Source organism: Gloeobacter kilaueensis JS1, from assembly GCF_000484535.1.
Lineage (GTDB): Bacteria > Cyanobacteriota > Cyanobacteriia > Gloeobacterales > Gloeobacteraceae > Gloeobacter > Gloeobacter kilaueensis.
The window spans coordinates 1,238,008-2,157,174 of the sequence record NC_022600.1; the positions used below are offsets into that span (position 1 = coordinate 1,238,008).

Consider the following 919,167-nt stretch of genomic DNA (forward strand, 5'->3'; position numbering starts at 1 on the left):
ATAGATCTGTACCACTTAATACCAGCCCAAGCAAAAGCTACTTGTGATGCGGCAGCAATGAATGCTCCATTTGCGACTGCCCATCCAATGAATTCAGGCTTAAGCAGGTTTGATGTCATGACTATTTCAGGGATTGAGGGTTTTCAGGTTTGGTCCAAGGCGCTTGAGTACCATTCTGGCGGCAGTAATCGTTTGCATCAATGATCCACCATTTATCTTGGCGGGCAGATTCTCCAGCAAGTGCTCCTGCCAGACCACCAATAGCTCCACCAGCCAGACCTCCGACTGTTCCCCCGAGCGGTCCCCCAGCTAAGGTTCCCCCAGCCGCTCCTGTACCCCCACCTGCAACACTTCCGAGTAAGCCGCCAGCCCCTGGCATCAATACTTGATCCCACTCTCTTTTCTCTTGTTCTCGACGTTTTTGCTGGGGCGATGGTGGATATTTTTTCTCAATTTCGTTCAGGGTCTTGCACGTCTGATCATCAGGGTAGCCATTTGGACCAACGGGCGGTCTTCCAGCGATTTGACCAGCAAAAGGAGTAGTGCTGCTTTGCTCAGTTGTTCCAGAAGCAGCTCCACCGATATAGCTCACGCTCGGGTCTCGGATATCTGGTGTTTCATCTAACGCTGGATTGGTACCAGTGGAATCGTCAGCTATCCCACCTTGCCCGTCTCGGAAGGCGTTCCACTCACCCCAACTACTGTTGGCCACGCTGTAATCGGCGCTGTTGTCACTCTGTCCATAGCCGGTTAGCTCCTGCGACCCCATCAAGTTGTAGGACGCTTCGCCATCCGGTGTGTAGGCGGTGCTGGCATAACCGTTGTTATCTTCCTGCTGGCCATAGCCATAATTGTCAACCCCACTCCCCGAATCCACGCTCTGCTGGCCATCGAAGAGAGCAGAATTGTCGTAGTTGTAGCTATAACCGTCAATGACACTCCCAAAGCTCGTGTTTTGTTGTTCACCGGACGAATCAATGCCATTATCATTGCCGTCCTGGCGACTATAGGTGTCCGAAAAATCCTCGAAGCCCGCACCTTGTCGTTCGCCGAACAGATCAGCGGTGTAGTAGCCTCCGTCCTTGATGTAGCCGTAGCTATCAGCACTAGCCTCGAAGTCTGTACCCGGCTGTCCCAAGAGCGCAGAGCTGTCGTTATCCCAGGCGTTGCCGTAAGAAAAATCGGATGCTCCGTCGTCCTGGGATGCTCCTAGATCTTGTCCGTACCCTGCATCTGTTACGAAGCCATAGTCAGACTGACCACCGTCGCCATCGAATTGCTCGCTCTGGTCATAGCCCTGCAGGTCCGCCTGCGCCTCACTATAGCCGTCGGCCACAGCATAGGGCTGCTCTTCTTCTTCGTTATCGGCAGGGTCTTCTTGCTCGTCGTCAAAATCGGCGGCGGCATACTGTTCTTCGTCTGCACCAGCAGCTGAATACTCTTGCTCGCCCTCGAAGAAATTTGCTTCGTTCATGACGCGCTTGCTGAAAGGGTTACTATCTGCGCAATTTAGAGTAGCAGATCAGAAATGTCAAGAACTATTCGGGGGAAATCTTTAACTACAGTAATAAGTGGAATCCCCTTCACTGGAGCAAGTACTGGTGGAAGCGATAGGAAACCAACTTATCCCTCGAGTGGGGGTTTGACAGCCGAGGGTATCCAGTCAAATGTCATACGGTTTAATCTCGCTCACCTACTTAGTAGCGAGGGCGGCGAGCAGGGCGCGCACCGCCCGGCCCCGATGGCTGTAGCGCTCCTTTTCAGCGATGTCGAGTTCGGCGAAGCTCTTGTTCGCCTCACTCACCCAGAAAACCGGGTCGTAGCCAAAGCCGCCGGTGCCACGGGGCGCTTCGAGAATCTGGCCCTCGCAGACCCCCTCGGCTTCGATAAGCGCCGCCCCCGGTCGGGCGAGGGCAATGGCGCAGACGAAGCGGGCGGCGCGGTCACTCTGCCCAGATAGGGCAGTGAGCAGGCGGGCGATGCGCTCGTCGTCGTCTTTGCCGTAGCGGGCCGAGTAGACTCCCGGTGCCCCCCCGAGCGCCTCCACCACAAGCCCCGAATCGTCCGCCACACTCCACTCGCCTGTAATCTGGGCGGCGGCCAGCGCCTTGAGGCGGGCATTTTCAGCGAACGTCGCTCCGGTCTCCTCGACGGCAAAGCCCGGCGGGGCCGCTTCAAGCTGCCAGCCACTCCCAGCGAACAGATGGCGCAATTCTTTTATTTTTCCTTGATTATTTGTTGCCAATATTAGCCGTTGCATTCTTATCTCAACACTTAAAAAGTGATCACTGTGCGGTCAATAATTTTGTGTTACCTCTTCTACTAAGAATGATATCGAACGATGAGTAATCAGCACATCAGGATTAACTTTGTTGAGGATCCGGGAATTTCGGCGAATTTGGCCTAACCTGAATTTATCTTCCCTTTATGCACAGATCAATAGCAGCGGGTGCGTCCCATGGCTAATTTCTATGACCTCAAACACTACATCGCCCACTACATCAACAAGGGCCGTTGCCTGGTGAGCGAAAAAGGAAAGATCATCACCTTCTCCGAGCGGGTGTACGATCGTCGCGGCAACTACTCCGAGCCATTCAATCACTTTATCGACCGACTTTTAGAGAGCGGCGAATTTTTTCATCTGTTCGTCGAGGGCGATCACTACGCATTTGCTGATTTGATCCACGCCGAGTACGACCTCGAGTACTGCGTGCAGTGCCGCGAACCCATCCCGGTCCCGGTGGCAGGTGCGCTCGGTCCACCCGCCTGCTACCTCTGTCCAGACATTGTGCCCGCCCAAAAAACCTCCTGAACAAAAAGCGGGTGTGACTGCACCCGCTTTTTTTAGGCTGAGGCAGAGCCGATCAAGCCGTCCACTTCTCGCCGACCAGTTCCGCCAGATCGACGACGCGCTGGGAGTAGCCCCACTCGTTGTCGTACCAGGCAATTACCTTGACGAGGTTGTCTTTGAGCACCATCGTCAGGGCCGCATCGACGATCGAGGAGACGTCCGTCGAGCGGTAGTCGATCGAGACGAGGGGAATTTCGCTGACGGCGAGTACGCCCTTCAGTTCGTTCTCCGCCGCTTCTTTGAGGACGTGGTTGACCTGTTCGACCAGGGTAGATTTTTCGACTTCGACCACCAGATCGACCACCGAGACGTTGGGGGTGGGTACCCGGAAGGCGAGGCCGTCGAGCTTGCCTTTGAGTTCAGGGAGCACCAGGCCGATCGCCTTGGCAGCTCCGGTGCTGGTGGGCACGATGCTGAGGGCAGCGGCACGGGCGCGGCGCAGGTCGCGGTGGCTCGCATCGAGCAGGCGCTGATCGCCGGTGTAGCTGTGGATGGTCGTCATCGTTCCCTTGACGATCCGGAACTGCTCGTGAAGAACTTTGGCCACCGGCGCAAGGCAGTTGGTCGTGCAGGAGGCGTTGCTGATGATCGTGTGCTTGTCGTGCTCGTAGAGGTGATGGTTGACGCCGTAGACGAAGGTACCGTCGTCGTTTTTGCCTGGAGCAGTAATCAACACCTTCTTGGCACCGGCGGCCAGATGCTTGGAGGCACCGTCGCGGCTGGTGAACACGCCCGTCGATTCGATCACCAGATCGATTCCCCAGTCCTTCCAGGGCAGGTTGAGGGGGTTGCGATCGGAATAACACTTGATCGTGTGGCCGTTGGTGATGAGCGAGTTCTCGTCGGAACTTACCTCACCGCCGAAGGTGCCCAGCATCGAATCGTACTTGAGCAGGTGGGCGTTGGTGTGTGGGTCGGAGGTGTCGTTGATGGCAACGACTTCGATATGCGACTCCTTGCGACCCAGCCAGCAGCGCAAAAAGTTGCGCCCGATCCGTCCGAAGCCGTTGATTGCTACTCTGATGGTCATTATTGCGTCCCTGCTAGATGAAAACCCGTGGTGGAGTGCATACCTCCAGCCATCTGAAGTTTACCCCGAAAATTCCAGCACAGCAGCTTGGGCATTAGGTAAAAATACTTGAGCAGTGGCGGGCCACTGCCGATCGCCTAGGCTGAAGGAAGAGTTTCTGTGATCGTCCTTGCCCGCCTCCACCAATCGCCCGATTGTCGTCGGTGTCGCCGGTGCCTCCGGCCTCATCTATGCCGTGCGCACCCTGGGTTTTTTGCTCGCTGCCGACTACGAGGTGGACCTGGTGGCTTCCCGCGCCAGTTTTATGGTCTGGCGCGAGGAGACGGGCCAGACGATGCCCGCTGAGGCCAGTGAGCAGGAGCGCTTCTGGCGCGAGCAGTGCGGCGCGCTCGCGGGCAAGTTGCGCTGTCACCCCTGGGCCGATGTCGGCGCTTCGATCGCGAGCGGTTCTTACCGCACACGCGGCATGATCGTCATCCCCTGCAGCATGGCCACCGTCGGCAAGCTGGCCGCCGGGCTCAGTTCGGACCTGCTGGAGCGGGCAGCGGACGTGCATCTAAAAGAAGGCCGTTCTCTGGTACTGGTGCCGCGCGAGACGCCTTTTAGCCTCATCCACCTGCGCAACCTCACTGCCCTTGCTGAGGCTGGAGCCCGGATCGTGCCTGCGATTCCCGCCTGGTATCACCGCCCCCAGAGCATCGAGGATCTGGTCGATTTTGTGGTTGGCCGCGCCCTCGATCAGCTCGATATCGATCACGATCTTTTTGAGCGCTGGCAACCGGATCGGTGAAATCTGCGGGCGAGTTGCAGTCAAACGCCGGGAGGCGTTTATAATTTTGGCGCAGGTCAAACGGCGGCGATGGTAGCAATCAGGGTCGGTCTATTGGGCTACGGCGGGCTTGGGCAGGCAGCGGGGCGGCTGCTCGCCCACAAGCGCGAGTTGCAACTGGTGGCAGTTGCTGATAGCAAAGGCTACGCCCACAGCGGCGACGGACTCGACGCGGTGGCGCTGGAACAGGCGATGCGCATCCACGGGTCGGTGGGCTATCTGGGGACAGCCGGTGTGCTCACCTCCGATCCCATCGAGGCGCTGCTCGCCCAGAATGTCGCCGTGGACGGTTACTTTCTCGCACTGCCCAACCTGCCCAACACCTTCATGGCCTCCGTCGCCCAAAGTTTTATCGCCAGCGGTTGGCGCGGCGTACTTGTCGATGCGATCAAGCGCACGAGCGCTGTTGAGCAACTGCTTAGCCTCGAAGATGCCTTCAAGCGCTCAGGCATCACCTACATTACTGGCTGCGGAGCGACGCCCGGCCTGCTGACGGCGGCGGCAGCCCTCGCCGCCCAGAGCTTTGTCGAAGTCCTGAGCGTGCGGATCACCTTCGGCGTCGGCATCGCCAACTGGGAAGCCTATCGCTCGACGGTGCGCGAGGACATTGCCCATCTAGAGGGCTATTCGACCGAGCAAGCCCGCTCGATGAGCGATGCGGAGGTGGCGGCACTGCTTGAGAGCACCGGCGGCCTGCTCAAGCTCGAAAATATGGAACACGCCGACGACATCCTGCTGGAGCGCGCCGGAATCTGTGCGCGGGAGCGGGTGCAGGTAGGCGGTGTCGTCGATACGCGCAATCCCCAAAAACCGCTCAGCACCAATGTCCAGCTCACCGGTCGCACCTTCGAGGGCAAAATCTCCACCCACAGTTTCGTCCTTGGCGACGAGACCTCGATGGCGGCCAACGTCTGCGGTCCCGCCTTCGGTTATCTCAAAACTGGGGTCGAGCTGCACAGACGCGGCCACTACGGAATCTGGAGTTCCGCCGATTTGATGCCCCGTTTCGCCCACTAGTCCCTATGACCCGTATCTCCCGAGAACAACTCAACCGGATCAGCGGCTTTACCAACAGCAGCCATCGGATGCGCGCCCGCGTCATCCTCAACCGCTTCTGGTGGGACAGCTTTGGCCGCACCTACCGCAACAGCGCCGACTTGCTGCTTCTGAACGGTCCGCAGGCAGAAGCGCTGCTGGAGAAGCTGACGCGGGAGTGGGAGGACGAATGGCCCGGCGCTTCGAGGAGTTGACACTCGCCGAGCCCTCTGGCCATAATGAAGTTCGCGCTCTGCGGGTGTAACTCAGTGGTAGAGTGCTTCCTTGCCAAGGAAGATGTCGAGAGTTCGAATCTCTTCACCCGCTTGCTCTTAAAATCTGATTGCAGGCTTTCAGAGAAAAACCAACCTTCAAGTTAACTCGAAGCGCTGGTGTAAAAGCGCAGGGCAAAGCGCCAGAAAAGAGCGGACGCCAGAAATAGAAAAGCAGCGAGGGCGGCGGCTCCGGCGAGCCAGACGATCTGCGTTCGGCCCAGCAGGGCTTCGGCGGGTACGGTGGTGAGAAAGGCGACCGGGATAACGAAGGTAAAGAAGAGGCGATAGGCGAACGGGTAGGCCACCATCGGGTAGCGGCCCGCTTCGAGTAAGCCGTTCAGCACTTCGGTGACGTTGTAGATCTTGACAAACCAGATGCTCGTCGCCCCGAGCATGAACCAGAGGCTGTAGAGGATGACCAGGCCAAAGGCGAGGGGAACAAGGGCGAGCAGGTAGTTGCCGGGGGCAATCCCAAGGCGGCCACCGGCATAAAAGATAAGAAACAGGCCAAAGCCCAGATCCGGCAGACCCCAGGGCGAGAGCGAGCGCGTCGAGAGCCAGAACTGGCTGCTGATGGGCTTGAGCAGCACGAAGTCGAGGGTGCCCTGCTGCACCTGCTGGACGATCCGGTTGAGATTGGGACTGAGGAAGGTGGTGCCGAAGCCCTGAAAGACGGTAAAAAGCCCGAGCACGACTACCGCCTCCTCCCAGCGCCAGCCCGCGAAGCGGTAGCCGTTGCCATAAAAAAGAAAAAGACCGAACAAACTGCCCGCGAGCTGGCCCAGGCTGTTGATCGCCGCCAGAACGAAGTTGGCGCGATATTCTGCCTCCGCCGCCAGAGCCGTCGTCCAGAACAGTTGCAGTACTCGCAAGTAGCGCATGGGAGCATTATCGCCCAGGCGGATTTATGCCCAGTACCTGGCGCGCTCGACGGCCCGCTGCCAGATGGCGAAGGTGGCCTGGGTAGCAAGCTGGTGCTCGCCCGGCACGAAGGTGCGGTCGATGGGCCGCTCGGCTACCAGCCGGTCGTAGTCCGGCCAGAAGCCCGTGCCCAGTCCGGCGGCAAAGGCCGCTCCCTGGGCGGTGGTGTCGATGAGGGCGGGCCGCTCGACCGGAATACCCAGCACGTCCGCCTGCAGTTGCATCAAAAAGTCGTTGCGCACCGCGCCGCCATCGACTTTGAGCCGCTGCGGAGGAGTACCGGTGTCGGCGGTAAGCGCGTCTGTCACCTCGCGCACCTGAAAGGCGATCGCCTCAAGCACGGCCCGGACGATCTGGGCCCGCCCGCTGCCACGGGTGAGACCAATGAGGAGCCCCCGCGCCTCCATATCCCAGTGGGGTGCCCCCAGACCACTGAGTGCTGGAACGAAGTAGACGCCGCCGTTATCCGGGATACTGCCGGCGAGGGCAGCCGTCTGGTCGGCGGTCTCGATGATCCCGAGGCTGTCGCGCAGCCACTGCACGCACGCACCGGAAGTAAAGATCGCTCCTTCTAGGGCGTAGCCGGTGGAGCGCGTATCGCTCCAGGCAACGGTACTCAGCAGGCGGTGGCGCGAGAGGATGGGCCGATCGCCCGTGTAGGCGACCAGAAACGAGCCTGTGCCGTAGGTACACTTCATCAGGCCAGGCCGGTTGCAGCCGTGGGCAAAGAGGGCCGCCTGCTGATCGCCCAGGATGCCCGCGATCGGGGCGCTGTAGCCCAGGATGGCGTGGTCGGTGTGGGCGAGCACACCTATCGATGGCTTGATTGTGGGCAAAATCTCGGCGGGAATATTGAGCAGCGCCAACAGCTCCGCGTCCCAATCTAGAGTCTGGAGGTTAAAGAGCATCGTGCGCGCGGCGTTGCTCGTGTCGGTGAGGTGCGCTTGCCCGCCAGTGAGTTTCCAGACGATCCAGCTGTCGATCGTCCCGGCTTTGAGAGTATTAATAGAAGGCCGGTGGTGCTCCAGCAGCCAGGCAAGTTTGGTGGCCGAAAAGTAAGCGTCGATTACCAGGCCCGTGCGCTGCTGGATCGGTCCCTGCCAGCCTGCGGCCACCAGCTTCTGACACAGAGGGGCGGTGCGCCGGTCCTGCCAGACGATGGCGTTGCCGATCGGTTCACCCGTGGGGCCATCCCAGAGCAGACAGGTCTCGCGCTGGTTGGTGAGGCCAATGGCGGCAATGTGAAACTGGCCCGGTGCGTGGACTTCGGCGATCACCTCGCAGGTGAGCTGCCAGATGACGAGCGGATCGTGCTCGACCCAGCCGGGCAGCGGATAGATCTGGGGCAATTCGCGGTAACTGCCGGCGACGAGTGCGCCAGAACGATCAAATAGCAGGGCACGGATGCCCGTGGTGCCCAGATCGAGGGCGAGTACGACCTCGCGGCTCACAGGAGCACTCGCGGCGGGATGAACCAGAGCAGGTTGCCTGTGAGGGCAGTCGGTTCGATAGCGATGCGCACCACCCCCGCTTTTTTGATGTCGAGGCCCCGCCGGGGACTGCCCCAGAGGAGCGCCTCCGCCCACAATCCCAGATCGGGCTGGTGGCCCACGATCGCTGCGCTCGTCACTGCCGGGTGGGCCACCAGCCACTGCCTGAAGTCAGCCAGAGCCCCGCCGGGAGAAAGGGGTGTAAAAAGTTCCAGCAAACTGGCCAGCCCCTCCTCGATCAAGATCTCAGCGGTCTGACGGGCGCGAATAAGCGGACTGGTCAGAACAATCTCCAGTTGCACATCCAGCTCGCGCAAGCGCTTTGCCACCCGGCGGGTTTTCTGACGGCCTTCTTCGGTCAGAACCCGCTCTGCATCGTTGGTACGGGTACCATGTTCCTCGGCGATGCCGTGGCGAACCAACAACAGATCCATGCCGCCTCTCTCCAACTGCCACTGCTGCGATGAGCTAATATAGCCCCGTGTTATTCCTGTAGGCTATGAAATTTCCTGGAGCATCGCCCGGTTGGCGTCAGGCTGTCTGGCTTGTTCTGTCGATTGCCCTCTTCACCTTCTCGGTTGCTGCCCTGCCCGTCCTCGCCCTGAGCGAAGATCAACTGGTTGCCAAACTCAACGCGGTCCCGGTCTTTACGATCATCGATGCCAAGGGTTCGCCCCTGCTGCTCATTCCCAAACAACAAAAAGACATCGGCATCTTAAATTTTTATCTCGACTCCACTCTGGCGCAGCAGGCGATAAAACTGGTCAAAGACCAGAACCCCGACAAGGGCAAGGTCTATCAGGTCGCCTCGACGGCCCTTGGGCGCGCCTACACGGCGATCAAACAGGAGCGCGAAAAAAAAGACAGCAAGGTGCGCTTTCAATTTTTGAGCAGTCCTGCCAGCATCCAGTACGCCTATCAGGTCGCCAAGAAAAAAGATCCCAACCTCAAAAATTTTCAGGGGGTACCGGTCTTTTTTCTCACCGGCGGTGATCGGCGCGGCATTCTCACCCTCAAGCGCAATGGCCAGGAGTTTCTGCCGATGTTCTTCTCAGAAGTTGACCTGCAGCGCAATCTGGCGGCGCTGCGCAAGGGCCGCTCCGACCTGCCCGGCAACCTGAGTGTCGAGGTGGCCACCCTCGATTCGGTAGTGGGCACGATGCTCAGCGGGCAGAGCGACAAGGATGCTGAGAAGATTACTTTTATTCCCTCTCGGGCTGCCCTCGAATACGCCAAAACCCTGCAGAAGCCTAAATAGAGGAACTCCTCGGCAACCTGGGCGGTCTTGCACTACGATGGCTAGGGCTACAGACCCACGCATTTAGACAACTGACCACCGTACCTTTTTGGAGTGACATGCAACGACTTTTTGTGCAGAGATTGGCGACATTGAGCCTCACCGGTCTGCTGAGCGCAATCGCAGTCTGTACCTCCGCTCAGGCCCTTCCCGAGGAAGATGTCATCAAAAAACTCGACAGCGTGCCGGTCTTCACGATCGTCGATCCGAAGGGCAATCCGCTGATCATCACTGTCAAGGATAAAGACAAGAAGGACACTTCCATCCTGCCACTGTTTCTCGATCAAAAGGCGGTGCAGGACGCCTACGGCAATTTCCAAAAAAATAACGCCCAGGCCGCCAAAAATTCACAGATCGGAGTCATCAGCCTTGGGCAGGCTTTCAAGGCCGTCCGCGACGAGCAAAAGAAAAAAGACAACAAAGTCGCGTTCCAGTTTTTGACGGACCCCAAGACCGTCGATTACGCCCTTGAGATCTCCAAAAAGTCAGATGCCAACATCAAGAGCTTTCCTGGCATCCCGGTCTTCTACGCGATGGGCAGCGACGACAAGACCAAGGCCAAGGGCTTCGTTACCTTTGAAAAGGATGGCAAGCAGTACGTGCCGCTGTTCTTCGATCAAAAAGATCTCGAGCGCAACGTCAACGAGATCAAGCGTTCCAAGCCCGAACTGGCCAAGCAGATGAATATCGAGGTGGCTTCCCTCGATTCGGTGGTCTCGACGATGCTCGAGGGCAAAAACGACGCCGAATTCACCAAGCTCACCTTTGTACCGTCGCTGCAGGCGGTCCAGTACGTCCAGACGCTCCAAAAAAATGCCAAGGCCCAGGCCGGTCCGGCTCCAGCTCCAGCGCCAGCCTCCGCTCCGGCCCCCTCGACTCCGCCCAAATAAGTTACCTGCCGGTGGCCGGTGAAGCTCGCAGCTGGTACGCCCAGGCGCTTACCCAGGCGCAGGAGCGAGGAATCGATCCGGCTGAAGTCGATTATCTGGTCGAAGCGGTAAGCGGCCTCGACCGCCTGCGCTTGCGGCTGTTGGGGCCGGAGGCGCTTGGGCCCTTTGAGGACAAACTGACGAAGCTGTGGCGGCGACGGCTCAGCGAGTGCGTTCCGGTCCAGTACCTGACGGGCCGGGCCTACTGGCGCGATCTGGAGCTGCAGGTCAATCCGGCTGTCCTTATTCCCCGCCCCGAGACCGAACTATTGGCCGATCTGGCCATTGCCTTTTGCCAATCGCTCGAACAACCCCTGCTGGCCGACCTGGGCACGGGCTCAGGGGCGATTGCCGTCGCCGTCGCCCGCGCTCTACCGACGGCGACACTCTGGGCCACCGATATCTCAAAGCAGGCGCTGGCTGTGGCCGATGCCAATATCCGCACCTACGGCCTGACAGAACGGATTCATCTGGTGGAGGGCGACTGGTTTAGCCCCCTGCCCCTGCTCGCCTTCGACTGCCTTATCAGCAATCCGCCCTACATCCCGAGCGCCGAGGTCGATCGGCTGATGCCCGAAGTGCGGCTGCACGAGCCACGGCTTGCCCTCGACGGCGGGGCGGACGGGCTGGAGACGATCCGGCTGCTGGTGGCGAAAGCAAGGCGTTACCTGCGGCCAGGGGGGCTTGTGGCCATCGAGCTGATGGCCGGACAGGCCGCAGCGGTCGTCGAGCTGATCGAAAAAGCAGGGCAGTACGACCAGATTCGCACGGTCTGCGACTGGTCGGGGATCGAGCGCTTTGTCTGCGCTAACGCTTGGCAGCCAGGATCATGATCATGTTGCGGCCCTCGACCGAGGGCTCCTGCTGCACTTCGCCTATTTCACTGACATCGCTCGCCAGCTGCATCAGCAGGTTTTTAGCCAGCTCGGCGTGCTGGATCTCGCGGCCACGAAACATGATCGTGCATTTGACCTTGTCGCCGTCTTTGAGAAATCGAATCGTGTCGCGCACGCGCACCTGATAATCGTGCTCGCCGATTGTATAGCGCATTTTGACTTCTTTGACATCGGCGGTGTGCTGCTTTTTGCGCGCTTCTTTTGCGCGTTTTTCTTGTTCAAACTTGTACTTGCCGTAATCCATGATCCGGCAGACGGGTGGCTGGGCATCTTCGCTGACGACGACCAGATCGAGGTTGCGCTCCTCGGCGATGCGCAGAGCGTCGCGCGGATGCATGATGCCAAGCTGGGTGCCATCGGCGTCGATGGCGCGAATCTTTGGAAAGCGGATTCGCTCGTTGATCATGGGCAGGTTCGCTTGTCCACGGTCAGAGCGCTTTTTGATGACCAATCTTCTAAGAGCCTCCAGTCGAGAAAAGCTTTCCCAAAAAACAAAGCAAGCCGGAGCGTCGGCCCTGGCTGCAGGTGGTTGGAAAAAGCGTGTTGATACTATTAGGATAGAAACTTCCGTTGCTCTCTGTCAAGTCACCGAAGTCTCACGGGTGTGCGCTTTGACGGCCTTTGACGCCTTTGAAGTCGAAGTCGAACTGGACGATGCGGTTGTGCGCGGCGAGTTGCTCGTGCCCGCTGCGCCGGTTGCCGCTGGGGTGTTGTTCGTACCGGCGGGCGGGCTGAGTGACCGCGACGGCAACGACACCGACGTCGGCTTTGCCCCCCTGCGCCAGCTGGCGGAGGGGCTGGCGGAGCGGGGGATTGCCTCCCTGCGCAGCGAGGGGCGCGGCGTCGGCAGAAGCAGCGGCGAACTGGCAAGTCCCCAGACCGCCCTCGAAGATTTTCTCGCCCTCATTGCCCGGTGTTCTCGCTATCCGGAACTGGGAACCCGCCCGGTGCTCCTCGCTCACGGTGCCGGTTGTACCCTGGCGCTCGTCGCTGCGACCCGGCTGGTGGACGATCCGCCGGCTGGCCTGGTGCTGATTGCGCCGCCGGTGAGCCCGGTGGGCGAATTGATGGGCTATCGGCAGGCAGCCGCCGCCCGGCTGGCGGATCTGCCTCCGGGCGAACGACTGGTGGCCCTCGCCCAGTTGCAGGCCGAGTACGGCGAGCGGCCCGCCCTGCTGCCGGTGAGCTTGAAGGCGATTAGCTGTCCAATTCTGGTCGTGCAGGGCACCGCCGATTGGATCTTTCCGCCGGGCGAATCGCTGCGGCTCGTAAGCAAGCTGCCCAACGCCGAGCGCCTGCTCTTAGACGGGCTCGATCACTGGCTGGTGCCCTTCGCGGGCTGGCGCTCGCCCGAGCAGAACCTGCGATCGGATCTGGCGGTGGCGGAGGAAGCGATCGAGCCCATCGCAGGCTGGATTGCTGCGCGTACTTAACAGTGGCCCGGTTCGCCCGCCCGGCTGGCTTAGAATGGGCGGGCCAACTTAGCCGAGGTTTTATGAGCACCGCACTGCGCTACTTGATGTGCGCCCCCTCCCACTACGAGGTGGACTACGTCATCAATCCCTGGATGGAAGGAAATGTCCATCGCTCCTCTCGCGAGCAGGCCGAGCGCCAGTGGCAGGGACTCTACCAGTTGCTCACCAGTCTGGCGCAAGTGCAACTGGTCGAACCGGCACCGGGCTGGCCCGACATGGTCTTTACGGCCAACGCCGGGCTGGTGCTCGACCGCAACGTGGTGCTCAGCCGCTTCTTTCACCCTGAGCGCCAGGGCGAGGAGCCGTACTTTCGCAGCTGGTTCGAGAAGCAGGGCTACGTCGTCTGCGAGCTACCCGAAAAGATCGCCTTTGAAGGGGCAGGAGATGCGCTTTTTGATCGCGAGGGGCGCTGGCTGTGGGCGGGCTACGGTTTTCGCTCCTCCCTCGAATCGCACCCGTACCTGGCCAAGTACCTCGACAGCGAAGTGCTCTCGCTGCGGCTGGTCGATGGCCGCTTCTATCACCTCGACACCTGCTTTTGCCCCCTCGCCGACGGCTACCTGCTCTACTACCCGCCCGCCTTCGACGAGATTTCTAACCGCCTCATCGAGTCGCGGGTCCACCCCGACAAGCGGATCGTCGTCGGTGAAGCCGATGCGGTCAACTTTGCCTGCAACGCCGTCAACGTAGGCCGGACGGTGATCGTCAACCAGGTGACGGCGGGCCTCGCTGCCCGGCTCGACAGCTGCGGCTTTGCCGTCCGCCAGACGCCCCTCACCGAATTTCTCAAAGCCGGTGGAGCGGCCAAGTGCCTGACGCTGCGCCTGACTGAGCCGCGCACCGTCGAGCTGCCCCAGGTGCAGACGACGGCGCGCACGGTCGAATTGAGGGGCCACCTCCTCGATTCGGCCCTGATGACCGAGGTGATCGACCTCATTCAAAAAGGCGGGGCGAGCTTCCAGATCGAAGATTTTAAGGTCGGTCTGCGCCGCCAGGACACTTCCTATACCCGGCTGCGAATCACCGCCCCCAGCACCGATACTTTAGAAAGCGTGCTCACCCAGCTCATCGACCGGGGCGCAGCGCTGCCGGAGCAGGCCGAAAGGGACGCGGAGCTGCAGCCGGTGAACCAGCAGGGCGTTGCCCCGCAGGATTTTTATGTCACCAACATCTACCCGACCGAGGTGCGCATCGCCGGCCAGTGGGTGCTCGCCGCCAACCAGCGCATGGACGGGGCGATCGTCGTCGATCCTGAGACTGCCAGTGCCCGCTGCGTCCTGTTGCGCGATGTCAGGGTGGGCGATCAGGTCGTCTGCGGCGTCGATGGCATCCGCACCCGCCATCAAAAAGCGCGGCCCGACCGTTCCGAGCGCGAAGAATTTGCGTTTATGGCGAGCGGCGTCTCCAGCGAAAGGCGGGTGGAACTGGTAGTCGAGCAGGTGGCCTGGCAGCTCAGGCGGTTGCGCCAGCAGGGCGGCAAGGCGGTGGTAGTGGCCGGTCCAGTCGTCATCCACACCGGCGGCGGCCTTCATCTCGCTACCCTGATTCGCGAAGGCTACGTCCAGGCGCTGTTGGGCGGCAACGCCATCGCCGTCCACGATATCGAACAGGCGTTCCACGGCACCTCCCTGGGCGTCGATCTCCAGCGCGGCGTCGTCATCCAGGGCGGCCACCGCCACCACCTCAAGACGATCAACCTGATTCGCGGCTGCGGCAGCATCCGCCAGGCCGTCGAGCAGGGCGTCCTCCGCTCGGGCATCTTCTACGAGTGCGTCAGAGCCGGTGTGCCCTTCTCCCTCGCCGGTTCGATCCGCGACGACGGACCCCTGCCCGACACCGAGATGGACCTCATCGAGGCCCAGGCCGACTACGCCCGCCTGCTCAAGGGAGCCGAGATGATCTTGATGCTCTCCTCGATGCTCCATTCGATCGGCGTCGGCAACATGACCCCCGCCGGTGTAAAGATGGTCTGCGTCGATATCAACCCGGCGGTGGTCACCAAGCTCGCCGATCGCGGCTCGGTCGAATCGACCGGCGTCGTCACCGATGTCGGTTTGTTTTTGAGCCTCCTGGTGCGCCAGCTGCACTACCTGGGCAACTGAGCAAGGGGCAGACGAACAGTAAAAGTCGCTCCCTGGCCTGCTCCGGCGCTCTCGGCTCGAATCTGGCCGCCGTGCAGGTGGATGATCTCGCGGGCGATGGCAAGCCCCAGCCCGAGGCCACTGCCGTTGTGGTGAATAGCCCTCTCGCTCTGGTGAAATAGCTCGAACAGGTGCGGCAGCGCCTCGGCGACGATACCGATGCCGCTGTCAGAGACGATAAGTTCGATCTCAGAGCCCTGGCTGCGCAGAGTGATCTCGATGCGTCCACCCTCGGGGGTGAACTTGATCGCGTTGGTGAGCAGGTTCCAGACCACCTGGCCCAGCCGCTCGCGATCGGCCAGCACCTGAACGCCCTCGTCCACAGCGATCTGTAAGACCAGTTCGATCCGCTTTTGTTGGGCAGCGAGCATCACCGTGTCGAGGGCGGAGCGGACAACTGCCTGGAGGGCAACCGGCTGCAGCTCAAGCCGCAGCTTGCCCTGGATGATCCGGGAAATATCTGACAGGTCGTTTACCAGCTTGCTCTGAGTAGCGGCGTTGCGCTCGATGATTTCGAGGGCGCGGGCGCTGGTCGATGGGTCGAGGCGCTCGGCGCGCAACAGCACAACCCAGCCCAGAATCGAATTGAGGGTCGTGCGCAACTCGTGGGAGAGAATCGATAGAAAACGATCTTTGGCGCTATTGGCTGCCTGCGTCCGACGCAGGGCCCGCTCCGCCTTTAACCGTCCGGCCCGCTCCTGGCGCAGAGTCTTCTCAAGAGCGGCGACGTAGGTGGCCTGGGCGGCAGAATCCTGGGCCGGCAAAGACGAGGTGGAGCGAGAAACGTCCATGACTTCTATCAGAACGCAACGATAGGACTGGACCCACTCCTCCATTTACAGCAAAGCGCATTTGTCTGACTACTGCTACACCTGAATGGGGGAAGCGCTAGAATTTTACTAAAAATGACATATTTCTTTATTGACTTGCATCAGGCTTTTTGTACTCGAAAGCCCGTATCTCAACACTTTTTGAGCGAGAACAGCGTCAGGAGCTGTATGAGAAATCTTCCTGATTGTACATGTCTGGCCGTCCAGGTGGAAGAACAGCCTTTCGTCAGTTATTCTGGGCGAGGGAAAATGCTTTGTCCAGTCAAAACCACCAGGGTCTCTCCAACTCCGCAATGGGTATCTCTAAAAACCGACAGCGAATCCGAAACGCGACGAGAGCAAAAAGCGTTGCCGCCTGCCTGGTTCTCACCGGCGGGCTACTGACGGCGGCTCCTGCCTGGTCGCACGACTACTGGCTCATGCCCGAGAAACTGACCGCTGTCCCCGGTGAGCCAATCAAGGTGCATCTTTACTACGGCGACGATTTTAAGATCGAGAACGAGCGGCCCTTTCAAAAAGACCGCACACCCCGTTTTCAGCTCAGCTCAGCCACCGGCGGGCGCGATCTTGGCGCTACTGCCAAAGACGGCCAGCTGCCCCTCGTCGATCTGAGGCTCGATACTCCCGGCACCTACCTCATCAGCCTCGACCGCAATGCCCAGAACATCGTGCTCCAGCCCAAAGAATTTGAGGCGTACCTGAGCGAGGAAGGATTAAACGACATCCTGGTACTGCGCCGCAAACTTGGCAAAGCCCAGAGCCCTGGCCGCGAGCGCTACGCCCGCAGCATCAAGTCGATTATCCAGCTGGGAACGGTCTTCAACGACGACGTTGCCGGGCGCACGCTGGGCCAGACGATCGAGATTGTCCCCGAGCAGAACCCGGCCCGGCTGCGGTCCGGTGAGAATCTGAGCGTTCGCATCCGCTTCGCGGGCCAGCCCCTCGTCGATCAGCAGATCAACGCCTTTGGCCCCAACCGTCGGCTGGCAGCGCGCACCGACAGGGCGGGGCGGGCTACTTTTCGTCTCGATGAACCCGGTGCCTGGATCGTGCGGCTGGTCCACATGCGCCCCTGTACAAGCGACTGCGGCGCGACCGACTGGGAGAGTTTCTGGAGTTCGATCACCTTTGCGATTGCCGGCAGTTAATTCCAGCAGGCGCGGCTGTAGCGCGAACCGGCCTTTTGGGCGAGCAGCCCCCGCAGTTCAAGGCCCAGAAGCAGACTGGCCAGCTCTCCTCCTGCAAGCCCGGTGCGCTCTGCCAGTTCGTCGAAGCTGAGGCTGGCAGTCTCCAGGCACTCCCAGATTCGCCGCTCCGCCTCGTCCAATAGCGGCGTCGCCGGGGCGGGCGGAGTCGTGCGGATGAGATGGCTGCCCAGATCGACCAGCAACTGCTCAAGGCTGCAGATCACCCGTGCTCCCTGGGCAATCAGCTTCAAAGCCCCCTGGGACTGCAGAGAATCGAGCGGCCCCGGCAACACGAATAGCTCGCGGTTGTAGTCGCAGGCCAGGTTGGCTGTGATGAGTGCCCCAGAGCGCTCCGGAGCTTCGATAACGATCGTAGCCAGGCTCAGACCGGCGATGATCCGGTTGCGGCGGGCAAAACAGCCGCTCGGGCACTCGGCGTCGGGGGGCTGCTCGCACAGCAACAGACCCCGCCGGGCGATCCGCTCCGCCAGCTCGGTGTGCTCGTAGGGATAGATGCGCTCTAAGCCCGTGCCCAGAACAGCCATCGTCTCGCCTCCGGCCAGAGCGGCGCGGTGGGCAGCCCCGTCGATGCCCATCGCCAGCCCCGAGACGACCAGAAAACCGGCGCGGGCAAGGGCACCGGCAATCGCCTCCGCCCAGTGCAGGCCGTAGGCGCTCGGTCGCCGGGTGCCGACGACGGCGACAGCAGGCGGCAGGGGAGCAGGGCGATGGCCCCGATAAAAAAGCACCGCAGGCGGGTCGGGAATCTCGCGCAGCAGAGGGGGATAGTCCGAATCCGCCGGTGTCCAGAAGGTGGGCCAGCGCTTTTCGAGTCTGGCAAGCAGCGCCGCAGGTTCGATGCGGCGGCGAAAGGCAACGATCGCCTCCAGTTTGCGCTCCTGACAGCCTGCCTCCACGAGCGCTCCTGCGTCCGCTTCCCAGGCCGCCTGCAGTGTGCCGCAGTGATCCAGTAGTCGTCGGATCGTTGCGTTTCCTACCCCCGGCATCTGCTGCCAGGCCACCCAGTACGCCCGCTCTGTGCCCAATCCTCTGCCTCCTTCGATCGCAATCACAATGGCAGAGGGCAGCCACTCCCCACGAGCGCCGGACCGCCGCCAGACAGCAATTGTGCATACCCGCCAGCTTTGCCGCTAGGCTGGTGGCATTCGATGCGGGGGCCGTTTTTCTTGCTTGCGATCGGTTACTGGGCGATTCTTGGAGCGGCGGCGGGCAGCTTTGCCAATGTGGTGGCCGACAGGCTCCCGGCGGGGAGGTCTCTTCTCTGGCCGCCCTCCCACTGCGCGCAGTGCGGCAGGGTGCTGCGGCCTCTTGAGAACGTACCGGTCCTGGGCTGGCTGTGGCTGCGGGGCCGTTGCCGCAGCTGTGGGGCAGCGATCCCGGTGCGCTATGCGATCGTTGAAGCGTTGGGGGCACTACTTTTTGGACTTTTAGCCTGGCATCTGGGGGCGCGCTTTACGCCTGTGAGCATGGTCCAGACCGCCTTTTGGGGCAGCTTTTTGACGCTGCTTCTGGCCTTGAGCCTGATCGACCTCGACCGGCTCGAACTGCCGGGGGAACTTACGAGTGCCGGTATCGTCCTGGGCCTCGGGTTTCGGACGTTCTTCCCGATCTGGGCCACCGGCAGCTGGCCTGCGGGGCCGCCCGGTCTGGTGGATGCGCTCTACGGACTCATCCTGGGCATTGGCCTGTTCGATATAGTGAGCTACCTCGGAGAAAAAATGCTCGGCAAGGAGGCGATGGGCGGCGGCGACGCGGTGCTCGCGGCGATGATCGGCGTCTGGCTGGGCTGGAAACTCCTGCTGGTAGCACTTTTTGTCGGGTTTTGCCTGGGGGCGGTGGGCGGTATTTTAGGACTGGCCACCGGACACCTCAAGCGCGACGAGCCGCTGCCTTTTGGTCCTTTTCTCGCCCTGGGCGGGGTGGGTGGGCTATTGTTTGGGCAAAGCTGGCTCACGGGCTACTTGAGTTTATTTTGACGACGAGCGCCTGGAAGAACTGTGACGAGCGTACTGGCATCATTGTTTGGCAATCGCGAGGGACTGGGGATCGAGGTGACCCCCGAGCAGACGACGATCGCTCAACTCGAAAACAGCGGTGGGCGGCTGCGCCTCAGGCATCTATTGTCGGCGGCAACTCCAGCCGGGGCGATCGTCGATGGCCGCGTCGAAGATCCGCGAGCCGTCGCCGCGACGATTCAAGATCTGATGGCTACTGCCAGGCTCAAAGCCCGCCCGGTCGCGACCGCCATTCCGGCCCGCGAGGCGGTGATTCGCCTCTTTAATCTGCCCGCTGACCTGCAGGGAGCCGAGTTGCGGGCGGTGGTGCTCAACCAGGAAGCGGAACTGTACCTGCCCTATCCCCGCGAGGAAGCCTACGTCGATTTTCAGCCGCTCGAAGCGTTCGTCGATCCTGGCGGTGTGCGCCGCCAGGAAATTCTCCTGGTGGCAGCCCAGTACAGCGTCGTCAACTCCTACACCGAGGCGATTCGCCGCGCCGGGCTTGAAGTGGCGGCGGTCGATATCGCGAGCTTTGCCCTCACCCGCGCCCTGCAGGGGGAGTTGCAGCGCTTCTCGCCGGAGGAGGCGGTGGCCCTGGTCGTGCTGCAGGCAGACAGCACCGAAATCAATATCCTGTTTCGCGGCATCTGTCAGTTCTCGCGCACGGTCAGCCTCGGCACCTGGGAGTTGCGGCAGTTGCTGGAGCGCTCGAAGCTGCTTAAACCCGCCGGGGCCGCTGAACGGCAGTACGCCCAGGAAGAGGCGCTGCGCCGGGTGCTGCTCGATCTGGCCGAGGAGATCCGCCGCTCGCTCGATTTTTACCAGGCCCAGGGCGAAGGGGTTCCCCGCGTCGCCCAGGTGCTTCTGGCCGGTAGTGGGGCCGATATTCCCCGGCTCGATCAGTTTCTCAGCCAGCGGCTATTGTTGCCCGTCAGCCGCGTCGATCCGCTCTCCGCCCTGGCGCTACCCGCCCAGAGCGTGGGTGAGCCGTACCGGGCGGGGGTCGGGGCGGCCCTCGGGCTCGGGGCACGGAGCCTCAAATTTCCAGAGAAGCAGCCCTCGGCGATCTTCGTGCCGGAGATCAACTTCTTAAAAGACACGGCTGTGGCCGCTGCCAGCAACGGCTATGTCCCTGCCCTCAACACAGCCACCGAAGGCATTGCCAGCATCGATCCGCTGCTTATCGCGGCGGCGGTGCCGCTGGTGTCGCTGGCGGTGGTGGCGGCCCTCAGTCTCATCATCAACGCCCAGGTCAGCTCTAAAGAAGCGACTCTGGCAGAACTGGACGGCAAGATCACCCTGCTGGACCGGCAACTGGCCGATGTCCGGCAGCTCAAGAGCGACATCGAGGCTGAGCGGCGGCGGGTCGAAGCGGTGGTCGATCTATTTGATCTTTCGCGTCCCTGGTCGGCGGTCCTCGAAGATCTGCGCCGCCGGGTGCCGAAGGGCCTGTGGATCGAGTCGCTCGAATCGAGCCACACCAAGACCGGCGACACGATCAATATTCAGGGCGAGGCGCTGCGCTTCGAGGAGGTGGCAGCCTTTCAGCTCACCCTCAAAGATTCTCCCTTTATCGCCGACGCCCAGCTGGAGGACGCCGACAAAAAAGATGCCAAAGACGCCCGGCCTGCCACCGTCGCCTACAAGATGCAGGTGCGGTTAAATGCGCGCAAACTGCGCGAACTGATGACAGCCCTCGAACAGACGGGCTCGGCGGGCCTGCTCGAAAAATTGCGCCGCGTGCAGCAGGAGAAACTGGTCCGATGAGCAGCACCACCCGCCTTTTTGGCATCGAACTGGATCGTCGGGGGATCTCACTGCTGGTGGGCCTCGGAGGAATGCTCGTCGTCGGGCTCATCGCTGCACAGATCACCATTCCCCAGTACAACCGGATCGCCGATCTCGACAGCCAGCTCTATCAAAAAAATCTCGAACAAAAAAGCAAACAAATCGAACTCGAACAGGCACCGAAGCTGACCGCCGAACGGGCCCGCTCCGCCCGACTGCTCGCCGCAGTCACCTCACTCATCCCGCCCGCCGACAAGTTGCCCTCGCTGCTGGTCGATACGACGCGCCTGGTGAGGGCGAACCGGGCCGAGCTGCGCCAGTTCACGCCCAACCCGACGCGGGCCATCCCCGAAGCCGCCGGTGCAGCCAATATCCAGGCCAACTCCGCCAGAATCCGCTTAAACGGCAGTTTCGCCGAAATTCTCGCTCTGATGCGCGACATCGAACGGCTCGAAGCCCTGGTGCGCATCGAAAACGTCACCATCAAGGCCGCCGAAGATAAAAGCGGCACCCCCGCCCAGGTGCAGGTGCCCCTTCCCGGTACCCCGCCTGTCCAGCCCCTCACAGCCGAATTTGATCTGACCGCCTACGTTCTGGGCAAAGGGGCGGCACCGCCGCCGCCCGCAAAATCTGACCGCTAAATTCCACCATCACAATCGCCATGCTGCCTACTCCCTTGATCAGCCGGGGGGAGCCTCTTCGTCCTGGCAACTATTCGCTCTGGATCGCCCTCTTCGCTGTACTCGCCGTCGCTGTTGCCGGATTCGTCTACTCCCTGCAGCCGTCGCCGGAGGAACCCGCCGCGCCTGGGGTGCAAGGGGAGCCGGAGCCACCGCCCGCCGAACATCCGGCCCACCGGCTCGTTCCTCATTCTCAAACCCGCTCCGGCCTGATTCCGCTTCTCCCCCTGCCCACCCGTCCGTTGCCGGGCGGAGTCACCGATCCGTTTCTATCGCCGACGCCGAAACCCCCGCAATTGTCCACTGCGCCACCCATCCCCATCTACCGGCCTGTGCCCCGTCCCGTCCGGCCCGGTGCTCCCCGAATTGTTGGAATCATCGGCGGCGGTGACCTGTGCGCCATCGTTCTCTGGGGCGAGCGCTTTTTGACCGTCCATCCCGGCGACCGCGTAGGCGATCTGCGGGTCCGCTCGATTTCGCCTGCGCGCTCGAGCGTCACCTTTGATCGAGGAGGCCGCCTGCTCATCGGTGTTCTGGAGACTCGCCCTTGAAAAAGTTGTTGTATCCGGCCAGCTTCGTCGCGGCCCTGCTGCTGAGTGCCCAGGCCAGGGGGGCTCCTCCCGAGCAGTTGCGCGTCCGCGCCGTCGCCCCTCCAGCGGGCGATCTGGCGATCGAGGAGATTCCGCCTGGCAGATTGCTCGAACTGGGTGCCGGTGAGCGGATCACCCTGCTGCTCAAAGACGCCCCGGTGCGGGAGGTGCTGCAGATTCTGGCCCGACGGGCGGGTTGCAACATCGTCTTTGGGAGTGCTGCCGGGGCTGAGCGCATCTCGATGGATGTTCAAAAAGAAAGCCTGGAGGACACCTTCAACTTTGCCCTGCGCCTCGGCCACCTCCAGGCCACGAGGGTCGGCAGGACGATTCTGGTCGATGCTCAGATTCCGGCGGATCTTTTGCACAACCAGATCCGGACCTTCCGGATCAACCAGGCGGACGCAGCCCAGGTAGCAGCGATGCTCGGAAGTCTGGGGGCACAGATCAACGGTTCTTCTTTCTCCGCTTCCGCCGAGCCTCCAACCAGCAATCCCCCCGCTTCCCCTGCCGGCACCCCTACCAGGCAGGGGCCGCTCACAGGCGAACTGGTCGTTGCCGTCGATGCGCGCACCAATTCCCTCACAGCCGTAGGGACACCCCGCGCCTTGCGCCTCGCCCAGGCCCAGATAACCCGGCTCGACGTGCGCCAGCGGCAGGTGATGATTGCCCTCAAGCTCGTCGATGTCAACCTCAACAACGTCAGCGACCTCGGCTTCCGCATCGGTGGCTCCGGGGGCAACTTTCAACTGGGGACCGTCGGCGGTACCGGCAACCTCGGCAACCCCTACCTCTCCGCCGGCGGCATCACCGGCACCGGCGGCGCGGGCAACACGTTTATCTTCAACACCCTGAGCGCCCTCGCCCAGGCGATGGCCCTGCGGCTCGACGCCGCCATTCAAGAAGGGTCCGCCCGCGTGCTCGCCTCGCCCCAGATCGTCGTGCAGGCGGGCGAGAGCTTCCGGCAACCGGCGGCGGCCAGAGTCGAAATCACAGACGACGTGGTGGTGGGGGCGACCACCTCCAGCGACCGCACCACCGGCCTCAGTAACACCACCGTCAAACTCGACAAGGTGGGGGTCATCCTCGATATTTCTGTCTTTCACATCGACGACAACGGCTACATCGATGTCGCCCTCAAACCCCAGGTCAGTTCCGTCATCGATGCCCAGCGCGACGCCGCCAACAACCTCGTCACCCTGCTCACCCGCCGCAACCTCGACATCCAGCGCGTCCGATTGCGCGACGGCGAAACCTTCGTCATCGGCGGCGTCCTCCGCGAGATCGACCGCCAGATCGTCCAGAAAGTACCGATCCTCGGCGATCTGCCCCTGCTCGGTCCCCTCTTTCGCTTTCAGAACACCCAGAACGAGCGGCGCGAGGTCGCCCTCACCGTCACGCCCCACATCCTGAACGAAGGGAGCGCCGATGTTCAGGAAAAACCCTGACCTGCACCACCGGCGCTGCTCCGGTATGATCCAGGCAGGGCGCGGGCGAAAGATGGAGCCTCGACTCGATGAAGACACCAGCATTCCTGGAGAGCACCTGGGTGCAGGCCGACTGGGACCGCTTTCTGGTTCTGGCAAACGATCCTGCTCTCCAGCAGGCAAAGTGCTATTACAACTGCGGCTGGATGCGATTTGAAATGTCGCCAGTGGGACCGGCTCACGCGGCAGCCAACAGTCTGATCGCTCAGATTATCAGCCTCTACGCCTATACCCACTCCATTGGACTTGTCAGTTACATCAACGTGAGCTTGCGCAGGCCCGGACTCCAGGAGGCTCAGCCGGATCTCGCGTACTATCTGAGCGAGCAGTCCCCGTTGCCGGATTGGAGCAACAGCCCGATCGATCTCCGGACCACAGCCGTTCCGGCTCTGGTAGTGGAAGTGTCCGCCACCACCCTGCAGGACGACCTCGCTGCCAAACGGCAGCTGTACGGGCGGCTGGGGGTGCGGGAGTACTGGGTGGTGGACACAGCTGGTAAACAAGTCCTGCTCTTTGCAGCAGTGGGCGATGGCGGGATCCTGCAAGCACAGGAGGAGTCAGCGGTGTTGCCGGGGTTGACGAGCGACCTGCTCGCCCAGGCTCTGCGCCTGGGGACAGATGAAGGAGACACTGCAGCGATCCGGTTTATTCTCGAAAGGGAGGGCTGAGCCATCGGGCGGCGCTGAAAGACTTGGGGCAGTTGCCTGGGCTCCAGCTGGTGTTTGCAGGAGCCGGACTCCCGGTCGCAAGATGTCAGCTTAGAGCAGCAGCTCAGCCGCCGCCACTACCTCCGCGAACTCGACCGCGAGGCTGGCAAGGGCCGTCTCGTGGATCAGTCCGGCTGGATAGTGTTTACCCCGAAACGAGCGCTCAAAGGTGGCCACTGCGTCCTCGACTACCGTTACAGCAAAGCCCAGGTTTGCCCCCATACGGGCGGTGGTAGAAACGCAGTGGTCGGTCGTCAGACCAACCAGGACGATCCCGGTGACGCGCTGCCGCTTGAGGTACCCCTGCAGATCTGTGCCGATAAAGGCGCTGTTGACTGACTTTTGAAACAGCGCTTCGTCCGGCAGAGGCAGAGCCTCCGGCTTGAAGGCATTGCCGGACCGATCCGGGCGCAGGGGTGAATCAGCCAGTGTGCTCAGGTGCTGCACGTGGATGACTGGCCGGCCAGCCCGCCGCCAGTGCGTCAGCAGCTCGCCGATGTGCTGCTCGGCATCCGGATTGTTGCGCTCTCCCCAGACCGGATCGTCGAAACCTACCTGGACATCGATGAGTACGAGAGCTGTGTTGATCTTGAGCATGGCGACAGCAACAACCGGGTACCTATCAGTGTTAGCCCGACCACGGCACCCACGGTCACAACCAGGGTGCTACTCCTGGGCTGTAACCGGCTGGGGCTTGAGGGTGCGCTCCAGTTCATCGAGCACCTCCGAGTCGATCTTGGTCTGCATCGGGCAGAACTTGGGTCCGCACATCGAGCAGAACTCGGCACTCTTGTAGATGTCGGCGGGCAGGGTCTCGTCGTGGTACTCGCGGGCGCGCTCCGGATCGAGGGCCAGCGCGAACTGGCGGTTCCAGTCGAAGTTGTAGCGGGCGCGGGACAGTTCGTCGTCGCGCTCGCGGGCACCGGGGCGGCCACGGGCGATGTCGGCGGCGTGGGCAGCGATCTTGTAGGCGATCAGCCCCGTGCGCACATCTTCTGGACCCGGCAGGCCCAGGTGTTCTTTGGGGGTGACATAGCAGAGCATGGCGGTGCCGTACCAGCCCGCCATCGCCGCACCGATGGCACTGGTGATGTGGTCGTAGCCGGGGGCGATGTCGGTGACGAGGGGACCCAGCACGTAGAAGGGCGCTTCGGAGCACTCCTGCATCTGCCTGCGCACGTTCATCTCGATCTGGTGCATCGGTACGTGGCCGGGGCCTTCGACCATCACCTGCACGTCGTGCTCCCAGGCGCGGCGGGTGAGTTCGCCCAAAGTCTTCAGTTCGGCGAACTGGGCGGCGTCGGAGGCGTCGTGCTGGCAGCCGGGCCTTAGCGAATCGCCGAGGCTAAAGGAGACATCGTATTTTTTGAAGATTTCGCAGATGTCGTCGAAGTGGGTGTAGAGCGGGTTTTGCTTGTGGTGGGCGAGCATCCAGCGCGCCAGGATGCCGCCGCCGCGCGAGACGATGCCTGTGATCCGGCCTTTGACCAGGGGCAGGTGCTCAATCAAGATACCGGCGTGGATGGTCATGTAATCGACGCCCTGCTGGGCGTGCTTTTCGATCACGGTGAGGATGTCCTCGGCGCTCAGTTTTTCGACGCTGCCGTGGACCGATTCGAGCGCCTGGTACATCGGCACGGTGCCGATCGGGACCGGCGATGCCTGGATAATGGCCGAGCGAATCGCATCGAGGTCGCCGCCGCCGGTAGAAAGATCCATGACCGTATCCGCGCCGTACTTGACCGCCAGATCGAGCTTGGCCACCTCCTCGTGCAGGCAGGAGGCGTTCGGTGAGGCACCGATGTTGGCGTTGACCTTGCAGCGGGCGGCGATGCCGATGCCCATCGGTTCAAGGTTGGGATGGTTGATGTTGGCCGGGATAATCAGTCGTCCCCGCGCCACCTCGGCGCGGACGAGTTCGGGATCGAGGTTTTCGCGGCGAGCGACGTAGACCATCTCCTCGGTGAGCACACCCCGGCGGGCAAAGTGCATCTGCGAGACGTTCTGTTGCCCGTGGCGACGGGCGATCCAATCGGTTCTGAGCATGTGTGACTCCTTGAGCTTCCCTCGCGCCGGTATGACCCGGTTCAGGTTCAAAGGGTGTGATCTCAGCGAAGCGATCGTGAGGATCGCCCGCACCCCTAGCCTGCTTCTGAGTATCCTATCCGCCCGGCCACTGTGATTGCAAAAACTAAACAAATCGTGAGAGCCCGGCGGACGGTCTGGATCTGCTGCCTAGACTGGAGGCGCAGAAATGGGAAATGATTTTTATGGAAACATCGCTACGGCCTTCCGGCACACAGGCGGCCCACGAGAAGCCGAGTATCGGGCTGGTGGGCCTGGCGGTGATGGGCGAGAACCTGGCGCTCAACATCGCCAACAAAGGCTTTGGGATCTCGGTCTACAACCGCACCGCCGCCAAGACAAAAGAACTGGCGGAGGGGCGCGCCCAGGGCAAAAGCCTCTATCCGACCTACACGATCGAAGAATTTGTCGCCTCGATGGCCCGGCCCCGCAAGATCATCATCCTGGTCAAAGCCGGTGCGCCCGTCGATGCGGTGATCGACCAGCTCAAGCCGTTGCTCGAAAAAGACGACGTGATCATCGACGGCGGCAACTCACTGTTTACTGACACCGAAAAGCGCTCCACCCAGATCGAAGCCCTCGGCCTGCGCTACGTCGGCATGGGTGTCTCAGGGGGCGAAGAAGGGGCGCTCAAAGGCCCGAGTCTGATGCCTGGCGGCCCGCGCACCGCCTACGACGACCTTGCGCCCATCTTGAGCCGGATCGCCGCCCAGGTAGACGACGGCCCCTGCGTCACCTACATCGGTCCGCGCGGAGCCGGTCACTACGTCAAGATGGTCCACAACGGCATCGAGTACGGCGACATGCAGCTCATCGCCGAAGCCTACGACCTTCTCAAGCAGACACTGCACCTCGAAGCGGCTGAATTGCACGACATCTTTTCCGAGTGGAACGAAGGCGAACTCAAATCTTTTCTGATCGAAATTACCGCCGACATCTTCACCAAGCTCGACCCCGAGACCGGCAAACCTCTGGTCGAACTGATCCTCGACAAGGCGGGCCAGAAGGGCACCGGCAAGTGGACCAGCCAGAACGCCTACGACCTCGGTGTGCCGATCCCGACGATCAACGCCGCCGTCGAATCGCGCATCCTCTCGGCCTATAAAACCGAGCGCGTCGCCGCTTCTAAGATTCTGAGCGGACCGGAGCGGCCTGCCTTTACGGGCGACAAAAAGCAGTTCATCAAAGCAGTAAGAGACGCGCTCTACAGCGCCAAGATCTGCTCCTACGCCCAGGGGATGGCCCTGCTGAAGGCGGCTTCCCAGGAATTCAAGTACGAACTCAACCTCTCCGAGTGCGCCCGGATCTGGAAGGGCGGCTGCATCATCCGCGCTGTCTTCCTCGACAAGATCAAAAACGCCTTTTTGCGCGATCCGGCCCTCACCAACCTGCTCATCGATCCTGACTTCAGTGGCGACATTCTAGATCGGCAGGCCAACTGGCGCTCCGTCGTTCAGACAGCGGCCCAACTGGGCATCCCCGCCTACGCCACCGCCGCTTCGCTCGCCTACTACGACGCCTACCGCTCCGCGCAACTGCCCCTCAATCTCACCCAGGCCCAGCGCGACTACTTCGGTGCCCACACCTACGAGCGCATCGACAAAGAAGGCGTCTTCCACACCGAGTGGCTGCAGTAACCGGACGGCCCCTTTTTCGTTAACTGGACACCCCGAGCACCGGGGTGTTTTTTTGGGTGCCGGCCTGCATTTCAACGCGCATTCCTGCTCGCTACTCCCCGCTCAGGGATAGAAGCTGTCTGATAACTGTGACAACTTTTGTTGATCGGGTGACAGAGCCTGTAGCACCCATCCTGCCTGGGTTTGCTGCCGCTACTTTGAGAAAGGGTTCAGCGAGTGGGTCCGGGGGCTAAGAGTCAAAAATCTCCAAAAAGGTGTACCCACCTGTCCCCCAAGCTTCCTACCTGAGACGGAAGTGCGGTGTGGGGGTGCTGGCGAGAATGAAAATGCACATTTGCTAGATGCAACCCCCATGGAAACAAGAAACCCTCAGACCCGTAACCGCACCGAGAGCACCAGCAGCAGCTTCTCCGGTGCCGCCATTGCCCTCGCCATCGTCGCTTTGCTCGCCGTTGGTCTTGTGGCAGTTTTTGTCTTTAACGGCCAATCGCGCTCCACGAGTACGAGCACGACGACGAGTATCACCACACCGGCTCCCGCACCGAGCGCCAATCCCCCCTCGGTCACGATCCAGACGCCCTCGGCACCTTCCCGTTCAGAGAGCAGCGAAGCACCTGCTTCCGACACCAGCAACTCCGGTGCGACCGACAGCGGCAACAGCCCGTCCGATCCGTCGGGTTCGGGTTCTGCGAATAGCTCGACCCAACCGCAGTAATACTTTTACCAAACCCCTCGAATACCGGAAAGCAGGCATTGCTTTCCGGTATTTCTTGTCAAAGTGGCCCTATGCTCATTGCCTGATAAGCGACCAGAAGCGCCAGGTGGCGAGCCCAAAAAAGAGCGCTCCAAAGCCCAGGAGCATTCCGACTTCGAGGAGCACCCCAGAGTGGCGCAGCAGCACGTTCTGGTAGCCTTCGAGCGCCCAGTACTGGGGTGTGAAGAGGGCCACTTTGCGCAGCCACTCGGGCATCACGAAGCCCGGCACGAGAATGCCGCCCAGAGCGGCGAGCACGACCACCAGGACGCTCGCGATGCTGCCCAGTTGCTCCGGCGTCTCAAACAGGGTAGCAATCAAAAGCCCGAGGCTGGTGGCGACGAAGGCGGCAGCGAGGGTGACGGCGACGAGGGCGATCCACTGCCCGCCTACCTGCAGGCCCAATCCCAGGATGCCCAGGGCAAACATCAAAGCGGCCTGGACGAGATTGAGCAGGTAGAAGGGGAGGAGTTTACCTGCCAACAGAACCACAGAGGACAGGGGGGCGGCGATGAGCCGGGTAAGGGTTCCCATCTCTCGCTCGCGGAGGATCGAGAGGGCGAGGGTGTTGACGATAAAAAACAGGCCAAAGATCGTCCAGGCCGGAACGTTCTGCTGGAGGCTATTGGGACGCTCAGCCTGGGGCGGGCTGCCCGCCGGTAGCTCCAGCTGGATCGGCACTTCTCCAACTTTGAGATCCTCGAAGGCGTCGGCGAGCGGCAGCAGCGAGAGTGGATCGCTGCTTTGGGCAGCGAAGCGTTTGAAGCGCTCGCGCAACTGGACCGGCAGGACCACCTCGGCGAGGGTGCGGGCCGCCGCGCCGCTTATCGCTCCCTGGACCGGCAGGACCACCTCGCGGGGAGCAGCCGGATCGACGAGAAGGACCAGCTGTGGGTCGGCAGAGCGCAGCGCCTGGGCGCTGAAGGCTGGGGCAAAGATCAAGGCTGCCACCGCTTCACGGTTGCGCAGTCGCTGCTCAGCCTGCTGCCGGTTGGCAATCGCCACCAGTTCCAGGGTGCCGGTGCGCTCGAGGCGAGCAAGAATTTTGCCCGCAACGATGCCTTGATCCTGGTTGATCGCAAGCACCCTGGGCCGCTGGTTGCGGTTGTAGAGGCCCGAGAGGGCCAGGCTCATTACCAGCAAAAACACGGTCGGTAGAACGAAGAGCGTAACAATTGCCGTGCGGTCGGTGGCCAGAATGCGCAGTTCCTTCCAGCTCAAGGCCCAGATCTGGCGAAGAGCGTTCATGGCTCGTCTCTAAGTGAGCGGCCCGTCAGCTGCAAAAAGACTGCCTCCAGGCTGGGTTCCACGAGTTGCACGCTCTGGACGGCCAGTCCCGCTTTATTCAAGACCTCGAGCACCGGCGCGAGCACCTGCTGGGGCCGGGCTGTGGCTATCGTCACTTGCCCCGGCGCTTGTTGAACGTTCAGCACATCGGGTAGGACAACCAGCCGCGCCAGTTGTTCCTCCAGGGGCGCGCTTACCCCGAGTACAACCAGACCCTGGCCAGAGCGGGCTACCAGTTCTGCGGGCGAACCCTGGGCAATAATCCGGCCTCGATCGAGGACGGCGACGCGGTGGCAGAGCTGTTCGACCTCCCCCAACTGGTGACTGGTGTAGAGAATGCTCAGCCCTTCGCGGTTGAGTTGCTCGATGCCCTCGAAGATCCGGTTGCGGCTCTGGGGATCGACCCCGACAGTTGGTTCATCGAGTAGCAGCAGTTGCGGCTGGTGAATCAGGCCAATCGCCAGGTTCAACCGGCGCTGCATTCCGCCTGAAAAGCGGGCGACCGGTTCCTGCGAGCGCTCAGAAAGGCCGACAAGATCGAGAACGGCGCGGATGCGCTCCTGCAGTTGGTGGCGCTTGAGACCGTAAATCTCTCCCCAGAAGGTGAGATTCTCGCAGGCTGTGAGAGCCGGATAGAGCGCCAGCGCCTGGGGCACGAAGCCTATCCGCTCACGGGCGCGCTCACCAGCAATTCCAGCAACGCGAATGGACCCAGCGTCGGGCCGAATCAAACCCGCGATCATCCCGAGGGTGCTCGACTTGCCCGCCCCGTTCGGCCCGAGCAGGCCAAAGATCTCGCCCGACTCTACACCAAACGACAGACCGGCCACCGCCTCCCGCTCGCCGTAGCGCCTGTAAAGATTGCACACCTCAAGCAGCATCCGACTATCTTACGGGGACCAGTCTCCCGCCGGACAGACACGTAAAAGACAATTTCTCCCACTTGCGGGAATAAATGAAACAAGAAATTTCAAAGTTGCTGTATGCTTGTTGCAACCGTGAGGAGTTGCGTGTCCTATGCTGCGCAGATGGCTGTTGTGCGCCGTCCTGGCAGCCAGCACCGCCGCCGGTGCCCTGGCTAGCGAAAATAGCGACAGAGCCCAGCTTGCTCTGTGGCGACAGGTTTCTTTTCCCCTCGACAACTTCACCCGCATCTCCTCGCACTTTGGCTGGCGCGGCTCGCCCACCGGCGGGCGGCGCGGCGAATTTCACAGCGGCCTCGACATGCCCGCGCCCACGGGCAGCTACATTCGCGCCTGGGCGGACGGCCAGGTAAGTGATCTCAGCTACGACAGCCGCTGCGGCTGGCACATCGTCGTCGTCTCCGGAGACTGGAAGAGCGTTTTTTGTCACCTGAGCGGCGTGGCCGTGCAGCAGGGCCAGAACGTGCAGGCCGGGCAGATCGTGGCAGCAGTGGGCAGCACGGGCCGCTCCACCGGCCCCCACCTGCACTGGACCTTGCGCTACCAGGGCAAGCTCGTCAACCCCGAACTGGTGATCCAGGCGATGGCTCTTGCCTGGCAGGGGGGAGCGGTGCCGACGGTAGCACCGGCTGCCGATGTCCCGGTTGAAGCTCAGCAAGACGCGGTGCCGGGCGAGCAGGAGCCCTGAGGATCGAATTTTGTATAGCCAGAGCGGGTTTTCTGCCAGGAGGGCTGGGCTATGATGCGGTAGAACTGCTCGGGGAAGGGACATCGTGTACTCGCAGCGCTCCGGCTCGATCCCCTTCTGCATCTTCTACCACCAGAAGACCAAGTATTCGCCCGAGGGCCTGGCCCGGCGCAACCACTCCATCGACTGGTCTCACCCGCCTGCGACCAGCAAGGGCTACCGATCAGGCACGGTCTACGACCTCAAGCCCTACCTTTCGGACACGGAGAAGGTGCAGAGCAATGGCCTGCTTGATCGGCTGTCGCGGCTGCTCTATCTCACCTACGGCGTCACAGCGGTCGTTCCCTACCCCGACGGGCCGTTTTATATGCGCGCTGCCCCTTCCGCCGGTGGCCTCTACCCGGCGGAGGTCTACTTGCTGAGCCGTGGTCTGCCGGAGCTGCCTGCTGGAGCCTACAACTATCTGGTGCCTGCCCACACCCTGGTGCATTTTTGGAGCGGTGAGGGCTGGCAGGGACTGTCCGACGCCTGCTTCGACCATCCCGCCTTAAAGCAGGCCCAGATCGCAATTGTCATCAGCGCTGTCTTTCAGCGCTCCGCCTGGCGCTACGAGGACCGCGCCTACAGGCGCATCTTTCTTGACAGTGGCCACCTGCTGGGCAATCTGGAACTGGCGGCGGCCCTGGAAGCCTACCGCGTCCGTCTCATCACGGGCTTTGCCGACGACGCGCTCAATGGCCTGTTGTTTCTGCCGCCCTCCGAAGAAGAAGCGCTGGCGGTGGCCGCCCTGGTGGAGGCGGACGCGCCGGATCACCCTCCGGGCCGGCAGGCGCTGCCCTCGCCCGTCCACGGCAATTATCCGCCGGTGCCGGAAGGCCAGCTTCTTGACTACCTGCACCGGGTCTCCAAGATCGATGCCAGACCGCCTACCAGTCCACCGGCAGTCGTCCAGGCCGACAAGTACAACTTTCCTTTTTGCCTGAAAGTATCCACCCAGAGCGGACCGCTCGACTGGGACGCAAAGCTGGAGGAGACGATCCTGCGGCGGCGATCGACCCGCCGCTATACCGGAGAAGATCTCAACTTTGCTGAGCTGGCCTGGCTGCTCGACTTTACCTACCAGCCCCAGCACTACGCCGCCCAGGGATTCGACCCCGCGCCAGAATTTGCCCATCTTGAATTGCTTTCTACCTTCGTGGCCGTCCTGGGGGTGCAGGGTCTGGAAGCGGGCTGTTACTACTACGCGCCCCAGGCCCAGGAACTGCGCCAGATCCGCTTCAAGAATTTCCGCCCCGAAATCCACCACCTCTGCCTGGGCCAGGATCTCGGGCGCGACAGCGCCGCCGTCGTCTTTCACACCGCCGATCTGGCTGCAGCCACAGCGCTTTATGGCGAGCGGGCCTACCGCACCCTCCACCTCGACAGCGGCCACCTCGGCCAGCGGCTGAACCTGGCTGCCATCCGCCTTGGGCTGGGGGTAAGCGGCATCGGCGGATTCTTCGACGATCAGGTGAACGAAGTGCTGGGCATTCCTGAGCAGGAGGCGGTGCTCTACATCACCACCCTTGGACGGCCCGCAAGGAGTGCCACCGCCGATGGGTGATCTTCGGCTAGCAGCGGTTTGTCTGGCCATGCTGCTCGGGGCGGCTGGGGCGGCCTGGGCGGATGAGACGGTCCAGCCGCCGGCAGCAAAACCGATGAGCCGCGAGGACCTCCAGCGCGGCAGCCCGACGTTGCGCCGCTGGATCTCAGACCCGCCGGATCTGCTCAACGACATCGAGAACGGCCAGGCATTCCCGACCCGGCTGGGCATCGGCCTCGTCTTCACCCCGAGCCGCAGCGGCGAGGCAGCTTACACCGTCTCGCTGCAGGACGTGGTCCTGGGCGGCACCCGCCTCAGCTTCAGCGGCGACTTTACCCGCAGCGGCACCAGCAACCAGGCGTGGGGGGCAGAGGCGCGCTACTACGTCGCCCCCCTGGGTTCTTACCTTAACGTCGCCCCCCAGGTGGGCTACCGCAACATCGTGATCGACGGCACGACCCGCAACGGCCTGGAGGCCGGTGCCAAGTTTCTGTTTGCCCTCGCCCCCCGCGCCGCCGACATTGCCGTGAGCCAGTCGTGGGTGCTGCCCGACCGGGGCGGCTCGATCGGCAGAACCGTGCTCGAAGTCGGCTACACCCTCAGCCCCGTCCTGCGCCTCACCGCCGTCGTCCAGTGGATCAACTCCAGCCTGCGCAGCGACACCAGCTTTGGCGTCAATTTTGAGCTGATTGGCTTTTAGTTGGGGGAGTGGACACCGGTGGCGCTAAAATTCACGTCCATGTCGTCGATGCCGAAGGACTGGCCTGTGGCATTGGCGTTGGCTGAGATAAATTGCTCGATCGAGCCGGTGAACGGCGTGGTCTGACCGTTGCCGCCGTAGGGATCGGTGTACCAGACGGTCGGTCCTGTGGGGTTGTTGACCTTGAGCTGGCCGAACTGGGCAACGACGCGGTGAGCGCCGTTGAAGGGCGAGGCCGGATTGTCGTAGGTGGTGCCGGGGGCAACCAGCGAGCAGGGCGTTGTGCCGTGGACGGCATCGCCGTTGCTTTCGACCATCGAGCAGATGTCGATCGAGCGGCCCAGGCCGTTCGTAAAAGAAGGGTTGTAGTAGCGGCTGGGGTTGATCACCGGGAAACTCGGCGTGAGAAAGACGAGGGCACTTTTTTGATTGAGCGCGGTGATCTTGATCGTGGCGGCCCAGGACTCGTAGAGCCCGCCGAAGGTGTGGTTGGCGTCGTTGGTGCTGAACTGGGAAGTCTGGCCATTCGGCACGAGAATAAATTTCTGGACGCAGGAGAGTTCGGGGATGTCGCGCTGGCTCTGGATCGGGCCACTGGGCGAATCCGCCGGTACCGGTGGAACAGTGGTCACCGGTGTGGCGTGATCGCAGCCTTTTAGAAACTGGCCACCGACACCGAAGGAGGCCAGCACATCGACCGCAAACTGGGTGCCGTCGCTGCAGCGGGCGTAGTAGCTGACCTCGTGCAGGTTGTTGCTGAAAGCGTCCGCCGAATGGGTGCCCTGGTGGACGTGGGTGAGGATACTGCAGGTGTTGCCCCGGACGGTGCTGGAGGCGACGTTCTCGACGTAGCTGATCTTGTGACCGACGTGGTCTTCGTGGCGCATATCCGTGGAGCCAGTCGTCGGTGCGTAGGCGTCGAGCGCCTCGTTCGCCAGCCCGAAGGGCACGCCGCCGGTAAGGTCGTAGGCGGAGAAACCGCTCGGGTCCATGCCGTGCTCGTGGCCAAAGGTGCAGCCGGTGGCCGGATCGACGGGCGGATGCCAGGTGGGATAGAGCTTGCCGTCTGGACCAACGACGGAGTAGCTGTTGTGGATATCCACCGAGCAGGTGTCCCACACGGTCGGCGTCCAGATGCCGTAGGCCGCACTCACCGGCACCGACTGGGTGATCAAAGTAGCACTTACCGGCTTGATCGCCCCGGCAGCGGTCGAGCCACCGATAATCAGCGTGCTCTGACCGCCGGGCGTCCAGGGCGTCGTCCAGACGTAGAGCGTCGCCTGGTTGGAGTTGATCACAAAGCGATAGCGGGCCTCCGCCGGCAGTCCGCGCACGCTCAATCGAGCGGAGCGATCGGCGTTGGTGAGCGCAAACTGAAAGCTCGTGCGCGAGCCGGAGGCGATCGTGCGCACCAGTTGGGGCGGTGGCGCACTCTGCTTGTCGGCGGCAGCCACCAGTTTTCCGATTTTCCCGACAGCGGCGTAGGCCGGTAGGGGTCGCCAGAAGACGCCCGAGCGGTTGGCCGTAACGGGCACCGCCGGATAGAGGTGTCCGTGGTGGAGAGTCGTGAACGGCTGGACGCTACTTGCTTGAAAGACGACGGCACTCAGGGTGCCGATGGCCACAGTGGCCACCGGCAGGTACGACTTGATGAGCATATCAACCCCAAAAACGAAGGTGCAACGAAAACCGGTGGCCAGTGACACTATCGCCGGAGCGCCCGCCCCATCGATACTGCCGGTCGGTTAGTTCGTCGAAGATTCCGGATAGCCGACAGGACAATTAACCGCGCAGGCCCACCGGCAGCGTGGGCAGATTGACGGCACAGACCGCCGGGCGGTAACCCAGCCAGGCACTGGCAGCGTGGGCGAACTGTTCCGGATCGCCCGAGACGCAGAAACGGTAGTGCGCCTGATCCGTACACTCCTGCGGCGGCTGGCCGGTCGCCTTGAGGCGCGCCACCGCCGCCACCGCCGGGTCGATGCGCTGGATCGAAGCGGGTATAAATTCCTCAAAAATTGGAGCCAGGTACGGATAGTGGGTGCAGCCGTAGATAAGCGCGTCGATGCGCTGCTTCAGCAGGGGCTCAAGGTACTGCCGGGCGACAATCCGCATCTGATCGCTCATCCACTGACCACCTTCGATGAGCGGCACAAAGGCTGGACAGGCCACCTCCCAGACCTGGGCACGGCGCGAGCGCTCCCGGATGGCCCGGCTGTAGGCGCGGCTGGCGACGGTGGCGGCGGTGGCGATCACCCCGATGCGCTCGCCACCGGCTGCAAGGGCCGCTTCGGCTCCGGCATCGATCAGTCCATCGATACTTATGTCAAATTCGTGGCGGACCACCGGCAAGGCAAGGGCAGAACTGGTATTGCAGGCCATCAGCACGCGATCGACGCCTTCGCTCTCAAACCAGTGCAAAATTTCGCGCACGTAGCGGCAGATCTCCCCGGTCGTTCGCCCGCCGTAGGGCAACCGGGCTGTATCGGCAAAGTAGAGAACGGCGGTCCCCGGCATCTGGCGGATAATTTGCTGCAGGACCGTCAGACCACCCACCCCGCTATCGAAGACACCCAGCACCATTTGACGCTCTTCTCCACACACCGAGTACTGAGTGTTGCACAAAGCGCGGGCGATTGGTGGTCAAAACTTCTTGCAAAGTTTTGTAAGACAGTTGTAGTCATCTTCTAAGGGGGTGCGGTACGGTAAGGCTGCATCCACCGTTCCCATTTCAGATCGTTCCCCTCTCCCATGCGCAACCTCCCACGGTCGTTTGTTCTGGCTTTGCTCAGTCTTTTTATGCTGGGCGCGGCGCTCTACTTGAGCCGCTTTACCCCACCGGCACCGGCTTCACCGGCAACGCCCCCGGCGGTTCTCCTGCCGCCCATTCCAGCGGTAGCGAGCCTACCGGAACCACCGCCTGCAGCTTCTGTAACCAATCCACCCGTTCCAGCATCCTTTCAAGGAAAAATTTTCAAGCAGGGCCACCTTAAAAGGGGCGAGAAGGTGGTGGCTCTGACCTTCGACGATGGTCCCTGGCCTGACAGCACCCGCCAGGTGCTGGCCATCCTGCGGCGCAACCAGATCACCGCTACGTTCTTTTGCATTGGCCGCCACATCCAGGAGCACCCGGAGCTTTTAAAAGAGGTCGCTGTCGCCGGTCAGGTGCTCGGCAACCATACCTGGAATCATCTTTACCGGCCCCTCTCCACTGCCCGCGCCGCCGGTGAGATTGACCGTACCGAGGCGCTCATCAAAAAGATTACCGGCGTCGAGACCCGCCTGTTTCGTCCGCCCGGCGGCGTGCTCGGCAACGGTCAGGTAGCCTACGCCCGCCGCCGCGATTACGCCGTAGTGCTCTGGTCGGTCGATTCGGGCGACTCCCATCGCCATCCGACCGCCGCCGGTATGATCCGGCGGGTACTGGCCGGTGTCCGACCGGGGGGGGTGGTTCTGTTGCACGACGGCGGTGGCCTGCATCCGACAGTCCACGCCCTGCCGCAGATCATTGCGGGCTTAAAGGCAAAGGGCTACCGCTTTGTCACCGTCCCCGAGCTGATGGCGATGCAGGTGCAACAGCAGGCTCCGCCCGCTATAAAAGTGCCCCTGCCAGCTACGAGCGCAGGTCAATAAGGGTGCTATTCGCCGCTTTGATCGATCTGTTCGTAGAGGGCATCGACGAGCTGCTCCTGGGCGGGCGGGGCAACCGAATCGAGCAAAAGCACCCAGTGGCGATCGATGCCCAGGGCCGAGCGCACCGCCCGGAAGTTCTGGGATTTGACCAGGCCCAGTTCGTTGAGGGCGTGGCGGTCGCGGGTGGTCACCAGCACCGCGACCCGGAAGGAGGAGCCGTCAATATTTTCAAGGCGCACCACCGCGTCGATCAACACCAGATCGAGCCAGGTGGCCGGGTCTTGCAGATCTTCTCCGCGCCTGGACGCCTCTTCGACCCGGTCGGAAAGGCGTGAACGGATAGCGGTACGGAGTGCCTCGACAGTCAGGCGGCGAAAGAACTCGCGATCGACGACCTTGAGTTCACGCGCCACGCGCTGAAACCACAGTTTGCTCTGGTACGACATGCACAAAAAATCCCAGAGCTGCCCCAGACCGGCGGGGGTGCCGGTGACGAGACGCTGGGCGTAAACGTCTCATCTATATTACCATCCCCGTCGTCCCCCTCCCAGAATTGGGATCAGCCGCGCAGCAACTGGCGAACGATCCAGCCACCGCTCAAAAACTGCAAAACGAGCAGGGCGATCACCGTACCATTGAGAATGGAGTGGATGAAGCGGGCCTGCCGCAGCCGCTTGAGGGGCTTGAGCGTCACCAGCGCTGTCGAGATGATCAGCAAAATCACCACGCTCAAAGCGCCGATACCGTGCCAGCTCGTATCGACCGGCTTGGCCAGATGCACCCCGACAAACCCGCCAATCGTCGCCACCACCGCCACCGCCACCAAAAAGACGACGCCGACGGCGATATGGCGCTCGCGGGCCTGTTTGGGCGAAACTTTGCGCCGCGCCCCCCGCTCGGTGCGCACCTGCTGCAATTGCAGGCCCAGGGCGGCAGCGGCAAAACCAGCCGGAAAGACGACGAGCAACATCAGCAGCGGGTGCAGCCAGGTGGTCCAGGGCACAGCAGCCCTCTTTATGAAGACGACCCCTTCAGGATAGGGCGAATCGCTCTATTGCTGAATCAGAATCAGTTTTTGCTGGCGGCTCTGGCCGTTTTTGTTGGCGGTGAGATTGATCTCGTAGCGGGTACCGGCGGCGGAGATGGGGGAGCGGAACTGGAAGGAGAAGTTGCCCTGGGCGTCGGCCTGGATCGTCTGGTCGAGCACCTGCTGGTTGACGCCAAACAGCCCCACCAGTGACGTGGTCGCCTGAACATTGACAGCGATCGTAGCGCCGGGAGAACTCTTACCGCGCACAGTCACCGCTCCAGCCGGTACCTGGCTGTTGTTGGCAGGGCTCGTCACCTGCAACAGGAGTTGCTGCGGCTGGGGAACGGCTGCCTGGCGGTTGATCTGAAACTGCCAGCTGCTGCCTCCGGGGTTGCCGGAGAGGTCCTTGAGATCGACTTCGACCCGGTAGGTGCCCTGGGCGAGATTGCGCGGCGGCTGGTAGTTAAAGAAGTTGGCGGTAATCGTCGCGTCGCTGGTCACATCCTGGCCGTCGAAGCGGATGCGCACAGATTTTGGATCGACCCCTGAACCCCGGCCATCGTCGAAGACGGCGGAGATGAGGGGCCGCAGGGAGGAGGCGACGCCGTTGTTGGCTGGTGAAGGGTTTTGAACCGTGGGAGGTTGATCGTCGTTGATCAGTCCCTGCTGGAGGCGGTAGCGGGCGGTCTGGCCCTGGCTTTCGAGGGTCGCCGTGATCGCGACGCCCGGCGGGAAGTTGTCGTTGCGCCGGATCGTGTAGCGCCCCTCGTAGGCACCGGGGCTCACCTCGCTCATCGCCTGGTTCGTCACCACCCCGGCAATCGTAAAGGAAGCTCTGGCTTGGGGAGTGCCATTTAACTTGAAGACCAGCTCCGTTCCCGGTTCGAGGCGATCGACCGGTGGATCGATGGCAAAGCGGTCGATGCTGACGGTCGTGTTGCCTCCGCCAGAACCAGAAGGGCTGCCGCTCTGGGCTGTGTCGAGCAGGGGCGCACTGAGGCGGGCTGTCGCCGTGCGCTTGCCCTTGCGCAGGGTGGCGCGGATTGCGGTGGTGCCGGTAATCTTGTCGCGGCGCTTGATCGTGTAGCGGGCTTCGTAGGTGCCCGATTCGATCTCGCGCATGGGCAGCTTGGTGGTCACCCCGGCAATCGAGATCGTCGCCTTGCTGCCGGGGCTGCCCTCGACAGTAAAGATGAGTTCTGTGCCGGGACTGAGATCGTTGACCGGTTCGGCGCTGAAGGTGTCTATCTGGGGCACCGCCTGGGCTACGAGCATCGGTACCAGCGGCTGGGCGCGCGCTTCTGGAGCTGTTAGCCCGATCAGGCCACCGGCCAGGATCGTCGCGCCCAGCGCCCGCTGCCATCGTCCGCGCATATTCCGCTCCTGAAGTCCAATTCACCCTCCAATCTGAAAGTATAATGGGCTACCGTGCATTCTGATCGCCCCGGCCAGTGCCTGCCATCGTGAAATCGCTCAAATTCTCGTTCAGTTTTGTGCTGCTCGCCGTCCTCTGCGGTGGTGGCACAGCCAGCAGGGTTGCTGCCAAACCCCCTGCTGAGCCGGTGCAGATTCCGGCGGCTTACGCCGGGTTGCCCCGGCTCACCGGCAAGGCGCTCGTCGAATTGCAGACGAGCAAGGGACCAATCGTGATCGCCGTCGATGGTGACCGCTCTCCGATTAACGCGGGCAACTTCGTCGATCTCGTTCAAAAAGGCGTCTACACCAATACACCCGTCAACCGCTCCGAAAAAGGCTATCTCATGCAGGTGAGCGACCCGCAGGGCGGCAACGACGGCGGCTACAAGGACCCGAGCACCGGCAAGATCCGGCGCATCCCGATCGAGATCATCCCCGAAGGCCAGGCCCAGCCGGTCTACGGCAAGACCCTCAAGGCCGCCGGCATTCCTGAGACCACCTTTCCGGTGATGCGCCACCTGCCGGGGGCGGTAGGATTGGCCCATACCGAAAAAGATCCCAACTCCGGCTCGACCCAGTTCTACATCACCTACGGCAACAACGAAATGGTCAACCCGCGCGGCAATTTTCTTGACGGGCGCTACAGCGTCTTTGGCTACGTCGTCGATGGCCTGACCAACGCCGAGAAACTGCGCGTCGGCGACAAGATTTTATCGGCAAAAGTGCTACTGGGTGGCGAGAAACTGCAACCGCCAGTCACCAAATAAACGCCGCTAAGGTGCTGCCGCCACTTCGGCAATTGCCCGCGCACCGCGCGGGGTGATGTTGCGCACGGCGATGCCATCGATGTAGCGTCCGCCGGTTTTGCTGTCGTAGCTCGGCGGGAACGCCAGTTCGATAAAACCCACGTCCGCCAGGAAAACCAACCGCTCCGCTTTGGCCTGGAAACCGGCGAGATCCCCTTTTTCGGGCGCGAACAGCGTCGGAATCCGCTGCTGCTGGATCTTTTTGAGCAGTTCAAGGGAAAGGTTATCAAGTGCGATCATCTGTACTTTTGACCCCATAGCAGGAACGAATCATTTCCAGGAGGAAACTTCTAGTAGTATAGGCGTTGTCGTCTCCCCCGAAAAGGTTAACTCTTCAATCTTAGGTGGGGATCTAGCTATCTATGCAGCGTCTGCTTTACTGGTTGTCGCAACGATCAAAAGCCGTGGGCTGCGATCGGTGAGGGGATTGGAGCGGTAGTCGCCGTAATATTCGAGGGCGAACAGTCCGGCCTCCTCCAATTCCGCTTCGATCTGCGCTCGGGTCAGCTTTTTGAGGTGCAGCGTCTGGGTGAGTGTCATCGCCTCGCTCTGCCAGCAGTAGCGAATAGTCACTATCTCTGGTTCGCGGGTGATCCGGGTCTTTTTAGCGAACAGAGCGCCGGTGACCGGATCGCGGATCGAGCCACCGGCAAGGGTACCGTCGGTACCACCGGCACCGGCAGGCAGCAGGTCGAGTATCAGCCGTCCGCCGGGTCGCAGGTGGCGGGAGCAACAGCGCAAGCAGGCCCGACGATCCGGGGCGTCCACGAGAAATCCCAGTCCAGAAAAGGCGATCGCGATATTGGCGAACAGCCTGCCCAGATCGAAGTGGCGCATATCCCCCAGCAGCCACTCGCAGCCAGGGAGAGGAAGATGGCGCTTTCGGGCGCGGCGGATCATCGCCGCTGAAAGATCCAGTCCGACCACCCGGCGACCGGCGACGGCGAGGCGCGCTCCCAGCCGTCCACTGCCGCAGGCCAGCTCCAGTACCTCCCCCGGCACCAGATGCTCCTGATAAAAGCTCAGATCCTCATCGAAGCTGTCGTATTCGCTGTCGTAGAGCCGGGCGAGCAGGTCGTCCTCGTAGTTCTCCAGCGCCAATGTGTGACTGGCCATAGGCGATAGCCAATTTGGTCGGGTAAGTTATCACCATAATCCAGTTCAGCGTTCGGCAGATGGGGACAAGACGTGCAACGACGATTGGGGCGGCCCTGCTGGTTTTGATCAGCAGTACCGCCGTGCGGGCAGCGGAGACGACGATTCCCCTGGGAGCCCGAGCCGACAAAATTGACGTCTACACAGCCAGACAGGGACCGGTCGCCCTGGTGGGCTTGCTCGACGAGCAGTCGCTTGCGATCGTCGATCTGACAAGCCGCAAGATCACAGGCCGGATCGAACTGGGAATCCGTCCGCTGGTGGTCAAGCGCATCGGTACGACCAATCTGGTCGCGATCGGGGGACCGGCAAGCGGCAATCTGGTCCTCGTCGATCTCGACAAGCAGGCAGTAGCCCGCCCGCCTATCGACCTCGAATCGGGCATCTTCGACATCGCCGCCGATGCGGCGCGCAACCGGATAGTCGTCACCCACCCTGCTGCTGAACGCATCTCAGTCATCAATCCCAAGACGGGCCAGGTGCGAATCTTTCCGATGCCCGCCGCTCCTCTGGCAGCGGCAATCGATCCGGCAAGCGGCAATCTGCTCGTCACCCTGGGCGGCAGCGAAGTGCTCGGTCTGGCGATCGTCAACCTCGACAACGGCGAACTCATTGCCCGGCTGCGCAGTGGCTCGACCCCCGAGGACATGGCCCTCGATCTGACCCACCAGCAGGCGGTCGTACTCAATTCCGGCAGCAACGATCTGACCCTGGTGCCTCTGGGCAACAGCACCCGAGGTTTTCGGACGATCGGTCTCGACTGGCGTCCGACCCGACTGGCGCTCTCAAAGGACAACCGCTACGCCTACATCACCAGCGGCGACAGTGACCGGCTGCAGATAGTCGATCTTGAGGCAGGCCGGATCGTCCAGACCCGGCCCCTGGGCCGCACGCCGACAGGCATCTCGCTATTGGAGGACGGCTCGCTCGTGGTGGCGGAGGCGGGCACCCAGGCGCTCCGGCGCATCACCCCGGAGTCTTTTGGTGCCACCGAGCTTGCACCCCTGCCGCCGGGTTCGGTCGCCGGAACAATCACCGACATCACCGGCAAACCAGTCACCAAAGGCATCTTAAAAGTCGAGGGGCGCAGCGTGCCGATCCTGCCGGACGGTTCGTTTTTGATCTCTAAGCTTCCGGCGGGCAAGCATCTGGTCGATGTGCAGGTGCCCGGCTATCCCCAATTCTCAGCCCGCGTCCAGGCGCAGGAAGGCTACGTCGTCACCGACGACATCCGCCTGCCGCCGCGCAACCAGGCCGAAAAAGTCAACGGCATCGGCTTTATCTCCGACGTGCCCCAGTACTCGGACCTGCTCGCCCGTAGCCTGGTTGAACGCCTCAGCAACGAGGACAAGTCCCGCCGGGTCTTGCTGCTCAACGGTCCACTCGGTCCCCATCCCGAGTTCACCCAGCTCGCGCCGCTGGTCAAAGATCTCAACCTGCTCAACCGCGACAACCGCTACACCGACGATCTCGAAAAGTTGCAGACGATTGGCCGCAGCATGGGCCTGCGCTACATCGTCGTCACCCAGGTGCAGTTCTCTCGCGGCTACAACACCAGCGGCGATCCGATCCTCAACACGCTGCTGCGCTTCTTCGTGCCGATCGCCATCCCGAGTTTTACGCCCAACCAGCTGCGTTCTCAGGCCGTGGCTGTCGTCGTGGACCTCCAGAAGGTACGATCGGGAGATAAAGCGACCCTGTTTAAGTCCGACGACCGCGACGACAAGGGCGGGGGAGCTTTGATGGAGGAGGAGGCCGACGGGCTTTTCCGCCAGGAGATCGTCCATATGGCCGAAAACATCGATAATCAGTGGAAACAGAAAAATCCGTTCGCCGGTTAGGAGACAGCGATGAGCGACAAGCCGTTTAGTATTGCCGAGTTTACTGCCCGCGTCGAGCAGGTGGCGAGGCGAGTGGACCCGGTGCTGCGCGTCTCTCAAGCAGGCGACACCGTCGTGCTGGTGAGCTATCCGGGGCTGGGCAGCCACGTCTGGGTGGCAGCCGCTGACGACGGAGAAAAATTTGCCGTGCTCAAAACCCGCAACGACGCTCCAAGGCCCGCCCACATGGGTTCGATTTCACCGGTGGGCGAGGGCTTTTTAGCCGAGATCCTGCGCAACTACGTGGCCGAAGTGGGCCACCCCAGAGTCTAGATGCCCGCGATCAACTACCTGCGCCTCTCTCTGGTCGATCGCTGCAACTTTCGCTGCAGCTACTGTATGCCGGGCGACGGCGAGATAGCTTACCTGCAGCGCTCCGAGATCTTGAGCTACGAAGAACTGCTTTTTTTGATCGAACAGGTATTTGTGCCCCTGGGGATCGATCGCTTCCGCCTCACCGGCGGTGAACCGCTCATCAGGCGGGGAGCGGTGGGCTTTGTGCGCGCGCTGTGTGCCCTGCCTGGTGTGGCGGACGTGTCGATGACCACCAACGGCTATCTGCTTGAGGAACTGGCGGCAGACCTGTACACAGCCGGGCTGCGGCGGATCAACATCTCCCTCGATTCGCTCGACCCTGAGATCTTTGGCCAGATCACTGGTCGAAGCCACTGGCACAAGGTCTGGAAAGGCATCCAGAGCGCCCATCAGGTGGGCTTCGACCCGCTCAAGCTCAACGTCGTCGTTCTGCCGGGGATCAACGAGTCCGAAGTACCGGATCTGGCCGCCCTCAGCGTCGAACGCAACTGGCATGTGCGCTTTATCGAGTTTATGCCCATCGGCAACACGGCCTACTTCGAGCAATCGGGCTGGGTCAACTCCGAAACCCTCAGAACCCGCATCCGCGAGCGCTTTGGTCTTGAAGCCGCCGCCTGTCCGGGCAATGGCCCCGCCGATATCTTCCGCATCCCTGGGGCGAAGGGCACCCTCGGCTTTATCTCTCAGATGTCGGAGTGCTTTTGCGATCGCTGCAACCGCCTGCGCCTCTCGGCGGACGGCTACCTGCGGCCCTGCCTGCTCAACGAGAGCGATCAGATCGATCTAAAGACAAGCTTACGGACGGGGACGAGCGCTGCTCAACTTCGCGATCAAGTCAAGTATGTACTAGATCGCAAACCCGAGATCAACTTCCGCGAACGGGATCGGGGCACGACGGGACGCTATGGCCGAACGATGTCCCAGATTGGTGGATAGGACAGCGATCGTCGGATTACACGTCCCTGGACAGGGGAGCAATCGTGTATGATTTGTTATACTCCATAACAATTCCTGGCGATTCAGGATACACGTTCCTGTCGTTAAGGTTCAGCAAGTCGATGACCAAGGGTTTTGCACTTACGACCCCGCTGTACTATGTCAACGCTCTACCCCACATCGGGAGTGCCTACCCGACAATGGCGGCGGACGCGGTGGCCCGCTACTATCGCCTGCGCGGCGTACCCGTCCGCTTTGTCACCGGCACCGACGAGCACGGCCTCAAGATCGAGCGCCGGGCACTTGAGCGGGGTCTGAGTCCCAAGGCCCACAGCGACGAGATTGCCAGTGGGTTCGAGCAGCTGTGGCAGTTGCTCTCGATTCATTACGATCGCTTTATCCGCACCACCGACCCGCGCCACAAGCCCATCGTGCGCGAATTTTTCGAGCGCTGCTGGCAGGCGGGTGATATCTACAAGGGGCGCTACTCGGGGCTTTATTGCGTCGATTGCGAAGAATTCAAGCGCCCGGACGATCTTTATACCGACGAAAAGACGGGCCAGAGTTTTTGCAAGATTCATAGCAAGCCGGTGCGCGAGCAGGACGAAGAAAACTATATCTTTGCCCTTTCGCGCTACCAGGAGCGGCTCGAGCGTTACTACGACGAGCATCCTTACTTCATCCAGCCCGATTTTCGTTCCCACGAGGTGCGCAACTTCGTCGCCCAGGGTCTCGAAGACTTCTCGATCTCGCGGGCCAACGTCGAATGGGGCCTGCCCCTACCGGTCGATCCCAGCCAGACGATCTACGTCTGGTTCGACGCGCTCATCGGCTACATCACAGCTCTGCTCGAACCGGACGACGAGCCGACCCTCGAAAACGCTCTGGCGCGCTGGTGGCCCATCGACCTGCATATCGTCGGCAAAGATATCCTGCGCTTTCATGCGATCTACTGGCCGGCGATGCTGATGTCAGCCGAATTGCCCTTACCCGGCTGCATCTTTGGCCACGGCTTTTTAACCCGCGATGGCAAAAAGATGGGCAAGGCGGCAGGTAACGTCATCGATCCCGATGCGCTCGCCCGCCAGTACGGCACCGACGCCGTGCGCTACTACTTCCTCAAAGAGATCGAATTTGGCCGCGACAACGACTTTAGCGAAGAGCGGTTCCGAGCGATTCTCAACGCTGATCTGGCCAACGACCTGGGAAACCTGCTCAATCGAACTGTTAACATGGTCGCCAGGTACTGCGGCGGTGTGGTCCCTTCCGTGGTGATCGAGCCGAGCGATCCGCTGCGCGAGCAGGCTGCGGGTTTGCCGGCCCTCTGTGCGGAGCACTGGGAGTCTCTGCGCTTCTCCGAAGCAGCGGCGGCAGTTTTGTATCTGGTTCGCTCCGGCAACAAGTACCTTGATACCCAGGCTCCCTGGGCGCTCTTCAAAAAAGGCGAACAGGCCCAAGTTGAACAGGTACTCTACGCTGTGCTTGAATCGGTGCGGATTGCAGCGGTGCTGCTTTCGCCCTTGATTCCCGCCCTTGCTGCCGAGATTTATCGACAGCTGGGTTTTGCTGACCGGGTGTGGGAGAACCTCACCTGGGAAGCTGCCCAGTGGGGAGGGTTGCCCCCAGACCAGCCGCTGCGCCCCGGTGCGCCGCTCTTTGCACGCCTCGATTAGGGTTCACTTATCTCGAAAGGGTGATTACTGTATGACTACTTCAGATGCCGAAGGACTTTTTTCCCGCGATCTCATCAGTAACCGGGGACGAGTCGCCATCTTTATTGACGGCTCCAACCTGTTTTATGCTGCACTACAGCTGGGCATCGAGATCGATTACACCAAGCTACTGAACCGACTCACCAACGGTTCGCGCCTGTTGCGCTCCTTTTTCTACACCGGCGTCGATCGCGCCAACGAAAAGCAGCAGGGCTTTTTGTTGTGGATGCGGCGCAACGGCTACCGCGTCATTACCAAAGACCTCGTGCAGTTGCCCGACGGCTCCAAAAAAGCCAACCTCGATGTCGAGATTGCCGTCGATATGCTCTCGCTGGCCGGCTCCTACGACACAGCTATTCTCGTCTCCGGCGACGGCGATCTGGCCTACGCGGTCAATGCCGCCTCCTACAAGGGCGTGCGCGTCGAGGTGGTCTCGCTGCGCTCGATGACCAGCGACTATCTCATCAACGTCGCCGACCGCTACATCGACCTCGATCAGATCAAAGAGGACATCCAGAAGGCTCCGCGCCAGAACGGCTACACCTACCGGCCCCTCTCCGCCAACCACAACAACGGCTTCAACGGCACTGGCAGCAACGGCTACCTCAACATTGCCGAGGAAGAAGTGCGCTAGGTGACAGGCATCCTCTATCTGGTTGCCACCCCGATTGGCAACCTTGAGGACATCACCCTGCGGGCAATCCGTGTCCTTCGAGAATGCGATCAGATCGCCTGCGAGGACACGCGCCACTCCCGCAAGCTTCTTTCGCACCTCGACATCCACAGGCCCCTGGTGAGCTTCCATGCCCACAGCAGCCAGGAACGCCTCCAGTCACTTCTAACCGCCTTAGAGGCAGGCCAGAACGTCGCTTTGATCACCGACGCCGGTACACCTGCTCTAAGCGATCCGGGAGCAGAACTGGTGGATGCCTGTGTCAGAGTCCAGGTACCGATCGTTGCCGTTCCCGGACCGAGTGCCCTCACCGCCGCATTGGCCCTCGCCGGTACAGGCACTGCGCGCTTTGTCTTCGAAGGATTTTTGCCCACTACTGGCCGCGAGCGGCGCGACCGCCTGCAAAAGCTTGCCCGCGAAGAGCGCGCCGTCGTCTTTTTCGAGGCACCGCACCGCCTGCTGCGCACCCTGGCGGACCTGGCCGAGCACTGCGGGTCCGATCGCCCACTTGTGCTCTGTCGGGAGCTGACCAAGATCCACGAGCAGGTCTGGCGCGGCACCCTTGAGCAGGCACGGCGCGCTTTCGAGGCCCAGCCGCCGCGCGGTGAATTCACCTTGATCCTCGCTGCCGCCCCTCACGAGGCTGCCGCTCTGCCCGGCGAGGATGAGTTGCGCGCCGCCTTAAGTAGCCTCATCGCCACCGGTCTCAGCCGCTCCGAAGCCAGCCGCCAGTTGGCCCAGAAGCTCGGTCTGCCGCGCAAGCAACTCTATGCCCTCTCTTTAGACCTCGACACGACGGCTGGCGGATCGGCACCGGGTTCTGCTAGCATGAACAAGTTCGACGCGGGGTAGAGCAGTCTGGTAGCTCGTCGGGCTCGAACAGCAGGTCCAGGGGGCAAAGCGCCACGCCAAGCGCCAGCCACACCAAACTCGGTTCCTGCAATGGGCTCCATAAGAAGAAACTCTTATGGGACCACCTGCCAAAGTCGGGGAAGCCTCAGGCGGGGTAATCCCGAGCCAAGCTCCAGAAATGGAGAAGGTGTAGAGACTGGATGGCAGGCACCCTAACGTACCCAGTCGAGGGTGAAGGGACAGTCCAGACCCCAAACTGCGCAAGCAGGCAGCGGAAGCTGTAGTGGTACGCATAACCCGAAGGTCACTGGTTCAAATCCAGTCCCCGCAACTTAAGAGGCAAATTGCCGAGGTCTTTTGACTTCGGCAATTTTTGTGTACACTCATGATTGTTTTTCAGAAAATTTATGCCCGCAGAGCAAGATCAAGAAATTAGTAAAATTCGAGAACAGCACGCTTCTGGAAAATGGCCCAAATTTCTAGAATCTGTGTCAATCTCTGGTCTTAGAGGTTGGTCAGGACAGACGGTGAAATTTAATTTTCCTGTTTGTGCAGTCGTTGGAGAAAACGGCACAGGAAAAAGTACTTTTCTTAAAGCAGCTGCCTGTGCATATGAAGTGGAGAGAGGCAAGCCACTCTTTCCATCGGATTTCTTTATTAACACGCATTGGGATAGGATATCCGGTGTCAGGTTAAGCTATTCAATTAGACAGGGAACCAGTACCAGTTTGTATGAAATTAGAAAACCCACAAAGAGATGGATTGTACCAAAGGAAAGAGCGAGGCGTAATATTTTATTTTATGACATTTCGCGGACTTTGCCGCTAGATGCCTCTGCAGGTTATGCGAAGATAGCGAGGTTAGCAGTAAATGAGATTTCGAGTAAAGTGTTAACTCAAGATGGTAAAGATCAACTTTCGTTTATCCTTGGACGAAATTATATACAGGCGCGCTTCGTCACCTCCGACGTAGATCACAGACGTGAAATAGGATTATTAGAAAGGGATTTTGGTGAAATCTCACAATTTCACCAGGGGGCCGGGGAAGACGCAACTTTGGATCTTATGAGTAGTTTACAAGCAATACCAGACACTTCACTTTTGCTAATTGATGAAGTAGAAGCGTCGTTGCATCCAAAGGCCCAACGTAGGTTGGTGCGTTTTCTATTGAAACTCAGTAGGCAGAAGCGTGTTCAGATAATTATGTCTACCCATAGCCCATATGTTTTACAAGAACTTCCAGTAGAAGCCAGAATATTGCTTTTACCAGGAAGAGAAAGTACAAATATTGTATATGGTGCTTCTGCAGAGTTTGCCCTCAGCCATCTTGATGAAAATGTACATCCAGAAATGCTTGTTTTTGTTGAAGATAGAGAGGCTCAAATTTTACTTCGAGAGATACTTGCAAGTGACCCTCAGGGTATCGAACTGCTTAACCGTTTGGCTTTTGTACCAGTTGGTCCGGCCAATGTTGTATCAATTATGGGTGATTTATCCGAGAGTAATCGCTTACCGTATAAGTCTGTAGCAGTTTTAGATGGAGATCAAACTAATCCAAACTGTATGTCTCTACCAGGTTCTGATTCACCTGAAAGAGTTGTTTTTAGCGATTTAAAGAGTAAAGGCTGGCCGTGTCTTCCATCTAGACTAGGAATTGGAGCTGGAACATTACTTACGCAAATTGAGGAGGTAATGCTAGAACCTCAGCCTCATAAATGGACAACAATGATAGGCGATAGGGTTCACAAGAGTTCTATTAGTGTCTGGGAAATTATGGCTAATCAATGGTGTCAGTCTTGCTTGAAAACCGAAGATAAGAATGTCCTCGTTCATGGCATTCAAGAATCTTTAGATAGTTGAAGCAGGAATCACTATGTTAGTATCATTGTGAAAGTGCAATATGGATACCAAACTAAGAGGGGATGTTGCTGAACAGGCCGCAATTCTTCAAGCTCTGAATCACGAACTTGGAGTCCTCAGACCAATTGGAGATAGATTGCCTTACGATCTAGTCTTCGATGTTTCAGGAACTTTGTTCAAAATTCAAGTCAAGTGTGCATGGCTAGATCTATCCTCCGGTAATTACGTTGTTGATAACCGTCGTACGAAGACAAACCGACGCGTAATGCTACGAGAAGCCTACCGAGTCTCAGATTTTGATTTTGCCCTTGCATATATACAACCAATTGATCTGTTCTACGTTTTCCCGGTGCATATCTTTATTGATTATGGAAGCGAAATTCATCTTGTAGAAGCTGACAAACGTCAGCGGAAGCCTCTCTCTGCTACGTACCGAGATGCCTGGCATCTGATTCTTCAGAAAGCTCAAACAGAGCCATGCAAAGATGCTGGTCTTTCTTAAAAATTCATGGATCGAAGGTCACTGGTTCAAATCCAGTCCCCGCGACCAGATAAGCAAGATGCCGGAGAGGTTTACTTTCCGGCATTTTTGTATGTGTATTACGAAAACTCCGGTTTTTATAGCGCTTTACCAGCTTTACCAGTGCCACTCTGCTATGTCCCATTCGGCGTTGGCTGCATCGGACAAATTTTCCTCCAAATCTGCTTTCAAATCTGGAGGTCAAAGACAATGTTGATGTCGAGCAGGTAGCGCATCAAAGCTCGACGGGTTCTGGATGTGGATCGAGGCTTGGCGGAAACTCTTCGTCGATCGGAGCCAGGGTTACCAGCAGGGCCAGCAATGATTTGGGTAACGTCGGTTCGATAATCAGCCGCTCGCCTTCCTTGCGCATGATTGCATCCTCGCCTGGAGGCTCGAATTCGGGGGGAATTCGCACGACCTGATTCCGTCCGTTCTTGAAAAGCTTGACGCGACGTTCAGGAAACACGGTAGTCTCGTTGCAGAATACGTCTTAACCTATATCAAATAGACTATTTCTGACCCTCAATACTCAAACATCTTCACCAACAAGTCGCAGATCTGTCGAGCTGTCTCCTCTTCAAGGGAGCCAAGGTGCTTGAGCAAGCGAGACTTATCGACTGCTCGAATTTGATCGAGGGCGATCTGCCCATCCTTCCCGTCAAAGGTGAGGTCAATTCGGGTCGGGTAGGAGCGCAAAGCTGTTGTCATCGGCGCGATGATTGCGGTGCGTAGATTCTGATGCAGTTCGTTGGGAGAAATGACGACGCAGGGGCGCGTTTTTTGCATCTCAGAACCTCGCGTTGGATCAAGGGCAACAAGGTAGATGTCAAAACGATTTACCACTGCCACTCTGCCGCATCCCACTCAGCACTGACTGCATCGGGCAGAATCTCGGCCAGGTCAGCTTCTAGTTCAGCACTACTAGCCTGGGCAAATTGCTCGTGCCAGCCTGCACGTGACCGAGCTACCGGCGACAATACAAGCCGTCCATTCTCGACTGACAACTCAGCAGCTTCCTTAAAGCCGTACTGCTCTAGAAGCACTTTGGGTAGACGAACACCTCGGGAATTGCCAATTCGTACAATCTCTACTCTCATCGCACTCCAAATTACTGTACCACTGTAACTACATTGTAATCACACTTGAGCATTGCTGGCGATTAAACAACCCCAGCTGAAACCTACGGGCGAGAAAAAGCACCGGGAAGCAAGTTGTCCCAGTGCTTTTTGCGTATTGCTGATTGCTCGGTTATTCGTCCGCTGAAACCCGTTCTTCGCCGGTCGGAGCCGGTTCTTCAGTAAATTGGCTCTCGCCCACGGAGCGGGCAGACTTGGTGATCTCTTCTTCGTCCTCGGCGAGGGCTTCGGTACCGGTTTCTTTGTCGAGCAGGCCAAAGCGCTCGGTGGGGGCCGGCAAGTCGTCGGGATCTTCTAGTTTCTCGATATTCGGATCGAGGTCGCTTGTCTGGCCCCTGCCTGTGTCTGCAGGCTGATCTTGCTGGTTGGCGACGACTTTTTCGACAAATTCACCCGCTTCGGTCAGACCGCCCTGGGTCTCGCCGGTCTGTGGCTGTTCTGCCGGTTGCTGGAGCTTCTGGGCTTCTTCGTAGGCTTGATCGACGAAATCGGAAGAAGCTGCACTGATGTTTGTATTTTCTGGTTCCATGACCTGCCTGCCTGCTTTCCATCTAGTAAAAAACTGACATATCTACCAGGAAGCATTCATCCTCCCTGGGAGAGACGGGCGCAGAGAATGAGAAAGCAGGGTGCGGTTTATTAACCTCGGATACTCACAGGCATGATCAGATACTGGTAATCGGCGTCTCCGACCGGTTTGAGCACCGCCGGGTCGCTGGGGCCATTCAGGCAAAAGGACACGTCCGTAGCGTCCATCGCCTTGAGACCTTCGAGCAGGTAGCGAACGTTGAAGGCCACCGAGAAGTCCTGACCGACGTACTGCACGGCGACATTCTCGCGGCCCCGGCCCACGTCGGGAGCTTCGACGGAGACGGTGAGAGAACCCTGTTGGGCACTGAAATCGAGCTTGACGATGTGGTTTTTTTGATCGGCCAGCACCGCGATGCGCTCAAGGCAACCAATCAGCCGCTTGCGCTCCATGTCGGCGGTGTATTTGAACTGTTTGGGCAACAGTTGCTGGTAGTCGGGGTAGCGGCCAGATAAGAGCCGGGTGGTGAGGGTCTGGTTGGGAAACTGGAAGATCATCTGCTTTTCGTCGAAGCGCACCTCCACCGCTTCGCTGGTCTGGTTTGCCAGCAGTTTTTCGAGTTCGCGCACGGAGCGCACCGGTAGAACAGCGGCAATCGCCTGCTTGCCCGTCGCATCGGTGCGGAAAAAAGACAGCCGGTGGGCGTCGGTGGCGACAAACTCCATGCCGTCCTGGACCGCTTTAATCGAGACGCCGTTGAGAATCTGCTTGGTCTCGTCGGTGGAGGCGGCAAACAGACTGCGCTGGATACCGGCTAAAAAGGCGCTCACCGGCAGCGTGTGGGCGCTGGTGGCCGCCAGCTGGGGCAATTTTGGAAATTCTTCGGCAGCCGCGCCCTGCACCTGGTACTGGCTGCTGCCGCACTCGAGGCTGATCGCGTTGTCGTCGCTTACGGCGATGGCCAGATCTTCGTTGGGAAGGCGCGAGACGATGTCGGTGAGCACCCGCGCCGGGAGGGTCGTCCGCCCGCTGCCCTCTACTGACGCCTCAAAGCGCGTCTCGATACCCAGGTCGAGGTCAAAACCAGTGAGGGTGACTGTCCCGGCCTCGCTGTCGGCTTCCAGCAGAATGTTCGCCAGAATTGGATGGGTTGGCCGCGACGGTACAGCCCGGCTCACCAGATTCAAATTCTGATTCAAGATCGGTTGTGGACAAAAGATCTGCATGGCGAGCCGCCTCAGCCGGTTTTCCGAGAGTATAGCATCGGCTGCCGGAAGATCTAGATCTAGCGTCGCTGGACCAAAATTTTTCTGTTTGAGTCCACCTGTAGCTGTGTTTTCCCCAGTTGCTCTATTACTCTTCTTTTTTAAAAATATAGATCTAGTAGTAGTAGGGGCTGGGGAAATGTGGAAAACCTCCTGAAAACGCGCCCCCAGTGAGCGATCCCCGCCTTAACCGCTTGTGGAATACCCTGTGGAAAAATCAAAAGCTTTCCACAGGGTATAAATACTTAGTGGATAACTTGACGGTTTTTCCACCGACTTTCCCCAGTTTTCCACAGACTGTTCCACAGGTCGGTCCGCTTCGAGAGGTGGTACGCTTGGGACTGCCTGGAACCGGGGAGCAGGGCAGTTCTGTCAAGAATGCGGACGCGATTGGAGCGGTGGGTGCGATCGACGAAGGTGGACTGGTGGTGGCTGGGTGGTTTAATCTGGCTTGTCGCGGCTGGACCCCTTTGGGCAGCACCGGGGATTATCTTTGCCCTGCAGGAGCGCTCTGCGGTCGATAGCAACGGCAACCTCGCCCCTTATCCGGCCATCGAGTTCGTCGCCCAGATCCGGGGCGAGCAGTTTCGCAACCCGGCGACCCCCTCCGAGACCGAGTACCAGTTTTTCAGCAAAAATTTTTTGAACGGCAAGCCGTACTTGCTCTGGCGCAAGGGGGAGCAGGTGGGCAGTGGGACGGCGGTAGCCCCTGACAAGCTGCCCTCGCTCTACGGCACGATCGAGGCTCCACTTAAAAGCGAGCAAAAATTGCTGCCGCTTTCGGATCTCGATCTGACGATTGCCACTGACCAGCCGCTCAAGCTCAAAGAACACAAGCCCGTCGCGGAGGAAGTGCTCGCGATCGTCGATGATCTGGCCCGCGCCGCGCTCGTCAAGCAGGGGATCGCCGAGGAGCAGACCAAAAAGGTGCCAAGAGTCTGGGTATCCTCGGCGATCGTGCCGGGCAAGCCGGATGCGGTGGTCGCCCTTTATCGCTACACCTCCACGCTCAAGCAGGGTGGAGCGACCTTCAAGCGGCTGACGAGCCTGCTTCTGGTGGCGGAGCAGGTAAACGAAAAAGGCCAGACCACCTGGCAGCCCCAGTTGACCCTGCTCGGCCTCGGCAATCCCGAGAACACGACCACCTATGGGCCGCTCATCGTCGCGGACCTCAACGGCGACGGCTACGACGATGTACTGGTGCGCGAGACGCGCTACGACCGCTGGAATTACGGCGTCTACAGCCGCTACGACGGTCGCTGGCAGTCGCGCTACACTGGCCGCGAAGGCAACTACAGCAACGATCTGCCGGCACCGGCAGAAGAAGAGCAGCCTTCTGCGTCGCCCTGAAGGAGGCTCTACCTGCCTTTTGTGCCTGGAAAGTGGTTGATGTTGGCCCGGCCCTCGAAGGTGAGCTGGCGGTTGCGGGTATAGAGCCGCTGGATGCGCAGCGTTGCGCCGTCGAGGTTGAACTTGTCGATGTCCATGAGCCGGTTGAAGTGGGCGACAAAAAGCGCTGCCCACTCCCGCGAGCGGGGATCGTCGTCCTCGAAGAGCACGTCGGCAAGGACGATGCGGCGCTGCTCCTCGACAGTGAGGCGGGCCTGCAGGCCGGTGTGCAGGCGTTCGCCCGACTGTTCCAGCAGAATATCGGTCTCGAAGTGAACGCGGTTGTCCTCGCCCAACTGGATGCGGGTTTTCTCGAAGGCGAGGGTCTGCCCGCCGCCCTCGACCGCGATGCCGCGCATCTTGGAGACGACCAGCGGTGCCTCGAAGGCGGCGTTGATGTCCTCCTCGCGGAGCACGACCGAGGTGACTGCCACCGTTGGCCTGAGCAGGCGCACCCTGCCCCCGAGGATGGCTCCGAGGTCGATGGCGATCGCATCGGTATCGACGCGCAAAATCTCGGCGCGGAAACTGTTTTTGATCACCAGTCCCCGTCCGCGCAGGCTGAAGCCGTCGAGCGCCCCCTGCAAGAGCTTGGAGACCGGCTGACAGTGAACCGAAACCTGTAAATCTTCCACCCGGCTCAACAGGGCGCGGATCGCCGTCGAGACTGCGGAGCTGACAAGCTGCTCACCCGCGTCGGCGCGACCACCAGCGACCGGAAATGGAAATGGGAGCATCATGGTTCTCAGCGCGATGGGGAGAAGAAAAATGATCCTCCCCATCCGCATCCTATTACAAAACATTACAAGTTCAAAACCGTCCCAGGCTGAACCGCACGGGTCTTCCCAAGAAACTTCAAGAAATTCTGCGTCAGGGGCCGGGGTTTGGTGTAGCATCATGTAAGGCTGGAAAGGTGTGTTCTAGCGTTCTAGCTTTGTGAGGAGTATGGAGATGCGAAAGCTGAAGATGCTTGCCGGGACTGTCGGCCTGTTGGCCCTACTGGGTCTGGTCAACCCGGCATTTGCCGAGCCTTCCGACACCCAACAGATAAATGACTACCTGCAGCAGGGGATGGGCGACTCTGTCTCCCAGGTCAACTCGGTCTCAGAGCTGACAGACGTTGACCCCAATTCCTGGGCGTTTCAGGCGCTCAAGTCTGTAGTCGAGCGCTACGGCTGCCTCGAAGGTTATCCCAACAAGACCTACCTCGGTAACCGGCCAACCTCGCGCTACGAGTTTGCCGCCGGTCTCAACGCCTGTCTTGAGAAGGTCAACGAACTGATCACCGCCGCCACTGCCGACAAGGCGACCAAAGAAGACCTCGCCACCCTGCAGCGGCTGCAAGAAGAATTCCGCAACGAACTGGCCGCCCTGCGCGGTCGGGTCGATGCCCTCGAAGCCAAGACCAAGGACATCGAGTCCAAGCTGTTCAACGTCAACTCCAAGTTGGACGCTTCGGTAGTCATGGGCGTCACCTTCGGTGGCGCAAGCGGCAACGACCGGGTCTTCCAGCTCGGTTCTGCCGGTTCTGCCTACGGTGACTCACAGGTTGGTCAGCTGGCAGGCGGTGTCGTCCGGGGTATTCCGGCATCGGGTTCCAACACGAGCTTTGTCGCCCGCACGAGCCTCAACATCCGCGCCACCTTCACCGGCTCCGATGAGTTGCTCATCCGCCTGCGGGGCGTCACCGGCCAGGCGATCGACGCTTACTTCCCTGGTATTGCAAGCGGCGTCGGCTCTCTGTTTTATGGCCTCGGTCCCGGCAACGTTGCCTTCGACGGCTCGACCCCGAATGGCCGTACGGACGGTTCGGCGGCGGTGAGCTTCGACAAGGTGCGCTACACCACGAGCTTCTTCAACAACTCGCTGCGCCTCTTCATCGGACCCCGCATCGACATCTTCGAGTACATCGACACCAACTCCTTCGCCAACAACGAAGAGGTCGATTTCTCGAGCGGCTTCATGATCAACAACCCGCTCATCACCTTTATCTTTGCCGGTCCTGGCGGCGGCTTCGACTGGCAGATCACCGACTGGATCGCCCTGCGCGGCATCTACATCGCCCCTAACGGTGGTTCAGCCGGTAGCCGCACTGCTTCGGCCTTCGCCCAACCGTTCGGTGCCTCGGGGCTGTTCGGTGGCTCCTACACCGCTGTCGGCGAAATCGAAATCAACCCTGGCAAGACCGCCTCGATCAAGCTGCAGTATGCCCACATCTTTGAGCAGGGTGCTGCCCTCGGCACACCGCTCAACACTTTCTACGGCCAGGGCTTTAACGCTGCTGTCGGTCCCAGTGGCAATCTCGTCAACGCCTCTGGCGTCACCGACGCTTACGGCGTCAACGCTGAGTGGGCGATCTTCCCGCAGTTTGCCATCTTCGGTCGCTTCGGCTACGGCAACACCCGCATCAACAACGTCGCCTCGAACACCTTTGTGCCGATCGAGACGACCACCTGGCAGGCCGGTTTCGCCCTGCCCGGCCTGTTTGGTCCGGGTAACACCTTTGCCGCTGCCTACGGCCAGCCGATCCGCGTCAACAACGGTCGGCTCGACAACAGCGGCCTGACGAGCTTCGTGCCCACCGGCACCGAAGGCGATGTCGAGGTGTTCTACCGCTTCCAGGTCACCGACCGCCTGAGCATCACCCCGGATGTGCAGTTCTACATCAACCCGGTGAACAGCAACAGCAGCAACGGCATCACCGTTGGTACCCTGCGCGCCACTTTCACCTTCTAGACAGCTTCCAGCATATATGGACCAGAAAGAACTTCAATGTTGGAGTTCTTTCTGGTTTTGGAGCACCAAGATAATGACAGCAGAAGCCTAAGTCCTTAAATTTAAGGATTTAGGCTTCTTTGCTTCTAACTTCTATCTGTTGCGTTTTTTGAGTTACGGTCCTGGTGGCGGACTTGCAACTTGGTAGTAGCCTTCACATTGAGCCGTTGCGTATCCTTGTCCGAATGGCTTATTGTTACTCAGGAAAATTCTGTAAGCTCCTCCGCTGAGTTGTGGCACAGTAATGATTAGCTTCGAGTCATTAACTATCTGAAAGGGAGCAAGACCGCCACCTACAGGAAAAGGAGCATTGAATACGACTTGTGCAGTCTGACTTAATCCTGAACCGGCAACTGTAATCGTAGCCCCAGGATTCAAAGGAATCTCAGGCGGGGGCGGTGTGCAGCTGGTTACAGAGTAGGCGAAGGCATTTCCTGAAGTAATAATGGCGGCCACACCAGTAACTGCCATTGTCAAAAGGATGTGACGTGCAAGGCTGGGGACATGGAAGAACTTCTCCATGTTATTACTCCTGTGGAAGAGAAAATAATTTACTCTTTAAGAGTAAATTACTCAGGCGGTAGGCGTGTGTTTCGTCTATGACTGTATCGTTGTATTTTTCGATACATTAATTTGTACTTAAGGGTAAATTAGCATTGGTTGAGGTACTGGTCGTTGATTTCCAGTAAAAAGACAAGCCTCTCAGTGGCAAGTGTGAGTAATATAAAGTATTATGACGAGTCCGACGCATCCGCCAGAATCGACCGATTTTCCTGCCGCTCGCCGCATCGCCGCTGGTGTGGGCTGGGGCATTCTCTGGGGGGGCGGGATCTCGGCTGTGATCTTTCCGCTAGTCGGGGCAAACCTGACCCTCGGCTTGATCCTCGCTACGATCATTGTGGTGAGCGTGGCGATGGGCATCTCGCTTTACTGGAATGCGGCCCGCGAGCCCTGTCCCAACTGCAGCACGGTCTTTACGGCCACCCCCAACGGCAGCCGCTGCCCCAACTGCGGCGAGCGGGTGCGGGCGGTCGAACGCCAGATGATTCGGCGCTAAGAGCGCTTTCAGGTGCCCGTCCGCGTTCGATAAAAGGCGTAGATGGCCGTGTAGGGAACAGCCTGGGCGCTTGTGAGGTGGGCAGCATCGCACCCTCGGGCATCCGCCACACCGCCTGTGGTCCGCAGGCGCTGCACGTAGCTTACGGCTGTGAGCCAGCCATTGCCGCTGCTTTTGATCACCTTCAAGAGTAGCCAGGCAATAGCGTCGGGTTGCTCGACTTTTGCCAGCGCCTTCGGATCGGCTCGAATCGCGCTGCCATCGTCCGCCTTCCACTCGGGGCCGACGCTGTGGGAGCCGATGGGTCTGCCCTGCTCGTCGAACAGTTCTGCCCTCGGACCGACGAGGGTCCAGGCAGGCGCACCGCCACTAATGGCCCGGCATTCGTAGAGCTGCTCGCCCCTGGCCGACACCTGGCGCACCAGCTCTGCCGGTGGCGGAGCCTGCAGTTCGGCTGGAATATCTGCAGGAGCGACAAGAGAGCCGACAACGACGATGGGACCGGCCAGTAGCAAGGACTGCAAGAATCCTGTGAGCATCACTTCACCTGGGAAAGGGTTGTTTTGGATGGGGGGAAGACGCGCAGAGATCTCTCACCCTGCAGGCACGTATCCCCAAAAGCTGATAGGTCAGGAGCGCAAGATTTATGAGCGCACTAGCGAATCGCCCGCCAGACAGCGATGAAGCTTCCCAGAACACCCAGGCTGACGCCAATGCCCAGCAGGATGAGCGGCAGGGTGGCGGGGCTGATCTGGCTTGTCTGCCACTGCAAAAAAGGCAAGAGTTCCAGCCGCTTTTGCTCGACGATCCGGCCAGTCGCCTGAATCAGCCCCCAGGCGAGCCCGGCACCGACGATGCCAAAAAGAAAGCCTTCGAGGATAAAAGGGGTCGCAATCCGCAGCGGGGTTGCCCCGACCAGTTGCATCACCTCGATCTCCTTGCGGCGCGAGAGGACGACCAGGCGAATCGTCGTCGTGATTACCGCCACCGTCGCCACGCTCAAGATGACCGTGAGTGCCAGTCCGACCCAGTGCATTGCCTCCTGGATCTGTCCCAGTCTCCGGGCAGCCTCCGAGCCGTAGCTCACCGTCTCGACCCCTTCGAGGTGCTTAATTTGCTGGGCAAGGGGGGCTACTGCCTCTGGCCTCGCGACCTGCACCCGCAAACTATCGACCAGCGGGTTGCCGCCCAGGCTGGCACTCGGGTCGCTCTCGACTCCCAGTTCTTTTTGCATCGCTGCCCAGGCTTGCTCGCGGGAGGTAGAAGCGATCTTTTCGATGCCCACGAAGGTCTTGAGTGTCGGCTCGACGCTGGCGGTGCGCACGCCGGGCTTGAGGTAGATCGAGATTTCAAGCTGACTTCCGAGAGCAGAAACAGCCTCCTGCAGTTGCCAGGAAAATTGCAGGCCGAGGCCCAACAAAAATAGCAGCACCGAGAGGGTGCTCACGGCGGCCCAGATCATCCAGATGTTGCGGCGCAGGCCGGTGAACGTTTCGCGCAGAAGATAGTCGATCTGGCTGGTAGCGCGCTGAATCATGGCGTTTTTTAACAGCAAGACTTTAAGTAGATAGCGGCAGTTCCCGCAGATTACCGGCTTCGAGGCGAATAATCCGCTGGGCAAAAGCCTGGACGAGCTGTTCGTTGTGGCAGGTGACGACGACGGTGACACCGATAGTGTGCAGGCGCTTGAGAATCTGCAGAACCGTCCAGGCATTGTGGGTGTCGAGGTTGCCCGTCGGTTCGTCCGCCAGCAATAGCGGCGGGGTATGGACGATGGCGCGGGCAATGCTCACGCGCTGCTGCTCGCCGCCGGAGAGCTGTTCAGGAAAACACTGGGCTTTGGCTGCCAGGCCAACCATGCGCAGGGCCGGGCCTACCCGGCGGCGGATCTCAGAGCGGGCGAAGCCCTGGGCGTGGAGGACGACGGCGACATTCTCTTCGACCGTCTTGCTTAAAATCAACTGGTAATCTTGAAAGACGACGCCGATGCGGCGGCGCAGGTGGGCGAGGGCGCGGCCCCGCAGGTTGCGCAGAAGGTTGCCCTCCATCTCGACTTGCCCCTCGCTCGGCTGCTCGGCTCCGTAGAGCAGTTTGAGCAGGGTGGATTTTCCGGCCCCCGAGTCGCCCGTAATGAACAAAAAATCGCCCGCGTGGATGCGCAGGTTGACCGATCGCAGGCTGCAGCAGCCGTTGGTATAGATCTTGGTGACGTTGTGCAGTTGCGCGATCGTCTTACTTGTAGAGACCACGGTAGCCGCGTCACTCTCAGGTGTCGTCGTCGGCCTGGTCCCGGTGAGCCAGGGGTTAGCGGAGAGTTTGAACATCAGTACCGCACTCCTCTTTTAAGAATGGCCAGGGCAAATTTGGGCAGAGCCAGCATCCGTCTGGCGCGCCAGGGCTCCCGGTAGAGGCGATAGAGCCACTCCAGGTAGTTTTCACGCAGCCAGCGCGGGGCGCGCTCCTTGGTGCCGGCCCAGATATCGAAGCTGCCACCGACACCGACGTAGACGATATCGGGCAATTTTTGCCGGGCCTGCTCGATCCAGTACTCCTGCTTGGGCACCCCCAGGCCGACCAGCACGACCTCGCTCTGACAGCGCCGCAGCTCATCTGTCAGTGCTTCTGTATCTTCGGGGCCAAAAAAACCGTCGCGCCAGCCGCAGAGCACCAGCCCGGCGTAGCGCTCGCGCCAGAGTGTGGCCACACTCTCGGCCACCCCAGGGGCTGCCCCAAGCAAGAAGACCCTTGTCCGCCGTCTGGCCAGTGGTCCCATCGCGGCCTCGACAAGATCGATGCCCGCACAGCGGCGGATCTTGCGACCCACCCGCTGCAGCGCCCAGACCACCCCGGCTCCGTCCGGCACAACCAGATCGGCGTTGCGAATGATCCGCGCCAGCCGCGCCTCGCGCTGGGCGAGCATCGCCATCTCGGCGTTGAGGGTCACGACATGACCACCCCTGCCCGCCTCCACCAGATGGACGAGCGAGGCGGTATAGTCGCCGGACAGGTGTACAGGCAGATCTAGAACGGGAGCAGTGGGCAGAACAGTCACCGATAGTTGAGATTGCCTGGGTCAGGACAATCTAACCACTCCAGAGACGCCCTTGGCAAGCCAATCAGCTGTTCCAGCGATCAAATATGCAGATCATTTTTTCGAGCAGACGGCCCAGGCGCTCAAGCCAGGGTGCATGTTCACTTTCTTGTTCTACGAGCAGTACGGCCTCGGTGGACCGCAGCCAGAGCACCGCACCGCTGCCGGGCGTCCAGGCAAGCCAGCGGTTGAGGCGGTTGAGGGAGCAGGGCAGATCGTGGAGGATCACCAGATCGAACTGGCCGCTCTGCTGAAGGGTGTCGAGAACTTGCAGCCCCTCGTCGATGCTCGCCACACCGATGCGGGCGTTGCGACCGGAGCGGTTGAGCAACCGCCACTGCAGGGTGAGCCGACCACCGTCGATCACCGCGCACCGCCAGCCGCGCCGGTTGAGTGAGCCAATCAACCGGTGCAGGTGCCGACCGGGCTGCCTCACTATGGGCCAGCTGCGCAAAAAAGTGTCAAGGAGCCACTCCGGCGGCCCCGTCTCAATCGAAATAACCGAGCGGGCAGCGGACAGCGGGCGCGGACGGAGAGCAACCATCTGGAACAGCCATGAACGACTGTCCATATCTTACCGGTATCCGGGACGTTTGTCCAGCTTCAGTGGTTTACCACTTGAGGAGGTTGAAATTTTCCATGTCGATCGTGTCGCGGTTGCGGTAGATGGCGAGCACGATCGCCAGACCAACCGCCGCTTCGGCGGCAGCCACCGTGATGACAAAGATCGCAAAGAGCTGGCCACGAATATTGTTGGGATCGACGAAGTTGGAGAAGGCGATCAAGTTGATGTTGACGGCGTTGAGCAACAGCTCGATCGACATCAGCACCCGCACGGCGTTGCGCGAGGTGACCAGGCCATAGAAGCCGATGCAGAAGAGGGCGGCACCGACCAGCAAAAAGGCGTTGAGGCTGAGCATGGGCAGTTCTCCTTCTTCTTAACGGCCAGCGGTGGCGGTGGTCGCTTCGTCTACGTCCTCGCGGGGCCGCTCCGGCAGGGCAAGGGGTTCCAGGCCGTCGGCGGTGCGATCCGGGATGAACTCGCGCTGGGCAAGGATGATCGCTCCGACCATCGCAAGCAGCAGCAGAACCGAGGCGACCTCGAAGGGCAGGAGAAATTCACTGAAGAAGCGCTTGCCAATCTCGATCACCGTATTCATCGCCACAGGGGTCTGCACCTGCCAGGGTACCTGGAAGATCGATGTGGCCAGCAGGGCAAATAATCCTGCGCAGACGAGGCCCGTGACGCTGCTGCGCGCCGAGAAGGCTCGCCTGCCTGGAGGGATGCGCTTGTTGACGAGCATGATCGCAAACAAGATGAGCACGTTGACCGCACCCACGTAGATGAGCACCTGGGCGGCAGCGACAAAATCGGCGTTCAGCAACACGTAGAGCCCGGAGACACCGATGAAGACCAGGCCCAGCAAAAAGGCAGAATGAACCATGCTGCGGAAGAGCACCACCCCCGCCGCGCCTCCTAAGACCATGGCGGTGAGGATGACGAAGCTGACCAGTTGAACGCCTTCGGAGAGTGCCACTAGCTGCCCTCCTGCCGGTCGGGGTTGCTCTCAGCCGGCTTGAGGCGCGGTACGATCTCGTCGGGAAGTTCGCCCGCCCGGCGCTCGCCCACATCGGAGAGGTGGCCATCCATCACGCCCTTGGGCAGATAAGCCAGTTCACGAATCGGGCGCACCATCGGATCGTCGATCGCCCGTACCGGCAGACGGCCCAGGGCAACATCGTCGAAGTTGAGTTCGTGGCGATCGTAGACCGAAAGTTCGTATTCTTCGGTCATCGACAGACAGGCGGTCGGGCAGTACTCGACGCAGTTGCCGCAGAAGATGCAAACTCCAAAGTCGATCGAGTAAGAATTGAGTTCTTTTTTCTTGGTCTCTTTGTTGAACTCGTAGTCTACCACCGGCAGGTTGATCGGGCAGACCCGCACGCAGACTTCGCAGGAGATGCACTTGGGCCGCTCGAAGTGAATCCGTCCGCGAAAGCGCTCCGAGGGAATCAGCTTTTCGTACGGGTACTGGACAGTCACCGGCTTGCGACGCATGTGATCGAAGACGACGCCCATGCCCTGACCGATGTATTTGGCCGATTCCAGCACTTCCCTGGCGTAGCCCCCAACCTTCTCCAGGAACTTTACCATTGCTAATATGCTCTTTCGATACTCAAGCTCATTTTAGGCGTAATTGCTTACAGAGGCTACCGGGCCGCCTACACCAGAGTGTAGCCCCCGCCTGGGGAGGTGCGAATAACATGAAGGCAGGGAGTACGTATAGATGAACTTTCCAGTACCCAACTTCTTGCTGATCGCAGCTGCCCTCGCTCCTGCTCTGTTTTTGCTGGCGCTGTTGACTTTTTTGCCGAAGAGTGCGACGCGCTGGAGCGCTCCGCGCCCGCTGCAGACGGTGGTTATCGCCACGCTCACCGGCATCGCCTCGGCGGAGATGGCCCTGGTCGTCGAGGGCTGGCTGACAAAAAATCCCTGGCAATTTAGTTCGCTGGGGGTGCTCGCCCTCTTTTCGCTGGTGGTAGCCGGTTGCGCGGAGGAAGGGGCCAAGTATCTGTGTGTACGGCTCTATAGCTGGCGGCTACCGGTCTTTCGCGAACCGTTCGACGGCCTGCTCTACTGCGGTGCGGTCGGCCTTGGGTTCGGGGCAATCGAGAATATTTCTTACGTGAGTCAGGGCGGCCTCGGGACGGCGCTGACCCGCGCCCTGACCGCTGTTCCCTTCCACGGAATGCTCGGTCTGGTACTGGGCTACTTTTTGGGCCAGGCGAAGGTGCGGCAGCTGGCCGGTGAGCGCTGGGGCGGCCTCCATGCCCAGGGGCTGATCTTCGCTATCCTCCTGCATGGTCTGTACGACCTGTTTGCTTTTCAGTCCAGCCTGCCTTCGGAGATTGCCCTCTACGCGCTCCTGCTCGGTATGGGCCTCTGGAGTGTACGGACGATTCGCTCGACGCGGGCGATCTCACCCAGTTGGGGAGGCAGCACACCGCCGCCGCCCCCCCCGTTCGTGCCGCCGCCCCTGGTGGAGCGCAACCCGGTCGTTGCCGCAGTGCTCGGGCTTTTTCCAGGTGTGGGCCAGTTCTATAACCGCGAATATCAAAAGGGCTTTTTTCTGCTGGCGGCAGGAGTGCTCAATCTGGTGCTGTTGGCGGTGGTATGGCTACTGCTGAACGTGCCGCAGCTGCTGGTCGTTCTGCTGGTGGTTGCGGGCCTCGATCTCAATATCCGGCCTCAAGATCTGGAGATGCTCTCCAACTCGCCGGTGCTCACAGTCCTGGCGGTCCTTAACGCCGCCCTGTGCCTGGTGAGCGCCTTCGACGCCTACCGCACCGCCCGCACCAACCGCTTCGACTACCTTGAGCCGCCCGAAAAGCGCGTGCGCACCGTCCAGTCCTTCAGCGCCTCCTACATGGGCCACCTGCTGGCGCTGTTTCTGGCGGTCCTGGTGCCGGTGATCGTCGGTGGCAAAGCGCGCTCCGAATCGAAGCAGTCCGGCCAGCCCGGTGCGATCGAATTCGACCTGGTGACTACCCCCAAGAAGCTCGACGGCTTCAGCGGCAAACCCGAGGGCACCGCCAAGGGCAAGGACAAGCGCAACGCCCCTAAGATCAGCGCCCAAAAAAGCCCGACCGTAAAAGCCCCCGGCCCCGCCCCCAAGCCCCAGGCAGCCCAGGAGGCCCAGGGATTGCCGCGCTCCTACAACGAGTATCTTTCCTGGAAAATCCGCCGCTACCACGATCTTTACTTCGATCAGGTTGGCCAGGGCCAGTACACCGTCGTCCAGTACGACATCGACGCCGTGGGCAACGTCAGCAACGTCCAGGTTCTCTACGACCACACCACCGCTCCCAGCGAAGTCGCTGAACTGGCGGCTGAGACCGTCCGCCGCCTCGACCCGGCTTTGCCCCTGCCGCCGGGCATTCAGATGGTAACGATCACCGAGCTATTTTGGGACGGCTCGCCCATCGGCTCGCCCGGCTCCCTCGAAGAGCACCTGAGCGAACTGCCGGACGGACGAGAAGTCGAACCCTACCCACCCCAACCGCGCTCCAACTCCTGATATCAAGCAATTCGCAGTCGGGGATACTTTGCACATATAGGTGGAAAGCCAGCCGCAATGCGATTATTGCTTTTTCGAGGAGACGACAGATGATCGACTTGCTCAGAGAGACGCCACTGGGACGAGAAGTGCTGCGCGAATGGAAGCAGGAGGCAGAGCAGTACGCAGAACAGCGCGCAGTTGAGCTTGCAGAACAGAAATTGGAACAAAGTCTGCAGCAAGGCGAAATTCAGGGCAAGCGCCGGACGCTCGTTCATCAGCTGACGCGCAAATTTGGTCCGCTGTCGGCAGATTTACTCGACTCTGTGCAAAATATCAGCGATCCTGACCGCCTGGAGCGCCTGATCGACGCCGCTGTCGATTCTGCCAGCCTGGATCGTTTCCGACAACAGCTCGGTTGAATGGGGAGCGTGGCTCTCAACTGGGCGGCGCAGCTTGAGCTGGTTCGATAAATAAGGGGCTGGTCCAGACCCGCGAACCGTCGATCTGCTGAGCGCTCAAGTAGACCGGATGGGCAGCGAGTGGGTCAGGGAGGGGTTCAAGGACGAAGCTGCCCCTGATCTCGCGTGGCATCGCTGCAGCACTGAGCCGCTCAGCGGCCAGAAAGAGTCCTTCTCCCCCTAACTCCTGTCGCAGCTGTCCCTGCTCGATAAGTTCGCTGCCGCTGAAGCGCCAGTGCGACTCGGGGCAGTGCCGGTGGGGATTGGGCCTGAGAGGACTGCCGAGCTTGTCGAAAGCACCGATCTGCACCTGCAGGTCGAACTGGGCAGTGGCCAGGTTGGACACCTCCAGTTCGATCGCATCGCTGTCGCCGTAGGTGTCCGAGCGAAAGGCCAGCTCCAGCGCTCCGGCCCGGCGAACGAATTGTTCCGGATGCTCGAAGCCCTGGGCGCGAAAGTTCTGGATCGAAGCGTGGGTGCATCGCAGCACACCGCGCCACTCCGCCCAGCGATAGCGGTCTTGAATACGCGCCCCACCCCAGCGGATGCGCAGGCGGTTGGTGCTGTAGCCCGCTTCCTGCTGGAGATTGCGGTTCCAGAGCCTGCCTCTATGATCCCAGGCGCTCAGGCTGTCCCAACCGGCATCGCCCAGCAGGTGGTAGTGCAGCGTCACCGGAGCGTCCGCGACAAAGTGATCCCCCTGGAGGTGCGGACCGGACCACAGCAGGGCAACGCTGCGCTCGCCGGTGGTCGCCCAGGTGTGTCGGGCGCGCAGGGCGCGGTTGATAGCGCTGCGCGTCAAAGACGGAGCAACAATCCCGGTCAGGCCGCCTTTGACGCCAAAGACGGCTGTACCCGGCACGCCGCCCCCACAGCGGCCCCGGTGCTCGTCGCCGTTGGCGGCGACTCCCAGCCTGTAGCCCCGGCGAATCGCCTCTCGATAGAACCAGTCGAACTGTCCCCAGGCGGAACCCACCTCCACCAGCCGCTCCAGTTGGGGCTGGTGCCAGTCGAGGATCGCCCGCCGCCCGCCGACGTGGGGCATCATCAGGTAGTTGCCGGGATTGGGCAGGTAGGCTTTCCAGAGCCGATCCACCGGCCAGGCTCCGGGGATGAGCGCATTGCCCTGCATCTGGTCGTTCCACTCGAAGGAGCGCAGCGATTGACCGTCGGGGCCGGTCGGAAAAAGAACGTCCTCGCCCAGAAAAATAACGTTGCGGTCGCCTCCGGCGGCGGAGTTGCCGCACCACTCCGTTCCCGGATAGCAGAGAAATTCTCCTTCCAAGCTCACCTGAGAGCAGAGCTTTACATCTTCTTGCCAATCACTTTCGCTGATATTGAAGTCGTTGGCGGTGTAGCCCAGCACGTCCAGCCCGGCCACATCCCGACCGTAGGCAAAGTTGTACTCGGTGGAGTTGGTGCCGACGGTGTGATTGGAGTGGACGTGCAGATCCGCCCAGAAGGCGCGGGGAAAGGGAAGGTCTTTTTGGGCGGCGAGGTAGATGGGTGCGCATTCTAAAGAAAAATCCGTAAGCTCTGCCCTGAGTACCGTCTCGCCGGATTGCTCCAGCACCAGATCGCTGCGGGCTACGGCCCAGCCTGTGTCTGGTAAAGGCAGTATCTGCTCGCCACTCGGGCCTTGCAGGCGGATAGCTCGGCCTGTAAGGTCGCGGCAGGTATTGCCCCAGCGGTCCTCGGCCCTGAGCCGCAGGGAAAACTTTTCGCCCACCCGCACCAGACGGGGAGTGATGGCCACCAGAGCCGCCGGAGGACCGGGCAGGATATCGATGACGACATCGCCGGGGATCGCTGCGAAGCGGGAGGTGCCCACCGGGTCGATGTAGGCGCGAAAGCGAAAACCCGCCTCGACAAAAGTCTGGATACGGGTGCCCGGCCCTCCGGCTCGCCTGTCCCCGAGGCGCACGAGGATGTGGTCCCCCGGCTTGAGGTAGCCGTCGATCACGTCGATAATCACCGCTTTTTGAAAGGGCCGTTCGTGGCCTTTTTGATCGAAGCGGACCTTGAGTTCTTGAACCGTGGCCGGGCTTTCTCCCTCCAGGCAGGGACGTGCCTGGTACTCGGCAGAGAGGTAGTTGGCCGCTGTCGGGTCTTCGCACTGAAACAGCGCCCAGTCGGAGTAGAACTTGAAGGTGATCTTGATCCAGGCTCCATCGGCCAGGCCCGCGCTGCCCACTTCGTAGTCCAGAAGAATCTCCTGCCAGCTACCGGCTTCAAGCTGACGGGCCAGACAGGTGAGGCGGCCCAAAAAAGGCAACTGCTCGACGTAGGCGTGATAACCCACCGGATAGAAGCTGCCGTCCGCTGCCGGTGTCGAAGACATTTTTATGTCTGCTCCCTGCTCTGGCGCAGCCATTCGCCGCCCACCAGGGTCAAAAGAGCGACCAGCGCCAGAAGCGAAGCGCAGGCGAAGGCGGCGGTGGTCTGGTACTCGGTGTAGACCTGCTCGATGTGCAGCGTCAGGGTCTGGGTTTCGTTGATCAGCTTGCCCGAGACGACCGAGACCGCGCCAAATTCGCCCAGGGCGCGGGCATTGGTGAGCACGACGCCGTAGAGCAAAGCCTGGCGAATCTCCGGCAGGGTAATCCGCCAGAAAATCTGAAACGGTGTGGCACCCAGGGTTTCGGCGGCCTGCTCCTGGTCTGTGCCGGTAGCGAGCAGCACCGGCAGCACCTCGCGGGCGACGAAGGGCAAAGTGACGAAGGTGGTCACCAGGATCATCGAGGGCAGGGCAAAGATGATCTTGAGGTCGTGCGCCGCCAGCCACGGCCCCAAAAAGCCGTTGGTATGGCTGAAGAGCACGATCGCCATCATCCCCACCACTACCGGCGAGATGGCGAAGGGCAGATCCAGTACACCCAGTAGCAGCGGCTTGAGGACGAATTGCTGGCGGGCCAGCACCCAGGCGATGACGAGGCCAAAAAAGGTGTTGACCGGCACGGCCACCAGGGCAATGAGCAGGGTCAGGCCGATGGCGTGCAGCGCCTCGCGGGTGCTCACCGCCTGCCAGTAGGAGCCCAGACCCTCGCCAAATGCCTGCAGGAAGATATTGCCCAGCGGCAAAGCGACCAATAGCACCAGATAGACGAGTCCAATCGCGATGAGGGCAAGCCGCCCCCAGCGCGGGACGAGCGACTTTCGAGAAGCTGGGGAGAAGTCAGCGGTTCGCATCGGCGCGGCGGCTCCAGCTTTCGAGTAGATTGATCCCCACCAGCACAGCGAGGGAGAAGACCAGCAGCACCAGCGAGACGGCGGTGGCACCGGTGTAATCGTACTCTTCTAAGCGCTGGTAGATGTAGACGGAGGTGATAAGCGACTCGTAAGGAATGTTGCCGGAGATGAGCACCGCCGCACCGTACTCGCCCACACCGCGTGCGAAACAGAGGGCAAAGCTGGTGAGGAGGGCCGGTAGAATTTCGGGCAGCAGCACCCGCCAGAAGGTTTGTAGAGGACTGGCTCCCAGCGACAGAGCCGCTTCCTCCGTTTCAGGTTCGATCTGGGCAATCACCGGCTGCAGGGTGCGCACGGCAAAAGGCAGGGTGACAAAGATCATCGCGAGCACCACACCGGCCTGGGAGTAGGCGAGGCGCACTTCTGAAAGGCCAAGAGCCTTCAAAAATCCTCCAAGCAGCGTGCCCGGAGCGAGAAATGGGCCCAGCGGTCCTTCCGGCCCATACAGGACGGCGAGGGTGATCCCGGCCACCGCCGCCGGCATCACGAAGGGCAGATCCACCAGGGCGTTGGCGAGCCTGCGGGCCGCAAAGGCGTAGCGCTCCAGGATCCAGGCAAGCACCAGACCAAATAGACAATTGATCCCGCTGGCGGCGATCGCGGCTACGAGGGTGAGTTGGTAAGTGGCGACGGCGACCGGATTGGTGATCGCAGCCCAGAGCAGAGCGGGCGGACGGTCCGCCACCTTCAAGAGCAGACCGCCCACCGGGATCAAGACGAGCAGCGCGATATAGAGCAGGGCCAGCCCACGGGTGAGGGCGCTACTCACGGCGTTCATCTTTGGGCGGCCTTTTGGGCCCGGTCAAAAAGGGCGTTGTCGGCAAAGAGCTCGCCATCGACTTTTTTCCAGCCGCCGAAGTCCGCCACCGTATAGAGGGGTTTGACAGGCCGGTACTGGCCGGCGTTTTTGGCGTAGACCTGTTTGTCGGAGGGCCGGTAGCCCAACTCGGCGTAGATGGCCTGGGCTCTGGCGCTAAAAAGAAACTGGGTAAACGCCTCGGCGGCGGCGCGGGTGCCTTTTTTGTCTACGATCCTGTCGATGATCGTCACCGGAAAATCCACCTCGATATTCGCTGCCGGTACCGTGTAGGGATAATCTTTGGGCAGCACGTCGTTGGTGTAGAGAATTTCGTTCTCGAAGGTGACCAGTGCGTCGCCGATCCGCTTTTTGACGAAGGCGTCGGTGGCCTGACGGCCACCGTTTTCGAGGCTTTTGATGTTTTTGACCAGCGAGAGGACGTACTGCTCGGCTTCTTTGCTGCCCTTGCTTTTAAGCAGTGCGCCGTAGCCGGCGAGGATGCCCCAGCGGGCATTGCCGCTGGTCTTGGGGTTGATCGCCACCACCTCGATGCCGGGCCGGGTCAGATCGCCCCAGTCGGCGATCTGTTTGGGGTTGCCAGGGCGGGTGACGATCGCCATCACTGTCGTCACCGGCACCGCGCCGTTGGGCAGGCGCTTGTTCCAGTTGGCGGCTACCAGTCCTTTTTCGACCAGTGGATCGATGTTGGTCTGAAGATTTTGGGCCAGCACGTCCGCTTCCAGGCCGTCGAGGATCGCCCGCGTCTGGGTACCGGAGGGGCCGTAGGATTCTTTGAAGGTGACCTCCTGTCCGGTCTTTGCTTTCCATTCTTTTTGAAATTCGGGGATGAGGCGGGCGTACACCGGTTTGGCAACGGCGTAGCTCACCAGCGTCAGCTCGACGGGTGGTTTTTGGGCGGCACCGGGCAGGGCTGCTGTCCACCACACCAGGAGCAGAAGACACACCCGGCGGCACATCGTAGAGGAGGGAATCTGCATGGGCACTATCTCAGGCGGATTTATGGGGAATGCTCTGCATCTACAATACGGCTTTTGCGAGCGCCCTCCCTGCCCCTTGTTTTTGAAAGCAAAAGCTTTTCGGTACTTTCTGCATCGCCACTTCGGCTCAAAAGGCGGAGATCGGCTCCTGGACCGGAAGTTTGCCTTTTTGAACGCGAAGATAAATTTGCGGCCAGCGGGGCAATAGCGGTGGTCAGTAAAGCCGATAGCGCATATAATCGCCCCAGCCGGAGGTATCGGACGCAGGCAAGCTGCGCCTTTGAGCAGTTTTAGCCGTCGTCAGTTGGAAGCATTTTTTATGTTATGAAGACCGCTGCGCGCCCCACAGGCAGGGCAGTATCGCCAAAAGCAGGAAAAAGCACTGGATTATGAACACCGAAGTGAGTGATAAAGTATTGCAGGTGCGCACACAGTTGCGCGAACTATTGAGCAACTACCTCTGGGTCTGGCAGGACAAACTGCAGCAGGTCTTTGAATCGCTCCCGACCTACAAGGGTCATCCCAACCGGGCAGTGGCCGAATTACATCAGGCTCAGCTCGCTGCATTGAGCGAGGACAGCCTCTTTACCGGACGGTTGGGGGAGGCGATCAATTTTCAGCGCCGCTACCTGGCGAGCGCCGGGGGCCGCGAGATCGCCTACTTCAGCGCTGAATTCGGCATTCACGAGACGCTGCCCATCTACTCCGGTGGCCTGGGGGTGCTGGCGGGCGATCACGTCAAATCGGCGAGTGACCTCAATGTGCCGCTGGTGGCGATTGGACTGATGTACCGCCAGGGCTATTTCAACCAGCAGCTCAACGAAGAAGGCTGGCAGGTGGAGCGCTACAACGATCTCAATATCGACCTTACCTGTCTGCGGCCAGTGCTCGGCAAGGATGGCCAGCCCCTGCTCATCACCATTCCGATCGAAGAGCGGCAGGTGTACGCCCGCGCCTGGCTGGCCCAGGTGGGCCGCACGCCGCTTTACCTGCTCGATACCAACGTCGAGCAAAACGACGAGATGGACCGCTGGATCACAGGCCACCTTTACGGCGGCGACCAGGACACCCGGATCAAGCAGGAGGTGCTCTTGGGCATCGGCGGGGTGCGCCTGCTCGACGCCCTGGGCTATCGGATCAGTATTTTTCACATGAACGAGGGCCACGCCGCCTTCTTGACCCTTGAGCTGATTCGCCAGCGGATGCAGGCGGGCAGCAACTACGTGCTCGCTCGCGGCGAGATCGCCCGCTGCTGCGTCTTTACTACCCACACGCCGGTCCCGGCGGGCCACGACGCCTTTGCCCACGAACTGTTGTCGCAGGTGCTCGAACCTTATCGCCGCGACGAGTTGCGCATCTCGCAGTTCGACTTGCTGGCGCTTGGAGGCCGGGGCCGCTTTTCGATGACCGAGCTGGCCCTCAACTTGAGCGGTTCGGCCAACGCCGTCGCCCTGCGCCACGAAGAAGTCTCGCAGCGGATGTTTCCTTACCGCCAGATCACCCATGTCACCAACGGCATTCACCACCTAAGTTGGGTGAGCCCAGACATTGCCCGCGTGCTCGACGGCTCGATTCCGGGCTGGCGCGAGCAGCCGACGCTGCTGGCCCAGGCCCACAGCCTCGACAGTGAAGCCCTCAGGGCTGCCCACGCCAGGGCCAAAAGCCGGCTCGTAGAATTTATCAACGGCCACGACCACGGCATCGACTTCCAAGAAAACCTGCTTACGATCGGTTTTGCCCGCCGCTTCGCCACTTACAAGCGCGGCGATCTGATCGTAAAGGCGATCGACAAGCTGCCGCCGGAGGTGGGCGATCGCATCCAGCTGGTCTTTGCCGGTAAGTCCCACCCCCGCGACAACGGCGGCAAAGAATATATTCAGAAGATTGTCGAGTTGATGAGCGAAAAGCGCATCCGGCTGGTGTTTCTCGAAAACTACGACATGTCGGTGGCGCGGATGCTGGTCAGCGGCGTCGATATCTGGATGAACACTCCCCGCCGTCCCCTTGAGGCGAGCGGCACCAGCGGCATGAAGGCCGCCCTCAACGGCGTCCCCAACCTTTCGGTCCTCGACGGCTGGTGGGTCGAAGGCTACAACCGCAAAAACGGCTGGGCCGTCGGCGAAGACTTTGTCGAGGGCAACCCCGACGAGGACGAATTTGACGCTGCCAGCATCGCCCAGTTGCTCTCCGAGCAGATTCTAGACGAATTTTACGGGCGGCCTGCGGAGTGGATCGAACGGATGAAGGCGTCGGTTGCCACCGCTTCCTTCTTCAACACCCACCGCATGGTCAGCCAGTACGTCGAGCAGATCTACAAGCTGCCATTCGTTGCTGCCTGATGAGGAGCACTCCGCTCGGACCTGGGTAGGGTGGATATGCCATAATCGTGCGCGGACCAGATAGGAAACTGCCCGTGCCCGATTCGTTGCTCCTCGATGCCGCTCGCGGCAAACCCGTGGCCCGTCCGCCCGTCTGGATGATGCGTCAGGCGGGGCGCTATATGGCAAACTATCGGGCTCTGCGGGAGCGCTACGGCTTTAAGGAGCGCTGCGAGAACCCGGATCTGGCGGTCGAAATCTCGCTGCAGCCGTTTCGGGCCTTCGCCCCGGACGGGGTCATCATGTTCTCGGATATCCTGACCCCCTTCGACGGCATGGGCATCCCCTTCGATCTCATCGAAAGCCGGGGACCCATCATCGACCCGCCCATCCGCAGTCGCGCTCAGATCGACGCGGTGCGGCTTTTAGAGCCAGAGGCAGCCCTGCCCTTCATCCGCACGATCCTGCAGACGCTCCGGCAGGAAGTCGCAGGCAAGGCGACGGTTCTGGGCTTTGTTGGCGCGCCCTGGACCCTTGCCGCCTATGCCGTGGAGGGCAAAAGCTCCAAAGATTATGCCCTCATCAAGCAGATGGCCTACAGCGAACCGGCCCTCCTGCACGCTTTGCTCAGCAAGTTTGCCGACTCGATCGCCCGCTACGTCATCTACCAGATCGAGTCCGGTGCCCAGGTGGTACAACTGTTCGATACCTGGGCAGGCCAACTCAGCCCCAGCGACTACCGCCGCTTTGCTCTACCTTATGAGCGTCAGATCGTCGATCAGGTGCGGCAGGTCCACCCCGAGACCCCGCTCATCCTCTACATCAACCATTCCGCCGGTCTGTTGCGCCACGTAGCCGAGAGCGGCGTCGATATTATCAGCCTCGACTGGACGGTGGACATGGCGGAGGCGCGCGCGACGTTGGGCAGTGCCCTCGCCGTTCAGGGCAACCTCGATCCGTGCGTCCTTCTGGGCGATCACGACCAGATTCGCGAGCGCACCCTCGAAGTGATCCGCAAGGCCGGCCCCACCGGCCACATCATGAATCTGGGCCACGGCATCCTTCAGCAGACGCCCGAATCCGCTGCCCAGTTTTTTATCGAGACCGTCAAGTCCTTTGCCTGGTAAATTGCGATGACCGCCGTCCTCACCGATACCCGTAGCCGCGTGCGCGCCTTTATGCTGGGGCTGCAGGAGAGCATTACCTCCCGCCTCGAAGCGCTCGATGGCGAGGCCCGCTTTGTCGAGGACCGCTGGGATCGCGAGGAAGGAGGCGGTGGTCGCTCCCGCGTGTTGAGCGAGGGGCGCTTATTCGAGCGGGCCGGGGTCAATTTCTCCGAAATTTTTGGCGAGGCACTGCCGCCCTCGATTTTGCAGCAGCGCCCCGAGGCGGCAGGCCACAGCTACTACGTCACCGGCACCTCGATGGTGCTTCACCCGCGCAATCCCTACATGCCGACCGTCCACCTCAACTACCGCTACTTCGAGGCGGGGCCGGTCTGGTGGTTTGGCGGTGGGGCGGACCTCACGCCCTACTACGGCTTTCGCGAGGACGCCCACCACTTCCACGCCACCCTCAAAGCCGCCTGCGACCAGCACGATCCAACTTACTACCCGCGCTTCAAAAAGTGGTGCGACGAGTACTTTTATCTCAAGCATCGCGGCGAACCGCGCGGCGTCGGGGGACTGTTCTTCGACTACCTCGAAGGCGACTGGGAAAAGCTCTTTGCCTTTGCCCAGTCCTGCGGCAACGCCTTTTTGCCCGCCTACGTGCCGATTGTCGAGCGGCGATCGGGACTAGCCTACGGCGAGCGCGAGCGGCAGTTTCAGCTTTATCGCCGGGGCCGCTACGTCGAATTCAACCTTGTCTGGGACCGGGGAACGATCTTTGGCCTGCAGACCGGCGGTCGCATCGAGTCGATCTTGATGTCGCTGCCGCCGCTGGTGCGCTGGGAATATAACTACCGCCCCGAGCCGGGCACACCGGAAGCCGAACTGTACGAGGTCTTTCTTGTGCCCCGCGATTGGGCCTCTGAGTCTTCCCTGGGCTAGGTTTCTGGGGCGGCTATAGAATCTGCCGCCGGTGTGCCGTTTGCTTCTGTGGGAGCCGCTGTGATGCTGCCGGTCAGAACGACGCACAGGGCAGCGAGTAAAAAACCAGCGCTGCCCAGGGCGAGGCCCGTTCCGATTCCGAGCGCCTGCAACTGGGTTGCGACGACCCCGGCAGCGGCCATCGCCAGACCGCCCCCGCCAAAATACAGCCCGATCCCGAGACCGGAGTGCTCCGGTGGCACGCTCCCCAGCGCAAAAGCGTACAGCCCGTTGATCACCAGGCTGTGGGCAGCTCCTAAGGCCAGGGCCAGAGCAAAGGCAAAGCCTGCATTCTTGCAGACGGGCACCAGACAGATAAGGAGGGACATCGCCACCAGACCTGTAGCCATCGTCCGGCCATTGCCCACCCGCACCGCGAGGAGGCCCGCCGGGATGGCGAGGGCAGCGAAGGTGAGAAAAAGGGTTCCCATCACCGGAGCCGGGACGATCTTGGCGGCGGCGAGTACCTTCGGAAAAATGTCGGTGAGCAGCCGAAACCCGAGGGAGGCTCCCGCTCCGGCACAAAAAATCAGCCCCAGCCGAGTCAGCAGCGCACCGCTTCCCCCGTTTGTCTTGGACCGCTCCCGCCCCAGGGCCGGGGGTACCAATCGGGTCGAAATATAAATCGAGCCGTAAGGCAGCGATAGATCGACGGTGCGATCGAGGCGGCGGAGCACCAGCACCGCCAAAAGCAGCACCCCTGAGGCGAGGCAAAAAAGCGCCGGAGCGCCCAATCCTAATAGCCACGGGCGTCCGAGCGGGCCGAAGGCGCTTGCGATCCCTGTCGCTATGCTCAAGACCGCCGCCGCCACCGGCATCGAGGACGGGGCAGCGTAGCGACTGAGCAGCGCCAGGGCCGGGCTGCGAAAAACAGCCATCGCAAAGGACCAGCCGATCAAAAGCAGCGGCAATATCCACCGGAGCAACCCCCCTGGATGGGCAACGACCACCAGCGGCAGGACGACAAAGAGCACGCAGGCTGCCACCGTCCCGGCGACGATGAGCGGATAGCGCGAGGCAAAGCGGCGCTGGCGCTCGTCCGACAGGCTGCCCATCCAGGGCTCGACCGCCGCTGTGAGCAAGCCTTCGATTACCAGCAGCACCGGCACCGCCACCGGCGGAAACCCCAGTTGCCCGAGCAGTTTCGGCAGATAGAGGATGTAGGCGAGCCAGGCAAAGGCAATTGCCGCACTGAGCATCGCCAGACCAAACACGCGCCGCCAGAGCACAGGCGGGTGCTTTTTGAGACTATTCATCGCACCGCAACAGGACCGCTTTCGTATTGTCTCTGTCGAAGCGGGGGTTTGAAAAGAGAAGTGCAGGCGTGTACGTTCGTGCCTCCCGGCGTACAATAAACTAAGTCTACTAAACTAAGTTTGTTGTGAAGATATTCAATATTCACGAGGCGAAGACGCATTTGTCTCGCCTGGTCGATCAAGCCGCTAGAGGCGAATCGTTTGTAATTGCCAAGGCAGGCAAGCCCCTGGTAAAGGTCGTGGCTTTGAATGCTCCAGAGCCGGCTCAGATGAAGCGACGGGGCTTTCTCGCAGGCCAGATCGTCGTCCCGGAGGACTTTGATCGCCTTGGCAGTGCTGAGATTGAGCAACTTTTTACCGGTGATGCGTGAAACTGCTGCTCGACATCCAGCTGCTTCTTTTTGCTGCAGAATCGAACGACACTTCGACTGGCAGGCTGTCGGTTGAGGCCGCTGCCCTTATCGATGATGTTTCTAACGAACTGTTGTTCAGTGCAGCGAGTATCTGGGAGGTGACGATAAAAAACGGCCTGGGACGCGAGGATTTCAAGGTAAATCCACGTCTGCTCTGGCGCGGGTTGCTAGACAACGGCTATGTAGAGCTGGCAATTAGAAGCGAGCACACCCTGGCTGTGGGCAGCTTGCCCAGCATCCACAAAGATCCGTTCGACCGCCTGCTCATTGCCCAGGCAACGGTTGAAGGGATTATCTTGCTGACGTGTGATCCGGTGGTGGCCAGCTATCCAGGCTCTATTCTCAAGGTGTGACTAAAAATTTTCAGGATCGACGCCCAACTCCCTCAACTTCGCTGCCATCTTTTCAGCTTTCTCAGCCCTTTCCTCCAGCGTTAGAAAGCGTTTTCCCGATGGGTCGCACCAGTAGAGCCATTCGCGCTGCCAGCCCATATGGGTACCCTGGCCTTTGCCCAGACCGAGACCGATTTCTGGCAGCCAGAAGTAATGTCTCTCCAGTCCACTGTCGGCGGGTGCAGGTGTACCGGCAAGCGATACATAGCTGTCCCCTTCCAGCCGATGCACTTCCAGCCGGGCTTTGCGCTTGCGTTTAGAGTTATAGATGACGTAGTAGCGAACGCGTGACATACTCCCAGCCCTAACCGCATAGCGGTATAGGGTGGGCTTCTCGCTTCACAGTCCAGCTAGTGCTTCGGACTCCGCGAGCTTTAAGAACGGGATGACCCTCCGCCCTTTTCCACATGTTCCGACCTGAGTTTTCATCTCTATCCAACTCCAAGCCACAGTGCGGGCAACAATGCCGTCTATCGCTTAGAGTTTTGGCAACATGAGCATCGCAATCGGAACACATTTGCGTTGTACCAGATGGATTCACTCCAATCGTTAAGCACCCAGCTTTTTCAGCTTTGTTTGCCAAGATTGTAATGAATGTTCCCCAACCAGCATCATGCACTGATTTGGCAAGATGAGTTCTTGCCAAACCTTTGATATTTAAGTTCTCATGAGCAATAACCTCGTATTTTCGCAATAGTAAAACTGCTGTCTTGTGATGGAAGTCTTTGCGTTGATTTGCGACTTTGGCATGAAGTTTTGCAACTTTGCAAACTCGCTTAGCCCTGCGCTTACTCGCCTTATTCTTTTTGCGAGCAAGCTTGCGTTCTTCCTTTGCCAAGCGCTTTTCGGCTTTCCTGTAGTACTGGGGAATGGGAACATGTAAGCCATCGCCGGTGACTAGAAAATCTTTTAAGCCAAGGTCAATACCTACACCTTTCTTTACATCAATATCAGGATTAATCGTTGGTACAGATTCATCAAGCAGACTGAAAGTAATGTACCAACCGTCTGCTTTCTTGCTGATACAAGCCGTCTTAACATCGAAACCTTCAGGCAAAGGACGATGTTGAATCAGTTTGATACTGCCAAGCTTGGGCAAGTTTACCAAATTTCCAACAATCCAATCATTATCAGCTTGTGTGTAAGTGAATGAATGGTAGCGACCTTTTCCTTTGAATCTCGGTTTACCACTACGCTTGCCTTTACTATCACCCTTCAAGTAACGGTCAAAAGCAAGTCCCACGCGTTTGACCATATCTTGAAGCACTTGGGAGTGAATCTCTTTGTACCCAGAACGTTCTTTTTTAAGCGTCACGAGAGAACGTTTCTGACTGTAGTAATCAGGCTGTTCTTTGGGTGGGGCGATGCTTGAAGTGAGAGGGCAGGCATTAACTGGGCAACGATTAAGTTCCCACCAATCAAAGCGTTCGGCAAGTAGCCAGTTGTACTGAGAGCGCAACATATCAAGCCAACGATTCAAGTCTTGAACCTGGCTAGCCCTGGGGCGCAATCGGTACTGGTAGGCTAATCTCATGTTACGATGATAATGTATAGCGCCGTAGGTGTCAAATGCCTTACGACTCCCACTCCAGAGCAGTTTCAGACCTCAACGCTCACATAGTGCTTACCACAAAATACCGTCGCAAGGTCGTCAGTCCTGAACTTTTGGCAAGGATGACCGAGATTATGGCATCGGTCTGTGAAAAGTGGGGAGTTGAAATACTTGAGTTTAATGGCGAGGCTGACCACGTTCATCTACTCATGCGTTATTACCCGCAATTGCAACTCAGTAAGTTTGTCAACAATGTGAAGACAGTGACAAGCCGGATGCTCAGGAAAGAGTTCATGCCCCATATCAAGAAGTTTTACTGGGGTACGGAGGCTTTCTGGAATAGCTCTTATTTCGTTGCTTCTTGCGGAGGTGTGACTGTGGAGACCCTGAGAAAGTACGTTGAGAGTCAATCTGAGATACCCAATGAAGGTGATTCATCCCAAAGCTGAGCTTGCGCTACAGCGTGGGGCTTCTCGCCAAAACCTGCTAACGCTGCATAATCGCGCTTTTTTTTGGAGTGCTCCCCGCCCCTGCTCTCTGAGACAACCTCCAGAAACAGCGCTGGAATCGCACCGTTCTCTTCCCAGAGGACGTAGCTCAGCCGCCCGTCTTCCAGTTCCGGTGGATTGCGCTCCATACCGAGGCTCAAAAAACCGTCCGGCACCATCGGCGGCTCGTCGGGATGGTAGTAGACGCCCATATCGACAGCAAAGAACCAGTCGCGGCGGTCTTTCCAGATCCAGCCCAACAAAGTGAGCAGCAGATTGGGCAGCAAATTCTGCAGTTCGTTGTCCACCGGGGCACCGTCCGAATCGGGCAGCTCCTCCGCTGCCGGCAGAAATCCCTTCGGATCGTACAGAGAAATCATCGCTTATCCTGCGCTCACCCCCCAGCTTAGCCAGAATTTCAGTCCGCTTCCCAATCTTCGAGTCTTAAATTGCTTACTCGATTAAATTCGCGGACATTATGTGTTATCAATGTCAAATTGTTTGCCAAAGCAATAGCTGCGATCTGCACATCGTAGGCTCCAATTGGAGTGCCCTTTGATTCCAGTTCTGCTCGGACTATACCAAAGGTAAAAGCTGCAAGATCGTCGAAGGGTAATGATATAAACTGCTCTAAGAATGCCTGTTGTAGCCTGAAGTTTCGTTCTGGATAGGTACTCTTCATAGCACCAAAGGATAGTTCTGCCTTGACTACCGAGCATACGGCCAGCTCTTCAGCAGGAGTCGCATTGAGTTTTAGCTGCAGGTTTGAGTTTTTACCCTTTAGGTAAATAATGCAAATATTCGTGTCAAGAAGATATTTCATTCCAAAGATTCACGCTCAGGTTGTGCATTTTGAGGTTGTCTCAGGAAAGTCTCATCCTGAATGCAACCATAAAACTGTGCAGGAGGTGCCTCTTCGACTTGTTCTATCGTACTAGTACGATAGACAATCACAACATCGACATCCATGTTTCGGGCCTCCGGCAGATGAACTTTTAGAAGACCGTCACTGCCAATATGAAGTTTTCTTTGAATACTGTGCATGTTTGCTCCTCGGGTCTGGAATATCTCATAATTTGCATCAGCGATAAACGAGAATGATCACGCCTCGACTTTCTCAATCTCCTTTCCCAACTCAATTGAAATTTCGTGCAGTTTTCCGATACGAGTTCCAGCTCATTCATCGCCTCATGCGCAATTATAGCTGGTTTAGCTAGTCCATTGGTGTTGCTGTTGCTCTTGCTTGGTCGAGGTCAACTTTGACCAAACCAACTGTAGTCTGGTCTGCAATCTTTTAAGAGTTTGGGTGAGTGCTCTGCTGCAGTCTGGCAGCCCGCTCTTCCCAGTCAGGCAGGTAGGCAAACATGAAACTCTTAAAGACCCTACCGTGATTTGGTACCAGCAGATGAACCAGCTCGTGAACGATCACGAACTCACCGAGTTCTCTCGGCAATGGCAGCAGTTCCGTATTGAGGGTCAGGCGTCCGGCTGTCGAGATGGAGGCCCACTTGTTCGACATCTGCCGCAGGTGGATCTGTTTTACTTTGACTCCGATACGCACTGCCCAATGTCTGGCGGCCCAGCGCAAATCTTCGTGGTCGTACCAGCGATCGGACCGTGAAACCGGAATTGCTGTAGTCGGGCTCATACGCGCTGCAGTTTGAGCAAAGTGTTGGCCAGGTGAATCATCTTTGAAGGACCGGCGAGCGTTCGCAGGTTCTTGTACAGTTCGGCGCGCAGCTTGGCCTTTTCTGATTCGTTCCACAGGTAGTCCGGGTACGCCTTGAATAGCTCATTAATGCGCTCTGCCTGGGCCACCGTCAAATCTGGTACCACCAAATTCAACGCGGTGTAGATAGCGTAGGTGTTTTCGTCCACCGCCAGACGCCGACGCTCGGCGTCCGCCTCGATATATTCGCGGGCCAGCCGCTCGAACTCTTCGAGAGCCTGCTGGGTGGTCAGTTGCCGGTCCTCAAACTTCAGGACGACTTCCTCCGCCCTTTCACCTATAGACAGCAAGAAGGGCTTGGCCTGGCTCTCCGCAGCCACCTTTGCCGCCAGCAGCTTGCGCAGGTTGAGCACCTTGGCGGTATCCGAGGCATTGCCATCCTTGATGGCCGCTAATTCCGCCGGTCCCAGTTCATAGATCGTAGCGGGAGTGGCGAGATTGGAGACGGCGGTTCCCTGCCGCAGCAGGTCCATCGTCTTGCGGGTGAGTTCTTTGTCGATGTACGGATCAGTTGAATAGGCGTTGCGAATCTCGGCGTACAGCTCTGCCAGAGCCTGGTAGTCGTCGATGAAGGGTCTGAGAAAGGCATCCGGGGAGAGAATGTCGTACAACGACTGGACCTGCTTGAAGAACTTGAAAAACTCCTCGCGGACGCGCACCTCCAGAAAGTGCTCGATGGCCCGCTCCCTGGCTTTATCGTTCCAGCCTCTGGTAAGTGACAGGTATTTTGGGGCCGCTTCGCTCATCAGGGTCGTGAACAGATGCTTGAGAACGTCGATATTTTGGATAGCTGTGGCTACGGTCTCGGGGTCGAAGGCCAGAGCCCTTTCTAACCGCTCGAAGATGCCCACAAAGTCGAGCACAAAGCCGTAAGATTTTGGCTGGTTGTTCTCGTCCTCGTAGGGCCGGTTGACGCGGGCGATGGTCTGCAGCAGGACGTGATCGCGCATGGGCTTGTCGAGGTACAGACAGTACAAGATAGGTGCGTCGTACCCGGTGAGCAGTTTTTCGGTGACGATCAAGATCTTCGGCAGGGAGTCCTTCTTGATGAAGTCCCGGCGGACCTGCTTCTCGGCTTCCGGGGAGAGGGCGTACTGCCTGAGTTTGGGCGGATCGTTGTGCAGGGAGGAATAGACGGCCACGGACCACTCGGGCGGCAGGTGCTTGTCGAGGGCTTCTTTATAGAGGACGCAGGCTTCGCGGTCCACCGCCACCAGGAACGCCTTGAAGCCCATCCGCTCGACGTTCTCCCGAAAATGTTGAGCGACGTGGGCGGCGATCTGTTCTATGCGGCTGGGTGCTTTCATCATCTCCTTGAGGACGACTGCTCGATCCAGCACAGCGTTGAGTTCTTCGATGTCGCTTACCCCCTCGGTGTCCGCCAGGTTCAAAAATTGCTGTTCGAGTGTCTCCCGCTCCACCCGCAACTCGGAGGGGGCGAGGGTGTAGTTGAGCTTCAGCGTCGTGCCATCCTCGATCGATTCGCGGATCGAATATTTGTCGAGATAGCCCTGTTCGTCGTCGCAGCCGAAGACCTTGAATGTCCCCTTGCCACTTGCCAGCCGGTCGATAGGCGTACCGGTAAAACCGATATAGGTGGCATTCGGTAGCGCTGCCATCAAATAGTTGCCAAGATCGCCCCCGGTCGTGCGGTGTGCCTCGTCCACCAGGACGACCACTCCTGTACGAGGATTGATTGCAGCCGGGATGTCGTCGAACTTGTGGATCATCGACACCACCAGCCCCCGGTGGTCGCTTGCAAGGATCTGCTTGAGGTCGTTCTTGTTCTGAGCAACCTTCACAGCACCGATGCCGTAGGCGGAGATGTTCTTGAACAGTTGGGTCTCCAGTTCGTTGCGGTCCACGAGCATCAGCACCGTCGCCTTCTCGGTGCCCGGCACATCGCGCAGCAACTGAGCGGCAATGGTGATCATCGTGAGGGTCTTGCCGCTGCCCTGGGTGTGCCAGATAAGCCCGCGCCGCTTTACCGGATCTTGTACTCGCTCGATCACCCTTTCGACGGCTTTAACCTGGTGCTGACGCAGAATGATCTTGAGCAGTTGGTCGTCGCTGGTCAGAAAAAGAATGTGGTCGTGCAACAGCTTCAAGAAGCGGCTCCGGCTGAAGAACGCTTTGACCTTGCGCTCATAATCGCCCTGGATCTCCTCCTTCCAGTTGAAGAGATTCTTGCGAACCGTATTCCAGGTAACGCCATAGTAGAAGTCCCACAGCTGCGTCACCTCGAACACCTGGGCCGCCGTGAACATCTCGGGCGTCTCATTGTGATAGCGACGAATCTGGTCTATCCCCTCGGCCACGGCGTTGGGCTTGCTGCTGGCCTTGGTCTCGGCCACAGCCACGGGGATGCCGTTGATGAGAAAGACGACATCGGCCCGGTTATTAAAAGCCACGCCCTGCTGCCGCCATTCCTCAGTGACCTGAAAGACGTTGTTCTCAAGCCCATCGAAGTCGATGAGCCTGACGTTGCGCTCCCGCCGCTCGCCGGGTACAAAGACCGACTGCTCGCCGCGCAGCCAGGTGAGCGCGTCGCGGTTGCCCTCGATGGTGGGCCTGAGCAGCGTCAACTGCCGCAGAATGTCCGCCGCCCTGGCAGCGTCAACCACATTGGGATTGAGGCGCAGCAGTTGTTCCTCCAGGATGTTGTTGAAGTAGAGCCCCGCACTCCCACCCCGCAGTGCCAGGGCACGCTCCGGAGCGACATACTCCCAACCGATCCCACTGGCGTACAGCAGCATCGGGTTCTGGACGGCAGAACGTTCTGACATGCTGGGCCTCCCCTACAGTAGAGGAATGTATTGTAACTGGCCGTTGAGTTCTCCCAAAACCCAACCTGCCCGGTGGCCCCTCGTTCGGTATCAAGGAACGGTGTTCGCTGGTCCTATGCGCTATAGCCGCTGAAGCAATTCGTCATATTCGGCGTGAGAGCCAATCCAGAACCAATAGATGTGATCCTCCTCCAGTAAACCGAGGGCACGGTAGTTCAGGCCGATGCGAGCCGATGTAGATAGGTTGACGCTAGCTGACGCACTTGAATTGGATGCTGTTGTGGTATGGATCCGATTGCCAGAGTGCATAAGCTCTGACCGCCTGTTCCCGAACCGATTCAGGTAACTCAGCAAGCCGTCTGCGAAATGCCCTCGTAGTGCTGGATTTCACGACCCAGGCGGGAAAAGGTCACTTAGAGGAGCAACATCGCCGTCTACAATTTCCTGGCGAACAAGCTCCGAGAGCCGGTCCCACTGGCTATCTGTCGTAGCTTTGAATTGCGCCTTCCAGTGTTGTTCATCTTCCAACTCGGCAAGGAGACGAGCAGCAATTGCATCCTGTTCGTCAGCGGGCAATGTCTTTAGTTGAGCGATCACTTGTTCGAGTAATTCAGTCATAGCAGCACACAATTTTTTATCCTGGGATGTTGTGAGCAAGAGCGTTTTCATCGATTAGAGGTAATGCGGAGAGCTGACCAGTCATCAGTTCTTCGAGCATCGCCTTAAAGAATTCTTGTAAAATAGCTATTTCCTTTTCGAGTGTAGTAGCTTTCATTTCTGCAGCAGTCAAGATCATTGAAATAGCATCTTGTTCCTTCAGATTTATAGGCATAGGGAGTACAAGCTCTTCAATTGCAGAAGTATCTAAGCGTTTGGTCCCATGCGCGGAAGTGCCAATAGCTCTAGAAAGACTAGACTTGCGCCACACGACCGCTCTATAAATGTACTCAGGATTATATCCAGGATTTACGCTCATACCTTTGAGATCTTGATTGAAGGCCATAGGAATTTCTGCAATCGCGAGTGGAATATCTTTGGCAAGCACCATGCCTCTAACAACTATAAAAATAGTCTTAGCAGGTGCTAAGCAAGAACCATTATTCAACGCCTCATGAGTAATATAGTCCTCAACATTATTCAGCCGAGGCTTTTTCAAATCTTTAGGACTGATCCAGGGAATATTACCCTTCCACCAATCAAGGCGCTCCTTAGAGGGTGTACCTCCACTAAGCAAACGTGCGATTGACTTGAGTGGAGCAAGCTGCCAACTCTCAGGAATCTCACCAACCTCCGTCTGCTTCGTAGGCTCGCTGCGAGTGCCGTAGGTGAATAGGTGTTGCATGAGAGCTGCCTTGCGCTCTTTTTCCAACGTTAATTCATGTTGACGAGCCTTGAGAGTTTTCTGAATTACCTGAAGCACAAAAGTAATTACGTTTTGTTCCTGATAAGAAGGAATAGTAACATTCAGAGCTTGTTTATAAAGTCGCTTCAGATTTTGGTGGGTGCAAGCGCTTGAGCATCAGTCGGATCATCGACACGTACACCATCGCTTCATGCGTCTCCGGCCATTGCTCATAATCTTTACTCAAACGACGACAGCGACCTAGCCAACCAAACGTCCGCTCCACCACCCATCGTTGGCGCTGCACCACAAAACCCTTGCCCTGCTTTTCAACGATTTGCAGCTTCCAGCCACAGACCCGCTCGATTGCCTCACCTAAAGGCCCCTGATAGCCTTGGTCGGCCATCACCGTCAAAAGGCGTGGTTGCTGGTCTTTCATGCCCATCAGCACCCCCACTGCTCCCTGGCTGTCATGGATGTTGGCCGCATGCACAAAGACAAACAGGAGCAAGCCAAGGCTGTCTACGGCGATATGGCGCTTGCGGCCCTTGAGCTTTTTGTTGCCGTCGTAGCCCGTCTCGAAGCCCCTTTTTCTGTGCTCTTGACTGACTGGCTGTCGAGTAAGGCCAAGCTGGGGTCCGCCTCCCGCCCGGCCTGCAGGCGCACCCGCTGCCTGAGAGTGCGGTTGATCGCCTCCCAGACGCCTTTATTTCTCCAGCGGGCAAAGTAAGCGTAGACCGTCTGCCAGGCCGGGAACTCACTGGGCAACATCCGCCATTGGCAACCGGTGCGGTTGAGGTAGAAGATGGCGTTGAGCACCTCGCGCAAGTCGGTCGTGCGCGGGTGGCCGCCAAACTTCGCGGCTGGCAACAGCGGAGCAATGCAGTTCCACTCTTGGTCAGTGAGATCGGTTGGATAGGGCTTGCGAGACATCGGCACAGGGTAATTATCTGCGTAGACTATAGCTCCTTCCTATCTTTATAAACAAGCTCTAAGGCTCAATAGCATTTTGTCGAGCTTCTACTAGATCAGTGATAGTGGTTGATATGAAAGTTCTTCCCCTTTCTAAAAACTCAAAACCCATTCCGTAATGTCGCCCGCAGTAAGTATTGCCAAAGCCATAGTAAGTATTGACGATCGTCTTATATCCATGCCGAACAGTTAGCTTCTTGTTCGATTCTGTGATGTCCTTCAGGATTCTATCAGCAGATAAGAGGAAAGCGTCGCTATCAATCAATTCCATGTCTTGTACGTCATTTTTATAAAGTCGAACCTCTCCTATTTCTCCGTTTTCTAGCAGTCTACGAAGCATTTGCAGGTACAACTGAACCGCATCCTCTGCTTGAGCACAAAATGCCAGAGTACTTATTTGAACCACGGCATCCTCTTTCTAATCAGAGTATACCCGTTAAATTTGAGATCCATGTTCTGCTGTCTTTGAGAAGCTAGTTTTGCTTTCCGTTATGGTCTGCAGAAACAATCAATGCTAATTTTTCATAAAACTGTGTAAGGTTGGCTGTCACAAACTTTTTATGATAGATAACCAAACCAGCTTCTGCTTCTACAAAGTCAATGTCCTCACTTTGCAAAACAGCATTCAACAAGTCATCTTCGGATATTGACTCGATGTCTGCTATCGGATAAAAAGACTTGATATCTTCTATATAGCTGTCAAGATGGCGATGGAAGCAAAGATAATTTCGTCTGGGATCGCCAGAGGACTCCATGTCTACGCACTTTATAGACAGTGCGCCTGCATCGGCGATTAATCGTATTTCTTTGAGCAGCTCTTCAAGATTTTTACTAGCGACTTCATCTCCGTAAATGTACCAAGTGTAGTCTTTTGCATCTCCCACTTCATAAACCAAATTAGCTTGATTATTATGAGCCGATGGAAAGTAAAAATCTTTTCCGACAATGTTAATAATAGCCCTATTAGGACTTTCTACAATACCACCAATTTTTGATTTTCCATAACGCTTAGCGGACCACCAAAGTACGATCATAATCTTCTCTTGATCGCACTGCTGGCAATAGTCGAGCATTATTTGCTCAGCTTGATCGATATTAACTATTTTCTCTAGCCTAAGGTCAGGCTTAAGATACGCGATATACTCATCTTTTCTAACCTCTATTCGTACTAGATAGTCGAAGAGCCTGCTATCTTTGAAAGTGTGAAGTAGAGTTTTCGACAACTCTAAAATATTAGAGTCGGTTGCAAATTTTACGGCGAATTCTACCTCTAGTCCCACTCGTTCCTCCTCTACTTATGGGGGTTCCAATGCACTTGCTCTTGAGGCACAAAATCTCTTTCTTTAACCCGAACAGGCACGCCATCAATAACTACTGGTTCCAGCTTTCCAGAAGCATTTGCTCGCATTAATTGACCATTCGCATCGACACTATAGCTTCTATCGCTGAATGATGAGTAGCCTTTGCGCACATAAATGTCGAATTCCCCTATTGCGTTTTTCTTTAATCCTTCACCATCTTTGATGCTCTGGGCTACTGCTTCAAATTTTTGAAGTATATGACCAATATCTGGAGTTTTTTGGTTTTTGACCTCTGCGGCTATGAACTTGCCATCATTTCTTTCGACCATAAACTCTGGTGCAGGCATTTCATTTCTCCTGCGACCAAATACTCTCGCTATTTCTGCCTCTCCAATATACTTCTTCCCATCGGGAGGCACAGACGGACTGTCAAGCGTCTCCTTGAGGACGCTTGCCTCATCAAATGGCATGTTGTTGTCTTTGGCGAGTTGTCTTGTTTGCGGATCGTAAACATCCTCGTTCTGGTACTTACCATCTGGCCCAGGTACCGCTCCTGGACGTACATAGCTTTCATTTCTAACTCGTGCTTCATAGACCTGAGGTTTTTGTAGATCTTCCTCAAGGTTTTGCTTTGCCTGATTGTAGATGTCCCAGCCGTTTTTGAAGATGCCTGCCCCCTCGGCTGCCAGGGCTGCTCCCGCAGGTATCGCCACTACAGTCTCTGAACCACCAAAAGCAATTGCTGCTCCCCCGCCTCCCAGTCCTCCGCCAAAGGCCATTTCTGAGATGCCCTGCACACTGGCAGCGATGTCACCTAATACTTCGCCAAACTGATACGCTCCTGTGCCTTGATCGTTGCGCGAAAGAATTTGAGACCAGTTGGGGTCAGCACTGGTGAGATAACCGTACAGTGCTCCCTGCTCGAACTGGTTGATCGTGCCAAACACGCTGCCCAGGGGATTTTGATTTTGCTCAGTTTCAGGTTTTGTCCAGTCCTGCGTTGCCTGGGTAGCAGCTTCGGTGTTGAAGGGGGTACTGGCGTTGAGCGGCAGGCTGGGGTCAGTGCTCAGAGTCGGCTGATTGGGGTCAGTGGGTTTGAGAATCTGGGTTTCTGAGACTTCGAGATTGAAGGGGGCCGCTCGATTAGTGCTATTGGCTGGGCCGATGGTGGCGGCAGCGGCTGGTAGTCCTGAAGGAGAAGCCCCAGTGCCGTCGCCTGTAGCGGGCGTGGCAGGCTCGCTGGTCTGCTCTGAGTTCTGGCTGTCCGGTGGATTGGATGGTTCCTCGCTTTGCTCTTGCTCAGCATCTGACGGAGGGAGCTGCTCATTGCTTTGTTGGGAGTCGGCATCTGAGGGATCGGTAGTATCTGCTTGCTCATCCGGGGAGGTGTCCGATTCCTGCTGATTGTCCTGATCGTTCTGGTCTTGTTTGTCTGACTGCTGGTCTTGATTGTCCTGACTTTGATCTTCCTGGTTCTGCTGCTCGTCTTGATCTTCCTGGTCTTCTGGCGCTTGTGCTTCTAGATCCTGCTCATCTTGCGGCTCCTGCTCTTCCTGGTCTTCTGGCTGTTGCTCTTCTGAGTCTTGCTCGTCTTGGCCCGCCTGCTCGTCTGGCTGTTGATTGTCTAGATCTTGCTCGTCCTGATCATCCTGTTCGTCCGCATCCGGCTCTTCTTGTTCGTCCTGGTCCTGCTCGTCCTGCTGGTTTGATTGTTCGTCGGCGTCTTCTTCTGGCGGGGTTTGTTGCTCAGAAGTGGCTTTCTGGGATTTGGCCTCTTCCTCGGCTGTGTCCTGCGGCTCGCTCCTTTCGCCAGCCGCCGGCTGTGATGGGTTTTCGGGAAGGGCGGCTTTTCCAGTCAGCGTTTCTCCTCCCAAAGCCAGAACCGGCAACTCGCCCAAGGCGGGCGGTGCGGACGGCCATGAGAAAGGCTCTGCCATTGGAGCGGCACCGGAGTCGGGCACAAAGCTGGAAGGAAAGCGGTTGGCAAAATCAGTAGGAAAATCAGCAGAAGCAGGCTGTTCGGAGGAAAGTGACTCTGGTTGTAGCAAGATCGGGTTACTGCCGTCCTCTTGCTGTGTCGAATCGGGAGTATTCTCAGCGGCTTCTATCTGGAACGGACTGTCGGGCACCTCTGGCTGCTGTTCTTCCTCCAGGCTCTCCTGTAACTCGGCCTCGGTCTCGGTCACGCTCTGCGCGTCGCTTTCAGCCTGTGCTACCGCCTCAAAGTCATAGTCTTCAGGCCAGGCCAGCAGCGGCACCTGATTGAACTGGTTGGGGTCCAGCTAGTTGGGATCGGTGCCTATCTCAGAGTTGTCGGTACAACCCCAGTTCGCAGCAAAGTCTGTCACTGAATAGCCGTTGTCCGCCGCTGCGACTTCAGAAGCGCCACCAAAGGTCTGCTGATCGAAGCCGGAGAGCCCATCTTGCACAAACGGGTCATCGAGATCTATTTGTTGCGACTCATCTTGCTCGTTGTCTTCCTGCCAGTCAGCAGGATCATCGAAAGCCTCAAAGTCGGTTTCTTCGTCGAAAGTTGTCCCAGGGCCATCGTCCTCCTCTTCGTCTTCGTCCTCGCTAGATTCCTCTGGCTGAAAATCTTGCTCTTCGGTGTCTTCGTTGCCTTCCGAAGGCGGCGGCTTGTTCTCGTCTGCTTCTGGCGGCTCTGAAGGGAAGATATCTTCGGGCATGAGAGTGTTGCGGGTGAAGGGGTTGCTGGACGGGTTGGAAGTGAACCACGGGATAGGCGCGGCACATCATGTGGGGCAAATGCGCAACAAGACAAAGAGAGAGTGCTGGACAGGAACTATGGCTGTTGCAAATTTATCAGAAAGAATGAAGTGTCACTCATCCCAGGATGAAAATCCTCCCAACGGATGAATTCCAATGATTGGACAAGTTGATACCTAAATCTAGTGCTTCAACACAAACATTCAGAGCATGTACAGGTTTTTGCGGAGTGTCATTTTGCCGATAGTGTATCTGCGCTACAGGCGGATAGTTTGACCGGAGGCCGCCGCTTCGTAGATAGCCTGCATAATGCGCACGTCGCGCAGTCCTTCTGCGCCGGGTGTGTGCGGTTCGCGCTCTTCGGCGATGCACTCGGAGAGGTGATCGATCTCAAGGGCAAACTGGTTCTGGTTCGGGATTTGCTTTTCTTGTTCGCCCTGTTTGTCGCCCACCACCAGCCGGTGCCGCTCGTAGTCGGTGGCCGGGTCGAGGTCTAAAAAGGCTTTATCGCCGAAGACCCGGTAGCGCTTCACCTCCGCACAGCCGTAGCTGGAGGTGCAAGTGGCCTGGGTTCCAGAAGGAAAGCGCAGCAGGAAACTCACTGTCTCCTCGACTTGCTGAAAGCGGGGATCGCCTACAGGACTGTAAACCATTGCACTCACCGCTACCGGCTCCTCGCCTGTGAGGTAGCGGGTGGCATTGAGGCTGTAGATGCCAATATCGACCAGTGAACCGCCCCCCGCCAGTTTCTTGTCCATCCGCCAGCGATCGGCGGGATCGGCAGGATCGAGGATGCGTCCGTGGTCGGCGACGATGAGCTTGAGCTTTCCCAGCTCACCCTTGCGGACCATCTCGATCGCAGTGCGGTTGAAAGGGTCGTACTGGGCGCGGTAGGCGATCATCAACTTGCGGTTTGCCCGGCGGCACTCGGCGATCATCCGTTCGCACTCGGCTGGGGTAGGGGCCATTGGCTTCTCGCACATCACATGCTTACCTGCCCGCGCCGCTCGCACCGTAAATTCTGGATGCAGGGCATTGGGGACGATTACATAGACGACATCGATCGCCGGATTGCTCTGGATCGCATCGAAATTTTGATAGTCGTAGATGTTGCCCGGCTCGACGCCGTACTGGCTTGCTACCTGGCGGGCCTTATCGGGCGTGCCGCTCACTAAGGCCACCAGTTTCGAGCGCTTGCATTCGGCGAACGACGGCAAAATCTGGTTGAGGGCAAATTTGCCCAATCCCACGACGGCCCAACCTAAGCGGCGCTCCGGCGGAAACGGTGCGTTCTCAGCTTTTTGCTTGGGGACCGGTTGCTGGGCCGCTGCCGCCTGAACCAGCTGCTGTCCGATCAAAAAACCGCCGCCCACGCCGTACAACAACCCGCGCCGCGTCCACTCTCTACTCTGTCTCTGCATCGCCCGCTCCCGGCTTTGGGTCCAGGCTAGAGGCCGGGTTGTGCCCTGCTCCTCCTGCCCAGGACGGATCTCACCCAAGGCCAGATCAGCACCTTCAACTGCTCATCTTGTCATCTTGAGCCAGCCAAAAACCTCATTGGCTGTCAGGGCAAGCTCAATTTCTGGCAAAACCGGCAACATTTCGTCTCCCCGTAGCAGCACAGGTTGTCGATCGCGTGCGAACGCCAGGATGCTCAGACCGTCCGGATCGACCAGCCAACCCAGACGAGCGTCGTAATTCAGGCAGTGGAGGATGTTGCCGATTACCTTGTTAACGTTCTGTTCTGGGGAGAGAATTTCAATTGTCCAATCCGGAGGCAGCTCGAAGTTATCGGGCACTTCGTCCACAACAATAAAAGGGATGTGCTGCCACAGAAATATCGCAACGTCGGGCACAATCGAGCGGTCGCCAAAGGTGCATCTCAACTCGGGAAAAGCAGAAGCAATCTGCTGTGCTTCTGCTACCCGGTTAATCGCTGCGCAGAGTTTGGCCTGCAGACGGCTGTGTCTTCCTTTGGGTATCGGTTTGTGGACGATCTCGCCGTCTATGTATTCGCTGGCAGGTTCTGTTTCTGGAAGCTTCAAAAATTCTTCCAGGGCGATAGGCGTAGTCGCTGGAACATTCATCCTGGCAAGAGTTGAAAGGAGATGCCGGTGGTCAGAGTCGAACTGACATGCCTTTCGGCGAACGATTTTGAGTCGTTTGCGTCTACCATTTCGCCACACCGGCAGGTGTGTCGCCTATTATAGGCTGCCGGTCGGACCCTCAGCCAACCTGGGCTGCCGGTTCTTTTTCAAGGGGCCGGTAGTGTTCGCCGTTTACGAGGCGGCGGTAGTTCTCAGAGCGCGTCCAGCGGTCGAGTTCTTTGGCGCGCAGCACCGGCACCGGATGGGACTTCTCGGCGGTGGCAGCGAGCTTGAGAGCCTGACTCAACTCGTCCTCGTCCGCCGCCTCGTAGGCGCGGGCCTGGTCTAAGAAAGCGACCGGATCGAGTTTGTGAACCAGGGAGGGCGAGCCGCCGCAGAGTTTCATCATCAACGAGACCAGCACATCCACGTCCTGGGTGACGAGCAGCGCGGCCCGGTCGCAGCTAAATTCGGCGGCCCGCAGCCATTCGAGCATCGCACTGCGCAAAGGAGCGGCAAGAAAGGGGCCGTAGCGCGGGATCTGACCGGCGGCGAGCACGAAGAGGTTGGCGAGGGTGAGGTAGACGCCGTGGTCGCACTTGAGGTGGCCGAGTTCGTGGGCAATCACCGCCTGCACCTCGGCGTCGGTCAATAATTCGAGCAACGAGGTGTGGACGACGACAAAGGCGCGCTCGTCGGGCACAGCGAAGGTGTAGGCGTTGGGGACCGGGTGCTGCTTGATATAAAGCTGCGGCTCGGCGATGTCGAGTACGGCGCAGGCTTCGACGAGCAGGGCGTGCAGGTGCGGCAGTTGCCGTTCGCTTACCCGGATGCTGGAGGAGATGTTCTCTAGATAAAAAAGTCGGCCCGCCGCCGGAGCGAGGCCATAGCGGATGAGCCAGTCGAGTCCCGGCAGGGCAGCGAGCGAACGGGTCGCCCGCGTGTCGAGGGGATGGCGAAAACTGTCGGGGTGCAGACCGCTGAAGTATTTTCTGGACATCGAACCGGCTCAAATGAACGTTCCTTCCAGGGTACCAACTGGCTTGCCCATTGCTCTGTCTGCCGCGAGGAAGAGGGGCAACACAACCGCATGGCCTAGACTGTGGTGGGCGCGCCAAAGGGTACAGGCGATGGCTACGGAAGCACTCAAGGGCTCTGAACTTATAGATTGTGCGAAGGCGAACGCGGATCTGGGGATGCAGGTTGCCTGCGAGCGCTGCGGCTATGGCCGCGATGAAGCGCTGTTTTTCTCAGAACTGAAGCGGGCTTGCGCCGCGATCGGCATCGAACTTGAAGATTTCGACGAGCTGGTTATCGATTCGCGCCGGGGCATAGTGGACGAAGGCGTCGAGATCGCCCCCGACTCGACTGCGCGGCTTTGAAGCGTTCCTGATTGGTAAAGCGACTATGACCGACACGACCATTACCAAGATCAGCTCCGGGTCATCTCCCCACGGCAAACTGGGCCAGAAGTACCTGGCTTCGGGGGTGCATGTGGCGATGCGCCTTTGGGAGGGGGAGCAGCCAGGTGAACCCAAGCCTTCCGCCAGTCGCGAGTACGAGACCGTCGGTTATGTGATCTCAGGCCGGGCAGAGCTGCACATCGAGGGCCAGATGGTGCTGTTGGAGCCGGGCGATTCCTGGACGGTGCCCAAAGGTTCCAGCCACACGTATAAAATTCTCGAACCCTTTACGGCAATCGAAGCGACCAGCCCGCCCGCCCAGGTCCATAGCCGCGACGAGTAGGGAGCGCTATTTTTTATCCGCGTGTCCTGCGCGACGGCTCGCTCGGGCCGTGCGCACCGGTTGTTGCCGCTAGACAGCCCCAGCCAGCACCTGCGCCATGGCCGTCGGTTTGTAGCCGAGCAGGGTGCCAAGCGTCGGATTCATAGCGGCGAACTCGCCCGCGCGGCCAGCACGATAGAAGCCGAGCAGGGCATTTACGGCGTATGGCAGTGCCCCTCGCGCCGTCATCGCCGACTGCAAATGGTCATCGGGTATGACCAGCCGCTCGACCGGGCGGCCCAGTATCTCAGAGGCGATCTGCGCGAGAGCCGCCAAATCGAGCGCCTCAGATCCTGTCAATGGTGGCGTCGGTCCATCGAAGCGGCCCGGTTCGCTCAGGACGACAGCCACAGCCCCGGCAAGGTCTGAATGGGTGGTCCAGCAGACCGGTCCGTCCTCGGGTGCGGCAATGACACCAGTGTTGCGCCAATCACCCATAAACTGGAGGGCGCTCTGGGCATAGAAGCCGTTACGCAGCGCTGTCCACGCCAGACCCGACTCTGCGAGCATCGCCTCGGTCGCGGCATGTTCCAGCATCGGCGGGAACGCCGAGCGGTCGCTCGCGGCCATGTGGCTTGTGTAGACGATCCGCTCCGCGCCCGCCGCTCGGGCCGCTTCGATCGCATTGCGGTGCTGGACAAGCGGATCGCCACCGTACACCCTCGCATTCGACGAGGTGATCAGGACCTGCGTCGCTCCTTCAAAGCTTGCCCGCAGGCTCTCAGGATCGGCAAAGTCTCCGGCGCGCACGCGCACCCCGCAGCCGGCAAGGTCTGCGGCCTTGGCCGGATCGCGCACGCTGACGCCAATCCGTTCAGGGGCGATCCGCTTGAGGAGCTGCTCGACAATACGGCGGCCCAGTTGGCCGCTTGCTCCTGTGACCACGATCATCGCTGCCTCCCTGTCCTCGCCGTCTGACGAGCGCTGTAACGCTGCTAACGCTAATACGTTATCATTGATTTTCCATTGGAAGCAAGAGGGAGCTATCGTCGATAACAAAATTGCATCCAGAGGCTGGAATGAACGAAACTGTCGTTATGCTCTCAGACGAGGCAGAAGGACCGGCTGCCACTCGGCGACGCATCATCGACGCCGCCACGTCGCTGCTCGAAGCGGGTGGCCGAGACGCGGTGACTACTCGCGCTGTTGCGGCGGCAGCCGGGATTCAGGCACCGACAATCTACCGTCTGTTCGGAGACAAGCGCGGCTTGCTCGACGCAGTTGCCGAGCAGGGGCTCGCTCAGTATATTGCCGAGAAGAAGGCGCACGCCCTCCGTCCTGACCCGATCGATGACTTGCGTTTCGGTTGGGATCTCAACGTCTCGTTCGGGCTCGCGCATCCAGGCATTTTCTCGATGATCAACGGTGAGCCTCGGCCAGCTTACCGCTTGCCCATCGTCGCCTCCGGGCTGGAGGTGCTTGAGCGCAAGATCACGAGGATCGCTGCCGCAGGGCTGCTGCGCGTCAGCGAGGAGCGCGCGCTCAATCTCGTGCGCGCGTCCTGCGTCGGTGCCGTGCTCGTGCTGCTGAGCCAGCCGGAGGACCGGCGCGACCCTCAGCTCTCCGCTGCAGCGCGCGAAAGCACCATCGCCGCAATCACGACATCTAGACCGGCCCTGAAAGACTCTGGAGCGGTGAGCGCGGCGGTCGCCCTGCAGGCTTCCCTTGGCAACACGCCCGCACTCAGTCCCGGAGAACGGCTCCTGCTGTCAGAGCTGCTGGCTAAGCTCGCCGCCAGTGCCTAGTTAAGAGCAGCCGGCTGCGACGAGTAGCGAGCGCCGTTTTTATCCAGTTGCCCCGAAACCTGATAGCCTTGTTGGCTGTACGGATGGGTGAGGGCGTTGGCTGAATACAAAATTGCGGTGCTGGCAGGCGACGGCATCGGTCCTGAGATTGTCGAAGTCGGTGTAGCTGTTCTGCAGGCGGCTGCCCGGCGCTTCGGCTTTGGGTTGCACTTTGAAGAGGCATTGGCGGGCGGGGCGGCGATCGACGCGACCGGTGAACCGCTGCCGGCTCCGACCCTCGAATTGTGCCAGGCGAGCGACGCGGTGTTTCTCGGAGCAGTGGGCGGGCCCAGATGGGACGAGCTGCCTGCGCACCAGCGGCCTGAAAAGGCGCTTTTGGGACTCAGGTCCGGCCTGGGACTTTTTGCCAACCTGCGCCCGGCCCGCATCCTGCCCCAGCTTGTGGACGCCTCGTCCCTCAAGCGGGAGGTGGTGGAAGGCGTCGATCTGCTCGTCGTGCGCGAACTGACCGGCGGCATCTACTTCGGTAATCCACGGGGCATCTTTCCTGAAAAAAAACAGGAGCGCCGGGGGGTGAACACGATGAGCTATAGCGAATCGGAGGTCGAGCGCATCGGTCGGGTCGCCTTCGAGGCCGCCCGCAAGCGCCGGGGCCAGCTCTGTTCGGTGGACAAGGCGAACGTGCTCGAAGTTTCGCAGCTCTGGCGGGAGGTGATGGGCAAACTCGCCCCCGAGTACCCGGATGTCGAGCTGACCCACATGTACGTCGATAACTGTGCGATGCAGCTTATCCGCTGGCCCCGGCAGTTCGACACGATCGTGACGGGCAACTTGTTTGGCGACATTCTCTCAGACGAGGCGGCGATGCTCACCGGCTCCATCGGCATGTTGCCCAGCGCCTCTTTAGGAAGCAGCGGGCCGGGGATGTACGAACCGGTCCACGGCTCGGCCCCCGACATTGCCGGGCAGGACAAAGCCAACCCGATCGCCCAGGTGCTCTCGGCTGCCATGCTTCTGCGCTTCAGCCTGGGAGAAGGGGCGGCGGCGGATAGGATCGAACAGGCGGTCCAGGACGTTCTCGATCAGGGCTACCGTACCGGCGATATCGCCACCGGCGGCCATCAGCCCATCGGCTGCCGGGCAATGGGCGAACAGCTGCTTGCCGCGCTGGAGAGGACGGACGGATCATGACGAACGTGATCAGGAACGATCTGGCTTTTTGAGGGACTGCTAAGATTTCAAGGCCATTTGGTCGTGTGGATGGGACAAGCCATGTTCACAAGACGCAGGCTGAGAACGGGCGGACAGCAGGGGAGCGGAGCGGACGCGGATGGGGAGCAAAAGCCGACGATGCTGAAAACGGTGCTGGTCGCTGTCGATAGTTCCGATTTTGCCTGGCGGGTGATCGAAGCGCTCCAGACTCTGCAACTCGCCCCCAACTGTCTGGTGGTGCTCACCCACATCGTGCCGCCGCCGGCGGGCGAGGATTTTGTCGAGGCGGACGTGCCGCAAGAACAGGAGGGCGTCCCCGAACCGATCGCCGCTGAAAACTGGCTGGAGGCGCTGAGCGCTCGGGTCGATTTTCCGATTGCCCGCGAAGTGGTCACAGGCGATGCGGCGGAGGAGATCGTTCGGCTTGCAGGCATTCACCGCTGCGAACTGATCGTGATCGGTTCGCGCGGCCTCAAGGGGCTCGATCGGGTGATCCGGGGCTCCGTCAGCTCCGAAGTCGTCGCCGACGCGCCCTGCTCGGTGCTCGTCGTGCGCGGCTAGCGGTTCTATTTTTCGTTTTGACTTTCGTAGTAACGGCAGCCCTGGCAGGGGCCGCTCGGGTTGGGCGCGCAGCGGATGAGCGGAGAGCGGGCGTTGAATATGCAGTCCGGCTCGCCGATCACCCACTGCCCCTCGAAGAACGTGCGCTCTTCTTCTATCCCTTCTGCCGGCTGGACATAGAGGGTGACGCCGTCGAGGCGGTAACGGCCCAGCCTCAAACTGTAGCGGTGCCGCCGTTCGAGCACGGCATAGAGCGCTCCTGAAACCTCTACAAAGCTTCCCGGCTGCTGGTTTGCGGCTGTGAGCACCTCGCCCACGCACTCGGCGGTGTCGGTCAGAAAAATTTGAGCAGGTACGAGATTCATATTCAGTTATGCTAGCCGATTGTTCACTCCGCTCGACGCGGACAGCGCTCCTCTGTCTGCTTACCTAAAGTAAACTGAAGGGCAGATGCAGCAGGGAGGTTTAAATTTCATGGCCAGCAGCAAGCCAGTTGTCGTCGCGCCGTCAATTCTTTCTGCCGACTTTGCCCGCCTGGGCGAAGAAGTCCGGGCAGTCGATGAAGCCGGGGCAGAGTGGATCCATGTCGATGTCATGGACGGGCGGTTCGTCCCCAATATTACGATTGGACCGCTGGTGGTCAAGGCGATCCGGCCCGTCACCAAAAAGGTGCTCGACGTACACCTGATGATCGTCGAGCCGGAGCGCTACGTGGCCGACTTTGCCAAGGCGGGAGCGGACATCATCACCGTCCACTGCGAGCACAACGCGACGGTCCACCTGCACCGCACGCTCTCACAGATCAAAGAACTGGGTGCCCAGGCGGGGGTCTCCCTCAATCCGTCCACGCCTTTAAGTCTTATCGAGTACGTCCTCGACCTGTGCGATCTGGTGCTGATTATGAGCGTCAACCCCGGCTTCGGCGGCCAGAGCTTTATTCCCCAGGTGCTGCCCAAGATTGCAAAGCTGCGCCAGATGTGCGACGAGCGCGGCCTCGACCCGTGGATCGAAGTCGATGGCGGCCTCAAGCCCGACAACACCTGGCGGGTGCTCGAAGTCGGAGCAAACGCGATCGTCTCCGGTTCAGGGGTGTTCGGTGTGGGCCCGGCCCGCTACGCCGAGGCAATTGCCGGTGTGCGGGGCAGCCGCCGCCCGGTGGCCGAAGTCGCCAGGGCATAAGCCCCCTCAACTGAGCTGGCTTCTGAAGCGGGCGGAACTTACTGCCATCAAGATCACAGCGATCGAGCCCAGAACGAGGACGTTCAACCAGAGTTCCTCGAAGCCGACTCCCTTGAGCAACATGCCGCGCACGATCGCGATGTAGTGCCTTAAAGGGTTCGCAAGCGAGATGTACTGAAACAGTCTGGGCATCGTCTCGACTGGGGCAATCGCTCCAGACAGCTGAATCAGGGGCAGGTTGATAAAGAACGAGGTGAGCACCACCTGGGTCTGGGAGCGGGTGAGGGTGGCGAGCATCAGGCCGATGCCCAGGCCGACGCAGATGTAGAGGCTCGTAAAGACCATAAACAGGGCAAAGTTGCCCAAAAAAGGCAGGCCAAAGACGAGGCGCGCCAGCCCGAGGGCGAGGAGCGCCTCGCCGATGAGCAGGACAAATAGTGGTGCAAGCTTGGCAAGCAAGATCTCCCACGCTTCGGCTGGCGTCATCAATAGCTGTTCGAGGGTGCCCACGTCCTTCTCGCGCACGAGGGTGGCCGAGGAGACGAGCACCGAGGTGAGCGTCAACGCCAGCCCCAGCACCCCCGGTACAAAGAACCAGCTACTTTTGAGGCCCGGATTGTAGAGGATCGTCACCTGCGCATCGACGGGGGAAGTCGCAGCGGAGACGAGTGTCTGGCCGTACTCGCGCACGATCTGATTGGCGTAGCCGAAGGCGATACCGGCGGTGTTGGCATCGGCGGCGTCGATGAACATCTGGATCTGGGCGCTCTTGCCCCGCTCCAGGTCGCGCCGAAATTCCGGCGGAATGATCAAGGCGGCGGTGACTTTGCCGACGCGCAGAGCATCGACAAGATCCCGGTTGCGGGCACTCACCGCCTCGACCTCGAAGATATTGTTGTTGGTGAAGGCGGCCACCAGCTCGCGGCTCTGCTCGGTGTTGGAATAGTCTGCGAGAGCTAGCTTCAGATGTTTGACATCGGGGCTGAGGGCAAAGCCAAAGACCAGCAACTGAATCGTGGGCGGAAACAGCAGCAGAAATAAGAGCTGCCGATTTTTGAGAATCTGGATGGTTTCCTTGCGAATCAGCGCCCAGAGGCGGCTGTCGAGCAAGTTTTCAAGAAATTTCACCATGATCGTCTACCCCGGCAGTTGCATACGTTTGATCGACCGGAAACTGACAGCAAAAAAGAAACATCCCAACAGCAACAGCGCCGGTGGCACAAACCAGACGCTCGCCCAGCCGGTGCCGCGCACGAAGGCGTCGCGGGTGATCTCGATGTAGTAGCGGGCCGGGACGATGTTGCAGATGAGCGAGAGCGGAAAGGGAATGTTGCTGAGGGGATAGATGAACCCCGACAGCAACAGCGAAGTGAGAAAGCCGCTGGTCGCCACCGCCTGCACCGCCGCGCTCTGGGTCGCGGTGCGCGTGCCGATGAGCAGGCCGTAGGCGACGCTGGTGATGATAAACAAGAGCGTTCCAATCAGCAGCGGCGTCGGATCGCCCGCCAGGCGCAGACCAAAGAGCAGCACCCCAATAATGCCGACGGCCAGGGCTTCCCCCAACCCCACCAGGCAGTAGGCGAGCCCCTTGCCCAGCAAAAATTCGACCGCGCTCAGGCTGGAGGCGTAGACCTGGACGATCGTGCCCTGTTCTTTTTCGCGCACCATAGCGATGGCGGTGAGCAGGGGCGGATAGATGGCGAGGATGACGGCGAAGACCCCCGGCACGACGTAGAGCGATTCTTTGCGCCCCGGATTGAACCAGAGGCGGGCGCTCAGGGCGATGGGCTGCGCCTGCTCACTGGCCAGGCCGGTGGTTCTGGTAAAAAAGTTGGTCACCTGGCGGATGCTGTTGCGGATGATCCGGGCATTGTTGGCGTCGGTGCCATCGACCAGAAGCTGCACGGTGGCTATTTTGCCGCTTTTGAGGCGGCGGCTGAAATCGGGGGGGATGAGCAGCACGGCCTTTGCCTTGCTGGCGTCGAGCACCGCCTCGGGGTTGCCCTCGCCGTTCCAGTTGACCGGCTGCAACTGGTTGGTGGCAAAGACCCGCTCGATGTAGGCGCGGCTGGTGGGTGTCTGGTCGAGGTCTTGAACGGCGACGCCGATGTCGGTCGCCTCCAGCCGGATCGCAAAACCAAAGATAATCAACGTCCCGAGCGGCAACAGCACCGCCAGGGCCACCGTCAACCGGTCGCGGCTGAACTGGCGCAATTCTTTGACGCACTGGGCGACGATACGTTCGATCATGGCGATCACCTGTTGCGCTGGACCATACCGATAAAGGCGTCTTCGAGGGAGTAGGGGATGGGCCGGGTCTGGCCCAGAGCCTGCAACTGGTCGAGGTGGCGCTCGCCGTCGTCGAGGACGACGTGCAGCCGGTCGCCGAACAGCGACACCCGCCAGCTCTGGTCTTTGAACAGCGAGCGCAGGCTGCGGGTGGCCTGCCTGAGGTCGCGGGGCACCACCTCGAACAACTGCCCCGGCTGCTGGGATTTGATCTCGCCGGGGGTGCCCTGGGCAATTAGCCCGCCTGCCACCATAAAGCCCAGCCGGTGGCAGTGCTCGGCCTCCTCCAGGTAGTGGGTCGTCACCAGCACGGCGGTACCGGTGCGGGCAAACATCTCGATGAGCCGCCAGAACTGGCGGCGGGCGAGCGGATCGACTCCCGAGGTGGGTTCGTCGAGAAAGAGCACCTCAGGCTGGTGCATCACCGAAGCGCCGAAGGCGACCCGCTGCTTCCAGCCCCCCGGCAGCGCGCCGGTGGTGAGATTTTCCTGGCCTTTTAGGCCACAGATCTCGATGACCCAGTCGATGCGCTCGCGCCTGAGCCGCCGGGGTACACCGTAGACGCCGCCGTAAAATTCGAGATTTTGCTCGATGCTCAGATCGTCGTAGAGGGTAAATTTCTGGCTCATATAACCCAGGCGGCTGCGCAGCGCACTGGAGCGCAACTGGCCCGATTCGCCCGCCAGGGTGACGCTGCCGGTGCTGGCGGGCAATAGGCCGCACAGCATCTTGATCGTCGTCGTCTTACCGGCACCGTTGGCTCCCAAAAGGCCATAAATCTGGCCGGGAGCGACTTCGAGGCTCACGTCGTGGACGGCACGAAAGTCGCCAAAGGTCTTGCCCAGGTCATAAGCGCCGATCGCCACCCCGGATTGTGCCCTTGCCCGCTGAGCGGGAGCGCTCGGAAAGGCGATAAAGGGCGGGTCAGAACCGGCGGCCCTGAGGCGGGTGACAAAGACATTTTCGAGGGTCGGCTCGGTGCGCTCGATCTGCGGCTCCTGGTCTTTGAGGGCGTCTTTGACCGCCTGCTCGCCCCGATCAGCGTCCGCTACCAGCACGTCGAGACGGTCGCCAAAAGTCTGGACATCTTTGATCTGAGCGAGTCGCTGCAACTTGTGCTCGGCCTCGTCGAGTGTGCCGCGCTTGGGCTGCACCTCCAGGCGCACCAGCCCCAGATCGGCCCGCAGGCGGGCGGGCGTATCGGTTTTTTGAAAGCGGCCCTCGTGCATCAGCGCCACCCGGTTGCAGCGCTCCGCCTCGTCGAGGTAGGGCGTCGCCACGATCACCGTCGTCTGCTCCTGTTCGGCCAGAGCGGCGAGCACATCCCAAAATTCGCGCCGCGATACCGGATCGACGCCGGTAGTGGGTTCATCGAGCAGCAAAATCTCCGGCTGGGTGACCAGGGCCGCGCACAGCGCCAGCTTCTGCTTCATCCCCCCAGAAAGCTGACCGGCAAGGCGAGCTGAGAAGCGTTCGAGGTCCATCAGCTTGAGATAGCGCGCCCGGCGCTCCTCGAACTGCTCCTTGGGCACCTGCCGCAGCCCGGCGCTGTAGCTGAGGTTTTCGTCGATGCTCAGATCGAGGTAGAGCGAGAAGGGCTGGGTGAGGTAACCGGTTTTGAGTCGCGCCTCGCGGGGCGGGCGGCCCAGAACCGTCACCTCCCCCGCCGTCGCCTCCATCACCCCGGCGAGAATCTGAAAGGTAGTCGTCTTGCCCGCTCCGTCCGGGCCAATCAGGCCAAAGACCTCGCCCCGCTCGACGCTGAAGTCGATGCCGTCCACTGCCGCCAGATCCTTGTAGCGCTTCACCAGCCCCCGCACGACGACCGCCGGTTCGGTGGCCGCCTGCTGGCGCGGCTTTTCGCTGGTCCGTATCAATGTCATTTTGACTCCTCCAGCAAAATCTCGCCGTCGGCGGGCATCCCCGGCTTGGCAAAGCCACCCGGCCTGTCGAGGAGAATCTTGACGCCAAAGACCTGGCGAACCCGCTCGTCTTTGAAGTAGATGTTCTCAGGCGTAAACGACGCCTGGGGATCGATGACGCCGACGTGGGCAGCGAGGGGCTGATCGGGAGCCGAATCGAGGAAAACCCGCGCCTTCTGGCCGACGCGCACTTTGCCTATCTGGCCTTCTGGAACGTAGCCGCGCAGATAAATCTGGCTCAGGTCAATCAGGGAGAGCACCGTCTTGCCGGTGGTCACCACCGCTCCCGGTTCGACGCTGCGGGCGGTCACCACGCCGTCGATGGGACTGGTGATGTTGAGGTAGCCAATCTGGGCGAGCAGTTGCTGGCGGGTCGCCTCGGCGTCTTTGACCGCCGCCTGGGAAGCCTTGAGCTGGGAGCGGGCCTGGGCCAGTTGCCGCTGGGTGACATCGAGCTGGGCGTTGCGCAGCTCCGGGTTGAGGGCGGTGGTGCGCGTCTGGGTGAGGGTGCCCGAGGCGGCGGCCACCTGCTTGCGCGCCGCTAGAACGGCGGCCTGCCGAGCGGCCAGGGTGGCCTTCGCTGCCTCGAAGTTGGTCTGCTGCTGGTCGAACTGCTGGGTGGCGACTACGCCCTCGCGCGCAAGTTGCTCGTAGCGGTTGCGGTCGGCCTGGGCAAGTTTTAAGTTGGCCCGCGCCTCGCCCACCTGGGCTTGCGCCTGAGCGAGTTGGGCCTGGGCTGTCGCCACCTGGGCCTCGGCCTGATCGATCCGGCCCTGGGCGTCGCCGCGCGACTGCTGGAGGTTGAGTTCAGCCTGGCGCACCTGGCCTTCGAGGACGCGGATCTGCAGGGCCGACTGCTGCTGCTGCTGGCGGGCAGAGGCGATCCGGGCGTTCGCTCCCCGCAGCTGGGCCTGGATCTCGTCGTCGTAGAGCTGGACGACGAGCTGGCCTCTGCGCACCGTGTCTCCCTCGCGCACGGTGATCCGGTCTACCCGGCCCGCCGTCTTGGCCCCGATATCGGTCTCATAGCCTTCCAGCCGGCCGCTCAGGCGCAGGCGGTCCGACGGCGGCTGACTGGCAGCGTACCACCAGATACTGGCCGCTCCCGCCGCCAGCACCAGCCCGGCACCGAGGGCGACGAGCAAACGGCGCTCCGGTTTCTTCTCGGCGGTCCGCTCCCCTTCCTGCCCGGTGCTCGGTCTGGACGAAGTCTGGGTCATGGTGGTGTTCTCCTGAAGCGATGGAGTGCTACACTGAAAGCAATTTAACTACACCGTTTAGTAAAGCATACGTCATGACTGCCGTCCTGGACACTCCCCCGTCAAATATTTTCTTAAAACCGTTTCTTCCGGCAGGTAGGATCGAACGAACCTCCCGTCTGGCTCCATGTCTACCGAAGTGACCCCATCAGCAGTGCAGTCGCCTTCCCCGGTGCGCGGCCCCGCCAAGCGCGAGCAGATTTTGCGCGGAGCGCTGGCGGTTTTTGCCGAGCACGGCTACGCGGGGACGAGCATGGACCGGGTGGCCTCCGGCGCGCGCGTCTCAAAGCCGACGCTTTACAGCCACTTTCAAAGCAAAGAAAAGCTTTTTTTGTCGGTGTGCGGGTGGGTGAACACTCAGCATCTGCGCTGGTCGCCCCCGCCGTCGCCCGTGTGCTCAGCCGATCTGTCCGGCTGGCTGAAGCGGCAGCTAAGCCAGTGGCTCGCCGCTGCCAGGCGACCAGAAAATGTCTTTGTCCTGCGTTCAGCTCTGAGCGAATCGCTGCGCTTTCCAGAATTGGGGGAGCTGTATACCAGAGCCGTCCTCGATCCGTTGTACGACTGGCTGCTGGAAACCTTCGACGCCCAGCCTTCCCTTGCCACCAGCGACAGGACGGCGCTGGCCGATTATCTGTGCGCTGGTCTTTTGACCCTTACGGTCTTTACCGAGATCATGCACGGTCTGGAGCGCCTGGCTATCCCCTGCGAGCAGTGGATAGCGAGCATGGTCGATCTGGTGCTGGGCCAACCGCAAACCGTGCCGTTGCTGCCGCCTGCCGAAAAACCAGCGGCCTTCGAGGTGCCGCCCCAGCCGGGACCGGAGGCGGCGGACCGGCGCGAACAGCTCCTGCAGGAGGCGATGGCTGTCTTTTTGGCCCACGGCTACGCCGGGACGAGCATGGACATGGTTGCCCAGGCCACCGGCGTCTCGAAGCCGACGCTCTACACTTACTTTCAAGACAAGGAGGGGCTTTTTAGCGAGCTGATCGCCAGGGTGACGATTCGCCGCTCGATTCTGCCCCTGCAGCCGATGCTAGCCACCCTGCCGCCGCCTGTGCTGCTCAAGCGGCAGGCGACGGCGATCCTCGCCAAGGCGGACGACCAGGAGTACGTGGCGCTGTTGCGGCTGGTCTTGAGCGAGTCGGTGCGCTTCCCCGAACTCATCCGGCTCTACGTGGGCACGGTGGCGGAGCCGGGCCATCGCTACTTGAGCCGTTATCTGATGGCCTGTCGGTGGCACCGTTTTCCGCCGGAGATGGGGGCGCTGCTGCTCATCGGTCCGATTATCGGCCTGGTCTTGCTCCAGTCGCTGTTGCACAGCAAAGTGCTGTCGTCTGTTGAGCGCGAGCGCTTCGTCGATTGCGTCGTCGGTCTGCTGGTGGGTTCTGCCGACCCATAAAAGCACCACTGCCACACCGCTTTCATAGAGCTGACAAACGGCGATGACACCATAAAAGACGTACACCGGTGGCAGGTCGGGGGAAGAGCCATTCCGGTGAGACAGCCTCTTCTACCCGTTTGGAGACGTTCGGTATGGTAGCCCTTACCGCCGTGGGATCGTGCGAGCCGTTGCCCGCACTGCTCAAAGAACACGGTCGCAATACGACCAGTTATCTGATGCTCGAACCGGACAAGCAAATTTTCTGGAGCGCTGCGGGCGATGCCGCTATCGCCTACCTGCGCGCCGGTTCGGTCGCCGTCGTGCAGGGGGAGCCGCTGTGCGCGGACGAGCAGTTGGAGTCAGTCATCGCTGAATTTGAGGCGTTCTGTCGGCGGACGCGCCTGCGGCCACTTTTTTTTGAGGTGTCGGAGTGGACGCTACCGGCCTTTGCAAGCCGGGGGTACCGGTTTTTGAAGACGGGCGAGGAGCCTTTTATCGAACTGGATACATTCACCCTGGCGGGCAACAGGATGGCCAACGTCCGCTCCTCCGCCAGCACCGCCCGCCGGCGGGGGGTGAGTGTGCGTCTGCACGACCCGCTCGCCCCTGGGAGTGCATGGACCAACGCCCGGCTGCAGGAAATTTCTGACGAGTGGCTGGCTGAGCGGGGCGCTCTGCGGGAGCTATCTTTTACCCTCGGCACCCTTTCGCTTGCCAATCCTGGCGAGCGGCGCTACTTCGTAGCCGAGCAGGAGGGCCGGGCGATCGCCTTTTTGACCTTTGCGCCGATTTACTCCCGCTCGGGGATGTACCTCGATCTGATGCGCCGCGCCGCCGACTGCCCACCCGGCACGATGGACCTGCTGTTGAGCGAAGCGTTCGTGCAACTGGCCGCCCTGGGCTACGAGCGCGCAACGATGGGCATGGCTCCCCTCGCCAATATCGAGCAGGCGGCCTGGGCTCAAGATGCCCGTCTGGTAAAGCTCTTGTGCTACGCCCGCGAGCACGGCGCTGCGCTCTACAACTTCGAGGCGCTGCGCCGCTTCAAGCAAAAATTCTGCCCCCAGCGCTGGGAGAGCAAGTACCTCGCCTATCGCCGCCTGGGCTGGGCCGAGCTAAACGCGCTGTGCTGGGCGCTGGAGGGCGCGGGGCTACCGGCGCTACTGCAGCAGGCGGCAGCTGGCCACGACTGGTGGCGGCGCGGCGGCCAATGGGCGGCGTCGATCGCTGCTGCGGCCCTCGGGCTTCTGGGCATCAGCGGTTAGGATAGCAGGCGATGAAAAAAGGGTTAGTAGCTCTGGCGGCCTGTCTGGCGCTGATTGTCGCGGCGGGGTGCTACTGGGTCTTTGCCCTGGGCGCTGTCCAGCCGGACGGCCCGGTGGCCGCTCCCGGCACCCGCCCCTTTGAACTGCTCACCTACCAGAGCCGCCTGCTCGGGATGCCGCGCCAGTACGCCCTGTTTTTGCCGCCCGGCTACACGAGCCATCCCGAGCGGCGCTACCCGACGATTTATCTATTGCACGGCGGCCACGGCCAGGCGAGCGACTGGTTTATCAAGGGGGACGCGGGCGGGGTGATCGACCGGCTCTACCGCAGTGGGGCGCTGCCCGAGTCGATCGTCGTCGCCCCCGACGGCAACGACCGGCGCGGCTCCAGCCCCTTCTTTGACCCGGACTACGTCGATGGCCCCAACGGCAGGGTTCTAAGTGCGATCGGCAGCGAACTGGTGCAACTTATCGATCAGCGCTACCGGACGATCCCCGATCCGCGCCTGCGGGCGATCGGGGGCCTCTCCTCCGGCGGCTGGGGCGCTTTTAATATCGGGCTGCATTACCCGACGACCTTCAGCGTCCTCTTCTCCCACAGCGGCTACTTTCACTACAGCGGCAGCGGGGATCGCTCGATCAACAGTCCCGCACTTTTTGTCGATCAACTGTCCCCGGCGAAACTCCTTCCCCTCGCCTTTTACCTCGATGCCGGGCGGCAGGACGGCGAATTTCTGAGCGAAACCAAGCAATTTGCCCGGCAGCTTGCCCGGATGCAGCTGAACGTCACCTTTCACGCCTACCCCGGCGGCCACGGCCTCGTTGGCCCCGACGCGGGCTGGAACTACTGGCACAAGCATCTGGCCGATTCTCTCACCCTGGTGGGCACCCGCTTCAAACAGGCCCTCGCCCAGGATGCCCGGCGGTGAAAAAGCCGGACTGCTTTGAGGTAGCGCCGGGCCGTCCCCTGGCTTACCACTACTGCTCCGGCTCAGCGCCGCTCGTCGTCCTCATCCACGGCGCGCTGAGCGATCGCCGCTACTGGCAGCCGCAGTGGCAGTTTCTCTGCGATCGCCGTCTGGCCGTCCTCGCCTGCGACCTGGCAGGTCATGGCCAGTCCGGCTGGGCGCGAGGCCACCTTCCTGCTCACCATGCCCAGGATCTGGCGGTCCTGCTTAAAAAACTCGCCCTCCGCAAGCCGCCCCTCCTGGTCGGCCATTCCTACGGCGTCACCGTCGCCGTCGAGTACGCCAGGCGCTACCCGGTGCATGGCCTTTTTGCCCTGGGCGGTGGCGTGACTGGTCTAACACCCTGGTGGGAAAAGCCTTTCGTCGCCCTGCTGGAGTCGGTGGGCCGCCACAGCTTTCGCCTGCCCCCTGTAGGCCGCGCCTACCAGAAACTCGGCCTCGTGGGCAGCAGCCCGGCAACCGAACCCTTTCTTCGCCAGTGCCTGCCTCCCAGCCACCGCACGCCCTACCGGGCGATGCGCGATTTTTGGGATTACGACGGCAGAGCCGGTCTGGAGCGCATCACAGCCCCGGTGCTGATCGCCGCCGGTGAAAAAGATCCTGTCTTCACCCCTGCGATGGCCCACACCCAGGCCGCACTCTTCCCGGCAGGCCGGGCTGCCGTCATCCCCAGTTGTGGCCACCTGCTGATGATCGAAGCGTCCGATTGGGTGAACGCGCAGATCGTCCAAATGCACGGGTAAAGCCGAGGGTCGTCAAACCTCGGATCGGCTTCACCCCTCACCCCCAGCCCCTCTCCCCTTGTGGCAGAGGAAGAGTAAGACAAATCTAAGGCCCACTTCACCTGGCCCCTTTGCAGCCCAGTTACAGTGAACCCCCCCTCTTCTCCTCTGCCCGGCGGGGCAGCCCCCCATTCGGGGGGCAGGAGGAGGAGAGCGGGGGGCAGGCCCCTTTTGGGGCCAGGTGGGGGTGTGGAGGGGTGGGGGACATTTCAAGGTTTGCTCTCTAAAAGCGCTCAACACCCCAAAGAATGGGACAAGTAGAATGCTGGAGCCAGAGAAACGGCCCACAGAGCCTTTCAACTTCTGCGGGCCGCTCTGAAACTGAGGCTACTTCAAGCAGCCTCGATCTTTACGGTTTGGGCTGGTTGAGGGCGTTCTCGGCATTGATGAAGCCGTAGCCGTCCAGACTCGTATAACCTGAACCGATGTTGTTGACAAAGGTACCCGTTCCCGTCTGACCGCTGCCGGTCGTCACCGTAAAGCTCACTCCTCCGGTGGCAATCGTCCCCTGGGGAATCAACACCCCCGAACCGAACAGGTCCGCCGAGTTGCCCCCGGCGGTCGAAGGCGGCACAAAGGCCGTCTGCTGCTCGTCGCGGTCGATACCAAAAGTAAAGAGCTTGCCCTTGGTAAAGACACCGGGAGTGATGCTCACCGTCAGCGTGTTGGACTGGCCGGCCACCGCCGGGGGCGGAGCCGTCGGACCCAGCACACCGGCGATGTCGGAAGCAGACAGACCCTGGGTGATGCCGACCGTGAATGGGAAACCGGGCGGGTTGGTGGCGCTGGTGCGCTGATCGAAGGCGATACCGGGCACAATCTCGGTCGGATTGCCGTTGGTACCGTCAAAGAGGATGGAACTCACGCTGCCCGTGCCCCCGACGGCGACGCGGAAGACGCGGGTATCGAACTGGGAAGTGGAATTGGCGTCGGCGGCGACGTTGATGAAGACGCGGGTGCCATCCACCGTCAACTTGCCGGAAGCGAAGTAGGGGTCCAGGTCGTGCAAGAAGGGGCTCTTCTGCAGAATCGTCCGTACCTGGGTAGGAGTGAGGGAGGTGGGACCACCATTCTTTTGCAACAACAGCGCAGCGATGGCAGTGGCGTGGGGCGCAGCGGCGCTCGTACCGCTGAAGTTGGGGAAGGTGTCCGGGTCGCGGGTGTCGTCGAAGCCGAAGAACGTCGTGTTCACGTTGTCCGCTGCGGCGATGTCGGGCTTCTGACGAATCTCCGGCCTGGGCAGGCGGTTACCGCTCGGGTCGAAGTAGATGATCGACGGTCCCGGCGAGGTAAAGCTCTCCGGGATATAGGGGGTGAACACTCCGTAGGCTGCCGTACCGTTGGCACCCTTGGCTGAATTGTGGCCGTAGGTGACCGGGTAGCGATAGGAGTAGTACTCCTGGGGCGCACCGGAAGTAAACCAGACGTAGCGCAACTTGCTCGCCGGGGTCGGCGTCGCTGCTGGCGTGTTCGCCCGCGCAATCACCAACTGCAGCGACGTCAGACCGCTGATACTCGCGATCTCGATGGGCCGCAGGTTGACGATGTTGTTGTCCGCCTGCGCTCCGACAAAGTTGCCCTGAGAATCGAAAAAGAGCAAGTTGAAGTCGGAGGTGACGGGCTTGAGACCAATCGCCTCGTTCGCCACCAGCGTGAAGGGACCTGTCGCACCCTGGAAGCCTGAGACCTGGATGGTGTAGGTGCCGCTGACGGGCAAGATGCCTGTGAACGTCTCGGGGCTGGTGCCGGTGTCGATGGAGGTAACCGTGTTGCCGCTCGGGTCGATGATCGTCAGCACCAGGTCCACACTGCCGGTGGGCACGCCGTCGGCGGTAATCGAGACGCCTTGCCCTGCCGTAGCAGTCAGGGGAAAACTGGCAACCGGCTGAGCGGTGGTGATGGTGCCGGAGGTATCAAGAAGGGTTGCGCCCAGTTGGGGAGGGACGGTGTCGTAGGGGTCGTCCCACTGGAAGACGAGGGTGCCGCCGCTGCTGCTAATCGAGATGGTCTGAGCGATGTCGGTGCCGCCGCTGGCCTTGAAGTTGTGGAAGCCGCCAGCGTAAAGGGCAGGATCGACGCCGGTGAGCTTAATGTTAGTGCCTGTCAGCGACGACGCATCGCCCGGTACCAGGCGCAGGTTCGAGAAGTATGCCTGGGTCGAAGGCCGGTTGCCCGCCGAGGAGAAATAAGGAATACCCTGGGCGGCCACTTCATCGACCGCCTGGGCAACGATGCCGTCGGCGAAGAAGGGTTCGTCCAGATAGATGATGTCATCGACGATCACGTTTGCCTTGCAGGGACCGTTCGGGTCTGCCAGTGCCCGGATGTTGTTGGCAAAGGTCGTCTGGCCGCCATTGGCAGTGGCAAAGCAGAGATTGGCCTTGGGAGCCAGATCGTGAATGATCTGCAGCATCCCCCGCCCTTCGTCGAAACCGGTGCCATCTTGAATCACTACCACCGGCTGGGTGTTGCCCAGGGGGTTGCCGGGACCGGGCAGGTCCCCCGAGGCGATGTCCTCGGCGGCATGAATTGTGAGCGGCTGGCCAGAGAGCGTCTGGGTGGCAGTGTCGTAGCTGTCGGAGAGGGCGGCGACGGTGATGCCGGTGCCGTCGCTGCCGGCGGGCAGTTGATCGACTCGGTGCTGCACCACGCCCTGGCTGGTGGTGAGGCCCACCTCAGCCACAGGCCGGGGGACGAGATGGACCGCTGCGACTTCCGGCAGCCGGGCCAGTTGCGCCACCTTCTCAAGGGGCACGTAAGCTTCGATCACGCCCTTGCGGTAGCGGTCGCTCACAGCGCCGATGCGCAGCGCTTGAAACTCCTTGCGCGTCTGGAGGGTGCGCTGAACGTCCTGGAGGGGCTTTCTGCCGCTCAGCAAGATCTGGACGAGCACACGGTTCTGACTGTCGAAGACGGCGATGCGGGAGTTGTCGATGCCGGGGCGCAGGGCGCTGCGGTTGAGCGTGCCGCCGTTGGTGTTCGCCTGACGCACCAGTGACGCCAGGCCGTTGCCGAGGTTGGCAGGCACATCGGGACGGGCCAGTGCCGGGGTAACAATTAACCCGAAGCCGAGGACGGTTGACAAGGTGACCGAACCAGCCAGCGAGGGAACGCAGAGCTGGATGAGTTGGCGTTTCATATATATAATTCCACGACCGATCTTAGGGCCGGTCGGATTATAGAGTTTCAGCAGATGAAACACAAGTTCCTGAACAACTATCTAAACCTTGGTCGGGAGCGCAGGCGACAAAGATGAGAGCGGTCTTAGATTGAGTACTTACAAAAATGTCTTCAGTTGACGACTTTCATCTCACCGATCTGCCAACCCGCCGGTGATTTGATCAGCGCGTAGCGCACGCGGTAAGGCCGATCGTAGGAGCGCGAGGACTGCAACTGGTTGTTGGTGTAGAAGTTGGCCACCTCGGACACTTCGGCGACGACTTCGACCCGGTCGGGGCGGGGGCTTTTCACTTCGTCGATCTTCAGTTGCTTGAGGCGGTACTTCCAGTGCTCGCCTGCCTGCCGGGTCTGCTCTGCCCGGTCGCGCCAGATCTGTTGGGTGTTGCCGGTGAGCAGTGCCTGCATTCGGGCTGTCTGGTGCTCGGGCCCGAGGGCTTGCTGCTTGGCCTGCTGCCAGTCCTGCAGAATCTGGGTGATCTGGGCGGTGGAGAGGGCGGTGCCGCCTGTAAGGGGAGCAACGGGGGCAACGGCAGCAGGGGGACGGCTGGGCGGCGCTGGAGTTGCAGCGACGAGCGGCGGTGCAGGGTTTGCCTCAGGCTTGGGCGGATTGCCTGGGGCCGAGCGCTGGGACAGTAGCCAGCCGCTGCCGAGCAGAAAGACAGCCACCAGAGCGGCAGCAGCCGGCAAGAAGGGCGGCGGCAGCAACGTGGGTCGGCGGCGGCCCATGAGCGGTTGTTCGTCTGTGGCAGGGGCGACGGCGCGGTCGAATACTGGCCGGTTTTCGCGGCGGTCGGGGCGCGAGCGGCGCTGATCGACGGCCCCGGCTCCCACGGGTTGCTGTTGCTCGAGGTAGCACTGCACGAGGGGACTGGCAAAGTAGGACTGCAGGCTGAAACTTTGAGAGCGCAGATCGCGGAAGAACGGCAACACTTCCTGGGCAAACCACTCGTCCGCATAGCGGCACAGCCCCGGCAGTTGGTCCGGTGCCCCCAGCGAGAGATTGGCGATGTACTCGGTGGCGGGCTGCTCGCCGGAGCGCTCGATATTCTTGAGCGCTTCTTCGGTCTGGCCCAACAACAGAGCACAGAGAGCCAGTTCGATATAGACGTCCTGGCGCTGGGCGAGCTTGATGAGGTGGCCACGGGCGCGCCGCACGCAGGGGGGATCGCAGGCGGTATAGCCCCGCGCCAGCAGTGCCTGCACCGCCAGATACTGCGCCGCCGGGGACGGACGGGCCGCCTCGCGCTCGAACAGTTCGAGTTGCTCAGCGACGGTCAGCCGCAGGCGCACGTACTGGACGAACTGGACGAACTCCTCGCGGCTGAGTCCGGATTGATCGTTGCCTGCCCCCTCAATGCCCTCGCGCTCGTCGAGGACTTCCGAAAGCAGAACAAAACCTGCCCGGCGCTGCAGTTGATTTTCCGGTTCCACCGGAGCAGCCAGTAGTTGCAGGATCCGTTCGGGCCGCCAGCGCTTGATGAGCGCCTGCAATTCCTGCTGCACACCGAGCAGGCTGCCGCCGCCACTCAAGATCGAGAGGGCCGCCTCGACTTCCTGGCAGGCGAGGGAGAGCGCTCCCTGGCGGTAAGCGTCGAGGGCGAGCATCCGGTGGGTGAGGGCGAGCACCAGCCGCACATCCTGGTTGTCCGCCTTGAGCGCCTCCGCTTCGCGCTCGAGGATGGGCTGGTACTTGCCCAGCTCGAATAAAAACAGCAGACCAACAGCCAGTTCCGAGGGTTCAAGTTTCAGGGTGCCGGCAGGCTGATCGCGGTGGTAGCGCTCGCGCAGCACCGGATCTTGCAGAACGGTGCTCGCGTCTTTGAGCAGGCGCTCGCGCGCTGCCAGAAGCGCCGCTGAAAATTCGCGCCGGGGTGCCTGGGCGACCCGATCCGTGTAGGCAGACTCGACAAGTCCAAAGGCGCACTGCGGTGGCAGCCCAAGGATCTGGTAGTAGTCAAGAGGGAAGGCAACGACTGGATCAGGACTCATAGCGGACGCGGTGGAGTCTTTGTTCAAAAGAATAACCCCTGCGCCTGCAAATGTGCGGAAGCAAACACTCAGTGTTCAGAAACCGTCATCTAATGACTGTCGGTGCGCATAAATGCTTAGCGGATATACTGTAGAGAGTTGTTGCGGGTTGCAAAGGCATGATCTACGTTACGGCCATCGCCGCCGTGGTCAGTCTGGCGATGGCCATCCAGGTGTTCATGACCGGCGTCGGCATCCTGCTGGTGCTCGAAGCGTACCTGCAATCGATCGACTCGCCCCTGTGGCTCGCCTTCAATCAGATCAATCCATTTTCTCAGTTGAGTCGTTCCTGGAAGATCCTGGGAGGCACCAGTTGTCTTCTGACCGGCGTGCTCGCCAACGTGCTGATGCGCTTTAGCTACGGCACCATCGTGCCGGGCGGATAGAGACCGGCGCTGAGGGGCCGGTTGACCAGCGAAGCGCTGCCGAGGATGGTACCGGCGGCGATCGTTGCCTGGGGGCCAAGGCGGCAGTACTCGCCGATGTAGCAGGGAGCCTCCAGCTGCGCCTGGGGATCGACCTCGGCGTTTGGGGCAATCCAGATGCCCGGCCTGTGCTCGCGGGCCGCGAGGCTGTAGGGCATGTGGCCTGTGAGAATATCGCTGTGGGCCTGCCAGTACTTGGCAGGATTGCCGATGTCGAGCCAGTAGGCGGACGAGACAAAGCCCAGCACCGGCTGAGCGGCGGCGAGCAGGCCCGGAAAGAGCTGGCGCTCGAAACTCCAGGGCGTGGCAGCAGGCACCGGGGCGAAGATGTGGGGCTCCAGCACGTAGGTACCGGCGTTCACCGTGTCGATCCCCAGCCGGGCGGCTTCCTCGGCGGTGGGTTTTTCGCGAAAGGCGAGCACCCGATCATCAGAATCCAGCTCGACCAGGCCAAAGGCAGTGGGATCTTCGACGCGGGTGAGGGCGATTGTGGCGACGGCACCGGCGCTCCGATGGGCGGCGATCAGTGCTTTTAGATCGAGGTCGGTGAGGATGTCGGCGTTGAAGACCACCAGCGGCGCACCGCTAAACAGTGGCTCCGCCAGTTTGACGGCTCCTGCCGTGTCGAGGGCGGATTCTTCGATGCTGTAGCGGATACGGACACCGAAGCGGCTGCCGTCGCCGAAGTACTGCTGAATCTGGTGCGCCTGGTAGTGGACGTTGATCACGATATCGGTGATGCCCGCCTCCCGGCAGCGCTCGACCAAAAAGACCAGAAAGGGCCGCTCAAACAGCGGCAGCATTGGCTTTGGCATCTGATAGGTTAGAGGCCGTAGGCGCGTTCCTTTTCCCCCTGCTACGATCACTGCCTGCATCGGACGGCCATCGCTCCTGCATGTATCTCGAAAAACACCTTGCGATATAATCTGCGGCAGTGTCAATCCCGCTATTTATCTCAGCGATGAGGTTTGAGTGAGCAAAACAACCCAGCCCCCTGCGGGCCGGTCTTCGTGGAATAGCTGGCTGCTTCTAATCGCTGTGGCGATCGTGACCTGTCTCGGGGTGGCCGGGGGAATGACACTCTGGTTCAGCAGGCCCTTCGAGAACAATCAGCACGACAAGACCAACGCCCTTTTTGAGGCGGCCCAGTTGGGCAACGACCTCAACATTCTGGTGCTGGGGACCGATGTCGTCGCCGACCGTCGGGCCACCGCCAGCGGCTTCAAGCCACCGACCAACTCCTTCGATGGCCGCAGCGACACGATCTTGCTGGCGCACTTCAACCCCGAACAAAAAAAAGTGAACGTGCTTTCGGTGCCCCGCGACACGCGCACCGAGATTCCTGGCCACGGCGAGCACAAGATCAACGTCGCCAACGTCTACGGCGGCCCGGCTCTGGCGGCGCGCACGGTTACCCGGCTCACCGGGGCAGAGATCAACCGCTACGTGCGCATCAACACCCTGGGGGTCATCCAGCTCATCGATGTCCTGGGCGGTGTGACCGTCTACATCCCCCGGCCCATGAAGTACAGCGACGACTCGCAGCACCTCTACATCAACCTGCCCCAGGGCTGGCACACGCTGAGCGGCCTGCAGGCCCAGCAGTACATGCGCTTTCGCGAAGATGGCCTGGGAGACATTGGCCGGGTCCAGCGCCAGCAGGGCGTGCTAAGGGCACTTGCCGAGCGGGCTGTCCGTCCCGAAAATTTGCTCAAGATTGGACCGATCCTCGATACGGTCAAAAACAACATCGACACCAACCTGACGGTCGATGACATCTTTGCCCTGGCCAAATTTGCGACCCAGATCGACCTCAAGCAGGATCTGCGCATGGTGATGCTGCCGGGCCGCTTCAGCCGTCCCGACGAATTCGAGGTCAGTTACTGGATTCCGGAGCGGCGCAAGGCGGCCCACTTAGGCGAGCAGTTCTTCAACGCACCGGCCACCGGCAGCGAGCCCACCGAAAAGACGCCGCTTTTGCCGGGGCAGATTCGCCTCACGATTCAAAATGCCACCGGCACGCCCGGCATGGCCCGCAAGCTCGGGCATCTATTGCAAAAGCAGGGCTTCCGCTCGATCGGCTACGCTGCCGACCGGCCCGATCCGATCTGGCGCAGCGAGATCATCGCCCAGGGGGGCAACCTCGAGGCGGCCCAACTGGTGAGCGACGCGCTGCAGGTGGGGGCGATCAGTGTCGAATCCACCGGTGCCCTCGATTCGGATGTCACCCTCAGGCTGGGCAAGGACTGGCTCAAGCGGCGCGCCGAGCAGCAGCAGAGTACACCGCAGTAGCGCTACGGTTCCGCCTGGAGCTGGGTGGGCATACAGACCCGGCGGCGGTTATCGACAAAGCAGTTGACCGCCTCAAAATTCCGCTGGCCCAGAGCGGTGCGCGGAATAAAAAAGTTGTCGGGAATGTAGCGGTAGGTCGGTTTGCCGCTCGTGGCGTCTCGCGGCTCTGAACCGGCGAGCAGAATCTTTTTGTTCCGGCAGGTGCGCAGCTGGATCTGCTGGGTGATCGTTATCTGTTCGCCGTCCGGCAGCGTGTAGCGCACCTGCGCCTCGCCAAATTCGCCGCGCATCGTGAGCCTCCCCTGGTGCTGGATCTCGCCGTAGAGAAACGCCAGCGCGAAGCGGCCATAGAGATAGTCGCTCTTTTGCGCGGTTGTGCATTCGATGCTCAAGGAGGCAGAAGCCCGCGCCACCGGGGGCAAGATCGCGAGCTGAAAACAAATAGCGACGGCCACCAGCTGTATTCGCACGTCGTCCTCTCCGTCCTGCCAGTCATTTTAGAAGCTTGCGCCCCTGAGCAGCGTGGCGACGCTCTCGATGTGGTGCGTCTGGGCAAACATGTCCACCGGCTGCACCCGCTGGAGCTGGTAGCCGCCCTGGACGAGGAGGCGCAGATCCCGCGCCAGGGTGGCCGGGTTGCAGCTCACGTAGACGACGCGCAGTGGGGCGAGGCGCAAGATCGTCTCGATCACCGCCGGGTCGCAGCCCTTGCGCGGGGGGTCAAGAACGAGAATATCCGCTGCCAGGCCCGGCAGGCACTGCTCGACCGCGCCTAACTGGAACTGGCAGTTGGTGACATTGTTGGCGCGGGCGTTGATCCGGGCCTGCTCCACCGAGCGCGGGTGGCTTTCGATACCGATCACCTGATGGGCGCTTCGCGCCAGGGGCAGGCTCAACGTGCCGATGCCGCAGTAGGCATCGATGACGCGCATCTGCGCTGTTGCTGCTGCGGCCTCGACCACCAGCCGGGCCAACCGCTCCGCCTGGCTGGTGCAGATCTGAAAAAAAGTCGTGCTTTCGATCCGGAAGCGAAAGCCCTCCAGTTCGTCCTCGATAAAACCCTGACCGGCGACGCAGCGCGTCTCGGGGCCAAAGATCGTGTTGCCGCGCCGGCGGTTGGTGTTGACGCAGACGCCCATCAGGGCCGGGAACGCTTCTTGTAAGTGGGCGGCGGCGGCCTCGATGCCCGGCAACTGCTCGCCGTTGATCACAAAAGTGAGCAGCATCTGGCCGGTGCGTTCGCCCACGCGCAGGCTCACGTGGCGGATAAGCCCCCGGTGCGGTTTTTCGGCGTAGATGCTCCAGCCGTAAGTCCGGATGCAATCGCCCACCGCAGCCAGTAGCGGATCGAGCCGCTCGTCTTGAACCGGACAGGCCGCAAGGGGCACGATCTGGTGGGAATCCTTGCGGTAGTAGCCGATCACCACCTCCCCCCGCCGGTTGCAGCCCACCGGAAAGGTCGATTTGTTGCGGTAGCCCAGAGGACGAACCTGGGCTATCACCGGTTCGACAGGCACATCTTCAAAGCCGCCCAGATGGACGAGGGCGTCCTGGACCTGGGAGCGCTTGGCTGTGAGTTGGGCCGGGTAAGCGACCGCCTGCCACTGGCAGCTGCCGCAGCGGTCCGCCACCGGACAGGCCGGTGTGACCCGTTCGGGTGAAGCTTCGAGTACCCGGCGCACCTGGCCAAAGGCGCAATCTTTTTTAAGGTGGACCAGCCGCACTTCGGCCCGGTCCCCCGGTACGGCGTCGCCCACAAAGAGCACCCGGCCATCGGGCAAGCGGGCAATCCCGTCGCCGCCAGCCGCCAGGGCTGTAATTTCGACCGTGACCAGTTCCCCTTGAAGTGCGGCAGCCGTCACCTAGGACGCGCCCCACCACTTCATCGCCAGGCCGAGGCGGACCACACCCCAGAGCACGGCGAGGGCACCGATGCAGATCCAGGTGCCCGTGATCATGAACTTGTAGATCGAGCGGCCCTGCTCTTTGGTGATCGGGACGCCTCGAAAGATGCTTTCTTTGTCGGGGTTGCCGTAGAGCGCGCCCATCTCGCTCTTGCGCCGCTTGCTCTCGCCCATCGCGCCTTCTCTCGCTGCTTTTTTTAAGTGTATCTTTGGCGCAAAGTGCGATCGTCCGGGCGCTAGGGCGATCGCACTGCCGCCGCAGATTCTGGCCGCTTGTGCTCCAGCGCTGCGTCGCGGCGGCCAGCCAGATTCTCCCTGCGGTCCGCCTCGACGGGGGAGAGTACACCGACGCGTTGATTGTGTACCGGGAGGTGGGAAGGGGAGCGGGGAGCTGAGCGCACCGCCGAACACGGCCCAAACCAGAGGGCGAACACGAAAACCGGCAAAACCAGCAGCAAGGCTCTGAGGCGAATGGCAAGCGAGCAAGGAAGGGCCGGAGCGATCATCTTTTTCATCGTGCGGATACCCTGAATCGACAATAAAAATTCAACCCGCCGGCAGCAGTAGCGGTGCCTCAGCGGTGGCGAGGCCATTGCTTTGGGGAGGCAGTGGGATCGAGAAGGCGGCCACCGTCACCGTCGAGACGACGATGGCGAGCAACACCAGATGCAACAGCACGTCGAACGGGGTATCTTTGATCATCTCGGCTACACCAATATCGACAGCTTCACTCTAAAAGTTCAGGGCTCCAGGTTCGCTCAAAGAATGTGGGCAGGCTGTGAAGTTGTGCGAGGAGACAATCGCAGAGCCTCACCGCCGCTCATAAAATCTCACAACTGGTGCCCGGCGGATCCGCTATCGTACTGCTGATAGGATCCACACCCATGAGCAGGTTCACTTCGACGATCGAAAAGCTTTTCTATACAGCTATCCAGTGGAGTTTGAAGCACCAGCTGCAGGCGATAGCGATCATCTTGCTGGGCGTGATTATTCCGATCGGTACGCTGGATATTTTGCAGTACCGGGCGATGGTCCAGTACGAGGAGCAGGGCACCGCCGCCTTAAAAGCCCAGATGCAGTATCTGATTGGCCGGACGATCGCCGGAGCCTACTTCAGCTATTACCAGTCGTACTCGCCCATCTTCCACGCCTACGACACGAGCAGACATTCGCTCTTGTTCAGCGGCAAGCCCGGCATCGCCCGCCAGATCATCGACATTCTCCAAAAGAAAAACAACGAGATGATCGTCCAGGACAAGGGCCGGCAACCCCACAAGGACGAACGGCTGGCCCTGTTCATGTTTGCCCGCGAGGCGGATAAAAACTGGCAGCTCTCCTTTGCCCGCGATTCTAATACCAGCCCCCTGCGGGAAGCGGCGGTCCGCCGGGCGGAAGCGCACTTTTTTACCCTCTCGCCCCGCCGGCAGGACACGGGCTTTCAGTTTTTTTACGACCAGCCCACCGGCCTGCTGATGCTGATGCACACGATGTCCCCGGTGCCGTTGCGCGGCGAGGATGTCGTCGCGCCTCCCCGGCCCATCCGGGCGGTGATGGGCGTCAGCCTCGACAAAAAGGAGGTGACCGAGTCGCTCAAGTACCTCCTCAACCGCTCGATGGACAAGCCCACCGCCTTCAACACGTCTCCCGTCGATGCCGCGCTCACCGGCCCTTCTTACTACTTTCAAATTAAAGACGAGCGGGGCAAGGTGCTCTACGAACACCCGCGCTGGCGTCAGAACGTGGATTGCGACGACTTTATCCGGGTCGATTTTGCGATCACCCCCGAGCAGCGCTTCTTGAGTGGCTGGCACGTCTCGGCGATTACCCAGAGCAACCTGCGCCAGGCGACGCGGCGCAGCCAGGCGCAAATTTTGATCGCCAACGGCGTCGTCGGTCTGCTCATCGGGGCGCTGCTGGTGGTGCTCTTCCGGGCCGGACTGGTGGCCGTCAAGGTCTCCGAGTTGCAGACCGACATCGTGGCGGGCGTCTCCCACGATCTCAAGACGCCCCTGGCGGGGATCATCGCCTCCGCTCAGTTGCTCAGTTCCGGTCGGGCCAGAGGCGAGCAGGAAACGCGAGAATTTTCGGGCTACATCCTCTCGGAGGCGCGGCGGCTGACCTCCGTCGTCGAGAAGGTGCTGACGATGGCCAAGCTCGAATCGCGCCAGCTACTGATGAAGCCGACGGCGATCAACGTCACCGAACTGGTCAACCATGGGATCAGCCTCGCCCAGACGGCGTTTCCCGAAGCGATCATCGCCAGAGGCGAGATGGCAAGTGGTGAAATCTACGGCGACTGCAACGCCCTCACGACGGTGCTGGTCAACTTGATCGACAACGCCGTGCGCTACTCGGGCGACCACCAGCCCTGGGTGCGGGTGCAGACCTACTGGAGCGGCTTTGGCGAAAAGCGGGTGCTGCAACTTTTGGTCGAGGACCGGGGGGTAGGAATCCCGGCGGAGGAGCAGCCGTTTATCTTTCAAAAATTCTACCGGGTGCGCAACGGCCTGGTCTGCGACACCGAAGGCACCGGTCTGGGGCTTGCCATCGCTTCGCAGATCGTCGGTGCCCACAAGGGACAGATCCTGGTCGAAAGCCGCGTCGGCATCGGCACTACATTCACCGTAAAGATCCCCTATGAGCAACCCCATTTTGGTCGTTGAGGACGATGAGACCCTGGCCCAGGTGCTGCGCAAGACCCTCGAATCGGAGGGCTACACCGTCCGGCTCGCCCGCGATGGCCGCGCTGCCCTCGAACTCGGCCACGAGCCGGGACTGCAGATGATCATCCTCGATCTGATGCTGCCGCGCATGAGCGGGCTGGAAGTCTGCCAGCGGCTGCGCCAGGACAACATCAGCACGCCGATCATCATGCTGACCGCCCGTGGCCTCGACACCGATAAGGTCTTTGGCCTCCGGCTCGGAGCGGACGATTACCTGAGTAAACCCTTCAACATCGACGAATTGCTCGCCCGCATCGAGGCCGTCCTGCGCCGCAGCACCCACAGCAAACCCTCCCAGCAGGTCAGCGTCGGCGACCTGCACATCGACTTTCAGCGCATGGGTGTCAGCAAAAACGGCACCAGGCTCGATCTGTCCTCGCGCGAATTTCAGGTGCTGGAGTGCCTGTTCCGCAGCGCCGGTCAGACGGTGGACCGTGAAAAGATCTATCAAGAAGTCTGGGGCTACGATACAGCCGTCACCAACCGGACCATCGACTTTCATATCGCCCGGCTGCGGGCCAAGATCGAGGACAACCCCAAAGAACCCCGCTATATCCTCACCGTCCACGGCTCCGGCTACCGCTTCGTCGTGCCCGAATCTTGAACCCTCCAGCCGCCTCGGATCGGCAATACTGAGACGTGTGCGCGGAGAGACGACGTGGAGAGACGACAAGCTGGCTTCAGTCTGGTTGCCCTTGGCCTGCTGCTGTTTCTGGGCGGCTGTGCCGGTGAGCGCAAATTACAGGTAGGCTTCGCCGGGCCGCTCTCTGGGCCCGTTTCACCGGTGGGCGAGGACGCCCTGGCAGCGGCCCGGCTGGCGGTGGACGAGGCCAACCGCCGGGGCGGCATCAAGGGGGCCACAGTCGAGCTAGTAGCAGTCGATGACGAGGCAAAACCGCAGACGGCGGTAGCCGTCGCCCAAAAACTCGTCGATACGCCGGAGGTGCTGGGGGTGATTGGCCACCTCAACTCGGGCTGTTCGCTCCCGGCCTCCGGGATCTACCACAAGGCAGAGCTGGCGATGATTTCTCCCGGCACGGTCAACTACCAGCTCACCGAGCAGGGCTTCGCCAACGTCTTTCGGGTGGTGGGGCGCGACGATGTGCAGGGGGCGCAGATCGCCCGCTTCATCGCCCGCGAACTGCGCGCCGACAACGTCGCCATCGTTCATGACAGGACGGCCTACGGCGAAGGGCTGGCCGAATTCGTCCGCCAGAACCTCGAGCGCCAGTTCGTCAAAGTTTCTGCCTTCGAGGGGATCAACGTCGGCGACAAAGATTTTCGGGCTCTGCTCACCCGGACGATCGCCCGCAAACCGGATGTGCTCTTCTTTGGCGGCCTCTTTACCGAGGCGGGGCTCATCGGTTCCCAGGCCCGCGCCCTGGGTTTTAAGGGTGATTTTGTCAGCGGTGCCGGAGCCAAAGAGCAGGGGCTCATCGACCTGTTGGGCAAAAGGAGCGAACGGACCTATCTGAGCGGTCTTGCGCTTGAGAACGGCAACAACTTCAGCGCCCGCTATCAAAAAACCTACGGCCATCCCGCCGGTCCCTTCGCCCCTTACACCTACGACGCCACCCGCGTTCTGCTTGCGGCAATTGCCGCGACACCGGGCAAAGAATTGCCGGACCGGCAGGCGGTGGTCGCCGCCGTCGCAAGGACCCACGACTTTGCCGGTCTCGGAGGGCCCATCAGCTTCGATCGCAAGGGCGATGTGCTCAGAGCACCCTTCGCCTTCTTTACGATCGAAGCCGGCCACTTCGTGCCCTACGGCGACAGCGCGCCCTAGAGCAAAACCAGCTCCCTTAAGCCACCGGTCGGGGCTTGCGCTGGTTTTTGAGCTGCTGGTACTGCTGCTGCTGTTCGGGGGTCAGGACCGCCAGGATCTTCTGCTCGGTCTGCTCGTGGGCCTGCTTGAGTTGCGGCTGCAGACCGACGATCTGCGCCTCGATCGCCTGGGACTTCGAGACATCGCCGGCCTCGCGGGCGGCGCGCTGCTGCTCCATCAGACTGCGCATCTGCTGCATCAGGGGCCGGTTCTGCTCGCGGCTGGCCGTCCAGATCTGCTCGATCTGCTGCTTTTGGGTGTCGGTGAGGTTGAGCTGGCTCAGCCAGCGGGGGCTGCCGTGCTTGGGGTGGTGCGCCTCGGTCGGAGCCGCCTCCGGTGTCTGAGCAAAGGCTGCAGGCCCACTGGCAAGGACTGCCAGAGCGGCAAGTAGGGCAATCGGTCGCTTCATGCCATCTTCTCCAAGGGGAATTACTGAACTACTGTTATTGACGAGCCGGGTGCCAGCAAGTTCAGGGGTGCTCACAGCCTACTTGAAGAGCTTCTAATCTGGCTCTCGAAGCTAAGATCTTTGCTGTATAAGCTTTACATCTGCTGCAGCCAATCGCATCGGTGCAAAGATCCCCGATTTTAGCCGTCAAACTCGACCAATGGCCAGGCAAAAACCCGTCAAAATTCCAGGTCGAGGCGTACAAAAAAAGCTCCGGGGGCCGGAGCTTTGGGTGAGTCGAGGCGGCGAAGATCGGCCCGCTAGACTCCGACGTTGGCCCCCTGGCTGCCGGTAAAAAGTTCGACCTTCAGAACTTTGCCCCCGGCTTTTTGAATGCGCTGCTGCTCACCGAACCAGTTCTCGTAGGGCACGAGCTTGGTAAAGAAGGTGTTCTGCAGTTCGCGGCCAGTGCGCACCCGCTTGAGGCTGGGGATGCAGGCGGTGACTTTGAAATAACGGCTCATGTGGTTCTCCCGTCAAAAGAGGGCGAGGGAGCGGCGTAGCCGCCCCCTGTAGTGTCGAAACTAGCTCAAGCCCGAGGCGAGATAGTCGAAGTAGACACCCGCTTCCTTGGCGGCGTCAGGGCCCACCAGGCCACCGACCACTTCCTTCATCGCCTGGATGCCGCCGACGGTCGCAGCGATCGGCACGCCCAGGGAGTTGTAGGTCTCCTTGAGGCCGTTGAGCACGCGCTCGTCGAGGATGGACGGATCGCCGGCAAGCATCGCGTAGGTGGCATAGCGCAGGAAGTAGTCCATGTCGCGGATGCAGGCGGCGTAGCGGCGGGTGGTGTACATGTTGCCGCCCGGACGGGTCAGATCGGAGTAGATGAGCGCCTTGGCAGCCGCTTCTTTGATGATCGTCGTCGCGTTGGAGGAGATGACCGCAGCGGCGCGCACGCGGGTCGCCCCGGTGGAGAAGTAAGCCTTGAGCTTGTCGAGGGCAGCGCCGTCGAGGTACTTGCCCTGGACGTCGTAGTTGTTGATGACAGCGGTAATTGCGTCTTGCATGATTGGTAAACTCCTGATGGTTCTCGCTTAAAGCTCGTTACTGCATCGCACCAACGAGGTAATCGAAGTAGAAACCGGCCTCGGCAGAGTCTTCGCCGGAGAGCAGGCTGGTGGCAACGCTCTTCATGGCGCGCACACCCTCGGCAACCGCCGGGATGGGAGTCTGCAGGGAGTTGTACATCTCCTTGACACCGATTACGCCGATTTCCTCGATCGGGGTGACATCGCCGGCGACGATGCCGTAGGTGATGAGCCGCAGGTAGTAATCGAGGTCGCGCAGGCAGAGGGCAGTCATCTTCTCGCCGTAGGCGTTGCCGCCGGGGCTGACGACATCGGGACGCTTCTGGAACAGCTGATCGCCTGCTTGCTTGACGATGCGCTCGCGAGCTTCGGTCAGGGTTTGGGCGATGCGCAGACGCCGTTCACCAGAAGCGACGAAGGACTTGATGCGATCGAGTTCGCCGGGGCTCAGATAGCGCGCCTCGGCATCAGCGCTGACAATCGCTTTGGTAAGAACGCTCATTAAGGTCTTCCTCCCTTAAGTGGTCAGTTGCGACTGGGTTCTCCTTGTTCCTCCACTCATCCCCAGCTGATGGGCAGATGGATGCTTCTCCGGGCACGGACCCGGAAAACTTGTCAATCCCCAGAATGCCACAGGTTGGTGCATTTGGGGGCACCGGGCAGTCGCGAGGTGCGAGTGCGGACGGAACGTCGAGGGTTTCGGTGAACAGATGGCTGCATGGTAAACACGACTTTCCTGGTAGAGCGTGCCTAGCGTCTGCTTGCGTACTGGTAACCGGTGTAGGTCGGCGAAAGGCTCGACCACGACTGGTTGATCTGCTCTTCGTCGTTGATTCGGATACTGGCGCGGTAGTTGCCGGCGGGCAACGTCGGGTAGCGCCGGTAGGGAACGATATCTTCGTTGAAGACAGATAAGTACTCCGGTGAATCGACGATCGCATCCACTGCCGCCCCAAGCCCCTTCGTCCCGAGAATCTGGACGTAGGTGCTGATCTCCTGCTGGGAGATCGGGGCACGACCCAAGAAGTGCTTGGTCAGCAGTTCGACGACCTTGGGACTGGGATAAGGCTCAAAGAAACGCTTGCGGTAGTTTTCTGAGCGGCCAAGCCGCCGAACGAACTCGCGCACCGAAATTTCGTTGTTTTTGAGCTTGGACTCCGCCTCGCTCAGGCGCAAAAAGCCCGGCGGAATACCGGCGAAGACGTCCATCACCTGGCGGTAGATGGCGTTGATCGCCAGATCTTTGTCGGTGCGCGTCGCCTGGGGGGTGACCCGGTAGACGCGCTCCAGCTGGCGGCGGAGGGTACCGACGCCTACCTCGACGGACTGCCCGCCGCTGCGGCTGGCCACACCCAGCTCAAGATACATCGGCTTGCTCATGTCGAGTTGCAGCTTGCTCGCCTCCAGCTTCTGCAAGCCCGCCTGCACCAGGGGCATTGCCGCGATGTCCATCTTGGATTTAATCGGCTTGAAGCTGGGCACCACCAGACTGTCGTCCTGGCGGGTGAAGCGGTTGTAAAGCTCGACGGAGTTGGGATAGTTGGCCGCCGGCAGGGTCGGGAACTGCCAGGAAGGCACCGTGTCTTCACCGAACAGCCGCCCGTACTCCTCGCTATCGACGAGGGCACCGACCAGCGCCTTGTAGCCCTGGCGGCCCAATAGCCCGTGGTACTTGATGAGTTCCGCCTGGGTTTTGACTGCCCGGCCCAAAAAGTGCTTGAAGGCAAATTCGACGACTTTCGTATTCGGATAGCGGTCGTGGAACTGCCTGCGATAAAGCTCCGATTGGCCCAGCTGGCGCACGAATTCTTTGATCGAGATTTCGCGGTTGCGCAGGCGGCTTTCGAGGTTGCTGAACTCCTTGCGGATGTAGCTTGCGATGTCCTTGTCAAAGACCTGGACGTAGGTAGCGGTGATCAGCGCGTCGGTGGAAGCCCGGTCCGTCGCCTCGGACTGCTTGAAGACCTTGCGCTGGCGCTTGAGAGCCGGTACCCCCTGATCGACGTACAGCTCCGGCAACGCTCGGGTGTTGATCGGTGTGCCGAGGGCCATGACGCTATCCATCAGGCGGCTGTTGTCCTCGCGGGGGCTGATGGCGGCGGGCGTCTTGAGCACTTCTGTCGAGCCGGAGCGGATCTTGCGCAGGTTGAGCCCCGCCGGGGTGAGGTAGCGCTCGTAAGGGAGCACGTCCTCGCCAAAGGTCTCCTGGTACTCAGCCGAATCGAGGATCGCGTCGATGACGCCGTAGAAGCCTTTTTTGGAGGCGATGTCGAAGTAGCGGTTGTTTTCGACCCGGTCGTAGGTGGGCCGGCCCAGCAGCCGCCGATGGATGTACTCGATCGACTTGCAGACGTAGAACTTCTCCCAGTAGAGCTTGCGGAAGATCTCGGACTTGGCGAGGGCGCGCACGAACTCCTTGACGTTGATCTCGCCGTTTTCGAGCTTGATCTCAGGTACACTCAGCCTCTGGCCGCTGTAGAGCTGGCGGCCAAAAATCTGCTGATAGGCGGCGGTGATCAATGCCTGGACGCTGCCCTCGTTGCCGACGACACCGGCATTTTGCACAAGACCCTTCGAGCGTCCCCGGTTGGCCTGGGTGAGCTTGAAGACCTTCGGTCCGAGGGTGGTGGCTGCCGCTTGTGCTCCGTCGGGGTTGCCCCGCTCGTTGGTGATCGGATTGCCGTTGCGGATCAAGATGCGCTTGACATCTTTACCAATCGGAGCCGGGCGCTCCTGGGGATTGATCGTCGAACTCTTGAAGATCGCTCCAAATTGAATTTCGAGCGGGTCGTTGCCGGAACCGTAGGGGTGCTGGTTTGGCAGGGGCTGGGTGTAGTCGGCAAATAAGGTGATGAACTGGGGCACCTTGCGGCGCGGTGCGGCGTAGTTGTAAAGATCGTAGGCCGCCCCCCAGTTCCACGACGGCTGCGCCTCGACCCCCAGCGACCGCTCGTAGGGCACCGTGTCCTCGCCAAAGATGCGCGTGTACTCTTCGGAGTTAATCAGCGCATCGACGAGGGCGTACAGGCCGCCGCTCGGAATCGACGACTGGCCGCGCACGTTCGGGCTTGAAATAATCGAAAAGTATTTTTGCACCTCGGCCCGCGACTCGGGAGCCCGGCCTAAAAAGTGCTTGAAGGCCAGCTCCAGCGCCCGCGAATTGATAAAGGGCGTGTAGAACTGCTGGCGGTACAGTTCGGACTTGCCCAGGCGGCGAATAAATTCGCGCACCGAAATTTCGCCGTTTTTGACCTTCGATTCGGCGTCAGAGAGCCCCTGGCCGTAGGGCTTGAGGTCGCGCTCAAAGACCTGGCGGTAGGCGGCGCGCACGACGCGCTCTTTGTCGTCGGCGGAGAGATTGACCTTGGGCCGCCCGTCCGCGCCGTAGATCACGGGCATCTTGAAAGTCGTCAGCGAATCGGCTGAGAGCTTGTAGATCGCGGGGAGCTTGAGGCCGGGCCGGTCCTCCGAGCTGGGCCGCACGATGTCCGGCGGCGCGTCGGAGCGGTCGTTGTCGAGGGCGCGGATGACGACGCTGAAGTAAGAAGACACCAGCTTTGCATCGTCGTCGTCTTTGAAGAGGCTGGAAGCTACCTTGCGCATCTCAAGCAGGGCGACGATCGTGGCGCTGATCGAGCAGGCTTTTTCGATGATCTCGCGCAGGCCGAGGGTGTTGGCCTCGAGAATATTCGGATCGCCCGCCAGAATCGCGTAGGTCAGATAGCGCAAGAACCAGTCCAGATCGCGGATTGATTTTTGCATCCGCTCCGGGCCGTAGCGGGCAATATTGATCGGCTCAAAGTCGGGCGGGACCGCAAAGTCACTCGCCGCCCGCACCGTGCCGCCGCTGCTGCGGGTCGAGAAGATGGATTTGAGGGCGTCTAAAAAGTTGCCCCGGTCCTCGACGATAGGCTCATTGCCAAATTCGTCGTTGCCGGGGGTGCGCCGGGCCTGGGCCTTGGCCTGCTGGCGCTCAGAGTAGGCCATCGGGCTGCCGCCGACAAAGATACGGTTGGCAGCGCGCGAGACGATCCGCTCGGCGTTTTCGGTCAGCGTCGCCACGATCGCGACCCGGCGCTGGCCGTCCGCGAAGAAGCGATCGAGCTGGGAGACTTCGCCGGAATTTGGATAACGGTCCTCGGCGTTGATCGTGCTGATCGTCTCGGTCAATACCGTCTTATACAGGCGCGGACGCGCTACTGTGCTGCCACTGGTTCCCCTGATACTCATGCAGACACTCCCGTAACATTTGACTCAAACCAGAGCAAGATTGCCCGGCGAGTCCAGAACATGTCACCAGGACACGGGAGTCCAGGAGCACAATCGTCATCGACAACAGACCCCAAGATCGCTCCGCACTGTCCCTGGCCAGAAAACACACCCCTCACCACCGGCAAAATCACCCATCAAGAAACGTTGTTAAAAAACATTGCATTTGATGAAGCGCGATTTTGCTCCTTGCAGCTTCGTTTACAAAGAAACCACATCGTCAGGTGGAGATCAACGGCAGCTAAAGATAAGTTTTGTTGCACCCAAAACGCTACGGTAGTAAGCCCAGAGCCGGTTTCAGGTTCTCAGGCGGCAGGGAGCCAGAAGGCGGCGAGGGTGCCTCCGATGCCAAAGCCGAGGGCAGCGATCATCAAGTTGGCGTGCCAGTCGATGAGCAGGTCGTCCCGCCACAAAAGCCAGAGGCCGACGAGCAGACTGGCGGCCAGGTGCAGGCTCACAGCCGCCAGAAAGCTGCCGCAAAAAAGCCAGTAGACGAGGGTTGCCATAGCCCAAAATTACCCTTTCGGCGGGTTTTTGCGGAGAGAAAGCTGTCTGGCGTGTAAAATTTCTTAGTAACAACCGCTAACCGCTCGTTGCAGTGAGATGGCTGTCCTGCCGCTCGTAATGCACTTGAATGTGCAGGCTGTAGTCCCCGACCCGCTCGGAGAAGCAGTCTGGCAGAGGTGGTTTACCGCCTGGTTGAGCGCCTTGCGTCCGGCGGAGCCGGTGGAGTTGACCTTGCGGTTGGTCGATGACGAGGAGATTCGGCAGCTCAACGCCTGCTTTCGCGAGCTAGACGCTGTGACCGATGTCCTCGCCTTCGAGGCCGGACCTGTACTGGAGCCGGCGGTGGAGGGGGAGCCTTTTTATCTTGGTGACATCGTCCTATCTGTGCCCAGGGCGACAGGACAGGCGAACCAGTTCGGTCATGCTATAGAAGCGGAACTGGGCTGGCTGGCTGTTCACGGTCTGCTGCACCTCCTCGGGTGGGACCACCCGGACGAGGCGGCCTGGCAGGCGATGGTGACCAAGCAGGCAGAGCTACTTAAAGGAGTGAACGTCGAGTATGACTGGCCGAGCGTCTACCCAATCGATCGATAAAGCGGCGTCAAGGCGCTCCTGGCGCATCGCTGAGACCCTTTCTAAGAGTTTCTCCTATGCCAGTGCCGGGGTGATCTATGCCACCGCCACCCAGCGCAACTTCCGCATTCACCTGGGCATGGGCACCCTCGCCTTTGTGCTCGGGGCGATGCTGCACGTCAGTTTGCTTGAGATGGCCGTGATTGGTCTCGCTGTCGCCCTCGTGCTCGCCTTTGAACTGATTAACACCGCTCTTGAGGCCACCGTCGATCTGATCGTGGGCGAACAGTACCATCGGCTGGCCGAAATTGCCAAAGATTGCGCCGCTGGGGCGGTGCTGGTGGTCTCCTTTGCCTCGCTGGTGGTCGCCACCTGCATTCTGCTGCCGCCGCTTTGGCATCTGCTCGCCGCCAAACTTCTGCTAGTTTGAAGATAAACGTAGGAGAGCAGGCTGTGGCCACCGATCTGCGTCCCGGAATGCCGGTCAAAGTTGTCAACTCCAAAGATCTGTACTACGGCTTTGAAGGCCAGGTCCAAAAGGTCGTCGATGGCTTCGTGGGGGTCATCTTTGCCGGTGGCAACTGGCTCAAGCACGTGCGCTTCCGGCCCTCCGATCTCGAAGTTGTCGAAGCGCGGGGCAAAAAGCGCGGCAAAAAGTAAGTTCAAAGAGCCGATCCGGGTACTTTACTTTCAAGCGCAACCATCGTACCCGTGGACATTCTCAAAACTTCGCCGGCGGACGAGCTGGCCATTTATCTGTCCTGCTATCCGCCGGCCCGTCGCCCCTACCTGCCGGCGGCCCTGCAACTGTATCGCAGCGGCAATCTTGCTGGAGAGCGGCCCATCGAGGGGGCAGAAGCGATCACTTTTGTGGCCCGCTGGCCCATCAGCGCCCATCCAACCGACCGCATCTGCTGCCAGATCGACTTTATGGACGGTAGCCGGAGGTGGCACTACGCACTGGAACTCACCAACTGCGAGTGGGTAGGCTACCTGATCGAACTTCTCGCTGCCCGCAGCGACGCGCCACCAGCCCTGCCGGGTGCGTTCTACCGCCGTCTTCTGCACAGGCAGTCCTAGACTTTCTCCGGCACGTTCTCGCCTAAAAGCCCGCTCGGACGCAAGAGCAGAACCCCCACCAGCACGATGAAGGCAAAGACATCCTTCCATTCGCTGGAGATATAGCCCGAACCCAGCGATTCGAGCAGCCCGAGCAACAGACCCCCCAGCATTGCGCCGGGAATGTTGCCGATGCCCCCCAGTACGGCGGCGGTAAACGCCTTGAGGCCCGCCTGAAAGCCGATAAAAAAGTTGATCGATTTAAAGAAGACCACAAACAGCACCCCGGCCACCGCCGCCAGCGACGAGCCAAGCACAAAGACGATCACGACGATCGCCCGCGTGTCGATGCCCATCAATTGAGCCGCTTCCATATCCTGGGCGGTGGCGCGCATCGCCTTGCCAAGCCGCGTCCTCTGCACCAGCCAGGTCAGAATCGCCATCGCCGTCACACTGACGCCCATCGTCAAAAGCTGGGGCAGGGTAAGCTGCACCCCGGCGAAGGCCACGCTCCAGGAAGGCAAAATTGTATCGGGCGGCACGCGGTCGCGGCTACCGACGATGAGCCGCATCGCGTTCTGCAGCAGGATCGATGCGCCCAGAGCCGTAATGAGAAGCGACAGGCGCGGTGTCTTGCGCGGCGGGCTGTTGCGGCTCAAGTAAGCGAATAGGCCCCAGCAGGCCGCCGCCGCCCCCGCCCCAACGAGCGGTCCCAGTGCCCAATCGAGCAGGCTCGCTCCGCCATGAATGAGGTGATACAGCCACCAGATGCCGCTGCCGACGGCGGCGATAATTGCCAGCTCCAGCTTCTGCAGCGGTTTTGCTTCGCTCAACAGGGGCCGGTAGGCGAGCCGCTCCAGGCCCATACCCAGCAAAGAACAGACCGCCATCGCCGCCACAAGGGCGATCACAAGCAGGAGCCACCAGGGCAAGCCGATACTGCCCAGCGTAAAGAACACCCCCAGCGCCACGAAGGCTCCGACCATGAACACCTCGCCGTGGGCGAAGTTGATCAGCTCCAGAATGCCGTAGACCATCGTGTAGCCCAGGGCAATCAGGGCGTAGACGCTGCCCAGGGTAATGCCGTTGACCAGTTGCTGAATCAGTTCCTGCAAGAGAATGCCTCACACTGGCGATATTTCAGACAAAGCGTAGCACCCTGTTTCCGGAACCGGGCGGCTCGAAATCGTTTATCATAGAGACTGCTTTGGCGGACGCGTAGCTCAGCTGGCTAGAGCGCCACGTTGACATCGTGGAGGTCGGGGGTTCGAGCCCCTCCGCGTCCATCGCCCCCAAGCCCGCTTCACAGGCGGGTTTTGCTGTTTGTGAGAATAGTAGCTCCGTGGCGCAACACAGAGCACCTGTCCTCAAATACGCACATATTGAGACGTATTTGAACGTATTCGCACGTATTTTGGGTACGATTTGGGTACGAAATCGACTCCCACGATGGGCAAATCCGGTAAAGGGACTGTGGTTATCGAAGTGGCAAACGGTCGCCTTAGACTGCGCTGGAGAGTGGCTGGCGAGCGCTACGCGACGGCTCTGGGACTTGCCGAAGGTGTGGTTAATCGCAAGGTGGCCCAGATGAAAGCAAAGCAGATAGAAGGCGATATCGCCACCTGGGAGTGGGGGATGCAACCGCACTGGCGCATTGTCGAACTCAATGTCTGGGCAGAGCTGCCGGGCTGGGTGAAGGTGCCTCCCAAGCAGTGCCCCCGTCCCTTTACTGAAGAAGAGATGGTCCTCATCCCGCAGGTAGCACTCTACTGCTGGCCGTTCTGCTCGCCTCGCTGCTGGAGGATGTCGAGTATCCGCCGGTTCTCTGTCTGCAATCCCCGGATGTAACCGGAGTTCTCATCGACTCGGGCGGCTACCACGTCGATGCGCCCGATGATGTCGTCGGCCACATCGACCAGATTGGTGATAGCGCTCACGGCCATATTGTTGGCCTCAGCTACTTGAACTGTTAGATCCGCGATGGCTAAGGCGTTGGCATCGGTGCGGGCTGCTAAAGCCTCGATGGCTCGACTGTTGGCCTCTGTCTGCTCAGTCAGTCGGTCAATGCGCCTGTCGGTCGCCGCCTGCTGCCGGATGAGCACTTCGAGGGCGGCCTCAATGCGATCGAGCCTGCTGCCCTCCCCAGAATCTCTCTGTTGGCCTGCCCCCTCAAGGGGGTTGCCGGTGGTCATCCCTGCTCCTCGTTTCCTGCGATTTCTAGTTGCTCGGTGCTCAGGCACTCGGAACGACACAGGCGCTCCAGCACTTCAGAGCGAGTAATGCCTAAAGCCTCTGCAACCGCGTCGATGCGCCGGGTGGCGGTGGGTGTCAACATCACGCGCTGCTTTGACTCGCCCCACTTCCCAGCAGGGGCAAGCCTGTCCCTGGGCATCGCTACGACCCTATGCGCATCTACACACTAACTCTACATGAACCATGGCATGTGGACATATGGCGACTTAATCGTATGCACACGTGCGCACTACTTTTAGAACGCCGCCTGCACCGTGTCGTGGACGTAGAGGACCGATAGCTGGCGAAAGCGGCGCTTGTACTCGCGAACCAGTTCACCGATCGCCAGTGCCGTTGTCGGAGTGGACGGGTAGAGCAAAACGATCACCCGCGATCTTTCGCGCACGAGGGAGCCGCCGGGCGGGCGGAACTGGCCGTTCGCCTCGATGACGGTGAGACCATCGGGAAAGCGGGGAGTGACCACCTCCGCCAGATAATCCTGCCATTCTTGATCGCTCACTGGGGTACCATCCGGCTTGCTGAGGCCAAAGTACAGTTCGTCGCGGGCGAAAGTGCGGAGAACGGGGGCTACCGGGGCAGCGGGGGGAGCCTGAGGGACAGCCTGGGCCAGCGCGGGCGGGGCTGACAGCAGGCGGGTAAGAGCAACAAGAAGAAGGGGACAAATTGAAAGATTCAACGCCATTCCAATCGGCCTCCGATGCGAAAGGTCATACCTGGGGCAGGATTACCGTCGAGGTACTCGTACTGGGTGTCGGTCAGGTTGAAGACGCTGCCGGTGAGCGTAAAAAAAGGTGTGAGGGGGATGGCAACGTTCAAATCAAGGTTGAGGAAAGGAGCGGTGGTCACATCCAGAGCTGCGGCAGTGCGCCGGGGGCAGATGCAGGATCTATCCTTGCGGCAGGGAGTGGTGGCCTGGGCGGCCCGTTAGACTGAGGGTACTGACACAACGGTTTTTATGAGTGGCCTCAGACCCTATCTGCCTTTGATCATCTTGGTGGGCATCCTGGTCGTCGTGCTCGGCACCGGCCTCTTTTTGATCACTGCCGGTAAGGGCATCGGCCAGTTCTTCTTTGGCCGGACCTACGCCGAGAGCGAACTGAAGGACTACGTGGCGACGGTGCTCAAAGAGAACCTGCGCGGTGCGAGCTGCCAACCTTTTGACACCGACGACAACGGCTACGTCTCCTGCGATTACACAGTATCTGCTCAGCCGGGCATCACCCGCTCGATCGAGTGCGCCGCCTTCGGTATCGGCGGCTTCATCAATCGCGGCTGCCGCACCCGCCTGCCCAACTTCCAGACCAATTAATAACGGGTATGGTGCTCTTGGCCGGGAGCTTATGCCCGATTTAAAATTGCTGCAGGGCAGGCTGCCTATCAACTCTCGGTCCGTCGCCAGGTTGTCGGTTTGTCCTTGTGATCGATAAGTATGATCCCTTGATCGAGTAGTTGCTGGCGCAGTCGGTCCGCTTCGCCCCAGTTGCGCTCTTGCCGGGCCTGTTCGCGCAGGCCAATGATGCGCTCGATCTCTTCGATCTCGACTGCCGGTACACCGGTGAGCGCCCCAGATTCGAGCAACGCGGCTGCTTCGGAGGTGATGCTCAGATCGCCCGCCGCGCCGGATCGAGCATTGACATTTGCAGATAGAGAGACCATCCGAGGTTCGAGGCCGAGTACGGCAGCCAGGCGCTTGAAGGTCCGCCACTGGCAGGCAAAGGCAGCGCTGTCGTCGAGATTGCCGCCGTGGACGACGATGTTGCGGCCTGTGATCAGTTTTTTAGAAAGATCGAAGAGGACGGCGAGCGCCTGGGGCGTATTAAAATCGTCGTCCATCGCCTTGACGAAGGTGGCGACGTGCTCCTCTGAGAGATCGCCCTCCGGCTCCTTGTCGAGCTGGTGGATCAGTTCGTTTAGCGAAAAGACCTTTGCCATCTCCTTCCAGGCGTTCTCGGCGGCGGCGATTGCCTCTGGTGAGAAAGCGATCGGATTGCGGTAGTGGGTCTGGAGGATAAATAGCCGCAGAGCGATCGGCGAATGGACTCTATAAAGATCGCGCAGGGTGCGGAAGTTGCCCAGGGACTTGGACATCTTCTCTTCTTCGCCGGAGGTGGAGTTGACGATATTCAAAAAAGCGTTGTGCAGCCAGTAGCGCGCCAGGGGCTTACCGGTTATCGCTTCAGATTGGGCAATTTCGTTTTCGTGATGGGGAAACTTGAGATCTTCGCCGCCCGCGTGGATGTCGATCGTTTCTCCAAGGGTGGCGCGCACCATTGCCGAGCACTCGATATGCCAGCCCGGCCTGCCCGGTCCCCAGGCCGAATCCCAGTGTGGCTCTCCCGGTTTGGCTCCTTTCCAGAGGGCAAAATCGAGGGGGTCTTCCTTGCGGGCCTGTTCAGCCTCGCTCACCCGCTCGCTCGCTCCAGCTTCGAGATCTTCGATCCGACGGCCTGAGAGTTTGCCGTAGTCTTTGAAGCGGCGCACCCGATAGTACACGTCGCCGTCCGATGGGTAGGCGAAGCCCTTGATTTCCAGTTCACCGATCAGCCGCTCGATGGCCGGGAGGCTCTGGGTCGCCCGTGGGTACTTGTCGGCGGGCAAGATGTTCAGCTGCTCCATATCTTCGAGATAGGCTTCGATGAACGTATTGGCGACTGCACCCATCGAGGAGCCTGTTTCCTCGGCCCGCTTCAAGATCTTGTCGTCGATGTCGGTGAAGTTCTGGACGTAGGTGACCTCGTAGCCCCGGTAGCGCAGGTAGCGCCGGATCGTGTCCCAGACGACATAGGTGCGGCCATGCCCCAGGTGGCTGTAGTCGTAGACGGTGACGCCGCAGACGTAAAAGCGGACCTTGCCGGGCTCGATCGGCACGAAGGGTTCTTTTTTGCGGGTGAGGGTGTTGAAAAGTTGCAGGGCCATCGGTCGCTCCAGGAGCGGTTCTTTTATCGTAGATGCTCAGGCGGGGGCGAGGGTGAACGTCTCGACAGACACACGAGCGCCACCGACCGCAGATTGCTCGCAGGCACTCGCCACCGCCAAAGCGTGCAGGCTGCGCTCGAGGGTGACATAAAGTTCGCCCCTGCCCTCCAGATAATCGAGCACGATCGCCGTGTCGCGGGCAAACAATCCTCGCCGCTCGCCCGGTTCAAGGCTGCGGGTGCGCTCGCCCTCAAAGACCAGGAGCTGCCGTCCGTCGTGCAACAGTCCCCCCTGGCTGCCGGTCAGTTCCAGCTGGGTCTCCGATCGCGCACAGGCACTGCCCTTGGCGTAGACGATCTGGCCTGTGGCCCCGCTTTCAAAGGCGAGCTGGGCCGCGCACAGGCAGCCACGATAATTGTCACCGCTCAAATCAAAGTAGCGGTTCTGGCAGAAGACCGAGCGAATCGGCCCCACCAGATCCACGAGCCGCCCGAGTCGGGAGACGGCTCCCACCAGCGGAAAGCCAAAAAGGGCCGTCGAGAAGGTCCAGCGCCCCGGCTCCGGCAGGCGGGCATTCAGGTTGCTGTAGCGCACGAGGTTGATCGGACCCACCCGCTCCAGCTGGGCTACCAGCGCCTGGTGGATGCCGCTAATCAGTTCGATGTGCTCGACGTGTAAAAGCCGGTGGTGCGCCCGCGCCAGGGCCGCTAAAGCGATCGCCTCGGTCAGATCCAGCGCCAGGGGATACTCGACGACGACGTGGGCCCCCCCCAGCAGTGCCCGGCGCACCCACAGGGCGTGATCGCGGTTGGCGGTCGCGACAAACACCAGATCGGCTCCCGCCAGCAATTCCTCGCCCCCCGAAACCAGGCCGAATTCTGCAGCGAAGCGGTGCGCCGACTCCGGCTGGTGGCCGATGCAACCTGTGATTTTGACGCGCGGATCGGCTGCCAGAGCCGTCGCTCGCTGCCGGGCCGCGTAGCCGGTACCGACCACGACGGTCCGAACAGGAGGGGTTAAGAAATGTAACATTTGAAGATCGGGCCGATACACTGGAGGAGATGGCCTTCTTCAGGATAGGGGTTTCTACCCAGGCATGACGCGCCGGATCTCCACCGCACCGATACCGCCTGAGCAGCGCCCGTTCAACGAGTACCAGCAGCTGCGCACGTCGTATTTTTTTCGCTGGGCGACCGTTGAGCCCCGCGCTTACCTGGGGACGATTCTGTGCGTCTGGGCGGGCTCCTGGGTGGTGAGCGGCCCGGTGGCTGCCTGGAGTTTCCCGCCGGTCCGGATGCCGGTACAGTTTTTCATCGGCGGTGCGGGTGGGGCAGCGATCTTGCTGGGGCTGGTGCTGTTGCGGCTCTACCTGGGCTGGTCGTACATCCACACCCGCTTACTCTCCGCGAGCGTTCACTACGAGGAGACCGGCTGGTACGACGGCAGCTTCTGGACCAAACCGCCGGAGGATCTGGCCAAGGACCGGCTGGTGGTCGAGTATCAGGTCGCTCCTGTGATGCGCCGCCTGCATCGCACGCTGGCGGCGCTCGGCCTGTTCTACGCCCTGGTGGCCCTGCTGTACTGGCTGCTTTAAGAGCCCCTACAGGCCAGGGTTGCAGTAGTAGACGCCCTGGACGACGTTGATGGCGGGCTTGGCAAAAAAGTAAAGGTAAGGCCCGTTGCTGGTAAAGAACACCTGCGGTCTGGCCCGATTTTTGGTCGTCCCGTCGCTGCACTGCCTGTAAAAAGGAGCGGTCGGGTCGATGCCGGCGATCCAGATGTCCGACGGTTTGCTGCTGCCGGGGGTCGGGTCGCCAATCGTCCCCATGTAGATATACGACTTGCCGTTGTAGGCAAATACCCCCGGCGAGAGCAGATACGGTCCCTTCGCAGGAGGCACAAGGGTAGTGAGCAGCGCCCAGGCGTTGTTGATATTCTGGTAGACGTTGATGCTCGTCTGGTTGCTCACCGCAAAGAGCAGGTAGTTGTCGCCGTACTCGGGAGCCTGCCAGAGCATCGGACTGCTCTTGGGCGGACTGTCGAAGGTGAGCTGCTGCTGGACTTTTGTATCGATGTTATAAGAAAAGACCTGGGGGACGTTGTTGGCCAGCGCCGTGTAGACGAGGGCGCGCTGACCAGCAATCCAGCTGATGTTCTGCACCAGGGTGCCGGGGATCGCGGTCTCGGTGCCTGCGTCGTTGAGGTTGCGCCATTTGCTCGTCGTCTGGCCGCTGCGGGTGGACTGCTGGTAGAAGATGCGCGGAAAGCCATCGAACTGATCGAGGCTGCCCACCGGAGCGGAGCGGTTGTTGCCGGAGGGCAGGGGATTGGTAAACCACTGGCCGTTGCTGTTGTAGGCAGAGCCGAGGGCGGCGGTGGCCCCACTGCTGGATGGCAGGGCCGTAAAGACGATCTGGGGGCCGAACTGAGCGGAGTAGACCCAGCGCGGGCCGATAGCTACCTGATCGGGAGCAAAGAGCGCGCCGGTCGTGACCAGGGTGCCCATACCGGTCGTCGGGTTAAAAGCACCGCTTGTCGGATCGACGAAGCCAATCCAGACGTTGGCATTTTGATCGGACCAGACAAAGCGCGAGTTGGGCTGGTCGAACTGCAGGTCGGTGATCTTGATGCCAGGAAGCGTGACGAGCACATCGCTGGTGCTCTGGGCCTGGGCGGGCAGAACCGTCAGTGCCGCACACAGGCACAGTGGCAGGGCGAGCTGCCAGTTTGGAAAATGCATAAAAGCTCCGTTAACGAGGGGCGGAAGAAGAGCGTGCTTGCGAGGGAGCCGTCTGGGGCGGGCCGAGGCCGGTGTCTGCCCGGTACATCTGATAGATCGGATTGGCTCCCTGGGTGACCACTTGAAAGTATAAGATCTCTGCCTGGCTGGTCGTGAACGCCTTTGGATTTTTGCGCACCTTGAGGGTCGGGTCGCTCACCCGACGATAAAACGGCTGGGCCGGATCGACCCCGGCAATCCAGACCTCTGTCGGCACGGTCAGACTTTTTTGATTCTTGCTGGGGGAGGCGACCATGTAGATGTAGGACTTGCCGTTGTAGACGAAGGGCTGGGGCGACCAGAGGTACTTGCTCGTCGTCGGTGGCGCGAGGGCGGTGACAAACTGCCAGCTACCGCTCTGGTTGTGGTAGATGCGAACGCTGAGCTTATCGCTGGTGAGGGTCATCAGGCAGTCGTCGCCTCCGTACTCCGGAGCCTGCCAGATAAAGGCAGAGAGCTTGCCGGGAGCGTCGAAGGTGATCTGGGTCAGAACGCTCGTATCGATGTTGTAGGTAAAGATCTGGTTGTTGCCGCCAGCGGGCTGGCGGAAGACGACGGCCCGCTCGTTCGGCACCCAGCGCACCCCCGGAAACTGGGCACCGGGGATGACAAATTGCGCTCCGGAGCTATCGAGGTTGCGCCAGAGCACTAGCTGATTCTCGGTCGTCAGATACGAGAGCGCTCCTTTGAGGGCCGGGCTGTCGCTGCCGGTGGGACCGTACTTGTTGGTGCTGTTGGGCAGGGTCTTTGTAACCCAACTTGTGCCGTCGAACTGGGCGCTGCCCAGGCTGAAGCGGTTCTGGCTGTCGTAGCGGGTGTAGAGAATAGCAGGGCCAGTGTCGCCGAAGCCGTAGACCGGCCCGTTGCCGAAGACGAACTCATTGGCAATATTTGTATCGACCAGCACGCCCTGGCCGGAGGGCGGATTGAAGTCGCCCGTGTCCGGATCGATCGTGCCGACCCAGAGCCTGCCGGACTCATCTCCCCAGGTGAGCTGGTAGTGGCCCTGATCGAAGTCCGGGTCGATCAGGCTCTGGTCCGGGTCGGAGACCAGAACCTCCTGGGCGGAAGCGGACGGGGTTGCGATCCCGGTCACGGCGGTGAGGAGCAGCGCAGCGACCCATTGCCGAAGCAGGTGCGGAGTTTGCATGGGGGAGCCTCAAGGGCCGGGTTCCAGGGCAACGGAAACAGCCTTCGCAAAAGCAAGACTTTTACCGTTCGCACTGGGCGTTATTCCCCGGCAAAACGCACCCAGACTACCACCACCGATCGTGCTATTTTGTGTAGCCGCGAGCAATTCTCGAAAATATGCGATCCTTCTCACAGGCGGGTGCTATTTGACCTGGAAGTAACTGCTACTTGTGGCCGTGCCGCCGGGGTTGGTGATCTTCAGCGGGCCGGTGGGAGTGTTCGCCGCGACCGTGGCGGTGATCTGGCTGTCGGATTTGACGGTGAACGAAGCCGCGCTCGTCCGGCCAACGCTGACGGCGGTGGTGCCGGTAAAGTGGCTGCCGTTGATGGTCACTGCTGTTCCAGCCGGACCGCTGGTAGGCGTGAAGCTGCTGATGGCCGGGGCGGCGTAGATCTGGAAACTGGAGGCGCTGGTGGTCGAACCGGCAGCGTTGACGACCGTAATCGGTCCACTTTTTGCTCCACTCGGGACGACGACTCGGACGCTGTTGTTGAACGCTGAGGCAGGCGCAGCAGCGACGCCATTAAAGAGGACGCTGCTTGTCGCTCCGAGGTTGCTGCCGTTGATGGTCACCGAGGTGCCCACGCCGCCGGAGGGGGGCGAGAAGCTGGTGATGGTGGGGCTATTGACGACGCTGAAGCGAGCGCTGCTGGTGACCGAGGCACCGCCCACCGTGACTTTGATGGTGCTGGTGCTCACCCCGGCGGGCACCGTCACTGCAATCTGGGTGTCGGAGAGGAAGTTGAAGGCGGCGTAGAGACTGCCGAACTGAACGGAGCTGACTCCGGTAAAACCGCTGCCTGTGAGGGTGACGGTCGATCCGACCGGCCCACTGGTGGGGCTGAAGCTGCTGAGGGTAGGAAGAACGGTAAAGCCCAGGGAACTGGTGATCGTGCCGGTGGGTACGGCGACGTTGACGGTGCCGGTGTTCGTTCCGGAACTGACGGTGGCGACGAGCTGGCTGTCGGAGACGACGTTGAAGGGCACCTTGACGCCGTTGAACTTGACTGCCGTCGCGCTGCTGAGGCCAAAGCCATTCAGGTTGACCGGCGTGCCGACTGCGCCGCTGGTGGGAGAGATGGCCGTGAGCCCGGCGGTGACGGTGAAATTTTTGGGAGCCGGAGCGTTGCCGCCGTTGGTGATGAGCAGAACCTGGCCGCTGTTGCCGGTGGCGTTGATCGTGGCTGTGACCTGGCTACTGGAGACCTGGCTGAAGGGCACGCTCAGGCCGCCTACAAGCACCGCCCGCGTCCCGCTCAGGTTCTGGCCGCTCAGGGTAATCGTCGTACCGACCGGGCCGGTGGTGGGAGCGATGGCTGTGATCTTTGGGGCGGGTGTCAGGGGCAGATCCGAAAGGCAGGCCCAGTTGCGGGCGTAGGCCAGGTTCGGATCTTGAGCGGGCGCGGAGTGGGGGTCCGCCTCCGGAACGGTGATGAGCAGCCAGTCGTTGTTGGGCGTCGTCTCGCTGGTGGACTGGACCATGCCGAGGGTCTTGTAGTTGGTCGTAATCTGGGTGATCGCGTCGTCGCCGATGTGGGACACCCCCTTGAGGCGAGTGGTGGGCGTCTGCCAGGGCAGCTTGCTGAGCCAGGCAGCGGAGACGGTCTGCGACACGCCCTGGTTGAAGAGCGAGACAGCATCGACCGGTGAAGAGAGAAAACAGACCCGCTCGGTGAGCTGATCCATCGCGATATAGCCGGCGTGGCCACCGCCCTGGCTGCCGCCCCCGATGCGCACGTGGGACCAATCGACCGTGTTGCCGGCGATTCCTGGCGGGAAGGGAAAGCCTGCGGGCAGATTCGTCTTCAAAAAGCTGATCAAAGCCGAGAGGCGGTGCATGACACTGTTGGCCTGATTGACGTTTACCAGGGGCGAGGTGTCGGTGCCGTAGATAATTTCCTGACGAACCTGGCTGTAACAGTTAGTGTCGTTGAGACAGAGCACACCCACTTCGACCGGGTTGGCGTAGGCAAGAGCGATCACCAGATAGTTTGCAGAGATGGCCTCCGAGAGGATCTGGCCCGTCGAGAAGCTGTTGCTTACAGGATCGTAGGGCGTGCCAGCTGTGCCCTGCAGGTACAGAAGCACCCCCTTGATCTGGCTCGGGTCGCTGGGGATGCCGACGACGTGGTAGCCGAAGCCCTGATCCTCCGGTCCGATATCCTGCATAGCCGGGTCCGTCTGGCTCGGAACAATAGCGCAGGCAACGCCGCCGGTGATGCTGCCCTGGTCGTAGCTATTGGTCGGACAGACGGCTGTCGAAGCGGCGAGGGCAGGGCGGGCGAGCACGCCCAAAAAAACACCAAAAAGACTTCCAAAGGCAAGGTGTGCAGCCTTCATACGATTGATTACCCCTACTTGGCTCTCGAGTTCAACGGTACGGTTGACGCGCGCAGCAGAACCACCACCGGGCGGACAGAGTGTGCCTGTCCGCCTGGCTAGCCGGGGGAATCAGCTGCAGAGTACCAGGATGGGTATCCGGTTGAATGCAGCGCAGATCACAAACTGAAGGAAGTCACAGGAAAGTCCTACGGACTGCCCAGGCCGGTGTCTGCCCGGAAGATCGCCTTTTGATAACCGACCGGTTCCAGAAAATAGATAAAAGGCCCGCTCGCGGCAATGAATACCTCCGGATCGCGGCGCACCTTTACTGTCTGGTCGCTCACCTGACGGTAGAAGGGCAGCTCCGGGTCGATCCCAGCAATCCAGACATCGGTGGGCGCGGTGGCATCCTGGGGGTTCGGCGAGTCGGAGGTGAGCATAAAGATATAGGATTTGCCGTTGTAGATAAAATTTTCGGCTGAAGAAAGATAATGGCGCGGCGAAGGCGGCTGGAGGGTGTTGATCCGCCGCCAGCTGCCCGCGACGTTGCGGTAGACGCCGATCGCCGTGCCATCGACGATCGCAAAGCAGACGTAGTCGTTGTCAAATTCTGGTGCCCGCCACATAAAGGGGGTGCTCTTGTTGCCATCGTCGCTGCTCACCTGGACCGTCGTGGCGGTGTCGATAAAAAATTCGTATATCTGCTGCGTACCTTTGCTCTTGCGCGGATAGACGACGGCGCGCTCCCCTGCGACCCAGCTGCCGCCGGGGGGCGAGAGGCCAGGAATCACCCGCTCCGTTGCCGGTCTTGCGATCTCCCGCCACATGGCAACCGGTTGGCCGTTGCGGTTGGTACCGGCGTAGAGAATGCGCGGGGCCGGGTCTGCCGGATCTTTGCTGCCGATGGGGCCGAGGCGATTGCTGCTATTGGCGAGCAGGGTGCTGCTCCAGTTGGTGCCATCGAAGCTCGCAACCGCGAGCGCCGTCTGGCCGGTTGAATTGTATTTTGTATAGGCGATCTGGGAGCTATTGCCCAGCGCCCACTCCGGCCCATTGCCCAGGTGATTCTGGCCAATCGGGACGACGCCGGTATCGAGGAGCAGGCTCTGGCCAGAATTGGGCAAAAAATCGCCCGTCTGCGGATCGACTCTGCCCAGCCAGAGGTTGCCCGCCTGGTCCTCCCAGCTGAACTGGGCGTTCTGCTGGTCAAATTCTTCGTCGTTGACCAGAAAGGCCGGGTCGGAGACCAGCACGTCTTGAGCGCTGTCGGCGATCGCTACGCTGGAGAGCACCAGTGTCAGCAGGGCAAGACAACCGGCTGCGATGCGATACAGGCGCGCATGGGGCATGGGGGGACTCCTGGGCGGATGCACCGGTTTTCAGCCCAGGATGCCCCTGTCTGGAGGGCACCCTGGGCGCAATAAAGGGGTCCTAAGAACCTGGAATGACGGGCGTCGCCTTCCAGACGGCGGGCAGTTGTCCGGAGACCGCCGGGGCATTGTAGTAGACTACCGGCCCCTGGGTAGTGATAAATACTTCCGGATCCTTGCGGACATTTGGGGTAGTGTCGCTCACCATCTGAAAAAACGGGGCCGCCGGATCGAGGGTGGCAATCCAGATTTCTGTCGGGTCGGTGCCGTTCAGGTTGTCCGGGTTCGGGGAGACTACCGCCGAAAAGTAAGACTTGTTTTTATAGAACCAGGGTTCCGGCGAAGCGATGTACTTGTTGGTGGAGGGGACCTGGATGTTGTTGACGAGCGTCCAGACGCCGTTCGTCTGCCGGTAGACCTCCATCGTGCTGTAGGTGGCGGTGGGGCCAGGCGGGTTGCCCTGGCAGGTGACCATCATCGTGTAGTCGTTGTTGAATTCTGGAGCCTGGAAGATCCAGGGGCTGTCCTTGTTGCAGGGGGTGTTGGTGAGGATTGTGAGTTGTTTGGTATCGACGTTGTAGGTCGCCACCTGCCGGAAGCCTGAGCGCACGTCGATCGTGGTAAAGACCATCGCCCGCTGGCCAGGAATCCAGCGGCCACCAGTGTTGAGCTGGCCTGGCACCTGCTCGTCGGTGGTGGCGTCGAGGTTGCGCCAGTAAAGGGCGGTGCCCCGTCCGCGCACCGCATCCGGCCCAAGATACAGGAGCCGGGGCGAGGCATCGTTGACGTCTTTGCTCGGAATCGGCAATTCTCTGCCGGCGGAGTTGGCGAGAAATCCGGAAACCCAGGTGCTGCCATTTTTGTAGGCGCGTCCGAGGACCTTTTTGCCGTTTTTGTTGACGGCGGTCCAGACCAGCTGGGGGCCGTAGCTGCCGCCGTAGAGCCACTCGGAGCCGTTGCCAATTGCCGGTACCGGCAGGGCGGTGCCAGTGCCGTCTACCAGCGTGACCTGACCGCTGGGTGGCACGAGATTGCCAGTATTGGGATCGACGCCGCCAATCCAGACGAAGCCCGACTGATCGATATAAGTCTGCCGGGCACCGAGCTGGTCGTACTCGTTGTCCTCGATCGGAATACTGGGGTTGCTGACGACGACGTTGGGAATACCAGTCTGGGCCCGACCGGGTGAACTCAGCACCAGGGCGGCGAGCAGCGCAAGGGGCAGTGAAAGAAATGTAGCAAGCCGGAAGGAACCGGTTTTAAGCGGCGGAACGAGGGACTTCCGCCAGGAAGTGGGTTGAGGTGTCATGGGGGATTTACCGGGGGTAGTGGAGGGCAGCAGGAGCACATACAGCTTTAGACTGCAGTGCGGTGACCGCAAACAAGTATAGCAGTCCTCCGGTAAGTATACTGTGCCTGGCTTCATTCGCAAAATCGTGGTCAAGGCTACAAAAAACTGGCAATCAGGCGGTACCATGTACATCAACGTTCTCTGCATCCAGGTTCTTCGACCTGGGATCGCAAGGAATGGTCATACGCTTCCTGCCATTGCCTATGTCCTTCCCCCGCTTCCGCTCGTTCGTCTGGCTTATGCTTCCTGCCCTGCTGGCCGCTGCTGCGCCCGCTGAAACGCTCCCGATTGCAAATCCTTACGCTCGCCTGCCCCTCAGCTTCGAACCCAATGTCGGTCAGAGCGACGCTTCTGTGCATTTTGTTGCGCATCAGGGCAACGGCAGCCTGCTGCTTACGCCCGCCGGAGCCTACGTGGCCTTGCATAAAAAATCTTCTAACCCGGCTGAGAGCAGCACGCGCTCCCTCGTGCGGCTGGCTTTTGTCGGGGCGGACCAGCGGGCTGTCCTGCGCGGTGTGGATCGTCTCCCTGGCCGGGTCAACTATCTGATGGGCAGCGATCCGCTGGGCTGGCGCACTGGCGTTCCGACCTACCGCCGCGTAGAGGCAAAGGATCTGTATCCGGGCATCGACGTGGCCTACTACGGCAGGGACCGCCAGTTTGAATACGACCTGCTGGTGGCGGCGGGGGCGGATCCGGCGGCGATCCGGCTGCAGGTCGATGGAGCACAAAGCCTGTCGATCGATCCTGGGGGCGGGCTTATCATCCGGACGGCGGCGGGCGCGTTGCGCCAGGCACCGCCTGTGGTCTATCAGCTCATCGATAGCAAACGCCGGTCGGTAGATGGCCGCTACGTCCTGCTCGATCGCCGGACGGTCGCTTTTGCGATCGGCGCTTACGATCGACGCCGGTCGCTAATCATCGATCCGACGCTGAGCTATGCCACGCTGCTGGGCGGCAGCGGCGGGGACTACGGCGCGGCGATCGCCGCCGACAGTACCGGCAACCTCTACGCGACGGGCTTTACCGACTCCGTCGATTTTCGGACGCTCAACCCGCTACAGGCAGGACTTGCGGGCAACAGCGATGTCTTCGTCACCAAGTTCAATACCAGCGGCAACGCGCTCGTCTACTCCACTTACCTGGGCGGCAGCAACAACGACTACCCCGCCGCGCTCCGCATCGATGGCAGCGGCAACGCCTACGTTGTGGGCTACACCAATTCGACCAACTTCCCGGTGGCGAACGCTCTTCGATCGACCCTCGCCGGCAACAACGACGCCTTTGTGAGCAAGCTGAACGCCAGCGGCAGCGCGCTTGTCTACTCGACCTACCTGGGTGGCAGCAGCAACGACATCGCCACCGGTCTGGCCGTTGCCAGTTCGGGCAACCTCTACGTCACCGGTTACACCCTCTCCAGCGATTTTCCGCTCCTCAAGCCCCTCCAGAGCGTCTACGGCGGTGGAGCCTACGACGCTTTTGTCACCAAGTTCAACGCTGCCGGTAATACCCTCGCCTACTCCACCTACCTGGGCGGCAGCGGCACCGACTTTGCCAGTGGGATCGCCGTCGATAGCAAGGGCAACGCCTACCTCACCGGCTACACCACCTCCAGCAATTTTCCGGTGGTGGGTGCCTTCCAGCCCAGCCTCAAGGGTGGCTTCGACGGGTTCGTGAGCAAATTGAACGCCGCCGGTTCAGCTCTGGCCTACTCGACCTACCTGGGCGGCAGCAAGGGCGATTTCAGCACCGCCATCGCCGTCGGCAGCTCCGGCGATATCTTCGTCACCGGCTACACCGCCTCCACCGATTTTCCAAGAGCCAATGCTTTTCAAAGCCTGCTCAAAGGCGACCAAAACGCTTTTTTGACCAAGCTCGATGCTGCCGGGACGAGCCTGTCCTACTCGACCTACCTGGGGGGCAGCCGCAGCGAATACAGCTACGCCCTGGCGGTCGATAGCAAAGGCAACGCCGTGGTGAGCGGGCTTACCACATCTACGGATTTCCCGACTCTGAGCGCCCTGCAGGCGGGCTACAGCGGTGGTCTAGCGGACGCTTTTGTCACCAAATTCAACGCCGTGGGCAGCGCTGTGCAGTACTCGACCTACCTGGGGGGCGGCAGCGAGGACTACAGCTACGGCCTTGCCATCGACGGTGCCGACAACACCTACGTCGCCGGTTTTACCTACTCCGCCAACTTCCCGACCACCGCCGGGGCCGTGCAGCAGACACCGGCTGGGGAGGCGGACGGGTTCTTTCTCAAGATCGGGCCGTGATGGAGGCGATTTTCACAGTGATGAATCTAAGACTTGCTCCTCCAGGTAGGCGCTGGGCGCTTCTTGCAGGTTCTGCCCTGGCGGTGCTCGGAGTGTTGCCCCAGACGGCGCTGGCCCAGAGCTGTTCGCCCTGGACAGCCCCTCCCAACGTCATCGTCTCCGACACGACCGTTCCCGTCTACGACGCCGAATTTGCCCAAAACGACAACCGCTTTGTTTGGGCAGACGCGGTGGGCACCGTCTGGATCGGCAGGGTCGATCCGGCCCTGGGAAGCTGGCTACCGGCGAGTGGGCAGTTCACGCAGGTGACAACCGGTGCGCTCTCGGTGCCCAATACCTCCGGCAACGGCCCCGATTGGGTCTACAGCCAGCCGTACGGCCACCAGCTTGCAATCACCACTCAAAATGGCAGCGCCGCCCGTGGGCTGGGCAAGGTCTACTTCGACGGCACCAGCTGGCAGAAGCTCCTCCTCACCAAGGGGCAATCCCGGCAGTTGCCCATCGGCAGCAAGGACGAAAACGATCCACTGCCGCGCATCCTCTACCTGGGACCGCTCAAAAATCCGCCCCCCGGCTCGACCGGCACCCAGACGCTCTACTGGCGCTACCTCGACGATTACACCTCCGAGCAGATCCTGCCGGGAGTGCTTACCGGTGCCGGGCGCTGGGTCAAAGGCCGGCGCTCGCTGGTCTATTCGGCCATCGATCTGACAAACAACCTGCGCCAGATCTTCGAGTACGACATCGACACCAGTACCGCCACCCGACTCACCTCCGATCCGGGCAACAAGGTCAACCCCTGGATGTTTCAGGCACCCGAATTTAACAACGAGTACGTCTTTTTTGAGATCAGCGACTACACGACGATCGGCGTCTACCGCAACATCGCCGGGCGCTGGACGCAGATCGCGACGGTCAAGCCGCCCTCGATCGGCACCTACATCGCCTCCGCCGATCCGTTCGTCTACGATGGCCGCTCCTACATCTCGATGGTCACCTCCACCAACTCCGACAACCAGAACAAGACCGCCCCGACGGACATCTGGATTGCGAGCATCGACGGCAGCTTCTACCGCCAGGTGAGCAATCCGACCACCGGCATCCGCAAGAACCCCCACGTCTACATCACGAGCCAGGGGCCGTTCGTCTACTTCAACGCCAAGGTCAACACCGGCGGAACGACCGCCTACTACCGCGCCGACTCCGGACTTTTAAGCTGTCCACCCCCTTGAAGCCTTCTTCCCTCGTTGAGGTCGTTGTTCGATGTCAATCCAGATCGATGTAAAAAGAGGCGTTGCCCGGCTGGGTCTGGCAGCCAGTGTGCTGCTGGCCAGCGGCGGCGGAGCAGGGGCTGCCACCCTCAGCACCCTTTATACCTTCAGCGGCACCACCCAGAGCAGCGTGGGCGGAGCCGTTCCCTACGGGACACCGGTGCAGGCGAGCAACGGCAACCTCTTTGGCACCACCTATATCGGCGGCAGTACGGCGAGCACTCTGCCGCTGTGCCCCGCCGGTTGCGGCACGGTCTTTGCGATCACCCCCGCCGGCAGCCTCACGATCGTGAAATTGTTTGGCGGCAGCGACGGCGCTTTTCCCTACACCGGTGTGGTGGGCAACAACGGTTCGCTCTATGGCACCACCAGCGGCGGCGGCACCTACCGCTACGGCACGGTCTACAGGATCTCCTCCACGGGCGTGTTCAGTTCGCTCTACTCATTTATGGGTGGCCCAGCGGGGGGCTACGGCGGCAGCGACGGTGCCTTCCCGAATGCTGCCCTGGTGCTCGCAGACGACGGCAACTTTTATGGCACGACCGCCGGCGGCGGGCTGGGCAACCTGGGCACCGTCTTTCAGATCACCCCTGCGGGTGTGCTCACGACCCTCTATTCCTTCAGCGGCCCCGACGGCACCAACCCGGTCGCCGGACTGACAGCAGGCAGCGATGGCCGCCTCTACGGCACGACCGCTGCCGGAGGAGCCTCCGGGCGCGGCACGGTCTTTGCGATCACGACGGGCGGCGCGCTGACGACCCTTTATTCTTTTGGCGGCGCGGACGGTGCCTATCCCAAGGGCGGACTGGCAGCAGGCAGCGACGGCAACTTTTACGGCACGACCGTAGGCGGCGGTGTCAACGCCCTGGGCACCGTCTACCGGATCAGCCCTGCCGGCAGCCTCACCAGCCTGTATTCGTTTGCCGGTCCCGACGGCATCGCTCCCCTCGCCGGTCTCGTAGCGGGCAGCGACGGCAGCTTCTACGGTGCGACCTACGCCGGCGGCACGGTCAACGCCAGCTGCACCAACGGCTGCGGCACTCTTTTTCGGATCACTCCCGCAGGCAGCCTGAGCACCCTCTACGCCTTCAGCGGCGGCAGCGATGGCCGCAATCCCGCCACCCGCCTGGTGCAGGGAGGCAACGGCAGCTTCTTTGGCACGACGCCCCTCGGTGGGGCGAACGGCGTCGGGACAATCTACAAGCTCCAGCCTTGAGAAGGAGGCAAAAAGCTTTGCTCGCCGCCGCCGACAGCCGGACCGGTCCACCGAGCAATCCATCGCTTATCAAGAACCGTGACAGAACAGTCTGCCTCGCTGCGGCTCGCCGATAATAATCTGCCAAAGTCATCTGAAAGTGTTGTGTGGGTGGCGAGTATGGCGATGCCGACGCTGGATCTTGAGAGTGCGGCCATCTGCGTGCAGGTGCTGGTCCTGGTGGGGATGGCCAGCGCCTGGAAGCCTGACCGCGAAAACCGCCCATCCGGCGGCGCACAGCAGCCCCAACCCACCTGCCACTACTACTGCGGCTCGCCCTACCTGCGCTGTGCCGTCCATCCCGAGCGGAAAAGTTGCCGGGATTGTCCTTCTTACCGCGCCAGCGCCCCAGAGCCTGCAGCCGACAAAATTTAGTGGGTATCTTGCAACCTAACCGAGCCCATAACTGAGCTGACGGGCCATCGGCATCATCAAGCCGGCGAGCGTCAACCAGCCAATCAGGCCAATCAAAAGCAACACACCCAGTTCCAACTGGCAACGCCGGCGCTCGGCAGCGGAAATTTGCTCTCTCAGGGGTTGCTCGTCAGCTGTATCGCCCGTGAGAGGACGCGTCAGATCCGGGGTCGGTGCAACTCGATCTAGAGATTCCATCGCCTGCTCCATCGATAAACGGGCCTGGGCCGAAACTGAAACCAGCTTCAGCGGGCAAAAGCGGATCGCGACAAAAAAGAAAGTCTACGCGAAGGCTGTCTTGGTCTATCTGAATCAATCAGGACCAGCGGAACCTCACACCCTTAGCAACAAATAAAACGCCCTGATGGCGGTAGCTGTCAAGGCCCAAAAGGGGGAGGTGCCAAAGAAAAACCCTTCTCGAGGGTTGCCGTTCGAGAAGGGTCGTGCGGATGCTACGCAGGGTGTTAGCGCTGTCAGGGGACTGCTCAGGCTCCGTAAGGACAGAACGAAGCGCAGTTCGTCTCGCGGCGGGGGTCAATCTTGCCACAGAGGCGGCAGATAGAGACGCCCTTTGCATCGACGGCCCGCAATATCTGGCTTTCGTGGCGCTTGAGGGCAAAGATCGTCTGCTCCGCCCACTGCTCAAGGGGCAGATTCTCAAGATCTTCTACCGTCAACTCGCGCCGGATCGTGGCGATATCTTCTCGAATCTGGGTCAGAGAATGGCCCGCACGGTAGGTCTGCTCGACCAGGGCGATAAAAAATGCTTTAAACTCCAGATCGATTTCGAGATTGCCTTCTGCGGTGCGCTTCAGTGCTGCAAACATTGCCGTTGCCTCTCGCTTGCCTCCACAACCCCATACTATGAAGCTTTATGGCTAGATGCAAATCAATGATTTTTATAAAAACGTTCGAGTATTATCTATTGATCTGAGTAAACAAAAGGCCACCACAGTCGGGTGGCCAGGGGAGGGCTGATCAACTCAGGGGGCGATGAGTCCCGGCAGGGTTCTGGTCTTTTCGATCTGTACCGCCTTCAGGGCGTTCGGGTCGAGGCCGAGGGCCCGGAGGATCGTCGGGGCGATCTGGGCGGTCTGCACAGGCGTCTTGATCGTGGCGGCGCTCAGGCGCGGGTTGGAGACGAGCAGGGCGACGCCAGTATCGTTGGCACCAAAACCGCCGTGCTCGGCAATTTTGCTGGTGCTGCCGGTGTAGATGACGCCGAGGGTGGGCTGCACAACAATGTCCGGGGTGCGGCTATCGGTCGTCGGATCGTTAAATTGCAGCTGGAGCAATTGCCCGGCGAGGATCTGCTCGATACCGGCCTGGGTCTGGTTGGCGCTGAGGGTGCTTACCGCCTGGGGGGTCTGGGAAGAACTGGTCAGCCACAACAGCGAGATGTCGTCCTCGGTTGCCTGGGCGACCGTGCTGCCCAAAAGCCCGGCTGGATCGGCGATGCCAGTGTTAAAAGTCTGCAGTTTTGTCGGGTCGATGGGCGTCTGGCCGTGCTTGGCGCTCACGATAATCAGCGTCGAGGCGAGCAGACCGCGCTTTTTGAGGGCGCTCACCATCTTGCCCACCGACTGGTCGGTGTGGGCGAGGGCGTCGGCGAGGGCCGGGCCGGGGGTGCCCTGGCCATCGAGGTAGCCCCCCTGTTCGGACTGGCCGCTCAGCGTCGGGGAGGTGGGCAGTTTCTGGCCGACGCTCACCGCCTGAAAGTTCATGCCAAACAGGGCCGGCACCGCCGCCCGCTGCGTGCCTGCCGCATTTTTGCCTGCGATCTGGTTGAGGAGGGCCTGGACTTTAAGATCGTCGTAAATCTCGGTGCAGGCGACGCTCTTGGTGATGCTCGCAGGCAGAGGCGGCGTGCAGATGGGCGTCACCCCATCGTCGAAGGTGGTGGCGGCGATCTCCGGGGTATAGAGGTCGTCTACGCCCTGGCCCGAAGGACCGTTGACAAGATCGTAGGCGAGGTGCTTGTCGGACCAGGCGGTGCGCAGACCGGCGGCTTTTATGACCTCGAAGACCGTGTTCACCCGCAGGTAGCTGTGGGGAAACACCGGCGAGCAGCCGTGGGCCGGGTCGCGGGGCAGAGCGGCGGTGTTGATGCCGCCGCCGCCGCCCAGGAGATTGGAATTGATGTCCACCGTCTCGTCGTAGAGGACTTCGGTGCCACTGGAGGCACAGGCGGTATCTGTGGGAGCGGAGAGCTTGCGGTCGTAGGAATCGTCGTAGAAGACGCCGGTCGAGACGGGCGAGCCGCCGGTGACCATCGCGAGCAGCCCCGGAAACGAATCGGACGGCCTGGAAGCAGAGGCGGCGCTGAAGGTCACACCGGCTGCGCTCAGACCCGCCAGGGCGGATTGGGGATTGTTCTGGACGTAGTTGGCTAAATCGATGGCGTGCAGGCCGTCGATGCTCAACAGCAACACTCTTTGAAAATGGCGACCGGCGGCATTTGTTGCCGCCTGAGCCGGGCTCGCGGCAAGCAGGGCAACCAGGCTAAAGGTACAGGCAAATTTTTGAACGTTCATCGCTTCGCGCATAACTGTGCGGCAGCACGATAAAGGTTCGGTGTGGCGCGAAGGCAACCCCGGCGTGACAGGACGTGTCGGGAAGGTTAATCGCAAGTTAAGAGTTGGCTACCCCAACAGCACGGTGGAACAGCAGAGCCTGGCCTTTTCGCCTTGATCTACACTGAAGCCATCGTCCTTTGCTGGTTCGCTTCGATGCTCACCCACCCCCGGCGCGACTGGCGTTCGATCGCCCGGAAGTTTGAAAGCCTGGTCGGCTCTGCCGGGGTCGTCTGGACACCGGAGGAGTTGCTTGTCTTCGAGTGCGACGGGCTCACCAGCTACAAGCAGCGCCCGGCGATCGTCGTGCTGCCGCGCACGAGCGAAGAAGTATCGGCTGTGCTCAGGTACTGCTACCAGCAGGAGTTGCCCGTCGTCGCACGCGGTTCGGGCACGGGACTTTCAGGCGGTGCCCTGCCCGTCGAAGGCTGCGTGCTGGTGGTCACCTCGCGGATGAACCGGATCGTGGCCATCGACTACGCCAACCGCCAGATCACCGTTCAGCCGGGGGTGATCAACAACTGGGTCACCCAGGCAGTCAGTGCTGCCGGATTCTACTACGCGCCGGATCCGTCGAGTCAGAGCATCTGCTCGATCGGGGGCAACGTCGCCGAAAATTCCGGGGGCGTTCACTGCCTCAAGTACGGCGTCACCACCAACCACGTCCTGGGCCTGAAGGTCGTTCTGCCGGACGGCGAAATCGTCGAGATGGGCGGGCCGGTGGCCGAGATGCCGGGCTACGACCTCTGCGGCCTGTTCGTAGGTTCTGAAGGCACCCTGGGCATCGCCACCGAGATCACCCTGCGGCTTCTTAAATCCGCCGAGGCGGTGCGGGTGCTGCTGGCAGATTTTGAGACGATCGAGCAGGCGGGGGCAGCGGTTTCGGCGATCATCGGTGCGGGCATCGTCCCCGGCGGCATGGAGATCATGGACAACCTGAGCATCAACGCCGTCGAGGACGTGGTGGCGACCAACTGCTATCCCCGCGACGCCGGGGCGATTTTGCTGGTCGAGGTGGACGGCCCGGTCATCGAAGTCGAGCAGATGGCCCAGGCGGTCGAAGCCCTCTGCCGCACGGCTGGGGCGCGTTCGCTGCGCTCTGCCACCGATGCTCACGAACGGCTATTGCTCTGGAAGGGGCGCAAGGCGGCCTTTGCGGCGATGGGCCAGCTCAGCCCCAACTATTACGTGCAGGATGGCGTTATCCCCCGCACCCAACTGCAGCGGGTGCTCGCCCGGATCGAGCAGTTAGGAGCCGAGCACGGCTACCGGGTGGCCAACGTCTTCCACGCCGGTGACGGGAACCTCCACCCGCTCATCCTCTACGACGGGCGGATCGCGGGCGAACTCGAAAAAGTCGAGCGCCTTGGCGGCGAAATCCTCAAGCTCTGCGTGCAGGTGGGAGGCAGCATCTCCGGCGAGCACGGCATCGGCGCTGAGAAGCGCTGCTACATGGGCGAGATGTTCACACCCGTCGATCTGGAGACGATGCAGCAGGTGCGCGCCGTCTTCGATCCAAAGAACCTGGCCAACCCGACAAAGATCTTCCCCACTCCCCGCACCTGCGGCGAGGCGGCCCGCGCCAAAGCGGCAGCCCACTTCCCACAGGCGGAGCGCTATTAGTGCCTCAGGCTTTGGGCATCAGATCTTTGTAGCGATAGCTGTAATAAAAGTAACGCGCCTCGTCAAAAGGCTGCAGTTGCCAGCCTTTTGCTTCGACCTTCGGATAGTAGGCGAGAAACTCGCTCAGTTCCTTGCGGATCGTGTCGTCGAGGTCTTTTTTTTCGCTCAGCAGTGCCTCGCGCTCCGCTTTTTTGGTCGGGCCCACCGCGAGCTTCATTTGCTGGTCGATCTTTTGGAGCTGCTCGACCGACTCGTCGATCTTGCGCAGCAGCGCCCGTGAAGCTTTCTGAGCGTCCCGTTCGGAGCTGACAGTGATCTGCCCCTGCAGCGGTGTGGTCACCTCCACTTCACCACCGGAAGAACCGCAACTGACCACCAGTGCCAGCAGCAGCGGCAACCCCAGATACCTCAAGCCCATAGGATCCTGTCCAACGACTCTCAGGATCCTACCAAAAACAGGTTCGCCGTCGCCCAAAAAAGCCCATCGACCAGCAGCGTGCTGAAGACCGCCCCAGCAAAGGCCCACCAGTGCAACTTTTCAGACTGCATTGCCCGCACAGTGATCGCAAGCAGCACCAGGCTCACTCCAGCAGCGAGGATCATTCCCGGCAGCGTGTGCATCTGTGCTAGAGCCGCAGGCAACACCTGGGCAAGCTGGATATTGCTGCCCTCGGCGTTCATCATCCGCTCCCACCAGGGCATCAATCCGGCGGCCATGCAGTAAAAGTCCGTGATGCAGGTGCCCAAAAACGAACCCAGAAAGAACAGGCTGCCGATGCGAAAGTGACCGAAGGCAAGGGCGAGCAGGGCGATCGGCACCGGCAGCGCCTCCACCGGCAGGTGCAGCAGCGGCTCGGTGCGCAGCCAGCCCCAGTAGAGACTGCCGGCCCACCAGCTCAGGGTAAAGCCAAAGAGCAGATCGCCCCACAGCTGCTGCCGGGGCCGATTCCACAGCCACAAGCTGAGCATCAGCCAGCCAAGGGTCGCAAGCAGGCTGATCGACGGAGCGTAGCGCACCAGCGGAGCCTGGAAGAAAACCGGCACCGAAACAAGAAAAACCGCTGCCCAGAACGTCCGCCAGCGGGCATTCTGGAAGATCGGGAGCGAAAGGCGCTGGCGTTCGTCGAGTAAGAGCACTGCTTTTAAAGTTAGGGTTGCATTCGTTACTAAGCTTAACATTGCTCTCACGTTTTGCAGCACGAAAATCTGCCGGGGCGGTGGCATCTGTCCGGCGGCGTCTGAAAGTAGCCCACCAGGCTGATTGCCGACGATACTGCGCGCCATCTCCTCCCAGGGCTTGCGTGGATAGGCGGCACCTTCTTGCGTTACAGGCAGAAACCCTCGTCGCGGGCTGGCTCGCCGCCTCCGGCGGGCTTATTCTGGCGCGGCGCTGGCGCTGCCGGGGGGGCGAGATCGATCTGGTCGCCCGTAGCGGCGCGCTGCTGTTGTTTGTCGAGGTCAAAGCCCGCAGCCAGGGGAGTTGGGACAGCGCCGGTCTGGAGGCGGTGGGGGCCACCAAGCGCCGCCGGATCAGCCGGGCTGCCGAGTTGTACCTGATTGCCCATCCAGATCAGGCCCGGCTGGCCTGCCGCTTCGATGTCGCGCTGGTGGCGATTGCCCCAGGCGGCCATCTGCAGATCACAAGCTACATCGAGGCGGCGTTCGAGTTGTGTTGAAGTCTGAGGGCGGCCACCCGCTCAGCGATCGCCTGGCCGATGGCGAGGGAGGCGGTGGCGGCGGGGGAGGGAGCGTTGCAGACGTGCAGCGCGCGCGGCCCTTCGACCAGCAAAAAATCATCGACCAGCCCGCCATCCGGTCGCAGCGCCTGGGCGCGCACCCCCGCCCCGGCGGGCAGCAGATCCGCTGACTGCACCTCTGGAACGAGCCGCTGGAGGCTTTTGACGAACGCCGCCTTGTTCCAGGAGCGCCACTGTTCAGCGAGCCCGGCGCGCCAGTGCCTTGCGGCCAGCTTCCAGAAGCCGCCGTAACCCAGCACTTCTTGAAGGTCTTTTCGATCGAAGTCGCCTTTTTGATAGCCCTCGCGCTTGAAGCTCAAGACAGCGTTCGGTCCGGCGTGGATGCTGCCGTCGATGAGGCGCGTAAAGTGAACGCCCAAAAACGGAAAAGCCGGGTCCGGTACCGGGTAGACGAGATTGTTGATCAAGTAGCGCTTCTCGCTCACCAGTTCGTAGTACTCGCCGCGAAAAGGAACGATCCGGGCGGGCGGTTCGCTCCTGGCCAGCCGGGCGAGCCTGTCGCTCCATAGCCCCGCGCAGTTGATGAGAAAGCGGGCCTCGAAGCTGCCGCTGGTCTTTGTCTCGATGGTCCAGCCCTTTGCCAGTACTTCCAGACGCTCGACCGGGCAGTTGAGCCTGAGCGTTCCGCCCCGCTCGCCTATCAGTTCGGCGTACCGGCGAGCCACCTCGCGGTAATCGACGATCCCCGCCGTGGGCACGAACAACCCTGCCAGAGCGCGCACGTGCGGCTCCATCCGCCGTACGCCTTCTGCGTCCAGCTTCTCGACGGCCAGACCATTTTCTTGCCCGCGCCGGTAGAGTTTTTCGAGATCCGCCAGCTCCCGCGCCTCCGTCGCTGCAATCACCTTGCCGCAGATATCGTGGGCGATGCCGTGCTCCCGGCAAAAAGCGACGAGGGCCGCGTTGCCCGCCTTGCAGAGCTGGGCCTTGAGACTGCCGGGCCGATAATAAAGCCCCGAATGGAGCACGCCGCTGTTGTGCCCGCTCTGGTGGGCGGCCCAGGTGGCTTCCTTCTCGAAGACAACAATCTCCGCCCCGACAAAGCGCTCAGCGAGGGCCAGCGCCGTTGCCAGACCGACGACCCCACCGCCAACAATTGCAAAGTCGTACATACCGAAAACCAGCCAACCAGTCTCCCGGTTGCATCCTAGCTGACCAAATTGGGAGGAGAGATAGCTCTACCGGTCCAGTGCTTTAGACTCATCGCCGTTGCTGCAGTTGCTCACTAAGTTTTTGATAAAACTCCACTTCAGAAACGCCTTGGGGCAAGCCTGAAACCTGTCCGTCACCCATCTCGATAATTACCCACTCACCTGAACGCTTTTGGGCAATGTCCAGCGTGAAGAAGCGGCTGGGAATAGCGCGGGCAAGCTCGATAAATGGTGCAAGGGCTGCCTGCTCTGGAACAGCGATACCAGTGTTCCAGTAGTCGGTCACCATGAGCGGGGCATTGTCCAGAAAGAATATGCGCCACTCCCAGGGGCGGGCCGGATCGGTGCCCGCCAGCTCGACGTACTCGCGAAAGACCAGACCAACGCTGAGATCCTTGCCCTGCAGCGCAAGAAATCGGCGCACAACCCGCTCGACAGCAGAGCGGTCGGAGGCCGCAGGAATGAAACAGGCTTCGTGCCAGGCATGTTTGGCAGACTTCACGTAGTCCTTGAGCACGAGCGGGCTATGCCCGAACTCGGCAAGTCGCGCCATCAACGCATCGACATCGAGTTCACCCGTCAGCGGAAGCCAGACGGTGCGGGGGGTATGGTTAGCCAGATACGGATATCCCTCCGGGAGATAGTGACAGAGCCTATAGGCAGAAGGCGTATTCACCAGCTGCAGGTTCCGCTCCAGCAGCGCGTTGTAGAGCGATTTGTACCCTTCGGGCCGCAGCATCCAGCCCCGAAAAAGCACTGTTTCCCCTGCCTCAGCAGCAGCGACAGCGACGCGCCGAATAGCTCGCGCCGGATTGCCTTCGAGCAGCGCTTCGAAGTTGAGCACCGACCAGGATAAACCCGCCTGTGATGCTGCCTGCACTTCATCCTCCCAGGCCGGATCGGGCCGGTTCGGGGTCAGAGGATCGCTGCAAAATAACAGGTGCATCGTCATCATTTCGCGGGGCTACGCAAAGAGCAACGAAACAATACAAGGATACAAGCTGCTCCAAGCAGGCAGTCTGTCATGACATGATTTAGTTAGAGACTAGTAACTAGCAAAGCTCAAGCATTCTCTTGGAAGGAGGTGTCCCATGCACTACAGTCCTACCTCACTTCAAATTTTAATTCGGAATGTCTATATCGAAATATTCTATACATAGCCGCAGCAGTGGCAGGAGGACTTCTTAGCTAGGTTGGAGCGGTGTTACTTGTACTTCTTTCGGGTGTTCCACTTTTACTATTAGCTCTTATGATTGTTGCTCTAATCTTCGGTATTGCCTGGGGTGGGCACATACCTCAGACAGTACGTCATCAAAAGGCGATCTCAAGCAAAACTTCCTGCAGGGACAATCCGAACGCTGGAGAGGTGATTCGACACCGCTAGGATCATCTGCAAGTCTTGAGGTGGGCGCGATGGCCAGAGTACTGGTACCGCTGGCGGAGGGCAGCCATCGGCTTTGCCAGAATGCTATTTTTATGGCGACTCCTCACACCCAACACCGTCTTAGAAAGGCTCAAAGGCTCTACAGATAAAGGAGGCAGTATGCGCAGGGCAATAACTGGCCTGGTTCTGTCGGTGGTATGCGCCCTGGTGCCGGCAGTGGCTACCCGTGCCCAGGAGCCGCGCTTCTTGCCCCAGGGAGCACAAGTCTACGACCGCAAGACGGGACTGACCTGGCAGCGCTGCACCCTCGGGCAACAATGGCGTGGGGAACGCTGCGACGGAACGGCGACACCTTACACCTGGGATGTCGCTCGTACCCTTTATCGAGACGGCTGGCGTCTGCCGACGATGGCCGAACTAGAAACGCTGATCGATCCAGAGCGCAAGGCGCGGCGTGTTCACCCCAACATCGATACCACCCTCTTTCCGTACCCAACTGTTGTTCCAACGCAGTCGCGTCCTTTGAGATTCCCCTTTTACTGGAGCAGCGTGCCGACCAGAGGTTGCATCAGCCAGAGCCGGCGCGGTTGTGCCTACGTCCTTGACCTGTATTCGATCAACAACACCGATGTCGATAATCTGCCACGCGAAGCGCTGGCGATCGTTCGCCTGGTGAAGGCGGCACCGGCGTCCTCGCCGGGAGTGGATTCAAATTCCTCCAGCAATTCGGTGGCGGTTTACGGCGACCGCTTCGAGGCAAGCGGCAACGAAGTTCTCGATCGCCGGACGGGTTTGCGCTGGCAGCGCTGCAATACCGGGCAGACCTGGCAGGCCGGATTGGGTTGTACTGGTGTGCCGCGATACTACACCTACGACGACGCGGCACGAGCAGCGGGCGGCGGTTGGCGTCTGCCCACGAAGGACGAACTGATGAGCCTGGTTGAAAAGGGGCGGCCACTGCACATTGACACCGATGCCTTTCTCGATGTCCACAAGGACAAAGCGACCTACTGGACGAGTACCCCCTACGTGGGCGGCGGTCGCCAGTACTTCTGCGTCAATTTCCCCTTCGGCGACTCGGACAACTGCGATGCGTCGGGCACCAGAGCTTTGCGGCTGGTGCGCGATCAACGCTGATCCCCCTTCGAGAGCCCGCTAGTAGCGGGTGCCCGTCGTCCGAAAGTGAACGGCGGTGCGGCCATTGGCGTCGAGAACATCGCCTCCCTCGGCGACGCAGTAGACCAGCCAGTGATCGCCGCACTCCATGCGCTCGGCCACCTGGCACTCGATGTAGGCCAGGGCGTCGGTGAGGATGGGTGAGCCGTTGGCTGCCACGCGGGTGGAGACGCCCACGAAGCGGTCTTCACCGGGGCCGAAGGGCTTGAGAAAGTGTTTCATCAGGCCCAGGTACCGCTCCTCCGCCAGGATATTGAGCACAAAGTTCTGGCCTGGATACATCAGCGATTCGATGGCGCGGTCCTTGGCGACGGCGACGGTGAGGCCGGGCGGGTTGAAGGTGGCCTGGGAGACCCAGGAGGCGAGCATGGCGCTGCTGGTGTCCTCCTCGCGGGCGGTGACGACGCAGAGCGAGCCGACGATCCGGCCCACCGCCTGCTCTACCGGGGTAGCGGCAGCCGGTACCCGTCCCTGGCGCGCCTTGCGGGTTTTTTTAAGGGCCTGGGCAAAATCGATTCCGGCTTCCTCGCACTCCTGGAGGGTGGCGGCGGTGGGCTTGAACTTGACGCGGATGGGCTCGAAGCCAAAGCTGTATCCGGCGTTGCGCAATTTGTTCTCCAGCAGGTCGATCGCTTCGCCGCTCCAGCCAAAGGAACCGAAGACACCCGCCAGTTGCGCTTTGGGAGCGGTGGCGAGCACGATGCCCAGGGCGGTCTGGATCGGGGTGGGAGCGTGGCCGCCCAGGGTGGGAGAGCCAATCAAAAAGCCGTCGGTGCGGCTCACCACCTCGCGGATCTCCTCCGGGGTGGCGTGCTCGCAGTTGATTGTCTCGACGGCCACTCCGGCTTTGGTGATGCCGTGGGCGAGCGCCTGGGCGAGGGTGGCCGTGCTGCCGTAGGCCGAGGCAAAGAGCAACGCCACGCTCAGCGTCTGCTCGATCTGCCCCCGGTTCCATTCGCGGTAGTAGGCAATCAGATCCAGGCCGCCGGAGCGCAGCAGCGGACCGTGGACCGGAGCGATCGCCCTGGCGGGCCACTCCGCCAGCCGATCGAGCACCGCCTCGACCTGGCGGACCTGATTGGCCATCAAGCAGTCGTAGTAGTAGCGGCTGTCTTCGCTGTAGCGGCTGCCGCTGTCGTCGAAGACCGGGGTATCGGCGACGTGGGCACCGAAGAACTTGTCGGTAAAAAGCATGGCTGTGCGCTCGTCGAACACGCACAGTCCTTCCGGCCAGCGCGGGGTCGGGGTGGGGATGAACTGCAGCAGGCGGCCTCCGCCCAGATCCAGCGCTTCCTGGCCGCGCACCACCTGGATCTGCACCGTGAGGCCGGGCGCTTCGCTCTCGATGAGCGAGCGCAGCGCAATCGCCCCCGGATTGGAGCAGACCACCGCCACGTTCGGAATGCGCTCGACAAGGGCGACCAGGGTCTTGAAGCGGTTCGGGTTGATGTGGCCGAGCACGATATAGTCGATGTCGCCCAGCGGGATCAACCGCTCCAGTTCGGCGAGAAACAGCGCCGTGAACGTCTCACCCGGCGGGGTGAGCAGGACCGTCTTCTCGCCGCGCAGCAAAAAGGCGTTGGAGGTAGTGCCGTGCTGACGGGCGTACTCGACCTCGAACTTGAGGCGCACAAAGCTGCGGGAGCGCAAAAACCAGGTCTCAGGGGCAATCGCGATCGTCTGGATGTCGCGCACGGGAGCGGCGGGCGTGGTCGTCATCGCTGGGCACTCCGTCTAGTAGTGGTTGCCGACTTTGCGGTGGTGGACGGCGGTCACACCCTCAAGGTTCGAGACGCGGCCATTTTCGACGACGCTGTAGACCAGCCAGTGATCGGCAGTTTCCATGCGGCTTGCCACCCGGCACTCGATGTAGGCCAGGGCGTCCGCCAGAATCGGCGAGCCGTTGGCCGCCACGAGGGTCTCGACGCCCACGAAGCGGTCCTCGCCGGGAGCAAAGCGCTTGAGAAAGTGACGGAACAGGGGCGCGTAGTGGCCTTCTTCGAGGACGTTGAGCACAAAAGTATCGCCCACCTGCATCAGCGCCTCGATAGCCCGGTCCTTGGCAACGGCGATCGTCACCCCAAGGGGGGCAAAGCTCGTCTGGGAAACCCAGGAGGCGAGCATCGCACTTTTAAGGTCGCCCTTGCGGGCGGTAATGACGTAGAGCCCGCCGGAAAGGCGGCCCATCGCCTTGTCGAGGTTGACGCTCACCGCCTTCATCTGCTGCACGGTCCGGTCGCGGGTGAGCCACTGGGCCATGTCGGTGCCGGATTCCTCGCAGAGCTTGTAGTGGGCGGGGGTGGGCAGGGTGGGCGCATCCTCCGCCTCGCGCACGCCTTCCCGTCCGGGCAGGCGGATGGGCGGAAAGGCTCTCACCAGGCCCAGGTCGCTGAAGCGGTTCGCCAGCGGAAAGACCGGCTCGTCCGAATCACCGCAGGCTTCGTAGACGCCGAAGGTCTGCTTTTCTTTGACGTTGGCCAGAATCACCCCCAGAGCGGCCTGACTCGCCTCAGCTGCCGGACCGGCGGTAGGGGGAGTGGCGATCACCACCCCAGCGCTCTGCTGGACGATCTCCTGCAGTTCGGCGAGCGGAGTGGCGCGCAGATCCACCAGTTCGGCGGCGACGTGGGACTTGGTGATCCCCTGGGCGATCGCCTGGGAGAGCCGATCGCTGTAGCCGTAATCCGAGACGTAGAAGACCGCGACGCTCGTTGTCGCCTCGCGCTGCTGCAGGCTCCAGCGCCGATAGCGCTCCACCAGTTCGTTCAGGTGAAACTTGAGAAGCGGGCCGTGGCCGTTGGCGACAATCTGAATGTCCCCCAGAGGCTCCATGCGCTTGAGCGCCCCCAGCACCGAACGGGCGTTCGGGGCCATCAGGCACTCGTAATAAAAGCGATAGTCCGCCTCGATGGCCGCAAGATCTTCGTCGAAGAGCGACTCGCCGCAGTAGTGCATCCCGAAGGCGTCGCAGGTGTAGAGCACGCCTGTGCCCCGGTCGAAGGTGAACATCGTATCGGGCCAGTGCAGGTTCGGTGCCGAGATAAATTCCAGTACGTGGCCACCGCCCAGATCGAGGGTGTCGCCGCTTTTGACTGCCCGCTGCGGGAAGCGGCGATGGACCATGCTGGAGAGAAACTGCAGCGCCATGCGCGAGGCGATTACTGTCGCCTGGGGAGCGAGGGCGAGCACATCGGCGACCAGGCCGCTGTGGTCCGGCTCGGTGTGGCTGATGACGAGGTAATCGATCGACTTTGGATCGACGCTGCCCTTGAGTAGATCCAGGTAAAGCTTGCGGAATTTTTCGTGGCTGGTGTCGATGAGCGCTGTCTTCTCGCCCTTGATCAAAAACGAGTTGTAGGTCGTGCCGTTCTGCAGCCCAAATTCGATGTCGAAGCGGTCGCGGTCCCAGTCGAGCGAGCGCAGCGCCACCGTGTCTTCCGCAATCGGCTGCGATTGCACCGTCAGCCGCTTTTGCTGCACCAGACTTTGCATAAGTTGCCTCCCAACCGTTCGTCCCAGTACTTACAGCCTAAGCCAGGTAAAAATACGCATTTATCGATTTTCGATCATCGCCCTTATCAATCTGCCTCTGCCTGGCCGGTCAGAGCGCGGGCGTGGTGGCGCAGGTGGCTCTCGATAAAGCTGGCAATAAAAAAGTAGCCGTGGTCGTAACCTTCCTGGCGGCGCAGGACGAGCGGCTGGCCACAGGCGGCACAGGCGTCCTCGAAAAGATCGACCTGCAACTGCTCTGCCAGGTACGGGTCGGCCAGCCCCTGATCGACCAGAATCGGCAGATCGATCGGGCCTTTGCTCACCAGTTCGGTGGCGTCGTACGCCTTCCAGTGCTCAGGGTCGTCTCCCAGGTAGCGCGCGAGCGCCTTCTGGCCCCAGGGCGTGCGCGAAGGAGCGCAGATCGGGGCAAAGACCGAGAGCGAGCGGTAGCGGCCCGGATTTTTAAGGGCGCAGACGAGCGCACCGTGGCCGCCCATCGAGTGGCCGCAGATCCCGGCTCTGGCGCTGTCGGCAGGAAAGTTCTGAGCGACGACCAGGGGCAGCTCGCCCACCACGTAGCTGTACATCCGGTAGTGGCGGCTCCAGGGCTCGGCGGTGGCATCGACATAAAAGCCGGCACCGCTGCCAAAGTCGTACTCGTCGTCCTCGCCGGGGATGCCTGTCTTTCGCGGGCTGGTGTCGGGGCTGACCAGCAGCAGGCCCAACTGGGCAGCGACGCGCTGTGCGCCGGATTTGACCATAAAGTTTTCTTCGGTGCAGGTGAGGCCCTGCAAAAAGTACAGGACCGGCAGCGGTCCCGCTTCTATCTGGGGCGGGCGGTAGACTGCAAAGCGCATCGGGGCGTTGCAGCTTTCAGAAAAATGCCGGTAAAAACCGACGGTTCCACCGAAGGAGCGGTGTTCGGAGAGAACTTCCAGCACGACAAAATCTCGGCACACCTAACACAATGAAAGCATGGTGTCCCGGTTCTGCCTTGGGGGAGCGATGGCGGAGCAACTGAAATTGATCGTCGATATGGTCAGCGTGCTCGGTGCAGCGGCGGCAGGTGGCTTTGTCACAAGCCGCCTCAGGCAGCCGGTTCTGCTCGGGTATCTGCTGGGCGGGGTGCTGGTCGGTCCTGCTGTTCTGGGCCTGGTCGGGGGCGGGAGTGAAATCAAAGTCCTCGCCGAGGTGGGTGTCGCCCTGCTCCTTTTTGCCCTCGGCGTCGAATTTTCGATCAAGGACCTGCTCAAGGTGCGGCAGATTGCCCTGGGGGGCGGCAGCCTGCAGATTGTGCTCACGATCGCCCTGGGGGGCGGCCTCGCCTATCTCACCGGCTGGGTCGATACGCTGCCTAAGGCAATCTTTTTAGGGGCGGTGCTGTCGCTCTCTTCCACCGCCGTCGTCCTCAAAAGTCTCATCGAGCGCAACGAGTTGCAGACCGCCCACGCCCAGGCGATGCTGGGGATCTTGATCGTTCAGGATCTGGGGCTGGGGCTGATGCTGGCGGTTCTACCGGCGCTCACCCAGCCGCCGGAGGCGATCGGCGGGGCGATCGGCCTGGCCCTTGTCAAAACAGCTCTGTTCGTCGCCGCTGCGATCGGGGCCGGTATCTGGCTCATCCCGCCCCTGATGCGCCAGGTGGCGCGCACGGGATCGCAGGAACTTTTTGTGCTCACCGTCTTTGCCCTCTGCCTCGGGGTAGCGCTTCTGACAGCGGCAATCGGCCTGGGTATCGAGATGGGCGCTTTTGTGGCGGGGCTCATGATCTCAGAAGTCGAGTACGCCGATCAGGCCCTCGACAAGGTGCTGCCGATGCGCGACATCTTTGCTACCCTCTTTTTTGCTTCGATCGGCACGCTCATCGACCCGGCTTTTTTGCTCGCGAACGCGCCGGTGCTGGTGGGCCTGGTGGCGGTGGCGATGGTGGGCAAAGCCTTGATCGTCACTCCGATTGCGGCGCTATTTGGGTATCCGTTCAAGACCGCCTTGATCGTGGGACTCGGGCTCAATCAGATCGGTGAATTTTCTTTTGTGCTCGCTGGAGTGGCCCAGGGGCTGGGGTTATTTTCGGAGCGGCTCTACGCCCTCACCGTCGGCACCGCCGCGATCACGCTGGTGCTCACGCCGTTCGTCCTCAAAGCCTCGCCGTCGCTGTTTCAACTATTAGAACGGTTGCCGGTCCTCGGCCCGCAGTTGGCGGCCAGCCAGGCACCGCGCGCGGTGAGCGTCGAAGAGGGCATCGAGGACCACATCGTCGTCGCCGGTTATGGCCGGGTGGGCCAGACCCTGGTGCGGCTGTTGCGCTCCCAGGGCTACAGGGTGCTCGTCATCGACAACGACGAAGGAGCCGTCCAGATCCTCCGCGATCAGTCTCTGCCCTACCTTTTTGGGGATTCGGCAAGCGAGCTGGTGCTCGAAAAAGCCCACCTGGAGCGGGCACGGGCTCTCGCCATCGCCCTGCCGGATCCGATCGCCACCCGCCTCACCCTCAAGCGCGCCCTCGGCTTCGCCCCCGATCTCGATATCACCGTGCGCGCCCACGCCAACGACGAGATCGACACGCTCTACCAACTGGGAGCCAAAGAAGTCGTCCAGCCCGAATTCGAGGCGTCCCTCGAGATGGGAGCCCACTTGCTCGCCGATCTGGGCTCCGGTCCACGGGCCGCCCGCGAGGCGATCGAGCAGTGCCGGATCGATCATTACCGGATGCTGTTGCCGGATCGACCAGACTACCTGCAGGCCAGCGATCTGCGGGCTGTCTCCGACGAGCTGGAAGGCGACTGGTTCACCCTCGAACCGACTTCGCCGCTGGTGGGCCTCTCGCTTGCCCAGGCGGATATTCGTCGCCTGACGGGCGTGTCGATCATGGCGATTCAGCGCGGCAGCCAGACCATCCGCTTTCCTGGCCCCCAGACCCTTCTCACTGCCGGGGACCGCCTGCTGGCGGTGGGCGACGAGGAGGAGGACGCTGCCTTCGAGCAGCTATTGACCGGCTCCGCGCCTGCCCTCTCCGGGGTGCCGGGGCGCTGGTTCACCGTGCCCCCCGGTTGCTGGCTGGGCGGCCAGACCCTCGCTGCCGCCGATCTGCGCCGCCGCCACAGTGTGCTCGTCCAGGCGGTCCAGCACGGCAGCCGCCTCATCCGCTTTCCCAACGGCGACACTCGTATCTATGCCGATGACCGCCTGCTGCTGTGCGGTTCCGATGCCGCCTTGATCCGGTTTGCCGATACCATTTGTAACAGCACTCAGCAGCCAGCCCTGGAGCCGCCCGACTGAGGACAGCTCCGGTGAGTGTGAAGTGTTACTCAGCGAGGAATGGACTGCCAACTGCCAGCTTTCTCGTGCCCATCTTGATATCTTTAGAAGAGAATTTCTAGGTTTGACCGACCCCTGAGCAGATTTTTTTACAAGCTGAACTGTAAATCAAGCTGTTGTTTAGTCCACTGCAAAAGCGTATTTATTTCATAGTGCCGATGTTTCAGAAATTGTTACCCGCCGGTCGCTTTCTCATCCTCATCGCCGTCGCCGGCACGATGGCTGCAACGATAGCCTTGCTTGTCTACGGCATTGTCCAGGCAGCCCAGTTGATCGTCGGCGCTTTCGGTGCCGGTATGGTCTCAGCCAAAGGTCTCAAGGGGCTGGCTCTCGGCTTTATCGAGGTCGTAGACCTCTTCTTGCTGGGCACCGTTTTTTATATCGTTGCCCTTGGTCTGTACGAATTATTTATCGGCGAAATCGCTGTACCCAGGTGGCTGGTAATCACCAGCCTGGACGATCTGAAAAGCAAGCTTGTGAGCGTCGTCATCGTTATCCTGGCCATTCTCTTTTTGGGCCAGGTGGTCAGTTGGGATGGTGAACGCAACTTACTGCCCTACGGAGGATCAATCGCCCTGGTTATCGCTGCGCTGACCTATTTTCTAAGCCAGAAAGCCAACAAGTCACCTTAGCACTTGCAGCCTCTGTTACAATAATAGAGATAAAATCGCTCGTCAAATACAGCTCGATTTCAAATGTTACTACTCTGGAACAATCGGTTGCTGTGGATCAGCCCCAAGACTAATATAATCTAATCGCCACGGCTTTATTAGCACGAATTGACGATAGGACAGTGCTTCCTCTGACACAACCTCAAGATAGCGAAGCTCAATATCTTTCCACTGACCTGACTTTGGATCGCGTAACTTTTCAAAAGCGCTCTGAATAGCTGCTCTAGCTGTACCTGCAGCCTTCTCAGATTCCTCAGAATCGGGCTCGATCGAGTACAGCAGGGTGATACCCAGTTCGTACACATCGTCTGGTTCCACTTTTACTTCTTCCCTGCCTTCATCCACATCAAACAAGACGGCAATGATTTTAGTACCGTGAGGTTTTACAGCTTTAGCGATGCGCTCGTCGAGTTTGGCTGCACGTAGACGCCGCTCGAACTCATCTGGAAACGCCGAACGGCGGTACCTGGCCGCAAGCCAGCGCTGAAAGACTGACCTGTTCGAGTCGGATAATTGATAGTTAGTTTCCGGCTGCAGATCAGCGAATCTGTTCTTTTCAAGGCTGTGTTTATCAAGAGACGAAAATTCAGCAAAAAGAGGCGGGTTGCCATCAAACTGAATATGTAGAGTACGAGCATTCTTTGCATAGGTGTAGTTCCCATCCAGCTTTGCAATGCGGCGGCCCATCACAACCTCAACGTATGGCTCAACGCTCGGATGTTGGGCGAGGTCGCAGTCGTGAGTTGCAACCACAACAACCATCTCTTCTGAGTCTTTTGAATGCGAGAGCCCCAGACTTTGCCAAGCCCCATCCGCCAATAGCTGCCCCTGACGCCATGGCGTTTCCCTGGTCCATTCGGCCATGGCGACAAGCTACTCGATATCGTTTTCAGCCGGGAAGTCAGCTTCAGGTGGAGGAGAGATAACCTTTCGGCCAGCGAAGCGTTCCGCCAGGCGTTGCCGCTGTTCAACTTCGCGACTGACGAGTTGAACAAGCCTTCTGGCAGCTTCCTGGGCGGAACCGCCAATCTGGGCGGTTTCAAGCAGGCTCTTGCCATTCAGCACCGGGCGTTTTAGAAGAGCGCCAGTGATTGGAATCCCAGCACGAGAAATTATATCCGTAGCCTGCACCAGATCCTCTAATTTTGAGATATGCTCGCGCCTGGGCTGCTCTCCATTGAGCCAGTTGTAAATAGTCTGACGAGAGACACCAAAGATAGCAGCAAGGTTAGACATCCCAGGAGAGAGCAGATCCCGAACCCGCCGTAATTTTTCGATAGGTGGGCTGCCCTCCGTGATAATACTCGTCATGAAATCCGCTATATCGGCACTACTGGCCCAGTGCTTCTGAACCCAACGGTAGCTTGCAGAGAGGGCTGCACCATGTGAATTGCCTGCAACTCTTGCTGTCACCAGGTCACTCAACAGAGAAGTACCCGTCGATGCTCGCCTTCTGCTAATCCAGTTCTCACGGCCACTTGGTATTGTCTGCATGTACCTACCTAGATTTTATCTATGCCCAGACCGAAAAAGCATGAGGGGTAACTGTCGCCTGAAATGACTTCAAGATTTCATCGTGAAGCGTATCTAGTCTTGAAGCCAGCGTGTCCAGGTTAAACTTCTCGCGGTTTTGATAGAACATGTCTGTGTCGATGATGGCATGACGACCGTTGAACCGTGTAAACTTTGGCTCTATTTTCGGTTCTACGGACATCAACTCAAGCGGCAAACCTATATTGCCATCTTGGACGATCACCCGAGACACCAATTGACCAGCCAAGGTCATCGCTACGCTTTCGCTAAATGAATACAGCATCTTGCCAGCCAGTTTTCCTGATAGACCGAGTACTTCCGTTACCAAATAATCAGCGACTGTCTCGTTGTCTCGCGGCAACACTGCATCCAGATAGCGTAATCCAGCTCGCTCAGTAAAGTCCAGTTTTAGCACTGAATGAATTGTGGCTAGACCTTCCAGTAATGTTCTGGAGAACACTTGAAAAGTGTCGTAAGCAGTTGTTTGAAATGATAGGGCATTACTCTCCAGAACAAATACGGATTTGCCTTCTATGTCACCAAACAGATAGCGCGACTGGGGTGGAAGATTCGGACTGGCTACCTGTTCACCACCCATGTTCAACTGCACGAGTGCCTGCTGGATTTGCCTTTTGAAGTCTGGAAAGTGCGCACGCCGCATCGTGTCCTGGATAAGAGGAATATAATTTTCAAGATTCAGAACTGCATTAAATTGAATCTGCGCCACGGTGAAGTAGACAGGCGCGTTACTCATCTTGCTGCCCATTGCAGAGACACCTGCAAAAGTTTACACCCAGGTTGACATCTTAGCTTTTTAGAATTCCCCTTTCAAGGGGAAGAGGCCGGAGCGTGCGTCGTCCATGAGGATTTTCCTACGTTGGTAAGGTTGAAGGATCTGCGGTGAAAGCCATTCGCATCCGCTCGATGTTGCGGGTTCTGGCTTCGGTGTGATCGACGATGGGTTCGGGGTAGTCGCGACCGACGATGCAACCGGCCTCGCGCTGGACAGATAGAGGCGCTTTCCAGGGTTCGTAGATAAAGGCGTCCGGATAGCGCTCAAGAGCGGGCAGATAGTGGCGGACGAAGCGGCCCGCAGGATCGTACTTTTTGGCGAAGCTGATGGGGCTATAGACGCGGTGGTAGGCGTGAAAAAAAGCGCTCGCCGACAGCCACATCCAGTTGCTCGCGTTGAGGCTCCAGTCTTGATCGACGAGCAACCGCTCGAAGACAGCCTGGCCCGCTTCCCAGCTTAGCCAGAGATCGCCACGGGTAAGAAAGCAGGCGACGGCGTGGCGGCTCAAATGGTGCAGCCAGCCCTCGCGCTCAAGTTGGTGCATGGCGGCGTCGATCCACGGATAGCCGGTGCGCCCCTCGCTCCAGGCGGCCAGATAGGCAGGGTTGTCATCCCAGGCAATCTGGCGGCAGATCGGGTTACCTGCCATCCGGTCGTAGTTGGGGGTGGCGTAGCCTAAGACATAAAAAAATTCCCGCCAGAGAATCTGGGCAAGCAGCGAGACCGGCGGCTCAGTGTGGGAGCGGGCCTGGCGATAGATGGCCTGGACTTCGTAGTAGAAGGTGCGGGCTGAGAGGCAACCGAACTTGAGATGGGCTCCTAGAACAGTCGTGGCGGGCGGATCGAAGGCAGTCGGGTCCGTATCGGGTTTGGCGAAGTGCGCTACCCGCGCCCGATCGGCCAGATAGTCGCCCAGACGCTCTAATCCTGCTGTTTCACCCCCCGGATAGCGATGGTTCACGGCCTCCAGGTCGGTATAGCCCAGTTCCGTGAGGGTCGGAATGGCGTAGTCCGGGCTTTCGCAGATTTCCGCGATCGGTGGGGGCAGGTGGGCCGGAGTCGGTTGGGGCTGGGCCGGTGTACCCAGGCGGCTGATGACGCGCAAGAAGGCGCTGTAGGTCAAAGGAGCCCGGCCCCCGCCGGCTTTGAGCACCGCGTCCGGATCGAAAAGGGTGTGTCCGGTGGGGCTCACCACCTCGATGCCGCACTTTTGGGCGAGGGAGCGCAGGCGCTCGTCCCGATTGCGGGCGTAGGGTTCGGTGTCGCGCTCGAAGCACAACCGGCCCACCTGCCAGGTGCTGAAGGCGTGGGCGAGGACTTCCTCGGGCTGGCCCCTGAGCACAAGGAGGCGCGATCCGAGGGTGCGCAACCGGCGATCGAGGTCTACGAGGCTTTCGAGCAAAAAGGCCATCCGGTTGATGCCGACTCGATCCGGATCGATGAAGTGCGGGTCGAGAACGAAGACGGGCATCAATCGCGTCGCTTTTTGAATCGCCATCTGCAGCGCCGGATTGTCGTGCAGGCGCAATCCCTTGCGAAACCAGAGGAGGGTGTGGGTCATCGCCCTATTTTCTCAGGCTGTCCGACAGATTAGATAGCGCTGTGAGGAAGAGTTTGGACGCTAAGCGCTCTGGGGGGCAAGCCAGAGGGCGAGGTTGCGCACGTAGGTGTGGGTGTCGGCCAGGGCGCGCGGTTCGCTCTGCATCGTAGTGCCCGGAGGCTCGTTGACAAAGCTCGGGCAACCGGAGCGGGTGTCCCAGTTGTAGTCGGCGAAGTGGTGAAAGGTCGATTCACAGACGGCCCGACCGGTGGCTTCGGTGCGCTCGAAGGCGATGGCCAGATTGAAGCAGCGGCCAGTCACCTGGCTGGTACCGCAGGCGATGGCCTGGGCATTGGCTGCCCCTGCCGGCACTTCGACCGCTCCCTCGTGGGGATGGGCCGGAAAGTATTCGATGTGGCCCGAGGGAGCCTCGGAGTTGGCCAGCAGCGGGTGCAGGGGTTGTTGAACCTTGATTTTTTGATAGTCGCCGTTGCGCCCGGAGTGGTAGTTGGGCCAGAGAATCGTGGTCGTATACGGATCGTCGATGCAGCGGCGTGCGGGATCGGACTCGGGGTTTTTGGTGTGGAAGTGATGGGCAGCGCCGACACTTCCCAGGTTGCACAGCGAACAGCCCAGGTCCATGTGGTCGCGGGCAAGGAGGAGCCCGCCACCTTCGGCATAGAAGGCGTTGATGCCCGCACAATCTGCGGCGCTCAGGCCATCGCCCACATCGACGGCAAAGAGCCACAATTCATCGAAGTGGGCGCGATCGAGGCTGCTCAGCACCGGGTCGCTGCCCTCTATGTCCGCCTCGCGGTTGCGGGCGGTGACCGCAAAAAGTGGCTCGCCCTCCTCACCTGGGATCGAAGCGAGATAATCGCTCAAAAGCTGAAAGCGACGAATGTCCCAATCGTCGTCGGTCTTAAAAATCGTTGTCTGCAGGAGGATCCGAATCGGTGCTTTCATTGTCAGGTTCCTCATCAGTAAGGCCAACGTATCACGCCCGCCGCTCCTTGCGAACCAGCCGTCTTTCCGGGTCGGAATACGGCTATCGCTACTGCACAAGTCGGCCTATAATGCGGCGAGAACTGACCCGAGAAGCGTGGGCAAGCAGATTTTTGTCATTCTGGGACTCGCTGCTCTGCTGGCGAAAGCAGCCTGTGCCCAGAGTGCCGGGGGCGATGTCAACGGCGATGGCCGGGTAGACAGTCAGGATGTGCAGCGCATCGAGCAGTACCTGCGCGGCGAGCTGGTGTTGCAGGACGACCAGATCAGAGCAGCGGACGCCGACGGCGATGGCCGGGTAACGGCAAAAGACCGCGATCTGCTGCAGCGGCGCATCGAGAAACTTACCGTCAAATCCAGAAATGGTGGGGCGAGCCTGCTGGAATTAAAGAGTGCCAACAGCGGCGTCGTCCTCGACAAGGCGACGGGCAAACCGCTTGCCAACGTCGAGGTGGCCCTACCCGACGAAGGGATCAGCGTGCGCACCGACAGCCAGGGCCGATTTCGGCTGACGCGGGCTCCAGCGGGCAAGATTCTCACCGCCCGCGCCACCAACTACGTCCCCAAGTCGGTGACCCTGGCCAGGAGCAGCAGCGGCCTGCAGGAAATTTTGCTCGAACAGCTCAGCCCACAACTGATGGTGGTCGATGACCAGCTCTATCACCTGGGCAACGACGACTTCGACCCGAATTCGGCGGGAGCCCTCGAATTTCACAAGCGCAGTATCGGTGGCCGCTTTGAGAAGACCTTTGAACTCAATTCCTTTCCGCACGAGGATCTGACCCTGCGCATCGGCTCGCTGATTGGCCTCGATACACCCGAATCGGTGGCAGCGGGCCAGTCGGGCCTCACCGACCGCGTTCTGCCCCAGGGCGGTCTGCGCGTCTTTCTCAACGGCTCCGCCGTCAGCCGCATCGTCCTCAACGGCGACAACCTCGAAGTCAGTCTGCCGCGCTGGCTGTTGCAGAAAGGAACGAATCGGCTGCTCTTGAGCGTCGATCCGATCGATCAAAACAGTATTTCGATCGTCAAGGTCGATCCTGGCCTCTACGGTGCCCCAGCCGCCGGTGCCTACGACCTGGATGATATAGAATTTGCTCATCTGGTGGTAGTCGATCCGACCGGCTCGCTGGTGGGTGGCAGACAACAGCGCGAGACTGGAATCGGAAAAAACTCGATATTTCCGGAGCCGCGCTAAAGGAGGCGTTCGGTGGGTCGCGTCGCCCTGGTGCTGTGTCTATTGCTGGGACTGGCGGTGCCTGTCCTGGCCCAGAGCGGCGATGTCAACGGCGATGGCCGCATTGACGAGCGGGATATCCAGCTCATCGACGCCTACTTGAACGGTACACAGCTATTGCAGGATGCCCAGATCGTTGCCGCCGACGCCGACCGCGACGGCAAAATTACGGCCACCGACCGCGATCTGCTGCAGCGGCGCATTTTGGGCCTCCAGGCTCGGTCCGGCCCCAAAAATAGCCAGGTGGATCTCACCAGCGCCGATGCGGGTGTCGTCGTCGATAAGGCGACGGGCGCGCCCCTGGCTGGGGTAGAAGTTGCTCTGCCGGACGAAGGGATCAGCGTGCGCACCGACAGCCAGGGCCGGTTCCGGCTGCCGGGTTCCACCAGCGGCAAGCAGATCCTGACGGCGAGAGCCACCAACTACGCCCCGTCTTCGGTGACAACCCAGAACCGGCGCGGCTTTCAGTTGGAACTGGAGCGGCTCAACCCCCGACTGGCCGTCCTCGACGACGACCTGCACCACCTGGGAGACGACAACTACGACCGGCGATCGAGCGGAGCGCGGGAATTTCGCCTGCCCGCCGAAGGCACCCGCTATGTCAAAAGCTTTGTCCTGGCCCGCCTGCCCCAGAGCGACCTGCAACTGCGCATCGGCTCGATCATTGGCATCGACACCGAGGATGCAATCGCCGCCGGTCAGTCCAACCTGCCTCCCAGCAGCCGTCGGCAGGCCGGTAGCGGCGGGGTGCGGGTGAGTCTCAACGGCCAGATGCTGCGCGAGCTGGTCCTCAACGGCGACAATCTCACGGTTACGCTGCCCCGTACCCTGCTGCGCCCTGGAACAAATCAGATCGCCCTGGAAGCGGCTCGCCTCGATCGGGGGGCGGTCGTCTTCAATCCCAGCCCCGATAGCCTCTTTGGCAAGCTGAGCAGCGCTGAACTGCAAGATCTGGGCCTGGGCAGCGGCGCATTGGACTACGATGACATCGAGTTCACCCATCTGGTGATCGTCGATCCGGCGGGAGGGGCGCTGCCGGAGTCGGAACCCCGCTGAGCGCTCCGAGCGTCTTTATTGGTAAGTAAACAAGGATGGATTCCCCCATGCTCCGCGTCGCCTCGCTGGTTGGTCTGACTGTTGTGGTAACGCTTGCCGTCCCCGCCTGGGCTGAAAGTGGAGATATCAACGGCGATGGCCGGGTGGATAAGCGAGACATCGAACTGATCGACGGTTATCTGAGCGGCACACAGCTATTGCAGGACGACCAGATCGCTGCTGCCGACGCCGATCGCGACGGCAAGATCACCCAGAACGACCGCGACCTGCTGCAGCGGCGCATCTCGGGCCTGGCCGTCCGTCCTGCCACAGCCGATCCCCCCCGAGGGCGATCGGCGGCGCGGACAAAAACCGCCGCTGTCCCTGGCCGGGCCGCCATCGACCTCACCAGCGCCGATACGGGTGTCGTCGTCGATAAGGCGACGGGCGAACCCCTGGCTGGGGTAGAAGTCGCTCTGCCGGACGAGGGAATCACCGTGCGCACCGACAGTCAGGGCCGATTTCAACTGCCCCGCTCCAGTGCCGGCAAGATCCTGACGGCGAGGGCCACCGACTACGCCCCGGCTGCCGTCGCCGGGGGCAGTTCAGGAGGCTACCAGTTGCAGCTTGAGCGCCTGTCGCCCCGGCTCACGGTGCTCGACGACAACCTGATCCACCTGGGAGACAACAGCTTCGGTCCCGGCTCGGCCAACTACGCCGAATTTCGCCTGCCCGCTCGGGGCCGCAGCTACGTGCGCACGTTCAACCTGGCGCGGGTGCCCCAGCGCGACATGATCCTGCGCATCGGCTCGGTGATTGGCCTCGATACGCCCGAATCGGTGGCCGCAGGCCAATCGCAGTTGCCCCTCTACGGCGCACCGAGCGAAGGGCTACGCATCTCCCTCAACGGTCAGACGATCAAGCAGGTGCTGCTCAACGGCGACAACATCGCCGTCCTCGTTCCCCGCTGGCTGTTACAGGCCGGAAGCAACGAGTTGCGCCTCGAAACCCACGCCATTGGCGGCAGCGGTTCGCGGACAATCATCAGCAGCCGCCGGGGAATCGGGCTGGGCGGCTTGCTGGGCGGTCTTTTTGGCCTGGGGGGCGACATGGGCTATCCGATGGACAACACCCCCGACTACGACGATCTCGAATTTGCTCACCTCGTGCTCGAAGACCCGAGCGGCGGCAACTGAAGCGTACCCTCGAAGACGGTGCGGGCCGGGCCGGTCATGAGCAGGTGATTGCTCTCGCTATCCCAGCGGATCTGCAGCGGGCCGCCGGGCAACTCGACCGTCGCCTCCTCCTGGGCCAGGTGGTTGAGCACTGCCGCCACCAGAACCGCACAGGCTCCGGTGCCGCAGGCGAGGGTTGCCCCCGCTCCGCGCTCCCAGACTTTGACCTGCAGGTGGGTGGGGCTGAGAACCCGGACGAAGTGGGTGTTGATTCGCTCCGGAAAGTGGCGCTCGTGCTCGAAGAGGGGCCCGATCCGCTCCAGGTCGATCGCCTCCAGATCCGGCACAAAGATAACGGCGTGGGGGTTGCCCATGCTGACGCAGGTAACGGACCAGTCGCTTCCGGCCACATTGAGCGGAGCCGCAATCACCTTTTGATCGGCGGGGGCGAGGGTGGTCGGGATTTCACCAGCGAGCAGGGCAGGAGCTCCCATGTCTACCCGCACCTGGCCATCCGGCAGCAGATCGATGTCGAGCACTCCGGCTCCGGTTTGCACCCGGTAGCGATCCGCCGTGGGCTCGATGCCCAGGGTGCGGGCGTAGTGGGCGAGGCAGCGGATGCCGTTGCCGCACATCTGGGCCTCGGAGCCATCGCTGTTGAAGATACGCATCTGAAAATCGGCGTCACGGGCCTCTAACAAGAAGATGACGCCGTCCGCCCCGACGCCTCTGTGGCGATCACAGACAGCCACCGCCTGAGCCGCTGAGAGCACTGGCTCGGGTGTGTGGCGATTGTCGATGAGCACGAAGTCGTTTCCGAGTCCCTCGTACTTGGCAAAGGCGAGTGTAGACATGGGTGCCCAGGTGATGACTGCACTCCTCATCATCGGCGATCCGCTGCACCGCCGCTACAGAGCCGGCCTTGCTCGAAGAAGCGGGGGTGCCAGTCCCTGAACTGTCAAACCGGCGTGAAAGGTTGATTTCTCGTGGCTTGAAACGTCTTTCCCTCGTTGAAACACCCGCTAGTGACAGATTAGGGTAGTGGTTCATTTGGGTGAAGGGCTGCCATTTTTCAGCCGCTGTGACTGCGATAATACTTCTATCCGTTCTGCAGGTAGTACTATGACCCGCCGCATCAAAGAGCCTTTGTGCCCTCTCACCGATGAGGAACAGGCTTACCTCGAAAAAATCGCTCGTCCCGTGACTTGACGCATAAATTCGCTGCTACTGAAAGCATAAATCCGCCGCGTCAAACTGGAAGCATAAAGCTGCCGAAACGGCAATTTTATGCCTCCAATCGTAAAAATGGTAGCCCTTCACCCAAATGAACCACTAGAAATCGTACTTGCTTATGAGCGAAAAACTGGATACTATAAAATTATAGAGTTGTATTAAAATAGTGTTTATACCTGACGCAGACAAGATATTCAAGTTTCCTTGGCTAATGAAATCATTAATTCTGTCTATCGAGCGTAGAAGTGAAGCAATAAATTGCGCTGAGGTCGATCCTGATTCTCTAATTGAAAAGATGCTTCTTAGAAAGCAGCCGCACAAGAGGAATCACAACAAGGTGGTTGAAGACTTTGCCTTAAAGTACGGATTGCTGGAGCACCAAGCTGAATCATTTTTGAATATTGATCAATGGAATCCTGCTCTTCGCCGTAGGTATCAAGGTGCGACAACGCTAAATGATAGAATAGTTGTTCTTAGAGAGCGATTAGTAGGTTTTTTACCGGAGTGTCAAGACGAATTAAATGAATGGAGATGAATTGCGGCGAAGGTGGTGTTTGATGAAGCGACCTGCGACTTGACCCATGACTTCGCCGCCACTGGAAGCATAAGCCCGTCGTGTCAAACTGGAAGCATAAAGCTGCCGAAACGGCAATTTTATGCTTCCAGTCGCAGTGCCTACTGTGAACCTGTTGCTTGCGTTCTGCGCGCCAAAGCTTTGCTGCTGGTGGGTGCTGCTTCTTCCTAACACCCGGACTGCCAGCGCTATCGGCCTGCGCTGTGAGGACACTATCAGTCACTGGGTCCAACGCTTTCACCAGCAGGGATCCGCCGCTCTCATGCCCCGACCCCGACCGGGACGGACGCCCATCTACTCCCCCAGCGATCGCCAGTGCATCCTCGATAGCTTTGCTCGTCCACCCCAGCGCGAAGGCGACAGTACTGCTACTTGGACGGTCAGTACCTTGCAACGCGCCCTGCGCCAAGCTCCTGATGGCTTGCCTGACGTCAGTGGTTACACCGTCTGGAAGGTCTTAGTCGAGGCGGGGTACCGCTGGCAACGCACCCGCTCCTAGTGTGCGACCGGGACGGCTAAGCGCCTGCGCAAGAACCTCCTCCACATCGTCCACGACCCGGACACCGAAGCGAAAAAAAGCTGATTGAGGATGCCTACACCCTCGGGGAGCAACTGGGTCTTGCAGTCTGGTGCCAGGATGAGGCCGGTCCGTTTGGCACCTATCCCTACCCCGGCAATAGCTGGCAACCGCAAGGATGCCCTCAAAAACAGAGTCACCAGTACCTTCGCAACGGTACCGTCAAGCTGCTCACCCTGCTGCATCCAGCGACAGGTACGCTGCGGGTCAAGGGGGTGCAAAGTTGACCCAACAGCGTCCTGCATGAGTGGTTGAAGGAGCAACTGACCGATATTCTCTCTACCCTGCCGCCTGCATCAGCCCCAGTAAGCGCTGAGGCGACTCGCAGCCAATGGCAAAGGTGGCAGGCTCAATTGCAGGTACGCATCACGTTGCCTGCAGTGTTGCCCCCTTTGCGGATGCTGCTGGTTTGGGACAACTTGGCGGGGCACAAGACACCGGAGATGGTGCTGTGGCTGTTCGCCCAGGGGGTGATGCCGCTGTACACGCCGCTATCGGGGAGTTGGCTCAATATGGCGGAGGCAGTCCAACGGATCCTCAAGCGTCGTGCCTTAGAAGGCCATCATCCTCAAAGCTGGATGGAGTTGATGGAGTGGTTGGAGGCGACAGCGCAAGGATGGAATCAGCAGCCGACACCGTTCATCTGGAATGGGAGGCGAGCCGAGCGGCGCAGGCGAGCGAAACTGCATCGTTGCAGTGGCTCAGCGGCAGGCACCTTTCGCAAGCTGCAACGATACCACAAGAATGGCAGCCCTTCACCCAAATGACCCACTAGTCAGACTAATAATTGACCGCTTCCGTACACTCAGTATCAAATATTTAAAAGCCGATTTACTTTCAATATACTATCCATCAATGATGTACGTAACTGTTGTGTTCTAGGTACATCCATCATTGTCCCTTTCAAGACCTTAATAGCGAGCCGAGCTTCTCGTTTAATTGACTCATCTTCAGCATTTGCTGAGAATTTAGTCAAAATTTTAATCTGCTCTAATATATCTATTTTATCTTGAACATCAAGATAATCGTCTTTTTCAACTACATCTCTCATTTGAGAGAACAGCCTAGCAATTTCTAAGCTAAAGCTACTATTTTGTGCGCTTTTAGCTCTATGATCTACTCGTTGGTCTATACCATTTTTTTCTAAAGCTTGATTAATATGCTCTGCCCATCTTCTACGCCAGGTTTTCAGAAGTTGAACCTTATCCCAAGCCGGATTTTTTTTGTGCGCGAAGGTGGCTGGTCCAATTGGTCTTGTTGTCAAAAGAATTTGTGCGAAAAAATTTCTCTTATCGCCCTCTGCCTTCGGTGCGTGGATGCTTATGTCAGCTATCATTCCACGACTCACAAATTGCTCACGTACAAACCCATTTACAAGCTCTACGTACTCTGATGCAGGAAGCTCCGCAGGTAGTGACAGAGTAACTTCACGAGCTAGTCTAGCATCACTGCGCCTTTCAAAGCTTTCAACCATATTCCACAGCTCCTCTCTATTCAGTGCCCAATTAGGAGCAATGTCAGGAGCAATAATTTCTCGATGTAACACTCCAACTCTCCTGCTATAGTCTGCAGCTATGCCAGTACTCATATCCATAAGCTTTTCTCCAGCACGATATGCCGCAGCACCTATTGCGGAAAGTTCTCCTGCTCCACGGCGGATAATTTTAACGGAAAAGCGGTAGATAGCCATATATGACCAAAATTCTCAAAAGTGGGAAACAGTCTACTTTTATCTTTTGACCTGTAACTGCACCTTAAAGTAACTGCATCCTAAACTAAGTGCACCCTAATTGGTAAGGGGCCATTTAAGCAAAAATTGAGAGACTCTAGCTACCGATCTTGGCTCTACCAGGTTAGGGTGGGGATACATTGCCCGGCTTAGGAAACAGCTCCTTAGTTAGCGATGCATCTGTAGCCTTCATGGGAGGGCCACTCCTGTGACTAAGACCTAAATACATTAAAGGGCAATTTTTGTTATGCTTCCGGTCTCTAAAGAACCAAGTTCTAGGAAAGCACACCGGGGACGCTTTCAGGCTCAAGGAGGGGGTGTAGAGGAGTCCGTTTCATGGTCGCAGGATTATCCTCCGAGCAAGGATGACTGTCTGAGGATGCTCGAAGAGCTTAAGCAGAAACTGAGTCGTAGCCAGCAGGAGAGAAGACAGCCGCATTTCGATCAAATAAAAGATTTTATTAGCTGTATTAAGGACTGTGAGTGTCAAGGCCCCTTTAAAAAGAGTTACCCTAAGCCCTCTGAAGGTGATATACGAATTGATATAGAAGTGCTGTGTGGTTCTATCCGACCCTGACGGGTACAGTCTTTCAAAGATCCCTAATCTGCGCTAATCTGGAGAAGGAAGTGGCGCGGATATTGATTTGTGAGCTACATTTCTTTCTTGAGAAAACCGGTCTTAAAATATCAGTTGTGGCTGAGTAAGGATGGCAGTTATACTCTGCTCCCTAAAGACAGTCCTAGTATGCATTGCCTGCTCGATCAGACTGATGAGCTTTTACAAGAGATTAGCGCTGTGAGCTGGGAAGAAGCCTGCAAGAAGCAGCATGAGCTTTTAGGGTGGGAGCCTTACCACAGCATGGAAAGCGATGCATGTGAGCAAATAGTTAACCCAAAGCAAATTATGAGAGCTAGGCGCGCTCATACATACTCTCAGGATCAAGCTTTTGCATAAGGCAAGTGCTGATTTAGAAGTACTTCCTAAAACTTTAATTTGAGGAAATAGGTTGAGAGTACAGGCACGCCCGCTGGTGCTTTCAGCCATAGCAGCACCTACCTTCGTCAGTATAGCCTGGGCAGTCTGAGCGCCTGTCCTTCCAGCTTTCTCTCAGCTACTTGTGTACCATGCTGCTGCGGAGCGACTGCTGGCGCTCATACTCTCCCCCCACCTGGCGGACCCAACTTCGGCGACGGAGTGGCTGCAACACTTTCCCGGCGTGATGGTCGTCGTCAAGCCAGGCGATAAGCAGATTGGCTGGACAGCGACCGACGATGCTGAGATGGTCCAGAACATGTTCGCGGCCTACAGCGCCCCAGCCTATGTAGCTGCCCGGCAGCAGTTAGGCATCACCCAGCTCTGGATCTGTCAGATTGATCTGCAGTATTTACCTTCTGCTGGTGAGATCCTCGAGGGCAGCCTGTAAGTCGAGCCGCACAAGCCGCCTCCAGATGCATTCGACGCGTTCAGGGCGTATTGTCTTGGGCTGCTCAGCCCGTTGTGCTCTCAGCCTCGCATGGAACTGGCCGATCGGGCTTTGCTGATAATCCCGCTCGAATCGCTCCTCTAGCTCCTGCAACTCTTGACTCCAGGCACGCATCTCGGCGGCGACTGCCTGCAGCTGCGCCGTCAATCGCCGATGGGTCGCTTCGTCCGGCATCTCAGGTAGGAGTGGTTTGTTCATCGCAATCTCCAGAACTGTTGCACTTCGCGAAGGTCTGGAACGAACACTTGGGACAAATTACAGCTCAGCGCTCACGCTGTCTCCGCTCGCTTCACTTGTGCTTCTTGCTGACGGCGAGCGTCGAAGCGGCCCACCAGGCTCTGCGCCTGGCGCTGCTCCAGTTCGTCTATCAGCTGCTGAATCGCTTCGCTATCCTGGCGCAGGTCCATTCTGGCCGCTCGAAGCTGCTCTGCTAGTTGCTGGCGGGTCGCCTCGTCCGGCATCCACGGCTGAGGATTGCTTGTCTGCTCACTCATGGCAGCCTCCAGGTGCGTTTGATTTGCTCGACTCTTAGCAATGCAGATTCGATAGGCTCAAGGCAGGCGCATCCGTTTCTCCTGGCAGTGAGGGCAAAGGCGATGCCAGGAGGACGGCTCCAGCAGTGACAACTGTTCTGCTTCAGCACCGCCAAGCGGCTGCAGCGTAGCCGCACTCCGACCGGGCAGCCTACTGGGGGGCAGCAGCGGGAGCAGGGGCGGGGGCGGAGTTGGCCGGGAGCTGGTTGGCCGGGAGCTGGTTCGGGTTGATCTGGCTGCGCGGCTTAATCAAGGCGGCCAGCGCCTCGTCCTGCAGCTTCATCAGTTCGGGAACGGTGACGAAGCCGTAGCCTTTTTGTTTGAGCCCGGCGATGATCTGCGGCAGAGCCGCGACGGTCGGATGGTGGCCGCCACCGTCGTGCATGATGATTACCGCCCCCGGCTTCACGTGATCGAGGACGTTTTTGATCTCTTTTTGGGGCGTCGTGCTGCGCACGTCGTCGCCTGAGACCACGTTCCAGAGAATGATGCCGTATTTTTTAGAGGCGGCGTAGGCGGCAGGGCCGGTGTAGAGCTTGCCCCCCGGTGGCCGGAACAATTCGGGCCGGATACCGGCGGTCTGCTCGATGAGCAAGGTGGTGTTTTCGATCTCCGCCTTTGCAGCGGCGGGGGAGAGCCGGTTGTAGGTGTGGCTCCAGGTGTGGTTGCCGATCACGTGGCCCTCGCCTGCCACCGCCTGCAACAGCTCCGGATTGTTCTGGATCGAGCGGCCCAGACAGAAGAAGGTCGCCTTGATCTGGTTTTGGCGGAGGATATCGAGGATCGCCTTCGTGCTCACCGGCCAGGGACCGTCGTCGAAGGTGAGGGCGACGACTTTTTGACTGAAGTCGGCGTTGCCGCCTTTGAAGGTCTTGCCCTGGTAGCGCAGGGGCAGTGTCGAAGCTGGGGCAGCCGGGGCAGAAGCGGTTTTTTGAGTTGGGGCGGCAACCGGTTTGGGTGTCGCCGCCGGTTTGGGCGGCACGACCGGTGGCGGTGGCAGCGTCGTCACCACCTGGGAGGGCGGCGCGGTCGTCGCCGGTCTGCTACCCGGCAGGACAGCTGTAAAGAGATACCAGAGGCCACCCGCCACGCCCAGAGCCGGAAGGCCGTAAAGGGACCAGGTTACCCACGGATTTCTGCGTTTTCTGGGTGGACTCGAAAACATATTTACCCTCAAGGCTTCAAATGACAGCTATCTTCGCTCATCCGCGAAATTTTGGACAGACTCTCGAACACAGATTTGGTGCCAATTTCGGGACGGCTACGGTGGCTTCCCCCACAGGGAGGATTGCGGTTGTCGGGCGATGCCAGAAAGCCCAGAATTTAACCGGACGAGCGGGGCAGTTGCCCTGCAATCCGGCGGCCCTCGTCGGTGTAGAGGCGCAGGTAGTTCCAGTAGTTCTCGTAGATGTTGACGACATAGAAGCGGGTCTCGCGAAAGGGGATCTGCTCGATGAAGTCCTCCGGGTTGGCCACCGGCGTGCGCTGCACCCAGCGGGAGACGTTGCCCGGCCCAGCGTTGTAGCTCGCCAGAGCAAGCAGGGTACTGCCGCCGAAGCGCTCGTGGGTATAGCGCAGGTACCACGTCCCCAGGCGCAGGTTGTCATCGACCTTATCTAAATCGAAGGCACCGGGTTCGCGCTGGGCAATCCAGCGGGCGGTAGAGGGCAACAGTTGCATCAGGCCCACCGCTCCGGAGCGCGAGCGGATTGCAGGCTCGAAGCGCGATTCCTGGCGGATGAGCGAGGCGACCAGGAGCGGATTGAGTTTGCGTTCTTCGGACCAGCGCTGCAGTTGCGGTCCAAAAAAAAGCGGATACGCCTGCTGCCAGCGGCGCGGATCGCCGGGGGGCGAGGCGAGAAGAGTGAGGGTGGACTGGTTGATCGACTGGCGGTACTGGCCGCTCTGGGCTGCCAGTTGGGCACCTGCCAGCCGCAGCGGGGGGGTGAGTCGCCGGTGGTAGCTTTCTGCCTGCCACTGCTTTTGTGCTCCGTCGAGGTCACCTATCGCCATCAGTTCGGCCAGGGCAAGGGAGACGCCGCTTACGGGCGGGAGGGGCTGATTCCAGCGCACCGCTCCAGCGAGCGCCTCGATGTTGTATTCGCCGCTTACCAAGCCCAATCGGGAGGCAGCCCGCCAGGCGTAGTAACTCTGGGGATACTGGCGGAGGACGCTTTGAAACTGGCGGCGGGCCTGGGCTGTCGCTCCGGAGCGCTCCGCCCACTTGCCCAGCCAGAAGGCGGCTTTTGGGGCGAATGGGTCGTCCGGGTGGTGGGCGATGAGCCAGCGGGCGCGGGATTGGGCTTCAGTCAGATCGCCTTTTTCGGCGGCGTCCGCCGCCAGTTCCCAGGCAGCGTTGGCCGCCTTGGCGCTCTGGGGGTACTGGGCAATCAAACGGCGATAGAGAGGCAGTGCCTCGTCGGGCGCTTTGAGGCGCTTGAGAACGGTCTGCACCTGCGCCCAGAGCAATTCATCTCCCCGCGCCGGATGGGCACTCTCGCTCTGGGTAAGGAGGGTGAGGGCGTCGCTCACCGGCAGGAGTGGGGCGCGCTCGAGGGCCGCATCGACGGTGAGCGGCGAAGTGGGATACAGCCGGGGAAGCTGCTCCAGCAGGGCGAGAGCTTCGGGTTTACGGCCCAGGCGCTTCAGCACTTGAGCACGGGCAAACAGGCTTTCGGCGCTCATCGGAGCGCGCCCGAGGGCTTGAAGAGCCCGCGTCGGATCGACCGGGCGGTAGACCTCCGCCACCGCCTGCCACTGGATCGGGCTCAAGCCGCCCAGTTTTTCCCAGCGGCGGGCCATGGCGTAGGCGAGGGTGCTCTCCGGAAAGTAGCGCACCAGATGGGCAATCAAGGTGCGATCGTCGGGTGTTGCGACGAGGGCCGCCTCGATCGCCTCACGGCTACGGGGATGGTCGGGGTAGCGCCGCAACAGTTCGCCCAGGGCGGCGCGCTCTCCCTGGCGGCTCAGATGGGCCAGCGCCTCGGGGATCAGGTTGCTCTTGGGATGCTCCGCTATCCACCGGCGGCCCTCCCCCCGGCTGAGGGCGACTAAAAGCGACAGACGTTCGGCCAGGGGCGGATAGACCAGCCCTTCGAGCTGCTTGCGGGCAGCGGCGTAATCGCCGCGCCCGAAGGCTGCACTACCCTCGCGGTAGCGCTGCAGGCGCACCGGGGCGGATTGGGCACCGGTCTGGGCCTGCAAAGCGCCAAAACCGAGCCAGCCTGCTCCCAACAAAGCCGCCAGCGCAGCGATGGCCAGCAACGAGCGAGGGGAGCGCAGGCGATCGAGCATTGCCCTCACCCCGCCGCGTGCAGCCACGATGTCAGGCCGCGCGTGAGCGAGCGGGCGATGCGCTCTTGAAACGCCGGGCTCAAGAGCCGGGCGTACTCGTCCGGATGGGTCATAAAACCAAATTCGAGCAACACAGCCGGGGCTTCCGTCGGGCGGATCACCGCCAGACTATCCCAGAAAAGACCGTAGTCGGGCTGGCCCAGATCGCCTATCAGTTGCCGGTGCAGGGCTTCGGCGAGGTTGCGGCTCTGCATCTGGTACCAGTAGACCGAGGTGCCGTGCTGCCGGAGCGGGTCGCCGGCATCGGGAAGGGCGTTGTTGTGCAGGCTCAAATACACCGTCGGCTGGGTAGCGCGCATCAGCTCGACGCGCCGGGCAAGGGAGACGGTCCGATCGCCCGTGCGGGTCATCAGCACCGTCGCTCCGGCCCGCTGCAACTGGTTGCGCAGCCGCAGGGCGATCTGGAGGTTGACGGTTTTTTCTTGCACCCCCGAGCAGCCGGTCGAGCCGGTGTCGTTGCCGCCGTGGCCCGGATCGAGCATCACCGTCAGGCCCGCCAGGGCGCGGGAGACCCTGGGGGGGCGGCGCAGGGCAATCACCAGCACGTTGCCCTCGTAGCGCAACTGGTAGCCCCACTGCCGCGAGGAGCGCAGGTCGATATAAAAGCGCATCCCCTGGGGGGTGATGGGCTCCCACTGCACCGAGCGGATGAGCGGGTCGGTGCTCTCAAAGCGGATAAGGTCGGTGGCCGCCACCGCTCCCCAGAGGCTCACCACCAGGCGGGTCTCCTCCTGGCGGACGCTGGTAGGCAATCGCGTCTCCAGGGGAATCAACAGTTCGCTGCCGGTGGCGCTCGTGCGGGTGCGCAGCGAACCGACCGCACTTTTGGGCAGCGGCGTACCGGCGGGCAAAATCCGCAGGTCGCTTTTTTGGATCCAGCCTTCGCCCTGCAGGCGGTACCAGTCGCCGCTCTGGGCTATCACCTGCGAGCGGACTCCCTGGGTTAGCGGTGCGAGGCGAGCGTAGCCGGCTCCCGGTCCGGCTCTGACGATCGCTTCGACGGGGACGACCTCGACGACGACGATCTGGCGCGGATCGAGGGTGGTGATCGCCGCCGGAGCCTGGGCACTCAGGTTCTGGCCCTGCCAGCGCAACTCGAAGCGCGGCACCTGCTCCCGCCAGGCCGGGTCCGCTGCCAGGCAGCCCCGATAGATGCCGCTAACCAGCTCCCCCCCAGCCGCGCCGCTCAAGATCGCTGCCGAATCTTCGACGGGCCGAAAAGGCGGCAATTCGCTCAGCATCAGGCTTTTGCCGGCAAGTTCTGCCAGGACGCGCCCGCCGGGGGTGGCCTGGGCCTCCAGACAGACCGGCGCAAGGGCGGGTACCTGCTGGTCCACCAGCGGCGATCGGACCGCAAGGACGGGCCGGTCGCGGGCAAGGGGCGGCTCGACCCGGCGCGTTACCTGCTGCTGCTGGCTCTGGAGCGTTCCTTTTTTGTCCCGGTAGACCCAATAAAAAGTGTTCACTCCCGGCTTGAGCGGCGCGCTGGCAGCAAAGTAGCCCTGGCGGTTGAGCGGCACGGCCCGGCCATCCAGGCGCAGATCGCCCGCCGGTGGAGCGGCACCGATAAAAAAGATGCTCGCGCTGTCGGTGCGATAGACCGCCGGTGGATAGATGATCCGCAGGGGAGCTGCCAGAGCCGGGGCACCACCGCCGACAATCGTCACAAAGCACGCGAATACCAGCGCCGCTATTCTCGTCATTTTTTAACAGAATATTGCGTTTGTTTACGTAAATTCAGGTAGTATGTAGTGAAGAGCAACGTGGAATCGTTCCACAGCGTTCCGGCCCATTGTTGGTCCGTGCCATGCTGACATACGCGCGCGTTTTGAGCCTTTCCGAGGGCGGTCACTTTACCCCCTTTGCCCACCTTAATCACCGGATCATTCGCTTCTTGTGCCACTCCCTCGAAGGTCCCGGTTTCCAGGAGGAGGTGCTGGCCGAGGCGATCGAGAATGCAAAGCTGCATTTTAGCCTGCGCAGTGCGGTGAGAGCCTACGAGGTCTTCGGGAGCAGCTACAGCCAGTTTATCGAGCAGGGCGTCTGCAACCCCCGCTACGACGAGCGCCTCGTCTGCGATCTTTACGCTGTTTACCGTCGCCGCCTCGAAAGCGACGTTGCCGATTTTTTGCGCTCGCAAATACTCTAAATCAGTCCGCCTTGACCCGTTCGATCCCATAGCTGCCGAGAATCTTCAGTTCTGCCACCAGTGTCTGCACCTCCTGGAGAGCGGCTGCGATCGTCTGAGAACGGCTGTCTCCTTCGAGGTCGGCAAAGAATAAATATTCGCCTATCACCTTCTTGGTCGGTCGCGATTCGATCTTGGCGAGGTTGATCTGGGCTCGGGCAAAGATAGCCAGGATTTCGTAGAGGATGCCGGGGCGATTGCGGCGCAGGCCAAAGGCGATCGAAGTGCATTGGGATGGCAGTCCGGCCCAGAAGGGCTGCTCGCTCACCAGCCAGAAGCGGGTGCAGTTGTCGGGATGGTCGTTGATCTGCCGCTGCAGGACCGGCAGATCGTGCAGCTGGGCAGCCCGCTCGGAGGCGATAGCCGCACTGCCGGGGCCGAGGTGGCGCAGGGCCTCGCTGGTGGAGGCGGTGGGGACGCGCTGGACCGCTCCAAGATGTTCTTCGAGCCAGCCCTGGCACTGGGCGAGCGCCTGGGGATGGGAGTAGACGGTCCGAATAGGGGCGGTGCCCTTCTGGTGACCAATCAGGCAGTGGCGCACCGGCAGTACGAGCGCCCGGCGCACCTGCAGGCTGCTGTAGAGCCAGAGGGTATCGAGGGTGGCGCTGACGGTGCCTTCGATCGCATTTTCGACCGGCACGACGGCACAGTCGGCCTCGCCGCTGGCGGCGGCGCGCAGGGTGCCCTGGATGCTCGGGTGGGGCAGCCGCTCGGCCTCCTCGCCCAGAAAGGCGAGGGCCGCCTCCTCGGTATAGGTGCCACCCGGTCCTAAAAAAGCAACGCGCACGACCATGAGGCCGATTTTACATCCGGCCCGGCAGCGCGTCAGCACTGAACAGCTCTGGAGCCATGCGCGCCAAAAGCGGATTTTGAACAGCGTTGAAGTAAAACAAATCCGCCGCCTGGGCAACGGTCCAACCGGCGGTACCGGTGAGCACCTGGCCATCGACGACCGCCAGCCCGTCGAAGGCACCGAGGGAGAGGGCGATGCGATCGATCCTGGGGACAAAGGGACTGAGAAGCCCGCCCCGCGCTTCGCTCGCGATGTTGGCCGCCACCAGTTCTCCGGCGCGCACGGCCAGTTGCCCGTTCGGGGCAAAGGTGCGCTCCAATCCGGCATTGAAGGGCCGGATGCTGTCGCCTACCGCGTAGACGTGCGGATAATCGACCAGGCGCAAAAAGGAATCGACCCGCAAAAACTGGTCGCGGCGCAACTCTGCCGGTTCTTCTTCGAGGCGCACCGGCTGGATGCCGCCGGTCCAGAACACCGTCTGGCTTGCCAGCTCCTCGGTGCCCGCGCTCGTTTCGAGCACCACCCCCTCGGCGCGGACGCGGCGCACCTGGCTTGCTGTCTGCACGATCACCCGATGGCGCTTCAGCCAGCGCAACGCCCACTCCCCGGCAGCTTCGGGCCAGTCGCTCAAAAGCCGCGCCTGCCGCTGGATGAGGTGAATTTGAATCGCCTCGGCCAGTCCGCCGTAGCGCTGCCGCCAGCGGCGCGCCAGGTGCGACAACTCCGCCGCCAGTTCGACCCCGACGATGCCGCCGCCCACGATCACCCAGCGCAACAGATTTAGATCGCAGCGGTCGCGCTTGAGGGCGTCCTCCAGGCGCGACCAGTGGGCGAGGATCCGCTCGAGATCTTCGAGGCTATAGAGCGGCAGCGTGTGGCGCGGTGCCCCCGAAGTGTTCAATTTTCCCTCCGAACCTACCGCAATCACCAGGCGATCGGCCCGCAGCGTCTCGTAGTCGGTCTCGACCGTCGCTGCCTCCGGATCGATCTGGAGGGCGGTTGCCTGCAGGTGCCGCACACCGGCAGGCAATAGCCGCTCGTACGGAAGACTCACCTCCCGCAAAGCCAGCCGTCCCGCCGCCGCCGCCACCAGGCGGGGTCTTAATACGTGCTCGCGGCGCGGCTCGACGAGCGTCACCGGCAGATTCATAGCCGCGAGTGTCTGGACCGTCCGCAGCCCCGCGTAACCGCCGCCAATCACCACTGTCTGCATCGCTACTCCTGAGCAGCCGCGCTTCTTTCTCCATCGATTCTAAGAGTTCAAGCGCTGACGAGCGGCCAAACTGGCAATTGCACAGCCTTTACTGAAATTTCAACGATGCAACTGCCGGACGCGGAGTATCATCGCGGGAGCATCTGTTCAACGATCCCTCTGCCATGCCGTCCTCCCTCATCTCCCCATCACTGCTGCGGCTCTGGCTGCCGGTGCTCTGTGCGGGCGTGCTGGGGGTGTATTCTTTGCCGGTGCTGGGGGAGTGGCTGGCAGCCTGGTTCAGCTACGGCACCTACAGCGCCCTGTTTACCTACGGAGCGGTCGGTATACCGGCCCTTGGTTATCTTGGCTGGAGCAAGGCGGCCCGGTTGGGCAATCTGACTGTGCCACCCGTGGACCGGTTGCTCGGCATCGGGTTTCTGCTGGGCAGTTGCACCCTGATTGGTTGGGCTGCCTCGAAGGATGTCCGCTTTGCCGGTGTCTTTCTGGGGGTGATTGCTCTTTGCACCCTGGTGTGGGGGTTGGGCTCGCTGCGGCTTTTGTGGCAGGAGCTGGGGCTGTTGCTGCTTGCGATTCCCTTCCCGATCGTCTTTGCCCTCACCCACAACCCGTTCTTTCAGCAGGTCACCGCCCAGGGAGCCGCCTTTATGCTCTGGTACACCGGCATCCCCGCCGTTGCCGCTCCCGCCCACGCTTCCCAGATCGGCGTCTACGTGCTGAAGTTGCTCGACGATGGCCACTGGCAAGCCTGGAGCGGCGTCGCCGTTGCCCAGGAATGTTCCGGCACGGCAATCGGCTTTACGTTCACCTACTTGAGCTTTTTGATCCCGGCTCTGCTGCCTGTCGCTTTATCCCGCAGGCTGCTGCTGGCAACCCTCGCCCCGGTCCTTGCCATCTTCTGCAACACCGCCAGGGTCGCCTTTCTGGTCTATCTCCAGGCGTACAGTGGCCGTGACGCCTTTTTGTTCTGGCACGCCGCCGACGGTCGGCTCATCTATTCTTTTGCGACCCTGCTATTGTTTGGCCTGCTGGCTCTGTGGATTGTCCGGCCCGCTTTTGAGCGTCCGCCTGCGGGCACCTCTGCTGCCCCACTGACCACCGCCTACCGCCCTCCGGCAGAAAAAGGCTGACTGCCCGCTGCCCCTAGGATTGCTGCGATGGAACCTGAATCGTTTTTGCCCCTCGAAGAACAGGCCCCTTCACCTGCCGCTGCTCCTTCGGCGGCCCAGATCATCCCGCGCCCACTGCCCACCGCCCTCGGGTTTGCGGGCGTCGGTCTGCTGCTCGCGTTTCTGGCCGACCTGCTGCCCTTTGTGCCGCCCCAGACCCATAACCTGCTGTGGCAGATTGCGTTTTTAGAACACGTCTTCAACACGGCGAGCGTCGCGATGCTCGGTATTTTGCTGCTGCTCGCCGGTATCTGGCTGGGCGATATATTAAACGACGAAAAGAGCCGTCTTAAAAGCAGCCTCAGCGGTAGTCTCGCGCTACTGGTCGGCCTGGCCCTGGTCTTCTCGGTGCCCCTCTACATTCAGAACGTCAACCGCCTCTACCAGATCAAAAAATCCGAGATCTTAAGCCAGCGCAAGAGCAACGCCCCGCTGGTGGGTGGCAGCCTGGCGGACCGGTTCGATACGGTTCTAGTAGAACTCGACAATTCGATCTTCAAAAATACCGCCCGCTACAGCGCCAACGCCCTTGCCATCGGCTTTGTGACCGCGAGCCTGGGCATCTTTGCCATCCGCTACACCCGCAACCGCCCCGAAGTCGGCTACACCTGCCCGGCCTGCGACAGCAGCGAGGTGCGCCGCTCCGGGCAACTGAGCCCCACCGAGCAGAGCCTGGCGCTGTTTACCCGCATCCACACCTTCCGCTGCAACGCCTGCGGCTGGCGCTTCCGGCGGTTTTCTCTCACCGGCAAACCCTTTCCCTTCTTCTTTTAGATGGCAGATGGCCGCTAAGCGCCGGGGTGGCGCGAGCGATAGTCGCAGCAGATATTGTGGACCAGATTCTGGCAGACGGAGGCGCTCATCGCACTCACCGCTGTCTGGGCGGCAGATTGGACCACCGGCTGGGGAAACATGCCCAGAAAGCCCGGCAGGGTCAATTGAATCGCAAAGCGCGCCTCCCAGAAGACATCGACCGCCGGGGGGCGGGGTGTGAGCTGAAAAAGACCGCTAAAGTCGGTCTGGTAATCTGACGCGGGCGAGGGGACCGAAAGCAGCCGGTAGCGGCACTCGTCGTCTTCGATGAGTTGGAGCACCATCCGGGGGGCGAGTTGAAAACCGAGAGCGCCGAATTCGGGAAGCTGCAGATCGAAGTGACCGGCCCCGGTGCGCTGCACTTTAAGAGGGCGAAAACCGACCGGTACCCAGTGATCAGGGCCGCGCAGGTAGGTGACTAGAGGGGGCAGCGGGGTCTGCAGACGAACGTCACCCTGGCGGGTGTCCTTGAGCGAGAGCGTCGATGGCATGGGCAGGTTGCACCGGTAGGGAGAGCACCGTGTCCGGCGGCGATTATTCGACCGTTCGGTGGTGAATGGTTGGTTGTGCGGGACAAGAAGCATATCATAAGCGGGCGGAAGCCCTGTGCGCAGCAGGCACCAGTCGGCTGCGCCACGATGATGTTCGAGGACAATGTTCGATTCGCTTTTTGGGCGCTCAAAACCTACCGGTCGGGCCGGTTCTTTTTTGGCGGGGGACCGTGCCTGGTTGGCGCTGTTGCTGCTCGCGTCGCTGCTGCTGTATCTGGTCAATCTCGGGGGGGTGCCCCTTCGCGATTGGGACGAGGGCATCTACGCCGATGTTTCCCGGACGATGCTCAAGGCACCGGCGGCAGCCCAGGCGTGGCTGTATCCGATGATTCGCGGTCAGCCTTTTACCGATAAGCCGCCGCTGCTCTACTGGCTGATGGCCTGTGCCTACGCGATCGGGGGCGTGAGCGAGTGGACGGCGCGGCTGCCGGGGGCGCTGCTGACGGCGCTGTCGGTCCCGCTGCTGTACGCGATTGGCCGGGAACTGTTTGCGACGCAGCGGGCGGCACTGTTTGGAGCCGGAGTGTATCTGGGGATGCTGCCGATGGTCCGCCATGGGCGGCTCGCGATGCTCGACGGAGCGGCGCTGTGTTTTTTTCTGCTCATGGTCTACTGTCTGTTGCGGGCGCGACGCACGCCGGTCTGGGGGCTGGGGCTGGGGCTGGCCTTTGCCCTGGTCTGTCTCACCAAGGGCATCCTCGGACTGTTGCTGCTGGGGGTTGTGCTGGTCTTTGTGGCCCTCGACTGCCCGCAGTTGCTGCGCTCGGTCTACCTGTGGGGTGGACTGGTGGCCGGTAGTCTGGCGGTGGGCTGGTGGTACGGCGCGCAGTGGCTGCACTACGGCCTGGAGTACATGGGCTACGTCGGCGGCGAGAAAAATTTTGCCCGCGTCTGGAAGAGCACCGATCAAAACCAGGGGCCGCCCTGGTATTACCTGCTGGAACTGTTGAAGTACACCTGGCCCTGGCTCATCTTCCTGCCCCAGGCGCTGGTGCTCGCCTGGAGGAGCCGCGCTGAGAGCTGGGCACGGCTGGTGTTGCTGTGGCTTGCCATCTTTCTGGTCGTGATTTCGGCGATGGCGACCAAGCTGCCCTGGTACGTCCTGCCGGTCTACCCGGCGATTGCTCTGGCGGTGGGCCATTACCTTTCTTTGATCTCGAAGGCGGCACCCCGTAGCTGGCTCGCTGGTCTGGTGCTGCTCGCCGTCGTCGGTTGGGGAGGCTGTCTTTATTTCGGTGCTTTCGCAGCGCCGGGCGATCGAGATCTGCTTGCAACCGTCCTGGTTCTGGCTTTGACGATGACCCTGGCGCTGGTGCTGGTGCGCCGCTCCGGTTCCCAGGCGGCGCTGGTGCTGCTCGGGGGGAGCTACTGCTGCTGTCTGTTGTTTTTGCTGAGCAGCCACTGGGTCTGGGAGCTGAACGAGGCGTACCCGGTACCGCCGGTGGCCCGGCTCATCCGCCGCTGGACGCCGCCGGATCGCAGCGTCTATACTTCCTTTGCCCTCGGTCGGCCATCGCTCGATTTTTACAGCGATCATCGGGTGATCCCGGCTTCGAGCAGTGAACTGGCGCAGCGCTGGCAGCAGGAAGCTCAGCCCTTTTTGCTCGTCGATGCGGCGATGCTCAAAAGCCTGCCTGCCGACGGGCGGCTGGTTCTGGGCAGTGCCCAGGGGCTGACACTGATCTCGAAGCTGCCCGAGGCAGGACTGGCTCCCCTTACCTCTGTAGCGCAGTAATGTCCTGGATTCGCTCGCTTATCGACAAATTTTTTGCACCGCTCTTTGAGAACGAGAATCGCTTTGCCCTCACGCTGACGGCGCTCTTTTTCGTCCTCGGTGCGGCGGGCCTGGTCAACCACGCGATGTGGCGCGATGAGATCAACGTCTGGCTCATCGTCCGGGACAGCCCCTCGTTGCCCGCCCTTTTGAGCAACATCAAGTACGAGGGCCACCCGGCGCTGTGGTACCTGTGCCTGTATCCCCTCAGCCGCCTCAGCCACAATCCGGCGCTGATGCAGGTTTTTCATCTGCTTCTGGCCACGCTCAGCGTTTATCTTTTTGTCCGCCATTCGCCCTTCACTCGCCCCCAGAAGCTCTTGTACCTGTTCGGCTACCTGCCCTTCTACGAGTACCTGCTCATCAGCCGCAACTACGCGTTCGGTATTTTGCTGGTTTTTGCTTTTTGCACCGTCCACCGGACCCAGCCCAGAAAGTACCTGATCCTCTCGCTGCTTCTGGCGCTGCTCGCCAATACCAACGCCTACGGGCTGCTCATCGCCGGTTGCCTGCAGGCGATGTTGCTGCTGGAGTGTGCGACCAAAGGGCGGCCCTGGGGGCAGGTGCTGGCCGGGTCGGGCGTCTTTGGGCTGGGGGCAGTAGCCGCCCTGGCCCTGATCATTCCCAATAAAGACAACACCCTGGCCGGGGGGGCGACCGGCTGGACGCTCTACTTTGACCTCAATCACTTTTTTACCGCCCTCACCCGCATCTGGAGCGGCTATATCGTCGTGCTCGTCCCGAACGATGCCCACGCCTGGGAGATGGTGCTCTTCTCGATTCCGGCCATCGGACTGCTGGCTTTTGGCGGTGCGCTACTCCTGCGCAAGCCCGTCGCCTGTTTTTTTTACCTGAGCGCCACGGCGAGCCTGTTCGTCCTCACCTACGTAAAGTTCATCGGTGCCCAGAGGCACTTCGGCCACTTTTTTATCGTTCTGCTCGCCGCCCTCTGGCTGGCGGAGCACTATGCCGAGTCGGACCGGCTCCCAGGCCGCCTGCAGCGGTGGGCCGATTTTGCTGAGCGCTACCGGGGCCGGTTTTTGACGACGATCCTCGTCTTTCAACTGGCCGGGGGGATCGTGGCTTACTGCCGCGACTGGCTGGTGCCCTACTCCGCGAGCCGGGAGGCGGCGGATTTTATCCACGGCCACGGGCTGGATCGCTTCTTTATCGTCGGCAGCCGGGACTACGCCATATCGCCCCTGTGCGGCTATCTGGATCGTCAGATCTACTATCCGGAAAACCGCCGCCTCAGCAGCTTCGTGCTCTTTAACGGAGCCAGAAAAGAAGTGGACGCAAAAGAAACGCTCGATCAGGTGTATCAGCTTCTTGAAAAGGGGACGCCCGAGCCGATCCTGCTCATCTTGAACCATCCTGTCGAACCGGCGGTCGCGGCGGGCCTGAACGTGCGGGTGATGGCCCAGTTTACCGACAGCTTTATTAGCGAAGAAGTCTACTATCTTTATCTCGTGACTGTCCGGCACTCGCGCTAACATGCGACAAAAAGGAGCAGGCGCGTTGCTATGCCGACGATTGTTCAACTCGATCAGCCCGCTATCGACCGGCTCGATCTGAGGGCAGCCGGAGTCCAGATCGAACGACTGGCCGCCGACCCCCTCGCCAATGCCCGCCAGCTCCGCTTTGAGATCGACTATCCGCGCGCAGCGGACGATCCGCGCGAACTGCCGGAGGTGCAGGAGATTCGGCTGTTTTTTATTCGCCTCGATGCGCGCTATCCCTGGCTGCCGTACCTGCTCGACTGGCGCAATGGCGAGTTGACCCGCTTTGCGGCGATGCTGGTCCCCCACCAGTTCAGCGCCAAGGACGGCATCACCTTTGCGCCGGAGGCGATGGAAATTTTTGTGATGCACAAGATCTTCGTCCTCGCCGACTGGCTTTTAGCCCAGGGCATCACCAACCGCTCCGAGCTGCGCTATCTGGCCCAGGCGCTGGGCTACGACATCGACGCAGAGTTTTTTGACCTGCTGAGCGCCTGAAGCGAGGGACGGCTAACGCCGTGCTACGATTTGCGCAAAACGGCCAATTGGGTGCTCAAGTGGTAGTTGCTTCCGAACCATTCAATCGCGTCACTGCCCGTCGCCAGGAGCGGGCGCGCTTTCGGCGCACCAAGATCGTCGCCACCATCGGCCCGGCGGTCGATGATCCGCGCACGCTCCGCGAACTCATCCAGGCGGGGGCAACGACGCTGCGGCTCAATTTTTCCCACGGCACCCACGAGGAGCATCGCCGCCGCATCGGCCTCATCCGCCAGATCTCCTTCGAACTTAACCAGCCGGTGGCGATCTTGCAGGATCTGCAGGGGCCAAAGATTCGCCTGGGCAAGTTCAAGGAGGGTCCGATTCGCCTTGAGCAGGGCGATCCGTTTATTCTCACCAGCCGCGACGTTCCGGCCAACCAGCAGATAAGCCCGATCACCTACGCCCGCCTTGCCCAGGAGGTGCCCGCCGGAGCGACGATCCTCCTCGACGATGGCCGGGTGGAACTGGTGGTCGAGCGGGTGGATCTAGCCGAGCAGAACCTCTACTGCCGCACGGTGGTGGCCGGTAAGCTCTCCGACAGCAAGGGCGTCAATTTTCCGGGGGTGACGCTCTCGGTGCCGGCGATGACCGCCAAGGACCGCGAGGATCTGCTCTTTGGCCTCAACCAGGGCGTCGATTGGGTGGCCTTGAGCTTTGTGCGCACCGCCAGTGACCTCTTAGAACTCAAGGAACTGATTGCCCAGTCGGGCAAGCGCGTGCCGGTGATCGCCAAGATCGAAAAATTTGAAGCCTTCGAGCAGCTCGAATCGATCGTGGCGGCGAGCGACGGGCTGATGGTGGCGCGGGGCGATCTGGGCGTCGAGATGCCCGCCGAAGAGGTACCGCTATTGCAAAAGCGGCTCATCCTCTCAGCCAACAAGGCGGGTAAGCCCGTGATCACCGCCACCCAGATGCTCGATTCGATGGTGAGCAACAGCCGCCCGACCCGCGCCGAGGTCTCGGATGTGGCCAACGCCATCCTCGATGGCACCGACGCGGTGATGCTCTCCAACGAGACCGCCGTCGGCCAGTTTCCGGTGCTCGCCGTCGAGACGATGGCCCGGATCGCAGACCGCATCGAGCAGTCGCTGCCGCAGCGCAGCTGGATAGACGCCGGTCGCTCGATCCCAAATGCGATCTCCCAGGCCGTGGGCAGCATCGCCCAGCAACTCGGAGCCCAGGCGATCATCACCCTCACCAAGTCCGGGGCCACCGCCCGCAACGTCAGCAAGTACCGCCCGCGCGTGCCGATTATCGCCATCACCCCGAGTGTGTCGGTGGCCCGCGAACTGCAGCTGGTCTGGGGGGTCTACCCGCTGATGGTCCTCGATCTGCCCTCCACCCATCAGACGTTTCAGGCGGCGATCAACGTCAGTCAGGAAAAAAATCTCGTCCTCGAAGGCGACCTGGTGATCATGACCGCCGGGACGATCCAGGGACTCTCAGGCTCGACGGACCTGATCAAAGTCGAGGTGGTCACCGCCATTTTGGGCGAAGGTCTGGGCCTGGGCCAGAACGCTGTGAGCGGGCGCGCCCGCGTCGTTCAAAGCGCCGACGATGCCGCCTCGCTCAATCCTGGCGATATCCTGGTTGCCCCCTGCACCAACGCCAGCTACATCGAGGCGATCAAGCTCGCCGGCGGCATCGTCACCGAAGAAGGCGGCCTCACCTCCCACGCCGCTGTGATTGGCCTCAGGCTCGGGCTGCCGGTGCTTCTGGGGGTAAAAGGCTGCACCAGCCGCATTCCGGACGGCATCGTGATCACCCTCGATCCGCAAAAGGGCGTCATCCACTCCGGGACTGCCACAGCCGTCTAAGATAGGCGGCATGGCAAAAACGGTCGTCTTTTACTCCAAACCTGGCTGTTGTCTATGCGACAGCCTCGAGCGCACCCTCCAGGCGAGCCAGGCGCACCTCGGCTTTGTGATCGACAAGCGCAATATTCTCGACGATCCGGAGTGGTTCACTGACTTTCAATACACGATTCCCGTGCTCGAAATCGACGGCCAGACCGTAGGCGGCATCTCCCACCGCAGCAGCATCGAGCAATTGACCACCGTTCTTACCCGGCTGCTGGTCTGAGACCGACTTGCATAGATCCAGCCGATGTGCAATCAATTGATGCCATCGGTGGGGCGGGCGGGATGAGAAAGTGGCTGCTAATCGTTTTGTTGCTGGCAATCGCCGGGCCGGCTGTGGCCGGTTTTCGCGAGGACCTGCGCCAGGCCCTCGAACAGACAAAACTGGTTTTGAACAATCGCCCCAGCTACGAGCAGTACCTGCAGAGCGCCGGTCAGGTCACCTCTGCCCTCGACGCTGTAATCTACAGTCGGACTGCCGTTCCAGCGAACGCCCTGGTGGCGGTCAAATTTGTCAACAAACAACTGCGCGCCTTCGAGGAAGCCTGGGCGCTGCGCTTTCGGATCGGCCTTAAAAACAGCGATTCGCCCGACAATGTGAGCTTTACGCGCGCGAGTCTATCTAGAGTGAGCAAAGCTTTTGCTGCCATCGATCCAAAGCTGCGGGTCGAAGAATACTTTATCGGCCAGGGCGAGATCGGCAAAGAAGAATACCGCACGATTGCCTATGCCCAGCTTCTCGGTGCGAGTGCGCGGATCATTATCAGAAACATCGATACAGCCGTAGCTCGCCTGCGCTGAGAATCGCTTCCGGCTGGGGGCGTGCCTCTGCTACGCTGACTTGCAGACGAGGAAGCCGCCCATGCGCCTGCACGAATTGCTCGCCCGGATCGCTCTTGATCCCCAAAATTATCCTGATATCGAAGTTGCTGGTCTGACCACCGATTCGCGTCAGGTCCAGCCGGGGGATCTATTTATTGGCCTGCCTGGAACGCGGGTAGACGGCAGCTACTTCTGGGCGCAGGCGGTGACCGCCGGTGCAGTCGGACTGGTGCTCTCCGAAAGTGCGCGCGGCGTCGATGAAGCGCTCGTGCCGGTGATCCGGGTGGCAGATGTGATCAAGACCTGCGCCCAACTGGCGGCGGCCTTTTACGATTTTCCGGCGAGCAAGCTCACCCTGGTGGGCGTCACCGGCACCAACGGCAAGACGACGACGACCCACCTCATCGAGCACCTGCTGAGCTGGCAGGCAAAGACGGGCCTGGTGGGCACCCTCTACGGTCGCTGGCCCGGCCAGAAAGTCGAAGCCCGCCATACTACCCCGTTTGCCCTCGAAATCCAGCACCTGCTTGCCCAGATGGTGGCGGCGGACTGCCGCTACGCGGTGATGGAGGTGAGTTCCCACGCCCTCGCTCAGCAGCGGGTGGCGGGCTGCAAGTTTGCAGCGGCAGTCTTTACCAATCTCACCCAGGATCACCTCGACTTTCACCCGGACATGGAAAGTTACTTCCAGGCGAAGGCGGCCCTGTTCAGCCGCGAGTACCGCACGGGCCGGGCGATCCTCAACATCGACGATCCCTGGGGGGCGCGCCTTGCTGCCCTCAATCAGAATGTCTGGACCTACAGCCTCAAGCCGGGCGCGGACCTCTACCCGCTCGATGTCGTCTTTACCCCGGAGGGGATTCGGGGCACGCTGGTCACACCGATTGGCCGCGCTCCCTTTGTCAGCCCGCTGGTGGGCCAGTTCAACCTGGCCAATCTGCTCGCCGCCGTCGGAGCGGTGCTCTCCCTCGGCCTCGATCTGGAGGCGGTCGCCGCCGATCTCGCCCACTTCGGCGGTGTGCCGGGCCGGATGGAGCGAGTGAGCGGCAGCGGCGACGAGATCACGGTGATCGTCGATTATGCCCACACCCCCGACGGCCTGCGCAAACTGCTCGAAGCGACCCGGCCCTTTGTGCGCGGACGGCTTATCTGCATCTTTGGCTGTGGCGGCGACCGCGACCGCACCAAGCGCCCCCAGATGGGCCGGATCGCCGCTGAACTTTCTGATTGGCCGGTGGTGACCAGCGACAATCCGCGCACCGAGAACCCCGAGGCGATCGTCCACGACATCCTGGCGGGCATTCCGGTGGGGGTGTCGCCGACGGTCGAAGTAGACCGCCGCCGGGCCATTCACCGCATTCTTCAACAAGCGCGCAGCGGCGACTGCGTGGTGATCGCAGGCAAGGGCCACGAGGATTATCAGATTCTTGGCACCACCAAGATCCACTTCGACGACCGCGAGGAGGCCCGCGCCGCCTTGGCGGAGCGGCACCAGCAATAAGTTTGCACAAAACCGTGCCCCGGATGCTGCGCCCAGCGCTCTGGCTCGTTGGGCGGTCCCTATAGCTGAGGCTTGTAGGCCGGATACTTTGCCAGCAAGGCAGCGAGCTTGCGCTTCGTGCTCTCCGGCACATCCGCCGGTTGGGTGAGCAGGGCGTACTTGAGGGCCGAGTGGCTGGTACAGCTCGGGGCGGCTTCGTGCAGCCTCTCGACGGCTGCCCGCACGATGCGCTGGGCGTTCTCGGCGTTCTTGTGCAGGTTGTCGAGGATCAGCTCGACGGTGACCGCGCCGTGGTCCGGGTGCCAGCAGTCGTAGTCGGTGACGAGGGCCATCGTCGTATAGCAGATCTCCGCCTCGCGGGCGAGCTTCGCTTCCTGCAGGTTTGTCATCCCGATGATGTCGAGTCCCCAGCTGCGGTACAGCCGCGATTCGGCCAGGGTCGAAAAGGCCGGTCCTTCCATGCAGACGTAGGTGCCGCCCGTGTGGATGCGGATGTCGCCCACAAGTTCCACCGAGCGGGCCGCTTCGGCAACGAGGTGGCTCAGTTCGGTGCAGATGGGCTGATCGAAACTGATGTGGGCGACCAGGCCCTCGCCAAAGAACGTCGAGGGCCGGTTCCTGGTGCGGTCAAAGAACTGGTCCGGAAAGACGATGTCGCGGGGCCGGTACTCCTCGCGCAGCGAACCGACCGCCGAGGCCGATAGGAGGTATTCCACCCCCAACAGCTTCATGGCGTAGATGTTGGCCTGAAAGGGCAGTTCTGTCGGCAGCAGGCGGTGCCCCCGCCCGTGGCGGGGCAAAAAGGCAACCCGCTCGCCTGCGAGGCTACCAATCACAAGGGCATCGGAGGGCGGGCCGAAGGGCGTGTCGAGGGTGACCTCGACTGTATCGCTCAGTTCAGCCATCTGGTAGAGGCCACTGCCGCCGATGACGCCGATGCGCGCCTGGGATTGACTCATGAGATATTGCCTTCGCAGGTGTCCGGTGCCAGTATCGCACCAACCATCGCCTCCGAGATGTCTTATCCGGTGTGGCCGACGCCCGAATCGGGTTCGCCCGAGCGCATGTGCATCCGCTCCAGGAGCCGAATGCCCTGCTCGCGGCGCACCCCTGGTACCAGCTCGATTGGTCCGCGCACCAGACCGTCGTTGATCGTGCGGGCAGTCTCCCCTTCTAAGAGCGCCTGCTCGATGTTCGCATCCTCGGAAAGAGCAGCGTAGACCACCCTCGGAATCCCGGCGTAGGACATCGCCGCCATGCACATCAAGCAGGGTTCGAGGGTGACGTACATGCACAGATCCTGCTTCTCCTCGACGCTCATCGCGTCGAGCTTTTCTGCCAGCTTGCGCAGGACCGTCATCTCGCCGTGGGCCGTGATGTCGTGGGTCTCAGCGTAGGTGTTGTGGCAGACGGCGAGCACATCGCCCCGCCAGGTCAGCATCGCTCCCACCCCCGCCTTGCCCGCGTCGATGGCCGCATTCGCCTCAGCAATCACGATGTCTATACATGCAAGGTCTTTTTCTGTCGCTTGTTGCCTGCTCATGATCGTCTTCAACGTTGATCTGTATTCAAACGTACCGTTTTGCCCAAAGCCGGGACATGTGCATTAAGAAGGAGGCTGTCCGGTTCTGATAATCTGAGCAAAAGCTTTGAAGGAGTCGCTGCGATCGGCGCGTTCACAAGACTGGTGTCACCGCTTCTGGCGCTGGCTATTCTTCCGGGTATAGCCCTGGCTGCGCCGCTATCCATCGCTCAGCAAACCGCCGAGGACTGGATTCGCCGGGGCGGCGAGCTTGCGGCCCAGGGTAAGCGCCAGGAAGCCCTCGAAAGCTACGCCCAGGCGCTCGCCCGCGATCCGCGATCCGCGCCCGCCTATCTCAATCGCGGCAACCTGCGGTTGCGGATGGGCGATACCAGAGGAGCGATCGACGACTACTCCCAACTGCTCAGGCTCGATCCTAAAAACGCCCTCGCCTACTTTGGCCGGGGCAACGCCCGTCAGCTGAGCGGCGACAAAAAAGCGGCCCTCGCCGACTACAACCAGGCCATCCGCTTCAACAAGCGCTACACTTCCGCCTACATCAACCGCGCCAACCTGCGCTACACCAGCGAGCCGCAGCTTGCAATCCTCGACTACGGCCAGGCGCTCAAGGTGAGCCCCCGCAACACCGACGCCTACCTCAACCGGGGCGTTGTCTACGCCAGGCTCGGCAACTACCCGGCGGCGATCCGCGACTATTCTCAGGCGATCGCGATCGACGAGAACTACGCTGCTGCCTACCTCAACCGGGGCAATGCGCGCTCGAAACTGGGAGATAAAGCCGGAGCGAACGACGACTGGCAAAAAGCGCTCAGGCTCTTTTCTGACCAGCACAACAGCCTTGGTGTCGAGAAAACCCAGCAGGCTCTCAGGGCAAATCCATAACATGATAACTTTGGATCTTCAAATCTATTTTTCGTTCTAAAGGAGAATTAGATTGCAACAAGTCTACTTACTTGCAAACCTGATTTTAGTGACGTCTAATGATTCTCAGTTTCTGTTCTAACGTCTCTTTGTTCATTCTTAGATATCAATTGAAGCTCAATCAGAGTATACTCTGTCTCCAAATCGCCAGAAGGCCCAACTAAAACTACTCGCCTAAAAGTTCCGCCATAAATATTTTTCAAAACTGCATTGTTCAGTATCGATGTGTTTTGAGCATACCCAGTGATTTTTCTTTCTTCTCCATCTTTGAATTGAAAGTGCCCGCTCTCAGCATTACCTTCTACCAAAGTTCCAATGATTTTAATAGTTTCTACTTCTCGTACATCTAACTTGCCAATTGCTGCTAATGCAAAACCAATTTCTTCATAAGTTAACTCAGCAGACCTGTCCAACTGTGGCTCCAATGAGTCCCACTCGACTAAGAGACCGGCATCCGTGTTAATAAGTGCCTTCAGTACTTTCTTATATGTAGAAACCGTTCTCGCGCCTAGTTTCGGAAGAAGCTCGAGAAGAGTGTTTTCAGTTTTAGTAGCTTCAAGTAAATCAAGTAATTTTGCTATTGCCTCTGGTGCCAATAAGCTGCCTAGGAATTCACCATCACGAGGACCGGGTGCAGCAAGACGGATTCCGAATGAGCCTGTGTAGGTCGCAACTACATTTAACTCAGTTTGGCTAGTTATTGCTTCTGGCACCTTTCCTACAGCCGTAGGAGAACCTGTAACTACTTGCCCTATTGAATCAATTAGACCTTGCAATTCGCTCAAGAAATAACCGAGTTTTCGAGCTGAAGCCTCGTATAAGTTTCTTTTTCTATACTTCAAACTGACATCGAGAATTTCTCTATTTGTCTTACGTGAGTCAGAAGCAGGGAAACCAACGGATTTTGGCCTGCCAAATAACTTTAGTTTAGCGTCTGGTAGTGGTAGAAGATCTTCACTAACTTCATTGATCCTGACTAGATCAAATCTGCTGACTATCTGTGAAGCAGTAACTTCTATATAATAAAGCTGTCTTGTTTCGCTCTCCTCAAAGGCCTGCCTTATGCTGATATTACCAGCTGTAACATGTGATAGCCTCTCATATGAAATTGGAACGAGAAGCCATATATCAACCTCATTCTCTTCATCAACCCATAATGCTAGATAAATTTGACGAGCACTGTTAAAACATGAAAATAAACGTGGGCCATTGTACTGAAGATACACCTCCAGTATTTCTAACTCACCTAATAATGTATCGTGAAGAAGCACATTCATAGCTCAATTGTTGACCAATCAACAGAAATGACTTGGAAGTGATTTTCGGGGTATGTGCCAGTTTTAAACCATAGCGTATGGTGAGAGTCGTTCGGCCTCCTTGTGTTGGCAGGCGTAGCCTTGATCACTCCTAGCGCATCTTCTAACTCTCCTCGTGCAGGCTCCATCTTTCTAAATTTCCGAATTGCAGATCTTAAAAGGTGTAAATCGTAAAGTTCGCTAAAGACGGAGAAGCCATGTGCTTTACATTCAACCTCGGGATCTTTATATGGTTCGCGCTCAGGGTTCAACTGTCTTTGTGACCTGAAGTCAGGCAGTGTCGGCGGGTTTTGCTCTACGAAGCAATAGACTACTCGTCCTTCTGGGCTCCCAGCGTCTTGAGGAGGGCACTGAGGTGGAAATGTCTGTGGCCAAGCCATGTACGTCACAATTAGTCCATGCTAACTGTAACCCTTTATCCGAGTTTTGGCAAAGTAGCTTGCAGGATGATCTGGCTTTTCTAAACCTCAGGACTTCGTTTAGAGAAAGCTTGGTACGGGCAGGATATTTTTGCCTTGGCTTGTGCTGTCCTCCTGACTATAGTAACTACCAGAACAAGCTAACGGGCGGTCGTCAAATCTCAAACCTCTTGCCGAAGAAGGCATTATGCAGTCTCTCAGGGCGGTTCCTTGAGGCTGTTCTCGGCTTTGCAGGCCCAACGCCATTCCAGGCCGCCGGGCAGTTCGTCTGCAGCAAATTCGATCTGAATCACCCGGCGATGGTGGGGAAGGTGAGCAGCAGAGGAGGCGTGCAACAGCAACGGCTGCATAAGCAGCGCACCGCCCCGTGGTACCAGGCAGGTAATCGCCGTTTCCGTCGCTTGCCAGTGCTGGACTGTCTGCCAATCAAGACAACCAGAGCGGTGCGAACCTGGTAAGACCCGAAGTGGTCCGTTAAGAGCTGTGCTGTCGTCGAGATGCAGCCGCAGGGTCAGCATCCGCTCCAGAATGGCTTTCGGAGCGTGGGCGTGAACAACTCCGGCCTTGCGGGACCAGGGACCAAAACCGGCAACGTCGATTCGTCTTTTAAGAGCGATTGTCCTATCCTGGTGCCAGCACACCTTCCAGTTGGCCCGGGGCGTCTTATCAAACAGCAGACTGCGGACGGCGAAGCATTCTGGACCAAGCACCGGCTCGACCAGAGCCCGAATCGCTGGGGAGCAAACCAGGGCCGCCAGAGAGGGCAGGACCGAAAACAGTTCCCGCACAGCGTAGACCTCGCCCTGCCTGCGCACCTGCTGACAGTCCGGCAGCTGCGACAATTCGTCCAGCAGGCCACCGACGACAACAGGTGTAAGTCCTTCCGGCACAACAGCAAAGCCGTCCACTGCGATGCGCCAGCCCAGATCTGGTCGCCCTTTTGCTGGTGCTGGTCTTTGAGGCTGCACTGTGAATTCCCACAACAGCGCTAACTATAGCCTGCATGAACAGGAGGGTAGCTTGAACTACCATAAAGTTTGCCTGCCTACGGAGACGCACTGTGGATGCACCGCTGAAGTCCTTGCTGGAAGAATGCGCCACTCTGGGTTTGTTGCGCTTTATCGTCACCAACGACACTGCCGTGCTCGAAGCGCGGGGCGAATTCAAGGGACTCTTCTTTGTGCCCCACCTGCCCCACTACGCCAATCTGCACAGCGAGCACTTCGAGTTTCATCTCAATATGGCCGACATTGCCCTGGTGCGCTTCGAGGAACTGCCGGCGAAGCGCGGCAACTTCACGACCTACGCCGTGCGCTTTCTTAAAGAAGAAGACAGCAAACCTGCCCTCAGCCTCTTTCTGCAGTGGGGACAGCCTGGCGAGTACGCCCCCGGCCAGCTCGAAGCGTTCCGGGCGTTGCGCGAGCGCTACGGTGACAGCTGGAGGCCGCAACCGACGCCCCGCCCGGAAGCGGCAACCCATTGAAGGCAGTCCAGAACTGCGCTTTGGCGGGTTGCTGGGCAGGTCCAACTCCCGCTGGGTTCAGAATATTGCGCACCTGGGCAGCGGATGGAGCATCCCCAAATCAGGACAGGCCGGACAGGTACATTGCTCTTGAAGCGCAAGGAGAATCGCGATGAAAGTCGGGTTTATCGGTCTGGGCAATATGGGGCTGGCGATGGCCACCAACCTTGTCAAAGCAGGGCAGCAACTGCAGGTCTTCAACCGCACCCGCAGCGCCGCCGCTGAACTGGAGCGCTCCGGTGTGCCGGTGGCGGCCAGTGCTGCTGCGCTTGCCGCCGACATAGAAGTGCTGATCACGATGCTCGCCAACGATCAGGCTGTCGAGGCAATTCTGTTCGGACAACCGGATGCACCAGGCGCGCTGGCTGCTCTCAAGCCCGGTACTATCCACATCTCGATGAGCACGATCAGCCCCGATCTTTCTGGGCGGCTGGCACAAGCCCACGCAGCGGGTGGGCAAGCCTATCTGGCGGCTCCGGTCTTTGGCCGCCCCGATGCTGCCGCCAAAGCCCAACTGCGAATCGTCGTCGCCGGAGCCGCCGCAGCGATCGAGCGCTGTCGAGTGCTCTTTGAAGCGATGGGCCAGCAAATCTTCGTCGTCGGCGAGGATCCGCCCCAGGCAAACATCGTCAAGATCGCGGGCAACTTTTTGATCGCCTCGGCCCTGGAGGCGATGGCCGAAGCGTTCACCCTCGCCCGCAAGCACGACATCTCCGCAGCGCAGCTGCTTGCGATTGTCAATGGCTCGCTTTTTCGCTCGCCGCTGTACGAAAACTACGGCGGGATCATTGCCGAGGAGCGCTTCGAGCCCGCCGGTTTTGCCCTGCGGCTGGGCCTCAAGGACGTGCGCCTGGTGCTCGATGCGGCTGAAGCCGCTACCAGTCCGATGCCTCTTGCAAGCTTACTCCGGGACCGCTTTCTCGCCGCCCTTGCCTCCGGCTACGGCGATCTCGATTGGTCCGCCCTCTCGCGGGTAAGCGCCGATCAAGCGGGACTACCCTCCGTAATCCCCCCTGCATCTTCCTGAAGAACCCTCCACCCTGCGTTGTACCGGCACGGATCGATGACCCAAAGCCCCCTGGCGGGTGGTTTTCTGGTGTGCCCCCAGCCAGCCCGGTCGAGCCGTTGGGAGCCGGGCAATGCCACAATGGCGGTTGCAGTTCTCGATCTTTGTCATGGCCGGTCTTCAAAGCGAACAGGACATCCTCCGTCAGAGCGACCCCGAGAAACTTCACCGCATCCGCCACAGCACCAGCCACCTTCTGGCGATGGCGGTGCAGAAGCTGTTTCCGGAGACGAAGGTGACAATTGGCCCCGCGATCGAAAACGGCTTTTACTACGACTTTGATCGCCCGACGCCCTTTACGCCCGACGATCTCAAAAAAATCGAAAAGGAGATGCGCCGCATCGTCCAGCAAAAATTGCCGATGGTACGCGAGGAGGTGCCCCGCGAGCAGATGCGCGAGCGGCTCGTGGCGCTGGGCGAACCTTACAAGCTTGAGATCTTCGAGGGCTTCGATCCGCAGGTGCCGGTGACGCTCTACCGCACCGGCGACTGGTGGGACCTGTGCGCCGGTCCCCACGTCGAATCGACCGCCGAAATTCATCCCAATGCCTTCAAGTTGCGCTCGGTCTCAGCGGCCTACTGGCGCGGCGACGAGACGCGGCCCCAGTTGCAGCGCATCTACGGCACCGCCTGGGAAACCCCCGAGCAGCTCGAAGAATTCTTGCGCCGCGAAGAAGAAGCGAAGCGGCGCGACCATCGCAAGCTGGGCCGCGAGTTGGGGCTTTTTACTTTCTCCGATCAAGTCGGGCCGGGGCTGCCGCTCTGGACCCCCAAAGGCACGCTGCTGCGCCAGACGCTGGAGGACTTCCTGCGCAAGGAGCAGGTCAAGCGCGGCTACCAGCAGGTGATTACGCCCCACATCGCCCGCGTCGATCTATTCAAGACGAGCGGCCACTGGTTCAAGTACAAGGACGACATGTTTCCGCTCATGGCCACCAGCGAGGAGGGCGATGAAGAAGGCTTTGTCATGAAGCCGATGAACTGCCCGATGCACATTCAGATTTATAAATCCGAACTGCACTCCTACCGCGATCTGCCGATCCGCTTAGCAGAATTTGGTACGGTCTACCGCTACGAGCAATCAGGCGAGCTAGGCGGCCTCACCCGCGTGCGCGGCTTTACGGTCGATGATTCGCACCTGTTTGTCACCCCCGAACAACTCGACGACGAATTCAAAAAAGTCGTCGATCTCATCCAGTTCGTCTTTCAATCGTTGCAGTTGGGCGACAGCTTCAGCGCCCGCCTGTCCTTTCGCGATCCGACTTCCGACAAGTACATCGGCTCCGATGAAGTCTGGGAGAAGGCCCAATCGGCGATCTTCAAGGCAGCAGAAGACCTCAAGCTCAACTATTTTGTGGCCGAGGGCGAGGCGGCTTTCTACGGTCCCAAGCTCGACTTTATCTTCCGGGATGTCCTCGGACGGGAGTGGCAGCTGGGCACCGTCCAGGTCGATTACAACCTGCCGGAGCGCTTCGATCTGGAGTATGTGGCCGAGGACGGCAGCCGGCGACGACCGGTGATGATCCACCGCGCTCCCTTCGGCTCGCTTGAGCGGCTGGTGGGCATACTCATCGAGCACTATGCGGGTGAATTTCCACTGTGGCTCTCGCCGGAGCAGGTGCGGGTGCTCCCTGTCACCGACGAGTTTGCCGGTTATGCCGAATCGGTCAAAGACCGGTTGCTCGCAGCAAACATCCGGGCTGCCGTCGATGGCACGAGCGAGCGGCTCAGCAAAAAGATCCGCAACGGCGAGGTGGCAAAGGTGCCGGTGCTGCTCGTGGTGGGCGAAAAAGAAGCCCAGACGGGCACTGTCGCCGTACGGGACCGATCCGACCGCCAGCAGAGCACGCAGAGCCTCGAAGATCTCGTCGCGACTTTGCAGGCGCGCATCACCCAGCGCACCTGAGGAGAATGAAGTTCAGGCAGAGGGCGATTCTACGGCACGAAGGACTCTACTCCTCTTCCCCATCCGTAACCGTTCAATGTCCCGGATGGGTGGCGCACCGAACATGCGGGCATACTCGCGGCTAAACTGCGACGGACTCTCATATCCCACTCGATAAGCTGCCTGGGTCGCATCCACATTCTCAAACAGCAGCATCTGCCGTGCGGTCAACAATCTCAATTGTTTTTGGTATTGCAGCGGACTCATCGAGGTCACTTCCTTAAAATGCTGGTGAAACGACGAAGGAGACATATTGACCTGGTTTGCTAAATCCTCGACCCGCATCGAGCGAGTAAACTCAGCCTTGATCAGTTGAATGGCTGACGCAATGCGCTGCATACTGCTGCCGGATGTCACAATCTGGCGTACGGCTTCACTTTGTTCACCGGACAGCAGACGGTAATAGACTTCACGTAGCAGCATCGGTGCTAGTATCGGCATGTCTTGTGGTGTCTCTAAAAGCTTAGCTAAGCGAAGGATAGACTCGATCAACATCGCATCAGCGTTGCTCACCCATAGACCCCTCATAGAGTTCTCTTGCTTGGCTGAATTGAAACCCATCTGAGCAACCAGATCACATAGTTGCACTAAGTCTAAGCTCAGCGTCAGCACCAAACACGGTTGGTCGGGCGTTGCCTCAACCACACAGCCACTGATCGGTAGCGTGACCGAGAGAACCTGATATTGCCCAGCCTGGTAGGGATAGGTTTCCTCACCCAGCATCAGTTCTTTCTTGCCTTGCACAACTAGGGAGAGGCGGGGTTCACCCATCCTGTAGGTTCCCGAAGACCTTGTATCAGAGCGCCCAAAGCCCAACTGATCAATCGCAGTTGGATGAAAACCATTCCCCACGGTGTGCCGCAGCACCAGGGTCGCAAGTTCTTGGCACTGATTTGCAATCACGTCAGAATGAGAGATTTCAATCATAGTCGAAACTCGATCGCTCAATACCTTACTCGACGATTATAGAACTGCTGAAAACGATCGTGCTTGGAGAATTAGGCAATTACCGGCGAGGTTTGTGTATTTCAAGCGAAGCTTTTCAAACGTATAGTGAACTTGTGACGATCAAAGATGCGTTTGATTTGGAGAACTGACTGATGCCAACCACTTCCTCATCCATGAAAGCAATGGCTGTTGGCAAGTTCGGCAATTCCGACAAACTGACGCTGCACAGCTTACCTGTCCCTATGGTAGACGCGGGCGAAGTTTTGATTCGTGTCGCGGTTGTCGGAATTGGGATCGTACCTCGTCGTCTCCAGTATTGCTCGACCGCTTAGTAAGCATCGACCAGTTTCAAGTTCACATCGCGCAAACGTTTCCGCTTGAGGCAGTGGCACAGCCCCAAGAAGCGATAAAGCAGCATTATCTTGACAAAATCGTGTTGCGTGTGAGCGGTGAACAAGTGTGTAAACAGGATTCACTAAAACGATTCGATACCTGAAGGACCTGAAGGAAGTAGGAACATGATTCAGCCGTTTCATCCCTATCTTGAGGATTTGGCTCCAGTTTGCTGTAACAAAATTTGCCTGAGAACATCATGCCAGGAATTGTAGGTAAAGTTGCCGCCATAACGGGCGCAAGCAGCGGAATTGGTGAGGCGACTGCCCTCTTGCTTGCTGAGCGTGGTGCGAAGGTCGTCCTGGGAGCGCGTCGATCAGATCGCCTTGAAGCTCTAGCGACTCGCATTCACACTGCAGGCGGTGAAGCTGCCTATGCCCGTACAGACGTGAGCCAGCGCGAAGACGTATCCAGACTCGTCAAATTGGCACATGAGCAGTGTGGCAAGCTTGACGTTCTCATCAACAACGCTGGCGTTTCTCCCATTTCTCCCCTCGACGAGTTGCGCGTTGAAGAATGGGAAAAGATGATCGATATCAACATTAAAGGCGTTCTGTACGGCATTGCCGCAGCGCTGCCTGTCTTTCGCAAGCAAGGATTTGGACATTTTGTTAACATCGCTTCTACGGCAGGATTGAAGACAGTCGCGAACCAATCGGTCTATTCTGCGACAAAGTTCGCTGTACGTGCTCTCTCTGAGGGTTTACGTCAGGAGGCTGGAGACAGGCTACGAGTGACAATCATTTCGCCAGGCTTTGTCCAAACGCACCTCGCAGACTCAATCACAAATCTGGAAGTAAAAACCAAGATTGCTGAGTCGATGGAGCAGTTCGCGATGCCGCCTACTGCGATCGCCCGTGCGATTGCGTTCGCGATTGAGCAGCCGGATGACGTCGATGTGAGCGAGATCATTGTCCGTCCGACTGCTCAAAATTAACTCCAGGGGTTCTGTTGCAAGTAATCTTAAATGACAAAATAAACCTTCTGGACTTCTGTACAAGAGGATTGGTTCATTTAATGAGATAACCACCTTGCCAACGAACCGCCGCAATGACATCGAGGTTAATTTTGTTGCCTCAAAAATTTCTATCCTGATCGATAGAGCAAGCGAGCGGAATATCCAACTCAACTGGTACAAGCCAAAAACATGGACATCAAACAAGAAGTCACCATGCAAAAACGCAAACTTGGAAAAAGCAACTTAGAAGTTTCAGCGATCGGGCTGGGCTGTATGGGCATGAGCTTTGCCTATGGTCCGCCCAAAGATAAACAGGAGATGATTTATCTAATCCGGGCGGCGGTCGATCGCGGCATCACCTTCTTTGACACCGCTGAACTTTACGGTCCATTCGCCAATGAAGAACTGGTGGGTGAAGCCCTTGCTCCCTTCCGCAACCAGGTCGTGATTGCCACCAAATTCGGGTTTGACCTCAGCCCTGATAAAGATCCTCGTGGAATGGTGGGCTCACCCGGACTCGACAGCCAACCGGAACACATCAAGGCAGCCGTGGAAGGTTCGCTCAAGCGGCTCAACGTGGAAGCGATCGACTTACTCTATCAGCACCGAGTTGATCCAGACGTGCCGATCGAAGACGTAGCAGGAGCCGTCAAGGATCTTATTCAGGCAGGAAAGGTCAAACACTTTGGACTCTCAGAAGCAGGCGTAAAAACCATCCGTCGCGCTCATGCCGTTCAGCCTGTCACTGCGCTGCAAAGCGAATACTCGCTGTGGTGGAGACAGCCTGAAGCAGAAGTGATCCCGACCCTTGAGGAACTGGGAATCGGTCTGGTCCCCTACAGTCCACTCGGCAAAGGCTTTCTCACAGGTGCGATCGACACCAATACAACCTTTGACGGTTCCGACGCCCGCAACACCTTACCGCGCTTCACAGCGGACGCGCTCAAAGCAAATCAGGGCCTGATCGATTTGCTCAACCGCATTGCTCACCAGAAGCAGGCGACACCTGCGCAAATCGCGCTAGCTTGGTTACTCGCTCAGAAGCCGTGGATTGTTCCGATTCCAGGCATAACGAAGCTGCATCGCTTAGATGAAAACATCGGGGCAATCTCTGTTGAACTTATGCCCGAGGATCTGCGTGAGATTGATACCGCCGCCGCTCAGATCACAGTGCAAGGGGCGAGATATCCCGAAAAGTTCGAGCAACTATCAGGGCGATGAGCGTCAATCGTGCGAGTTGAGGTGGGTCTAGCGCCTGCGTACAGTCATGAGAGTAAAGAGGATCGGATTGACGACTCAGTGCGTCATGCAGGAATGAGTTGACTTGGGCTTTCAGCCCACACAGGAACCTATGCACTTTTAGTGCTAGTGGTTTAGTCCAAATGCTGATTGCAAAACAATAAAAGGAGACTGATTATGAAGGTTGACTACTCCGCCGCACTAGCGGATCACAATGTGCGAAAGATTTATCGAGATGAGGGAGAGTTGATGGAAGTCCTTGGCCTACGGATGACGTGGAAGATCAAGGCTAAAGACACGGGCTACGCCTTCAGCGTTTACGAGGTGGAACTGGCTCCGGGAGAAGGCATTCCTCTGCACATTCACCCGTATGCGGAGTTCTTCTATGTACTCGACGGATCTCTGGATTTTGGACGGATTGGTAGCGATAGCCGGCAGGAGTGGCTAAGGTGTCATGAAGGTGAGAGCGTGCATGCGCCAATCAACGCACCGCACGGCTGGACCAATCATTCAGATCGACCGACAAGATTCCTTTCCACGTCAACCTACTACCATGAAGCCGTTTTCAATGAGATTGGAGTCTTAGTGAGACTTGAGGACGAGGTTCGCCCATTGACCCCCGAAGCGGTGCAACGCTTTGAAGCAGTGGCAGCCAAGCATCAAATATTTTTTGTTGAAGCGGTCGATAGCGGTCATCTGCTGGATGGCTAACGCAATCCATCATTGCTCCATAAAATCTAACGAATCATGGTTCTGTTGCAAATCCTTTTGAGCAATAAGCAACACGATTGACATCGATCGTGTTGCTTATCACTCACTCCAATTGAAAAGAGTGAATTGCTGGAAACTTATCAGATGATGAGGCTCAACATGGTAGCAATGATGGACTTGACCCATGCCTTTATTCCAGCAATGTTAGCCCGTGGAACCGGAGCGGTCTTGAATGTGGCATCACTAGGGGCATTTTTTGCCATGCCTTACCAGTCAGTTTATGCGGCAACGAAAGCCTTGTCGGTCGAGTATGGCGATCGAGGAGTCCGAGTCATGGCACTTTGTCTAGGTTCCACCCGAACCGCAATGTTGGCATCAGGCTCACTCATTCCCACAGAGCAGGCGGCTCCTCCAGAGCAGGTGGCTGTTGCTGGACTTCGCGCTCTAGAACAGGGACACAGTTCTTTTATCCCTGGCATCCGCAATAAGCTGAGTCCCCAGTCCCCATCTTCTGCTCAAAGTGCTGGGGCGTGCTGGAATGGCTCGCTTTGTTGGATGAAGTTCTTCGATCATGAATGAAGGCAACATCTTCCCTCTAAGTGAAAACAAATTGCTGCTCAGACTTCTCATCATCGTCACAACTTAGTATTTAGGGATCAATGAGATGGAAACAGTAGAAGTGACTCCCCAACAAACCGTGTTTGATCTAATTGGGGGCTTTTGGATCGCTCGCTCGATTTATCTGGCGGCTCAGATCGGGGTTGCCGATGTGTTTGACGATCAGCCAAAGACGATCGCTCAACTGGCAGAAGCAACCCATACGGAACCGCGATCGCTCTATCGGCTCCTGCGGGCTTTAGCCAGCGTGGGCATCTTTACCGAAGTCTCGGATCAGTGTTTTGCGCTGACTCCCTTAGCTGCAACGCTCAAAAGCGATAGTCCGGGTTCCATGCGGTATCTGGTGCTCGCACAGATGGGAGATGACCATTCTTTAGCATGGATCAACGGGTTACATAGCCTGAAAACAGGTGAGATCGCGTTCGATGCCGCAGCCGGAATGTCGGCCTGGGAGTACTATGCTCAACATCCTGAAGCGGGTCAGATCTTTTCTCAGGCAATGACCAATATAGGAACTCCGGTTGCACAAGCCGTCGCAGCGTCCTATGACTTCTCCCAATTCAATACCATCGTCGATGTTGGGGGATCGCAGGGCAGCTTGATTTCTGAAATTGTGCGATCGCATCCTCATCTCAAAGGCATTTTGTTCGATCTGCCTGAAGTCATTGAGACGGTCAATGTAGACGAAAAGATTCAACCCATTGCGGGCAACTTCTTTGAGTCTGTACCGACCGGAGGCGATGCTTACTTGATGCGTTGGATCATGCACGATTGGAATGATGAAAAGTCCTCGATTATTCTGAAAAACTGTCACCAAGCGATGCCAACTCACGGCAAGTTACTCCTGGTCGAAAGCATTATTCCACCGGGTAACGAACCTTCTCCAGCCAAGTTTCTTGACGTACTTATGATGACGGGGACGGGTGGACAGGAACGGACGGAGAAAGAATATCGATCGTTGTTGCGATCAAGTGGGTTTGAACTGAAGCAAGTGATTCCCACTGAGTCAATGTGCAGCATCGTTGAAGCCGTGAAACGCGCTTAACAACTGTTTTGGTATTGCTGCCCATCATCAGCAACAACGACGAATGTGGCTCAGTCGTTCAGTTCATCTCGCTTCGTTACTGCATATTTTTCATTAGTTTATGCTGATTATGCCAGCTAGTGAATCAATTGGATTGAATCTACGCTGGGGAATCGAAGGTAAAAAACAGCGAATACTGAGAAAACGCTCAAATAGGAGATTGAAATGAAACGTTGGATTTTGAAAGCTGGCTCGACGGATTTAGAGGGACTTGTGCTTGAGGATGTCCCGACACCAGAGCCTGGAGCCGGTGAAGTTCGTATTCGCATTCATGCGGTATCGCTCAACTATCGAGACCAAATTGTACTCAGCGGAGAGTGGGGATCTCGATCGAACCGAGATCTTGTGCCGATTTCAGATGGAGCGGGTGAGATCGACGCGATCGGAGCCGGAGTAACGACTTGGGCAGTGGGAGATCGCGTGACAGGATTATATTTTGCATGGTTGCGAGGAGCGCCTAGCAGCGAGTACAGCTTTGGGTTAGGCGCGATGAATGAAGATGGAATGCTGGCTGAATATGTTGTGCTACCTGTTGATCGCGTCGTGCGTATGCCCGCAAGCTTGGATTATGCTGAATCTGCAACCTTGCCTTGTGCGGCACTGACGGCATGGAACGCAATTAATGAGGATCATCCCGTTCAACCTGATCACAAGGTTTTAGTGTTAGGCAGTGGCGGTGTGTCTCTGTTTGCCATGCTGTTTGCACGAGCGATCGGGGCTGAGGTGATTGCGACATCGAGCCAGGATGCCAAACTAGATCGGTGGCGAGCACTCGGTGCGAGTGATGGAATCAACTATCGCAGCACTCCCGACTGGGGCAAAGCAGTGCTGGAGCGGACGGGTGGTGTGGACAAGGTAGTGGATGTGGTTGGGACAGGAACGCTTAACCAGTCGCTGACAGCACTCCGCTATCGGGGTGAAGTGGTTCTGATTGGGCTGTATCAGTTCGATCAGGGTCCGCTAGAATTTGCCACGCTGATGAGGAAAAATGCGACTGTTCGTGGTACATCCGTGGGTAGTGCAGAAATGTATGAAGCAATGGTGCAGGCGATCGACCAATACAAGATTCAACCGCCCATCGACCGACGATTCCGCTTTGAAGACGCTAAGCAGGCTTATCTGGCGCAGTCATCGCCAGACCTCTTCGGCAAAATCGTGATTGATGTCGCGTAAGTTTTGCAAACATTGAAACTCATCATACTTTCTCGACTATGATACATCTCACTCGCTATCAGTGGACGGTCTTATTTGCGGTTCTGTTGCAAAGATTTTAAGGTGACGAACGAATTGGTCTCGTCCGTACTGTTTTAAGCAATCACTCCGGAGAGTTCGAGGAGAATTGGCAGATGCGAGCAAAGATACGAGATACAGAGCTTTACTTTGACGTTGAAGGGGCAGGACTCGTCATCGACGGTTCGCGATTGCGATCGCAGCCAGCGACTTTTCTCGTGCATGGTGGACCAGGCGCTGACCATACTTCCTACAAACCCAGCTTCTCGCCGCTCAGCCGTAAACTGCAACTGATCTATTTCGACCATCGGGGTCAAGGACGATCGGCGCGAGGAGCCAAAGAAACTTACACGCTGGATAACAATGTTGAGGATATGGAGGCGCTACGCCAACATCTGGGTTTAGACAAAATCATCGTTGTTGGATCTTCTTATGGTGGTATGGTTGCTCTTTCCTATGCGATTCGCTATCCTCAGCAGGTCTCGCATCTGATTGTCATTTCCACGGTCGCGAGTTACCGTTTTAGAAAGCGAGCACAGGAGATTCTTGCAGAACGAGGAACTGAAGAACAAAAAGCGATCGCTCACCGACTCTGGGACGGCGCATTCGAGAATGAGGAACAACTGCGTGAGTTCTTCAAAGTGATGGCATCACTGTACTCTTTCACTTATGACCCCAACTCACCACCGAAATTATCGGATCAAGCGATTCTCTCTCCCGATGCAATTAACGTTGCCTTTGGTGGCTTTTTGCGCTCTTATGATGTGGTGAACCAGTTGCATAAAATTACGTCGCCCACCTTAGTCATTGGAGGACGGCATGACTGGATTTGCCCCCCAGAGTTCTCTGAAGAAATTGCCAGAGAAATTCCCAATGCTGATCTCAGAATCTTTGAAAATAGTGGTCATTTAATTCGGACTGATGAGCCGGAAGCACTTCGAGATGCGATCGCGGGTTTCTTGGTTTACAAGTCATAGCTTGTCCAAGTATCTTTTTATATTTGAATGATATATTTTCAATTCATAGAACTCAGGAACATCTAATGCAACTACCATTGATCAATCTTAAGAATGACGTGGAATTCAAGTTGTAAAGAAGCAATCAAGTTGAGGACTTCAGTACCGATTATGTTACATCTTAGTCGCTATCAGTGGACAGTCTTACTTGCTGCCTGGTTAGGGTGGGGCTTTGATGCCTTTGACGGGTTACTCTTTAACTTTGTGGCCCCGCATTGTGTTCCCACTTTGTTGGGGCTAACCATTGGTTCTCCTGAAGCCAGCGCACCCACGCTCTACTGGACAGGATTGTTAACATCAGTTCTCTTATTAGGATGGGCGGCGGGCGGCGTTTTGTTTGGAATGCTCGGAGATCGCATTGGACGTACTAAAACACTGTTGCTTACCATCTTGTTCTACTCTTTAGGAACTTTTGCTTCTGGGTTTGCTCCCAATATCTGGGTTTTTACGGGATGCCGCATCGTTACCAGTCTAGGCATTGGTGGAGAATGGGCAGCTGGAGCCGCGATGGTCGCAGAGGTCGTACCAGAACGACGGCGCATCGAAGCAGGAGCGTTGCTTTACACAGCAACGCCGATGGGACTGTTTCTGGCTGCTTTTGTGAGTGATCAATTTTCGCGAGTTATTTTACCGGGGAGTCCAGAGATTTCGTGGCGCTATGTGTTTTTTACAGGTTTGATTCCATCGGCTCTCGCGATCGCGATTCGATTTTTGATTAAAGAACCGGAGCGATGGCAACGCATAGAAAAAGAGAGCACTGCCCATATTCGTGAATTGTTTGCGCCCCACTATCGTCGGAGGACGTTGGGGGGACTTTCAATCGCAGTCGTTGCCTTGCTGACATGGTGGAATTGCAATGCCTTTATCCCTGTGATTGCTGCAGGACTGGCACAAACCGCTGCCAAAGCGCAAAACATCACAGATGGAAAACCCATACAACTGCTCGTCGAACAATGGAAAACGACGACATCTTATAGCTTTACGGCAGGTGGGCTGTTGGGAACGCTGTTGACCGTTCCAGTTGCCAAGTTCCTTGGGCGAAAGTGGATGTTCGTGATCTACTTTTTGCTGTCTGCGATCGCGATGCTATTTACCTTCGGAGCAAAAGTACCTGCTAATCTACAAGTGTGGTCGGGATTATATTTTGTCCTGGGTCTTGTCGTGTTTGGGGTGCTGAGTAGCTTTACTTACTATTTACCCGAACTATTTCCAACTCGGCTACGGGCAACCGGGGCAGGATTCTGCTACAATGTCGGACGGGTAATTACAGCAGCCGGACCTTTTCTAGTCGGGTACGCTGCTTCTCAAAGAGCGAACGCCCTACAAACTACGATCGAACTCTTGTTTCTAATTGGCTTTATCCCGCTAGTGGGTGTCATTATAAGTCTGGCTGGATGGGTTACAGAAACGAAAGAGCAAAGATTAGCAGATTAGTTCGCGCTCTCGTTAACCCAGCGCGGTCGTGCAGTGCATCGCGCAGCGTCACACGCGGTTCGATAGTTGAAACCCACATTTCGCAAGTATTCCAAATTTTCGTGAGAATTTCTGAAACACTTTCCATATAAAGATCTTGGGATTTCAATGAATTGAGGCTGCTGTCGTCGAAGGCACTCGGGTCTACTGCAGTGTCGTCAAAGAAGAGCGGGTCGGCTTCTGCTGTGTCGGCGGGGTCAAAATCCACATCGGCAGTCGCGTCGGCTGCAAAGTTGTACTCATCGTCTCCGGCTCTCCAGTCCGTGCTGTCATCTGCTGCCCAGGCCGTATCGTCGGTGTCAAAGTCAGCTTCGGCGACAGCGCTGGCAGTGTCATCAGCGGCTGGTGCATCGCTGGGGATGTCTGCTTCGAGTTCAGAAGCAGGGGATTGCTCCTCGGGGGAGGCGGCTTCGTCCTCTTCGGTATCCTCGCTCGGGGAGTAGTCTTCCTCGTCAGGCATAGCACCACACTGAAGGCAAACAAGAGGGAGCAAAAGCAGGCGGCAGACAGACGACCGATCGGGTGCGTCTTCTGGCTGCCGGCAGCCGTTACGGTTTAGGGAAAAACTTCAACTATCGAAAATTACTGTCTTGTCCAGATCCGACCGTAGTTACTCGGGATCGTGATGGCGCACGGGCTACCGGCTGCGACGCCGGTGAGATTGGCCTCGCCGTGCAACTCCTCCCGGTAGCTGCCGCTCTCGGTGAACCAGAAATCGACGCTCTGATCGCTGTCGCCGAAGTTGAGGGCGATCAGGCTGAAATGGCTATCGTCGCTGCGGGAGAAGAGCAACAGCCCTTTTGATTGATAGAGGCCAAAGTCGTTGTAGAAGTAGTAGCCGCCCGATCGCAGTTGGGGAAGGCTGCGCCGCAGGGTGAGGAGTTTGCGCACCAGGGCGATCGTTTTTTTGCCGATCGGATCGTAGAAGTAGTCCCAGCGCACGGGCCGCAGCAGGAGCACCCGGCCTAAGCCACTGTCTGGGACGTAATAGTTTTCGGCAAATTCCTGGCCCTGCCAGAGCAGAGGAATGCCTTTTGCAGCGAGTAGACCGATCAGGTAGGGCTGCACCTTGTACCAGAGGCCGCGATTGCCCTCTCTGAACTCGTCGCCTCCGTCGCGCCGGACGATGCCAAAGTTGCAGACAAAGCGCGAATGGTCGTGATTTTCGATGTACTGCAGGGCAGTTTTCTCGATCGTCTCGCCGTTGACACTCACCTGGGCGGGATAGCCAGAAAGTCCCAGTTGCATCCCAAGGTCGTACAACCGGCCTCGATCGCCGCCGGCCACCGCCTGGGCCGCTCCCAGGGTTTCGTTCTGCCAGGTGCAGTTGCTGTAGGTCTTGTAGAGAATATCGATCGGTCCTTCGAGCTGTTCGGCGCACTGGATACAGCGAATATCCGCCTGCGAATCGAAGAAGCGCTGCCACGCCGTTTGCTTGGCCTTAATAAGTTCGTAGGTGCTGTAGGTGAGATTGGCGTAGCCGCTGTCGGTGGCACCCTCGTAGTAGTTGGGCACGCAGTCGTAGCGAAAGCCATCGACGTGGTAGCAGTCGAGCCAGTGGTAGTTGACCGTGAAGAAAAAATCCTGGGTGAAGGTGCGGTTAAAATCGGTGCTCTGGCCGAAGTAGTCCTTCGCGTAGCTGCCCATAAACGGGTTTTGCTGATAGCCCAGCTGGTCGTAGACATAAAAGTAGGTAAAGCTCTCGCTGGTGTGGCCGTAGACCGAATCGAGGATCACGGCGATACCGCGCTGGTGCGCCTCGTCTACGAAGCGCTGGAAGTCCTTGCGCTTGCCGAAGCGGGCGTCTACGCCGAAGTAGCCGATGGGCAGGTACCCCCAATCCACGGTGTTGGAGACGTGATCCACCGGCATCACCTCGATGCAGTTGATCCCCAGATCCTTCAGGTAATCGAGGCGGGAGATGGCGCAATCGAGGTCGTCGGCAAATTCTTCGAGCATCAGCTCGTAGATGATCAAATCCGTCAGGGCGGGCGTTTTCCAGTTCGCCTCCTTCTCGCTCCAGTTGTAGGGCTGATAGCCCATCGTGAAGGCGGACAGGCGACCGACGCCAAACTCGCGCCCGAACGGATCGATGATGAAGTCGATGGGTTCGGAGCGATTCGGATTCTGCAGCAAGTAACGATAGATGTACTTGCCATCTTCGCCCCAGGGCGATTGGGGATTGGGCTTTGGCACCGCTTTGAGATTGACCTGTACCGACCAGTAGTCGCCGTACACCGGGTCGATCGAATGAGCCATCTCGAAGGCGAGCGGTTGAACCGACTGCAAGAACTGATCGTCCTCGTGAATAATTTTGACCCAGAGCCGGTTTCCATCGCTCTGAGAAACCCAGGGCAAAAGCAGGCCGAACTGGAACACGCCATCTGCTACCTCGCGGGCACCCAGGCGGTCAAGGGGGAGAATTTGCATCGCACGCTTCCCTGCAAAGTAGTGATTGCGTTCGAGAATCAAAAGACGAAGTACGGCTTTTAACTCCTCTAGAAGCAATAGCGCAAAATTATGCGTGGGCAGCTATTCGACGAACTGCTTGAAGAAGCTGTTGGCGCTCCACTGGGGCCGCTCGTCCTGGTTGGCGATGCGCAACAGCGCCTCCTCGATGATCCGGTTGAAGCGATCGGCAGCTTCGAGATCGACAAATTGGGCCGCATCGTCGGAGGGGGCATGGTAGCGGGTGCGCAGCCATTCTTTCTGCTGGCGCTCCTCGGGGGATCCGCTCTGGTAGCCGAACTTGAAGGCGAGGGCGGGCACGCCTGCGCGCACGAAACTGTACTGGTCGCTGCGAATAAAGCCGTTGCGGCTAGGTTCCGGGTCAGATTGGAGGGTGACGCCCTCCGCCTCGGCAGCCTGGCGCAGGGGTTCCTCAAGGTTGGATTCTTCCAGCCCCTGGACCGAGAGCCACCGGAGCGGGTAGAGGGGCAAGAACATGTCGAGGTTGAGATCGGCCACCAGTTGATTTGCGGGCACCGTTGGCCGCCGGGTGTAATATCTCGATCCGAGCAGGCCCTTTTCTTCGCCGCAGACAGCAAGAAAAAGCACCGAGCGCCTGGGGGGACGATTCTGCAGGCGGCGCGCCGCCTCGATCAAAGTAGCGACGCCCGCAGCGTTGTCCATCGCCCCGTTGTAGATCCGATCCCCAGCTACCGGCTCGCCGACCCCCAGGTGATCGAGGTGGGCAGAAAGGACGACGTACTCGTTTTTGAGCACCGGGTCGCGCCCAGGCAGAACGGCGACGACGTTGGCCGATTCGAGGGTGTCGGTTTTGAAGACGAGCCTGGCTTTGAGGGTGACGGGCAGAGTGAATTTTGGCAGTGGCCGCCCCAGATCCGCAAAAGCGAGAATTTCAGAGAAGGTATAGCCCGAGCCGGCGAGCAGCCGGTCCATGCTCGCCGGGTTGAGCGAGAGCAGCAGGGGCAGATCGGGCGCGTCCTGCAGCGCCGGATCGGCAAGTACCAGGGACGGGAGCACCCGCAACAGCTTCGTGCGCTCCCAGGGCGCTTCCATCGATCCCGGATTTTGGACGACGATGAGGCCCACTGCCCCGGCCCGCTTCAAAAATTTCCAGCGCTCGGCGGTCGCTCCGTAGTGCATCCGCAGGGCGCTGGCGATGCCGGGTGGGTTGCCCGCCAGGGCGACGACGATCTTGCCCCTGACATCGAGATCTTTAAAGTCGTCGTAATTTTCTTCGGGCACGGTGAGGCCATACCCGACAAAGACCAGCGGTGCGCTGATCTGGCCTGTCAGGCCGTAGCGCAGGCTCACCGTCGCCTCATCGCCGATCACAAGGGGCATTGCCAGGCCGTCGCGTACCAGGGTGAGGCTCGATTGAGATTCGACGAGCGTGCGCGACTGAAAGCGCACCCGCTGCAGGTAGCCCGCCGTTCCAGCGGGTTGGGCACCGGCGCGCCGCAGTTGCTCCTCGACGTAGCGGGCCGCCTCGCGGTAACCAGCGCTGCCGGTGGCCCGGCCTTCGAGGCGGTCGTCCGCCAGAAATCGGACGTGGGACCACCACGACTGACCGGCGGGAGGCAATTCGGCAGCAAAGGCACAGCCCAGTCCGGGCAGGACAGCCAGGCCCGCCCAGGCGGCAACCCATCCCCAATGGTGCGGCATAGAGCTTCTGTCTGAAGTTGGGATACAGTGTAGGGCTTCAGCCGCTCACCCGTCGCCCGTGTCACCGAGTGCGTCCATCCAGCACAGGCCACCGCCGTTCAGCGATAGATGACATGGTCCGAAAAGTGGCTATCTGAGCAAGTTTATCGGTGCTAATCTAATTTCATTGCATTTTGCCCCCGCTGCACAGTGCGAGAGTCTGACATGTCAGCTTCCGATCAACCTCCTGCCCTCACACCCGAGCAATCGGCGCGGCTGAAGCGGCGTCAGGCGCTCAAGGCATCGGTCCAGATGGGCCTGCTGCTGTACTGTGCGCCCAAGATCCTCCACTCCGAGGCGGTCTACGCCCAGGCCACCCCCTCACCCGGACCGCCTCCCACACCTCCGGCAAATACTGTCCCGGCGGGTGGTGGCGGCAACAGCTTTGTGCCGCTGGTACCGATTCTCGCTCTGCCGCTGTTGGGCGGCATCGGCTCCGGCACCGCCGCCGGCATCCCGCCGGCGGCGGTGCCGACGATCTTCGGTGTGCCGATCGCCGGTACCGGGACAGCGCCACTGCTGGGCCGGGCCGATACGCCGGTACCGACCCCACGGGGTGTCCTGGGTCCCCGGCCCCGCGCCGTCCTGGGTCCCACGCCGTTTGGACGGGGCCGCCGGGCGCGCGGTGGCCGCACGCGCCGGGCCATACGCGGCCTGGGCTAGAGGACGGCCATGCTCCAGCGCTTTCGCCTCCGCAAGCGAATCAAGTTTTTTAGCCGAGGCGATCTGTGGTTTCTGGGTTCACTCGTGCTTTTAGCCGTCCTCGGTATCAGCCCCTGGATCTGGATGCGGGTGCGGCCCGTGGCCGCCCAGGTGATCGCCGCCACCACTTCCCAGTTTTCGACCGGTGTTACCAACAACCAGTACAACGAACCGCCCTGGATCGAGATTTCGACCGACGAGCACCTGCTGCGGCTGCGCACCGGCATCAACCAGATTCTCTGGGAAGCGCCGGTGGCCGTCGGTAAATCGCGGACGCCGACACCAAAAGGCCAGTTCGAGGTGATCGAGATGGTCGAGCATCCCGTCTGGCAAGATCCGTTCAATCCCCGGATCATCTACGACGAGAAGAACCCGCGCAATCCCCTGGGCCTCCGGTGGATCGGCTTCAAGCAGGCGGGCCTCAACGACTACGGCCTGCACGGCACCACCAGCATCAGTTCGATCGGTCGCTCGGTGACCAACGGTTGCGTGCGGTTGCGCAACGAAGATATTGTTTTTCTCTACGATCAAGTCGAGGAAGGCACGCCCGTCGTCATCCACTGAACCCTCCCGTGAACCCAGCGCAGGCAAACAGCACCCACCCCCAGGCCCGCAGCGACGTGCTCGGCGAATTTCTCGCCGACGGCAGTGCGGTGCTCTTCGATCCGCTCACCAGTGTCGCCCACGAGTTGAATCCGACCGCTGCCCTCGTCTGGGACTGGTGCGACGGCGAGCACAGCGCCGATCAGATCGTCGCGGCGGTCGAAGAATGTTTCGGCACCGGTGGCCAGGACTGCCGGAGGGATGTCTACTACTTTCTGGCCTACCTCGAAGGGTTGGGACTTTTAGCCCGCGCCGGGGAGCAGCACCCTTGAGGCTCGCCCATCGTGCCCCATCGCACCTTGACCTGCTGGGCCAGCGGGTGAGCGTGAGTGGACCGGCGGCCTGCCGGATACCGCTGATGACGCTGCTGGCTCCCTTCGCCGCCCGTCCAGCGAGCGATAGCCTCATCGTCCGCTTCAGTGAGGGCAGCGGCGGCGGCTACAGGCTGGAACTGCCGAGCCTGTGCTGCTGGGGGAGTGCGGCGGAGCTGGTGCCTTTTTGTGAGTGGTGGCTGGTGAGCCGCTCCCTCGTCCTGCGGCCAGAACTGTGCCCGCTGCACGGGGCGGCGGTGGCGCGGGGCGAAGCGGCAATCTTGCTGCCGGGTGCCTCCGGCTCGGGCAAGACGACCCTGACGCTTGCCCTACTGGGGCGGGGCTTCGTGCCTTTCGCTGACGATCTGATCTTGCTCGACGAGCAGCTGGCGGTCCAGCCCTTCGAGCGCTGCTTTCACATCGACGAGCAGACCGAGCGGATTGTCGAGCGGCTGGCGGTAGCACCGCTGCTTGCCTTTGAGCACCTGCCGCCCGGCTACTGCCGCCCACGGCGCTGGGCGACACCCCGGCCCCCGCGCTGCATCGTCTGGCCCGAGTACCGGCCAGGACTGGCCGCACCCCAGCTTGTGGCGCTGCGCCCCGGCCACTGCTGGACGCTGCTTGTCAACCAGTTGATTGCCGGTAGCGCACAAGCCAATCGCCACTTTGCGCGCCTGCGCGCCCTGGTGGACAGTGCCCCGGCCTGGCAGCTCGCCTATTCGGAGCCGGAGCAGGCGACAGGCGCGATCGAGAAGTTGCTCGTCGCCGGACTGGGATGAATATCGCTGTCGCTCTGGCGCGCTATTTGAGCTGTCCGCCCGAGTTGCGCGAACCGCTCGGAGGCGAGTGGGATGGACTCGCCCCATCGACCTGGCAGGCGCTCATCAGCTACTTCGAGGCGCGGGAACTGGCGCTGGAAGCCTACCAGGCGTTCGTCGTCGAAAAGCGGCTGGAGCTGCCGGAGGCGGAGGCGCTCCGGCTGCGCCGCCACTACGTGCGCTCGGTGGCGAGCGTGCGCTGGCTTACCAGCGAACTGGGGCGCGTCAGCCGTGCCTTTGCGGCGGTCGGCATCGAGCCCGTACTGCTCAAAGGGGCGTACCTGGGCGCATTGCTCTGGCCCGATCCGGCCTTGCGCCCCTTCGCCGACCTCGATCTGTGGGTGCGGCCCCAGGAGGTGCAGGCCGCCGATGCTGCCCTACGAACCATAGGCTACGGCGGCGGCCCGGTCGATCCGAGCGTCGTCCTCGATCCGCTCTACCACGAACTGCCAGCCTATCAACTGGCAGGCAGCGGTCCCGGTATTCGCGCCAGCGTCGATCTGCACTATCACCTCGCCCCCGCCTACCTGCCGGTACCCGACGAGGAAGCGATGCGCCGCCGCTGCGTTCCGTGGCGCGATTGTTTGCAGGTGCTGGCAGCAGAAGATCTGCCCGTCTACCTGTGCGGCCACATTGCCCGGCACCTGTTCGTCGAGCACAGGCCGGAACTGTTGTTTCAGGCGGGCTACCGCTACCTGGGCGAGCTGGCTCGCCTGGTGGTCTATGGCCTGCGGCGCTGGCGCTGGGAGCGCGTCGCCGCCGGGCTGGCGCGCAATCGCCATCGCCGGGCGCTGCTGTTGCCGCTGCGCCTGGTCAACCGGCTCTGGAACGTCGTTCTGCCGGAGCCGATCGTGGATCTCTACCGCAAGGATCTGTTGGGTGAGGCGGTGCTGCGGGCGCTACTCGCCCGGATGGACCGTCCCTGGCAGGAGCTTGAGAGTCGGATGCTCACTTTCTGCAGCTACGCGCTGCCCGACTACCTCTCGCGGCGGCGCTGGCTGGTGCGCCTGCGAAAGCGGCCCGGTGCGCGCTAGGGGCAGGGGACTTGGAGCGATGAGCACCACAAAGTAGGTGCCGTAGGTGCTCCTCGCCCCACAGGCCATGCCGATGCCCACCTCCGTCGCCCGATGGTAGGCCGGGAGCTGGCTGAGCAGCTGCTGGCGATGGTAGGGCACGGGCAATCCTTCATCGCGCACCAGTTGGTCGATCGCTTCGCTGCCTGAACTGACACCGGAGCTGATCGACTCGACTTGGTTGGCCCCGGCGTCGAGCGGATAGGTCACCGGCAGCCTGTAACCGGCCCGCACCAGCCGCTGGTTCGGCCCCAGGCCGTCGAGGCTGCGGTGCGAGAAATAATCGTGACTGGCCATGTCCTCCGCCCGGCTCTGGGCAATCTGCGCAAGCTGGTCGTTCCAGTGCAGAGCAGCCACCGGCTGTCCGGCGTAGGCACCGGGATGGGCGCGCAGGTAGTTGAGGCGGGCGTAAGCGGCGCTCACCTCGCCCGCCCGGTCTGGGCAGATCGTCTCGGCCTGCAGCGGTCCCTGGCCGCTCCACAACAGCCCAGCCAGCACCAGGACAACAGACAACCAGCGACGGTCAACGCGCATACGAGTCATAGCGAGTCTACAGAAATATAGAGAGCAGTACAGGCTGCTCCTGGTTACATCGCCGGAGTTCGTCGCAGGGTGGTGACCGCTGGGGGCGTATTAAGAATCAGTGCCTACAGTGTGGAGCCTGGTCGAAGTTACAGATACGAGCTTGTGGCTAGTCAGTTGTGCAGAGTCTGATATCGACTGGATAGCCACTCGGATACGACCGAATGGCGGGAAGGAGCATTACCATCTCTTTAGCACGTTCGGGGCTATCCAGTTTAGTCAGGCTACACAAATCCTCTGCACAGGTGAGACGCTCTACAATCGAACCAACTTATCGCTGCAGAGGAGGTCTCATGGCCCAGCGTCCCATTATCCTTGGCATCGTCGGTGACAGCGCTGCGGGCAAGACGACCCTGACGCGCGGCATCGCTCAGATCCTTGGTCCTGAAGATGTCACGGTTATCTGCACCGACGATTATCACCGCTACGACCGCAAGCAGCGGGCCGAGCTGGGGATCACGGCCCTGCACCCTGACTGCAACCACCTAGACATCATCCAGCAGCACCTGGCGCTGTTGCGCACCGGTCAGCCGATCTTAAAGCCGATCTACAACCACAAGACCGGTACGTTCGATCCGCCGGAGTACATCAAGCCGCTCAAGTTCGTGGTCGTCGAGGGTCTACTGGGTTTTTCGACGCGGGGCATGCGCGACACTTTTGATATCAAAGTCTACCTGGCACCGCCCGAACCGTTGCGCACGCGCTGGAAGGTCAAGCGCGACACGAACAAGCGCGGCTATACCGAAGAGCAGGTGCTGCAGGAGATGGCCCGGCGCGAACCGGACTCCGAACAATTCATCCGGCCCCAGCGCGGCTGGGCGGATGTGGTCGTCAGTTTTTATCCCGGCAGCCAGGGGCCGGACACCCAGCTCAACGTGCGGCTGGTGCTCAGGCCCACCGTTCCCCACCCAGATTTTGTCAGCATCATCGAGCGCAGCGGCGCGCATACCCGCTCGGCGGTGCGCCTTGAACTCGACCGCGACATGGGCAAACCGGTCGATGTGCTCGAAGTCGATGGCCACGCCACCGACGAGCAGGTAAAAGAATTGCAGGAAGTCCTCTGCGAGGAGATGGCCAACGGCACCCACATCTGCAACATCCCCGGCGAGATCGGCAAAGTCACCGGCACCACCGGCGAATTGCTCCAGAGCCATCCCCTCGCCATCTCCCAACTGCTCATCACCTACCACATGCTCAAGGCATCCAGGGGCGCTCACGTCTAGACCCCTTCGAGGAGAAAACCGATGCAGGTAAAAGCAGCGGTGGCTTACCAGGCCGCCCAGCCCCTCACAATCGAAACGGTCGAACTAGCGGGGCCGCGCACCGGCGAGGTGCTGGTCGAGATCAAGGCAACCGGCGTCTGCCACACCGACGCCTACACCCTCTCAGGAGCGGACCCGGAGGGACTGTTTCCGGCAATTCTCGGCCACGAAGGAGCGGGAATCGTCGTCGAGGTCGGCCCCGGTGTCACCAGTGTCCGGCCCGGCGATCACGTTATTCCGCTTTACACGCCCGAGTGCCGCCAGTGCGAGTACTGCCTGAGCCGCAAGACCAACCTCTGCCAGGCGATTCGTACTACCCAGGGCCGGGGGGTGATGCCCGACGGCACCAGCCGCTTCTCGGTGGCTGGAGAGCCTGTATTTCACTACATGGGCACCTCGACTTTTGCGCACTACACGGTGCTGCCGGAGATCGCCGTCGCCAAAATTCGCGAGGACGCGCCGTTCGAGAAAGTCTGCTACATCGGCTGCGGCGTGACCACCGGTATCGGCGCGGTGATCAACACTGCCAGAGTCGAGCCCGGTGCGAACGTCGTCGTCTTTGGTCTGGGGGGCATCGGCCTCAACGTCGTCCAGGGGGCGCGCCTGGCCGGGGCGGACATAATCGTGGGCGTCGATATCAATCCGGCCCGGCGCGAATTGGCGGAGCGCTTCGGGATCACCCACTTTGTCAACCCCAAAGAAGTCGAGGGCGATCTGGTGCCCTACCTGGTCAACCTGACGAAGGGCGGGGCCGACTACAGCTTCGAGTGCATCGGCAACGTCGATGTGATGCGCCAGGCGCTCGAATGCTGTCACAAGGGCTGGGGGGTGAGCGTGATTATCGGCGTGGCAGGGGCCGGTCAGGAAATTCGCACCCGGCCCTTTCAGCTGGTGACGGGCCGCGTCTGGAAGGGTTCGGCCTTTGGCGGGGCCAGAGGCCGCACGGATGTGCCGAAGATCGTGGACTGGTACATGGAAGGCAAAATCAACATCGACGATCTGATTACCCACGTGCTGCCCCTGTCTGAGATCAACCGCGCCTTCGAGCTGATGCACGCAGGACAATCGATCCGGACGGTTATCACTTTTTAGCCGTGGTTATTCCGCCAGTACCGTCCGCCCCGGATCTCGAACCCGCCCTCTACCAGAGCGACGGGCCGGTGGTCTTCTTTCCGGTGCGCCACCACAGCCCCGCCGCCGCCCGCCTCCTCGCTGCCTTCATCCGCCGGATCCGGCCCGAAGCCGTGCTCGTCGAGGGACCGGCGGACTTTAACGACCGGATCGAGGAACTGTTTTTGCCCCACCAGTTGCCCGTGGCGATCTACAGCTACTTTCAAAAAGGCGAGCGGCGGCGAGGGGCGTTCTATCCGTTTTGTATCTACTCGCCGGAGTGGCAGGCGCTGGTGACCGGGCGGGAGGTGGGGGCTGTCGTCCGCTTTATCGACCTGCCCTGGGCCGACCTATCTGCTGCCGAGGAGGAAACACTTCCGGCCCACCGCTACGCCGATGGTCCCCTGCGCACGAGCGACTGCGTGGCTGTGCTCTGCGAGCGCTTCGCCGTCGGCGACTTCGATGAACTGTGGGATCTGCTCTTCGAGGTTGATCCCGACTTGAGTCTTGAGGACTACCTGCAGCGCTGCCACCGGCTGTGCTATCTGCTGCGCACCTCGGGCGGTGAGGTGTCTGCAGCAGATTTAAGGCGCGAGGCGTTCATGGCCGCTCAGATCCGCCAGATCGCCGCTGCCGCCTCCGGTCCCGTCCTGGTGGTGACGGGCGGGTTTCATAGCCACGCCCTTTTTAGCCACCTGCGCTCAGACAGTCCGCCCCCTGTGCCTTGCTGCCCAGCGGTGGACGAGCGGGGCATCGCCCTGACGCCTTATTCTTACGAGCGGCTCGATCGACTCACGGGTTACGAAGCGGGTATGCCGGGGCCGGGCTTTTATCAGCACGCCTGGGATCACGCGATGGTCGCCCGGCAGATCCTGGCGGCGGTGGCCCAGGATCTGCGCGAGCGCAAGCAGGTGGCAAGCAGCGCCGACCTCATCGCGGCCTGGACGATGGCGAGTGCCCTGGCCGATTTGCGCGGCCATCGCCGCGTCTGGCGGCGCGATTTGATCGATGGCGTTACCGCTGCCCTGGTCAAGGAGGAGCTGACGGCGGGCCTCGCCCATCCGTTTTTAGCCGCTGTCCACGCCGTCCTGCGCGGCAAACAGCGGGGCAGGCTCGCCCCTGGTACCCGGCTGCCGCCTCTAGTCGCCGATCTGCGCCGCCAGCTCGCCCACTTCAACCTCGAACCGCAGCAGCGGGAGCGCACGGTCGAACTCGACCTGCACGAACAGGCCAGCCGGGATCGCTCGCGGGTTCTCCACCAGTTGCACACCCTGGAAGTTGCGGGCTTTGGGCTGGTGGGAGGCAGCGATCTGCTCGGGCGCGACGAGCTGGAACGCATCTGGGAGCGCTGGCGACTGTTGTGGAGCCCGGAACTGGAGGCGAACGCGATCGAAGCGGCGGTCTATGGCCCGACCCTTGCCGAAGCGGCCCAAAGCCGGCTCATCGAGCAGGTAGAACAGCAGGAGCGCGACGCCAAAGCCGCTGCCCGTCTGGTACTCGCCGCCTGCCAGATGGGCTTTAGCGATCTCGGGGCAGAACTGCTCGCCCGACTGGAGAAGCTTCTTAGAGGCGACCACGATTTTTTTGCCCTCACCGCCGCCGCCGGCAGTCTGCTCTACCTCTACCGCTACGACGACGCCCTCGGTTCGGCGGGTGGAGAAGCGCTGGGCAGGTTGCTCGCCCAGGTATTCGATCGCAGCCTCGGGTCGATGGCAAAGTTGGGCCGGGTTCAGGGCCGGGACCGCGAACTCGTCCAGGCGGTGCGGACGCTCCTTGAAATCTGCGAGCGCTGCGGCGCGGCCCTGGGTCTCGATCGCGCCGCAGTCTGCGCCACTTTTGCTGAGGTTGCCGCCGATGCTACTGCGCTGCCGCTGTTGCGCGGGGCGACGAGCGGTGCCCTCTGGACGCTGGCAGCTCCTGGAGGTGCGGATCTGAGCGCCTTCAGCGCCGCCGGGGTGATCGGCGATTATCTGACCGGACTGTTTGCCCTGGGCCGCGAGGTCGTCCAGCGCCAGCCGGAACTTTTAAGCGAGATCGACGAGCTGGTGAGCGGCTTCGATGAGCAGACGTTTCTGGAGGCACTGCCGGCCCTGCGCCTCGCTTTTACCAGCTTTAGCCCCCGCGAGAAGCACACCCTGGCCCAGACACTCTTTCCAACTGCAGGAGACGGGCCGCCCCCGGTGCCGCTGGCCGTCGATGCCCAGACAGCAGCCCTCGCCCTCGCCTTCGAGGCGCAGGTATTGGCCCAGCTCGATCGCTATGGCCTGCGGGGCGGCAGTAAAGATGTCTGATCTTGAGCGGTTACGGCGGGCGCGCTGGCGGCTGATTTTAGGCAGTGGCAGCGAAGCGGTGCTGGGCGGGACCCTCGATGGCACCCTCCAGCAACGCGAGCAGGTGCTGGCCTTTTTGTACGACCGCGAGTACCAGCCCCAGCGCAATGTCCGCCAGGGCGATCTGGGCGAATCGCGCCTGAGCGTGCCCGAGTGGATCAACGCCGTTCACGAACTGTTTCCCAAAAAGACGATCGAGCGGCTGGAGCGCGACGCCCTCGATCGCTATCAGATCGAGCAGATGGTCACCAATCCGGAGTTACTCAGCCGCGCCCAGCCCTCCGAGGCGCTTCTTAAAGCCGTCCTGCGCACCAGGCATCTGATGAACCAGCAGGTGCTCGCCCTTGCCCGCCAGCTGGTGCAGCGGGTGATCGACCAGTTGCTCGAAAAATTTGCAAGGCCGGTGAATCAGCCCTTCCTCGGGGCGGTGGATCGCAGGCGGCGCTCGTATCTCAAGATTGCAGGCAACTTCGATGCGCGCACGACGATCCGCCGCAACCTGCGCACCTACGATCCGTCCAGCAGGCGGCTTTTTATCGAGACGCCCTACTTTTATTCGCGGGTGCGCCGCCAGGTGGACCGCTGGCAGTTGATTATTCTCGTAGACGAGTCCGGCAGCATGATCGACAGCGTCATCCACGCAGCGGTGACGGCGGCGATCTTCTTTGGCATCCGCAGCCTGCGCACCCACCTGTGCATCTTCGATACCGCCGTCGTCGATCTGAGCGACCAGTGCAGCGATCCGGTCGAGACCCTGATGAAAGTCCAGCTGGGAGGCGGCACCGACATCGGCCAGGCGCTCGCCTACGCCGCCTCGCTGGTCGAGTATCCGCGCCGGGCGATCGTCGTCTTGATCACCGACTTTTACGAAGGGGCACCGCTGCAGCGGCTCTTGAGCGAAGCTAAAAAGCTCGTCGAATCTGGCGTCACCCTGCTGGGCCTCGCTGCCCTCGACGCCGAGGCCAAGCCCACCTACGACCGCGACACCGCCCAAAAACTGGTCAATCTCGGCGCGCAGGTCGCGGCGATGACGCCGGGGGAACTGGCGGCCTGGGTGGCCGAGAAGGTGCGCTAGCGATGCTGCCGCGCACCGACTTGCTGGCGCTGAGCGTGGAGGATCTGGCCGCCCTGGCAAATCGCGGCCTGCTCAAGCGGGCCGAGCGCGAAGTCCAGTCCGATCCACCCCCCTACACCCTGCGTACCCAGAGCGACGGCACGATCGAGGTGGTCTGGACAGACGGAGCGATCTGCACCCTGCCCCCGGCGACTCCCCTCGACGAGCGGCTGTGCAGCTGTGCGGCGACGACGATCTGCCGCCATCTGGTGGGCGCTGTCCTCGCTTACCAGCGCCAGTCCGATCATCCAGAAGAACCTGCTGCCGCCTGGGATCCTGGCCAGATCGAGGACGCCCAGATCGAGCGCTACTTTCGCAAAACCGCCCTCGCCCAGGCCCGCCAGCAGTTTGCCGCCGGTCAGCTCATCGAACTGGTGCGCGGCAACAAGCCGATGGCCCGCTTTCACACCCTCGCCCACACCGTCCGTTACCCCGTGCCCGGCGATCTGGCCTACGCCCGCTGCGACTGCGCCGAGAGTCCGCCCTGCCGCCACGCCCTGCTGGGCGTCTGGGCTTTCCGGTGTCTGGCCGCCGACCAGACGGCAGGACTCGTCGAGACGGGCGAACCGCTGCCGGTGCCGGGGATGCTCCTGGATGAAATGGAAAAAGTGCTGGTCGAGCTGCTGGCGGTCGGGATCGCCGGTTGCTCCGCCGCCCTCGCTGCCCGCCTGCGGCGGCTGGCGGCAGCCTGTGAGCAGGCAGAGCTGGTCTGGCCCGCCGAGGTCGTCCTCGAATTGCTGCAGGAGCAGGAGCGCTACGCTGCCCACGACGCCCGCTTCTGCGCCACCCTGGCCCTCGATTGCCTCGCCGAACTTTGCATCCGCTCCGACGCCATCCGCTCCCATACCGGAGCTGTGCCCCAGCGCTTTGTGCGCGGTACGACAAGTGACCGGGTCAGCGACCGGGTCGGCGTGCGGCTGGTGGGCCTGGGTCTGGGTGTGATCTTGCGCCCCAAAAGCGTGCGCCTGGTGAGCTACCTGCAGGACGCCGACTCCGGCGAGGTCGTGGGTGTGCTGCGCGAGTTTGCCGATACGACCCGTCCATTTGCCGAACTGGCTCGCACCCCGGTAGTGAAGGATATTTCTCTAGCCGCCCTCGCCGCCGGCCAGCTCGTTACCCGAGGCGGCAAGTACACGCCCGAGCGGCAGTTTCTGCCTGGTCGCGCCCCGGCGGCGCTCAACCCCCAGTCCTACGAATGGGAAACCCTGGTGCGTCCTCCTGGGCGCGCCGATGACTTCGCTGAGTTGAGGGCGCACCTGGCGACACTCCCGCCCGCACCGCTGCGCTCGCGGCGGTTGGGGACCAGTTTTCACATCCTCGCCGTTGCCGGGATCGAAGACGTCCATTTCTCGACCGTCGATCAGGCTGTCCAGGCGGTGCTGCGGGACACTCAGGGCCAGAGCGCTCTACTGGTGCATCCATTTACCTCGCGCAACCGGGAGGGCACCGAAGCCCTGCTCGCTCGCCTCGCCCAGGGTCCGCCCCGTTTTGTAGCTGGGCCTGTCCGCGTCGCAGCGTCGCAGGTGGTGATCGAACCTGTCGCCCTGGTCTTTGAAAACGGTCGCCGCAGCCTGCTGCAGCCCTGGATCGACACGTCTACCGCAGACAGCCTGCCGGACGCATTGTCCGCAGCGCCTGCCGCCCCCCCAGCCGACCCACTGCGTAGCTTCCTCGATCAAGCCTGGGAGGCGCTGGCTGAACTGCTCGTGATCGGACTCGACCGCGCCGACGAATTGACGCTGCGCCGCTGGCGGGCGTTGGGCGAGTACGGCGCAGCCCTTGGCCTGGTGCGCGCTCTCAGTTGCCTGGAGCAATTTATCGCTGCCCTCGAAGCGCGACAACACCGGCTGGACTGGCAGGTGAAGCAGGCAATCGAACCGCTTCTGGCCTTCGCTGTCTTTATCTACATGGCCAGACAAACATTCTCATCCTCCGGCTGAGCAGGAAAAATTAACCTCAAGGCTCTGTGCCTACTTCGATGCAACCGCTGCCTGCAGGCGCGCTTCGGCCCGTGCGAGGGCGGCTCGCACCTGCTCGAAGCCGGTGCCGCCGTAGGAGTTGCGCGCTGCCACCACCGTTTCGGGGGCGATGGCCGCGTAGAGGTCCGCCTCGAAGGCCGGATGGAACCGCTGCCATTCGTCAATCGGCAGCTCGCGCAAGAGCAAGCCCGCGCCCAGGCAGTGCTTGACCACTGCGCCGATGATGCCGTAAGCCGAGCGAAAGGGAACGCCCCTGCGCACCAGATAGTCGGCGGCGTCGGTGGCGTTGGAAAAGTCCTCGCCCACGGCGGCAGAGAGGCGGTCGCTTTGAAAGTCGATGCCCTCGCGCATCAAAATCGTCATCGCTTCAACAGAAGCTTCGATCGTGCGCGCCGCATCGAAGAGCGCTTCTTTGTCTTCCTGGAGGTCTTTGTTGTAGGCGAGGGGCAAGCCCTTGAGAGTGGTGAGCATCGCCAGCAGATGACCAAAGACCCGGCCACTTTTGCCCCGCACCAGCTCCGGCACATCCGGATTTTTCTTTTGGGGCATCAGGCTCGAACCGGTGGCACAACGGTCGGTAAGAAGGACGAAGCGAAATTCCTGGCTCGCCCAGAGGACCATTTCTTCTGCCAGGCGACTCAGGTGAACAGCGATCAAACTCAACGCCGCGAGAAATTCGACGGCAAAATCGCGGTCGCTCACCGCGTCGAGAGAATTTTCGCTCACCCCGGCAAAACCGAGCAACCGGGCAGTGTAGTGGCGGTCGATAGGCAGTACTGTCCCTGCCAGCGCTCCGGAACCGAGCGGGCAGATGTTGGTGCGGGCGCGCACTTCCTCCAGGCGGCTGCGGTCGCGCTCGGCCATCTCGACGTAGGCGAGCAGGTGGTGGGCAAGACTCACCGGCTGGGCGCGCTGCAGGTGGGTGTAGCCGGGTATCAGCGTCTCGACGTGCGCTTTTGCCAGATCAAGAAGCACGCGCTCGAAGTCCAGCAACCGCTCGGCAATGGCATCGATGCGGGCGCGCTGCCAGAGTCTGAGGTCGGTGTTGACCTGATCGTTGCGCGAGCGGGCAGTGTGCAGTTTTTTTCCAACTTCGCCCACGATCGCCACCAACCGGCGCTCGACGGCAAAGTGAACGTCCTCCTGGTCGATCGCGGGCAAAAACTGGCCTGAGCGCCACTCCGATCGAATCTGCTCCAGGCCGGTCACGATCGCCTCGGCTTCTGCAGCACTCAAGATGCCTGTGTGGGCCAGCATCTGGGCGTGGGCCACAGAGCCTGTCAGGTCGTATTCGATAAGTTCGATGTCAAAGCCAATGCTCGCATTGAAGGCAGCGATGGCCGGGTGCAGCCCCTCTTCAAAGCGGCTGCTCCAGGGAGTAGTGGTCATGGCCGGGTGGAACGCTCACCTCAACAGCATAGCTGCCCCCAGAGCACTGAAACTTTGTATCCGGCACTACAAAATACTGCCAATCACCTCCTTAGGATAGTTTGGCCTTGCCCCGTCCGGCTTGGCCCCATCTCCAGACCCACCGTAGACCCATTAGCGCTCGAGGAAGACCCCGACATGGCGAAGACTCCCGACGATGTCCTCAAGCTCATCAAAGACGAGGACGTCAAGATCGTTGATTTGAAGTTTATTGATTTGCCCGGAATCTGGCAGCATTGCTCGTTTGCTCCCAGCCAGATCGATGCGGACGCGATTATCGACGGCATCCCCTTCGATGGTTCGAGCATTCGCGGCTGGAAGACGATCAACGAGTCGGACATGTTGATGGTGCCCGACCCGAGCACGGCGTTCATCGATCCGTTCTTCAAAGAAAAGACCCTCAGCCTCACCTGCTCGATCCGCGAACCGCGCACCGGTGAGCCCTACAGCCGCGATCCGCGCACGATTGCAAGCAAGGCGCTCGATTATCTTAAAAACACCGGCATCGCCGATACCGCCTACTTTGGGCCGGAGGCGGAATTTTTTATTCTCGACGACGCGCGCTTCGATCAGACCCAAAGTTCGGGCTACTACTACATCGATTCGGTCGAAGCGAACTGGAACACTGGCCGCGCCGAAGGGCCGAACCTCGCCTACAAGAACCGTCCCAAAGAAGGCTACTTCCCGGTCGCACCGAGCGATTCCCAGCAGGATCTGCGCACCGAGATGCTGCTGACGATGGGTGAACTGGGTATCCCGATCGAAAAGCACCACCACGAAGTCGCCGCCGGTGGCCAGGCAGAACTGGGCTTCCGCTTTTTGCCCCTGGTGGAGGCGGCGGACGCGCTTTTGATCTACAAGTACGTCATCAAGAACGTTGCCCGCAAGTACGGCAAGGTGGCGACCTTCATGCCCAAGCCCGTCTTCAACGACAACGGCACCGGTATGCATACCCACCAGTCGCTCTGGAAGGACGGCAAGCCGCTGTTCTTTGGCGACAAGTACGCCAACTTGAGCGAGACGGCTCTGCACTATATCGGCGGTCTGCTCAAGCACGCCCCGGCCATCCTCGCCTTCTCCAACCCGACCACCAACTCCTACAAGCGCCTGGTGCCCGGCTTCGAGGCTCCGGTCAACCTCGCCTACTCCCAGGGCAACCGCTCGGCCTCGATCCGCATTCCGATCAGCGGCTCCAACCCCAAGGCCAAGCGCCTCGAATTTCGCTGTCCGGACGCGAGCAGCAACCCTTACCTGGCTTTCTCGGCGATGCTTCTCGCCGGTCTCGACGGCATCAAAAACAAGATCGATCCGGGCGAGCCGCTCGACGTCGATATCTACGAATTGTCGCCGGAGGAACTGGCAAAGGTGCCTTCCACCCCCGGCTCACTCTCCGAAGCCCTCAAGGCGCTCGAAGAGGACCACGCCTTCCTCACCGAGGGCGGCGTCTTTACTGAGGAATTGATCAGCACCTGGATCGAGTACAAACTCGCCAAGGAAGTAATTCCACTGTCGCTCAGGCCCCATCCCTACGAGTTCGTCCTCTACTTCGACGTTTGATCGCTCAAGCAAATGCTTCAAGATCCCGGTAGCACTACCGGGATTTTTTTGGCCCAACTGGCGTCAGGAGATATTGTTGTTCTTTTTTGGTTCTTTAATAAAACTGTTCAGGCGCTCGTAGGCTTTTGAGAGCCTTTCGAGATCGGCGTCGTCCGCTTTTTCGATATCGATGAGTTCGTTGTGGGCCTTTTCGATCGAGCGGATGATCTCGTTGAGTTTGAGGTTGATCGCTCGGGTGTCACGGTTTTGGGTGTTCTGGATGATAAACACCATCAAGAAGGTGATCACCGTCGTGCTGGTATTGATGATGAGCTGCCAGGTATCGCTGAAGTGAAAGAACGGACCAGAAATCGCCCAGACGACGATGAGCAGGCAGGCGATCAAAAATGACCACGAAGTCCCCAAAATTTGGGAGGCGAAGGCAGAAAATTGTTGAAATTTAGCAGATAGGGAATGGGTAGTTCCTGTTTCATTCATCGTGCAACGGCTCCTGGTTTTGATCTATCTAAAGGCAGTGACTACCCCACTGAAAGAGCGCTGTTCCCCCGTCTACCCCTTCGATCATCGGATCTGGGGCAACTCCATCCCTCGTCCTGGAGACAGAAAGATGGGACATAATTGTTGCGGGTAGATATCGACCAGAATGGCCTTCCAGCCTTTCACTTCACCAGATGGAGCAAGTGGCGGTGCGTCAGCGGGCGCAGCTGAGCGGGCCCGGTACGTGGCGGCCAATCCGGCGACTGCAGCCTCGGTGCTGAGGGAGCTGGCCCGGCACCCGGATCGGGGGGTGCGGCGGATAGTAGCGGCCAATCCGAGCACACCGGAGGAACTGCTCTTCAAGCTCGCCATCGAGTTTCCCCGCTCTTTTTTGAACAATCCACTCCTCAGCCAGTCGCTGCGGGAGCGCCCCGGCCTGATCGATCGCCTGCCCGTGCGCACCCTCGTCAGTCTCCTCAAACAGCCGGGTATACCTGCCCAGCTCCTGGTGCAGGCGAGTGCGAGTCCGGACCCGCAGGTGCAACTGGCGGTGCTGTTGCACCCGGCCCTGCCCGCCTCGCTGCTGGCCCTGCTCGCCCGATGCCGCCATTCCCTCGTCGCCGGGTCGGCAAAGTTGCACGTCAATGCGCCGGGATCACTCGCCATAGCCGATGCCCGCTCCCTCATCCTGGCAAGCGGCCTTGTTCTGGCCAATCCCCGCAGGGCGGCAGCAGTGCTCGCCCTTGCCCCAGTGCCGGACTGGCTCATCGAGACGTTCCGCAACCAGTGGTCTGCCTCTGTGCCCATTTCGGCTGCGCTGGCTCCCCTGCTTGCCGGCAGCACAGTCGCCGCCGTGCGGCAGGCAGTGGCCGCCGCTGCCTCCACCGAGACAGCGCTCCTGGTGGAGCTGGCCCAGGATACGGATGCCCAGGTGCGGGCCGTCGTCGCTGCCCACAGGAGGACACCCGAGACGGTTCTGCAGCAACTGGCGGGCGATAGCGATCCTCTTGTCCGGCAAGCTGTCGCCGCCAATCCGGCAACCCCGGTTGTCTGGCTCGAACGGCTGGCAGCCGACGCGCTCAAAGCGGTGCGCCTGACAGCGATCCGCAGCGGTCGGCTGCCGTCTTCTAAGCTGGAACTTCTTGCTTGCGATGGGGACCCGGCAGTGATCAAAGCAGTGGTCCGCCGCCTCAGCGGTGCGACGCTCCTGCTCGATCGGCTGAGCACCCACCCCGAGGCGGGCGTGCGGGCAGTGGTCGCTGCTCATCCCGAGTTGAGCCTGTCGTTTGTGGAGCGCCTTGCCCGCGATCCGGAGGCGGCGGTGCGGGCGGCGGTGGCCCAAAATCCAAAGACCCCCCTCGGTTGTCTGGAGCAGTTGGGACGCGAGGGCGGTCAGGTCCGTCTGGGCATTGCCCGCAATCCGCGCACCGGCGAAGCGATGCTCGCCACCCTCGCCAGTGATAGCCGACCGGCGGTGCGTCTGGCCGTTGCTGCCCATCCTGCCACTTCACAGGCAATCTTGAGCCGGTTGGCCGCTGACGCCCAGGCAGCGGTGCGGCGGCAGGCAGCGACGAACCCCTACCTGCCTGCGGGGTTACTCGGGCAACTGGCCTCCGATCCCGAAGCCCAGGTTCGCCGCGCCGTCGCCAGCAATCTGCGCACCGACAGCCAGACATTGCAGCATCTGAGCTATGACGCTTCTTTTGGCGTGCGCTGCGCCGTCGCCCTCAACGCCGCCACGCCGGAGCCGGTGCTGGTCAGGCTCGCCAGTGGTGGGCATCGGCGGGTGCGCCGGGCGGTGACCCGCAACCCACGCCTGCTTGCCCTGGAGCAGGAAGCGGCAGCGAGCGATCTTGCCCTGGGACGGCTCGAAGCCCTGGCTCTCAGCCCCTGGCCCCAGGTGCGGCGCTCAGCGGCGACCAATCGCCGGCTCAGTACGCAGGCGCTGCTGCGGCTATTGCAAGATCCGGTGGGTTACGTGCGCACAGCAGCGGCGGCCAATCCGAATGCCCGGCAGTTTTATACTGGCGTGCTGCGGTCGATCGCGAGCATGGCGATCGAGCAACTGCAGGAACTTGCTCTCAGTCCCTGGCCCCAGGTGCGCTCCGCCATCGCGCTCCACCCGCGCCTGTCCGCCGATCTCCTCGCCCAGCTCAGCACAGATCCCGAACCGGCGGTGCGGGCCGCTGCCGCTGCCAATCCGGGTCTACCCACCCGGCTGCTCGAACAGCTGGCCGCTGACCGCTCCGCCCCCGTGCGGCTGAGCGCTGCCAACAACCCGTCCCTGCCCGAGCGGCTGCTGCGGCAATTGAGCAGCGACCGGCGGCTGCAGGCGGGGCTGGCAGCCAACCAACGTGCCCTGCCTTTTATCCTCGAAAGCGAGGTGCGCAACCGCAGCTACTGCTTCGAGCGGCTGATGCTCCTGCTCCACCCCAGGATGAGCGCCCAGGGTCTGGCGCTTGCCAGCCGCTCCCTCGCCTGGCCGGAGCGCTGGGCAGTGGCGAGCCATCGCCGCACACCCGAGGCGCTGTTGCAGCAACTCGTCGTCGATAGCAACCGCCTGGTGCGCGAGGCTGCCTGGGCCAACCTCACCGCCCGCAGCGCCGCCCGGTCCCATCTATAAAATTTTCTGCGCCATCTATCCGGCGCGCCGCAGCCCTGGACAGCACTTGTTGTCAATTTTTGGCAACTTGTGACAACGATGCTAGAGTGCAGGAACGAGCAGGAAGATGGTGGAAGTTCCCATGACAATGAATGTGAATCTGACCCCTCAGCTTGAAGAGATGATCCGCCAGAAAGTAGCTTCTGGTCTTTACACCTCGGCCAGCGAGGTCGTGCGCGAAGCCCTGCGGCTGATGGACGAACAGGATCGGATACGAGCGCTCAAGCTCGAGCGGCTGCGACAGGACATTCGAGAAGGGCTGGAAAGTGGCCCGGCAGAACCACTGGACCTTGAAGCCATCAAACAAGAAAGCCGCCGCCGTAGAGCAGCACGCCTTGAGGAGCAGCAGCGAACCTGATGCCCAACGTTGTTATCCAGCCCCGCGCCAGAGCTGATATTGCAGAGATATGGGAGTATATCGCGGAAGACAGCGAAGACCGAGCTGCAGCTTTATTGAGATGTTGGGTGAAAAATTTGAGACAATTGCTCGGCAATCCAATATCGGACGTAAGCGCAGCGAACTCGCCGCTGGATTGCGCAGCTTTCCGATAAACCGGTACGTCATTTTTTATCTGCCGATTTCCGGCGGGATTGAGGTGGTACGGATACTACACGGCGCACGCGATCTAGAGGCGATTTTTTTGGAGGAAAGCTAACTCCCGTGCATCCTCTCGAAGGCCACAACCTGAGCGGCGGCTACGGCCAGGCGATCGTAATTCGCGAACTGGATTTTGCGGTGGGCAGAGGCGAGTGGCTGAGCCTGGTCGGCCCGAACGGCTCTGGCAAATCCACTTTGCTGAAGTTGTTGAGCGCTGCGCTCCCAGCTGTCGGCGGGAATGTCCAGCTGGAGGGCAGCAATATCCAGACCCTGGCTGGTGAGGTGCTGGCGCGCAAGATCGCTTTTGTTCCCCAGCGGGCGGTTGTGCCTGTCGGTTTGAGCGTCTACGAACTGGTCAGCCTGGGCCGCAATCCGCACCAGCCCTGGTGGCAGTGGCGATCGACGAGCGACGATCGGCGGGCCGTCGAAGAAGCGCTTGAGCGCACGGGACTCACGGCGATGAGCGATCGGCCCGTCGAATCGCTCTCAGGAGGCGAGCAGCAGCGCGCCTTTGTCGCCCTCGCCCTCGCCCAGCGCACCGAGATCTTGCTTTTAGACGAGCCCACGACCCACCTGGATCTGCGCTACCAGCTGGAACTGTTGGAACTGCTCCAGGCGATTAACCGACAACAGCAGGTGACGATCGTCGCGGTTCTGCACGAGTTGAATCTGGCCGCCCGCTACAGCGATCGCCTGGCGCTGCTGCACCAGGGCCGCATCCGCGCCATTGGCAGCCCCGAGCAGGTACTCACCCCAGGGCTGGTGGCCGAAGTCTTCGGCATCGAAGTGAGCGTGATCCAGACGGCAGTGGGACCACAAATTTTGCCGCTGCAGCCCTGCCGCTAAAAAATGCGGTCGATCCCTCCGGCGCGTGTATGATGACTGCACAACCGAAAAGCTCTGGGAGTCCGGGGGATCAGCCCGGACAGAATGGGGAAAGCGCGGTGCGAATCCGCCGCTGTGCCGCAACTGTGATGGCTTGAAATACGGCCTCAGTCAGGAAGCCCACCCGTGAGTCGGTGATTCCACTCATCCTGCGTCGCACAGGAAAGGGGTTTTTTGATGGCCATCTACGGAGCGCCCGTTCCCTGGGCGCTGGTTGGTTTTTTGTCTGTTGTCGTCGCTTTGCCGGCTGTGGCAGAACCGGCAGCACTCCTGACAGGGGTGCCGCCGGTGAGCCAGCAGGCTCGCGATCTTTTTGCCCAGGCACCCGCGCCGCCGCTTCCCTCTACGCCCGAAGTCCGGCCTCTGGAGGGTTTTGCCGAATCCCGGCTCGATCAGCCGCTCTTTGCGCCCTTTCGCCGCGAGGGCACCGTGCGCGAGTCGAGCCGGGCAGCCTACGTCGTCACCCGCCGCCAGATCGAGGTGCAGGGAGCCCGCACCGTCCAGGAAGCGCTCAGGTACCTGCCGGGGGTGCTGAGCGACGGCACCGCCGGTACCCAGCTCGGGGCCAGCAGTTCCCAGTTCATCCGGGGCGGCGACAGCCCCCAGACTCTCGTCCTGCTCGATGGCCGCCCGATCAACGACCTCGGCTTCCAGGGCAGCTACGACCTGTCTGAAATTACCACCGACGCAATCGAGCGCATCGAGGTCGTGCCGGGGGGAGGTTCGACGCTGTACGGTGCAAACGCCGTAGGTGGGGTGATCAATATCGTCACCCGCGCCGTAAGCGAGCAACCGGCGACGACCAGTGTGCGGCTCACGGCGGGCAGCTTTGGCCTCAACGAGCAGAGCCTGCAGACCAGCGGCACCAGCGGACCGATTGGCTGGCGGGTGGGCTACGACCGCACCCAGGCGACCAACAACTTTCCGTTTACGATCGACTCGGTCGGTTTTTCAGGAATTCGCCAGAACGCCGATGTCGTCTACAACAACTTCAACGTCCGGCTGGAGGCGGCCCTCAGCCCCCGCACCGACCTGACGTTTAATCTCATTGCCAACAACAAGGACCTCGGAGCGCCGGGGGGCGTGCCTCTGCCCATTCCCGGCAGCGTCGGCCAGTTCAACAGCCTCAGCTCCGACGCCCGCCAGTTCACCAACAACTGGCTCACCGACCTGCTCTTAAAAGCCAAACTGGGCCAGGGCGAAGATTCGCGGCTCACCGCCCGCTTTTACGCCGACTTTTTGAACTACCGCTTCGACGCCCCGGTGAGTCTTGGCACCCGCGACGAGATTGCCCGCGAGGATTACGGCCTGCAGCTGCAGCACGACTGGCGAGTAAGCCCCGGCCAGAACCTGATTTACGGCTTTGACTTCCGCACGACCCACGCCCTCAACACCACCTTCAACTACCCTTCCACCACGACTGCCCTCAACTACGAGGGCGATGTGACTCAGGGAGCCTTCTTCGTGCGCGACGAAATTGCCATTCTGGACTCTCTGCGCTTGAATCTGGGCGTGCGCCAGGATCTAAGCAGCGTGGTCAATGGCTCCTTTACTTCGCCGAGCGCCGGGCTGCGCTGGGAGGTGGGCGAGGATACAGCGATACGAGCCAACTACGCCCGCAGCTTCCGCGCTCCCCTCATCTCAGACCTGTACTACCGCCTGCGCAGTCCCTTCTTTAATATCGACGGCAACCCGAACCTGAGGCCCGAGCAGGGCGACAGCTACGACATCGGCATCGACCAGAAAATCGGCGAAGCGGCTCTGCTTAGGCTCACCTACTTCAGCAACACCGTCTCCGACACGATCAGCTTCGTCTTCAGCGACCCGTTTTTTACCTCCGGCACCTACACCAACGTCGGTCTGGTGCGCACCACGGGCGTCGAGGCGACCGCCGACATCGAGATCGCTCCTTTCTGGTACTTTTCTGCCAACTACACCACAAGCGATCCGCGCATCCTGCAAGATAGCGATCCAACCGTGCTGGGCAAACAACTGAGCTTTCGCGGAGCGGACAGCTTTAATGCCAGCCTCGCCTACGAGTCTCCCGGCGGCTGGTACGCCGGTGTCTTCGTCCACAGCATCGGCAGCTTCTTTGTCAACAACGCCAACACCGAATCTCTGGGCGGCTACACCACCGCCGATCTCAAGCTGCGACTGCCCCTGAACAATGCCTTCGTCCTCAACGCCCAGCTCAACAACCTCTTCAACCAGCAGTACCAGGTCTATCCCGGCTATCCCGGCCTCGGCCTCAACTTTCGGCTGGGCCTCACCCTTACCCTCTAATTCCTGGAGCGCGCCATGCATTCGACTCACGAAAAAATCGTCCTTACAAGCCGCTGGTGGCCGGGCCTGCTCGTCTTCATCGGTGCTGCGAGCGGCCTCTGGGCCATCTGTGCTGTGCCGCTGGTGAGCTTTGCCGTCGTCTCGGGCCTCACCTTGAAACAACGTCAGGCCAGTCTGGCCCTGGGTACCGTCTGGCTTATCCACCAGATCATGGGTTTTACCCTGCACCACTACCCGCGCACCCCGGACGCCTTTGCCTGGGGCTTGATGCTGGGCCTGGCCTCCTGGGCCGCTCTGCTCGTCTGCCAGAAGATCGCAGGCTCCCTCCAGCCAGCCACCGCCGCCATCGGTTCCCTGCTCTCCGGCTTTGTCGTCTACGAGCTACTGCTCTGGTGTGCCAGCTTCGTCCTCGGGGGCGGTGAAACCTTCAGTAACTCGATCGTCGCAGCTCTGCTACTCGTCAACGCCGCCTGGACAGCGGGATTGATGGCTCTCCATCGCCTGGTGAAAGGCTGACCACTGTGGAACTGCTACCAGCGTTGCAACACTCGATCCCAACTGCAGAGAGTAGTTGGGATGGAGACGACAGCGGTGGTGATGGTGGAGAGTGGATGGTGAGAAATAAGCTATACTTTAGCGCCTGCGTCATCTTTTCCGGTTTTTATTTTGCAAACAGCCTGTGCCAGAGCTAACTATCGCTCAGATCTCCGATACCCATCTGCTGAGTAGCCCCCAGGAATACCTGCGGGGATACCCGGTTCACGCTTCCCTGCAGGCAGTCCTGGGACGCCTGGCAGAAGAAAAACCGGATCTGCTGCTGGTGACAGGCGATGTCGCCGAGGCTGGGGAGATGGCGGCTTATGGGCAACTGGCAGAATTGGTCGCACCCCTGGGCCTGCCTACCGCCTGGCTATCCGGTAATCACGACGATCCAGCCGCAATGCGGGCCGTACTGGATCGGCCACCCTTTATCGGCCTGCAGCAGATCGACTGCGATCCCTGGCGCATTCTGCTCATCGACTCGGTGCAGCCAGATTCTCGCTACGGCGAGGGATATCTCTCTTCGGCGAGCCTGGAGCAATTGGACGCAGCCCTGCACGCCTGCCGCGATCGTCACGTCCTGCTCGCCCTGCACCACCATCCCCTTCCGACCGGGGTGGACTGGCTCGATACGATTGGACTTACCAATGCGGCAGACCTCTTCTTTGTCCTTGATCGCCACCCTTGCCTGCGGCTGGTGCTCTACGGGCACGTTCACCTCGAACAGCACCATCGCCGCAACGGGGTGGACTACTACGCCTGTCCGTCCACCGCTCTGCAAGTAGTCCCGCCCGGTGCCCCCATAACAGCTTCCCAGCCGGGCTTTCGCTTACTTACACTTTTCGACGATGGGACGCACTGGACGCAGGTGCCGCGCCTGATTGGGTGAGGGGTTGAGCGAGACGAAAGCCTTGCACCCCCTGGAGCAGTTCTTGTAACCGCGCCTTGGGGCAGACCAGTGCGATGACATCAGCACCAGGAACTTCGGTAGCAGTGTCGCCGGAGCCCAAACAACTGCACCGGGACAGGTGATCGAATTTCGCTCGCCGCCCTATTCAAGCGCCGGACGCTGCATCAAGCCGGGCCGGGTCGCTTCGAGGCTGTTCTGGATGGCCCAGATCGCCGTCGGTCTCAGGTACATGCAGGCCCGGAAGGTGCGATCGGCGGTGATCGCCTCGGGGGTGCGAAACTGGAGGCCGCCCTCGTAGACGTTGCGCACCACCGCCTCAGCAATCTTGAAGCCTTCGTTTTTCATGTTGTTGCGGATCATAAAAGCGGCGAGTCCAAAGTTGATGCCCGTCCAGATTTCAGACGGGTGCTCGGTGTCGCCGATAAACGAGCCGTCGGCGTTGGTGCCGTTGGCGCAGCCAAATTTGCCGCCGTAGAACTTTTCAAAGCAGGTGCTGTAGATGACACCCAGAGCCGACTGGGCCTGGGCGGTCGGCACGATGTCCGTAAGACCGCAGACCTGGGCGTAATATTCGCCGCAGAGCTGATCGGACATGATCGCCTCGGCGTTGTTGCTCTGGCTGTCGATGCGGTAGTAGCGCCCGTTCCAGAGCTTCTTGTCATAGAGGGGCTGGGCCTGGGCGTACCAGCTTTGAAACTGACTGACTGACTGGGTGTCGCCCGCCAGTTTGCCCATCTCGATTGCCGCCAGCAGGGCCGACAGCCACAATCCGCCGCAGTAGGCGCTGATGCCCCGCAGGGGCCAGGCGTCGTAGGTCGAGTCGGGCGCGCCGGAATTTTCAGGAAAGCCGTCGCCGTCGAGATCGAAGGTCGTCTTCAGGCGCACGAGGGCGGCGCGGGCGGCGGGCCAGCAGTAGCGCACAAAGTCGAGGTCTTTTTTGCCGGTGTAGACGTAGTCGCGGTAGACGAGCAGAACGAAGTCGCAGGGCAGGTCCTTCCAGAGGTTGCAGTCCTGGTAGGTGGTGTAGTTGGTCTTGACCCAGGGATCTTCGTTGGGGGCTCCCAGATCGTGGGGCAGGGCGTCCTTGGCCTTGCGCCGGGCGGGCTTTTTGGTATAGCCGATAATGCGGGTCGAATCGTCTTCGACGGGTACAGCGTCGGCGTAGGCGCGCAACACGTTCTTCTCCAGTTCCGGCCAGTTCATGAGCAGGGCAAACGAGCCGTAGAGCCGGACGTCGAGCGAGTCGTACCAGCGGTAGTCGATCGATTCGAGAACGGTGTAGTAGCCCTTGCCGGGGGGCGCTTTTTTGATCTCTTCGATCGAAGTGATCCGGGCGGGTACAAAGCCGTTTTCCCAGAGCGCGCCGCCGCTGGTGAGGTAATACAGCTCGTTGAAGAGGGCCGACTTGTACCACTCGGGCAGCGTCGAATCGGTGAGCACCGGGGTCTGCCAGGCTTCGATCTGCTGCTCCCAGTCGGTGTAGCGCGTCAGGGCTTCGGTGGCGATCTTCCAGGCGTTGCGGCCCGTCTTGTCGAAGTACTTCGTGTAGTAGCGGTAGCGGCGCACGCCGGGGGCAAATTCCATAATCGGCAGATCCCAGGCGAGGGCCACAGGCACCAGCCGCCGCTCCCCCGGCTTGAGGGTAAAGCGCAGGGCCATCGCCGCTGCGATCCGCTCGCCCCTGGCGGCGGGCCGTACACTCACCAGATCCGGCAGGCGACCGGTTGTGGCAAAGGGCTGCCAGACTTCCAGGCCGCTGCCGGTCGGGTCAAAGCGGGTGTGGTAGCTCACCTCCACGCCGGGCTGGCGGGGGGTGGCGAGGGCGAACTGGCCGTCCGCCTCGCTGCGCACGAAGGGCGCTTCGCTCACCTTGCCCCCCGCAAAGCCCGCTGCCCGGCTCATCGTCAGCCCCAAAAAGGCATCTTCCTGGCGAGCGGCGTTGAAATTGCCGCCGCTCACGCCCCAGAGCGGTTCGTAGTCGTAGTAGGGCGTGTCGTCGTCGCGCACCTTGATTTCACGGGTCTTGAACTTGTTGGTGAACCAGCCCACCATGTTCTCCCAGCTCACCAGGATGCTCAGGGTAATGGGTTTGTCGCTCGGGTTGAACGCCTCCCACTCGAAGAGGGCGACCGGGTAGCTCGTCTCCTTGTAGTTGTGGGGAATGATGGGCGAGAACTGCTTGAGCCGCACGAAGCTCGTAAAAAATCCTTCGTAGGTGAACCAGGAGCGCGGATAGATAGCGGCGTAGGTGCCCGCCCCTTTTGGATAGCTCCAGTCCCAACCGGCGAGGCTGCCGTCCGCCGGTTTCTCGGTACAGAGCACCTTCGCGCGCGCTTTGGCCCCGGCTACCTGCTCGAAGAGGGCGAACTGGCAGGCTGGTTGGGAGCGAAAGTAATGGTCGCCGCTATCGAGGTGCCAGAGGGTAAAATCTCCCCGGTGCGACCGCCCGATGCAGCCCGCCCCAAAGCCGCCCAGGGGCATCCCGTGCCAGGGACCGTCGTCGATGTTGCTCGGGTAGCGGGCCTTGAACACGTTGGCGATGGGTTGGCCGATCGGGCGGGACCAGCAGGCGCGGGGCACCCCGGCGCGCAGGGCGGCCAGCGTCGAACTGACGCCCAGAGGTGCGCTCTGGGCCGATCGTGCGAGGGGAAAGGTGGCGGCAAGGAGCGTGCCCGCAAGAAAGCGGCGGCGAGAAAGTTCACCCATGATCTGCTGGAGAGCCCCAAAATTTGAACCTTATTAGTATGCCGCAGTCGCCGTTGCAGACAAGCGGCGCGGCCCGATTCTTAGAACCCTGATGCCGCAGGTTAAGTCGTAATTTCTGGAGTTGCCGTCCTGTCGATGACTTTTGTAAAATCTTTGAACCTCACGGGCAGCACACAATCGAAGACCCGCCCGGATTTGCAGGGGGCGAGACCAACCTCTATCGCTGCGCTGACGATGACCTGCACGGCGCTAGCGACCTCTCTGGACGCGATGGGGAAGCAGATGCTTTCAGACGGCACTGGCCTGAGTTGATTTGTGGCCCAGCGCTAGACTGGAGGCCAGTTCGGAGAGTTTTTATGGCGCTGACGATCCAGGATGTCGAGAAACTCCAGTTGCTCTATCCAGAGCACAAGATCGAGCTGCGCGGTGGAGAGATCACAATCGTGAGTCCTTCGGATATCACCTCCGGGCTGATTGCAGGCCGACTGCTCACCCGATTGAATCTCTGGATCGAACCGCGCAGGCTCGGTTTTGTCTTCGATTCCAGCTCAGGCTTTCGACCGGCAGAGGGCGAATTGACGGCTCCGGGTGTAGCTTACATCTCGCGCCGACGACTGCCCCGCGTGCCGCGCTCCTACGGGCAGATCGTGCCGGATCTGGTTGTCGAGGTCAAATCCAGCACCGACCGGGTAAAGCTGATCGAGGACAAGCTCGTGCATTATCTAGAAGTCGGGGCGCAAGTCGGAATTCTCGTCGATCCGGACGAGCAGACGGTGAGTATCTATCGGCCCAACCAGGCACCGGTGGTACTGGCAGGCGAAGCTATCCTGAGCTTGCCGGAATTGTTGCCGGGCTGGCAGTTGCCGATAGCCGAATTGTGGATAGTCGAATTCGGCGACGAGTAGACAGGCTCCAAGTAGCCGAAGGTAACCAGACGTCAGATCGAAGTAGCCAGGCGTCCCTTGAAGCAGAAGAAAAATAATACCAATGCATATTCAATACTTGCGCAGTTTTGAGTGCGAAGTTGATCTGTAAATAGTTGGGAGTTTAAGGGGACTTTTCCCCACCCCTCCACACCCCCCTGCCCGCCGGGCAGGGGGGGTGTGGAGGGGTGGGGACCGTTTTAGCTTTGTCTCCTTAGATGCGCACGACGATCACCGTGCAGTCGCTGTCGCGGGCGACGGTCTCGGGGATGTTGCCGCGCACGGCCTGTTGCAGCAGGCTCTCGCGGCTCGCTCCGATGATGATGCCGTCGAATTTGCCGTCGGAGGCGCAGCGGACCAGGGTTTGAGCGATTGCCTTTGAAAAAAGCGGCAGCGCTTCGACCGGGCGACCGATCGCCCGGCTGAGGCTGAGGCTATCGGCCTCAAGGGGGGCGGTGTCATGGGCGCTCTCAGGGGCAAAGACCTGGCAGACAGTCACCTCGCCTCTGCCGGGGATGCCGCGCAGCAGGGCCGGGAGAATTTTGAGTGCCTCCTTGGCGTTCGGGCCGCCGCCGATGGGCACCAGCCAGTGGCGGGGCAGGGCGTTGTCCTTGAGTTTGATGAGCAGCACCTCGCAGGGAGCCTGACGGATGATCGTATCGACGGCGCTGCCAAAGATCCGTCCCGGCGTGGCGGTGTTGCCCTTCCAGCCCAACAGGGCCAGGCTGATCCGCCGCTCCTTGATTGTCTCAAGCACGGCCTGGGAAACGTCGTGGGCGACGCGCACCTGGGTATGGACGGGCACGCCCACCGCCTGGGCGGCGCGCACGGCCTGGCGCAACAGGCGCACCGAAGGAGCGATTGCCACGGTGGTGTCGGAGGGGGCGCGGGTGCGGGGCACGACGATCACCTGCAGGCATTCCAGTTCGAGCTTGCGCTCGCGGGCGACGGCCAGGGCAAATTCGAGCAGGGCCGGGGCGGTCTCGGGATTGGCGAGGGGCAGGAGCAGGCGGCCCTGGCCGATAGCCGGTGAACGGGTCTGGTAGACGACGTAGGAGGGCGAAGGGCGCGGGCCGAGCGACTGGAGATTCTCGCCCCCCAAAAGGTCCGCCTCGGCCCGAATAATGTCGCTGCGGGTGATGATGCCGACGAGTTTGCTGCCCTCGGTGACGGGCAGGCGGCTCAGTTCGTAGCGGTTGAGCAGGTAGAGGACTTCGTTGAGCGTGTCACCGGCAGTGACCGTCACCGGCTGGGTGGTCATGATCTCGGTGAGCGGAGCGTCGGGGGGCAGTTGGCGGGCAGCAATTTTGAGCAGGTCGGTCTGGGTGACGATGCCCACCAGCCGCTCGCCCTCGACTACCGGAAAACCGCGATGGTGGGAGCGCGAAAATGCCTGGGACACTTCGCTCAAAGCCAGGCGGCTCTCCAGCGTCTCGATGCGGGTCTGCATCACGTCGCCCGCCGCCAGTTGGCCCAATAATTTTTCGTCCGAGACGATCTGCTCGGTGAGGCGAATGCCGCTGAAGGCGAGCAACTGGTCGTAGATCGAGCCTTCGTTCAGCCGTTCGGCGACGATAGCGGCGATCACGCAGACGACCATCAGCGGCAGCACCAGCGTAAAGTCGTTGGTGATCTCGAAGATGATCACAAACGAGGTGATCGGCACGCGGGTGACCGCACAGAAAAAGGCCCCCATCCCCGCCAGGGCGTAGGGTAGGGGCGGGTTGATGTGAAGCGTGCTGTAGGAAAGGGTGCCTACCAGCGCTCCTAGAGCAGATCCCAGCACCAGCGACGGAGCGAAGATGCCGCCGGGCGCGCCGGAACCGTAGGCGATTACCGTGAGGACGAACTGCGCGACGAAGGCGAGGGCGACAAATTGCCAGGGCGTTTGCACCGCGAGGATCATCTCGCGCAGTTGTTCGCCGTCGCGAAAGACGGCGGGCAAAAATACCAGCGCCAGCCCGATCCCAAGCCCGGCCAGCCCGACGCGCAGGCTGAGTTTGAGGCGCAGTACCTGACGATTGAAGCTGAGGCTCGCCAGAATCGCCCGGTTGAAGAGCGCTCCCAGTACCCCTGCCAGTACACCGAGCAACAGGTAATAGGGGATTTCCTGAACGGTGAAACCCGTATGGAACCCCGCCAGCGGCGCTTTGAGATCAAAGCTGAAGCCGCCCAGAACCCGCGAGATCACAGAGGCGATAAACGAAGCGAGAATCGCCGAGCCGAGGGTGAGTCCGGACACGTCCTGCAGCAGTTCCTCGACCACAAAGATCACCCCGGCGATCGGAGCATTGAAGGCGGCGGCCAGACCGGCCCCGGCCCCGGCGGCCACCAGCTGGCGGCGATAGGAGGGCGAAGTGGGCACCCAGCGGCTGAGCTGGTTGGCGAGGGCCGCCCCGAGCTGTACCGTCGGTCCCTCCCGGCCCAGGGGCAGGCCGGAGCCGATGGCGGCGATGCCACTTACGAGTTTGACTATGGCCACCCGCAGATCGAGGGCCATCGGCACCCGCGCCAGCACCGCCTTGACCTGGGGAATGCCGCTGCCAGCCGCCTCCGGGGCAAAGCGCTCCACCAACCAGCCGGCTATCAGACCACCGAGTAAGCTCAAAAGCGGCAGCGTCCACCACCCCCCGAGGCCAATCGCTGCGATCCGCCAGTGGGTGAGCAGGGCGGCTCCCTGCTTAAGAGCGACCGCCGCCAGACCGGCAATCAGACCGATCAAGCAGGCTTCCAGCGTCGCCAGGCGCTGGGGACGCAAAAGTTGTCGGAGGTTGCGCTGCCAGGGCCACATAAAAAAGTCAGGCAGACACTCTCTAGAGTAGACCGGAGCCGGGCAGAGCCGGTCTAGCTTAGATCAATCTTTTGAGCGCTGCGCTGGCGCAGCACCTCGTAGAGGACGATGCCGCCTGCCACTGAGGCGTTGAGGCTGGCGGTTTTGCCCACCAGCGGGATCGAGACGATCTGATCGCAGTGGCGCTGGGTGAGCAGCGAGATGCCCTTGCCCTCTGAGCCGACCACGATCACCAGCGCACCGCTCAAGGTCAGATCGAACACGGGCTGGCTCGCCTTTTGCTGGGTACCGACCACCTGAAAGCCCGCTTCTTTGAGCCGTTCGAGGGCCTGGTTGAGGTTGGTGACGCGGGCAATGGGCAGGTGCTCGACCGCTCCGGCTGCTACCTTGGCCACCGTCGTCGTCACGCCCACTGCCCGCCGCCGGGGCAGGATGACGCCTTGAAAACCGAACGCCTCGGCGGAGCGGATGAGCGCTCCGAGGTTGTGGGGATCTTCGATGCCGTCGGCGGCGAGCAGCACCGGCTGCGGGTGGTCGGCAGCAGCCGTGATCAGATCCTCGAATTCGACGTAGGGGTGGGCGGCGGTCTGGGCGGCGACGCCCTGGTGGTTGGCCCCGGCGGTAAGCTGGTCGAGCCGCCGGGGTTCGACGATGTCGATGACGGTGCCGCCCGCTTTGGCGGCATCGAGCAGCCGCAAGAAGCGCGGGTCGTAGCGCAGCCTTTCGATGAGCCAGACGCGGTTGAGGGGCCGCCTGGCCTGGAGAGCAGCGAGGACGGGCTGCTTGCCGTAGAGCAATTCCGCTTCGTCGCTCTCGCCCGTCTCACTCGCCTCCGCTGGGGCGGGTTTAGAAGGAGCGATCGTCTTTTTAGGCAGCCGCTCGGTGGCCGGGGGAGTGATGTCTTTGGCCGGACGCTTGGCCCGAGCCGCCGCATCGGCCTTGCGCACCGGTTTGGCCTGGGAGCTATCCTTGGCTACCCGGCGCTCCCCCCGCTCGCCTTCTTTGAGCTTGCGCACCCTGGCATCGGCGGAGGTTTTGCGGATCGGTTTGGCGGCGGCGGAGCGGGTGCCGCTGCGCTTAGGTTTCTGGGGGCGCGGGGTTGGGGCCATGGTGTTGCAGCTCATCGCAGAGGTGGAGGACGACGGCGAGGCGTTCGCGGTCGGCCAGAAACAGATATCCTAACAGGGTTTCAAAGGCGGTGGCCAGTCTATAGGTCGCCCCGTCGAGATGGCGGGGCACACCTGTGGCCGCGTTGCGCCCCCGGCGCACCCACTCGGCCTCCTCGGAAGTGAGCTGCGCTTCGAGCCTGCCCAACAAAGTTGCCTGGGCAGCGGCCCGCACCCGCTCGACGGTCCGCTCGTGCAACCGCCGCAGCCGCTGGGGCGGATAGATGAGCCCGGAGCGGACGTGCAACTCCCAGACGGCATCCCCCAGATACGCCAGAGCTTCGAGCGGCAGCGTGCGAATCTGGGAGCTGTCCAAGTTCTAGCTTCCAGGCACCTGCTCGACCGCTTCTTCGAGAGTATTGCGCAGCGTCAAAAATTGATCGAGGCGCACCAGTCTCAGGCTCTGGGTCACCCGCTGGTTGGTGACGATCTGAAAGGAACCAGAAAGCCCCTGCACTTTTTTAGCCAGCTGCACGAGCGCTCCCTGCCCGGAGCTGTCTAAAAAATCGATTTGCGAGAGATCCAGGATGATGTTGGCCGGACCGTCGTCGATGTGTTTGTTGAGGATCTTTTTGAAGACCGGTTCAGAGAAGGCATCGAGCTGACCGATCAGGCGAAAGACCTGATAGTTGTCGCCTTCATCGCGGGTGCCCCTCAGGCTGACCGTCAAATTCAGTGGCTCAGGAATAGCCGTCCCTCCGACCGCGCGCTATCAGGCTAACAATATAGGACGAGTCTCCTGCCACTGTCTACAGCCGTTCAGCGCACTGAAACTCAGTTGATGTCGGCGTCCACGCGCTGCAACCTGAGCAGCACCCGGCCCAGGGCAAAGGAGAGCAACCCGCAGAGGCCAAAGGCGGCGATCGCCTCCAGGATATGTTCGCTCGTATAGAGGATCACCGAGCAGATGAGCATTGCTCCCAGAAGCACGCTGTAGATGCCGCCGATGGCAGCGGCGTTGAGGCGGCGCAACAGCCGCTCCGATTCGATCGACTTGACCCGCACCCGCAACTCGCCGCGATCGGCGCGCTCGAGGGTCTGCTCGATGCGGCGGGGCAGGTTGACCGTCATCGCACCGACCTGGCCGACCTGCTGTCCGAGTTGGTTCAACAGTTCGCGCATACCGAACTCTCCGTTGGTGGTCATGAGCTGATCGGCGAAGGGCTGGGCGACATCCATAAAATTGAAGTTGGGATCGAGCCCTTTGCCCAGACCTTCCAGGGTCGATACCGCCCGCAGCACAAAGGTAAAGGTGGCCGGAAAGCGAAAGGGCTGTTCGTAGGCCATCTCGTAGATATCTTCGGAGAGGCTGCCAAAGTCGAAGGACTGATCGCCGTAGGGCTTGTTAAAAAAATTCTCGATGAGAAACGCGATCGAGCGGCGGATCGGAACGCGGTCGGCGTTCTTTTTAATTGCCCCCAGTTCGATGAGCGAGTCGATCACCTTGTCGGCGTCGGATTGGGCGACGCCCAAAAACGTGTCCATCAGCCGTTCCTTGGTGCCCGGCTGAATGCGGCCCATCATGCCAAAGTCATAAAAAATCAGCGCCCCGTCGTGGCGCACGGCGATGTTGCCCGGATGGGGATCGGCGTGAAAGAAGCCGTCGTTGAGAAGCTGCTGCAGGTAGGAGCGCGCTCCGATGCGCGCCAGAAGCTTGCGGTCCAGACCCGCCGCCTCCAGCGCCTCGTAGTTGCTGATCTTGATGCCGGGCAGATATTCGAGGGTGAGGACTTTTGGGGAGGCGTAGCGCCAGTAGACCCTGGGCACGCAGATCTCAGGGTCGCCCTGGAAGTTGCGCCGGAAGGTATCGGCGTTGCGCCCCTCGTTGAGGTAGTCAATTTCTTGCATGAGGATGCGGGCGCACTCGTCGTAGATAGGCACCCACTCGCGCCCGCCGCGCCCGTAGCGCGGATGGTTCTGCAGGTACTGGGCGATGCCCCGCAAGATGCCCAGATCGACGTTAAATAGCTGTTCGAGGCCAGGACGCTGGACTTTGACGACGACTTCTTCGCCAGTGTGCAGCTGGGCGCGATGCACCTGCCCGAGGGAAGCTGCCGCCATCGGCGTCGGATCGAAGAACTGAAAAATTTCCGGCAGCCGCCTGCCGAATTCGCTCTCGATGGTCTGCACGACCTGCTCGTAGGCGAAGGCCGGTACTTCGTCCTGTAGCCTCGAAAGTTCTTCGATATATTCTTTTGGAAACAAGTCGGCGCGGGTCGAAAACAGTTGTCCGACCTTGATAAAGGTGGGACCGAGTTCGAGCATCGTCTCCCGCGTCCAGATCGCCCGCTTGCGCTGGCGGCGCGAGCGGTGCTCCTCGCTGTCGTCGCCCCTGTAGGTCCACTTTTTGCTGTCCCACCAGCGGTAGAACAAAATCAGCAGAAAAAAGCCCCAAATATCGATGACCCGCCGGGTACGGGAGTAGTTGGCCCGGTTCCAGCGATAGGCTCTGGCAGGAACAGCAGGTGGGGCGGACACGATCACGAATGGTAGGAGGAGGGAAGCAGAGCGGTCATGGCGCTTCCTGGTTGCGGAAGCGCTGCAGTTCGGAGCGCAGGCGGGCGACCTCGGCCCGCAGTTCATCGACGTTGCGCTCGACTTGCTTGCTGCTCGCCGTGCCCCGGCTGGTGTAGCCCTCGGCGCTCAGATCGATGAGGGTCTCAGCCTGCTCGGCTTCGGCGCGGGTGAGCACCTCCTCGGTAAACTCGCGCAACCCGTCTCGCCAGTCCGCCTCCGCCTTGCCCACCTCACTCAACAGATCGGTGACGGCATCTTCGAGCTTTTCAAGCAAAATCTCTGCGGTTGCTCGACCGATAAAAAAAGTGCGAATCCAGGGATTGCTCACCTCGGCAGTCCTCGATGCGCCGGGTCCGCCGCCCGCAACAGCTCCTATCAGGCCGAAGGCACGGTAACCGGATTTACCTCTTGATTTTAACCCAGAAGCTTCAAGCCGGACCTGTAGACACCGAACGATTCGAGCAGGTGAAAAACCGATTAAAAGCTGACCGCCAGCGACTCAAGCCCCCGAAGGACCAGGCCGCGCCGCCAGCGCAGGGAATTTGTAGCTTGAGTGAGGCGCAGATTCGGTAGACGCCTGAGCAGCGTCTCAAGGGCGATCTTGCCTTCCAGGCGGGCCAGAGCAGCGCCCAGGCAGTAGTGTCCGCCCTGCCCAAAGGCGAGGTGCAAGTTGGGACGGCGCGCAATATCGAGGGTGTGCGCATCTGGAAACTGGCTTTCGTCGCGGTTCGCCGAGGCGATGACGCCGAGGACAAGCTCCCCACGCGCGATCGGTGTACCGGCAATTTCGAGATCCTCGCGGGCATAGCGGTTGGTTGACATCTCGACGGGACTTTCGAAGCGCAGCAACTCCTCGATCGCCGTCTCGATCAACTCCGGTTGGGCGCGCAGGCGCTCGAACTGATCGAGGTGGCGAAGCAGCGCCAGCATTCCGTTGCCGATGAGGTTCGTCGTCGTCTCGTGTCCAGCCGTCAGCAAAAGGGCAACCATCGCGAGCAGTTCGTCTTCATCGAGCTGTCCCGTTGCCTGCACCTGCACCAGGGCGCTCACCAGATCGTCTTGTGGTTGTTTTTGCTTTTGCGCGATGAGCCGGCGCAGGTATCTGACAAAACAAACGAGGTGGGGAAAAGAAAGCAGCATACGCATCGGCGTCATCGTATTTTGGCTGAGGGTCTTTGACCAGCGCCCAAATTTTTCGCGATCCGCCTGGGGAACGCCCAACAGCTCCGAGATGACCATCACCGGCACCGGCAGGGCAAATTCACCCATCAGATCGAAACGGCGGCCTTTCAACCGGTCAAGGCGCTCGTCGCAGGCCGCCTGGGTGCGATCTACGATCACCTCGATGCGCTTTGCTGTAAAGGCTGTTTGAGCCAGCCTGCGCAAGCGGGCGTGATCCGGATCGTCGCTGTCGAGCAGATTGCGCGTCAGCGGAGCAAATAGCGCCGGTACCTGCGGCTGACTTGCCATCTGCTTCTTCGTCAGGGCGTTCTGCCGGTCCTTGGCAAAGCGCGGATCTTTGAGCAGCGCCGCCACGTCGTCGTAGCGGGTGACAAGCCAGGCCGGCTGTTTGTTCGGAAGAGCAACCCGATAGACAGGCGTCTCGGCGCGCAGGCGTGCATAAAACGGGTAAGGGTCCGCCTTGAAGGCCGGGCTGGCAATCTGGACGCTCTCAAGCCGACTCATGGCCGCCTCTTTCAGTCTTTTGTGGCAGTATTCCAGCAAGAAAGAGGGCAGCAAGCTCGTCAGGAACCGCATCCCAGTGCGCTGTCACGTACTCGTCGCCCAACAACCGCAGGGTCACAAGACCAAGAAAGGTGGCGGTAATCGTGCGCAGGGTCAGCGAAACATCGATGGGCCTCAGTTTCCCGGCTGCCACCAGATTCTTAAATAGCGGCTCCGGCAGGGTAAGAGCCGGTGCAAGCACGCGATCGACGTAGAGCGCCCGCAATTCTTCGTTGATCAACACTTCCGAGAAGACCGCCCGCAACACGTTCAAGATCTCGGGGGTAAAAGTCTCCCAGCGCCGCCTGAAAAGCTGCCGGACCAGTTGCTCGACATCGTCGCTGACTGCCGTCAGGGGAGCTTCTACGGCGCGACCCACCTCGTCGAGCGGATCGAGGACGGCAAGCAGCAGATCGGCCTTGTTCTTGAACGAGTTGTAGATCGTTCCGTCCGACACCCCCGCCTCGTTTGCGATCTCCCGGATCGTGGCGCGCTGAAAGCCACGATCCGCAAAAACTCTGATCGCCGCTTCGAGAATGTGCTGCCGCCGCAGGAGCGCGGTCTTTTCGCGGATGCTTGCTTTCATAAAAAAGCTGAAGCAATATTCAAAAATCTGAATGCTTACTCAATTTAAATGATTTCAGCTCCAGCGTCAATAAAGAACAGACGGAGCCAGCCTCAGTCGAAGTGATTTTCTTGCGAAATAGCAAATGAAATATTTCATCCAAAACCTGGGTTCTAACTTCAGCTATACGTTTTTGAATCTGCTAGGAGTTCCTGGATTTTTGAAATTGTTCAGGAGGAGTCTCTCCATAAAAGTAGGCTCAAATATTAGTGTATAGAAGAAGACCCTCAAACTTGTAGTCTGGTGGTAGTTCAAAAGCGTGTTTTGCTGCTGCATCTAAAAATCGCTGTCTTCTAACTTGGGAAGACAGTTCTCCGTTTGGTTCATCGGCTTCAAAGATCATTACTCTCAGCTTCTTTTCCTCCAGGCCAGGATGAAGCGCCTCACCGAGGATGAGCTTACCGTTGCTGTAAGTAGCTTCTAGAATTCTGGTCATGGCTAACCCTTCTCTATGAGAGTGATTCTAGTATAGGTCGCGCCAGCTTAAGCAGGATGAGTAAGTCCTGGCATTTGCTAGAGAGTACTTCTCCATCTCTTTAGGGCCATTCTCGTAATCTATGCTCAACCCTCTAATACCTTTTCGTTTTTGTTTTGAGCGTATGCAAGTGCAAAAACAGCCCCTGAGGCGCTCTGAGCGTACTGAATTCGCTCATTCACATAACGAAACGGTATAAAAGGCGTCTTGGGCTACCGTTCATGCAGTAGCTAACCAACCAGTAGAGGACTCACGTTCTTGATTCAACTCTCAATTACGTGCATTGCTTGTGCAAACTTCTCAATGGCGAGAGGTGACCTCCGGGAGCACATTTATTAATTCCTTAGTTCAAACTTCTGCGCTATACCTATGGTGTACGAACGGATTCCTGATAATGATTGGTGCAAAGAGCGTTGTCGCCGTCAATTTAGAGGAGGCACCTCGCGCGACTGACTACTCGCTTAAACCTTAATCTCAAGTGCTGCAACTTCCGCAGTGACTACGCGAAGTTGGTTCCAGCCTCACGATGGATCACCTGCTGACGGGCTTGGCAAGAACAGCCCCTCGATTAATTGAAGATCGATGACGACCTTTTCACATACATGTTTGAAGTGATTCGCGAACGTCTCATGCTCCATCAGAGCTTCTTGTGCCAATTCCTGTGCCTCGTTCCCACTAGCATGACCCTTGGCCTTTGAACGCAGATTTTGCACAGTTCGCAGTCCAACTAATTTCTTCACATCACCGGACGTATTGTTTTCATTCAGCAATTTTTCGAGCAAGACTATAGTCCGATCTCTCTCCCTATCGTATGGAATCTTGGCCATGTCCAGCTTCTGCCGGATCGGTGGTGTCTCGAAGCCTTCGATAACGAGCTTTGCCAGGTCCATAAAGGCTTCTGCCCATTCGTCACGGCTGGCAGTCAAAGGGGTATTTACGCGATCAGGCAGTTTTTCATCGCGAAGCTTCCACCACGCTACTTTCTCGTGATTCCAGCGCCTCGCGATCGAGAGAACTTCCCCAAGTGGAGTATGAAAATTCGTGAACTTGCCCTCAAAATCTGTAGTGATCGCACGTACTGAAATACCCGTCTTCGGGTCTTCGTTGTGGGCTTGCCAATGCAGCTGCTCGGAATATGGCAGGTGACGAAGATAGACGATATATGCATGAACCTGTCCGGCTTCATTTACATCGATACCCTTTAGGTGCCAAGCGGCCCGACAGGAGACCTCACGCTCGCTCACTGTGTACTTATCACGATCCGTTTTGTACTTTGACAGAACCTCGGGTCTGAAGAATGCTGGTGATAACTCATAGGGCAGTGAGTTGTCCTTCGCGACGAAGTAGTTAGTTGTCGCACTAGGGTCCGTGGAAATCTTCGTGACGCACTTGTTCCGCCAGTCGTAGGCGATGAATTCTACGTACTGTTTGTTTTTCTGGCTCATCCAGCCGTTCATGATGTCGGATTGAACTGCCTGCGTCGGGCGGCGCGGCCCGATAATCTGCACACCGCGCGTATAAGCTCCAGTGCCACTGTTAATCTTCCTGCGGTAAAAGAAATCTTCCGCTTCTGGAAAGTCTTGTGCAGGTTCACTCGACCAATCAGCAAATCCCGACCCCTTGTAAAGCGTGAAATCGAACATCCGGACTAACGAAGAATTGGAAGCTACTAGATATTCCTCCAATGGTTCCCATTTGAATGTGACAAGGGCCGCGCTGCTTCCTCTGTCACCCCGATTCGTGACGGATACAACGGGTTCGATATCGCCATTTCCATTGAACCGGCAGAATGCCCGTTTCTCAGGACGCCAGTGGATCTCGGCGAGATGGGCATACTCTTGATTTAGCTCTAGATAGTCCCTGCCCGGCTCACTCCAGCCTTCAAACGTTCGCGCAAACACTAATTGAACGGCCCCTTCGAGCGTATTCGTTCCAGTACCCGTTAGGCCACGCTCTAGCCACACGCCTTTGCGTTCACCACCTGAGACATAGCTGGCAATCGAGCTGTAGGCGTTGAAACTCCAGCCCATTAAGTCTTCACGGTTAATAGGGAACAGGCGTTCATTTGAGACCACCGCAGAATGAATAAGGCTGTATTTGCCCAATGCATAAATCACGACCTCGTCATCGACCGCATTCTCACGCAGAAAGGTGAGATGTGCGTCTGCCTTAATCCACTCCGCAAATCTCCCGGAGTCTGATGGAGCCTCGTCAAGGTTAGTGATCTTCTCGATAATCTTTTTGTGTGTATAGTTGTTCAACTACTCTCCCTCACATAAGCTGGCTAACCCTATCAGTCTAGTCGCTACTGACTGAGTAACAAGCTACACACGCGTAAGCACAGGCTGTTAGCTACGATAACAAAATCCACCAGCTCGAAGAGGAGAAGATCGCGAAGCATGAGCAGTTAAAGTATTGCTGACGGCCTATGCAAGTTCTCACTCTTCACTTGGAAAAGCCCTGAGCGTGCCCGCAAGCTCTTGTAAAATTTGGGAAGGAAGCATCCAGAATGTTGCCGTGTGGTCCTCCGCCTTATCTTTACGGGCAGGTTGTACTACCCCCGGTCTGGCTCCCTTTTGAACTTTATGATCGAGCGTCTGAGCAGAGTAACGCTGTGGCGGAGAGAGAGGGATTCGAACCCTCGATAGAGTTGCCCCTATACAGCATTTCCAGTGCTGCGCCTTCGACCACTCGGCCATCTCTCCTTAAGCCGAAGGCCATTATAGGCTTTCTAGCGAAGCGTCACCACGATCGAACGCTGCAGCGCGCTGCTAGTTTGTTGCAGCCAGCTTTGCTGGGCACCGCGCAGTTGCCTGCCATAAAAATACGGACGGCTGGGGCCGGCAGCAAGGCCCACCAGCGCGTTCGTCGTCGTGCCTGTCACTTCGATGCGGTTGGTGCCGGGCCGCAACTGGCTATCGAGGGGCAGAATCAACCGGGACGTGCTCAAATTTGCAAGCAACCGGCCATTGAGAAAGATCTGGCCCCGCAACGAGCGCCCGGACGGTGCCTGAAGAACCAGGTAATAGTTGGAGGCGGACAGATCGCCTCGATCGATGTCGATTGTGCTCAGATCGGTGCCGCTGTTGTCCTGATACTGGTAGCTGCGCTGGGTCGCGGTGCTCGTAGAACGCGAGTCGCCACCCACAGTGACGCTGCTGGTATTCGTCTGCACCTGCACATCCCCGTCTGGACTCACCTGGACTGCCACCTGGGCACCGGCCACGGAGGCGCTCACCAGCCAGCTGGTGGTGAGCGCAGTGCCTATCCATCGGTTGAAGCGCATAACTTCACCTCAAAAAAACTACCACCGTCCCTGGGGCCAGCCACGGTTGTCGCGGCGGTCCTCGCGCCGGTCCTGACGCACATCGCGCCGATCTTGACGCGCATCGCGCCAGTCTTGAATCCGGTCGCGCCGCTCACCGGGGTTGAAGTTCGGATTGTTGCCAATCGGACGATTGACGTAGGTGGTGCGCACCGAACCATGAAAGTCGTCCGGCACGTAGACATTCACCGCCTGGGACTGCTGGTTGGACTGGTTGAGGACGCCGGTCTGGCTGGTATTGCCGTAGCCGCCGCCGGCGTACTGGCCCTGGGAACCGTTGTTGATCGCGGTCTGATTTTGAAAGACCGGAATGACGATCCGATCGGCGTAGGCGGCTGGGGCCAGACTGAGTGCGCCGCCGGTGAGAATGGCTGCAAAGAGGGCTCTGGACATGGCTGAACTCCTGAAAGTGGAGCGGGTGCCGGGCTGCCGGGTCTGGCAGCCCGGCACCCACTTTAGAGGGAAAACAGGACAGAACTCAGGTGACTAATAGCGGGGGCGTCCAATGTCCGGCAGGCCAAGCTGGATCTGCTGGGCGTTCTGGACGCCGATGCCGGTCTGCACCGCCGGGCTAACCCGGATGTCGTCCCGGCCAGGGTAGCTGTAGCTGCGCTCAGGGCGGCTGGGCCGACCGATGTACTGAAATTGCGGCTGCTGCTGGACGATCGTGCCGGCCTGGTTGCGCACGCCGAAGCCCAACTGGATCTGCTGGGCGTTCTGGACGCCGATGCCGGTCTGCACCGCCGGGCTGACATCGATCGTGCCGGCCTGAGCGACAGATGCCAGCAGGCCCACCAGGGCCATTGCGCTAAATACGGGCAGCGTTTTCATGGCAGTGTGCTCCGCAATTAGTAACGGAAGCCGCCGCTGAACTGGCGCTGGCGCAGGTTGCGCAGATCGACCAGGCTCTGGTTGACCCGGCCATAGCCTTCCTGGGCCTGCTGGACCGACTGCACACCGGCAGCCGTCTGCTGGATGTTCTCACCGTAGAAGCTGGGGCGGGCGCGCTGGAACTGGCCCATGTTCTGGACACTGATGCCGCTCTGGTAGCCACGGCCCTGCAGGTACTGCGACTGCGCACCTTCCTGGATACCGACGGCGGTTTGGGTGACATCGGCCATCGCCGCAGCGGCGGTAAGCGTGCTCAAAGCGAGGGCCAGACCAAAAGCGCGATAAACTTTCGTACTCATCTGCCTATCTCCTGCGAGAGGGAAACTTGACACTTTCTACTTTGCGGATTGGCGCGCCTTTGCTGAACGGGTGCAGCCGTAACCCTGAGCGCGATCGGCGGTAACAAAGATTGCGCTTTGCCGTAGCCGGTTTTGCCCGCAACAGCGAAGCGGTTTATTTTCGGACAGGTAGGCTATTTTCTATAAGAAAACCGGCGAGGGAAGCCCCCGCCGGCTGTGTCACCGCTTGTGGGTCTCGAATTTGAGACCGATTGCAAAACTCCTATTTCAAAATTCCTTGAAGGGCCCGGCCATCGACGGTGGCCGCCGGAGCAACCCCCAATAGCTTCAAGATCGTGGGTGCCACATCGATGTTGCGCGTCAGCGGCAGCTGGGCCTTGCGGATATTTGGGCCGGCGGCAAAGAAGATGGCGCTCATCTCCGGCAGCTTGGAGTCGTAGCCGTGGGCACCGTAGAAGTTGGGCTGGGAGAGGACCGGCGTGGTGGAGGCCACATCTCCCTTGCGCTGGACGACCGGCGACTGGGTGCCGTCGAAGTTGTAGCCCAGGTTGAGGATGGCAAAGACATCGCCTGTGTCCTGGCCGATGATTTGATTGGTGGCAAAACCAACTGGAACGTTCGCAGGGGTGGGCCGGGGGATGACGGTGCGGAAGAGTTTGCCGTTCGGCAGTGAATAGTTAAAAGTCGGGTTCGGATCGCCTGCTGCGGAGAGCGCCTGGAAAATTTGTTTCTGCAGCGCCGGGTAGTCGCTCGGGCTCACCGTGCCGTCCGCCTCCCTGCCCTGCAATTTGATGTAGACGTTGACGTCGGGGCCGGTGGTCACCGCCCGCACCTTGGTCGTGTCGATGCCGACGGAAGTGAGCAGGTTGTTGATGTTCACCGCCGTATGAAAGGGGGCCATGCCGTGGTCGGAGACGACGAAAACGTTGCTCCTGGGAGTACCGTCGCTGTTCTGGCCGACCGCAGCGATGATCTGCTGAACGGCGCTGTTGGCGGCTGTATACGAATTCTGGCGGTAGGTAGCGTAGCGCGACACCTTGGCTGGATCCTGGCCGGTGCCGATCGTGTTGGGGTCTTTGAAGTTGGTCGCCTGGCGCGGGTCGGTGAGGGTGAACTGGTGGCCGGAGCCGTCCGGCTGCTCGATGTAGACCATCACCAGGTCGGCGTCCGGGTTCTGGGAGATGGCGCGCAGGGCGATATTGGTCTGGTACTGCACGAAGCTGCTCACCTGATCTTCGTACATGCCCTCCAGTTCGGTGTCCGGAAAGCTATCGAAGCCGGAGCTGATGCGCTCGGGAATGCGAAAGTCCGGCTGGTTGCCCCAGAAGCCGACGTTGTTGTTGATGTCATCGACGCTGGCAAGGACCGGCGTGTTACGGGGAATGTAGTTGACCGAGTAGCGCGCTATGCGCACCGTCGAGAGATCCGGAGCAAGAAAGCTTGCGTAGTAGGCAGATCCAGCTTTGTTGCTGTTGCCCTCGAAGTAAAAGCGCCGGGAGTGGCCGTCGGCGCGCACGTAGGCGGGGCCGGTGGAAGGCAGGGTGAAAGGCCCCGGCTGCACGCCCAGGTTCGCGTCGTAGAACACCAGCGTGTCGTAGTTGGTCACTCCGTCGTTGGTACTGTCGATCGCTGCCAGGTTGATCGTGTAGTTGGTGCCGCTGACATTAATCGTCTCAAGGGCCGTCGCCTTGGCCTTGACGGGGCTGTAGGAGGGATAACCGGCGGCCACCAGCTGGCTTGTGAGGGTGTCGCCGGCATTGGTGAAATCGACGGCCCCCAGAGCAAAGCCCTGGGCACCGACGCCGCCGAAGGTGCCGAAGGGCACCGTGTAATCGACCGTCCGCAGCGAACTGGGCTGCAGGAGGTTGCCGCTGGTCGGATCTTTGACATCGACGCCGTCGCCCCCCGGCCAGGTGGCGGTCACGACTTTTTTACCGGCGGCGCGCAGCGTCACCCAGATCGGGGTGGCAGTGGGTTCGGGACTCACCGCCGGACCAGAAATCGCGTAGCCGCCGATCGGCGCGCCGAAGCCGCTGATGTTGGCGCTGAAGTTGCTTGCCACCAGATGAAAGGTGTTGGCGTTGATGTCGTTGTGGGCCGCCCGCGAGCCGGTGGCAATCGCGATGTGTCCGGGAGCGGTGATCGACGGGGTGATCGTCAGATTCTGGATGGAACTGGTCCCCAACCGCTGCAAAAGCCCCAGACCGCTGCTGGTGTCAAAGACACCGGATTGGATGTAGCCGGCAAAAGTAGTCGGATTGGCGCTATCAAGCGAGATAAGTACAACTTTGGGCTGGGCCCAAACAGAAGGGATGGCTACCAGCGACGCAAGGGCCGCAACGGCCACAGACGGCAGATGTTTCATCGGTACACTCCGAGACAGGCTGACCGGGAGTTATTGTTGCAGCCGAGCTTTAAGAGAAGGTAATCCCCGATCAATTTGTTGGTCGGCTGGTCGAGACGAGGCCCTGCTCAATGGCGTAGCGCACCAGCTCGGTGCGGCTGCTGGTGCCGGTTTTAACGAGCAGGCGGCTTACGTACTTCTCGACGTTGCGGGTGCTGCGCTCCAGGCGGGCGGCAATCTCTTTGTTCATCAGACCCTCGCAAACCAGTTGCAGAATCTGCTGCTCGCGGGGCGTCAAGTCCAGTTCGACGCTGCTCTGGCGGGGAAGCGGGGCGGGCCGCTGCTGCAGTTCGGCCAACAGCCCGACGATCTCAGACTGTATCTGGCGCGAGCGCTCCAGCAGATTGTGGATGATCGCCACCAGCTCCTCGGGATCGCCCGGTTTGGCCATGTAGGCGTCGCAGCCGTGGCGGTAGCCCTGGATCCGGTCAGCAGTCTGGCCTTTGGCCGTTAAAAAGATCACCGGTGTCTGGCGAAAGCGGGGCAGGGCGCGCAATTTTTGCAAGAAGCGGTAGCCATCGACCTGGGGCATCATGATGTCGGTGATCACCAGATCCGGCTGGTGCTTTTTGAGCAATTCCTCCCCTTCGATCGCGTTGCGGGCGACAGTGACGCTAAAGCCGGCGTCTTCGAGGTACGCCTGGAGGGCAAGGCGGATGCCCGGATCGTCATCGACCAGCAGCAGATGGGCAGACATAGGTCAAGATTCCTCGGCGGCGGGTAGGGTGACACGAAAATAACTGCCGCGACCGGCAGCCGGGTAGACGTTGATCGCACCGTTCATCCGGCTTACGAGATCGCGGGCGACAGCCAGCCCCAGCCCCTGGCCATTGAGCACACCCGTTCTGGTACCCCGGTAATACGGCTCAAAGATGTGCTCAACTTCGCCGGGGGCGATGCCCTCACCGGTGTCGGCCACCTCGATTGTCCAGCGCTCCGCCTCGGGGCGGACCCGAATTGTCACTGTGCCGCCGGTGGGCGTGTACTTGAAGGCGTTGTCGAGCAGGTTCATCAGCACCTCCCGCAGGGCGCTCGGGCTGGCAAGCACGGTGGCTTCGATTTGCCCGTGCACCTCAAAGGCAATCTGGCGCTCCTGGGCGATGGGCTGGGTCGTCCGGGCAATTTCTTGCAACAGCGGCGCGAGGGGCACCGGCTCGATCGTCAGGACACTGAGGGGATCGTCGAGCAAACTGTCCAGGCGGCGGCATTCTGCCACGATCGCATCGAGCAGCGCCCGGTTGGGATCGTCCGCCGCCAGGCGCTTTTTGACGAGGCTCGCCAGGGTGCGGATCGCCATCACCGGATTGCGCAACTGGTGGGCAAGCTGATCAAAATCCACGGCTCAGCTTTGAATCGGAAGATACAGTGTCAGCGTACTGCTTTCGCCGTCCGGGTGCAGGCGCAGCGTGAGCTTGCCGCCCATCGCCGCCACGAGCCCCTGGGCCGCAGGGAGCTTGAGGGTGACCGCCCCGGCCTGGGAATCGACCCGATAGGGCGCACCGCTGGCCGGTTCCTCGACGCTGCCGCCGGTGATGCCGATGCGCAGCCGCAGCCACAGACCCGCCCGCTCGGCCTTGAGCTGGATGTGGCTGCCAAAAGGCAGGCTGCGCACCAGCCGGTCTACCAGTCCGCCCAATACCCGCTCCAAAAGCACCTGGTCGGCCTGAACTTTGGGCAATTCGGTGGGCGGATTATCGACTTCGAGGGCCAGACCGCGCGAGTCGGCCTCCTCGCGCCAGCGCTCCAGATAACTCAATAGCAGCTGGTCCATCGCGACGGCCTGGGGTCTGAGGGACAGCTCGCCCTGCTCGTGGTCCATCGCCAGCGCCAACAGCTCGAAGCGCTCGATCTGCAGGGCGCACTCGCGGTCGATCGTCTCCAGGTACTGCCGGGTCTGGCCAGAAAGCTCGTTGCGCCGCAAGATCAGCCGCGTCAGCGTCCGGATCGTCGTCAGCGGCGTGCGCACCTCGTGGGAGAGCAACTCCAGAAAATCAAGCTCAGTGCCGTCGATCGATTCTTGAGCGCGCGCCCCTTCGATGAGCAGGCGGCGGCTGAAGCGCGCGAGGAGCCTGGCACTGGCGGCAGGCAGCTTCTCCAGTAGCCCGTCAAAATCACCCAGCAAATCGGGCCGGGTGATCACCAGGCGCTGGCGCAGCACGGCACTGGCCCGCAGAACCACCAGCGGCTCAAAAGAAAATTGCAGCGACGGGCTGCGGTGGCAGAGCACCAGGCAAAAGTCGGAGGCCAGGGCGATGACAAAATTTTCTTCGACCAGCGGATCGCCCGCGCCCAGGGCAATGGCCACCGCCCCGGCAAGCTTCGCTTCGGCGCTTTGAAACTGCCAGAGGCGCGGCGCGAGCGGACAGGCCGCAACCAGCTCCTGCAGCGCCAGTTTGCCCCCGACAAAAAGGGTTGCCCGGCCAGGATACTCACCTAAAAAACCAGCGAGCGCCGCCAGCGCCATCGTCCAGGTGCGGCGGCCAGCTGCCCCCAGTTGCTCGGCGAAGGGCGGCCCCGCCGCCAGCGCCTGGCTGAGCGAGCGCAATCTCGGAGCAAGTCCAAGGGTTTCCATCGCCAAAATGCACCGTCGGCAATCAACGCTACTGTAGCGCCGGATGATCGGGTCGAGCGAACGGTTTTCCGCCCTTTGGCAGTGAGGATCTCCTCACCGAAATAGGGCTATGTTACAAATAGAAATGACTTTTCACCCAGCCTGAAACGTCCAATGAAAACTGCACTGCCTGTTCTTACTCTTGGTCTCTTTCTAAGCGTCCTGGGTGGTTTCTCCGTCTCCGCCCAGTCAGCCACTCCGCCCGCCGCGTCCACCACCGCCGGCGGCAGCGACGCCATCGCCGCCAACATCCGGGCCAAAGCCCCCTTCGTTGCAAGTGGTCCCGTCTACAACGGCATTCCGATGGAGTACCGTCTGGCAGCGATCCGGGGACCAAAGGCCGCAAAGATTCTCGACGATTTTATTGCCTACGGCTTTAGCGATTACGGCTCGCTGATTCTGACCAAAAAAGAACAGCTACCGGCCAAATTGCGCGAGCCCGGAGCAAGCTGCAGCACCTGCAACGTCGAGAACACCTCCGGCAGGCGCAACCTCGAATATTATGTTGCCTGGATCCGCAACCTCAGCGACAGGCAGCGCCAGCAACTCGTCGCCGTTCTTAAGTAGCAACAGTAGGCACATTTCATGGAAACAATCGACCTGGGCAGAGCATTCGCCCAGAGCTTGAGTGGACTGGGAGTTCCGGCAGAGCTTGCTCGCGCCCTCTGGCTGCCCCTGCCGATGCTGGTCATCCTGGCGACGGTCGCCGTCGGTGTCATCCTCGTCGTCTGGGGCGAGCGCAAGTGGGCCGGTTACATGCAGCAGCGCTTTGGCCCTACTATCGTCGGCCTCGGCGGTTCGATTCAGGGGGCGGCGGACGGCCTGAAGCTGCTCATCAAAGAAGACATCATTCCCAACAAGGCGGACCCGTGGCTGTTTACGGTGGGCCCGGCGATCGTGATCATCCCGGTCTTCTTCTCGTATCTGGTCATCCCCTTCGGTCAGGGACTGGTGCTCTCGGACATCGCGATCGGCATCTTCTTTATCATCGCCGTCTCGAGCATCTCGCCCATCGGTGCGCTGATGGCGGGCTACGCCTCCAACAACAAGTACGCCCTGTTAGGCGGCCTGCGGGCTGCTGCCCAGTCGCTCTCCTATGAGATTCCGCTGGCGCTCTCGGTGCTGGCGCTGGTGATGATGTCCAACTCCCTTTCGACCGTAGACATCGTCAAGCAGCAGGAGACGCTGGGGCTGTTTTCGTTTTTTTCGTGGAACGTCTGGCGGCAGCCCCTGGGCTTTGTGATCTTTTTGATTTCGGCTCTGGCGGAGACCGAGCGCGCCCCGTTCGATCTGCCGGAGGCGGAGTCGGAGCTGGTGGCTGGTCACCATACCGAGTACAGCGGCATGAAGTTTGCCCTTTTTTATCTTTCTGAGTACGCCAACTTGATCCTCGCCTCGCTGATGGCCTCGGTGCTGTTTTTAGGGGGCTGGAGCTTTATCGTGCCCCTCGAACCGCTGGCAGGACTTTTTGGCATCCAGACTGCCAGTCCCGTCTTTCAGGTGGTGGCGGCCCTGGTGGGCATCAGCGTCACGATCTTGAAGGCGACATTCTTTATCTTTCTGGCGGTGCTGGCGCGCTGGACGCTGCCCCGCGTGCGCATCGACCAGCTTCTGGATCTGGGCTGGAAGTTCTTGCTGCCGGTGTCGCTTTTTAATTTGCTCTTGACAGCGGCGCTGATGCTGCTCTCCAACACGATCAAGACCACCCTGCCCTTGTACGTGCCGCTTCTTATCATGGCGGGTCTGGTCTTTGTCGCCCTCACCCTCCAGAAAAAGCCGGTGGCCAAGCCAAAGACGGCTGGGGCATGATGGGCAAATTCGCCGGTCGCTGTGGGCTGATTTTGGCCGTAGCCCTGCTCTTGGCAAGTTGTCAGGGCCGCCCCAGTTCAAAGACTGCTGCCGAAGCGGCTGCCCCCGGCAGCTTAAATGGTGACCGGCCCGGCTCCGCATTTCTGGCCGCTTCCGTCGGCGACCAGCTCACCTACTGCACCCGTTCGGTCAAAGCCTACAAGACCTCGGCGGTCCAGAGTTTTGCTGTCAGCCCGAGTATCGGCAACATCACGCCCCAGAGCTTCTGCGACCAGCTCAAAGCCTACTTCAACGAGGAACCGGCCCACCGCGAGGAGCGGCTTTCCCAGGCTTCGGCCACGACGATCCTGCTCTACGCCAAACCCAAGACCCGGAGCAAGGACGCCGAGCTTGAACGGATGGAGCGCCGCGACAGCAAGTAGTATCGTACAAGGTGCGCCCGTCACAAGAGGTGAGGCCATGCTGCGAGCCCAGCAATATCTATTCGATCTCGGTCCTGGCTCCTTTCTCTCGGTGAGCCTGGCCGGGGAGCAGACGATCGTCTCTGCGCACAGCGACGCCACAGGACAGCAACAGAGCCAGCAATCGAGTTTTCCGACCGGCAGCTGGCTGAGTGAACCCCAGGGCTGGGAGGCGCACGGCGTCGTCTACCTGCGCATCCAGGCCCAGCAGGGCACGATCTGGCTGAGAGCAGGCCACGGGCAGATCGGTTCCGGTTCCCCGCCGCCCCAGGACGCGATGCCCATGCCCAGCCGGGCGATGACTGGCCCCCCGCGCAGCAAATCGGCAACGACGATGCCTCCCATGCAACCGCTGCAGCCGCTGCAACCGATGGAGATGCGCATGGGCAACATGGCGATGCGCATGGGAGACGAGCCTGCGGTGGACCTGCAGGCTGAAAATCTCAAGCTGCGCGAAGAAAACCTCAAGCTGCGCGAGGAGGTGCTTGCCCTGCGCGAACAGCTCTGGAGCCAGCGGCGCGGCGGATCGGCCTCCTCGTAGCAATGTAACAATGCGTTCTATAATGAGAAACGGTGTAGCAAACACTACGCTTCTCTCTGCACGGGAGCCGTCTTGCAATTAGATTCCGATAGCAACAGGCTGCCAGTTGCTCTGGTGAGCGGTGCCAGTAGCGGCATCGGCCAGGCAACGGCGAGACGACTGGCCCAGGCGGGCTTTGCCGTCGCCCTGGTCGCCCGCAACCGCGAGCGCCTTGCCGGGCTGCAGGCCGAGTTGCCGACAGCGACAAGCCTCACCATCGCCCAGGATCTCACCGATTTTGCCGCCCTGGGTGCCCTGGTGGAGGCGGTCGAGGCCAAACTCGGTCCGATTGCCGTGCTGGTCAACAACGCCGGGATGGCCTACACCGGTCCACTGGAGACCATGCCGGTTGCCGACTGGGAACAGGTACTGAAGCTGAATCTCACCGCTCCTTTTGCCCTCACCCGCGCCGTCCTCCCGACGATGCGCCAGCGGCGAACCGGCACGATCATCAACATGGTCTCGATCGCCGGTAAGCAGACTTTTGCTGACTGGGGGGCTTACTGTGCAAGCAAGTTCGGGCTACTGGCCTTCTCGCGGACCCTCGCCCAGGAAGTCCGGCAAGATGGCATCCGGGTAACGGCGCTCTGTCCGGGGGCGGTCGATACGGCGCTGTGGGACAGCGAAGCGGTCACCGCAGATTTTGACCGCCAGGCGATGCTCGCCGCCGAAACCGTCGCGGATCTGGTGCTGTATGCCGCCAGCCTGCCCGAGCGCGCCGTGCTCGAAGAAGTGGTCCTGATGCCCTCCGGGGGCGTCCTCTGATTTTTATACAAGGAACCTCAATCATGACGATTGCTCACAAGGATCTTCTGCCTTCCGACTGGCACGGGAGTGATCTAGAAAGTCAGAACGGCCAGGATCCGATGCGCGAGGCGGTGCGCACCTTGCTTGTCGGGGTGGGCGAGGATCCGGAGCGCGACGGTCTGGAGCGCACGCCGAAGCGGGTGGCCGAGGCGCTCAAGTTTTTGACCCAGGGCTACAGCCAGTCGCTCGAAGAACTGCTCAACGGGGCGATCTTCGATGTTGGGCACGACGAGCTGGTTCTGGTGCGCGACATCGACCTGTTCAGCATGTGCGAGCACCACATGCTGCCCTTTATCGGGCGCGCCCACGTCGGCTATATCCCCAATCAGAAGGTCGTCGGCCTCTCCAAGATTGCCCGGATCGTCGAGATGTACGCCCGGCGGCTGCAGGTGCAGGAGCGGCTCACCCGCCAGGTGGCCGAGGCGATTCAAGCGGTGCTCCAGCCGCGCGGCGTGGCGGTGGTGATCGAGGCGTCGCACATGTGCATGGTGATGCGCGGCGTCCAAAAGCCCAATTCCTGGACGGTGACCAGTTCGATGGTCGGTGTCTTCAAGGAGAGCCAATCGACCCGCCAGGAATTTCTGGATCTGATTCATCACAAGGCGAGCTTTTAGCGGCAGCTTTTAGGCGATACTGGCGGACGAAAACCCGGACAATCGCCCCTGTGAAACCCGCCTCCCTCGCCAGCCTGCTTGCGGAGCTGACGCGCAGTCCCCAGATGGCGCGCAACGCCCGGCTGGTGCAGCTTCAAAAGCAGTGGCCCGACATTGCCGGTGCGGCAGTTTCAGCCCACAGCCGGCCCCTGAGGCTGCAGGAAGGGACGCTCACCGTCGCCGTCTCCAGTGCGGTCTGGGCCCAGAATCTGGGCTACCAGCGCCGGTTGCTGATAAATCGCATCGCGGCGGTCTGGGGCAGCGCTGAGGCGATCCACGACATCCGCTTCGAGACGACCGGCTGGTATGCCCGGACCCGATCGACCGCCCTCCCGCTCCTGCCGGAGCATCCGCTCATCGTTCCTCTGGCGGGCCAGCCCCCTGTTCTCCGTGACCCCAGCACGACCCTGTCTGAGCGGCTGGAACGCTTGCAGCAACTGGCCCAGTGGCGGATCGGGCAACTACCTGCCTGCCCGCGCTGCCGGCTGGGAGCGCCGCCCAGGGAACTGGAGCGCTGGGGAATGTGCGGTAGCTGTATCGTGCGCTCCTGAAGTTACGAGCGCCGCGTGGGAGCAACCAGTACGCGGTTGCGGCCCCCGCGTTTGGCGGCATAGAGCGCTTCGTCGGCGGCCTGGATGATCGTCTGGGAGGTGGGACCGTGCTCGTCGAGGCTCGCTGCTCCGATCGAGATCGTCACTGGTCCCAGCGGCTCGCCCCGATAGAGCAGGTGCAACTGCTCGACTTGCAGGCGCAGCAATTCGGCGCGCTCGACGGTTGTCTGCAAGGTAGCGTCGGGCAGCACGATAAGAAATTCTTCGCCGCCGAAGCGGCAGGCAATATCGGAGTTGCGCACCTGTTTGAGCAGCAGGTTGCCGATCGCCTGCAGGACCACGTCGCCCGCGTCGTGGCCGAAGCGGTCGTTGAACGATTTGAAGTGATCGACATCGAGCATCAGGACGCTGAGGACCGAGCCCGAGCGCTGCACCCGGTACAACTCGCGCTCGATCGTCTCTTCGAGGTAGCGCCGGTTGAATAGACCCGTGAGCGGATCGCGCAGGCTCTGGTCGCGCAGCTTTTCGCGCAGTTTCAAGTTGGCGACGGCCAGGGCAATCTGCTCGGCGACAACGAGTGCCAGTTTTTGCTCGTCCTCCTCCAGAGAGCCCGGCTGCAGTTCTCGCAAAGTAAGCACCCCGAGCGTCTCGCCCTGGGCAGTTAGCGGAACGCACAGGGCAGCGGCTGGCAGGCAGTTCTGCAGGTGCTGACAGCGTAGGGGACTGTTGCCCTCTTCGACAAAGTGCATCTGACCCCGGCGCAAGGCCCAACAGGTGCGTGGCTCGAAGGCAATGACAGATTCTGCTGGTTCTCCCCAGTGAACCACAGGTTCGACCAGGTTGCCCGATTCGCGCACCAGCGCCACTTCGCCGGCCAGACCGGTAAATAGCGCCGCCAGCGAATGGCCCATCACCCCGGTCGCTTCATCGAGTTTCAGACATGCCTGCAAAAGCTGGCTCATCTGCCCGGTCAGGGCCATTTCCTTTGTGCGCCGCTCCAGTTTTTTTACTGTGACGCTCATACGGTCATTGGTTTGCTGCAGTTGCGCTTCGGCCTGTTTGCGGTCACTGACGTCGCGCACGAGAGCCAGGATGAACGCTTCCTCTGCAAGCTCCAGCAGGCTGATACGGTTCTCGACCGGAAAAGTCGAACCGTCCTTGCGCCGATGGACGCTCTCGACCGTGAGCGGTAGCTGGTCGATCTGGCTGCTCCAGGGCTGCTCATCTGCCGTCTTCTGCACGATCGAGTCGATATCGGCCACTCTCAGGGCCAGCAGCTCCTCGCGGCTGTAGCCCAGGCTGCGGCAGGCGTGTTGATTGACATCGATGAGCCGACCTTCGAGGTCGTAGACCAGAATCGTGTCCGTCGCCTGCTCCACCAGGGTCCGAAAGCGCTGCTCACTCGCCTGCAGAGCCTGCTGGACGCGCTGGCGCTCGACAAACTGCCCGAGCTGGTTGCCGACGGAGCTGGCCGTCGCCATCATCTCCTCATCCGGGGTCTGGATCTGGCGGCTGAAGAGCGTCATCACTCCCCAGACTGTGCCGCCCTCGGTAATCGGAAAACCGAACGCGCCGTGCAGACCGTCGAATCTGGCACTGATTGCGCGCACAAAGCTTTTGTCTTCGGTGACATCGCTCATCCAGACCGGTCGCCCAGCAGCCCAGACCTGTCCGGGCAGCCCCTGTCCCCACTCAAAGGTGAGACCGTCGGTGACAGAATCGAAGTGGGCGAGCGGCACGTTAAACTTGTGCCAGCTGTCGAGCAGGTACAGAGCTTCTGCCTGGCCGTTTACCAGCCACAGCTCGGCTAGATCCCACTCCAGCCCTTCGACTAAAAAGCGCAGCAGTGCCGGGGCAACCGTTTCCAGCGAAGTCGCCCCCACGAGGATCTCGCTCAGTTGGTGCTGGACCGCCAGTCGCCTCTCGGTGCGCCGCTGCTCGGTCACATCGATGGCGATGCCGCCCAGCAATTGCTGCCCGCCGCTGGTCTTGAACGGAAATTTGAAGACCAGCCACTCGTGATTCTTGCTGCCGGCTGGAACCATCTCAAGCAGTTCCCGCGAATTGCCACTGGCAATGATCGCTTCATCGTTGGTGCGTACCTGGCGGGCCACCTCCTCCGGCAGCCACTCAAAGTCTGTCCGGCCCAGCAGTTCAGCCTGGGTCGTGTTGAAGGTGCGCTCCAGCGTCCGGTTGATGTAGATGTAGCGGCCCTGCTCGTCTTTGATGAACGCCTGGGCCGGACCGTTGTTCATGAACGACTCGAACTGCAACTGGCTGTCGCGCAGGGCCGTCTCCACCTGCGAACGCTGTTTGATGTCCCAGCGCACGAAGGCATAGATCAGGCCAAACAACAGCAAAGTAAGGACGCCGCCTGTGGCCCACAGGATGCTCGTGAGCCGTCCCTCCGCAGCGAGAGCCTCCGAGCGCTCGGTCAGTAGAGTCTCCTCCGTCTCCACCATTTGAGCGACGATGCGGCTCATCTCGTCGGTCATCCGCTTGCCGACGCCAGTCTTGGTGATCGCGGCGGCAGCAGCAAACCCCTCACGATCGAACGTCCGTACAAAACCGTCGAGCCGCCTGCTTTTGGCTGTAACCAGTTCCTGCAGCCGCCGGACCCGATCTTGCTGGATCGGGTTGTCCTCGGTGAGAACGGCAACTTGATTGGCGGAGTTACGGGCGAGCAATTTGCCCGCTTCAAAACCGTCGAGAAAGCGTCTTTGTCCGCCGGTCAGCGCGTAACCACGGGCACCGGATTCTGTCTGAAAGACGCCTACCAGCGTGTTTTCGAGGGCACGCAGCACCTGATAAGTGTGGGCGACGCGCTCGCTACTACGCAGCGACAGCTGATTGGTGCGGTAAGAAAAAGCGGCGACGACGGCACCGATCACCAGGGCACAGGCGAAGCCGACAGCTACCTTGTTCTCGATCGACCACTTCATCGAACGATCTCGCCCGTTGCCTTAACCAACACCCTGGCGCTGGGGGTACTCACTCGGACGCCCCAATAAATAGCCCTGACCGTACTCAATGCCGAGGTTGCGGCAGCAGGCCGCCTCCTCCTCGCGCTCGATCCCCTCGGCGATCACAGCGATTGCGCGACTGTGAGCCTGTTCTGTCCACTGCCGGGCCTGCTGCTGTTGGACAGGTTGCCTGTCTATCTGATCGATGAGTGAGCGGTCGAGCTTGATGTAGGCGGGTTCGAGATTTTCAAGCAGCGAAGCAGGCATCGCCCAGGTGCCCAGATCGTCGAGGGCAAAGCAAAATCCGGCCCGCCCATACGCATCCAGTACCGCCTGTAATTGCTCAAAGGCCAGATGCTGGCTGCAGGTAACCTCCAGCACGACCCGATCGGCGCGGTAGCCGAGCCGATCAATTGCCCGTAGCAACTGCTCGATATCTTGCTCGGTTTTTGGAAACAGCCCCGGAATCAAGTTCAAAAAAAGTGTGCCGGGCAGCGCCTGACGCACGGCATTCTCAAGGTGAACGATGCGGGCTTTTTGATCGAACTCATAAGGGCCGTCGCCGGCACTCTCCGCCGCCTCCAGTACGGCGGGTGCGCCCAACACAGAACCGTTCGCATCGCGGCCCCGGATCAGCGCTTCGTGGCCCAGAAGACTGCTGTCTACCAGCGAGACAATCGGCTGAAAAACCGAAAAAAGACTCAGGTGTTGCATAGGCATTTTAATCCCCCTTCCCAGGATAGCTCCAGTATCTAGAGGCTACAAAACCTGCATAGTGGAGCTATCGTCGCTCACAGAAAATCCTGCTGGCACAGATATGTCTATCTCGATAGCGAAAAAAGACAAAAGAACCTAACAAGATGCTGTCAATATATCAAAGCACAGGAACGGGCGCGATCAAGCGCTTTATTTGGTGACGCCCGTGGCGCGGGCAGCCTGCTGGACAGCGGCGGAGACTGCTTCGACCACGCGCCGGTCGAAGACACTCGGGATCACCGATTCGGCAGTCAGATCAGCAGCGCTCGTCAGCCCGGCGATGGCGCGGGCGGCGGCCATCTTCATCTCGAGGTTGACAACGCGGGCGCGGCAGTCGAGGGCACCCCTGAAGATGCCCGGAAAGGCGAGGACGTTGTTGATCTGGTTGGGATAGTCGCTGCGACCGGTGGCCATCACCGCCACCAGACCCGCCGCCTCCTCGGGCAGAATCTCGGGGATCGGATTGGCCATCGCAAAGACAATCGGATCTCTGGCCATGCCGCTGAGCATCTGGCGGCTGACGACGTTGCCCCTGCTCACCCCCAAAAACACATCCGCCCTGTCCATCGCCGCCGTCAGATCGCCCGCCTCGGCGACGGCGACGGAGCGCTTTTCGTCGCTCAGATCGCTGCGGCCAGCACTCACGATGCCGTGGGTATCGCAGACGACGATCGAGCGGGCTCCGGCGGCGGTGAGCAACTGGTGGATGGCGATCCCCGCTGCCCCGGCTCCGTTGATGACGATCCGAACAGTGTCCAGGGACTTATGCACAAGTTTGAGGGCGTTTTCGAGGGCGGCGAGCACGACGATCGCCGTGCCGTGCTGGTCGTCGTGAAAAACCGGAATATCGAGGCGCTCCTGGAGCTTGCGCTCGACCTCAAAACAGCGCGGCGCACTGATATCTTCGAGGTTGATGCCGCCAAAGACGGTGGCGATCCGCTCGACCGTCTCGACGATCGCATCGACATCTTGAGTACCCAGGCAGACCGGAAAGGCGTCGAGGTTCGCAAATTCTTTGAATAAAAGCGCCTTGCCCTCCATTACCGGCAGGGCACCGGCAGGCCCGATGTTGCCCAAGCCCAAGACGGCGGAGCCGTCGGTGACGACCGCTACGGTGTTGCGCTTGATGGTGAGTTCGTATACCCGCTCAGGCTCGTCGGCAATCGCCAGGCAGATCCGGCCCACCCCCGGCGTATAAGCCATCGCCAGGTCCGACTTGCTCTTGAGGGGCGTCTTGCCCACGATCGCAATCTTGCCGCCCTGGTGCAGGTGAAAGGTGCGGTCCTCCGCCAGCAACAGCTTGAGTTCCGGAACGGCGCGCACCTGCTCGACGATTGCGTGGGCGTGCTCTTCACTCGCCGCATCGACGACGATATCGCGCACCAGAAAAGCCCGCTCCTGAGCCACCATCTCGATCGCACCGATATTGCCACCGGCCAGGGCAATCGCATCGATCGCCCTGGCGAGCATCCCTGGCTCGTTGGGCAAATGGATGCGCAGAATCAGACTGTAGCTCGAATTGGGCGTAAGACGAGTCATAGGCTGTCGGATCGAACCGTCCAAGTATAGCTTTCGGAGGTTTTAACAGCGGCCCTCAGACGCGCTGGGCAGATGCAAAACTTTCATAAATGGATCGCCAGTGCTTTTTCTGCTACATAATTATTTACGTAGAGTGACGCACAAGGTATTAGATGCTTCGCAAATCTCTGCTCAGCGCCGGCCTCAGTCTGGCTGTTCTGTTCGGTGCCATTGCTCCTGCCGTGCAGGCTGCCGACATCGTGGACACGGCGGTCAAGGCCGGTGATTTCAAGACGCTCGCCAAGGCTCTCAAGGAGACTGGCCTCGACAAGACCCTCAAGGGCAAAGGCCCTTTCACAGTCTTTGCTCCGACCGACGAGGCTTTTAGCAAGTTGCCGCCGGGCACCCTCGAAGCCCTGCTCAAGGACAAGGCCAAGCTGTCCAAAATTCTCACCTACCACGTCGTCGCCGGCAAAGTGCTCTCCACCGATCTCAAGTCGGGCGAGGTAAAGACCGTCGAGGGCTCGCCCGTCGAAGTCAAGCTCGAAGGTAGCAAGGTCGAAGTCAACGAATCCTACGTGACCAAGGCCGATATCGTTGCCGACAACGGTGTTATCCACGTCATCGACAAGGTGCTGCTGCCGCCGACGGGCAGTGCCATGAAAGGCGAGATGAAGGGCGAAAAGGGCGAGATGAAGAAGTAGTCTTCTTTCGCTCTGTCAGGATCTGGAGGCGCGGGTTACCCGCGCCTTTTTGGTGTCAACCGGTCTTTTCGCGGTGGACGAGGATCGCCCGCGCCTGGGCGAGGGGCTTGATCACCAGCTGATCGATATTGACGTGGGGAGGGAGGGTGACCACCCAGCGGACCGCCTCGGCAATATCTGCAGCTGTGAGCGGTTGCAGACCGGCGTAGACGGCCCTGGCGCGCTCGGCATCGCCCGCAAAGCGCACCAGGCTAAACTCGGTCTCCACCAGGCCCGGATCGATTTCACTCACCCGGATGGGCTTTCCCAGCCATTCGAGGCGCATCGTCTCGCTCACCGCCCGCACCCCATGTTTGACCGCCGTGTACCCGGCTCCCCCTGGGTAGGCTTCGAGCCCGGCGATGCTGCCCAGGTTGACGACGTGCCCCGCCCCGGAAGCTTCCAGGCGGCCAAACAACGCCCGGCTCACCCGCACCAGGCCGAGGACGTTGGTCTGGTACATGTCAAGCCAGTGCTTTTCGTCGAATTCGACGATGGGCTCCAGGCCAAGCGCTCCCCCGGCGTTGTTGACCAGCACCTGCACCTGCTCGGGCAAAGCGGCGGCAAATGCCTCGACGCTGGCCGTATCGGTGACATCGAGGGGCAGGGCAGTGCCGCCAATTTCGGCGGCCAGTGCCTCCAGCCGCGAGAGGCGGCGGGCACCGACGAACACCGTAAAACCCGCCTTTGCCAGAACCCTCGCCGTCGCCTCGCCGATGCCCGCCGAGGCACCGGTCACAACCGCTACTTTGAGACTATCCATGCTTTCTCTCCCCCATTCGTCCCGAAAACGATGGCCTGTAACCCGCCTGACATATCGGTGATTTATGCTACAGTGTAGGCCGTTTATCGAACAGAGGAACCGTAGACATGGCCCTCCGACTAGGTGATACCGTACCGGACTTTACCCAGGAGTCCACAGAAGGCCCAATCCGCTTTTACGATTGGGCGGGGGACAGCTGGGTGGTTCTTTTCTCGCACCCCAAAGATTTTACGCCGGTTTGCACGACCGAACTGGGCGAGGTAGCGCGCCTCAAGCCCGAGTTCGCAAAGCGCAACGTCAAGGTGATTGCCCTGAGCGTCGATGATGCCACCTCCCACGCGGGCTGGTCAAAGGACATCGAGGAGACACAGGGGCTGGCTCCCAACTATCCGATCCTCGCCGACGCCGATCGCAAGGTGAGCGATCTCTACGACATGATCCATCCCAACGCCAACGACACCCTCACCGTGCGTTCGGTGTTCATCATCGACGGCAAAAAGAAACTCAGGCTCACCCTCACCTACCCGGCGAGCACGGGCCGCAACTTCGACGAATTGCTCAGGGTGATCGATTCGCTGCAGCTCACCGACAATTACTCCGTCGCCACCCCGGCCAACTGGAAGGACGGCGACGACGTGGTGATCGTCCCGTCCCTCAAGGACGAAGCGGTGCTCAAAGAAAAGTTCCCCAAAGGCTATACCGCCGTCAAGCCCTACCTGCGCCTGACGCCCCAGCCCAACAAATAAAAAGCGCGGGGGCGGTCGGGTTGCCTCCGGCCCCCCCTTACCCGCAGCGGATCGCCGCGCGGCCAGACACCTATGAGTGCCCCATCCGTGCGCTGGCTACCTGTATTTGGCCTTGGCATCCTGCACAGTGCCATCACCCTCTGCTGGGTCTTCTACAACCTCTACCTGCCGCAGTTGCTGGGCGCATTTGGCTTTGCCGCCAGTGCGGTGGCGATGTTGCTGGTGGTCGAAGGGTTGCTGGGTGCCGTGCTCGAACCGGTGATGGGAGCGCTTTCTGACCGCACCCGACGCAACATCCTCACGCGCTTTTCGCTCATTGCCGCCGGAGTAATCGGGGCGAGCCTGCTTTTTGTCGGCATTCCGCTTTTCAGTTTGTCCGGCAGTACCGCCCTGCGATGGGTGCTGCCGGTGCTCCTGGTGGCTTGGGCACTGGCGATGACCGTTTTTCGCAGCCCCGCCCTCGCCCTTCTGGGCCAGTACGCGGCTCCCGCCTCCCTGCCCCTGGCCGCCGGAGTGCTTGGCACCCTGGGTAGCCTCGCCGCCGCCTCAGGACCGGCAACGCGCGCCTACTGGCTCAGCCTTGGTCCCCTTGCCACTTTCACTGTCGGCTCGCTTGCCCTTCTGGCCGGACTTTTGGTGCTGCGCTGGCTCGATAATCGCCTGCCCCTTGAGATGTTGCCCACGACTGGTCCTTCCCAATCTTCGATGCCGCTCTGGCTGCTTTTTGTCACCGGCCTGGGCGTCACCTTCGGCTTTCGCCTGCTGCTGGACGGCCTGTCAAGGCACCTGACGCTCACAGGAGCCGAACCGCCCGGCGGCCTGATTCCCGTTCTCTTCGCAGCGACCGCCCTTGCCAGCCTGCCCTGCGGTGCCCTGGCGATGCGCCTGAGCGGCAACTGGCTGATGATCCTGGGCCTGTTGGCGATGGCCACCTTTTCCGGGCTCTCAGCCTCGATCACCAGCCCCACCGCCAGCCTGGGCGTCGCCCTCGCCCTTGGCCTCGCCTTCAGCTTTGTCAACAACGGCCTTTTTCCTTTTGCCCTCGACCATGTAGCACCGGAGCGGGCCGGGTTGGCCCTCGGGCTCTACTTCGGTGGCACTGCTCTCGCTATCTGCCTGTTCAACGCTGCCGGACCTTTCTGGAAAACCGTCGCCCCTGCCAGTTGCCTGCTATTTGCCCTGCTGAGCTTTCTTTTTGCCGCCGCCTGCGTCGCCGCCGCCAGCCTTTTGTCATTTCTTACCGAGCGCTCCTTTGCTTCCCAGCGCACCTGAACTCTGTATTTCGGCCTGAAGGGCATCGGGTACATAAATGCTTCTCTGGCTTATCTGCGTCATTAACTATCGCCTTCCTCTTTCGCCCCGTTGGCCTTCTTTTTTAGGCATAGTGGCGTTGGGAGACATGTGCAGCCCAAATCGTCGTCTGGTCTGTTACCCTTGAGCTATTATCGAGAGTCATTCACCCGTCTTGATGGGGAAACCGAAAGTTTAAGAGTCTCTTCATGTCTGAGCCGCGAACGTTATCTCTGATTGATGATCTACGACGCAAACCTACTGAAGTTTCTTGGTTGGAATTCAAGGAAAACCTTTCAGACCCAGAGAGAATTGGTAAACTAATTTCTGCTCTGTCTAATGTTGCACGATTAGATGACCAACAGTTTGCTTATGTAGTCTGGGGGGTGAAGGATGACGACCACACCGTCGTTGGAACTGATTTTGATTCTAACTCTTGTATACAGCAACAGCCTTTAGAATTTTGGTTGGCCAATCGACTACGCCCCAGTATTAATTTTTCTTTTCGAGAGGTTGTGCATCCGCAGGGTCGCTTAGTTTTGCTAGAGATTCCCGCTGCAACCTCAGCTCCTGTCGAGTTTTCTCGGACAGCTTACATACGGATTGGTAGCGCTACTCCTTGTTTATCTGACTATCCAGGAAGGCTTCAAGCTTTGTGGACTAAGATTCGACCCTACGTCTGGGAATCAGGTATTGCTACCCAGTTCATTACTTCAGACGAAGTGCTGGAGCGCCTGGACTATGTTAGCTATTTTGATTTGATCGGACAACCTCTACCAGACAATCGAGCTAGTATTTTTGAGCGCATGAGAGCCGAGCAACTAATCCAAGTTGATGTAGGTGGGCAATGGAGTATCACTAACTTAGGTGCAATTCTTTTTGCTAAAAATTTGGAAGCATTCAACTCACAAATAGCCCGCAAAGCAATTCGTTTCGTATCCTATGACGGAACGAGTAGAGCCGACACAGTTATCAGGCGACAAGATTTTCTTCAAGGCTATGCCTGTGGTTTTGAGAGATTAGTAACTTTTATCAAAGCTACTTTGCCCAGCAACGAGCATGTAGGCTTAGCATTTCGCGAAGAGCAACCTTTATTTCCAGATATCGCTTTGCGCGAGTTGATAGCCAATGCCTTGATTCATCAGGACATGACCATTACTGGCTCAGGACCACAGATTGAGTTATTCAAGGATCGTATAGAAATTACTAATCCCGGAATACCCTTGGTCACTCCTGAGCGATTCATTGATTCACCCCCCCGCTCGCGCAATGAAGCTTTGGCTGCGCTAATGCGTCGTATGCGACTATGTGAGGAGCAGGGAACAGGCATCGATAAGGTTATTACTGCTGTTGAACTATATCAGTTGCCACCACCCGCTTTTCTTGTGGAAGATCAGGTGCAAGATGGTGCATTTAGAGCAATACTTTACGCGCCTCGGAAATTTGGGCAAATGACGCGCGATGAACGCATTCGTGCCTGCTACCAGCACGCTGTACTCAAGTATATCAGCAACGATAAAATGCAAAACAACTCTCTTAGAAAGCGTTTTGGTATTGAGGAGGGTAACGCCTCTCAAGTTTCACAGGTTATTACTCAAGCGTTGGCTCAAGGGTTAATTCGCCCAGCTGACCCAAGTAGGCCCAGAGCTGCATACATACCTTACTGGGCTTAATAAGGCACCACTGTCTACAGCAAGGTTTTGATCAGGTTTTGATTAAGTACGCTTATTTCAAGCCCTAAGGGATTGAAACGTAGTCGTGTCAAGGATCCAACTTTTGATCAGGTTTTGATTGGATGGCAATCGGCGTTCTAGGTCGAGTGGGTTCTCTTTTCTGAAACGAGCAACATCCTGCAAGCCTCGGGCGATCTAGAGTGATGGGTATGCATGGGCAGAGACCATGACAAGACGACAGAATTTTTTGCTTTACGGCGCGGCAACCTGATTGCCCGGACAGCACACGAGCGCGGGTTGAGGCCCATTCTGGCGGGCTGCTCCCAGGCGGTGGCGAGGCTTGGGGCGGAACTGGGGCTGGAGTACCGGATTTTTAATCTCGAGGACCGCGCTGCCCTCGATCGGGCTCTAGAAGAAGTGGTCGCTGTGCTGCACTGCGCCGGTCCTTTTGTGCGCACCAGTGGGCTGATGGTGGCGGCCTGCCTGCGCACCGGCACCCACTACCTCGACATCACGGGTGAGGTGGCGGTCTTCGAGGCGGCGATGGCCCGCACGAGCAGGCGCAGCGGGCGGAGTCATGCTCATGCCGGGGGTGGCTGCGACGTGGTGCCCACCGACTGTCTGGCGGCTTATCTGGCAGCGCAACTGCCGAGGCGGATAGCCTCGTTCTGGCGCTGCAGATTTTGAATGTTGTCTCGCGGGGAACGGCGCTCACCATCGTCGAGGGCCCCTACGAGGGCGGGCTGGTGCGCCGCGACGGCATCCTCACCCCAGTTCCTGCCAGCTATAAGACATGGACGTTCGACTTCGGGGCCGGCTCTCCGCATCGCAGCAGGCTACTTCCACAGCCATTCGAGGCTGAGGGTGAATCCCGGTAACGTTGACTCGCCTGACAGCGCAGCCGGCGATTGTAAAATTTCAACCGGCTGCCCCGACCGATAAATTTCGACTTGCTGGTTCTGCGGATTGATCAGCCAGCCGAGGCAAATACCACAGCTCAAGTACTCCTGCATCTTCAATCGCGTTGTGTGTAGATTATCGGAGGGCGACAACAGCTCCAGGACAAAATCCGGACACAGGGGCAGAAATTTCTGCTGCTGTTCGCGGCTTAGAGCCTCCCAGCGAGATTTCTCGACCCAGGCAATATCAGGCGAGCGATCTCCGCCACCGGGAAGCCTGAAACAAGTCGAGGAGTCGAAGACTACTCCAAGTAAGACCTTGCGGTTCCAAACGACAAAATCAGCAGCAAGTTCGACATTTTCTCTGCCGGTCTCCCCGCCCGCCGGTGCCATAACTACCAGTTCTCCGGCTCGGGTGCGCTCAAATTTAATATCTGGATTAGCCGCGCAGAGGCGATCAAACTGCTCAGCTGTGAGGGTAACGATAGGGCTGAGGTCGATGGTAAAAGCTGTCATCGCTGCAGACCGTCTTTGAACTTCGATTGCCAGATTTGCAAATCGCCGTTTAAATCTAACCTGTCGGAAGTGGTTGGCGCTGAATCTTGCTTCTCAAAACAAAGAGCCGGTAGTTACAGGACTGGCATTCAGTACGCTGTAATTTTCAAGATCCGGAGCCAGTCCAAACTTGTACAGAAAACCGGGTCAGGACTACCTCGCAGTTACACGGGTATACTCACTCCTGCTGGGTGGGGGCAGAGACGGCTGGCCGGGTTGGTTGCAGGCGGGCGAACAGGCGAGCCAGAACCAATTGCAAATCGTCTACCAGGGTAAAGACCACCGGCACGACGATCAAGGTGAGCAGGGTCGAGGTCATCAGGCCGCCGATCACGGCCACAGCCATCGGAGAACGCACCTCGGCTCCGGCTCCCCAGCCCAGGGCAATCGGCAGCATCCCGGCAATCATAGCGACGGTGGTCATCAAGATCGGTCGCAACCGGGAGCGACCGGCGTTCGTGAGGGCATCGCGGCGGGACATACCCTCCCGGCGGGCGAGCAGGGCGTACTCGACGAGCAAGATCGCGTTTTTGGTGACGAGGCCCATGAGCATGAGGATGCCAATCAGGGCGTAGAGGCCCAGAGCTTTGCCGAAGGCGAGCAATCCGAGCACGACGCCCCCCAGCGACAGGGGCAGCGACATCATGATCGTGAGCGGCTGCAAAAAGCCGCCAAAAAGCAGCACCAGCACCGCGTAGATGAGTAGCACCGCCGCCGCCATCGCTCCGCCGAAGTTCTCGAAGACATCCTTCTGGTTTTCGGCGTCGCCTTTGAGCTGGGCGCGCACCCCCGGAGGCAGGTTGCGCAGTGCCGGCAAGGCCAGTACCCGCGCCACCGCCGGTCCCAGTTCTGTTCCAGGCAAAAGATTCGCACCGACCGTCACCTGCCGGGAGCGGTCGTAGCGGTCGATCTGGGCGGTGCCACTGGTCATCTCGATGTCGGCGACGGCCTTGAGCGGAATCAGACTGCCGCTGGCTGTCGCCACCTGCAGGTTGCGGATCGTCTCAAGGTTGGAGCGGAAGGCCGGGTCGAGCTGGACGCGGATGTAGATCTGGCGGCCTGGCAGATTGAAGCGGGCCAGGTTGGCGTCGCTGTCGCCCAGGGTGGCGACCAGGGCGGTGCGGGCGATCGACTGCACCGAGACGCCCAGTTCGGCGGCCCGGTCAAAGCGCGGGCGCACCTGGATCTCGGGGCGGCGGATGGCGGCGCTGGAGCTGATGTCGGTGAGGCCAGAAAGCGAGCGCATCTGGTCTGTGAGCAGGGCCGCTTCGCGCTCGAGGGCAGCGGAATCGTCGCCTTTTAGCACAACCTGCAATGCCTTGCTGGTGTCCCAGCCGGTTCCGGCGAAGGCAAACCGGATGCCGGGAATCTCGATGAGCGCCTTTCTGATGTCGGCCTCGAACTGCTGCTTGGATTTGCGCTCACTGCGCGGTTTGAAGGTGACATAAAAATTGGCCTGGTTCACCCGGTTGTCGTTCTCCCAACTGCCCATATCCGATTCGAGCTTTTCTACTTCCGGCTGGGCCAGCAGAATGTGGTTGACCGCTTCGACGGCCCGGCGGGTGCTCTTGAAGGTCGTACCGGGGGGCAGTTCGATGTTGAGGGTGCTCTGGCCATCGTCGAACGACCCGATCAAGGCGGTCGGAATCGCCTGAAACAGCACCAGGCTCCCGGCAAAAAAAATCGCCGCGAGCAAGACGGCAACCAGCCGCCGATCGAGGGCCCAGCCCAGACAGCGCTCGTAGAAGCGCATGAGCCACGAGCGCTCTGTCCTGTCCGGCAGTGGCACCAGCAGATAGGCGGCCATCAGGGGCGTCGCCATGCGCGCCACCAGGAGCGAGAAGAGCACCGCCGCTGCGACGGTGATCCCGAACTGGCGGTAGAACTGGCCCTGGATGCCGCCCATAAACGCCACCGGCACAAAGACGGCCACGATCGTCATCGTGGTTGCCACGACTGCGAGGCCAATCTCATCGGCAGCGTCGAGGGCGGCCTGGAAAGGCGGCTTGCCCATGCCGATGTGGCGGACGATATTTTCGATCTCGACGATCGCATCGTCTACGAGAATCCCCACCACCAGCGCCAGCGCCAGCAGCGTCATGCTGTTGAGCGTAAAGTTGAGGCTCCTCATCACCGCAAAGGCAGGAATCGCCGATAGCGGCATCGCTAGAGCAGCGATAAAAGTCGATCGCCAGTCGCGCAGGAATACCCAGATCACCACCACCGCCAGCGCCGCCCCGAGGAGCAGTGCCTCGATCGACGCGCTGTAGGATTCGCGCACGTAGTCTCCGAGCGTCCAGGTCAGGTCGATGTGAATGTCGGAGGGCAGCGTGCGGCGCAACTGCTCGACTTTTTTGGCGATTGCTGTCTCAACACCTACCAGGTTGCTTCCCACCGAGCGGGCGACCTCGAAGGCGACGCCCGGTTTGCCGTCGAGGTAGGCGAGCTGGCGCTGTTCACCGGTGCCATCGATCACCCGGCCCAGGGTATCGAGCCGGGCGTAGCGCCTGTCCGGCAAGGCGATCATCGCACTGGCCAATTTTTCGACCGTGGGAGCGCTGCCCAGGGTGCGGATCACCTGCTCGCTTGTGCCCAGTTCCCCCCGGCCCCCCGGCAGATCGATATTGAGCGCACGGATCTGAGCATGGACCTGATCTGCGCCGATCCCAAGCGCCTGGAGTCTCTGGGGATCGAGCAGAACCCGCACCTCGCGGCTCACCCCACCAAAGCGCGACACCCGCGAGACGCCGGGAATCGAGAGCACGGCGCGGGAGATCTGGTTATCGACCAGCCAGCTCAATTGAGCAGCGGTGCGCTGCTTCGAGGAAACCGTGTAACCGAGAATCGGTCCGCCCACTTCGTCGATGCGCCGCACCACCGGCTGGTCGATCGCCTGGGGCAGCGAGGCGCGGATCTTGGTCACCGCATCGCGCACGTCGTTTACGGCCCGGTCGGTGCTGGTGCCCAGGATAAATTCGATGCGCGTCGTCGAAGAGCCATCGACCACCGTCGAGCTGATGTGCTTGATGTTGCCCAGGCTTGCCACCGCATCTTCTACCTTGCGCGTCACCTGGGTCTCCAGTTCTTTGGGAGCGGCCCCAAGCTGGGTAACCGTCACCGAGACGGCGGGTACATCGATGTCCGGATCCGCCGCGATGCCAAGGGTCAAAAAGGCTGCGACACCGCTCACGGTGAGCAGCAAAAACAGCACAAACGTCGGTACCGGGTTGCGAATCGACCAGGCGGAAATATTCCAGCGCATGGCAAAGAGCGAACGTTCGTAAGACAACCGTAGCTGTCAGGTTCTCTATCCTACCTGGAAAACTGCAATGCCGGGCTGCAAGCGCCCACCTTCAGTTCTTCAATCCGGTCGTCGCGATGCCGCGCACCAGTTGGCGCTGGCCCAATAAAAACAGGGCAACGACAGGCAGGGAGCTGATCACTGTCGCCGCCATCAGTACCGAAAAATCGGTGGCAAAGCGCTCTTGAAAGCGGCTGAGGGCCAGTTGCACGGTGAGCAGATTGCCCGCCGGGGCAAAGACCAGCGGCTTGAATAGATCGTTCCACTCGGCGATAAACGTAAAGAGCCCGAGGGTGACGAGGGCCGGGCGAGAAAGGGGCAACAGCACCTCCCAGAGCACCTGCAAGCGATTCGCCCCATCGATGAAGGCCGCTTCTTCGAGGGCGCGGGGCACACCCAAAAAAAACTGGCGCAACAGATAAATGCCGTAGCCGTTGGCCGCCGTCGGCAACACCAGCGCCCAGAAACTGTTGACCAGCCCGCCGGTTCTCAGCACCAGAAAGATCGGCACCACCAGCACCTGATAGGGAATGACGATCGTGGCGAGCACCAACAGCAGCACCCCCTGCCGCCCGCGAAAGTCGAGGCGGGCGAGGGCGTAACCGGCCAGGGCAGAGGTGACGATCTGCAGGGCCGTCACCGCAAGCGCTACCAGTGTCGTGAGGGCAAAGGCGAGGGGAAAATTTGCCCCGGCCCAGGCGGCCCGGTAGTTGGCCAGATTCCAGCGGCCCGGCGCAAGCCCGGTCACCAGTCCCCCCGGCTGCAGCGAGCCCACGACCACCAGCCCCAGGGGCAAAACGATCGTGACGGCTCCCAGAAGGACCACCAGCCAGCTCAGCGTCCGCCAGTTCAACCGGATTTTCCTCAAGACAAACAGGATTCTGACAGTCTGACGGCCAGAATGCAACCGGCTGCTGTGCGACAGCTACACTGTGGGGGCGCGTGCAGGATTGTGATGTCTGTCTCCCTGATTCCGCTTTATTGTCTGGCGGCAGCCGCTGCCCTCATCTATCTGCCGTTTGTGGTCGTCGCTTTTGCCCGCCTGCAGATTGGCCTCGACTACAGCGCTCCGCGTGCGATGTTCGACAAGTTGCCCCCCTACGCCCAGCGCGCCACTTGGGCGCACCAGAACGCCTTTGAATCGTTCCCGCTTTTTGCCGCTGCCGTGCTCATGGTCTACCTCACCCACCGCGAGGGTACTCTGGTCAATACCCTGGCTATCGCCTACCTGCCGGTGCGCCTTGCCTACAGCTTCTTTTACATCGCCGATATCCCGCCGCTGCGCTCTGCGATGTGGGCTCTCGGCATGGTCTGTATCGGTGGGCTGATGGCGATTGCGCTGCGGCTGGTGGGCTGAGCACAATAGGGCTTATTCACACTTGCGAGGACGGGTATGAAAGTGATCTTCCGCTTGGCTGTGCTTGTCAGTCTGGGGCTGGCTGCCCAACCCGCTTTCTGTCATGTCGCTCCCGCGCCCTCTAGGGGGACCGGCACGGTGGGGCGAGAAAACCGGGTGCTCATCGCCCAGTACCGCGACATCGTGGATACAGCCGCCGCGAACGGTTCCTTCAAGACCCTCGTCCAACTGCTGAAGCAGGCTGGGATCACCGAAGATCTCAAGGGCTTTGGCCGCTTCACCGTCTTTGCTCCCGACGACACCGCCTTCGCCGCCGTCCCTCCCGACATCTTGAAAATTCTCTCCGCCAACAGCGATCTGTTGGCCAAAGTGCTCACCTACCACGTCGTCGCCAACACCGAGCCTTACCTGGCCACCGACCTCAAGGGATCGCTGCGCACCCTCGAACGCAGCAAGGTGACGATCTCCTCGCGCAACGGCAGCCTCTACGTCAACGACGCCCGGATTACAAAGGCGGACGTGCCCGCCTCCAACGGCGTCATCCACGTCATCGACAAGGTGCTCATCCCCGACGATGTGCTGGTCGAAATCCGCAAGCTCCAGTCTGCCAGCACACCCTGAAACGTTCTCAATCTGACCACGGGGCGGAGCTGTACTCCGCAGAAAAGGGAAACCGTAAAAGAAATCAACCGCTCACCCCGGTTTGACAGTTCAAGGATATACCCGCGCTCAAACCGCCCGCGTCGCAAGACGAGTAAGCACGTCGTTGGAGCGCTGGATGAACTGGCCCATCGCCGCCGCGTCGAAGCTCTTTTGCGAGAGCAGGGCCAGATCGTAGACGTGCTGACAGATGAGCGATACGAGCTTTTCGTCGCCGCCGGTATCTTCCAGTCGCTGCAGATTCTGAATGAGCGGGTTGCTGGTGTTGACGACCAGAGTGTGGTCGTCTAAAAACTCCATCGGTTTTTGGTTGACCAGGGCGCTCATCTCCTTGATGCGCCGCAGCGACTCGGGCAACAGCAGCACCGCCGGGGTCGCCTCGGACTTGAGCGCTTCGGCGCGCACCTTCAGCCGGGCCTGGCCGAGTTTTTGCTGGAACAGCTCGATGAGTTGCTCGCTGCGGGTCTTGTTGGTATGGGGATCGACGATCTCGGCGGCCTTGTCCTTGTGGAGCACGCTCTCATCGAGGTCCGAATCGACGCGGGCAAAGCGCACGTCGCTATTTTGCCGCTCCAGAAACGAGACGAAGTGGCTGTCGATGTAGGCGTCGAGGACGAGCACCTCGATGTCTTGGGATTTCAACAGATCGATGTAGGGTGCCTGGGCACCGGTGTCGCTCGTGTAGTAGAGCTTACCGGCGGTGCGCTCCTTGTTGCGCTCGATGTAGTCGGAGAGCGTTGTGAAGCGGTCCTCGCCTGCGATCTCAAAGATCAAGATGTCCTTGACCTGTTCGTAGAACTTGTCGGAGTTCATCACGCCGTACTTGATGAACATGTTGATGTCCTTCCAGCACTGGACGTAGCGCTCGTAGTCCTCCTTGTAGAGTTCTTTGAGGCGGTCGCCGACTTTGCGGGTGATGTAATCGGCGATCCGCCGCACGGTGCGGTCGTTTTGCAAGAACGAGCGCGAGACGTTGAGGGGAATGTCGGGGCTATCGACCGCCCCCTGCAGGGGAGCAAGAAACTGGGGGATGATTTCTTCGACGTTGTTGCTCACGAAGACCTGATTGCAGAACAGGCGGGTCTGCCCCTTCGTCCAGTCGAGGTCCGCCCTGAGCCTGGGAAAGTAGAGAATACCCTGGAGGTTGAACGGGTAGTCGGTGTTGAGGTGAATCCAGAACAGGGGCTCCTCGCCCAGCGGGTAGAGGTAGTTGTAGAACTCCTTGTAGTCCTCGTCTTTGAGGCTACCTGGAGACTGGGTCCAGAGCGGTTTCTGGCGGTTGGCCCCCTCGCCGTTGAATAAAATCGGCACCGGCAGAAAGTCGCAGTAGTTGCGGATCAGGTCGCGGATTTTTGCCTCGTCGAGAAATTCGGCGCTCTCGTCGTCGATAAACAGTTTGACCGACGTGCCGCGCTCGGCGCGATTGGAGGAGGTGAGCTCAAAGGCGGTCGTGCCGTCACAGCTCCAGAGCACCGCCTCCGAACCGCTCTTGTAAGAAAGCGTGTCCAGCTCGACGCGGCGCGCCACCATAAAAGCCGAGTAAAAGCCCAGGCCAAAGTGGCCGATGATCTGCTGCTTGACATCGCCGCCCTGGTACTTTTGCAAAAACTCTTCGGCGCTGGAGAAAGCCACCTGATTGATGTACTTTTTGACTTCCTCGGCGGTCATGCCGATGCCGTTGTCGCTCACCGTCAGGGTTCTGGCGTCCTTGTCGAGATCGACGCGAATCTCGTACTCCTCGCCGCTCGTCTGAAATTCGCCCGAGTAGCCGATCAGGCGCAGTTTGCTGATCGCATCGGCGGCGTTTGAAATCAATTCGCGCAGGAAGATGTCCTTGTCGGAGTACAGCCAGCGCTTGATAATCGGAAAGATATTCTCGGTATGGACAGAGATACTGCCGGTTTCCTTCATCGGGCCCGCTTAGAACGCTCAGATCTCAAGATAGCAAGCGGACAGCCGCCTTTTTTTATCCGTCCCAGGGCAGTTGCTAGGATAAGCGGTAAATAGAAGCGCTGCGTCGTCTTTCTGGCGATTATCTCGATGGCCGATCTCGATACAGAAGCCTCCCAGGATTCTCCCCCCTTAACCCGCGCTGAGCAAAAAGCGAAGTTGCGCCCAGGCCGGCGCTCGCCCATCTGCCTCAACTGTGGCGAGCTGACGCCGAGCAATTTCTGTGCAGGCTGCGGCCAGGCCAACAGCACCTACCGCGTCTCGACCCGCCAGATCGTGGGCGACTTTATCAACGACTACTTCACCGTCGATCTGAAGTTTCCTAAAAGCGTCCTGCCGCTGCTTTTTAAGCCTGGATTTTTAACCAGCGAGTACATCGCCGGACGGCGGGCCCGCTATATTGCTCCGCTGCGCATGTACCTGTTTGTGAGCGTCGCCTACTTTTTTATCCTGAGCCTCGACGCCAACAACCTTAAATTCAGCGACCAGCCCCCCAAGCCACCCGTAGCGGCAAAGGCCGCCAAAGCGGGCGCTCCCCCAGCAAAAGGGCCGCCCGACAAAGGGGTTCTGGTCTTTCCCCAAAGCAAAGAACAGCAGCGAAGCGCAAAAGCGGAAGTCGATACTCTGGACTTTGAGAGCGGCAACCCTACCTTCGACGCTTTTATGAAAAATCGGGTGCGCGACAAGGTCTCCAGCTATACGGTGCCCAACGGCGGACAGCGGCTGGTTCAGGACGCCCTCGACAACGTTCCGATCGCGATGTTCGTGCTGTTGCCTGTATTCGCGCTGTTGCTCAAGTTACTTTACTGGCGCGGCCATCACTTCTACGCCGAGCACCTGATCTTTTCTTTGCATTACCACTCTTTTGTCTTTACGCTTTTGCTGCTCGTCGCTTTTGTTCACAATAGCCTCGTCTCCCTGCTCAACGAGGCGGTGCTCTGGTCGGTGGTGCCGCTGGCAATCCTGGTATATCTGGTCTGGGCGATGAAGACGGTCTACCGGCAGGGTCTGGGCAAGACCCTGGTCAAATTTGTCCTGTTGCTGTCCGGCTACAGCACCGCCATCGTTTTTTCGATCGTCCTGGTGGCGCTGCTGCTGTTCCTGCGCTGATCTTTCATCGCTTCTTCATAATGTCGTATTTGCTTGGGGCGATGATGAATGAAGAGACCCACCTGCCAGATCAAACCCCCGAGCGAACGCGCCCCTCCTATGCCCCGTTCCCACTGAGTCAGTCTTCTCTTTGCGCTTCGGACCCATCGGTTTCCAAGCACAGGGGGCCTTGCCCCCAGAGGCGCAAAGCGTGAACGTCGCCATTCGTCCCGCGTTGTCAATCGATAGCTGTAACTTCGCCGGTTTAGCCGGCGATTTTTTTATGGCCCGAAGCGGTAGCCCTGGCCATAGACGGTGTGGATCAAGGCCGTGGCGCTTTGTTTGTCGATCTTGCGGCGCAGAAGTTTGATCTGGGCGGCGACGACATTGCTGTTGGGTTCTGCACTCGCCTCCCAGACGTGTTCGAGGATCTGGTCGTGGGTGAGCAGCTGGCCTGGGTGGCGCATGAAGTACTCCAGAAGCTGGTACTCTTTGGCAGAAAGATCGATAGGCCGCTCGCCCCGGTGGGCGAGCTTGTTGCGCAGATCGAGCACCAGATCGCCCACGCGCAACTCCTCGCGCTGCAGTTGCGGTGGTCGGCGCAACAGCGCCCGCACCCGCGCCAGCAGTTCGCGCAGCTCGAAGGGTTTGACCAGATAATCGTCCGCCCCGGCGTCGAAGCCCTCGATCTTGTTGTCGATCGTGTCGCGGGCGGTGAGCATCAAAACTGGCGTCGAGCGGTCTGCGGCGCGCAGGCGGCGGCACAGTTCGAGGCCAGAAAGGCCCGGCAGCATCCAATCGAGGATAAGCAGGTCGTAGTTTTGAGTGGAGAGCAGCTCCCAGGCTCCTTCGCCGTCGTAGCTGAGATCGACGATATGGCCCTCGCGGCCCAGTAGAGCGCCGAGCGGATTGGCCAGTTCCACCTCGTCTTCGACCAGCAGCAGCCGCATCGCCTAGAATCCCCGCTGGAGCGCCTGACCGGACCCCTGGAACAGCAGGGCGGAGAGCAAAAAGTTGACGATAAAAATAGCGAGCAGCGCCGTCACCACCGCCTGGGTCGTCGAGCGGCCCACCCCACGGGCACCGCCGGTGGTGGTGAGCCCCCAGTTGGAGCCGATGAGCGCAATCATCACGCCAAATACCGCTGCCTTGATGAGCCCCGCGATTAGATCCCAGCTGTCGAGCAGGCGTTGGGCCGACTCGAGGTAGAGCGAGGCGGAGAGCTGGTAGAAGTTGGTGGTGATAAACAGTCCCCCCGCCAGCCCGGTGACATCGGCCACCACCGTCAATACCGGCACCATCACCGCGCAGGCGATTACCCTGGGCACCACCAGATAGTCGATCGGGTCGGTGCGCAGCACCTCCAGCGCATCGATCTGCTCGGTGACGCGCATGGTGCCCACCTCGGCGGCAAAGGCAGAACCGACCCGGCCTGCAATGATGACGGCGGTGAGCACCGGGGCCAGTTCGCGGGTGAGGGCGAGGGCGAGCACCCCGCCGATCGCCGAGGAGGCACCGAAGGTAATAAATTCGCGCGCCACCTGAATCGTGAAGACCATGCCGATCGTGATCGCAGTGATCACCGCCACCAGCACCGACTCGGTGCCGACCACCGCCAGTTGATCGACGGTGTTGCGCCAGTGGATGCGCCCGCGCACCAGATGCACGAAGACCTGGCCGGTCAGCAGGGCCGCCGAGAGCAATTTTTCGATCCATTCCATAGGGCTTCAGACGCCTCCCAGGCCGAGAGCCAGACCTGTCACCAGCATGCCAAAGACTAAAAAAGGCTGTGAGCTTGCCTGGTAGCGCACATCCCCCGCCACCGGATCGGCAAGAAACCGCTTTTGAAAGACAATCTGCGGCAGGACGAGGGCTGTGAGGATGGCGGCGTAGAGCCAGCTGTGCAGCACGAGCAGGTAGGCGAGCACCCCGATCTGAAAGACATCGATCATCGATACACAGATCCAGGCGGCCTTTTGGGTACCGAAGATCACCGGCAGCGACTTCAGCCCGAGGCGGCGATCGCCTTCGATACTCTTGAAGTCGTTGACGATTGCGATCCCCAGCCCGGCGAACGAATAAAACAGTGTCAAAGCGATGAGCGTCGGACTCAAGGTGCCGAACAGGGCGTGGCCGGCCCACCACGGTAGCGCGATATAGCTCGCCCCGAGGGCGTAGCTGCCGAGCCAGCCGTTTTGCTTGAGCTTGAGGGGCGGAGCCGAGTAGATATAGGCCACAAGAGCACCAAAGACCGTGAGGCCACAGAGCACAAAGGGCGTATGGCGCGCTCCGAAGGCCGCCCCGGCCCAGAGATCGAGGCCCAGCGCCACCGCGAGACCGAGAATGAGCAGCACCCAGATCTGAACGACGACCTGGCCCAGAGCGATTGCCCCAGAAGGAATGGGCCGGTAGGGTTCGTTGATCGCGTCGAGGTCGCGGTCGTAGTATTCGTTGAGCGTCTGGGTATAGCCCGCCAGCAGCGGTCCAGCCAGGATCATGCAGAAAAAGGCGGCCAGACAATGCTCCCCGTTCCACTGAAAGCGGCCCAGCCAGTTAAATTGACCGGCGGAAGCGGTGCCGCACAGTACTCCCCAGATAAGCGGAATCCAGGTGACAGGCTTCATCAGTTGCAGGCGAATCTGCCAGGGGGCGCGCTCGCGGCTGGCCTCCGCTCCCCGGATACCCAGCAGGCGACGGAGGCGGCGGGTATCCTTTTCGGTGTTCTCCATTGCTTCGCTGTGTGACGATTCAGTTCATCTTACGCCAGGCAGGCTCGGGCCCAGGCTCTCTGCTTGTGGCTATCATGGGGAGGTTCCGCCAGCAAACACGGCAGCAATCATCCGCTATGGCCCGAGCGAAACTTACCGAGCAAGAAAAGCAAGAGATTCTTCGGCTTTATCGCGAGACTTCGATCACGACCACCAGACTTGCAGACCAGTTCGGCGTGAGCACCAGCACCGTCAGCCGCCTGCTTAGAAGCGAACTTTCAGAAGAAGAGTACGCCAGCTTGAGCGCCAATCGCCGCACGGCCCGCAGCGAGGAGGCAGCACCGGCAGCGGCGATCGAAAGGACCGATGGCACCTCCCAGCCCGAGCTAGAAATTGAAGCCACAGACCCCACGCCTGAACCTGAGCCGGAAGCCGCTTCTCCTGCTCTTGCTGCCATAGAAGCGCCGCCCCCCAGTGCCCCACCCGACGAGGTGCCCGTCGCCGAGATAGCGCCGGAGGTGCGCAGCGAAGAGCTGGTGGCCACGACTTTACCTGAACCGGAGGCTGCGCTGTCGCCGGAGCCGGATGGTGAGGCGAGCCGCCGCCGCCGCCGCCGCAGTGCGCCGCCGCCACCGCCAGTGCCCGAGCCCGAGCCCGAGCCAGTGGCAGTCGAGCCGGTGGAGGAGCCTGCTATTGCTATTGTCGAAGCGCCGCCCCTGCTGGCTATGGAGCTACCGCTTGTTCCAGCCGAGCCGGAGGTGGCAGAGGCCGTTGTGCTGCCGCCCCCTGTCGAGGAGAGCCAGCCGCAGCCGGTGCGCAGCCGCATCCTCAAAAAATCTGACCTCGCCCGGATGAATCCGCCCCCGGCGGCACCGGTGCCTTCGCAGTACGCCGAGCTGGAGGCCGAATTTGCCCAGTCCGCCAACCGCATCGCCGGTGAAGAGTTCGACGACGAGGACGATTTTGAGGAGGAGGAGGAGGACGACGGCATTCCCCTCGAACCGGAGCCGGTTGCTGCCGGGCCTGCGGTGCCGATCGAAGTCCTGCCCTTCGTGGAGGCGGCTTTTCCCCGTATCTGCTGGGTGGTAGTCGATCGGGCCTCCGAGTTGATGACCCGGCCCCTGCGCGACTTCAACAACATCGGCACGATTCCGGATACTGAGCGCGAGGCGATCACCCTGCCCATCTTTGAAAATCAGCGGGTGGCGCGGCGCTTCTCCAGCCACTACCACCGGCCCCTGCGCCTGCCGGTGCATCTTCTCAGTTCGACCCGCCAGTACCTGCTGCGCAAGGGCATCACCCGACTTCTGGTCGGCAAGCAGGTTTACTCGCTCGATCAAAATGCCGGGCTCGACATCGATGCCGAAAGCGCCGCCTTCAACGGCAGCGAGCCCGAGCAGGAGGAATTTTGATGGTCCAGCTGCAGTCCCCTCCCGAGACCCTCGAAATTGCGGGCCGCCGCTTTCGCTCCCGATTGATGACCGGTACCGGCAAGTACCGCTCCTTTGAGCAGATGCGCGCGGCGATCGAAGCTTCTGGCTCCGAGATCGTCACCGTCGCCATCCGCCGCGTCCAGGAGGGTGTGCCTGGCCACGGCGGCCTGGGCCAGCAGCTCGACTGGAGCCGCTACTGGCTTTTGCCCAATACCGCTGGGAGCAGCACCGCCGAGGAAGCGGTGCGCTACGCCCAGTTGGGCCGCGAGATGGCAAAAGTGCTTGGCCAGGAGGACAACAACTGGGTCAAACTCGAGGTCATCCCCGAGAGCAAGTACCTGTTGCCCGATCCCCTCGGCACCCTCCAGGCCGCCGAGCGGCTGATCAAACTGGGATTTGTTGTTCTGCCCTACATCAACGCCGATTTTCACCTCGCCCGCCGTCTCTGGGAGATGGGTTGCGCCACGGTCATGCCCCTCGGTTCACCGATTGGCTCCGGCCAGGGGCTGCAGAACGCTGCCGCGATTGCGCTCATCATCGCCGAATCGCCCGTACCGGTGGTGGTCGATGCCGGTATCCGCACCCCTGCCGACGCCTGCCGGGCGATGGAGATGGGAGCCCAGGCGCTGCTGGTCAACACCGCCATCGCCCAGGCAGAGGATCCTCAAGCCATGGGCCGGGCGATGGGCCTCGCCTGCGAGGCGGGACGGCTCGCCTTTGGGGCTGGAGCGATCCCGATCAAGCAGTACGCCAGTGCCAGCTCGCCCCTTGCCGGTCGGCTCGGCTGAAATATTTCTCGCTCGTCGCTTATCACGATTGCCATGAAGATCATCCGGACTGTGGCAGGACTCGAAGCGTACCGGCGCGTCCGCTCCGCCGTCGCGGGCCTCGACATTGGCCTGGTGATGACGATGGGAGCCCTGCACGCCGGGCATCGCAGCTTGATCGCCCGCGCCCGCCGCGAGAACGCGGCGCTGGTGGTGAGCATCTTCGTCAACCCCCGTCAGTTTGGCCCCAACGAGGATCTGGCGCGCTACCCGCGCCCGATCGATAGCGACCTTGCCCTCTGCCGCGATGAAGGTGTGGATGTGGTCTTCGTTCCTGAAGCGCAGGAGCTGTACCCGCCCGGTTTCGGCACCCAGGTGCTTCCAGACCCGGCCCTCACCAGTACGCTGTGCGGCCTCTCGCGGCCCGGCCATTTTCAGGGGGTGGCGACGGTGGTGGCCAAGGTGATCAACATCGTGCAGCCCGCCCGCACCTACTTTGGCCAGAAGGACGCCCAGCAGGTGGCGGTGATCCGCTCTGTCTGCCGCGATCTCAACTTGAGCAGCCGGATCGTCGCCTGTCCTATCGTGCGCGACAGCGATGGCCTCGCCCTCAGCTCCCGCAATATCTACTTGAGCCCTGCCGAGCGCACTACGGCCCTGGCGCTACCGGCTGCCCTGCACCGGTCGCTGGCGCTGTGGTCCACTGGAGAACGCCAGGCTACTGTCCTCGAAGCCGCCGTGCGCGAGCGTCTGGCAAGCGAAGCCAACTTGAGCGTCGAGTACGTGGCGATCGTCGATCCTGATGGGCTTTATCCCCTCGAACAGGTGCAGGGGCGGGCCCTGGTCGCAGCGGCGGTGCGGGTCGGCACCACCCGGCTCATCGACAACGTTCTACTGGGCCAGAGCGAGCAGCGCTCTTCGATCATCGCGATCGACGGCCCGGCGGGGGCCGGTAAATCTACCGTCGCCCGCCGCCTCGCCCTGCGCCTGGGCTTTCTTTATATCGACACCGGGGCGATGTACCGCGCCGTCACCTGGAAGGCGCTGACCCTCGGCATCGACCCCCAGGACGGTGAGCGGTTGAGTGACCTGACCCGCCGGATGACCATCCGCCTCGCTCCCGGCTACCAGAGTGCTTTTCCGACCCGCGTCTGGGTGGACGGCGAGGAGGTGACCCGGCAGGTGCGCGAGGAGGCGGTCTCGCTGGCGGTGAGCGCTGTCTCCTCCCACCCCGGCGTGCGCAGCGAACTGGTGGACCAGCAGCGCCGATTGGGCAAGCTGGGCGGCGTCATCCTCGATGGCCGCGACATCGGCACCCACGTCTTCCCAGAAGCCGACTTGAAGATCTTTCTCACCGCCGCCGTCGCCGTGCGCGCCCAGCGCCGGGCGGAGGATCTGCGCGCCAAGGGCCTGCCCGTTCCCGATCGCGATCTGCTTGAAGAACAGATCCGATCCCGCGACGAGCAAGATTCCAGCCGCGCCTATGCCCCCCTGCGCAAGGCGACCGACGCCATCGAAGTCGTCACCGATCACTTCAGCATCCAGCAGACCGTCGAGCGGTTGCTCGCCCTCTACCGCGAAAAAGTCGAGGGCGACCACCCATGAGTCCCGGACCGCAGTCCTACCAGCAGGTACCGATCGTCGAGTGCGGCGAAGCCCTGGTTGAGTTGCCGGTCGAATTCGCCCGCCAGACGCCTCATCCTTACGCGGTTCTCGGAGCCCCCTACGGCCAGGGCACACCCTTTGCCCTGCGCACGGGCGTCGTCCAGAAGCTCATCGCCGCCCAAAATTTCTTGCAGGCCCGGCACCCCGAACTGCGGCTCCTGATCTTCGATGCCTACCGGCCCGTCGCCGTCCAGCAGTTTATGGTCGATTGGACGTTCGCGGATCTGGTGGCTCGCGCCAATCAGCAGCCAGAAGAACTGTCTGTCGAACAAAAACAAGCTTTCTACCAGCAGGTCTACCAGTTCTGGGCCAGACCCAGCCTCGATCCGGCTACCCCGCCGCCCCACAGCACCGGGGCCGCCGTCGATCTCACCTTGCTCACCGAAGCTGGCACTCCCGTAGCGATGGGGGGAGATATCGATGAAATCGCACCCCACTCCTACCCGGATCACTACGCTGCAGCCGATTTGCCTGCCGAACGCCAGTTTCACCACCTTCGCACCCTGCTGCGCTCGGCGATGACGGCTGCAGGTTTTAGCCAGCACCCGCGCGAGTGGTGGCATTTTTCCTGCGGCGACCAGATGTGGGCCTTTCATTCCGGGCAGCCTGTCGCCCACTACGGTGGATTGGTAGATTTTTAGAGGAGCATCACCACCAGGCCAAGCAATCACCCCTGCCACCTGCGCCTCTCAAAGGCCACTTTCAGCAGCACCGATTGCAGCTCGTCTGGCAGCAAAGAAGTCAGAGCGGTTCAGCTCAGAGGCGTCCCTGATAGCCTTGAGCGCGTTTGAGGTTATTTTGACCGAGCATCAGCCGTAAGAAAACATAGGTATCCAGCAGATACGCCTCAGTCATGTTCGGCGTTCCATGACTCTTCGATCGGTGTCTCGATGTCACCCTGGATAATGCCGGTACCAGCCATAAACCCGAAGACGGATGGTGCTTGTACCATGAAGGGAACCAGCTTCGCTACCGGCTTGCCTCGTTTGGTGATAATCACCTCTGTGCGCTGCTGCTCGACTTGATCCATTAATTTCAGGCATTGTGCCTTGAAATCTGCAGCAGAAATTTCTCTAGGCAAGTGTGTCATCCGCAACTCTCTATACAGTCACGCGCCTACAGTTATATTGCTACTTTGAGTGCTTTATGAAAAGGGCGATCCGGTTCTTTGCATACACCTGCTTGAAGTGCGGCTCGGTGCGGAGCTTGTTCTGCAGGGCGATAAGATAGGGCGCGTCGCATTCGGTGCCGGGATTGAGCAGATCTAGAAGCACGTAGCGGTACGCGGGCAGCAAGGCCAGATCGAGGGGCGTGGTTTTGCGGAACATCTCGATCGTGCGCCGCTCGCTCAAGTGAGGAGCGATGTCCGAAGTCGTGAGCACGCCTCCGGTCGCATCTACCAGGGCAATCGCCTCGCGGATCTGAGCGAGGTTGGCCAGGTGGCTCATCTGGGGACTGAAAAATGAGGTGAAGCGCGCCTGGGTACAAAAGCCAATCACCAGCCAGCCCATCAGGATCTTCGGTGTGATCCGACGGCCCTGCCGGAGCACGAACCCGAGCCAGACCGCGAGGGCCAGCACTGCGAGCACTCGAAATTGGGAGGGCACGACCAGGAGCGCACCTGCGATCGCAAGGGCAATCTGAAGCGGTCGTCCGGTAAGAAATTCGTTGTTCTTCTCGGCTTTGAGGGAGACGACGAACCAGAACAGTAAAAAAGGAAAGATCGGCAACTGGTACTGAAAGCGCAGATCCCGCTGTAGAGGCAGCGAAGAGAGCAGGTTGAGGCCGAGCATCGGCAGGGCGGGTAGAGCGCTCAAGATGAGCCGCCAGCGCAGGGCAACCGCCACGGGCACCAGTAGCGCCACCAGGTACAGCAGGCTCTCCGGCTGCACCAGCCGTACGAGGACGAGAGTGGGTTCGCGCACCAGCCGCAGGACGATCTCCGTTGCCGAGTTGCCCAGATAGCTGTAGCGGCCCAGCGCCTGCATCTGATCGCCGCTGAAGGTGGGTATGACCCACTGACTGGCGAAAACAAACCAGGCAAGTCCGACAGCTGTGAGTGCCACGCCGTAGCGCCGCCGGTTTTTCAGCAGCAGCCAGAGGCCCATCGCCGCCACGGTCAACCCCAGCACTTCCTTGCAGCTGAGTACGAGGAGAGTGGCGATTGTAAGTTGCACAGGCCGCCGGGCCAGGGCCGCCCAGAGCGCCCAGAGAATTGCCGGGAGGGCGATCACCTCCGGATGAAAGTCGAATATAGCGATGTTGAAGAGCGCCGGATAGAGCAGATAGGCGACGGCTGCCACCCGCCGCCAGTGCTCTTCTAACCCGGCCTGGGCCGCCAGCCCATACATCGGCATCGCCCCGAGCGAGAGCGAGAGCGCCTGCACAAAAAAGAGCCAGTAAACGCCCGGCACCAGCCTGTAGAGCAGAGCGAGCGGGTAGAGAACAACTGCTGCGTGGTCGCCCAGGATGTGAAAGCCCATCGTCGTGCTGAAGGGAAACTCGCCCCGGCTGATGAGATACACGCCCTGATCAAAGATGCCCAGATCAAAAAGCCGCGATTGAAAAAGCTCGTGGTGCAGCGCCGCTGAGCCGAAGAGCACGACAAAGCCCAGCGAAACGGCAACAAGTAGAAAGATACCGGGACGGCTCGCGATCACATCCAGTAAGTCGGAGGCAGAGACAGTTCAACTGGGGGCGTAGGGACCGTTTCCCAGCCAGTGGGCCTTGCTGCCCCCGTCGGCGCGCAGACCCTCGTAGAAGAAAAATACCTCCCCCAGGAGTTTTCGGTCGCGGTTGAGGGCGACGCAGCGCAATAGATCCTCCCGGCTCAACTCGGTGCCGTTCGCCTTCAGGGCAATGCCGGGGGCGGTCCGCTCCAGTGCTGCCGAAGAAAGATAACGGCCAAATTTGTCGATCTCTACTTTGTAGGCGCGAAAATTTTCGCGGTACACCTGCGGATGCAACAGATCGAACAACTCCTGCTCGCTCCAGGCTTTGACGTCCTGTAACAGGTGGGTGAGGCTAAAAGGGTACACCGCCGGAGCCAGCGACAGGAGCAGATCCGAGCGCACCGCCTTGATGCACATTCGTAGACGCTCAAGAAAGGCTGTAAGCTCGTCGGCCCGCCACTGCAGCCAGCGGCGCTCCTGGGGATCAAAGGGAACTTCCCGGCCCGTCGCTGCCGCGTATCGCCGGAGCGTGAGCGGGTCGTAGCCGCCTTCTACCGGCAGGCCCGGCAACCGGTCGCAGCCCTGCACGCCCTGCACCGGGTAATTTTCTGCCACTTCCACGATCAGATCGATCAAAAACGCCTGCACCTGTGGGTCAAAAGCGTTCATCCAGGCGAGGCCATTTTTGACCAGCAGTGCCCCACCCCGCTCGCAGGCCCGCCACTCGGGCCGGGCTGCCAGAATATGGCCGCCATCTGCCCTGGCTGCACAGGCAAAACCGTACTCGAACCAGGGAATGACGGTTCGGATACCAGCCCGGCCCGCTTCTTCGATGACTTCCGCCAAAGGATCGCGGCCCTGTTCAGCGTAGAGCGGATCGATCTCGACGCCGAAGTGCTCGCCCATCACCCGGCTTGGATAAAGGGTGAAACCTTTGTTCCAGACCACCGGAAAAACAGCGTTGAAGCCAGCATCCGCCAGCAGCTGCATCGCCTCGACGATCGCCTGCCGTGAGTGTAGAACGGCGCTGCCGACGTTCGTGAGCCAGACCCCGCGCAGAGCGCTCACCGGAGCAAACCCGCCTTGAAATCTTTTTGTAGTATTTTTGAAATATATTTTCGCACGGGACAGATCGGCGTGGTGGCAGGGACGGTGGGCGCTTACATCCATACCCATGGTCGCATCGGCGTGCTGGTGGAGGTCAACTGTCAGACCGACTTTGTTGCCAAGGGCGAAGAGTTCCAGCAACTGGTCAAAGACATCGCCATGCAGATTGCCGCCAGCCCCAACGTCGAGTAGGCCGAATTGGCCTGATCGGACTATTCCCCGTCGGAGGAGAGAAGATTCTCCAATTTTGTCTGTTACAATTGATACAGATCAGTCGAATGGTCCTGGATGGACCCGAAGGGATAGCGATGACCGTGCATACGGTATCTCATAACGTGCAGGGATTCTGGCAGCGGCTCGAGCAGTGGTGGGAGACTTCGCGACAAAAAAGTGAGCGCGAGCGTCTACGCATCGAGCAGGAGACCAAAGATTTGCCTTATCTGGTGCGGCGTTGCGTTGAGCGCGAGTACTACGGCAAGCACTAACAGCCATTTCAAGAGCAATAACAACAGCTTGTAAGCGAGGCTGGTTACCAGGCTCTCTGGGGCGAGCCGCACCGGGTCAAAATAGATAGAAGGACCCTGTTGCGAAGGAGCCGTCATGGATGAGCGCTCGGAGCTGCCGGTAATCGATATCGCTGCGCTCGTGGGCGGCCAGGGCAATCGAAGGCAGGTAGCGGCCCAGATCGACCGGGCCTGCCGGCAGTGGGGATTTTTTTACATTACGAATCACGGTGTCAGTGCGGCCCTGGAGCGACAGCTGGAGGAGCAAAGCAGGCTATTTTTCAGCCGTGCTTCGGCGGATAAGCTCAAGATCGCGATGGTCCGGGGCGGTCGGGCCTGGCGGGGTTACTTCGATGTGGGCGGTGAGCTGACCTCCGGCGTGCCGGACTGCAAGGAGGGACTGTACTTTGGCCAGGAACTGCCAGAAGATCATCCGCTGGTGCACTCGGGCACACCCTTGCATGGAGCGAATCTTTTTCCTGACGGGATGCCGCTTTTTCGCTCAGCCGTGCTCGAATACATAACCGCTCTGAGCGAACTGGGCCACGCGCTGATGGCCGGTATCGCCCTTGGGCTGGGCCTCGATGAAACCTACTTTGCCCGGCACTGTACAGGGGAACCGCTGGTGCTCTTTCGCATCTTCAACTATCCGCCTGCCCCGCCGGACGATCATAGTTGGGGCGTAGGCGAACATACGGACTACGGGCTGCTCACCATCCTCAAGCAGGACGATACCGGTGGCCTGCAGGTAAAGTCAGAGGCAGGCGGCTGGCAGCCGGTCGCGCCGATTCCCGGCACCTTCGTGTGCAACATCGGAGACATGCTGGAGTGCATGAGCGGCGGCCTCTATCGCTCGACTCCCCATCGCGTCCTCAATCGCAGTGGTCAGGCCCGGCTCTCGTTTCCGTTTTTCTTCGATCCTGGCTTTTATGCCCGCGTCGGACCGATTGCCGGACTCGCTGCCACCCCCTCAGACGGCCACGAGCGGTGGGATGGTGCGAGCGTACACGACTGGCAGGGCATCTACGGCGATTATGTACTCGCTAAAGTTGGTCGGGTCTTCCCGCAGTTGCAGCAGGCCGTCCTGTAGGAGCGACAGGGCGGCTGCTGAAGATTGATCGGGTAACCCTGTGCGTTGCTCGAAGAAAAAGTTTAGCTGCGCAACTGCACGTCGCGGACTGAAAAGCCCTTTTGTACCAGCTGGGGAGCGAGGGCAATCTGATTTTCGACCCGGTCCACGAACATGATGCCGTCGAGGTGGTCGATCTCGTGCTGGATGCAGCGGGCCAGCAGTCCCGAAGCTTCAAGGCTCATCGGCCTGCCGTTCAAGTCGCGGTAGGTGGCGACGATGCGGGCCGGACGGCGCACATCGGCCCAGACGCTCGGTACGCTCAGGCAGCCTTCTTGATCGACTTCGAGGTCACCGCTGGCCTGTTTGATAGCCGGGTTGACGAGCACCAGCGGTGGCCTGGCAGCGTTTTCGGGGTCGATATCGACGACGATGAGCCGCTTGTTGACGCCCACCTGGGGAGCAGCGAGGCCAATACCGTCGGAGCTGTACATGGTCTGGAGCATCTGGGCCGCCAGTTTGCGCACCTCGTCGTTGATGCCTGAGATCTGTTTGCTGCCCTGGCGCAGCACCCGGTCCCCGAGCGTGTGAATGGTCAGGGGCGGCTTTGCCAGTTTTTGCTTGGGGATCTGCAGTTGGTTTGCCATGTAAAGAAATCGCTCTGTTTCTTTATTATGGCATCGCCAGGATCGCCAGGAACTCTAGACGGCGACGGCCTGGACACTCAAGGCCCGGTTCCACTGGCGCGGGTGTTCGAGAATCTGACCGGTGCCCAGAGCCAGACTTGCCAGGGGCGACTCGGCGATATGCACACAGATGCGCGTCTCGCTTGCGATCAGCTCATCGAGGCCCCGCAGGAGCGCTCCGCCGCCACAGAGCACGATGCCGCGCCGGTAGATGTCGGCGATAAGTTGGGCCGGAGTGTGCTCCAGGGTGCGCCGCACCGCCTGCACGATCGTCTTAATCGGCTCGCGGATGCACTCGCGCACCTCGGCTTCGTGGACGACGAGGGTACGCGGCAGCCCCGAGAGTAGATCCTGACCGCATACCTCGAAGGTTCCGTCCTGCTCGCTGTCGATGGCCGAGGCCAATTCGAGCTTGAGCTGCTCGGCAATGTGCTCGCCTACGATCAGGTCGTAGGTCTTGCGCAGGTACTGGGCAATCACCTCGTTCATCACGTCGCCCGCCACCGGTACCGACTGGGAGACGACGCAGCCCTGGGCACAGAGTACTGCCACCTCGGTGCTGCCGCCGCCGATATCGACGATCATGCTGCCCACGGGTGAGTTGACCGGCAGACCGGCACCAATTGCCGCTGCAAGCGGTTCTTCGATGAGCAGCACCGAGCGCGCTCCTGCCTGGGCCGCCGTCTCAAGCACCGCCCGCCGCTGGACCTCGGTAACGCCACTCGGAATACCGATCACCATGCGGGCCACCGAAGCGGAAGGACCGATTGCCTGACGCACGAAGTGCTTGAGCATGATCGCCGCTGAATCAAAGTCGGTGATCACTCCCTCGCGCAGCGGGCGGGAGAGCACCAGATTTGCCGGGCAGCGGCCCAGCAACTGACAGGCTTCTTCCCCGGCCATCACCAGCTCACCGCCGTCGCGGGCCAGCGCAACAACCGAGGGTTCGGTCAATACGATTCCCTGGCCACTGCGATAAATCAACGTGTTCGCCGAACCGAGGTCTATCCCGACTTCACAGGCCGAGCGGCTAAAGAATCTAAACACAATATTCGTGCCCCTGCGCGCGTTCAGTGGACTGAAGGAATAGTTATGACCTCATTTATTTGAGGGAGAGCAGGATCTAGACGACAGGACAATGCTTACAGACAGCTTATTCTTCCCTCGTCTTTTTGGGTACTCCCTGTTTGGGTTCTCGGGTGGGGATATGTCTTTAGACATAGGCCAAAAGTACCGGTGTTCGCCTTTGGCGGCTGGAGCTGATGCGATGGATTCTGTCAACCAGCCGGTGGAGGACAGTAGAATTGAGGCAGTGTCGCAACACTGCTTCACCATTTTGGGAGCCTGAATGGACTTCGGAGTCGGTTTTCTTACGAACAACGTCATGTTGCCCATCCTGGACTTTCTGTACCGGATAGTCCCCAACTATGGCGTCGGCATCGTGCTGTTGACACTGATCGTCAAGGGACTGCTCTGGCCGCTGGGAGCAGGCTCCATTCGCAACATGCGCAAGATGCAGGTGGTGCAGCCGGAGATGCAGCGCCGCACCAAAGAAATTCAAGAAAAGTACAAAAACGACCCCGAGCGGTTGCGCCAGGAGATGTCGGGCATCTACAAGGAGTACGGCAACCCCTTCGCCGGTTGCCTGCCGCTGGTCGTCCAGATGCCGATTTTGTTTGCGCTCTTTGCCACCCTGCGCGGTTCGCCCTTCGGCGATACAGTGCAGATGACGAACGTGCAGATCAAGCCGACGACCGAGTTGAGTCAGGTGCAGGCCGAGGGCAAGAGCGGTTCCCACACGATCTACCTCAACGAGCAGCGCGAGCGCGCCCAGGTCGTCTTTGAACCGACCTCCGCCAAAGTTCCAGTCGGCCAGTCGCTGCAGTTCAAAGTCGAGAGCAGTGGTGGTCAGCCTTTTACTGCTCTGCCGGTGCGCTACGAAATTGCCTCCGGTGCTGATAAAGCCCGGATCTCAGCCGATGGTCTGTTGACGGCGAGTGCTGTGGGTGATGTCAACGTTCACACCACCGTGCCCGGCATCGCCGCCGAAAAAGGCTTTTTGTTCATCGAGCAGCTCGGTCGCACCGGCATCTCCGGCAAGGACGGCATCCACTGGGACGTGATGATTATGATCGTCCTTTTTGGCATCTCGCTCTATTTTTCCCAGAACTACACCGCCAGCAAAAACCCGAACATGACCGATCAGCAAAAGCAGATCAACAAGATCACCCCTTTTGTCTTCTCGGGGATGTTCGTCTTCTTCCCGCTGCCGGCGGGCGTGCTACTGTACATTTTGTTGTCGAACCTCTTCCAGATTTTGCAGACCTACATTCTCTACCGCGAGCCGCTGCCCGAAAATATTCAGCGCATCGTCGATCAATCCAGGCGCAAAGAAGAGGGCGACAAACCCCTGCCTTTTGAGAACAACAAGACCCGCCGCAAGAAAAAAGCATGATCGAACCTGAGACTGAGACCGAGGAAGCCCGCCGCTGGCTGCAGTCCGTCTTGCAGCTGATGGGTTTGCCCGACGGTATCCAGCTCACCCCAGCCCCCAACGACCCGGCCAGTCTGCCGTGGCTTGAGATCCGCGAGGACGGACTGACCAGCGCCCACAAGGAGCTGTTGCTGGCCCGCGAGGGCGAGGCGCTCGATGCGCTGCAATTTTTGCTCAACACGACGATGCACCTGCAGAGCGACCACAAGCAGGCGTACACGGTCGAGCTGGCCGGTTACCGCCACAAGCGCCACCAGCAACTGAGCGAGATGGCCTGGGAGGCAGCGGCGGCAGTGCGCTCCAGCGGCCAAGAATTTGTCTTTGGGGCGCTCTCAGCGGCGGAGCGCCGTCAGATTCACATGCTGCTGCAGGAGGAGCCGGATCTGGCCACCTACAGCCGGGGCAAGGAACCGGAGCGCCGTCTGGTGGTCCGGCCCCGCACCGACGAGGACGATACGCCTGGAGCGGACGAATAGCCTCTATCTGGGAGGAACACATGATGCTGCGCCCGATCGATCTGCGCGCTTTGGCCACCAGCCCCACCCGCAAAGTCGAGCTGGTAATCGACCAGCCCCTTGCCGGGTTCGAGAGTCTTACACCTGTGCAGGGAGAACTGCAGGTCATCCACCGGGGCGACTTTTTAGAAGTGCGCGGCACGGCCCGCACGATCGTCACCCTCAGCTGCGACCGCTGCTTGAAGCGCTTTAACCACCGGCTGCAGACCGATTTTGAAGAGGTGATCTGGTTGAGCGACGGCGAGGAAGAGTTGCCGCTGGAGCTGGAGGTGACGGCGGCCAACCTCGACGAGTCGATCCCCCGCGACGGCAAACTCGATCCGCTCGATCTCGTCTATCAGCACCTCTGTCTTGAATTGCCGACGCGCAATCTCTGCGACGCCGATTGCCAGGGAGTGGCGCTCAAGGACGCAGACGCCCAGAGCACCGACCAGCGCTGGTCAGCGCTCACCCAGCTTTTGACCCAGTTGGAGTTGAGCGATCCTGAGCGGGGCTAACCGGCTTTGCCGGTGAGCTTGCTGTGCTTGCGCCCGTAGCCGAAGTAGATGGCCAGGCCCAACAACAGCCAGACGAACAGGCGAATCCAGGTATCGCCCGGTAGCCCAATCATCAAAGCAAGGCAGGCGAGGATGCTCGCTATCGGCACAAAGGGCAATCCCGGACAGCGGAAGGGCCGCTCCAGCGTCGGCTGGTTGTAGCGCAAAAAGAGCACCCCGGCGCTGACGACGATAAAGGCGAACAGCGTGCCGATGCTCACCAGTTCGCCCAACAGATCGAGCGGGGCCAGACCGGCGACGATGCCCACAAACACGCCCAATAGCAGTGTCGCCACTGCCGGGGTCTTAAAGCGCGGGTGCAGGTTGCTGAAGAGCGGTGGAATCAGCCCGTCGAGGGACATCGTATAAAAGATGCGCGTCTGGCCGTAGAGCGAGACAAGCATCACCGAAGTGAGTCCGGCGATCGCCCCGATTTTGACCAGGCTCGAAAACCACTGCAGGCCGATGTGATCGACCCCCAGGGCGATCGGATCCGGGACGTTGAGCTTCGTGTAGGGAATGATACCGGTGAGGATGCCCGAGACGAGAATATAGAGGATCGTGCAGATAAATAGCGATCCGAGAATGCCTAACGGCATGTCGCGCTGGGGGTTCTTGGCCTCCTGGGCAGCGGTGGAGACGGCATCGAAGCCGATGTAGGCAAAAAAGAGCACCCCTGCTCCCCGCAGGATGCCAAAAAGTCCGTAGTGCGGCTCTCCCTTGGCATCGACGACCGGGGCCGGGATAAAAGGTGTCCAGTTGGCCGGGTCGATGTGGCCGACGCCGATGGCGATAAAGGCGACGATCACCGTGAGCTTGATAATCACGATTACACCGTTGAAGGCCGCCGACTCGCTCACCCCCACTACCAGCAACAGCGACAGGGCAAGTACGACCAGAAAAGCGGGCAAATTGAACACGCCGTGGCTGAGCACGGCACCGCCCGCGCCTTTGATCTCAGAGCCGAGGGAACTGGTCAGTTGGGGCGGCAGGACAATGCCAAAGTCTTTTAAGAAGCTCACCACGTAGCCCGACCAGCCCACCGCTACCGTCGAGGCGCTGATCGCGTACTCGATAATCAGATCCCAGCCGATGATCCAGGCGACCAGCTCGCCCAAAGTGGCGTAGGCGTAGGTGTAGGCGCTGCCCGCCACCGGGATGAGGGCGGCAAATTCGGTGTAGCAAAGACCGGCAAAGGCGCAGGCGATGCCCCCCAGGACAAAAGAAAGCACGATCGCCGGCCCGGCGTGCTCCGCCGCCGCGTGTCCGGTGAGCACGAAGATGCCAGTGCCGATGATGGCACCGATCCCCAGGCTGATCAGGCTGACGGGGCCGAGGCTGCGCTTGAGGCAATCTTCCTCCGGTCTTTTTTCGACCTGCAGGTCGCTCACGGATTTTTTGAGCAAATATCGACTGAGGGTCAACGCCTTGTCTCCTGGCAGAATGTTAAAACCCATTTAAACATTGCACCCTCCGCGCTGGGGGGCAGCAGCAAAACGTACATTTAGGGCGGCTTGAGCTGCAGGTTTCGATGAGAAAAAACAGGGCAGCCAAACTGGATGCCCTGAAAGCGGTCCAGCAGGGTCTACTGCTGATTCTGGCGGTCGTAGGGGGAGGGCAGATTGAAGGGCCGCCGGAGAATGGGCTGGGCCCGCCAGTCGCGCCGGGGCCCCTCGAAGCGCCAGTCGGGCCGCTGGGGCCCCTCACCGATTGGTCGGCAGAGCATCGTATCGGTGGTCACCAGTTGCCCGCCCCCTGTCACGTGGGGAGGGCGCGGCGTGCAGCGCAGGGGCTGGTCCGGCGAAGTTTGGGCAAGGACGGGAGCGCCGATCAGTAGCGGGGTGACAAGAGCGAGCAGTACGGGGGTTTTCATCCTGTGGTCTCCTGGTGCAAAGCGAAACGGGCAGGCTTGTTGGGCTTTCTTCTTTGTAAAAGCCAGTGTTGAGCAGCGCCTCTATCTGGCGCGCAAACCTGCCTGCGTCAAAGCGCATCGATGCGGCCTGCAGCGACGGCGGGCGAGAATTAAGAGTTCAAGGGCGCTCGGCGGCAGGATAGCGATCGAAGACTTTCTTGAGCGTCTCTACATCCCTCAACGAAGGACCGCTTACCCCAGAGACCGTTGGGTACATAATGTCATCGTCGCTATCACTGTGTCCCCAAAGACCCAGGGCATGGCCCAGTTCGTGGCTGAGGACTTTGCCTGCCAGTCTTGCTTGATCTGCGGTTCTATAGCGCAACGGGTAAGCCAGATTCAGCAGAATTGTTGCCGCCTGATCCGGCATGGCAAGAGTCTCGGAACGGGTCGGACCTTGATTTCCGTCTTGCAAGACAAATACGACCAAAACATCCGCCTCAGTTGGCTGATTCACCTCAACAAACTGGACACGCTTATCCGTCGCATCCTGCCAGCTTCTGGCAGCATCCAGGACAGCCTGATAGAAACGGGGTTCCGGGGCTGGACCAATATAGAGGCGGACAGGGGAACGCGAAAAAGGGGTGATCGCTCGATAGCGCATCCTGGCTGGCCGTTGTTCGTCCATAAACGCCAGGTAGTCTCCTGCTACAACCGGCGGATTCCGAAAAGGAAGTACACCAGGCTTTAGCGGACAATCCTGCAAATGAATCCCCAAGCTGGTAATCCGGTAGCGGTAGTAATTTAGATTATCCCCAGGCAGGGAATCGGAATCCTTTTGAATTGCGAGTGCGTAGGCACAACTGAGCAGGCCCGAACTCCCGGATACCTGCATCTGTGCTGCTTGCTCAATATCAGCCATCGCTACTTCCAATGCCCCTCCTCCCTTCAACAAAGCCTGCCCCATCTGCAGATACACCCAGCCGAGGGCAGCGTGAGCCTGTTGCGAAGGCAAATCAGCCAGCGATGCGCGCAGGTGAGTGGCAGCAACAGACCACTCTTGTCGCCCAATTGCAGCAACAGCCTGGTTGTACAGGCTGAGAGCCTTGGCAGTTCTGATCGCCGCCGATTTTGTGACTGGAGTAAAAGTGGCATCTGTCAAACGAAGACCATCTTCATTGGCTGATTTTCGAAGTGGATTGGGCAGCGCCAACGGTTGCGAAAGGCGGACTCCGACGACTTGATGAGCAAACACTCTAGAGGTATAGGCACGCCGCTGATTGCCGAGATATTTGACAATCACTTCTCTGGTAGGAAGAATTTCCGATTGTGCAACTACCGGCCATTTTTGCTCTCCAATCGTATCGAGGATCAAGCGATGCCCAAAAGGTATAGCAGGCACGAGTCGCCCCTGTACTGGTGTGGCGCGCAACAACAAAGGTACACCATTTTGATCCTCTATATTGCTCAACAACTTGCCGCTAACTGCGCGGGTCTCACTCTGAGGCAACTCAATGTCCGCATTGAGATCGAGAAGAATAGGCAAGAAAGTTTCCGCTGCTATCTGAGTGGGTGCTGTCTGCCAGTCAGGTGTATAGGCTGACAGGTGAACATCACCCTTGACATCCACTCTCAAAGATTGGATAGCCTCAGTGCCTTCTACCAATACTGTCAGCCGCTGGATCCGAGGAGAGCGAACCTCGGCAAAGAGTGCCTGCGCTGTCCTTTGCAGAAATTTTGTGCTAGCGACTGGATCTATCCGTACCAGCAGGGTTCTATCCTGCAGAGCCATTGAGCGAACATGGCCCCAACCGAAGTACTGCTGTACTGCCAGTTCAGGTGAAGCCGGGATAACCTGCAATGTCCGAGTTGCTGCAGGCTGATCGCTAGGGGCAGCAGGCATCATGGGAAGTCGGCCATCCGCCAGAGTTAGGGCTACCTCCAGTTCTTCTTTGCCTCGCAGTACTCGTAGCAGTACCCTCTGGCTTGGCTGGTATCCTTTGAGGGCGGCTTGAATATCAGATTCTTGAGAAACAGGGGTGCCAGCCACCGCGAGCAACACATCTCCGTGACACAACTGCGACTGCTGCGCCTCCTCTGAAATCCAACCAACCAACTGCAAACGACCCGGTTTGCCGTCAAGTGCCGGTAATGGCCGCAGCAGCAATCCCAGAAGGCTGCTGCCACTGGCGTACATTGGGAGTGCGAAAGCAGGTAAAGCCGTCACAAGTACAGCCACCACCGTTAGACTGATTCGCTGCCAAAAAGTTATGAGTTTAGACAAGAGACGTTTAGCCATTTACCTGCTGCACTAGCGGATTAAAAAGGGGCAGGTCAACGAGCTGCTGAAGATCGCCTTTTTGGGAATAGCCGGTGATAAATGGATTGCGAGCATGAGTAATGACCTGAATATCGTACAGTTCGGCGATATTGCTGTGGAATTCAAGCGAAGCCTCCCACGTACCAGTATGAATATTAACTACCTCGACACTACATTTCAGATCTTGAACTTTTTCCTCGATCTGTAGTCCTCCAAAAGTTGACTTCTCACGAATCTTAGAAAGGCCAACGAACGCATAAGGACCGAAAAAAGCAAGTCCGCGCAAAAAACCGGGAAGATAAATCATTGGCTCAAAACCTAGACTATTCACTATTCCCAACTCGCCTGTTCCAGAGGAAAGAACCCATAGTAAATTTTCATACACTCGTGGGGAGTGGGGCATCGAAAGCCCCTCGCAAATGATGCAATTATGTTCAACATCCATAACAATACCGCCCGTGGCTCGGTTCTCGCGCCAGCCCCCCCTGCTATTTGTAGCACCGAGAGCAGTAACATAGCGGATCCTTCCGTCTTCAAGGGCGAGACCATTAAGATGACAGCGATCTTCTCCAGTTAATTCTGTGATAAAGTGTGGCTTCCATAATGGAACGAAACTATGGTCTGAGGAAAGCCCACCTATACAAGAATAGGCGCTACTTACTACGAGCGCCTGCTCATTTGTAAGTAGAACATCATGAGAGGCAATGTTGCCTGTAAAGTATGCTATACGAGGCACGTAAAGTTCATCGTATGATTCTAGAGGATAGTAACTTTTGATAAGATGCTGCGATCGCTTAAAAGAAAGCACCTGATTTTCTGTTGCTAGTAAAAGACCTTGAGAATGGGGGTAGCATCCCATCGCTTTACGATAATTCCGTACATTTGCTGAAACATCTATTCCATTGCTTGAGATTATACAGAGACATCCTGCTTGATAGGTTGTTACTGCTAGCGAAATGCCAAGTTTATGGAGAATTTTCGGGAAACTGAGAGAGTAATCGTAGTCAAATTCAGGTCGTGGCAAAGCATCAGAATCGTCCGCAATCACTCCTTCTATAGTGCCATGCTCCACTATCGCCTCCATATATCACTAGTCACTTGCATTCGACAATTTTTCTTAGGATCTGAATGTACTTTCGGCCTTAACTAGATTGTATGTAGAGAGACGATGGTGCCACGCATGTTTCCTTAAAAGCAGCAAATTTTGCATCATAATTATTAATCATCTACTATGACTAAATCCTAGAAATATTAGAAGAACTCCAGCTATTAGTAGCAAACTGCTAAGTAGTCGTTGGACTGACCATATCTGTTCTGAATACTTCGAGGTGTAAAAGGCACCATGTGTGAAAAGCCAAATTCCTAAAAACACCCTACTTGCTTCAACTCGACCGCTTAAAAGCATGACAAAAGCTGCAACCAATGCCCCTAGTCCTACTAGCCAAATGGAGAACCACACCCATTCGCTCATGTTCGCTTTCCAATGCAATTTTTGAAAACTCTCTTACCACACCTGCTTCCCTTGTAGCACAATGATCGCAGTCAGCAGCATATTAAACGGTTACAAATGGATAGATGCCTGTGCCAGGATCGGCACAAGTATTTATACAATACCACAATGACAGAACAATTATGAGTATACAAAGTGCAACAATTAATGCCGCAAATTTTGGAGAAAAATATATCGACAGGAGTCCGATTAATGAGTTGATAGTATTCACTAAGCCAAGACCCGCCAAACAACTATTGACACATTCCAAAAACCCGTTATTGGGAGCGCCTTGAGCGATATCTGATTTCACTGTTGTTACGTACTGTAGACCTTGGGAGGTAAAGTTCTGGCCGGTCACATCAATTATGGACTGGCCTGCATATACAGTACCGCCCGTAATTGCTCCATTCGAATCCATAGTTGCTATTGCAAACAGTACACCATTTTGAGCGATTGTAAAATACGTATCAGAATTAGTCTTGCTATAGTAGTATGTTAAACTTCCTAAAGGAGCCTGAGTCGTACCATCAAAAAGAGCAATGTAAAAGCTGCTGTTCGGATTGTTAACATCCGCTGGAATGCCAACAAATACATTGGAATCAATGCCAAGTACAACTGCATTGGTGAAATTCCCTCCTACAGCACTCGCGTATTCGGGGAAACCACATGTAGATTGGCTAAGCTGTATAAATAGTGTTGCAGTAGATTCTGAAACTGTCGATAGCGTCGCTGTCTGAGCAGCAACTGGTGGCAGATTTGCAAAAGGCATGCATGCAGCTAGCAAAGTAGCTAGCATTTCTATAGTTTCTCTTCTCTTCATTTTGATGCTCCGTTGATTTACTAATCGCTTGATAGTTTCAAAGCTTGAATGGCTCTTTTAGTTTGTTGGAGTGCAAGCATCCTATAACCATGAAAATCCGTGCTATCCTTCGTCGCTAAATACTCCCGATCCTTCTTTAGATCGTTTAGTACCTGTTCTATACTTGGTTTGCTTCGTGGTTCTGCAGTGTAAGATTGAAAAGATTGCTTGACAATTCGCAGTCCATTTTCCATGTTTACGATTGCAGTAGCAACATGTATTAAAGCTTTTTTCTGACTGTTATTTAATAGTTCACCTAGCGTTTGTAAATCAGCACGGCACTGGCGCAAGTTGTCAACAGCTAAGAGAAAATTTGGATTAACTGTTGTCCTTTTTACAGCCGGTAATGCTGAAAGCTCACTACTTATTAATCGCTCCATATTCAATATCGCAAATTTGACATTCTTTTGCGCTTGGGCGACTTCTCGAACAGGATCTGGCCGACTAGCAGAACCGAGCTTTTGTCGGACGCGCTGTAGATTATGCAGTGCTGCCTTAGCATAAGGGTCAACGTTCCCATTAACAACTGGTTCTGGTGAGGCTGAACTAGGAATAACTAGTGAAATATTCCCTGAAGATTTCAGTACCTGCTCAAGATTACGGATTGCAAAGTTAATATTCTGCAAAGCGAACACGCGCAGCCCTTGGTATTCATCCTTAATGTTTACAACATTAATTCGAGCCTGTCGCAATATAGTCAGCGCAGCTTGCATATTAGATGTGCTTGCAGCTCTTACAGGATTACTGGATCCACTTACAAGAAGCGCGCTTGCTGCCGCCAATGAAACACAAATTTGCTTACGAATATTCATCGCAGTCCCTCTTTTGCGGATCAGTATTATTGTTTGTCTTTGCCTTAGGCTACGTCTACTGAGTGAGGTCAGAGAATAGCGCTAGTCAACCTATGCTCAAATGAACTAAATCACAATTTCGTTGTACATCTCTCATTATGCAAGGTAGCATCCCTCAAGACAGTAGACCGGCGGTAATGGTGGCGGTGGCGGTGGTTGGTATGGTGGGGGTGGAGGAGTATAGTAGGGAACGTAGTAAGGAGGAGAATAGTATGGAGGTACCGTTGGCGTATAGCTTCCATAACACTGCGTTTGTGCAACAGTGCCGTTCAGTTTTCCTTTTCGCCTTGTCTTTTTCTCTACGTCTGTGGATGTTGCTACGTCAACCTTAGTTACTTCAAACCATGGAACAAGTGTTTCGAGAACATTGTTTAGAATCATATTCTCTGAAGAAACATCGTTCCTCAATGTGCTCTCAACTGAGTGATCAGCGTTCTCTTCAAGGCTTGCTACCTTTCTATTAGATGTTGCCAGAACCGAACTTCCAAGATCAAAACCAAGTATGGAAGGAAGCGTAGCTACTACAGCAGAAGAGTGCTCTAGATTAGCTTTCTCTTCATCAGCTACTACTTTAATGTCATTCAACCGTACAAATGGTGCTAATGCTCGATTAATTTTACAGCTTTGAGCGTAGCTCGGAATACTTCCCCAAGAAAGAATCCCTGTTGTAGTGAGTAAAAAGAACGGGCAAATATATGCCATTCGATGCAATTGAGTGGGTTTCATGAAAGCATACCTTTTGACGATTGCACGCGAAGCTAGTCTGGCCCTAGTCTGCGCATGTTCGTAGGCTCATGCTTAGATGCTCTTTCTAAGCAATTTAGAAACGCTACCGCTATCTACCAGGATCGAGCTTGGGTCCCAGTCCGGCTAGGCTTGTGCGCTTTTCGCACTTCACGGTATACAGTGAAAGCTACGACACTGGAAGAACGTGAACAATGCAACAAACTCTCTTACTATTTGCACTCCTCACACCTGTGAATATTGCATTTTAAGATGCTGTGTTCCGTAAAATTCGCTACATTTTTGACCTGCTAGCACTAAATTCCCTTGTATTAAGTATGCAGAAAATGCAAGTCTCTTTTTGATATTTTTTCGACTACCTTGCTATAAAGTATTTGACAGAAGTAGTTCGGGCTGCTCTCTGGTGGCTCACGATCGGACAGTAATCTAGGATTCGTAAAAGCGGATACCAATGTTGGTGCCGCCTACTAAGGCTCTAATCGCCATCGGCAGGCTCTTGAGCACGATTCGCTCTACCAGCTGTTTGCCGATAAGTTGTTCGCGGTTGCCGGCCTCAGCCGTTGCGGCCTGGGGCGACGGTGGGGGATGGCTTACTCCAGGGGGCAAAGATGGGCAATAGCAACAGTCCAGGTACTGCTGCCAGGGCGGTGAGGGCAAAGAACAGCGGCCAGCCGGTGGCCTGAGCGACGGTGCCGGTGGTAGAACCCAGCACAATGCCGCCTACGGCCATCAGGCTCGACAGGAGCGCGTACTGGGTAGCCGAATAGCGCGGATCGCACAGGCTGATTAAAAAGGCGACGAAGGCGGCTGTCCCCAGACCGGCACAGCCGTTCTCGACGCTGACCACAGCGGCAAGGAGAAGCGCGTTCTTGCCCGCAAAAGCGAGCAGCACGTAGCCGAAGTTGCTCGCTGCCTGCAGGATGCCAAAGACCCACAGCGAGCGGTTGATGCCCAATCGGCCCAGGATGGCTCCGCCCGCCAACAGCCCCAAAGCTGTCGCAAAAAAGCCGACGCCGCCTTTGATGTCGCCAATCTGGCCCAGGCGGAAGCCCGTCTGAATGAGAAACGGCGTCGCCATGCGCGTCGCCAGGGTGTCCCCGAGCTTGTAGAGGACGATAAACACCAGGATCGCCGCCGCCCGGCCAGTGCCCGAGCGCGAAAAAAATTCGATAAGCGGTAGGCGAACGGCGTCGCCGATGCTCTCGGGCGGCTGCAGCTTCTTTGCCTCCGGTGCCCAGAGCGTCGCAAAGGTGCCGACGGCCATCAAAGCGGCCAGCCAGAGGTACGTCCGGGGCCAGGAGATCCACTCGGCCAGCTTGAAGGCAAAGGCGCTGGTAAAAAGCAGGGCGAGCCGGTAGCCCAGCACACCCAGCGCCGCGCCGTTGCCCAATTCTGCCGGTAAGAGAACGTCGCTCTTGTAGGCGTCGTAGGCGACATCCTGGGTGGCGCTGAAGATGGCGATGAGCAGCGCCAGAGCGGCGATCGCCTGTACGCCCCGGTGCGGGTCGAAGGCCGCCATCGTAGCCAGTGCCCCAGCCATCGCCAGTTGCATCGATAAAAGCCAGCTGCGCCGCCGTCCCAGTACGGGCAGGCTAAAGCGATCCACCAGGGGCGACCAGAGAAATTTGAGCGCGTAGGGCAGGCCAACCAGGGTGATGAGCCCGACGGTCTCAAGGGCGATGCCGTCGCCGGTCAACCAGGCTTGCAGGGTGTCGGCGGTGAGGTTGTACGGTAGGCCCGAGTAAAAACCGAGCAGAAACAGAACGGCCAGCTTGCGACTGGTAAAGAGGTGCCGGATCGAGCGGGTCTGTTCCAAAAGAGCGGCGCAGGCAACTGCCAGCGACTGTAGCACAGGGCTGCCCGCTGCCTCAGTCGGCGGTGCCCGGTTCTTCGCCACTGCGGGCATCTCCGTCTTCCCACCAGCCTGACAGCCCCGGTCCCAGCCGCTCCGGGTGCAGTCCGTGGCAGCGAATCCGAAAAAAGCATTCGGCGCAGATGGCCGGATCGTCGCTCATCCGGGAGGTGCGCAGCTGGGGAAGAGCCCGTTCAAGGCGCTGCCGGTCGGCTATGAGCTGTGTCTGGCTGTATCGGAGGTGAAAGGGCTGCTCGGGATAACGGGTAAACCAGAGCGTCAACTGCACCTGCTCGGGGGCGATCGGGCGATTGTCGTTCAATTGACTGCCCACCAGACAGACCAGTAGCAAAGGCAGGCGCACCGGCCAGGCAGCCTTTAATTCGGCATCCGGCGGACGCTCAAGGCCCGTATCCCACTGGACGATGGCGAATCTGGTTCCCACCGCGAGCCGGTGCAGCTGCACGCCCACGCGCCACTCCCCCATCTGAACGTGCAGAGGGTATTCAAGATACAGCCGCCCGGCGAACTTTGCCTCGGGGCTTTGCAAAAATTGCTCCCACCCGCGTGCCACCTCCGCTTCGAGGCAGGCGCGTTGCCGCTCTTTTATTCGTCCTTTTGCCATCAGCTCCGTGTAGCGGCGGTAGCGGCGCTGCCCGGCGATGCGTTCGTCTTCTACCGCCGGTAGGAGCCGATCGATGTAGAGGTAATCAAAGAGCCGCCCGCAGCGCTCAAAAGCAGCAAAGGCAGCAGCGCCCAGTACGGGTGGCCGTTCAACCATCGCGGGCGACTGACTGCAGCAGCGCAAACAAGCGGGAGGGCCGTTGCTCGCGGCCAAACAGATCGCGGCTGGCCGTACTTAAAACCAGCCGTCGCCGGGCACGGGTAATCGCGACGTACAACAGTCGCAGCCGCTCGGCGGCCAGATCGATAAATGCCTGGTCGGTGGCGGAGTGCTGCCCCGGCTGGGGCCGGACGGCGGCCCGCAACTCGGAGAGCGCTTCGGCGCGCATGTCGAGGCCGTCCAAAAAATACAACCCGCCCGGTCGGTCCTCCCGCAGCACCGGGTACTCGTAGGCGCTCAGGCCACTCAAGAAGACTTCGTCCCATTCGAGGCCCTTGGCGCGGTGGGTGGTGGCGACGGTGATCGCCCCGGCCTCCGGCGCAAAGGAGAATGCTTCGGAGGGCAAATTGTTGAGCGCGCCGTCGAGGATGGCCTGGATCTCGTCGGCCACCTGCTGCCAGTCGGCGCTGTTGTGGTCTAAGACGCGCTCGAGCTGATCGACTACGTAGTTGCCCAAAAAGATCTCGGCGCTGCTGCGGTAGAGGGTCTGGACCACCAGCCGCAGCACCTCCGGCCAGGGCGAACGGGCCGCAAGCAGCCAGCGGGCCAGCTGCGACATCAACTGGTGCAAAGGCGGCTCCCCCGGCAGGCGGTGCGCTGTACCAGGAGCCGGGAAGAGCAATTTCTCAGGGGTAACGCGCAGCAGCGATTCTTTGTGGGCGGCCATCCGGCTTTTCGGCAGCCCCGCCCAGTCCGCCAACGCTTCGCAGGCTGCCACCAGGCGCAAGGAAGAAGCGGGCTGGGCAAAAAATTCGCACAGCACCCGCAATCTTTCGATGAGTTCCCGCTGGCTGGGATTGCTGCGCAACAGGTCGAGGCTGCGCACGTCGGGATGCTGGCGCAAGGCTCTGAGCACCTGGGCTCCCAGTTCGTTGGTGCTCACCAAGATGGCGAAGCTGTGGCTGGGGCGCTCCCGCAGGGCAGCGATCGCCATCCGCGCCACCTCTGCCATCTCCTGTTCGGGCTGGCCGTCGATGATCGCAAAGTGAATCGCCGCCTCGCTGTCGCTCGGGTTGGCCGCTCCGGTCGTGGCGGTGCGGATGTGCTGGACGACCAGAGCCCGGCGCAACTGCGGGTTGGGGTGATCGGTTGCTGCCCAATCGACCAGGGCGTTGGCCAGCTCGATAATCCGGGGGGCGGAGCGGCTGGACTCTTCGAGCACGACCGGGCGGCTGTTGCGGCAAAAGCGGCGAAAAAAGCGCGGCTCGGCGGTGGTAAAGGTGCTCATCACGCTCTGGTTGGGATCGCCCACGCGCACGAGGTTGCCCGTGCGGGCGCTCAAAAGTTGCAGCAGCCGCTCCTGCAGGGGCGAGCTGTCCTGGGACTCGTCCTCGAAGAGGTAGTCGTACCACTGCTCGACCTCGGCGCGCACCGCCTCGTCCTGCTCAATCAGATCGACTGCCCGCCAGGCTAGATCGTCGTAGTCGAGCTTGCCGGTGCGATTTAACTCAGCCTGGTAGCTGCGGTAGACCGGCAGCGCCCAGGCAAGAAAACCTTCTCCCTCCGCCTCGATCGAGCCGGGTGCCAGGCGGTAGCTCTTGGCTGAGCGGATCACCTCGCGGCACATCGCCTTAAAGCCCCGGCTGAAGGCGGCGCGGTTGCGGGCCATCCGCTCAGCCTGCTGGGCCTGGGGCAACAGCGGCTCCCAGATCCGACTGTGGTTGCGCAGCCACGACTGGGTGAGGCGGCTGATAAAGCGCTCCTGCTCGTAACCTTCTAATAGATCGATCGCCTCAAAACCCAGGCGGCCATGAAAGTGCTGCAGGATCTTGAGCGCCAGCGAGTGCAGGGTAAAAGCCTCCAGCCTCCCCAGCACGCCCTGCTGGTGCAGGCGCTGGTTGATCCGGGCCGCAAGGTGCGCCCGCGCCGAGCGCATATAAGTAAAGATCCCCAGCCGCTCAGGCGGAACACCGCGCTCGACCACCAGCTCGACAATCAGCGCTTCGAGCGTAAAGGTCTTGCCGCTGCCGGGGACCGCCGAGATACCCAACCGGCCCCCCGCGTAGCGCAGCACCTCGCGCTGGGCCGGTCGCAAAATGGTTTCGCTCAGTAGCACGCTCGCTCCTGGACAAACGTCCCTGCGCAGGCGATCTTAAACCGTCCTGGCGGGCGCAGTAAAGTACTGCTTGCAAACCACTGCTCTCAGCGCTAAGCTTTTAGACGATTTGCTGTGACTCGCTGAGTCGTAGCATCCTGTGCGCCTCCTGTCCGGATTTCCACTTGTGGAATTGTCTAGCTTACCTATGCTCCAGTGTGATCGCCTCTGTCGGCAGGGAGCATGAAATCCGGAGTATGTCGGTTTCCGCCGCCCCGGCCCACCGTCGGGGCGGTTACTTTTTAATCAGCTGCCCAACGGCAGAGCCGCTCGAACAGGGCGTTCGGCTCAAGCTTCACGGTTTTTCCGCCCTCGACGCGCAGCGCCTCCGACTGGCCGACGAACTGCTTGCCACAGGCTCTAGCAGTAAATACTCGAATCAAAAAGCGGTCATCGCTGCAGCCGGTGGCGACGAATATCTGGCCCGGTTCGAGTTCCTGGGCGAGGGTGTCGGTGCGGCTGCTCTCTCGATCGACTTCGATGTAGGCTCTACCGGAGAGGGCACTTTCGATTTCAAGGCGCACCAGAGCGCTCGCCCGGCAGCGGTTGACAGGTTCATCCGCCAGGGACGGGACTGCCAGAAGCGCGCCGGCAGACAGAACAACGAAAGCCAGATGGGTAGATAGCCAGTTGCTGCTCGCGAACATGAGCACTTTCTCATGCCTGTTTCAGTAACACTTTAACTGCTCCTTCGAGACTGGAAACAGGATTAGCCCAGGTGCGCAGACGCCGGCTAACCGTGTGCAGAAGGAGGTAACCTATGTTCAGTTCAAAGCAGCTCCGCCCGCCCTGGCGCGTGGGGCTGGCTGCCGGTGCGCTCGGCATATTGCTGGGCGCGGCCAGCCCTGCCTGGTCGGTTCAGCTTGCCAGCGGAAAGACCTATTTTCTGAATGTGCCCAAGTTGCTCAACACCACGGCTTATAACCGGGTGATCAACTTTCAGTCCAACTTTGTCTTCACGATCGCTGTGCCTGCCAACGCCGGCGAGCCGCTCAAGCGGGTCGAGATCGACCTGGGCGATTACGGTACGGACATGTACCTGGATCTGAATCGCTCGCTGGTGGTTCAGGCCGATCAGCCCGATCAGCGCTACGCGATCGAGAAGATGAGCCGCGACCCCGATCCGCGCAAGCCGGTGGTCTCGCTGTCGCTGGCTGAGCCGGTACCTCCCGGCAACACCGTGCGCCTGGAGTTATTTGTCGCTGTCGGGCCGCGTATCGGCGGCACCCACTTGTTCGGGGTGACAGCCTATCCGCCTGGAGAGAACGCCCACGGCCAGTTTCTTGGTTTTGGGCGCACCCGGATCGACGACAACTGATTTACGGGCCTCTCTTTGGGGAAGGACGGGGGGCCGGTTGGCCCCCTTTTTTTGGAAGACCTTCCCTGCGGCCCCTCACCCCCAGCCCCTCTCCCACAAGGGAAGACAAGCCTGCAACTGACTTCACCCATCCCCTCTGCAGCCCAGTGACAGTGAACCCCCCCTCTTCTCCTCTGCCCGGCGGGGCAGGGGAGGAGAGCGGGGGGCAGGGGGGGTGTGGAGGGGTGGGGACGGTTTTAGAAGTACCCAAAAAAGCAAAAGAACGATTAGCTCCCAAAATCTGCTTCCCCCACTCCAGCCCAAAACCGCGCTTTGAGCCTGTTTCAAAACTGCCCCGTCGCCGCCCGAAAAGTGGCCAGCGCCCGCTCGTAATCGGCCTGGGCGTCGATCTGCCGGGTGCGGGCGCTAGCGGCGGCCCGCTCGCGCTGGTTGACCAAAAACAGGGTACTGTCGCCCAGGGCAAAGCGGTCGCGCTCGCCCTGCTCCAGCTGGATAGCGAGCTGTACTTCCTGCTCGGCGTTGCGGTAGCGCTCGTAGGCAGCGTCGATAGCCGCCGCCGAGTCGGCGACGTCGGTGAGGATGCGCTGGCGCTCGTCGAGCGAGTCGAGGTCGATCTTCTGCATCTTGAGCTGTGCCTGGGCGATCAGACCGTCGGCGGTGCGCTGGGCGAGGGGCAAGCTCACCGCCACCCCAAATTTGAAGGTGGCTCCGACCGAGTTGGTGCCGGTGTCGATGCCGGGGCTGAGGTAGAGGTCGATGCCCGGCAGGCGCTGGTTTTCGGCGAGGGCCAGATCCAACCGGGCGCTCTCGCGCAATAGCTGCAGCTGCTGCAATTCGGGACGTCGCTCAATCGCCTGCTGCTGGGCAGTGTCGATCATCCCTTCCGGTAGAGCCACCGGCTCTGCGAGAGTGACAGGCAGCCGGGAGATGTCCGGTGGCTGGGGCGGGTTGCCGTCCGCCTGCCACAGATAGAGCGAGAGTTTGAACGCTTCTTTTTGGGCGTCGCGCTCGGCTTTGACCAGGTCGCCCCGGCGCAACTGCACTTCTTGATTGGCTTCGACGGCGTCGATAGAAGGCAGATCGCCTGAACCAATGCGGTTGCCCACCGCTTCGGCGCGCTGTTGGGCGAGGGCGAGCAACTGGCGGGCCACCAGCAGCTTGCGCCCGGCTGCTACCCAGTCCCAGTAGCTGCTGGCCGCCTTGAGCTTGAGCTGCTGGCGAGTCTGCACCAGCTGGGCAGCGCTGAGCGGTTCGCCCAGTTCGGCCTGCCTTTCGGCGACGACCTTTTCGTTGAGGCCGAGGCCGCGCAACAGCGGCACCGAGAAGGCGACGAAGTATTCGCCGGTGTCGCCGGTCGAGGAGAGGGGCGACTTGACGTTGCCGATGTTGTAGCGCGCTCCGACCGCGTACTTGATGCCGGTGCGGGTCGGAAATTCGAAGCTGAGGGTGTTTTGAAACGCGCTGGCGAATCTGCCCCGGCTGGAGGTGCTGTTGTATTCGAGATATTCGCTGGCGGCGGTGAAGGCCGGGTCGAAGGCTCCCTGCTTTTCGAGCCGTTTGGCCGAAGCGATGCGCCGCTCGAGGTTTGTGCCGAGCAGCTTCGGATGGTACCGCTCGACGCGGGTGAGCACTTCTTCGAGCTGGAGCGGTTGGGGCGTTTCCGGCTGGGCCCAAACCGGCTGGAGTGCCAGACAGCTCAGTACAGCCGCGATGGGAATGGCGCGGTGGTAAGCCATAAAGGTGGTTCTAGCTCTTGGTCTTGGTCTTGACGGGCTGGGCCTGGATGGTGGGCGGAAAGGCATTAAATTGCCGCCACAGCTCAAAACCCAAGGAGACGGTATCGAGCATGATCCAGCCGGTCGCCTCGGTGCCGGGGCGCAGGTACTGGGCACCGGGCCAGGGCTGCTCGCCCCGCTCGCGCACCGCCTGCGGGTCAGGCACGACGATCACCCGGTAGCGGCTGCTGCCGTCGTCGATGGCGTCGATCACCGCCACCCGGCCCGCAAAAGTACCGACGGCGACGGAGGGCCAGCCGACGAACTGAACGGCGGGCCAGCCGGCAAACTGCAGCCGGACCTGCCGCCCTGGGGCGACCAGGGGCGCGTCGTTGTCAGAAAGATACAGCTCCACTGCCCGGTCGTTCGTCTCCGGAGCGACGATGGCGAGCACGTCTCCTGCCTTGACCGTCTCGCCGGGGCCGACTTTGAGCAACCGCACGACCACACCGGCACTGGGGGCGCGCACGATGCGCTGCAGGTTGCGACCGCGCAGGTTGGCGATATCGACTTCGAGCTTGAGGATGTCGCCCTCGATCGTGGCCAGACTCTCGCGGGCACTGGCGAGGGAAGCGCGGGTGCTGGCGAGGGAAGCAGCGGTGTCAAAGACGACTTTTTGCTGGTCGAGCCTGCCAATCGATACGTCGCGCCGGGCTGCGTCGAGGGCAGCCTGGGCCCGCTCGCGCTCGGTGCGGGCGCGCTCAAAATCGAGTTCTGCCAGCTCTAGATCGCGCCGGGAACGCAGCCCTTTGGCGTTCAGTTCCTGCAGGCGCTTGCGGTTGAGTTCGGCGGTGGTGTAGCTGGCAGCAGCGGCGGCGAGTGCCTCGCGGGCGGAGCGCTGGCGGTCTACACTCTGGCGGGCCTTCTCACCGGCTGTAGGAATGGCGACGCTGCGCGACTGCTCGATCGCGCCTATCTGACCAGCCAGCTCCGCGATGCGTCCCCGGGCGGCGTCGCGCTTGCGCACGAGAGTCAGCCGCTGCTGCTGGAGGCGGGTGAGCTGGTCGCTATCGAGAAACTTGGCATCGAGGTCGCTCAGCTCAGCTAGAACTGTGTTGGCTTTTACTGCCTGTCCCTCCCGGACGTGCCAGCGCACCAGCCTGCCGGGAATCTGGGCCTCGACTCCCTGGGGCCGCTGCATGGGCGAGAGGACCATCACCTTGCCCTTGCCCGCCACCGACTGCTGCCAGGGAATGAGCCCCAGGCCCAGACCCACCATTACGACGAGCAGAATGAGCACGGTGGCAAGGACAAATAGAGGTGCGGGCGAGACCAGTTGGCCCAGGGAGCGCAGCTGGGGAGGCGATTTGTAGCGTTCGGGCAGCAGTCCGGTCATAGAGAAATAGCCAGATTGGGGAACAAGGCGGCAAAGCGGCTCGTGGAGCGGCGGCTCAGTTCAACTGGGCTGCCGGATTCGACGATCCGGCCATCGGCGAGCACGTGCACGATCTCGGAGCGGGTGACCACCTCCGGGTCGTGGGAGATGTTGAGCAGCGTCCAGCCGTGGGAGCGGCTGTAGATGTGATCGAGGATGGCGAGCTTGTCGCACTCGTCGATGCCGGTAAAGGCTTCGTCGAGGATCAACAGCTGCGGGCGGGCCACCAGGGCGCGGGCGATGAGCAGCCGCTGGGCCTGGCCGCGCGAGAGGTTGCGCCCGCCGCTGACGAGCTGGGTGCGCAGACCCTCCGGCAACTTAGCAAGTTCGTCGCTCAACTGCGAAACTTCCAGTGCCCAGACGACATCCTCGTAGCGGATAAAAGAGCGCCCGAGCACGATATTCTGCTCGATGCTGCCTTCAAAAATTTCATCGTCGGTGTCGCCCACCAGACCCACGACCCGGCGCAGATCGTCGAGGTCGGCGTCGCGCACTTCGACGCTATTGATGCTCACAGTGCCCTGGTCCGGCTGGCGCAACCCCCACAAAAGCCCACTCAGGGTCGATTTGCCGGCCCCGCTGGTGCCGACGAGGCTGACGCGCTCGCCGGGTTTCAAGCTCAAGTGGAGCTGGTCGAGCACCGCCATGCCCTGGCGGTAGCCGAAGCGCAGGTTGCGGCAGTGGACGCTCGCTCCCTCGCCTGGCCGGTGCAGCATCGAGCGGCCCCCCCGCCGCTCGATGGGCAAATCGGTGGCCTGGGCAAGCTTTTCGAGGCTGGTGAGCAGATCGTAGAGATCTTCGAGCGAGCGGATGAGCTTCTCCTGGGCGGAGAGCACCGTGAGCACCACCAGTTCCGCCGCCACCAGCTGGCCCAGCGTCAGCTGGCCACCGATCACAAGCCAGCCGCCGATGGCGAGAATACCGGCGTTGGCCACCGCCCGAAACAGGTAACTGCCCACCGCCTGGCGGAAGAGCACCCGAAAGTGGCTGCGGCGCGCCTGGATATAATCGAGCACCAGCGCGTCGGCGCGTTCGAGGGCAAAACCGGAGACCCCACTCACCTTGAAGCCGGTCTGGCAGCGCCCCAGCTCCTCCAGCCACTCCGCCACCCGGTACTTGCCCGAGGATTCCTTGAGGCTCGATTCGAGTCCGCCTACCCCCAGGCCCAACCAGACAAAGCCGACAAAAAGAATAAACGCGAGGTTGAAGGCGAGCAGATAGGGGCTGTAGACCGCCAGCAGCAATAGCCCCACCAGAATCGAGAGCGCTGCTGCCGGGACGGTGAGCAGGAGCTTGGCAAGCGTCTTCTGAGCGGTGACCACATCGAAGAAGCGGTTGACCAGCTGCGGTCCGTAGCGATTTTCGAGCGCCGCCTGACGCACAAAAGGCAAACGCGCTGCCAGCCTGAGGGCGATGCGGGCAAAGATCCGCTGCTGCAGCCGCTCGGCAATCACCATCTGCAACAACTGCAATAGCCCGGCAAAGGTGAGGCAGCCCAGGACGATGAGCGTCAGGACCACCAGTGGCTGCAACAGCACGCCGGTGGCGATCGTGTTGACCACCGCCGAAGCGGCCAGCGGCACCGCCAGCGAGAGCACGCCGACAATCAGCGTATAAGCGCCGATCGCCACCAGATCCCGCCAGTCCTGGCGCAATAGCCTCAAAAGCCGCCCGTAGGGACCAGGATTGCCCGGCTGCTCCGAGCGCCAGAAGTCGCTGAGCAGATCTGCAGCGTCGTGAGCTGGTCTCATCAAGGGCACCACCTTTTCCAGGAACATGCCGGAGCCTCCTTGCGGGCGAGAAACGATCCGCTCTTGTCGTCGATCTTCAAGATTCTTCGTAAAGCGTTCATGAAGAAAAGATGAGAAGCTTCACATGCGTGCCTGGCGCAGGCGATAGCCCATGCCGCGCACGGTTTCGATGCGGTCGGTACTGAGTTTGCGGCGCAGGTAACCGACGTAGACATCGACGATGTTGGAGCCGGGGTCGTAGTCGTAGCCCCAGACGCGGCTGAGCAGGTGTTCGCGGCTCATCACCTGGCCCGGATGGCGCAGGAAGGTCTCCGCCAGGGTAAATTCGCGCGCCGACAGCTCGACGGTGCGGCCACTCACCGTCACCCTGCGGGTGCGCAGATCGAGGCTGATATCGCCGGAATTCAGGCTAAATTGCTCGTTCTGCCAGCCAGGGGTGGGCGGACGCAGCCGGGCGCGCACGCGGGCGAGCAACTCCTCGAAGCGAAAGGGCTTGGTCACGTAATCGTCTGCCCCGGACTCGAAACCTGCAACTTTATCGCTCACATCGTCGCGGGCGGTGAGGATAATCACCGGCAGCCTTTCGCCGCGCCCGCGCAGCTCCTCGAGCACCGCCAGACCGTCCTTGCCCGGCAAGCCGAGATCGAGAATCATCAAGTCGAAGTGTTCGCCTGAGGCCAGATGGACGGCCTCCTGGCCATTCTGGACAACGGTGGTGGTAAAACCGCTGGCGCGCAGGCCCTTTTCTAAAAAGTCGGCAATGCGCGTCTCATCCTCGGCAATCAAAATGCGATTCACCAGAACCTCCTGTGTGTGATTAGTGTCTGAGGGGCTGCAGATCGTCGGTAATCTGCCCCGGCGGATCGAGCGGCACGATCACGATGAAGGTCGCTCCTTTGCCCACCTCGCTTTCGAGTTGCACGCTGCCGCCGTGGGCAGCAGCGATGGCGCGCACGATCGCAAGGCCGAGGCCGCTGCCCTCGTAGTGGCTGGCACTGCCGCGCTCGAAGCGCTCGAAGATGCGCTGGTGGTCCTCCGGTGCGATGCCCGGTCCACTGTCACTCACCCACACATGTACCCATCGACCCCGCAGCGCCGTACCGATCGCGATGCGATCGCCGGGGCGCGTCTGCTTGACGGCGTTCTGGGCCAGGTTCATCACGGCCTGGGTCAACCGCTGGCGGTCGGCGACGACCTGGCCGCTGCCCTGCGCCTCGATGCACCAGCGGCGCGGTGCCAGTGCCCGCGCTTTGGCCAACAGCTCGTCGGTCAGATCGCCGATATCGACGAGTTCGAGAAACAAAAAATCGGGCCGCTCCGCCTTAGCCAGCAACAACAGATCCTCGACGAAGCGATTGATCCGGTCGAGTTCGTCCTGCACCAGGGCCATCGTCTCGGCCCGCTCCGCCGGGTCGTCGCCCATCAACTCAAGGTGGCCCCGGATGATCGTAATCGGCGTGCGCAACTCGTGGCCAGCGTCGCTGATGAACTGCCGCTGGCTGGCAAAGGCGTTTTCGAGCCGGTCGAGCATCTGGTTAAACGTAAGGGCCAGCTCCCCGAGTTCGCCGGGATCGTCGATGGCAAGGCGCTGTGTCAGGTCCGTCTCGCTGATGCTGTGGGCCGTCTCCGCCAGGAGCCTGAGGGGGGCGAGCACCCGACCGGCGGTAATCCAGGCGAGGGTAGAAGCAAGGACCATCACCGCCAGAAACACCTGGGCGACGAGCTGGACAGACCTTTCGACTTCCTGGCGCTCGCAGGAGATGCAGTAGGCGACGACCAGCGTGCCCTGCAGGCGGCCCTCGAACTGTAGCGGCACGGAGATATAGAGAAATTTTTCGCCCATCGAACTGCTGCGCGTTCCCTCTTCCTGGAGCTGCAGCCGTCCCCAGTAATCCACCAGCGCTCCACTGGCGCGCAGCGAACCGGGAAACGCCTCGGGCATCGTCCGGTAAAGCCGTCCGCCGATAAAGGCGAGGGTAAATTCGTTGTCGTGGGCAATATAGCGCTCAAAGTAGCGATCAAATACCTGGGCAGCAGACTGATTGCGGCTCCGGTTTTTGGCCAGCAGCTGCATCTGGGCGGCCTCCCGCTCCAGCGACTGCTCCAGCCGTTCCTGCAGCTGCAAAAATAAAATTTCGCGCACCGCCAGGATCGATATCAGACCGCACAGGGCGATCAGAACTACATACCAGGCCAGAATGCGCGTGCGCACACCCGTCAGCAGTTTCTGACAGAAACTTCTAATCATCAGCCAGAAACTCTTGCCAGAACGCAGATCTCGCTGCACGCCCACGATCGCTCTCTCAAAAAGGTGCAACTGTGAACCGATTCCACAGAACCTGCAGGTGCAGAGACAGGTTCCTTCCTGCTCCGCCAGATCGTAGAGGCCGATTCATCTCTCTTCAACTTTGATGATAATCCAAATTATTTCTTTATAAGATGAGAGACTTCTCATCTTGCTTTTAGGCACCTTTCATCCCATTGATGACGGCGATTCGGTCGGTTGATCGTAGAAAAATACCCGCTCAAAGCATCTGTAAAGAAAGCTGAGCGATGATTACAACAAGCTTTACAGAAGGTAAGGAACTTCTCATGAATGTTTAATGCACGCTTCACAAAATGTTGTGAAACTCAGAATTAAGCCTGCAGGACGCAGGCACGAAGATTCTCCAAAGGAGGCTGTTATGAACCGTTTGATTGTCAGCGCGTTGCTTGGTGTTGCCCTGATTGCCCCGGCTGTTCCAGCAGCCGCCGATAGCGTCGCCACCGCCTCGGGCCTGAGCCGTCCGGCCCAGCTGTGGGAGCGCTCCAGCACCTACGTCCGCGACAAGTCCGTGCGCACGCAGATTCCTGGCAAGACGATCTCCGAGGTGATCGACCTGCAGAACCAGGTCAAGCCCCGCCTCTACAGCGTCAATGCTGCTTCGCCGTCCGCGACCCAGCAGGCGACCACCCCTGCCACCGGCAAGTCGCTGAGCTACGGCGTCGCTGAGCCGACCGATGCTGCCGCTGCCTCCTCGGTGACGACGAGTGCCCCGAGCGAGCAGGAGAAGGTAGCCGCCGGCAGCGGCATCGTCTTCAGTGCCGGTCAGCCCAAGGTGTGCATCGATAACCCCCGCTTCAACCCGGACAACGACGAGAGCGGACCCCGTGCCTCTGAGCCCTACACCGACAGCACCCCCTACGCGGGCACCCCGACCGCTGCTTTGAGCGCTGCCTGCCGCTAAGGCGCTGTCTGGCAGTAGTTAGTCACCTTCAAGACAACCGCACCCGCATCCTGGCTGGGGCTGCAGAACTTGCAGCCCCAGCCTTTTTTTGCGCTAGAGCAGCCGCAGCGGATCGACATCGACGCTGACGCCGATGCCAGGAGGTGTTGCGTAGAGGGCGAGCAGATCTTGCAGGCGCGCCCGTCCGGCGGCAGCGGCGGTATTTTTTATCAGCAGTTGCCAGCGGTAGCGATTCGCCACGCGCTCGACCGTACAGGGCGCAGGTCCAAGCAGCTGCCCTTCAAAGGCTCCATCGCCTTCGAGCATCGTCGCGAGCGCTTCGGCGGCGGCGATCACCCACTGCTGCTCGCTGCCCGTTATCTGCAAACAGATGAGCTGTTCGTAGGGCGGATAACCCAGTGCCCGGCGCTCAGTCAGTTCACTCGTTGCAAAGCGGCGGTAGTCGTGGCCACTCGCCGCCTGAACCACTGGATGCTCCGGAGCGTAGGTCTGGAGGATCACCCGGCCCGGCTCCTCGCCCCGCCCCGCCCGGCCCGCCACCTGGGTAAGCAGTTGAAAGGCCCGCTCACCGGCTCGAAAATCCGGTTGATTGAGGAGGCCATCGGCGGCCAGAATCCCTACCAGTGTCACCTGGGGCAGGTCCAGGCCCTTGGTGAGCATCTGGGTGCCCACGAGAATATCGGCCTGCTGGCGGGCGAACTGTTCGATGATCGCTCTGTGGCCATCTTTGCGGGCGGTGGTGTCGCGGTCGAAGCGCAGGACGCGCAGGGCCGGGAACTGTTCGGCCAACTGGGCGGCGATGCGCTGGGTACCGGCTCCGAAGTAGCGCAGGTTGGGCGAGCGGCAGTGGGGACAGTGGCGCGGTTGGGGACGGCCATAGTTGCAGTAGTGGCAGCGCAGGTGCTCGCCGCTTTCGAGGCGGTGGTAGGTGAGCGAGACGGCGCAGTTGGGACAGCGCAGCGTCTCGCCGCAGCTGCGGCAGAGCACGAAGGTGCTGTAGCCCCGCCGGTTGATAAATAAAATTCCCTGGCGACCGGCGGCGTGCATCTGCTGGAGCGCCTGCTGCAGCGTGCGGCTAAAGGGGGTGAGGTTGCCCCGATCCAATTCTTCGCGCATATCGACCACTTCGACCGCCGGTAAGGGCCGCTGTGCCACCCGCTCGTTCATCTGCAGGTGCAGGTACTGCCCTTCGGCAGCAGCTCTAAAACTGGCCAGATCCGGTGTGGCGGAGCCTAAAAGCAGCGGGCAGCCGCACAACTCAGCGCGCCAGAGGGCGACGGTGCGGGCGTGGTAGCAGGGGGCGGGCCGGTCCTGCTTGTAGGAGCCATCGTGCTCTTCGTCGAGCACGATAAGCCCCAGCCTGGGCAGCGGCGCAAAGATCGCCGAGCGGGTACCGACGACGACCTGCGGCTCGCCGGTGAGCATCCGCCGCCAGCCGTCAAAGCGCTCGCCCTCCGACAGGGCCGAGTGATAGATCTGCACCTGCTCGCCAAAGCGTGCCCGGAAGCGATCGCCCAACTGGGGGGTGAGGCCAATCTCAGGCACCAGCACCAGGGCCGACTCGCCCCGCGCCAGCACCGGGGCAATCGCCTGCAGGTACACCTCGGTCTTGCCCGAACCCGTCACCCCTTCTAAGAGCACCGGCCCCGGCGGAGCAGTGTTCAACTTTTCGAGCACCCACTGCTGGGGCGGTGTGAGGATCTTGGGTGCATCGGCGGGAACGGCGTGGTGGGCAGAGCGGAACACCTGGCGCTCGAAGAGGCGCAGGTGCCCGAGCCTGTCGAGGTTCTGGATAAGCGAGCGGGTCGTGTGCGCCGCCTCCACCAGTTGCTCGACGCTCGCCTCGCCGCCCAGCCGTCTGAGGCAGTGGATCACCTCGCGCTGCCGGGGAGTGAGGCCGCTCGGGCCGCCGGTAAGGGCGACGTACTGGCGGGTGCGGGGCCGGACCCGTTCACCGGCGGCAAAATAACTTTCGATGAGCCCGCGCGCCAGCAGTTCTTTGAGCGCCTGCTGGCCCTCCGGCAGTTGCTGGACGCAGAAGCGCCAGCTGAGGTCACTGCTTTTTTGGGCCTCTAAAAACTGAAGCGCCGCTTTTGCCCCGGTGCTCAGGCCCCACTCCGCCATCGGGCTGACTGGACGAACCAAGCGCAACCGGCGGCGCGCCCGACTCAAGATCCCCGGCGGCAGGGCCGCCTCGATTACCCGGCTCAGGGGCGTGAGGTAGTACTCCGCCACCCGCACCAGCAAGGGCCAGAGCGTGGCCGGAAAGAACCCAGATCCCAGCACCGCCTCGACGGTCTTGAGCCGCTGAGCGTCCAATCCGGCGGGCAACTCTTCGAGGCAACCGACGACAATCCCGCCCACCGACTGACCGCCGAAGGGCACGCAGACGATATCGCCCTCGGCGGCAGCCATGTCCGCTGCCAGCCTGTAGGTGTAGGTGCGCTCGCGCACCGGCGCATCGACGAGCACCTGTACCCAGCACGAGCGGTGCAGGGCTTCTTTGAGCAGGGGAGTCTCCATGCTCCGCTTCTCGCAACTTCGCTCATCGTACCTGGAGGGACGCTAAATATGGAGTGCCACCGGCTGCCGGACGCCAGAAATTGTCTTCCAGGGCACCGGAGAGGACAGAAAAGCTACAAAAGATGTATGCTCCTTACTTTTTTAGGCACCAGCAGCGGCACACCGACCCTGGCGCGCAACGTGACGGCAATTGCCCTGCAGTTGCCGCAGCGCAGTAGCCTGTGGCTGTTTGACTGCGGCGAGGGCACCCAGCATCAGGTGCTGCGCACGCCCCTCAGGTTGAGCCAGCTTGAGAAGATTTTTTTTACCCACCTGCACGGCGATCACCTCTTTGGCACGGTGGGCCTGCTCGCGAGCCGCGCTCTGGGTGGGGCGGGTACGACCCCGGTGACGCTCTACGGCCCGCCGGGATTGCAGGAGTACGTCAAGGCCACCCTCCGCTACAGCGACACCCACATCAACTATCCGATTCACTTTCAGACCGTCGAGCCGGGGCTCATCGCAAGCAGCGACGGCTTCACCGTGCTCGCCAACAGCCTCAAGCACCGCATCCCGGCCTTTGGCTACAGCGTGATCGAGGACGACCAGCCGGGCCACTTCGACGCCGAGCGGGCTGCCGCCCTGGGGGTTCCTTTTGGTCCCCTCTACGGCCAGCTCAAATCGGGCCAGAGCATTACCCTGGCGGACGGACGGGTCATCGATGGCCGCACGCTGGTCGGTCCGGCCCGCAGGGGCCGCAAGTTGACCTACTGCTCGGACACGATCTACACCCGGCAGGCGGTCGAGCTGGCGCTCAATGCCGATGTGCTCGTCCACGAGGCGACTTTTTTGACCAGTGAGTTGAACCTGGCGGAGCGCGCCCTGCACTCGACGGCGGCGATGGCGGCCCAGGTCGCTTCTGAGGCGCGGGTGGGACAGCTCATCCTCACCCACTTCAGTCCGCGCTACGAAAACTGTCCGGCGGCCATCCGCGCCGAGGCGGAGGCGATCTTCCCGAATGTGCTTCTGGCAGAGGACTTCTGGCGCTTCGAGATCCAGGCGAAGGCAGCGTCTATCTGAGTCAAATTGTCCAGACTTGCGAATTGGAACCGGTGGTGCTAGTTTTAGCACGCATGTCCTTCCGCATGGCCGTGCGCGCTGGTATTTATCACCTGGAGACGCTCTATATGAACCGCTACATTCTCCGCTCAGTGTGTGTCGCTCTGCCGGTCTGGTTTGCCGTCGCCGGGATTGCCGGTGCCGCGCCGCAGCTACTCAAGGCTGCACCGAGGCCGACGGGCACGAGCAGCAAAGCACCGCCCAGCAATGCTATTCCACAGTTGCGCACCGGATTGCAGAAGATCCCGGCGGGCACCGCCGGTAACTTGATCGTCATGTTCATGGCCGGTGGACCGACCGCCGCCCTGCCTGTCGAGGAGGGCAAGCAAGTATCGATTCCCGTCTCCGGCAAGATGGGCACCGTCAACCTGCCCAACGGCTCAGCCCTTCTGGGCAAGCTCTCCCGCATCGACGACACTTCCGGCAACTTCACCTTCGACACGATGGTGATCAACAACAGAATTTACAAGATCCAGGCGGTGAGCGCGCCGGTCCAGGGCAAGCTGATCGCCGATCCGACCAGCCTGCAGACAATTCAAGACAGCAAAGATCTGGCCAAGTCCGGCGTCCGCGAGCGGCGCGGCGCTGTCCAGGGGGCAGCGACCTCCTCGATCGCCGGGTCAGCAGGCAATGCGATTGGGGCGATCGGCGGCAATTGGGGAGCCTACCGGGCCGGGGCGGCCCTCGGGGCAGTCGGCGGCATCTTCGGCGCGATCCAGCAGCTGGGGGCGGTCAACCAATCGACCGGCGAGCAAGAAGAAATCCTCGATCGCAAGATTCCCAGTGTGCTGCAGACCAATCTCTCGCCGCTGCAGAGCCTGAATGTCCAGTTTCTGGCCGACGTCGATCTCGATGTGCCCGATACCGAACTGCCTGCCGGGATGCAGCCGGGGACGACGATACTGCCCAACGCCGCTCCGACGCCCACGACGATGTACCCGGCGAGTCCTGTCGGCCCATCGCCCGTCTACCAGGGCGGCTACGGCTACCCCTATCCCCAGGCCGTTCCCTATCCGACCACCTATCCAACTCCGTATCCGGGCACCTATCCAGGCGGGTATCCCTATCCGAGCACGACCTACACCGGTCCCTATCCCTCCGCTGTGCCACTGCCGGTGCCCTATCCGCGCTAGAGTGCGCCCCCGCCTTCCGAAAATGGCCGTCCCAGGGTAGAGTCAGGGCAGAAGACATGGACGAATGTCGCAATGATTCCTCTGCAGCTCAGCCTCAGCAATTTTCTTAGCTACCGCGACGGGCACCTCGACTTTTCGGGTATGCACACCGCCTGCATCTGCGGCGTCAACGGTGCAGGCAAGTCGTCTTTGTTGGAGGCGCTTACCTGGGTGCTCTGGGGCAAGTCGCGGGCCGAATCGGATGACGATGTAGTAAGGCGGGGGGCGACCGAGGCGCGGGTGGATCTGAGCTTTCGCTGCGAGGGGCAGCTTTTTCGGATCATCCGTACCCGCCTGCTGGCCAAGGCGAGCAGCCTCGAATTTCAAGTAGGCGACGGGGGCGGCTTTCGCACCCTCACCCGCCAGTCGATGCGCGCTACCCAGGAGGCGATCAACGAAGTCCTGAAGATGGACTACGAGACGTTCATCAACTCGGCCTACCTGCGCCAGGGCCGAGCCGACGAATTTACGATCAAGCGTCCCGCCGAGCGCAAGGAAGTGCTCGTCGAGATTTTGAGCCTCAACCGCTACGAGCAACTGTGCGAGCGCAGCAAAGAGCACGAAAAGCACTTTGCCACCCGCGTCCAGATGCTCAAAGAATCCCTGCAGCGCAGTCGCCTCGCCATCGCCGAGCGCTCCCAACTCGAAGCGCGCCGCAACGCCATCGCCGCCGACCTGGAGCAGTTGCGCGAGCGGCACACAGAGATCGAAGAGCGCCTGAAGTTCTTTAATGCCCAGGCCCGCGCCCGCGAGCAATTTCAGCAGCAACTGGTGCGATTGGAGCAGCAAATTCAGCAGTTGAGCACCGCCCTCAGCCGCCAGCATACCCAGCTTGAGCGTCAGGCGCGCACGGTGCAGGAACTGGAGGTGCTCCTGGCCCAGGAAGGCCAGATTGCCCAGGGCTGTGCCCGCTACCAGCAACTGCACGCCGAGGAGGCGGCGCTGAGCGAGCGCAGCAAAAGCCACAAGGACCTCAGCGAAAAGCGCACCGAACTGGAGCGCCGGCTCGACGAAGCGCGCCACCAGCGCGAACTGCAATTGCAGGCCCAAAAAAGTCGGCTCGACACACTGCTGCTGCAGCGGGGCGAGGCCCAGGCCACCTTAAAAGACGCCGCCAAGATCGAGCAGGGCCTGGCGGATCTGGCCCGCGCCCGCGAGGTGCTGAATGGCTACGACCAGCGCCAGCGCGAGTTTTTTCCGCTCAACGGCGAAAAGGACCAGATCGAAAAGGACATCCACCGCGCCTACAGCGATCTGGCCGCCCAGATCGCCGTGCGCGAGCAACAACTGCGCCAGTTGCAGCAGGAGATGGGCCGCCGCGCCTTCCACGAGCAGACCTATCAAAAAGTCAGCGAAAAGATCGAACAGCTCGAAAAAAAACGGGTCTACCAGCAGCGGGTAGCCGAAAAGGGGCTCGAGCGCCGCGAGTTCGAGGGCCGCCTCAAGCTCCAGCAGGAGCGGCTGCGCAAGGAACTCGAACAACTGGCCGAGAAGACCCAGCTCCTCGCTGCCGAGGGTGAGAGCGCCTGTCCCCTCTGCGGTGGTCCCCTCGACGGCGAGCACCGCCAGCAACTGCGCGAGCAGCACCAGCAACTGCACGCCGAGATCGACGATCAACTGGTGCTGCTGACCCACCAGATCAGCACCGCCGAGCACGAGGTGCGCGTGCTGCGGGGCGAATACGCCGAACTGGTGCGCGAACTGGAGCAGTTGCCGTCGCTGTTGCAGCAGCAGGCCCAACTGCGGCTGCAGCTCACCACGATCGAGGCCCACCGCACCCAGATCCAGCAGTTGCGCTCCGAAATTCAGGAGATCGGGACCCAGCTTGAGCGCGGCGATTACGCCCACGACCTTAAAAAGCGCCACGCCGAACTGCTGCAGCAGATGCAGCTGGTGGGCTACGACGAAAAAGATCACGCCATGGCCCGCGCCGAGGTCGATCGCTGGCGCTGGGCCGAAATCAAGGCGAGCGAGCTGGCCCGCGCCCAGCGCCAGCTTGCCCAACTGGAGAGTGAGATTCCTGCCCTTGAGGCCACCTGCGGCACCCTGCACACCGAACTTGCCACCCACGACTATGCCCAGGATCTGCGCGCCCAACTCGCCACGATCCACCAGCAACTGAACGCCCTGGGTTACGACTTCAACGCCCATCAAAATGTGCGCAAGCAGGTCTCCGAACACCAGCACTGGCTGAGCCGCCACGCTGAACTGATCAAAGCCCGCAACCGCTACCCCGAGGAGCGCTCCATTCTCCAGGAGGCCAAAAAAGCCTGGCAAGACAGCAGTGAGCAGCTCGCCTCCCTCCAGCAGCAGCGCCAGATCCAGCAGCGCGAACTGGCGGATCTGGCCGACCCGAGCGAGGCCATCGTTCTGTGGCAGCTAGAAGAACGCACCAGCCGCGCCCGCCAGGAAGAGCAACTGAGCGAACTGGGAGCGGCCCACCAGCGTCTGGTGCAGATAGCCCAGATCGAATCTCAGACAACCCAGCAGCAGCGCGAACTGGAGGATGCCCAGCGCCAGCAGCTACTGTACAAGGAACTGAGCCGCGCCTTCGGCAAAAATGGCATCCAGACTTTAATTATCGAAAACGTCCTGCCGGAGCTGGAGAGCGAAACCAATCGGCTTCTAGCTCGCCTCGCCGACAGCCAATTGCACGTGCAGTTCGTCACCCAGCGCGCCGCCAAAAACGCCAAAAAACTGATCGACACCCTCGACATTTTGATCGCCGATGCCCGTGGAACCCGCCCCTACGAAACCTACTCCGGCGGCGAAGCCTATCGGGTCAACTTTGCCATCCGTCTTGCTCTCTCGCGCCTTCTGGCCCGCCGCTCCGGAGCTGCTTTGCAGACGCTTATCATCGACGAGGGCTTCGGCACCCAGGACCAGCAGGGGCGCGAACGGCTGGTGCAATCGATCAATGCGGTTGCCGATGACTTTGCCTGTATTCTGGTGATCACCCATATCCACGAACTCAAAGAAGCCTTCCAGTCGCGCATCGAAGTCGAAAAGAGCCACCAGGGCTCCCAGCTGCAGGTCGTGCTCTAGGGCTCCGGGTGAGGATCTGAGTGTGTTAGCATAAGCCCGTATGCCAGGTTGGGGCTCAAGTCATGGTTCACTTCGATGATCCCAGAGACCGGCCCGTATATATTATTTCGGTTGCGGCGGAGCTGGTCGGAATGCACCCGCAGACCCTGCGCCAGTACGAGCGTGCGGGGCTGATTCGTCCTTACCGGATGCCGGGCCGTGGCGAGGGCAAAAACGGCAAAGAACGCGAGACGCGGCTCTACTCCGAGCGGGATGTCGAGCAACTGCTCTACATCAAGCGCCTCACCCAGGAGCTGAAGGTCAACCTCGAAGGGGTCAAGCAGATCACGATGCTCAAAGATGAGATCGAGCAGCGCCAGCGCGAACTCGACAAACAGCGCCAGAAGATGCAGCAGGAGATCCACCGCCTGCGCTCTAAAATTGGCCAACTCGAAGTGCAGATGGAGGAGGAGAGTTAGGCTGTTGCATTGCTTCTTTGCACCCTCCCCCATTGCCTATATGCGTTGCTGCCACTGTTTTGGGTCACGTCTGGTATGAAAGCAGGCGATAACCAGCACTATATCGGGTTCGATACAAAAGAACAGGCTATAGGGAAAGGGCCGTAGTAGCGCCCGATGTACGATTTCTTGGAACACGATTGGATAACGCATAGGCTGTGCAGCAATGCTGGCAACAGTGGTATCGACAGTGTTCCGAAACCGTGTACCAAGGCCGGGCAACTGGCTTTCGTACCAGTCTTGGGCTTCGAGTAATTCCTCGACGGCGATTGGTGTAAAAAGAACTGGCTTGCTCAAGGACAGCGCTGTGCCATCAAGGCTTGCAGTTGCTCCCAATTCACAGCTCGCGTGCGGTCTTGCTCAAGCGTGTCCAAACGGCTTGCCAACTCGGTTTGCTGGCTTGCAGGCAAAGGTAGTGCAGTTTCATCGAGACTGTCCCACAACTGTTCGATGAGCGCCAGGCGCTCCTGCGGTGTTAAGCGAGTAATTTCGTCGTGGCTCAATATACTCATGACGGCAACCTGCTAGCTCATCCGCATTATATGCCAGCCGGTGCAGATTTTCCCCTGATTGTAGTTTGCTCGCCGTCTTGGTTGGGTTCACAAGCAGTCGAGTTCAGTTTTTTTGAAGTCATTGAATCTATACTTCCTGAAAGCGGGCGAGGGCGCGGAATTTTTCGTAGCGCTCGGAGCGGAGGGTGGGGCCGTCCAGGGCAACAAGTTCGTTCAGGTGGCGCAGTAAGGCTTCTTTGAGGGAGGCGGCGACGGCCTGGGGGTTGCTGTGGGCACCGCCGGGCGGTTCGGAGACGATCTCGTCGATGATGCCCAGTTGTTTGAGGTCGCGGGCGGTGATCTTGAGGGCGGTGGCAGCCTGCTCGATGTGCTGTTTGTCGCGCCAGAGGATGACCGAGCAACTGTCGGGGGCGATGACGGAGTAGACGGCGTATTCGAGCATCAGCATCCGGTTGCCGACGCCGATGGCGATCGCTCCGCCGGAACCGCCCTCGCCGATGACGGCGCAGAGAATTGGCACTTCGTAGCTGAACATCTGCTGCAGGTTGCGGGCGATCGCCTCGCCCTGGCCGCGCTGCTCAGCCTCGACTCCGGCGTGGGCACCGGCGGTGTCGATGAGGGCGATAATCGGTAGTCCGAAGCGGTTGGCGTGGTCCATCAGCCGCAGCGCCTTGCGGTAGCCCTCCGGGTGGGGGCAACCAAAGTTGCGCTGGATGTTGTCCTTGGTGTCGCGGCCCTTCTGGTGGCCGAGGATGACCACTGGCCGGTCGCCCAGGCGGGCGAGGCCGCCCACCAGCGCCAGATCGTCGCCAAAAAGCCGGTCGCCGTGCAGTTCGATCCAGTCCTCGCACATCAGTTGAATGTAATCGAGGGTGCTGGGCCGCTTGGGGTTGCGGGCCACTTTTAAGACCTCTGCCGGGGTGAGGTTGGCGTAGAGGTCGCGCTGCAGTTCGGCCAATCGCGCCTCCAGTTCGCCGAGCTTGTCTGAGACATCGACGTTGTTCTCAGCGGCGAGGCGGCGGATCTGGGCGATGCGCTCCTGCAATTCGCGAATCTCGCGCTCGAAGTCGATGCTGGGCGTAGGTGGAGCTGTCCGAGCCTGGGTCATCTCAAGTACCGACGGGTTGCCCTATCCTACCAGTTCGCACCCCTCAGCCGGTGGCGAGCACAGTATGCTGGATCTGACGCAGTTGCCGCTGAGTGTTTGTACGCATGAAGATCCTTGCCCTGGCATGGGAATTTCCGCCGCGCATCGTCGGGGGAATTGCCCGCCACGTCGCCGAACTGTATCCCGAAATTGTCCGTCTGGGCCACGAAGTTCACCTGATCACCGTCGAATTTGGTCAGGCTCCGGGCTATGAAGTGGTCGAAGGTATTTTTGTCCATCGGGTGCCGGTCGGTCCAGCCAACGATTTCTTTCACTGGATCGTGCTGATGAACGAGGCGATGGGCAACCGGGGCGGCAAGCTGCTCCTCGAAGATGGCCCCTTCGATATTCTCCACGCCCACGACTGGCTGGTGCAGGATGCCGGGACCGCCCTCAAGCACAACTTTCGCGTACCGCTGGTCTCGACCGTCCACGCCACCGAGTACGGGCGCTACAACGGCATCTGGACCGACACCCAGCGCTATATTCACCTCAAAGAATTTTCACTGGTCTTCGAGTCGTGGCGGACGATCGTCTGCACCGAGTACATGCGGGGCGAACTGCAGCGCGCCTTCGGCTGCCCCTGGGACAAGCTCGATGTCCTTCCCAACGGCATCAAGGCGGCCAAAAAAGAGCGCAATGACTTCGACCGACTGGGGTTCCGCCGCCGCTTTGCCTACGATCACGAGAAGATCGTCTACTACGTCGGGCGGATGGCCCACGAAAAGGGCGTGCAGTTTTTGATCGAGGCGATGCCCAGAGTGCTCTGGGAGTACCCCGACGCCAAATTTGTGATTATCGGCGGCGGCAACATCGATCATCTCAAGCGGCGGGTGGGCGAGATGGGCCTCTGGAACAAGTGCTACTTCACTGGCTTTATGCCCGACGACGACCTCGACCGCTTTCAGCAGGTGGCCGACTGCGCCGTTTTCCCGAGTCTGTACGAGCCTTTTGGCATCGTCGCCCTCGAAAGCTTTGCTGCTGGGGTGCCGGTGGTCGTCTCCGACACCGGCGGCCTGCCGGAGGTGGTCAACCACACCAGGACAGGAGTGGTGACCTACACCGGCAACCCCGAGTCCCTCGCCTGGGGGATTCTGGAGGTGATTCGCAATCCTGGCTATGCCCAGTGGCTCAAAGACAACGCCCGCGAGGCGGCCAGGAGCCGCTTCAACTGGGAGGGGATCGCCCGCGCCACCGTGGGTGTCTACGCCAGGGTGGCCTACGAGCGCGAACATTCGCCCTGGTAGAGGCAGCTGGAGTGTCACCGCGTATACTGAAGTCTCCGCAGCCTCAATCGCTATTCAGTGGAACGCATCTATCTCTACGACACCACCCTGCGCGACGGTGCGCAGCGCGAGGGGATCAGCTTCTCCGTCGAGGACAAGCTGCGCGTCGCCCATAAACTCGACGATCTGGGCGTGGCGTTTATCGAAGGCGGTTGGCCGGGGGCGAACCCCAAGGACGACCTGTTTTTTGAGCGCCTGCGGGGCGAATCTTTTAAGCACAGCGCCGTCGCCGCTTTTTGCTCGACCCGGCGGCCTGGCCTGCGGGCGGAGGCGGACGAGGGGCTGAAGAAAGTCCTTGCCGCCGGGACAGAGTGGGTGACGACTTTTGGCAAGTGCTGGGATCTGCACGTTCACGCAGGTCTGCGCACCAGCTTAGAAGAAAATCTGGCGATGATCGAAGAGACGGTCGCCTTCTTGCGTTTTTCGGGGCGGCGGGTGATCTTTGACTGCGAGCACTGGTTCGACGGCTTTGCCAAAAACCCGGACTATGCCCTGGCCAGCCTGCAGGCAGCGGCCAGAGCCGGGGCGGAGTGGCTCGTGCTCTGCGACACCAACGGCGGAATGTTGCCCAAGCAGATCCGCGAGAGCGTGGGGGCCGTCCGTGCTTTTTGTGAGGCGCAGGATCTGGCGGCGGGGCTGGGCATCCACACCCACAACGACTCGGAGACAGCAGTCGCCAACGCCCTCGCGGCTGTCGAACTGGGAGCGCGCATGGTCCACGGCACGATCAACGGCTACGGCGAGCGCTGCGGCAACGCCAACCTCTGCGCGCTGTTGCCGAATCTGCAGCTCAAGATGGGCTACGAACTGGTGAGCCCCGATCAGCTGGGTTGTCTGACGGAGGTGGCCCATTTTGTGAGCGAAGTGGCCAACCTCGCCCCCAACGACCACGCCGCCTACGTCGGAGCGAGTGCGTTTGCCCACAAGGGCGGCATCCACGTCAGCGCCGTACAGCGCAATCCCCAGACCTACGAGCACATCGTGCCTGAGAGCGTCGGCAACCGCCGCCGCATTCTCGTCTCCGATCAGGCGGGCCTCAGCAATATCCTGCACAAACTGGCGGATCTGGGCTTTCGATTTGAGCGCCACGACCCGGCGGTGGCCCATATCCTTCAGCAGATCAAGCAACTCGAAGCAGAAGGCTACCAGTTCGAGGCAGCTGAGGCGAGCTTCGAGCTGCTGGTGCGCGAGTGCCTGAAGGTGCGGGAACCGTTTTTTACCCTCGAAGGGCTCTACACCGCCTGCCAGACTTTTCCGGACCAGTCGGTGCGCTCGGAAGCGACGGTACGGGTACGGGTGGGCCGTGCCCTCCAGCACACCGCCGCCGACGGCAATGGCCCGGTTTCAGCGCTCGATGCCGCCCTGCGCAAGGCGCTGGTCGGCTTTTATCCCCAGGTGGCCTCAATGCACCTGGTCGATTACAAAGTGCGCATCCTCGAGGGCAACCTCGGCACCTCGGCGCTGACCCGCGTGCTGGTCGAATCGAGCGACGGCACCGGGCGCTGGACGACGATCGGTGTCTCGCCCAATATCATCGAGGCAAGTTGCCGGGCGGTGATCGAAGGGCTGGAGTACGGCCTCAGCCGAGGGCGGCGATAGCCGCTTTCAAGTCTGCGATGTGGGCTTCGAGGTTGGTGCGCGCCTGCTTTTCGCGCTTCTCGCGGTAGAGGGCCGTTGCATAGAGATGGGGACGAGCGAGAAAGCGCTCGATAATCTCCAGGCGAGCCGGATAGAAAACCCGATCGGCAATCGCAGCGTATTCGCGGCGGATCGCCGCCGAGTGGATACGAAAGACAGGAAGTGGGCCTGACATTGAGCCCAGGTCGATGTCGCAGACGACAGCAGCGAGTGGATCGCGATTTTCTGTGCGGTGGTCGGTAGCGACAATCAGCGCTTCGATCCGCTCACAGATAGCAGCAGAAACGCCCAGTCCTAAAAGGGCCGCTCGCGCAGCAACGGCACTCGCACCCTCGTTGTCGGGGCGGTTCACATCGTAGATGCAGTCGTGGTAGGCGAGGGCCAGAACCACGAGCGCCCATCCCGGCTGGAGCAGGTCGAAGGCCGGAACTTCCGCAAGACAGTCGGCGATATGGGCCAGGTTGTGATAGCTGCGCGGACTGCCCACGAGCGGATCGGCAGGAGTGCGGTAGAACGTGAGGAGCGCCTGCCAGGCCGAAGCCAGCTTATCGGCAGGTGGGCTGGCTCCCAGAGCGCCCACGGCGGCCTGAAAGGTGCTCTGCAGTTGAGCTATCTGAGCAGGAGTAGCCACCGAGCGAATCCGAACAGCCCTTCCAGTCTCGCATCAGGCGGTCGCACCGAGGGCCGAACCGGCGTAGGTCATCTTCTCGCACGATTCGCTCGCCAGGCGGCAGGCCTTGGCGCAAGCCTGGGCCTGGGGGTCGTCCTTGAGCATCTCACAGGCGGTGGCTGCCCGGTTGCAGGCTTCGGCGCAAAGCGGGCTGACGCGGACATGAAACTCCGACTGACGGCTCATCAAGTTGGCGTGGGTCTGGCAGAGTTCGGCGCAGTCCAGCAACAGGCGCACCTGGGCCAGATCGGCTGCCTCGCCCCCGAGTTCGATGCGGTGCATGGCCGTAGCCAGACACATGTGGTGGGCACTCAAGCAGAGATCGATGCACCGCCACATCTGGTCTTGAACACTGCCGGCGGGCTGGGATCCGTCCATACTCGCTCTCCTTCTGGATTTCTAGAATTCGCCCCCAATCTAGGCTGTGGACATGTCCGGCATCCTCCGCACGTCAGTCGAAAGCTGTCTCTATCGCTGGGCAGAGATGCTTTTAGTTGGGCCGGACCGGTAGCCGGATAGCGAGCCAGGCACCACCGGTCTCGGGATGGTTGCGGGCTTCGACGCTGCCCTTGTGAGCCTCGACAATCTGGCGAACGATCGCAAGCCCCAGGCCGGTACCGCCGGTCTGGCGGGCGCGGGCCGGATCGGCCCGGTAAAAGCGCTCGAAGACCCGGCCTAGATCCTGGACCGGAAAGCCGGGGCCGCTGTCGATGATGTCGAGGTTGACCCAATCTCGCTCGCTGCGGATGTGGACCTCGAAGGACTCGCCCACCGGGCTGTAGCGCACGGCATTGTCGAGCAGATTGAGCAGGGCGCGGTAGAGCCGCTCGCTGTCAGCACTCAGGACGACCTGCGCCGGACTGTCAAGATGCATAGACACTTGACGCTCGCGGGCGAGGGGTTCGAGGGTATCCCAGGTGCGGTTGACCAGACCGACGAGATCGACGTCGTGGCTATAGTTGAGCTTTTCGTGGCCCGCCTGCCACTGGCTGAATTCGAGCAATTCCTGCACGAGTAGATTGAGCCTGTGGACTTCGCCCAAAAGCCGCTCGATCCAGCGCTGCTGGGCGGGATCGACCCGTGGCAACACCATCTCGGCCACCAGCCGGATCGAGGTGAGGGGCGTTTTGAGTTCGTGGGCCGCGTCGCCCACCCAGCGGTCGCGCTGCTCGATGAGCTGGAGGATGCTGCTTTGATCTTCGATAAAAAGCCCGACCTGCCCCCGCCCCAGCGGTACGGCAAGCACGATGAATGCCTGCTGCGCCCCCGTATGGGCCAGGGAGATCCGCGCCTGCTGCACCTTGCCGGCTCTGCGCGCCTGTCGCACCAGCTCGACCAGTTGCCCGTTGACGGCAACAAGGGGGATGCCCACCTCCGCGTCCTTGAGGTGCTTGGCGGCGAGGGCGTTGACTTCGCTGAGCCGGTCAGCGGCATCGACGAGCAAAAAGGCGAGGGGTACGGCCTCTAAGAGCGTGCGGTAAGCAGACTCCCTATCCCTGTAGCGGCGCTGGACATAGCCCACCCCCAGCAGCAAACCGATCGCAACGCCCGCTGCCAACCAGACGACCCACACGGCCTTCTAAAAGTTCCTTGAGAGGGGATACCGCCCCTATTGTGACAACAGCTTCGCCAGGACACAATCGGTAGATTGTGATCGAAAGCAAATTGTGGCCAGACTGCCCTCCGCCGGACAACTGAACCTCAAGCAGGCGGTAGGCCAGCTGCTCGTCGTGCGCACCTCCGGTCTGCTATTGGACCGCCAGCGCCTCTATCCGCACTGGGAACTGACCAGTGCGGCCCTTGAAGAGGCGATCGGCCATTACGGCGTCGGTGGGGTGCTGCTGTTTGGCGGCAGCCTGGGCGATACGTCGATCAAGATTGAGGCGATGCAGCGGCAGGCTGCCGTGCCGCTTCTTGTCGCCGCCGATCTGGAGGCGGGCTGTGGCCAGCACATTGGCGGTGCGACGCGGCTACCGACGGCCCGCGCCATCGGCGAGGCGAACGACCTCGATCTTGCCCGCCGCTGTGGCGAAATCACCGCCCGCGAGGCCCGCGCTGTCGGGATCAACTGGGTTCTCGCCCCCTGCCTTGACCTGCAAAGCAATCCCCGCAACCCGGTGATTGCCCTGCGCGCCTTCGCCGAAAAACCCGAGCAGGTCGCCCGGCTGGGGACCGCCTTCGCCGCCGGCCTGCGTAGCGGCGGGGTACTCTCAGCCGCCAAGCACTTTCCTGGCCACGGCGATGTCGAGGTCGATTCCCATCTGGTGCTGCCGGTGGTGGACCGCGAGCGGGCGCAACTGGAGCGCGAGGACTGGTTGCCTTTTAAAGCAGTGCTGGCAGCCGGCATCGACAGTTTGATCACCGCCCACCTGCGGGTGCTGTCCCTCGATCCTGACCGGCCCGCCACCTTCTCTCGCCGGATCTTAAGTGAGATCGTGCGCGGCGAGTGGGGCTACGAGGGCTTGATCGTCACCGACGCCCTCACCATGGGAGCGGTGGCGGGCTGGCCGGAACCGGCGGTGTGCGCCCTCGAAGCGGGGGCGGATGTGATCTTGATGCCCGAGAGCGTCCCGGTTGCCGTCGATCAGATCTGCGCCGCTCTGCGGCAGGGCCGCCTCAGCGAAGAGCGCCTCTACGCCTCGGTGGCGCGGGTGCTCGCAGCCAAGGCGGGCCTCGGTGCTGCTACTGCTGCCCTCGTCGATCTCGAAGGGCTGGACGGCCCGGCTCTGGAGCGCCAGATTGCCCGGCGGGCGATTGCCGTCGATCGCGACCGGATGGGACTGTTGCCCCTCGATCGCACCTGCCCGGTGCTGCAGATTCTCGTGGTCGATCGCGCCCTGGACGGGTCGGTGCTGCCGGACTCTGTTCTGTTAGATGTGGAGCTGGGCTTTGAAAGCTACTGGCTGGAGGCGGACTGCCCACCGGCTTTCTTGCAGTTTCTCGTCGAGCGGGCTGCTGTGAGCGGGCGCATTCTCGTGCAGGTGCTCACGCCGCTGCGGGCCTACCGGGGCAGCGCCGGTGTCCACGGGGCCGCTGAAACTTTTCTGCGCACCGTTGCCGGGGAGCGGACGATCCTGGCAAGCTTTGGTAACCCCTACCTGGGCCGGGATTTTGAGGCGCTATCGACCGTTGTCAACGCCTTCAACAACAGCCCAGCCAGCCACGCTGCCCTGCTCGAACGCCTCGAAAGCTAGCGTCCGTTACAATTTCTGTGCAACTTGCAGCCAGCCATGACACAGTTCGATCTGACCAGTTATCTTCGCCAGAGCCGGCGGCAGGTAGAAGCCGCCCTCGATCGCTACCTGCCCCTGCAGTACCCCGAAAAACTCTACGAGTCGATGCGCTATTCGCTGTTGGGAGGGGGCAAGCGCCTGCGACCGATTCTCTGCCTGACCACCAACCAGATGTGTGACGGGACATCGGCGATGGCCCTGCCCACCGCCTGTGCGCTGGAGATGGTGCATACCATGTCCCTCATCCACGACGACCTGCCGGCGATGGACGACGACGAGTACCGCCGGGGCCAGAAGACCAATCACATCGTCTTCGGCGAAGACATGGCGATCCTGGCGGGCGACGCGCTATTGGCCTACGCCTTTCAGCTCATCGCCGAGCAGACGGTAGGCGTGAGTCCCGAGCGCGTCGTCCGCGTACTCGGACTGTTGGGCAAAGCGGCGAGCGGAGCCGGGCTGGTGGGCGGGCAAGTTGTCGATCTTGCCTCAGAAGGTCAGGACATTGCGCTTGAGACTCTTGAGTATATTCATATCCATAAAACCGGCGCTCTGCTCGAAGTTTCGGTGATCTCAGGAGCGATCCTGGCTGGAGCGGCGGAGGCAGAAATCGAGCGGCTCACCCGCTACAGCCGCTGTATCGGCCTTGCCTTTCAGATCAAAGACGACCTGCTCGATATCACCGGTACCCAACAGGAACTGGGAAAAACCGCCGGCAAAGATCTGCGCGACCACAAGGCCACTTACCCGAGCCTTTTAGGCTACGAGGGAGCCTGCAAGCGGGCGGAGCAGCTTTTTGAAGAAGCAGTGGCGGAGCTTGCAATCTTTGGTAAACGGGCAGAGCCACTTACCGCCCTGGCAGAATATATCGTCCGCCGCAGCCACTGAGACTGTCGCTGCCGTCCACATTGATTTTGATGAGACAAGTACTGTCTGTCCACCGTAGATGTCGAGAAACCGGCATCTATTGTCTTTGGTGCCTATCAAAAACATGCGCGCCTCATCGCATTTTGTGCGACTATTAGACTTGGAACATGTGTGTGTTCATATGGTTGAGGAGTGCGTGAGATGCGTAACGTGTATGTGAGCTGGGGTCTGGCAGGTGCGCTCGGCCTGCTGGCGGTGATAAGCCAGCCAGCCCAGGCAGAAGTTCCGACTACCAGCGTCAACGACCTGAGCAATCCGTCGCTGTTCACCAAAGATTCGCCTAAGAGTTCACAGGTCAACTCGGTTTCGGAGTTGACCGACGTAGACCCCAACTCCTGGGCTTTCCAGGCGCTCAAGAACGTTGTCGAGCGCTACGGCTGTTTAGAGGGTTATCCCAACAAGACTTACAAGGGCAACCGGCCCTTGTCGCGCTACGAGTTTGCGGCGGGGTTGAATGCTTGTCTTGAGAAGGTCAACGAGCTTATCACCGCTTCGACGAGCAATCTGGCGACCAAAGAAGACTTAGCGGTGCTGCAGCGGCTGGCAGAAGAGTTTCGAAACGAACTGGCGGCGTTGCGGGGCCGGGTAGATTTTCTTGAGGCGAAGACAAAGGAACTGGAGTCGAAGCTATTTAGTACGACGGCGAAGTTGGACGCCGAGGTGATCATGTCCGCCGAGATTCAGGGGGCGGATGTGAATGCGTTCATTCGGGACAGTGCGGGAAACTTGCAGCTGACGGGTGGTGGAGCGAACGTCAACTCGATAGCGCGGACGCGGTTGAACATTCGAGCGAACTCGCTGATAACCCGAGGGGACCAGTTGCGGATTCGTCTGAATGGCCGGACGGGGGATTCGACGCCGTTTACGTCTTCCCAGGGCCGGGTGGCGCGCATTGATTATGCGGGAGCAGCGGGGGACACTTCTCCGACGGGAGTGGCGGCGGTCGATTTTGACAAGGTGTACTACGACTTTCCGCTGTCATTTTTTGGTGGGGTCGATAACGTCCGCATCCGCTTTGGACCCAGAATCGAAAACATCGACCTGCTAGGCCGCAACAAGTACACGGTCAACGAAGCGCAAAACTTCTCCTGGCGCAACTTCCGCAAAGATCCGCTCTTTATTCAGATCCAAGAAAGTTCTCACCCCGGCGTGCACGCCGACATTCGCTTCAGCCGCGACTTTGCCCTGCGCATCTTCTACGCAGCTCGCGACGGTGGCTCGGCGGGCGGTCAGGCGGTCAACGGTCAATTCCCCTACGGTGGTTCGGGCCTGTTCGGCGGCAGCACCCAGATCGCGGCTGAGATTGGCTTCCGGCCTACTCCGTCGATCGACATCGGCCTGGGCTACAGCTATCTCAACGTCTCCTCCGCCGGTGGCAGCAGTGGCTTTATTTTCGGAGACGCCTCGGGGGCAGGTGGCGGCGATGCGCGCCTGCAGTACAACGCGGCCAATGTCTCCAATATTGGCCACAACGTGTTTGCAGCCCACGTCGATTGGGATATTACCCCCGGCATCGCCATCTTTGGCCGCTACAGCTACGATACGGCCAACTTCTATGGCCGCACCGGCAACCCCCTCAACGTCGGCGGTTCGATCGATGCCAACACCTGGATGGCGGGTCTTGCCCTACCGGATCTCTTTGGCAAGGGCAACCTCTTCGAGGCGGCGATCGTACAACCCATCCAGATCTCCAACAACGGCGTCATCGGCTTTGTGACAGGTACGACCAACCCGGCCACAGATCCGCGCTCCAACACGCAGATCTTCCGGGGCAACATCGACCCGCGCACGGGTCTACTTAGCTCCACCGGTCTGCCGTACCTGCGCAACGGCACCGAGTACGACGTATCGGTGGCCTACCGCTACCGGGTCACCGATCGCCTGTCCCTTACTCCGGAGGTTTTGTTCGTCATCAACCCGAACGGCGTGAACCAGCAGGGCATCACCGTCGGCAACCTCAGAGCCACCTTCGAGTTCTAGTTCCAGCCCACTCCAAACCATCCGAGGGTAGCGGGTTCTGGCCCGGTGCTCTCGGATAGTGCAAAACATTCTATGCACCAGCTTCAAAGTATGGCATCCTGGATGCTAGCCTTATGGTGCGAGTGTGTCTGTTTGGTTGAGGAGTGTGAAAGATGCGTAACGTGTATGTGAGCTGGGGTCTGGCAGGTGCGCTCGGCCTGCTGGCGGTGATAAGCCAGCCAGCCCAGGCAGAAGTTCCGACTACCAGCGTCAACGACCTGAGCAATCCGTCGCTGTTCACCAAAGATTCGCCTAAGAGTTCACAGGTCAACTCGGTTTCGGAGTTGACCGACGTAGACCCCAACTCCTGGGCTTTCCAGGCGCTCAAGAACGTTGTCGAGCGCTACGGCTGTTTAGAGGGTTATCCCAACAAGACTTACAAGGGCAACCGGCCCTTGTCGCGCTACGAGTTTGCGGCGGGGTTGAATGCTTGTCTTGAGAAGGTCAACGAGCTTATCACCGCTTCGACGAGCAATCTGGCGACCAAAGAAGACTTAGCGGTGCTGCAGCGGCTGGCAGAAGAGTTTCGAAACGAACTGGCGGCGTTGCGGGGCCGGGTAGATTTTCTTGAGGCGAAGACAAAGGAACTGGAGTCGAAGCTATTTAGTACGACGGCGAAGTTGGACGCCGAGGTGATCATGTCCGCCGAGATTCAGGGGGCGGATGTGAATGCGTTCATTCGGGACAGTGCGGGAAACTTGCAGCTGACGGGTGGTGGAGCGAACGTCAACTCGATAGCGCGGACGCGGTTGAACATTCGAGCGAACTCGCTGATAACCCGAGGGGACCAGTTGCGGATTCGTCTGAATGGCCGGACGGGGGATTCGACGCCGTTTACGTCTTCCCAGGGCCGGGTGGCGCGCATTGATTATGCGGGAGCAGCGGGGGACACTTCTCCGACGGGAGTGGCGGCGGTCGATTTTGACAAGGTGTACTACGACTTTCCGCTGTCATTTTTTGGTGGGGTCGATAACGTCCGCATCCGCTTCGGACCGCGCATTGAGGCGATCGACTTGCTGGCGCGCATGAAGTACACGGTCAACGAAGGCCAGAACTTCTCCTGGGGCAACTTCAAGCGCGATCCGCTTTTCACCGAAATTACCAACGGTCCGCACCCCGGTGCGCATTTAGACATCCGCTTCAGCCGCGACTTTGCCCTGCGCGTGCTCTATATCGCCTACGACGGCGGTTCGGCGGGTGGGGCGGCGCTGCCTGGTCAGTTCCCCTTCGGTGGCTCGGGTCTTTTTGGCGGTACGACCCAGATCGCGGCTGAGATTGGCTTCCGGCCCACCCCGTCGATCGACATCGGCCTGGGCTACAGCTACATCAACCTCTCCTCGGCGAGCAGCGTCGGCGGCTTTATCTACGGTGCGGCCTCCAGCTTCGGCGGCGGCGATGCCCGATTGGTCTACAACACGGCCAATGTCGGCAACATCGGCCACAACGTGTTTCTGGCCCACGTCGATTGGGACATTACCCCCGGCATCGCCATCTTTGGCCGCTACAGCTACGACACCGCCAACTTCTATGGCCGCACCGGCAACCCCCTCAACGTCGGCGGTTCGCTCGACTCCAATACCTGGATGGCGGGCTTGGCTCTGCCGGATCTCTTTGGCAAGGGCAACCTCTTCGAGGCGGCGATCATCCAGCCCATCCAGATCTCCAACAACGGTGTGATCGCCTTCACGCCAGGGGTGACCAACTCGTCTACCGACCCACGCGGTAACCTCAATATTTTCCGGGGCAACGTCAACCCCATTACCGGCCAGATTAGCGGGACTGGTCTGCCGTACCTGCGCAACGGCACCGAGTACGACGTGGCGGTGGCCTACCGCTACCGGGTTACCGATCGCCTGTCCCTTACTCCGGAGGTTTTGTTCGTCATCAACCCGAACGGCGTGAACCAGCAGGGCATCACCGTCGGCAACCTCAGAGCCACCTTCGAATTCTAGATTGCTACTTTTGCTACAAAAATACCGGGCCACCGCCCGGTATTTTTTTGAGCAGAGAAAGACATTCTATGCATTTCATCCAGAAGGCAACGCTGGTTCATAGAATGGCAGTCTCTTATCTGTACGGGGGCAGGCCGTGAACTGGGACTCGCCGATCGATCTTGCCACTGCTGGTTCGCCCGCAGCGCTCTCCCACCAGTCGTTGCGCGAGAATATCGAGCTGGTGGAGCAATTGCTCAGACAGGTGGCCTTCCAGGAAGGTGGCAGCGAACTGGTCGAATTGCTCGAAAGGCTCTGGGCATCTCAAGACGGCAGCGAGGAAGGGCTGGCGCTCATCCGGGCGCTGTCGCTCGAACAGTCGGTGCTCGCCATTCGCGCCTTCTCGATCTACTTTCAGCTCATCAACATCGTCGAGCAGCACCACGAGCGCAAGCTGTTGCGGCTGCAGGCGAGCTTCAGCGCCGATACGGCCCAGCCGGGCTCGTTTTGCTGGTTGTTCGATGAACTGAAGAGCCTGGGCATCTCAAGTCCCGAGATCGAGCGCGTCCTCCAGCAGCTCGACGTGCGGCTGGTCTTCACCGCCCACCCCACCGAGATCATCCGGCGGACGATCCGCACCAAGCACCGCCGGATTGCCAATTTGCTCGACGAACTGGATGGTGCCCTCTCGGAGTGGCAGCAGCAGCAGCTGCGCGCCGACATTCTCGAGGTGATTCAGCTGTGGTGGCGCACCGACGAATTGCATCAGGTGCGGCCAACGGTGCTCGACGAAGTTGCCCACACCGTCCATTACTTCGAGGAGGTGCTCTTTGAGACGTTGCCCAGGGTAAGGGCCGAACTGACGCGCTGTCTGGCCCAGTTTCATCCGGCTCTCACCCGCTCGGTCGGCACCTTCTGTCGCTTTGGCTCGTGGGTGGGGGCCGACCGCGACGGCAACCCTTCGGTCACCGCCTTGATCACCTGGAAGACGGCCTGCTACCAGCGCGGCGTCGTGCTGGGCAAATACCTGCACAGTATCGAGCGGTTGCGCGACCGGCTGAGCGTGGCCGACAGTCCGCCCCAGGATCTGATCTTGTCGCTCGAAGAGGACCAACGCGCTCTGGGCGAGGTCTACGAGCGCTATGCGATCGTTTACCGGCAGGAGCCTTACCGCCTCAAGCTCTCGTTTATCCTGGCGCGGCTCAAGCGCACCCGCGAGCGCAACTGCTGGCTGGAGGAGCACGGGCCGCAGCGCCTGAGCCAGCCGGACGATCCGTCCTGGCAGCACTACTACCGCGATGCGTCAGAATTTTTGGCGGAACTGCAGCTGGTGCAGCAGTGCCTGCGGCTGACGGGGCTGGTCTGCCGCGAGCTGGAAATGTTGATCGAGCAGGTGGGAGCGTTCGGCTTTCACCTCGCTCACCTCGACATCCGCCAGGACAGCGCCCGCCACGAGGAGACGCTCTCAGAAGTGGCCTCCCGCCTGCGCCTGCTGGATAAAGCCTACGAGGACTTGTCGGAGATAGAAAGGCGCGAGTGGCTGGTGCGCGAGCTGCAGACGCTGCGTCCGCTCATCCCGGCGGAGCTACCGTTCTCGGCGCGCACCGAAGAGACAATCCAGACCTTCCGGATGATCCGGCGGCTGCAAAAGGAGTTCGGCACCGACATCTGCAACACCTACATCATCTCGATGAGCCGCCAGGCGAGCGACCTGTTGGAGGTGCTGCTCTTAGCCGAAGAAGCCGGGCTTTTTGATCCGGCGACCGGCACCGGCAGTCTGATGGTCGTGCCCCTGTTTGAGACCATCGAAGATCTGCGCAGCGCCCCGGAGGTGCTGGAGCAACTTTTTGCCCTGCCGCTGTATCGCTGTTACCTCACCTGCCACGGCAACCTGCAGGAGGTGATGCTGGGCTACTCCGACTCCAACAAAGATTCCGGGTTTCTGGCAAGCAACTGGGAGATCTTCCAGGCCCAGCAGCACATCGAACAGGTCGCCCGCCGCCACGGCGTTCAATTGCGAATCTTTCATGGCCGGGGTGGTTCTGTGGGCCGGGGCGGTGGACCGGCCTACCAGGCGATTCTGGCCCAGCCCGACGGGACGGTGAGTGGCCGCATCAAGATTACCGAGCAGGGCGAAGTGCTCGCCTCCAAGTACTCGCTTCCCGAACTGGCGGCTTTTAATATCGAGACGGTGGTAGCGGCGGTGGTGCAGGCGAGTCTGCTGCCGGCCAGCCCCCCCGGCAGCCGCAGCTGGGAGTTGCGGATGCAGGAGTTGTCGGATGTCGCCCGCCGCACCTACCGCGAGCTGATCTACGAGCAGGAAGGCTTTATCGACTTTTTCTGCCACGTCACCCCCATCGACGAAATTGCCCAGTTGCAGATCAGCTCCCGCCCCGCCCGCCGCGAGGGCCGCCGGGATCTGGCGAGTCTGCGGGCGATTCCCTGGGTCTTTTCCTGGACCCAGAGCCGCTTTTTGCTGCCCTCCTGGTACGGCGTCGGTACAGCCCTGGCTGGCTTCATCGACTGCAACTACGAGCGCAACCTGGCGGAGTTGCGGTCGATGTACCGCAACTGGCCTTTCTTTCGCGCTGCCCTCTCCAAAGTCGAGATGACGATCGCCAAGGTCGATCTGGGCCTGGCCCGCCACTACGTCCAGGAGTTGCTGCCCGAGGAGTACGTCCCGGCAGGCCGGCGGATCTTCCGGCTCATCGAGAGCGAGTTCGAGCGCACCGAAGACGCCCTGTTGCTCATCGCCGAACACCGGCACCTGCTTGAGGACAACCCGCCCCTGCAGCGCTCGATCGCCCTGCGCAACGCTTCGATTGCGCCTTTAGGCTACTTGCAGGCAATCTTGCTCAAGTACCTGCGCGGTACGGCCCGCACCGCCCATTCCTACTCGCGCAGCGAGCTGTTGCGCGGCGCACTGCTGACGATCAACGGCATCGCCGCCGGAATGCGCAATACGGGCTGAGGAGCTACTTGCGCAGGCGATAGGTGATGCGGCCCTTCGTCAGGTCGTAGGGGGTGAGTTCGACCTTGACCCGGTCACCGGGGAGGATCTTGATGTAGTTGCGCCGGATCTTGCCGGAGATATGGGCAAGGATATTGAAACTGTTGTCGAGTTCGACCCGGAACATGGCGTTTGGGAGCGATTCGACGACGGTTCCTTCCATTTCGATAACATCTTGTTTAGCCAAGGGCAGCTCCTGAAAAGGGACTAAAGCCGCGAACGGTCGGTGAGAATTTCGTAGCCGTCGCGGGCGACAAGGACAGTGTGCTCGAACTGGGCCGACAGCGATTTGTCGAGGGTGACCACGGTCCAGCGGTCGGCCAGGGTGCGGGTGGCGTGGTGACCGACGTTGACCATCGGCTCGATAGCCAGGGTCATGCCTGCTTTTAAGCGGGGATTGGGGATCTCGCGGGTGCGGAAATTGGGCACCTGGGGTTCTTCGTGCAGCTTGCGACCGACGCCGTGGCCGACGTACTGGCGGACCACCGAGAAGCCGTTCGCCTCGACGTAATCTTGAATCGCTCCAGAGATCTCCTGTAGATAAGCGTTGTGCCGCACCTGGGCGATGCCGCGCATCAACGCCTCCTCGGCGACTGCGATGAGGCGGCGGGCCTCAGCCGTCAGCGGCTCAAGACCAATCGTCACGCACGAATCGCCGTGCCAGCCGTCATAGATCGCCCCAAAATCGACTTTGAGAATGTCGCCGGGGGCGAGTTTGCGCCTCGGACTGGGAATGCCGTGGACGACTTCGTTGTTGATCGAGGTGCAGATGCAGGCTGGGAAACCGTAGTAACCCTTGAAGGCGGGGGTGACGCCAAAGTCGCGGCAGCGCCCTTCGGCGTGGGCGTCGAGATCAGCTGTCGTGAGACCGGGCCGGGCGATGGCCATTATCTCGGAGAGGACCGTCGCCACGATGCGACCGGCCTCGCGCATCTTGGCAACATCGCGGGTGGATTTAATTTCAAGCAGAGCCATGGGCGAGCTTTACTGGCCGTGGATACAGCTTCTCTATTATAAGTGTTACGGTACTTTGCGCGTGGCCGGCGCTCTGCTGATAGAATAGTGCGGTCCTGCTCCTGCAGGCTAAGGAAGAGTCAGCCGACGAAGATGATTCTGCGGCGGGCTAGACCTGGAGGCATTTTGGCGGAGGGTTTCTGCAGCAGTTCTGCGGCAGCGGCCAGACCCAAAACAAAAAGAATTGGCTGAAAGATCCCAGCCTGTCTCACCTCGTCTGCCAGACTCTGCCTTTTTAGATGAATCTTTTAAGCGTCAAACGCATCCTGGTCGGCAAACCGATCCCGACGGACCAAGCGTGCCACGAATGCCTCGATAAGCCGACGGCCCTGGCGGTGCTCTCCTCGGATGCGCTCTCCTCGGTCGCCTACGCCACCCAGGAGATTCTGCTGGTGCTGGTGGCGGTGGGCACGGCGGCCCGCTGGTGGTCGCTGCCCATCGCCGGGGCGATTGCCCTGCTGTTGTTTATCGTCATCAGTTCCTACCGCCAGACGATCCAGGCGTACCCCAAAGGCGGCGGTGCCTACATCGTGGCCAAGGACAACCTGGGCCAGTATCCGGGACTGGTCGCCGCTGCCGCCCTGCTGACCGACTATATTCTCACGGTTTCGGTCAGCGTTGCCGCCGGTGTCGAGGCGCTCTCCTCAGCCTTTCCCCAACTTCTGGCCTTCGAGGTACCGATCGGGGTGGTGATGGTGGCGCTCATCACCTGGGCCAACCTGCGGGGCGTCAAAGAGTCGGGCCGTCTGTTCTCGGTGCCGACATTTTTGTTTATTGGCCTGATTGCCCTGCTGGTGGCCGTTGGTTTCATCAAGGCCGCTGTCGTCGGTGTGCCGCCCGGCGAGGCGTTTATCCATCCGACTACCGGCAGCGAGACGCTGTCGCTGTTTTTGATCTTGCGCGCCTTTGCTTCCGGCTGCACTGCCCTGACCGGCGTCGAAGCGATCTCCGACGGCGTGCCGGTTTTTCGACCGCCCGAGGCCCGCAACGCCCGGATTACCCTTACCTGGATGGGGGTGATCCTCGGTTCGATGTTTCTGGGGATCACGGGGCTGTGCTACCTCTATGGGGCGGTGCCCAAGGCCGAGGAGACCGTCGTCTCCCAGGTGGCCCGCCAGGTCTTCGGTACCCAGCCGCCCTTCTCGCTGCTGTACTACGCCGTGCAGTTCGCCACGGCCTTGATCCTCGTTCTGGCCGCCAACACGGCCTTCTCCGACTTTCCGAGGCTGTCGTTTTTTCTGGCCCGCGACGGCTTTATACCCCGTCAGTACGCCAACCGGGGCGATCGGCTCGCTTTTTCAAACGGGATCTTGACTCTAGGATTGTTCTCCAGTGCGCTCATCGTCATCTTTCAAGGCGATGTGAACCGGATCATTCCGCTCTACGCCATTGGCGTCTTTACGAGCTTTACCCTCTCCCAGACCGGCATGGTAGTGCGCTGGTGGCGGCGGCGCGAGCCGGGCTGGGTGCGATCGATCGCCCTCAATGGCCTCGGGGCGTTTGCGACCGCCCTGGTGCTGGTGGTCGTCGCCGTCACCAAATTCGCCACCGGTGCCTGGGCGATCCTGGTACTGATTCCGGCGCTGGTGTGGCTGTTTACCCGCATCAAGGTCCACTACAGCGACGTTGCAAGCCAGCTCAGCCTCGATCACAGCCAGTACGTGCCCCGCCGCCTCAAGCAGAAGGTGGTGATCCCGGTGGGCGGCATCCATCGCGGTATCCTCCAGGCTCTCGACTACGCCCGCTCGATCAGCGACGATGCCACCGCCGTCTATGTCGATATCGACACCCAATCGACCGAAGCTTTTATCGAGCGCTGGGGCAAGTGGACCGACGTGCCGCTGGTGGTCGTTCCCTCCCCCACCCGCTCGATCCTCGAACCGTTGCTCGACTACTTCAATGCCGTCGAATCCACCTGCCAGGACAGCGTCATGACCGTCATCGTCCCCACCTTCGTGACGGCAAAGTGGTGGCAGAATCTGCTGCACAACCAGACGGCTTTTTTGATCAAAAGCGCTCTATTGTTGCAGCGGCGCAAGGTGGTCGTCAGCGTGCGATTCTACCTCGACCGTTAAAAAAACGGGCCTCACTCCACCGGCACCTCGTCCTTGCCCAGTTGCACCAGCTTGAGGTGCTTGCGGCCAATTTGAATCTCGAAGGTCGTGCCGGGCTTGAGGTTTATCTGGCGGGTGTAGGCAGCGCCGATGAGCAGGTTGCCGTTTTGCTGGACCTGGATGCGGTAGGTGGCCTTGCGACCGCCGCGCACAGTTTCGACTTCTTCCTCGCCACCTTTGAAGTTGATGTTGTTCGCTTCGAGCACGGCTTTTTGGAAGGCGAGCATCTTGACGCGCTGCTGACCGCTTTTGGTGCTGGTCGTATAGCCTGCAATCTCGGCAAGCTGTCTGGCACTTTTGTCGGGATTTTGTTTGATAAGCTGCAGCAAGTCTCTACCTGTGACCGCTCCCATGAGAACTCCACAAAGTTAAATTGATTTGCCGATTGTAAGATATTTCTTTTGACGATTACAACCCGTTGCACCAAAGCAGAGGACCGCAACTGGTTCGCTCGCTGCTTTACTCTGTAACGGTGCTTTAGAATTCTTAACGGCCCGTGGTCATTCGTCCGTCCCCTCTATCCAGGGTGGTAGGGCACAATTCAGAGGGAGTATAGGGAGATAAGGATGGACCAGCTATCTGTCCTGCTGCGTGAGGGGACTCGTCAGGCCCACACGATGGCAGAGAATGTCGGCTTTGTGAAATGTTTTCTCAAAGGTACCGTCGAGCGCAATTCTTACCGCCAGCTCGTCGCCAACTTCTACTTTATCTACAGTGCCCTCGAAGATGCGCTGGAGATGCACCGCGACCATCCTGTACTCAAGGGGCTCTATTATCCTGAGCTCTACAGGCGGCGGGCGATCGAAGCCGACCTGCGCTATTACTTTGGTTCGGACTGGTCCAAACTGGTGCGTCCCACAGCGGCGGCAGCCCGCTACGTCGAGCGCATCCAGACGGTGGCACGCGCTGAGCCGGTGCTGCTTGTCTCCCACTCCTATACCCGTTATCTGGGCGATCTCTCCGGTGGTCAGGTGCTCAAAGAAATCGCCCAGCGGGCGATGGGCCTCAGCGATGGCCTGGGCACTGCTTTTTACGAATTTGAATCGATCCGCGACGCCAAAGCTTTTAAGGCGGCCTACCGGGCTGCCCTCGACGAGCTGCCGATCGATGAGACCCAGGCCCAGCGCATCGTCGAGGAAGCGATCGAAGCGTTTCGGGCCAACATGCGCCTGTTCGAAGAACTCGAAGGCAGCCTGATTCGGGCCATCGGCCAGATGGTCTTCAACTCGCTCACCCGCCGCCGCTCGCGCGCGGAGCGCGAAGTGGTGACCGCCTCCGAATAGAGCTGACGCGGCCCTACACTGGAGCCATGTCCCGAGGCAATGCAAACTGGATGACGACGCTGGCGGTGCTGGTGGCTGCCTACATCGCCGCCGCTTTGCTGGAGACGGTTTCTTTGATCTTTTACAATGGCCATCCCCAGGGCCAGCACCTGGCGGAGTACTACGGCTGGGCGTCGCTTGCCTGTCTGGGAGCGGTCCTGCTCGCTCCGGTGGCGGGCTGGCCCGCCCTCAGAAGCTGGCGGCGGGGGCTGGGGCTTTCGGCTTGTGGCTTTGCGCTGGCCCACACCGCCTTGATCTACCTCCACGTCCTGGGCAACAACTGGGAGGGCATCGATTTTTTGAACACCTCGGAGCAGGCTGCCGCCTGGCTGGGCGTCGCCGCTCTGGCGCTGATGCTGCCTCTGGCGCTCACCAGCGCCAACTGGTGGGTGCGGCAGCTGGGTAGAAACTGGCGGCGGCTGCACCTGCTGGTCTGGCCCATCGCGTTGTTGTCTTTGGGCCATGCCCTCTGGCTGGGCGCTTCAGCCTGGCTCATCAAACTTGTCGCCGCTTTCGGGATGGCCCTGATTCTATGGGTCCGCCGCTACCGCCGGCGCGCATTTAAGGAATCTGCCGATGTCTAGGGGGCTGGGACTCGTTTTTTTGGCGGCGCTGTTTCTTGCCGGCTGCCAGGGCAGCTCCGGACCAGTCGCAAAAGTAGACGGTGAGAGTATTGGCCCGCGCGTCGCAGTGGGCAGCACCCGCCGCCTGTCGCTGCCCCCCACCCAGTACGAGCGGATGCACTTTTTGACCCAGGCGGGAGAAAAGATCCGTATCCTCGTGCGAGGCCAGGGAGCGGCCCCGCTCTCGCTCTCGGTCTTCCCGGTGATCGCCCGCGACCGGGGCCGCTACCAGCAACCGACCGCCAGTTTTACCCTCAAACCCTTCCAGCGCACCGCACCGCTGCCCCTGGACACAGTGGTGGTCGTGCCCACGGACTGGCAGCCACGCGATGCGATCGTGGTCGAACTGAAAAATATCGGCTCGACTGTCGTGGAGCCGGAGGTCGAAATCCGCTCCAGCTAATCAGAATCAGCCTTTGCCGTTGGGCTGCGGTTGGGTTTTTTGGAGCGCCTGGGCATCCTCCAGCGCCGTTAGTAGCTCGACCGTGTGCTGGGCGATGGGATAGGTGATGTTGTGGGTGCGCAACTCGGCGTCGATCTTGTAGAGCAGGGCACTTTTGATCCGGAGCTGCTCTTTGGGATAGTTGCACCAGGCCCAGAGATCAAAGCGCATCGCCAGATTGTCGTAGCCCCGGAAAATCACCTCCGGCGGCGGGCTGTAGAGGACGCGCAATTCTTCCTCCGCTACCTTCAATAAAATCTCGGTGACCAGCTGCGGGTCGGCGCGGCGGTCCACCAGGACTTCGACGGTGAGGCGCACGCGCCCCTCGAGGTTGGACCAGTTGAGAATATCTTGATCGACTAGCGAGGCGTTGGGTAGGACCAACCTTGAGCCGTCGAAGCGCCGCAGGGTAGTGGTGCGCAGGCTGGTGCTCTCGACGATGCCATCCCAGTCGCGAACGACGACATAATCGCCCACCTGGATGGGCCGTTCGACCAGCAGCACCAGGCCGCCGATATAGCTGCGCGCCAGATTCTGCAGGGCAAAGCCCAGGCCGAGGCCGACCACCCCCAGCAGGATGCCGATCGAGCCTAGATCGATGCCCACGATCTGCAACAGCAGCAGGTAGCCGACGCTGGTGAGCGTGTAGTTAAAAGCAGTGGTCAGCGCCTCCTGGGTGCCGACATTGAGGTTGAGCCGGGCGAGCAGCAGGCGCTTGAGCAACTGGCCAATCGCCCGCACAGCCCAGAAGACGACGAAAGCGGTGGTCGGCAACAGCAGCAGGGTACTCAGGGGAAAGCGCGTCTTATCGATCGTGAGCACCGGTACCTGCAGCACCCGGACGAGTGTGTCCATCAGCGCCGTCACCACCGCCGTCACGACCTGGGCGACGGGATTGAAGCTGTCGAGGCGGCTGACGACGGCCCAGAGAATGGCCAGCCACACCGCCGCCTGCAGCCCGCCAAACAACAGCTTTAACCAGAGATCGAAGCCCCGGTCGCCGATAAAAAATTGCAGACGGCGGCGAGCCTGCCGCAACAGCCAGCCGCTCAGTCCCCCCAGCAAGATCGCCGCCAGGGCGATGAGCCACTGCAGCCAGAGGGGAGCGCCCGTCGCCGCCGGCGCGGCCTGGGCCGGGAGCGCCAGCCACCAGACCGCCGCTGCTCCCCAAAATGCTCGATAATAGGACTGCCTGCGCACGTTCTAAGTGTACTGCACGATCCTGATAGCCACGCCCCGCTCACCGCAATCATAGAACCGATGCAACAATCGCTCCTCACCCAGGCAAAAGGCGATCCCGCCGCCCGGATCTGGGCCGCCGGCCTCGATCCACAAAAATTTATCGACGAAGCCTATACCCATCTTGAGATTCGCGACCGCTGGTACCGCTTCTATCGCTTTTCCAGTTGCTTTGTCGGCAGCGAGGCGGTGCTGTGGATGACCCGACACTACGGGATTCCCCGCGAGACCGCCCTGATGCTGGGCAACGCTCTAATCGAGATGGCCGTCTTTCATCATGTCGCCGACGACTGGGATTTTCGCGACGACTACTTGTTCTATCGCTTCTACCGCGACGAGAAGCACCGCATCAGTGCGCCCTTTACCCGCGAGCGGGCACTGGAGCTGATTGGACAACTGGGAGTGGGCCAGCTCGACGCCGTTGCTGTCCAGATGTACCAGGCGATGCCCATCCAGGACCGCCGCTCCGGCCTCAGGCTGCACCGGCGCAGCTTTGTCGGCAAAGACGCCGCCTGCTGGTTTCGGCGGCGCTTTAATCTCGATCGCAGCCAGGCAATCGCCCTCGGCAACGCTCTGCTCTCGCTCAGGGTCTTCCACCACGTCCTCGACGGTGCGAGCTTTGAAGACGGCAATCTGTTGTATCGCTTTTACGACGACGAGTACCGCAACGAGGTGCTCACGCCCCACCAGGCGTACCGCAAAGCCTGGCAGACGATCCAGGGCTACGGCATCGCCGACCTCGATACCTTCATTGCCCAGTGCCGCCGGTCTCCGAGCCTCGGCCTCAAGGACCGCGTCTACGGTTCGGCGCACTACGGCGATTGCTTCGCCGGTTTTGACGCGGTGAGTCTCTGGTCGGATCTGCTCCAGATCACCCGCGCCGAGGCGGTGGTACTGGGCAACTACCTGCTCGATCTGGGCCGCCTCTACCACGTAGGCGACAACTGGGGATTCCACGACGCCTACTTGCTCTATCGCTTTACTACCGCCGAGCAGATCGCCCGCATCGCCCAGCCGAACGAGGAAACCGAAGCGTGAGCGCGATCACCGCCTCCATGCAGACCGTCCGCGACTGGCTTGTGGGCACCTACACCAGCCGCGAGCAGGCGATGGCACAGCCGGTCTGGTTCATCCCGGTGCGCCTCTGGTACGTCGCCGTCGATGGGCTTTTTGACGAGGGGATCGGCTTTTTTACCGAGCAGGCCAACGAGCACGACCCCGACCGCATCTACAGAAGCCGGGTGCTGCAGCTTCTAGAGGAGCCGCTGCGCTTTGAGAACTACCGCCTGATCGATCAAGACCGCTGGCTGGGGGCGGCAACGGACCCGGAGCACCTCGCCCGACTGCGCCGGTCGGACTGCGAACCGCTCCCCGGCTGCGCGATCTACCTGGAGCGCCAGGGAGACGCTTTTAGAGGCCGCATGAAGCCGGGGGGTGCCTGCCGCCTGCGGTCTGCAGATACCAGCTACATCGAGATCGAACTTGAGCTGCGCGAAGGCGTCTTTCTCACCCTCGATCGCGGCTTCGACAGCGCGACCGGCGAGCAGACCTGGGGCTCCCTTGGCGGCCCCTACCGCTACATCAAACAGTCGCCTTGAACTTCAAGGTGTCACCACAAAGCGGGCAACGGCAGTACCTGCAGGGGTGATGACTGCGATCCTGCCCGTGGCTGCTCCTTTTGGAACGATGGCTTGAATTTCACTGTCGGAGATGACCGTAAATCTTGCCTTTACAATTGGCCTCAATCTACCTCGAAAAACAACAGCCGTAGTACCGCTGAAGCCTGTGCCGGTGATCGTTACTCTCGTACCCACTGGACCCTGCCGGGGACTGATGGCGGTGATCGTCGGAGCAGTCTGTCTTAATGTAGTATTCAAGAGTATCGAGAGAGTATCGCTGTTGGTTGTGAAGGGTGGCGAAATGAAGTTGGCTGTAGCGAGGTCGAGCTTGCCGTCACCGTTTAGATCAGCTGGGACGGCTGCAACGGGTGGTGACGAACCCACTGCCAGATTCTGAGCAGGCTTGAAGGTACTGTCGCCGCTGTTGGCCAGCACCGACACACTGTCCGAGCCATTCACTGTGACAATGTCCACATTGCCGTCCGCGTCAAAATCTCCGGTCCTTACAAATCGCGCACCAACACCAGTCGCAAAATTTTGAGCGGTAGCGAAACTCAGATCTCCAAGGTTGAGGCGAACGGTGACGTCTTCGCTGTTTGCATTTGCACTAACCAAGTCGAGCCTGCCGTCGTTGTCGATATCCGCGAGCGTCACCGAGACAGGACCGTCTCCAGTAGCACGATTGATCGAGGCTGCAAAGCTGCCATTGCCGTTGTTGGTGGCAATCGAGAAGCTATCGTATTTGGAGTTGTCAGTTACGATATCAATATCTCCGTCGCCATCTATATCGCCAAGGGCAATTGTGTTGGGTCTATAGCCAACGCTAAAACTACTGGAAGGTCCAACAGTACCGTTGCCATTATTTTTGAATATCTGAACTTTTTTGGACGTGTTGTTTATCGCAGCGAAATCGAGATCTCCATCCCCATCGAGATCAGCTGTGGCAATAGACGTAAGCACGTTATCCGGCGCAATGTTCTGCGTAGTGAACGTAGCATCGCCGTTGTTAAGCAAAAGATACAAGCCAGATTGCGAAAAGTCGTACACAGAACCGTAAGTGGCTGTTGCCAGATCGTTGTCGCCGTCACCATCGAAATCACCAATGACGACGGACCTGGGATCGGCACCCGGACTGAGTAGCAAAGGTTCGCCAAAAGTACCGTCGCCCTTATTCAGGAGTACTGCCACAAAGCCTGGGTCAAAACCACCAAATTTGCCCTGGCTACCACAATCAACAACAGCCAGATCCAGATCGCCGTCGCTGTCAAGATCTCCGCTAGCAATGGCACAGGCGTTGTTCGTGGCACCGAAGGTCAAGGCGGCGATAAAACTACCGTCACCGCTGTTCTTGATAACTTGATCACTACCGAAGCCTACTGTGACGACATCAAGATCACTGTCGCCGTCGAGATCTTTAATTAGTACGGTAGAGGTAGAGCCATTATTGAGGATAGTCTGGGTGTTAGTAAATGAGGCTATACCATCATTTTTAAGAACATTCAGACTTGAAGGGGAACTGCCATAGACAGTGGCACTGAAAGCACTGCTGCCCACAATTAGATCAAGATCGCCGTCTTTGTCTATATCACCTGCCACAACTGCACTTGCAGGTCCATAAATAGCAATATTTCCAGAGACAGCGAAGTTACCACTACCGCTGTTCGTGAGCACTGAAACGCTTCTCTTGATCTCGTATGGAACGTTGTTGCCGATGCCTGCAGCGAGGTCCAAATCGCCGTCCCCATCGAGATCTCCTGTTGTCAGGGTGGTGGGACTGCCTGGCACTATCAGTGTCTGAGCCGTTGTAAAGTTGGCTTTGCCGTCGTTTTTAAGCACTGAGACGTTGTTTGAGCCAGTATTCGCCGTGGCCAGGTCGCGATCGCCGTCACCATCAAAGTCTCCTGCTACCAGAGAAGACGGACCTGTTCCGACAGCAAAGTTGATCGCCCCAGCAAAACTGCCGGTGCCGCTACCGGAGAGTACAGAGACAGTGTTGCTGCTCGGATTGACAGCAGCGATGTCAAGATTGTTGTCACCATTAAGATCTGCGAGAACCAGAAAAGAGGAGTTGCCACCGGAAGCAAAGCTCTGTGGCGCAGCGAACGTACCGTTGCCGTTGTTCTTGAAAACTTGAATAGTGTTCGCGTTGCTGACAGCAGCGATCAAATCCAGGTCACGATCGCCGTCTACGTCTGCGAGAGCCACAGAACTCACTTGAGCGGTGAGCGAAATACTTGGGGTGGAGATGAAGTTTCCCTTACCATCGTTGAGAAGCAACAGCAAGGAAGTACCGTTACTGCCGGTTTCTTTAGCGCCGACAATATCGCTGTCGCCATCTCCGTCGATGTCGCCAGTAGCAGCTGGACCATCGCCCAGATCGAAGATGCGCGCCGCTGCAAAGGCAATCTCACCTGCCCGGACCGGCGATGCCCATAGAGTGAGGCTGGCTGCCAGACCCAAAGCAGCTAGCCAGGGAGACCGGTGCTTGAGCGTCGTCATCGTTAACCTGCGATTGTGGAGGAGGAAGCAAGGAAACTATACACGCCTCCAGGCGCTCGACAATGTATCCCCGGATATATGAGAGCGGTAGCCGACTGTGCGAGTTTTAGACGAATGACCCCTGGTAGGCTTCTGCTGCAGCAGCCATTGACGGTCGCCCGAATATTGACTATAAATAAGTAAGCGTTCACTTATTTATTTAGTCATGGGTCGCCGCCGCAGCATCGATGCCGAGCAGATTGTCCGGGCCACCCTGGTGGTGCTGTCCACCCACGGCGTCGAGGCGGTGACGATTTCTCAGATCGCAAGGCAGGCGGGCATCTCGGAGGCTTCGATCTACAAGTTCTTTACCAGCAAAGACGACCTTCTGCGCGCCTGCGTGAGCGAGAGCCTTGAGCCGCAAGATTTCTGGCGGCGTCTTTTTGCCAGGGGGGAAACCTGGTCTGTGAGCGCTCTGCTGGAAGAAGCGGCGCTCTATACGATCGACTACTACCAGCAGCATCTGCCCACACTGCTGTTGCGGGTATTGCGTCCCCAGGCGGGCGACTGCTGCAGTGCGCCGTTGCAGACGCTCAAGCTCCAGGCCCATTACTTTCAGCTGGAGATGGATAGAGGGCGCATTCGTCGGGGCGATCCTTACCGCCTGGCGATGGCCTTCTGTGGTCCGCTTTTTTACCACGTCTTTGCTGCCCAGGCGTACTTTCAATCTCAGCCCCCGATCGCAAGCGAACCGTTCGCCCGCGCCTGGGCCCAGGATTTTTACCAGAGCATCCGCCCGACCGATTAGTTGTGCTCGCTGGCCGTCGTCCGACGGTTTTCAAGGAGGTTCCATGTTTGAGCAATTCAGCCCAGCCGCTTTGCAGGTGCTCAACCTTGCCAAGCAGGAGGCCCAGCGCCTCGGCCAGAATGCCGTCGGCACCGAGCAGATCCTGCTGGGGCTTCTGGCCTATCCTGAGTCGGCAGCGATCGAGGTGCTCGTTGGTCTTGGCCTGACGCTCGCCGACGCCCGCGCTGAGGTCGAGGCGATCGTGGGCCGGGGCAACGGCGGCGTGCCCAGCCAGCGCATCGTCTTCACGCCCCGCGCCGGGAAGCTGCTCGAAGGAGCAGTGGTCGAAGCTGGTACTTTGGGTCAGGCTCTCATCGCGCCGGAACACATGCTCTTGAGCCTCCTGCGCGATAGCCAGGGGGTAGCAAGCCGCGTCCTCGACAGCCACAATATCGACCGCGAAGAGGCCCGGCGGCTGGTGCTCGATAGCCTGGGCGACAGCGCCAAGGCAAGCGCTTTTCGTCCCGGCGACCCGCGCCGCGCCGGTGGACGCTCAAACCAGAGCGGCTCGGCCCTCGAGCGCTTTGGCCGCGACCTGACCGCCCTTGCCCAGAGTGGCCGGATCGACCCGGTGGTGGGCCGCGAGGCCGAAATCGAGCGGGTCGTCCAGATTCTTGGTCGCCGCACCAAAAACAACCCCGTACTCGTCGGTGAGCCGGGGGTGGGCAAGACGGCAATCGCCGAAGGATTGGCAGTGCGCATCGCCCTCGGCGATGTACCCGAGACGCTGCGCTCGCGCCGGATCGTGAGCCTCGATATGGGGCAACTGCTCGCCGGTACCCAGCTGCGCGGCGAATTTGAAGAGCGCATCAAGGCGGTCCTCAAAGAATCCGTCACGGCCAAAGGCCAGGTGATTCTCTTTATCGACGAGATCCACACCCTGGTGGGTGCGGGGGGCAACGAGGGCGGCATCGATGCTGCCAACATGCTCAAGCCCGCCCTCGCGCGCGGCGAACTGCAGTGCATCGGGGCCACTACCCTCGATGAGTACCGCAAGCACATCGAGCGCGACGCCGCCCTCGAACGGCGCTTCCAGCCGGTAACGGTGGGTGAACCGTCGGTAGACGAGACGATCGCTATTTTGGGCGGCCTGCGCGAGCGCTACGAAGCCCACCACAAGCTGCAGTACACCGACGCCGCCCTCGAAGCGGCGGCCCGCCTCGCAGACCGCTACATTACGGATCGCTTTTTGCCGGATAAGGCGATCGATCTCATCGATGAAGCGGGTTCGATGATCCGAGTCAAACTCTCTCGCGGTGCCGAGTTGCCCGCGATTGTCGATGTCGATGCGATCGCTCAGATCGTCTCGGACTGGACCGGCGTGCCCGCAGGCAAGATCACTGGCGACGAGGCGCTCTCGCTGGTGCATCTCGAAGCGCGGTTGCACGAGCGGATTATTGGCCAGCACGCCGCCGTGAGCGCTGTGGCCAAAGCGATTCGTCGCGCCCGCGCCGGTCTTAAAGCGCCGGAGCGGCCCCTCGCGAGCTTTATCTTCGCCGGACCTACCGGCGTCGGTAAGACCGAACTCGCCAAGGCGCTCGCCGACGCGGTCTTCGGCTCCGAGGAGGCGATGATCCGCCTCGACATGTCCGAATTTATGGAGCCGCACACGGTGAGCAAGCTCATCGGCTCGCCTCCTGGCTACGTCGGCTACGACGAGGGCGGCCAGCTCACCGAGGCGGTGCGCCGTCGGCCCTACACGGTGATCTTGCTCGATGAGATCGAGAAAGCCCACCCGGACATCTTCAACACCCTCCTGCAGCTATTGGACGACGGCAGGCTCACCGACGCCAAAGGCCGGGTGGTCAGCTTCAAGAACACGCTCATCATCATGACCTCCAACCTCGGTTCGCGCACGATCGAGCGCGGCGGCGGCCTCGGCTTCAGCAACGGCACCAACGAGGCGGACCGGCGCTACACCGTCATCCGTGACCGGGTGCAAGACGACCTCAAGCAGCTCTTTCGCCCCGAATTTCTCAATCGCCTCGACGAGGTGATCGTCTTCCAGCCCCTCGAACGCGAGGAACTGGTGCAGGTGGCAAAGCTACTGGTCAACGAAGCTCTGGGCCGGGTGCGCGATCTGGAGATCGAACTTACGGCCAGCCAGGCGTTCATCGATCAGGTAATTGCCCAGGGCTACTCGCCCAACTGGGGAGCGCGGCCCCTGCGCCGTGCTGTCCAGCGCCTGCTCGAAGACAGTGTTGCCGATGCCATCCTGGCCGGTCGCCTGGTCGCCGGTGAGCGCTATCTGGTAGACATCGACACCGAGGGCAAGGTGATCTTCGTTCACCCCGACCTGGCCGACGCCGAGGCCGCCCTCGCTGTGAGTGTCCGCTAGTTCTCCGACCAACTGCAACCTGTGTGCCCCTTCCCCTTAAAAAGGGAGGGGGTCTTTTTTGCCCAGCCGCCACCCAAACACCACCCGTAAGCGGAGCATCGGGCGATTCTTGCCTTTCGACACGGACGCCAACGACTACGCCTCCTGCGACTACACCGTCTCAGCTCAGCATCGAGTGCGCCGCCTTCGGCATCGGCGGCTTCATCAATCGCGGCTGCCGCACCCGCCTGCCCAACTTCCAGACCAATTAATTTATTGCTTCAAACAAAAAGCTGTTCCCTGATTTTCAGGGAACAGCTTTCTAGAGTGAACTTACTACCGGTAATTAGCCGCCGATTTCAAGGCGGCCACCAACGGTAAATGTCGTCCCTGGTGCAGGTACGCCGATCGGATCCTGGTACTGAGCATCCGTAATATTGAACACACTACCTAGCAGGGTGAAGTAGGGTGTGAGCGGAATTTCAGTGTTCAAGTTAAGAGTGAAGAACGAAGGGGTGGAGAACTCGTTGTAACCCTGCACGTAACCGTCTTGATATCGACCCACCAGCGAGGCCAGAAAGCCCTTGTTTGCGTAGGTAAACCGGATACCGACGTTGTTGTAGGGAATACCAGTGTTCTGCACCTGATAGGTAAACAACTGGCTATTGAATGAATCAACTGAACCTTGAGGGCGCTGGTCGTTGTTGGTCCAGTTAACTAACAGGGAGAACTGATCGCTGATCTGCCATTGGCCCTGAAACTCAATACCGGAGGAGTAGAGGCTTTGGAGGTTTTGCTGTTGCTGCAGAAGAGGAAACTGAGAAGTTGGATCACCTGCGACACCAAAGTTTTGGTTGACAAAGACCCGAGTACCGATGAAACCGTCGAGGTAGATATTGAAGTAGGTAGCTCGGAAAAACAAGTTGTTGGCTGGTGTAATGTCAACACCTGCGTCAACCGCTACACCTGATTCTGGACGGAGGTTGGGGTTGGCAAGGAAGACACCACCTGCGACGTTCAAATCACTGATCGATGGAGCATTGAAGACGTAGTTCCAGTTGGCACGGAAAGAGAGCCAGCTGAGCGGTGTAATGCGCACACCAACGCCGGGAGTAAGCACTTCACCAAATTGAGAGCTGCTGGTGTAGCGCAAACCCACGTTCGCTTTTACCAAGTCGCTGAAGCTGATGTCATCGATGATGAAAATCGACGTACGGGCAATGGATTTGTCAAAGAAGCTACGACCACGCTGCCTTTGCTGATAGGACCGATCTTCCTGGAAATTAATGCCGAAGGTAAGAGTCTGACCAGGAGAAATTTGCCAGTTGAGAGCAGTTTCTGCTACAAACTTGTCACCCTGCGTGTAAGGCTGTGAAGCAGGGTTAGGATTGAAGATGCCAAAAGGGGCATTGCCAGTACCAATGAGATTGCTATTCACAATGAAATTGGGTGGCACAGTGGAGGTGTTGCCGAAGTGAAGGTAGTAGACGTAGCTGTTGAGCGAGATGGTTGGTGTGATATTGTAATCCCACTGAACGGCATATTCTGCTTGAGACTGATTAGAAACCTGGAAGGTATCAATTGTGCCAGTGAGTGGTTCAGCTCCTTTGTAAGACTGACCAGTTGGGAAGACAATTTTACCGTTGAACGAAGTGTTGTACGAATAGGGTAGAGCTAGCAGTGAAGACGGCGTATTGAAGGTGTAACGAATCGGGTTGCAGCTCTGCTCCTTGCCAGACCTATCAAGAGGCAGGAAGTCTGTGCCTTCCAAGGTGCCATTTGGTGTGGATGAAAGGCCGCTGAAGCAAGGAGTAAAGGCATAGTTTCCAGGTCCATTGCCTGCGTTCTGAGAGTTTTGGTATGTGACGCGAGCAGTAACCTTGTTGCTTGGGTCGGGCTTGAAGACAAGCTTGCCAGAATAAGAATCACTGGCGTTAAAAGAGTTGTCGTTGATGCCATTTGCAGTGTAAGCAGGTCCAACCTCTGGCTTGAGGTAGCCGTAGAGGGAAGTGCCATCAGGAAAGCCACCGTTAGCACAGCTAGAGACTGTAGGATTCCCCTCTGGGTCAAGTATCTGTGGGCAACCAGGATTACTCGCAACATCGCCTGGACCATAATACTGGGCCTGGTTGGGAATCCGGATTGAGTAGGGATAGTTGTTTTGCGCCGTTAACCCGGTGTAGACAAAGTTGTAGCTGAAGGTGTCGTCGCCGCCGCCGTACTTAGCCACGTACTTGTTGAAGCCGTAGGAGCCGCCCTGATATTGCAGAGTGAGCTTGGGCGGTCCTTTCGGTGTTTCAGTAATGATGTTGATGACACCTCCCACTGCACCCGCACCGTAGCGCAACGTGGCACCGCCAGTCACAACCTCGATGCGCTCGAGATCTTCGACCTGAATGCGCGAGATGTCGGAGCGGTTATTGGAGGCTCTTTGTAGCGGTAGGCCATCTCTTAATATCTGGAAGCGCTGATCGTCGAAGCCACGCAAGAAAACGCCACCGGCGTTACGGACACCACCCAGGGCGGGCCCGGCCTGGAAACCGGGTACCAGTGTCAGAGCGTCGGTGACGGTCGTAGCGTTCTGGGCGCGGAAATCTTCTTTTTTGACGGTGTAGACGACCGACGGAATGTCGCGGGCGCGGGCCGGACGGCGGGTGGCTGTGACGTTTACTTCATCTAGGACGTCGATGCCTTCGTCGGCGGGCTCAGCCGGTTCGGCGGCTGTCTGGGGTGCGGTTGGGGCAGGTTGGGCCTGGCTCACCCGCTTCGTGGTTGCCGGGTTCGTCCAGTTCCACATCGCCGGAGGCGGCCCTGCCAGATCGGAGGCGCTGCTCGACGACTGGTCTAGAAGATATTTGGCACTGTCGATACTTAAGGTGCCGCTGCTGAACTGGGCAGCTCTGGCGATTGTTCTGGAGGCAGTCTCATGAGCAGGGACTGGTTTGGCAAGGGCGACTGAACCACATAAGACAACGCTTGAAAAAGCAGGTACAAGCGCTGCCGCAATACGCCAAGCACCCACACCGGGTTGGCTGGTAAGCTTCATTTTTCCGTTCACTCCATACCACAAGTGGACCTGATCTAGCATCCAGCTTTCGTGAGAAAACTGGATGACCCAGTGTAAACCAATTTTGGCCGTTTAGAGCAGTACAGAACGAACAGTTCATAAAGATCGCAGCCCAATTGCAGCGATCGCTGACATCTGGCCCTGTTTGCTGGTCAACGCCAAAAAACTAGACCCAGGTATAGGTCTACAGGTTGAGAATGCTCCAGTGCAGGCTGTAGAACGGTTTTGGGCCTGGAGATGATACGAATGGCCGGGCCAGTTTGTTGCGATTCACCAACTGTTTACCGTGAACCTCCTACCAGGGTGTAATGTGTTAACAAGGTATTCGCTCCTTGTCTTTCAGCGTGGCAAAAGCGCATGGGAGGCGGGCGGCACCAACTGTCCGTATGGGATCTAAGGGAGAATGGCAGTAATCGAATGGTTTTTTCGCGGCGGCATCGTCATGTACCCGATGCTGCTCTTGTCATTGATTTCGCTGGCGATCATCATCGAGCGCATCCTCTACTGGACAAGGCTGTTGCCCAGGCAAAAAGCCTTCGTCGAACAAGCCTTCGCTGACGAGCGCTGGCAACCGGAGCAACTGCGAAAGCTGATAAACGAAAACGCAGACATTCCCCTTGGCCGCATCTTCGGCTCGGCACTGTCGATCAAGACCGACGACGAGACTGCTTTTCGCCTGGCTCTCGAAGGGGCAGCCAAAGGCGAGATTCCCAAGCTCAAGCGCTTTGTCTCGGTGCTGGACACGATTGTGACGCTCTCGCCTTTGTTGGGTTTGTTGGGGACGGTGCTGGGTCTGATTAACTCGTTTGCGTCGTTGGGTCTGGGCACCGAGAATTCCAGCAAGGGTCTGGAGGTGGCTGGGGGCATCTCCGAGGCGTTGATAGCGACGGCGACGGGGATGATCGTGGCGCTGGTGACGCTTATTTTTGCGAGTACGTTTCGGGCGTTGGCTCGTCGTCAGGTGACGCTGATGGAGACGGCGGGTACACAGTTGGAGTTGCGCTGGCGGATGGCAGGCGGGAGGGCACTGAGCAATGTCAGTTAAGATGGGCGGCGGCGAAGACGATGGCGTCGCCGGTGAGATCAACGTCGTTCCACTGATCGACGTCTTGTTCTCGATCCTGACGTTCTTCGTGCTCGCTTCGATCTTTCTCACTCGTCAGCATACGCTTCCTCTCGATCTGCCGAAGGTGACCCCCGGCGATCCGCAGCAGCAGCTCAGCAAACAGTTGACGCTGACGATCACCGACAAGGGCAAGTATCTTCTTGACAAGACTCCGATCGAACTGGACAAGATCGGCCCGACAATCAAGGCGGCGCTCGACAGCAATCCCAACGAGATGGTCGTAATCGCCGGCAACAAAGAAGCAGAGTATCAGTACATCGTATTTGTTCTCGACGCCCTCAGGAAGGTCAATGCAACCCGGATCGCTATGGCAACAGACACCGAGTAGCGGTGGCAAGATCATCGTTCTGTGCTTTCTCGGCAGCGCCATCCTGCACGCCGGACTGTTCATGGTCCGCCTGCCCGAACCCAAAGCCCCCGAACTGCACAAAACCCAGAATGTCGTCATGGTCTCACCGGTCCAACCAAAAAAGCTGCCTCCCAAACCCAAACCCGAACCTCCCAAACCCAAACCCCCTGAACCGAAGCTCACCAAAAAAGTCGTCCGCCAGAGTGCCCCTCAAAAAGCAAAAGCCTCCCGTCCGATTCTCAGCACCAAGGCGACCACTCCCAGTGAATCGACCGTCTCGGAGAGTCAAATTGCGGGTTCGCGGGGCACCGGTTACGGCACCGATTCAGGCAACGACAACGGCAGCACCAGCCCGACGGGCGTCGATAACGGCAGTGGAGGCAGTGCGCCTGTGGAGGCACCGCCGCCTCCCCCGCCGCCGCCGTTGGTGAATGCGCGGCCCAAAGGAGCGGTGCAGCCGGACTATCCGGAGATAGCCCAGCAGAACAACTGGGAAGGCAAGGTGATCGTCAAGGCGTACATCAACGCGGACGGGAGTGTGGGGGAGGTGCAGGTGGTGCGTTCGTCTGGTCATGCAGAGTTGGACCAGGCGGCAATCGAGGCGGTGAAGCGGACGCGCTTTGAGCCAGCGCATCGTGGGGAAGAAGCGGTAGCGGCGTGGGTGCGGGTGCCCATCACCTTCTCCCTCCAGTAAGCGACGATCTACGCTCCGTCGGGGTGGACCTGCCCCTGCTTGATCGTAAGAACAGTAGCCGAGTGCAACCACTGGCTGTCAAAAAGTCCCAGATGGGTCGTCGTCACGATCGTCTGGACGCGCTCCCCAATCGCGCCAAGAAGCTGGTCCTGCCGGTGCAGATCCAGTTCTGCCAGCACGTCGTCGAGCAATAAAAGCGGCACCTCGCCCGTCACCTGCTCCAGTAGGTTCAGTTCCGCCAGTTTGAGCGCCAGCACGAGGGTGCGCTGCTGGCCCTGGGAGCCGAACTGGCGGGCCGGGATGCCATCGATCGTCAGCTCCACTTCGTCGCGGTGCGGTCCCACCAGGCTGGTGCCCCGGCGCACCTCCAGCGCCTGCTTTTGCGCAAGGAGTTCTGTGAGCGCCTGTTGCACGCTCTGGGCATCCTCGCGCTCGAAGGCGATCTGTGGCTGGTAGTGAATCGCAAAATTCTCGCGCCCGCCGCTGATCGCCCTGTGCCAGTGCTGGGCCAGCGGTGCCAGCCGCAACAGCAGGCGGTGGCGGCGGCGCATCACCGGGGTGGCGTGGCGGGTGAGCAGATCGTCCCAGAGGGGCAGTTGCTCTGCGAGCGCCTCGGAGCTGAGATCGGTCCGCCTGAGCAGGGCGTTGCGCTGATGGAGCACCTGGAGATACTGGGCAAGCAGACTGGTATAAATCGGCTCAAGCTGCAGCAGGATGCCGTCGAGCCAGTCGCGGCGGGTCTCCGGTGCGCCGCGCACCAGATCGAGGTCGATGCTCGAAAAGGAGACGCAGTTGAGATAGCCGAGCGCCTCCGCCTGGGTGCGCTGGGTTTCACCCCCCAGCCGCACCGTGCGCCGCTTACCGGCGCGCAGGATAAGTTCAAGTTCGACTGTACCTCCCAGCCTTTCGATCCGGGCGGCGACACGGCTTTGCTCTTTGCCCTGGGTCACCAGTTCGCGGTCGCGCAGGGCACGGCTTGAGCGGCCCGTCGCCAGAAGCTGCACCGCCTCCAGCAGGTTGGATTTGCCCTGGGCGTTGTCACCCACCAGAATCGTCTTGGCACTGCTGAGATCGAGGGCCAGCTCGGCGTAGTTGCGAAAATCGTGCAGCTGAAGCGATTGCAGGAACACGGGCAGGGCCGGGACGCACTTTCTCAGAGTAGTCTGAACACGGTGGGCCCGCCGAAAGCGATAATAGGCAGGGACACCTGTTCACCATTATGGCCAAAACGCGCACCCAGTTTACCTGTACCCAGTGCGGCTACGAGAGCGTCCGCTGGCTGGGCCGCTGTCCCGGCTGCGATGCCTGGGATAGTTTTATCGAGGAGACGATCGCCCCCGCCGCTGCTGCCAGTCGCGTTCCCGCTGCGGCCCAGGCCGCACCCCGGCCCCGCGCCGCCATCGCCCTTACTGCTCTAGATCAGCATTCCCAAAGCCGCATCTCCTCGGGGTTCGCCGAGTTCGACCGGGTGCTGGGAGGCGGCATCGTCACAGGCTCACTGGTGCTCATCGGCGGCGATCCGGGCATCGGCAAATCGACGTTGCTATTGCAGGCCGCCTGCCGCCTGGCCCAAGCGCAGCCGGTGCTCTACGTCTCAGCCGAAGAGTCCGCCCAGCAGGTCAAGTTGCGCGCCGAGCGGCTGGAACTGGCGGCGTCGGGGCTGTACCTGCTGGCTGAGACCGAACTTGAGACGATCCTTGCTGAGCTGGAGAGCCTGCAGCCGGCGATTGCGGTCATCGATTCGATCCAGGCGGTGTACCTGAGCGCCCTCAGCGCCGCCGCCGGTTCGGTCTCCCAGGTGCGCGAATGTACTGCGGCTCTGATGCGTCTGGCCAAGCGCACCCAGACGAGCCTGTTCATCGTCGGCCACGTCACCAAAGAAGGAGCGCTCGCGGGCCCCAAAGTGCTCGAACATCTGGTCGATACGGTGCTGTACTTCGAGGGGGACCGCTTTCAGAGCCATCGCCTGCTGCGCTCGGTCAAAAATCGCTTTGGGGCCACCCACGAGATCGGGGTCTTCGAGATGATGGGCCAGGGGCTCGCCGAGGTCGAAAATCCTTCTGAGCTTTTTTTATCGGGCCAGGACGAACCGGCTCCCGGCACAGCGACGATCGTCGCCTGCGAGGGCACCCGGCCCCTGGTGGTCGAATTGCAGTCGCTGGTGAGCCCCACCAGCTACGGCTCCCCGCGCCGCACCACCACCGGCATCGAGTACAACCGGTTTTTGCAGATTCTGGCGGTGCTCGAAAAGCGGGTCGGCATCCCACTTTCGCGGCTCGACGCCTACGTTGCCTCGGTAGGAGGGCTCGATGTCTCAGAACCCGCCGCCGATCTGGGGGTGGCCGTCGCCGTCGCCGCCAGCTTTCGCGATCGGATCGTCGATCCACAGCTGATTATTTTGGGGGAGGTCGGACTGGGGGGGCAGGTCCGCCCCATCTCACAGCTGGAACTGCGCCTCAAAGAAGCTGCCAAGCTCGGTTTTAAGCGGGCCATCGTTCCGCGTGGCTCGGCGCACTGTGCGATCGATATGGAAATTATTCCGGTCGCCCGCGTGCTCGACGCGCTGGTGGCCGCCCTGGGCGGACCGGTGCAAAGTCCCCCCGATCAGCCCGGCGATGAGTAGATTCTTGCAGCTGGTTTTCAGAAAACTTAAGTATTGTCACCGACCGGACTCCGTTAAAATGAGAATAGATAGGGTGAAGGAAGGCAGGCTCTGTGATAGCTGTGGCTCGTCAACCCGCAAGGCAGGAGCGTCGAACCGTAACGTTCGCCTCGACTTTGTTTTTGCGGCCCATCCTCGATCTGCTGCTGGCTGAAATCAGTCCTCTGTGGCGAGCGGAAGTGCGCCTTGGTTTACAAGAAGCCCTGGTCAATGCCGCCTGCCACGGCAATTGCCTCGATCCTGACAAGCGGGTGACGGTCCACTTCAGCGTCGCTCCCAACTACTACGTGTGGATCATTGCCGACGAGGGATCGGGCTTCGATAAACAGCAACCCTGCGCCGACGCGGTTCCCTGCAGCGATTGGGAGTGTGGCCGGGGCTTATTTATCCTGCGCCAGATCTTCGACGAGGTGCAGTGGCTGCCCCCCGGCAACCAGTTGAGGCTGTGCAAATATATCCCCCGCGAAGCGCGTCCTCAACTCAGTTGAGTTGCGCTAAACTGGGCGGACTCTGGGGATCGTTATGCCGGAAGAGCAAGCCAGCCTGTTTCATTTCGGGCAAAATGCACCATCGCCCGAACCCGACACCTTCGATCGCATTCCACAGGATGTCCGGGTGCCGATTGCACCAGGAACCTACAGCACCTTCGATCAAATTACAGCCCACTGCAATCGCTGCCACCGCTGCGAACTGGGGGCGACCCGCACCCACGCGGTCGTCGGTCGGGGCAACCCGGAGGCAATCTTGATGGTGGTGGGTGAGGGGCCAGGCGAAAACGAAGATCTCACAGGCATTCCCTTCGTCGGCAAGGCCGGGCAACTGCTCGATAAGATCCTCAGCTCCGTCGGGCTCGATCCCCAAAAAGATGTCTACGTCTCGAACATCGTCAAGTGCAGGCCGCCCGGCAACCGCAAGCCCAGCCCCGAGGAGATGAAAGCCTGCGTCGGATACCTCAAAGAACAAATTCGCCTGGTCGATCCAAAGATTTTGCTGTTGGCTGGGGGCACAGCCGTCGAGGGGCTCACCGGCGACAAGCGCGGCATCACCAAGATTCGCGGCCAGTGGCTGGAGTGGGAGGGGCGCTGGGCGATGCCTTTTTTTCACCCGGCCTTTTTGCTGCGCAACCCGAGCCGCGAGGCCGGTAGCCCCAAGTGGCTCGCCTGGCAGGACATTCAGCAGGTGCGGGCCAAATACGACGAGCTTATCGCTCCTCTTAGCGCCGGGTAAGAATCTCGACCCCTGTCTCGGTGACAGCGACAGTATGCTCGAACTGAGCGGAGAGGGAACCGTCGGCGGTGATAGCGGTCCACTTGTCGGCGAGGACTTTGGTTTCCCAGGAACCGGCGTTGATCATCGGTTCGATCGTAAAGACCATGCCGGGGCGCAGGCGCGTCCCCTTGCCGCGCGTGCCGTAGTGGGGCACCCAGGGTTCGGTGTGAAAGATCTTGCCGATGCCGTGGCCGACAAAGTCGCGGACGACGCTGAAGCCCGCCGCTTCGGCGTGGGCCTGGATTGCCGCGCCGATGTCGCCCACTCGCGCCCCCGGCTTGACCTCGGCGATGCCCAGCATCAAACACTCGTAGGTCGTCTCGACCAGGCGGCGGGCCAGTTCGCTGACTTTGCCGACGCAGAACGTCTTGCTGCTGTCGCCGTGCCAGCCGTCGAGAATCGGGGTGACGTCGATGTTGATGATGTCACCTTCTTTGAGGAGCTGTTTTTTGTTGGGAATGCCGTGGCAGACGACGTGATTGACGCTGGTGCAGATGTGCTTGGGATAGCCGTGGTAGCCCAGGGGGGCACTTGTCGCACCGTGGGCTCTGGTCCACTCGGCGCACAGGCGGTCGAGTTCTTCGGTGCTCACCCCCGGCTTGACAAAGGGCTCGATGTAATCGAGCAGCTCAGCAGCCAGCCGACCGGCGGCGCGCAGCTTTTCGATCTCTTTGGCCGATTTGATTTCGACCGGTTTGGGAATTTTGAGTTCCATCGGATTTTGGGTGAGGATTGCGACTTTTTTTATTGTGGCAGAAGCGCTCCCGCCAAAGCTAGAGCGCAAAAGCGTCGAAGGCGACAACCGGCCCATCCGGATGCCCAGTATCGAAGGCGTAGCTGGTGATCGTGCCGTTCGCTGTCTCCAAGATGCTGAAGGCGGTGATCGTGTTGCTCGCCAGATAAGGCAGCGGCTGGCCGTGGGCGTCTGTGAGCGGGGCGAGCGTGGGCACCACCGGCTCAAGCCCGCCCGGATCGCCCGCCCGGCAGTAGTCCGCTTCGTCGGGCACATTCTCGCGCTCCGCTCCGCCTGTGTAGGCCCCGAAGGTGTTGCCGACGTTGGCCGTCTCAAGGTAGTGCGTCGCGCCGGAGTCGAAGCGATTCCACAGGTGGCTGTGGCCAAAGAGCACCAGCTGTACGCCGTGGGCCTCCAGCAGCGGCTTCAGATCGTTTAGCAGCTGGTCTTGGGCCTTTGGATAGCGGTAGCGCACGGCCTTGATCCGGCCCTGGTCGTCGCGGGTAATGTCAGCTACCGGATCACAAAAAGGCGGCACGATGTTGCCTCCCAGACCGTGCAGCGGATGGTGGAGCATCACGATCCGGTAGCGGGCGCGCCGAAATTCCGGCTTGAGCAGTTCTGTTTTGAGCCACTCGTACTGGAGGCTACCGGCGCAGACCGGTTCAAAGATAAATTCGCCGTGCCCCCAGTGCTGGGGCGAATCGAGCTGGGCTGGATCTTCGCTGTATTTGCCCTTTCGATCCCGAAGGGGCGAGCGCCAGACCCGCGTCCCATAGAGGGCGATGAGCCGCACGTCGCCGAAGCTCAGCGCATAGTAGGGCGGTGCGCCGAAGAGCGTCTGGTAGCTCCAGCTGTTGTAGGTGTGGGCGATGAGCTGCGCCTCGGCAATGCCCAGAGCGCGAGCGGCCTCGACGGGCCGGGCACTGGCCAGGCTAAAAGCGGCCTGATCTGCCACTGCGCCCATCACCTCGTGGTTGCCGATGCAGGGAAAGATCGGGGCGTACTGCAGGAGCGCTCCGCCGCGATAGACCCTGCCTGCGAGGGCGTAGTGGGCGCGGCCCTGCAGGCAGGCAAAAAAGGCATTGCCCCGGTTGTCGTCGAACCACTCGCTGACCCGGTCGGGCACATTCACCAGATCCCCTGCAAAAAAGACGGCGTCCACCCGGCCCACGGTCTGCTCGACCTTCTGGAGATTGGCCGCCACCATCGGCAGGAGCTGATGATCGGAGGTGAGCAGGATCTTGAGAGCACTCCCTGCCGCCGGGGCGGCCTTGAGGGCAAAGATGTCGCTGCTGGTGCGGCGGCCCTCGAAGTGGCTCACCACCCGGTAGGGCAGCACCTCCCCGGCATCGAGACCACGAACGATCGCCTCGTGCCGGTAGATAGGCCGGTAGCAAATCCGCTCATAAAGCTCGCCCTGGCCGTGCTGGCTACCGACGTGGGAGCGGCCATCCTCGCCCAGGGTTGACAACCGGCGGCTGGTGGCCGGAACCACCCGCTCCAGCCTGTGGCCCACGCGCACGCTATGGTCGCTGCCTGCCCCCTCGCTGAACCAGACGACTCGCACCGTCTTTGGCGTCGGCCACAGCAGCAGAGGATCGCTTAAATGGGCCATGACCTGGGCAAGAAACAGCGGTAAACAGAATAAAGAAGCGGTCGTGGAACTCCAGACCGCCAGGAGCTTCGCTGTAGAGTCGTACAGCGAACCTGAGAAGCTATTGCGCTCTGTTGTTGTTGTACCACAAAAGAACTGGATGCTCCGCTTTTGGAGCCCGCTGTCATCGATCGATTGGAAACTGGCTATTGCTGTCACAGCGCTCTGAAAATCTCATTTTTTTCATGAATCTTGACGATTCCGGTTTTGGAATTTGACCATAATACAGAGGGAGATATTTGAGCGAGCAGAACGGCCCGGTTCTGTTCTTAATGCTGGCGTTTTTTGCAGTCGGTGGCGGCCTTTGATCGCAACCGATGCTGTGGTCGTGGGCGTTACGAAACGGGACGGTCCTGCTCGTTGTGATGAACCATTAGGAGAACCGCCATGAATGTGCTCACCGGCAGCAACCAGAGGGGCAGCAAGCTGTTCAAGGTCACGATCAACCCCACTCCGGCTGTCACCCACCACGAGTGGCCCAGCCTCGACACCTACGAGCCGAGCCAGAACAGCTACAGCCTCCTGGTCCCCCTGGACCGGCTTCTGTCCGAGATGACCCAGATCAAGAACAAGGGCGGCCGCATCGTCGAGATCGTCGCAGCGGATGTGGCGGCGACGACCGACCAGAGCACGGTGGTCTTTGAGTCGGCTGCCCGGCCAGTGGTAACGACCCTGTGGTCTAAAGCTTCCGAGCAGGATGTCCAGGCGGTGATCACCGCCGCCTACAAGCAGGTATTCGGCAATACCTACGTCCTCGAAAGCGAAAGGCTCGTCTCCGCCGAGTCGCTGCTGCGCAACCGCTCGATCAGCGTCCGCGACTTTGTCCGCTTTCTGGCCAAATCGGACCTCTATAAAGAGCGCTTCTTCTCCTGCACCTCCAACAACCGCTTCATCGAGTTGAACTTCAAGCACCTGCTAGGCCGCGCTCCCTACAACCAGTCGGAGATCGTCGAGCACCTCGACCGCTATCAGGCCCAGGGCTACGAAGCTGAGATCGACTCGTACATCGACAGCGACGAGTACAGTGCCGCCTTCGGTGACACGATCGTGCCCTACTATCGCGGTTTTAAATCCCAAAACGGCCAGACGATCGCCGGCTTTGAGCGGATGTTCCGCCTCTATCGGGGCGACGCCGGTAGCGACACCAACTTGAACCAGACCGGCCAGGTGCGCCGGGTCGATCCCAAAAAATTGCTGCGCTCCGGTCGCGGCATCGTCTAAAACCTGCCGGCACCGGTCTTTCTCCTCCTTGTGAAGGACCGGTGCGTCAGTACTGTCGGGGGTTGACTTGACTAAGAAGCCAATGTAAACTTTGGCTTGATATTCCTTAATAGTTATTAACAGTAGGCAGATGGATAAACTCGGCTTGCTTTCGGCTGGCGCGCCTGCTTCGGTGGGCTTCCTGGCAGCGTGGGTGGCGATTGCATCGAGGAGCGCCGGTTGCCGGCGCAGATAAAGACGCCAGACGGACCGGTAGCGGGCTTTTCGACAGGGCAGTTTTTTGGAGCCATTGTCTAACTGTCTATGCCAGGACTGCAGAATGCGTCTGTATTCTGTTTCTATCTTCGACGGAGAAAGTCACAGGAGCGAAGGCTGTGGATAGATCCTTGAGATGCCGGATGCTACTCTCCCACAGTTTCGATATTCCCGAAGAAATTGTCGTCAGGCTACGCCCTGAAGCGATTGCCAGAATTTTTATCGATAGCCTCAGTTTATTTGCGGATATCGATTGCCGATTCCTTGAAAATAGCCCTTACTGGCTACTGGAAATTCTGTTCCCGATCGCCGAAATTTCACCCGAGCAGATCGGGCAACTCTGCGCCAAAGCGCTCGTTCAAAGGCGAACCGAACAGCAAGCGGGTGGCTGGCTGCGCTCGGATGTCCTTGTACTCGGGGTTCTACGCACCAATCCGACAAGAAGCAGTTCCCCAGACGCCCTGCAGCCGGGCAACTGGGGAGTGGACATCGTCGAGACAGCTTCGAGCGAGCAATTTCTCAAGGCGATTGGCTGGGAGGCCAAGATTGCCCAGCAACCGGCTGACGCCTTCTTCAAGCTCGTGGTGAGCTAAAACCACTCAGGGATTTTTGTCCGGCGGCTCGGGTGGTTCGGGCGGATTGGCGGGTGCGTCGATGGTAACGTCAGGCAGTTGGATGTCGATATCCGGTACAGAGATGCTCGCATCGGCGGCTTCGAGGGCGCGCAGGGCGTAAAGGCGCAGCTTGGCGTCCGGGTCGTTTCTGGCGATACTTACCAGCTTCTGGAGGGCCAGTTTGCTATCGGATCTGGCGAGGGCGCGCAGGAGGGTCCGGCGCTGGCTGATGTCACTGGTGCTGTCGTAGAGGTTCACGAGAGTCTGCACACTCGCCTCGGTACGCATCCGAACGATCGCCCGCAGTGCCTCCTGGCGCACCGCTGCGTCCGGGTCGCGGCGGACGATGTCAGCAAGCAGAGCCAGCCGCTCAGCGTCGCTGAGGGCCGATTTCGGCGGGTTGTGGGGGCGGGCTTTTGCCACGTCTACGACCGGCATGACATCTTTAAGGTTGCGCAGCACCCGGTCTTTGATCTCCAGGCCAAGGTCCTTGAACTTCATTGCGGCGGCCACGCTATCGCGGATCGTGTCTTGCTGGTCTTTGAGGGTGTCCTTCAATTGCTGAGCGTCAAAGACCATCTGCCTGTGGCCGTCGCCGTCGGTGATCGTGATTGTCCCCTGGGGGGCGGTGTCCGCCTGGGCGAGGCGCGGTAGGAGCGGATGGCGGACCGGAGTGGGCGGCACCGGTGGCTGGGGCGGATGGGGGGGACGCGCTGTTTTTGCAACGGGCGCAACCGGGGGCTGGGCAGGCTGGGGAGCGGCGGGGGGAGTACTGGCAGCGGGTACCGTCGCCGGAGTCACAACCGTCACTGCCTCCGGCTCGACAGGCAGACCCAGCCGCACCGGTACGGCGATTACGGGCGAGTGGCTGCTGATGACGGCCATCAGGGCGAGGGCAAAAAGCGCAACGGCCAGATTGGCCTTCCGCAGGTGGGGGCTCGCTGGACGGCGGCTGTCGAGCAGCAGAGTCACCCGATAGGCGATCTGCCTGCCGATCGAAAGGCTGCCCGCCGCTGCCTGGGGAGCGTGGGCGAGCAATTCTACCAGCCGGGCAAGGCACTCGGCGTAGGGACGGGCTTTGCCGGTAACCGCCACCACCCAGTCGTCGCAGGCGATCTCGCGCTCGCTTGCCAGCTGCCCACCGATCAGGCGCACCGCCGGATGATAGAAAAAGACCGCCTCGATGAGCCGCTGAGCGAGGTTGCTCCAGTCGTCCCAGCGCCGCAGGTGGGCCAGCTCGTGCAGGCCGACTTGATCGAACTGCGCTTCGCTCAACTGGTGGGCCAGTTGCTCAGGAATGAGAATCACCGGCTCGAACAGTCCCACCGCCACCGGCACCTGGATATCGGCGCAACTGCCCAGGCGGATCCTCCGGCGGCTGTGGCCGTAGTCCAACCAGTGGGCGAGCCGTGCCTGGTGGCGCGCCGGCAGCGGCCTCATGGCCCGCTTGAGCCGGCCCAGCTGCCAGTAGGCGATGAGCACCCGGCTCAACATCGCCACCGCCCCGCCCAGCCACAGACCGAGTAAGACCAGCGGCCAGTCGCCGCCCGGCAGCGGCCAGGCTACCTGATGCTGTGGGAGGTGCGGAGAGTGAATTGCGCTTTTGGCAGACGCTGGCCGGGCGGATGGTGTTCTTGAACTGTGGGCGCGGGCCAGCCGGGGCGCACGCACGACCACCCCCGGCAATTCAAAGATGAGCACTCGCGGACGGGCATGGAAGTCTGCTGTGAGTGGCGGCTGTGAGGCAACCTGCAGGTGGGTCCAGGGCAGCCAGAGCATTAAAAGCAACGTCGCCCACCAGATGGCAAAGCGGGTGGTGGCGTTAATCCGGCGCTGCAACATCCGCAAGCTGACCCAGACAAGGCCGGCCAGCAGGCTGCCCTGCCACAGACCATTAATCAGCCCTTCGACCAGTTGGGCTGCAATCGGCTCAAAGCTGTTCACTGCCGTCCTCCTGTGCATTTTTGATCATCGCTTTCAAGCGCTCCAACTCGTCCGCATCGATCGCTTCGTTTTCGAGAATATTGAGCATCAGCAACTCCGGCGAGTTGTTGAAAAAACGGCTCACCACGTACTGCACCGCGCTGCGCCGCGCCTGGTTGCGGTCGATGAGCGGATGGTAGACGTAAGCCCTGCCTTCCTCGGTGTGGCGGACGTACCCCTTCTGTTCGAGAATGCGCATGGTCGTGAGCACCGTGCTGTAGGCGAGGGCGAGGCGCTTGGGCAGTGCCTCGACCACCTCCGCCACCGTGGCCTCCCCCCGCTGCCACAGCACCTCCATCAGCCGCAACTCTGCCTCGGTCAACGTCGGCGACTTCTTTCTGGCCACAAGTGCTCCTCCTGCTCACTATTAAAAAATTCGTAGACCCCTGCCGTCAGCCTACCGGAGCGCCGCTTTTTCTGTCAACTAAATAATTAATAGATTGAAGGCTGGATCGATCTTCAAGCCGCAGGTGCGAGCCGATGCGCTATGCTACGGGCGAACCAGGACCACAGGCTTGTTATGGACGTTCGATCGACTGCGCCCGGTGCCAGCTTGCGAGGTGAGCTGCCGCTGGAAGCCTGTTTGAGTCGGCAGCAACCGCTTGCTGTGCGGAGCCGATCGCCAATACCCGCCAGGGCAAAGCGGCGCTCCCTGACGTTCTGGGGGCTGCCTCTGGGGGCAGTGGCCCTCACGGCGGCAGGTGGCATGGGCACCGGTGCCGGGGTGATGGCGTTGCTGTTGCCGCCTGTACCGCCGCAGCCGACAGTAGCGATCAAAGGACAACCTGCTGCGGCCCCCGCCCTTGCGGAGCGGACTCCCGTCCTGCTCCCGACGGCTGATCCCCGGCCCATCGTCGCCGAAGTGCTCGCCGCCGGTGGTCGCAGCGATCCGTTTGTTGCCACCGACGCTCCGCAGGCGGTGGCTCTGCCTGCCCTGGCTCCTGCTGTTCCCCCGGAGGGGAGTGAACTTGCCAGTCTGGTTCGCCCATCGCAGGCAATGGCGCTTTTGCCGGCGGTGCCGACGGGTGCTGCGCCCCACATCCTGCCGCCGCCGGCGCTGGTCAGCAGGTTGCTGCCCCTTTCGACCACCGCTGAGGCACCGGGTCCGCTCGCAGCGCTCCCGCCCGCCCCAGCCGCGATTGTTGTCGCCCCGCCCGCCGCCGTGGACAGCGCCGTGAGTCCCAGCCTGGTGGCCATCGCTGCTCCCGAAGCTGCACAGGCAGGCGACCTCTCAAGCTGGCAGCTGGTCGGCACTGCCCTTTCTGGTTCCAATCGCATTGCCCTGCTGCACACCGGCGGCAGTGAGAGTACCGTCTCGGTCAGCGAAGGGCAGACGGTGGCGGGCTGGCTGGTAAAAGCGATCGACGAAGAGCGCATCGTGCTCGTCCAGAACGATCAGCAACACATTCTAAAAATCGGTGGCTGATGGGCAGGCGCACTGGCTTTGCCCTGCTGGTTCTACTGCTCATCGGGGTCGGAGCGCTCAGGGCCGAAGACAGCGTTGATTCTTCGACTACCGAGACGGTGCGCGTCTTTCCAGATAACCCCCTGCCGGGCAATACCCTGCAAATCGTGACCCGCAATCAGGTGGCGGTGCGCTTTGAAGAACACGACTTTCCCAGTTTCCCGATCGCCACAGGCGAATGGCGCGCTCTGGTGCCGCTCTCGGCGCTGATGCACCCGAGGGAGTATCCCCTGGAGGTTCTTTCTGGCCCCAATACCTGGACGATCCCGCTTAGAGTAGCGCCGCGCCGCTTTGGGCTGCAGCGCATTTCACTGTCGGCTGGCCGTGCTGCGCTCGAAGCCACCCCGACCGAGGAGGAGGCGATCGGCAGCGCCCTGCGCACCTTGAGCCCCGAACAGTTCTGGCAACTGCCCTTTCGGCGACCGAGCGGTGGCCGGATCTCGAGTGGCTTCGGCCTGAGGCGCACCTACAACGGCGTCCTTGAGCAGAACTACTACCATCGCGGCTACGACTTTGCCGCTCCGCAGGGGGCGGGCGTCATCGCCCCCGCCGCCGGTCGCGTCGTGCTCGTCGGTACGACCCAGCGCGGCTTTCGCCTTCACGGCAACACCCTCGTCCTCGACCACGGCCAGGGGGTGACGAGCATCTACATTCACCTGTCGCGCATCCTGGTGCGCCGGGGAGAAATGGTCAAAGCCGGTCAGCGCATTGCCCTGGTCGGCAGCAGTGGCCGGGCCACCGGAGCGCACCTGCACTGGGGCATCTACGCCCACGGCGTCGCCATCGATCCGGCGGACTGGCTGGCGGGGCGCATCTGTTGCCGGGCTTCCGGCAATTCTTCCGCCGCTGCGGCTGAAAGTGCTTCATAATTCTTTGTATGCAGGTTTCCGTTTTTCACACGCCCGAACTGGTTCCCGAGGGCCGGCCCGCCTGTGCTGTCGCCATCGACGTGCTGCGCGCCACCTCCACGATCGCCACAGCCCTCGCCAATGGGGCGGCGGCGGTCCACGTCTTCGCCGATCTCAAGACACTCGATGCCGCTGCCAACCATTACCCGCAAGACCAGGTGCTGCGCGGCGGTGAACGCGACGGCAAACAGGTCGAAGGTTTTGATTTTGGCAACTCGCCCTTTTTTTGCACCAGGGAGCGGGTAGCAGACCGGCACATCTTCATGAGCACGACCAACGGCACGCGCACCCTCCAGCGCATCAGCCACGCGCCGGTGGTGCTCACCGCCGCTTTGATCAACGTCGCTTACGTGGCCGAATTTATCCGTGCCCAGGCGTTTGAGACCGTCTGGCTGGTGGGCTCCGGCTGGCAGGGCAGCTTTTCGCTGGAGGACACTGCCTGCGCCGGTGCCCTCGTCGAGCAGTTGGGCGGGGCGGCCAACGACGAGGCAGTGGCGGCGGCAGCCCTCTTCGACAGCTGGCAGGACGACCTGGTCGAATTGTTCGAAAAGGCCAGCCACGGCCAGCGTCTGCTCAAACTCGGCCTGCTCGACGACATCGTCTACTGTGCGACGGCCAACTCGGTGCGCTCTCTGCCCTGCCAGCGGGAGCCGGGGGTTCTGGTGCAGGGGCTCACCGGATGAATTTTGTGGTGAGCGTGCTGATGTTTCTGTTTGCGCTCACCGGGGTAGCCGGTTTTTATGTCGATAGGCTCGTAAGCGACCTGATCCGCTCCCAGTTGCAGGGGGCGGAGCGGCTGGAGGTGCGGGTCGAGGCGATCCCCAACTACAAGCTCGCCTGGGGAGATATCGACCGCTTGCGCTTCGCCGGGCGGGGTCTCAGCGTCCGCCCAGGGTTGCGCATTGCCTTACTCGACCTGGAGACCGACGCCATCTCCGTCGATCTCACCTCCCTGGGCAAAGTGCCCAGGTTGCGGCGGCCCCTGCAGGCGGCGGTACACGTCGAACTGAGCGAGGACGACCTCAACCGGGCGCTCAATACACCCGAAATCCTCAAGACCCTCGAGACGATCCGCGTCGAATTGCCCGGTGCCGTCGGTGGTTCCGGTCAGCCGGAGGTGGCGACTTTTACCCAGCCACACATTACGCTCTTAAATGCCAACGAAGTGCTGCTGCAGGCGGTCGTCAAAGTCCAGGGCCGCACCGAGACACTTCTGGTGACCTTTCGCTCCGGGCTCGCTGTCGAAGATGGCCTGCGCCTGCGCCTGGTGAAGCCCACGTTTACCCTCAACGATGTGCCGGTTCCGCCGGAGATCGCCGATGTCTTCTTGAGCAGCCTCAATCAGATCGTCGATCTAGAGCAACTGGCCTCCCAGGGTATTCAGGCGCGCATTCTCAAATTTGCCGTCACCCCCGGCGAGATGGACCTTGCAGGCTTTGCCCGGATCGACAAGATCCCAGGCACTCCCTGAGGAGACGGACTATTTTTGCCGGCGGCCAAACAGTGTGCTCACCACCCCGACCACCAGGAACAAACAGGCCAACAGCACCAGCGGCAATATCTGATTGAGAGCATTGCCAGTAATGAGCAAGTAGACGGCGATCACCAGCCACAACACCAGCGACAGGGCAAGCCAGACACCAAACATTGGCTTTCTCGCTCTTTGCGGTTCTACTCTATCCGCTCATCGCTCAGCGGGAGGTTTTGGCAACAGAGCGCACCGGCAGCGGTTTTGCCCTTAATATGTCTGCAGTTTTGATCACGACTTTATGCGACTTGAGTGGCTTGATTGGGCGATCATCTTCATTTACTTTCTAGGCTCGCTTGCGATCGGGCTATTGTTTACCGGGCGGGCGGGCAAGAACCTGAGCGAATTTTTTCTTTCTGGCCGGGATGTGCCCTGGTGGCTGGCGGGTACATCGATGGTCGCCACCACCTTCGCCGCCGACACACCGCTGGCGGTGGCGGGTCTTGTGATCAAAAACGGAGTAGCTGCCAACTGGCTGTGGTGGAGCTTCGTGATGGGCGGTATGCTCACGGTCTTCTTCTTTGCCCGGCTCTGGCGGCGATCCGAGGTGCTCACCGACCTCGAATTTATCGAATTGCGCTACGGCGGCAGACCGGCGGCGCTATTGCGCGGTTTTCGCTCGCTCTACATGGGTATCGCCATCAACTCGATCATCATGGGCTGGGTCACCCTGGCGATGGTCAAGATCCTGGGGCTGACGATGGGCATCGATAAGTGGCACGCCGTCTTCTTTTGCTTTGCAGTCACCGGCTTCTACACGATGCTCTCGGGGCTGTGGGGGGTACTGGTCACCGACGCCTTTCAGTTTGTGATCAAGATGACCGGCTGCGTCGCCCTCGCCATCTTTGGCCTCAACGCCATCGGCGGCATCGATGGCCTCAAAGCCTCCCTCGACACCCACTACGCCGCCAAAGGCGGTGCCGATGCGATCCTGGCCCTTACCCCCGCCTTCGATTCGCCCTGGATGCCCATCGGTACGTTTCTGGTGCTGGTGAGTATCGGCTGGTGGGCTTCCTGGTATCCGGGAGCGGAGCCGGGCGGCGGCGGCTACGTCGCCCAGCGCGTCTTCTCCTCGCGCACCGAAAAAGATTCGCTGCTTGCCACGCTCTGGTTTACCGTCGCCCACTACTGCCTCAGACCCTGGCCCTGGATTCTGGTCGCCCTGGTCGCTCTGGTATTGCATCCGGAACTCACCGCTCCGGGAGCGGACCCGGAGACGGGCTATATCCGGGTGATGATCGACGTGTTGCCCTTCGGCTGGCGCGGATTGATGCTTGCGGCTTTCGCTGCCGCCTACATGTCCACGATCGCCACCCACCTCAACTGGGGCACGTCCTATCTCATCAACGATTTTTACCGGCGCTTTTTGCGCACGGACGCCTCCGAAAACCACTACGTCTGGGCCTCGCGCCTCGCTACGATCCTGGTCATGGTGCTGGGGGGGCTCGCGACCCTCAACATGGACTCGATCAGCGGAGCCTGGCAGCTGATGCTCGCCCTCGGGGCCGGTACGGGGCCGGTCTATCTGCTGCGCTGGTACTGGTGGCGCGTCAACGCCTGGTCGGAAATCTCTGCCCAGGGGTGCGCGCTTTTAAGCTACGTCGTGCTCAGCTACTGGCTGCACCTCAACACCGACAACCCCAACGACCTGGCGCTGTCGCTGGTGATCTCGGTGACGGTGACGACCGCCTGCTGGCTGGTGGTCACCTTCCTCACCCAGCCGGAGACCCCGGCAGTGCTCGAGCGCTTCTACCGCCGGATCCACCCGGAGGGACCGGGCTGGAAACCCGTGCGCAACCGCCTCGGCCTGCCTGCTACCAGTTTTTCGCTCTCCGCTACGATCAACTGGCTGTGCGGCGTCGTGCTCGTCTACGGTTTTCTTTTTGGTGTGGGCAAGCTCATCTTCAAAGAATGGCTTACAGGCAGCCTGTTCGTGGGCGTGGGCCTCGTTGCCGGTCTCCTGCTGGTGCGCAACTTCCAGGGCTTTGCTCCCCCGGCTGACGAAAGGCTGCCGGAACCTGCTGTCGGCGAGGAATGATCATCCGCCTGTCAAGATGGGTTTTAACTGCGCCTCGTGGCGGGCGATCCACTCGTAGATTTCCTGCAGGGTACTCTGGGCATCCCGCTCCGGCTGCCAGCCCGTCTCAGCCATTGCCCGGCGCGCATCGGTGATAAAAACCGGCACATCCCCCGGTCGCTCCTCGGCCACCGACAGGATGGAGGCTGTCCGGCCAGTGATCTGCCGGCAGAGCGCCGTCGTTTCCAGAAGCGAAAGTGAGCGCTCCACTCCACCGCCGACGTTGAAGGTCCGGCCTTGAAGCTGTTCTAGCTGCTGAATTTGCCGGTCGATGAGTTCCAGCAAATCCGCGATGTGCAAAAAGTCGCGCACCTGCTTGCCACTGCCGCCAAAGCCGATGTAGCGCAGCGGCAGACCAAAGTAGTGCGCCGCCATCCAGAGGGCAAACACCCCCTGGTCAACTTTGCCCATCTGCCAGGGGCCGGTGAGCACGCCGCAGCGGTTCACCAGCGTCCGCAGGCCGTAGGCGTCGGCGTACTCGCCCACGACAAGTTCTGAGGCGAGCTTGCTCGCTCCGTAGAGCGAACGGACTCCCTCCAGGCCAAAACCTTCGGCGATGCCGTGCTTCGAAGCTCCCGGCAGGTTTTGCTCACCAGCAAGCTGCAGGCGCGTCGCCGTCTCGGTGTAGCGCAGGTTTCGCAAACCAGCGATCGGATAGACCCGGCTGGTCGAAAGAAAAACAAAATCCGCTCCGGTCGTGCGGGCCAATTCCAGGCAGTGAACCGTGCCGAGCAGGTTGGTCTGGAGCAAATACAGCGGCGCTGCGTACCCGGCGAGCACCGACGGCTCAGCCGAGCATTCGAGGATCAAATCCGGAGCCAGCGCGCTCGGATCTAGATCATCGCGGTTGCGCACGTCGCCGTGCACAAAGCGGATCCCGGCTTTTTGCAGCCGGAAGAGATTCAATTCCGAACCGCGCCTTCTGAGATTGTCAAAGGCTGTAATCTGCCAGTCCGGATGGCGCTCAGCCAGACCCAACCCCAGCTGGCTCCCGACGAAGCCGGCACCGCCAGTAATTAGAACCCGCCGCGCCACGTCCCCCCAGGCCAGCTAGCCGGCACAAGAAAGTTCATCGCAAAATTCGAGGGTGCGGTTGAGGGCCCAGAATTCATCCTCTCGCTCGTCCGCCGCGCCGATGTAGCAGCCATGCCCGCCCTGTTCGGTAAGAACGAGTTGCGTTCTGGGGTTGAGGGCCGCTCGCTGCTCCAGTTCTACCACGATGCGCCCGTCGAACATCGGATCGTCCTGGGCATAGAGAATCAGGTGCGGCAGAGTCAGCTCTGGGAGCAGGTAGAGGCCGCTGGTCCTCTGGTAGTACTGCTCGACGGAGGCAAATCCGTAGTAAGAAATGACAAGCTGCTCGTCGAAGTCGCGGATGAGGTGTAGCTTTTCGAGAACTCCAGCGGGCGTCAGCTCAGGATAACGAACAAGGCGGCGGCTCACCTCCTGGCGCAATTCCCGCACCAGAGCGTCCTCGATCAGCTGCCCTTTCCAGCTGCGCCTGAGGTTGGCCAGTGACCAGTTCGATTCGAGATTCGGACAAACAGCGACCGCTCCGGCAATATCGGGGCTCTTCAGTTGCTGGGCTGCCTTGAGAGCCCAGAGCACAATCTGCCCTCCCAGCGAGCAGCCCCAGGCAATCACCGGTCGCCTGCATCCCTCCGCCACAGCCTGAGCGGCGATCTGCACGATATCCGCACCGTCGCGCCAGCCGTCCGAGGGTGGCACCGGCGAGAGCTCAGCACTTTTGCCGTGGCCGCGCCAGTCGTAGAGCACCACGTCATAACCGCGTGCAAAAGCTTTGCTTGCCAGATAGTGGTTGTACCAGCTCGTCTCCATCGAGCCGGTGATCCCATAGCAGAGAATCAGCGTTCCGCGCGCCCTGCCGGGCTGGCGGGCCAACTGGCCCGCGAGGGGCACCCCCTCTGCGCCGCCAAAGATCTGTTCTCGGTAGGGTGGCACCGGCAGCCTTGGAGCCAGGGGCGAGTGGGAGCCGAAGCGCTGCCAGGCATTGCCGTGCAGCAGGCCGACGATGAGCGTCTGTGCCAGACCGTCTCCCAGATACCAGGGTGCCCGGTACGGCTTCACCGTTGCCGCCGATCGCGCCGCTTGAGGTAGCGCTCGACCATCTCACTCTCGCGCTGCGCCTCAAAGCGCCACAGGATAACCATCAAAGCGATCACCCCGCTCTGTACAGCAAGGTTGATCAGGCTGGATTGCAGCTCACGACCCGCCAGCACCCGAAAGAAGGCGACAAAAAAACCGATCACCCCACTTGCGCCGAAGGCGAGGTACAGCCATAAGCGCAACTTGCGAAAGGGGTTTGCCGCCTCCGTGAGCAGCCTCGCCCGCTGACGAGCGACCTCCTCGCCGTCCATCCAGTGTCCTTAATCGAACTTTATCAATTATGCCCACGGCGGGGGCTTTTAGCTGGGAGGTGCTGTCGGGGAGTTGCTCTCCTGTAGAACGTACTGGTTGAGCAATCGGACTACCAGGGCAGCAACGAGGCCGACCAGCAGCAAGATGGCGAGATTGACCAGCGAGGAGAGAACGACAAGGGCGTACTGGAGAATAAAAGGCGGAATAAAGCGCAGCAGCGGTCCGAGGCTGAAGAAGGCAAATAGCCCGCCAAAAGACGTAACGGCGATCACCGCCACAAACCCACCGGCGAGGGCCGCTCCGGCCCAGTCGAGCGTGACCAGGGCAATCACCAGGCCGAAGGCAATCCCAGCAGCGAGCCAGCCTACAGGCAGGTTAAAAAGTCTGGCCGCCACCGTTACTACCACCAGAAAGACAGCCCCGAGGCTGGCAACGACGCCGCTACCGACGCCGATGCCGGCGGCGAGGGGAATATTCGCGGCACGGGTGAGGGGACGGGTCAGCACTCCGGCGTAGGCACCGAGAGCCACGCCGACGAGGGCCGCAATCAAGACGCCCAGTAGGGCGAGGGCAAAAGAAGCGATCGAGGAGACGCCGAGCAGTTCCATGGTCACTCCCGAGCGAGCGTGCTTCTGTCATAGTAGACTTTCAACCGCTCCGGCTGCCGGATTGCAGCGAATCTCCAGCAAAAAACCGTCCGGGTCGTAGAAGTAGATGCCCCGACCGGTTGGACGGCTGACCGGGCCGTGGTCGATCGGCACCTGCTGGTTTAGCAGCACAGCCACCGCCTCGTCGAAGGCTTCTGGAGCGATGTCGAAGGCGAGGTGATTGGCGCGGGTAAAGGCCCGGCGTGGATCGGCGTCGGGCGGACCCAGCTCTGGTTCATAGAACAGATCAATTACCGTACCGTCGGGGGTGACAAAATTGGCCACCTTACCGGCGGCAACCAGGGTTTTGAGCGTGGCGGGCACCGCCGGGCCGCTCAACTCGACAAGACCCAGGATCGTGCCGTAAAAATGGCGCGAGACCGATAAATCCCGCACGTTAAGAGCGATGTGATGTACCCGGCGAAGAGCGCTGGGTGCAATCGTCTTTTGAGGCAACTGATGCACTGTCCACTCCAGTAGATTCACCTGCGCTCTCGATATTCAAGCCAGGGTGAGAATATCGATCAGCTCCGGACTTTGTAGCTCCTGGGCAAGCTGCAGTAACTGTAAGTGCCACTTCTCGATCTGTCCAGAGGAGGCACCGTTGCCATGAATTTCTGCCCAGAGCACGCTGACCATCATGATATCCGTCTGCTCAAGGCGCTGGCCTATCGTGTAGGCCAGCCGAATTGCTGCTACAAGAGCCTCAACAGCGCTGCTCCAGTTGCTGCGCTGGCGCGAGGACTCAAACAGCGAGAGCAAAGCGTGGCGCAGCAAACTGAAGGCTGCGGAGCGCTGGAAACATTCACTTGCCTGCTGGTATTGTTGTTCTGCCAATTCCCACTGTTGATCGCGGTAATAAATATTACCCAGCAGCAGATAGCCAATACCTGATTCCCGATCATCACTGAGCTGTTCAGCCAGTTCGATGCCGACCATGCACAAACTCTTTGCCTTACGCACAGCAGAGACTTCGAGCAAAAGATTCACCTGCCTCAGGACGTGCTTGAGCAGCTCCTCGTCGCGATCGGTCAATTCCAGCAATTCAATCGCTCTTGCCTGGGCATAGATGGCGGATTGTAAATCTCCGTTTGCTTCGTGCAACTGGGCCAACAGCTCCCAGCAAACGATCGCATTCTGAGTAGACTCGATCTCCAAAAAAGCACCGATGCCCAGACGCAAGTTCTCCAGGGCTTTTTCTAGATCGCTTGTTTGAAGCAGCATCGCCAGCAATGTAAAAGCTCGGCCACGCAGATGAGAGCGGGAAAAGCCACTTTCAAGCTCTGTACTGAGAAGCAGAGCACGGCGGCAGTAGAGCACAGCCTGGTTGCTTCGATTAAGCTGCCGCAACAAGGATGCGCACTCAAGTAGACAGTGGATTTCGCGAGCAGGCAGATTGAACCGCCAGGCCAATTCTCGTGCCCGCTCCAATTGCTCAAGGTGGACAGAAACGGACGGGGCGGAGGTGTCCGGGTTGCGCCCACCCAGACTGATCGTTAACTCCAAGAGGTGCTCTACTGCCGGTGTGTACCGCAGGTATAGCGCCTCCCAATCCCAACTAGATTGCCAGAGCGCAAAGCTAAGCTGCTGGAGAATAGTCAGGCCAGGTTCGGGCAGTTGCGTATGTTCTAGATTTTCTGCCAGTGCTCTCAACCTGGAGGGATCGCCGGGCTCCTGCTGCACCGCATTCCACAGCCTTGTGAGATTAGACGCTTCCATAGGCAAACTTTAGAGAGGTGTTGGGTTTGTAATGAACCGTGCGCTCGGCGGCAGCACCTGAACGGCAAGATTCAAATTCGTATATTTTATTTGAGGATCCCGACTGCTTTGACGTTTACTGAAGATGGCTTGATGTCGTACCATCGGTAAACCATGCGAACCGGAGGATGCAGCCACTGCCACTCCCACGCCTTCAACGCTTCTGGCTAAAAAATTTTGCGGCAATCCTTGCTCCTGGTCTGATTGGCCTTACGATTTGTTGGGACGCTCTATCGGTGGCACTGGCCTACTGGCTTGCTTACCAGGTACGGGCGGCAAGTCCCAATGCTCTTTATAGCCCTGAATTATATTTAGGACTGGCTCAATTTAGCGGCCTGTCAACGCTGCTGGTATTTGCCGCTTCAGGGCTATACCGGGCACCCGGTTATCAGTCGCGCTTCGACGAAGTGGCAAAAGTTGTGATTGGTATCACAATCGCATTCACGATTGTCGTCGCCGGTTTGTTCTTCTTCCGCGAAGTTTCCTTCTCGCGTTTTGTTCTGCTCTATGCCTGGTTGGCTGCAATAGCAGCAGTAGCAACGGGTAGACTTTTGCTGCAGCAGGCAAACCGCAACTTGCGCAGAAGCGGATTTGGAGTACAGAAGGTTCTTATTGTAGGTACGGGTGCAACAGCCCACGCACTGCTGCAGCTATTGAAGGAGAATCCCCAGTGGGGTTTGCAGCAGGCAGGTCTTGTTTGTGAAGACGGCACATCCGAAGAAGCTGCCGTTGTGACCCGGCTGGCAAATCTCGGGAGCTATTTAAAGGCAAACGAGGTCGCGGAGGTCTGGTTTGCAAAAGCAGATTACTCACAGCAGCAGTTGCTCGAACTGGTGCAGGTAGCGACCAGTGCGCGTCAGGTACGCATCCGGATGGTGCCGGGCATTCTCGAATACATTACGGCGCGGATGCAGGTAGATGTACTCGGAGGAACAGCTTTGCTGACGCTTCGAGATACTCCACTAAGAAGCTGGCACAACCGATTCTGGAAAAGGCTATTCGACGCTGCGCTGGCAGCCCTTGGCTTGTTTTGCTGCCTTCCCCTGTTTGCAGTGGTGGCCCTCGCTATTGGACTGACGAGCCGGGGGCCAGTTTTATACAAGCAGGAGCGCGTTGGCAGAGACGGAAGTGTGTTCTGGATCTACAAGTTCCGGACCATGAAAGTGGATGCGGAGAGCCAGGGTCATGGCTGGACAACAAAAGAAGATCCAAGGCGCACTAGGGTAGGTTCATTTTTACGGCGCACAAGCCTTGATGAGCTACCGCAGCTCTGGAATGTTCTTAAAGGAGAAATGAGCCTGGTTGGTCCCCGGCCCGAAAGACCCTATTACGTGGAGCGCTTCAGCCAGGACATCCCAAAGTATATCGACAGACACCTTGTCAAAACAGGAATGACAGGCTGGGCACAAATTCATGGCCTGCGGGGAGACACATCCATAGCCAAACGGGTAAAGTACGACCTTTACTATATTGAGAACTGGTCGTTGTTACTGGATATTCGTATTATTCTTTCAACAGTCTGGCAAATTTTGCTAAATAGAACAGATGCTTACTGAGCGCGCAACAATAAATCGTAACTCTGCTTTTCAGATGCATAGTCACCGTTCAACTTTTTCCACTCAGTAGTCAACCTCTGAGCAACGCGATTCCGAAATTCTGTGAACTGCATAGCATTGAAATTCAGATTGTGCTTTTGGCCAATGTACTTGCGCTCAGAACTGAGTCTGCGCTGTGACCAGGTAAGAGATTTTGAACCAGGACACCTCCGAAAAGCAGCAACTTCTACAGGCAGATGGGTGATCTTTTTTCCGGCTAAGGCAATCTGCAGCAGCCAGTCCCAATCCCCATAAAAGTTCAGCTTTTCATCGAAGGCAATATTATCTAAAGCTGATCGCCGAATAAAAAAAGTTCCTGGGAAAACGAAGTTACCGCGCACAAGTTTATTCAAAAAAAAGCTTCCCTGATTATAGGGTGTAGCAAGGAAGGACTTGTGCTCATCGACAATAACGTACCTGCCATAGCCCCCATCGAAGGCAGGATTACCTTTTAATGAAGCGATCAGAGTAGCAAGTCCATTCTCGAAGTAGAAATCATCGACGTTTTGATACCCGACAAAATCCGAAGTGGCCATAGAGAAACCTTTGTTTATCGCGTTGTACTGTCCCGTATCTTTCTCGCTAATCCATTTTAAATTGTATAGCTTCGAGTATTGCTGAAGAATATCAACGCTTCCATCGTCGGATTTGCCGTCAACGACAATATGCTCAATATCGACAGAAGTAATTTTTGAGATGCCAAACAAAAATTCAGGCAAAAATTTCGCAGCTTTGTAGACGGGTGTAACGATCGAAACAGATGACAAAATATCCTCCGCTTATCACTTACTGAGCAGTGTAGATCTATCGCGAACTTGCAAGAGTTCCTGATAGATACCTTCGAGGGCTTGAATATTCTTGCTCACATCATAATGTTCTACAAAATGGGAGCGAGCATTAAGACCAAGTTCAGTGCGAGTCTCTGCGCACTGAACAAGCCGGGCAACAGCATCTTTCATGCTCTCAATATCGTACAGATCAACGAGAAAGCCAGTATGGTTGTTTATTACACAGTCCTTCGTTCCATCGACATTTGTGGCAACAACTGGCTTGCCTAGCGCCATCGCCTCAAGAATAGAATAGGGAAGACCTTCATAGCGCGATGCGAGAACAAAACACTCAGCGTGAGCCAGCAATTTTAAGGTCTCTTCGTGCTCTATCCAATCAAGTAAAATGAACAGGTTTTCGAGTTCATGCTGTTTGATGAGATCGAGGATTTTTTCTTTTAATGGGGAATAAAGACCCGCTCCGGCAAGAACGCAGCGTATCGGTAGCCCGGACTCTCTTAAAGCCAGGACAGTTAGCACAAGCATCTCGACATTTTTTTGAAAAGAAGGACGACCGACTGAAAAAATATACGGCTCTGCAAAAGGGCGTTCTCGTTGAATTGAGAGAGTAGGATGCGCGATGCAATTTTTCCAAAGCTTTACTTTTTCCTTTGGAATATTGAGATCAAGGATAGCTCTCTGGACTTCGGATTCACTGCAAGCCAGCAAAAGAGTAGTCCAAGACCGCGCCAGTTTCTCCAGGGAGAGAAAAAGTGCTCTGCGCAAAGGGTCATCTGTACAGAGGTAGGAGAATCCTTGTGGAGTATATATCGTTGGTATACCCGCTAAATAGCCTGCCAGCCTTCCAATAAATCCTCCCTTAGCACTGTGGCAATGCAGCAGATCAGGTTTTACGCGCTTTACTAACTTTATCGTCGCTAAAATATGCTTTAAGTCATTTAGGATGCTAACCTCGCGGCAATAAGGTATGTAATATGTTTTGACTTTGCTGCCGCTTTTTCCAGTAACTTCTAAATCCGGGTCTGGGCATAGGATGATGGACTTAAAAATACGATCGTCGATGTTGTTAACGATTGAACGTATACTCGTTTCAACGCCGCCGAGGGACTGGGTAATGTGCAGTACTGTATACTCTTTGCGCATATCGATCTGATCCGTTTCCTAATACTTAAGCAACGCTAAATGACGTGTTCGTAATTTAGAAAGAGATTTTCGCAACTGTAGTAAATGAGGCAAATGCTCGGCAACAGCTCGATAAACAGCAAGTAAGTGGGGGTATTTAGTAAGAATCAGTAAAAGCAGACCTGACTCTGTAAAGATCAAAACAGGCAAGAAAATTATGAACTCGTAGAAAGAAATGTTTTTGATGATAGTAAAATAGCGGTTTTTGAGAGTGTGAAACTGATAAAACTGAGATTTTTTGAAAAAAACTGCGGCCTCACTTCCTCCACGTACATGGTAGGCAACTGCTTCAGGGATATAAATAGAGTCCCAGCCAGCATTTTGCAGTCGCCAGCCAAGATCGATATCTTCGTAGTAAGAAAAAAAACTGCTGTCGAAAATCTGGTAACCATTCGAGACCTGTCGAACCGCAGCCGATCGGTAAAAGGCTGCACATCCGCAAACTGAGAATATTGCTCTGCTAGTAATATTGTTTGCATCAAATTGACCATGATCTTTAGCACTGTAACCACGGTCCTTTGTCCGTAGGAAGCGGGTCATGAATAAACCAGTTGTATCGATTGTAGAATTATCCTCAGCTCTGAGTATTTTGCCAATGGCAGAAGCTACATTTGAGTACCTTGATAGTGCATCGACCATCAGGGAAATATAGTTTTTACTGAGGAAAGCATCGTTATTGAGTGCGAACAGGTACTGGCCGCTGGCAATTTCAAAACCCTGATTGTTAGCACGAGCAAAACCTAAATTTTCATGGTTCTGGATAAGTAAAATCTGAGGATACTTTTGAAGAATATAGAGGGAATCATCTGAAGATGCATTGTCAACGACAATGATCTCTAGATTCCGATAATCCTGATTAAGTATACTATCAATACATCGAGAGAGATATCTCTCCCCATTCCAGTTGACGACAATTACTGATACAAAGGCAGAATCCATTATTGTATCAGCAGGTCAGGCGAAAACGTATGCGTTTCAAAAAGACCAGTTCTGTGGAGATATAAGCTTCCAGGCCGGTAGGGATTTTGTGTAAACAATGACCGGATCCGTAGTTACACTCAGTTGCGATGTGCTCTTAGTCAAGGAAATTGAATCTAGCTTCCAATTGTTAGCAGCTACAACATCCTTTAAGCCGCCGACCGTCGCTGCAGATGGGCCTGCAGCTGCAGGTACTCCTTCGTCATCAGGATCATCTGAGTTTTTCCAGATAACAATTGAAAAGTTTGCACCTGCTGGAGAGGCACTAGACGGACGTTTTAGAACATACGCTTCAATATTGCGTGCTGGCGATGCCATGCCAACAAGTTGGCTTCCTTTCATTGCATCGACAGCAGCAGCATAGGCCAGTAACCGCAGCTTGGGGTTCCAGTTTATATCAAAGAGACCAACGTAGCGGAGCTTACCGTCTTCAAAGTAGTCTCTTGCAAGATAGTAATAAACACTTTGTAATCCGCGCAGGTAAAAATCTCTGGCGAAGAGCTTAATGACTTCAGAAGGTCTGCCATAGGCAGTATCTTCACTGGTAATCAAGGGTTTATTAGCCCCAGCCGAGGCCATTGCAGAATTAAAAAAATCTATCAGACGCTCGCTCATCTTCCATGTGTAATGCAAAGAATAAGCATCGATGTACTTGTCAATTCCTGCAGCAAAGCTCTTCCGAATGAAGTCGCGCCCTAAACTTTGCATCCTCAAGTCCTTGGACGGTTCCCGTGCAGCTGTTGCTGCAAAAGCCATAACCTTAATCGCTGGATCTACCTTTGTCGCTTCTTCCTTGACGATTCGACAATCGCGAACGTACAGCTCCGGTGTTGCTCCACGCCACCACGAATTAACAGCATCGACTTCGTTGCCAACCTCTGTAGCTATAACTTTTCCCTGGTAACGGGTAAAAACCCGGTTGAGATAGATTCTGAAGCTGCTCTCTTTATCAGGCCGAAAGGTGGAAAGAGTAGCTGGCGATACGTTGAATTTGGCAGGGGGGTAACCAACTATAAATAAATAGCCCATGCCATATTTTGAGCCGTTGTTGACGACGAAATCGAGTTCTGTAAAGTTGTTAGCATTGTCCGAAAGACGGTGCCAGGTGGAAGCAGCAGTTCGAACCGATTGGATACCCGCTCGGGCCATCAGCTCAAAAGCCTTAGCCACCTTGTCCTGATTTTGTCTATAGTCGAAAAAGGGCAACTCCATACCCTGAATACCGAACTGCGGAAAACCGTTACGTCCATTGTCTATTGTCAGCAGTGGCCGAGCCGAAATTTTGCTGAGTACTTCTTTCTGAGAACCGAGTTGCTCGGACGTTGCCTGCATCTGTGACTGATAGTCTTGTGCTTGCGCAACTGGTGCCAGCGTCAGGAGCCCGAACAGACAGGCGGCCAAAGTATGAATATACAATGGACTCAGGCCGATCTTTTTTTGGTCAGGCATAATTCTTTTTACTTTCATTTGTACTCTCCTGTCCTGCCAATTATGCCGTGATAACATCCTTTTGCAGTATATGAAAGCTTCGTCAGTGCATCCTTTTCATAGAAAATTATTTTTAAAATTTGAAACACAAAATTGCTCAGATCCTTAGCAATAAGTACAGGGTGCGACATTAAGTATTTTTTGTATGTAAGTAGCCGATTGCGAGCATTATAATATCGTCTGCTGGGTGTGTGGTTTGTGATCGTAAATGTCCAATTCAGTAATTTCCTCTGTTCGGAGTTTCCAAGGCTATGCGCAAGTTTAGCACCGCGAACTTCGATAAGCTTATAACCAAAGTCCAGGCACCTCAGGCAAAGTTCGTGGTCGATGCAATCGATAAAGAAGTCTTCATCAAATCCTCCAATTTTATCGAGTGCTTCAATTTTAATCATCATTCCAGATGTCATTGTTCGCTCGATCACTGCAATCGGGCTACTTCTATCTCTATTATGGTAGCAAACTGCTTGGGTTGCAGGGAAGTAGTAGATCGGTGAAAGAATCGCCAGTCGATCGCGCTTGTCGTAGCTGCCATAGGCGTCCAACATCGCGGCAATGTACCCTGGTGTAATCGTACTATCTTGATCAAAGGTTAATAGCCAGGTGTATTTTCTTGCGCAAGCATACCGGTAGCCAATATTTAACGCTGCTGCAAGACCAATATTCCTGCGGTTATAAATTACTTTCACACCTTCTATCGCTTCTAAATCAGCTATATAGGCCAAGGCTGGATTATTCGAGGCATTGTCTACAATTAGGATCGAGGAAATCTGTTTCCTCAGTTCTCTAATGTTGGCAATTAATGAGGCTTCTGGATTGTATGTGACAACCACTGCACATATATCCTGAAATTCTTCTCGTTTCTTTACGCTATGCATTTGCGCTCGAGATCAAGATTCTGTGCTTATTTTGCCGTTAACTCTAGGAGAAAGAGCGTATACCAAGAATATTGAAAAGACGAGGCCCCCAACGGAGCTGATCAACGCCGGATTAAAAAAGCCTGATACCAGCCAGGCAAAGTAGCTGGTTAACATAGTAATGCTGGTCAAAGAAGTTTGCTTTATCAAATGCCAGCCGATAAGACCAATATGAACTAGAATTACTGCCAGGCCAACTATTCCAAACTGCATAGCTAATGCCAGCCACTGGATCTCATAAAAGTAGGGAGTCGCTTCGTCGTTGCTTCTGATTAAGCTTGGAATATAGGATCCTAGCCCCTTGCCAAATATCAGGTAGCGGTTAAATTCTATAACCAGTGGCCTGACTTGACCTGAGCGGATATCATCTGAAATGACGGAACCTGCACCACTCAGCCTGGTATTGATGGCCTGGCCAAAACCCTGCCATCCTGCAGCTGCACCAGCCAAAACCATAATCGCCAGCAGCACACTACCTATCTGAACTGCCCTCGATCGCCTGTTCGATGTAAAGAGATTTAAGAGAAGCCCAAGCACCAGGCACAAGATAGCAATAGCCCACTTAAATCTTGAAAAAGATAGAAATATCGAGATTCCAAACAAAATTACCAGCAAAACTTTTTGATAGCTCTTAAAGCGTAAACCGAAGCACGTATCGGAAGTAACAAACAGCAACAAGAAGGGTATCAGAGAGTCGTTAGTGAACTCAATCCTGCTCAGTCCATCGGCAATGTCGCCATAAATGACTTCATATCCGATCGCTTTAAAAATTTGAACCAGCTGATAGATACTCAGTTTACCTGTCAGCAGTAAACCTGCCAGAATCACTTTGATGGCTGAGTAAAATGCAGCTCCACCAACTATTGTCAGTAAAAAGTTTCTCACACTAATAGTTTCAGTCTTAATCATGAAGTATGTTATATAAACCAATGATACAGTTACAAATATATCTTTAAACGCATTTACCGCAAATCGAGTTTCGGTGGTTACTTGAATGAGACCTATCATGAACCATACTAACAGGAACGTCACTGAAACTAAAAAGTATGGTACTAATTTTATCAGCTCCTTGAGTTTCGAGCGACTGCTGAGAACCTGCATGGCCAATGCAGTCACAACCAAAATGTATAAAAGGATTTTCACGTTTATTCCCAGCAAATCTCCTGCTGGCAAAACTGAAATTACCCAAACAAAAGTCAGGAAGATTAGGCGCGCTACTTTCGTTGCCAAATCTTCTTTGACGCTCTCTGGCATCGCAATAGCAGTATTCATCTTGTAAGGCTCTTTGTAAGCGATTTGAATTTTGCTCAGCGTTCTTTGGGCTTTTTCTGCTCCTCGGGGGTCGGCTCTCCATAGTAATGATAATAATATTGGTAATAGTAGTAATACCCTTCTGATTCGACTTTCAGGGCGTTTGCAATCATACCCATCGGTACCACTCCCGCTGCCTCAAGGCGTTCTCTAGCGCCTTTTAGCCCTCCTCTGCGGGCGGTTTCTAGACCGATCACCATCAAAATGCCATCCGCATGTCTGGCCAGTAGGGTTGCATCGGTTAAACCGATCAGTGGTGGTGAATCGATCAGTACCAGATCAAATTCTTCGCGCCACTGCTTTGTCAACTCAGCCATTTTCCGGGAGTCAAGCAGCGAGACTGGGTTTGGTGGTATCGGCCCTGAGGTTAATACAAAGAGGTTCTCACCAAGTTTTTGAACCGCTTCCTGCCACGATAGGTTTCCTGCAAGTACTGAGGATAATCCTCGGCTGTTTGTAAGTTCTAGCCTTTTTGCAACTGTCGGTCTTCTCAGATCGGCGTCTATAATGAGCACCTTGCGGTTTAACTCGGCAGCGATACGAGCCAGATTGGTCGATACAGTGCTTTTTCCTTCGCCCGGTGCCGAAGAAGAAATCACGAAAGTATTAACCTTCTTGTCAGAGTTCAAAAAACGAATGTTTGTCAGCAATGAGCGAAAGGCTTCCTCATAAGCTGAGCGCGTATAGGGTGGATTTTGCACCCGGCCATTGCTTTTGGCTTTCTTGCTTATCTTCGCAATTTCCTTTGATTGTTTTTCACTCTTTGCTGTGGTATTTAGTTCATCGTTGTAGGGAATAGCACCTAGCAACGGCAGCTGCATTAACTCCTTCGCACGTTCGACCGTCTTCACTCGATCGTCGAATGTTTCGAGTAGTACAGCAACAAGCAGTCCAAAAACCACGCTCAAGATAGAACCAACTCCAAGCGTCACCAATGGTTTTGGCCACACTGGCTTTTCTTTGTCTGGAAGGACAGCTGGTTCAATCACTCTCCAGGGCGATAATTCCTGTGCCGCTTTAATCTCGAGTTCCTGCAGCCGTTGCAATAGACGGTTCAAGCTGTCGGAAGCAATAACTGCATTTCTATTGAGTTCTTGATAGCGCTTTGCTAGTCCGGGTACCAGTTGAAACTTTCCTAGCAGCCGTTCTTTCGCTGCCTCTAGCCCTGTGACGCGTGCAGACTGCACAAGGTAGAGGTTTTCAGCTTTTACCAAATCCCCTGCCAGCGAAACCCGCAACTCGCCGTAGCGATCCGCTGTGCTTGAACTGGTCCTGTTACTTTCTAAAGTCCCTGCTAGAGAATCTCGCAGCGATTCAGCCTGTTTACCATCTCCTCCAAGAAGAACCCCAGCCTGTTCATTAAGCCTCTTTTGAAGACTGTCTCGCTTGTCTTTGAGATTTTGTACTGTTGGGTAATCGTCTCTGAAGCGTGTTTTCTCAAGGGCAAGCTGCGTCTCAGTGTCTTGATACTGCTTGAGTACGTCTTGATAGATTTTGTCTTCACTTAATGTAGCCGCCGCCAGTGCTTGTTCTGGGGAGCTGCCCAGCCTGGAAGCGAGCGCAAGATATTGCTTTCGCGATGTTTGAAGCTCGACCTTTGCTTTCTCGGCTTCCTCCATTAAGTCGCTCATGACGCCACTAAGCGCTTTTGCTTGCTCTTCCGGATCAAGGATATTATTTTTGCTGCGAAAATCCCGCAGCGCTTCTTCCGATGCCTCGACATTCATCCGGACCCGTGGCAGCTCAGCGTTGATAAAGGTGATCGCTCCACTGACCTGCGATTTTTGAACGTCCTGACTGTAGTCAATGTATATTTTTGCCAGTTCTTTTAACATGTCCTGGACGAGCTGCCGATCGGTGTCTTTGAAAGCAACTGACACCACCTGGGTTCTTGTCACCTGCTCAATTTCGAGGCGCTTGATGACATCGTCGATGTCATCATCTTTAAGTTTTGGATACTTCTTGCTCAGCCGCACCACAGCCTTGTTTACCAGTGGACGACTCAGTAGAACTTGAAGCTGGGTGTTAATCTGAGTAGTAAAGTCAGCTCCCCCGCCTAGCTGAATTTGCTGCGCTGCATCCTCCAGCACTTGTGTCTGCGACGATTTGTCCTCTAGCAACATCAACATCTCAGACTTGTAAACAGGCTGGCTTAAAAAGGTGTAAGCGACCGCAAGAGTGAAAGTAGCGGCCATAGTCATCATGACTGGAACGCGCCACCTCCAAATGGTTCTCGCATAGGCACCGATATCAAGTCCCCTATCGTCTGCACCTTCAGCTCCCTGAAGGCGTGAAGACAATCGAGGCGATGTGGTCTTGTCAGACATTAGCGGAGAGCCCTAAATAGCAGCAGAACATTACCAATTTGGCCCAGTGGGCCGAGAGCGGTGTTTAGACCACTGATGATTTCACCACCAAAAGAACGACGGACAATAATCATGTCATTGTTCCGCAGGGGCGGATTTTTATCCTGATCAATGGGCCGCTCTACTTTAGCATCGATAATTTTATGGAGTACGGTGCCGTTGCGATTGACACGCAACAACTCAACACGGTTCGGATCGGCCAGATTTGTTAACCCCCCCGCAGCTTGCAAGGCCACCGTTAATGGAGCGCTACCATTTAGCTGCACCTGGCCAGGTTTGATGACCTCTCCGACCACTTGGACGTTGATCGTATCAGGCGAGAGATTGGAATTGGCAATGTAACCGTACTCTTCAGGATTGACGACCGCTGCTTTTTCAACGACCAGAGCGTCACCGTCCTGAAGAACGGGATTTTGCTGTACGTCGCCGCGCTGAATCAAAGCCCATAAATCCAGTGTCTGACGAACGACCTGGCCGCCAGGGAGCCTACGAATCAAAGTAACGTTGCGAACATCGGCTTGCTCGGTCAGGCCGCCCGCCTGGGTGATTGCCGAGCTGACGTTTACTCTGTTTGTGATAACTGTTGGAATTGTGCCGATGGAGGTAGAGCCAGTAGCGACTACCGCCTGCACTGGCTGAGTAGTGTAAGGGCCAGGACGGTTGACCTCGCCACTAACTGTTATGGTGATTGGCCGGGGCCGTTCGACGGTAACGGCGATTCTTGATTTTGTCAGGTAAGGGCGGTACAACTCACTCAGCCTCTCTGAGAGTTCTTCAGCGGTCATGTCCGTAACCCGGACACTGCCGATCAGAGGTAGCGAGAGCGTGCCGTCCGGTAGCACCGTTCGTGAGCCTGACATCTCTGGCACGTTAAAATAGATGATCTGCAGCCCATCGCCGGGCCCCAGAGTGTAGCTGGTAGTACTCGCTTGAACAGAAAAAGTCTTCTGAGCAGCTACCGTCGGCGATAGCACCTGAGCTGGACATTGCTCGGAGAGCACTAAGCCTAAAACAAGCACAGCGAGGGAAATTCGTAGTCTGCTGATCACCATTTGCATATCGACCACTCTCTTTGTCTTGACACTAAAGGCAGCAGCCTGTAAGCGGGGCGAAAAAGAAGATATTCAACAATAGTATTTGAAGCCATACTTTGCAAACCCACTCAAGTTACGCACTAATAAAATCTTTCAAGCGGCATCGCTCGAAGACCTCTAGATTGCCTCCTTCTGTGCAGTTTACAATTTTTCGGCCTGCTTCTTCAAAAACAACCCGTGCAAGAGAATAAGCAGCTTCGCTACTGGACAGATCAGGAAGCTGCCATCTCATTCCATCTGAAAAATACTTCGGATCAAAATGGTTCTCATCCTTAGCCGTTGCCAGAACAGTTTTATTGGGCGGCCCTTTTGTCGCAAAATTGTGATCACAGCCAATTAAAGCTACCCGCTCAAAACCCATGTGGAAGGCAAGCTGCATAGCGACGAAGGTAACAGTATATCCTTGATAAATACTGATAGAGCAATCCCTTGCGAATTTAACCTGGCTTGCAGAATGTAAGAATGTTACATTTTTACGTGCTTGAACATGCCTGGTGCCCACACTGTCAAGGAAAAGGGGGATGTCAGTACTGTTGAAAAAATGTTGATTTTGCTCAATCACAAACGGGTTTACTGAGACAATACAGGCTGGACGGAAGTCGGATTGTGCAAAAAGCAAGTTGATCTTGTTAAGCCCGAAAGTAAAGGCAGTGCGGAGTAGAGAAAGGTCTGAGCGGAGCAAGCTGGGGCCATTACAAACAATGACTGCCCGTTGAGCTGAATGCTTATTGAGGCAAGAGCGAAGTCTGTCACGAGAACGCCACGACTCAGCACTTAAATCCCACTTCAATCGCCTCAGCAGCTCCAGGGTAGCGTAGCGATAGGGATTAATCGTTGCTCTTTGTGAGTTCAAGACAGCCATTGGCCTCGTGGATTTAGATAACTAGATCAAAGAGCACTATAGCTATTTGTAGAAAGATAAATTGCGGTGGCTCCAACACAATAAGCCAGGATGATAGCCAGCGGAATCAAAGAGGTAGACAATTCAAACTGCCAGAACTTAAGCTGAAATGTTTTATAGGAGTAACGGGCGCAATAGCGGGCGTAAAATCCGGCGTATCCTGCAAGCAATGCAGTTGGAAATGCGTAGACTCCAATAAAGGGGAACAGGATAAAACTGAAGGACAGGAAAATAAGACCGTGAACTACGCTGACGATGTGCCAGACGATATGGTTTGTTGTACTGTAAAGCTGGAGGTGCATTGCGCCATAGCGTTCAATAAAATAGCAAGTGCCGAGCAATCCCCACATCACTGGATTAACAAACTCGGCATGGCTACCGATAAGTTGTAGCAGAGAAGGTCCAAAAACGCCCAGGCCAATAAAGCAGACAACAAAAGACCAGTAGGCCAGCCGCATACCTCTTGTCGCTACGGCAACTTGTTCAACAAGTTTGCCCTGGGAGCGCAGACGGGCCAGTAAGGGTAACTTGCTGTAGAAGGGTGCCTGGGAAAACTGGCTGACCGATTGAATGAGCCGCAAAGCTACAAGGTAGGATGCGATGCCAGAAGTCGCGCCTAACTGGGCATATACAAGGTTACTTGCCTGCATCAACCCAGCCGTAAAGACAGCACCCAGGCCACTCCGCCAGGCACTGGGCCAGACGCCCTCAAAAACCTCTGGGTACAACTTTCCATATGTAAAAGAACTCAACCGTCTTTCTTCGACCTGTCTGCAAAGCCAGCGGTCCCTCAGCACCCCGACGACGATCCAGAGCTGATTAGATAAGACCAGGGCCAGTAGCTTACCACCTGTAATCAGAACGAGAAAGCCACTAAAAATAGCACCAAGTGAGGTAATCACCTGCCAGCGCTGCAGCAAAGCGATCTGGTTCATTCCCTGCAACAGTGCATTGTATCTGTTGCCCCACAAAGCAACAGTCGATCCTAATAAAACAACTACCCAGGCAGCCCAGGCTTGATAGCTATCAGAGGTGAGTGAGATAGGTTTGGCAAGAGCGAGCGAGCCTAGAATTGCAAGCACACAAATAGAAATAAGTGTCAAGCGATAATAGATAACCTGCATAGTGGAGCAAATTTGCTCCATCAAGCTCCAGTTGGCCTGACCGCTCCCTGTGAGATTTCCAGTGTCGCGAAGGTCTCGAATATTTTTAGCTCCACCCATGGCGAATGCAACGACTCTGGCAAAGGTTGGAGCAAATCCAAGATCCACAAATGTTTGCAGGCTAATAATACTGCTCAGCAATGACCAGACAACAATATCTGCTGGAGTAAATTGTCTAAGTACAAGCGGAAAGACGGCGATCAGGCTAAGAGTACGGGCAGCCAGACTACTCCAGGTAGTGAACGTCGGGGAATTCCAGAGCCTTAATGGAAAAGCCAGATATTTATGCAAAGCGCTCAAATTTATCGAAGACATGAAGCTCGATTCGCAGCATGAGCTATTCTGCTTTTGCTCTTATTTTACAAGGCTGTTATAGCGTGCTTTGGGCAATTCCATACTGTAGGTATTCATATTGTTGTGTCTTGCATTTTTATGAAGTCTACTGTTTCTCACTTGAGTGTAAAGCCGAACAGCTGATGCCAAAAAACGAACCACGTCAGTCCTGGAGAGTAAACCAACAGCTTCGGGAGCATACTCAGCCATTGCTGCAGCATGGACGATATGTTCATTCTCAAAAAGCTTGCGGTCACGCTCAGTCGGGGGATACATGGGAGGGAGAAGTTGCTCAAGATCCCTGACGATAATGTTCACTCCATTCCACCAACCGTTCCTGGACTCCTGCTGTTGCACGGCACTGGCATTGACCGGATGGCAGGCGGAATAAGCTTCAAAAGCAAGCTTGAATTCAGGATGCGTCACCAGGAAATCGCGATTTGCCTGACGGACATGACGATAATTAGAATCATCTACTACAATCACTGCCTGCTGATGCAAATAGGGAATGACAAGTTCCAGGCACATTAACTGGCTACGATAATCGTGGGGACCATCGACCAGATACAGAGCAACTTTACGGTCGCCAATCTCGGTCGAAAGTGTTTCTAGTGCATCCTCGTAATCTTTGTTGATCAAAACAGCGTTTTGGACGTTGAGCTGTGCCATCCGATCCTTGATGATCGCGAGGTTCTTACCTTCTGGATCGAAGAAAGCAAAATTGTCTATTCCGTAGCTTGGCAGTGAACGGCAGGCACTGGCTACAGATAAAAGAGTCAGTCCCTGAAAAACGCCCACCTCCAGGTAGCAGACACCGGCCTGCTCCGCAAAAAGACTGGCTATCCTCTGCAGAGCACCGACAAGTTTTTTGCCCGAGAAACCGGTAAGAATCCCGTCGGCATCGGCACTGAGCAGTCCTTCAGCCTCAGCGGCTTTTATTGCGTCTATGACTTTGTTAATCATTTATTGTGTGTGACTTGGCTAGGGCTTGCTTGTCTTCTGCATTGTTTGCTTGACGATGGTTTTCATCCTGCTGAAAATTCGATCCTTTGTAGAAGGCTTCTTGATGATTCGTTGAGTGCCCGAAGGGCCATACACGGACTTGATGAGTTCGATCATGATTTTTTCTTGCGGGGTGCGAGGCAGCTGGCGCACAAACAAATAGTCTGCCTGGGAGGCAAAGGAATTTTGATATCCAGTCCAACCTGCTTCTTCAAATCCTTTGCTTTGCAGGCTGGCTTTTACCTCATCTTCAAGAATCATACCTTCATAGAGGGGGTAGCGGTAAAGCTCTAATTCAAGAGCAAGGCAGTCCTCCTCTAGATATTTCTGTGCTCCATCAAGTACGAACGCCTCTCCACTTTGAGTATCGCTCTTCAAAAATGGAAAGCTGACTTTGTGCCCAAGGGACTGGTACAATTCTGCTAAGATTGTGTCTAGTTTCTTGACCCTACACGAAAATTGTCGAATGCTGCTTGAACGTTCAAACCACGTGTTATTAAGCGCAATGTTGCCTTCATTTTTAATCTGCTCGAAATTTTGACGCACCCAATCAAAGTTTTGCTTTAGCAGAGATGAGCCCGTACCATTTTCTCCCGAGATATAAAAATTAGCCTCTCCATCAAAGTTCCAGACTGCACAGTCATAGCGCAACCGTGTGCCCGTGAGAATAGGCAGCTCATTCGGCTCAAAGCTGAGCGTCCTACCCACCTTATCTGGATGATATTTCCAGGGAAGATCCAGACCTCCAACCGCGCCAATATCGATAATATTTATCTGCATAAAAATGCACCTTTATATCGCTGGAGCATTGGCAGCAGGGCGTGGAGCACCGGGGCAAACAGCTGTGCCGGAAACGATCCTAGGGGTTGGTTCAAAGCTTGATGACTAACCTGAATGGCTGGAGTCTACAACAGAATTTCTTGGGCCAGCAAATGGAAGGGTTAGTTGTTCACTGGCTCAAACCCACAGGAATGTACTGAGGAGACCAGTGACCCCACGGCATACCGTACTTACCGCTAAGTTTATAGAATTTAGCGAGGTTATCCTTGAGATAAGTACAGTTATGGTAGTTGCTGAGTACCTTGTGCGGCTCTTGTTGGCAGGCGGGAATTGCTCCAAAGAAGCCTACGAGGTCATTTTCGCTAAAGCAATAGCCCTGGGACGGTTCGTGCAGCCAGGTAGCAGGTTGTTCTGTGCCTGAGGTTGTCACGGCCCAATATCCCTGGGGTTTGACAATCCGATGAATTTCTTGTAGCGCCTGTGAAAGTGAAGTTATGGGGATATGTTCGATAGCCGACAGGGAAACCACTGCATCAAAGGATTTGGCTGGGAACTCGGGCATATGGCATAGGTTGCCGACGCACCAGTTAAGTTGTGCAGGCTGCCCATTCAGGTTATTCTGGCGTCGCCAGGTGTCATGAACACTTTCGTACCGCCAAGCTCTAGCCTCGGTGATCATGGACCAGCAACTAATCTGTTGCTTCAGCCGGGCGAGAACTGTTGTAGGAGGCGCAGCTTCGAGCAGTTGTGCATAGTCAGTAGTGACATGGCTGGGAAAGCGTTCGTACTTTGTGCCATAGCGCCGCTGGTAGGCAAGAGGCGGTTTTTTTAGAACCATGTCTACATTTGTGACTTCAAAACCTAATTCGCTCAGGAGAAATTGAACTGGACCGCCGCCACCGCCAGCATCCAGTACCCGCAATCCCTTAGGCCAGAACTTTATCTGCCGATAGATCCAGGTGAGGTCGGTGATATAGTGCCATCCCAATTGCGTCCGCCCCGTGATCTTCAAGAAATTCTCAACAAACTTAAAATCCACTGAGGCCAGTTGCTCCTGAGGCTCAATGAATTCGTACTTTAATGCTGGGGTTCGCTCCACCATCACCTCGATCTGACGAATAAGTAGAGGACAAGACAGGAATTTATCCTGGATCGTGCAATCGCACGCTTATGCCGCCATCTAGATTTAGAGAAGCGCCGGTAATGAAATCGGCCTGGGTCGAGGCGAGAAACAAAGCTGCTGAGGCAACTTCTTCTGGTTGGGCAATCCGCCCCACTGGATGCATCCGGGAGAGTTCTTCAAACTGTGCCTCTTTGCCGACGAAACCTGCCAGTAACATTGCCGTCGCTGTCGCGGCAGGATTGATCGCATTGACTCGCACTCTACCGCCCAAGTCGATGGCCAGAGCGCGGGTCAGGCCACCTAGGGCCGCTTTGCTCGTCGCATAGGTGACGAATGCCGGTTTGGTCGCTATGGCGTGAACGCTGGAAATGTTTACAACGTTTCCGCCCACCCTCTCAAGAGCAGGTAACAGCCCCTGGATGAGCAAGAACGGAGCAGTCAGATTAATGTCGAGCGTCTGCCGCCATTCATCGAGTGTAATTTTTTCGGTGGAATTGAGAGGCTGGACGGCGGCGTTGTTGACCAGGACGTTGAGTCCGGACGGCTCCACAGCACTGTGCAGCTTCGCGAGCAATGCAGCGGAGCGCTCTTTATCGAAACACAGTTCTTGTAAGTCGAGTTGCATAAATAAATCGCACTGGCAGTTGCCGTGCAGGCGATCGACTGCGATCACTCTATAACCCGCTCGGTGGAACGCACTGCAGAGCGCCTGGCCAATTCCTCCGATCGCCCCCGTGATCAGGGCTGTTCTTTCTGCGTCAGGCAATTTTTAACAAACCGAACAGCAGTTGAATCGCTTTTTCACTCGCGCGCTGCACAGCTTCTGCTGTATTGGAGGCGTTGTGTGAACCAAAGATGCAGCGCTTGTGGCGATGCAGGGGCGAGGTGAGCGGCAGAGGTTCCTCCTCGAAAACATCGAGGGCTGCAGAATGGACCTGGCCCGACTCAAGGGCAGCGACCAGAGCCTGTTGATCGATAAGCGGCCCACGGGCAACGTTGACGATGCGCACGCCGGGCCTGGTTCGCGCCAGAACTTCAGCGTCGATCATGTGAAAGTTCTGGGCTGTGAGAGCGCAGGTGAGAACAATAAAATCTGCCTCATCGAGGCGCTCTGGCCAGGGTGCTGGCTCTACGGCCAACCCGTCAACTGCCTTGAAGAAGGGATCGTAGACGATCACCTGCATATCCGCTGCCAACAGGCGCTTTGCCGCGCTGCGTCCAATGTCACCAAAGCCAACCAGTGCGAGTGTCTTATGGGTCAAAGAGATGCCGCAGGGTTTTGGCCAGCGGCCAGCGCGCACCTCGCGGTCAATCAAAAATGTCTCTCTCGCTAGAGCCGTGACGTAAGAAACCGCTACATCAGCTACCTCCGCCCCAAACATACCCGGTGTATTGAGGACTGGAATGCCCAGATCCTCTGCCGCTCCAAAATCGACATTGTCTACTCCGACGCCCCACTTTACAGCTGCCCGCAACGCTCCCTGTTTACCGGCAACGAAAACCTCCCGCGTGGCCGGGTCATCGCCAATAATCCAACCGTCAAATTGGGGAACGAGGGTGAGCAATTCATCGACGGTGAGGGTCTGTACGATGGGCGGACAGTAGACTTCTATATTTTTGTCCACAAAATAGTGACGGAACTCGTCGATCCGTCGCACCATCGGCGGACAGGTGATCAAGATACGCATCGGCTACACCAAATTCAAGTGGTTGCCAGTTGTTGCTGTTGGGCAATCATCTCGGCAATATCCCAGCCTTCTTGATCGTCGATATCCGCTGATTCTAGGCGGGGCGTTTCAAACATCATTGGCCGCTGGCCGATCCGGGCACCGGTCGCCAGAAAGCTCGCTTTTGTAAAGATGTACAGGTTGGAATTTTCCTCGAACCAGGCTTCGAGATCCTGGGTGCGGATCAGGTTCTGCGGGTCGTGGTTGACCGGGCTGCCATCGGCGCGATAAAAGCGCGTCTGAAAGCGATTGACTGTAAAGAGCGAATCGGCCTTGCCCGCAAGCTGGGCGTCGATAAAGGCTGCCAGTGCCGAGCGGATAGTACTTGCTTTAAGCAGAGGGTTGGTGGTGTGGGTCATCAGATAGATGTCAGCGTCTACGTTGGCAACATCGTCCGCAAGCACCAGATTCATGCTGACAAAGTCGCCGCAAATTTCGGGCCTGCGATCGCGAATCTGGACCCGGTCGCCGCCTACCAAGCCCTGATCAGCGAGAAGCTGACGCGCATCGGTGTTGATGACGACGCGCTCGATTTCGACAATCGACAGCAGTGTATCGAGAATCCAGCGAAACAGGGGCTTGCCACAAAACGGGCGAAAATTTTTGCCTTTTACCCGCGCACTGTGGGCTTTCATCGGTAGCAAAGCAACTACCTGCGGTCGCACCTGAGCAGTTTTACTCATATATCCACGCGTGGGGCGGAAGTTGTCTCCAGCTCGTTCGGTTTTGCCGCTGATTGGGCGGCGGCGGCAGTTTCTAGATATCCAAAATACATTTCTTTTTTGTGGCGGGACAGGGTGCGGTGCTCCCAATTGCCCCGGTAGCTGCCCCAGAATTGCATCAGACGAAAAAGACAGATCTCTTTTAATTTTGATCCAAGAAGGCCCGATTGGATGGCAGCGCGGCTGTCTGACCAGATCGCTGCTGTCAGATAGCGCAGAAAATCGAGAAAGTGAATATGTACTTCGGGCATGATGTGCTGCAGAGCGATCGCCTCGCGCTCGTAGCGGTGCAGCACCTTTGACCACGACTCGTCGTGGTAGTGCCAGACCGCTGCTTCGGCGACGTAGGCGATTTGAAGCCCCTGAGCGATCAGGCGCTTGCCCAGTTCCATATCCTCCAGGCCGGTCAGGGCTTCGTTAAAAGGGTTGCGCAACCAGATCGGCCGTAGTAAAGCGGCGTTGGCGTTGTTGCAGAAAAAACCTGTCTGTGGAATGCGGCTGGCTGGTGGATAGAATTTACTGAAAACCTGCTTTTCACTGAAGCGCGTCTGCTCGCCGCCGAGTTGACGACCATAGGTAAGTACTGCCCGCTGGGCTTGCAGGGGGTGCAGCAGTTGAGCCAACCACTGCGAACTGGTCGGGACGCAGTGGCCACTGATAAAAACCAGATACTCCCCTCGGGCGGCCTGGCAACCGAGGTTCAGCGAGCGACCGAAGGAGAAGTCTGCTTTTTGAATATGGACAAGCCGGCAGCCGAAGCGCTGGGCTATCTGAACGGTCCGATCGGATGAGCCGGAATCGACGACGATCACCTCGCAGCCCAGATCCGCTAAAGTTTGCTCGGCAACCGCTTCCAACAGTTGGGGAAGATAGCGTTGCTCGTTGTAGGTGCGGATGACGATGCTGGCCAGCATACCGAATAGCGCTGCCTACAAGGAGGTGGGTTGCAGCCGCAGCTGAAAAGATGGCTGCAGGAGCTGGTAGAGCAACTCGATTTCTTCGCGGAAAACAGCATTTGGAGCAAACATATCCCAGTGCATCGGGACGACTGTCCGGGTGCCTATTTCATCGGCGAGCTGAAAAGCCTCACGCACGGACATGTTACCGAGAATGCCTCGCCTTTCGCGATAAAAGTTGCGCTCGTTGACCGGAAGCAGAGCAGTATCGATGGTGCCGAGCTGTTTGAGTGCTTCTACCAATTCGTCGGCAGGTGAAGTGTCCCCGGCATGATAGAGCAGCCGGCCCCGATAGTCGAGGACGTAGCCGACACAGAGCAAACAGCCGGACTCGTCCCTTTCGATGCACGGATGAACGGCAGGAACTGCCCGCACGCGCAGGTGTGGTCCAAGGGGCAACCACTCCTTTTCTGGAGCGAGCACCAGACGCTCCGGCGCGATACCCAGATCGCTCAGGCATATCTTGACGGTGTTGGGACACAGAAAACGGCAGGTCTGGGAAGCGCGCGAAATCGGCAGCAATGTCTCCGGGTCGCAGTGGTCGATATGGATGTGAGAGATAAAAACCCAATCGGCGTCATCGATTGTCTCGGGCAGCACAGGAATGCTGATTTGTCTTCGCATATCCGGCCCCTCAACCTTCGCAACGTAGTCGCTAAGGTAAGGATCGATGTAGACCACCGTGTGCTCAAAGGTCAGCTTGAACCCCGCCTGTCCGAGGGGACGCACAACAATCGCCTGCCTGTCATCGCTCGTCATCGCGCCCATGCTAAATGCACTATGCTCCTTGCGGTCCTGGGAAGTGAGGTGGCTTGCTCTCGAACTTCCAGGCCAGGAAGAGTCGTTTGGATGAGCATGAGAATCGACAGCGACGAAATGAGAGGCAGATTATGTCACGAAGGCACCCACAGGCAATAGCTTTACCCAGGCCGTCAAAGGGTGCTGTAGCGATGACTTTCCCTTGCTCCAGGTTCCCAGGAGGTGGCTGAGACAAAGGAAACGAGGCTCAGATAGGCCAGGCTGCGAGGCAGAACGCTCTCAAGCTAGCAGGGCTCTCGACACTATTTGCAAGCTGGATGCAGGTAGGACGCTTTCGCCAGAAACAAGGTTCATTTCAGAACCAACACTCTGCAGGTACAGTACAAAGCCCAAACGCTTTGGAGAAAGCTTCCTTGCTGGTACTGCACAGACTGCACGCAAAAGTTATACACCATTGGAGACGACAACGCAACCGCGTGCTATGGGCGCGAAGAGTTGCGCAAGGAAGGTCGAATGCCCAGAGTGCCTCCTCCCCCTCCTACATTTTTGACTGGGTGACTGGATGTCTTCTTTCTGCTGTGGTTTTGTAGCCTCACTGACACATATCGCCCCAGCTACAGTTGCTGCATACTCCCACAGTCCTCTAGCCGGGCTCTCGATGCGCTACGATACGGGCGTTGTCTGAGAAAACTTCATGCGCGTTCTGGTGACTGGTGGAGCAGGCTTTATCGGCTCCCATTTGTGCGATCGCTTGTTGGCAGCGGGGGATGAGGTAATCTGTGTTGACAATTTCTTTACGGGGACGCGCGCAAACGTCGCTCATCTGCGCGATCATCTCAACTTCGAGTTGATCCGCCACGACATTACCGAACCGATCCGCCTGGAGGTGGACCGCATCTATCATCTGGCCTGCCCGGCTTCGCCCATCCACTACCAGTACAACCCGGTCAAGACGGTCAAGACAAGCGTTCTGGGCACGCTCAACATGCTGGGTCTTGCCAAGCGCGTGCGGGCCCGGATCTTGCTTGCCTCGACTTCTGAAGTTTACGGCGATCCGCTGGTGCATCCGCAGAACGAGGATTACTGGGGGCACGTCAATCCGATCGGCATTCGCAGCTGTTACGACGAGTCGAAGCGCCTGGCGGAGACGCTGATGATGGACTACCACCGCCAGAACCGGGTCGATATTCGGATTATCCGCATCTTTAATACCTACGGGCCCCGGATGAGCGAGGGGGACGGACGGGTGGTGAGCAACTTTCTTTTTCAGGCCCTGCGCGGCGAGCCGCTTACGGTCTACGGCGAAGGCCAGCAGACGCGCAGCTTCTGTTATGTCTCCGATCTGGTCGAAGGGATGATCCGGCTGATGAACGGCGAACACATTGGGCCGATCAATATTGGCAACCCCGACGAATTTACGATTCTTGAGTTGGCGGAGCAGGTGCGTGCGCTTGTCAACCCCGAACTGCCGATCATCTTCAAGCCGCTGCCCTCGGACGATCCCCGGCAACGGCAACCGGACATTGCGCGGGCGCGCACGCTCCTGGGCTGGGAGCCGACGGTACCGCTCGCCGAGGGGCTCAGGCGCACCGTGGTCGAGTTTCGGCACAGGCTCGGCCTCGATGGCTGAGCCTGTCTTTGTCGAGGGATGCCTGACGGAGCGCCTGTGCGCCACTGTCGATCTGTTTGAGCGCCGGGGCTATTGCCTGAGCATCGAGAATCTGGCGCGGTGGTTGCTCGGTGGCCCCGTGGAGCCGGAGCGATTGGAGGCGGTGATCAAAAAGAGCGATCGACTGCACCTGAGCGACGGTCTGGTGCATACAGCAAGCTGCAGTGCAACCCTGGTGCGCCGCTCCTGCAGGCGGCAGGCAGAGCACCTGCAGGCGAGCCGCCGCTGGTGGTCGGCGGTTGAAGCTTACATCGAGCAGCTGGTTCACTATTGCCCTCAGATCCGCTGCGCGGCCCTGGCCGGTTCGCTGGCCGCCGGTGGTTTTCAAGAAACCGACGATGTGGACTTCAACCTGTTCGTCGAGGACGGCACGCGCTACACCACTTACCTGCAGGCCAACTTGATCGCCCTTGGCTTCAGCGCCCGTTACCGCCATCGCCCGACCGATGTTCACACCCGACGGCCCTTTTTGCCAAAACTGATGAGCATCAACGTGATCTGGACCGACAGCGATGTACGGCCCTTTGTCCGCCAGGATGGACCGATGGCACTGGAGCTGTTGTTGAATCGGCCCCTCTGGGGCATCGAATATTTTCAGAGCGTGCTCGGCTGCAACCGCTGGCTGGATGACTACTTTCCCCAGTTTGCCGCCCGATCTTTTGCCTGTGCTGTCAAAAGCGGATCGCCGCTCACCCGACTGGCCCGCTGGCGCGAGCGCGGTGCGTACACGGCAAGCTACCTGGGCTGGCGCTGGCAGATGTGGACGCGGCGCAACAACCCCGAGGCGCTGGCGCGGGTGGCGCAGGTGCGCAGACACCAGAGTCCCTACGCCCTGTTTGAAGGCTGCCGCTTCGATCTTCAAGAACGCGACAGCTAGTACACTACAGGCAGGCTCCCTACGCACAGGTACGCAAGATGGCACCGCTGGTCTGCAACTATTACGTCACCTACAAGTGCAACGCCCGCTGCCATTTTTGTGACATCTGGGCACTCACGCCGCCTCCGGAGGCAAGCTTCGAGACGATCCGCACCAACTTGATCGATCTGAGGCGACTGGGGGTCAAGTACGTTGACTTTACCGGCGGCGAGCCGCTTTTGCGCCCCGATATCGTCGAGATTTACACAGCCGCCAAGCGCCTGGGCCTGCTTACCAGCCTCACCACCAACACGATTCTGTATCCTAAAAAGGCGCAGCAGTTGCGGGGACTGGTCGATTTTTTAAATTTCTCCCTCGACGGGCCAGACGCCGCTTCCCACAACCAGTCGCGGGGCGTGGATCTATTTGAGCGGTTGATCGAGTCGGTGCGGTTGGCCCGGTCGCTGGGCGAATACCCGACGCTCAACTTTACGGTCACTGCTCAAAATTACGAACGCATCGCGGAGGTGGCCGAGCTGGCCAACCGCCTGGAGGTGCGCGCCTGGCTCAATCCCGCCTTTACTGCCCACGAACATTACAACAACAACAAAAATCCCACCCCGGCCCTGGTTGCAGCGATTCGCCACGCCGCCGAACGCTATCGGGGCATCCTCGGCTACAACAAAGCCGCCCTTGCACTTATCGAAGCTGGCGGCAACCACACCGCCGATCCGCGCTGCAAGGCAGTCGAGGCGGTGATCGTCATCTCGCCCGACGACAAGCTGCTTTTGCCCTGCTACCACTTTGCCCAACACTCTGAGCCGATCGCAGGCCGACTTTTTGAACTTTATAGTAGCGGCGAGAAAGTGGCCGAGTACCGCGCTTCCCAGGGGCGGCTATCGGTCTGTGAGGGCTGCACGGTCTGGTGCTACCTCATACCGAGCTTCTTTAAGGGGCTCGATCGCTACACGCTGCTCAACGGACTCAGCTACGCCGACGAATTTTTTGCCCGCCGCCGGGGCCGCCGCTCCCGGAGTGCGGCGACGGCAGTGTTACACTGAGCGAAGCCAAGTATTATTGCCTACCATGCCTCTGCTGAATCTGGTCCCCGACAATGGCACCCGCTTTGTAGCGGCAGTCGAAAAACAGGGGGCGCTGGCGCTCTGGTTTCCACCGGAGGGCGGCCTTGAGGGCAACTACCAGCGCCGGTTGCGCGGAGCAGGCTACCGGACGCAGCTTTTGAGCGCTAGAGGGCTCGGAGATCTTTCGCGCTTTTTGCTCGAAAGCCACGGGGTCAGACCGGCCCACCTGGGCAAAAAAGAAAAGCGCGTCTTCGATCTGCCGCCGGAACTGGCCATTTACATGGACAACCTGCCCCCCAGCGCCAGAGGCTTTGTGCTTTGGCTCATCGAGGGCAAAGTGCTCTCGCTGGCAGAATTAGAGTATTTATCTATGTTGCCTGCAGCGGTGGCAAAACTCAAGATCGTCATCGAACTCGGCAGCGATAGGGGCATTCGCTGGCTTCCCCTGGCTGAGGCAGTTTCAAAGATGGCGGAGGGAAGCTAGAATACGGACGTGGTGGAATGTTTGCCCCGTCCCTATCGCTCTCTTGACGCCGGTAGCTGGTTCAAGCTCATAGGAGGAGCCAGCCTCCAGAATCTTCCGAGCCTTGCCAACCTGGCTTTGGCCTATACCCTGGCCGGAGCAGACTGCATAGATGTCTCGGCGGATCCAGCTGTGATCGTAGAAGTCCGGCGGGCGATCGACGCAGCGGTCCGGCTGATGGCAGCCGCACCGACAGAACGACCTTTCTTGATGGTCAGCCTCAGCGACGGAGCCGACCTGCACTTTCGTAAAGCCCATTTCTCCGCCGAGGATTGCCCAAGCGACTGTGCCCGGCCCTGTCTGCGCATCTGTCCGGTCGATGCTATCGCCGTAGGTGGCGTCGATAGGCAGCGCTGCTACGGTTGCGGGCGCTGTGGGCCGGTCTGTCCGTTCGGACTCATCGATTTTCATGCCTGGCAGCCTGACCCAGGCACGATCGGTGCGCTGCTCGCCGCTTGTCCGGTCGATGCGGTCGAGATTCATACGCACCAGGGCAACCTTGAGGGCTTCCACCAGCTCTGGGCCGGGCTCGCTCCCGTCCTGCCCCGCCTGCAACTGCTGGCCATCAGTTTTCCGGACGAACCTGGAATGCGCGAACATCTCCATGCCCTCTGGGAGGTGATCCGGACGAGCACTCTTGCCCCAGCCGCCAGGACTCGCCTTGTCTGGCAGATCGATGGGCTGCCGATGAGCGGCGATCTGGCCCGCAGCACCGCTACGCGCGCGGTGCAGTTTGCCTTGAAGGTGCAGCAGTGGCATCTACCGGGCTATCTGCAACTGGCGGGAGGGACAAACGACGCGAGTGTGGCCCTGGCGCGCGAGGCGATGCTCAATGTCAGCGGCGTCGGCTACGGCTCCTACGCCCGGCAGCTCATCCAGCTTGAGAGCGAAACCGATTCTTTTGAGCGCCATCCCAAACTGTTGCGCCGGGCGGTCGAGCGGGCCCGCGCCCTCGTCTGCCAACTCAAACCCCATCTCCACCAGGAGGGTACTGCCTCATGGCTCACGATGCTATCCCCATGACCCACAACGAAATGCGCGTCACGGACGATCTGGAGAAGCTGCTGGCCATTCTGCCCGCCGGATTGCAGGAGCGCCTGAGACGGCACGAGCGCCTCGATGAGCTGATCGAAGTGGTGCTCGATCTGGGCCGACGACCGGAGGCGCGCTTTCGCGAAAATAGCGAATACCTCTCAGAAGAACCGATTGTCCAGGCGGAACTGGATCAGTGCGTCGCCAACGTCGGCGAATTTTCGGGCGACAACCGCGCCGGCATCGAGCGCACCCTGCACCGCATCAGCGCCATGCGCAACCGCCATGGCCGGATTATCGGTCTTACCTGCCGGGTGGGCCGGGCTGTCTTCGGCACGATCATCATGATTCGCGACCTCGTAGAATCGGGTAAATCGATTTTGCTGTTGGGCCGTCCCGGCGTCGGCAAGACCACCGCCCTGCGCGAGATCGCCCGCGTGCTCGCCGACGATCTGGGCAGGCGCGTGGTGATCATCGACACCAGCAACGAGATCGCCGGCGACGGCGACATTCCCCACCCGGCAATCGGTCGAGCGCGGCGGATGCAGGTCGCTCGCCCCGAATTTCAGCACCAGGTGATGATCGAGGCGGTCGAAAACCATATGCCCGAAGTGATCGTCATCGACGAAATCGGCACCGAACTGGAGGCCCAGGCGGCCCGCACGATCGCGGAGCGCGGCGTGCAACTGGTGGGCACCGCCCACGGCAACCGCCTCGAAAATCTGATCAAAAACCCGACTTTATCGGATCTGATCGGCGGCATCCAGACGGTGACGCTGGGCGACGAAGAGGCCCGCCGTCGCGGTACCCAAAAAAGTGTGCTCGAGCGCAAGGCACCGCCCACCTTCGAGATCGCCGTCGAGATGCAGGAGCGCTACAAGTGGACCGTCCACAAGGATGTCGCCGAGACGGTCGATTATCTGTTGCGCGAGCGCAAACCGCTGCCGGAGACGCGGGCGATCAGCGCCGCCGGTAAGGTGAGTGTCACCCGCGAACTTTCCGAAGCGGAGTGGGACGAGCCTGTATCGCTTTCTAGCAGTCGCAACAACGGCACCGCCTGGCACAACCCGGCGGTGGTTCCCTTCAGTGCGATGGACCTCGACACCGGTTCAGACAACAACCGGGTGCGCATCTACCCCTACGCGGTCTCCCGCAGCCATCTCGAGCGCATCGTTCAGACCCTGGGCTATCCGGTGCTGCTCACCAAAGAGATCGATGACGCCGATGTAGTGCTCGCCCTGCGCTCCCACGTGCGCGACAAAGCAAAGATTGCCGCCGTCGCCCACAGCCGTCAGATCCCCGTGCATACGGTCAAGGCCAACACGATCCCCCACATTACCCGTGCCCTGCGCCGCATCCTGCAGATCGATGAGCCGGGAGTGGGCGGGGATATCGATGCCGGATTGCTGGGCACCCTCGACTCGGAGGACGAACTCGAAGCGATGGAGGAGGCGCGCCTCGCCGTCGAGCAAATTGTCCTCCCCAAGGGCCAGCCCGTCGAACTGCTGCCGCGCGCTCCCCATATCCGCAAGATGCAGCACGAACTGGTCGAGCACTATCGGCTCAAGTCCGAAAGCTTTGGCCAGGAGCCCAATCGGCGATTGCGCATCTATCCCGAATAGATCCTGACTGGGGCGGTCCGGGTGTGGAAACCCCTACCTGCAGCGGCGGCAGGCAGACTGTTATAGTGACAAAAAGGCTGGGGAGTCACGAATGAGCGAACTTGCCGACTACGGACCCGGTTCCATCCGGGCTGCTTATTCCGGGGATTATGGATTTCGTACCCCTCCCCCGGATCTACCGTCCCTGCTGCTGAACGAGCGCATCGTCTACCTCGGCACCCCTATTAACGACGTGGTGGCCGAACTGCTGATCGCCCAGCTGCTTTATCTCGAATCGGAGGACAACGCCAAACCGATCGAGATTTACATCAACAGTCCCGGTGTTGCCGGTTTCGAGACCAGCGCCTTCGCGGTCTACGACACGATGCGCCACGTGCGGATGCCCATCAAGACCATCTGCCTCGGTCTGGCCGGTGGGTTTTCGGCACTGCTGTTGGCAGCGGGCACCAAGGGACAGCGCATGAGCCTGCCCAATTCCCGTATCATTCTCTACCAACCCTACGGCGGTGCCCGTGGCCAGGCCACCGACATCAACATCCGTGCCCAGGAATTGCTCACCACCAAGCGCACGCTCAATCAGCTTCTGAGCACCCACACCGGTAAGGCCGTCGAGCAAATCGACAAGGACACGGAGCGGCTGTACTATATGTCCCCCGACGAAGCTGTAAGCTACGGCCTGATCGACAAAGTGCTCGAACCGAGTGCGACCAAGATCGCCAGCCTCAAAGCCGTCGGTGCGCCTGTCTAACCTTTACGGAGGAAACTGCCATGCCTATCGGGATTCCCAAGGTGCCCTACCGCCTGCCGGGTGGACAGAGCCAGTGGATCGACATCTTTAACCGCCTCGCCCTCGATCGGATCATCTTTTTGGGCCGCGAGGTAGACGACGAAATCGCCAACGCGATCATCGCCTCGATGCTCTACCTCGACTCCGAAGATCCAGAAAAGGACATCTACCTCTACATCAACAGCCCCGGCGGTTCGGTTTCAGCCGGGCTTGCCATCTATGACACGATGCAGCACGTGCGGGCCAACGTCGCCACGATGTGCGTCGGCCTTGCCGCCAGCATGGGCGCGTTCTTGCTCGCTGCCGGTGCCAAGGGCAAGCGCACCAGCCTGCCCCACTCGCGGATCATGATTCACCAGCCCCTCGGCGGTGCCCAGGGCCAGGCCACCGACATCGGCATCCAGGCCAAGGAGATCCTCTACACCAAGGACCGCCTCAACCAGATCCTCTCCGATCGGACTGGCCAGCCCCTTGAGCGCATCGAGCGCGACACCGACCGCGACTTTTTCATGTCCGCCGACGAAGCGGCGCAGTACGGCCTCATCGATCAGGTCGTTCAGCATCGCCCGATCTAGGCCGGTGTGGCAATTTATCGAAGATGGACCGTGGAGCCGTTGGGAGTGCGCGTTGCTCTCCCGCTGGCCCCACGGTTTTTTTACCCGCCGTGCCAGTGGTTGCCCGCCGGCACAGCTCGCCGTCGCTCTGGCTCTGCCCGCACAGACAGCCTTTTATCTCAAACAAACCCACAGCGCCCAGATCCAGCCGGTGCCCGTCGAGCCGGGCTGCACCGGCGACGCGCTCTGGAGCGATCGGCCCGGTGATTCGATCTGGGTGAGTACCGCCGATTGCACGCCGATCTTGCTGGCAGACCCACGCACCGGGGCGGTGGCTGCCATCCACGCCGGTTGGCGCGGAACGGCCCAGTCGATTGTTGGGGCCACCGTCGCCGCACTCTGCAAGCAGGGCAGCGATCCGGCGAACCTGCTGTGCGCAATGGGACCAGCAATCAGTGGCAGTGCCTACCAGGTGGCCCATGGAGTTGCGAGCGAAGTGACAGCGACGATCACCGAAGCTTCTTTGGCCCTGCTGCCGGACGCTGAACCGGGCCGGGTGCGCCTCGATGTGCGCGAGGTCAACCGCCAGCAGGCGATCGCCAGGGGGCTGCTACCGGAACGGATCGCCATCTGTCCGGCCTGTACCTACGGCAGCCCCGACTGGCTGTACTCCTATCGCCGGGAAGGGGGCGGCAAGATCCAGTACTCAGGTATCGGTCTGCCGATAGAGCAGGGGCCGGGCGACGACAATCGCTGAGACAGGGCCGCTACCTCTTTGCTGAAGGGCAACTGCGCACTGGCGAAGCGTGCCACCGGTGGTAAAGATATCGTCTACCAGAAGCACCGGCTCCGGTGGTAGGGAGCCCACGACACTGAAGGCATCCTCGATCGCTCTGGCGCGCTCGATGGGATCGAGGCGATGGAGGGCAGGAGTGGCACGGGTGCGCTGCAGGAGGTGGCTACTGTGGACCATGCCCGTTCGCCTACAAAAGGCGCGGGCAAGCCGCTCAGCCTGGTTGTAGCCCCGCTCGCTTAGCCGCTCGGCGTGCAGTGGTACAGCGATGACCCGATAGTGGCGCGGCCATCGCTCCTCAAGCCACCAGCGCCCCAATCGTTCTCCCAGCCAGTCTCCGATTTCGGGCCGATTGCCGTACTTCAGCAGTTCGAGCGCCCGCCTGAGCAAACCTGCATAGACGCCCCAGGGATAGACGGCGAGGCTACCCGTCGATGTACGCCTTTGCTCAAAGCGACTACTCGTCAGCTCCGCCCCGCACCTTGCACAGAGGTAGTCACTTGTGCGTTGCTCGCAAAGCGGGCAGCGGTGCTGAAACAGCCAGAATTTCACAGAGTACTACGGGTAGAACAACCCTCAGCCTATTGCCTGCAGCTCGCCACCCGCTCCTACCAGCTGGAACCAGACAGGCGAGAAAATATTTGAGGGCGGACGATGGGGTTTGAACCCACGAATGGAGGATCCACAATCCTCTGCCTTAACCACTTGGCTACGCCCGCCAGAAGCCGCTTCCTATCCTAGCATTGCGCACCAAGTAAGCAGACGGTCAGTACCCAAAGAAAAGTAACCGACTGGTGAACAGCCAATTTTTTAGAGTACAATGGAGATCTCTGCAGAGCAGATACCGGAGTGCGTCGGTCAGCGTACCTGGGGATCGGTGATCTCCAGATTGTCCTTGAGAACCAGAATCTCGTCGCGGTGCGCCTCGATAAGCAACCTTGCTCCCTGGTCAATTCTGGTAATCTGGGCGATCACCTGCTCAGGCCGCCGGGCGCTCCTCCAGTAAAACACACCGGCAAGGGGACTGGACAGGGGCAACAGCAAAAGAGCGACCCGCCAGCCTGCCGCCTCAAACAACGTTGTCAGGACCAAAGCCAGACAGGCCAAACCCAAAAATGCAAGGAGAGTCAAGAAGCCAGCGAGAAAACGGCTCGGGGCGACAATCCCCGAAAAGATGAGTTGATGCTCTTTCGCTTGGACGAGTCGGTAAGAGCGCTTCTCAAGGTAGGTCTGGAGTGTGTTGGCGAGTTGCTGGGGCGAGCTGTTGAAATCTATTTCCGCCTGCTCGGTACGATCTTTGACCGAGGCACGCAGAAAGAAAAACAGGCCGACGAGCATCAGCAGCGTCAGTACCAGGGTCGAAAGGACAGTGATCTGCTGCATGACTTCTATTATTGCCTCCCGCCCGCCTGGTTGCCTACTGCATCAGTTTTCAAGACTTGATATTGGTCGTATAATAATAGTTGAGAGGCAAGAGAAAAACCGTTTCACATATTCACGCTCAATTGAGATTGCTCCTCCGGTCAGGTATCTGGTCTTTAAGGAACATCCCCAGCCCAGGCAGGTGTCTATAGAACAAAGCTCAAGCGTCCTGCGCTTTGCCTGGGTGCACCACGGTTCTGATCCGGCTTTCAGACAAGCCATTTACGTTAAGGAAGGTTGAACTTACCATGCACATCGTCGATATTGATATGCTCACAGCTCCCGATGAACTGGAGGCAGGCGGGCTCGACGAGCCCATCCTCGATCCCCAGGCGCTGGAAGCTTTTGTGCAGGTAGACTACACCGACGAGCGACCGGCCAAGCCGAGCAACTCGACGGACCTGGTGCGCGTGTATCTGCAGGAGATCGGTCGGGTGCCGCTTTTGGGCCGCGACGAAGAGGTGGAGCTTGCCCAGCAGGTGCAGCGACTGATGAAGCTGATGGGCATCAAAGAATCGCTGGGCGCTCAAGCCAGCGACGCTGACTGGGCGGAGGCTGCTCATCTGGGTGTTTCTGAGCTTAAGCGGCAGGTGCAGGCGGGCACCCGCGCCAAGAAAAAGATGATCGAGGCCAACCTGCGCCTGGTCGTCTCGGTCGCCAAGAAGTACCAGAACCGGGGTCTTGAGTTGCTCGATCTGGTTCAGGAGGGCACCCTCGGCCTGGAGCGGGCCGTCGAAAAGTTCGACCCGACGAAGGGATATCGCTTTTCGACCTACGCGTACTGGTGGATTCGCCAGGGGATCACCCGCGCCATCGCCACCCAGTCGCGGACGATTCGTCTACCGGTCCACATCACCGAAAAGCTCAACCGGATCAAGAAGACCCAGCGCAAGCTCTCGCAGAACCTGGGCCGCACCCCAACCATCTCCGAGATCGCCGACGAACTGGAGATGGAACCGGCCCACGTGCGCGAGTTGATGAGCCGGGTGCCGCGTTCGGTTTCCCTTGAGACCCGCGTCGGCAAAGACAAGGACACCGAACTGGGCGAGTTGCTCGAAGCAGAAGAAGTCTCCCCCGAAGAGAGTGCCGTGCAGCAGTCCCTCAGGCGCGACGTGCAGGAGCTATTGGGCGATCTGACCCTGCGCGAACGGGATGTGGTGACGATGCGCTACGGTCTGCTCGACGGCAGGCAGTACTCGCTGTCTGAGATTGGCCGGGCGCTTGAGCTTTCGCGGGAGCGGGTGCGCCAGATCGAGTCGAAGGCTCTGCAAAAGCTGCGTCAGCCGCGCCGTCGGGCCAAGGTCCGCGACTACCTTGAGCTGATGGAATAGCTGGTAGCTGTTACATTGGGGCCGTTCCGCCGGAGCGGCCTTTTTTATGTTCGACGCACTCACGATCGCCTCGCAGGAGCCCACTCCCCGAGCCCTCGCTTTTTTTCTGCACGGTCGCGGGGCGAATGGCCTCGATTTGCTTGCGCTCGTAGAGGCACTGGCGCTGCCGGCGCTGCGATATTATCTGCCGGATGCGCCCTACGCCCTGGCAGAATTTTCAGAAGGCAGACAGTGGTACGAGTTTGGTCCTGCTCATGCCCAGGGCGTCGAGCACAGCAGTGAGCTGTTGACGGAACTGATCCGCGCCGAACGGCGGCGCTTTGGCGATCTGCCGGTGCTGCTGGCCGGTTTTTCGCAGGGGGCGGTGCTTGCCCTCAGCACTGGCTTGCTCCTCGACCCGCCGCCGGCGGCGATCGTCGCTTTGAGCGGCTACCTGTTTGAGCCGGAACGCCTCTGGGCGCTAAGGCCCGCAGCCCTACCCTGGCCGGCGGTGCTCATTGTCCACGGCGAGGCCGACCCGGTCATCCCGGTGCGGGCCAGCCGCCTGGCAAAAGCAGCCCTGACTGAGGCTGGCGTCACCGTCGAGTACCAGGAATACGCCATGGGCCACCAGATCAATCAGGCAGCCGTTGCTCGCATCCGTACTTTTATCGAACGCCTTCTGCCAGCCTGACCGGGCCGCTACTCCTCCAGTTCGGGAAGCAGGCGCGAACTGAGATATTTTTTACTTTCGTCGCTGAAAGCAAGCAACTGCTGCTCAGCGCCCGCAGCGAGCCGCAGCCCCACTTCGAGCCAGAGGGCCAGGCTGCCGGTGGCGAGCTGCAGCAGACCATCGACTTCAGGCAATTTCAAAGGGGTCGGCGGCATCGGTTTCATAGTGGTACCCGAGAGTATTTAATGCTTCGCGCACGTCCTGCTGGACGCTCAAATCGTCGTCGTCGAGGGCACTGAGCAGGGCCGGCACACCGGCTTCTTTGTCGCCCAGCTTGCCCAGCGCCCAGGCGCAGTTGCTGCGCACCACAGCAACCGGGTCGGCTTTGAGGGCTGTAGCCAACGGTGCGACGGCGCGCGGATCGCCTAATTGACCAAGGGCACTGGCCGCCCAGAGCTGCACCGCTGGAATATCGGTCACAAGAGCATCGACCAGCGAATCGAAGGCGCGAGCGTCCTGGCAGTTGCCCAGTGCCCAGACCAGTCCCTTGCGCACGTATCCGTTCCAGTCCTGCAGCAGTGTGGCGATGAGCGGCTCGACCGCCGCCGGACACGGATTGCGGCCCAGGGCGTAGGCTGCACTCACCCTGACTAGTGGGCAATCGTCGGCCAACAAATCGATGAGTGCCGGGACCGAGCGCTCGTCTTGAATTTCTGAGAAGGCGCGAGCTGCCAGCATCCGGCGGGTAACGTCCCCGGATATCAGATCGCTCAGCAACTGCTCGATGTCCGGGGGCGAGTCCACCACCTCCAGCGCGTAGGGCTCCGCCTCGATCAGCTCGTCCATACCGCCTATTGTGACATTCTCCGCTGGAAAGCCGAAAGCTCTAAGCCTCGGTCCAATCGCGCAGGAGCATCTGGCGGCGCGGGTGGCGCAGCTTGCGCATCGCCTTGGCTTGAATCTGGCGCACCCGCTCGCGCGAAAGATTGTACATCTCGCCAATGTCGGCCAGGGTGTAATTGTTGCCGTCGGCGAGTCCAAAGCGCAGCTCGATGATGTCGCGCTCGCGGGGGGTGAGCAGGTGCAACAGCGCTTCGATTTGCTCGACGAGCAGAGCGTAATCGAGCGTCTCGGTGGGCGAGGTCGTCTCGCTGTCTTCGATGAGTTGCAACAGCTCGGTGTCCTCTTCTTTGCCCACCCGCACGTGCAGCGAAAGGGTGCGGCGACCCGCATCGAGGATCTCATCGAGCTTGTCGATATCCAGTTCGAGGGCGGCGGCCATCTCGGCTTTGGTCGGCTTGCGCGACAATTCCTGGGTGAGCTGGCGGCGGATGCGCTTGACCTGGTTGAGCTTTTCGACCATGTGGACCGGCAGGCGCACCGTCCGCGACTGAGAGGCGATGGCGCGGGTGATCCCCTGGCGAATCCACCAGTACGCGTAGGTCGAGAACTTGTAACCGCGCTCGAAGTCGAACTTTTCGGCGGCGCGCATCAGGCCGATTGCCCCTTCTTGGATGAGATCGAGGAAGGGCACGCCCCGGTTGAGATATTTTTTGGCGATCGACACGACCAGGCGCAAGTTGGCCCGCACCAGGCGGCGCTTGGCGGACTCGGCTCCTGTTCCTCCCCTGGCGATGACCTGGGCTAGCTCGACCTCCTGCTCGGAAGTCAAAAGCGGATATCGGGACATTTCTCGCAAAAACTGGCCCACGGAATCCTCTAGAGAGGATTGGCTGGCGCGGCCACGGCGCTGCTGGGGCTCTGAGAGTTGAATTTTGACCAGGGACGTCATGTCGTTCTCCGTATCCTGCATCTTTGCATCCGCTTTTATGTCTGGCCTTCTTACTCTAATTTATTTAACAAAATTTAACTATCGAGTCAACAAAATTAAACCTGTCGCGGTTGAGCTTAAAACATACTGTAAATTTCCCGCAGGGCGGCCACATCTGTCGCGGGGATCAGATCGGAGTGTACCGGGGATCAAGGCTGGGGGTACGACTTGTCGAGGGTGCCCGCTGTTATCAGGAGCTGTTGAATCTGGGCGGCACAGGCGGCGGTGGTGGTCTCTAAAGCCGCACGGCGGGTACTTTCTGGCGGTGCGAGGGCCGGGCCAAAACAGACGCTCACCCGGTGCAGGCGCGGCAGGAGGCTGCCTTTAGGAAGGATCAAGCCGCTACCGGCAATTGCCACCGGCACGATCGGCACCTGGGTTTTGGCCGCGAGCATGGCCGCTCCCAGTTGCGCCGATGGCACACTGCCGTCGGGGGTGCGGGTGCCGTTTAAGAAGATGCCCACTGCCCACTGGTAATCGAGCGCTTCGAGGGCAGCGCGGATAGCACCTCGATCGCCGCTGCCGCGCTTGACCGGAAAAGCGCCGTACAGGCGGATCACACGGCTGAGTACGGGGTTTGTGAACAATTCTTCTTTGGCCATAAACGCGACCGGTCGCCGGGCACAGTTGGCGAGGATCACCGGGTCGAGGTGGCTGGCGTGGCTACTCGCCAGGATCACAGCCCCCGTGGCAGGAACGTGGGCTTCGCCTGCAATCTTTACTCGCAGGGCCGTGTGCAGGATCGGGCTGACGATGAGCCACTTAAAGAGGTGATAGGCCACCAGGGTCTGCTCGGGACGCAGGGTCTTCACCTGAACCTCCGGGATGCCGCCTGCTTTAGCCCCTTTTGGGGCCAGGTCTGGCGGAGGGATAGGTAGCGGGCCGTTGCACGGGCGGCCCAAGCCTGCCGCAAGGCAGGCAAATTCGTATTCATGTTCAATCTCCTTCGTGAGTGAGATATGATTGGGGTATGACTCAAGTGCTGACAGTGTCCTGCAAACTCAACCCTACCTCCGAGCAAGCAGCGAAGATAGATGCCACACTCAAAGCTTTTGCAGATGCTTGCACCTGGGTCAACCTGAGCGCGCCTACGGGGCTGACAAACCCTGCAGCGATGCAGAAGGCCGTCTACCACGAAGCACGGGTGCTGTTTGGCTTGTCCGCCAATCTGACTGTCCGGGCCGTTGCTCGTGTCTGCGCCAATCGCAAGACCGCCAAGGTCAAGGGCCATCTGGTCAAAAGCTTTGCCGCTACAAGCATCGACTACGACGCCCGCATTTTTTCGTTGAATGAAAAGCGTTGGATGGTGAGTGTAACGTTGCTGGGTGGACGCGAACACATCCCACTGGCCATCGGCAACTACCAGCGGCACCTGTTGGCTAGACAGCAACCGACCTCTGCCACGCTGGTAAAGCGCAAGGACGGCAGCTACTACATCCAGATTCAGGTCAAGTCCGAGCCGGGTGAACCATCTGAACCAGAGGGGTGTCTCGGTGTTGACCTGGGCCGGACGGACATTGCTCACACCTCTACAGGAGAGTCCTTCGATGGACAGCAGTTGAAAGAAACCCGCGACCGCTTTGCTCGTACCAGAGCACGGCTTCAGCATCGGGCTGCTAAAGGCACGCGGAGCACTCGCAGAAGAGCGAGAGAGCACCAGAAACGGCTGGGCAGCAGAGAGCGCAGATTCCAGACCAACATCAACCATCGAATCAGCCATCGACTAGTCCAGCAAGCAAAGTCTTTGAACTGGAGCATCGCTCTTGAAGACCTGACGGGTATTCGTCAACGCACCAACACTGGGCCGCAAAGCAAGACGGAACGCAGACGCAGCAACAGTTGGGCGTTCTACCAGTTGCGCCAGTTCGTCGCCTACAAAGCTATCCGTGCGGGTGTGAGCGTGGTGCTGGTGAAGCCGGCCTACACCTCTCAGACCTGCCACTGTTGCCACCGTATCGGGGAGCGGCAGGGGAAGAGCTTCAGGTGTGGCGGTTGTGGTTGGCATGGCGATGCGGATTTCAATGGTTCAGTGAATATTTCTCAATTGGGGCGACTTGTAAACTCGCCTCGCGGTCCCTGGATGGCTTGCCGTTTGGAGGGCTTCTGAAAGCCGTTCGCTCCTGGCCCCTTCGGGGCTTCAGGCGACGGTCGTTTACGTGTAACCCCAGGCTTTGGGGTCAACTTTTGCCCGCAGAACGTCCTCCAGGCCGTACTCGGCCCACCGGCGGCTGACCCGTTCGCTCGTCGTCGGATCCGACTTGAGCGGTTCGCCCCAGGGGTGATCGGTTTCGGGTGGGATCTTGGTGGTGGCGTCGATCCCCATGCGCGCTCCGAGGCCGATGCGCTCGCAGGCAAAGTCAAGGGTGTCGAAGGGCGTATCGGGGATCACGAACACGTCGCGGGCCGGATCGACTTTGGAAGCGATCGCCCAGACCACCTGGGACGGGTCGCGAATATCGATGTCGTCGTCTACGACGACGACGAACTTGGTGTAGGTGAACTGGGCAAGGGCCGTCCAGAAGGCGAGGGCGGCCCGGCGCGCCTGGCCGGGGTACGCTTTTTTGATCGACAGCACCGCCAGCTTGTAGCTGAGGGCGTCCATCGGCAAAAAAAAGTCGCGCACCTCCGGCACCTGCTGCCTGAGCAGCGGCGTGTAGATGCGGTTGAGGGCGATGGCGATCATTGCCTCCTCCTTGGGCGGTCGGCCCGAGAAGGTGGTGCAGTAGAGGGGCCGCTCCCGATGGGTGATGGCAGCGATGCGCACCAGGGGCGAATCTTCGACGCCGCCGTAGTAGCCCATGTGATCGCCGAAGGGACCGTCCGCTACCACCTCCCCCGGTGTAATCGTGCCTTCGAGGACGAATTCGGCGTGGGCGGGCACCAGCAGATCGGAGTGGCGGCACTTGGCAAGTTGCACCCCCTCACCGGCGTACAGCCCGGCGAAGATCCATTCTGAAAGTTCCACCGGGATCGGGGTGGCCGCCGCCAGGATCAAGAGCGGATCGACGCCCACAGCGATCGCCACCGGCAGCTTCTCGCCCCGCTCGGCGGCTTTGCGCAGGTGACGGGCACCGCCGCGCACCGACAACCAGTGGACGCTCATCGTGTTCTTGCTCTGCTGCTGGAGGCGGTAGATGCCGACGTTGGGCGTGCCGTCCTCCGGATCTTGCGTAATCACAAGGCCCAGGGTGAGAATGCGGCCCCCATCGCCGGGGTAGGGCCGGATGAGCGGCAGGGTATCTAGATCGACGGCCTCGCCCTCGCGCACCACCTGCTGACACTCGGGGTTAAAGAGCACCCGCCCCGGTCGAGATCGAATCACATCGACCAGGAGCGGCGCAAAGGCGATCGCATCCTGCAGATTGCGGGGCGGGCGGGGCTTCTGGAGCCTGCCCAATTTTTCGCCCAGGGCCTCAAGTTGTCCTTGCTCCTCCAATCCCATCGACCAGACCACCCGCTCGACGGTGCCCAGCAGGTTCACAGCTACAGGAAAGGGCGAGCCTTTGACGTTCTCGAACAAAAGCGCCGGTCCGCCGACGGCGAGCAGCCGGTTGGCAATTTCGGCAATTTCGAGATCGGTATCGACTCGGGCCGTAACCCGCCGCAACTGGCCCTTCTGCTCCAGCAACTGCAAAAACGTGCGCAGATCCCGGCCCATCCGCCATTTCCTCCCGTCCTGCCTCGATGGTAGGAGGCAGCGCGGGCGACTGGCAACCGCCCGCCACCGAGCGGCAAAGTAGAATCGGAAGGCAAACTCCGCCCGCAGCACCCGCCATGTCCAGCTCATCGCCCACCAAACGCATCCTCTCAGGTGTCCAACCCACCGGCCAGTTGCATCTGGGCAATTATTTAGGGGCAGTGCGCAACTGGGTCGCCGAGCAGCACCACTACGAGAGCTTTTTTTGTGTCGTCGATCTGCACGCCCTCACCGTTCCGCAAGAACCGGCTGAACTGCGGCAGGCGACCCGGCGCACCGCCGCCCTGTATCTGGCCTCGGGCATCGATCCGCAAGTTGCCGTCGTCTTCGTACAGTCCCACGTCCCGGCCCACACCGAGTTGACCTGGCTGTTTAACTGCCTGGTACCGACCAACTGGCTGGAGCGGATGATCCAGTTCAAAGAAAAGGCGACCAAGCTGGGCAGCGAGGTGAGCGTCGGCCTTTTTGATTACCCCATTTTGCAGGCGGCGGATATTTTGCTCTACCAGCCCCATCTGGTACCGGTGGGCGAGGACCAGCGCCAGCACCTCGAACTTACCCGCGACATCGCCCGCCGCTTTAACGACCGCTTCGGTGAAACCCTTCGCGTTCCAGAAGCCGACATCCGCAAGGAAGGGGCGCGGGTAATGAGCCTGCAGGACGGCACCGCCAAGATGTCCAAGTCCGACCCATCGGATCTTTCGCGCATCAATCTGCTCGATTCGCCCGATCGGCTGCGCGAGAAGATCAAAAAAGCCAAATCTGACCCGATCATGGGGCTGCGCTTCGATCCGGAGCGGCCAGAGGCGACCAACCTGCTCACGGTCTATCAATTGCTTTCGGGCCTTGAGCGCGATGCGGTCGAAAAGCGCTTCGCTGAGGTCGGTTTTGGCAAATTCAAGCCGGAGCTGGCGGAGTTATTGATCGAATATTTGCGTCCGATCCGTGACAGATACGACGCAATCGTGGGCGAGACCGGATATCTTGATGGCATCCTGCGCGATGGGGCTGAGCGCGCCTCGGCGGTGGCCAGTGCCACCCTGGGGTTGGTCCGCGAAAAATTGGGGCTGCTGCCGCCTTTTTAGGGGCACTCCCCACACCGTTCCCCATCCATTTTTATAAAAAAAGGACAGCTAACAATGAGTGGCGAATACGTTCCTGGTCTTGAAGGTGTGCCTGCCACCCGCTCCAATATCAGCTTCGTCGATGGCAAAAACGGCATCCTCGAGTACCGGGGCATCCCGATCGAGCAGTTGGCCGAATCGAGCACTTTTTTGGAAACCGCTTTTTTGCTCATCTTTGCCCACCTGCCGATCAAGGACGAACTGCTCGCCTTCGAGGCGGAGATCCTCTCCCATCGCCGGGTCAAATATCGTATCCGCGACATGATCAAAAGCTTTCCTGAGGGCGGCAGGCCGATGGTGGCCCTGCAAGCCTGCATCGCTGCTCTCGGGCTTTTTTATCCGATCAGCCGCGACATGTCCAAGGAGGAATACGCCTACAACTCGACTATCCGTCTGCTCTCGAAGGTGCCGACGATGGTGGCCACCTTTCACCAGATGCGCCTGGGCAACGATCCGATCCCGCCCCGCGACGATCTGGGCCACGCCGGCAACTTTTTGTATATGCTCACAGGCCGTGAACCGGACCCGCGAGCGGCGCGCATCTTCGATGTCTGTCTGATGCTGCACGCCGAGCACACCGTCAACGCCTCGACTTTCTCGGCCCTCGTCACCGCTTCGACCCTGGCCGATCCCTACACCGTGATCACCTCGGCGGCGGGCACCCTCTCTGGTCCCCTGCACGGCGGTGCCAACGAGGAGGTGATCCGGATGCTCAAAGACATTGGCACCATCGAGCGGGTCCGGCCCTACATCGAGGAGCGGCTGGCCCGCAAGGAGCGAATCATGGGTGTGGGCCACCGGGTCTACAAAGTGAAAGATCCGCGCGCAAAGATCCTCCAAAATCTGGCCCAGGAATTGTTTGACCGCTTTGGCCATAGCCGCCTCTACGACATCGCCCTCGAAGTCGAGCGCGTCTGCGACGAACTATTGGGCCACCGGGGGATTTATCCGAACGTCGATTTTTACTCCGGTCTGGTCTACGAAAAGCTGGGCATCCCCTCGGATCTGTTTACGCCGGTCTTTGCCATCTCCCGCGTCGCAGGCTGGCTTGCCCACTGGCACGAACAACTCACCGACAACCGCATCTTCCGTCCCAGCCAGGTCTACACCGGCACGCGCCAGGTCGAGTACACGCCTCTGTCGCTGCGCTCCTACGCCTAGCGCCGGGTTGCTGCCAGGACGCTATATTGGGTGTCAGACACTGGAGCCAGCCTCGATGCGTCTGCCGCTTCTGAACCTGCATCCCGACCACGTTGCCGAGGTGATCGAGACGGCAACGACCGAATTTTTGGCCCAGTGCCTCGACAGTGACTCCCTCGACTTTCCAGTGGCACCGCCTTTTGGCTCGCTGGTCAAGGCGGTGGACGAGGAGGCGGGAATAGATGTCTACGCGGTGGTCTACTTTGCTACCACCAGTCCGGTCGATTCGGTTCACCGGGCGCGGGCGATGGGCCTTTCGATGCAGCAGTTGCGCACCGAGCAACCCCAGATCTTCGATATGCTCAAGACCGAATTTAAAGCGGCGATCGTCGGCTTCAAAGAAGACCGGCGCATCGTGCAGCACCTGCCCTCCCGGCCCCCGTTTGTTCACCAGGCCGTCCACCGCTGCTCGACGATGGAGTCGGCTTTTTTTAGCACCCGGCTCGACTTTTTGCGCACGGTGCTCCTTGTCTCCGGCGCGCCGGTCGATGAACTGCTCGCTGCCACTGTCCGCCACTGCCACGCCGCCCACAACCACAACCGCGCCTGGCTGGTAGAAGCGGGCCGCGAGGTGAGCCAGTTGCTCAAAGACGACTACGACCGGCTCGGAGCCGTCCTCAGACGCATCCGGCCCTGATTTATGGAATTAAAGCCCATGCCCAGATCCCTGCCCGCTGCTATTGGCCTCGCCCTGTTTTTGGCGCTCCCCTGTTTCTTCTTATCTGCCCTCCCGGCCCAGACAATCTTTGCCGAACAGGAGATCCGCACCCTGATCGCCCGGCAGGCCGAAGCCTGGAACCGGGGCGATGTCAACGGTTTTATGGCCGGCTACGAGCACGCGACGACCACGACCTTCGTCGGTGCAAGCATTACCAGAGGCTACCAGCAGGTGCTCGAGCGCTACCTGGAGCGCTATCCAACCAGACAGAAGATGGGGGCGCTCACCTTTTCAAATCTTGAAGTGCAGATGCTGGGAGAAGCGTACGCCTCGGCAGTCGGACAGTGGAATCTCAAGCGGGCATCCGATGACGGGGGCGATGTCGGCGGCTACTTTACGCTCCTGTTGCGCAAGACCGGCGTCGGCTGGCGGATCATCCTCGATCACACCAGTTGATCGACGCTTTTTAGCACGGTTGAACGGTACGGGCCGCCCGGCTTTTTACTTTTGAAAACGCTCTTGCCAGCGCCCGAACGCTCTGTTTGGCCTCGTGCAGGCTAATCAAAGCACCGAGGGCAGCGATGGCGGTCAAAAGTGGGGGAAAGGTTTCCATGATTCGTCTTCCTGTGACAGGCGGTGTGTGCGCTTGCTTTGCATCATCGGCGATTGCTAGTGAGTGTACATGTCTCGCCGGGTGTATTCTCGTTTCGACCGTGGGATAGACCTGCAGCACTCTGGGGGCACACTTTTCGATAGGTCAATTTTGAGCAGATTATGCAGTGCCGCACGTCCGGAAGCTGGTTGCGGCTCTCACTAGGGACAGCCCACCCCAGCCCTCACCCAGGGCTTTATAGTCGGCAGTGTGATTGCGGATTTCCGATGCTCGCCTGCGTACACAGTGCTGCCCTGATGGGAATTGACGCCCTCGCTGTCACCGTCGAGGTCGATGTGGGTTTTGGTCTACCGCAGACGACGCTGGTCGGTCTGCCCGATGCCGCCGTACAGGAGTCGCGCGAGCGAATCAAAGCGGCGCTGCAAAATTCGGGCTACACCTTTCCGGTGCGCCGCATCATCGTCAACCTTGCCCCCGGCGATCTCAAAAAGGCCGGTCCGAGTTTCGATCTGCCGATTGCCCTCGCCGTCCTCGCTGCCTCCGAACAGCTGAGCGCCGAGCCGCTCAAAGATTTTTTGTTCGCAGGCGAACTCTCCCTCGACGGCAGCCTCAGGCCCGTCACCGGTGCGATGTGTCTTGCGATCGGAGCCCGGCAACTGGGTTTCAAGGGCATCGTCGTGCCGGAGGCGAACGGACCGGAAGCGGCACTGATCGAGGGGATCGCCGTCTATGGGCTGGACAGTCTGGGGGCGGTCGTTCGATTTTTGAACGCGCCGGAGCGGCACAGGCCCTGTACAGGCGACCTGCGTGCCCTGCTGGAGCGCCAGAGCGCGATCGAGGCGGATCTGAGCGACGTGCGCGGTCAGCCTCTCGCGCGGCGAGCCCTGGAGGTGGCTGCCGCCGGTGGCCACAACCTGCTGTTACTCGGTCCACCCGGCTCGGGCAAGACGATGCTTGCCCGCCGTCTGCCAGGCATTTTGCCGGGACTGAGCGTCGAGGAGGCGCTCGAATCGACGCGCCTCTACTCGGTGGCCGGTCTGCTCTCGCGCCAGGACCAGCTGATTACGGGCCGCCCCTTCCGCGCCCCGCACCACTCGGTCTCGATCGCTGCTCTGGTGGGCGGTGGTAGCCTGCCGAAGCCGGGGGAGGTGAGCCTCTCGCACAACGGCGTGCTGTTTTTAGACGAAGCGCCCGAATTTCCCCGCCCGGTCCTCGAAGCGCTGCGCCAGCCGCTCGAAGAAGGCCAGGTGCTCATCTCCCGCGCCCGCCAATCGCTTATCTTCCCGGCGCGCTTTGCGGTGGTGCTGGCCGCCAACCCCTGCCCCTGCGGCTACTACGGCGATCCGCAAATCGCCTGCCGCTGCACGGCTCTGCAGCGGGCCCGCTACTGGGGGCGGCTTTCTGGACCGCTGCTGGACCGCATCGACCTGCAGATCCTGGTTGGACGGCCCAAACCGGAAGAGGTGGCTCGCCTGGGCACAGGCGAATCGTCTGCCGCGATCCGCGAGCGGGTCGCCCGCGCCCGCGAGCGGCAAAAAAACCGCTTTACAGACCATCCAGGAGTGCGCTGCAACGCCCACATGCAGCCGGGGCAACTGCGCCGCTTCTGCCGCCTTGACAGTCCTTCGCAGCAACTATTAGAAAAGGCCGTGCGCAGCCTGCACCTGTCGGCCAGGTCCGCAGACCGGATATTGAAGGTCGCCCTTACCCTCGCGGATCTGGCCGAATCCGAAGCGATCGGTGCCGTTCAGATCGCCGAAGCGCTGCAGTTTCGCACTCTCGAGCGAATGCAGAGCGCCAGTTAAGCGGTGACGCTGGTAGTGAGCGTGTCCAGCCGCTGGATATCCTCGGCGGTGGGTGCGGGCGGCAAAAAATGCTTGATCACCAGGATGTGCTCCCAGAGTGCCTGGTAAAGATGGTGAAAGACCCAGGGCGGCAGCCCCCCTTCTGGCACCAGCACCGTGTAGACCTGGGCGTAATCGTCGTCTACCACCAGGTCGAGCCGGGCCGGGATCGTGGGCACCAGGCCCACCCGTGGCAGGGGATAGGGAGTCTGGAGCGGATGATCGAAGTCGGCCTTTCCCGTTCGCTCAAAAGGATACCAGGCGATCGTCATCGCTCCCTGGGAGTCGCACTCGACGCGCACCAGCCGCATTGCTCTACCTCGCACATCAATGCCACCTTCAGTGTGCCAGAGAGAAGGGCAGTGGGCGATCGGCCCATGCCATAATGAGGCTTTGTTAGCTTTTTTATGCCACCGACGATCGCCGTCACCCACCTGGGCTGCGAAAAAAATCGCATCGACACCGAACATATGCTGGGCCTGCTCGTCCAGGCGGGCTATCAGGTCGATTCTGACGAGCAACTGGCCGATTATGTGCTGGTCAATACCTGCAGCTTTATCGGTCCTGCCCGCACCGAGTCGGTGCGCACCCTGGTGCAACTGGCGGAGCAGGGCAAAAAAATCGTGATCGCGGGCTGCCTCGCCCAGCACTTTCAAGGCGAACTGCTCAAAGAAATTCCCGAGGCGGTGGCGATCGTCGGCACCGGCGACTACCACCGCATCGTCGAGGTGATCGAGCGCAGCGAAAAGGGCGAGCGCGTCGAGCTGGTGAGCGCCACGCCCACCTTCATCGCCGACGAGCACGTGCCCCGCTATCGCACGACGAGCGAGGCTGTCGCCTACCTCAAGATCGCCGAAGGCTGCGACTACCGCTGCGCCTTCTGCATCATTCCCCACCTGCGGGGCAACCAGCGCAGCCGCCCGATCGAGTCGATCGTCGCCGAGGCCCGGCAACTGGCCGCTGAAGGGGTCAAAGAACTGCTGCTCATCTCGCAAATTTCGACCAACTACGGCCTCGATCTCTATGGCCGCCCCCGCCTCGCCGACCTGCTGCGCGCCCTGGGAGAAGTAGACATCCCCTGGATCCGCCTGCACTACGCCTATCCGACCGGGCTCACCGCCGAGGTGCTGGAGGCAATCCGCGAGACGCCGAACCTGCTGCCTTACTTCGATGTGCCCCTGCAGCACTCGCACCCGGAGGTGCTGCGGGCGATGAATCGTCCCTGGCAGGCAGACTTTAACGAGCGCCTGCTGGGTCGCATCCGCGAGGAGCTGCCGGAAGCTACCCTGCGCACCACCTTCGTCGTCGGTTTTCCGGGTGAGAGCGAGGTGCACTTTGCCCACCTGTGCGACTTTGTCGAGCGCCTGCAGTTCGATCACGTCGGCGTGTTTGCCTACTCCCGCGAGGAGAACACCGCCGCTGCCCAACTGCCCGATCAACTGAGCGAGGCGATCAAAAAGCGCCGCCGCCGCGAACTGATGCAGCGGCAGCAGGTCATCTCTGCCCGACGCAACGCCGACCAGGTGGGCAAAGTGGTGCCGGTGCTCATCGAACAGGAAAATCCACGCAAAAAAGTATGGCTGGGCCGCTCTCCCCGCTTTGCCCCCGAGATCGATGGCCAGATCGTCGTCTCCGGAGGGGCCCAGCTCAACGCCCTGATCCCCGTGCGCATCACCGGCTCGGATGTGTACGACCTGTACGGCGAAGTGTTCTGAGCCTGATACAAAAAAGTTCTCCAGGAACAGCGGGGATCAAGCCGCCATGTTCTGCTATAGATGGAAAGCATCACACTTTGCTTTACCGAATGTCCTCTTCGAAACCCTTCGCTATGCACCAGTCGCTCGACGGCCTACCGCCAAACGATGCATCTTTGACATGCTCATACGCGAACCGTACTGGCAGTTTGCAGATCGTTCGGATCACAAATGTTGCTGGCTGGTACTTTGAGCGCGTCGTCTTTCCTGCGCAGACGATCCTGTTTTGCACGCCGCCGGAAGCGGTGCTTGAGGTATACACCGGAAGCCACGCGACCTGCCTGCTCGCTGACTCGGTTCCCTGCTCACAACTTGAGATTCGCGAAGTCGTGAGTTCTCTGCCGGTCGCTGCTGAGCAGTAGCCTCAGGCGTTGGCACCGGCGACCACTTCCAGGATTTCCTGGGTGATCGCGGCCTGGCGCGCCTTGTTATAGACGATCGTAAGCGTCGTAAGCAGCTTGCTCGCGTTGTCGGAGGCGGCGCTCATCGCCGTCATCCGGGCTGCCAGTTCGCTCGCCGCTCCTTCTTGCAGGGCGCGCAGCATCTGGGAGCCCAGGTACAGCGGCAGCAGGGCTTCGAGCAATTGACCGGCGTCCTGCTCAAAGAGGGTATCCGGCGAGAGTTCGGTCTTGGTGCTGGCGCTCAGCCGTTCGCGGCTCACCTGGAACGTGCCGTCTTTGGTCGTGAGCCGAAAGGTCTCGTCCTCGGGTGTCAGGGCGTTGGGGTCGAGGGGCAGCAGGGTCTGCAGCGTCGGGCGCGAGGAGATGAGCGAGACGAAGCGCGTGTAGATGAGTTCGACCTGATCGACGGCCCCGGCCAGAAACGGGGCGATAACCACTTCGTCGATGATCGAATTGACCGTACTCATCGTGGGAGCCTGACCGACGTTCGGGAATGCCTGGGCGACCGGGAAACTGGAGCGGCGAAAGAAAGCTGTCGCCTTGTTGCCCACCGGGTAGAGCCGAAAATCTTTGCCCTCGGCTTTAAGCTGGCGCAGGTACTCGACGGCGCGGCGCAGGATGTTGGCGTTGTAGGCACCGCACAGCCCCCGCTCACCGGCGATCACGATCACTGCCACGGTCTTGACCTCGCGGCGCTCGAAGAGGGGCAACTGCACATCCTCAAAGCGCAACCGGGTTCGGAGGCGAAACAACAGCCCCACCAGCCGATCGGCGAAGGGGCGGGTCGCCAGCACCTGCTCCTGGGCGCGGCGGACGCGGGCGGCGGCGACCAGGCGCATCGCCTTGGTGATCTTGCGCGTGTTGCGGACGGACTTGATGCGATCGCGGATGCCACGGAGGTTCGGCACAGCTGGACTCCTGGACGAATCAGTTCAAATTTTTTAACAATGTTACCATTGACGGACGCTCAGGAGCCGGAATTTTTATGCTGGCAAGGCGGATCGTGCCCTGTCTGGACGTGCAGGCGGGCCGGGTGGTGAAGGGAATCAACTTTGTCGGCCTGCGGGATGCGGGCGACCCGGTGGCTCTGGCAAAGCTGTACGACGAGCAGGGGGCGGATGAGCTGGTCTTTCTCGACATCGCTGCCACCCACGAGCAGCGGGCGATCTTGATCGATGTGGTCCGGCGCACCGCCGAGCAGGTCTTCATTCCTCTTACTGTCGGGGGGGGCATCGCCGATCTGGAGACGATCCAGGCGCTGCTGGCTGCCGGGGCGGACAAGGTGAGCCTCAACTCCGCCGCCGTGCGCGACCCGGAGCTGATCGCCCGGGCTGCCGATCGCTTCGGTACCCAGTGCGTCGTGCTTGCCATCGATGCGCGCTCGCGCTCTGGCGGTGGCTGGGAAGTTTACGTGCGGGGCGGGCGTACCCCGACCGGCATCGACGCGATCGAGTGGGCGATCGAGGGCGAGCGGCGCGGGGCGGGTGAGATTTTGCTCACCAGTATGGACGCCGACGGCACCCGCGCCGGATACAATCTGCAACTCACGCGGGCGGTGGCCGAAGCGGTCCAGTTGCCGGTCATTGCCTCCGGCGGGGCCGGTAGCTGCGAGCATATCCGCGCTGCCCTCACCGCAGGCAAAGCCCAGGCCGCCCTCATCGCTTCGCTCTTGCACTACGGCGAGCTGAATGTCGCCCAGATCAAGGCGGATCTGGCTCACCACGCTGTGGCCGTCCGACGATGAACGGTTTTTTGCGCAACCTGCCCATCGTCGCTGGTTGCCTGGGAGGCAGCCTGGTGATGCTCAACCATCTGCTATCTGCTCCAGCCCAGCAGACGCGCGCGGAGGCCCTGGGGCTGCTGCTCGCTGGAATCTTGATTCTGGTCGGTCTGCTGCAGCAACAGGCCCAACCGCTGCCCAGCCCTGAGGTGCAACTGACCGGCAAGGCGCTTGAGTGGATCAACCCCCGCTTTGGCCGGCTGGAGGTCAGTCTGGCCCTCGTCCGTCGGCTTTTACTGGAGCAGACAGCTACCCGCAGCCTGCTGGTCTGGTGGCAGGGGGAGGTAGTGCTGCGGGCCGGTGTTTTTGAAACAGAAGCGCCCCTCAAACCAGGGCCAATCGTCGAGCGGGTGTTGCGCACCGGTAAGCCGGTATATCTGGTGGATTTGCGTTTATTTCCTGGTCGAATCGAGTTTGATTATCTGCCCGCGAATCTGCAGGCGCTGGTCTGTCAACCGATCTTGGATCGGGGAGTATTGCTGGCAGGTAGCGCTGCGGTGCGCAGTTTTTCAAACCAGGAGCTGGCCTGTTTGGCCCTGCTGGCCGAGCATCTGGGGACGCGGCTGGAGCAGGGAGTCTAGAGCGCCGATTCTGTCGGTCTGCGCTTATCTTTGCGATCCCAAAACTTCTGCTCGCAGGCGACAGTTATTTCTGTCAAAAGGCGGAAGTAGCAAATTCGTACAGATTCCTACACTGGCAATCAGCAGGGTACATCGCAGAGTGGAGTCGAAAGAAACATGACTGAAAATACCCAAGATCGGATCAAAATTGCTCTGCGCGAGCTGGAGGCAGATGGTCGTCTACCGATGAATGCGGGTCAGCTGGTCGAGGAATTGATGAAGGTCACCAACCTTGCCCGCAGCACCGTTTACCGTTACCAGCGGCAGTGGCGGCGCTACGCCCGTCCGCCCCGGACGTCGCTGGACGAGGATCTGACGACGGCCAATCCGCAGCAGCGGTTTTTGATCAGCATCCGGATGCCCGCAGACCTGCTGCGCTGGCTGAAGGCAGAGGGTGAGGCGCGCAACATGGGCTACCAGTCTCTCATCGTCGCCTTGCTGTACTGGAACAAGGACAATCCCTTGTTGATGGAAAATCTCTGGGAGAGCGACGAAGAGGACGAGTTCCCGCTAGTCGAGTCCAGCTAGTCTACGGGCAATGAACTGCCCACAGACTTTGCTGCAGCAGTCGCTTGCCCTGTCTGTGTGCTGGTTGGCATCTGCCAGCGCAGGAGCACTCTTGTGCCGCCTTCCGGGCGGGCGACCCGCTGCCAGTCACCGCCAGTGAGTTCGCCGGCAATCGTATTCATCACCTTGGTGCCGTAACCGCCGCCGGTGGTCGCTGTACCGGGGCTGGGGCCATCGTTTTCGACGATCAAGTAGGCTTCGCTGTCCGACTGGCCCAGTTCGACCCAGAGCAGTGCCGCTCCGTGGGGCTGGGCGTGGCGGATGACGTTGGTGAGCGCTTCTTTAAAAAAACGAAACAGATCCTCCCGCGCATCGAGCCAGCGGCTGTCCGCTGCCGGTTCGATGAGTGGACGGATTCGCCGCTCGATGGCGAGCTTTAATTCACCGCTGTCGCGAAGCCGGTCCAGTTCAGCGTGCAGACCAGCGTGCAGGCCGTCTTTGAGAGCTGGGGTGATCTCAAGCTTGGCTGCCACCTCCCGCAGGTCGTTCAGCTCGATGCGGATGTCGCGCCCGACCGCCTGCAGTGCCAGGATCGCCTCATCGATAGCCTGGGCCTCGGGCGACTGGCCGGGTAGGCCCAACAGCAAATCTTCGAGTTTGTCCATGACCAGCTTCATCTCCTGCAGGGGCCGGTCGTGGATGTCGGTGGCCACCCGAAACAACAATTTTTTGGTCTGGTTGAGGATCGCCTCGCGCTCCGCCCGCCGCAGGCGATTGATTTCTTCTTGCTGGGCTAAAAAGCGCGCCTGGGTGGCCGCCCGGCTGCGCAGATAAAAAAGCGTGTTGCCCGCAAAGACGAAGGCGGCGAGCATCGGCATCACCGGCAACAGCAGCGTCGGTTCACTGCGCAGGCAGACAAACACCAGCAGGGCAAAGGCGACGAGCAGGCCGCTCACCAGTATCCGGGCGGGCTTGAGGGTAAAGCACAAGCCGCTTACCATCCCAAAGCCCAGAACCAGCAGCAGATCCCAGGGCGGAGGCAGGGTACGGTCGCTCTGGCCGGTGAGCAGGTCGCCGACGATGTTGGCGTGCAGGTCGAGGGCGTCCATCGAACCGAAGGGCGTCTCGACTGTGGTCGCCTCCGGGTGATCATCGACGTGGCCGACGATCACGAGCTTGCCTCGAAAGCGGTCGAGGACAGTTTTGTCAGGCAGCGGGCCGCAGCCCTCGAACGGGTCCGGCGGGCACAGCAGCTCGACCGGGTACTCGCTGAAGGTGCGGTCCGGTCCAAAAAAATGGATCCGATCGTTCGCTCCGGGCGCGTGGGGAGAATAACCCAAAAACTTGCGCACCGCCAGAAAATCGGCGGAGAAAAAAGACTGCAGGCCACCGCCGTCGAGGCGGTTGAGGTTGACTGCTACCTGGGTGCGGCGCACGATGTTGTCGGGATCGACGAGAAATTGCCGCACACCGATCAGATCGTCGAGGGGTACTTTCAGTTGCAGGTCGTCGCCGTAGGGCAGCAGGTTGTTGAAAGTATCCACCTGGCGGTTGTTAAAAGGAACCGCCTCCAGCACCACCTGCCGGTCGTAGCGGGCGATGGCGTCGTGCAGGGGCCGGTCGTATTGATCGTCGGGGTTGCCCAGTTTGCTGAAGCTGTTGGGCAGCGTCAGCAGCACCACCTTTGCCTTCGCTGCGGTTAAAAGTCGCTTGAGCAGGGCGGCGTAGGAGGCGGGCTCCAGATAAAAATCTGGGGGTCTGTGGCCTCTAATCTGGCCGTCGATCCCGAGAATCACCACCTCTTTGGGCACCGGCGATTGGACCTGGAAGCGCGCGAGCCAGTCGCGGCTCTGGCGATCGAGCGAGATCAAGGGGGTGAGCGGAATGATCAAACCCCAGAACGCTCCCCAACCCAGGCCCACCAGGGCTCCCAGCAAGCGGTTGTTGGAGCGCACGCCACTCATAGGCACCAGCATAGCCGCTCAGGTTCCCCACCCGAGCAGGCTGTGCGGCTAGCGGAGCACCTCGACTTTGACCCGCGCCACACCGGCGCTGATCATGCCCAGTACCTGAGCGGCGCGGGGCGAGAGATCGAGCACACGGCCCGACACGAAGGGACCGCGATCGAGTACCTTGACGGTCACCTGTTTGCCGTTGCTGAGGTTGGTGACCCGGATGAGCGTACCGAAGGGCAGAGCCCGGTGGGCGGCGAGCAGACTGTCCTGCCGTAGCACAGCGCCGCTTGAGGTGCGACGGTTCAAAAAAGTGTTGCCGTACCAGGAAGCGAGACCCTGAAAAGCGTGGACGACCGTGCCGCCCAGGGCGTCGAGGAAGTTCGCTGCAGGCTGAGCTGCGAGCGATGAGGAGGGCTGATCGCTGTCACCCAGTTCCGGGGCATTGCCGAAGTGGCGGCGCAGGCGATTGGCGATCTGCAGCGCCGTCGCTTTTTCTGAAAGAGCCTGGCTGGTGCTGATGCGCACACCCTGGTCGATGGTGAGCAGTTCCTGGTCCTTGCCGGCGACGATTGCGTAGTGCTTGCCGTCGAAGCGCACGCGAATGTCGCTGCCGGGGGTGTGGTCCCACTGCAACTGGTTGACCTTGGAACTGATGATGCTGGCCCGTTCGAGTGGAGCGCTCTCGCCGCCGCTCACCGAAAGCAACGGCAGCGTACCCAGGTAGACGACGGTAGTCTTGAATTCGGGCATCTCTTGAATGTGGGCAGGTACCTGATCGGCCTCGGTACTGGTGCTGCCCAACTTCAACGGACTCTGTTCGACTGACAGGGAAGTGCTGCCCGGTTGCTGGAAGCTCGTCTGTGTACTTGTGAGCTTGCCGCCCGTCACCGGAAGGTCTTGGGCCGTAGCGGTCTGAGCATTCGCCGCTGCGACGTTTAGCATTGCCACGCAAATGAGCGCAACAATGAGGTCTTTGATGGAGTGGACCATTTCGGACTCCTCACTGTTTCGACTGGGAAACCATACCACATCCTGGGAAGAGCTGTCAGCCTGAAACAGAAAAATCGGTTCTCAAGGGTCTTGACAAGCTCTCGATTGCGTGTGATGTTACCGCGAACACACTCCAGAAGACAGTACCTTAAACAGGGGAACTTGGGACTTCCCACCGTCCGGCGGCGTCCGGCGCAGGACCTACCTTCCGAAACAGATTGATATTCCACCAGAAGATAGACGAATCGGCAACTGCTTTTCTCCTAAGGTTGTGAGAAAGAAAGGCTGCACGAATCTGCGTGCCTCGCGGCCCCCAGGCAGCCTTAAAAAGGAGCACCCATGTCCAAGCGTTTCATTCCCTTTTTGATTGCTGCAGCTGTCGTTGTTCAGAGTCCGTCCTTGATGGCCGGGGCGCAGGCTGAGCCGGTCTTTACGCTGGCCCAGGTTTCCGCCGAGCGGCGGCCTGAGGTGGTCAATATCGACCGCTTTCAAGTCAGCCCAAATGACAAATTCGAGCCAGGAACCAAACTGGTATTTCGGGTGGAAGGCACAGCAAATGCAAAAGCTTTTCTCACTATTCCCGGCTCGACAGACCCGCTGCCGATGGAGGAAGTAAAGCCCGGCATCTACGAAAGGGCGTATACGGTCAGGGCGGACGACGACCTGACCAAGCGCTTTGTAAATGTCCGTGCCGACCTCAAGCGAGGGCAGAACGTGACGACGGCGACGCTCAAGCCGGGAGAGAAGGCAGTCACCCCCGGCCAGGGCGTGATCAAGTAACAGCAAAATCGATAAAAAATACTGGACCAGCCGATGTAAGCCACCGGCTGGTCTGGCGCATCTTGATCGCTTCAAGCAGTGGGCATCTTGCGCAGTTCGCGCTTGAGAATTTTACCGGTAGCTGACTTTGGTAACTCGTCCATGATCGTCACCTGCTTGGGCACTTTGACGGCGGCGAGGCGCGCACGAGCGTACTGTACGATCTGCTCTTCGCTGGCCTGGGTGCCTTCTTTGAAACTCACGAAGGCGCGCACGACTTCGCCCTTGTCCGTATCTGGAATGCCCACCACCGCCACCTCCCGAATCGGCTCAAAGCCCAAAAGCACGTCCTCGACTTCGCGGGAGTAGACCTTTTCCCCGGCGACGATGATCATGTCCTTGAGCCGATCGACGATAAAAAAGTAGCCGTCCTCGTCGCAGTAGCCCAGATCGCCGGTGCGCAGCCAGCCGTCGGCGAAGGCATCGGCGGTCGCCGCAGGCTGATTGAGATAGCCCTTGAAGACGTGGGGGCCGGAGACGACCAGTTCCCCCACTGCACCGGCAGCCAAAAACGCACCGCTCACCGGGTCGCGCACCGCCAGTTTGTGTTCCTGGGGCATGGGCGTGCCGATCGAACCCAATCGGGCGGGCCGCTCGGGTGGGCTGAGCGCTGCGTAGGGAGAGCACTCGGTCATCCCGTAGCCCTGGCGCACCAGATCGCCGAAGCGTTCGGCAAACGCCTGCTCCAGTTGGGGCGGCAATGGCCCGCCGCCGCAGAGGATACAGCGCAGGTTGCTCGAAAGGCGTAGCTCCGGTGGAAAGCGCAGGATCGTGGCAAGCAGGCTGGGCACAGCCACCAGGATGCTCGTGCGCGGGTCGCTCAGGTGGGCGATGAGTCGCTTTGGGCTGAGGCGGTACTCGAAGCTGACCGTACCGCCCACCAGGGGAATAATCACCATCGCCGCCGTAAAGGCGAAGGCGTGGAACACCGGCAGAATACAAAAAAGATGGTCCGCCTCCGTCACCTGCAGCCGCTCGATGCCGGAGCGGGCGTTGGCAAGCAGGTTGCCGTGGCTGATGAGCGCCCCTTTGGGGTTGCCGGTGGTGCCGCTGGTATACATGATCTGGGCGATGTCATCTTCGTGGCGGTGGGCGATCGGGTAGTGGCCGGGGGTGGCGACGAGGCGGGCAAAATCGAGGTCGTTCTCTGCCCCGCTACCGATCACGATCGCCCTGAGACCCGGTAGCTCGGCCCGCAGCGGTGCCAGCACCGGCAAGAGCGCCTCGGGCAGGAGGATCGCCGCTGCCTCTGAGTCGTGCAGGATATAGCCCAGTTCGCGCCCGGTGAGTTGCGGATTGATGAGCACCGGTTCTGCCCCGAGCCGCCAGAGGGCGTGCATCGCGAGGGCGTACTCCGGCAGGTTCGGCAGCAGCACCGCCACCCGCGCACCGGCGGCAAATCCCTCACAGGCGAGTGCGGCAGCCAGATTCTCGCTCAGGCCCGCAAGCTGGGCGTAGGTAAACGAGCGCCCATCGCCTTCGTAGACCACTTTGGCGGGAAAACGGGCCAGGCTGCTGTCGAGCAGGTGGGCGAGATTCATCGCAAGAACTCCTTGACTCTGGTTTTACTGTAGGTCGCTCGCCCCTTGCCGGGAGCGGGAAGGGGACAGTTTTTGAGCCGTCCCCGATTTAGATCAGCCCTTCGAGGGCCGCCTGCAGATCGGAAGTCAGTGTTGCCACAGCCTGCTTCGCCCCCTGGCGATTGCTCTTATAGGCGGCGAAGCGCTCGCTCACCGACAGCGGCTCCCCGACGCTCACCCGCACCTGTTGTTGACCGAGGGAGGGCACCTGCAGCGGATCCTCGCCCTTGAGGCGGCGGACGGTGCGCTGGGCGATGAGGGCAGTCTCAGCGAAGCGATCGGCGGTCGGTTTGCTGCGCACGTAGCTGCCGGTGACGGCGACGAAGCTCTCGACTAAGCGCATGTGCCACATCCGCAGGTCGGTCTCCTCTGCGATCAAGTTGGCAAGGCCGCGCTCGGTGGGACTGAGATTGCCCAGTTCGTCGCGGAAGATCCGCTCCCAGCCTGCCTGCTCGATGCGGCGGCAGCGGTCGATGAGGCTGCCTTTGCCCGGCAGATCAAAAAATTGCTCCGCCACCTGCAGGGCGGCTTCTAGAAGGGCGGTGAGCCTCGCAGCAAAATCCGGCTGTACTTCGAGCTTGCGCTGATAAAAGCGGCTGTAGAAATTTTCCACCTGGCCAAGGATGCGGTCGCCGACGCGCAGGAGCCGCTCGTAGCGATCGAGGCCGCTCATCGAAGCGAGCCCCGTATCGCGTTCGAGTTCGGCGAGCAGCCGATCGAGGGCCTGCCAGGGCGGCTGCAGGTAGCTGTACTGGATGCCCACCGGCACGATAAAGACCGCCTCGCTGCGTCCTGCCGCCGCCAGATCCTCGGCGCACCAGAAACCCAACTGGGCGATGCCCGGTTCTAAGGGACTTACGATCTCGCTGTGGCCGTTGGTGCCGCCTTCGGGAGCTGCCATGAGGGGCAGTGGGCCATTGACAAATAGCTCGCGGGCCGAGCGCAGACCGAGCCGGTCGAGTTTGCCGCGCTGGATCGAGGTGCCGCCCAGCCGGGGCAACAGCCAGCCCACCGCCCTGCCTGCCCAGAGGGGAATACCCCGGTCATAGAGAAAAAAGGCGTGGATCGGTTCTTTTAGAGCGACGCCCCGCTCGCGGGCGACCCTGGGCACCGCCTGCGAAAGCAGATAGCCCATCGCAAACGGGTCGTAGGTGCTCGGGTGGCGAAAGGCGAGCAAAAAGCGCACCTTGCCCGCCTGAAAATCGCGATAAAGATCGACCAGCCGCTCGACCTGCTCGGTGCGGATTGCCGCGAGCGGCGTCTGCCAGCGCAGCCACAGAGGCAGCGCCATCGGCAGGAGAGCGACCAGCCACGGGTTGAGGGCCGGTGGCACAAATTGCAGCGGCGGCTGGGCCTGGATGAGCGGTCGGGAAGTCATGGCGGCTGGAGGAAGACGTTGATATTTTAGGGGTTTTCGCCGGAAGACACTGCCGGTCCGCCGCCAGTCCTGGTCCTGCAACATAGCGAAGTTGCCCGCACTCGATACCGCCAACCTACGTTCCGGCGGGCGCAGCTGGGGGGAGGAGCGTGCCAGTTTAAGAACCGGTCTCAAACAATAGACTCACCTGATACAGCCCTTCCCCTGCCAGCCGCTCGATCGCAAAACCCAACTGGCGGCAGAGGGTGAGCATCGGCAGATTCGAGCAGAGCACGTAGCCTTCGAGCCGCTCAGCCTGGCTGGCCCTTGCGACAGCGATTGCCTTCTGGACCAGTTTGCGGCCCAACCCCAGCCGGTGCCAGGGATCGGCCACCAGTACGGCAAATTCGAGAACGCTGCTGCCTGAATCCACCAGCCGCACCACCCCCAACTCCGGTGCCCCATCCGGCAGTTGCACCGCCGTCAGCGCCAGTTCCCGGCTGCGATCAAAATGAATAAAGCGCGCCATGTCGGCCTCGCTCACCTTCGAGCGCTCGAACTTTTGAAAGAAGCGCTGGTAGACCGACTGGGCCGAGCAGTTGGCAAAAAGTTCCCAGTGCAGCGGCAGATCGGGCGGTTCGAGGGGCCTTAAAAGTGCCGGTAAGCCGTTGCGCAACCGCCAGCTCTCCTCGGGCACCGGCCCCAAAAAACTCGCCTGCACCATCGCCTACCGCCTGCCACGCCACTCGAATAGTATAGCGACCGGTCCCGCCTGCCGGGTCGGTAGTCTGGGTTACTACAATTTCCGGATATTTCGGCTGAAGTAGCGCTATGACTGCAGTCAAACTCAGACCGCGCTGGCTGGTGCGCGGCGACATCGATGGTTTTTTTGGTCTGGCTCTCGACAACCTGATCCAGATCCTGCTCATCGTCGGCCTCTGTCAGGGTGTGCTCGGCTTCAGCGCCGGGCTGCTCTATGGCCGGGTGCTCCCTGGTGTCGCCCTCTCGCTCCTGGTGGGCAACCTCTACTACAGCTGGCTCGCCTACCGGGTTGCCGCCGCCGAGGGCCGCGACGACGTTACCGCTCTGCCTTACGGGATCAACACCGTCAGCCTCTTTGCCCACGTCTTTCTGGTCATGTTGCCGGTCAAACTCGCCGCGCTTGCCGGTGGGGCAGGAGCGGAGCGCTCGGCGGAGCTGGCCTGGCAGGCGGGTCTGGTCGCCTGCCTGGGTTCAGGGCTCATCGAACTGGCAGGTTCGACGGTGGCGGACACCCTCCGGCGGCTCGCCCCCCGAGCGGCGCTGCTTTCGACCCTGGGGGGCATCGCCCTCACCTTTATTGCCATCGGCTTTTTGTTTCGCACCTACGCCGCACCGCTGGTGGGAATGCTGCCCCTCGCGATCATCCTGCTCACTTACTTTGGCGGCGTGCGCTTTGGCCTGCCGGGCGGTCTCGTCTCGGTGCTGCTGGGTACGGCCCTCGCCTGGGCGACGGGGCTGGTGAGCTGGGACAGTGCCCGCTTCGCCGCCGCCCTCTCCCCGGTTGGTTTTTATCTGCCAGGGTTCTGGCTGGGGGATCTCTGGGCAGGGCGGGCTGCCCTCGGCGCTTACGTGAGCGTGATCTTGCCGATGGGGCTGTTTAATCTGGTGGGCAGCCTGCAAAATCTCGAAAGTGCCGAAGCGGCTGGGGATCGCTTCCCGACCGCGCCCTGCCTGGCCGTCAACGGCCTCGGATCGGTGGTCGCCGCTGTGGCCGGATCGTGCTTTCCGACGACCATCTACATCGGTCATCCCGGCTGGAAGGCGCTTGGGGCGAGGGTCGGCTACTCGGTGCTCAACGGAGTGATCATGGGTGCGCTCTGCCTGAGCGGCACGGTGGCGCTGCTCGCCTACTGCGTGCCGATCGAGGCGGGGATGGCGATCGTGCTCTGGATCGGAATTGTGATTGCCGCCCAGGCTTTTACCGCCACTCCCCCCTCCCACGCCCCGGCGGTCGTCGTCGGTCTTTTGCCGGGGATCGCCGGTTGGGGAGCTTTGATCGCCAAAAACGCCCTGCGGGCAGCAGGACTTGCCACCCCCGACAAGCCTCTGAGTGCAGCCCTCGTCGCCCAGTTTCGCCTGAGCGACACCTACATCGACGGCGCGTTTGCCCTCGAACAGGGCTTTATCTTCTCGGCAATGATCCTCTCGGCGATCACCGTCTACATCGTCGAGCGGCAGTTCGGCAAGGCGGCGCTCTGGGCGCTGGCGGCGGCGGCCCTCAGCTGGGTTGGGCTGATGCACAGCTACCAGTGGACCCCCACCGATACGGTGATCCTGCTGCGGCCCGGTGCGGCGGGGAACTGGGCAATCGGCTACTTGCTCTTTGCCCTTGCCCTGCTCTATGCCCAGTGGGCAAAATCTCGCGGTATGGTAAATAAACCCTGAGACAAATCGCCCCGATGGCCACCGACGGCTTTGAGAAAACGAGCATCTTCTGGCAGTTCGACAGGCTGCAGCAGCGGCTGTGGGAAGGCTTCGAGTCGGCTTTGACGGCGATGGGCGGACCCGCCGGGGATCTAGGTTGGCTGGGGACACTTATCCAGATCGTCTTCTGGGCAGCTCTCATCGCTGTGGGCCTTCTGCTCACCCGCTGGATCAGCCGCCGGCTGCGTCCTGTAGCGCCTCGCCCTTTTGAGAAGACTGCCTCGCCAACCGCAAGCGAGGTGCGAAGCTGGCAGGACCGGGCGGGGGCTCTGGCCCGCGACGGGCGATGGGCAGAAGCCTGCCGGGCGCTTTATCGGGCGATGGTACAACTGCTGGCGGAGCGCCGGGTCGCTCCTGCTCTGCCCGGCATCACCGCAGGCGAGTACCGGCAGATTTTATCTGAGCGCCACCAGCCTGCAGAAGCCGAGGCGCTGATCGCCATCCACGAAGCGATCGTCTTTGGCGAGCAGCCCGCCGACGCCGAGAGCTATGCCCGCTGCGCCCAGAGTTACCGCGATCTGGAAGGGACACCGTGAAACTGCCGGGCTGGTGGCCCTGGGCGCTTGCCGGTGCGATTGTTCTGCTGGTCGCCCTCCTCGCGCCCGCAGACGACCGCTCGCTGGTGGGCTCGACCTACAGCCGAATGCCGGGGGGCTACGCCGCCTGGTACGCCTTTCTTACGCGGGAGAAGATCCCCGCTCAGCGCTGGCAGTTGCCCTTCGAGCGCCTGCCGCTGGCGGCGCACACCCTGGTGCAGGTGACGGACGCACCGCTTTTTATGCTCAATGCGTCAAAGCAGCGCTGGATCGAAGAGGGCAACGCCCTCGTCGTGCTCGGTGCCCCCCAGGGGGTAGGGAGCAAGGATGGAACCCTGGTGGCACCCGGTCTGGTCAAAGCCCCTGCTCCCGATGCCCGGCTTACGAGCCCCCAGGGACTGGTGCGCGTCGAGACGCGGCGGCGCTATCGGGGCAGCAAAACAGGCCGCGCCCTGCTCGCCGATCGCTCTGGCGTCGTCGTCTGGGAGCAGCGCCTGGGGCGGGGCCGGCTCATCGTCGCGATCACGCCCTACCTGGGAGCGAACGCCTACCAGGACGAAGCGGGCAATTACCGCTTTTTGAGCGCCCTCGTCCAGCGCCCTCAGCTGCCGGTGCTGATCGACGAATCGATTCACGGTTTTCGAGATCAGCCGCCAGCTGAAGCTTCTGGTCGCCCGATCACAAGTTGGGTCGAATATTTGCTTGCGATCCCGCCGCTACTGGTAGCCCTGGTCCAACTGGCGGTGCTCATCGCTGCTGCCCTCTGGGCCCAGCGCCGCTTCGGCGAACCGCTGGGGCTGCCCCAACCTGAATTACAAAATACCGACGCTTACATCCAGGCTCTGGCCGCCGTCCTGCGCAAGGCCAAAAGTCAGCGCTTCGTCTTCGAGCAGATCCTCCGGCAGGAGCGGCTGCAGCTGGCGCGGCGACTGGGCCTGGGCGAAGGGGCCGACGATGACGCTGTGCTCGCCCAGAGCTGGAGTGCCCGGACCGGCAGACCGGGCAGTGAACTTGTCGCTATTTTTCACCAGCCACTCACCCGCGAGCGCGACCTGATCCCCTGGCTGGTCCGCCTGCGTGCTTTATATCCCCCCTCTTGAACCCAATGAACGAAGCCCGCTTTCTCCAGTTGCGCGAAGCCCTCGGCCAGATCGTCGTCGGCCAGCCGGTGCTCATCCAGCAATTGCTCGTGGCGCTCATCGCCGGTGGCCACGTCATCCTCGAAGGGGTGCCCGGCACTGGCAAGACGCTGCTGGTAAAAGTGCTCGCCCAACTGGTGCGGGCCGATTTTCGCCGCCTTCAGCTCACCCCCGACATCCTGCCCTCGGACATTCTCGGGGTGAATATCTTCGATCTCGAAAGCCGCCGCTTTTTGCTCAAAAAAGGGCCAATCTTTACCCAGATCCTGCTCGCCGACGAGGTGAACCGCACGCCGCCCAAGACCCAGGCAGCACTGTTAGAAGCGATGGAGGAGCAACAGGTCACCCTCGACGGCAACAGCCTGCCCCTGGGCGAGCTATTTTGGGTGATTGCCACCCAGAACTCGCTGGAATTTGAAGGCACCTATCCCCTGCCGGAAGCCCAGCTCGACCGCTTTTTGTTCAAGTTGCTGGTGGGTTATCCCGAGGCGGGGGCCGAAAAGCAGATGCTGCTCAACCGCCAGCGCGGCTTTGAGGCCCGCCGGATCGATCTGGAAAGCCTCCAGCCGCTTGCCACCGTCGAGGACATCCTTGCTGCCCGCACTGGGGCGCGGGCGGTGCGGGTGGCCGAACCGCTGCTCGACTATCTATTGGCCCTCGCTGCCCAGAGCCGCAACCATCCGGATCTCGCCCTCGGCGCGTCCCCCAGGGCAACCGTCGCCTGGCTGGGGTGCGCCCAGGCCCACGCCTGGCTGGCCGGGCGCGAGTACGCCACACCGGACGATGTCAAGGCGGTCGCTCCGCCCCTGTTGCGCCACCGGCTCATCCTCAAACCCGAGGCCCAACTGGACGGCCTGCGACCGGACACGATCATCCAGTCCCTCCTCGATCGGGTGCCGGTGCCCCGATGATCCCGGCAGCGCAGCTTTTCTGGCTTTTAGGAGCGGGTCTCATCCCGGCCCTTCTGCTGGCGGTCAGGGTGGGCCTTGCCCCTGGCCTCCTCTGGCTTGCCGCCTTCGATCTGGCCGTCTTCACGGCCTGCTTCGTCGATCTGGCCCGTTCTCGAAAGCGCCGCGTCCAGGTGGAGCGCTCGGTCGCTCCGCGCCTTTCGATTGGCCGCGACAACCCGGTGCAGCTGTGGATCCAGGCACCCGCCGAGGCTCGGATTCGACTGCGGGACGACCATCCTTTCGATCGCAGCGATCCGCCCCTGGCCCTGGTCCTCGCTGCCGATTCCCGGATCGAAACCGGCTACAGCGTCCGGCCCACCGAGCGCGGCGAATATCGCTGGGGCGATCTGTGGGTGCGCCAGCGCACCCCCTGGGGGCTGCTCTGGGATAGCTGGCGGCTCAGCCTGCCCCAGACGGTCGCCGTCTACCCGGACCTTGAGCAGTTGCGGGCGCTCACCATCCGCCTCACTCAGCGCACCGGCGGTTCGCTCCGCTCTGTCCGCCGCCTGGGCCTTGGCACCGAATTTGCCGAAATCCGCGACTATGTTTCAGGCGACGATCCGCGCCTGATCGACTGGAAGGCGACTGCGAGAATCAACCGGCCCCTGGTGCGCGTTCTGGAACCGGAACAGGAGCAGACCCTCATCGTGCTTCTGGACCGGGGCCGCCTGATGGAAGCGCGACTGGGAGCACTGCGCCGCTTCGATTGGGGGCTGAATGCCGCTCTGGCGCTGGCAGTCGCTGCCCTGGCGCGCGGAGACCGGGTAGGCGTCGGCGTCTTCGACCGGCAGATGCACACCTGGATTGCCCCCGAGCGCGGTCCCGGACAGCTCTCGCGGCTTATTGCCCGCCTCACGCCCGTGCAGCCGGAGCTGATCGAACCTGACTACCTGCAGGCGACTACCGCCGTTATTCGTCAGCAGCCGCGCCGGGCCCTGGTCGTCCTGCTCACCGACCTCGTCGATCTGAGCGCCAGCGCCGAGATGCTGACTGCCCTCGCCCGTTTGCTGCCCCGCTACCTGCCTTTTTGTGTTGCCCTGCGCGATCCGGCCCTCGACCGGCAGGCCGCCGATGCGACTCCAACCGTCGAGGTGGCCTACGCCCGCGCCGTTGCCCTCGATCTCATCGCCCAGCGCTCCACCGCCCTCGCCCGCCTGCGCCGACGCGGCGCTCTGGTGCTCGATGCGCCCGCCGATCGAGTCAGTACGGAACTGGTGGACGCTTATCTCAGCCTCAAGGCGCGGAGCCTGCTTTGAGCGAGGAAACTGACGGCGATCATAGAAGTGCTCCAGATGTGCCCGCTACAATGCGGGCGTCCTGCTCCAGTGGCGGAGCGGACCTGAATTTTTGCGGTCGCTTGAATCCGTTGTTCTTGCTCCTGCGTATGACCAGATGTCCGAAAAGGCGGGCAGTGCGACGAGCGTTGCCACCGGCTCGGACGTTCGATGGCCTCACATTCACTACTGAAGCTGAAGGAGTCTTTATGCGTAAGTTGTGTACGAACCTGCTGGTAGTTGCTACCTTGATTCTGCCGGTCCAGGCCGCTTTTGCTGCCCAGGTGACGCTCGTCGCCCAGACAGGTGACGCCATGAAAGGCGACACCATGAAAAAAGAAGATGCGATGAAGAAAGGCGACGCCATGAAAGGCGAGTCTATGAAGGGCGAGTCCATGAAAAAGAGCGACGCGATGAAGGGAGAATCGATGAAAAAAGGCGACGCGATGAAGGGTGACGCGATGAAGGGCGATGCCATGAAAAAAGAAGATGCGATGAAGGACAAGCCCAAATAATCCTGCGGGAACTCCCCGTGTGCCCTTCGGTTATCCTGCGGAGGGCACTTTTTGGACTTTTGCCTTAGAGGTCGAGATGACGACAAAAGCCCCGTCCCGCAAACCAGCCGTCCCGAAACAGGCGCTCGCCGCCAAGATTTTCCACTGGATCAACCTCGGCAGCCTGCTTGCGATGATGGGCAGTGGCCTGCAGATCTACAACGCCAACCCGGTCTTCGGGGGCCGAGAAGGTTTTCACTTTCCGGACTTTTTGATCGTCGGCGGCTGGCTTGCCGGGGGCAGGCACTGGCACTTTTTCTTTATGTGGCTATTCGGGCTGAACCTGCTCTGGTACGGGATCTATATACTCGTGACTCGGCGCTGGCAGAACCGTTACGTCGGCAAGAACGACCTCGAAGCCCTGCAGAAGGGCAAAAACCCGAAGCGGCGCAACTACGCCCTGCACCGGCTGGTCTACACCAGCATGTTTCCGATTTTGCTGATGGCCCTGTTCACGGGGCTCGGGATGTACAAGCCCGTCCAGTTTGGCTGGATCGTCGAGCTATTCGGTAGCTGGCAGGCGTTGCGCACGGTGCATTTTCTGACCGTACCGCTGGCGCTCGGGCTGATGGCAGTCCACTCCCTTCTGGCTCTGCAGGTCGGGCAGTGGAAGCTGGTGCGTTCGATATTCGCCTGAGAGATTCGCGATGAGTGATTTTATTCGCCTTGGCCGCCGCCAGCTCATCACCGCCGGAGGCATGAGCCTCCTGCTTTCTGCCTGCGGGCGCGGTCCAATCCAGAGTCTGGCTGAGCAAAAGCTCTACGAACTGTCGGACCCCCTCAACCGCAGCTTCGAGCAGTTACTTTTCAGCCCCCAGCGCCTCGCCCCAGAGTTCCGGCGCGATCAGATCGAGCAGGAGGCGCTGCTTATCAATACAGCCGAAGATATTACGCCAAGCATCGACCCGGAGCGCTACCGGTTGAAGGTGGGCGGTCTGGTCAACCGCCCGGCCAGCTTCACCCTGGCAGAACTCAAAAAAATGCCCTACCGCTCCGAGATCGTCCGCCACGTCTGCGTCGAGGGCTGGGCGGCGATCGTGCAGTGGGGCGGGCTGCCCCTGGTCGAACTCCTCAAGGGCGTCGAGCCCAAACCCGAGGCCCGCTACGTCTTTTTGCGCTCGGCGGAGGGTCTGCGCAGCGACTCCGGCCAGCTCTACGGCTTTTATGAGACCTGGGATATGCCCTCCTGCGTTCATCCGCAGACGCTCCTGGCCTACGAAAAGAACTTCAAGCCCCTGCCCGCCGACAACGGCGCACCCATCCGCCTCGCCTCGCCCGTCAAGCTCGGTTACAAGCAGATCAAGTGGGTCACCGACATCATGCTGCTGGCGGCTTTGCCCGAGCAGATAGGCTACTGGGTCGATTTTGGTTACGAGTGGTACGGCGGCCTGTGATCTTGGGCAAGCTGTCCGGTTTCTCAGTGAGCGAAACTGTAAGGCTTTGGGCTGGAGTGTTGAAGCGGATTTTGTGGGTATTGCTAAAGCCGTCCCCACCCCTCCACACCCCCCCTGCCCCCCCTCTCCTCCTCCTGCCCCCCGAATGGGGGGCTGCCCCGCCGGGCAGGGAAGAAGAGGGGGGGTTCACTGTAACTGGGCTGCAGGCGGGATGGGTGAAGTCGGTTTCAGAGTTGTCTTACTCCCTTCTCCCCTTGTGGGAGAGGGGCTGGGGAGTGAGGGGCCAGAGGCTCAAGCCCGTTGCCGTCCGTCCAGAAACTGCAGTTGCCGGTAGAGTACGCCGACGCGCACCATCTCGAAACCGGCGGCGCGGGCGGTGCGCAGGGGAGTGGCGTAGATCGCCTCCAGTTCGAGTTCTCGCCCCTGCTCGTAGTCGAGCTTCATGCTCGTGCGATAGGGCTGCATCCGGCGCGTGTGATCGAGCATCTTGTCGATGAAGTCTTCTGGGATGCGCCGCCCGCAGGCGAGCGCCCCCGCCACGACCTCCTCCATCAGTTCTTTTGCCAGCTCAGCGGTGGCCGGATCGCTCATCAGTTCGTCGGTCTTTGCTTCGAGCAGGACCGACAGACCGTTGAAGGGGATGTTCCAGATCAGTTTGCTCCAGCGCGCCAGTTGCAGATCCTCCGCCAGTTGGACGGGAATGCCCGCCGTCTGCAGGTCCGCCGCCACCGCTGCCATCGGTGCTGTCACCCCCAGGGCTGCCTCGTCGTGGGCATAGGCACCGAGGGTGACGATGCCGTAATCGATGTGCTGCACCAGGCCGGGGCCAATCTTGTTGGCGCAGATAAAAGTAAGGCCGCCCAGAATCGGCGTCTCCTTATCGACGATGGCGGCGACCTGTTGCTCGCTGCCCATGCCGTTTTGCAATAGCACCACTGTTCCGCCCGGCTTGAGTGCTGGCGGCAACAGTTCGGCTAGCAGAGCGTTCTGGGTGGTCTTGAGGGCGACGAGCACCACGTCGCAGGGGGGCATCGCCGTCGCCTGCCGGTACACCCGCACGTCGCTTAGATGAAAGTCGCCCTCGGGCGATTGCACCCGCAGCCCCGCGCGGGCGATCTGCTCGTAGTCGCTGCGCGCCAGAAAATGCACCTCTGCCCCGGCCCGCTGCAGCCGTGCTCCGTAAAAACCCCCTACCGCGCCGGTTCCGAGCACTGCGTAGCGGCGGGACATTGAAGATTGCACGTTCATGGTTTTTGGTTAAGCCCAGCTTTGATCGTAACCACGGTTGCACGGGCTACAGAATAGCCAGCCAATCTCAACAGTAACGGCAGCAGTAAACAGATGCTGTCTACTCAGCTTAGCGTCGTTTAGAACACAGCGATTTTGCAGCGTCCTGGCTACAATTTAGGCGATTTTTTGGGGAGTGGTCATGGCAGTTACGCACAAGAGGCGGTGGTGCCAGCGGCTGTGCTGGAGTTTGGGGCTAGCGGCTGTGCTTGGAGTATGGCCTTCAGCGACGATGGCACAGGTGGTCTTTGAGTTGCCTCTGAATTTTCCTGCTGGCCAGCGTCCCGGTACAGCTGCCGTGGGAGACATAGATGGCGATGGCGACCTCGACACTGTCACCGCTAATTACGGGTCAGACAACGTTTCGGTGCTGTTGAATACTGGAAGCGGTAGTTTTGCTTCTCCAAGAAATTTCCCAGCTGGAGACGGGCCGAGGTCAGTGGCCCTGGGGGATCTAGATGGCGACGGCGACCTCGACATCGTTACTGCCAACGCAACCTCTAAAGATGCGTCGGTGCTACTGAATACCGGCAATGGCAGCTTTGCTCCTGACCGATCCTTCGCAGCTGGGAATAGCCCCTACTCTAAAGCGGTGGCTCTGGGAGATATCGATAGTGACGGTGACCTCGACATTGTCATTGCTGATATAGGTCTGTCCCCCGACTTTTTCAGTACCGTATCAATACTGCTCAACGCTGGTGATGGCAACTTCGCTCCTGCCCAAGCCTTCGCAGTCGGGGAGTTTGCCGTGTCGGTGGCATTGGGGGATCTAGATGGTGACGGCGACCTCGACATCGTTACTGCCAACGAAACCTCTAAAGATGTGTCGGTGCTACTGAATACTGGCAGTGGCAGCTTTGCTCCGGCTCGATCCTTCGCAACTGGGAATAGCCCCTGCTCTGTAGCGCTGGGGGATCTCGACGGCGACGGCGACCTCGACATCGCTATCGGCGGTGCTATAGCAGTGCTGCTCAATACCGGCGACGGTAGTTTTGCATCTCCAGAACTCGTTGGACAATATTTCCAATCGGTAGCTCTCGGTGACATTGACAGTGACGGCGATTTGGACATTGTCGCTGGTAGTAATGGCATCGTGGCGATATTGTCCAATAGCGGAGGTGCCACCTTTACGGCTGCTCACTACTTTCTAGTGGGGTTTACCTCGACCCAAGCGTTGCTGGGAGATCTAGATAAGGACGGTGACCTCGACATCGTTACCGCCAACAGCAGCGCAGACAACGTGACAGTAGTGCTAAATATCGGTGGGGGCGCTTTCGCCGCGCCTCAAAGTCTTCTAGTAGGGGATTATCCTGGATCGGAAGCACTCGGAGATATCGACGGCGATGGTGACCTTGACATCATCACGGCCAATGTCCTGTCAGACAACGTTTCGGTGCTGTTGAATACTGGAAGCGGTAGTTTTGCTTCTCCAAGAAATTTCCCATCTGGAGACGAGCCGAGGTCAGTGGTCCTGGGGGATCTAGATGGCGACAGCGACCTCGACATCGTTACTGTTAGCAATTCCACAGATTCGGGTACAGTGTCGGTGCTGCTCAACAACGGAGATGGCAGCTTTGCGCCCGCCAAGTTCTTTGTGGTCGCAGAGGCGGCTAGTGCAGGTGGGCTGAGTCAGTCTGGTAGTTTGTAGGCAGGATTTCGGTAACCACTCATGCCTGGACCCAAACCACCCGCTCTGGTACTTGCTGAAGATGTCCGCTCAGCTCTGCAGAAATTCTCAACCAAACACAGCACCCCCCAACAGCTAGCCTGGAGAGCCAAACTCATTCTTGGTTGCGCCGACGGCCTCAATAACTCCCAGGTGGCACACGCTCACGACACGGACCCCGATGCCGTGCGCTTTTGGCGCAGCCGCTGGCTGGCTGTTGCGGCCATCCCACTGCCAGATCTCAGCATTGAGGAGCGACTGGCCGATGCCCCCAGAGCAGGCAAGAAGTCTGCTATTAGCCCGGAGCAGTTTTGTCAGATTGTCGCTCTAGCGTGTGAAGCGCCAGAAAAATCAGGCCGCCCGATTACTCAGTGGTCTGGCAGCGAAATCGCCAAAGAAATCGTGGCCCGTGGCATCCTGCCTTCAATTTCGCCGCGTCATGCCTTGCGCCTACTCAAAAAGGGGATCTCCAACCCCACCGCGTCCGGGGCTGGCTCACCGCGCTAAAAGACGAGAACTTTGAACCTAAAGTGCAGCACATCTGCGCACTTTACCAACAGGCACCCGCCCTGCAAGCGGCGGGAGAAGTAGTTTTCAGCAGTGATGAAATGACCGCAGTGCAAGCACTGGAGCGTCTGCATCCAGACAAGCCAATGCGGCCAGGAGCGCCTGAGAAGCAGGAGTTTGAGTACATTCGTCACGGCACGCTGTCTCTGATTATTCATCGGGAGGTGGCCAGTGGCCAACTTGTCGCGCCGTTTGCCGCTCCCACCCGTGCAGAAGAAGACTTCGCTCTTTCTTTGGTGCTGGCGATGGGCACCCGTCCTGAGGCTGTGCGCTGGCACTTTGTGGTGGACAATCTCAACATTCATCAGTCTGAGTTGCTGGTGCGGTTAGTCGCTGCTGTGGAGGGTAGCTCTGAGAAGTTGGGGCGCAAAGGCAAAAGCGGCATCCTCAAGTCGATGGCCAGCCGACAGGCATACCTGAGCGATCCGAAGCACCGAGTTGTTTTGCACTACACACCCAAACATGCCTCCTGGCTCAATCAAGTCGAGATGTGGCTATCGATCTTGGCACGCAAAGTGCTCAGGCGTAGCTCGTTCCGCTCAGTTGAGGAGTTGCGCGAGCGGGTGTGGGCCTTTATTGAGTATTACAACCTGGAATGGGCGAAGCCGTTCAAGTGGACCTACCAGGGCAAGCCTTTGCAGGTATGAACTACCAGCTCTTTTCAGCCCATCTGCACTAGTGCGACCGCCCTGGGAGACATCGACGGCGACGGCGATCTCGACATCGTCACCAGCATCGAAAGCTCAGACCCCAATGCCAATCTATCGGTACTGCTCAACGCTGGTAATGGCAACTTCCTCTCGGCTCCAGCGCTCTCGACTGGACTGCCGGTTGGTACCCTTGCCCTCGGTGACATCGATGGTGACGGTGATCTAGATATCGTCGGTAACAATGGTGGCCTCTATCCTAGCTATGCTGGCACAGTAGCTGTGCTGCGCAACGCTGGTGGCGGCAATTTTGCTCCTGCCCAGTTCCTGGCGGTTGGCAAGCTCCCGGTAGGAGTAGCCCTGGGAGATCTCGATCGGGACGGTGATCTCGACATCGTTACAGCTAACTATTCTTCCGCTGATGTGTCTGTGCTTTTCAACACCGGTAGCGGCAGCTTTGCTCCCGCCCAGGCCACTACTGCCAACGCCTCTCCTCTTGCGCTGCGTCTAGGAGATCTAGACGGTGATGGCGACCTTGATATTGCCACCGCTAACGGTTTTACTTGCACAGTATCGGTGTTGTCGAACACTGGTAGCGGCAGCTTTATTAGCCCTGCCCAGAGCTTCCCAGCAGGGGATTTTGTCACTGCAGTCGCCCTGGGGGATCTCGACGGCGACGGCGACCTCGACCTTGCCAGCACCGACAGATTCTCCAATAGCGTGACGGTGCTGCGCAACATTACCCAGGCTCCAGCTCCTCCTACCATCACTGCCCTTACTCCCCGCTTCGGCGCGGTGGGCAGCGAGGTGACAATCACCGGTACTGGCTTCAGCAGTACTACTGCTGTCACCTTCCGCCTCGGCTTTCCTAAAAAGCGGGTAGCAGCCCAGTTCACCGTGATCTCGGACACCGAGATTCGGGCGGTGGTGCCGCAGGGTGCGAAAAAGCTGGGCCGCATCGCAGTAGAGACACCGGCAGGCGAAGCCGTTAGCCCCGTAGTCTTCTTCGTGACGGCGCAGCAGCAAGCCGGTGCGCCCCTCGTTCCGCAAGCCCGCTGAATCCTGGCTTCCAGTCAGGGAGCGGCAGCCGCTGGTTTTGCCACGGCAGCGGCGTTGGGGCTGACGACGACGGTGGTGAACTGTTTGATGGGCAGCAATCGCTCGGCGACTCGGCGCACGTCGGCGGGCCGGATATTTTCGAGGGTGCGCACGTAGGTGCTCGGGTAGTCCCGGCCCAGGTTGTAGAGGGATTCTTCTAATAGCAGGTTGGCCACCCCGGCGTTGTCGGTGAGGGTGAGGGGAAAGCGGTCGATGAGCGAGCGGCGCGAACGATCCAGCTCCGCCTGGGTGGGTCCGGTGGTGCGAAAGCGCTCCAGCTCCGCACCCACGGCGGCAAGGGCCGGTTCGACGCCGGTGGGGCTTGTCTGGAGGCTGATCGTGAAGGGACCAGCCAGAAAACCGGGCGAGTAGCGCGAGTAGATGCCGTAGGTGAGGCCCAGTTGATCGCGCACGCGCACCCCCAGGCGGCTTGATAGGGTGTTGCCGCCCAGGATGTCGTTCATCACGAGGGCCGTGTAGTAGTCCGGGTCGGTGCGGGTGAGGCCGATGCCACCGACGATCACCTGGGCCTCACTTTTGCCGGGCATGACGACTGCCTCGCGCCGGGCGACGGGAGGGACCGCCGCCGCTTCGAGGGTACCCGGTGGAGTGTCGGAGCGCCAGTCGCCAAAGAGCGCTTTTATCCGCGCTATCACCTGCTCCGGATCGACGTCGCCCACGACGGTGAGGATCAAGTCCTGGGGCCGGTAGTAGCGCTGCTGAAAGGCGATCAACTCGGCGCGGGTGATCGCTTTTAACGACTCCTCGCTCACCAGTTCGTGAAAGGGGTGGCCCGCCGGATAGAGGGTGCTGTAGAACGTCCGCTGGGCGACGGTGGCAGGATTGTCGAGGGCGCTGGCAAGGCCGGTAAGAAACTGGCCGCGCACCCGTTCGAGTTCTTTGTCAGGAAAGCTCGGGTTGCGCAGCATATCGGCGCTCAGCGTCAGCAGCAGATCGAGGTCTTCGCTGAGGGCCGCTCCCTCGAAGACGGCGTTTTCGCGTCGGGCCTGAAAGCCCAACTGGATGCCCTGGTCCTCGATCAACCGGGCCAGTTCCTCGCCGGTGCGGGTGCGGGTGCCCTCGTCGAGGAGCGCGGCGACGAAGCTGGCGGTGCCTGTGCGGCCCGGCGGGTCAAAGGCGGAACCTGCCAGAAAGCGACCGAGCACCGTCACGGTCGGGGCGCTGCGGTTGGTGAGCACCTGGAGGCGAATGCCGTTGGGCAGGGTCGCTTCGACCGGTCTGGGCTCGCGGATCCGGCTGGATTTGCCGAGGGTGGGCAGATACCGGCTCAGCGTGTCGTAGTTCACCGGCTGACCACTCGCGAAGGATTCGGCCTTCTCCGGAGCGCTCGGGGCGGCGGCGGTCGCTTCGCTCGGAATGAAGACGCCCACGGTGCGGTTGGTGGGCCGGAAGTACGTTTCGAGCACCCGCTGAATATCCTTTGAATCGACCCGCTGCAGTTGGGCCAGGTAGGTATCGAGCTTGCGGTAATCGCCGTAGGTGGTCTGGAAGGAACCGAGCAGGTTGGCCTGGGCCTCGATCGAGTCTTTGCCCAAAAGCAGGCTGACGCGCACCTGTTCGCGGGCACGGGCCAGCTCCTCGGCGGTGACGCCTTCGGTGCGCACGCGGGCCAGCTCCGCGTCGAGGGCCGCCAGTACGGTGTCGGGATCCTTGCGCGGGGTAATGCTGAAGCTGTACCAGCCCGGATCGATCTGGGTGGACTGGCTACCGCCGGCAGCGGCGGCGAGGCCGGTCTCGATCAGGCTTTTGAAGAGGCGGCTGCTGCGACCGCTGGTGAGGATCGTATCGAGCACATCGATGGCGGCGACATCGGGGCTGTTGGCGGCGGGGGTGTGATAGAGCACCTGCAGGGCGGGCACCCTTCCGGGCTGACGCAGCTCGACTCGTTGCTCGCCCGTCTGGGTGGGCTCGATCGGCGGACGGTCGGCTTTGAGGTTGGCGATCGGTTTGAGGGTTCCAAAGTAGCGGCGGACTTTGCTGAGCAACTTGTCGGTGTCGAAGTCGCCCACGACGATGAGCGTGGCGTTGTTGGGACCGTAGTGGGCGCGGTAAAAATCGCGCACCTCGGCCACGCCCAACGCTTCGACATCCTTGCGCTCGCCAATCGGCGTGTAGTGGTAAGGGTGGCGGCTGAAGGCTCTGGCTAGAACCCTCTCGTTCAGCACCGAGCGGGGATTGTTGCGCTTGCCGTCCAGCTCCGAGAGGACGACGGTTTTTTCGCTTTTGAGGGAGGCCCCATCGATCACTGCCCCGGTCATCCGGTCAGCTTCTAACTGCAGCAGGGCGTCGAGCTTGTCCGAACCTGCAGTCGCGTAGTAGGCGGTCTGATCAAAGCTGGTAAAGGCATTGGCGTCAGCTCCCAGAGCGTTGTAGAGCTGGCCGAACTGTACGGGCCGGGCGCGGGTGCCCTTGAACATCAGGTGTTCGAGCTGGTGGGCGATTCCGGTTTTGCCGGAGGTCTCCTCCCGCGAGCCGACGCCGTACCAGACCTGGACCGTCACCGCCGGGCTGGTGTGAATTTCTTTGCTGAGTATCCGCAGGCCGTTGGGCAGGAGCGTCTCGCGCACCTCGGCTGCCAGCAGGGGCGTGGCAAGCCAGAGCAGTAGCACCGGAGCCGCCCACAGCCAGTTTGTTCTTTGCATGTCACAGTATGCCGCTAAACCCTACACTAGGATGACCCAAACGGTGGTGAAGTTCCCTGCCTGCAATGAATATGCGTTCTATTTCCTGGCTTGCGCTTTTCTTCTTACTCACTCCGGCGGCTGTCCTGGCCCAGTTCCCCGAGCGGCCCCTTCTGATCGCCCAGGACGATCAAAAGCGCTTTGAGGCCCAGCAGCTTTTTAATCGGGCCAACGACAAGAGCAGCGCAGGCGATTTTGCCGGGGCGATCAACGATTACAACCGGGCGATTCGCCTTTATCCCGGCTATTACCAGGCTTTTGGCGGTCGGGCAGAGGCGAGGCGCAAATCCGGCGACCTGCAGGGGGCGATCGCCGACTACCAGCAGATGGTCCGCATCTTTCCGAACGATGTCGGGGTCTACCACAACCTGGGCAAGCTCTACTTTCAGTTGCAGGACTATCCCCAGGTGGTCGTCTATACGACCGAGGCGCTCAACCGCAACGGTGACCTTAAAGACGTTCACCAACTGCGGGCAAATGCGCTCATCCGCCAGGGCGACTTTGGCCGCGCCCTCGAAGACTTCGACGCGATTTTGGGGGTGCGGGCACCGGATGTAGTCAATCCCGACAATCCCGAGGTGTCCACCTTCAGCCCCGACGACGCACCGGTGCTTGCCCGGCGGGCATTACTCTATCAGCGGCTGGGCAGATACACCGAAGCGCTCGCCGACTACAACGCCGCCCTCCGGCTCGATCCGAAGTTGAGCTACGCCTACGGCTGGCGGGCCAGCCTGCGCTCGGTGCAAGGATCCAATCTTTCGACCCTCGACGACTGCGACGCAGCGATCAAGGCGAATGCCGCTACGGCGCTCATCTACTACATCCAGGGCAACGCCCGCTTCAATCTGGGCCAGAAGGCTCTGGCCACCGCCGCCTACGAACAGGCCGTCGCTCTGCCCTTCGGCAGCGATGCGATCCCGGCAGAAGATCTTGACTACAAGGCCCGCGCCGATGCCCGCTTCAACCAGAAACAACTGCCAGAGTCTCTCGCCGACTACGATCAGGCGCTGCGCTTCAATCCGAACTACGCCGAGGCGTACTTCAAACGGGGCAGTCTGAAGCTGGAACTGGCGGACCGGACCGGAGCGCTGGCGGACTTGCAAAAAGCCCAACAGCTCTTTGCCGGGCGGGGCGACAAGTTCAACGCCGACCGCGCCCAGGCGCTGGTAGCCAAACTCCAGACTTAAGGAGGCTCCAGCTTCTGCGATTCGGGGGCATACTGGCTTAGATAGCGCGCACGGAAGCGTCGTTCATGGGTTACATCTATCCCAGCGATCTCGCCGCCTTTGTCTTTGAAATTTGGCAGCGCACGCCCGGCGAGATCGAGGGCCACTGGTTAAACCAGCCCGCTTACCAGTTACCCTCTCTGGCGACGCTCGAAGAGTTGCTGTCCACCTGCTTTCAGGCAAGTCTGCTGGTCGAGGAGCAGCGCCCGGTCACCTTCCGGCTACTGTTTGGCGAACCGGAAGTGTTCGAGCCGCAGGCGGGACCGCCTATGGGTCTGTTGCGCCTGCTCTTCGATGTACCGCAACCATTTAGCGCCCACGATCTGCGCCGCCTCTCCCCCGCCGTCCGCTTCGAGCGCTCGCTCATCGGGGTGCGCCTCAACGACGAAGGAGAGCTGGAGATCTGGGGGATCATCCACTCCGGGCCGCGCTGGCTAAGGCTGTTGCGCGGTGGCCGGGGCACCAGCCCCCCCTTGCCGCCGTTTCTGGTTATCTGTGCCAGTGGCCGGGGCCGCCTCGAGGTCTGCAAGGGCACCACGGCCCTTGCCCAATTGAGCGAGGGACAGCTGTATTCTCAGTCGCTCAACGTCTTTGAATCCCACTGGCTACCGGCCAGTTTTGCCACCGTGCGCGCCGAACTGGCGGAGTTGCACGCCCAGTCCCGGCGGCAGGAGGGTACCGATTGGGCGGCCCTCGATCCGTATTTTGTCAAGCGTCTGGCCCAGAACATCGTCAAGCGGGTGATCGCGACGATCCGGGGTGCCCACCACGGCGGCACCGTCGTCTTCGTCGATCCGCAGCGCACGGAGCTACTCACAGAAAAAAATCCGTATATCACCTTCAAGTACCGCTTCAGGGCGGAGGAGGCGAGGGCGCGCTTCCGGACGTTGCTGGTCAAAAGCATGAACACGCTGGCGGCGATCGAGAGCGGCAGCCAGAGGCCGGTGGGCTGGAAAGATTACGAGTGCAGCAACGACGAGATGCTTCTCACGCTCGACGAGGCGATCTTCGAGCTGGCCCATCTTGTCGCGACCCTCGCCTCCGTCGATGGGGCGGTGGTGATGACCAAGCGCTTCGAGATTCTTGGTTTTGGCGGTTTTATCGGCTGCGAGAATGCCGAGGTGCCGGTGGTCGCCCGCGCCCTCGATCTTGAAGGCGAACAGGTGTGCTTTGAATCGACCGCCAGTGTCGGCACCCGCCACCGCTCCGCCTATCGTCTGTGCCAGCAGTGGCACGATGCCGTCGCGGTGGTTGTCTCTCAAGACGATGGGGTGCGCTTTTTGCACTGGAAGGACGGTTTTGTCACCAGCTGGAATCAGCAGACGCTGCTCAACGCGATGGATTTTTAGTCGCATCCCGCCACTGACCCTGCAGGTGCAGTGCGGGCCTGCTCGCTCTCGCTATTGAAAGGTAAAGGGCAGGTGGGCGAGAGATTTGATTTCTACCGGCAGACCGGCCACGAGCAGATAGACCCGCTCGGCCCGCTCGGCGATGCTCTGGTGCAGGCGTCCGAGCACGTCGCGGTAGAGGCGTCCGAGGGGATAGGGCGGCACGACGCCCATACCGACCTCGTTGCTCACGATGAGCAGGTGGGTGTGGGCAGCGGCAGAAGCGTCGATCAGGCTTTCGACTTCCCGCAGCAGGGCAGCCTCGTCCGCCTCGCTCCAGCGGATGTTCTCAAAGTCGCCTCCGGCAAGAAGCCAGTTTGCCACCAGCACACTCAGGCAATCGAGGAGGATCACCGGGGCCAACGGTTCTTCAGTCACCGAACAAAGCAGGCGCGGGCACTCGATCGTCTGCCAGTGGGCGGGCCGCTCGGCCTGGTGGCGCTCGATGCGGCTTATCATCTCCGGGTCGCTGGGCTGGGCGGTGGCAATGTAGAGAACTGGCTCCGTCCCGGCGTAGTGGCTCGCGAGGCGTTCGGCAAAGCGGCTCTTGCCGCTACGCGCTCCACCGAGAATCAAGATCAAAGCCGGGTTCAAGGTGCCGGCTCCGCATATCTGGGTAAAAAAGAGGGGCTAGTGGCAGTCGGCGGCATAGGTTCTCCAGATGGGAGGCGCTGGAATTCTCCTTGGGTGGACCTCGAAGAAACGTCGCCGACCTCAGCGGCTGGGGGTGCGCAGGGTGAGAAAGTCGCGCACGTAAGGCTCCACCGGGTGCTCTACCAGTTCAGCGAGAGCACCGCGCTGGACAATCTGTCCGGCGCGCATCAGCACGATACAGTCGCCAAAGTAGGCGGCCTCCGTCATATCGTGGGTGACGATCACCACCGTCTTTTTTAGGTGGTCGAAGATCGCCTTGAGTTGCACCTGCAACTCGCTGCGGGTGATCGGGTCGAGGGCTCCGAGGGGCTCATCGAGCAGCACGATCTTCGGATCGTTCATCAGTGCCCGCATCAGGCCGATGCGCTGGCGCTGACCGCCGGAGAGTTCCCTTGGAAAGCGATCGAGGCTGGTCGCCGGAATCTGGACTAGGTCCGCCAATTCCTGCACCCGTCTTTCGATCGCTCCTTTCGGGTGGTTGAGATAGCGCGGCAGCAGGGCAACGTTGTCGCGGGCACTCAGGTGCGGAAACAGGCCGCCGTCTTGAATGACGTAGCCCAGTTTCTGGCGCAACTCGCCGCCATTTTGGGCCGTCAGTCGCACACCACCCAGGCTCACGCTGCCGGTATCGGGGACGATGAGACCGGCGATGATCCGGATCAAAGTCGATTTGCCGCAGCCGCTCGGCCCGATAAGCACAGTCGTGCTGGCCGGATCGCAGGTGAGATCGCTCGGATACAGGGCAACGGTGTCGCCGTAGCGCCGGGAGACGTTTTGAAGGGCAATCGTCGCCGGGGGGGCCGCCGCCTCGGTATCCATCGCCTACCAGCCCCAACTGCCGGGACCGCCCTTGAAAGGACCGACGATATCGCCTGTGATCCAGCCGCCGTAGAAGCCCCCCGGCTGGGGTTGGACTTTTTCGTCGTCCACGTAGCAGGCGTCCATCCGGCTTGCATAAAAGGCGAGGTAGCTCCTGATCGCTTCAAAGCCAGGACTGGGCTGTTCGTAGCTCCAGGCTGCATCCGGGGCGGTACGCTCCCCCACCTGCACTGTCCAGTAGCGGGCGTTGCCCTTGAATTCGCAGAAGGAACTGCGAGCGGTCGCAATCAAAAATTCAAGGCGAAGGTCGGCGGGCGGCAGGTAGTACACCGGTGGATGGCTCGTCTCCAGAACCCGGAAGCCATGCCGGGTGTCAGCGATCGTCTCGCCACCAAAGAGCACCCGCAGGCGCTTCGCCACCGGCTCCAATCTGGGCGGTCGCGGGTAGTCCCAGACGGACTCCTGACCCGGCTGAGGCTCGACGCGCTGACCAGGTATCATTCTCCCTCCCACCAAGACTCGCGGCCCCCATTGTATCCAGGACGGCGGACGGCCTTGACGGGCAACCCTCAACCTATTATTATCCATAATGGATACATCCGGATTGGATGTGAATGCCTGAAATCGGCTCCAGCTATTGCCTGTGAAGATACAGGCTTCAACTATTATTCGTCAGCTGGGAGGTATTATTTGCGTTTCTTAGTCCGGCTATGCAGCTGGCCTTGTGCCGGTATTCCAAACTTGTTTTACACCTTCGCTCGCCGCACTAGAATGAAAAACAACGGTCACACGCACCCTCAGTAGAGCCAACGCTGGATACAGATCTGACGGGGAACATAATTTCAGTTCCGATTGTCGTCGTTCGTGCGTATCTACCAGGCACCTTCTACAACTCGCAGTTTTGCTAACAGAAACTCACAAACTCTAATCCAGATAAGCACATCTGATCCCCCGATAGGCGTATCTAAGTATTAATGTTCCTGGGCTGGCCCAGTCTGCAGGCAGTGTCCACAGGAGAGGCGCAGAATGATGAGCGGCAAGCGCGATACGGCCCGGCCTGAAGACCGCCTCAGAGTGGTAAACGCTCCGCGCACGGAGGCGGCTGGTTGCTGGTTATCCGTAGATGCGATCCGGCCCTGCGACAGCCAGCCCCGGCGCTTCTTCGATCCCACTGCTCAGCAGGAATTGATCGAGTCCGTGCGCCTGCATGGCATTCTGCAACCGCTTCTGGTCCGGCCCGTCGATGGGGGGCAGTACGAACTGGTCGCCGGTGAGCGCCGCTACCGGGCTGCCCGCACCGTCGGCCTTGAGAAAGTGCCGGTGCTGATTCGGCAGCTGAGCAATGCGGAGGCAATCGAATCGGCGCTCATCGAAAATCTGCAGCGGGAGGAACTCAATCCTCTCGAAGAGACCGAGGGCATCTTGCAACTGCTGGCCCTCAAGCTCGGCCAGTCCGAGGAGCAGATCGTCTCGCTACTGTACCGGATTCAGAACACGGCACGCCTCAAGGGTACCGATAACGTTATGGGTAGCGCTGAGGCTACCGCCGTACAGGCACTGTTTGCCAGCCTCGGCAAGATGACCTGCGACTCGTTTATCAACAACCGCCTGCCCCTGCGCAACCTGCCTGCCGATCTGTTTCGGGCGGTACGGCAGGGCAAGCTCGCCTACACGAAGGCGCGCCTGCTGGCCCAAATCAAGGACCGCCCCCGGCGCGAGCGGCTGCTCGATCAGACCCTGCGCGAGGATCTGAGCCTGAGCCAGCTACGGCAACTGGTGCGCCTCGCCTGCGCCCAACCCGAGCCTGAGCCTTTATTCAAGCGCCTGGCAGCGGTCTACCGCCGGGTCAAAAAGATCGACTGGCAAGATCCCGCCAAGCGCGCCCGCTTCGAGCAACTGCTCGGCGAGTTGGACGCGCTGGTAAGCAACGAGTAAGTTCGATTCGCTCTAATCGCAGTTTCTGTGCCCTTGCACCGATGCCGTTTTGGCGCAGGGGAGCTGTTTTTTTCAAGTTTGGGTCTTATGCGCCGTTTTTTTGGGCTGCTGCGATCGTCTGTTTGTCGCATCTGAGCGGCAGTTACAAACAGCGCTCAACAGTGACGAACGGCGTTTATCTCGACCTATGTGATCAAAAATAAAGAAGCAGACCTGCAATCCCATGTTGGTTTTTGTACAAAAACGGCTCGTCCTGGCAAGTAAAAACTTTTTAAATATAGACCGGTATATCTGATCTATTTACTTGTAGAGAACGTAAAAACCCCTGAAAAAGAAAAAGGGCGGACAAACATTGCTGCCGCCTCAGGGATTTCCACTTGTGGTGCTCTTATGATAGCACGTATCTAATTCGGTGCAATTGGTGAATCAGTAAAAGCAGGTCAAAAGAAGCTCATTCCCTGCAACAATTTCTCGATGTAAGTGCTCAGTCGAGGCAATAAGCCGTTCAAAATTATGAAACCAGGAAAAATTGCTATGCGCTAAAAAGCTTGCTCTACAAGCATTTTAGCTTAATAGCCTATTGATACTGTGCTCCGTATCCTCACAAATTCTCAATTGCTCCAACCCGCAGCTATTGTTGCCGCGAAATCCAATGTTGCTCAAAGCACTTCAGGATTTTTCTGCAAAATCCCTCTGAGTTCTGTTGACAGAATTATCCTGGTCTTTGATAAGTGACGTTCGTGTAGCTATTAAAGTTTCCAGAATTGGCAACAAATTCCAGGCTGAAATACATGTCTATTTGCCTGATAGCGACTCTGGATCCGCGCAAACTTTGTCCAGGTCAGGAGCAAATCTTTTCTCGGTACAAACTGACGAACTGGTACTAAACTGTATTATCTACAGCATCCGCTTGAACCCGGATGCTCTAGGTTCATGGTGAGTGGCAAGGAGTGAACGGAAATGAAAATGAAGCAACGCGAGACTCACTCGCGTCTTTTGCTGGCTACACTTGTTCCAGCCCTGGTCGGTACGAGTGTTCTGGCAGATGCGGCCCAGGCATTGCCGACGACGAAACTGGCAGAATTGCCAAAAAATAGTGTTGCGCGAGTAAAGCCCTCTAGCAGCGGCTCCCTGGACATTACGGGGGCGAAGAGTCTCTTAGAGCAGGCGAGTGGTTCAGCGGTCGATCTGGAGGTGCGCCCGGAAGCCTGGAACTGGACTCGACCGGTGACTGTGCCCCGCGTTGCCCAAGGGGCGGCTCCGGCAGCCACGCCCCAGACAGCGGCAGAACCGGCGGAACCCTCAGACGAAGAGACCGAAGTCCTCGACGAGGTAAACGTCACGGCCACCCGCCGTCCGGCCCGCGCCCGCGATATTCCGTCGGTCGTCTACACGGTCAAAAAAGAGGACTTCCGCGCCCAGAACGCCCAGACAGCCACCGACGCGCTGTCGCTGGTACCGGGCTTTCAGGCGGCTCCGGCTCTGGGTGGTGTGCGCAACGCGGCGGCGGTCTTCTTGCGCGGCTTCGACGACCAGCGCTTTCAGGTTCTCAAGGACGGCTTACCTCTCGAGCGGTCTTCCAACGGTCGCAGCGACGTGTCGCGCTTTCAAGTCGAAGAACTGGAGCGCATCGAGGTCGTGACCGGCGGTGCCACCCTGCGCTATGGCTCTGGAGCGGTGGGCGGCGTCATCAACTTGATCACCGAGACGCCCAAGGGGCCGCCCAAGCTCACCCTGCAGTACCAGGGCGGCTCCTACGGCTTCAACAAGTTCGTCGCCAAGTACGGCGGCGGCGACGACACGTTTAGCTACAACTTCGTCTACACCGGCATCGTTGCCCCCAACCGCTATCCATTCCAGCTCACCAATCAGGCCAACGCCCAGTTCTACGGACCCAACGACTTTGCCAAAAACCCAAGCTGTCCGGCGCAGTTTGATCCCGACGGCAACTTACTCAACAACTGTGCCAACGGCGGTTTCCCAGACGGTACCCCCTTATTTGGCTTCCTCAAGCCCGAGGTGGGACCGCCGGTGACGGTGAGCGGCACCGCCGATTCCTCGAACGCCGCCAGCGACACCTACAGCGGTAAGCTCGTCTTCAAGCCCGATCCGAGTAACCGGATCACCGCTCGCGTCACCCAGCAAAATTCCTCTACCGAGTCGAACAGTCCGGGTGCCTACTACTTCTCGCCCTGCGTCGGTGGTCCATCGAATTTTCCAAACGGTACGCTCAGCTTTGACCGCTCGGTAGCGGTTGATCGCTCCGGTCGCGAGGTGGGCTGCGGCCCGCAGCGCTTTATCATCAATACGCCCTCGGCTGCCTTCGGTCCACCTTTTTCTTACAACACCTCGTTTAATGGCAAGACAGTCTTTCCCACCGGCCAGGCGTACCAGGGGGCGGAGCCGGTCACGGGCACGATCGATTTCTTTCAGCAGAACAACCAATCCCAGACCGAAGCTGCCGTTCAGTGGGATTACAACATCACACCCACCACCAGCCTCAACAGCTTCATCTACTACTACCGCTTCGGCAGCACCAACACCGTTCCCACCAACTTCATCTATAACTCCAACTTTGGCATCGGCACCGCCGGACCAAACGGCGACTTTGGCATCGTGACGCGCAACCCGGCAGCCCAGCCCTTCGCCTCCGGTAACAAGTTCGTGGCCGAGACAGCGCTCAACTGGCAGATCTCTCCCGGTCAGACCCTCACCTTTGGGATCAACTTTACCGAGGACCGCTCCTACCAGCAGAAGCAACAGGGTAGAAGCTTCTTAGACCGCTCGGTGGCGCGCACGTCGATCTTCCTCATCGATGACATCAGCTTCAGCGATCTGATCAAAGCGAACGTGGGCATACGCTACACGAGCAGTTCGCAGTTCGGCGAGGTGCTCACCCCCGGCGTCGGCCTGCGGGTCACACCCCTGAGCTGGCTGTCGTTTCGGGCCAACTGGAACTACGTCTTCAACGCCCCCAAAATTAGCGACCTCTACGTTCAGAACGGTCCCTTTCTGGCCAACCCGAACCTGAGGCCCGAATCGGGCGTGGCGGTGGATGCGGGTGTAGACATCACCCCGGCCAACAACCTCTTCTTCCGGGCCACCTACTTCAACATCTACCTCGACGGCTTCTTCGGCAACCAGCTCTTTGCCAACCCCAACTTCAACAACCCCAACGATACGACCGGTACCTCGAACTTCGCCTTCCTGCAGCAGGTGCAGAACCTCGCTACCCTCATCTCCACCGGCATCGAATTTCAGGGCCAGTGGCAGATAACAGACCAGTTCTCGCTCCTGGTGAACTGGACCAATACCGACTCGCGGGCCGTTGGGCGCACCGATAGCATCTCGACCACCCTCTTCACCTACCAGATTCAGAACGCCGGCATCCCCTTCAACAACGTCGGTTTCCGGCTCACCTACGCGAACAAGGGGTTGATCGCCGCCTTCGTGGGCCGTTACTACGACGGCTTTGTAATCGACTACAACAACACCCGCACCCCGACGTTCTTTACCCTCGACTTCAACTCCGAGATCCCGATCACGCCCTACTTCACCCTGTTGGGCAGTGTCTTCAACATCTTCGACACCCAGTATCAAAATCCCGCCGGTCTACCCGCGCCGGGGACCACCTTCACCGTGGGCGGTCGCCTCGAAATCGGCGGCTAACGCCGCAACCCACCAAACACTGATCTCGCCCGGTGCTGCTGCGCGCCGGGTGGGATCTCTCAAATTGCGTACAGGGGGAGATTTTTCTACCTGCAAGGAGCCTGCAAGCCGTGAAACTCTATCCACTTGATTGGCAGACAAAGCTCGTCGTCACTGTCCTGGCAGGGACGCTCTCGCTCGCCGCAACCGCCCAGGCAAGCCCAAATGCGAAGCTGGCAAAATTGCCCACGGCCCGCTTCGGGAGCGAGGGTGCAAGAAGCCTCCTAGAACAGGCGAGTGTCTCTGCCGCCGACCTGGCAGTGCGTCCGGAAGCCTGGAACTGGACCCAACCGGCAACGGTGCCGCGCCTTGCCCAAGGGGCGGCTCCGGCAGCCACGCCCCAGACCGCAGCCGAACCGGCGGAACCCGCCGAAGAAGAAGGCAACGTCCTCGACGAGGTCAACGTCACCGCTACCCGCCGCCCCACCCGCGCCCGCGACACGACAGCGACCACCTACTCGATCAAAAAAGAAGATTTTCAAAAGCAGGGAGCGACCACGGTCACAGACGCGCTGGTGCTGGTGCCGGGCTTTGTCGGTCAGCCCTCGCTGGGCGGTATTCGCAACTCCGGCGGCAACTTTTTGCGCGGCTTCGACGATCAGCGCTTTCAGGTGCTCAAAGATGGCCTGCCCCTGCAGCGGCCTTCCAACAACCGCTCCGATGTCTCGGTGATCCAGGTCGCAGACCTCGAGCGCATCGAGGTCGTAACCGGTGGGGCGACGCTGCGCTACGGTTCTGGGGCAGTGGGCGGTGTCATCAACCTCATCACCGAGACGCCCAAGGGGCCACCCAAGCTCACCCTCGAATACCAGGCGGGCAGTTACGGTTTCTCGCGCTACCTGGCCAAGTACGGCGGGGGCGACGACACCTTCAGCTACAACTTGATCTACACCGGCCAGGTCGCCTTCAACAACTATCCCTTTAGCTTCACCCTGCCCAATTCGGCCCAGTTCTATGGCCCCAACGATGTCGTCACCGGCTCCACCGATCCGAACGTTCCGGACGGCACCTCGCTTTTTGGCTATCTCAAGCCCGATGTCGGCCCGCCCATCAAAGTCCAGGGCACAGCCGATGTCGCCTTCTCGGCGATCGATACCTACACGGGCAAGCTCGTCTTCAAGCCCGATCCGACCAACAAGATCACCCTCCGCCTCACCCAGCAGAACAACCGCAACTCCGGCAACGGTCCGGGAGCCTACGCCTTTGGCACCTGTTTTGGCGGCGTTGCCCTACCGGGAACCAACGGCACGATCGGCAACTTCGGCGGTCCGCGCTTCGTGCCCCTCGATACCGCCGGTCGCGAGTTGCAATGCACCCAGCAGCGCTACGTGGTCAACACGCCGACGAACCTGGTGGCGCTGCCCTACAGCTACAACACGACCCTGAGCGGCCAACCGATTCCGCCGGGCCGCGCCGATCTAGCAGAGCGGACGATCGGTACGATCGACGGCTTTCAGATCAACGACCAGAGCCAGTTCGAGGCGGCGGTCCAGTGGGACTACGACATCACCCCCACCACCAGCCTCAACAGCTTCATCTACTTCTACCGCTTTGCCAGCAACGGCTTCTACCAGCCGTCGGTCTACGGCGGCATCAACACCAACTTTCCGCTGTTCGGTCTGGGGCCGGTGCCCTCGATTCGGACCGCCGATCTGTTCGGCGACATTGCCCAGCCCTACACCGAAGGCGACAAGTTCGTCGCCGAGAGCGTGCTCAACACGCGCTTTTCGCCGGGGGGCAACCTGCAGGTGGGGCTGAATATCACCGAGGACCGCTCCTACCAGCAGAAGGGAGGAGGAACGACCTTTTTTGACAGGACGATCACCCGCAGCTCTATCTTTGCGATCGCCGACATCAGCTTCAGCGAAGAGTTGAAGGCAAATTTTGGAGCCCGCTACACCTACTCGACCCAGTTTGGCTCAGTCGGGACACCGGCGGTCGGTGTGCGCTACACGCCAAACAACTTCATCTCCTTTCGCAGCAACTACTCCTACGTCTTCAACGCGCCCAGTCTGTCGGATCTGTTCGTCTCAGGCCAGGTCTTCAGACCGAATCCGGGCCTCAGACCAGAATCCGGCGTGACCTGGGACGTGGGCTTCGACCTGACCCCGGCCCAGAATATCGGCGTGCGCTTCACCTACTTCAACACCTACCTGGACGGAGCAATCGGCACCCTGGTCTTCCGCAACCCGGATACCACTTCGCCCATCATCTTCCTGCAGCAGCAGAACAACCTCGACAGCCGCTACGCCTCGGGAATCGAGCTGCAGGCGGACTGGCAGGCGACGCCCCAGTTTTCTTTCCGGGCGGTCTGGTCCAACTACGACGTGCGCCAGTACGGCCAGATCGATAACATCAACAACCCCGCCTACCCCTTCTTCTACGGCTATCAAGATCCGAACATTCCCTTCAACCAGGTGGTCCTCACGGCGACCTACGCCAACAAGGGCTTTACAGCCACGTTGCTGGGCCGCTATGACGGTGGCAAGCGGCGCACCGGGGCGCTCGACTTTGTACCGGCCTGGTTCACCCTGGATCTGAACGTCGAGCTTCCGATCACGCCGTTTTTGACGATTACGGGCAATGTCTTCAACCTCACCGATACCCAGTACGAGTACGTGAGCGGTGTACCGGCACCGGGAACGACGTTTCGGGTGGGGGGGCGATTAGAGTTTGGGGGCTGATCCCTCACCCCCCGGCCCCCTGTCCCACAGGGATCTTTTCCCCTCACCCCCCGGCCCCCTCTCCCACAAGGGGCGAGGGGGAGAAGTAGTTGTCTTGAGGAAAGCCCGCGTCCCTGCGGACAAAATCCTCGCCGCCCCACCGAGCCGCCACAGACTCGGCGTCGGGGGGGAGGGTGAGGGGGCCACGGGTGTCCCCCTCACGCGGGGCGGGGGGTTTGGGGGGAGGGCGCGAAGGGCCCCTCCCCCCGATGGCTTTTGTTTCCTCAAGACAGCTCACCCCAAAGACCCCCCGATGGTTTTGTCTCCCAATTCAAAACACCCACCAAAAAAACCGCCAGATTGTCGCCGCAGACGTCCCGTACCAACTGGCTAAAAATTGGTTTTATCAGGTCAGGGGCTTATTCTGGCCTCAAAGTCGGAAAGGCGATCACATCGCGGATGCTGGGGCTGCCCGTAAGGAGCATGACCAGTCGGTCGATGCCGATGCCGACGCCGCCGGTGGGCGGCAGGCCGTGCTCGATGGCCGTCAAAAAGTCCTCATCAAAAGGATGGGTCTCGGTGGCTCCGGCGGCTTTGGCCTTTGCCTGGGCCTCGAAGCGCTCGCGCTGGTCTACCGGGTCGTTGAGTTCGGAGAAGCCATCGGCGGTTTCGCGGCCATTGATATAAAGCTCAAAGCGCTCGACCATGCCCTTGAGGGTGCGGTGGGACTTGGCCAGGGGCGAAATTTCGATCGGGTAGTCGAGAACAAAGGTGGGCTGGATCAAGGTCGGCTCGCACCGGTGCTCGAAGACGTGGTAGAGAATTTCACCGACGGAGAGGGAGGGGCCGGGCAGGTCGAGGCCGAGGCTCAGAGCCTTGGCGGCAGCATCGGCAGGATCGCTTATTTGATCGAAGGCGATACCGGTCACCTCCTTGACCAAATCGAACATTGTGATCCGCCGGAAGGGTTGAGCCAGATCGATGACGATCTCGGCTTCGGGTTGGAGCTGGGTGGTGCCCAGAACCTGCCGGGCGACGGTGCGCAGCAGCTCCTCGACGAGGTCCATGATGTCGTGGTAGTCGGCGTAGGCTTGATACAGCTCGACCGTTGTGAATTCCGGGTTGTGGCGGGTGGAGATGCCCTCGTTTCTGAAGATCCGGCCCAGTTCGTAGACGCGCTCGAAGCCACCCACGACCAGGCGCTTCAGGTGCAGCTCGGTGGCGATGCGCAGATAAAGATCCAGACCCAGGGCGTTGTGGTGGGTGGTGAAGGGCCGGGCCGCCGCGCCGCCCGCTTCGGTCTGCAGAACCGGCGTCTCAAATTCGAGAAAGCCCCGCTCGTCTAAATAGTGGCGGATGGCCCGAACGATGAGGGCGCGCCGCATGAGAGTCTCGCGCACCTCCGGATTGGCGATGAGGTCGAGGTAGCGCTGGCGGTGGCGCTGCTGGACGTCCTTGAAGCCGTAGTACTCAGAAGGGAGGGGGAGGATGGACTTGGTGAGCAGTTCGTACTCGTGAACGTAAACCGAAAGTTCGCCCTTCTCGGTGCGGCGGATCGTACCGCGCACGCCGATAAAGTCGCCCGCGTCGGTGAGCTTGTCGAGCCACTTGAAGGCGTCAGCGCCCATCGTCTCGCGGATGCGCCGCTTGTCAAAGTACAGCTGGATGCTGCCGGAATCGTCGCGGATCGTAAAGAAAATCAGACCCCCGGCGATGCGGCGCGAGAGGATGCGTCCGGCGACGGCGACGCTATCTTCAACCTGCTGGCCGTTTTCGAGGTCTCGATATTTTTGCTGGAGATGGGCAGCAAGATCGGTACGCTCGAAGCGGTAGGGGTAGGGGTTGATGTTGTGAATGCGCCATTGCTCGGCCTTTTCAAGGCGAGTGTTGCGCAAATTCTCTTCCATGCGGCTCTCTCCAGCTATCCAGAGACTCATCGTAGCGGATGGCGCGGACGGTTTCAGGCTGTCCGAAGACGCATCGTAGCGAATGGCGCGGCAGTTTCAGGTACGCAGGTCGGCGATCGCCTCGCGGGTCGCTCCGGCAATCGCCTGGTCGCTGGCCCTGGGCAGATAAAAGTAGCGCCCGCCCGCCTGGGTAGCGAGTTCTCTGGCAAAACCGGTGGAGACAAAGCGGTTCTCGGTGTCGATGATGAGCAGCTTGAAGCCGAGGGCACGGATGCGGCCGGCGATGGCGAGCAGTTCGGCTTTGATGTCGGGTTTTTCTTCGCCGGGTGCTTCGCCCAGCGAGCGGCTGAGGGGAATGTTGCCCCGACCGTCGGTAATTGCGACGATGATCACCTGGCCGATGTCGCCGGTGCTCTGGGCGTTGAGGCCCAGGTGAATTGCCTGGCTCAGGGCGTGGGCGAGGGGTGAACCGCCGCCGCAGGGCAGGGCATCGAGGCGGCGGCGGGCCTGGGCGATCGAGCGGGTGGGCGGCAGCAGCACTTCGGCTTTTTCGCCCCGAAAGGGCACCAGGGCCACCTTGTCGCGATTCTGGTATGCCTCGGTGAGCAGCCGCAGGACAGCGCCCTTGGCCGAGCGCATCCGGTTGAGAGCCATCGAACCTGAGGCATCGACGACGAAGGTGATGAGCGCCCCGGCCTTGCGCACCAGGCGCTTGGCGCGGAGGTCCGCCGCCTCGACGATCACAGGACGATGGGGGTTGCGCGCCCGGCGGGCTTTTTGGTGGGGCGCGGCGGCCCGCAGGGTGGCATCGACGGCGATCCGGTTTATCCGGCCTCGGGGCAGCATCGGCTTGACGTAGCGCCCCCGCACATCGGAGTAGATTTTGGTGCGCGCTCCGGACTTGCTCCTGCGCCGCAGCGTCTGGGCAAAGGCGAGCAGGTGCGGATCGAGGATCACCCCTTCCGGGTCAAAGACGAATTCTTCGGGCAGGCTGGGGGGTGCCTGCTCCTGCTGTTCGTCGTTTTCGGTCTGGGGGTTGTCCTGGGGAGTGTCGTCCGGCTCGTCGTTCTCGGGAGGCGGAGGCGGTGGGGGCGGCGGGGGCGGGGGTTCCTCCGACTGGATCACCGTCGCACGGGGAATAATCACCAGCTCCACCGCCCGGCGCAGATCCTCGGCGCTCACGCGGGTGCGGCCATCGAGGGCGCAGTGGACGCGGGCGGCCCGCTCAGCAAAGATTTCGGCCCGATGGCCTTCGACCGCACCGCGCAGGGCTTCTTCGACCAGGTAGGCAACCTGCTCCGGCTCGATCGTCACCTCCGGCAACCGCTCGCGGGCAAGGACAATCTGGGTCTGCAGTTCGTCCAGTTCGGCCCGGTAGTGCGCCAAAAAATCCGCTGGATCGCGGGCGTACTGCTGGGCGGACTGGACCACCGCCAGCCGCTCCTCCAGACTGAGTTGCGCCTCCGCACTCAAACAAATGGCGATCCGATCGAGCAGGTGCTCGCGCAGTTCGCCCTCCTCAGGATTGTAGGTAGCAAGCAGCACCGGGCGGCTGGTGTGCTCGAAGCTCAGTCCCTCGCGCTCGATGCGGTTGATCCCCTCGCTCAAGGTTGTGAGGAGCAAATTGGCGATCTGGCTGTCGAGCAGGTTGATCTCGTCGATATAAAGAATGCCCCGGTTCGCCTCGGCCAGTAGCCCCGGCTGGAAGACCGCCTCGCCCTGAGTGAGGGACTTTTCGAGATCGACGGTGCCCAGTACCCGGTCTTCGGTCGCCCCGAGCGGCACCTGTACGAAGGGCACTGGCCGCATCCGGCGCTCGGGAAGGTGACTTGTATAGAGGCGGCGGCACTGGTCGCACCAGCGGTCGGGATCTTCTGGGTCGTCGTTGGCTGGACAACCGGCAATCACCTCGATGGGCGGCAACAGGGCGTGAATGCCGCGCGCCATCACCGATTTGGCGGTGCCGCGCCTGCCGCCGATGGCGACGCCGCCCAGGTGCGGGTCGGTCACAGCGAGCAGCAGCGCCAGTTTGATCGCCTCCTGGGCGACGACAGCGGTGATCGGAAAGGGAGTGGGACCGTTCATGGACAGCTCAGACGCCTTTGAACGAGTGGGATGAGCGGGGCATTCGCCTCCGGAAAGGCGTAATCGCCCAGTTGCTCCGGCAAGACCCAGGCAACGGCGTCGCAGGCGAGTGCCTGGGCCTCGTCGCTTTCACTCTCGCACAAAAAAACCTGCAGGCGGACGCTGAAGGTAGCGTAGGCGTGATCGAGGGTCGCCAGATGTTCGATGACCCGCACCGCAAGGCCCACCTCCTCCGCCACTTCCCGCCGCACGCACGCCGCCGCACTCTCGCCGGGGGCAAGCTTGCCCCCTGGAAATTCCCACAGCCCACCCATCACTCCACCGGGGCGACGGCGGTCGATAAGCACCCTGCCGCCAAAGCAGACGACGGCAATCGCAATCTCCTGAAGGGGCGCAGCGGCGCTCAAGGCGGAGATGGGGCGGCGGTGGAGGTGTCGCACTCTGAGGCTACCGGGCACAGGTAGCAGGCAGGCGGACCCAGCGCACCGACCACCGGCACCGGAATCGGTTCGCGGCAGGTGACACAGTAGTCCATTTCAAACTTTGCGTGACTCAACTCGGCAAAAGCAAAACCATCTTCTTCGATGTAGTAACGAAAAAAATGACCGCTCGACAGCAGCTTTTCGATGAAGTCGTTGAAGGCTTCTGAGTAGTTGCCCCGACCGTCGTATACCCGCCCGCAAAAAACAACGCTCTCGCCCTTTTCGCCCATCAGGCGGCGGCCCTTGTTGACATGGTGGGCAATGTAGTGTTTGATGTCGTAAAAATTTGCCATTTTGCCCTCCCAATAGCCCGCTGAGCGCGATCCCATCAAGGTTGGCCAATAAGCTTAACCCCTGGCCACTGCCAGGATCCGAGTTTTTCTAAAATTTTTTCTGAACAAAGAAATGTTCACAGATCATCGAGAATACGCAGAGAAACTTTGATGAGATAAAAGCGGCCCCTCATCAAAAACTCGATAAAGTTCTTTCTAAAGACGGAGGCCAGATTGGTGTAGCAGTGCCCATGTTCCAGTAGCGAAGGGAGCAGAAGGGTGAATGGAAGAAAAGCTTATAGAAGATCCTTTTTAGCTCAAAGGCGATCAATCCTGGAAGCGGGGCAAAAGTTCCCGCGCCTGCACTGCAGTGGGATCATTTGTGCCTTTATCCCGGCAGGGTTTGTCACTTGTCTGCGCTCGCCGCTGCGCTAGAAATACCAGGGTCTGATCATGGAATCGCTCAAAGGTTCTTCAGGACAAAAAAACCAGGCGGACAACCGCCGCAAAATTCTCGACGCTTCGCTGCAGCTGTTTGCCGAGCACGGCTACGGCGGCACACCCACCAGTCAGATTGCCCAGCAGGCGGGCATTTCTGAGGGAACGATCTTCCGGTACTTTCCCGGCAAAAAAGACATTCTGGCGGAGCTGGTGACCGCCGGCTGGGTGACGATCCTCACCGACTTGCTCAACGAGCTGAGCATGATGGCCGATTACACCGACGTCGAGTCGGTGCTGCGCAGCCGGATGCGCTCGCTTGAGAACAACACGAATTTGATGAAAGTTTGTTTTTACGAGGCCCAGCACTTTCCAGAACTGCGCGAACAGGTCTACAGCGACGTGATCGTGCGGGTTCTATCCGTAGCGGAGGCGTTCTTTCAGACGGCGATCGACCGGGGAGTGTACCGCAAGATGAATCCCAAGACCGTCGCCAAGATCTTTTTGGGGATGTTCATGGTCGCCGGCTTTGGACCCCAGACGATGGGCGGTGCTGCCGAGGGTCCGCAGGCTCTCGACGAGGACGAGATGGTGCGCGGCATCAGCGATATTTTTCTAAACGGTGTGCTCGCCGCCACCTAACCCACCCCGCCCCAGTCCCTGGAAGAAAGACCGGAGGCGAGCCGCCCGCTCAGCGTCCAGAGCCGTTCGCCGAGCAGGCAGAGCGTGGCGGCAATAAGGGGGCTCATCAGAAGCATCAGCGGAAAAGTAGAGGGAGTCTGGCCCGTCCAGTGGTAGATGCTCCAGTGGGTGAGCAGCCCGGCGGTCGGGGCATTGGTGAAGATCAAGCAGACCCCGGCGACGTAGGCGATCTGGCCCAGGGTGAGGGCGAGGATGAGCAGGCGCACAGCCGCCACCTCGCAGGTAAGGGAGCGGGGCCGGGCCGGTAGGCGCAGAGCGGTCGGGGTATTGCGGGAGGGCCGCAGTTGCACCGGCGGCTGGGGACGGCTCAGCCCAAAAGGATCGCTGTAGCCAAATAGCGAGCGCGATCCTGGACGGTAGACCTCCGGAGGAATCGGTACTTCAAGGTAGCCCCCCGGCGGCCAGGCCACCCAGAAAAGTCCCTCGCGGCGCGGCTGGGTCCAGCCGTGGCGTTCGCACCACAACTCGACGCGGCGTCCTTGCACCCGATCACTGTCTTTGTCGTTCATCGACCTCAAGGCAGGGCGGTAGTCCACACATTATAAATGTCCGCCCAGCCGGGAGCAGCAGGGGCTGAAACGAATCGCTACGATGGGATCGAGCCAGAAACAGAAGCGATGCAATTTATCGATCGAGCCGAAATTCAGGTAGAAGGCGGCAGAGGCGGCGACGGCATGGTAGCCTACCGGCGCGAGAAGTACGTCCCTGCCGGTGGCCCGGCGGGGGGCGACGGCGGCAGGGGCGGCGCGGTGGTGCTGGTGGCCACCGAGAATCTGCAGACGCTGCTCGATTTTAAGTACCGCCATTTATTCAAAGCCGACGATGGCGGCAAAGGCGGTCCAAAAAATAAAACCGGTGCCCAGGGAGCAGACCTCCAGATCGCCGTGCCCGCCGGGACAGTTGTGCAGGATCAGGACACCGGAACGATCCTGGGCGATCTGACCCGTGCAGACGAGCGGCTGGTGGTGGCGGTGGGCGGCAGAGGCGGCCACGGCAACACCCACTTTGCGAGCAACCAGAACCGCGCCCCAGATTTTGCCACCGAGGGACGGCTGGGCCAGCAGCGCACCCTGCTTCTAGAATTAAAGCTCCTGGCCGAAGTCGGGATCATCGGGCTGCCGAACGCCGGAAAATCGACGCTGATCTCGGTGCTCTCGGCGGCCAGGCCGCGCATCGCCGACTATCCGTTTACGACCCTGGTGCCCAATCTCGGCGTGGTGCGGCGGCCTACCGGCGACGGCGTCGTCTTCGCCGACATTCCGGGCCTCATCGAAGGAGCGCACCAGGGCGTTGGCCTTGGCCACGAATTTTTGCGCCACATCGAGCGTACGCGGGTGCTCATCCACCTGGTCGCCCTCGATCGGCCCGATCCGCTCGCCGACTACTGCACCGTCAGGGCTGAACTGGAGCGCTATGGCCGTGGGCTCACCGCCAAACCCCAGATCCTCGCCCTCAGCAAAGCCGACCTCTGCCCGCCCGATGCTGCCGGCGACTGGCAGTCCCGGCTCGCCGAGTTGACCCAGAGTCCGGTCATCGTTCTTTCGGCGGCAGCCCACGCCAACCTCGATCTGCTGCTCGGTCGGGTCTGGGGGCTGCTCGAAGTTCCCGCAACTGTCGCCACCTGATTTATGAAAACCCGTCGCCTGTTTGCTCTATCTGGTGCGCTCCTGCTGGGCAGCCTGACTGTCGGAGCCATCGATAAAGCCGAGGCCGCCGCCCGCGAGCGCTTCATCCGGATCATCGAGAAGCTGGAGAAGGCGCGCTTCTGCCAGAGTGGCCGCTGCCGCTACACCGACGTGCGCTTCGAGGTGCGGCCCACCGGTGTACCGGCCCAGCCCTTCAAGGGACTCATCCGCGCCGGTATCCTCCGCCCCTCCCAGGCGCTCGATCAGGCCCGCTACCAGTTCGTATTCAGCGGCGGGCGATGGCGGCTGGTAAGCGGCAGCGAGACGACCGACGTCAACGAGGCCACCTACAGCGGTGAGCACTACGAATTCAGCAGCGCCTACGGTCGTGCCCCTATCCAGGGCAGCCTCACTTCCCCCGGCAACGACCTGGAAACCGGCTACAAGCTGCTGTACCTGAAAATTCTCAATCGCGGCGAGGAGCGCTAAAGCCGTCGGCGTTTACCAGTAGCACCCGCCGGCTTATCGACTGGTTCGTTGAGCAGGATAGACCCGCTAGCGGGCAGCCACCTGGCGGGCTCTGAGGCGGCCATTGAGCAGCGTGATCCGCCAGGACCACTGCTGCATCTGACCGCGCTGCAGCGACTGCTGCAGGTCGTTTTGGAGGTCGCTTTTAAGCCGCCCGAGGGCGTCTTTGTGGTTAAAAAGTTCGCGCCAGCAGCGGTTGACCACCTCTTCGGTGCGCAGCAGATCGAGCGGACCGGCGCTCGCCACTTTCAAAAACAGTTCCGAGCGCAACTGTTCCAGCAGGCGCTCACGCCCATCACCGGCCCGTTTGGTCTGCACCAGGTTGAACGCCTGCACCGCCAGATCGTCGAGGAGCACATCCATCGGCTCCAGGCTTTCTTTGAGCCCGGTCGCCACCAGCAGACAGTGGCCACCGTAGCCGCTGATAAACTGCGCCAGCCCCAGCGTAAAAAGTGCATGGCCAAAAAGCGGTTGGGCTTCGGGAGTCTCCAGTTCAGAGTCGGCGAGAGTGACGACCTGCCTGGGCACCAGATAGGTCTGGCCACCCTCGACCAGGGCCAGTTGCAGTCGCTCGAAGGCAGGCAGGCGCTTCTCGGCGACCGAGAGTTTTGTCGGATAAATCAGTTCAACCGCTTCCACGATCAGGAACTTTGTCCAGAGAAACACCAAGTTAGCACGGTCCTTCTCAAGCCGGCCATCGACCGTAAAGAGCCGTCAAATCCGCCAGCCGCTCCCGCATCCAGGGCTCAATCGCCTCCAGGCTCAAGCAGCGCCAGGCCCAGTTTTTCTCGGCGGTGCCGGGCGTGTTCATCCGCGCCAGCTCATCGAGGCCCAGAATATCCTGTAGCGGAATGATCGCAACATGGCCCACCGATGCGAGGGCAGCCCGGATGAGTGCCCAGTGAATCTCCCAACCGGTGTTGAGGTTGAGATAGCGCTCGGTGGCTCGATGGACCCACTCGGGGGAGCTGTTGTACCAGCCGACGGTGGTGTTGTTGTCGTGGGTGCCCGTGTAGATGAGCGCGTTGCGCACGTGGTTGTGGGGCAGGTGCAGATTGTTGGCCACCCCGTCGAAGGCAAATTGCAGCACCTTCATGCCGCTCAGGCCGTAGTGATCTCTCAGGGCGTCCACTTCTGGAGCCTGGACGCCCAGATCCTCCGCCACCACCGGCAGGCTGCCCAATCTCGCCTCGATCGCATCAAAAAGCCTGTTGCCTGGGCCTTTGACCCACTGGCCACCGATCGCCGTTGTCTGAGTGGCCGGGACTTCCCAGTACGCCGCGAAGCCACGAAAATGATCGATCCGCACCAGATCGACCATATCGAGCATCCGCCGAAGACGCCGGGCCCACCAGATGTAGCCGTCTTTTTCCATCGCCTGCCAGTCGTAGATCGGGTTGCCCCACAGCTGGCCGGTGGCGCTGAAGTAATCGGGCGGCACCCCGGCCACCACCGTCGGATGGCCGTCCTCACCCAACTGAAACAGGTGCGGGTGGGCCCAGACATCGGCGCTGTCAGCTGAGACGTAGATGGGCAGATCCCCCAGGATGCTCACCCCCTTCGCGTTGGCGTAGCGCTTGAGGGCCGACCACTGCTCCTCGAAGAGGTACTGGGCAAATTTGTAATAGAACACCCGCTCCTGCAGTTCTTTTGAGTGCTCGTCGAGCACCGGCTCCTCCCGCCGGGCCAGCTCTGTGTCCCACCGCTGCCAGGGCAAATCGTCGTTTGCTTCTTTGAGGGCGGCAAACAGGGCGTAATCGTCGAGCCACCAGCCCTGCTGCTCACAAAAAGCGTCGAACAGTTTTTTGTCCGCTTCGTTATCGGCCAGAAAATTTTCGCACGCCGTCTCCAGAAGGCGCGTCTTGTAGGCCACCGCCTCCTCGAAGTTGACCTGCGGATGGTGCCATCCAGCGGTGGTCTTCAACTCGTCAGGGGCCAGATCGTCCGGGCTGAGTAACCTGCGCTCCACCAGCGCCTCCGGATCGACCAGTAGCGGGTTGCCCGCAAAGGCTGAGATCGACATGTAGGGGCTATTGCCAAAGCCGGTGGGCGTCAGGGGCAGGATCTGCCAGAAGCGCTGACCGGCGGCGGCCAACAGATCGATGAACCGCCTTGCTTCACTGCCGATACTGCCGATACCGAAGGGACCGGGCAGGCTGGTCGGGTGCAGCAGAATACCGCTAGACCTGGGAAGCTGCAAAAAAAACTCCTTTGCTTCTCTAAGAGTCTAAGCTGCCGGAGCCGCTTTGGCTGTAGCGGTCTCCTGGCTGGCGGCAAAGCGGGTGAGACTATCGAGCATCGCCGTCTGCCCCAGCGCCAGCGGCAACAGCGACACACCCGCCACCGTGCATTGAATCCAGCCATCGCCCCAGCGCCAGCGGATGTGACCATCGACGCCCTGCCAGAGCACCATCTCAAGGGAGTTGTCGTTTAACCGGGCGATCCGATGACCCAGCGGCACCGGCCCAAAGTACGAATAAAATTCGAGCCCCGCTTCCATCGCCTCCGGCAGCGAGGCAGGAAAGCTCTGCGTCCAGGCCCAGCGGCGGACCAGATCGAACTGTGTCAGGCAGCGCCTGATCGTGGCAGCCCCAGCGGCCACCTGCACGCGCACGGTCGATTGCTGAAACGATCCAAACATAGCTTCATTCTGGCATCGCTCCTCGGATCGTAGAATGGCCCGAGCACCCCACGCACCGATGAACCGGATTCTTCCTGCTCTGATTTTTTGCCTGCTACTGGTGGTGCCACAGGTGTTCGCCGCTTCTCCGCCCGAGATTATCGACCGACCGATTCCTTTTGGGCCTGAGCGGCGCGCCCTCACCCTCCAGTACATCCGGCAGCACTACGACCCAGAGGCAAGCGCGATCGCGATCGTGCCGCGCATGATCGTTGTTCACTGGACTGACGGTCCTACCCTCGCCTCCGCCCTCGCTACTTTTACCCCTGCCCGCCTCTCTGGCCGCACCGACATCCGCAAGGGCGGTCCTCTCAACGTCTCTTCACAGTTCGTCGTCGATCGCAACGGCACAATCTACCGGTTGATGAGCGAAACCCAGCTGGCGCGCCACGTCATCGGCCTCAACTGGCTCGCCATCGGCATCGAGAACGTGGGTGGTCCCCGATTGCCCCTCACGAGTGCCCAACTCGCTGCCAACGCCTGGCTGGTGCGGGATCTGGCCAGGCGCTTTTCGATCGAATATCTGATTGGCCACCTCGAGTACAGCCGCTTTCGAGGCAGTGCCCTCTGGCGGGAGCGCGTCCGGGGCTACTTTACCGGCAAAGACGATCCTGGCCCTGCGTTTATGGCCCGCCTGCGCGCCCGAGTCGCCGACCTCAAGCTCAAGGACCGGCCCTGAGTCCCAGCAGGATATAATACCGATCGAGTGCGGGTGTAGTTTAGTGGTAAAACCACAGTCTTCCAAACTGTCGTTGCGGGTTCGATTCCCGCCACCCGCTTCAAAGCTTTCAGGCTCCAGGAGCCACTTCCAGCAATTGATCCACTGAGATGAACCGTGGATCTTTGGGGGTATTTGTGGGCAATTGTGGGCCGTTTTTTGTTACCAGCTTGCTACCGGTAGCAGAGACTGCTCCGGTAGAATTTTGACCACAGAGTAGAGTTTGGTCCTTCCAGGAGCTGTCGGTGGACGAACAGATCGAGGAAGCGAACGCACGGCTGAAAGCGGTCGGCATCGCCGTGCGCGTTCACAAGAAAGGCGACTATCTCTACCTGCGGGCCATCCTGCCTGCCAAACCGGGCAGCAAAAAGCAGGAACCCCACTGGCAGTTCATCGCCGCGACTGCCTTCGCCCCCTGGGTACGGGCCAATAAAGTCGGCCTGCGCCGGGTGGAACGCGAGGCCCACACCGTTTACCAGGCTCTGTGCAACCAGAACTTTAACTGGGCGGAATACCTGAAATTCGAAGAAACAGAGCCGGAAGCGCCGCCGGTGGTCACCGCTGCTCAGTGGATCGAGCGCTTCAGAGAGGACTACTTCAAGGACAAGCGGGAGACCCTGCAGACGCTCTCCACCTGGCGCAACAACTACGATATGGTCTTCAGGCACCTCGATCAGGACGGTCCCCTCACGATCGAGGATATGAAGCGACTGGTGATGGGCACCAAAGCCGATAGTCGCTCCAGGAAGGGGTACTGTGAGGCACTGAACAGGCTTGCCCGCTTCTCAGGTATCGAAGTTGATCTCTCACCGCTCAAGGGCGACTACAGCCCCGAGAGCGTAGTGCCGCGCGACCTGCCCAGCGACGAGGCGATCTATTCCTGCTACGCGGACATCGAGCTGCCTCACTGGCGGTGGGTCTACGGGATGATCGCCACCTACGGCCTCAGACCGCACGAGGTGTTCCACCTTGAACTTGATGAGTTCATGGGAGGAGGCGAGATCGTTGAAGTAGGGCGGGACACCAAGACTGGCCAGCGCTACTGCTGGCCACTGTACCCTGAGTGGATCGATGATTTCGGACTGAGGGACATTCGACTACCGCCCATCAAACTGGACCGCGACAATCAGGCTCTCGGAGGTGCAATCAAACAGGCGTTCCGGCAGCAGTACGGCTTACCTTTCAAGCCATACGATCTGCGCCACTGTTGGGCAAGGCGCGCCTCGGAATTTCGGATCGAGGTGGCTTCGGCGGCATACATGATGGGTCACAGCGTCCAGGTACATATGAAAACCTACCACCGCTGGTTCGGCAGAGGACATTACCAGTTAGCCTATGAGGCTCTTACCCGGCATCCAGACCGGCCACAACCACCATCTAAACGGGAATAAACGCTGTGAATGTGAGGTACTGCACTCATGTCAGGGGCTCGAACTTCCTCTACCAATTCAAAGACAGATGGAGAGTAGGGGATTTTCAGTCCTAGTTTCTGAGGCCAAAAGCCTGTTGGAGACAATTTTTAAGGAGGCGTCCTGTCTATTGGTTACAATTTTGGGTACAGATTCACGCCGATTCAGCATCTTTAGCAGGTTGATCTGGCACCAACTGTGCTCGCAGAAGAACTAAAGTAGATCGGCGAGAGTGCGCTCATAATGGCTGTGTGCGCGAGAACTTGGTTGCAGGCAGAGTGAGTAATCAGCAGTAAGTTGCATCGAAACGACTGTCAGATTGAGGCAGTATACAATTTTATCATGTTGATAGTTTTGTAGTTATAACCGGGTGGGCAGCCCAAACAGGCGTGATAATGCATCCACATTAGCTCTAAGGGTGTAGGAGCTTCATCTTCTCTTGTATCAAACAAATAGTATCTAGCTTACTTGCTTCACCAACTGCTCAGGACAAATTTACATATAGTATCTGTAAAAGTATTCTACAATGTCTTCCTCACCATTTAGGTATTTAAGAATTGCGCCAACTTCTCGAGCCGCTTTAAGTGTGATGGGCCGAGAATTCTCAAAACGCGAAGAATTCCAATTCATTTTGGTTAGCGCAAGAATTTCTTGAGCAAGAACTGTTGAAGTCTGCTGCGTGAACTCGCATTTGAACTTTAAAGGCTTAGGTACGTACATTCCTGGATACTCTTTGTAGAAGTCGATCGAGCCAAAGGTGTAGAGAACATGAGAAACTTCGTCTAGCTCAATCATTGTTCCCCTAAGTGGCGGGTAATACTCGTTTCGGTAAAGCCTTGTTCTATTGTACGAATCGTCCAAATTCAAAAAATCGTAAAAATTTACTCTATTACTTTTGAGAACTTCTTTAAAACCGTTGAATTCACAATCGGTATACTTCGAGCTTTTGTGCATAACAAATCTCGTTGGCATTGTATCGTGTTCTTGTTTGTATGCATGCAATATTCTTTCCATTAAAGTTGCTGCATCTTCTTCTGCCAAATGGGGCTGCCGATCATCTTTATCGAGTTTGGCAGGAGCACCTCGTAAAATATGACCATAACCTCTTTCGTTAAAAATTTGCGCAGTACTCGTCAGAAGCTTTGATTTATCGAGACTTTGATAAAATGCTAAACCAACATAGCAGGTTGGATAATCGTAAGGGTTTAAGGGCATTCTCCAGGGTGTAGCCCCAGATTTATAATACAGGGCCAGGTAAATGTTCCATGCGCATGTTGCATCATCTTGTAGTGCTTTGTTCTTAAAGCCGGAGCGTCTCTTTTTTCTTTGCTTTCTGGCATCGATATCGTAGGTTGTCTGTCTTATATATTGAACTGGTCTTCGAAGACGCATTGCTTTTGCTTTAAGGTAGTCATGGAAGATCAGCTTTTGCTTAAACACAACCAGACCTTGCAGTTTGGATATGTGCTCGGCCTCATCCTCAACATCCTCTAGGTCGTCAAGGATATCAGTTAGAAATTTGGGTGGAGCACAAATCAAGACATCAACCGCACTTTTTTGAACAATGTATTCCATAGCTTCAATAAACAATTCGGCGACATTGGTCACTGCTTGGTTGTGCTGGACTCCTGCCGTAGCTGCGATCAAATCTTCTTCGGATACTGCTTTGCACCTCTGTTGTGAGAATGCTAGCGAGATAGGTAGGGGACTATGTTCACCAAAGCCGGGGAATGGAGGGTAAAGATTGGACGTAAGCATTCACGTGCTGGTCTTGACGGAGCGATAACAGACTGTACGCTTTCGGTATGAGTGCGTTACCACCCCTGCCCAGCCGTGACGAGTTATTGCAGATGCCCCAGCCGCAGGCGATTGACTTGTTGCTGGAGTACATTACCCGCCTGGGGGGCATCGTTGAACAGTTGCAAACCCGTCTGGCCACCGACAGCACCACCTCAAGCCGTCCCCCCTCCGCAGACCTCCTCACAAAGCCCGAATCACCCAAACCCAAGCCCGAAGGAGAACCCAAGGTTCCGAAAAGAAAACCGGGTGCTCAGCCCGGCCATCAGGGCAAAACCCGCAAAGGCTTCGGCACCCCAGACCGTTTGGAAGCGGTCTCGCTGGGGGAGTGTCCCCAGTGCGGCGGGAGGCAGTGGCAGACCCTGAGCGTCGAAGCGCGGCAGGTGGCCTGTTTTGCCGAGCGGCCTCTCGAAATCGTCGAGTTTCGCCGCCCGACTGGATGCTGTACGCACTGCCGGAGCACCCACACCCCAAAGTGGCCCAGCCGTCTGGTCGGTCACTTTGAGCTGGATGCCACGCTCATGGCGGTGCTGAGTTGGTTGGGCCACTACGGCCATCTCAGTCTGGACAAACAAGCCGAATTCGTCGAGAGCTTGTGCGGCTGGCGGCCTGCGGTGGGGACGCTGGCGGCAGTCAAGGAGCGCACGGCCCTGGCGGTCGCTGCCAGTGTGCAGGCGGCCTGGCAGCATCTGGCCACTGAGGCGGTGGTGTATGTGGATGAGACGCCCTGGCCGGTGGCTGGGTGTAAAGAGTGGTTGTGGCACTTTGGCAGCGAGCGGCTGAGTCTATTTCATGCCGGGCAGACGCGCTCGCGTTTGGAACTGCGTGGTCGGTTGGGCGAGCGCTTTTGTGGCACCCTCGTCAGTGATGACTTCAGTGCCTACAACGGCTATCAGGTGCAGGCGCAGCAAAAGTGTCTGGCCCATCTGCGGCGGCATTTCAAAAAACTCGCCCTCCATCCAGCCGAGCCAGCAGGCATCGGCGCGGTCTTCATTGAGCTGATTGACGAAGCGTTCAAGCGCTACCGGCAGTGGCAGCAGGACGGGGACAGCGCGAGTTGGCAAAGTTGGGGGCAGCAGTTTCGGGTGCGGGTGGAGCAGGCGATCCGCACCTGGCAACCGAAAGCAGCCTATGCAGGGAGCAAACTGCTGCGCTCGTTGCAGGAGCGCGCTGGGCAGTGGTGGCAGTTTTTGTCGAATCCGGCGGTGCGTCCGGACAACAATCTGTCGGAGCGGAACTTACGCTTGGCTGTGACCCGGCGCAAAGTGTCGGGAGGAAGCCGGTCGCAGGCAGGGTATGCCCAGACGGCGGACTTGTTGAGTGTGATCCAATCGTGTCGGCGGCAGGGCCGCTCGGCGATGGAGTTTTTCGTGCGAGCGTTGCAGGCAACCTATCATGGGGGTTTTGCTCAACCGTCACTGATCCCGGAAACCAGCACCTGAACAGTTACGATTGGACTTATTGCTTTGTTTTCCTTCAATGCCTCCCTGAATGACCGCAAACCAATGAATAACTGCTTCAATAGTCTTATTAGTTCCAACTATGCCAATCAGTATTTCCTTGCGTAACTCGTCATTTTGTATAAGCGGGCCGTACTGCATCAATCCAAAACGAATATCGATATGTTTGCCATCATTCCCAAACTGAAGTTCTGGCTCAGGCAGAAATCTAGTTTTCATAATACGCCTCAAAAATCTAGCTTCAATTGGTTTTCGTCTATCAGCTTGGCGTCAGAGGAACTCTTACTCTCATCTTCGTCTTCGTCCGCAGTAGATCTCCAATAGCCATCGTCAATTCCAAATTCAGACTCGTACCTCATAAGGTCTCCGAACTTCAAATAAGAATACTCTGGATTGAGCAAACTTCCTTGTTGCTGAAGGTACCTTGCCCACATCACTACCTGCCTGAAAACAGCCAGATTCTTTTCTATCTCCTTGATTTTTCTTAGCTTCTCGTAAGCATTAGGTAACGGCAGGTACCCATTTTTTGTGAACCTGTAAGTGGGTTCAATTTCCAAATACCACTCCCCATCATACCGTTGAAATTGACCGATGAAAGCTGAATGCCTGTAATATTCGGACTCTGATTTTGAAGTGGTAGTAGTGCTGCTTGAATTCGTTTCTTTTGCCAGAGTTATCACTTTAGTTTTTGTTGAAAGCGTGGTTTTTTGAGAAGACTCTATTCTAGAGTAGCCTTTGAAAACTTCTCTAGATGTGATATTTTGAGTGGCTTTATATTTAAACTCTCTTGGTGCCAAATCAGGAGTTGGTCTAAAGTAAAAAATTCCTTTGCGAAATAGGAATCCTACTTCGTCATCCACACGTTCTCTTAAAGCGCTATTTAGAAGTTGTATGAACTGACGATATTTTTCTGGACTGTCAGTAGTAGACCATTCTGCAACGTCAAACTCCTCCATTGTCGTTAAATCACAAACATTTTCATAACCATTGCTGGAAGGATCAAAAAATGAAAATATTGTGTTATCTTCGAGAAGCCAGTCTTGCCTTTTGCGTACATTACATTTTATCAGTTGATCGTTGATGGCTCTAACACTAGAAAATCTAGTTGCTGCGGCAAATATAGATGGTCCGATATGGTCTACTCTCAGTAAATTCGAATACAAGAGTTCAGATTTTTTGGCAGGAGAAAAATATATTCCTATTTTCGGATCAATGGCAAGGGCTTCAATGGCTAGCGCAGAAGAAATATCAAATTTGTCTTTGTTTTTATCAAAATATATCTTTCTTTTTTGCCTAGCTTTCTGGTCAGTGAATCTGTCTTTAATCGAAACCCAATAAGCCTCCTCAGACTCCAGTCTTATGACCACGAGAATCACTGGAGCATTTCCTTGCATCCAGTAATCAATGTCTGCAGCATCACAAGTCCATTCAAATTTGTCGTCTGTTTCTGCTGTGAATTTGTTTTTCCAAGTTTTGGACTGTACTTGAACAATCAGATTCGTGACTTCGTTTGTCGCAGAGTTTCGAAACTCGATATATCCATCAATTCCTGCTTCAACACCACCGCTTGGATTCCACAGATGACCCATGGAGAGTACTACCTTCTCTATATAATTAATGCCCTGCTGCCCAGAGATGCTATTTTGGCTAATTTTCTTCGGTGACATCCAACCACCTCTAAGTTGTGGAGTTACTATAATCATAATGCTTCAAAAATCGTCGAATACAATGATACCTTCTTAGGTTGAAAGCTAGTGTGACATTTGTAATGAACAACATCACTCCCGCTGCTGGCATCGAGCTTGAGGCGAGTGAGTAGGTCGCAGTGCTTCTATATTTGCTCCAGTGGCTGTACAGTGTGCTGGTAGAAACATCTGGGTCTTTTTGAGAATATCCCTACAGCGTGCTTGGAACGTCGTTTTGGCGTCAAGCAAGTGGTAGAGAGGAAATCCGCTCTGGTGGGTAGGGGGACATGCTACCTCATGGACAAGAGTTTATATCTTATCAAGAGATAGCTAATTGGCAAAAACGCTGGTTGCAAACATGACTGTGCAGATTTGATATGGTTTGCCCGAGAAAGATAGTCTAGATGATTCCCAAGCCGCCGTGCTTGCTAGGTCACCGGCCTTCTGCATTGCAGGAATGCACTCTAGAGATTGAAGCAATTCCTAACGTGGTAACGGAGTGTCATCGCTTTCTGCGGTATGGCCAGGAGGTTGTGGGCGGCTTCTCAGTTGCTGGACCTGATTTGACGCTTCCTGATAGAGATGGCGGATTCTCTGGTAGATCTCGCGGCGGTAGACTCCCTGGGCGTCTCGAGCTGCAAGCAGGATACGAGTCTGCATCGCCACCTGCTGAATGTCGCGCTCAGGCTCACGCAGCAACGGCAGCTTGACCTTCGTGCCGTTGCCAGAGGTTCGCTCCAGCCTGGCTTTAAGGTAGCGCAGCTTGATCTCTTCGGTGCCTACTTCTTCCCATAGGGTCTTGTCCTGGAAGAAGTACTCGCCGCGCTGCAAAGCACCGATCGTGGCTGCGTGGCACTCTTTTTGGGCTTTCCAGTCACCGATCGAGTCCTTCCACTTTGGGTTGTAGCCAAATAGCTGATCGACAACCGCCGTGCGTGTCCGCTCATCTGAACAGCGAAACACGTAGAGCCGATCGACGTTGCCGAGGATCGAGTCGAAGGTCTCGGGCATCCGCCGCTCGATGATCCCTTTGTCCTGACAGATGAGCTGGAAGAGGACGCCGAGCTTGCGCGCTTCGGCCAGACCCAGCATCAGGGTGTCGGTGGTGTACTCGTGAAATTCGTCGGCGAAGACTGGCCAGAACTTGTCGTTGCGCGAAGCCAAGGCATTGAGCCGCAGGGCGGCCATGTAGATGGCCGAGAGCAAGAACCCGCCCAGAATCTGAACGCCGTCGCGGCCCAGATAGGCGCTGCTCAGATCGACCAGGAGAATTTCGTTTTGGTCGATGATCTGTTGCAGGTCGAAGCTCGGTTGGGGATGGAGGAGGGTGCAGGTGATGGCCGGGTGGTCGAACAGCAGCTTGATTTTGTTGAGGGAGGCTTCGAGCATGGCGTGCCGATCGCGGGGGGTAGGCAGGGCATCGATCACCCGCTGCAGGTATGCCTGATAAAAGGGATTGCCGTGGTTGCACTGGGCATAGAGGCTCTGGCGGTAGGTTCTGCCCTCATCGCCCGGATCCCAGGCGAGATAAGCCTCGGCTGGATGGCGACCGGCGGTAAGCATCAGGCCCAGAATTTCTTTGAGGATGCCGCCGGAGCGGGCCTGCAGGGCTTCTGGTCCGAAGGCGTCGCGGATGGCATCGAGCAGGAAGCCAGCTGTGAAGGCAATGGCATCCTCTTCGCACAGTCCTGGATTGCACACTTCCAGGATGTTGATGCCCACGGCATAGTCGGGGTTGCAGGGATTGATAAGGTGGGTGCGGGCCAGCGCTTCGGGGCTGAGGCGAACCAGGATGTCGTCGATCACCTCGGGTGTCGGAGAGAGAAAAGCCAGGCCGTAGCCCATGTCGATGAGCTTGAAGGCTTCCTGGGCGGCGCGGGCGGTCTTGCCGACTCCAGTCGCACCCAAAAACAGGCCGTGGGAGGGGACAATGTGAGGGTTCCACAGCGACTGGAGCATCGACCCACTCCGTCCTCAGTGCGACTGGGCACTGTTGTGCAGAATCGATTCGAGCAGCGCCTGGTCGGAGGAGAGGGTCTGGAGATAGTAGTTCAGCACGTAGGCACCAGTCTGCAGTTGCAGGTTGAGGGAGCAGGAACCAGGAGCAGGCCCGCCAAACCCGCTTCCAGAGCAGCCAGTACCGCCTGGACCAGGCAGTTGCGGAACCAGGCCGCTCACGATCCCGGCCTGATACTCGCCGTCGTTGGCTGCCGGGAGTGCGGCCTGGATGTCTGCACTCAGGTCATTGAAGGCTGTCTGCCACTGCGGATACTGGGCCGGTAGCTCCGGATCGCCTGATAGGAAAACGGCCTGACCATGCAACTGCTGCGCCCGGACGACCAGATCCGAGACGGGTCCGGCAGCAACTGGAACAAAGCTGGTGAGAAAGCTAAGCAGCAAGACCGTCAGGAAGAAAGACCAGAACCGGCCCCGATGGATAGGAAAGTCCAATTTTTGAGAACGCATCTGGTGCTCTCCATCAGGGTTTTGGCGGGCTGATCTTCTGGTAGGTGTTGATCGACGAATGCACAACCAGGATCGTGTTCTGCACACTCTGCGAGAGGGCGAGCAACCCGACCGCCGTGAAATCGGCGACCGCCTGTGCGTCAGGCGCAAAGCTCTGCGCGCTACCGGCGGCATCGACGGTGTTCACCGTTCCAGTCACCGGGAATCCGAATGTGGACAGGGGACTGTTGCCCGCCGCCTGATAGTCGCTGTACTGCTGCTGCACGAGAACGACGAAGCTGGTGGCGCAGGCAGCTTCGGTATCAAAGTTGGCGACAAGGCTGGAAGCAGCGGGATCCCCCAGGCCAACGGCCCGGATGACGGTCTGGCCCTGCTCGGCCAGCAGAGCAGGCGACTGCTGCACCGTCTGCAGGTTCTGGGCTACAGCCTGGTGGCCTGCACTGGCCGCAGCCTCGTAGCTGTAGCGGCTTGCAATCATCCAGTCTCGGACCTGCAATCGTAGGGCTTCTCGACCAGGATTATCTGCAACTGGGGATCGCTCCCGGCCAGAATTAATTGCAACTGAACCTGCAATCATCCCCTCCCTGACCTGCAATCATCTGAGTGGGCCAGCATTATTTGCAACTGTGAATTCGGTGATGGCCACTCGATTTCGGAAACTCTAGCCGCATTCAGCATCCCCAACATCCAGCGCTTTGTCAGACCATATCTGTACTCGCGGCCCACGCTGCTTATCCCTTGCCATGCTTGCTGCGAAACACCCGCCAAGCCGAGATGTTGAGGATGATTCCCAGCCCCACCTTCAAGGCCGACGCCGAGACGGCACCCACCAGCAATCCACCGACCACCGCCCCGACCACCGAGCCGATACCCATAGGAATGACCATCTGGCCGAACACTTCGCGCTTGGCAAACGCACCACGGCTGTTGTATTTGAGCACCCCCACCAGCACTGTCGGCAGGCTGACCAGCAAGCTGGCGGTACCAGCGCTCTTGATGTCCGCGCCAAAAGCAAACACTAAAGTCGGAATGATGATTTCTCCCCCTGCCACCCCCAGCAGACTGCTGACCAGGCCAATCACCAAGCCGAACGCGACACCAGCCGCGACACGCCAGCCCAAATCCGGCGGCAAAAATGCTGGTAGTTGACTGGGCAGCAATCCCTCAACCACCAACGCTACCCCGATGACCACCAGCAGCACCAGGATCACCCGCTCCAGTTGTTCGTTGCTCAGACGCCCGGCGAGACTCGCTCCCCAAAAGGCCGTCACCACCGCCCCGCCCACCAATGAGCTGACCACCGGCAACAGCGGCACGACGGAGGCAAAAGATAGCGTGCCGCTGCGGATGGCCAGCGAGGCGAGCACGGTCACCAGGCTGACCGCCAGGTTCAAAGGCACCGCCTGCCCGGCGGCGTACCCGAGGGGACCGACCAGCACCGGCAGACGGAACTCCGCCCCACCCAGACCGATGAGCCCCCCCAGCGCGCCGATAGGCAGCGAGTACAAAAAGGCAAGCCGGGGCCGATGGTCTGCCGACACAGGAACCGATGGTGGGATATCAGGGCGCAACTCACTCACAGGCAAATTCCAACGCAGGTATTCTTCACATAGGCAACACCAACGCCAGCATCCGCTCCTGCAAATCCCGTGCGCGGGGGATATCGAGCTGCCCCCGGAACAGCGAGCGGATCTCCACCGGTCGGGCATTGAACTGCTCCGCCAGGCTGCGAACGTCGTACCCACTTGAGGCAAGCTGCTTCGATGAAAACCTTCCTTCTCTATCTCGTCACGGCCCTCGCCGAAATCGTCGGCTGCTATCTACCTTACCTCTGGCTCAAGGACGGGCACTCGATTTGGCTGCTGGTGCCGGCGGCGATCAGCCTGGCGTTGTTCGCCTGGCTACTGACGCTGCATGCGACCGCCGCCGGGCGCGTGTATGCCGCCTACGGCGGCGTTTATATCGGCGTTGCTATCGCCTGGCTGTGGGCCGTCGATGGTGTGCGGCCGACGCCTTGGGATGTTGCTGGCGTCGGTGTTGCCCTGACCGGCATGGCCATCATCATGTTTCAGCCCCGCTGAACATCACCCGCAGCATCCGCGCTGCGCTGGTGCGTCGGGCAGCATCAGGTCTTTGAGGATCGTGCAATCGACGGCCGGGCCACCTGCGCAACTCGTGGTGCAGGCATCAACGAAGCGGACGAGACTGGCTTCGAGCGCTTGCAATTCACCAAGCTTGACGCGCACTGCGTCGAGATGTGCTTGCGCGATAACGCGCGTTTCCACGCAATCGCGCTCTTTGCTGGTCGCTAAGGACACCAGCTCCCGCACCTGGTCGATGGAAAATCCGAAGTCGCGACAATGTCGGATGAAAGTCAGCTGCTGCTGGGCCGCGCCGCCGTAGACCCGATGGCCGCTGGGGCGACGTGAGGCCGCAGGAATGAGGCCAATTTCCTCGTAGTAGCGAATCGTCGCAACGGTGCACCCGGTGCGGGCGGCCAAGGTTCCGATGGTTAGAGCAGCTTCAGCGGTGGGCATCGCATTTCGTCCTTGTATCTCAAGTTACTTGAGGTTCTATAGTGACGATAGTGGAGGACTGCCCCTCGTGACAATCTAAGAGGACAACATGAAAAAACGGCTGACGCTCCTGGGCTTGGGCACCGTTGCTTGCGGTGCCTGCTTCCTACTGCTGATCTTGCCGACTCTGGCTGGTATTGCCGCTAGCGGCTTTGTCGCCGGACTGATCTGCCAGTCCGGCCTGATCGCGGCCGTGGCCGCTGCCGTGTTGATCGCCATTGTGCTCCATCGCCAGCTAAGAGCCTGTGCGATGGCGTGTAGCGTCGAAGGCATCTGCGGCTGCGGCCTGTCACCGGAGCCGCGTCCATGAATGCACATCCTGACCATGCGGCCATAGTTTGCACGCTGGACGCGGCCGACATGCAGCAACGCCTGGCACGGATTCGCACCCTGTCGCATACAGCTCTGCGCAATCACCGGCAGCGGGAACGCACTCTGACTTTGCACTATGTACCAGCCGCTGCCGAGGAAGTCCGCGCGCTGGTCGAAGCGGAGCAGGCTTGCTGCGCCTTCCTTGACTTCGCGCTGAGCGAGACGGCCGCAGGCATTAGTCTGGTCATCACCGCGCCGACAAATGCAGGTGAATTTGCGCCCATGCTGTTCGCGCACTGGACCAGGGTTGAGGCCGACAGCCCCGTGGCGAGTTGTGGCTGTAGCGTCCCGTGCCCCTGACAGCATGGGCGCTACAGCGACAGGTTACAGCGCTGAGTGCTTCGACCACTCTTTGTGGGATATTGCCTCAAGACTAGAGCTTGTGATGGACTGGCGAATGCGAGGCAATGGGTATGCAAGGAATAATCTTCGACCAGCAAAGGCCATAAATAAGAGATCTGGTGCATCGAGAGATTTACAGCAATGATTGTCTTGTTATGGTCCCTTCTGCTTCTGATCGGGGTCGCAGTGATCGTGTGGGGAGCAGAGACCTTCGCTCTTCACCTCGGGGCTGCCTCTGTACAGCTTGGAGTGAGTACTTTTGCTCTGGGGGTGCTGCTTGCCGGGGCAGAGCCCGAGGAATTGGTGACCGTCGTCACCGCCTCCTTGCGTGGCTCGCCAGGTATCGCCCTGGGCGATGTGATCGGTGCCAACGTGGCAATCTGCCTGGTTGCCCTTGGAGTCGGAGCAGTGATCGCCCCGCTGCCCTTCCGTTCGCGGGTGTTGCGCTATGCCCTGGCCGGTTTGCCGGTTGCGGGCATTGCCTGCTGGTTCACCTGGGACGGGATGGTTGACCGCCCAGAAGGGATAGTGCTGATCGGGCTCTACGTCCTTTACGTGGCGGTTATCTGGTTTTTTGAGGGTCGCCCGCCCGCACTGGGGGAAGTGGAAGAAATCGAGGAGGCTGAAGCAGAATTGGCCATTGCCGACCGGACCCCCACTCCAAAGCGGGTAGGCCGCGAACTGTTGCTGGTGTTGCTCGCAGTGGCCGCGATGGCAGGTGGTGCCAGCTTGCTGGTCGAGGCCGTCCAGCGTATCAGTGGCGTGGAAGAGACCCAGACAGACCTGGGTCTCACTCTCGTCGGGTTCGCCACGGCTTTCGAGCTGGTGGTGCTGGCCTGGTCGGCATCTCGGCGAGGAGCCTCCGAAACAGTCGTCGCTGGTGTGGTGGGCTCATTCGCCTACAACTCAACGATGACACTGGGAGCAGGTGCCCTCGTTCAGCCCCTCGTCATTGAGGACACAGCCCGGTTGCACTTGCCGCTGCTGGCGATGCTCACCTCGCTCGCTCTGGTGATCGCCCTGGCTGTTCCCAAAAAACAACTCGGTCGTCTTGCTGGGCTGATCTTGCTCGCCGCCTATCCGCTATTTGTGCTGGCTGTTTTGTTCCAATAAAGAAAAGGAGCACTTTCTTGACCGCCGATCCATCCTTACACAAAAGAACGAGTCCTCAGCCTGGGGGTCAAAAAAGTCCGTCAAGGTATCAAAGTCAAGGTTCTTACGGCTACAACCAGTTTTCTTCCTTTTCGCCAGAGATGCCAGGATGCATAGTTGGCAGTGCTTTCGGATAGTTGCATTTAATCCCGGTTGAAAAAGCGTTGATTGCAGATCCAGCCTCCGATGATTTCAAGCCGCTACACCTACCGCTCAAACCGGACATTGACGGCTCTGGACCGACGGCCTATGCGGTTATCAACGTCAACATTTACCCGAACGACAACGATGGGCGCAGAGCCTACCATGGGCAGTGGTTGAATCTGGTACAGCAACAATCTGCACCGCTTTTGCTTGAAATCTACAAAGCCTACATGCTGATGACCTATGCTGAGAGCAGAGGGTCTCTGCAAATGCGTTTCAGTGCCGAGGTCGAGCAGTTGAATTTAACGGCAGGCATCGATCTTCAGCCACCCCAACTGCCTCCAGGAGAGCAACCACCGTGAGCGACATCCGCAACGTAGCGTACCAGCAAAGCACCGAAGAGCGTCTGCATCGCCTGCGCTCGCTGGTCAAAGCTGTGGAGGAGACAGCGGATAAGGTGAGCAAGCCAGTGGGAAGCCAGTTTTTCCAACCCCAGGTTCCGGCACTGCCAACAACCTGAGGCGGTAGAGGACGCATGGTCTGTTGCGCCAGTAAGGCTCTCAACATTTCTACTTGCTCACCGTTGACAGAGCCTGGCAACAGCTCAATGCTCGTTTGTTTCGAGAATGCTCAAGATGAGTTGGAGGGCGGAGATCTGCTGCTGGACGCTCTCCAGTTTCAATTCGTCACCTGCAACCCGTCGGAGGTCTGCAGCGAGATTCTTGGAGCCAATTAGTTCGACCACTTTTGCCTGGGGCACATTGCAACGTAGCAGGGCAACCAGCACGTCGAAGGAAGGATCGTCCGGGGCCAGAGCGAACAGCCGGTGGACCACCTGAATCTTGAGCGGTAGATCCCGGATTTGCTCGAAGCGGGGGTCTTTTCTGAGCTTTGCCCGGCTGTAGAGTGTCTGCGGCGCGTAGCCCAGATCTCTGGCGAAGTCGTTGAAATTCTGGTAGGGTTCGCCGTTGTCTTTGCTCCAGTGCGACCACAGGCGCTGCTCTTTGACGGCGAACGCCGCCTCGGCCTGCTCCTGCCAGGGCCGATTCTTGTCTTTGAGGATGGAGACGTACTGGTCTTTTTGATCCATCTGCGGCGCATCCGCCGGGCTCTAGATCACGTCCATCGCCCGCCCTGGTCGCCCTGAACTATATCGCAACTGGAGCGGGAGTGACCTTCTCACAACACGCCGCACGGGGGTAGCGACAGAATCTACGGGTCGAAGATGCCCCGGCCCCGATTATCGAACAGTCCTCCGTCGCCCCGGTTGTCCAAAATTCCTCCACCTGGCCCATTGCCGAGGCTCGCAGGATTGAGGGGATCGTAGCCGCCGCCGCTACCCGCGAGGGGTGAGCTGCTTTCACCTGAAGCGCGTGTCGTTGTGCCCGAAGGGGCTTTCAGCACCACCTCCACCTGAATGCGTTGGGTGGCACTCGTCTGGGACTGCTCGTTCAACGCATTCCTGAAGACCACTTCCCCCGGTTTGCGGCTGCGCATCGACTTGAGCCGCACGCTCAAACCGGCGGCCAGTTGCTGCAGCCGGGACTGCTTTGCTGCACCCGCCTCTCCTGCCCTCCGCTTTGCTCGGAACCTGGCCATTCTGGCTTGCCACCAGTCCAGGTCTTGACCGACCATTCCCGACCCGTAGACAATGAGCGAGAGGAAGGCGACCAGAAGATTATGAGTTGCAAGTGCTGCAGCAGCTAAAACTATCCCAAAAATCATTGAGCAGGTCGGTAACTTCTTCATGTTTTTCACTTCGTGCATGGCTTGCACAATACTGCAGCTATTATAGGCACACCGTTTGCTGAGCTAATCACCTTACTGGTGCAGACCGATGGCCGAAATTCACCGCTCGAACCCCTTGCCCACTCCCGACGAGCTGCAGCGCTTCGAGCAGGCTGTCGCAGAGGGCACTGCCGGTTACATCCTGATCCAGGGACTGCTCTGGTCGGCCTACGTCGCTGCGATCCTCTGGGGTGGGACGCGCCTGATTCTGGGCGGTCTGGATTTGGGGCTGCCTTACTACACTTCGACCCCTCTTGAGGAGATGCTCGATGTTGTGGGCGAGGTTCTCGCTCACACTCAACTCATCGTTCTGGAGTTTCAGTACGCCACCGGTCTGCCCTGGTGCGTGCTGGGTCTTCTGCTGATCGCTCTGCGCATGTTCAGCTCCGCGCACTTTCGTCTGCGCGTGGCAGCGGAAGCTTTTGGGGAACCTACGACGCCAAAGGCTTATCTCAAACCAACCCTGATCATCCTGGTCACCCTGGGAAGCATCGGTGCAGTTCTGTGGCTCAACTGCCTCCCCGACGCCGCCCGAATTCATGGACTGATCCGCACCTGGGAGATGGCCCGGTACAGCTGGCGGGCCGCTCATCCGGTTGCAGGCATCTCTAACCCTGCCCAGGCAGTCCTCTTCGTCGCTAACTGGGCGATGATCCTTTTCTGGTGCCGCTGGCTGGTCGGCCCCCTGCCCCTCGATTACCGCCGCTCACGTGCTCGAGAAGTCAAAGCTGATCGCGCCTGGCTGCGGACGATATTCCTCGGTGCCCCGGTCAAGTTCGGGTTGCCCCGCCTACGAGACTTCACTTTCCGGGAAGTGCCTGGAACCGGTAGCGCTCCCGAACCGGTGATCTCCACCTCCTCTCTGGGTTGGGAGGATCTGATTTTGCCGGAACCTACCCTGGAACACATCCGCCTCACCCTCGAAGTGCTCAGCGATCCAGACAAGCAGCGCCTGCTGCCTGTGCCGCCTCGGGGGATGCTCCTGTACGGTCCACCCGGCACCGGTAAGACCCAGGTTGCCCGAGTGATCGCCTCGGTCGGAAACTTCAACCTCTACACGATCGGCACCGCAGAAGCCCGTGGCCAGTTCATCGGTTGGGGCCCGGCTCGAATCCGTTCCATCTTCGAGGCAGCCCGCAACAACCCGCCAGCTATCCTGTTCATCGATGAGATCGATGCGCTCGCTCCCAACCGGACCTCATTTGTCGATAGCGGCGGCATGTTCGCAGATACCGTCAACGAACTTATCCAGCAGATGGACGGCCTGAGCGGCGAGCGGGTCTTCACGATCGCTGCCACCAATCATCCCGAGCGCATCGACCCTGCTGTTCTGCGTCGCCTGGGCGTCGATCCTGCAACCCGGCTCTGGGCCATCGAGATCCCACTTCCTGACTACGAGTGCCGCCGGAAGCTGCTTCAGCACATCCTCAAGAACCAGCCCCTGTCTGCCGATTTCGACTGGACAGCGATCGTCAGGCTGAGCGATGGTCTATCCGGTGATGGGCTCAACTCGCTTTGTACCCAAGCGGGCCTGAATGCCATCAAGCAGCGACGAGTTGCGCTCACAACTGAGGATTTCTTTGCCGCTTTGGGTCACACCTGCACTTCCTGAGATGAGCATTTACCCTCTTATCAATGCTGATCGGAGATGAAAATGACTACTGAACTTGTCACATCTACTACCGAGCTGCCCCCGCTACTCAACTAGATCGAGCTTTCATGGGTGAGTTCTGGAGCACAATTCAACAGTGCGTACCGCTAAAAGTATAGATTAATTTCCCAGCAACGAGGCTCATTGCTACAACGTCAAACGGCTGGGCAGCTATCCCTACCTAAATCAATATCATGATCTTGGGTAGTGACCAGCAACTGTCAGAAACCCGTGAGCATAGACGCTTGTTGTACCAAAGCATCTAAGTAGGTGACCAAGAAAATGCTCCCAGTACTCGCTCCTAAAACTAGCTCGTTGCATAGGTTTTAGGCGCTGGACACTAAAGGATTTTTTAGTGCTTCTACTTAACAGTATATAAACTAATCCTAGACAAAGCCCTTTTAGGTGAGTTCGTCGCATATCAAGTGGGTTGTTCGGTTTCGCAAGCTTTTACCTCATCATAATTGTTATAAGGACAAAGCCGCAACGCAGAAATATGTAACTAGCTTCGACAAAACACAGTGCTTCGCTTATTTATTTGATCTCCGCCAAATCTTACATCTCCTATATGTATTTACTTTTTACAGATATATTCCCAGCATCTCACTGTTCCTCTCGAAACCTCATTGTCGATTGTCTTGCCGTTCAGCCTGATTGAAACTGACTGTGGCTCGCGAGCAGCGCACTTGACTTGGAAGCGACATCTTCTTCCGGAATTAGCTGCAGGAGATTTAAACACAGCGATATGCAGTCTAGCTGCAGCTTGAACCATAAATCCGCCGTTTCGGCAGCTTTATCCTTCCAATTTACACGGCGGATTTATGCTTTCAGTCATCGGGAGTCTATGAGCTCAGTTGCATGGGGAACCATCGGGACACATGTCAACTTACGACTTAAATTATAAAGCTGCCGAATTGGCAGCCTTATGATTCCAAATTTGACGTGGCGGATCTATGCACCAAGTTACAAGATTACTTTACCAATAAGTTAATCATTGCGATGCAATCCCAGCCAAATGACTTCTCCCAGACCGGGCTATCCTTATCTTTGTCGGAGCGTTCCCAAGTCCATTGATCATGTCGTCTATTAGGATTGGCAGCATGAGTCTGATGAGCTGCTGAACAGCGATTGTACACCAATTCCCTAATTTGACCTGTTTGTTTCCGTCCATTATTTACCCACAAAGCAAACGGATTTTGAAGAAATTCAGGATCAACTTTTATTCTGCGGTCATCTCCCATTTCCTGCAGAATGAGAGAAGCAACCTGAGCAAAATGGCAATTGTATTTGCCGCCTGTGCTGGAGTACTTACATAACAGATTTAGATACTCAATGTAGTCGCTAACATCCTTACCATCACCAAGTCGAATTCTTCTAAAGCCTGAGCGCCTTACTGGAGAGTGTGCATCAACATAATCAAACACACGCCGTACCATTGCTCCTCTTCCTTTAATAGCAAGAGGTATTTTGAACGGTGCACCAAACTCATCCACAGATATATCATCTAATGTGCAAGCATCCAGTGATACGAGGCTTGTAAGATCCCATGGACAAAGAGCGAACCTACTCTGTGAGAGATGATTTTCCATCCAGCTGCTCCAGTGGTCTGCGAATTCGCGAGCTTTATTGGGGTTACCATATTTTTTCTGAGCAACAAGGTAGAGAAGTACTCCTAACATTTGATCTTGAGAAAATCGGTTTATACCCCATTCCCCAACTCTTGCACGAAGACGTTGTGGTGAGCGCCACATTCCACCCTCACCGTCCTTTGAATTTTCGATATTTTGACCAGCCCATTTCTCTCCACTATAGTAGAGAATTCCGCTGAAAAGAATTGAATCAGCATCTCCCGAACCCGTAGAAGGAGAATTGCACTGAGCTGGAGTTTTAGTTGGGGTTATTCCCTCACATCTATATTTGTTAGCCCAGGGGCGAATCTGTTCGCGTAATGCGGCAAGAGATTGATTGGTGATTTGAACTGCCAATACTTCTTTTGAAAGCAGTGAATACGAAAAGATATTTATACAAAAAAACGCCAAAATCAACGCTCTTGCTTTAATCAAAAGTGACAGGGTCACCTTCAATATTGGAATGGGAAATCTGCTACTAAATTTAATCTGAGGTAACATCAACGTAATCTCCATAGTGTGTACTCAATCTTTTGGATAGCTTGAGGTGTTCTTAAGTCAATGCCTTATCTTGAGAAGCTTGGAGTATTATTCTTTGTTATCTAGCTTAAAGAGGGTATTCCCCAAGAAAAAGCTCCGGTAGCTGTACAGACCAAAGTAACAGACAAAACCTTGGCTAAAATACTCTTGTGACTATTTCTCCTCACTTCGCTATCACCAATTTGTTTGAACCTACAACACACAATTTGCAGGCGTTTCTCCAGGGAATGTCAATCATCTCTAGACCTGGTGCTATGAGTAAGCTGAAATGAACTCACAGCTTGTAGTTAAGCGTTAACTATGGCGGGTCACGGGTGGTCTCTTAAGAGTTCTACCCCTGCTTTTAGCTGCTTGCCCACCTTCACTGCTAGTGCCAGCTTGGGAGCTAACAATATTCTTGGTTACCCACTCCAACTTGAAAATGCAGAAAATGTGAGATGTAATATTGAGATTCGTTACGAATGCGATGTATTGAGGCAGAAGTGGCTATAGAAACTGATCTTAGATCTTGGGAGTAGAGCCTTGGATTTCGAGGAAGCTGTGCAATTTCTCGCCAGCAGAACAGATTTTGATGAACTTTCCGACTTAGAATTGTCGATCCTCCGGGAATCTTGGCGAGGATCCACCTACGAAGAAATTGGGCAAAAATGCCGTTACAACCCCGATTACGTCAGGGCAGTGGCGTGTAAATTGTGGAAGCGTATATCGAAGGCATTAGCTTGCAAAGTCACGAAGAACAATTTTAAAGCGTCTATAACAAGTAAAGCTTCTAAAACAGCAATTCAACCAGCTGTAGATAGCGTGGTCGCCGAGCTGCTCTTGCCTAAGCTCCAGTCATGGGACTGCGATGAAGAGGTAGTCACCGCCAGATTTTTCGGTCGTTGCTTGGAACTAGAGAAGATCAGTCACTGGTTGAAGGAAACCAACGGTCGCATGATGATTATTTCTGGAAATGGTGGTATTGGCAAAACTTCACTAGCATGGCAAGCCATCAAGCAATCATCCGAAGGCTTCGATTTTGTTGTCTGGCGTTCGTTGCGCAACGCACCATCGCTTGAAAAGCTTCTAGAAAACCTTGTTGGTTTCGTTTCGGGATATAAAGAGCCGCTTTTGGCGGAAAGCCTCACCGATTGTATCCGAAGACTGACTGATCACCTGAAGCTCAAAAAGTGTCTGATTGTCTTGGACAATTATGATGCCGTACTCGATCCAGAGGAATCTAATCCTGCGTTTCAGAAGTATTCAAGATTAATTTCGGCAGTCTGCGAAGAAGCACATATTAGTAAGGTGATAATCACAACTAGGCAACCTCCGATCAGTTCTATTTTCAAGCGCATTGACCACATAAAGAACTTTCAACTAGGAGGGCTAGACGAGGATGCTGGGAAGAATGTTCTACAAGGCGGTAATTTGCAGGGATCAGATGAGCAGTTTAAACGCCTGAACCAGTTTTATCAAGGAAATCCGCTGCTTCTAAAAATCGTGGCAGCCTCTATTATTGAGATATTTGCTGGCGACATTGATACCTTTTTTAAGCAAGAGAGCGGTTTGTTTCTTGGGGTCAGTTCTCTACTTAATGAGCAGTATTCTTTATTAAAGCCGATTGAGAAAGACATCATGATTTTGCTCGCTATCGCTCGTGTGCCTCTCTCTTTCGTTGAATTGCACCAAAAAATTTATCCCGCTCGTTCTACTGTCAATGTGATGCAGTCTCTCGAGCTTCTTCTATCAAAAGCCTTGGTGGAAAAAACCCTGAGAGGCTTCACGCTTCAACCGGTTCTGATGGAGCATGTTACCGACCTTTTTATAAAATCGGCTTGTTCTGAAATCACTGATAGCAGTAGCAATGCTCTCTCACGCTTTCCACTTGTAGAAGCTCAAAAGGCCGAACACATCCGCTCGAGCCAGAGACGGATGCTTCTTGTCCCTCTATTGCAAGCATTGGATGTGCATTACGGGTCAAAAGAAAAACTTGTTGAGCGACTGAACATTCTTAATGACGGTAAGCGATTGCACAACGAATTAGGCCAGAGTTACTGGACAGCTAACTTAATCCATTTGTTTGCCCACCTGCAAGAAAACCTTTGTGACTACGATTTTTCCGGTTGCGCTGTTTGGGGAGCTTGCCTGGATCAGGTGCCATTCCACCGCGTCGATTTCTCGGGTGCTAAATTTCTTAATTGCATCTTTCAGGATTGTTTCGGCCAGATCATTTCCATGGCTTGCACCGAAGACAGCACCAAACTGGCCGTAGGAACTGTCCAGGGCGAAATTTTAATTTATGACAAACACGGGAATATGCTGAACCGCTTGTTGGGGCATAGTCATTGGGTGGGGGCACTTGCGTTCAATCCAGCTGGCCAGCTGCTAGCAAGCGGCGGTAACGATCAAACCGTTCGGTTATGGGATGTCGAAACTGGAAAGTGTGTGAAAGTCTTTGCACAACGGGGCAGTTATGTCCATGCAGTCTCTTTCAGCGCGGACGGGAGGTTTTTGGCCTTTCCCGATGTTGATAGCTGCGTATGTGTCTGGAATGTAATAGAGGATGGGACTGCGTTTTGTTTACGAGGGCATTCGATGTTTGTTACGTCCATCGCTTTCCACCCACAGGGACGATGGTTAGTAAGTAGTGGGTTCGACGGCGGCGTTTTGGTGTGGGATTTAGCAGACGGAGAGAGTAAGCAACTCGGTCAATTTCAGGGGGCAATAGCGTGGGATGCAAAATTCAGCAACGATGGCCAGTTAGTAGCTGTCGCGGGCAGTGAGGGTTTGGTCAGGATCTGGGATTGGGCATCCGGTGAATTGCTGCACGAACTAGCTTCGGGCTTGGGTTTTGTCATGGCTTTAAAATTTGTGCCCGGATCGCCGTTGCTGGCTGCAGCTGGGGCGGATGGAGCGATCCGGCTCTGGAACAGCGATACGGGCATCTTGCAAAAATGCCTACTTGGGCACCGCGCCCGTGTTCACGAGCTGATCTGGGTTGCTGCCCACGGGCACCGGCAAGAACCAATGCTTGTGAGTGGAGGTATCGACCGAGAACTGCGGTTCTGGGATCTATCCAATGGGAACTGCCTCCGTACTAACCAAGGTTTCAGCAACGGCGTTTGGAGTTTGGCTTTGACTAGCGACGGCAGACGTCTCGTAAGCGGACACGAAGACGGTACCGTTAGTTGGTGGGATACAGTCTCGAGGGAGTATCTATACAGCTTCAAAGCGCATGAGGCGTGCATTTGGTACATCGCGCTTAGTGGCCAAGAAAGGTGGATCGCCACTGCAAGCGACGACTGCACTGAAGCAGTTTGGGACAATGAAGAGCGTCGGCAGGTGTTCCGATGGCGGTGCCCCGACCCCTATATCCGCACACTCACCTTTGGCAAGGACGATCAATTTCTAGCAACCAACGGAGAAGGGGGCAGTTTGTGTCTGTGGAACACCCAAACTTGGGGGCAGCAAGTTGTGCCGACCCTGCATCATGCTCCAATCAGTGCTGTGGCTTGCCTACCTCCCAACCCCAAATGGGGAGATTGTGTCTGGATCACCGGAAGCTTCGACGGATCTGTACAGGTTGTGCATCACAATGATCTCGCGACGCCCCGTCTCCTCAGAAGGCAGGGGATGCCCGCGCACGTCATACTCCACCATCCAACGACTAAGACTCTAGTAATCGGCTGTAGCGACGGGAGCATTGAACTTTGGCGGCTCGATACCGAGCAGCCGTACGCCGTTTTGCAGGCCCACACCGGTGTTCTCGAAACCATTGCTGTCCATCCGCATCATCCGATCATCGCCAGCGGTGGAAGCGACAAAGCGATCCGGATCTGGAACTTGAACAGCGGCAAATGTGAGGGAACGTACTTGGGGCACAGCCTAAATGTTACGTGTTTACAGTTCCTGCCCAATGGTACATCCTTGGTCTCCGGCAGCGCTGACGGCACTATCCGTTTATGGCACTATCCCGATGGCGAATGTTATCGGGAACTCCGGTTGCCACCTCCCTATGACGGAATGAACATCAGCAATGCAGTCGGCTTGGCCCCGTCGCGAGTAACGGTACTGAAAATGCTAGGAGCACAGGGAGATCCAGCGGGTTATCCATGAATTCGTTCCTGCACCAGCAGCTTATCCGGCCAATCAGGTTGCCGATGTCTTCTCCCTCCCTTGCCCACCACTGAAACTGCGTCAAACTGCTGAGCTAATCCTGCCACCTGCTTAGTACTCGACACCGCCTTATAAAATAGATGCGCGGTTTATCCGGGTTGATTCATGCTGGCTAAGGCTGTCATGCTCAACATTCCGCGCATCTAAACCAACGGAGCAGACGCCGTTTTGATACTGCACTGGATCAGTTCTCTCCTCAAGCCGCGACCAACTCGCGGTTTTGAGCCTGGGTCTGACGGTATTGCTCGGCTTCTGCCACCTTGGTCAATTGCATCTTGAACTTCAAGTCGGGATTCGACTGCATTGCTTCGTTGAGGGCAGCCTCGATCTCTTCGATCGATACCTTGAAAAATTCTTTGCGTTCGTTGATTACGTTCATCCGCCTACGGTGGAACTTTGTGTGCAGCAGCTTTTCTAAGGTCGGGGCATTCGTCGTGTAGATCATTGCATGCACGTCGAAGGGGAAGGGCACTGAAGCGTCCCCGAGTTCGACAACGCGATCCATTGGATCGAGGCGACGAGTCATGCCAATCTTATACACGTTTTCGCCAAATGAACCGATGTTCGAGATGATGTAGACGTGGCCCGAGCGAGTGATTTGGGCCAGGGACTGAGCCCGATCCTTGAGTTTCTGAGCTTCCTCTAATTGTCTGGAGAGTTCGTCAATCTGGGCCAGCAGCTTGCTTTGCTTGGCAGCCGTTGCAGTTTCGAGCTGCCTGCGAGCTTCTTCCAGGGCTTTCTGATATCGTAATTCTTCTTTTTCGGCTTCAAGCCGTGCCTTTTCCGCTTCACGTTGCGCACGTTCCTCCTCGCGCATCTGTTCGCGAATGCGTTTTTGCTCTTCGGCTTCTTCTTGCTTGACCACCTGATACTCGTAGGCCAATTGCAGTTCCTGAATTTTCTCTTGCTTGTAGGTTGGGGCGATCTGGAAGTTCAGGGTTTGCCCCATCTGGTTGATCGCTTTGTAGGAGCCCTCAATACGATTGATCATCGTCTCGATGTTGTTGTACTTGATCCGGGAGATCGCAGCGTCACACTCCCCGTTAAAGGCCCGCAGGATGAGCTTGAGAATGTTGCGAGTCATCTTTTGCCCCTCGGCCTCACTATTTCCAATGCTCCAGGTGGTCTCGCAGAGGGCGGCGCGGTTGTCTTTGAGCATTTGCTTCTGCCGCTCGCGGCAGGCGTTAAGAGCCTGTGCGTACTTGCCCGAGTCCTCGTAGGTGAAGCGGCGTTCGTAGAACCCATAGTCTTCCAGGAACGAAAGCTCTTGAAGTTTCGCCAGGTCTTGCTTGAGAGTCTGGATTTCCTGCCCGATGCGCTTGGCCTCCTGGGTACTGGCATCAACGGCCTTGGCTGCTGCGGTTTCTTGCTCCCGCAGGCGCTGCTGCTTCTGCTCAATCTCTCTCTTGACGGCCGCTTCTTGTTCTTGCAAAGCGCGCTGGCGTTTGTCGGCTTGGTCGTCAATCTCGGCGATGTAAGCCTCTTTGTCTACAATCTCGGAATACCGGGCCAGCTTCGCCTTGAATTGGGAGCCACGGTAGTACGAATACCCAGCCAGGACGGCACCGAGGGCTGTGGAGAGGGAAAGCAGAAGTTCGATTGAGTTCATGGATATCCTTGGGGAAGAAATAGGACAAATAATGACGTTTTAGTAGGATATCAGAATTCCTCAACCGGCGGCATATCCCACATAAAGTTACGACACGCAGGCGGAGCCGTCCGCCGGGGTTGTGTCTCGGCGAGACCTCGCGTGTTCAAGCTGCGAATGCAGGAGACGTGCCGCATCGCATTAAGGAGGTTCTGTGTTTTGGCTATAGCAAGGACTGCTGGATTGGTAGTCTAGAGAGCGGCAGGTAGAGCCAAATCAGCGACATCGGCAGCTACCTCAACGATTGCCGTTGCCCAATTTTCAGAATGCTTTTGATGGCTCCGATTATTCGGGAGGAAAACCGAGCTGGTCCCTGCAGGTCATAAGCTTTCCAGATGGCGAACCCCACGACTGGCCAGACAACAATCCAGGTGATCAGGCTTAGGCCAGTAGGGTCGAGCAACAAATACCAGAGGGCAATCCAGATCGCTGTCGCTCCCCACTGTGCCCTGCGCTCGAATCTGCCTGTCCAGCTTAGGGAGTGGGTAAACCAGATGAGAGCCAGGGGCAAACCGAAAGCGGCACTTTTGACAAGCACCTCGGAGATAGGCGGCAGGGAGCGGCTGACGGTCAGTGCTAGCAGTATGAATCCCCACAGGCAAACCAGTCCTGCAGCGGTTGTCCAGCGGAGGAGCCAGGGGCGCTTGCTCCTGAAGACCATACCAGCAATGAGCGCCAGCGGTGCATAGACGATCAGGATAGGAATCCAGCTGTGCATGACCTGCCTCCATAGCAAAACGGCCATCTTCTTCCACCGAAGGTGCAGATCGTATCGTGTCGCTCAGCGTCCGAGGTGAGCAGGATGTTCTTCTCTATCGGGGCTGGTGGTCGTTTCGACAGTTTGCGGTTGAAGCATCTGTTTTCTCGCCTTCCACTTTGACCAACCCGCCGCTGCTGCTCTGGCGATGAGGCAGCCCCCGATCACAAGGCTCATTGCCTGAAAGAGGATACCGGCCCACCCGCTCATCCCTTCGATGCTCGAGTGCAGGACCGCTCGCAGGACAGAAATAACGATGCCTACCCACTGCTGCCAGGACAGGTGCGGGTCTGGGATGAAGGGAATTTGCAGGGGATCGAAGGGGCTCATGGCTGTGCCTCCATCGAGGTAGCAGGATGGTATCGCCGGTAGGCTTCCTCTACCAGCTGGACCTGCTGTGGATCAAGGTTTTGGGGTGGCTGGCTCCGGGCTGTGTAGCCGTAAGCTGCAGGATCGAGGCCGCTTCTGGCTGCCTCGACCCACTGCTGCCAGTTCATCACTGGCTGTGGAGCTGCTCTTAACTGTTGGCGCAGGTCTTCGGCCCGGATCGCCAGAGCTTCTTCTTGAACCCGTGCTTCCTGAGCTTGCTGCCGCAGTTGCTCTGCTCTTGCTGCCTGCTGGTCAAGGAGAGCCTGGGTCTGCTTACCCGGCGATTGACTTCTGTCACCCGATTGCAGAGATCGAGCCGCCTCGGTGAGATTGCGACGCATCTGTTCGGCTTCTCGGGTCGCATCTGCCGCTGCCGTCTCGTGAGCCTGGCGGTTTTGAGCACTCTGCAGTCGATCGGCTTCAGCCTGAGTCAGCCTGTCCAGTAGTTCCTGCTCGCGGTTCGCGTACCTCGGTTGATTGCTCTGGCTGATGCCCTGCGGTGCTGCAGGTGGGCGCAGCCCGAGGGCCGGCTCGCTGAATTTGAGGGTATAGCGTCGCCCCCGCAGGTTATCGTCGCTCAGTACGTTGAACATCCAGATCTTGCCGCTACGGCTGACGGCCACGATGTTGGTGATTGCAGGAAGAGCGTTGAGTCGCCTTTCTTTGAGCGTCAGGTTCGATTTGACAGTGATGAGCTGGGGCGAGTGGCGCTCGAAGATCACCGAAAACGTTCCGCCCTCCCCGGCATCTCCTGCTCGAATATCGACCAGTTCGTCGGGGGCAATGGCCGATAGATCGATGACGGTATGCGCCAGTCCAGCATGAATATCCAGCCCGCCAGCCGTCGCCTGCGCCTCGTCGAACTCGTTTGCCAAAGTCGTGATCGGAGCCACAATGCCTGCTACCGCCTGCCTTGTCGGACGCTGATCGCCGTGCTTTGTAGAGTGCGCTGGAGCGGATGCAGTTGGGAAAGCGATAGCTGCCCCGTTCCCGTCGATCCCGAAGCCGAGAGTAGCCGGAACGACGACTGCTCCGGCGAGCAGTGTCTGCCGAATAGGAGCGACAAGGTTGCTGATAAGTTTCTGCATCGCGCCCGGAATACTGGTCGCTGATGTGCTGTGCTTGAGCCATCTCATCCGTTGACCCTCTGCTGGTAGATTTGCGCCTGGCTCTGCAATCGACTCAGAAGTCCATGCCTTTGGTGAGCCGGATTACGAAATCGGTCGGTGGCACCTTGAACTGGATAGGCTGGCGGCGGGTCTCGCTCTTCTGGTAGCGGCCACTCTGCTGCACGGTAGAACCGATGCCCTGCAGAACACTGCCCAACAATCGCTGTTCGATGGGGGCGTTGTTGAGCGCTCCATAGCTCCCGGCGGCACCCCCGTAGGTGTAACTGCTGAGCGGCTGGGTCAGTTGCTGACCTGCCGCAGTAAGGGTGTTGGTGAGAAACGTGTCAAAGCCTTTCGGGGAGAGCGGGTCGGACACTTCCGCTGCCAGACCGCTCTGCGTGCCCTGCATCGCCACTACCCCGTCGAGGCTGCGCTCGATGCCGCCTGGTGTGACCAGGGTTGCGAAGGTTATCTCTACCCGACCGGCCTGCAGGTCGCTGACTGCACCGACCAGCCGTGAGCCGGTTGGAATCAGCACTTCGCCATCCAGACTGACCGGTGCGGCGACCTCGGCGAACACTGGCGCATTCGCTCCGAAACCCGCCAGTCCCTGCGTCAGTCTGGCCGGAATTTCTGTTCCTGCCGTCAGGCGACGCCGGGGCGATGGAACCTGCTGCTGGGACACACCGGCACTCATCGAAGCGATGCCAGTAGCGTTTCCCAAACGGCCAGTCTCATCTGCCACGTACAGTGGCCGGGTCTGGGCTCGTCGCTTGAGGAGTTTCGTCAGTGCCGCATCCTTATCTTCCCTGGCCGCCAGCGCTGGACTGGGCAGCGCCGGTAGCCGGTAGGTGACTGGTGTCGGCGGCAGGCTCTGAATCCTGGGTATTCGCTGCTGAGGCAGTACCGGGGCGCGCAACTGACTCGGCGGCGGTAGAGAGGGAGCCAGTGAAGTGGCTGGAGCTGGCTGCACTGGTCGGGCTGGTTGACTGGACATGGTCGGCTCCGATCTGGCCGGTCGCGCTGCTCTGGCCGTCCGGTGGTGCGCTGGTCCTCCGGCAGACCTGACCAGGGCCAGAAGCAACAGGGCGCTCATTGCCGCCCCGCCCCCGCCCACCAGCAGGATTCTGCCCCACAACCATCGGCGGACGGGCAATCCATCCTCGTCATTGTCTTCGAGGCGGGTAAAGAAGCGCTTGACCACACTGACTCTCGATGCTTCCTGGGCCTTCACGGCACTGGCTGCCGAGGCGAACCCGTTGCGTATCTGCTCAAGCTGGCTGGAGTTCATTGAATAGCTCCCCGGTTTGACATGGCTGCTATAGTAATGCCTGATGCGCAATAGTGCAAGCCGTGCAAAAATACTTCTGGTTGCTTGCCCCCGTCTTTGTTCTCGGACTTTTTCTACACAGAAATGAATCCTCGTCAGACTTCGGGGCTTCTTCGGGTACGAGGGGTCCATTCGATGCCACTCAGCCCTTCGGCGTGCAAACTCCGAATGCCGCCCCTCACCTCGCGAAAATGTCTCTGGGCAATTTCGGCATCATCCAGGGGGCAGTCAATATGCGCTGCCTCAAGCCGCCGCTGGCGGTCGCCGCTCTCATCGCCGCGATCCGCAGTGTCGAGAGCGACAACGACCTGCTGATCGTCGGTTACGACTGGCGGCCCACTGCCAGACAGAATCCCGCCAACCTATCGACTTTCAAAGGTCCGACCATCGGCCTGGGCCAGATCCAGGAGCCCCGCGACGAGGGCAACACCGTCATCGTCAACCGTAACCTGTATACAAAGCTGGTGCAGCGCTCCAGGTGTTTTCCGAAAAACAGCAACTGCCAGGTGCTCCACGCCGACGGCTACGTCAACCAGGCCACCATCCGCTACGACACTGGCCAGCAGGTGCAGTACCTGGAGACCACCGAGGGCGTCGGCGTCTATCAAAAACGCGCCGATCGGCTCTACCGCTGGGCCATGTCCCACGCTCTGGGTGAGAAGAACCCGCCATCCTACGATGTGCGCAGTGCCGACATGCAGAATGTCGCCATCTATGGTGTGCTCGCCCTCGAAAAAGGTCTGGAGCGCAACGCTTATGCCGCCCTGGTTGGCTACAACGGCTTCGAGCCCTACGCCACCAAAGTCCTGTCGAGAGTGCCAGTGCCCCAGTCCCAGATAGACTGCCTCAGCGCTTTCTATCATGGGGCTAGACCCTGATCCAGAGAGCTATATGCGTATATATGCCGCCGTATTGTTCACGCTCGCTACCATCCTGCAGTGTTTCATTGCTCTGGCGCGACCGAAACCTCCCGGTTCTACCTGCCTGAAAAGCCAGATGGGCCAGGTTTGCTTCGTCAGTCGTACTACCCACCGCCCCTGGTACACTCGCATTGAGTCGAGGAGCCGCTCCTACGTTCTCACCGGTAGCAGCCTGACCAGCAACAGCGATAGCACGCCGCCGGAGCATGCCTGGTCGCCGGATGGTAGCGGGCTCATCGTTACAGGTGGCCGCGAGCGCCCTGACGGTCGAGTGATCGGCTTTGCTCTGGTTATTGATGTTAGAACCGGTGCACTCCACAACGGCAATGGTGAATTACTGACACCTGGCAAAACTGACATAGCTTCCAGTGCCGTTGGCTCCCAACTGCAGTGGGTGCTCAACCAGCCCCATACCTGGGGGATGGTTTTGTTGCCTAAGGGAAGCATCACTGCTTTGCACTCTCTTTCCAACATTGGCAGATGAACTAGCTAACTCAGTATTAGTTTTGGCACTCCTAAAGTTAGTGCGGGAAGTACTCGGTTCGATACATTCTAGAATTCCTGCGAGCACCAGGATTACTACAGCATAAAGATTTTAGAAGCTTCACTGACTAAAGACGACGCACCGAACTCAGGAGAGCCTCAGTTTCTTATTTGAAGAATATGTTTCCCCAATTAGAAGTCACTTTCCACCCCAATAGCTTGTAGTTAGAAACATTCACTGATCGCCCATCTAGTAAATCTTGCCAATTACCATTATCGGGGAAAGGTACATCAACTATTCGGTCAGAATCTGAAAAATTGAGTACGACAATAAATCTTTCAAGGGTGCCAGTACTAGTGCTTCCCCAACGATGATAAATGAGTAGCTGGTTTTCTGAGCTTACTCCATAGCCCTCAGGATCAAACTGGGTTTGCCAATCTTCCCATTTGCTCGGATAGAAGTTGTCTGAGCGTAAGCTAGGGTGATTCAGACGTATTTCTATAAGTTTTGCATAAATTGGAAGTAGTTGTTTACCAATATTATCGCTCTGAAAGTCCCAACGTAAGGGTCTGGGTTTAACCCGTCGAGCTGAACCTTCATCGTCTTCCATCAACCAATAGTCTTCAGCGAACTCCTGTCCATTTTGGATCATTGGTACTCCAGGACTTGTGAAAAGAGCAATGGCATAAGGTTGAGTACGATACCATAGCAGTGATCCTTTGTATTCTCTACTCGCTGCTCGGACTCCTGCTTGCCATGCAACATGAGAATGATCATGGTTGCTGATATATAAGGTTGCTACTCTATCGCCCTCAAGCCCAACATGTGTATTCAGAGCACCAACGATGCTAGATTTTAAAGATCCATTCTGTAATTGTTCAAAGCACAGTTGCCACAACCCATTGTTCCAATAGCTACTAGCTTTCGTCTGGTTGACAACGTAGCTTGCTTCAAAAGATAAGTGTTCTAGGGTTAATGAAAAGTTAAGGTCAGGTACATGAGTACGAATACTTTTCAGCAGTGTTGGTAACCCTCGTTCATCATCATTTATCCAATAATTGGGAGTATTGTCAAAGCGGATGCCATCAATATTAAAGTTATCTATCCAATAACGGCAAACATCCTCGATAAACTCTTGAGTACAAGTGTTGTTATAATCGAGGTCAACTAAGCCTGGAAATAGACCGCCAAATCGTCCTACGAACGGGCAATCTTGTGGATCCTGATATAACCAACGATAAGGAAATCCATTAGCTAGCTCCTCTTCCGGTTCAACATCTCCAATATGATTGAAAACGCCATCCATAATAACATGTATGCCTCGCTGATGGCATTCGGTAATAAGCTTCTTGAGCAATGAGAGCTTTTCAGCTGGAGCATTCAAATCGTTTGTATAACGAAATTCTACTGAGAAGTACTGATATGGAATATAGCCCCAGTTAAATCTCGGATTAGGCCAAGCAGTCCAAGGCAAGAACAAGATAGCATTAATGCCTAGAGTGCTTTTAAGATAATCTAGCTTATCCACTACTGCTCTTAGAGGAGCACGATAACCTCGATATTCGTCAGTAAAGTCATCAATCATAAGCTCATAAATTACTAAGTCTCGCAAGGATTTTCGTCCACCGACTACTTGAGTCACTGTGTTACCTGCGGGACGGCTACCGCCTATGACAAAGGCAGAATTTTGGTTTTCGGTGCCACCATAGCGTGCACAGGGATCACCTACAAAACGCTTTCCGCCATCACGAAAAGTAACATAGTATTTATATTCGTAAAAGCCTGCTGGAAGCTCCACATCCGTTTGATATGTCCAGACTTCGCCTTCAGGATGGCTAGGGTCTAGGTTCATGCTAGGTGCTGTTGCAGTATCCCAATCGAGAAGACCAGGACCAAGTTCCGCTTGAAAGCTACCAACCACTTGGATGGACTGAATTTGCGTCTCACCATAGTTTTCACCTGGAGGATCAAAATGCCGATCCTTCTTTCCTGTATTAGGAACACATACTTCTTGACCGTCTCGAGGTGGATTAAATTGATTTGGCTCTTTGAAGTACTGTACTTTATCGTTCTTATTCTTTGGAAAAAAAATCTTGAACTGGGCCAATTCAAGTTTGAAGTGCAACGCAGCCTGACTGCTCTAAGAATACCTCTCGCGGTGTCCGATAACCCAGTGACTTCCTCGGTCGGTCGTTCAGCAGGTCCACTACCCGCTGCAACTGCTCCGGCTTGACAATCAAGAAGTTCGTCTTCTTACCGAAGAACTGACGCACCAACCCATTCGTATGCTCATTCAACCCTCGCTCCCACGAATGATACGGCTTCGCAAAGTAACATGCTATGCCAACAGCTTCACTCAATTTTTGATGTTGACTAAATTCTTTGCCGTTGTCAAATGTCACCGTCTTCGCATACTCTCTTGGCACAGACTTCAACAGTCTCTCGCTCACTTTACGCACCAGACTCGACCTTCTATTTCTAATCAATCCTGCCAACAAATACTTCGAGCACTTGTCTACTAAGGTTACCAGCCCTCCTTGGTAATTTGCTCCAATAACCGTATCACCTTCCCAATGTCCTATTTCCACTTTCATCCCAGCAAGGACTGGGCGCTCATCGATGTCTATCCGTCCTGGTATCTGGCCGCGCTTCTGGTTTGACCCACCGCGCTTCTGACGCTCCCGCCTGCCTTGACGTAGATACTTCTGGTACGCTCCCATTCCTGCATGGTCTGCGTAGATCATCTTATAAATTGTCTCATGGCTGACATAAGCTTTGCCCGCCAACTTCAGGCGTCCACGAATTTGTTCGGGGCTGTGGAAGTGATGCAAGCCGTGCTTGATTTCACCGAGCAGTTGCTCTGACACTTTCAAAAAAGGCGTTTTACTCTGTGCGCGTCGATAGCGAGCAAGGGTATGAGCTGTATCTGGTAGATAAAGCTTGTTCAGATGATTGCGTTGTAATTCTCGGCTGATGGTGCTGGCGGAGCGAGCGAGTTTTTGGGCAATGGCTCGCAGACTGAGGTGTTGCTGGTAACGCAAGAGGAAGATCTGTTGGCGCTCGGAGGCGCTAAGCTGCTTGTAACTCATGGAGGTGGTTGAGCGTCGTGGTAAACGTCAGGCTACCTCTGTGAGCCCTCTCAGGACAAGGCTCTCAGCCGTTGCACTTCATTTTTGAATTGGCGCTGTACTTTCCCTCTGGCAATGTCATCATTCACTTGCCATGCACCGAATTTCTCTGACATGTAATCTGGCATCTGCAATAGTCTCCTGAAAGTAGAGAGTCTTACTGAACAATTAGCTTATAGATTTAGGACTAAATCCAAGGTTATTATCGGTTTGGTTTCCTATAGTTTCTGTGAATAATTGTGGAGATAAAATACCACAAGTATAATGACTGATTCTTCTATTGATTCCCAAACAGGGCATCACCAACAACTCACTGTTGCTGCTGCAAATACCTACTTTCACAAAGTGCCTTCCTAGATTAAATTGAGCGCATAGAACAAGGGAAACCTGATGACTTTCTCCATCAGATGATAAACTACACAGTTCCTAATATGTCCAGAAAGCTCTTTTTATGCATCAGTAAATTATAAAGAGATATAACAAATTATGTACACTCCCAGGGATCTCATCTCGTCTCCTAAAAAAGGTATAACAACCGGAAGTTATGTGTGATTCATACTACAACACGGAAAGATGGGTTGGAATGACCAGTAGAACAGTGCCTTTGCACAGATTCAGGGGTACTGCTCCCCAGAAGCGGCTATCGATGGAGTTGACGTTGCTACCCAGCAGCCACACATACCCAGCCGGAATTTTTTGGGGAGTCGGGGCCAGTTGGGCGCGAATTTTGCTGAGTGGTACTGGCAGTCTGTACTCGTTCCAGAGCTTTTCTGAATAAGGCGGCGGTGTCTGGCCTTCGGTGGCTGCTACTCGCTTGATGTAGAAGGTGACCTGCGCGTCGTTGACACGGCTCGCCAGGGATCTATGGACCGCTGCAGTCCGCTCTCGTAGAGGAGAGCGATTGTCCACTAATACCAGCTCCCCTTTCTGTGGTCGGCACCAGCGGCAGACCAGCAGGTGATCGCCAGGTTTCATTATTGGGCTCATCGACGCGCCTCTGACCATCGGGGCCAGGTAGAGGGGCGCTGCGTCGAACCAGTTGAGAGCAGCCACGATAGCAGGGATTGTCAGAGACAGTAAGGCTATTCGAGGCTGCGTGTAGAACCGCAGTTGCCGACAGATGTGCTGCCTGACCAGGTTCAAGAATTGGGGCATCGCATCCTCAGATCCTCGATGACGACCTGACCGCTCTCCACTCCGAAGGCGACGACGCCCATTGCAACTTTTGAGGAGCGAGGTTTCTGGACGGTGAACCAGTAGACCGGCTTGCCAGGCCAGAGAGGGGATCCCAGATGCACTTGAGCCGTCTTGCTGACCGGTAGACCGCTCATGACCTGGCGATTCTTGCCCATGAGCACCTGCAATTGGGTGGAGTAGAAGATCTTGGGTGCTTCTCGATCGCGCTGTTCGCGGGCAAGCACCGTGTACAGGTTCTGGAGTGTCTTGGCAGCAAGCCGATTCTGGCCTGAGAAGGCTGGTAGTTCGTGCAACTGAAGCAGTCCCTCCTCACGGATGCGCAACTGGTTGTCCCGCCGGCACTTGAGTTTGGCTCCTGGCAGCTCAGCCTTTGCTCCCCTCAGCAACCCCTTGGGAGTACTTACCTGCCAGCGGTCCAGCAACCATTGTCTACCGCTGCGCTCCCAGACTGCTTTCAGCACCGTGGTCGTATCACTGCCGTCGCCCATCTCGACCTCGACTCCGATCCGATCGGGACGACCGCTGGAGAGTTTCTGGCTGATTGGCTGCACGCCCCGCTCCGGCACCCACAGTGATCGCAGGCCGAGGGCGTACTCGTTGACCAACTCGTCTGCAAAGCGAGGAGTCAGCGTCTGCGTCTCCACGGCACCACCAGCATCGAGAGCGCTGACCATATCTGCCGTCCGCTCCGCGAGGCTCTCGCCAGTGGTCAGCGGTCGCCGCGTTGCCGATGCACTTCTGGGCGCGCCCGTGAGGGCAACCCAGAGACCTGCACCGACGACGAAGGCCAATCCGCTCCAGCGCAGGTAGGAGAGCAACCGTTCCTGCTGTGCTCCCTCAACTACTGCAGCGTCACTTTCGCTGATGCGCTCGAAATCGGCATCAGAAGCATTTTCCGTTCCAGGATCTGATGGTTCAGGCTGCGGCATCTCAGCGCTGCCGCTGTCTGCAGGAATCTCGCCGGTTGGTTCATCCTGCTGACTGGGCTCCTCTTCGTACATCCAGTTGGTCTGCCGGAGCGCCTGCTGGCTCCAGACCAGTTCCCCTTGCCTGCCGAATGCCACCGGTTCCCGACTGACCAGCTCCCGCTCCTCCGCAGTCGAGAGACAGTTGAAGATTGTCGCTTTCGCCATCGCCACGAACGAAGCGGTGAGCGCGTCGCCCAGCTGCACCAGAACTTCTTCCAGATGGCTCAGATTGCAGACGATAACGCCTGTTGAGCGCTCTCCGGCATGACAGTTCACGCGCAGACCAGAAGCACCGCTCAGCTCACTTAGATCTGCTGAATTGGGAAAGACCAGAATGCCGTGGACAAAGACCTCCTGCTCCGGCTGCAGGGTGGAGGCGATCGATTCTTTCAGGCCGTTGACCTGCTCCAGCACCTGCTCACACGGATTGCCCTCGCTCTGAGAGGCTATCTGCAGGCCGTTGATACCGCCGGTTATCCGTCCAGTGGCGTTCTTACATTCGATAGTCGCTACCCCGGTTTCGAGCAGGGCGATGAGATCGCACTCGCGAGTTGCCCTACCGACCCGCGCACCACAGACGAGCATTCCCTTGATCCCGCGCTTCTGGAGAGCGGATGTGAGTTTTTCTCGCACGAGTGCTTCAAACGGCTCGTCCGGCGGTCCACTCTCGATCAGCTCCAGCCCGGTAATCAATCCCACCTTCAGAACCTCCAACCGGTGGGAGTCTGGGTGAGTCTGTTGGGCTGATGGTATTCCGGTTCAGGCTGGGCCTCGATTTCTTGCAACACCAGCCCTGGCACGGTCGGCTGCTGAGGCGAAATTTGATCGCCAGGCCCATCCGGCTGCTGAGAGTCACGTGGTCCCACAGCTTCCACACTGCTCTGCTCAAAGTAGTGCTGATAAAGCACATCCCGTATCTCGTCGGAGCGCGAACCTTTGGGACTGCCGAGCAACCGTTCGTACAGCTTCCTCTGCCTGACATCGTTCAGGCTGAATCGAATGCGGATCTCCTCAAAAGCCATGCTGCTCTCCTCAGGCAACTGACAGTGCGGATCGTTCTTGCAACCAGTGATAGAGTCCCCGCACGTTGGCCATGCGAGGCTCAGGACAAACCATCAGCAAGCCTCTGGGTTCCGGTTCGGTCGCCATCTCGATTACCCTTTCGGTCGCCATCCCAAACTTTCTGCTGAAGTGCTCGGCAAAGGCAGGCAGCACGGTCGTGGCACCGCCGCCGGTCAGCACCACCCGCCCTAGCGTCACCCCCTTCCAGGTCGTGGGCACCAGGTTGAAAATCTTCTCGCCGTAGGTGCGCATCGTCATCTGCAAGATGCGCTGCAGGTCGATCACCTCGTTCATCCGCCGGATCTCGCCCGCCCCCGACATATACAGCCGCTCGATCATCAGGTCGCCTGGAAAATCGCCGGTCATCCTTGCCACCTCCTGGCCGAGGAGTCCGTAGAACATCCGCATCCCCTCGTCCCGGTGGACGGAGCGCTCGGCAACGAACTCGTCATTCTCTACCAGACACAAACCCACCGTAGAGTGCCCGACATCGACGATGCCCACCGTTTCATGCGCCCCCAACAGCCCGAGGCTCCTCAGGTGGAGGTACGTGCAGTAGCCCTCCGGCAGCACCCGGTTCGGATCGAGTTCTACCCTGACCCTGTAACTGCTCTTGCCCAGGGCGAAGGCATGCTCGCCAGAAAGCAACTGAGCCAGTGCGTCGCGGTGCGTCGCCCACATCTGCACCGGCAGTGAGCTGCCGAGGGTGACGTGCAACTGGTCGTAGCTCAGGCACTCGCAGATTTTGCCGAGGGCCGCCATCGCCAGCAGCTTTACATCCTGGCTAACCTTGCCACCGCCCCAGCAGGCTCGCGCAAATTCAGAAGCACGGGCGTCACTTCCAACGATCCGGCACTCGCTGCTCATCGTGACTTGCAAGAAAGGCTTCTGCCCGAACCCCGGCTCGCGGGGCGGAGCCACAGCCGAGTCAATCAAGCCCACCAGCTTCTGACCGTGTAGCTGGCTGCAGTACTTGAAAGCTCCCATACCGACATCCAGGGCAATCCTCAAGTGCATGGTCGGCACTCCGCTAAGATCAGTCTTGAGGGAAGTTTAACAGAAAATGCAAGTCATGCAATAATTTTTGCGACTTCGTTCCGTCAACCTGTGGCCAGGCAAGGTACCGACGCCGCCTCACACAAAATGCATTCTTTCGGGTTATTGATTTCCAAAAAATAGCTGCTAAAATTTGGAAAACTTGAATCCATTGGAGCTGAGCAATGGATCTAGCCACGCCATTTCCAGTCTCTGAACGGGACATCTTGCAGAATATGCCGTTCTACCAGAGAACCAAAGCATCTCTTTTTCTCGTCTACAAGAGTGCCTTTGCCATCGAGCCGCTTACGCTCAAATTTGAATGCGATCCCAGGTGGGTCACTGTGCGTCTGGAAGATGACTGGCAGGAAGATGAGGACATTGATCATTTGGCGATGATCAGAGAGTTGCTTACCTGGGTCGAAAGATTGTTACCGGGATCAACTTACATTCTGTGCCAGATCGAGCTGAGTTGGGGATTAGCAATAGAGCAGGCGCAAAAGGTAGAAGAAAAGCGACCTGTCAAACAGTACAGCTGCTACGTCGAGGCCAGACTGCTGACTCTAAATCCATCCGTGCAACTTGCATCAGCTTAACAACACATTGCTGTTCCAGAACTGCAGACAACTTTGGGAGATGCAGAAAAGGTTGAACCTGGTACTTGCTCCTACTTTCAGGAAGGCTATTGCTGAGCTTCTAGCTGCCTCACCCATTCCGGTTTGACCGATGCAGGCGGCTGATAACTATCGTCGATGCGCTGCTCGCGGGCATTGATAAACGTCCGGCACTGCAAGCCGTGCAGCCACAGAGCGTGCAGATGCTCTCGGGCCTGCTCTTCGAGAATAAACACGTAGCAGATACTGTCGATGGGCTTGTCTGAATCATTGAGGCCGTAGTAGACAGCAGCCCGCTGTTCAAGCATCTCGCGTTCAGAAACAGGTCGGTCGGCGATCACAATGCGCAACTGTCTCTCATCAGTCAAATAAAGACCTCTTAGCAGTTCTTCGTTTTCAAAGTAGAAATCTTTAAGCTGTCGGTCACCCATGTCAAATTTTTTAAGAAACTGGTGTCCGGGTTTAGCTTGTTCAAGGGCAGTTGCATCGTCAGCTCCTAGATCATGAAACTGGACAAGAGAAGTGTCATGAGGACCACGTAGCAATCGCCAGGGACCATAGTTGAGACAGCGACGAGAAGTCAGTCGCTCGTGTCCATCTCCCTTGAATGCACAACCCCAGCCCCAGTCCCAATGTGGCCATCCAAAATCAGGTGCAACATATCGAATGTCCCAATCAAACCAAGATTTATGGATGCTGCTGAATGATGCAGTACTCCACGTAAGAGGAGCAAGTAGTCTGAGGACGTCTTCTGAACTACACTTCCTATCAAACAAACTCAATCTAACGACACTATTGCGATCATATAAGACATAACCTTGTTCTGCCCAGGTTGCACGAAAATCCTTTTCACAAGTCTCTGCCCAATACACAATTTGACTTTGTGTAATCTCTCGCCTCTCACTATCTACCTTTAAAGATGACGGTGGCTCACCAGCAAAAAGTTCTTTCTGTATCTGCTCCAAAAGGAGAGGTAGATCGATACCTATCAAGCTAATGTCCATGTCGGCAGTATGCATAGCATGATTTCTCCTACTTATTTCAAACCGAGGCGATTACGGATGCCATCTGGCAAGACAAGCTCTCCATCTTTAGACCGTTTTAATGAACGCGCATCAATCATCATTCGTTTCCCTTGAGCATCGAACACCTCGAAAGAGAGGTTATTTCTATATTTAGTGAGTTGATCTACAATCCAGTCCTCATTTTTTGCGACGCCTCTGGGATCTGTGAGGGTGTAGACAACTTGATCCACTTTCTGCATCCTTCCATCAGCGCCCCTCGCCTCAACTCCGTTGCGTTCTGCTTTCGCAACCTTCATCATATCCTCGAACTGCTCCTTATCTCTTTCTTGAAGCTTGCCTTTCGTACTTTTTATCTCATGTAATGCTGGCTTTTCTTTGCCGCCGATATTCACACTATCTACCCGGTCGATAAACCTGTCTTTCTTTATCTGCTCACTTGCAGGCCGATTTTTGTTCCACTCTGCAGCACTTACTTTCTGATGCTGCCTCGACTCTGGCCTGTTGCTGCTACCTGCACGCCTCTGCGCGTACATCCGCTCATACCAGTCTTCGACCAGATTCCCCTTGTCTGAACTGTTCAACTCGTCTGTCAGCCGACGCATCTCTCGATAGGCTGCTTCCTCGTGCGGCACTCCCGGATAGCGCTTCGCCAGACTCGCCTCGTCCGTCATCGACTTCAGCACCTGCGGCTCGAAGCGTTCTTCCAGGGCGTTGCGCACATCCTTTTGCTTGACGCCTCTGTACGGCACTGCCCCCGACTCCATCAGCTTGAGCATCTGCTTTTCCGGGTCTTTGATGCCGATTTTCTTGAGCATCTCCAGGTATGGACCCAGGGCTCGTCCTTGTTCTTGCAGCTCCTCTAAAACTGCTTTTGGGTTCGCATCAGTTGCAAACGGCTTGTCGTCTTTGGTGTCTTTGGTTTTGCGAGTGCTCTCGTGTTTTTTCCAGTTGCGTTCACCCCGACTTTTGTTTTCGAGATATTCGCCGCCCTCGTACTTTTTGAGAAACTCGTCTTTGGTGAGGGTGCCGTCGTAATCTCCCTGTCTTTGCAGCTGTTGCCAGGCCGCTTCACCTTGCTGCCGCCACTGGGAGCGTTGCTGGGTGTTGATAGGAGAGCCATCTTCATCGCCCTCGGCTTCGCTTTCGTTTTTCTCGCGTCGCCGCTGGGTAGTAATCTGATAGCTTCCTAGCTTGTATTCAGGGGAACTGCTGGCTTTCTAGCCGCTTCACCCACTCGGGCTTGATTGGCACCGGATGGTACTCCGTGTCCAGCCGCACTTCCTGACCGCGAATTATCGCCCAGCACTCCAGCTCCCGCAGCCACAACTCGTGCAGGTATTGACGAGCTTCTTCTTCGACTACAAAAATATAGGCCACACTCTCAAGCGGCTTCTGTTCGCCAAAGGCTTGATAGGCAATCGCTGCTTTTGCTTCGAGCATCTCGCGCTGAGAAATCTCGCGGCCATTGATGATGATTTTGAGTTTGCGTTCTTCTTTGGAGTACAAGCCTTTGAGGTCGTGCTCAAACTCCATCTCTTCGCGGATGAAGCCACCGCTGTCGGGAGAGGCCATGCGCTGATGACCTGGTTCTGCTTGTAGGCGGGCTATGCGTGAGTCTACTTCGAGGTCGTGGAAGAAGACAAGCGAGAGGTCGTCTGGTCCATAGAGGACAAACCAGGGACCGAAGTCGAGCCATCGGCGAGAGACGAGGCAGCTATGGCCATTGCCTTTGAAAGCACAACCCCAACCGAGGCTGCCCAGATGCCTGTCAAAGCTACGAGCTAGATAATAGTCCTCGGCACTCTCAGTATCAGACCACTCAAGATGAATATCGCCTATATTGGCGATCGTAAAGGGCATAGCCTGAAAGAACTGTTGAACCGAGGAGATGCCTCCTTCAACGTCTTTGATACGAGGCTCAATCGTTTTTTTATCAATGCCTATAAAAAGACGGGTGGCATTGTAATCTTTATCTCCTGCCCAAGTGATACTTATGTCTCTCTGGGCGAGTTTGAGACACTTGATAGCCCAATCAGGTGATACTTTTGTTTCCTTATAATCTACTTCAAGCTCTATCGGAAGTTTCTGCTGGAACACGGGCAGATTGAGTATATGCTGGGCAGTCTTGAAGAGGTCGTCGCTTGTGAGATTGACATCAAGATCGAACTTCTCAATCATTTTTCTAGCCTCCTCCATTAATCCAGGCTTGTAGATCTGCGTTACTCATCTTTTTAAGAACCTTGTCATTGAGAACTATCTTCTGCCCTTTCTTGTTGAAGATCTCGAAAGAGAGTTTTTTGCTATAACGGTCTGTCATATTTCTTATCCAGCCAATGTTGTCATCCACGCATTCAGGATCGGTAAATGAGTAGCGCATGTGCTCGACATTCTTATCTCCTACCCTGGCTCCACCCTCCTTATTCACTAACCTCATATAGTCCTCGAATTGTCCTTTATCTTCCTCAGGTAACTTTCCAGATATGTTCTTGATCTCTTGCAATGCTATTTGTTTCTTTCCTTCTACTTCTATTGTAGTGATTCTATCTATCTGGCGTGTCCCTTGCAAACCAAACTTCTCCTTGTCCAGTTTGACCTGACTGAGATCCCCCTCCTTACCATACATTCGCTCATAATACGCCTCCGTCAGATTCCCCTTGTCTTTCGAGTTCAATTCCTGAAAATTCGGGTTGTTGTCGATGTTCTTCGTCAGCTTCATCAACTCCCGATGCGCTGCCTCCTCGTAAGGCACTCCCGGATACTCTTCAGCTAACTTCTTGCGATCCGTCATCGCGGAGAGAACTTTTGACTGAAACTGCTCCTTCAGCGCATGACGCACCTTATCTTCATCGACACCCTTGAACGGAATTTTGCCGGATTTGAGCATCTGCTCCATCTGTTGTCTCGGATTTTTGATGCCTGCACGCTCCAGCATCTGCAAGTACGGACCCAGCGACTTTTTTGGTTCTGTCAGTGTCGCCATCACACTGGCAGGTGTGGCCTCTTGAGCAAATGGGGGCAACTTCGGCCTCGCTCCTTCGCGGATGCGCCAGCGGCGCGTCTGCAGGTCGAACTGTTTGCCCTGACGGTATTCCTGTAGAAATTCTTCTTTACTTTTGAACTGTCCTTTGTAGGCTCCGAGTTGGTCCCAGGCGGCATTGCCTTCTGCTTCCCAGACGCGGCGCTCGCCAGAAGTCGGTTCGGCATCTTCTTCTGCATCCCGCCGTCTGGCTTCCGGTGGTTCTTTTTGCTTCTGAGCCCTATCGTTCTGGTCGTCCTGGCGACGGTGAGGCTCGCTTTGTGGTTCTCTAGTAGGCAGATTGACTGGTGGCTCACCTGGTTGTGGCAGCGGCTTCTCACCAGTTGGTACGGGCGACTCATCTGCTGGTGCTCTGCGAGCAGGCGGCAGGCTGCCTTCTTCACCCGCCGGATGCCCTTTGTGACCCTTGCCCGCTAACAGCCGGTCAATGAGCAACTGCCCACCGATGCCCAGCGCTTTTGCCAGATGCTGACCTGATTCCTCTAACTGCTCAGGCGTCTTTGCCGTCGCCATCTCTACAGCAAAGTCTTTGAGTTCTTCCAGCAGGGCTTTAGCCTGTTCACCGTACTGTTCGATCGCCCAGGCGGTGAGGGCGGCATCGGCGACAGGACCAAGCGGTGTCAGGTTGACGAGGGCCATCCCGCCGGTGACAGCGGCTCCGATGGCGATGTTGGTCGGGTCGAGCAGTTGGGCTAGAAGTTGCTTTCCTTCTTCGGGCAGGTAGCGGGCGGTGTAGCCGAGCACCGAGCCAAAGCGTTCGACCGGGTTCATCTGCTCGACCGGTTTGCTGGGCTGAGCGTTGGCCGAGGCAGCAGGTGTTGTGGGTGGGGAAGTGTTGGGATGTGGGGAAGCAGAGGGAGAGGGATTGGGGCCGCCGATGGAGCGGGCTTCTGGCCCCATCGCCAGGTAGACAGTCTCGGAATCCTGACGGGTTTCCAACGTCTGTGCAGATTCGTTTCTGGCTGGTTGCTCGTCCGGGTTGTCTTCAGGCTTTTTGGCGTCGTCCGGCCCGTCATAATCCTGGGGGTCAACCAGATTCTGCTGTGTCCCATCGGGATCTTCCACTTCAGCAGGCTCTTGTTCTTGATCTGCTTCAGCCTCTGGGTTTGCTAGTTCTTGCTGTCCATCTGGATCTTGCAGCTCAGGCGGCTCTTGTTCTTGCTCTTCGAGGTCCAATTCTAATTCTTGTAAATTGTTTACCTGTGCTTCTTGTTCCTCGTCTGGCGAATCTTCGTCCAGGACAGCGTTTTCGTCTTGCTTCCCAGCGTCTGCCTCGGTATCTACTTCCTCAAAAATGTCCGTCAGCCATTGCGCGCCCTCTGAACCTGCGCTTTCAGCCGTATCAGCCGGGGCAGCCTCTTGCGGTGACCACTGCGTGGGCTGCCAGGCGCTCCAGTCCACCAGCGAAGTCGTTGTATCCGACTGCCCTGCTACGAGTGAAAAAGGAGCAGCAGCCCACCAGGAGCTGTCTTCAAGAGTGCCGGTTCCCACTTCCCTACCAGACTTCTCTGGAGCATTCTCAGGCGGATTGAGTGGGGGATGGTTCCCAGCAAGGATGCCCTGCCAGTCGGCCACGCTTGCCGACGGCTCAAAAGCAGGTGGGGAGCTCGTCTCAGCCAGCAACACCTCGTCTGAAATGAGCAGGGCTGCTACAGATGCTTCTTGCTGCCTTTGGGCATCATCCTTGCTCTCGGGATTATCCTGGTTGTCCTGGATCTCCTGCGCACCGCTGACTTCAGCAACCGAAGTTTCTTCCGTAAAACCCGCTCCCTCCGGCCATGACTGCTCTGCTCCAGGCCAGGCAAAAGCAGAAAAATAGCCGATGTCTGTTTCGGTGCGGCTGTCAAAAAATTGTCCTTTTCCATGCAGATCACCAGAGCCGTTCAGTTCCAGAACTGGTCCCAAAAGCGGCAGGTGCTCTTCCTGGGTGCCTGCGTTGGTAGCTTGTTCTTCAGCCTTGAAGGAAGATGGTTGCACCTGCAACTTGCCCGTTTGCTCTTCTCCCTCTGTTGCCTGTTGCCAGAGAGGAGGAGCGTCCTCTTCTCCACCCCCATCCGCAGGGATACTGTTGCTGTTGGCGAAGAGGGTTGCTGACCATTCCTGCTCGGAAGGCCATGTCAACGGCTCGGAGTCAGACAATGCGCCGTCATCAGCCAGATCCATTGAGCTGAACAGATTCTCCGCCTCGGCGTCGATGCCTGTGTTCTGGTCTGGCTCCCAGCCTGCATCGAGTGAGAGCAGTTGCTCTTCGCCTGTGGGGTTCTGCTCGCCGTCGATGCCTGAATCGTCCGCTTCTAGATCCCGCAACTCAGCGATGAAGTCCGGCTCACCATCGCCGTCCGTGTCGGCACCCGGCGCGAACAGTTCGGCGAGAGAGCCATCCACGTCCTCTACAGCACTATCGAAATCAAAAGCCTCGCCTGCGCCATCGTCGTCCATATAGAACGAGTCGTCAGCAGCTTCTCCATCACCATCGGTGCCTGCATCGCCGATGTCCAGGTCGAACGGCGCATCGTCGCTATCCGTGTTGTCCGCAGCTACCCCGAAAGGGTCAGTACAAGGATTGTCTTCACCGTCTGCGATGTCGAACGGGTCGAACAGGGCGGGGACAGAACCCTCTCCATAGTCGCCAGTCTGCTCAGGGTCAGGTGGCAGATAACCGTAGGCAGCTCCGATATCAAAAAGCTGTGAACCGCCCGCAGAAGCAGGATCGAGCCCTTCTGCGGACTGGTTATCGGTTTCGGTAGACGGGGGAGAGCTGGCTTGCTCACTGTGCGACGGGAAGACGTAATCCCAGTCCTCGGGCACGGGAACGGCAGCAGACGCCATGAGATGAGGGAGTCAGAAACGAAGGGTTTCATCTACAAAGATATACGTAAGCTGGCCAGCTGATTCACTGGATAGATCTGTTTTCCCAAATTTGCGGGAGAAAAGCGGCGGCAACCAGTTACTTGATTTTTCCAAAGCGCAGGTCTAAAGCGGTGCTGCGCAACTCCCCGATCAGCGCCTCGAAAGCCAGCGGAATGCCTGTTCTGTTCAGAACAGGCAACTTCCCCATGCACAGATCGTGGTGGCACTTGAGACGGGACTCGGGGTCATCGGATTTGACGGTCATCATCTCGTGCAGGGTGAAAGCTGCGCCGTGGGCCATTAGTGCCCAGGCTTCCATCTCGCCGATGCGCTGGCCGCCGCCCGCTTTTCTACCGGCCACCGGTTGGCCGGTCACCAGATCGTAGGCTCCTTCGCTGCGGGCGTGCTCTTTTTTGGCGACCATATGCTCGGCGGCGAGGATGTACTGGCTACCGACGCAGACCGGTCGGTCGTAGGTCTCGCCGGTTCGACCGTCACGCAACCACACACGTCCACCAGGCAGAATCCAGGGAGCAACTTGCCTAGCCTTTTCCAGTTCCCGGTACAGCAAATCTTCGGACCTGTCGTCGTACACCTCGTCGAACTGCGAGACCGTGTAGGAACGGCCCAGCACACGGGCGCACAGGCCCAGTTGCGTCTCATAGACCTGACCAAGGTTCATGCGGGAAGGCACACCTAGCGGGTTGAGGAGGATATCGAGGGGCGTTCCGTCGGGTAGCAGCGGCATGTCTTCTTCGGGGGCGATGAGAGTGATGATGCCCTTGTTACCGTTGCGACCGGAGAGCTTGTCGCCGACTTCTAACTGCGTGCGGTGCGCCACGGTGATGATCGCCCTGGCGATGATGTCCGGTGGCAGATCTTCGGTGACTATCCGCACATCGATGACTGTGCCTTCCTCGCCCATACCGGCAACAGCGTGGCGTTCGCGGTAACGACCGCCGAAGTAGCCCAGCATCTCGGCCAGTACTTCCTCGCCGCTCAGCTCGCTTCTGGTCTTGCGGGGGCTGAGCCTGCCCGCGATGATTCGCCCGTTGCTGATTTTGGAGCCGATGAAGGGCAGGCCCGTTCTGGGATTGAGATGGGCGTTGGTGGCGTCGGCGGGGGCATCGACCAGCAGGCTGGCCGCGAAGCGTTCGTCCCCCAGTTCGGTGCGCCGCAGATCGACCTCGTGGGTTTTCATCATGACCGCTGAGAGCAGGCCCTCGCGCACAACCCGCTCGCTGATCACGATTCCATCCTCGAAGTTGTAGCCTTCGTAGCTCAGATAGCCCACCCACAGGTTGGCTCCCAGGCTGAGGATGCCGCCGCAACTCGCGTACCCGTCCGCCAGCAGCTCTCCCGCTTCGACGTACTGTCCAACCTCGACCACCGGGCGCTGGTGGATCTGCACTTTGGCGCTCGTGCGCATATTGCCGGGCCGGAACTTGATCAGCTCCAGCCGCTGCCCGCTTACCTGAATCTGCCGGGCACAAACCCGCTCGACTTTTCCATCGACGGGCGAGTAGAGGTTGAAGCCCGACTCCCGCGCAACCGGCTCCTCGCCGCCGCTCAGCACCAGAGGCACCTGAACCCGCCAGGGAGCAACTGCCTGACCCATATGCCCGGCACTCATCACCGCCCGCGCTGCGTCCGTGTGCTCCAGAAACGGTGTACACACCAAAGAAGCTGAGAATCCAGCGGTCGGTGTCGGCCATGCCCACCGCGCCCCCGTGCCTGCTCGCAACTGGCCAGCAGACAGCTCGACCCCTGGTTGTATGCAGGTGAGATGCTCCTCGTCGCTCCAGATAATCGCTCGCTCACCCGTCTGCTGATCGATCACCGCTGTACCCAGACGGCCCTCCTCGTCCACAGCGACGTAGCGGGCAAGGTGGTAGCGAAGTCCGACACTCTGGCCCTCGCCAGCATCGATCGGGCAGAGGCGACCGAAGTGCGACGGATGTACGTTGCGGGCCTGATCCGGAACCCGCTCTTTTTTCAGGCCACCCTTGCCCAGCAGCGTCACGCGCCGTCGATGCGCCAGAGCCGCCAGGGGGTTGGTCTGATCGACCGCCTGGGAGGTGGGGCTGGTTTTGAGAAACACTGCCACCACCCTGCCGATGTCCAGCTGGATCACTGGCTTTACCGGCATACACAGGCTCCGCCACTTGCGGGCGAATATCTCGAGATAGCGATGCACCTCCCGCCCGATCTGGCGGCCTACCGGGTAGAGGATCTTGTGGGCAAGGCCGTCCGTCTCGTCGGGTGGCGGAGTATCGCGCACCCAGGCTGACCAGGCGCGCCAGAGGAGTTCGAGATCCGGCCACCTCATCCATAGCCCCTGGGTGAGCGGTAAGCTCCGGGTGGCGAAGGGTGCAAGTCTGCTATTCACCCGCTGCCTGCCGTAAGTTCCCAGATACATCGAAGCGAGTTGCTTCTCGACGCCGCTGTCCTCGCAGTCGAGCCATTCTCGCCACTGCCGGGTACTGACGGTGATGTGCGCCCCGAGCCGGACAGTGGTCTTCTCGCCTACTGCCTCGATCTTCAGATGCGCTCCCCGTTCTCCCAGTAGCTGCAGCAAGTGTCGGATCCTGCCGTCCGTCTGGCTCGATTCCCAGTAGAGGCCAGGGGCGCGCAGCAGCTGGTGGATCACCACCCGCTCGACGCCATCCAGCCAGAAGGTCTGTTCCGGTCCCAGCATCGGCAGGTCTCCGCAGTGCAACCAGCTGGAGATACCGTTCAAGATGCACTCTGCCTCCAGCCTGCAGCGCCAGGATTGTTCTGTGCGCCTGATTTCACTCCAACCGGGTGTCCTGGCCCAGCGCAAATTTCCGGAAAATTCCAGCTGCCACCGACCGCACTCGGTCTTGAGCACCCCCAGCTGCACCAGTAGCGCCGGTAGCTGTCGATTGCAGAATGCTATCCAGGAACGCGAATGGACGCCCAGGAGCGGCCAGCTTCCCGGTGGGCCAAGGCGCTCTTCGATCGCAATGCTCTGCTGCCAGTTGCTGCTCGTTCGAGCCGCCGCTTCCCGACCCCGGTCAGTGGCCCTTGCGTCTGGCTGGAAGATCGCTGCTTCGCCGTCTGGCTGATGAAATGGCTGTTCCACCGCTTGCCCTCTCGCGTGCCCGCAATCGTAGACCCATAGCGAGCAACATGCAAGCCTTGCATGAGTGCAAATTATTGCGAGGTCATGGTCAGCCTGCCGACGTACACCATGCACTCCGACGCAGGACCAATCTGTGACCTGACCACAAATTCGTCGCCACTGGAAGCATAAATCTGCTGAAACGGCAGTTTTATGGCTCAAGTTGCAACACGCTTCTTTTTTTCCTGCAGCAGGGTCAGCAGCTTTAGGGGAAAGTGAAGCGTGCTACCACCGCCTCGTGATCGCTGGCCTGATTGACAAACTCCGAATCGACGTGAACGATGTCGATTTCCGCTTTAGTTGACAGGTAGGGAGAGACCAGAATGTGGTCGATTGCCTGGCTGTTGCCCTCGTAGATGTAGGTGTAACGGTCGTTGGCGGCCACTTTTTCGATCAGGTTGGTGAGGGTGGTGCCTTTGAGGGTAAGCAGCGGCTGGGAAAACTCGAAGTCGTTGAGATCCCCGAGCACAACGATGCTCGCTTGGCTATCCAGGGCAAGGATGCTGCTGACGAAGGAGTTGATCACGGTAGCCTGGCTGACTCGCTGGGGCTGGGAGTTGAGCACCGGCGGTTGGGCCGCACCGAACAAAGCCGTGTCGCCACCTTTGGAGTTGAGGTGATTGGCAATGACAAATAGATGCTGGCCGTTGAAGAGGAATTCACCGGCGAGCGGTTTGCGGCTGGTGCTGAAGGCTGTGTTGGTCGGATCGATGCGGCCAGGGCTGTAGGTCAACTGGGGACCACCGCTGCCCGTTGCTGCGGTTGTCGCAACGGTGGAGCCGCCGCCGGGCCGGTCGATGAAGCTGATCCGTGCCGGATTGAATAGCAGCACCTGACGAATATTCCCGCCTGGCTGGCCGCCGTCTTGATCGTTGATGGGGTCAATCTGGCGGTACTGGTAGGCGGGACCACCGGCGCTGGTGATGGCACTGGTGAGGGCAGCGAGAGTCTGGCTCGCATCGACGACGCCGTCATCGGTGGGACCGGAGTTGTCCTGGATCTCCTCGATGCTGAGAATATCAGGCGCTTTGAGATTCTTGGCGATGTAGCTGGCCAGAGTTTGGATGCGGCTGCCGGCGGCGGTATTGAAGTTCTCGAGGTTGAAGGCAGCGACGGTCAGCTGCTTGGTGCTTCCTACCAGAGCAGTGCTCTCCTGGGTCAGGCCGCCCACAGTGACCGAAGGAAGTGCTGCCGTATTCAAGATCTTGAAATTGCCACTGCTGTAATCGACGATGCCGACGATGCTCGCGTTAAAGCGGTCTGCGACGTTCAGCTTGGGGGGATTGGAGACAAGGGAGGGAGAAAGAATCAGCCGCTCAGGGTTGAAATCCGTTGCTCCAATCGCAATACCGCCGCGCAGGGTGCGTCCGCTGGCATTGCTGCCGTTATCGCCAAGCACGGCAATCTCGCCGCTGCTGTTGGTCGGGCCGACCACCACGGCGTTGTTGATTTGCACCCGCATCCCTTCGAGACTCTCGTAGAAGTCGATGCCATCGCTCGCCGGGTCGAAGACACCGCTAGTGTTGACGTTGCCGGTGGCAGTGGCGTCGTCCTCGATGATCAGGTTCGGGGGAATGCGTCCCCCGCTGCCGATCACCGTGGCGGCGGGTAAGGCATTGCCCGTAGAGAGCGTGGTGATTGTCGGAGTAATGATCTCGGTGGTCGAAAGATTGCCGGAGGTGCTGCCGCCGCTCACATACTCGCTGACGGTGCCGCTTACCTGAAGCGAGCTGCCGACGCTGACGGTGGGAGTACTGCCGGTGTAGACAAAGATGCCCTCGGAGGTGGCTGGGTCGCTGTCGGAAGTGGGATCTTGCAGGTAGAAGCCGTTGGAGCGTAGCGCTGTGACGATACCAGGAATGTTGCTCACAGCCTGATTGTTCTTGGGCGAGAGGTGCGCTGCCCCTTGAATATCGTGGATGCGCGTTGCTGTCCCTGAGCGCAAGGAGGTGATCCAGCTGGTGTTGCTGCCAGCCGGGTTCGGTGCGCCGGGAGTAGCGCTGCTGGAAGCGGCGTCAGCGGTCCAGTTGGTAGCAAGAGTGGCGTCGCCAGTATTACCGCCACTGTAGGCACTGAACTTGGCAGAGTTTGGTGTGGGGGTGCGCGGGAAGCTGTAGAAGGTCGTGCCCTGGGCATCGACCAGTTGAGGAACATCCGTCGAACTGCCGTTGGCAAAGGCTCCCGTGGTACCGCTCCAACCGGCGGTGCGGGTGACAGCAAAGCTGCCGCTGTTATTGAGGGAGGAGACTTCCAGGCGATAGTCACCGCCAGTAGGGTTGTAGCTGAGGTCAGAAACGATCGTGCCATCGACATCGCCCCCGTTATAGACGACGATCAGCGTCCCGGCCCGTAGAGAAGCAAAGCCGCTACCGGCGAGGGTGATGCTGAGCGAGCCGTTGCCGTCGATCAATTTGTGGTTTTGCAGGTTGAGGTTGTCGGTGACGACAAGGATCTCTACCCACTCCTTAGCCCCACTGCTGCCTTGAGAAAATTCGTTGATGATGACATCGCTGCTGGTGGCCGCCCCCACAGCGCGACAAAGAGCAAGTAGCCCAACTCCCGTGCTGAGCAGTCCCAGTTTGAAGTGCCGCTGCCAATGTCGCAAAGCCTGATTCACCGCCGCGCTCGCCATTTCTATCTCCGCCTGTTGCAAACCGCACGGAGCAGCGTAGCGTGTCTGGGAGTACAGAGCATGCATCCTGGAGCACCAGTAGCCTTAACGGGCGAAGCATAAATCTGCCGGGTCACCATCCCCAACTGCACAGGCTAAAAGTCAGCCGATGGAGGATTTTCGGTGGAAGGGCTGAGAGCCTCATGCTGCAGTTCGTTCGCCAGATTGCGCAGCTGGCTCAGGGCCACTTCCAGATTCTGGGTGTCTTTGCGCAGCTGCTTGAGAAATTTTTTGCGCTCTTCGGGGTCTTCAGGTACGACGACGGTACCTTCCTTAAAGTACTCGCGCAGTCGAGGCCGGAACTTGACCACCGCGTAGGTTTTTCGAGCGGCAGTGTTTGCTGGTGCTCTCTTCGGTTGCCCGGCAGCGATCAAAAGCGGTTCGGGGCTGCCTTCTATAACTGCCCGCCGGATCGGTTCAATCAGGCGATCATCGAGGGGGTTGAGGATCTGCATCGGACGACCCAGCTCACCGTTGCGCCGCTGCACCGTTCGCTTCTCCAGCAACTCATAGACATCCAGCCACTTCGTCATGCTCTGGAAAGCAGGATGGACCGCGATCCAGTCCGCCTCCATCCCGGCTTTTCTGCCCACCTGCACGATCACCTCGCCAATGTGGAACCACTGCTGAATCCAGCGGCGACTCGTCTGCGGTCTGAGCCGGATCACCTCGTCCAGAAACTCGTACAGGTCCGCCCCCTCCTTCTCCCAGACCAGGTACAGGCGGATGCACCCGGCGATCAGCAACCGATCGCCCCGGTCCATCACGTCCAGAATTTTTTCGAGCGAATCTTCTGGATCGGGGTGATAGGTAACGTCGCCATCCAGTTTTTCTGATCGGGCGGATAAAAAATTCTGTGTAGAAATTTCATCGCTTTCGGCAACCCGGCCTGCACTTATTTCCACCGGGGACTGGCCCTCCTCCCGCTTCTCCGGGGAAGGGGCTGTGTTACTCTGAGCGCCGCTCGACATACGAAGCCACTTCGTATATGGGTCGTTGATTTTGGGTTCTTCAGGAACCGCAGCTGTCATCTGGCTGTTTTGGCCCAGATCGGTTTGCTGGCGTCTTGCCTGGGCTGATGGACCGAAGGTATTGTTCCAGGCTCCGACGATCTGCATGTAGCCGTTCAGGTTTCTTTCTTGGGCGAGGGCCAGCATCTGCTGCCCGATTACATCGCGGTTCACGTCGGAGCGAAAGCGCTCGAAGATCTCCTGCTTCTCCTGGTAACTCAGCCGCTTCTCGAAGATCAGAGTCTCCAGGCAGGCTGTCAGGCTCAAATAGTTCACTGCCCATCTCCCGATCGCCGCCTCAATCCTAGATAATTCCAAAAAACATCTCCATAGATTTGGAATTTTTGGCGTTTGCCTCTTGACAGGGCCGGATCCGGGTGTAAGTTCTCTTTGAAACCCCACAGTCCCATAATTCTTCTGAAGCGATTCAGCCGGTGCCCCTGTGCCTGTTGAGTCGCTTTATTTTTGTGCCAATTTCTGGCACCGACAATTCGCATGACTGGCTCCCCGATCGCATCTGGGAGTGCGAGCCGGTTGTGCGAGCCGCCATTTCACCTGCTCCCGCCCTCAACCGGCAAAGGAGCCCTGATGATCTATGCGATTGTGCCCCTGCTGCTTGCAGCCTGCGCTATCGGTCACGCCCTCTGGCTGCTGATCAACATGCTGAGGCAGGCGAAGCAGCTTCGCAAGCGGCAGCACGAACTGACCCAGCTTCGTCTCCAGGACGGCGATTTCATCTTTACCTTCGCTCCCTGTGGGCTGGGAAAAGTTTGTGTCCAGGTTCTGGGTCCGGCCATCAACAAACCTCTTGGCCGACCACTACTGGTCGAGCACGCCGAAAAGCTCACCCTCGTCGAGGCAGCCATACGCTTCGCGAGAACTCAGACTTCTCACACTCTTTCTTCGTAGTTCCCAACCTCTACTCACAAGGAGTTCAACATGCTCACCATCTCTCCCTTCAAGTTCACCTTCTCCCTGGTTGCCCTCCTGGCAATTCAGATTCCTTCCATTGCTCAAATTCCTGCTCCCATACAAAGGGACTGGACTCTCATCACTCCACAGACCAGAGCAATCTCTTTTGTTTCTGGTCACCTTATTCGAGTTACTCGCCACGACGGGATTGGCAGGGCTCGACTCATCAAAACCACCTGTCCGGCAGATGTTCGACTTGCTCTGCAAGATGCATCTGCTGACTTTCCGGCTGGGCTTTTCATAACCCCCTGCCGATAGTTCCCGACTGGGAGGCTACCCGGTAGCCTCCCTTTCTCTTCCTTTCCTGAACCTCATACCGCACCTGCCTGAGGAGACTTTCTGCTGCCCTGCTACTCACTGAGGACATGATGCACATGAGCGATACTGACCCTTTTAATCCCAAAGTTCTCGCGATCGAGATTACCGCCGACGGTACGCCGGTCCGTCAACTCGCTGCTGTCCTTGCTGCCTTCAGAGGTGGCAAGACTCTCCGTGGCTGCATACGCTTCGCATACAGATATCGCGAGACCTTCACTGCTCACCTTTGCGGGATCAGATCCTCCAACGGTCACTACAGCGATTTCTGGCAGCTGCGTTACATGGGCTATGACAGCCTCGAAGTCGCCTTCATGGACTATCTGACCGGAAAGATGGGCCTCTAGATTTCTTCGGCAGAAACCTGCATGGCTTCTGCCTGCCAATTGAATCGCATCTGGAAGGGCTGTTGCTGAGTAGCGACGGCTTTTCCTTTTTGTGTCAACACATCTCAGGAGACACATCATGAGTATGGAACTCGCCCTTCAACTCGTTCTGCTCGTCCTCTTCGTCGGCCTGCCTTTCGGGTCGCTGCTTGCCTCTCTGTTTTTACCCGCATCCAATTTCGCTGTTCTCAGTCTGGACAGCCTCGAACGGGAGCGGCTTCTCGCAGACAACCGCGAAGATCACATCCTCAGCCGCTCAACAGCGCTTCCTCAGCAAAAGCCTCCCGTCCCGTTCCTGAACGTCTCCGGCCCAGAAGATCCCAGCGTCATCTACTGGAATCGGTCGGCCCCAGCGATCGGTGCGTGTTGGCCCTTCTTCAGCGACGAGATCTTCTGCGGTCTACTGGACGAAGAAGATTGCCGCCAGCCGACGCCCGTACCCGTTATCAGACGGCTGGCGCTCTGGCTTGAAGCGGCTGTTGGCGAGGTAAGGGTTCTGCTGGCCAGACTCGAGTGCGTCTGGACCTACCGTGCCTGTTGCCTGCACTACCCGGTCACTGCCCGCGTGGCCATCAGGGAGAGCCTGTGCTTCAACCTGCACTGACCGCATTACCCACAGTCAACTTGCCGCTCACCACCCCGCCATGCTCCTTGAGCTGGCGGGATTTATTTTTCTAAGGAGCACGATCATGATGGTTCAGGATTCGCAGAGTCAGCTCAGTGTCCTTGAGACCAGTAGCCAGACCCAACTTCCCCAGGTTCTCTCCCGCCGGATCTCCCTGTTGGTAGACCGCCGCGTCGGTGCCGATGCAGAACCTGTAGCAGCCGTGTCCGCTGCCACACAGTTCAACGAACTGAAGGTCACCTCCATCCACAGGCGAGATCTCGACCTCATTCAGAACCAGCCCATCTTCTTGATCTCGCTGATGATCCACGTCGGAGCGGGTCGGCTGTCGCTGCGCTTCGAGGAACTGGGACTGGCTCAGCCGGTCGTCGATGTCCTGAAAAAAGCCCACGCCAGCGCTCCAAGCATCGTGATATTTCCCGAGCTTCAAGCCCACGCTCGTACCCTGCAATACCGGCGCAAGTGCCTGCAGGAGCGGTTCATGATTCGCTTCGAGCCCTTCTGGGTGGTCCACTCCCGCAACCTGCCGGAGGTCCACGCCGAGATCAAGGCTATGAGTGAGGAGCTGGATGGACTGCGGCAGCAGGTGCTCGATGCCTACGCTGCTGCCTACACGCGCTTTCTTCAGACGGTTGCTGAGCTGGCGAGCAACGCGGGCCTCAATTCAGTGGGTGTTGCTCAGGCTCTCGATGCCTACGCAGATCGCTTTCCCACTTGCGAGAAGGTTGCCCAGGACTTCCGCCTGGAACTGTTCGGTCCCGTCGCTATCCCCTCCCTGGTCGAGCAGGTCCGCGAGAATACCGAACTGGCCGCCGCAGTTGCCCGCCAGGAAGAGATCGACGCCCTGCGGATCCTGCAGCGCAGCTGGCAGCAACAGATTCAACAGAGCCTGGGCGATGCGGTGCGCTCCGCGCGCGACGAAGTCTGCGCCCTGATCGCAGACTCGCTCTCGGATATCGAAGGACACCAATCGGGCGGCCTCATCACCCCCGCTGCCCGTGATCGGCTTCATCGGACCTGTGAGCGCCTGCAGACTCTGGTCAACTTCGACGGCTCTCTCGGCGAATTGGTCAGCGAGGTTTCCCAGGTCCACTCTCTGTTCCTGGCCACCTCGACTGGCCGCTCGGCAACTCTGGCGCAAAAAATTCAGGCTCTGCGCTCCCAGTTGCGCACGGAACTTGCCCAGTTACACACTGCAGGCGACGGCCATCGCGCCCTTGCTGAGTGGGTCGAACTGTAGTTCGGCTGCTGCCTTTTCACCGGCTGGGGATGCCTGCAATCCCCGGCCATTTTTCCATCACTGAGGAGATTACCGATGAGCCACTTCAGTTCAATCAAGACCCGGCTTAACGACGCCGATGCCCTGGTCGCTGCCCTCCGTGAACTCGGCCTCCAACTGGTCGTTCACGCCGAAGCCCAGCCCCTGCAGGGCTACTACGGCGGCTCAGAGGGGCAGAGCGCTGAGATCATCATCCCGGCGGCTGGGCTGGGAACCCAGGCAGACATCGGCTTCGCCCGTCAAGGCGACGGCACGTTTCAGCTGATCTGGGATCTTTATGAAGCCGAAAGAAGGTACCTGCCCAACAGTTCCCTCTCCTTTACTCAATTGCCCGAACGGCTGCCTGCCCTCTATGCCAGGCACCTTGCTATCGCTGTTGCCCATCGCAAAGGCCATACCGTGACCGCCGTCGAGGCCCGCGCTGACGGCGGTTACACCCTCCGCATCCAGCCCCGCACCGTCCAGTCCACCACCGACAAGCGCAGGAGGTAAATCCATGAGCAATCCCAATCAGCCGGAAATTGTCATCGAAATCGCCCCGGACGGCAGCGTCAATCTCGAAGCTCTGAATTTCGAGGGAACTGCCTGCACCGAGACAACTGCTGCCTACGAGCAAGCTCTCGGCAAGGTGGAAGCCCGCCAGTTCAAACCGGAATACCGCCGGACGCACAGGCGGACTAACAACACCCACCGCACCCAGCTCTGAGTCAGCCGCTCACCAGCACCAACCACCCGTCGCCCACGACAGGCGACGGGTCTTTTTTCGATTTCCAGATTGCTTCGGAGGCCCAGATGATTCAACATGCACTGAACTTTTTCAAAGCAGCGATTCCGGTGGTGGCTATTTCCACTCCCGCCCCGGAGGAGCTGTCCGCCATCGAGCGCATCGTCCGCGACATCGCCGAACCGCTCAACCGACCGGTCTTCCTCTGGGATTTCGGGCGTGGCCTGCAGAAAGTCACCGTCGGCGACAGTGGGGTGAAGATCGATGTTCAAGACAGCACAAGGGACGATCCGCTCACCGTCCTTCCTTTCATCGCCGACTACCCCGACCCGGCCATCTTTGTGCTGCTGGACTTCCATCCCTTCCTTACGGGCGAACGGATGGATCTGCGGGTGGTCCGCACCCTCAAAAATCTCTGCTTCGCCCTCAAGCAGAGCCGCAAACGTCTGATCCTGTTGGGTCAAGATGTTCGGTTGCCGGACGAATTCGGCGGTCTGATTCAGGAGTTGCACAATCCCCTGCCTGATGCTATCCGCGTCCGCTCCTGCGTGGAATCGGTGCTCACCCAGCTTCATACCCGGCGCGGCATTGCTGTTCCCAAAGACGACGAGCAGCTCCAGCGGCTGGTGCGCTCTGCCCAGGGACTCACCGAGGAGGAGATCTCAGATGCCCTGCGCCTCGCGGGCCTCACCGAGGGGGCGATCGACGAGACCAGTGCCGATGTCGTCCGCTCGATGAAGATCGCCAAACTCCGCAAGTTGGGAGTCGAGTTCAGCGAGCCACCCAGCTACGCGGTCGGCGGCCTGGAGAGCCTCAAACTCTGGATCGCCAAGCGCACACGCCTCTTCTCCGCACAGGGCAGTGCGGCTAACATCCCGCCGGTCAAGGGACTGCTGCTGGTCGGTCCTCCTGGTGCCGGTAAATCCCTCGTCTCTCGAACGATCGCCCAGCAATGGGGCATCCCCAACCTGGCCGTCGATGTCGGCAGCCTCTACGGCGGCATAGTGGGCGAAAGTGAGAGCAACCTGCGCAATCTGCTGCGCGCCGCCGAAGCCTGCGCCCCAGCGGTTCTATTCATGGATGAGATCGACAAGGCTTTTGCCGGTGTCGGCGGCCCGTCAGGAGACAGCGGCGTTTCCCAGCGGCTATTTGGCCGCTTTCTCACCTGGCTAAATGACAAGACTGCCCAGGTTTTCGTCGTCGCCACCGCCAACAATGTGCTCGGCCTGCCGCCGGAGCTGTTGCGCAAGGGCCGCTTCGACGAGATCTTCTTCGTCGATCTTCCCGCCTGCCCCGAGCGCGTCGAGATCCTCTCGATCCACCTGCAGCGCTACGGTGCCTGCCTGGATCGCGCATACATCGAAGTCGTCGCTGCGGCGACACGCGGTTTCAGTGGGGCAGAACTGGCCGAGATCGTTAAGGAGGCAGCAATCGAGGCGTTCTACCTCGATGGCCGTCCCAGCAACATCGACCCCGAGCTTCTGCTGAACGCTGCTAAACAGACAGTCCCCCTCTCGAAAAGTCGGGAGGAAGAACTCGGTCGTCTGCGCGATTGGGCCCGCAACAATGCTCGCCAGGCTTCCCCCAGCAGTGACGATGATCCAGCCGGTGGTCATCGCGATGTTTGGGATTGATTACATCTGAAGTGATTTGCTCTACCTGCTGAATCGAATAATTCAGCGGGTCAGTTTTTGCGCGGCCAACAGTTGAGTCTGGCCGCATTTTTCCAGTCCATATTCTCCAGGAGATTGCATCATGAACGCTCCCATCAAACCGCCTGAAATGCTCTTGATCAGCGCTGAGAAACTGTTTCTTGATGTCACCGAACCACTCGACTGCTTCATTGCACTTCAGCTCTGGAGCATCGTTCGTGGCCTCATCTCTACAGCCTACGCTATGGGCTTTGCAGATGGACGAGGTGCATCCGGTGTCTCGATCTGTAGCGAATTCTCCTCTCAGCCTGAAAATCTGGAAAAGTGATTACTCTTTTTCTGAAGAGTCCAGAGTTGCTGTAGCAGCAGATTAGAAAGAGCAGATCTGGTAGGTGCTCAAGCAAACAAAGACATCTCAACAGATGCGCTGGTTTTGATTGCTCGCCTGCCAGAATTTTCTTTCTTTATCTAATAGCTCGCCGAAAAATAAATTTCGGCAAAACTATTGCAAACCTCGCAACCCTGTGCTACTCCTGCAGCTATCGAGCTTGATTAAATTGCAGGCCATGCACCACAGGTTTCTGATACCGCTGTGCCTACTCAGCTGGCTTTTCTCAGATCGTGCATTCTTTGCAATGACAGCTGTCAAGCCTGTGTTCGTTCCATTCCCGCTTTCTCAACTTGCTCAAGGAGGGGTTCGATGAGGTTTATTTTCAGGCATCCCCACCACGCCGCTCAGGTTGCTCAGGCAACCAACTCTCTTCAGGATCCTGACGAACCGAGGGTCGTCGCCTGCATTTCCCGGTTGGTCATCAAGAACGCTGCGGCTCAGCTTGGAGCTGAGGTATGTGCCGTTGGCGAAGCAGAACCGTGTCTGCGCGCTGAGGCTGCCATTTATGGCCTGCGCCTGCCAGGCCGGATACTCCGAGGTATTGACCTGTCAGCCTCGGACTGTCCGGATGCAAATTTCTCAGGTGCTGATCTGAGCGCAGCGCGTCTGACCGACGCTTCACTGCGCCGGAGTCGGTTCGATGGGGCCGTGTTGCATGGAGCCGATCTGCGGGGAGCTGACCTCAGGTGCGCTGAGCTGAATCGGGCGGACCTGCGAGGAGCCGATCTCGCCGGAGCGAATCTCGAAGGTGCTTCCCTCACCTCGGCTCTTTTGCCTGGACGGCTTGCTGGCGTGCATGCCCCGGATATCGTCCTGCGTGGCCATATCCTGCCCGGTTGTGATCTCCGCCGCGCCTATCTGTCCCGCTCCTGGCTCACGAACTGCAATCTGAGCGCTGCCGATCTGACGAACGCAAAGCTGTACCGGAGTTGCCTCTCGCGGATCAATTTTCGCGATGCTCGCCTCTGTCGGGCCGATCTCCGCAATGCCACCTTCGTAGGAGTCGATCTGACTGGCGCGGATCTCAGCGCTGCTCTGCTCGAAGGCGTCCGCTTTGACGGATGCAACCTGGAGCGGGTCCAGTTGCCCAAAGCACACCTGGATCGGCAGTTGCTGCGCGCCGGACGCCTGCGGGCAGCAAACCTTTGCGGTGCGCGCCTCGCGGGTTCTGATTTTGCCCATGCCGATCTTGCCTCTGCCCAACTGGCTCAGGCCGATCTCTCCGACTGCGACTTCACGGGGGCCAACCTGCGCGGAGCCTGTCTGCGCGGAGCCTGCCTGCTCGGCAGCTGCTTCGAGCGGGCCGACCTCACCGACGCGGATCTGAGCGGCGCTCAATTGCAGGAGACGAATTTCGACGAAGCCATCCTCGAACGGGCCTGCCTGGCCAACTGTTTCCTGAGCCTTGTAAGTGCTGTGCGAATTTACGCCCCTTTCTGTGATCTGTCTGGGGCAGAGCTTCTGAACGCTTCGCTCGAATCTTCTCACCTCATCGGAGCATCCTTTGCCGGTGCTCACATCTACGCCTGCGATCTACGCGCCGCCGCCCTCGATCCTGGCCAGTTGCGCGCTGCTGCTCGGGTTCACAGTTGCTGGCTCGACGCCCAGCACTCTGTCCCTCCCACCCTGTCCTCTGTCGCCTACCTGCCCCCGCGCTCCGAAGCTTGAAAGCCTTGAATCCCCGATTCCATCACCAACCCACTTTTTTCAGGAGGTTCCTATGAAAACCCTCACCAGTCAGAAGTGCCCCACCTGTGACTACCACCGCTTGCTCGTGCGCGAAGGCCCAGATCTGGTCATCGTTCTGCCGGAGCCGGGCGATCCTCGCCTCGAAAGCGCGATCGTCGCACTGCCCGGTGACTACCAGGAAGCTGAGCAGGAAGCCTGGTCGATTATCGCGGCACGGCCCGACCTGGCTCTGCTGCTCCCCCGGCGCTGATTACATCCGGAGGACACCACCATGCAGACTTCCACTTCCCAACCCTCGCCTATCAGCGCGCTGCTGGATGCCTGGGCGATTGTCCTGAGCTACCGACAGCACCTGAACATCCTGGCCGGGGCGGTCAGCCCCGACTTTGTGATCAGCGTCGGCTCCGGCAACCGCTGCAGCCTTGTCTGGCAGACTTTCACCTACGACTTGCCGCCCTTCTCGGCGGAGCGCATCCCTGTCGCATTCCGGGAAGCCTGGTGCCTGGGTCACTACGACGGTTCGATGTTCCTGCCCCAGGATCCGCCCTCTGAACCACCTGCGCATCGAGAAGCTTACCTGCTGGGTCACGCTGCCGGTGAGGCGCAATCCTGCGGCCTGCCAGTCTTTCCACCAGATTTGACTTCCCTGGTGCCGGGCTCCCTTCCCAATCCCATCAGCTAAAACCCAACTCACTGGAGCAGCCTTATGTTCACAATCACGACAACTACCGCCGTTTTCGCCCGACAGCTTGCGACCGTTGCCCGGATCGTTCCCTCCAGAACAAACGACCCTATTTTGACAAACGTCCTCTGTCGCGCAGATCGTTCACCGTTCCCCCAGGTTACGCTCATCGGTTTTGATCTTGAGCTGGGTATCGAGACCAGATTTGAAGCCGGTGTGTCTGCCGCCGGCACCACCACATTGCCTGCTCGCTTGCTCGCCGACATCCTTACCCAGCTCCCCAATGAACCCCTGACGATTGAGGTGTCGGACACTCACGGCATCGACATCCGTTGCCCCTCCGGGCATTACCAGCTCCAGGGTGCTTCTGCTGAGGAGTTCCCCAGCTTGCCCAGGATCGACTCCACTCCGCTTGTACTTCCATTGCCGGTCCTGCAGTCTGGCTTTGGGCTCACTGTGTTTTCCGCTTCTACCGAAAAGACCAAACAGATACTCAACAGCGTCTGCCTGAGAGGACTACCCGATGGCCTTGAATTCGTTGCCATAGACGGACATCGTCTGGCGTATCGCTATATCGAACTCCAGACTCCCGTCACCGACATCACCCTGGTCTTGCCTCGACGCTCCGTGCGTGAACTCCAGAAGCTGTTGGTTAAACAGAACGCCGATTCTGTCAGGCTGCTTTTCGACGAAAAGCACATGAGCTTTCAATTTCCCAAACAGATCCTCACTACCAGGCTTTTGTCTGGTCGCTATCCCGAGTATCCGCGTCTCCTTCCCCAGTCCTTCAAAATCACGGTCGAGGCCGATCGCAGAACCTTGTGTTCTGCTCTTGAACGCATTGCTGTCATTGCCTCACAGAAGCACCACATCTGTAAGTTTGAACTCTCTTCAAGTGGTGCCCTCACCCTTTCCGTCAATGCCCTGGATAAAGGTCAGGCTCGCCAGACCGTCTTCGTCGATTATGCTGGCCCGGAATTTACCATCGCCTTCAACTGCAAGTACGTGCTTGAGGGTCTCAAGACCTTTGATTCTCGAAAAGTAGTCCTCAATTTCAATGGTCCCGACAATCCTGCGGTCTTCTCACCGTCAGGTGACGAACTCCATCATCGCTATTTGGTCATGTCAGTCTCCCTCAGAAATGCTTGAGCGCCCGCCTGTCTGTTCATCACCCCCAGGTCCGGTGATCTGGGGGTTTTTCGTTATGGAGAATTGCCTGATCGAGACTTTGGAACAGGCAATCGACTTCCTCCTGATTTTCATTTCAAGGAGAGGCACATGTACCTGATCGTTCAATTTTGCCTGGCTGGCGATTGTTTGCCCCATCTGCTCATCGCGGAACCGATCGCAGATGACTCTGCGATTGCGCCCGCCCTTCAGCAGACCTTGAATCTGCTCAAAGATTCCAGGCTCATTGCCGAACCGGAGCTGGTCCTCGACGAGCTTCCTGACGAAATTGCTGAGTTTGCCAGCACTGCTTTGATTCAGCGCCAATTGCGCGGACCCTGGACTGTCTACTCTGCCCAAACAGCAGCGAAACAGATGCTGGGTAAGCCCCTGGCCTTCGCCTACGCGAGAAAGCTGGGTCTATTCGAGCCTCTTCCAGCCGATGTTCCCCCAAAGATTCCGGCTTCCCTGCCGGCACCCCTGCCATCCAGCCCACCGTCGGAACCAGAACCGATACCAGCTCCAGAAGAGCCACTACCTGCTGCACCTGCGGTTGCAGCTCCCGATATTCCGGCTCCTGCCTCCACCGCTGAACCAGTTCACCCCCTCGATGCCGCCGAATACCTCGATGATCCTGACGAAGGCGAATGCTCCGAACCGGAAACAGAAAGCTGCGATTCTCCAGCAACTCTGGTGAGCCTGCCAGATTCCACACTCACCGAAGAGCAGCCAGTAGCACCTTCCGAAGCAACCCAACCTGCACAACCCTTCGAGGCCGTCTTTCCTGTTTCTGATACACAGCCTGTAGAGGAAATACCTCCGCCCGAGCAGCCAGATCTGCCTGCACAACTGCCCAGGACTGTGCTTACCGGAACGACCGAGGTCAAATTCAACGCAGCGGACGAAGCTTACGATTTCGAGCGCTGCACTGTCACTCTTACACTGCAGCTGCTGCCCGACGACGGGAATGCTCTGGGTCGCCAGGTTGTCTGCGGCGTCCGCAGCCACAACGATCCGCCCATTATCGACACCCTGCGATTGTCAGAGCTTCAACTTCCCCCAGTTTTGACCAGCCTGCTGGAGCAACTGGCAGCCACCTATCCCGCTCGTCAGATTGCCCGGCAGAGACGAACCGTGTCAGCAGCGCCGCGCTCAGCAAATGGCAAGAACTCGCAGACGACCAGCACTTCGCCCAGGAATCGGCGATCGAAAACCCCTACGACACCTCCTTCAACCAGGCCCGCTGCACCACTCCCGCCCCTTTCTTCGGTCCCACTTTCAGCCGGTGAAGCCACTGAAGCTGATAAAGCCAATCAGCTCCCCATCTTTTGACGAATTCAAGGAGACTACTCATGGAATCGCAAAATCCACAATCTCAGATGCTCATCCAGTCCGCCGTCGTGCTCTACGACGGGCAGCAGATCCCTATCGGCCTCGATATTGCTCAGGACGACGAACTGCTGGTCAAGGCTCTCGTTCCCTATTTTCCCGAGGTGACAAATGCCTCGATCACTCGGGCCGTGAAGGGCGCAGTGCTGGAGATTGCCCTCTCCAAGCGAGCCGGCCACAAGGGGAACACAGTCACAAACTTTTTTTCAGCATTGAGCGAACTTTCCGAGAGCATCAATCCGATCGTGCTTCTCTACCGCGAATGGCAGGAACGTGAGGCGACCGGCAACTTCAGCCTTGATCAGAAGATCGAAATGATCCCTCGCCTGGAAGCCACCCTCACCGAAGGCACTGCGCTCAAGGACGAAGTCGATGCCATCTTCGCCGCCGTCGCCCTTTGCAAACCCATTCCGGCTCTGCAGGCACCGATGGGCTTCTAATCTGAAAAAAACCGTTGGTGGCTCTGTTGAAGCTGGACGTCTCGGGCGAGGATGGGGAACGACGCTCACCTGCATGATAAAGGTTGCAGTCTCTCTATCGGGCACAAAACTCCTCGCCTCAGAGGGGGAGCTGGAACCTTGCGTTTGTCTGGCAATTTACCGACTGAAGGACACCGTCCATGCCTCAGCTGTATCTGCTCGGCGGCCCTAACGGTGCGGGCAAGACCACCAGTGCTTACGCGTTGCTCCGCAGTGAACTCTCAGCAATCGAATTCGTCAACGCTGATATCATTGCCGCCCGGCTCAACCCTGCCCATCCTGAATCAGTAGCCTTCCGGGCAGGGCGAATGATGCTGGAGCGCCTGGAGCAACTCATCCTCTACGGCAGCGACTTTATCTTCGAATCCACTCTTGCCTCCCGCAGCTTTGCTCGGCTCCTGCTGCGGTGCCGGGAGCGGGCCTACTTTGTCAACCTGCTCTATTTCTGGCTGGATTCACCAGAACTGGCGGTGAGCCGGGTGGCAAATCGGGTGCGCTCGGGTGGTCACTTTGTTGCTCCCGAAGATGTCCGCAGGCGCTACGATCGTAGTATCGCCAACCTGCGTGAGCTGTACATTCCCCTGGCGGACAGTTGGAGAGTTTACGATAACTCTTGCGAAACGGCCCGAAAGCTGGCTGAAGGCAACCGGACAGACAGCATCACTATCTACGACCAGCAGGGCTGGCAGTCGCTTACAGGAGCAGAAGATGTCTGAGCCTCCCAAGGTAGTTCCCACCCGTGAAGAAGATGCTGTACCAGTCGAGCCGTCAATAGCCGGCGACCGCATCGACCAGCTCGTTTACGAAGGGCTGAGAAATGCTGTCATTGAACACGCTACTGCCGGTCGTTCGGTACCGGTGTCGAGGAACGGCAAGGTGGTTTGGCTGACGCCCGAGGAACTCCTCCAGGGCGAGTCCCATTCAAGCGGCTCTTGTTGCTGAGCGAGCGAGACGACGAGAGCGGCGTCACACACCTGAACCCCATACCAAGGCTCCAACCGTCTGCGATTGGAGCCTTTTTTCGATCGAGGATTTTCGGATGCAAATCTGTCTTGCCTTTGGGTATTCCCGTTGGCTTTCAAATCTCATGAGGTTCTCGAATCGTGAACAGTCCTGTCTGCTGCCCACCGGCTCTCGCTGTCGGTGATTGCCTGCTGTTCTTCGAGCGACTGCTCGACCGGTTGCCCATCGCTGCTGCCGGTGGGTGTATCGAGGCGTTCATCCGCATCCTCAAGCAGCTGGAGTTGATGATCTGCTATCGGCATTTTTTTGCTGAAGAGTATGCCTGCTCCACTGCTTCTTCAGAAATAGGCATCAGCCGCCTCCAAAGAGAGCGGCTTGCCCGCGAGACCAGTGAGTTGCCTGCCTCGCCCCGCGAAATAGAGTTCCTGCGCTTGGTCAACGAGAAGTTGTTTCCGCTCCTCGATGAATATCTGACGGACGACGACTTTGACGTTATTGCGCAACCACAGACAGTACCCATCCCGTGCATCGGTTGGGCTTTCGACTACGAGGCTGACCTTGAAGGCTACAGCTTTCCCTACCGCCTCGCACTCACACTGATCTTGGATGCTATCGAACCTGACGAGGAGGTGCGCCACTTTGCTGAAAGTCTCGTACCTGGTTGCCTCTCGGCTTCTGCTCACTGGTCTTTGTTTCAGACCGCCTGCACTGCTCTGGGTGGACATTACATCGACATCCCCGAACTGTTTGACTCGCTCACTGCCGGTACCGGCAACTTCTGGATCGATTACACACCGGATATATGTGCGGACAACATCGCCTGGACCATCGAACATCTCGACTATCTGCACACGCAGTTTCGTGAGTGCGAAGCGATCATCGCTCGAGTCAGTGCCGCCGCCGAGTGGCTCGGCGAAGATCCTGAGCGATGGCAGCCAGTCCTCGAAGCCTGGGTGCTGGCCGGTCACAGTCAACCCAAGAAAAAGCGTTCTCCATGAAAAGCAAGCTGGTCGATTCGATCATCGACCGAGCCAGATCCCTGCTGGCCCACGTCGATGATCAGTTGATGTTCATCGATCTTTCTGGTTCTGCTGCCCAGTGTCGCTACATCAGTCCGCTCGATTTTCGGGCAGCAGCCAGTAAGATTCCGGCTGAAACCGGCTGGCTGCGGCCAGGGATCGTCCGTTGGGGACGCTCAGGACAGACGTCCTGGTTTGTTCTGTTCATCCCGCCGGGCGTTCACTCGTTTTTTATTCAGGCCCAGGGCAACGCGGTCGAGCAATTTGCGGTACCGATGCCGGGGTTGGTCTACTCCACTTTTCAGCAGCACATGATCTGGGCAATCAAGGAGCAACAATTCAACCCGACTGCTCAGATCTTTCACGTTCCTTTACCCAACATCAGCAGCCGGGGCCTTATCTGCTTTGGCGAAAACACTCGTCCTGATCCCGGCAACCCTGATCGTTGCTGGCAGTTGTTCCTGGCAAGCCCCTTCAACCACCATCAGGCGGACGGCAAGTCCCGCAGCCACCCGAAGAACATCATTCCGAAGCTAACTGCCCTTGCTCAAAGCGAGACAAAGACGTATCCCCTCGATGACCTGATTGCCTGCAATCAGAACGTGGATCAGGCTTTCCAGGCTGCAGGAGGTCACCTGTGATGATTCGCTACCTTCCCCTGGCTGGCCCTTTGCCCCCAGCTTTGCCCTACGGCTGGGATTATCTCTTTGCTCAGGACGGTGTGGGACTGCGCGCCCGCCGCACTGGCCTGGAAGTCTGTATGCCGCTGAGCTGTGGGGCTATTCGCCTGCAGGGTCTTCGACCCCTTCGGCCTTACTTCTCTCTTGAATATCCCCGCGTCCCGGCCACCTGCCTGCAGGCCATCGTCGCCCACTCCCTGGCCGCCACTGATCACGATGGTCGCCCTCTCGAAGCGTTGTTCTACCTGAAATACAGTCTGGGAGCCTGGCAGTTGCGCGCCCCGGCGACGAGCGCCACCAGTACCAGCGTTATCGCTGTCGATCGCCATGACAGCGACGCCGATGTCGAGTTGCATAGCCATCACGCCATGACGCCCCGCTTCTCGCTGCGCGACGACGAGGAGGAACAGGGTTTTCGCATCTACGCCGTCATCGGCCACTTGTTTACGACCCCGGCTCTCCACGTCCGGGTTGGCTGTTTTGGCCACTTCTGGTCCATCCCGGCGGCCAGCGTCTTCGAGATGCCTGTCGATATCATCGACTACCTGGAGATTCAGAATGGTTGATCTCTCCTATGCCAGAGCCGTGCCTCTCCTCACCCTCAAGGCCCGCCAGACAACCATTGTCCAGGTAGGGGCGGGCGGCACCGGTGGCTGGCTGTATCCGCATCTGGTCCGCCTGTTGCGTGTCCTGCTCGATCGCGGTGAGAGTGTGCGGCTGTTGCTGTGCGATCCCGACATCGTCGAGGAGAGCAATCTGATCCGGCAGAATTTCTGTGCTGCCGAACTCGGTATGAACAAGGCCGAGGCTCTTGCTTTTCGCTACCAGGCCGCCTGGGGTCTGGAATTGCCCGCGCTGAACGTTCCTTTTTCCCGGAAGATCCTGGGTGACAACTTCCAGTACGCCCACGACCACTTCTTTGTGATCGTCGGCTGTGTGGACAACGCCGCCGCTCGCCTGACGATCCACCAGTTGCTACTCAATATCGCGACAAGGAGCAACGTATCGAATATTCTCTGGATAGATGCGGGCAACCACGTAGACACGGGCCAGGTGCTCGTGGGCAACATCGCCGAACCGGACCTGCTCGCCCATAGCTTCGATACACCTGGCCATTCCCACTGCGCTCTGCTGCCCTCCCCGGCCCTGCAGCATCCGGAACTACTCGTCCCCCAGCTGGAGGAGAATCCTGACGCTGATCTCAGCTGCGAGGAGTTGCTCCGCCTGAAAACCCAGAGCCTCACTATCAATCTGGCAATGGCTTCTCTGGCAGCCGATTACCTGCTGCACCTGCTGGTCACCCGCAACCTCCGGCGCTTCGCCTCGTACCTCGATATCCCGAGTGGAGCCCGCCGCAACCGGTACAACACCCCCGAGCACCTCGCTGCTGCTGTCGGCCTCTCGCCGGACAGCCTCTTTTCTGCTGCAGGTGCCGCTATCGAATAACAGCAAATTCCTGCTCCCCGGTCCCTGCTGCCCCTGAACGAAAGATTGCATCCCTGGCCCGGCCTTCATCGGTCGGGCCTTTTGCTTTGGAGATAGAACGATGACGAACTGGAGACTCGCTGATGAGCCTGGCAGCCTCGAAAGTCTGCGCCGCGAGGTTGAGAAAGAACGCAGCAACCGCAAGATCCGGCCCGATTTTGTCTGCGCACCCCTGCAGCCCGGCTGGATGCGGCCCCTGCTCTTTGAGATGGACACGATACTCTGGGGCCGCTGGGAGTACTGGCTGCAGACTCAGGAGGCTGGCCATCTGCTGGAACGCCTGATTCCTCAGATCGCATTTCTCGATGACAGCCACAATTACGCTCGCCGGATGATAGAGCGCTGCCTCGATGCTATCGGTTGCGGCTGGTCAGGCTGGAGCAGCTGGTCGAATTTCAATACTCTGCTCGACTGGATTCTGTTCGGCTTGGGCCACGGTAATGCCCACACCCCGCCGCCACTGGACCAGCGCATTCAGGGGCAGCTCTACCAGACTTTCGAGCTGGGTGCCCTGCAACTGTGGCCCCACGATTACTGGGGAGCGCTACTTGCCGAGAACCGGCACGGTCGGCACAACGGTTTCTACCCAACTCCGCTTCCAGTCTGCGAGTTGATGGCGAAGATGCTCTTTGTCGAGTCCGGCGATCCTGCCACCGGGAGACCTACCATCTGGCCCGATTGCCGCGCCCGACTGGTCTATGAGCCCTGTGTCGGTACCGGTCGGATGCTCATGGTTGCCAGCAACTACAGCTTGCGCCTCTCAGGCTGCGACATTGACCCTACGGTCCTGAAAGCCTGTCTGGTCAATCTCTGGCTCTACGCGCCCTGGGGCATTGCTCCTTTCAAGTTCCTCGAAGATGACGGACCCATTGATGCTTCTGCAGAGGCAGAGCAGGAGACTACCACAGTCCCAGAACACGCCTGCGCTTCTGACGCTGATGAACCCACACCCATTCTCAGCGGGGTGTCTCATGAAGTCTGAGCCCGATCTTGCTCGCCAACCTGACCCTGACACTTTGACCGATGAGCAGGAGTCGCTCAAAGAATTTTTTCTCACAAGCAACGAGAGCTTCCGCGTCGAAGCGCCGCCCGGTTCGGGCAAGACCCATCTTCTGAAGCACCTGCTCCTCGATGCGCCCCATCCCCAGCTGGTCTGCATGTTCAGCCACACGGCCCAGCAAACTCTGGCCAGACGCCTGATGGTCTCACCGGAACCAACTCCCCATCGCGTGACGACCTTTCATTCGATGGCCATGAAATTGACCGAAGTGTGCTGGGAAGTGCTGGGTTTTCCCTCCAAACCACACCACATTCACCTCAACGAACCGCCGGTCACTGCTGAAGACGAGTTTCAGCCCCAGCGCATCGCTGCCCGGCGGGCGCGAGCAACCTTCACTTACAACGATTCGCTGTACTACCTGCTCCAGGTGCTGCGCCGCAAGCTGTTCCGTTTGCGCTATCCGGCCCTGCTGGTGGACGAATACCAGGACACCAACGCGGTGCAGTGGGCGATCATCGAGGCTCTGATGGCCCAGGGGCCGCAACGGCTGGTGCTGCTGGGCGACCAGCACCAGTGCATCTATCAGTTTCTGAGCGCTCAGGCGGATCATCCGCTAGCCGAAGGATTGACCGTCAAGCGCCTCACCTACTCGTACCGCTGCCTGAGCCGGGTGTGCGAACTGGCCAGTTACCTCGTGGGCGAACCCTTTCGGGGCAATCCCGGCGGCACTGTCCAGTTGCACCACTTCCAGCGGGTGGGAGAATTCTGTGAACGGGCTACTCGCCTGCTACGTACCCGCGAGGCCCGCTCCGCCGCCATCCTCTGCCGGACCAACCGGATGGTCGATGATGTGCGCGCCTACCTGGCAGCCAACCGTATCCCCGTCGCCGGTAAGACGCCTCCGCTAGCCGTCTCCTTCTGGTCCCATCCTGCAGTGACCTGGGCCATCGACTTTCTGGAAAATCCGCTGCTGCGCTGGCCCACGGCTCTGCCCTATCTCTCGCTGAGCCAGGGGTTCAGGACGCTAGAAGCGATGGAACGCCCGCCCGCTACGCTTCCTTCTGAAGAGGCTGCTCGTGCAATCCAGTTTGCCCGTGCCGTGCAATCGATGCACGACGCTCCAACTGTGCGCGACAGCCTCGAACTGGTGGACTTTCTGCTCACCTTTCCGGCGGACTGGGTCGATTTCATCCACACCCTCAAAACCCAGACAGGTCAGATTCGCTCCCATGCAGACCTGCTCAGGCTGCGCGATACCAAGATCGAGCCCTACAAAAGCCCCGGCGTCGAAGTGCTCACCATTCATGCTTCCAAGGGCCGCGAGTGGCAGCACGTCATCGTCGATGCGGGCCTCCCCGCCAATGCCGTCTGGGCACAGCAAAAGTTCACCGCCTACGTGGGCGTCACCCGCGCCGAAGCGTTCGTGGACGTACTGTGTCCCTACTTCGGCAATAGCTGGGACATCGATCACTTCGCCTTTGACTGATCTGCGGCAAGCAATCAAGTATTGCAAGCCATGCATAAAACATTATGCTATAGGAGGTATTCGAGATGGAGCTTATGGAAGCCCTCGGAATCACCCGTGCATCCCGCACACGCAATCTCGAAATTGGCCGTACCCACTTCTATGGCGGCAGCGGCCCGAGTCGGATCCTGGCTGCCATGGGCGTCGCGTTGCGCTCGATCGGATTGGGTCTGTGCGGCAGCCACTCCCGCGTCCTGCTGGTTCGGCCCGAAGCGGCAACTGGCGAAGGAGCCTGTGCCCTGCATGCCATCCACACCGCGTACCCCCATCTGGTAGACCTCTATCAGGGACCGCATCCTGATTGGGTCGGGGCGGGTCTCATCGCCAGCAACCTCTATCAGCTGATCTTGCTCGATGGTGTCGAAGTGGACGACGCCCTGGCCGCTGCGATCGTCGGAGCACCCCACCCGGTAGAGGTGATCCTCACAGGCGAGCAGTTACCGCCTGCCCTGGCAGGTTCGATCGACCTGCACTCCGAGCACCAGTGTCACTGCCAGACCGGCATTGCCAACACTGCCCTCATCCACGGCGACGGCAAGGGCAAGAGCACCTCCGCCCTCGGCCTGCTGCTGACCGCCGTGAGCCGCATCTTGAGCGGTGAAGATACCCGGCCTGTCTCGCTGATTCAGCTACTGAAAGGAGGAGCGGGCTACAGCCGGGTCGGCCCCTATACAGAAGACCCCGCCATCGCCGCTTTGCAGAGGATGACGGGCCTCGTCGATCACCACCACTTCGGTGATGACCGGGTGATCTTCAAGCGTGTCCCCCCCGATCACCCCAATGTCCGGCGACCCGCCGACTACACAGAAGCCCAGGCCGGTTGGTCCCTGGCCCAGAAGCATCTGCTGAGTGGTCGTTATCAGGCGGTTCTGGTCGATGAACTCAACGTTGCCCTCGACCTTGAATTGCTGGGGGACGAAGGCGAAGGTCAACGCCTGGTGCGATCAGCCATGCTGCTCAAGCAACCCGATGTCGCCTTCATCGCCACTGGCCGCTGCTGGCTGGAGAACCCTCATTCCGAGCAACTGCTCGGTTCCTACCAGCAGCACATCGAGATTCGCAACTCCCACCACTATGGCTGCGCATCGTTGCGGGCCGGTATCGACTGGTAAGCCCCGGACCTTCCTTACGCTATCGGAGGATCACTTCATGGTCCGCGACGACGAACTGGATTGGTGCATCGAGGCCGCCCGTCAGGTCCCTGTTCTCGAAGTGGCTGCCCGCCTCGGCATCGACATCATCCGTTCTCACCCCCGGTATACCCAATGTTACTGCCCCTTCCACGGTGGAGATTCAGGCGTAATTCTGCACGATGGCCGCCGCAATCTGTTCAAGTGCCATGCCGGGTGTGTTCCGAGGAGCCGTGGCGGTCACCAGAAGCAAGCCTTCGATGCCATCGACCTGGTGCAGCAGCTACAGAACCTCTCCTTCCGTGAGGCTCTCGACTACATCCTAGGTACGTTCCCGGCTCAGGGTGCCCCAACTTCTGCCATCCACAACCGACCAAACCGACCGCCACCTCCGCCATCAGCTCCAGAAGAACCCATTCCTATCGAGCGGATCGACGAACTGCACAATCGGTTGATGTTGAGCGTTGAAGGAGAGCAGGCTCTGGCATATCTGGCGGCCCGAGGCATCGAACGCCGCACGGCCCTGCGCTGGCGGCTGGGCCTCAGTCCTCGCTGGGAAGGTTCTCTGGGCGGGCTGTGCCAGGAAGTGCCTGGACTTGTGACGATCCTGGCGGCATTCAAGCGCAAGGGCATCGACCTCCTCCATCAGCACCGGATTCTGGAGCACCTCTGCCTGGGGAAACTCGAAGAACGTCAGGTCTGCTGGTTTGGTAAGCATCTCGATGTCCAGATGCTCATTGAGCGGTATGGCCATGCCCACCACTTTCGCTCCTGGCGCATCTCCATTCCTGTCTGGGAGGATGGCCCTCCCCAGGACGGAGCCGCTCGCTGCTGGGGTTTGCGCTTCCGTCAGGTACCTGGCCTCACCCCCGATCTTCCCGTTCATCCAGGCTGCACACTCATTCACCAGCAGACTGGCATCAAGTACCAGCTCCTGGAGGTTCTTGCCGACGGTCGCTTCCGCCTACGGCTCAAACGCGACAGCGCTGCCGAAGCCTTCACCGCCGATCCTTCCACTTATAGACAGGAGGCGACCAAGTGCTGGGGCCGGGGCACCGTTCGTACCCTGGCTGCCAACCACCGCCACTCGAAGCGCTTTGCCATCGCCGTCGAGGGTGAAATCGACCTGCTCAGTCTGGATCAGGCTCTGCTGGGTACGCCGCTCCACGGCAACTGCTGGCTCATCTCCTCCACCAATGGTGCTGGGAACTTCCCGGCGGAGTGGAGCGAGCCGGATTTCTGGAAACCCTTCTCCAGAATCTTCTTCGCCTACGATCGCGACCGGGCAGGTGAGACAGCCCTGCGCAAGATGCGCGCCGAAGGTGTTGCCCTCGACAGCCGCCCCGTCCCTCACGGCAAGGATTTCAACGACTGGCTCCTGCATCACAGTGGCCACATCCCTCACGATGAACTTCGGATCTGGCTGAGCGACTACACCTGGTATGCGCCCTAACCCTATCTCCATCACAGACGGCAACTCGAATCCTGTTCCGAGTTGCCGTCTGTAAAAAAATTTGCCTATTTGGGCTCTTCTGCTTTTTGCTCGTCTGCCTCGATCGCCGCAATCTCGTTGAGCACCTTGCGCAGCTCCTCAAGCAGCAGATTCTTGCGCTCCCGCAACCGCTGCAACTGCCTACTGCGATCGTCGTGCCTGGCCAGCTCCAACCACCGCTCCTTCTCACTGAGCTGGTCGATCCGCTTGAGAATGTCATCGAGGGCTGCCTCATCCTTAACCTTCTCCAGGCTCAAGCAGACTGTCCTGGGCAGATGCTTGATCTTTTCGATAAAAGGATACTTGGCCAGCTTCATCAGGTTGTAGGCTGTGCGCCCCCGCATCGGATAGCCAGACTCGTTGACGTAGTCAAGCCAGCTCGAGTAGCCGAGAATCTTGTATTTTTCTTCTTCGCTGATCTGCAGGAATAGTCGCCCGAGAGCCAGCCAGTTCGACTCGATGTCCTGCGACAGCTCAAGCGACTGCTCATGAAGCTTTTTTGCTGCTATGACCTTATCAGATGAGGAAACATTCTTATCCTTAGTCACTCTTCCCTCATGGCCTCTCGCAAGCATGCATGGCCTGCAAGCTTGATCATATCCGAAATATGGTGATTCCCGCCGGTCTATTATTCGGGGCACCTCCAAGGCAAGCTGTCTAGTTCTGAGAGCTACCTCATATTTGAGCGCTTTCGCTATTCGCCAAGCCCAAATTAAAATGATATTAGTATGATGCTTCCGAGCGTTCTACATAGAAACAATTATCACCTGATAATTTATTAAGCACGTCTGCTACCAACTTTATCCCATTCTGATCACTCGAGCGTAGAACTTGAAATTTTTCTCTTTTTCTTGTTAGCATAACCCAACTACCATCCGGTATATAGGGAGAGATAGAAAAAATGTTATCAAAAAATAATTTAGGAAGAAAAGAGAAATGATTTAGAAGTTCTACCGTGCTCCATCCCGAGACATCATCAAGAGCAGGTACAAGATTTGCATGAGGAAACCCTGCTGGTGATGGATAAACAAGGATACCGAACCTTATAAAGTTTGTATAGCCATACCATGTCTTAAGAACGCCAAGCCCGTTACCATTCTCATCAAAAGGCTGTACGGGAATAAATCTGCTTAGGTCGGACGCGCCGATAGCTGAGAAAAACGCCCTTTCTGTATCAACAAATAAAGGTTGCTGAGAGAAGAAAGAGTCATGCTGCTCATTGGATATCCAATGGACAAAATCTGCTTGCAAGGAAATCTCGTGAGCCACTATTTTACCTACATTTGGGTGTTCCTAAGGATTATAACTCTTAAAATAGCAAACTCATCACCATCAACTTCTTTAATGGGAACCCCAGGTGTTATATTGCCATACCATCTTACCTGCACACCTGGAACCATACGTACCCCTGTGTTCTCAGGAGAGATTGGAGTTGTAAACTCTACACCTCGTTCTCCAGGTGGAAGAGCACCAAAGTAAGCTTGCACAGTTGGTACAAATCCCCCCCGTGGAACGCGCCCCCAGATTTCCTGACTTGCTACTTGCTTCGCTGCAGTCTCCTTTGATTGAAACTCAGCTTCGAACCTATGATACAACGGGAGAACTAAGTCATCTGCATAGCTTCGAGTAATCGTTACTTCATTTGGACCTGTCCTTTCTATATTGCGCGGTAATTGCTGACTGGGACTGCCTCCTCCAGCTATCAAATTACCTCCGCCATTGGTAATAAAAGGTGGCGGCGGCTTTGGCCCTTCCGTCTCGGGATCAGTACTTACACCACCGAAAAGTTTAGGAATAGGTGAAGGCGCAGGGACAGGTGAAGAGTCAGGAGTATTACCATCATCAGGGTTCCCTTCCTCATAAGCTCCGATTGGATCAGTTCCAACAGTAGGATTATTGAAGTTAAGAACGTAGAGGTTGGTATTACCACTAGAGAAACCAATTGGATCTTCGCTGATGAAGCGATGGAGGTCCGGGTTGTAGTAACGGCCTCGAAAGTAATAGAGCTGAACAACATTTTGAACAGTGTTCTTACTAAGTTCACGTCCCATGAAGTACAAGCGATTGTCCGTCGTATTTTTGTCAGCTTGAGAAGAACCAATTGCCAAACCAAATCCGGTATATTCTATCCCAAACTTTGCCTGCAAAGTCTTTGCGTCAACAACAACTAGAACTGAGTTGTTGAGCGGATCGTGGATTAAGAACTCATCGGTACTATCTGTGCGACTGCCCCACACATCATCGAGACTAGGACCAACCAAGTAGCGTTTGGTGACACCATTGGTAATTTCCTCGATGACCTGACTTCCAGCGTAAACAAACTTAGTAGTTACGCCATCGACCGTCTCTTGAATGCGACGACCAAGAGCATCATAGACAAAGCTTTCACTCCCGTTATTGACAGTATTTTCATATTTTATCAACTGGTTACGCGCATTCCAGGTATAGGTCTCATTGACCGCTGTGCAGCTAGAACTGCACTTTTGAGTTGTAATATTACCATTGTTATCGTTAGTGACTGCACGATTAGCATAAGTGTCCAAACGATTCGTGCCAAGCTGATAAGTGACGCTACCCTGATTCTCAGATGTAATGTTGCCATCGCTATCCCAGGTCTGGTTATATGCTTGACTGCCAGTAGAGGTGTTTACCAGTGTTGATATTACCTGGCCATAATGGTCGTAAGTGTAGCTAAGACTATTGGCCGAGAGTTTCTGCCCAGTCAGGGTCCGCTGTGTCAGTTCTCCTTTATGGGAATAGTTATAGCCGTAAACCACCTCGCGAATCAGCGCAGAAGGCGACAGATTGTTGGTGAAACGGATCTCACTCAAATCTCCCTGGGGATTGTAATAGTAGTTTCCATACAGGATGCCACTGCCATCGTGATAGTTAAGAACAGTCTGCTGATTGGCATCGTTGTAGCCAATGGCAACATTCATATCCGGCGCGCCACTTTGACCTTTGAGAAATGCCTGATGCAGACTGTTATCCGGCCAGTAGTCGTAGGTCAGTAACTGCGTACTGCCTCTTGAGACCGCCGTCAGATTGCCCGCCGAATCATAGCTATAGCTAAGCGTGTCAGGAGCAGAAGAACCAGCTCCTGTAGTGACCGTCAGTGGGCCAGGAATATTACCATTATCATTATTGTAGGTAAAGCTGACGTCTTTGCTATGAGACGAGTCACTGCTATCCGTAACTGAAGTTACCCGATCAAGAGTGTCGTAGTTGTAGGTAACAATAGTGCCGTCGTTGTAAGTGAGCGTATGCAACCGCTGTTTGGAATCGTAGCCGTAGCGCGTTGTCTGGTTCTTTGGGTCAACCGTGTGGTCAAGCTGGCCCAAAGAGTTGTAGTAGTAGTACTCGGTGTACGAACCCTGCTGCCGGGAAGTTCTTCGACCCATTGCATCGTACTGATACTGGGTCGTTACACCGTTCGGTGCGGTTACTTTGGTTATATTGTCGTCGCCGTCATACTCGAACTGAGTCGTCTGATTTCCCGGCTGACGAGTAATTTGTTTGACCCGCCCACCGTGGTCATAAGTGTAATTTGTCGAATCGCCAGACACATTAGTGAGGTAGACGGAGGTGATCCGAGAAAGCTCGTCATAGACAAAGTGGCGAGTCAGGCCATCTGGACCAAGCACATCTGTCAGGTCATGAGTTGTGGAGTTGTAGGTGTACTTAGTCTCCCTTCCTGCACCATCGGTGAAGGTTAGCACCTGACCAAAGTCGTTGTACGGGTTGTAGTTCAAAGACGCTGGTAACGGTGTGGCTACTTGAATCAACGCACCCGGTGCAGTCGTCGCTGTCGCTGAGTTATAGGTGAAGTAAGTCGTGTGCGAGTTGGCGTCTTCAAGACTGTACAACTGACCAAAAGGACCGCTGAAGTTGAAACTCGTGAACGAAAAGCCATTCGGTTCGGCAATCGAACTCAAGTGATAAAACGCACCAGCCGTCTGGTAATTGTAATAGGTCGTATAGTCCGTACTGTTTATGTTGTACTTAACTGAGTTGACGAGACCAGAAGTGTCGTCATACGTGTAGTAAGTACTGCTATTGTCAGCAGAGTTGTTGATTTGGTTGATGTAGTTGTTGGTGGCGTTGTAGTAGTAGGTCAGTACTGGACCAGCCCCAGAGCTGGCCCCAAAAGTCTGCACTGTCGCCTTCGAGTACTGGGTGTTGATGCCGTAGTTGACAAGAATATCGTCAGAACTATCGCTGCCATTGGTACCAGGCATCCGCTGTTGGCTCACCCGAATCGGTCCGTGCGACGGACCGCTAGTGTAGGTGTTGGTTAAGACCGTGTTAAAGCGTGCATCTTTGATCGAATTCATCCAATCTGACTCGATGCCGTTGGTGCCAACGTAGTAGCCGTAGTTGGTCGTGTTGCCATTGAGGTCGTGGTAGCCTACCAGATTGCCCGTGTAGTCATAGTCGTAGCTGACGGTGTAGCCGTGAGCGAGCACATTCGCGTTGTGGGTGTCGTAGAGCTGGGCCGTACTGATACGGTTGTTGGAATAGGTCAGCTGGATGCCGCGCCCGAGAGGATTCTCGATTTTGGTAAGGTTATCACCGCTCCAGGTGAGGGTTGTAACCTTGCCATAGCGGTCTTTGATGGAACTGAGGTGCTTCTGACCCTGGGTAGTCGCGGCTGTGGCAAAGTTGAGCTTGGTGCCGTCTTCGAGGGTGAGAGTATCGGTGGAGCCACTGATAGTGAAAGTGCCTCGGAGAGCCGCCTTGGAGTCGTCGTTGGTGCAGGTGCCGTTGTTGCAATGGAAATCGGTCTGCTCGCCGGTCAAGGTCAGCACCGACAGACCCCCTGGCAAGGTGTAGTCGTAAACGATGTAGCTGTACAGACCAAGGGTGGTGCCCCAGCTAAAGGGTCCCTGGACGGTTGGGGTAAAGCCGTCGTTTTTGGCGTTTTGGTAGTGGCGGTAGATAACGACGGGGTCGATGCCGCCGGTGGTGAGGTCGATGTGGTCGTAGCTAAAGATGCCCAGCTGAGCGTTGACGGAACTGGCCGCCCAACAAAAAGAGGTGGGTTGAGCAACCAGCAGCAGAGAGAGCAAGGAAGCAACGAGCGCCTTTGGGGAGGGCCGCTTGGCACGCTTTATCGGTCTTACTGGAAGCAGGCGCAGGAGAAAGCTCAGAAAAACAACGACAAAGCGAAACAGCGGTTGCATAGATAGCTACCACGCAAGATAGGGTAATAAAGGCCGCAGAAGGAAGTAGCCTTCACACAAATAAGACTGCACAAGTAGCAAGTTTCTCGCGAGAACGGCGAGCAGCTAGAAGCGCAGAAAGAATGTAAAAAGCAGTCACAGGGGCAAGAAACTCTTGCCCTGGTCAAGTATGACTAAGGGTGACACAGATGAGTGAGTAATGACTCGGTTAAGGCCGAGTTAAGAGCAGAGACTCTGGCTTCACGAAGCGGATGGCTCTGCAGATGCATGGGCGGATGTCAGTTCCCCAACTGACAAAGCGAGTATAAAGCAGTAATGGGAAAGATTGCCTTTAAGTTTTATCTCAAAATTGTTGCGATGCATAAACGATTCCGTCATGCATTTAGACCTGTTGAAGCCGCTACGGCAGTTCGTGCAGAACCGAGCCAGGTAAAAACCATCACTTGAGTGCAGAAGCTCTCAGCCCTTGACTCTCATTCAAACTCTTTGGTATTTGCAGGTAGAGCTTTAGTGCATTGCTTGCACTATTGCAGAGCGTGTGTAGGATCGCTGGCGTGAACCTCCTGTAGGAGCTTTGCCTATGCTTGCCAAGTTTTCCCGCTCACTCATGGCGGGTATCAGAGGACTATCTTCCAGGTGGCTTGCCCCCGCAGCACTGGTCATCGCCTTCGTTTTCGCCGCGATTCCCGCTATGGCTGCCGAGTTGCTCTCCAACGATGCCCAGAACATCGATGCTGGTCAGGTGTACACCAACATCCTGACCATCCTGCCCTTCATCGCGATCATCGCGTTGCTGGTGACGATCATGTTCGTCTTCTTCCTCCCGCGCTACTTTGGCTATCCCCTGGTAGTCGGGGCGCTGGCTCTGCTTGCCAACTTTGCTCCCCAGATCGTTAACCTGCTCTGGGGCCGAGGTGATGATGCGGTCACCGCCGGGGCAGAACTGTTCTTGCCTGAGCAGATCAGCGAGCTGCCTGTATCCTCGCCCAGTAAATCGCTGCATCTCCGTGGCTGAAGCCGTGGATGCCAGACCAGCCTGCCTTGACCCCTCAGGTCGGGGCAGCTTTTGTCTTTCGAGGAGGTAGCCATGCTCAGGCGTGTGCCGAGAACCGTAGAAGAGCCGGTTCGCATCGGTCCATTTGATGCCACCGACTGGCTCATCATCCTGCTGGCGCTGCTGCTTCCCCGACTGTTCTACCGCTGGACCTACAACGTCTATCTGCTCGGGATGTCCCTGCAGTCGCTCCTTTTCTGGATATTTCTCGCCACCGGCTACGTCATCCTCCAGTTTTTCAAGTGGGGAAAGCCCCGTGGCTACCTGTGGGCGAGCGTGCTCTACGCCTTTCGCCCCAACCGCTACAAATGAGCGCTCATCGGGAGTGAACGATGATACAGGCAGATAAATCTACTCGCTACGCAGATATCTTTCCTTATAAGTGGCTCGGGGGACCGTTTCTGGGAACGGCTTGCGGTCGCATCCGCTTCGTCTTCAAGGTGATCGGAGGCTGCAATCCCGAAGCGTTGATGCCGGATCAGCTGACCGTGTTTGCCGACATGATCGCAGGCTTCTGCAACCGGACGCTGCCCGTCTGGGATCATCTGCAGACGTTTGTGATGGTAAGCCCCGATGTCCGGCCCGTCCTCGACGAGCACATGGCTCAAGTCGTGACCCAATCAGATTTTGTCCGGGAACTGGAAAAGGAGCGCTGCCGGGGGTTTATCCATCGTGCTCAAAACGGCCAATGCGCTGCGCTGGAAACCTACATCTGCGCCGGTTTCGATCCCTACATCGAGCGCCGTCAGGGACTGCTGGGCTACTTGCGGCCAGACCTGCCTGGCCTGCTCCACTGGCAGGAGGTCCATCCTCCCGAGGGCGATAGCCTCGCTCCGCAAGTGATCCTCTCCGGTGCACTCGAACGGCTCGCCCAGATCGAGAGCTTCCTCACCACTGCCGGCCTGGAGGTGCAGATGATGGACGGGCCACAGCTACGCCACCTGCTGCAGCAGGCCCAGTACCCTGCCTATTCTCTTACCGGGCACACCAGTGATGCTCTGCCCATCGGTCGCTACACTTTCCTCGATGACTGTGTCATCCAGACGATTGGTAACCGGCATCTGGGACAGTCGGAGCAGCGCACCTACTACACCTGCCTGGTGCCCAGAACCTTTGCTCAGGTGACCTGTGCGGGCATGCTCGTCCCCTACATCTCGGAGGGCAACTTCACCCGACTGTCTATCTCCACGGCCCGGCCCTCCGATACCGCCAACCAGATGCACATCAGCATCAAGAAGAACCTGGGGGAGCTGGCCAATGCCTTCCAGGCGATGATCGGTCGGGGCCAGTCGATGGCTTCTTCAGTCCAGCAGGGCGATCTCCAGTACACCGAGCAACGCATCTTTCAGGACAAGACCAATATCGTCCAGTGCGGCATCATCGTCGTCGTCGCTGCCCCAGATCGCGAGAACCTCCAGTACGCCGTCAAACAGACCTGCGATCGCTGGCGGTCGCTGTTCCAGATGGAACTGGAAGTGGGCCGCAAGTGGCAGGAGGATCTGTGGTTCGCGAGTCTACCGGCGGCACCGGTGCCGCCGCCTGAGAGCGTCCGTAACCGCTGCTTTCCAGAAAATGCTGCCGATTTCATGCTGCCGGTGCTCCCCTGGCAGGGCTCACCCAAAAAAAATTTCCTCATCGCCAACCGCTGGCGGCAGGTGATTGGCTACGACCTGTTCAACTTCACCAGTTGCCACGGCATTCTGGGCGGGCGAACGGGCGAAGGCAAGTCCTTCCAGGCACTGGACCTGTACCTGCAGGCAGCAGCGGTCGGCTGCCGGGGTGTGATCCTCGACAAGATGGGCAGCTACTACTTTCTGTTCAAGCATGTTCTGGGCGGCATGGCCCGCACGATGCAGCCGGGCACCTTCACGATCAATCCCTTCGAGTTCTACCTGGGCGAGGGCCAGGATCTGCGCACCGCCACCGTGCCGCCCAGCCGGATCGAGGCGCTCAAAGCCTGCTTTGCCACAGTGCTCGGCCTGCAACGCGACACCAACGGCAACATCCGCGCCCTGCTCACCAAAGCGATCAGCCTTACCTATCAGCGCATTCTGCCCACCGGTCGCTATCCGATCATCTCGGATCTGATCGACACCCTGCGCCTGTTTCTCGAAGGTCAGGGTTTTCAAGAATGCGAAATCGAGTTCACCAGTCAGAGCTTCAAGGAGCTGGTCTCCAGCACCCTGGTCAGCCTCTTCGAGTTCAACACCGAGAACTCGATGCTCAAGCTCTGCTTCAACGGCCAGTCCAGCGAACGCTTCTTCGAGCATGATCACATCTACTTCGACCTGGCTCCCCTGGGCAAGGGCACGATGACCCAGCGTCTGGTGGCCCAACTGCTTGCCACCAGCATCGACGAGTGGGTGCAGACCGTCCCGAAGCGCACCTTGATCATCTTCGAGGAGATCTGGTCGGATGTCACCGACAACCCGGAGATGGTCAACCTGATGAAGAACTCCGTCCGCGCCTACCGCCGCTATGGCGTGCGGGTCTTCTTCGTCACCCAGTCGTTCGGGGACATCCTCGATAGCGAATACGCCCGTGACCTGTTCGAGCAGACGCGGGTGCGGATCGCCCTCAAGCAGGACAACTTTCACAAATCCGCCCAGGATCTCAAGGCCAACCCGATCGCCCTCGCGACGATCAATACCCTCGAAACTGTCAAGGGCGACTTCTCGGAGCTGTTCTTCTTCTGGGACAACGACCGCAGCGCTGTGGTCAACTTCTCGACGCCGATGCGCTACTGGGTGGCAACTACCGACGAGCTGGACACCCCCTGGCGCAACTATCTGGTGAACGAGCTGAAAATGGATGCCCGCGAAGCGATCGTCCGTCTGGCACGAACTTTCCCCAACGGCGTCCATGATGCCACCCTGCTGGACAAGTTCAAAGCAGGCGAGTTCGACCTCGCCCCTTACGGCGAACCAGACCCCACTCCTCCCGCCCCCGAAACTCCACCACCCGGCGAACTCCAGCATGTCTACTGAGGCGACCAGTCAGAAGCGCTTCAACGTCCTGGCGGGTGCCCAGTTGCTGCAGCTCAGGCTGCCGGAACGCTTCTGGCCCGGCTGGTGTCTCGGTTTGGGATACGGCCTTGCCTCTTCTCTGTGGATCTGGGGAACTCTGCCCAGTGAATGGCTCGCCATCCCAACCTTGCCAACCGGAGCGGCCCTCATCGGCACAACCTGGCTGGGCATGGCCATCCTCGTCGGCCTGCCCTTCGGAGCCTGGGCCTGGTTGCGGGGACGTCTGCCTCCGTCAGCCCGCCCGCTTCTGGCTCCCGTGGCCGTAACCGTTGCCTGGAGCCTGCACCCGCTGCCTCTTTTTGCCCCCGGCTACCTGCTCGCCTACACACCCCTAGAACTCCTGGCTCACCTGGGCGGCGTTCACATCCTCACCGGCTGCTTTTTTTTGTTTCTGGAGCTGTTCAGCCCCGCCCGCCTGAGTGAAAGAAGCGGGCTTGCACTCCTGTGCGCAGCACTCTGGTATCTGCCACCCAGAGCCATGCCTGCACTTTCTCGACCTGAGCATCACCTCAAGCTCTTCATCCTCCAACCTGCGGCAGCTCGACCCGGCAGGCTGGCCTACCAGAGTGCCCACCGCCTGCTGAAACAGCTCCCCGCCGATGCTTTTGTGGTTCTGCCGGAGGGTGTCTTCCAGACTCCGGCGCAATCTGCCGACTGGCAACGCGCTCTAGCTAACCGTACCGCTGTCTGGGGAGAGATCCGTCCAGGAGCGCTCGGGCTTCGCAACACCCTGGTTGCCCTCACTCCGACAGCCAATCTGTTCACCTACGACAAGCGACACCTTGCTCCCGGTGGCGAATGGCTGGGTCCGGCGGGGATAGACTGGCTGATGCACCGCCTCACGGGCCTCGCTCCTTACGTCGCCGGTCAGTCCACTGGCCTGTGGCTCTCTCCCTTCGGTCCCGTCGCTGTCGCCCTCTGCTATGACATCGCCTGGCCCCTGGAATATCCCGCTCGCTTTGCCCTTGTTCTCAGCAACGATGACTGGCTCGGCTCCGGCTTCCTCTGGCTGCGCGATCGGATCGAACGTATTCGGGCCATCGAATTGGGCATACCGATTCTGCGCGTTGCCAACCGTCGCAGCCGCCTGAGCTATCCAGACCGTCCTGCCCGTCAGTTCCCGAATGCTCCGGGCATCTTCAGCGTCGATCTGGCTTACTGACCTGCCGCACTCGAAACCCTCATGCCCAATCAGGCCGGCCAAAACGTCCAGAAACTCGCCATCCGCCGCCGCAATCAGGCGCTCGGTCTGGGCATCTGCGCCTTCTGCCTGGTTCTTATCTCTCTTGCGATTCTGGTCTTCAACTCTGGCTTGCTGTCCCTCGCCGCACTGCCGCTGATAGGAAGCGCCTATTTTGCCTGGCGCTCCCGCCAGCTTATCCGCCAGGTGGCCAGAGCGAAAAAAGGTGCCCAGGCTGAGCGTCAGGTGGCCCGGTTACTCGAATCGTTGCCGGGGGGCTGGCAGCTGAGCTTCGGCGAACGCTATCCCGTCGTCGGCGACATCGATGCACTTGTGATCGCTCCTGATAAGCGCGCCTGGTGCATCGACGTCAAGTCTCACAGAGGCACCGTCCTGCTACGCTCCGGCCAGCTTTGGAGAGTCGATTTTCAAGGCAACGAGCGCCGCTTCGAGAAAGACTTCATAGCCTCTGCCAAAACCCAAGCGCGTCTGGCCTCCGCCCGCAAAAAGCTTCGCGTTCGCCCGATCATCGTCTTTTCTGCCGCCCGAGTGCAAACCCCCCGCATCGTTGAGCGGGTAGCCATCCTTGAAATGAGCGAGTTGCTCAACTACCTGCACAACGACCATCGCTGAGAACGGTGAAACCGATCACGCCTGGCCTTCCTGGTTCTGCTAATCACCAGCGATCGAGCCCTACTGTGTTGTCTCCTGAGTACAAGATAGAATTTTCACGCCAAACTGAAGAACCTGTATGCTGCCACCCGATGCAAACCCAGAGGCCAAGCAGACACTGTCCCGCCGCCGATTCGCTGTTCTGGCTCTGGCGGCAGGTGCTTTCGGACGGGCCGCACCCGCCGCCGCTGAAGACTTGCTCAGCTTTGGTCGGGACCAGCCCTTTTTTAGCTTCCATAGCGGCTTCTGGCTGAGCCTGCACCACTTTCTCTACCAGCATGGCGAATACCGCAAGTTCCTGAGCAACTCCACTCTTCCAGGCACCAGGGCGGCGGCTTACCGAAAGGCTCTGGCTGAAATCGACCTGCTGCCCCTTTCCCATCGACGCATCTGGAATAGCACCGTGGCAGAATACCAGGACCATTGGGCAGGCAAGGATCTGTTGTTCGACGACAGCCTCTTTGGCACCAAGATGGTACTCATTGCCACTCCCGACAGCCAACCTCCACAAAAAATCGCCCTGCCCGAAAACCTGCACACAGCTTTGACCACTGCTGCTCCCATCTACCGCAAAACCTGGTGGCCGACTCACATGCGCCAGAGCCGCCTCTGGGTCTCAAAGCTGATGCCAGGGCTGAAGAAGTACGGTCCGACGATCCAGAAACGGCTTGTTTCTCTTTACCAGCAACCCCGGCCTACGAAGGGCCAGGTACCAATCGAACTCGTCCCCTATGCCCGCAGATTCAACGCCTACACCACAACCGAACCGACTGTGATTGTCCTCTCTACGGGCCCTGGCGACATCTCAGGCTGGGCAGCGCTGGAAACGGTCTTTCACGAGGTTTCCCACGGCATCCTCAGCGACGAGGGGCCGATTCTGACCGCGTTCGCAAATCTCTGCAAAGCGAAGAACGCACCGGTGCCCGAAGGCTTCGAGCACGCTCTGATCTTTTACACCACGAGCGAAGTGGTAAGGCAGGAGCTGGCTCGGGACGGCATCGCCTACAGCCCATTCTGGAATCAGGATTTCTACGAGCGCGTGGGCTGGAGCAACTACGATCGGGTTTTGAAGGCGTTCTGGCAAAGCTACATTGACGGCAGGAGCGCCATGGAACCGGTGGTGGCGAAGATGTTTGAGGGTCTGGTGTCGTGAGAGCCTATGGACAAGGGGTAGTGGGCTGAAAGCTGCAGCCAGGGATCACATAGTCTTTCTATTCTCAATCCAGGTTGCTGAAACTATCGCACAGCCTTGATCGTAGCGATCTATCCTTGAGAAAGAGGATTGTATGCTTCCGGACCCTGACCCCTTATAGCCCGAACCGTTTCCGCATCTCGTCGGTGCGTGCCCAGGCGGCTCCGGGGAGCAGGCGGATGATCTGATCGAACACGGCGATGAAGGATGCTCGTGCCGCCGCCTCGTCGAAGGTCTCCCGCTCGTCGGCGGCAAGCAACGGGCGCACATCGGCCATAAAGTTGCGCTCATCCAGCTTTTCGAACATGCGCTGTTCGGCCTGCGCCCTGGATATGACTGTCTCGGTCGCCATCAGGTAGCGACCAAAAAGATCGACAACTTTCTGCACGTCGAGCGCCTCGAAGATCGCCAGCGCGTGCGAAAGGTCGATGAGATCGCGGCCCTTCTTGCGCTGGAGCAGCGCGCGAAGCTTGGTGGCCAGTAACTCCTCGTCGGAGAATATCGGGATGTCAGCCGCGCCCGAGAACCACGGGTTCTCGACCTTGAAGGGGCGCAACTGGATCGGATCATAGGCTTCCCGCTCACGCGTGTTGATTTCGATCTTGAGCCGGATGGGAGTCTTATCCTCTCCCTCAATCACGTACCTGAACTTCGGGGCGACGGGGCTTTGATCGAATTTCGGCTGTCCCAGCCACGGATCGAGAACGTCATGCACGTGGTCCAGGACCGGGCGAATGGGGCCGCCGGTGGTGCGCACCAGGTCAATGTCTTCCGAATAGCGCAGCGGTTTTGGCAGATGCAGCTTGTTGAGCGCCGTTCCGCCACGGAACCGCAGCTGCTGGGCAAGGAAGGAATCGCCGAACAACGCAACGAGCGCGCGGCTGATGATGAGATCCTGTTCGACCTGCCGCTGTTCTGCCCACGGAGCCTGCCCTGACCACGCGATGATGTTCTGCGCCGGAATCATTCGTCGATCTCTGGCAGGTGCTGCACCACGACGCGCCAGCGTGCGTTTTTCTCGGCAGGCTCGCCTTGGGTGGACACGATCTTGTCCTTGCGCCGCGCCGGATCGAGCTTCACCCACGGGACGGAAGACTGCTCGAATAGCTGGCGGTGCAGAGCTTCCGCTGCCGCCGCATGTCCAAGGTGATCTAGCAGGTAGCCAAGCCGCTGGACGGTCGCCCGCTCGAAATGCGGGGCGATGAGCGCTAGCTTCTCGCCGTCGATCTTCTCACCGAGATCGACAAGCACCGTCGCCACGGCATCGAAGCCGCCCGCCCCATGAACATAGCGGATCAGATCAAGACAGGTGAGTTCAACCGATGACACCGCCATGCTGCCGGTGTCGGTTTTGCGACGCTCGACGGCAGACAGGACAGGCTCCATCTCCTTGCGAAAATAGAACACGATGTAAGACCGCCCGGCGCGGATTTTGGGAAGCTGCCTGTCCGTGACGACTTGAAATTCCATGACGGCGTGATGCGTCGCGCCGTGCAACTCGGCTGCCTTGAGCAGGCCGACGTAGTAGGGCCTGCCCTCATGCCGCATCAGGTCGTCGATATACCAGCTTGGCGGCGGGGCCTCCCAGGAAAGGAACTGGGGCGGCACCACCACGTAGAATCCGTGGCGAGGACTAAGCAGCATATGTTTGCGCCGGAGACGCGCCGCGCTTTTCAAGAAGGCGGCGTCGGAAAGCCGCACGGCCTCCAGGGCTTCACCTCGCGTGAAGGAAACGCGCCCGCCCGCCTGTAGGTGGGTGAGGTAGTCGGGAAGGCTGGCACGGCTTTTTAGCATCATATTGAGATTTAGCACTTAAACGTCCATATTTCAATATGACGCTTGGTGTTCTTAAGCGTCATATTGGCAATTCACCCATATTGTCCAAAAAAGGAGGCCGTCAATTTTCGGGGGGTGGGTAGCCCAATGCATCGCTTCGATTGCTCTGTGCCGCTCAATACACGCCGGGGAAGAACTTACCCACTCGTCGCCGGTAGTTTTCATACTCTAGAAATCGCTCCTGAAGCCAGGCTTCCTCCCGGCTTGCTTTACCATCGAGCAGCCACAACAGCACAGCACTCAAAGCCAATCGGGCAGGACTGTTGGTCCAGAGGGCGACTCCCAAACAGACGAGCATCAGTCCGGTATAGAGCGGGTGGCGCACCAGAGCATAGAGGCCACTCGTCACCAGCTGGCCATCAGGTACAGGCCGGGGAAAAGGAGATAGGTTACGCCCAAGTCCGCTCACTGCCAGCAGCAACACCAGCGAGCCCAGAGCGGTGAGTAGCCCACCGAGGAGGGTCCATAGTGCTCCCAGCGGCCAGGGCGTGCTTGCGCCAGGAGCGAGGACGAACAGTCCCAGCACCAGACCTTGAGCAATGACCCATCCCTCGCCGCGCTCTCCCATGATTGAACTGTATACCGTCACTCGCTCTCACGGGATGGATGTGGAGTCTGAAGTTGGTGGACCGGCTACTCGAAGCTCTGGTCCGTCGCTCGCTATGAATTGGACCTGAGATACTTCTCGATTAACTGCAGAGCTTCGAGCTTCGGTCGCAGTTCCCGATTTTTGAAAGCGCTGTGCAGGTAGTTGACCGCCTGAGTCCATGGGTCTGCCGATGCAGATATTCTGGCAATCTCACTTTCAGCAACGCCTGCGAGCCGCATTGCCTCGAGTAGAGATGTCACCGGCACGCTCCTTTTCACTGGAGAAACCCATCATGATTTTCAGTCCTGACTGGCAGCAGTGGAGGTCGGCTCCGCTAATTCATATGTGACTTCCAACAGCTACAGAATTTTCAGTGTGACCACAGATTCATCCCTGCTCTTCTGTGATGAGGCAGCTAGGACGGACGGGGAAGCTCATCCAGCAGTGACAGTCATTCGGTAGATTCAGCCGAAATTTCGTCTATCAGCGGCGCACGACTTCTTAGAAGGACGTACCTGCTCTTTATTCGAGAGACATCGATACCGGATGTCTGCTGTGAGCAACAGCCTATCACGCCAGATAACGCTCGAATAGAGGCAAAAAGCAGCAACATTCATGCACTCATTTGTGCTGAGATGCTTTCATTCTATAGTTTCAGATTCATCTACAACTAAAGTATAAAGATCGACAAAAATCTGTGGAACTCCTTGCGAAGTTGCATCCCTTAGACTAAGGTTGACAGTCAGGTTACCTCAATACAGATTTATCAGCTGCCCCCCCGCCAGCGCGACTGCAATTGTGTTTTGGACAATGCGTTCATGATCACCACGTTTCAGGAAGTCATTTTCCCTATCTCGGTAGACGATTTTCTACATCGCTACTGGGAGAGAGAACCTCTGTACATTTTCAGAGATAATCCGTATTACTACAATGGCTTGATCAATTTTGATGATTTCGAGCAGCTAATTCTTTCGACATGGCCAGGCCCAGAGAACATCCTGGCTTCAAGGATCGATCCGCTCAGCGGTCTTGGGCACTACAAGAACTACTCTGCCGACGACCCGCACGCCATATCGAAGATCCTGTTCGATTACGCCTCGGGTTTCACGATCGCGCTGTTTGGCCTGACCAAACGCAGTCAGGCCGTCCATCAGCTCGTCCGCAGTGCTGAGCAATTGCTGCTGGGCACAGGCAGCGCCGGTCTGTACGCGAAAGCCGGAGAACCGCAGGGCTTCAGAATCCATAAAGATCCCCATGACTCCTACGTCCTTCAGCTTGAAGGGATCAAGCAGTGGACAATCTACGAACCTCAGCGCCTGTTCCCCATTCCACATGATGACGATTCTTACGAGGTCGATGAGAGCACTCTCGGCTCGTCCATCCTGCAAGTCGAGCTGCATCCTGGAGATATGCTCTACGTGCCGCGAGGATTTGTACATGAAGTTAGAAGTAATGCTGCTGCCCTGAGCCTGTCGCTCATCTTCAGGAGCTGCAAGCGGAGCGACCTGCTGCAGGAAACCGTCAATCTCCTGATTGCCCGCAACCCGGAGCTGCGACGTAGTGTGCAAGGCAGTTTTGTGGCATTCACGCTGGAAAATCACCAGCATACCGTTCACAGCATTCGAGACGCCTGTTTGCAGGCTCTAAGCGATGAAGTCGTCGAGCAGGCGATCGAGAACATCAAACGTAACATGACCGGGACGATCGTTCCGTCTCAACGCGGCAAATTTTCTCAAGCGCTTCGGGTTACCTCCCTTTCTCATTTTTCCGTTCTTCGCAAGCGTGAAGGAAACATCTTCCATCTTGAGAAAACACCAGCAGGTTTGATCCTAACTTTCCCTGGCGGCTGTATTTCTCTGCAGCCTGAACTGCTCACAATGCTCCGTTTCATTCTTGAGCGAGAACAATTCACCCTCGACGAGTTGTCTGGCACCTGCGGCCATGAACTGGCTCTGCCGCTGGTTCAGCGGCTGGTTATTGAAGGATTTTTGTTCGTTGAGGACAGTCTCACTCCGATTCTTCCCGGAGCAGAATCTTCAAACTCCAGCGGTCTACTTTGCACTGATTCACCTTGAGGTCGAGATGAAGAGCATTCAGCGTGGTTTTTCGCTTGTAGCTGTTTTGACCAGCACTGTTGGTATCGTTACTGATGGTACTCATTCCCGCAAAGTTGTTGATGCTTCGGCTGACAGTTTTTTTGGAGAAAGATATCTTAGTCAGTCATTTCCCTCATTTCCCTGGACTATATCTATCCCTATGCCTAAGCCTCAGCCACAACAGCCATCAACAAATCCTGATCGCCCTGCACCCAAACCTGATCGCGTTTGTCCGCCAATGTGTCCTCCGCATGGAGGAGTTCCACATCTTCATCCTGATGAAAACAAACCATTCTTTACTGTTGCCAGTAGTGAGCTTCTGTCTCCCCCCTGATTGAGCATGGTCGTTCCATTCAAAACAGCCTTTGGTGAATTGTATGAGCAGGAAACCGTTGCTTTCGAAAGGCACCAATCGCTGGCAGACCCTTCTACAGCTTGTCGGATTGAGCCCGCAGCTTAATCTGCAGTTCACGGTGATTATCTTGTTCTGTGTGATGCTGCCTCTGGTCGTTCTCGCAGAACTGCAGTTCAGCTATTTCCGGCAGTCTCAGAAAGATTACAGCCTTTCGGGCTTAATTAGTGGTGTAAATACGGTGGAAGGTTACCTTTTCGAGCATAAAGGGTTGCTGCGCAACATGACTGCTCTTGCTGGGGCAGCCCTACCCACGGCTCAGGATGCCAAACCCCAGGCTATGCGTCTGCTTACCCAGAGCCTGATCAGTAGTCGATCGAGCTTTGCAGTTGTGATCGATGGCCAAGGGCATCTTGCTTATGGAATTGCCCAAGTTTTAAAAGACTCCTCCCTACCGCAGCAACTGGCCCATCCTTCGATAAGGCTAGCTGGTCTCGGCTACCTGGATGACTTTGCCCAGATGCTACGCCAGAAAAACGGAAATCCGACTGAGGCTCTCTCGGCCACTCGATATGCCCTGGTACCTGTCCGCCAGAACTGCTCACTGCGGGAGCTAGCTGGTGTCAATGCTTCAGCCCGCCACATCAACTTCCTTCGCCTCTCAAAGCGAACTATAGATTGTCTTGGTTTGAGCAGCCAGTTGCTCGCAGATGAGAACCGCTCCCTGCCAGCCCTGGCCCTAGTTGCAGTTGAGCCCATCTCCAACAGCAAGGCTGGGCAGACTGTCTACATTCTCCAGGGGCTGCTACTCAACCATCTGAATGCGCTGCCAGAGTTTTTCACTGAGCACTTTGATGCTGGATGAGGTGGACCCCATTGTTTGGACAGCTTGAGGGCTTTGCTAAGTTATGCCCTGCTGGCCGACTTGGTCGTGTTTCCCTCTAGTTGGCTTTTCAGCCGTCTTTACATTATCCTCAAGTCAGTTGAGCGTCAATACCTCCTGCGCTTGCAAGCATGCCGTCACACTTCCTGCCTCATACACTGCCTGCGGCGTCAGGTAATGCAAGCTTTGATGCCGTCTTTCCCGGTTGTAGAAATGCAGGTACTCGCTGATATTTGCCTGTGCCTCCAATCCATTCATGTACACCTTAAGGTACACCTCTTCGTACTTGAGCGACCTCCATAATCGCTCTACGAACACATTATCCAGACAGCGGCCACGCCCATTCATACTGATTTGGATGCCTTGATTTAGCAGCCTTCTTGTCCAGGGCTCGCTGGTGAACTGGCTACCCTGATCTGTGTTGAAGATCTCTGGTTTGCCAAAGGCAAGCGCTCCTTCCAGTGCCTCCAGACAGAAGTGTGTGTCCATCGTGTTTGACAACTGCCAGGACAAGACAAAGCGACTGTGCCAGTCCATTACAGCGATCAGGTACAGAAAGCCTTTTGGCATCGGAATATATGTGATATCCGCACACCATACTTGATTGGAACGTACCACGGCTACGCCACGCAAAAGATAAGGCCAGAGCTGGCTGCCTTGTTCTCCCTTACTGGTGTTAGGCTTCTGGTAGATCGCTTCGATGCCCATCAACCCCATCAGCCGCTGAATCCGCTTGCGGCTCACCCGGTAGCCCTGGTCTCGCAACCACAGAGTCATACGTCTTGAACCGTAAGACGGTCTAAGCAGGTACTGTTTATCCAGCAGCGCCATCAGATGCAGGTCTTCTTCTGAGGCCATAGCTGGTCGGTAATAGACAGAAGAGCGAGGCAAGTCTAACAATTGACATTGGTGAACAAGAGGCAGTGTACCCTCAGAACGTTCCAGCATTTCCATGCGAATGCTGCGGTTCATCTGGCACACTTGCGCGCTAAAAAATCGCGTTCTACCTTCAGTTCACCAATCTGCCTGTACAACTCATCGACAGCTACCGTCTGCTGCGAATCTTTTGTGGCTCGTGGGCAGGCAAAAATGGAAGCGGCAGAATCAAGAAGTTGCTTTTTCCAGTGCGAGATCTGAACCGGATGTAATTCGTAGAACTTGGCCAATTCAGCAATCGTCTGCTCGCCCTTGATGGCATGGAGGGCGACTTTCGCTTTAAACTCAGGTGTGTACTTTTTGCGGCTTTGCGTCATGGTCTGCTCCTACTGGTATCAGTGTAGTGGAGCAGGCACATAACTTAGCTCGGTGTCCAGTTTTCCGGGTCCACCTCAGTTTGAGCGCTGCCGCGCATACCTTACAGAAGCTGTTCTGCGCACTTACGGTGATCCCGCTGAGGCAGAAGCCTTAGCCCAACTCCTGGAGTACTATGAGTTTGGCCTGCAGTAGACTTCAATCTTAATTTTGAACACACCTGTACAGTGAGTTCGGGTTAAAATGCATCTGCAAGCTAATGAGCAGTAAGCTTATTTTTAAGCTTGCAAAAGTACAAAAGCTGGAACCCGCTTCTAGAGCAGATCGGCATTAGACTTCCAAACTGTCGTTGCGGGTTCGATTCCTGCCACCCGCTTCATAGCTTGATTCAGAGAACTTTGCGAGTACTACAGTCTGAAATTTTTCAGGATTTATGTATTTTTTCTCTTCCAGGTGCTGGCTAGAGGTGCAGTGCTTGCGCGAGGCGGATTTCTATAGTCTTGAGACTGTAGATTTTAACCTTGAGTATCAACGGCGAGTTGAGCGAATTCCTTACGGTGGGAAAACTGAAGTGGTCGATGGGCGAAGTCTGCATCATCGTCTTTTGCCGAAGTCAACCTCCAAGAGATTGGCGAATGTCTTTGAACAACAAGAATAAATGCAGGGGATTGGTCGGGGATGCTTCCATGCCAAATTTGAGGTAAAAGGCACGGGCGTCCTCGTCTTTGGCGTGAATCAGAAAAGCCCGTCCGCCGATCGCTTCTGCTCCCGCTAGAGAGCGGCGCAAAGCGTCACGCAACATGGCTTTGCCAAATCCTTTTGCCTGCTCGCTTCTATCAATTGCAAATCGTGCCATCAGAATAGTCGGCACGGGGTAATGCCCCTGTCCCTTGGTGACACGAGCAGGAGCGTCTTCCGGGAACACTGAAGCCGGAGCGAGACTGTAGTAGCCGAGCACACGCTCCCCACGTGTCAGGACGTAAGTTCTCGCTCCTCCGCTTGTCTGATTCTGCAGGGCGTACTTTGTCAGGAAGTCATTGAGCGGCGGCTTGCCACAATCAAAACCTGCGAGTTCGTGATTTCTGGTCAGCAGAACAGGGGCGTTTAACTGCTCATCCGGCATCAAAACGGGTCTCGTTCATTGAACAATGTTTGCAAGGCTGGAATTACTTTTGGCGGCTCATCGAGGCGCTGACAAAAAGCTTCCCACTGGTCTGGCGGTAACTGGAACACTGTCTGATCCACAAGAAGCATGTGGGCAGCGTTAAGGGACGCTTGAAGCACAAACTGGCTGACATTCGTGCCTCGCACCCGCGCGGCTTGTGCCAGAATCATTTTCTGCGGTTCCGTCGCTCGGATAGAAAGCCGCTTTTCTTTCTGCGTCGTGTTTTCTCTCCGAGACATGAGCTTGGCTCCTTCAACTCGAACGCATTCGAGATATTTTAAGATGTGCATCCATTGTACACCCAGCAAAAGAGTCGGCTAAACTGGCAACGAGTATTACCTCACACCCAGATTGCTGTGCCGGGCACCCCCGTGGATGAAGAACGCGAACACCGGATCTCCATGGAAATCATCGTTGACGCCTACGGCCCCGAAGAACAGGCCATAGGCTGGTACTGCTATCTGGAGAACAATCTGCAGTTTCCCTTTTCTGCTCGCTACATCGACCGCCGTCCCAGATCAGGCTGCGACATCGTTCGAGAGGTCACGGTGACAGGTCTGGCTGAACTGGAGGAGTGCGAGGCAGAGATCTATGTCTTGATTGACTGGGATGGTGATCCACTGCCGGTTCCCCTTCGCAAAGTTGATCCCTTCACGACGGATGAGAAGACTCTGGAAGCTGTAGGGGACTGGCACTACTGGGTGGACCAGGGGTACGGCTATACATAAGCTTATTCTTAAGCCTGCCAAAGTGCAGAACCAGAAAGTCGCTCGGACCAGGGCAGTCAGTATGCTAGCCGGGTCTACCGGCCAGCGCTTGCGGATGGCGGAATCACTTGCAGCATGAGCCGGACGGTTCACTGTTGGGATAATGCCGTGGCCGAAAGCTGACCACATCTCCATTACGGAAGGCAGCTCAACTTCTGGTCCGGGTTGCCGCCTGTAAAAAAATTTGCCTATTTTTGCCCTTCCGCTTTTTGCTCTTCTGCCTCGATCGCCGCAATCTCGTTGAGCACCTTGCGCAACTCTTCGAGCAGCAGATTCTTGCGCTCCCGCAACCGCTGCAACTGCCGACTGCGATCGTCGTGCCTGGCCAGCTCCAGCCACCGCTCCTTCTCACTGAGCCGGTCGATCCGCTTGAGAATGTCATCGAGGGCTGCCTCGTCCTTGACCTTTTCCAGACTCAAGCAGACCGTTCTGGGCAGATGCTTGATCTTCTCGATAAAAGGATACTTGGCCAGCTTCATCAGGTTGTAGGCTGTGCGCCCTCGCATCGGATAGCCAGACTCATTAACGTAGTCGAGCCAGTTAGAATAGCCAAGAATCTTATATTTCTCTTCCTCGTTGATCTGCAGGAATAGTCGCCCAAGAGCCAGCCAGTTCAATTCGACGTCCTGCGACAGCTCGATCGCCTGCTCGTGGAGCTTTCTTGACTCTATAACCTCATCTGATGAGGAAACATTCTCATCCTCAGTCACTCTTACCTCGTACTATATTGCAAGCTTGCACGGCCTACAATTTAATCCTACCTGAGATGTGGTTGTTCCTGCCGATACAGTTTTGGACTCACCTCCACAAGCGAGTAGGTGCTTGTTGACATATTCAGGCCAGTTTTTAGTTGACAGACCAGCCTCCACAATGCAATTGAGGCGAGCAAAACCCAACCGCTCTCCCATTACTTGACCTTCCTGCTCATTAACCCCACTTTCCGCAGGTTGGTGGATAGCAGTAAAAATTCTGGTTGTGCCCAGACATAGGCGTCTGCTTCCCCAAAAGTACAGCCCTGCCTGCGAGTGCAGGATATAATCTCCACGCCAAACCAAAGAACTTGTATGCTGCCACTCGATGCAATGCTGGAGGTAAAAGTGTCGCTGTCCCGCCGCCGATGCGCTGCGCTGGCACTGGTGGCGGGCGCGTTCGGACTGGCTGGACCCGTCGCTGCTGACGATTTATCTAACCTCAGTCGGGGCCAGCCATTTTTCAGCTTCCACAGCGGCTTCTGGCTCAATCTGCACCACTTTCTCTACCAGCATGGCGAATATCGCAAGTTCCTGAGCAACTCCGCTCTTCCAGTCACCAGGGCGGCAGCTTACCGAAAGGCTCTAGCTGAATACGGACCTAGCCAAAAAACCGCCGGAATTTCTCGAATACGTCGTCGTCCACGAGATGGTGCATCTTCTCGAACCGACCCACGGCAGCCGCTTTCGTACTCTGATGGACCAGTTTCTGCCAAAGTGGGCGTTCTATCGCAGCGAGCTGAACCGGTTGCCGGTACGCTCCGAAAAATGGGATAACTCTTAGGGCGGTTGCGCAGTCCAGTAAAGAGACAGTCAGCCGCCAGTACCGGCATATACCACCGAGAACCTCCGTGCCCAAAAATCGCTTACTGGTAGCAGCAATGACGCTCCTGTTCGCCTCTGCGTGTTTTTCCCGTGGGGCGGAAGCGCGGACACAGGAGCAGACGATCAAGCTCGACACCGGCCTGGTAAGAGGCGTACCGTCGGGCGGCGTTCTCGCTTTTAAGGGTATTCCCTACGCGGCTCAGCCCGTGGGCGATCGGCGCTGGCAACCACCCCAACCGGCCCCCGCCTGGAAGGGGGTGCGCCGGGCAGCGGCCTACGGCCACGACTGCGTTCAGTTTCCAATTCCCGGCGACGCCGGGGCCAGTGGCTCGGCGCGGGGCGAAGATTGTCTGGTGCTCAATGTCTGGCGACCGGCAAAAATCCAGCCGGGCTCCAAATTGCCGGTGATGGTCTGGCTGCACGGCGGCGGCTTTCTCAACGGCGCGGCCTCGGTGCCCTTTTTTAATGGCAGCCAGTTCGCGCGCGAGGGAGTGATTCTCGTCAGTCCCAACTACCGGCTCGGGCGGCTGGGCTTTTTTGCCCACCCGGCTCTCAGCGCCGAGAACAGGCGGCCCCTCGCCAACTACGCCTTTCTCGATCAGCTCGCGGCCCTGCGCTGGGTGCAGCGCAACATCGCAGCCTTCGGCGGCGATCCAAATCGGGTGACGATCGTCGGTGAATCCGCCGGTGGGATTTCGGTGGTTCACCTGCTCACCTGGCCCACGGCGCAGGGGCTGTTTCAGCGGGCGGCGGTGCTCTCGGGCGGTGGGCGCAGCTACATCGTTCAGTACCGCAAGCTCAAGGAGGCGATTGGGCCTTTGCCTTCTGCCGAAGCGAGTGGCCTGGCCTTTGCCAGAAGCGTCGGCGTGGACGACACCGGTCCGGCGGGGCTCGCGGCGCTGCGTGCCCTTCCGGCTATCAAGGTAAACGGCGATATGAGCATGGCGGCTCTGCTTACCAAACCACCGACTTACACCGGCGGCCCCGTCAACGAGGGCGATGTCGTCACTGCCCAGCCCGAGCAGAATATCCTCAAGGGCAACCTGGCGCGGGTGCCGCTCATCGTCGGCAGCACAGGCGCGGACCTGCCGGGAGACTTTCCGCCGGATAAGACGCGACCGCTCGATTTTTTTGGGGCGGACAGCGAGGTGGCCCGCCGCCTCTACGACCCGCTGGGCAGGCTGAAGGCGAACCAGCTCAGCACCCTTATCGCCGTCGATATGACCATGCAGGAGCCCGCCCGTTTCCTCGCCCGCCAGATGAGTACTGGGGGAGCACCCGCCTGGCTCTACCGCTTCGACTACGTGGCCGATAGCCTGCGGCCCAGGGTGACGAGCGCCGAACACGCGGGCGAGCTGGGCTTTTTGTTCGATCAGCTGGGAGCGCGCTACGGCAAGAACGTCTCCAAGCGGGACCGGACCGTAGCCAGGACCTTCCATCGCTACTTCGCCAATTTTGCCAGAACCGGCGATCCGAACGGTGCGGGCCTGCCGGAGTGGCCCAAATTCGATCCAACCAAATTTGACTTGATGGTATTTCAAAACAACGGCACAGCCCGGTCCCAGCCCGACCCCTGGCGCGAACGCCTCGCCCTGGTCGAGCGACAGCTAGATGCGCGGGCAGCAGCGGCGGACCCACAGCCATCGAGCCCTGCCCTCGCCGGTACTGCCTGGCAACTGGTAAAGTTTCAAAGCGGCGACGGTACGACCCTCACCCCAGACGACAAAGCCAGGTACACGGTTGCCTTCGGCGAAGATGGCCGGGTAGCGGTGCGCATCGACTGCAACCGTGGGGCAGGAAGCTGGAAGTCCACGGCTCCAAACGCGCTGCAGTTCGGTCCGCTCGCTCTTACCCGCGCCTTCTGCCCCCGGCCTTCGCTGGGCGACCGGGTGAGCAGGGACTGGCCGGCCATCCGCTCTTACACCCTCAAGGACGGCCACCTCTTTCTGTCGCTGATGGCAGACGGCGGCATCTACGAGTTCGAGCCATTGATCGAAGCCAACCCGACCAGGCCGAAACCCTAGATGAAAACCAGCCGGGAAGCTTACTTTTTCAGCAGCCCCTTATTCCGGGCCAAATCAACTCAGTTATTCGTGCCAAAGAGTTTGATCGAATCGTTCTGGGGAGTGGCCGGTTCGAGCGGAATCAAGGGCTGCTTGCTGTCAAAGCGAAAAAGATAAAGAAGCAGTTGCCCGCTGCCCATCTTCAGCGTCATAAAAATATTGATCCGGGTAAGCGGGTCGCTCAGGTCCGGCTTGTTGAGGTTGAACTGGGCAATGCGCTCGGCGAGGGGCGAGCGGGCCTGCTGGTTGGAGACGCTGAGTTCAAGAGTGTTGCCCAGGATCTTGCTGTTAGAAGAATCCGGCGATGCGGGGGCAGGGAGCGCCCTTTGAGGCTGGGCGGCGGGAACCGCCGGTAGAGGGGCGCTGTCGCCAAAGCGGTACTCGCGATAAAGACTACCGACATCGAGCGAGCCTGCGAAGGTGCGGCGGGTAAAACCCACCGGTACCCAGAAGTTCATCTGGATCTGCGTCCGTGAGCGCTCCGGCAGCCAGTAGGTACCGACTGGTTGAAAGTCGAGAGTAAAGTCGGCCACCCCCCAGACGCCCGCGAGGTGAGCGGTGGCGCGGCGCGGCAGGGCTGTGGCCGGGTCGAGCCACAGATCCCGCAGGGGGCCACCTGCTGTGGGGGCAAGGTGCAGGTGGTAGACCGTGTTATCGCCCAGGCTCGTCGTCTCAGCGGCGGTGACGCGGTAGGAAGTGGTATCGGCGTCGAGATCGATGAGGGCGTGGGGAGCTACCCGCGCCGGTCGCCGACTGTACTCGCTGTAGAGCCCGAGCCGGTCCGCCTCGCTCACCAGCACCAACCCATCGCTACTGAGCCGGTAGAAGTGATCGCCCTCGGTGAGGTTGGCTTCCCAACCGCCGTCGGCGCGAAAGACAAATTCGCCCGCAGTGATCGCTTCCTGCCAGCCGTAGGTCTGGATCTGCTGCTCGTAGCGCCGTTCTATAGGAAGGCTCAAAGATGTGATCGCCCGGTGGTAGCGGCTGAGCCAGTCGGGTGTTTCTTGAGCCGGTGCGGGCGAAGCGACTGTCAGCAGAGAAGCCAGGACCAGTAGCCAGAAACGCAGTTCAGGCATATCAGTTGCCGGAGTGAGACTACAGCGGCTCAATCTCCCCGGAACCGGCGACATTTTTGTTCACCCGCCGGGGATTACCGGCGTAGCGAATATCGCCGCTTCCTAAAAGATTTGCGCTCAGGGCCTCGGTAACGTTGACTTTGACATCGCCGCTGCCTGCGACATTTACCGCCGCGCTGCGGGTAGGCAGGGCGCGCAGGTCCGCGTCACCGGAGCCGGAGATCGTGACGCTCAGCGAATCGACCCCCGAGCCCTGGGCCTTGACATCGCCGCTGCCGCTAATCGCGACGGCAAACTGGGATCCTGCCAGAGCGTTCACCTGGACGTCGCCGCTACCGGAAATCTCGACAGCGTTGAGGCGGGGCACGGTGATGTGGACCCGCAGTTTGCTGCGCTCGTTGTCGAGATACATCCCCCGGTTGGAGACGACGAGGGTATCGCCCTTGACCTCGGTAACCACCCGATCGAGCTGGCTGTCGCTACCTTCGACGATCACCGACTGGCCTGCACCGACCCGCACATCGACGTCGGTAGAACCATTCACGCGGAGGCGCGAAAAAGAAGCCAACTCCCGCGTCTGCTCACCGGCAAAGGCAGCCGAAGCGCTGAGGAGGAGGGCCAGGGCGGCTAGCGGAGCAAATCTGGCGTTCATCGTCTCTCCTAGTCGATGGCGATCGATTGGGGCCCTTTGCTGGAACCGTTGTTGCTGCCAAAATTGGCCGAGGAGGCATTGTAGCTGCCGCCTTCGCGCTGCAACTGCTCGATCAACCAGCCTTTAACTGGATCTTCCAGGGGATTGAGGCGCAACAGACCGGCGACAAATCCGCCAAAAAAACCGAGGGGCTGATCGCCAAGCGAGCGCAGGATCGGGCTTAATTCGTCCATTCGATGATTCTCCAGCCGGTTTGCTTCTCGCCTCTATGTTAACGCCGCTGTATGGCACCGGCGCTTTGGGCGCGTCAGCGCACGCCGACCATGACCCCCAGGGCAATCACCGCTGCAAAGACCACGAGCAGATAGAACTGGGCCTTGCCCGTTTCGAGGTACTTGAGCCCTTCGCCCCCGAGCAGGATGGCAGCACTCACCAGATTGACGATGCCATCGACGACGTTGCGATCGACCCAGGCGATCACGATCGCGATGCCCTCTAAGCCGCGCCCGAACAGTTGGGCATAGAGATCGTCGATGTAGAGGCGGTTTTCAAGGGCCGTGCGCACAGGCTCCAGCGCCTCGACGAGCCCCTTGGGTGCCAGGTGAAGCGAGTAGACGGCGACGGCGACCGTGAGCCCGACGGCAACGACGAGGGAGGAGCTGACCAGGAGCGTCATATCCATCGGCTCGTGCAGAAACCAGGTGTTGCCCAGATAACCGGCGGCAGCGGCGGGTACGACCAGCGCCAGCAGGGGCAGGATCATCGTCCAGGTCGATTCGTGGGCAGAGCGCGACTTGGCCGTGGGCGCACCCAAAAAGACGAGGATGAACTGGCGGCCCATGTAGAAGGCGGTCAGCCCGGCGGTGAGCAGGCCCATGACAAAGACCGGGTAGAGTCCGGCGTGTTCGAGGGCGTGGAGGATCGCGTCCTTCGACCAGAAACCGGCGAAGGGAAAGACACCGGCCAGAGCCAGCACACCGACGCCGTAGGTGAGGGCAGTAATCGGCATCCGGCTCATCAGACCGCCCATCTCGCGCATGTCCTGGGTATGGGCGCTGTGGATCACAGAACCTGCCCCCAAAAAGAGCATCGCCTTAAAAAAGGCGTGGGTAAACAGGTGAAACATCGCCGCTTCGGTATTGCCCACGCCGAGGGCCATAAACATATAACCGAGTTGGGAGATGGTCGAGTAGGCGAGGACGCGCTTGATGTCGTTTTGAGAAGTGGCGATGAGGGCTGCCCCCAGGGCGGTGATCGCTCCGGTGTAGGCGACGACCAGCATCGCCGTGCTCGACAGCTCAAAGACGGGCATCAGCCGCACGACCATAAAGACACCGGCGGCCACCATCGTCGCGGCGTGGATGAGGGCGGAGGCAGGGGTCGGGCCTTCCATCGCGTCCGGCAACCAGACATGGAGCGGAAACTGGGCGGACTTGCCCACCGGACCCGCAAACAGTAACAAAACGATGATCGTCGCCAGCGGAGCGGCGACCGTCGCCGTGTGCGCCCATTCGCCCAGTTGAGAGATATCGAGGGTACCGGCGCTCGTGTAAAGGAGGATGATGCCCACCAGCAGCAGAAAATCGCCGACGCGGGTGGTGATAAAAGCTTTTTTGGCGGCGGCGGTCGCTTCGGGCTTGGACCACCAGAAACCGACCAGCAGATAGCTCGACAGACCCATCAGCTCCCAGAAGCCGTACATCACGAGCAGGTTGTCCGAAAGCACCAGCCCGAGCATCGCCATCGTGAAGAAGTTGATGAGCCCGTAGTAGCGCGCCAGCCGGTGCTCGCTATCCATGTAGCCGACCGAATAGAACTGCACCAGCAGGCTGACGAACGACACCAGCGCCAGGGTACCGGCGGTCAGGGGATTAATTAGAAAGCTCGCCTCGATGTTGACGGAGCCGAGGTTGAGCCAGGGCAACTCAAAGGTGCCGCCCTTACCGGCCAGCACCGCAGGCAGCATCAAACCCGAATGCACCAGCGCCAGGGCGGTCAGGGCGATGCCGGTGAAGACCACCGCTCGCTGGCCCTTCCACTGCGTCAGTGCCCACGGTAGAGAAATCAGAGCACCTGCTGCACAGTAGATTGGGATGAGCCAACCAAATTGCACGAGGCTTTCCATATTTCGGGCGACCGTCCTTCCCTTGCTGGATGGGAAACCGTTTTAACCAAGAAGCGATGTAAAGCCCCTTGTTGAAACTCACTTTTTCTTTATCTTTCTTTACTCTACTCCTTTCGAGGGCCGGGGGCTAGTAAAAATGCCTAATCCGGAAGATGAGAATTCGCTTAATAAAGCGCTGTGGCTGGCTGTAGCGAGCGAAATGGCCAGGTGCTGCCCGTCGGCTCGTCCGGTGGTTCAGGGCATCCTCGGCCCGCAGGGCAGCGGCAAATCGACCCTGGCAGGGCTGCTCGTCCAGTTGTTGGACCAGCTCGGTCGGCGGGCCGTCAGCCTGTCGCTCGACGATCTGTATCTGACGGCAAGCGAAAGGTGCTCCCAGGCGCTCTGGAGGTGGCGCGGACCGCCCGGAACCCACGACCTCGATCTCGGGGAACGCACCCTGGAGCAGCTCGTCGGCGGTGAGCCGCCCTTCTGGTTGCCGCGCTTCGACAAGGGGGCCACAGGCGGCCAGGGGGACCGCTTTGCCTGGGTGGAGCCAGACGAAGCGCTCGTCTTAAATGGGCGGATCGAGGCGGGATCGTTCTATCTGGAGGGCTGCGTGTACCGAGATAGGCCGCTACCGCTGCCTGAGAAGATGGGCAGGCCCGTTCCTCTCGGGGCCGCGTTTGTAGACGGCCCTGCCCGCTGGCAAGTGTGCGGAGGGAGGTGGGTTTTAAAGCAAACCGGACAGTTGCTGCCGCTCTCGTCGCCTGTGGGCTGGCAACTGCTGCCCGTTCGGCCCGATGCAGTGATCTTCGAGGGCTGGTTTGTCGGTGTCCAGCCGGTGGACGCCGCGAGCTGCCCCAACCCCCTGGCGGCTCAAAGCAACCGGTTGTTGCCTGGGTATCTGCCCCTGTGGCGCTATCTGGACCGGCTTCTGGTCCTGCGGCCCGCTGAACTTGCCTGGAGCAAAACCTGGCGGGAGGCAGCCGAAGCCCAGCGCCGCGCCGCAGGCCAGCCGGGCATGACCCCCCGCGAAATCGAAGCGTTCGTAGCGTACTTCTGGGAGGCGCTGCCGTGGGAAGTGTTCGTCGAACCGCTCATCGCCCGCAACCGGTGCGATCTGCTCGTCGAGATCGACGCTCAGCACCGGCCCCGGCACTTCCGGCGCTTGTGAGTACCGGCCTGCCCTTACGCGAATCGGCGCTTTCGGTTAGTCTGGGGGGAACGCATTTTCCAGCTCTGGACCCCGGTGGTCGTCTCTTCATCACTCGACTTAAGCAAACTTTTTCCCTTCGATCTCGACGCTTTTCAAAAAGAAGCGATCGCTGCTCTTGATGAAGGTGAATCGGTGGTGGTCTGCGCTCCGACCGGCTCCGGCAAGACGGTGATCGCCGAATACGCCGTCTATCGGGCGATCGCCCACCAGCGGCGTGTCTTTTATACGACGCCGCTCAAGGCGCTCTCCAATCAAAAATTTCGCGATTTTTGCGTTCAATTTGGCCCGGAGCAGGTGGGCTTGTTGACCGGCGATATCTCGGTCAACCGCGACGCCCCGGTGGTGGTGATGACCACCGAGATCTTCCGCAACATGCTCTACGGAATGCCGTTAGGCGAGATGGGCACCTCGCTCGCCCTGGTGGAGGCGGTCATCCTCGACGAGTGCCACTACATGAACGACGCCCAGCGCGGCACGGTCTGGGAAGAATCGATCATCTACTGTCCGGCGGGCATTCAACTGGTGGCCCTCTCGGCGACGATCGCCAACTCCGGGCAGCTCACCGACTGGATCGGTCGCGTCCACGGACCCACCCGGCTCATCTACTCCGACTTTCGCCCGGTGCCGCTCGAATTTCATTTTTGCTCGCCAAAAGGGCTTTTTCCGCTCCTCGATCGCACCGGCAAGCGCCTCAACCCCCACTTCAAACCGCTCAAAAAACGGCTGCGCGGCGAGCGCAACCTGCAGGCGGAGGCTCCCAGCCACAAGTACGTGACAAGCCAGCTTGCCCGCCGCGACATGCTGCCGGCCATCTACTTCATTTTCAGCCGCCGGGGCTGCGATCAGGCCCTCGAAGAACTGGGAGATCTCAATTTGCTCAGCGAGGGCGAGCAGACCCAACTCACCGCCCAGGTGGACGCTTTTGTGCAGGAGCACCCCGAGGCGGTGCGCACCCACCAGCTTGAGCAGATCTACAACGGCATCGCCGTCCACCACGCCGGGGTGTTGCCGGCCTGGAAGGGTCTTATCGAGGAGCTGTTTCAGCAGGGGCTCATCAAGGTGGTCTTTGCCACCGAGACCCTCGCCGCCGGGATCAACATGCCGGCGCGCACGACGGTGATCTCGATGCTCTCCAAGCGCACCGACCGGGGCCACAGGCCCCTCAACGCCAGCGAATTTTTGCAGATGGCGGGCCGGGCCGGACGGCGGGGCATGGACGCCGTGGGCCACGTCGTCACCCTGCAGAGCCCCTTCGAGTCGGCCCCCGAGGCTGCCGCCCTCGCCCTCTCCCAGCCGGATCCGCTGGTAAGCCAGTTCACGCCCAGCTACGGCATGGTGCTCAATTTGCTCGAGCGCCATCCCCTCGATGTGGCCCGCAGATTGATCGAAAGCAGCTTTGGGCAGTACCTGGCGACACTGCACCTTGAGCCGGTGCGCCGCGAGTACGCCGAGGTGAGCGCTGAGCTCCAGGCGATCGACGGCGAGGACACGCCCGTGAGCGAGGCGGAACTCGCTGCCTACGAAAAGCTGCGCGGCCAGTTGCGCGAGGCGCGCCGCCTGCTGATGCTCCTTAAAGAACAAACCGACCGCGAGCGCGAACAGCTGCTCACTGGCCAGCTTAAATTTGCCCTGGTCGGCAGCCTGCTCGTCGTCGTCGATCCCCTCGACCGGGTGGCAAAGACCGCTGTGCTGGTGCGCAAGATTCCTGGTCCGCCCCTGATGCTGGTCTGCTTGAGCGCCGACAACCGCTGGATCGTCACCGGCAGCGGCGGCGTGCTCGACTACCAGGGCAGCGCCCACCTGCGCTTCGACGAGGCCGAACATCTGACCATCCCCGCCCACCTGATGCTGCGCCCCGGTGGCCACATCGCAGGCAGCGCCGAGAGCGAAGCGCTCAGTTGCCGTCTGCCGACTTTGCCGGTGCCGGGACCGCCCGAGGCGGTGATCGCCCAAAAAAACGAAGTCGAGCGCCTGCGCGAGATCCAGGAAAACCATCCTGCCCACCGCTGGAGTGGCCGCTCGGCCCACCAGCGCTCGCAGCACCACCGCGAAAAACTCCTCAAGCGCCACCAGCGCCTGGCTGAGCAACTGAGCGGCGAGTCCGACCGCTACTGGCAAGAATTTTTGCGCCTGGTGCGGGTACTCGAGCGCTTCGAGTTTCTTGACAATCAAAGGCCCAACCAGCTTGGGGCGGTCGCCGCAGCGATTCGGGGCGACAACGAGCTGTGGCTGGCGCTGGCGCTTTTGTCGGCGGAGATCGAGGCGCTGGAGCCGGTACAGATGGCGGGGCTGGCCGCTGCCCTGGTGAGCGAACCGCCCCGGCCCAACACCTGGGCGACGGTCGAACCCTCCGAGGCCGTTCAGGAGGCGATCGGTGCTCTGCGCCAGACCCGGCGCACCCTCTTTCGCACCCAGCGCCGCTACCAGGCGCTGATTCCGATCTGGCTTGAAGAGCGGCTGGTCGGCCTGGTCGAACTGTGGGCGAGGGGAACGAGCTGGGACGAGCTGTGCAGCCGCACCAACCTCGACGAGGGCGACCTGGTGCGGCTGTTGCGCCGCACCGCCGATCTGTTGCGCCAGGTGCCCCACGTTCCGCACCTGCCCAAAACCGTCCTCGACAGCTGCGCTGAGGCCCAGCGCCTGCTCGATCGCTTCCCGGTGAGCGAAGTGGTCTGAACGGACGCCTGCATACCGTGTCTACCAGTTTGGAATTTAGCCATGTCAGAGACGATCTTGATCTGGTACCGCAACGATCTGCGCCTGCACGATCACGAGCCGATATATCGGGCGCTGCAGCAGCGGGCGCAGGTTGTGCCGCTCTACTGCTTCGATCCGCGCGCTTTTGGCCGGACCCCCCATGGCTTTGCTAAAACCGGTGCCCACCGCGCCCGGTTTTTATTGCAGAGCGTTGCGGCACTTAAAGACGCCCTGGAGCAGTTGGGCAGCGGCCTCGTCGTCCGGCTGGGGGAGCCGGAAGCGGTGATCCCGGCTCTGGTAAAAGAACTCAACATCTCAGCGGTCTACTACCACCAGGAAGTGACCAGCGAGGAACGGGCCGTCGAAAGCGCCCTGGAGATCGCCCTCAAGCCCCTGAATGTCGCGCTAAGAGCCTTTTGGGGGACGACGCTCTTTCATCTGGAGGATCTGCCCTTCGATGTCGCGCAGTTGCCGGAACTGTTTACCGATTTTCGTAAGCGCGTCGAAGAATCGCCGACCGTCCGCGAGGCGCTGCCTGCCCCCGGTCAGCTGTCAAAGCTGCCCGAAGTCGATCCAGGAGCGCTCCCGACTCTCGCCACCTGGGGTCTGGAGGAACCGGCAACCGACCCGCGCCAGGTGATCGAATTTACCGGCGGTGAGCCGGCGGGACTGGCCCGGCTCGATCACTACTTCTGGCAGGCAAACTTACTCAAGAACTACAAGCAGACCCGCAACGGCATGTTGGGAGGGGACTACTCTTCCAAGTTCTCGCCCTGGCTTGCCCACGGTTGCCTCTCGCCCCGCCGGATCTACGAGCAGGTCCGGCTCTACGAATCCCAGCGGCTCAAGAACGATTCGACCTACTGGCTTATCTTTGAACTGCTCTGGCGCGACTTTTTTCGGCTGGTGGCCCTCAAGCACGGCAACCGCCTGTTTCGCGCCTCGGGACTGAGGGGACTGGTAATCGACTGGCAGGACGACCCGGAGCGCTTCGAGCGCTGGCGGACGGGCCAGACCGGCTTTCCACTGGTCGATGCCAACCTGCGCGAACTGGCGGCCACCGGCTATATGTCCAACCGGGGGCGGCAGAACGTCGCGAGCTTTCTCACCAAAAACCTCGGCATCGACTGGCGGCAGGGAGCGGAGTGGTTCGAGTCCCAGCTCATCGACTACGACGTGACGAGCAACTGGGGCAACTGGAACTACACCGCCGGTGTGGGCAACGACGCTCGCGGTTTTCGCTTCTTTAATATCCTCAAGCAGGCCAGGGACTACGACCCGGAGGGCGATTACGTCAAACACTGGCTGCCGGAGCTGGCCCACGTTCCGGCCCCAAAAATTCACGAGCCCTGGAAGCTTCTGCCCGTCGAGCAGCAGCGCTTCGGCGTCCGGCTGGGGGTCGATTATCCGCTGCCCATGGTCGATCTTTTTCAATCGGCGGCGGCGAACGAGGCGCTCTACAACGCCGCCGGCGAGCGGCGAGCTGGTCGCCGCCGCCGGGCCGGGCGCTAGTGTCGCACTTGAGTCAGATACCCTGAGCAGTTACAGTTACAGTACATGTAGGTTTTTGAAGCTTTCCCAGCACGATGGATTGGCTGCAGGTTCCACCCTTACTCGAAAAAGATCCCGAATCCCCGGCGGCCAACAGCTGGGGCACGATGCTGGCAAACGACCTCGACAGTTTGATCTTCGGCAGCCAGCGCGGCATCTATCGGGGCAAAAATCCGCTCATGAAGCGCTACAGCTGCGACTACGGTCAGCTGGTGGCGGAGATCGTCTTCTGCCTGCGCCTGGGCGGCTGCCTGCTCAAAGGACCGCCCCAGATTCGCTTCTGCTCCAATCCGCAACTTGAAAGTATCTTGCAGGAGGGGCTCGAACTGATGCCCAGCTTTCCGATCTGGCTTGCGGATCGCTGTGTGGAGGCACGCTACCGGATCGGCGTCGATGCCAAGCGCAATCACGTCCTGGTGCGCTGGCTGCCCGCCGCACCGGTCAACAAGCAGCCGCCGCAGCCTGCCTAGCACTGGGGTCTAAGTTTTGTGTGAAGCGCCCACGGAGAGAGGGGCACTTTCGGCATGATGGAGAATGTAGTAAAGCAGGTTGAGACAATGGAATCCACCGCCCTGTCCGTGGGAGCCTATCTGATCGAGCGTCTGCGCGCCTTTGGCGTCGATCATGTATTTGGTGTTCCCGGCGATTATGTGCTCAGTTTCTTCAAGCAACTCGAAGAAAGCCCGATCGAGGTGATCAACACCTGCGACGAGCAAGGGGCGGGCTTTGCTGCCGACGCCTATGCCCGCATCCGGGGGATGGGGGCTGTCTGCATCACCTACTGCGTGGGTGGTCTGAAGGTGGCCAACACGACCGCCCAGGCGTTCGCCGAAAAATCGCCCGTCGTCGTGATAAGCGGTGCTCCCGGCACCAACGAGCGCTACAAGAACCCCCTGCTGCACCACAAAGTCCGCGACTTCGACACCCAACTAAAAGTCTTCGAGCAACTCACCGTCGCCACCGCCGTCCTCGACGATCCCCAGACCGCCTTCTGCGAGATCGATCGCGTCCTGGCAGCGGCCCGGCGCTACTGCCGACCGGTCTATATCGAGTTGCCGCGCAACATCGTCAACGCCATCGGCACCACCTGCCTGCCGCGCATCACTATTCAAGAAAAGAGCGATCCGGCTGTGCTCGCCGCCGCCCTCCAGGAGGCAGTCGCTCTCATCAACACCAGCCGCCAGCCGGTCATCCTCGCCGGTGAAGAACTGCACCGCTTTGGCCTGCAGAGCCTGCTTGCCACACTCATCGAAAAGACGAATATTCCGGTTGCCTCGACTATTCTCGGCAAATCGGTCTTCGCCGAGTCCCACCCGCGCTATCTGGGCGTCTACGAAGGAGCGATGGGCCGCGAGGAGGTGCGCGAGTACGTCGAATCGAGCGATTGTGTGATCCTGCTTGGGGCACTGCTCACCGATATGAACCTGGGCATCTACACCGCCCAACTCCAGCAGAAGTACTCGATCTACTGCGCCACCGAAAAGCTTTCGATCGGCTACCACACCTACGAGGAGGTCGGCCTTGAAGAATTTATCGAAGGTCTGCTCAAAGCCGATATCGTCCGGCAAAGCGACGAGCCGGTGCCCCACCCACTGCAACCCGCCAATTTTCAAGTTGTCAAAGACCGACCGATGACGGTCCAGCGCCTCTTCCAGCAGCTCAACGCCTTTCTTGACGACGATATGGTCGTCGTCGCCGATCCGGGCGACGCCCTTTTTGGTGGCGCGGATCTATTCATTCACGGCAAGACCCGCTTTCTCGCCCCGGCCTACTACGCCTCGCTCGGTTTCGCTGTGCCCGCTGCCATCGGTGCCCAGGCGGCGGCTCCCCAGCTGCGCCCCCTCGTGCTGGTGGGCGACGGTGCCTTCCAGATGACCGGCATCGAACTTTCGACGGCGGCCCGCTTTGGCCTCAATCCGATCGTCGTCGTCCTCAACAACCAGGGCTACGGCACCGAGCGACCGATGCAGGACGGCCCCTTCAACGACGTGCTCGGCTGGCGCTACAGCCAGCTGCCTCAACTGTTGGGCCAGGGCATAGGCTTCGAGGTCCACACCGAGGACCAGTTCGCCGAGGCCCTCCAAAAAGCGCACACCCACACCGACAGCTTCTGTCTCATCGAGGTACACCTTGAACCAGGAGATTGCTCGGAAGCCCTCAAGCGGCTGACCGGCTCGCTCGCTGAACGCATTCACTCGACGGTGTGAGAAAGGCAAGCGGGCTGTAATCTGGTTTCCCCCATAAAAAGGATCTTTGTTTCAGCAATACTTTGTTTTTCTGCCCCACGGACGAGGAGGGTTTGCCTCCTGTGGCAGGGGAGGAACAAGCGGTGGCGTCTGTACAGTGGAAACAACTGCGATTGGACATTTTGGGAGTAACGCTCATGACTTTAGAACCGCGCAAGGATCTCGATCGCACCGAGATCAACGGCAGTGATCGCAACGCTTTTCTATTCGGTTTTACACCCCAGGCTGAGATCTGGAATGGCCGTCTGGCGATGATTGGCTTTATCGCTTACCTGCTCTGGGATCTGGCCGGCTACAGCGTCGTGCGCGACGTTCTTCACCTTATCTAGCTCGACCTGGCCCTGCTATCGCATGTCGATACGGGCCACGACAACCCATAGGTGCAGGCGGCAGGATCGTTATGCGATCCTGCCGTTTTAATCTCGATTAACCGGAGCCAGCCGGATAAGAATCCGCTGCGTCTTTCTGTCAAAAATGTGTGGGATTTGCGATTTAAAATAAAGCGAATCGCTCGTATCTACCTGCCCAAAGCACCCGACACCTTCACCCATTGTGGCTATATTCGCCAAAATCGGCCCGTGTTAAACTTGGTCTGGCAAAGATCTTGACCGGTGTACAGTTGAGACTCATATTTCGTCGGCGCTCAGGGCTATCCGGAATGTGTGCAGACTGTTTCTGGTCGTGCCTGCGCCATCTGCCGCGCCGAGCACTCTCTTGCAGAGGATTCTGCGCTTACCTGCCTGAGGGTAGATGGCGAAATGAGTGTTACGTTCTACGCTCATTTTGTCAGGTTAAAGCTGACACAGTGGTTGACAGTCCCTTCGCTGCTTGCCGTTTAGCTGTGCCCTCCCTGCTATGATCGATCCCTCCTGCCCGACGGACTATCTGCTGAACCGCGTCACCAGCCGCTATCGGTTGGTCGAAAAAATTGGCTCCGGCGCGATGGCATCTGTATATCGCGCAGTTCACGTTGAAATTCCTGATTTGCTCGTTGCTGTCAAGTTGCTTTCCCAGACCTGTGCAGACAAGGAGATGCTCAGGCAGCGCTTTCGAGACGAAGCGGCGATCTGTGCGCGGCTGGGCGATCGCAGCCCCCACATCGTTCAGATCCGCGACTTTGGTATTCTCGAAGCGTTTAATCTGCCCTACTTCGTCATGGAGTTCCTGCGCGGTCGCAGCCTGGAGGCGCTGCTGCGCTCGGGCGAGAGCTTGAGCCTCAATCAAGTGGTGCTGATCGCAAGACAGTTGTGCGACGGCCTCAAAGTGGCCCACGACGAGGGGATCATCCACCGCGATCTCAAGCCCAGCAACATTTTTCTCAGCCCCGATCCGCAGTTCGGCACGCGGGTGACGATCCTCGATTTTGGTATTGCCAAGTTTTTGAGCGAAGCGGCGGCCCTCGGAGCGAACGGGCCGATCACCCAGGGGTACATGGGTACGCCCCGTTATTCGTCCCCTGAGCAGTTGAGCGCCATCGACATCGACGTGCGCTCCGACATCTACAGCCTCGGGTTGATCCTCTACCAGCTGCTGTGCGGTGCCCAGCCCTACACCGACACCGATCGCGAGCAGACGTTTGCCTTCTGGTGCAAAGCCCACAGCGAGCAGACGCCGAGGCCGATGGCTGCTGCCTGCCCAGAGCGGGCAATCCCGGAGCAGATCGAGCAGATTGTCCTGCGCTGCCTGGCAAAGCGCCCCGAGGAGCGGCCAAATCTGCTCGAGGTGAGCTACCACCTGCAGCAGGCCATCCGTGACCAGCGCCGCCACGAAGAAGAGCAGGTGCTCGAAGATGCCAGTCAGCTTGCAAAAGATCAGCGCTGGCCGGCGGCGATCGCTATGGCCCAGAACCTCCCCTACGATTCGCCGCTCTACCTCGACGCCCAGCTCGCTGTGCGGGGCTGGCAGCTGGAGGCCGAGTACCAGCGGGTGCTCGATCAAGCCCGCGAACTGACCGTCCGGGGCGACATCATCGGTCTGGTGCGGGCAATCTCCTGCGTCGGTTCGATTCCGATCACTGCAGCGGTCTTTGCCCAGGCCCAGGCCGAATCGCAAAGCTGGGTGGAGCGGGTGCTGGCCACCGCCGAGGCGCTGGCGGCTCAGCGCCGCTGGAACGAGGCACTGCAGCGGGCGGAGCTGGTGAGAAGCCTGCCCGGTGCAAGCCAGCGGATCAACAGCCTGATGGTCCAGTGGCACCTCGAGCAACAGGCCGAAGAAGTCTTCGATCAGGCGCGCCGCCACGCCGCCGACGGCCAGTGGGCCGAAGCTCTCCAATCCGCCCAGGCAATCGTGACCGGTACGCTGGCCCACGCGCAGTGCGATCGGTTGCGCCCGCTCTGGGAGCGTGAACTGGCAGCCGCACAGCAACTGCAGACAGCCGAGCGGCTGGTAGCCGATGCGCGCCACGAAGCAGCGGTCGAGCCGGAAGTTACGCCTGCACCCGCAGCGGGAGAGCAGAGCAACCCGGCCCCATCCGTCCCCGCGATGGCCGGTGCCAGCATCCGACTGGGTGCCCTGCTCGTACCGGCGGGCATGGCAGTTCTGCTTTTTAGCGCTACGGCTCTGCTGGTGCGCACCGCCGCCAACGACGCGCCAGCCGTCTCCTCCAGGGCTGCCGCCCCCCGGCCCGTCAGATTGATCGCTGCCCAACCGGCTGCACCGGTGGGTGAGCCACTGAAGGCATCGGCTCCACTCCGGCCCCGGCAGGTGCCACCGCCCGCCGCTTTCTCCCGGCCACCGCAGGCGCATCAGATTGCCCTGGCAGTCCGTCCCCAAAAACAGTTGCCGGCCATCTCCGAGCGCCCTGCAAAACCAGATGGACCCGGCCCAGTCCCTCAGATCCAGGCTGCCCCTCCAGTAGTGGAGAGCCAACCGCCCACCATGAGCGCTGCGCAACCGGCGACGTCACCGGTCCTCAGCGAAACAGCTCAGCCCCAGAGTGAGTCACCGCCACTAGCCCCCCGCCCGCACATCGAAGCGCGCTCCCTTGAAACAGCCGAAGCACCACTGCCAACTTCCGAGAGCGTCGAACCGCTCCGGCGTCCCGAAGCCACCCCGATCGTCGGCGTCAGTTGCCGCCCGCGCTGGCAGCAGAACAAGAACCTGCGGCCCCTGCCCAACTGCCCCGAGTAGCAGCAACAAAAAACCCGCCAGCGGACAGTTAACTGTCCGCTGGCGGGCGTCTTTATCAGTTTTTTTGACTGGCTCTCTGGAGACTGTCAGCTGGGACGGGGGGAGGAGAGTCTGAGGCGACGATGAAAGCCTGATGCCTGGACGCAGAGGGAAAGGAAGGGATGGGTGCGGAAAGAATGGACGGTGAAGGGAGACAGATTTGTGACCGATTCGAGGGGGGAAGTGAAAGCAGGTAACTCATTACAGAATAGAGTCCCCGGATCGCTTTTAATATAAAGCTTGTATGAAGACAGCAACTTATTGTCCACACCTATACCCAGGTAGAGGAGCAACTATCGGAGCTATACCTGGGTAGAGATAATAACTTTTTGAGAAGCAAAAAACAGCAACACGACTGGCTTCTGGCTATTTTGTCTCTACCTGGTATCTAAAGAAAGGTGCAAAGCTAAAAGAGAAAAATAGCTGCGGACTGTTAGCTTTCGAGATCGAACTTCTCTTCTGCGAGTTAACAGAATCAGATTCTATAACGGTCTCCATTCAGGCTGCTGTCGGATCGGTAGTTGCCGCCAGCTTCGCCTCGTAGAAGCGGCAGGCTGCCTGACCGAGGGCGTAGAGGGTGGTAGCGCTGGTGCCCGCCTCCACCAGCGATCCGACCAGGGGCAGACGGACCAGGGGAGCGAGTCCCAGCCGCAGAGCCTGATTGCCGCCGAAGGCGAGGGCAAAGATTAAGACGACTTCGCCCTTGCGGTCGGGGTTGCGCAGGTCGAGGCCATAGACAGCGGCGATCTGATAGACCATCTGGGCCTGCAGGAGCAGGTTGGCGGCCAGATCGATCGCGAGCAGACCGGCGAGAAAGCCAGGAACGACGCTGCCGGCGAGGCCAATGCCCCCGGCGTAGGCGGCTTTTTCGGCAATGATCCGGCCAGCCAGTGCCGCCGGTCCCTCGTCGGGGTGCTCGCGCCGGAAGCGATCGACCTCCGCCTGCACCTGATCGACATCGACGCGCTCGACGGCATTGAGCACACTGCCCAGGCGGACCACACCGGCCACCGTGCGGACAACGGGGTTGGCAACCACCGCATCGACGGTGCGGCCCGCTTCCCGCGCCGCCTGTTCGATCCACCGCAGTCCATCGTTCATCACTGTCCTGGTATCCTCTCGCCGAGCGTATTGCTTTCAGTACAGCACAGTCCTGGCTCTGGCTCCTTCTCTCGCGGGAGGGAGCTTTGGGGGAGCCCACCGGATTGTTGCATGTTTTTTCAGTCCAGTGCCGCCGGGCAGCGGACGGCCTAAGATACGCAGTTGCTTGCCGATTTTGTCGAGCCCTTGCAATGAATAACCCCACTCGTCATCAAAACGCCCCTGCTGTAGCCGTAGCGTCCCTGCTGCTCCTTGCCGCCACCTTGTTTGTGGCGACGCCGGTTCGATCTGCTCCTGAGGCGCGGATCGCAGCTAGCGCCCCCCTTCTGGTGCGCTACAAGATCAGCAGCGGCAAATGCGGCGACAGTCTATGTAACCGTACCTACACCATCGATCGCGGCGGTCTTTTGAGCTACACCGATCCAGCGGGCAAGGTTGTCGAGAAGACGCTGAGCAAAGAAGAACTCACAGCCCTGAGCGGGCAGATCGATGGGGCAGATTATCAGCAACTGCGTTCCAACCGCACGGAGTACTTCGAGTGCCCCTCTGCGGCTGGTGGTCAGGACGTTACCTACACCTTCTATACGGCCCGTGGCTCGCAGATGATCTCGAACTGCAACATCAAGTTCGATGCCACGAGCCCGCCCTTTGCCAAGCTGCAGGAGATCATCGACCACCACCTGCCGCCGTCTCAGTAGCGCTCGCGGTTGTCGATGAGCACCTTGAGCACGCCGGGTTGGCCGGCGCGCTCCAGAGCTTTCTCGCCATCTATGAGGGCGAACTGTTCATCGATCAAAGTGACTGGATCGACCAGCCCCCGCTCCAGTAGCCGCAGGGCACTGGCAAAGGGGCCGCAGCGCGAACCGACGATCCGCACCTCGTCGATCACCCAGGGTGCCAGGTGCAGCGAGTGGTGCGCTTCGACCGTCGTCTTGAGCACGATCGTGCCGCGCGGGCGCACCATCCGGGTTGCCGCTGCGAGTCCCGCCTCCGAGCCGGTGCAATCGACCACCACGTCGAGCAGCGCGCATTTTTCTGCCTCCGCCAGCGTCAGCGCCCCAATCCCTGCCGGTAGGCGATCGAGTTTTGATCGCGAGCGGGCGACGACGCTCACCTCGGCACCGGTGAGGGCGAGCACACGGGCGCACAGTTGGCCGAGGCGACCGGCACCGAGGACAGCGATCCGGTCGGTGGGGTGAATGTGAACTTGATCGAGGATGGCGCAGGCGGCGGCGAGCGGTTCACAAAAGACCGCCTGCTCGTCGCTCACCGCCTCGGGGACCAGGTGCAGGTTCTTCTCAGGCAAGTTCAAGTACTCGGCAAAAGCTCCGTCCCGGCCACTGATACCGAGGACCGTGCGCTCCCGGCAGTGGATCGCAAGACCCCGGCGGCAGAGGGCGCACGCGCCACAACCGGCGTTGATTTCGCCCACCACCCGCCTGCCCACCCAGGCCGGATCGTCTGCGGCTTCGACCACGCCCACCCACTCGTGGCCGAGCACGCCGCTAAAGCCCATGTAGCCTTTGATAATCTCAAGATCGGTGGCACAGATGCCGGAGCGGGTCACCCGCACCCGCACTTCGCCCGCTCGCTCCGGGAGCGGCCAGTCGCGTTCGACGCGCACCTGTCGATTGTCGTATACCAGTGCCAGCAAAGCCGCTTCTTGAAAGCTTCCCTGCCAGGTTAACCAATTGCTTCCCTGCCGGGTGCGATCATCGATCAAGAGCACTTCCACCGGCAGGCCATGGAAAAAAAGCTGTTCGTCAAGATCGAGCGGGGAGTCGTTCCCAAAACGATCTTCGACCTGTCCGTTCCGGATCACATCGCCTACGTTCACGCCCTGCGCAAGGATGGCAGGCGGGTCGAAAGCGGCTACTGGGCCGAGCGGGGTGGTGGGATGATGCTCTTCGAGGCGGCATCTATAGAAGAAGCAGAGGCAATCGTCGCCGCCGATCCACTGGTGCGCAGCGGCTGCGTCGAATTTGAGCTGCACGAGTGGCGCTGCATTGCCCCTCAGGAGTGAGCACCTACCGCCAGCACCAGACAGAGGGCGGCAAGGGCACTCTGCCACTCCCGGCGCACCGTCGCCCCCAGCGCCTGGCTGGCTCTGCGCTTATTCTAGCGGCTGGAATTTGCCTTCAGCGGTGCCTGGCTCAAGCGAACGGATACAGCTGCAACGGCTATTGAGAAAATTGTACGGCCTGGGAGAACCCCCAACCCAGAAACGACTATTGTTTTTATATAAAAAATATGGCATAAGTACACTATGGTCGAACAGGAGGAGAGCGACTTTGGACAAAAAGACACTGATCTCGCTGCAGTTGTCGGCGGCGGAACTGGAACTGCTCAACGAGTTGAGTGCCAGAAAGGACATGAGCAAAACGGCGATCATCCGTCAGGCTCTGCGGATGATGGGGGTGATCGAGCGGCGGTTGGAGCAGGGCGAAAAATTTTACTTCGAGACCGCTGACAAACAAAAAGCGGAAGTTTTGCTCTTGTAAACAAGCTTGAGCCTTCGACAGGGGGTGTTCTGTGAAAGTAGCGTTAGAGCTTCTGCGCGCAGGCGACAACCAGCGAGTCCCGGCTGAGATCGTCCCGCTTGCCCTCAGGCACCTCGAGGACTTTAGAACTTACTGGCTGCCGGGTCTAAAAGGTTCGACTCAGCAGGACAGGCACTGGGATTGGACAGTCAAGTGGCTGGTCACCAACACACCCAACTTCGAGCGCTACGCGATCGTCTGCGATCAACTGACGCAGGGATTGATGCTCATCGAACTCGACTGTCACCGCTCCCGCGTCGTAGCCGGGGCAAGCCTGGTCTACATCGACTTCATCAGTATCGCCCCCTGGAACCGCCGGGCGCTGAGCGAGACGCCCGCCTACAAAGGTGTCGGCACCGCCCTGCTCTGCTGCGCTGTCGCCCGCAGCAAAGTCTACGAGTACAAGGGCCGGATCGGACTGCACGCGCTGCCGAACGCCGAAGGCTTCTACCGAAAGCTCAAACTGCGCGATTTTGGGCCGGACGCGAGCAAGCAGAACCTTCGTTATTTCGAGCTAGAAGAGTACGTGATCGAAAGCTCACCGCTATTTCAGACTGAACTGGCTCGGGGCACGGCACCAGAAGATGACCCATTATCGGAGCAGAGGGCATGACGATAGACCCCACAAAAAACTGGTTGGATCTGGCGGTTCAACTGGAAGAGGCCGCCGACTGCGATATCTCTGCCGGACTGGATCTCGGCGCTTATCTGAGCGAATACCTGGCAGAAATTTGCAGCGATCGGCGCATCGTCCACGAGGCTGTTCTCGAGGTCTTGCTCGAAAAATTTGGCGATTTTCTCTCCCCTCGCGACCTCGAAGAGATTGCGATCGTCACCCAGGAGCGCCTGATTGCCAAGTTGCGCCAGAAGTTCAAACCCCCCATAGTTGCCTAGCGAGGCGATATGTCAAAAGATTCGAGCAAGGTGACGCGGCTTTCCCGTGCCCCTTCAGCTAAAAAGGTCGCTCGCAACATGGCCAGCGCCTCCCGCGACGAAATCCGGGAGATGTTCGACGAATTTATCGATCTGCTCGATCACCGGCTCGAAAAAAGAGCCGACGAAAAAGAAAAGCGAGCCGAGGCCAAACTCCGGCGGCTCGAAAACAGCATCAACAAGCTGGTGAACTACCTCGACGCGATGCGCAACGGCGAACCGGCCAGTGCGGTCTTGAAGGTGACGACCGAGCTTGAGAATGCCGATATTGCTCTCGCAAGCATCACCCTGCCCAAAGAAGAATACTACACCTATTCCTGTAGCCAGCTCGCCGAAAAGCTCGACGTCCGCCCCTACGACGTTCAGATGCTGATCAAAAAGCTCGGCCTCCGGGGCGACCCGCGCTACCACCTCTGCATCAAGTCCGGCAAAAAAGGCCAGTTCCACAAGTGGTCCGCCCAGGCGCTTGAGGCGATGCGGGACGCTCTCAAAGCATCGCCGGTGGGCCGATGAGCGCGCTGAGGGGAAGGGGGTCAGGGGGTTAGGTCAGAAGGGAAGAAACAGCTAGGATACTCATAGGAAAGCTGCGAGGTAGCCATCGTGAGTGATCCAGTGCGTTACGTAACTAACCAGGAGGGCGAGCGCGTTGGCGTTCTGCTCGACCTTGAATCCTATCGACACCTTCAAAATCAGCAGCAGAGCCGACGTGACTCTGAGGAGTTGCAAGGGTTGAGCGATGAAGAGTTAAGGGCTCTCACTATGGCCTGGTTGGCCCCTGACGCGCAAGCTCAGCTCGATAATCTACTTGCCCGGAATGCCGAAGGCGATCTACCGCCCGAAGAGACTACCCGGCTCGACGAGTTGCTAGCTAGAGTCGATCAACTAGCTTTGTTGGTCGCCCGCGCACGGCTCACTCTTCGTAAGAGTAAGAGCGCGTTCAATGCCCTCGTTTCCGTAGTAGATGCAGGTCCGAAAGAAATCCAAGATAACCTGGAACCTGACTCACCACGAACTGTACGGAATAACGCTGAAAACCAGTGAGGAAGTCTATTCCGCCAGATCTACAGCGCCAAGTTAAAAAACACTTCGATGGTTACTGTGGCTGCTGCCATTCGTGGGAAAAGCTAATACCTGTCACCTTTGAGTTCGACCACATCGTACCGGCGGTGGCTGGAGGCACGTCTACCTTCGAGAATCTAGCCTTGACCTGTCCAACCTGTAACCGAAACAAGGGAAGGAGGCAGAGTGCCTCCGATCCGAAAACAGGAATGACGGAGAGCCTCTTTCATCCGCAACAGCAGGTATGGGACGAACACTTCGCTTGGTCTGAAGATGATACGCAACTAATAGGATTGACACCCACCGGCAGAGCGACGATCGAGGCACTGCAGATGAACCGGCCAGATTTGATGCGGGCGCGCAAGATTTGGAGGCAAGTAGGTGAACACCCTCCAGACAGGGACAGTCGGCTTCCTTGAATTTGAGGAAGCCTGCCTACACCGTTGCGGCCTCAGCCTGCTCGCTTTTGATTTTATTGAGCAAACCACCAGCCAGGATCACCTCCCGCTCCCGCTCGGTGAGGGCGGCTTTGACGGTGAAGGTGGTCTTTTGGGTCAGGTTGCTGACCCTCAGTTCTCCCGCCGCCAGCCCTTCTAAGACGCCATCGATGCGCAGTTGATCGCCCGGCTCGATGCCGTCGTAGTCGGCTTCGTCGGCGAAGGTGAGGGGCAGAATGCCGAAGTTGACCAGATTGGCCCGGTGGATGCGCGCAAAGCTCTTGACGAGCACCGCCCGCACCCCCAGATACATCGGAGCGAGGGCGGCGTGCTCGCGGGAAGAACCCTGGCCGTAGTTGCTGCCGCCCACGACGATCGACTGACCGGCGCTGCGGGCGCGCTCGGGAAAGGTCGGATCGACGCGCATGAAGACAAATTCGGAGATGGCCGGAATATTGGATCGCAAGGGCAGTACCTTTGCTCCGGCGGGCATGATGTGGTCGGTGGAGATGTTGTCGCCCAACTTGAGCAGGACCGGCGCTTCGAGGCTCGTCCGGACAGGCTCAGCTAAGGGCACAGGTTTGATGTTGGGACCGCGCTCGACCTCGACGCTCTGGCCGTCGGCGGGCGGGAAGACGAGCATGTTGTCGTTGATGAGAAAGTGCTCGGGGGTGGCGACGGCGATAGGCGCAAGCTCAGCCAGATCCCGTGGGTCGGCAATCTGGCCTGTGAGGGCGCAGGCGACGCAGACTTCCGGGCTTGCCAGGTAAACCAGGTCTTCGCTGGTGCCGGAGCGGCCTTTGAAGTTGCGGTTGAAGCTACGCACCGAGACGCCGCCGGTGGGCGGTGCCTGGCCCATGCCGATGCAGGGGCCGCAAGAAGATTCGAGAATGCGGCAGCCGGCGGCAATCAGATCCGCGAAGTAGCCGTCGCGGACGATCATCTCGAAGACCTGCTTGGAGCCGGGGGTCACCGTCATCGAGACATCGGGATGGACGCGCCGACCGCGCAGCATCAAGGCGGCGGTGGCCAGATCTTCGTAGCTCGAATTGGTGCAGGAGCCGATGCAGACCTGGACGACCGGTGTGCCGGCCACCGAGCGGACGCTGACGACGTTATCCGGGCTGGAGGGGCAGGCGATCAGCGGTTCGAGGGCGTCGAGGTCGATTTCTACCAGCTCGTCGTAGCTGGCATCCGGATCGGCGGCAAGGGGTACCCAGGCATCCTCGCGGCCCTGGGCGGAAAGGAAGTGGCGCGTTATCTCGTCGGAAGGAAAGATGCTCGTGGTCGCTCCCAGTTCCGCTCCCATGTTCGTGATCGTAAAACGATGCGAAGCGCTCAGCGAGGCGACGCCGGGACCGGTATATTCGACGATCCGGCCTGTGCCACCTTTGACGCTCAGGCGGCGCAGCATCTCAAGGATGACATCCTTGCCCGAGCACCAGGGCTGCAGGCGGCCAGTCAGTTTTACGCCCAGGACGCGGGGAGTGGGGATAAAATACGGCTCTCCCGCCATCGCCACCGCCACATCCAGGCCGCCTGCGCCCATCGCGAGCATCCCGAGACCGCCGCAGGTGGGCGTGTGCGAGTCAGAACCCAGCAGCGTCTGGCCAGGCACCGCGAAGCGCTCGCGGTGGACCTGATGGCAGATGCCGTTGCCGGGGCGCGAGAAGACGATGCCGTAGCGCTCGGCCACCGACTGCAGGTAGCGGTGATCGTCGGCGTTCTCGAAGCCCGTCTGCAGCATGTTGTGATCGACGTAGGAGACCGATAGCTTCGTGCGCACCCTGGGCAGGCCCATCGCCTCGAACTGCAGGTAAGCCATCGTGCCGGTGGCATCCTGGGTGAGCGTCTGGTCGATGCGGATGCCGATTTCGGCTCCGGGGGACAATTCGCCGCTCATCCGGTGGGCACTCAAAATTTTGTAGGTCAGGTTCATCTTGCCGCTCGCTCGTGATCGGGCCTGAGTTTTCTTTCTTAGTGTATGCGAGGGTACAGGTCGGTATCGGACGCTGCCGTTTGGCTGAGCGATGGTACACTGCGGTGCGACACCTGTGGGCACGCACATCTATGGAATCACACCCGAGCGATGGTCCCGTCGAGATCGTCCTGGGCATCCCCGGCCACTGGCCCGAGCCGGATGCGATTGGCCAGGCAATCTTAAGCCAGAGCGAGCGGCTTTTTTTTGCTGGTTCGATGCTCATCGACTCGGGAACCGACTCGACACTGCAACTGGACGTAGCGGACCACGATCCGCAGCTGCAGCGGGCCTTTGAGCTATCCGCCTCCACGCCGCACGATCCGCAACTGCTCAAGGCAATCGGTTCTCACACCTATGCGCTCTACCTCATCGGTGCGGGTGGCTCCCTCGACGCTGCCCAGAACATGATGAGCACCGCGATCGAGCTGCTCGACGCCGGTGGTCTGGCGGTCAAGGTCGAATCTTCCGGTCTTTCCCATAGCGCCGAGCGCTGGCGGGAGCTGGCCGAACGGCGGGGAGTACTCGCTTTGCTCGAAAGCTACGTGACGCTGGTGCGCAGCGAGGAGCAGTTCTACACCTGCGGGATGCACAATCTCGGGGTGCGCGATCTCGCCATACCCGGCCACCTGTCCCCCGAGCAGGCGGCAATTGCCCTGCAGGGCTTTTCGCAGTACCTGCTGCTGCAGAACCCGAGCCTGAGCGACGGGGATACCTTCAGCCCCGGTCCCCAGTTTCCCACCTACCGGCTGGTGGCGGAACCCTGCACCCTCTACCCGGAAGGCGACCTGCTCTACAACCCGTTTGGCTGGTGGCGTCTGTTGCCCGCCTAGCCGCCCAGGCTCATCCAGCAGAGGATGACGGCGGTGAGCGTCCCAAATAGACCCAGCCAGCGCAGGTGCTCCTCGCCTTCGGCCTGCCAGCCGAAGGCGAGCAGATAACCGACAATGATCAAAAAACAGACGGGCGGAAGCCAGTTGTTACCAGCATTAATAGAAATCTCCCAGCCCGCCAGGACGGCTAAAAGCAGCCGGGCATAGCGGGTGGGCAGGGCGACGTTATTGGTCTGCATACCCAGAAAAAAAGCCGGAAAGCGGGCGACCAGCCCCTGAAAGTTCCAGGCAAAGGCAGCCAGAACCACCCAGAGCGCCGCTTCAGCCAGCATATCGGTGTTGATCACGCTCCTTCGCTCCCAACGGAGGTTGTTGCTGTCCGCCCCCGGCGGACATCTCTGGTATCTTATCCGCCCAGAGACGATTGTCAGCAAGTTTTCTTGAGATTGAGAGCGAAGGCTGGATGGCAGCTCCTCTGGGATTTTTGAGATCATTCGGCGGGCGTCTGGGCCTTGGCGATCGGCTGTGGCTCACTGTGGCGGCCAAGCACGCGCTCGCGGATGCTCACGATCACGATGTAGAGCACAGGTACCACAAACAGGCTCAAGAAAGTCGAGATCACCATGCCGCCCACCACCGCCGTGCCCAGCGACTGGCGGCTGGCCGCTCCCGCTCCCTCCGCCACCACCAGGGGCCAGGTGCCGAGGATAAAGGCGAACGAGGTCATCAAGATGGGCCTGAGCCGCTCGCTCGCCGCCTCCAGGGCCGCCTTTGTGATCCCCAGACCGCGCTCCCGCGCCTGGTTGGCAAATTCGACGATCAAGATCGAGTTTTTGCTCGCCAGACCAATCAGCATCACCAGCCCGATCTGGGTGTAGACGTCGTTGGGAAAGCCCCGGACGGTGAGGGCGACCAGCGCCCCGAGGACGGCCAGAGGGACGGCCAGCAAGATGATGAAGGGCTCTACCAGGCTCTCGTACTGGGCAGCGAGCACCAGATAGACAAAGACGATACCCAGAGCAAAGATGAGCGGTGCCGCACCACCGGAGGTCTTTTCTTCGAGCGAGATGCCCTTCCATTCAAAGCCCATCGTCGCCGGCAGGTTCTGGGCGGAGAGTTTTTCCATCGATGCGAGGGCCTGACCGGAACTGTAGCCCGGTGCCGGGTTGCCGCTGATCTCGATCGAGCGGAAGAGGTTGAAGTGGGTGATGATCGACGGCGCGGTGGTGGGCGTGATCTTGAGCAACTCGCCCAGGGAGACGAGGCTGCCACTCTGGGAACGCACGTAAAGGGCGCGGATGTCGCGGGGATTGGAGCGGAATTTTTCGTCGGCCTGCACGTACACCCGGTAGCTGCGGCCAAAGAGGTTGAAGTCGTTGACGTAGCGCGAACCGAGGTAGGTCTGGAGGCTATTGAAGATATCCGAGAGCGACACGTTGAGCGACTTGGCGCGGGCGCGATCAACCTCGATAAGCAGTTGGGGCGAGTTGGGGTTGAAGGTGGTGAATAGCCCCTGCAAACCCGGCGTCTGGTTGCCCTGGGCGACCAGGCCCTGGGCGGTACTGGCAAAGGTCTGGATGTCGTTGTTGCCCTTGTCCTGCAGTTCGTAGGTAAAGCCACCGAAGGTACTCAGACCCTGGATCGCCGGAGCGTTGAAGGGCACGACGATCGCTTCTTTGATGCCCAGGAGCGGACCGCGCACCCGGTTGATAAAGGCGAGCATCTGTTCTTCAGGCTTGTGGCGCTGGGACCAGGGCTTGAGGGTGGTAAAGATGACACCGCTGTTGGCCGCACTGCCGTTGAAGCCAAAGCCGCCCACCGCGAAGGTGCCCTCGACCTCGGGCTGCTTGAGCAGGAGCTTTTCGACCTGGCGCATCACGTCGCTGGTGTAGTTGATCGAAACCCCCTCCGGTGCCTGGACGAGCGTAATAAAGTAGCCCTGGTCCTCCTCGGGCAAAAAGGCAGAAGGGGTGCGCAAGAAGAGCCAGCCCGTCACCCCGAGCAGGGCGACAAAACCCAAGATCACCAGAACGGACACGCGGGTCAGGCGCTCAAGCAAACCGGCGTAGCCGTTGCGGAAGCGCTCGAAGCCGGCGTTGAACCAGCGAAACAAAATAAAGTTCGACTCGCCCGCCTGCTGGGTCGAGAGCAGCGCCGCCAGAGCCGGGGTGAGTGTCAGGGCGTTAAACGTCGAGATGATGATCGAAAAGGCGATCGTGAGGGCAAACTGCTTGTACAGTTGCCCCGTCGTTCCGGGAAAGAAGGCGACCGGAATGAACACCGCCATCAGCACCAGGGCGATGGCGATCACCGCCGCCGTCACCTCGCGCATCGCCTCGGAGGCGCAGTCTTTGGGATCGACGCACTGCTCTTTGCTGGTGCGGGCAATGTTTTCGATGACGACGATCGCGTCGTCTACCACCAGCCCCGTGGCGAGGGTCAGACCAAAGAGCGTCAGCGAGTTGATCGAAAAGCCGAAGAGCTTGACAAAGATAAACGTGCCCACCAGCGACACCGGAATCGTGATGGCCGGGATGAGCGTCGCCTTCCAGTCCTGCAGGAAGACGAACATGACGATTACCACCAGCACGATCGCCTCGATCAAAGTTTTGACGACTTCACCCGCCGACTCCTGAATAAAGTCGGTGGTGTCGAAGGCGATGCGGTATTTTACGCCTGGCGGAAAGCTCTTCTGCAGTTCTGCCATGCGGGCTTTGACGCCTTTACCGATGTCGAGGGCGTTGCTGCCGGGGATCGGATAGACGCCGAGGCCGACACCGTCCTGGCCCCGGAAGCGCAGGAAGGAGTTGTAGTTTTCGGCTCCCAGTTCGACCCGGCCCACGTCCCTGAGCCGCACCAGCGAGCCGTTGGGGTTGGTCTTGATGACCATATCGCCGAACTGGTCCGGCTCGGCCAGTCGCCCCAGCACCCGCATTCCGACTTGAAAAGATTGGGAGTTGGCGATGGGCGGCTGGCCAATCTGACCGGCTCCGACCTGCTGGTTCTGTTCGCTGATTGCTGCGACCACATCCTGGGCAGTCAGGTTGCGGCTGGCGAGGCGATTGGGATCGAGCCACAGCCGCATCGAGTAGCGCCGCTCGCCGAAGATGCGCACGTCGCCCACCCCCTCCACGCGCTTGAGGGCGTCCACCAGGTAGAGATCGGCGTAGTTGCTTAAAAACGTGTTGCTGTATTCGCCCTTGTCAGAATAAAAGCCCATGCCCAGCAGGGGCGCACCCGTCGTCTTGGTAATCGATACTCCCGTCTGCTGCACCAGACTTGGCAACTGCGAGAGCACCGTGGAGATCCGGTTCTGGACATCGACAGCGGCGATATCTTTGTCGCGATCGAGTTCGAAGGTGACGACGATCGTGCTCACGCCCTGATCGGAGGAGTTGGAGTCGATGTAGCGCATCCCTTCGACGCCGTTGATTGCGCGCTCGAGAATGGTGGTGACCGTCTCCTCGACCACCTGGGAAGAAGCGCCGACGTAGGTGGCGCTCACCGTCACCTGCGGCGGGCTGATCTCGGGGTACTGGGCAATCGGCAGCGACGGAATCGCCACTGCCCCCGCCAGCAGAATGATGACGGCGCACACCCCCGCAAAGATTGGCCTGCGGATAAAGAAATCGACGAACATACGGGCTCCTTAGCTTTGGGGCAGTGGGACTAAGGCTGGGCGACGATCGGTACGCCGTCTCTGAGTTTGAGAATGCCGGAGACAACAATTTTTTCGTTGGGCTTGAGGCCCGATTTGACCTGATAGGCGTTGCCCTGGATGTCGCCCAGTTGCACCGGACGCTGGCGGGCGACGAGCATGTCCGCTTTTTGACCGGGTTGGGCGACGAAGACGAAGTTTTGATCGGCCACCCGCGAGATCGCCGCCGTCGGCACCAGCACGCCCGGTTGGCGCTGCCAGACAACCCGCACCTGCACGAGCTGATCGGCCTTTAGGCGATTGTTGGGGTTGTCGTAGAGCGCTTTGACGAGCACTGCCTGGGAACTGGCATCGACGTTGGGAGCGATAAAAAAGACCTTGCTCTCGCCCGCCACCTTGCCCTGATTGTCGAGCAGTTCGACCGTCTGGCCCCGCTGCAGGCGGCTCGCCTGCTCCATCGGAATTGACACGGTCACCTCGAGCGGCCTGTTTTGGGTAACGCTCAAAAGCGAAGTACTCGTCGAAACGTAGTCGCCCACCTTGACCGGAATATTGCCGACGACCCCGGCAAACGGTGCCTGGATCTGGTAAAAGTTCAAGCTCGCCTGCTGCTGCTGCAGATTGGCCTGGGCCTGCTTGATCGAACCTCTGGCGGCGTTGACCTGGGCCTGCTGCGCCTCGATCTGGGCCTTGGTCGCATCGACGGTTGCCTGGGCTGCCTCGAAGCTCTGGCGGTACTGATCGACCGTAAGCTGGCTCACCGCCCCCTGCTTGCCCAGTTCGACGTAGCGGTCGTAGGTCGATTTTTGCAGCCGCAGGTTGGACTGGTTGGAGACCAGCGTCGCCTGGTAGGAGCGCAGCGTTTGAGAGGCGGAATTGAGGTTGGCCTGGCTGGTGCGCACGGCGGCAGCGAGGCTCTCGACGTTCGCCCGCTGCACCGAAGGATCGATCTCGATGAGCGGCGCTCCGGCGTTGACCGCGTCGCCGTAGCGCACAAAGATGCGCGAAACCTGACCGGCAACGCGCGGCTGCATCGTCACCGACTTGCGCGAGATGAGGGTGGCGACGTAGCCGGAGGTATCGCTGACGGTGGCATCGCTCACCGTCGCAACTTTGACCGGCACACCCTGGGCAGCCCCCGGCGGTCCGCCCCCCTCGCCCTTGGCCTGTTGCTCGCCGCTGCAGCCACAAAGCACACTCAAGACGAGGGCTCCTGCGCAAACTTGCAGACTTCTATGCTTCACCCTGCCCCTCCTGGTTGTGCAATTGCTGACGCCACCGGCACTCTGATGCCGAATATAACCAATTATTCACCCGGACGTTACCCCAGTGGTGTATGCGGTAACCCAGTACCGTTACAGCCTAACGAGAAGTGCTGAAAGCCCACTACTGGCTGGCTGTCGAACTTGCTCCCAGCCTTACGATGGGGGCAGATCTATGCAAATTAGCATAGATTAATGGCTGAAAAAAATATAGAGCAGCGGCTCAACTTTTTATCGCCTTCGAGCTGATTGGCAATGCCTTTTGCTGCTTTGCAAAGCAGCAAGTTTTTCACTGGGCGAGTTTGGGGGTGCGCTTGTGCCAGTCGGTGGCCTGCTCGTAGGCGTAGGCGGCGCGCAGGAGCTTGCTCTCTTCGAGGGCACCTGCCATGATCTGCAGGCCGATCGGTAGCCCCTTGCTGTCGAAGCCGCAGGGAACGCTCGCCCCGGCCACCCCGCCGAGGTTGAGCGGGATCGTGCAGATGTCCGAGAGGTACATGCTGAGCGGGTCGTTAACTTTGTCGCCGAAGGCGAAGGCGGTGCTGGGGGAAGTGGGACCGACCAGCACATCGACCTGGGCAAAGGCGTCGAGAAAGTCCTGCTTGATGAGCGTGCGCACCTTCTGGGCCTTGAGATAAAAGGCGTCGTAGTAACCGGCAGAAAGCGCGTAGGTGCCCAGCATGATCCGGCGCTTGACCTCGTTGCCGAAGCCCTCGTCGCGGGTGCGGCCATACATCGGCACCAGGGCGTCGGCCTCGCGGTCGCGCAGGCCGTACTTGACCCCGTCGTAGCGGGCGAGGTTGGCGGACGCCTCGGAGGTAGCGATGATGTAATAGGTCGAAAGGCCGTGCCGGAAGCGCGGGCAACTGATTTCTTGAATCTGGGCTCCCAGATCCCGCAGCGTCTCGATCGCCTCGAAGACGGCGTCCGCCACATCCGGATCGAGGCCGTCGCCAAAAAATTCTTTGACAAAGCCCACTTTAAAGCCTTTGAGGCCGCCTTTGAGCGCCCGGCGGTAGTCGGGCACCTCGACTTTGAGGCTGGTCGAATCGAGCGGGTCGTGACCGGCGATCGCCTGGAGCACCAGGGCCGTGTCCTCGACCGTGCGCGCAAAAGGACCGATCTGATCGAGCGAGGAGGCAAAGGCGACCAGGCCGTAGCGGGAGACCAGGCCGTAGGTGGGCTTGAGGCCAATCACGCCGCAGAAGGAGGCGGGCTGGCGAATCGAGCCGCCAGTGTCGGAGCCTAAGGAGGCCACCACCTGGGAAGCGGCCACCGCCACAGCCGAGCCGCCGGAGGAGCCACCCGGCACCCGGCTTAGATCCCAGGGGTTGCGGCTCGGGCCGTAGGCCGAATTTTCGGTGGAAGAGCCCATCGCAAATTCGTCGAGGTTGGTCTTGCCGATGATCACCGCTCCCTGGGCTTCGAGGCGGCGGGTGACCGTCGATTCGTAGGGAGGCTGGTAATTTTCGAGAATTTTGGAGCCGCAGGTGGTCGGGATGCCGGTCATGCAGAGGTTGTCCTTGACCGCCACCGGCACACCCGCCAGTAGCCCGACCTCCTCGCCACGGGCTATCCTGGCATCGACGGCCTCGGCCTGGGCGAGGGCCCGCTCGGGGGTAAAGCGCAAAAAAGCCTTTACCTTTGTGTCGAGTTGTTCGGCCTGCTGCAGGTATTGCCGGGTCAGTTCGACCGCCGAGCGCTCCTTGCCCGTCACCTGTGCCCGCAATTCAGCAATCGTGGCCATCTGTCTTTCTCACCGAGGTGGGTTGCTCTCTGGACCGGAGTCCATCGTATCGAACTTCACACCGGTTCTGGAGCGTGCGACACCAAAAGCGCCGAGGGAATTCGTAGTATTGTTAAGCAATTGCCAGCGCGCACGACACACTGCCCGGTTTTTGTGAGGTAGATGATGGTCCAAGAAAAATTACCCCCCACGCGCTTTGCGCTCGATCGCCAGGAAGCTTTGATTCTTTATCGCGACATGATCCTCGGTCGCACCTTCGAGGATACCTGTGCCCGGATGTACTACCGGGGCAAGATGTTTGGCTTTGTTCATCTTTATAACGGTCAGGAAGCGGTTTCGACCGGTGTGATCAAGTCGATGCGGTCCGACGACTACGTTTGCAGCACCTACCGCGACCACGTCCACGCCCTTTCGACGGGACTGACGCCCCGCTCGGTGATGGCGGAACTGTTCGGCAAGGCGACCGGTTGCTCGAAGGGCCGGGGCGGCTCGATGCACCTGTTTTCGGCGGAGCACAACTTTTTGGGCGGCTACGCCTTTGTCGCCGAGGGGATTCCGGTAGCGACCGGCGCGGCCTTTGCCGCCAAGTACCGGGGCACCGACCAGGTGACCGCCTGTTTTTTTGGCGACGGAGCCAGCAACAACGGCCAGTTCTTTGAATGCCTGAACATGGCGGCGCTCTGGAATCTGCCCATCCTCTACGTCGTCGAGAACAACCTCTGGTCGATCGGCATGTACCACCCCCGCGCCTCCTCGATCACCGATATCTACCGCAAGGCCGACGCCTTCGGCATTCCGGGGGTGCGGGTAGACGGAATGGACGTGCTCGCCGTGCGCGATGTGGCCAAAGAGGCGATCCAGCGCGCCCGCGCCGGCGAAGGGCCGACGCTCATCGAATGCACCACCTACCGCTTCCGGGGCCACTCCCTCGCCGATCCGGACGAGTTGCGCGATCCAGCCGAAAAAGAGTTCTGGCGTCAGCAAGACCCGATCCCGCGCCTCGCCGCCTTTATCGCCGAGCAGGGCTTCGCCGGTCCCGACGAATTGAAGCTCATCGATCAGGAGATCCGATCCGAGGTCGAGGAGGCGGTCGTCTTTGCCGAGGAGTCGCCGGAGCCGCCGGTGGACGAGCTGTATCGCTTTCAGTTTGCAGAGGACGAGTAACTTCGATGGCAGTCAAACTTTTTTTTGAAGCCCTCCACGACGCGCTCCAGGAGGAGATGCGCCGCGACCCCAATGTTTATGTGCTGGGCGAGGATGTCGGCCACTACGGCGGCTCCTACAAAGTCACCAAAGACCTGCACAAAGAATTTGGCGACCTGCGTTTGCTCGACACGCCCATCTGTGAGAACGCCTTTACTGGTATGGCGGTCGGTTCGGCGATGTGCGGTCTTAGGCCCGTGATCGAGGGGATGAACATGGGCTTTTTGCTTCTGGCCTTCAACCAGATCGCCAACAACGGCGGCATGTTGCGCTACACCAGCGGCGGCCAGTTCAAGATCCCGATCGTCGTGCGCGGTCCGGGCGGCGTCGGGCGGCAGTTGGGAGCCGAGCACTCCCAGCGGCTCGAAGGTTACTTCAACAACGTTCCTGGCCTCAAGATCGTCCACACCTCGACCGTCTACAACGCCAAGGGCTTATTAAAATCGGCGATCCGCGACGACAACCCGGTGATGTTCTTCGAGCACGTGCTTCTGTACAACCTCAAAGAAGAGATCCCCGACGAGGAGTACCTCCTGCCCCTCGACAAAGCGGAGATCGTCCGTCCGGGCCGGGATGTGACGATTCTTACCTATGGCCGGATGCGCCACCACTGCACCCAGGCGCTGGGAGCTTTGATCGAGAGCGACATCGACCCTGAAATTATCGACCTCATCTCACTCAAGCCCCTCGATCTAGAGACGATCGGCGCATCGGTCAAAAAGACCCACCGGGTCGTGATCGTCGAGGAGGACATGAAGTCCGGCGGCGTCGGCGCTGAGATCGTCGCCTCGATCGACGAGCACTTTTTTGACTACCTCGATGCGCCGGTGGTGCGCCTCGCCTCCAAGGACGTGCCGGTGCCCTACAACGGTCGGATGGAAGCGGCGGTGATCCCCCAGCCGGAGGACATCGTGCGCACCGTCGAGAACCTGCTCAGCCTGCAACCGGCTTAAGGCGCTCAGCGGGTCGTCTCCGGAATCCGCAGGGACTTGAGAAATTCGACTATCGCCCGGCGGTCGGCTTCGCTCAGGGCGATAAAGCGCCTGCGGCTGGCGGTCGCCTCGCCGCCGTGGGCGGCAATGGCGTCGCTGAGGGTGGTGGCCCGTCCGTCGTGCAGCCAGGGTCCGGTGTCGCCCACCCCCCAGAGGGGCGGGGTGCGAAACTGCCTGCCCGGAATATACTCGCCGCCGGTACTCAAAGTGGGGATCTCCTCCGCCAGAGTGGGGCCGAGGTCGTGGCGCTTGAGGTCGCTAAAAAGCGGCACGACCAGTTCGCCATTTTTTTTGCGGCGCAACTGGGGCACCGCCGCGCTCGGGTTGCCCCGGTGATCGGTAAGATCCCTTGCAAAGCCGCGATCCGGGTAAAACGGATCTTCGATCTTGTAGAGCGAATCGGCGAGGGGGAGGGCCGGAACGTGGCAGGTGGCACACCCGGCAGTGCCGAAGAGCCGTTCGCCCCGCGCTATGGCCTCCTCGTTCAGTTCCGCCGTATCCTGCTGGGGCACGCGCAGGAAGGCCACGTAGAGCACGATTGCCGAGACGTTGCCGGCGCTCAGTTCGTCTTTGACGCCGTCGCCGTCGTTGTCTACGCCCCTGCCTGCGACTTCGCTGGGCTCCATGCCAAAGTGAAAATCCGCCGCCTCCAGGGTCATCGCCCGAATCGAATGGCTGTGCCCCTTCCAGCCAAAGGGCCGCACCGTGAGGTCGCGATCGACGCCTGCGACCTGACGCCCATCGATCTGGCCGTTGGGCCGGGCGGTGAGCCGGCCAAAAAAGACGCCCTTGGCAACCAGCGGCACGCTCTGGGGCCGACCGGTCGCTTTTGCAGCGGCGAGGGCACGCTTGCGCTCTTCGCGCAATTCGGCGCTCATCTCGCGGGCCAATAGCTCGATATAACCGCTGCCGAAGGAGGAGGGCGGGTTGCGGAAGGTGCCCCGGCTCGCTGCCCCCGGCGAGACGCCTGAGAGTTTGAAGGCGGTGGCGACGAAGCCCCCGGCCCCGCCGTCGGAGTCGGCCTTCGACTGCAGGCTCGCACTCAGGCCGGTGTTGTTGTGGCATTCGAGGCAGGACTGCGAGTCGAGCCCCCGGAAGCGAAAGAAGGGACTGCCGGGCCGCAGGTGGGCGCGCCTTGGATCGCCGTGGCCGTCGAGGCGATTGAAGGGAGCCTGAAAGAGGCTTGAGCCCCGCGCAAACAACTGGGCAAAGGTGTAGCGCCCGGCGTCTACCTTGTCTTGATCGGTGTCGATGTCGGGGGCAATCGCCGGTTGATCGCCGTAGTCGAGGCCACCGGCCAGACTGTGCCCGGCGACGGCAAGGGTGCCCAGCAGGAGGAGGGCGGCGAGGGGCGGGGCAATGTTTTGCTTTGGCATCTTGGTGTGTGACAGCAATCAGAAGGTGAATACCGCCCGCAGCGCCGCGTTGATAAACAGCGGATTGACCGCGACGCTGTGGGGGGCAAAGATGAACTGCAGATCCGGGGTGACGCTCAGGCGCTCATCGATGGCAAGTCGCCAGAACAGCTCGACATCGGTCTCGCTGCCGCTGTCGGCGGTGAGCGGTGTGGCGGTACCGGCGGCGGGACTGGTAGAACCGAGCGCCCGGCTCGGATCGATGCTGCCGGTGGCGCTGAAGACGTGGGTGGGCTGGCCCACGGCGAGGCCCAGGGCGTTTTTCGGCCCACCCAGACCGGCAAAGACAGCGCCCAACTGCCACATGCTGCTCGCCGCCGTGCCGCTGCCGCCCAAAAGGCCGTTGTCGCCCAGATTGGTGTTGGCGGTGGCGTAGCGGGCAAAAAGGCCGAGTCCAGGGGAGGCGGCCCACTCGGCGTTGAAGGCAAAGACACTGGTCGCAGCGTTGCCCACGAGCGGCACGTCCTCGGGCTGGATCACCGCGTTGGCCGGGTCGATGCCCACAAAAAAGAGCGGCACCGTGTAACGGCTGTACTGCAGCCGCACCGCCAGGTTGGGGGCAGGCTGGATCTCCAGTTCACCGACGATCTGGTTGAGATCGCCCGTCACCCCACCCCGGCCAAAGCTGCGGGCAAGGCCGCCCTCGCCCGCGTTGTAGACGGCCCGAAGAGCCACCGCCGGGCTGATTTGCCAGTCGAAGCCAAAGCCGGGGCTGGTTTCAAGAATTGGGTTCTGGCCGGGAGTGTTGCCCACCACGCCCAACAGGAGCCGGTTGCGGGTAAAAAATGTCGAGGAAAAGTCGGTGAGATCGTTGCCTGCGAAGCTGTTGCGATCGACGATATCGCGCGGGTCGAGGGCCGGGCCAACGTAGTAGCGAAAGTTGGGGCCAAAGGCGGTGCTGCTGTACTGGATCTTGTCGAAGTCGAGCAGCATGCGGCCCTTAAAATCTCCCGCATCGCCGCCGTAGGAGAGGCCGCCGAAGTAGTAGGTGGCGAAGGCCGGGTCGGTGCCCGCCACCCCTCCCAGCCGCACCTGCAATAGGTCGTCGCCGGTGAAGCTGGTGAGCAGGTTCAGACGGGTGCGGGCAATAAAAGTGACGTTGTTGACATTGCCGGGAATATTGTTTTCCTGGTGGGTGAGGCCGCCGATCACCCCGATGCTGCCGTCGCTGCTCGCCGCCACGATGTTCGGGTTGTGCTGGGCGGCCTGGGCGTCGGCCACCGAGAACGCCCCCAACAGAAGCCGCGCCCCGCCTGTCGAACCGTTCGCCGCCCCCGCCGCAAAGATCGTTCCCCCGGCGTTGCCGCCGTTGACCGCCATCACGATGTTGCCGGCGAGTTTGGCGGTGATCGAAAATTGCTCGCCTTCCAGGCGCTTTGCCTGGTTTTCGAGCGAACGCACCCGGCCTTTGAGCACGCTCAATTCGGTCGCAAAGCTCAGGCGCAACTGTTCGAGGGTGTTGAATTCCTCGCGGCTCACCCGCTCGCTTTTGCTCTCGGCCACCAGCTCATCGACCTGCTGCAAAAAGGCGCGCAGGCCAAGGGCAAATTCGTAGCGGCTGAGAGGACGGCTCCCGCCGAAGCGGCCATCCGCTTCGCCCTTGAGGATCGGGTGGTGGGCGCTGAGGTTTTGGACGGCCCGGTACGCCCAGTGCTCCGGCGGCACGTCGTCGAGGTCGTTCACCGCCGCCTGGGCCACCGCCTCGCCGCCGAGTTCCGCCCTCGCCGCCGCTTCCTCCGAAGGGCGGCCCTCGATCGCATCGAGGCTGAGCACGGGCAATTCTTCCTCTGCCCGCAGCGCCGTAGCACTCAGCCCGAGAGCCAACAATCCGTAGAGCAGGACGTGGGGCAGTGTTTTCATGACTTCAAAAGCGCAGAATGCCGACGACGCTGCCGACGGTGAGCAGTGGGTTGGTGTAGACGTTGCCCGGCTGGGAAATCAGTTGCAAGTCGGGCTTGATCGTGATCCGGTCGCTGAGGGCGTACTGATAAAAAAGCTCGAAGTTGGTCTGGGTGCCGGTATCAGCGAGCAGGCCCGCCCCAGGAGCGTAAATGTGAATCGGCTGGCCGATGGCGACGCCGATGCGGTCGGCGACGCTGCCAAAGACCCGGCCAATCACCAGCGCCGTTGACCAGCTGCTGATGCGGGCGTCGCCCGCCTGGCCGCCGTTGGTGACGAGGCCATAGCCCAGCCTGCCGTTGATGCCCACGTCGTTGCTGATCTGCCAATCGACGCTCAAAGCGAGGGCGTTGGCGACGCCGGGAGCACCGCCGGTAATCAGATTGGCAAAGGTCTCGGGCACCTCGTCGAGCACCGTGCCCGTTGCGCCAAAGCCGCCGTTGCGGCTCGCCCGGTTGTAGAGCAACTGCAGCGTCAGGTTGTCGGCGGGGCGAAATTCGACTTCGGCGAGAAACTGGTTGTCGCCGCCAAAAAGTCCCCCGGCGAAGGGTCCGCCCTCCGCCCGGTTCTGTCCGCCTTTGAGGGCCATGTAGGCGGCGCGCACGCTTAGGGATTCCGAGGCGTACCAGTCGAGGGCTGCCCCCGAACCTTTCTCCTCGCCGCGCGGCAAAAATTCGAGGGGGTTGCTCTGGAAGCTGTGGCGCAGGAAGGCCGTCGCGTTGATGTCGGCGATCGCACTGCGGCCAATAAATTCACGCGGTTCGAGGCGGGGACCGACGATGAGGCGCACATCCCCTGAGCCAATCGGGAAGTTGTAATAAAATTCGTCGATCGCCACCCGAGCGAGCACACTCGGGGTCGGATTGCCCGGCTCACCGCTCAAGTCGGTGTTAGAACCGGCGAAGTTGAAGATCCGGCCACCGCCGTAGGCGCTGGTGGCCGAGCTGCCCGCCTCGCCGCGAATCAAAATTTCCAGTAAATCGCGGCCCGTAAAGCTGGCGGTGAGTTTGAAGTCGGTGCGCACGGCGAGCGACAGCGGCACCTGGCCACTGCTACGGCGGGCGGCGGTGCTGCCGTCCTCGCTGCCGTAGTCGGGATTGTCGAGGCCGTACTCCTCCTCGAAGGCACCGCTGCGGTTGAGGGGCGTGGGCGAGAGATCCCGCGCCGCCGTACCGGCGGAAAGACCGACGTAGACCGCCCCGCTCATCTTGACGATGGGCGAGAACGACTCGGCCTGCAGTCGGGCGATGCGCGTCTCGAGCGCTTCGATGCGCCCTTCCATCGAGGCGAGCATGGGCCGGTACTCCTGCTGCAGGCGGCTTACCGCCTCCAGATCGGCGCGGGTTACCTCCTTGCCGCCGCTCAGCTCGCCGTTCATTCGGCCCAGTACCTGATTGAGGCCGACCGCAAACTCGTAGCGGGTGAGCGGCTCATGGCTGTCGAAGGCCCGCTCAAGATCGGCGTTGTCCGCCCGGTAGGTCTCGATGAGATGCTGCAGCGCGCCGTAGGCCCACTGGCCCGGCTGCACGTCCTGCAGACTGTCCGCCGCCGGAACCGTCTGGGCACCTGCTGCCGCCTGGTTGACCGCCACCAGCAAAGCGGCCATCGCTGCGCACACGCTCGACTTCACCACTGCATCAGAGAGGATCGAGAACGGACTACCTATAGCACCCTGAAAGCTTAATAGCAATGACTCTCAACAGGGAATCACGCTTAAGTAGCAGCCGAAGAGTCCGGAACGTGTGCAGGACACGAAGAGCAGCGATCGGTGGATCCTTGAAGTTCGCCCTGCGCTGACATCCGATCCCTACAGGTTTGCTAACGGATCCCAGACTATTGCAAATAAATGCGATTTAGTCCTATGCTGATGCTCAGCAATTTTCACGACGAAGAGCGAGCGATGAAGGGTGCGTGGATAGGTGGGTTTGCTCTGGCTCTGCTCCTGGCGGGCGGGGCAATCGGTGCTGAGGACAAAGGCAGTGCTGCGGAGCGCCAGGCCGTCGAGACGCTGGTGGCCGCCTACAGCACTGCGGCCTCAGCCGCAGCCGACGGTGACTTCGAGCAGGCGCGCGAGGCGTTTCAAAACGCCCAGGCTCTGCGCGATTTTCACCGCGACAAGATCATGGCGAGCAGCCTGGTGGCGGCCCGCGAGATGACCGAGGCCGACACCACCGCCGAGCGCGTCCTCGCCTCCCTCACCCATCCAAATACCAGCGTCGCCAACCTCTTCGATCTGATGCAGCGCAAGATGGAAGCGGTCTACGCCACGCTCCCCAGCCCCCCTGCCACCAGTTCGACGGAGGCGATCAAGCAGGTGCGCCAGCAGTTCGACGCCGCCCTCATCGAACTCAACGAGCGCGAGTTTCCCCAGGCGCTCGAATTTGTCGAGCGCGGTGCCTCCGCCCTCGAGGCCAACCACAGTCTGCTGGGCGATGCCGACTATACAAGGCTCAACACCTCAGTCGAAGCGGCGCGCAGCGCCCTTAAAAATCAGCAGTTTCGAGCCGCCCGCCGGGCGCTCGACGAGATCCTCGCTGCCCTCAACAAGTAGCGGCGGGAACCAATCGCCGCCGGCCACGTCCGGCACTGATAAGCTGGGGCGAGAGAGCCTGCGGCCAGCTGTCCTTCCAGAAAGCCGCCGGAAGCAAAATCCAAACCTTTCCTTCGCATTGACCGATATTTCCCCAAATTGGGATTTAATAGGACTGTTCACGGTCTCCTCGTTGCGCTTACTCGTTGTCGCTCACTGTGCGCTGTCGATGCGAGCTTTTCGATGAATGGCGGCACCCATGTAGCCATTGCCAACCTGAGTTATCTGACTTTGGGCCTGGTGGCCCAGAGCCAGACGGGCATGGATTTGCCGGTCGATTGGACCCATGTGGCGGTGGTCTCGCTGTCGGGGGTATTCGCTGACATCGATTGCCCGACCGCCTGGCTCGGGCTGCAGATCCCGCTTTTAGGACGTTTGCTGGAGCGCGCTTTGGGCCGGCGCGGCTGGACGCACACGTTCTGGGCGGCTCTGGCGTTCAGTCTGCCGTGGTCGCTCATCGACCGGAGCCTTGCCCTCGCCGCCCTGGCAGGCTATCTTTCACATCTTTTGGGAGACAGTTTGACCTGGCCGGGGCTGTTGCCCTGGCGGCCTCTGCGCCTGCCCTTTGGCATTGTTCTCTTTCGCAACGGCAGTTTTTGGGATGTCGTGATCGGGATGAGCGCGATTATTGGCAGCTGGATCTGCCTGGTGCATCGGGTCGGCTCCGCCGCCGCCCGCGCTATTCAAGATCCGCTGACCTGGGGGATGATTCTGCTGTTGGTGGCGCTGTTGCCCGGCTGGCTGCTCTCGACGACGATTCGCCGCATCTAGTGCCCCTATCTGGTGCAGGCTTGCAAGCGAAACCGTGGATATAAACCTGAGTATAGTTGACACAATCAGCAGCTAGAATTCCCGGCCCATGGGCAACGGACCATTCGCCCCGCTGATAATAGCGATCAGGTCAACAAACGCTAACAAGGAAAATTCGCAAAACATTCTTCATGATCGAAGCTGGTTTTTTTTGCTACTGTTATGATTGTATTCCTCATTCTGAAATCCTCCTGCTTCCAGTATGCCTGCTTCGATCGTGTTTTTCTGTCCTGCTGACCAGAGTGCTCCCGACCAGTATCGGCAGTCCTGGTCGAGGTTCTTGTTTTTCACTGGTGGCGACGCTGCCGTTGCGTGCGCGCTCACGTCTACAGACGAGCAGACCTGAGCGTTTCTGCATGTAGCCTGTACCGGCGGCCTATAGAAATTCAGGCCGGTGCGTCGGGAACTTGAACAGGTCACAACCTCAGCGGAGGATGTGCCTGGCCATCAGATTGCGGTCTACTTCCCTTTCCCCCATTTTGAGGAGTCCTGAAATGCAGTTTCCCCCTATTGACAGCGACAACGCCCGAGTTGCGATCATCTGCGATCATCCTGTAACGGCCTACGCCCTCAAGCGGCTGATCAAAGAAAACACTCCCCTGTCGCTGGCGATGCACCTCACTGCTGCGACTGTCTGCCGCGAGGTTTTTCACGAGCGGCCCGTCGATTTGATCGTCCTCGAAGTTCACGCCGCTACCCAGCGCGAGCAGACCCTCGTCCGCCACCTGCGCGCCTGGGCACCGGGGGCACGGCTTCTTGTCATGTACGCGGCGAGCGAAGCCGGAAGCGCCAGGGCGCTCGTCGAGGCAGGTGCCGATAGCCTCTGGACCGAGCACTCTTCGCTATCAGTTCTGCTCAAGGTCATGCTCAAGACCCTGGCTGGTGTGCGCTGGGTCGATCCTATCTGCGATGGACAGTCGATCGACGAAGCTTGTGCCGGCTCCGAGGGAGCGCTCGCCCCCTTTGCCGCCCGCCGCCCCGAGAGTACGGCCCAGACCACGCCCCTCTCGCACCGCGAGCGCGAGATCCTCGCTTTGATTCAGCAGGGCTACTCCAACCAGCAGATCGCCGCTCATCTTTATCTGAGCGTGAATACCGTCAAAAACCACATGAGCCGCATCTTGATGAAACTGAGTGCGACCAACCGCACCCAGGCGGTGCTCAAGGCGATGAGTTCCGGTATGGACCGCGTCGCCAGCATCTGAATTGCGACTGCCGGACACCTGGACAGTGTCCGGCGGTGATTTTTGCGAAGACTCGACTGCGGTCTATAGAGGGAATTTACCTGGCGTTGATAGGATAGTGGCTGATTTTGAGTTCAGCCAAGGGGGGTCTGCTTGCTCCTATCCATCCTGCGGGAGGCTGTCGCCGATGGTTTACTGGCTGTCGTACTGTCTTTCTTGTTTTGGGGGATGTGGCAGTACCCGGTCTGGGTGACAGCACTGCTGGTGGCAGGTACCCTTGTCCTGCTGCGCCTCGTCCGGCCCTTGTGGGCACGGCTGATGGACCGGCTGCACCTGCGGCTCAACCAGTGGATCGAATGGCCCCTGTGGCGGCGGATCGCAGCGGTACACGAGGCAGGGCACGTGATCGTCGCCCATCGCCTCGGCGTCGCCGTCGCCGGTTACGCGCTCACACCGGCAGCCAGCCACCTGCACCAGAGTTGCGGTGCGACCCATTTTCAACCGCACTCCCAGCCGTTCGATGCCGAGCAGATCCTGCGCACCCTGACGGTCCTGGTGGCAGGCAAGGTCAGCGAAGAATTGACCCTGGGCAAGGCGCGGGGGGCCGGGCACGACCTGCGCGCCTTTGGGCAGTGGGTGGCCCTCATCGACGAAGTGCTCCAGAGCCAGGGGCGCACTCCGCCTGGGATGGACTTCTGGCTGCAGGCTTGCGAGAGCAAAGCCCGTGAAGTGCTCACCGAGTCGCCCCAGCTTGTCGAGCAGATCGCCGACGGCATGAGCAGGCGCACACCCATTGCCGCCTTACTCGAAAAAATCGACGAGAGCCGCCGTCCCTCCGCCTGCGTCCGAGCGCAATAAAAGACAAATTGGTGACCCATTCCAGGCATTCACACAGGAAGTCTGTCGATGTTTTGTCGATCAGGCGTTGGCTCTCTTATCAATCAGCGCCTGCACTTGAGCCTCAGGTAACTCCGCCAGTTCCAGGAGCAGTTGGGCGCGCTTTTCGAGGCGATGACGATGCTCTGGGTCCGCCGTCAGGCGTCCTGTGAGGGCGGCGACGGTCGGCGTCTCGAAAAGATAAAGAAGCGGAACCTCCACCTCCAGCACCTCGCGCATCTGGGTAATCACCTGGGTGGCGAGCAGCGAATGGCCCCCGAGAGCAAAAAAATCGTCGTGGACACCCACGGCCTCGCGCTGCAACAGTTCACACCAGATTTCGGCGATCACGGTTTCAAGCGGGGTGCGGGGTTCGACCGCCTCGCTCCTTTGATCCGGGCAGATACCGGGAGCAGGAAGAGCGGCGCGGTCCAGCTTGCCGTTGGCAGTAAGGGGCAGTCCCTCCAGCAAGACAAAAGCCGAGGGCACCATGTACTCGGGCAATCGCTGCTGCAGGTGGCGGCGCAGTGAACTTTCAACCGGCGTTGCCCCCGGCTCCGGTACTGCGTAGGCCACCAGCCGCCGGTCGCCAGGAACATCCTCGCGGGCCAGAACCAGCGCTGCGCGCAGATCCGGATGGCTTGCCAGGGCCGCCTCGATTTCTCCCAGTTCGATGCGGAAGCCCCGGATCTTCACCTGCTGGTCGATCCGGCCCAGATATTCGAGATCGCCCCCAGCCCGCCTGCGGGCCAGATCGCCGGTGCGGTAGAGCCTGCTATCGGGACGGAAGCGATTCTTCAAGAAGCGCTCCCGGTTCAACTCGGGGCGATTGAGGTAGCCCCGCGCCACCCCCGCCCCGCCCACGTACAGCTCGCCGGGGACGCCCACCGCCACGGGCTCACCGCCCGGATCGAGAAGATGCAGTTCCAGATCCGGGATCGCCTCACCGATGACGCTGCCGGTCGGCTGCTCCGCATCACTTCGCCCAATCGGGCGGTAGGTGACGTGAACCGTGGTTTCGGTAATGCCGTACATATTGACCAGTTGCGGCTGCACCTCGTCGTGGCACTCGAACCAGGGGCGCAGACTGACCAGATCCAGCGCTTCGCCGCCGAAGATGACCAGGCGCAGGGCAAGGGACGGATCCACCCCCAGGTGCCTTTCAGCCTCGATGAGCTGGCGGAAGGCGGAGGGCGTCTGGTTGAGCACGGTGACAGCTTCGCGCACCAATAGCGCGTAGAAGTCTTCGGGGGAGCGGCTCGTCGCGTAGGGAACGATTACCAGCCGCCCGCCGTGGGCGAGTGCCCCCCAGATTTCCCAGACCGAAAAATCGAAGGCGAAGGAGTGAAACAGCGTCCAGACATCCTCCGGCCCAAAGTGGAACCAGGGAGCGGTCGCCGTGAAAAGACGGGCAATCTGGCCGTGCTCCACCAGCACGCCCTTGGGCTTTCCAGTAGAGCCGCTGGTGTAGATGACGTAGGCGAGATTCTGGGTTCCGACGGAACTGACCGGATTGGCGGTGGAAGCGGCTTCGATCGCTTTATCGTCTGTGTCCAGCTGCACGAGCCGGGGTACCTCCAGGTTCAGCTTTCCAACCAGCGCGCTATTGCTGATGAGAACCGCCAGCCCTGCATCCTGGATCATGAAGGCAAGTCTTTCGCCTGGATAGGCCGGGTCGAGGGGCACGTAGGCTCCCCCCGCTTTCAAGACCGCGAGCAGGCTGACAATCAGTTCTGGACTGCGCTCCAGACAGATGCCGACCAGTACTTCCGCCCCTACACCCAGCGCCTGCAGGTGATGGGCAAGCTGGTTGGCCCGGTGATTCAATTCCCTGTAACTCAGTTTCTCTTCACCCCAGACAAGGGCCACCGCTTCCGGTGTGCGTTCTACCTGCTGCTCGAAGCGTTGGTGAACACACAGCCCTGGCTCGAAGTGCTGGCGGGGAGCGGCGAGGGCGAGCAATTGGGCGCGCTCGGTACCGCTCAGGAGTGGCAGGGAGGTAATGGGTTGGTCAGGGTCGGCGACGACAGCCTCCAGCAGTGTCAGCAGATGACCCGCCATGCGGGCGATCGTCTCAGGAGCAAACAGGTCCGTGCTGTATTCGAACCCGGCGCTCAGTCCCGCAGCGGTTTCACCCATCGCCAGGGTCAAATCGGCCCTTGCAACACCGGTTTCGAGCGCTGCGTATTCGATCGCGAGATTGCCCATCTCCGGGATGGCAGTCGGTGCATTCTGCAGCGTGAACATTACCTGAAACAGGGGATTGTGACTCAGCAGGCGCTCCGGCTGCAGGTGCTCCACCAGCTTCTCGAAGGGCAGATCCTGGTGGTCGAAGGCTTCGAGCGTCACCTCCCGCACCCTTCCCAGTAATTCCCGAAAGCTCGGCTCCCCGCCCAGGTCCGTCCGCAGTACCAATGTGTTGACGAAAAAACCGATCAGCGGTTCGATTTCTGAGCGGTTGCGGTTGGCGATGGGCGTGCCCACCACGATGTCTTCCTGGCGGCTGTAGCGAGAAAGGAGCACCTTGAAGGCAGCCAGAAGCACCATGAAGAGCGTGGCTCCCGACTGCCGGGCCAACTGCTGGAGCCCTGCGAGCAGAGAGGCGGAGGTTTCAAACTGGAAAGTTTCGCCCCGGTAACTCTGTACGGGTGGCCGGGGGCGGTCGGTGGGCAATTCCAGCAAAGCCGGTGCGCCTGCAAGTTGCTTCTGCCAGTAAGAAAGCTGCTCCTCCAGCACTTTGCCGCTCAACCACTGCTGCTGCCAGGTGGCAAAGTCGGCGTACTGAATCGGCAGTTCCGGCAGAGGGGAAGGCTGGCCTGAGCGGAAGGCGGCATACAGTGCAGCCAGTTCCTGAATCAAGATGCCGATCGACCAGCCGTCGCTCACGATATGGTGCATCGTGAGCAGCAGGACGTGTTCACTCGGGGCGAGGCGAAAGAGCACGGCGCGCAGCAGTGGTCCCTTTGCCAGGTCGAAGGGACAGCGGGCCTTTTCGGTGCTCAGGACGCGCAACCGCTTGGCGCGAATGTCTGGAGGGAGAGCAGTGAGATCGATCTGCTCGATTTCCAGCTGCAGTTTTGGTACCACGACCTGGCGCAACTGCCGCTCCTGCTCGCCGAAGTGGGTGCGCAGGACTGCGTGGCGGCGGACAATTTCGTTGAGTGCCCGTTCCAGCGCGTCCGTGGCCAGAGGACCGGTGAGGCGCAGCGCCAGGGGCACATGGTAGACGGCGCTGCTCAGACCGAGCTGGTCAAGAAACCAGAGCCGCTGCTGGGAAAAGGACGGGACAAAAGTTTTCGGCTGGGCAGCCCGTGCCAACAGACGCTGGGCGAGCAGTGCCCGCTGCTCTTCGGGGGAGAGGCGGCCCAGTTTTTCCCGTGGATCACTCATTTTGTGCCTGCTCCTCCTGCTCAAGCAGGTCGCCCAACAGCGCCTGAACCTCTTCGTCGGAGAGATCGCCCAGCTGGGCAAGGACGGCTGCCTCTTCCTGGCGCACGAGGGGCACGATGCGCTCGTCACTGCTGGAGGGCGATTCTCTCAGAGCTTCGCTTACCAGGCGGGCCAGGTGGAGAATCGTCGGTTGGGCAAAGAAACTGCGCAGCGACAGCTCGACGCGAAAAACGTTGCGGGTGCGCGAAAGCACCTGGGTAGCGAGGAGCGAATGGCCGCCCAGGGCAAAGAAGTTGTCCTCGACGCCGATCGGCTCGCGCTTCAAGACCTCCGACCAGATGCCCGCCAGCACTTCCTCGACGGGCGAATCGGGTGCGACGAAATCGGTCTCAATCTCGCGCCGGTCGGCGGTGGGAGCAGGCAGCGCCTTGCGGTCCACCTTGCCGTTGGGAGAAAGGGGCAGCGCCTCCAGGAAGACGAAGGCCGAGGGCACCATGTACTCCGGCAGGTGTTCTTTCAAGTAAGCGCGCAGAACAGTGCTGGTCGGTCCTGGTCCGGTGTGGGGAGAGATATAGGCGACCAGACGCAGATCGCCGGGGTTGTCCTCGCGGGCGACGACGATCACCTCGCGCACCTCCGGGTGGTTCAGCAGAGCCGCCTCGATTTCTCCCAGTTCGATGCGGAAGCCCCGGATCTTGACTTGAAAATCCAGGCGGCCCAGAAATTCGATCGTGCCGTCCGCCCGCCAGCGCGCCAGATCCCCGGTACGGTACAGCCGCCCATCCGCTTCCTGAGCGAACGGGTCGGGGACGAACTTTTCTGCCGTCAGCTCCGGTCGCTTGAGATAGCCCCGCGCCAGCCCTTCCCCGCCGATGAATAGCTCTCCCGGCACGCCTACCGGTACCCGTTGCTGGTGGGCGTCCAGAATGTAGATCTGCGTGTTGGCGATGGGCCGCCCGATCGTGGGCAGGCCCGTCTCCTGCCGTTCCATGCGAATGAAGGTCGAGTAGGTCGTATCCTCCGAGGGGCCGTAGAGGTTGAAGAGCTGCTGGACAGTTGGGATCGCGTAGATCTGATCGACCAGACGGCGCTGCAGCGGTTCACCGGCCAGGTTGACGGTGCGGACGGAGGCGGGCACGCCATTGCTGCGTACCAGTTCCGCCATCGCCGACGGCACGGTGTTCACGAGGCTCACCCCCTCAAGTTCAGGTAGATCGAGGGCGTTGGCGGCGAGGATGACACTGCCGCCCCAACTGAGGGGCACGAACAGCTCGAAGACCGACAGATCGAAGCAGATCGAGGTAGAGGCGAGCACCCCCGCCAGGTCCGCGTCGCTGAAGACCTCCCTGGCCCAGTAGATGAGCGCGACAGCGCTGCGGTGGGCGATGGCGACACCCTTGGGCTTTCCGGTAGAACCGCTGGTGTAGATGACGTAGGCAAGATTTTCAGACCCGGCTGAGCTGGTGGGATTGACGCGGGGCCATTCCGCCAGCGTATTCGTCCCATCCAGTAGCACCCGCTTTGCCCCGGTGGCTGGAAGTCGGTCTGCCGTCGCCGGTTCGCTCACCAGCACCTCGACATCCTGGATCATGAAGGCGAGCCGCTCGGCAGGATAGTTCGGGTCGAGAGGAACGTAGGCTCCCCCCGCTTTCAAGACCGCGAGCAGGCTGACAACGAGTTTCGGACTGCGTTCCAGACAGATGCCGACCAGTACCTCCGCTCCGACTCCGAGGGATTGGAGGTGGTGGGCAAGCTGGTTGGCCCGGTGGTTGAGTTCCCGGTAACTGAGTTTTTCTTTGCCCCAGACGAGGGCAACGGCTTCCGGCGTCCGTTCTACCTGCTGCTCGAAGAGTTGATGGATGCAGAGGTGGCGCGGGTAGTCCCGTTCGGTGTCATTCCACTGACTGAAGAGTTGTTTTTCTTGCTCCGTCAGTAGCGGCAGAGAGGCGATGGCCTGGTCGGGATCGGTAACAGCCGCTTCCAGCAGCGTCAGCAGATGACCCGCCATCCGCTCGATGGTTGCCATCTCAAAGAGGTCCGTATCGTATTCGATCACCCCGGCTACACCCTGGGCGGTTTCCTCCATCGCGAGGGTCAGATCGAACTTGGCAGTGTTGCTCTCGACTTCTTTTAGATCAAGTACCAGTTCACCAATTTTGTCCGGGGAACGGGGCGCGTTCTGGAGAATGAACATCACCTGAAACAGGGGATTGTGACTCAGCAGGCGCTCCGGCTGCAGGTGTTCGACCAGCTTCTCGAAGGGCAGATCCTGGTGATCGAACGCCTCCAGCGTCACCTGCCGCACGCGGGCCAGTAATTCCCGGAAACTCGGTTCGCCGCCCAGGTCCGTTCTGAGCACCAGCGTGTTGACGAAGAAGCCGATCAGCGGTTCGATTTCCGCCCGGTTGCGGTTGGCAATCGGTGTGCCCACCACGATGTCTTCCTGGCGGCTGTAGCGAGAGAGGAGCACCTTAAAAGCAGCCAGAAGCACCATGAAGAGCGTCGTGCTCTCCTGGGCGGCCAGCCGTTCCAGGCTCTTCGTCAGGGAAGCGGGCAGGGCAAAGGCATGGGTCGCGCCGTCGTGGCGCTGCACGGGTGGCCGGGGGTAATCGGTGGGCAGGTTCAGCGCTTCCGGTGCGCCTGTAAGTTGCTTCTGCCAGTAAGAAAGCTGCTCCTCCAGCACTTTTCCTCTCAACCATTGCCGCTGCCAGAGGGCAAAGTCGGCGTACTGAATCGGCAGTGGTGGTAGTGGAGAGGGCTGGTCTGACTGGAAGGCGGCGTAGAGAGCGGCGAGTTCCTGGATGAACACCCCGATCGACCAGCCATCGCTCACGATATGGTGCATCGTGAGCAGCAGGACGTGTTCGGTGGGAGTGAAGCGAAAGAGCACGGCGCGCAACAGCGGTCCCTTTGCCAGGTCGAAGGGACGGCGGGCCTCAGCGTCACTCAATCGCTGGTATTCCCTGGCCCGCTCCGTTTCCTGAAATTGCTGCAGATCGATGAGCGATACTGCCAGCTCCAGGGCCGAAGCGACGATCTGCCGGGGTTGTTCCTGGACGATCTGAAAGGTCGTGCGCAACGTTTCGTGCCGGGCAATCAAGGCATTCAAAGCCGCTTCCAGAATCGCCGGATCGAGGGGGCCGCCCAGATGAAGGGCTGCCGGAACGTTGTAGAAAGGATCGCCCGGCTGCCACTGATCGAGAAACCAGAGCCGCTGCTGGGCGTAAGAGAGCGGTGGATGTTCCAGCCGCTCGTGGCGGAGGACGGGCAGATCCGCTTCCAGCGATTCGGTCTGTCGCTGAACTTCGATAAATTCCGCCAGACTGGCAATCGTTGGCCGGGTAAATAGTTGCTGCAGCGGAATCTCGACGCTCAGGATCTTCCGAACACGCGAAATGATCAAGGTGGCAAGGAGCGAGTGGCCGCCCAGGTCGAAGAAATTGTCCTCCACACCTACCCCATTGCGCCCAAGCACTTCGCTCCAGATGCCCGTGAGGATGTTCTCCAGCGGAGTCCGGGGAGCAATTCCATCGCCCGAGTGATCCGGCCCGTCCATCTCCGGAGCCGGTAGCGCTTTTCGATCCAGCTTGCCGTTGGCGGTGAGCGGCAGGGCTTCCAGCGAAACGAAGGCCGAAGGCACCATGTATTCCGGTAGGCGTTCCTTGAGATACGCCCGCAACTGGGTCGGCTGTGCGGGTTCGGAGCCAGAAACGACGTAGGCGACTAGAGATTGAGTGCTGGAAGCCTCCTCGCGCAGCAGCACCGCCGCCTCCCGCACACCGGGGTGACCGCTCAGTACCGTTTCAATCTCGCCCAGCTCGATGCGGAAACCGCGCAGCTTCACCTGGTTGTCCAGCCGACCGACGAATTCCAGCACGCCGTCTTCCTGCCACCTCACCAGATCACCTGTGCGGTACAGCTTCCCGCCGGACTCGCTGAATGGGTCAGAGACGAACTTTTCTGCCGTCAGCTCGGGCCGATTGAGATACCCCCGTGCCAGACCGTCGCCGCCGATAAACAGCTCTCCCACCACTCCCACCGGCACCAACTCAGCCCGAGCATCCAGCACGTACACCCGCGTGTTCGCTATCGGCTTTCCTATCGGCACACTCCCTTCTAACTGCGTGTTCCTGTCCATCCGATAACAACAGGCAAAGGTCGTGCTCTCGGTGGGACCGTAACCGTTGATGACGACTCGCTCTCCCGGTTGCTCAAGCAATTTCCGCACGTGAGGAAGCGAGAGTACATCGCCCCCGGCGAGCAGTTGGCGGACTTTTGCAAGGGTAGGGAGTTGTTCTGTGAGCATCAGGTGAAACAGTCCTGCTGTCAGCCACAGGGTTGTGATCTGGTGAGCTTCGATGAGCTGAGCGATTTCTGCTAAGGAGAGCTTTCGGGCAGGCGCAAGGACGAGGGTGGCACCGTGGAGCAAGGGAGCCCAGATTTCAAAGGTGGAGGCGTCGAAGGCGACCGGAGCAAGTTGGAGGAAGGTTTCGTCTGTTTCCACCTCAAAGAAAGGATTGTTGAGTAGCAGTCGGAGGACGGCCTTGTGAGGAGTGAGCACACCTTTGGGAGTACCGGTGGAACCGCTGGTGTACAGCACGTAGGCCAGGTTTTCGCCAGTAACTGAGGTTTCAGGATTGTCAGTTGAGGAAGAGGCAATCAGATCGCTCTCGCTGTCGAGTAGTACCAGTTGAAACCAACCGGCGGGCAACTCGTCTGCCAGCGATTCGGTGGAGACCAGAACCGTCAGCCCAGCGTCCTGAATTAGAAAAGCGAGTCTTTCAGTCGGATAGGCCGGGTCGAGAGGAACGTAGGCTCCCCCCGCTTTCAAGACTGCGAGCAGGCTGACAATCAGTTCCGGACTGCGCTCCAGGCAGATGCCGACCGGCACTTCCGCTCCGACTCCGAGGGATTGGAGGTGATGGGCAAGCTGGTTGGCCCGCTCATTCAATTCCCGATAACTGATTTCTTCATCCCAGACGAGGGCAACTGCTTCCGGCGTCCGTTCTACCTGCTGCTCGAAGAGTTGATGGATGCAGAGGTGGCGTGGATAGTCGCGATCCGTAGCGTTCCACTCCCTGAACAGTTGTTTTTCCTGAGCAGTCAGTAACGGTAGGGAAGTGATGGGCTGGTCGGGATCGGCGACGAGGGATTCTAACAGTGTGAGCAGATGACCTGCCATCCGCTCGATCGTCTCGGGATCGAAAAGATCTGTGTTGTACTCGAATTCGGCCCGCAACCCGCCCTGGGGCAGTTCGGTCGCCGAGAGGATCAAGTCGTAAAGGGCTACGCCCGAATCGATCTGAAAACTCTCGACAGCGAGGTTGGGGATGCTGACAGCTTCCTCCGGCACCTGGAGAACGAAGAGCACCTGAAAGAGGGGCGTGTGGCTAAGTGAGCGCTCCGGCTGCAGAGCTTCGACCAGCTTCTCGAAGGGCAGATCCTGGTGGTCGAGGGCTTCCAGCGTTACCTGCCCTGCCCGTGAAAGAAACTTGCGAAAGCTCGGTTCCCCACCCAGGTCTGTTCTCAGCACCAGCAGGTTGACGAAAAAGCCAATCAATGGCTCGATTTCTGTCCGGTCGCGGTTGGCGATCGATGTGCCCACCAGCAGATCCGTCTGGCCGGTGTAGCGAAACAGGAGCACCTGGAAGGCGGCGAGCAGAGCGGTAAAGAGGGTCGTGCCCTCCTCGCGGGCCAGTTCCTTGAGGGCGCTCACCAGGGCAGGTGAGACATTGAAGGTATGGAGCGCACCGTTGTAGGTCTGCACCGGAGGCCGGGGGTGATCGGTGGGAAGTTCCAGCACCGCCGGGGCGTCGGCTAAGCGTTCTTTCCAGTACGAGAGCTGTTGCTCGACGCGCTCGCCTGCCAATCGGCGCTGCTGCCATTCGCTGAAGTCGGTGTACTGGATGGCCAGCGGCGGCAGGGGGGATGGTTCACCTGTCAGAAAGGCTTTGTAGAGGGTGGCCAGTTCTGAAATCAACAGTTCGATCGACCAGCCGTCGCCGACGATGTGGTGGATGACGAGTGCGAGGATGTGCTCCTCGGGAGCGAGCCGAAAGAGCCGCGCATAGATGAGAGGACCGTTTGCCAGATCGAAGGAATGCCGGGCGAGGTTGCGGCACTGCCGCTGTGCCTCCACTTCGCGATGGGTAGCAGGCAAAGCCTCCAGATCGACCAGGGGCAGATCCACACCCAGGCTCTCGCTCACCCGTTGCACCGGCCCGTCTTCACCCTGGGCGAAGGTTGTCCGCAGCGCTCCGTGGCGGCGGACGATTTCGCCCAGGGCCGCTTTGAGAATTTCGACGGCGAGCGGACCCCTCAAGCGCCAGGCTTGCCGGATATTGAAGGCCGGGTTGCCCGGCTGGAACTGATCGAGAAACCAGAGCCGCTGCTGGGCGTAGGAAAGCGGGGCGCGGATCGTCGTCCGGCCTGCGGGGTGGCCGCCGACGAGTGCAGGGGAGGCGAGACTGACAGAATCGTTCATGGCGATGGTGTGTTTTTGGGCGATGCGTGTTTTTCTGTGAGCAGATCCTGGGCGTCGTCGTCGGACAGCTCGCTCAGGGCAAGGAGCAGTTGGGCGGTCTTCTCGATCCTGGGCCGCTCCTGCGGATCGCTCAGCAAGAAGCGGGCGAGCCCGGCGACGGTGGGATTCTCGAAGAGCGCGTAGAGCGGAACCTCCAGGCGCAGAATGGTCTGGATCTGGGAGACGACCTGAGTGGCAACGAGCGAATGGCCACCCAGGTCGAAGAAGTTGTCCTCCACCCCGACCACATCCCGATCGAGTACTTCTGCCCAGATGTCCGCCAGCACCTCCTCGACGGAAGTGCGGGGCGCGACGATCTCTGTCGGGGTGTCGCTTTTCTCGGGCGCGGGTAAGGCTCTGCGGTCCAGCTTGCCGTTGGCGTTGAGCGGCAGGCTGTTCAGCGAGACGAAGAGCGCAGGTACCATGTACTCCGGCAGGCGCTCTTTCAAGTACGTGCGCAGAGCTGTGCTGTCCGGTTCCGTTGTGAGCGGAACGATGTAGGCGACCAGGCCCGCGCCGCCGGGAAGATCATCCCGCAACTGCACCGCCGCCTCGCGCACCTCGGGATGGCTGCTCAGGACGGTTTCAATCTCGCCCAGTTCGATGCGGAAGCCGCGCAGCTTCACCTGAAAATCGAGCCGTCCCAGGTACTCGATCGCCCCGTCCGGACGGCGACGGGCCAGATCCCCTGTGCGATAGAGCTTCTCGCCGGAGGGGCTGAACGGGTCAGGAACGAATTTTTCTGCCGTGAGTTCGGGCCGGTTGAGGTAGCCCCGCGCCACACCGACGCCGCCGATGAACAGTTCTCCCGGCACACCCACCGGCACCGGTTGGCCGTGGGCATCGAGCAGGTGAATCCGAATGTTGGCGATCGGGTGGCCGATCGGTACACTCTGCGCTTCGAGATCCGGTTGGCACTGCCAGCAGGTGACATCCACCGCCGCCTCGGTCGGCCCGTACAGGTTGTGCAGTTCGGCATCCAGCCGCGCAAAGAAGCGATTCTGGAGGGCAGGGGGCAGGGCTTCGCCGCTCACGATCACCCGCTTCAGGCTCGTGAGGCCGCTCAGATCCGCCTCGTCGAGGAGCACGTTCAGCATCGCGGGAACGAAGTGGACGTGGGTGATCCGCTCTCGGGCAATGAGCCGGCAGAGATACCGGCTGTCGCGGTGGCCGCCGGGCTGGGCGAGCACCAGCCGGGCTCCGGTCATAAGCGGCCAGAAGAACTCCCACACCGAGACATCGAAGCTGAAGGGCGTCTTCTGCAGTACGGCATCTTCGACGCCCAACTGGTAAGCCTCCTGCATCCACAGAAGGCGGTTGCAGATGGCGCGGTGGGTGTTCGCCGCTCCCTTGGGCTTTCCAGTGGAACCGCTCGTGTAGATGACGTAGGCGAGATTGTCCGCTTTCGCCGGACAGGTGGGGGGTTGCTCCGGCTGGATGGCGACAGCCTGCCAGTCACGATCGAGCAGCACCAGACTTGGGGCGACCGATTCCAGTTCCTCCAGTAACGCCCAGGTGGGCGCGTGGGCGAGTACGACCGCCGGTCGGGCGTCTTCGAGCATGAAGGTAAGCCGCTCCGCCGGGTAGCCCGGATCGAGGGGCAGGTAAGCGCCTCCTGCCTTGAGCACGGCCAGAAGTGCAACCACCATCTCCACGGAGCGCTCCAGGCAGACGCCCACCAGCACTTCTGCTCCGACTCCGAGGGATTGCAAGTGATGGGCAAGCTGGTTGGCGCGTGCGTCCAGTTCCCGATAGCTCAACTGCTGTTGCTCGAAGACGAGGGCAACCGCCTCGGGTGTGCGCTCCACTTGCTGCTCGAACCAGTGCTGCAGGCAGTGCTCCAGCGGATAGTCCCGGTTCGTGTCGTTCCAACTCGCGAGCAGTTGCTTTTCAGGATCGGTCAGTAACGGCAACGAAGAGATGGGTTGGTCCGGGTGAGCGACGATGGCTTCCAGCAATGTCAGCAGGTGAGCGGCCATCCGTTCGATCGTCTCAGGATCGAACAGGTCCGTGTCGTACTCGAAGGCAGCCTGCAGTCCCTGGGCGGTCTCCTCCATCGCGAGGGTCAGATCGAACTTGGCGGCCTTGCCGAAGACGGTCACCGGCTCGACGGTGAGGCCCGCCAGTTCGCGAATCGGTACCGAGGCGTTCTGCAGGACGAACATGACCTGAAAGAGGGGCGCGTAGCTGAGGTCGCGCTTCGGCTGCAGCGCTTCTACCAGATGCTCGAAGAGCAGATCCTGGTGATCGAAGGCTTCGAGCGTCACCCGCCGCACCCTTTCCAGTAACTCCCGGAAGCTCGGTCCACCACCCAGATCCGTCCTGAGCACCAGGGCGTTGATGAAGTAGCCAATCAGCGGCTCAATTTCCGCTCGGTTGCGGTTGGCGACGGGCGTGCCAATCACGATGTCTTCCTGGCGACTGTAGCGGGCGAGCAACACCTTGAAGGCGGCAAGCAGCACCATGAAGAGCGTTGTCCCCTCCCTGGCAGCCAACTGCTTGAGACTTTCTGTCAATCCTGCCGGAAGCAACAGGGCATGGGTGGCACCGTTGTGGCGCTGCACGGCTGGCCGGGGGTAATCGGTGGGCAACTTCAACAGTTCCGGCGCACCGGCCAACTGTCCCTGCCAGTAGGCGAGCTGTCTTCTGGCCGCTGCCTGCTGTTCGGGCTGTTGTTGCCAGACGGCAAAATCGGCGTACTGGATCGCCAGTTCCGGCAGCGGTGAGGGCTGGCCTGATTGGAAAGCAGCGTAGAGGGCAGCCAGTTCCTGGATGAACACCCCGACCGACCAGCCATCGCTCACGATATGGTGCAGTGTGACGATCAAGATGTGTTCCGCTGCTCCGAGCCGCAGAAGGCGCGCCCGCACCAGCGGCCCTGCCTCCAGATCGAAGGGAAGCTGAATTTCTTTCTCAGCCAGCAGACGGGCTTGCTCCTCGGGCAACCCGCTCAGATCAGTCACTGGAAGAGTGAAGTCGATTTGCTCGACGATGCGCTGGTAGGGCAGGCCGTCGTCGCCCGCCGGGAGGACCGTGCGCAAAATTTCGTGGCGGCGGATCACCTCCCTGAGAGCGCTCTCCAGCACCTGCACATTCAGATCGCCCCGCAGACGGGTGACGGCGGGCAGGTTGTAGAGGCTGGCCTGGGAACTGAGGCGGTCGAGAAACCACAGCCCGTTCTGCGAGAAGGAGAGGGGCATCTTCTCGCTCCTGGGCACCGGCAGAATTACCGAGGTGGCCCTTGGGGCGGACGGCGCTTCGTCGAGCGCCCGCTGAATGCGAATCGCCAGCGCCGCGACGGTGGGAGCCTCGAAGAGCGCCCGCACCGGCAAATCGACGCCGAAGACCTCGCGCGCGCGAAAAATGGCCCGGTTGGCCAGGAGCGAGTGACCACCGAGGGCAAAGAAGTTGTCCTGGATGCCCAACCGTTCGATGGGCAGAATCGCAAGCCAGATCTGGACGAGTTGCGCCTCGATCCAGTTGCGCGGCAGGTTCGGACTCGCCGTCTCCACCCGCAATTCTGTCGGCCTGGGCAGGGCGCGGCGGTCGAGCTTGCCGTTCGGGGTGAGCGGCAGTGCCTCCAGCGGCACGAAAGCGGTAGGAAGCATATATTCCGGCAGCCATTCCCGCAAAAAGGCCCGCAGAGCATGACTGTCCGGTTCCGTTCCTGCTGCAGAGACGATGTAGGCCGTCAGGAATTTCTCCCCCGGCTCATCCTCGCGCAGGAGGATCGCTGCCTGGCGCACCGCCGGGTGGCGACGAAGGGCCACCTCGATTTCCCCCAGTTCGATGCGGAAGCCCCGGAGCTTCACCTGAAAATCGAGCCGGCCCAGAAATTCAAGCGTTCCATCCGGCCTCCACCGCACCAGATCACCCGTCCGGTACAGCTTCCCGCCGGAGGTGCTGAACGGGTCGGGGACGAACTTTTCTGCTGTCAACTCGGGCCGATTGAGATAGCCTCGCGCCAGTCCTGCCCCGCCGATGAACAGTTCTCCCGGCACACCCACCGGCACCGGTTGGCCCTGGGCATCCAGCACGTAGAGCTTTGTGTTGGCGAGGGGGCGACCGATGGGCACCAGCCCGTCCACCGCCTGGACCGGGTGGATCGTGGACCAGACCGTGGTCTCGGTCGGCCCGTAGAGGTTCCAGAGGCGCGCCTCTGAGTGCCGCAACTGCTCTGCCAGATCTGTTGGCAGCGCCTCTCCACCGCAGAGCAGCTTTAAGGAAGCCTCCGGCTGCCAGCCGCTTTCGAGCAACAACCGCCAGGTGGCCGGAGTGGCCTGCAGGATCGTTGCACCCGAATCAGCCAACAGGCGCGCCAATCGCCCGCCATCCTGGCTATCCTCCCGTGCGGCGAGAACGATGCGGGCTCCACGAACGAGCGGCAACCAGATTTCTAAAGCAGCGATGTCGAAGGCAACAGTGGTGACAGCCAGCCAGCGATCTGCCCCAGCGAGAGCCAGATGCTCGTCCATCGCCCGAAGAAAGTTGATGAGTGAGGACTGTGTGACCATCACCCCTTTGGGTTTGCCGGTGGAACCGCTGGTGTAAATGACGTAGGCGAGCCGCCGGTCTTTTTCCCCGGAACAGGGAGGATTATCTGGGGAGGCAGCCTCGATTGCTTCTGCGTCGGTGTCAACGCGCACCAGCCGGAACCCGTCCGCATACCGATCCCCGCCCAGGTGACTGTCGGTGATCAATACCGACAGGCCACTGTCTTGAACGATGAAGGCGAGTCTTTCGGCTGGATAGGCCGGATCGAGGGGCACGTAGGCTCCACCGGCTTTCCAGACCGCAAGCAGACTGATGATCAGCTCCGGGCATCGCTTCAGATAGATGCCCACCAGCGCATCCGGGCCAACGCCCAATGCCTGCAGGTGGTGGGCAAGCTGGTTGGCCCGCTGATTCAACTCCCGATAACTGAGTTTCTTTTCACCCGAGACGAGGGCAATCGCTTCGGGAGTGCGCTCCGCCTGTTCTTCGATCAGTTGATGGATCAGCCGATCGTGCGGATAGTCCCGATCCGTGTCGTTCCAACTCACGAACAGTTGCTTTTCTGGCTCGGTGAGCAGGGGCAGGGAAGAGATGGGCTGGTCCGGACCGGCAACAGCCGCTTCCAGCAATGTCCGCAGGTGGCCCGTCAGCCGCTCGATCGTCTCGGGCTCGAACAGGTCCGTGTTGTACTCCCAACTGCCCGCCAGACCCGCTTTACTTTCCAGCAGCGTCAAAGAGAGATCGAATTTGGCGGTGCTATCTGGCATCTCCACCGGCTCCAGTTGCAGCCCCGGTAGTTCGACGACCGGCAGAGGTGCATTCTGTAGCGTGAACAGCACCTGAAAGAGTGGCTGGTAGCTGAGGTTGCGCTCCGGCTGCAGGTGCTCCACCAGCTTCTCGAAGGGCAGATCCTGATGATCGAAGGCTTCGAGCGTCACCTCCCGCACGCGGGCCAGTAATTCCCGGAAACTCGGTTCCCTGCCCAGGTCCGTCCTGAGCACCAATGTGTTGACGAAAAAACCGATCAAAGGCTCGATTTCGGAGCGGTTGCGGTTGGCGATGGGTGTGCCCACCACGATGTCCTCCTGGTGGCTGTAGCGAGAAAGCAGCACCTTGAAGGCGGCGAGGAGCACCATGAAGAGCGTCGCGCTCTCCTGGGCGGCCAGCCGTTCCAGGCTTTTCACCAAAGAGGCGGGGAGGGTGAAAGTGTGGGCGCGGCCCCGGTAACTCTGCACGGGTGGGCGGGGATGGTTGGTAGGCAGCTCCAGCAGCGCCGGTGCGCCCGCCAATCGTTGCTCCCAGTAGGCAAATTTTTCCTCGAAGACTGTGCCTGTGAGCCACTGCTGCTGCCAGGCGGCAAAATCGGCGTACTGGATCGCCAGTTCCGGCAGCGGGGAAGGCTGGCCTGATTGGAAGGCAGCGTAGAGGATGGCCAGTTCCTGGATGAACACCCCAATCGACCAGCCATCGCTCACGATATGGTGCAGCGTTACGATCAAGATGTGTTCTGTTGCCCCGAGCCGCAGAAGGCGCGCCCGCACCAGCGGCCCTGCCGCCAGATCGAAGGGAAGCTGGGCTTCAGTGGCCACCAGCCGCTCCGCCTCGCTCTCTTTTTCAGCCCCGGCCAGATCACTGAGATCCACTGGAGACAATGCGAGTGACACCTCGGGGGCGATCGTCAGTTGGGGCTGACCGGCGACGGTGCGGAAGCTGGTGCGCAGAACCTCGTGGCGGCGGACCACTTCCTGCAAAGCCGCCTCCATCGCCCCTACGTCCAGCACCCCGTTGAGGCGGGCAGCGACGGGCAGGTTGTACATCGCCCCAGAGGGCAGCAGTTGATCGAGGAACCACAGCCGCCTCTGGGCGTAGGAGAGGGGCAGTTCTCCGTCTCTGGGTACGGGCTGGATACTGTCCGCTTCGGGCGGCTCCCCATTCTGCTGCTCGGCGAGCAACAGGAGCAACAGTTGTTGTTGTTCGGGGGTCAGGTCGGTGAGCTGTTCGAGGTCCATGATCGGTTGGAGGTGGGGAAGGAAAGGGAATTATAGATACTATCTGCTAGCGCTTGAAGGTATTGGGGCAGAAAGAGGGTGCCGTGATCGCCCTGGATGGCCTGCACCTGCAACGGGCCACGCAGGAAGTGGCGCAACTCGTCCAGCAGGGCGTCGCTGTTGGTGCGGCCCATCTGCTCGCTCACGAGAATCGTCACCGGTCCGGTGTAGAAGCGGGGAGGATAGTTGCCCACCAGGCGGGCCACGATCTGCTCGTTGGTCCGCTTGGCCTGCCACAGCCATTCCAGTTCCGCCGGGGTCGTATCGGCAGGCACAAGCGCGGCGGCTTTCACTTTCGCGCAGAGGTACGGCCAGCGCTCCGGCTCGGGCAGGGCGCTGAGCAGGCGGTAGAGTTCGGCGACATCCCAGCCGCTTTCTCCCAGATCGCGACCGGCGAACCAGGCGAGGGAAGCGGCCTCCCAGTCCTGCCGGGCCTCGTCTGCGGACGGGGCGGGCGTTTCCGGCAGCAGCGGATCGAGGAGAACGACGTTTGCCACCGCCTGATTCTGACGGCGCAGGGACTGGGCGATCTCCATCGCCAGCAGTCCGCCCGAACAAAAACCGCCCAGGTAATAAGGACCAGCGGGCTGCACCGCCTGGATCTGGCGCACGCTCGCTTCGACTATCGCTTCCAGCCTGGTGGCCAGATACGAAAATTCGGCCTGCTGCTCGTCACCGGTTGCCAGCGCCGGAGCCTGCAGACCATAGAAGGGCTGGCCGGGGGGCAGTTGGCGGGCCAGATCCAGGAGTCCAATCACCACCGTCGAGGCGAATGTGCCGCCGAGGGGGGCGGCGAAAAAGAGGGGAGGCCGCTCGCCCGTAGGCCGCAGATGCACCAGCAGGGGCTGTTCCTGGCTCTGCAGTTGCTCTGACTTCCTGTGGTTGAGCATCGTTCCAAGCAGAGAAGTCTGGTGGGAGATCGCTTCGGCCAGATCGGCGATAGTCAAACGACCGCTCGGCAGAGCGTCCGGCGACACGGGCTGACCAACCTGCCGGGCGACGCGCTCCAGCAGTTCTTCCAGGAGCACCGCATTCCCGCCCAGGGCAAAAAAATCACTCTCCAGCGTCACCCTCCGACCCGGCAGAAGCGCCTCCCAGATCTCGACGAGGGCCGATTTGAGGGCCGTGCGCTTCCAGGAGACGAGGGGCGGCTCCGCCCCGTTCGTCGAACTGTCCTCGCCGGGCGAATCCACTTCCTGCTGGCTCATCCAGAGCAACAGCAACTCCTGCTGTTCCGGGCTCAGCTCCCCCAGTTCTTCGAGCACCTGCTGTTCACCCAGAGCGGAAGCCACTGGAACAGCCGCCGCCTGCGCCTCCAGATTCTCCAGTAGCCGCTCGAACGGTTCCACGCTCAGGCTGCCGACAAATTCCAGCGCACGGGTGCGGGAAGTTTCCGACAGTTCCTCGTAAAAAGCGCGGTCCGTCAATAGCCGCTCCAGGGCGACCAACCAGGGACCGCTGTCCTGCTCAGGGACGACGGGCTTTGGGATCAAGTTTGGATCGAAGTCGTCGCTGAACTGTTCGATGGGCTGCACTGGAAGGAGGAAATCGACCCCCAGCTTCATCTCCGGCAGCGCTCCGACATCGCTCGCGAGTACCGGAATGCCGCGCAGCATCGCCTCGACGGTGGTGAGGCCGACGCCCTCGGGAAAGAGGGTGGGCATGAGCAGAATCCGGGTGCGCTCGAAAATTTCGTCGATGTTCTCGACCGCCTTCAGCAGGTGAACGTTCGGCAGTTGGGCGAGGGCGGCCCGGTCCTCCGCCGTCGTTCCCCAGGTCGGCACGACGGCAAAATCGATCTGGCTGAAATGGCGGGCCAGGTCGAGAAAGATGTCGATGCCCTTGACATCGCAGGGGTTGATCATCGTCACAAAGCCACCGTCGAAGCGCCCGAAGCGGGGAAATGGTCCCGGCTCGTAGGAGGGCCAGTAGAACATCGCTGCTTCCAGGCCGCTCCACTGGCGGATGTAGCGCTCGATAAAGCGGCTCCCGGCAACGATCGCCGCTGTCTGGCCGAGCAGTTCAGTGGTGAAATCGTTGGGCACGAACGCCTGGGGACCGAAGGGCAGGTAGGTCGGGCTGAGGCAGAGGTAGACCACCCGGCCAGGACAACTTTTGAGCGCCAACTCCAATAGTCCCTGCGCCCAGTCCTCGCAGGAGACGAGCACCCAATCGGGTGCGAACTGGACGATCTGCTCGCTCAGATGGGGCCGCAACCCGGCCATCTCACCGACGGCGTGGACTTCGACGCCGTTCAGCAAGTAGGTGTAGAGGCTGCCGGTCTTCGAGACGGTGACGCCCTGGGCAGCCAGCCCAGTCAGGTACTCCACCTCGTTCAGCCGACTTTTGGCCGCCTCCAGCGTCGGTACAACCGCGATCACCCGATGGCCACTTGCGGCCAGCCCCTCCAGCAGGTAGCGATTCGCCTTCGTCGCCCCGTTGTTGAAGCCGGGATCGCCAAAGTAGGGCAGATTCATCGCAAGCAGAATTTTCATGGCTTCCTCGCCTGCAGCAGCGCCTTGATCTGCTCGGGGCTGAGATTTTTCACTTCCTGCAGCATCCGAGCCACCTTGTTCTGGTCCTGCCTTTCGAGCTGGCGGGCGAGAATCAGCTTCGCCATGCCCGCGAGGGTAGGGGTGCCAAAGAGAATCTGCAGGGGCAGATCCACCCGGAAGTGATCGCGGATGCGGGAGACGAGCTGGGTGAGCATCAGCGAGCTGCCGCCCAGGGCAAAGAAACTGTCGGCGATGCCCGGCTCCGGCACGTTCAACACCTCCTGCCAGAGGCGGGCCAGTTGCCGCTCCAGGTCGTTGCGCGGGGCGATCCGCTCCGGCACTGCTACCCGGCCCGCCCGCCCGAGGGTGCGCAGTTTCTCCCGGTCGATGCGGCCATCGGCGGTGCGCGGCAGGGCCGCCAGTTGGGTTGCCTCGCAGCGCGACGGCTGCCGGAAGCGGTCGGGCAGCCTGAGCGTCCGGATTGTCGCTGTCAGCGAACTGTCTCGGGTATCCTGCCCCCCGAATGGGCGGGTGAGGCAGGCATTGAGCTTCAATAGCTGGCGATCCGGGTTTTCCAGGTGCAGGCGAATGGCAGCCCGGCTGTCGTCGAGGCCGATGAGCAGGTGCGATTCACCGCTGCTCAGCGCCGCCAGAAGCGAATGCACACCCTGGTGGGCGGGGATTGCCTGAAAGCCCCGCGCCTGGAGCGTCTGCCGGTGGGGATTGTTCTGGCTCATGCCGATGTCATCCCAGATGCTCCAGCTTGTGCAGTAACTCTGTCCGTAGCCGTTCGCCCGCTGGTAGGCGGCAAAAGCCTCCTGGGCGCTGTTGGCCGCCGCGTAGGCTCCGAGCGTCGCCGCCCCAAAATAGCCGACCACCGAGGCAAAGCCGACAAATAGCGCCTCTGGCCGCTTTCGCAGCAACTGGTGCAGTACCCAGCTACCCGTCAGCTTGGGCCGCAGTACCTCCTGCAGACTAACAACGCTCTGTTCGACCAGCAGTTGTTCGTTGTAGGCACCGGCCAGGTGAAAGATGCCGTCGAGTGCCGCTCCCTGCCAGTGGCTACCGGCCCCCTCCACCGCCGCTTCCATTGCCTGCAGATCGCAGACATCTGCCTGCCGGTAAAGAACGGCACCGCCCAGATTTTCCAGCGTCCGCAATCTGTCGGCTTTTGCCTCTGCGCGACCAACCAGGAGCAGGCGGGCCTGGTACCGGGTCAGCAGGTGCTTTGCCACCTCTAGCCCGATGCCGCCCAGACCACCGGTGAGCAGATAGAATCCGCCCTTTCGGAGGGGAACGGGCTGCTTCACCCGCGCCACCATGTCCACTTTCTGCAACCGGGCCACCCAGCGCCTGCCCTGGCGGTAGGCCACCTCCCGCTCGCCCCGGCCACTCACCAGTTCCGCCAGCAACCCATCCCGACAGCGCTCCCCTTCTTCCAGCGGCAAATCGATGTGGCGGCAATCCAACCAGGGCAACTCCTGGCCCACCGTCTTCAGCAATCCCGTCAATCCGCCCTGTTCCCAGGCTGGTTCCTCGCCGGGCAGCACCGCTTGGGCTCCACTGGAAACGACTCTAAGCGTCAGGGCCGTGCGTCCGTCGTGTCTGGCTGCAAGCGCCTGCACCAGGGCGAGCACACTGTAGAGTCCCTTCTGCTGAGCGGCTTCCACCGCCTGAGCACTCTCCAGCACCTGCCGCTCCTGATACGTCCACAGGTGCAGAATGTGGCGGAGGTGCAGTCCTTCCGATTCCACGCTCCCCAGTAACTGCCCGTACTGCTCCACAGAAGTTGGATTCAGACGATAATGCCCCTTCCCTAACTTCTGGAAACCTTCGCCTGCTTCTACCTGCACACACTCTTTGAGTTCCGGTCTCAGCGACTGCCCGAGTCCTGAATCGTCCACGAACACCAGCACCGCCCCTTTTGGTTCCTTGTCTGAAACCTCCAGCACCCGCTGCCGCCACTGCTTGCTATAGAACCAGTCACCCACCGTCCGCTGGTTGTTCTGCAGCACATCCATCCGCTTCTGCAACGGCAGGAACTCCCCTGCCTCCAGGCGCTTCTGCAACTGCCGTCTCTGGATCTTGCCGATGCTCGTCTTAGGAATATCGCCTTTCTCGACAAGTAGCAGATGCTCCACTTCCACCCCCAGCTTCTGCACCACCTGCTGACGCACAGATGCCAGTAGCTCTGCTGGTTCGATGCCTGCTTTGGCGACAAGGAAAATGGCCAACTTTTCGGTAGCGTTGCCTTCCGCTCGGACAGCACAGGCAGCGGTGAAAGAGGCTTCCACTCCTTCTACTGATTCGACAAGTTGCTCGATGTCGTGGCTGTAGTAGTTTGCTCCGTTGAGGATGATCGTTTCTTTGTGCCGTCCCACCAGCACCAGATGACCGTTGTCGAGAAAGGCAAGGTCGCCTGTGTCGAACCAGCCATCCGCTAAAAGTACGGCTGCTGTGGCTTGGGGGTTTTGCAAGTAGCCGGAGAAGACCGCTTCGCCCCGCAGTTGCAGTCGGCCTACCTGTCGTTGTGTAAGTAAGTGGTTGTGTTCATCGACGACGCGCAGTTGCATTCCAGCAATCGGTCTTCCCAGATCGATAAGCTCGATCGTGCTGGTGTGTTTGTCGGAAACGCTGAGCGCCTGCCCGTTATCCAGCGCCACTTTGTCCAGTCTGTGAACAGTAAGCGGTGTGTCTTGTGTGGGCTGGAAGTAGGTGATGCCGGAGGCGACTTCCGCCATGCCGAAAGCAGGATGCAGCACCGTCCCTGCCAATCCGCAGCAATGCAGGTGGCTGTAGAACTCCTCGACGGTGGAAGCAGCGACAGTTTCGCCTGCGCTGAGCAGCATCTTCAGGGAACGGAGGTTCCAGGAGCGGGAGGGCTGTTGTCGGAGGGCTTGATTGACCAGGCCGTAGGCAAAGTTCGGGGCCCAACTGTGCGTAATCCGGTAGTGGTCCACCAGCTCCAGCCAGTACAGGGGAGAAGAGAGGACGGTTTCTTTCTGCAAGTAGACCACTCTGCAACCGGTAGTCATCGCCCGGATGTGCCAATCGCTGATGGAGCCGATGTGCTCGAAGGGTAGCCAGTTGAGCAAAATGTCCTCTGCAGAATGATTGCAGAGTAAGTTTGCACCACGGGCGCGGGCGAGCAGGTTGCGATGGGTGAGGGGGATGCACTTGGGGGTGCCGGTGGAACCGGAGGTGAGATTCAAAAGCGCAATGGCCTCCGGTTCTGGTTGGAAGAAGCTTTCTGCTGGAGAATGCTCGCCCAACTGTTCAACAACAAGGACAGGGTTTCCTGGTAAAGCATGACTGAGCGCGACCTCTGAAGCGTGGTTGCAGAGAACGGGAGGCTGGGAGAGGAACGCAGAGAGGTGCAGGAGCTTTTCTAGTTGGGCATTCGCCTGCTCGAAGGAGGGTGGAACGGAAACGATGAGGGGCACGAAGCCACCGAGCACACAGCCCCAGAAGGCCGGAACAAGCTGTTCCGGCTGATCTAGAAGCAGCAAGACGGGAGTGTGAGGAGCGATGGAACGGGAACGCAGGGCAGTGAGGATACAGCGGGCGCGATGTAGCAATTGAGGGTAGCTCAACCGCTGTTCGCTTTTGTCGGCGAGCAGGAAGGTGAAGCCGTGGTCGGGAAAGTGAGCAGCGGCCCAGGGCAGCAGTTCGACCAGAGTGGAAGGGAAATCGGCCCCCGGCTCGGGCAAGGCTCCACCGTCTACGAAGGCAGTAGGGAAATTGTTTACGTCCGTTATTTCGGGGGAGGGTTGTGGCGGAGAATTTTCTGGCAAACTACTGGGTTCCACTGATGGTTTACTTGAAAATCTCGGCGAACTTTCAAATTCCACCAGTAGTTCACTGAGGTGCAGAGGTGGACTCGGCTCAGGATGTGGCTGCAACAGGACGGTGACCTGCTGAATTTCAGGCAGAGTTTCCAGATGTGCTTCCCAGCGCTCGGCCAGGTCCGTATCGAGGATGGGTAGCTGTTGCAGAGCCGATTCATCCACCGCACCGGCAGGAGTGAGCGGCAAAGAGGCGAGGGGCACCAGCCGGTCAGGCACCAGGGCAGCAGGCAGTAGGCCGCGCAGTTGGGCCAGCAGACGCTCAGGAGCGAGGGGACTGCCGCTTACCGTGTAGGCGACCAGTTCCCAGCGATCGTCTTCTGTGAGGCGGGGAAGCACCGCACAGTCCTCGATCGTCGGATCGAGGCGCAGGGCGGTTTCCAACGTCGCTGCGGAAACGTACACACCCCGAATCCAGAAGGTCCGCTCCAGGCTGCTGGTGCGATCGAGGGAACCATCGGCGAGCAGGCGGCCTACTTCCCCGGTGCGCAGCAGGGGGCCATCGGCGAAGGGACTTTCTATAAATCGTTCGTCCGTTCTCTCTGGCTGGGAATGCTCCAAACCAACGGCTGCCCCGGCCAAATAGATTTCGCCCGTTACACCGATCGGCACCGGCTGCCGGTAACTATCTAGCACGTAGACGGAAGTTACCGCTGGTTGTCCCGCTGGTACCCATTCGCGGCCCGTGCCAGGACGGCAGATCTGGAAAGTGGCCGCTACAGCGACTTCCGGAGCTTTCCAGAAATACACCAGTTCCACCGCCGGATGGGCAGCGAGGAAGCGGTCTACCAGTGGTTGAGCCAGTAGTTCACCACCGCAGAGCACTTGACGTAGGCTGGAACACTGCGTCCGAAGCACGTCGGCAAGCTGGGAAGGCGTGGCAAATAGAACACTGACGGGCCGGGTTTCCAGAAACCGCATCATTTCGCCGCTCGCAGCCGGGGCGAGAACGAGGCAGGCACCGGTGGTTAGAGGCCAGAGCCATTCCAGGAGGGAAGTAGCAGGACCGGCGCTCAGCAGCACCCGATCGCTGGGGTCAAGAGGAAAAGTCTGCTGGAGCCACTGCAGGCGATTCTCGACGAGGGCGTGGTCGAAGCGGACACTGCCCCGGCCAGTGTTCACGATCAGGGCTGGGTCGGTGCCGGTGACGGACGCGGGCGGATCGCTGGTTTTTTCAGAAACATCTGATTGGCCCAGCACCAGTTGCGGACAGGGCAGTTCGCTCAGGGTCTCGGTGCTGAGCACTAGCTTGGCCCCGGCTAGAGAAAGGTGATTGCGGAAGCTGGGGTCGGCAGGGTCGAAGGGAAGAACCGCTCCGCCTGCCTTGAGAACGGCGATGAGCGCTGCCACGGTCCAGGGGCTGGCCGACTGGCTGAGGGCAACGATGCCACCGGCAGAAAGGAGTGGAACCAGTTGGTCCACGGCGTCCGCCAGTTGCCGGTAGGTCCACTGTTCATTGCCCACGACGAGGGCAACGGCTTCGGGATCAGTTTCTACCTGATCGGCGAAGCGCTGATGGGCCGGGATCGTCTGCTCGGATGCCTGCAGGAGGAGTTCGGCGTACTCGCGCACCTGGGCGTCGCTGATCGCCTCGGGCGGGCGGCCCGTCTCCTCGGCAAGAAGCTGGCGAATTTCAGCGAGCAGGGCGTCATCCAGCCCGGTCGTTTCGGCCTGCATCAGGGACTCTCCTTTTTGCGCAAAGCTTGTTGTAGGCGGCTTCTCAGATCGGGCGTCAGCCGCTTGGGGGCCGGTTGCTGCTCTGCGGCACTGAGCAACGGCAGTTGGGCGATCGGTGTCTGGGGAGCGGCGACAATGCCTTCCAGCAGCACCGTCAGGTGGGTGGCCATCCGGGCGACCGTGGCCGGGTCGAAAAGTTCGGCGGCGTACTGAAACACGCCCGAGAGTGCCCCGCCCGCCTCGACCATCATGAGTTGGAGCACGAAGCGCTGGTTGGCTCTCCAGGCGAGGGGAAACGATTCGAGCACCAGATCGCCGCTGCCCAGGACGAGTTGCGCGCCACTTTCACCGGCAGCGGGCACCCCGATGGCCGAGGCGGCCTCGCGACCGGGGGCAACCCGTTCCATGCCGAAGCGGTGCGACTTCTGGAAGACGAAGAAGATGTCGGTGAGCCGGGGCTCGCCGGGGGCGGGTTCGCTCAGGCTCTCCAGTACCAGCGAGAAGGGACAGAGCTGGTGATCGAGGGCAGCCATCAACCGCTGGTGAACCTGTTCCAGCAGGGTAAAGAAAGGCGGGTTATCGCTCAGGTCCGTGCGCAGGGCCACCGGATTGATGAAGTAACCCAGCACCCCGGCCCAGTCCGCTCCCTGGCGGCCCACCGTGAGCGTGAGCACGGTCAGATCTTCTTGACGGGTGTAGCGGAAAAGTAGCACCTGAAAGGCGGCCATCAGCACCGCGTAGAGGGTGGTGCGGGACTGGCGGGCCAGATCTTTCAGGCGCTCCGTCAGCTCCGCTTCCAGGGTGAAGGCGTGGCAGGCACCGCTGAAGACGGGCACAGCCGGTCGGGGCCGGTCGGTGGGCAACTGGGCAACCGGCTGGGCGCTGCGCAGTGCGTTCTGCCAGTAGTCGCGCAGGCGCTGGCCTTCTGTCGAAGCGAGGAGCTGATCGTGCCAGCGGACGAAATCCGGGTACTGGCGCTCCAGCGGCGGCAGAACAGGAGCCTTTCCCTGCCGGTAGGCGCTGTAGCTCTGACCCACCTCGTCCAGGAGAATACTCAGCGACCACATGTCGATCGCGATGTGGTGGATGGCGAGTAGCAGCACCGGCTCCGCTCTTCCGACAAACAGATCGGCGCGCAGGAGCGGTCCTTTTTCTAGCTCGAAGCGCTGGTGGGCGCGCTCGTCCAGTTCGGCGCGTAGCTGTTCTGCACTCCAGCCGGTAGCGTCGGTGACGTTGAAGTGAACAGGTTGCTGGCGTTCCACCCGCTGAACGGGCTGGCCGTCCTGCTCGCCGAAGACCGTGCGCAGGATGGCATGGCGGTCCACGACCGTCTGAAAAGCGCGTCTCAGCGCCTCGACATCGAGAGGAGAACGAATCGCCCAGGCAAAGATGACGTTGAACTCGGTGCGGCTGGTCTGAGCCGAAATCTGGTACCAGAGCCAGAGATCGCGCTGGCCACGGGAGAGAGGGTGGCTGGTGGCAGCGGCTGCCTTGCGGCGCAGCAACTCGGCGAGCAGGGCGCGCTGCTGTTCGGGCGGCAGGTGGGCGAGGGATTCGGGCAGGCCGCTCATGGACTCTGGCCCTCCGGTGGCAGGAGGGTATTGAGCAGGCGGCTCACTTCTTCGTCCGTGAGCTGATCGAGCTGGGAGAGCAGTTGCTCGGCGGTGGCCGGATCGAGCGGAGACGCATCTGAAACCGGTTCCGGTGAAGCAGGCAGGGTGCGTTGTTCCAGTTCCTCGCGCACCTGTTCTGCAAGTTGGGCGATGTCGGTCCTGCCAAAGAAGCGGGCGACCGGCACGTTCACTCCGCAAGCGGCCTGAATTTGATCGCTCAATTCCAGGGCCATCAGCGAATCGAGGCCCAGATCGACGAGGGGCCGCCGCTGGTCGATCCGCTGGGCGGGCAACTTGAGCACCCGCGCCACCAGGGCGATCAGGCGCGCTTCGAGCGATTCTGCTGGAGTGCCGCTGTCTGGAATATCTGCAGGTGCGGCGGGAACCAGACCGGCGACGAAGTTCCAGAGGGCGCGGTCGTGGAACTGGTGGGCGAAGCGCTGCCAGTCCGCATTCAGTACACCGAGCTGGAACGAGCCAGGGGCGGTCAGGGCTGCTTCCAGAATCGCCAGACCCGCCGCCGGGGCGATGGGTTCCAGTCCCTGCTCGGCGAGGCGCTGCCGGTCGCGCTCCGGGAGAGCGCTTGCCATCCCCACCTCGCCCCACGGTCCCCAGTTGATCGTGAGAGCCGGCAGACCTTCGGCATGACGGAGTTGAGCGAGGCCGTCGAGAAAGGCGTTGGCGGCGGCGTAGCTTGCCTGAGCGCGGGGGCCGAGCAGCGCGGCCATCGAGGAGAAGCACACGAAAAAGTCGAGAGGATAGGAGCGGGTGAGGTGATGCAAGTGCCAGGCACCGCTCACCTTCGCCGCCAGCACCCGCTCGAAGCGCGACCAGTCGAGCTTTTCGATTACCCCGTCATCCACGATCCCGGCGGCGTGGACGATGCCGCGCAAGGGCGGCAAGTGCAGGTCGATCTTTTCCAGTAATTCTTGCAACTGTTCTTGATCGGCAATATCGGCCTGGACGACGAGTAGCTGTGCTCCCATCGCTTCCAGTTCCTGCAGGCGGGAGCGGATAGCTGAGGTAGGAGCGCGGCGGCCCAGCAGCACCAGATACCGGGCTCCGCGCTGAACGAGCCGCTGGGCCACTTCGATGCCAAGCCCGCCGAGGCCACCGACGATCAGGTAGGTGGCATCCCCAGGCAGGGCGAGGGGCTGGACCGTTGCAGGTAGAGCCGTTCTGACTAGTCGCGGCGCATAGCGCTCACCGCCCCGCAGGACCAGTTGCCGTTCTGTATCTGGAATTAGCAGTTCCTGCACCAGCGCCGTTGCTGCCGCTTCCGGATCGAAGGCAGGATCGAGGTCGATGAGGCCGCCCCAGTGTTCCGGCTGTTCCTGGCTCATTGCCCGCCCCAGACCCCAGAGCGGTGTCTGGGCGACAGCGAGGGTTTCTGTGACGGGCGATTGCGCCCCCCGACTCACCAGCCAGAGCCGACCGGTGCCCGAGGCGGCAAGTGCCTGCAGCCAGTGGAGGGCCGCGCCGCAACCGAAAAGCTGTCCCGTAGACGTAGCCTCCGCCTCCAGTCCCCAGAGGTGAATCACCCCGTCCACCGGTGGGTGGGTGGAAAGTACGTTTCGGAAAGCGCCTGGATCAGCGGGATCGATCGTCGGTCCGGCTGAGGCATCTCCAGCAAAGATCAGTTCGCATTCTGCTCCCGCCGCTCTAAGTTGGCAGGCAAGCGCTTCGCCCACTCCCGTGCGATCGGCGGCGATGAGCCAGCGGCCAGTGGGGCGGGAAGGCGTTGCGGCCCGTGACACCTTCTGCCACTGCACGCCGTAAAGCGAGTCGTTCCCACTTATCGGAGCGTTGACAACGGTGCGGCGCACCTGCAGGCCACGGGCGAGGGCGACGATTTCACCGCCTTCGTCGCACAGATAAAGATCGCCTGCAATCGTCTGTTCGCCGTCCGCCGGGCGCAACCGGGCATAGCTCCAGAGGCGCGTGCTACAGGGGCGATACCACTCGAAGGCTTCCAGCCCCACCGGCACATGGATTTCCGCCGCGCCTGCGTCGGTGGCAGGGAGACAGGCTGCCAGCACCCGCAGACAACTGTCGAGCAGAGCAGGATGCATCCGGTACGCGCCACTGTCCGCAGAAAGGGATTCCGGCAAGATCACTTCTGCCAGCGCCTCACCTTCTGCCTGCCAGAGCCGGGTCACAGCCTGAAAAGCGGGACCATATTCCAGGCCGACCGCCGCCAGTTGCTGGTAGTGGTCGGTGAGGGAAGCGGGTGTAGAACGCTCGCGGATCTGGACGATCGCTTCTGTAAGTGGAGCCGATGGGCTGGATGCAAGTTCCACAATGCCAGTGGCGTGGAGCTGCCAGTCGGTCTCAGAATCCATCGGCAGGCTCGACAGGGCAAACGTTGCTCCCCCCTTCTCATTGGGTGAAAGAGCGAGTTGCAGTGGAATGGCTACTTCCGTCACCACCAGGGGCCGCTGCAGCTTCAGATCCCTGAGCGTCCATTCCTGGGAGCCGAGGGCAGCCCGTGCCCCTGCCCGCACCAGTTCGATCACCGCCGCGAGGGGAAAGAGCACCTGGCCTGCTACCCGGTGATCGGCGAGGAAGGGCAGGTGGGCAGTACTCAGTTCCGACTCGAAGAGAACGTCCCGCACCGCCAATCTGAGCCGCCTGCCTAAGAGCGGATGGGCGGTGGTGGAGGAAATGGCGGCAGCAGGCTGCTCCCGGACGATGGCTGTCGGGCGTTCGGCCCGCTCCGGGTGAGCGAGCAGAGTAAAAAGCGGCTGCAGGTCGCCAGTATCATTCCGTGAGCGGCAGAGAAAAAGCCCGGTCGTCTCGGGGCGAAACTTGTTCTTGAACTGGTAGTTGCCGTCGCCGTTCAGGATCTGCCGCTCGTGCAGGCTGGCAAAGAGCGCTTCAACTGCTGGATTGGCGGCGGGATGGGGGCCAAGTTCGGTGCCGAGGGTGGCTCCCAGACTGAAGTAGGTGCGGCCTTCGGTGCGCAACTGCTCAAGGATGTTCACGATCCCAAATTCGAGGCAGCCCAGCGGCACCGCATCCCGGTAAAATTCCAGATCCATCAGGTAACCGTTGCGCGCACCGGCGGGAGCGAGGAAGATCGCCCCGTCCAGCATTCCTTCTTGCCGGATGAGAAACAGGCGGTGTCCGGCGGGCAGTGTGTTCTGACGAATCTGCTGCTGGAGCCAGGGTAGGAAAGCGGCGTCGGTTCCCTTGGCCGCACTCCACTCGTCGATCAGTTCGATCAGTTCGCGGTCGGTCGCCGGGTCGCCACCGGGGCGATATTCGAGCGTGGTGCAGTTGCCCAGCTTCGCATAGTGGTTCACCTGATAGCGCAACCGGCGCATAGAATTGCCCTGGAGGCTGAAGTGCTCCAGATCCTTCAGGCTCTGCCAGACGCCGCAGGGAGTGGTCGAAAAGCCCAGCGCCTGCAGGTCGTCCGTGCGCTCCGCTTTCGCGAGGAAATGAACCCGCAGGTTCTGGCTCGCTGCCCAATCCAGCAGTTCCGCCGCCAGTGCCCGGTAGTTTACTGGTGAACCAATGTAGGCACTCACGAGCAGGACTGGGCCACTGCGGTTGAAGTAGAAGCAGCTCTGCCGCTTTCTGCCCAGAAAAATAAAGGGTGCAAGAAAGCGGCGGTTGATCGCCTGGGTGTCGTCGTCCGCCCAGTTCTTGACCAGATCGCCCAGGATCTCCTTCAGTCCGCGATCCTGAGCCAGAGTATCCGCCTCGACAATCAGGGGTTCCAGCTCAGGAAGCCCAGCCAGCCAGTAGCGCTCCCGCGACCAGGGGTAGGCGGGCAGGGAAATGCAGTGGCCACCCGGATGAAGTGCAGGCCAGTTCACCCGGCGACCGGCTTCGTACAGCCTTGCGAGGGTGTTCAGGAGCACAACCCTTGAGCTTTCGTTGTTGCGCAGCGACGGGTAGACCGGCCCGGTGTTCTCGTACTGGCGCAGGGAGGGAGCAAGAACCGGATGGACGTTCAATTCGACAAACAGGTGCGCCCGGTCCGTCGGCAGCGAGCGGATCGCATCGTGGAAGCGGACCGGCTGGCGCAGGTTGCGGCCCCAATATTCCGGCCCGAAATCGGAAGCGCTCGCCAGGCTGCCGCTGACGGTCGAGTAGATCGGGATCTGGGCTGCTTGGGGTTTCAAATCACCGAGACAGCGCACGAGTTCAGCGGCAGCACTCTCCATCGCCGGGCTGTGGAAGGCCCGCTCCACCGGCAGCATCCGGGCAAAGACTTCCTGCTCCTCCAGTTGGGCAATGAGGGCAGTGAGCGCAGTTTCCTCCCCCCAGAGGACGGTCGTGCGGGGGCTGTTGAGGGCGGCAATCCCGAGGCGATCCGGCTGGACCTCGACAAAAGGCTGCACCTCGGCGGCGGAGAGACCGATCGCCGCCATCCGTCCGGCTGGCGCTGCTTCCAGCAACCGGCCCCGGTGGTAGACGAGCACAATCGCCTCTTCGACCCTGAGCACCCCGGCGACGCAGGCCGCCGCCACTTCGCCGACGCTGTGGCCGACGACGGCATCGGGGACGACTCCCCAACTGCGCCAGAGGGCTGCCAGGGCGACCTGGACGGCAAAAAGAATCGGCAGGGCGTAGCTTGGACGTTCCGGCGCTGCTTTTTCGAGTGTTTCCAGCAGCGACCAGCCCGCGTGGGGAAGGAGAGCCCGATCGCATTCTTCCAGCACGGACAGGAAGGCCGTTTCCTCCAGCAACTGTCGATCCAGTTGGAACGAGCGCGGCCCCTGGCCTGAGAAGACGAAGACCACTTCGGACGCGCCGGGGCGCGGTGCGTCTTCCTGCGATTCCCAGAAAGTGAGTTGCTCCAGCAGTTGCTGACGGTCGCTGCCGACGAAGCCCAGGCGCTCGCGGTGGTGGGTGCGGCGAACGGCGGCGGTGTAACAGAGATCCGCCAGATCCGGAGCTGCCGGGTCACTGAGCAGGTTGCCCCACTGGTGCGCAAGGGCAGCCAAAGCCGTGCGGTCGCGGGCGGAGAGCGGGAGTAGATAGGGCGGTGCGGACGATTCTGTTTCAGAAACAGGGATAGCCGGGGCGGCTTCGAGGATGACGTGGGCGTTGGTGCCCACGAAGCTAAAAGCACTCACCCCGGCAATCGCTGGTGCTTCGCTCACAGGCCAGGGGCGGGTCGTGCGGGGGATCGCTACGGGCAGCGCCTGCCAATCGACGTGGGGATTGGGGTGAACGAGGTGCAGGTGGGCGGGAATCTGGCCTTTGTGCAGGGCGAGCACGGTCTTGATCAGGCCCGCCACACCGGCGGCGGCCTCCAGGTGGCCAATATTCGTCTTCACCGAGCCCACCAGGAGCGCTTCGCGGCGTTTTTCACCGAGGGCAGCGGCGAGAGCCTGAATCTCGATCGGATCGCCCAGGGCAGTGCCGGTGCCGTGGGCTTCGACGTAACTCACCTCTTGCGCTGCCACCCCGGCGGCGGTAAGGGCGGAGCGGATCACCGCCTGTTGGGCGGGGCCGTTCGGAACCGTCAGCCCACCGCTCGGCCCGTCCTGGTTCACAGCGGAACCCCGGATGACGGCGAGGATTGGATCGCCGTCGCGCTCCGCCTCGCTCAAGCGCTTGAGGACGACCACACCGCAGCCTTCGGAGCGCACGTAGCCGTCCGCCCGCTCGTCGAAGGTCTTGCAGCGGCCATCCGGAGCCATCAGGTGCATCCGGGAGGTGACGACGGTGCAGAGGGGAGCAAGGAGCAGATTCACCCCGCCCGCCAGCGCCAGGTTGCATTCTCCACCCCGCAAACTCTGGCAGGCGAGGTGGACGGCCACGAGAGAAGAGGAGCAGGCCGTATCGACCGCCATACTTGGCCCCACCAGACCGAGCAGGTAAGAAATTCGCCCGGCGGCAGCGCTGGCAGAAGTGCCGGTACCGAAGTAGGGGTCGATCGCCCCTGCTGGGTCCGGGTGCAGCAATTGCAACTGGGCGTAGTCGGCGGTCGAGATGCCGACGAAGACGCCCGTCCGGCTTCCATTGAGTTGTGAAATGTTCTGGCCTGCTGCCTCCAGCGCTTCCCAGCTCACCTCCAACAGCAAGCGCTGCTGCGGGTCGAGGGAGATAGCCTCGCGCGGCGCGATCCCGAAGAAGGCGGCATCGAAGCGATCCACTTCCTCCAGAAAACCACCCCAGCGCGTGCTCACCTTACCGGCGGCGTTCGGGTCCGGGTCGTAGAGGCGGGCGATGTCCCAGCGATCGGAGGGCACCTGGGTAATTGCATCCCGGCCTTCGATCAAAAGTTGCCAGAAAGCATCCGGGTTCTCCGCGCCCGGAAAACGGCACCCCAGGCCGACGACGGCGATCGGCTCGTCGGCAGCGACGGCGGCTGTCGGCGCTTCCAGTTGATTAGAAGCAGGTCGTAGCTGGCGGGCAAGAAAAGCGGTCAGCCCTTCAATCGTCGGGTAGTCGAAGAGAACGGTAGCTGTGAGAGAAAGGCCCAGTTCCCGTTGCAGGCGGCTTGCCAGCGCCACAGCAGCGAGGGACGTGAGGCCCAGATCGAAGAGGCGCGACTCGGGCAGGAACGTGGCCGCCGGTCGATCGATGAGTTCTGCAAGCTGAGCTTTCAACCAGTCGCCGAGCAGGCGCGGTACCCGTTCAGAGGAAGCGGCAAGCAGTTCGCGGCGCAGGGGTGATTCGGGAAACGTAACAACGGCAGCCGCCAGATCCAGACCTTCCGGCCAGTAGCGCCGACGCTGGAACGGATAGGTGGGCAGGGCCGCACGGCAGTGGTCCACCGAGTAAACCGTCTTCCAGTCCACCTCTTCCCCGGCCAGGTAGGACGCTACCCAGAGCGGCATCTCAGGGGACGGGACGGATGCGCCGGTGTCGAGCTGGCGGCGCAACTCGGCAGCGGAATGACCGTGGACGGCGAGCCGGTAAGCGAAGTGGCTGCGCCCGGTAGCGGCGGTGAAGCAGATAGCTGCCAATTCACGGTCAGAAACAGTTTCCAGAAACCGGGCGTAGCGCGCTGCCAGTTCGTCCAGAGCCGGGGCAGTTTTCGCGGAGAGAACAAGGGTGTGCGGTCCTTCCGAAACCTTTACAGGTCTTGCCGGGCCTTCCTCGACCACCAGATGACAGTTGGTGCCCCCGAGGCCGAAGGCGTTGATTCCTGCCAGCCGGGGGCGCTCGTCCGCAGGTAGCCAGGGCCAGTTCTCCCGGTGCAGTAGCAGAGCCGAAGGCACCAGATCCGCCGCCGGTTCCCCCAGGTGCCAGTTGGCTGGGACGGTTCCTTCCTGTAAGCAGAGCACAACTTTGATGAGCGAGGCGATGCCCGCCGCCCATTCCAGGTGCCCGATCTGGGATTTGACGCAGCCCACCCGGCAGGGGTGATCGAAGACAGTGCTCAATGCCTGCCACTCGATGCGGTCGGTGAGAATCGAGCCGATGCCGTGGGCCTCGATGTAGTCCACCGCCGCCGGGGCAATTCCGGCGCGATCGAGGGCGGAGCGGATCACCGTTTGCTGCGCTTCTAAAGAAGGAGCGCTCAGCGCACTCGTGCCGCCGTCCTGGTTCACAGCGGAACCTCGGATTACCGCCAGGATGCGGTCTCCCGCTGCCAGTGCGTCGCTGAGGCGCTTGAGGACGACCGCGCCGCAGCCTTCGGAGCGCCCGTAGCCGTCCGCCCGCGCATCGAAGCTCTTGCAGTGGCCGTCCGGGGCGAGCATCCAGCTCTGGGCGAGGCTGACCGAGGTGGCAGGGGAGAGGATGACGTTCACCCCTCCAGCGATGGCCAGGTCGATTTCGCCCGCAGCCAGGGCCTGAGAGGCGAGGTGAACAGCCACCAGGGCCGAGGAACAGGCCGTATCGACCACCAGGCTCGGCCCGCGCCAGTCGAGAAAATGTGACAACCGGTTGGCAATGCTGTTGAGCGCCTGGCCGGTTGGGGAGTAGGCTCCCAACTGCGTCAGATCGGCGTTCATGCGTCGGGCGAAGTCGTTGCCGCCTGTGCCGATGTAGACCCCGGCGGCACTGCCTCTGAGGGCGGCGGGGACGAGGGCGGCGTTCTCCAGCGCTTCCCAGCCCACTTCCAGCAGCAGCCGTTGCTGCGGGTCCATGTAGCGCGCTTCTCCCGCCGAGATCTCAAAGAAGCGCGCATCGAAAGCATCGATATTGTCTAAGAAACCGCCTTTCAAACTGTTGATCGTACCTGCCGTCCCCAGGTCCGGATCGTAGAGTGAGCGGGCATCCCAGCGCCCGGCGGGCACTTCGGTGATGCCGTCGCCGCCGGTCGCAAGCAGTTGCCAGAATGCTGCCGGATCGGGTGCGCCGGGGAAGCGGCAGCCGATGCCGACGATGGCAACGGGTTCATCAGATAAAGCAGGGCGGGACGGAGGGTTCATGGGCTTTGACTTTCCAGGTCGAGGGCAATCACGACTTTGCCGATGTGGTTGGCCTTGCGCATGTGGCGGAAGGCAGCCACGACATCGGTGTGGGAGAAGATCTGGTACGGAAGCGGTTGCAATTGCTGGCTGGAGAACAATTCCATGACTTCGGCAAACAGGGCGGCGAAGCGCTCCGGCGGCAACTGCTGCAGGTCGATGGCAAAAAAGGACAGGTTGTTGCGAAAAGGATAGAGGTCGATCTGGGTGTGGTCGTAGATGTCGCGACGACCAATCTCCAGAAAGCGGCCAAAGGGAGCGAGCACGTTCAAGCTGGCGCTCAGGAACTCCCCTGCCAGCGAGTTGAGCACCAGGTCCACGCCCCGGCCAGCGGTCGCCGCCATCACTTCCTCCACGAAAGCCAAGGAGCGCGAATCCATCACACAGTCGATGCCCAGGGAGGCGAGGTAGGCGCGCTTTTCCGGTTTACCGGCGGTGGCGAATACCCTTGCCCCGGCCCGCTGACTGAGTTGCAGGGCAGCGAGGCCGCAACCGCCGGTAGCAGCGTGGATGAGAATGCTCTCGCCGGGGCCGATCCGCCCGAGGTGGTGCAGGGCGTAGTAGGCGGTGAGAAAAGTGCCGGGAATCGTCACTGCTTCGGCGAAGTTCAAGTGGGCCGGTTTCGGGGCGACCAGAAAGCGGGGCAGCGTCACCCGTGAAGCGAAGCCGCCGGGGGCAAAGGCCACCACCGCGTCCCCCACCGCCAGATCCGTTACGCCCTCGCCCACCGCCACGATTCGCCCGGCGGCGTCGCCGTCGAAAGTCAGCTTTCCGTTCCCATCCCGGTAGCTCAAGAAGCCCGCTCCCTCCGGATAGAGGCCCAGAGCTTTGAGCACTTCGCGAAAGTTGAGGCCAACGGCGGCGACGGCGATCTCCACTTCGCCCGGTCCCGGCGGCTGGTGGGGAGCCGGACGAAAAACCAGATCGTCCAGGACGCCCGGCTCGGGCATCTCCAGGCGAAAGGGCGGGGTACCGGTGGCAGGCGGACTTTTCATGCGGGCGCTTGCTCGACCGCTACAAACAGGTCCACTAGCTGGCCGATATTCTTGACTTTCGCCAGTTCAGTGCGCGGAATTTTGATCTTCAGCTCGCGCATCGCCGCCGAGACGATCTCGACGATATCGAGGCTGCTTGCCCCGTAATCGACCATCGACTTTTCGGGGCGAATCTCGGTGTGTTCGAGGCCATCGACGTTGAGCTTGATATGTTTGGTCAGGATCTTCAACACAGCTTCGTGGCGGTCCATGATTCGGTCTTCTCCAGGGTCTACGGTTGGCTATTGCGCCGGTGGGGAGGCGGGAAGGTAATTCTCCTGAATGTGGCGGTGGGTATCGGGATGGTTAAAGCAGAGGCGCTGCATCCACTGCTCGCGGACCATCGCCTCCTGCAGCGCCTGGCGGCGGGGCAGGGCGAGGGTTTCTTTCAATAGCTCCAGCACATGCCGGGGCTTGAGGGCGATCCGCCGTGCCAGGTCCAGCGCCGCATCGGGAACGGCAGCCGCCGGCACGACGGCGTTGAAGAGGCCACGGGCGGCCAGTTCGCTGCCGCGAAAGAGCCGGGCGGTGAGCAACATTTCAGCGGCGAGGGTGGAAGGGACCAGTAGCGGCAGCAGGGTGGTTGCGCCCATCCCCGGCGTGAAACCGAGTTCGGTGAAGTTGAAGCCGTAGCGGCATTCGCTCGCCGCCACGAGCAGATCGCAGCAGAGGGCGAGCACCAGGCCGCCGCCTACGGCATGGCCTTCGAGGACGGCAATCACCGGCATTGGAAAGTGCAAGAGCCGATCCGGCAGGGCAAATAGCTCGCGCTCCTCCATCTGGCGGGAGGCGAGCTGTTCGAGGACTTCCAGGCTGCCCCCGGCGGAGAACACGTCCGCTCGTCCAGCAAGGAGCAGCACCCGGAGCGCCGGTTCCTGGGCCAGATCCGCGAGGGCAGTACACAACTGGGCTGCCAGTTCGTGGCCGAGGCGGTTCTGGGCTGCCGGGTCGTCCATCTGGAGCCGGTAGATCCCCTCTTCGAGGCAGCTGATCCGAAGCAAATCAGACACGGCTGCGCCTCCGGCGTGCGAACCAGGGCGGGGCGAACCCCTCGGCAAAGGCGCGGATGCCTTCTAGATGCTCCGGGTCGGCCAGCCAGGCGGCCAGTTCCGTGCGGGCAAGGGCCAGCTCAGCGGCAGCCGGTGCCCTGAGCTTTTGCAGGTAGCGCTTGGTGGCGGCGAGGGCGTCCGGAGAAGAGCGCAGCAGCCGGTCGATCTGCCGGTAGCAGGCCGTATCCAGGTCATCCTGAGCCACTTCGTCCACCAGTCCCCACTGCCAGGCTTCGGGGGCCGTAAGGGTGCGGCTTCCAAGGGCCAGGGCGCGCAGGCGGGCGGGACTCAGGCGGGTGAGCAAAAAAGGCGCGATGAGGGCCGGGATCATGCCCACGATCACTTCGCTCAGTTGAAAGCTCGCTTCGCTTGCGGCGATCACGATGTCGCAGGCAGCCACCAGGCCCAATCCGCCCCCTACGACCCGGCCTGCAATGCGGGCGATCACCGGCTTCGAGCAGGTGCCGAGGCTCGTCAGGCAGTCGTGGAACTGCTCCGGCGCGTCCGCCTCGGCAGTGAGCAGCCAATCAAGATCCAGCCCCCGGCAAAATTCTTCCCCCGGTTCCGCCTCCAGGACGACGGCCCGGCAACGGCTGTCCCTGGCGGCGCGCTCCAGAAACGTGCTCAGCGAGACGAGCGAAGCGCGGTTGAGAACGGTGCCCCCCGCCTCTACCAGGGCAATGCGGGCAATGCCGCCCGTCAGTTCGTAGCGCACCGCTTCATTCATCGCCTCAGCTCCAGTCGTAGGTGCGGTGGTAGTCGGACACGCCCTTCAGCACCAGCAGTCCCTGTCCGGCGTAGAGCTTGTCGTAGAGGTGCTCCAGGCCAGGGTGGTCCGGGAGGAAGTTGGGCTGGTCGATCCCCCGCCGCCGCTCGCGCTCGATCTGCTCGTAGTGGGCGATGCTGAGCGGGTAGCGCGTATCCAGGTGGCGGTCGAGGTCCAGGACGCGCACCAGGGAACTGGCTTCCGGTCCAACCTGGGCGCTATAAAATTCGCCCTGGCAGCCGGAGCCGTAGGCAAAGAGCGAAAGGCGGTCTCCGGCTACCAGATCCGGAGCACTGGCAAGCAGGCCCAGGAGCGAAACAAAGTTAGAAGCGCCGTAGGCGGTGCCGAGCCGCCTCGCGAAGTAGAGCCCTTCGGCCACCTTGCCCTCGAAGCTCTCGCGGACGGCAGCTTTTCCAATGCCGAAGCGGCCCAGGAGGGTGCGGTGCGCCTGGAGGACCATGCCCGGAAACGGGGCGTGGTAGATGTGTTTTTTGAAACCCGTCAGGTAATCGAAGGAAGGGGCAAGGTGCTCGTAGTGCTCGAAGGCCCCTTCGAGGGCGTCGAGGTACGAGTAGAGGCTGGTCTGGTTGTCCGCCCGCTCGACGCTGCTGGTAGGCCGGAAGGTGTCGGCGATCTCCCCGGTCCAGTACCCGGCTTCCGCCGGGTCGATCAGCAGCACTCGCGGATCGGCGCTCACGAGCATTGCCACTGCACAGCCGCCGCCGATAAAGTCGAACCCTTCTTCGCCGTCCATACGCGAATAGTCGGTGCTCACCACCAGCGCCTTCTTGCCGGGCCGGACGTTCGCCGTGAGCCAAAAAAGTGCCGTTTTGAGGGCGGCGGTGCCGCTGTAGCAGGCGTGCTTGACTTCAAAGTTTCGGCAGTTCGCCCCGAGGCCCAAAAAGCGCTGCACCCAGGTCGAGACCGGTTTGCTGAAATCGACCGCCGACTCGGTGCCCACGACCAACAGCTCGATTTCGGCGGGATCGATGCCTGTGAGCAAGGGCCGGGCGGCGTTCACCGCCAGCGTCACCGCATCCTCGTAGACGGGAATCACTGAACGGGTCTGGACCATCACCTGATCGCGGACATAATCCGGATCTTTGCCGCGCAACTGGGCAAGCTCCACCGCGTCCGTGGCGAAGCGTCCAGCGTAGAGGTTGATCTTTTCGATACCGATGGGCACGGTTGCTTATCCTCCCCGGTAAGATTTGATTTCGTGCGGCTCTAGCCAGCAGCGCCGCCGCTCGAAGGGATAGGTCGGCAGCGCCAGCCGCTGGTGGGGATAGTCCCGCTCGAAGCCCTGCCAGTCGATGGCGACACCCTGCAGATAAAGCGCCTGGAGGGCAGAAAGTAGCTCCTGCCAGTCGTTCGTGTCTTTTTTGAGCGAGGAGAGCCAGGTGGCACTGCCTTCCGGCAAACAGCGGCGGCCCCTCTCGCTCAGGGTGTGGCTGGGACCGATTTCGAGAAAAAGGCTGAACTGCCGCTCTGCGAGCGCCTGGATCTGCTGGTCGAAGCGCACCGGCTGGCGGAGGTGGGTACACCAGTAGTGGCTGTCCGGCCCTTTGCCGGGGGCGAAGAAATCGCCGGAGACGTTGGAGAGCAACGCGAGCCGGGGAGCGCTGTGGGGAATGCTTTCGGCCAACCGGGCCAGATCCACTGACGCTGCTATCTCCTCGCCGGGCGGCAATGCCTCCATCAGCTTTGCCCGGCCCAGCACCAGCTTCATACCGTCCTCGACGCTGAACACCCCGGCAATGCAGGCGGCGACGTACTCGCCCAGGCCGTGGCCTAACACCGCGTCGGGCTCCACTCCCCAGGAGCGCCAGAGCTGGACGAGGGCGTATTCGAGGGCAAAAAGGGCCGGTTGGGTGTAGAGGGTGCGATCGAGCGCGCCGCTGTCAGAAAAGATCACTTCCAGAAGCGGGCGCTCCAGCACGCCGTCCGTGAGCTGGGCGCAGTGATCGAGGGCGCGGCGGAAGGTGGGCTGGGTCTGGTAGAGTTCGCGGGTCATGCCGCCGTACTGCGAACCCTGTCCGGCAAAAAGAAAGGCGAATTTCGGCGGGCTGTCGCCCGTGCGGGCGCTCGCGAGCCCCGCCCCTTGCTTGCCCTCCGCGAAAGTTGCGAGTAGGAAACGGGCTTCTGGCAGAGAAGCGGCGATGAGGGCGAGGCGATGGGCGAAGTGGGTGCGGCCCGTGTTAAGCGTGGCGGCCACATCCGCCAGATCTAGATCCGGTTCTCTTTCCAGATAGTCGGCGAGGCGGGAAGCGAGGACGGTGAGGGCTTTTGCGCTGCGGGCGCTCAGGGTGAGCAGGTGCAGCGGACGGGTGACTTCGGGAACTGCAATGGACGGTGCTGGGGCCGCTTCGAGGACGACGTGGGCGTTGGTGCCGCCGAAGCCAAAGGAGCTGACCCCGGCAAAGGGGCCGTCCGTCCCCCCAGGCCAAGGCTGGAGGGCGGTGGCGATCCGGAAGGCAGTCCCCTCCAGGACGATGTTGGGGTTGAGATTCTGAAAGTGGACGACCGGCGGGATCTGGCGGTGGTGCAGGCAGAGGACGACTTTGATGAGAGCGGCGATCCCGGCGGCGCTTTCGAGGTGGCCGATGTTGGTCTTGGCGGAACCCAGCAGACAGGGCCAATCGAGCGGTCGATTCTGGCCGTAGACCTGCTTGATCGCCTCGACTTCGATCGGATCGCCCAGGGGCGTGCCGGTGCCGTGGGCTTCGACGTAGCCGATGCGGGCTGCTTCTACTCCGGCATTGTCGAGGGCAGCCCGCAGCACCGCCTGCTGAGAAAGGCCGTTCGGGGCGGTGAGGCCGTTGGTGCGCCCATCCTGATTTACAGCGGAACCCCGGATGAGCGCCCAGATCCGATCGCCGTCCGCCACCGCGTCGCTCAAGCGCTTGAGGACGACGATGCCGCAGCCCTCGCCGCGCACGTAGCCGTTGGCGCGCTCGTCGAAACTCTTGCAGCGCCCGTCCGGCGACATCATCCCGGCCTGGGAGGAGGAGATCGTCGCATCCGGCGAGAGAATCACGTTCACCCCTCCGGCGAGGGCGATCTGGGAACTGCCGCTCCTCAGGCTCTGACAGGCGAGGTCGATGGTGACGAGGGACGAGGAGCAGGCGGTGTCGAGGACCATGCTCGGACCGCGCAGGTCGAAAAAGTACGAGAGGCGGTTGGCGGCGATGCTGTTGGCGACACCGGTGCTGCCGCGCGCGGGCGGGTCGTTCAGGAGCTTGAAAAAGTCGAAGGTCATCAGACCGATAAAGACGCCGGTGCGGCTACCGGCGATCTTGTCCGGGGCGATCCCGGCGTGTTCGAGCGCTTCCCAACTCACCTCCAAGAGCAATCGCTGCTGGGGGTCCATCCCGGCAGCCTCCCGCTTCGAGAGGCCAAAAAAATCCGGATCGAAGCGATCCACCTGCTCCAGGAAGCCGCCCCAGCGCGTATTCATCTTGAAGGGCGAGGCAAGCTCCGGATCGTAAAAAGCTTCCACATCCCAGCGGTCTTCGGGCACTTCCCGAATCGCGTCGCGGCCTTCTTTGAGGAGATCCCAGTAACTCTCAGGGCTATCAGCGCCGCCCGGAAAGCGGCAGCCGATGCCCACCACCGCGATCGGCTCGTTGCGGGCACGGTTGGCCGCCGTGAGTTTGCCCTGCAATTCTTCGAGCTTGAGCAGGGCGCGCTGCAGGGGACTCAGGTGGGCGAAGCGGTCGGTAGCATTCGACATCGCTTAAAGACCCTCCAGCTTCTCTAACAGCAGCGCCTCCAGCTCCGATTCCGAGAGCGTCTGGAGCTGGGCTGCGAGCCTGTCCAGTCCGTCCTCAGAAGCCGGGGCAGCAGAAGCTTCCGGTTCACCCAGTCCGAGTACTTCCTCGGCCAGGTGGGCAGCCAACCCCTCGACCGTGGGGTAGTTGAAGAGCAGCGTCGCACTCAGGCTCCTCCCGAGGGCAGCCCCGAGCTGGCGGGTGAGGTTGAGGGCCAGCAGCGAATCGAGCCCGAGACTATGCAGCGGCTGGCGGATGTCGAGGTTGTCCCCCTCAGCTATCCCGAGGACACGGGCGGCCTGGTCGCGCAGGTGGGCCACCAGCAGCGAGCGCCGTTCCCCCGGCAGCGCCTGCTCCAGTTGCTGCGTCAGGTTCAACACCGGCCCGGCAGCGGGCGAGGAAGCGGCACTCACCGTTCTCAACAGGGGCGGCAGATGACCGGCGGGAAACTGGGCGAGAAAAGCCTGCCAGCGCACCGGCATCACCGCGAGGGAGGCGGTTCCAGTGCCCGTAAGCCCTGCGAGGGCGGCGAGCGCCTGCTCGGGCGGAATCGTCTCCAGTCCCTGACTGAGCCAGGGGTGGCGCTGGGCATCCAGACGGGCGGCCATCCCCACCTCGGCCCACGGTCCCCAGTTGATGCTGAGGGCGGGCAGAGCCTGAGAAAGGCGGTGCTGGGCCAGGCCGTCGAGAAAAGCGTTGGCGGCGGCGTAGTTGGCCTGGCCGGGGGAGCCCAGGAGCGAGGCGATCGAGGAGAAGAGCACGAACAGCTCCAGCGGATCGCCCTGGGTGAGGCGGTGCAGGTGCCAGGCTCCGGCGGCCTTCGCTGCCAGCACCCGCTCGAAGCGACTCCAGTCGAGCTTGTCGATCACCCCGTCGTCCAGTACCCCGGCGGCGTGGAGGATGCCGACGATGGGCGGATGTTCCTGACGAATTTCAGCCAGCAACTGCTCGACTTCGCCCGCGATGGAGACGTCTGCCTGCACGGGGGATACCGTTGCACCGCTCGCTGTTAGTTCGTCCAGGACTGTCTGGGCTGTCACAGAGGGCGGATTGCGTCCGACGAGAACCAGGTGACGGGCACCCCGCTCGACCAGATAGCGGGCAACCTGCAGGCCGAGGGCTCCCAGGCCGCCTGTGATCAAGTAAGTACCATCCGCCCGCACCGATAGACTTTCCCCGCCTTCCACTTTCTGGCGCACGAGGCGGGCTACGTAGCGGGCGTCCCCGCGCAGGGCAATCTGGTCCTCGTCGTCTGGAGAGAAAAGTTGCGTTACCAGGGCCGTTGCTGCCGCTTCCGGATCGAAGGCGGGGTCGAGGTCGATGAGGCCGCCCCAGAGTTCCGGATGCTCCTGGGCAATCACCCGCCCCAATCCCCAGAGCGGTATATGTTCCAGAACTGGGTTTTCCTGTGACTCGATAACCTGGGCACCCTGCGTCACCAGATAGAGGCGCGGGGGCACATCGCTACCGGCGATCTGGACGCATCCGCGCACCAGGGGCAGCAGCGGCGCGCAATTTTGTTGCCAGGCCGATTCCAGCTCATCTTTCGTGTCGGATGCCAGGTAGAGAATGCCCGTCCGTCCGGCAATCTGACGGGCCAGATCCGGTGCATTCGGCAGAAGCAACGTAGCTGTCTGTCCCCGTTGCTCCAGCGCATCCACAATCGCCGCACCGCTCGTACCCGCTGCGACGACCAGCCAGTCGCCGCCGGGCTGGATCGTATTCTCTTGTGGGAGGGGCTGCGGTTGCCACTCGATGCCATAAAGCCAGTTCCGCCACTGGGACTGGCCCTGACCGAGGGCGGCGAGGGGAGCCCGCTTGGCAAGCAGTCCCCGTACTTGCGCCGCTACCTCCCCTTCTTCGCCCAACAGATCGAGGTCGATGAGGAACGTCTCGCCGTCGTCCGCTCCTGCCCGGCGGCGGGCGTGAGCCCAGAGGCTGGCTGGAAGGGGACCGATGAGCCGCACCTGCTCGAAGGCGAGGGGCAGGTAGATATCTGTGTCACTCTCAGGCAAAGTGGCGAGGGAAACCTGCAAAAAGCTGTCGAGTAGGGCCGGGTGGATGGCGTAGTTTCCGGTAGCGGACAGGCTTGCGGGCAGTTGCAGTTGGGCAAGCGCCTCGTCCGCGCTGCGCCAGAGCCGGACGATCCCTTGAAAAGCGGGGCCGTGGGCCAGTCCTTTTGCCGTGAGGGCGCGGTAGAACGCTTGAACTTCTACCTCCGGCAAACCTTCGCGAATCGGGGCAGGTGGTCGGAGCGGTTCTTTTTTAAGAAACAGCCCAGATCGAATCGTGCCGCTCGCGTGGCGAATCCAGGGCAGATCCGAACTGGCTCCTTCTTCGCGGCTGTGGATCTCGAAGTCCGTCATCCTCGCTTCCCGGCGCTCCAGGAGCAGGTGAAAGTCGCGAGTCTCACTCTCACTCAGGACCAGCGGCTCCTCGATCGCAACCGCCTCCAGTTGCACCGCCTGGTCAGGAAAGCTGAGCCGGGCCGCCGCCGTTGCCGCTTCCAGAAACGCTGCCCCAGGCAGAATCGTCAGTTCGTGGACACGGTGATCCGCGAGGTAAGGCAGCCAGGCGGTGCTGAGCCGGGCGACGAACTGCTCTCCCGTTTGTCTGGGTGAATGCTGGCGGCGCTCGATGAGCGGATGGAGGGCTGTTTCTGTTGGAACGGGCGGGGCAAGGGGTTCGAGCCAGTAGCGCTGCCGCTCGAAGGGATAGGTCGGAAGGGCCAGGCGGTGCCGCCGCTCCTGCCCGTAGAAATGCTGCCAGTCGATGCTCACCCCCGCCCGCCAGAGCTGTCCCAGACTGGTTAGCAGGTGGAGGCGGTCGTTTTCTTCGGAGCGCGGATGGGGCAGCGAGGAGAGGATCGAATGGTCGGCGAGGGCCGGATGTTCCTGGGCAAGAGTAGCGAGGGTGCTGCCGGGGCCGACCTCCAGCAGAATGTTTTCCGGCAACTCGCTCAGGTGGGCGAGTCCTTCGGCGAAGCGGACCGGCTGGCGCAGGTGGCAAATCCAGTACTCCGGGTCGGTGGCTTCCGCCGCCGTGAGCCAGGTGCCGGTGAGGTTAGAGAGGAGCGGGATCTGGGGCGGCTTGAGGACGACGGTGCGCAGTTGCTGGCGAAACAGCTCCACAACCCCGACTACCGCCTGGGAGTGAAAGGCGTGGGAAGTATGGAGCAGGCGGCATTCGACGCCCCGCGCCACCAGATCTGCCTGCAACTTTTCGATCCGCTCGGGCGAACCCGAGACCACCGCCCGCAGGGGACCGTTGTGGGCCGCCAGGGCAAGTTCATCGTCCAGCAATGCTTCGATTTCGGTGAGCGGCAGGCGAATCGCCAGCATCCGGCCCGGCGGCAACTGCTGCATCAACCGGCCACGGACAGCCACCAGGGCCAGGGCGTCGGTGAGCGAAAAGATCCCCGCCACACAGGCGGCGACGTACTCGCCCAGGCTGTGACCCAGCAATGCCACAGGTTCGATGCCCCACCCCTGCCAGAGGCGGGCCAGGGCGTACTCGACGGCAAAGAGGGCCGGTTGGGCAAAGCGGGTCTGGGTAAGGCGTGTTCTGGCAGCATCCTCCTGACCCGGCAGGGGATAGAGAAGCTGACGCAAATCGAGGCCCAGCCAGGGCTTGAGCAGCGCCGCCTGCTGGTCGATAAGGTCGCGAAAAACCGGTTCGTCCCGATACAGCCCCGCCGCCATCTGCAGGTGCTGGGCTCCCTGGCCAGAAAAAAGAAAACTCACCGGGCGGACCGCAGCGCGGCGCGCTTCGATCGCCTCCTGCAACTGTGAGCGCGCCTGCCCGTGATCCTGGACCACCCCGGCCCAGCGGTAGTCGAAGGCTTTGCGGCCCACCTGCAGGGTGTAGGACATATCCGCCAGGTCTGCGTTCGGATGGGTTTCCAGATACGCTGCCAGGGCGGCGCGGGCGCGGTCCAGGGCTGCCGGGCTGCGGGCCGAGAGCACCAGCAACTGTCCGTTGCGCGCCGGGGAAGTGGGAAGCGGTGCCGGTGCCTCTTCGAGAATGGCGTGGGCGTTGGTGCCGCCGATGCCCAGGGAACTCACGCCTGCCCGCCGGGGGGTACCCGTCACCGGCCAGGGCCGCGCCTCGGTGTTGACGAAGAAAGGACTGGCCGCAAAGTCGATCTGCGGGTTGGGGTTCTGAAAGTGCAGGCTGGGCGGTACGATTCCCGCTTCGACGCTCAAGACGGCCTTGAGCAATCCGGCGATGCCGGAGGCGACGCCCATGTGGCCGATGTTGGTCTTGACCGAGCCCAGGGCGCAGTATCCCCGGCGGGTCGTACCGGCGCGAAAGGCTCTGGTGAGCCCGGCCACTTCGATCGGATCGCCCAGGGCGGTACCGGTGCCGTGGGCTTCGACGTAGCCGATCGTTTCCGGGTCCACGCCGGAGAGGGCCAGCGCTTCGCCGATCACCTGGGCCTGGCCCTCGACGCTGGTGGCCGTGTAGCCCACCTTGCCGCCGCCGTCGTTGTTGATCGCCGAGGCGCGGATGACGGCGTGGATGTGGTCGCCGTCGGTGAGCGCTTCTTCCAGCCGCTTGAGGACGACCAGGCCGACGCCGTTGCCAAAGAGCGTGCCCGATGCCTCGGCGTCGAAGGCGCGGCAGTGGCCGTCCGGGGAGACGATGCCCCCCTCCTGGTAGGTGTAGCCGCTCTTGGGCAAAATCCAGAGGGAGACAGCTCCTGCCAGGGCCATGTCACTTTCGCCCGAGAGCAAACTCTGGCAGGCCATGTGGACGGCTACCAGGGCCGTCGAGCAGGCGGTCTGGACGGTGACGCTCGGGCCTTTTAAGTTGAGCTTGTAGGAGACGCGGGTGGCGAGAAAATCCGGCGAGCAGCCCGCCAGTGAGGTGAGAAAATCGCCGCTCAGATCCGGGTAGTGGCGGCTGTAGAGCATGTAGGTGTTGATGCCGATGCCACCGTAGAGGCCAACCGCTCCCGGATAGTTCTCCGGGTTGTAGCCCGCCTGCTCCAGGGCTTCCCAGGCGCATTCGAGAAAGAGCCGCTGCTGCGGATCGAGGGCGATAGCTTCGCCGGGGGAGTAGCCAAAAAAGCTGGCATCGAACCGCTCGATATCGTCCAGCAGGGGAGCGGCCTTGACGTAGTGCGGGTCTTTCAGGCGCTCCTCGCTCACCCCGGCCTGCCGCAGTTCTGCATCGTCCATGAAGTGAATGGACTCGACACCCGCTTTCAGGTTCTGCCAGAAGCGCTCCAGATCCGCCGCTCCCGGAAAGCGGCCCGCCATACCGACGATAGCGATGGCGTTCGTGTCGTCGTAGTGCAGCTCGTTCATCGGACCTGTCCTTGCCGGGATTGCCGGTGCTGGCGGCGCAGTTGCCGCTGCCGGTAGATGGCCAGTTGCCGCACCTCTGGGTGCTGTTCTTCCTGGCGGAGCGGGCTTTGAGCGGCTTCTCCCTGCTTGAGAAACTGGGCGAGGGTTCCGACCGTCGGGTAGGTGAATAGATCCAGGAGAGCGATTTGCCGGCCCAGCACCTGCTGCAACTGCTGCTGCACCTGCACGAGCAGGATCGAATGCCCACCTAGATCAAAGAAGCTGTCGTCGAGCCCCACCCGGTCCACCTGCAGTACCTGCTGCCAGACAGCGGCGATCGTCCGTGCCACCTGTTCCTGGGGAGCGGCCTGGGTCACGGATTCCCGCCTGCTGTGGGACTGTTGTGCAATGAGCGCCTGCTCCTCTACCTGACCGTTCAGTTGGCGAGGAATTGCCTTCACTCGCATACAGTTACAGCTGCTGGCCCTGCCGAAGCGATCCGGGATGGCCTGGAGAGTGGAGGGCAGAATCGTTTCGCCGCTGTAATAAGCGGTGAGCTGTTCGAGTGGATGCAGGTCGTCCAGGCAGTACGGGCGCACGGCAGGACTGCGCCCATCGATGCCTGCAACGAGAGAGGGCGTCCCCTGGGCAAGGGCGGCAAGCAGCGAATGCCAGCCCTCGCGCCGCGAAAGAAAGCGGTAGCCCCGCGCCGCCGCGAGGGGCCGCCAGGGATAATCGCGTCCCGGCTCAAAATCTTCCCAGAAGCCGAAGCTGAAGCAGTAGCTATTCTGCAAGCCTGCCTGCCGCTGGTACTGAACAAAGGCACTGGCAAAACTTTGGGCGGCGGCGAAACCGGCAGCCACGATCCCGCCCAACTCGCCGCTCGCATGGGCGATGCGCAAAAAGAATCCGGGAACGGGCTGCCCGGCTAGTAGCTGGTGCAGCGTCCAGCTCGTCTGCAACTGGGGATAGAGAAACCGGGCAAGCTGCTCCGGGGTTTCTTCCACCACCAGACTTTCTCGATACGGCTGCTCCAGGTGCAATACACCGTCAAGATGCCTGCCCCAGCGCTGCTTTGCGCCCTCTACGGCTTCTTGCAAACCGCACAGGTTCGTCAGGTCTATTTCCCTTGCGATCACTTCCGCGCCAGAATCCATCAGGGCAGCCAGTGCTTCTCGCTGTTCTTTCTCGATCGTTGGCTGGACAAATAGCAGGCGGGCCTGGTACTGGCTCAGCAACTGCTTTGCCACCGACCGCCCGATGCCACTCAGGCCACCGGTGAGCAGGTAGAATCCGCCCTTTTGGAAGGGAACGGGCTGCTTCACCTGCGCCACCATATCTACTTTCTGCAACCGGGCTACCCAGCGCCTGCCCTGGCGATAGGCCACTTCCCGTTCACCCCGGCCACTCACCAGTTCCGCCAGCAACGCATCCCGACAGTGCTCGCCTTCTTCCACGGGCAAATCGATGTGGCGGCAGTCCAACCAGGGAAGCTCCTGATCGAGACTGCGCAACAAACCGAGAACCGTGCTTCCCGCACAGTCGATCGGATCGCCCGGCAGCACCGCCTGGAGATGATTGGTGACGACCCTGAGCGCCAGTTCTGTATAACCGTCGTGCATTGCCGCGAGCGCCTGCACCAGGGCAAGCACACTCTGCAATCCTGTTTCCTGAGCACGCAGCAGATCTGAGGCGGATTGCGGCTGACGATAGGGCCGACAGCCCCACAGGTGCAGGATGTGGCGGAGGTGCAGTCCTTCCGATTCCACGCTCCCCAGTAACTGCCCGTACTGCTCCACGGAAGTCGGATTCAGACGATAATGCCCCTTCCCTAACTTCTGGAAACCTTCGCCTGCTTCTACCTGCACACACTCTTCCAGATGCGGTTTCAGGATGCTTCCCAGTCCTGAATCGTCCACAAACACCAGCACCGCCCCTTTTGGTTCCTTGTCTGAAACCTCCAGCACCCGCTGCCGCCACTGCTTGCTATAGAACCAGTCACCGATGGTTCTCTGGTTGTTCTGCAGCACATCCATCCGCTTCTGCAGTGACAGGAACTCCCCTGCCTCCATCCGCTTCTGCAACTGCCGCCTTTGAATCTTGCCGATGCTCGTCTTGGGAATATCGCCTTTCTCCACAAGCAACAGATGCTCCACTTCCACCCCCAGCTTCTGCACCACCTGCTGACGAACAGAGGCGAGCAATTCCGCTGGTTCGATGCCTGCTTTGGCGACAAGGAAAATGGCCAGTTTCTCAGTAGCGTTGCCTTCCGCTCGGACAGCACAGGCAGCGGTGAAAGAGGCTTCCACTCCTTCTACTGATTCGACAAGTTGCTCGATGTCGTGGCTGTAGTAGTTTGCTCCGTTGAGGATGATCGTTTCTTTGTGCCGTCCCACCAGCACCAGATGGCCGTTGTCGAGAAAGGCAAGGTCGCCTGTGTCGAACCAGCCATCACTCAGAAGTACGGCTGCTGTGGCTTGGGGGTTTTGCAAGTAGCCGGAGAAGACGGCTTCGCCCCGCAGTTGCAGTCGGCCTACCTGCCTTTGTGTAAGTAAGTGGTTGTGTTCATCGACGACGCGCAGTTGCATTCCAGCAATCGGTCTTCCCAGATCGATAAGCTCGATCGTGCTGGTGTGTCCTGTTTCTGGAATGACTGCCAGGCCATTGTCGAGAGCCGCTTTGTCCAGTCTGTGAACAGTAAGCGGTGTGTCTTGTGTGGGCTGGAAGTAGGTGATGCCGGAGGCGACTTCCGCCATGCCGAAAGCGGGTCTGAGCACTGTCCTTGCCAGTCCGCAGCAATGCAGATGGCTGTAGAACTCCTCGACGGTGGAAGCAGCGACAGTTTCGCCCGCACTGAGCAGCATCTTCAGGGAACGGAGGTTCCAGGAGCGGGAAGAGTGTTGTCGGAGGGCTTGATTGACCAGGCCGTAGGCAAAGTTCGGTGCCCAGCTATGGCTAATTTGGTAACGATCGATGAGATCCAGCCAGGATAAGGGCGCGGCGAGGACGGTTTCTTTTTGCAAGTAGACCATCCGACAACCAGCGACGATCCCCCGGATGTGCCAGTCGCTGATGGAGCCGATGTGCTCGAAAGGAAGCCAGTTAAGGAGAATGTCTTCTGAGGAATGCTCACACAGCAGGTTTGCACCACGGGCGCGGGCGAGCAGGTTGCGATGGGTGAGGGGGATGCACTTGGGGGTACCGGTGGAGCCGGAGGTGAGATTGAGAAGTGCCACCGTCTCCGGGCTGGGCAGGAAGAAGGTGTCAGCAGGCGGATGATCATCCAATTGCTCGAAGACAAGCACGCTGCTTCCTGGTAGAGACCGTTTGAGAACAGTTTCGGAGGCGCGGTTGCAGATAATTGGTGGCTGAGAAAGAAACGAAGTGAGATGCAGGAGTTTGTCGAGCTGGCTGTTGGCCTGCTCGAAGGAGGGTGGAACGGAGACGATGAGGGGCACGAAGCCGCCCAGCACACAGCCCCAGAAGGCCGGAACGAGCTGTTCCGGCTGATCTAGCAGCAACAGGACGGGAGTGTGAGGAGTGATGGAACGGGAACGCAGGGCAGTGAGGATACAGCGGGCGTGGACAAGCAGTTGGGGATAGGTCTGGTGGCGTTCGCTCTTGTCGGCAAGCAGGAAGGTGAAGCCGTGGTCGGGAAAGTGAGCAGCGGCCCAGGGCAGCAGTTCAACGAGAGTAGAGGGAAACGAGCCGTCGTCGGGTTTGGGTAGCGTGCCGCCGTCGGCGAAGGCTGGGGCCGACAGAAGATGGGCAGGGGTGGATGCATGGATGGCAGGTGCTGGGAGCGGAAGGTGGTCAGTCTCCGGGGAACTCGCACTCCACTGCGGCAGCAGGTCTGCCAGGTGAAGCGGCGGTAGCTTTTGTGGGCGAGATTGGCGCAAGACCGCTGCATCGTCGATGCCCTCCAGCGACCGCAGATGGTGCTCCCAGCGCCGGGCCAGATCGCTGTCGAGGACAGTGAGGCGCTGCAGGGCAAGCCGATCGATCCGGCCATCCTCGCCGAGGGGCAGGGCGGAGACGGCCACGTACTGCACTGCTGGCAACGGCTCGGCCATGCGGCTACGAAGCTGGTGGTCCAATTCCCCTGGAATGAGAATTTCCAGAGGAACAACATAGACAATCAGCTCAGTTTGCTGGGCGACGACGACACAATCGACGACGGTGGGCAGGCTCTGGAGAACGGCCTCCACCCGCTCAGGCAACGTGAGTTGCCCGTTGTGCCGGTGCCATTTTCGATCCTCCAGCATCGAACTGGAGTCGGTCATTTCCCTGTAACTCACTCAAACCATCCACAGCTTCATTCAGGAATCAGTTGCACTTCGGTCGCTGCTGGAGAACAGCACAGATCACCGTTTGGGCAGCAATCTGTGCTGAAAACCAGGCATAAATCGAAGCGAGTGCTTTAGTTGTTCACTACGAACAACATAGGCATGATCCAGGAAATTTATGCTCTCTCAGGCACCCTGGATACAAAACAGAGCTGATCCGTCCCATCTGGATCTGGGGGAAACAAAGGTGCATCTATGTTCGACAAACTTAGAGATAATACAACTCGAAGGCTTCCTGATAGTTAAAACCGCCGGAGGTGTTTGGACCGTAGCTGAACTGGGTCACCTGGCCACGGATCTTGGCGTATTTGCCGGTGCCGCCGATGATCGAGCGCAGGTACGACGCCGACGACTGCTCGTAGGCAGAGGTCAACAACACCTGAGCACCGGGCGTCCCAGGAATCGTATCGAAGAGTTGGGTAGTAAAGGCAACCGGGCCGTTTACCTCTGCCAGTGCTTTTCTAACGAACCAGCCGCTGCAGAACCAGACACCAACCAGGGCGTCAGGGTACTGGGGTTGTCCATCGGGAAGAACGCCATCCCCTGCTCCGGGCGTGAGCGTACCGGGCTTGTAGAGGAAGCCCTCGATGACGAAGGCGGTACCGTTGGTGGGTTGACCGGAAGGATCGAGGGGGCCGGAAAGACCGATGGTCGTGCCGTTGCCGCTGACATCGTACAACAAAGTAGGTTGTCTGGCGTAGACTGGCCGCTCGGTAACCACCGCCGCACCCAGTGCCCCTAAACCAAGGGAAGCAGTCTTAATCAGATTTCTTCTTTGGATAGACCCGGACATTGTGAATACCTCAGACGGAAAACGTCCCCCAAGGAAACACAAATAAATTGCTCAATCCTACATTTGGGGGACAGGTTAGAGTATATCGCAACTGATCAAAACAAGTCAATAATTTCTTGTAAAAATTCGTCTCGAATGTGAGTCAAATACAAAAACAGGCAGACGATAACCATCGCCGTCCATAGCCTTTATTCGATTGCAAAAAGGGAAATAAATTGATGCTAGACAGGATAAAATTTCCCAACAATGATCTACATAAAAATCTCCTTGCAGCCAAAAAGTCTCTCTGCAGCGATGTTTTGCTCCCGGCAACCTGTCAGCAACTTTTCAGATTCGACGATGGGTCGAGAGCGCTCCGTGTACTGAATGGAAGTGAGATGAGTGAGCCAGGGTTCCTGGCCCATCGCATAAACGTAGGCAGCCCTGGGCCGAAATTTTTCGACGATAGCGAGGGCTTTTTCAAAGTCCGATCCGTTCAGGCGACGCGATTGATCCATCTTGCGGGCGAGCGGCCTGGTCAGCAGTGCTCCGTACAGCCAGCTTAAGGGCGCACCGTCACATTCCATGCCGACAAAAAGCGCGTCGAGGTCTCCGGTGAGAGCATGAACGTGCTCGTACAGTTGGGGTTCGAGGTTGTTGGAGTCGGCAGCGCAAAGAAGTGAGCGGCCCTGAATATTCAGGTGATAGGCGAGCTTGGTGCGGATATTCAAATCGGCGTGTTCACCAAAAAACGGCAGGCCCGTGATCGTTCCTTCTGGGATCTTGATCGCCTCCATCTCATCCAGTTCCATCACCCTATCGAAGCCACTGTGCTGCAAAATCAGCTTCAAAGAAGGATCTGCCAGATTGCCGCCGCTGCTTCTCGGTACGACGAGTTGCCGGATCTTGTGGCGCAACTGCAGCAGGGTTTCGAGAATGCAGTGGTCCTGGTGATTGTGGGTAATCAGGACGTAATCGATCCACGGGGGCAGGTCCGCGTAGGTATAGCGCGGCAGGGCACTGTCGTAGCGATAACTGATGAGCGGATCGACGAGGATAGCCACCTCCTGCGATTCGACGAGCAGGCAGGCGTGGCCAAAATAGCGGATGCGAAGGCCGGGGCCGCTATACGCCTCTGGTTCTGGCGGTGGCTCGCTTGTCAAGAAAGAAGCAAACAGGGGCAGCTCCGCTTCATCGAGGCCCAGTTTCTCGGCGGTCTCCTCCAGCGGCTGGGGTAGGGTTCGCATCTGAAACAACGCATCTACTGCCGGATGGGCAAAGGGCAGCTTCAGGTGCAGATGCTCGCCATCCGGCAGGCGCGGTGTATTCAACACAAATGGGCGCTGGTCCTGCTCGATGAGGGACAGTAAAAAACTCTGTTGGCCCGGCTGATAGAAGCCACTGGTGTATAACAGCCCTTCGATGAGCCGAAAGGTCGGCTGGTTGCCCAGATCGTAGACAAGCTCGACATAGCCTTTCAGCGGTGCTGGAATGTGGCTATAAAGGCTCTCCAGGCTGTGACCGTCCGCCCGCTCCCTTAGTAGCGCCTCCAGCTCGGCAATCGCCGCTGCCAGTTCCAGCAGTACTGTCTGTTCTTCGAGCGTCTGGACGATCAACTGTTCGATCTCCGCCAGCCGCTCCGCGCCGTAGTTGACGTAGGGACCACCCAGTAGAGCCGGATTGCGCACGGCGGCGACGTGGACCTGGGGAGCAGCGACGAAGGAGCGCATGATTTTAAGATGTGCGTTCGCGACGTAAAGAGCAGCCGTCGCCGGTGCGATTAGATAAGGCCAGGCATACCACTGGCCCACCAGGGGCTCCACCAGGACGTTTTGCTTTAAGTAAAGAAGTTCAGCCGTCATTTCTCGCGCTTTTGATTTCTAATCCCCGCAGGCAAAAACTGCCGGTAAGCGGAACGCTCCGGTATCGGACAGACTTAACCCCATGCAAACCCCGATGTCGGCACCCTCGAACCCAGCCCGCGATCGCGGTCCTCTAAGCCGACAGAGCTTATTGTAAGGGTGCCAGAGCCATTTTCGGCAGGATGTGTTCTATGCCACATACGGCTGGGGCACGGCTGGGAGCTATATACTCAGGTAGGATGGCTCCGTGGACCTTATGCATTTTGGGCACCGCTTGCAGTCCGCGCTCACCTGAGATCCAGAAATACTAGATTATTTTCTGTTTGTATTCGATCACTGCCAAAAATTGTCTGCTGCAACCGGTCCTCGGGATCATTTTTGCCGTCTTTTGCCGACGATGAGCGCCACGTCTACCGGCCCCTGGCCTGCACGATTATTGCCTGTGATCCTCTCCCAGAGCGAGGTTCACCTGTGGTTGGTCAGCCTCGATCTTCCTGAGACAGAGATAGCGCGCCTGGCGTTGCTGCTCGCCGAGGACGAGCGGCAACGGGCTGCCCGGTTTGTCAGGGCCGTCCTGACAAACCGGTTCATTGCCGGGCGTGGTCGGCTGCGGGAGATCCTCGCGAGCTACCTGGGTTGTCCGCCGGCAGCCCTGCACTTCACTTATACGGCCCACGGCAAGCCCGAACTGGTTGGGCCTGCAGGTACCGGCGACTTACAGTTCAACCTGTCCCACTCCGAGGATCTGGCCCTGTGCGCTGTGCGCTGGAAGGGGCGCGTCGGCGTCGATCTCGAAGCCGAGCGCGAGATGATCGACCTCGAAGCGATGGCAAGACAATACTTTACTCAAAAAGAGTATCACGAAATATGTTCTCTGTCTCCCCCGTTGCGCTCCCGAAAATTTCTTGAACTCTGGACTTTTAAGGAGGCGTACCTCAAGGCGACCGGCGAGGGGCTGGCAGGGCTGGAAAAATTGCAGCAAATAGAAGCGGGGGAGATCGCAGCCGGCTGGTCCAGTGTGCCGCTGCCGCCGCTGCCCGGTTTCGCGGCGGCGCTGGTGGCCGAGGGAGAGGGCTGGCGGCTGTGCTGCTGGCGGTGGCAACCTGTGAACATACCTGATGAGGGAGTGGCCCCCGATGGCTGAGGACGATCCGGGACTCGAAAAAAAGCGGCAACTGCTGGCACAGCTGCTGCGCAGTGAGGCTTCAAAGCGGGATGCCACCGGACCTGCAACTCCCGAGCGCTTGAGCGCCCACCGGGAGCTATTTGCAGCTCTCCAGAACAAGGTCTATCTCAACTTTGGTGGCCAGGGACCGCTGCCCCAACCGGCGATCGCTGCAATTGCCGGTGCCTACGCTGAGATCCAGCGGCGCGGGCCTTTTTCTAACAGCGGCCTGGGCTGGATGCAGCAACAGATGGGCCGGCTGCGCATCGCCATCGCCCAGGAACTGGGAACACAGCCGGAGACGATCGCCCTCACCGAGAACGTCTCCCTTGGCTGCAACATCGTGCTCTGGGGCATCGACTGGCAGCCGGGGGATCATCTGCTCCTATCCGACTGCGAGTATCCGGGGGTACTGGCCGCTATCGAGGGGCTGCGCCGCCGCTTCGGCATCGAAGTCTCCGCCTGTCCGCTGGCCGGGGGGAGCGAGGCGGAGGCCGCCCCTTTGGTCGCAGAGCACCTGCGCCCGCGCACGCGCCTGGTGGTTCTGAGCCACATCTTCTGGAGCACGGGCGGCATCGCTCCGCTCAAGGCCATCGCCGCTGCCTGCCGCGCCCATCCGACAGAGGGGCCGCCGGTGCGTTTGCTGGTGGATGCGGCCCAGTCGGTCGGGATGCTGCCTCTCGATCTGCCGGATCTGGGCGTCGATTATTACGCTTTTACCGGCCACAAGTGGTGGTGTGGGCCGGAGGGAGTGGGCGGGCTCTACGTCCGTCCCGAGGCGATGGGGGATCTGCAGCCGACCTTTTCGAGCTGGCGCGCCCTGCCCCCTGACTGGCCGGATACCGCCTGCTGGCCCGATGCCCGCCGCTACGAGATCGCCACCTCCGCCTGGCCCCTCATCGCTGCTTTAAGTAGTGCCCTCGCCCTGCACAACCAGTGGGGCACTGCCCACGAGCGCTATCAGCGCATCCGTTCCCTCGCTATCTACCTGTGGGAGCAACTCGGTCATCTGCAATCGAGCACCGCCCTTGTCCGCCACCAGTCCGATCCCCCCGAAACTGGCATTCTTACCTTCTCCACCGGTACAGCGCCCGCCCACCTCGTCCAGGTGCTCGAAGCCCAAGGCATCTTCGTGCGCGCCCTTCCCGCTCCGCGAGCCGGGGTGCGCGTCTGCGTCCATTACCTGACGCTCAAAGAGGAGATCGACAAATTCATCGCTGGCCTGCGCCAGTCCTTGCGGCGCTGAGCCACCCTTCCAGTTCAAGTGTTAAGATTCGTGCTGGAGCAGTCGGGGGAAGGCTTTGGAGCGCAAGAAGGCAATCATTGTCGGTTCGGGCATCGGCGGGCTGGCCCTGGGTATCCGTTTGCAGAGCCTGGGTTTCGAGACAACGATATTTGAGAAGCTCGACGGGCCGGGCGGGCGGGCCTACGTGCGCCGGGCTGCGGGCTTTACCTTCGATATGGGTCCGACTGTGATCACGGTGCCCCACTTTATCGAAGAACTGTTTGCCCTGGAGCGCGACCGGCCCGCCCTCGACGCGCCGGATTTTCCCGCTTCGGTGCTGGCAGAAAATAGCCGCATCCGTTCCGGCGTAAGTGGCGGACCGGCTACTTCCAGATACGTCAAAATTATTCCGATTCTGCCTTTTTACCGCATCTACTTCGAGGACGGGGCGTACTTCGACTACGACGGCGACCCGGAGCACACCCGCGAGCAGATCCGCGCCCTCGCCCCCGACGATCTAGAAGGCTACGAGCGCTTTCATCGCGACGCCAGAGCGATCTTCCAGCGCGGCTTTCTCGAACTGGGCTTTACTTACTTTCGCGACATCCCCTCGATGCTGCGCATCGCCCCGGATCTGGTCAAACTCGACGCCGTGCGGCCTTTGTTCTCGTTCGTCAAGCGCTACTTCAAAAGCGACAAGCTCCGGCAGGTCTTCAGCTTCGAGCCCCTGCTCATCGGCGGCAATCCTCTGGCTGTACCGGCTATCTACGCGATGATCCACTTCGTCGAGAAGACCTGGGGCATCCACTTTGCGATGGGCGGCACCGGGGCGTTGGTGCAGGGCTTCGTGCGCAAGTTCGAGGAATTGGGGGGCACGATCCGCTACCAGAGCGAAGTGGCGCGTATCGAAGTGACCGGCAGCGGCAAAGACCGTCGGGCCACTGCCGTCCTGCTCGCCAATGGCAGCCGCTACCCTGCCGACCTCGTCGCCTCCAACGGCGACTACGTGAACACTTACTTAAAGCTCATCGACCGCCCCCACCGTCCCTCCCACCCGGACGTGCGCCTGAAGCTCTCCCGCCAGTCGATGTCGCTGCTGGTGATCTACTTCGGCTTCCGGGCCGACGGATTGGATCTCGACCTGCGCCACCACAACATCATCCTCGGCCCCCGCTACGAAGAACTGCTAAAAGACATCTTCAGCCGCAAGGTGCTGGCATCCGACTTCTCCCAGTACCTGCACATCCCTTCGATTACCGACCCCAGCCTCGCCCCGGCAGGCCACCACTGCGCCTACACCCTGGTGCCCGTTCCCCACAACGGCAGCGGCCTCGACTGGTCGAAGATCACCGACCCCTTCGTAGACACAGTGCTGGGCTTCCTCGACGATCGGGGCTACATTCCGGGACTGCGCGAGCGGCTGGTCTACAAGAGCTGCATCACCCCCGACTACTTCGAGCACACCCTCAACAGTTGGCTGGGCAACGGCTTCGGCGTCGAGCCGGTGCTCTGGCAATCGGCCTACTTCCGGCCCCACAACAAGTGCGGAGACATCTCCAACTTCTACTTAGTTGGAGCAAACGCTCAACCGGGGGGCGGCACCCCGGCGGTGATGATGTCCGCCAAGATGACCGCCCGCGAGGTGGCCCGCGACTTTAACCTCTCCTTCGACAGCATTGAGAGCCTGGCCCAACCTGCTTCCCCGAGAGCTATCTGATTTCATTACCAAGCAGGGAGCATTACATTAATCCTTTACCCTCATCCGTGACAAGTTAAGGTCACGGACGGTTTGTCAAGTAGGGTGAGGAGCAACATTGAGGCGGACTTCTGGTTTTCGGATCGTCTTGAGCACACCCAAATCTTTGTTCTTCGGCGCTGACAAATACTCGACTACATCACTGGCTATCCCACGATTGGCGGCATTGCAAAAGTGATACAGCCCCCGATACACCATCTCCTGCGAAATCCGCTCGTACTCGACAGACAACGCCTCTGCCACCGCATCGCTCAAGTCCACCAGCACACTGTAAAACAGCCAACTCGCCCAGACTTGTAATTGCACGCCATTGATTGAACCGGTCCACAGGTACGACAACCCCAACAAGCGCTTAACGATGCCAAAAGCTGTCTCAATATTCCAGCGTCTACTATACAAATCTGCTACGACAAAAGGCGGCAACACGGTTGGGTCGAGCACCGAGGTCAGATAGCTGTACCAGGTATTGCCCTGCTTCACTTCTACCAATCGCAGCACAGGCAACTCTCCCTTGCTGGAGGTGAGCAAAATGGTGCGCTCCCGGTGGTAGGCACTTTTAGAAAGGCTTTCGACCACCACATAAGTCGTGTTTTTCTTCATCCGACTCAGAAACTGGCCACCACCTGCAAGAACACGGGCGAACTCGCCAAAGTCATAAAACCCCCGGTCCAAAACCAGCAATATGCCCGGACGGACGCGGGAATGTAAGGCTGGCCAGAAAGTGGTGTCATGGGCCAGTGGCTGCTCCTCAAACCATACATCCACCGGCAGATGAGTACACATGTCCAGCAGCGTGCAAATCTTCCCCCCAAGCACTCCTGCGGGTTGCTCCTGGAGGCTGTCGAGTTTGCGGAACACCGCTTCGAGCGTCGAGCCGTCTGCTATCCAGAGCGCCTCAAAGTGTTTTTTTGCGATTTGGAGGGCGACGGGTAGGGGACGGGTGCGCTGTTGCTGACGTTGCTGGAGGGTGGGAAGCAATGCTTGCAGGACAGAAGCGAACAATCCTGCAGCAAATGCCAGCAGACGCTGGGACAAAGCTTGCTGAGAGACATCGACCGCCGTACACCAGAGGAGATTGTCTCTTGCGAGCATCCGGGCCAGTTCATGGACTGAGGGTACCTGCCGCCAGATGAGGGTGAGCGTGGCTGCGACCATCAGTGGCAAGGAGAGAATGCGCTCGCGTAGGCCCAGTTGGCGATAGCTGGCAAGTTGGCTGTAGACCGCAGGCTTGAGAAGCAGGGTGAGGTGCTCTTCAATCTGCTCACTGGTGGGAGCGCTCATGCGGCGGGAGCGCACGTGGTCAGGGTGACGAGTCTTCTTGTTGGTTGTCATGCCGCCTAAACTAGCAAAGCGGCAGGCTTGACAAAAACATGATTACCTTAACTTGTCACCCATGCTTTACCCTTGTTCGTTAGATAAGAAGATCTTCTTATCTTAAGAAGCAGAAGCTTATTTAAATCTGGATAAGATAGTCACGACAATCTTGACAAGCGATGTGCTGTTTGAGAAGCTCTATCTAGAATACTCGTGGCCTTGGTCGAAAAGATGTCACAGCAATTTAACAGCATCCAGCTCATTGATCTTACGTATAATAGTATGCTTACCCTGATACATCCATATCTAGTTTCAGGACGTACTGAATCCGCAGCTTTTCTTCACTGGTTTTTGGTACACATATATAGACTTGATCAAATGTTGGTCGAAGATATTGTTTGTGATGGACCTCAAGATAGAGGAATTGATGGAATATATGTGGATGAACATGAAGAGTACATAGACGTTTTTCAAACAAAAATTACACAGAATTCTTCAAGGACACTAGGCGATGTTGTACTAAAAGAGTTTTTAGGAACACTTCATCAATTTCAAACAATTGATAAAGTAGATTTATTAATCGCAACTGCTTCAAATCCTCAGCTTAAGGGCCTCCTTCTGGAAAAACGGAGCTTCTTTGAAAGAGGCTACCCTATACGAGGAATTTTTGTAACTAACATGGCAAAGAATGTTGACTCTGATAACTACTTGGAATCACTTGAGAGTGATACTAATATCGCGGATAAAAACGTTGAATTAAAAGTATGGGATAAGACTCTTATAGAGAGAATGTACGTCCCCGGAGAGCGAGCGATTCCCTCTACAACCGAAGCGTCTTTCGACATTTCTTACACCAATATAATTGACTATAACGTAGGTAACAGGGCAAGAGTTATAATTGCACCGATATCCGCTACAGATCTTGTACATCTAGATGGTATCGATAACCAGAAGATTTTTGATTTGAACGTAAGAAAGAGTCTTGGTAAGACTAAAGTAAACAAGGATATCACAAAGAGTATAGGAGATTTGAATGAACATAATCAGTTTATACTTTACCACAATGGGATTACAATCATTTGTAGTAGGGTTGATGTAGATTCTGAAAAAGGCAAAATAAAAATTCAGGGTTATGCAGTTGTCAACGGATGCCAGAGTCTGTCTTGCCTGTACGATAAACGTATGCAAGTAACACCTGATTTGAAAATACTTACGAGGATAGTAGAGATCCAACCTGGGTCAGATCAGTTATTATCAAAAATTACATACAATAGCAATAATCAAAATGGTGTAAAAGCAAGGGATTTTCGCTCGAATAGTATTGTGCAAGTTAGGCTTCAAAATGAGATTAGACAGAACTACCCTAAATATTTTTATCAAATCAAACGTGGCGATGATCCTGGAGAAGCAGTTATCATTGATAGTGAACTTGCTGGCAAATTGTTGATTGTGTTTGATTTAAAGCAACCTTGGACAGTACATCAATCATATAAAATATTTGATGAAATGCATCAGGAAATATTTGCTCGACCAGAAGTAAATGGTGGCAGGATAGTTACTCTATTTGAAGTAATGAACGAGATTGAAAGGCACTTGAACACTATTGAGCCTCAGATTTTTGGCCGCTACCAAATGACTAAGTTCTTTATTTTATATATCTTACGCGAGATACTTGACTCAGACCCGATTGGCAAGAAGTTTTGTCGCAAACCTGAGACGTTTTATGACACCGAAAAAGATTTGCAAAAATTGATTACGTGTATTCAACAACTGATTATAGATTTAGTCGTCGATCTCAATGGAGAATTTAGTGAAGAAGGTGCTAACTTCGATTTCAAAAGAGTATTGAAAACGCAAAGTTTATCTCGTCAACTAGCAAGGAAAGTAGTTGATGCTCATCAAAAGTTAGTATCGAGAGGACGAATCGACTCATTTTCTGCAGCCTGGGATGAAGCTAACTAAATCATTTTAAAGATTGTAAGCCTTTAGAAACTACATACAAAGAGAAGTTGAATCAATCAGCTAACCGCCACGTATACCACTCCCTAATGGTCTCCGACTATTGTTCGTAGTCTTTGCTCGAGAAATTGCAGGACTGGCCATGAAATATCTTGAGAATCACAAGGACTTAAATAACTCGGATAGCGCACGAACAACAAAGTAAACCATGCGAGAGCAGCCTACATACTCTCTGGATCGATTCCTGCTGCTTTGAGTCGTTCGATAAGTGCCTGGGTGCGTTGTTCAGCTTCTCTAGCACGTTGCTCTGCCAAGTCTGCCCGTTGCCGCTCCAGTTCGGCTCGCTGCTGCTCCTGAATCCGCTTTTCCTGCTCGGTAGGGATCCACTGCCCTTCACTGTCGTACCACCGCAACCACTGCCGCTCCCAGTCGGCAAATCTCCCCCTCCACAAGCCCAGGCCAATCTGCAGCTCTGCTATCCACAGACGACTCTCGGCTTGCTCCTGGTAAAACCCGTCTTCGAGCCGGAATATCTGGAGTGTGTCGTCTACCCGGTTGAAGAGCACGTAGTAGGGCACCTGCAATATTTGCTCGTACACTTCCCACTTCGAGGGCGGTTGCTGGCCGCGCAGCGTCAGCCCCTGGTCCTCTTCGATCGTGTTGGGGGAAAGCAGTTCGACGACGACGAGGGGCGAGCGCCCTTCCTGCCAGCGCACATAGCTGAGGCGGCCCCCTTCGACGAAGCGAGGCACACCGACGGCGGCGAACCAGTCCGGACGCTTGTAGTAGCGGGTGGTCGCTGAGTCGTAGTAGATATTCAAGTCGGCGGCAGTGAGCACCTGATCGATGGGCACGGTCTTTGGCTTGAAGGTCTGGCTGAGCAGTTGGGGCTGCCAGTCGTGGAACTGGTCGGGCAAACCGGGCTCCTCGGGGTTCTCGCTTGGTAAATCGTACATCGTTGGCAAGGAGGGGTCTGCCAGCGGCGTCGGAAATGGGGAACCTGGTTTGAAGGCACTCATCGCTTCACCCAAGCGGCACGGTGGCTTTTAGTCTATCTTTTCGGACACTCTCAAGGATGAAAGAGAAAGGCGAAGGCGACGATCGCGTAGGTGGCAAGCAGTTGTACCCCTTCGAGCCAGTTGGAGCGGCCATCGCTGGCGACGGAGTTGACGATCGTCACAGAGACGATCACCGCCACCACCTCGAAGAGGTTGAAGTCGAGGTCCATCGGCCTGCCCATCGCCCAACCCGCCAGCACGAGCACCGGGGCAACGAACATGGCAATCTGCAGGCTGGAGCCGATCGCGATCGTGAGGGCCAGGTCCATCTTGTTCTTCATCGCCACGGTGACGGCGGTGGCGTGCTCGGCAGCGTTGCCCACCAGCGGCACGATAATCACACCGACAAACAGTTCAGTCAGCCCGAGGGCGCTGGTCGTCTTCTCGATTGCCCCCACCAGAAACTCGGACTCGAAGGCGATGAGCACCGTCGCCCCTAAAAGCGTCGCCACCGCCAGCGGCACGTTCACCTTCGATCGTGGATGCTCTTCTTCTTCTCCCTCGACCAGTTCGTACAGGTAACTGTGGGTGCGCAGCGAGAAGATGAGACTCAAAATGTAGACAGTAATAAGAATCAGGGCCGTCGCAAGCGACAGGTTGCGAATCGCCCCCGGCACCAGTTGCGGCGTCGTAGCGTGGACCGCCGCCGGCAAGAGCATCGCGATCACCGCCAGCGTCATCAAGGAAGCGTTCAATCGGGCGACGATGGGCTGGAACTCCTGCTCCTTGAACTTCAGACCGCCTAAGAACACCGCCAGTCCCACCACCAGCAATATGTTGCCGATGATCGAGCCTGTGAGGCTGGCTTTGACGACCGAGTAAAGCCCGGCGTTGAGCGCCACCAGGGCGATGATCAGTTCGGTGGCGTTGCCGAAGGTGGCGTTGAGCAGACCACCGATCGTCGGCCCGCTCACCACGGCAATTTCTTCGGTGGCCTGGCCCATAAATTTGGCCAGCGGCACGATCGCGAGCACCGAGGTCGTAAAGATGACGACCGGATCCCAGTGCAGCAGTTCCGCTGCGATCGAGACCGGCACAAAGGCGAGCATCGCCAGAAAAAACCAGTTGCTTTTCATCTACACCGCAGGGTGAACAGGATCCAGCTAGGGCTATCCTGGCTGGATCGTATCACTGGCTAAGATAGAGATAGATTTGCGCGGTGCAGCATGATCCATGCTCTGATCTGGTTGCCCCTGCTCGCCCTGTTTGGCTATCTGGCCTGGGCGGGCTGGAACGAGTACCAGAAAGTTCAGGCGTATAGCCAGTGGGCACAGGACTTTGACAACGCCAAGTACGACCTGCTCGCCGTCGCTGGCCGCAAGGACAATCGGCTGGTCTGGGGACGACCGACGCGCAAGGGTCCTATCGATCTGCAGTCTGTCTCGCTGCAGACAGTCAAGGACGTTTCTCTTTACATCGATGGCAGGCCAATCAGCCCAGAAACTCCACCGGCAAAAGCCCGGCAAATCGCCCTCCGCCTTACCCTCGCTGATCCCCAGAGGCAAATATCTATACCGTTTACCGAGGCTCCCCTCGCTGCCCGCTGGTGTAAACTTCTGCAACAAAATCTTGTCAGCTAACCAGTTTCGCCCCCGAAACTGATTCAATAGTCGGTAATTATGCTTTGCCCGTTTTGCTCCTACTCCGATAACCGTGTCCTCGAGTCCCGATTGGCCGAGGAAGGGGAGAGTGTGCGCCGCCGCCGCGAGTGCAAGCAGTGCCGTCGGCGCTTCACCACCTACGAGCGCATCGAATTTGTCCCGACCGTCGTGATCAAGCGCAACGGGCGACGCGAAAACTTCGACCGCTCCAAGGTGCTGCGCGGCGTGACGATTGCCTGCGAAAAGACCGATGTTCCACCTGAACTCATCGAGCAACTCGTCGATGACCTGCAGGCCGAGCTGCAGCAGCGCTCCAGTCGCGAGGTGACGAGCGCTGAGATCGGTGAAATCGTCCTCAGTCTGCTCAAGCCCCTCAACGAGGTCGCCTACGTGCGCTTCGCCTCGGTCTACCGCAAGTTCAAGGGTGTGACCGATTTTGTGAGCGAACTGCAAAAATTTGAAGCGAACGCCGAACTCGATACGCTCAAGGCGAGGCTCGAACGCCTCGCCGCAACGCCCGAGCAGCAGGGCGACTGAGGCATCTTTTTGCCCTCAGTCCTGGACGACCTCGACGGCGTGGATGCGGTTGACATCGAGAGTTTCTTGCCGGTCGCCCATTTTGTAGTGCAGGAACTCGGTGCCGTCGTGGGTCACCAGATCGACGGGTTCGACGACGATCTGTTCGTGAAAATCTTTAAGTTGAAGGCGCAGTTTCTGGTGCAGGGTGATCGCCGATTCGAGCACATCCAGCTCGTCGCAGCGGCTCAACTGGTCCGGGTACGGCTCACCCGCCCCTTCGATGCGATCGGCGTGCATTTTTTCAGACATCTCGCTTTCCTCCCAAGACTTCGATGGTAGAAGTTTAGCGCCAGTGGCGCTTCCTCCTCGCGGTACAGCGCACTTTAAGTCAGCAGGCGGGCGAGGCTCGGCAGCGCTTCGCCGTAGGTCGGATGGATGTGGACCGACTGCTCAAGCAGTTGCCAGCTTGAACCGGCCTGCATGTGGGCGAGCAGCACATGCACCAGTTCGGCGGCCTCGTAGCCCACCAGCGTCGCCCCGAGGATGCGATCGGTCTCACTATCGACCACCAGTTGATAAAAGCCCAAGTCGTGTCCCCACTCGATGGCGCGGGCGATGTAGGTCATGGGCAAAGTGACGGCGCGGGTCTTAAAACCCTGTTTTTTGGCCTGCTCACCGGTGAATCCGACCCGGCCCACCTGGGGCTCGGTGTAGACGGCATAGCCGAGTACCCGGTCGTCGCGGCGGCGATCCTCGCCTTTGAGGATGGCTGTGAGGCGGCGGTAGTCCTCCCAGGAGACGTGGGTAAAGGCCGGTTGACCGGCAACGTCGCCGATGGCGTAGACGCCGGGGGCCGTCGTCCGAAACTGCTCGTCGATCTTCACGTAGCCCTGCTCGTCCAGTTCGACACCGGCGGCGGGGGCGTCGAGGGCATCGGTGTTGGGTCTGCGGCCAGTGGCGACCAGGAGCGCTTCGCCTGTCAGGGTAGAACCGTCGCTTAGATGGAGAGTGTAGATGCCCTGTTCGTAGTGCAGTTGATCGACTCTGACCCCGAGGTGCAGGTCGATATTGTCGCGGTGAAAAGCCTCGGCCAAAACGTCGCTGACTTGCTGCGCTTCGCTATTGAGCAGGTGCGCGTGGCGGTGGACAAGATGCACTTTGCTGCCGAGGCGGGCCAGCCCCTGGCCCAGTTCCAGGCCGATGTAGCCGCCTCCGAGGACGATGGTGTGCTCGGGCAGGTTCTTTTGATCGAAGAAGTTGAGGTTGGTGAGGACGGGCACCTCCCTCAGGCCAGGGATCTCGGGCAGTTGGGGCGAGGTGCCGGTGTTGAGGACGATGAGCGGTGCCTGGACGCTCACCCCGCCGCCGGTGATCGTCTGGCCGTCGCTGAAGCGGCCTTCGGCGCGCACGACGCGCACGCCTGCTTTTACGAGGCGCTGCTCGACCCCCTGGTTGAAGCGGTCGCGGATGCTGCGTACCCGCTCCATCACCTGGGCAAAATCGACTCTGACCTCGGCGTGGATGCCAAGGGCGGCGGCCTGTCTTGCCCGCCCGGCGGCGTGGGCGGCGGCCAGAAATGCTTTGGAGGGGGTGCAGCCGTAGTTGATGCAACTGCCGCCCAGGCTGCGGCGCTCGAAGAGCACGACCTGTTTGCCCGCCGCCGCCAGATCTGCGGCCAGGGGGACGCCGCCCTGTCCGCTGCCGACAATTACTGCGTCTACCCGCTCCATACCTGTCTTCTCCACTGCCACGTTCTAGAGGATTTGAATCCACCGCTGCGCTTCTGGGGCGATAGAGAGATTGCTTTCGTCGCTTGTTGTTTTTGAGTATAGCTGGAAATGTCCCCCACCTCCCCATACCCCCCTGCCCCCCTTTCCCCTCCTTCCCCCGCCGGGGAAAGAGGGGAAAGGGGGGTTCACTGTAACTGGGCTGCCCACTGGCTCGGCGAAGTAAGTTCTGGATTTGTCTTACTCCCCTCGCCCCTTGTGGGAGAGGGGCTGGCCCCTTTTGGGGCCAGGTGGGTGAGGGGTGACGGTGGCCGGGGAGCGCCGGGTAGCAAGCTGAGAGATCAAGTTGGCCACCAGGCCCGTCCAGCCGGTCTGGTGGCTGGCACCGATGCCAGCACCGTTGTCGCCGTGGAAGTACTCATAGAAAAGCAATAGCTCGGGCTGGAAGGGCAGGTGGGTACCGCCGAAGACGGGCCGCTGTCCCTGGGGGTCGGTTTTGAAGATCGAGACGAGGCGGCGGGAGAGTTCGGCGGCGACCTCGTCGAGGGTTTGATACTGGCCTGTGCCGGTCGGGCATTCTATCTGGAAGCTGTCTCCCCAATAGCGGTAGAAGCGCTGCAGTGCGCCGATGAGCAGGTAATTTACCGGAAACCAGACCGGCCCCCGCCAGTTGGAATTGCCGCCAAACAGGCCACTACTCGATTCGGCAGGCTCGTAATCGACCCGGTGGAGCGTCCCATCTGTTTCGAAGAGATAGGGCTCGCGGGCGTGGCAGCGGGAGATGGCCCGGATGCCGTGGGGGCTTAAAAATTCGCTCTCGTCGAGCAGGCGGCCCAGGATTTGCCGGAGTTTGTCGCGGTTGACGATGGCAAGCAGTCGGTGGGCACCGACGCCCGGCGTCTCCATGCAGGCGACGTTTTGCCTCAGATCGGGCCGGTTGTGGATGAACCACTCCAGGCGACGCTTGAAGCCCGGCAGCCGTTCGAGAGTCTGGGGGCCGAGGGTCTCGATCGCCAGAAGCGGTATCAGGCCCACCAGCGAGCGCACCTTCAGGCGCAGGTGCCGGTCGTCTTCGAGGTGCAGCACGTCGTAGTAAAAGCCGTCCTCTTCGTCCCATAGCTCGATGTCCTCGCCGCCGATGTGGTTCATCGCGTCGGCGATGTAGAGAAAATGCTCGAAGAATTTGCTCGCGATGTCCTCGTAGGCGGGGTTTTCGAGGGCCAGCTCGATCGCGATGGCGAGCATGTTCAGGCAGTACATGCCCATCCAGCTGGTGCCGTCGCACTGATCGATGTGGCCGCCGGTCGGTAGCCGGGCGCTGCGATCGAAGACGCCGATGTTGTCGAGACCTAAAAAGCCTCCCTGGAAGACGTTTTTTCCTTCGGCGTCCTTGCGGTTCACCCACCAGGTAAAGTTGAGCAGCAACTTTTGAAAGACGCGCTCCAGAAACACGCGGTCGGTGCGGCCATAGATTTGCTGCTCGATCTGGTAGACCTCCAGTGTCGCCCAGGCGTGGACGGGCGGGTTGACGTCGCCGAACTGCCACTCGTAGGCCGGAATCTGGCCATTGGGGTGCATGTACCATTCGCGGGTCAATAGTTCGAGCTGGCTTTTGGCAAAGTCCGGATCGATGAGTGCCAGAGAAACTGCGTGGAAGGCCAGATCCCAGGCGGCGAACCAGGGGTACTCCCACTTGTCGGGCATCGAGAGGATGTCCTCGTTGTAGAGGTGGAACCACTCGTGGTTGCGGCCCCGGCGGCGCTCAGCAGGCGGGGGCGGTCCTGCCGGGTCGCCCGCGAGCCACTGCTCGACGACAAAGTGGTAGTACTGCTTGTTCCAGAGCATTCCGGCAAACGCCTGGCGCTGGATCTGGCGCTCCTCCTCGCTCAGCCCGGCGGGGGCGAGGCGCTGATAAAAGGCGTCCGCCTCCTCGATCCGCTCGCGAAAGACCATCTCGAAGTCGCTGTCGAACGGATCGGCGAGATCAGCAGCGTTGCTCAATCGCAGGCGGACCACCTTCGTCTTGCCGGGGCGGATCGTCGAGACGTAGTGGGCGGCCACCTTCGTGCCGACTGCTTCTGGGTTGACCGCGCCGGTCTGCCCATCCACGACGCAGGCGTGAAAGGCGTCCTTGACGTAGGGGGAGCGGTTGGGCGCGCCGAAGAGACGCTCGTTGTTGGTCTCGTTCTCCGTAAAAAGCAGTTCTCGTGGGCCCTCGCAGTAGAGCCAGCGCTTGCCCAGAATCGGGTGGTCAGCCTCGACGCAGCGGCAGGGCGTCTCGGCGTCGAGCCCCCGCAGGCTGGGTCTTGGACTCTCCGGCTGCCACGACCAGGTGTTGCGAAACCAGAGCGTCGGCAGCAGGTGGATGGGCTTTTCCTCTGGGCCGCGATTGGTGACGCTGATCTGGATGAGCAGGTCTTCCTGGGACGCTTTGGCGTACTCGACCACCACATCGAAGTAGCGATCGTCGGCGAACACGCCGGTATCTACCAGCTCGAACTCGGGCGCTCCCCGCCCCCGCCGCCGGTTCTCCGCCACCAGTTCGGCGTAGGGAAACGCCCGCTGGGGATACTTGTAGAGGTACTTCATGTAGGCATGGCTGGGGAGATTGTCGAGATAGAAGTAATACTCTTTGACGTCCTCGCCGTGGTTGCCCTCGCTGCCCGAAAGGCCAAACAGCCGCTCCTTGAGAATTGGATCGGCCTCGTTCCAGAGGGCGACGGCAAAACACAGGTACTGGTGGTTGTCGCTGATCCCGGCGATGCCGTCTTCTCCCCAGCGGTAGGCGCGGCTCCTCGCCTGGTCGTGGGGAAGGTAGTCCCAGGCGGTGCCGTTCTCGCTGTAATCCTCGCGCACGGTGCCCCACTGGCGCTCCGACAGATAGGGTCCCCAGCGCCGCCAGTGCGCCTGGCGGGTACGGGAGGCAGCCAGTCTCTGTTCTTCTGCTGTCATAAAATGCTTCTTCTCCCAGGAGGCAGGCACCTGGCACCTGTAGAATGCCGTTGCCTTACATGAGATACGCGCCGCTGCGCTCCAGTAGATGAGCCCTACTTGTGCCACCGGGCGACGGCAGTAGTATGGATGGGCTACTGTCTTTCAGCGTGCTTGCATCGTGGGTGGTCATATTTTACTGGTCGAAGATGAGCCGAAGCTGGCTCGCTTCGTCGAACTGGAATTGCTGAGCGAGGGCTACCGCGTCCACCTTGCTCCCGACGGCATCGCCGGTCTGACGGCGGCGCGGGAAGAGCCGCCGGACCTGATTTTGCTCGATTGGGAATTGCCGGGTCTGTCGGGGCTGGAAGTGTGCTGCCGCCTGCGCAAGACCGGCAGCCGGGTGCCGGTGATTTTTCTGACGGGCCGCGACGAAGTGAGCGATCGGGTCCGGGGTTTAGACGCCGGAGCGGACGATTACCTCACCAAGCCCTTCAGCATCGAGGAGTTGCTCGCCCGCATCCGGGTGCGCCTGCGCCAGCAACAGCCCCCAACTGCCGACCCAAACGTGCTCAGCTTCGAGGACGTTCGGCTCAACCGCCTGACGCGGGAAGTTTTTCGGGGTGAGCGCAGCGTCGAGCTGACGCCCAAAGAGTTCGAGTTGCTGGAGTATTTTTTGACCCACCCCAGACAGGTGGTGACCAAGAGCGGCATTCTCGAAACAGTCTGGGGCTACGACTTTATGGGCGACTCGAACATCATCGAAGTCTACGTCCGCAATCTGCGCCTCAAGCTCGAAAAAGAAGGTGAAGCGCGGCTCATCCAGACCCTGCGGGGCGTAGGCTACATCCTCCGGGTCGTCCCGCCGCTCCCTGGCCACGAGTAGCGCTGAATTTAAGATTTGCGGTTCGGCGGAAATTCTTTTTTCATCGCCGCCATCTCGGTCTTCATGGCACTCAATTCCCGGCGCATGACATCGATTTCTGCCTGCATCTTCTTGAGTTCTTTTTCAAAGAAGGCGCGCAATTCGGCTGGAGAATCGCCGCCGCTCTTGACATCGGCGCTGCCCTCCTGGGCGAGCAGTACCGGTTCGGCAAAGGCGCTTTGCACGGGCAGGACGACGAGGGCGGCGCTCAATAGCAGGATCGTCGGTTTGAACATCGAATGGCTCCTCAAAGTGTGGTGGACTTATGAGGAATACGCGCCCGGTTCGGGGAATGGATGAAGTCTAATCGGTGGCCCGCAGTCGAATACAGATGGTTGTTCCTTCCGCCGGATTCGAGCGGATGTGCAATTCGCCGCCGTGGGCCTCGACGATGCGCCGGACGATCGCAAGTCCCAGCCCGGTTCCTGCCGGTTTGGTCGAAAAAAATGGTTCGGTAACCCTGGGCAGATCCGCCGGGGCGATCGGTTCCCCGCCGTTGTGGACCGCCAGTTCTACCTGAGCCTGCCCATCGACCGCTAGCTGCCAGGTGATGGGCTCGGTGGGGGTGACAGCCTGAGCGGCGTTCAGGCCAATATTGATCAAAGCCTGCTTGAGTTTGTCGCGGTCGCCCAGCACCCGCACCGGACCGGGATCGTCGAAGCGCACCCGCTGGCCCTGGGTACGCAACGAGTCGATCACTTCCTGCACCAACTGGGTGAGATCGACTTCGTGCAGGCGCAGAACCTGGGGCTTGGCGTAGAGCAAAATTTCACTCAAAAGCCGCTCCAGCCGGGCCGACTCCTCCAGCGCCAGCGCCAGCCGCTCCTGGGCAGCCGCAGGCAGAACCTGACGGCGAAAATAGCGCAGCACCCCGCTTACGGTCGTAAGAGGATTGCGAATCTCATGGACGATCGACGCGGCAAATTCGCCGATCGCCGCCAGCCGCTCCCGCTCTACCAGCTTTGCCTGGGCAGAGCGCAACTGCTCGGTGCGCTGGAGGATCTCGGTTTCTAGCGAAGCGTGGAAGTTGCGCTCCCGCTCGTAGAGATGAAAGTTGTCGAGGGCAATCGCCGCCCGCTCCGCGAACATCTCGACGATGCGCACCTCCGCCTCCGAGTAGTGCCGCGCGGTGCGGTGAAACGAGCAGATCGAACCGATCACCGTGCCCTGGGGCGTGCGCAGGGGAATACCCAGGTACGAGCGATAACCGGCGGGGCCGCGACCGTACTCCGGCTGTTTTTCGACATCGTCCACGATGAGCGTCTGGCCGGTGGCGACCACGTAACCTGTCAGGCGGCCATGCAGCGGGTAATAGCGGCTGCGCTCGCCCATATCGATGCTGCTTGCCATCACCGTCTCGGTGCCGTCCTCGCAGAAGGTGACCACCGACCAGTCGATCCCCAGCAGTTCGCTCACTCCATCGGCGATCGTCTGCAGGTACACCTGCAGGTCGCCGGTGCGGTAACTGAGCGAATAGAGGATGTCCAGCAGGCGTTGGGCGTTTTGCCAGGGTGGGGCGTTCATCGCAGTTACAGTCAGGCTCGGCGGCAGGCTGAATGGTGCCTGAATGTAGATTAACGATTTGCTGAAGCGCAAATAAATGATCTTTCAGGGATTCGCTGCCATTTTTTGCGCAAACCGTCATCGTCCGATCAGCCCCTGCCGTCATTCTGGAGCCATGACAAACAACAGAAAGCCCGGCAAGGAGTTTCCAATATGTACTGCGAATCTGGCCCATTGAACACGGATTTTCAGTTGTCAACAATCTTCAAGTGCAGCAAATCCCAGGCAATGGACAGGCTGTACCGGCAGTACAACCGCCTGGTCTTCCGCACCGCCTATCGGCTCATGGGCAACTTTCAGGAAGCGGAAGATCTGGTGCAGGAAATCTTTCTTGCCCTCTGGCATCGCTTTCCCTACGACCCGCGCCGGGGCACGATAGAGAGTTTTTTGCGCACCCTCACCCGCTCGCGCTCGATCGACCGCCTGCGCAGCCAGCAAGCCTCCCGCCGCTCCCTCGAACGGCTGGGCAAAAATCAACAGAGCCTGCCGCAGCCTCCTGCTCCCCTCGATCGCTGTGCCGAGGAGGAGCGTTCCGCCGGCCTGCGCGCCGCCCTCAGCCAGCTACCCGCCCCCCAGCGCCAGGTGCTGGAACTTGCCTACTACGCCGGCCTCAGCCAGAGCACGATCGCCAGAACCTGCAATGCGCCCCTCGGCACCGTCAAAAGCTGGGCCAGACAGGGCCAGCGCAACCTGCGCCGCGAGATCGAAAAAAGTGGAGTGTAGGTATGCGAGTTTAAGGAGGCTGCCCTCCCAGACATGGACAATCCTATAATCGCTTCGGATACGAGCGAGAAGCGATGTGAGCGATTGGAACTGGGTTGAGGGTGGTATAACGGCGGCGCGCGGATTTCGAGCATCGGGAATGATCAGCGGCATCAAACCTTCCGGTAAGCCGGATCTGGCCCTCGTTTTTTCAGAAGTACCGGCAACAGCGGCGGGAGCATTTACGACCAACCTCGTGCAGGCCGCCTCGGTCATCTACGACCGGGAACTCCTCAAGCGACGCGAGAGCGTGCGCGCCATCGTCGTCAACTCCGGCAACGCCAACGCCGCTACTGGCGAGGCGGGCTACCGGGCTGTTCTGGACACAGCCCGGCTGCTGGCCGATCTGCTCGCGATCGAGCCGGAGGAGGTGCTCGTCGCCTCCACCGGTGTCATCGGTGTGCCTCTGCCCGTCGAGAAGATCCAGGCTGCTGCGCCGCAGCTGGTGGCAGACGCCGCAGCGGATGGTTCTGAGCGGGCAGCCGAAGCGATCTTGACCACTGACCTTGTTCGCAAGCAGTGCGCTCTGAGCGCCGTTATCGCCGGCAAGACCGTCCACGTGGGCGGGATCGCCAAAGGGTCCGGGATGATCCATCCGCAGATGGCGACGATGCTCGCCTTTATCACCTGCGACTGTGCCGTCGCCGCGCCGCTCTGGCGGCAGATCGTCCGGCGGGCGGTGGACCGCTCCTTCAACCAGATCACCGTAGACGGCGATACCAGTACCAACGATCTGCTCGTCGCCCTGGCAAACGGCGAGGCCAAAAATTCACTCATCGATGACCCGCACAGCCCGCAGGCAGAACTGCTGGAGCAGATGGTCACCGCCGTCTGCATCGACCTCGCCCAAAAAGTTGTCCGCGACGGCGAGGGGGCAACCAAGGTGGTCGAGGTGCAGGTCAAAGGGGCAGCCGACGATGCCGCCGCCCGTCAGATCGCCCTTACGGTGGCAGGTTCGTCGCTCGTCAAAGCGGCGATGTTCGGCAACGATCCAAACTGGGGGCGGCTGGCGGCAGCAGCGGGCCGGGCCGGAGTTCGCTTCGATCCCGAGAAGCTGGCGATTCGCCTGGGCACCTTTGCCCTGATGGAGGCGGGGCAGCCCCTCGTCTTTGACCGGGCAGCCGCTTCGCACTATCTCAAGAGCGCACCGACGGTCGTAGTCTTTTTGCAGGTCGGCGAGCAGGCTGGAACTGGGACGGCCTGGGGCTGCGATTTGAGCTACGATTATGTCAAGATCAACGCCGAGTATACGACCTGAAAAAGTATCACTGTCGTAGGCGGGTTGCTGTCTGCTGACGACGAACTTGTTGCCGTTGGAGCAGGTTGGGAAAGCACCGATAAGCTACCGGAACCGGCCATCGGTGCTATCGCCAGTGCAAGCAACGATCAGCTATCAAACGGAAAACAATAAATAACACCAAAATTTTACATTTACTCGATCAACAACACTTGTATCGGTTATATGATCGCGGTCAGCAGGCGCGGCTCGGGGGGAAATACAGAGAGAGCCTCGCCCTTTCCTACTTAGCGATCGTCCGGTGCGTACACCGGAAATATAGGGTTGATTTAGCGAAAGTCTGTCAGCACCCGTGCGGTGAGCATGGCGCTGCGGCTCCAGCGAAACTGCTCTACCCGCTGCAGTCCCCGCGCTATACAGTCCTGGCGGAGGCCGGGCCGGGCCAGATAAAAGCAGATCTTCTCGGCGAGGGCACGGTGGTCGAGGGCATCGAAGCATAGCTCCGCGTCGCCCACCACTTCTATGAGGGACGATCCAGCCGCCGCCAGCGCCACCACCCCGCAGGCCATCGCTTCGAGCACCGGCAGCCCGAATCCCTCGCACAGCGACGGATAAACGAACAGATCCGCGTTGGCGTACAGGGCAGGCAGATCCGCGTCGGCGACGTAGCCCAGCAGGCGGATACCTGCGGTCTGGTCGGGTGCAACATCGACGTCGGCAAAGTTGCGGTGGCGATCGCCTGCGATCAAGAGTTCGTAGCCCCTCAGGCCCAGGTGCCGCTGGGCGTAGGAGAACGCCTTCAGCAGGGTTGCAACGTTCTTGCGCGGCTCCAGCGAGCCTACGTAGAGCAGATACGGTGCGCCGATACCGTAGCGGGTGCGGATTGCGGAGGACGCCGAGCGCAGCGACGGCACAAACCGTTCGCTCACGCCGTTGGGTACCACCGTCACTTTTTTTTCGTCCACGCCGGTGCCGGCGAGAATCTGGCGGCGCGAAAATTCGGAGACGGTGAGGATGTGGAGAGCCCGGCGGGCTAAAAGCGGGATGAGGGTGCGGTAGTAGAGCTGAAAGGCGGGCCGGTAGAACTGGGGATAGACCAGCGGCACGACATCGTGCAGGGTGATCACGTTGGCCGGATGGGCGAGCGGTGCCAGGTTGCAGGGATTGAAGAGCACCGTATCGCGGGCGAGCCGAGCAGGCAGAATGGCCTGCTCCCACAGGTGCTGGTAAGCGCTCTGGGCGGAGCGGGGGCGCTCGACGCGCAGCGGCCCGTACTCGGGCAGGCGGGCAAGCAGCTCGTGGGCGTAGCGCTCGACGCCTGTGATCCGTTTTCTGAGCAAAAATCGGCCATTGACGGCGATCATGGCTGCGCCATCAGGGGCGGGATTTGCTGTCCTGGCGGGCGCTGAAGATCTGATACCACTTGCGGGAGCTGCCCTTGCCGTTGCCGTTCGTCGCGTAGGCTCTGCCGTTGCCGCTGCCATTTTTGGTGCTCACGGCGAGACTGTCGGTAGAACGGGTCTGGTAGCGGTTGTAGTAGTAGTACTCGCTGTGGCCTTCGTTGGCGGCGATCGTGCCGTTGACGATCTGGCCTAAAAGCCGGATGCCGGGGCGCTTGAGGCTCTCGCGGACCTTGACGAGGATGCGCTTGTTGGCGACGGTGGGCCGCACCACCAGCACCAGACCGTCGCTGAGGGCAGTGAGTGCCAGGGCGTCAGCGGCGGCGGTGACGGGCGGGGTGTCAAAGAGGATGAGGTCAAATTCGGCGCGCCACTGCGCCAGCAGTTCCGGCAGTTGGCGCGACTCCAGAAGCGCCAGCGGATTCGGCGGCATCGGTCCAGCCGTAAGAAGCGACAGCCGCTCAAGCCCTGGCGGCTGCACGAGCAGATCGCGCCAGTTGCCTTCGCCCGTCAGCAAAGTCGAGAGGCCCTGCTGGTTTGACACCTCCCAGAGCTTGTGCTGACGGGGTTTGCGCAGATCGGCGTCGATGAGGAGCACCCGCGCCCCTGACTGGGCACTGACGATCGCCAGGTTGGCCACCGTCGTCGATTTGCCCTCCTGGGGGCTGGCGCTGGTAAAGACCACCGCTGTGAGCGGGCTCTCGGCGCTCAAAAATTTGAGATAGGTGCGCACCGAACGGTAGGCTTCGCTCATCGGTGAGAGCGGATCGCTCTGGGCGACGAGCCCCGGCCCCTCCGCGCCGGTCCAGCGGGGAATCGTGCCCAGTAGTGGCGTCCCAAGCAGGCTGGTCGCCTCCTCGACCGTCTGGAGCGAATCGTCGAAGAACTCGCGCCCGTAGGCGACCAGCATCGCCAGAATCGCTCCTAAAAGTGCCCCGGCCCCCAGGTTTAACAGCGGACTGGGCCAGGCAGGCAACTCTGGGGCCACGGCTGGTTCGATGAGTTCAGCGTTGCCGATATTTTGGGCCTCAAGAATCCGGTACTCGTGAAACTTGGTCTGCAAGAGCTTGTAGGCGGCGCTGTCCGCCTCCACCTGCCGCTCCAACTGGCGCTGGGTCTCCTCCAGCCTGGGCATCGCCGCCACCTGGGAGCTGTAGCGCTCAGAGACGCTATTTAAGGCGTCGGTGCGGGTGCGGGCGGCCAGTTCTTCTACCCGCGCATCGACGAGATCTTTGAGCAGTTTCTGGCGCACCAGGTCGAGGCGGGGGAGATTGTCCTTCGTCGCCGGAGCCTGGGCCTCGGCGGCCACACTCGCATCGACCAGCGAATCGGGCAGCCCAGGCTGGCCCAACAGGCGGCCCGCTTCGGTCTTGAGCAGGGCGCGCAGGGCGTTGCGCTGCTTGATGAGCCGGTCTACGTCCGGATAATTGTCCTGGTACTGGGCGCGGGCGAGGGCGAGCTTCGATTCGACTTCTACGAGATCCTTGCGCAGTTCGCTCATCCCGTCGCTGCTGGAGAGGGCACCGGCCACCAGCGCTTCTTTTTCAGAAAGTCCGCCCATGCGGCTCGCGATTGCCCCGGCGCGGGTCTGGGCCTCGGCCAGCTTGACAGCCGCCTGGGCCTGCTCGCTTTTGAATTCGGCCAGTTGCTTGACGACCGCCTGCTGTTCTTCGGGCAGGGCAACGCTGCCGTAGCGCTCCTTAAATTCGCGCAACCGGCGCTCGGAGTCGCGCAGGCGCTGCTCCATCTTTGGGAGCTGGCTCTCGACAAAGGTGCGGGTCGAGGACGCCTCGGCCCGGTTCTGCTGCACATTCTCGACGATGTAAGCCTGGGCGAGGGTGTTGACGACTTTTGCCGCCAATTCCGGATTGAACTCGCGGTAGCGGATCACAAGCAGGTCGGTGCGCCTGAGTGTCTCGACTTTGAGAGCTTTGAGAAATTTTTCGGGCCGGAGGAGCTGCCCCCGCCGCTGGGGATCTTTGAGCTGGAGGGTGCGGATCACCTTCTCGACCAGAGGCCGCGACTGGATAATTTCTGCCTGGGTGTCGAGGGGATTGCCGAAGGCGACCGAGTCGAGCTGGCCCAGCGAACCGCGTAGACTTCTTGCCGGGTTTTCGCTTCCCACCGCTGTGTCTTTTTGCTTAAAAAGCAGGCGGCCCTTCGCTTCCCAGACCGAAGGTGAGGTGAAGGTCCAGACCGCCACACCCGCCACCACCAGGACAAATACCCCTCCGGCATACAAGCGGTGGCGGTTCAGTACTCGCAAATAGTCGCGCAGGCCCACAATCGCTCCTCAAAAGACGAAGATCTCGCACCCAAACTGTACACCATACAGTTCGTATTTTCCGCGACATGGGTCAGGGTCGAGCGGCGGTCGGCCCGGAGCCGATCGTCTTGACAATCGCCGTCGAACCCGGATAGGGGTCGCTGGGCAGAGGCTCCGAACGACCGCCGAGTATGTCGGCCAGAAATTTTTCGGCGCGGGCATAAAAGTCGAGGCGGTTTTCGGGGCGGGCAAAGCCATGGCCCTCGTCGGTGTAAAGAACGTAAGTTACCTTGCCGCCGTTCTTTTCGATCGCCGAGACGATCTGCTCGGATTCGGCCTTGTTGACCCGTGGATCGTTGGCTCCCTGAGCGATGAGCAGGGGCTTTCGGATCTGATCGGCTCTAAAGAGCGGCGAGGCGTTCTTGACCAGCTCTGCGTCCTTAGACTCATCGACGTTGCCCATGCGCCGGTCGAAGATCGCCCGGAAAGTCTTCCAGTACGGCGGGATCGCAGCGATCAGGGTCTTGAGGTTCGATGGACCGACGATGTCCACCCCAGCCGCGTACAGTTCCGGCGTGAAGGTCAGTCCCGCCAGCGTGGCGTAGCCGCCGTAGGAACCGCCAAAGATCGCGACTTTCTTTTCATCGGCGAGGCCCAGGCTGCCGGTGAGCCAGTTGACGCCGTCGGTGAGGTCGTCCTGCATCTTGAGGCCCCACTGGCGGTTCCCGGCGTTGAGAAATTTTTTGCCGTAGCCGGTCGAACCCCGGTAGTTGACCTGGAGCACGGCGTAACCCCGGTTGGCGAGCCACTGGGCTTCCCGGTCGTACCCCCAGCTGTCCCGCGACCAGGGGCCACCGTGGACCAGGAGCACCGCCGGTAGTTTGCGCGCCGGGACACCCACCGGCGTAGTGAGGTAGCCGTTGATCTTGAGGCCGTCGCGGCTGGTGTAGCTTACCGGGTCCATTTTGGCGAGGGACAGACCTTCGAGCTTCGGGCGCGAGACCAGCAGGAGCGTCGCTTTTTTAGCGGCGCGGTTCCAGGTGTAATAGCGCACAGGAGACCGATCTGCGTCGTAGGCGACCAGCCAGGTCGTATCGCGCGCGTCGCGATTGACGATCGAAAAGTCGCCGTCGTAGACCTTTGCCAGGGCGTCAAAGTCGGCCTGCACCGAGGGGGAGACCACCTTCCAGCTTTTGCGGCCCGGCTCGAAGGAAACCGCCTGGACCAGGTGAGTCTTTGGCTGGATTGCCACCTCACCGGCGTCCACCTCGTTGCTGGCGGCGAGCACCTTCTCGTTTTTCTTCGTGATTCCCCTGAGCACAGCGCGGGCGGTGTTCGATCCGAGGGAGGAGCGGAGCACGGCGGACTGGCCGTCGGCGGTAAAATCGACAAAATCGAGAATTTCATCGGGACCGGCCTTGAGCCAGGTTTTCCAGGGAGCGGCGGCACTGCTGCGGATGCGGATCTCCGTGCCGCCGTCGGGGGTCGTCACCTGGGCTGCCCGCACCACCAGCTTTGGATCGGCAAAGAAAGCGCCGACATCGCCGGGATTTTCGGTGTCGAGCTTGAGTTTCCCGGTATCGAGGTTGAGGCGGTAGGCGTCGAAGAGCTGCTTGTTGCGGGAATTGAGGCTGAGGAGCACCTCGTCTGGATAATTCGGATCGATAGCAAGGATGTCGGCGCGGGCCCCCGGCGCAGGGGTGAGATCGCTTACCTTACCGGCAGCGAGATCGACGCCGTAGATATGAAAATTTTCGTCGCCGTCGCGGTCCTGCAAATAAAGAAGGGTGCGGTTGTTGTAGGCCCAGTAGAACTGGCGGATGCCGCGCTTTTTGTCGTCGGTGACGATCCGCTCGTCGTTCTTGCCGACCGTCTTTACCCACACCTGCAGCACGTTGTTTTTGTCCGGTGCCAGCCAGGCAAGGCGCTTACCGTCCGGCGACAGTTGCGGACTGGTTTTCTCAGGATTGCCAAAGAGCACTTCCCTTGGAATCAAAGGCGGCAACTCCGCCCGCACGGGCAGGCAGCTAAAACTTGTAGCGGCGAGGGCAAGCAGCGAGAGACCAGCAATCGGTTTCATAAGCAAGACAGAACCTCGACGGGTGGTGAAGGCCAGCATCAGGCTAGCAGAAAGCCGCCCCCAGCAAAGGTCCGCCCGCCCTGCGATCCCGGCAGAATTTTTCCGCTTGATTTGAGCTGCTAAACTGAACAGGAATCCATCCACCCCACCCGGCCATGGATCGGCTGTTATACGAAAGCTCGGTTTCGTATCGCGGTTTTTTGATTGTACCGTTTCGTTACGCGACCGCTGCCGGAGCAACAATTTATTCCTACGGTCTGCTGTGCGCCCTCGGTTATCGCAGTCGCTGGCACCGCTCCGAAAATCCGGCTGGGCTATTCTCTTCTACCCTCGCCGGGATCGGGGCGATTGCCCGCGAGCACCTCGACTGCTATGGCGACATCTTGATCGAAGTCGATCACTTCGCCCGGCGCTACGTCTACTGCGACAACCTGATCGTCGTCTGCCAGATTGGCGAGAAATTCTTTTACGATCATTACCTGCCCACCAGCCTCGAAAAGATCGCTGCTCCCCGGCTGTTTGGCGGTGAAAACGAATGTCTGGAGTGGATCCGGCGCGGGATCGATCGGTTGCAGACCCAGCGGGCATCGGATACGGTTTAACTGCCCAGGTAGGCGATCAACTGCTTGAGCAGCCGCTCCGCCAGATCCGGGTTGCCCTTTTCAAAAACCAGCGCCGCCGAGTTCATGCAGTAGCGCAGGCCGGTGGGCCGGGGACCGTCGTCGAAGACATGGCCCAGGTGGGCGTCGCAGGTGGCGCAGAGCACCTCCGTGCGCCGCATGAAGAGGCTATTGTCGGCGACAAGGGCAACGTTCTCCTGCTTGATCGGTGCCCAGAAGCTGGGCCAGCCCGTTCCTGAGTCGAACTTGGTCTTTGAACTGAAAAGCGGCGTGCGGCAGCAGACGCAGCGATAGATCCCAGACTCGTGGTTGTTGTAGTACTGGCCGCTGAAGGGAGCCTCGGTGCCCTTCTGGCGCGTCACCCAGAATTGCTGGGGGGTAAGCAACCGCTTCCACTCAGCCGCGCTCCTGCGAATTTTGACAATCATCTGCGCCGTTCCTCGAACAGTAGACCCGCCGGGAATACGCGCCAGTACCCACAGCGGATCGCTCTAATTAAATTCGAGAATCTCGTCCTCGCCAACTTCGCTCTCATCGAGCAAAGCGAGGGCCGGACGGGCCCGCTCCCGCGCCTCGCGGTACTGCCGCTTGAGCCTGACGTATTCGGCCAGAGTCTCGATGCCCGCGAGCAACTGCTCGGCCTGCTCGGCTGTGATGTCTTCGTCAGAAAACAGCACCCCCAACCCCTGGCGCACAGCCGTCGCCTGTTCGCGCAACCGCTGCACGTCGAGCTTGAGCGTCACCAGCTGCTTGATCTCTTTGATCGCCTTTTCGGTGCTGTTCTCGTGGACAGGCCGCTGCCGCCGCTTTGGGGCTGCTTCGGCGGCGGGCACGGCAAAAATCGCTTCGCTCTTCGGCACCCGCCTTTCTTGAATCGCTACCATCTCGTCGCCTCAAAAAATGCTTCTGGGACAATTGTACACAGTCAGAATCCTCCTGGGGCAGATTCGGGCAATTATGGGGATGGTTTACTTTGAAAATACAGGACCAGGGAGGATGGTGTGCGTTCCAGAAACGACGACGATGGCCTGCCACGCGGCAATCCGGCCTGGTTCGACAATCTGCTGGAGTACGAAGATCGGCCCCTGAGCAAAAAGCTGGCGCTCGGGGTGGCAATCGGGTTGGTGGTCACCTTTTTGTTCTTTGGGGCGACCCTGCTACTTTATAAGCCGATAGGCAGCAAGACTGCGCCCCCGGTCGCAACGCCAGCGATGCCTGAAAGCCATTGAATCTGCGTTTTTTGGAGCCGATTTAGACTGGTTTAATCTCGTTCGTGGCAGGGCAGGTAAGAGAACTTCATGCAACAGGTACACGATTTTTCAGACATCCAGGCACCGACGCCCAGCTACGAGGCGGTGGCAGCTGAGTACGAGCAGATCCGAGCGGGGCTTGAAGGAGCGGACTGGCAGCGCGCCTTCGAGCGCTGGGACGCGCTCAGGCGCAAGTTAAGTACCTGGAGTGCCCTCACCTACCTGCGCTTCAGCCAGGACACCGGCAACGAAACCTACCGCGAGGCGCGCAACACCTGCGACGCGCTCACGCCCAAATTTACCGACCTGGAGGTGCAGCTCAAGCGCCAGCTCCTCGCCAGTCCCCGGCGCGCCGAGTACGAAGCGCGCATCGGCAAGCAGGCATTTTTATTGTGGGAAGCGGATGTGACCACCTTCGAGCCTGCGATCGAGGCAGATCTGGTGGCAGAGGCGCGCCTGAGCGCCGAGTACACCGAGTTGCTCGCCTCGGCAAAGCTGCCCTTCGACGGCCAGATCCTCAACCTCGAAGGGATCGGAAAATACACTCAGCACGCCGATCGCGAGGTGCGCCACCAGGCCCAGCAGGTGCGCTGGCAGTTTTTTGAAAGGAACGCCGAAGCGCTCGATCGGATCTACGGCGAACTGGTGCAGTTGCGCCACGGGATGGCCCGCAAGCTGGGCTACGAGAATTACATCGCCCTCGGCTACCGGCGGATGCAGCGGGTCGATTACGACGAAAAGGACGTCGAGCGCTACCGCGATCAGATCGCTGAGCTGGTGGTGCCCCTCGCCGCCCAGATCGTCGAGCGCCAGGCGCGCAACCTCGGGGTCGATCGGGTCTATTTCTGGGATGAACCGGTCTTCGATCCGCGTGGCAACCCCGCGCCGGTGGGCGATCACGACTGGATGCTCGCCCAGGCGCAGGGAATGTTCGACGAGATGGCCGCACCGCTCGGGGATTTTTTCAGGCTGATGGTCGCCCGGCACCTGCTGGATCTCAAGAACCGGCCAGCCAAGGCGGGGGGCGGCTTTTGCACGAGCTTTCCGACCTACGGCCTGCCATACATCTTTGCCAACTTCAACGGCACCAAGGGCGACGTCGAGGTCTTTACCCACGAGATGGGCCACGCCTTTCAAAACTGGCAGAGCCGCAGCACGCCGGTCTACGATTACCTGTGGCCGACGCTCGAATCGTGTGAGATTCACTCGATGAGCCTCGAATTTTTGAGCTGGCCCTACATGGAGCGCTTCTTCGGCGACGAGGCCGAGCGCTTCCGCACGATCCATCTGGCCGAATCGCTGCTGTTTTTGCCCTACGGGGTGGCGGTCGATCACTTTCAGCATCTGGTCTACGCCCATCCCGAGGCGACGGCTGCCGAGCGCAAGCGCCTGTGGCAGTCGGTCGAAAAGCGCTATCTGCCCTGGCGCGACTACGGCGATCTGGCCTATCCGGCGGCGGGAGGACGCTGGCAGTTGCAGCGGCACATCTACAACTCGCCTTTTTATTACATCGACTACACCCTGGCCGGTTGCTGCGCGCTGCAGTTCTGGGCAAAAGCCCAGGGCGATTACCAGAAGGCGCTTGCCGACTACGTAGCGCTCTGTCGGCGCGGCGGCGAAGCGCCCTTTCAGGAGCTGGCCCGCTCGGCGGGGCTGGTCTCGCCCTTCACCCCCGGTGCCCTGAGCAGCGTCGTCGAGCAGGCCCGGCGGGCTCTGGCACTGTGATCCGGCTGCTGCCTTTTTGGGTGGCCGATGGCCCGACCCAGATGGCCGCCGACGAGGCGATGCTCGAAGCGCTCAAGCAGGGGTACGCTCCGGCGAGCCTGCGCTTTTATCGCTGGGAGCGGCCCACTCTCTCCCTCGGCTTTCACCAGCGCCAGCTACCAGCCCACTGGAACGGCTTCGAGCGGGTGCGCCGACCCACCGGTGGTCGAGCGGTCTGGCACAGGGGCGATCTGACCTACGCCCTCGCAGCACCCTGCCCGACCGGCTCGACCGGAGCGATCTACGCCCAGCTGAGCCGCTTTTTGATCGTGGGACTGGCCCGGCTTGGGATCGAACTTCACTCTGGCCGGGGCGGCAGCGAGTACGTCCGCTACCCTGGCTGCTTTAGCAGCGCCACCTCCGCCGATCTGCTCTGGCAGGGGCGCAAGCTCATCGGCAGCGCCCTGGTGCGCAGGGGCGGCACCGTTCTCCAGCACGGCAGCATTCAGATTCAGCCCGATCGTATCGGACTGGCAACACTTTTTCCTGAGCAAGTGCCCACGGCGATCGTCGGTCTGACTGAGATCCAGCCGGACCTCGACGGGCTGCAGGTGGCGGAGGTGCTGGCGGCGGCCTGCGCCCAGGTGTTTGCCTGTCCTGTGATCGCCTCTGAGTGGAGCGATTGGGAGCGCCGCTTTATCAGGGGCGCTCGGGCGCGCTGGGCCATTGGTTAGACGGATTGGCACGGGTAAGGCAGAATGTAGAGAAGCAAGGGGAACGCAGATGGAGGGAACCCGGCTGGTATTGCTGTTGCGCAACACGGTTATCGGGTCAGAGCTTGTCTGCACCGGCTGCCTCTACGCCGACCTCGAGGGTCGGCCCCGCTATCGCGGTGAGCGCTGGCTCTGTGCAAGTGACTCTTCCTCTCAGACCGGTCGCTTCCGTTGCCAGATGGGTTTTCACCTTGCCCAGATCCAAGCGTCTACCTGATCTTAGGAACGGATATGAGCTGGCGCGGCAGTACTTCACCGAGTGATCGCATCTTTGCAAGCCTTCCTTATTTGCTGCCGATGGCGGCAGCCCTGCCCTACGGCGTTCAACTGCTCGAACAGCTGGGCCTGACGGCGATCGTTCAGCTACTGGCCCCGGTGATGTTCCTCAACTCGGGCTTCATCGGTCTGGCGGTGTTCATCGCCCTTTTTGCCCTGGTGGTCAACAACCCCAACATCAGCCACTTCATTCGCTTCAACGTCTTTCAATCGCTCCTGGTCGGGATTATCCTCTCGCTTTTGAGCCTCGTGCTGCCGCTGCTCATCAAGATGTTCATCTTTTTGCCGGGCATCGACGTGATCAACCAGACCCTCAGCAATACGCTGTTCTTGGGTGTCTTTGCCCTGGGCATCTACGGCATCGTCCAGAGCCTGCTGGGCCGCTACGCGGAGGTGCCCACGATCTCCGAAGTCGTCTACAGTCAACTGCGCTAATTGAGTGAGCCGACCCTCGCGGATCTGGGCGAGCGGGGGCTGATTGCCCGCCTGGGCCGCTTCTTTGGCCGGGGTAAAAATCTGGTGGTCGCTGCCGGGGACGATGGGGCGGTACTCGCTTTAGGCGATCGCCTGCTGGTTGCCACAAGCGATCTGCTCTTCGATGGGATCCACTTCAGCGACCAGACGACGAGCGCCTTCGATGTGGGTTGGCGTGCAGCGGCAGCCAACCTCTCGGATCTGGCGGCGATGGGAGCGGAGCCTATCGGAACGCTGATTGGTCTGGGGCTTACGGAAGCCACGCCGGTGAGCTGGGTGGAGCAGCTCTACGCGGGCTTTACGGCCTGCGCCGATCCCGTGGGTGGGATCATCCTCGGGGGCGATACCTGCCGGGCCAAAAGCCGCAGCGTGGCCGTCACTGCCCTGGGGGCGGCCCCGTCAGGCCGCATCCTCCGCCGGGACGCGGCCCGTCCGGGTGATTTGCTGGTCGTCACGGGCCACCTCGGGGCTTCCTGCGCCGGTCTGGCGGTGTTGCAGCAGCCCGAGCGCTACAGCCATCTGGACCCGGCAGTGCGCGAAAGGGTCATCGAAGCCCACCGACGGCCAGTGGCGCGCCTGGGGGTGGCACCCCTCGTTTTCAGCGCCTGCGATCGGGCGGCAGCGATGGATACCAGCGACGGCCTCACCGATGCGATCGAGCAGGTCTGCGGCCAGAGCGGCTGCGGGGCGATCGTCGATCTGGAGAATGTGCCCATCGACCCGGCAACGCGGGCGGTGGCCGGCGGCGATGCTGAGCGCTGGGCGCTGGGGGGCGGCGAAGATTACGAACTTTTGATTGCCCTGGAAGCTGCCGCTGCAGGAGATCTGATCCGGATGCTCGGCAACAGCGGTCTGGCTGCCACAGTCGTCGGCGAGGTGACAGCTGAGCGCCCCATCGTCGATCGCCGGGGCCAGCCCCTCGCTGGGCCGCAATTCGAGCACTTTGGCGACATAAAATGACGGTGTAGGTCCGGGAGCAGCCGATGCAGTCCAAAAATTACTTTCGCAAGGGCTTTGGCCTCAAAGCCGAGATCGAGGACGACTTAAAAGCAGAGTACGAATCGGCGCTGATTACGACCATCCGGGCCAACCAGAACGTTCTGGTGCGCGGCGAGATGACGATCCGCCTTGCGGAGGCATTTGGCTTTTGCTGGGGAGTAGACAAGGCCGTGTCGATGGCCTACGAGACGCGCCGCAAGTTTCCGGACCGCCAGCTGTGGATCACCAACGAAATCATCCATAACCCCCTGGTCAACCAGAACCTGCGCGAGATGGGCATCCGCTTTCTCGACGAGGATGCCAACGGCTCTCGGGTGGCCAAAGACTTCGAGCGCGTCGGCGAGCAGGACGTGGTCATTCTGCCTGCCTTCGGAGCCTCGATGCAGGAGATGGCCGTTCTCGAAAAGAAAAACTGTGTGATCGTCGATACTACCTGCCCCTGGGTCTCGGCGGTCTGGCACCGGGTGGGCAAATACGAGACGTCCGCCTTTACCTCGATCATCCACGGCAAGTACCAGCACGAGGAAACCGTCGCCACCGCCTCCCGCGCCAGCCGCTACCTGGTCGTCCTCAACCTCGAGGAGGCCGAGCAGGTCTGCGACTATATCCTCAAGGGCGGCGATCGCAGAGCCTTTTTGAACAAATTTGCCCCCGCCGCCTCGCGCGGCTTCGACCCCGACACCGATCTGGTGCGCGTCGGCATCGCCAACCAGACGACGATGCTCAAGGGCGAAACCGAGCAGATTGGCAAGCTCTTCGAGCGGACGATGATGCGCCGCTACGGCCCCGAGAACCTGGCTGGCCACTTCAAAAGTGCCGATACGATCTGCGATGCCACCCAGGAGCGCCAGGACGCGATGTTCAAGCTCGTCGAGCAACCGCTCGATCTGATGATCGTGATCGGTGGTTACAATTCTTCTAATACTACCCACCTGCAGGAGATCGCCAGCGAGCGCGGCCTGCCCTCCTACCACATCGACAGCGCCGAACGGCTGATCGCAGCGAATCTGATCGAACACCGCGATCTAGGACGCAAGGCGCTGGTGCGCACCCGCGACTGGCTCCCTCAGGGACCGGTGACCGTGGGTGTCACCGCCGGTGCCTCGACGCCGGATCGCGTCGTAGCGGAGGTGATTGCCCGCCTGTTCGAGCTAAAAGGCATTGCTGCCGCTGAGCCGGAAGTCGCAAAGCGCTGAAACCAGCTGGTAAGGGCAAGGGCGAGGGCGTCGGCGGCGTCGTCGGGCCTGGGTAGGGTAGCAAGCTCAAGCTCCCGCTGCACCGCCAGTTGCATCGCCTGCTTGTCGGCGCGGCCATCGCCGGTGAGGGCGAGCTTCACCTGGGGCGGACTGAATTCGACATAATGAACGGCGTGTTGGGCGGCACACAGCAGCACCACTCCCCGCGCCTGGGCGACGGAGATCGTGTTGCCCATGCGGTAAAAAAACAGCTTTTCAATTGCTACCAACTCGGGCCGGTAGGTGACGAACAAACTGCCGATATCTTCGTAGATTGCCGCGAGCCGCACCGGAAAACTGCTCTTTGGCGAGGTCGAAACGATGCCGTAGTCGCGCACCACCGGCAGCGCGCCCTCGGTGCAATCGAGCACACCGTAGCCCACCGTCGCCAGTCCAGGATCGAGACCAAGTATGCGCACGCCACCTCATCTCTAGCGCCTTGATCGCTAGACTACATCTTCTGGGCACCAGATCTTCAAGATTTTGTATTATCGAGGCAGATATTTGCGGGTGCAGGCATGGATCGCTCCAGATGGGGACTGCTGGGGATATTGCTGTTGGTTGTAGGTTGCGGCGGTACGGCGAGCAAGATAGAAATTGCTCTCAAAGATCTAAGCGTGAACAATTGTCCTCCCGGCAGTGAAAACAAGACGAGCATCAGCCTCAACGACAATCCCAACGAGCCGACCCATTGCTGGCAGATCCGGGGAACCGCCGTCAATCCTGCCAGTATCGCCGCCAAAAATGTGGACATCTTCGGCAAGATCATCGACGCCAACGGCACCCCCGCCGTCACCCGCCGCCGGGTGGGTTCGCTTGCCCAACTCCCGGCGGGCACCAGCCGCTTCGACCTGCAGGTCTATCTGCCCGCCGCCGCCAAACCGCCCTTCAGCCTCGAAAATATGAAGGCCGCCGGCTTTCCCAATCAGGTGGATCGCCGCTAGGGCGTACTGCCCGTCAGGTTCATCTCGTATAGAGGCGCGTTGCTCGTTACTTGCAGCATGGCGCTCTTCGCACCGGCGGAGGTGGGCTTGAAGGCCAGGTTGACCCGTGCTGAGCCGCCGGGGGCGATCGTGAGGGGCAGAGTGGGCAGACTCGTCATCTGAAACTGGTCGGCGTCGGCACCAGCAATCGCCAGACTGCTCACCGTCAGGTTGACGATGCTGGTGTTGTTGAGGATCAGCGTCTGCGACGGGCTGGCCGCACCGGTGCTCACGGTGCCGAAATTCAGGCTGCCCGGAGTGACGACGATACTGGGACCGCTGGTGGGCGGATTTGGGTTGACGCGCAACAGCACGATCCGGCCACCGCTCTGACCGCCGTCGATGAGTTCGGCCACGTAGAGGTTGCCGTTGCGGCCATCCTCGGTCAGATCCACCGGGTCGGTAAAGCCGGAGGAAAGCTGGGTGACGGTTGCAATGTTGCCGTCGCTGCCGGGGGTGAGCGTGAGAATATCGTCCCCGGCGCTGTATTCGACGACCAACAGCTGGTTTTTGAGGACACCGGCGAAGCTGCTGCTCTTGTACTCGATCGCTCCATCCGGCGAGCGGTTGAGGCCAAAGTTGTAGGCAAAGCCCCGGTAGTTCACATCCGGCAGCACGCCTACCGGATAGCCCAGGTAGACTCCGGAGGTGACGACCTCCGCCGGATCGACGCCGCTGGTCGGGTTGCCGCCGTTCATGACGTACTGGCCGCGCGTCGGATTGGGATGGCCAAAGTAACCCCCCGACTGGGCAGGGACGACCTTGAAGAGATAATCGTTCTGGGTCGGACCGCCGGTAATTGCCGGCACTGCCGGGCTCACCCCGGCTGGTGAAGAGGGGGTATTGCCGCCCGCCGCACTGCCGTTGGTGGGCAGGTACAGATTGCCGTTGCTGTGCCAGACCAGATCGTAGGCGTTGCGCACCCCGGCGGCATAGATTTTGACCGGGGCGTTTTTGGCAAACGGATCGTAAAAAGGACCGCTGAAGCTGCCGTAGGGGTCGGTCTGCACGTTGATCGGCAGCCCGAATATCTGCTTTGGGCTCACCTGCAGCACCGCAGCGTTGAGCAGATGTTCCTCGCGGTTGCCCCAGGTCTCGTCCGGTGCGCCCATCGCACTGTTGCTGCCCTGGGTGAGGTAGAGCTTGCCGTCGGGGCCAAAGGCGAGGCTGTTGGTGGCGTGGTCCTTCGTCGAGCGCGGCAGGCCGACGATGTAGTCCTGCAGCGTGCCGCTGAAGCTACTTGAATTGAGAATGAGCTTTGTGATCTTGCCCGAAAAATCGGGGGCGGGCTGAATGTAGATCGGCGCGTCGTTGGCAAGCCAGAGCACCTTTGAGTTGCGCGGATCGAAGGCGAGGCCCAGGAGCGAGCGGCCCGCCAGGCCGGTGTAGGTTTCAAGGTTGCTCAGGGTACCGTCGCCGCCGATCGTCCAGCGCCGCAGGTTGCCGTCGATCGACGTGGCGTAGAGCTTGCCGTCCGGTCCAATCACCAGGCTCGCCAGGGCGGCTCCCGAGTAGGCGATCTGCTTGATGAAGCTGGTGCCGGGGGTGCGGGGGCTGGTGGTCGTGCCGGTCGTGAAGCTGCCCGAGTACGGGACGAAGGCCGCTCCAGATTCGTCGTGCAGGCCGCTCGTCACCTCGAAGATGTACTGGGTAGAAGCGTCGAGCAGCGTCGTCGGCTGAAAGACGATCGCATCCGCACCGCCGCTGGTATTCACCGTACCGGGAACGGCCTGATTGTCCTTGGCGCGCAGCAGCCGCACGGTACTGGTGCTGAGAGTGGCCTGATCGACCCCTGCACTGTTGGGCAGCAGCAGATCGGCGCTTACTGCCTGGTCCTGCCTGATGTTGGTCGCACCGTTGATCGGATTGGTGCCGCCCACCCCCGGCTGATTGCCGGTGCTCTTGTTGGCAACGGTGAAACTGGCGCTCACCAGTTGGGGTGAACCGCTCGTGGGGGTGATCCGGGCAGTGACGGTGTGCGGCCCATCGGCAACCGCAGTGCTGTTAAAGGGGTTGGCGAGACTGGTGGTGGTGGAATTCGTTCCCGCAAAGTCGTAGGGAGCGAGACTTTCTGTCTGGCGGGGCGTACCGCTCGCGCTGGGGTTGTCTAAGAAAAATTCGACCTTCGTAATGCCGCTCGTCGGCGTCACAAAGATATAAAGATTGCCCGCGAGAGCCTGGTTCTGAAGCGCGAGAGCATCGCTGCGCGTCGGGGACTGGCTGTTCTGGATGGCGTATTGAGCGAAGGCTGCCTGGCTGAGCAGGCCAGAACCAAAAAGCAAAATACAAAAAAGTATAGTCGCAGCACACAGCTGCCGACAGCGGCTGACAGGGTTGAGGAGCATGGGGGGAGGACACTCCAATTCAGTTGTAAGGGCACTGGACCGATGGGATCCGCTATGCAGACCGATCAGGTCGTGTCACTCGCCCGCTGGCGAGGACACCCTTACCAATAGAACACCTTGTCGCAGGTTGTGCAGCAATCTTTGCAAATCGCAAAAATTAATCAGCCCGATTGTTTTTGGGCAATCGAGGCATCGATCGCTTTTTTGACCGGCCCGCTGAGGAGCCACATCGCCGCGCCGATCGTGAAGCACATCAGGGCCATGCCGAGGAAGAAGGTCTGTTTGGGCACCTTCTCCCAGTACGTGCCGAGATAACCCATCAGGTAGTTACCGGCAAAGTTCGAGAGAAACCAGGCTCCCATGAGCACCGAGACGAGGCGGGCCGGAGCGACCTTGGTCACCAGCGAGAGGCCCACCGGCGAAAGATACAGCTCCGCCACAGTGGCCAGAAAGAAAAAGCCCAAAAGCCACCACACACTCGCCGTCCCGGACGATCCCGCCTGGATCGCCGCTCCGACCATGACCAGGTAGGAGCAGCCGATCGTCATGCAGCTCAAGATCATCTTGCCGATCGTCGAGGGTTCCTTGCGCCGGGAGGACTGCCAGGCCCAGAAGGCAATCACCAGGGGCGTCAGCGTAAAGATCAAAAACGGGTTGATCGACTGCACCCAGGTGGACGGAAACAGCCAGCCGTTGCCGAGCAGGTCGCGGTTGGTATTTTGATCGGCCCAAAGCTGAATCGTGTTGCCCTGCTGCTCGTAGGCCGCCCACCAGAAGGTGTTGATGACGATAAGAGCAATGAGCGCCAGGATGCTCGCGACCTCGGTGCGGTTGAGCGGTTTTTTCTCGGTGTGGGTCTGCCGGGTCTGGGTGAGCTGATCGGTGGCGAGGTAGCGCTGACCGGCCAGGTAGACGATAAGACCAATCACCATCCCCACCCCGGCAGCGCTGAAGCCGTAGTGCCAGCCGACGGTCTGGCCGAGGGTGCCGCAGACGAGCGGAGCAAAGAACGCCCCCAGGTTGATCCCGACATAAAAAATATTAAAAGCGCGGTCGCGCCGCTCGTCGCCCGGCGGATACAGCCCGCCCACCTGGGTTGAGATATTTGGCTTAAAAGCGCCGTTGCCCAGGATGATGAGCCCCAGAGCCGGAAAGAAAAGATTCTCGAAGGCCATCAAAAAATGGCCCATCGCCATGAGCGTGCCGCCCACCACCACCGTCCGCCGCTGGCCCCAGACCTTGTCGGCCAGATAACCGCCCAACAGCGGCGTCAGGTAGACCAGAGCCGTATAGATCCCGTAAATTTGCGAAGCGAACGCCTGGGTAGCGAGGGGACCATAGATACCCTCAAGGGCCCCCTTCACCGCGCCAAAGCCCAGCACATGGGCCGCCACCTCCGGCTTTGAGAGGTGATTGACCATGTAGAGCACCAGCAGGGCACGCATCCCGTAATACGAAAAGCGCTCCCACATCTCGGTGAAAAACAGGATATAAAGCCCGACCGGATGCCCGAAGAGGTTCTTTGTAGGCGGGGTCGCAGCGGCAGGCAGCGAAACTTCGGCTTGGTAGTTGCTCATGAATGGCTGGCTCAGATACAGCAAGCGTTCGCCGGAAGCCCGAGGCGCAGCTCAACGCTCAGGCGGGCGATTACATCCACATACCATACCTGCAATTTATTCCAGGTGCGTAGAGCATTAATTGCAACAATTGTTGCCCAGCCTGACGACAGGTCCTCGCAGGCCGCATCGAAGCGCAGGAGTCGGCAATCCCAGGCTAGAATCGCCAGACAGCGATGTTTGTTCCTCATCCATGTACATTCCCAAGCCGCCCCTCAGGCAGGAGACGAGCGAACGCTTTTCGAGTTTTTTGAATCTGGAACGCTTGCAGCCAGGCATCGGAGAGCGGGGCGACTGGTGGCTCAAAGATGCCCGCCTCATCCGCAGTATGCGCGAGCAGATGCGTCGCAGTGAGAGTCTGGAGGCAGCGGCGTGGGTCCACTACTGGCTGGATATCTGGCAGCAAAAGCAACTGTCCCTGGCGCGTGCCCATCTGGCCGCCTACTTGCAGGAGTCCTGCTTCCGGGCGGCGGAGGCGATGGCAAAAAAACTGGCGCTGGTGCATGGTTCGCTGCAGTTCAGCGTCGAGGACTGCTTTCAGATTGCAATTGCCAACCTCGACAAGGTGCTGGTACGCTTCAATCCCGAAGTCAGTGCCAACCTCGAAGCTTACGCCCACCAGATTTTCCGCAGCAAGATCCGCGACGAAGTCCACAAAAGCCGCGAAGTGCGGCTCATCAGCGAGTGGCTGCTCCTGCGCACCATCGGCAAGGGGACGCTCATCGAGGCGCTGCAGGCAGCGGGGCTTAGCCGCGAGGCAATCGAGAGCCATCTATTGGCCTGGCGCTGCTACGTAGCCCTCTATGTGCCCGAGAGCGCTCCAGAAAATCGGCAGTTCAACCGACCGCCCGACCCGACCTGGCAGGCGATTGCCCGCCTCTACAGCCAGGAGTCGGGCGACGCGCTGAGTGCGGCTGCCGCTGAGCAGTGGCTCCTTACCTGCGCCCGCTCCGCCCGCCAGCATCTCAATCCGCGCATCGAATCGCTCAATGCTCCCCAGCCGGAGACTCAGAGCGAACCGATCACGTTTATCCGGGGCGCAGCGGACGAATCGCCCCTCGATCGGGCGATCGCCGAGGAGGCGCAGGCCGAGCGGGCTACTCAACTGCTCGCTATTCGCAAGGTCTTGAGTACGGCGCTCATCGTGCTGGAGTCGGAGTCGCAAAAGCTGCTCGAACTCTACTACGGCGAGCAGCTCACCCAGGCGCAGATAGCCGCACGGCTGGCGATCCGGCAGAGCACCGTCTCGCGCCGCCTGGCGCAGTTGCGCGCCGGGCTGTTGGGCGAACTTGCCGGTTTGCTGGCAAAAGCCGAGCATATTGTGCCCTCGCGCTCCCTATTGATGGCAGCGGGCGCACAGCTCGACGAATGGTTGACCGAGCGCTTTGCCTCTACTGACAGTCCAATCGGGGAATCTGTACTGTGATGGACAACACCACCCTGCGCGACAGCGCCGATGCAGCCGAAGTCTGGCTGGATTTGCCGGATGCGGATATCGCCTGGCGGCAGGCAGAAGCATTTGGATCACCGGCTGGGCGCTGGCGGGCGTACCTGGGCAGCCTCTGCCTGCAGGCGGTGCTCGAATGGGTGCGCACCGATTTTGATCCGGCAGCGACCGTCTGGCCTTCTGCCGGGGCGCTCGCCAGTATCTGGGAGATTGTAGACGGGACGGCCCTGCAGGTGGCAGGGCGGCGCTGGGTACTGCTGAGCGATGCCCAACTGGAGAGTCAGGCGCTCAGCGTCCCCCAGGAATGGATCGACATCCCTGGCTGGGCCGCCGATTATTACCTGGCGGTGCAGATCGACCCGACCGGAGGCTGGGCGCGTATCTGGGGGTACACCACCCACGCCCGGTTAAAGACGCGCGGTCGCTACGACCCGCCGGAGCGGCTGTATAGCCTCGATCGCGAAGAACTGGTAGGCGATCTTGCCTGCCTGTGGCTGGAGGTGCAGGGCCGGGTGGCAGAGCCGACCCGTGCGCCTGTCGCGCCTTTGCCGCCACTGGCCCGTCCCCAGGCTGAGCAGTTGCTGGTGCGCCTGAGCGATGCGCGGGAAGTCTTTGTCCGACTTGCGATTCCTTTTGCGCTCTGGGGAGCGCTCATCGAGCACGGCGGCTGGCGGCAGCAGCTGTGTGAGCGGCGGCGCGGCCTGCCGGAGCAGTGGTCGGTGCGCCGCTGGCTGGCGGCGGGTCTGACGGGCCTGGCGGCCCAGGCAGGCTGGCAACCGGCACAGACCGCACCTCCGGCCCTGGCGGCAGCCCGCGATTTTCAACCGGCGGCGGGTGCCTTCGAGCGGGAGCTGACGATCCAGAGGCGGCCCTACCGGCTGCGCATCGCCTCGCAGGCCGAAGGGGTCTGGCGCTTCAGCTTGAGCGGGGTAGAGGCGGAGGACCGCGTTCCGGCTGGTTTTCGCCTGCGCCTGCTCACCGAAGATCTGCAGGATTTTGACCGAAACGAGGACCGGGCCGAGGTGGCAGTCGAAGAACTTTTTATCGAAGTTGCCCTCGATCCGGGCGATGGGCTGGTGTGGGAGGTCGAACCCCAGCCGGACGGTTACGATCGCGAAATTTTGCGCTTTTAGACGATGCCCCCAACGGTTCTGCGCACCAGTCGCGACCGCCCCGGACCTGCCGTTGCTGGCCGGTTGCGGGCGGTGCTGGTCGGGGTCAACTCTTACGCGGATCCGGCGCTACCGGATCTGCAGTTTTGCACCGCCGACTGTCAGCAACTGGCCCAGGCGCTCGCTCACCTCCACCGGGGAGCGATAGCCAATGAGATCGCTGTCCACGGCGGCAATGGCGCTCCGACCAGTTCTCAGAGCATGCGGTGGAGCCTCGAACGGCTGGTCGAAACCTCCCAGCCGGAGGATACGGTCCTGTTTTATTTTTCTGGCCACGGTCAGCTCGACAGCGGCGGTCAGGTGGTGCTCTGTCTGAGCGATGCCGGCGGCACGCTGCCTGTGGGCGAACTGCTCGCTGCCCTTGAGCGCTGCCCGGCCCGGCAGCGCCTGCTCTGGCTCGATGCCTGCCACGGCGGCGGGCTGGGCACCGCCCGCGACCCGGCTGCATCGCTCGTCGAGGCGGTCGAACACCAGGCCCGCTCCAGTCGGGGACTCTACGCCATCCTTGCCTGCGACGCGCAGGAGCGCTCGTGGGAGTTTGCGGAACTGGGCCACGGCGTCTTTACATACTTTTTGATTCGCGGTCTGGCGGGTGAGGCCGCCGATGCCCAGGGGCTGATCGACGCCGATAGTCTCTACAAGTACGTCTACAACCGGACGCTGCGCTACATTGACCGCTGCAACCAGCAGCTGCGGCTGATCGCTCAACAAAAGCGCCGCCAGGGCGACAGCTCAACGAGTCGCTTTGCCTATTCGCTGCAGGCTCCCCGGCGCTGCGTCGGCGGGGCCGGAGAAGTCGTGCTGGGCAGCACGGCCCAGCGGCAGCGCGCCAGCCGCCGTCAGGCGCTGGTCATCGACGGTGGCAGCGGCAAGCACACCAGTCTGCAGCTGAGCCGCGAACTGGCCCGCCGGGGCGACTTTGCCGTACAGTACTGGCCGCCGCCGGGCGGTTCCGCTATTTCGGCTCAGCTATTGCTCGCCGAGGGTGTGGCGGCAGGATCGCTCATCTACCTGCGCGGGCGGCTCACCGGCACCGCCGACGCCCTGCACCTGGAGATCGGAGCGGAGCAGTTGGGCCTTGCCTGGCTCGAACCGTTGCTGCAGCGGGCAGCTCCCCAGTTGCTGCTGTTCGATTGGGTCGGTGAACCGGACAGCCTGATCTGCGCCAGCCGCTGGTTGCGCTCGCTGCAGGGCTCGCTGGGCGATCAGCATTCGTGGATCGCTGGGCTTACTGTGAGCGAACAGAGCGAGCAGGTAGGAGCAGCACTGCTCACCACCCTCAAGCAGAACCACGCAACCGGGCTCACCGCCGCCGACTGGCTCAGCCGGGTGCGGGAAGAACTGGCCAGTAGTGCTGTGCAGCTGGAGACCTGGCTGTGCGCCACCCAGGGCGTCGTCGAGGTGCTCCCCGAACGCTCCGACGGCCAGATTGGCCTCGACATCTGCCCCTACATGGGCCTGCGCCCCTTCCTGGAGGAGGCAGCGCCGTACTTTTACGGGCGCGAGGCCCTCGTCCAAAAATTGCTCCTCCGCCTCGAACAGCATCCGCTATTGGCGGTGATCGGCGCTTCCGGCAGCGGCAAATCTTCCCTCGTCCAGGCGGGGTTATTGGCCCAACTGCGCACCGGCCAGGCGATTTTTCGCAGCGACCGCTGGTGGCTGCGCTCGATGCGACCGGGCGAACGCCCCACCGCTGCCCTCATCGATCAGTTGGGTGCGACGCGGCCTGCGGAGCGCGAAGCGCTCGAAGGATTGCTCTACCTGGGCAGCGCCGGGCTGGTGCGCTGGCTGCGCACCGCTGCGGAGGGGCTGGTGGTGCTGGTCATCGATCAAGCAGAAGAACTTTTTAGCCAGACACCGGCAGCGGAGCGCGAGCGCTTTTTGGAGCTGATCTTGGGCGCGCTGAAACAGGCGGCGGATCGCTTCAAGGTGGTGTTCATCCTGCGCGCCGACTTTACCGAAGCCGCCCTGGCGGTGGATGGTCTGCGCGAACACCTTGAGGCAGCCACCGTCTATGTCCCGGCCACCCTCGACGAGCAGGAGTACCGCCAGGCGATCGTCCGCCCCGCCGAGCAGGTGGGCCTCACGGTTGAGCCGGAGCTGGTGGAGGTGCTGATAGGCGAGTTGGGCGGCTCGGCGGGCGAGTTGCCCTTGCTCGAATTCGTGCTCGAACAGCTCTGGGAACATCGGCGGGAGGAGCGATTGGGCCTGGCGGCCTACCGCGAGTGCATCGGTGGTCTGGCGGTCGCGCTCGAAAAGCGCGCCGATCAGGTCTATCAGGGACTGAGCAGCGAAGCGCAAGCCTGTGCCCACTGGCTTTTTACGTCTTTGACCCAGCTGGGGGACGGCGTGCCGGACACCCGCCGCCGCCTCGGTCGCGACGAGCTGAACGTGCCGCGCTACCCGCCCGCCCTCGTCGAAGAGACAATCAAAGCCTTCAGCGACGCCCGGCTCCTGGTAGTCAACACAGCCGCCGCACCCGCCGCCCGGAGCCGGGGAGCGACGATCGCAGCCCAGATTGAGCAGTTGCGCGGCGAGACGACGATCGAGGTCGCCCACGAAGTTCTCATCCGCCACTGGTCCACCCTGCGCTGGTGGCTCGAAGAAAACCGGACCCGCCTGTACCGCGAACGGCAGATCGAGCAGGCGGCCTGCCTCTGGCGACAGCGCGGCGCTCAGCCGGACTTTCTTTTGCGCGGGGTGCGCCTCGCTGAGGCGGAGGAGATCTATGTCCGTCACGGCGACGAGCTGTCGCAGGAGGTTGGACAGTTCATCGAAGCCTGTCTGGCCGAACAGCGATCCCAGCAGCAGCGGCAACAAAAACAACTGCGCCAGGCCCGCCTCGTTGCGGGGGCGATGGTGCTGCTGGCTGTTACTGCCCTGGTCTTTGGGGCGCTCTTCTTCTATCAGGCCCAGAGCGCCCAAAAAGAAGAAGTCCGGGCGCTGGGTGCCTCCGCCGACGGGTTTCTCGCTTCCCGTCGTCAATTGGAGGCGCTCGTCGCTGCCACACAGGCCGCCCGCCGGCTCGATCGCACCCTCTGGGCCGATGCGCCGCTCATCAGCCGCACCGAGGGCAGCCTGCGCCAGGTGCTGGACTCGGTGCAGGAATTCAACCGGCTCACAGGCCACAGCCAGTGGGTGACGAGCGTCAGCTTCAGCCCGGACGGCGAGCGGATCGCAAGCGCCAGCGCGGACGGCACCGTCCGCCTCTGGAGCCGCCGGGGTACACTCCTGCAGGTGCTGAGGGGCCACACCGGCGAAGTGACCCAGGTGCGCTTTGCGCCGAATGGCGAGCGGATCGCAACCGCCGGCATCGATCGCACCGTCCGGCTCTGGGACAATGGCGGGCACTTGCTGCAGACCCTGATTGGCCACGGGCGGGGCATCTATGGGCTCAGTTTTTCCCCGGACGGCCAGCTCCTCGCCACTGCGAGCGCCGATCGCACTATCCGGCTCTGGCGAATGGATGGGACGGCTCTGCGCACACTGCACGGCCACACTGGCCCCGTGCTGGGCGTTGCCTTCAGCCCGGACGGCCAGCTCCTCGCCACTGCGAGCGCCGATCGCACTGTCCGGCTCTGGCGAACGGACGGGACGGCTCTGCGCACGCTGCGCGGCCACAGCGACTGGGTGCAGGGGGTGGCCTTCAGCCCAGATAGTCGCACTCTCGCCACCGGCAGCCTCGATAAGACCGTCCGCCTCTGGAAGCGCAGCGGCGAGCCGGTAGCCGTGCTGCGCGGCCACACCGACGCCGTACCGGCGGTGCGCTTCAGCCCCGATGGCCGGTTCATCGCCAGCGCCAGCTTCGATAAGACCGTCCGCCTCTGGCAACTGAACGCTCAGCCCGCCGCTATTTTGAGCGCCCACACCGGCGAAGTGAGCGCCCTGGACTTCAGCCCGGACAGTCGCACCCTCGCCACCGCCAGCCTCGATAAGACCGTCCGCCTCTGGCATCTCACTGCCGCCTTGCGCCAGAGGTTTATCGCCCACCGGGGCGCTGCCTTGAGCGTCACCTTCAGCCCCAATGGGCAGCTCGTCGCCACCGCCGGGGCAGACGACCGCATTCGCCTCTGGGGAGCAGATGGGCGACTTATAAAAACGCTGAGCACCCCAGGCGGCACCTACGCAGTGCGCTTCAGCCCGGACGGCGAGCAGATCGCAAGTGCCGGTGCGGATGGCAACCTGCGACTTTGGCAACGGAATGGACAGCCCATCCGGGCATGGCGCGCCCACGGCGATCGGGTACGCGACCTGGACTTTGCTCCAGATGGCCAGTTACTCGCCAGTGCTGGGGCGGACGGGACGGTGCGGCTCTGGAATAGCGCCGCTCAGAATGTCGCTACTTTGAGGGGCCACGCGGGCCAGGTGACGAGTGTGCGCTTCTCCCCGGACGGCCATGCCATCGCCACCGCCGGTACCGACGGGACGGTGCGCCTCTGGAGCACTGCAGGTTCACCCATCGCCCTCTGGCGCAACCACCGGGGAATGGTGACGGCGGTGCGCTTCAGCCCCGATGGTCGATTCCTGGCCTCCGCAGGCTACGACGGCACGATCACTCTGCGCGACAGGCTGAACCCTTCGATTCGTAGCTGGCAGGCCCACAGCGACTGGATCGATTCCCTCGCCTTCAGCCCGGACGGCACTACCCTGGCAAGCGTCAGCCACGATGGCAGCCTGCGGCTCTGGAAACCTGACGGCACACCAGGCGTGCGCTTTGGCAGCCCCACCGCCAAAGCGCTTACCGCCGTCACCTTCAGCCCGGACGGCACTACCCTGGCGGCGGCGGGGATAGATGGGACAGTTCTTTTCCAGCGGGGATGGCAGCTCGGGTTGAAGGGTCTTGTGGCCCAAAGTTGCAGCTGGCTCGCCGACTACCTGATAAACAGCCCGGACAGCGAAGTGCGCCCCCTGTGCGACGGCATCCCTTCCCAACAACCGCCATGAAAAAGCACTGCCTGCTCATTGTCCTGCTTTTTGGGGGAGCTTTCTTCTCCCCTGTCCTTGCCCAGCCCTCTACCAGGCCAGAGCCGAAGCCGCCGGCATCGCCCCCAGCCCCCAGGCCCGTGCAGACGACTGCCAGTGTCGATGTGCTCACTTTTTTGCGCTCCCCCGATCGCAGCTTGCCGATAACGCGAACCCACACCGAACTGCGCTCCGACAGTTGCTTCGCAGCCGGTTCACCGCCTCTCACTGCCCTCGTTCCCCGCAGCACACCCGCCCGGACAGCTACTGGCCACCCAACTTTTATCTGGTACCTGCCGGCGACAGCCGACGGGGGCCGCCCGGTTCATTTCCAGCTCGATGCCATAAATAGCAACAGTACCCGGCTTGTCTACGAAACTCGCTACGCTGCCGGAGAACTCGCCCCTGGGCTGGTGCATCTGACTCTGCCTCGCCAGATTTCGGCATTGACACCAGGTCAGCTCTATCGCTGGTCCGTCTCGGTTCTCTGCGAACCGGACGATCCTTCGGCAAGTGCGTCAATAAGCGCCTGGGTCCTGCGGGAACTGCCGTCGCCCGCCTGGCTGGCCCGGCAACAAAAGTCCGACGCACTGGAGCGCCTTCGCCTGAACGCCGTTGCCGGTTACTGGTACGAGACCCTGGCCGCCCTCCTCCCCCGACAATCGGACCAGGTACAGCACTACTGGCAGCAACTGCTGTCCGAAGAAGGGCTGAGCGCTGTAGCCCTTCGCTCGCCCACCCAACAACCCTGAACCCCTCTCCCCTCACCCCCAGCCCCTCTCCCACAAGGGGAGAGGGGAGTAAGACAACTCTGAAACCGACTTCACCCATCCCGCCTGCAGCCCAGTTACAGTGAACCCCCCCTCTTCTTCCCTGCCCGGCGGGGCAGCCCCCCATTCGGGGGGCAGGAGGAGGAGAGGGGGGGCAGGGGGGGTGTGGAGGGGTGGGGACCGTTTTAGCAATCCCCAAAAAACAAAAGAACAACCAACTCCCAAAAGTCTGCTTTCCGCACTTCAGCGACAAAAATGCCGGGAAGTTCACCTCCCGGCATTCTGTCTGTATTCTGTCTGTTGGATAAAGCAGGTTACCGACAACTGCCGGTAACTGGCTCACTTACTGGGCAAGGTCGAACCGATCGAGGTTCATCACCTTGGTCCAGGCCGCCACGAAGGCGTCAACGAAGGCCCGCCCGGCATCGGCGGTCGCGTAAGCTTCGGAGAGTGCCCGCAGTTGCGAGTTCGAGCCGAAGATGAGGTCAACGCGGGTGCCGATCCACTTCTTCTCGCCGGTTGCCCGGTCGCTCGCCATAAAGTAGTCGGCATTGGGCGACGCCTGCCACTTCATGCTCATGCTCGTCTTGAGCAGGTTGACAAAGAAGTCGTTGGTAAGGGTCTCGGGGCGATCGGTGAAGACACCAAGCTCGGAGCCGCCGTAGTTTGCGCCGAGCACCCGCAATCCACCCACGAGCACCGTCATCTCAGGCGCGCTCAAGGTGAGCAGGTGCGAGCGATCGACCAGCACCTCTTCGGTAGAATAAGCCGACTTTTCGCCAGCGTAGTTGCGGAAGCCGTCGATCTTGGGTTCAAGAGGCGCGAAGGACGCAGCGTCGGTCTGCTCCTGGGAAGCGTCGGTCCGGCCCGGCGTGAACGGCACAGTAACGTCGTACCCCGCCTTCTTCGCCGCCGCCTCGATGGCAGCGCCACCCCCCAGAACGATCAAGTCGGCGAGCGAGACCTGCTTGCCACCGCTTTGAGCGGCGTTAAACTCCTGCTGGATCGCTTCGAGTTTCGCAAGAGCTGCCGCCAATTCTGTCGGCTCGTTCACTGCCCAGTCTTTTTGGGGAGCCAGCCGGATGCGCGCACCGTTTGCTCCGCCGCGCTTGTCGGTGCCCCGGAAGGTCGAGGCCGACGCCCAGGCCGTCGTCACCAGCCGCCCGATCGACAGGCCGGAGGCGAGGATTTTTGCCTTGAGTTGGGCAATGTCAGCCTCATCGATGAGCGGATGATCGACTGCCGGCAGCGGATCTTGCCAGATGCGCGGTTCGGCTGGAACCTCGGTCCCGAGCAGGCGCGTGTGGGGGCCCATGTCGCGGTGGGTCAGCTTGTACCACGCCTCGGCAAAGGCATGGGCAAGCTCGTCCGGGTTTTCGTAGAAGCGCCGCGAGATCTTCTCGTAGGCCGGATCTACTCTCAGCGCAAGGTCGGTGGTCAACATCATCGGGGCGTGCCGCCTGGACGGCTCGTGGGCATCGGGAACGGTGTTTGCCGCTTCGGGGTTCTTGGGCGTCCACTGGTGGGCACCCGCCGGGCTCTGCGTCAATTCCCACTCGTAGCCAAAGAGGTTCTCGAGGTAGCCGTTGTCCCACTGGGTCGGGTTCTTGGTCCAGGCACCCTCAAGGCCGCTGGTGATGGTGTGTACGCCGCGCCCGCTGCCGAAGCTATTGTCCCAGCCCAGTCCCTGCTGCTCGATGCCCGCGCCCTCGGGCTCCGCACCGATGTACTGGGATGGATCGGCGGCCCCGTGGCACTTGCCGAAGGTGTGGCCGCCGGCGATGAGGGCGACGGTCTCTTCGTCGTTCATCGCCATGCGGGCAAAGGTCTCGCGAATGTCGTGGGCGGCAGCCAGCGGATCCGGCCTGCCGTTCGGGCCTTCGGGGTTGACATAGATAAGTCCCATCTGCACCGCCGCCAGCGGGTGGGCCAGGTCGCGCTCGCCGCTGTAGCGCTCATCGCCCAGCCACTCGCGCTCAGGACCCCAGAAGATGTCGCTCTCAGGCTCCCAAATATCGACGCGCCCGCCGCTAAAGCCCGCCGTCTTAAAGCCCATCGACTCCAGTGCGCAGTTGCCCGCCAGGATCAGCAGGTCGCCCCAGGAGAGCTTGCGACCGTACTTTTCTTTGATGGGCCAGAGCAGCAGGCGCGCCTTGTCGAGGTTGGCGTTGTCGGGCCAGCTGTTGAGCGGTGCGAAGCGCTGCGTACCGGCACCCGCGCCGCCCCGACCGTCGCCGATGCGGTAGGTACCGGCGGCGTGCCAGGCCATGCGGATAAAAAGCGGGCCGTAATGGCCATAATCCGCCGGCCACCAGTCCTGCGACTCGGTCATCAGTGCATAGATGTCCTGCTTGACTGCCGCAAGATCGAGGCTCTTGAACTCCGCCGCATAATCAAAATCTTCGCCCATCGGATCGCCGGCGGGCGGGTTCTGGTGCAGGACCGAGAGATTCAACTGCTTCGGCCACCACAGCCGGTTGGTCATCTCAAACAGAACGGCGTGGCCCTCGACCTTGCCGTGTCCCATTGGGCACTTCGCTTCAACTTCCATGAGTACCTCGGAGGATGTGTTTTGAATATATAAAAAGGCTGCCAGTGCAACCCCGGTCCTAGCGGACGGTTATACCGTGCCCTGGCCCTGGCACTGGCGGCAGACGCCGCGCACGATCACCTCGACATTGTCGATCTGCGGATAGCGCCCGGCGATCGGACTCAAATCGAGAGAATCGAGCAGATGCCAGTCGATATCGTCGAAGCGGTTGCAGATGCGGCAGATAAAGTGATGGTGCGGCTGGATATTGGCGTCGTAGCGCAGCACTCCCGCTTCGTGGGTGACTTCGTGTACCAGACCCACGTCCTTCAGCGTGCTGAGGGTGTTGTAGACCGTGGCCCGCGAGGTCATCGGCAGGTTGCGGTTGAGTTGCTCGACCAGTTCATCGGCGGTAGGGTGACTATCGCTCTGCTGCAAAAATTGCAGAATCGCGTAGCGCTGAGGCGTAACCTTCAGCCCCTGCTGTTCGAGAAGTATCGCTGGATCGACCATCTTGTTCTGCCCTGGCAGCACCGGGCTGCCGCTACAGGAAAGGTGCGGCATCTAACCGCTTACGCACTTAGAATAAATCTAGATTGAGATGCTGTCAAGCGCGCGAATCTGAATTGCCCTTAAACTGTCCTGGCAGCGGCGTAATTGGGAGTGCAGCGGTGGTGGTGGCGGTGGTCGGGGCAGGCAGATCCGGTCAGGCGGCGGCGCGGTGGCTGGCAAGCCAGGGTATGCAAGTACAGGTATGGGATGGGGGGCGCGGTGAGGCGTTGCAGGGGGTGGCCCAGACCCTCACTGCTGGCGGCATCGAAGTCATCCTTGGTCGAGAATTTGTCCTGGAGGAGCCTCTGCCCAGCAAAGTGATCGTCAGCCCCGGTGTGAGCTGGGATCATCCGGGACTGGTGGCAGCGCGGGCGCGGGGGCTGGCGGTCACAGGCGAAGTGGGCCTTGCCTGGGAAGAACTCAAGGATCGCAGGTGGCTCTGTGTCACCGGCACCAACGGCAAGACGACCACCACCGCCCTTATCGGTCACATCTTTGCCCAGGCGGGCATCGCCGCTCCGGTCTGCGGCAACATCGGCAGGCCCGCAAGCGAGCTACTGCTTACCCCAGAACCCTGCGAGTGGATCGTCGCCGAGTTGAGCAGCTTTCAGATCGAAGCTGCGGGCGACCTAAAGCCGGAGGTAGCGGTCTGGACCACCTTCAGCCCCGACCACCTCAACCGCCACGGCACCCTCGAGCGCTACGCTGCGATCAAGGCGAGTCTGCTCGTGCGCGCCCGGCGGGCGGTTCTCAACGGCGACGACGCCTACTTGAAGGCGCAGCGCCGCTCGTGGCCCGACGCCTGGTGGACGGCGATTGGCGATCCCCAGGCCCAGGTGAGCGTCGAGCAGGGACAGATCTGTGTGCTCGCAAAGCCCGTCCTGCCGGTGGCCGCCGTTCGCCTGCCGGGAGCCCACAATTTACAGAACGTGCTGATGGCGGTCGGCGCTACCTATCTGGCCGGCATCTCGATCGAGGAGATTGGCCGGGCGGTGGCCAGCTTTGAGGGCGTCGCTCACCGTCTGGAGCCGGTGGGAGTCCACGCCGGTATTCGGTTTATCAACGACTCGAAGGCGACCAACTACGACGCGGCCCTGGTGGGCCTGCTCGCCACCCCCGCCCCCACCGTGCTCATCTGCGGCGGCGAGGCCAAAGCGGGCGATCCGGACGCCTGGCTTGCTGCGGCCTGCGAGCGCTGCGCCGCCGTTGTTCTTATCGGCTCAGCCGCGCCACTTTTTGAACAATGGTTCAGAGAACGGGACTACCGGGGGATTACCGTCGCTCACACCCTCGACCGGGCCGTCCCCATCGCCTTCGATCTCGCCCGCGCTGCCCAGGCGGGCTCGGTGCTTTTTTCGCCCGCCTGTGCCAGCTTCGACCAGTTTTTGAACTTCGAGGAGCGCGGTGAGCGCTTTCGGGCTTTTGTGAACGGCCTCACTTCCGTCAGGTCGGATCGCGCTCGATGATGAACAGCAGCGCCGCGAAGGCCATGAAAGGCACGACCAGACCGACGATGATCACCAGCGGCGGAATAACGTTGTACTGCATGAATTGCCCCTTGCCGGTACTTCAGCCCAGAATATACCGCCTGCTCCACCAAAGCGGGACCGATCGCTTTACAACTCGTTAAATTTCGCGACAAAAAACGTGATCAAGAAAGCCCGATCACGTACTTGCGCCATTCCTCGTTGATGCCCCCCCTCAGATGTTTGGTGATCTCAAAGTGGAGGGAGCTGTGGGGACGGCGCGGCAGGCTGGTGAGGGGCATCGCCGCCTCCTTGGGCGTGCGGTTGCCTTTTTTGATGTTGCAGCGCACGCAGGCGGTGATCACGTTTTCCCAGGCATCCTCGCCCCCCTTGGAGCGGGGAATGACGTGATCGATGGTCAGATCTTCTTTGCAGCCGCAGTACTGGCAGGTATGGCTGTCGCGGTGCAGCACGTTGCGGCGGGTGAGGGGGATTTCTTTGTAGGGCACCTGCACGTACTGGCGCAGGCGAATAACGGTCGGGAGGGGAAAATTGCTTTTGAGAACCTTGCCGTTGTGCTCGACTTGCTCCGCCTTTTCTTTGAGCACCAGGATTACCGCCCGACGCCAACTGGTGATGTTGAGGGGTTCGTAGGAGGCGTTGAGAACGAGCACTTTCCCCATGGCAGCCGTCAGAGCAGTGCTTTGCACAGTTTGCCAGATCTTAACTTTAATTATTGCCACCTACAAGAGCTTGCTCAGCGGCGGACAGGGGCGGGATTGGGCTTTCTGGGAGCTGCTGAATCGGACTTTAAGGGGGCAGGTGGTTTGAGCGGAGCACCGACACTCTTAAAAACCGGGCGCGGCGGCACCAGCGGAATCAGGGGCGGCGGGGGCAGCTTGAGCACTGGCGCAACTGCGGGGACAGAAGCTGGTCTGGGGGTGATCTGTTTGGGTTTGGGAGGGGGCGGTGGTGTCCAGACGACGCCGGGAACGAAAAGCGCGTCGCGCATCTGGCAGCCGTTCATCTCAAAAAGCAGGTCGCCGCGCACCCGGAAGCGGGCGGCAATCTCAGGGAAGCCTTCGCCGCGCTGCGGCTTGTAGAGAATGCCGTCGCGGGGCAAAAGCAGCAACCTGTCGCCGCTCTGCAGCGGTCGATTTTGAATCGCTGGGTTGGCTCCAAGCAGCGTCTCGCGCCGCAGCGAGTGGCTGTGGGCGACGCTCTCGGCTGTGTCGCCTTTTTTGGCGACGTAGCTCGTCATGGGCAGACCGGCACAGACATCTTCGGGGCGGATCGATCCTTCTTGTGGCGGCACCACTTTGGCGGGCGGGGGAACGCTCAGGGCACTGGCCGGGGCGCGCGTCGTCTCGTCCGGCAGCGAAGCCGGCGTCTGGGCCAGCACAGCGAACGGACCTGCCAGATTCAAGAACACCCCTGCCCATCCGGCCCTGACCCAGTGCATCGGCTAATTTTGCGGGTAGTCGGTTTGCTGCCACAGGCGCGCCAGCTTCTGACGCCAGACCTGCAGAACCTTTTCGCGCTCCTCGCGGGAGGAACCCAGATCGCCCAGCACCCCCTCGTCGTAGAGGCGCTCGAGCATCTGGTAGGCTTCTTCGAGACTCTTTTGTTGCCCCTGCAGGCCGAGGACGATCGCCTTGAGCTTTGCTTCGGCCAATTCTTCAAAGGTGCCGTAGGTGTGCAGCTGCAGCAGTTGGCTGAGGGCTGATTGGAGGTCTTCTGCGTTGAGCGTCGAGAGGCGGTGTTGAAAGACGGCCCACAGCACGCCGTTCTGGAGGGCAAAGCGCGCCTCGCGGGTGCGATCGAAGCTGGCATCGAGCAATTGGGCCGCCAGTGGCAGCGCCTCCGCCTCCGGCATGATCGGGATCATTGCCCGCAACCAGTCGCGCTCGACGCTGGTGAGAACCAGCAGCCGCCATTGCTCAGCCTCGATCTGCCACTGGCCGGGGGCCATCTCGGTCACGACGCCACCGGCGCTCGCCAGGGCACTCTGCAGAGCTGTGAGATCCAATCTTTACCCACCAACGGCGTCCATCTATTCTACTGTGAGCGCTGCTACCCACCGCCAGGCGCTAAGTTGGCAGTGCTCCACTGGCAAGCCATGTCCGACCTGCTCGCCGCCCTCGTCTTTTACACGGCTCTGCCCCTCTCGCCCGAGCGGCCCCTCGCCTTTGACCGCATCGCCCGCTGGCTGCCCACGGTCGGGCTGGTGGTGGGGGTGCTCACCGCCGGTGTGTACGGGTTGGCAGGGTATTGCTTTGAGCCGCACCTGGCGGCTTTGATCGCCCTCGCCTGCGGTTGGGCGCTTACGGGGGGCCTGCACCTCGACGGCCTGATGGACGCGGCGGACGGCTGGGCTGCGGGGCCGGAGCGGCGACTTGCGGCGATGGCCGACAGTGCCGCCGGTGCCTACGCGGTGATGGTTGCTATTCTCGTCGCTGCCGCTCGCCTGTTTGCCCTGGTCGATCTGGGTTCCGGCACCGGTACTCCTGCGATCGTGCTCGCAGCGGTCACAAGCCGCTGGGGGCAGCTGATGGCGATTGGCCTCTACCCCTATCTCAAGAGCGAGGGCAAGGGCCGCTTCTTAAAAGATCTCACCCGCTGGCCCACCGACGGCTGGTTCGGCACACTGCAGCTCGTACTTGTCGCCGGTGTGGGAGTTGTCTTTTATCCGGCTGCTCGAATCTGGCCTCTGGCAGCGGCAGGCTGCCTTGTTTCGCTCCTGGTCGGCTGGGTCATCGCCCGGCACTTCGGCGGTCACACCGGCGACACCTACGGAGCGGTGATCGAGGCGGCAGAAGCGCTGACGCTGGTGATCGCCACTTTGTTCGTCTAATGTCTGCCCTGTTACAGTGGCCGATCGAGAATCCCGTAGCGCTCCCAGCCCGGTGCGTCGTAGTGCCACCACTCACTCGGCAACGGCAAAAATCCCGCCGCCGTCATCGCCGCGTGCAAAATTGCGTAGTGCTGCCGGGCCGATTCGCTCCAGAGCGCCTGGCTGGTGCGGGCCGCTCTTGGTGAAAAATCATCGAAGGTAGTGGGCATCTCCAGATCGTGGCCCTGGGCGTCCACCAGACTCAGATCCACCGCTGCGCCCCGGTTGTGGCGGGAGCCTTTGGCGGGATTGGCGACGTAGTTTTCGTCCGGCACGAGCGCCCACATCTGTTTTTGAACGGAGAGAGGCCGATAGCAGTCCCAGACTTTCAGGCCATAGCCCTGGGCAGCCAGTTTATCCGTCACCTGGGCCAGGCGCGCCGCCACGGGCTCCCGCAGCAGGCAGCGGGCTCGGGCGTAGACAGCCTTGTGCAAAAAATTGTCGGCGGTGGCGTAGCGCAGATCGAGGCGCAGGCGCGGCGCTACCGGAGCGATATCGACCAGTTGTTCTTCCTGAGCCTGGGCCACCGGCAGCCCCAGGCCCACAAACACCATCCAGACGAGCCACCGGCTTCTTTTCAATCCTCACTCCTGCGGGCTGGCCCTATCTTAGGCTGCCGGCCTTGATCGAGCCGGCCTTCGTCCATAGCTTTTTGCCAGAACAAAGGGGGCGAGTGGGCATGCCTGTCGCTGGCTCCCTGGCACGGGTAGGGGCATCTGTGCGACGAGCAGATCTGGGGAATTTCAAGAACACTTTCAGTGTGGAGAATGGCAATGTTTCAGGACCACGGCTACAAGGGCGAAAACGACCGCAACGAACAACAGCAGGCCCGCGAACCGCTCAGAGGCCCGAACGGCGAGGCGATCGACAAAACCGAAGCCTTTTTGGACTATCTGGGGGACAAAAACCAGCTTTCTGACCTGCGCACCCCCTCGGACAATCCGCTCTCACCCAACTACGTCGATCCGCAGTTTCGCTACATCCCGGACCCGGCGGCGGACCCCCACGAGGGCGGCGGCTATCTGGACATGAAGCACTTTACGAGCGCCGCCACGATCGCTCAGAATCTGCCCTCGTTTCTTGGTCCTGTCGTCCGCTCCCACATCGCCGAGGGGCTGGGGGCTGCCAAGGAGGCCGAGCAATTTGTCCGCGACCGCATCGACGATTTGACCGGTGGACGGACTGATCTTGGCAACGGCAGCGGCTGGCACCACTCCGACTTTGAATCCAATCAGGCGGGAGCCGAATTTGGAGCGCGCTACAGCGAGGATCCGAGGCCGATGCAGCAGAAGATGGCCGAGTTTTTAGAACAGCGCGCCGAGGGTGGCCACCCCAACGAGGTCGATCAGTTCTTCGGCGGCCACCCCGGCAGGGCGATCGATGCGGCGACCGAAGCGCCCTGGAACCTGGTAGAAGCGGGGCAGGCTGCAGCCCAGGGCGACTGGAGCACCGCCGGGGTGCAGACACAGAATTTTTTTGGCAACGTCGGTGAGGCGATCTCAGAAACCTTCCAGACGCCCTTTGCCGGCCTCGACAACACCGTTCTGGCGGCGCAACAGACCGTTCTCGACGGTGCCCAGGCAATCTCCGACGAGGCCGACGAGCACATCGCACAGCCTTTGCAGGACTTTTTCCACGAAGTCAGCGATCAGGCCCAGCAATTTGGCGATGCGGCGGGACAGTGGGCCGACAACATCGACCTCAACCAGCTGCAGGAGTCCGCCGGTGAGGCGGTGGACAACTTCATCGTCGCGCCGCTGGAGAATTTTTTTGGTGGCGAGGCACCCCCCGACGACCCGGAGGCAAATGAGGCGCAAAGCGGGCTGGGCGGCCTCGTCGATGGCGCTGCGGAGATGGTCTCAGACTGGTTTACCGGCGGCGACGAGCAGCCCGACGCTGCACCTGCAGATCCGGACGATGCGCAAGTAGCAGATCTCGATCCAGACGGAATAGAAGACGGGCAGAGCCTGGAGGACGGATTTAGCGGCGCATACGACGAAGCAGAGACCGAAACCTGGTCCGAGGAGCCGATCCTAGACGACGAGCAAAATAACCAAAGCTGGAGCGCGGATCAAGAAGCGGACGCCCAGATCGACGAGTGGAGCGAGGAACCGGCTATGGACCTGATTGCCGAAGAGCCGCTGGGAGCGGATGGACCGCCGGAGGACGAGGGCGAGGTGCCCGTCGAGTAAAAACAACCGGCTGGCCGAGGCCCTCCCTGCCGCCCTATCTTAAAAGAAAGGAACGCAGGGGGTGCTTCGTGCAGAGAGTGGCCTTGGGTAGCGGGGGACCGGAAGTAGCGCAGCTGGGTATCGGCACCTGGGCCTGGGGCGACCGGTTGTTCTGGAACTACGGCAGCGACTACGGTCCGGCGGAGGTGCGGGCGGCTTTTGAGGCGGCGGTGGCCGCCGGCGTCGATTTGTTCGATACCGCCGAAGTCTACGGGCTGGGCGAGTCGGAGACGCTGCTCGGGCAGTGCCTGCGGGCGAGCAACCAGCCTGTCAAGATTGCCACCAAGTACTTTCCGCTACCCTGGCGCTGGAGTGCCGAAGCGGTCGAGGAGGCGGTGAGTGCCAGCCTCAAGCGCCTGGGCGTCGAGCGCCTCGACCTCTATCAGGTCCACTCGCCTTTGAATTTTTTTATGTCCGCCGAGACGCTCATGGGTGCCCTTGCCCGCGAGGTCAAGCGGGGCCGGATCGCTGCTGTCGGGGTAAGTAACTACGGAGCCGCCCAGATGGCCGAGAGCCACCAGCTACTGGCAGCTGAAGGGGTGCCCCTGGCGGTCAACCAGGTGCGCTACTCGCTGCTTACCCGCGAAATCGAGGTGAACGGCGTCCTCGATACGGCGCGCAAGCTGGGGGTGACCATCCTCGCCTACAGTCCCCTGGCCCAGGGACTCTTGAGCGGCAAGTACACCGCGAGCAATCCACCGTCCGGAGCCCGCCGCCTCGACAGCCGCTACGGCGCTGCCGGGATGGCCGCGATTGCCCCGCTCCTCGATCTATTGCGCACTTTTGGCAAAAAGTATGATCGCACCCCAGCTCAGGTTGCCCTCAACTGGCTCATCTGCCAGCCGGGGGTGCTGCCGATTCCAGGAGCAAAGACCGCCCCTCAAGCCCGCGAGAACGCCGGGGCTTTAGGCTGGCAACTGAGCGGCGAGGACGTTCAGCAGCTGGACCAGGCAAGTGTATCCTGGCGAAAAGCCTAGAGTTGCCATCGCCGCCCGTGAAGCTTTGGTGAATAGTTCCCCCCTTGTCCGCAGATAGATTGCTCCTATTGCAACGTTTGGTTATACTCGAAGCGTTGATGCAGAAGCGCTCTCGGGCGGGCTGTATCGCGCTGTGCGGACTGCCTGGCAGCCTGCCGGCTCTGTCGAATTGGAGTTCTTTCCTTGGGTAGTAGCTCTGACATTCCGATAACACTGCTCCTCTAGGAAAGGAAGGTTTCTCTTCCTTCCCGATGGGGAGCGAAGGGAGGCCCAGATGTTGACGCAAGATCGGCGTGAAGCCCTGCTCGCAATCGAGGGGCTCGCCAATCTCAAATATGAGCTGAACAACATGAACCCCGCCGACGCGGGGGATTATATTGCGGCATTGCCGCCCAAAGAGCAGGCGCTGACATTTCGGTTGCTCGCCAAGGGCAGTGCCGCCTCGGTGTTCGAGTATCTGCCCAGCGACGTGCAGGAGATGCTCATCGAGAGCCTGCACGCCCGCGAGGTGCAGGCTCTCGTCGATCAGATGTCTCCGGACGATCGGGCCGAACTGTTCGACGAGCTACCCGCCCGCGTCGTCAAGCGCCTGCTCTCGCAACTCAGCCCGAGCGAGCGCGAGGCGACCGCCCTGATTCTGGGTTACCCCGAGGGGACTGCCGGTCGGGTGATGACCACCGAGTACGTGCGGCTGCGCGAAGATCTGAGCGTTGCCCAGGCGATTCAAAAAATCCGCAAGCTCGACAGCGACAAGGAGACGATCTACTACGCCTACCTCACCGACGGCGAGCGGCGGCTGCTTGGTGTGGTCTCGCTGCGGCAACTGTTGTTTGCCGAGGCGGAGACGCCGGTGCAGGAGCTGGCGCACGAGGCGATCATCACCGTCCAGACTACGGCCCCGCAAGAGGAGGTGGCCCGCCTGCTCAAGCGCTACGACCTGCTGGCGGTGCCGGTGGTCGATCTCGAAAACCGGCTGGTAGGCATCGTCACGGTTGACGACGTTGTGGACATCCTCGAAGAAGAAGCGACCGAGGACATCCAAAAATTGAGCGGCATCTCGGGCGGCGACGAGCAGGCGCTTTCTGCGCCGCTCACCAAGGTGCAAAAGCGCCTGCCCTGGCTGTTGGGCAATATCGTCCTCTACATCGGAGCGGCGAGTGCGATCGCCCCTTTTCAGACGACGATCAGCCTCATCCCGGTGCTGGCAGTGGTCATGCCCATTCTTTCCAACACCAGCGGCAACGTCGGCATCCAGGCGCTCTCGGTGACGGTGCGCAGCCTGGCGGTGGGCGAGGTGAGCCCCCTCGATGTGCTGCGTATCCTGCGCAAGGAGATCCAGGCGGGCCTGCTCAACGCCCTCGCCCTCGGTCTCGCCCTCGGGGCGCTCACCCTGCTCTGGGCTTCGAGCACCGAGCGCTGGGTCGGCCTGGTAGCGGCGCTGGTAATGGCGCTCAACGTCATCGTCGCCGCTTCCTTCGGGGCGCTGCTGCCGATGATTCTCAAGCGCTTCAAGCAAGATCCGGCCCTGGTGAGCGGTCCCTTGCTCACCACCCTGCTCGATACGGCGGGTTTCTTTACTTTCCTGGGCCTCGCCTCGCTGTTCATCCACCAGTTCAAGGTCGGCTAGCATCAGCCTGTCCTGACAGGTTCTCCCCCGGCCCCTGTTCTCCTGGGTTGCCTTGCTGCTATGCTTGTCCTCGCCTGAAGGGGCCAGTGCGTCCCCAACCTGCCCATCCACCCTGACCACGATGCCCTCTATTTCATCCACCGTGCTCGCTGCCGGTGCTGCCGTTCTGGCCGGACTTTTAAGCCTCCGGCAACCGGTTTTTGCCACCGACATCGCCACCTCCGATCCGGCCAGCAACATCGTCGATGAAGAGTTCGATCAAGGCAGTGCCCAGTTTGCCTGGGTCGATCTGGCGGGCAACCTCTGGGTCGGCAAGGTGGACCCGAATACGGGCGCTTTTGTGCCGCCCACCGGCAAGGGCGTTCTCGTCGATGGCACCGCTGCTCCCCTCTCCGGCAACGGCACGACCAACGTCAATGGGCCGGAGTGGGCCTATAGCAGCGCCGGTGCTCAACTGGTCTATACGAGACTTGATCGAACGAGCGGCGGCCTCTCGCTTGCGACGGCGGTGCAGAATGGCACGACCTGGACGGCTTCGGCGATCTTAGAGGGCGACAATCGCCAGGGACCGATCGGCAGCGAGGACACCAACGACACCGCTCCCCGGATTATCTACTTCGATGCGGGCGGCTTCGGCAATTCGGCGATTCTCTGGCGCGATCTTTACGAACCCAGCACCGAGGGGACCGTCGATAGCGCCGGAGCCTCGGGGGCGCGCTGGAAGCCGATGTCCCACTCGGTCGTCTACACCAGATCGATCAACAACGTTCAGCAGGTCTTCGAGTTCGATACCGACACCGGCACCGTCACCCAGATCACCTTCGACAAGGGCGATAAAAGCGCCGTCTTCAGCTGGCAGGCACCGGAATTTGGCAACGACTACGTGCTTTTTGCCGAGTCCGGGGGCAGCCAGTTTCTGATCTACCGCAAGACCAATGGCCGCTGGAAGAAGATCAACGCCGTCAAACCGCCCTCGACCGGAAAATACCTGCTCTCGCCCCAGTACTTTGTCTACAACGGCAAGTCCTATATCTTCACCGTCACCTCGACCAGTACCAACCCCTACGCCAACGTGCCGACGGACATCTGGCTGGTGGGCATCGACCCGGCCAGTCCTTTCTCGCGCAAGGTGAGCGATGAGACCGTCAAGGCCCGCCGCGATCCGGAGGTCTTTATCACCAATCAGGGGCCCTATATCTACTTCAACGCGATCAGCCGCGCCGGTGGAGCGGTGATCTATCGGGCCGACACGGGCTTGGGCAGTACTCCCTGAATCATTAAAAAATGCGCCAGGGACCAACCCCTGGCGCGCTGCATTCACAGAACCCATCGGCAAAGAGCGTTACTGCTGGATCGCGTCAACAGCCTTCTGGGCGTTGACCAGACCAGCGCCGGTGTAGAAGTTGAAGCTCGTCGTGTCGAAGACATTTTTGAACTTCGTGACGCTCGCCGAGCCATCTGAGAAGTTAACGGTGACGATCGCATTTTGCAAGACGTCCGCATTCCCTCCCGGCAGAAAGAAGGGATTCTCGCCTGCAAAGACGCGGTTGACGTTGAAGTTGATAAAGCTACCGGGCTGAAACTCATTGGCATCGAAGGTGACAGTCAGCACCCGGTTGTCGGCGCTCGTCGTCGTGTCGAGTGCGACAATGCCGGTATTCGGGTCAGGAACAAAGCTGCCGCCGTAGTTGCCTACGAGGGTGCCAAACTGAGGAGCAAAGACGACGCCATTGAGCCCCGTTCCGGTCGGATTGAGGTCGATGCTCACCGTCGAGATGTTCTTGCCCGCACCCGACTTGAGGCTGAGCCGGAAGAAATTGGCGTCGAAGGTGCCTTCAAAATCGCCGCCGACGGCAAGAATTTTGCCCTCCGCAAAGGTTGCCTTGCTGAAGGCCCGGCTGAGGTCGAGGGGCAGGCGGGTGGCTGTCGCCTGCAATGTCCGGTAGAGCTTCTGGGGAGAGACACTGCCCGGTCCGCCCGCTGCCTCCAGCACCAGTGCCGCCACCCCGGCCACGTTCGGTGCTGCCGCGCTCGTGCCAAAAAACTGCGGGAAACCGCTTGGGCCGGGAGGGCCGCTGAAGAAGGTGGTGCTCACCCCGTCTACACCGGCAATCTGTGGCACATTGCGCAGGTCAGGGGTGCCCAGACGGTTGCCTGCCACATCGAAGAGAATCGTCGAGGGACCACGGGAAGAAAAATCCTCCGGCAGCTTTGGAAGACCAAAGAATACGGCACCCACCGCCTGTCCGCCCCTCGCCACAGCATGACCGTAGGTGGTCGGCCCGTCGAGCACCGGCGTCGAATCGAAGGAAGAACCGTTGCCCAGATAGACGTAGCGCAGACGGTTCGCTGGACCGTTGTTGGCCTTGGCGATCGCCAGTTGGAAGTTGCCGAACGGGAAGACAATCTCCAGCGGCTGGTCGGTGGAGAGGTTTTTGTCGATGCCGCTCACCGAGCCCAGGTAATCCCCCGTCGTCGAGAAGATGAGCAGGTTGTAGTCGGTTTTGACCAGCCCGGCGTTGAAGGGTTCATCCCACTGAAAGACGATCGGGCCGCCGCTGCTGATCACCTGCTGGGTAACGACCGGGATTGGCCCGGTCCCAAAGTTGTGAAAGTTCTTGGCAATCGAAGAAGGCACCTGGGAGAGGTCGATGTTGGTCAGACCCTGGTCTTTGAGTTGCTGGACGGTGCTGCGGCTCACTGGCTTGAAATTGGTATCTAAGCCCGTGCGCGAGTTGTTGCCCGCCGAGGAGAAGTAGGCCGCGCCGCTGCTGGCGACGAAGTTGACCGCCTGGGCGATGACGCCATCCTCGAAGAAGGGCTCATCGAAGTAGATGACATCATCGACGATCACATCCGCGCCAAACTCGTTGCGCAGGCGAATGATGTTGTTGGCAAATTCAACTTCGCCACTAAAAGCCGTTGCAAAGCCCAGGTCCGCCTTCGGTGCAATGTCATGGACCAGTTGGAGGATCGCCCGGCCCTCGTCGGCTCCGCCTTCAAATTCTTCGAGCACCGTGACTGGAGTGGTGTTGCCATCGGGGTTGCCCGGACCTGGCAGATCGCCCGTCGCAATATCATCCTCAGCCGTTGTTGTAGAGAAGGAGGTGTTGTAGCTGTCGGAGAGCACACCAATCTTGATCCCAGCCCCTTGAAAACCCAGATCTTGAACTGGCTGAATCTTCTGGACACTCACCGCTTCGCTCGTCACCGCTCCGATGTTGCGCACCGGTGCGTAGGCAGCCGCGACACTGCGCAATCCCCCGAGCCTGGCGATCTCACCTGCTCGCTCCAGGGGGATGTAGCCCTCGATCACGCCTCGACGGTAGGTCGAGGTGGCTTTTACCGTGAAGCCGCGCTGCTGCAGCAGGGCAACGGCCTTTTTGAGCGAAATCTTGCCGTCGAGGTAGATATCGACCAGGGGCCGCTCCTTGCGCGCATCGAGAAGAAGCGGAAGCTGCTGTTTCGGCGAGCGCAATTCGTTGAGAGCGGCGGTACGGTCAGTGTTGTGCAGACTGAGGATGCGGCGCAGAGCACCGTTGATGTTCTCAGGCAAATTTTGCCGATCAGGGACGTTTGCCCCAATGTCGGACTTGCTAGGAGGAGCGGCGCTGCGCTGGCGGGGCTGTCCCAGGTTTGAGGGTAGAGTCTTCTGGGCCCGGTTTGGAGCCGGACTCTGAGCATACACAGGTTGCAAACTCGTAAGGCTCACGATACCGATGGCTACGACGCTCAGAGTGAGCTTGAGTTGAATAGACACGAGCATTCCTCCAGATCGAATGGGGCGTCGTCCCACTGTGTGAGACAGAGGGATGGTGGCACACTCGACTTTCTTAAGTTCGTATACCGGTTTCTAGAATTGGCGTTTTTGGTAAACAGGACGCTATCCCGCCGCTGTGAGCCGGGTTTGCATGTATTCTGGATGACATCTATCGCCCGGCGCGCCGTCCGGCCAGGGTCCAGCCTGCCACCTGGGCCAGGGGCCGATAGGGAAAATGCAGGCGATCGAGCTGGGCACGCGACTCGGGGGCAAGCCACCAGTAGCTGTGGATCCGATCGCGCTGAACTCTAGCGGCGTCCAGGGCTCCGCCAGGGTTGGGCGTATAAAAGGCGAGGGCGATAAATTCTGAGACCCGCTCGCCGTTGTTTTCGTAGACCAGGGCAATCGGCTGGGCCGGATCGATGAGGCTGCTCAGGCGCTGCTGGGTGAATGCCTTGAAGACAGGGCTGAAATCACCGATTGCTGTGCCCGCCAGCACCAGGGTGAGCCAGGGACCACCGATCAAGGCTGCTGTCCAGATAGGTGGAGCCGCTGCCTTCAGCCGCTGCCAGGCTAGAGCCGCGACCGGAACCACCAGCCAGCAAAGCCCGAGCACCAGGGCCAGAGGCAGGTAGGGAGCTGCACCTGCTATCCAGGCCGGGTGCAAGATGAGCAGTACCACCGCAGTGAGCAAAAAAGCGGCGAATAGCGCGAGCAGGGCACTGGTGATCGTCCGGGGAAAATTGGCCTTGCCTCGAAGGCACTCCTCGATCCAGACTCCGCTCAGCAGCGCCAGGAAGGGACAGACCTGCAGCATGTAGTATGACTCTTTGGTCGAAAATAGCTGCAGCAGGACAAGCAGGCAGGCGGAGTAACTGACCAGTAAAAACGCTGCCTTTTGTCGGTGTCGCAGGAGTACCCACGCTCCACCGATCGCCGAAAACAGCCACGGGAAGGTGTTAGCCGGCAGGTTCCAGAGATAATAAAACGGTCCGACCGCATGAAATTCCTGTCTACCCAGTTTGAAGAGGTGGCCAAAAAGCTGCTCGTAGACGACAGTGCCGTAGACCTGCGAGGCGGCCCAGTACCAGAGGCCAAACAGCCCCAGCCCCAGCCCCAGCCCCGCGTACAAAAACCGGTTGGTGAGCAATCGGTGTTCGCGCTGCCGCCAGAATAGCCAGGGAACGGTGGCCGCCGCCGGTAACAGTACCATCGTGAACTTGAGTAGTAGCCCGAGACCGACAGCGATTCCCCAGCCTGCAGCCCAGAGGGAGCGTCCGGTCCGAGTCGCGAGCAACAGACAGCCCAGGCCCGCCAGTTCGATCGCCGTGAGCAACACATCGGTGACCGCCATCCGGCCATAGAACATCCACAGATAGACCGTGGGCAATACCAGCGCCCCGACAAAAGCAGGCCGGGGAGCAAGCAGCATCCGGCCAATGCCGTAGGTGAGCAGTACTCCAGCCACCGCTGCGAGGAGGCTGGGCAGGCGGGCACTCCCTTCGCTGATCCCAAAAAGCTGAAAGCTGATAGCGATGAGCCACTGGTTGAGGGGCGGCTTCTCGAACCAGGGGCCGCCCAGAAAAACCGAGCCCAGCCACTGGTGGGTGCGCAACATCTCGCGGGCCATCTGGGCGTAGTAGCCTTCGTCAGCGCCGATCAGGCTCTGGGAGCTGGGGTGAACCAGCAAGAGCGGTAGAGTGTAGCCGACCAGCCCTAAGCTGGAAAGAACGTCCGCGATCGATGGAGCGCGTTTAGATGACTGCAGCATTGCCTTCCAGCACCCAAACCCCGAGTCCAGATCTCCGGATTGTATCATTGATCCCGAGCGCCACCGAGATCGTCGCCGCCCTTGGCCTGGCAAACCAACTGGTGGGCCGCTCCCATGAATGTGACTATCCCGCAGGTGTACAGGCGCTGCCGGTCTGCACCCGGCCCCGCTTCGACCCGGTGGGCAACAGCCGCGAGGTCCATGAGCGAGTCGATGCAATACTTAGAGAAGCCCTCAGCGTCTACGCGGTCGATCTGGCCGTGCTCGATGCGCTGAAACCGACTCATATTCTCACCCAGGCCCAGTGCGAGGTCTGCGCTGTGAGCCTTGCGGATGTCGAAAAGGCGGTTGCCCAGCTCAGCGGCGTTCAACCCCATATTCTTTCGCTGCAGCCGAACCACCTCATCGACGTGTGGGCGGACATCGAGCGGGTGGCGGCGGCCCTCGAGGTGGAGGGGATAGGGCTGGTGCAGCAGCTGCGTACCGGGGTCGAAATCTGCTCAGCCCAGGCCCAGGCAGCCGGCAGGCGGCCCCAGGTAGCCTGTATCGAGTGGACGGACCCGCTCATGGCGGCGGGCAACTGGATACCGGAACTGGTAGAACTGGCCGGTGGACACTGCCTGTTCGGCACCGCCGGTCGCCATTCGCCCTGGCTTGACTGGGCGGATCTGTGGGCTGCCGATCCGGAGGTGATCGTCTTTATGCCCTGCGGCTACGACCTGCAGCAGACCCGAGAGGCCGCCTGCGATCTGGCCCGGCGACACGACGAGTGGGCACAGCTGAGCGCGGTCAAAAGTGGCGAAGTCTATCTGGTAGACGGCAACCAGTACTTCAACCGGCCCGGACCCCGGCTGGTCGATTCCCTCGCGATCCTCGCCCAGATCTTGCATCCGGAGCGCTTCGCCCGCGAGCATCCAGCCACGGTCTGGGCACGATTACTTTAATCGCGCCGGATTATCGAACGGCATGACCAAGGCCATTACTCTGCGAATTGGCTGGTTACGTCTTGCTTACCATGGAGAACACGCAACAATACGAAGCTGTCATCGTCGATGCGAAAATAAAAGCAGCGTTCACGGTAAGGAAAAGCGCGCAGACCAGGACTGACCCATTCTCTGGACGCTCCTGTTATGCCTAAGACTGCGAGTTTTTCGAGCTGATTGGTCAGATCCTGTACGAAGGCAACTGCAGCAGCAGGATTATCTGCGGCAATTCCTGAATAGATGGTTTCCAGGTCTTCCAGCGCCTCGGGAGCAATGATCAGCTGTCGCGATTTAATCGTTGTTCTCCCCGCGCGATGACATCCTGGGCTAGCGTCTCACCGTTGCTGTAGGCCAAACCTTTTCCTGCCGCAATTGAGGCCGAAGCTAGGGCAATTTTCTCCCGCAACTGCTGCAGCTTTGCAGTATTGTCAGGCTCGTCCAGAAGGCGCGCCAGCACATATTCTTTGATGCTCAGGCCCTGAAGAGCTGCCATGGCCTTGATGCTCTGATGCTGTTGTTCTGTGACTTCGATCGTTAGTCTGCTCATAGTGGCTTCGCTTGTGACACCAGAACTCATTTTTAAGTCTCTAGCCTATCACACAAATGTACATATGTAAAATTGCGCGCCGTCAAGAAGCCCGCTCCCGTACCAGTCGCACTCCGCAGCAATGGCAATGGTGCTTCTCAAAACTTGGCAGTGCAGAGAACTTGATCTGTCCACTAAGCCCAATTTAGGAAAAGGGCTTGAGAGTGCGGGCATGTCTTTCGGCACTTCCAGCCGCAGCCGCGCCTACTTTTGCATTCCTGGCTACCCGTGCGCACAGCAATTTCTTAATTAGAGTGCAGGTTGCCGCTGGCGGGCGACCTCGAATAGGAGCAGCGCGCAGCTGACGGCAACGTTGAGCGATTCGACGCCAGGGGCAAGGGGAATGCGCACGCTCTCGCTGATGGCACCCCGCAGCGCCGGGCTCAATCCCTGACCCTCACTGCCGAGCACAAAGGCAGAGGGCCGCATCAGGTCGTACTGCCAGAAGGTACGCTGTCCATCGGCGGCGGCGGCGAGTACCTGGACATTCTGCCGAAGCAGCGCTTCGATGACTGCCTCCAGATCCAGACAGCGCAGCGGCGGATTTTGAAACCAGAGCCCGGCACTGGCTCGGAGTACTTTTGGATGCTCCGGATCGACGCTATCGGCGCTCAAGATAAGTCCATCCGCTCCGACCGCAGCACAACTGCGCACGATCGTGCCGACGTTGCCAGGATCTTGGAGTGTTTCACCCAGCACCAGAAGGGACGGCCCTGAGCGGAGCAGAGTCTCCCAGGAGCGCTCCCGGCGGCGCAGGGCAGCGACGATCCCGCTCGGGTGAACGGTGTCGGCCACGGCTTCGAGCACGGCAGGACTCACGACTTCCAGCCGCGCCGTTGCCTTTTCGATGGGAGAAAGTTCGCCCGGATGCGCCCGGCCCCAGTCCTCGGTGACGAGCACTACCTCCGGTTTCCAGCCGGACTGAACGGCTTCCAGGACCGGGTGGGTGCCCTCGACCAAAAAAAGCCCCGCCTCGCTGCGCTCCTTTGCCGAGTGCAGTTTGCGCAACTGTTTGATGAGGGGATTTTGGCGGCTCGTCAGCATCGAGCGGGACGGTTAGGGTAGAAAGAGTCGATCTCCAGCCAGTATGCCCGACACCCTGCCCCGCGAAGAACTGATCCGCAAAGCCGAGCACCGCGATGTGATGGCCCGGCTCATCGATCTGGCGGAGGTGGCGCTGCGGGACTGGTCGGTGGTCGTCTCCGATTTTTATGCGCCGCCGGAGGTGGGCGAAGCGCTCGCCATCTTCGAAAGATTGGTCGAACTGCACGCCGTTGCCTGGGGTGGCTATCCCCAGGCGGAGCGCCAGCGGATCGCCCTTGCCCGCGAGAGCATCGCCGTCGAGGCGGATCAGATCCCGGTAGCAGCGATCGATATTCGCGGCAACTTTCTTTTTGACGCGGCAAGCCACCGCGACTTTCTGGGCGCACTGCTCGGCACGGGCATCGTGCGGGCGAAGGTGGGCGATATTCTCGTTCTGGGCGACCGGGGAGCGCAGGCGCTGGTGGTACCCGAACTGGTGCCGTTTCTTGAGATGCAACTTAAGAGTGTGCGGACGGTGAGCGTGCAGGTGGTGCCGGTGGATCGGAGCGAACTGCGCGTCCGGCCACCCCAGACCAAAGAGATCACCTCCGTCGAGGCGTCGCTGCGCATCGATGCGCTCGGTTCGGCGGGCTTTGGCCTCTCGCGCAACAAGATGGTCGAGGCGATCGAGGCTGGAGACGTGACCCTTAACTGGAAGACGGTCACCCAGCCCAGCAAGAACGTCCAGACCGGCGACCGGATTGCCCTACGCGGACGCGGGCGGCTTGAGATAGGCGAGGTCGAACCCACCAAAAAAGGCCGCTTTCGCGTCCAGATGCTGCGTTACCAGTAGGGTTGTCGCTTCAGGAAACGACAGCGGTCGAGGGGTTGGCGAATTCCTCGATGCTCAATCTGGGGGAGACGCGGGCGGCGCGGTTGAAGAGGTCCTTGCGCTCGGCCTCGCTCTTGGCTGCCAGGTAGCGCGCTCTAAGTTTGGCGAGCTTGTGTTTGCGGTGGCGGCGGCGGCCCAGTTCTTTGGTGCGCTCGATCTTCTTGAAGGACATGGGTACTCGGTTTCATTCCACAGCTATCTACGATAGCACCTGCGAACCGGTGGCCCAACGCTCGGCCCACTGCAGCGTCTCGGTGACCCGCGCCGGGTCGGTCCCCTCGCAGTAGAGGCGCAAGAGCGGTTCGGTGCCGCTGAAGCGAATCAGGAGCCAACGCCCATCGCTCAGGCGGAACTTGTGACCGTCGATGGCTGTGTGTTCGATGACGGCGAGTCCCGCGATCTGCTGGGGAGGGCTCGCTTCCAGTTCGTCCAGCAATTTTTGCTTGAAGGCGGCGTCGGGCAGTTTCAGGTCGCGGCGGTCGTAGTGGGAGTGATAGTCCAGCTCGTCCTGCAATTCGGCAAAGAGCACACTCAGTTCCTTGCCGGTCTGGGCAACGATCTCAAGCAAGTAGAGCGCGCACAAAAGCCCGTCGCGCTCGGGGATATGACCCAGATAGCCGATTCCGCCCGATTCTTCGCCTCCTAGAAGCACCGGCTCACGCAGCATGATGTCGGCGATGTACTTGAAGCCGATCGCCGTCTCCTCCACCGGCAGGTGGCGGGCGCGGGCCACCTTCGCGATCAAGTCCGAACCGCTGATTGTCTTGACAACTTTGCCCGTAAGCCCCCGGCGGCGGGCCAGATGATCGACCAGCAGCGGAATCAGCACCTGGCAACTCAAGAAATTGCCCCGGCGATCGGCAGCGGCGATCCGATCGGCGTCGCCGTCGAGGGCCAGTCCGACTAAGGGCGCTTCGCCCTGGTAGCTGCGCACCGCCTTAAAGAGCGGAGCCAGATAGCGGCCAATCGGCTCCGGGGGCGTGCCGCCAAAGAGCGGATCGTGCCGCTCGCGCACCTCGATTACACCGGGGCCGAGCAGTTGGGTCAGCCCTCCCGCTCCGACGCCGTGCATGACATCGACGTAGACGGCGAGCCCGGCCTGCTTGATGGCGGCGATATCGACCTTGGTGCGCAGCAGCGCCAGGTAATCTTCCCAGGGATTAAAAAGCGTCTCTTCGGCCTGGGGCCGGGTTGGTGGCTCCGCTTCTTCTAAACGCTTCTCGATTGAGCGGGTGATGTCGCCCGGTACCGAACCGGCAAAGGCTCCCTTGACCTTGATGCCGCAGTAGGCCGCCGGGTTGTGGCTTGCAGTGAGCACCAGCGCCCCGAGGGCACCGTGGGCCTTGACCGCCCAACTGAGGGCTGGAGTCGGCGCGGGCCGGTCCGCGAGCAGAACCGGAATCCCCTGTTCGCGCACGGCCTGGGCGGCGGCGGCGGCAAATTCGGCGGCTAAAAAGCGCCGATCGAAGCCAATAACCACTCCCTGGCCTGTGTAGCGCTCAGCCAGCACCCCGGCAGCAGCGGCGGCCACCCGCCGGACGTTCTCGAAGGTAAATTCTTCGGCGATAATCGCCCGCCAGCCATCGGTACCGAAGCGGATCGCCCTGCCTGTCATCGCCTGTTTTCCTCGCAGCTTTTCGCACTTGCGAGTATAGGCGATGGCGACAGTTCGACAACGGCCCCGAGCCTTTTCAACAAAAATAGGTGACAGGCAGTACGGCGCGGCCCCAGTCGCGAGCTTCGGCAAAGAGCGTCTGTTCTGTAAAGAAGAAGACGGTACCCTGGGCCGCTTCGATGGGCTGGCGGGCGTTGCAAAAAAAGGACATCTCGCCGCCGTTGCCAACCCTGTACAGCCCAATGTGCCAGTGATAACCGCGCTCCCGCAGGCCGCTCACCAGTGTCGGCCAGTGCTCAGCCACCGGCGGCAGGGGCAGGGCAACCACAGGATAGCGCTGCTCGTTCTGCCCGCTCAGCGCCCAGAGAACGTCGGTGCCTGCGCCAAAGTACATCAGGCCAATCGCTTCCGGCAGCTTGCCGCTGGTGTGCAGATCCATTAGCGTCCAACCTGCCGCAGTGTTCTCCTCTGCCAGACTCAGCTGCAGCGGATGCAGATCCGGCAGATCCGGCAGTGCTGCACGGTGGACACCCAGTACCCAGACAGCAAAACCTGCAGCCAGCAAGCCTGCCGTCGCCTCGCCCGCTGTGTCCTCGACGGCAAGGGCAACACGGCAGGGCAGGAAGCTATAAAGATGGGCGATCAGCGCCAACTCCGGGCGAACCGACGCTGAGCGGCGGATGACAGGCTGACCAACCGCAGGCAGGTGCTGCTCCTGTCGGGCAATCAGCTTCTCAAAGACGGCGATGAGCTGTTTGTCCTTGAGCTGCTGTTGCTCGGCCTGATACAGTTGCTGGGCGGCTATCTGCTCAAGAAACATCTTCTGGGAAAGCCCGAGGCGGCTGAGGTGCTCCGCTTGAAAAGCAGCCGCCTCCAGGGCGGCTGTTGTGCTCTCAAGGGTAGCGTTGACCACCAGTTCGATGCCCGCTGTCCGGGTCAGCAACAGATCGAGTTTTTCGAGAAATAGATCTTTAATCGTCTTGACTTTACCGATCAGCGAGGCCATCTTCTCCCTGTGCGCTCCTGGTTGAATACGTGCTCATCCGTCTCTGTCAAAGCGGTTGAAGCGGTCGTCGCAGGGGGCACCTGCCGCCAGCGAGCGCCAGATCCACTCGGCGGTGCCCGAGGCGGCCAGCGAAGCGGCGAGCCTGGCGGCGTTCTCGCGCAGGGTGCGCCGGTTGGCTGGTTCGCAGACGAAGGCGACGGCCTGCTTGAAACTTTCCGGTTCGTAGCTACTCACCGTGCCGACGCCGTAGCGGCGGACAAAGCGGGCGGCAGCGGTCTGCTCGCTGCCCAGAATAATAATCGGGGTGTTGGAGGTGGCCAGGATAAAGACGATCCGGCTGGGCAGGCTCAGCCGCGAGATGGCCGGGTTGTCGTCGGCTGCATCGAGGGTGCCGGAGGGCACGACCGTAAACGGGCGGGTGCGCAGGTCCGCCACCAGACCTTCCTCCGTCTCGATCGGCGTTCTGAGCAAAATACCGTCTTCTTCGAGGGCAGCGCGCTCGGTAAGCCGCCGGTCGAGCCAGGAACCGCCCGTCCAGTACCAGCAGACTTGAATGCTGGTGCCGCGCACCGTCCGGCGCAACAGTTCCAACCAGCGGTCGCTCCAGATGTTGCCGATAATCAGGCCGACCGGCGCGGTAAAAGTGCTCTCGGGAGGCACCTGGGCACTGGTCGAAAGCAGCGCATCCGGCACCACCGGCGGCAAAAAATGCAGCGGCAGATCGTACTTGTCCTGGTAGGCGCGCTGCAACTCGGGTGAGATCGCGAGTCTGAGGCTGGATTTGGCGAGCAATTCACCCATCAGTTCGTCTGAAATCACCTGGACCGAGATATTCTGGTCGTCCATGATCCAGGTACACAGGGGAACGTTGAACAGTTCCTTGACGGCGAGGGCGGTCATCACATCGTCGTAGTAGTAGGGAATACACAGGATGCGGCGCGGAGCGAGGCCGTCGAGGGCGCGCATGACGCTGAAGAAGGACTGCTGGCGCGAGGCGGTCGGGTGCGGCAGACAGAAAGCCACTTTGCCGAACTGCTGATCGGCTCCGTAGATATTGCGCGAGCGAATGGCAAGAATATCCGGACAGTGGCCGAACAGCCGTTTGACCAGCACCCCGGTGCCGTGACGGCCATTCACTTCGTTGGGGGTGATGATCACATCGAGGGGAGCACCCTGGGCAAGAGGGGCTTCGATGCTGACGCGCTCGAGCACCGAGGCAAGATTCAAGCGGGCGTGGGCGTTGTCTCGAACGAGCTGCTGCAGGTCGGTCTGGGACATAACCGGTGCGATTTTGACTGCACTTTAACACCCATCCGCCGCAAATGGGCAGCGATAGTCGCCTGGTTGCTCCCGCTGCACCGGTGTTAGAATCGCCCCGGCCCATGGGTGCCTTCTGGAATCAAAAAGATGACTGAACGAACGATTAGCCGGTTCATCGAACGGCACTACCGCCACTTCAACGCCGCCAGCCTGGTCGATGCGGCAAAAGCCTACTGCGCCCACCTCGACGGTGGTGGCAAAATGCTCGTTACCCTGGCCGGAGCGATGAGTACGGCGGAGTTGGGCCTCTCGCTCGCCGAGATGATCCGCCAGGACAAGGTTCATGCCATCAGCTGCACCGGAGCCAACCTCGAAGAAGATGTCTTCAACCTCGTCGCCCACGACCATTACCGCCGCATCCCCAACTACCGGGAATTGAGCGCCCTCGAAGAAGAAAAACTGCTCTCCCAGCACCTCAACCGCGTTACTGACACCTGCATTCCCGAAGAAGAAGCGATCCGCCGCATCGAGCGGGCGGTGATCGACGAGTGGAGTGCGGCGAGCCAGGCGGGCGAGAGCTACTTTCCCCACGAGTATCTCTACCGGATCTTGCTCGACGGTCGGCTAAAAGAAAGCTATCAGATCCCTCCCGAAGACTCGTGGCTCCTGGCTGCAGCCCAGAAGCAACTGCCCATCTTCGTCCCCGGCTGGGAAGATTCGACTTTGGGCAACATCTTCGCCGCCCGCTGCATCGAGGGCAAGGCGGCCTCCAGGGCGATGCGGCCCGGCATCGAATACATGGTCGCCCTCGCCAGTTGGTACGAATCGACCTGCTCCGAGCACGACATCGGCTTTTTTCAGATCGGTGGCGGCATCGCTGGCGACTTTCCGATCTGCGTCGTCCCGATGCTCAACCAGGACCTGCTCAAGGACGTGCCCACCTGGAGCTACTTCTGCCAGATCTCCGATTCGACCACCAGCTACGGCTCCTACTCAGGGGCGGTGCCCAACGAGAAGATCACCTGGGGCAAGCTCAACGCCACCTCGCCGCGCTTCATCGTCGAGTCGGACGCCACAATCGTCGCCCCCCTCGTCTTCGCCTACGTCCTGGGCTGGTAAGAAGAAGTAGCCTTATTCCTGCCCGTGATCCAAGAGATCCTGGCTCGTCAGCAGCACGAGAGCTGGGGAGCAAAGGTGATCGAGCGGCTTTCTAAAGATCTGCGCCGGGACTTCCCGGAGATGAAGGGCTTCTCTGCCCGTAATCTCAAATATATGAGGGCATTGGCTGAGACTTATCCTGACGAACTATTTGTGCAACAGCTTGTTGCACAAATTCCCTGGGGCCATAACGTAAGGATCCTGGATAAAGTTACCACCAGCCAGGAAAGAGAATGGTATATTTACAAGACCATCGAAAACGGCTGGTCGCGCAACGTCCTCGAACTACAGATCGACTCGGGGCTCTACCGTCGTCAGGGCAAGGCCGTCACCAACTTCACCCGTACCTTGCCCCCTGCCCAGTCCGATCTCGCGCAACAACTGCTCAAAGATCCCTATAACTTCGACTTTCTCACCCTCGGTCAGGACGCCCACGAGCGGGATCTGGAGCGGGGCTTGCTTGTGCATATTCGCCAGTTTCTGCTGGAGTTGGGGGCGGGGTTCTCCTTCGTCGGTAGCCAGTACCACCTCGATGTCGGCGGAGACGATTTTTATATCGACCTGCTCTTCTATCACTTGAAGCTACGCTGTTTCGTGGCCATCGACCTGAAGATGGGCAAGTTCATTCCCGAATACGCGGGCAAGATGAACTTCTATCTGTCGGTGCTGGACGACCAGTTGCGCCATCCGAGCGATGAGCCCAGCATCGGGCTCATCCTCTGCCGCACCGACAATCAGCTGGTCGTTGAGTACGCCCTGCGCGACGTCAATAAACCGATCGGCGTCTAGCCTACCAGATCACCGAATCCTTGCCGGAGCACCTGCAGGGCAGCCTGCCCACGATCGAGCAGTTAGAAGCGGAACTCCAGAATTTGCCGAACGAGTAGCGAGGGACTTCAAATCATCGCCCTTCGTCACCCTGGCCGGGGCGGTGAGTACGGCGGAGTTGGGCCTCTTGCTCCCCTCGTCTTCGCCTACGTTCTGGGCTGGTAAGAAGCAGCATTACTCAGAGGTCGAGCCAGGCAGGCTGTTCCCCGCGCTCGGCACCTGCAGCAGGCGCTTGAGCAGAGCAGAACCAGCCGTGTCCATGCTGAAGACGTGCAGGCCGAAGTGCTCGGAGAGATCCTGGCAGACGCGGATGCCCCGCAGGCTGTTGCCCTGGGACTGCAGTCGGGGCGAGAAGACGGCGATGCCCATTACTCCCGGCACGACGGCGATGATACCGCCGGTAATCCCGCTTTTGGCAGGTAGACCGACGTTGTAGGCCCACTCGCCCGAGTAATCGTACATCCCGCAGGTGTACATCACCGAGAGCAGGTCGCGGACGTAGTGCTCTTCGAGGGCGCGCTCTTTTGTATGGGGGTTGACGCCGTTGTTGGCGAGGGTAGCGGCCATCAACGCCAGGTCGCGGCAGTTGACCATCACCGAACACTGCTGAAAGTATAGATCGAGCACCTGCTCGACGTGGGCGTCGATCATCCCGAAGTTGAGCATCAGGTAGGCCATTGCCCGGTTGCGGTGACCGGTAGTTCGCTCGGACACAAAGACGGACATATCGACGAAGACATCGTGACCGACGTAGCGCCGGAACATGGCGAGCATCCGGTTGAGACGTTCGGTCGGATCGGAGCCTTTGATCAGGCTGGCCGTGGCGATTGCCCCGGCATTGACCATCGGGTTGAGGGGCCGCTTCGAGGACTCGTCCAGCTTGATAATCGAGTTGAACGGATCGCCGGTCGGTTCCACCCCGACGCGGGTGAGCACGTAGTCGCGACCGTGGTCTTCCAGCGCTAGCCCGTAGACGAAGGGCTTGGAGATGGACTGGATCGTAAAAAGTTGTTCGTCGTCCCCTACCTGAAACAGCCGCCCATCGACAGTAACCGCACAGATGGCAAACCAGTCCGGGTCCGCTCGGGCAATCTCAGGGATATAGCTCGCTACCACCCCTTCCTGCAGAGAGCTGTAGGTGCGGTGCAACTGCTGCAGGTAGGCCAGAAACTGGGAGCCACTTTCTTGTTCGACTGGAATAGCAGAGGAGCCCATCGGGAAGACCAACGGTATTTTGCCTGACTCTACACTGAGCCCGGCTGCCTGATATCTTGCACACGCCTGATTTGTTGAGGCTGGCAAAGATTGGTATTGTTCTTCAACTCCTCGATGTCTACTTAATTAGCTTACATTTCGCTTTGAGATTTCCAGAATGGGTTTGCAAACTGACTGTGCTTCCTCAGCTTCTGGCGGCAGCGACTCCTGTAGAGCGAAAGAGTATCTCAGTTACTCACAGGTAGTGCTGACAAATTCTGCAAACCTCCAAAGCCGGACCGTGTTGTCCTCACTTCCTGAGGCAAGGGGGTCGCCCGCGCACCACTGCTGCAATAGCTGGGTTACCTCTGGGGAGGACATCGCCGAAACTCCTCTCGCCAACTTCCCATTTCGGTCGAGATGCTATGAGTATCGCTTCCTCTGGAAACTGCTTCCCGATAGTTCCGGCTGAGCCAGGATATGCAGGCATCGAACAGTCCTTCGTTTAGCTTGTGAAGGTTTAAGGCGTCTGCCCGACGAGCAGTTCCTTTTGCAGAGCAACGAGCGCCTGCTTCGCCGTTGCTGCTGCACTGCTGTTGCCCTCCTGTTCCCAAAGCGCGACTGCTTGCTTGTAATCAGCGAGGGCTTTTTGCCGTTCACCCATTAGCCAGTAGACCCTGCCTCGGTTGTGGAGGGCGAGGGTGTAGCGCGGCTGCATCTGGAGCGCCCGGTTGTAGTCGGCGATGGCTTGATCCAGCTCGTTCAGGTGCCGGTGCTCGTTGCCGCAATTGAGCATCGAGCGCGTATCCTCGCTGTTCAGGCGCAGCGCCTCGCTGTAGTCGGCGATCGCTCCCCTGTGATCTCCCAGCTGGGAGTGGACCGTTGCCCGGTTGTAGTACAGCAGCGGCTGAGCAGGGGCAAGGGCAATCGCCCGATCGTAGTCTCGGAGGGCAGCCTGCCGTTTGCCCAGCTTCTGGTAAGCGATGGCCCGATCCATCAGGGCGAAGGTGTCGTCGGGATTTTGCCCGAGCAGTTGATCGAAGCTCTCGATCGCCCCGGAGGCGTCGCCGTCGTGCAGACGCTGGACACCCCGCTGTTCAATAGCAGCCTGACGAAGATCGATAGCAGCAAAGGGCACATCGACCACAGTGACAGTCACGGGAGGAGCGGCCTGGGCAGGCAGGAGCAGTGCGCTCAGCAGAGCAAGTGTCCCAAAAGAACGGACAGCAATGGAAGGGAGACCGCAGTAGCGCAGCAGGAAGTTAGGAGCGTTCATGGAAAGTTCCTTTTTGCTCACGGTTGGCAAACCCTGGGGGTTCAACAGGACACGCGCAATCACAGCAAAAACAGGATCACTTCTGGCAAAAAATATGGCTGATGACCTTCGCCATTACAATCTTTTTCAATGTTCCGACAATTTTCCTATGCCCTCCTCCAGTCGGATCTGGGGCTGCCAGCCCGGCAGCGCCCGGCCACCGCTCCAGGGAATCATCACCTCGCGCTCGCGGTAGGCTCTGCCGCCCCAGCGAACCAGGAGCCGCAGGCCGCTCTCGCGCTCGTAGATGGCGACGACTTCCTTGAGGGTGAGGTGTCGGCCACTGGTGACGGCGTAGCGCTCGTGGGCGTGCAGTTCGAGCGTCCGCAGGTGGCGATGGGCGCACAGAAAAGCCTCGGCAACATCCTCGACGTGGACCAGATCGAGGAGTTGCTCGCCGGGGGTGAGGGCCAGCACCTCGCCCGTGCGCGCTGCCTGGGCCAGGAGGTTAAAAAGCTTTGGGCGGGGGTCGGCGGGACCGTAGCTGTCGAAGAGTACGAGGGTAATTGCTTTTAGCTCAGCGGCCTCAAGATAGTACTGCAGGATCGCCTCGAACGCCTGTTTGGTGGCGGCGTAGAGGTTGACGGGGTTGTAATCCTGTCCTTCGTAGTGTTGCCAGTAGCTCCCCGTGTTGATGAGTTGCGAGACACCTGCGCTCACCATCGCCTCGACGAGTTGGGTTGCAAAGACGAGGTTGCTTTCAAGCAACGGGACGAGGGTGGCGGGGGTGTGCCCAGTGAGAACCAGGGCCGCCAGGTGAAAGACGACCGCCGGTGCAGCGGCCTGGAGGATCGCCGTTAGATGCGCCGTACTGCCGTCGTGGACGTGGACCACCAGCTGGTCGCGAACGGAAGCGAGGGGTTCGAGATCCGAGGCCGGGCGGACGACGACATGGACGGTGTAGCTGGCCGCGAGCAGGCGGCGCACCAGATGGGAACCGGTAAAACCGGTCGCACCGGTGACGAGGGCCACCGTCATCGAGCGCAAAATTCCCGGATCGTCTGGGCGGTGTAGGCGAGCATCGCCTCGTCCAGGCCGGGATACAGCCCGATCCAGAAGGCATTTTCCATCACGAAATCAGAATTTTTGAGGGAGCCTGTTACCCGGCAGGGACGGCCCTGATAGGCGGGCTGGCGCAGGAGGTTGCCCCCGAACAACAGCCGGGTGCCGATGCGGCGCGCCTCCAGGTGCTGGACCAGGGCGTTCCGGCTGAAGGGAGCCGTTTCCCGCACGAACAATAAAAAACCGAACCAGCTCGGATCGCTTTTGGGTTCGGCCTCGGGGAGGATGAACAGGTCTTCCAGCCCCTCCAGTTGCCGGTGCAGGAAGTGGAAGTTGGCGCGGCGGCGGGCAACAAATGCGTCCAGCTTGTCGAGTTGGGCGCAACCGACAGCGGCCTGCATGTCGGTGAGCTTCAGGTTGTAGCCCAGGTGCGAGTAGGTGTACTTGTGGTCGTAGCCCATCGGCAGATCGCCCAGCTGCCAGCCAAAGCGCCGGTTGCAGGTGTTGTCTACCCCTGGGGCGCACCAGCAGGAGCGGCCCCAGTCGCGCAGCGATTCGACGATCTGCTTGAGGCGGCTGTCGGAGGTGAGCACTGCCCCCCCTTCGCCCATCGTCAGGTGGTGGGCCGGGTAGAAACTCACCGTCGCCAGGTGGCCGAAGCTGCCGGTCTTTTGGCCGGCGTAGAGACTGCCCACCGCATCGCAGTTGTCCTCGATGAGCCAGAGGCCGTGGGCGCGGGCAAAGGCGCTCACCGCCTCCAGGTTGAAGGGATTGCCCAGGGTGTGGGCGGCGATGATCGCCCGCGTGCGCCCGCTCAGAGCCGCTTCTAGCTGCTCGACGGCGAGGCCGCAGCCGGGCAGTTCGACATCGACGAATACCGGCACCAGTTGGTTCTGCCAGATCGGGTTGACGGTGGTCGGAAAACCGGCGGCGACGGTGATCACCTCGTCCCCTGGCTGGAGGGCGCGATCGCCCAATTGCGGAGAAGTCAGGGCGCTCAGGGCAAGCAGATTGGCCGAGGAGCCGGAGTTGACCAGCGAGCAGTGCTTTGTTCCCATCCAGCGGGCAAAGCGCTGCTCGAATTCGGCGGCGAAGCGACCGGTGGTGAGCCAGAAATCGAGCGAGGCATCGACCAGATGCACCAGTTCCGCCGCGTCGAAGACCTTGCCTGAGACAGGCACGTAGGTCTGGCCGGGCTCAAAGGTGACAGGCTGGAAGCGCTGCTCGTAGTAGCGGCGGACGGCAGCCTGCACCTCGGCGCGCAACTGGATAAGCGGGTCGGTAAGCGTCATGGCGGAGCGAGGGTAAGGGTAGATGGGTCGTGGCGGGCAAAGTAGCGGCGGTACCAGTCGATCGTTTCGCTGAGGGCCGCCTCAAGGGAGTAGCGGGCAGACCAGCCCAGGAGCGTGCGCGCCTTGTGGGCACTCAGGTACTGGTGGACGATCTCGTTGCGGGCCTGATCGAGGATGATCACTTCGAGGTCGTCGCGCTCCATGAGCGTCAGAATCCGGCGCACCATCTCAAGCACGCTCAGCTGCAGTTCGTTGCTGAAGTTGAAGGCTTCCCCCAGCACTTCGGAGCGGTCCATCTGCTGGGCCAGGTGCAGGTAAGCGAGGGCACCGTCGCGGACGTAGAAGTAGTCGCGGATGTAGCTGCCGTCGCTTCTGATTGCCACCGGTTCGCCCCGCAAAACGGAGCGGATCGTCTCAGGAACGAGGCGATTGAAGTTGAGATCGCCGCCGCCGTAGAAGTTGCCGCAGCGGGTGATGCAGACCGGCAGGCCGTAGCTGACGTAGTAGGTGCGGCTGATGAGATCCGCGCAACTTTTAGAAACGTCGTAGGGGTGTTCGCCCTGCAGGGCAGTCTCTTCGTCGTAGGGAAGCACCGCCTGATCGCCGTAGGCTTTGTCGCTGGAGGCGACGACGATCCGGCCTGCGGTGCCGGTGCGGCGGCAGGCTTCGAGCAGATTCCACGTCCCCCGGATATTGGCCTCGAAGGTGGCGAGCGGGTCGCGGTTGGCAACGCCGACGATCGTCTGGGCGGCGAGGTGAAAGACCGTATCGACCTCGTACTCGTTCAGCACCCGCTGCAGCAGGGCGATGTCCTCGACGCAGCCTGTGACAGTGACGATCTGCCGCTCCAGGCCGGTGCTCACCAGCCGCGAGCGGGGCACCCCGTCGCGCACCAGACCCACCACCCGCGCCCCACGGGCGAGCAATTCCTCCACCAGCCAGCTTCCCAATAGCCCCGTACAGCCGGTGACGAATACCGATCGCTCCCGCCAGAAGCGATCTACTCCCAGACCTTCCAAGGCACTTCTCCGGTGGAATACAGGTGATTGAGCAGTTCCAGCTCGCGGTAGGTATCCATGCACTGCCAGAAACCTTCATGGCAGTATACGGCCAGCTCCCCCATCGCCGAGAGCTGCTGCAGCGGTTCGCTCTCGAAGCTGGTTTCATCCCCGCCAATCAGATCGAGCACCTTGCGGTGCAGGACGAAGAAGCCGCCGTTGATCCAACCGGCGCTGGTCTGGGGCTTTTCTTGAAAGTGGCGCACAAAGCCATCTTCGATCCCCAGTTCACCGAAGCGGGAGGCGGGGCGGACGGCGGTGACGGTGGCGAGCTTGCCGTGGCGGAGGTGAAAGGCGAGCAGCGACGGGATGTCGATGTTGGCCACCCCGTCGCCGTAGGTAGCAAAGAACAGATCGCTGCCGCTTTCGGCCAGGTAGGGGGCGAGGCGCTTGAGGCGGCCACCGGTGAAGGTTTCCTGACCGGTGTCGATGAGCCAGAGCCGCCAGTTCTGCTCGTCTCGGCTCGAATTTCGCAGGCGCGTCACCCGCTTGCTGCCCAGTTCGAGCAGAATGTCGCTGTGGTTCCAGTCGTAGTTAAAGAAATACTCGCGGATCAGCTCGCCCTTGTAGCCCAGACAGAGCATAAAGTCCGTAAACCCGAAGTGGGCGTAGAGCTTCATGATGTGCCAGATGAGCGGCCTGCCGCCCACCAGGATCATTGGCTTGGGCCGAAATTCGGTTTCCTCCCTCAGTCGTGTGCCCTTGCCGCCACAGAGGATGACTACAGGTAGCCGAGTCGTCATCGAGAGTTCAGGCCGCGCCAGCCGTCGAGTGTCAGGAGCTTAGCTTACTCAATTATTGCGCTTTTAGAAAATGCTTCCGAAAAACGAATTTCGCCAGTAGCTCTTTAAAACGTACGTCTCATTGTGCTCGATAACATCGATTTCTTTATTAAGTGAAACGCTGTACGCGGATCTCATACATCCTTCCAGATTGAGACCACAGGGCCAATCAATCAAAAACTTGCGCGCCATGTCCATGGATTCGAAGACCGTTTAGGGAGAGTTCACTTCGCGGGAGCCTGCACCAGTAAAGGTTCTTGACGAAAAGTCAAGGGGCAAAGGGACTCTCATCGTTTTCTTAAACAGTCACGCTTTGATAGTAGATAAGTCGATGGAGAATGGGCCATGCGGGTACTGGTGGTCGAAGATGAACAGGGCATTGCCCAGTTCGTGTCCCAGGGGCTGAGGGAGGCCGGGTTTGCCGTGGATATGGCCCAGGACGGTCAGGCGGGGCTGGATTTTGCCCTCGTGGCCGAGTACGACCTGTTCGTGCTCGATATCCTCCTGCCGGTGATCGACGGGCTGAGTCTATTGCACCGGTTGCGCGATCGCCGTATCCGCACACCGGTACTTCTACTGACAGCGCGCGACACGGTGGAGGACCGGGTGCGGGGGCTCGACGCCGGGGCGGACGATTATCTGGTCAAGCCCTTCGCCTTCAGCGAACTATTGGCCCGCCTGCGGGCGCTGTTGCGCCGCCCGCCCCTCCAGTCGGACACAATCTTGCGGGTAGGAGATCTGGAGATGGACACAGCCCGCCGCCAGGTGCATCGCGCCGGCCAGTCTATAGAGCTGAGCGTCAAAGAATTTTCGTTGCTCGAATACTTTATGCGCCACCCTGGCCAGGTGCTCAGCCGCACCCAGATCGCCGAGCACGTCTGGAATTTTGACTTTTACAACCAGTCCAACGTCGTCGATGTCTACCTGGGCTACCTGCGGCGCAAGGTGGACCGGGACTTCGAGCGGCCCCTGCTGCACACGCTGCGGGGAGTGGGCTACCGGCTGAGCGCCGAGGTGAGCCATGGTTAAATTCGCCCGGCGCTGGGGCACGCTGCGGGTCCGCCTCACCCTCTGGTACAGCGGCCTTTTGGGAGCGACGCTGCTGGTGTGCAGCATCCTGCTGTACTTCCAGCTCGAAAACGGTCTGCTCGCCCAGGTGGACAGCACCCTCACCCAGGTCGCCGACCACTGCATCGGCAGCACCGCTGCCCTGCCTGCGGTGTTCCACTGCTCGAACGAGGCGGGGGTGGCAGTACGGCTGCAGGTGCCCACCGGGGGCGGCTGGGAACTACCCGGAGAGGATCAAGCCCGGCCCGACTGGCCAACCCCTGCGCCGGATCTGCGGGCCCTATCGAACACCCAGGGAGGCTGGCGGGTTCTGAGTCGGCCTGTGGCGGGGGGCTGGTTGCAGGTGGCAAAATCCCTGGCTCCTGAACAAAAATTGCTCGCGGGTCAGCGCCAGCAGGCGCTGCTGCGCGTGCCGCTAGTGGTGCTGCTGGCGGGGCTGGGAGGTTTATTTCTGGCCGGTCGCGCCCTCTCGCCCATCGATCGCATCCGCCGCACCGCCCAGGCGATCGGTGCCGGGGATCTCACCCGCCGCATCGACCACCGGGGGCCACCGGATGAGGTGGGCGAGCTGGCTGCCGCCTTCGATAACATGCTCGATCGGCTGCAGGCGGCCTTCGAGCGCGAGAAGCGCTTTACTGCCGATGTCTCCCACGAACTGCGCACCCCCCTCGCTGTGATCAAGGGCCGGATCGAGGTGGCCCTGGGCCGCCCGCGCAGCGAGCAGGAGTACACCCATATTCTTAAAGACATCGCCCAGGCAGTGGAGCGGCTGAGCCGCCTGACCAGCGGCCTGCTATTTTTAGCGCGCCTCGATCAAGGCCACCTCCACTGGCAACCGGCCTGGGTGGACCTCGATGAACTGCTGGAGGCCGTCGTCGAGCAGGCCGAACCCCTGGCAGCAGCCAGACAGATCGACCTGAGCGTCGATGTTGCCTCCGAGCTGGACGTGCAGGGCGAACCCGACTATCTCATCAGTTTGTTTTTGAATCTGCTGGATAACGCCATCAAATACACGCCGGCAGGCGGCAAGGTGACGGTGCGGGCCCTGCGCGCAGGTGACTCGATTCGTGTGGCATTTCTCGATACTGGTCCGGGTATGCCGGCGGAACACCTGCCCCACCTGTTCGAGCGGTTTTATCGGGTGGAGGCGTCCCGCAGCGGCGGCGGAGCGGGCCTGGGCCTCGCCATCGCCCAAGAAATCGCCCACCTGCACAGCGGCAAGATTGCCGTCGAGAGCGCACCGGGCCGGGGCAGTGCCTTTACGGTCCGGCTGCCTGCTGCAGGTGCCGCTGCCGTCCTCTCGCGATAAGAATACTCTTAGAGTTCTCTCACCCTGGTTGTAATCTGCAGCCCGATGCTGAAGATGTACCGGATGAGAGACTTTAATGTACATACGATACTGGCCCCTCGGGCTTTCCTGCCTCGGTTTTTTTAGCATCAGTCTGGCGATGCTCACCCTGGGTGGCCGGGCTGCAGCCATCCCGGCGACGGTGACGATCGACCGCTTCCAGTTCCAGCCTGTGACCTTGAAGGTGCAGGCGGGTCAGGCTGTGCGCTTCCTCAACAAGGACGGCGAGCCGCACACTGTCGCGGCCCAGGACGGCTCTTTCACCTCACCGGCCCTTGATACCGGCGATAGCTGGAGCTACGCCTTCACCCAGCCCGGCACCTACCCTTACATCTGCACCATCCACCCCTTCATGCGGGGAACGATCACCGTCACAGGAGCAAAGCCATGAAGCGCAGCGACTTTCTTCGCCACGTGAGCTGGACCGGCCTCGGTCTTTTGTGGAGCTTCGATAGCCGGACTGGCGCGTTTTTATCGCAGCGGCTCGGCAGTGCGGCGGCAGCGTTGCCCACCAACTTGAACTTTGTCCAGATCTCCGACACCCATATCGGCTTTCACAAACCGGCCAACGAACACGTAGATGTCACCCTCCAGGCAGCCATCGCCGCAATCAACGCCCTGAGCGTTCCCCCCGCCTTCGTCATCCACACAGGCGATCTGACCCAACTGTCTAAACCAGCAGAATTTGATCAAGCCCGGCAACTCCTCTCAACTCTAAAAGCGCCCCTGCTCACCCTGCCCGGCGAACACGATGTAATCGGCGATCGGGGCAAGCTCTACAACGAGCAATTCGGCTCCCGCGACCGGCGCGAGGGATTGCAGTCCTGGGACCACTCCGGTGTTCACTGCGTATCGCTCACCAACGTGCTCGACTTTGGCACCACCGGCCAGGGGCAGATCGGCGCTGCCCAGCTTGAACTGCTGGCCAAAGATCTCACCCCCCTCGCAAGCGATACGCCGGTGGTCGTCTTCAGCCACATTCCCCTCTTCGATGTCTACCCAAAGTGGGGCTGGTCCACAGCCGACGCCCGGCAGGCGATGAACCTGCTCGCCCGCTTTGCCTCGGTGACGGTCCTGAGCGGCCACATCCACCAGGTGCTGCAGCGCGCCGAAGGGCACATCCACTTTGCCACCGCCGCCTCGACCGCCTTTCCCCTGCCTGCTCCCGGCAGCGCCGAGCGGCCCGACCCGGTTGTCCTGCCGGAGAAGCAACGGCGCACCGCCCTCGGATTTCGCTCCATCGCCCTTGCCACCGCCAAGCCGGTGCAGCTGGAGGAGCACCCCCTGAGCTGATCCTGTAAAAGCCGTCTTCTTGAACGATCAAGAAGACGGCTTTTATTTACAGCTCAACCGTAGTAGGCCGGATGGTTGCCCGCCTTCCACTTGATGTTGCAGCCGATGCTGGGCTTTTGCTCGGCAGTGGGCGCATGACCGGCGAGCACAGCGTCGATGGCGGCGCGCAGGTCCTTGCCGGTCACAGGCAGATCGTTGCCGGGGCGGCTGTCGTCGAGTTGCCCGCGATAGGCCAGTTTTTGATCGGCGTCAAAGAGAAAAAAGTCGGGCGTGCAGGCGGCCTCGTACGCTTTGGCGGTCTGCTGGCTCTCGTCGTACAGCAGCGAAAAGACGAAACCTACCTCCTTGACCATCTCCTTGAGGCTCTCGGGGCGGTCGTCGGGATAGTTGGCCGCGTCGTTGGAGCTGATGGCGACGATGCCCAGGTCTTTGTCGCCGTAGTCTTTGCCCAGCCGGGCCAGTTCGTCTTGGACATGTTTGACGAACGGGCAGTGGCGGCAGATGAACATCACGAGCAGTCCCTTTTTACCCTTGAAGGTGGCGAGGCTGACCGTCTTACCGGTGGTTACATCCGGCAGAGCAAAATCCGGAGCCTGCGTCCCCAGATCGAGCATCGTCGAGGCAGTGCGGGCCATGGTGCGTCTCCAGTAATTTTCCGCACCATCCATTTTACGGGTGGGGAGAGCCCGCTATCGGTTCAGCGCTGGGCTGATTCTTCTGGAACGATGGCGAAGGACAGCTTCTGATTGCGCCGCAATAGGGTGATGAGCGAGCGCACACCTACCTGTCGGTCATCCAGTAATCGGTGCAGGGCGTCGATGTCGCCGACCGGCTCATCGCCAAAGGCAAGAATGACATCGCCCTCCTGCAAGCCGGCCTTTGCTGCCGGGCTATTGGCCTCGACGGAGACCACCAGCACCCCCGCCTCGGTGGGCAGGCCCAGGGAGCGGCTCACAAAGCGGGGCACAGTCACGTTCTGGCCACCGACGCCGATGAAGCTGCGCCGCACCCGGCCACCGTTGATGAGTTGGCCCGCTACCCGCTTGGCAGTGTTGACGGCGATCGCAAAGCAGATGCCCTGGGCGGGCAGGATCACCGCCGAGTTGACGCCGATTACCTCGCCTTGAGAATTGACGAGCGGCCCGCCGGAGTTGCCGGGGTTGAGGGCGGCGTCGGTCTGGATCACGTTGTCGATGAGCCGCCCGGAGCCGGAGCGCAGCGAGCGACCGAGGGCGCTCACCACACCGGCGGTGACGGTGTACTGAAACCCGTAGGGACTGCCGATGGCTATCGCCAGTTGGCCGACGCGCACCCGCTGGGAGTCGCCCAGTTGGACCGGCATCAGGTTGCTGCCGTGGATGCGGATTACGGCCAGATCGCTGTCGGGATCGTCGCCTACGGGCGCAGCACTCACCCGACGGCCATCCTGCAGGGTCACCTCCAGATCCACTGCGTCGTGGACGACGTGGCTGTTGGTGAGGATGTATCCATCGGGGGTAAATAAAAACCCGGAACCGTTGCCGCGCACCGGCTGGCTACCGCGCCGTCCACTCACCCGCTTTTGCACGTCGATGTTGACCACCGAGCGGCTCACCGTCTCCGCTGCCCGCGTCACCGCCTGCGAGTAAGCATCCAGAAGTACCCCATCGTCTACCGCCGGTGGTAGTGACGTGGACGACAAATTTGCAAAAGGATTGTCGGAAACCAGCCTGAGATGTCCTGCCATTACCCCCGCTCCCGTGGCTAAAAATCCACGCTAGCACAGTTGATGCAGTGCATTCTTCTGAAAATTAAAGTAAGTACTTGTTTTGGGCTTTCGGGATATTCCGCCCCCAGGTAGAGCGCCCCACCGGCAATTGTCGATAGATTGAACACATCGGTGCAGATTTGAAGATTAATTAAGCGTGGATGGGAGCAGGTCGGGCCGACGTGTGATCCTGGCCCCTTGCTTCCTGCCTGCCTGAATTGTTCCTATCGACAGTATGGATTTTTATGCGCGAAATCGACGACAAGGATAAGCTTGAATCCGGTATATTTATTTATAGACTTCAGAAGGGGATCTGGCTGCTCGGCATCTGCGGCTGGATCTTTGGGCTGTGCGATCGAACGACGGCAGCGCTGGCGGACGGCTATCTGTCGGCCCTCGATATGGTGCTGCTGTTCACCGCTTCTTTTTTCTTTGTCTGCTGGCTGTTTTTGAAGCCGTCGCGCTCCAGCGTCACGAGCCAGGGGCTGCGCAAGCTCAATTAGGGCCGAGCAAAACAAAACGGGCTCCACACCAGGGGGGTGCGTGGAGCCCGTTCGCCGTCTGGCGCAGACGGAAAGCTTGCCTGTTGGCTAGCTTCTTTATCGTCCCAGGCAAAGTGAAGACCGGCTATGGCGGTGAGCCTACTTTGAGGTGCGCTTGGGCGCAGCCCTCGCTGCGGCTGGACGCAGGGCCAGGTGAGCTAAAATGCGCTCAGAATCTACAACGGTGAACTGGCGATGATCAACCTGACCGATGCTGCCCTGCGCGAAGTCAGGCGTCTGCGGCAAAAAAGCGGCGATCCGCGCAAGTTTCTACGCCTCGGGGTGGCCAACGCCGGTTGCTCCGGGATGTCCTACACGATGAAGCTCGACAGCGCAGCGCAGCCAGACGATCAAGTTCACGAGTACGGCGATCTCAAAGTCGCGATCGACGCAGCGAGCCTCGCCTACCTCGACGAGTTGACCCTCGATTGGTCGAGTGACCTGATGGGCGGCGGTTTTCGCTTTCACAACCCCAAGGCCACCCACACCTGCGGCTGTGGTTCGTCTTTTTCGACCAATCCTGAGGCTGCCGCCGGGGCAGTTCACTGACCGGCACTCTCCGCTTCGCAGTTTGCCGCTTTTAATTCGCTCATCGGCAACCAGCCCGGCTCCCAGAGGTCGCGGTTTTTGAGGTTGTCAGCACTGATCCAGACTTTGATCTGGGCGGCGCAGACCGACTGCAGCAGGGCAAAGACGATGCCCTTTCGCTCCTCGCGGGCGATAACTTGAAAGTGCCGCCAGCCCATCAGCGGGCTGGTCGCCGTCCAGCACGAGCCGAGCAAGTAGGGAAACTTGATCTTGCGTCTGCCCTTCATCGGAATCTGCTAACCAAAATCGGGCATCAAATTGAGCACGCCGAGGCCGAGATCGTCGATCGAAAGCGTCTGCAATTCAAAGAGAGCAAGCATGTCCTTCAGTTCAGGGTTGCCCCGTCCCGAACCGGTGACGCCCTGAGCAATCACCAGGCCGCAGCGTCCGCCGCTTTTGCGGCAGCGCTCGTTCCACTGCCGCCGCGCCTTGACGTGGTGGGGATCGTCCAGTTCAAATTCGCCAAAAAGGTGGAGCTGGCCGTTGCCGGTGCGCAGCACCGCCAGATCGTAGCGGGTACGGGTAAGCAGATCCTGTCCAGGGTTAAAGCCGAAGCCGGTCGGGCCACCGGCGCGGTCTAGCTCGGCTATCAGTCCCCGCGCCTTGGGCCGACTGGTCTGCACCAGAATCGTCGGCAGACCATCGGAGCGCTCACGGCGAGAAGGAGCAGGCTGCTGCTGCCTGGCAGCCAGGAGCAACTCGACCACCTCCCAGGGCAGCATGCCGATGCTGTAGATTGCGCCTTCCGGCAGCAGATCGTCGCTGAGCGGTGGGCCGTCGTCCTCGAACGGGTCGGCGACCGGAGGGCGGATAGCGACCAGTTGAGAAAGTTCGTCCGCCAGCTGCGGCTGGGTCGAGACTCTCACCGTCACCTTGCGGCTCGGCCCTAGGTCGATGCGGTAGCGGCCAGAAATCGCTGGAAAGCTCTCCAATCCCAGCTCACGGTGGCGCAGGCGGAAAAAGCGCTGCAGCGCCTCGAGGGTGAGCATCACCGTCTGGGCTTCCTCCTCGCCCAAAAACGGGCGAGCCCCTTCGAGCGGATGCAACTGGCCAAAACTGGGTTCGACCTCGGAGGCAGGGAGGTCCGCCAGGTCCGTTGGTCCGTCGTCCTCTTCTGCCCCAGCCTGCTCGTAGGTCATAAACAGGCAATCCTGCTGCAGGTAAGCTTCCTGGCGCTGCTGGGGGGTACGGTCATGGCTCAACTGTTCGCGGAAGCGCCGCAAGGAGTCGATCGAACGGTACATCAGCACCCCGTACTCCTGGCCCAAAAGACCCAGAAGCGAAATGTGCAGCGCTGCGGGCTCCCAATCTTCGATCTCGACGCGCAACACCTGATGATCGGCAAGATACCGCCAGGGCGCTTCTTGCCAGAGGGCGCGCGCCAGGCGCAACAGCGGCTGGCGGTAGAGGGGCGGTAGTTGAGGCTGCCGGTTGCTGATAAATTTTTGCAGGCTCTCGTAAACATCGTCCAAAAGCGGCAGCTGCGGTGCATACTCGACGACGATATTGAGTTCTTGCAGTGCGCCGCGCAGAAACAACTGCACCTGCCGGTCGCGCACGACCACCTTCTCGGGCCTACCTGGCGGAAACTGCGAGTGGGGCTGCTCGATCGCCTGCAATAGACAGCGGACGATCGCTTCGTTGCCGACTTCGGGGGCAACCAGTTCAGTTGCCCGTACGGTGCCCTCAGCCGCATCGGCCCAGACGATCAGCTCCGGCGGCTGCTCCTGATCGGCGATCGAGACTGTGGCAAGCACGCGCCGATCACCCTCCCAGGCGGCACTCAGTTGCGGCAGCCTCTGCAGGCGACGAAGAGTCGAAGGGTTGAGAGTACTCATGCGCTCAAAACAGGGGCGGGCAGTTGCGTGGATAGATCCATAATGGGTCACATCTTAGCGAAGATGCTCCCCGCTTCGCTGCCGGACGGGCACTTCCTGCCCCAACTCTATCGCCAGGCAGACCAGAAACTGTCAGGGGCACTGGTGTCTATGGACAAAACTGGCTCCCCAAAGCTGATGGCTCCAATCCAGACCAGCGGAGGATTTATGGATGCCATTGCCGCATTACATTTGAAGGGTAGACCCCGGATCTTCTGCTGTGGCAACCTACTCCGACATCGACCGGCGCGGCAAACTCTTCTGGCCCCTCGAATGGATCTTGCTCATCGTCGCCAGCGTTAATCTGGTCTGGGTAATCTTCGATGTTAGCTACGTGCCGCTTCGAGATCTCTACCTACTAAACCTGCCCCAGGTGACGCGCTGGTACGACCCGATAAAGGGCATCGAACCGTTCGATACGACGACTGCCTACCTGCAGACGGTCGATCAATACAAGGCCGCCGTCAGCAGTCAGAACCCGGACCAACAGAAAGCCCTGCTCGCTAGTCTGCGCAGCCAGAGTGCCCTCATCATTCAAGAAAATTCGTTCCAGCAGGCAGAAAAGCAGGGTGCCCTCGAGCGGATCAAAAACCGCATCCGCAAGCACATGGGTCAAAAATCTTCTACTGAGTCATTCCAGCTTTTTTGGAGCGAGCAGAACCTCACCCCCGCCCGCCGCGCCGACGAGCTGAAATTTTTTGATACCAAATTGCGGCCCCTGTATGCCGTCAATTATTTTCGCCACTACGGCGAGGACGGCGACTACGTCGATCTGTACTTCTGGCGCTACGACCTCTGGTTTATGCTCGTCTTCGTCGTCGAGCTGTTGCTGCGCACCGTCGTCACCCGCCGCCAGCATCCGAATTTGAGCTGGCAGCAGGCGGCAGCGGAGAACAGTTTCGATCTGATCAACGTGCTCCCGGCGATCAACTTGATTCCGGGGGTGCATCTGGGCTGGATTGCCCTGGGACGCCTTTTTACCTACAGCAATCGCCTGCAGCGGCTGGGGGTCTTTCCTTCGCCGATTGCCGCCTTGATCCACCGCTACTCGGCCTCGATCGCCAACGAAGTCACCGACCTGGTCGTCGTCAAGGTGCTCGGCCAGCTGCAGGACGCGGTGCGCGACAGCGATTTTAGCCGGATGCTGCCGGGGGCGAGTCGCAGCAGCACAGCTTCGCCGACCCCCGTCGATGGCTTTGTGAGGACGCAGACTCAGCTGGTCGTCAAAGAAGTGCTTCCCCAGGTGCGGCCCGAACTGGAGCGGTTGATTGCCCACACGATCCGCCAGTCACTGCCTCTGGCCAACGGCCTTGCCGGCAATCTGGCAAAAGCGGCGGTAAATGCCGCCTACGGCGCTGCCAACGGTGCCATCAAGGCCGACCCGGAAGGGGAGCGGCTGGCCCGTCAGCTCACCGATAAACTTCTGAGCGTGCTCGGCAGCGAGTGGCGCGAGCACGGGACCGCCCGCGACGCTCAGCAACTTTTGCTCTCCCTGCTCGAACAGGCCAAGCGCGACTACATCCGGCGCAACGACATCGAGACCGACCTGCTGCCGCGTGCCCAGATCCCCGATCCGGATATCAATCTGCGCTAACCTCTCAAGGCTGGCTGGAGCCAGCTGCCAGTTTTTCTTTGTCGCGCCGCCGCTTGCGGGCATAGAGCTGAATCGTCACCGCCATCAGTACCACCAGCGCCGCGATGAGCCAGGCAGCCAGGTCGGTCGGCAGGTCGTTTTTGAAGACCGCCAGCAGCACGATCGTCACCAGCAAAATCGTCGGTGCCTCGTTGAGGGCACGCAACTGCTTTGAACTCCAGCGGCAGGTGCCCCTGTGGAGCTGTTTCATCAGGTACATGCAAAAAAAGTGATAGAGCACCAATAGACCGACCAGGGCGAGCTTGGCGTGCAACCAGCCGTCTTTGAGCCAGCCTGGCTGCAGGCACAGAAGCCCGACCGCCATTGCCACGGTCACGACCATCCCTGGCGTCGTGATGATGTTTAATAGCCGCTTTTCCATCAGCTGGTACTGGTTTTGCAGGATGCTGCGCGCCGGTTCGGCTTGCTCGTCAGCTTCGACGTGGTAGATAAACAAGCGCACCAGATAAAAAAGACCGGCGAACCAGACGACGACGCCAACAATATGAAAGGCTTTGAACCAGAAGTAGACCATTGGGTGTGCTGTGATACTGCGACCGGTTTCAATCATAGTGCGGACAATCCGGCGATCGCACCTGCGCTGTGGAGGCCACAGCCTTGCTGGTACGATAGAAATTCGCTGCAGGCGAGGCGCGCTGAGATTCGCTGAACATGGACACACCCTGGCAGATAGCTGGTTGCTCCGTGCGCGGAGCTTCCCACGACCGCACCGGTCTTCCCAATCAAGATGCGATCGGCTGGCGTCCGGGCCGCTGGCCGATTCTCTCGATCGCCGACGGCCACGGCAGCGCCCAGCATTTTCGCAGCCAGACCGGCTCTCGCCTGGCGGTCGAGGCGATGCTTTCGGTGCTCTGCGCCTTCATCGAGGGTCTCGATCCCGCGCAGCCGATCGAGAAGCTGGAACTGGCGGTCGAGGATGAGCTGCGCAGCCAACTGGTCACCACCTGGCGGCAGTCGGTGCGAGCGCACCTCCAGGAGCAACCGGAGAGCGAGGCGGAGTGGAGCCAGCTCACCAGCGAGCTGGGCTTTTCTGGCCGACTTTTGCAACAAAAAGTGCCCGAGCTGGCCTACGGTTCGACGGTCCTGGGTGTGCTGGGCAGCGCCCATTTTCTGCTATTTGTGCAGTTGGGCGACGGCGACATTCTCTGTGTTAGCGATACAGGCAGCGTCAGCCGCCCCTTCGAGCGCGACCGCCGCTTTGCGATCAACCAGACGACCTCGCTCTGCCTGGAGGAGGCGGCCCTCGAAACCCGCATTCGATTGTGGGGTGCGCCGCTGCCTGCCCTGGTTTTGCTCAGCACCGACGGCTACGCCAATTCTTATGCGAGCGAGGACGAGTTTGCCGAGATTGGCCCGCAGTACCTGCAGTTTATTCGCGCCCACGGCCTCGACCGGCTTGAAATCGAACTGCCGGCAGTGCTGCAGGAAGTCTCCCGGCGCGGCAGCGGCGACGATATTACCCTCGGCGTGCTCCTGCGCGGCCCATCATCGCCTACTCCGGAATAACGTAGGTAACGAAGAAGTTTTTGATATTGGCAAATAGACCCTTCTGCCGCAGGCGGTCCAGTTCGCCGCCGTCGAGCCAGCGGCCCCCGCACTGGGGGCAGACATCCATCTGTACGTCACCCACCTTGACGTCGTTGACCGTGTCCATGAGCGTACCGTCGCGCGGGCAATTGAGAGGCACGATCGTCCGCAGCCCGCCCGGTTTGCCCTTGAGCTGGATTTCTCCCAGGTTGGGCCTGCCAACCACAGCCGACAGTTCGCTCACATCGAACCAGATGCCAAGACAATGGGGACATTGATCGACTTCGATATCGTCGGCCTTGATCGTCTTCAACTCGTAGTCGGTGCAGCGGGGACACTTCATGGGGCAGTCGCTCCTGTTGAACAATCAGAAACCGCTCTCGTTCAGTATAGTTTGGGACGGCTCCTGCCCAGTATCGCACCTGGAGGTGACCGTTTCGTTTGTCCTGAACGGATCGACCGGGTAGCCCACACCCACCAAGCACAGGCCCTGGGGGGGAGCGGCGTACTTGATCGCCTCACGGTTGCCGCTCTGCCAGAGTTCCGCAAAGCGCTGGACGCTCCAGCGGCCCGTAGCGACCTCGGCGAGGGCACCGACCAATAGGCGCATCATTCCATACAAAAAACTGTTGGCCCGCACGCGGACAGTGATGAGCTGCCCTGCGCGGCGGCATTCGACCTCGTCGATGCGCACCAGCGAATGGGAACGGTTGGAACCGGCGCGCCGAAAGGCGCGAAAATCGTGCTGGCCCTTGAGAGTATCGAGGGCGCTGGCCATCGCCCGCTCGTCGAGGGTGCTGTAGGGGTAGTACCAGCTGGTGGAGCGCACGAAGAGATCCGGAACGGTGCTGTTGTAGATGCAGTAGCGGTACTCGCGCCATAGCGCGCTGAAGCGGGCGTGCCAGTCCGGCGGTACCCAGGCGGCATCTTGCACAGCGATGTCCTCGGGCAGAACGGCGTTGAGCGCCCGCCGCCAGGTCTCGGGGACGAGCCGCTTTTCGGTGTCAAAGTGAACGACCTGGGCGCTGGCGTGGACGCCCGTATCGGTGCGACCGGCGGCACTGCAGCGCACGGGCTGGCGCTGGATCTTTTCGATCGCTGCTTCGAGGCACTGCTGGACGGTGCGCTGGCCGGGTTGCCACTGCCAGCCATAAAAACCGCCCCCAAGATACTGGATCCGGAGGGCGAGGCGGCGAGTGGCCTGCGCCCCTGACTCGCTCACCAAAGATCAGACCAGTTCGATAATCGCCATCTCAGCGTTGTCGCCGCGCCGGGTGACGGTGCGCAGAACGCGGGTATAGCCGCCGTTGCGGCTGCCGTAGCGCTCTTGGGCGGCAGCAAAGATCGACTGCACCAGATCAGGATCGTAAAGAAAGCCCGCTGCCCGCCGCCGGGCCGCAAGGGAACCGTCCTTGGCGAGGCTGATCATCCGGTCAGCCTCGCTGCGGACCACTCTGGCCCTGGCCAGGGTCGTGCTGATCCGGCCATGGCGCAACAGTTCAGTCGTCAGGGTGCGCACGAGGGCGTCGCGCTGATCGGCGGCGCGGTTTAACTTGGCAACGCGGCGGCGGTGTCTCATCGGTTTAGCTCCTGCCCGGTTTGTCTTTAGGAAGGCTGAGGCCCATCTTTTCTTGCAGCGCTTCGATCACTTCTTCGGCGGACTTTTGGCCAAAGTTTTTGATCTCAAGCAGATCTTCTTCGGTGTACTCGAGCAGGTCGGCCACCGTGTTGATCTGGGCGCGCTTGAGGCAGTTGTAGGCGCGCACCGACAGCTGCAATTCTTCGATGGGCACCTGGCCTACGGTGTTGCTCTGGGGCCGGGTGGGTTCGACCGGCGGCTCGAAGGTAATCTCTTGCAAGGGCCGCAGTTGATCGACGAGAATCTTGGCCGCCTGGGAGAGCGCCTCTTGAGGAGAAAGCGAGCCGCTCGTCCAGATCTCGATGGTGAGCCGGTCCTGCTCGCCGCTGCCGTTGTTGCTGACGCTCTCGACGGTCCAGTTGACCTTGCGCACCGGCATAAAGATCGCGTCGATCGACAGATAATCGATCGATGCGCCGTCTTCGCTGCCGCGCTCGATCGAGCGGTAGCCCTTGCCGCGCTCGATCTGAAATTCCATCTCGAGTTGGCCATCCTCGGCGAGGGTGGCAATGTAGTGGCGCGGGTTGACCACCTGCACCTCGGCGGGCAGTTCCAGATCCGAGGCGGTGACCCGCCTGGGACCCTGCACGGCCAACCGGCCAATCTGAATGTCGCCGGTGTAGGAGCGCAGCACCAGCTCCTTCATGTTGAGCAAAATGTCGAGCACATCCTCGCGGATGCCCTTGATCGTCGCAAATTCGTGGTTGACCCCGGTGATGCGCAGGGCGGTGACCGCCGTGCCTTCGAGGTTCGCAAGCAAAACGCGCCTGAGCGCCGTTCCCAGGGTCGTCCCCTGGCCGCGCTCGAGCGGTTCGAGGACAAATTTGCCGTACTGGCCGCTGTCGGCCTCGGTCCGTGTCTCAACGCACTCAATCGTATATTGCGCCATGCCTCTCCCCTTCGCCCTAGCGGGAGTAAAACTCAACAATCAACAGTTCCTGCACCGGTGTGTCGATGTCTTCGCGCTCAGGAAGCGCCTTGACCGTCGCACTGATCGTCTCGCGGTTGACCTCCAGCCACTTGGGCGGATGGGGCAGACTCGCCACCTCAAGGCCCGCTTTGACGAAGGCCGCCGAGCCCGGCAGCACCGCAATCTGATCGCCAGGACGCACGCGGTAGCTCGGGATCGAGACGCGGCGGCCATTGACGGCGAAGTGGCCGTGGTTGACCCACTGGCGCGCCTGGGGGCGGGAGGTGGCAAAACCCAGGCGATAGATCACGTTGTCGAGCCGACGCTCGAGCAGTTCGAGAAACTTGGCCCCGGTGTTGCCCTTGGAGCGGCCAGCATCGGAGAAGGTGCGCCGAAACTGCTTTTCGAGGATGCCGTAGGTCCAGCGCGCCTTTTGCTTTTCTTTGAGGCGGATGGCGTATTCGCTGAGCTTTTGGCGCGACTGGCCATGGACGCCGGGGCGGGTGTTGCGCCGTTCGATGGCGCACTTGGGCGAAGAGCAGCGGATGCCCTTGAGGTAGAGCTTCATGCCGACAGCACGGCAGAGTTTGCAGACAGGTCCGGTGTAGCGAGCCATGATGTTTTAGAGCAATCTCAAAAGATGGGAACTAGACGCGGCGGCGCTTGGGTGGGCGGCAACCGTTGTGGGGAATTGGGGTGACATCGCGGATGAGCGTGATCTCAAGGCCCACCGCCTGCAGCGCCCGGATAGCTGTCTCCCGGCCTGCGCCGGGACCACTGACCATCACTTCGCACTGGCGCATTCCGGAGTCAATTGCCCGGCGGCCCGCCGACTCAGCCGCCTGCTGGGCAGCGAAGGGGGTGCCCTTTTTGGCACCCTTGAAGCCGCTCGAACCGGCGGATGCCCAGGAGATTACATCGCCTGCGGTGTCGGAGATCGTGACGATCGTGTTGTTGAAAGTCGATTGAATGTGCGCGACGCCGCTCGGCACGTTGCGCCGAACTTTCTTTTTTTGCCCGCCACGGGTTGGTTTGGCCATTGCTCGATCCTGATGATGAAATTACTTCTTGGCGGAGGCTTTCTTTTTGCCCGCCACGGTCTTGCGCCCACCCCGCCGGGTACGGGCATTGGTGCGGGTGCGCTGGCCGCGCACCGGCAGACCGAGGCGATGGCGGCGACCGCGCAGGCAGCCGATGTCCATGAGGCGCTTGATGTTGATGTTTTCAAAGCGCCGCAGATCCCCTTCGACCTGGTACTTTGATTCGATCTCTTCGCGCAGGGTGTTGACCTGGGCATCGCTCAGATCGCGCACCCGAAGGTCAGGAGAGATGCCGGTGGATAAAAGAATCTGCAGAGCCCGCGCCGGGCCGATGCCGAAGATGTAGGTGAGGGCCACCTCGACCCGCTTTTCTCTGGGAATGTCTACGCCTGCAATACGCGCCATGGATCAGTACTCTTTCCTTTTTTGCCTCAGGTGCCAGTTAGCCTTGCCGCTGCTTGTGCTTGGGGTTTTCGCAGATGACCATGACCCGGCCCTTGCGGCGGATCACCCGACACTTTTCGCAGATCGGTTTGACGGACGCACGAACTTTCATAGCTGGCCGCAAATTGTGCAGATCCTAGTTTAGATAAGCGAACTGCGCTCTGTCAAGGATCAGCGTCGGCTGCGCAGCACGACGATCCAGCCGGCGATGGGTTCGCCTTTGTCGGTGCGCAGAACACTCTGCTGGGCACTGACTTCGACAAATTCTGCAAAGGCGGCGGCCTGCCTGAGATAGGACAGTGCGTGGGCGTAGCGGCCACTGGGCTGGAGGAGATAGTCCTCCTCGGGGCCCGCCTCCACCGAGAAGGCGAGCAGGCCGCCGGGTACGAGGGTGACGGCGCTCGCAACGAGCACCGGCAACAGATCGCCCAGGTACGGAAACACGTCGGCGGCCACGATCAGATCGAACGCGTCGCGGTAATGGGCCAATTGCTCGCCTATCTCGCCTGTCACCAGCTCGTCGTAGACCGCCCGCGCCCGCGCCTTTTCGATCATCCGGCTTGAAAGATCGATGCCCACCAGCCGGTGGGCGAGGGGCTTAAACAATGGACCGCACAAACCCGTGCCGCAGCCGAGATCGAGAATATTGAGCAGGTGGTTGGCGTGGGGAGCGGCGGCGCGCACCGCCTCAAGGAGTTGCCGGGGCGTGCTGTAGGCCAGATCTTCCAGCAGATGGGCGTCGAAGCGCTCGGCGTAATCGTCGAACAGGGCCGCGACGTAGCGCGGATCGGCAGCCGGTGGTACCGGCGCGCCGCCGACCGCCGCCAGATAATGGCGGGCCTCGCTGTCGGCGGGATCGAGCCGGATCGCTTCTGTATAAGCGGCGGCGGCCTGGGCAAGCTGCCCCAGATCGCGCCGGGCGTTGCCCAGCCCCCGGTGGGCTGCCGCCAGCCACGGTGCCAGTGCAAGGGCCGCTTCAAAGCTCTCGATCGCCTCGCGCACCTGACCCAGCGAGAGCTGGGCGTTGGCGAGGTTGGTCTGGGCTTCGGCCAGATCGGGTTTGAGCAAAAGCGCGGTGCGGTAGACCGCCGCCGCCTCGCTCCACTGCTGCTGCGCCTGCAGGACCAGGCCGAGGTTGTAGTACGCCTCGGCAAAATCCGGCTGCAGGGTCAGGGCGCGCTTGAAGCAGGCCGCCGCTTCGGACCGCTCGCCCTGGTCTTTGAGGGCGACGCCCAGGTTGTTGTGGGCCTCGACGTAGCCCGGATCGAGGGCGATTGCCCGGCGGCAAGAAGCCACCGCCTCGTCGAGCGCCCCCAGTTCGCGCTGGACGGCTCCCAGGTTGTTGTGGGCCTTGACGTACTCCGGTTCGATGGCGAGCACCCGCTCGTAGGCGGCGACGGCCTCCTTGAGCCTGCCCTTCTCGTGCAGGGCCGTGCCCAGGGCAAAGTGGGCGTCGGTGTAGTAGCTTCTCAGTTCGATGGCCCGCTGCAGGTGGTCGATTGCCCCGTCGAGGTTGCCCTGGGCCTGCAGGGCGAGCCCGAGGGCAAAGTGGGCCTCGACGTAGTCTGCTTGAAAATCCAGCGCCTGGCCGTAGCGGACGATCGCTTCGGCCAGGCGGCCCTGGCGGTGCAGCACCAGGCCGAGATCGAACATTTCGGCGGCCTGGGCAAGGGCGGTGGCAGGTTTGCGATCGCGGCGCGGAGGCTTGCCGAAGCCAAGGGGCATACGCGGTCAGACGGTGGGTACAGTGCCCCTATCGTACACAGCTTAGGAGACCGGCAGGACGCTCAGGCGCTTGAAGACCAGCCGCTCGTTCTCGAGATCGACGAAGATCGTGTCGCCATCGACAAAATCGCCCCGCAACAGACCCCTGGCAATCGCATTAGAAAGCTCGCTCTGGATGGCGCGCTTGAGTGGGCGCGCTCCGTAGACCGGGTCGTAGCCGATATCGACAACATAATCGAGCGCTTCGTCGGAGACCTTGAGCACGATCTTGCGATCGCCCAGGCGCTTCTCCAGCTGGGCGATCTGCAAGCGGGTGATCTCGCGCAGTTGGTCGCGGCGCAGGTTGCGGAAGATGATGATGTCATCGACGCGGTTGAGAAATTCGGGCCGGAAGTGGGCGCGCATGGCGCGCATCACCTCGTCGCGCATCTGCTCGTAGTAGGTGTCGTCGCCTCCCAGGCGCAGGATCGCCTCCGAGCCGATGTTGCTCGTCATGATGATGATCGCGTTTTTAAAATCGACCGTGCGCCCCTGGGAGTCGGTGATCCGCCCGTCGTCGAGCACCTGCAACAGCACGTTGAACACGTCGTTGTGGGCCTTTTCGATCTCATCGAAGAGCACGACAGCGTAGGGTCTGCGGCGCACCGCCTCGGTGAGCTGGCCGCCCTCGTCGTAGCCGACGTAGCCGGGAGGTGCCCCGATGAGGCGCGAGACGCTGTGCTTTTCCATGTACTCGGACATGTCGATGCGCACCATCGCGTTCTCGTCGTCGAACAGAAAAGCGGCCAGCGTCTTGGCCAGTTCGGTCTTGCCGACGCCGGTGGGCCCCAAGAAGATAAAGCTCGCGATGGGCTTGTTGGGATCGGACAGGCCCGCACGGGAGCGCTGGATCGCCTCGGCCACCACCCGCACCGCCTCGTCCTGGCCGACGACCCGCTGGTGCAGTTCGTCTTCGAGGTGCAGAAGCTTTTCGCGTTCGCTCGCTACCAGCTTGCTCACCGGAATGCCGGTCCACTTGGAGATGATTTCGGCGATGTCCTCTTCGGTCACCTCCTCGCGCAACAGCGAGCGGGCACCGGCCTGGGGCTGTTCTAAGCGCACCTCCGCCTGCTCAAGGCGCTTGAGCAACTCGGCGGCTTTGCCGTACTTGAGTTCGGCGGCCCGGTTGAGATCGTAGTCGCGCTCGGCCTGCTGGATCTGGACGTTGAGTTGATCGAGTTCTTCTTTGAGGGACTGCACCTGCTCGATGATGTCCTTTTCGGCCTGCCACTGGGCGTTGAGGGCGCGCTGCTCCTCCTGGAGGTCCGCAAGTTCTCTTTCGAGCCGTTCGAGCCGATCGCGCGAGCCGACGTCGGACTCCTTGGCGAGGGACAGCTTTTCCATCTCAAGCTGGAGGATCTTGCGATCGACCTCGTCGAGTTCTTCGGGCTTGGAGGTGATCTCCATCTTGAGCTTGGCTGCCGCCTCGTCCATCAGGTCGATCGCCTTGTCGGGCAAGAAGCGATCGCTGATGTAGCGGTGGGAGAGCACTGCCGCCGCCACCAGGGCGCTGTCGGAGATGCGCACGCCGTGGTGGACTTCGTAGCGCTCTTTGAGGCCGCGCAGAATCGAGATCGTGTCCTCTACAGAGGGCTGATCGACGAAGACCTGCTGGAAGCGCCGTTCGAGGGCGGCGTCCTTTTCGATGTACTTGCGGTACTCGTCGAGGGTGGTGGCCCCGATGCAGCGCAGCTCACCGCGCGCGAGCATCGGCTTGAGCAGGTTGCCGGCGTCCATCGCTCCCTGGGTGGCACCGGCTCCGACGACGGTGTGAATCTCGTCGATAAAAAGAATAATCTGGCCCTCGGAACTGGTCACCTCGCCCAGCACCGCCTTGAGGCGCTCCTCAAATTCGCCCCGGTACTTGGAGCCCGCGATCAGCGCTCCCATATCGAGGGCGATGAGCTTGCGTCCCTTGAGCGATTCGGGCACGTCGCCGCGCACGATGCGCTGGGCGAGTCCCTCGGCGATCGCCGTCTTGCCCACGCCGGGTTCGCCGATGAGCACGGGGTTATTCTTGGTGCGCCGCGAGAGAATCTGGATCGTGCGGCGAATCTCGTCGTCGCGGCCAATCACCGGATCGAGTTTGCCCTCGCCCGCCAGTTCTGTCAGATCCCTGCCGTACTTTTCGAGTGACTCGTAGGTGCTCTCCGGGTTCTGACTGGTCACCTTTTGGTTGCCGCGCACCTGGGCGACGGCTTCTTTGAGCTTCGCTTCGTCGATACCAAATTCGCGCAGCACCTGCTGGCCAAAGCGAACATCTTTAGCAAAAGGCAGTACCAGATGCTCGACGGAAATAAAGTCGTCGCCGTACTCCTTGCGGAAACCCTCAGCCCGATCGAGCAGCGCATCGAGGCTGCGGCCAAGATAGACGCTCTGACCGGGGTTGGTGAGCTTGGGCTGGCGCTCGATAAACTGTACGACCCGCTGGTTGAGCTTTTGCAAGTTCGCTCCGGCCTTGGTAAAGATTGTGCCGGCGAGCCCCCCGTCTTGATCGAGCAGCGCCTTAAAAAGGTGTTCGCTCTCCAGCTGCTGCTGACGGAATTCCTTGGCCACTTCGGTCGTGCGGACGATCGCATCCCACGCCTTTTCGGTGAACTGATTGGGATTGTTGGGCTGCATAAAACTCTGGCCTTGCTGCTGTGTAGATGGGCAGGTCTAGGGTCATTGTAGGCACTCAGCCTACCTGAGAGCAGCCGGTTTTCCGAATCAAAAGGTAGGTATTGCCGACCGGGCAGAGTCCCCGGTGTATCCTGAAAATTGAGGTATCGAAATGTTGCGACCATGACGAGCTGCCTGATCGTGCGCCGCTCCCGTTTCAGCGCCGCTCATCGCTACTGGCTGGAGGAACTGAGCGCCGAGGAGAACCGGCGGCGCTTCGGTGCCGCCGCCAACATCCACGGCCACAACTACACGATATTGGTCTCGATGAACGGGCCGGTGGACCGCTTCGGCATGGTGCTCAATTTGAGCGAAGTCAAGCAGATTATCCGCCGCGAGGTCTCAGGCCAGCTCGACAGCCAGCTGCTAAACGAGACCTGGGAGGAGTTTGTCCGGACACTGCCCACCACCGAGCACATGGCGCGGGTCATCTTCGAGCGCCTGCGTCCCCATCTGCCGGTGGTGCGGGTGCAGCTATTTGAATCGGAAGATCTCTGGGCCGAGTATCAAGGAGAAGCCATGCAAGCGTATCTGACGATCGCCGATCACTTTGCGGCTGCCCACCGGCTTGCCCTCGACGAACTGTCGCTTGAAGAAAACACCGAAATCTACGGACTGTGCGCCCGCACCCACGGCCACGGCCACAACTACCACGTCGAGATCACCGTCAAGGGCGAGGTGGACGAGCGCACCGGGATGCTGGTGGACCTGGTGGCATTGCAGCGCCTGCTTAAAGACAAGGTGCTTTTGCCCTTCGATCACACCTTCTTGAACAAGGACGTGCCCTACTTTGCCCAGGTGGTGCCGACGGCTGAAAATATCGCCCTGCACATTCGCGACCTGCTCGAAGAACCCGTGCGCGCCCTCGGAGCCCGCCTGCACAAAGTCCGCCTCATCGAAAGCCCCAACAACTCCGTCGAGGTCTACACCGAGAGCTTTGCGCCGATCGCCTGACATTACAGGCGGTACTGCAGGCGGCGGATGGCCAGGCCCAGCAGGCTCAAAGGCAGGGCAAGGGCAAGCAGCGCCGCGTAATAGATAAAAAAGTAATTGCCGAGGTTCGCCGTCAGATTCAGGTGGCTCATCGCTTTTTCCTCCCGTTCGATACTGGCAGCCTAAAATGGCTGCGCTCGATAGATGGCGGCTGTTAGACCAGTTTTTGCACCGGCACAGGCGGCGGGCTTGCCCAAAATAGGACTAAAATGGTCTTATATGAAGGCAGGTAACAAGCCATGCTCCGCATGACCCGGCAATCGGACTACGGCATCGTGCTCATCAGCTATCTGGCCGCTCGCCCTGAGCGCAGTTTTGGGGCGGCGGAGCTGGCGGCCCAGACCGCGTTGCCGGTGCCGATCGTGCGCAAGATCTTGAAGCTTCTGGCTAAAGGCGCGCTTCTGGTCTCCCATCGGGGCATCAAGGGCGGCTACAGCCTTGCCCGGCCCGCGAGTGCAATCTCGGTGGCCGATATTCTCACAGCCCTCGAAGGGCCGATTGCCCTGACCGAGTGCATCGAAGAAGCCCCCGGCGGCTGCAGCCACGAGGCGCTCTGCCCTTTGCGGCCCAAGTGGCAGCGCATCAACGCCGTCGTCCACCACGCCCTCTCTTCGATCAACCTCAGCCAGCTCATCGCCCCCTGGCCCCACGAGTACCTGAACCTGTCCAGGCCCACTGCCGCCCTCAGCACTGTCCAGTCTCCCCTACGCTAAAAGTTCAACGGAGCTACGATGTCAACACCCACGCAGGCCATCGAAACCCTGGCCAACAAAGAATACCAGTTCGGTTTTGTCACCGATGTCGAGCAGGAAACGGTGCCGCCGGGGTTGTCGGAGGAAGTGATCCGACTGATCTCAGCCAAAAAGCAGGAACCGGAATTTTTATTGGAATGGCGGCTTAAAGCCTATCGCCACTGGCTGACGATGGAGCGGCCCGAGTGGGCGAACGTCCACTACCCGCCCATCGACTATCAAAGTATCGTCTACTACGCCGCTCCCAAGTCTAAGACCGACGGCCCCAAAAGCCTCGACGAGGTGGACCCGGAGATTCTCAAGACCTACGAGAAGCTGGGTATTCCTCTGCAGGAGCGGGCGGCCCTGGCGGGTGTTGCGGTCGATGCGGTCTTTGACAGCGTCTCGGTGGCGACGACCTTCAAAGACAAGCTTGCGGCGATGGGCATTATCTTCTGCTCGTTCTCCGAGGCGGTGCGCGAACATCCCGAACTGGTGCGCCGCTACCTGGGTTCGGTGGTACCGATCACCGATAACTTTTATGCCGCCCTCAACTCGGCAGTCTTTACCGACGGCTCGTTCGTGTTCGTGCCGAAGGGGGTGCGCTGCCCGATGGAGCTATCGACCTACTTTCGGATCAACGCCAAAAACTCCGGCCAGTTCGAGCGGACCTTGATCGTCGCCGAGGCCGGCAGCTACGTGAGCTATCTCGAAGGCTGCACCGCACCGATGCGCGACGAGAACCAGCTGCACGCGGCGGTGGTAGAACTGGTCGCCCTCGACGATGCGACGATCAAGTACTCGACGGTTCAAAACTGGTATCCGGGCGACAAGGAGGGCAAAGGCGGCATCTACAACTTCGTCACCAAGCGGGGCCGCTGCGAGGGCCGCAACTCCAAGATCTCCTGGACCCAGGTGGAGACCGGTTCGGCGATCACCTGGAAGTACCCGAGCTGTGTGCTCAAGGGCGAGAACTCGGTGGGCGAATTTTATTCGGTGGCCCTCACCAACAACTACCAGCAGGCCGACACCGGCACCAAGATGATCCATATCGGCAAGAACACCCGAAGCACGATCGTCTCGAAGGGCATCTCGGCGGGCCACGGCCAGAACACCTACCGGGGGGCGGTCAAGATTTTGAGCGGTGCTGGGGGGGCGCGCAACTACTCGCAGTGCGATTCGCTTTTAATCGGCGAGGACTGCGGCGCGCACACGTTCCCCTATATCGACGTGCAAAATCCGACGGCGCGCATGGAGCACGAGGCGACCACCGCCAAGATTGGTGAGGACCAGATTTTTTATCTGAACCAGCGGGGCATCTCCACCGAGGACGCAGTCTCGATGATCGTCAACGGTTTTTGCAAGGAGGTCTTCCGCGAATTGCCGATGGAGTTTGCTGTCGAAGCCCAGAAGCTTTTGTCGGTGAGCTTAGAAGGCAGCGTCGGTTAGCTTGAGCAAGCGAGCAAGAGAGAGAAGATGAGCAAGTTGTTAGAAATCGAGGGCCTGCAGGCGCGGGTCGAGGACAAGGCGATCTTGAGAGGCATCGACCTTGCCGTTGGGCCGGGGGAAGTGCATGCGATTATGGGGCCGAACGGGTCCGGCAAGAGCACCCTCGCCAGTGTCCTGGTCGGGCGCGAGGAGTACGAGGTTCTGGGCGGCCAAATCCGCTTCGACAGCCAGGATCTGCTGGCCCTCGCACCGGAGGAGCGGGCGCGGGCAGGGTTGTTCCTCGCCTTTCAGTATCCGGTCGAGATCCCTGGGGTGAGCAACGTCTATTTTCTCAAGGCCGCCCTCAACGCCGTGCGCCAGCAGCGGGGACTGCCGGAACTGGACGCGGTCGATTTTTTGAGCGTCGTGCGCGAGAAGCTCAAGACCGTCCAGATGGACGAGAGTTTTTTGCGCCGCTCGGTGAACGAGGGCTTCTCCGGGGGCGAAAAAAAGCGCAACGAAGTGCTGCAGATGGCGCTTTTGGAGCCAAAGCTCGCCATCCTCGACGAGACCGACTCGGGCCTCGACATCGATGCGCTGCGCATCGTCGCCGACGGCGTCAATAGCCTGCGCGCACCGGATCGCTCCTTCGTTGTGATTACCCACTACCAGCGCCTGCTCAACTACATCGTGCCCGACTTTGTGCATGTGCTTATCGGCGGGCGGATTGTCCGCTCCGGCGGGCGCGAACTGGCGCTCGAACTGGAAGAAAAAGGCTACGGCTGGCTCGAAGAGCAGGCTGCTGCCCCTGTCTAGAGGAATCGCATGTCGCAGCTGACGATCGAAAAGAACACGTTTTTGACCGACTTTGCCGACTTTGCCGCTGGCCGGACCGACGAGCCGCCCTTCGTCGCCTCGCTGCGCAGCGAGGCGCTCTCGCAATTTGCCACCGCCGGTCTGCCGCACCGCCGCCTCGAAAAGTGGCGGCAACTGGATCTCTCGGGCTTTCGCAGTCACGAATTTGCCCTCATCGAAAAGCCGCCTGCGGTACTGGCCCATGCCATTGCGCCGCTGCGCCTCGCAGGAGCGCAGGAGCTGGTGTTTGTCGATGGCCACTTCGTACCCGAACTGTCCGAGGCCGGGAGTGTGGCGGGGGTGCAGGCGGGCAGTCTGGCGGTTGCGGCGCGCCAACAGCCGACCCCCCTAGGCCGCGACGTCGATTTGAGCGAGCCCTTCGCCGCCCTCAACACGATCTACTGGCAGGACGGCGCGTTTGTTCAGTTGCAGCCCGGCGCAGTTGCCCAGCGGCCCCTGCACCTGTTGTGCGTAGCCACCGGCGGCGAGCAACCGACGGCGAGCTACCCGCGCCACCTGATCGCCCTCGGGGCCAACAGCGAGGCGACGGTGATCGAGACCTATACGAGCCTGGGTGCGGGCGTTCACTTTAGCTGCCCCCTGAGCGAGGTCGGGCTGGCCGCCAACGCCCGGCTCAACCACCACCGCTTCGTCCGGCAGAACCCGGCTGCCTACCACCTGGCCACCAGCCACCTGCACCTCGGGCGCGACAGCCGCATCAACGCCCTCGCCGCCTGCCTGGGGGGCAGTCTGACCCGCCACGATCTCCACGTCGATCTGGCCGCCCCCGGCAGCGAGGCCAACCTGCAGGGCCTTTATCTGGCCGCCGACACCCAGCAGGTCGATAATCACCTCTGGGTCCGCCACAGCGCTCCCCATACCAGGAGCCGCCAGAGCTACCGGGGCATCCTGGCAGGCAGGGCGCAGGCGGTCTTTAACGGCAACATCCACGTCGAAGCCGCCGCCGCCAAAACCGATGCCCGCCAGAGCAACCGCAACCTGCTCCTCTCGGATACGGCCCTCGTCCACACCAATCCCCAGCTTGAGATCTACGCCGGCGACGTGCGCTGCACCCACGGTTCGACCGTCGGCCAGCTCGACGAGGAAGCGCTCTTTTATCTGCGCTCGCGCGGTCTGGACGCAGCCTCGGCCAGAAACCTGCTCACCTACGCCTTTGCCAGCGACCTCATCGATGCGGTCGAGCCCGCGATTCTGCGCCCACAACTGGAGCAGGCGCTGTTCGACTGGCTCAGCTTAAACGTCGGCTTTCGCGGAGAAACACGATGACGCTCACCGCTTCGACCTCCACCACCCGCCTCACCCCCGCCGCCGTTGCCCAACTGCGCGCGGACTTTCCGATTCTGGGCGAGTCCGTCCACGGCAAACCGCTCGTCTACCTCGATAACGCCGCTTCGACCCAGAAGCCCCAGGCGGTGATCGACGCGATTAGCCGGCTCTACACGAGCTACTACGCCAATATCCATAGAGGCGTCCACCAACTCAGCCAGCTTTCGACGGCGGCCCACGACGAGGCGCGCCGCAAGGTGCAGCGCTTTATCAACGCCAGAAGCGACAAAGAAATCATCTTCGTGCGCGGCTGCACCGAGGCGATCAATCTGGTCGCCCAGACCTTTGGTCGGCAAAATATCGGCCCCGGCGACGAAATACTGATCACAGCGATGGAGCACCACTCCAACATCGTCCCCTGGCAGATGCTCTGCCAGGAAAAGGGGGCCGTCCTCAAAGTCGCGCCGATTAGCGATCAAGGCGAACTGCTCGTAGACGCATACGAAAAGCTCCTGGGCGAGCGCACGAAGCTGGTCGCCCTCGTGCATCTTTCTAATGCTCTGGGCACGATCAACCCGGTGCGGCAACTCGTCGAGCTGGCCCACGCCCGATCGATCCCGGTGTTGCTCGACGGAGCCCAGGCCGTCTCCCACATTCCCGTCGATGTCCAGGCGCTCGACTGCGACTTTTATACTTTCTCGGGCCACAAGCTCTACGGCCCCACCGGCATCGGTGTGCTCTACGGCAAAGAAGAACGGCTGGAGGCGATGCCCCCCTGGCAGGGCGGCGGCGATATGATCCGCTCCGTCAGCTTTGAGAAGACGACCTTCAGTGGCATCCCTTTTAAGTTCGAGGCGGGCACCCCGGATATCTGCGGCGCGATTGCCCTGGGCGTCGCCATCGATTACGTGCAGCAGGTGGGCCTCGCGGCGATTGCCGACTATGAGGCGGAGCTTTTAAGCTACGCCACCGAGCAGATCCAGGCGGTGCCGGGGGTGCGCTTGATTGGCACCGCCCGCGAGAAGGCGAGTGTGCTCTCTTTTGTGATCGATGGCGTCCATCCCCACGACATCGGCACGATCCTCGATCAACAGGGCGTGGCGATCCGGGCGGGCCACCACTGTGCCCAGCCGGTGATGCAGCGCCTCAAGCTTCCCGCCACCGCCCGCGCCTCCTTTGCCTTCTACAACACCCGCGCCGAGGTGGACGCCCTGGTGGCGGCGGTCTACACAGTTCAGGAGATGTTTGGTTGATATGTCAGAACTGCGCGAACTGTACCAGGAAGTAATCCTCGATCACTACAGGCGGCCCCGCAACTACGGCGAGTTGCCGGAGGCGAACCGCGAGGCGGAGGGTCACAACCCCCTGTGCGGCGATCAGGTGACGATCTATCTGCAGCTTCAAGATGGCCTGATTCAGGACATCCACTTCGAGGGAGCCGGTTGTGCGATCTCGACAGCGAGTGCTTCGCTGATGACCGAGGCGCTCAAGGGCAAGAGCGTCGCCCAGGCGGCCCACCTTTTTGAGAACTTTCACCAACTGGTAACCAGCGACGATGCAGAGGCGCTTCCTGCCCCCGATCTGGGCAAACTGGCGGTGCTGGCCGGCGTGCGCGAATTTCCGATGCGCGTCAAGTGTGCCACCCTCGCCTGGCATACCCTCAACGCTGCCCTCAAAAATACCGGCGAGCTGGTGAGCACGGAGTAATCATGGAAAAAGACACCGAACTCAAGGAGCAGGTGATCGGGGCACTCAAGAGCGTCTACGATCCCGAAATTCCCGTCAACATCTACGATCTGGGCCTGGTCTACGACGTGGGCGTCGTCGCCGGTCACGTCGCCGTCCAGATGACTCTCACCACACCGATGTGTCCGGTCGCAGGCTCGCTGCCCGGCGAAGTCGAGACGAAACTGCAGGAGTTGCCGGGAGTGGTCTCAGCCCAGGTCGAACTGGTCTGGGAGCCCGCCTGGACGATGGACAGGATGCCTGAGGAAGCGAAGCTGCAGCTGGGACTGTTTTGAGAGCGGATTGTCTGGCTGGAGTCGGTTGAATTGAAAGGGGGGCATTTCCGCAAGCTGGGGTTAAAAAGCTGCCTGTAGCTGACAACTCGATTTTTGCGCACTGCTGTTTTCAACTATCAACGGTAAACGCCCGCTGCCGCCTTGCCGTCGAATTGCCGTCGAACCAGCGCAAAACAAATGTTAAGTTTTGTGTAGAGAGGGATTTAGAAAAGTTCCGCCTGCGGCTAAATACGTTTAGAACGACAGGCAACTGTGGTAGTACAACTGCGGCTGGCGCTGTTGGGTCCGTTTGTGGCCCAGCTCGATGGCCGGGAGATCACGGACTTCTCCTATGGGAAGGTGCGGGCACTGCTGGTCTATCTGGCAGTGGAGGCAAACCGCTCTCACCAGCGCGAGGTTCTGGCCGGATTGCTCTGGCCCCGTCAGTCGCTCGATCGGGCACGCGCCAACCTGCGCGGGGCGCTCGCGGTGCTGCGCCGGGTGCTCAACAGTCAGGCAGACCTGCCTTTTTTGTGCATCGAACACAGCACCCTCCAGTTCAACCGCCAGAGCCCCCACTATCTGGATGTGGAGGAATTTGGCCGTCTCATCGACACCGCCCTCGCTGGGCACCGCCCACAGGCAGGCCGACTGGGCGAGGAGGAGGCTGGCTGGCTGGCGCAGGCGGTGGCGCTGTATCGAGGCGAGTTTCTTGAGCAGGCAGAACTCTGCGACGGCGAGGAGTTCGAGGAGTGGGTCCAGGTGCAGCGCGAACGGTTGCACCAGAGAGTCGTTGCGGCCTGTACCGCTCTGGTCGCCCACTACGAGGCACTCGGTCACTGGGAGCAGGTGCAGCGCTTTGCCCGGCTGCAGCTGCGCAGCGAGCCCTGGAGCGAGCGGGGCCACCGCTCGTTGATGCGAGCCCTCAGCAACGGTGGGCAGCGCGCCGAGGCGCTCAAGCAGTACGAGCGCTGCCGCCGTCTGCTGGCCGAGCGCTGGGGTGCCGAACCGGAGGAAGCGACCAGGGCACTCTACGAGCAGATCCGGGCCGGTAGTGGCGCAGGTGTTTCCCTTGCCGCTGCCCCCGGACCGCCCCTGCCGGAGCCCGGCAATCTGCCGATACCGGTGGCCTCGTTTATTGGTCGTCAGCAGCAGATAGCGGAGGCCCAGGCGCTTTTGACCCGGCCCGAGGTGCGCCTGCTCACCTTCAGCGGCACCGGCGGCACCGGCAAGACGAGTCTGGCCCTGGCGGTGGCCCATAAACAGAAGGTCGTCTTCCCCGACGGCGTCTGGTTCGTCGGGCTCGCCTCGCTGCAGGACAGCAGACTGGTAGCGGACGCGATCGCCGGGGTATTGGGGATCAAGGAGGCGGCTGTCGAACCACTGCTCGATCGGCTCGCCCACTTTGTCCGCCGGCGGCAGATGCTGCTGGTACTGGACAATTTCGAGCACCTGCTCGAAGCGGCGGGCCTGATTGGCCATCTGCTCGCCCGTTGCGAGCATCTGAAGGTGCTGGTGACCAGCCGGGTGCGGCTGCACCTGTACGGCGAGTGGGAATACTTCGTGCCACCGCTTGGTCTGCCGGACTCGGGCGACGCGCTGCGGCGCAATCCGCAACGGCTCATCTCGGAGGCCGAGCAGCTTTTTATGGCCCGCGCCCAGGCAGCGGGGCATCGCTTTCAGCTCGACGAGCAAAGCGCTCAGAGTGTCGCTGCGATCTGTACGCGCCTGGACGGTCTGCCACTGGCAATCGAACTGGCGGCGGCCCAGCGCTCGTGGAGCGATCCGCGCCTGCTGCTCGGCCAGCTTGCCGATCAGTTCTCGGTTCTGGTCGATGGGCCGCTCGATCAGCCGGATCGACACCGGACGCTGCGCTGTGCGATTGAGTGGAGTTACCGGTTGCTCAGCGCCCGCGAGCAGAGGCTCTTTCGGTGCTTGAGCGTCTTTTGTGGCAGCTGGACCCTGGCGGCGGCGCGGGCCGTCTGCGGTGAGGACGAACGGACTGCCCAGGATCTGAGCGTTCTGCTCGATCACCACCTCATCCACCAGCAGAGCAGCGCGGACGGCGAGCAGTGCTTCTTGATGCTGCAGACGCTGCGCGCCTTTGCTCAGGACGAGCTGGTGCGCTGTGGCGAGGTGTCGGCCCTGCAGAACCGCCATGCCCAGTACTACCTGGCCTTTGCCGAATCTGCCCAGCAGCCTTTGATGAGCGCCGAGCAGTCGCTCTGGGTGCAGCGGCTGGCCGGGAACAATGAAAATCTGCGCGCCGCCCTGCACTGGGCAGAGCGCGCGGGCGAAGCTGAGATCCTGGCCCGGATGGCGAGGGCGCTCTACCGCTTCTGGTATGTTCGCGGTTATCTGAGCGAGGGCCGCAGCTGGCTGGAGGCGGCCCTGTTGCGCGCCGACGCTCTGCCGGTGCCTCTGCTGGCACAGGTGTTCTACGGTGCCGGTATTCTCGCCCTGCGTCAGGCCGATTTTGAGCAGGCGGCCCGCCGCTGCGAGCAGGCCCGTGTTCTCTTTGGCCAGTTGGCCGAGCCGGGAGGGCTGGCCAGGGCGGAGCTGGGTCTGGGCCTTGCGGCTTTTTTTGAAGAAGATTACAGCCGCTCCCAGTTGCACCTGGAGCGCAGCCTCGCTATCGGGCGCAACCAGGGCGGCCTCTCCGGCTCGGAGGTCACCTTTGCCCTGTTTTTTCTGGCGGCACCGCTCTCGTTTGTCGGCCAGTACGACCGGGCGCGCGCCCTGATCGAGGAGGCGCTGACCCTCAGCCGGGCTAACCAGGACAGCTTTGCTATCGCCCTCTGCCTGGGCGGGATCGCTCAGATCGAGCACCAGAGCGGGGACCATAGCCAGGCGGAGCGGTTCTACAAGGAGGCGCTGGCCCTCTACCGCTCGCTCGGAGCCCAGGACGGGGCCGTAAGCTGGATTCTTTCTGGCTGTGCCGCCCTCGCCCTCGTCCACACCCAGACCCAGCGGGCCGTCCACCTCTACGCGGCGGCGGCGGCCCTGCGCGAGGTCGTCGGCGCTTCTTTGGCCCCCGACGTGCGCAAGTTCCACGAACCGCTGATCGCCTCTGCCAGAGCGGATCTGGGGCCGCGCATCTTTCAGGCGGCCTGGACTTTGGGTTCAAGTTGGAGTTTTGAGCGCGCCTTTAGCGAAGTTCTCGATGCCGGACCTCTCGTAAGCGGGAGCCGGATCCCGCCTTAGACGGCGGCCAGCACGTCGCGCGAAGCCAGTACCTCGACGAAGGCGGCAAGCCAGCGCGGGTGGGCAGGCCAGGCCGGGGCGGTGACAAGCTGGCCGTCCACCACCGCTTCGCTTACGGCCACCTCGACGTAGTGGCCACCGGCGAGCGTCACCTCCGGCCCGCAGGCCGGGTAGGCGGTGGCACGCCTGCCTGCGAGCACACCCGCCGCTGCCAGTAGCTGCAGCCCGTGGCAGATGGCAGCGATCGGCTTATCGGCGGCAGCGAAGTGGCGGACGATTTCGATCACCCGCCCGTTCAACCGCAGGTACTCCGGGGCGCGGCCACCGGGCACCACCAGCGCGTCGTACTCCTCGGGGCGCACCGCCGCAAAGTCGGCGTTGAGGGCAAAGCGGTGGCCCGGTTTTTCGCTGTAGGTCTGATCGCCCTCGAAGTCGTGGACGGCGGTGCGCACGAACTGGCCGGTGCGCTTATCCGGGCAGACGGCGTGGACAACGTGGCCGAGCATCTGGAGCGCCTGGAAGGGCACCATCACCTCGTAGTCCTCCACAAAGTCCCCCACCAGCATCAAGATCTGTTTGTTCGCCATGCCTCTACCTCCCGCAACGCTTCGCGTCTTTTTTATCACGATTGCCGGGTAGAGTTGCGGGCTTCCCGGACGAGCCGGGCGTAGGTCTGGGCGGGCCGATCCCCCAGGTGGTCCTGGAGGAGGCGCTCACCTCCGGCGGCAAAGTCGATCGCAAAAAGGCCAAAGCGCGGCGTAAACGATCCCCACTCGTAGTTGTCGGTGAGCGACCAGTGCAGGTAGCCCACGAGCGGCACTCCCTCCGCCCGCAGGCGCATCACCTGCTCGATGTGCGCCACCAGAAACTGGCTGCGCGAGATCTGATCGGGCCTGCGGCTGGCGACGCTGTTGTCGGGCTTGCGGCGCAGGGCCATGCCGTTTTCGGCGATCAGCACCGGGCAGTTGCCCAGATCTTCTGCGTAATACTGGCAAAAAAAGTGCAGCCCCTCCGCCAGACAGCGCCAGTCCCACCATTTGCTGGTGATGCCGCTCACCAGCCAGGCGTGGGGACTGCGCGTCGTAAATTCAAAATCAGAGAACACCGGCAGGCGGAAGGTGTGGGCAAAGAACGGGTCGTAGTAGTCGGTGGCGACAAAATCGAATAGCCCCGAGCGCGGCGAGCGCTCCAGTTCTCCCAGCCAGAAATCGAGGCTGTCGCTGTTAAAGAACGGGCGGGCCAACCCGCTCGCCAGCCGGCGGGCCAGACGACCGGCCCGGTACGGCAGATCGCGCCGAAAGGGCAGTCTGGCGGCGGCGAGAGCCGTATCGAGCGCCTGGGCCTTTTCGCAAAAATATTCTGCGAGCCTGCCCGGCTTGATCTGCCGCTCCCGCAGGCTGAGCAGATCCCAGATCACCTTCTCCGACCAGTACAGGTCGCTGCAGAGGGTGTTGAGCGAGACGCGGGGAGTGGGCCAGCCCTGCGCCTCGTAGATGTCGTGAATGCAGTTGTAGGCCCGCAGGTGGGCTGCCAGCAGGTGGTTGTAGGCGCGCAGCACAGCCGCCGGTCCCCAGTGCGCTCCGGCGGGAAACTGGCGGCTCAAGTAGGTGTTGAGGGCGAGGATGTTCGGTTCGTTGACGGTGATGTACCAGCGCACCGGCGGCAGGCCGTGCTGTTCGATCAAAAGGCGGTTGATCTGCTCGACGCTGGTGCGGACGTAGGCGACAAAGCAATCGACGGTGGCCGGGTCCAACCAGGCATCGAGGCCGAGCCAGGCCGGGTGGGTAAAGTGGTGCAGCGTCACGATAGGCTCCAGACCGGCCTGGCGGCAGGCGGCCAGTCGCCTTGCGTAGGCGGCGAGAGCGGCAGGATCAAAATCCGGTGCCCGCGTTGTGCCGGTGCCCGTGCCTGGCTGGATGCGCGCCCACTCCCAGCCCAACCTGAAGGCATTGAGCCCGAGGGCGCGGCAGGTCTGAAAATCTTCTTCGTAGCGCTGCCAGAATTCGGCGGCTCGGCCCGTGCGCATCACCGTGCCGGCCCGCTCGCTTTCGGACCAGTTGTTCTGCGGCTGGCCGGGAGCGTTGTAGCCCCCCTCGCTCTGGTAGCCGGAGGTGGCCACGCCCCACAGGAAGCTACTGGCGTCACTGTGCATCGAGCACCTGGGCTTCAAGTCGAATATCGAGCATCGCGAGGATCCGCTCGGCAATCGTGAGCGCCGCCCGTGGCCTGCCGAACACCTTTGCCCGCTCGCGCATAAAGGCGAGGTGCTCCGGCTGCTCCATCAGAAACTGCACCGTCGGGGCGACCATCTCCAATAGCCGCAGCTGGATGCCGACGCCGTAGGCGGCAATCGCATCGGCGTTCCATTCTTCCTGGCCGGGGATCGGATCGATGATCACAAGCGGCGTCCCGCGCGCGATCACCTCGCTCGCGATAAGCCCGCCCGCCTTGGTAACCACCACGTCGCTGGCGGCGATCAGATCATCGACAAAATCGATCCGGCCAAGGGAGTACAGGTGCATCTGCGGGCCATCTTCGAGATTCGCCAGAGCCGCCTCAAGGGCGTGGTTGCGCCCGGCGACGACTACCAGGGTGCCCCGCAGCGGGCTTTCAAGCAGCCTCCGGACGATCGTGCGCACCCGCTGGGGCTGCAGGCCGCCGCCAAAAAGGGCGACGAGCGGCTGCTCGATGGGCAGGTTGTGCTTGAGGCGCATCTGCTGCATCGGCTTTGGTTCGCAGATCTCAAGCTTGATCGGGATGCCTGTGATGTGCAGCAGCAACGGATCGATGCCGTCTTTGATGAGCAGTTCAGCGGTCAGATCCCCGGCTAAAAAATAACCGTCCACGTCGTAGTTGATCCAGGTGCTGTGGGCAACCATGTCGGTAATCACGACGTAGTGCGGCTGGCGGAGGCCGTATTCTTTCTGGACCAGCTGCAACAACCGGCTTGGGATCTGCTGGACGCAGATGAACACGTCCGGGGATTCTTCTTTGATGAGTTGCTCGAACTTGCGAAAAAAGGGCCGCTCGATCTTGCTCAGTAGCAGCGTATTGCTCATCGATTCGCGCAGGTCGGACGTGTCGCTGCCCTCGTAGATGAGCCGGTAGAGCCGGGGCGCTTTTTCGCTCAACTGCTCGTAGGCGCGGGTGAGCGTCTCGCGCAGAATCGGACTGGCGTAGGCCAGGGCGTCCTCGACGCGCACCTCGACGTTTGGATAGCGACCGAACGCCTCACGGAGCGCCTGGGCCGCGTAGATGTGCCCCGAACCGAGCGAGGCATAAAGAATCAAGATCCGGGCCATACCAGCGATGGGGGTTGCTTCCGTGAGCATAACCTGCCCGTTCCGCTAGACTGAAGGGCATGGAACATCGCACCGCCTCGATCGTGCGCACGACGCGCGAAACCGATATCCAGATCCAGATAGATCTCGACGGCCAGGGCCAGGTTCAAGCGGCAACGGGCATTCCCTTTCTCGATCACATGCTCGGCCAGATCGCCACCCACGGTCTCATCGACCTCGACGTGAGCGCCCAGGGCGACCTGCACATCGACGATCACCACACCAACGAGGATGTGGGCATCGCCCTCGGGATGGGCCTGACCAAGGCCCTGGGCGACAAGCGCGGCATCTGCCGCTTTGGACATTTTCTTGCTCCCCTCGACGAGGCGCTGGTGCAGGTGGTGCTCGATCTTTCCGGCAGGCCGCACCTGAGCTACGGCCTTGAGATCCCGACCGAGCGCATCGGCAGCTACGAGACCCAGCTGGTGCGCGAATTTTATCAGGCGGTGGTCAACCACGGGGCGCTGACCCTGCACATTCGCCAACTGGCCGGGATCAACTCCCACCACATCGTCGAGGCGAGCTTCAAAGCTTTTGCCCGCGCCCTGCGCATGGCAATCGAAGTCGATCCCCGCCGCGCGGGCACCCTGCCCAGCAGCAAGGGAGCGCTCTAATAGGGAGCGGAGGACTTGCCCCCGCTCCCGTGGGTCTGAGCTACGGTGCGCTCACCAGAGTGTTGAGCAGCTGGTTGACGACCGGTACACCGATGCCGGTGGCCAGGTCGTAGCCGGGTCCGGCGCTGTAGGCACCGATGCTGCCACTGGTGATGTCGCGGAAGTTGCTCGTGCCCAGAAGCGGATAGACCCGGGGACCGAGCAGGCCGAGGCTGCCTTTGCCGGCGGCGGCGCGGCCCTGGTTAATGATCGCTGCGTAGCCTGCCCAGATCGGGCTGGAGAGGCTGGTACCGCCGAACTGGTAGGTCTTGCCGCCCACCACGGTGTAGGCACCGGTGTTCGGATCGGCCACCAGCGCCACGTCCGGAACGGCGCGGGCCGTACCGGAGGGCACCCCGGAACCTACCTGCCAGCTCGGACGGGTGTAGATCGTGCTGAGGCCGCCGCCGCTGCCGCTCCAGGCGGTCTCAGAGGAGATCGTGCCGTTGGTGTTGAGTCGGAGCGATGTGCCGCCCACTCCCGCCAGATTTGGATCGACGGCGAAGTACTGGGTAGCGGTGGTCGAACAGCCGTTCGCTGTCGAGCCGCTATCGCCCGAGGAGGTGAAGGTCGTCACCCCCTGGCTCGCCAGGGTCGCAAACAGCTGCGAAGCGGACTGCAGCTGGCTGGAGGGCAGAGCGCTCTCGCAGTAGCCGTAGCTGATCGTGAGCACTCTCAAGGTCGGCTGGCTGGGCAGGTCGTTGATGATCGCCTGCAGGCCGGTGCTGAAGAGGCTGATAAACGAACTGATCTGGGCCGGGATACCGACGGCGTACTGGCGAATCACCGCACCCGTGGCGGTACCGGAGGCCCACTCCGCGTCCAGGTTCGCCTCCGAGAGATAGGTGCAGTTGGTGCTGCTGATGCTGCGGGTGCAGCGCGGGTTGGGGATGTTGCTCGAAACGGCCACCTTCTCGACGTTGGCGCTGCTCTGGGGCACGCCGTTCGCCGACCAGAAGGAGGTGAGGTCGCTGTCTTTGGCAAACAGCGATCCGAGAATCGCGATCTTCTGGCCTGCGCCGTTGTAGGCGAGGTTGTTGGCGCTGTAGGCGGTGAGCAGATCGTTGGTGCTGTAGGGCGGTTTGAAGGGCGAAGTCGGGCTGTTGGGAATGGGCGTGCCGTCGCTAATCAGGGGCACCAGCCACTCGTTGGCCGGCTGCAGGCCGCTGAAGCTCAGCACAAAGCGCTCGAAACCGGCGGGCAGGCTGGGGGCGGTGCGCGTCGAGATAAACGGCTGGCCTCTAAACTGAATGCGCACAAAATCGACGCCGAGGGCGCTGCGCACCTGGGCAACGCTGCCGCGCACCTCCAGGGTCAGCCGGTTGTTGTAGGTGCGCTCGACGGTCAGTCCCTGGGAGCGCACCCAGTCGGTGAGCGTCCTGTAGTCGGCGGCAAGCGGATAGTATTTCGCCTCCAGCTCCGCCGGTGCAATCACTTCTCCAGCTGCAATTCGCCTCTCCAGTCCGGCAAAATCGCGCATCTTGAGGGCCAGTTGAAACTTGACGCCCGCCTGGGCATCGGCTGCGCCAAGGACACGGGCCTCGCTCACCAGCGGCTTGAAACTGTTGCTGAAGACCGTGCGCGACGGTGCAGCCTGGGCGCTCTGGGCGGTGAGAACAATTGCGGATGCCAGCAATACTGGAACGCCGGGGGCGAACAACCGCTTCAAAGTATACATACTCAGCTCTCCCTGTGGATAGGAATTGGCCAGGACAGGTACAGACCAACCGAGAAAATTCTATCGGTCGGCGACAATTTGTCAGGGCGACTATGAAAAATCTGGCGAGGAACTACACCACTGTATAGATAAACACAAGTACGGAAGGGTACTCCGTACAAAAGCATACAGGTGCAGGGTCCCCTTACGGGGGCGGGGCGGAGGCAGATTGAATAATTTTGACTACGACAGCCGGTCAAAGTTCTCGTCGGCCCTTTTGGCTACGATGGCGATGCACCGATGCCGCCTTTTATGTCGCAACTGCCAGAACACCGTCCAAACCGCCTTTCCCTGGGTCCGCTCGAAACAGAAATCCTCCAGCTTCTTTGGGATCACGGCTCGATGAGCGTCAAAGACATCCACGAGAAATTGTTAAGCGATCCTGACAGAGAGCTGGCCTACGCTTCGGTCACGACCGTTCTGCGCCGGTTGGTTCAAAAAGGCTGGCTTGCCTGCAACAGCAGCCAGCGCGCCTTTTGTTTCACCGCCTTGATTGGCCGCGACGCAGCGCGTGCCCTTGCTGCCCACAGCCACCTGCAGGCGTTTCTGGCGGTGAGCACGCCCGAAGTTGCCGCTGCCTTTGCCGATAGCCTCGATCAGGCGAGCGTCGAACAACTCGATGCGATTGCCCGCCGCATTCGTTCGGTGCGCGAGGCGAGGGGCGAGCTGTGATCCACCCGGCCCTGCTGCTGCTTGCGATCTTGATTGGCTGGTCGCTGCGCGCCCGGCCCCGCCCCGCCAGCGACTGGTCCGGGCGGTGGCAGAGTGCCCTTGCCCGGTTTTTGACGCCTTTTGGACTGCTGCTGACCAGTGCGCTCACCCTCGTCTGGATGGGCACGCCGGGAGCAGCCGCCTGGCAGTGGCAGGGACAGCTGGCTTACGGCGCAGCCGGACTGTGGCTGGGTTTTGCCCTGCTCTGCGGGCTGGTTCACACCTGGCGGTGCGCCCGGACGATCGAGCTTATCTGCCACCTGCCAGTAGCGACGATTGCCGGTGAGCGCGGCAGGCTGATCGACGCGCCGGGACTCTATATCGCCCAGGTCGGATTCTGGCGGCCCCAGCTGGTCTTCAGCCGGGGGCTCAGCGAGTGCCTGAGAGGTGATCAGCTCGCAGCCGTCCTCGCCCACGAGCAGGCCCACTGCCACTACCGCGATCCGTTCTGGTTCTTCTGGCTGGGGTGGGTGCGCCGGGCGACGTTCTTCTATCCCGGCACCGAAGCCCTCTGGCAGGAGCTGCTCCTCCTGCGCGAGTTGCGCGCCGACCGCCGGGCGGCCCTCCATGTCGATAGCCTGTCTCTCGCTGAGACCCTGCTCCTTCTGGCCCGCTCCGCCAGTGCCCCGGCAGAACCTGCTTTTGCCGCAACCATGTATTCTGCCGGTGCGCGCCTGGGCGAACGGGTCGATGCACTGCTGGCCGCTCCCCAGCCGCCGTCGTTGCCCCTGTGCCCCCTCAGCTGGGCCGGCTGGCTCTTATTGGGCCTGCTGCCCCTCGCCACCTGGCCGCTGCATACCCTGGCCATCCACGGCCTCTGTCCTTGAACTGTTGAAAATAGAATCAATAAGAAAAATCAGGCCAGCATGAGACGTTAGGAGAGAACAACCGGCGGCCTGACTCGTGGACAGCGAGATTGCTGCGCCTTCCACTGCAATTAGTTTATAGCTATTGATAATCACTGTCAATTAATTGTTACCCGCTAAAACCGATAGACGAGCCTGGGATTTGGAGGGCACGTTGGTTAAGATAAAGGGCGTGCGTCGAGGGATTGTGCCGTGTTGAGCACCGATTTTGCCCAGGCTGACAAGCAAGCGCCGAGCGAGACAGAATTGCTCCGCTGGGTGGGGAACACGCCGCTTCTGCGCCTTGAGCGCATCGGAGCGGATCTGCCCAAGAGCGTCGAAATTTACGGCAAGGCAGAATGGTTCAATCCGGGCGGGTCGGTCAAAGATCGTCCCGCCCTCAACATGCTTCTTGAGGGCGAGCGCAGCGGCAGGTTGAGCGCCGGTAAGACCATCCTCGATGCGACCTCGGGCAACACCGGCATCGCCTACGCCTGGATCGCCGCCCGCAAAGGCTACAAGGTCAAACTCGCCCTGCCCCTCAACGCCAGCCACGAGCGCAAGCGCATCCTCAAAGCCTACGGCGTCGAGCTGATTCTCACCGATCCGACCCTCGGCTCCGACGGAGCGATCCAGGAGGCGCGGCGGCTTTTTGCCGCATCGCCGGAGGCGTACTTTTATCCGGATCAATACAGCAACGACGCCAACTGGCAGGCCCACTATCTCACCACGGGCGTCGAGATTTACCAGCAGACCGCCGGACGGGTGACCCACTTCGTCGCCGGTCTTGGTACCTCGGGCACCTGCATGGGCGTGGGCCGCCGCCTGCGGGAGTACGACCCGGCCATCGAGGTGATCGCCATGCAGCCCGACTCGCCCTTTCACGGCCTCGAAGGGCTCAAGCACATGGAGACGGCGATCGTGCCTGCGATCTACGACGACCGCCTGCCCGATCGCCAGATCGCTGTCTCCACCGAGCAGGCCCAGCGCATGGTCAAGCGCCTCGCCCGCGAGGAAGGGCTGCTTGTGGGCATCTCCGCCGGGGCAAACGTCGTGGCTGCCCTGCAGGTAGCCCGAGCGATCGACAGCGGTGTGATCGTCACTATCCTCTGCGACGGTGCTGACAAGTATCTTTCTGAGCGCTTCTGGGACGACCCGGCGCTATGATGAGCGTCCGATGACCCACCGGCAGCAAAAAAGTTGAATAATTGGTGTGGTAAATGGCCGACCCCGGACGGTGCCGGGTTCTAGGCTGGTGGTGGGCAGAGAGACAAAAAGATTATGCGCGTCCTGGTGACAGGCATTGGTGGACAGGATGGTTTTTATCTGGCGCAGCAAATGTTGCACCAGGGCCACGATGTCACAGGCATTTTGCGCACGCGGGCCGTGCCACTGGCTTTGAGCGAACTGCAGACTCACAGCAGCCAGTTGCAACTGCTCACAGGCGATGTCACCGACCGCGATTTTTTGCGCTCGGCGATCGTTGCGAGCGCGCCCGATCAGATCTACAACCTGGCCGCCCAGAGCCATGTCGGTGAGAGCTTCACCTCTCCAGTGCCCACCTTTGAGGTCAACACCCTCGCCCCGCTCTACCTGCTGGAGCTGATTCGCCAGATCGATCCCCACATTCGCTTTTTTCAAGCCTGCTCCGCCGAAGTCTTCGGTGAAAACCCACCGGCTCCCCAGACCGAGACGACGCCCTTTGCCCCCGCCAGTCCCTACGCCGTCTCCAAAGCCAGCGCCTTCTGGCTGGTCGAAAGCTACCGGCGCTCCTACGGTCTTTTTGCCTGCAGCGCCATTCTCTACAACCACGAATCGCCCCTCAGAGACGAGAGCTTTCTTTCGGGCAAGGTCGTTCACGCTATCGCCCGCATCCTGCAGGGCAGGCAGCAGACCCTCGCTCTGGGGAACCTCGATGTCCAGCGCGACTGGGGCTTTGCCGGCGATTATGTCGAAGCGATGGCCCTGATGCTCGAGCAGGAGCAACCGACCGACTACGTGATCGCCTCGGGCCAGACCTACAGCGTCGGTGAATTCGTCGAGGCCGCCTTCGGATACGTCGGCCTCGATTGGCGGCAGTACGTCGTCGTCGATGCAAAGCTCCTGCGGCCCGCCGATGCCCAGCTTCTAAGGGGCGACGCCGGGCGCGCCCGCAGGCAACTGGGCTGGCAGCCGCGCCTCGACTTTCAGATGCTCGTCGAGTTGATGGTAGACGCAGCGATCAAGCAATCGAAGCAGACGGCCCTCAGCGCTGCCCTCGGCGAGAGCTAGCCCCGAGCTGCCCGTGCCACACTAGGCATATGGCCGTCTCGATCCACCACCTGCGCCGCCTCAAAGAGCGCGCCCAGCCGATCGTCGCCCTCACCGCCTTCGAGTACGCGACGGCGCGCCTGCTCGATCAAAGCGGCGTCGATCTGCTGCTGGTGGGCGACTCGCTCGCGATGGTCGCCCTCGGTTATCCAAGCACCGTGCCGGTGAGCGTTGAAGAACTGCTGCACCACTGCCGCGTCGTGCGCCGGGGCGTCGAGCACGCCCTGCTGGTGGCAGACCTGCCCTTCGGCTCCTACGAGCAGAGCCCCGCGCAGGCATTTGCCACCGCCAGCCGCTTTTTAAAAGAAGCCGGTGCCCAGGCGGTCAAGCTCGAAGGGGGCTACAGGCGCATGGTCGAGACGGTGGCCTTTTTGGTCGAAAGCGGCGTTCCGGTCCTCGCCCATATCGGCCTCACCCCCCAGGCGGTTCACCAGTTGGGCGGCTACCGAATCCAGGGCAAATCGGAGCAGGAGGCAGCCCGGCTGAGCGAGCAGGCGTTTGCGCTGGAGGCCGCCGGTGCCTTTGCAATCGTCCTCGAACACATCCCCGCCCCCCTCGCCGCCGACATCACCCGCAACCTCACGATCCCCACGATCGGCATCGGTGCCGGTCCCGGCTGCGACGGTCAGGTGCTGGTCACCCACGATCTATTGGGCCTGAGCGAAAAGCCGCCCGCCTTTGCCAAACCCTACGTCGATCTGGCGGCGTTGATTCGCGAAGCGGCGACTCGCTACGCCGAGGATGTGCGCGATCGCCGCTTTCCGTTGTAAGGACCGTCTGCCGGAAGAGAGATCTTATATGCGCCAGTAGAAGGCAGAACAGCGAGGCCGGATATACCCAGGGGTGGAAGCAAAGCATTGCTTACTGTGGGAGCATTTGGAACATATATCTATAGTTCGACAAATAGCGATGCCTGCTGCCCTGACTACTGCTCAATCTCGCGATCAGCGGCCTGCCCAGAGAGAGCCTTTTTATCTGGGGGCCGTTCCGGCGCTGTTGCGGGAGGCGATTGCCGGTTGGTCCGAGGACAAGGTGCCCAGACTCTCGGCAGCCCTCGCCTACTACACGTTTTTTTCCCTCGCCCCGCTGCTGGTAGTGGTCATCGCCGTGGCCGGTGCCTTCTTTGGTCCCGAGGCGATACGCGGCCAGCTCGACAACCAGCTTACCGGTCTTATCGGTCCAGACAGCGCGGGTGCGGTTCAAGAACTGGTGCGTCGCGGTTACCAGCCCGCCTCCGGCATCGTCGCCTCGGTGATCGCTGTTGCGACGATTCTGTTCGGTGTGTCCGGCCTTTTTTCTGAATTGCAGGATGCCCTCAATACGATCTGGGGCGTGAAACCCAGGCCGGACCGCAGCTGGAAGGACGTACTCAAGGAGCGCTTCGTTTCTTTTTCGATCGTCTTTGTGATTGCGCTTGCATTGCTCGCGTCGCTCATCGTCAGCGCAGTGATCTCGGCGGTGACCGGGGTGGTCGGAGCGGTGCTGCCCCTGCCGGATTTTGCCTTCCGTTTGATCGACACGGCGGTGTCGCTGGGCCTCACCACCTTAATGTTCGCTGCTATCTACAAGATCCTGCCCGATGTAAAGCTCGCCTGGAAGGACGTTCTGGTCGCCGCCGGGATCACCTCGGTCCTGTTTGTGATCGGCAAGGCGCTCATCAGTCTCTATCTGGGCTACAGCACGATCACCTCGGCCTACGGGGCGGCAGGTTCGCTGGTGGTGATTCTCGTCTGGGTGTTCTACAGCGTCCAGGTGATGTTCTTTGGCGCTGAGGTTGCCAAGGTCTATACCCGCAAGCACGGTTCGGGGATCGTCCCGGCGCGCAACGCGATGCTGATTGCAGACAGCAACCCCCAGCCTGCCGACACACCAGCGCCTGCTCCACCACAGCAACAAAATAGCGAGCCGTCGCCACCGAAGCCCCCTGGAGCGATCAAGCGCACCGCTGCCTTTATGCTGAGCTTTCTGGTGCTGGCCCGTCGATTGCGTTCCTGAGGAGCACCTGCTTCAAAAAAGCGTAAGCACCAGCGGTTGCTCGGGCCGCAGGTAGGCAGCCGTCTGGGGAGGCAACTGGTCGGGCCGGGACAGATCGCACAGCGAGCGGTAGCCGCAGCGGCGGCAGTGGCCACCTGGCTCCGGCTCCCAATCGCTGCCGCTGACAAGCTGACTCACCAGCCGCCGGGCTATCTCCAGAGCGTACTGCTGGTGGGCTGGCTGGACCTCGAAGGTCAACTTCTCGCCGCTCAGCAAGTAGTAATGGCTCACCGAGCGCAGGCTGTGGCCGTAGAGAGCCCGCAGGCCCAGGATGTAGCACGACAGCTGCAAATCCGCCTCCAGCTGGCTTAAAGAGCGCACCTGCCGGGCTGTCTTAAATTCGACCAGATCGAGTTGGGCGGCACCCTGGCGGTCCGGCTCACCCCATACAAGCAGGTCGTAGCGCGACTCGAAGTGGACATCGACCCGTTCGAGCACCAGGCTGTGGCGAATGCGGCCCTCACTGGCAAAGGGCCGGGGAGGCTCAGGCGAGGCGGCCACTTCCTGCAGATAATACATCCGCAGCGCCTGCCAGCCACTCTGGCGCTCCGCCTCGTCGAGTTCTACCGCTTCTTGGCCCCAGATACGCTCCAGCTGGCCTATAGTGCGGTCCCCCCGCCGTTCGAGCCAGGCGCGCCAGAAGCGGTTGAGAGCAGCGTGCAGCAGGATACCCAGTTTTTGCCGCCGACCACCGCCTCCCGGTTCCGGATAGTGGTAGCGGTACTTCCAGGCGTAGGAGCGGGGGCAGGTGGCGTAGCGGACCAGGCGCGAAGCCGAGAGCAGCACGGACATAGCAAAAGTGCCTCGCAGCACAGGATAACCGTACCAAACACTATATATGGTCTGGCTGCTCCCGTCAGTGCGCAGGCGTCCACTGCTGGTGGGGGGTTCCGCTTTGGCAGCACCAAAAACAGCTCTTGCCGAAGTCTCAACCGATCGGCAATAATGCAAGACTGTGCCTTTATGCACGAGTGATTTTCTCGACCCGCAACCATGGCCAAAAAAGTTACCGCCAAAATCAAACTGGCTCTGCCCGCCGGCAAGGCCAACCCGGCACCGCCCGTCGGTCCTGCCCTCGGTCAGCACGGCGTCAATATCATGATGTTCTGCAAAGAATACAATGCCCGCACCGCCGATCAAGTCGGTACGGTCATCCCGGTCGAGATCACGGTCTTCGAAGATCGTAGCTTTACGTTTGTGCTCAAGACCCCACCGGCGTCGGTGCTGCTTACCAAGGCCGCCGGTGTCGAAAAGGGGTCCGGCAAGCCCAACCAGCTCAAAGCCGGTTCGATTACCAACGCCCAGCTCCGGCAGATTGCCGAGCAAAAGCTGCCCGACCTCAACGCCAACGATGTCGAGGCGGCGATGCGGATCATCGCCGGTACCGCCCGCAACATGGGCATCGCGATCGCCGATTGATCACACACCGGGGCAGGGACATTTTCCCGCCACGACCCCACGGAGGACACCATGGCCAAGATTTCTAAGCGGCTTACTGCCCTGCGCGAGCAGGTAGACCGCCAGACGCTCTACACGCCCCAGCGGGCGATCGAAATGGCGATCGAGCTTGCCACCGCCAAGTTCGACGAGACGATCGAGACTCACATCCGGCTGGGCATCAACCCCAAGTACGCCGATCAGCAGGTGCGCGCCACGGTCGTGCTGCCGCGCGGCACCGGCAAGTCGATCCGGATTGCTGTACTGGCCAAGGGCGAAAAAGTGCGCGAGGCCGACAGCGCCGGGGCAGACATCTCCGGTTCAGAAGAATTGATCGAGCGGATCCAGGGCGGTTTCATGGACTTCGATCTGATGATCGCCACCCCCGACATCATGCCCCAGGTCGCCCGCCTCGGTAAGCTCCTGGGTCCGCGCGGCCTGATGCCCTCACCCAAAGGCGGTACGGTGACGATGGACCTCGCCGGAGCGATCCGCGAATTTAAGGCCGGTAAACTCGAATTTCGCGCCGACCGCACCGGCATCGTCCACATTCCCTTCGGCAAAAAGAGCTTTACCCCCGAAGCGCTGCTCGACAACCTCAAGGCGGTGCAGGAGGCGATCGACCGCGCCAAGCCCTCCGGGGCCAAAGGCCGCTACTGGCGCACCTTCCACATCAAATCGACGATGGGACCGGCGATCGAGATCGACGTCAACATCCTGCGCGACCTCAAGCTGGAGGCAGCCGCCTAGCGATCGAGCCTGTTCAAAAATTGCATCCGCGACCGAAGACAGCAGGGGCCAGTGGCTTAATCATCCTGCCGAGGTGCGCAAACCGGCAGACTGCTCCTGTAGCTCACCTGCCCTTTGCCCAGCCTCGCTTCAAAAAGCGGGGCTTTTGATTTGTTGACCCTTAAGGAGGTGAGAACGAATGGGAAAAAGACCAGCAAAAGAATTCGTCGTAGGCGAGATCAAAGAGTTGCTCGATCGCAGCAACGTCGTGATCGTCATGGACTACCGGGGATTGAGCGTAGCTGAGATCACCGATTTTCGGCGCAAGCTCCGTCCACTCGGCAGTTCCTGCGTTGTCGCCAAAAACACCCTGATGAACGTGGCGCTGCGCGAGTCGCGCTTCGAGCAACTGGAGAAATTGCTCAAAGGCCCGTCCGCCTTTATCTTTGCCGAAGAAAAGCTCAGGGACATCCTCAAGCTCTACGAGGGCTTCCAGCGCGACACCAAAAAGACCGACCTGCGCGGCGGAGTAGCAGAGGGGCTGCTCTTCGAGGATCTGCAGCAGCTCAAGCAATTCTCGGAGCTGCCGACCAAGGAGGAACTGATGGGCCAGGTGGCCGGGGCGATCCTCTCGCTGCCGACCAAGATCGCCGTCGGCGTCAAGGAGATTCCCTCGGGCCTGGCGCGCGCCATCGCCGCCATCGAAAAGCAAAAACAAGAGCAGAGCGCTGCTTGAATGTCCTGCCCCAACTGTATTGCAAGGAGATAAACGATCATGGCAAGTGCAAAAGTCGAACAGATTATCGAGCAGCTCAAGGAACTGAGCTTGCTCGAAGCGGCTGAACTGGTCAAGGGCATCGAAGAAGCCTTTGGCGTCTCCGCCGCTGCTCCGGTGGGCGTCGTCGCCGGTCCAGCCGTAGCGGGTCCGGCTCCTGAAGCCGCCGCTCCCGTCGAGGAGCAGACCGAGTTTACGGTCATCCTCGACGAGGTGCCCGCCGACAAAAAGATCGCCATCCTCAAGGTGGCCCGCGAGATCACGGGCCTTGGCCTCAAAGAAGCCAAGGATCTGGTCGAGGCGGCCCCCAAGCCGGTCAAAGAAGGCGTCAACAAGGACGACGCCGCTGCGATCAAAAAGAAGCTCGAAGAGGCGGGAGCCAAGGCGAGCATCAAATAGCGACAAGCCCCAGACCGCACTCTCTGGCTATGGAATTCCAGCCGCCGGGGAGTGCGGTTCGCTTTTGCTATGGTGGGAGAATCCATGCGGCTGGGCGGGGGAGAAGACTTTGGACGTGCAAATTGGGCGGGGCAAGACGGTTCGTCGCGCTTACGGAATCGATGAAATTGCTCTGGTGCCGGGGCGGCGCACCCTCGATCCGGATCTGGCGGATACGCGCTGGCAGATAGGCGGCATCACCCGCGAGATTCCGATCATCGCCTCGGCGATGGATGGCGTCGTCGATGTCAAGATGGCGGTGGCGCTCTCCAACCTCGGCGCTCTCGGGGTGATCAACCTGCAGGGCGTCCAGACCCGCTACGAAGATCCCGACGCCGTGCTCGATCGCATCGCTTCGGTGGGCAAAGACGCATTCGTGGGCCTGATGCAGGAACTGTACGCCGAACCGGTCAAGCCCGCCTTAATCCGCCGCCGCATCGAGGAGATCAAAGCGCAGGGCGGCATCGCCTGCGCCTCCGCTACGCCGCAGGTGGCCGAAGAGTACGGCCAGATCGCAGCGGCTGCAGGCTGCGATCTGTTTTTTGTGCAGGCGACGGTGGTTTCGACCGCCCATCTGGCGAGCTACCCCAGCCTCGATCTGGCCAGATTCTGTGCAGAGCTGCCCATCCCGGTCGTCCTCGGCAACGTCGTCACCTACGAAGTCGCCCTCGATCTGATGCAGGCCGGAGCAGCGGCGGTTCTGGTGGGCATCGGTCCCGGCGCTGCCTGTACCAGCCGGGGCGTGCTGGGGGTGGGCATTCCCCAGGCGACGGCGGTAGCCGACTGTGCCGCTGCCCGCGACGATTACTTTGCCCAGACGGGCCGCTACGTGCCGGTGATCGCCGACGGTGGGCTTGTGACCGGCGGTGACATCTGCAAGTGCATCGCCTGCGGCGCGGACGGGGTGATGATTGGTTCCCCCTTCGCCCGCGCCGCCGAAGCGCCTGGCCGGGGCTTTCACTGGGGGATGGCCACTCCGAGTCCAGTATTGCCGCGCGGCACCCGGATCAAGGTCGGCACCACCGGCACCCTCGCCGAAATTCTGCGCGGTCCAGCCCGGCTCGACGACGGCACCCACAACCTGCTCGGAGCGCTCAAGACCTCGATGGGCACTCTCGGAGCCAAAGACCTCAAGGAGATGCAGCAGGTAGAAGTCGTGATCGCCCCCTCGCTGCTCACAGAGGGTAAAGTTTATCAAAAGGCCCAGCAACTGGGCATGGGTAAATAGTCTTTTTCCGAATCGCTCAACCTTTCGGCTGCTACGATCGGCGGGCACGGCCCTGAGCGTTGCTGTCTTCGGGTAGGAGGCGCGATGTCGGTTCCTTATGAGTCCATTCAGTACCTGGTCGTCCGCTCCGAGCAAAAAGGCCCGCTTCTTTACTGCACCTTCGAGTGCCCGGTGACCGGCGAAAAGCTCGATTCCAACGTCATCCTGGAAGCTGAAACGACCGACCCATTGCCGCCGCTACCGGGGATTCTGGTTCGGCTGCGCACCTCGATCGGCCAGATCATTCGCAATTCTCTCGGTTCCGGGATGGTGGGTCTGATCAGCAGCAAAGATGCCGACACCCACCGCGCCGGAGCCCCGGCCCTTTCAGAAGAAGCGAAACAGACTGCGATCGTCAAAGCCTTCCAGGCAAGCGGCGCGTTTGTCTGGGACGCACAAAACGAGCGCTGGGTCTGCTACAAGGCTGTACCTGAACTCAATACCGACTTTGACAGGCAACTGGCGGACCACCCGGTGCGCAAGGACGAAGACCGCCGCCTCCTGGCGCGCATCCTGGTAGCGGTGGCGAGCGCCGATCAAATTCTGGCCGAAGAAGAAAAAGCCTTTTTAGCCAGCTTCATCGATCCAGATCTGGGGACGATCGAGCAGCTTTCCAGCGCCGGGGAACCCACCGCCGAAGAACTGACGGCGATCGAGGCGGGCGCGGGCCGCGAGACGATCCTGGCCCTCGCCTGGGCTCTCGCCCTCATCGACGAAGACCTCGACCGCAGCGAACGATCTCTACTCGATCGCCTGGCAGCGGGCCTGGAGATCAGCCCCGGCCAGTCGCTCGTCCTCAAGCAAAAAGCCCAGCTCTACATCCTCGATCGCGTCCTGGGCCAGTACCTGCTCGATAGTCCCTTTGCCCTGGAGGACTACAGCCACGACATTCTGCTCGTCGCCGCCCACATCGGGCTTGACCCGATCACCGCCGAGACAGCGATCGCCGCCTACCGCAGGCGCGCCGAAGAATCGACTGACAAAGAAAATGAGGAGCCGGCAGAATCGGGTGAGGACGAAGAACCAGTGGCACAGGCGTGATTTGAACACGCGACCGAGCGGGTATGAACCGCTTGCTCTACCGCTGAGCTACTGTGCCAGCCACTGCCGCGATCTCTTATTATGTCAGACCCAAGCCGCCTTGCCAACGGCTCTAGAGTTACGCCTGGGGGCTCTTACCACCAGGCGGGGCGCTTCTGGATGTAGCGCACGCCGTCCGGCAGAACGGTATTGCGGATCTGGGTGTTGCGGCGGCGGCAGCCGTCGATCGTCGCCCCCTTCAAGCTGGCGTGAGAGAGGTTGGCACCGTCGAGGACGGTACGGCTGAGATCGGCCCCATCGAGCCGGGCACTAAACAGGTTCGTGTATTCGAGGTTGGCCCCTGCCAGGCAGGCCAGGCTCAGATCGGCGTACTCGATCTCCGAACGCGCCAGAAGGGCCTCGCCCAGGTTGGCGCGCAAAAGACGGCTCCAGCGCAGGTCCGCCCCCGTCAGATCCGCGCCGCTCAAGTCGGCCTGCTCAAGGTTGGCCTGGCGCAGACGAGCGCCCTTGAGGTTGGCACCGCTCAGATCGACGCGCCGCAGGTCCGCACCACTCAGATCAATATTTCTCAGATCGAGGTCGCGCCCGCCTGCGTTCTGCAGTTGCCAGAGCAGGCGCGTGCGCTCATCGAGGCCGTGGGCTTCTGCCAGGTGGGTGCCCCGCAAATTGGCGCTCATCAGGTACGCACCGCCCAGGTCTGTGCCTCGACAACTGGCACCGCTCAGATCGGCGTTGCGCAGGTCGCTGCCGTTTAGATTTGCGCCGCTTAGATCAGCGCTTTGCAGATTTACCCCCCAGAGCTTGGTCTGGCTCAAATCCACATCCCGCAGGCTGCGTCCGCTCTGAGCAGTAGTAAGCAGCGACCAGACGAGGCGGGCGGGCGCGTCGAGCCGGGTGGCAGCCGACAGACGAACCTTGCCCAGGTACACCCGCTCCAGCCGCACCCGACGCAGATCCGCGCCGCTCAAGTCGGCAGCCCCGAGGTTGGCATCGCACAAGTTTGCCCCTTCGAGATTTGCCTCAACGAAACTGGCCTCGTCCAGTTGGGCGCGGCTGAGGTCCGCCTCCCGCAGGTTGGCTCCGACGAGCCGGGCACGGGTGAGTTGGGCACAGCTGAGATTTGCCCCGGTCAGGTTCGCCCCGGCCACGAGCGCTGCGCTCAGATTCGCGCCGGTGAGATCCGACTTTGCCAGGTCGATGTCTTTTAGATCGGCCCCGGCCAGATCCACACCCGCCAGGGCACGCTCTTGCCCGCCTGCGTTCTGTAACTCCCAGACAAGCCGCAGCTTCGCCTCCAGGCGCGTCTGCTCCGAAAGCTGGGCCCGACGCAAACTTGCACCGTCCAGTTTCGCCCGGCGCAGGTCGGCTTCGCGCAGGTCAGCCCCACCGAGGTCGCAACCGATGAGTTTGGCCTCGCTCAGATCGGCTCCCCGCAGGTTGAGCCCAGCAAGCTTCGCTCCCGCCAGATCCGCTCCCCCAAGGCGGGTACAGGCAAAATCGCGCCGCCCCTGAGCGAGTAGCGAGCGAATCGCTGCCGCACCGCCTAGATCCCGCATCGGTGGGTCTTTGAGGGCGCGCTCGCGCAGATTCTGCTGGTCGGCGGCGAGGAGCAACTCCCAGGCGGCGTAGCGGACGCGCCACTCAGGATCGTGGCGCAGGGCGCGCACAATGAGTTCCCAGCCCCGCTCGGCAAAGCGGACCGCCTGCTCAAGGGCAGCGATCCGCTCCTGGATAAGGGGCGATTGGGCAAGGCGCATCCGAATTCCGGCGAGGCCGCCGATCAGGGGGGCAGTCTCAGCCTTTGTCGATGGTGCGAGGACCGGGTCGGTGTTGCCTGTCATAGCGTCACCACGAATCCGGTTTGACTCGGGAACCATCGGGAAAGATGGCACCGCGCAGATCCACCTCCTCCCAGCCCACCCCCTCGATGGCGGTGCAACGGAGATCGGCTCCCAGCAAAGAAGCGCCCCGCAGACGGGCTCCTTCTAGACGGGTGCCGCTCAGGCTGGCCCCCCGCAGGTCCGCTCCTTCCAGGCAGACCTCGCGCAGGTCCGCCCCTTCTAGCCGTGCCCGGCGCAGATTCGTCCCCTCAAGTCGCGCAGCGCGCAGATCGGCGCAGCCCAGGTTCGCTCCCTGCAGATCCGCCCCCCGGAGGTTGGCTTTATTGAGACGGGCCTCGCGGGCGTAGATCCCCCGCAGGTTCGTCTCCACCAGCCGCGCTCCCCGCAGATCCGCCTGCTTGAGGTTGACCGAGCGCCCCAGATCCGCGCCGCTCAAATCGGCGTACTGCAGGCAGGCAAAGCTCAAATTCATCCGACAGAGATTTTCTTTGCGCAGATCGGCGAAGGCAAGGTTCTCGCCGCGCTCGTAGCGGAGGATGAGTCCCCTGCGTCCGCCCACCGCCCGCAGCGGCAACCGCTCGCTTAGATCCGCTTCCAGCATCGCTCCAGCATAGATGGCGAGTAACTCCCAGGCCCGTTGCCGCACCTCCAGACACGTATCTTGCTCCAGCACCGTCACCGCCAGCGCCAGCCCCTTCTCGCCGTACTCGATCACCCCTGGCAGTGCCTCCCGGCGCTCGCAGGCGGAGGGCGACTGCAAAAGACGCATCTTCAGCCCCGCAAATCCCCCGATAGCCGGGGCATCGATTGCCGACAGCCTGCCTCCTAAAATTGGATCGCGGTTTTCCGGGCTCATGGCTTTTATAGTGGCACGGAGCGCGACCAGATTCTGGGCAGGTGGTACATTGCGCTCGTGGACGATTGGGAGGAACAGTGCATGGCCGCATCGATAGAAGAACTCCGCCAACAGCTTGCGAGCGACGTTGCGAGCGACCGGATCGCCGCCGCCCTGGATCTGCGCTTTGTGCGCTCAGCCGAAGCGGCTGCCCTGCTCAGACAGGCCGCCCAGGATGCGGTGCCGCTGGTGCGGGTCTACGCCGCCGTCGGCCTGGCCCGCCAGGATCTCGATCAGGCGTTCGAGACGCTGGTGATTTTGCTCAAGAGTGACCCCGACGGTTCGGTGCGCGCCGAAGCGGCGGGTTCGCTGGGCCTGTTGCGCGACCGCCAGGCTTTCGAGCCGCTCGTGGACGCCTACGAAAACGACGGCGACTGGATCGTGCGCTACAGCGCCATCGTCGCCCTCGGACAACTGGCCGAGCCGCGCAGCTTCGCTGTCTTCAGCGCTGCCCTCGATAGCCCGATCGAGATGATTCGAGACGGGGCGATCGGTGCTCTTGGCGAACTGGGGGACCGCCGCGCCGTCGAGCGACTGTTACCGCTAGTTGGCCATCCAGAAGCCGAAGTCCGCCGCCGCGTCGCCGTTGCCCTGGGCAAAATCGGCGATCCAGCGAGCCAATCCGCCCTCGGCTTTCTTGCCAAAGACGACGATCCAAAAGTCGCCGAAGCTGCTCAGAGCGCAATGCAAGCGCTGGAGCGCCCGTAAGTCAGGCAATCAAGAGGTGGTGTAGCGCCGGCATGTCTGCTGGAAACGCTCTATAGCCCGCGCTCGAACGCTCTCAGGTCCAACGATCAAGCAATCGGGCCCGTAGGGGTAGATTTCGCGCAAAAACCAGAAGGTCGAATCGACCCGGCGAACGACCTGCCGCACAGGCTCTCTCTCCAGCCATCGATAGACAGCATCCTCGGGGCGAGGAACGTAAGCATGCGCCAGACCCTCATAAAGGTGCATTTCTACCTCGATCTTGTCTGGCCCGACGCGCCATTTTCCTGGCGCAGGCAGTACCTCGACGCCCTGCAGCCGGTCCAGCCGGAGGCTCCAGTTGTGGGTCAGCCCTGGAATCTCCCTGTTGCCCTCGCACTCCTCGCTCCAGATCTCCAGATAAAGGCGCTTCTCGCGGAAGCGAATGCGGGCGTAGCGGACAGTAAGCTGCCAGGCACGCTCGGCTGCATCCTGATAGAGCAGACGGAACGGTTGAGTTTGACGAATATAGCGGTCGATAATCCCGCGCCAGGACGCCTGAACGCCTTGAAAACGCTCTGCCAGCCTGTCGCGCAGTGGCCCTGTGACCTCTCCCCGCTCCAGAAGCAAATGCCCCAGTGCCTGCGCCGCGTCAGCCTCTCCCACATCCAGAAGCAAGTCGGCAGCCTTCACCAGCGCCCCTATACGCTCCTCCGACCAGTCGGCGTTGTGGGCCACCAGCAACTGGCGTTGGGCAATGTTCTTGACAAGCTGGGTGATGTTTGGGCGCTCTCCCCAGAGCACTCCCAGTTCCACGGCCAGGTTCTCAAGTCGTGCTTTATCTGTATTGCCCAATGAAAGCGTGATCGTCTGCTGCTTGCGTTTCACCGTGCCTGTCACCTCATAAAGTACACGTATACCTTGGCTTGCAAAACCTAGATCTGGGATGAGATGCTGGATTCATCGCCAGAGTTCCTGTGTATGCCTGACACCCTTCTGTTAAAGCCTGTTTTCTCCCGTCCCGCCAGCACTCTGCCAGCGAGGATACAGTTACCGCCTGGCTGGCAGCGGTTGGCCTGGCACCAGGCCGAGACCCTGCGCGCCCTAGATGACCCGGAAGTAGATGTGATCGTCAACACGGCGATGACCGGCGACGGCAAGAGTCTGGCGGCCTACCTGGGAGTGCTGACGCGGGACCGGACAACTATTGGAATGTATCCGACCAACGAACTGGCTCGCGATCAAGAAGGGCAGGTGCGCGGCTACATCCAGCAGTTTGCTCCGAGTTGGGAACCGAGGCTGGTGCGGGTGAGTGGGCCAGAACTGGAGGTGTATGCCCGCGAGGCTGAAATCAAAAAAGGAGCGGCATTATCGAGCCTGAGTGCCCAGCGGGAAGTGCTGCTGACCAACCCAGACATTTTCCACTATCTGCACCGGGGCGCGTACATCTACGACAAAGACAGCTCGGATAGGCTCTGGCAGCGCATCGACAATGACTTCGAGCTATTCATCTTCGATGAGTTTCATGTCTTTGGTCCGCCGCAGGTCGCCGCCGTGATCAACACACTGCTTTTGCTGCGCTACACGATGGGCCGCAAAAAGTTCATGTTTCTCTCAGCAACACCGGACCCACAACTGATCGAGCGGCTGCGACTTGCCGGGTTCAACGTCCGCGAGATCGATCCGAAGGCAGCGGACTGCTATCGTTCACCCGCAGATGACACCGAAGCGCAGGCACTGACTGAGCAGGGTTGGCGACGGGTGAGCCGGGGGCTGGAGCTGGAGTTCATCCGGCTTGAACCCTCGCCTCGGGCTTCCGAAGCGTGGCTGCGGGAGAATGCCTCCCGTATCCTGGAGTATTTCCTGACCTATCCCGGCAGCCGGGGGGCGATCATTCTCAATTCGATCGCCTCGGTAAAGCGGCTCCTGCCCCACTTCCAGGCCATCTTCATAGCGGCGGGACTCACTGTGCGCGAGAACACTGGCCTTACCGGTGCAGCGGGACGGCGCGAATCGCTAGAAGCTGATCTGGTTCTGGGCACGAGCACGATCGATGTGGGCGTTGATTTCAAGATCAACTTTCTTGTCTTCGAGTCGTCGGATGCGGGCAACTTTATCCAGCGTCTGGGCCGTCTCGGTCGTCACGACGGTCATGAATCTGCTAACGGCTTTGCTCCCTTCCAGCATTTCAAAGCGATTGCTCTGGCCCCCAACTTCTTTGTCGAACGCCTCTTCGACACCCCAGAAGCACCCTTTAGTGGAGGCGGAACCTTCGATCGCTTCTTCTTAAACGAGCAGATCCGCGCCCACTACCGCCAGATCAACGAATTTAGCGGCTACTACAAGACCTGGGGAGCGATTCAGTCTCTCAAGATCGCTTATGAGCTCGGGCACACCACGATCAAGGCGCAGTATGCCGAAGCGAAAGTGGCCTTCAGCGATGCCTGCCAGCAGGTGTTCGGCGTCGCGCTATCGCCATTGTTCGGGCGGGTAAAAGGTTGGGAGCGGGAGTGGCACGAGCTGTCTGGCCAGAAGGGCAACCCGATCTTCGATGTCGCCACTTCCTTCCGGGGTGCGGGCGATCTCCAGTGCGGCCTCTACGATCCGACCGAAACTCACCAAGCCGATCGCTTCAAAACTTACGGCCTGCCTGGCGTCCTCGCCAATCTCCAGGTCGAAGCCTGGACAAAGGCAGAATTTCTGGCTGCTCTGGAAGAAGCCGAGCAGCGCAGCGGCAGGCCAATCGCCCGAGGTGCGTTCAAATATTGCCTCGCCTTCTTCCGCCTGATTGGCTACCGCGAGGAGCGCCTGAACTGGAAGTTCGTCTACAGCGGTGACATCGACGAACTGCTCCAAAAATCGACGGCGCAGGTGGTGCGTGGCCTGGAAGTCTGGCAACCGGAGAACCCGGACATCCGGGAGATCAACAAGCGCCTGCGCCAGGAAGGACTGGTCTGCTTCGTGGTGGAGCGTCCTGTGTTGGAAGTGCGCAACCGTCTGCGGCTCCCGATGCACTTTCAGATCTACCCTCTCGCCGACGAGCGCAGCCTCTACGACGCCAACGCTCCTTGTTCGATCGCCTTCGGCCAGTCGGCCCTTCTGCTGGATACATTGTCCGCTCGATTACCATCGCCAGCGACATCCTGGATCGCCGGGGGCTGAGATGCTGACCTACCTTGATGAGTGCAAAGTTGTCACACTCAAACCCCAGAGCTATCCGCCCCAGCCCACGTCTCCTGACAACTTGAGCAGCTTGTTGAAGAGCCTGTAACTACCTGAGCATCCACAGTTCGACTAGATTTTGTGATTCTTAACGCACTCAGCTGAGAGATAGGAACCATACTGGTTCTGCTTTTTCGTGGGATTTCACGTCTTTTCTTTTGGAGAACATCTATGAATTTCGGCGATGAGAATGAAGAACTGTACGACGAAAGCGAGGAAGAAGACGAAGAAGAGTCTCTGGAATTTGACGCACCGGGCTCTGAACCTTCTGCAGCTGAAGCCCTGGCTTTGCGGTTGCTCCAGGGAGCGATCCGGGCACAGAACCCCGACGATCGCTGCATGGCAGACTTTGCCGAGTACGTTCTGCCGAACCTGTTGCGGGTGACGGTGGGAGCAACGGCGAAGGGCGGAGAATTTTTTGACAACCTGGACGTGCAGGGCATCAAAATCCGGCGGGACAATGCTGCAGACCAGTCCCTCGCTACGCATCTGTTGAACGGCATCTTCCCAGCCAATCTGATCGAACAGCGTCTGGAGCAGATGGATACGACGATCCGCCGCTGTGTCAGCGAGAGGGAACGACGGATCGTTCTGGCGGCCTTTGTGCTGCACGACTTTGAAAAGTTCCCGGATGTGACGGATCAGGCGCGGGGTTTGCCACTGGAGGGCCAGCGGCAGATTGTGGCAGAAAAAATAGTGCAACTGGGCCTCGACCGCTTTCTCGACCCGGAGAACCCGGACACCTGGCGCACTTATCTAGACGATCTTCTGGCTATCGCCTTCAACACCCAGCGGCGCTGGGGTACCAACTGGAACTTTGGGGCCGGGGGATTGAGGCCAGTTCTACCCAGCCGGACGTTGCGCCAACTGACAGAACTCACTTGTCTGGCGGACTCCCTCGCCTCGATCGTGAAGCACCCCTGGGATGCAGGTCACACCAAGTTCAAAGAACTGCTCCACGAGCTGTGCGAAGGGCAACTCGTCTTGACCTACCATGCGATCACCGAGAACCGGGGCGTGCTCACGAACATCCTCAACAACGTCCTGATCGACATTCATCCTGCACCGCACTACACGCCCCTGCTCTACCTACCCACGGGGGTAATTTATCTGGCAACCAAAGATGCCCCGCCCATCGATGCCGCTGATTTGCCGGAACGAGTCATCGAGCGGATCAAGAAGCTCTGTGCTGGGGAGTTGCGTCGCCGCCAGACGGGTTTCGGTCGCGACGGCAAGGGGATGAAGTTTGCCGAGTACTACACGCTCTTTTTTGAGGATGCGGGCCTGATGGGCGTCGCCCTGGACGCGGTGCTGAAGATGATGGACCCGAGCAAGAACAAGAAACCTGTCTCCGCAGCCCGCAGCGAAAATCTCAAGCGCTTCCAGAGCCAGAAGGTGTTGCCAGAGGGCTTCGACTTCGACTTCGGTGACGACACCCGCATCGATCAGCTGGCCGAGTTCTGCGATCTGGTAAGTCGCAAGATCTGGGGCGAGCGGCGCAACAAGATCGAGGAGGCGTGCAAGAAGGATAAAAAGCTCCCCGCTCCCGAGCCAGTAGATCTGGTCGCCGAGATCTGCCGGGAGTGGCAACTGGAAGAATGCCTGCCTGCCCTTAAACACATTGGCCGCATCAACGAGAGCCTGCGGGAGAACAACCTCAAGGGCAATACCGGCGGCGTCCCTTACGAGTGGTATTACCTGGCGGCCCAATACCTGAAGCACCACCCCGGTATCGAGAACGTGCGCTCCGTCTGCGAGGGGGTGATCGCTTACGCCGCCAGGCGATTGCAGCCAATTCTTGAGCGTTACCCTCTACCCGACGGCTGGGACGACCTGCGGGCATGGGTTGCGAACACTGTTGTTTTGCCTGCCCAGCAGCGGGAGCGCGAACTGCCCCAGGGCACCTTCCTGGACGAACTGAACCGCTATCAGGCAGCGAAGAAGCCAGGCCGGGGCCGCCAGCTCATCTGCTCGATCTCCCATAGTGCTTACACGGTGAGCGAACAGATGGAATCGGCGGTGCTCTTTACACCCCAGGTCTACACGAATAAACAGATGCTCGGCGGCTCGAACGCCAAGCGCAACATCTCCAGCATCGCCGCCACGGAGATGATGCTGCGCCAGATCCTGATGAGCAATACCGGGGCAGTGGGCAAGCGCTTCGAGGACGGCAAGTACCGTTACCTCTACCTCTATCCCACCTACTACTTCACCCCGGAGACGAACCGGTTTTTACAGAAGGCGTACCGGGCGATGGCCGAAACCCGGTTCACTTTTAAGTTGCGCAATCACTTTGTCCGCAAGAACTTTACAGCTGATTTTTCAAAGGCGAACTACCAGAGCGTGGATGCCTTTTTGCTCGACCCGGAACTGGAGCGCAGCAAGGATCGCACCTTCAAGCTCGCCTATCCCGACGACCAGCCTTTGACGTTTTACTTTATGGCGTTGCCGCCGGGGCGCGACCCCACTGATACCGAATCCTGGATCATGCCTGCCTGGCTGGGGCTGACGCTGCCGCTCATCCTCGATGTAAAGGCAGTCGTCTCCGAGTCCCCAATTCCGCCCTTTCTCGACGGCAGCGAGTTCGAGGAAACGGTATTTCTCGACGGTGCGCCCCAGGCGATTCGCTCGCTCGTTCGCAACGACAGCTTCCGGCTCAATCACCTGCTGGGTCGCAATCCGAAAGAGCCCCGGCAGCCTCCAGCCCTCACTGCCCTCACCGCTGCCTACGCCATTCACCTCGATGTGTTTGCCCGCCAGGGAGATCCGAAGTGGAATCGGCTGCCGGAGCTGGCCTTCGACCTCGATACCAGCCCGCTTTACGTCTTCAGCTATCTCAAAAAGTGGGTGCGCGATCAAGGTGTCGAAGCTCCGTCGATCGACCGGATTCGGCTCTATGCCTACTCCTTTTATCCTTGCTTCGATCCTGAAGTTTCTTACATTCCTGACTCGGAGGAGTTTATTGTGCCTGAAACCTCGCCGCTCAACCGCCCGAAAACACTCACTGAGCTGTACCGGCGCTTCTACCGCGCCGAGAAGCGCTACAACGCCAGCTCCCGCTCGGTTTTGCGTCCGCTCGACGACGCTGCCAGTGTCGTCATGCTCGCTGACCCGGCTCTTAGAAGCGATGAACTGGTCGTCCTCGTCGCCGGGGGGGTGGGCAAACTGATGGACCGCGTGCGCGCTTCTACCGCCGAGGGCCGCTGGGTGATCCGCGACCGCGAAGCAGAGCGCCTCGCCATCCTCGAATTTGCCCGCTACTTCGTCGAGGACGTGTTCGTAAAAACCTTCGACTCCGACCGGGCGCGCCTCGATGGCCGCCAGCTCAACCTGTTGCGCGACGCCTGCGAATTTCTCTATCGGCTGGAGGAGGACCGGGAACTTGCTGCAAAGCCCCAGCCCCCCGGCCCTGACGAACCAGCTTCCCCCGACGAATCGGCTCCTGCTGCTTGAACTCACACCACAAGGAGAAAACATCATGGCCCTGCTTTCGACCCTCGATCCGAAGTACTTTCACAGCGCCATCCCCTACAAGCCGATGGGCAAGTACGTTCACTTTCTCACCGTGCGGATCACCGAGTCTTACCCGCTCTTTCAGACCGACGGCGAATTAAATAAAGCCCGCGTGCGCGCCGGGATTCAGGACGACACGCCCATCAGCCGACTCGCCATGTTCAAGCGCAAACAGTCCACCCCTGAGCGATTGGTGGGCCGGGAGTTGCTGCGCCGCTACGAGATTCCTGGAGCCGAAAAGTGCGAGTACAACGTCGAATTCTCGATGAACACGCCCGACTGCATCCTCTACGGCTTCGCCATCGGCGATTCGGGCTCCGAAAAGTCCAAGGTCGTCGTGGACACCGCCTACTCGATCACCGCCTTCGACGGCTCCCACGAGCGCTTTACCCTCAACGCGCCCTACGAGAACGGCACGATGGCCTCGAAGGGAGAGCCAGGCACCAAGGCGGGTGAGGTGACAAGCCGGATCAACTCCCAGGATCACATCAAGCCTCAGGTGTTCTTTCCGAGTATCGTCACCCTCAAAGATCCCACCGAAGCGGGCTTTCTGTACGTCTTCAACAACCTGCTGCGCACCCGCCACTACGGCGCACAGACCACCCGCACCGGCAAGTTGCGCAACGAACTGATCGGGGTGTCCTTCTCAGACGGCGAGATCCTGAGCAACCTGCGCTGGACCCAGGCCATTTACGACGCGATGAAGGCGAACGATACGCTCACTGACCCACTCAACGAGGACGAAGTGATCCAGGCTGCCGCCAGGACGATTACGGAGCTACTGGCAAAGGAGTGCGTCGTGCATACGGACTTGATCGCAGAGGCGTTCGCTCCGGTTCTGGCCGAGGTGCGGCAGTTGACCGGCAGCGAGGCGGGCATCCGCCGTCTCCTGGAGCAGGCCGACCGCGAGGCAAAGGAGTACAACAAAAACCACATCAAGCAGAAGGCCACGAAGGCTGCAAAGGAGTCGTGAGATGGTGTTTGTTCACCGCTACTGCTTCGAGCTGCACGACAGCCTCTACTTTGCCACCCGCGAGATTGGACGGCTCTACGAGACCGAACCGATCCTGCACAACTACGCCCTCTGCTACGCCCTCGGCCTGGTAGACAGCGACCGCCACGGCACCCGCGTTCCGGAGGCGCAGGGCTACCGCTACTTCAGCGCTGAGCAGGTACCACATTATGCCGTGCATCTGGAGGCTCTCAACCGGGCAGGCATCTACGTCACCCCAGCCCGAACGCTCCAGCACACCACTGTGCTCAACACCTGGAAGTACGGCGACAACCGCTACCGCGTCGAGATGGGCAAGACCCAAAAAAATATCCCGAGCTTCGGTCGGGCCAAGGAGGTCGCCCCCGGCAGCACCTTCGAGTTCTTCTTGATCGCCTCGAAACCTCTGGATTTGCCCCGCTGGATTCGGCTGGGCAAGTGGCTGAGCAAAGCGGAACTCACCCTGGTCAATGTGCGACCGCTCGAACCTGCCCGCAGCGAGACCGAATTTGTCTGTGCGGCCCCCCTCAACCCCCTGGATGTCATGTTCAGCCATTCGGTTCTGAGCTACGACACGGTGAACATGCCGCCGGTGAGTCTGATCCGCAACGTCCGGCTGCGCGGGATCGCCCTCGACTGCGACGGGATAAAACTGCCCGGACGGATGCAGTTTCGCTTTAGCGCCCCCGCCTGACACCTTCTGATCTATACCCCCTTTCCAACCCATGCCCTACTCTCTGGTCGTCAACTTGCTGCCCCGCGAACCGATTCAGCCCGGTTATCTCGAAGGCCGCCACCTGCACGCGCTATTTCTCTCGATGGTCAACGCCGTCGCTCCAGATCTGGCCACCCACCTGCACAGCGATACGCGGGACAAAGCCTTCGCCCTCAGTCCCCTCCAGACGCGCTCCCCCGACGAAGCGCTTCAGACCTTTCATACCCGGCCCATCCCTGCCGGTACCTCCTGCTGGTGGCGCATTGGCCTGTTAGACGAAGCGCTTTTTAGCCAGCTCACTCAGCTCTGGCTCAACCTCAATCCCCGGCACGCCTGGCACCTGGGTGCAGCCAACCTGGAGATCGCTTCTATTCTCGCCACCGCCCAATCGCCCCAGCCCTGGGCCAACAGCCAGACCTACAGCGCACTCTTCGAGTCCGCCTCCGCCGAGGAGCGCTACCTCAGCCTGCGCTTCTGCACGCCCACCTGCTTCAGGCAAAACGACTACGACACGGCCCTGCCTACCGCTGAACTCGTCTTCGGAAGCCTGCTCAAGCGCTGGCAGAAGTATAGTCCAATTGCGATCCCCTGGGAGGTGATCGAACTGGTGCGCAGGCAGGTCTTTCCCTGTCGCTTCGCAGTCGAGACGCGGCGGGTGGCCGACCAGCGCAGCAAATTCATCGGCTGTATCGGCACGATCACCTACGAGATTCTGGGCCAGGTGTCGCCCGATCTCATCCGCCAGATCAACGCCCTGGCCGACTTTGCCCTCTACGCCGGGGTCGGGCGTAAGACGACGATGGGCATGGGCATGGCCCGGAGAATTCGATCATGATTGCTGATGAGCAATACGTTCCCATCGCCGCTCTCAACCAGTACGCCTACTGCCCGCACCGCTGCTGGCGCATGTTTTGCGCCGGAGGCTTTACCGACAACGCGGCGACGATCGAAGGCAGCGACCTGCACCGCCGCGTCCATACCGTCGGTAGCGGGAACCGCGACGAGGTGCAGCAATGGCGAGGCATCTGGCTGCGTTCCGAACAATACGGCCTCATCGGCAAGGCGGACTTGATCGAGTACCGGGAGAACCTGTACTGCCCGGTGGAGTACAAGCGCGGCGCTCAAAGTGACTGGGACAACGACGCGCTGCAACTGTGCGGTCAGGCGCTCTGTCTGGAGGAGATGACCGGGAGCACCGTACCGGTGGGCTTCATCTATTCGACCCGGTTGCACCGCCGGGAAGCCGTTCCTCTCGTTGGTCCTGTCCGAATGCAGACCGTCGAGACGATCGCAGCGGTGCGCGAGATGCTGACTTCCGGCGCAATGCCACCGGCCATCTACTCAAAGCGCTGCGAAGGTTGCAGTCTGCTGGAACAGTGCCGTCCGAAGCTCGCAGCAAAAGTAGCAAAGTACCAGGAGGAAAATTAAGCGATGGGCACCGTGTACGTAAATCAAGAAGATGCCTTTTTGGGCCGCAGCGACGAGCGGCTAAAAATTACCCACGAGCGCCGCACCCTCCTGGAAGTACCGCTTCTGAGGATCGACGGCATCGTGGTATTGGGCCGGGCCCACTTTTCTCCGGCCCTGATGGGCGAATTGCTGGAGCGGCGCATTCCGATGAGCTTTCTCTCGCCCACCGGGCGCTATCTCGGGCGTGTGGAGCCGGAGCTATCCAAAAATATCTTTGTGCGCTCAGCCCAGTGGCGCGCCAGTGAGCAGCCTGAGCGGACCCTGCACCTGGCACGGGCGTTCGTGCGCGGCAAATTAAAAAACTGCCGAAACGACCTGATGCGCGCCCAGCGGGAACACCCGGAGTTGAACGTCCAGAAGGCGATCGAGAGCATTCAGCAAAACATCGATGCTCTGCCACGCACTGAGAATGTCGATAGCGTGCGCGGCCTCGAAGGAGCTGGTAGTGCGTCCTACTTCGCCGTCTTCGAGCAGTTGATCAGAGTAAAAGGGTTCTCGTTCACCCACCGCAACCGCCGCCCGCCCCTCGATCCCGTCAACGCTCTGCTGAGCTTTGGCTACTCGCTGCTTCGCCACGATATCCAGAGTGCCCTCAACATCGTCGGCTTTGATCCGTACCTGGGCTTCCTACACACCCAGCGCTACGGGCGGCCTTCCCTCGCCTTGGATCTGATGGAGGAATTTCGCCCCCTCGTCGTCGATGCGATGATCCTTGGCTGTCTGAATAAATCCGTCCTCCAACCCACAGACTTTGAAAGCGAGCCTCTAAGTGGCGCAGTCAGCCTGAATGCCGAGGCCCGCAAGCAGTTTCTGCGTCAGTACGAGCAAAAAAAGCAGTCGCGCTTTCGGCATCTAGTACTTGAAAAACAATGCACCTATCAGGAAGCCTTCGAGATCCAGGCGCGCCTGCTGAGCAAGTATCTGCTTGGAGAAACCCACCAATACCCGCCACTCATCCTGAAATGAACCATGTTCGTTCTGGTCTCCTACGATATTCCCAACGACAAGCGCCGGACAAAGATCCACAACGCCCTGAAGTCCTACGGCGAGTGGGTGCAGTTCAGCGTCTTCGAGTGCGACCTGGACGATACGAACTACGCTCGCCTGCGGGCACGCCTTTCAGCACTGATCAAACCCGAGGAGGACAGCATCCGGTTTTACTTTCTCTGCCGCACCTGCAGCCCAAAGATCGAGCGCATCGGTGGCAAGCCGCCCACCGACGACAGCATTTTCTTTGCCGGGTGAACCAGCGTGCGCGGATGGGAGGCTGTAAAAATCCAAGACTCAGCCAGAAGGCCCTCAAACCCTCTCTGTGCTTGCCTTTCAACCCCCAGCCCTCAAAGATCGATCCGCGCAACGGCTCAAAAGTGCTCCAGAAGCACCTTCCAGCCGCGCAACGGCTCAAAGAAGCAACTCCACCCTTGCCCAAGATCGCGTATGATATGTCGGTCCGCGCAAATGCACCTTGAAAACTGCATACTACACAGCATCCAGGCCGCGCCATCGAAACGACCACCATCCCTGCAAAGGGATTGAAACTTATCCCCCTGGGCGGACAGTAAGGCCGTCTGGGAATCGAAACGACCACCATCCCTGCAAAGGGATTGAAACAGTGACTTCAGTAAAATAACGGTAGGGAGTATCGTTAATCGAAACGACCACCATCCCTGCAAAGGGATTGAAACCATTGATCGGAGGTAATCGCTTCCCGGTATACCAGCATCGAAACGACCACCATCCCTGCAAAGGGATTGAAACAGGATGCTCCCAGACGTTAGCGCCTATTTCCAATCTATCGAAACGACCACCATCCCTGCAAAGGGATTGAAACACGTAGCCAAATCTTAATCCTTCAAAATCAACGAATCGAAACGACCACCATCCCTGCAAAGGGATTGAAACACCAGCCCGGATCGACAGCATATCGCCTACCAGATCGAAACGACCACCATCCCTGCAAAGGGATTGAAACGAGAACTGATTCGGCTGCTTTGAGACGAGTTTTCATATCGAAACGACCACCATCCCTGCAAAGGGATTGAAACGACAGGAATACTGCGGTGTATCGGCTGCGGGAGCATCGAAACGACCACCATCCCTGCAAAGGGATTGAAACTTGTCTTTTAATGTGACCGGATCGCGGGAATAAAAATCGAAACGACCACCATCCCTGCAAAGGGATTGAAACCCCGTAAAAAAATCAACTTGCGTATCGTCGTACAGATCGAAACGACCACCATCCCTGCAAAGGGATTGAAACTCGTAGGCCAAGCCCTGGCCCATGCTGCGGCTGCGGCGCTATCGAAACGACCACCATCCCTGCAAAGGGATTGAAACCCGGTAAACAAACCACCCCGCCCGCCAACCGCACATCGAAACGACCACCATCCCTGCAAAGGGATTGAAACCGCAGCGTCAGCGCGGACAATAGATTGTCTTTTCTCATCGAAACGACCACCATCCCTGCAAAGGGATTGAAACAACCAACGGTTACGGGCAGCAGCGCTAAGGCCAGGGTATCGAAACGACCACCATCCCTGCAAAGGGATTGAAACGTAGTAGCTGCGGATCAACCGCCCTTGATAGGGAAGAAATCGAAACGACCACCATCCCTGCAAAGGGATTGAAACCGTTGGCCCCAGCACGCCTGGTTTCTTGGCAGACGATCGAAACGACCACCATCCCTGCAAAGGGATTGAAACGTAAAGCTTGAGCACGCCAGCTACGGCAGACAGGATCGAAACGACCACCATCCCTGCAAAGGGATTGAAACCAGCGGCAGCTTTGCCGGTGGCGGTTTCTTTAATAGATCGAAACGACCACCATCCCTGCAAAGGGATTGAAACGCGCAGCGGGCCGTAGATAAACTGCTCTTCGAGGCATCGAAACGACCACCATCCCTGCAAAGGGATTGAAACCAGGTTCACGCTAAAGCACCGATCGCGGCGGTCGCCGCCGTGGCAAATCGGGCACATCGAAACGACCACCATCCCTGCAAAGGGATTGAAACGGGGGCATCGAACATTTCGTGCAGCGCCCAGAGCGCGATCGAAACGACCACCATCCCTGCAAAGGGATTGAAACACGATCAACCCCGCCGAAGAATGGCTACCTGTACCATCGAAACGACCACCATCCCTGCAAAGGGATTGAAACTGCAGGTCGGCGGTAATTGGCATCAGCGCAACCAGATCGAAACGACCACCATCCCTGCAAAGGGATTGAAACTTGGCACAACACACCAGGAGTAACAAGAATGCGATCGAAACGACCACCATCCCTGCAAAGGGATTGAAACGAGCGGGTGAGACGCTGGACGCGGTGGCGGGCTTCCATCGAAACGACCACCATCCCTGCAAAGGGATTGAAACGCGCTGCCATCGCTGCCGAGCGCAAAGCTCGCAAATCGAAACGACCACCATCCCTGCAAAGGGATTGAAACCAGCTTGCTCGACCTGGGCAATGCGCTGGTCGAGGATCGAAACGACCACCATCCCTGCAAAGGGATTGAAACCAGATGTGGGCACGGTGCGCCTCCTGGGGTAATTATCGAAACGACCACCATCCCTGCAAAGGGATTGAAACCACTGCGCCCGCTTCCACCCCAGCTGCTGCAGCAGATCGAAACGACCACCATCCCTGCAAAGGGATTGAAACAGGCTGAAAAGAATCGAGGATGGGATGCGGGTGCCATCGAAACGACCACCATCCCTGCAAAGGGATTGAAACATGAGCACTGCGCCGACGTTGTTGCTGGAAGGAACAAGATCGAAACGACCACCATCCCTGCAAAGGGATTGAAACACTGCTTATCGCCTGCGGAGCGCGTCTCTTGGGCATCGAAACGACCACCATCCCTGCAAAGGGATTGAAACAGAAGCTGGTTTGCCGATTGGGATATTTCGGGAACATCGAAACGACCACCATCCCTGCAAAGGGATTGAAACTAAAAGTTTGATCGCGCTTCCGGTGGAGTAGCGCCATATCGAAACGACCACCATCCCTGCAAAGGGATTGAAACTGAAGTTATCACAAAATCTGGGTTTAACACCGCTGATCGAAACGACCACCATCCCTGCAAAGGGATTGAAACTGGGTAGTAGCGGTTTGGCGGGTGGCGAAATTGTAATCGAAACGACCACCATCCCTGCAAAGGGATTGAAACTCGGAAGCGATTATCTTCGAGACTTTAGCGGAAGCTTCCGAAGATCGAAACGACCACCATCCCTGCAAAGGGATTGAAACTTGATGAGATGCCAGCCTACCGCCGTAAATCGAATCGAAACGACCACCATCCCTGCAAAGGGATTGAAACCGTGCCCAACGGCACCGGGGATATGGACTGGATAGAATCGAAACGACCACCATCCCTGCAAAGGGATTGAAACTAGGAGGCGTCGCGCTTTCCTATTTGCACAATATCAAATCGAAACGACCACCATCCCTGCAAAGGGATTGAAACATTTTCGACGCAATTGATCATTCGTTTTCCAATAGATCGAAACGACCACCATCCCTGCAAAGGGATTGAAACGCCCTACCCTTTCACAATTGGCGACACTTTCGACATCGAAACGACCACCATCCCTGCAAAGGGATTGAAACCTAAGCACTGCCCGTGCAGGCCGGGGGCAGGATCATCGAAACGACCACCATCCCTGCAAAGGGATTGAAACAGGTAGAGAACTCAAGATCTCCTCGAAGGCGAACGATCGAAACGACCACCATCCCTGCAAAGGGATTGAAACAGACGCACATCCTCAGCAGAAGGATCAGTGATGCCGCATCGAAACGACCACCATCCCTGCAAAGGGATTGGCTACGCTTTCCACCGGACGTGCCAGCTTTCATAATCCGATGGACTCAGACGGTAACGGGTGATGTTGCCCAAGTGCAGGCTTTCCAGCTCATCGAGGATTGTCTCTACCAGTCGGTCTCGTTCGTCGGCTTCGAATGGCGCGCTTGCGAACTGCAGGGTGAATTGCTCCGCTGCTTCGCGATCCAGCTTTTCTCTGACAACGTGCCTCACAGCTTCGGACACTTGCTGACGGTAGCGCATCCGAAAACGATCGGGTTCACCTAGAGAATGGCGCACGGCCAGATAGCGAGCACAGGAGCGCTCGTATGCCCAGACGAAGACATCCCGCATCAGCTCGATCCGGTTCAATTCATAAATGCCGAGAATGCCCTCGATATAGCTCTGCTCTGGCACTTCTGTAAAAGAGAGGGGACAGAGGTTGCCCTTGATGAGGGGAATGTTTGCCGCCAGTCGCGATACGCGCTTGTTGACATCCTCGAAGGGCTGCAGGTAGGGCAGATGGACCATGACAAAAAAAGCCTGCTCGAACGGGTCTGAGATTACCCGTGCAGTCTGCAGGATCTGCTCAAAACATTCCTCGATCAATTGAGGAATTGCGAGCGGTTCGTAAACCGTACCACTAATACCCACCGGAATCCTGCGCAACCGCCCGCCTGCCGCCTGATCGCCCAGTAAATTGTTCGCAAGCTGAGCGTGCAGGTTTCGGATCGTATAGGAATTGAAATCTACTTCTTCTGCGTTATCTACCAAAAGCTCGATCGCGTCCTTGTGGTTGAGGATCATCTGGGTCTCCTGGGCCGCCTTTCCTTCGGCGACAAGTCCCTCCTCAAGCAGGCGTTCGGTGTCCAGCCGCGAGTAGGTGTTGCCCTCCAGGCGGCTCGAGTTCCAGGAAAGATCGATGAGTAAGCGATTGAGAATGTGGCGGGCGTAAGTACCGACTGGCCGGTCAGCATCAGGGGATTTGCCCAGTTTGTGCAATTGCCGCCGCAATGCCACAGATAAATAAGCAGTTTCGTTCGGGCGGTACGCGTCTAGAAACTTGCGGTTGTAACCGACCGGCCTGCGTTCGATCAGTGGCCTGCGCACCAGCGCCCGTATCTGCTCTGCCTCCGGCGAGACCGGCACCTGTACCTCTACTTCGAGGCGACTCGCCGGTTGCAGCTCACTTGCGAAGTACTTTGTCGCCCGAGCGCGGCCCTCGCGCCGCAGGCGGCCCTTTGTCGTCAGTTCAGAGAGACGACGATTGAGAGTACGTTCACTCCAATTCAAATTTGTTAGTGCCACTTTTTGCCGTAGTGTGTCTACTCCGATCCCATCTGTGTGGGCGCGGATAATATTCATCAACTGCTCTATTTCGTCTGACACGACCCGTTTTGGCACGAATCCATCCCAAGCTGGCACGATACAAGACTATTGTGCCAAATAAAGTGGCGCGATTCGCGATTATCGCGCCAAATAAAGTGGCACGAAACGTTCAAAAGGTTCAAAAACAGGCCACCACTACTTTTTCGCCTCTCCCCTTTGCTCTAGATCCAGAATCGGGAGCGCACCGCTGCCGGTGACGCTGGGGAGGATGCCGTTCCACTTTTCGATCTGCTGGGAGCGCAGCAGCTCAGGCGTGAGACTGCGGGAGAGGAGGCTATTGGCGTCGGCCTGCGCCTTTGCCCGGATGAGAATCGCTGCCGCCTTGCCCTGGGCCTCGACTTTTGCCTGTTCTGCCTGAATTTCGGTCTGCTGGAGGGTGTAGCGCTGCTTTTCGGCCTGTTGCTGGGCTTCGATCTTCTGGTTGAGTGCCTGCTGGAGCACCGCCGGTAGATGCACTTCGCGGATGGCAAACGAGACGAGGACCAGGTGGCGCTTCTGGAATTCCTCGCTCAGCCTCGCTGCAATCTTCTGAATGATCTCTGAGCGCCGGCTGCTGGTGATTTCTTCCCAGCCGTAGCGCGCTGCGATCTGGGGCACTTCGGAGCGGGTGTACTGGCGCACCACCCGGTCTTCGATCGTCTCGATCGAGGCTCCTCCCCACTCCTCGTAGAGGCGGGCCGCCTCCGACTTGTTGACCTGGTACTGAATCACGGCGTCCAGGTTCAACTGCTGGCCTTCGTTGCTCTGGATTTTGATCGAATCGTCCCCGGCCACCTGCCCTTCGCTCGACTTTTGGACCATCGAGTAGGTCTGAATCGTGACCGGGTACTGCTGGATCGATTCTGTGAGAGGATTGATAAATACCCAGCCCGGCTCCAGAAGACCGACCCGGACATCGTGGGTGATTTTATCGAAGACGATGCCGACGTAACCCGGCTGCACCGTCGTCCAGGTATTCAAAACCAGCAAGACGGCGATCACAACACCGGCAACGATCGGCACGATCGGCTGGATCGCCAACTTTTCACCTTTAAGAAACTGCATGAATAGCTCCTTGGACGGGGTAGGAGTCCCTCCGAGCTATCGCTGCGACCTGCCGCGAACGACCATCAGCCAGTGTGCCGGAGGGGCAAAACACGGCTGGCGGTTGTCTCCTTGCGGCTACAGTGCGCCCAACGTGGTCTCAAGCTTTTTAGCGGATCCTGCGCTCGAAGCTGCTTCGTTCGCCAGATCCAGCAGGTGCTCCGAGACTACCATCGATTCTGCTTCTTGTGTACTTCTAGAAGTGTCCCCCGCCTCCCTGTACCCCACCTGGCTCCTCTGAAGCTGTCTGGAAGGAGATAGAGTTGAGTAGCGTCCAGCAGGACCAACAGCGGCTTTCAGGCGATTTGACCCTTACTCCTGGTGGGAGAAGAGGCCGGGGGACGAGGGGATGAGGATTCTCAAGCAGCAACTTTCAGCAGCTACCGTCAAAATTGCCTTCAAGGCCGGGGTTGCGGCGCTGCTGGCCTACCTCGGTGCCCAGGGGTTGGGGCTGCGCAGTCCACTGTGGGCGACGATCTCGGCGGTGATCGTCATGCAGGCCAATCTGGGCAGTTCCTTCGGTGCAAGCTGGCAGCGGCTGGTGGGCACGGCGGTCGGCGTCCTCGTCGGCATCGTGCTGGTCAGTCTGGGCGGTCACAATATCCTGCTTCTGGGGGCAGGAACGACGCTGACGGTGCTGCTCTGTGCTGTGCTCGGCGTCTACGAGAGCTTCCGCATTGCGACGGTCACCTTCGTCCTGGTTGCGCTGCTGGGCGGCACAGAGCCCTGGTCCTTCGGCCTGCACCGCTTTCTCGATGTCGCCTTCGGCCTGCTGGTCGCCCTGGGGGTGACCGTTGGTCTGTGGCCACCTAGAGCGCGGCGGGACCTGCGCCACACCCTGGCCGCACTGCTGGAGGCCGATGCCCGACTCTACCAGCGACTGGTCGAGAACTATCTAAGCGCCAGCAACGACTCCGGGTCAGTTCTGGAGGCACGCGGTGCGATCAAAGCGTCCCTGGCTACGGCCCGGACCCTGGTAGGCGACATTGGCCGCGAGCCCCCGGCGGCGGAAGATCCGGCGCTGACCTCGCTGCTGGTGGTCGTCGAGCGCCTGCAAGAAGATCTGTTCACCCTCGATCGCGGCATCGCCGACAGTACCGGCGACGGTTTGCAAAATCACCTGCGCACCGAGTTAGAAAACCTGGCCCAGATCACAGTTACCACCTTTACGACCCTAGCTGCGGCCCTGCGCGAGCCGCAGGCGGTGGCCCATCCGGCGCAACTTTCCCAGGCCGTGCAGGCGGTGGACGAGCGATTCGGCGAACTGCGCCGGGCGCGGGTGCCGAGCCAGTACAGCGCAGATGAACTGCTGCGCTTTACCTCTTTTTTGTTCAGCGTCCAGCAGGTAGCGCTTGAACTGGACAATCTGGCCGCTGAGATCACTGGTCTGACAAGCGCAGGCCAACCCGGAGGCTGGCCTGCGCGCCTGTTGCGCCCGTATCGCTCCGCCGGTGTTCCCCTGAGAAGCGGAAGAACCCATGAGAACTAGCCTATAGATTCTTCCCGGACCGAACACACTCTATAATCCTCACTACCCATACACCTCCACCTGCCATGCGCGCTGTCCTGCTGCGGTTGCTCGTCGTTGTCCACTTTTTCATCCTGTCCTTCCAGGCAGCCCAGGCCGAGACTGGAAGCTATCTCATCAAACCAGCAGCAGTGTTCGATGGCGTGAGCGAGGTGCTCCATCCAGGCTGGGTGGTGCTCGTCGAGGGCAACCGGATTGCCGCCGCCGGTCCCGAGCAGAGCGTCCGTCCCCCCGCCTCCACCCGGACAATCGTCCTGGCCGGCACCACCCTCCTGCCGGGGCTCATCGACCTGCACTCGCACCTGTTCCTGCACCCCTACAACGAAGCTCTCTGGGTCGATCAGGTGCTCAAAGAACCTCCGGCGCTGCGGGTGGCCCGTGCCACCGTCCACGCCCGCGCTACGCTCATGGCCGGTTTTACGACCCTGCGGGATCTGGGAACCGAGGGAGCGGGCTACGCCGATGTCGGCCTCAAGCAGGCGATCGAACAGGGGATCATTCCAGGCCCACAGCTGGTGGTCGTCACCCGCGCCATCGTCGCCACCGGCGCTTACGAGCCAAAAGGTTTCAGCCCTGACTTCGCCGTTCCCCAGGGAGCCCAGGAAGCAGATGGAGCGAGCCTCCCCCGTGTCGTCCGCGAGCAGATCGGCAAAGGAGCCGACTGGATCAAAGTCTACGCCGACTACCGCTGGGGGCCGAATGGCCGCACCGAGCCGACCTTCTCGGTGGACGAATTGAAGCTGATCGTCCAGACGGCGGCGAGCAGCGGCAGGTCCACCGCCGCCCACGCCACCTCCGCCGCTGGAATGCAAAGGGCGAGCGAGGCCGGTTTCACGACGATCGAGCACGGCGACGAGGGCACCGCCGCTGTCTTCGATCAGATGGCCCGCCAGAAAATTGCCCTCTGCCCGACCCTGGCCGCCTCCGAAGCGGTCGAGCGCTACCGGGGCTACCGGCCTGGCACCGATGCGGAGCCGGAAGCGCTGGTCCGCAAGCGGGCTAGCTTCCAGGCCGCTCTCAAAGCGGGGGTGACGATCTGCAACGGCAGCGACGTGGGCGTGTTCAGCCACGGCGACAATGCCCGCGAACTGGAATTGATGGTCGCCTACGGGATGACACCGGCCCAGGCACTGCTTTCTGCAACATCGGTCAATGCCAGGCTATTGAATCAGTCCGCCCAGATCGGCGCAATAAAAGCGGGCTTGCTCGCGGATCTGGTCGCCGTTCAAGGCGATCCGACCCGCGACATCGGTGCCCTGCGCAGGGTGGTCTTCGTGATGAAAAACGGTCAAATCTACCGCAGCCCAGCGGCGGGCGATCGCGAATAAAAAGCTATCCAGGATCAAGTTACGGCGAGCGATTCAGCCCACCGGCGTTCTCAATCCCAGACACTCGCGCACCAGATCGGCGGTGCGGCTCGCCGCATCGGGCACTGCCAGAGCACGGGCCGAACGGGCCATCCGGGGCAGGATGTCAGCGTCGGCAAACAGGGCAGCGACGGTGCGATCTAACAGGGGCCCGTTCAAGGTGGCCTGCGGCAGGTGCAGGGCCGCTCCGGAGCGCACCAGCACCTCGGCGTTGATGCGCTGGTGATCTTCGGCGGCATAGGGAAAAGGAATGAGCACCGCCGGGGTACCGCTCACCAGCAGTTCGCTCAAAGTCGCCGCCCCGGCGCGGCTGATGGCCAGATCCGCCCGCGCCAATAGCGGTGCCATCTTCTCCCAGAAGGGATACAGGTGGTAGGCCGGATGCACCGGAGCCCGGCTGCGCACCGCCTCAAATTCGCCCGCGCCGCTTACATGCACGATCTGCCAGCCGCGCGCGAGCCAGCCGGGGGCGCACTCGACGACCAGCTGGTTGATTGCCCGAGCGCCCTGAGAACCCCCCAGCACGACGATGAGCGGCGCTTCTGGCGGGACGTCGATCTCAAGAAGCGGATTGGGCGAGCGCAAAAACTCCTCGCGCACCGGCGTACCCACCCAGCGGCTGCGGATCCCCGGAATGTACTCGGCGGCCTCGGCAAAACCGAGGCCCAGACAGGCCATCCAGCGCGCCAGGGTGCGGGTGACTTTGCCCGGCAGTGCGTTCGACTCGTGACCGACCGCCGGTAATCCCAGGGCGCGGGCCGCCAGCACCGCCGGGGCCGCGATATAGCCGCCGGTAGTGAACACACCCGAGAAGCCCTCGGCCTTGAGCAGGCGGCGGGCAAAGCGATAGGCTCCCAGAAGCTGGGAGGCCGCCGAAAGCCACTGTGGACCGGGACGGCGGTTGAGTCCCTGCAGTCTGACGGTGTGGAGGCGGTAGCGCTCGGGAACCAGCTTCGTCTCCAGGCGGTCGGGAACACCCAACCAGGCAATCTCAAACTCGCCGGACAGTTGCGCTGCCACCGCCAGCGCCGGAAAGATGTGACCGCCGGTGCCGCTCGCGGCAATCAGCAAGCGCGGTTTGTTCATCGTCAACGCACAGAGCAGAGCATCGGGCGGCGCTGTTAACTCCCTTCCTTAATGTGCCAAGAAATTGCTCACTGCCTGAGATATCCTGGGATACTCTAGTGGGTACCTTTGATCCCCGCGTATGTCAACCTCACCTCTCCCTAAAATTCCGGCTGAGCCGGGGCAATCTCCGCCCTCGCTGACATTGATGGAACTGGCCAGCCAGCTCAGCCGGGAGCAGCGCAAGATTCAAGATCTGCTCAGCTCCCTCGGTTTTGCCCTGCGCAGCCTGAGCAATCTCAATCAGCTGCTGGAGTTGATTCCGTTGATGGCCGCACGGGTCACCGACGCCGAGGCGGGGGCGGTGGTGCTTTTTGCCGAGGACAACCAGCTGGGGCTGGTCAAACTTTACTGCCCGGATGCAAACTGGCAGCCGTCGCTGGAGGCACTGCTTGAGCCGCTGCGCGAACTGCACGCCGATCAGGCGGCGGCGATCGAGGCAAAGCTGGCGAGCGATCCGTGGGTAGTGGCCCAAAATACTTCGATCCTGGTTAAAAGTGCGCTGCGCGGGCGGCTGTACGTCTTCTCCCGCGTCGCCAACTACCACTGGACGGAGGGCAGACAAAAACTTTTGCGCCTGGTGGCCGATCAGACCGCTGTCGCCGTCGAGAACGACACCCTCAACAAGGAGCTGCAGCGCAAAGAAAAGCTCGACCGCGAACTGGAGATCGGTTCTGAAATTCAGGCGCAACTTTTACCCCGCAGCTGCCCCCGCATCGAAGGCATTCGCCTTGCGGCCCGCTGTCTTTCAGCGGACAAAGTTGGCGGCGACTACTACGACTTCATTCCGATCATCCACACCAACCGCTGGGGGATCGTAATCGGCGATGTGATGGGCAAGGGCGTACCCGCAGGGCTGCTGATGACGATGACGCGGGGCATGTTGCGCGCCGAGGTGCTGCGCAAAGATCCGCCCGCCCTCATCCTCGAACACCTTAACCACGTCATGTACGCCGATCTCGAAAATTCCAACCGCTTCGTGACGCTCTTTTATTCGGAGTACGATCCGACCACCCGCACGCTCCACTACAGCAACGCCGCCCACAACCCGCCTCTTTACTGGAGCGCCCACACCCAGGAAGTACACCTGCTGGACACCCAGGGCATGTTGATTGGCCTTGAGCCGGGCAGCCTCTACCAGCAGCAAAGCCAGCAGCTCAATGCCGGCGATGTGGTCATCTACTATACCGACGGCTTTACCGACGCCGCCGACCGCGACAGCCACCGCTTCGGCGAGCAGGGACTCAACCAGGCCGTGCGCTGGGCTGTCACCCACTGCGAGTCGCCCGAACAGATCCTTGAGTACCTCTTTGAGCAATTGCGCCAGTTCTGCCCGAATGGCCACTGCGGCGACGACATGACGCTCATCGTGCTCAAAGCCGAATAAGCGGTTCTCTTTTCGCTGGGGGCGGAACAGGGTAGGCTATCGAAGACCTCTGCCCGAAGATGTACCTATGCAGTTAAATGGCCTGGATTGGGCGATTATCGGCATTTACGTGGCGATGTTGCTCTCGATCGGCTGGTCGCTGCGCAAGTTCGCCCAGCAGGGCCTTGAAAATTACTTTTTAGGCGGGCGCAACCTGCCGGGCTGGCTCAACGGTCTTTCGTATGCCAGCACCTGCCTGAACGCCGATGTGGCCCCCTTTTACTGCGGGCTCGCCGTCGCCACCGGCCTCTACGCCGGCTGGTTCTATATCGCCCGCTTTGGTTGGGCGCTTTTAATCGGCGGCGTGCTCTTTGCGGTCTTCTGGCGGCGGCTGAAGATCTTTACGGCCCCCGAATTTTACGAATTGCGCTTTCAGGGCTGGGGAGCGAGCTGGATGCGGGGCTGGATCGCCTTTCGCTCGGCGTTTATCGCGATCGTCGCCTGGACGGGGGCAGGACTTCTGGGGATGACCAAGGTGATTACGCCCATCTTCGGCATCGGCAGAGTCGAGACGATGCTCGCCGTCGTTCCGGTCATCCTCGTCTACCTCTACTTCAGCGGTTACCTGGGGGTGGTGATCACAGACGCCATCCAGTCGCTGTTTATCCTGCTCGGGAGCACGGCACTGCTCATCGCCGTGCTCGTCGATTTTGGCGGTCCCACCGGCCTCGGCAGCGCCATTGCCCAGCACTTTCCCCAGGCGATGAGCAGCCTGCCGCCTGCGCACGACAAGTTCGTGTCGCTGTTTGCTGTCGTCGCCTTTACCTTTGGCACATCGGTGGGCTACGGCGGCGACGCCTGCCCCCTCGGGGGAGCGATGGAAGGCCAGCGCATCCTCTCCAGCCGCGATGGCCGCGAGGCGTCGCGGATGTATCTGTGGACGGAGCTGGCCCTGTTTTTGTTTTTGCTGACGCTGACGCTGCCCGCCCTGGGCGCGATGGTGATCTGGCCGGGGCTGCGCGACGGCTCGATCGATCAGGAACTCGCCTACGGGATGCTCATCCACAAGTACATTCCAAGCGGGCTGTTGGGCCTGGTGCTCGTCTCGGTGGTCGCCTCGCTGATGTCTACGGTCAGCTCCAACCTCAACTTCGGTGCCCAGGTGGCGATCAACGACATCTACCGCCGCTACCTGCGCCCCGATAAAAGCGAAGCGCACTACCTCAAGATGGGCAAACTCGTCTCGCTATTGATCCTGGTGCTTTCTTTCAGCGTCGTCTTCGGTGTCAATCAGCTCCTCGACATCGCCGTCTTCATGATCGGTCTGAGCGCGGCTGAATTGCCCGCCAACTGGGCCCAGTGGTGGTGGTGGCGCTTTAACACCAGAGCCCGCCTTGCCGCCTCGATCGGGGGGCCAGTGATCTATCTATTGGTGCGCTACGTGCTTTTGCCCCAGCAGGATTTTGCAGTCTGGATTCTGGCGGCGATGGCCCTCACCACCGCCCTCTGGGTGAGTGTCGCTCTACTTACCCCGCCCGACGACGAGGCGATCCTCGAACGCTTCTATGCCCGCGCCCAGCCGCTGGGATGGTGGGGACCGATCGCTCGCCGCCTTAGAACTGTCAGCACCAGTGCGGGCGAGCAGCCCCAGGTGCTCATCCAGGAAGAATAGCCCCCTATCGGCACTTTGCACCGATGAGCAGCGAGGACCGGTGTCGAACTGGTCCTGCTGGGAGTCGAGGGCCCGAGCGGCGGCTACTTCCACCTGGACAAACCCCTGCCCTGGTAGCGAGTACGTCCTGATACTCACCTGGTAGAGATCCAGACATAGCCGGGTGTGGTCATGTCAATCGCTTTTGTGTATCCCTGACCACTTGCGCGTCTTTCCAATCTTTGTTAAGAATGGAGTATGTTTGGAGCAATCTAAACACAGAGTTAAAATATGTGGTTCTGGATTGGCGATGAACACTCGAGTGCATTTCGCTGAACGCCTCCGCTCCGCACGCGAATTTGCGCGCATGAGTCAAACAGAGGCTGCTGCAGCTATCGGTCTTACTTCAGCTGCCCTGAGCCAATACGAAGCTGGCAAGCGGCGCGTGGACGCCCTGATCCTTGAGCAACTGGCACGCCTGTACGCTGTGCCTGTCGGTTATTTTTTTGGTCAGGCGGTCTCTACGCCAGATTGGGAGACCGCTCTGCGCGATTTATCAAAGACGCTTTCTCCCGCTGGCAGGACTGGTATTGCCAGACTGATCGAAAAGATTCGCTTACTACTGGAGCTTCTTCGCCTTACCGGAGCGCCACGGCCCAAGCCCCCGCACCATCCTTTCGATGCCTTGGCAGAAAAAGAAATTGCTCAAAAACAGATAGCTGTTTTCGCTGAACGCGTCCGTCGTCACTACGATCTAGGCGTCGCACCGATCCTCAATATTCGTGCGTGGCTGGAGGCCGAAGGTTATCAGGTGTTTGCTCTATCTCTCGGCCAAGACCCGGACGATCTATCGGGTTTCTTTTTCTGGCACCCTGAACTGGGTCCGGTCGTCGTCGTCAACGCCGATCAGTCCTACTCGCGCTGGCCCTTCACGCTTGCCCACGAGCTGGCCCACAGCCTGTTCCATTATGACCGGCCCGCTGTGCTCTGCCGACAGGTCGATCAACGACCGCTCGAACGGTTCGCAGATCAATTCGCTTCGAGCTTTCTTGTACCCCAAGAGGCATTGTTGATACGCCTCCAGGCTCTTAACACTGCACACATCGACACCCCAGAACAGATAGTCCACTTGTCTCGCTATTTCGGGGTGAGCTACAAAGCAATGCTGCGTTGCCTTGAGCAGGGAGATTATCTAGGGCGAGCACCTGCGGCCCTCAGCGATGGAGTCAAGCCGATTGTGCTTGCCCGAGCCCTGGGTTATGGGCCGACAAAACTAGAATTTGGAACCAGACCGATACCCATCGAAGAGACTCTGCCCCGCCTGTTCATCGAGCTTGCCTACAGAGCCGTCCGTGAGGAGAAACTCTCCCTGCGCGGGGCAGCCGACAGGCTGGGTATCAGCGATATCGAGTTAGAAGAGCGATTGTTCTTGGAGGATGCGCAGTCGCCAGAAGAAGGATGCGCAGAGATGGTATGATCCCTTTGCAGATTTTATAAAGCATTTTCCTTTTGTTGCCGCATCGACGCGCAATCCTAGATACCGTTGTTCTAAGGGTGATGTCCTTTGCGCACCACCAGGGGATTGCCATACTCTTGACAGCTCTAGGCGTTGAGCGAGCCTGTTTTCCAGCCGAGGTCTACAACTGCGACGAAGATACCCGGCCTCTGGAAGCTCAAGATGAAGATCTCAGTGAGTTCGCTCGTGGAATACGGTTTGCGAAAAGAAAGGCGAAAGAGGAGCCACCGGGCAGGGAACTTCAGTACAGCACATGGCTACGAAATTTTGAACAGCTTCAGCCCTTGATGGATGCGGGCACTTTGTTTATAGAACCTCTGTTACTCAAAGAGTTGCCGAGAAGACAACAATTCATCGAGGATTACGGGCTCGGACGAGGTGAATCCGCCTGTCTTGTACTCGCCGAGCGATACCGGCAGCTTCCAGGCATATTTCTTTCTTCAGATGAGGCTGCAAGTAAAGTCGCAGCAAAAATTAGCCTTCTCCATCTTTCACTCGTCGATGTTCTCCTTGGTTGGGCTCGGACTACACGGCCTGACGTTGAATTGATGGAAGAGTTGGTTGCCGGTATGCAGGCTGCCAGATTTGGCTTGAAAGCGGATATTATCCAGCGGTTGAGGTCACTTTCAAGTGAACTATAAATAATTGGGAACGTCAGGCTGCCTAGCAGCTCGCGTAGCTTCAATGGAGGCCACAAGCTTCCGTAAGCTGGCTCACGCCTGTTCCGAGGTTTTGTAGCAAAAGCTACAACACGGTTGTCGTGTCCAATACAATAAAGAGATTCCCTGCTCTGGTCGTTGCCCTTGGATATTGCCCTGTCGGAGATTATCTTTCGTCTCGGAGCGGCTGTGCTTGCCGGTAGCGCGATTGGGCTGAACCGCAACCTGCGGGGCAAGTCCGCCGGGTTGCGCACCCACGCGCTGGTCTGTCTGGGGTCGGCTTTGATCACCCTGGCGGGGATCGAGTTGAGCGGCGCGGATACTGGCGCTGTGCTGCGCGTGGTGCAGGGGGTGATTACGGGCATCGGTTTTTTAGGAGCGGGGGTGATCCTGCGCTCGCAGAAGGCGAAGCGGGTTCTGGGCCTCACCACCGCCGCTACGATCTGGCTTGCTGCCTGTTTTGGGATCGCCTGCGGGGCAGGCGAGTGGACGCTCGTACTGGTGGCGCTGGTGCTGACGTTGGTGGTGCTGGTGCTGGGCGGTCCCTTCGAGCGGCTCATCGACGGGGTGATCTTGCGCGTAACCGGCCAGAAAGTCGTGCGCACCGACACCCAGCCTGCGGGTACACAGCCATCGACAGACACCGCTGACGTGCAAAGCCGCTGAGACACCTTAGCGGATGTCTCTGGTCGCAGCCGTGCCGGGCGGATCGTAGATGGGCATCGGTTTATCCAGCAGGTACCTGTCGAACCAGCCGACGATGTGCTGCAGCCGCTCGATGCGGTGGGAGGGCTTGCCCGAGCGCGACAGTTCGTGGGTCTCACCCGGAAAGCGCACCATCACCGTTGGCCGCTTGAGATATTTGAGGGCGCGAAACAGTTGTTCGCCCCCGGCGGCGGGCGGGGTGCGCAGGTCCGACTCACCTTCGATGAGCATCAGCGGCGTTTTGATATTTTCGACAAACGAGATCGGGGAGCGGGCCTTGAAGTCGGCCTCCTCCTGCCAGGGGGCACCCCGAAACCAGAAGGGCGTAAAGAGCGTGAAGTCGGCAGTGTACCAGAAGTCGCGCCAGTCGGAGATCGAGCGCTGGGAGACGGCGGCTTTGAAGCGGTCGGTGTGGCCGACGATCCAGTTGGTGAGGATACCACCGCCGCTGCCGCCGGTGACCCCCAATCGGTCCGGATCGATATAGCCGCGAGCGATCAACAGATCGACGCCTGCGAGCAGGTCCTTGGCGTCGTCGCCTGGATAGTGGTACTGGATGATGTTGCCAAAATCCTGGCCGTAGCTCGTGCTGCCGCGCGGGTTGGGATAGAGCACGACGTAGCCTCTGGCGGCCATCCACTGCATTTCGTGGAAGAAGGTGGTGCCGTAGGCGGCGTGGGGACCGCCGTGGATATTGAGGATGAGCGGATATTTTTTGCTCGGGTCAAAGCCCGGCGGTTTTTGCACCCACGCCTGGATCGGCTTGCCGTCGAAGCTGGTGTAGGTGATCTCCTCCGGTTCGCCCAGGTCGAGCTGGCTGAACAGTTCCTGGTTGAGCCGGGTGAGGGGCTTTGGCTTGCTGCCATTCGTGATCCAGAACAGATCGCCGATACTGGCAGGCGTCGAGAGGGTGAGGGCAATCTTGCTGCCGTCCGGGGTGGCCGAATAGCTCAGCACCTCCTGGTTGCCGGTGGTCAGCTCCGAGATTTTACCGGTGGCCACATCGAAGCGCTTGAGGTTCGCCCGGCCCCGCTCGACGCTCACGAGCACAATCTCCCGGCCATCGCCGCTCCAGATGGGATCTGTTGCACCGCCGCCGCGCGGTGGGTGCTGGTCGGCGGTGAGGCCATCCCCAATGTCGTAGTCGTAGTCGGCGGTGAGATTTCTGGCGGTTGCGTTTGCTTCGAGACTGGCAACGAACAGGTCCGGCTGGTTGTAGGAGCGCGTCGGTCGGGCGTTGAGAAAGCCCACGAAGGCGATGCGCCGACCGTCGGGGCTGATCGCAAAGTCGCCTATGGGCCCATCGATGTCGGCGACCCGCTGGATCGGGCCGCCCGCAGCGCTCACGGCGTAGACATCCTGATTGGGAGGCTGGTAGTACGATTCGTAGGTCCGATCGGAGCTGAAGTAGATCGATCGGCCATCCGGCGACCAGGCCGGATTGTTCTCGGCAAAGTCACCGGCAGTGAGCTGTTTGGGGACAGGCAGACTGCTTTGATCCGATAGCTCAACCGTCCAGAGATGATCGGGACGGTCAAAGTCGATGTAGCCCGCTCCGTTGATCCGGTAGAGCGCCTCCTTCACGACCCGCACGTCGCTTTCTTTGTCGTCCTGGTCCTCTTTTTGGGCTTTCTTCTTTTCGAGATCTTTGGCCGTGGTAGACGAAACAAAGGCAATGTGACGGCCATCGGGCGACCAGGCCGGTTCGCTCACCCCCTTGGGAAGATCGCTCAGGGCTCTCGCTTCGCCCCCCTCAAGGGACAGAAAGTACAGCTGGGGCGGAGCCGGTTTGCTGTCTTTATCCAGCGAGCGCAAAAAAACCAGCGACCGGCCATCGGGGGACCAGCGCGGAGCGGTGTCGCGTGGTCCGTTGCTCAACTGCCGCAGCGCCCCATTGCCAGTAGATACGGCCCACAGAGAGGTCGTGTAGGTGTCCTTCTTCTCATCGACGTTCACCCGCACGAAGACAACCTGGCTGCCGTCCGGCGAGAGGCGCGGATCGGCTATCCAGTTAAATTTGAGCAGGTCCTTCTCGGTGATGGCCCGCCTGGGCGGAGCAGCGAATAGGGGCGGCAGAGCTGATAAAAAGAAGAGCGCGGCGGATAGAGCGAGGGCGGTGCGCCCGAGCAGACGGGTGTTCACGCAGATGGCCTTTTGCAATCAAGATTTTTCAGACCATACCACCTGCGGTGCCTGCCCGTCGCCCGTATTCTGTGCGCCTAGAGATCGCTGGAGAATTTGAACCAGACGGCTGCGTCCCCGGCGGTGCCCGGCAGCGGCAGGCTCCGCGAGAAGCTCAGCTCAAAGCGCGGCCACTGCAGGCCAAATTGCAGGCGTCTGTCGGTGGGTCCGTACTGGTTGAGAGCCCAGACCGTTCCTTCGCCCATCTGGTAGCTGGTGTTGAAGCGCCAGTCCGCAAATCGCACCTGAGCTGCGATCGTAAGGCGCTGGTTGAAGGAACTGGCCTGGGAGAAGTTGCCGGAGCGCTCCAGCTGAGCGCTGAAGCCCAAAGTCGCAGGCCCAAGCGCCCATTCGCCGGACTGCAGCCGCGTGCGGTCGTACCAGTCCGCCGAGTCGAACCGCCGCTGCCAGTCGTAGCTCAACTGACCGTCAAACAGCGGCAACTGCAGATGCGAACCGAAGCGCACCTGGGCATCGGTACCACTCAGGTAGCGCTCGATCTGGGTACTGACAAACACGCCGTCGGTCGGCTGCCATTCAAGGCGCGTACCGGCGCTGCTGCTGGTGCCGTCGAGGGCACTGCGCTCGCGGTTGGTAAAGACGAAACTGAGAGCCGGATCGAGCTGGAAGCGGCCCTCGCCCTGGCGGGTAAAGGCATCCACAGGCACAGAGGGTTTTGCCAAAGACTGGTCAAAGCCGAAGCGCTTGAGCGCGAGGTTGAAGCTGGCGGGTTCCTGAGGGTTGCTGCCGACGCTCAGGCTGCTGGTGAGGCCCAGTTTGAACGCTTCTAGAGGCACGTCCGGGCGCGTATCGATTGCCCCGACGGTGATCGGCGCGTAATAGATAAGCGGTTCCGGCAGCAGTTCCTGGGCGGAGGCAGCGGCGGGCAAAAGCCCGATCAGGGCGAGGGAGGCGAGGAGAGGGGCACGCATCGCTGCATGTCTCATCTGTTCTGGGGAGATCCTAACGAACTCTATCGATCCCCGCATCCAGAAAACCGGGGTTTTGGGCAAAAGTTCAGGGTTTCTTCAAAATCCGAGCGGCTGTCAGGGTCCGATCCGGCTCACCTAGAATGGAGTGGTGAAGCCCGTTGTGGTCAGGCCGATGCCAAAAGACGGCAGCAACAGTTACGGCGATGAGCAACTGGCGGCGATCCTCAAGCGGGCCGCCCAGCTCCAGCAGGAGGCGGGTGAGCCCGACGCTCAGCTCGATCTGGCGCAGATCGAACAGATCGCCTGCGAGGTGGGCATCGATCCGCTCTTCGTCCGCCAGGCTGCCTCTGAGCTGTCTTCGCAGACTGGATCGAGCGCCAGTCAGCCTTTTTTGGGCGGACCGACCGCCTGTACCCTCCAGCAGTCGGTGGCGGGTGTACTGGTGGGCGAGGACTTCGAGCCGTTGCTTGAAGAAATTCGTCACACCCTCAACGACACTGGCCACCTCGGCTCCGGCGCAGGGCATCCGCCCGGCTGGCGCTTTGAATTTCGCTTTTTTAACTGGGGCGGGATGTCCTTCGAGTCTGGCCGACGACGCGCCGCCGAGCGCTCCCTCGTCTGGCACTCCTCGATTGCCCTGAGCGGTCGCGATATCTGCGTGCGCATCTACTCGCAGAACGGCACGACGACGGTGCGCGTCGAAGAGCAGTTCACCAGTCTGGCAGGCAGCCTGTACGTCGGTCTTGCCGGTGGCCTCGGTCTGGGTCTTGCTGTTCTCAGCTTCACCTTCGGCATCGCCTTCTTCGACGCGCTCCTGCCGAGTCTGCTGTTGGCCGCTCTTTCGCTGGGCGGCTGCTACCTGCTTGCCCGCACCCTCTACCGCTCAAACGTGCGCCGACGCCGGCAGCAACTGCAACAGCTCTTTGGACGGCTCCTGCAGCAGGTGCGCCAGACACTGAACATTGCCTAAGAACCCGACTCGATCCCCGTCGGCAACCCGTCGATGCTCGTCCGGTTTTTGCTGTGCCGGTAGGCGCGCAGGCCCGCTTCACCTTTGCGCGTACTCCACTCGATGAGGGTGAGCCGTTCCTGCGCTTTGCCAAAAACGGGCACGCCAAAACCGCAACTGGTCTGCACACTCTCGATGTGGAGCACGATAATCTGGCGCGTGCCGGGCAGAAGCTGAAAATGGGGCGCAAAGTCCTGCCAGCCCGGTGCGTCGGGGCGGATCACCTCGCCCCGGCCATAGAGGCGCAAGATCAAGGGCTGGCGCGTAAAGCTGCAGAACATCACTGTCATCCGGCCATTCTGATGCAGGTGGGCAGCGGTCTCGTTGCCGCTGCCGGTGAGGTCGAGGTAGCCCACCGTCCGCGCATCGATGCAGCGAAAGGTGTCGATGCCTTTGGGAGAAAGGTTGATCCGCCCTTCCTCCGGCGCTGTCGCCGTAAAGAAGACCGGCTGACGGGCGATAAAGCGCTGCAGCTCCGCCCCAAGTTCGTCAAAAAATGTGGCCATCCCTCGCTACCAGGCAGCCAGACCGGCAAGAAGCTGGCTGCGCGTCCGCTCGATGCGCACCGCCTCGCGATAAAGAAGCCAGCGCCGTACTCCCAGGCCCGTACCCACCATCACCAGAGCCAGCACTGCCAGTAGCGCGGCAAAGACAATCTGGCCCGGCAGCAGCGCCAGCCCCAGAAACAGAACCATCGGCAGGGCAATGAACAGGTAGCTCAGGCGATCGTGAGCACGACTTTCCGTCCGCATCTTGTTAAACAGAACGCTGTTTTTATTGTGAGCAATAACTCGGCGGTTGCTGGCGAACTTTACCAAACGCAACTTTGAAGTGTTGCCAGATGGGCGAAGAATTGGCCAGAACGCCCTCCCAGACTCATTTATGGCAGACTGAAATTGTTAAAAAATATGGCGGGCCTGGGCGAAAATTGTGATAGAACGCAACCGGCGGCGGTGGGAGCACGCGCCCCTGCCCAAAAAAACCGCTGCCCCCGCACCCGGACGGAGGCAGCCGCCAGATTGTTTTGGTTGCAGGGCAGTCAGCTTCAGGCCGACACCAGTTCGCGGGAGTCATCCGTATCGGGGCTGCCCTCACCGATCGTGCCGCCGCCCACTTGAACCAGCTTGATATGCTTGCGGCCAATCTGAATTTCAAATTCGGTGCCGGGCTGCAGACCCATCTGGCGCGTGTAAGCCGAGCCGATCAGCAAGTTGCCATTTTGCTGCACCTGGATGCGGTAGCTCGCCTTGCGCCCACCGCGAACGGTTTCTACTTCCTCAAGTTCGGGCTTTATCGCAATGTTGTTGGCTTCGAGGACAGCGCTTTGAAAGGCAAGCATCTTGACACGTTGCTGGCCAGTCTTGGTGACGGTTGTGTAGCCTGCCATTTCTGCAAGTTGCTTGGCAGTTTTTGCAGGGTTTTGTTTGATAAGCTTCAGCAATTCTTTGCCGCTGACAGGTGCCATCGATGTGCTCCGCATAGTAAGCTTCTTTTATTTAAGGATATCTTAAATCGAAATAGCAAGAAAGAAGCGTCAAGTCCGGCAATTTTTAGAGCAAACGATAATCTGCGACTACCTGCTTGGCTGTAGCCCCTGGTGCCGTTTATTTGTTCTTGCCGATATACTGGCGAACCGGGAGGTACTCGTAGCTCCGGGCAACGTGCCAGCCCGGACCCATCTGCTCAGCAAAGCGCCGCTCGATATCGCTCAAGTGGGCAGGTGAAATCGACTTCCACTCTTCGCGGCTCGTCCACCGTATCCAGACGATCAATTCTGCCGGATCCTGGGGGTCAAACCAGACTTCTTTGGCAACAAAAGCTTTATATTGCTGGAGGGCAGCCGTCCAGACCGCCCCCTCGACCTCGACGTAGCGCTCCCGCAGGTGGGGTTCGACAGCGATCTGCAGCCACTCGATCATTTTTTTAGCGCTGAGCAGGACTCGGTACGGCTGCCAGTTTGCGAAGCAATTCCCGGTTGAATGCTTCGAGATCCCCAGGGTGGCGACTGCTCACCCAGTTGCCTTCGACGACAACTTGCTGGTCCTGCCAGTGGGCACCGGCGTTGCGCAGATCGTCGGCGATGGTGTGATAACTTGTCAACGTCCGGCCCGACACGACACCGGCGGAGATCAAAATCCAGGGGGCGTGGCAGATAACCGCGATCGGTTTGCCCGCCTGCTGCATATGACGGACGAATGCCTGTGCCCTGGGTTCGACGCGCAGGGCATCGGCGTTGAGCGCACCGCCAGGCAGCACAAGGGCATCGTAATCTTCCGGTTTTGCCCTATCCAGCGTTTGATCGACGGCAATGCGGGTGCTCTTGTCGTGGTGACGAAAAGCCTGGATCGGACCATCGTGGGGGGCAATTACCTCAGCTTGCGCCCCAGATTCTTTTAAGGCGCGCAGCGGTTCGCTCAGTTCTGCTTCTTCGACGCCGTCGGTGGCAATGACAGCAATTCGCAGCGATGACAATTGAGCCATGATCGTTCTCCTTAGGGCGGGTGAACAGTGCCTGGAACAGCTGGCTGTTCTCCTATATCTGTCGTCGGCCAGACCCGACTTGAATGCCCAATTGTCGTTGTCCTTCGCGCCCCTTCCCCTCTGCCCACAGGTGGAAGTCGCTGCCTTCGTTCGAGATTTAAGCAAACAAAATTGCCCTACAGCCGGGAGCCGGTAACATCCCGATCGCCCTGGTGCGCTGTCTTGACCCAGACCAGTTTTTTGGGCTGCAGGGCCATGCGGGCAAGCTTGAAGACGATCACCGCAAACCAGTGCAAAAAGTAGACAGTACCCAGCAGCGCTTCGCGGGCTGCCCGTCCTGGCGGTACATCGAAACGGCGCTGGCCCAGATAAAAGCCGCAGCCGCCGAGGAGCGTCGCCACCAGCACCACCGGCGTCAGATAGGGAACGCCCCGCTCAGGCAGTGAAAACAATCCGTCGATGAGGGCGGCGGGCGGCATCAGGTACTGGATAAGTGCGAAGGCGAGCTGATCGATGGTTTTGGCGGTGCCCATCCGGTTGGCCGCCAGTGGACCCGCGTAGTCGAGGTAGCGCTGAAAGCCCCCTTCTGCCCAGCGCGAGCGCTGCCGCCAGAGAGCAGCGAAGCTGGTCACCCCCTCTTCGTACACGCAGGGATCGCTTACAAAGCGGATCTGCCAGCCCGCCAGGTGCAGCTGGAGGGTCAGATCGAGGTCGTCGGTGACCGTCGCCTCGTTCCAGCCTCCCAGAGCTTCTAAGGCACTGGAGCGCACCAGCTGGCCGTTGCCGCGCAATTCGGCTGTACCACCGATCGCCTGGCGCTGTTCCTGATAGAAGGCATCGAGCAGCATCTCGGCGGCCTGGCCGCGCGTCCAGAAGTTCAAATCGGCGTTTTGAATCTGCTTGCGCACCTGGAGCGCACCGAGGCGAGGGTCGGCAAAATACGGAACGGTGCGGTTCAAAAATTCCGGTTCGACGGTGGCATCGGCGTCGAAGACCACCAGAATTTCGCCTGTCGCCCGCGCCCGCAGTTCGTTGAGCACGGCGGATTTGCCCGGCGGCCCCTCACCGGGGATGCGGCGCACCAGATGCAAGGCAGGCCAGCCCTGGGCCGCCTCGTTCAGGCGCGCATAGGTGCGGTCGCTGCTGCCGTCGTCGGCAATCCAGACTTCGAGATCCGCGTAGCGCAGCCTTTTGAGCATGGCGACCAGCTGGGCTGCGACCGCCTCCTCGTTGCGGGCTGCCACCAGCACCGAGACGCGCGGCCTGTAGCGGACATCGACTTTTACCCGCTCCGGCAGGGCAAAGAGCACCCGAGCGGCGTAGTAGGCGACCAGAAGCGCCAGTACAGCGCTCAAAATTTGCCCGGACGGTACCAGGTGGAGCACAGCGACGAACAGCATCAGGCCCGCCCAGACCAGGACAGTTTTAAGCTGTCGTGTACGGGGATTTTCGAGCACAGCGTCAGTCGAACAGGCGGAAGTAGGGATATTTGAGCGGTGGGCCGGGTTCTTTGACCAGCTCGAAGTTGATCACCGACCAGCGCTCTTCGGCATTGCCGGCACCGCTAAATTCGACCGGCAGGCCGTACAGGCGGTGGCGGGCGTCGTCGCTGCGCCCGAAGGTGGTGGTGCGCTCCAAAAAGGTGCTGATGAGTTCGCGGTAGCGCTCGGCCACCACGACCCGCGTCGCCCGATAGCCCTGGGTGTGCAGACGGTCCAGCTCCTCGTGGATCTCGAAGCGGATGCCGTCGGGGTGGGTGTGCTGGCGATACCAGTTGTCTTCCCACTGCCGCCAGCGCCGCCCGGACTGAAGATGCACAAGAGTCTGCGTCTGGGGGTCCGCCTCAAAAGCACCGTGGCGCTGACAGAGGTAGGTATCGGTCAGCGTCAAAGCTGCGACCCACTGCCGACAGTGGGGGCAGCGGATCTCAGGACCGAAGATGGGGTTGTAATTCACCGGCTGATACATCGCCTTGTCCCCCAGATTTGACCTTTATTATATCTACCTTGCCACGGGCCGCATTCCCCGCTGGCAGGAAGGGCTGACTGGCTACTATGCTGGTTGGCAGTCGTTGGAAAAAGGCAGTTGGAAGCAGGCGGCACCGGTGAGCTGGGAATTATGGGCGGAACGCGCGACTTTCTGCCCGAGGCGATGCTGCGCCGGGAGTACGTGATTCACACCCTCAAGCAGATCTTTGGCAAGTACGGCTTTTTGCCCCTCGAAACCCCCACGATCGAGCGCTGGGAGACGCTTGCAGGCAAGTACGGCGAGGAGGGCGAAAAGCTCATCTACCACGTCGTAAGTAGCGGCTCGCTCGAAGAACTGCAGCCGGGCAAGCGCACCGACCTGGCCCTGCGCTACGACCTGACGGTGCCTTTGGCGCGGGTGGTGGGCATGTACGGCGACAAGATGGTGCCGGACCCGGCCAATCCGAAGCGCCAGATCCGCCTTTTGCCCCGGCCCTTCAAGCGCTACCAGATTCAACCGGTCTGGCGGGGGGACCGCCCCGGCGCTGGCCGCTACCGTGAGTTCTACCAGTGCGACGCCGACGTGGTCGGGTCCGACAGTTTGCTCGTCGAAGCGGAACTGATCGCCTTGAAAGTCGAGGCGTTCAAAGCCCTGGGCTTTGCAGATTTCACCGTCAAGATCAACCACCGTCAGCTTCTGGCGGGACTCATCGCCTGGGCAGGCATTCCTGCAGCCCAGGAAGCGACCGTCCTCAGTTCGATCGACAAGCTCGACAAACTACCGGCTCAGAAGGTGAAAGCCGAACTGACAGGCAAAGGTCTCGATGCCGGGCAGATCGATGCGCTTTTCGGTGTAATCGAACTGGAGGGCAGTGGACTGGGGTTGCTGGCTGCTGCGGGCGAACGGCTGGCGGGCAGTGCTGCTGCGGGCGAGGGGATCGGTGATCTCAAAAAATTGCTGGGCTATCTCGATCGCTTCAGTGTCGATCCGGCCCACTACCGCATCGATCTCTCGCTGGCGCGGGGCCTCGACTACTACACGGGTACCATCTTCGAGACGGTGACGAGCGCCCAGGTGGGTTCGGTCGGGGCAGGCGGACGCTACGACAAGTTGATCCACACCCTCTCAGGAGGCAGGGCGGACCAGCCCGCCTGCGGCATCTCCTTTGGCCTCGACCGCATCTACGCGGCGATGGAAGAACTGGGGCTGCTCACCCAGGTAACCGGTTCCACCCAGGTGCTGGTACTCAACTTCAGCGATCCCGGCATCGAGGAGGTGACCTTCAATCTGGTCCGTGAGCTACGTACCGGCGGCATCCGCACCGAACTCGGCTACAACGAGGAGAACTTCACCCCGAACGGTATGCGCGCCCAGTTGGGCTATGCCAACGAAAAACAGGTTGCCTACGCGGTCATTGTCGGTCCAGATGAACTGGCCGGTGGGGTGGCTCTGCTGCGCGATCTGGCTACCCGCAAGCAGGAGAGGCTTCCTCTCGCTGAAGTTGCAGGCGAACTCACCCGCCGTCTGGGACCGTAGCTGTCTGCAGGCATGGCAGAATATGTGGGCGTCTTACATCAAGTCAAGCGAAGCAACGCCTGTGAAGATCCGCCGCCGCCCCGATCTGCCGCCCGTCGCCGTCGGCCCGCTGCAATTTCAATTGCAGGGAGCTGATGCTGAACCCCAAAATATTCTTGAAAAGATCGTCTGGTCCAAGGAGCGCGAACTGGAGCGGCAGCGCGAATTGTTGCCGCTGGCCAGACTGCGGGAGCGGGCGGCAACCGCCCCGCCGGTCCGCAACTTTTTGGGGAGCCTGCGCCGATCGCCCCACCCGGTCGCCCTCATCGCCGAGGTCAAGCAGGCGTCTCCGAGCCGGGGGGTGATTCGCCCCGACTTCGATCCGGTGGCGATTGCCCATGCCTACGCCGCCGGTGGAGCGGACGCCCTCTCGGTGCTCACCGACGAAGCTTTTTTTGCCGGCAGCTACGATCACCTGCGCGCCGTGCGGGCCGCCGTCGATCTGCCGCTACTGTGCAAAGAATTCATCCTCAGTCCCTATCAGGTCTACCAGGCCCGTGCGGCGGGGGCGGACGCGGTGCTGCTCATCGCCGCCATCCTCGAGAACGCCGATCTGCGCTATCTGCTGCGGGCAATCGAGCAACTGGGCATGACCGCCCTGGTAGAAGTCCACGACCACGAGGAACTGGAGCGCGTCCTGCAACTGGAGGGGGTAACGCTGGTGGGAATCAACAACCGCAATCTGCTCAGCTTCGATGTGCGGCTTGAGACGACCGAGAAGCTGCTCGCTCGAAGCGGCGCGGCCCTCGAAGAGCGGGGGATCACGCTCGTAAGCGAATCGGGCATCTACCGCTCAGCGGATCTCGTCCGTCTCAGGGCAGCGGGGGCACGCGCCGCTCTGGTAGGCGAGTCACTGCTGCGCCGGAGCGATCTGGTTCTGGCGGTGCGTCAACTGTTGGAGGGCAACTGATGCAGATTCCGGTTCCCGCCCATATCCACTACGAACTGCTCCTGCGCATTCTCGAACGCCAGACGACGGCAGTGGTCTCCCAGGCCGATTACGGCAGCCTCGAAGATCTGCAGGAACTGCTGCGGACACTGCGCAAGGCACTCGCCCAGCAAAAACTTTTGGAGGAACGCTGGGAGCGCCAGGGCTTCCACCTCGATCCGCGCTGGTCCTACGAGCAGTCGTAAATAGCCCCACCTATGGCCCCAGCACCAGCGATTGAAACTGCAGATGGGCCCGGCCCACCTGATCGGCAAAAGAATCGGGTACCCGCCCGAGGATCGCTTCGACCACCTGCTGGGAGCCGTCCTCGGGGAACATCTGAAAGCGCAGGTTGAGCTTTTCGTCCGGAAACCAGGAGCGGCTCAGCCGCTGCAACGCCGTCAGGCTGATGCCGCCCTCGCTGTAGTTGGGCAATAGTTGCAGGCCGACCAGGCGGCCCCGCTCAAAGTAGGCCCGCACGAAAAAGCCCTGGGCAAAGACCGGCGGCCCGCCCGACTGGTCAACAGCTTCGCCGCCGGGCGAGAACATGATAGCCGTCGCTGCCTTGCGCTGGACGCGGGCACTGGCTTCGAGCACCATCCAGGTCTGATCGCGGGCGTAAGCGGCAAAGTCCTCCTCGCGCATCCCAAAGTAGAGCCGCTGGAGGTCGAGCGCCGGACGAGCGCGGGTCTGGGGCAGAATCTCCGTGGGCAACTGGCCATTTTTGATGGGCAGCGCCGCCGCCGGCCAGCTTCCCAGCAGACAACCAGCCAGCAGCAGCGTTGTTGCTCTCAAAGGCTCTACACCCGCCGAAGGTTCTAGCGCACAGCGGCTCCGAAGCGGGCGAGAACGTCCTGGCACTCGGAGCGTACCAGGCTGTCCTCGTCGCGGCTGGCGGCAATCTCCAGCGCCTTGATCGACTTGCGGTTGCCCAGTTCTCCCAGGGCAAAGGCACAGGACTGGCGCACCTCGGGCGAAGGATCTTTGCCAAAACCAAAGGCGTTGCCCTTCAAAAGCTGTTCGAGACGACCAACCGCCGTCTGGGACTTGAATTTGGCCAGCGCCATGACCGTCGTCGCCCGCGAATGCTCGTCGCCGTTGTTGAGGGCCGACAGCAAAGCCTGTTCAGCCTGCGGACCGCCGATGTCCACCAGCTCAAGGGCAGCGCGGACCTGACCGATACGGCCACTGTTGGCAAGGAGCGAGGCCAGGGCATCAATCCGCTTCACATCTGCCATAGTGTCTTCCTCCTGGTAACTTTCGGAACAGTACGTGTAGAAGCTGGCGTTACCTGCTCTCAATCTAGATCGTTTTTGTCGGACTCCCTGTCTATGCATGAGCAAACACTTTCATCAAAGTTTAAGAAAGACGGCGCAGGAGCCCGAGATCAGCGCCTGATGTAACGTTATCGAGACAAAAAGGCCGATGATTGCTTCATGTTGGCGATTTATTGCAACAATTATTAACTCAAATTGCGAAACGACTGGGCTGTGGTAGTCTGTTGAGCGGTCCGCAGCGAGAAGCGAAATGGAAGCGGCGCGCCCCCAGTCATCCGACAACGATCCAAAGTCCCGGCTCCTCCGGCAGGTGGCGCGTCCCCGTCCGCGCCTGATCGATCTGCAGCCGCTCATCTGCGAGTTGCAGCAGCGCTGGCAGCCGCCTGATCAAGTTGAGCAGCTGCTGAGTAGTCTGGCTGGGCTGTGGCAGTTGCGCTTTACGACGGCGGAGGCGCTATCCCGCTTCGGAGTCGATCAGATCCCTGGCCTCGTCGAGCGCCGCCGCACTTACCAGTTCATCGACGCGACCAACGAGCGCGTCTTCAACCTGGCAGAACTGGCGCTCTTAGGCGGTGCGGCGCAGGCGACGACCCTGATTCGGGCCCGGCTGCAGGCAGGGGCGATTCCCCGCGTCTACGTCCGCTTCGAGCGCACCGCCCTGCTCTGGGGAGGATTCGACCCCTACGGCAGCGTCGAGGAGGCCATCCGCCGCATCGACGGAGGCGAGGGGGGCGGAGTGCGCCTCGATATCGACAGCGAGGGCAGCCTCGATACGCTCTATCTCGACAGCCAGTTGCGCATCGCCGTCGGCAATCGCGGTTCGATCTTTATTTTGACGCGGCCTTGATCCTGACAAGCCGCCCGAGGGCCCGCCCGCAGGCCGAGGGCGAAAACTGGTAGTAGGAGCTGACCGCCAACAGCACGCAACCTGTGTGGCACAAAAAAGTGAGCACCGTCCAGACCGGCGGCAGCCAGGCTAAGGGACTGCCCGGCGTCGGTCTAAAAAAATAGGCGCAAAGCCCGATCACCGCCGTGGGCAGGATCACAAGGGCAGCGGCTACGATCTTGTCGCTCGTGCGAACCATTTGGGCGTGCTGAGCGGTCCAGTTTCGTCCATTCCACTGCCAGCGCAGCGCCGGGAGGCTATCGACCAGCGTCAGCACATTCTGCCGCCCATCGAGACTAAAGAGCCGATCGCACAAACGGCAACCGAGCGAATCGATCATCAAAGCCAGATCCACCAGCACGCCGATGCGGCAGAGCGGACAGCGCAATGGGCGATCGTAGCGAAGAGCGCTCAGCGAAGAAACGACAGCAGACATCGTGCAACCTGAAAAAACGACGGCACCCCTGGGCCTGTCGAGTCTAGCGACAAGGGCGCTACGCCGGGCGCTTCCTTGAGCAATCGATGCACTTAGCAAACTTCTGCAGCATCTCTACACCGGCGCGTCGGCCTGCGGTTTCTTTTTATTTTTGTCGCCCCTGCTGCCGTCGGTGCTTTTGAGCAGACTGGCGATAAATTCATCGACGGCCTCGGCGCTATCGAGGCCCAGATCGCCGATGTCGCCCACCGCCGCGTCGGCAGCGGCGGAGATGGCCTCGATCGTCTGGGTGTTGCCGGAACCAGCCAGATCGCTTACCAGTTCACCGGCGGGCCCGCCCAGATCCGAGAGCGTATCGGCCAGGAAGCTGTCGTCCGGAATCGACTCGGGCACAGCATCGTCGCTGTAATCGGTCTCGTAGGAGGCGTACTGGTAGCTGTAGTCCGATTCATAATCAACCGGTTCTACCGCCTCGTAGCTGTCGTAACTAAAAGTGTCGAAGAGGCCCATAAACGGATCGAATAGCCAGTCCGTAGCGCTGTCGAACCAGCTCGTATCCGACCAGAGCGGATCGAACAAACTCTCGTAGTCGCAACCGAAGTAATCGTAATCGAAGCTGAACGGGTCGTAGAACGAACTGTCGTCGGAGCCAAAAAGATCGTCGCCCCAGAAAGAATCGAAGAGCGAGGAGCTGTCGAAGTCAAATTCGAGTGGTTCTGGATCGTAGAGGGAGCTATCGAGGCCAAACAGGTCGCTGTCGGTGGCGGTTGGGTCAAGGAACGAATCGGCCAGGACGAACAGGTTCGCCTCGCCGTCCTGGTCGTCGAGATCGACCGCTTCCCCGTTTTCGAGGGCAAATAGATCTTCTGTGTCCGCGTCGGTGTGAAAGAGAAGATTGTTTTCTAACTCCGCCAAAGCCGCATCCTGCTCGCTGGTGTCGGCGTCTGGATCGCCGTCGTCGAGGTCAAAATCGGCGCTCGTGAACGCTACGGCATCCGCATCGCCGCCAAATAGCTCGGCGAAGGGATCGCTCGCGCTGGGCCGGCAGTCCGGCGGGTCTGCCGCTATCGCCTCCGCCTCGCCACTGGCCCAGCTTTGATCGTCGGCGGCAAACTCTTCAGCAGGTGTGCCTTCTGCTTCAGCAACCGGATCGATCACCGGCTCGTCGGCCTCGGCCTCCAGATCGCCAGACCAGCTGTTCTCACCGGCACTCGCATCGGCTACAGGTTCACTGGAGGGGAAAAATGGCTGCTCGGTATACTCGTCTTCCATATCACCGTACTGAATACTGTCAGGAGGCAGGCACCAGCAGCTGAACGAAGGCAGATAATCCCAGCTGAAAGCGCCTGGTTGCACTTACTGGCTAGTGTTAGGGAAGAAGGCAGGATGTGGCAAGACACACCAAAAATATCTCAAGAGCGCGCCAGCTCGCGCTGGGGTTCGCTGGTGAGGTAGGTGTAGCCGCTCAGCGAGCGCTCGTAGTGCTGCAAGAGCAGTCGCGATTCACTCAGGGTAATTCGTCGCTCGCGCAGGGCCTGCTCGCTCTCGCGGCGGATGCTCTCCAGCAGCGCCTCGTGGTCGTACTGCACGTACCTGAGCACCTCGGTCATCGTGTCGCCCTTGACGACGTGCTCGAGCAGATAACTTTGCTCGCCTGTGGCGCTGGAGGCGAGGCGAATGTGGACAGCGTTGGTGTCGCCGAACAGGTTATGCATGTCGCCTAGAATCTCCTGGTACGCGCCGTTGAGAAAAAGGGCCAGGTAGTAGGGCTCGCCCTCCCGGAGCGGATGCAGTTCGAGCACACTCTTGACATCCCGCAGGTCGATGAACTGGTCAATTTTGCCGTCGCTGTCGCAGGTGAGGTCCGCGAGCGTGCCGCGCACGGTGGGTTCCTCGTCGAGCCGCTGGATCGGTGCGATCGGAAAAAGCTGGTCGATAGCCCAGCTGTCGGGCACCGACTGAAAGACTGAGAAGTTGCAGTAGTAGGTCGAGGCCATGTTCTTTTCGAGGTCTGCCAGCTCGTCGGGAATATAGTCCAGTTCGCGCACCAGACCCAGGATCTTCTGGCAGCAGCCCCAGTACAGCCGCTCGACGCGGGCGCGCTCTCCCAGGCTCAAGTAACCCAGGGCAAACAGACTCAGCGCCTCTTCTTTAAATTGAGAAGCGTCGTTGAAGGCTTCCTGGACGTTGTCGCTGGCGATCTGGGTGTAGGTCTCGTAGAGGTTGCGGATGATCGAATGCTCGCCCCGCTCGGCGGGTTGCGGTTCGCCGAACTGGGGGTGGCTCACGCCCATGACATCGAAGACGAGCACCGACTGGTGGGAGGTGATTGCCCGGCCCGATTCGCTCACCAGGGTGGGCACGGTCACGTTCTTCTCGCGGCAGGCTTCTTGAAAGGCGGCGACCACGTCGTAGGCGTACTCCTGCATGTTGTAATTTTTGGAGGCGCGGAAGTTGGTCTTGGAGCCGTCGTAGTCGATGGCAAGACCGCCGCCCACATCGCAGTACTGCATCGGGGCACCCATGCGCGCCAGCTCGACGTAGATGCAGGACGCCTCGCGCAGGGCGGTTTTGATCACGTTGATTGCCGAAATTTGCGAGCCGATATGAAAGTGCAGCAACTGCAGCGACGAGAGCAAATTCGCTTTTTTAAGCTGGGCGACCACTTCCATGATCTCGTCGGCGCTCAGGCCAAACTTGGCGCGGTCGCCGGTCGAATCGCCCCAGCGACCGATGCCCCGGGCAGTCAGCTTGGCCCGCACGCCGATGAGCGGCTGGATGCCGAGCTTTTGGGCTGCCTCGATAAGCAGCGTCAGCTCGTGAAAGCGCTCGATCACGACGAAGGGCGTGTGGCCGAGGCGCTGGGCCAGAAGGGCCGTCTCGATATATTCGCTGTCTTTATAGCCGTTGCAGATAATCAGCGCCCCCGGCGTCTTGAGCGTCGCCAGGGCAATCAACAATTCTGGTTTGGAGCCCGCCTCGAGGCCGAACTGGTAGGAGCGGCCAAATTCGACCACCTCCTCGACGACGTGGCGCTGCTGGTTGACCTTGACCGGGTAGACGCCCTTGTAGTCGCCCTTGTAGTCGTACTCTTTGATCGCCTGGATGAAGCATTCGTTGAGGCGGGCGATCCGGTCCGCCAGGATGTCGGAGAAGCGGATAAGCAGGGGCATCTTCAGGCCGCGCTTTTGAATGTCCTGGACCAGGTTGAACAGGTCCAACTCGCCACCGGCTTCGCCGCGCGGCAGCACGGCGATGTGGCCCTTTTCGTTGATCTTGAAGTACGGTTCTCCCCAACCCTCGACCTGATAGAGTTCGGCGCTGTCCTGAATGGTCCACTCGCTCATGCTTGATCTACCTGCAACTCGGAGATGAGTTACCAGCATAACTACTATTGATTAGGGCAAGTTTAAGCAGGCTCCGCCCGGCTCAGGGCTTGATTGCCCCCGTCGCCTGGTTCCACCATTCTTTGATCGTCTGGGCCGCTGAGCGCTGGTCCTGCAAGAAGACGCGGGCGCAGTTGCGACCGGGCATTCCTGAGATCGAGCCACCCGGATGGGTACCGGCACCGCTCAGGTACAGGCCGTCGATCGGTGTCTTGTAGTTGGCCAGCTCCGGCAGGGGCCGGAAGAACATCAACTTGTCGATCGACATGTCCAGGTGGTAGTACTTGCCCTGGATCGTGCCAAGGCGGCGGGCCAGCTCCGCCGGGCTCTCGACGCGGCGGGCGATGATCGCATCTTTGAGGTTGGGGGCGTACTCGGCCAGCTTGTCTAGAACCCGGTCGGCCACCTTGTTTTTGAGTTCGTCGGTCCAGCCGGTGCCATCGAGGCCCTCGCCCTCGGCTCCAGCGATCTGGTAGGGCGCAAAAAACTCGATCCAGAGGGTGTGTTTGCCCTCCGGGGCGAGGCTCGGATCGAGCACGCTCGGCACCACCGCGTACAGCGACGGATTTTGATCGGGGATGCGGCCCACCTCCGGCAGGGCGTGGGCTTCGCTCACTTGCTGGACCGAATCGGCGATGAGCACTGAGCCGATCAGGTAGTTGTCCTGGTGGTTGTGGTTGCTGAAGCGCGGCGGCTCGCTCAAAGCGCAGTCGATCTTGAGGATGGTCTCGTTGTTGCCTTTGATGCGCCGGTCGGCCCGCTCGCGCAACTGCGGATCGAAGCGATCGACATCGAGCGGTTCGAGGAGCTGCAAAAAGACGCGCTTGGCGTCGATGTTGGAGATGACCCCATGGCTGGCGCGGTACTCGTTGCCGCCTTTGACCCGCACGCCCACCGCCCGGCTCTCGTCGAGCAAGATGCGCTCGACGGACTGATCGCACAGCACGGTGCCACCGAGACTGGCGACCATATTGAGCAGGGCGCGGGTGAGCTGGCCGGTGCCGCCGCGCGGACGAGCCATGCCCGGATTGTGGCGCATCCCCATCATCACCGCCCCAAAAGCGAGGCCATTTTGCTGCGGCGTCGCCCCCAGTTCGGAGGCAAGCCGCACCAGGGGAGCCCTCACCACTTCTGTATCGAACCATTCCTCCATCAGTTCCTGCGGGCTGACCAGCAAGTTGCGGGCAAAATCGAGAATCTGGTTGGGCGGACCGAGGACCGAGAGCAGGTCCTTGATCTTGGCCCAATCAAAGTTGCCGGCAATATCGACGATCGACTTGGGCGGGGCGTTAAAAAGCGGAATGAACACGCCCATCACCCGCTGCCAGTAGGAGATAAATTCGCCGTAGCGGCGGGCGTCGCGCTCGCTGTAGCGGGCAATCTCCTGACAGGTCTGCTCGACGGAGCGGTGGCCTAAAAAATAGCGACCGTCAGGCTGGGGGCAAAAAACAACCGGGTCGCACCAGAGATATTCGAGGCCGTAGCTTTCGAGTTGCAGCTCCTGGACGACTGGACCCAGGTGAATAAATTCGTGATCGATGGCGCAGCGGTTGAACTGAAAGCCCGGTGCCTCCTCGGGCATGATCTCCTCGGTCGTCGCCCCACCGCCGGGGATCGATCGCTTCTCAAGGAGCAAGACGCTGAAACCAGCCTTGAGCAGGTAGGCAGCACAGACCAGGCCGTTGTGACCGGCACCGATGATAATTGCGTCGTAGGTTTGCACAGAAAGCCTCTAGATGAAGAACAGACGCTGCCCAGGTAGTCTAAGCAAGGGGCTGCTCACTGTCCTCTATCCGGTGGCGGACCAGGTTTTTGCGGCAAAAAGACGGCCAGGACAAATACTGAGCAATTAAAAAGCTGCCTTTGGGCGTAGAGAGATTTTTATAACAACACCCAGCCGGACTGAGGTGCTTTTGTCCTACGGCTGGGATCGTAGTGGGTGGCCTGCGTGCGGAGGTGTACCCCTTATGTTGTCGTACCCGGAAGGTATGGTCCTTATCGTCAGGGGCAACAGCACACAGGGTAGAGCTGTAGAAGACGCAATCGAGCGCATCGTGCCACCGCTGCTGTGGCGGAGCGTAGCCGACTCTGAGCAGCTGATCGCCTACTTGAATACCCAGTCAGAACCATTGCCGCCCCAACTTATTGCCTGCTGCGCTTTCGACGAGCACGACGACTACCTGGCGCTTTTAGAATGGCTGCGCTCTGAGCCGCGCTGGCAGGCGTTGCCCGTCGCGATCCTGGTAAAAAAACTCACAGCCCCGCTCGCCCAGATCGCTGCCAGACTGGATATTCACGTCCTCGCCGGGGAACCGATTGCCATCGAGCCGCTTATCGCCCTGCTGCGCGCTTCCCGTTGAGTGGGGGGCAAAAACCGTTCTTAAGACGGATGGGAGGCTCAGCCTCCCTGGATAAGCTAAAAGGCATCCGGACGGCCAGACTGGTCGGGCCGCGATTGTCAAGAAGACGACGGGGAGGGCTCTGGTCTGCTCCTCGCAGCCTGTGAGGCCGTGCCATGCAGCAGCCAGTTGCTTTGATTGTCGAGACTGACCCGGTCGATGCTCTACTCATCGAGGCGCTCCTCGACTCGATCGAACCTTACGCTCTGTGGTCGGTGTTCTCCTCATTCGAGCAGGCCGCCCTTTACTGCGAGCGGCAGACCAGCCCGGTTCCAGCTGTAATAATCGCCTTTGCTCCAGCGGGCACCGGCTTCGATGCTCCAGCGATCGAGCGCTTTAACGCCCAGCTTGCTCCGGCACCGCCGCTGGTGCTGGTTGCCGGTCGCCACCGCCTGGCATCGAAGGTACTCATCAGCCTGCTGTCGCTGCGCAATATTCTCGAGAACTGCCTCTCAGCCGCTACCCTCGGGGTTGCAATCGCCAGTGAGGCCCGTACTCGCCCAGTTTATGCCTCCCGGCCTCCGATTCGTCGCCGCGCCGTTCTGCGCCGCCGCGCTCTAAAACCGTTCACGCTACCTGCTGCAACTCGCCGTTGCTGGCACTCCCAGTTTGCCCCCGAGCTACGGCGACAGGGCTGAAAGTCCCCCGCCTCCGACTGTGTGCCTCCTAAGATGGAGGTAGAAGCCAGGAGGCTCGCTGTTTTATGGATAGGCGCGAACAGGTTCTCGGAGCACTCGAAGCCCTCGAATACCGGGCTACCGTCGGCGACGTGGCAGCCAGAAGCGGCCTGGATCTGGCCCTTGCCCAGCAGGAGCTGAATGCGATTGCCCAGGACAGCAACGGGCACCTGCAGGTGGCAGGCACGGGCGAAGTCATCTACGCCTTCGATCGCAATGTGCGCGATCGGCTCATCGCCAGAGACCGCAATGCTCAGCTCAAAGCCTTCTTGCGCAAGGTCTGGCAGGGGTTGTTTTATCTGGTGCGCATCTCCTTTGGCGTGTTGCTCATCCTGTCGCTGGTAATCGTCGCCGTCGGCATCTACATCGCTCTCAATAGCCGCGACAGCAACGACCGGGGCGACAGCCGCGACGGGGGCGGGATGCCTTTGTTTTTTGGCGGCGACTGGTTTTATATCTTCTATCCGACCTACTACCCCGACGAACCACGGGCGCGGCCCCGGCGGGAGATGGGGTTTCTGGAGAGCGTCTTCTCGTTTTTATTCGGCGACGGCGACCCCAACGCCGATCTCGAAAGTGAGCGCTGGCGGACGGTGGCGGCTTTGATCCAGGCCAACCGGGGCGTGGTGGTCGCCGAACAACTCGCTCCTTACCTCGAAGAGGCCCGCGTAGACAACGAAGATTACGTCCTGCCCGCCCTGGTCCGCTTCAACGGCATCCCCGAGGTGAGCGAACAGGGAGAGATCGTCTACCGCTTTCCTGAACTGCAGGTCCAGGCCCAGGAGCGGCCCACCAGCGCGCCGAAAGCAAGCTTTTTGCAGGAGCAGCGCTGGCGCTTCAGCCGCGCAACGAGCGGCCAGCTCCTCCTCGCCGGTCTACTGGGCGGGGCCAATTTTCTTGGAGCCTGGTACCTGTTTTTCCTGTTGCAGGGGCGCTATCTGCCGCCGGATCTGGCACTGTTGCACGCCCTCACCCCAATTCTTGTCATCTACGGCACCCTCTTTGTCGCCATCCCGGCGGTACGGGCAATCGTACTTACCCAGCTCAACAGCCGCATCGCCGAGCGCAACCGCAGCCGCTCCGGTTTTGCCCAGTTCCTGCGCGATGCCAACGCCGAGCTAAAGCGCAAGCTCGCCTTTGCCCGCACCTACGCCGAGCGCAAGGTAATCGGCAAAGACGACATCATCTACACCACCGAAAAAGATGTCGTCGAGCAGCGCGACTACGCCCTCGACGACCCGCGCTTCCAGGCGTTGGAGGAGCCGCAGGACCGCCCATAAATGCCGCTGATGATCTGCGCTATGCTGATCGTCTCAGTGCTTTTTCACTCCGCTGCCCGACAGGAAGGAGCATCCACTATGCCTCTCAAACCCGATGCCCTTCCCTTGCTTGAGGCACTTGCCTGGCAATGCGGAGGTATTGAGCACCTGGAACCTGAGGACCAACTGCGTCTGTACGAGCGCAACTGGCGATTTAGAGGTGTGCTTGCAGAGCCTAGTTCTGATGAACTGCAATACATACGGGCTCTAGCAGAATACTTTCATTCGGATCTGGCTCTTGCTATTTAGACATCAGCACCATCACAGAGTACTGCGAGTGCTCCGACAGTTAAACAGCAACTTTTTGGAAGAATGTACAGCTTTTTTTGGTGGCGGCACTCTGATAACCTTGCTCTATGGCGAGTACCGCTTGAGCCAGGACATTGATTTTGCCTGCCCTGCAGGTTCTGGCTATCGGTTTCTGCGCAATCAGGTACAAAAGATGGGTTGCAATGCGCTATTCCACAATACTGAGGATATCGAGATCCCGCGACCACCGCGCACAGACCAGTACGGTATTCGCTTTCCCGTGTGCATTGAAGGAGAACTGATCAAATTTGAAATCTTTTGCGAAGCTCGCATTCAACTTGGCTCCCCTTCTCGACCGTCCTGGGCACCGGTTGCCTGTCTCAATGAGATAGACACTTTTGCTGAGAAGCTCCTCGCCAACGCGGATCGCTGGCTGGACTCCTCTGTAGAGTGCCGCGACCTCATCGACTTGTGTTTTATGCGCCGGACTCACCCGATGCCCCAAGAAGCTGTGCAGAAAGCCACCGACGCCTACGACGTATTACCCAGCCTGCACAGGGCTATTCGTCGGTTCCAGGAGAATCCTCAGGAGCGGCACCGGTGCTTCACAGCTCTAGAAATCAAAGACCGACCAGCGGCTATAGATGGCCTGGATCTCCTCGCCCAAGATCAAGGTTTTGGGCCAACGCAGCGAGCGGCGGACGAACAACATCTATAAACTGCACTGCTGCCTGAAACTTTGCTGCAAGATTCAGAGCCCGCAATAAAAAAACTGCGGGGTCAGGAGGATCCCGCAGCACTCTCCACATCATTTCTTAAATAAAGTTTACCTCATTGGGCAGACATTTGCCGAGTTTTTCGTATCACTGTTGGCAGAATCTTCACTTTCGGCGATGTTCAAATTTTGTCAGGGTCCGGACTGCTGTAGATTAGGGAAGTTTGTCTGCGCCTTGACCCGTGAACAAAGTTCTGTACTCCGAAGAAGAAATTGCCCTGCAGGTACAGCAGCTTGCTGCTCAGATTTCTGATTATTATGCGCCGCGCGTGTCGATCGCAGAACCGCTGGTGCTGTTGCCGGTGCTCAAAGGAGCCTTTATCTTTAGCGCCGATCTGGTCCGGCAGCTGACGGTACCGGTGCGCGTCGAATTTTTGCGGGCGAGCAGCTACCGCAGCGGCACGGTTTCTGGTGCCCTCGAGCTGGACATTCCGGGGGCAAGCGCCCTGCGGGGCCAGCACCTGCTGATTCTTGAGGACATCATCGATACCGGCAAGACCGTCAGCCAGATCCTGATGGCTCTGCGTGCCTGCGAACCGGCCTCACTGCAGATCTGTGCGCTGCTCGACAAACCGGCCCGGCGGGTAAGCGCTATCGAGCTGGCTTTCTGTGGTCTTACGATCGCGGGCGACCGCTTTGTGATCGGCTACGGCATGGATCTGGCGGAGCGCTACCGCGAGTTGCCCTACGTCGGCGAGATCGACACATGCACCTTTTGATCCCGGCGGCGGGCAGCGGTCGGCGGATGGGCGAGCCGATCAACAAGCTCTTGCTGCCCCTGTTGGGCCGGCCAATCCTCGCCTGGACGGTTCTGGCCGCCGAGGCCGCACCGACGATCGAGTGGATCGGCGTCGTCGGCCAGCCAAAAGATGAGGAGGCGATCCGCAGAGTCCTCGCTGTCCTGGCCCTTACTACCCCCGTGCAGTGGATCGAAGGGGGCGCAACCCGCCAGCAGTCGGTCTACCGGGGACTTCTCGCCCTGCCCGATGGGGCGGGCCGGGTGCTCATCCACGACGGAGCGCGCTGTCTGGCGAGCGTCGATCTACTTGAGCGCTGCTGTGGGGCGCTCGAACAGAGTGCCGCGATTATCGCTGCGGTCCCCGTGCGCGACACGATCAAAGAAGTCCAACCGGGCGGGATTATTGCCCGCACCGTCGAGCGCGAACGGCTCTGGGCGGCCCAGACGCCCCAGGGCTTTGCCGTCGAGCCGCTGCTTGCCGCCCACCGCTGGGCCATCGATAACCGCATCGAGGTGACCGACGACGCTGCCCTCTTTGAATTGCGCGACCGCCCGGTCCAGGTAATTCCCGGCGAGCAGACCAACCTCAAGATCACCGCACCGGCGGATCTGTGGCTGGCGGAAGCTATCTTGAGAGCACAAGGGCATCAGGATTGACCCCGATGAGTGAACTGCCCCGTACCCTCGCTGAAACCTTCGCCCAGTGTGAGACAGCACTGCTATCAGCACTGGCGGACGGCAAGCGCCGCCTGCAAATTGATATCAAGGTGCCCGGCATCGAGCTTCTGACGCTGCTGGAGGGGCTGGCAGCGGCCCCGCCTCTAGGGGAGGGCAACTGGGCGGCGGCCTTCGCCGACCCAGGAGCGGCAGCCCTGGCGCGCCGGAGGCTGGGCGATGTCAGCTACGCACTGCGGGGGCTCAGCGAGTTTCGCAGTGGCATGACAGACTACAGCGCCCTGGTCGTGCTCGAACCGAGTGCGGTCGAGGTCGATAAAGTCGAAGCGCTCGCCACCCAGGTGGGCAACAAACCGCTGATTTTGCTCAACTCCCGCCTCCAGGAAGCAGGAGTGGTCGGCATTGGCCTGGCGGGGCGACAGTTGCGCGAGCGCTTTTTATCGACCCTGGAGCCGGTCTACATCATCCAGCCTTTTAGCGGCGGCAGCCTCTACCGCGCTTATCCCGATCGCTGGCAGCTCTGGCGCGAGGAAGCGGACGGCGACTACTCGAAAGTCTGTGAATTCGACCACCAGCCCAGCGGCGAGCAGATCGATCGCGCCCTCTCACCGGCCCAGAGCGAGGGACTGTTTGCCGGCCTGCGGCGCTTTTTGCGCGCCCTTGGCCAGTAAAACCAGGAGCTTCAAACGCCTTGATTACAAAGCGCAAAACTGGGCGACTTTTTTGGCCCAAAGCTGTATGCTGACGGTGCTCGCAGCTCCACTCGAGCAACAACAATCTTTCTCGCTATTCGCAATCGCTCAAATCGGATAGCGCCCGTCAGGTGGTGCCATGAAAAGACTGCTTCTTTGCTTGATGCTGGGACTTTGCGCGCAGGCTGTGCAGGCGCAAACCCCGCCCCCTGCGTCCAATTTTGCCGGCAACAGCATCGACAGCGAACGGGTCCGCCAGCTGGTACTCGAGCGCTGGCAGTTGCCTCACCTTGCGGGTGACGCGATTGCCAGTGTCCGGGCCACCGTGCTGCCGGATCATTCCCTGGCGGTGCTCGGCCTCGATATTCGCTCCGCCCGCACCGTCGAGCGCGAACAGGTGCGATCGAGCCTGCTTGCGGCCATCGCGGGCGTCTCTGCCCCCGTTGCACCGGGACCGGTCGCCTTCAGCCTGACCGCCCGCTCCGGCGGGGCGTACCTGGCAGGCTGTTTTCCGCTCAAGGTCTACGTCGAGCCGCGCCTGGGAGACAGCGCCGAAGCCCTGCCCTCCTCCTCGATCGAGGCGATCCAGCAGGGGGCCAGACGCTGGAATCGGCTGATAACGGGCTTTGGCGACGGTGGTGCAGCCGTCACGCCCTTTGTGCTGGTCACCGGTCCCGAGGCGGCTGACGTACACATCCAGGGCTACCGCGACTATCCCGATTACGCGAGTTATCTGGTCAACGACGCTGAGACCCAGGCGGTCGTGCGCCTGCCCCTCAAACAAAAGCGCGAGGCGATGTTCCAGAGCGGCGAGGTCTGGCGGCACCCCGAGGTGGTGACGCAGGAGACGATGTTCCAGTTAGGCCGCCTGCTGGGACTCGATCCGTCCGAGGTGCCCGACAACGTGCTCTACCCCAATGCCTCCAACACGATCTTTGCTCGCTCCACCTCCGGGACTATCGAGCAACTCAAAGGTGTGGTCCTGTTTGGGCAGGGACCAAGCCTGGCAGAGGCGGGCCGCACCGATCGCACGATCGAAAGCGAACAACTGCGCACCGTCGCCTACAGCCTGCGCAACCGCAGCTGCGGCCAGAAACCGGCGACCGCCCTCAAGTAAGCGCCGGCCCTTTGCTCAAAAAGTCTATATGGCAATTGGCCAGCGCCGCTCGACCAGCAGGTAGCGGGCGACATCGAGGGGGTTGGCCCGGCGGGTGTGGAACAGTTCGCGCAGGTTGGTGCTGCGGGATCGAAAACCGACGATCTTTTGCAGCTGGCCATCTTCGGCTACCAACAGATCGCCTTTTTGGACCTGTCGGCCCCCGACAGTCACCTTCAGGCCGTCCGGTCCCGCCTTCACGTCCAGTCTCTCCTTGGTCGTGACGAGGACGACCGACTGGGTGATTGGTTCACTGGCCGCTCTGGTCGTTGATGCCATCGGGAACTGCCTCCAGGTACGCTTCAAGGTTGAGGTCATATTAGCCCCCAGGGTACTGAGAAGGAACCTGACAGTTCCCTCAGCCGGTCCCTGCAGATCCTCGACCGGGCACCGGGCCGTGGTTTGACTGAAGAATAAAACTTTTTAAAGTGGATGGGCAATTGAGCGGGTTCTCGCTTATCTGGCAGCGGGCGGAGCGCTCAAAAACCTGGAACCCCGGCCCGCCGGAGGCTGTCAAGGAGATCAGTGTGGATACCAGCGGGCTGCGTTCGCTTCGGCGCAGCCTTTTTCTTGGGTCAGGACTGCCAGAGGGCGGTGGTCCGCCGCAGGCTGGTGCAGCTGTGCTGAGCGACAATCACGTGGTCGAGCACCGGAATCTGCAGGGTCCGGGCGCATTCGAGCAGCTGGCGGGTGAGGCGCAGATCCTCCGCCGAAGGGTCGGTGATCCCGGAAGGATGGTTGTGGGCGACGATGATCCCCGCCGCTGCCTGGCGGATCGCCTCGCGGAAGATCTCGCGCGGGTGGGCGAGGGTTTCATCGAGGGTGCCAAGGGTGACGATCCGGTGGGCGATGAGCCGATTCTTGATATCGAGCAGGAGCACGGCGAACTGTTCCTGGCGGGCAAAGGCCATCTCGGCCCTGAGCACCGCCGCCACAGCCTGGGGACTATCGACGACGGGGCGCGGCGCTGGGGGTGCCAGAAAAACCCGCCGGCCCAGTTCAAGGGCGGCAAGCAGGCTGGCGGCCCTCGCCGGTCCAATGCCCGGCTGGAGCATCAGTTCAGCGGCGCTGATGTCGCGCAGGTGCGCCAGCGGGTCGCAGCCCGGCCCTTCGAGGGAGCGCAGGAGCCGCTGGGCCAGCCCAATGGCGCTCAGGCCGTTCGCCTGGCCGCTGCCCAATAAAATCGCGAGCAGTTCGGCGGTGGCCAGTCCCCTGGGGCCACCGTCGAACAGTCGTTCCCGTGGCCGCTCGCAGGCGGGCAATTCGGCGATGCGCAGAGCTTCCATACCGTGAGCCTAGCCGGATCGCCGGTTGTCCGCCGCACCGCACAGGACCGGACGCTTCAAAATGTCGATTTGAGGCCGAGCCGGAAGTTTGTCCCCGGTGCCGGGTTGCCGTAGGACTTTTCAAAGTAGGTGCCGAGCAAATTTTCGATGTAGGCGTTTGCCGTCAGATTTTCACCCATCGGGACACGCAGCGAGAGATCGAGGGTGGCGTAGCCGGGCAGCGTCGAGCCGGTGGGCAGCTTCGCGATGTGCTCAAGAAAGATCGGATTGTTGGTAGCCGGGTCGCGCACTTCGATGTCCGAGGGGCCGACGTGGTAGGTATCGACCGAGCGGCCACCGACGACGTTGGCAAACAGGGCAGCGCGAAAACCACTCGGAGTGGCGTAGGAGAGGCCGAGGTTGCCGACCAAAAAAGGCACGAGCTGGTACTGGGTCTGGCTGATGTCGGGCCGCAGGCCATCGATGATCCGGGCGTCGGTGTAGGTGCCGGTGGCAAAGAGTTCCCAGCGCGGCGACATCTTCCAGTTGAAGCCAAATTCAAGGCCGGTGATATAGACCGCCGGATAATTGACCCGCACCCGGTCGCCGTTGATGTAGCCCAGCGAGGCAAAGTACGGAAAATCTGGCTGGCGCGGGTCCACCAGGTTGATCGTAAGCAGATTGCGCACGTCGGAGATAAACGTGCTGAAGCGCAGGCTGGTACTTGGGGTCGGTTCCCAGTCAAAACCTGCATCCCAGAAGCTTCCCCGCTCAGGTAGCAGATTCGGGTTGCCCTTGTGGACGGTCTTGCCGTAGAGGTCGTCGAAGTTGGGAGCCTTGAAGCCCTGGCTCCAGTTGGAGCGCAGGGCAAAGTTGGGCGCTATCTGCCAGCGCACGCCGATACTCGGGTCGAAGGAATTGCCATACTGGCTGGTGACGCTGTAGCGCGCCCCCGCATTCATCAGCAGATTCGGTGCCAGGCGAAATTCGTTGAGAAAAAAGACCGCAGGCCGATCGAGGCTGGTGTTGTAGTCTACCTGGTTGAGGTTGACCACCTCGGAGGTGCCGATCTCCTTGAGCCAGTCGAGCCCGTAGGTCAGGTTCCAGCTGGGGGTGAGCTGCCAGTTGTGGGTGGCGCGCAGGCCCAGCAGGTAGACGCCGGTCTGAAAGTCCTCGCCCGCCGGATCGAGTTCCCGGTTGCGCGAGCGGTCGAGCGACAGGCGCACCTGGGCGGTCGAGTCGTTGCCCTGCCCCAGTTTGCTGTCCCAGGTGAGGGCCACCCCCCAGGTGTCGGTGCTCAGGCGCGACTTGTGATCGTTGTTGAAGCCCAACTGCTCGGCGCTCAAGCCGGCGAAGACGTTCGTGCGGGTGTCGGTGATCGAAAAGGGCGAGACGCCCTTGGCGGTGTTGCGGATGTAGGTGTCGAGGCTCAGGGTGTTGCGCGGATCGATGTCGTAGCTGAGGTTGAGGTTGTAGGAGCGCTGAGAAAAATCGCCGTTGGGCCGGATGCCGGTCAGCCGCCCGACGGGCCGCTCGACCGAGTAGAAGTAATTGTTGAGGGTGTTGAAATTTTCGTAAGCCAGGTTGTAGGTAAAGTTGCCGGAGCGGCCCTGGTAGTACGCGCCGTACTTGCTGTAGCCGTAGCTGCCAAATTCGACACTCACCTGGCCTTCCAGGGGCCGGGTCGGTTTGCGGGTAATCACGTTGATCACCCCGCCGAGGGCGGTACTGCCGTAGAGGGTGGTGCCGCCAGTGGGCATCACCTCCACCCGCTCGACGTTGTTGACCGGGATCTCGCCGGGGTCGAAGTGCTGCTGGTTGAGGTTGCTGATCGGTCTGCCGTCGATCAAGATCGCTGTACTCGTCGTGGGCAGCCCCCGGATGAAGTGGCCGTTGTGAACGTCGGAACCGGCACCGTAGATGTTGGAAGCCACCCCCGGCACGTTGCGGATTGCATCGCCCAGGGTGCGCGCCCCCTTTTGCTCCAGCTGGCGGCGGTCGATCGTATAGACCGGGGCGGTGGTCTCGCTCTGGCGGCGCGTTCGCACCGAGCCGGTGACGATCACCTCGTCGAGATCGTTTGTCTGGGCCTCACTGGCCTGGGTGGCCTGGGCAATCTGGGACCATTCCGCCGGGGCAAGATCGGCGGCCCGCGTCGAGGGGCGCGGCAACTCCTCTGCCGCCGCCGCTCCTCCAGCCATCACAAAAAATGCGCAGCCCAAAATCGGGCTCGCCCAAAAGCGCCTGTCCATGGTGACTTTCCTGCTCACAGCTGCCTGGGAGCCAACCCCCCCGGTGCGCAGCCCAATACCTGAGAGCATCGTAACATTAGATTACAAATTTATTTCATTATTCTTTCATAAAATCTGTTGGCGCTTCGCCGGGCCAGAAAACACGTTAGGATGATCGTCCGAGTATCAGAGACTACACATGCGTCTGGCGGCCCGACTGGAGAAGCTCCAGTCCAACGTGTTTAGCTTGATGGACGAGGCGAAGGCGAAGGCGCGCCGGGCCGGCAAGCCGGTGGTGGACCTGTCGCTGGGTTCATCGGATCTGTCTCCACCCGCCCACGCCATCGAGAGCATCCGCCGCTCGCTGGGCGATCCGGCTTCCCACGGCTATCTGCTCTTTCAGGGCACCCGCTCGTTTCGCGAAGCCTGCGCCACCTGGTACGCCGGGCGCTACGGCCTGCTTCTTGATCCGGAGAGCGAAATTCTGCCTTTGATCGGTTCTCAAGAAGGCACCGCCCACATTCCGCTCGCCGTGCTCAACCCCGGCGATGTGGCGCTGCTTTTAGATCCGGGCTATCCGTCCCACATCGGCGGCGTCTATCTGGCGGGTGGGCAGATCTACCCGCTCGAACTCAAGCCGGAACACGGCTTTTTGCCCCAGCTGGAGCGCATTCCCGAAGAAGTGGTTGCCAGAAGCCGGATGCTGGTGCTGAGCTATCCCCATAATCCGACCACCGCCACCGCACCGCTGGCCTTCTTTGAGCGGGCCGTCGCCTTCTGCCGCCGCCACGACATCGTTCTGGTCCACGACTTTCCGTACTCCGACTTTGTCCTCGAAGGCGAGCGCGCCCCTTCGATTCTGCAGGCCGATCCCGAGCGCAGCGTATCGATCGAATTTTTTAGTTTTTCCAAGTCCTTTCACATGGGGGGCTTTCGCATCGGCTTCGCTGTCGGCAACCGCGAGTTGATAAGCGCCCTGCGTCAGGTCAAGGCAGCGGTCGATTTTAACCAGTACCGGGGCATTCTCGATGGAGCGGAGGCGGCTCTGCGCGGACCCCAGGACTACCTCGACGCGGCGCTCGCCGTCTTTCGCTCCCGGCGCGACCGGGCGGTGGCGGCCCTGGCCAAAATTGGCTGGCAGGTAACAGCGCCGAAGGCGACGATGTACCTGTGGCCGCAACTGCCCGCCAGCTGGCGGGGCAGCTCGGCAGAATTTTGCATCCGTCTGGTCGAAGAGACCGGCGTCGCCCTCGCCCCCGGTTCGGGCTTTGGCCGCTCCGGCGAGGGGTACGTGCGCTTTGCCCTCGTCCATCCTGAAGACGTTCTCGAAGAGGCGATCGAGCGCATCGCCCGCTTCTTTTAGTTCAGCAATTGCTCCCCTGGCAATTCTGACCTTCGATCCGGCAGGCCAGCTCGTGGGCCAGATCGTAGCCGCTCGCGTCGGGCAGATCGTCGGAGCGCACGAAGCCACCCACTGCCGAGTGCTCCTTGAGCACGGCAAAGGCATTGGCCAGCTCGTGCAGGAGCGCCTCGTCACTGTCAGGCAGCGGCGCTCTGAGCACCGGGATGCCGTGCAGTTCGCAGTGCTGGTACTGGGCTTCGGTGCTCACCACATGCACCGGGTAGCGCCCGTTTAGAATCAAGCATTCTTTTTTCTCAGGCGATCGAGAATGGTGAACCAGCGAAAAACAACCTCGTATCCGGTGGGCGAGGCGGGTCAAGCGCGAGAGGTCGATCGGAAGCATGGCGTGCCTGAGCAGATCTCCAAATACCAGAATGCCCTATCGCCCGCCGCTTTGCCAGAAATTACGTCAGGTGGAGTAGTAAAATTTCGTTTATGTATTTTGGCATACAAAAATCCGGCCCCGATACCAAAAAGCCTCCCCAAAGATAGATGCTTTCTGGTGGGCGGCGGTTCCTGCTAAAGTGGCGATTCAGAAGCCGCCTGGAGCGCCTGTCTGTCATGCCCACCCTCGAATCCTCCCGCAAGTTTGCCGCCGGTTCGCCGATTTTTACCGTTGTCGGGCTGCTGGCGCTGTGCCTGGCTTTCTTTTTCTGGCGGCTCGACGCCTACACGCTCTTCGACCGTACCGAGACGGAGACGGCGGAGGTGGCCCGGCAGATGTTCGCAAGTGGCGATTGGGTGACGCCCATCTTTAACGGCATCCGATACTTCGACAAGCCGGTGTTGCTGTACTGGCTGATGGCCATCGGTTTTCAGTTTTTTGGGGTGGGCGAGTGGGGGGTGCGCCTGCCTTCGGCGCTGTTTGCCACCGTGCTCGTGCTCATCACCTACGGCTTTACCCGGCGCTTGTTGGGTGCCCGTCCGGCGCTACTCGCCACGACGATCTTGATTGCCAATCCGTTCGTCTTTGGGCTGGCGCGCACGGGGGTGACCGACATGGGCCTGGGCTGCTTTATGGCGGCGGCCCTCTACGGCTGGTACTGGTCCTTTAGTGAAAAGCGGCCCTGGGGCTACTGGCTGGGCTTTGCCTGTTTGGCGGGGGCGGTGCTGATCAAAGGCCCCATCGGGCTGTTGCTGCCGGGGCTGACGATTCTCATCTTCGCAGCCTGGAGCGGCCAGTGGCGACGGCTCGCTGAGCTGCCCTGGCTCGGGGGCACGGCCCTTTTTGCACTTTTGACCCTGCCCTGGTACGTGCTGGTCACCCAGGCGAACGGTGCCGGTTTCTTATGGACGTTTTTCTTTCATCACAACATCGACCGCTTTTTGAGCGTCATCGATAACCAGCCGGGGCCGTGGTACTACTACCTGCTCTATACCCCGGCGGGTTTCTTTCCCTGGGTCGCTCTTTTGCCCGTGACCTTGCCGCAGTTGGCCCGCTTTGAGTGGGTGCGGCGGAGCTACTGGCAGCAGCGGCCACCGGCTGAACAGTTGCGTTTGTTTTTATGCCTCTGGTTTGCGATCGTGCTCGTCTTTTTGAGCACCGCCTCCACCAAGCTGCCCCACTACATCATGCCGGCCCTACCGGCCCTCGCTCTGCTCTGTGCCATCGTCTGGGAAAGCCAGATGCGCCAGGCAAAAGGCCCGCTCCTCCGCCTCGGCCTCGCAGGCATTGCCGGTTTCTGGCTGTTGCTGGCGGTGGCCTTCGCAGTCGCCCCGCGCCTGATTAGCGATCCGACCCTGCCGGATCTGCGGGCGAGCCTGGAGGCGACCGGCCTGCCCTGGATGCTTGCCGGTATCTGTCTGGCCGCTGCGATTGCCGCTGTCGCAGCCCTGGTGCGCGCTCAGCTGGAGTGGGCCTGGGCGGGCAACCTGTTGGCTTTCTTTTTGCTTTTTATCGCCCTCATCAACGGCCTGATGCCGCTGCTGGAGCCCCAGTTGCATGGCCCGCTTCTGGCGATTGCCAACCGCCTGCACCGGGAGGTCCGCCCCGGCATTCTGCCCGCCTCGCTCAACGTCTACGCCCCCAGCCTGAATTTTTATGGCCGCATCGACCGTATCCCCGTCTACATCAAAAGCCCCCAGGTCCGCTACCAGATGGCCCAATCCGAGCGGATGCTGCTGGTGACCACTGCCCAGGCCCTGTGCGATCACTGGATGCTCTTGAACGAGTACCCGATTATCTACAGCGCCGGTATCTACCGCATCTACGACATCCCGCCCCACTCGCGGCTTCGCTACTCAAAATCTGAGGCATGTCAGCAGATGCACACACTAGATGTGCAGAACTTTCGGGTACACTAGCAGAAAAATCCAGCCCTCTGCCATGCCCACGCTTCTGAATCGCCCACCGACCGTTGCCTCACCCCGTCCCGGCAACCCGGCCTTTGCCGACTGGGCTGCCGAAGCGCGGCTGCTGGTCGTTCTCACCCTCTGCTGGCTCGGTTTCGGCTTGCTGGTTCTTTTTTCGGCCTCACTACCGGTGGGGGTGCTGCAGTACGGCGACGGCCTGCGCTTTTTGATCCGCCAGGCGCTCGCCGCCGCAGTTGGCCTGGGGCTTTTAGCCTGGCTCTGCCGCACCCGCCTCGACCGCCTCTTTTCGCTGGCGCTGCCTGTCTTTGTAGTGCTGGCGGCGATGGTCTGGCTGGTCAAAGTGCCGGGGATCGGGGTCGAACTCAATGGGGCGCGGCGCTGGATCGACCTCGGACCGCTCTCGCTGCAGCCTTCTGAGCTGATCAAACCTTTCTTGCTGTTGCTCGCCGCACCGATTATCGCAAGTTGGCGGCAGCTACCCAACCCCAGGCGCTTGATGGCTCTTGCCGGGGCGGCGCTGGCGGTGGGCGGTGTGCTCATGCAGCCGGATCTGGGCACGGCAGCTTTGATGGGCCTGGTGCTCTGGTTGATGGCCTTTATCGGCGGCATTCCTCTGGGCGGCCTCTTGGCAGTGCTGGTGGGCGGCGGCGCGGTCGCTGTCTGGAAGGTGAGCAACACCGCTTACCAGATGGGCCGGGTAACGGCCTTTCTCGATCCCTGGCAGGTGGCCCGCGCCGAAGGCTACCAGCTGGTGCAGAGCTTAATTGCCGTCGGTTCGGGGGGCATCCAGGGAACAGGTTACGGGCTTTCGGCGCAAAAAGCTTCCTTTTTGCCCTATCCTTACTCCGACTTTATCTTCTCGGTCTTCTGCGAAGAATTCGGCCTCATCGGTAGCGTCGCCTTCGTCCTCTTTTTGCTGCTATTTCTGGTGGTCGGGCTGCGGGTGGCGGTGCGCTGCGCGGAGCCTTCGCGCCGTCTGCTCGCCGCCGGGAGCACGCTCATCCTGGTGGGCCAGGCATTTTTGCACATCGCGGTGGTGATCGGGGCGGTCCCGCCCAAGGGCATCCCCCTACCGCTGGTGAGCTACGGCGGCAGCGGCCTGATCGCGAGCTTGCTCTGCTGTGGTCTGCTCATTCGCACTGCCCGCGAGATGAACCTCGCTCCGGCGGTGCGCTTTGTAGGCCGTCGGCGGCCCGCCCCTGGGCGTCCCCGCCGTCCGTCCCGCCGCCCTCCCCGCCCGGAAGCAGCGTCGGAACCGGCACGACCGGCGACATTGCCCGCCTACTTGCTTGCCTCGACCCGCGTTCGTTAGAGCACTTGTATCACGACTGACGGCGGCCAGGATGGGCGGTGGGCAGAATCCTCACGGTGGCAGCACCGCTCCTGCTTCCCGATGCCCGTGTCTGGGTAATTGCACGGGCCGCCAGTCTCCCGACGCCGCAAAGGACGCCCACCAAAAAGGGTGCGACCGCTGCGGCTGGTTTAGAATTGCCAGCTGCGCCTGCCGGAGCGCTTCGGAGCGCCCTGCCCCCGCTGCCAACCGCTTATAGAACCGTTTCATCAGCTCCGCCGTCGTCCGGTCCCCCACCGCCCACAGGGCGAGCATCTGGCTTCTTGTCCCCGCCAGGGCCAGGGCTCGCCTCAGCCCCTGTACGCCCTCGCCGCCGACGACGGGACCGGCTCCGCTCTGGCAGGCCGATATCACCGCCAGTTCGGTCCCCTCCAGGTCGAGTCCCTGGGCTTCGAGGGCGGTGAGTACGCCGTCTTCGCTTCCCGAGGAGCGGACATTGAAGCCTGCCAGGGCGACTCCAGAGCGCAACAGCGGCTCCTGGGAGTCGGCTTCATTCTCGGTACTGTCCTGGTCTTCGAGAAAGAAGCCGTGGGTGGCCAGGTGCAACAGCGCCGGGGAGTGGGTAGCTTTGAGGGCGTTCTCGGTCGCCTGCGCTCCGATCAAAAGCCGGGTTGTAGGGGTGCCCAGCAACCGGGCGACGGCAGTGGCCTCGGCTCTTGCCCCTGGCAGGGGTTGGACGGTGAAGCCCGCTAGAGCGGAGGAGCGCAGGTTCTCCTGCGACGAGCGCGGGCGTTCTATTTCGCTTATCTTTCCAGCTGCTTGCCCCTTCCCGGTGACAGGTTGGGCAGCAAGGAACGGGGCAGGACCAGCGCGGCCAAAATCTGGCCCCCCCACTACCAGCGGTGCGCTTCGAGGTGTCGGTGGTGCGACCTGGGCCAGACGGGGCAGTTCGCGCCCAGAAACAAGGTAGGTGAGGGTGTGAGCCTGCAGCAAAAAGTGTCCATCTGGCCCAATCAGGGCAGCGAAGGGCACGGTGTTGAGCTGTCCATCGGGGGCAATCAGCAGGTGCTTGACTTGCAGGTGGCTTGCCAAGGGAGCAAGAAGCTTTTTGTACAGGAGGCGGGCAAGCTTGCGGACCGGGCCATCGACTGGAGCAGTCGGATCGAGCAACCAGCCGCGCCAGGTGTCTACCAGCCTGTCTATCTGTCGGGCATCGCCAAGATCGACCCCGAGGGGCGACCCCGTGGGCGAGAGCAGGTAGGCGGCGTAGCGCGGTGCCCCGAAGTGCTGGGCGGGGGTGGCCGACTGCAATTCAAAGGGACGGTAGAGCACGAACTCGACGAGTACCGCGTCCTTGGGCAGCGCTTGCTGAACCGCCTGGAGAGTGAGTGGGCGGGAAAAAGCACCCGGAGGACCACCGGTAGTTACCAGACTGTCCTCCAGTTGGTGGACCTGAGCACGCAGCGCCCTCACCTGGGTCTGGTATTGCTCGGGCGGTAGATCGGACTGCTGGAAGACGAGGGAGGCGAGTTGGGCGCGGGTATCGGCCAACTGCTGCAGGGGTTGCTGAGCGTTGGCGGGTAGGCGCAGACGCAGGCGGGCCAGGGCAAGCGTCGCTTCCTCCAGCACCCGGCCTTTGCGGCTGAGGATCGTAGCGAGAGCGAGGCGGGCGGCCTGAGGATCGGTTGGCAAACGGGACAGGTGCAACCAGAGGGTAAAATCGGCAGCTTCTTTGAGGGATCTGAGGTAGGCAAGGCTGCGGGGTTGGGAGGCAGCCGGGAGGTTGAGCGTGAGGTTATCCTCCTGGATGTCGAGAATCTGCTGGAGAATCTGGCGGGCATCGTCGAGTCGGTTTTGACCGAGGCGGAGCAGAGACAGCTCGAAGAGACTCTCGATCACATACGGATGCCGTGGCCCCAGGGCTTTCTCAAAAATGGCCAGACCGCGCTGGAAAAGTGCATCGGCACTCGTGTATTCGCCGCGCTCCCGGTACAGTCTGGCCAGGTTGTTGAGGTTCGCCGCCACGTTCCGATGTTCTGGCCCCAAAACCTTCTGCCAGATCGTCAGGGCTCGCTTGAGGAGGGGCTCAGCTCCGGTGTAATCTCCCCGGTCGGTGTACAGAATAGCCAGATTGTTGAGAGTCATCGCCACGTCCTGATGCTCCGGCCCCCGGACTTTTTCGAGGATGGCCAGGGCACGCCTGTACAGGGGCTCGGCCTCAGCGTCATTGCCTTGACTCGAGTACAAGATGGCCAGATTGCCGAGGATCACCGCCACGACCGGATGCTCCGGCCCCCGAACTTTTTCGAGGATGGTCAGGGCACGCCTGTACAGGGGCTCGGCCCTGGCGTAGTCCCCCTGGTCGGCATACAGGACAGCGAGATTGCTGAGGGTCATCGCCACGTCCTGATGCTCCGGCCCCCGGACTTTTTCGAGGATGGCCAGGGTACGCCCGTACAGGGGCTCGGCTCCGGCATAATTGCCCTGACTGTAGTACAGGCTGGCCAGGTCGTTGAGGCTCTGGGCCACCTCCGGGTGCTCTGGCCCCAGGACTTTTTCACGAATAGCCAGAGCCCGTTCGCTCAAAGGCTGGGCCTGCCCGTACTGGCCCATCTCCTGCAGCCGGATACTTTGCTCGTACAATCGCTTCGCTTCTGCCAGCTCCTCCTGCGATACCTGTACCGGTTGTGCCTGAGTAGACTGCGGACAGGCGAAACCCAGGCTGGCTATCAGGGACAAAACGGAGAGCCACCGACGAGCAGAACGGCTTAGAGAAAAGGGCAATTGCATCTTCCAACGTCCGCAACTATTCGTACTTGTTTGTAGCTGCAGAACTCGCGCCTGATGCAGGAACGCTCTTTTGAGGGTCTTGTGCTGCCCGGTGGCAGCTCCAGCGGTGTTGTTCCGCTTCCAACGCCACCCGGTAGCGCCCGCTTCGGAGAGTGGCTTCCCGCCGCGTCGATAGGTCCTCTAATCTGCCAGCGGCCAGAAGGGTCTGTAGTGCGCCCAGTACGAGTGCATCCACCTGCTCACCGCCAGAGACGATGATTTCAGGAGAGGGGCTGCCCTCTACCGGCGTACCATCCGCTCCCAGGGTGGCTTCGATGACAGCGAAGCCCGCCAATCCTGCCGGCACGGGGGCTGCAGCTGCGAGGGCGGCGCACAGGTTCCTGGCATCCGATGGAATGGAGAGATCATCCGGCTCGCGCACCCTGTCGGGGAGCCTTCCAGTATTCGCTGGAGGCCGCTTTGTCTCTGTTTTGCTGAAATTTTGGACACGCTTAGACGCCCCGGCGGTACCTGCTTTTGAGATGGAAAGGCCGTGTTTGTCCTGGGGTCTGGGCATGCTGCGCTGCGTCTGGGACGTGGCGGAGCTTGCGCTTTGTTGGGCAGACCGCGCAGATGAAGCGGCGGAGACGGTCCGGGGAGAAGGGCTGCTTGTAGCCGCAATCGGCTGTTTCGCAGCACTTTTTATCGGAGTCGAGAAGGGGCGACCAGCCGTGGCAGGTTGTGGTCTGTGCTCGATCGGTGAGCGCAGGGGAGGCTGCAGTTCGGAGGGTACGAACACGAACAGCGCCCAGGCTGCGGCCACTGCTCCCGTCGCCGCAGATGCCACCTGCAGCGCCCTCGAACCGCTCGCCCAGACTTGTGATGGCGCGGGGCCGGCCAGTAGCTCGTCCAGCAACTCTCCTACCGGGCCACCGGCAAGCTCGGGCGGTGCGAATACGGTCCCTTGCCACCCCGAGCGGCGCACCAGCTCCGGCAATGCTTGCTCGAAGGCAGCCCGCGCCACTGTACCGGAGGCTCCAGCGGGCCCGGTTGCAGGCTGCAACCTGCCCTCCGATAGTCCCCGACAGAAAGCCGTTCCACCGCAATCGTCCTCGAAATTTTCGCCTAAAATCTCCGCCAGCCTCTCGGCGGCGCGCTTGAGCTTCTGGCTCACCCGGCCAGGGGTCAGCCTTACCGAGCGGGCCACCTCCTGTTGCCGCTCCCCCCGCAGGTGTACCCGCTCGACGAGCAGCCGCTCCGCCTCTGCCAGCCTCTCCAGAGCCCGCAAAAACCGCTCCCGGCACTGATCTTCGAGCAACTGGTTTTCAGGGCTACCCTCCTTGCTGGCGACGGTCTCGCCCAGGGCGGGCAGATCTCCGTCTTGCTGGGTCGTTCCTACTGGAGCATCGAGGGACAGAGGTGCGTGGGCCCACCGCCTGAGCCAGCGGCGCACCCGCCCGCCGTCCGTCTGCGGCACCCGCCGCCCCCAGTCAACGTCGATCTCGGAGCACAGGCGCTTGTACACCGGGAGGAGCACGTACACCTTAAACCAGGGTCCAAAGTGACCGCGCTCGGGGTCGAACTGGGGCAGACGGGCGTGGACCATGAGTTTGACTTCTTCGCTCAACAGTTCGGCGTCAAAGCGCGGATGGCTCCCGGCGGGCGAACGGCGACAGAACTCCCGGCACAACCGCTCGAGTACACCGTGGAACTCCCCGAGACCAGCCCGGCTCGCCTCGCGCTCCAACCGCCCCAGGCACTGGATTTTTTCTGTAGAAGAAAGACCCGCTGCGGCAACGACCTGCTGTCGCTTGCGCTCGATCGGTTGGAGGACCACAGCCAGTTGGTGCAATTGCTCGGCCTTGCTCTGGCGGGGGAATCGCTGCTCGAAAGGGAGAATATTGTCCACCGGTGTGACCTCATACTGTCAAGAAGACGCAAAAAGGGAAGCCCGCTACGGGACAGAGCTTGATAATATAAACCCCGCTTCATAGTAATAGGGGAAATGATAGCGCAGTTCGTTCATTTCTCAATCTCCTTGAAATAGGGAATTGTCGATTGACAACTGCCGCAGAACGTTGCACAGGGGCTTCTATACAGTTAGGGAAAGGAACACCCAGAGGTTACTTTTCGGGTGGATCAGAAAAAATTTTGGCAGAGGACTAAACCTGGCCCTCATTTTTGGATACAGGGATTCTGAGACAGTACATTCGCGGTCGGATGGCCAGTTAGCCACTCCCACAGCAGGGTAATCCACCTGCACGGATGCCTGTCTCCTGTAAAATCTGCTTCTGCCTGCCGTCGCGAACTTCGAGGGGTGCCGTCGTCATTCGGCTAAGAGTTCGGGGGGGTTCTATCGCAATGATTTCTGAGAGCAAAACAGGCAGGTACACAGACTTTACAGGAGTGCTACTCGTGGCATTTTTCTGTTCTCGCACAACAGCATCATCCGTGCGCTGCTCCTTGCCGCTGCCAGCGCTCGATCTCTACTCTGCAACCAGCGATAAATTATGCAAAGAAAACGAATGAAACTATTGAGTCAGCCAGCCAGTTCCGGTAGCAATTTGCTGTTGTCTTCGCTCGACTATCGCCTGTATCGCCTGGGCTGGAACCACCGCCTGCACAGTCCTCCCCATCCCATCCTCTGGATAGTGATGAGCTTGAGCTATCTATACCGCAGGGGATTCAAGGAGGCGTCCCGGTGGGCAGCAACGCAGCACTCTCAGCGCGCAGAAAAGCGAGACTGACCTGGCGGCGAAGAAATCGCGGCTCGACAGACCGGGGCGCTCAACCAGGAACAAAGACCAACTCAAGGAGCATATCCAATGGCAAATCTGCAGCACCTGAAAATACTCCTGAGCGGCACTCTGCAGTTTGCAGCGTGGCGGAAGGCCAACGGAAACCTTCGGCCCGATCTGGCGGCGGCCATCCTGCAGGGAGTGAATCTGTACTACGCGGATCTGGGTGAGGCCGACTTGAATGGAGCCAACCTGGGGGGAGCGAATCTGGGGGGAGCCAACCTGGGCGGGGCGAGCTTGAACGGAGCCAACCTGAGCGGAGCCAACCTGGGCGGGGCGGATTTAAGAGGGGCGGACCTGAGTGAGGCCGACTTGAGCTGGGCTGACTTGAACTGGGCCGATCTGAGCGGGGCCAACCTGGGCAGAGCGGATCTGAGCGGATCGAACTTGAACTGGGCCGATCTGCGCGGAGCGTATCTGGGTGGAACGGATCTGAGCAAGGCAGACCTGCGCGAAGCAAGCCTGAGCGGGGCCGCTTACCTCAAGGGCGTGGACCTGCACGGGGCCAACCTGAGTGGAGCCAACCTGAGCAGGGTGATCATGAATGGCGTGGACCTGGAAGAGGCGGACCTGCGTGGGGCAAACCTGGGCGGGGCGGACTTGCGCAGGGCGAACTTGAACAGGGCGAAGCTGAGTGGAGCGAACCTGGAGCGCGCGAACCTGAAGGGAGCGGACCTGAGCGGCGCAGATCTGCGCCAAGTCCGTCTGGCCGGTTGTTGCCTTGAGGAGGCAATTTTGCAAGGCTGTCGGGTATACGGGACGGCTGCCTGGGACGTCAAAATCAACGAGCGCACCGATCAGCGCAATCTCCTCATCACCGATGTGGGTGAAGCTGCAGTGAGCGTGGACAACTTGAAGATCGCCCGGTTTCTCCACCTCCTGCTCGACAACACCGAACTTAAAGACGCCATCGACGCGCTCACCTTAAAGGCAGTGCTGATTCTGGGGCATTTTTCGCCGGAGCGACAGTCCGTCCTCGCTGCCCTGCAAGGGGAACTGCGCCGGCGCGATCACCTGCCCATTGTCTTCAACTTTGCCGGTAGCGAAACCCAGACGACGATCGAAACGGTCAGGGCTCTGGCGGGCCTGTCGAGGTTTGTCATCGCCGATCTCGCCGATGGCAGGAGCATCCCTGCACAGCTGCACACGACCGTCTCCGAGTTGGACAACCGGGCGTTCGTGCTCATCGCCGAAAAAAGCAGCCGAATACATGGACAAGTTGAAAATTTCTTGAATCGGGTGAACGTTGTGCAAGCCATCTTCGAGTACAGTTCACCGGAACACTTGATGGCATCGCTTGTGGAACGAGTGGTAGCTTCCGCCCAGGCGTGGTCCGAGCAGTTGTGCAACCGGCACACAAGGCCCATCACAACCCCTTTACTGTCCGACATTGCTTCGTCGGGTAACTGAGCAGTTTTCAGATGCCGAATGGCCAACTTTGATCTATGAGTACCGTTGTCTAACTTCCTGCAGACTGGTACCGGGGGCAGAGCCGCCACCTGTAGCCGGGTGCGACGATTTTTATGGAGGCTGATGCGGGAGATACTCAGGTGGAAAGTCAAGCTAATTCGCAGGACAAAGTGGCGGCGGGTGCAGCGAGAAAAGGCACTCTGGCTGGTCTATTTGCGGTTCGAGGCGATGCGGAGAATGCTGTACGTGATTTGATGCGCGCTGGTTTTGCAGACGAGCAACTTGGTTTTGAGAGCCGGGCGGCAACGGGAACTCGCCCTGACGACGTGCTGGTACGCCCGCCGGGAGGGGGAGCGGCGGGTGATGCCCTGCGCGGAGCAGGCTTGAACGTCAGCCGAAGCACCCCCGTCGAAGATGGGCTGACCGGTCCCCCCGCTGGGCGGGATGTGGGCAAGCGCCACTTTACCTCTCCGTTCATCGACGATCTATCGGAACCCGCCCGGCACTACCTGCAAAGCAGCGTCCAGAGTGGAGCGATGGCGGTATTCGTCCAGGCTGCTGAGCGCTTTGAAGAAGCAAAGGCGATCCTCTTAGAACACGGTGCTGATATCCACGCCTGAGGCCCCGCTTATCAGCCAAGACCTCCACAGCGGTGGCAGTTAAAAGGGCAGATCGTCTTCCTCGTCGATTACAGGCGGCGGAGCGCTGGCCGGGGCCGGCTCGTCGCTGGTTTCACCGTCGAAGTTGACCACCGCGCCGTTGAAAAACTCTGCCAGGCCGTGGGCGGCCCGGTCCAGTTCGTCCGGCTCCTCGATTGTCTGGGGAGAACGCGGCTCCGGTAGGGGGGGCGAGACAGCAGGCGGGGGTGCCGGCTCTGGAGGAGCAGAGGCAGGAGGGCTGAAGCTCACCGGCGGCGGGGTGTAGCTGTCCGCCGGTGGGGGCGGTGCGCTCGGGGCAACCTGGGGCTCCTTGCCGACGGCGAACTTGATATCGACGGCGGTGCCCAGAAATTGCTGGAGGACTTCTTGAATTTGCTTGAGGCGCTTCGGTTCACTCGCCCGCTTCACCAGAGCCGCCGAGTTAAAGCCGATCACAACCTGCCTGGCGGTTTGCTCGTAACAGAAGCTGGAGGACATCAGGCTCTGGGTCGGCTGAGGAATCAACCTCAGCCACTCCTGCCAGCGGTCGCGCAGCAGAGCGGGGGTGGCCGGGATGGCGGGTGGTGGGGCCGAAGTCGGCGGTGGAGGGGGAGGCGGAGGACTGGCAGCAGGGGGAGGAGCAGGCGGAGCGGGGGACGGCGGAGCGGGGGGAGGAGGCACCGCCGGTTTGGAAGCTGGAATACTGGCTGGAGGCGGAGCAGTAGCGGTGGCTGGAGGTTTTGGAGCCGGGGAGGGTAGCGGCCTCGCTGGAGTTTCAGTGCGCTCTGCTGGGGGGGCAAGCAGACTCAGCAGGCTCACCTCCAGCCACAACCGGGGCTGGGTCGAAGCTTTAATTTGCGGCTCGGCCTGGCGCAACCGTTCCTGCAGTGCCAGAAGTTGGGCGGCGCTATAAAATTTTGCCCGCTCGACGAGCTGCTGCCAGGTAGGAGCGGTGAGGGCAACTAGGTCGCGCCGGTCAGGAGCAGTGAGGGCAATCAGCAGATCGCGGTAAAAGCCCAGCAGATCCTGCAGCACCTGCAGGGGCTCCTTGCCGCTGTCGAGCAGGCGGCGCACCTGCTCGATGAGCGCGGTGCTATCCGCTGCCTGAATGCTGTCTACGAGCGCGAGCAATTCTCGCTCTGGCACCGCGCCCACCAGTTGCCAGACGCGCTCCGCATCGATCACCCCGTCTAAGAGCGCGAGCTGATCGAGCAGGCTCTCGGCGTCGCGCAGACCGCCCTGGGCGATCTGGGCTACCAGTTCGAGCGCTTCGGTCTCGACGTTGATATTTTCTTTGAAGGCAATCGCCTCCAGGTGATCGACCATCTCGGTGAGCGGAATGCGCCGAAAATCGAAGCGCTGGCAGCGCGAGATCACTGTCGGCAGCACCTTCTGGGGGTCGGTGGTGGCGAGCACAAAAGTGACGTGGGCGGGCGGCTCTTCGAGGGTCTTGAGCAGGCAGTTGAAGGCTGCCGAGCTGAGCATATGCACCTCGTCCAGGATGTAAATTTTTCTGCGGCTCTGGACGGGAGCGAACTGGGCGCGCTCAATCAGTTCGCGAATATTATCGACGCCGGTGTTGGAGGCAGCGTCGATCTCGATCACATCGAGGGCGCTGCCCCCCGCAATCGCCAGGCACTGCTCGCAGGAACCGCAAGGATCGGGCGTCGGACCGGCGATGCAGTTGAGCGCCTTGGCGATCAGCCGGGCGGTGGTCGTCTTGCCGGTGCCACGGGAGCCTGTAAATAAATAAGCGTTGGCGATCCGGTTGGTTTTAAGAGCGTTGGTGAGGGTGGCGATGATCGGCCCCTGACCCACCACGTCGCCGAAGCGCTGGGGCCGATACTTGTGGTGCAGAGGCTCGTAGACCATGGCGGGGTACGCTCGAACGTTCCACTATTATCGCCACCGGAGCGCTACAGCTATCTCACCTATTATCGCCACCGGAGCGCTACAGCTATCTCACCCTGCGCCGGGGCATTCGCTACGAGCGCGGCTGGGTAGAGTGGTGCGACAAGGCGCTCACTGCCCTGCGCTCGCCAGTTTCTAAGCAGGACGGTTGATCTGGACCGTTACAATCAAAAGCTGATCATCCGGAGGAGTCCCACTGTAATGCCCCTGCCCCGCACCGTCGTCCTCAACGGCAGTTACCTGTCGCTGCGCCCGACCGGCATCGGCCAGTACATCCTCAATCTGTTGCGCTGCTGGCAGCAGGAAGGGCGGCCCCTGCGCGCCTTATTGCCGGAGCAATATCTATCCGCTGGACCGAAAGCGCACAGCGAGATTGTCCGTACCCCCGGCCACCTGGCGCGGCTGGGCTGGAACCAGTTCGTGCTGCCGACAAAGTTGCGCAAGGGCGAGGTGCTCTTCAACCCGGTGCCGGAAGGCTCCGTTCTCAGTCCTTGCCCGCAGGTGAGCACTGCCCATGACGTGATTCCGCTCATCTTCCCAGAATTTTTTCCGCGCAAGCAGGCGTACTTTCGGTATCTGGTGCCCGCCTGCCTGCGCAGTTCCACCCACATTCTCTGTGACTCGGCGCAGACCAGGGCCGATCTGGTGCGCTTTTATGATCTCGACCCGGCGAAGATGAGCGTCGTGCCCCTCGCCTGCGACCGCTCGCGCTTCTATCCGCGCCCTGTATTGCCCGAACGGCTTGCGCGCTACGAGTTGGCTCCTGGCAACTATTTTTTTTATGTCGGTGCCCACGAGCCCCACAAGAACCTCGCCCGGCTCATCGAGGCGTTTGCCCAGGTAGCTGGAGAGTGGCCGGGGGTGCTCGCCATCGCCGGGGCGTTCGACCCGCGCTACACTCCGGCCCTGGTCCGGCTCACCGAAAAATTGCAGATTGCCCATCGCGTCCGCTGGCTCGACTATCTCGACCCCGACGATCTTCCCTGCGTCTACAGCGCTGCCCATGCTTTCGTCTTCCCAAGCCTCTACGAAGGCTTTGGCCTACCGGTGCTGGAGGCGATGGCCTGCGGCACAGCGGTGCTCGCTTCCGCACGGGGCTCACTGGCGGAGGTGACAGGTGAGGCAGCGGTGCTGGTCGAAGCCGAATGCCCGGATGCGATCGCTGACGGGATGCGGCAACTATTGGAACCAGCGGTCCGAGCAGATTACCGCGCACGCGGCCTTGCCCAGGCACAGCGCTTTAGCTGGGAGCGCACCGCCCGCACGAGCTGGGAACTGATCGATAAGGCGAGGGAGGAGACCTAACTCCCCGGCCCCTCCCCTGCCGGGAAGACAAGCCTGCCACTGACTTCACCCATCCCGCCTGTAGCCCAGTTACAGTGAACCCCCCCTCGTATATTGCTATTGGTTCCAAGGTAGCGGTGAGGACTGTGCCCCCCCTTGCGGCTTTGACCGCGTGGAAGAGATTGTCCCCCGCTATCAAGGACCGGCAAAGCTGAACCGTATCGAGTGGCACTGACCACGTATCACGAGGCTAGACTTTTGCCGTCCTGCGGAACTTGCCTACCTCCTCTGAAGCTTCAACTGGAGACACTCATGCAGCGAGACGGTTCACAAAACGACTATCAGCTATTTGTCGGTATTGATGTGGCGGCACTCACTGTCACTGCCGCCTGGCTGCTCACCCACGCAAAGCCTACCGCTGCCATCACACTGCCCCAAACCCCCGAAGGACACTGCCAATTGGCCGAACGCTTACTCGCCGTCTGTCCCACCGCCGCTGAGGTGTTAGTGGTCATCGAAGCCACAGGCTCCTACTGGATGCGACTGGCCACATTTCTGGCGCTCAAAGGTTTTGCCGTCAGTGTGGTCAACCCCGCTCAGTCTCATTACTTTGCCAGGGCACTGCTCAAGCGTTCCAAAAGCGATGCGCTTGATGCCCAGACGCTTGCCCAACTCGCTGCCGCCCTGCAACCTGGTCTTTGGCAGCCGCCGCCTGAGATTTATTACCAACTCCAACAGCGCCTGCAGCATCGCGATGCCTTGCTGCAGCAACGCCAACAACTGCACAACCAGTTGCACGCTCTGCGGCAATTTCCGTTGGTGGTGGCGGCGGTACAAGCGAGTCTGGAGCAGTTGAGCCACACCTTCGATGAGCAGATTGCGCAGATGGAAGCTCAGCTAGAAGCGCTGCTCGCCCAAGACTCGCTTTGGCATCAAGCTGCAACCAAGCTGCGCACTATCAAAGGCATTGGGTCTGTCACCGCTGGGTGGGTGTTGGTGAGTACCCTCAACTTCGGCTGCTGTGCAACGGTGGAAGCGGCGGTGGCCTACGCGGGTCTCGCTCCCCGCTCCCACCGTAGCGGCACCAGCCTTCATAGACCAGAGCGCATCGGCCATGCAGGCAATGCCCGCTTACGCACGGCGCTGTATATGGCGAGCTTGAGTGCGATCCGCTGCAATCAGCAGATTAAAAGCTTTTACCAGCGGCTACGAGCAGCCGGTAAACCGGCAAAGGTAGCGCTTTGCGCTGCGGCTCGCAAACTCTTACACATTGCCTGGGCGGTTGTGAAAACAGACACGCCTTTCGATGCAGAGCACGGCAGGTTGGTTTGCTTGCAGTAGGGCGGAGGAAGAGAAGAAAGGAGGAGGCTGCTTGACTCTCAATACCGTATCTCTTCTCCTCTGCCCGGCGGGGGCAGGGGAGGAGAGCGGGGGGCAGGGGGGGTGTGGAGGGGTGGGGGACGGTTTTGTGGAAAAGCCTGCTTCCAGCAACCCAGCCCGAAACCTGTTTTCTTATTTCATCAACGTTAGAAACCCAGAAAATTTCAGGGAGCCACCGCCTGTGCCGCCCGCAGTCCAACGCTCTCCACACGAGGGGTGATGAATACCAGCCCGAGGGTCCGTCCCTTTGAGAGAAAGGGATTGAGAAAGCCGCCCAGCTCGTAAACCTGTCCGCTTTTGAGCGACTGAGTACTACCGAGCCGCAGGCGGTAAACGTCCGGGGGGAGATTCGGGCGCTCCCGCTCCACCGGGCTGCCCCATTCGAGGCGCGTCTCAAGCACCGTACTGCCGTCCGGCTGGATCGTCGGCTTGAGTGCAAGGACAATCCCGGCTCTGATCGTACTCAGCGTCGCGGACGGCACCGGCCCGGTGCTCGTCGTAGCGAGAGTCTGCAGAACCATGTTGTAGTCTTTTTGAGCATCTAAAAAAGCTTCTCGATCGCTGAGCACCACGAGCTGTGTGTCTGCGATCAGTTTGCCCCGGCCCTGCTTGAGCAGGTCGTTCACCCGCCCAAGCAGGAGGGCTGGATCGCTCGAATCAAGGCCAGCGGCCACCACCTCCGGCAACTCGACGATCTTGATCTGGCAGTTCACCTGCTGCTTTGGGGTCTTTGCGGCCTCCAGATCGACAGTAGCCGCCGATACAGTGGGAAGGGCGTTCGCTGCCCGCATTCCAAAAAAGATGGCGAGGCAGGAGGCAAGAAGACCAATTTTTAGCTGGTCACGTCGTCGTATTTTCATGACGGATTCTCAAGCTGAGCCCCTGGACCAGGGCGGCGCTCAACTTGTTCCCGTAATGGAGATATCGGCAGCGGTGCTCGATAGTGCGCCCCTGAAATCTACCAGACCCGGCAGGCGTTGGCGCGCACCATCGGATCGCCGCTCTTGCAGCCGAAGGCTCTGGCAAATTCGGGCGAATTGGAGACAGTGCCGTTTACCCGGTACTCCGGCAGCGAGTGGGGATCGGTAAGGGCGCGCAGGCGCTTGTCCTCGTCGGTCTGGTTGGAGCACCAGATCTGGCCAAAGCCGATGAAGAAGCGCTGCTCGGGCGTGTAACCGTCAACGCGGCCCGTCGCCTGATCCGCGACAGCTCCGAGCAACTTGCCAGGATCGCTGGGCTGGTTGAGAGCCTGGGTAAAGGTTTTGCCAGGATCGACGGTGGGCCTGGCAGCCGATTGGGCGAGAGTTTCCATCAACGCCATGTAGGCGATGCGCAGCCCGCCATTGTCGGCGACGTTTTCGCCTAAAGTCAGTTTGCCATTGAGTTTGACATCCCCCACTGCCTTGTAGCCGCCGTACTGATCGACCACACAACCGGCGCGCTGCTCGAAGGCTCTGGCATCCGCTGCAGTCCACCAGTCGCGCAGATTGCCTTTGTCGTCGAACTGGCGGCCCTGGTCGTCGAAGCCGTGGGTCATCTCGTGGCCAATCACCGCACCGATGCTGCCGTAGTTGACCGGATCGTCGATGTTGACATCGAAGAAGGGCGGCTGCAGGATGCCCGCCGGGAAGTTGATGTCGTTGTTTTGCGGATCGTAGTAGGCGTTGACCGTCGGCGGCGTCATCTGCCACTCCTGGCGATCGACGGGTTTGCCGATCTTGCTGAGCTGGCGCTGAAACTCAAAAGCGGCGCTGCGCTCGACGTTGCCCAGGTAGTCGCCCGGCTTGATCGTGAGCGTAGAGTAGTCGCGCCAGCGCTCGGGGTAGCCCACTTTTTTGGCGAAGGCTTTGAGTTTGGTTAAAGCCTGCTGCCGGGTGGGCTCGCTCATCCAGTCGAGCTGTTTGATGTCCTGGTTGAGCGCTGTTTCGAGGGCGCTCACCAGTTTGAGAATGCGCGCCTTGCCCTGCTCGCCGAAGGTCTGCTCGGCGTAGATCTTGCCCAGATCTTCGCCCAGATCCCGGTCGGTCGCCTGGACACAGCGCTTCCAGCGCTGTGCGATCTCTTTGGCACCGGTGAGGTACTTGCCGCGAAAGGCAAAGTTGGCATCGACGAAGGGCGCGCTCAGATAGGGGGCGGAGACCCGGATCAGGTGCCAGCGCAGGTAGGTCTTCAGATCCGCCAGCTCCGTCGAGGCCGTCAGTTTACCCAGCGCCTGGGTAAAAGCGGGGATCGACACGTCGAGGCTATCGAAGGCCGGGGTGTTCGCCGCCTTGAAGTAGGCTTTCCAGTCAAACTCGGGGCTGAGGTTTACCAGTTGCTGGACGGTGTACTTGTGGTAGACCTTGTTCGGATCGCGGCGCTGGACGCGATCGAGCGAAGCGGTGGCCAGTTGGGTCTCAAGCTTGAGCACCGTCGCCGCATCTTTTTGGGCCGTCGCCGCCGGTTCTCCTGCCAGGCCAAAGAGCTTTTCGGCGTACTGCTGGTAGACCTTGCGCGTCTCGACGGACCTGGGATCGTCCTTGAGGTAGTAGTCGCGGTCCGGCAGGCCCAGACCGCCTTGATCGAGCCCGGCGATTACCGTGGTCGAGTCTTTGGCATCCGGCTCGGAGGACAACTGGAAAAATACCGGTACGCCGATCCTGTGCAGGTAGGCGACGAGGGCCGGGAGATCTTGTTTGCTCTTTAACCCGGCGATGCGGTCGAGCTGCGGTTTGAGGGGTGCAAGACCGAGGCTGTCGATCTTTTGCTCGTCCATGCAGGCGGCGTAGTAGGTGCCGATCTTGGCGGTGGCACCGGTGGGTTGAGCGGCGGCCTGTTCGAGGATGGTCCGCAACTTCTGGCGGTTATTTTCAGCCAGCACGTTGAAGCGCCCCCAGGTCGATTGGTCCGCAGGGATCGGGTTGTTCTTGAGCCAGCCGCCGCAGGCGTACTGGTAGAAGTTCTGGCAGGCGGGGGTGGAGGTGTCGAGAGCCGACAGATCGAAACTGCCGACGGTGGAGGGCGTTTCCGCCCGGACCGGCAGGGCAAAAGACAGGGTGACGGCGGCGGCCCACAGGCCGGTGGCCACAATTTGGCGCATCGGATTCCTCAAGATGGTGAAACGGGTGAGTGGGACACAAGCTTGTCCGCTTTGCGAGCACCGTCGGTTCCTTGTGAGGACAACTTGCGGACCCACTGCAGCCAATCGATAAGCTAGATTCAGTGCGCACCCGATGTCGTCCTATGTTCCGTAACTTTTTATTGCTGCTATTCGCCGTTCTCCTCCTGCCTGCCCCAGTTCTGGCGGCAGAACCCGCCGAACCGCTCGAAAAGCAGGTGCTCGAAATCATCCAGCGCCACCCGGAGGCGGTCTACAACGCCCTGCGCACCTACAAGCTGCAGGCCGACCGCGCCCAGCAGTTGGGCGAGTGGCGAGAAAACCTCAAAAAGCCCATCCAGGTGAATATTGCCGGTGCCCCGGTGCGGGGCCGGATGGATGCGCCGCTCACCCTGGTCGAGTTTTCAGATTTTCAGTGCCCCTTCTGCGGTCAGGCCCAATCGACGCTGCGCGCTCTTGAGAGCAAGTACAAGGACCAGTTGCGCGTCGTCTACCTCAACCTGCCGCTGCCGATCCATCCCCAGGCGCAAGCCGCCGCTCTCGCCGCCTGGGCCGCCGGTCGCCAGGGGAGGTTCTTCGAGTACCACGACCGGCTTTTTGCCCTCAACGAAAATCTCCAGGCCGACAGCTTCGAGTCCATCGCCCGCGATCTGGGCCTCGATCTGGCCCAGTTCAACCGCGACCGCGAGAGCCCCGAAGCCCTCGCCCGCGTCGCCGCCGACGTGCAGCAGGCGATCGACCTCAAGCTCGACTCCACACCGAGCTTCGTGCTCAACGGCGTACTCATCAAAGGTGCCCGGCCCCTCGCTGACTTTGAAGAGGTGATCAAGCTGGTGCGCCCGCAGCCGGGCTGAGTTGATCGGCGCTCATGAGCGGTAGTGTAACCGTGAAGGTCGCTCCCAGATTGGGGCCAGGGCTCTCGGCTCCCACCGTGCCGCCGTGCAGTTCAACGAGGTGGCGCACGATCGCAAGCCCGAGGCCGAGGCCGCCGAAGATGCGGGTGCTGGTGCTGTCGGCCTGGCGAAAGCGGTCGAAGACGTAGGGCAGAAACTCCGCTGGAATACCGGCACCGCTGTCTGCGACGACGATCCGAGCCTGGTTCTCGCCGCGCTCGATGCTCACCCGGATGCGGCCCTCCTGGGGCGTGAACTTGATCGCGTTCGACAACAAGTTCCAGACCACTTGCTGCAGGCGGTTCGGGTCCGCCACCACCGTGCAGGGCAGGGGCGGAAAATCGGTTACCAGCGCAATCGCCTTGGCCTCCGCTGCCGTGCGCATCGTCTCGATCGCTGCTTCGACGACGCCCTGGACGTTCAGCGGCTGCACCGTGAGGCGCAACTTGCCGGTGATGATCCGCGAGACATCGAGCAGGTCTTCGGTAAGGCGGGCCTGGGCGCGGGCGTTGCGCTCGATCGCGTCGAGGGCGAGCGCCACCCGCGTCTGGTCGAGCTGTCCGCGCCGCAATAACTGGGTAAAGCCCAAAATCGAGTTGAGGGGGGTGCGCAGTTCGTGGGAGACCGTTGCCAGAAATTCGTCCTTCATCCGGTTGGCCGTCTCCGCCCGGTTGCGCTCGCGCTGCTCAGCAGCGTACAGCCGGGCATTGTCGAGGGCAAGGGCCGCCCGCCGAGCGAGATCTTCGGCCAGTTGCAGATCGCCCGGCCCGTAGCGGCGCTCCGATCCGGCAATTGCCAGCGTCAGTGCCCCGAGAAGGCGGCCCCTTGCAGCCAGAGGCACGATCAGCGCCGAGCGAATTCCAAGTTGCTCCAACAACTCCAGATGCTCGTCACTGTAGGCCAGTTCCAGAAGCAACGCTTCTGGAACTTCCTCGAATAGCTCCGCACAACCGGTGCGAATGACGCGGGCCACCCCCCGGCTTGCCAGAGGATCGATCGGGTAGTGCTCACACAGTTGCTGGGCCAGCGCCTCCTTGCATGGATCGGCGTGCAGAGCCGTCAGACAGCGGGGAGTACCGTCCGCTTCGATCAGATCGACGGCGAACCAGTCGGCGATCTGGGGAACGGCCAGCCTGGCCAGACTGGCAAAGGTCGTCTCGACATCGAGGGAACTGGCGAGCACCACGCTCGAATCGGCCAGAAAGCGATAGCGCCTTTCGCTCTGCTCGATCGTCTTGTAGATCACCTGCTCGCGCTGCAATAGAGCGGCGAAGGCATCCTCCGAGCGCCTGCGATCGGTGATGTCGTTGCTGATGAGGATGAGGGAGCTGATGTCGCCCTGCCGGCGGATCGGCCCCACCTGGGAGTGGTACCAGAAGATTTCACCGCTGGGGCTGACGGTGGACGCCTCGTAGCCCATCGCTTCACCGCTGGCAAGTACTTGGGCAAAGACGCGGCGGACGCGCTCGTGGTGCTCCGGTAGCACGTAGTCGTAGATACTCTGCCCGATCATCTGGTCGCGCTCATAGCCCGGCAGCCCCCGGTTGATAAACAGGATCTGTCCCTGCCGATCGACGGTCGTGATCAAGTCTGGGGCGTGCTGCACCAGCGAGCGCCAGCTCTCCTCATAGGGCTCACCTGCCGGGCCGCCGTTGAGGCGGGCGCGGCTTTCAAGAAGCTGAATTTGTAGCTGTCTGCAGGTTTCTTCGAGTTGAAGGACGTGCTCGCGGGTGGCCTGAAGTTCCCCTTCCAGCGGAAGGGATTGGGCGGCATCGCTCATCGCTGGTTCCCCAGGAAGGTAATGATATTCCCGACGCTGCCAGGGGTAGTTGCCCAGCCGAAGGCAAGCGGTTACGCTTCCTATGGTAGCGGAAACTTCCCTCAGCAAGCGCCCCTGACGGACGCTGCCAATTTCAATGTGCCCCGTCTGTGTGGCTCTTGAATAGTGCCTATCAATTCAGTGGACATCGCTCTCAAATACATCTTCAAGATGCCCGAACTTTACTAGATTTTCTCTCGTCATCTCCTCACTCAAAAACAATACATCGTTCGTCTCTACTTCTCATTTGAAGTCGGTGCGGGTGAGTTTCGAGCGGCTGATGCTGGGCCGAGCGCAGATTGCCTTGAAAAGAATTTGCGTATTTCTATCATTAAGGTTGGACCTGCTCAAGCGGGAGTGGCTTCGACCCGCTCGATCAAACTGCACAGGTGCTCGCTGCTTGGATCGTCGAAATCCTTGTGCCGCCACTGGTCGCGGTAGGTTGCGAGTACCCCCTTCAGCGATTGGAGGCGGGAGATCTGTTCTTCCAGTTCGGTAATCTTGTTCTCCAGCAGGGAAACGACCACCGGGCAGGCGGGATCACCCCGGCCCCGCATACTGAGAATCTGGCGAATTTCCGCCAGGGAAAAGCGCAGAATCTGAGCCTTCTTGATAAATTCCAGTCTCCGCTTTGCCGAAGTGTCGTAGTAGCGATAACCGCTCCTGCTGCGTTGGGCCGGTTCGAGAAGCCCCAAACTCTCGTAGTAGCGGATCGTGGCCACCGCCACCCCGCTTAGATGGGCGAGTTCGCCGATCTTCCAGAGCTGAGCACCGCCTGCTTCTTGAAGCTTTTGCTCGACACCTATGCCCATGCCCACCGCCGGGTAGAGATCTCATCTTAACCCTTGACTCTCAAGTTCACTTGAGGGTCTAGCCTGAAAGAAGCAAGGGAAGGCAGGGCGATGCAGATGCAACTGAAGATTCCGGCGATGCACTGCGGCGGTTGTGCCCAGGCGGTGAGACGGGCTGTGCTGGAACTAGATCCCGGTGCGCAGATAGATGTGGATCTACAAGCGCGCACGGTGCAGATCGAATCGAAGCACCCGGAGGAGAACCTGCACCAGGTTCTCGCCGAAGCGGGCTATCCGCCGGAGAAGGCGGGGGAAGCTGAAGGTTACGGGCAACAGGCCATAGCGGACGACAGCAGCACCGAAGCTGTAGACGAGCAGGAGGCGGTGTACCGGCGGACGATGGGCAAATTTGCCTTTGCGGCGGCGATTGCGGTGCCGGTGCTGCTCGTGGGACTGGGAGATTATGTTCCGGCCCTGGCCAGGCTGCTGATGCCTTACCAGCAGGTGGTCGGCCTGGTTTCGGCGGTCCTCAGCCTGGCGGTCCTTGCCTGGTCGGGGGCGGAGTTTTTTAAGGGAGCCTGGCACAACTTCCGCAACCACAACGCCAATATGGACACGCTGATTGCCCTGGGAACCGGGGCAGCGTGGCTCTACTCGTTCTTTGTCGTCGTCGCACCGGGGCTTTTTCCGGTGTCGGCGCGCGGCACGTTCTTCGATGTCGCGGTGGTGGTGACTGCCCTGGTACTGTTGGGTCAGGCGCTCGAAGCGCGGGCCCGTGGCCGGGCCAATGCCGCTTTGGGAGCCCTCCTCGATCTGCAGGCCAAGACGGCGCGGGTGCTCCGCGACGGCCAGGAAATGGACCTGCCGGTGGCCCAGGTGCGGGTGGGCGACATTCTGCTGGTGCGGCCCGGCGAAAAAGTGCCCGTGGACGGAGTGATTGTCCAGGGCGAATCGGCGATCGATGAATCGGTCGTCACCGGCGAATCGGTGCCGGTGGACAAAAAATCTGGCGACGGGGTGATCGGCTCCAGCCTCAATACGACCGGTGCTTTTCGGATGCGGGCCACCCGCGTCGGTGAGGAGACTACCCTCGCCCAAATCGTGCGTCTGGTGGGCGAGGCCCAGAGTACGAAGGTACCGATTGCCCGCCTGGTGGACACCGTGTCGCGCTACTTCGTGCCCGGCGTGGCGATCGTCGCTATCCTCACGTTTTTAGTCTGGTTCAACCTCGGTGCGCCCCTCAATCTGGCGGTGGTGACGGCGGTGACGGTGCTCGTGATCGCCTGTCCCTGTGCCCTGGGGCTGGCGGCTCCTATTAGTCTGGTGGCGGGACTGGGCAGAGCCGCCGAAAACGGCGTGCTGGTGCGCAATGGCGAGGCACTTGAGACGGCTTCCAAGCTTACGACGATCGTGCTCGACAAGACCGGCACGATCACCCTCGGCAGACCGGAGTTGACCGATGTGCTGCCTGTGGCCGGGTTCAATCTGGATACATTGCTGGCTCTGGCCGCCGCCGCTGACCGCAACAGTGAGCATCCGCTCGCTACCGCCATCGTCAAAGGCGCTCAGGCGCGAGGCACCCAAGCGGCTGAGCCCGAACGCTTCCGGTCCATTCCTGGCCAGGGCGTCGAGGCAACAGTTGATGGGCGAACGGTGCTGGTGGGCAATGCCCGGCTGATGGAGGCCCAGAACGTGGCGATGGCAGCCTTCCAGGGCGATGCGGCGCGGCTGGCCAACTCGGGCAAGACGGCGATGTTCGTGGCGGTGGACGGGCAGGCGGCGGGCATTCTCGCCGTGGCAGACACGGTGAAACCCGATTCGCTCGCAGCGATCCGGGCTTTCGCTCGGATGGGCATCGAGGTGGCAATGATCACCGGCGACAACGAGCGCACGGCTCAAGCCATTGCCCGGCAGGTGGGCATTGAGCGGGTCATAGCCGGGGTGCAGCCCCAGGACAAGGCCCAGCAGGTGCAACGGTTGCAGGGCGAAGGGCGCACCGTCGGCATGGTCGGTGACGGGGTAAACGACGCTCCGGCTCTGGCCCAGGCGGATGTTGGTTTTGCGATCGGTACGGGCACCGACGTTGCCATCGAGGCGGCGGACATCACCCTGGTTGGCGGCTCGTTGCGCTCGGTGGTCTACGCCATCCAGATCTCGCGGGCCACCCTGGGCAACATCAAGCAGAACCTCTTCGGCGCTTTTATCTACAACAGTCTGGGCATCCCGGTGGCGGCGGGGCTCTTTTATCCGCTGTTTGGCTGGCTGCTCTCGCCCATCCTCGCCGGGGGAGCGATGGCTCTTTCGAGCATTACCGTCGTACTCAACGCCAGCCGCCTGCGGCTTTTTGCTCCCAAATCCGTTTCGGAGGCATAACTCATGAATGCCATTCAACTACTTGTCAATCTCATTGGCTTTGGCCTGATCGCTGCGATTGTCTGGTGGTTCTTCTTCTACAAGAACCAGGCCGCCACAGCGCGCCGTTCAGCAGGCGATTTGCAGGAAGTCGATATCACCGTGCGGGGCGGCTACAGTCCCGCCCAGATCGTCGTCGAAGCGGGCAGGCCCGTGCGGCTTCACTTCACCCGCAAAGAATCCTCCGCCTGCAGCGAGGAAATCGTCTTTCCCCAGTTCGGCAAGCGCGCCCGTCTGCCGGAAAATCGTACCGTTACCCTCGAAGTCACCCCCGAGCGGCCCGGCGAGTACGAATTTGCCTGCGGCATGAACATGCTCCACGGCAAACTCATCGCCCGCTGAGGAACAGCGCCAGGCGCTGAGCGAAAATATACGTATTATCAGCGCCAGACTGGCGACTCCTGATGAACGACGACAGTACCAAAACGGCTACTTCTGCAGTTGTAGATTGGTTGAAAGCCATGCCCTCTCTAGCTTTTACCGGTAGAAGTGCGCAACACTTACAAAAGCAGTCCGGCTATAACTCAGAAAGCTCGGTGCCCGTTGCCTTTTCGATATCTGCCCAAGCGTTCTGATAGGCGACCACGGTGTCGAGATAGGCGGAGCGAATCTGCTGGTCAGATTGCTGGGCAAGGATGACAGTCGCCAGCCCAGCCTTGCCGACCTCATAGCTGCGTCGCGCCAATCGAACCACCTCGGCAGAATCAGGAAGCAAGCGCTTTTGGTATCTGCGAATGTTTTCCTGGGCGGTTGTGAGATCCTGATAAGCCGTTTGTACCTCAGCGGCGATCTGGGCACGGATCGCCGTAGTCTGTAATTCTGACTGCTCGATAACAGCTTCAGCCTTAAAGATCTCACCTCGCTGGTTGTAGAACACAGGCAGAGGAATATTGGCACCGATGAGCAATCCCTGAGTCTGTGGGTCGCCAATATTGTTTGCGGTGAAGGTGATACCCATGATTGCCTGCACATCCGGCGTTCGTAGCGAATCAGCAACCCGCAACTGGGCACGGGCGACAGCAGTTTGCTGAACTGCAACGCGCAGATCGAGCCGGTGGGCGTAGGCGCGCTCCAGCAATTCCTCGGCGGAGGGTATCCGGGTGTTCTGAGTCGGAGTAAGCTCGGTTTTCTGAATATCGAGATTAAACAGGCTCTTGTCGCGCACATCGAGAGCAGTTTGGGGGCTTTCGCCCAACAAAGCATTGAGTTGCACCCGTGAGCGCTGAACGCGGCTGAGGGCAGTGGTGCGCTGGGGCTCGCCCTGGTTGCGGGCCAGCTCAGCTTGAAATAACTCCGCCTCAGCCACTGCCCCGGCATTGAATCGCTTGCGCACCAACTCCACTAATTGCCTTAACAACCGGATTTGCTCATCGATGGCCTGAACCTGGGCTTCAGAGGTGGCGAACTCGGCGTAGGCCCGCCGTACTTGAGAATGGATATCAAAGCGTTGGGCGTTCAGCTGCAGCTGAGTCAATTCGTATTCATTTGCCGCGAGCTGCAACCGAGCGTCTCGCTTTCCTCCCAATTCAAATGTCTGGGCTATGCTCACCTGCTGAAGATTATTGAAGAGGGCATAAGCATCGAAGAAACCGTAGGCTACTGAGAAGATCGGGTTGGGGACGGCACCGGCAATGGTAATGTCGGCTTGACCGATTTTGAGGATACGACGGGCCGTTACCAGTTGTGGATTGCGCTCGTCAGCCCGAGCGAATGCTTCGCTGAGAGTCAACTGGAAGCCAGAGGGAGCTTGCACCTGGGCGCAGGCTGAAATCCCAAAATCTGGTATTCCGAGCAGAGCAGCGAGAAAGATACCTGGGAGTTTTGACAACCTCATCGCAGCAATCCCTTTGAATGCTTCTATTTACTGGTTGACAAGTTGAATCGCGCGTCCATGCAACTCGACGCTGCCTTTGACTGCTATCTTTTCTCCGGGGGCAAGGCCAGATTTTACTTCCACCTGCGAATCAAAGGTGCGACCGAGGATGAGACGGCGCTCTTCGTAAGTATGGTGGTCTTGCTCGACGTAAGCAACATAAGTCTCGCCGCTTTTTTGAACCGCAGCTGTAGGCACCGCGAGCACTGAAATGCTACCTGAAAGCAGAGTGAGGCGAGCGAACATCTGGGGCTTGAGTCTACCACTAGAGTTGTCGATAGTCGCTCGCACTGCCAGGGTACGCGTTTGCGGATCGAGGCCGGGTGCGATGTAGTCAAGTCGGCCACTGAAGGTTTTGCCGGGGTAACTATCGACGCGGGCCGTTGCAGGCAGCCCGATCCGGGTTGAAGCGATATCTTTTTCGAACACCTGGGCAATGAGCCACACCTTCGTCAAATCCGCTACGACAAACAGCGGCTTACTACCATCCACAAGTTCGCCCGGATTGAAATTGCGTGCTGCGATGATGCCAGAGCGAGGAGTACGGACCATCACAGTGTTGTCAACCTTTTGCTCGCGCACCACTCGATTCGCCTCGCCTGGACCCATCCCCAAAAGCCGCAGCCGCTCAGAAGCAGTGGTGATTAGGGCATGGCGCTTGCGGACGAGACTGTGCAGAACAGCTGCTGCCTTTAGATACTCGCTTCGTGCCTGCTCAAAATCGGCGCGGACACCAACTTTTTCGGCCAAAAGCTGCTTTTCTCGCTCGAAGGTGCTCCTAGTAAGAGTCAATTGCACCTGGTCTTGCTCGCGCTCGGCGTCGAGTTCGAGAATCTGCTGGAGCAACTCCGATTCAATCTGAGCCACCTCGCTGCTGCGCAGGATGGCAAGCAGTTGACCGGCTACCACTCGCTCGCCAGGTTGGACAGCGATCCGCTCGACTCGCCCCGATACAGGGGAAGCGATCTCCGTAGTACGGTCAGCAGCGCTTTGAACCTGACCGCTTGCAACGATCTCAACCGGGAGAATGCGCTTCGTGACCGTAGAGGTGGTGATCTGGACCTGGCGAAGTTCACCGGCTTCGAGTCGAAGCCGCACAGGTCCGTCGGCCTTCGACGGTTTCGCCCGGGGTTGGGCGCTGGAGATTTTCGCGGTGCAACTGGTGAGTAAGCTACCGAGGAGCAGTGCAATCAGCAGTGGAAGCTTCACTTGACAGCTGTCTCCCGAATTTCAATGGGCAATGGGTCCGCTTGCTCCTGCGCCGTGTTGGGGGACGGTGCAAAGTAGCGGTAAAGGGTTGGCAGGACCAGTAATGTAAGTGCCGTAGCTGACACCAGTCCACCAATAATCACGATGGCGAAGGGTTTTTGGGTTTGCGCACCAATTTCGTTAGATAGCGCCGCAGGCAGCAGTCCTAGGGTGGCAACTGTTGCAGTCATCAGCACTGGGCGCATTCGGGCCACTGCCCCTTCAAAGACTGCTTCTTGCAGTTCCAGGCCCCGGCGTTGCAGCTCGCCCACGCAGGAGACAAGCAAAATGCCATTTTGAACGGCCACCCCAAAAAGAGCGATGAAGCCGACCCCCGCCGATATCGAGAAGTACGTGCCCGTGAAGAATAGCCCCAGCACCCCGCCAATGGCCGCCAGCGGTACGACCGCGAAGACGACAGCAGCGCTCCTGATGGTGCCAAAAGCAGCATAGAGGATTCCCAGAATGATGAGGATAGTCACCGGCAACACGACCGCGAGTTGGGCAAGGGCCTCCTGCTGCCGCTGGAACTCGCCGCTCCAGATAATTCGATAGCCAGATGGAATCTGAATTTCGGACGCGACTCGACGCTGGGCGTCAGCCACCGCAGCTGCCAGATCCCGACCGCGCACGTTGGCCCGGATGGTCGAAAGTCTTGAACCCGCCTCGCGCCAGACCTGGGTGGCACCGTCTACTTCTTTAAGCGAGGCCACCTGGGCCAGGGGAATTTTGGTACCCGCCGGAGTATCGATCAGCACGCGGGCGAGTGCTGTCTCACTGTCGCGATAGGACGGAGCGAGGCGGACAGAGAGGTCGAAGCGTCGCTCCCCTTCGATGATCGAAGTGGCGACTTTGCCAGCCATCGCCGTTTCAACCAGAGCCTGCAAGTCGGAGACATTCAGGCCATAGCGCGCAGCCTGGGTGCGGTCGATTGTGACGGCGAATTGCGGTTGGCCCAGCAGCGGATCGACGATCACATCGACAATCCCCGGTGTCTGGCGCATGAGCCTGCCCACCCGGCTTCCGAGTTCTTCCAGCTTCAGCAGATCAGGACCGGCGATCTTGGCCACCAGTGAACCCTGGACACCCGAGAGTGCCTCGTCGAGCATCATCTGGATGTACTGGCTGAAGTAGTAGTCCACTCCAGGAATCTGTTCGAGATCACGGCGCATTGCAACGATGAGTGCATTTTTGTCCGCGTGGAACGCGGAGCGCCATTCACGGGCCGGTTTGAGGTCCACGAAGTATTCTTGATCAGCGAATCGCATCGGGTCGGTCCCGTCGTCCGGTCCACCTTCCTGGGAGAGAACCTGTACAACTTCCGGATAACGAAGCAGGCAATTGCGCACCTTGCGCGCCACGGCAACGGAATGTTCAAGGGTGACCGAGCCGGGTTTAATCGTGGTGCGTAGCCAAATGTTGCCCTCGTCGAGGTGGGGCAAGAACTCGCTGCCCAACTGCAAGAAAACCAGCGCAGCGACCACCGAGGCGGCTACAGCTCCGCCAATCACAGGCGCGGGATGAGCAAGCGACCAGCGCAGCGAGGGGATGTAGAGGCGGCGAGCAAAATGCACCACCGGGCTTTCGCGCTCGACGAGGGGTTTACCCACCAAAAAGATCGCGCACAGAACCGGGATAAGGGTGAGGGCAGCCACAGCCGCTCCCAAAAGGGCAGCGACCATCGTCAGTGCCAAGGGGCGAAATAGTTTTCCTTCTACCCCGCCAAAAGTGAAGATGGGTAGGAAGGTGACAACGATGACACCGATGCCGTAGAGTACGGGCCGACCGACTTCCTGGGCGGAGTGGGTCAAAAGTTGCAAGCGCTCGCGCATGCTCAACTGCTGCCCTTCGCTCGCCAGGCGACGCACAATGTTTTCGCTCATCACCACCGCCCCGTCTACCAGGATGCCGAAATCGATCGCCCCCAGCGACAGCAAATTCGCCGGAACTCCCGCCAGACTCAAGACGATGAAGGCCACCAGGACCGATAGGGGAATGACACAGGCAGTGATGAGCGCCGATCGACCGTCGAACAGAAAGAGCCACAGCACAGCGATCACCAGGGCGATGCCCACCGCCACGTTCTCACCGACCGTGTGCAAGGTGTTGTTGATCAGACCCAGGCGGTCGTACAGGGGCACGAGCTTGACCCCTTCGGGCAGACGGGAGCGGATCTCCGGAAGCTTTTTGTAGAGACTTTCGAGCACTTTCGAAGGATTCTCGCCCGAGCGCATCCAGATGATTCCCTCGATCACATCCTCCTTGGTATCCAGACCCACCTGCCCGCGCCGCACCCTGGGGCCGACGGTTACCTCGGCAACATCGCGCACCAGCACCGGCGTTCCGGCGCTCGGGGTGGCGACGACCACCGCAGCGATGTCAGCCTGACCTGCAAGCAGGCCCAGCTCGCGCACGATGAAAGCCTGGTTGTTTTTTTGAATGAAGCCGCCGCCTGTGGTGGCATTAGAGTTGGTGAGCGCCTCGTAGACCTGCTGGAGGGTGACGCCGTGCGCCTGCAACCGTTCCGGATCGACGTTTACCTGATAGGTTTTGGTGGGGCCACCCTGACTGATAACATCGATCACTCCTGGAATCTGCCGGAACGCCTTCTCCAGCTCCCACTCCTGAATGGCCCGCAGCCCCATCGGCGTGTAGTAAGGACTCTGGAGGGTGTAGCGGTAAATTTCGCGCACCGAGCCGCCGACATCCGCGTCGAGCCCCGGCTGGGCATCCTCCGGCAAGTCTGCCCCGGCAATCCTTTCGAGCACCTGCTGGCGGGCAAGGCTGGTGGGTGTGCCATCCTTGAATGTCATGGTCACAATCGACAAACCGTAGAGCGAGATCGACCGCAAAGCCGTCTGGTTGGGAATGCCATTTAGCTCTTTTTCTAGAGGCACCGTCACAGCGCGCTCGACCTCCTCGGTGCCCTTGCCTGGATATAGCGTGATCACTCGCACCAGCGGATCAGACAACTCTGGATAAGCCTCCAGGGGCAAGAATCGCCAGGCCAGGCCGCCTACGATCGCTATCGCCAGGGCGAGGACGATTGTCAACCAGCGTTTGGCCAGAGCGAACCCGATCAAGCGCTCGACTGGATGATTTGTAGTCATGCCCATCTCCGTTGTGCAAAATCCAGCGGTGCTCACGCACAGCCAGCAAGCTCAGGTGCGAAGAAAAATTTCTCCGTTAGTTACAAAGCGTAACAAGGAAAGCCAAATTATGAAATAGGTATGAAAACTTAAATTGCTTTGGCCAGGCTTTCCTTCAAGGAGTTTGCTGCAGCAGATCCAGGCAGTGAGGAATCAGATCCGCACATAGCAGCGCTACACAGGCAAAGGCCAGCCAGGTAACTGCCAACCGCCAGCCCGGCACAGTTGGCCGTGGGCCGGGTACCTCGCCATGCAGACCGATCAAGTGTTCCAGGCGCTCCTCGAAGTCTTCGCCGGTAGTCGCGCACGGGCAGGCGTCACCGCTCGGGACGTGTTCTTCCAATACTTTCAGCAAAATGTTCGCCAGTCTGAGCGGTTGACCGGTCAAGCTCGCCGCCATCTCGTCGGCAGCAAGTTCGCGTTCCCGGACGAACCCTTTGTAAGCTCGTCGGCCTAAGCGGATCCGAGACGCCGCCGTTGACAAACCAGCAGCGATGGCAGCGAGCAAATTGTCCTGCCGGGCAACGTGCGCCAGCTCGTGGGCGAGCACTGGGCGCAACTGCTCCACCGACAACTGCTCGAAGTACCAGCTGGACAGATAGACTACCGGCCGGCGAAAACCCATGACTAGGGCGACGGGTTTTTGGGTGAGCAGACGTCGCAGGAGTGGCGCGTCCATCCCGGCCTCCGCTGACAAGGTGTCGAGCAAAACCTGTGCTTCGCTCACCTGCGCGTCTGTGCGAGAACAGGCCCGCAGTTGATCAGCAAGACGCAGGTGGCGCAGGATGTACACGCAAACGCCCGGAATGGTGAGTGCTGCGAACCCCAGTAGCGGCCACAGCGGCAGCCCAGCCAGGCCATGAGCGATCCAAGCAAGACCTCCCGCCTGCAAGTCTTCCAGAATGTGCCATAAGACGAGGCAACCGGTGGCTGCAGGAGCGGCCAGTTCGATGAGCTGTGCCTGCCGCCTGCACTCCCATCGCCGCTCGTCACGCAACCGCACCCGCGTCCAGTACCCGAGGCCCAGTGCGAAAGTTGCCCCCCCAAGCACGGGAAAAAGCAGTTCAACGAGCATCCTCCTCCCCCTCAAGTCGGCGCACCCGTTCGCGCAACTGCCCCAGCTTCCCAGGGCCACCGCTTACCTGTCGGCGCTCATCGAGTAAAGCGCAAAGCGCATCAGGGAATTCTCCCAGAAGATTGTCCAGAACATGGCCTAGAACGTGGTGCAAGAAATCCTCTCGACTCATCGAAGGCAGGTAGAACCGTGTTTTGCCGTTTTTGAAAACGACTTTGAGCAAATCCTTTTCGGCCAGAGCCGTCATCGTTCCCACGATCGTCTGGTGGGTTGGACCCCCGCTCTGTGACAGAAGCAGGTGAACATCTTTGCCAGACATAGGGTTGGTTGCCGACCAGACGACCTCCATAATTTCTGCTTCGAGATCCCCGAGCACCTTCTTGAGACCCGTCTGGTTTGGACGAAACACAGCGTGGATATTTGCCAGATCCATTGCGATTTCTTAGTGCGACGCGGGCGAGAACGGTTCTAATTCACATATTTCGGAGGGCGTCCGAATTTGTAGAAATTCGGACTACACTCGAAATAGTTGCATTGTAACAGGGGGAAGGTAGGCGGATGCGGAACCGGTTTGCCTCGAAGCTCGGGTTCCTGCCTTTGCTGGTACTCCTAGTAGCGTGTTCGGCACCTGCAACGCAGGTACCCATCGGGGAGACGGCCAGAGCGGCACGGGAGCCGAGTGTGGTCGCACTTACCCCAGAGATGGTCGAGCGGGCTGGTGTGCGCACAGCTACCGTCCGTCGAAGGCCGTTACTTGGTACAGAAACTTATAGTGCGACGGTGGAGCCGACGCGTACGGGGGCAGCGGTGGTTGCTTCACTGGTCAACGGCACCGTCACCAGGCTGCTCGTCGATCTTGGTCAGAGCGTGCGCCAGGGCCAGGCGCTGCTGGAGATGGTAAGTCCAGAGGCAGGCCAGGCGAAGGCGGAGTACCGCTCGGCTCTCGCCCGCCTGGAGCAGGCGAAGACGCGGTCCAATCTTGCCCAGACCCAGGTGGATCTGGCCGGGGCCGCCGTACAGCGCGAAAAGCTGCTCGTCGCAAAAGGGATCAGCGCCCTGCAGTCACAGCAGGAGGCTGAGGCGCGGCTTGCGGGGATTCGGGCAGATCGGGCGACTGCCCGTTCAGATGTAGGTGTCGCGCAGGCAGCGGCGGCGGCAGCGGCTTCTCGATTGCGCGCGTTCGGCCTGGGTGCCGGACAGTTGCGCCAGATCGCCCAGGGTGAAGATCTCGACCCGCGCCTGTTCGTGGTGAGTCCCATTGCTGGCAGGGTGATTGCGTTGCAGGCGCAATTGGGTCAGGCGGTGGCACTCACCGCGCCATTGATGACGGTGGGAGATCTCGATCGGGTCTACGTGCAGTTGCTGGTACCCCAGGCGCGTCTGGCAGAACTGAACCCTGGCGATTTGGTGCGGTTTATGAGCGAAGTGGCACCGGGACGAACTTTTGTCGGGCGGGTGCTCCGCCAAGCCCAGAGCCTGGATCCAACCACACGCAACGCTGAGGTGCGCGTGGAGATCGCCAATCCGGGAAGTGTGCTCAAACCAGGGACGCTGGTGCAGGCGACGGTGCGTACCCGGCTGGCCGGCGATGCTATCGTCCTCCCGGCCACCGCTCTGCAACAAGTCAAAGGCAAGGACGTAGTGTTCGTGAAAATCGGACCAAATACCTTCCGCGCCCGCCCGGTCGCTGTCGGGCAAAAGACTGCCGAAGCTGCCCAGATCCTCCGTGGGGTAGCAGCCGGGGAATCAGTGGTGACGAATGGCTCTTTCTCGATTAAGGCGGAACTACTCAAAGCCTCGCTCCAGGAAGAGGAGTAAGTATAGATGAGCAATGCACGAACCCAAACGGCTCCCGATGCACAGCTTCAAACCATTCCGGAGGCGAAAGGCATCGCCAGATGGGTTTACAGCGCCCTGCGCCAGCGGGTGCTCATCCTGGCCCTGTTACTCGTTGTGCTGGGTATAGGCGTTACCTCCCTGCTCAAAGTCAAGGTCAACTCGGTGCCCGACATCTCTAACCTGCAGGTCACCGTCACTGTGAATGCCCGTGGCCTGGCCCCACAGGAAGTAGAGCAGTACGTCACCTATCCGGTCGAGCTGAATCTGCAGAATCTTCCCCGGCTGCAGTATGTCCGGTCGGTTTCCAAATACGCTCTATCCCAGGTAACTGCCATTTTCGAGGACGGCACCGATATCTATTGGGCCAGGCAACAGGTAGCCGAGCGCCTGCGCGGCGTTCAAGAACAGTTCCCCGCCGGGCAAATCGACCTGGAACTGGGTCCCATCGCCACGGGTCTGGGAGAAGTACTCATCTTTCGCGTTCAGGGGCCGGGTTACAGTTTGATGCAACTGCGCGACATCCTCGACTGGCAGATCGCACCGGTGCTGCGGGGCGTGAGCGGGGTAGACACTGTGGACACGATGGGGGGCGCTGCCAAGGAGTACCAGGTGCGTCTTTTACCGGACAAGCTGCGTGGGTACGCCCTGACCCCCGCCCAGGTGATGGATGCCCTGCGAAACAGTAACCAGAATGCTGGGGGCGGCTACTACGTCCAGAACGAAAACCAGATTCTGATTCGCGGCAAAGGTTTACTTCAGAACCTCCAGGACATCGGCCAGGTAGTCGTTACTCGCACCACCAGAGGCATCGTGCGCGTCCGGGATGTGGCGGAGGTGGCGATCGGCAGTCGGCTCTCTCAAGGGGCGATCACCGCCAACGGTAGAGGAGAGACGGTGGCCGGTATCGTGATCATGCGGCTCGGGGAGAACCCAAAGCAGGTGATCACCCGCGTCCAGCGAAAAATTTCCGAACTGCGGCCCAGCTTGCCCCCCGGTGTCAATATCAAGAGCGTCTACAACCAGGAAGACCTCATCGACCGGGCGATCGAGACGGTGGCGGAGAATCTGGCTGTCGGTGCCGCGCTGGTGGTGATTATCTTGTTCTTGCTGCTGGGCAGCTTTCGCGGTGGCCTGGTGACAGCGGCGGCTATCCCCCTGTCGCTGGTGGGTGCTGCGACATTTCTGGCGTACACCAACACCTCCGGCAACCTCCTGTCGCTCGGTGCCCTTGACTTCGGGCTGCTGGTGGACGGCTCGGTGGTGATGGTCGAGAACATCATGCGCCGCCTCGCTGACAACCGCCCTCTGCCCGAGGAGCGCCTTGCCGTGGTTCAGCAGGCAGCAGGAGAGATGGCCCGACCGGTCTTGTTCGCCGTCAGCATCATCATCGTCGTCTACCTCCCGATCTTGTTCTTGACGGGGGTGGCAGGGAAGACCTTCCAGCCGATGGCGCTGACGGTGGTGGCGGCGCTGGCTTCCTCGCTGGTGGTTGCCCTTTTCGTCACTCCGGTGCTCGCCTACTTCGCGTTCAAGAACCCGCCCAAGGAAGAGGAAACCTGGGTGCTCAGGGCGATACGGTATCCCTATGAAAGGCTGCTGGCCTGGTGTACCGGCAATCGTTTGTGGACTGCGGTGATTGCCCTCGGCTTCTTTCTGGTGAGCCTGTTTCCCCTGACATTCCTGGGAGCGGAATTCATCCCGCAGCTTTCGGAGGGCTCCCTGGTGCTCAGTCTCGTCCGTCCGCCCGCTAGTTCGCTCGAAGCGGCAGTGCGTCAGACAAGCTTGATCGAAAAAGTGCTCAAGGAATTCCCGGACATCGAGACGACGATGGGCCGCACAGGCCGTTCGGAGACGGCCTTTGACCCGATGGGTCCAGATGTGACGGATTTCTACGTTATCCTCAAGCCCCGCTCTGAGTGGAAGCAATTTAAGACCCAAGACGAAATCGAAGAAGCAATCGGCAAACGGTTGGCTGAGGCAGTTCCTGGAGCCGCCATCTCGATCGGTCAACCCATCGAGAACCGTACCAACGAACTTATCGCCGGTGCCAAGGCTGACGTCGCCGTCCGTCTCTATGGCCCGGATCTTGACCAGCTCAAGAAGACAGGCGATGCTATCGCGCAGACCGTGGGAACGGTAAGCGGAGCCGTCGATGTTGTCACCGAGAAAGTAGATGGCCTCCCCTCGATCAGCGCCCAGATCGATCGCTCAAAACTGGCCGCCTACGGCATCAGTACCCAGGCGGTGATGGAGACGGTCGAGGCGTCCGTCAGCGGCAAAGTTGTCGGCAAAGTGTTCCAGGGTAGACCGCGCTACAACCTGGTAGTGCGCTTCGCTCCCTCGGCTTTACCGAATATCGAAAGCCTTGCCAATTTACCTGTGGCAACGACTTCAGGTCAGTTGATTCCACTATCTTCGGTGGCACGGGTTGCTATCGATGAAGGGCCAGCCCAGATTTCCCATCGTTCTGGAGAACGGGTGCTCACAGTGCAGATGAACGTGCGCGGTCGGGATCTTGGAGGTTTCGTAGCCGATGCCCAGAAAGCGGTGGAGAGCAAGGTCGCCTTGCCCTCCGGCTACCGTATCGAGTGGGGAGGTGAATTTGAAAATTTGCAAGAAGCACAGGGAAGGCTGTTCGTCCTCGTGCCGCTGACGCTGGTCTTGATCTTTATCTTGCTTTACAGCACCTATGGCAGCTTTCGCCCCGGTGTGCTCATCTTCTTGAACGTGCCGCTTGCCCTCTCCGGCGGGTTGCTGGCCCTCGCGCTGAGGAGCCTTCCTCTGTCGGTAACTGCCGGGGTGGGCTTCATTGCTCTATTCGGTGTTGCCGTGCTCAATGGCGTCGTGTTGGTCTCCACGATCCGCAAGCTTGAGGAAGAAGGTTTGCCCGCCGAGGCAGCTGCCCAAGAAGGGGCCAGAGAACGATTGCGGCCCGTGTTGATGACAGCCCTGGTCGCCTCGCTGGGTTTCGTACCGATGGCTCTGGCGACAGGACCTGGAGCAGAAGTCCAGCGTCCTCTTGCCACTGTGGTAATCGGTGGCCTCATCACTGCCACCTTGCTCACGCTACTTGTCCTGCCTGCCCTTTATCCTGTGATCTGTGGACGCGACGGATTCAAACTGCTGTGGCGCTCTAAAGACAGGCGTCACTCGGCCAGTAGCGATGCCCCTTAGTAAGCGCATACAACGTGCAGTGATTGCAATGACCAGAACTACGCGGTTGTCTCTAGGATTCGTTGTTGTCGGCTTGCTGTTGGCATCAGCTGTGTCCGCGACTGCACAGCCCATCTTCCCGTCCTCCAATGCTGCTCTGCGCCTTGGTCTTTCTGAGGCGTTTGCGAGCGCCGAAGCGCGCAATCTGCAACTTGCCGCCGCCCGGCGCAACCTGGGGCTGGCCCAGGCGGACATCACCGCCGCTGGGGCGGTTCCCAATCCCCAACTGGCCGTCTCCTACGGGTTCGGGCCGGTATTCAGTGACAATGGTGAACCACAACAGGTGAGCCTTGCCCAGACCCTCCAACTTGGAGGCAAACGGCAGGCACGGTTGGATCTCGCTGACACCCAGTACCGGCTCGCGGTCCTCGAACTGAATGCATCGCGCTTCGAGATCCGTGGACGGGTACGCAGGGCTTATGCTGAGCTTGCGGCAGCAGAGGCAACGGCTCGCTCCCTTGATGCTCAGGGCTCCCTCGCAGACCGGCTGGTGGAAACCGCTCGGGCGCGTGTCGAGGCAGGAGCTGCACCCAGATCTGAACTATTGCAGGCCCAACTGGTCCGCGCTCAATTGCAACCGCAACGGGTTCAGGCCGAGGGCCGCATCGAAAATGCCCGTGCCCAACTGGCAACCCAACTGGGAGATGGACCGGAGCAGCAGGTGGAACTGACGGACGAAGGACTATTTCAGCTCTCCGCAGAGAAAACCGAACTCGTCCCCCGTCCGAACACGCCCCTGCCATCTCTAGAATCGCTAACCGAACGGGCTTACGAAAGGCGTCCGGAACTACAGGCTGCGCTGCAGCAGATCGAAGTGGCGCGCCGTCAACTGCGCCTCGCCCAGGCTCTGCGCACTCCAGATCTGCAGGTGGGGGCAGCGTACCTGTTCACTACGGCCAGAAGCGCACCGCTGGCCAGCGGTTTCGCTCTTTCTTTTGGGGTGACGTTGCCGATCTTCTACAACCAGACCGGCGAAGTTACCAGGGCCGAGGCCGCCATCGACCAGAGCAGCGCGCGGGTGACGGCTCTGCGCCAGAGTGTCACCACTTCTGTCCGTGTCGCTTACCGCTCGCTGGTCGTCGCTCAAAGTAACGTCTCGCGCTACCGCAGCGAATTGCTGCCTGCCTCCGAAAATGTCCTCGACCTCGCACGCCAGGGTTATCAACTGGGCAAAGCTCCCCTCAGCAGCGTCATCCTGGCTCAGCAGGCGGACCAGCAGATCCGCTCCGCCTATCTCGACGCCGTAGTCGCCTATCAAAACGCTTACGCGGATCTCGAGGTCGCTGTGGGAGAACCACTCGATTTCTAGCGCCCCATCACCATCGCTCGGAGAGTACCTTCATGCCGCACCCTCACCAAACAGGCTGCAACCACTGCGAAGATGACCAATCCAACAAGCCCCGCGCTCTCGATCAAGATCATGATCATGACCACGAGCACGACAACCAGGGCGGATTCGACCTCAGGAGCACAGCCCTACCCCTGGTTGTCGTGCTCGTCCTGCTGATCCTGGGTTCTATTTTCGAGCAGAAGCTGCACAATACGCCTTACCGGTTCGGCGAATTCCTCATTTTGCTGCCCGCCTATCTACTGAGTGGCTGGAGTGTGCTGCGCGCTGCAGCGCGCAACATTCTGCGCGGCAAGATATTTGACGAGAACTTCCTGATGAGTATTGCGACTTTGGGAGCGATCGCGATTGACCAGTTGCCCGAGGCTGTGGGCGTGATGCTGTTTTTTAAGGTAGGCGAACTTTTCCAGGACTACTCGATCAACCGCTCACGCAACTCGATCCGGGCGCTTCTGGAGGTGCGCCCTGACTACGCTAACGTCAAAATCGACGAAGACGTCCAAAAAGTGTCTCCGGAGCAAGTCGAGATTGGGCAGCAGATCCTGGTTCGACCCGGTGAAAAAATTCCTCTCGACGGAGAGGTGCTGGAAGGGTCTTCTCAGGTAGATACCTCGGCACTGACCGGGGAATCTGTGCCCCGCCCAATCGAAGTCGGCGATACCGTGCTTGCAGGCATGCTCAACCGCTCAGGGGTTCTCACCCTCAAGGTAACCAGACCATTCGGAGAATCGTCGATCGCCAAGATTTTGGATCTGGTAGAGAACGCCAGCAGCAAAAAAGCGGAAACTGAGAAGTTCATCACAAAGTTTGCCAGGTACTATACCCCTGTCGTAGTCTTTGGTGCTTTAGCCGTCGCTGTCCTTCCGCCCCTACTGGTGCCTGGTGCCACCTTTTCGCAGTGGCTCTATCGCGCCCTGGTGCTGTTGGTCATCTCCTGTCCCTGTGGCCTCGTCATCAGCATCCCGCTCGGCTATTTCGGCGGGGTGGGTGGCGCGGCCCGTCGAGGCATCCTGGTCAAGGGTTCGACTTTCCTCGATACCCTCACCGCCGTCAGGACCGTCGTCTTCGACAAGACAGGAACACTGACCAAAGGGGTCTTTAAAGTGACCCGAATCGTTCCCAAGACCGGCTTTGAGCAAGCAGAACTGCTGCCGCTCGCTGCCAAGGCTGAATCTCTGTCCAACCACCCGGTAGCCCAATCCATTCGAGACGCCTACGGCAGCACTGTCGAACCATCCGAGGTACACGATTACGAGGAGATAGCCGGTCACGGCATCCGGGCCAACGTGCAGGGACGTCAGGTCGTGGCCGGTAACGACCGCTTGCTGCATCGCGAAGGCATTGCTCACGACGAGTGCCAGGTGGATGGTACTGTTGTCCACATAGCTGTGGATGGCCGCTACGCAGGTTACATCGTCATCTCCGATGAAATCAAAGAAGATGCTGCCCGGGCAGTCTCACAACTCAAAAAGTTGGGGGTGTCTAAGACCGTAATGCTGACAGGCGACAGCCGTGCGGTGGCCGAGGAGGTTGCCCGCAGGCTCGATCTGGACGATTACGTCGCCGAGTTGCTGCCCGAGCACAAAGTAGAAGCGCTTGAAAAGCTCATGGCAAAGACAGCAAGCGGTGGCAAGGCCGTCTTTATCGGCGATGGGATCAACGATGCCCCGGTGATCGCAAGGGCCGATGTGGGCATGGCTATGGGCGCTCTGGGTTCCGACGCCGCTATCGAGACAGCGGATGTCGTGATCATGACCGACGCACCATCCAAAGTGGCCGAAGCAATCGAGATCGCCCGCAAGACCAGAAGCATTGTCCTGCAGAACATCGGCTTGGCCCTGGCGGTAAAAGGCGTATTCATCACTTTGGGCCTCTTCGGTCTAGCCTCAATGTGGGAGGCTGTCTTCGCCGACGTGGGAGTGGCGCTGTTGGCCATATTCAACGCCACCAGAGTCCTTAAATAGTCGAGGCAATTTTTGATGGGCAACTTGCGCTTCGAGGTCTTCGCCTATGCTCTGCTGCCTGCCGTAGCGATCGTTGCAGGTGGAATTTTTGCTGCCTTCAAGCCACCACAGGCAAGTGCCAGGAGTATCATCCAGCATTTTGCGGCGGGCGTCTTGTTCTCCAGCATTGGAGTCGAACTGTTGCCTAACATCGTTCGGGAGCATGCCCCTGTCGAAGTGATTCTCGGTTTCTCGACGGGGGTAGGGGCGATGCTGGTCCTGCGGCAGTGGACACGGGCCAGAGCAAAGTCCGAGAGCGACTCCCAGCAAACGGCGAGCAGTTTGATCGCCACGGTTGGAGTCGATGTGGCAATCGATGGCGCGCTTGTGGGTGTCGGTTTTGCTGCAGGGGCGGAGTCGGGGCGGTTACTCGCCTTGGCCCTGGCCCTCGAAGCGTTGTTCCTCGGCCTGAGTGCGGCGGGTGCGTTGACAAAGTCCGGCGCGAGCCGCAGGCGTACCATCTCGGCAACCCTGGTCCTGGCTTTGCTATTCGTCCTTGGTGCGGGTACAGGAACGACCTTACTGGCAGGACTCAAAGGGCCGTATTTGGAAGTCGTACTGTCCTTCGGACTCGCTGCACTGTTGTTTCTGGTGACGGAGGAACTGCTCGTGGAAGCGCACCAGGAACTTGAAACCCCGTTCACCACAGCTACCTTCTTCGCTGGCTTCCTGTTGTTCCTGGTGCTTGGAATGATCAATTAGTACGACAGTGGTGGCATGAACATGCTCCACGACAAACTCATCGCCCGCTGAAGCATTCCTCACCTTCAGTTGACGAACTGTTGCCCCAGGGCTATTCTGAGCTTATCGCCAAACGACGATAGACGATGTTTGTTTCCAAACCGACGGCCTGCCCTGCCTGCAATGTGTCTGTAGCAGGTGCCCCAGTGGCGCTTATCCCTGCCGACGAGCGCGCCGAGCAGGATCTGGCCACGCTCTGCAAAGCCCTTGGCCATCCCATCCGGGTACGTATCTTAAAAATTCTTGCCGCCCGCCGCAGCTGTGTGTGCGGCGATCTCGTTGAGATGCTGCCGATTGCCCAGTCCACCGTCTCCGAGCATCTGCGCATCCTCAAGCAGGCGGGCCTGATCCAGGGAGAGGTGGACGGCCCCAGGGTGTGCTACTGCATCCAGCCTGCCAGCCTCGACCGCCTCAAGCAGTTGGTGACGGCGCTTTGAGCGCTGTCTTTTTTTACCCGCTTCATCGGTTATCGACGATGAACAGTTATCGTTTTCAGGAGAAAGCCATGCCATTCAGACCCCACATCAGCCTCGACGTTGCCGATATCGACCGCTCCGTGCGCTTTTACAGCACCGTCTTTGCCACGGAGCCGACCAAGCACTACCCCGACTACGCCAACTTCCGGCTCACTGCCCCGGCGTTGCACCTGGCCGTTGTCCTGGCACCCGGTCGGGAAGGGAGGCGGACAGGCGGCGAGCACTTCGGCGTCGAATTTTTAGAAGCTAGTGAGCTGGCGGGCTGGCGAGAACGGGCCGAAGCGGCTGGCCTTGCGCTGCGGGTCGAGGAAGCGGTCACCTGTTGCTATGCGGTCGCGGATAAATTCTGGCTCAGCGACCCGGACGGGCACGAGTGGGAGTTCTGGCTGCGCCTGGAGGAAGCGGATAGCCTGGCCACAGCTGCGCCGCAGATCACTTCTGCCGCTGTCTGCTGCGCACCAGCCTGCTGCGAATGAATACAGGGCGGCTGCCGTTCTGGAAGGAGAATCCACACTTCCTGAAAGCGTTGCTGGCCGAGGCAATTGGCACTTTCTGCCTGGTCTATGCCGGGACGGGGGCGGTGGTGGTCGATGCCATCTCCGGCGGGGCAGTCACCCACCTTGGAGTCAGCTTTGTCTTTGGGGCGGTGGTCGGAGCTTTGATCTACGCCTTCGCCCCCATCAGCGGTGCGCACTTCAACCCGGCGGTCACCCTCTGCCTGTGGTCGCTCGGAAAGTTTCCGGCGCGCCGGGTGCCCGGTTTTGTGCTGGTGCAACTGATCGCTGCCAGTATCGGCAGCGTCGCGGTGCGGGCTTGCTTCGGCAGTGCCGCCCGGCTCGGGGCGACAGTACCGCTCGCAGGAAACTGGGCACAATCGTTTGCTGTGGAGCTGATGCTCACGTTCATGCTGCTCATCGTCATCTGCGGCTCGGCCCTCAATCCGGCAGCCTTGAGGGGCTTCGCAGGGATAGCCATCGGTCTGACGGTGGGATTGGAGGCGGCCTTCGGTGGACCGGTGAGCGGCGCTTCGATGAACCCGGCCCGCTCCTTCGGCCCGGCGCTGGTGAGTTGGACCTGGGAGGCGCACTGGGTGTACTGGCTAGCACCAATACTCGGTGCCCTCATCGCAGGGCAGGTATGGCGCTGGCTGGGCAGCGCTACGGACGAACCTCGGAACAAACAGGAAAGAGAGAAATATTTATGAAGCGCGTGATGTTTGTGTGCAAGCAGAATTCAGCCCGCTCGCAGATGGCCGAAGGATTTACCCGAGCGCTGGGAGGCAGGTCCATCGAAGTGACAAGCAGTGGTTTGCAATCGAGCTTCGTTCAGCCCCTGGCTATCGCCGTGATGGCCGAGGTAGGCATCGATATTTCAGGCCAGACTTCCAAACCTTTGAGCGATTTTCAGCCCGAGAATTTCGACATCGTGATCTCGCTCTGCGGTTGCGGGGTGAACTTGCCGGAAAGCTGGCTGCTGCGCGACATCTTCGAGGACTGGCAGCTCGACGATCCCGCCGGTCAACCGATCGAAACTTTTCGCCGCGTCCGCGATGAAATCAAAGCGCGGGTGAGCGCCCTGGTATCCACCCACGCCCCAGGCGACGAAGAGAAAAGCCCCCCCGGCAGCGGGCCGGTTCAGACGGCGATCGTGTAATCGGCGGTGATTATTTTGCCGTTTCTTTGAAACTGTGCCCAGAGTCGGTAGGTGCCCGGTCCAGGAAAGACGGTCTTAAAGCTCACACTGCCAGGCTCTGCCTTCTGAGAAGCAGCCATCTGGTCCATACCGGCCATCTGCTGCCTCTCACCGTGGGTATGGTGCATCTCGGCCATCGCACCCATGCTGTGCCCGCCTTGATCTTCCGGATGGGCGTGCAGATAATCGGCGGCGGTAAGAACCGGAGACTGGCGGATCACCACCAGATGACCCATCGCTCCCAGATAGGGCTGCAGGTCGGTTACGGGATTGCCGTTCCCATCTTTGATGAAAAAAGTAAGGGGCGTCTGTCGGCCAGGCGCGATCGATCCGGAATCCAGCTTCAAGGTGACAGTCAGATCGCCGGCGCGCTTGCTCAAAGGGCTGTCTGGGGTGAGGGGAACTGAAGCGGTGCTGCCGGACCCGGCCTGCAGGTGCAGTGCGCTCACCTGCGGGCTGCCTCCCTGGGGCAGGTAGTCGGCGAAGGCGGTGTAGCTGCCACTGGCAGGCAGAT

815 protein-coding genes, 7 tRNA genes, 13 pseudogenes, 1 CRISPR repeat array, 2 riboswitches and 1 other annotated feature (2 of these 839 cut by a window edge) are annotated in these 919,167 nt (G+C 60.2%); of the genes and pseudogenes, 416 read left to right on the forward strand and 419 right to left on the reverse strand.

Going from position 1 to position 919,167, the window contains the following annotated elements; translation table 11 throughout:
• The 3 genes from GKIL_RS24580 to rdgB form a co-directional block, all read right to left on the reverse strand.
• Positions 1-119 carry the 5' portion of a hypothetical protein gene (locus GKIL_RS24580; protein WP_144080330.1) on the reverse strand. It extends 154 nt beyond the left edge of the window, so 119 of the gene's 273 nt are visible here — the first part of the coding sequence; it begins with the start codon at positions 117-119; its stop codon lies beyond the left edge, outside the window.
• 2 nt (positions 120-121) lie between these two features.
• Positions 122-1,474 (reverse strand): hypothetical protein, encoded by a 1,353-nt coding sequence (locus GKIL_RS22375; RefSeq protein WP_023172547.1) that lies wholly within the window; start codon positions 1,472-1,474, stop codon positions 122-124.
• 219 nt (positions 1,475-1,693) lie between these two features.
• Positions 1,694-2,260 (reverse strand): RdgB/HAM1 family non-canonical purine NTP pyrophosphatase, encoded by a 567-nt coding sequence (gene rdgB / locus GKIL_RS05935; RefSeq protein ID WP_023172548.1) that lies wholly within the window; start codon positions 2,258-2,260, stop codon positions 1,694-1,696.
• 198 nt (positions 2,261-2,458) lie between these two features.
• Here rdgB and GKIL_RS05940 point away from each other — a divergent pair, with 198 nt between their 5' ends.
• Positions 2,459-2,812 carry a hypothetical protein gene (locus GKIL_RS05940; protein WP_023172549.1) on the forward strand — a complete coding sequence of 118 codons (354 nt, stop codon included), beginning with the start codon at positions 2,459-2,461 and terminating at the stop codon, positions 2,810-2,812.
• A gap of 52 nt (positions 2,813-2,864) precedes the next feature.
• Here the strand turns inward: GKIL_RS05940 and GKIL_RS05945 are convergent, their stop codons facing one another.
• Complete coding sequence (locus tag GKIL_RS05945; protein WP_023172550.1) at positions 2,865-3,881, reverse strand: type I glyceraldehyde-3-phosphate dehydrogenase; 1,017 nt, start codon at positions 3,879-3,881, stop codon at positions 2,865-2,867.
• Positions 3,882-4,050: 169 nt separating this feature from the next.
• On the opposite strand from GKIL_RS05945, the gene GKIL_RS05950 reads away from it, so the two are divergent.
• From GKIL_RS05950 to GKIL_RS05965, 4 genes are all read left to right on the forward strand, one after another.
• Positions 4,051-4,671: a flavin prenyltransferase UbiX gene (locus tag GKIL_RS05950; protein ID WP_023172551.1), complete on the forward strand. Its 621-nt coding sequence runs from the start codon at positions 4,051-4,053 to the stop codon at positions 4,669-4,671.
• Positions 4,672-4,740: 69 nt separating this feature from the next.
• Positions 4,741-5,727, forward strand: coding sequence for a homoserine dehydrogenase (locus tag GKIL_RS05955; RefSeq protein WP_023172552.1), 987 nt, complete (start codon positions 4,741-4,743; stop codon positions 5,725-5,727).
• 5 nt (positions 5,728-5,732) lie between these two features.
• Positions 5,733-5,960, forward strand: coding sequence for a hypothetical protein (locus GKIL_RS05960; RefSeq protein ID WP_023172553.1), 228 nt, complete (start codon positions 5,733-5,735; stop codon positions 5,958-5,960).
• Positions 5,961-6,000: 40 nt separating this feature from the next.
• Positions 6,001-6,072 (forward strand) — tRNA-Gly (locus GKIL_RS05965).
• Positions 6,073-6,121: 49 nt separating this feature from the next.
• On the opposite strand, the gene GKIL_RS05970 is transcribed toward GKIL_RS05965, so the two are convergent.
• From GKIL_RS05970 to sixA, 3 genes are read right to left on the reverse strand one after another with little or no spacing between them, the layout of a single operon-like run.
• Positions 6,122-6,901, reverse strand: a complete 780-nt coding sequence (locus tag GKIL_RS05970; protein ID WP_023172554.1) for an ABC transporter permease — start codon at positions 6,899-6,901, stop codon at positions 6,122-6,124.
• Between the two features lie 24 nt (positions 6,902-6,925).
• Entirely contained in the window at positions 6,926-8,392 is a 1,467-nt protein-coding gene (glpK, locus tag GKIL_RS05975; RefSeq protein ID WP_023172555.1) for a glycerol kinase GlpK, read from the reverse strand.
• Positions 8,389-8,865, reverse strand: coding sequence for a phosphohistidine phosphatase SixA (sixA, locus tag GKIL_RS05980; protein WP_023172556.1), 477 nt, complete (start codon positions 8,863-8,865; stop codon positions 8,389-8,391). The genes glpK and sixA overlap by 4 nt, the downstream gene beginning before the upstream one ends.
• Positions 8,866-8,930: 65 nt before the next feature.
• On the opposite strand from sixA, the gene GKIL_RS05985 reads away from it, so the two are divergent.
• From GKIL_RS05985 to prmC, 3 genes are all read left to right on the forward strand, one after another.
• Positions 8,931-9,689: a Tic22 family protein gene (locus tag GKIL_RS05985; RefSeq protein WP_023172557.1), complete on the forward strand. Its 759-nt coding sequence runs from the start codon at positions 8,931-8,933 to the stop codon at positions 9,687-9,689.
• Between the two features lie 98 nt (positions 9,690-9,787).
• Positions 9,788-10,618 (forward strand): Tic22 family protein, encoded by an 831-nt coding sequence (locus GKIL_RS05990; protein ID WP_023172558.1) that lies wholly within the window; start codon positions 9,788-9,790, stop codon positions 10,616-10,618.
• Between the two features lie 11 nt (positions 10,619-10,629).
• On the forward strand, positions 10,630-11,490 hold the full coding sequence (gene prmC, locus GKIL_RS05995) for a peptide chain release factor N(5)-glutamine methyltransferase (RefSeq protein ID WP_023172559.1): 861 nt from the start codon (positions 10,630-10,632) through the stop codon (positions 11,488-11,490).
• Here prmC and infC read toward each other — a convergent pair.
• Entirely contained in the window at positions 11,465-11,959 is a 495-nt protein-coding gene (gene infC, locus GKIL_RS06000) for a translation initiation factor IF-3 (protein ID WP_023172560.1), read from the reverse strand. The two genes, prmC and infC, sit on opposite strands and share 26 nt — an antisense overlap.
• A gap of 196 nt (positions 11,960-12,155) precedes the next feature.
• Between infC and GKIL_RS06005 the strand changes: the two genes are divergently transcribed.
• Together GKIL_RS06005 and argZ are read left to right on the forward strand one after the other, a co-directional pair.
• Entirely contained in the window at positions 12,156-12,986 is an 831-nt protein-coding gene (locus tag GKIL_RS06005; RefSeq protein WP_187293894.1) for an alpha/beta hydrolase, read from the forward strand.
• Between the two features lie 62 nt (positions 12,987-13,048).
• Entirely contained in the window at positions 13,049-15,130 is a 2,082-nt protein-coding gene (gene argZ, locus GKIL_RS06010; protein ID WP_023172562.1) for a bifunctional arginine dihydrolase/ornithine cyclodeaminase, read from the forward strand.
• Here the strand turns inward: argZ and GKIL_RS06015 are convergent.
• Positions 15,115-15,960, reverse strand: a complete 846-nt coding sequence (locus GKIL_RS06015) for a sensor histidine kinase (protein ID WP_187293895.1) — start codon at positions 15,958-15,960, stop codon at positions 15,115-15,117. The two genes, argZ and GKIL_RS06015, sit on opposite strands and share 16 nt — an antisense overlap.
• A gap of 332 nt (positions 15,961-16,292) precedes the next feature.
• Between GKIL_RS06015 and GKIL_RS06020 the strand changes: the two genes are divergently transcribed.
• Positions 16,293-17,147, forward strand: coding sequence for a DUF4198 domain-containing protein (locus GKIL_RS06020; RefSeq protein WP_051382694.1), 855 nt, complete (start codon positions 16,293-16,295; stop codon positions 17,145-17,147).
• Here GKIL_RS06020 and dprA read toward each other — a convergent pair.
• Positions 17,144-18,232 (reverse strand): DNA-processing protein DprA, encoded by a 1,089-nt coding sequence (gene dprA / locus GKIL_RS06025; protein WP_023172567.1) that lies wholly within the window; start codon positions 18,230-18,232, stop codon positions 17,144-17,146. The genes GKIL_RS06020 and dprA overlap by 4 nt on opposite strands.
• A 123-nt stretch (positions 18,233-18,355) precedes the next feature.
• Between dprA and GKIL_RS06030 the strand changes: the two genes are divergently transcribed.
• From GKIL_RS06030 to GKIL_RS06055, 6 genes are all read left to right on the forward strand, one after another.
• A complete protein-coding gene (locus GKIL_RS06030) occupies positions 18,356-19,183 on the forward strand; it encodes a prepilin peptidase (RefSeq protein ID WP_023172568.1) in 828 nt (275 codons plus the stop codon).
• 21 nt (positions 19,184-19,204) lie between these two features.
• Positions 19,205-20,971, forward strand: coding sequence for a type IV pilus assembly protein PilM (pilM, locus tag GKIL_RS25210; protein WP_023172570.1), 1,767 nt, complete (start codon positions 19,205-19,207; stop codon positions 20,969-20,971).
• Positions 20,968-21,633 carry a type 4a pilus biogenesis protein PilO gene (pilO, locus tag GKIL_RS06040; RefSeq protein ID WP_023172572.1) on the forward strand — a complete coding sequence of 222 codons (666 nt, stop codon included), beginning with the start codon at positions 20,968-20,970 and terminating at the stop codon, positions 21,631-21,633. Before pilM ends, pilO begins: the two co-directional genes overlap by 4 nt.
• Before the next feature lie 20 nt (positions 21,634-21,653).
• Complete coding sequence (locus GKIL_RS06045; RefSeq protein ID WP_023172573.1) at positions 21,654-22,223, forward strand: hypothetical protein; 570 nt, start codon at positions 21,654-21,656, stop codon at positions 22,221-22,223.
• Complete coding sequence (locus GKIL_RS06050) at positions 22,220-23,710, forward strand: secretin N-terminal domain-containing protein (RefSeq protein WP_023172574.1); 1,491 nt, start codon at positions 22,220-22,222, stop codon at positions 23,708-23,710. Before GKIL_RS06045 ends, GKIL_RS06050 begins: the two co-directional genes overlap by 4 nt.
• Before the next feature lie 68 nt (positions 23,711-23,778).
• The gene (locus GKIL_RS06055) at positions 23,779-24,417 is read left to right on the forward strand and encodes a Uma2 family endonuclease (protein ID WP_023172575.1); all 639 of its coding nucleotides are present in this window, start codon (positions 23,779-23,781) and stop codon (positions 24,415-24,417) included.
• A gap of 90 nt (positions 24,418-24,507) precedes the next feature.
• On the opposite strand, the gene GKIL_RS06060 is transcribed toward GKIL_RS06055, so the two are convergent.
• Both GKIL_RS06060 and thiC read right to left on the reverse strand, forming a co-directional pair.
• A complete protein-coding gene (locus GKIL_RS06060; protein ID WP_023172576.1) occupies positions 24,508-25,053 on the reverse strand; it encodes a cysteine hydrolase family protein in 546 nt (181 codons plus the stop codon).
• 69 nt (positions 25,054-25,122) lie between these two features.
• Positions 25,123-26,502: a phosphomethylpyrimidine synthase ThiC gene (thiC, locus tag GKIL_RS06065; RefSeq protein WP_023172577.1), complete on the reverse strand. Its 1,380-nt coding sequence runs from the start codon at positions 26,500-26,502 to the stop codon at positions 25,123-25,125.
• Positions 26,503-26,609, reverse strand: a riboswitch (TPP riboswitch).
• A gap of 117 nt (positions 26,610-26,726) precedes the next feature.
• Here thiC and gndA point away from each other — a divergent pair.
• The gene (gene gndA, locus GKIL_RS06070; RefSeq protein WP_051382928.1) at positions 26,727-28,178 is read left to right on the forward strand and encodes an NADP-dependent phosphogluconate dehydrogenase; all 1,452 of its coding nucleotides are present in this window, start codon (positions 26,727-26,729) and stop codon (positions 28,176-28,178) included.
• 352 nt (positions 28,179-28,530) lie between these two features.
• A complete protein-coding gene (locus GKIL_RS06075; protein ID WP_023172579.1) occupies positions 28,531-28,893 on the forward strand; it encodes a hypothetical protein in 363 nt (120 codons plus the stop codon).
• 75 nt (positions 28,894-28,968) lie between these two features.
• Here GKIL_RS06075 and GKIL_RS22385 read toward each other — a convergent pair whose 3' ends face one another.
• Entirely contained in the window at positions 28,969-30,180 is a 1,212-nt protein-coding gene (locus GKIL_RS22385; protein WP_023172580.1) for an ABC transporter permease, read from the reverse strand.
• Positions 30,177-31,100 (reverse strand): ABC transporter ATP-binding protein, encoded by a 924-nt coding sequence (locus GKIL_RS06085; protein WP_023172581.1) that lies wholly within the window; start codon positions 31,098-31,100, stop codon positions 30,177-30,179. The genes GKIL_RS22385 and GKIL_RS06085 overlap by 4 nt, the downstream gene beginning before the upstream one ends.
• A gap of 136 nt (positions 31,101-31,236) precedes the next feature.
• Here GKIL_RS06085 and GKIL_RS06090 point away from each other — a divergent pair, with 136 nt between their 5' ends.
• From GKIL_RS06090 to GKIL_RS06100, 3 genes are all read left to right on the forward strand, one after another.
• Positions 31,237-31,830 (forward strand): M23 family metallopeptidase, encoded by a 594-nt coding sequence (locus tag GKIL_RS06090; RefSeq protein WP_023172582.1) that lies wholly within the window; start codon positions 31,237-31,239, stop codon positions 31,828-31,830.
• Between the two features lie 85 nt (positions 31,831-31,915).
• Positions 31,916-33,433, forward strand: a complete 1,518-nt coding sequence (locus tag GKIL_RS06095; RefSeq protein ID WP_023172583.1) for a SagB/ThcOx family dehydrogenase — start codon at positions 31,916-31,918, stop codon at positions 33,431-33,433.
• Entirely contained in the window at positions 33,426-34,112 is a 687-nt protein-coding gene (locus GKIL_RS06100) for a hypothetical protein (protein WP_023172584.1), read from the forward strand. The genes GKIL_RS06095 and GKIL_RS06100 overlap by 8 nt, the downstream gene beginning before the upstream one ends.
• On the opposite strand, the gene GKIL_RS06105 is transcribed toward GKIL_RS06100, so the two are convergent.
• Positions 34,109-35,770, reverse strand: coding sequence for a hypothetical protein (locus tag GKIL_RS06105; protein WP_023172585.1), 1,662 nt, complete (start codon positions 35,768-35,770; stop codon positions 34,109-34,111). The two genes, GKIL_RS06100 and GKIL_RS06105, sit on opposite strands and share 4 nt — an antisense overlap.
• A 124-nt stretch (positions 35,771-35,894) precedes the next feature.
• Positions 35,895-36,695 carry a glutamate racemase gene (gene murI / locus GKIL_RS06110; RefSeq protein WP_023172586.1) on the reverse strand — a complete coding sequence of 267 codons (801 nt, stop codon included), beginning with the start codon at positions 36,693-36,695 and terminating at the stop codon, positions 35,895-35,897.
• A 168-nt stretch (positions 36,696-36,863) separates the two neighbouring features.
• Here murI and GKIL_RS06115 point away from each other — a divergent pair, with 168 nt between their 5' ends.
• Positions 36,864-37,745: a polysaccharide deacetylase family protein gene (locus GKIL_RS06115; protein ID WP_023172587.1), complete on the forward strand. Its 882-nt coding sequence runs from the start codon at positions 36,864-36,866 to the stop codon at positions 37,743-37,745.
• Positions 37,746-37,750: 5 nt separating this feature from the next.
• Here GKIL_RS06115 and GKIL_RS06120 read toward each other — a convergent pair whose 3' ends face one another.
• The 3 genes from GKIL_RS06120 to GKIL_RS06130 form a co-directional block, all read right to left on the reverse strand.
• Entirely contained in the window at positions 37,751-38,158 is a 408-nt protein-coding gene (locus GKIL_RS06120) for a hypothetical protein (protein ID WP_187293896.1), read from the reverse strand.
• Between the two features lie 146 nt (positions 38,159-38,304).
• Positions 38,305-38,748 carry a DUF4079 domain-containing protein gene (locus tag GKIL_RS06125; RefSeq protein WP_023172589.1) on the reverse strand — a complete coding sequence of 148 codons (444 nt, stop codon included), beginning with the start codon at positions 38,746-38,748 and terminating at the stop codon, positions 38,305-38,307.
• A gap of 48 nt (positions 38,749-38,796) precedes the next feature.
• The gene (locus GKIL_RS06130) at positions 38,797-40,149 is read right to left on the reverse strand and encodes an Ig-like domain-containing domain (RefSeq protein WP_023172590.1); all 1,353 of its coding nucleotides are present in this window, start codon (positions 40,147-40,149) and stop codon (positions 38,797-38,799) included.
• A gap of 89 nt (positions 40,150-40,238) precedes the next feature.
• On the opposite strand from GKIL_RS06130, the gene GKIL_RS06135 reads away from it, so the two are divergent.
• Positions 40,239-40,958 carry a peptidylprolyl isomerase gene (locus GKIL_RS06135; RefSeq protein WP_187293897.1) on the forward strand — a complete coding sequence of 240 codons (720 nt, stop codon included), beginning with the start codon at positions 40,239-40,241 and terminating at the stop codon, positions 40,956-40,958.
• Between the two features lie 6 nt (positions 40,959-40,964).
• Here GKIL_RS06135 and GKIL_RS06140 read toward each other — a convergent pair whose 3' ends face one another.
• Both GKIL_RS06140 and GKIL_RS22390 read right to left on the reverse strand, forming a co-directional pair.
• Positions 40,965-41,237: a hypothetical protein gene (locus GKIL_RS06140; protein ID WP_041243759.1), complete on the reverse strand. Its 273-nt coding sequence runs from the start codon at positions 41,235-41,237 to the stop codon at positions 40,965-40,967.
• A 120-nt stretch (positions 41,238-41,357) separates the two neighbouring features.
• Complete coding sequence (locus tag GKIL_RS22390; protein ID WP_023172593.1) at positions 41,358-42,113, reverse strand: class I SAM-dependent methyltransferase; 756 nt, start codon at positions 42,111-42,113, stop codon at positions 41,358-41,360.
• A 59-nt stretch (positions 42,114-42,172) separates the two neighbouring features.
• Here GKIL_RS22390 and GKIL_RS06150 point away from each other — a divergent pair, with 59 nt between their 5' ends.
• The 8 genes from GKIL_RS06150 to GKIL_RS23395 all read left to right on the forward strand — a co-directional run bounded on the left by GKIL_RS06150 (position 42,173) and on the right by GKIL_RS23395 (position 50,881).
• Complete coding sequence (locus GKIL_RS06150) at positions 42,173-43,993, forward strand: hypothetical protein (protein ID WP_023172594.1); 1,821 nt, start codon at positions 42,173-42,175, stop codon at positions 43,991-43,993.
• A 9-nt stretch (positions 43,994-44,002) separates the two neighbouring features.
• The gene (locus tag GKIL_RS06155) at positions 44,003-44,305 is read left to right on the forward strand and encodes a hypothetical protein (RefSeq protein ID WP_023172595.1); all 303 of its coding nucleotides are present in this window, start codon (positions 44,003-44,005) and stop codon (positions 44,303-44,305) included.
• Positions 44,306-45,283 carry a GTP 3',8-cyclase MoaA gene (gene moaA, locus GKIL_RS06160; protein WP_023172596.1) on the forward strand — a complete coding sequence of 326 codons (978 nt, stop codon included), beginning with the start codon at positions 44,306-44,308 and terminating at the stop codon, positions 45,281-45,283.
• A 122-nt stretch (positions 45,284-45,405) separates the two neighbouring features.
• Positions 45,406-46,956, forward strand: a complete 1,551-nt coding sequence (gene metG, locus GKIL_RS06165; protein ID WP_023172597.1) for a methionine--tRNA ligase — start codon at positions 45,406-45,408, stop codon at positions 46,954-46,956.
• A gap of 31 nt (positions 46,957-46,987) precedes the next feature.
• Positions 46,988-47,629, forward strand: a complete 642-nt coding sequence (locus GKIL_RS06170) for a LabA-like NYN domain-containing protein (protein WP_023172598.1) — start codon at positions 46,988-46,990, stop codon at positions 47,627-47,629.
• Positions 47,630-48,520, forward strand: a complete 891-nt coding sequence (gene rsmI / locus GKIL_RS06175; RefSeq protein WP_023172599.1) for a 16S rRNA (cytidine(1402)-2'-O)-methyltransferase — start codon at positions 47,630-47,632, stop codon at positions 48,518-48,520.
• Positions 48,521-48,927: 407 nt separating this feature from the next.
• On the forward strand, positions 48,928-50,379 hold the full coding sequence (locus tag GKIL_RS23390; protein ID WP_023172600.1) for an ATP-dependent nuclease: 1,452 nt from the start codon (positions 48,928-48,930) through the stop codon (positions 50,377-50,379).
• Between the two features lie 40 nt (positions 50,380-50,419).
• Entirely contained in the window at positions 50,420-50,881 is a 462-nt protein-coding gene (locus tag GKIL_RS23395) for a group I intron-associated PD-(D/E)XK endonuclease (protein ID WP_023172601.1), read from the forward strand.
• A gap of 253 nt (positions 50,882-51,134) precedes the next feature.
• Here GKIL_RS23395 and GKIL_RS06185 read toward each other — a convergent pair whose 3' ends face one another.
• From GKIL_RS06185 to dnaN (GKIL_RS06200), 5 genes are all read right to left on the reverse strand, one after another.
• Positions 51,135-51,368: an antitoxin gene (locus tag GKIL_RS06185; protein WP_023172603.1), complete on the reverse strand. Its 234-nt coding sequence runs from the start codon at positions 51,366-51,368 to the stop codon at positions 51,135-51,137.
• Between the two features lie 56 nt (positions 51,369-51,424).
• The gene (locus GKIL_RS06190) at positions 51,425-51,688 is read right to left on the reverse strand and encodes a type II toxin-antitoxin system PemK/MazF family toxin (protein ID WP_023172604.1); all 264 of its coding nucleotides are present in this window, start codon (positions 51,686-51,688) and stop codon (positions 51,425-51,427) included.
• Between the two features lie 50 nt (positions 51,689-51,738).
• Entirely contained in the window at positions 51,739-51,999 is a 261-nt protein-coding gene (locus tag GKIL_RS25855; RefSeq protein WP_023172605.1) for an AbrB/MazE/SpoVT family DNA-binding domain-containing protein, read from the reverse strand.
• Between the two features lie 151 nt (positions 52,000-52,150).
• A complete protein-coding gene (locus GKIL_RS06195; RefSeq protein WP_023172606.1) occupies positions 52,151-52,567 on the reverse strand; it encodes a hypothetical protein in 417 nt (138 codons plus the stop codon).
• A 110-nt stretch (positions 52,568-52,677) separates the two neighbouring features.
• Positions 52,678-53,793 carry a DNA polymerase III subunit beta gene (gene dnaN, locus GKIL_RS06200; RefSeq protein ID WP_023172608.1) on the reverse strand — a complete coding sequence of 372 codons (1,116 nt, stop codon included), beginning with the start codon at positions 53,791-53,793 and terminating at the stop codon, positions 52,678-52,680.
• Positions 53,794-54,210: 417 nt separating this feature from the next.
• Here dnaN (GKIL_RS06200) and GKIL_RS06205 point away from each other — a divergent pair, with 417 nt between their 5' ends.
• The gene (locus tag GKIL_RS06205; RefSeq protein WP_144080333.1) at positions 54,211-55,182 is read left to right on the forward strand and encodes an FG-GAP repeat protein; all 972 of its coding nucleotides are present in this window, start codon (positions 54,211-54,213) and stop codon (positions 55,180-55,182) included.
• A gap of 8 nt (positions 55,183-55,190) precedes the next feature.
• On the opposite strand, the gene GKIL_RS06210 is transcribed toward GKIL_RS06205, so the two are convergent.
• Positions 55,191-55,961, reverse strand: coding sequence for an LmeA family phospholipid-binding protein (locus GKIL_RS06210; protein ID WP_051382697.1), 771 nt, complete (start codon positions 55,959-55,961; stop codon positions 55,191-55,193).
• A 211-nt stretch (positions 55,962-56,172) separates the two neighbouring features.
• Here GKIL_RS06210 and GKIL_RS06215 point away from each other — a divergent pair, with 211 nt between their 5' ends.
• Positions 56,173-57,957: an iron uptake porin gene (locus GKIL_RS06215; protein ID WP_023172611.1), complete on the forward strand. Its 1,785-nt coding sequence runs from the start codon at positions 56,173-56,175 to the stop codon at positions 57,955-57,957.
• Between the two features lie 153 nt (positions 57,958-58,110).
• Here the strand turns inward: GKIL_RS06215 and GKIL_RS24595 are convergent, their stop codons facing one another.
• Positions 58,111-58,518, reverse strand: coding sequence for an IPT/TIG domain-containing protein (locus GKIL_RS24595; RefSeq protein WP_144080334.1), 408 nt, complete (start codon positions 58,516-58,518; stop codon positions 58,111-58,113).
• A gap of 211 nt (positions 58,519-58,729) precedes the next feature.
• On the opposite strand from GKIL_RS24595, the gene GKIL_RS06220 reads away from it, so the two are divergent.
• On the forward strand, positions 58,730-59,053 hold the full coding sequence (locus GKIL_RS06220; RefSeq protein WP_023172613.1) for a hypothetical protein: 324 nt from the start codon (positions 58,730-58,732) through the stop codon (positions 59,051-59,053).
• Between the two features lie 8 nt (positions 59,054-59,061).
• Here the strand turns inward: GKIL_RS06220 and GKIL_RS06225 are convergent, their stop codons facing one another.
• From GKIL_RS06225 to ndhI, 8 genes are all read right to left on the reverse strand, one after another.
• Positions 59,062-59,592, reverse strand: coding sequence for a DUF3455 domain-containing protein (locus GKIL_RS06225; RefSeq protein WP_023172614.1), 531 nt, complete (start codon positions 59,590-59,592; stop codon positions 59,062-59,064).
• 116 nt (positions 59,593-59,708) lie between these two features.
• A complete protein-coding gene (locus GKIL_RS06230; protein ID WP_023172615.1) occupies positions 59,709-60,590 on the reverse strand; it encodes a cell division protein FtsX in 882 nt (293 codons plus the stop codon).
• 22 nt (positions 60,591-60,612) lie between these two features.
• Positions 60,613-61,377, reverse strand: a complete 765-nt coding sequence (gene ftsE, locus GKIL_RS06235; RefSeq protein WP_023172616.1) for a cell division ATP-binding protein FtsE — start codon at positions 61,375-61,377, stop codon at positions 60,613-60,615.
• Complete coding sequence (locus GKIL_RS06240; protein ID WP_023172617.1) at positions 61,377-62,105, reverse strand: WecB/TagA/CpsF family glycosyltransferase; 729 nt, start codon at positions 62,103-62,105, stop codon at positions 61,377-61,379. The genes ftsE and GKIL_RS06240 overlap by 1 nt, the downstream gene beginning before the upstream one ends.
• A 64-nt stretch (positions 62,106-62,169) precedes the next feature.
• Entirely contained in the window at positions 62,170-62,688 is a 519-nt protein-coding gene (locus GKIL_RS06245) for a hypothetical protein (RefSeq protein ID WP_041243765.1), read from the reverse strand.
• Positions 62,689-62,755: 67 nt separating this feature from the next.
• The gene (gene nuoK / locus GKIL_RS06250; RefSeq protein WP_023172619.1) at positions 62,756-63,064 is read right to left on the reverse strand and encodes an NADH-quinone oxidoreductase subunit NuoK; all 309 of its coding nucleotides are present in this window, start codon (positions 63,062-63,064) and stop codon (positions 62,756-62,758) included.
• An 18-nt stretch (positions 63,065-63,082) separates the two neighbouring features.
• The gene (locus GKIL_RS06255) at positions 63,083-63,682 is read right to left on the reverse strand and encodes an NADH-quinone oxidoreductase subunit J (protein ID WP_023172620.1); all 600 of its coding nucleotides are present in this window, start codon (positions 63,680-63,682) and stop codon (positions 63,083-63,085) included.
• The gene (gene ndhI / locus GKIL_RS06260) at positions 63,682-64,299 is read right to left on the reverse strand and encodes an NAD(P)H-quinone oxidoreductase subunit I (RefSeq protein ID WP_023172621.1); all 618 of its coding nucleotides are present in this window, start codon (positions 64,297-64,299) and stop codon (positions 63,682-63,684) included. The genes GKIL_RS06255 and ndhI overlap by 1 nt, the downstream gene beginning before the upstream one ends.
• Positions 64,300-64,432: 133 nt before the next feature.
• Here ndhI and GKIL_RS22395 point away from each other — a divergent pair, with 133 nt between their 5' ends.
• Complete coding sequence (locus GKIL_RS22395; RefSeq protein WP_023172622.1) at positions 64,433-66,223, forward strand: PrsW family intramembrane metalloprotease; 1,791 nt, start codon at positions 64,433-64,435, stop codon at positions 66,221-66,223.
• An 89-nt stretch (positions 66,224-66,312) separates the two neighbouring features.
• Positions 66,313-66,624 carry a DUF4351 domain-containing protein gene (locus tag GKIL_RS06270; RefSeq protein ID WP_023172623.1) on the forward strand — a complete coding sequence of 104 codons (312 nt, stop codon included), beginning with the start codon at positions 66,313-66,315 and terminating at the stop codon, positions 66,622-66,624.
• A gap of 16 nt (positions 66,625-66,640) precedes the next feature.
• Here GKIL_RS06270 and GKIL_RS06275 read toward each other — a convergent pair whose 3' ends face one another.
• From GKIL_RS06275 to GKIL_RS06290, 4 genes are read right to left on the reverse strand one after another with little or no spacing between them, the layout of a single operon-like run.
• Positions 66,641-69,004, reverse strand: coding sequence for a CehA/McbA family metallohydrolase domain-containing protein (locus GKIL_RS06275; protein WP_023172624.1), 2,364 nt, complete (start codon positions 69,002-69,004; stop codon positions 66,641-66,643).
• A 2-nt stretch (positions 69,005-69,006) separates the two neighbouring features.
• Entirely contained in the window at positions 69,007-69,852 is an 846-nt protein-coding gene (gene cysW, locus GKIL_RS06280; RefSeq protein ID WP_023172625.1) for a sulfate ABC transporter permease subunit CysW, read from the reverse strand.
• The gene (gene cysT / locus GKIL_RS06285) at positions 69,839-70,690 is read right to left on the reverse strand and encodes a sulfate ABC transporter permease subunit CysT (protein ID WP_023172626.1); all 852 of its coding nucleotides are present in this window, start codon (positions 70,688-70,690) and stop codon (positions 69,839-69,841) included. Before cysT ends, cysW begins: the two co-directional genes overlap by 14 nt.
• Positions 70,687-71,709, reverse strand: coding sequence for a sulfate ABC transporter substrate-binding protein (locus GKIL_RS06290; RefSeq protein ID WP_023172627.1), 1,023 nt, complete (start codon positions 71,707-71,709; stop codon positions 70,687-70,689). Before GKIL_RS06290 ends, cysT begins: the two co-directional genes overlap by 4 nt.
• Before the next feature lie 389 nt (positions 71,710-72,098).
• Between GKIL_RS06290 and glgP the strand changes: the two genes are divergently transcribed.
• From glgP to hemF, 3 genes are all read left to right on the forward strand, one after another.
• The gene (glgP, locus tag GKIL_RS06295) at positions 72,099-74,048 is read left to right on the forward strand and encodes an alpha-glucan family phosphorylase (RefSeq protein ID WP_023172628.1); all 1,950 of its coding nucleotides are present in this window, start codon (positions 72,099-72,101) and stop codon (positions 74,046-74,048) included.
• A gap of 137 nt (positions 74,049-74,185) precedes the next feature.
• Positions 74,186-75,154: a uroporphyrinogen decarboxylase gene (gene hemE / locus GKIL_RS06300; RefSeq protein ID WP_420841398.1), complete on the forward strand. Its 969-nt coding sequence runs from the start codon at positions 74,186-74,188 to the stop codon at positions 75,152-75,154.
• A 6-nt stretch (positions 75,155-75,160) separates the two neighbouring features.
• Complete coding sequence (hemF, locus tag GKIL_RS06305; protein WP_023172630.1) at positions 75,161-76,078, forward strand: oxygen-dependent coproporphyrinogen oxidase; 918 nt, start codon at positions 75,161-75,163, stop codon at positions 76,076-76,078.
• On the opposite strand, the gene GKIL_RS06310 is transcribed toward hemF, so the two are convergent.
• Positions 76,075-77,373 (reverse strand): MFS transporter, encoded by a 1,299-nt coding sequence (locus tag GKIL_RS06310; RefSeq protein WP_023172631.1) that lies wholly within the window; start codon positions 77,371-77,373, stop codon positions 76,075-76,077. The two genes, hemF and GKIL_RS06310, sit on opposite strands and share 4 nt — an antisense overlap.
• Positions 77,374-77,498: 125 nt before the next feature.
• Here GKIL_RS06310 and GKIL_RS06315 point away from each other — a divergent pair, with 125 nt between their 5' ends.
• Together GKIL_RS06315 and GKIL_RS06320 are read left to right on the forward strand one after the other, a co-directional pair.
• Complete coding sequence (locus tag GKIL_RS06315; RefSeq protein ID WP_023172632.1) at positions 77,499-77,744, forward strand: type II toxin-antitoxin system Phd/YefM family antitoxin; 246 nt, start codon at positions 77,499-77,501, stop codon at positions 77,742-77,744.
• A complete protein-coding gene (locus tag GKIL_RS06320) occupies positions 77,741-78,139 on the forward strand; it encodes a type II toxin-antitoxin system VapC family toxin (RefSeq protein ID WP_023172633.1) in 399 nt (132 codons plus the stop codon). The genes GKIL_RS06315 and GKIL_RS06320 overlap by 4 nt, the downstream gene beginning before the upstream one ends.
• Here GKIL_RS06320 and GKIL_RS06325 read toward each other — a convergent pair whose 3' ends face one another.
• Both GKIL_RS06325 and GKIL_RS23405 read right to left on the reverse strand, forming a co-directional pair.
• Positions 78,140-78,472: a hypothetical protein gene (locus tag GKIL_RS06325; protein WP_023172634.1), complete on the reverse strand. Its 333-nt coding sequence runs from the start codon at positions 78,470-78,472 to the stop codon at positions 78,140-78,142.
• 10 nt (positions 78,473-78,482) lie between these two features.
• The gene (locus GKIL_RS23405) at positions 78,483-79,658 is read right to left on the reverse strand and encodes an RNA-guided endonuclease InsQ/TnpB family protein (RefSeq protein WP_245595868.1); all 1,176 of its coding nucleotides are present in this window, start codon (positions 79,656-79,658) and stop codon (positions 78,483-78,485) included.
• Positions 79,659-79,747: 89 nt separating this feature from the next.
• Between GKIL_RS23405 and tnpA the strand changes: the two genes are divergently transcribed.
• Positions 79,748-80,179: an IS200/IS605 family transposase gene (gene tnpA / locus GKIL_RS23410; RefSeq protein ID WP_023172636.1), complete on the forward strand. Its 432-nt coding sequence runs from the start codon at positions 79,748-79,750 to the stop codon at positions 80,177-80,179.
• A 38-nt stretch (positions 80,180-80,217) separates the two neighbouring features.
• Here tnpA and GKIL_RS06335 read toward each other — a convergent pair.
• The 17 genes and pseudogenes from GKIL_RS06335 to GKIL_RS06405 all read right to left on the reverse strand — a co-directional run.
• A pseudogene (locus tag GKIL_RS06335) lies at positions 80,218-80,598 on the reverse strand (Uma2 family endonuclease); the annotation flags it as partial.
• Between the two features lie 38 nt (positions 80,599-80,636).
• A complete protein-coding gene (gene vapC / locus GKIL_RS23415) occupies positions 80,637-81,041 on the reverse strand; it encodes a type II toxin-antitoxin system tRNA(fMet)-specific endonuclease VapC (RefSeq protein ID WP_023172638.1) in 405 nt (134 codons plus the stop codon).
• The gene (locus GKIL_RS23420) at positions 81,038-81,262 is read right to left on the reverse strand and encodes a hypothetical protein (protein ID WP_023172639.1); all 225 of its coding nucleotides are present in this window, start codon (positions 81,260-81,262) and stop codon (positions 81,038-81,040) included. Before GKIL_RS23420 ends, vapC begins: the two co-directional genes overlap by 4 nt.
• Before the next feature lie 250 nt (positions 81,263-81,512).
• Positions 81,513-81,866: a M48 metallopeptidase family protein gene (locus GKIL_RS06340; protein WP_023172640.1), complete on the reverse strand. Its 354-nt coding sequence runs from the start codon at positions 81,864-81,866 to the stop codon at positions 81,513-81,515.
• Complete coding sequence (locus GKIL_RS06345; protein ID WP_023172641.1) at positions 81,863-84,733, reverse strand: type I restriction endonuclease subunit R; 2,871 nt, start codon at positions 84,731-84,733, stop codon at positions 81,863-81,865. Before GKIL_RS06345 ends, GKIL_RS06340 begins: the two co-directional genes overlap by 4 nt.
• A 120-nt stretch (positions 84,734-84,853) precedes the next feature.
• Positions 84,854-85,124: pseudogene (locus tag GKIL_RS25860) on the reverse strand (ParE family toxin-like protein).
• Complete coding sequence (locus GKIL_RS06350; protein ID WP_023172643.1) at positions 85,121-85,351, reverse strand: hypothetical protein; 231 nt, start codon at positions 85,349-85,351, stop codon at positions 85,121-85,123. The pseudogene GKIL_RS25860 and the gene GKIL_RS06350 overlap by 4 nt, the downstream one beginning before the upstream one ends.
• A gap of 16 nt (positions 85,352-85,367) precedes the next feature.
• Positions 85,368-86,102 (reverse strand): restriction endonuclease subunit S, encoded by a 735-nt coding sequence (locus GKIL_RS06355; protein ID WP_144080335.1) that lies wholly within the window; start codon positions 86,100-86,102, stop codon positions 85,368-85,370.
• Positions 86,103-86,208: 106 nt separating this feature from the next.
• Positions 86,209-87,008 (reverse strand): annotated as a pseudogene (locus tag GKIL_RS23430) (IS5 family transposase).
• Between the two features lie 58 nt (positions 87,009-87,066).
• Positions 87,067-87,453: a hypothetical protein gene (locus GKIL_RS06370; RefSeq protein WP_144080337.1), complete on the reverse strand. Its 387-nt coding sequence runs from the start codon at positions 87,451-87,453 to the stop codon at positions 87,067-87,069.
• A 67-nt stretch (positions 87,454-87,520) separates the two neighbouring features.
• Positions 87,521-88,327, reverse strand: coding sequence for a hypothetical protein (locus GKIL_RS06375; RefSeq protein WP_023172648.1), 807 nt, complete (start codon positions 88,325-88,327; stop codon positions 87,521-87,523).
• An 11-nt stretch (positions 88,328-88,338) separates the two neighbouring features.
• A complete protein-coding gene (locus GKIL_RS06380) occupies positions 88,339-90,606 on the reverse strand; it encodes a hypothetical protein (protein WP_023172649.1) in 2,268 nt (755 codons plus the stop codon).
• A gap of 24 nt (positions 90,607-90,630) precedes the next feature.
• Positions 90,631-91,035 (reverse strand): hypothetical protein, encoded by a 405-nt coding sequence (locus GKIL_RS22400; protein WP_023172650.1) that lies wholly within the window; start codon positions 91,033-91,035, stop codon positions 90,631-90,633.
• Between the two features lie 297 nt (positions 91,036-91,332).
• Positions 91,333-92,496 (reverse strand): Gfo/Idh/MocA family protein, encoded by a 1,164-nt coding sequence (locus GKIL_RS06390; protein WP_023172651.1) that lies wholly within the window; start codon positions 92,494-92,496, stop codon positions 91,333-91,335.
• A gap of 102 nt (positions 92,497-92,598) precedes the next feature.
• Positions 92,599-93,162, reverse strand: a complete 564-nt coding sequence (locus GKIL_RS06395; RefSeq protein ID WP_023172652.1) for a Uma2 family endonuclease — start codon at positions 93,160-93,162, stop codon at positions 92,599-92,601.
• A gap of 22 nt (positions 93,163-93,184) precedes the next feature.
• A tRNA-Leu gene (locus GKIL_RS06400) sits at positions 93,185-93,265 on the reverse strand.
• 36 nt (positions 93,266-93,301) lie between these two features.
• Positions 93,302-94,162 (reverse strand): M48 family metallopeptidase, encoded by an 861-nt coding sequence (locus tag GKIL_RS06405; protein WP_023172653.1) that lies wholly within the window; start codon positions 94,160-94,162, stop codon positions 93,302-93,304.
• 130 nt (positions 94,163-94,292) lie between these two features.
• Between GKIL_RS06405 and GKIL_RS06410 the strand changes: the two genes are divergently transcribed.
• Positions 94,293-94,544: a hypothetical protein gene (locus GKIL_RS06410; RefSeq protein ID WP_023172654.1), complete on the forward strand. Its 252-nt coding sequence runs from the start codon at positions 94,293-94,295 to the stop codon at positions 94,542-94,544.
• 25 nt (positions 94,545-94,569) lie between these two features.
• A complete protein-coding gene (locus GKIL_RS06415; protein WP_023172655.1) occupies positions 94,570-94,908 on the forward strand; it encodes a cupin domain-containing protein in 339 nt (112 codons plus the stop codon).
• 69 nt (positions 94,909-94,977) lie between these two features.
• Here GKIL_RS06415 and GKIL_RS06420 read toward each other — a convergent pair whose 3' ends face one another.
• The gene (locus GKIL_RS06420) at positions 94,978-95,838 is read right to left on the reverse strand and encodes an NAD(P)H-binding protein (RefSeq protein ID WP_023172656.1); all 861 of its coding nucleotides are present in this window, start codon (positions 95,836-95,838) and stop codon (positions 94,978-94,980) included.
• Between the two features lie 128 nt (positions 95,839-95,966).
• On the opposite strand from GKIL_RS06420, the gene GKIL_RS06425 reads away from it, so the two are divergent.
• The 3 genes from GKIL_RS06425 to GKIL_RS06435 all read left to right on the forward strand — a co-directional run bounded on the left by GKIL_RS06425 (position 95,967) and on the right by GKIL_RS06435 (position 98,465).
• Complete coding sequence (locus GKIL_RS06425) at positions 95,967-96,692, forward strand: TetR/AcrR family transcriptional regulator (RefSeq protein WP_023172657.1); 726 nt, start codon at positions 95,967-95,969, stop codon at positions 96,690-96,692.
• A 96-nt stretch (positions 96,693-96,788) separates the two neighbouring features.
• The gene (gene leuB, locus GKIL_RS06430; protein ID WP_041243769.1) at positions 96,789-97,883 is read left to right on the forward strand and encodes a 3-isopropylmalate dehydrogenase; all 1,095 of its coding nucleotides are present in this window, start codon (positions 96,789-96,791) and stop codon (positions 97,881-97,883) included.
• An 81-nt stretch (positions 97,884-97,964) separates the two neighbouring features.
• A complete protein-coding gene (locus GKIL_RS06435; RefSeq protein ID WP_023172659.1) occupies positions 97,965-98,465 on the forward strand; it encodes a universal stress protein in 501 nt (166 codons plus the stop codon).
• A gap of 5 nt (positions 98,466-98,470) precedes the next feature.
• On the opposite strand, the gene GKIL_RS06440 is transcribed toward GKIL_RS06435, so the two are convergent.
• Complete coding sequence (locus tag GKIL_RS06440) at positions 98,471-98,830, reverse strand: DUF6464 family protein (RefSeq protein WP_023172660.1); 360 nt, start codon at positions 98,828-98,830, stop codon at positions 98,471-98,473.
• A 109-nt stretch (positions 98,831-98,939) separates the two neighbouring features.
• On the opposite strand from GKIL_RS06440, the gene rpe reads away from it, so the two are divergent.
• Positions 98,940-99,644, forward strand: a complete 705-nt coding sequence (rpe, locus tag GKIL_RS06445; RefSeq protein WP_023172661.1) for a ribulose-phosphate 3-epimerase — start codon at positions 98,940-98,942, stop codon at positions 99,642-99,644.
• A 6-nt stretch (positions 99,645-99,650) separates the two neighbouring features.
• On the opposite strand, the gene GKIL_RS06450 is transcribed toward rpe, so the two are convergent.
• Genes GKIL_RS06450 through GKIL_RS06465 form a run of 4 tightly spaced genes read right to left on the reverse strand, consistent with a single transcriptional unit; the run spans position 99,651 to position 105,075 of the window.
• A complete protein-coding gene (locus tag GKIL_RS06450; RefSeq protein WP_023172662.1) occupies positions 99,651-100,775 on the reverse strand; it encodes an ABC transporter permease in 1,125 nt (374 codons plus the stop codon).
• Between the two features lie 6 nt (positions 100,776-100,781).
• Positions 100,782-101,891 (reverse strand): ABC transporter permease, encoded by a 1,110-nt coding sequence (locus tag GKIL_RS06455; protein WP_041244449.1) that lies wholly within the window; start codon positions 101,889-101,891, stop codon positions 100,782-100,784.
• Between the two features lie 8 nt (positions 101,892-101,899).
• On the reverse strand, positions 101,900-103,816 hold the full coding sequence (locus tag GKIL_RS06460) for an ATP-binding cassette domain-containing protein (RefSeq protein WP_023172664.1): 1,917 nt from the start codon (positions 103,814-103,816) through the stop codon (positions 101,900-101,902).
• Positions 103,813-105,075: an HlyD family secretion protein gene (locus GKIL_RS06465; protein WP_023172665.1), complete on the reverse strand. Its 1,263-nt coding sequence runs from the start codon at positions 105,073-105,075 to the stop codon at positions 103,813-103,815. The genes GKIL_RS06460 and GKIL_RS06465 overlap by 4 nt, the downstream gene beginning before the upstream one ends.
• A gap of 193 nt (positions 105,076-105,268) precedes the next feature.
• On the opposite strand from GKIL_RS06465, the gene GKIL_RS25215 reads away from it, so the two are divergent.
• The 4 genes from GKIL_RS25215 (at position 105,269) to GKIL_RS22410 (ending at position 109,471) form a co-directional block, all read left to right on the forward strand.
• On the forward strand, positions 105,269-106,513 hold the full coding sequence (locus GKIL_RS25215) for a TetR/AcrR family transcriptional regulator (protein ID WP_223173809.1): 1,245 nt from the start codon (positions 105,269-105,271) through the stop codon (positions 106,511-106,513).
• A gap of 134 nt (positions 106,514-106,647) precedes the next feature.
• A complete protein-coding gene (locus GKIL_RS06475) occupies positions 106,648-107,760 on the forward strand; it encodes a bifunctional lysylphosphatidylglycerol flippase/synthetase MprF (RefSeq protein WP_023172667.1) in 1,113 nt (370 codons plus the stop codon).
• A gap of 11 nt (positions 107,761-107,771) precedes the next feature.
• A complete protein-coding gene (locus tag GKIL_RS06480; protein ID WP_023172668.1) occupies positions 107,772-108,689 on the forward strand; it encodes an alpha/beta hydrolase in 918 nt (305 codons plus the stop codon).
• The gene (locus tag GKIL_RS22410; protein WP_023172669.1) at positions 108,686-109,471 is read left to right on the forward strand and encodes an alpha/beta fold hydrolase; all 786 of its coding nucleotides are present in this window, start codon (positions 108,686-108,688) and stop codon (positions 109,469-109,471) included. Before GKIL_RS06480 ends, GKIL_RS22410 begins: the two co-directional genes overlap by 4 nt.
• 388 nt (positions 109,472-109,859) lie before the next feature.
• On the opposite strand, the gene GKIL_RS22415 is transcribed toward GKIL_RS22410, so the two are convergent.
• Positions 109,860-112,649 (reverse strand): S8 family serine peptidase, encoded by a 2,790-nt coding sequence (locus GKIL_RS22415; protein ID WP_023172670.1) that lies wholly within the window; start codon positions 112,647-112,649, stop codon positions 109,860-109,862.
• Between the two features lie 152 nt (positions 112,650-112,801).
• Positions 112,802-114,679: an ARC6/PARC6 family protein gene (locus GKIL_RS22420; RefSeq protein ID WP_023172671.1), complete on the reverse strand. Its 1,878-nt coding sequence runs from the start codon at positions 114,677-114,679 to the stop codon at positions 112,802-112,804.
• Positions 114,680-114,837: 158 nt separating this feature from the next.
• Here GKIL_RS22420 and GKIL_RS06500 point away from each other — a divergent pair, with 158 nt between their 5' ends.
• A complete protein-coding gene (locus GKIL_RS06500; protein WP_023172672.1) occupies positions 114,838-115,104 on the forward strand; it encodes a hypothetical protein in 267 nt (88 codons plus the stop codon).
• On the opposite strand, the gene GKIL_RS06505 is transcribed toward GKIL_RS06500, so the two are convergent.
• Positions 115,077-116,018 carry a nucleotidyltransferase family protein gene (locus GKIL_RS06505; protein WP_023172673.1) on the reverse strand — a complete coding sequence of 314 codons (942 nt, stop codon included), beginning with the start codon at positions 116,016-116,018 and terminating at the stop codon, positions 115,077-115,079. The two genes, GKIL_RS06500 and GKIL_RS06505, sit on opposite strands and share 28 nt — an antisense overlap.
• Positions 116,019-116,115: 97 nt before the next feature.
• Here GKIL_RS06505 and GKIL_RS06510 point away from each other — a divergent pair, with 97 nt between their 5' ends.
• Positions 116,116-117,435: an LCP family protein gene (locus GKIL_RS06510; protein ID WP_023172674.1), complete on the forward strand. Its 1,320-nt coding sequence runs from the start codon at positions 116,116-116,118 to the stop codon at positions 117,433-117,435.
• Between the two features lie 2 nt (positions 117,436-117,437).
• Here GKIL_RS06510 and GKIL_RS06515 read toward each other — a convergent pair whose 3' ends face one another.
• The 5 genes from GKIL_RS06515 to GKIL_RS25220 form a co-directional block, all read right to left on the reverse strand.
• The gene (locus tag GKIL_RS06515; protein ID WP_023172675.1) at positions 117,438-117,905 is read right to left on the reverse strand and encodes a hypothetical protein; all 468 of its coding nucleotides are present in this window, start codon (positions 117,903-117,905) and stop codon (positions 117,438-117,440) included.
• A 27-nt stretch (positions 117,906-117,932) separates the two neighbouring features.
• A complete protein-coding gene (gene rlmD / locus GKIL_RS06520; protein ID WP_023172676.1) occupies positions 117,933-119,297 on the reverse strand; it encodes a 23S rRNA (uracil(1939)-C(5))-methyltransferase RlmD in 1,365 nt (454 codons plus the stop codon).
• Positions 119,298-119,513, reverse strand: a complete 216-nt coding sequence (locus tag GKIL_RS06525; protein WP_023172677.1) for a DUF2839 domain-containing protein — start codon at positions 119,511-119,513, stop codon at positions 119,298-119,300.
• A gap of 62 nt (positions 119,514-119,575) precedes the next feature.
• A complete protein-coding gene (locus tag GKIL_RS06530) occupies positions 119,576-119,854 on the reverse strand; it encodes a hypothetical protein (protein ID WP_023172678.1) in 279 nt (92 codons plus the stop codon).
• Positions 119,855-119,885: 31 nt separating this feature from the next.
• Positions 119,886-120,041 (reverse strand): hypothetical protein, encoded by a 156-nt coding sequence (locus GKIL_RS25220; RefSeq protein WP_023172679.1) that lies wholly within the window; start codon positions 120,039-120,041, stop codon positions 119,886-119,888.
• A gap of 182 nt (positions 120,042-120,223) precedes the next feature.
• Here GKIL_RS25220 and GKIL_RS06535 point away from each other — a divergent pair, with 182 nt between their 5' ends.
• The 3 genes from GKIL_RS06535 to GKIL_RS06545 are packed head-to-tail and all read left to right on the forward strand — an operon-like array spanning position 120,224 to position 123,848.
• A complete protein-coding gene (locus GKIL_RS06535; RefSeq protein WP_023172680.1) occupies positions 120,224-122,002 on the forward strand; it encodes a sensor histidine kinase in 1,779 nt (592 codons plus the stop codon).
• Complete coding sequence (locus tag GKIL_RS06540; RefSeq protein ID WP_023172681.1) at positions 121,977-122,666, forward strand: response regulator transcription factor; 690 nt, start codon at positions 121,977-121,979, stop codon at positions 122,664-122,666. Before GKIL_RS06535 ends, GKIL_RS06540 begins: the two co-directional genes overlap by 26 nt.
• Positions 122,667-122,720: 54 nt before the next feature.
• On the forward strand, positions 122,721-123,848 hold the full coding sequence (locus GKIL_RS06545; RefSeq protein ID WP_023172682.1) for a branched-chain amino acid ABC transporter substrate-binding protein: 1,128 nt from the start codon (positions 122,721-122,723) through the stop codon (positions 123,846-123,848).
• Positions 123,849-123,864: 16 nt separating this feature from the next.
• Here GKIL_RS06545 and GKIL_RS06550 read toward each other — a convergent pair whose 3' ends face one another.
• The 6 genes from GKIL_RS06550 to GKIL_RS06575 form a co-directional block, all read right to left on the reverse strand.
• Positions 123,865-124,296 carry a Spy/CpxP family protein refolding chaperone gene (locus GKIL_RS06550; protein WP_023172683.1) on the reverse strand — a complete coding sequence of 144 codons (432 nt, stop codon included), beginning with the start codon at positions 124,294-124,296 and terminating at the stop codon, positions 123,865-123,867.
• Between the two features lie 299 nt (positions 124,297-124,595).
• Positions 124,596-124,799 (reverse strand): phycobilisome linker polypeptide, encoded by a 204-nt coding sequence (locus GKIL_RS06555; RefSeq protein WP_023172684.1) that lies wholly within the window; start codon positions 124,797-124,799, stop codon positions 124,596-124,598.
• Positions 124,800-124,859: 60 nt separating this feature from the next.
• Complete coding sequence (gene apcB, locus GKIL_RS06560) at positions 124,860-125,345, reverse strand: allophycocyanin subunit beta (RefSeq protein ID WP_023172685.1); 486 nt, start codon at positions 125,343-125,345, stop codon at positions 124,860-124,862.
• A 37-nt stretch (positions 125,346-125,382) separates the two neighbouring features.
• Positions 125,383-125,868, reverse strand: a complete 486-nt coding sequence (gene apcA / locus GKIL_RS06565; RefSeq protein ID WP_023172686.1) for an allophycocyanin subunit alpha — start codon at positions 125,866-125,868, stop codon at positions 125,383-125,385.
• Positions 125,869-126,116: 248 nt separating this feature from the next.
• Positions 126,117-129,596 (reverse strand): phycobilisome rod-core linker polypeptide, encoded by a 3,480-nt coding sequence (locus GKIL_RS06570; RefSeq protein ID WP_023172687.1) that lies wholly within the window; start codon positions 129,594-129,596, stop codon positions 126,117-126,119.
• A gap of 344 nt (positions 129,597-129,940) precedes the next feature.
• The gene (locus GKIL_RS06575; protein ID WP_023172688.1) at positions 129,941-130,141 is read right to left on the reverse strand and encodes a hypothetical protein; all 201 of its coding nucleotides are present in this window, start codon (positions 130,139-130,141) and stop codon (positions 129,941-129,943) included.
• Positions 130,142-130,238: 97 nt separating this feature from the next.
• Here GKIL_RS06575 and ybeY point away from each other — a divergent pair, with 97 nt between their 5' ends.
• From ybeY to ebsA, 4 genes are read left to right on the forward strand one after another with little or no spacing between them, the layout of a single operon-like run.
• On the forward strand, positions 130,239-130,736 hold the full coding sequence (gene ybeY / locus GKIL_RS06580; protein ID WP_023172689.1) for an rRNA maturation RNase YbeY: 498 nt from the start codon (positions 130,239-130,241) through the stop codon (positions 130,734-130,736).
• Entirely contained in the window at positions 130,702-131,145 is a 444-nt protein-coding gene (locus GKIL_RS06585) for a diacylglycerol kinase family protein (RefSeq protein WP_023172690.1), read from the forward strand. Before ybeY ends, GKIL_RS06585 begins: the two co-directional genes overlap by 35 nt.
• Before the next feature lie 23 nt (positions 131,146-131,168).
• A complete protein-coding gene (locus GKIL_RS06590; RefSeq protein ID WP_023172691.1) occupies positions 131,169-131,375 on the forward strand; it encodes an NAD(P)H dehydrogenase subunit NdhS in 207 nt (68 codons plus the stop codon).
• Positions 131,376-131,426: 51 nt separating this feature from the next.
• On the forward strand, positions 131,427-131,795 hold the full coding sequence (gene ebsA, locus GKIL_RS06595) for a type IV pilus biogenesis protein EbsA (protein ID WP_023172693.1): 369 nt from the start codon (positions 131,427-131,429) through the stop codon (positions 131,793-131,795).
• Here the strand turns inward: ebsA and GKIL_RS06600 are convergent.
• On the reverse strand, positions 131,792-132,889 hold the full coding sequence (locus GKIL_RS06600; protein ID WP_023172694.1) for a branched-chain amino acid ABC transporter permease: 1,098 nt from the start codon (positions 132,887-132,889) through the stop codon (positions 131,792-131,794). The two genes, ebsA and GKIL_RS06600, sit on opposite strands and share 4 nt — an antisense overlap.
• A 97-nt stretch (positions 132,890-132,986) precedes the next feature.
• Here GKIL_RS06600 and GKIL_RS06605 point away from each other — a divergent pair.
• Positions 132,987-133,060, forward strand: a tRNA-Val gene (locus GKIL_RS06605).
• A gap of 163 nt (positions 133,061-133,223) precedes the next feature.
• Positions 133,224-133,622, forward strand: coding sequence for an Arm DNA-binding domain-containing protein (locus GKIL_RS25865; protein ID WP_023172695.1), 399 nt, complete (start codon positions 133,224-133,226; stop codon positions 133,620-133,622).
• Here the strand turns inward: GKIL_RS25865 and GKIL_RS24125 are convergent.
• The 4 genes from GKIL_RS24125 to GKIL_RS24605 form a co-directional block, all read right to left on the reverse strand.
• A complete protein-coding gene (locus GKIL_RS24125; RefSeq protein WP_023172696.1) occupies positions 133,541-133,966 on the reverse strand; it encodes a hypothetical protein in 426 nt (141 codons plus the stop codon). The genes GKIL_RS25865 and GKIL_RS24125 overlap by 82 nt on opposite strands.
• Positions 133,963-134,109, reverse strand: coding sequence for a hypothetical protein (locus GKIL_RS06615; protein ID WP_223173810.1), 147 nt, complete (start codon positions 134,107-134,109; stop codon positions 133,963-133,965). The genes GKIL_RS24125 and GKIL_RS06615 overlap by 4 nt, the downstream gene beginning before the upstream one ends.
• Positions 134,110-134,262: 153 nt before the next feature.
• The gene (locus GKIL_RS06620; RefSeq protein ID WP_051382703.1) at positions 134,263-134,703 is read right to left on the reverse strand and encodes a DUF3574 domain-containing protein; all 441 of its coding nucleotides are present in this window, start codon (positions 134,701-134,703) and stop codon (positions 134,263-134,265) included.
• Positions 134,700-134,873, reverse strand: coding sequence for a TonB-dependent receptor (locus tag GKIL_RS24605; RefSeq protein WP_023172699.1), 174 nt, complete (start codon positions 134,871-134,873; stop codon positions 134,700-134,702). The genes GKIL_RS06620 and GKIL_RS24605 overlap by 4 nt, the downstream gene beginning before the upstream one ends.
• A gap of 109 nt (positions 134,874-134,982) precedes the next feature.
• On the opposite strand from GKIL_RS24605, the gene GKIL_RS06625 reads away from it, so the two are divergent.
• Complete coding sequence (locus tag GKIL_RS06625) at positions 134,983-135,336, forward strand: hypothetical protein (protein WP_023172700.1); 354 nt, start codon at positions 134,983-134,985, stop codon at positions 135,334-135,336.
• Positions 135,337-135,404: 68 nt separating this feature from the next.
• Here GKIL_RS06625 and cysS read toward each other — a convergent pair whose 3' ends face one another.
• Both cysS and GKIL_RS06635 read right to left on the reverse strand, forming a co-directional pair.
• On the reverse strand, positions 135,405-136,943 hold the full coding sequence (cysS, locus tag GKIL_RS06630) for a cysteine--tRNA ligase (protein ID WP_023172701.1): 1,539 nt from the start codon (positions 136,941-136,943) through the stop codon (positions 135,405-135,407).
• A gap of 36 nt (positions 136,944-136,979) precedes the next feature.
• Entirely contained in the window at positions 136,980-137,975 is a 996-nt protein-coding gene (locus tag GKIL_RS06635; protein WP_041243773.1) for a Gfo/Idh/MocA family protein, read from the reverse strand.
• A gap of 64 nt (positions 137,976-138,039) precedes the next feature.
• Between GKIL_RS06635 and GKIL_RS06640 the strand changes: the two genes are divergently transcribed.
• The gene (locus tag GKIL_RS06640; RefSeq protein ID WP_023172703.1) at positions 138,040-138,537 is read left to right on the forward strand and encodes a CGLD27 family protein; all 498 of its coding nucleotides are present in this window, start codon (positions 138,040-138,042) and stop codon (positions 138,535-138,537) included.
• Between the two features lie 6 nt (positions 138,538-138,543).
• Here the strand turns inward: GKIL_RS06640 and GKIL_RS06645 are convergent, their stop codons facing one another.
• The 5 genes from GKIL_RS06645 to GKIL_RS06665 all read right to left on the reverse strand — a co-directional run bounded on the left by GKIL_RS06645 (position 138,544) and on the right by GKIL_RS06665 (position 145,915).
• Positions 138,544-139,683, reverse strand: a complete 1,140-nt coding sequence (locus GKIL_RS06645) for a hypothetical protein (RefSeq protein ID WP_023172704.1) — start codon at positions 139,681-139,683, stop codon at positions 138,544-138,546.
• A 10-nt stretch (positions 139,684-139,693) separates the two neighbouring features.
• Entirely contained in the window at positions 139,694-140,872 is a 1,179-nt protein-coding gene (locus tag GKIL_RS06650) for a TolB-like translocation protein (RefSeq protein WP_023172705.1), read from the reverse strand.
• A 183-nt stretch (positions 140,873-141,055) separates the two neighbouring features.
• The gene (locus GKIL_RS22425; RefSeq protein WP_023172706.1) at positions 141,056-143,254 is read right to left on the reverse strand and encodes a BPSS1187 family protein; all 2,199 of its coding nucleotides are present in this window, start codon (positions 143,252-143,254) and stop codon (positions 141,056-141,058) included.
• A 188-nt stretch (positions 143,255-143,442) separates the two neighbouring features.
• Entirely contained in the window at positions 143,443-144,585 is a 1,143-nt protein-coding gene (locus GKIL_RS06660; protein ID WP_023172707.1) for a hypothetical protein, read from the reverse strand.
• Between the two features lie 82 nt (positions 144,586-144,667).
• Positions 144,668-145,915 (reverse strand): hypothetical protein, encoded by a 1,248-nt coding sequence (locus GKIL_RS06665; protein ID WP_041243774.1) that lies wholly within the window; start codon positions 145,913-145,915, stop codon positions 144,668-144,670.
• Positions 145,916-146,160: 245 nt separating this feature from the next.
• Between GKIL_RS06665 and GKIL_RS22430 the strand changes: the two genes are divergently transcribed.
• From GKIL_RS22430 to GKIL_RS06685, 4 genes are all read left to right on the forward strand, one after another.
• Positions 146,161-148,233: a DUF7948 domain-containing protein gene (locus GKIL_RS22430; RefSeq protein WP_051382704.1), complete on the forward strand. Its 2,073-nt coding sequence runs from the start codon at positions 146,161-146,163 to the stop codon at positions 148,231-148,233.
• Positions 148,234-148,253: 20 nt separating this feature from the next.
• On the forward strand, positions 148,254-149,465 hold the full coding sequence (locus tag GKIL_RS06675; RefSeq protein WP_144080340.1) for a hypothetical protein: 1,212 nt from the start codon (positions 148,254-148,256) through the stop codon (positions 149,463-149,465).
• A gap of 31 nt (positions 149,466-149,496) precedes the next feature.
• Positions 149,497-150,720 (forward strand): choice-of-anchor tandem repeat GloVer-containing protein, encoded by a 1,224-nt coding sequence (locus GKIL_RS06680; RefSeq protein WP_023172711.1) that lies wholly within the window; start codon positions 149,497-149,499, stop codon positions 150,718-150,720.
• 159 nt (positions 150,721-150,879) lie between these two features.
• Positions 150,880-151,134, forward strand: a complete 255-nt coding sequence (locus tag GKIL_RS06685; protein WP_041243775.1) for a DUF6464 family protein — start codon at positions 150,880-150,882, stop codon at positions 151,132-151,134.
• A 15-nt stretch (positions 151,135-151,149) separates the two neighbouring features.
• Here the strand turns inward: GKIL_RS06685 and GKIL_RS06690 are convergent, their stop codons facing one another.
• The 3 genes from GKIL_RS06690 to GKIL_RS06700 form a co-directional block, all read right to left on the reverse strand.
• Complete coding sequence (locus GKIL_RS06690) at positions 151,150-151,371, reverse strand: hypothetical protein (protein ID WP_023172713.1); 222 nt, start codon at positions 151,369-151,371, stop codon at positions 151,150-151,152.
• A 287-nt stretch (positions 151,372-151,658) separates the two neighbouring features.
• Complete coding sequence (locus tag GKIL_RS06695; protein ID WP_023172714.1) at positions 151,659-152,000, reverse strand: hypothetical protein; 342 nt, start codon at positions 151,998-152,000, stop codon at positions 151,659-151,661.
• 156 nt (positions 152,001-152,156) lie between these two features.
• On the reverse strand, positions 152,157-153,719 hold the full coding sequence (locus GKIL_RS06700; protein ID WP_023172716.1) for an alkaline phosphatase family protein: 1,563 nt from the start codon (positions 153,717-153,719) through the stop codon (positions 152,157-152,159).
• Positions 153,720-153,902: 183 nt separating this feature from the next.
• Between GKIL_RS06700 and GKIL_RS06705 the strand changes: the two genes are divergently transcribed.
• Positions 153,903-155,369, forward strand: a complete 1,467-nt coding sequence (locus GKIL_RS06705) for an FAD-linked oxidase C-terminal domain-containing protein (protein WP_023172717.1) — start codon at positions 153,903-153,905, stop codon at positions 155,367-155,369.
• 4 nt (positions 155,370-155,373) lie between these two features.
• Here GKIL_RS06705 and GKIL_RS06710 read toward each other — a convergent pair whose 3' ends face one another.
• Complete coding sequence (locus tag GKIL_RS06710; protein ID WP_023172718.1) at positions 155,374-155,787, reverse strand: hypothetical protein; 414 nt, start codon at positions 155,785-155,787, stop codon at positions 155,374-155,376.
• A 20-nt stretch (positions 155,788-155,807) separates the two neighbouring features.
• On the reverse strand, positions 155,808-156,506 hold the full coding sequence (locus GKIL_RS06715) for a DUF3120 domain-containing protein (protein WP_041243778.1): 699 nt from the start codon (positions 156,504-156,506) through the stop codon (positions 155,808-155,810).
• 164 nt (positions 156,507-156,670) lie between these two features.
• On the opposite strand from GKIL_RS06715, the gene GKIL_RS06720 reads away from it, so the two are divergent.
• On the forward strand, positions 156,671-157,045 hold the full coding sequence (locus GKIL_RS06720) for a YraN family protein (protein WP_023172720.1): 375 nt from the start codon (positions 156,671-156,673) through the stop codon (positions 157,043-157,045).
• Here GKIL_RS06720 and lhgO read toward each other — a convergent pair.
• Together lhgO and GKIL_RS06730 are read right to left on the reverse strand one after the other, a co-directional pair.
• Positions 157,015-158,238: an L-2-hydroxyglutarate oxidase gene (gene lhgO, locus GKIL_RS06725; protein ID WP_023172721.1), complete on the reverse strand. Its 1,224-nt coding sequence runs from the start codon at positions 158,236-158,238 to the stop codon at positions 157,015-157,017. The two genes, GKIL_RS06720 and lhgO, sit on opposite strands and share 31 nt — an antisense overlap.
• An 88-nt stretch (positions 158,239-158,326) precedes the next feature.
• Positions 158,327-159,223, reverse strand: coding sequence for an ATP-grasp domain-containing protein (locus tag GKIL_RS06730; RefSeq protein WP_041243779.1), 897 nt, complete (start codon positions 159,221-159,223; stop codon positions 158,327-158,329).
• A gap of 597 nt (positions 159,224-159,820) precedes the next feature.
• Between GKIL_RS06730 and GKIL_RS22435 the strand changes: the two genes are divergently transcribed.
• A complete protein-coding gene (locus GKIL_RS22435) occupies positions 159,821-160,798 on the forward strand; it encodes an Lcl C-terminal domain-containing protein (protein WP_023172723.1) in 978 nt (325 codons plus the stop codon).
• An 18-nt stretch (positions 160,799-160,816) separates the two neighbouring features.
• On the opposite strand, the gene GKIL_RS06740 is transcribed toward GKIL_RS22435, so the two are convergent.
• The 3 genes from GKIL_RS06740 to fghA form a co-directional block, all read right to left on the reverse strand.
• A complete protein-coding gene (locus GKIL_RS06740; protein WP_023172724.1) occupies positions 160,817-162,556 on the reverse strand; it encodes a diflavin flavoprotein in 1,740 nt (579 codons plus the stop codon).
• Between the two features lie 15 nt (positions 162,557-162,571).
• Positions 162,572-164,329: a diflavin flavoprotein gene (locus tag GKIL_RS06745; RefSeq protein ID WP_023172725.1), complete on the reverse strand. Its 1,758-nt coding sequence runs from the start codon at positions 164,327-164,329 to the stop codon at positions 162,572-162,574.
• An 86-nt stretch (positions 164,330-164,415) separates the two neighbouring features.
• Positions 164,416-165,270, reverse strand: a complete 855-nt coding sequence (gene fghA / locus GKIL_RS06750; protein WP_023172726.1) for an S-formylglutathione hydrolase — start codon at positions 165,268-165,270, stop codon at positions 164,416-164,418.
• A gap of 64 nt (positions 165,271-165,334) precedes the next feature.
• Between fghA and GKIL_RS06755 the strand changes: the two genes are divergently transcribed.
• A complete protein-coding gene (locus GKIL_RS06755) occupies positions 165,335-167,608 on the forward strand; it encodes a cation:proton antiporter domain-containing protein (protein WP_023172727.1) in 2,274 nt (757 codons plus the stop codon).
• A 197-nt stretch (positions 167,609-167,805) separates the two neighbouring features.
• Positions 167,806-168,279, forward strand: coding sequence for a YqhA family protein (locus GKIL_RS06760; protein ID WP_023172729.1), 474 nt, complete (start codon positions 167,806-167,808; stop codon positions 168,277-168,279).
• Positions 168,280-168,348: 69 nt separating this feature from the next.
• Here GKIL_RS06760 and GKIL_RS06765 read toward each other — a convergent pair whose 3' ends face one another.
• From GKIL_RS06765 to GKIL_RS06785, 5 genes are all read right to left on the reverse strand, one after another.
• Positions 168,349-169,182 (reverse strand): hypothetical protein, encoded by an 834-nt coding sequence (locus tag GKIL_RS06765; RefSeq protein ID WP_023172731.1) that lies wholly within the window; start codon positions 169,180-169,182, stop codon positions 168,349-168,351.
• A 9-nt stretch (positions 169,183-169,191) separates the two neighbouring features.
• Positions 169,192-169,743, reverse strand: a complete 552-nt coding sequence (locus tag GKIL_RS22440; RefSeq protein ID WP_187293898.1) for a helix-turn-helix domain-containing protein — start codon at positions 169,741-169,743, stop codon at positions 169,192-169,194.
• 88 nt (positions 169,744-169,831) lie between these two features.
• Positions 169,832-170,617: a TIGR04255 family protein gene (locus tag GKIL_RS06775; protein WP_023172733.1), complete on the reverse strand. Its 786-nt coding sequence runs from the start codon at positions 170,615-170,617 to the stop codon at positions 169,832-169,834.
• Positions 170,618-170,723: 106 nt separating this feature from the next.
• Positions 170,724-172,205 carry a cryptochrome/photolyase family protein gene (locus GKIL_RS06780; RefSeq protein ID WP_023172734.1) on the reverse strand — a complete coding sequence of 494 codons (1,482 nt, stop codon included), beginning with the start codon at positions 172,203-172,205 and terminating at the stop codon, positions 170,724-170,726.
• A gap of 60 nt (positions 172,206-172,265) precedes the next feature.
• The gene (locus tag GKIL_RS06785) at positions 172,266-173,150 is read right to left on the reverse strand and encodes a hypothetical protein (RefSeq protein WP_023172735.1); all 885 of its coding nucleotides are present in this window, start codon (positions 173,148-173,150) and stop codon (positions 172,266-172,268) included.
• A gap of 136 nt (positions 173,151-173,286) precedes the next feature.
• Here GKIL_RS06785 and GKIL_RS06790 point away from each other — a divergent pair, with 136 nt between their 5' ends.
• From GKIL_RS06790 to GKIL_RS06800, 3 genes are read left to right on the forward strand one after another with little or no spacing between them, the layout of a single operon-like run.
• Positions 173,287-174,387, forward strand: coding sequence for a dockerin type I domain-containing protein (locus tag GKIL_RS06790; RefSeq protein ID WP_023172736.1), 1,101 nt, complete (start codon positions 173,287-173,289; stop codon positions 174,385-174,387).
• A 12-nt stretch (positions 174,388-174,399) separates the two neighbouring features.
• Entirely contained in the window at positions 174,400-175,482 is a 1,083-nt protein-coding gene (locus GKIL_RS06795) for a dockerin type I domain-containing protein (RefSeq protein WP_023172737.1), read from the forward strand.
• Between the two features lie 47 nt (positions 175,483-175,529).
• On the forward strand, positions 175,530-176,657 hold the full coding sequence (locus GKIL_RS06800) for a dockerin type I domain-containing protein (protein WP_023172738.1): 1,128 nt from the start codon (positions 175,530-175,532) through the stop codon (positions 176,655-176,657).
• Here the strand turns inward: GKIL_RS06800 and dapF are convergent.
• Complete coding sequence (gene dapF / locus GKIL_RS06805; RefSeq protein ID WP_041243782.1) at positions 176,621-177,490, reverse strand: diaminopimelate epimerase; 870 nt, start codon at positions 177,488-177,490, stop codon at positions 176,621-176,623. The two genes, GKIL_RS06800 and dapF, sit on opposite strands and share 37 nt — an antisense overlap.
• 716 nt (positions 177,491-178,206) lie before the next feature.
• Between dapF and GKIL_RS24610 the strand changes: the two genes are divergently transcribed.
• From GKIL_RS24610 to GKIL_RS22450, 4 genes and pseudogenes are all read left to right on the forward strand, one after another.
• Positions 178,207-178,404 carry a hypothetical protein gene (locus GKIL_RS24610; RefSeq protein WP_144080341.1) on the forward strand — a complete coding sequence of 66 codons (198 nt, stop codon included), beginning with the start codon at positions 178,207-178,209 and terminating at the stop codon, positions 178,402-178,404.
• 121 nt (positions 178,405-178,525) lie between these two features.
• Positions 178,526-178,675, forward strand: a pseudogene (locus GKIL_RS25870) (hypothetical protein); the annotation flags it as partial.
• Positions 178,676-178,705: 30 nt separating this feature from the next.
• The gene (locus GKIL_RS25875; RefSeq protein ID WP_245595905.1) at positions 178,706-178,942 is read left to right on the forward strand and encodes a hypothetical protein; all 237 of its coding nucleotides are present in this window, start codon (positions 178,706-178,708) and stop codon (positions 178,940-178,942) included.
• A 329-nt stretch (positions 178,943-179,271) separates the two neighbouring features.
• Positions 179,272-179,787: a transposase gene (locus GKIL_RS22450; RefSeq protein WP_071824789.1), complete on the forward strand. Its 516-nt coding sequence runs from the start codon at positions 179,272-179,274 to the stop codon at positions 179,785-179,787.
• 44 nt (positions 179,788-179,831) lie between these two features.
• On the opposite strand, the gene mobQ is transcribed toward GKIL_RS22450, so the two are convergent.
• On the reverse strand, positions 179,832-180,710 hold the full coding sequence (mobQ, locus tag GKIL_RS23460; RefSeq protein WP_071824790.1) for a MobQ family relaxase: 879 nt from the start codon (positions 180,708-180,710) through the stop codon (positions 179,832-179,834).
• 1,157 nt (positions 180,711-181,867) lie between these two features.
• Between mobQ and GKIL_RS06820 the strand changes: the two genes are divergently transcribed.
• Positions 181,868-182,173: a hypothetical protein gene (locus GKIL_RS06820; protein ID WP_023172743.1), complete on the forward strand. Its 306-nt coding sequence runs from the start codon at positions 181,868-181,870 to the stop codon at positions 182,171-182,173.
• On the opposite strand, the gene GKIL_RS06825 is transcribed toward GKIL_RS06820, so the two are convergent.
• The 5 genes from GKIL_RS06825 to GKIL_RS06845 all read right to left on the reverse strand — a co-directional run bounded on the left by GKIL_RS06825 (position 182,135) and on the right by GKIL_RS06845 (position 187,787).
• Positions 182,135-182,431, reverse strand: a complete 297-nt coding sequence (locus GKIL_RS06825; protein WP_023172744.1) for a hypothetical protein — start codon at positions 182,429-182,431, stop codon at positions 182,135-182,137. The genes GKIL_RS06820 and GKIL_RS06825 overlap by 39 nt on opposite strands.
• A gap of 71 nt (positions 182,432-182,502) precedes the next feature.
• The gene (locus GKIL_RS06830; protein WP_023172746.1) at positions 182,503-182,727 is read right to left on the reverse strand and encodes a hypothetical protein; all 225 of its coding nucleotides are present in this window, start codon (positions 182,725-182,727) and stop codon (positions 182,503-182,505) included.
• 190 nt (positions 182,728-182,917) lie between these two features.
• A complete protein-coding gene (locus tag GKIL_RS22455) occupies positions 182,918-183,931 on the reverse strand; it encodes a polysaccharide deacetylase family protein (RefSeq protein ID WP_023172747.1) in 1,014 nt (337 codons plus the stop codon).
• A gap of 158 nt (positions 183,932-184,089) precedes the next feature.
• The gene (locus GKIL_RS06840; RefSeq protein WP_187293900.1) at positions 184,090-186,087 is read right to left on the reverse strand and encodes a transglycosylase SLT domain-containing protein; all 1,998 of its coding nucleotides are present in this window, start codon (positions 186,085-186,087) and stop codon (positions 184,090-184,092) included.
• The gene (locus GKIL_RS06845; protein WP_041243785.1) at positions 186,066-187,787 is read right to left on the reverse strand and encodes an N-acetylmuramoyl-L-alanine amidase; all 1,722 of its coding nucleotides are present in this window, start codon (positions 187,785-187,787) and stop codon (positions 186,066-186,068) included. Before GKIL_RS06845 ends, GKIL_RS06840 begins: the two co-directional genes overlap by 22 nt.
• A 140-nt stretch (positions 187,788-187,927) precedes the next feature.
• Here GKIL_RS06845 and GKIL_RS06850 point away from each other — a divergent pair, with 140 nt between their 5' ends.
• On the forward strand, positions 187,928-188,269 hold the full coding sequence (locus GKIL_RS06850; protein ID WP_023172750.1) for a hypothetical protein: 342 nt from the start codon (positions 187,928-187,930) through the stop codon (positions 188,267-188,269).
• Between the two features lies 1 nt (position 188,270).
• Here GKIL_RS06850 and pheA read toward each other — a convergent pair whose 3' ends face one another.
• Both pheA and GKIL_RS06860 read right to left on the reverse strand, forming a co-directional pair.
• The gene (pheA, locus tag GKIL_RS06855; RefSeq protein ID WP_041243787.1) at positions 188,271-189,101 is read right to left on the reverse strand and encodes a prephenate dehydratase; all 831 of its coding nucleotides are present in this window, start codon (positions 189,099-189,101) and stop codon (positions 188,271-188,273) included.
• A 10-nt stretch (positions 189,102-189,111) separates the two neighbouring features.
• Positions 189,112-190,314: an NAD(P)/FAD-dependent oxidoreductase gene (locus tag GKIL_RS06860; protein WP_023172752.1), complete on the reverse strand. Its 1,203-nt coding sequence runs from the start codon at positions 190,312-190,314 to the stop codon at positions 189,112-189,114.
• A gap of 164 nt (positions 190,315-190,478) precedes the next feature.
• Here GKIL_RS06860 and GKIL_RS06865 point away from each other — a divergent pair, with 164 nt between their 5' ends.
• On the forward strand, positions 190,479-191,444 hold the full coding sequence (locus GKIL_RS06865; RefSeq protein WP_023172753.1) for an exosortase/archaeosortase family protein: 966 nt from the start codon (positions 190,479-190,481) through the stop codon (positions 191,442-191,444).
• Between the two features lie 27 nt (positions 191,445-191,471).
• Positions 191,472-192,257, forward strand: a complete 786-nt coding sequence (locus tag GKIL_RS06870; protein ID WP_023172754.1) for a hypothetical protein — start codon at positions 191,472-191,474, stop codon at positions 192,255-192,257.
• 14 nt (positions 192,258-192,271) lie between these two features.
• Here GKIL_RS06870 and GKIL_RS24615 read toward each other — a convergent pair whose 3' ends face one another.
• A complete protein-coding gene (locus tag GKIL_RS24615; protein ID WP_023172755.1) occupies positions 192,272-192,787 on the reverse strand; it encodes a DUF1997 domain-containing protein in 516 nt (171 codons plus the stop codon).
• Between the two features lie 163 nt (positions 192,788-192,950).
• Here GKIL_RS24615 and GKIL_RS06880 point away from each other — a divergent pair, with 163 nt between their 5' ends.
• The 7 genes from GKIL_RS06880 (at position 192,951) to GKIL_RS06910 (ending at position 200,842) form a co-directional block, all read left to right on the forward strand.
• Entirely contained in the window at positions 192,951-194,582 is a 1,632-nt protein-coding gene (locus GKIL_RS06880; RefSeq protein ID WP_023172756.1) for an ArnT family glycosyltransferase, read from the forward strand.
• Positions 194,582-196,114 carry a hypothetical protein gene (locus tag GKIL_RS06885; protein ID WP_023172757.1) on the forward strand — a complete coding sequence of 511 codons (1,533 nt, stop codon included), beginning with the start codon at positions 194,582-194,584 and terminating at the stop codon, positions 196,112-196,114. The genes GKIL_RS06880 and GKIL_RS06885 overlap by 1 nt, the downstream gene beginning before the upstream one ends.
• A 30-nt stretch (positions 196,115-196,144) precedes the next feature.
• Positions 196,145-196,618: a CRR6 family NdhI maturation factor gene (locus tag GKIL_RS06890; RefSeq protein ID WP_023172758.1), complete on the forward strand. Its 474-nt coding sequence runs from the start codon at positions 196,145-196,147 to the stop codon at positions 196,616-196,618.
• 59 nt (positions 196,619-196,677) lie between these two features.
• Positions 196,678-198,477 carry a pyruvate kinase gene (pyk, locus tag GKIL_RS06895; RefSeq protein WP_071824865.1) on the forward strand — a complete coding sequence of 600 codons (1,800 nt, stop codon included), beginning with the start codon at positions 196,678-196,680 and terminating at the stop codon, positions 198,475-198,477.
• Between the two features lie 10 nt (positions 198,478-198,487).
• Complete coding sequence (locus tag GKIL_RS06900; protein ID WP_023172760.1) at positions 198,488-198,742, forward strand: glutaredoxin family protein; 255 nt, start codon at positions 198,488-198,490, stop codon at positions 198,740-198,742.
• A 62-nt stretch (positions 198,743-198,804) separates the two neighbouring features.
• Positions 198,805-199,320, forward strand: a complete 516-nt coding sequence (locus tag GKIL_RS06905) for a hypothetical protein (protein WP_023172761.1) — start codon at positions 198,805-198,807, stop codon at positions 199,318-199,320.
• Positions 199,321-199,381: 61 nt separating this feature from the next.
• A complete protein-coding gene (locus GKIL_RS06910; protein WP_023172762.1) occupies positions 199,382-200,842 on the forward strand; it encodes a UDP-N-acetylmuramoyl-L-alanyl-D-glutamate--2,6-diaminopimelate ligase in 1,461 nt (486 codons plus the stop codon).
• Positions 200,843-200,901: 59 nt separating this feature from the next.
• Here the strand turns inward: GKIL_RS06910 and GKIL_RS06915 are convergent, their stop codons facing one another.
• Positions 200,902-201,801: an S-methyl-5'-thioadenosine phosphorylase gene (locus tag GKIL_RS06915; RefSeq protein ID WP_023172763.1), complete on the reverse strand. Its 900-nt coding sequence runs from the start codon at positions 201,799-201,801 to the stop codon at positions 200,902-200,904.
• A gap of 62 nt (positions 201,802-201,863) precedes the next feature.
• Positions 201,864-202,385, reverse strand: coding sequence for a nucleoside deaminase (locus GKIL_RS06920; protein WP_023172764.1), 522 nt, complete (start codon positions 202,383-202,385; stop codon positions 201,864-201,866).
• 144 nt (positions 202,386-202,529) lie between these two features.
• On the opposite strand from GKIL_RS06920, the gene GKIL_RS06925 reads away from it, so the two are divergent.
• Positions 202,530-203,267 (forward strand): tetratricopeptide repeat protein, encoded by a 738-nt coding sequence (locus tag GKIL_RS06925; RefSeq protein ID WP_023172765.1) that lies wholly within the window; start codon positions 202,530-202,532, stop codon positions 203,265-203,267.
• Positions 203,268-203,362: 95 nt separating this feature from the next.
• Here GKIL_RS06925 and GKIL_RS24620 read toward each other — a convergent pair whose 3' ends face one another.
• Positions 203,363-204,583 carry a DUF6575 domain-containing protein gene (locus GKIL_RS24620; RefSeq protein ID WP_023172766.1) on the reverse strand — a complete coding sequence of 407 codons (1,221 nt, stop codon included), beginning with the start codon at positions 204,581-204,583 and terminating at the stop codon, positions 203,363-203,365.
• Between the two features lie 655 nt (positions 204,584-205,238).
• Positions 205,239-206,009 carry a phytanoyl-CoA dioxygenase family protein gene (locus tag GKIL_RS06930; RefSeq protein ID WP_051382930.1) on the reverse strand — a complete coding sequence of 257 codons (771 nt, stop codon included), beginning with the start codon at positions 206,007-206,009 and terminating at the stop codon, positions 205,239-205,241.
• Between the two features lie 92 nt (positions 206,010-206,101).
• On the opposite strand from GKIL_RS06930, the gene GKIL_RS06935 reads away from it, so the two are divergent.
• From GKIL_RS06935 to thrS, 3 genes are all read left to right on the forward strand, one after another.
• A complete protein-coding gene (locus GKIL_RS06935; protein WP_023172769.1) occupies positions 206,102-206,524 on the forward strand; it encodes a ChuX/HutX family heme-like substrate-binding protein in 423 nt (140 codons plus the stop codon).
• A gap of 151 nt (positions 206,525-206,675) precedes the next feature.
• Complete coding sequence (locus GKIL_RS06940) at positions 206,676-207,590, forward strand: NAD(P)-dependent oxidoreductase (RefSeq protein ID WP_023172770.1); 915 nt, start codon at positions 206,676-206,678, stop codon at positions 207,588-207,590.
• A 148-nt stretch (positions 207,591-207,738) separates the two neighbouring features.
• Positions 207,739-209,535, forward strand: a complete 1,797-nt coding sequence (gene thrS / locus GKIL_RS06945) for a threonine--tRNA ligase (protein ID WP_041244472.1) — start codon at positions 207,739-207,741, stop codon at positions 209,533-209,535.
• Positions 209,536-209,547: 12 nt separating this feature from the next.
• On the opposite strand, the gene GKIL_RS06950 is transcribed toward thrS, so the two are convergent.
• On the reverse strand, positions 209,548-210,501 hold the full coding sequence (locus GKIL_RS06950) for an AraC family transcriptional regulator (RefSeq protein ID WP_023172772.1): 954 nt from the start codon (positions 210,499-210,501) through the stop codon (positions 209,548-209,550).
• Positions 210,502-211,114: 613 nt separating this feature from the next.
• On the opposite strand from GKIL_RS06950, the gene GKIL_RS06955 reads away from it, so the two are divergent.
• The 8 genes from GKIL_RS06955 (at position 211,115) to GKIL_RS23470 (ending at position 219,205) form a co-directional block, all read left to right on the forward strand.
• Positions 211,115-211,852, forward strand: a complete 738-nt coding sequence (locus tag GKIL_RS06955) for an SDR family oxidoreductase (RefSeq protein WP_023172773.1) — start codon at positions 211,115-211,117, stop codon at positions 211,850-211,852.
• A 234-nt stretch (positions 211,853-212,086) separates the two neighbouring features.
• Positions 212,087-213,094, forward strand: a complete 1,008-nt coding sequence (locus GKIL_RS06960) for an aldo/keto reductase (protein ID WP_041244473.1) — start codon at positions 212,087-212,089, stop codon at positions 213,092-213,094.
• Between the two features lie 195 nt (positions 213,095-213,289).
• Positions 213,290-213,823, forward strand: coding sequence for a cupin domain-containing protein (locus GKIL_RS22460; protein WP_023172776.1), 534 nt, complete (start codon positions 213,290-213,292; stop codon positions 213,821-213,823).
• 144 nt (positions 213,824-213,967) lie between these two features.
• Positions 213,968-214,402, forward strand: a complete 435-nt coding sequence (locus GKIL_RS23465; protein WP_081705188.1) for an SDR family NAD(P)-dependent oxidoreductase — start codon at positions 213,968-213,970, stop codon at positions 214,400-214,402.
• 85 nt (positions 214,403-214,487) lie between these two features.
• Positions 214,488-215,486 carry a methyltransferase gene (locus GKIL_RS06970; protein ID WP_023172777.1) on the forward strand — a complete coding sequence of 333 codons (999 nt, stop codon included), beginning with the start codon at positions 214,488-214,490 and terminating at the stop codon, positions 215,484-215,486.
• A gap of 204 nt (positions 215,487-215,690) precedes the next feature.
• Entirely contained in the window at positions 215,691-216,698 is a 1,008-nt protein-coding gene (locus GKIL_RS06975) for a zinc-dependent alcohol dehydrogenase family protein (protein ID WP_023172778.1), read from the forward strand.
• A 173-nt stretch (positions 216,699-216,871) separates the two neighbouring features.
• Positions 216,872-217,732 carry an alpha/beta fold hydrolase gene (locus GKIL_RS06980; protein WP_023172779.1) on the forward strand — a complete coding sequence of 287 codons (861 nt, stop codon included), beginning with the start codon at positions 216,872-216,874 and terminating at the stop codon, positions 217,730-217,732.
• Between the two features lie 150 nt (positions 217,733-217,882).
• Positions 217,883-219,205 carry an MFS transporter gene (locus GKIL_RS23470; protein ID WP_071824792.1) on the forward strand — a complete coding sequence of 441 codons (1,323 nt, stop codon included), beginning with the start codon at positions 217,883-217,885 and terminating at the stop codon, positions 219,203-219,205.
• On the opposite strand, the gene GKIL_RS06985 is transcribed toward GKIL_RS23470, so the two are convergent.
• The 3 genes from GKIL_RS06985 to GKIL_RS06995 all read right to left on the reverse strand — a co-directional run bounded on the left by GKIL_RS06985 (position 219,171) and on the right by GKIL_RS06995 (position 223,375).
• Complete coding sequence (locus GKIL_RS06985; protein ID WP_023172781.1) at positions 219,171-219,704, reverse strand: hypothetical protein; 534 nt, start codon at positions 219,702-219,704, stop codon at positions 219,171-219,173. The two genes, GKIL_RS23470 and GKIL_RS06985, sit on opposite strands and share 35 nt — an antisense overlap.
• A gap of 122 nt (positions 219,705-219,826) precedes the next feature.
• Positions 219,827-221,674 (reverse strand): alpha-amylase family glycosyl hydrolase, encoded by a 1,848-nt coding sequence (locus GKIL_RS06990; protein ID WP_023172782.1) that lies wholly within the window; start codon positions 221,672-221,674, stop codon positions 219,827-219,829.
• Positions 221,675-221,776: 102 nt separating this feature from the next.
• Entirely contained in the window at positions 221,777-223,375 is a 1,599-nt protein-coding gene (locus GKIL_RS06995) for a M28 family peptidase (RefSeq protein ID WP_023172784.1), read from the reverse strand.
• Between the two features lie 204 nt (positions 223,376-223,579).
• Here GKIL_RS06995 and GKIL_RS07000 point away from each other — a divergent pair, with 204 nt between their 5' ends.
• The 5 genes from GKIL_RS07000 to GKIL_RS07020 are packed head-to-tail and all read left to right on the forward strand — an operon-like array spanning position 223,580 to position 226,882.
• Positions 223,580-224,077 (forward strand): hypothetical protein, encoded by a 498-nt coding sequence (locus GKIL_RS07000; RefSeq protein ID WP_023172785.1) that lies wholly within the window; start codon positions 223,580-223,582, stop codon positions 224,075-224,077.
• A 9-nt stretch (positions 224,078-224,086) separates the two neighbouring features.
• Positions 224,087-224,680, forward strand: a complete 594-nt coding sequence (locus GKIL_RS07005; protein ID WP_023172786.1) for a L,D-transpeptidase — start codon at positions 224,087-224,089, stop codon at positions 224,678-224,680.
• A gap of 8 nt (positions 224,681-224,688) precedes the next feature.
• Positions 224,689-224,991, forward strand: coding sequence for a PqqD family protein (locus GKIL_RS07010; protein WP_023172787.1), 303 nt, complete (start codon positions 224,689-224,691; stop codon positions 224,989-224,991).
• Positions 224,988-225,809: a phosphoenolpyruvate carboxykinase (ATP) gene (locus GKIL_RS07015; RefSeq protein ID WP_023172788.1), complete on the forward strand. Its 822-nt coding sequence runs from the start codon at positions 224,988-224,990 to the stop codon at positions 225,807-225,809. The genes GKIL_RS07010 and GKIL_RS07015 overlap by 4 nt, the downstream gene beginning before the upstream one ends.
• Complete coding sequence (locus tag GKIL_RS07020; RefSeq protein WP_023172789.1) at positions 225,806-226,882, forward strand: nucleotidyltransferase family protein; 1,077 nt, start codon at positions 225,806-225,808, stop codon at positions 226,880-226,882. Before GKIL_RS07015 ends, GKIL_RS07020 begins: the two co-directional genes overlap by 4 nt.
• 84 nt (positions 226,883-226,966) lie before the next feature.
• On the opposite strand, the pseudogene GKIL_RS25585 reads toward GKIL_RS07020, so the two are convergent.
• A pseudogene (locus GKIL_RS25585) lies at positions 226,967-227,464 on the reverse strand (CAP domain-containing protein); the annotation flags it as partial.
• A 332-nt stretch (positions 227,465-227,796) separates the two neighbouring features.
• Between GKIL_RS25585 and GKIL_RS07030 the strand changes: the two are divergent.
• Genes GKIL_RS07030 through GKIL_RS07050 form a run of 5 tightly spaced genes read left to right on the forward strand, consistent with a single transcriptional unit; the run spans position 227,797 to position 235,259 of the window.
• Positions 227,797-228,726: a phosphoribulokinase gene (locus GKIL_RS07030; protein WP_023172791.1), complete on the forward strand. Its 930-nt coding sequence runs from the start codon at positions 227,797-227,799 to the stop codon at positions 228,724-228,726.
• Positions 228,727-228,747: 21 nt separating this feature from the next.
• Entirely contained in the window at positions 228,748-229,857 is a 1,110-nt protein-coding gene (locus GKIL_RS07035) for an S-(hydroxymethyl)glutathione dehydrogenase/class III alcohol dehydrogenase (RefSeq protein WP_023172792.1), read from the forward strand.
• 2 nt (positions 229,858-229,859) lie between these two features.
• Positions 229,860-232,166, forward strand: coding sequence for a DUF5682 family protein (locus GKIL_RS07040; RefSeq protein WP_023172793.1), 2,307 nt, complete (start codon positions 229,860-229,862; stop codon positions 232,164-232,166).
• Positions 232,159-233,280 (forward strand): VWA domain-containing protein, encoded by a 1,122-nt coding sequence (locus GKIL_RS07045; protein ID WP_023172795.1) that lies wholly within the window; start codon positions 232,159-232,161, stop codon positions 233,278-233,280. Before GKIL_RS07040 ends, GKIL_RS07045 begins: the two co-directional genes overlap by 8 nt.
• 2 nt (positions 233,281-233,282) lie before the next feature.
• The gene (locus GKIL_RS07050; RefSeq protein WP_023172796.1) at positions 233,283-235,259 is read left to right on the forward strand and encodes a hypothetical protein; all 1,977 of its coding nucleotides are present in this window, start codon (positions 233,283-233,285) and stop codon (positions 235,257-235,259) included.
• A 30-nt stretch (positions 235,260-235,289) separates the two neighbouring features.
• Here GKIL_RS07050 and argH read toward each other — a convergent pair whose 3' ends face one another.
• Positions 235,290-236,687 (reverse strand): argininosuccinate lyase, encoded by a 1,398-nt coding sequence (argH, locus tag GKIL_RS07055; RefSeq protein WP_023172798.1) that lies wholly within the window; start codon positions 236,685-236,687, stop codon positions 235,290-235,292.
• Between the two features lie 177 nt (positions 236,688-236,864).
• On the opposite strand from argH, the gene glnA reads away from it, so the two are divergent.
• The gene (gene glnA, locus GKIL_RS07060; protein WP_023172799.1) at positions 236,865-238,283 is read left to right on the forward strand and encodes a type I glutamate--ammonia ligase; all 1,419 of its coding nucleotides are present in this window, start codon (positions 236,865-236,867) and stop codon (positions 238,281-238,283) included.
• Between the two features lie 63 nt (positions 238,284-238,346).
• Here glnA and GKIL_RS07065 read toward each other — a convergent pair whose 3' ends face one another.
• Positions 238,347-238,760, reverse strand: coding sequence for a low affinity iron permease family protein (locus GKIL_RS07065; RefSeq protein WP_023172800.1), 414 nt, complete (start codon positions 238,758-238,760; stop codon positions 238,347-238,349).
• A gap of 166 nt (positions 238,761-238,926) precedes the next feature.
• On the opposite strand from GKIL_RS07065, the gene GKIL_RS07070 reads away from it, so the two are divergent.
• The 7 genes from GKIL_RS07070 to GKIL_RS07100 all read left to right on the forward strand — a co-directional run bounded on the left by GKIL_RS07070 (position 238,927) and on the right by GKIL_RS07100 (position 246,617).
• Entirely contained in the window at positions 238,927-241,383 is a 2,457-nt protein-coding gene (locus tag GKIL_RS07070) for a hypothetical protein (RefSeq protein WP_023172801.1), read from the forward strand.
• 121 nt (positions 241,384-241,504) lie between these two features.
• On the forward strand, positions 241,505-241,780 hold the full coding sequence (locus tag GKIL_RS07075; protein WP_041244477.1) for a type II toxin-antitoxin system ParD family antitoxin: 276 nt from the start codon (positions 241,505-241,507) through the stop codon (positions 241,778-241,780).
• A 100-nt stretch (positions 241,781-241,880) separates the two neighbouring features.
• Positions 241,881-242,078, forward strand: coding sequence for a type II toxin-antitoxin system RelE/ParE family toxin (locus tag GKIL_RS07080; protein ID WP_023172803.1), 198 nt, complete (start codon positions 241,881-241,883; stop codon positions 242,076-242,078).
• 5 nt (positions 242,079-242,083) lie between these two features.
• Entirely contained in the window at positions 242,084-242,866 is a 783-nt protein-coding gene (locus GKIL_RS07085) for an ABC transporter ATP-binding protein (protein ID WP_023172804.1), read from the forward strand.
• A gap of 38 nt (positions 242,867-242,904) precedes the next feature.
• A riboswitch (cobalamin riboswitch) is annotated at positions 242,905-243,047 on the forward strand.
• A gap of 35 nt (positions 243,048-243,082) precedes the next feature.
• Complete coding sequence (locus tag GKIL_RS07090) at positions 243,083-245,188, forward strand: TonB-dependent receptor plug domain-containing protein (RefSeq protein WP_023172805.1); 2,106 nt, start codon at positions 243,083-243,085, stop codon at positions 245,186-245,188.
• A gap of 15 nt (positions 245,189-245,203) precedes the next feature.
• Positions 245,204-245,704 carry a hypothetical protein gene (locus GKIL_RS07095; RefSeq protein WP_023172806.1) on the forward strand — a complete coding sequence of 167 codons (501 nt, stop codon included), beginning with the start codon at positions 245,204-245,206 and terminating at the stop codon, positions 245,702-245,704.
• 163 nt (positions 245,705-245,867) lie between these two features.
• Positions 245,868-246,617, forward strand: a complete 750-nt coding sequence (locus GKIL_RS07100; protein ID WP_023172807.1) for a phosphodiesterase — start codon at positions 245,868-245,870, stop codon at positions 246,615-246,617.
• Between the two features lie 162 nt (positions 246,618-246,779).
• Here GKIL_RS07100 and GKIL_RS07105 read toward each other — a convergent pair whose 3' ends face one another.
• Positions 246,780-249,344 carry a GH116 family glycosyl hydrolase gene (locus GKIL_RS07105; protein ID WP_023172808.1) on the reverse strand — a complete coding sequence of 855 codons (2,565 nt, stop codon included), beginning with the start codon at positions 249,342-249,344 and terminating at the stop codon, positions 246,780-246,782.
• Positions 249,345-249,700: 356 nt separating this feature from the next.
• Here GKIL_RS07105 and GKIL_RS07110 point away from each other — a divergent pair, with 356 nt between their 5' ends.
• A complete protein-coding gene (locus GKIL_RS07110; RefSeq protein ID WP_023172809.1) occupies positions 249,701-250,249 on the forward strand; it encodes a Uma2 family endonuclease in 549 nt (182 codons plus the stop codon).
• 232 nt (positions 250,250-250,481) lie between these two features.
• Here GKIL_RS07110 and GKIL_RS07115 read toward each other — a convergent pair whose 3' ends face one another.
• The 19 genes from GKIL_RS07115 to GKIL_RS07205 form a co-directional block, all read right to left on the reverse strand.
• Entirely contained in the window at positions 250,482-253,058 is a 2,577-nt protein-coding gene (locus GKIL_RS07115; RefSeq protein WP_023172810.1) for a chloride channel protein, read from the reverse strand.
• A gap of 53 nt (positions 253,059-253,111) precedes the next feature.
• Complete coding sequence (rlmB, locus tag GKIL_RS07120; RefSeq protein WP_023172811.1) at positions 253,112-254,167, reverse strand: 23S rRNA (guanosine(2251)-2'-O)-methyltransferase RlmB; 1,056 nt, start codon at positions 254,165-254,167, stop codon at positions 253,112-253,114.
• Positions 254,136-254,540, reverse strand: coding sequence for a Mini-ribonuclease 3 (locus tag GKIL_RS07125; protein ID WP_023172813.1), 405 nt, complete (start codon positions 254,538-254,540; stop codon positions 254,136-254,138). The genes rlmB and GKIL_RS07125 overlap by 32 nt, the downstream gene beginning before the upstream one ends.
• 3 nt (positions 254,541-254,543) lie before the next feature.
• Positions 254,544-254,894 carry an STAS domain-containing protein gene (locus GKIL_RS07130; RefSeq protein WP_023172814.1) on the reverse strand — a complete coding sequence of 117 codons (351 nt, stop codon included), beginning with the start codon at positions 254,892-254,894 and terminating at the stop codon, positions 254,544-254,546.
• A gap of 104 nt (positions 254,895-254,998) precedes the next feature.
• Positions 254,999-256,807, reverse strand: a complete 1,809-nt coding sequence (locus GKIL_RS07135; RefSeq protein ID WP_041243791.1) for an ABC1 kinase family protein — start codon at positions 256,805-256,807, stop codon at positions 254,999-255,001.
• Complete coding sequence (locus GKIL_RS07140; RefSeq protein ID WP_023172817.1) at positions 256,737-257,069, reverse strand: DUF6825 family protein; 333 nt, start codon at positions 257,067-257,069, stop codon at positions 256,737-256,739. The genes GKIL_RS07135 and GKIL_RS07140 overlap by 71 nt, the downstream gene beginning before the upstream one ends.
• A gap of 149 nt (positions 257,070-257,218) precedes the next feature.
• Entirely contained in the window at positions 257,219-258,427 is a 1,209-nt protein-coding gene (locus GKIL_RS07145) for a cytochrome P450 family protein (RefSeq protein ID WP_023172818.1), read from the reverse strand.
• Entirely contained in the window at positions 258,414-259,052 is a 639-nt protein-coding gene (locus GKIL_RS22465) for a TetR/AcrR family transcriptional regulator (protein ID WP_023172819.1), read from the reverse strand. The genes GKIL_RS07145 and GKIL_RS22465 overlap by 14 nt, the downstream gene beginning before the upstream one ends.
• A gap of 238 nt (positions 259,053-259,290) precedes the next feature.
• Complete coding sequence (locus GKIL_RS07155; RefSeq protein ID WP_023172820.1) at positions 259,291-259,527, reverse strand: hypothetical protein; 237 nt, start codon at positions 259,525-259,527, stop codon at positions 259,291-259,293.
• A 560-nt stretch (positions 259,528-260,087) separates the two neighbouring features.
• Positions 260,088-261,827: a hypothetical protein gene (locus tag GKIL_RS07160; protein ID WP_023172821.1), complete on the reverse strand. Its 1,740-nt coding sequence runs from the start codon at positions 261,825-261,827 to the stop codon at positions 260,088-260,090.
• A gap of 354 nt (positions 261,828-262,181) precedes the next feature.
• Positions 262,182-262,271 (reverse strand) — tRNA-Ser (locus tag GKIL_RS07165).
• A 26-nt stretch (positions 262,272-262,297) separates the two neighbouring features.
• The gene (locus GKIL_RS07170) at positions 262,298-262,852 is read right to left on the reverse strand and encodes a hypothetical protein (protein ID WP_023172822.1); all 555 of its coding nucleotides are present in this window, start codon (positions 262,850-262,852) and stop codon (positions 262,298-262,300) included.
• An 18-nt stretch (positions 262,853-262,870) separates the two neighbouring features.
• Positions 262,871-263,284: a hypothetical protein gene (locus tag GKIL_RS25475; protein ID WP_023172823.1), complete on the reverse strand. Its 414-nt coding sequence runs from the start codon at positions 263,282-263,284 to the stop codon at positions 262,871-262,873.
• Between the two features lie 93 nt (positions 263,285-263,377).
• Positions 263,378-263,722, reverse strand: coding sequence for a hypothetical protein (locus GKIL_RS07180; RefSeq protein WP_023172824.1), 345 nt, complete (start codon positions 263,720-263,722; stop codon positions 263,378-263,380).
• Positions 263,723-263,739: 17 nt separating this feature from the next.
• Positions 263,740-264,081 carry a hypothetical protein gene (locus GKIL_RS07185; RefSeq protein WP_023172825.1) on the reverse strand — a complete coding sequence of 114 codons (342 nt, stop codon included), beginning with the start codon at positions 264,079-264,081 and terminating at the stop codon, positions 263,740-263,742.
• Positions 264,082-264,343: 262 nt separating this feature from the next.
• Entirely contained in the window at positions 264,344-266,446 is a 2,103-nt protein-coding gene (locus GKIL_RS07190) for an alkaline phosphatase family protein (RefSeq protein ID WP_023172827.1), read from the reverse strand.
• Between the two features lie 70 nt (positions 266,447-266,516).
• Positions 266,517-267,182, reverse strand: coding sequence for a response regulator transcription factor (locus GKIL_RS07195; protein WP_023172828.1), 666 nt, complete (start codon positions 267,180-267,182; stop codon positions 266,517-266,519).
• 3 nt (positions 267,183-267,185) lie between these two features.
• On the reverse strand, positions 267,186-267,824 hold the full coding sequence (locus GKIL_RS07200; protein ID WP_023172829.1) for a sensor histidine kinase: 639 nt from the start codon (positions 267,822-267,824) through the stop codon (positions 267,186-267,188).
• A 3-nt stretch (positions 267,825-267,827) separates the two neighbouring features.
• Complete coding sequence (locus tag GKIL_RS07205) at positions 267,828-269,057, reverse strand: sensor histidine kinase (protein ID WP_023172830.1); 1,230 nt, start codon at positions 269,055-269,057, stop codon at positions 267,828-267,830.
• A 153-nt stretch (positions 269,058-269,210) separates the two neighbouring features.
• Here GKIL_RS07205 and GKIL_RS07210 point away from each other — a divergent pair, with 153 nt between their 5' ends.
• The 7 genes from GKIL_RS07210 to GKIL_RS07240 all read left to right on the forward strand — a co-directional run bounded on the left by GKIL_RS07210 (position 269,211) and on the right by GKIL_RS07240 (position 273,957).
• Positions 269,211-269,663 carry a hypothetical protein gene (locus tag GKIL_RS07210; RefSeq protein WP_023172831.1) on the forward strand — a complete coding sequence of 151 codons (453 nt, stop codon included), beginning with the start codon at positions 269,211-269,213 and terminating at the stop codon, positions 269,661-269,663.
• Between the two features lie 18 nt (positions 269,664-269,681).
• The gene (gene nuoH, locus GKIL_RS07215; RefSeq protein ID WP_023172832.1) at positions 269,682-270,905 is read left to right on the forward strand and encodes an NADH-quinone oxidoreductase subunit NuoH; all 1,224 of its coding nucleotides are present in this window, start codon (positions 269,682-269,684) and stop codon (positions 270,903-270,905) included.
• Positions 270,902-271,327: a hypothetical protein gene (locus tag GKIL_RS07220; RefSeq protein WP_023172833.1), complete on the forward strand. Its 426-nt coding sequence runs from the start codon at positions 270,902-270,904 to the stop codon at positions 271,325-271,327. Before nuoH ends, GKIL_RS07220 begins: the two co-directional genes overlap by 4 nt.
• 37 nt (positions 271,328-271,364) lie before the next feature.
• Positions 271,365-271,907: a hypothetical protein gene (locus GKIL_RS07225; protein ID WP_023172834.1), complete on the forward strand. Its 543-nt coding sequence runs from the start codon at positions 271,365-271,367 to the stop codon at positions 271,905-271,907.
• Between the two features lie 72 nt (positions 271,908-271,979).
• Positions 271,980-272,711, forward strand: coding sequence for an SDR family oxidoreductase (locus GKIL_RS07230; protein ID WP_023172835.1), 732 nt, complete (start codon positions 271,980-271,982; stop codon positions 272,709-272,711).
• Between the two features lie 23 nt (positions 272,712-272,734).
• Positions 272,735-273,367: a GTP cyclohydrolase I FolE gene (gene folE / locus GKIL_RS07235; protein ID WP_023172836.1), complete on the forward strand. Its 633-nt coding sequence runs from the start codon at positions 272,735-272,737 to the stop codon at positions 273,365-273,367.
• Between the two features lie 50 nt (positions 273,368-273,417).
• A complete protein-coding gene (locus tag GKIL_RS07240) occupies positions 273,418-273,957 on the forward strand; it encodes a DciA family protein (RefSeq protein WP_023172838.1) in 540 nt (179 codons plus the stop codon).
• A gap of 2 nt (positions 273,958-273,959) precedes the next feature.
• Here GKIL_RS07240 and GKIL_RS22470 read toward each other — a convergent pair whose 3' ends face one another.
• The 3 genes from GKIL_RS22470 to GKIL_RS07255 form a co-directional block, all read right to left on the reverse strand.
• Positions 273,960-276,899: a diguanylate cyclase gene (locus tag GKIL_RS22470; protein WP_023172839.1), complete on the reverse strand. Its 2,940-nt coding sequence runs from the start codon at positions 276,897-276,899 to the stop codon at positions 273,960-273,962.
• 21 nt (positions 276,900-276,920) lie between these two features.
• Positions 276,921-277,640 (reverse strand): EAL domain-containing protein, encoded by a 720-nt coding sequence (locus GKIL_RS07250; RefSeq protein ID WP_023172840.1) that lies wholly within the window; start codon positions 277,638-277,640, stop codon positions 276,921-276,923.
• Positions 277,641-277,826: 186 nt separating this feature from the next.
• Complete coding sequence (locus tag GKIL_RS07255; protein WP_023172841.1) at positions 277,827-279,215, reverse strand: NAD-dependent malic enzyme; 1,389 nt, start codon at positions 279,213-279,215, stop codon at positions 277,827-277,829.
• A gap of 152 nt (positions 279,216-279,367) precedes the next feature.
• Here GKIL_RS07255 and GKIL_RS07260 point away from each other — a divergent pair, with 152 nt between their 5' ends.
• A complete protein-coding gene (locus GKIL_RS07260; protein WP_023172842.1) occupies positions 279,368-279,898 on the forward strand; it encodes a fasciclin domain-containing protein in 531 nt (176 codons plus the stop codon).
• 55 nt (positions 279,899-279,953) lie between these two features.
• Here GKIL_RS07260 and GKIL_RS07265 read toward each other — a convergent pair whose 3' ends face one another.
• Positions 279,954-280,700 carry an SDR family NAD(P)-dependent oxidoreductase gene (locus GKIL_RS07265; protein ID WP_023172843.1) on the reverse strand — a complete coding sequence of 249 codons (747 nt, stop codon included), beginning with the start codon at positions 280,698-280,700 and terminating at the stop codon, positions 279,954-279,956.
• Between the two features lie 107 nt (positions 280,701-280,807).
• Between GKIL_RS07265 and GKIL_RS07270 the strand changes: the two genes are divergently transcribed.
• From GKIL_RS07270 to GKIL_RS07285, 4 genes are all read left to right on the forward strand, one after another.
• Complete coding sequence (locus GKIL_RS07270; RefSeq protein WP_023172845.1) at positions 280,808-281,446, forward strand: peroxiredoxin; 639 nt, start codon at positions 280,808-280,810, stop codon at positions 281,444-281,446.
• 72 nt (positions 281,447-281,518) lie between these two features.
• Entirely contained in the window at positions 281,519-282,718 is a 1,200-nt protein-coding gene (locus tag GKIL_RS07275) for an MFS transporter (protein WP_023172846.1), read from the forward strand.
• Positions 282,719-282,945: 227 nt separating this feature from the next.
• Positions 282,946-284,409, forward strand: coding sequence for an ATP-binding protein (locus tag GKIL_RS07280; protein WP_023172847.1), 1,464 nt, complete (start codon positions 282,946-282,948; stop codon positions 284,407-284,409).
• A 213-nt stretch (positions 284,410-284,622) separates the two neighbouring features.
• A complete protein-coding gene (locus GKIL_RS07285) occupies positions 284,623-285,096 on the forward strand; it encodes a saccharopine dehydrogenase NADP-binding domain-containing protein (RefSeq protein WP_023172848.1) in 474 nt (157 codons plus the stop codon).
• Positions 285,097-285,245: 149 nt separating this feature from the next.
• Here GKIL_RS07285 and GKIL_RS07290 read toward each other — a convergent pair whose 3' ends face one another.
• From GKIL_RS07290 to GKIL_RS07300, 3 genes are all read right to left on the reverse strand, one after another.
• Complete coding sequence (locus GKIL_RS07290; protein ID WP_023172849.1) at positions 285,246-285,824, reverse strand: Uma2 family endonuclease; 579 nt, start codon at positions 285,822-285,824, stop codon at positions 285,246-285,248.
• Between the two features lie 217 nt (positions 285,825-286,041).
• The gene (locus GKIL_RS07295; protein ID WP_023172850.1) at positions 286,042-289,125 is read right to left on the reverse strand and encodes an efflux RND transporter permease subunit; all 3,084 of its coding nucleotides are present in this window, start codon (positions 289,123-289,125) and stop codon (positions 286,042-286,044) included.
• 91 nt (positions 289,126-289,216) lie between these two features.
• Complete coding sequence (locus GKIL_RS07300; RefSeq protein ID WP_023172851.1) at positions 289,217-290,017, reverse strand: carbohydrate ABC transporter permease; 801 nt, start codon at positions 290,015-290,017, stop codon at positions 289,217-289,219.
• Positions 290,018-290,119: 102 nt separating this feature from the next.
• Here GKIL_RS07300 and GKIL_RS07305 point away from each other — a divergent pair, with 102 nt between their 5' ends.
• Complete coding sequence (locus tag GKIL_RS07305) at positions 290,120-290,521, forward strand: MAPEG family protein (RefSeq protein ID WP_023172852.1); 402 nt, start codon at positions 290,120-290,122, stop codon at positions 290,519-290,521.
• A 36-nt stretch (positions 290,522-290,557) separates the two neighbouring features.
• On the forward strand, positions 290,558-291,142 hold the full coding sequence (locus GKIL_RS07310; RefSeq protein ID WP_023172853.1) for a fasciclin domain-containing protein: 585 nt from the start codon (positions 290,558-290,560) through the stop codon (positions 291,140-291,142).
• Between the two features lie 108 nt (positions 291,143-291,250).
• Here GKIL_RS07310 and htpG read toward each other — a convergent pair whose 3' ends face one another.
• Entirely contained in the window at positions 291,251-293,092 is a 1,842-nt protein-coding gene (htpG, locus tag GKIL_RS07315; RefSeq protein WP_023172854.1) for a molecular chaperone HtpG, read from the reverse strand.
• 129 nt (positions 293,093-293,221) lie between these two features.
• On the opposite strand from htpG, the gene GKIL_RS07320 reads away from it, so the two are divergent.
• Entirely contained in the window at positions 293,222-294,241 is a 1,020-nt protein-coding gene (locus tag GKIL_RS07320; RefSeq protein ID WP_023172855.1) for a DUF3667 domain-containing protein, read from the forward strand.
• A gap of 260 nt (positions 294,242-294,501) precedes the next feature.
• On the opposite strand, the gene rppA is transcribed toward GKIL_RS07320, so the two are convergent.
• The 3 genes from rppA to chlG are packed head-to-tail and all read right to left on the reverse strand — an operon-like array spanning position 294,502 to position 296,949.
• Complete coding sequence (gene rppA / locus GKIL_RS07325) at positions 294,502-295,170, reverse strand: two-component system response regulator RppA (RefSeq protein ID WP_023172856.1); 669 nt, start codon at positions 295,168-295,170, stop codon at positions 294,502-294,504.
• A gap of 3 nt (positions 295,171-295,173) precedes the next feature.
• A complete protein-coding gene (locus GKIL_RS07330; RefSeq protein ID WP_023172857.1) occupies positions 295,174-295,941 on the reverse strand; it encodes an MlaE family lipid ABC transporter permease subunit in 768 nt (255 codons plus the stop codon).
• A 6-nt stretch (positions 295,942-295,947) separates the two neighbouring features.
• Positions 295,948-296,949: a chlorophyll synthase ChlG gene (chlG, locus tag GKIL_RS07335; protein WP_023172858.1), complete on the reverse strand. Its 1,002-nt coding sequence runs from the start codon at positions 296,947-296,949 to the stop codon at positions 295,948-295,950.
• 116 nt (positions 296,950-297,065) lie between these two features.
• Between chlG and GKIL_RS07340 the strand changes: the two genes are divergently transcribed.
• The 4 genes from GKIL_RS07340 to GKIL_RS07355 are packed head-to-tail and all read left to right on the forward strand — an operon-like array spanning position 297,066 to position 301,434.
• Complete coding sequence (locus GKIL_RS07340; protein ID WP_023172859.1) at positions 297,066-298,340, forward strand: helix-turn-helix domain-containing protein; 1,275 nt, start codon at positions 297,066-297,068, stop codon at positions 298,338-298,340.
• Positions 298,340-299,149 (forward strand): thiazole synthase, encoded by an 810-nt coding sequence (locus GKIL_RS07345; protein ID WP_023172860.1) that lies wholly within the window; start codon positions 298,340-298,342, stop codon positions 299,147-299,149. Before GKIL_RS07340 ends, GKIL_RS07345 begins: the two co-directional genes overlap by 1 nt.
• 42 nt (positions 299,150-299,191) lie before the next feature.
• Positions 299,192-300,733, forward strand: a complete 1,542-nt coding sequence (locus GKIL_RS07350) for a bifunctional pantoate--beta-alanine ligase/(d)CMP kinase (RefSeq protein ID WP_051382933.1) — start codon at positions 299,192-299,194, stop codon at positions 300,731-300,733.
• Positions 300,730-301,434, forward strand: coding sequence for a M15 family metallopeptidase (locus tag GKIL_RS07355; protein ID WP_023172862.1), 705 nt, complete (start codon positions 300,730-300,732; stop codon positions 301,432-301,434). Before GKIL_RS07350 ends, GKIL_RS07355 begins: the two co-directional genes overlap by 4 nt.
• A gap of 206 nt (positions 301,435-301,640) precedes the next feature.
• On the opposite strand, the gene GKIL_RS07360 is transcribed toward GKIL_RS07355, so the two are convergent.
• From GKIL_RS07360 to GKIL_RS07370, 3 genes are read right to left on the reverse strand one after another with little or no spacing between them, the layout of a single operon-like run.
• Positions 301,641-301,883, reverse strand: coding sequence for a type II toxin-antitoxin system Phd/YefM family antitoxin (locus GKIL_RS07360; RefSeq protein ID WP_023172864.1), 243 nt, complete (start codon positions 301,881-301,883; stop codon positions 301,641-301,643).
• Positions 301,884-301,923: 40 nt separating this feature from the next.
• The gene (locus GKIL_RS07365; RefSeq protein ID WP_023172865.1) at positions 301,924-303,453 is read right to left on the reverse strand and encodes a DUF2079 domain-containing protein; all 1,530 of its coding nucleotides are present in this window, start codon (positions 303,451-303,453) and stop codon (positions 301,924-301,926) included.
• 27 nt (positions 303,454-303,480) lie between these two features.
• Entirely contained in the window at positions 303,481-304,533 is a 1,053-nt protein-coding gene (locus tag GKIL_RS07370; RefSeq protein ID WP_023172866.1) for a glycoside hydrolase family 10-like protein, read from the reverse strand.
• A 78-nt stretch (positions 304,534-304,611) separates the two neighbouring features.
• On the opposite strand from GKIL_RS07370, the pseudogene GKIL_RS07375 reads away from it, so the two are divergent.
• From GKIL_RS07375 to GKIL_RS07385, 3 genes and pseudogenes are all read left to right on the forward strand, one after another.
• Positions 304,612-304,761, forward strand: a pseudogene (locus GKIL_RS07375) (elongation factor Ts); the annotation flags it as partial.
• Between the two features lie 119 nt (positions 304,762-304,880).
• The gene (locus GKIL_RS25225; RefSeq protein WP_187293901.1) at positions 304,881-305,057 is read left to right on the forward strand and encodes a hypothetical protein; all 177 of its coding nucleotides are present in this window, start codon (positions 304,881-304,883) and stop codon (positions 305,055-305,057) included.
• Between the two features lie 115 nt (positions 305,058-305,172).
• Complete coding sequence (locus GKIL_RS07385) at positions 305,173-306,165, forward strand: isopenicillin N synthase family dioxygenase (protein ID WP_023172869.1); 993 nt, start codon at positions 305,173-305,175, stop codon at positions 306,163-306,165.
• Between the two features lie 62 nt (positions 306,166-306,227).
• On the opposite strand, the gene def is transcribed toward GKIL_RS07385, so the two are convergent.
• Together def and mreB are read right to left on the reverse strand one after the other, a co-directional pair.
• Positions 306,228-306,791: a peptide deformylase gene (gene def / locus GKIL_RS07390; protein ID WP_023172870.1), complete on the reverse strand. Its 564-nt coding sequence runs from the start codon at positions 306,789-306,791 to the stop codon at positions 306,228-306,230.
• 54 nt (positions 306,792-306,845) lie between these two features.
• Positions 306,846-307,877, reverse strand: a complete 1,032-nt coding sequence (mreB, locus tag GKIL_RS07395) for a rod shape-determining protein (RefSeq protein ID WP_023172871.1) — start codon at positions 307,875-307,877, stop codon at positions 306,846-306,848.
• A 301-nt stretch (positions 307,878-308,178) separates the two neighbouring features.
• Here mreB and yidC point away from each other — a divergent pair, with 301 nt between their 5' ends.
• The 3 genes from yidC to GKIL_RS07415 are packed head-to-tail and all read left to right on the forward strand — an operon-like array spanning position 308,179 to position 310,336.
• Entirely contained in the window at positions 308,179-309,285 is a 1,107-nt protein-coding gene (gene yidC / locus GKIL_RS07405) for a membrane protein insertase YidC (RefSeq protein WP_023172872.1), read from the forward strand.
• Entirely contained in the window at positions 309,282-309,800 is a 519-nt protein-coding gene (locus GKIL_RS07410; protein ID WP_023172873.1) for a Jag family protein, read from the forward strand. The genes yidC and GKIL_RS07410 overlap by 4 nt, the downstream gene beginning before the upstream one ends.
• Before the next feature lie 20 nt (positions 309,801-309,820).
• The gene (locus GKIL_RS07415; protein WP_023172874.1) at positions 309,821-310,336 is read left to right on the forward strand and encodes a YceD family protein; all 516 of its coding nucleotides are present in this window, start codon (positions 309,821-309,823) and stop codon (positions 310,334-310,336) included.
• Here the strand turns inward: GKIL_RS07415 and GKIL_RS07420 are convergent.
• From GKIL_RS07420 to GKIL_RS07460, 11 genes are all read right to left on the reverse strand, one after another.
• The gene (locus GKIL_RS07420; RefSeq protein ID WP_041244491.1) at positions 310,333-311,799 is read right to left on the reverse strand and encodes an amino acid permease; all 1,467 of its coding nucleotides are present in this window, start codon (positions 311,797-311,799) and stop codon (positions 310,333-310,335) included. The genes GKIL_RS07415 and GKIL_RS07420 overlap by 4 nt on opposite strands.
• A 161-nt stretch (positions 311,800-311,960) precedes the next feature.
• Complete coding sequence (locus GKIL_RS07425; RefSeq protein WP_023172876.1) at positions 311,961-312,248, reverse strand: hypothetical protein; 288 nt, start codon at positions 312,246-312,248, stop codon at positions 311,961-311,963.
• Positions 312,249-312,405: 157 nt separating this feature from the next.
• Positions 312,406-314,526 (reverse strand): matrixin family metalloprotease, encoded by a 2,121-nt coding sequence (locus GKIL_RS07430; RefSeq protein ID WP_023172877.1) that lies wholly within the window; start codon positions 314,524-314,526, stop codon positions 312,406-312,408.
• Entirely contained in the window at positions 314,519-315,619 is a 1,101-nt protein-coding gene (locus tag GKIL_RS23480; RefSeq protein ID WP_187293902.1) for a TIGR03032 family protein, read from the reverse strand. Before GKIL_RS23480 ends, GKIL_RS07430 begins: the two co-directional genes overlap by 8 nt.
• Before the next feature lie 481 nt (positions 315,620-316,100).
• Positions 316,101-316,859 (reverse strand): hypothetical protein, encoded by a 759-nt coding sequence (locus tag GKIL_RS24630; protein ID WP_023172879.1) that lies wholly within the window; start codon positions 316,857-316,859, stop codon positions 316,101-316,103.
• 20 nt (positions 316,860-316,879) lie between these two features.
• Positions 316,880-317,710: a hypothetical protein gene (locus GKIL_RS24635; RefSeq protein WP_023172880.1), complete on the reverse strand. Its 831-nt coding sequence runs from the start codon at positions 317,708-317,710 to the stop codon at positions 316,880-316,882.
• A 135-nt stretch (positions 317,711-317,845) separates the two neighbouring features.
• Positions 317,846-318,334 (reverse strand): hypothetical protein, encoded by a 489-nt coding sequence (locus tag GKIL_RS24640; RefSeq protein WP_144080344.1) that lies wholly within the window; start codon positions 318,332-318,334, stop codon positions 317,846-317,848.
• A gap of 712 nt (positions 318,335-319,046) precedes the next feature.
• Positions 319,047-320,399 (reverse strand): AmpG family muropeptide MFS transporter, encoded by a 1,353-nt coding sequence (locus GKIL_RS07445; RefSeq protein ID WP_023172882.1) that lies wholly within the window; start codon positions 320,397-320,399, stop codon positions 319,047-319,049.
• Entirely contained in the window at positions 320,362-321,126 is a 765-nt protein-coding gene (locus tag GKIL_RS07450; protein WP_023172883.1) for a hypothetical protein, read from the reverse strand. Before GKIL_RS07450 ends, GKIL_RS07445 begins: the two co-directional genes overlap by 38 nt.
• A complete protein-coding gene (locus GKIL_RS07455) occupies positions 321,119-323,245 on the reverse strand; it encodes an ATP-dependent helicase (protein WP_023172884.1) in 2,127 nt (708 codons plus the stop codon). Before GKIL_RS07455 ends, GKIL_RS07450 begins: the two co-directional genes overlap by 8 nt.
• A gap of 281 nt (positions 323,246-323,526) precedes the next feature.
• Positions 323,527-323,931: a hypothetical protein gene (locus tag GKIL_RS07460; RefSeq protein WP_023172885.1), complete on the reverse strand. Its 405-nt coding sequence runs from the start codon at positions 323,929-323,931 to the stop codon at positions 323,527-323,529.
• A 113-nt stretch (positions 323,932-324,044) separates the two neighbouring features.
• On the opposite strand from GKIL_RS07460, the gene GKIL_RS07465 reads away from it, so the two are divergent.
• The gene (locus GKIL_RS07465) at positions 324,045-324,602 is read left to right on the forward strand and encodes a DUF2808 domain-containing protein (RefSeq protein ID WP_023172886.1); all 558 of its coding nucleotides are present in this window, start codon (positions 324,045-324,047) and stop codon (positions 324,600-324,602) included.
• A gap of 323 nt (positions 324,603-324,925) precedes the next feature.
• On the opposite strand, the gene GKIL_RS07470 is transcribed toward GKIL_RS07465, so the two are convergent.
• The 5 genes from GKIL_RS07470 to GKIL_RS07490 form a co-directional block, all read right to left on the reverse strand.
• Positions 324,926-326,338: a TolC family protein gene (locus GKIL_RS07470; RefSeq protein ID WP_023172887.1), complete on the reverse strand. Its 1,413-nt coding sequence runs from the start codon at positions 326,336-326,338 to the stop codon at positions 324,926-324,928.
• A 10-nt stretch (positions 326,339-326,348) separates the two neighbouring features.
• On the reverse strand, positions 326,349-327,713 hold the full coding sequence (locus GKIL_RS07475; protein ID WP_023172889.1) for an HlyD family secretion protein: 1,365 nt from the start codon (positions 327,711-327,713) through the stop codon (positions 326,349-326,351).
• Entirely contained in the window at positions 327,710-329,530 is a 1,821-nt protein-coding gene (locus GKIL_RS07480) for a peptidase domain-containing ABC transporter (protein ID WP_023172890.1), read from the reverse strand. The genes GKIL_RS07475 and GKIL_RS07480 overlap by 4 nt, the downstream gene beginning before the upstream one ends.
• 93 nt (positions 329,531-329,623) lie before the next feature.
• Positions 329,624-330,301, reverse strand: a complete 678-nt coding sequence (locus GKIL_RS07485) for a response regulator transcription factor (protein ID WP_023172891.1) — start codon at positions 330,299-330,301, stop codon at positions 329,624-329,626.
• Between the two features lie 19 nt (positions 330,302-330,320).
• Positions 330,321-331,796, reverse strand: coding sequence for a sensor histidine kinase (locus tag GKIL_RS07490; protein WP_245595908.1), 1,476 nt, complete (start codon positions 331,794-331,796; stop codon positions 330,321-330,323).
• Positions 331,797-332,187: 391 nt separating this feature from the next.
• Here GKIL_RS07490 and GKIL_RS24650 point away from each other — a divergent pair, with 391 nt between their 5' ends.
• Complete coding sequence (locus GKIL_RS24650) at positions 332,188-332,730, forward strand: hypothetical protein (protein ID WP_023172894.1); 543 nt, start codon at positions 332,188-332,190, stop codon at positions 332,728-332,730.
• 93 nt (positions 332,731-332,823) lie between these two features.
• Here GKIL_RS24650 and priA read toward each other — a convergent pair whose 3' ends face one another.
• Positions 332,824-335,253 (reverse strand): primosomal protein N', encoded by a 2,430-nt coding sequence (gene priA, locus GKIL_RS07500; protein ID WP_023172895.1) that lies wholly within the window; start codon positions 335,251-335,253, stop codon positions 332,824-332,826.
• A gap of 126 nt (positions 335,254-335,379) precedes the next feature.
• Between priA and rnz the strand changes: the two genes are divergently transcribed.
• The 4 genes from rnz to GKIL_RS07520 all read left to right on the forward strand — a co-directional run bounded on the left by rnz (position 335,380) and on the right by GKIL_RS07520 (position 341,026).
• Complete coding sequence (gene rnz / locus GKIL_RS07505) at positions 335,380-336,312, forward strand: ribonuclease Z (protein ID WP_041243801.1); 933 nt, start codon at positions 335,380-335,382, stop codon at positions 336,310-336,312.
• Positions 336,313-336,365: 53 nt separating this feature from the next.
• Entirely contained in the window at positions 336,366-337,484 is a 1,119-nt protein-coding gene (locus GKIL_RS07510) for a hypothetical protein (RefSeq protein WP_041243802.1), read from the forward strand.
• 72 nt (positions 337,485-337,556) lie between these two features.
• Positions 337,557-340,568 (forward strand): AAA family ATPase, encoded by a 3,012-nt coding sequence (locus GKIL_RS07515; RefSeq protein ID WP_023172898.1) that lies wholly within the window; start codon positions 337,557-337,559, stop codon positions 340,566-340,568.
• A 62-nt stretch (positions 340,569-340,630) separates the two neighbouring features.
• Positions 340,631-341,026, forward strand: a complete 396-nt coding sequence (locus GKIL_RS07520; protein WP_023172899.1) for a MerR family transcriptional regulator — start codon at positions 340,631-340,633, stop codon at positions 341,024-341,026.
• 36 nt (positions 341,027-341,062) lie between these two features.
• Here GKIL_RS07520 and GKIL_RS25880 read toward each other — a convergent pair whose 3' ends face one another.
• The 3 genes from GKIL_RS25880 to GKIL_RS07530 form a co-directional block, all read right to left on the reverse strand.
• On the reverse strand, positions 341,063-341,401 hold the full coding sequence (locus tag GKIL_RS25880) for a type II toxin-antitoxin system RelE/ParE family toxin (protein WP_420841393.1): 339 nt from the start codon (positions 341,399-341,401) through the stop codon (positions 341,063-341,065).
• Positions 341,359-341,577 (reverse strand): addiction module protein, encoded by a 219-nt coding sequence (locus tag GKIL_RS07525; RefSeq protein ID WP_023172901.1) that lies wholly within the window; start codon positions 341,575-341,577, stop codon positions 341,359-341,361. Before GKIL_RS07525 ends, GKIL_RS25880 begins: the two co-directional genes overlap by 43 nt.
• 127 nt (positions 341,578-341,704) lie before the next feature.
• Positions 341,705-342,685 carry an acetyl-CoA carboxylase carboxyltransferase subunit alpha gene (locus GKIL_RS07530; protein ID WP_023172902.1) on the reverse strand — a complete coding sequence of 327 codons (981 nt, stop codon included), beginning with the start codon at positions 342,683-342,685 and terminating at the stop codon, positions 341,705-341,707.
• 104 nt (positions 342,686-342,789) lie between these two features.
• On the opposite strand from GKIL_RS07530, the gene GKIL_RS07535 reads away from it, so the two are divergent.
• On the forward strand, positions 342,790-343,971 hold the full coding sequence (locus GKIL_RS07535) for a glycosyltransferase family 4 protein (RefSeq protein WP_023172903.1): 1,182 nt from the start codon (positions 342,790-342,792) through the stop codon (positions 343,969-343,971).
• A gap of 57 nt (positions 343,972-344,028) precedes the next feature.
• Positions 344,029-345,609 (forward strand): citramalate synthase, encoded by a 1,581-nt coding sequence (gene cimA / locus GKIL_RS07540; protein ID WP_023172905.1) that lies wholly within the window; start codon positions 344,029-344,031, stop codon positions 345,607-345,609.
• On the opposite strand, the gene GKIL_RS07545 is transcribed toward cimA, so the two are convergent.
• From GKIL_RS07545 to GKIL_RS07555, 3 genes are all read right to left on the reverse strand, one after another.
• Positions 345,590-346,279, reverse strand: coding sequence for an HD domain-containing protein (locus tag GKIL_RS07545; protein WP_023172906.1), 690 nt, complete (start codon positions 346,277-346,279; stop codon positions 345,590-345,592). The genes cimA and GKIL_RS07545 overlap by 20 nt on opposite strands.
• Before the next feature lie 33 nt (positions 346,280-346,312).
• Positions 346,313-346,696, reverse strand: a complete 384-nt coding sequence (locus tag GKIL_RS07550) for a four-helix bundle copper-binding protein (protein WP_023172907.1) — start codon at positions 346,694-346,696, stop codon at positions 346,313-346,315.
• 112 nt (positions 346,697-346,808) lie between these two features.
• The gene (locus GKIL_RS07555) at positions 346,809-347,891 is read right to left on the reverse strand and encodes a sensor histidine kinase (protein ID WP_023172908.1); all 1,083 of its coding nucleotides are present in this window, start codon (positions 347,889-347,891) and stop codon (positions 346,809-346,811) included.
• Between the two features lie 94 nt (positions 347,892-347,985).
• On the opposite strand from GKIL_RS07555, the gene GKIL_RS07560 reads away from it, so the two are divergent.
• The 5 genes from GKIL_RS07560 (at position 347,986) to ppc (ending at position 357,396) form a co-directional block, all read left to right on the forward strand.
• Positions 347,986-349,512 (forward strand): glycoside hydrolase family 3 protein, encoded by a 1,527-nt coding sequence (locus tag GKIL_RS07560; protein WP_023172909.1) that lies wholly within the window; start codon positions 347,986-347,988, stop codon positions 349,510-349,512.
• Positions 349,513-349,548: 36 nt separating this feature from the next.
• The gene (gene crtE / locus GKIL_RS07565) at positions 349,549-350,436 is read left to right on the forward strand and encodes a geranylgeranyl diphosphate synthase CrtE (RefSeq protein WP_023172911.1); all 888 of its coding nucleotides are present in this window, start codon (positions 349,549-349,551) and stop codon (positions 350,434-350,436) included.
• Positions 350,437-350,616: 180 nt separating this feature from the next.
• Positions 350,617-352,455, forward strand: a complete 1,839-nt coding sequence (locus tag GKIL_RS07570) for an iron uptake porin (protein WP_023172912.1) — start codon at positions 350,617-350,619, stop codon at positions 352,453-352,455.
• A 152-nt stretch (positions 352,456-352,607) separates the two neighbouring features.
• Positions 352,608-354,446, forward strand: coding sequence for an iron uptake porin (locus tag GKIL_RS07575; RefSeq protein WP_023172913.1), 1,839 nt, complete (start codon positions 352,608-352,610; stop codon positions 354,444-354,446).
• A gap of 136 nt (positions 354,447-354,582) precedes the next feature.
• Positions 354,583-357,396: a phosphoenolpyruvate carboxylase gene (ppc, locus tag GKIL_RS07580; RefSeq protein ID WP_023172914.1), complete on the forward strand. Its 2,814-nt coding sequence runs from the start codon at positions 354,583-354,585 to the stop codon at positions 357,394-357,396.
• Positions 357,397-357,400: 4 nt separating this feature from the next.
• Here the strand turns inward: ppc and infA are convergent, their stop codons facing one another.
• Together infA and map (GKIL_RS07590) are read right to left on the reverse strand one after the other, a co-directional pair.
• Complete coding sequence (gene infA / locus GKIL_RS07585; RefSeq protein WP_011140416.1) at positions 357,401-357,622, reverse strand: translation initiation factor IF-1; 222 nt, start codon at positions 357,620-357,622, stop codon at positions 357,401-357,403.
• 20 nt (positions 357,623-357,642) lie between these two features.
• Positions 357,643-358,410 carry a type I methionyl aminopeptidase gene (gene map / locus GKIL_RS07590; protein ID WP_023172915.1) on the reverse strand — a complete coding sequence of 256 codons (768 nt, stop codon included), beginning with the start codon at positions 358,408-358,410 and terminating at the stop codon, positions 357,643-357,645.
• 278 nt (positions 358,411-358,688) lie between these two features.
• Between map (GKIL_RS07590) and GKIL_RS07595 the strand changes: the two genes are divergently transcribed.
• Positions 358,689-360,524 carry an APC family permease gene (locus GKIL_RS07595; RefSeq protein ID WP_023172916.1) on the forward strand — a complete coding sequence of 612 codons (1,836 nt, stop codon included), beginning with the start codon at positions 358,689-358,691 and terminating at the stop codon, positions 360,522-360,524.
• Positions 360,525-360,535: 11 nt separating this feature from the next.
• Here the strand turns inward: GKIL_RS07595 and GKIL_RS07600 are convergent, their stop codons facing one another.
• Positions 360,536-360,916 carry an AbrB family transcriptional regulator gene (locus tag GKIL_RS07600; RefSeq protein ID WP_023172917.1) on the reverse strand — a complete coding sequence of 127 codons (381 nt, stop codon included), beginning with the start codon at positions 360,914-360,916 and terminating at the stop codon, positions 360,536-360,538.
• 213 nt (positions 360,917-361,129) lie between these two features.
• Between GKIL_RS07600 and GKIL_RS07605 the strand changes: the two genes are divergently transcribed.
• The 3 genes from GKIL_RS07605 to GKIL_RS07615 are packed head-to-tail and all read left to right on the forward strand — an operon-like array spanning position 361,130 to position 362,911.
• Positions 361,130-361,846 (forward strand): biliverdin-producing heme oxygenase, encoded by a 717-nt coding sequence (locus GKIL_RS07605; RefSeq protein WP_023172918.1) that lies wholly within the window; start codon positions 361,130-361,132, stop codon positions 361,844-361,846.
• Positions 361,847-361,872: 26 nt separating this feature from the next.
• Positions 361,873-362,469 carry a ferric reductase-like transmembrane domain-containing protein gene (locus tag GKIL_RS07610; protein WP_081705196.1) on the forward strand — a complete coding sequence of 199 codons (597 nt, stop codon included), beginning with the start codon at positions 361,873-361,875 and terminating at the stop codon, positions 362,467-362,469.
• On the forward strand, positions 362,462-362,911 hold the full coding sequence (locus GKIL_RS07615; RefSeq protein ID WP_023172920.1) for a hypothetical protein: 450 nt from the start codon (positions 362,462-362,464) through the stop codon (positions 362,909-362,911). The genes GKIL_RS07610 and GKIL_RS07615 overlap by 8 nt, the downstream gene beginning before the upstream one ends.
• A 6-nt stretch (positions 362,912-362,917) precedes the next feature.
• Here GKIL_RS07615 and GKIL_RS22480 read toward each other — a convergent pair whose 3' ends face one another.
• Positions 362,918-364,150, reverse strand: coding sequence for a mechanosensitive ion channel family protein (locus GKIL_RS22480; RefSeq protein ID WP_023172921.1), 1,233 nt, complete (start codon positions 364,148-364,150; stop codon positions 362,918-362,920).
• Positions 364,151-364,210: 60 nt separating this feature from the next.
• On the opposite strand from GKIL_RS22480, the gene GKIL_RS07625 reads away from it, so the two are divergent.
• Together GKIL_RS07625 and GKIL_RS07630 are read left to right on the forward strand one after the other, a co-directional pair.
• Complete coding sequence (locus tag GKIL_RS07625) at positions 364,211-365,227, forward strand: hypothetical protein (protein WP_023172923.1); 1,017 nt, start codon at positions 364,211-364,213, stop codon at positions 365,225-365,227.
• Positions 365,224-365,787, forward strand: coding sequence for a chromophore lyase CpcT/CpeT (locus GKIL_RS07630; RefSeq protein ID WP_023172924.1), 564 nt, complete (start codon positions 365,224-365,226; stop codon positions 365,785-365,787). The genes GKIL_RS07625 and GKIL_RS07630 overlap by 4 nt, the downstream gene beginning before the upstream one ends.
• Before the next feature lie 3 nt (positions 365,788-365,790).
• Here GKIL_RS07630 and GKIL_RS07635 read toward each other — a convergent pair whose 3' ends face one another.
• A complete protein-coding gene (locus GKIL_RS07635) occupies positions 365,791-368,307 on the reverse strand; it encodes an FG-GAP-like repeat-containing protein (RefSeq protein WP_023172926.1) in 2,517 nt (838 codons plus the stop codon).
• 205 nt (positions 368,308-368,512) lie between these two features.
• On the opposite strand from GKIL_RS07635, the gene GKIL_RS22485 reads away from it, so the two are divergent.
• Together GKIL_RS22485 and GKIL_RS07645 are read left to right on the forward strand one after the other, a co-directional pair.
• Entirely contained in the window at positions 368,513-369,094 is a 582-nt protein-coding gene (locus GKIL_RS22485; protein ID WP_023172927.1) for a TetR/AcrR family transcriptional regulator, read from the forward strand.
• Between the two features lie 43 nt (positions 369,095-369,137).
• The gene (locus tag GKIL_RS07645) at positions 369,138-371,471 is read left to right on the forward strand and encodes an ATP-dependent Clp protease ATP-binding subunit (RefSeq protein ID WP_023172928.1); all 2,334 of its coding nucleotides are present in this window, start codon (positions 369,138-369,140) and stop codon (positions 371,469-371,471) included.
• A 325-nt stretch (positions 371,472-371,796) separates the two neighbouring features.
• Here the strand turns inward: GKIL_RS07645 and GKIL_RS07650 are convergent, their stop codons facing one another.
• A complete protein-coding gene (locus GKIL_RS07650; protein ID WP_144080348.1) occupies positions 371,797-374,496 on the reverse strand; it encodes a TonB-dependent receptor domain-containing protein in 2,700 nt (899 codons plus the stop codon).
• Between the two features lie 424 nt (positions 374,497-374,920).
• Here GKIL_RS07650 and GKIL_RS07655 point away from each other — a divergent pair, with 424 nt between their 5' ends.
• The 3 genes from GKIL_RS07655 to GKIL_RS07665 are packed head-to-tail and all read left to right on the forward strand — an operon-like array spanning position 374,921 to position 376,686.
• Positions 374,921-375,562, forward strand: a complete 642-nt coding sequence (locus GKIL_RS07655) for a MotA/TolQ/ExbB proton channel family protein (RefSeq protein WP_023172931.1) — start codon at positions 374,921-374,923, stop codon at positions 375,560-375,562.
• 1 nt (position 375,563) lies between these two features.
• On the forward strand, positions 375,564-375,971 hold the full coding sequence (locus GKIL_RS07660; RefSeq protein WP_041243805.1) for an ExbD/TolR family protein: 408 nt from the start codon (positions 375,564-375,566) through the stop codon (positions 375,969-375,971).
• Entirely contained in the window at positions 375,934-376,686 is a 753-nt protein-coding gene (locus GKIL_RS07665) for an energy transducer TonB (RefSeq protein WP_023172933.1), read from the forward strand. Before GKIL_RS07660 ends, GKIL_RS07665 begins: the two co-directional genes overlap by 38 nt.
• 8 nt (positions 376,687-376,694) lie before the next feature.
• Here the strand turns inward: GKIL_RS07665 and recF are convergent, their stop codons facing one another.
• Positions 376,695-377,816 (reverse strand): DNA replication/repair protein RecF, encoded by a 1,122-nt coding sequence (gene recF / locus GKIL_RS07670; RefSeq protein ID WP_023172934.1) that lies wholly within the window; start codon positions 377,814-377,816, stop codon positions 376,695-376,697.
• Between the two features lie 89 nt (positions 377,817-377,905).
• On the opposite strand from recF, the gene radA reads away from it, so the two are divergent.
• The 3 genes from radA to GKIL_RS07685 all read left to right on the forward strand — a co-directional run bounded on the left by radA (position 377,906) and on the right by GKIL_RS07685 (position 380,575).
• Positions 377,906-379,309, forward strand: coding sequence for a DNA repair protein RadA (gene radA, locus GKIL_RS07675; RefSeq protein ID WP_023172935.1), 1,404 nt, complete (start codon positions 377,906-377,908; stop codon positions 379,307-379,309).
• 92 nt (positions 379,310-379,401) lie between these two features.
• Positions 379,402-379,836, forward strand: coding sequence for an ATP-binding protein (locus GKIL_RS07680; protein WP_023172936.1), 435 nt, complete (start codon positions 379,402-379,404; stop codon positions 379,834-379,836).
• A gap of 34 nt (positions 379,837-379,870) precedes the next feature.
• Complete coding sequence (locus GKIL_RS07685) at positions 379,871-380,575, forward strand: uracil-DNA glycosylase (protein ID WP_023172937.1); 705 nt, start codon at positions 379,871-379,873, stop codon at positions 380,573-380,575.
• On the opposite strand, the gene map (GKIL_RS07690) is transcribed toward GKIL_RS07685, so the two are convergent.
• Both map (GKIL_RS07690) and GKIL_RS07695 read right to left on the reverse strand, forming a co-directional pair.
• Positions 380,562-381,332, reverse strand: coding sequence for a type I methionyl aminopeptidase (gene map, locus GKIL_RS07690; protein ID WP_023172938.1), 771 nt, complete (start codon positions 381,330-381,332; stop codon positions 380,562-380,564). The genes GKIL_RS07685 and map (GKIL_RS07690) overlap by 14 nt on opposite strands.
• Before the next feature lie 58 nt (positions 381,333-381,390).
• Complete coding sequence (locus GKIL_RS07695; protein ID WP_041244506.1) at positions 381,391-382,968, reverse strand: metallophosphoesterase family protein; 1,578 nt, start codon at positions 382,966-382,968, stop codon at positions 381,391-381,393.
• Between the two features lie 426 nt (positions 382,969-383,394).
• Here GKIL_RS07695 and GKIL_RS22490 point away from each other — a divergent pair, with 426 nt between their 5' ends.
• Positions 383,395-384,228 (forward strand): phycobilisome rod-core linker polypeptide, encoded by an 834-nt coding sequence (locus GKIL_RS22490; RefSeq protein WP_023172940.1) that lies wholly within the window; start codon positions 383,395-383,397, stop codon positions 384,226-384,228.
• 398 nt (positions 384,229-384,626) lie between these two features.
• A complete protein-coding gene (locus GKIL_RS07705; protein WP_023172941.1) occupies positions 384,627-385,076 on the forward strand; it encodes a DUF2656 domain-containing protein in 450 nt (149 codons plus the stop codon).
• A 6-nt stretch (positions 385,077-385,082) separates the two neighbouring features.
• On the opposite strand, the gene GKIL_RS07710 is transcribed toward GKIL_RS07705, so the two are convergent.
• Complete coding sequence (locus tag GKIL_RS07710; protein WP_023172942.1) at positions 385,083-387,041, reverse strand: M56 family metallopeptidase; 1,959 nt, start codon at positions 387,039-387,041, stop codon at positions 385,083-385,085.
• Positions 387,028-387,426: a BlaI/MecI/CopY family transcriptional regulator gene (locus tag GKIL_RS07715; RefSeq protein ID WP_023172943.1), complete on the reverse strand. Its 399-nt coding sequence runs from the start codon at positions 387,424-387,426 to the stop codon at positions 387,028-387,030. Before GKIL_RS07715 ends, GKIL_RS07710 begins: the two co-directional genes overlap by 14 nt.
• Positions 387,427-387,663: 237 nt before the next feature.
• Here GKIL_RS07715 and GKIL_RS07720 point away from each other — a divergent pair, with 237 nt between their 5' ends.
• The 4 genes from GKIL_RS07720 to GKIL_RS07735 are packed head-to-tail and all read left to right on the forward strand — an operon-like array spanning position 387,664 to position 390,924.
• The gene (locus tag GKIL_RS07720) at positions 387,664-388,506 is read left to right on the forward strand and encodes a hypothetical protein (RefSeq protein WP_187293903.1); all 843 of its coding nucleotides are present in this window, start codon (positions 387,664-387,666) and stop codon (positions 388,504-388,506) included.
• Positions 388,506-389,414 carry a M23 family metallopeptidase gene (locus GKIL_RS07725; RefSeq protein ID WP_023172945.1) on the forward strand — a complete coding sequence of 303 codons (909 nt, stop codon included), beginning with the start codon at positions 388,506-388,508 and terminating at the stop codon, positions 389,412-389,414. Before GKIL_RS07720 ends, GKIL_RS07725 begins: the two co-directional genes overlap by 1 nt.
• 8 nt (positions 389,415-389,422) lie before the next feature.
• Positions 389,423-390,136 (forward strand): 2-phosphosulfolactate phosphatase family protein, encoded by a 714-nt coding sequence (locus tag GKIL_RS07730; protein WP_023172946.1) that lies wholly within the window; start codon positions 389,423-389,425, stop codon positions 390,134-390,136.
• Positions 390,133-390,924 (forward strand): LmeA family phospholipid-binding protein, encoded by a 792-nt coding sequence (locus tag GKIL_RS07735; protein WP_023172947.1) that lies wholly within the window; start codon positions 390,133-390,135, stop codon positions 390,922-390,924. Before GKIL_RS07730 ends, GKIL_RS07735 begins: the two co-directional genes overlap by 4 nt.
• 9 nt (positions 390,925-390,933) lie before the next feature.
• Here GKIL_RS07735 and GKIL_RS25230 read toward each other — a convergent pair whose 3' ends face one another.
• Positions 390,934-391,101 (reverse strand): hypothetical protein, encoded by a 168-nt coding sequence (locus GKIL_RS25230; RefSeq protein WP_023172948.1) that lies wholly within the window; start codon positions 391,099-391,101, stop codon positions 390,934-390,936.
• Positions 391,102-391,222: 121 nt separating this feature from the next.
• Between GKIL_RS25230 and GKIL_RS07740 the strand changes: the two genes are divergently transcribed.
• Positions 391,223-393,019 carry a sodium:solute symporter family protein gene (locus GKIL_RS07740; protein WP_023172949.1) on the forward strand — a complete coding sequence of 599 codons (1,797 nt, stop codon included), beginning with the start codon at positions 391,223-391,225 and terminating at the stop codon, positions 393,017-393,019.
• Here GKIL_RS07740 and GKIL_RS07745 read toward each other — a convergent pair whose 3' ends face one another.
• From GKIL_RS07745 to GKIL_RS07770, 6 genes are read right to left on the reverse strand one after another with little or no spacing between them, the layout of a single operon-like run.
• Complete coding sequence (locus GKIL_RS07745; RefSeq protein WP_023172950.1) at positions 393,020-394,093, reverse strand: NAD-dependent epimerase/dehydratase family protein; 1,074 nt, start codon at positions 394,091-394,093, stop codon at positions 393,020-393,022.
• A gap of 15 nt (positions 394,094-394,108) precedes the next feature.
• Positions 394,109-395,146 (reverse strand): YheT family hydrolase, encoded by a 1,038-nt coding sequence (locus tag GKIL_RS07750; RefSeq protein ID WP_023172951.1) that lies wholly within the window; start codon positions 395,144-395,146, stop codon positions 394,109-394,111.
• A complete protein-coding gene (locus tag GKIL_RS07755; RefSeq protein WP_023172953.1) occupies positions 395,143-395,436 on the reverse strand; it encodes a DUF3493 domain-containing protein in 294 nt (97 codons plus the stop codon). The genes GKIL_RS07750 and GKIL_RS07755 overlap by 4 nt, the downstream gene beginning before the upstream one ends.
• Before the next feature lie 48 nt (positions 395,437-395,484).
• Positions 395,485-396,045, reverse strand: a complete 561-nt coding sequence (locus GKIL_RS07760) for a hypothetical protein (protein ID WP_023172954.1) — start codon at positions 396,043-396,045, stop codon at positions 395,485-395,487.
• A gap of 27 nt (positions 396,046-396,072) precedes the next feature.
• Positions 396,073-396,561, reverse strand: a complete 489-nt coding sequence (locus GKIL_RS07765; protein WP_420841399.1) for a VOC family protein — start codon at positions 396,559-396,561, stop codon at positions 396,073-396,075.
• 24 nt (positions 396,562-396,585) lie between these two features.
• Positions 396,586-397,404, reverse strand: coding sequence for a hypothetical protein (locus GKIL_RS07770; RefSeq protein WP_187293904.1), 819 nt, complete (start codon positions 397,402-397,404; stop codon positions 396,586-396,588).
• A gap of 674 nt (positions 397,405-398,078) precedes the next feature.
• Between GKIL_RS07770 and GKIL_RS07775 the strand changes: the two genes are divergently transcribed.
• Positions 398,079-399,398 (forward strand): undecaprenyl-phosphate glucose phosphotransferase, encoded by a 1,320-nt coding sequence (locus tag GKIL_RS07775; protein ID WP_023172957.1) that lies wholly within the window; start codon positions 398,079-398,081, stop codon positions 399,396-399,398.
• Here GKIL_RS07775 and GKIL_RS22495 read toward each other — a convergent pair.
• The 18 genes from GKIL_RS22495 to GKIL_RS07855 all read right to left on the reverse strand — a co-directional run bounded on the left by GKIL_RS22495 (position 399,392) and on the right by GKIL_RS07855 (position 419,033).
• On the reverse strand, positions 399,392-400,204 hold the full coding sequence (locus GKIL_RS22495) for a glycosyltransferase family 2 protein (RefSeq protein ID WP_023172958.1): 813 nt from the start codon (positions 400,202-400,204) through the stop codon (positions 399,392-399,394). The two genes, GKIL_RS07775 and GKIL_RS22495, sit on opposite strands and share 7 nt — an antisense overlap.
• Positions 400,205-400,219: 15 nt before the next feature.
• Positions 400,220-401,368 (reverse strand): glycosyltransferase, encoded by a 1,149-nt coding sequence (locus tag GKIL_RS23490; RefSeq protein WP_023172959.1) that lies wholly within the window; start codon positions 401,366-401,368, stop codon positions 400,220-400,222.
• Between the two features lie 18 nt (positions 401,369-401,386).
• On the reverse strand, positions 401,387-402,346 hold the full coding sequence (locus GKIL_RS23495; RefSeq protein WP_023172960.1) for a glycosyltransferase family 2 protein: 960 nt from the start codon (positions 402,344-402,346) through the stop codon (positions 401,387-401,389).
• 36 nt (positions 402,347-402,382) lie between these two features.
• Positions 402,383-403,852 carry a hypothetical protein gene (locus GKIL_RS07790; protein WP_023172961.1) on the reverse strand — a complete coding sequence of 490 codons (1,470 nt, stop codon included), beginning with the start codon at positions 403,850-403,852 and terminating at the stop codon, positions 402,383-402,385.
• The gene (locus GKIL_RS23500; protein WP_023172962.1) at positions 403,849-404,748 is read right to left on the reverse strand and encodes a glycosyltransferase family 2 protein; all 900 of its coding nucleotides are present in this window, start codon (positions 404,746-404,748) and stop codon (positions 403,849-403,851) included. The genes GKIL_RS07790 and GKIL_RS23500 overlap by 4 nt, the downstream gene beginning before the upstream one ends.
• 12 nt (positions 404,749-404,760) lie before the next feature.
• The gene (locus GKIL_RS07800) at positions 404,761-406,059 is read right to left on the reverse strand and encodes a hypothetical protein (RefSeq protein WP_023172963.1); all 1,299 of its coding nucleotides are present in this window, start codon (positions 406,057-406,059) and stop codon (positions 404,761-404,763) included.
• Between the two features lie 35 nt (positions 406,060-406,094).
• Positions 406,095-408,425 (reverse strand): GumC family protein, encoded by a 2,331-nt coding sequence (locus GKIL_RS07805; protein WP_071824797.1) that lies wholly within the window; start codon positions 408,423-408,425, stop codon positions 406,095-406,097.
• Positions 408,425-409,522 carry a polysaccharide biosynthesis/export family protein gene (locus GKIL_RS07810; protein ID WP_023172965.1) on the reverse strand — a complete coding sequence of 366 codons (1,098 nt, stop codon included), beginning with the start codon at positions 409,520-409,522 and terminating at the stop codon, positions 408,425-408,427. Before GKIL_RS07810 ends, GKIL_RS07805 begins: the two co-directional genes overlap by 1 nt.
• A 109-nt stretch (positions 409,523-409,631) precedes the next feature.
• The gene (locus tag GKIL_RS23505) at positions 409,632-410,420 is read right to left on the reverse strand and encodes a 6-hydroxymethylpterin diphosphokinase MptE-like protein (protein ID WP_023172966.1); all 789 of its coding nucleotides are present in this window, start codon (positions 410,418-410,420) and stop codon (positions 409,632-409,634) included.
• Positions 410,421-410,446: 26 nt separating this feature from the next.
• Positions 410,447-411,937 (reverse strand): membrane protein involved in the export of O-antigen and teichoic acid, encoded by a 1,491-nt coding sequence (locus GKIL_RS24655; RefSeq protein WP_023172967.1) that lies wholly within the window; start codon positions 411,935-411,937, stop codon positions 410,447-410,449.
• A 39-nt stretch (positions 411,938-411,976) separates the two neighbouring features.
• The gene (locus GKIL_RS07820) at positions 411,977-412,918 is read right to left on the reverse strand and encodes a class I SAM-dependent methyltransferase (RefSeq protein WP_023172968.1); all 942 of its coding nucleotides are present in this window, start codon (positions 412,916-412,918) and stop codon (positions 411,977-411,979) included.
• A gap of 18 nt (positions 412,919-412,936) precedes the next feature.
• Positions 412,937-413,737, reverse strand: coding sequence for a class I SAM-dependent methyltransferase (locus GKIL_RS25235; RefSeq protein ID WP_023172969.1), 801 nt, complete (start codon positions 413,735-413,737; stop codon positions 412,937-412,939).
• A 169-nt stretch (positions 413,738-413,906) separates the two neighbouring features.
• Complete coding sequence (locus GKIL_RS07830) at positions 413,907-414,839, reverse strand: class I SAM-dependent methyltransferase (protein ID WP_023172970.1); 933 nt, start codon at positions 414,837-414,839, stop codon at positions 413,907-413,909.
• 40 nt (positions 414,840-414,879) lie between these two features.
• The gene (locus tag GKIL_RS07835) at positions 414,880-415,626 is read right to left on the reverse strand and encodes an SDR family NAD(P)-dependent oxidoreductase (protein WP_023172971.1); all 747 of its coding nucleotides are present in this window, start codon (positions 415,624-415,626) and stop codon (positions 414,880-414,882) included.
• Positions 415,619-416,548 carry a phosphoglycerate dehydrogenase gene (locus GKIL_RS07840; RefSeq protein WP_023172972.1) on the reverse strand — a complete coding sequence of 310 codons (930 nt, stop codon included), beginning with the start codon at positions 416,546-416,548 and terminating at the stop codon, positions 415,619-415,621. Before GKIL_RS07840 ends, GKIL_RS07835 begins: the two co-directional genes overlap by 8 nt.
• A gap of 14 nt (positions 416,549-416,562) precedes the next feature.
• Positions 416,563-417,270, reverse strand: a complete 708-nt coding sequence (locus GKIL_RS07845; protein ID WP_023172973.1) for an acylneuraminate cytidylyltransferase family protein — start codon at positions 417,268-417,270, stop codon at positions 416,563-416,565.
• Complete coding sequence (locus GKIL_RS07850) at positions 417,267-418,223, reverse strand: glycosyltransferase family 2 protein (RefSeq protein WP_023172974.1); 957 nt, start codon at positions 418,221-418,223, stop codon at positions 417,267-417,269. The genes GKIL_RS07845 and GKIL_RS07850 overlap by 4 nt, the downstream gene beginning before the upstream one ends.
• A gap of 15 nt (positions 418,224-418,238) precedes the next feature.
• On the reverse strand, positions 418,239-419,033 hold the full coding sequence (locus GKIL_RS07855) for an MBL fold metallo-hydrolase (protein ID WP_023172975.1): 795 nt from the start codon (positions 419,031-419,033) through the stop codon (positions 418,239-418,241).
• 685 nt (positions 419,034-419,718) lie between these two features.
• On the opposite strand from GKIL_RS07855, the gene GKIL_RS07860 reads away from it, so the two are divergent.
• The 9 genes from GKIL_RS07860 to pgeF all read left to right on the forward strand — a co-directional run bounded on the left by GKIL_RS07860 (position 419,719) and on the right by pgeF (position 427,906).
• Complete coding sequence (locus tag GKIL_RS07860) at positions 419,719-420,654, forward strand: UDP-glucuronic acid decarboxylase family protein (RefSeq protein ID WP_023172976.1); 936 nt, start codon at positions 419,719-419,721, stop codon at positions 420,652-420,654.
• Complete coding sequence (locus tag GKIL_RS07865; protein ID WP_023172977.1) at positions 420,647-421,570, forward strand: hypothetical protein; 924 nt, start codon at positions 420,647-420,649, stop codon at positions 421,568-421,570. The genes GKIL_RS07860 and GKIL_RS07865 overlap by 8 nt, the downstream gene beginning before the upstream one ends.
• Before the next feature lie 38 nt (positions 421,571-421,608).
• A complete protein-coding gene (locus tag GKIL_RS07870) occupies positions 421,609-422,610 on the forward strand; it encodes a radical SAM protein (protein ID WP_023172979.1) in 1,002 nt (333 codons plus the stop codon).
• 25 nt (positions 422,611-422,635) lie between these two features.
• Positions 422,636-423,115: an NAD(P)H-quinone oxidoreductase subunit N gene (locus GKIL_RS07875; RefSeq protein WP_023172980.1), complete on the forward strand. Its 480-nt coding sequence runs from the start codon at positions 422,636-422,638 to the stop codon at positions 423,113-423,115.
• A gap of 12 nt (positions 423,116-423,127) precedes the next feature.
• Positions 423,128-424,177, forward strand: a complete 1,050-nt coding sequence (locus GKIL_RS07880; RefSeq protein WP_051382717.1) for a Light dependent period protein LdpA domain-containing protein — start codon at positions 423,128-423,130, stop codon at positions 424,175-424,177.
• An 11-nt stretch (positions 424,178-424,188) separates the two neighbouring features.
• Complete coding sequence (locus GKIL_RS07885; protein WP_041244518.1) at positions 424,189-425,808, forward strand: R3H domain-containing nucleic acid-binding protein; 1,620 nt, start codon at positions 424,189-424,191, stop codon at positions 425,806-425,808.
• A gap of 91 nt (positions 425,809-425,899) precedes the next feature.
• Positions 425,900-426,556: an ATP-dependent Clp protease proteolytic subunit gene (locus GKIL_RS07890; protein ID WP_023172983.1), complete on the forward strand. Its 657-nt coding sequence runs from the start codon at positions 425,900-425,902 to the stop codon at positions 426,554-426,556.
• 20 nt (positions 426,557-426,576) lie between these two features.
• Complete coding sequence (locus GKIL_RS07895) at positions 426,577-427,170, forward strand: ATP-dependent Clp protease proteolytic subunit (RefSeq protein ID WP_023172984.1); 594 nt, start codon at positions 426,577-426,579, stop codon at positions 427,168-427,170.
• Positions 427,171-427,222: 52 nt separating this feature from the next.
• Positions 427,223-427,906: a peptidoglycan editing factor PgeF gene (pgeF, locus tag GKIL_RS07900; protein ID WP_023172985.1), complete on the forward strand. Its 684-nt coding sequence runs from the start codon at positions 427,223-427,225 to the stop codon at positions 427,904-427,906.
• On the opposite strand, the gene GKIL_RS07905 is transcribed toward pgeF, so the two are convergent.
• The 3 genes from GKIL_RS07905 to GKIL_RS07915 all read right to left on the reverse strand — a co-directional run bounded on the left by GKIL_RS07905 (position 427,856) and on the right by GKIL_RS07915 (position 429,325).
• A complete protein-coding gene (locus GKIL_RS07905) occupies positions 427,856-428,494 on the reverse strand; it encodes a ComF family protein (protein WP_023172986.1) in 639 nt (212 codons plus the stop codon). The genes pgeF and GKIL_RS07905 overlap by 51 nt on opposite strands.
• A 94-nt stretch (positions 428,495-428,588) precedes the next feature.
• A tRNA-His gene (locus GKIL_RS07910) sits at positions 428,589-428,661 on the reverse strand.
• Positions 428,662-428,800: 139 nt separating this feature from the next.
• Positions 428,801-429,325, reverse strand: coding sequence for a cofactor assembly of complex C subunit B (locus tag GKIL_RS07915; protein WP_023172987.1), 525 nt, complete (start codon positions 429,323-429,325; stop codon positions 428,801-428,803).
• Positions 429,326-429,612: 287 nt separating this feature from the next.
• On the opposite strand from GKIL_RS07915, the gene GKIL_RS07920 reads away from it, so the two are divergent.
• On the forward strand, positions 429,613-430,695 hold the full coding sequence (locus tag GKIL_RS07920; protein ID WP_023172988.1) for an RNA polymerase sigma factor, RpoD/SigA family: 1,083 nt from the start codon (positions 429,613-429,615) through the stop codon (positions 430,693-430,695).
• A gap of 46 nt (positions 430,696-430,741) precedes the next feature.
• Positions 430,742-431,368, forward strand: coding sequence for an alpha/beta hydrolase (locus tag GKIL_RS22500; protein WP_023172989.1), 627 nt, complete (start codon positions 430,742-430,744; stop codon positions 431,366-431,368).
• Positions 431,369-431,376: 8 nt separating this feature from the next.
• On the opposite strand, the gene GKIL_RS24670 is transcribed toward GKIL_RS22500, so the two are convergent.
• The 4 genes from GKIL_RS24670 to GKIL_RS07940 form a co-directional block, all read right to left on the reverse strand.
• On the reverse strand, positions 431,377-431,547 hold the full coding sequence (locus GKIL_RS24670; RefSeq protein ID WP_187293905.1) for a hypothetical protein: 171 nt from the start codon (positions 431,545-431,547) through the stop codon (positions 431,377-431,379).
• Complete coding sequence (locus GKIL_RS07930; RefSeq protein WP_023172991.1) at positions 431,534-432,193, reverse strand: HEAT repeat domain-containing protein; 660 nt, start codon at positions 432,191-432,193, stop codon at positions 431,534-431,536. Before GKIL_RS07930 ends, GKIL_RS24670 begins: the two co-directional genes overlap by 14 nt.
• A 40-nt stretch (positions 432,194-432,233) precedes the next feature.
• Positions 432,234-433,139 carry a sigma-70 family RNA polymerase sigma factor gene (locus tag GKIL_RS07935; protein WP_051382936.1) on the reverse strand — a complete coding sequence of 302 codons (906 nt, stop codon included), beginning with the start codon at positions 433,137-433,139 and terminating at the stop codon, positions 432,234-432,236.
• Positions 433,140-433,327: 188 nt separating this feature from the next.
• Positions 433,328-433,990 carry a lysophospholipid acyltransferase family protein gene (locus tag GKIL_RS07940; protein ID WP_023172993.1) on the reverse strand — a complete coding sequence of 221 codons (663 nt, stop codon included), beginning with the start codon at positions 433,988-433,990 and terminating at the stop codon, positions 433,328-433,330.
• Between the two features lie 158 nt (positions 433,991-434,148).
• Here GKIL_RS07940 and GKIL_RS07945 point away from each other — a divergent pair, with 158 nt between their 5' ends.
• Entirely contained in the window at positions 434,149-435,285 is a 1,137-nt protein-coding gene (locus GKIL_RS07945; RefSeq protein WP_023172994.1) for an RNA-guided endonuclease InsQ/TnpB family protein, read from the forward strand.
• Positions 435,286-435,330: 45 nt separating this feature from the next.
• On the opposite strand, the gene GKIL_RS07950 is transcribed toward GKIL_RS07945, so the two are convergent.
• On the reverse strand, positions 435,331-436,836 hold the full coding sequence (locus GKIL_RS07950) for a UbiD family decarboxylase (RefSeq protein ID WP_023172995.1): 1,506 nt from the start codon (positions 436,834-436,836) through the stop codon (positions 435,331-435,333).
• Positions 436,837-436,952: 116 nt separating this feature from the next.
• Here GKIL_RS07950 and trpS point away from each other — a divergent pair, with 116 nt between their 5' ends.
• From trpS to GKIL_RS07970, 4 genes are read left to right on the forward strand one after another with little or no spacing between them, the layout of a single operon-like run.
• Entirely contained in the window at positions 436,953-437,960 is a 1,008-nt protein-coding gene (gene trpS, locus GKIL_RS07955) for a tryptophan--tRNA ligase (RefSeq protein ID WP_023172996.1), read from the forward strand.
• A gap of 54 nt (positions 437,961-438,014) precedes the next feature.
• Positions 438,015-439,160, forward strand: a complete 1,146-nt coding sequence (locus tag GKIL_RS07960; protein WP_023172997.1) for a citrate synthase — start codon at positions 438,015-438,017, stop codon at positions 439,158-439,160.
• Positions 439,161-439,215: 55 nt separating this feature from the next.
• A complete protein-coding gene (locus tag GKIL_RS07965; protein ID WP_023172998.1) occupies positions 439,216-439,836 on the forward strand; it encodes a hypothetical protein in 621 nt (206 codons plus the stop codon).
• An 18-nt stretch (positions 439,837-439,854) separates the two neighbouring features.
• On the forward strand, positions 439,855-440,313 hold the full coding sequence (locus GKIL_RS07970; protein WP_023172999.1) for a YybH family protein: 459 nt from the start codon (positions 439,855-439,857) through the stop codon (positions 440,311-440,313).
• 10 nt (positions 440,314-440,323) lie between these two features.
• Here GKIL_RS07970 and GKIL_RS25240 read toward each other — a convergent pair whose 3' ends face one another.
• A complete protein-coding gene (locus GKIL_RS25240; protein ID WP_023173000.1) occupies positions 440,324-440,470 on the reverse strand; it encodes a hypothetical protein in 147 nt (48 codons plus the stop codon).
• A 266-nt stretch (positions 440,471-440,736) separates the two neighbouring features.
• On the opposite strand from GKIL_RS25240, the gene GKIL_RS07975 reads away from it, so the two are divergent.
• Positions 440,737-442,275 carry a YifB family Mg chelatase-like AAA ATPase gene (locus GKIL_RS07975; RefSeq protein ID WP_023173001.1) on the forward strand — a complete coding sequence of 513 codons (1,539 nt, stop codon included), beginning with the start codon at positions 440,737-440,739 and terminating at the stop codon, positions 442,273-442,275.
• On the opposite strand, the gene GKIL_RS07980 is transcribed toward GKIL_RS07975, so the two are convergent.
• Entirely contained in the window at positions 442,272-442,640 is a 369-nt protein-coding gene (locus GKIL_RS07980; protein WP_187293906.1) for a hypothetical protein, read from the reverse strand. The genes GKIL_RS07975 and GKIL_RS07980 overlap by 4 nt on opposite strands.
• An 81-nt stretch (positions 442,641-442,721) precedes the next feature.
• On the opposite strand from GKIL_RS07980, the gene rimO reads away from it, so the two are divergent.
• Positions 442,722-444,029, forward strand: coding sequence for a 30S ribosomal protein S12 methylthiotransferase RimO (gene rimO / locus GKIL_RS07985; RefSeq protein WP_023173003.1), 1,308 nt, complete (start codon positions 442,722-442,724; stop codon positions 444,027-444,029).
• A 188-nt stretch (positions 444,030-444,217) separates the two neighbouring features.
• A complete protein-coding gene (locus GKIL_RS07990) occupies positions 444,218-444,430 on the forward strand; it encodes a DUF1830 domain-containing protein (protein WP_245595912.1) in 213 nt (70 codons plus the stop codon).
• Positions 444,431-444,432: 2 nt separating this feature from the next.
• Here GKIL_RS07990 and GKIL_RS07995 read toward each other — a convergent pair whose 3' ends face one another.
• A complete protein-coding gene (locus GKIL_RS07995; protein WP_023173005.1) occupies positions 444,433-445,377 on the reverse strand; it encodes a F0F1 ATP synthase subunit gamma in 945 nt (314 codons plus the stop codon).
• Positions 445,378-445,454: 77 nt separating this feature from the next.
• Here GKIL_RS07995 and hisF point away from each other — a divergent pair, with 77 nt between their 5' ends.
• The 3 genes from hisF (at position 445,455) to GKIL_RS08010 (ending at position 447,397) form a co-directional block, all read left to right on the forward strand.
• Positions 445,455-446,213 (forward strand): imidazole glycerol phosphate synthase subunit HisF, encoded by a 759-nt coding sequence (gene hisF / locus GKIL_RS08000; RefSeq protein WP_023173006.1) that lies wholly within the window; start codon positions 445,455-445,457, stop codon positions 446,211-446,213.
• Positions 446,210-446,830 carry a cofactor assembly of complex C subunit B gene (locus tag GKIL_RS08005; protein ID WP_023173007.1) on the forward strand — a complete coding sequence of 207 codons (621 nt, stop codon included), beginning with the start codon at positions 446,210-446,212 and terminating at the stop codon, positions 446,828-446,830. The genes hisF and GKIL_RS08005 overlap by 4 nt, the downstream gene beginning before the upstream one ends.
• A gap of 156 nt (positions 446,831-446,986) precedes the next feature.
• Complete coding sequence (locus tag GKIL_RS08010; RefSeq protein WP_023173009.1) at positions 446,987-447,397, forward strand: hypothetical protein; 411 nt, start codon at positions 446,987-446,989, stop codon at positions 447,395-447,397.
• Here GKIL_RS08010 and GKIL_RS08015 read toward each other — a convergent pair.
• Both GKIL_RS08015 and GKIL_RS08020 read right to left on the reverse strand, forming a co-directional pair.
• Positions 447,394-449,340 carry a CHASE2 domain-containing protein gene (locus GKIL_RS08015; RefSeq protein WP_187293907.1) on the reverse strand — a complete coding sequence of 649 codons (1,947 nt, stop codon included), beginning with the start codon at positions 449,338-449,340 and terminating at the stop codon, positions 447,394-447,396. The genes GKIL_RS08010 and GKIL_RS08015 overlap by 4 nt on opposite strands.
• A gap of 48 nt (positions 449,341-449,388) precedes the next feature.
• Positions 449,389-450,321 (reverse strand): septal ring lytic transglycosylase RlpA family protein, encoded by a 933-nt coding sequence (locus GKIL_RS08020; RefSeq protein WP_023173012.1) that lies wholly within the window; start codon positions 450,319-450,321, stop codon positions 449,389-449,391.
• Positions 450,322-450,660: 339 nt separating this feature from the next.
• Here GKIL_RS08020 and GKIL_RS08025 point away from each other — a divergent pair, with 339 nt between their 5' ends.
• Positions 450,661-451,101 carry a hypothetical protein gene (locus GKIL_RS08025; RefSeq protein WP_023173013.1) on the forward strand — a complete coding sequence of 147 codons (441 nt, stop codon included), beginning with the start codon at positions 450,661-450,663 and terminating at the stop codon, positions 451,099-451,101.
• Positions 451,102-451,172: 71 nt separating this feature from the next.
• On the opposite strand, the gene GKIL_RS08030 is transcribed toward GKIL_RS08025, so the two are convergent.
• From GKIL_RS08030 to GKIL_RS08040, 3 genes are all read right to left on the reverse strand, one after another.
• Positions 451,173-452,681, reverse strand: coding sequence for a long-chain-fatty-acid--CoA ligase (locus tag GKIL_RS08030; protein WP_023173015.1), 1,509 nt, complete (start codon positions 452,679-452,681; stop codon positions 451,173-451,175).
• Positions 452,682-452,769: 88 nt separating this feature from the next.
• Positions 452,770-454,098 carry a phospholipid/glycerol acyltransferase gene (locus GKIL_RS08035; RefSeq protein WP_023173017.1) on the reverse strand — a complete coding sequence of 443 codons (1,329 nt, stop codon included), beginning with the start codon at positions 454,096-454,098 and terminating at the stop codon, positions 452,770-452,772.
• A gap of 157 nt (positions 454,099-454,255) precedes the next feature.
• Complete coding sequence (locus tag GKIL_RS08040) at positions 454,256-454,801, reverse strand: GNAT family N-acetyltransferase (RefSeq protein WP_023173018.1); 546 nt, start codon at positions 454,799-454,801, stop codon at positions 454,256-454,258.
• A 107-nt stretch (positions 454,802-454,908) separates the two neighbouring features.
• Here GKIL_RS08040 and GKIL_RS08045 point away from each other — a divergent pair, with 107 nt between their 5' ends.
• From GKIL_RS08045 to GKIL_RS08080, 8 genes are all read left to right on the forward strand, one after another.
• Positions 454,909-456,504, forward strand: a complete 1,596-nt coding sequence (locus GKIL_RS08045; protein WP_023173019.1) for a xanthine/uracil/vitamin C permease — start codon at positions 454,909-454,911, stop codon at positions 456,502-456,504.
• Between the two features lie 14 nt (positions 456,505-456,518).
• A complete protein-coding gene (locus GKIL_RS08050) occupies positions 456,519-457,079 on the forward strand; it encodes a DUF4129 domain-containing protein (protein ID WP_023173020.1) in 561 nt (186 codons plus the stop codon).
• The gene (locus GKIL_RS08055) at positions 457,076-458,179 is read left to right on the forward strand and encodes a DUF4350 domain-containing protein (RefSeq protein WP_023173021.1); all 1,104 of its coding nucleotides are present in this window, start codon (positions 457,076-457,078) and stop codon (positions 458,177-458,179) included. The genes GKIL_RS08050 and GKIL_RS08055 overlap by 4 nt, the downstream gene beginning before the upstream one ends.
• A 5-nt stretch (positions 458,180-458,184) precedes the next feature.
• Positions 458,185-459,129 carry an AAA family ATPase gene (locus GKIL_RS08060; protein ID WP_023173022.1) on the forward strand — a complete coding sequence of 315 codons (945 nt, stop codon included), beginning with the start codon at positions 458,185-458,187 and terminating at the stop codon, positions 459,127-459,129.
• Positions 459,126-460,424, forward strand: a complete 1,299-nt coding sequence (locus tag GKIL_RS08065) for a DUF58 domain-containing protein (protein WP_023173023.1) — start codon at positions 459,126-459,128, stop codon at positions 460,422-460,424. The genes GKIL_RS08060 and GKIL_RS08065 overlap by 4 nt, the downstream gene beginning before the upstream one ends.
• A gap of 227 nt (positions 460,425-460,651) precedes the next feature.
• Complete coding sequence (locus tag GKIL_RS08070) at positions 460,652-460,957, forward strand: pentapeptide MXKDX repeat protein (protein WP_023173024.1); 306 nt, start codon at positions 460,652-460,654, stop codon at positions 460,955-460,957.
• A gap of 76 nt (positions 460,958-461,033) precedes the next feature.
• Positions 461,034-461,633, forward strand: coding sequence for a cytochrome b/b6 domain-containing protein (locus GKIL_RS08075; RefSeq protein ID WP_023173025.1), 600 nt, complete (start codon positions 461,034-461,036; stop codon positions 461,631-461,633).
• 10 nt (positions 461,634-461,643) lie between these two features.
• Positions 461,644-462,390 carry a molybdopterin-dependent oxidoreductase gene (locus GKIL_RS08080; RefSeq protein ID WP_023173026.1) on the forward strand — a complete coding sequence of 249 codons (747 nt, stop codon included), beginning with the start codon at positions 461,644-461,646 and terminating at the stop codon, positions 462,388-462,390.
• A gap of 291 nt (positions 462,391-462,681) precedes the next feature.
• Here the strand turns inward: GKIL_RS08080 and GKIL_RS08085 are convergent, their stop codons facing one another.
• Positions 462,682-463,638: a putative 2-dehydropantoate 2-reductase gene (locus tag GKIL_RS08085; protein ID WP_081705199.1), complete on the reverse strand. Its 957-nt coding sequence runs from the start codon at positions 463,636-463,638 to the stop codon at positions 462,682-462,684.
• A 271-nt stretch (positions 463,639-463,909) separates the two neighbouring features.
• Between GKIL_RS08085 and GKIL_RS08090 the strand changes: the two genes are divergently transcribed.
• The 5 genes and pseudogenes from GKIL_RS08090 (at position 463,910) to GKIL_RS22505 (ending at position 467,616) form a co-directional block, all read left to right on the forward strand.
• Positions 463,910-465,325, forward strand: a complete 1,416-nt coding sequence (locus GKIL_RS08090; protein WP_071824799.1) for an FG-GAP repeat domain-containing protein — start codon at positions 463,910-463,912, stop codon at positions 465,323-465,325.
• A 21-nt stretch (positions 465,326-465,346) separates the two neighbouring features.
• Entirely contained in the window at positions 465,347-465,850 is a 504-nt protein-coding gene (locus GKIL_RS08095; RefSeq protein ID WP_023173029.1) for a helix-turn-helix domain-containing protein, read from the forward strand.
• Positions 465,851-465,873: 23 nt separating this feature from the next.
• A complete protein-coding gene (locus GKIL_RS08100) occupies positions 465,874-466,557 on the forward strand; it encodes a transposase (RefSeq protein ID WP_223173775.1) in 684 nt (227 codons plus the stop codon).
• 87 nt (positions 466,558-466,644) lie between these two features.
• A pseudogene (locus GKIL_RS25885) lies at positions 466,645-466,734 on the forward strand (hypothetical protein); the annotation flags it as partial.
• A 105-nt stretch (positions 466,735-466,839) separates the two neighbouring features.
• Complete coding sequence (locus GKIL_RS22505; protein WP_023173031.1) at positions 466,840-467,616, forward strand: FG-GAP-like repeat-containing protein; 777 nt, start codon at positions 466,840-466,842, stop codon at positions 467,614-467,616.
• 14 nt (positions 467,617-467,630) lie between these two features.
• Here the strand turns inward: GKIL_RS22505 and GKIL_RS08110 are convergent, their stop codons facing one another.
• Complete coding sequence (locus tag GKIL_RS08110) at positions 467,631-470,318, reverse strand: M16 family metallopeptidase (RefSeq protein WP_023173032.1); 2,688 nt, start codon at positions 470,316-470,318, stop codon at positions 467,631-467,633.
• Between the two features lie 71 nt (positions 470,319-470,389).
• On the opposite strand from GKIL_RS08110, the gene GKIL_RS08115 reads away from it, so the two are divergent.
• Positions 470,390-471,544, forward strand: a complete 1,155-nt coding sequence (locus GKIL_RS08115) for a tetratricopeptide repeat protein (protein ID WP_041243812.1) — start codon at positions 470,390-470,392, stop codon at positions 471,542-471,544.
• A gap of 65 nt (positions 471,545-471,609) precedes the next feature.
• Positions 471,610-472,932 (forward strand): putative sensor domain DACNV-containing protein, encoded by a 1,323-nt coding sequence (locus GKIL_RS08120; RefSeq protein WP_023173034.1) that lies wholly within the window; start codon positions 471,610-471,612, stop codon positions 472,930-472,932.
• A gap of 51 nt (positions 472,933-472,983) precedes the next feature.
• On the opposite strand, the gene cobU is transcribed toward GKIL_RS08120, so the two are convergent.
• The 3 genes from cobU to GKIL_RS08135 form a co-directional block, all read right to left on the reverse strand.
• A complete protein-coding gene (gene cobU / locus GKIL_RS08125) occupies positions 472,984-473,565 on the reverse strand; it encodes a bifunctional adenosylcobinamide kinase/adenosylcobinamide-phosphate guanylyltransferase (protein WP_023173035.1) in 582 nt (193 codons plus the stop codon).
• 120 nt (positions 473,566-473,685) lie between these two features.
• A complete protein-coding gene (locus tag GKIL_RS08130; RefSeq protein ID WP_023173036.1) occupies positions 473,686-474,444 on the reverse strand; it encodes an ATP-binding cassette domain-containing protein in 759 nt (252 codons plus the stop codon).
• A gap of 3 nt (positions 474,445-474,447) precedes the next feature.
• Positions 474,448-474,945 (reverse strand): DUF427 domain-containing protein, encoded by a 498-nt coding sequence (locus tag GKIL_RS08135; protein ID WP_023173037.1) that lies wholly within the window; start codon positions 474,943-474,945, stop codon positions 474,448-474,450.
• A gap of 525 nt (positions 474,946-475,470) precedes the next feature.
• Between GKIL_RS08135 and GKIL_RS08140 the strand changes: the two genes are divergently transcribed.
• The 3 genes from GKIL_RS08140 (at position 475,471) to GKIL_RS08150 (ending at position 482,771) form a co-directional block, all read left to right on the forward strand.
• Positions 475,471-476,379: a ParB/RepB/Spo0J family partition protein gene (locus GKIL_RS08140; RefSeq protein ID WP_023173038.1), complete on the forward strand. Its 909-nt coding sequence runs from the start codon at positions 475,471-475,473 to the stop codon at positions 476,377-476,379.
• A 960-nt stretch (positions 476,380-477,339) separates the two neighbouring features.
• The gene (locus tag GKIL_RS08145) at positions 477,340-480,048 is read left to right on the forward strand and encodes a TonB-dependent receptor (protein WP_023173039.1); all 2,709 of its coding nucleotides are present in this window, start codon (positions 477,340-477,342) and stop codon (positions 480,046-480,048) included.
• Between the two features lie 110 nt (positions 480,049-480,158).
• Positions 480,159-482,771, forward strand: coding sequence for a TonB-dependent receptor (locus tag GKIL_RS08150; protein WP_023173040.1), 2,613 nt, complete (start codon positions 480,159-480,161; stop codon positions 482,769-482,771).
• A gap of 398 nt (positions 482,772-483,169) precedes the next feature.
• Here the strand turns inward: GKIL_RS08150 and lysS are convergent, their stop codons facing one another.
• The 4 genes from lysS to GKIL_RS08170 form a co-directional block, all read right to left on the reverse strand.
• On the reverse strand, positions 483,170-484,657 hold the full coding sequence (gene lysS, locus GKIL_RS08155) for a lysine--tRNA ligase (RefSeq protein ID WP_023173041.1): 1,488 nt from the start codon (positions 484,655-484,657) through the stop codon (positions 483,170-483,172).
• A 96-nt stretch (positions 484,658-484,753) separates the two neighbouring features.
• Positions 484,754-486,742 carry a magnesium chelatase ATPase subunit D gene (gene bchD, locus GKIL_RS08160; RefSeq protein WP_023173042.1) on the reverse strand — a complete coding sequence of 663 codons (1,989 nt, stop codon included), beginning with the start codon at positions 486,740-486,742 and terminating at the stop codon, positions 484,754-484,756.
• A complete protein-coding gene (gene mutT, locus GKIL_RS08165) occupies positions 486,739-487,182 on the reverse strand; it encodes an 8-oxo-dGTP diphosphatase MutT (RefSeq protein WP_245595913.1) in 444 nt (147 codons plus the stop codon). Before mutT ends, bchD begins: the two co-directional genes overlap by 4 nt.
• Positions 487,146-487,517, reverse strand: a complete 372-nt coding sequence (locus GKIL_RS08170; protein WP_023173044.1) for a hypothetical protein — start codon at positions 487,515-487,517, stop codon at positions 487,146-487,148. Before GKIL_RS08170 ends, mutT begins: the two co-directional genes overlap by 37 nt.
• A gap of 432 nt (positions 487,518-487,949) precedes the next feature.
• Here GKIL_RS08170 and GKIL_RS08175 point away from each other — a divergent pair, with 432 nt between their 5' ends.
• Positions 487,950-488,576, forward strand: a complete 627-nt coding sequence (locus GKIL_RS08175) for a TetR/AcrR family transcriptional regulator (RefSeq protein WP_023173045.1) — start codon at positions 487,950-487,952, stop codon at positions 488,574-488,576.
• On the opposite strand, the gene GKIL_RS08180 is transcribed toward GKIL_RS08175, so the two are convergent.
• Positions 488,573-489,145 (reverse strand): hypothetical protein, encoded by a 573-nt coding sequence (locus tag GKIL_RS08180; protein ID WP_023173046.1) that lies wholly within the window; start codon positions 489,143-489,145, stop codon positions 488,573-488,575. The two genes, GKIL_RS08175 and GKIL_RS08180, sit on opposite strands and share 4 nt — an antisense overlap.
• Positions 489,146-489,253: 108 nt before the next feature.
• On the opposite strand from GKIL_RS08180, the gene obgE reads away from it, so the two are divergent.
• Together obgE and GKIL_RS08190 are read left to right on the forward strand one after the other, a co-directional pair.
• Positions 489,254-490,261, forward strand: coding sequence for a GTPase ObgE (gene obgE / locus GKIL_RS08185; RefSeq protein WP_041244534.1), 1,008 nt, complete (start codon positions 489,254-489,256; stop codon positions 490,259-490,261).
• Positions 490,262-490,264: 3 nt separating this feature from the next.
• Positions 490,265-490,750 (forward strand): hypothetical protein, encoded by a 486-nt coding sequence (locus tag GKIL_RS08190; protein ID WP_023173048.1) that lies wholly within the window; start codon positions 490,265-490,267, stop codon positions 490,748-490,750.
• Positions 490,751-490,816: 66 nt separating this feature from the next.
• Here GKIL_RS08190 and GKIL_RS08195 read toward each other — a convergent pair whose 3' ends face one another.
• Genes GKIL_RS08195 through GKIL_RS08205 form a run of 3 tightly spaced genes read right to left on the reverse strand, consistent with a single transcriptional unit; the run spans position 490,817 to position 493,430 of the window.
• Positions 490,817-491,455 carry a hypothetical protein gene (locus GKIL_RS08195; protein WP_041243813.1) on the reverse strand — a complete coding sequence of 213 codons (639 nt, stop codon included), beginning with the start codon at positions 491,453-491,455 and terminating at the stop codon, positions 490,817-490,819.
• A gap of 19 nt (positions 491,456-491,474) precedes the next feature.
• Positions 491,475-492,989: a 4-alpha-glucanotransferase gene (malQ, locus tag GKIL_RS08200; RefSeq protein WP_023173050.1), complete on the reverse strand. Its 1,515-nt coding sequence runs from the start codon at positions 492,987-492,989 to the stop codon at positions 491,475-491,477.
• Between the two features lie 27 nt (positions 492,990-493,016).
• On the reverse strand, positions 493,017-493,430 hold the full coding sequence (locus GKIL_RS08205; protein WP_023173051.1) for a hypothetical protein: 414 nt from the start codon (positions 493,428-493,430) through the stop codon (positions 493,017-493,019).
• A 34-nt stretch (positions 493,431-493,464) separates the two neighbouring features.
• Here GKIL_RS08205 and GKIL_RS08210 point away from each other — a divergent pair, with 34 nt between their 5' ends.
• From GKIL_RS08210 to GKIL_RS08220, 3 genes are all read left to right on the forward strand, one after another.
• Positions 493,465-494,148, forward strand: a complete 684-nt coding sequence (locus GKIL_RS08210) for an N-acetylmuramoyl-L-alanine amidase (RefSeq protein WP_023173052.1) — start codon at positions 493,465-493,467, stop codon at positions 494,146-494,148.
• Between the two features lie 29 nt (positions 494,149-494,177).
• A tRNA-Gly gene (locus tag GKIL_RS08215) sits at positions 494,178-494,248 on the forward strand.
• 184 nt (positions 494,249-494,432) lie between these two features.
• Positions 494,433-495,578, forward strand: a complete 1,146-nt coding sequence (locus GKIL_RS08220) for a site-specific integrase (RefSeq protein ID WP_023173053.1) — start codon at positions 494,433-494,435, stop codon at positions 495,576-495,578.
• Positions 495,579-496,091: 513 nt separating this feature from the next.
• On the opposite strand, the gene GKIL_RS24675 is transcribed toward GKIL_RS08220, so the two are convergent.
• A complete protein-coding gene (locus tag GKIL_RS24675; RefSeq protein WP_023173054.1) occupies positions 496,092-497,354 on the reverse strand; it encodes an argonaute/piwi family protein in 1,263 nt (420 codons plus the stop codon).
• Between the two features lie 47 nt (positions 497,355-497,401).
• On the opposite strand from GKIL_RS24675, the gene tnpC reads away from it, so the two are divergent.
• Positions 497,402-498,835: an IS66 family transposase gene (gene tnpC, locus GKIL_RS08230; protein WP_023173055.1), complete on the forward strand. Its 1,434-nt coding sequence runs from the start codon at positions 497,402-497,404 to the stop codon at positions 498,833-498,835.
• Here the strand turns inward: tnpC and GKIL_RS24680 are convergent.
• The 6 genes from GKIL_RS24680 to GKIL_RS08255 form a co-directional block, all read right to left on the reverse strand.
• Positions 498,809-499,072, reverse strand: coding sequence for a hypothetical protein (locus GKIL_RS24680; protein ID WP_023173056.1), 264 nt, complete (start codon positions 499,070-499,072; stop codon positions 498,809-498,811). The genes tnpC and GKIL_RS24680 overlap by 27 nt on opposite strands.
• Before the next feature lie 8 nt (positions 499,073-499,080).
• Positions 499,081-500,520 carry a DUF4365 domain-containing protein gene (locus GKIL_RS23515; protein WP_023173057.1) on the reverse strand — a complete coding sequence of 480 codons (1,440 nt, stop codon included), beginning with the start codon at positions 500,518-500,520 and terminating at the stop codon, positions 499,081-499,083.
• A 501-nt stretch (positions 500,521-501,021) separates the two neighbouring features.
• Entirely contained in the window at positions 501,022-502,497 is a 1,476-nt protein-coding gene (locus GKIL_RS08240) for a type IV secretory system conjugative DNA transfer family protein (protein WP_023173058.1), read from the reverse strand.
• A 15-nt stretch (positions 502,498-502,512) separates the two neighbouring features.
• On the reverse strand, positions 502,513-503,004 hold the full coding sequence (locus tag GKIL_RS08245) for a hypothetical protein (protein WP_023173059.1): 492 nt from the start codon (positions 503,002-503,004) through the stop codon (positions 502,513-502,515).
• A gap of 13 nt (positions 503,005-503,017) precedes the next feature.
• Entirely contained in the window at positions 503,018-503,500 is a 483-nt protein-coding gene (locus GKIL_RS08250; RefSeq protein ID WP_144080352.1) for a hypothetical protein, read from the reverse strand.
• A gap of 235 nt (positions 503,501-503,735) precedes the next feature.
• Positions 503,736-504,584: a sulfite exporter TauE/SafE family protein gene (locus GKIL_RS08255; protein WP_223173811.1), complete on the reverse strand. Its 849-nt coding sequence runs from the start codon at positions 504,582-504,584 to the stop codon at positions 503,736-503,738.
• A 183-nt stretch (positions 504,585-504,767) separates the two neighbouring features.
• On the opposite strand from GKIL_RS08255, the gene GKIL_RS08260 reads away from it, so the two are divergent.
• The gene (locus GKIL_RS08260) at positions 504,768-505,085 is read left to right on the forward strand and encodes a YnfA family protein (RefSeq protein WP_023173062.1); all 318 of its coding nucleotides are present in this window, start codon (positions 504,768-504,770) and stop codon (positions 505,083-505,085) included.
• Between the two features lie 3 nt (positions 505,086-505,088).
• Here GKIL_RS08260 and GKIL_RS08265 read toward each other — a convergent pair whose 3' ends face one another.
• Entirely contained in the window at positions 505,089-505,541 is a 453-nt protein-coding gene (locus tag GKIL_RS08265; RefSeq protein ID WP_023173063.1) for a MerR family transcriptional regulator, read from the reverse strand.
• An 88-nt stretch (positions 505,542-505,629) separates the two neighbouring features.
• Between GKIL_RS08265 and GKIL_RS08270 the strand changes: the two genes are divergently transcribed.
• From GKIL_RS08270 to GKIL_RS25250, 5 genes are all read left to right on the forward strand, one after another.
• Entirely contained in the window at positions 505,630-505,890 is a 261-nt protein-coding gene (locus GKIL_RS08270; RefSeq protein WP_023173064.1) for a hypothetical protein, read from the forward strand.
• Positions 505,887-506,252, forward strand: a complete 366-nt coding sequence (locus GKIL_RS08275) for a hypothetical protein (RefSeq protein WP_023173065.1) — start codon at positions 505,887-505,889, stop codon at positions 506,250-506,252. The genes GKIL_RS08270 and GKIL_RS08275 overlap by 4 nt, the downstream gene beginning before the upstream one ends.
• Before the next feature lie 183 nt (positions 506,253-506,435).
• Positions 506,436-507,407: a sodium:calcium antiporter gene (locus GKIL_RS08280; protein ID WP_023173066.1), complete on the forward strand. Its 972-nt coding sequence runs from the start codon at positions 506,436-506,438 to the stop codon at positions 507,405-507,407.
• Between the two features lie 176 nt (positions 507,408-507,583).
• On the forward strand, positions 507,584-507,952 hold the full coding sequence (locus tag GKIL_RS08285) for a hypothetical protein (RefSeq protein WP_144080353.1): 369 nt from the start codon (positions 507,584-507,586) through the stop codon (positions 507,950-507,952).
• Entirely contained in the window at positions 507,949-508,110 is a 162-nt protein-coding gene (locus tag GKIL_RS25250; RefSeq protein WP_023173067.1) for a hypothetical protein, read from the forward strand. The genes GKIL_RS08285 and GKIL_RS25250 overlap by 4 nt, the downstream gene beginning before the upstream one ends.
• 84 nt (positions 508,111-508,194) lie before the next feature.
• Here the strand turns inward: GKIL_RS25250 and GKIL_RS08290 are convergent, their stop codons facing one another.
• Positions 508,195-508,680 carry a hypothetical protein gene (locus GKIL_RS08290; protein ID WP_023173068.1) on the reverse strand — a complete coding sequence of 162 codons (486 nt, stop codon included), beginning with the start codon at positions 508,678-508,680 and terminating at the stop codon, positions 508,195-508,197.
• A gap of 122 nt (positions 508,681-508,802) precedes the next feature.
• Entirely contained in the window at positions 508,803-509,189 is a 387-nt protein-coding gene (locus GKIL_RS08295; protein WP_144080354.1) for a hypothetical protein, read from the reverse strand.
• Positions 509,190-509,427: 238 nt separating this feature from the next.
• Here GKIL_RS08295 and GKIL_RS08300 point away from each other — a divergent pair, with 238 nt between their 5' ends.
• Positions 509,428-510,990: an ATP-binding protein gene (locus GKIL_RS08300; RefSeq protein ID WP_023173070.1), complete on the forward strand. Its 1,563-nt coding sequence runs from the start codon at positions 509,428-509,430 to the stop codon at positions 510,988-510,990.
• A gap of 1,010 nt (positions 510,991-512,000) precedes the next feature.
• On the opposite strand, the gene GKIL_RS24685 is transcribed toward GKIL_RS08300, so the two are convergent.
• A complete protein-coding gene (locus tag GKIL_RS24685) occupies positions 512,001-513,173 on the reverse strand; it encodes a hypothetical protein (protein ID WP_144080355.1) in 1,173 nt (390 codons plus the stop codon).
• A gap of 546 nt (positions 513,174-513,719) precedes the next feature.
• Here GKIL_RS24685 and GKIL_RS08305 point away from each other — a divergent pair.
• Positions 513,720-517,295, forward strand: a complete 3,576-nt coding sequence (locus GKIL_RS08305) for a WD40 domain-containing protein (RefSeq protein ID WP_144080356.1) — start codon at positions 513,720-513,722, stop codon at positions 517,293-517,295.
• Positions 517,296-517,551: 256 nt separating this feature from the next.
• Here the strand turns inward: GKIL_RS08305 and GKIL_RS08310 are convergent, their stop codons facing one another.
• From GKIL_RS08310 to GKIL_RS24140, 5 genes are all read right to left on the reverse strand, one after another.
• Positions 517,552-518,964: an SNIPE associated domain-containing protein gene (locus tag GKIL_RS08310; protein WP_023173073.1), complete on the reverse strand. Its 1,413-nt coding sequence runs from the start codon at positions 518,962-518,964 to the stop codon at positions 517,552-517,554.
• Positions 518,965-519,235: 271 nt separating this feature from the next.
• Entirely contained in the window at positions 519,236-519,721 is a 486-nt protein-coding gene (locus GKIL_RS08315; protein ID WP_023173074.1) for a hypothetical protein, read from the reverse strand.
• Positions 519,722-519,784: 63 nt separating this feature from the next.
• Positions 519,785-520,090: a hypothetical protein gene (locus tag GKIL_RS08320; protein WP_023173075.1), complete on the reverse strand. Its 306-nt coding sequence runs from the start codon at positions 520,088-520,090 to the stop codon at positions 519,785-519,787.
• Positions 520,087-521,217 carry a hypothetical protein gene (locus tag GKIL_RS08325; protein WP_144080357.1) on the reverse strand — a complete coding sequence of 377 codons (1,131 nt, stop codon included), beginning with the start codon at positions 521,215-521,217 and terminating at the stop codon, positions 520,087-520,089. The genes GKIL_RS08320 and GKIL_RS08325 overlap by 4 nt, the downstream gene beginning before the upstream one ends.
• A gap of 94 nt (positions 521,218-521,311) precedes the next feature.
• Positions 521,312-522,529, reverse strand: a complete 1,218-nt coding sequence (locus GKIL_RS24140; RefSeq protein ID WP_023173078.1) for a TrbI/VirB10 family protein — start codon at positions 522,527-522,529, stop codon at positions 521,312-521,314.
• A gap of 230 nt (positions 522,530-522,759) precedes the next feature.
• On the opposite strand from GKIL_RS24140, the gene GKIL_RS08335 reads away from it, so the two are divergent.
• Positions 522,760-523,446: a hypothetical protein gene (locus tag GKIL_RS08335; protein ID WP_023173079.1), complete on the forward strand. Its 687-nt coding sequence runs from the start codon at positions 522,760-522,762 to the stop codon at positions 523,444-523,446.
• 692 nt (positions 523,447-524,138) lie between these two features.
• Here GKIL_RS08335 and GKIL_RS23520 read toward each other — a convergent pair.
• The 6 genes from GKIL_RS23520 to GKIL_RS08365 form a co-directional block, all read right to left on the reverse strand.
• A complete protein-coding gene (locus tag GKIL_RS23520; RefSeq protein WP_071824800.1) occupies positions 524,139-526,097 on the reverse strand; it encodes an alpha-amylase family glycosyl hydrolase in 1,959 nt (652 codons plus the stop codon).
• Positions 526,081-527,061 (reverse strand): IS30 family transposase, encoded by a 981-nt coding sequence (locus GKIL_RS08345; protein ID WP_023173083.1) that lies wholly within the window; start codon positions 527,059-527,061, stop codon positions 526,081-526,083. Before GKIL_RS08345 ends, GKIL_RS23520 begins: the two co-directional genes overlap by 17 nt.
• 597 nt (positions 527,062-527,658) lie before the next feature.
• Positions 527,659-528,255, reverse strand: a complete 597-nt coding sequence (gene lepB, locus GKIL_RS08350) for a signal peptidase I (protein WP_023173084.1) — start codon at positions 528,253-528,255, stop codon at positions 527,659-527,661.
• Complete coding sequence (locus tag GKIL_RS08355; RefSeq protein ID WP_023173086.1) at positions 528,240-529,964, reverse strand: nuclease-related domain-containing protein; 1,725 nt, start codon at positions 529,962-529,964, stop codon at positions 528,240-528,242. The genes lepB and GKIL_RS08355 overlap by 16 nt, the downstream gene beginning before the upstream one ends.
• A 2-nt stretch (positions 529,965-529,966) precedes the next feature.
• Positions 529,967-530,287, reverse strand: a complete 321-nt coding sequence (locus GKIL_RS08360) for a hypothetical protein (protein WP_023173087.1) — start codon at positions 530,285-530,287, stop codon at positions 529,967-529,969.
• A gap of 10 nt (positions 530,288-530,297) precedes the next feature.
• The gene (locus GKIL_RS08365; RefSeq protein WP_023173088.1) at positions 530,298-531,344 is read right to left on the reverse strand and encodes a ParM/StbA family protein; all 1,047 of its coding nucleotides are present in this window, start codon (positions 531,342-531,344) and stop codon (positions 530,298-530,300) included.
• Between the two features lie 203 nt (positions 531,345-531,547).
• On the opposite strand from GKIL_RS08365, the gene GKIL_RS08370 reads away from it, so the two are divergent.
• A complete protein-coding gene (locus GKIL_RS08370; RefSeq protein WP_023173089.1) occupies positions 531,548-531,958 on the forward strand; it encodes a hypothetical protein in 411 nt (136 codons plus the stop codon).
• 86 nt (positions 531,959-532,044) lie between these two features.
• Here GKIL_RS08370 and GKIL_RS24690 read toward each other — a convergent pair whose 3' ends face one another.
• Positions 532,045-532,995 carry a hypothetical protein gene (locus tag GKIL_RS24690; RefSeq protein ID WP_023173090.1) on the reverse strand — a complete coding sequence of 317 codons (951 nt, stop codon included), beginning with the start codon at positions 532,993-532,995 and terminating at the stop codon, positions 532,045-532,047.
• A gap of 17 nt (positions 532,996-533,012) precedes the next feature.
• The gene (locus tag GKIL_RS08380) at positions 533,013-533,816 is read right to left on the reverse strand and encodes a hypothetical protein (RefSeq protein ID WP_023173092.1); all 804 of its coding nucleotides are present in this window, start codon (positions 533,814-533,816) and stop codon (positions 533,013-533,015) included.
• A gap of 120 nt (positions 533,817-533,936) precedes the next feature.
• Between GKIL_RS08380 and GKIL_RS08385 the strand changes: the two genes are divergently transcribed.
• Positions 533,937-534,191 (forward strand): hypothetical protein, encoded by a 255-nt coding sequence (locus GKIL_RS08385; RefSeq protein WP_041243826.1) that lies wholly within the window; start codon positions 533,937-533,939, stop codon positions 534,189-534,191.
• 7 nt (positions 534,192-534,198) lie between these two features.
• Here GKIL_RS08385 and GKIL_RS08390 read toward each other — a convergent pair whose 3' ends face one another.
• The 5 genes from GKIL_RS08390 to GKIL_RS08415 form a co-directional block, all read right to left on the reverse strand.
• Entirely contained in the window at positions 534,199-535,179 is a 981-nt protein-coding gene (locus GKIL_RS08390) for a hypothetical protein (protein WP_023173093.1), read from the reverse strand.
• A 4-nt stretch (positions 535,180-535,183) separates the two neighbouring features.
• Positions 535,184-538,846 carry a hypothetical protein gene (locus tag GKIL_RS08395; RefSeq protein ID WP_144080359.1) on the reverse strand — a complete coding sequence of 1,221 codons (3,663 nt, stop codon included), beginning with the start codon at positions 538,844-538,846 and terminating at the stop codon, positions 535,184-535,186.
• Between the two features lie 139 nt (positions 538,847-538,985).
• Complete coding sequence (locus GKIL_RS08400) at positions 538,986-541,994, reverse strand: DNA-directed RNA polymerase subunit beta (RefSeq protein WP_023173095.1); 3,009 nt, start codon at positions 541,992-541,994, stop codon at positions 538,986-538,988.
• Positions 541,995-542,238: 244 nt separating this feature from the next.
• On the reverse strand, positions 542,239-544,650 hold the full coding sequence (locus tag GKIL_RS08410; protein ID WP_187293908.1) for an endonuclease/exonuclease/phosphatase family protein: 2,412 nt from the start codon (positions 544,648-544,650) through the stop codon (positions 542,239-542,241).
• A gap of 149 nt (positions 544,651-544,799) precedes the next feature.
• On the reverse strand, positions 544,800-545,990 hold the full coding sequence (locus GKIL_RS08415) for a hypothetical protein (protein WP_023173097.1): 1,191 nt from the start codon (positions 545,988-545,990) through the stop codon (positions 544,800-544,802).
• Between the two features lie 312 nt (positions 545,991-546,302).
• Here GKIL_RS08415 and GKIL_RS08420 point away from each other — a divergent pair, with 312 nt between their 5' ends.
• The 24 genes and pseudogenes from GKIL_RS08420 to GKIL_RS24145 all read left to right on the forward strand — a co-directional run bounded on the left by GKIL_RS08420 (position 546,303) and on the right by GKIL_RS24145 (position 566,719).
• Entirely contained in the window at positions 546,303-546,623 is a 321-nt protein-coding gene (locus tag GKIL_RS08420; RefSeq protein ID WP_023173098.1) for a hypothetical protein, read from the forward strand.
• 437 nt (positions 546,624-547,060) lie between these two features.
• The gene (locus GKIL_RS08425; RefSeq protein ID WP_023173100.1) at positions 547,061-547,348 is read left to right on the forward strand and encodes a hypothetical protein; all 288 of its coding nucleotides are present in this window, start codon (positions 547,061-547,063) and stop codon (positions 547,346-547,348) included.
• A gap of 118 nt (positions 547,349-547,466) precedes the next feature.
• Positions 547,467-547,991: a hypothetical protein gene (locus GKIL_RS08430; RefSeq protein ID WP_023173101.1), complete on the forward strand. Its 525-nt coding sequence runs from the start codon at positions 547,467-547,469 to the stop codon at positions 547,989-547,991.
• A gap of 85 nt (positions 547,992-548,076) precedes the next feature.
• Complete coding sequence (locus tag GKIL_RS08435; RefSeq protein ID WP_144080360.1) at positions 548,077-549,252, forward strand: hypothetical protein; 1,176 nt, start codon at positions 548,077-548,079, stop codon at positions 549,250-549,252.
• 75 nt (positions 549,253-549,327) lie between these two features.
• On the forward strand, positions 549,328-549,783 hold the full coding sequence (locus tag GKIL_RS08440) for a DUF1257 domain-containing protein (RefSeq protein WP_023173103.1): 456 nt from the start codon (positions 549,328-549,330) through the stop codon (positions 549,781-549,783).
• A gap of 4 nt (positions 549,784-549,787) precedes the next feature.
• Positions 549,788-549,997 carry a DUF2997 domain-containing protein gene (locus GKIL_RS08445; RefSeq protein ID WP_023173104.1) on the forward strand — a complete coding sequence of 70 codons (210 nt, stop codon included), beginning with the start codon at positions 549,788-549,790 and terminating at the stop codon, positions 549,995-549,997.
• Between the two features lie 86 nt (positions 549,998-550,083).
• Positions 550,084-551,649, forward strand: coding sequence for an AAA family ATPase (locus GKIL_RS08450; RefSeq protein WP_023173105.1), 1,566 nt, complete (start codon positions 550,084-550,086; stop codon positions 551,647-551,649).
• 121 nt (positions 551,650-551,770) lie between these two features.
• Entirely contained in the window at positions 551,771-551,995 is a 225-nt protein-coding gene (locus tag GKIL_RS08455) for a hypothetical protein (RefSeq protein WP_023173106.1), read from the forward strand.
• 372 nt (positions 551,996-552,367) lie between these two features.
• Positions 552,368-552,691: pseudogene (locus GKIL_RS25890) on the forward strand (pentapeptide repeat-containing protein); the annotation flags it as partial.
• A gap of 15 nt (positions 552,692-552,706) precedes the next feature.
• Positions 552,707-553,726, forward strand: a complete 1,020-nt coding sequence (locus GKIL_RS22515; protein ID WP_245595931.1) for a pentapeptide repeat-containing protein — start codon at positions 552,707-552,709, stop codon at positions 553,724-553,726.
• Between the two features lie 52 nt (positions 553,727-553,778).
• The gene (locus GKIL_RS08465) at positions 553,779-553,997 is read left to right on the forward strand and encodes a hypothetical protein (protein WP_023173108.1); all 219 of its coding nucleotides are present in this window, start codon (positions 553,779-553,781) and stop codon (positions 553,995-553,997) included.
• Positions 553,998-554,018: 21 nt separating this feature from the next.
• A complete protein-coding gene (locus GKIL_RS08470) occupies positions 554,019-554,429 on the forward strand; it encodes a hypothetical protein (protein WP_023173109.1) in 411 nt (136 codons plus the stop codon).
• Between the two features lie 24 nt (positions 554,430-554,453).
• On the forward strand, positions 554,454-555,578 hold the full coding sequence (gene dnaN / locus GKIL_RS08475; RefSeq protein ID WP_023173110.1) for a DNA polymerase III subunit beta: 1,125 nt from the start codon (positions 554,454-554,456) through the stop codon (positions 555,576-555,578).
• 129 nt (positions 555,579-555,707) lie between these two features.
• Entirely contained in the window at positions 555,708-556,928 is a 1,221-nt protein-coding gene (locus tag GKIL_RS08480; protein ID WP_023173111.1) for a hypothetical protein, read from the forward strand.
• Positions 556,929-556,948: 20 nt separating this feature from the next.
• Positions 556,949-557,425, forward strand: coding sequence for a hypothetical protein (locus GKIL_RS22520; protein ID WP_023173112.1), 477 nt, complete (start codon positions 556,949-556,951; stop codon positions 557,423-557,425).
• Between the two features lie 179 nt (positions 557,426-557,604).
• Complete coding sequence (locus GKIL_RS08490) at positions 557,605-558,180, forward strand: ATPase (protein WP_023173113.1); 576 nt, start codon at positions 557,605-557,607, stop codon at positions 558,178-558,180.
• A 387-nt stretch (positions 558,181-558,567) separates the two neighbouring features.
• On the forward strand, positions 558,568-559,425 hold the full coding sequence (locus tag GKIL_RS08495; protein ID WP_023173115.1) for a hypothetical protein: 858 nt from the start codon (positions 558,568-558,570) through the stop codon (positions 559,423-559,425).
• Complete coding sequence (locus tag GKIL_RS08500) at positions 559,422-560,087, forward strand: hypothetical protein (protein WP_023173116.1); 666 nt, start codon at positions 559,422-559,424, stop codon at positions 560,085-560,087. The genes GKIL_RS08495 and GKIL_RS08500 overlap by 4 nt, the downstream gene beginning before the upstream one ends.
• Positions 560,087-560,692 carry a hypothetical protein gene (locus GKIL_RS08505; protein WP_023173117.1) on the forward strand — a complete coding sequence of 202 codons (606 nt, stop codon included), beginning with the start codon at positions 560,087-560,089 and terminating at the stop codon, positions 560,690-560,692. The genes GKIL_RS08500 and GKIL_RS08505 overlap by 1 nt, the downstream gene beginning before the upstream one ends.
• On the forward strand, positions 560,685-561,572 hold the full coding sequence (locus tag GKIL_RS08510; RefSeq protein WP_023173118.1) for a ThiF family adenylyltransferase: 888 nt from the start codon (positions 560,685-560,687) through the stop codon (positions 561,570-561,572). Before GKIL_RS08505 ends, GKIL_RS08510 begins: the two co-directional genes overlap by 8 nt.
• Before the next feature lie 100 nt (positions 561,573-561,672).
• Positions 561,673-562,593 (forward strand): DNA methyltransferase family protein, encoded by a 921-nt coding sequence (locus GKIL_RS25255; protein WP_023173119.1) that lies wholly within the window; start codon positions 561,673-561,675, stop codon positions 562,591-562,593.
• On the forward strand, positions 562,583-564,097 hold the full coding sequence (locus tag GKIL_RS08520; protein WP_023173120.1) for a UvrD-helicase domain-containing protein: 1,515 nt from the start codon (positions 562,583-562,585) through the stop codon (positions 564,095-564,097). The genes GKIL_RS25255 and GKIL_RS08520 overlap by 11 nt, the downstream gene beginning before the upstream one ends.
• Before the next feature lie 65 nt (positions 564,098-564,162).
• Entirely contained in the window at positions 564,163-565,248 is a 1,086-nt protein-coding gene (locus GKIL_RS08525; RefSeq protein WP_023173121.1) for a cob(I)yrinic acid a,c-diamide adenosyltransferase, read from the forward strand.
• A gap of 37 nt (positions 565,249-565,285) precedes the next feature.
• On the forward strand, positions 565,286-566,719 hold the full coding sequence (locus GKIL_RS24145) for a toprim domain-containing protein (protein ID WP_023173122.1): 1,434 nt from the start codon (positions 565,286-565,288) through the stop codon (positions 566,717-566,719).
• A 65-nt stretch (positions 566,720-566,784) separates the two neighbouring features.
• Here the strand turns inward: GKIL_RS24145 and GKIL_RS08540 are convergent, their stop codons facing one another.
• The 3 genes from GKIL_RS08540 to GKIL_RS08545 form a co-directional block, all read right to left on the reverse strand.
• Positions 566,785-567,306, reverse strand: a complete 522-nt coding sequence (locus GKIL_RS08540) for a response regulator transcription factor FixJ (protein ID WP_041243834.1) — start codon at positions 567,304-567,306, stop codon at positions 566,785-566,787.
• Between the two features lie 175 nt (positions 567,307-567,481).
• Positions 567,482-568,027 carry a hypothetical protein gene (locus GKIL_RS24695; protein ID WP_023173125.1) on the reverse strand — a complete coding sequence of 182 codons (546 nt, stop codon included), beginning with the start codon at positions 568,025-568,027 and terminating at the stop codon, positions 567,482-567,484.
• Positions 568,028-568,035: 8 nt separating this feature from the next.
• Positions 568,036-571,941 carry an RHS repeat-associated core domain-containing protein gene (locus GKIL_RS08545; RefSeq protein ID WP_023173126.1) on the reverse strand — a complete coding sequence of 1,302 codons (3,906 nt, stop codon included), beginning with the start codon at positions 571,939-571,941 and terminating at the stop codon, positions 568,036-568,038.
• Positions 571,942-572,521: 580 nt separating this feature from the next.
• Between GKIL_RS08545 and GKIL_RS08550 the strand changes: the two genes are divergently transcribed.
• The 6 genes from GKIL_RS08550 to GKIL_RS08575 all read left to right on the forward strand — a co-directional run bounded on the left by GKIL_RS08550 (position 572,522) and on the right by GKIL_RS08575 (position 579,026).
• Positions 572,522-572,956 (forward strand): hypothetical protein, encoded by a 435-nt coding sequence (locus GKIL_RS08550; protein WP_023173127.1) that lies wholly within the window; start codon positions 572,522-572,524, stop codon positions 572,954-572,956.
• A 72-nt stretch (positions 572,957-573,028) separates the two neighbouring features.
• Positions 573,029-573,307: a hypothetical protein gene (locus tag GKIL_RS08555; RefSeq protein WP_023173128.1), complete on the forward strand. Its 279-nt coding sequence runs from the start codon at positions 573,029-573,031 to the stop codon at positions 573,305-573,307.
• A 20-nt stretch (positions 573,308-573,327) separates the two neighbouring features.
• On the forward strand, positions 573,328-575,982 hold the full coding sequence (locus GKIL_RS08560; protein WP_023173129.1) for a type IV secretory pathway, VirB4 component: 2,655 nt from the start codon (positions 573,328-573,330) through the stop codon (positions 575,980-575,982).
• Complete coding sequence (locus tag GKIL_RS08565; protein ID WP_023173130.1) at positions 575,972-577,183, forward strand: apolipoprotein N-acyltransferase; 1,212 nt, start codon at positions 575,972-575,974, stop codon at positions 577,181-577,183. Before GKIL_RS08560 ends, GKIL_RS08565 begins: the two co-directional genes overlap by 11 nt.
• 21 nt (positions 577,184-577,204) lie before the next feature.
• Positions 577,205-577,834: a nuclease-related domain-containing protein gene (locus GKIL_RS08570; RefSeq protein WP_023173131.1), complete on the forward strand. Its 630-nt coding sequence runs from the start codon at positions 577,205-577,207 to the stop codon at positions 577,832-577,834.
• Positions 577,835-577,952: 118 nt separating this feature from the next.
• Positions 577,953-579,026, forward strand: a complete 1,074-nt coding sequence (locus GKIL_RS08575; protein WP_023173132.1) for a hypothetical protein — start codon at positions 577,953-577,955, stop codon at positions 579,024-579,026.
• A 154-nt stretch (positions 579,027-579,180) separates the two neighbouring features.
• On the opposite strand, the gene GKIL_RS08580 is transcribed toward GKIL_RS08575, so the two are convergent.
• From GKIL_RS08580 to GKIL_RS08590, 3 genes are all read right to left on the reverse strand, one after another.
• On the reverse strand, positions 579,181-580,032 hold the full coding sequence (locus GKIL_RS08580) for a nucleotidyl transferase AbiEii/AbiGii toxin family protein (protein ID WP_023173133.1): 852 nt from the start codon (positions 580,030-580,032) through the stop codon (positions 579,181-579,183).
• Positions 580,029-580,877 carry a type IV toxin-antitoxin system AbiEi family antitoxin domain-containing protein gene (locus GKIL_RS08585; RefSeq protein WP_223173813.1) on the reverse strand — a complete coding sequence of 283 codons (849 nt, stop codon included), beginning with the start codon at positions 580,875-580,877 and terminating at the stop codon, positions 580,029-580,031. The genes GKIL_RS08580 and GKIL_RS08585 overlap by 4 nt, the downstream gene beginning before the upstream one ends.
• A 139-nt stretch (positions 580,878-581,016) precedes the next feature.
• Positions 581,017-581,469, reverse strand: a complete 453-nt coding sequence (locus GKIL_RS08590; protein WP_041243835.1) for a methyltransferase family protein — start codon at positions 581,467-581,469, stop codon at positions 581,017-581,019.
• Between the two features lie 839 nt (positions 581,470-582,308).
• Between GKIL_RS08590 and GKIL_RS08595 the strand changes: the two genes are divergently transcribed.
• Genes GKIL_RS08595 through GKIL_RS08600 form a run of 3 tightly spaced genes read left to right on the forward strand, consistent with a single transcriptional unit; the run spans position 582,309 to position 584,803 of the window.
• Positions 582,309-583,565, forward strand: coding sequence for a JmjC domain-containing protein (locus tag GKIL_RS08595; RefSeq protein WP_023173138.1), 1,257 nt, complete (start codon positions 582,309-582,311; stop codon positions 583,563-583,565).
• Positions 583,566-583,572: 7 nt separating this feature from the next.
• The gene (locus GKIL_RS24700; protein ID WP_144080361.1) at positions 583,573-583,920 is read left to right on the forward strand and encodes a hypothetical protein; all 348 of its coding nucleotides are present in this window, start codon (positions 583,573-583,575) and stop codon (positions 583,918-583,920) included.
• Positions 583,921-583,963: 43 nt separating this feature from the next.
• Complete coding sequence (locus GKIL_RS08600) at positions 583,964-584,803, forward strand: hypothetical protein (protein WP_023173140.1); 840 nt, start codon at positions 583,964-583,966, stop codon at positions 584,801-584,803.
• Positions 584,804-584,917: 114 nt separating this feature from the next.
• On the opposite strand, the gene GKIL_RS08605 is transcribed toward GKIL_RS08600, so the two are convergent.
• From GKIL_RS08605 to GKIL_RS08620, 3 genes are all read right to left on the reverse strand, one after another.
• A protein-coding gene (locus GKIL_RS08605; protein ID WP_420841394.1) for an IS3 family transposase occupies positions 584,918-586,074 on the reverse strand; the annotation gives its coding sequence in 2 pieces (ribosomal slippage) (positions 584,918-585,804 and positions 585,804-586,074; 1,158 coding nt in all).
• Positions 586,075-586,685: 611 nt separating this feature from the next.
• A complete protein-coding gene (locus GKIL_RS08615) occupies positions 586,686-587,195 on the reverse strand; it encodes a GNAT family N-acetyltransferase (RefSeq protein WP_023173144.1) in 510 nt (169 codons plus the stop codon).
• Entirely contained in the window at positions 587,195-587,476 is a 282-nt protein-coding gene (locus GKIL_RS08620; protein ID WP_023173145.1) for a type II toxin-antitoxin system TacA family antitoxin, read from the reverse strand. The genes GKIL_RS08615 and GKIL_RS08620 overlap by 1 nt, the downstream gene beginning before the upstream one ends.
• A 132-nt stretch (positions 587,477-587,608) precedes the next feature.
• Here GKIL_RS08620 and GKIL_RS08625 point away from each other — a divergent pair, with 132 nt between their 5' ends.
• Together GKIL_RS08625 and GKIL_RS25595 are read left to right on the forward strand one after the other, a co-directional pair.
• Positions 587,609-587,965, forward strand: coding sequence for a calcium-binding protein (locus GKIL_RS08625; protein WP_245595914.1), 357 nt, complete (start codon positions 587,609-587,611; stop codon positions 587,963-587,965).
• A gap of 42 nt (positions 587,966-588,007) precedes the next feature.
• Positions 588,008-588,124, forward strand: a pseudogene (locus tag GKIL_RS25595) (IS3 family transposase); the annotation flags it as partial.
• Between the two features lie 68 nt (positions 588,125-588,192).
• Here the strand turns inward: GKIL_RS25595 and GKIL_RS08630 are convergent.
• On the reverse strand, positions 588,193-588,714 hold the full coding sequence (locus tag GKIL_RS08630) for a response regulator transcription factor FixJ (protein ID WP_023173147.1): 522 nt from the start codon (positions 588,712-588,714) through the stop codon (positions 588,193-588,195).
• Positions 588,715-589,342: 628 nt separating this feature from the next.
• Here GKIL_RS08630 and GKIL_RS25895 point away from each other — a divergent pair.
• Both GKIL_RS25895 and GKIL_RS08640 read left to right on the forward strand, forming a co-directional pair.
• Positions 589,343-589,537, forward strand: a pseudogene (locus GKIL_RS25895) (M48 metallopeptidase family protein); the annotation flags it as partial.
• Between the two features lie 67 nt (positions 589,538-589,604).
• On the forward strand, positions 589,605-591,602 hold the full coding sequence (locus tag GKIL_RS08640) for a carboxylesterase family protein (protein ID WP_023173149.1): 1,998 nt from the start codon (positions 589,605-589,607) through the stop codon (positions 591,600-591,602).
• Between the two features lie 59 nt (positions 591,603-591,661).
• On the opposite strand, the gene GKIL_RS08645 is transcribed toward GKIL_RS08640, so the two are convergent.
• The 4 genes from GKIL_RS08645 to nuoL form a co-directional block, all read right to left on the reverse strand.
• Positions 591,662-592,717 carry a hypothetical protein gene (locus tag GKIL_RS08645; RefSeq protein WP_023173150.1) on the reverse strand — a complete coding sequence of 352 codons (1,056 nt, stop codon included), beginning with the start codon at positions 592,715-592,717 and terminating at the stop codon, positions 591,662-591,664.
• Positions 592,718-592,736: 19 nt separating this feature from the next.
• Positions 592,737-593,369: a head GIN domain-containing protein gene (locus GKIL_RS22525; protein ID WP_023173151.1), complete on the reverse strand. Its 633-nt coding sequence runs from the start codon at positions 593,367-593,369 to the stop codon at positions 592,737-592,739.
• 8 nt (positions 593,370-593,377) lie between these two features.
• Positions 593,378-593,602, reverse strand: coding sequence for a ssl0294 family protein (locus GKIL_RS08655; RefSeq protein ID WP_023173152.1), 225 nt, complete (start codon positions 593,600-593,602; stop codon positions 593,378-593,380).
• A gap of 74 nt (positions 593,603-593,676) precedes the next feature.
• Positions 593,677-595,482, reverse strand: coding sequence for an NADH-quinone oxidoreductase subunit L (gene nuoL, locus GKIL_RS08660; RefSeq protein ID WP_187293909.1), 1,806 nt, complete (start codon positions 595,480-595,482; stop codon positions 593,677-593,679).
• Positions 595,483-595,630: 148 nt separating this feature from the next.
• Between nuoL and GKIL_RS22530 the strand changes: the two genes are divergently transcribed.
• The 7 genes from GKIL_RS22530 to GKIL_RS22540 all read left to right on the forward strand — a co-directional run bounded on the left by GKIL_RS22530 (position 595,631) and on the right by GKIL_RS22540 (position 606,312).
• Entirely contained in the window at positions 595,631-596,647 is a 1,017-nt protein-coding gene (locus GKIL_RS22530) for a nucleoside triphosphate hydrolase domain-containing protein (RefSeq protein ID WP_023173154.1), read from the forward strand.
• 75 nt (positions 596,648-596,722) lie between these two features.
• A complete protein-coding gene (locus GKIL_RS08670; protein ID WP_023173155.1) occupies positions 596,723-599,365 on the forward strand; it encodes a DEAD/DEAH box helicase in 2,643 nt (880 codons plus the stop codon).
• Positions 599,366-599,407: 42 nt separating this feature from the next.
• Positions 599,408-600,898 (forward strand): DASH family cryptochrome, encoded by a 1,491-nt coding sequence (locus GKIL_RS22535; RefSeq protein WP_023173156.1) that lies wholly within the window; start codon positions 599,408-599,410, stop codon positions 600,896-600,898.
• A gap of 74 nt (positions 600,899-600,972) precedes the next feature.
• Positions 600,973-601,407, forward strand: a complete 435-nt coding sequence (locus tag GKIL_RS08680; RefSeq protein ID WP_023173157.1) for a hypothetical protein — start codon at positions 600,973-600,975, stop codon at positions 601,405-601,407.
• An 87-nt stretch (positions 601,408-601,494) separates the two neighbouring features.
• The gene (locus GKIL_RS08685) at positions 601,495-603,144 is read left to right on the forward strand and encodes an alpha-keto acid decarboxylase family protein (RefSeq protein WP_023173158.1); all 1,650 of its coding nucleotides are present in this window, start codon (positions 601,495-601,497) and stop codon (positions 603,142-603,144) included.
• 176 nt (positions 603,145-603,320) lie between these two features.
• Positions 603,321-603,512 carry a chlorophyll a/b-binding protein gene (locus GKIL_RS08690; RefSeq protein ID WP_023173159.1) on the forward strand — a complete coding sequence of 64 codons (192 nt, stop codon included), beginning with the start codon at positions 603,321-603,323 and terminating at the stop codon, positions 603,510-603,512.
• 526 nt (positions 603,513-604,038) lie between these two features.
• Positions 604,039-606,312 (forward strand): serine/threonine-protein kinase, encoded by a 2,274-nt coding sequence (locus GKIL_RS22540; RefSeq protein ID WP_023173160.1) that lies wholly within the window; start codon positions 604,039-604,041, stop codon positions 606,310-606,312.
• Positions 606,313-606,849: 537 nt separating this feature from the next.
• Here GKIL_RS22540 and GKIL_RS08700 read toward each other — a convergent pair.
• Positions 606,850-607,452: an EcsC family protein gene (locus tag GKIL_RS08700; RefSeq protein WP_023173161.1), complete on the reverse strand. Its 603-nt coding sequence runs from the start codon at positions 607,450-607,452 to the stop codon at positions 606,850-606,852.
• Between the two features lie 191 nt (positions 607,453-607,643).
• On the opposite strand from GKIL_RS08700, the gene GKIL_RS08705 reads away from it, so the two are divergent.
• Complete coding sequence (locus tag GKIL_RS08705; protein WP_023173162.1) at positions 607,644-608,150, forward strand: hypothetical protein; 507 nt, start codon at positions 607,644-607,646, stop codon at positions 608,148-608,150.
• On the opposite strand, the gene GKIL_RS08710 is transcribed toward GKIL_RS08705, so the two are convergent.
• Complete coding sequence (locus GKIL_RS08710; protein ID WP_223173814.1) at positions 608,144-609,175, reverse strand: MDR/zinc-dependent alcohol dehydrogenase-like family protein; 1,032 nt, start codon at positions 609,173-609,175, stop codon at positions 608,144-608,146. The two genes, GKIL_RS08705 and GKIL_RS08710, sit on opposite strands and share 7 nt — an antisense overlap.
• A 21-nt stretch (positions 609,176-609,196) precedes the next feature.
• Here GKIL_RS08710 and GKIL_RS08715 point away from each other — a divergent pair, with 21 nt between their 5' ends.
• From GKIL_RS08715 to GKIL_RS25900, 7 genes are all read left to right on the forward strand, one after another.
• Positions 609,197-609,475 (forward strand): YciI family protein, encoded by a 279-nt coding sequence (locus tag GKIL_RS08715; RefSeq protein WP_023173164.1) that lies wholly within the window; start codon positions 609,197-609,199, stop codon positions 609,473-609,475.
• 268 nt (positions 609,476-609,743) lie between these two features.
• Positions 609,744-609,953, forward strand: a complete 210-nt coding sequence (locus GKIL_RS08720) for a ribbon-helix-helix protein, CopG family (protein WP_023173165.1) — start codon at positions 609,744-609,746, stop codon at positions 609,951-609,953.
• A gap of 31 nt (positions 609,954-609,984) precedes the next feature.
• Positions 609,985-610,605: a GNAT family protein gene (locus GKIL_RS08725; protein ID WP_023173166.1), complete on the forward strand. Its 621-nt coding sequence runs from the start codon at positions 609,985-609,987 to the stop codon at positions 610,603-610,605.
• Complete coding sequence (locus GKIL_RS08730; RefSeq protein WP_023173167.1) at positions 610,602-610,886, forward strand: hypothetical protein; 285 nt, start codon at positions 610,602-610,604, stop codon at positions 610,884-610,886. Before GKIL_RS08725 ends, GKIL_RS08730 begins: the two co-directional genes overlap by 4 nt.
• Positions 610,887-610,895: 9 nt before the next feature.
• Positions 610,896-611,438 (forward strand): hypothetical protein, encoded by a 543-nt coding sequence (locus GKIL_RS08735; protein WP_023173168.1) that lies wholly within the window; start codon positions 610,896-610,898, stop codon positions 611,436-611,438.
• Between the two features lie 87 nt (positions 611,439-611,525).
• Positions 611,526-611,966, forward strand: coding sequence for a hypothetical protein (locus GKIL_RS08740; RefSeq protein ID WP_023173169.1), 441 nt, complete (start codon positions 611,526-611,528; stop codon positions 611,964-611,966).
• Positions 611,963-612,403: an HNH endonuclease gene (locus GKIL_RS25900; RefSeq protein WP_023173170.1), complete on the forward strand. Its 441-nt coding sequence runs from the start codon at positions 611,963-611,965 to the stop codon at positions 612,401-612,403. The genes GKIL_RS08740 and GKIL_RS25900 overlap by 4 nt, the downstream gene beginning before the upstream one ends.
• A gap of 16 nt (positions 612,404-612,419) precedes the next feature.
• On the opposite strand, the gene GKIL_RS08745 is transcribed toward GKIL_RS25900, so the two are convergent.
• Entirely contained in the window at positions 612,420-614,360 is a 1,941-nt protein-coding gene (locus GKIL_RS08745) for an aconitate hydratase (RefSeq protein WP_023173171.1), read from the reverse strand.
• A gap of 131 nt (positions 614,361-614,491) precedes the next feature.
• Here GKIL_RS08745 and GKIL_RS08750 point away from each other — a divergent pair, with 131 nt between their 5' ends.
• Positions 614,492-615,232 (forward strand): DUF4261 domain-containing protein, encoded by a 741-nt coding sequence (locus GKIL_RS08750; RefSeq protein ID WP_023173172.1) that lies wholly within the window; start codon positions 614,492-614,494, stop codon positions 615,230-615,232.
• On the opposite strand, the gene GKIL_RS08755 is transcribed toward GKIL_RS08750, so the two are convergent.
• The 4 genes from GKIL_RS08755 to gatA all read right to left on the reverse strand — a co-directional run bounded on the left by GKIL_RS08755 (position 615,229) and on the right by gatA (position 621,896).
• Positions 615,229-615,579, reverse strand: coding sequence for a hypothetical protein (locus GKIL_RS08755; RefSeq protein ID WP_023173173.1), 351 nt, complete (start codon positions 615,577-615,579; stop codon positions 615,229-615,231). The genes GKIL_RS08750 and GKIL_RS08755 overlap by 4 nt on opposite strands.
• Positions 615,580-615,722: 143 nt before the next feature.
• Positions 615,723-618,872: an efflux RND transporter permease subunit gene (locus GKIL_RS08760; protein ID WP_023173174.1), complete on the reverse strand. Its 3,150-nt coding sequence runs from the start codon at positions 618,870-618,872 to the stop codon at positions 615,723-615,725.
• A 29-nt stretch (positions 618,873-618,901) separates the two neighbouring features.
• Positions 618,902-620,086: an efflux RND transporter periplasmic adaptor subunit gene (locus tag GKIL_RS08765; RefSeq protein WP_245595932.1), complete on the reverse strand. Its 1,185-nt coding sequence runs from the start codon at positions 620,084-620,086 to the stop codon at positions 618,902-618,904.
• A gap of 355 nt (positions 620,087-620,441) precedes the next feature.
• Positions 620,442-621,896 carry an Asp-tRNA(Asn)/Glu-tRNA(Gln) amidotransferase subunit GatA gene (gatA, locus tag GKIL_RS08770; protein WP_023173176.1) on the reverse strand — a complete coding sequence of 485 codons (1,455 nt, stop codon included), beginning with the start codon at positions 621,894-621,896 and terminating at the stop codon, positions 620,442-620,444.
• Between the two features lie 165 nt (positions 621,897-622,061).
• Between gatA and pdhA the strand changes: the two genes are divergently transcribed.
• Entirely contained in the window at positions 622,062-623,060 is a 999-nt protein-coding gene (pdhA, locus tag GKIL_RS08775; protein WP_023173177.1) for a pyruvate dehydrogenase (acetyl-transferring) E1 component subunit alpha, read from the forward strand.
• Between the two features lie 5 nt (positions 623,061-623,065).
• The gene (locus GKIL_RS08780) at positions 623,066-624,052 is read left to right on the forward strand and encodes a pyruvate dehydrogenase complex E1 component subunit beta (RefSeq protein ID WP_023173178.1); all 987 of its coding nucleotides are present in this window, start codon (positions 623,066-623,068) and stop codon (positions 624,050-624,052) included.
• 5 nt (positions 624,053-624,057) lie between these two features.
• Here GKIL_RS08780 and GKIL_RS08785 read toward each other — a convergent pair whose 3' ends face one another.
• Genes GKIL_RS08785 through GKIL_RS08795 form a run of 3 tightly spaced genes read right to left on the reverse strand, consistent with a single transcriptional unit; the run spans position 624,058 to position 629,035 of the window.
• On the reverse strand, positions 624,058-625,467 hold the full coding sequence (locus GKIL_RS08785; protein ID WP_023173179.1) for a di-heme oxidoredictase family protein: 1,410 nt from the start codon (positions 625,465-625,467) through the stop codon (positions 624,058-624,060).
• A gap of 18 nt (positions 625,468-625,485) precedes the next feature.
• Entirely contained in the window at positions 625,486-627,366 is a 1,881-nt protein-coding gene (locus GKIL_RS08790) for an iron uptake porin (RefSeq protein WP_023173180.1), read from the reverse strand.
• Between the two features lie 4 nt (positions 627,367-627,370).
• The gene (locus tag GKIL_RS08795; RefSeq protein ID WP_144080362.1) at positions 627,371-629,035 is read right to left on the reverse strand and encodes an iron uptake porin; all 1,665 of its coding nucleotides are present in this window, start codon (positions 629,033-629,035) and stop codon (positions 627,371-627,373) included.
• 237 nt (positions 629,036-629,272) lie between these two features.
• Between GKIL_RS08795 and GKIL_RS08800 the strand changes: the two genes are divergently transcribed.
• The 4 genes from GKIL_RS08800 to GKIL_RS08815 all read left to right on the forward strand — a co-directional run bounded on the left by GKIL_RS08800 (position 629,273) and on the right by GKIL_RS08815 (position 632,847).
• A complete protein-coding gene (locus GKIL_RS08800; protein ID WP_144080363.1) occupies positions 629,273-629,956 on the forward strand; it encodes a hypothetical protein in 684 nt (227 codons plus the stop codon).
• Positions 629,957-630,178: 222 nt separating this feature from the next.
• On the forward strand, positions 630,179-630,766 hold the full coding sequence (locus tag GKIL_RS22545; protein ID WP_023173183.1) for a metal-dependent hydrolase: 588 nt from the start codon (positions 630,179-630,181) through the stop codon (positions 630,764-630,766).
• A gap of 533 nt (positions 630,767-631,299) precedes the next feature.
• Entirely contained in the window at positions 631,300-632,010 is a 711-nt protein-coding gene (locus GKIL_RS22550; RefSeq protein WP_023173184.1) for a response regulator transcription factor, read from the forward strand.
• A gap of 132 nt (positions 632,011-632,142) precedes the next feature.
• A complete protein-coding gene (locus GKIL_RS08815; protein ID WP_023173185.1) occupies positions 632,143-632,847 on the forward strand; it encodes a M41 family metallopeptidase in 705 nt (234 codons plus the stop codon).
• Positions 632,848-632,907: 60 nt separating this feature from the next.
• On the opposite strand, the gene GKIL_RS08820 is transcribed toward GKIL_RS08815, so the two are convergent.
• The 17 genes from GKIL_RS08820 to GKIL_RS08905 all read right to left on the reverse strand — a co-directional run bounded on the left by GKIL_RS08820 (position 632,908) and on the right by GKIL_RS08905 (position 686,224).
• The gene (locus GKIL_RS08820; RefSeq protein WP_023173186.1) at positions 632,908-636,255 is read right to left on the reverse strand and encodes a non-ribosomal peptide synthetase; all 3,348 of its coding nucleotides are present in this window, start codon (positions 636,253-636,255) and stop codon (positions 632,908-632,910) included.
• Complete coding sequence (locus GKIL_RS08825) at positions 636,248-642,739, reverse strand: non-ribosomal peptide synthetase (protein WP_023173187.1); 6,492 nt, start codon at positions 642,737-642,739, stop codon at positions 636,248-636,250. Before GKIL_RS08825 ends, GKIL_RS08820 begins: the two co-directional genes overlap by 8 nt.
• Entirely contained in the window at positions 642,736-649,281 is a 6,546-nt protein-coding gene (locus tag GKIL_RS08830; protein ID WP_023173188.1) for a non-ribosomal peptide synthetase, read from the reverse strand. Before GKIL_RS08830 ends, GKIL_RS08825 begins: the two co-directional genes overlap by 4 nt.
• Positions 649,254-651,815 (reverse strand): thioesterase domain-containing protein, encoded by a 2,562-nt coding sequence (locus tag GKIL_RS08835; RefSeq protein WP_023173189.1) that lies wholly within the window; start codon positions 651,813-651,815, stop codon positions 649,254-649,256. The genes GKIL_RS08830 and GKIL_RS08835 overlap by 28 nt, the downstream gene beginning before the upstream one ends.
• Entirely contained in the window at positions 651,812-657,337 is a 5,526-nt protein-coding gene (locus GKIL_RS08840; RefSeq protein WP_023173190.1) for an SDR family NAD(P)-dependent oxidoreductase, read from the reverse strand. Before GKIL_RS08840 ends, GKIL_RS08835 begins: the two co-directional genes overlap by 4 nt.
• A complete protein-coding gene (locus GKIL_RS08845) occupies positions 657,337-658,908 on the reverse strand; it encodes a condensation domain-containing protein (RefSeq protein WP_023173191.1) in 1,572 nt (523 codons plus the stop codon). The genes GKIL_RS08840 and GKIL_RS08845 overlap by 1 nt, the downstream gene beginning before the upstream one ends.
• Entirely contained in the window at positions 658,905-667,295 is an 8,391-nt protein-coding gene (locus GKIL_RS22555) for a type I polyketide synthase (RefSeq protein WP_023173192.1), read from the reverse strand. Before GKIL_RS22555 ends, GKIL_RS08845 begins: the two co-directional genes overlap by 4 nt.
• Entirely contained in the window at positions 667,292-668,329 is a 1,038-nt protein-coding gene (locus GKIL_RS08860; RefSeq protein ID WP_023173193.1) for a zinc-binding dehydrogenase, read from the reverse strand. The genes GKIL_RS22555 and GKIL_RS08860 overlap by 4 nt, the downstream gene beginning before the upstream one ends.
• The gene (locus tag GKIL_RS08865; RefSeq protein ID WP_023173194.1) at positions 668,326-668,580 is read right to left on the reverse strand and encodes a phosphopantetheine-binding protein; all 255 of its coding nucleotides are present in this window, start codon (positions 668,578-668,580) and stop codon (positions 668,326-668,328) included. The genes GKIL_RS08860 and GKIL_RS08865 overlap by 4 nt, the downstream gene beginning before the upstream one ends.
• Before the next feature lie 30 nt (positions 668,581-668,610).
• Positions 668,611-669,378 carry a polyketide synthase gene (locus GKIL_RS08870; RefSeq protein ID WP_023173195.1) on the reverse strand — a complete coding sequence of 256 codons (768 nt, stop codon included), beginning with the start codon at positions 669,376-669,378 and terminating at the stop codon, positions 668,611-668,613.
• The gene (locus GKIL_RS08875) at positions 669,371-670,144 is read right to left on the reverse strand and encodes an enoyl-CoA hydratase/isomerase family protein (protein ID WP_023173196.1); all 774 of its coding nucleotides are present in this window, start codon (positions 670,142-670,144) and stop codon (positions 669,371-669,373) included. The genes GKIL_RS08870 and GKIL_RS08875 overlap by 8 nt, the downstream gene beginning before the upstream one ends.
• Positions 670,145-670,148: 4 nt before the next feature.
• A complete protein-coding gene (locus GKIL_RS08880) occupies positions 670,149-671,369 on the reverse strand; it encodes a hydroxymethylglutaryl-CoA synthase family protein (RefSeq protein ID WP_023173197.1) in 1,221 nt (406 codons plus the stop codon).
• Between the two features lie 6 nt (positions 671,370-671,375).
• A complete protein-coding gene (locus GKIL_RS08885; protein ID WP_023173198.1) occupies positions 671,376-673,916 on the reverse strand; it encodes a type I polyketide synthase in 2,541 nt (846 codons plus the stop codon).
• 3 nt (positions 673,917-673,919) lie between these two features.
• Positions 673,920-679,265, reverse strand: coding sequence for a type I polyketide synthase (locus GKIL_RS08890; RefSeq protein ID WP_023173200.1), 5,346 nt, complete (start codon positions 679,263-679,265; stop codon positions 673,920-673,922).
• Positions 679,262-683,542 (reverse strand): SDR family NAD(P)-dependent oxidoreductase, encoded by a 4,281-nt coding sequence (locus tag GKIL_RS08895; RefSeq protein WP_144080364.1) that lies wholly within the window; start codon positions 683,540-683,542, stop codon positions 679,262-679,264. The genes GKIL_RS08890 and GKIL_RS08895 overlap by 4 nt, the downstream gene beginning before the upstream one ends.
• A gap of 256 nt (positions 683,543-683,798) precedes the next feature.
• Positions 683,799-684,383, reverse strand: coding sequence for a hypothetical protein (locus tag GKIL_RS08900; protein WP_023173202.1), 585 nt, complete (start codon positions 684,381-684,383; stop codon positions 683,799-683,801).
• Between the two features lie 251 nt (positions 684,384-684,634).
• Positions 684,635-686,224: an MBL fold metallo-hydrolase gene (locus tag GKIL_RS08905; RefSeq protein ID WP_023173203.1), complete on the reverse strand. Its 1,590-nt coding sequence runs from the start codon at positions 686,222-686,224 to the stop codon at positions 684,635-684,637.
• Positions 686,225-686,621: 397 nt separating this feature from the next.
• Between GKIL_RS08905 and GKIL_RS08910 the strand changes: the two genes are divergently transcribed.
• Genes GKIL_RS08910 through crtI form a run of 3 tightly spaced genes read left to right on the forward strand, consistent with a single transcriptional unit; the run spans position 686,622 to position 690,331 of the window.
• Complete coding sequence (locus GKIL_RS08910) at positions 686,622-687,368, forward strand: 4'-phosphopantetheinyl transferase family protein (protein WP_023173204.1); 747 nt, start codon at positions 686,622-686,624, stop codon at positions 687,366-687,368.
• Entirely contained in the window at positions 687,361-688,635 is a 1,275-nt protein-coding gene (locus GKIL_RS08915; protein ID WP_023173205.1) for an aminotransferase class V-fold PLP-dependent enzyme, read from the forward strand. Before GKIL_RS08910 ends, GKIL_RS08915 begins: the two co-directional genes overlap by 8 nt.
• A 55-nt stretch (positions 688,636-688,690) precedes the next feature.
• Complete coding sequence (crtI, locus tag GKIL_RS08920) at positions 688,691-690,331, forward strand: 15-cis-phytoene desaturase CrtI (RefSeq protein ID WP_023173206.1); 1,641 nt, start codon at positions 688,691-688,693, stop codon at positions 690,329-690,331.
• Positions 690,332-690,406: 75 nt separating this feature from the next.
• Here crtI and GKIL_RS08925 read toward each other — a convergent pair whose 3' ends face one another.
• The gene (locus GKIL_RS08925; protein ID WP_023173207.1) at positions 690,407-691,702 is read right to left on the reverse strand and encodes an IS4 family transposase; all 1,296 of its coding nucleotides are present in this window, start codon (positions 691,700-691,702) and stop codon (positions 690,407-690,409) included.
• 195 nt (positions 691,703-691,897) lie between these two features.
• On the opposite strand from GKIL_RS08925, the gene GKIL_RS08930 reads away from it, so the two are divergent.
• A complete protein-coding gene (locus tag GKIL_RS08930) occupies positions 691,898-693,646 on the forward strand; it encodes an AIPR family protein (RefSeq protein ID WP_223173816.1) in 1,749 nt (582 codons plus the stop codon).
• A 218-nt stretch (positions 693,647-693,864) separates the two neighbouring features.
• Here GKIL_RS08930 and GKIL_RS08935 read toward each other — a convergent pair whose 3' ends face one another.
• Positions 693,865-694,662 carry a Uma2 family endonuclease gene (locus tag GKIL_RS08935; RefSeq protein ID WP_023173209.1) on the reverse strand — a complete coding sequence of 266 codons (798 nt, stop codon included), beginning with the start codon at positions 694,660-694,662 and terminating at the stop codon, positions 693,865-693,867.
• A gap of 50 nt (positions 694,663-694,712) precedes the next feature.
• Positions 694,713-695,777 carry a calcium/proton exchanger gene (cax, locus tag GKIL_RS08940; RefSeq protein ID WP_023173210.1) on the reverse strand — a complete coding sequence of 355 codons (1,065 nt, stop codon included), beginning with the start codon at positions 695,775-695,777 and terminating at the stop codon, positions 694,713-694,715.
• Between the two features lie 90 nt (positions 695,778-695,867).
• Between cax and GKIL_RS08945 the strand changes: the two genes are divergently transcribed.
• Together GKIL_RS08945 and nrdR are read left to right on the forward strand one after the other, a co-directional pair.
• Positions 695,868-696,281 carry a hypothetical protein gene (locus GKIL_RS08945; protein WP_023173211.1) on the forward strand — a complete coding sequence of 138 codons (414 nt, stop codon included), beginning with the start codon at positions 695,868-695,870 and terminating at the stop codon, positions 696,279-696,281.
• Positions 696,282-696,320: 39 nt separating this feature from the next.
• Complete coding sequence (gene nrdR, locus GKIL_RS08950) at positions 696,321-696,839, forward strand: transcriptional regulator NrdR (RefSeq protein WP_023173212.1); 519 nt, start codon at positions 696,321-696,323, stop codon at positions 696,837-696,839.
• Between the two features lie 15 nt (positions 696,840-696,854).
• On the opposite strand, the gene GKIL_RS08955 is transcribed toward nrdR, so the two are convergent.
• From GKIL_RS08955 to GKIL_RS08965, 3 genes are all read right to left on the reverse strand, one after another.
• Complete coding sequence (locus GKIL_RS08955; protein WP_023173213.1) at positions 696,855-697,130, reverse strand: hypothetical protein; 276 nt, start codon at positions 697,128-697,130, stop codon at positions 696,855-696,857.
• Between the two features lie 74 nt (positions 697,131-697,204).
• Positions 697,205-698,551, reverse strand: coding sequence for an FAD-dependent oxidoreductase (locus GKIL_RS08960; RefSeq protein WP_023173214.1), 1,347 nt, complete (start codon positions 698,549-698,551; stop codon positions 697,205-697,207).
• Positions 698,552-698,788: 237 nt separating this feature from the next.
• On the reverse strand, positions 698,789-701,500 hold the full coding sequence (locus tag GKIL_RS08965; RefSeq protein ID WP_223173817.1) for an MGH1-like glycoside hydrolase domain-containing protein: 2,712 nt from the start codon (positions 701,498-701,500) through the stop codon (positions 698,789-698,791).
• A 160-nt stretch (positions 701,501-701,660) separates the two neighbouring features.
• Between GKIL_RS08965 and GKIL_RS08970 the strand changes: the two genes are divergently transcribed.
• Positions 701,661-702,365, forward strand: a complete 705-nt coding sequence (locus tag GKIL_RS08970; RefSeq protein ID WP_023173216.1) for a response regulator transcription factor — start codon at positions 701,661-701,663, stop codon at positions 702,363-702,365.
• Between the two features lie 8 nt (positions 702,366-702,373).
• Here GKIL_RS08970 and GKIL_RS08975 read toward each other — a convergent pair whose 3' ends face one another.
• Positions 702,374-702,640: a hypothetical protein gene (locus GKIL_RS08975; protein ID WP_023173217.1), complete on the reverse strand. Its 267-nt coding sequence runs from the start codon at positions 702,638-702,640 to the stop codon at positions 702,374-702,376.
• Positions 702,641-702,707: 67 nt separating this feature from the next.
• The gene (locus GKIL_RS08980) at positions 702,708-703,928 is read right to left on the reverse strand and encodes a GAF domain-containing sensor histidine kinase (protein ID WP_023173218.1); all 1,221 of its coding nucleotides are present in this window, start codon (positions 703,926-703,928) and stop codon (positions 702,708-702,710) included.
• Between the two features lie 267 nt (positions 703,929-704,195).
• Here GKIL_RS08980 and GKIL_RS08985 point away from each other — a divergent pair, with 267 nt between their 5' ends.
• Both GKIL_RS08985 and argJ read left to right on the forward strand, forming a co-directional pair.
• Positions 704,196-704,690, forward strand: a complete 495-nt coding sequence (locus GKIL_RS08985) for a sigma-70 family RNA polymerase sigma factor (RefSeq protein WP_051382741.1) — start codon at positions 704,196-704,198, stop codon at positions 704,688-704,690.
• A 76-nt stretch (positions 704,691-704,766) separates the two neighbouring features.
• Positions 704,767-705,987, forward strand: a complete 1,221-nt coding sequence (argJ, locus tag GKIL_RS08990) for a bifunctional glutamate N-acetyltransferase/amino-acid acetyltransferase ArgJ (protein ID WP_041243844.1) — start codon at positions 704,767-704,769, stop codon at positions 705,985-705,987.
• Positions 705,988-706,295: 308 nt separating this feature from the next.
• Here argJ and GKIL_RS08995 read toward each other — a convergent pair whose 3' ends face one another.
• The 3 genes from GKIL_RS08995 to GKIL_RS09005 form a co-directional block, all read right to left on the reverse strand.
• Positions 706,296-707,330: a glycosyltransferase family 4 protein gene (locus GKIL_RS08995; protein ID WP_023173221.1), complete on the reverse strand. Its 1,035-nt coding sequence runs from the start codon at positions 707,328-707,330 to the stop codon at positions 706,296-706,298.
• Positions 707,331-707,340: 10 nt separating this feature from the next.
• The gene (locus GKIL_RS09000) at positions 707,341-709,650 is read right to left on the reverse strand and encodes a GumC family protein (protein ID WP_023173222.1); all 2,310 of its coding nucleotides are present in this window, start codon (positions 709,648-709,650) and stop codon (positions 707,341-707,343) included.
• Between the two features lie 73 nt (positions 709,651-709,723).
• A complete protein-coding gene (locus GKIL_RS09005) occupies positions 709,724-711,712 on the reverse strand; it encodes a S9 family peptidase (RefSeq protein WP_023173223.1) in 1,989 nt (662 codons plus the stop codon).
• 155 nt (positions 711,713-711,867) lie between these two features.
• Here GKIL_RS09005 and GKIL_RS09010 point away from each other — a divergent pair, with 155 nt between their 5' ends.
• Positions 711,868-712,314: a hypothetical protein gene (locus GKIL_RS09010; protein ID WP_023173224.1), complete on the forward strand. Its 447-nt coding sequence runs from the start codon at positions 711,868-711,870 to the stop codon at positions 712,312-712,314.
• Here the strand turns inward: GKIL_RS09010 and msrB are convergent.
• Together msrB and GKIL_RS09020 are read right to left on the reverse strand one after the other, a co-directional pair.
• Entirely contained in the window at positions 712,311-712,760 is a 450-nt protein-coding gene (gene msrB / locus GKIL_RS09015; RefSeq protein WP_023173225.1) for a peptide-methionine (R)-S-oxide reductase MsrB, read from the reverse strand. The genes GKIL_RS09010 and msrB overlap by 4 nt on opposite strands.
• A gap of 63 nt (positions 712,761-712,823) precedes the next feature.
• On the reverse strand, positions 712,824-713,216 hold the full coding sequence (locus GKIL_RS09020; RefSeq protein WP_023173226.1) for a hypothetical protein: 393 nt from the start codon (positions 713,214-713,216) through the stop codon (positions 712,824-712,826).
• Between the two features lie 117 nt (positions 713,217-713,333).
• Here GKIL_RS09020 and GKIL_RS09025 point away from each other — a divergent pair, with 117 nt between their 5' ends.
• From GKIL_RS09025 to GKIL_RS09055, 7 genes are all read left to right on the forward strand, one after another.
• Positions 713,334-713,561, forward strand: a complete 228-nt coding sequence (locus tag GKIL_RS09025; protein WP_023173227.1) for a hypothetical protein — start codon at positions 713,334-713,336, stop codon at positions 713,559-713,561.
• Between the two features lie 69 nt (positions 713,562-713,630).
• Complete coding sequence (locus GKIL_RS09030; protein WP_023173228.1) at positions 713,631-715,307, forward strand: M3 family oligoendopeptidase; 1,677 nt, start codon at positions 713,631-713,633, stop codon at positions 715,305-715,307.
• Positions 715,304-716,020, forward strand: a complete 717-nt coding sequence (locus GKIL_RS09035) for a lipoate--protein ligase family protein (protein ID WP_023173229.1) — start codon at positions 715,304-715,306, stop codon at positions 716,018-716,020. The genes GKIL_RS09030 and GKIL_RS09035 overlap by 4 nt, the downstream gene beginning before the upstream one ends.
• A 49-nt stretch (positions 716,021-716,069) precedes the next feature.
• Positions 716,070-716,276: a hypothetical protein gene (locus GKIL_RS09040; RefSeq protein WP_023173230.1), complete on the forward strand. Its 207-nt coding sequence runs from the start codon at positions 716,070-716,072 to the stop codon at positions 716,274-716,276.
• Between the two features lie 14 nt (positions 716,277-716,290).
• Positions 716,291-716,770 carry a Tic20 family protein gene (locus tag GKIL_RS09045; protein WP_023173231.1) on the forward strand — a complete coding sequence of 160 codons (480 nt, stop codon included), beginning with the start codon at positions 716,291-716,293 and terminating at the stop codon, positions 716,768-716,770.
• On the forward strand, positions 716,771-717,769 hold the full coding sequence (gene thiL, locus GKIL_RS09050; RefSeq protein ID WP_023173232.1) for a thiamine-phosphate kinase: 999 nt from the start codon (positions 716,771-716,773) through the stop codon (positions 717,767-717,769).
• 23 nt (positions 717,770-717,792) lie between these two features.
• Positions 717,793-719,004 carry a 4-hydroxy-3-methylbut-2-enyl diphosphate reductase gene (locus GKIL_RS09055; protein WP_023173233.1) on the forward strand — a complete coding sequence of 404 codons (1,212 nt, stop codon included), beginning with the start codon at positions 717,793-717,795 and terminating at the stop codon, positions 719,002-719,004.
• Positions 719,005-719,051: 47 nt separating this feature from the next.
• Here GKIL_RS09055 and ruvC read toward each other — a convergent pair.
• Positions 719,052-719,462: pseudogene (ruvC, locus tag GKIL_RS25605) on the reverse strand (crossover junction endodeoxyribonuclease RuvC); the annotation flags it as partial.
• Positions 719,463-719,561: 99 nt separating this feature from the next.
• Here ruvC and GKIL_RS09065 point away from each other — a divergent pair.
• A complete protein-coding gene (locus GKIL_RS09065; RefSeq protein WP_023173235.1) occupies positions 719,562-719,987 on the forward strand; it encodes a hypothetical protein in 426 nt (141 codons plus the stop codon).
• Here the strand turns inward: GKIL_RS09065 and GKIL_RS09070 are convergent.
• Together GKIL_RS09070 and GKIL_RS09075 are read right to left on the reverse strand one after the other, a co-directional pair.
• Positions 719,984-722,371 (reverse strand): choice-of-anchor D domain-containing protein, encoded by a 2,388-nt coding sequence (locus GKIL_RS09070; RefSeq protein WP_023173236.1) that lies wholly within the window; start codon positions 722,369-722,371, stop codon positions 719,984-719,986. The genes GKIL_RS09065 and GKIL_RS09070 overlap by 4 nt on opposite strands.
• 161 nt (positions 722,372-722,532) lie before the next feature.
• Complete coding sequence (locus GKIL_RS09075) at positions 722,533-723,948, reverse strand: peptide MFS transporter (protein WP_023173237.1); 1,416 nt, start codon at positions 723,946-723,948, stop codon at positions 722,533-722,535.
• 232 nt (positions 723,949-724,180) lie between these two features.
• Between GKIL_RS09075 and GKIL_RS09080 the strand changes: the two genes are divergently transcribed.
• Genes GKIL_RS09080 through GKIL_RS09095 form a run of 4 tightly spaced genes read left to right on the forward strand, consistent with a single transcriptional unit; the run spans position 724,181 to position 732,320 of the window.
• Positions 724,181-725,413, forward strand: coding sequence for a sigma-70 family RNA polymerase sigma factor (locus GKIL_RS09080; RefSeq protein WP_023173238.1), 1,233 nt, complete (start codon positions 724,181-724,183; stop codon positions 725,411-725,413).
• Entirely contained in the window at positions 725,413-726,567 is a 1,155-nt protein-coding gene (locus GKIL_RS09085; protein ID WP_023173239.1) for a DUF1822 family protein, read from the forward strand. The genes GKIL_RS09080 and GKIL_RS09085 overlap by 1 nt, the downstream gene beginning before the upstream one ends.
• A 3-nt stretch (positions 726,568-726,570) precedes the next feature.
• Positions 726,571-731,550 (forward strand): nSTAND1 domain-containing NTPase, encoded by a 4,980-nt coding sequence (locus GKIL_RS09090; protein ID WP_023173240.1) that lies wholly within the window; start codon positions 726,571-726,573, stop codon positions 731,548-731,550.
• Complete coding sequence (locus tag GKIL_RS09095) at positions 731,547-732,320, forward strand: DUF928 domain-containing protein (RefSeq protein ID WP_023173241.1); 774 nt, start codon at positions 731,547-731,549, stop codon at positions 732,318-732,320. The genes GKIL_RS09090 and GKIL_RS09095 overlap by 4 nt, the downstream gene beginning before the upstream one ends.
• A gap of 361 nt (positions 732,321-732,681) precedes the next feature.
• Here GKIL_RS09095 and katG read toward each other — a convergent pair whose 3' ends face one another.
• Positions 732,682-734,889: a catalase/peroxidase HPI gene (gene katG, locus GKIL_RS09100; protein WP_023173242.1), complete on the reverse strand. Its 2,208-nt coding sequence runs from the start codon at positions 734,887-734,889 to the stop codon at positions 732,682-732,684.
• A 69-nt stretch (positions 734,890-734,958) separates the two neighbouring features.
• Positions 734,959-735,432, reverse strand: coding sequence for a Fur family transcriptional regulator (locus GKIL_RS09105; protein WP_023173243.1), 474 nt, complete (start codon positions 735,430-735,432; stop codon positions 734,959-734,961).
• A 107-nt stretch (positions 735,433-735,539) separates the two neighbouring features.
• Between GKIL_RS09105 and murD the strand changes: the two genes are divergently transcribed.
• On the forward strand, positions 735,540-736,886 hold the full coding sequence (gene murD, locus GKIL_RS09110; protein ID WP_023173244.1) for a UDP-N-acetylmuramoyl-L-alanine--D-glutamate ligase: 1,347 nt from the start codon (positions 735,540-735,542) through the stop codon (positions 736,884-736,886).
• A 185-nt stretch (positions 736,887-737,071) separates the two neighbouring features.
• On the opposite strand, the gene GKIL_RS09115 is transcribed toward murD, so the two are convergent.
• The 3 genes from GKIL_RS09115 to GKIL_RS09125 all read right to left on the reverse strand — a co-directional run bounded on the left by GKIL_RS09115 (position 737,072) and on the right by GKIL_RS09125 (position 738,915).
• Positions 737,072-737,569, reverse strand: coding sequence for an HNH endonuclease (locus tag GKIL_RS09115; protein WP_023173246.1), 498 nt, complete (start codon positions 737,567-737,569; stop codon positions 737,072-737,074).
• Between the two features lie 74 nt (positions 737,570-737,643).
• Entirely contained in the window at positions 737,644-738,348 is a 705-nt protein-coding gene (locus GKIL_RS22560) for a LysM peptidoglycan-binding domain-containing protein (RefSeq protein WP_023173247.1), read from the reverse strand.
• A 3-nt stretch (positions 738,349-738,351) separates the two neighbouring features.
• Positions 738,352-738,915 (reverse strand): type III secretion system chaperone, encoded by a 564-nt coding sequence (locus tag GKIL_RS09125; RefSeq protein ID WP_023173248.1) that lies wholly within the window; start codon positions 738,913-738,915, stop codon positions 738,352-738,354.
• Between the two features lie 90 nt (positions 738,916-739,005).
• Between GKIL_RS09125 and cobS the strand changes: the two genes are divergently transcribed.
• The gene (gene cobS / locus GKIL_RS09130; protein WP_041243847.1) at positions 739,006-739,740 is read left to right on the forward strand and encodes an adenosylcobinamide-GDP ribazoletransferase; all 735 of its coding nucleotides are present in this window, start codon (positions 739,006-739,008) and stop codon (positions 739,738-739,740) included.
• Between the two features lie 11 nt (positions 739,741-739,751).
• On the opposite strand, the gene ddpX is transcribed toward cobS, so the two are convergent.
• Complete coding sequence (gene ddpX, locus GKIL_RS09135) at positions 739,752-740,360, reverse strand: D-alanyl-D-alanine dipeptidase (protein WP_245595920.1); 609 nt, start codon at positions 740,358-740,360, stop codon at positions 739,752-739,754.
• A gap of 192 nt (positions 740,361-740,552) precedes the next feature.
• On the opposite strand from ddpX, the gene GKIL_RS09140 reads away from it, so the two are divergent.
• The 4 genes from GKIL_RS09140 (at position 740,553) to GKIL_RS09155 (ending at position 745,887) form a co-directional block, all read left to right on the forward strand.
• Positions 740,553-741,971, forward strand: coding sequence for a hypothetical protein (locus GKIL_RS09140; protein ID WP_023173251.1), 1,419 nt, complete (start codon positions 740,553-740,555; stop codon positions 741,969-741,971).
• A gap of 68 nt (positions 741,972-742,039) precedes the next feature.
• Positions 742,040-742,987: an aldo/keto reductase gene (locus GKIL_RS09145; RefSeq protein WP_023173252.1), complete on the forward strand. Its 948-nt coding sequence runs from the start codon at positions 742,040-742,042 to the stop codon at positions 742,985-742,987.
• 274 nt (positions 742,988-743,261) lie between these two features.
• Complete coding sequence (gene mgtE, locus GKIL_RS09150; RefSeq protein ID WP_023173253.1) at positions 743,262-744,614, forward strand: magnesium transporter; 1,353 nt, start codon at positions 743,262-743,264, stop codon at positions 744,612-744,614.
• Between the two features lie 121 nt (positions 744,615-744,735).
• Entirely contained in the window at positions 744,736-745,887 is a 1,152-nt protein-coding gene (locus GKIL_RS09155; RefSeq protein ID WP_023173254.1) for a hypothetical protein, read from the forward strand.
• A 69-nt stretch (positions 745,888-745,956) separates the two neighbouring features.
• Here the strand turns inward: GKIL_RS09155 and GKIL_RS09160 are convergent, their stop codons facing one another.
• The gene (locus tag GKIL_RS09160; RefSeq protein ID WP_023173255.1) at positions 745,957-748,374 is read right to left on the reverse strand and encodes a S8 family peptidase; all 2,418 of its coding nucleotides are present in this window, start codon (positions 748,372-748,374) and stop codon (positions 745,957-745,959) included.
• Positions 748,375-748,543: 169 nt separating this feature from the next.
• Positions 748,544-750,145, reverse strand: a complete 1,602-nt coding sequence (locus GKIL_RS09165) for an ArnT family glycosyltransferase (RefSeq protein WP_023173256.1) — start codon at positions 750,143-750,145, stop codon at positions 748,544-748,546.
• On the opposite strand from GKIL_RS09165, the gene GKIL_RS09170 reads away from it, so the two are divergent.
• A complete protein-coding gene (locus GKIL_RS09170) occupies positions 750,133-751,089 on the forward strand; it encodes a cobalamin-binding protein (protein ID WP_051382747.1) in 957 nt (318 codons plus the stop codon). The genes GKIL_RS09165 and GKIL_RS09170 overlap by 13 nt on opposite strands.
• A 35-nt stretch (positions 751,090-751,124) precedes the next feature.
• Here the strand turns inward: GKIL_RS09170 and GKIL_RS25905 are convergent, their stop codons facing one another.
• From GKIL_RS25905 to GKIL_RS09180, 3 genes are all read right to left on the reverse strand, one after another.
• On the reverse strand, positions 751,125-751,424 hold the full coding sequence (locus tag GKIL_RS25905; protein ID WP_223173832.1) for a type II toxin-antitoxin system RelE/ParE family toxin: 300 nt from the start codon (positions 751,422-751,424) through the stop codon (positions 751,125-751,127).
• Positions 751,406-751,675: a hypothetical protein gene (locus GKIL_RS23550; RefSeq protein WP_041244582.1), complete on the reverse strand. Its 270-nt coding sequence runs from the start codon at positions 751,673-751,675 to the stop codon at positions 751,406-751,408. The genes GKIL_RS25905 and GKIL_RS23550 overlap by 19 nt, the downstream gene beginning before the upstream one ends.
• A 288-nt stretch (positions 751,676-751,963) precedes the next feature.
• Positions 751,964-752,758 carry a TrmH family RNA methyltransferase gene (locus GKIL_RS09180; RefSeq protein WP_023173260.1) on the reverse strand — a complete coding sequence of 265 codons (795 nt, stop codon included), beginning with the start codon at positions 752,756-752,758 and terminating at the stop codon, positions 751,964-751,966.
• Between the two features lie 43 nt (positions 752,759-752,801).
• Here GKIL_RS09180 and GKIL_RS09185 point away from each other — a divergent pair, with 43 nt between their 5' ends.
• Positions 752,802-753,590, forward strand: coding sequence for a photosystem II electron transport protein, Sll1252 family (locus GKIL_RS09185; protein WP_023173261.1), 789 nt, complete (start codon positions 752,802-752,804; stop codon positions 753,588-753,590).
• Positions 753,591-753,600: 10 nt separating this feature from the next.
• On the opposite strand, the gene GKIL_RS25260 is transcribed toward GKIL_RS09185, so the two are convergent.
• From GKIL_RS25260 to GKIL_RS09205, 4 genes are all read right to left on the reverse strand, one after another.
• Complete coding sequence (locus GKIL_RS25260; RefSeq protein WP_023173262.1) at positions 753,601-753,801, reverse strand: DUF6800 family protein; 201 nt, start codon at positions 753,799-753,801, stop codon at positions 753,601-753,603.
• A gap of 27 nt (positions 753,802-753,828) precedes the next feature.
• Positions 753,829-755,244 carry a phosphoglucomutase/phosphomannomutase family protein gene (locus GKIL_RS09195; RefSeq protein WP_023173263.1) on the reverse strand — a complete coding sequence of 472 codons (1,416 nt, stop codon included), beginning with the start codon at positions 755,242-755,244 and terminating at the stop codon, positions 753,829-753,831.
• 76 nt (positions 755,245-755,320) lie between these two features.
• Complete coding sequence (locus GKIL_RS09200) at positions 755,321-756,250, reverse strand: hypothetical protein (protein WP_023173264.1); 930 nt, start codon at positions 756,248-756,250, stop codon at positions 755,321-755,323.
• A 33-nt stretch (positions 756,251-756,283) separates the two neighbouring features.
• A complete protein-coding gene (locus GKIL_RS09205; protein WP_023173265.1) occupies positions 756,284-757,528 on the reverse strand; it encodes a hypothetical protein in 1,245 nt (414 codons plus the stop codon).
• 129 nt (positions 757,529-757,657) lie between these two features.
• Here GKIL_RS09205 and GKIL_RS09210 point away from each other — a divergent pair, with 129 nt between their 5' ends.
• Together GKIL_RS09210 and GKIL_RS09215 are read left to right on the forward strand one after the other, a co-directional pair.
• Complete coding sequence (locus GKIL_RS09210; RefSeq protein WP_023173266.1) at positions 757,658-758,629, forward strand: deoxyhypusine synthase family protein; 972 nt, start codon at positions 757,658-757,660, stop codon at positions 758,627-758,629.
• A 30-nt stretch (positions 758,630-758,659) separates the two neighbouring features.
• Positions 758,660-759,555: pseudogene (locus tag GKIL_RS09215) on the forward strand (PDDEXK nuclease domain-containing protein); the annotation flags it as partial.
• Positions 759,556-759,670: 115 nt separating this feature from the next.
• Here GKIL_RS09215 and glsA read toward each other — a convergent pair.
• The 6 genes from glsA to rfbF form a co-directional block, all read right to left on the reverse strand.
• Complete coding sequence (gene glsA / locus GKIL_RS09220; protein ID WP_023173268.1) at positions 759,671-760,711, reverse strand: glutaminase A; 1,041 nt, start codon at positions 760,709-760,711, stop codon at positions 759,671-759,673.
• A gap of 499 nt (positions 760,712-761,210) precedes the next feature.
• Positions 761,211-761,966, reverse strand: coding sequence for a tetratricopeptide repeat protein (locus GKIL_RS09225; RefSeq protein WP_023173270.1), 756 nt, complete (start codon positions 761,964-761,966; stop codon positions 761,211-761,213).
• Positions 761,967-762,092: 126 nt separating this feature from the next.
• Positions 762,093-762,983: an NAD-dependent epimerase/dehydratase family protein gene (locus tag GKIL_RS09230; protein WP_023173271.1), complete on the reverse strand. Its 891-nt coding sequence runs from the start codon at positions 762,981-762,983 to the stop codon at positions 762,093-762,095.
• Positions 762,980-764,299 carry a lipopolysaccharide biosynthesis protein RfbH gene (gene rfbH, locus GKIL_RS09235; RefSeq protein ID WP_023173272.1) on the reverse strand — a complete coding sequence of 440 codons (1,320 nt, stop codon included), beginning with the start codon at positions 764,297-764,299 and terminating at the stop codon, positions 762,980-762,982. The genes GKIL_RS09230 and rfbH overlap by 4 nt, the downstream gene beginning before the upstream one ends.
• Positions 764,296-765,318: a GDP-mannose 4,6-dehydratase gene (locus tag GKIL_RS09240; RefSeq protein WP_023173273.1), complete on the reverse strand. Its 1,023-nt coding sequence runs from the start codon at positions 765,316-765,318 to the stop codon at positions 764,296-764,298. The genes rfbH and GKIL_RS09240 overlap by 4 nt, the downstream gene beginning before the upstream one ends.
• Positions 765,300-766,100, reverse strand: a complete 801-nt coding sequence (rfbF, locus tag GKIL_RS09245) for a glucose-1-phosphate cytidylyltransferase (RefSeq protein ID WP_023173274.1) — start codon at positions 766,098-766,100, stop codon at positions 765,300-765,302. The genes GKIL_RS09240 and rfbF overlap by 19 nt, the downstream gene beginning before the upstream one ends.
• Before the next feature lie 384 nt (positions 766,101-766,484).
• Between rfbF and GKIL_RS09250 the strand changes: the two genes are divergently transcribed.
• The 4 genes from GKIL_RS09250 (at position 766,485) to GKIL_RS09265 (ending at position 769,848) form a co-directional block, all read left to right on the forward strand.
• Positions 766,485-767,168, forward strand: coding sequence for a response regulator (locus GKIL_RS09250; protein WP_023173275.1), 684 nt, complete (start codon positions 766,485-766,487; stop codon positions 767,166-767,168).
• Positions 767,161-768,516 (forward strand): sensor histidine kinase, encoded by a 1,356-nt coding sequence (locus tag GKIL_RS09255; protein ID WP_023173276.1) that lies wholly within the window; start codon positions 767,161-767,163, stop codon positions 768,514-768,516. Before GKIL_RS09250 ends, GKIL_RS09255 begins: the two co-directional genes overlap by 8 nt.
• Positions 768,517-768,592: 76 nt before the next feature.
• Complete coding sequence (locus GKIL_RS09260; RefSeq protein WP_023173277.1) at positions 768,593-768,946, forward strand: cupredoxin domain-containing protein; 354 nt, start codon at positions 768,593-768,595, stop codon at positions 768,944-768,946.
• Positions 768,943-769,848 (forward strand): metallophosphoesterase family protein, encoded by a 906-nt coding sequence (locus tag GKIL_RS09265; RefSeq protein ID WP_023173278.1) that lies wholly within the window; start codon positions 768,943-768,945, stop codon positions 769,846-769,848. Before GKIL_RS09260 ends, GKIL_RS09265 begins: the two co-directional genes overlap by 4 nt.
• Positions 769,849-769,901: 53 nt before the next feature.
• Here the strand turns inward: GKIL_RS09265 and GKIL_RS09270 are convergent, their stop codons facing one another.
• Together GKIL_RS09270 and GKIL_RS09275 are read right to left on the reverse strand one after the other, a co-directional pair.
• On the reverse strand, positions 769,902-770,483 hold the full coding sequence (locus GKIL_RS09270) for a thioredoxin family protein (RefSeq protein ID WP_023173279.1): 582 nt from the start codon (positions 770,481-770,483) through the stop codon (positions 769,902-769,904).
• A gap of 62 nt (positions 770,484-770,545) precedes the next feature.
• Positions 770,546-771,574, reverse strand: coding sequence for a S1C family serine protease (locus GKIL_RS09275; RefSeq protein ID WP_023173280.1), 1,029 nt, complete (start codon positions 771,572-771,574; stop codon positions 770,546-770,548).
• A gap of 266 nt (positions 771,575-771,840) precedes the next feature.
• On the opposite strand from GKIL_RS09275, the gene GKIL_RS09280 reads away from it, so the two are divergent.
• Positions 771,841-772,098: a hypothetical protein gene (locus tag GKIL_RS09280; protein ID WP_023173281.1), complete on the forward strand. Its 258-nt coding sequence runs from the start codon at positions 771,841-771,843 to the stop codon at positions 772,096-772,098.
• A 234-nt stretch (positions 772,099-772,332) separates the two neighbouring features.
• The gene (locus GKIL_RS09285) at positions 772,333-772,686 is read left to right on the forward strand and encodes a HesB/IscA family protein (RefSeq protein WP_023173282.1); all 354 of its coding nucleotides are present in this window, start codon (positions 772,333-772,335) and stop codon (positions 772,684-772,686) included.
• Here the strand turns inward: GKIL_RS09285 and GKIL_RS09290 are convergent.
• Together GKIL_RS09290 and GKIL_RS09295 are read right to left on the reverse strand one after the other, a co-directional pair.
• Complete coding sequence (locus tag GKIL_RS09290) at positions 772,680-772,952, reverse strand: TIGR02450 family Trp-rich protein (RefSeq protein ID WP_023173283.1); 273 nt, start codon at positions 772,950-772,952, stop codon at positions 772,680-772,682. The genes GKIL_RS09285 and GKIL_RS09290 overlap by 7 nt on opposite strands.
• Positions 772,953-772,961: 9 nt before the next feature.
• The gene (locus tag GKIL_RS09295) at positions 772,962-774,563 is read right to left on the reverse strand and encodes a DUF6930 domain-containing protein (RefSeq protein WP_023173284.1); all 1,602 of its coding nucleotides are present in this window, start codon (positions 774,561-774,563) and stop codon (positions 772,962-772,964) included.
• 259 nt (positions 774,564-774,822) lie between these two features.
• On the opposite strand from GKIL_RS09295, the gene GKIL_RS09300 reads away from it, so the two are divergent.
• Positions 774,823-776,196, forward strand: coding sequence for a hypothetical protein (locus GKIL_RS09300; protein ID WP_023173285.1), 1,374 nt, complete (start codon positions 774,823-774,825; stop codon positions 776,194-776,196).
• A 4-nt stretch (positions 776,197-776,200) separates the two neighbouring features.
• On the opposite strand, the gene hemJ is transcribed toward GKIL_RS09300, so the two are convergent.
• A complete protein-coding gene (hemJ, locus tag GKIL_RS09305; protein WP_023173286.1) occupies positions 776,201-776,770 on the reverse strand; it encodes a protoporphyrinogen oxidase HemJ in 570 nt (189 codons plus the stop codon).
• A 137-nt stretch (positions 776,771-776,907) separates the two neighbouring features.
• Between hemJ and GKIL_RS09310 the strand changes: the two genes are divergently transcribed.
• Entirely contained in the window at positions 776,908-777,762 is an 855-nt protein-coding gene (locus GKIL_RS09310) for a PP2C family serine/threonine-protein phosphatase (protein WP_023173287.1), read from the forward strand.
• On the opposite strand, the gene GKIL_RS25610 is transcribed toward GKIL_RS09310, so the two are convergent.
• From GKIL_RS25610 to clpB, 10 genes are read right to left on the reverse strand one after another with little or no spacing between them, the layout of a single operon-like run.
• Complete coding sequence (locus tag GKIL_RS25610; protein ID WP_023173288.1) at positions 777,749-778,126, reverse strand: TFIIB-type zinc ribbon-containing protein; 378 nt, start codon at positions 778,124-778,126, stop codon at positions 777,749-777,751. The genes GKIL_RS09310 and GKIL_RS25610 overlap by 14 nt on opposite strands.
• Positions 778,127-778,150: 24 nt before the next feature.
• Complete coding sequence (gene truA, locus GKIL_RS09320) at positions 778,151-779,005, reverse strand: tRNA pseudouridine(38-40) synthase TruA (protein WP_023173289.1); 855 nt, start codon at positions 779,003-779,005, stop codon at positions 778,151-778,153.
• 6 nt (positions 779,006-779,011) lie between these two features.
• On the reverse strand, positions 779,012-779,362 hold the full coding sequence (gene rplQ / locus GKIL_RS09325) for a 50S ribosomal protein L17 (RefSeq protein ID WP_023173290.1): 351 nt from the start codon (positions 779,360-779,362) through the stop codon (positions 779,012-779,014).
• Positions 779,363-779,366: 4 nt separating this feature from the next.
• Positions 779,367-780,311 carry a DNA-directed RNA polymerase subunit alpha gene (locus GKIL_RS09330; protein WP_023173291.1) on the reverse strand — a complete coding sequence of 315 codons (945 nt, stop codon included), beginning with the start codon at positions 780,309-780,311 and terminating at the stop codon, positions 779,367-779,369.
• A gap of 16 nt (positions 780,312-780,327) precedes the next feature.
• Positions 780,328-780,948 carry a 30S ribosomal protein S4 gene (gene rpsD, locus GKIL_RS09335; protein ID WP_023173292.1) on the reverse strand — a complete coding sequence of 207 codons (621 nt, stop codon included), beginning with the start codon at positions 780,946-780,948 and terminating at the stop codon, positions 780,328-780,330.
• Positions 780,949-780,979: 31 nt separating this feature from the next.
• Entirely contained in the window at positions 780,980-781,372 is a 393-nt protein-coding gene (gene rpsK / locus GKIL_RS24155) for a 30S ribosomal protein S11 (RefSeq protein WP_023173293.1), read from the reverse strand.
• A 21-nt stretch (positions 781,373-781,393) separates the two neighbouring features.
• Positions 781,394-781,777 carry a 30S ribosomal protein S13 gene (gene rpsM, locus GKIL_RS24160; RefSeq protein ID WP_023173294.1) on the reverse strand — a complete coding sequence of 128 codons (384 nt, stop codon included), beginning with the start codon at positions 781,775-781,777 and terminating at the stop codon, positions 781,394-781,396.
• A gap of 37 nt (positions 781,778-781,814) precedes the next feature.
• Positions 781,815-781,928: a 50S ribosomal protein L36 gene (rpmJ, locus tag GKIL_RS23565; RefSeq protein WP_011143564.1), complete on the reverse strand. Its 114-nt coding sequence runs from the start codon at positions 781,926-781,928 to the stop codon at positions 781,815-781,817.
• A gap of 59 nt (positions 781,929-781,987) precedes the next feature.
• Complete coding sequence (locus GKIL_RS09355) at positions 781,988-783,541, reverse strand: tetratricopeptide repeat protein (protein ID WP_023173295.1); 1,554 nt, start codon at positions 783,539-783,541, stop codon at positions 781,988-781,990.
• Positions 783,542-783,583: 42 nt separating this feature from the next.
• Positions 783,584-786,202, reverse strand: a complete 2,619-nt coding sequence (gene clpB, locus GKIL_RS09360; RefSeq protein ID WP_023173296.1) for an ATP-dependent chaperone ClpB — start codon at positions 786,200-786,202, stop codon at positions 783,584-783,586.
• 162 nt (positions 786,203-786,364) lie between these two features.
• Between clpB and GKIL_RS09365 the strand changes: the two genes are divergently transcribed.
• Positions 786,365-787,195: a 6-carboxytetrahydropterin synthase gene (locus GKIL_RS09365; RefSeq protein ID WP_023173297.1), complete on the forward strand. Its 831-nt coding sequence runs from the start codon at positions 786,365-786,367 to the stop codon at positions 787,193-787,195.
• Positions 787,196-787,197: 2 nt separating this feature from the next.
• On the opposite strand, the gene GKIL_RS25725 is transcribed toward GKIL_RS09365, so the two are convergent.
• On the reverse strand, positions 787,198-787,326 hold the full coding sequence (locus GKIL_RS25725; RefSeq protein WP_023173298.1) for a hypothetical protein: 129 nt from the start codon (positions 787,324-787,326) through the stop codon (positions 787,198-787,200).
• Positions 787,327-787,473: 147 nt separating this feature from the next.
• On the opposite strand from GKIL_RS25725, the gene GKIL_RS09370 reads away from it, so the two are divergent.
• From GKIL_RS09370 to GKIL_RS22570, 8 genes are all read left to right on the forward strand, one after another.
• Positions 787,474-787,947 carry an SUF system Fe-S cluster assembly regulator gene (locus GKIL_RS09370; RefSeq protein ID WP_023173299.1) on the forward strand — a complete coding sequence of 158 codons (474 nt, stop codon included), beginning with the start codon at positions 787,474-787,476 and terminating at the stop codon, positions 787,945-787,947.
• An 18-nt stretch (positions 787,948-787,965) separates the two neighbouring features.
• A complete protein-coding gene (sufB, locus tag GKIL_RS09375) occupies positions 787,966-789,414 on the forward strand; it encodes a Fe-S cluster assembly protein SufB (RefSeq protein WP_023173300.1) in 1,449 nt (482 codons plus the stop codon).
• A gap of 36 nt (positions 789,415-789,450) precedes the next feature.
• The gene (sufC, locus tag GKIL_RS09380; protein ID WP_041244590.1) at positions 789,451-790,209 is read left to right on the forward strand and encodes a Fe-S cluster assembly ATPase SufC; all 759 of its coding nucleotides are present in this window, start codon (positions 789,451-789,453) and stop codon (positions 790,207-790,209) included.
• 9 nt (positions 790,210-790,218) lie between these two features.
• Entirely contained in the window at positions 790,219-791,535 is a 1,317-nt protein-coding gene (gene sufD / locus GKIL_RS09385) for a Fe-S cluster assembly protein SufD (RefSeq protein WP_023173302.1), read from the forward strand.
• Entirely contained in the window at positions 791,532-792,788 is a 1,257-nt protein-coding gene (locus GKIL_RS09390; protein WP_023173303.1) for a cysteine desulfurase, read from the forward strand. Before sufD ends, GKIL_RS09390 begins: the two co-directional genes overlap by 4 nt.
• A 1-nt stretch (position 792,789) precedes the next feature.
• On the forward strand, positions 792,790-793,242 hold the full coding sequence (gene sufU / locus GKIL_RS09395) for a Fe-S cluster assembly sulfur transfer protein SufU (protein WP_023173304.1): 453 nt from the start codon (positions 792,790-792,792) through the stop codon (positions 793,240-793,242).
• A 2-nt stretch (positions 793,243-793,244) separates the two neighbouring features.
• A complete protein-coding gene (locus GKIL_RS09400) occupies positions 793,245-793,556 on the forward strand; it encodes an SUF system Fe-S cluster assembly protein (RefSeq protein WP_023173305.1) in 312 nt (103 codons plus the stop codon).
• A gap of 252 nt (positions 793,557-793,808) precedes the next feature.
• Positions 793,809-796,739, forward strand: a complete 2,931-nt coding sequence (locus GKIL_RS22570; protein WP_023173306.1) for an AfsR/SARP family transcriptional regulator — start codon at positions 793,809-793,811, stop codon at positions 796,737-796,739.
• Here GKIL_RS22570 and GKIL_RS09410 read toward each other — a convergent pair.
• The 3 genes from GKIL_RS09410 to GKIL_RS09420 are packed head-to-tail and all read right to left on the reverse strand — an operon-like array spanning position 796,736 to position 800,071.
• Positions 796,736-797,326 (reverse strand): DJ-1/PfpI family protein, encoded by a 591-nt coding sequence (locus tag GKIL_RS09410; RefSeq protein ID WP_023173307.1) that lies wholly within the window; start codon positions 797,324-797,326, stop codon positions 796,736-796,738. The genes GKIL_RS22570 and GKIL_RS09410 overlap by 4 nt on opposite strands.
• A gap of 35 nt (positions 797,327-797,361) precedes the next feature.
• Positions 797,362-798,891 (reverse strand): family 1 glycosylhydrolase, encoded by a 1,530-nt coding sequence (locus tag GKIL_RS09415; protein WP_023173308.1) that lies wholly within the window; start codon positions 798,889-798,891, stop codon positions 797,362-797,364.
• Positions 798,881-800,071 carry an MGDG synthase family glycosyltransferase gene (locus GKIL_RS09420; protein ID WP_023173309.1) on the reverse strand — a complete coding sequence of 397 codons (1,191 nt, stop codon included), beginning with the start codon at positions 800,069-800,071 and terminating at the stop codon, positions 798,881-798,883. Before GKIL_RS09420 ends, GKIL_RS09415 begins: the two co-directional genes overlap by 11 nt.
• Positions 800,072-800,100: 29 nt before the next feature.
• Between GKIL_RS09420 and hisB the strand changes: the two genes are divergently transcribed.
• On the forward strand, positions 800,101-800,694 hold the full coding sequence (gene hisB, locus GKIL_RS09425) for an imidazoleglycerol-phosphate dehydratase HisB (protein ID WP_023173310.1): 594 nt from the start codon (positions 800,101-800,103) through the stop codon (positions 800,692-800,694).
• 40 nt (positions 800,695-800,734) lie between these two features.
• Here the strand turns inward: hisB and GKIL_RS22575 are convergent, their stop codons facing one another.
• Positions 800,735-802,411 carry a S53 family peptidase gene (locus GKIL_RS22575; RefSeq protein ID WP_023173311.1) on the reverse strand — a complete coding sequence of 559 codons (1,677 nt, stop codon included), beginning with the start codon at positions 802,409-802,411 and terminating at the stop codon, positions 800,735-800,737.
• Positions 802,412-802,702: 291 nt separating this feature from the next.
• On the opposite strand from GKIL_RS22575, the gene GKIL_RS09435 reads away from it, so the two are divergent.
• The 6 genes from GKIL_RS09435 (at position 802,703) to GKIL_RS09460 (ending at position 808,311) form a co-directional block, all read left to right on the forward strand.
• Positions 802,703-803,122, forward strand: coding sequence for a BlaI/MecI/CopY family transcriptional regulator (locus GKIL_RS09435; protein WP_023173312.1), 420 nt, complete (start codon positions 802,703-802,705; stop codon positions 803,120-803,122).
• Positions 803,119-803,988, forward strand: a complete 870-nt coding sequence (locus GKIL_RS09440; protein ID WP_023173313.1) for a M56 family metallopeptidase — start codon at positions 803,119-803,121, stop codon at positions 803,986-803,988. Before GKIL_RS09435 ends, GKIL_RS09440 begins: the two co-directional genes overlap by 4 nt.
• Before the next feature lie 231 nt (positions 803,989-804,219).
• Positions 804,220-805,173 carry a PLP-dependent cysteine synthase family protein gene (locus GKIL_RS09445; protein ID WP_023173314.1) on the forward strand — a complete coding sequence of 318 codons (954 nt, stop codon included), beginning with the start codon at positions 804,220-804,222 and terminating at the stop codon, positions 805,171-805,173.
• A 114-nt stretch (positions 805,174-805,287) separates the two neighbouring features.
• Complete coding sequence (locus tag GKIL_RS09450) at positions 805,288-806,277, forward strand: GDP-mannose 4,6-dehydratase (protein WP_023173315.1); 990 nt, start codon at positions 805,288-805,290, stop codon at positions 806,275-806,277.
• A 29-nt stretch (positions 806,278-806,306) separates the two neighbouring features.
• Positions 806,307-807,086 carry a 3-methyl-2-oxobutanoate hydroxymethyltransferase gene (gene panB, locus GKIL_RS09455; protein WP_023173316.1) on the forward strand — a complete coding sequence of 260 codons (780 nt, stop codon included), beginning with the start codon at positions 806,307-806,309 and terminating at the stop codon, positions 807,084-807,086.
• A 139-nt stretch (positions 807,087-807,225) separates the two neighbouring features.
• Positions 807,226-808,311, forward strand: a complete 1,086-nt coding sequence (locus GKIL_RS09460; protein ID WP_023173317.1) for a YihY/virulence factor BrkB family protein — start codon at positions 807,226-807,228, stop codon at positions 808,309-808,311.
• 12 nt (positions 808,312-808,323) lie between these two features.
• On the opposite strand, the gene GKIL_RS09465 is transcribed toward GKIL_RS09460, so the two are convergent.
• Positions 808,324-809,142: a RecB family exonuclease gene (locus GKIL_RS09465; RefSeq protein WP_023173318.1), complete on the reverse strand. Its 819-nt coding sequence runs from the start codon at positions 809,140-809,142 to the stop codon at positions 808,324-808,326.
• A 201-nt stretch (positions 809,143-809,343) separates the two neighbouring features.
• On the opposite strand from GKIL_RS09465, the gene rplK reads away from it, so the two are divergent.
• The 6 genes from rplK to GKIL_RS23570 all read left to right on the forward strand — a co-directional run bounded on the left by rplK (position 809,344) and on the right by GKIL_RS23570 (position 814,037).
• Positions 809,344-809,769: a 50S ribosomal protein L11 gene (rplK, locus tag GKIL_RS09470; RefSeq protein WP_023173319.1), complete on the forward strand. Its 426-nt coding sequence runs from the start codon at positions 809,344-809,346 to the stop codon at positions 809,767-809,769.
• A gap of 51 nt (positions 809,770-809,820) precedes the next feature.
• Positions 809,821-810,537, forward strand: coding sequence for a 50S ribosomal protein L1 (rplA, locus tag GKIL_RS09475; protein WP_023173320.1), 717 nt, complete (start codon positions 809,821-809,823; stop codon positions 810,535-810,537).
• 14 nt (positions 810,538-810,551) lie between these two features.
• Positions 810,552-810,695: a sequence feature (ribosomal protein L10 leader region), on the forward strand.
• A gap of 20 nt (positions 810,696-810,715) precedes the next feature.
• Complete coding sequence (gene rplJ / locus GKIL_RS09480) at positions 810,716-811,252, forward strand: 50S ribosomal protein L10 (RefSeq protein WP_023173321.1); 537 nt, start codon at positions 810,716-810,718, stop codon at positions 811,250-811,252.
• Positions 811,253-811,291: 39 nt separating this feature from the next.
• Positions 811,292-811,690 carry a 50S ribosomal protein L7/L12 gene (gene rplL / locus GKIL_RS09485; protein ID WP_023173322.1) on the forward strand — a complete coding sequence of 133 codons (399 nt, stop codon included), beginning with the start codon at positions 811,292-811,294 and terminating at the stop codon, positions 811,688-811,690.
• A 109-nt stretch (positions 811,691-811,799) separates the two neighbouring features.
• Positions 811,800-812,957 carry a GuaB3 family IMP dehydrogenase-related protein gene (locus tag GKIL_RS09490; protein WP_041243851.1) on the forward strand — a complete coding sequence of 386 codons (1,158 nt, stop codon included), beginning with the start codon at positions 811,800-811,802 and terminating at the stop codon, positions 812,955-812,957.
• Positions 812,958-813,041: 84 nt separating this feature from the next.
• Positions 813,042-814,037, forward strand: a complete 996-nt coding sequence (locus tag GKIL_RS23570; protein WP_023173324.1) for a hypothetical protein — start codon at positions 813,042-813,044, stop codon at positions 814,035-814,037.
• On the opposite strand, the gene GKIL_RS09505 is transcribed toward GKIL_RS23570, so the two are convergent.
• From GKIL_RS09505 to GKIL_RS09515, 3 genes are all read right to left on the reverse strand, one after another.
• Positions 814,024-814,095: transfer RNA gene (locus GKIL_RS09505), tRNA-Met, on the reverse strand. The two genes, GKIL_RS23570 and GKIL_RS09505, sit on opposite strands and share 14 nt — an antisense overlap.
• 76 nt (positions 814,096-814,171) lie before the next feature.
• Entirely contained in the window at positions 814,172-815,878 is a 1,707-nt protein-coding gene (locus tag GKIL_RS09510; protein WP_023173325.1) for a pentapeptide repeat-containing protein, read from the reverse strand.
• Between the two features lie 4 nt (positions 815,879-815,882).
• Entirely contained in the window at positions 815,883-816,734 is an 852-nt protein-coding gene (locus tag GKIL_RS09515) for a pentapeptide repeat-containing protein (protein ID WP_023173326.1), read from the reverse strand.
• Positions 816,735-816,815: 81 nt separating this feature from the next.
• Here GKIL_RS09515 and GKIL_RS09520 point away from each other — a divergent pair, with 81 nt between their 5' ends.
• Entirely contained in the window at positions 816,816-817,481 is a 666-nt protein-coding gene (locus tag GKIL_RS09520; RefSeq protein ID WP_023173327.1) for a HEAT repeat domain-containing protein, read from the forward strand.
• Positions 817,482-817,490: 9 nt separating this feature from the next.
• Here the strand turns inward: GKIL_RS09520 and GKIL_RS09525 are convergent, their stop codons facing one another.
• Positions 817,491-818,345, reverse strand: a complete 855-nt coding sequence (locus GKIL_RS09525) for a WYL domain-containing protein (RefSeq protein ID WP_023173328.1) — start codon at positions 818,343-818,345, stop codon at positions 817,491-817,493.
• 183 nt (positions 818,346-818,528) lie between these two features.
• Here GKIL_RS09525 and cas3 point away from each other — a divergent pair, with 183 nt between their 5' ends.
• From cas3 to GKIL_RS25480, 9 genes are all read left to right on the forward strand, one after another.
• Entirely contained in the window at positions 818,529-820,619 is a 2,091-nt protein-coding gene (cas3, locus tag GKIL_RS09530) for a type I-D CRISPR-associated helicase Cas3' (protein ID WP_223173818.1), read from the forward strand.
• Between the two features lie 231 nt (positions 820,620-820,850).
• Positions 820,851-824,132: a type I-D CRISPR-associated protein Cas10d/Csc3 gene (cas10d, locus tag GKIL_RS09535; protein WP_023173330.1), complete on the forward strand. Its 3,282-nt coding sequence runs from the start codon at positions 820,851-820,853 to the stop codon at positions 824,130-824,132.
• A gap of 25 nt (positions 824,133-824,157) precedes the next feature.
• Positions 824,158-825,165, forward strand: coding sequence for a type I-D CRISPR-associated protein Cas7/Csc2 (gene cas7d / locus GKIL_RS09540; RefSeq protein ID WP_023173331.1), 1,008 nt, complete (start codon positions 824,158-824,160; stop codon positions 825,163-825,165).
• Position 825,166: 1 nt separating this feature from the next.
• Positions 825,167-825,877, forward strand: coding sequence for a type I-D CRISPR-associated protein Cas5/Csc1 (gene cas5d, locus GKIL_RS09545; RefSeq protein ID WP_023173332.1), 711 nt, complete (start codon positions 825,167-825,169; stop codon positions 825,875-825,877).
• Between the two features lie 31 nt (positions 825,878-825,908).
• Positions 825,909-826,733, forward strand: coding sequence for a CRISPR-associated endoribonuclease Cas6 (gene cas6 / locus GKIL_RS09550; RefSeq protein WP_023173333.1), 825 nt, complete (start codon positions 825,909-825,911; stop codon positions 826,731-826,733).
• Positions 826,730-827,326: a CRISPR-associated protein Cas4 gene (gene cas4, locus GKIL_RS09555; protein ID WP_023173334.1), complete on the forward strand. Its 597-nt coding sequence runs from the start codon at positions 826,730-826,732 to the stop codon at positions 827,324-827,326. The genes cas6 and cas4 overlap by 4 nt, the downstream gene beginning before the upstream one ends.
• A gap of 3 nt (positions 827,327-827,329) precedes the next feature.
• Positions 827,330-828,334, forward strand: coding sequence for a type I-D CRISPR-associated endonuclease Cas1d (gene cas1d, locus GKIL_RS09560; protein ID WP_023173335.1), 1,005 nt, complete (start codon positions 827,330-827,332; stop codon positions 828,332-828,334).
• A gap of 3 nt (positions 828,335-828,337) precedes the next feature.
• Positions 828,338-828,613 (forward strand): CRISPR-associated endonuclease Cas2, encoded by a 276-nt coding sequence (gene cas2 / locus GKIL_RS09565; protein WP_023173336.1) that lies wholly within the window; start codon positions 828,338-828,340, stop codon positions 828,611-828,613.
• Between the two features lie 257 nt (positions 828,614-828,870).
• Positions 828,871-832,190: a CRISPR direct-repeat array (repeat unit 37 nt; unit sequence ATCGAAACGACCACCATCCCTGCAAAGGGATTGAAAC).
• Between the two features lie 264 nt (positions 832,191-832,454).
• The gene (locus tag GKIL_RS25480) at positions 832,455-832,724 is read left to right on the forward strand and encodes a hypothetical protein (RefSeq protein WP_223173819.1); all 270 of its coding nucleotides are present in this window, start codon (positions 832,455-832,457) and stop codon (positions 832,722-832,724) included.
• On the opposite strand, the pseudogene GKIL_RS25910 reads toward GKIL_RS25480, so the two are convergent.
• Positions 832,680-832,970, reverse strand: a pseudogene (locus GKIL_RS25910) (Fic family protein); the annotation flags it as partial. The gene GKIL_RS25480 and the pseudogene GKIL_RS25910 overlap by 45 nt on opposite strands.
• Here GKIL_RS25910 and GKIL_RS25615 point away from each other — a divergent pair.
• Complete coding sequence (locus GKIL_RS25615) at positions 832,881-833,093, forward strand: hypothetical protein (RefSeq protein WP_245595921.1); 213 nt, start codon at positions 832,881-832,883, stop codon at positions 833,091-833,093. The pseudogene GKIL_RS25910 and the gene GKIL_RS25615 sit on opposite strands and share 90 nt — an antisense overlap.
• A 594-nt stretch (positions 833,094-833,687) precedes the next feature.
• Here GKIL_RS25615 and GKIL_RS09575 read toward each other — a convergent pair.
• A complete protein-coding gene (locus GKIL_RS09575; RefSeq protein WP_023173339.1) occupies positions 833,688-834,596 on the reverse strand; it encodes a prohibitin family protein in 909 nt (302 codons plus the stop codon).
• A gap of 388 nt (positions 834,597-834,984) precedes the next feature.
• On the opposite strand from GKIL_RS09575, the gene GKIL_RS09580 reads away from it, so the two are divergent.
• Both GKIL_RS09580 and GKIL_RS09585 read left to right on the forward strand, forming a co-directional pair.
• Entirely contained in the window at positions 834,985-836,124 is a 1,140-nt protein-coding gene (locus GKIL_RS09580; protein WP_023173340.1) for an FUSC family protein, read from the forward strand.
• Positions 836,125-836,189: 65 nt separating this feature from the next.
• Positions 836,190-837,491: a metal-dependent hydrolase family protein gene (locus tag GKIL_RS09585; RefSeq protein ID WP_023173341.1), complete on the forward strand. Its 1,302-nt coding sequence runs from the start codon at positions 836,190-836,192 to the stop codon at positions 837,489-837,491.
• A gap of 33 nt (positions 837,492-837,524) precedes the next feature.
• On the opposite strand, the gene murG is transcribed toward GKIL_RS09585, so the two are convergent.
• Complete coding sequence (murG, locus tag GKIL_RS09590; RefSeq protein ID WP_023173342.1) at positions 837,525-838,616, reverse strand: undecaprenyldiphospho-muramoylpentapeptide beta-N-acetylglucosaminyltransferase; 1,092 nt, start codon at positions 838,614-838,616, stop codon at positions 837,525-837,527.
• Positions 838,617-838,737: 121 nt separating this feature from the next.
• On the opposite strand from murG, the gene GKIL_RS09595 reads away from it, so the two are divergent.
• The 5 genes from GKIL_RS09595 to GKIL_RS09615 all read left to right on the forward strand — a co-directional run bounded on the left by GKIL_RS09595 (position 838,738) and on the right by GKIL_RS09615 (position 844,513).
• The gene (locus GKIL_RS09595; protein ID WP_041243855.1) at positions 838,738-840,042 is read left to right on the forward strand and encodes a PP2C family protein-serine/threonine phosphatase; all 1,305 of its coding nucleotides are present in this window, start codon (positions 838,738-838,740) and stop codon (positions 840,040-840,042) included.
• Positions 840,043-840,109: 67 nt separating this feature from the next.
• Entirely contained in the window at positions 840,110-841,693 is a 1,584-nt protein-coding gene (locus GKIL_RS09600) for a sodium:solute symporter family transporter (RefSeq protein WP_023173344.1), read from the forward strand.
• Positions 841,694-841,982: 289 nt separating this feature from the next.
• Positions 841,983-843,149, forward strand: a complete 1,167-nt coding sequence (locus GKIL_RS09605) for a helix-turn-helix domain-containing protein (protein WP_023173345.1) — start codon at positions 841,983-841,985, stop codon at positions 843,147-843,149.
• Positions 843,150-843,229: 80 nt separating this feature from the next.
• The gene (locus GKIL_RS09610; protein WP_023173346.1) at positions 843,230-843,829 is read left to right on the forward strand and encodes a hypothetical protein; all 600 of its coding nucleotides are present in this window, start codon (positions 843,230-843,232) and stop codon (positions 843,827-843,829) included.
• A 162-nt stretch (positions 843,830-843,991) separates the two neighbouring features.
• On the forward strand, positions 843,992-844,513 hold the full coding sequence (locus tag GKIL_RS09615) for an MgtC/SapB family protein (protein WP_223173820.1): 522 nt from the start codon (positions 843,992-843,994) through the stop codon (positions 844,511-844,513).
• Between the two features lie 6 nt (positions 844,514-844,519).
• Here the strand turns inward: GKIL_RS09615 and GKIL_RS09620 are convergent, their stop codons facing one another.
• Together GKIL_RS09620 and GKIL_RS09625 are read right to left on the reverse strand one after the other, a co-directional pair.
• Positions 844,520-846,694: a S9 family peptidase gene (locus GKIL_RS09620; protein ID WP_023173348.1), complete on the reverse strand. Its 2,175-nt coding sequence runs from the start codon at positions 846,692-846,694 to the stop codon at positions 844,520-844,522.
• Positions 846,695-846,771: 77 nt separating this feature from the next.
• Positions 846,772-847,665, reverse strand: a complete 894-nt coding sequence (locus GKIL_RS09625) for a hypothetical protein (RefSeq protein WP_023173349.1) — start codon at positions 847,663-847,665, stop codon at positions 846,772-846,774.
• A 148-nt stretch (positions 847,666-847,813) separates the two neighbouring features.
• Here GKIL_RS09625 and GKIL_RS09630 point away from each other — a divergent pair, with 148 nt between their 5' ends.
• The gene (locus GKIL_RS09630; protein ID WP_187293910.1) at positions 847,814-848,635 is read left to right on the forward strand and encodes a hypothetical protein; all 822 of its coding nucleotides are present in this window, start codon (positions 847,814-847,816) and stop codon (positions 848,633-848,635) included.
• Here the strand turns inward: GKIL_RS09630 and GKIL_RS09635 are convergent.
• The 7 genes from GKIL_RS09635 to GKIL_RS09665 form a co-directional block, all read right to left on the reverse strand.
• The gene (locus GKIL_RS09635) at positions 848,632-849,180 is read right to left on the reverse strand and encodes a pyridoxamine 5'-phosphate oxidase family protein (protein WP_023173351.1); all 549 of its coding nucleotides are present in this window, start codon (positions 849,178-849,180) and stop codon (positions 848,632-848,634) included. The two genes, GKIL_RS09630 and GKIL_RS09635, sit on opposite strands and share 4 nt — an antisense overlap.
• A gap of 6 nt (positions 849,181-849,186) precedes the next feature.
• The gene (locus GKIL_RS09640; protein ID WP_023173352.1) at positions 849,187-849,426 is read right to left on the reverse strand and encodes a hypothetical protein; all 240 of its coding nucleotides are present in this window, start codon (positions 849,424-849,426) and stop codon (positions 849,187-849,189) included.
• A 293-nt stretch (positions 849,427-849,719) separates the two neighbouring features.
• Positions 849,720-850,139: an AbrB family transcriptional regulator gene (locus tag GKIL_RS09645; protein WP_023173353.1), complete on the reverse strand. Its 420-nt coding sequence runs from the start codon at positions 850,137-850,139 to the stop codon at positions 849,720-849,722.
• A 139-nt stretch (positions 850,140-850,278) separates the two neighbouring features.
• A complete protein-coding gene (locus GKIL_RS09650) occupies positions 850,279-850,593 on the reverse strand; it encodes a TIGR03792 family protein (protein ID WP_023173354.1) in 315 nt (104 codons plus the stop codon).
• Positions 850,594-850,597: 4 nt separating this feature from the next.
• A complete protein-coding gene (locus GKIL_RS09655) occupies positions 850,598-851,155 on the reverse strand; it encodes a type 1 glutamine amidotransferase domain-containing protein (RefSeq protein ID WP_023173355.1) in 558 nt (185 codons plus the stop codon).
• Between the two features lie 176 nt (positions 851,156-851,331).
• On the reverse strand, positions 851,332-852,612 hold the full coding sequence (locus tag GKIL_RS09660; RefSeq protein ID WP_023173356.1) for a glycosyltransferase family 2 protein: 1,281 nt from the start codon (positions 852,610-852,612) through the stop codon (positions 851,332-851,334).
• A gap of 4 nt (positions 852,613-852,616) precedes the next feature.
• Positions 852,617-853,123: a TIGR02652 family protein gene (locus tag GKIL_RS09665; protein ID WP_023173357.1), complete on the reverse strand. Its 507-nt coding sequence runs from the start codon at positions 853,121-853,123 to the stop codon at positions 852,617-852,619.
• Positions 853,124-853,240: 117 nt separating this feature from the next.
• Between GKIL_RS09665 and hisS the strand changes: the two genes are divergently transcribed.
• From hisS to GKIL_RS09680, 3 genes are all read left to right on the forward strand, one after another.
• Positions 853,241-854,659 (forward strand): histidine--tRNA ligase, encoded by a 1,419-nt coding sequence (hisS, locus tag GKIL_RS09670; protein WP_051382751.1) that lies wholly within the window; start codon positions 853,241-853,243, stop codon positions 854,657-854,659.
• 61 nt (positions 854,660-854,720) lie between these two features.
• Entirely contained in the window at positions 854,721-855,608 is an 888-nt protein-coding gene (gene trpC / locus GKIL_RS09675) for an indole-3-glycerol phosphate synthase TrpC (RefSeq protein WP_041243858.1), read from the forward strand.
• Entirely contained in the window at positions 855,608-855,832 is a 225-nt protein-coding gene (locus GKIL_RS09680; protein WP_023173360.1) for a DUF5340 domain-containing protein, read from the forward strand. Before trpC ends, GKIL_RS09680 begins: the two co-directional genes overlap by 1 nt.
• Positions 855,833-855,842: 10 nt before the next feature.
• Here the strand turns inward: GKIL_RS09680 and GKIL_RS09685 are convergent, their stop codons facing one another.
• Complete coding sequence (locus GKIL_RS09685; RefSeq protein ID WP_023173361.1) at positions 855,843-856,421, reverse strand: hypothetical protein; 579 nt, start codon at positions 856,419-856,421, stop codon at positions 855,843-855,845.
• A 23-nt stretch (positions 856,422-856,444) separates the two neighbouring features.
• Positions 856,445-856,864, reverse strand: coding sequence for a HEAT repeat domain-containing protein (locus GKIL_RS09690; protein WP_023173362.1), 420 nt, complete (start codon positions 856,862-856,864; stop codon positions 856,445-856,447).
• A 289-nt stretch (positions 856,865-857,153) separates the two neighbouring features.
• On the opposite strand from GKIL_RS09690, the gene GKIL_RS09695 reads away from it, so the two are divergent.
• Positions 857,154-857,750, forward strand: a complete 597-nt coding sequence (locus GKIL_RS09695) for a PAP/fibrillin family protein (protein ID WP_023173363.1) — start codon at positions 857,154-857,156, stop codon at positions 857,748-857,750.
• On the opposite strand, the gene GKIL_RS09700 is transcribed toward GKIL_RS09695, so the two are convergent.
• The 4 genes from GKIL_RS09700 to crtO form a co-directional block, all read right to left on the reverse strand.
• A complete protein-coding gene (locus GKIL_RS09700; protein ID WP_023173364.1) occupies positions 857,731-858,225 on the reverse strand; it encodes a hypothetical protein in 495 nt (164 codons plus the stop codon). The genes GKIL_RS09695 and GKIL_RS09700 overlap by 20 nt on opposite strands.
• A gap of 114 nt (positions 858,226-858,339) precedes the next feature.
• Positions 858,340-859,497, reverse strand: coding sequence for a hypothetical protein (locus GKIL_RS09705; RefSeq protein ID WP_023173365.1), 1,158 nt, complete (start codon positions 859,495-859,497; stop codon positions 858,340-858,342).
• 140 nt (positions 859,498-859,637) lie between these two features.
• A complete protein-coding gene (gene speA, locus GKIL_RS09710; RefSeq protein ID WP_023173367.1) occupies positions 859,638-861,572 on the reverse strand; it encodes a biosynthetic arginine decarboxylase in 1,935 nt (644 codons plus the stop codon).
• An 82-nt stretch (positions 861,573-861,654) separates the two neighbouring features.
• Positions 861,655-863,334, reverse strand: coding sequence for a beta-carotene ketolase CrtO (crtO, locus tag GKIL_RS09715; RefSeq protein WP_023173368.1), 1,680 nt, complete (start codon positions 863,332-863,334; stop codon positions 861,655-861,657).
• Between the two features lie 265 nt (positions 863,335-863,599).
• Here crtO and GKIL_RS09720 point away from each other — a divergent pair, with 265 nt between their 5' ends.
• The 9 genes from GKIL_RS09720 (at position 863,600) to GKIL_RS09760 (ending at position 870,253) form a co-directional block, all read left to right on the forward strand.
• Positions 863,600-863,971 carry a hypothetical protein gene (locus tag GKIL_RS09720; RefSeq protein WP_041243859.1) on the forward strand — a complete coding sequence of 124 codons (372 nt, stop codon included), beginning with the start codon at positions 863,600-863,602 and terminating at the stop codon, positions 863,969-863,971.
• Positions 863,972-864,126: 155 nt separating this feature from the next.
• A complete protein-coding gene (locus GKIL_RS09725) occupies positions 864,127-864,648 on the forward strand; it encodes a hypothetical protein (protein WP_023173370.1) in 522 nt (173 codons plus the stop codon).
• Positions 864,649-864,713: 65 nt separating this feature from the next.
• A complete protein-coding gene (locus GKIL_RS09730; protein ID WP_023173372.1) occupies positions 864,714-865,967 on the forward strand; it encodes a hypothetical protein in 1,254 nt (417 codons plus the stop codon).
• A complete protein-coding gene (locus GKIL_RS25485) occupies positions 865,968-866,255 on the forward strand; it encodes a hypothetical protein (RefSeq protein ID WP_223173821.1) in 288 nt (95 codons plus the stop codon).
• Positions 866,256-866,283: 28 nt separating this feature from the next.
• Positions 866,284-866,973: a nucleotidyl transferase AbiEii/AbiGii toxin family protein gene (locus GKIL_RS09740; protein WP_023173374.1), complete on the forward strand. Its 690-nt coding sequence runs from the start codon at positions 866,284-866,286 to the stop codon at positions 866,971-866,973.
• A gap of 239 nt (positions 866,974-867,212) precedes the next feature.
• Entirely contained in the window at positions 867,213-867,749 is a 537-nt protein-coding gene (gene hpt / locus GKIL_RS09745) for a hypoxanthine phosphoribosyltransferase (RefSeq protein ID WP_023173375.1), read from the forward strand.
• The gene (ispD, locus tag GKIL_RS09750; RefSeq protein WP_023173376.1) at positions 867,737-868,426 is read left to right on the forward strand and encodes a 2-C-methyl-D-erythritol 4-phosphate cytidylyltransferase; all 690 of its coding nucleotides are present in this window, start codon (positions 867,737-867,739) and stop codon (positions 868,424-868,426) included. The genes hpt and ispD overlap by 13 nt, the downstream gene beginning before the upstream one ends.
• A gap of 5 nt (positions 868,427-868,431) precedes the next feature.
• The gene (locus GKIL_RS09755; RefSeq protein WP_023173377.1) at positions 868,432-869,115 is read left to right on the forward strand and encodes a DUF1995 family protein; all 684 of its coding nucleotides are present in this window, start codon (positions 868,432-868,434) and stop codon (positions 869,113-869,115) included.
• Positions 869,116-869,275: 160 nt separating this feature from the next.
• On the forward strand, positions 869,276-870,253 hold the full coding sequence (locus GKIL_RS09760; protein WP_023173378.1) for a hypothetical protein: 978 nt from the start codon (positions 869,276-869,278) through the stop codon (positions 870,251-870,253).
• Positions 870,254-870,277: 24 nt separating this feature from the next.
• Here the strand turns inward: GKIL_RS09760 and GKIL_RS09765 are convergent, their stop codons facing one another.
• From GKIL_RS09765 to GKIL_RS09775, 3 genes are all read right to left on the reverse strand, one after another.
• Positions 870,278-870,571 (reverse strand): hypothetical protein, encoded by a 294-nt coding sequence (locus GKIL_RS09765; protein WP_023173379.1) that lies wholly within the window; start codon positions 870,569-870,571, stop codon positions 870,278-870,280.
• A gap of 296 nt (positions 870,572-870,867) precedes the next feature.
• Complete coding sequence (gene radC, locus GKIL_RS09770) at positions 870,868-871,578, reverse strand: RadC family protein (RefSeq protein WP_023173381.1); 711 nt, start codon at positions 871,576-871,578, stop codon at positions 870,868-870,870.
• A 56-nt stretch (positions 871,579-871,634) separates the two neighbouring features.
• Complete coding sequence (locus GKIL_RS09775) at positions 871,635-873,809, reverse strand: TonB-dependent receptor plug domain-containing protein (RefSeq protein ID WP_041243862.1); 2,175 nt, start codon at positions 873,807-873,809, stop codon at positions 871,635-871,637.
• Between the two features lie 178 nt (positions 873,810-873,987).
• Between GKIL_RS09775 and GKIL_RS09780 the strand changes: the two genes are divergently transcribed.
• On the forward strand, positions 873,988-875,151 hold the full coding sequence (locus tag GKIL_RS09780) for an LL-diaminopimelate aminotransferase (RefSeq protein WP_023173384.1): 1,164 nt from the start codon (positions 873,988-873,990) through the stop codon (positions 875,149-875,151).
• A gap of 1 nt (position 875,152) precedes the next feature.
• Here GKIL_RS09780 and GKIL_RS09785 read toward each other — a convergent pair whose 3' ends face one another.
• Positions 875,153-875,533, reverse strand: a complete 381-nt coding sequence (locus tag GKIL_RS09785) for a hypothetical protein (protein ID WP_023173385.1) — start codon at positions 875,531-875,533, stop codon at positions 875,153-875,155.
• Between the two features lie 218 nt (positions 875,534-875,751).
• On the opposite strand from GKIL_RS09785, the gene GKIL_RS09790 reads away from it, so the two are divergent.
• Together GKIL_RS09790 and GKIL_RS09795 are read left to right on the forward strand one after the other, a co-directional pair.
• Positions 875,752-877,494 (forward strand): ArnT family glycosyltransferase, encoded by a 1,743-nt coding sequence (locus GKIL_RS09790; RefSeq protein WP_023173386.1) that lies wholly within the window; start codon positions 875,752-875,754, stop codon positions 877,492-877,494.
• Between the two features lie 22 nt (positions 877,495-877,516).
• Positions 877,517-878,815 carry an FtsW/RodA/SpoVE family cell cycle protein gene (locus tag GKIL_RS09795; RefSeq protein ID WP_023173387.1) on the forward strand — a complete coding sequence of 433 codons (1,299 nt, stop codon included), beginning with the start codon at positions 877,517-877,519 and terminating at the stop codon, positions 878,813-878,815.
• Positions 878,816-878,866: 51 nt separating this feature from the next.
• Here the strand turns inward: GKIL_RS09795 and GKIL_RS09800 are convergent, their stop codons facing one another.
• Together GKIL_RS09800 and GKIL_RS09805 are read right to left on the reverse strand one after the other, a co-directional pair.
• A complete protein-coding gene (locus tag GKIL_RS09800) occupies positions 878,867-881,437 on the reverse strand; it encodes a CHAT domain-containing tetratricopeptide repeat protein (RefSeq protein WP_051382754.1) in 2,571 nt (856 codons plus the stop codon).
• Positions 881,438-881,600: 163 nt separating this feature from the next.
• Positions 881,601-883,472, reverse strand: coding sequence for a sigma-70 family RNA polymerase sigma factor (locus GKIL_RS09805; protein WP_023173389.1), 1,872 nt, complete (start codon positions 883,470-883,472; stop codon positions 881,601-881,603).
• A 916-nt stretch (positions 883,473-884,388) separates the two neighbouring features.
• Between GKIL_RS09805 and GKIL_RS22580 the strand changes: the two genes are divergently transcribed.
• Positions 884,389-885,771, forward strand: a complete 1,383-nt coding sequence (locus GKIL_RS22580) for a pentapeptide repeat-containing protein (RefSeq protein ID WP_023173391.1) — start codon at positions 884,389-884,391, stop codon at positions 885,769-885,771.
• A gap of 140 nt (positions 885,772-885,911) precedes the next feature.
• Positions 885,912-886,391 carry a hypothetical protein gene (locus GKIL_RS22585; RefSeq protein WP_144080369.1) on the forward strand — a complete coding sequence of 160 codons (480 nt, stop codon included), beginning with the start codon at positions 885,912-885,914 and terminating at the stop codon, positions 886,389-886,391.
• Positions 886,392-886,430: 39 nt separating this feature from the next.
• Here GKIL_RS22585 and GKIL_RS09820 read toward each other — a convergent pair whose 3' ends face one another.
• On the reverse strand, positions 886,431-888,281 hold the full coding sequence (locus tag GKIL_RS09820) for a DNA polymerase III subunit gamma/tau (protein WP_023173393.1): 1,851 nt from the start codon (positions 888,279-888,281) through the stop codon (positions 886,431-886,433).
• Between the two features lie 95 nt (positions 888,282-888,376).
• On the opposite strand from GKIL_RS09820, the gene GKIL_RS25915 reads away from it, so the two are divergent.
• From GKIL_RS25915 to GKIL_RS09830, 3 genes are all read left to right on the forward strand, one after another.
• Positions 888,377-888,472: a virulence activator alpha C-terminal domain-containing protein gene (locus tag GKIL_RS25915; RefSeq protein ID WP_420841400.1), complete on the forward strand. Its 96-nt coding sequence runs from the start codon at positions 888,377-888,379 to the stop codon at positions 888,470-888,472.
• 49 nt (positions 888,473-888,521) lie between these two features.
• On the forward strand, positions 888,522-889,625 hold the full coding sequence (locus GKIL_RS09825) for a glycosyltransferase family 4 protein (protein WP_023173394.1): 1,104 nt from the start codon (positions 888,522-888,524) through the stop codon (positions 889,623-889,625).
• A gap of 291 nt (positions 889,626-889,916) precedes the next feature.
• Entirely contained in the window at positions 889,917-890,945 is a 1,029-nt protein-coding gene (locus tag GKIL_RS09830) for an IS110 family RNA-guided transposase (RefSeq protein ID WP_023171280.1), read from the forward strand.
• A gap of 203 nt (positions 890,946-891,148) precedes the next feature.
• Here the strand turns inward: GKIL_RS09830 and GKIL_RS09835 are convergent, their stop codons facing one another.
• Together GKIL_RS09835 and GKIL_RS09840 are read right to left on the reverse strand one after the other, a co-directional pair.
• Entirely contained in the window at positions 891,149-891,844 is a 696-nt protein-coding gene (locus tag GKIL_RS09835; RefSeq protein ID WP_023173395.1) for a type II secretory pathway, component PulD, read from the reverse strand.
• Between the two features lie 98 nt (positions 891,845-891,942).
• The gene (locus GKIL_RS09840; protein ID WP_023173397.1) at positions 891,943-894,063 is read right to left on the reverse strand and encodes a M13 family metallopeptidase; all 2,121 of its coding nucleotides are present in this window, start codon (positions 894,061-894,063) and stop codon (positions 891,943-891,945) included.
• 143 nt (positions 894,064-894,206) lie between these two features.
• On the opposite strand from GKIL_RS09840, the gene GKIL_RS09845 reads away from it, so the two are divergent.
• The gene (locus tag GKIL_RS09845; RefSeq protein ID WP_023173398.1) at positions 894,207-894,935 is read left to right on the forward strand and encodes a DsbA family protein; all 729 of its coding nucleotides are present in this window, start codon (positions 894,207-894,209) and stop codon (positions 894,933-894,935) included.
• Here the strand turns inward: GKIL_RS09845 and GKIL_RS09850 are convergent.
• Positions 894,907-896,754 (reverse strand): sensor histidine kinase, encoded by a 1,848-nt coding sequence (locus GKIL_RS09850; protein ID WP_023173399.1) that lies wholly within the window; start codon positions 896,752-896,754, stop codon positions 894,907-894,909. The genes GKIL_RS09845 and GKIL_RS09850 overlap by 29 nt on opposite strands.
• 386 nt (positions 896,755-897,140) lie before the next feature.
• Positions 897,141-897,605 (reverse strand): heavy metal-responsive transcriptional regulator, encoded by a 465-nt coding sequence (locus GKIL_RS09855; protein ID WP_023173400.1) that lies wholly within the window; start codon positions 897,603-897,605, stop codon positions 897,141-897,143.
• 90 nt (positions 897,606-897,695) lie between these two features.
• Between GKIL_RS09855 and GKIL_RS09860 the strand changes: the two genes are divergently transcribed.
• Both GKIL_RS09860 and GKIL_RS09865 read left to right on the forward strand, forming a co-directional pair.
• Positions 897,696-899,957 carry a heavy metal translocating P-type ATPase gene (locus GKIL_RS09860; RefSeq protein WP_023173401.1) on the forward strand — a complete coding sequence of 754 codons (2,262 nt, stop codon included), beginning with the start codon at positions 897,696-897,698 and terminating at the stop codon, positions 899,955-899,957.
• 3 nt (positions 899,958-899,960) lie between these two features.
• Positions 899,961-900,338, forward strand: a complete 378-nt coding sequence (locus GKIL_RS09865) for a cupredoxin domain-containing protein (RefSeq protein WP_023173402.1) — start codon at positions 899,961-899,963, stop codon at positions 900,336-900,338.
• A gap of 175 nt (positions 900,339-900,513) precedes the next feature.
• Here GKIL_RS09865 and GKIL_RS09870 read toward each other — a convergent pair whose 3' ends face one another.
• The 5 genes from GKIL_RS09870 to GKIL_RS09890 form a co-directional block, all read right to left on the reverse strand.
• The gene (locus GKIL_RS09870; RefSeq protein WP_023173403.1) at positions 900,514-901,830 is read right to left on the reverse strand and encodes a TolC family protein; all 1,317 of its coding nucleotides are present in this window, start codon (positions 901,828-901,830) and stop codon (positions 900,514-900,516) included.
• 27 nt (positions 901,831-901,857) lie between these two features.
• Entirely contained in the window at positions 901,858-903,078 is a 1,221-nt protein-coding gene (locus GKIL_RS09875; RefSeq protein WP_023173404.1) for an efflux RND transporter periplasmic adaptor subunit, read from the reverse strand.
• On the reverse strand, positions 903,075-906,227 hold the full coding sequence (locus tag GKIL_RS09880; RefSeq protein ID WP_023173405.1) for an efflux RND transporter permease subunit: 3,153 nt from the start codon (positions 906,225-906,227) through the stop codon (positions 903,075-903,077). The genes GKIL_RS09875 and GKIL_RS09880 overlap by 4 nt, the downstream gene beginning before the upstream one ends.
• A 154-nt stretch (positions 906,228-906,381) precedes the next feature.
• On the reverse strand, positions 906,382-907,341 hold the full coding sequence (locus GKIL_RS09885; protein ID WP_023173406.1) for a M56 family metallopeptidase: 960 nt from the start codon (positions 907,339-907,341) through the stop codon (positions 906,382-906,384).
• On the reverse strand, positions 907,331-907,774 hold the full coding sequence (locus GKIL_RS09890; RefSeq protein ID WP_023173407.1) for a BlaI/MecI/CopY family transcriptional regulator: 444 nt from the start codon (positions 907,772-907,774) through the stop codon (positions 907,331-907,333). Before GKIL_RS09890 ends, GKIL_RS09885 begins: the two co-directional genes overlap by 11 nt.
• 248 nt (positions 907,775-908,022) lie before the next feature.
• On the opposite strand from GKIL_RS09890, the gene GKIL_RS09895 reads away from it, so the two are divergent.
• From GKIL_RS09895 to arsC, 9 genes are all read left to right on the forward strand, one after another.
• On the forward strand, positions 908,023-909,159 hold the full coding sequence (locus tag GKIL_RS09895; RefSeq protein ID WP_187293911.1) for an efflux RND transporter periplasmic adaptor subunit: 1,137 nt from the start codon (positions 908,023-908,025) through the stop codon (positions 909,157-909,159).
• Between the two features lie 6 nt (positions 909,160-909,165).
• Positions 909,166-912,354, forward strand: a complete 3,189-nt coding sequence (locus tag GKIL_RS09900) for an efflux RND transporter permease subunit (protein WP_023173410.1) — start codon at positions 909,166-909,168, stop codon at positions 912,352-912,354.
• Positions 912,355-912,445: 91 nt separating this feature from the next.
• The gene (locus tag GKIL_RS09905; RefSeq protein ID WP_041243867.1) at positions 912,446-913,702 is read left to right on the forward strand and encodes a TolC family protein; all 1,257 of its coding nucleotides are present in this window, start codon (positions 912,446-912,448) and stop codon (positions 913,700-913,702) included.
• 32 nt (positions 913,703-913,734) lie between these two features.
• Complete coding sequence (locus GKIL_RS09910; protein ID WP_023173412.1) at positions 913,735-915,705, forward strand: heavy metal translocating P-type ATPase; 1,971 nt, start codon at positions 913,735-913,737, stop codon at positions 915,703-915,705.
• Between the two features lie 15 nt (positions 915,706-915,720).
• Positions 915,721-916,446: a ZIP family metal transporter gene (locus GKIL_RS09915; RefSeq protein ID WP_023173413.1), complete on the forward strand. Its 726-nt coding sequence runs from the start codon at positions 915,721-915,723 to the stop codon at positions 916,444-916,446.
• A gap of 125 nt (positions 916,447-916,571) precedes the next feature.
• Positions 916,572-916,922 (forward strand): ArsR/SmtB family transcription factor, encoded by a 351-nt coding sequence (locus tag GKIL_RS09920; RefSeq protein WP_023173414.1) that lies wholly within the window; start codon positions 916,572-916,574, stop codon positions 916,920-916,922.
• Between the two features lie 68 nt (positions 916,923-916,990).
• The gene (locus tag GKIL_RS09925; RefSeq protein ID WP_023173415.1) at positions 916,991-917,437 is read left to right on the forward strand and encodes an ArsI/CadI family heavy metal resistance metalloenzyme; all 447 of its coding nucleotides are present in this window, start codon (positions 916,991-916,993) and stop codon (positions 917,435-917,437) included.
• Complete coding sequence (locus GKIL_RS09930; protein ID WP_023173416.1) at positions 917,434-918,165, forward strand: MIP/aquaporin family protein; 732 nt, start codon at positions 917,434-917,436, stop codon at positions 918,163-918,165. Before GKIL_RS09925 ends, GKIL_RS09930 begins: the two co-directional genes overlap by 4 nt.
• The gene (arsC, locus tag GKIL_RS09935) at positions 918,162-918,614 is read left to right on the forward strand and encodes an arsenate reductase, glutathione/glutaredoxin type (protein WP_023173417.1); all 453 of its coding nucleotides are present in this window, start codon (positions 918,162-918,164) and stop codon (positions 918,612-918,614) included. Before GKIL_RS09930 ends, arsC begins: the two co-directional genes overlap by 4 nt.
• Here arsC and GKIL_RS09940 read toward each other — a convergent pair.
• Positions 918,596-919,167, reverse strand: the 3' portion of a protein-coding gene (locus GKIL_RS09940; RefSeq protein ID WP_023173419.1) for a hypothetical protein. The gene runs 337 nt beyond the window's last position; only the last 572 of its 909 coding nucleotides appear in the window; its start codon lies off the right edge, out of view — the gene reads right to left on this strand; it ends in the stop codon at positions 918,596-918,598. The genes arsC and GKIL_RS09940 overlap by 19 nt on opposite strands.

What these genes read in the sequence shown, in the direction of transcription:
- GKIL_RS25255 (WP_023173119.1), top strand. Translation starts at nt 561,673, where the DNA reads ATGACGAACTGGAGACTCGCTGATGAGCCTGGCAGCCTCGAAAGTCTG.
- GKIL_RS08020 (WP_023173012.1), bottom strand. Translation starts at nt 450,321, where the DNA reads ATGGTCCACTCCATCAAAGACCTCATTGTTGCGCTCATTTGCGTGGCA.
- GKIL_RS06150 (WP_023172594.1), top strand. Translation starts at nt 42,173, where the DNA reads ATGGGGACAAGACGTGCAACGACGATTGGGGCGGCCCTGCTGGTTTTG.
- GKIL_RS08005 (WP_023173007.1), top strand. Translation starts at nt 446,210, where the DNA reads ATGAACGGTTTTTTGCGCAACCTGCCCATCGTCGCTGGTTGCCTGGGA.
- GKIL_RS06665 (WP_041243774.1), bottom strand. Translation starts at nt 145,915, where the DNA reads ATGACACCTCAACCCACTTCCTGGCGGAAGTCCCTCGTTCCGCCGCTT.
- GKIL_RS08490 (WP_023173113.1), top strand. Translation starts at nt 557,605, where the DNA reads ATGCCTCAGCTGTATCTGCTCGGCGGCCCTAACGGTGCGGGCAAGACC.
- GKIL_RS06695 (WP_023172714.1), bottom strand. Translation starts at nt 152,000, where the DNA reads ATGTTTGCAGCACTGAAGCGCACCGCAGAAGGCAATCTCGAAATCGAT.
- GKIL_RS07845 (WP_023172973.1), bottom strand. Translation starts at nt 417,270, where the DNA reads ATGAGTAAAACTGCTCAGGTGCGACCGCAGGTAGTTGCTTTGCTACCG.
- speA (WP_023173367.1), bottom strand. Translation starts at nt 861,572, where the DNA reads ATGAGCGAGTGGACCATTCAGGACAGCGCCGAACTCTATCAGGTCGAG.
- GKIL_RS06995 (WP_023172784.1), bottom strand. Translation starts at nt 223,375, where the DNA reads ATGCCGCACCATTGGGGATGGGTTGCCGCCTGGGCGGGCCTGGCTGTC.
- GKIL_RS24700 (WP_144080361.1), top strand. Translation starts at nt 583,573, where the DNA reads ATGAAGAGCATTCAGCGTGGTTTTTCGCTTGTAGCTGTTTTGACCAGC.
- GKIL_RS22400 (WP_023172650.1), bottom strand. Translation starts at nt 91,035, where the DNA reads ATGCCCGAAGATATCTTCCCTTCAGAGCCGCCAGAAGCAGACGAGAAC.
- GKIL_RS08975 (WP_023173217.1), bottom strand. Translation starts at nt 702,640, where the DNA reads ATGTTCAAACCGACGATCCTGCTATTGAGCGCCGCCCTCGTCGTCCTG.
- GKIL_RS08905 (WP_023173203.1), bottom strand. Translation starts at nt 686,224, where the DNA reads ATGACGGCTGAACTTCTTTACTTAAAGCAAAACGTCCTGGTGGAGCCC.
- GKIL_RS07875 (WP_023172980.1), top strand. Translation starts at nt 422,636, where the DNA reads ATGCCTCTGCTGAATCTGGTCCCCGACAATGGCACCCGCTTTGTAGCG.
- GKIL_RS09850 (WP_023173399.1), bottom strand. Translation starts at nt 896,754, where the DNA reads ATGAGCGATGCCGCCCAATCCCTTCCGCTGGAAGGGGAACTTCAGGCC.
- GKIL_RS25875 (WP_245595905.1), top strand. Translation starts at nt 178,706, where the DNA reads ATGCCCCGACCCCGACCGGGACGGACGCCCATCTACTCCCCCAGCGAT.
- GKIL_RS08085 (WP_081705199.1), bottom strand. Translation starts at nt 463,638, where the DNA reads ATGAACGTGCAATCTTCAATGTCCCGCCGCTACGCAGTGCTCGGAACC.
- GKIL_RS08570 (WP_023173131.1), top strand. Translation starts at nt 577,205, where the DNA reads ATGCCCAATCAGGCCGGCCAAAACGTCCAGAAACTCGCCATCCGCCGC.
- GKIL_RS07855 (WP_023172975.1), bottom strand. Translation starts at nt 419,033, where the DNA reads ATGGGCGCGATGACGAGCGATGACAGGCAGGCGATTGTTGTGCGTCCC.
- GKIL_RS09610 (WP_023173346.1), top strand. Translation starts at nt 843,230, where the DNA reads ATGTCCTTTGCGCACCACCAGGGGATTGCCATACTCTTGACAGCTCTA.
- GKIL_RS09695 (WP_023173363.1), top strand. Translation starts at nt 857,154, where the DNA reads ATGGAAGCGGCGCGCCCCCAGTCATCCGACAACGATCCAAAGTCCCGG.
- pilO (WP_023172572.1), top strand. Translation starts at nt 20,968, where the DNA reads ATGAGCAGCACCACCCGCCTTTTTGGCATCGAACTGGATCGTCGGGGG.
- GKIL_RS07890 (WP_023172983.1), top strand. Translation starts at nt 425,900, where the DNA reads ATGAGCGAACTTGCCGACTACGGACCCGGTTCCATCCGGGCTGCTTAT.
- rpsM (WP_023173294.1), bottom strand. Translation starts at nt 781,777, where the DNA reads ATGGCGCGTATTGCAGGCGTAGACATTCCCAGAGAAAAGCGGGTCGAG.
- GKIL_RS06275 (WP_023172624.1), bottom strand. Translation starts at nt 69,004, where the DNA reads ATGTCTTCGACACCGGCAGCGGACGGCAGCTTCTATCCGGTGGGTTAT.
- GKIL_RS08680 (WP_023173157.1), top strand. Translation starts at nt 600,973, where the DNA reads ATGGATTGGCTGCAGGTTCCACCCTTACTCGAAAAAGATCCCGAATCC.
- GKIL_RS08090 (WP_071824799.1), top strand. Translation starts at nt 463,910, where the DNA reads ATGGCACAGGTGGTCTTTGAGTTGCCTCTGAATTTTCCTGCTGGCCAG.
- GKIL_RS09700 (WP_023173364.1), bottom strand. Translation starts at nt 858,225, where the DNA reads ATGTCTGCTGTCGTTTCTTCGCTGAGCGCTCTTCGCTACGATCGCCCA.
- GKIL_RS07475 (WP_023172889.1), bottom strand. Translation starts at nt 327,713, where the DNA reads ATGACCGGACTGCTGCCCGAACGCTACAAATCGCCTCCCCAGCTGCGC.
- GKIL_RS08320 (WP_023173075.1), bottom strand. Translation starts at nt 520,090, where the DNA reads ATGAGCCCCTTCGATCCCCTGCAAATTCCCTTCATCCCAGACCCGCAC.
- GKIL_RS06460 (WP_023172664.1), bottom strand. Translation starts at nt 103,816, where the DNA reads ATGACATTGATACGGACCAGCGAAAAGCCGCGCCAGCAGGCGGCCACC.
- GKIL_RS06660 (WP_023172707.1), bottom strand. Translation starts at nt 144,585, where the DNA reads ATGCCCCATGCGCGCCTGTATCGCATCGCAGCCGGTTGTCTTGCCCTG.
- GKIL_RS07615 (WP_023172920.1), top strand. Translation starts at nt 362,462, where the DNA reads ATGTCTAGGGGGCTGGGACTCGTTTTTTTGGCGGCGCTGTTTCTTGCC.
- GKIL_RS22535 (WP_023173156.1), top strand. Translation starts at nt 599,408, where the DNA reads ATGTCAGAGACGATCTTGATCTGGTACCGCAACGATCTGCGCCTGCAC.
- GKIL_RS07340 (WP_023172859.1), top strand. Translation starts at nt 297,066, where the DNA reads ATGGCCCGAGCGAAACTTACCGAGCAAGAAAAGCAAGAGATTCTTCGG.
- glnA (WP_023172799.1), top strand. Translation starts at nt 236,865, where the DNA reads ATGGCGAAGACTCCCGACGATGTCCTCAAGCTCATCAAAGACGAGGAC.
- GKIL_RS07915 (WP_023172987.1), bottom strand. Translation starts at nt 429,325, where the DNA reads ATGCAGCAGATCACTGTCCTTTCGACCCTGGTACTGACGCTGCTGATG.
- GKIL_RS07945 (WP_023172994.1), top strand. Translation starts at nt 434,149, where the DNA reads ATGACTCAAGTGCTGACAGTGTCCTGCAAACTCAACCCTACCTCCGAG.
- GKIL_RS06425 (WP_023172657.1), top strand. Translation starts at nt 95,967, where the DNA reads ATGAACGAAACTGTCGTTATGCTCTCAGACGAGGCAGAAGGACCGGCT.
- GKIL_RS08565 (WP_023173130.1), top strand. Translation starts at nt 575,972, where the DNA reads ATGTCTACTGAGGCGACCAGTCAGAAGCGCTTCAACGTCCTGGCGGGT.
- clpB (WP_023173296.1), bottom strand. Translation starts at nt 786,202, where the DNA reads ATGCAGCCCAACAATCCCAATCAGTTCACCGAAAAGGCGTGGGATGCG.
- GKIL_RS23570 (WP_023173324.1), top strand. Translation starts at nt 813,042, where the DNA reads ATGTCGGTTCCTTATGAGTCCATTCAGTACCTGGTCGTCCGCTCCGAG.
- GKIL_RS09435 (WP_023173312.1), top strand. Translation starts at nt 802,703, where the DNA reads ATGTCGCAACTGCCAGAACACCGTCCAAACCGCCTTTCCCTGGGTCCG.
- GKIL_RS06570 (WP_023172687.1), bottom strand. Translation starts at nt 129,596, where the DNA reads ATGAGTATCAGGGGAACCAGTGGCAGCACAGTAGCGCGTCCGCGCCTG.
- GKIL_RS07045 (WP_023172795.1), top strand. Translation starts at nt 232,159, where the DNA reads ATGTCTGATCTTGAGCGGTTACGGCGGGCGCGCTGGCGGCTGATTTTA.
- GKIL_RS24655 (WP_023172967.1), bottom strand. Translation starts at nt 411,937, where the DNA reads ATGTCTTCGATAAATTTGAGCGCTTTGCATAAATATCTGGCTTTTCCA.
- GKIL_RS09580 (WP_023173340.1), top strand. Translation starts at nt 834,985, where the DNA reads ATGAGGATTCTCAAGCAGCAACTTTCAGCAGCTACCGTCAAAATTGCC.
- GKIL_RS07885 (WP_041244518.1), top strand. Translation starts at nt 424,189, where the DNA reads ATGCGCGTCACGGACGATCTGGAGAAGCTGCTGGCCATTCTGCCCGCC.
- GKIL_RS09030 (WP_023173228.1), top strand. Translation starts at nt 713,631, where the DNA reads ATGCAACAGGTACACGATTTTTCAGACATCCAGGCACCGACGCCCAGC.
- hisF (WP_023173006.1), top strand. Translation starts at nt 445,455, where the DNA reads ATGCTGGCAAGGCGGATCGTGCCCTGTCTGGACGTGCAGGCGGGCCGG.
- GKIL_RS07850 (WP_023172974.1), bottom strand. Translation starts at nt 418,223, where the DNA reads ATGCTGGCCAGCATCGTCATCCGCACCTACAACGAGCAACGCTATCTT.
- GKIL_RS07830 (WP_023172970.1), bottom strand. Translation starts at nt 414,839, where the DNA reads ATGGTGGAGCGAACCCCAGCATTAAAGTACGAATTCATTGAGCCTCAG.
- GKIL_RS08325 (WP_144080357.1), bottom strand. Translation starts at nt 521,217, where the DNA reads ATGCAGAAACTTATCAGCAACCTTGTCGCTCCTATTCGGCAGACACTG.
- GKIL_RS08045 (WP_023173019.1), top strand. Translation starts at nt 454,909, where the DNA reads ATGACTGCAGTCAAACTCAGACCGCGCTGGCTGGTGCGCGGCGACATC.
- GKIL_RS09920 (WP_023173414.1), top strand. Translation starts at nt 916,572, where the DNA reads ATGTTTGTTTCCAAACCGACGGCCTGCCCTGCCTGCAATGTGTCTGTA.
- yidC (WP_023172872.1), top strand. Translation starts at nt 308,179, where the DNA reads ATGGACTTCGGAGTCGGTTTTCTTACGAACAACGTCATGTTGCCCATC.
- GKIL_RS08080 (WP_023173026.1), top strand. Translation starts at nt 461,644, where the DNA reads ATGAGTGATTTTATTCGCCTTGGCCGCCGCCAGCTCATCACCGCCGGA.
- GKIL_RS08025 (WP_023173013.1), top strand. Translation starts at nt 450,661, where the DNA reads ATGTCCAAGCGTTTCATTCCCTTTTTGATTGCTGCAGCTGTCGTTGTT.
- GKIL_RS07155 (WP_023172820.1), bottom strand. Translation starts at nt 259,527, where the DNA reads ATGACCAGAATTCTAGAAGCTACTTACAGCAACGGTAAGCTCATCCTC.
- GKIL_RS09725 (WP_023173370.1), top strand. Translation starts at nt 864,127, where the DNA reads ATGCAGCAGCCAGTTGCTTTGATTGTCGAGACTGACCCGGTCGATGCT.
- GKIL_RS09195 (WP_023173263.1), bottom strand. Translation starts at nt 755,244, where the DNA reads ATGACAGGCAGGGCGATCCGCTTCGGTACCGATGGCTGGCGGGCGATT.
- GKIL_RS07090 (WP_023172805.1), top strand. Translation starts at nt 243,083, where the DNA reads ATGGCCATCTACGGAGCGCCCGTTCCCTGGGCGCTGGTTGGTTTTTTG.
- GKIL_RS08745 (WP_023173171.1), bottom strand. Translation starts at nt 614,360, where the DNA reads ATGAACCTGACCTACAAAATTTTGAGTGCCCACCGGATGAGCGGCGAA.
- GKIL_RS08190 (WP_023173048.1), top strand. Translation starts at nt 490,265, where the DNA reads ATGAAAACCCGTCGCCTGTTTGCTCTATCTGGTGCGCTCCTGCTGGGC.
- GKIL_RS22385 (WP_023172580.1), bottom strand. Translation starts at nt 30,180, where the DNA reads ATGAACGCTCTTCGCCAGATCTGGGCCTTGAGCTGGAAGGAACTGCGC.
- lhgO (WP_023172721.1), bottom strand. Translation starts at nt 158,238, where the DNA reads ATGTACGACTTTGCAATTGTTGGCGGTGGGGTCGTCGGTCTGGCAACG.
- GKIL_RS05940 (WP_023172549.1), top strand. Translation starts at nt 2,459, where the DNA reads ATGGCTAATTTCTATGACCTCAAACACTACATCGCCCACTACATCAAC.
- GKIL_RS08835 (WP_023173189.1), bottom strand. Translation starts at nt 651,815, where the DNA reads ATGAAAATTCTGCTTGCGATGAATCTGCCCTACTTTGGCGATCCCGGC.
- GKIL_RS09295 (WP_023173284.1), bottom strand. Translation starts at nt 774,563, where the DNA reads ATGAGTACTCTCAACCCTTCGACTCTTCGTCGCCTGCAGAGGCTGCCG.
- GKIL_RS06210 (WP_051382697.1), bottom strand. Translation starts at nt 55,961, where the DNA reads ATGATGCTCCCATTTCCATTTCCGGTCGCTGGTGGTCGCGCCGACGCG.
- GKIL_RS22375 (WP_023172547.1), bottom strand. Translation starts at nt 1,474, where the DNA reads ATGAACGAAGCAAATTTCTTCGAGGGCGAGCAAGAGTATTCAGCTGCT.
- GKIL_RS09250 (WP_023173275.1), top strand. Translation starts at nt 766,485, where the DNA reads ATGCGGGTACTGGTGGTCGAAGATGAACAGGGCATTGCCCAGTTCGTG.
- GKIL_RS09055 (WP_023173233.1), top strand. Translation starts at nt 717,793, where the DNA reads ATGCAGTCCAAAAATTACTTTCGCAAGGGCTTTGGCCTCAAAGCCGAG.
- GKIL_RS08050 (WP_023173020.1), top strand. Translation starts at nt 456,519, where the DNA reads ATGGCCACCGACGGCTTTGAGAAAACGAGCATCTTCTGGCAGTTCGAC.
- sufU (WP_023173304.1), top strand. Translation starts at nt 792,790, where the DNA reads ATGTCAGAACTGCGCGAACTGTACCAGGAAGTAATCCTCGATCACTAC.
- GKIL_RS07135 (WP_041243791.1), bottom strand. Translation starts at nt 256,807, where the DNA reads ATGAACTGCGGGCCGAGGTCGCCCGCCTGCGCTCCGAACTGCAGCGCT.
- GKIL_RS06075 (WP_023172579.1), top strand. Translation starts at nt 28,531, where the DNA reads ATGGAAACAAGAAACCCTCAGACCCGTAACCGCACCGAGAGCACCAGC.
- GKIL_RS08180 (WP_023173046.1), bottom strand. Translation starts at nt 489,145, where the DNA reads ATGAACGACAAAGACAGTGATCGGGTGCAAGGACGCCGCGTCGAGTTG.
- GKIL_RS07920 (WP_023172988.1), top strand. Translation starts at nt 429,613, where the DNA reads ATGCACATCGTCGATATTGATATGCTCACAGCTCCCGATGAACTGGAG.
- GKIL_RS09140 (WP_023173251.1), top strand. Translation starts at nt 740,553, where the DNA reads ATGTTTCAGGACCACGGCTACAAGGGCGAAAACGACCGCAACGAACAA.
- GKIL_RS06130 (WP_023172590.1), bottom strand. Translation starts at nt 40,149, where the DNA reads ATGCGCGGACGATGGCAGCGGGCGCTGGGCGCGACGATCCTGGCCGGT.
- GKIL_RS07665 (WP_023172933.1), top strand. Translation starts at nt 375,934, where the DNA reads ATGCAACCCGGATCGCTATGGCAACAGACACCGAGTAGCGGTGGCAAG.
- GKIL_RS09155 (WP_023173254.1), top strand. Translation starts at nt 744,736, where the DNA reads ATGCCCTCTATTTCATCCACCGTGCTCGCTGCCGGTGCTGCCGTTCTG.
- GKIL_RS25865 (WP_023172695.1), top strand. Translation starts at nt 133,224, where the DNA reads ATGGGCAAATCCGGTAAAGGGACTGTGGTTATCGAAGTGGCAAACGGT.
- GKIL_RS09780 (WP_023173384.1), top strand. Translation starts at nt 873,988, where the DNA reads ATGCGTCTGGCGGCCCGACTGGAGAAGCTCCAGTCCAACGTGTTTAGC.
- GKIL_RS06345 (WP_023172641.1), bottom strand. Translation starts at nt 84,733, where the DNA reads ATGTCAGAACGTTCTGCCGTCCAGAACCCGATGCTGCTGTACGCCAGT.
- GKIL_RS09835 (WP_023173395.1), bottom strand. Translation starts at nt 891,844, where the DNA reads ATGAAAATACGACGACGTGACCAGCTAAAAATTGGTCTTCTTGCCTCC.
- GKIL_RS06115 (WP_023172587.1), top strand. Translation starts at nt 36,864, where the DNA reads ATGCGCAACCTCCCACGGTCGTTTGTTCTGGCTTTGCTCAGTCTTTTT.
- GKIL_RS07445 (WP_023172882.1), bottom strand. Translation starts at nt 320,399, where the DNA reads ATGCCCGCAGTGGCGAAGAACCGGGCACCGCCGACTGAGGCAGCGGGC.
- GKIL_RS07895 (WP_023172984.1), top strand. Translation starts at nt 426,577, where the DNA reads ATGCCTATCGGGATTCCCAAGGTGCCCTACCGCCTGCCGGGTGGACAG.
- GKIL_RS07180 (WP_023172824.1), bottom strand. Translation starts at nt 263,722, where the DNA reads ATGAAAACGCTGCCCGTATTTAGCGCAATGGCCCTGGTGGGCCTGCTG.
- GKIL_RS08620 (WP_023173145.1), bottom strand. Translation starts at nt 587,476, where the DNA reads ATGTCTCGGAGAGAAAACACGACGCAGAAAGAAAAGCGGCTTTCTATC.
- GKIL_RS07725 (WP_023172945.1), top strand. Translation starts at nt 388,506, where the DNA reads ATGGGCAGGCGCACTGGCTTTGCCCTGCTGGTTCTACTGCTCATCGGG.
- GKIL_RS25480 (WP_223173819.1), top strand. Translation starts at nt 832,455, where the DNA reads ATGGCGCACGGCCAGATAGCGAGCACAGGAGCGCTCGTATGCCCAGAC.
- GKIL_RS07860 (WP_023172976.1), top strand. Translation starts at nt 419,719, where the DNA reads ATGCGCGTTCTGGTGACTGGTGGAGCAGGCTTTATCGGCTCCCATTTG.
- GKIL_RS07790 (WP_023172961.1), bottom strand. Translation starts at nt 403,852, where the DNA reads ATGAAAGTAAAAAGAATTATGCCTGACCAAAAAAAGATCGGCCTGAGT.
- GKIL_RS06015 (WP_187293895.1), bottom strand. Translation starts at nt 15,960, where the DNA reads ATGGACGTTTCTCGCTCCACCTCGTCTTTGCCGGCCCAGGATTCTGCC.
- GKIL_RS06860 (WP_023172752.1), bottom strand. Translation starts at nt 190,314, where the DNA reads ATGCAGACAGTGGTGATTGGCGGCGGTTACGCGGGGCTGCGGACGGTC.
- GKIL_RS23395 (WP_023172601.1), top strand. Translation starts at nt 50,420, where the DNA reads ATGGATACCAAACTAAGAGGGGATGTTGCTGAACAGGCCGCAATTCTT.
- GKIL_RS09915 (WP_023173413.1), top strand. Translation starts at nt 915,721, where the DNA reads ATGGGCAACTTGCGCTTCGAGGTCTTCGCCTATGCTCTGCTGCCTGCC.
- GKIL_RS09280 (WP_023173281.1), top strand. Translation starts at nt 771,841, where the DNA reads ATGCGCGAAATCGACGACAAGGATAAGCTTGAATCCGGTATATTTATT.
- GKIL_RS08315 (WP_023173074.1), bottom strand. Translation starts at nt 519,721, where the DNA reads ATGCACAGCTGGATTCCTATCCTGATCGTCTATGCACCGCTGGCGCTC.
- GKIL_RS06885 (WP_023172757.1), top strand. Translation starts at nt 194,582, where the DNA reads ATGTCCTGGATTCGCTCGCTTATCGACAAATTTTTTGCACCGCTCTTT.
- GKIL_RS09005 (WP_023173223.1), bottom strand. Translation starts at nt 711,712, where the DNA reads ATGAAACCGATTGCTGGTCTCTCGCTGCTTGCCCTCGCCGCTACAAGT.
- GKIL_RS09370 (WP_023173299.1), top strand. Translation starts at nt 787,474, where the DNA reads ATGCTCCGCATGACCCGGCAATCGGACTACGGCATCGTGCTCATCAGC.
- GKIL_RS08450 (WP_023173105.1), top strand. Translation starts at nt 550,084, where the DNA reads ATGATTCAACATGCACTGAACTTTTTCAAAGCAGCGATTCCGGTGGTG.
- thrS (WP_041244472.1), top strand. Translation starts at nt 207,739, where the DNA reads ATGGCCGGTCTTCAAAGCGAACAGGACATCCTCCGTCAGAGCGACCCC.
- GKIL_RS08730 (WP_023173167.1), top strand. Translation starts at nt 610,602, where the DNA reads ATGACGATAGACCCCACAAAAAACTGGTTGGATCTGGCGGTTCAACTG.
- GKIL_RS06870 (WP_023172754.1), top strand. Translation starts at nt 191,472, where the DNA reads ATGGAACCTGAATCGTTTTTGCCCCTCGAAGAACAGGCCCCTTCACCT.
- GKIL_RS24595 (WP_144080334.1), bottom strand. Translation starts at nt 58,518, where the DNA reads ATGGAGAAGTTCTTCCATGTCCCCAGCCTTGCACGTCACATCCTTTTG.
- GKIL_RS08780 (WP_023173178.1), top strand. Translation starts at nt 623,066, where the DNA reads ATGGCAGTCAAACTTTTTTTTGAAGCCCTCCACGACGCGCTCCAGGAG.
- map (WP_023172915.1), bottom strand. Translation starts at nt 358,410, where the DNA reads ATGGCTCTGCTTGAAATTAAATCCACCCGCGATGTTGCCAAGATGCGC.
- GKIL_RS06290 (WP_023172627.1), bottom strand. Translation starts at nt 71,709, where the DNA reads ATGCAGATTCCCTCCTCTACGATGTGCCGCCGGGTGTGTCTTCTGCTC.
- GKIL_RS08420 (WP_023173098.1), top strand. Translation starts at nt 546,303, where the DNA reads ATGATCTATGCGATTGTGCCCCTGCTGCTTGCAGCCTGCGCTATCGGT.
- GKIL_RS09020 (WP_023173226.1), bottom strand. Translation starts at nt 713,216, where the DNA reads ATGGTAGCGATTCAAGAAAGGCGGGTGCCGAAGAGCGAAGCGATTTTT.
- GKIL_RS07950 (WP_023172995.1), bottom strand. Translation starts at nt 436,836, where the DNA reads ATGGGCCGGGATCTGCGCACGTTTTTGCAGTTGCTGGAGCAGAAGGGC.
- ndhI (WP_023172621.1), bottom strand. Translation starts at nt 64,299, where the DNA reads ATGGTAAAGTTCCTGGAGAAGGTTGGGGGCTACGCCAGGGAAGTGCTG.
- GKIL_RS07465 (WP_023172886.1), top strand. Translation starts at nt 324,045, where the DNA reads ATGTTCAGTTCAAAGCAGCTCCGCCCGCCCTGGCGCGTGGGGCTGGCT.
- GKIL_RS09390 (WP_023173303.1), top strand. Translation starts at nt 791,532, where the DNA reads ATGACGCTCACCGCTTCGACCTCCACCACCCGCCTCACCCCCGCCGCC.
- GKIL_RS08465 (WP_023173108.1), top strand. Translation starts at nt 553,779, where the DNA reads ATGAAAACCCTCACCAGTCAGAAGTGCCCCACCTGTGACTACCACCGC.
- GKIL_RS08820 (WP_023173186.1), bottom strand. Translation starts at nt 636,255, where the DNA reads ATGAGTGATCCACGGGAAAAACTGGGCCGCCTCTCCCCCGAAGAGCAG.
- GKIL_RS07295 (WP_023172850.1), bottom strand. Translation starts at nt 289,125, where the DNA reads ATGCGCTGGAATATTTCCGCCTGGTCGATTCGCAACCCGGTACCGACG.
- cas4 (WP_023173334.1), top strand. Translation starts at nt 826,730, where the DNA reads ATGATTGCTGATGAGCAATACGTTCCCATCGCCGCTCTCAACCAGTAC.
- GKIL_RS09820 (WP_023173393.1), bottom strand. Translation starts at nt 888,281, where the DNA reads ATGGTCTACGAGCCTCTGCACCACAAGTATCGGCCCCAGCGCTTCGGC.
- GKIL_RS08035 (WP_023173017.1), bottom strand. Translation starts at nt 454,098, where the DNA reads ATGACTTCCCGACCGCTCATCCAGGCCCAGCCGCCGCTGCAATTTGTG.
- GKIL_RS08295 (WP_144080354.1), bottom strand. Translation starts at nt 509,189, where the DNA reads ATGGCCAGGTTCCGAGCAAAGCGGAGGGCAGGAGAGGCGGGTGCAGCA.
- GKIL_RS24615 (WP_023172755.1), bottom strand. Translation starts at nt 192,787, where the DNA reads ATGCCATCGACGCTCTCGCTCAAGGACACCCGCCAGGGTGACGTTCGT.
- GKIL_RS07575 (WP_023172913.1), top strand. Translation starts at nt 352,608, where the DNA reads ATGCGTAACGTGTATGTGAGCTGGGGTCTGGCAGGTGCGCTCGGCCTG.
- GKIL_RS06225 (WP_023172614.1), bottom strand. Translation starts at nt 59,592, where the DNA reads ATGCTCACAGGATTCTTGCAGTCCTTGCTACTGGCCGGTCCCATCGTC.
- katG (WP_023173242.1), bottom strand. Translation starts at nt 734,889, where the DNA reads ATGGAAGTTGAAGCGAAGTGCCCAATGGGACACGGCAAGGTCGAGGGC.
- GKIL_RS08470 (WP_023173109.1), top strand. Translation starts at nt 554,019, where the DNA reads ATGCAGACTTCCACTTCCCAACCCTCGCCTATCAGCGCGCTGCTGGAT.
- GKIL_RS07805 (WP_071824797.1), bottom strand. Translation starts at nt 408,425, where the DNA reads ATGTCTGACAAGACCACATCGCCTCGATTGTCTTCACGCCTTCAGGGA.
- GKIL_RS09625 (WP_023173349.1), bottom strand. Translation starts at nt 847,665, where the DNA reads ATGCGTGCCCCTCTCCTCGCCTCCCTCGCCCTGATCGGGCTTTTGCCC.
- rfbH (WP_023173272.1), bottom strand. Translation starts at nt 764,299, where the DNA reads ATGACGCTTACCGACCCGCTTATCCAGTTGCGCGCCGAGGTGCAGGCT.
- GKIL_RS06745 (WP_023172725.1), bottom strand. Translation starts at nt 164,329, where the DNA reads ATGCAAAGTCTGGTGCAGCAAAAGCGGCTGACGGTGCAATCGCAGCCG.
- map (WP_023172938.1), bottom strand. Translation starts at nt 381,332, where the DNA reads ATGGAACTCAAAATTCCCAAACCGGTCGAAATCAAATCGGCCAAAGAG.
- GKIL_RS09705 (WP_023173365.1), bottom strand. Translation starts at nt 859,497, where the DNA reads ATGGAAGACGAGTATACCGAGCAGCCATTTTTCCCCTCCAGTGAACCT.
- GKIL_RS07430 (WP_023172877.1), bottom strand. Translation starts at nt 314,526, where the DNA reads ATGGCTAAACGTCTCTTGTCTAAACTCATAACTTTTTGGCAGCGAATC.
- GKIL_RS07810 (WP_023172965.1), bottom strand. Translation starts at nt 409,522, where the DNA reads ATGCAAATGGTGATCAGCAGACTACGAATTTCCCTCGCTGTGCTTGTT.
- GKIL_RS06960 (WP_041244473.1), top strand. Translation starts at nt 212,087, where the DNA reads ATGCAAAAACGCAAACTTGGAAAAAGCAACTTAGAAGTTTCAGCGATC.
- GKIL_RS09855 (WP_023173400.1), bottom strand. Translation starts at nt 897,605, where the DNA reads ATGGGCATAGGTGTCGAGCAAAAGCTTCAAGAAGCAGGCGGTGCTCAG.
- GKIL_RS06710 (WP_023172718.1), bottom strand. Translation starts at nt 155,787, where the DNA reads ATGGGCTTGAGGTATCTGGGGTTGCCGCTGCTGCTGGCACTGGTGGTC.
- GKIL_RS06915 (WP_023172763.1), bottom strand. Translation starts at nt 201,801, where the DNA reads ATGAGTCAATCCCAGGCGCGCATCGGCGTCATCGGCGGCAGTGGCCTC.
- GKIL_RS06980 (WP_023172779.1), top strand. Translation starts at nt 216,872, where the DNA reads ATGCGAGCAAAGATACGAGATACAGAGCTTTACTTTGACGTTGAAGGG.
- GKIL_RS22415 (WP_023172670.1), bottom strand. Translation starts at nt 112,649, where the DNA reads ATGAAACGCCAACTCATCCAGCTCTGCGTTCCCTCGCTGGCTGGTTCG.
- GKIL_RS08170 (WP_023173044.1), bottom strand. Translation starts at nt 487,517, where the DNA reads ATGGCAAATTTTTACGACATCAAACACTACATTGCCCACCATGTCAAC.
- GKIL_RS09830 (WP_023171280.1), top strand. Translation starts at nt 889,917, where the DNA reads ATGCAGCGAGACGGTTCACAAAACGACTATCAGCTATTTGTCGGTATT.
- GKIL_RS06700 (WP_023172716.1), bottom strand. Translation starts at nt 153,719, where the DNA reads ATGCGCGAAGCGATGAACGTTCAAAAATTTGCCTGTACCTTTAGCCTG.
- GKIL_RS07270 (WP_023172845.1), top strand. Translation starts at nt 280,808, where the DNA reads ATGGCCCTCCGACTAGGTGATACCGTACCGGACTTTACCCAGGAGTCC.
- GKIL_RS23495 (WP_023172960.1), bottom strand. Translation starts at nt 402,346, where the DNA reads ATGGATTCTGCCTTTGTATCAGTAATTGTCGTCAACTGGAATGGGGAG.
- GKIL_RS06230 (WP_023172615.1), bottom strand. Translation starts at nt 60,590, where the DNA reads ATGATTCAGCGCGCTACCAGCCAGATCGACTATCTTCTGCGCGAAACG.
- hemF (WP_023172630.1), top strand. Translation starts at nt 75,161, where the DNA reads ATGACCGCCGTCCTCACCGATACCCGTAGCCGCGTGCGCGCCTTTATG.
- ftsE (WP_023172616.1), bottom strand. Translation starts at nt 61,377, where the DNA reads ATGTTCAAACTCTCCGCTAACCCCTGGCTCACCGGGACCAGGCCGACG.
- GKIL_RS08345 (WP_023173083.1), bottom strand. Translation starts at nt 527,061, where the DNA reads ATGAGTTACAAGCAGCTTAGCGCCTCCGAGCGCCAACAGATCTTCCTC.
- rplQ (WP_023173290.1), bottom strand. Translation starts at nt 779,362, where the DNA reads ATGAGACACCGCCGCCGCGTTGCCAAGTTAAACCGCGCCGCCGATCAG.
- GKIL_RS09165 (WP_023173256.1), bottom strand. Translation starts at nt 750,145, where the DNA reads ATGCTGCAGTCATCTAAACGCGCTCCATCGATCGCGGACGTTCTTTCC.
- GKIL_RS22580 (WP_023173391.1), top strand. Translation starts at nt 884,389, where the DNA reads ATGGCAAATCTGCAGCACCTGAAAATACTCCTGAGCGGCACTCTGCAG.
- GKIL_RS06640 (WP_023172703.1), top strand. Translation starts at nt 138,040, where the DNA reads ATGACGCGCCGGATCTCCACCGCACCGATACCGCCTGAGCAGCGCCCG.
- GKIL_RS06680 (WP_023172711.1), top strand. Translation starts at nt 149,497, where the DNA reads ATGTCAATCCAGATCGATGTAAAAAGAGGCGTTGCCCGGCTGGGTCTG.
- GKIL_RS09270 (WP_023173279.1), bottom strand. Translation starts at nt 770,483, where the DNA reads ATGGCCCGCACTGCCTCGACGATGCTCGATCTGGGGACGCAGGCTCCG.
- GKIL_RS09860 (WP_023173401.1), top strand. Translation starts at nt 897,696, where the DNA reads ATGCAGATGCAACTGAAGATTCCGGCGATGCACTGCGGCGGTTGTGCC.
- GKIL_RS09275 (WP_023173280.1), bottom strand. Translation starts at nt 771,574, where the DNA reads ATGGCAGGACATCTCAGGCTGGTTTCCGACAATCCTTTTGCAAATTTG.
- GKIL_RS09595 (WP_041243855.1), top strand. Translation starts at nt 838,738, where the DNA reads ATGTCAACCTCACCTCTCCCTAAAATTCCGGCTGAGCCGGGGCAATCT.
- GKIL_RS08070 (WP_023173024.1), top strand. Translation starts at nt 460,652, where the DNA reads ATGCGTAAGTTGTGTACGAACCTGCTGGTAGTTGCTACCTTGATTCTG.
- GKIL_RS09720 (WP_041243859.1), top strand. Translation starts at nt 863,600, where the DNA reads ATGGTCCTTATCGTCAGGGGCAACAGCACACAGGGTAGAGCTGTAGAA.
- GKIL_RS25230 (WP_023172948.1), bottom strand. Translation starts at nt 391,101, where the DNA reads ATGTTTGGTGTCTGGCTTGCCCTGTCGCTGGTGTTGTGGCTGGTGATC.
- GKIL_RS06540 (WP_023172681.1), top strand. Translation starts at nt 121,977, where the DNA reads ATGAGCAACCCCATTTTGGTCGTTGAGGACGATGAGACCCTGGCCCAG.
- GKIL_RS06420 (WP_023172656.1), bottom strand. Translation starts at nt 95,838, where the DNA reads ATGATCGTGGTCACAGGAGCAAGCGGCCAACTGGGCCGCCGTATTGTC.
- GKIL_RS08575 (WP_023173132.1), top strand. Translation starts at nt 577,953, where the DNA reads ATGCTGCCACCCGATGCAAACCCAGAGGCCAAGCAGACACTGTCCCGC.
- GKIL_RS08700 (WP_023173161.1), bottom strand. Translation starts at nt 607,452, where the DNA reads ATGAACGATGGACTGCGGTGGATCGAACAGGCGGCGCGGGAAGCGGGC.
- GKIL_RS25260 (WP_023173262.1), bottom strand. Translation starts at nt 753,801, where the DNA reads ATGTCCTTCAAGAAGATCGAGCGCACCAAAGAACTGGGCCGCCGCCGC.
- GKIL_RS06690 (WP_023172713.1), bottom strand. Translation starts at nt 151,371, where the DNA reads ATGGAATCTCTAGATCGAGTTGCACCGACCCCGGATCTGACGCGTCCT.
- GKIL_RS08095 (WP_023173029.1), top strand. Translation starts at nt 465,347, where the DNA reads ATGCCTGGACCCAAACCACCCGCTCTGGTACTTGCTGAAGATGTCCGC.
- GKIL_RS06650 (WP_023172705.1), bottom strand. Translation starts at nt 140,872, where the DNA reads ATGCAAACTCCGCACCTGCTTCGGCAATGGGTCGCTGCGCTGCTCCTC.
- GKIL_RS06475 (WP_023172667.1), top strand. Translation starts at nt 106,648, where the DNA reads ATGGTAGCCCTTACCGCCGTGGGATCGTGCGAGCCGTTGCCCGCACTG.
- GKIL_RS05990 (WP_023172558.1), top strand. Translation starts at nt 9,788, where the DNA reads ATGCAACGACTTTTTGTGCAGAGATTGGCGACATTGAGCCTCACCGGT.
- GKIL_RS24675 (WP_023173054.1), bottom strand. Translation starts at nt 497,354, where the DNA reads ATGCTTACGTCCAATCTTTACCCTCCATTCCCCGGCTTTGGTGAACAT.
- GKIL_RS07530 (WP_023172902.1), bottom strand. Translation starts at nt 342,685, where the DNA reads ATGACCCAGGCTCGGACAGCTCCACCTACGCCCAGCATCGACTTCGAG.
- rdgB (WP_023172548.1), bottom strand. Translation starts at nt 2,260, where the DNA reads ATGCAACGGCTAATATTGGCAACAAATAATCAAGGAAAAATAAAAGAA.
- GKIL_RS09260 (WP_023173277.1), top strand. Translation starts at nt 768,593, where the DNA reads ATGTACATACGATACTGGCCCCTCGGGCTTTCCTGCCTCGGTTTTTTT.
- glsA (WP_023173268.1), bottom strand. Translation starts at nt 760,711, where the DNA reads ATGGGCTCCTCTGCTATTCCAGTCGAACAAGAAAGTGGCTCCCAGTTT.
- GKIL_RS08840 (WP_023173190.1), bottom strand. Translation starts at nt 657,337, where the DNA reads ATGCAGGCCGAAACGACCGGGCTGGATGACGCCCTGCTCGCTGAAATT.
- GKIL_RS23470 (WP_071824792.1), top strand. Translation starts at nt 217,883, where the DNA reads ATGTTACATCTTAGTCGCTATCAGTGGACAGTCTTACTTGCTGCCTGG.
- GKIL_RS07080 (WP_023172803.1), top strand. Translation starts at nt 241,881, where the DNA reads ATGTTGGGTGAAAAATTTGAGACAATTGCTCGGCAATCCAATATCGGA.
- GKIL_RS08980 (WP_023173218.1), bottom strand. Translation starts at nt 703,928, where the DNA reads ATGAACGCCCCACCCTGGCAAAACGCCCAACGCCTGCTGGACATCCTC.
- GKIL_RS07320 (WP_023172855.1), top strand. Translation starts at nt 293,222, where the DNA reads ATGGCCGATCTCGATACAGAAGCCTCCCAGGATTCTCCCCCCTTAACC.
- bchD (WP_023173042.1), bottom strand. Translation starts at nt 486,742, where the DNA reads ATGAACGGTCCCACTCCCTTTCCGATCACCGCTGTCGTCGCCCAGGAG.
- GKIL_RS08115 (WP_041243812.1), top strand. Translation starts at nt 470,390, where the DNA reads ATGCGTTCTATTTCCTGGCTTGCGCTTTTCTTCTTACTCACTCCGGCG.
- GKIL_RS25475 (WP_023172823.1), bottom strand. Translation starts at nt 263,284, where the DNA reads ATGTCCAGAGCCCTCTTTGCAGCCATTCTCACCGGCGGCGCACTCAGT.
- GKIL_RS24140 (WP_023173078.1), bottom strand. Translation starts at nt 522,529, where the DNA reads ATGAACTCCAGCCAGCTTGAGCAGATACGCAACGGGTTCGCCTCGGCA.
- vapC (WP_023172638.1), bottom strand. Translation starts at nt 81,041, where the DNA reads ATGAAATATCTTCTTGACACGAATATTTGCATTATTTACCTAAAGGGT.
- GKIL_RS06480 (WP_023172668.1), top strand. Translation starts at nt 107,772, where the DNA reads ATGAAAAAAGGGTTAGTAGCTCTGGCGGCCTGTCTGGCGCTGATTGTC.
- GKIL_RS06730 (WP_041243779.1), bottom strand. Translation starts at nt 159,223, where the DNA reads ATGCACCTGTTATTTTGCAGCGATCCTCTGACCCCGAACCGGCCCGAT.
- murI (WP_023172586.1), bottom strand. Translation starts at nt 36,695, where the DNA reads ATGGTGCTGGGTGTCTTCGATAGCGGGGTGGGTGGTCTGACGGTCCTG.
- ispD (WP_023173376.1), top strand. Translation starts at nt 867,737, where the DNA reads ATGCACCTTTTGATCCCGGCGGCGGGCAGCGGTCGGCGGATGGGCGAG.
- rlmB (WP_023172811.1), bottom strand. Translation starts at nt 254,167, where the DNA reads ATGGCCCCAACCCCGCGCCCCCAGAAACCTAAGCGCAGCGGCACCCGC.
- GKIL_RS09330 (WP_023173291.1), bottom strand. Translation starts at nt 780,311, where the DNA reads ATGGCGCAATATACGATTGAGTGCGTTGAGACACGGACCGAGGCCGAC.
- GKIL_RS07195 (WP_023172828.1), bottom strand. Translation starts at nt 267,182, where the DNA reads ATGTCTGCCCATCTGCTGCTGGTCGATGACGATCCGGGCATCCGCCTT.
- GKIL_RS08505 (WP_023173117.1), top strand. Translation starts at nt 560,087, where the DNA reads ATGATTCGCTACCTTCCCCTGGCTGGCCCTTTGCCCCCAGCTTTGCCC.
- GKIL_RS08130 (WP_023173036.1), bottom strand. Translation starts at nt 474,444, where the DNA reads ATGGATACCGAGGCGGCGGCCCCCCCGGCGACGATTGCCCTTCAAAAC.
- GKIL_RS07510 (WP_041243802.1), top strand. Translation starts at nt 336,366, where the DNA reads ATGTCCTTCCGCATGGCCGTGCGCGCTGGTATTTATCACCTGGAGACG.
- GKIL_RS08120 (WP_023173034.1), top strand. Translation starts at nt 471,610, where the DNA reads ATGGGTTACATCTATCCCAGCGATCTCGCCGCCTTTGTCTTTGAAATT.
- GKIL_RS06060 (WP_023172576.1), bottom strand. Translation starts at nt 25,053, where the DNA reads ATGCTCAAGATCAACACAGCTCTCGTACTCATCGATGTCCAGGTAGGT.
- GKIL_RS07525 (WP_023172901.1), bottom strand. Translation starts at nt 341,577, where the DNA reads ATGAGTATATTGAGCCACGACGAAATTACTCGCTTAACACCGCAGGAG.
- GKIL_RS09225 (WP_023173270.1), bottom strand. Translation starts at nt 761,966, where the DNA reads ATGAACGCTCCTAACTTCCTGCTGCGCTACTGCGGTCTCCCTTCCATT.
- priA (WP_023172895.1), bottom strand. Translation starts at nt 335,253, where the DNA reads ATGGAGACTCCCCTGCTCAAAGAAGCCCTGCACCGCTCGTGCTGGGTA.
- GKIL_RS08015 (WP_187293907.1), bottom strand. Translation starts at nt 449,340, where the DNA reads ATGAGTGGCGTGCGCTCCAACAACCGCTTGCTGGGAGCCCTGGTGGGC.
- GKIL_RS08865 (WP_023173194.1), bottom strand. Translation starts at nt 668,580, where the DNA reads ATGGACCGCCACGAAGCTGTGTTGAAGATCCTGACCAAACATATCAAG.
- GKIL_RS06900 (WP_023172760.1), top strand. Translation starts at nt 198,488, where the DNA reads ATGGCAAAAACGGTCGTCTTTTACTCCAAACCTGGCTGTTGTCTATGC.
- tnpC (WP_023173055.1), top strand. Translation starts at nt 497,402, where the DNA reads ATGAGTGCGTTACCACCCCTGCCCAGCCGTGACGAGTTATTGCAGATG.
- GKIL_RS09900 (WP_023173410.1), top strand. Translation starts at nt 909,166, where the DNA reads ATGAGCAATGCACGAACCCAAACGGCTCCCGATGCACAGCTTCAAACC.
- htpG (WP_023172854.1), bottom strand. Translation starts at nt 293,092, where the DNA reads ATGAAGGAAACCGGCAGTATCTCTGTCCATACCGAGAATATCTTTCCG.
- GKIL_RS08875 (WP_023173196.1), bottom strand. Translation starts at nt 670,144, where the DNA reads ATGAATGAAGCGGTGCGCTACGAACTGACGGGCGGCATTGCCCGCATT.
- GKIL_RS06615 (WP_223173810.1), bottom strand. Translation starts at nt 134,109, where the DNA reads ATGTTGACACCCACCGCCACCCGGCGCATCGACGCGGTTGCAGAGGCT.
- GKIL_RS08205 (WP_023173051.1), bottom strand. Translation starts at nt 493,430, where the DNA reads ATGTTTGGATCGTTTCAGCAATCGACCGTGCGCGTGCAGGTGGCCGCT.
- GKIL_RS09755 (WP_023173377.1), top strand. Translation starts at nt 868,432, where the DNA reads ATGAGTGAACTGCCCCGTACCCTCGCTGAAACCTTCGCCCAGTGTGAG.
- GKIL_RS08260 (WP_023173062.1), top strand. Translation starts at nt 504,768, where the DNA reads ATGAAAACCTTCCTTCTCTATCTCGTCACGGCCCTCGCCGAAATCGTC.
- GKIL_RS07285 (WP_023172848.1), top strand. Translation starts at nt 284,623, where the DNA reads ATGGGCAGAGACCATGACAAGACGACAGAATTTTTTGCTTTACGGCGC.
- GKIL_RS07075 (WP_041244477.1), top strand. Translation starts at nt 241,505, where the DNA reads ATGACAATGAATGTGAATCTGACCCCTCAGCTTGAAGAGATGATCCGC.
- GKIL_RS09790 (WP_023173386.1), top strand. Translation starts at nt 875,752, where the DNA reads ATGCCCACCCTCGAATCCTCCCGCAAGTTTGCCGCCGGTTCGCCGATT.
- GKIL_RS07930 (WP_023172991.1), bottom strand. Translation starts at nt 432,193, where the DNA reads ATGGACGAGCTGATCGAGGCGGAGCCCTACGCGCTGGAGGTGGTGGAC.
- GKIL_RS08800 (WP_144080363.1), top strand. Translation starts at nt 629,273, where the DNA reads ATGCTCAGCAATTTTCACGACGAAGAGCGAGCGATGAAGGGTGCGTGG.
- cas6 (WP_023173333.1), top strand. Translation starts at nt 825,909, where the DNA reads ATGCCCTACTCTCTGGTCGTCAACTTGCTGCCCCGCGAACCGATTCAG.
- tnpA (WP_023172636.1), top strand. Translation starts at nt 79,748, where the DNA reads ATGCCTTACGACTCCCACTCCAGAGCAGTTTCAGACCTCAACGCTCAC.
- GKIL_RS06415 (WP_023172655.1), top strand. Translation starts at nt 94,570, where the DNA reads ATGACCGACACGACCATTACCAAGATCAGCTCCGGGTCATCTCCCCAC.
- GKIL_RS09775 (WP_041243862.1), bottom strand. Translation starts at nt 873,809, where the DNA reads ATGGACAGGCGCTTTTGGGCGAGCCCGATTTTGGGCTGCGCATTTTTT.
- GKIL_RS09095 (WP_023173241.1), top strand. Translation starts at nt 731,547, where the DNA reads ATGAAAAAGCACTGCCTGCTCATTGTCCTGCTTTTTGGGGGAGCTTTC.
- GKIL_RS07115 (WP_023172810.1), bottom strand. Translation starts at nt 253,058, where the DNA reads ATGTGGCCCTGGCAGCGCAACCTCCGACAACTTTTGCGTCCCCAGCGC.
- GKIL_RS09090 (WP_023173240.1), top strand. Translation starts at nt 726,571, where the DNA reads ATGCCCCCAACGGTTCTGCGCACCAGTCGCGACCGCCCCGGACCTGCC.
- GKIL_RS09925 (WP_023173415.1), top strand. Translation starts at nt 916,991, where the DNA reads ATGCCATTCAGACCCCACATCAGCCTCGACGTTGCCGATATCGACCGC.
- GKIL_RS08885 (WP_023173198.1), bottom strand. Translation starts at nt 673,916, where the DNA reads ATGTCGAATGCTACCGACCGCTTCGCCCACCTGAGTCCCCTGCAGCGC.
- arsC (WP_023173417.1), top strand. Translation starts at nt 918,162, where the DNA reads ATGAAGCGCGTGATGTTTGTGTGCAAGCAGAATTCAGCCCGCTCGCAG.
- GKIL_RS06045 (WP_023172573.1), top strand. Translation starts at nt 21,654, where the DNA reads ATGCTGCCTACTCCCTTGATCAGCCGGGGGGAGCCTCTTCGTCCTGGC.
- GKIL_RS08365 (WP_023173088.1), bottom strand. Translation starts at nt 531,344, where the DNA reads ATGCACTTGAGGATTGCCCTGGATGTCGGTATGGGAGCTTTCAAGTAC.
- GKIL_RS07000 (WP_023172785.1), top strand. Translation starts at nt 223,580, where the DNA reads ATGTCAGCTTCCGATCAACCTCCTGCCCTCACACCCGAGCAATCGGCG.
- metG (WP_023172597.1), top strand. Translation starts at nt 45,406, where the DNA reads ATGACCAAGGGTTTTGCACTTACGACCCCGCTGTACTATGTCAACGCT.
- GKIL_RS07635 (WP_023172926.1), bottom strand. Translation starts at nt 368,307, where the DNA reads ATGACGACGCTCAAGCACCGGTCTCCCTGGCTAGCTGCTTTGGGTCTG.
- GKIL_RS23420 (WP_023172639.1), bottom strand. Translation starts at nt 81,262, where the DNA reads ATGCACAGTATTCAAAGAAAACTTCATATTGGCAGTGACGGTCTTCTA.
- GKIL_RS07605 (WP_023172918.1), top strand. Translation starts at nt 361,130, where the DNA reads ATGGACCAGCTATCTGTCCTGCTGCGTGAGGGGACTCGTCAGGCCCAC.
- GKIL_RS07145 (WP_023172818.1), bottom strand. Translation starts at nt 258,427, where the DNA reads ATGAGTCGGCTTGAGAGCGTCCAGATTGCCAGCCCGGCCTTCAAGGCG.
- GKIL_RS08760 (WP_023173174.1), bottom strand. Translation starts at nt 618,872, where the DNA reads ATGTTCGTCGATTTCTTTATCCGCAGGCCAATCTTTGCGGGGGTGTGC.
- GKIL_RS06450 (WP_023172662.1), bottom strand. Translation starts at nt 100,775, where the DNA reads ATGGTGAAATTTCTTGAAAACTTGCTCGACAGCCGCCTCTGGGCGCTG.
- GKIL_RS06085 (WP_023172581.1), bottom strand. Translation starts at nt 31,100, where the DNA reads ATGCTGCTTGAGGTGTGCAATCTTTACAGGCGCTACGGCGAGCGGGAG.
- mgtE (WP_023173253.1), top strand. Translation starts at nt 743,262, where the DNA reads ATGTTGACGCAAGATCGGCGTGAAGCCCTGCTCGCAATCGAGGGGCTC.
- GKIL_RS06190 (WP_023172604.1), bottom strand. Translation starts at nt 51,688, where the DNA reads ATGCAAAAAACGCGCCCCTGCGTCGTCATTTCTCCCAACGAACTGCAT.
- cysW (WP_023172625.1), bottom strand. Translation starts at nt 69,852, where the DNA reads ATGCGAACCGCTGACTTCTCCCCAGCTTCTCGAAAGTCGCTCGTCCCG.
- GKIL_RS22460 (WP_023172776.1), top strand. Translation starts at nt 213,290, where the DNA reads ATGAAGGTTGACTACTCCGCCGCACTAGCGGATCACAATGTGCGAAAG.
- GKIL_RS06775 (WP_023172733.1), bottom strand. Translation starts at nt 170,617, where the DNA reads ATGGGCAGCAAGATGAGTAACGCGCCTGTCTACTTCACCGTGGCGCAG.
- GKIL_RS07695 (WP_041244506.1), bottom strand. Translation starts at nt 382,968, where the DNA reads ATGGCCCATTTAAGCGATCCTCTGCTGCTGTGGCCGACGCCAAAGACG.
- GKIL_RS08600 (WP_023173140.1), top strand. Translation starts at nt 583,964, where the DNA reads ATGAGCAGGAAACCGTTGCTTTCGAAAGGCACCAATCGCTGGCAGACC.
- lysS (WP_023173041.1), bottom strand. Translation starts at nt 484,657, where the DNA reads ATGGAAGAGAATTTGCGCAACACTCGCCTTGAAAAGGCCGAGCAATGG.
- GKIL_RS09070 (WP_023173236.1), bottom strand. Translation starts at nt 722,371, where the DNA reads ATGCTCCTCAACCCTGTCAGCCGCTGTCGGCAGCTGTGTGCTGCGACT.
- GKIL_RS09290 (WP_023173283.1), bottom strand. Translation starts at nt 772,952, where the DNA reads ATGAAGGGCAGACGCAAGATCAAGTTTCCCTACTTGCTCGGCTCGTGC.
- rppA (WP_023172856.1), bottom strand. Translation starts at nt 295,170, where the DNA reads ATGCGGCTGCTGCTGGTCGAAGACGAGGTGGAACTGGCCAATCCGCTC.
- GKIL_RS09880 (WP_023173405.1), bottom strand. Translation starts at nt 906,227, where the DNA reads ATGACTACAAATCATCCAGTCGAGCGCTTGATCGGGTTCGCTCTGGCC.
- GKIL_RS06340 (WP_023172640.1), bottom strand. Translation starts at nt 81,866, where the DNA reads ATGAGCCCGACTACAGCAATTCCGGTTTCACGGTCCGATCGCTGGTAC.
- GKIL_RS07625 (WP_023172923.1), top strand. Translation starts at nt 364,211, where the DNA reads ATGCAACAATCGCTCCTCACCCAGGCAAAAGGCGATCCCGCCGCCCGG.
- GKIL_RS07570 (WP_023172912.1), top strand. Translation starts at nt 350,617, where the DNA reads ATGCGTAACGTGTATGTGAGCTGGGGTCTGGCAGGTGCGCTCGGCCTG.
- GKIL_RS07415 (WP_023172874.1), top strand. Translation starts at nt 309,821, where the DNA reads ATGATGCTGCGCCCGATCGATCTGCGCGCTTTGGCCACCAGCCCCACC.
- GKIL_RS06685 (WP_041243775.1), top strand. Translation starts at nt 150,880, where the DNA reads ATGGCGATGCCGACGCTGGATCTTGAGAGTGCGGCCATCTGCGTGCAG.
- GKIL_RS09080 (WP_023173238.1), top strand. Translation starts at nt 724,181, where the DNA reads ATGTACATTCCCAAGCCGCCCCTCAGGCAGGAGACGAGCGAACGCTTT.
- GKIL_RS08690 (WP_023173159.1), top strand. Translation starts at nt 603,321, where the DNA reads ATGACTTTAGAACCGCGCAAGGATCTCGATCGCACCGAGATCAACGGC.
- GKIL_RS08265 (WP_023173063.1), bottom strand. Translation starts at nt 505,541, where the DNA reads ATGCCCACCGCTGAAGCTGCTCTAACCATCGGAACCTTGGCCGCCCGC.
- GKIL_RS08010 (WP_023173009.1), top strand. Translation starts at nt 446,987, where the DNA reads ATGACTGAAAATACCCAAGATCGGATCAAAATTGCTCTGCGCGAGCTG.
- cas10d (WP_023173330.1), top strand. Translation starts at nt 820,851, where the DNA reads ATGAATTTCGGCGATGAGAATGAAGAACTGTACGACGAAAGCGAGGAA.
- GKIL_RS07250 (WP_023172840.1), bottom strand. Translation starts at nt 277,640, where the DNA reads ATGCCTATGCAACACCTGAGTCTTTTTTCGGTTTTTCAGCCGATTGTC.
- GKIL_RS06195 (WP_023172606.1), bottom strand. Translation starts at nt 52,567, where the DNA reads ATGGAACCAGAAAATACAAACATCAGTGCAGCTTCTTCCGATTTCGTC.
- GKIL_RS09465 (WP_023173318.1), bottom strand. Translation starts at nt 809,142, where the DNA reads ATGTCCGTGCTGCTCTCGGCTTCGCGCCTGGTCCGCTACGCCACCTGC.
- GKIL_RS08065 (WP_023173023.1), top strand. Translation starts at nt 459,126, where the DNA reads ATGATCCCGGCAGCGCAGCTTTTCTGGCTTTTAGGAGCGGGTCTCATC.
- GKIL_RS08960 (WP_023173214.1), bottom strand. Translation starts at nt 698,551, where the DNA reads ATGGAGCGGGTAGACGCAGTAATTGTCGGCAGCGGACAGGGCGGCGTC.
- apcA (WP_023172686.1), bottom strand. Translation starts at nt 125,868, where the DNA reads ATGAGCGTTCTTACCAAAGCGATTGTCAGCGCTGATGCCGAGGCGCGC.
- GKIL_RS08240 (WP_023173058.1), bottom strand. Translation starts at nt 502,497, where the DNA reads ATGCTCCAGTCGCTGTGGAACCCTCACATTGTCCCCTCCCACGGCCTG.
- GKIL_RS08310 (WP_023173073.1), bottom strand. Translation starts at nt 518,964, where the DNA reads ATGAACTCAATCGAACTTCTGCTTTCCCTCTCCACAGCCCTCGGTGCC.
- thiC (WP_023172577.1), bottom strand. Translation starts at nt 26,502, where the DNA reads ATGCTCAGAACCGATTGGATCGCCCGTCGCCACGGGCAACAGAACGTC.
- argZ (WP_023172562.1), top strand. Translation starts at nt 13,049, where the DNA reads ATGAGCACCGCACTGCGCTACTTGATGTGCGCCCCCTCCCACTACGAG.
- sixA (WP_023172556.1), bottom strand. Translation starts at nt 8,865, where the DNA reads ATGGATCTGTTGTTGGTTCGCCACGGCATCGCCGAGGAACATGGTACC.
- dapF (WP_041243782.1), bottom strand. Translation starts at nt 177,490, where the DNA reads ATGTCTACACTCGCCTTTGCCAAGTACGAGGGACTCGGAAACGACTTC.
- GKIL_RS23490 (WP_023172959.1), bottom strand. Translation starts at nt 401,368, where the DNA reads ATGCGCAAAGAGTATACAGTACTGCACATTACCCAGTCCCTCGGCGGC.
- GKIL_RS09355 (WP_023173295.1), bottom strand. Translation starts at nt 783,541, where the DNA reads ATGCCCCTTGGCTTCGGCAAGCCTCCGCGCCGCGATCGCAAACCTGCC.
- GKIL_RS09285 (WP_023173282.1), top strand. Translation starts at nt 772,333, where the DNA reads ATGATCAACCTGACCGATGCTGCCCTGCGCGAAGTCAGGCGTCTGCGG.
- GKIL_RS05945 (WP_023172550.1), bottom strand. Translation starts at nt 3,881, where the DNA reads ATGACCATCAGAGTAGCAATCAACGGCTTCGGACGGATCGGGCGCAAC.
- GKIL_RS08900 (WP_023173202.1), bottom strand. Translation starts at nt 684,383, where the DNA reads ATGTCCGGGTCTATCCAAAGAAGAAATCTGATTAAGACTGCTTCCCTT.
- GKIL_RS09515 (WP_023173326.1), bottom strand. Translation starts at nt 816,734, where the DNA reads ATGAGCCCGGAAAACCGCGATCCAATTTTAGGAGGCAGGCTGTCGGCA.
- GKIL_RS06100 (WP_023172584.1), top strand. Translation starts at nt 33,426, where the DNA reads ATGGGTGATCTTCGGCTAGCAGCGGTTTGTCTGGCCATGCTGCTCGGG.
- GKIL_RS09230 (WP_023173271.1), bottom strand. Translation starts at nt 762,983, where the DNA reads ATGACGGTGGCCCTCGTCACCGGTGCGACCGGTTTTACCGGTTCCCAT.
- GKIL_RS09635 (WP_023173351.1), bottom strand. Translation starts at nt 849,180, where the DNA reads ATGGCCACATTTTTTGACGAACTTGGGGCGGAGCTGCAGCGCTTTATC.
- rimO (WP_023173003.1), top strand. Translation starts at nt 442,722, where the DNA reads ATGCCACCGACGATCGCCGTCACCCACCTGGGCTGCGAAAAAAATCGC.
- GKIL_RS06635 (WP_041243773.1), bottom strand. Translation starts at nt 137,975, where the DNA reads ATGTTACATTTCTTAACCCCTCCTGTTCGGACCGTCGTGGTCGGTACC.
- GKIL_RS07660 (WP_041243805.1), top strand. Translation starts at nt 375,564, where the DNA reads ATGGGCGGCGGCGAAGACGATGGCGTCGCCGGTGAGATCAACGTCGTT.
- GKIL_RS08750 (WP_023173172.1), top strand. Translation starts at nt 614,492, where the DNA reads ATGGAATCACACCCGAGCGATGGTCCCGTCGAGATCGTCCTGGGCATC.
- GKIL_RS08845 (WP_023173191.1), bottom strand. Translation starts at nt 658,908, where the DNA reads ATGAGCGGCCTGCCCGAATCCCTCGCCCACCTGCCGCCCGAACAGCAG.
- GKIL_RS06525 (WP_023172677.1), bottom strand. Translation starts at nt 119,513, where the DNA reads ATGGGCGAGAGCAAGCGGCGCAAGAGCGAGATGGGCGCGCTCTACGGC.
- GKIL_RS07650 (WP_144080348.1), bottom strand. Translation starts at nt 374,496, where the DNA reads ATGAAGCTTACCAGCCAACCCGGTGTGGGTGCTTGGCGTATTGCGGCA.
- GKIL_RS06505 (WP_023172673.1), bottom strand. Translation starts at nt 116,018, where the DNA reads ATGCAGGCAGTGATCGTAGCAGGGGGAAAAGGAACGCGCCTACGGCCT.
- hemE (WP_420841398.1), top strand. Translation starts at nt 74,186, where the DNA reads ATGATGCGTCAGGCGGGGCGCTATATGGCAAACTATCGGGCTCTGCGG.
- GKIL_RS07050 (WP_023172796.1), top strand. Translation starts at nt 233,283, where the DNA reads ATGCTGCCGCGCACCGACTTGCTGGCGCTGAGCGTGGAGGATCTGGCC.
- GKIL_RS08615 (WP_023173144.1), bottom strand. Translation starts at nt 587,195, where the DNA reads ATGCCGGATGAGCAGTTAAACGCCCCTGTTCTGCTGACCAGAAATCAC.
- GKIL_RS06465 (WP_023172665.1), bottom strand. Translation starts at nt 105,075, where the DNA reads ATGACCCAGACTTCGTCCAGACCGAGCACCGGGCAGGAAGGGGAGCGG.
- GKIL_RS06865 (WP_023172753.1), top strand. Translation starts at nt 190,479, where the DNA reads ATGCCGTCCTCCCTCATCTCCCCATCACTGCTGCGGCTCTGGCTGCCG.
- chlG (WP_023172858.1), bottom strand. Translation starts at nt 296,949, where the DNA reads ATGGAGAACACCGAAAAGGATACCCGCCGCCTCCGTCGCCTGCTGGGT.
- GKIL_RS07210 (WP_023172831.1), top strand. Translation starts at nt 269,211, where the DNA reads ATGAAAACTGCACTGCCTGTTCTTACTCTTGGTCTCTTTCTAAGCGTC.
- GKIL_RS08360 (WP_023173087.1), bottom strand. Translation starts at nt 530,287, where the DNA reads ATGGCTTTTGAGGAGATCCGCATTCGATTCAGCCTGAACGATGTCAGG.
- GKIL_RS09520 (WP_023173327.1), top strand. Translation starts at nt 816,816, where the DNA reads ATGGCCGCATCGATAGAAGAACTCCGCCAACAGCTTGCGAGCGACGTT.
- GKIL_RS09690 (WP_023173362.1), bottom strand. Translation starts at nt 856,864, where the DNA reads ATGGCAGATGTGAAGCGGATTGATGCCCTGGCCTCGCTCCTTGCCAAC.
- pdhA (WP_023173177.1), top strand. Translation starts at nt 622,062, where the DNA reads ATGGTCCAAGAAAAATTACCCCCCACGCGCTTTGCGCTCGATCGCCAG.
- GKIL_RS07645 (WP_023172928.1), top strand. Translation starts at nt 369,138, where the DNA reads ATGTTTGAGCAATTCAGCCCAGCCGCTTTGCAGGTGCTCAACCTTGCC.
- GKIL_RS09795 (WP_023173387.1), top strand. Translation starts at nt 877,517, where the DNA reads ATGCCCACGCTTCTGAATCGCCCACCGACCGTTGCCTCACCCCGTCCC.
- GKIL_RS06585 (WP_023172690.1), top strand. Translation starts at nt 130,702, where the DNA reads ATGACTGGCCGAGCGTCTACCCAATCGATCGATAAAGCGGCGTCAAGG.
- GKIL_RS09870 (WP_023173403.1), bottom strand. Translation starts at nt 901,830, where the DNA reads ATGAGGTTGTCAAAACTCCCAGGTATCTTTCTCGCTGCTCTGCTCGGA.
- GKIL_RS08715 (WP_023173164.1), top strand. Translation starts at nt 609,197, where the DNA reads ATGGAAAAAAAGCTGTTCGTCAAGATCGAGCGGGGAGTCGTTCCCAAA.
- GKIL_RS07385 (WP_023172869.1), top strand. Translation starts at nt 305,173, where the DNA reads ATGGATGAGCGCTCGGAGCTGCCGGTAATCGATATCGCTGCGCTCGTG.
- GKIL_RS09180 (WP_023173260.1), bottom strand. Translation starts at nt 752,758, where the DNA reads ATGCTGACGAGCCGCCAAAATCCCCTCATCAAACAGTTGCGCAAACTG.
- GKIL_RS06535 (WP_023172680.1), top strand. Translation starts at nt 120,224, where the DNA reads ATGAGCAGGTTCACTTCGACGATCGAAAAGCTTTTCTATACAGCTATC.
- GKIL_RS06055 (WP_023172575.1), top strand. Translation starts at nt 23,779, where the DNA reads ATGAAGACACCAGCATTCCTGGAGAGCACCTGGGTGCAGGCCGACTGG.
- GKIL_RS08510 (WP_023173118.1), top strand. Translation starts at nt 560,685, where the DNA reads ATGGTTGATCTCTCCTATGCCAGAGCCGTGCCTCTCCTCACCCTCAAG.
- hisB (WP_023173310.1), top strand. Translation starts at nt 800,101, where the DNA reads ATGGAACATCGCACCGCCTCGATCGTGCGCACGACGCGCGAAACCGAT.
- GKIL_RS07735 (WP_023172947.1), top strand. Translation starts at nt 390,133, where the DNA reads ATGAATTTTGTGGTGAGCGTGCTGATGTTTCTGTTTGCGCTCACCGGG.
- hemJ (WP_023173286.1), bottom strand. Translation starts at nt 776,770, where the DNA reads ATGGTCTACTTCTGGTTCAAAGCCTTTCATATTGTTGGCGTCGTCGTC.
- glgP (WP_023172628.1), top strand. Translation starts at nt 72,099, where the DNA reads ATGAACACCGAAGTGAGTGATAAAGTATTGCAGGTGCGCACACAGTTG.
- GKIL_RS22390 (WP_023172593.1), bottom strand. Translation starts at nt 42,113, where the DNA reads ATGGCCAGTCACACATTGGCGCTGGAGAACTACGAGGACGACCTGCTC.
- cas2 (WP_023173336.1), top strand. Translation starts at nt 828,338, where the DNA reads ATGTTCGTTCTGGTCTCCTACGATATTCCCAACGACAAGCGCCGGACA.
- dnaN (WP_023172608.1), bottom strand. Translation starts at nt 53,793, where the DNA reads ATGCAGATCTTTTGTCCACAACCGATCTTGAATCAGAATTTGAATCTG.
- GKIL_RS06880 (WP_023172756.1), top strand. Translation starts at nt 192,951, where the DNA reads ATGTTCGATTCGCTTTTTGGGCGCTCAAAACCTACCGGTCGGGCCGGT.
- GKIL_RS08445 (WP_023173104.1), top strand. Translation starts at nt 549,788, where the DNA reads ATGAGCAATCCCAATCAGCCGGAAATTGTCATCGAAATCGCCCCGGAC.
- GKIL_RS22555 (WP_023173192.1), bottom strand. Translation starts at nt 667,295, where the DNA reads ATGAACCCTCCGTCCCGCCCTGCTTTATCTGATGAACCCGTTGCCATC.
- GKIL_RS07550 (WP_023172907.1), bottom strand. Translation starts at nt 346,696, where the DNA reads ATGGACGGATCCCAGCCCGCCGGCAGTGTTCAAGACCAGATGTGGCGG.
- GKIL_RS08685 (WP_023173158.1), top strand. Translation starts at nt 601,495, where the DNA reads ATGGAATCCACCGCCCTGTCCGTGGGAGCCTATCTGATCGAGCGTCTG.
- GKIL_RS09255 (WP_023173276.1), top strand. Translation starts at nt 767,161, where the DNA reads ATGGTTAAATTCGCCCGGCGCTGGGGCACGCTGCGGGTCCGCCTCACC.
- GKIL_RS08110 (WP_023173032.1), bottom strand. Translation starts at nt 470,318, where the DNA reads ATGCAAAGAACAAACTGGCTGTGGGCGGCTCCGGTGCTACTGCTCTGG.
- GKIL_RS06325 (WP_023172634.1), bottom strand. Translation starts at nt 78,472, where the DNA reads ATGTCACGCGTTCGCTACTACGTCATCTATAACTCTAAACGCAAGCGC.
- GKIL_RS08270 (WP_023173064.1), top strand. Translation starts at nt 505,630, where the DNA reads ATGAAAAAACGGCTGACGCTCCTGGGCTTGGGCACCGTTGCTTGCGGT.
- GKIL_RS06500 (WP_023172672.1), top strand. Translation starts at nt 114,838, where the DNA reads ATGATCTACGTTACGGCCATCGCCGCCGTGGTCAGTCTGGCGATGGCC.
- GKIL_RS07515 (WP_023172898.1), top strand. Translation starts at nt 337,557, where the DNA reads ATGATTCCTCTGCAGCTCAGCCTCAGCAATTTTCTTAGCTACCGCGAC.
- GKIL_RS07265 (WP_023172843.1), bottom strand. Translation starts at nt 280,700, where the DNA reads ATGGATAGTCTCAAAGTAGCGGTTGTGACCGGTGCCTCGGCGGGCATC.
- GKIL_RS07595 (WP_023172916.1), top strand. Translation starts at nt 358,689, where the DNA reads ATGAATCTTTTAAGCGTCAAACGCATCCTGGTCGGCAAACCGATCCCG.
- GKIL_RS06215 (WP_023172611.1), top strand. Translation starts at nt 56,173, where the DNA reads ATGCGAAAGCTGAAGATGCTTGCCGGGACTGTCGGCCTGTTGGCCCTA.
- GKIL_RS25725 (WP_023173298.1), bottom strand. Translation starts at nt 787,326, where the DNA reads ATGAGCCACCTGAATCTGACGGCGAACCTCGGCAATTACTTTTTTATC.
- GKIL_RS24145 (WP_023173122.1), top strand. Translation starts at nt 565,286, where the DNA reads ATGGTCCGCGACGACGAACTGGATTGGTGCATCGAGGCCGCCCGTCAG.
- GKIL_RS07865 (WP_023172977.1), top strand. Translation starts at nt 420,647, where the DNA reads ATGGCTGAGCCTGTCTTTGTCGAGGGATGCCTGACGGAGCGCCTGTGC.
- GKIL_RS06785 (WP_023172735.1), bottom strand. Translation starts at nt 173,150, where the DNA reads ATGAAAGCACCGATTCGGATCCTCCTGCAGACAACGATTTTTAAGACC.
- ybeY (WP_023172689.1), top strand. Translation starts at nt 130,239, where the DNA reads ATGGCTGTCCTGCCGCTCGTAATGCACTTGAATGTGCAGGCTGTAGTC.
- GKIL_RS08785 (WP_023173179.1), bottom strand. Translation starts at nt 625,467, where the DNA reads ATGCCAAAGCAAAACATTGCCCCGCCCCTCGCCGCCCTCCTCCTGCTG.
- GKIL_RS24620 (WP_023172766.1), bottom strand. Translation starts at nt 204,583, where the DNA reads ATGAATGTGCTTCTTCACGATACATTATTAGGTGAGTTAGAAATACTG.
- GKIL_RS07005 (WP_023172786.1), top strand. Translation starts at nt 224,087, where the DNA reads ATGCTCCAGCGCTTTCGCCTCCGCAAGCGAATCAAGTTTTTTAGCCGA.
- GKIL_RS09460 (WP_023173317.1), top strand. Translation starts at nt 807,226, where the DNA reads ATGCCTGCTGCCCTGACTACTGCTCAATCTCGCGATCAGCGGCCTGCC.
- GKIL_RS08275 (WP_023173065.1), top strand. Translation starts at nt 505,887, where the DNA reads ATGAATGCACATCCTGACCATGCGGCCATAGTTTGCACGCTGGACGCG.
- GKIL_RS07970 (WP_023172999.1), top strand. Translation starts at nt 439,855, where the DNA reads ATGCCCAGATCCCTGCCCGCTGCTATTGGCCTCGCCCTGTTTTTGGCG.
- GKIL_RS06390 (WP_023172651.1), bottom strand. Translation starts at nt 92,496, where the DNA reads ATGCAGAGACAGAGTAGAGAGTGGACGCGGCGCGGGTTGTTGTACGGC.
- GKIL_RS06030 (WP_023172568.1), top strand. Translation starts at nt 18,356, where the DNA reads ATGCGGGGGCCGTTTTTCTTGCTTGCGATCGGTTACTGGGCGATTCTT.
- GKIL_RS09640 (WP_023173352.1), bottom strand. Translation starts at nt 849,426, where the DNA reads ATGCGGACGGAAAGTCGTGCTCACGATCGCCTGAGCTACCTGTTCATT.
- GKIL_RS07360 (WP_023172864.1), bottom strand. Translation starts at nt 301,883, where the DNA reads ATGACACACTTGCCTAGAGAAATTTCTGCTGCAGATTTCAAGGCACAA.
- GKIL_RS09510 (WP_023173325.1), bottom strand. Translation starts at nt 815,878, where the DNA reads ATGACAGGCAACACCGACCCGGTCCTCGCACCATCGACAAAGGCTGAG.
- GKIL_RS06435 (WP_023172659.1), top strand. Translation starts at nt 97,965, where the DNA reads ATGTTCACAAGACGCAGGCTGAGAACGGGCGGACAGCAGGGGAGCGGA.
- GKIL_RS05955 (WP_023172552.1), top strand. Translation starts at nt 4,741, where the DNA reads ATGGTAGCAATCAGGGTCGGTCTATTGGGCTACGGCGGGCTTGGGCAG.
- GKIL_RS09400 (WP_023173305.1), top strand. Translation starts at nt 793,245, where the DNA reads ATGGAAAAAGACACCGAACTCAAGGAGCAGGTGATCGGGGCACTCAAG.
- GKIL_RS07290 (WP_023172849.1), bottom strand. Translation starts at nt 285,824, where the DNA reads ATGACAGCTTTTACCATCGACCTCAGCCCTATCGTTACCCTCACAGCT.
- rpsK (WP_023173293.1), bottom strand. Translation starts at nt 781,372, where the DNA reads ATGGCCAAACCAACCCGTGGCGGGCAAAAAAAGAAAGTTCGGCGCAAC.
- GKIL_RS07185 (WP_023172825.1), bottom strand. Translation starts at nt 264,081, where the DNA reads ATGAGTACGAAAGTTTATCGCGCTTTTGGTCTGGCCCTCGCTTTGAGC.
- GKIL_RS22525 (WP_023173151.1), bottom strand. Translation starts at nt 593,369, where the DNA reads ATGAACGCCAGATTTGCTCCGCTAGCCGCCCTGGCCCTCCTCCTCAGC.
- GKIL_RS09265 (WP_023173278.1), top strand. Translation starts at nt 768,943, where the DNA reads ATGAAGCGCAGCGACTTTCTTCGCCACGTGAGCTGGACCGGCCTCGGT.
- GKIL_RS08550 (WP_023173127.1), top strand. Translation starts at nt 572,522, where the DNA reads ATGCTTGCCAAGTTTTCCCGCTCACTCATGGCGGGTATCAGAGGACTA.
- sufD (WP_023173302.1), top strand. Translation starts at nt 790,219, where the DNA reads ATGTCGCAGCTGACGATCGAAAAGAACACGTTTTTGACCGACTTTGCC.
- GKIL_RS06625 (WP_023172700.1), top strand. Translation starts at nt 134,983, where the DNA reads ATGAGTGGCCTCAGACCCTATCTGCCTTTGATCATCTTGGTGGGCATC.
- GKIL_RS06955 (WP_023172773.1), top strand. Translation starts at nt 211,115, where the DNA reads ATGCCAGGAATTGTAGGTAAAGTTGCCGCCATAACGGGCGCAAGCAGC.
- GKIL_RS06270 (WP_023172623.1), top strand. Translation starts at nt 66,313, where the DNA reads ATGATCGACTTGCTCAGAGAGACGCCACTGGGACGAGAAGTGCTGCGC.
- cas7d (WP_023173331.1), top strand. Translation starts at nt 824,158, where the DNA reads ATGGCCCTGCTTTCGACCCTCGATCCGAAGTACTTTCACAGCGCCATC.
- GKIL_RS07260 (WP_023172842.1), top strand. Translation starts at nt 279,368, where the DNA reads ATGCTTCGCAAATCTCTGCTCAGCGCCGGCCTCAGTCTGGCTGTTCTG.
- GKIL_RS07535 (WP_023172903.1), top strand. Translation starts at nt 342,790, where the DNA reads ATGAAGATCCTTGCCCTGGCATGGGAATTTCCGCCGCGCATCGTCGGG.
- GKIL_RS08935 (WP_023173209.1), bottom strand. Translation starts at nt 694,662, where the DNA reads ATGAGTGCCTTCAAACCAGGTTCCCCATTTCCGACGCCGCTGGCAGAC.
- rplK (WP_023173319.1), top strand. Translation starts at nt 809,344, where the DNA reads ATGGCCAAAAAAGTTACCGCCAAAATCAAACTGGCTCTGCCCGCCGGC.
- GKIL_RS06740 (WP_023172724.1), bottom strand. Translation starts at nt 162,556, where the DNA reads ATGACGACCACGCCCGCCGCTCCCGTGCGCGACATCCAGACGATCGCG.
- radA (WP_023172935.1), top strand. Translation starts at nt 377,906, where the DNA reads ATGGCCAAAACGCGCACCCAGTTTACCTGTACCCAGTGCGGCTACGAG.
- GKIL_RS22430 (WP_051382704.1), top strand. Translation starts at nt 146,161, where the DNA reads ATGTCCTTCCCCCGCTTCCGCTCGTTCGTCTGGCTTATGCTTCCTGCC.
- GKIL_RS08945 (WP_023173211.1), top strand. Translation starts at nt 695,868, where the DNA reads ATGATCCATGCTCTGATCTGGTTGCCCCTGCTCGCCCTGTTTGGCTAT.
- GKIL_RS09765 (WP_023173379.1), bottom strand. Translation starts at nt 870,571, where the DNA reads ATGGCATCAACGACCAGAGCGGCCAGTGAACCAATCACCCAGTCGGTC.
- GKIL_RS22545 (WP_023173183.1), top strand. Translation starts at nt 630,179, where the DNA reads ATGAATGGCGGCACCCATGTAGCCATTGCCAACCTGAGTTATCTGACT.
- GKIL_RS08860 (WP_023173193.1), bottom strand. Translation starts at nt 668,329, where the DNA reads ATGAAAAGTCCGCCTGCCACCGGTACCCCGCCCTTTCGCCTGGAGATG.
- GKIL_RS07070 (WP_023172801.1), top strand. Translation starts at nt 238,927, where the DNA reads ATGGCCTTCCAGCCTTTCACTTCACCAGATGGAGCAAGTGGCGGTGCG.
- GKIL_RS08590 (WP_041243835.1), bottom strand. Translation starts at nt 581,469, where the DNA reads ATGGGAGAGCGCGGCGAGGGATGGGTCATTGCTCAAGGTCTGGTGCTG.
- GKIL_RS06970 (WP_023172777.1), top strand. Translation starts at nt 214,488, where the DNA reads ATGGAAACAGTAGAAGTGACTCCCCAACAAACCGTGTTTGATCTAATT.
- GKIL_RS06090 (WP_023172582.1), top strand. Translation starts at nt 31,237, where the DNA reads ATGCTGCGCAGATGGCTGTTGTGCGCCGTCCTGGCAGCCAGCACCGCC.
- GKIL_RS09680 (WP_023173360.1), top strand. Translation starts at nt 855,608, where the DNA reads ATGCAGATTCCGGTTCCCGCCCATATCCACTACGAACTGCTCCTGCGC.
- GKIL_RS24635 (WP_023172880.1), bottom strand. Translation starts at nt 317,710, where the DNA reads ATGAATATTCGTAAGCAAATTTGTGTTTCATTGGCGGCAGCAAGCGCG.
- GKIL_RS06705 (WP_023172717.1), top strand. Translation starts at nt 153,903, where the DNA reads ATGCTCACCCACCCCCGGCGCGACTGGCGTTCGATCGCCCGGAAGTTT.
- GKIL_RS07275 (WP_023172846.1), top strand. Translation starts at nt 281,519, where the DNA reads ATGAGTGCCCCATCCGTGCGCTGGCTACCTGTATTTGGCCTTGGCATC.
- GKIL_RS09665 (WP_023173357.1), bottom strand. Translation starts at nt 853,123, where the DNA reads ATGTATCAGCCGGTGAATTACAACCCCATCTTCGGTCCTGAGATCCGC.
- GKIL_RS08145 (WP_023173039.1), top strand. Translation starts at nt 477,340, where the DNA reads ATGAAAATGAAGCAACGCGAGACTCACTCGCGTCTTTTGCTGGCTACA.
- GKIL_RS06410 (WP_023172654.1), top strand. Translation starts at nt 94,293, where the DNA reads ATGGCTACGGAAGCACTCAAGGGCTCTGAACTTATAGATTGTGCGAAG.
- rpsD (WP_023173292.1), bottom strand. Translation starts at nt 780,948, where the DNA reads ATGGCTCGCTACACCGGACCTGTCTGCAAACTCTGCCGTGCTGTCGGC.
- GKIL_RS07220 (WP_023172833.1), top strand. Translation starts at nt 270,902, where the DNA reads ATGATGGGCAAATTCGCCGGTCGCTGTGGGCTGATTTTGGCCGTAGCC.
- GKIL_RS22560 (WP_023173247.1), bottom strand. Translation starts at nt 738,348, where the DNA reads ATGCACTGGGTCAGGGCCGGATGGGCAGGGGTGTTCTTGAATCTGGCA.
- GKIL_RS22490 (WP_023172940.1), top strand. Translation starts at nt 383,395, where the DNA reads ATGAATGTGCTCACCGGCAGCAACCAGAGGGGCAGCAAGCTGTTCAAG.
- GKIL_RS07800 (WP_023172963.1), bottom strand. Translation starts at nt 406,059, where the DNA reads ATGAATACTGCTATTGCGATGCCAGAGAGCGTCAAAGAAGATTTGGCA.
- GKIL_RS07065 (WP_023172800.1), bottom strand. Translation starts at nt 238,760, where the DNA reads ATGAATGAAACAGGAACTACCCATTCCCTATCTGCTAAATTTCAACAA.
- GKIL_RS25240 (WP_023173000.1), bottom strand. Translation starts at nt 440,470, where the DNA reads ATGGAAACCTTTCCCCCACTTTTGACCGCCATCGCTGCCCTCGGTGCT.
- GKIL_RS08245 (WP_023173059.1), bottom strand. Translation starts at nt 503,004, where the DNA reads ATGCGTTCTCAAAAATTGGACTTTCCTATCCATCGGGGCCGGTTCTGG.
- GKIL_RS23500 (WP_023172962.1), bottom strand. Translation starts at nt 404,748, where the DNA reads ATGCATAGCGTAAAGAAACGAGAAGAATTTCAGGATATATGTGCAGTG.
- GKIL_RS09085 (WP_023173239.1), top strand. Translation starts at nt 725,413, where the DNA reads ATGGACAACACCACCCTGCGCGACAGCGCCGATGCAGCCGAAGTCTGG.
- GKIL_RS08030 (WP_023173015.1), bottom strand. Translation starts at nt 452,681, where the DNA reads ATGAATCTCGCCCACCTGCTCGACAGCAGCCTGGCCCGTTTTCCCGCC.
- GKIL_RS07480 (WP_023172890.1), bottom strand. Translation starts at nt 329,530, where the DNA reads ATGTTCCTGGAAAAGGTGGTGCCCTTGATGAGACCAGCTCACGACGCT.
- GKIL_RS22540 (WP_023173160.1), top strand. Translation starts at nt 604,039, where the DNA reads ATGATCGATCCCTCCTGCCCGACGGACTATCTGCTGAACCGCGTCACC.
- GKIL_RS09645 (WP_023173353.1), bottom strand. Translation starts at nt 850,139, where the DNA reads ATGGCACCTGTCAGCGGCAAAGAATTGCTGAAGCTTATCAAACAAAAC.
- GKIL_RS06645 (WP_023172704.1), bottom strand. Translation starts at nt 139,683, where the DNA reads ATGCATTTTCCAAACTGGCAGCTCGCCCTGCCACTGTGCCTGTGTGCG.
- GKIL_RS06780 (WP_023172734.1), bottom strand. Translation starts at nt 172,205, where the DNA reads ATGACCCACACCCTCCTCTGGTTTCGCAAGGGATTGCGCCTGCACGAC.
- GKIL_RS06910 (WP_023172762.1), top strand. Translation starts at nt 199,382, where the DNA reads ATGCGCCTGCACGAATTGCTCGCCCGGATCGCTCTTGATCCCCAAAAT.
- GKIL_RS24630 (WP_023172879.1), bottom strand. Translation starts at nt 316,859, where the DNA reads ATGAAGAGAAGAGAAACTATAGAAATGCTAGCTACTTTGCTAGCTGCA.
- GKIL_RS25235 (WP_023172969.1), bottom strand. Translation starts at nt 413,737, where the DNA reads ATGCAGATAAATATTATCGATATTGGCGCGGTTGGAGGTCTGGATCTT.
- GKIL_RS09605 (WP_023173345.1), top strand. Translation starts at nt 841,983, where the DNA reads ATGAACACTCGAGTGCATTTCGCTGAACGCCTCCGCTCCGCACGCGAA.
- GKIL_RS09065 (WP_023173235.1), top strand. Translation starts at nt 719,562, where the DNA reads ATGGATCGCTCCAGATGGGGACTGCTGGGGATATTGCTGTTGGTTGTA.
- GKIL_RS23550 (WP_041244582.1), bottom strand. Translation starts at nt 751,675, where the DNA reads ATGAGCAGACTAACGATCGAAGTCACAGAACAACAGCATCAGAGCATC.
- apcB (WP_023172685.1), bottom strand. Translation starts at nt 125,345, where the DNA reads ATGCAAGACGCAATTACCGCTGTCATCAACAACTACGACGTCCAGGGC.
- GKIL_RS07170 (WP_023172822.1), bottom strand. Translation starts at nt 262,852, where the DNA reads ATGCGCTTCAACCGATGGATAGGCACTGCGCTCACCACCAGCTGGCTG.
- GKIL_RS07470 (WP_023172887.1), bottom strand. Translation starts at nt 326,338, where the DNA reads ATGGCTTACCACCGCGCCATTCCCATCGCGGCTGTACTGAGCTGTCTG.
- GKIL_RS08555 (WP_023173128.1), top strand. Translation starts at nt 573,029, where the DNA reads ATGCTCAGGCGTGTGCCGAGAACCGTAGAAGAGCCGGTTCGCATCGGT.
- GKIL_RS07255 (WP_023172841.1), bottom strand. Translation starts at nt 279,215, where the DNA reads ATGACTCGTCTTACGCCCAATTCGAGCTACAGTCTGATTCTGCGCATC.
- GKIL_RS09205 (WP_023173265.1), bottom strand. Translation starts at nt 757,528, where the DNA reads ATGTCCCAGACCGACCTGCAGCAGCTCGTTCGAGACAACGCCCACGCC.
- GKIL_RS08060 (WP_023173022.1), top strand. Translation starts at nt 458,185, where the DNA reads ATGAACGAAGCCCGCTTTCTCCAGTTGCGCGAAGCCCTCGGCCAGATC.
- GKIL_RS08705 (WP_023173162.1), top strand. Translation starts at nt 607,644, where the DNA reads ATGAATAACCCCACTCGTCATCAAAACGCCCCTGCTGTAGCCGTAGCG.
- GKIL_RS22575 (WP_023173311.1), bottom strand. Translation starts at nt 802,411, where the DNA reads ATGTATACTTTGAAGCGGTTGTTCGCCCCCGGCGTTCCAGTATTGCTG.
- GKIL_RS06550 (WP_023172683.1), bottom strand. Translation starts at nt 124,296, where the DNA reads ATGAAGCGACCGATTGCCCTACTTGCCGCTCTGGCAGTCCTTGCCAGT.
- GKIL_RS09040 (WP_023173230.1), top strand. Translation starts at nt 716,070, where the DNA reads ATGGAGGGAACCCGGCTGGTATTGCTGTTGCGCAACACGGTTATCGGG.
- GKIL_RS09450 (WP_023173315.1), top strand. Translation starts at nt 805,288, where the DNA reads ATGCGCGTCCTGGTGACAGGCATTGGTGGACAGGATGGTTTTTATCTG.
- GKIL_RS07870 (WP_023172979.1), top strand. Translation starts at nt 421,609, where the DNA reads ATGGCACCGCTGGTCTGCAACTATTACGTCACCTACAAGTGCAACGCC.
- GKIL_RS06105 (WP_023172585.1), bottom strand. Translation starts at nt 35,770, where the DNA reads ATGCTCATCAAGTCGTACCTGCCGGTGGCCACTGTGGCCATCGGCACC.
- GKIL_RS22520 (WP_023173112.1), top strand. Translation starts at nt 556,949, where the DNA reads ATGGAATCGCAAAATCCACAATCTCAGATGCTCATCCAGTCCGCCGTC.
- GKIL_RS07105 (WP_023172808.1), bottom strand. Translation starts at nt 249,344, where the DNA reads ATGGGTGAACTTTCTCGCCGCCGCTTTCTTGCGGGCACGCTCCTTGCC.
- GKIL_RS07355 (WP_023172862.1), top strand. Translation starts at nt 300,730, where the DNA reads ATGAGTCCCGGACCGCAGTCCTACCAGCAGGTACCGATCGTCGAGTGC.
- GKIL_RS07760 (WP_023172954.1), bottom strand. Translation starts at nt 396,045, where the DNA reads ATGGAACTGCTCGGCGTCTCCTCGATCGCTTCTTTTGCCCTCGCCCTA.
- GKIL_RS08210 (WP_023173052.1), top strand. Translation starts at nt 493,465, where the DNA reads ATGGCCCGAGCACCCCACGCACCGATGAACCGGATTCTTCCTGCTCTG.
- GKIL_RS09310 (WP_023173287.1), top strand. Translation starts at nt 776,908, where the DNA reads ATGGACACACCCTGGCAGATAGCTGGTTGCTCCGTGCGCGGAGCTTCC.
- GKIL_RS07975 (WP_023173001.1), top strand. Translation starts at nt 440,737, where the DNA reads ATGCTCGCCTGCGTACACAGTGCTGCCCTGATGGGAATTGACGCCCTC.
- GKIL_RS08135 (WP_023173037.1), bottom strand. Translation starts at nt 474,945, where the DNA reads ATGATACCTGGTCAGCGCGTCGAGCCTCAGCCGGGTCAGGAGTCCGTC.
- GKIL_RS09785 (WP_023173385.1), bottom strand. Translation starts at nt 875,533, where the DNA reads ATGCTTCCGATCGACCTCTCGCGCTTGACCCGCCTCGCCCACCGGATA.
- GKIL_RS07030 (WP_023172791.1), top strand. Translation starts at nt 227,797, where the DNA reads ATGGCCCAGCGTCCCATTATCCTTGGCATCGTCGGTGACAGCGCTGCG.
- GKIL_RS22485 (WP_023172927.1), top strand. Translation starts at nt 368,513, where the DNA reads ATGGGTCGCCGCCGCAGCATCGATGCCGAGCAGATTGTCCGGGCCACC.
- GKIL_RS09840 (WP_023173397.1), bottom strand. Translation starts at nt 894,063, where the DNA reads ATGCGCCAAATTGTGGCCACCGGCCTGTGGGCCGCCGCCGTCACCCTG.
- GKIL_RS22530 (WP_023173154.1), top strand. Translation starts at nt 595,631, where the DNA reads ATGCCTAATCCGGAAGATGAGAATTCGCTTAATAAAGCGCTGTGGCTG.
- GKIL_RS06440 (WP_023172660.1), bottom strand. Translation starts at nt 98,830, where the DNA reads ATGAATCTCGTACCTGCTCAAATTTTTCTGACCGACACCGCCGAGTGC.
- GKIL_RS06530 (WP_023172678.1), bottom strand. Translation starts at nt 119,854, where the DNA reads ATGAAAAAGATGATCGCTCCGGCCCTTCCTTGCTCGCTTGCCATTCGC.
- GKIL_RS08560 (WP_023173129.1), top strand. Translation starts at nt 573,328, where the DNA reads ATGATACAGGCAGATAAATCTACTCGCTACGCAGATATCTTTCCTTAT.
- GKIL_RS07310 (WP_023172853.1), top strand. Translation starts at nt 290,558, where the DNA reads ATGAAAGTGATCTTCCGCTTGGCTGTGCTTGTCAGTCTGGGGCTGGCT.
- nuoK (WP_023172619.1), bottom strand. Translation starts at nt 63,064, where the DNA reads ATGCTCAGCCTCAACGCCTTTTTGCTGGTCGGTGCCGCCCTCTTCTGC.
- GKIL_RS08300 (WP_023173070.1), top strand. Translation starts at nt 509,428, where the DNA reads ATGGCCGAAATTCACCGCTCGAACCCCTTGCCCACTCCCGACGAGCTG.
- GKIL_RS09010 (WP_023173224.1), top strand. Translation starts at nt 711,868, where the DNA reads ATGGATCGGCTGTTATACGAAAGCTCGGTTTCGTATCGCGGTTTTTTG.
- GKIL_RS25610 (WP_023173288.1), bottom strand. Translation starts at nt 778,126, where the DNA reads ATGAAGTGTCCCCGCTGCACCGACTACGAGTTGAAGACGATCAAGGCC.
- GKIL_RS07205 (WP_023172830.1), bottom strand. Translation starts at nt 269,057, where the DNA reads ATGGAAACCCTTGGACTTGCTCCGAGATTGCGCTCGCTCAGCCAGGCG.
- GKIL_RS09185 (WP_023173261.1), top strand. Translation starts at nt 752,802, where the DNA reads ATGCCCGACACCCTGCCCCGCGAAGAACTGATCCGCAAAGCCGAGCAC.
- GKIL_RS06850 (WP_023172750.1), top strand. Translation starts at nt 187,928, where the DNA reads ATGCTGACATACGCGCGCGTTTTGAGCCTTTCCGAGGGCGGTCACTTT.
- GKIL_RS06990 (WP_023172782.1), bottom strand. Translation starts at nt 221,674, where the DNA reads ATGCAAATTCTCCCCCTTGACCGCCTGGGTGCCCGCGAGGTAGCAGAT.
- GKIL_RS25220 (WP_023172679.1), bottom strand. Translation starts at nt 120,041, where the DNA reads ATGATCAAAGATACCCCGTTCGACGTGCTGTTGCATCTGGTGTTGCTC.
- GKIL_RS07410 (WP_023172873.1), top strand. Translation starts at nt 309,282, where the DNA reads ATGATCGAACCTGAGACTGAGACCGAGGAAGCCCGCCGCTGGCTGCAG.
- rfbF (WP_023173274.1), bottom strand. Translation starts at nt 766,100, where the DNA reads ATGACGACTCGGCTACCTGTAGTCATCCTCTGTGGCGGCAAGGGCACA.
- folE (WP_023172836.1), top strand. Translation starts at nt 272,735, where the DNA reads ATGACGATTGCTCACAAGGATCTTCTGCCTTCCGACTGGCACGGGAGT.
- GKIL_RS06675 (WP_144080340.1), top strand. Translation starts at nt 148,254, where the DNA reads ATGAATCTAAGACTTGCTCCTCCAGGTAGGCGCTGGGCGCTTCTTGCA.
- cas5d (WP_023173332.1), top strand. Translation starts at nt 825,167, where the DNA reads ATGGTGTTTGTTCACCGCTACTGCTTCGAGCTGCACGACAGCCTCTAC.
- GKIL_RS06310 (WP_023172631.1), bottom strand. Translation starts at nt 77,373, where the DNA reads ATGAATAGTCTCAAAAAGCACCCGCCTGTGCTCTGGCGGCGCGTGTTT.
- GKIL_RS06220 (WP_023172613.1), top strand. Translation starts at nt 58,730, where the DNA reads ATGACGAGTCCGACGCATCCGCCAGAATCGACCGATTTTCCTGCCGCT.
- GKIL_RS06760 (WP_023172729.1), top strand. Translation starts at nt 167,806, where the DNA reads ATGTTTCAGAAATTGTTACCCGCCGGTCGCTTTCTCATCCTCATCGCC.
- GKIL_RS06800 (WP_023172738.1), top strand. Translation starts at nt 175,530, where the DNA reads ATGCTCCGCGTCGCCTCGCTGGTTGGTCTGACTGTTGTGGTAACGCTT.
- GKIL_RS22500 (WP_023172989.1), top strand. Translation starts at nt 430,742, where the DNA reads ATGTTCGACGCACTCACGATCGCCTCGCAGGAGCCCACTCCCCGAGCC.
- GKIL_RS08955 (WP_023173213.1), bottom strand. Translation starts at nt 697,130, where the DNA reads ATGTCTGAAAAAATGCACGCCGATCGCATCGAAGGGGCGGGTGAGCCG.
- GKIL_RS09115 (WP_023173246.1), bottom strand. Translation starts at nt 737,569, where the DNA reads ATGGGGAAAGTGCTCGTTCTCAACGCCTCCTACGAACCCCTCAACATC.
- GKIL_RS08290 (WP_023173068.1), bottom strand. Translation starts at nt 508,680, where the DNA reads ATGGATCAAAAAGACCAGTACGTCTCCATCCTCAAAGACAAGAATCGG.
- GKIL_RS08545 (WP_023173126.1), bottom strand. Translation starts at nt 571,941, where the DNA reads ATGCAACCGCTGTTTCGCTTTGTCGTTGTTTTTCTGAGCTTTCTCCTG.
- GKIL_RS07935 (WP_051382936.1), bottom strand. Translation starts at nt 433,139, where the DNA reads ATGACGTCCCTGGTCAAAATTCAACTCTCAGAGCCCCAGCAGCGCCGT.
- GKIL_RS08910 (WP_023173204.1), top strand. Translation starts at nt 686,622, where the DNA reads ATGAGCGCCACGTCTACCGGCCCCTGGCCTGCACGATTATTGCCTGTG.
- GKIL_RS08595 (WP_023173138.1), top strand. Translation starts at nt 582,309, where the DNA reads ATGATCACCACGTTTCAGGAAGTCATTTTCCCTATCTCGGTAGACGAT.
- argH (WP_023172798.1), bottom strand. Translation starts at nt 236,687, where the DNA reads ATGACCACTACTCCCTGGAGCAGCCGCTTTGAAGAGGGGCTGCACCCG.
- GKIL_RS06575 (WP_023172688.1), bottom strand. Translation starts at nt 130,141, where the DNA reads ATGGCAACCCTCGTCTACTGGCTTTTTTGCGGCAGCTTTCTGGCGGCT.
- GKIL_RS06555 (WP_023172684.1), bottom strand. Translation starts at nt 124,799, where the DNA reads ATGAGCCGTTATTTCAAAGTCACCGCCTGCATCCCCAGCCTCAAGCGG.
- GKIL_RS08580 (WP_023173133.1), bottom strand. Translation starts at nt 580,032, where the DNA reads ATGATTCCGGCGCAGAACATCATCGCGTGGTCAGGGCAGGCTCCGTGG.
- GKIL_RS07345 (WP_023172860.1), top strand. Translation starts at nt 298,340, where the DNA reads ATGGTCCAGCTGCAGTCCCCTCCCGAGACCCTCGAAATTGCGGGCCGC.
- GKIL_RS08435 (WP_144080360.1), top strand. Translation starts at nt 548,077, where the DNA reads ATGATGGTTCAGGATTCGCAGAGTCAGCTCAGTGTCCTTGAGACCAGT.
- GKIL_RS06140 (WP_041243759.1), bottom strand. Translation starts at nt 41,237, where the DNA reads ATGATCGCACTTGATAACCTTTCCCTTGAACTGCTCAAAAAGATCCAG.
- GKIL_RS09655 (WP_023173355.1), bottom strand. Translation starts at nt 851,155, where the DNA reads ATGGCTCAATTGTCATCGCTGCGAATTGCTGTCATTGCCACCGACGGC.
- GKIL_RS09105 (WP_023173243.1), bottom strand. Translation starts at nt 735,432, where the DNA reads ATGCCGCACCTTTCCTGTAGCGGCAGCCCGGTGCTGCCAGGGCAGAAC.
- GKIL_RS08655 (WP_023173152.1), bottom strand. Translation starts at nt 593,602, where the DNA reads ATGGACGAATTAAGCCCGATCCTGCGCTCGCTTGGCGATCAGCCCCTC.
- GKIL_RS07840 (WP_023172972.1), bottom strand. Translation starts at nt 416,548, where the DNA reads ATGCGTATCTTGATCACCTGTCCGCCGATGGTGCGACGGATCGACGAG.
- GKIL_RS09845 (WP_023173398.1), top strand. Translation starts at nt 894,207, where the DNA reads ATGTTCCGTAACTTTTTATTGCTGCTATTCGCCGTTCTCCTCCTGCCT.
- GKIL_RS08500 (WP_023173116.1), top strand. Translation starts at nt 559,422, where the DNA reads ATGAAAAGCAAGCTGGTCGATTCGATCATCGACCGAGCCAGATCCCTG.
- GKIL_RS06950 (WP_023172772.1), bottom strand. Translation starts at nt 210,501, where the DNA reads ATGATTGAAATCTCTCATTCTGACGTGATTGCAAATCAGTGCCAAGAA.
- GKIL_RS06765 (WP_023172731.1), bottom strand. Translation starts at nt 169,182, where the DNA reads ATGGCCGAATGGACCAGGGAAACGCCATGGCGTCAGGGGCAGCTATTG.
- GKIL_RS24125 (WP_023172696.1), bottom strand. Translation starts at nt 133,966, where the DNA reads ATGACCACCGGCAACCCCCTTGAGGGGGCAGGCCAACAGAGAGATTCT.
- infC (WP_023172560.1), bottom strand. Translation starts at nt 11,959, where the DNA reads ATGATCAACGAGCGAATCCGCTTTCCAAAGATTCGCGCCATCGACGCC.
- GKIL_RS08890 (WP_023173200.1), bottom strand. Translation starts at nt 679,265, where the DNA reads ATGAACGAGCTGCACTACGACGACACGAACGCCATCGCTATCGTCGGT.
- GKIL_RS22435 (WP_023172723.1), top strand. Translation starts at nt 159,821, where the DNA reads ATGCGCAGGGCAATAACTGGCCTGGTTCTGTCGGTGGTATGCGCCCTG.
- moaA (WP_023172596.1), top strand. Translation starts at nt 44,306, where the DNA reads ATGCCCGCGATCAACTACCTGCGCCTCTCTCTGGTCGATCGCTGCAAC.
- GKIL_RS06905 (WP_023172761.1), top strand. Translation starts at nt 198,805, where the DNA reads ATGAGAAAGTGGCTGCTAATCGTTTTGTTGCTGGCAATCGCCGGGCCG.
- GKIL_RS22425 (WP_023172706.1), bottom strand. Translation starts at nt 143,254, where the DNA reads ATGAAGGCTGCACACCTTGCCTTTGGAAGTCTTTTTGGTGTTTTTTTG.
- GKIL_RS09415 (WP_023173308.1), bottom strand. Translation starts at nt 798,891, where the DNA reads ATGCACAGTGACGCCAGTAGCTTCCTGTGGGGCGTGGCCACCTCCGGC.
- GKIL_RS09420 (WP_023173309.1), bottom strand. Translation starts at nt 800,071, where the DNA reads ATGCTCACGGAAGCAACCCCCATCGCTGGTATGGCCCGGATCTTGATT.
- GKIL_RS08440 (WP_023173103.1), top strand. Translation starts at nt 549,328, where the DNA reads ATGAGCCACTTCAGTTCAATCAAGACCCGGCTTAACGACGCCGATGCC.
- GKIL_RS08520 (WP_023173120.1), top strand. Translation starts at nt 562,583, where the DNA reads ATGAAGTCTGAGCCCGATCTTGCTCGCCAACCTGACCCTGACACTTTG.
- GKIL_RS09600 (WP_023173344.1), top strand. Translation starts at nt 840,110, where the DNA reads ATGCAGTTAAATGGCCTGGATTGGGCGATTATCGGCATTTACGTGGCG.
- rpe (WP_023172661.1), top strand. Translation starts at nt 98,940, where the DNA reads ATGGCCAGCAGCAAGCCAGTTGTCGTCGCGCCGTCAATTCTTTCTGCC.
- GKIL_RS07280 (WP_023172847.1), top strand. Translation starts at nt 282,946, where the DNA reads ATGTCTGAGCCGCGAACGTTATCTCTGATTGATGATCTACGACGCAAA.
- GKIL_RS07225 (WP_023172834.1), top strand. Translation starts at nt 271,365, where the DNA reads ATGCTGCGAGCCCAGCAATATCTATTCGATCTCGGTCCTGGCTCCTTT.
- GKIL_RS08425 (WP_023173100.1), top strand. Translation starts at nt 547,061, where the DNA reads ATGAGCGATACTGACCCTTTTAATCCCAAAGTTCTCGCGATCGAGATT.
- pheA (WP_041243787.1), bottom strand. Translation starts at nt 189,101, where the DNA reads ATGGTCGTGCGCGTTGCTTTTTTAGGACCGGGTGGCACCTATACCGAG.
- GKIL_RS09585 (WP_023173341.1), top strand. Translation starts at nt 836,190, where the DNA reads ATGCGCGCTGTCCTGCTGCGGTTGCTCGTCGTTGTCCACTTTTTCATC.
- GKIL_RS08430 (WP_023173101.1), top strand. Translation starts at nt 547,467, where the DNA reads ATGAGTATGGAACTCGCCCTTCAACTCGTTCTGCTCGTCCTCTTCGTC.
- rpmJ (WP_011143564.1), bottom strand. Translation starts at nt 781,928, where the DNA reads ATGAAAGTTCGTGCGTCCGTCAAACCGATCTGCGAAAAGTGTCGGGTG.
- GKIL_RS06350 (WP_023172643.1), bottom strand. Translation starts at nt 85,351, where the DNA reads ATGACTGAATTACTCGAACAAGTGATCGCTCAACTAAAGACATTGCCC.
- GKIL_RS07610 (WP_081705196.1), top strand. Translation starts at nt 361,873, where the DNA reads ATGTCCCGAGGCAATGCAAACTGGATGACGACGCTGGCGGTGCTGGTG.
- GKIL_RS07520 (WP_023172899.1), top strand. Translation starts at nt 340,631, where the DNA reads ATGGTTCACTTCGATGATCCCAGAGACCGGCCCGTATATATTATTTCG.
- cysS (WP_023172701.1), bottom strand. Translation starts at nt 136,943, where the DNA reads ATGGCCCTGCAACTTTTCAACACCCTCACCCGCAAAAAAGAACCCTTC.
- GKIL_RS25225 (WP_187293901.1), top strand. Translation starts at nt 304,881, where the DNA reads ATGACCGTGCATACGGTATCTCATAACGTGCAGGGATTCTGGCAGCGG.
- GKIL_RS08380 (WP_023173092.1), bottom strand. Translation starts at nt 533,816, where the DNA reads ATGCTCAAGAAAATCGGCATCAAAGACCCGGAAAAGCAGATGCTCAAG.
- panB (WP_023173316.1), top strand. Translation starts at nt 806,307, where the DNA reads ATGGCCGTCTCGATCCACCACCTGCGCCGCCTCAAAGAGCGCGCCCAG.
- GKIL_RS22395 (WP_023172622.1), top strand. Translation starts at nt 64,433, where the DNA reads ATGAACTTTCCAGTACCCAACTTCTTGCTGATCGCAGCTGCCCTCGCT.
- GKIL_RS07965 (WP_023172998.1), top strand. Translation starts at nt 439,216, where the DNA reads ATGCGTCTGCCGCTTCTGAACCTGCATCCCGACCACGTTGCCGAGGTG.
- GKIL_RS06830 (WP_023172746.1), bottom strand. Translation starts at nt 182,727, where the DNA reads ATGAGTGAGCAGACAAGCAATCCTCAGCCGTGGATGCCGGACGAGGCG.
- GKIL_RS08825 (WP_023173187.1), bottom strand. Translation starts at nt 642,739, where the DNA reads ATGAACGATTCTGTCAGTCTCGCCTCCCCTGCACTCGTCGGCGGCCAC.
- gndA (WP_051382928.1), top strand. Translation starts at nt 26,727, where the DNA reads ATGGAAACATCGCTACGGCCTTCCGGCACACAGGCGGCCCACGAGAAG.
- GKIL_RS22420 (WP_023172671.1), bottom strand. Translation starts at nt 114,679, where the DNA reads ATGAGTCCTGATCCAGTCGTTGCCTTCCCTCTTGACTACTACCAGATC.
- GKIL_RS07960 (WP_023172997.1), top strand. Translation starts at nt 438,015, where the DNA reads ATGAGTGGCGAATACGTTCCTGGTCTTGAAGGTGTGCCTGCCACCCGC.
- crtE (WP_023172911.1), top strand. Translation starts at nt 349,549, where the DNA reads ATGACACAGTTCGATCTGACCAGTTATCTTCGCCAGAGCCGGCGGCAG.
- mobQ (WP_071824790.1), bottom strand. Translation starts at nt 180,710, where the DNA reads ATGGCTATCTACCGCTTTTCCGTTAAAATTATCCGCCGTGGAGCAGGA.
- GKIL_RS07305 (WP_023172852.1), top strand. Translation starts at nt 290,120, where the DNA reads ATGTCTGTCTCCCTGATTCCGCTTTATTGTCTGGCGGCAGCCGCTGCC.
- GKIL_RS07655 (WP_023172931.1), top strand. Translation starts at nt 374,921, where the DNA reads ATGGCAGTAATCGAATGGTTTTTTCGCGGCGGCATCGTCATGTACCCG.
- GKIL_RS25485 (WP_223173821.1), top strand. Translation starts at nt 865,968, where the DNA reads ATGCCGCTGATGATCTGCGCTATGCTGATCGTCTCAGTGCTTTTTCAC.
- GKIL_RS06405 (WP_023172653.1), bottom strand. Translation starts at nt 94,162, where the DNA reads ATGTCCAGAAAATACTTCAGCGGTCTGCACCCCGACAGTTTTCGCCAT.
- GKIL_RS08915 (WP_023173205.1), top strand. Translation starts at nt 687,361, where the DNA reads ATGGCTGAGGACGATCCGGGACTCGAAAAAAAGCGGCAACTGCTGGCA.
- nrdR (WP_023173212.1), top strand. Translation starts at nt 696,321, where the DNA reads ATGCTTTGCCCGTTTTGCTCCTACTCCGATAACCGTGTCCTCGAGTCC.
- GKIL_RS24680 (WP_023173056.1), bottom strand. Translation starts at nt 499,072, where the DNA reads ATGAAAACTAGATTTCTGCCTGAGCCAGAACTTCAGTTTGGGAATGAT.
- GKIL_RS06975 (WP_023172778.1), top strand. Translation starts at nt 215,691, where the DNA reads ATGAAACGTTGGATTTTGAAAGCTGGCTCGACGGATTTAGAGGGACTT.
- GKIL_RS08965 (WP_223173817.1), bottom strand. Translation starts at nt 701,500, where the DNA reads ATGACAGCAGAAGAACAGAGACTGGCTGCCTCCCGTACCCGCCAGGCG.
- GKIL_RS08390 (WP_023173093.1), bottom strand. Translation starts at nt 535,179, where the DNA reads ATGATTGAGAAGTTCGATCTTGATGTCAATCTCACAAGCGACGACCTC.
- GKIL_RS09410 (WP_023173307.1), bottom strand. Translation starts at nt 797,326, where the DNA reads ATGGCGAACAAACAGATCTTGATGCTGGTGGGGGACTTTGTGGAGGAC.
- trpS (WP_023172996.1), top strand. Translation starts at nt 436,953, where the DNA reads ATGTCCAGCTCATCGCCCACCAAACGCATCCTCTCAGGTGTCCAACCC.
- GKIL_RS06985 (WP_023172781.1), bottom strand. Translation starts at nt 219,704, where the DNA reads ATGCCTGACGAGGAAGACTACTCCCCGAGCGAGGATACCGAAGAGGAC.
- cysT (WP_023172626.1), bottom strand. Translation starts at nt 70,690, where the DNA reads ATGAACGCCGTGAGTAGCGCCCTCACCCGTGGGCTGGCCCTGCTCTAT.
- GKIL_RS08830 (WP_023173188.1), bottom strand. Translation starts at nt 649,281, where the DNA reads ATGGACCTCGAACAGCTCACCGACCTGACCCCCGAACAACAACAACTG.
- GKIL_RS09760 (WP_023173378.1), top strand. Translation starts at nt 869,276, where the DNA reads ATGAAAAGACTGCTTCTTTGCTTGATGCTGGGACTTTGCGCGCAGGCT.
- GKIL_RS07460 (WP_023172885.1), bottom strand. Translation starts at nt 323,931, where the DNA reads ATGTTCGCGAGCAGCAACTGGCTATCTACCCATCTGGCTTTCGTTGTT.
- GKIL_RS22550 (WP_023173184.1), top strand. Translation starts at nt 631,300, where the DNA reads ATGCAGTTTCCCCCTATTGACAGCGACAACGCCCGAGTTGCGATCATC.
- dnaN (WP_023173110.1), top strand. Translation starts at nt 554,454, where the DNA reads ATGTTCACAATCACGACAACTACCGCCGTTTTCGCCCGACAGCTTGCG.
- GKIL_RS07600 (WP_023172917.1), bottom strand. Translation starts at nt 360,916, where the DNA reads ATGGGAGCGGTCACAGGTAGAGACTTGCTGCAGCTTATCAAACAAAAT.
- GKIL_RS25855 (WP_023172605.1), bottom strand. Translation starts at nt 51,999, where the DNA reads ATGAGAGTAGAGATTGTACGAATTGGCAATTCCCGAGGTGTTCGTCTA.
- GKIL_RS05970 (WP_023172554.1), bottom strand. Translation starts at nt 6,901, where the DNA reads ATGCGCTACTTGCGAGTACTGCAACTGTTCTGGACGACGGCTCTGGCG.
- GKIL_RS09865 (WP_023173402.1), top strand. Translation starts at nt 899,961, where the DNA reads ATGAATGCCATTCAACTACTTGTCAATCTCATTGGCTTTGGCCTGATC.
- GKIL_RS22465 (WP_023172819.1), bottom strand. Translation starts at nt 259,052, where the DNA reads ATGAAAGCAAGCATCCGCGAAAAGACCGCGCTCCTGCGGCGGCAGCAC.
- GKIL_RS09575 (WP_023173339.1), bottom strand. Translation starts at nt 834,596, where the DNA reads ATGCAGTTTCTTAAAGGTGAAAAGTTGGCGATCCAGCCGATCGTGCCG.
- GKIL_RS08455 (WP_023173106.1), top strand. Translation starts at nt 551,771, where the DNA reads ATGAACGCTCCCATCAAACCGCCTGAAATGCTCTTGATCAGCGCTGAG.
- GKIL_RS22470 (WP_023172839.1), bottom strand. Translation starts at nt 276,899, where the DNA reads ATGAAGTGGTCGATCGAGAACAAGGTAGCTGTCGGCTTCGCCTGTGCC.
- rplA (WP_023173320.1), top strand. Translation starts at nt 809,821, where the DNA reads ATGGCCAAGATTTCTAAGCGGCTTACTGCCCTGCGCGAGCAGGTAGAC.
- GKIL_RS06170 (WP_023172598.1), top strand. Translation starts at nt 46,988, where the DNA reads ATGACTACTTCAGATGCCGAAGGACTTTTTTCCCGCGATCTCATCAGT.
- GKIL_RS08175 (WP_023173045.1), top strand. Translation starts at nt 487,950, where the DNA reads ATGGAATCGCTCAAAGGTTCTTCAGGACAAAAAAACCAGGCGGACAAC.
- GKIL_RS09045 (WP_023173231.1), top strand. Translation starts at nt 716,291, where the DNA reads ATGAGCTGGCGCGGCAGTACTTCACCGAGTGATCGCATCTTTGCAAGC.
- GKIL_RS07820 (WP_023172968.1), bottom strand. Translation starts at nt 412,918, where the DNA reads ATGATTAACAAAGTCATAGACGCAATAAAAGCCGCTGAGGCTGAAGGA.
- GKIL_RS06920 (WP_023172764.1), bottom strand. Translation starts at nt 202,385, where the DNA reads ATGAGCAGGCAACAAGCGACAGAAAAAGACCTTGCATGTATAGACATC.
- rplL (WP_023173322.1), top strand. Translation starts at nt 811,292, where the DNA reads ATGGCAAGTGCAAAAGTCGAACAGATTATCGAGCAGCTCAAGGAACTG.
- GKIL_RS09825 (WP_023173394.1), top strand. Translation starts at nt 888,522, where the DNA reads ATGCCCCTGCCCCGCACCGTCGTCCTCAACGGCAGTTACCTGTCGCTG.
- GKIL_RS09910 (WP_023173412.1), top strand. Translation starts at nt 913,735, where the DNA reads ATGCCGCACCCTCACCAAACAGGCTGCAACCACTGCGAAGATGACCAA.
- cobS (WP_041243847.1), top strand. Translation starts at nt 739,006, where the DNA reads ATGTCCGACCTGCTCGCCGCCCTCGTCTTTTACACGGCTCTGCCCCTC.
- GKIL_RS08925 (WP_023173207.1), bottom strand. Translation starts at nt 691,702, where the DNA reads ATGACAACCAACAAGAAGACTCGTCACCCTGACCACGTGCGCTCCCGC.
- GKIL_RS06940 (WP_023172770.1), top strand. Translation starts at nt 206,676, where the DNA reads ATGAAAGTCGGGTTTATCGGTCTGGGCAATATGGGGCTGGCGATGGCC.
- nuoH (WP_023172832.1), top strand. Translation starts at nt 269,682, where the DNA reads ATGGAAACAATCGACCTGGGCAGAGCATTCGCCCAGAGCTTGAGTGGA.
- GKIL_RS09210 (WP_023173266.1), top strand. Translation starts at nt 757,658, where the DNA reads ATGACTGAACGAACGATTAGCCGGTTCATCGAACGGCACTACCGCCAC.
- def (WP_023172870.1), bottom strand. Translation starts at nt 306,791, where the DNA reads ATGGCAAACCAACTGCAGATCCCCAAGCAAAAACTGGCAAAGCCGCCC.
- GKIL_RS08335 (WP_023173079.1), top strand. Translation starts at nt 522,760, where the DNA reads ATGTCTCTGGGCAATTTCGGCATCATCCAGGGGGCAGTCAATATGCGC.
- murG (WP_023173342.1), bottom strand. Translation starts at nt 838,616, where the DNA reads ATGAACAAACCGCGCTTGCTGATTGCCGCGAGCGGCACCGGCGGTCAC.
- GKIL_RS09890 (WP_023173407.1), bottom strand. Translation starts at nt 907,774, where the DNA reads ATGGATCTGGCAAATATCCACGCTGTGTTTCGTCCAAACCAGACGGGT.
- GKIL_RS08995 (WP_023173221.1), bottom strand. Translation starts at nt 707,330, where the DNA reads ATGATCGCCGTCAATGGCCGATTTTTGCTCAGAAAACGGATCACAGGC.
- GKIL_RS09170 (WP_051382747.1), top strand. Translation starts at nt 750,133, where the DNA reads ATGACTGCAGCATTGCCTTCCAGCACCCAAACCCCGAGTCCAGATCTC.
- cas1d (WP_023173335.1), top strand. Translation starts at nt 827,330, where the DNA reads ATGGGCACCGTGTACGTAAATCAAGAAGATGCCTTTTTGGGCCGCAGC.
- GKIL_RS05960 (WP_023172553.1), top strand. Translation starts at nt 5,733, where the DNA reads ATGACCCGTATCTCCCGAGAACAACTCAACCGGATCAGCGGCTTTACC.
- GKIL_RS08525 (WP_023173121.1), top strand. Translation starts at nt 564,163, where the DNA reads ATGGAGCTTATGGAAGCCCTCGGAATCACCCGTGCATCCCGCACACGC.
- GKIL_RS07755 (WP_023172953.1), bottom strand. Translation starts at nt 395,436, where the DNA reads ATGGACGGCGAGGAGGTCGCTCGTCAGCGGGCGAGGCTGCTCACGGAG.
- GKIL_RS06890 (WP_023172758.1), top strand. Translation starts at nt 196,145, where the DNA reads ATGCCGACGATTGTTCAACTCGATCAGCCCGCTATCGACCGGCTCGAT.
- GKIL_RS06155 (WP_023172595.1), top strand. Translation starts at nt 44,003, where the DNA reads ATGAGCGACAAGCCGTTTAGTATTGCCGAGTTTACTGCCCGCGTCGAG.
- GKIL_RS09730 (WP_023173372.1), top strand. Translation starts at nt 864,714, where the DNA reads ATGGATAGGCGCGAACAGGTTCTCGGAGCACTCGAAGCCCTCGAATAC.
- GKIL_RS07730 (WP_023172946.1), top strand. Translation starts at nt 389,423, where the DNA reads ATGCAGGTTTCCGTTTTTCACACGCCCGAACTGGTTCCCGAGGGCCGG.
- GKIL_RS23515 (WP_023173057.1), bottom strand. Translation starts at nt 500,520, where the DNA reads ATGTCACCGAAGAAAATTAGCCAAAATAGCATCTCTGGGCAGCAGGGC.
- GKIL_RS07450 (WP_023172883.1), bottom strand. Translation starts at nt 321,126, where the DNA reads ATGGTTGAACGGCCACCCGTACTGGGCGCTGCTGCCTTTGCTGCTTTT.
- GKIL_RS22455 (WP_023172747.1), bottom strand. Translation starts at nt 183,931, where the DNA reads ATGTTTTCGAGTCCACCCAGAAAACGCAGAAATCCGTGGGTAACCTGG.
- GKIL_RS06020 (WP_051382694.1), top strand. Translation starts at nt 16,293, where the DNA reads ATGGGTATCTCTAAAAACCGACAGCGAATCCGAAACGCGACGAGAGCA.
- GKIL_RS07110 (WP_023172809.1), top strand. Translation starts at nt 249,701, where the DNA reads ATGGCGCTGACGATCCAGGATGTCGAGAAACTCCAGTTGCTCTATCCA.
- GKIL_RS07020 (WP_023172789.1), top strand. Translation starts at nt 225,806, where the DNA reads ATGAATATCGCTGTCGCTCTGGCGCGCTATTTGAGCTGTCCGCCCGAG.
- GKIL_RS06395 (WP_023172652.1), bottom strand. Translation starts at nt 93,162, where the DNA reads ATGAATGTTCCAGCGACTACGCCTATCGCCCTGGAAGAATTTTTGAAG.
- GKIL_RS24650 (WP_023172894.1), top strand. Translation starts at nt 332,188, where the DNA reads ATGAACCGTTTGATTGTCAGCGCGTTGCTTGGTGTTGCCCTGATTGCC.
- GKIL_RS09075 (WP_023173237.1), bottom strand. Translation starts at nt 723,948, where the DNA reads ATGAGCAACTACCAAGCCGAAGTTTCGCTGCCTGCCGCTGCGACCCCG.
- GKIL_RS23505 (WP_023172966.1), bottom strand. Translation starts at nt 410,420, where the DNA reads ATGGCTGTCTTGAACTCACAAAGAGCAACGATTAATCCCTATCGCTAC.
- GKIL_RS09200 (WP_023173264.1), bottom strand. Translation starts at nt 756,250, where the DNA reads ATGGCCTCGCTGATCGGTAAAGTCAAGACGATTAAAGATCTATTTCTC.
- sufB (WP_023173300.1), top strand. Translation starts at nt 787,966, where the DNA reads ATGTCAACACCCACGCAGGCCATCGAAACCCTGGCCAACAAAGAATAC.
- GKIL_RS07425 (WP_023172876.1), bottom strand. Translation starts at nt 312,248, where the DNA reads ATGAAAACCCCCGTACTGCTCGCTCTTGTCACCCCGCTACTGATCGGC.
- GKIL_RS08140 (WP_023173038.1), top strand. Translation starts at nt 475,471, where the DNA reads ATGATGAGCGGCAAGCGCGATACGGCCCGGCCTGAAGACCGCCTCAGA.
- GKIL_RS09885 (WP_023173406.1), bottom strand. Translation starts at nt 907,341, where the DNA reads ATGCTCGTTGAACTGCTTTTTCCCGTGCTTGGGGGGGCAACTTTCGCA.
- rnz (WP_041243801.1), top strand. Translation starts at nt 335,380, where the DNA reads ATGCTCCTTACTTTTTTAGGCACCAGCAGCGGCACACCGACCCTGGCG.
- obgE (WP_041244534.1), top strand. Translation starts at nt 489,254, where the DNA reads ATGCAATTTATCGATCGAGCCGAAATTCAGGTAGAAGGCGGCAGAGGC.
- GKIL_RS23465 (WP_081705188.1), top strand. Translation starts at nt 213,968, where the DNA reads ATGATGAGGCTCAACATGGTAGCAATGATGGACTTGACCCATGCCTTT.
- cax (WP_023173210.1), bottom strand. Translation starts at nt 695,777, where the DNA reads ATGAAAAGCAACTGGTTTTTTCTGGCGATGCTCGCCTTTGTGCCGGTC.
- msrB (WP_023173225.1), bottom strand. Translation starts at nt 712,760, where the DNA reads ATGATTGTCAAAATTCGCAGGAGCGCGGCTGAGTGGAAGCGGTTGCTT.
- GKIL_RS07740 (WP_023172949.1), top strand. Translation starts at nt 391,223, where the DNA reads ATGCGACTTGAGTGGCTTGATTGGGCGATCATCTTCATTTACTTTCTA.
- GKIL_RS05985 (WP_023172557.1), top strand. Translation starts at nt 8,931, where the DNA reads ATGAAATTTCCTGGAGCATCGCCCGGTTGGCGTCAGGCTGTCTGGCTT.
- GKIL_RS08985 (WP_051382741.1), top strand. Translation starts at nt 704,196, where the DNA reads ATGGACAGGCTGTACCGGCAGTACAACCGCCTGGTCTTCCGCACCGCC.
- GKIL_RS08280 (WP_023173066.1), top strand. Translation starts at nt 506,436, where the DNA reads ATGATTGTCTTGTTATGGTCCCTTCTGCTTCTGATCGGGGTCGCAGTG.
- GKIL_RS08480 (WP_023173111.1), top strand. Translation starts at nt 555,708, where the DNA reads ATGTACCTGATCGTTCAATTTTGCCTGGCTGGCGATTGTTTGCCCCAT.
- GKIL_RS07190 (WP_023172827.1), bottom strand. Translation starts at nt 266,446, where the DNA reads ATGAAACATCTGCCGTCTGTGGCCGTTGCGGCCCTTGCGTCGCTGGTA.
- GKIL_RS07685 (WP_023172937.1), top strand. Translation starts at nt 379,871, where the DNA reads ATGCCGGAAGAGCAAGCCAGCCTGTTTCATTTCGGGCAAAATGCACCA.
- GKIL_RS06755 (WP_023172727.1), top strand. Translation starts at nt 165,335, where the DNA reads ATGGCGGAGCAACTGAAATTGATCGTCGATATGGTCAGCGTGCTCGGT.
- GKIL_RS06825 (WP_023172744.1), bottom strand. Translation starts at nt 182,431, where the DNA reads ATGAACAAACCACTCCTACCTGAGATGCCGGACGAAGCGACCCATCGG.
- GKIL_RS07705 (WP_023172941.1), top strand. Translation starts at nt 384,627, where the DNA reads ATGCTACTCTCCCACAGTTTCGATATTCCCGAAGAAATTGTCGTCAGG.
- GKIL_RS08075 (WP_023173025.1), top strand. Translation starts at nt 461,034, where the DNA reads ATGACGACAAAAGCCCCGTCCCGCAAACCAGCCGTCCCGAAACAGGCG.
- GKIL_RS24685 (WP_144080355.1), bottom strand. Translation starts at nt 513,173, where the DNA reads ATGGAGATTACGTTGATGTTACCTCAGATTAAATTTAGTAGCAGATTT.
- GKIL_RS08790 (WP_023173180.1), bottom strand. Translation starts at nt 627,366, where the DNA reads ATGAAAACACTGCCCCACGTCCTGCTCTACGGATTGTTGGCTCTCGGG.
- GKIL_RS23390 (WP_023172600.1), top strand. Translation starts at nt 48,928, where the DNA reads ATGCCCGCAGAGCAAGATCAAGAAATTAGTAAAATTCGAGAACAGCAC.
- radC (WP_023173381.1), bottom strand. Translation starts at nt 871,578, where the DNA reads ATGGAAGCTCTGCGCATCGCCGAATTGCCCGCCTGCGAGCGGCCACGG.
- GKIL_RS09650 (WP_023173354.1), bottom strand. Translation starts at nt 850,593, where the DNA reads ATGATCGAGTGGCTGCAGATCGCTGTCGAACCCCACCTGCGGGAGCGC.
- GKIL_RS09930 (WP_023173416.1), top strand. Translation starts at nt 917,434, where the DNA reads ATGAATACAGGGCGGCTGCCGTTCTGGAAGGAGAATCCACACTTCCTG.
- rplJ (WP_023173321.1), top strand. Translation starts at nt 810,716, where the DNA reads ATGGGAAAAAGACCAGCAAAAGAATTCGTCGTAGGCGAGATCAAAGAG.
- gatA (WP_023173176.1), bottom strand. Translation starts at nt 621,896, where the DNA reads ATGGCCACGATTGCTGAATTGCGGGCACAGGTGACGGGCAAGGAGCGC.
- GKIL_RS24690 (WP_023173090.1), bottom strand. Translation starts at nt 532,995, where the DNA reads ATGCATACTGCCGACATGGACATTAGCTTGATAGGTATCGATCTACCT.
- GKIL_RS08370 (WP_023173089.1), top strand. Translation starts at nt 531,548, where the DNA reads ATGGATCTAGCCACGCCATTTCCAGTCTCTGAACGGGACATCTTGCAG.
- GKIL_RS08645 (WP_023173150.1), bottom strand. Translation starts at nt 592,717, where the DNA reads ATGCCTGAACTGCGTTTCTGGCTACTGGTCCTGGCTTCTCTGCTGACA.
- GKIL_RS07035 (WP_023172792.1), top strand. Translation starts at nt 228,748, where the DNA reads ATGCAGGTAAAAGCAGCGGTGGCTTACCAGGCCGCCCAGCCCCTCACA.
- lepB (WP_023173084.1), bottom strand. Translation starts at nt 528,255, where the DNA reads ATGCCCCAATTCTTGAACCTGGTCAGGCAGCACATCTGTCGGCAACTG.
- GKIL_RS09365 (WP_023173297.1), top strand. Translation starts at nt 786,365, where the DNA reads ATGACGAGCTGCCTGATCGTGCGCCGCTCCCGTTTCAGCGCCGCTCAT.
- GKIL_RS06245 (WP_041243765.1), bottom strand. Translation starts at nt 62,688, where the DNA reads ATGGTTGCTCTCCGTCCGCGCCCGCTGTCCGCTGCCCGCTCGGTTATT.
- GKIL_RS07095 (WP_023172806.1), top strand. Translation starts at nt 245,204, where the DNA reads ATGCATTCGACTCACGAAAAAATCGTCCTTACAAGCCGCTGGTGGCCG.
- GKIL_RS06205 (WP_144080333.1), top strand. Translation starts at nt 54,211, where the DNA reads ATGCGGACGCGATTGGAGCGGTGGGTGCGATCGACGAAGGTGGACTGG.
- GKIL_RS08735 (WP_023173168.1), top strand. Translation starts at nt 610,896, where the DNA reads ATGTCAAAAGATTCGAGCAAGGTGACGCGGCTTTCCCGTGCCCCTTCA.
- GKIL_RS08040 (WP_023173018.1), bottom strand. Translation starts at nt 454,801, where the DNA reads ATGGTGCAGGCGAGTTTTTTGGGGCCGGTGCCCGAGGAGAGCTGGCGG.
- GKIL_RS07330 (WP_023172857.1), bottom strand. Translation starts at nt 295,941, where the DNA reads ATGGAATGGATCGAAAAATTGCTCTCGGCGGCCCTGCTGACCGGCCAG.